Here is a 922,746-nt window from a genome sequence, read left to right as displayed (position 1 = left end):
CGCGCATGAAGCAGCTTTGCGCGGCGTCGCCGCCCCTTGCGATGATCGATGGCGTCCGCATGCTGGGCCGTGGCGTTGCGTTCGACCTGCGCAGTGACGGATTGCTGGTGATATGGGATGAACTGGCCCACGCCTTCACCGGCCTGTTGACCCCGCAGGATCAGGCGCGTCCCCGTTTCCATATCACAGTGCAGAACAAGGTGGAGCCCGCTATCGCCCGCACCTTGGCGGAGCAGCTTAAGGCGGACTTTCGCCCCCGCCAGCTCAGGATCGCGGGCCTCGCCGCCTGGCATTATCGCGAGGACGGCAGTTGGGATCTGGCGAAGAAGACCAGCTTCCGGTCGGCGCGCATCCGCACCTAACTCCGGCCGCGGATTTCCGGGACTGGCGAAATATGTGAGCGGGCGCGGTGGTGGGGAAAGGCGTGGTATTCCGCCGGAACCTTGATCCGCCCGGCCGGCGCGCCTACACCGCGTCCATGAGCTATGCCCCCTATCCGGCGCTCCGCCTGCGCCGCACCCGCGCCGCTGCCTGGAGCCGCGCCATGCACGCCGAAATCCGCCTTCATCCCAGCGACCTGATCTGGCCGCTCTTCGTCACCGAAGGGCAGGAGGTGGAAGAGCCGATCGCTTCATTGCCCGGCGTGTCGCGCTGGTCCGTGGACGGGATAGTGGCCCGCGCGAAAGAAGCCCGTGACGCAGGCATTCCCTGCCTTGCGCTGTTCCCCAATACGCAGCCGGACCGGCGCAGCGATGACGGAGCCGAGGCGCTAAACCCCGACAATCTCATGTGCCGCGCCATCCGCGCGATCAAGGATGCGGTGCCGGAAATCGGCGTACTGACCGATGTGGCGCTCGACCCCTATACCGCCCATGGTCAGGACGGGCTGCTCGATGAAGCGGGCTATGTCCTCAACGACGCGACCATCGACGTGCTCATCGGCCAATCGCTCAATCAGGCGGCGGCTGGCGCGGACATCATCGCGCCCAGCGACATGATGGACGGCCGCGTCGGCGCGATCCGCGAGGCGCTGGAGGAAGAAGGCCATGCCAATGTGCAGATCATGGCCTATGCCGCCAAATATGCGAGCGCCTTCTACGGCCCGTTCCGCGACGCGGTCGGCTCCAGCGGCCTGCTGAAGGGCGACAAGAAAAGCTATCAGATGGACCCGGCGAACAGTGAGGAGGCGCTACGGGAAGTGGCGCTTGACCTGGCCGAAGGCGCGGACAGCGTCATGGTGAAGCCGGGCCTGCCCTATCTCGACATCATCGCGCGCGTGAAGGACCGGTTCGAAGTGCCCGTATTCGCCTATCAGGTGTCGGGAGAATATGCGATGATTGAGGCCGCTGCCGCTGCGGGTGCAGGGGATCGCGACGCTCTGGTGCTGGAAACGCTGCTGGCGTTCAAGCGCGCCGGATGCTCGGGCGTCCTGACCTATCATGCGCTGCACGCCGCGCGGCTTCTGGGAGCCTGACACAATGCCTGATCACCCGCACGCCGCTCATTCCGACCATCCCGGCGCGACCATCCTGCCCTTTGCCGGCAAGACGCCGATCATCCACCCCAGCGCCTTTATCGCGCCGGGCTGCCGCATCATCGGCAATGTGGAAATCGGGCCGGACGCCAGCATCTGGTATAATTGCGTGGTTCGCGGCGACGTGAATGCGATCCGTATCGGCGCGCGGACGAACATCCAGGACGGCAGCGTCATCCACTGCGATGGCCCGGATGCCAGCCGCCCGGAAGGCTGGCCCACCATCATCGGCGATGATGTGCTGATCGGTCACATGGCCATGATTCACGGTTGCGAATTGAAGGACCGCGCCTTTGTCGGTCTGGGCGCTGTCGTCATGAATGGCTGCATCGTCGAAAGCGACGCAATGCTGGCGGCGGGGGCATTGCTGTCGCCTGGAAAGACGATCCTCCACCGCCAGCTTTGGGCGGGCCGCCCGGCCAAATATATGCGTGACCTGACCGACGAAGCGCTCATCGACATGCGCGAGGGCGTGGACCGCTATGTCCATAACGCAAAAGCACACAAGGGCGCGTTGAAGGGGGCTGTTACACCCTAGAGGTTCAAGGCTGCGTCAGCCGACTTTTGATGGCGTCGAGGCGGTCGTTCTGCGAATCGACGATGGCGAGGGCGGCTTTCCGCGCGGTGTCGATCTGATCGACCGTGCCTTCGGCCTTCCCCTCGGCCAGCGCGTTGCTGCGCTGGACATATAGCGTGTCCAGGCTGGCAAGGGCCGACACGCTGTCGTTACGCGCCGCTTCCAGCGCGCTGATGGCGGTATGGGCGGACACCCACGCCTCGCTCGACACTGCGGAACCGGTTGCCGCCCGCGTGGTCCGGTCGGCGGCGGGCCATGCCTTGTCGAAGGCTTCGTTACCGGCCTGCGCCTGGCGGGCGAGCCGATCGACCTGCGCCTGCACGGCGGGGTCGGCCTCCGCTGCTACGGACGCGGTGGGGGCTTCGCCCACCGGCGCATTTTCCACCGCCCGCTTGGCGAGCGAGGGATAACCCGTCAGCGTCCCCGCGCAGCCGGAAAGGAAAAGGGCGAAAGTGGGGAGCAGCCGACGCAGGATCATCGCGTTGATCTAGGGCGGGAAAGGGCCGCGCGCAATGGCGTCAGCGCGGCAACGCCGCCGCCGTGCGAGCCAGCGCCTCGATCTTCGCAGGGTCGATTGGGCCTTTGGGCACGACCCAGCTGCCGCCGACGCATTTGACGAAGGGTTCGGCCAGCCATTTCGGCGCGCTTTCCGCCGTAATGCCACCGGTGGGGCAAAAGCGCGCCATATGCAGCGGCGCGGCCAGCGCCTTCAACGCGGGCAGGCCACCGGAGGTCTCCGCTGGAAAGAATTTGAAGTGCGTAAGGCCAAGGTCCAGCCCCCGCATGATGTCCGCCGCCGTCGCCGTGCCCGGCAGGAACGGGATGCGCGCCGCCACTGCTGCCTTGCCCAGCGGTTTGGTAAGGCCGGGGCTGACGATGAAGCGCGCGCCCGCCTCCATCGCGGCGTCCAGCTGCGAAGGGTTCAGCACCGTGCCCGCGCCCACCACCGCGCCGTCCACCTTCGCCATCTCACGGATCACGTCCAGCGCGGCGGGGGTGCGCAGCGTAACTTCCAGCGCGGGCAGGCCGCCCTTCACCAGAGCCTGCGCGAGGGGCAGGGCGTCCTCTACCCGATCGACCACCAGCACCGGAATGACCGGCGCCAATTCCATGACCTGTTCAACGCTCAGCGACATTATTTCTTCTCCCGAAAGGCGGCGGCAGCGCCATAGAGGCCAATCTCTTCGTGCAGGGCGAGGCGGATCGGCACGGTCGCCATCAGGCTTTCAAAACGACCCTTGGCCTTGAAACGCCGATGAAAGCCGCTCTGGGGCAGCAGTTCGCGCATCCGTTGCGTCAGCCCCCCGGCCAGCACCACGGCGTGCGGCCCCTGCGCGAGCGCGAGGTCACCGACGACCGAGCCGTAGCAAAGGCAGAAGCGGTCAAACGCTGCGCGCGCGAATTCGTCCGTGCCATCAATCGCCGCCTGCCACAGTTCGGCATCCTCCATCAGCATGACGCGGTCATGGCCGATGGTCGCCATCGCCTTGTAGATATTGTTGAGGCCCGGCCCCGACACGAGGCGTTCGGTCGATACGCGCAGGAATTTGTCGCGCAGATAGGTCAGGATCTTTTCTTCCAGCGGGTCGAGCGGCGCGAAATCCAGATGTCCGCCCTCGGTCGCGATCACATGCGGTTCGCCATCGTCGAACGCAATCATGGAGACGCCAAGGCCCGTGCCCGGCCCTACCACCGTGACTCCGCCATCTTCGGGAAAAGGCCGGTCCTCGCCGAACAGCAGCGGCAGATTGTCCTTGGGTAGCCGCGCGACGGCGTGGGCCACCGCTTCGAAATCATTGACGAGCCGCATCTGCTTGAGGCCCAGTTCCTCGTCCAGCGTATCGGGCCGGATCATCCAGCTGCTGTTGGTCAGCTTGATGACGTCACGCCCGATCGCGGTGGCAAAGGCGATCGACGCTGCCTTGGGCAGGTCGCCGCCTTCGTCCCGGACATAGGCCGCCCAGCAGGCCTGCAGGCTGGGGAAGTCCGCAACCTTGTATTTGCGCACCTTGCCCAGCGTCGGCACATTGCGCGCGCTCAGCTTCGCGCGGGCAAAGCGGGCGTTGGTGCCACCAATGTCGGCGGCGATGATGTCGGTCATTCGGGGCATCCCATCATTCATCGTCATGCCAGCGAAAGCTGGCATCTCAATCGCCGGGTACGGACCAGCGCCACAAGATCCCAGCCTTCGCTGGGATGACGTTCCTCACAATTCAGTTTCCATCGCCGCCAGCACCGGCGACGCGCCCTGTTCCGCAAGGTCGCTATGGCGCCGGAACAGCGCAAACAGTTCGCGGCCCGTGTCATAGGGCGCGGGCGGCGGGACGGGCATGTCGCGCGCGTCCCACTCCGCTGCATCGACCAGCGCCTCGACGAGGCCCTTTTCGGCGCAGACGCGCACCATGTCGCCGTCGCGCAGCTTGCCGATCGGCCCGCCGCCCAATGCCTCGGGCGAAAGATGGATCGCCGCTGGCACCTTGCCAGAAGCGCCCGACATGCGCCCATCCGTCAGCAGCGCGACGCGAAAGCCGCGATCCTGCAGCACGCCCAGTGCTGGCGTCAGCTTGTGCAGTTCCGGCATGCCGTTTGCGCGCGGTCCCTGAAAACGCACGACGACGATGACGTCCCGCTCCAGTTCGCCCGCCTTGAATGCGCGGAGCACATCATCCTGGTCGTGGAAGATCGCGGCGGGTGCCTCAATGGTCCAGCGTTCCTTGTCCACCGCGCTCACCTTCATGACGCAGCGGCCCAGATTGCCCGACAGCAGACGCATGCCGCCATCGGGGCTGAAGGGATTGGACACCGGCCGCAGGATCGATTCATCGCGCGAGGCAGGGACGTCGCGCCATTGCAGCGCTTCGTCCTCCAGCACCGGCTCCTTGCCATAATCGGTCAGTCCATCACGCGCGACGGTCAATATGTCCCGGTGCAGCAGCCCATTGTCCAGCAATTCCCGGATCACAACCGACATGCCGCCCGCCGCGTGGAAATGATTCACATCTCCCGCGCCATTGGGATAGACCCGCGCCAGCAACGGCACGACATCGGAAATCTCGGCAAAGTCGGTCCAATCGACATGGATGCCCGCTGCCCGCGCGATCGCGGGCACATGGATCGCATGGTTGGTCGATCCGCCGGTCGCCATCAGGCCGATGATGGCGTTCACGATCGCCTTTTCATCGACGCAGTGGCCCAGCGGCCGGTAATCGTCGCCGTCCCAGCCGATTGCCGCCAGCCGGTGCACTGCCGCCCGCGTCAGTTCGCTGCGCAGCTTGGTGCCGGGATTGACGAAGGACGCGCAGGGCATGTGCAGTCCCATCACTTCCATCATCATCTGGTTGCTGTTGGCCGTGCCGTAGAAAGTGCAGGTGCCCGCGCCATGATAGCTGGCGCTTTCCGATTCCAGCAGTTCTTCCTTGCCGACCTTGCCCTCGGCGTAAAGCTGCCTGATCCGCACCTTTTCCTTGTTGGCAAGGCCTGATGGCATGGGGCCAGCGGGGATCAGGATGGTCGGCAGGTGCCCGAAACGCAGCGCGCCGATCAGCAGGCCCGGCACGATCTTGTCGCATATGCCTAGCAGCGCCGCACCCTCGAACATGGCATGGCTCAACGCCACGGCGGTCGACAGGGCGATGGTGTCGCGGGAAAAAAGCGACAGGTCCATGCCCGCCTGCCCCTGCGTCACGCCATCGCACATGGCGGGTACGCCGCCCGCGACCTGCGCCGTCGCGCCCACTTCGCGCGCCGCGATCTTGATCGCTTCGGGATAGCGGCCATAGGGCTGATGCGCCGACAGCATGTCGTTATAGGCGGTGACGATGCCGATGTTCATTGCACCGCCGGTGCGGATCGCCGGCTTGTCCTCACCGCTCGCGGCAAAGGCATGGGCCAGGTTTCCACAGCTCAACTGCGTGCGATTGGTGCCCGCATCGCGCCCGCGCTCGATCAGGTCGAGATATTGGCAGCGGCGCGACGCGCTACGCTTCACGATGCGGTCGGTGACCTTGGCGATCACCGGATGAAGGTCAGTCATGCCAGCTCGCTCCGTCTCGTTCGATCAGGGCAATGGCTGAGGACGGCCCCCAGTTCCCCGACGCATAGGGCGAAGGCTTGATTCCCGCCTCTTTCCATCCGTCGATGATTGAATCGATCCATGTCCATTGCGCTTCGACCTCGTCGCGGCGCACGAACAGCGTCTGGTCGCCCGCGAGCAGGTCCAGGATCAGCCTTTCATAGGCGATGCGGCGGCGCTGCCCGGCAAATGCGGCGGTCAGTGACACGTCCAGCGCCACTTCCTCCAGATGCACGTCGCGCTCCAGTCCCGGCCTTTTGCTCATGATCAGCAGGCGGATATATTCTTCCGGCTGCAGGTGGATGATCATGGTGTTCGGCTCCAGCCCGCCGTTGCGGCCAAAGATCGAATGGCGGACGGGCTTGAACTGGATCTGGATTTCCGACTGGCGGGTGGGCATCCGCTTGCCGGTGCGCAGATAAAATGGCACGCCCTGCCATCGCCAATTGTCGATATGGGCCTTCAGCGCGACGAAGGTTTCCGTGTCGGACGGCTTGCCCAGCTCATCGGCATAGCCCGTCACGATCTGTCCGCCGACTGCGCCCGGCGCATATTGGCCGCGCACGCTGTTGCTCTTGACCGCGTCGGCCGTCATCGGGCGCAGGGACCGCAGCACCTTCACCTTTTCATCGCGCACCGCCGTCGGGTCCATGCGGGCGGGCGGCTCCATCGCGATGATGGACAGGATCTGCAACACATGGTTCTGGACCATGTCGCGCAGCGCGCCGACGCCGTCATAATAGGAAACGCGCCCTTCCAGGCCCACGGTTTCGCCCACCGTGATCTGGACATGGTCGATCGCCGTCGCATTCCACAATGGTTCGAACATGACATTGCCGAAACGCAGGGCGAGCAGGTTTTGCACCGTTTCCTTGCCCAGATAGTGATCGACGCGGAATATCTGGCTTTCGTCGAACAGCGCGCCGATGCCGTTGTTCACCTCCTTGGAAGAGGCAAGATCCTTGCCGATCGGCTTTTCCATCGCGATGCGCGTCGTCGGCATGATCAATCCCGCCTCGGCAAGTCCCTGTGCCGTGGGCGCGAACAGGGAAGGGGGCGTGGACAGATAGACCGACAGGCCTCCGTCTGCGCGGCCGTCCAGCCGCTCGGCCAGTTTCTTGAACTGTGCCGCATTGCCCGCTTCGACGGGCTGGTAAAAGATAATCGCCCTCAACCGCGTGGCGACTTCCTCGTCATAACGGTCCGTACCGACGAACTTCCGCAGCGCCTCGTCTATGTCGGCGCGAAAGGCCTCGTCGTCCATTTCGGTACGGCCCGATGCGACGATCATGAAGTCTTCAGGCAGCAGGCCGTCGGCCAGTAGATTGTAGAGTGAGGGGAAAATCATGCGGTGCGCCAGATCGCCGGTCGCACCGAATAGCAGGAATGTGGCAGACGGATCGGTCAAAGGATGCCCTTTTCCGTTTTGAGGATATGTCAGGTCTGCACGAAACGGTCCTATAACAGGTGAGTTTCGTTACGCAAGCAAGCTATCCGGGCTGACGGCCTGCCGCAACCGCCTGAAAATCATCTGTGGCGTCCTCGCTGATTTTTGTCTGGACGCTGGCGGCTGATTTTGCCATTTGGCGCCAGCAACCATGCATGCGGGCGTGGTGAAACTGGTAGACGCGCCGGACTCAAAATCCGGTTCCGAAAGGAGTGTCGGTTCGATTCCGACCGCCCGCACCATATCCCTTTGATGGGCCGATGTAAAAATGGCCCGGCAGCATGAAGCCACCGGGCCAGGTGAGCTTTTACATAGTAAAAGCCTCGGGTCGCGGTACGTCTCCTAACGCGCAATCATGACAATTCTAGTTAATGATCGCCCTTTCATCCATTTTGGACGAGATAATCCCGAAATGGATGGGTTTGCGCCGGGTGCTATTTCTTGGCGGGCTGTGCCTTGAACCAGGGGATCAGCCGCCTGATCGCTTCCTCGACGCGGTCTGTCGATACGGCAAAGCTGATGCGGATGTGCCGCCGGCCATCGACCGGGTCGAAATCGATCCCCGGCGCGGTCGCCACCCCGGTTTCTTCGAGCAGCCTCTGGCAGAAGGAAAGGCTGTCATCCGTCAAATGCCCGACATCGGCATAGATGTAGAAGGCCCCGTCCGGCGGCGCGATTTCTTTGAGGCCGAGCGCAGGCAGCGCCGCCAGCAGCAGTTCGCGGTTCCGCCGGTAGGTGGCGACATGCCCCTCCAGCTCATCGACGCAGTCGAATGCCTTCAACCCCGCATGCTGCGCAAGGGAAGGGGGCGTCAGGAATAGATTGCCCATCCGCGCGCGCGCCGCGTCGATCAGCGCGGGGGGAAACAGCACCCATCCCAACCGCCAGCCCGCCATCGAGAAATATTTGGAAAAGCTGTTAACAACCACTGTGTCAGACGCGAATTCCAGCATCGAATGGGCCGGTTCGCCATAGGACAGGCCATGATAAATCTCGTCCGACACGATGCTGATGCCGCGCCGGGCGCAGACCTCCGCGATTCGCGCCAGCTCGTCCGCTGGAATGATCGTGCCGGTCGGATTGGCGGGGCTGGCGATGATCACTCCATCTGGCGCGGGTTCCATCGCCTCCAGCGCCGCCGCGCTGATCTGGTAGCGTTCGGCTGGCCCGCAATCGACCTCCACCGGCTCCAGATACAGCGCCTTCAACGTATTGCGGTACGCCACGTAGCCCGGCCGCGCCGTCGCCACCCGCGCGCCCGGTGCGAACAGGCAACTAAGCGCCAGCACCAGCCCCGGCGACGCGCCGCAGGTCAGCAATATCTGGTCCGGCTTCACCGCCACGCCATAGCGATCGTCATAAAGCCGCGCGATCCGTTCTTTCAGCGCCGGGCTTTCCCAATAGCCCATAGGATCGCGGTCCAGCACCCGGTGCGCCTCGGCGATGGCGGCGCTGGGCGCGCCGGTCGAAGGCTGCCCGAATTCCATGTGCAGGATGGAGCGGCCCTGCGCCTCCAGCCGGTGCGCTTCGCCGCTAATGGCGATGGCGTGGAAAGGATCAATGTCGGCAATCATGGGCTGCCTCTTACGCGCGCTGCAACCTTGTCACAATCGCGGCGTTGGGCATCCCTGTGAACGAAACAATCCTGGATGCCCTCCAATATTATGGCGCCGGAGCCGCGACGATCGCCGCTCTCATCGTCTCCCTCAATCTGGGCCGCCGTATTACAGGCTGGGCTTTCGTGCTGTTCGTGACGTCGTCCATAGCCCTGATCGGCTGGGGATTTCTGTCCGAAGACAGCGAAGGCATCGGCTTTCAGAATATCGCGCTGCTGTTCATTAATCTGGTCGGCGTCTGGCGCTACCTCATTTCGAGGCACAAGCCGCGCGACTGACGCCTCACTCGGAAATCCACACCTCTACCGACACGCCATGCTGGCACAGAGCCAGCCGGATCGGCAATTCCTCGACCGGCCCGCCAGCCAGCGCGCGCTCGTAAACGGCCTTCTTCGCCGCGCCGCCGATTTGCAGGAAGATATGGCGGCTGTTCAAGATTGCCTGCGCGCTCAGCGACATGCGCTGGTGCGGCGCGGCGGGCGGCGTCGCCGCCAGCGTCAGCGCACTGGTTGAAAGCCCCTCCGCCAGCTCCCGCGCTTGCGGGAAGAGCGACGCGGTATGCCCATCTTCCCCCATCCCCAGCAGCACGATGTCCAGCGGCCATGGGAGCGCGGCAAAGTCTGCCTCACACGCCGCCTGTCCGGCATAGGCGTCCGCCGCCTCATTCTTCATCGGCACGAACCGGGCCTTTGCAGCCTCGCCGCGCAGCAATGTCTCGCGCACCAGCCGTTCGTTGCTGTCAGCATGATCAGGCGCGACCCATCGCTCATCAACCAGCGTGACGATCACCTTCTCCCAATCCATCGCCGCTTCCGATAGTGCCTCCAGCACCGGTCGTGGCGACCGCCCACCAGAAAGGGCGATCGTCGCCACGCCTCTCGTGGCAACGGCATCGTTCAGAATGAAGGTGATCCGCCGCGCCATGTCCGCCGCCGCCAGCGCGCCATCGATGAAAAGATGTTCAGTAGGCATGTCGCTCAATTCTCTTCAGGAAGGGTGCAGATATCGACCCATCGCGCGCCGGTCAGTTCCGCCAGCCGCGCAGGCGTCAACTCCACCGAAGCCGTCCGTGATCCCGCAGCCGGGAAAACCGTCTCGAAATCCTGCAACGAAATATCACAATAGACGGGCAGGGGGGAGGCAAGTCCGAACGGGCATACGCCGCCAACCGGATGTCCGGTCAGGCCCTCCACTTCCTCCAGCCCCAGCATGCGCGGCTTGGCGCCCAGCGCGGCCTTGGCCTTGCCATTATGAAGCCGGGCGTCGCCCCGCGCGACGACCAGCGCCACTTCGTCCCCGACGCGCAGCGACAATGTCTTGGCGATCCGCGCGGGAACAACGCCCAGTGCCTCGGCCGCCTCATTGACCGTGGCGGTGCTTACCCCCTGGTCGATGATCGCGACGTCGGGCGCATGGGCGGAGAAAAATGCGCGAACCGAGCCCTCGCTCATTCCGCGCGTATCTCGGTCAGCTTGCGTTCCCAGGCAAGGGCATGGGTGACGATCTGGTCCAGATCGGCATAGCGCGGCTGCCAGGGAAATTCGGCCATGATCGCCCGGTTGTCGGAAATCAGCGAATCCGGGTCGCCCGCCCGCCGTCCTTCCATCCGCCGGTCGATCTTGAGGTTGGTCACCCGATCCACCGCGTCCAGCACTTCCAGAACCGAAAAGCCGCGCCCATAGCCGCAGTTGAGCAGGTAATTCTGCTCAGGCTTGGCCATCAACGCCTCCAGCGCCAGCACATGCGCCGCCGCCAGGTCGGTGACATGAATATAGTCGCGCACGCCCGTGCCGTCGGGCGTGTCGAAGTCGGTCCCGAACACCGAAACCGCCTCCCGCTTGCCCAGCGCCGCTTCGACCGCGACCTTGATAAGATGGGTCGCGCCTGCGGTGGATTGGCCCGTCCGTCCCGCCGGATCGGCGCCCGCCACGTTGAAGTAACGCAGCGCGCAGAAATTCATCGCATGCGCCGCACTGACGTCCCGCAACATATATTCGGTCATCAGTTTCGACATGCCATAGGGGTTGATCGGCCGCTGCGGCGTCGTTTCCTTGACCGGGCTTTCCTCCGGGATGCCATAGGTGGCCGCCGTCGATGAAAAGATGAAATGCGGCACGCCTACAGCAACGACGCTTTCGATCAGGTCACGGGTCTTGGCGCTGTTGTTGTGATAATATTTCAGCGGATTTTCGACTGATTCAGGCACCACGACCGATCCGGCGAAGTGCATCACCGCCTTGACGTCATGATCGCGCAGCGTCTGCTGAACCAGCGGCTGGTCGGCGATATCGCCTGCGACGAAAGCCAGATCATCGGGAACCGCCCAGCGGAAGCCCGTCACCAGATTGTCGATCACCACGACGCCATAACCCGCGTCGCGCAGCGCCAAAACGGCGTGGCTGCCGATATAGCCGGCTCCGCCCGTCACCAGAACCGCAGGCTTTTCGCTCATAAACAGGGCTTCCTCTGACAAGGTGGCTGGGGGGCTGCCAGAAAGGCAGCCCGTCAGCACGACTTGCCAGCAGACCTAACCCACTGAATCCATGATTCCCACCCCATTCATGCTGCGGCGCGAGATGAAACGGGCTCGTAAAAGGTCGTCCCGCTCGCCGCCATGTCCTGCAACTGCACCGTGGGCGCGAAGCGGTCGCCATGCCGCGCCGACAGCCGTTCCAGCACCGCCACCACATGACCGATGCCGACCGTGTCCATGTGGCTGAACGGCCCGCCGGTCCATGGCGCAAAGCCCCAGCCGAAGATCGCGCCCAGATCGCCATCCTCGACCGTTTCCAGCACGCCTTCCTCATAGCAACGCGCGCATTCGGCCAGTTGCCGGTAAAGCAGCCGTTCCTTCACCTCCTCGACATCGGGCTGCATGGCTGCGCGCGGGAACATGTCGTCGAGGCCGGGCCACAAATGCTTCTTTCCGCCCTCGGGATAGTCATACCATCCTTTGCCGTTCTTGCGTCCCAGCCGACCCAGTTCGACCATCCGCGCCATGACCGCATCGGAGGGCTGCGGGACATAGGCGTCGCCCAGTGCCTTCTGCGCGGCGACGACGATCTTGTGCCCCAGTTCGATAGACACCTCATCGCCCACCGCCAGCGGGCCGACCGGCATGCCCAGCTGCCGCCCGGCATTTTCGATCAGCGCTGGGTTGATCCCCTCGGCGACCATCTCGACGCCTTCCTGCACATAGGTCGCAAAGCAGCGCGAGGTGTAGAAACCGCGCGAGTCATTGACGACGATCGGCGTCTTCTTGATCTGCGCCACGAAATCCATCGCCTTGGCGATGGCCGCAGGGCCGGTCTGCTTGCCCAGGATAATCTCCACCAGCGGCATCTTTTCGACGGGGGAGAAAAAGTGGATGCCGATGAAATTTTCCGGCTTGCTCCATGCCTTGGCCAGCTTTGTGATCGGCAGCGTCGATGTGTTGGACCCGAAAATCACGTCCGGCCCCAGCACTTCCTCGACCTTCTTCGTCACCTCGGCCTTGATCGCCATGTCCTCGAACACCGCCTCGATCACGAGGTCTGCCCCGGCCAGCGCTTCGAAGTCGGTCGTCGGCGTAACCCGCGCCAGCGTCTGCGCCATCTTCTCGGGCGTCATGCCCTTGCCCAGCCGCTTTTTCAGCTGCTCCTCGACATGCGCCTTGCCCTTTTCCGCATAGGCCAGATCGCGGTCGAACAGCATCACCTCCATCCCGGCCTGCGCCGCGACCGTGGCGATCCCCGCACCCATCATGCCCGCGCCCAGCATGGCCAGCTTCTTCGTTGGCGCCTTTGGCTCCTCCCTGGGCCGCCGCGCGCCGCGCTCGGCAGCGTTCTTGTTGACGAACAGGCTGCGGATCATGTTTGCGGCCTGAGGGTCCGCCGCCACCTTGGCGAAATATTTGCTTTCCACCCGGATCGCCCGGTCAAAGGGCAGCAGCGCGCCTTCATAGACGGCGGACAGCAACGCCACCGGCGCATTCATATTGCGCTGCGCCTGCTTCAACGTCATCGGCATCGCGCCCACCATCGTCTGGACGAAGCCCGGATTGAACGCGCCCGCGCCGCCGGGGAACTTGAATCCCTTCACATCCCAGGGCTGCGTATTGGTGGATGGATTGGCCTTCACCCACGCTCTGGCTTTCTCGACGGCTGTCCCCTGCGGCACCACCTCGTCCACGACCTTCAGCATCGCTGCTTCGGACGGACGGAACAGCTTGCCCTGCAACATGTACAGCAGCGCCGCCTGCACGCCCATGATCCGGGGCAGGCGCTGCGAACCGCCGCCGCCGGGGAACAGGCCGATAAGGATTTCGGGCAGGCCAAGCTGCGTCCTTGGGCTGTCGCCCACGATTCGCCGGTGACATGCCAGCGCCAGTTCGAACCCGCCGCCGACACAGGTGCCCTCGATCGCACAAGCCACCGGCTTGCCGCATGTCTCCAGCCGCCGGAACAGCTGATTGAGCACGAAAACCTTCTCGAAAATCTCGGCCGGGGCAGGGCGCTTGCCGCCCTCGCTCACCAACATCGACCCGAAATATTTCAGGTCCATGCCGGCCATGAACCCGCTGTCCTTGCCCGAAGCGATGACCGCGCCCTTGATCGCATCCTCCGAGGCAAGCCGGGTAATCGCCGCGTCCAGATCGGCCAGCAATTCCGGCCCGATGACATTCATCGACTGTCCCGGCACATCGATGGTCAGCGTGGCGATGCCGTCGCTGTCGATGTCGAAGCTGATGGTCTGCATAATCCTGTCTCCCACCTCCGTTCGTGCCGAGCCTGTCGAAGCACGCGCGCCCAGCCAACAAACGGAGTTTTGTTCTCTCAAACCCGCTCGATGATGATCCCGGTTCCCATGCCCGCGCCGACGCATAGGTTGATGAGCGCGGTGCCCTTGTCCGACCGTTCCAGCTCATCCAGCGCCGTTCCCAGTACCATCGCCCCGGTCGCGCCCAGCGGGTGGCCCATCGCGATCGCGCCGCCATTCACGTTGATGCGGTCATGGTCGAGGTCCATCGCCTGCATATAGCGCAGCACGACGCTGGCGAACGCTTCGTTCAGTTCCCACAGGTCGATGTCATGGCTGCTCATTCCCGCACGGTTGAGCAGCTTGCCCGCGACGAATTCCGGCCCCGTCAGCATGATCAGCGGTTCCGACCCGATCGACGCCATAGCCTTGATGCGCGCGCGGGGTTTCAGCCCATATTTCTCGCCCATATCCTTGTTGCCGACCAGCACCGCAGCCGCGCCATCGACGATGCCGGAGCTGTTTCCGGCATGGTGAACATGGTTGACCCGCTCCAGCTCAGGATATTTCAGCAACGCGACCGCATCGAAGCCCGGCATGTCTTCGCCCAGCGCGGCAAAGCTGGGCTTCAACGCGGCGAGCGACTGCATCGTCGCATCGGGCCGCATATGTTCGTCATGGTCCAGCGCGACCTGGCCGATCACATCGCGTATCGGCACGATGGATCTGGCAAAGCGCCCTTCGTCCCAGGCCGCCTTGGCCCGCCGCTGGCTTTCCACCGCATAGGCGTCGGCGTCGTCGCGGCTGATCCCGAACTTGGTCGCGATCACGTCCGCGCCGATGCCTTGCGGAGCAAAATAGGTCTTGTAGGCGACCGCCGGGTCCATCGCGATCGCGCCACCATCCGCTGACATTGGCACGCGGCTCATCGATTCGACGCCACCGCCGATCGCAAGGCCCGCTTCGCCTGAATAGATTTTCGCGGCGGCCATGTTCACCGCCTCCAGCCCCGACGCACAGAAACGGTTGATCTGCACGCCCGGCACGGTCTGGGCATAATCGGCGTTCAGCACGGCCGCCCGGGCGATGTCGCCGCCTTGCTCTCCTATAGGGGTGACGCAGCCCAGGATCACATCGTCGACATCCGCCGTGTCGATGTCGCTGCGGTCCCGTACCGCCTCCAGCACCTGCGTCGCCAGCTGGATCGGCGTGATTTCGTGCAGCGATCCGTCAGGCTTTCCCCGCCCGCGCGGCGTCCTTACGGCGTCGTAGATAAAGGCTTCCATTGCTTTGTCATTCCTCTCCGCTGGCTCCGCAAATGTATTTACGTTTACGTAAAGTGCAAGCCCTTTCGAGAACGCGCGGCACGCGCTACCCCTCCACGATCTCAATCGTTCGCGGACCCATCGCGGTTCCAGCGGGTTTGACGCTCCAGTCGATTTGGGGTTCATGCATTTCCAGTGTCAGAGGCCGATTCTCCTCCAGCGCCGTCGCCTTTCGCCATCCCCATCTTTCGCGCGGTATGGTTCGCCAGCCTCGCGTCCAACTTCGGCGGCCTGATCCAATCTGTCGGCGCGGCGTGGATGATGACGTCGCTTTCCGCGTCACCGCAACTGGTCGCGCTGGTTCCGGCATCGACGACGCTGCCGATCATGCTGCTCTCGCTCTGGGCGGGCGCAGTGGCCGATAATATCGACCGGCGGCTGGTCATGCTCGCCTGCCAGCTCTTCATGTTGGTGGTATCCGCTTTTCTCGCGCTGTTTGCATGGGAAGGAATGCTGACGCCCTGGTCGCTTCTGGCGTTCACCTTTCTCGTCGGCTGCGCAACCGCCATCAACGGCCCTGCATGGCAGGCGTCGGTCGGTGAGATGGTGCCGCGGTCTCAATTGCCAAGCGCCGTCGCCCTTAACAGCATGGGCTTCAACCTGGCGCGCAGCGTCGGCCCGGCGCTGGGTGGCGTCATCGTCGCGGCAGCAGGCGCGGCCGCTGCCTTCCTGACCAATGCGCTAAGCTATATCGCGCTCTTCATCGTGCTGCTGCGCTGGCGACCGGAGCGCGCGCCGCAGTTGTTGCCGCGTGAGCGGCTGGGCATCGCGATGCGCGCCGGTCTGCGCTATGTCTCCATGTCGCCCAAGATCCAGCTGGTCCTGCTTCGCGGGGCGGCCTTCGGCATCGGGGCGAGCGCGGTGTCAGCCCTCATGCCGCTGATCGCGCGCGACATATTAGGTGGCGGCGCCTTGACCTTCGGCCTGCTCAGCGGGGCGTTCGGCATCGGCGCGGTGCTTGGCGCGCTTTCTTCGGGCAGGCTGAGGCAGCGCTATTCGATTGAGACAATCGTGCGCTCCGCCGCGCTTGCCCTGGCGCTTGGGACGGCCATTGCCGCCTCGACTGGGTGGCTGGCCGTGGCCCTTGCGGGCTTGATGCTGTGCGGGGCGGGATGGGTCGTCGCCCTTTCGACCTTCAACGTTTCGGTCCAGATGTCGGCCCCGCGCTGGGTGCTCGCCCGCGCGGTGGCGTTGTACCAGATGATGGCGTTCGGCGGCATGGCGCTAGGCGCATGGTTATTCGGCTGGCTGGCCGAGCATTATGGCGTGATGACCTCGCTTCACATTGCCGCCGTGGCGCAGCTCGCGGCTGCTGCCATAGGTCTGGCCCGTCCGCTTTCCGAAACGGGGGACGAAAATCTGGATCTGCTCAATCGCTGGCAGGAACCGCAAACCGCGGTCCCGATCGAGCCGCGCAGCGGCCCTGTGGTCGTCACGATAGAATATCGCATTCCATCGGGTTCAGTGGTGCCCTTCCTCGCCGCGATGAGCGAGCGGCGGCGTATCCGGCGGCGCGACGGCGCGCATGGCTGGTCGCTGCTTCGCGACCTGGCCGACCCGGAACTGTGGATCGAACGCTATCATGTAGCGACCTGGCTGGACTATGTCCGGCATAACAGCCGCCGAACGATAGCCGATCTGGCGAATTGGGATGCTCTTGCGGCATTGCATCATGGGCCTGATCCGCCGGTGGTGCATCGCATGCTGGAACGGCAGACGGGGTCGCTGCCAATCGGTCGGATGCCAGACGTGCGAGAAATGGGCGATCCGATGACGGACCCCACCCGGTCCAGCTGATCGTCCTTAGGCTTCAGGCAGATCGTCGGGCGTGTCGATATCCCGCAGGGTGTTGCCCATCGCCTCTATCTGTACCCCTCGGCTCAGCAAGGCGCGCGCGCCTTGATCCCCCCGCAGCGTCAGCAGTTCGGGGAAATGCTTGCGCCCGATAAAGGCGGGCGGCGAAGAAGAGAAGCCATCGGTGCTGGCCACCACCGATCGCACATCCTCCGCCGCCAGGCAGATGCGGTTATAATGAGATTGCGGAACATAAGGCATGTCGCCCAGGCAGATGAGGATGCCCCGGCAACGCCTGATCGGCATGACATGTTCGACGGCCAGCAGGATGCTGCTCGCCAGACCTTCTTCGGGATGATCGTTGGTCAGGACGCTGTAGCCGCGCCGCTCCAGCTTCCGGTGAATGGCCGGGGCCTGTGCGATCGGCCGCGCGACGGCGACCAGCTCTGCGAAAGCAAGCGAGGCGACGGCTTCAAGCGTATGGGCGATCACCGGCTTTCCGCGCAGATCGGCCATCAGTTTGTCCTCATCGCCAAAGCGCGATGATGTACCGGCGGCCAGGAGCACGGCCGCGATCCGTTCCGTCCGCATGCGTCAGCTTGCCTGTGAATGGGGTGGGGAGGGGGACAGGAAAAGCATGGACAGCAGGTGGGCTTCTTTCAGTTCGCGTTGTTATTCCAGCCATTCCGCAAATCTGAAGAGCATCAGAACAGGGGCTGGCGTTCTGGCTATATAGCCGCCATATGCCCGCTAAACAAAGACAGACAGGAGCAGCACGTCCCATGGACTATGATCCCGATGCAGAGGCTGCGGGCGAAGCGATCAAGGAAGCTGTGCCTGCCGATGTAGCAGATGCCATCCGAACGCTGATCCGATGGTCGGGCGACAATCCCGATCGCGAAGGCCTGATGGAGACGCCCGAACGGGTTGCCCGCGCCTGGCGCGAATATTGCCGGGGTTATAATGACGATCCGGCGTATCACCTGTCGCGCATCTTCCATGAAGTGGGCGGATATGACGATATCGTGCTGCTGAAGGACATACCGTTCCAATCGCACTGCGAACATCATATGGCGCCGATCATCGGCCGGGCGCACATCGCGTATCTGCCCGGAAAATATGTGGTGGGCATATCGAAGCTGGCCCGTGTGCTGCACGCCTTTTCCAACCGGCTGCAGGTGCAGGAAAGGCTGACCGCCGAAGTTGCCAACTGCATCTGGGAGCATCTTAACCCCCAGGGCGTCGCCGTCGTCATCGAAGCGACCCATGGCTGCATGACGGGTCGCGGCGTACGCACGCCCAACGTCCTCATGAAGACCAGTCGCATGCTCGGCGTGTTCCGCGACGATGAGAAGAGTCGCGAGGAAGTGTTGAAGCTCATCGGATCGTGAATGGGGAAGAAGCACCCGCTTACCGGCCACTGGGTGGCGCGCGCGGGCGGACCGAAGGATCACTGCCACTGGCGAACAAGCGGTTGGCGCTTGTCACCGGCGGCCACAGGCGGCTAGGCGGCGTCATAGCCGCTGGCTTCGCGCGTGCCGGCTATTCCCTGGCGATCCACGGCAGTCACGACACCCGGCTCGATTCCGCGCTGGCGCTGGCGCTGGACGAAAGCGGCACCGAGTGGGACGGGTTCACCGCAGACTTTTCCGATCCTGAAACCGCCGAGGAACTGGTGGCGAAGGTCGCGGAGCGGTTCGGTCGCCCGCCTGACATATTGGTGAACAGTGCGGCGATTTTCGGCCAGGACCGGCTGGACAGCGTCACCGCGGACGATCTGATGCGGCACTATGCCGTCAACTGCGCCGCGCCTGCACTGCTGACAAAGGCTTTCGCGACAATCCCGGCGGGCGTCGTCGATCGTTGCATCATCAACATTCTCGACCAGCGGATCGACCATCCTCACGCCGATCAATTGGCCTACACCCTGTCCAAGACAGCGCTCGCCGGACTGACCCGGCTTTCCGCGTCCAGCCTCGCGCCCCATATCCGGGTGAACGCCGTGGCGCCCGGCCTGACCATCGCCACGCCCGATTATGACAAAGAACAGATGGAAAGGCTGCAATCGGCCATGCCGCTCGGTCGCCTGCCGCTGGCTGAACAAATCGCCGAAGCCGCCCTCTATCTCGCGCAGGCAAGCGCTGTTACAGGGCAGACGCTGTATGTCGATGGCGGCGCGCACCTGCGCAGTTATGACCGCGACTTCATGCATATGGGGCGCTGAGCGGCGAGGCCCGCTTCGCTCCCGCCACGCGCGCCGTCGCAGAAATTGAGGGAAATGATGATGAGCTTTGAAACGATCCTGGTCGAACAGCGCGATGCGGTGACGCTTGTCACGCTCAACCGGCCGCAGGCGCTGAATGCGCTCAATACTCAGGTGCTGGCGGACCTTAGCGCTGCCTTCGCCGCCTATGATGCCGATCCTTCGCAACTCTGCCTCGTGCTGACGGGCAGCGAAAAAGCCTTTGCCGCGGGCGCCGACATTAAGGAAATGGCCAGCAAGGCCGCAGCCGATTTCTTTTTGGAGGACTTCTTCTCCGGCTGGCAGAGGAATGTCGTCGCGACCCGCAAGCCGTGGATCGCGGCAGTCGCGGGCTTTGCGCTCGGTGGCGGCTGCGAACTGGCGATGATGGCGGACTTCATCATCGCGGCCGATACCGCGAAATTCGGCCAGCCTGAAATCAAGCTGGGCGTTGCACCCGGCATGGGTGGCTCGCAACGCCTGACGAAAGCCGTGGGCAAGGCCAAGGCGATGGAAATGTGCCTGACCGGCCGGATGATGGGCGCTGAGGAAGCCGAGCGTTCAGGCCTCGTCTCGCGTATCGTCGCGGCTGCGGATCTGGTGGAGGACGCGCTCAAGACTGCTGCCGTCATCGCCGCGATGCCCCCAATGGCGACGATGGTGAACAAAGAAATGGTCAACCTCGCCTTTGAAACCGGACTGGGGCAAGGCCTGTTGAGTGAACGGCGCCTGTTCCAGTTGCTCACGGCGACCGAGGATCGGGTTGAGGGCATGACGGCCTTTGTCGAAAAGCGCCCCGGCGTGTGGAAGGGCCGCTGAATAAGCGGTTTGCAGCACGCCAAAACGGGGCCCAAAAAAATTATCCACAATTATCCACAGCTTTAGATGCGGATCGTCTTGGGAATGTCAGATTCCGCTTTGCGCGACTCGCATTTGGTGAGACCATCCAATTATCGAAACAAACGACGAAACAGAGAAATCTGGATCTTCAAATCATCGAGAAATCAATGATTTGACGGATGTTTCGAACATCAGGTGAATGTTGGAACCGAAAGGAACGAACAAGAGCCGGATGGTCTTCAAATGATGATGATGTGCACGCGCGAAAGCGAACGTCGGTCATCGGGAATTTGAAGGCAGGCTGCGGAATATGGCCGAAATGCCAGACGACGGAGCCAACACGATGCATAGCCTTTCAGGCGAGCATCGCGCGCCGAGTCCGATGATCGCATCCCGAAACGGAAGCGGATCCAGAGACACGACGGAAGTGGGGACCGGCAGCAATGCCGGCCCCCATTTTGCGTTTATGGGTATACACGATGCTCACACAATGCGGCTCGGGTCGTTGCCCAAGGTCGCATTATCCCGCCGCTGCGGTTATATGATAGAAGGAGCTGGTGCCGGCTGAGGGATTTGAACCCCCGACCTTCGGTTTACAAAACCGCTGCACTACCACTGTGCTAAGCCGGCATGTCCGCTTCGGACGATGAGCGCCTTACTATCAGATGACGCCGAACGTCCAGCCCTCCGTTGCGGCAATATGCGGATTGAGGGCCGAAGGGGTCCAGAGGCTCGGCCGGGGCGCAGCATTTCGCAGCCAGGCGGCGGTGACGATGGCGTCCGCGCCATGATCGTCAGGTGGCAGCCCCTCATGCGGCGCGGAGCCCAGCGCGAACAGCGCATCGTTGAGCGCGGCCAGATCGCGCATCTTCGTGCGCCCCTTTGGCCGCCCGGCCGCCCTTGCCGCAATGCTGGTATAGATTTCCACGACCAGCGATCCTGATCGCGGCGGCGAATCGAAGGGCCAGATGGGAACATGGCGGCGGACATGGTGGAGCAATCGCATTCCTGCAAAGCTCGCCTTTGCGACCTGGGCCGCGCCGATGGCGTCATAGACGGTGGAGGGCTTGCCGCCACCGCCAGCATTATAATGGGCTTCGCACACCCGGTTGTGCATGAAGTCGGCCTTCACGCCATCGGCTTTCCCGAAATAGAAATGGCGGCGATGGGTGACATGCAGCAGGCTGGCCGCGCCCAGGTCGGGATCATCGCATATGGCATCGACATAAGCCCAGAAGTCAGGACCGGTCACAGGCGCCTCGTCACCGGGCAGATAGGCGTTCCGCGCGACAAAAGGCGGGGCGAAGCTGAAGTCGAAGCCAAACAGGGTCGGTGCTTCCGCTGCCGCCGATATGAGCCACTCACCGACCGCCGATCGCGACCAGAGACCGCCTTCGGGTGGCCGGATAAGCTGCGGCACGGCGTCTCCCCGCTTACACAGGGCGACGGCGATCCCCTTGTGCCGCATGCCCTTCGCGCCCGACCAATCTATCGCGGCGTAGCGATCGAAACGTGGGGTCATGGGAAGCCTGCTATCCCCGATCAGGCGTTGCCGCGCTCTGCCCGCAGGCGGTCCCAATAGGCCATGCGTTCGGCCACCCGCGCCTCGAAACCGCGATCGGTAGGCGCGTAGAAAGTCTGCGGCTCCATCTCCTCGGGCCAATAATTGTCGCCGGAAAAGCCCTCCGCGCTGTCATGGTCATATTGATAATCCTTCCCATAGCCGATCGTCTTCATCAGCCGGGTCGGGGCGTTCAGGATATTCTTGGACGGCATCAGCGATCCGGTGTCGCGCGCCGATTTCCACGCCGTCTTCATGGCGGCATAGGCGGCGTTGGATTTGGGCGCGGTCGCGCAATAGAGGCAGGCCTGGGCAATCGCCAGTTCGCCTTCCGGGCTGCCGAGAAAATCGAACGCGTCCTTGGCCGCCAGGCATTGCACCAGCGCCTGCGGATCGGCGAGGCCGATATCCTCGCTGGCAAAACGCACCAGACGCCGCAGCACATAGAGCGGTTGCTCCCCGGCCGTCAGCATGCGCGCCAGATAATAGAGCGCCGCCTGCGGGTCCGATCCACGCAGCGATTTGTGCAGCGCGGAGATCAGGTTGTAATGCCCCTCCCGATCCTTGTCATATACGGGCATGCGCCGGTGGAGCAGGGCGGAAAGGCCCGCCGGATCGAGCGGCTCGCCAATGTCGATCGAATAAAGCGTCTCGACCTGATTGAGCAGAAAGCGCCCGTCACCATCCGCGCTGGCCAGCAGGGCGTCCCGCGCCGCCGGGGTGAGCGGCAGGGGCCGCTGCATCAGCGCCTCCGCCCGGTCGAGCAACAGTTCCAGCGCGGCGGCATCCAGCCGGTGCAGGATCAGCACCTGCGCCCGCGACAGCAGCGCCGCGTTGAGTTCAAAGCTGGGATTCTCGGTCGTCGCCCCCACCAGCGTGACCGTGCCATCCTCGACAAAGGGCAGGAAACTGTCCTGCTGCGCCCGGTTGAAACGGTGGATCTCGTCCACGAACAGCAGCGTCTTGTCGCCGCGCCGGGCATGCTCCTTCGCAGCGGCAAAGACTTTTTTCAGGTCCGCGACGCCGGAAAAGACGGCGGATATAGGTTCGAAGCGCATATCCACCGCGTCGGCCAGCAGGCGGGCGATGGTCGTCTTGCCCGTGCCCGGCGGTCCCCACAATATGATGGAAGAAAGCCGCCCCGCCGCGACCATCCGCCCAATCGCGCCTTCCGGTCCGGTCAGATGGTCCTGCCCCACCACATCGGTCAGCGTGCGCGGGCGCAGCCTGTCGGCAAGCGGCGCGTTCTCGACGGGTTCGCCGGGGGTTTCTGCATCGGAAGCGAAAAGATCAGCCATTAATGCCGATATAGGCCATTCATCCCGACATAGGGAAGTCGCCGCCGTCAAGGAACCGGGCTGGAACGCAACCGCGCGCCGTGGGTCCGCTGGCGAATGACGCGGATATAGGTGTCGACCAGCGCCTGATTGACCTGGTCCCAGCCATAGCGCTCTGCTTCGGCCATGGCCGCATTCCCCGCATCGGCACGCGCCCGGGGATTGTCGCAATAGGCCGCCAGCGCGTCGGCGAACGCACCGATGGCTCCGGGACGGATCAGCCGCCCCGTCACCCCTTCCGTCACCAGGCTCTCGCTGCCCGTCGCCCGTGCCGCGACCGTCGGCAGCTTGCAGGCCATCGCCTCCAGCGTCACATTGCCGAAGGTTTCGGTGATCGACGGATTGAACAGCATATCCATGCTCGCGACCGCGCGGCCCAGGTCAGCGCCCTTCTGGAATCCGGTGAAGATGGCGTTCGGCAACCGATTCTCGAACCAATCGCGCGCGGGCCCATCGCCCACAATCAGCACCTTGTGCCGCACATGTCGCAGCGCAAGCTGATCCATCGTGTCGGAAAAAACGTCCAGCCCCTTTTCCATGACCAGTCGGCCGATAAAGCCAATCACCGGCTCGTCATCTTCGATGCCCAATGACTGCCGCCATGCCGTATCCCGGCGGTCGGGATTGAATATCTGCCGGTCGATTCCACGCGTCCAGATGCCGACATCATAGCTCATCCGCTGTTCCCGCAACAGTTGCGCCATGGATTCGGAAGGCGCGACGATCGCGTCGCACCGCCGGTAGAAACGGCGCAGCAGGGATTCGATGACCGGTTCCAGAAAGGCGAGGCCATAATAGCGCGGATAGGTTTCGAAGCGGGTATGGACGGATGCGACCGCTGGCAGCCCTCGGGCGCGCGCCCAGGAAACGGCACGGTGGCCCAGCGGGTCGGGACTGGAAACATGGACCAGATTGGGCTGAAAGCGTTTGAGGTCGCGGCGGACTGCGCCCGACATTCGATAGGGAACGCGATATTCCCGGCGGCCCGGAACCGGAAAGGACGGTGCGCTCACCAGATCGCCGGTCGGCGCGAACGCGGGCGCTGCGATGGTGGGTGAATAGACGCGCACGGCCGCGCCCTGGCTCAACAGATAGCCCACGAAGCGGTTGAGCGCCTGGTTCGCGCCATCGCGAACATAATTGTAATTGCCGCTGAAGAGCGCGACGCGAAGGCCAGTGACATCCATTCGCCGGGCCTTAACGCACAGGAACAAAAAACCCAAGGGAACCGCATGCGGGGCGAGGATTTTTGTCTTCGCGACAGTGGCAAAATGGCCGCCATGACGATGCGGCGGGAGAGGACGGAATGGCCGACAATTTCCGCAAGGGCGCGCGGGTGAAATGGAACTGGGGTCAGGGCGTGGGCCGTGGCCGGGTTGCCGAAAAATTCGACCGGCATGTGGAAAGGACGATCGAGGGCGCGCTGATCCGGCGCGATGGATCGGCGACCAACCCCGCCTATCTCGTCCAGACCGACAATGGCGGCGAAGTGCTCAAGCTCGCCTCCGAACTCAGCCGCGCCTAGCCACTCGCCAAGCGCCTGCGCTCCTGCCATAGCGCGGGGATGAGCGATCATCTCGTTGTCGAAGCGTTGCTAACCGGCACACCGGTGCCGTTCCGTGATGGCGATTACAGCGCCATCGCCAAGCGGCCGGTGGACGGCATGGTCCGCATAGGCTGGCTGGGCCTGGAAGGCGACGGCGTTGCCGACCCGATCCATCATGGCGGCTGGGACAAGGCGATCCATCTCTACCCGCAGGATCATTATGGCTGGTGGCGCGAGCGCAAGCCGGGCCATCCGCTGCTCGCCGCGCCCGGCGCCTTTGGCGAAAATATCGCGTCCCATGGCATGACAGAGGAGGAAATCTGTCTTGGCGACCGCTTCTCCCTCGGCAGCGCGCTGGTGGAGGTCAGCCACGGGCGGCAGCCCTGTTGGAAGCTCGATCATCGCTTCGGCTCGCGCGATGTGCTGGCCGCCATCATCAAGACGGGACGTTCGGGTCTCTATTTCCGCGTGCTGCGCGAAGGAGAGGCGGAGGCGAACAGCCGGATGGAATTGCTCGACCGGCCGTTGCCGCAATGGCCGATCGCGCGCGTGTTCCGGCTGTTGATCGGCGGCGGGCACAAGGCGGAACCGGACGCGGTGCGGGCGCTCGCGGAATTGTCCGTGCTGGCTGAGGTATGGCGTGACCGCGCCCGCAAGCTCGCGCAATAGCGCCGAAAAACAGGCAGCGGGCAAATCTTCCGTCGTCCCATCTGGTATGGCGGCGGAGCGGTGCCTATAGCTGATCCATGGCATCGACCCAAAAGCAGAAGAAACCCGAAAAAGTCCGGCCAGCCGGCTTTCCCACGCGCGATCAGGTGATGGAGTTCATCACCTCGTCCGATCAGCCAGCGGGCAAGCGTGAGATCGCCAAGGCGTTCGGCCTCAAGGGGCAGGAAAAGATAGCGCTCAAGGCGCTGCTCAGGGACATGGCCGACGAAGGCCTTCTGGACATCGGACCGGCGCGCGCCTTCCACAAGATGGGCGGGGTGCCAAAGGTCACGGTGCTGCGCATCGTCGACGTCGATGGCACGACGCTGATTGCCACGCCGGAACGTTGGGAGGCGGAGGGCCAGCCCGCGCCGCGCCTGCGCGTGATGGAGCGAGGTAAGCGGGGTGCGCTGACCATCGGCGACCGCATCCTCGCGCGGACGGAAGAAGCAGGGCGCGGCTGGGTCGCGCACCCGATGAAGAAACTCGCCAAGGCCAGCGAGGAACTGCTGGGCGTGGTGGAAGCGGGAGAGGGCGGCAAGCTCTGGCTGCGCCCGGTCGACAAGCGCATTCGCAAGGATACGCCGATCAGCGATGCAGGCAGCGCGACGCCGGGCGACCTTGTGCTGTCCGAACCGGTCGGCCGCCCTCCACGCATCAGTGCGCGCGTGACCGACATATTGGGCGATCCTTTCGCCCCGCGCAGCTTCAGCCTGATTGCGATCCACAAGTACGGCATACCCCACGTATTCCCGGAGCAGGCGGAGGAGGAAGCGCTCACCGCATCGGCGCTCGCGCTGCATGAGGACAAGCGCGAGGACCTGCGCCACCTGCCCATCGTCGCCATCGACCCGGTCGATGCGCGGGATCATGATGATGCTGTCTGGGCCGCGCCGGACGAGGACGCCGCCAATCCCGGCGGCTATCGCGCGATCATCGCGATCGCGGACGTCAGCTATTATGTCCGTCCCGGAAGCGCGCTGGACAAGGAAGCACGCAAGCGCGGCAACAGCGTCTATTTCCCCGACTTGGTCGTGCCGATGCTGCCGCATCAGCTCTCGTCCGACATGTGTTCCCTGCGCGCGGGGCAGGATCGTGCGGCGATGGCCTGCCATCTGGTGATCGATGCATCGGGCAAGATAACCTCCTGGCGTTTCAGCCGGGCGATCATCTGCGTCGCTGCGGTCCTCGCCTATGAAGACGCGCAGGCGGCGATCGACTCGTCCAACGGTCAGGCCGACGCTTCTGCAACCGTTCGGGCTGAGCCTGTCGAAGACCACGCCGCGCTCTCCGACAAGCTTAGGGCGAAGGGCGTCGATTTACTGGAATCCGCCCTCAAACCACTCTGGGCCTGCTGGAAACTCCTGCGCAAGGCGCGCGACAAGCGTGATCCGCTGGCGCTCGACCTGCCCGAGCGCCGCGTCGTTCTGGACGATCAGGGCAAGATCGTCAGCGTTGCCGTGCGTGAACGGCTCGACGCGCACATGCTGATCGAAGATTATATGATCGCCGCCAACGTCGCCGCCGCCAAAGCGCTGGAGGCAAAGAAAGCGCCGGTCATGTACCGCGTCCACGAACCGCCGAGCCGTGAAAAGCTGGTCGCGCTCAAGGAATATCTGGCGACTTTCGACATCGATTTCGCGCTGGGACAGGTTATCAAGCCGTCCACCTTCAACCATCTGATCGCCCGCGTTGGCGAGGCGGAGGAAAAGCCGCAGATCATGGAGCAGATCCTGCGCAGCCAGACGCAGGCCTATTACAGTCCCCAGAATATGGGGCATTTCGGATTGGCGCTGGGTTCTTACGCCCATTTCACCTCCCCCATCCGTCGCTATGCGGACCTGCTCGTCCATCGTGCGTTGGTTGGGGCTCACGGCCTTGAACTCCCCGCGTCCAAGGGTGGCGTCCTGCCCGATCGGACTGCGCTCAGCGCCGATGATTACGAGAATATGGGCCGCGTGGGTGAGCTGATCAGCCAGCATGAACGCCGCGCGATGGAGGCGGAACGCGACACGATCGACCGTTATGTCGCCGCCTATCTGGCCGCCCATGTCGGCGAACTGGTCAATGCCCGCATCACCGGCGTCCAGAATTTCGGTTTCTTCGCCACGGTCGAGGGGCTGGGCGGTGACGGCCTTGTCCCGGTTTCGACCATGGGGGACGAACGCTTCTACTTTGATGAGGCAGGCCGCGCTCTGGAGGGGGTGGAGAGCGGCGACCGCTATACCGTCGGTCAGCATCTCCAACTGCGCCTTGCGGAGGCCGACCCCATCAACGGCAGCCTGCGCTTTGAGTTACCCGACGCGCCGCCGCAACGGCCAAGTTTCAAGAAGGACCGGACACGGCCCGGCGCGAAGCGGGGCCGACCCGCCAATATCCGCCACATGGGTTCAAAGCGTGGGAAGAACCGGCGATAGGTCAGCTCAACCGATCGATCGCCTCGACGCTGAGGCCGCCTGGAATGACCATGATCGGGCAGGGGAGCTTGCCAGCATCGGCGCCCGCAAAGTGGGATACGAGCGTGCCGGGGTGGCCGCTGGCCGCCGCGCCCAGCACCAGCGCCGCGACATCGGGCATTTCGTCCAGCGTTTCACGAACCAGGGCCACCGGATCGCCCTGGCGAACGGTGATAGTGGGACGGATGCCGGACTCCTCGGTCAGCGTGCCCGCGGCATTGGTCACCAGCGCTTCGGCGCGCTGGCGCGCTTCATCCTCCATCGTCGCCTGAACGCCGCCCCATTGGACGAACTCCGCCGGCGGGACGAGCGCGAGGATGCGGATCGACCCTGCGGTCTTGGCGGCACGCCGCGCGGCGAAGCGGAGCGCCGTTTCCGCTTCGGGCGATTCGTCCACTACAACCAGATAAGTGCGCATCCTTGTCGCATCCCCTGTCAGATTGCAGGGCGAACCGGCTCTTGCCCTGCTTTCTTGAACCAATTTGGTAAATTGTGAACCAGTCTGGTGAAATGTGACTGATTATCTTGCCCTGCGCAAGGCGCGGCCTTGACCCCCCGGTCCAAAGGGTGAAAACCGCTCCCAACGCTGCCCGTCTGTCGGGAAGAATATGAGAGGCCCTCACGCATGAGCAAGAAGATTCAGATGCCCGCCTTGTCCCCCACCATGGAAGAAGGAAAGCTTGCGAAATGGCTGGTGAAGGAAGGCGACACGGTGTCGTCGGGAGACTTGCTCGCAGAGATTGAAACCGACAAGGCGACGATGGAATTCGAAGCGGTCGATGAGGGCAAGATCGCGAAGATCCTCGTGTCGGAAGGATCTGAAGGCGTGAAGGTCGGCACGGTTATCGCCATCATCGCCGAAGAGGGCGAGGATGTTGCCGAAGCGGCGGCGGGTGCCAGCGCGCCTGCGCCCAAGGCGGCTGCGGTGCCAAAGGCCGATCCTGTTCCCGCAAAGGCAGAAGCCCCCGCATCCGAACCCGCATCCGCGCCCAAGGCGGATGCAACGCCCGCTCCTCAATCGGGCGACCGCGTGAAGGCCAGCCCGCTCGCGCGCCGTCTTGCCGAGGCGAAGGGCGTTGATCTCGCCAGCGTGAGCGGTTCCGGCCCCAATGGCCGTATCGTCAAGGCGGATCTGGAAGGCGCTGCTGCTGCACCCGCTCCCAGCAAGGCGGCCGCCGCACCCGCTCCGACCAAGGCGGCCGCCGCGCCTGCGGCTCCTGCACCCGCCGCAGCCCAGGCCGCGCAGGATTTCGGCATCCCGCACGAAGTCGTCAAACTCAGCGGCATGCGCAAGACGATCGCACGCCGCCTGACGGAATCGAAGCAGCAGGTGCCGCACATCTATCTCACCGTCGATATCCAGCTCGACAAGCTGCTGAAGCTGCGCGGTGAACTCAACGCCGGTCTGGCGAGCCGCAACGTCAAGCTGTCGGTCAACGACCTGCTCATAAAGGCATTGGGCGTTGCCTTGATCCAGGTGCCTGAATGCAATGTGCAGTTTGCGGGCGACCAGATGCTGCAATTCCAGCGCGCCGACATTTCGGTCGCGGTGTCCATCCCTGGCGGTCTTATCACGCCGATCGTGACCGGAGCCGACAGCAAGGGCGTCGCGGCCATCTCCACCGAGATGAAGGACCTGGCCACCCGCGCGAAGGACGGCAAGTTGAAGCCTGATGAGTATCAGGGCGGCACCGCCTCGCTCTCCAACATGGGCATGTTCGGCATCAAGCAGTTCGAAGCCGTCATCAATCCGCCCCAGGCGATGATCATGGCGATCGGCGCGGGTGAGAAGCGACCCTTCGTCGTGGATGATTCGCTCCAGATCGCGACGGTCATGTCGGCAACCGGCAGTTTCGACCATCGCGCAATCGACGGCGCCGACGGCGCTCGCCTGATGCAGCTGTTCCGCGAGGTGATCGAAAACCCGCTTGGCATGCTGGCCTGATGCCCGTCGTTGACGAACTGCCGCCTGACGAAAGCCCGGCGGTGCGGGTCATCGCCATGCCTGCCGATACCAATCCCTATGGGGATATCTTCGGCGGCTGGTTGATGAGCCTGATGGATTCCGCCGCCGGTTCCGTCGCTGCGCGCCACAGCAAGGGGCGGGCCGTGACGATCGCGGTCGAGGGCATGACCTTCCTGCGGCCGGTGGTCGTCGGTGATGAAGTATCGGTATTCGCCACCCTGAAATCGGTGGGCCGCACGTCGATGAACATCGCGGTCGAAGCCTGGCGGCGCACCCGCCATGACGACCGCTCCTATCGCGTGACGCAAGCGACATTTACCTTCGTGGCGATCGGTGAAGATCGCCAGCCCCGCTCCGTGCCGCCGATCGCGGCCGAAATGACAAGAGAGACTGACCATGGCTGAGAATTATGATGTCATTGTTCTGGGTTCCGGCCCCGGTGGCTATGTTGCCGCCATCCGTGCCGCCCAGCTGGGCCTCAAGACCGCGATCGTGGAGCGGGAAAATCTTGGAGGCATCTGCCTCAACTGGGGCTGCATCCCCACCAAGGCGCTGCTGCGCTCGGCGGAAATCTATCATTATATGCAGCATGCCGCCGATTATGGCCTGGCCGCCGAGAAGATCAGCGCCGATATCGACGCGGTGGTGAAGCGTTCGCGCGGTGTTGCCAAGCAGCTCAATCAGGGCGTCACGCACCTGATGAAGAAGAACAAGATCACCGTCCACATGGGCGACGGCAAGCTCGTTGCGAAGGGCAAGCTCACGGTCACCAAGGACGGCAAGACCGAAGAGTTGACTGCGAAGCACATCATCATCGCGACCGGCGCCCGTGCCCGCGACCTGCCGAAGCTCAAGGCCGACGGCAAGCGGGTTTGGACCTACCGCCACGCCATGACGCCGCCGGAAATGCCGACCAAGCTGCTGGTCATCGGTTCAGGCGCGATCGGCATTGAGTTCGCCAGCTTCTACAACGACATGGGCGCGGACGTCACCGTGGTGGAGATGATGGACCGGATCGTCCCGGTCGAAGATGCCGATGTGTCCGCCTTCCTCGAAAAAGCGGTCAAGAAGCAGGGCATGACCGTCATGACCGGCGCCAAAATCGAAAAGATCGAAACGGGCGACAAGGGCGTCACCGCGACGATCAAGGGCAAGGACGGCAAGGATGTCACGGCCGAATACAGCCATGTCATAGTCGCCATTGGCATCGCCCCCAATGTCGAGAATATCGGCCTGGAAGATGTCGGGATAGAGCCGGATCAGCGCTATCATATCAAGACCGACGCTTATGGCCGCACCAATGTCGATGGCATGTGGGCGATCGGCGATGTCACCGCGCCGCCCTGGCTGGCCCATAAGGCGAGCCACGAGGGCGTCATCGTCGCGGAATCCATCGCGCAGGCGTTGGGCAACAAGGATGTCCATCCCCATGCCATGGACCCGCGCAACATTCCGGGCTGCACATATTGCCACCCGCAGATCGCCAGCGTCGGCCTGACCGAAGCCAAGGCGAAGGAGGCGGGCTATGAGGTGAAGGTCGGCATGTTCCCCTTCATCGGCAATGGCAAGGCGATCGCCCTGGGCGAGGCGGAGGGCTTCACCAAGACGGTGTTCGACGCCAGGACCGGCGAGCTTCTTGGCGCGCATATGATCGGCGCGGAAGTCACGGAAATGATCCAGGGATTCACGGTCGGCAAGACGCTGGAAACGACCGAGGCGGAGTTGATGCACACTGTCTTCCCGCATCCGACCATTTCGGAATCGATGCACGAAAGCGTGCTCGCCGCCTATGGGCGCGCGCTTCATATCTGATCGCCGGACATGGCGAAGGGGCGCGGGGGTTTTCATCCTCGCGCTCCTTTGTGTTCTCACGATTGCCTTGCTTCAACGGTTCGGAGTTCTGGACGGTTTGAACATCGGCGCGATGGCGGCGGCCGGGGAGGCGCGGGCGATAAACCCCGCCATCACCTCGCTCATGCTGGCTGCTTCGTGGATCGGCGATACCGTCGGCCGTATAGCCGTCATTATAGCGGCTATCGCGCTTCTTCTATGGCGGGGCCGGCGTTCCGGCGCCCAATGGCTCGCACTGGTCATGGCGGGCGGGACACTGCTGAACCTTGGCCTCAAGCAGATATTCGCCGCCCCGCGCCCAGACCTGCTGCCCCATCTCGACATCGTCCACAGCTATAGTTTCCCCAGCGGTCATGCAGCGGGCAACATGATGCTGTTTGGCGCTCTGGCCATGCTGGCCGGTCGGCGGGGCGACTATCTGCTCGCTTTTATGGCCATCGCGCTGATCGGCGTCAGCCGAGTCTGGCTTGGCGTGCATTGGCCCAGCGACGTGCTGGCCGGTTGGATCGAAGGACTGGGCTGGCTGTTCCTCTGCCGCTACTGGCTACCAGTGGGGCGAGGGCAGCAGCAGCGCATCCCGTAACCGGTCGTGCGGCGGCATGCCGTCCGCGGTGACGAAGCCGTGGACCCAGAAACTGTCATAGGCGCTGACCACCGCCACCATCAGCAACAAAATGGCCGCCCACGCAAAAACAGCCCGCGCCCCGGGCATGCCCCCTTCCGGCATGATCGCCAGCAGCACAAGGGGCAGGATGGGCAGGAAATAACGGCCCTGCGTTCCCTGAATAAAATCAGCGCCCAGCGGCGTTCCGGTCAGATACATGGCGGTTTCTATGAGCAGCGCGGTGCCGATCGCCACCGCCAGCCACCATAGCCGGCGGCCCATGCTGATCCTCACGCCTGACCCGCTCAGGACGGCCGCGCTTATCATCAGGCCCGCCAGCGGATAGGCGGCGAGCGGCAGCAATATAGCGTTCCAGCCAAAACGGCCGATGATCTGGAGGCCATAGACCGGCGCGCGCTCCACGACGCTGGAAACCAACGTCCGCACATAGCCGATCGGGTCGGCCAATATGACGGCAAGCTGGGCGCCCAGCGGCGCGGTCATCACCGTCTCTCCGGTCTTGCGCGACATGATGTGATAAAGCGCCTGGCTGCCCCCTGACATCTTCATCCAGACAATGAAGATCAGCGCGCCAACCGCCATCGCTCCCAATAGCAGCCATGGCCTCCAATCCCGCCGATGCTGCGGCCATTGCAGCCCAGCAGCCATCAGCGGAAGATAAACCCCCTTCGCCAGCGCCAGCAGCGGTGCGGTAATCCACAGCCCGGCAGAGCGCGCGGCATTGCTGCCCATCGCGGCGACGCGCAGCGACAGCGCCAAGCCGACAAATCCGATTCCGTTGATCACCGCATCGGGCGACAGCGACCCTGTCTGATAACAGAATGTCGGCAGCAAAGCCGTCGCCAGCAAGGCATTACGACCGAACGGCATGAGCCCCAGCGCCGCACCCAATAGCGCGAGGCCAGCCAGTGCATTTATCAGCCGCCCGACATAGAAGCTCCCCAGCCGAGGCAGGCCGAGCGCATCGCCCAGCAGCAGCCCGGCAGCGCCCGGCGCATACAGGCTTGGCGCATAATTGGCGACATTAGGGAAATCAGCGAAGCTCTTGCCGGTGCGTTCGGTATCCGCCTCCCACGCTCTCTCCAGCATGGCCCAGTCGAACCGGCGTGATCCAAGCCCGGCATCGGTCGGAAAGTCCACGCCATGCAGATCAACCGCAGATCGCGGCAGCTCCGCACCAATCAGGTCACCCCGCCGCTCCGTCAGAACATGACCGCCGGACAGCATCAGCGCCTTCATATAATGCTGATTTTCATCGGGCGCCTGAAAAGGCGGCGTGAGAACCGCAAACGCGAAAGTCGCGATGCAGGCGAGCGCCAAGAGCCATGCCTGAATCGCGCTTGCCGGAACAGCAAAGGGCAGGGGGGAGGCCTTGCCACGCGATATCGATAACCTGTCCTGCCGCATGGTCCCCATTTCACCCCATCATCCTGCGCCCGTAGCGGGAGAGGCGGGATTATAGCCATCAATTGGTAACACAGCGTCAACGTGAGCCTCAGTTGAGGCTGCCTGGCATCCTCCCTCGCAAGGAGAAGGGCCGCTGGAAAACAAGGGTGGAGGGGTATGGCTGAAGCGCGCGAACAGCCTTCCCTTCCGTCATGCCAGCGAAAGCTGGCATCTTCGTCCCCACACACAAATTTTCCCCAAGTTCTCCGTTTCCGCCGGGACGGCAGGAAGGGTGGATGGCGGACTGACGGCTTCGGTACTTTGATTTGCGACAGGCAGCTTTGACAGTATTACGGCTTGATCCTATCAAGTGGCGCTGAAACAATGAAAACATCGGGGTCGTCGTGCCAATAACCTTTGATCAAGCTAGGAAATCCCTCGATTCTCTCGAATTACAGCAGCTCGAGCCTACGGCTGTTAACTATGACCTGGCTCTAACATATGTTACCAGATCGCTACCCGAACTGTCCCGGGAGATTGATACACAAACAGATGGCGGCGTTCGATTGAGCCGCAAAGAGGCTAGTACTTTAGTAAAGCGTTTTCTTTCAAAGAGTAAGTTGGTCCTTGGCGCACGTGAGAAAGTGATCGCACAGCAAACGGAACAGTTAGGCGTTCTAACTTCCGAGGCTCATCAGGTGACCAGCGGGCTAGAGCGAGATGTGGCGAACGTAGTCACTCAAGCAGGTGAATGGCCGAATGCATCACGTGAATTTGTGATGCGCCTGTCTGACGCAGAACGGGAGCTTGCGGAGTTGCGAGATAACTTGGCAAAGCTGCAGGCACGCGTTGATGGAAAAGAAGGTGATTTACCAAGCAATAGCCGTGATGCCCTGACACGATCCCTCGATAGGGATGGTTCACAGGATTTGTTGCGAAAGTTGACGACTGATGGCCGAAGTTACGTGATCATCATGTTTGGACTTGATGACATAGAAGAACTCAACGAAAAATACGGTCGATCAGTCGGAGATAACATAATTAATGCTCTTGCATCCACGCTGCGGGACCATTTTCAGGAACAGGAGCTAGTCCGATGGTCTGGAAACCGGTTCATCACCATCCTGAAAGACATCGCGATCATGCAGGCGCGAGTAATCGCTGAAGAGGCCCTGCTTGCCATGTCGCAACGGCGCTTAAGGTTGCGTGACACCGGAGAATGGGTTGGCGTCGTGACCGCCTCTGCCGGGATTGTAGTTGGCCAACACGAACTCACGACAGATGTTTTGGAACGAGCACGTGCTAACCTGCTTTCTGCCTCAGCGGCAGGCGGAAATCAGATCAAAGGATGATGATCTCCATTGGGCCATGTGGCGGACACCAGCGCACGCTTCAGACGACGCGCAGGACCGCTTCCTCAAAGTGGACTACCAGCACATGGCCGCCAGGTTCATCCGCCACTTCTACATGGCCCAAGAGGTCGAACATGCCCCTTTGAGCGACCACAATTGGTCGTTAGCCGATAACTCTTCTGCATCCTGCATCAGGCTTTGAGTGCCGAAGAACCGGCGAGCGACAGGGACGAAGGCGGAAACTGATAACCCCATATGGGAACAATCCGCCTCCTCCGCCGACCCATCACATCAGCCCCGCCGACCCCAGTCACTCTTCCTCGTCATCCGGCCTTCGCGCCGGGGGATGCAGCCGCAGCCGCGTAACCCTGCGCCCATCGCTGCTGACGATTTCCAGCTTCCAGCCGCTCTGCTCATGCTTCAATATTTCGCCAGCATCCGGCACGCGGCCAGCGATGACGAAGGCCAGGCCGCCCAGCGTATCGACATCTTCCTCGATATCGGACAGCCGCTCGTCAATCTCCTCGGCGACGTCTTCCAGTTCAGCCCGTGCATCCGCTTCCCACATTCCGCCTTCCAGCGGGACCAGCAGCGCTTCGGGGGCATCGTCATGCTCGTCCTCGACATCGCCGACGATTTCCTCGACCAGATCCTCGAACGTCAGCAACCCTTCCGTCCCGGAATATTCGTCCAGCACGATGGCGAGATGGGTGCGCTTGGCGCGCATTTCGGCCAGCAGGTCCAGCGCACCCATGCTTTCGGGCACGTAAAGCGGCTGGCGGATCAACGGCTCCAGGCTGTCGGGGACCGGCGATTTGCCGGCAAGGATCGCGAACGCGTCGCGGATGTGAACCATGCCGACAATGGTATCCAGCGTTTCGCGATAGACCGGGATGCGGCTATGCCCCGCTTCCGCGAACAGGGCGGCCAGTTCGGCAAAGCTCGCCTTTTCCTCTATCGCGATGATGTCGGCGCGCGGCACGGCGACGTCATCGACCGTATGCTCGGAAAAATGCAGCAGGTTGCGGACCATTTGGCGTTCAATCGCCGACAGGTCGCCATTGGCAGGGGAGGGCGCGCTCTCGTCCTGCTCATCCTCGTCATACTCGTCCAGCGCCTCCTCCAGCTCGCGCCGGAGGCTGGGGCTTTCTTCCTCACCGAAAAGCAGCGACTTCAGGCCGCTCCATAAACCGCCCTCGTGACTACTACTGTCCGATTCCTTTGAACCGTTGCCGTCCTTCGGACTGCCTTCAGCCATTGTTCTTCCTACTATCCTGTCTGGCGATCCCCATAGGGATCCGTAACGCCTAGGCTTTCCAGCGACTGGGTCTCCAGCGCCTCCATCGCTTCCGCCTCGGCATCCTCCATATGATCATATCCCAGCAAATGAAAAGTCCCATGGATGATCAGATGCGTGGCATGGTCTGCGATGGAGATGCCCTTTTCCGCAGCTTCCCTGGCGCAGACCCCTTCCGCCAGCACGATGTCGCCCAGCAGAACCTCGCCATCGTCGGTATTCCCCGTGCCTTCCAGCAGGTCGGCCTGCACCATTGGAAAGGACAGGACGTTGGTGGGCCTGTCCTTGTCCCGATAGTCGCGGTTGAGGCTGTGGACCTCTTCATCGGTCGTCAGCTTTACAGCGACTTCGTACAGGGCCTCGCCCGTGGCGAAGGCGGCGTAGGGACTGTGGACGATGGCCGCGACCACGGCCCGCTGGGCGAGCAGTTCCCAGTCCTCGCCCGGCCAGCCACTTTCATGAAGAACCGCTACTTCAATCACTTTGCATGCTCCAATATCCAGCGTTCAGGCATCCGGCCCCTCATAAGCCTGAACGATCCGCCCCACGACCGGATGGCGCACGACGTCCGCGATATTGAACGGCACGACCGATATTCCGTCCACGCCCTCCAGCCGTGCGACGGCGTCGGCCAGGCCCGATACGCCCGGCTGCGGCAGATCGACCTGCCGCGGATCGCCGCAGATCACCATGCGGCTCCCTTCGCCGAAACGGGTCAGGAACATCTTCATCTGCGCCACGGTTGTATTCTGCGCCTCGTCCAGCACGATGAAGGCATTGGCCAGCGTTCGCCCGCGCATGAAGGCGAGCGGCGCGATCTCTATCTCTCCGCTCGCGATCCGCCGTTCCACCTGTTCGGCGGGCAGCGTGTCATAGAGCGCGTCGTAGATCGGGCGGAGATAGGGATCGACCTTCTCCTTCATGTCGCCCGGCAGGAAGCCCAGCCGCTCGCCAGCCTCGACGGCGGGGCGTGACAGGATCAGCCGATCGACGCTCCCCGTGATCAGCTGGCTCACTGCCTGCGCGACCGCCAGATAGGTCTTGCCCGTGCCTGCCGGGCCAAGCGCGAAGATGATGTCGTTGCGGGTCAGCGCCTCCATATAGGTGACCTGCGTGGCGGAGCGCGGCACGATCGTCTTCTTGCGCGTGCGGATCATCACCTTGGGCGGCTCGGCGACGTCGTGGCGGATGATGCCGTCCAGCGTCGGTTCGGCGGACATGGCGATCACCGCCTCCACCGCGCCGCTGTCGATTTCCTGCCCGGCCGCGATGCGGTTGTAGAGCCCGGTCATCACGTCGCGCGCGCGCGCTGCCGCTTCGGCCTCGCCCTCGATCTGCAACTTGTTGCCCCGCGCCGCGATATAGACGCCCAGCCGGTTTTCGATGGCGACCAGATTCTGGTCATATTGCCCGAACAGCGCGCCCAGCAGGTGCGGGCGGTCGAAGGTCACTTCCAGGCGCGCGCGCTCCACAGTGTCGCTGCGATGGTTCTGGTTCGGCTTCTTGGACATTTCAGCAGCTCCCCTTTCCGTCAGTCCTATCCGCTAAGGCGAATATCCATCTCCTGTCGCTCGATCCTGGTGGACAGGTCGGGAGATGGGTTCCCTGCGCGGGAACGACTGTGAGTAGGTTCAAGCGGCTTTCCTCCTGCTAGGTTCGCCGGCCAGGCTGTTCGGACCGGCGCTGATGATATCGACTTCGACCATATCGCCAATGAAAAGTTCCGGCGCGGTGACGTGAACGGACTGTAGCCAGGGCGTCTTGCCGATCAGCTGTCCTGCATGACGACCCTTGCGCTCCAGCAGGATGTCCGTGCGGCGGCCCACGGTCGCGGCGTTGAAGTCAACCTGATGCCGGTTGATCAGCGCCTGCAGCCGCGCGAGCCGTTCGTCCATCACTTGCGCAGGGATCTGGCCGTCCATGTCAGCAGCAGGGGTGCCCGGCCGCGGGCTGTACTTGAACGAATAGCATTGCGCATAGCGCACCTGATCGACGATCTTCAGCGTATCCTCGAACTCCGCGTCAGTCTCACCGGGGAAACCGACGATGAAGTCGCCCGACAGCGCGATGTCCGGCCGCGCCTCGCGCACCCGCTCGATGATGCGCAGATAGCTGTCGACGCCATGGCTGCGGTTCATCGCCTTCAATATGCGGTCGTTGCCCGACTGCACCGGCAAGTGGAGAAAAGGCATCAGCTTTGGCTCGTCGCCATGCGCGGCGATCAGGCCGTCGCTCATGTCGTTGGGATGGCTGGTGGTATAGCGGATGCGCTTGAGGTCGGCGATCTTCGCCAGTTCGCGCACCAGGCCGTCCATGCCCTGCATGCGCCCCCTGTCATCCTCACCGGTCCAGGCGTTCACATTCTGCCCCAGCAGCGTGATCTCGCGCACGCCGCCATCGACCAGCGCCTTCGCCTCATCCAGGATGGCGTTCCAGCTTCGGCTGATCTCCGCGCCACGGGTATAGGGCACCACGCAATAGGTGCAGAATTTGTCGCACCCTTCCATGATGGTCAGGAAAGCGGTGGGCCGGGCCTGCTTGGTGCGGCCGGGCAGGGCGGAGAATTTAGACGCCAGCGGCATGTCGGTATCGACCGCCTCTTCGCCGCGCCCTGCCTTTTCGATAAGGTCGGGCAGCCTGTGATAGGCTTGCGGCCCGACGACGATATCGACGGTCTTGGCCCGCCGGCTGATCTCGCTTCCTTCCGCCTGCGCGACGCAACCGGCGACGGCGATCATCGGCCGCGTGCCATCGTCGCGGTTGAGGCGGCCGATGTCGGAATAGACCTTGTCCACGGCCTTTTCGCGGATGTGGCAGGTGTTGAGGATGACCAGATCGGCCTCGGCCCCGGCGGCCGCTGCGGTCATGCCGCGTTCGCCCAGCATCTCCGCCATGCGCTCGCCATCATAGACGTTCATCTGGCAGCCGAAGGATTTGACGTGGAATGTCGCTGGAGTCTTTTGGGCGTCGTTACGATTCATGCCGTCCAGCTATACAGGGGCAGCAGCCGGAACGAAAGGCGGCAGGTGCATCGCAATGCTCGCCGCGATCTTGTCTCTCGTAACCGCCGCCAATTGCTTGCGATCGGGGTAGAGCGCCGGATCGAACGGCTCCAGAAAGCGCAGCGTTACGTCGATTCTGCCGGGCCGTTCCAACAGCCGCTTCGCGTTTTGACCGGCCGGTTCATTGCTGTGCCAGGCGATCTCGACGGTCGCCGCGCCATAATCCACATGCACCGGCTGGATCATCACCGCGCGCGGAGGCGGTAGCAGCACGGCCAGCAGAGAGGGCTTGAACGGCAGCAGACCCAATCCGTCGCTGGTCGTCCCTTCCGGGAACAGGGCGACCGGCTGATGCCCGGCCAGCGCCGCACGCAGCGCCGCGATCTGGCTGGACAGCGCGCCGCGCCGATTGCGGGCCACGAACAACGTATTGTTCTGCGCCGCCAACCACCCGATCAACGGCCAGCCTGCTATGCCGTCATGCGCGACGAAGGCGGCCCCGGTCGCTCCGCCCATCGCCAGAATGTCGATCCAGCTGACATGATTGGCGATGATGAAACTGTCGCCATGAAATGGATGGCCTTCGATCCGCACGCGCGCGCCCACCGCTCGCGCAGCCAGTCCAAGGAATCGGCGTGGCCAGGGGGATCGCTTGCCCGCAGCCCGCCATAGCAGATGCGGGATCAGACAAAGGATCAGGCAGCCCGCAAGCGCGCCCAACCGGCAGAAATAGCGAAGCCGCCGCAAGCGTTCAGTTCTTGCGGTCGAGCGATACGCCGTACAATTCCATGCGGTGATCGACCAGGCGGAAGCCGAGCTTTTCGGCTATCTGCTTCTGCAACTGCTCCAGTTCGGGATCGACGAATTCGATGACGTTGCCGGTTTCAACGTCGATCAGATGGTCGTGATGCGCTTCGGGCGCCGCTTCATAGCGTGCACGACCGTCACCGAAATCATGGCGCTCCAATATGCCCGCTTCTTCAAACAGGCGGACGGTGCGATAGACTGTCGCGATGGAGATGCCGGGATCGATCGTGGAAGAGCGCTTGTGCAATTCCTCCACATCAGGATGGTCCGATGCGTCGCTAAGGACTTGAGCGATCACACGACGCTGCTCGGTGATGCGCAGGCCCTTTTCATGGCAAAGGGCTTCTACGTCGATCTTGCGGTTCATGCGGACTCGCTCATTTCAAATTTTCAGATAGTCGGCAGAAATTTAGCGGCATTTTCGACATTGTAAAAGGGGCGCACGGCAAATGCGCCCCCTTCACGTGCCGGATCGCCCACCAACCGTGCTTATTTCGCGCGGGTGCGGCGGCGTTTCGTGCCGAGACCGATCTTTTTGGCCAGCGAACGGCGCTGTTCGGCATAATTGGGGGCAACCATCGGATAATCCGCGGGCAGGCCCCATTTCGTCCGATAATCATCTGGCGTCATCTGATAATGGGTCATCAGGTGGCGCTTGAGCATCTTCAACTTCTTGCCGTCTTCCAGGCAGACAATATAGTCCGGCTTGATCGACGAACGAACCGATACGGCTGGCTCCGGCTTTACTTCGGGAACAGCAGCGGGCGTCGTCAGTCCTGAAAGTGCGGCGTGCACATTCTGGATCAACGTCGCTACATCAGACACAGCCACGCTGTTGTTCGATACATGTGCAGCAACGATATCCGAAGTCAAAGTAATGAGCAGTTCGCTCTGTGCGGATTCGATTTCCATTTCTATTATCCTGCGAAGGCTGAATTTGATGCGACCCGCCCAAGCATATTCGTTTCACGAGCGGTACATGAGCGTTATACCCTCGTCTGCCGCATAGCAAGGGTGATCCAGGCTATCCAATCATTTCGATACGAAAGCTCAGGGCGTCGTATAGTTGTCCATCGCTGCCCCGGTAGTAACCGGGGCGGCGATGCACATATTCAAACCCGACTTTTTCATAGAGTTTGATTGCTGTATTCGACGAACGGACTTCGAGATTCATCGACCTTATGCCGCGGCGTCGCGCCGTCTTGAGACTATCGACCAATAGCTCCCGCCCAAGGCCCCTTCCGCGCCATGACGGATGAACCGCCAACAGCAGCAATTCGCATTCGTCCAGCACCGACCGGACAAGCGCAAAACCCATGGCCGCTGCATCGACGCGTGCGATCGTCAGCCAGGTGCCCGGCATCATCATGACGCCAGCAAGTTGCGGCAACGTCCATGCCTCGCCATAAACGGGGTCGAACGCCTGCGTCATGACGTCCATGGCGTCGGACAGCGCATTGCGCTCGCCCTCTTCATAAGTATCCAGGATGATGCCGGGAATCATGCCGGTTTGCGCATCGACATCGGCTGCGCGTCTGCGTCGCGGCAGTATATGGGGGAAGGGGGCAGCGGCGGCAGCCCCGCGATCAGGGGATAATCCGCCGAGTTGGGATACAGGGTGACGGCTGCGCCATGTCCGCGTGCTGTCACCAGCGCTTCCGCGCCCGTACCATAGAGAATGGGCTGATCCAGCTGATCCGCCAGCGCCGCGATAGGCGTGGAGGCAGGCTGCGTGATGGGGGTCAGGCCGTCGGGTTCAAAGCATTGCCAGAACAGTTCGCCATGCCCCCCGGTGATGGTCACCGCGATCGGGCCGCCTTGATGGTTCTGCGCCGCCTTCGCCGCGATCAGGGATAATGCGCCATAACCATGCAGGGGGAGCGACCAGGCAAGCGCCAGCGCGCGCGCTGCCGCGATGCCGATCCGCACGCCCGTAAAGCTGCCCGGACCCAGGTCCACCGCGATCGCGTCGGCCCGGCCGCCATCCGGCAGCGCGGCGATCGCGGGCATCAGCGCTTCGGCATGACCCCGGCCCACTGTTTCGTGAAAATGTCCTGCCGGGACGCCATCGTCGAGCAGCGCCACGGACAGCGCCTGCGTCGCGGTGTCGATGACGAGAATGCGCAAGAAAATCCCCTGTAGAACCGGCGTGACCGGATGACCTGCAAGCAGCGGTTAATCCATCCGGCCCGATTCGCCAAATGCCGCCGTCATCGCATCAAACGGCGCGAACTTCCGTCACTTCGGGGACATAATGTTTCAGCAGTTGCTCGATCCCGTTCTTCAGCGTCGCCGTGGAGGAGGGGCAGCCTGAGCAGGCGCCCTGCATGCGCAGAAACACCGTGCCGCGTTCGAAACCGCGATAGACGATGTCGCCGCCATCATTGGCTACGGCGGGCCGTACCCGCGTATCGATCAACTCGCGGATCTGCGCGACGATCTCCGCGTCCTCCGGGTCGTCGGTAAATTCTTCCTCTTGCGGGATCATTATGTCCGAAGCCGACCCTTGGGTGAACAAGGGCATGTTGGCGGAAAAATGATCGAGCAGGATCGACAATATCTCCGGCTTTGCATCGCTCCACTGGGCGCCGGGGCCGATGGTGACCGAAATGAAGTCGCCGCCGAAAAATACGCCGGTGACGTCACCCAGCCCGAACAGCGCGGCGGCCAGGGGCGACGCTTCGGCTTCTTCCGGCGTTGCGAAGTCGCGCGTTCCCATGCCCATGACCACGCGGCCGGGGATGAATTTGACGGTTGCCGGGTTGGGCGTTGGTTCGGTCTCGATCAGCATGGCTGCTATGTGGAGAGGAGATTGCCTGAGATCAAGCTTTCCTGACAGGATGAACGGAACTTCGCCACCTACCGTCCATTGATTCCCTGTTTGCAAAAGCAGGAGACGCAGGATGAGCAACGATTCCGATATCCGCCACCGCTTCTGGACCGAATTGTCGCAAAGCCCCTTTGTGATGATTGGTTTGCAGGGTTCGCACGAACATACGCTGCCCATGACGGCTCAACTGGATCCGGGCGCCAATCATTGTTTCTGGTTCTATACGACCAGGGACAACCGGCTGGCCGCGGGTGGCCCCGCCATGGCGCAGTTCGTGGGTAAGGGCCATTATCTGTTCGCCTGCATCGACGGGACGTTGGTGGAGGAAACCGATCCGGCGGTGATCGACCGCTATTGGACCCATGAAGTCGCCGCCTGGTATCCCGGCGGGCGGCAGGATCCCAATTTGCTGATGCTGCGCTTCAACCTTGGCCATGCCGAAATCTGGCGTGCGGACATGTCGTTGGGCGGCGTATTCAAACAGATGTTCGGCGGGGACGTACGCGACGAAATGCGCGGAAAGCATGTGGAAATATCCCTCTGATTGTCGCGGGGGCCCCTAACTATACGGGGGCCCTTGCTTTTCTGCGTAAATGAACGCATAGGGCCCGCAGCGCAGCGGGCGGCCTTCATGGCCCATCAGCGATTGGCAGCGTGATCGTTCCGGCCCTTGATATGGGGTAACGGGGCCGGCCAATGAAAGTCTGCGCCAAGCTTTGAGGCTTCCCTTTTCACGCGGGTCGTTTCGTAACCCGCCTTGCGCCCGGTTGCGAAATGCAACCTATTGGCGCGTGGGCTTTTCAATTCGAGAGTTCATTCATGCAATTCACCGACCTTGGTCTCGCCGAGCCCATCCTGAAGGCGCTCGCCGCCAAGAATTATGCTTCCCCCACGCCGATCCAGACGCAGGCCATTCCGGTCCTGCTGCAGGGCAAGGATCTGTGCGGCATCGCGCAGACCGGCACCGGCAAGACGGCCGCCTTCGCGCTGCCCAGCCTGGATCACTTCGCCCGCAATCCCAAGCCGACCCCGCTCCAGGGCTGCCGCATGCTCGTCCTGTCGCCGACCCGCGAACTGGCGGCGCAGATCGCGCAGAGCTTCCGCGACTATGGTCGCTTCATGAAGCTTTCCATCGAAGTCGTCTTCGGCGGCGTGCCGATCAACCGCCAGATTCGGGCGCTGGGCCGGGGCGTCGATATCGTTGTCGCCACGCCCGGCCGCCTGCTCGACCTGATCGACCAGCGCGCCTTCACCATCAAGGATACGGAAATCTTCGTCCTCGACGAAGCCGATCAGATGATGGACATGGGCTTCATCCACCCGCTCAAGCGCATCGCCAAGCTGTTGCCCAGGGATCGGCAGAACCTGTTCTTCTCCGCCACCATGCCAAGCGAGATCGAATCGTTGGCCGCGCAGTTCCTGAACAATCCCGTGAAGGTCAGCGTCGCTCCCCAGGCCACCACGGCCGAACGGGTCCGCCAGCAGGCGACTTTCGTCAACCAGGTGGAAAAACAGGCGCTCCTCACGCTGACCGTGAAAAATGAGCCGATTGACCGCGCCCTGATCTTCACCCGCACCAAGCATGGCGCGGACCGGGTCGTGCGCTTTCTGGAAGGCGCCGGCATCCAGGCTGTCGCGATCCACGGCAACAAGAGCCAGGCCCAGCGCACCACCGCGCTTCAGGCGTTCCGTCACGGCCATGTGAAGCTGTTGGTGGCGACCGACATCGCCGCGCGCGGAATCGACGTTTCCGGCGTCAGCCATGTCATCAATTTCGAGCTGCCCAACGTTCCCGAACAATATGTCCATCGCATCGGCCGTACTGCCCGCGCGGGGGCGGAGGGCGTGGCGATCAGTTTCGTCGCCGATGATGAGAAGCCCTATCTGAAAGCTATCGAGCGGACCACGCGGATCAAGCTCGACATCGTGCCGCTGCCCGAGAATTTCGTGGAAGCGGTCCGCAATCTCCCCAAGGCCGCGCCCCAGCGCAAGGGGCGCGAACAGACGTCCGAACAGAAGGCGAAGCGCGTCGAGGGTCAGCGCCGCTATCAGGACGATCAGAGGCAACAGCGCGGTACCGCTGAAAGGGCGCATCGTCCCGACGGAGACGCCGCCAAGCCTGCCAAGAAAAACTTCCGGCGTGGTCGCAGCGGTGTCGGCGCGCATAAGGGCGCGGTGCAAAAGGTCGGCGGGCGGTAAGAGCCCAGCACGCTCAATAAATCCGACCGTCATGCCTAATCGTTTTGGCATGACGGTCGGCATGAGATGGTCCGCGCTTCCGCCAAGCCGTCGCATTGTCAGTAGCCATTCAGAATTTTCGCTCTAGGCTAGCGCGCTATGAGCTTTTCCCCTCGGCGCTCCGCCGTTTCGCTGACCGTCCTCGCACTGCTTCTTTCGGGATCGCCCCTCCCACTGTCGGCGCGCACGGAACCGACAACTACCAAATCGGCCGTCTCATCGACCGATATGCGGGCGCAGGTTCGCCCTTGGCTTTACGAAAACAGCGATGTACCGATCGACGCGGCATGGCGGTTCGGTACGCTGTCCAATGGCTTGCGTTATGCGGTCCGCCGCAACGGTGTGCCGCCAGGGCAGGTTTCCATACGTTTGCGCATGGATGTGGGCTCTCTGATGGAGCAGCCCGATGAGCTTGGTTACGCGCATTTCATGGAGCACATTACCTTTCGTGGGTCGCGCCATGTTCCTGACGGCGAATCAAAGCGGATATGGCAGCGGCTGGGCGTAACATTTGGCAGCGACAGCAATGCCCAGACCACGCCAACCGGCACCACCTATTCGCTCGATCTGCCGCAGGCGACGCAGGCGAGCCTTGGCGAGAGCATGAAAATCCTCGCCGGCATGATGGCCAATCCCAACATAATCGATAGTGCGGTCGCCGCTGAGCGGGCCGTCGTGCTGGCCGAACGGCGCGAAGGCGACGGCCCGCAAATGCGTATTTCCGACGCGAGCCGCCGCCACTTCTTTGCTGGACAGCCGCTCGCGAATCATAGTCCCATTGGCACGGTCGCCGCGCTCAATGCCGCCACGGCCGCGCGGATAGAGGCGTTTCACCAGCGTTGGTATCGGCCGGAGAATGCGGTGATCTCCATTGCTGGCGACATCGATCCAGCTGTTGCCGAGCAGATCATAAAGGATAATTTCGCGTCTTGGTCGGTGGCGGGGAAGGGGGCTCCGCTGCCCGATTTCGGGGAACCGGATCCAAAAGCCGCCGCCACGCGCGTAACCGTAGAACCGGGCGCTCCCACTGGCCTGACCATGGCTTGGCTGCGCCCGTGGAAGCCGCGTGCTGACACGATCGTCTACAATCAGGACAAGCTGACTGACATGCTGGCGCTGCAGATCATCAGCCGCCGGCTGGAACAGGCCGCACGCCGCGGCGGCAGCTTTCTACAGACCAGCGTTGATCAGCAGGATGTCAGCCGTTCAGCCGACGGTACGTTCGTCACCATTATGCCCACGGGGGACAATTGGGAAAAGGCGCTGGGCGATGTCCGCGCCATCATTGAAGACGCCAAGGCAACTCCACCCAGCCAAACGGAAATCGACCGCGAATATGCGCAGCTGGATACGGCGCTGGCGATTCAGGTCGAAAATGCGGACACCGAAGCGGGGGCTAAGCAGGCGAGCGATCTTGTGAGCGCGGTTGATATTCGCGAAACCACGGTCAGCCCTCAAGCGGCTCTGGAGATATTCCGCTCGGGCAAACCGTCCATGACGCCGCAGAAAATGCTCGATTCCACCCGCCGCCTTTTTTCCGCAGGCGTGTTCCGTGCATTGCTGATCACGGGAAAGTCAGCACCAGGCACCGAGGCGAGATTGGCCGCCGCAGTCGCTGCGCCGGTCAAGGCCGCAACCGATGCCCGGTTGGCTGACAAGGCGATCACGATGGCGGATCTGCCCACGCTTGGGCCTCCGGGCAAGGTTGTTTCACGTACCCAGACCGGCCTGCCTGGGATGGAGAGCATAAGCTTTGCCAATGGCGTGAAGCTGACGCTGTTCGCCAATGATGCGGAAACGGAGAAGGTCCGCATCAATGTCCGCTTCGGGCATGGTCAGCAGGCATTCTCGCCCACCAAGCCCGCGCCTGGTTGGGCCGCGAACTACGCCTTGGTGGCAAGCGGCATCGGCGATCTGGGTCAGCGGGAACTGGATGACCTGACCAATGGCCGCCGCATGGGCCTCGATTTTTCGATCGACGATAATGCCTTCGAATTGCAGGCGGTGACGCGGCCTGCCGATTACCGGGATCAGCTTCAGCTGTTCGCCGCCAAGCTCGCCGCGCCCGGCTGGGATCCCGCGCCAATCGCCCGTGTGAAGACGGGCGCTGCCGTCGCTTATGACGCGATGGGGCGCTCGCCAGACTCTGTGCTGGCCCGCGACCTAAACTGGTTGTTGCGCGACAAGGACGTCCGGTTCCGCACACCCTCGCGGGCCGAGGTGGAGGCGCTGACACCCCAGGCGTTCCGTGCGACATGGGAACCCCTGCTCGCCTCCGGGCCGATTGAAGTACAAATATTCGGACAGGTGAAGGCGGAAGAAGCGATCCAGGCGGTTGCTGCGACCTTTGGAGCGATGTCTCCCCGCCCGGATGTTCCCGTCCCTGCAGCTAACAAGCGGATGCGCTTTCCGGCTCCCGTCACCAGCCCTGTCATTCTTCGGCACAAAGGCGATAAGGAGCAGGCGGCAGCGGTCATGGCCTGGCCCACTGCTGGCGGCCTGACGCTTACCCAGGAGGCGCGCCAGCTGGAGATATTGACGCAGATCTTCAACGATCGGCTGTTCGACAAGCTGCGATCGACTGAGGGGGCCGCCTACTCGCCGAGCGTGCAGAATAATTGGCCATTCTCATATGAGAATGGTGGCTATATTCTTGTTACAAGTCAGGTCCGGCCCGACCGCGTCAAATATTTCTACGGCGTGGTCAAAGACACCGCCGCGGACCTCGCCAAAAATCCCGTCAGCGACGATGAATTGCAGCGCACCGTCGCTCCAATGCGTCAGCTTCTAATGCGCGCCAGCACGGGCAATGCCTTCTGGATGAACCAGATGGAAGGAGCGACGCAGGATCCTCGCTACGTGCAGGCGATGCAGACTATGGCCAGGGATATGCTGAACGTCACGCCTGCCCAGATCCAGACCCTTGCCGCCAAATATCTGGAGCCGGGCAAGAGCTGGTCAGCCGTGGTGCTGCCGGAGGGGGTAGTGGCACGCTGACGCGCCTTCCCTAATTTGCGGAGGTCCCGCCGCCCTGACAATGGCATAGGCATGGCTCGTTGTAGGTGGAGAAGCTTACGGGGCGAGGTTGTGCGTTGCTGCGGGGCAAGCGGACGGTTTGCGAAATAGCCTCACATACTGCCGTGTTATATTTGTATTTGGCTACCCAGCTCGACCACACCAGCCAGCGGTTCCAGCACCAGACTTTAAACACCAGGAAGCCAAGCATCAGCGTGGTGATCAACATCGTGCCGATCACTGAGATACCATAGGCCGACGCAAGCCGGGTTGATTCTCCGAAGCCCAGCACAAGCACCATGACCAGCAAGCCCCAGTTGACCGACGGGATGTAAATCTGCCCGACGGCCTTATCACTGGTGTGCAGCGTCCGCAGCGCGACAGAAAACCTAACTGGATCGCCCGGTGAGTCACAGAAAGGAGCCGGAGATCAAACATCTGTTTTTACAGAGTTTTATTGAAAGTTTGGGTGTTCCAGACTACGCAAAAAACACCCCACCGTTTTCGCTCTACTGGTGAGTTTTCTGGACCCGCTCTAGCAGGTGCATATGCCAAAACTAACGAAGACCGTCGTTGACAAAGCCGATCCGCGCGACCGGCAATGTACCGTTTGGTGCAGCGATCTGAAGGGCTTTGGCGTGTTCGTGCTGCCCTCCGGCACGCGAACCTATTTCGTCCATTACCGCAACGCCAACAATGTCCGGGGTCGAATGAAGCTCGGCCGCCGCGGCACAGTCACCACCGAACAGGCGCGGACGCTGGCGATCCAAGCGCTGGCCGATGTCGCCAAGGGCAATGATCCGCACGAAGGTCGGAACAGCGCTCGTAAGGCGATATCGGTCAAGGAGCTGTGCGAGCTGTATATGGCGGAGCTGGAGGCCGGCCGTATTCTCGGCAAGGGCGGCCGCTTCAAGAAGCAAGATCACCGATCTTGGCCGGATTACCGCCATATCATTCCGCTGCTCGGCTCAAAGCGCGTAACCCACGTCACCAAGGCGGACGTGACGGCGATGATGAAGGACATCATGGCGGGTAAGACGCGCGCCAACGAAAAGACGAAGAAGCTGCGCGGCAAATCGATTGTCCGGGGTGGCCTCGCGGCCGCGAGCCGCACGGTCGGCCTGCTGGGCGGCATCTTCAGCTATGCACGGGATGAGCTGGGCATCATCGAGATCAATCCCGCCCACGGGGTCCGCCAGCCCAAGAGCGTTGTGCGGAAGCGTCGTCTGAACCAGGACGAGTATCGGACGCTTGGCCGCATCCTCGCCAAAGCGATTGAGGACGAACACTACACGCGCGCCGTGGATATCATCCGGCTGATCGCCATGTCCGGCTGCCGCCGCAATGAGATCATCGAGATACGGAAGAGCGAGATCGACACCGTTGGGAGCACCTTTCGGTTAGAGGGCACGAAGGAAGATCGGTCCGTTCGTCCGATGGGCTTGCCCGCCGTCGAATATTTCGATGAGCGTGACATGACTGGCCGCAACTCATATCTCTTTCCGGGTGAAAGGAACACAGACGGGCCGTTCGGCAGCTTCCCCAGGCATTGGGAGAAGATCTTCGCCGGGACTGAGTTGGCGGACCTCACCGCGCATGTGCTGCGCCACAGCTTCGCGAATGACCTGGGCTCCACCGAAATCACATCGCGGCGCTGCTCGGTCATGCGTCGGGCTCGATCACGAGCCGCTATGTGCATATGCTCGATGCGGCCGTCGTCATGGCCGCCGACACGGTGTCGGACTACGTTCAGGCGCTGCTCGACGGAGCCGTCCTGTCTCATACCCACTATGCGCTCGATCGCAGCTCGCGGAAGGCCGCGCTGGTCCGGTTTCTGACGCACAAACCGGATGCACCCGCGCCCGACGAATCCAATAGGCTGGCGGCCTGAGCAATGGCGCGACTGCTGCTGGCAGTCGCGCCCGCCATAGTGGGCCAGTCTTACAACTAGTGATCGCCGACCCTAGCGCTCGATCTGGCTGACGTCGCGCACTGCGCCGCGTGCCGCATTGGTGGTGAGCGCGGCGTAGGCACCTAGGGCCGGTGAAACGGTGCGCTTGCGGCCAAAGGGTTTCCAAGCGGCTGCACCATTGGCTTCCATCGCTTTGCGGCGGGCGACGAGAATCTCGTCAGCGAGGTCGAGGCGGATGACGCGGTCGGGAATGTCCACCAGGATCGGATCGCCCGTCTCGACCAGCGCGATCAGACCGCCCTCGGCCGCTTCCGGCGAAACATGGCCGATCGACAGACCCGAGGTGCCGCCCGAGAAGCGCCCATCGGTGATCAGCGCACAGGCCTTTCCAAGACCCTTCGACTTCAAATAGCTCGTCGGATAGAGCATCTCCTGCATGCCCGGTCCGCCCTTCGGCCCTTCGTAGCGGATCACCACCACGTCGCCCGCCTTTACCTCATTGCCGAGGATACCGGCGACCGCCGCGTCCTGGCTTTCATAGACCCGCGCCGTGCCATGGAAGGTGAGGATGCTCTCGTCGACGCCCGCCGTTTTCACGATGCAGCCTTCAGGGGCGAGGTTGCCGTAGAGCACGGCAAGGCCGCCGTCCTTCGAGAAGGGGTGCTCGGCATCGCGGATCACGCCGTTCGTGCGATCGGTGTCGAGTTCTTTCCAGCGATTGCTCTGGCTGAACGCCTGCGTTGTGCGAACGCCACCGGGCGCCGCGCTGTAGAACTCCCGCACGCTCTCGCTGGTGGTGCGGCTGATATCCCAACGATCGAGCGCGTCGCCCAGCGTCGGCGCGTGCACGGTCGGCAGGCTGGTGTCGATGAGGCCGGCGCGATCAAGCTGGCCCAGGATCGCCATGATGCCGCCCGCGCGGTGGACGTCTTCCATATGCACATCCTGCTTGGCCGGCGCGACCTTGCACAGGCAGGGCACGCGGCGCGACAGCCGGTCGATGTCCGCCATGGTGAACGGCACTTCGCCTTCATAAGCGGCGGCGAGCAGGTGCAGCACCGTGTTGGTCGAACCGCCCATCGCAATGTCGAGGCTCATGGCGTTCTCGAACGCAGCGAAGCTCGCGATCGAGCGAGGCAGCGCCGACGCATCGTCCTGCTCGTACCAGCGGCGGGCTAGATTGACGATGCTATGCCCGGCTTCGCGGAACAGCGCCTCGCGATCGGCATGGGTGGCGAGCACCGAGCCATTGCCGGGCAATGACAGGCCGAGCGCCTCGGTCAGGCAGTTCATGCTGTTCGCCGTGAACATGCCCGAGCAGGAGCCGCAGGTCGGGCAGGCTGACCGCTCGATCACCTTCACCTCCTCATCGGTGTATGCCTCGTCGGCGGCAACAACCATGGCGTCCACCAGGTCGAGCGCGACCGTTTGCCCGCGAACATCCGCCTTGCCGGCCTCCATCGGACCGCCGGAGACGAAGATCACCGGGATGTTGATCCGCAGCGCCGCCATCAGCATGCCGGGCGTGATCTTGTCGCAGTTGGAGATGCAGACCATCGCGTCCGCGCAGTGTGCGTTGACCATATATTCAACGCTGTCCGCGATAAGGTCCCGGCTCGGCAGGCTATAGAGCATGCCGTCGTGGCCCATGGCGATTCCGTCATCGACCGCGATGGTGTTGAACTCCTTGGCAACGCCGCCCGCCGCCTCGATCTCGCGCGCGACCAGCTGGCCAAGGTCCTTCAGGTGGACATGGCCGGGCACGAATTGGGTGAAACTGTTGACGACCGCGATGATCGGCTTGCCGAAGTCTTCGTCCTTCATGCCGGTGGCGCGCCAGAGGCCGCGGGCGCCGGCCATGTTGCGGCCATGGGTGGTGGTGCGGGAGCGGTAAACGGGCATGGTCAGTCTCGATCGTGGGTTCACGTTTCACCTAACTGGATATCAATCGGAGTAGAAATATCTTATTGGAGGCCTATTAGGTCGCAGGAGATATGAATGGACTTCCGCCGGCTGAGGCATTTCGCGGCCGTGGCAGAGACGCTCCATTTCGGACGCGCAGCCGAGCGGCTCGGTATGACGCAGCCGCCGCTCAGCCAATCGATCCAGGCGCTGGAGCGTGAGCTTGGCGCCAAGCTGTTCACCCGCACCAAGCGGAGCGTGAAGCTGACACCCTTCGGCGAGCAATGGCTCGGGCATGTACAGGCCGCGCTCGATCGCGTGAATGGCCTGCCGGAGATCGCGCGCCGTCTGCGCGACGGCGAAGCGGGCCGGCTGGAGCTCTCCTTCGTCAGCACGGCCGACTACAGCATCCTCCCCACTCTGGTGCGCCGCTATGCCTCGCTCTTCCCCGACGTAGAGATCGCGCTTACCGAGGCGACGAGCGACGTGCAGATCGCGGCACTGGTCGACGGGAAAGGCCATGCCGGCATCATCATCCCGCCTGCGGATGGGGTGCTGCCGCCCGCGCTCGCGTATCGCCGCCTCGTTTCCGAGCCGCTCGTCGCCGCGATTCCGCAGGCGTGGATTGCCGAAAGGCGGATCGTGCTGGTCGACGGCAAGGTCCCCGCCGCCACAGTGGTCGAGCAGCCGCTCATCATCTTCCCGCGCCATGTGGCGCCTGGCTTCCACGATCTCGTAACCGGCTATTATGCCGAGCGATGCAGACCCGCTCGCGTCGTGCAGGAGGCCATCCAGATGCAGACCATCATCAGCCTAGTGTCGGCCGGCATCGGCATGTCGATTGTTCCTGCCTCGCTACGCCATCTTGCGCGTACGGGCGTATGTTACGCCGATCTGCTGGATGCCCCGCCTTGCCTCGAAACAGGGATCACGTGGCGTCGCGATCAAATTCCAGCGACGCTGGAGCAATTCCTCGCGATCGCGTCCGAATTCGCGGTGGTTGGCCGCATATGCTGACATTACGACCATTCGAGGGCGCAAAATGGTTCCCTGAAATCGGGCCTTTATTCATCCGGCTGCCCCGGCATAGATAGACCGACTTTGGGACCAGGCCCTCGCTCCCGAAGGTTTCATACGATGACCGCTTCCAGCAGGAACAGACTATCGTGCGCAATAGGGATGAACGGCGCAGCTTCTTTCTCATTGGATCACAGCCCTCGGTTGAATGGAGCTCCGGCTGCTCAGGCCGGCCCGAGGAAGATGAGTTTAACATAGTTGCGAAACTGCAGGATCTGACGCGGCAGGATTTGTGGATCCGACAGGCTCTTCGACAGGATGATGCTTCCATCCGCTACTGCGGAAAGCAAATCGGCGAGATCATCCAGGTCGATCTCGGTGCGGGGTGTGTAGCGTGCCGCGATGCCGTCGAATCGCTCGCGGAAACGCCGGCGCCAGATTATGTGTCCTTCCGTGGTCATGGCGCGCACATCACGACTGAACAGATAATCCTGGTAGACATAGGAAGCCGCGAGGCAACCGGGGTGCCCATTGGGCAAGTCGGCCATCATATCGGCGAACAGCTTGAGGAAGATTAGGAAGGCGTGGAGCGGGTCTTCGGTCAGTTCGTCGGCCTGTGCGAAAAGTCTGTCGAAAATCTGCCATTCTGTATCGAGGTAGCGCTGTAACATCGCCTTCGCGAGGTCGTTCTTATCGCGAAAATGATAAAAGAAGCCGCTCTTCGTGATGCCGACATCGCAGAGGATTTCTTCGATCGAGGTACCAGCGAACCCTTTGTGCAGCACAGACTCCTGCGCGACGTCAAGAATGCGCTCGCGCGTTTGTTCGCCCTTGGTCTGAACCTTCACTGTCATTCCCCGAGCCGTGCCTCGCTCGCACTGTACCATGGGTGCGGTTTCCGCCCAACCGGCGCGGTGTGATGCCGCTGCGCGCGCGACGGGTTTCTTGCAACACGTTGGCTAGAAACGTGAAAATGGCGAATGGCCCGCCTGTACCACAAGCTTTCTATCGTCCGGTTGCCCCTGCCGGTAAGATTGACGCCATTCCAGCATCTGTGCGCCGATCATTAGGTGCTGGACGGAATAGCGCCCCTACCTATCACTTTGGAACTCATGTCATGTTGAAAGACCGCTACGGAAATCCCGCCTCGACCAACTCATCCGCCGCGCTGGCCCATTACGATGCGGCGCTAGACCTGATCAGAACTTACCGAGGCGATCCTATCGCGTTGCTTGACGAGGCCCTTGCGGAGGACCCCGACTTTGGAGGGGCGTGGGCCGCCCGAGCGGGACTGTTGGTGCAACAGACCGACAAGGCCTATCTGGGCGAAGCTGTTCGCAGCGTGCGCGCCGGTCGGGTTGCCGCGCTCAATAATCGGGACCGCATCCATCTGGAGGCAGCGCAAGACTGGATCGATGGACGCTTCCGGCAAGGCACTGCCCGCCTTGGCCTTCTGGCGCGCGAACAGCCCAGGGACCTTCTCGCTCTGCAATATGCCCATATCGGGTGCTTCTACCTTGGCATGCAGCACGAACTCCGCGACTGGCCGCTACAGGCGATGCGCGCTTACGCGCCAGGGGATGACGGCCGCAGCTACGTGCTCGGCATGGCTGCTTTCGGCCTGGAGGAATGTGGCGACTATGCGCGTGCCGATCAGTACGGACGGGAAGCTGTGGAGCATGACCCTCGCGACGGGTGGTCTGTTCACGCCGTAGCACATGTCAATGAAATGCGTGGAGATCTGGACGCAGGAATCCCCTGGCTTGTCGATAGCGCCGGGCACTGGGCGCCGGAGAGTGGTTTCGCCTACCACAACTGGTGGCACCTCGCGCTGCTGTATCTCGATCTTGGCGATACCGCGCAGGTCCTCAAGCTCTACGACGAGAAGGTGCGGCCCGATCCGGACACGCAAATCGTGCTCGAGTGGATCGATGCCTCGGCACTGCTGTGGCGGCTAAAGCTCGAGGGCGTCGAACTGGGCGGTCGATTCGCCAGCCTCGCCGCTTGCTGGGAGCGGGCGGCGGAGGACGGTATCTATGCCTTCAACGATCTCCATGCGGTGATGGCCTTCCTCGGCGCCGGCCGCATGGCGGATGTGGACCGGACGCTGCGCGGGATGCGCCGAGCAGCAGGCGAAGAGGGTGACAATGGCGACATGAGTCGCACCGTTGGTCTGCCGCTTGCCGAAGCCCTGGTCGCCTTCGAAGCGGGCCGCTACGCAGAATGTGTAGAGACGATCGCAAGCGTGCGCGGGATAGCTCAGCGCTTCGGCGGCAGCCACGCGCAGCGCGACATCCTGTCGCTCACCGCGTTGCATGCCGCTCTGCGTGCAGGCATGGCAGGTGCCGGTCAGTCCTTCGCGGCGGAGCGACTGGCTCACAAGCCACACAGCCCTTGGGCGCAACGATTAGGCGACCGAGCAACCGGCCAGAACAACCAGATGCGTGGAGCCGAATCGCGTTTGGAGGAGGCGTGAGTCCTATATGCTCGCTCGATGCGAGGTTTGACTAGGGACAGTTCTTCTCCACGCTGGTCCTCAAATTGGCGAGGCGAACGGCCGCTTTGCTCGAAGCGGTCGTTCGCTCGCCGACCAGCCATGTTCGTGATTGGTCGGCAGGTGCCTCGGGACGTTCCTGCTAATCAGGCTCCAATGCGTTCTTCAAGCGACCAATCTGGCCATCGGAGAATGATCATGGAGATGACGCCTGAAGCCGGTCTGCCCGAAGCTGGACACCTCGAAAGAACTGTCGGATTTTGGTAGGGCGACGGCGGCACGGACGGCAGAGCCGGGTGAGCCTGATGGGGCAACGTATTCTTGGCAATTTCCATGCCGCCGCCGCCGCCGGGGGGGGGGGTCGGTTTCTGCATCAAGCGGGCACAGTACGCCCCCCAGCCAGGCGAGGCGCTGGAAGTTATAGGCAAGGTTGGCCATTCCGATCTTGATGGTGGCCCGGGCGATACCGATGGTGCGCACGACAGTCCCATCCGGTGCTTTTGTCCGGCGAACACATGCTCGACCTGAGCGCGGATCTTTGAACGCCTGATATTGGCCCTGGCTATCCGTTCGGGCAGCGGCCGCCGCGGCTTTCGCTTCTGGTGGACGTGGCTGGTGAACATGCCACCCGCAAGGAACACCTCGTTCTTCTTGGATCGATCGGCGGTATCAGCCCAGACGCCTTCTCCAGATCGTTGGTCAGCCTCGATGCGTCCCATTTCCACGGCAGGAAGTCATCGATCCGATGAATCGGATGCCCGGTTGCCAAGCTCGCCCATTGCAGCACCATAGCTGCAGCCCGTCAGCGGTGGTCGCTTCCGGGGATCCGGCGCTTCATCGCCTTCTTCATGAAGGTCAGGGCGGCAGCTTTGTCGCGGGTTTTCGTGACATAGCTCTCCAGGATTTTTCCCTTCCTGATCGACAGCGCGCCATAGGTAAAACATCTCGCCATTTACTTTGACGTACATTTCTTCAAGGTGCCCCCACCAGCCGGGACCCTCGCATGCGGCTGATCCGCTGTCGGCGGACATCGCGGGAAGGCCGAAGCTGTTCCATCAGTAGCGGGTGGTCTCATGACTAATCTTGATGCCGCGTTCGAAGATAGCAGGTTCTCGACATTCCGCAGGCTGAGCGAAAACCGCACATAGATCATCACTGCCAGCCGGATGATCTCCGGCGATCAGTTGAAATAGCAGAACGGGTTGGTAGAGCCGCTGGGCCGATGGCATCCGTCCGATCTCCCCTGACTCTCAAACATTCGGTGCACTTCCTTTGACAGTGCCCTTAAATCATATCTGCGCAACAAAGGGAACGCCTGCCGATCCAGTTCGTATGAAAACCGATATAACGCAACATACATAAACATTTGTAAATTATAAAATAATTATATTAATATTCGATTATTATCTTGATATTTTCCTTATTAACTCCGGTAAACTCAGATATACTATTCTTAGACTGTTCAATTATATCAGAAATGTCTTGTCGATGGAAATCGGTAGGATGGTCATCATCTTCGACCATAGGCTGTATGCGTTGGATTATATCTTTTTTCAGTAAGTCCTTTACAGAAACCTCTAGGGCATTTGCCAGCAGAACTATATTGCTATGCCTTGGTTTAGATTTTCCGGTCTCCCACGACCAAATGCTTGGCTTGCTGAGGCCGGTTACCGCCGCCAACTCGGTTCGGCTGAGCCCTCTAGCATGACGAAGGCGCAAAATTCGGGCTGCCAAGGGTTCCTCATCTGAGGGAACTCGGGGCGAACAGACCGGATCGAATTCTGGCGGCAAGGGATTGCGTAATTGCACGGCGCTAAGCACGGCTTGGGACAGGCGATTATGAAATCGACATCCAAAAATCGGCGAGCTTTCCCAGACAACGGTTGAGAAAACGGGATCGCTCTCGGGTAGCTCTATTCTGATAATTTGCCCAACCGCCAACACGGATCGAGTCTCTATAAGGATGCCGGAAGCTGAAATATTGTGGATCGTGACATCGGCCTGCTGACCTTGCTCAAGTTCCCCCGCCGTCTGCACGCGGATGCGTAGTCGAGATGTGCCGCGCTTGTTCTGGGAGTCGTCAGATGGTTCAAGGATTGCGCTTATCGACATCGCCGTTTTCACCTACACCCAGCAGATGACGCAGGGCTAGCCCATCAGGCTGTCCTTTTCACCAGTTTGCTAGGGGCTTGGAGCCGTCATGCGGCGAAGCGCCCCTATCACGCGATGCGATCAGCATCTCGGCGGCCGGTGCGATCTCGCGGCAGGCGACCACATGTGCGCACGCCACTCGCCGCTCATGCGATGGAGAAAAATCTAGTCCACGGACACGGTAACTGTGACAAGATCGGAATAGGTTCCTGCTCGCTTATTGGTGACGTCGCCAATTTGAAACGCCATTGGCAAACTGTCCCGCCGCATGCTGCTCGCCCGTTTGGAATAGATGCTCTCGGCGCTCAAATCGAGCAATTTACCGTCAACGATCAACCGATAGGGTATAGTCCATTCCTGACCCGCGAGTCTGAGATTACCTGCGTTAAGTGACTTGAAAGCCAGAGAATAGCCACGGGTGCTCTGCACATAGAGAGCCAACGGGACTGCCGCAATGCCGGTCTGGAGTTCGCCCAGATCGATATCTGCCTGTCCATTGTGGCGCTGGAAGGCGCCGGCCAGTCCCAAGGTCGCCGAAGGAAGGATGTGAATGCCCACGTTCACGGACCGCTCGGCGAGCGATGAGCCGTTATCATCCTCGGCGATGATGGCGAGGCGCTGTTTGAACAGTCCATCGGCAGTCGGGGAGCCGCCGACTGTAAGCGTATAGCGGACGATCTGCTGTGCGCGAGGTGCGATTTCCACGCGGCGATGGTTGGCCGTGCGTAATGTTCGTCCCCCGACCGGCGTCGCATCATAGCCGCCATAAAGATCGAACAGGCTATATGGCAATGAATCGCCATTACCGGAGGAAAGACCAAATGGGCTGCCATCTGTCTGGAAAATAGGCAGGAAGCGGCATGCCCCTTCGCCGGAGTTTATGAAGGTAAGATCAAAGCTGGCTGTGGCGGGACTGTTGGAAAAGGCGTCATAACCGTTGATGATCCATTGCCCCTGCGTCGCGTCTATGCGCAGTCGGCAGGTGTCGTCGGGCTTTGCCAAAGCTGGGGTGGTGAGTGCAGACCCCAGCAACAATGTAGTCAAGACGGCCTTGGTCATTTGTTCACTCCCTCATCCGTGACCGTGACGGTCTTCAAATCGACCAGGCCTTTGGTATCCTTTGGCACTGTGAAGAACAGGCTGGACGTCGAATTCACCAGAGTGATCCGGTAGGAAGCCCCGGGCCGAAGATTCTGGATTGCGAAACGGCCGACCGAGTTGGTGAAAAACGGAAGCGGTTCACCATTATTGCGATCAACCGGCACGACCTTTCCGCCCATGAGCGACACAGGTTTGCCGTCGGCGTAAAGCATTGTGCCCATGGCGCTTGCGAAGGCATCCGTTCCGACTTCCATCGCATAGCCGCCGCGATAAGGGGGGCGCACGCGGAAGACGCCCGAACCGACGTCATAGCCAGGAGGCGGATTTTCGACGTCATATTGCACGGACTGAGTGACGTAAGAGCTGAGATAGCTGTTCACGGCGCCGCCCAACGGTCCGCTGCGGGTCAGATAGGCGTTTTCGGCGATGGATTGACCCGCGACGACGTCGTGGCCTTTAAGGCTCTTGTGCGGAGTGAGAATTGCGAAGCTGTCGCCTATACGACGTCCGACTCCGAAGGAACCGTCAGCAAAGGCGAGTGCTGTGCCTACTCGCAATGATGTAACCTGCTGATCTGCGATGTTGCCGAAGTTCCGGCCATAGGCAGAATGTATCAGCGAAGCGTCGAACTTGCTGTCGATATAATCGATATAAGCCTGACCGTTTGCCTGCCCATCACTGCGCGTAGCAAGCGCCCCATAGCCGATGCTGCCGATGGTGCCGTCGGACAAGTGCGAGTAGCTGGCCGTAGTTGTGGACGCCAGCTTGTCGTAGGAGATTTCCGCGCGATCGCGATAGGACGGCTCGAACACGAGCGAGACGTTGAATCCCATACCGTTGGCGCTCCCGAAGCCGCTGCCATAATGGGTATAGTTCACGCCTCCACGAACGCTCCATTTGCGGTTCATCCGGTATGATGCAAGCGTATTGAGCCGGTAATTATCGCCAAAGGAGCCGCGATTGCGGATATAGCTCCCGTTGAAGAGCAGCGTCAGTTTTTGCGACATGGCACGGGTATATTGCGCGTCCACCGATATCGAGCTGCTATTGTCCGGTTGGTCATTGCCCAGGCTGCCGAAACGCCGCGACATATAGCCAGCATGAAGCGTGAAGGAGTCGATCAGGCCTCCTCGGTCGAAAATGCGCTCATATGTGACGCCGGGCGCATAACCGACGCCAAAGGCCTTGGTGTGGCTGACCCCCATGTCGAACTGGAGCCGCGATCCGCCGGGAAGGATGAATTGGGTCTGGCCGGTCAGAACCTGCGTGCGCTTGCTGGCCTGAAGACCGATCCCCACCGCAGGCTTGCCGACAAATGCCTTGCGATAAAAGCCCGAGAAGGCGAGGGGGCCGCTATAGGTCGGCGTTCGCCCGAACCGGTTGCTGGTCCGGCCGATATAGCCGCTATATTCATAGTCCCCGGGCTGAAGATCGATCGGATCGAGATAGGATCGGTAGGCGATGTCCTGAACCAGCCCGCTCGTATCGCGGACCTGAATTTGGAGGTCGTTGCTGCCCGATAGAAGCGGAAGCGAGCTCAGGTCATAAGAGCCCGCCTGAAGGTTGAACTGTTTTAGCAATGTGCCGTTACGATAGACATCGACCGTCGCGTCCCGCTGCAACAGCAACTGACGATTGCCTTGCAGGATCGCGGACCGGAACTGGTCGAACCTTTGCCGCTGTCGCGAAACGCCAAGGCCGCCCATCTGGACATAGCCCTGCTGACCGCGGATTTCCGGGGTCAGGTCGCCCAGATACCAGCGGCGAAAATCCTCCGGTTCGTCGTAGACAAAGCGGGCATAGTTGCGATCGAAACGATATCCGGTGCCACCTGAAAGACCCGATGTTTCCGCCCACTGGACGTCGGCTTCCAGCACCACGCCGGCCATGCGTGCGGCGCCTGTCATGAAAATGGACGGGCGGCGAAATCCGCTATTGGCGACGTTGCCCCATACCCGGCTTTCGACAGCGTCGATGTTCAGATAGGCTGAAACACCGGCGGGTTTCACATCGGGCTTCTCATCATCGGGGCGCGGCGTGTCGAACAGCGGCATGGTCGCTCGATGGGCTGAATCGATCTTCAAAACCACGACCGACAGCGAACCGGGGTCAAATTGCAGTGAGACGCCAGTGGCTTTCAGGTCTTCATTTTCAAACTGCTCATGACCTTGCAGCGCGGCCTTGATGTCCGCCTTTGCCTTGTCGTTCAGCAGTGTGTCGATAAGGTCCAGGAACGGAGCGGTATCGATCAGGAAACGATCGTCGCGAGTCAGTAGGACGGGCACTTCGCCCAGCGGCTTGTCGCGATAGGTCAGCGGCGCCGTCAGCGCAATGTCGCGGTCATAAGGATTGATGTCCGGGCGCCCATGGGGGCCGATGGGCACGGGCGACGGCGCTGTTTCAGATGAGCTGCCAGGCAGCGGCACGCTGGTTCCGCCAGACGTCGCGGGTTGTTGCGCAGGCAAGGTAGCGGGCGCGCTCGGCAGGCGCGGTTCGCCGTTGCGACCGGGCAGGGGTACGCTCACCTGGGCCCACGCGGGCAGCACAACGACAAGTGCACTCGAAGCACTCAGGCGCCACAGCAACCGCTGGACACTGCCAGAGCGGGAGCGACGCATTAGTTGACGAAGCTGATCTTGATCGGGGCCGATCCGAATTCCGCAGCAGTCGGCAGTTTGAATGTGCGAGTGCCACCAAGCGGCGGCAGATAGCCCACACCGATCTCGCGGTTGATCTCGTCGGGCATGACGGTCAGCTTCAGCGGCTTGCCCGCTTTGTCCTTCCCTTCAAGCACCCATCGCACGCCGGCCATCATCGCATAGCGATTGCCGCTGTTGCGCAGGACGATCTCCAGACCCGGTACGGAAGCTGGCTTTTGGGCGGGGGCGGGGGCGGCTTGACCGTCGATCGGCGGCGGCGCCTTCGCCTCGACCATGATCGGCTTGATGGAAACAGACTCGACCTTGGGCTCCGCCTTGGGCGGGGCGACGGTGATCAGCGCCTTCATATGATAGACCACCTGCACGTTGGCGCCCGGCGTGCCAGCGTCCTGCGCGCTCATCTGGATCGGCAGCTGATTGACGGAAAGATAATAGCCGCGGGAAGCAGGCATGTCGGCTGGCCCGACCCATTGCAGGCGGATGACTTGCCGGGCCGAAGCCCCGAGTTGGCCCTGCGGCGGGAAGACCAGGAAATCCTCATCGGCGGGAAATTCCTTGATCGTGCCATCATCCTGAAATTCGATGCGGGAAATCCGCGTTTCGAAAGATAGCTGGCCCTGGTTGAGGTTCTGCACCTGGATGCGCGCGACGGCATTGGTGCCGCTCGTCGTCATCTCTGCAACCATGGGCGACACACGCATGGCGTTGGCGGGCGAAACGGCGCAGCTCAGCGCGCCAATAGCGGACAATGCAAGAACAGGTTTCGCGGCTGGCCGTAGCGCGCGAAGCAGAAAGGCGAGCATTGAACATCCCCCCAGGGACTATATCCCATGACATATGGAAAAAGAGGAGGAAGTCATGGCTCCCCCCTCCTTTAAATCGCGTTAAATGATTAGAGAGCCTTCAGCTCGACAGTGATCGTGTCGCTGTAGGTGCCGGCGATCAGGCCGAGCGGCTGAACCGGCGCGTTGACGTCCAGGTTAAAGGCCGAACGCCATGCGCCAACCTGCACCGCCTTGAACGAGTCGTCGGTCGTGGCCGTCAGCGTCTGCTGGGTGCCGGTGGTCGGCGCGCCCAGCGCGACGCCCTGCCAGGTCGCCTTGACGCTGTACGGGATCTTGTTGGTGAACTGGTTGGTGTCATAAGCGATCGCGGCAGCGTTCAGCAGGCCGCTTGCGCCATTGCCCTTGGTGATGGTGATCTGGTTCTGCGTATTGCAGCCGGCCGTCGAGGTGTTGACGTTGGCGTTGATCGCACCGTTCTGGTTGAACGCGATCGTCACATTGTCGTTGTTGCCGGTGCGCACGCCGATGGTGCCCAGGTTGATCGCCTGCGTCTGCTGGCCACCACTGTAGAATGAGCAGTCCTTGTCGACAGTGCCTGACAGGGTGAACTTGGCGGTCTGGGTTGCGGTTGCAGCTTCAGTGTTACCGTTCACGTCGCTGCTCTGTTCGTAACGAGCGCCCCTCGCGTTGACGGGGAGGCCATTGCGAACACCATCGGCAAGGCCTGCAAGGAGCTCGCCACCAACGTTGTTGGTGGAGATTCCGATGTTCGCATTGATGGTGCCGAAGATGCCAAGGTTCAGCGTGTTGCCGTAAACAACCTTGTCGCTCGGACCGGCAAGAGCCATCGACGAACCGGCGAGCAGGGCAACAGCGAAAGCGCTCTTGATAACAGCCTTATTCATTCTCTATCTCCAATAAATATGCCGGTAAAAATTCCGGACATGTAATGATATGAAAGAAATAAATCTTTCATTAATGATGCGACCAACAGTTATTTTTGATATATATTTAGGTTATCATATTAATGACAACGCCATTAACCATTATATATTGTATTAATTATGAAGGAGAAACGGAAATAATAATCGTTTCAGAATAATTTCCTGCGAGAAGTCCAGCTTCGCCCGACGGACGACCGAGCGCTACAGTGAGGGCCATTCCATCCACGGCGATGCCGCCCGCGCTGTTGAAGCTGCGCCCGCCCATCAGTTCACTGCTGCTGAACGTCTGGGCGACGAGGGAAGCTGAGGGCTTGAGCACCGGGATCTGAAAGCCCAGGCTATAGGGCAGGCGGCCTGCATAGGGGCCTTGCCCGTTGGGAAAGCTGTCATTGGTAAGGCCGCCGTGGGCGGATCGTACGTCAACCCGGAAGGGGACGTTGCAGCTGAAAGATACGCGTGCGCTGGCCTTCAAGTCGGGGCGCGTGATGTCGCCGAAATTCATGTCCCCGGCGTTGCCGATCGCGCACTGTTCCATGATCCGGCCGTGAACATTGAGTTCGACGCTGCGATTGTCGGAGGCCCGGCTGGCGTCCGCCGCGTGGGCGTCGCCAAATGGCGCGGCGAAGATGAAGCATGCCGAAAGCGCGCACGCCCGCATGGCCTGAAAGCCACCCCCCATTTGAACCCCCATCTATATCTTTACAAATACTTAACGAGGGCGTCGGATATATAGCTTTGGTTATTCTGTCGAGGGGATTCTAAACGAAAACTTTATAATCATGTCTCAAATCAGGACCAAACTTAATTCTGCCGTCCCAGGGCGGCAATCTATGGGGTTTGACTTAAGGTTAACAAAAATCGGATTTCGTCTGGTTCAACTCCGTCACGCTGGATTTTCAGAAAATATCGATATCAGGCTAGTTATGGCCTGAGGATATTAACCCTATCTGGATACGTTGCGTCAGGTTAATCTCAGTACTTCGGTGTCATCTATAGAGGATGGTGCTTCTATGCTGAGTGTTTTCCGCGCTTCTGTGGCGCTTTTGCTTGTGACTGGTTCAGTCGCCGCCCCGGCGGCAATAGTGGCGAGAAACGGCTATCTCGTCTCACTGACAGTCCCGCTCCAATGCAGCTTAAAGCATAATCCAGGATTGTCGCTTTTGGGCGCGAATGAATATCGCCTCGGGTCTCTCCAGGAATATTGCAACGCCGCGAGAGGTTACAGGGTCAACCTGACCTATTCGCCCGGCTCCATGCGTGGCGCGGTGGTTACGGTGGGTGATGACCAAATTGTTCTCGACGGATCGGGAACAGCTACAGTCAGTGTCTCGCAAGGGCCCGCATTAAGAGAGCGGGATTTGCGCGCAATCCCTGGCGCCGCCGGATTCGATACCGATCGCCTCGATTTCGCAATTGAAGCGATGTGAAGGGTTGAGCCGATTGCAAGATAAGCTCGGCGCGAAGACTTTATAACGATCGCTTTCAGCGAGCTCCACCTCGTTGATGTGCATGTACGCAATTTCGCGGAAAAGGCCATGACGTAAGCTTTTCGGCGGTCTAACGCATCGAATGTCCCGCTGCGATGCCCGACTTCATTGATCGTCTTCCAGACGGATGAGAACGGCGTCCGATTTGTCATCTCCGGACCGTTGCTTGGGGGGCGATGTGGATGATAGGGCTTTTCGCCATACTTACTTCCTACTCACGAACCAGCCAACCAGATCTAGACATCGGTCCAGGGCGGCGCTAACGTGCCAGAACCCGCCTTTCTATCATGCTCGAATTCGTTGATACCGCCTAACTATGGCGATTGAGGTGGTCTCGTCTTCTTGGACGGGTTTGCGGCTAAGTTAAGCTCATCCTGGTTGTTCTCATGCCGCGATTTGATCCGCCGATTTGCCCATATGCCTCGCCCGGGGTTTTCCCCGCAAGGCGGGAATGAGGACGATGCTGATCATAATAGGCGAACCATCGGCCAAGACCGGCACGCAGTTCAGATCCGGTCTCGAAGGCGTGCAGATAGACGCATTCGTACTTCACAGACCGCCAGAGCCGTTCGATGAAGACATTGTCCATCCACCGTCCCCGACCATCCATGCTGATCTTGATCTCTGCCGCGCACAGAACGCCGGTGGGACGTAGTCGGCCGTCAGGCCAACGCGTTGCTGGTGAACTGACTGCCTTGGTCGGTGTTGAATATCTCGGGCTTGCCGAAACGGGCCAGCGCGTCCTCCAGTGCCTTAATGCAAAAGGCTGCATCCATCGTGTTCGATAACTGCCAAGCCAGCACCTTGCGGCTTGCCCAGTCCATGATGGCGACCAGATAGTCGAGCAAATATCCGACATGACTCGTCGCCTCGCCATAGCCGAACCTGTGATCACGCCAGCGAGGATTGAGAAGCTAGCTCTGCTCCTGCGGGATAAGCTGCATCATGGCCAGCCCGATCTGCGGCAGGCCTATGCACGGCTGTTACTCAGCGAGGCGCGCGTCGATGAACGGGAAATCCGCATCTCCGGCTCGAAAGCCGTACTGGCCCGGAGTGCGGCAGCGGGCGTGGCCAAAACCACGCCCGCAGTTCTCTCTTTTGTTCGAGAATGGTGCACCCAAGTGGATTCGAACCACTGGCCTTTGCCTTCGGAGCTAGAACTACAACGCTACGCCAAGCTTTTCAAGCCAACGCTAGGGCACTATAAGTAGCTGTTTATGCAGTGATTTCTTGACAAGGAGGGTATTCCAGGCTACGCAAAAACACCCCACAGTTTTCGATCTGCTGGTGAGTTTTTGGTGAGTTTTCTGGACCCGCTCTAGCGAGGTGCGTATGCCAAAGCTGACGAAAACCATCATCGACAAGACTGAGCCGAGAGACCGGCAATATACCGTCTGGTGCAGCGATCTGAAGGGCTTCGGCGTGTTCGTGCTGCCCTCGGGCACGCGCACCTACTTTGTCGATTACCGTAACGCGAACAATGTGCGGCGCCGGATGAAGCTAGGCCGGCATGGCGCGGTCACGGCCGAACAGGCGCGGACGTTCGCGATCCAAGCGCTCGCCGACGTCGCCAAGGGCAACGATCCGCTCGAAGATCGGAACAGCGCCCGCAAAGCGATCTCGGTGAAAGAGCTTTGCGAGCTGTATATCGCGGAGCTGGAAACCGGCCGAATTCTCGGCAAGGGCGGGCGGCCGAAGAAGGCGAGCACCAAGATCACCGATCTTGGCCGGATCACCCGGCACATCATTCCTCTGCTCGGCCAGAAGCGTGTTACCCATGTCACCAAGGTGGACGTGACGGTGATGATGAAGGACATCATGGCCGGCAAGACGCGCGTCAGCGAGAAGACGAAGAAGCTGCGCGGCAAGTCGATTGTCCGGGGCGGACTCGGGGCCGCGAGTCGCACCGTCGGGCTGCTTGGTGGCATCTTCACCTATGCGCGAGATGAGCTGGGCATCATTGAGGCCAATCCGGCGCATGGTGTCCGTAAGCCGAAAGACGCTGTGCGGAAGCGTCGGTTGAACGAGGAGGAATATCGAAGCCTCGGCCGCATCCTCGCCAAAGCCGCCGAGGACGAACGCTATACGCGCACGGTCGATATAATCCGGCTGATCGCCATGTCCGGCTGCCGACGCGGGGAGATCATCGAGGCAAAGAAGGCGGAGATTGACACGGTTGGGAGCGCCTTCCGGTTCGAGGACTCGAAGGAAGGCCAATCCGTTCGTCCTATGGGCCTGCCCATTGTCGAGTATTTTGACGAGCGGGACATGAAAGGCGACGGCCCCTTTGTTTTTCCCGGCGGAAGGAACCCGGACGGACCGTTCGGCAGCTTCCCCCGGCATTGGGAGAAGATCTTCGCCGACACGGAACTGGCGGACCTCACGGCCCATGTGCTGCGTCACAGCTTCGCCAGCATCGCCAACGATCTTGGCTTCACCGAGATCACCATTGCGGCGCTGCTCGGCCATGCCTCGGGGTCGATCACGAGCCGTTATGTGCATACGCTCGATGCAGCGCTCGTGATGGCTGCTGACACAGTGTCCGGCTACATTCAGGCGCTACTCGACGGGGCGGTGCTGTCCCACACTCATTACGCGCTCGATCGAAGCTCGCGGAAGGCGGCGTTGACGCGGTTCCTGGCGCCTCACTCAGATACACCACGTACCGAAAAGGAGGAACGTCTGCCGGCTCGAGTCAATGGGCGTGTCGTGCCTTTTCCGCTCAATGGAGGCGGGCCTGATTTCGGTGCGCCGGTACGACAGTGATGTGGAGACGATTGCGAGTCGCAGCGGCCGGATGTCGGCCCTGTCGAGGGCGGTTGGCAGGACTTCAAACTCACCGTCCGCATCGATGATCTCTAGGAGCGCGTCGGAGAAGGCTGCGTGCTCATGCCCAGCGGCGTAGCAGGGTGGCAAAAGCGGCAAATGATGATGAGATGAGGGTCTCGGCGATGGCGGTGAGCTGCTCGTGGTCGCGGACAAGGCTCCGGTTCTTGAAGATCCACGTGAAGGTTCGCTCCACGACCCACCGCGGCGGCAGGACCTCGAAGCCTTGAGCGCCGCGCGGGATGATCTCGGGCGTGATATGGGTCTTATTGGAGACCCAGCTCACGAGGCGTCCGGCGCAGCCGCCATCTGCGAAAACGCGAGCGACGAAGGGTAGCGCTGGCGCGAGCCTTCGAGCGGCAGCTTGTCACCATCGCGATCTGAACCGCCGCGGTACACTTCAGCGCACGACGGCAAGGCGCAGTCTCGACGCCGTCAACTATCTAGGCCGTAGACTCATAAGCACGTAGCCACAGCCGCATTGAGGCGAGTTGGACCATTGCGAGGAAGTTGGCGGCCAGCTTGTCGTAGCGGGTGGCGACCCGACGGAAGTGCTTCAGCTTCGAGAAGAACCGCTCGATGAGATTGCGCTCTCGGTAGAGGCGCTTGCTGAAACACGGCTTCCACTTGCGGTTGCTCTTGGGCGGGATGTTGGGCGTGGCGCCCCGGTCCTGGATCAGCTCGCGGATGCGGTCGGCGTCGTAGGCCTTGTCGGCCAATACGATGGTGCGCGGGCCCAGGTGGTCGAGCAATGTGTCGGCGATCTGGCCATCGTGCGTCTGCCCAGCTGTCAGTCCGAGCCGGATCGGGAGCCCTTGCGCGTCGACGACGACGTGGATCTTGGTCGTGAGCCCGCCGCGTGATCGACCGAGACAGTGATCTGCACCCCCCTTTTTGCCGTCGCAGCCTGCTGGTGGGCGCGAACGGAGGTGCTGTCGATCATCTGGATGTCACCATGATGGGCGGCGGTGATGGCGTCCATCAGTCGATCCCACACGCCCGCCTTACGCCATCGCGCGAAGCGGTTGTAGCACGTGGTGCGCGGGCCGTAGCGCTCGGGCAGGTCGCGCCACGGCGCCCCCGACCGCAACACCCAGAAGATTCCGTTCAGCACGCGCCGGTCGTCAACGCGCGGCACGCCCCGAGGCTTATTGGGCAGCAGCGGCTCGATCACGCGCCACTCGAAGTCGTTCAGATCGTATCGGCTCATACCCACGCTGAATCAGAACTCAGCGCATCGCGAAAGGTCCGCTGACACGATTGCAGACAGCGAGCGGGAGGGTATTGTGCTCATATGTGGCAATTCGCTGTCCTTGCTCTGACGTCCACGGCCCTCGCCGGACAACAGAACCTTACCTTCGACGGCGAAGCCTTCGGAGCGCAACGCGCTCTTACCTGCACCTGGTTCACCAACTTTGAGAACAGTCGGTTCGAGCAATGCCAGGACGCCACGGGAAAACTGCTGCAGGATGGCGATGGCGCATCCATCAAGTGTGTCCGAGGCATATGCGAGCAATTGGACGCAGCGGCCCGCAAGGCAGCGCGGTGGAAAAAGCCTGAGCGACCATGGGGAACGTTCAAAGTGGTGCTGGTCGGGCGCGTAAGCCTCAACCCCCACGAGAAACGCTACCTTGGTGACGCAACCAGAACCGTCCTCATCGAGAAGCTTACAAGCGTCCGCGCGTTAAAATAGTGCCGGCGGCGCTTATGGGTTCACGACCTAATCGGTGTGAAGTACGCCGTCACCATCGTAGAAGCATCAACCGCCGGCCGGCAAGCGGAGATGACCTTGGCAAAGCGGATGATTAAGCGGGTCCATAACGCATCGAGACCTGGCTATCCAAGCTGATCCCCAATGCGGCTTATGATCCGAGGGACGCTCGCCGCGCTCGTGCACGACATCGAAAGCACATCCCGTCTTTCTCTGCGCCGCAGAACGGTCGCAAGAGCAACTGCCTGTATCGCGGCGTAGATCCAATCTAGCGCCTGAACGACCAAGGGCGGCCGTTCAAACTTCCTCTAAATACGGCTCGAATTTCGTCCTGGCGTAGACCGAAGCCCAGTCAACGCCCGGGAAGGCGATCCCCATCGTGTCAACAGACATCCCCTCAAGGGAGGATACAAAGTCATTCAATTCGGGAATGGACTCCCGAAGCGAAACGAGCTGAGACATTCCATTTATGGCAGAAATAAGAGTTATTAAGCGGCTCTCGGCATTCGGAAAGCACATCTTTCGCGCCAGCGCAAAACAACGCTTGTAGTAAGGCGCCACAATCGGACCGACCGAGCTATCGAGCATCGCCGCGGGCATTTCCAATATCCGAAGATATGTAAGCCGCATCTTGTCCGGATATATTAGTACGAAATTGAGACCTAGTGCAATAGAAAATAACTTGGTCTCCGGCTCATCATTTAGGTCGATAAGATGATCAAGATAGTCAACATAACTCTTGACGATATGATCTTTACAGGATGAGATCAATGACCTCTTATTGGGGAAATAGCGGTAAACCGTTTGCAGGCTGACGCCCGCAGCATCTGAGATTTCACGCATTGTAACTTCATGCGCCTCGGAGACCGCGAAAGCCTTAGTTGCCGCTCGCAGAACCGCCTCCGAGGGCTCCAATTCCTGATATTCGTGGCCATCCGCCCTTTGGCCGGCTGACTTGCCCCACCTCGCAGTAGCTGCAAGCGAGGCGCGGCTCTTGCGCTTGGCGGGGGAAAGTGACGTGCCTGTCTTCCGCCGCGAATCCGCATTCGACTTTGCTAGCGTTTCCATGAAGGCACCTTAACGGATCGCCCCCAGCGAACGAAGTTTTTTTTCACCCCGATTGCTTAGCATAATCACATTATGCTAACGCCGTGGAGGCATTAGGGCATACTGAGGGAGATGCGACGGCCGCGCGCAAGGCCACCGGTTAGGCACAAGCACTAGTTTATGACGCTAGGTGGCGAGAATCTCGGCATCGGGAGAACTCCCGATGTCATCGCTTCAAAAAGATTACGTCTGAATGACGGTATGAAAATCAAAACGCTTTTTAGGAGAGGCATGATGGGGAATCATCGTCGAATCACGCTGCATAGTGGTGTCGTTATGTCTGCGCTCTTCTCGGTAATTACCGGGACCCAAGCACACGGTCAGGCTGTTCAATCAGGATCTGCCACACCGCCAGCGCCGGACGGTATAGCGTCGCGTGAGAATACGCATCCCGACACAGGCGTAGCCGAAATCGTTGTGACCGCTCAAAAGCGATCGCAGAGGCTAAGTGACGTCGGAATAAGCGTAGCGGTAGCGTCTGGTGAGCAGTTAAGAACCTCGGGGATAACTGACATCGCGGGATTACGGCAAGTTGTCCCTGGGTTCTCTGCCGCTACATCGTCGTTTGGATATCCTGTATTCTCTCTCAGGGGCGTGAGTTTTAACTCACTGTCCGCGTCCGCCCCGCCCGCTGTGAGCACATACCTTGACGAAGCGGCGCTACCATATCCGGCCATGACGGGTGGGCTCTTACTCGACGTCGAGCGCGTAGAAGTTCTGAAGGGACCACAAGGCACCTTATTCGGCCAGAATGCGACCGGAGGATCGATAAACGTCATATCAGCGAAGCCAACCAGGGAGTTTCACGCAGGGATCGCAACCGAAGTCGATAATTTTGGTCAGGTTATGCTAACCGGATACATTAGCGGTCCGATAACCGACACGCTGCGCGCTCGTGTTGCTGCGAGCACGACTCAATTCGGAGCCTGGCAGAAAGGCTACTATCTCAGCGACCAGAAGAACGGTGATCAGAACCTCGGAGCGGCCCGTCTATTGCTAGAGTGGACACCGGACGATCGGCTCGCTCTTTCGCTCAACGTCACGGGCTCGTACGATCATGGCGAGGCGCAACAAGGCCAAGCGGCTTCCGTAACTCCGGTCATTCCAGCGGCTTCACCGCCGGGTTTTATAGGATATCCCTCGCCGCATGGTGACCGAGACGCGGATTTCGACGCGGGTTTCAATACGCATAAGCAAAATTACACGGTGCAGAATGTATTGCGAGCAGACTATAAGCTCGGCAATTCAACAACTGTAACATCGATCACGAACTACATTCGGTCCAAGTCACGTACACCAATTGATAACGACGGGACCGCAATACCCGTGATTGTGGCTGAGCCATTTTCTAGCTTCAACACATTTTCCCAAGAGCTGCGCATTGCGGGAAGTTTATCCCAGGCGCGCCTCCATTACATCATAGGCGCCAACTACCAAAGGGACATTGTCCATGATGATCTGATTGATACGTCGTTTGCGTATTCTGGCTTGCCCCGCGGGGTCGTCGAAGTCAACAAGTACCGGGTTACAAATCGGGCAGTCGGCTTGTTTGCCAACGTCGACTATGACCTCACTTCCAAGCTCACCTTGACGGGGGGAGCGCGGTACACCTCAACCCGCCAGACCCTTAAGGGATGCACTGCGGATGGCGGAAATGGGCTGTTTTCCGCTACTGTAGGTGGTGTCGCCAACATCCTCCGGGCCGCCAGTGGGCTACCCCCGACTAATGCGTACCTGCCTGGGCAATGCATTCTTATCAATGATGTGGGCTCTGTCCCCGCCTACCTTCCTGTTTCTGCCGATCTTGCTCAGAAGGAAGACAATGTTTCTTGGCGCGCGGGTCTTAACTACAAGCCCACTACATCGAGCTTGATTTATGGCTTGATCAGCCGAGGCTATAAGGCCGGCAGCTTCCCCGCCCAGATTAGCTTAGTCCTGTCCTCAATCCGACCCGTGAAGCAGGAAAGCGTCACATCTTATGAGATCGGAGTTAAACAATCCATATTCGATCGTAGACTCCAGGTAAACCTCACGGGTTTCTACTATGACTACCGCAACAAGCAGTTTTTTACATACGTTCCGGTTGGTGGCTTTATCAATGTGTCTACGGTCGTCAATGTTCCAAGGTCATCTGTGAAGGGGTTAGATATTGATTTTACGGCCCGCCCAACGGATAGGTTGTCCGTGCGTGGTTCGGCGACGCTACTAGATACTAACGTTAACCGATATAGCGGGTTTAACTATTTGGGAATGCTTACTGATTTTAGCGGTAAGGAGTTTAACTATGCGCCTCGCTTCTCTACTACGGCAGACGTTGAGTACCGGGTCCCCATCGCGTCCTCTCTTGAGGGGTATGTCGGGGGAAGCATGGTATATAACAGTCGCACTTTTGCTGACTTGGGTGAGCCGGACGGCTTCCGCATAAACAGCTATACGGTTCTAGATGCGCGTGTGGGCATTCGTGCTCGCGCTGGGTGGCAAGCCGGTCTCTTTGTTCGAAATCTTACGAACGAGTACTATTGGACAAGTGTAGTCTCCGGCGGCGACTCCTCCGTTCGATATACAGGACGACCGCGTACCTTCGGACTTACGGCTAGCGCAAACTTCTGAGCCATAGCTGACATAAATCGCTAACTGGAGGGGCCGCTATGGCAGAATCCAATTTAGATATCCTAGTTCCCGCCCGCCGAATACCGGTGTCATCACTCGCTAGTGATGAACTTCGCAGAAAAACTATAGATGCGGCGAAAATAGAGAGCTATCCTGGGGGGGTCATTCCGTCAACGAATGAGGAATGGCGTCAGTGGATTCTTGCGCGCGGATATGATGATCTTCGTATCGATGAGCTTCTCGCAACCTTCAATCTGGATATGACCAGTCGCACGATTGCTGGCGTGCCGTGCTTTGAGATCGTGCCTCGTGATCTAACCGATGCAAGGCGAGATCAACTCTACCTAAATATGCACGGCGGTGGCTTCGTTGTCCATGCAGGCAAGGCTGGCACCGATGAGGCCGTGCTGATGGCGGGACTGACACGTACGCCCGTGTTGGAGATCGACTATCGCATGCCGCCTGATCACCCGTTCCCGGCTTCCATAGATGATGGTTTTGCCGTGTGGTCCGAGCTCGCGGCGTTACGATCGCCTCGGGGTATGGCCATGTTCGGCACGTCAGCCGGCGGCAACATGGTTCTAGCGGTTATTCAGCGGGCGCTACGTGAGGGCATTCCGCTCCCAGCCGCTATATGTGTCAATTCACCGTGGTCTGACCTCAGTTGTACGGGTGACAGCTACTTCATAATGGATGGCATCGATCCGACAACATTCGAAACCCTTGAGCCGATGGCGCGCGTGTATGCAGGCGACCTTGAATTGACGAATCCTCTGGTCTCTCCAGTATATGGCGATTATGAGAACTTTCCGCCCGCCGTCCTCATAAGCGGTACTAGGGACGTCTTTCTCTCCAATACCGTAAGGGTTGACAGAAAACTGCGCGAGAGTGGTATCGAAACTCGACTTATAGTTATGGAGGGCCATGCTCATGCAGACACTGCGAATCCCGCTTTCCCGGAGGTGCGGTATGTCTTCGGTGAAATCCAGCGCTTCTTCGAACGCTACGTTAAGTAAAGGTGGAATACGGAGGAGATAGCACACGCTTGATAGTGTAGGGGACGATCGGCGTGCTGGTGGCTTCATCGCCGGCGAGCGCTCGATCTTACCCATCACTCTGCTAGCGCTCGTGCCACAAATCGGCAGGACCTTGACCTCGGTCTCATAGTATCTGCGGCCTTCTTGGGCGGGCCGGTCGCCTCAACCATTGATAAGCTCGACCGCGGTCGTTGTCCTATGCGTCGCCGGTGCAACGCGCCTTGTGTGAACTCTTCGCACCAGACCGGCGTAAAGATGATGTCACGTTCCCGGCTCTCTACCGGGGAGTCACCAATTGCATCGTATAACGAATGATTGAGTTTCGCCAGCTCCGCTATCTGATCGCCGCGGCAGAGGCCGGCAGCTTCAGCAGAGCGGCCCGGCGGCTGGGCATCAAGCAAGCAACCCTCAGCCGGCATATTCTGGAAACGGAGAAGCGGCTGGACATGGTGCTGTTCGATCGCAAGACACGCGGTGCAACCCTCACACTGGACGGCGAGACCTACCTGCGGCGGGCGCAACGCATCATGAAAGAGCTGGACGAGCTGAACGAATGGGTCCGCACGACCCGTAACGGCGCCACCGGGGGACTCGCGGTCGGCTTCTATACCTCGCTTTCGGCGGGCAACCTGCGCGCCACAGTGAGCGAGTTCACGACCCGCTATCCCGACGTGAAGATTCGCGGGTTCGAGCGCGATCGCGACCTGTTGCTGGCCGGCATAGAAAGCCAGTTGCTCGACATCGCGATCATTGTAGGTGAGACGACTTATCCGGGGCTCGCGAGCCGCCCGTTCTGGAGCGAACGGTTGCTCGCGGCGCTGCCGGAGGATCATACGCTCGCCGCGCGCGAACGTATCTACTGGCCGGACCTGGCCGGCGAGCGCTTCCTGCTTATGGTGCGAGATCCCGGGCCGGAGACGCGCAGCCTCATCCTGAGCAAGCTGGGGATGCCGGGCTTCTCGCCGCAAATCGACATGGACGACATCACACGCGAGACGGCGCTGAGTTCGATCGCGCTTGGCGGTCGCATCTCGATCATTGCCGAGACGGCGTGCGGCATCCAGATTCAAGGCGTGGTCTTCCGCGAGATCTTTGAGACCAACGGCCATACGAGGATCGGCTATTCAGGCTATTGGCGCGAGGATAACCAGAATCCCGTCTTGCGGCGGTTCCTCGATTTCGTTGTCAGCCGCTATTCGCTGCCACCCATCCCGCATCGGCGGCGCGAAACTCAGTAAGCGGAGAAGGAGGAGCAGCCATGATACAGGGCAAGACAATCATCATCGCGCTGGTGGCGCTGATCGTCGGGTTCGGGGCGGGGTTTATCCTGCGCCCGATTATCGCGCCCGCCAGTCAGATGGCGGCGACCGCGATCCCGGCCGAGACGGCGCCGCGCGCCGAACAGTATTTCGCCGCGCATCTCGATGAGGCGCGGCGAGTGGTGGCGGGATGCCAGGCGGGGTCAGTGCGCGGCGCCGAGTGCGCCAATGCCGGGCAAGCCGTCACGGAAGCCGAAGGCAAGGAGCGGTTCAGGAAGTTCATGGGCAACTGACCGCACCACCCCGCCCCCGATCGCGGCCGTTACCCTTGCTGTCGCCTAGCTTTCAGGAAGGCGCGATCAGCCGCGATGAACCGCTGGAGCATGGGGACGATCAAGCGGCCGGGCTCGATCGGCGCGTCGCCGGCATCGGCGAGCAGGCGCGCGTAAAGCGCGAGGTCCGCGTGGAGCGACGCCGGCAATTCCACGGTCAGCTTCACCGGCTTGTCGTCGGTGATCGGTCCGAGCCTGAGCTTCGCGGTCATTGCCCGCCTCCTGCCGGGGTGAGCACCAGGTCGCGCGTCACAATGACCCGAACCGGGAAGCCGGGCCGGATGGTGAGCGTCGGCTGGATATTCAGCTCGCGCTCGACGATCTGCTGCCCGGCCTGGCTGAATCCGTTGGCGGCGCCGGCCCGGAGCGCCTGCGCCAGATTGTTCTCGCTCTGGCTGGTGCCGGCCTCGCTGCCCACGCTGAGCATGGTCGAAAGGAGCGCAGCCTTGAACAGCTTGCCCCAATGGTTGTTCACGCTGTCCTCAAGCCCGGCATAACCTGCGGCGTCGGCTCCGGGCTGGCGCTCGAGCGCGATCGAGTGACCATCGGGCAGGATCAGCCGCGTCCAGGCGAGGAGCACACGGCTCTGCCCGAACGACACCGAGGAATCATAGGCGCCGATCAGCTTCGACCCTTGCGGGATCAGCAGGATGCGGCCGGTCGGGCTGTCATAGACGTTCTGCGTCACCTGGGCCGTGATCTGGCCGGGAAGGTCGGAGCGGAGGCCGGTGATGAGCGCGGCGGCGATCACGCTGCCGGCTTGGACCACATAAGGCGACGCCGGCGCCGACAGCCGTTCCGCGCTGACCACGCGGCGGTCGCCATCATCCTTCATGAAGGCGCGCTTGGCGGCTTGCCCGTTGGGGCTGGCGTAGTCGGACTGCGTGGTCGGCGCGGCGGCCGGCAATGCTGCGGCGGGCTGATCCGCGATGGCGAGCGCGGGCGCGGCGCCCGGCGCCGTTTCGCCGCCCAGGAACAGCTTGCTGGTGCGCGCGGCATCGCGCTCCTGAAGCACGCGCTGGCGTGCTTCGGCGGCAGCGTTCGCCTGCGCGCCCGCACCGGCCGGGGCCGTGCCCGGAGTTCCCAGCGCCGCCTCGCGGCGCTGCTCGGCCGAGAGGATCGGCGGCCCGAGATCGCCGGGCAGCGCCGGGCCGAGCTTCGGGACATGACCGTAATCCTTGGGTGCGGCGCTGATGACATCGGCGGTCGGCCGGTTGTCGGTGCTGTATAGCTCCTTCGCCTGGTGCTGGCCGGCCGGGCGCAGCGCATAGATCAGCGAGCCGCCGATGCCGAGGCCCGCGACGACACCGACCGCCGCCAGCGCCTTGCGCGACAGCCGCATCACACGCGGCGGGCTTCCACGCAGACGGAACGCTTGCGCATCCGATGGGGATTGGGGTGCGGCGGTCGCCGCCATGCTGGTCGGCGCGGCCGATTCCTGTTCGGACCCGCTCATGACCGGCCCCGGCGCGTGCCATCGGTGCGGGTGACGCGCACCTTCTGCTGAGACTTCTTGTCGCCCATGCGCAGTTCGGCCGCGCCAAACAGCCGGTCCACCACCATGTACCGGCCCTGGACACGGTAGTTGACCAGCTCGCCGCCACCGGCCGGCCCGACCACGAACAGCGGCGGCATCTCGCCCTGCGCGATACCGGCCGGAAACTCGATGAACACCTGGCGGCCGTCGTCGAACGCGCGCAGCGGCTTCCACGGCGCATTGTCACCGTCGATCGCGTAGCGGAAATTGAGCGCGGCTATGTCCAGCCCCGATGCGATCGGCGCCGCCGCGCTCGCCTCGGCGTTCTGGCGACGGAGCGCGATCAGGCTATCCTGCGGATAGGTCCACGAGACCGACGCCATATAGGTCGCGGCCGTGGCGCGCAGTTCGAGGTGATAGGTGCGCCGGGCGGTGTTGATGACGAGGTTCGTGGTCAGCTCGGGCCGGGTGGGCTTCACGAGGATATGGACGCGCTTCGTCGCGCCCGATCCGCTTGTCGTGTCGCCGATGACCCAGCGCACCGTATCGCCGGCCGCGACCGGCCCGGAGCCTGCGAGTTCCTCGCCCTCCTCCAGCGCGATATCCGTCACCTCGCCGGGCGCGGTATAGACCTGATAGAGCGCGCCATCGGCGTAGGGATATTGCTGGATGGCGTTGAGGAAGCCGTCCTTGACCGGCTGCACGCGGGCCGCAGCATTGGCGAGGCCGACGCGCTCCTTCGGATCAGCCGCCTCGGGCACGCGCGGCGCAGCCCTCACCGGCTTCAACTGCCCCGGCAGGGGCAGCGGCTGCGGGATCGCCACCACCTCGACCGGCTTGGCCGGTTCGGGCGCAGGGACTGCCTGAACGGCGGGCACGGCATCGTCATAGGCGATGGCGGGCGGCTTGGCGCCGGCAGTGGCGCAGCCGGCGAGCGCGGAGGCGGAAAGCAGCAGGACCGGCAGCGCGGCCCGGCGTGCGTCAGGATGCGTCATCGGACAGCTCCTTCGACCAGTTGATGGCGTTGACGTAGATCCCGAGCGGATTCTTGCGGAGCGCATCGGGGGTGGCGGGTGTCTGGATCACGATCGTCAGGATCGCCGACCAGCGTTCGGTCGCGGCAAGGTTGCCGTCCTGGTAGCGCCGCTCGGTCCATGCGACGCGGAAGCTGTCGGGCGAGGCGCGGATCACGCTGGAGATGTCCACCGCGACCTGGACCTTGCCGATATTGGCGAACGGGTCGTTCGAGCGCGCATAATCGTTGAGCGCGACCGCGCCCTTGTCGGTGGTGAAGTCGTAGGCGCGAAGCCAGTTCTGGCGGACCACGATTCCGTCGGCGGCGATCCCGCGCACCTCCTCGATGAAGCGCGCGAGGTGGAAGGCGATTTCGGGATCGGTCGGGCGGTAGCCGTAGTCGGCGGGCGCGACCGCCTGCGCCTGGCCGAGCCGATCGACCTGCACCACCCACGGCACGATCGAGCCGCGCGCGGACTCCCATACAAGGCCGGCGGCGAGTCCGCCCGACAAAGCCAGCGAGGCCAGGCAGGCAAGCCGCCAGTTCTTCGCCTGCACGCGCGCGGAGCCGATGCGGTCATCCCAGACCTGGGCGGCACGCTGGTAGGGCGTCTCGGGCTCGGGCGTCTGCCCGTAGCGGATGGAGGGGCGTCGGAACATAAGCGGCTAGTCCTTCTCGCTGGTATCGACCGAGGAGCCGCCGCCGTGGCTGTCGCCACCGCGTAGCGTGTGGGCGGCGACGCTCGCGCCGTGGCTCATGGTCTGGCGGTGCTTCATGGCCTTGGCCCAGGCCGGCGGGCCGGCTGCGGCGGACGCCTCCGGGGCGGCCGTGCCCGTCGTCGAGGCTGCGGCGGAGGTCGCGGCGCTTGCCGATTGGTAGTTCTGCTTCACCGAAGCGGCGGCCTGGCGGAGCGGCGACATCGCGGCGCTTCCCGCCGCCTTGCCGACGCCGCCGAGGCCGCCAGCCACCGAAGCCGCGCCGGACTTGCCGGTCGAGCGCGCGGCATAGGCGCCCGACGTGGCGCCTGCGGCGCGCGCACCGCCCGTCGCCATGCCGCCGATCGCGCCTGCCGCTGCGCCGGCCGCGAGGCGCGCACCGGCGACGCCTCCCATGATCGCGCCTCCGGCGGCGAGCGCGGTTCCCGCCGCCGCGCCCGCGCCGAGTTGCGGACCGCCGGCGACGATGCCGTTGGCGATACCGGGGCCGAAGACGGACAAGCCGAGCAACGACAAGGCTGCAAGCGCGATGGCCATGACCTGTTCGGCTGTCGGCACGGTTCCGAGGCTGGCGTCGGTGAACTGGCTGAACAAAGTGGTGCCGATGCCGGTGATGACGGCCAGCACCAGCACCTTGATGCCGGTCGAGACGATGTGGCCGAGCACCTTCTCGGCCATAAAGGCGGTGCGGTGCCAGAAGGCGAAGGGGAGCAGCACGAAGCCGGCGAGCGTCACCAGCTTGAACTCGATGATCGTGATGAAGACCTGCACGGCGATCACGAAGAAGGCGAGCACGACGATCGCCCAGGCGAGCAGCAGCACCACGATCAGCGCGGCGTTGGAGAAGAAGGCCCACAGGCTGCTATATTGGCCGGCGGCGGTGAGCAGCGGCTTGGCGGCGGTGAGGCCGTTGGCGGCGATGCTGCCCGGCTTCATGAAATCGCCGATCGCGAGAGTGCCGCCCGACGCTTTCAGGCCGAGCCCCGCGAAGCTCTGAAACAGGATGCCGGCGAGATTGGAGAAGTTGCCGATGATGAAGGCGAAGGTGCCGATATAGAGGGTCTTCTTAACGAGACGCTGCAACACGTCCTCGTCGGCGCCCCAGGCCCAGAACAGGCCGGCAATGGTCACGTCGATCGCGATCAGCGTCGAGGAGAGGAATCCGACCTCCCCGCCGAGGAGCCCGAACCCGCTGTCGATGTAAGTGCTGAACGTGTTGAGGAAGGTGTCGATGACGCCGGTGTCGGTCATGGCCGGGCGCCTTCCTCGCCGAAGAAGCGACGGCGATTGGCGGCCCACGCCGCCTCGCATCCCGCGTCGGGCATGGTGAGCGTGGCGCAGCGGTCCAGCTCGCGCGCCAGCGCCTCGGGCACAGCCGCCGTCTGTTGAACGGGTGTCGCCACCTGAGCCGGCCGCTCGCGCGTCACGACCCCGGCGACCACGACCGCCATCATCATGCCGGCGAGCGCGGCGACGCCGCCAATTTTCGCGGTGCGCGACATGGCCGAGCTCAGTTGCCCATGAAGCGGCGGAACCGCTCCTGCGCGTCCGCCTCGATCTGCGTCTGGCGGGCCATCTCCAGCGCCTGCGCGCGCGACTGCGCGGCAAGCAGCGCCGTCAGGTCGGCGATCTGCTGCGACTGGAGCGCGAGAAGCTGGTTGCCGGCCTGCGCCGCCTGGAGCGCGCCGGTCGCCGACTGGCTGGCCGAGACCAGGCCGTTCATGCTGGTGCGGGCGCCGTCGATATTGCCGACGACGCCCGCCTGAACCCTCATCGTATCCTGAAATGCGGCGACGCTGGTTTTCCAGCTCTCCTGCGCGTTGGCGACCATCTGCGCGTCGGAGGTCGAGGCGGTCGCGCCGTTGTATCGGGTGGTGAACGCCTGATCGATCGACTGGACGCTGTAGGCGATGCGCTGGGCATTGTTCAGGAGTTGCTGGGTGCGCTGGATCTGCGCCTGCAAGGTCGCGAGCGTGCTGAATGGCAGCGAGGCGAGATTCTTCGCCTGATTGATGAGCGAGGTCGCCTGGTTCTCGATCTGCTGAATCTGGTTGTTGATCTGTTGCAGCTCGCGCGCGGCAGTGAGCACATTCTGCGCATAGTTGGTCGGATCGAACACGATGCCGCTGCCGAACTGCGCCTGCGCGGGAACGCTCGCGGCGAGGACAGCGATGGCGGCGACACCGGCTAACGCCGTGCGCCGCATGATGGACTTGCTCATGGGATGATCTCCTCGGCGGACAGGGGAAGTTCGGCTTGCCTGCGATCGTCGGGGGCGAAGGCCGGCAGGAGATCGGCCGCCCATGCGACGCCGCGTTCGCGCAGCCAGGCGGCGGCGAAGCCATCGCGGCCGTGGCGGTCGATCAATTCGGCGATGCGGCGCTGATCGGTCTTCGAGGAGGCGGCGGTGAAGGCCAGGGCCACCTCGCCCAGCCCCAGCTCGAAAAGCCGATTTCCGCGCGCCGACTGGTAGTAATAATCCCGCTTCGGCGTGGCTCGCGCGATGATCTCGATCTGGCGGTCGTTGAGGCCGAAGCGGCGATAGACGGCGGTGATTTGTGGCTCGGCCGCGCGCTCGTTGGGCAGGAAGATGCGCGTCGGGCAGCTTTCGATGATGGCCGGCGCGATGGCCGAGGTTTCGATGTCGGCGAGGCTCTGCGTGGCGAAGATGACGCTGGCGTTCTTTTTCCTGAGCGTCTTGAGCCACTCGCGGAGCTGGGCCGCGAACTCCGGGCTGTCGAGCACCAGCCAGCCCTCGTCGATGATGAGGAGCGTCGGCGATCCGTCCAGCCGGCCCTCGATACGGTGGAACAGATAGGCGAGCACCGCCGCGGCCGATCCGGCGCCGACCAGGCCCTCGGTCTCGAAGGCTTGGACCCTGGCCTCGCCCAGCCGTTCGGTCTCGCCATCGAGCAGCCGGCCCCACGGCCCGCCGACACAATAGGGCGCGAGCGCCTGCTTGAGTTGCTGGCTCTGCAAGAGCACGGCGAGGCCGGTCAGGGTGCGCTCGGCCAACGGGGCGCTGGCGAGCGAGCCGAGCGCCGACCAAATGTGCTCCTTGGCCTGCGGGTCGATGGTGACGCCTTCACGGGCAAGGATCGCGGCCAGCCATTCGGCGGCCCAGGTGCGTTCAGCCGGATCGTCGATGCGGGCGAGCGGCTGAAGCTGAACGCCGGTCTCGCTCTCGTCGGAGAGGCCGCCGCCGAGATCCTGCCAATCACCGCCCATCGCCAGCGCGGCCGCCCGGATCGAGCCGCCGAAGTCGAAGGCGAAGATTTGAGAATCCGGGTAGCGACGGAACTGCATCGCCATCAGTGCGAGCAGCACCGACTTGCCCGCGCCGGTCGGCCCGACGATGATCTCATGGCCGACGTCGCCGACGTGAAGGGAAAACCGGAACGGGGTCGAGCCTTCGGTCCGTGCGGTGAGCAACGGGGGCTGTCCGAAATGCTCGTCCCGTTCCGGCCCCGCCCATACCGCTGACAGGGGGATCAGGTGGGCGAGATTGAGCGTGGAGATCGGCGGTTGCCGGACGTTGGCATAGACATGGCCGGGCAGGCTTCCCAGCCACGCCTCGATCGCGTTCATCCCTTCGGGGATGACGGTGAAGTCGCGGCCCTGGATGACCTTCTCGACCAGCCGCAGCTTCTCGGCGGCGACGGTCGGGTCACGGTCCCACACCGTCACGCTAGCGGTGACGAGGGCGAGACCCGCATAGTCGGCGCCCAGCTCCTGCAAGGCGGTGTCGGCGTCGGCGGCCTTGTTCGAGGCGTCGCTGTCCAGCAGGACCGACGCCTCGTTGGTCATGACTTCCTTGAGGATCGCCGCGACCGACTTGCGCTTGGCGAACCATTGCCGCCTGATCTTGGTCAGCAGCTTGGTCGCGTCGGTTTTGTCGAGCATGATCGCCCGCGTCGCCCAGCGATACTCGAACGGCAGCCGGTTCAGCTCGTCGAGCAGGCCGGGAAAGGTGACGCTCGGGAAGCCGATGACGGTGAGCGTGCGGAGATGATGATCGCCCAGCTTCGGCTCCAGCCCGCCGGTCAGCGGCTCGTCTGCGAGCAGCGCGTCGAGGTGGATCGGCGTTTCCGGCACGCGGACGCGTTGTCGCCGGGTCGAGATGGTGCTGTGCAGGAAGGTCAGCGTCTCGGCGTCATCGAGCCAGCAGACCTCGGGCACGAAGCCTTCGACCAGATTGAGCACGCGGTCGCTGCGGTCGACGAAGCTCTTGAGCAGCTCCCACGGATCGACGCCGCTGCCGGAGCGCCCCTCGTAGAGCCAGCCTTCAGCGCGGGCCGCGTCCTCGGCCGGCGGCATCCAGGCGAGCGTCAGATAATAGCGGCTCTCGAAATGCGCGCCTTCCTCGCGGAATTGCTCGCGCCGCTCCATGTCCACCAGCGCCGAGGCCGGATCGGGAAAGTCAGAATCCGGGTAGGTGAGCGCGGGCGCGCGCTGCGCCTCGACGAAGATCGCCCAGCCCGAGCCGAGCCGGCGCAGCGCGTTGTTGAGCCGCGCCGTTGTCGCGACCAGCTCTGCCGGCGTGGCGCTATCGAGATCGGGGCCGCGAAAGCGCGCCGTGCGCTGGAACGATCCGTCCTTGTTGAACACCGCCCCTTCGCCGACCAGCGCCGCCCAGGGCAGGAAGTCGGCGAGGTGCGCAGCACCGCTTCGATATTCGCGCAAGCTCATCATCGGGCCGCCCTCACACCCGGAGCCTGGTCGGGTAGCGGAGGTGGCGGCGCGCCACGTCCACGAACTGCGGATCGCGCCGCGCCGCCCACACACCGACCGCGTGGCCGACCGCCCATAGGACCAGGCCGGCGATCCAGAGGCGCAGGCCGAGGCCGAGCGCGCCGGCCAGCGTGCCGTTCAGGATCGCGAGGCTGCGCGGGGCGCCGCCCAGCAGGATCGGCTCGGTCAGCGCGCGATGCACCGGCGCGGTGAAGCCGGCGGTCGGCGAACCAAAATCCGATGGGGCTTCCATCAGACCAGCGCCCCGCCCGAGAAGCTGAAGAAGCTCAGGAAGAAGCTCGACGCGGCGAAGGCGATCGACAGGCCGAACACGATCTGGATCAGCCGGCGGAAGCCGCCGCTGGTGTCGCCGAACGCGAGGCTGAGGCCGGTGACGATGATGATGATGACCGCGACGATCTTCGCCACCGGCCCCTCGATGCTCTCCAATATGGAGTTGAGCGGCGTTTCCCACGGCATCGACGATCCCGAAGCGTGGGCGGGGCTCGCCATCACGGCAGCGGTGGCGAGCGCCAGCGCGCCGCTCGCCCTGATCCGCGCGTGGCCGAGGTGATCGAGCATGGTGCCGGCCAGCAGCCGGGCTTTCAGTCCTTTCATGATGCGTCTCCGGTTTTGGGGAACGGGGTCAGGCGGTAGTCGCCGGTGGCGGGGTCGAGCCCCTCGACGCGGGCCAGCTCGGCGAGCCGGCGGCCGTGCCCGTCGCGGACCAGCACCGCGATCAGGTCGATGGTCTCGGCGAGCAGCGCGCGCGGGACCGTCACGACGGCCTCCTGAATGAGCTGCTCCATGCGGCGCAGCGCGCCGAGCCCGGTGCCGGCATGGATGGTGCCGATGCCGCCCGGATGGCCGGTGCCCCAGGCTTTGAGGAGGTCGAGCGCCTCGGCGCCCCGCACCTCGCCGATGGGGATGCGGTCGGGACGCAAGCGCAGCGAGGAGCGAACGAGTTCAGACAGCGAGACCACGCCGTCCTTGGTCCGCATGGCGACGAGGTTGGGCGCGGCGCATTGCAGCTCGCGCGTGTCCTCGATCAGAACGATGCGGTCGGTGGTCCGGGCGACTTCGGCGAGCAGCGCGTTGACCAAAGTGGTCTTGCCGGTGCCGGTCCCGCCCGCGACGAGGATGTTGGCTCGGCTCCCCACGCCGTCGCGCAGCGCCCCGGCCTGGACGGCGGACATGATCCCGGCGGCCACATAGTCGTCGAGCGTGAACACGGCGACGGCGGGCTTGCGGATGGCAAAGGCGGGCGCCGCGACCACAGGGGGCACGAGCCCCTCGAACCGTTCGCCGCCTTCCGGCAGCTCGGCCGAGACGCGGGGGCTGCGCGCATGAACCTCGACGCCGACATGGTGGGCGACCAGGCGAACGATCCGCTCGCCGTCCGCGGCGGTCAGCAATTCGCCGGTGTCGCTGATCCCCTCGCCGAGCCGATCGACCCACAGGCGGCCGTCGGGGTTCAGCATCACCTCGATGACGGCCGGGTCTTCGAGCCAGGCCGCGATCGACGGTCCCAGCGCCGTGCGCAGCATCCGCGCGCCGCGCGCTCTCGCATCGGAAGTGATCGGGCGGGTGGTCAAGAAACGGCCCCTGATTTGAGCCGGACGAACCGCCGCCCGGTCTCAGGGGCACATCAAGAGAGACAGAAAAGAGATCAGTTCAACAAGTAAATGTGGCCGTCGTAGTCTAGCGAAGAAATACAGGGAGCAGCGTAGGCGGCCTCATTCGTCTTGGGGCGGCATGTCCTCCCCAATCTCCTGCCGGACCTTCGGTCCCTTGGCGAGTCGCCGGCCGAGCGCCTCGATGAAGGCGTCGTAGCGATCCCCGCCCTGGCGGCGCATCGCGGCCCGCTCGACTTCGGGCGGCGGCGGGGTGTTGGATAGCCAGAAGCGGACGAACAGCGCGATCATCTCGACGCCGATGCCGACATCGCGTTCGAGCCGCGTGGTGCGTCGGTCGAGCCGGTCAAGGCGTTTGGCGATCGCCGCCTCGCGCTGTTCGTCGGCGTCCGGCGATAGAAAGGACGCGATGGCGGCCTCGGCGATCAGCGAGCGTGATTTGCCGCGCCGGTCGGCATAGGCGGCGAGCGAGCGCATGATTTCGGGGTCGAGGTAGACCGAGAGGGGCGATTTCGTCGTCACAGGTCCATCCCATCGCCGGGATCGAGCGACGCCTGGCGCGCCATCCCCTGCATCTGCCGACGCATGGCGGCCTGCCGGGCGGCGTCGGCATCGGGATCGTGCTCCGGCTCGTCCAGCTCGAACTCGTTGGCAGACGCTGGCAGCGGCGGCGGCGCGATATCGATGTGCCGCTCCATCTCGGGCTCGCGGCGCAGGTCCGCATTGTCGGCCTCGTCCTCGGCGCTGGTCTCCTTCGCCTTCTTTTTCTTCTTCTTGGGCTCAGGCTGGGGCGCAGGCGGTTCGGGTGGCGGCGCGATCGGCGGCAGCGCGCTCCAGTCATCCGGGCGCTGCGGGCCGCCTCCGCCGCGGATGTCGGGCGGCGACACCACCCGCTCGGTGAAGCGCCGATCCTTATAGTAGCGGACCTTGTTGGCCCGGATCGGCGGCACGCCCGCCACCATCACGATTTCGTCCTCGGGCGGGAGCTGCATGATCTCGCCGGGCGTGAGGAGCTGGCGGGCGGTCTCAGAGCGCGACACCATCAAATGCCCCAGCCACGGCGATAGCCGATGGCCGGCATAGTTCTTCATCGCCCGCATCTCGGTCGCCGTGCCGAGCGCATCCGATATGCGTTTGGCCGTCCGCTCGTCGTTGGTCGCGAAGCTCACCCGGACGTGACAGTTGTCGAGGATGGCGTTGTTGGGGCCGTAAGCCTTTTCGATCTGGTTGAGCGACTGCGCGATGAGGAAGCTCTGGATGCCGTAGCCCGCCATGAACGCCAGCGCGGACTCGAAGAAGTCGAGCCGCCCGAGCGCGGGAAACTCGTCCAGCATCAGGAGCAGCCGATGGCGCGACTGCCGCGCCTGCAAGTCCTCGGTCAGCCGGCGCCCGATCTGGTTGAGGATGAGGCGGATCAGCGGCTTGGTGCGCGAGATGTCGGATGGCGGCACGACGAGGTAGAGCGTCACCGGCCGATCGCCGCCGACCAGATCCGATATGCGCCACTGACAGGTGCGCGTGACCTGCGCGACGACGGGATCACGATAGAGGCCGAGGAACGACATGGCGGTCGAAAGGACGCCCGATCGCTCATTGTCCGATTTGTTGAGCAGCTCGCGCGCGGCGCTGGCGACGACGGGATGGACGCCGGCTTGCCCGAGATGCGGCGTCGTCATCATCGCGCGCAGCGTGGACTCGATCGGGCGCGCCGGGTCGGACAGGAAGGCCGCGACGCCGGCGAGCGTCTTGTCCTCGCCGGCGTAGAGGACGTGGAGGATCGCCCCGACCAGCAGCGCATGGGAGGTTTTTTCCCAGTGGTTACGCTTATCCAACGACCCTTCCGGGTCCACCAGCACGTCGGCGACGTTCTGCACGTCGCGCACCTCCCAGGCGCCCTTGCGGATTTCGAGCAGCGGATTGTAGGCGGCCGAATCCGCGTTGGTCGGGTCGAACAGCAGCACGCGGGTATGGCGGGCGCGGAAGCCGGCGGTGAGCTGCCAGTTCTCGCCCTTGATGTCATGCACGATCGCCGAGGCCGGCCAGGTCAGCAGCGTGGGAACAACAAGCCCGACGCCTTTGCCGCTCCGGGTCGGCGCGAAGCACAGCACATGCTCGGGACCATCATGGCGCAGATAGTCCCGCCCCAGTCGGCCGAGCATGACGCCGTTCTCGCCGAGCAGGCCAGCGGCCTCGACATCCTCGCGCACCGCCCAATGCGCCGAACCATAGGTCTCGGCGTTCTTCAGCTCGCGCGCCCGATGGACCGACATGGCAATAGCGACCAGGAAGCCGGCGATGCCTCCCGAGGCCGCGATATATGCGCCGGTGATGAAAATCCTGGGCGCGTAGGCGTCGAAGACGAACCACCAGACGAAGAAGGCGTAGGGCGGATAGACCGGCCAGCCGGCGATCGTGAACCAGGGCGTTCCCAATTCAGACTGATAGCCGAGAGAGGCGGCCGTCCATTGGGTCGCGGCCCACGTCGCCGCGACCACGATCGAGAGAACGGCGGTAAGCTGGCCCCACTGAATCTTGGTGGCGGACATGATTATCCTTTCCGGGTCACAAGCCGAGGCCCCGACCGCGGCCGAACGACCAGTCCACGCTGCCGTCGCCACGCATGACGCCGGAGATGTGCTTGCCGATCTGGCTGTCGAGTGAGGGGGACCAGGGCACGAGTTGGAAGCCGAGGCCGTTGTCGATCATCGCGAAGCGGCCGGAGGCGAGCGTCAGCCGCTGCCGCACCGCGCCGGCGACATATTCGCCGGACTTGGACGGCGTGTGCGGCAAGCCGATCTCCGCCGACAATTCGTTCGCTGTCGCGTCCAGCTCCCGCCGCCTCAACGTGTCGAGCAGGTTGCGGGCAAAGACGATGCGCTGGCCCTGCCGATGGGCCAGCCCCTCGCCGGCGAGATGCTCGGCCCGCGCCTCCATCGCGGCGCGCACCTCGGTTCCGAAGCCGCCGCCGAGGTCACGGCCATCGCTCGACAGGTTGCGGCGATCGAGCCAGGTGGCGCCCGGCGCCCGGACCTGTGCGTCGAGGTCCATGTCCGATCGCACGGCGAGCGCCACCCGGTCGCGGCCCTTGCGGTCGGTGAACCGGCGCAACTCGACGATCGCGCCGGGCCGGCAATCGCCGGTCGCCTCGATGTCGGGAAACTGGACGTGATGGGTGCGCCCATCGATTCCATCGACGATCGCATAGGCGTGGCCGGTCAACTCGTCATGGAGGCCGCGATCGACCAGCTTGCCGATGACGGGCTGCGCGGGATCGGGTTCAAGCACATAGCTGGCGGCGCCGCGGTCGATGCCGCGCTCGGTCATCGCCTTGTGCATCCGCTTGATGATGTCGTCCCGCTCGCCCAGCTCCCGCAAGGCCGCCTGCGCGTCGCCCGCGAGCGTCCACTGTCCCGGCGCGACTTCGCTGGCGAGGCCGAGCCGTTCGAGCTTGCGCAGCCGCCCCATCCTCAAGGCATGGTCGGCGTCGGGCCGCGTCCCGGCCTCGGGCGCCATGTCGATCACGCCATCGCGCTGCATGGTCCGTGAGAGGTCGCGGTCGATCTCGGTCCAGCGCTCGGCCTCGACCTGTCGCTCCAGCGACTGGCGAACCTCAAGGTCGGTGCGCAACCCCAGCTCGCGGGTCACGATGTCGCGCGCCTGCGCTCGCATCCCCTCGCGGATATAGTCGCGGGAGATGACGAGGTTCTGCCCATCCTCGGCGACGCCGCGCACGATGATGTGGACGTGGGGATTGTCGGTGTTCCAGTGCTCGACGGCGCGCCAGTCGAGGCGCGTGCCGAGATCCGTTTCCATGCGGCGCATCAACTCGCGGGTGAAGCCCTTGAGGTCGCCCATATCGGCGGCGTCCTCGGGCGAGACGATGAAGCGGAAGTGGTGGCGATCGTCCTTGCAGAGCGAAGCGAAGTCGTTGCGGTCGAGGTTGTCGGCTTCGGCGCCGAACAGCACGCCCCGTTCGCCATCGCGCGTGACGCCATCGCGTTGCAGATAGTTGAGATGGGCGGCGAGTGACGCGCGGCCGCCATGCCGGACCACCCGCGCCTTGACGATCACTTGGCGCGAGCGGTGGCCGAGCCGGTGGGTGGCGCGGACGCTGGCGCTGCGGCCCCGGCCAAAGGTCGAGCGGCCCGGCGCGATGATCCGGCCTCGGCGCGAGATATGGCCGCCGGCCCGCTGCGCCGCCGCCAGCGCTTGGGCGATGGCCCGAAGCGCGCGCTGGCCGCCGCGCGAGCGGACACGGCCAGGCCGGATGCGGAAATTCTCCTCGCCGGTCATGGCCGGAGGCGCCGCAATGTGCGGCGATCCCTAGCGGCAGCGGGCGTCCAGCCCGCACCGCACATTGCGCGCGATCCGCGCACATTGCGCAGCAAGACCCAAAAGCCTTGAGAATCAAGGCCACGACCGAGGCGCAAGGGCTCCGCACATTGCCGCCCTTTATCTTGCCCTCGACCTTCCCCCTTCAGACCTTCAGCCCTCACCCTTTCCGGCGATGCGAAGGCTCGCGCGAAGGGCCGCCAGAGAACGCCACCGCCACTCATTGCGATGACCGGCCGGAAAGAGGAACGAACAGACCAGGCGACGGCGGCGTGGCGGCGATCAGCGCGACGGTCGAGCGTCCGTCCGATGCGCCCTTCGATTGCGCGTCATCGGCCCGCTGTGCAGCAACGGCAGCGCGATCCGAAGGTATTGCGCCCCTCGCCGCGAACAGCGCCGAACGTGTCCAGGCGAGCGGGTCCGGGGCAACGCCGGGATGCGCTTGCGACGGCGGAGCAGCGCCGATGACGGGCGCGAGCCTCGCGACGTAAGTGCGTGTCTCGGCAGGCAGCGGACGGCCGCGAAGATACTCATCGTAGCGGCCCGGCCCGGCATTGTAGGCGGCGAGCATGGCGGCCGGATCGCCGTAGCGATCGAGCATCGCGCGCAGATAGGCCGCGCCCGCCATGATGTTGGCGCGCACGTCATAGGGATCTGCTCCGAGCGCGTAGCGGACGTGCAGCGCGGCCCAGGTGGCGGGCATGATCTGCATCAGGCCCATCGCGCCCTTGGCCGATACCGCGCCGGGATCGCCAGCGCTCTCGACGCCCATGACGGCCCATATCCATGCCTCGGGGATGGCATAACGCTGCGCGGCGGCGGCGACGTGACGGGCAACCGCATCGGCGTCGGATGGCGATGCGGCTTGCGCTTGGACCGGCGCGGCCAGGATCGTCGCGGGTACTGCGGCGAGACAGGCCAGCCACGCCAACGCCACAGGCCGGCGGCGCGCGGAGGAACGACGCGGCGGCATCGGATCAGGCCCGATCGTCGCGCGGGCGCGGACGCTTCCATGACAGCCGGAGCGCACGGCCGTCGCGGTCCGCCTGGAACAGCACCGGCCGGAACGGCGCCCCGAACAGCGGGCTGTCGATCTCCAGCGCGATGTAGTCGCCGGCCCGCTCACCGACACGTTTCCAACCGCCGCCGATGTCGGGACCGTCCTCATCGCCGAGATGGACGCGATAATCCGGCGCGCTCTCGGCGTCGCCCGGATCGACGGCGACAAGCACGATCGCTTCGTCGATGCCGAAGAGGCGGACGCGGCCGGCATAGCCGTCGGCGGTGGGTTCAAAGATCATGGAGGACATCGCCAGTCTCCTTTGCTTTGGCGGGTTGGGAAGCCGGTTGAGGGCGCAGGCCGCGCCAGCGCAGCGGCGCGCCGGGCGCATCGCGCGTGAGCAGCGGAATGGCGCGGCCGAGCAGACCGGACGCAGGCAGCGGGCCGAGATAGCGGCCGTCCATGCTGTCGCGGACGGACGGGTTGAGCAGCAGCAGTTCGCCAGCCTTGACCGTCCGGCATCCCCGCCAGACCGGCAGCGACCGCCCGCGCCTGTCGCGGGACAGCGCGACGGCGATGGGCCGGGCATCGACGCTGACTACGCCGCCAGCGCGGCAAATCCGCTGTCCCGGCCGTGCGGCGACATGCTTGAGCAGCGGCACGCCCTCGGCCAGATAGCGGCGCGCCGCGAGCCAGCGCGCGACCGGCGTGGGCGGCAGCACGGCGACCAGCGTATCGACGGGCGGATGCTCGTCGCGTTCGAGCCGGTAGAGCCCGATCGGCGCGCTCGCGCTGGCGTTCCAGATCAGGCGCGGGCGCGGCTGCACGAGCGCAACGGTGACGAACAGCGCTGCGAACAGCTCGGCCGTGGTGACGGTCGCGAGGACATAACCAAAGCGCGTCATCCCTCGATCTCCCGACGCTTGAGCCAGGCGCGATGACGCTCCAGCGTGTAGGGGCGCGGCTGATGGCCGGCGGAGATACGGTTATGAACGTGACGCCAATGATCGAATGCGGTGTCGCAGGGATCGACGCCCTCCGCCTCCACCGCGTCGATCGCGGCGAGCACCTGGGCGACCTTGGGCCAGCCCTCGATCTTGAGCAGGATGTCGCCACCCGGCCGCACGAACGGCAGCGTCGTGTAAGGCTCGCGGGGCGCGACCGCCCGCACCACGTCGATGCGCGAGATGATCGTGCCGAAGTCGTTCGACGCCCAGCGCACGAACGCGAACACCGCGCCCGGCCGGAAGCTGACTACGCGGGTGCGGCGCGTCACGATGCGGTCCTGGGCGATGCGGCCGAAGCGTATCCAATGCTCCAGCTTCTTCTCGATCCATGTCAGCTCGACATGGGTGAGGCCGTCGCCGGCAAGCACGCTCAGCGTGCGGCCGGCGCGCGCGCCGGTCGGTCCGTTGTCATTCATGGGGATCACTCCGGGGTTGGACGCTGGGAGGGGTTGCGCGCCTGGCGGTCGCCCCGTTATCCGGCCGATCGGCGGGCGACACGCGGCCGGGCTGTCCACAGCCCTGTGGCGCGTTAGCAAGAATCCGAAGGATTCTTCTCTATTAGCATCGTTAGAAGGGTGTCGATTCCGTGAGGATTTTCGGGGGGTTGCGGGGCATCCCGGTTCCTGATGGCACGACTCCGCGGTTCCCGATGGCACGACTCCGCCGGTTCCTGATAGCACGACCGCCATCACGACTTATCCACAAGCCGGAGGCCGGCGCGGCGCATGGCGGCGTCAAGCGGATCGACAGGAATAGGCGCGAAGTTCAGCCGCTCGCGGCCGAGCGCATGTTCGAGCGACAGGACGTAGCCGGGCAACGGCTGGCGGCGCACGATCGCGCGCAGCTCGAACGCGAACCGCTTGAACGGCGAGAGCGCGCCGGACTTGAGATAGAGGTGACTGAGATCGAAGCTCCAGCCGCCGCTCTGTCGCCCGCCATGCTTGCGCACGATGCGGTAGAGCCAGCGTTCGAGACCGCCGGTCAGGTCGAAATAGGCGCGATCGATCGTCAGCACGAGCGCGCGATCGAGCACGCCCGCATAGAACCAGTCGGGCACGATCAGTTCCAGACCCAGCGGGCGGCCCGCGCCGTCCAGCCGCTCCTTCCATTCGTTGATCCACGAGAAGCGATGGCGCCTGCGTTGCAGCGGCTGCCGGATCGAGGTCGCGACGGTGGTGGATTGCAGCCGGTCGAGCGCGGCCTTGAGCCGATCGTAATTGCGGACGGACGTGCCGCGACCGATGAAGGTCAGAATCTCGTGCGGGGTGGTCGCCATCAGCCGCGAGGTCGGACGGCCGGCGTCGCGCGCCTCGACGATCTGGCTCGCCGCCCAGATCAGCACGTCGGCGTCCCAGATGGTCGCCATGCCATGTTCGGGCGTCGCCTCGACGACAATCCATGTTTCGCCCATGCGGAAGTCGATCGGTGCGACCCGCTTGCTCTTGGCGAGGCTGAAAAACGGCCAGCTCATCAGATCCTGTGCGTCACGCGGCGCGAGGTCGCCGGGGATCGAGCAGAACAGGTCGAGTTGCGCCCGTTCGGGGCTGATCGCGCCTTCATGGGGTCGCCGGGCCGACATCGGCGGATCAGCCGCGCACGCTATCGTCGGGTAGGCGCTTGGCGGGATGGACGACGCCGGCGCCCGGATCGGAGGTCGAGCGGCGCGTGCCCAGCGCGGCCCACGCTTCAAGGTCGTCTATCGCATAGACGATCCGGCCGCCGAGGCGGCGAAACACCGGGCCGGTGCCGTAGCAGCGGTGCTTTTCGAGGGTGCGCGCCGACAGGCCGAGGTGGATCGCGGCGTCGGGCGTCTTGAGATAGCGCGGCGTGGTGGCGGCCACAGCTTGGTCCATGATGATCCTCCTGACGATGGCCGGACCCGGAAAAGCGGGGCCGGCGGACAGGAGGGCATGGTGGCGAACCGCCCCCTATGTGGTGAAGGGACAGGAGCCGGGGGGTCTGGCCGTGTCCCCCCGTCAGCCGCCGCCGAGCAGGCGGAGATAGCCGCCCTGCATCAGTTCGGCGGCCTCGGCCGACCAGCGCCGGATGCGCTTGCGCTCCTTGCTTTCGGTCCAGCCGGCCGCGTTGTAATCGCGCACCATGTTGTCGATTAGCACGGCGGCCAGCTCGCGCTGGGTCGCGCCCGCCTGCCGACCGTCGAGCAGCCGGAACAGCGTGAGGTGATGGGCGCGTTTCGCGGGCGGGAGCCTGAGCGCCGGTGGCCCGGAGGCGATGCCGCACAGGCGGCGGCGCAGCCGCTCGGCCGCCGCCATGTGCGTGCGCTGCCAGGGGCCGTAGGGCAGCATCAGGGCCAGCGGCCGGTCGATCCCGCCCGCGACCCACAGTTGCTCGTCGCCTTCCGGGTCGGCGAGGATGAAATAGACGAAACTGTCGAACGACCCGCGCGCCCGGATCGGGCCAAGCGCGGGCACATCGAGCGGTCGCGCCGAGCGAAAGCCGGGCAGCGCGGGCGCGAGCACGATGTTGGACGGCGACAGTTCCGGCCGCATGATGGCGAGCTTGGGGTCGAACGCGGAAGCCGGCGCGGCATGGAAGCTGATGCCCCATCGCCGCACCAGTGTAGCCGTGGCGTCGTCGGCGCTGACGGCGCCACGTCTTACCCGGCCGAGCGCACGGCGATAATCGGTCTGATAGCGCGGGTTTCGGCTGAGGTAGCCGATCGCGATGTCGGAGTATTGGAGCGCGTCGTTCCCGGCTTCATCTGCCGGGGTGCGCCAGTCTTTGTCTGACGGCATCCGGTCCCTCCCAGGTCTCGCCCTCTGCGGAGCGGACCGAGGAGTGTTCAGCGAACGCCACACGGCGAGAAGCCCCGGCGTCCGGCCGCGCGCATAGCGGTTTCAAGTCAGCAGCGTTGCCGGAATGATCGTGCTTACGGCGGGGTTTGCGGGCTTCGGGCTAGGATGCCGGCGGGTTGAGATAGTGGCGATAGCCGGTCTCGCTCATCCAACGGGCGCGGGCGAGATGGGTTTCGTAGATGGTCCGCGCGCGTTCGGGCTCGCTGTCGGGGTCGATGCCGAAAACGATGCTGGCGACTTCGCGCCAATCGGCGTTTTCCGCCGCTGCATCGAGCAGCCGCCAATAAGTCCGGTGGTGGCGCTCGTCATAATCCGTGACATGACATGCATCGGGAGCGCGATCCTCGAACGCGGCTATCGCCATCGCTTCGCTCCGTTTTCAGCCATTTCCCCGCACCCGTCGATTCACGGGCTATACACCATAATGGATCGGGAGAATCGTACCGCTTTTGCTATGGTGGCCGGGTATAACACGCATAATCTAAAGCGAATGACAGCGGCTTATTCCGGTGAATTGTTCACCAGCATCACGCCATGACCTCGATCCGAGTCGAGAAACACGGCACCCGCCGCCTCTAGCGCCTTGACCACCTGATGCCGGGTTTCGTCGCGCACAGGCAGATCGTTCTCTGATTCGAGGCGCTTGAGCGCCGTCAGAGCGACGAGGGCCTTGTCTGCAAGCATCTCCTGTGTCCAGCCGAGAAGCGCACGAGCGGCCCGCACCTGGCGGGAAGTGATCATGCGCGATCACGTCCACAACCGATGCGCTATCCGCCATCGAAACGACTATTATAGTCGTCTTGGAATAGCGTGAATAGGCATTGCGAGCCGGGCGAAGCCCGGCGAGCTCGCCACCAATCGCCGTGGCGCGAACCTAAGGGACGCGCGACCGCCGCCGATCCGGGGAAGCTGGATCGGCGGCGACAAACCCGCAGAATATGGGAAGCCGTAGAGCCGGAAGGTCCGGCCCTACGGCATAGCGATCAGCCCGCCTTGAGGCGCTGCATCCCCTCGGCCAGCGTCCAGAGCGCGCGGTTGAGGGTGACATTCTGGTCGATGCCGTTGATCGGGCGCGACCGGCTGCGGCGGATACGGCCTTCGGCGTTCTGCCTGCGGCCATGCAGTCCGCCACGAATGACGTTCTCCTGAATGACGTTGAACGTGGTCCACAAGCTGCGGTCCATGTCCTCCCGGCGGCGCGGCTCGATGATCTGGTCAGGGCGCAGCGGGCTTTCGTCCTCGCCGTAGCGGGCGACAAGGCTCACCTCGCCGAGCAAGCGCTGCTCGTCCTCGGAAAGCCGAATGGCCTTCATGCTGTCGCTGGCGTCGATCAGCCGGGGGAAATCTTCCGCCACGGTGTAAACGCCCTCGATAATGTCATGCTCGATATTGCCCTTGTGCGGCACGCGGACTTCCTCGAACCGCTCGCCCGCAATCATGCTGTTGGTGCAGACGAAGCGCAGCATGCCGGCGAACATCTGATAGGCACTCGTCCCGTCATGGCTGTTCACGATAATGACCTCGGCGGCCTCGGGCTTGCCGATGCCGTCGTCCCGACGCAGGCGCAGCATGTGCTTGGCGTGGCCGTGGCGGCTACCATCGCGTGGAACCGACTGGACGGCGAAGAACGGGAACCATCCTTCCCGGCGCAGCCCCTCCACAATGTCGATGGTCGGGACATAGACATACCGCTCCGAACGGCTGTCGTGCGCCTCGCGGGCGAAGATGGACGGGACGTTACGATAGAGCGCCTCATTGTCGAGCGCCTGCCGGCCGCTGATCTGATGGGCGTTGCGGCCGAACCGGGTGGCAAGCTTATGATACATGGCTTAACTCCTTGGGCTTGGGTTTCCGCGCAGCGGAGCGCCGCGCTGAAACCCTGCCCGTCGGCGAGACCGGGGGTGCAACCGGAGTGGGCGGCTTCGCGGGGAACCGGCTGCACGGAACGCGAAGCGTGGAGGAAGCTGGGCGGAAGCCGCTCCGAAGGGCGCCGGGGGCAGCGCCCCAAGCACTCTCACAGATCACGCCGGGCCTTTGGCCCGTCCGTTTCAGAAGCGAGCAACAGGCACGACAAGGCGCCCCCGCTCTGGTGGAGCGGGGGCGCCGTGCGGGTCAGCGAGACCAGATGAGCGCATATTCGCCGGCGGTGTCGGTCTCGGACAGGGTGGCGTAGATCGGCGCCGGGAAGGTCGGATCGTCGAACTTGACCGAGAGATAGTCGCGACCCTCGCGGCTGGTCTTCTTCCAGGCGGCGCCGAACTCGACGGTGTTGGAGTGGACGCGGAAGTCAGGGGCCTTGTCAGTCTCCTTCTCGGCGGGCTTGAAGGTGATCTTGGCGTTGAGAGTGAGGGTCTTGAGCGTGCCGGTGAAGGTATCGCCGTTCGCGGTGAAGGTGCCGATGATCGCCATGTCGAAGTTCCTTTCGTGTTGTTCGGACCGCGCCCGTCGCGGCCTCGATGGCGATCGGTGAAGCGGGGATGCCCGGAAGCGCACCGCTTGCGGCCCAGCGAAGCGCCGGACGGCGGCGGGCGGCTTTTTTGTTTCGCGATGCAAAGCCGAAGGCGGCGGAAAAAAGTCGCCAGGCGCTGTTGCGCCAGGTCGGGCAAGGCGCAGCCGGCCCCGCTTAGATCAAGCCCTTGGAGAGGCCGTGTCGGCGCGGCGCGGCGGCTTCGGGGACTGGATTGGCGAGCGGAATTCCACCCTACGGCAGACCATGCTTGGCGCGGGCCGCTTCGATCGCGTCCTGGATCTGTTCCACCACGCCGGGATCGGCCGGCTTGCCCTTCGGAACCTGCACGTTGGCGAGAAACCATCTGGCGATCTCGACGCCCTCGGCGGCCCAGCGCGGGTTGTCGCTTTCAAGTGGATCGAGGATTCGGCGGATGATGACCGGGTTACGTGACGAGCTGCCGCCCCGCATCGGTTCATGAAGAAAATCAGCGGGCGCGAACGCCATGTTGAGATTGAGCGCCGCCCGGCGGGCGTCGGTGTCGTCCTTGGCCCAAATGAGGTCGTCGAGAGGCATTCCCATGCGGTCATAATGCTCGGGCTGCCGGGTAAGCAGCTCCCGATGGGTGAAGGTCGGTGCGGTGGGATCGCGGCGCTTGATGTAGCGTTCATCGAGCGGGCAGATCAGCCGGCGGATGGCGAATACCATCGCGTCGAGCATGTGAATGTCCTCGCTGCGCGTGGTCCAGCCGTAGATCAGATAGCGGTTGTCGGCATTGCCGTTACGCAGGAGGTGGGCGATGAAGTCCTCGGCCGAGCGCTCGAACCAGTGGTGAATGTCTAGATCGGCGGGCTTCTGCAGCTTGTCCGGCAGAAGCGGACCGGCAAGCGCGCGCACATCGGCATAGAGCCTGACGATGTCATGGCCGTAGCCCTTCGACGTGCGGGCGTTCGCGAGTAGCACCGCCTTCAGGTATTTCTCGAGCGCGTGGACCGCGAGCCATAGGAAGTCGGTATTGAGCCGATTGATCGCGCACCAGCGCGCCGCGATGTAGTTTTCGTCTGCCGTCCGCACGAACAGCTCGTGGACGAGATTGTTCTTCGACGCCGAAACGCTCACCTGCCACCCTCCAAGAACCGGGCCGGCCAGGAACTGGCCACCGGCTTATCTAGTCGGTGGGGGCTCGCCCTTCAAAGAGCGGCTTCCAACGGACATGCAGGAAGGATTCGAGCAGGCTGAGGATCGGCAGCCCGAGGGGTGCAGGTATCAGCAGGTTCACCCGCGCCGTATTATCCCTGATCCAGCCACCGATCGCGGCATCGTCCAGGGACGTCAGCCCGAGCTTGGCGGGGTTCGTCAGGATAGACCGGGCAAGCGTGCTCATGGCGCTGTTGGGATGGCTCCCCAACGGGGTCACGGTCGGACGAACCTCAAGGCAACCAGCTTCGGCATAGCTGTAGAACAACTGCGCCGTGAGCGTGTGGGTCAGCGCGATCAGCGCCATGTCGGGCCGCTCCGCCAGCGCCACGCGAAGCGCCAGCGTCCGGTGGGCGGACAGGTCGCGGGTGAGGCTGTCGGAAATCGGCTTGCCGGGTTCCTCGTCCTCTTCCTCGACCGGCTCGATCTCGCCGCCGTCCTCGTCCTTCTCGGTCTCGGCTTCGCCGCTGATGCCGTCGCCGCTGTCCTCGCCCTCGCTCTCGCTCTCGGGCTGCGGGAAGGCCAGCGCCTCGTCCTCGGGCCGGATGAAGCCGCGCTCGATCCGCGCCGCGCCGTCATGGTTGAGCACAACGAACACGCCGCCATGCGCCACCGCATTGCTGTCATAGACGTAGCGCTTGGCCGAAAGGGCGTCGATCTCGTCGGACACCGCCTCCAGCTTCGCCGCCACGTCCTCGGGCATCTCGTCATAGGACGAATAGCCCTCCGCCAGCTCGTCATGCTCGGTGGACAGCGCTTCCAACCGGGCCTCGTCCTCGTCGGACAGGGAAACGGTCTGCTGGTAGACCCGCCGCATCCCGTGCGCGTGGGGGTAGTCGATATGCGCCTCGGCCCATTTCCAGCCCTCGGCCTGCACGGTCGCGGCGACCTCGCGCAGCTTTTCGATGGCGAGCATATCGAGCAAGCCCGCATCCTCGAAGAACCCGCCCCGGTCCTCGCTGAACAGGTCGCGGATGATGTTGCCGCCCGCCTCGACATAGGCGTCGGCCCCAACGAACACCGCGCGCCGATCATCGCCGGGCACGTTGCTGGCCGTCATGTCGCGCCGGATGATCCACGGCTCGCGGTTGTGATGCAGGTTCTCGAAAACCTGCTCCTGCCGGGCATGGTCTTCCGAAATCCCGAAGGCCATAAGCTGGTCCAGCGTAAGCCCGTCCTCGCGATAGACCTGCAACAGTTTGGGCGACACAGCGCCGAGGCGAAGCCGCTGCTTCACCACATGCGCCGACACGCCGAACCGCGCGCCGATCTCCTCCGCGCCCCAACCCTTGGTTTCCGAAAGCTCGTGGAACCGCTCGAACTGGTCGGCAGGGTGCATCGCCTCGCGCGTTACGTTTTCGTCGAGGCTGACCTCGGCGGGATCGTTCTCCGTATCGAGCCAGCAGCGGATCGGATGCGTTTTCTTGACCTGCTTGCGCTTGGCGCGCAGCAACTGCGCCAGCCTGCGGCCCTCGCCAGCGGTGACGAGATAGGCGCCGGTCGGCGTCCCGTCCTCGCGGACCTCGGGCTCGATCACAAGGTTCTGGATCATCCCCTTGTGCTGGATGCTGCCTGCCAGCGCCTCGATGGTGGCCTCGCTATGCGGCACCTTCCGGGCGTTCTTGGGGGACTTCTTGAGCTTGTTCAGGGGCACGAAAATCTCGATGCCCGACACAGGCTCGGCGGCTCCGGTTTCGGTCACAGCGTTCATCACACTTCTCCTTAAAACCACACTCACCCCGGAATGGGGTGGGCGGCGAAGAAGCGACCGGCAGGCCCGCCGGCGGAGCCGGGCAGCATCCGCAGGACCGGAACGAAGAGGAGGTAAGCGCGCCTGCGCGCGTTGCGGCCCGGCGCGGCGGGCCTAAAGGGAAGCGTCGCCCACCCCATAGCGGGAGTGAAACGACCAACGAAGCGATCGGGCCGGCGCAGCCCTGGCCCGATCTCCGCAGCTACGGAAAGACGCAAATCCGCAATGGCGGATTTACGGACCGGCGCGGATGCGCCGCCCCGCCATGCTGATCGTGACCCGCACGGGACGAAACCCGTCAGGGGTTCGGTCGGAGCGCAGCGGAGAAAGAGCGGCGGTCCCGAAGGGAGGCGCCAGATACTCTGTTAGATTACAATGACGCTGTTGTAGTTATTCAGGGAGATCGAGATGAGCGACGATAGTTTGGAGCGTGCTCAGGGTTATCTGCGCATGTCGGAAGACTATGCCGCCGCAGCGACCCGTTCGCTGGGGTCAGGCGCTGACGAAAGCTGCCGACTGCCGTTCTTCATGCTGGTCGCTCATGCCTTGGAGTTGTCGCTGAAGGCCGTGCTGAGCGCCGAAGGGGCCGATGAAGAACGGTTGATGGGCATTGGTCACGAACTGGGGTGGTGCCTGCAATTGGTTCGCCGAACCCGGCGGTATCCGAAAGAAGCCTTCTCCGAGCTGGTGCGCCTGGTGGACGCATTGTCCACGCCGCACGCCTTCCAAGCCTTTCGCTATCCGCAGCCTTTCCGATGGACGTTGCCCGAACCGCTGGCGGCAAGCGGGCTGCTCCAGCGTCATCTCGACGTCGTTGCGGAGGCGATCACGCGCGATAGAGCGCGGTCGTCGCTATGAGCATGAAGCTCGCGTCTTTTCGATGGAAGACCGCCAAGAGCCGCCGTCTGCACGCTGTAGGCGCGTTGCGAAGAGTAATGGCTATGGCTAGAAATAAAGTGCCCCGGCGGTATGCAGAGCAGGGACCACCGGGGGATACGGGCTCAAAATGGACGATCGGGGCGGAAAAATCAAGGATCAAGCCGCCGCGTGCCTACGCTCATCGCCGCCCTGTCCGCCGAACGATTCGACACCTACCTTAACTGGACAGGCGGAGACCAGGCGCTTGCCGAGCGGCTCTACACCTACAAAATCCAGCTCTCGGCGGCGCTCTACGGGCCGCTGCACATGCAGGAAATCGCGCTGCGGAACATGACGGACGGCGCGTTGATCCAGCGCTACGGTCAAACTGGTTCGCCAATCCGGCCGTGCTGACGACGGCCTATCAGACCGGGTGCATCGCCAAGGCCAGGCAGACGCTCCAGCAGGTGGGTAAGGTCGTCACGCGCTCGCAAATCATCGCCGAACTCAATTTCGGCTTCTGGTCGTCGCTGTTCGGCCGCCAGGTGCACCATCTCTGGCAGACGCTGCGACCGATCTTCCAGGCGAAGGGCGTCCAGCGCGGGACGATCGCGCAGGAGCTGCGCGAGTTGCGGCTGTTGCGCAACCGGACCGCCCATTACGAGCCGATCATCGCGCTGCCGCTGGCGCAGCGCTATGCGAGCATCACGACGCTGACGGGATGGCTATCGCCGAGCGCGGCGGCGTGGATCGCCAACTATTCGACCTGGCCCGCGCTCTATCCGGCGGTGCCGATCCTCGTGCCGGACCCGGCATCAGGCGCGCTGACGGTCGCGCCGGCAGTCGTTCCGTTTCTCCCGAACTGAGCGCCCCCGCCTGTCGGGCGGGGCGCTGGGGCGGTCAGGTGACGATCCGGCCCGCGGCGGTGGCTTGGCGGGTATAGCGGCTCAGCGGATATTCCGCCTCGAAAAGAGGTCCCATTCGACAACTCCTTTGCTTTTAGGCTCCTAGCGGTTCAACCACTCATGGGGAACGAGCGCGTGATCGCGCCATAGTTCCGCTAGGACGACGCCGTCCAGATCACCCCACACATCCTCGTCTGCATGGTCGAGCACAATTACCTGCAGGCGGCCGTTGGCGGTCGCGACCTGCTCGCCGAGCAGCGAGAACACCTTTCGAACTGCCACCACGTCCTCGTCTCGCCAGGTCATTGGGTCCGCGTTCTCGTCACCGGCCGTTCTGCGCGGGAAATAGACTTGGCTCGGCTGATCGTAAATCAGCAATCCGGGAACTGGATGGTGCGGCAGCTCGAGAAAGAAGGACTGCAGGGCAAGAGTTAGCGCGACATGATAGGCCAGCCAGTTTGCGCCGCTGCCGATTTCCCAGAGATAGTCGTCTCGTGTTCCACGGATGACCTTCACCGTGAGATCAGCGATCATCAGGCGGACCGGCGCATCGGGCCACTCAGCGTCGAGCCGCGGGATGAGGCGGCCGGTGGTAGCCTCAATGCTATCGAGAGCGTTTCGTAACTTGCGACCGATCTCATTTTCCGAGACACGGCGTTGCAATTCAGCGATCTGTGCCTTGAGCGCGTCGATTTCCTGCCGAAGGCCGGCCGATTGATCAGTCCGGTCGTAGAGTTCGAGCGCCTGTTCGAGGCGGCCAAGGAACCGTTCCATCCTGTCGAAACGGTCGATGGCCTGCTTGGCTTGCTGCGAGTTGCGCTCCAGTAACCCCATCTCGCGGCGAATCTCGTTGAGGCGCACTAGCAAAGTCTCCGTGCGGTTTCCATTCGAAGTGCGACGCTTCGAGCATTCTACTCCATCATCCGGGGTGGGGCGAGCCCCACCCCGGATGATGGATCGGTTCAGGAGGCTATAACGATCTGCTCCCTCAACACCTCTGCAGGCGTCCGGTAATCCAGGCATTTGCGTGGCGTAGCATTCATCCGATCCGCGATGGCTTGCAATTCCGCCTCCGAGATCAAGGCTATGTCCGTTTCGAGTGGCAGGAAGCGTCTGAGACGACGGTTGTTATTTTCGACGCTGCCCTTTTGCCAAGGCGCTGACGGGCTGCAGAAATATGCGGTCATGCTCAGGCGCGCCTTGAGCTGGGCATAAGCGGCAAATTCCGTCCCTCGATCGAACGTGATGGTCTGGCGCAATGCGGAGGGTAGGGGACTGAGGTGACGATCAATGCCTGCCATGACGCCCGCGGAATGGCGACTGGGGTTGTGGGACAGCATGGTAAATCGGCTTCGACGCTCAATCAGTGAGGTCAGATTGGCTTTGCCATGTTCTCTTCGAAAGATGACAAGATCGCATTCCCAATGACCAAAGGTCTGCCTTTCTCCGATCTCCGAGGGCCTCTGCGTGATCATATTGGCCAGCGGAATATGGACGCCCCGGGGCTTGCGGGCATAGCGTCGGCGGCGGGATCGGCGCGCGCTCGGCAACTCTCGCCAAAGAGCAAGCCGACGCCCTTCGGCGCCATAGACATATTGGTAAATCGTCTCGTGACAGACCGACGGCCCACAAGTCCAGCAACGCCTGACATATCCGGCAATCTGCTCTGGCGACCAGGCCGCCCGTAACCGCTCGACGACATAAGCCGCTAGATGCGGGTGGCGAGCAAGTTTGCCGCCGCGCACACGTCTGGCGGTCGCTTTGCGCTGAGCTGCCGATGCAAAGTAGCCCCGGAATGCAGGCCACTCATCAAGGTGGCGGTTACGGCGAACCTCGCGGTAAATCGTCGACGGATGCCGCTGCAATCGACCGGCAATTTCCCGGACCGACCTACCAGCTTCCATCATCTCGTAGATCACACGCCGGTCATCGAACCGCAGATGGCGATAACAAATCATGAAATGCACTCCTTGCCGACAGGGCTGCAACCCTACAAAATCCAGCAATTTCGCACTTCAGATTTGAATCCACCGGATCGCGGCTCGAACTCAAGGGACAATGGCCGCACGAACATTCGCTCGCCAGCCGTCTCCCGAACTGGATGATCCGCACGGACCTGAGCTACTATCGCGGCAAGGCTATCGAAGCGGCAGGATATACCACGTCCAGCTACGGCACGCCCGACACGGCGATCCGCGACTATCTGTTTGACCTCTCCTTTCTGGGCGGCATCGTCTTCTGGGACAGGGACGAACAGGCCTTTTTCATCGAAGGCGCGTTGCACGGCTATCTTCATCGCCGTCACGAACTGCGCTGGAAGCTTAAGCAGATACTTGAGGCGGCCGGCGCCCCCGACCCCCAGGTCGTTACCGAGCGCTGGATGCGCAAATATAATGTGAGCGGCCAAAGCCCGGAAAGCGTTGCCCGGCAGGGAGGTGAGCCCTTTGCGACGCTCCTGCAACGGATCGAAAACCTGCGGCGAATGGCAAACGCCCGCTACGAATCCTATGTCGTTGACGACTTGTGCGGGCTTTCCTTGCGAACGCTGCGCGACACGAGACTTAGAGAGCAGGAGGAACGAGAGGCGAAACGGTTGAAGGAATTAGCCGATGCCGCCGCAGCGCGCAGGGAATATCTGGAAAGGGATGCCCGGCAAGACCTTGGTGACGAAGCCTCCGAATGGCTGCGCAGTCCGTCACCGGACCATATGAAGACGATCCTGGAATGGGCTGGCGTTAATGACGCGCAACTCCAAGTCGCCGAGCGTCAGCTTGGTGAGGCGATCCGGAACCGCAAGGCAAGATTGGCCGCAGCGGAGGCCATACGAGGTTACCAGCAACAGTTGGAAGTCAAGGTGCGCGCCGCCATCGCCGACCGGCAACGGGCCGAGCTCTTCCTCGAGGCGTGGCGCAGCACCTGTGACAGCCCTGCGGCGCTCAACGCCATCCTCGCGAAATTGCCGAAGCGCCGATAGTCTAAACAGCCTTCACGATCGGAAATGCTCGGGGTGAAGGCGAACCCGGATGCGTCGTCATCCAGACGCGCTCGCCAACGGCCAGGTTGGACGCAGCATAGACCGATTTCACATGACAAAAAACATCGCTGCCGGTGGCGGCGGCAAAGCCCCAGCTGTTGTTGTCGAACTTCTTTATGGTCCCATACTGGCGCGGAACCGTCGAATAATAGAGCCCCTCGCAGGCCGTGACGAGTTGGTCGGCCGTCGGTCGTGTTGCGGGATCTTTCTGCATGCACGCCTTGATCAGATCAAATATCGCGGTGGCAAACGGCGCGAACTGCGTATTGCTTGTCAGAGGGCCAGGCAACGGTGGCACTTTCGCCGCTTGAATGAGCGGCACGGCCTTGTAGCCAGCGCCGAACGGCCTTTTGCCCGTCAGAACCTCGAAGGTCAGCGCGCCGATCGCCCAGACATCGGCGGGTTTGCCAGCATTCTTCATGTCGTCGATCGTTTCCGGCGCCATGTAGGGCAACGCGCCGAGCGCAGTCTGGGAACTGGTCAGTCCTTCCTCATCGCCGGCCACGGCTTCTCCGATCTCTTCCTGAGCCATCTTGGCGATGCCGAAGTCGGTGATCTTGAAGCCTGTAAAATCTCGGCCTCCCGCGACCATGACGTTGGTCGGCTTGAGGTCGCGATGGATCACGTTGACATGGTGGGAGGCGGCCAACCCTTTGGCCAGATGATGCATTACCCGCCCCGCCGCGAAGGGATCGAGCATCGCAACATGGTTCTTCAGGAAGTGGCCCAGATCGCAGCCCTCGATTAGCTCCTCGATCAGATAGAAACGATCGTCTTCCTCAACATAGTCGAGCGTCTTGGCCACGTTGTCGTGGTTGACGCGAGCGCTGAGAGTGGCGCTCCTGTTGAAGCGCTTCTTTGCCGATGGATTCTTGGGCGACTTGAGGACGACGTCACGTTCGAGCAACTGATCGTGGACACGGTAGACTTCCTGCATACCGCCCTGACCGATATAATCGATCACTTCATATCGACCGCCCACCAGGTCGCCGATCGCGTGCAGCACACCACTCACAGAACCACCTCCGGATGCGTGACGTCAAAAGTGATGTATCGCCTTTGAAAGCCCAGGCTGGGGGAGCCCAGCGTGATAACGCATGCGCCCGGGAGCTTCTGCGGCGGCGCAATACTCATATTGTTGATGTAGACGTCGCCCACGACATTGGTCGCGATGAAATCATAGCCATCGTAACTCACATCCACGGAGCCAAGCGAGCCTGCGCTGAGCTTCACGGATTGGCCGATCTGCTCAAGATAATGGATCTTCTCGCCAACGATCATCGTCGCCTTGTGCCGGCCATGCAGCAAATGGCGGCCAACGATGTCGCGAACCGTCTCCATGCTTGGGCGGTTGGCGGGCTTTTTCGATAGACACTGGTTGAGGGTTGCGGCAATCGCCGGCGGAAGGGCGAGCGTTTGCTTGGCGAAGTCCGTATCCGCGCTGGGCAGATTCGGCGGAATCGCGCGCAGGTCATTGGGCAACTTGCCGCGGATCAGTTTGAGCGCGGTGGCGCCAAAGGCGAAGACATCGACCGCCGACGTGAAGTTGACCTTCTGATGTGCCGGAGCGCAAAGTTCTGGGGCAATATAGCCCAGGGTCCCGATCGTCCCGATCGTCTCGCAGTTCACGCCGTCCGTGCGGGACAGGCCGAAATCGAAAATTCGGAGGCAGGCCTCGGCATCGATTTTCATGTTGTTGGGCTTGATGTCGCGATGAACCACGCCAACCGCATGAATGTCGGCAAGGCCGCAGGCGATCGCATAGACATGCCGCAGGAACGTGCCGGCATCCTTGATCGGAACGATCTCATTCAGATCCTGGCCGGGAAGGAACTCTTCCACGAGCGCTGTGACCGCACCGGAGCCATCCTTGAGTACGTCGTAAATCTGGACGACATGCTTGGACCGGATGGCGCTCAGGGCCTTGACCTCGTCGAGAATGCGCTTCTGGTCCACACCCTTCTGAAGCACCTTGACGAGCACATGGCGATCGAGATGCTTGTCCTTACACTTAAACGCGGTCGACATCCCGCCACCGGAAAAGGGCGAGCCATCTTTCTCGTAGCGGGCAGGCAATTTCATTGCTTGTCCTCATCCGGTCGGGTGGCCGGAGCGGAAAATTGAACATCGACTTCGTTGCCCGGCTCATCAAGCGGTAGTCGGTCGGCAGCATCCGTCTTTGGGCGCGCGGGACGCTGCTTGGGCTTGCGTGCCTTGGTTGTCCGCCCTTTCCCCTTGGTAGCGGCAGGCTTGGACTCCGGCTTGTTATCCACGGCCTTTTCCGGGGAGGGCGCCTCTTCGATCCGCTTGCTCGGCTCATGAGGCCGATAATTGGGCGGTGGATTGCGCACACCCCCCGATCGCTCCCGCGCGTCTCCCCCCGTGATGTGGATGGCCAGGGTCTCGTTGGGCAGGATTGCGAGCAGTTCATTCTCGCCGCTGTCATCATAGAGTTCTGCCTCACTCCCTATGGGGAGCAGGATAGCGGTGGCATTGTCGCGGCCGCCCATCATGTCGGACAGCGTCAACAACTTGCGAATGAGATCGCTCCCTCCTGCCGCGGCAGTGACGACCCGCTGGAACACGACGTGGGGAACATCGTGCGCGCCATCGGATGTCAGGAGAACGGAACGACAATGGCTTGGAACGGGGGCGATCTGAGCCTCCATTTCTTCGCCCATGCCGACGAACTGCAACAATCGCGAATCCTTTGGAGGCTCGGCTTCGCCTTCTTGCCGTTTCAGCAGTGCATTGATGGTATCGTCGCGCGTCAATTGTTCCAGGGCGCGGTCGGGCATGACGCCGTAGATGCGACTGTCGCCTACATGGCAAAACATCGCCCCGTCGTGTGATGAAATCACCGCCGAGAGCGTGGTGCCACCATCACCGCGCAGCCGCCGATAGACCTCGGCGTTCGCATAGGCGATTGCCTGGGAAAGCCGCTCCTCCCAGCCGATGGCTGGCGCGCAATACAGATGCGCGGTAAAGGCGCTGGCGGCCAGGATTGCGGCTTCCCGGCCCTGGCTCATACCGCCAAGGCCATCGCAAACCATCGCTACGGTGAAATTCGCGCGGCCACCAGGCGCATAGGATGCTCGGGCGACGAGGCAGGAATCCTCATTGCGCTTGCGCACCAGCCCGACGCTCGATCCGAGCGCCGCGCCGCTATGCGTGCGGATGGCCTTCGCGGACCCTTGGGTCTCCAAGGCTTTCGCCAGCCGGTTTTGTATCCTCTCGATCAACTGTGCATCCCCGCGCCCCTGGGACGATAGCCTACAGTCCCGACTGGAAGAAACCAGTCGGGACATATCGACGACGCTCGTCCGGTGGTGGCTCTCCTCTTCATGAATTACCGATGATGTGGAGCGTTTCCTTTCCACCCTTCACCGCCTTTACCGAAAGGCGTCTATCAAATGTCGCTAGCTTTCCTCCATTGGCGCGGGCCAGCGCTAGCAAATAGGTATCGGTCACTTGAGCCGAGGTTAGCACTTGCGACGCATCGACGTGAGCAGCATCGGTCAGGCTCAAGCTATCGGGCCAGAAAGCGTGTCCCGACAATCCGCACATCTTGGCCATAATAGCCGCGACATCTGCCGTCGATCCCGGTGTATTGGGATAGCTGGCATGGCCAACGATGCGGATGACCCCGTTCTCCGTTATGGGGCAGGTCGCCCAGGACACCTTGCCAACCGACTCGAACCATTGGTGCGCGGGATCATGGCTGATGTGTGCCGGATCGATCAGGGCGATGAGTACGTTGACGTCGAGCAGAAAGGTCACGGCAGCTCGTCGCGGAGCAAGTTCACCGTTTCAAGCGTGACCACCGTTGCCTCATCCGATACCGACAGAAGAGGAATGCCATTGCGCGCTGCGGGAGCTTGCGGGCGCCGCAATGCGCGGCGCGCGAGATCGGACACCACCTCTCCGACACTCCTGCGCTGCTGCCGCGCGATCGCCTTAGCCGCGACTAATACGTCGTCATCGATCGCCAATGTGGTTCGCATAACTTCCTCAACGCATCAAACATCACGCATCATATAACTCAATGGCGGCGCGTCTTCAATCTTCGCGCTCTTAATTCCAGCGAAGACGAGCATCAAGGAATGGCGCGATGCTGAGCGTCTGCGCGCGCTCGAACACGCAGCGGCAACCATGCTTCGCATAACCGCCTCGTTGGCGCGGCGAGTTGGGATTTAGCCATGCCCCATGCCAGCCAGCGGGCTCATTTCCGCTGGTGAGTTGTTCTCAGAGTGTTTTCAGCTGAAATCAGCGAGATTTGCAGGCGTCGCGTCCAAAGCTGGTGAGTTTTGGGATTGGGGAGCCGCGAACGGTGAGGGTTCAAAACCTTGCAACTGACTGATTTATCGAGGAAATTTGGTGCACCCGACAGGATTCGAACCTGTGACCTACGCCTTCGGAGGGCGCCACTCTATCCAGCTGAGCTACGGGTGCGGAAGGCTTGAAGCCGTAAATTTAGTGCCGAGAAAGGTCAATCCACGATCAAGTTCGGCTGCCCGATCGCGGTGAGTTTCTGGTGAGTTTTTCCGTCCGTCCTTTCTGTATCCTTGTTAAGCCCCCGGAAATCCGGTATAAAATCGCTGCTCTCGCGTTGGACGCGAGCCTTCGGAGGGCAACGCTCTATCCAGCTGAGCTATGGGTGCGTATCGCTTGGTGCGAAGCGCCGCTTAGCAAAGCGCAACTGCAGACGCCAGCACCAAAATGGCGACACGCCAATCTATTTGCTCTTCGCCATCGGTTGAAACTTGCCCAGTCCGCAACTCGCGCCGCGCATCAGATTGGGCGAATTGTACAGCACCGTTACAATATCGACCGAGCAAAGCTGGGCCAGGCTGGTCTTGTACATGAATCGTCGCTCGAACCCCAAGCCGGGACAGCTGTTTGGCAATATATTCCGATAAATCTTGTTGCCATTCAGGATGAAGTCGATGGTTCGATCATCACGAACGTCGGTCTGGCGGATCGAGTTGATCTGAATGCAATCGACTGGCTTTCCGGAAGGGACCAGATTGTCGGATCGCGGTTTCGCGGTGACGGGCGCGACCAGCGACAAAAGTGCTACGGTTACGCTCAAGCGAAGGGCTGGATGAACAGGGACGGACATTGACTTGCCTCTCCTCATTGTCGTCACGGAAAACACGTTACCAAATGGGGCGTTCCGTATCTGCCAATAGCATGGCTCGCCTGAACCGCGCGATAATGGCGTGGCGTCAGCCGACGGCGGCGGTGGGTTTAGGAGCGTGCGTTTTCGGCTTGTAACGGCACAGGTCAGCAACGATGCAGCGCCAGCATTCGGGTCGCCGCGCCTTGCAGACATAGCGCCCGTGGAGAATCAGCCAATGATGGGCATCGCGGCGAAAAGGGCCGGGGACGCGCTTCTCCAATTTTTGTTCGACCGCAAGCGGCGTCTTGCCCGACGCCAGCCCGGTGCGATTGCCGATTCGGAAGATATGTGTATCAACTGCGAATGTTTCATGCCCAAATGCGGTGTTCATCACCACATTCGCGGTCTTTCGTCCGACGCCTGGCAGGGTCGTTAATATGTCGCGATCCTGCGGAACCTGGCCAGCGAAGTCGCGCACCAATATCTCTGAGAGCGCAATGACATTCTTTGCCTTGGCATTGAACAGACCGATGGTCTTGATATGCGCCTTCAGGCCATCTTCTCCCAATTCCATCATCTGGGCGGGGGTTTCCACCTCGCGGAACAGCGCGCGCGTCGCCTTGTTAACGCCGACGTCTGTCGCCTGGGCGGACAGCACGACCGCCACTAGCAGCTGATAGTCGTTATCATATTCCAGCTCCGTGCGCGGGGTCGGATTCGCTTCCGCCAGGCGGCTGAAGAAGTCGAAGATCTGGTCTTTTTTCATCGCCGGATCAGAGGCCCAGCACCGCTTTCATGTCATATCGGCCGGCTGGTTGGCCCAAGAGCCAGGAAGCACCCTTCACTGCGCCACGGGCGAAGATGATGCGGCTTTCGGCGCGGTGGCCCAGTTCGATCCGTTCTCCATCTGCAGCGAAGATGACTTGATGGTCGCCCGCCACAGATCCGCCCCGCAGCGCGGCGAAGCCGATTGCGCCCGGCTGCCTTGCGCCCGTGATGCCGTCGCGGCCGCGGTCGCTGTGGTTGGCCAGGCTGATGTTTCTCCCTCGTGCGGCGGCCTCCCCAAGAAGCAGGGCAGTGCCGGAGGGGGCATCAACTTTGTGTCGATGATGCATTTCGAGGATTTCGATGTCCCAGTCATCGCCCAGCCGGGATGCCGCCTGCTCGACCAACGCTGCCAGCAGGTTGACGCCCAGAGATGTATTACCAGTCTGCAACACGGGGATCAGGCGAGCGGCTGCGTCGATCAGTGCATGATGAACCGGCTCAAGCCCGGTCGTACCGATCAGGATTGCCTTCTTCGCGGCAACACATGCATCCAGATGGGCGGAGAGGGCGCTGGGTACGGAAAAATCGATCAGCACATCACTCTGCTCGGCGAGCGCTAGCGGATCGGCGCTGATAGCCAAGCCGGGCAGAATGTCGCCGTTGCCTGAACGGTCCGTGCCGCCGCTGATGCTTAACCCGGCTTCGGTCGCGACCTGAGCGATTGCGCGCCCCATGCGGCCTGCCGCTCCGAAAAGTCCGATCTTCGTCATGATGTCGCTGGTCCCCAGATGCTTGGCCGTCGGATGCCAGAACGCTGCACGCTTGTCATCTGGAAGCTGCGGGCTGGGGCGCGCTGTCTGATTGCGCCTGGAAAGGAGCGGCGTTCAGCGGAAGCCATGGCGCGCGGGAACGCTGGGCGATAGGGGGATCAGATGGACGAGATCGAGAATATCGTGATCCTCACGGGTGCGGGTATTTCCGCCGAAAGCGGCCTGGCCACCTTCCGGGGCCCAGATGGCCTGCGGGAAGGGCATCATGTCGAAGATGTCTGCACGCCCGAAGCGCTGGTGCGGAACGCAGACCTTGTGCATCGTTTCTATGATGAGCGGCGGGCGAAGCTCCACGATGTTGCGCCCAATCCCGCGCATAAGGCATTGGCGGCGCTTGATGCTCAATGGCCGGGCGAATTGTTGATCGTCACCCAGAATGTTGACGACCTGCATGAGCGGGCGGGGACCAAGCGCCTGATCCATATGCATGGCGAATTGCGCTCGGCGCTGTGTGCGGCTTGCGGTATGGCAGCGCCTTGGGTCGATCCGCTGCCGCCGGGCGTGCGATGCAGGCGCTGCGGGGAGCCGAGTCTTCGCCCTGACATCGTTTTCTTTGGAGAAATGCCCTATCAGATGGAAGCGATAGACGAGGCTCTGCGGCGTGCCGACCTGTTCGTGTCAATCGGTACGTCTGGTGCAGTCTATCCTGCCGCCGGGTTTGTTCAGACCGCGCGGCATGTTGGTGCGCGCACCCTAGAACTGAACCTCGAGCCTTCTGCCGGAAGCATCTATTTCGAGAAGAGTCGCATCGGTCCCGCAAGTCGCCTGGTTCCAGAACTGGTGCGCGAACTGCTTGGTCAGTTTGGGCCGTCTCCCCGGGACGCCATGTCGCGATAAAGCAGCATGACCGAGCCTTCCTCACCATCGACGACGCGTATAGGCAGACGAGACTGAAGCGCCGACAGGAATTTGCCGCTGTCGGTGATATGGAACTCTCCGCCGATGCGAAGGGACGATACGCGCGTGTCTCCGATCAGGATGGGGGCGACGCGATAGCGGTTGAATTCCCCCGTTGCCTGCTCGATCGTCTCGCCTTCCAACTGAACCAGCTTCTGGCGCCAGGCCGTACGTTGGCGGATCACCTTGGGATCGAGATGCGTAAGCACCAGGCTGCGAGGCTGGAGGACGGCGCCCTCGCCAGCAGCAACGGGCTGTGGTTGCCGATCGCCGCATCTCACGGTGACAGCGCCCTGCGTCACAGTCAGTTCGGTCAGCGCGGGGCGAAGACGCAGGTTGAAGGAGGTTCCAACCGTACGCACCACAGCGGACCGAGCCTCGACTTCAAAGGCGCGCTCAGGATCATGCGCTACGTCGAACGCGGCTTCACCTTTCAACAGGCGGACCTTTCGGCCATTGTCGGTGAAGCGCACCTCTGCCGCGCTATCGCTGTTGAGGTGGAGGCGTGATCCATCTGAAAGCGCGATGGTACGGATTTCTCCGATTCGCGTCTCATAGCGATCCACATCGTTGAAGGTCTGCACTGTTACGATGGCCGCCAAAATGAAAAGGAGCACGGCGACCCCCGCGGCTATCATGATGTTACGCGACAGGCGGCGTTGCTGTTCCTCGCTGACGATTTCCGCCATCGGTGGAAGGTTGACTGCGGCCGCTGCGCTTTTCAGCCGCTCGGCGGCTTCCCACGCCGCTTCGGCCCGAGCGAAGGCGACGGCATGACGCGGATCAGCCTCAACCCACGCGCACAGCTCGGCTTCGTCTTGCGGTGTTGGGTCGTTATTAAGTCTGGCCAGCAGGCGCGCGGCTTCCGCCTCGATCCCGTCCCTGCTGTTTGATCCTGGCCCCGACGCTTGCACGTTCGAAATCCGTTTCCTCACGTTCCGCCCAGGCCCGCATAACTATCGCGATGGCTTTGGCCAGATGTTTTTCTACTGTTGAAACGGACAGGGACATCTCTGCCGCTATTTCCAGCATCGATCTTTCATGGATTCTCCGCAGAATGAAGACCCTGCGGCATTGCGTTGGCAATGAGTCCACGATGGTTTCGACCTGCCGGAGCGCCTCTCGGGCGTGAAGCTGTGCTTCGACATTATTGTCCCCTTGCAGCAATTCCAGGTCGGCGATGGTTTCGAAGCTGACCACCTTATTCCGTCGGGCGGTATCGATTACGAGATTTCGCGCGATCGTGAACAGATAGGCGCGGCCCGTCGTAACATTTTCCCAGTTTTCCGTGGCATAGGCCCGCGCCATGACCTCGGCGACCATGTCGTCCAGCTCATGGGTAGAAGGAAGTATCCTTCGAAGCCGCCCGCGAAGCGCGGCCTCCTGCGGTAAAATAACTGTCTTGAACCAATCCAGTTTGGCGCGAACGTGATGCACGATGACCCCCTTGATGTCAGCCGCGCCTCTCCTGCATTCTTTTATTTGTCATAGTTCAATCATGCTTGCAGGGGCCTGTCCAGCGCAGGGCTGGCAATATCGATCAACGAACGAAAAAAACTTTTCCCCGTTGCAAAAAAACGGTCGATAGCTTGCGTCAATCAGGCGGCAATTCGGGAATGGATCGGTCGGGCTGGTCATAATCCGGGCTTATAGGCACAAATCCGGGTGGTTCTCCCGCCGGAGTTTCGTCTGGTGTGCTGGGGGGCGGGGACTCCGGTGGCGACTGCGGCTGTATCGTGTCGGGGGGCGGAATGCCGATGGGTTCCGGATCAGGCTGCGTGGCCATGCTTCTCTCCTTTGTCAGGGTTACGCGCGGGACGGGGCGTGGGTTCCGGCGGAGTTATCCACAATTGCTTGCCTCCCCGAAAGCTTTTCTCTATGCCGCGCCGACCGGCGGCCGATGCGGGCGTGGCGAAACTGGTAGACGCGCCAGATTTAGGTTCTGGTATCGCAAGATGTGGGGGTTCGAGTCCCTTCGCCCGCACCAGTGCGCCAGGCCCGGATCATGTCAGGCGCCACCTGAATTCAGCTGAAGAAAGCGTTTGAGAGAAGAGATGCAGACTGTCGAGACGTTGAACGAGGGCCTGAAGCGCGCCTACACCGTGACCATTACGTCGAAGGACATCGACGCCCGCGTCGAAAAGGAGGTGGCCACGATCGCGCCGCAAGTCCGTATGCCCGGCTTCCGTCCCGGCAAGGTGCCTGCGAACCTCGTCAAGAAGATGCATGGCGAATCGCTGCAGCGCGACGCGCTCAACAATTCGATTCAGGAAGGCGTTCAGAAGCTGATCGCCGACAACAAGCTGCGGCCTGCGATGCAGCCTTCGGTCGAGCTGGACGAGGGCTTCGAGTTTGGCAAGGACGCCGAGGTCAAGATCGAGTTGGAAGTGCTGCCTGAGATCGAGGCGCCCAGCATCGAAGGTCTCAAGCTGGAACGCCTGACCGCCGAGGTTTCTGAGTCGCAGGTCGATGAAGCTGCGGGCCGCATAGCGACCCAGCAGGGCGCGCTGGAAGAGCATGCCGCCAGCCACAAGGCGAAGGACGGCGACACCCTGAGCATCGACTTCGTGGGCAAGATTGACGGCGAAGTGTTCGAAGGCGGGTCGGCCGAAGATGTGAAACTGAAGATCGGTTCGGGCCAGTTCATTCCCGGCTTCGAAGAGCAGCTGACCGGCGTAAAGAAGGGTGAAGAGAAGACTATCACAGTCACCTTCCCTGAGGATTATGGCGCCGCGCATCTGGCCGGCAAGGCCGCGACCTTCGATGTCACCGTCAAGGTGATCCTGAACGCTGACAAGCCCAAGCTGGACGATGATTTCGCCAAATCGCTGGGTCTGGAAGGTCTCGATAAGCTTAAGGAGCTACTTAAGGGCCAGATCGAGCAGGAGCATAACGGGCTGACGCGCACTTATATGAAGCGCAAGCTGCTCGATCAACTTGCCGCTTCGCATGATTTCGATGTTCCTCCGAGCATGGTGGAAGCCGAATTCAACCAGATCTGGGCGCAGCTTCAACACGAAGCCGGCCATGAAGAAGATCCCGCGGCCGCGCTTGCAGAGATGGAAGCGGAGAAGGAAGACTATCGCGCGATCGCCGTGCGACGCGTTCGCCTTGGCTTGCTGCTTTCGGAAATCGGCCAGGCCAATGGCGTCACCGTTTCCGACCAGGAAATGAGCCGCTTGATCATGCAGGCTGCGCAGCAGTATAGCCCGCAGGACCGCGAGCGATTCGTGCAATATGTCCGTCAGGATCCGATGGCCGCCGCCCAGCTGCGCGCGCCCCTGTATGAGGATAAGGTCGTCGACTTCCTGTTTGAGAAGGCTGAAGTCACTGACCGCGCCGTCAGCCGTGAAGAACTGGAAGCAGCGATCGAGGCGGAAGATAGGGACCTGAAGCCGCACGTCCACGGTCCAGGCTGCGGCCATGATCATCATGATCATGACGAAAAGCCCAAAGCGAAGAAGGCAGCCCCCAAGAAGAAGGCCGCTGATACCGGGGAATTGCCTGCTGATGAGGCTGCTGACGAGGCTCCCGTCAAGAAGGCTCCGGCGAAGAAGGCCGCTGCCAAGAAGGATGAGGCTTTGGCTGGAGAAGCCGAAGCAGAAGCGGAGGCAAAGCCCAAGGCCAAGAAGGCGCCTGCCAAAAAGGCTGCAGCCAAGGCTGAGTAAGGTCGTCATGGCCTGATCGGACGAGCGCCCGGCTTCGATGGAAGCGCGGGCGCTTTTCCATTGGTGAGGGACGGGCAAAATATTAATCTCGGCCGTGCATGCGAGAGCGTTTGGCGGAAGGTGTGGGGGCTAATGAAGGAATTTCCGGCAGTAGCAAGCGGGCAGGGGCTGGAAGGCCCGCGGATCGCCGTGATTCTGCCTTGCTATAATGAAGCGGGAGCCATCGTGCAGACGGTGGAGGATTTCCGCCGCGCGCTACCTGCGGCCGAAGTCTATGTATTCGATAATAACAGCACTGATGGAAGTCGCGAGTTGGCCACTGCTGCGGGCGCGATCGTCCGGCGCGTGGCGCAGCAGGGCAAGGGCCATGTTGTCCGCCGCATGTTTGCCGACGTGGACGCCGACATCTATGTCATGGCCGATGGGGATGCGACCTATGAAGCGGCCGCAGCGCCCCGACTCGTCGCGGCTATGCTGGAAGACAATCTCGACATGGTCGTTGGCGCGCGCAGAAGCGAAGTGGAAGAAGCCTATCGGCGCGGGCACCGCTTCGGGAACTGGGCGCTCACCAGTCTGCTCCAGCAGCTTTTCGGCCGCAGTTTCACTGACATATTATCGGGCTACCGCGTGTTTTCACGGCGTTTCGTGAAAAGTTTTCCGGTGCTTTCCGCAGGCTTCGAAATAGAAACTGAGATCAGCGTCCATGCGTTGGAACTGGCCATGCCGGTATCAGAGGTCATGACCGCCTATGGCGCGCGGCCGGAAGGATCGGTCAGCAAGCTGTCCACTTATCGCGATGGATGGCGTATATTGCGGACGATCTTTACCCTGTTCCGCATCGAAAGGCCCGTTCTGTTCTTTGGCCTAATCGCCGTGCTTCTGGCTTCGTCGGGGCTGGTGTTGGCGGTGCCGCTGATCGCGACTTATCTCGACACGGGCCTCGTTCCACGCTTTCCGACCGCGATTCTTGTGACCGGCCTGATGATCCTGGCGACGCTTTCGGGCATGTGCGGGCTGATTCTGGACACAGTCGTGCGGGGGCGCCGGGAAGTGCGACGTCTAGCCTATCTCGCCTTCCGCGCTCCATCCGATTTTGGATCGCGTGGCTGAAGCACTCGCGGTCTTCACGGCCCCCCTTGAACCCTTCCGCTTTTGTGCCGATGTAGAGGTCGGGCAAAATTCACCTTGAAAGAGCAAAATGACCGATATCATGTCTGATCCGATGGCCGCGCTGGTTCCCATCGTTATTGAGCAGTCCAATCGCGGTGAGCGCAGTTTCGATATTTATTCCCGCCTGCTGCGCGAACGGATCATCTTCGTGACGGGCCAGGTTGAGGATCATATGGCGTCGCTGATCGTCGCGCAGTTGCTCTTTCTCGAGTCGGAAAATCCGAAGAAAGACATATGGATGTACATCAACTCGCCCGGCGGCGTGGTGACGGCTGGCATGGCGATTCACGACACGATGAAATATATCCGTCCGCAGGTCGGCACTGTATGCATCGGTCAGGCCGCCTCAATGGGTAGCTTCCTGCTGGCCGCGGGCGAGCCGGGCAAGCGTATCGCTCTGTCGAACGCACGCATCATGGTGCACCAGCCCTCTGGTGGTGCCCAAGGCATGGCCTCGGACATCGAAATCCAGGCCAAGGAAATCCTTAGGATTCGCCGCCGCTTGAACGATCTTTATGTCAAGTACACCGGCAAATCGCTGGAAGATGTCGAACGGGCGATGGATCGCGACACGTTCCTGGAGGCGGACGAAGCAAAGGCGTTCGGTCTGGTGGATGAGGTTTTTGATCGCCGTCCGGTCGCTGCCGACACGGCGGAAGGTTGACATGGATCTTAATCGCGCGCGCCGTTTTCTCCCCTTGTGAAACCGGCGTGACGCGGTCTAGGATGATCCTAGGACCAGAACATCCCTAGCCAGCGGCAGTTTCCGCGAAGGGCAGGGAGGAAAGATTGGCGAATGACTAAGCTTACGGGCTCCGATTCAAAAAGTACGCTTTACTGCTCCTTCTGCGGCAAGTCGCAGCATGAGGTGCGGAAGCTCATCGCGGGGCCGACCGTATTCATCTGCGACGAGTGCGTGGAACTGTGTAACGACATCATCCGCGAAGAGACCAAGGGTGGTCTTGTCGGCAAGAAGGATGGGGGCGTTCCGACCCCGCAGGAAATCTGCGATGTTCTGGACGATTATGTGATTGGCCAGAACCGGGCGAAGCGTGTCCTCTCTGTTGCCGTGCACAATCATTATAAGCGCCTCAACCACGGTTCGAAGCCGGGCGAAGTGGAACTGGCGAAGTCGAACATCCTGCTCGTAGGTCCGACGGGTTGCGGCAAGACGTTGCTGGCTCAGACGTTGGCGAAGACGTTCGATGTACCGTTCACCATGGCCGATGCAACCACGCTTACCGAGGCGGGCTATGTCGGTGAGGATGTAGAAAATATCATCCTCAAGCTGCTCCAGGCGTCCGATTATAATGTTGAAAAGGCGCAGCGCGGCATCGTCTACATCGACGAAATCGACAAGATCAGTCGCAAGGCGGAAAACCCGTCAATCACTCGTGACGTATCTGGCGAGGGCGTGCAGCAGGCTTTGCTCAAGCTGATGGAAGGCACGACCGCGAGCGTGCCGCCTCAGGGTGGGCGCAAGCATCCGCAGCAGGAGTTTCTGCAGGTCGATACGACCAACATTCTGTTCATCTGCGGTGGAGCGTTCGCGGGTCTTGAAAAGATTATTGGCGATCGACTGGAAGCCAAATCGATCGGTTTCGGTGCTCATGTCGCGGCTCCTGAGGAGCGCAAGACGGGCGAATTGCTACGTCAGAGCGAACCGGAAGATCTGCTGAAGTTCGGCTTGATCCCTGAGTTTGTGGGCCGCCTGCCGGTGATCGCGACTCTCGAAGATCTGGATGTGACCGCCTTGGTCAAGATTTTGGTCGAACCGAAGAACGCACTGGTCAAACAATATGGGAAGCTGTTCGACATGGAAAATGTCGAACTCAGCTTCACAGACGATGCGTTGACGGCGATCGCGAAAAAGGCGATCGAACGTAAGACCGGCGCGCGCGGGCTGCGATCGATACTGGAAGCGATCTTGCTCGACACGATGTTTGACCTGCCTTCCATGGAAGGCGTTGGCGAAGTCGTGGTCGATAAGGATGTCGTTGCTGGAACCAAGGAACCGATCCGCGTTTTCAGTGAAAAAGACAAGCGCGCCGAAGACGCGGCCTGAATTCCGGCTGTATGTGAAAGGCCTGTCTGGATAAGTCAGGCGTGCTTTTCATTGAGTGCAGGTCGTCGATTGCTGGTGCAAGGTAGCCTTCTCTCGCTGGCGAACTATTGGCTGGCTGTGTTCAGATGGATTAATGGCGGAGCGGTCATCGCGCTAGCTATTTAGCGCGGTCGCCCGGTCATGTCCGCCGCATCTCATCGTACGCAACTATCCAGGCGATTCCGCTGCACTACGCCGATACGGGATGCGATGCTGTTCCCATAGCTCCGGGTGAACCCGCGGGGCGCGACGGCTGCGCGCTTCTTGGGCAGGGGTAGCACCGCTGCGATCCGGGCTGCTTCGGCTGGGGTCAGTTGCTCCGCACCGTGACGGAAATAGCGCATTGCGCCTGCCTGCACACCATAGGTGCCGATGCCCGTTTCCGCGACGTTCAGATAGACTTCCATTATCCGCCGCTTGCCCCAGATCGCCTCGATCAATATGGTGAACCATGCCTCAAATCCCTTCCGGATGAAGCCGCCACCCTGAAACAGGAATACATTTTTCGCGGTTTGCTGGCTGATCGTCGATCCGCCTCGGATGCGGCGGCCGCTAGCATTGTGTCGCATGGCCTGAGCGATCGCGGCAGCATCGAAACCGTGATGGCTGCAAAAGCGGCTGTCCTCGCCCGCGATCACTGCGCGCGCCATATCGGGGTCGATTTCGTCTAAGCTGAGCCAATCCCTGGTGATGCCATTAGAGTCGAACATCATGGTCAGCGTTACCGGCGGTGGCGAAAAACGATAAACAAGTACTAAGAGTAGCGAGAACGCGACAAAGCCCCCAATGATTTTGAGTATCACGCGGATCCAGCGAGGGCGGTGGCGAAGTGCGGCAGAGGAACGGCTCATCCGGCCAATCGTAGCGCGATCACGGGTGCGTTCAAGCTGCACAATAGCAGCAAAGACGCGTCTGGGAGCCACATTGTCGAGGCCTGTGTCATAAACGGAGCGGCTACGAAGCAAGGGGATTTTGACAGCGCAAACAAAAAGCCCCGGATCTCTTCCGGGGCTTTTCTCATCCAATCATCATAATCGTCAGGCCAGAGCGAGGCGCATCTTACCGATCCGATCGCCTGCGATGCGCATCATGGCCTTTTGCAGCTTTTCGAAGGCACGGACCTCGATCTGACGTACGCGCTCGCGTGACACGCCATAGACTTGGCTCAATTCTTCCAGAGTCTTGGGCTCTTCGGCCAGGCGCCGTTCGGCCAGAATATGTTTCTCCCGATCATTAAGATCGTCCATCGCCTCGACAAGCATGTCGTGACGCATTGTCTTTTCCTGTTCATCCGCGACCCGTTCGTCTTGAAGCGGGTCAGTATCGGCGAGCCAATCCTGCCACTGGCCCTCGCCATCCTCGCGCATCGGTACGTTGAGCGATGTGTCGCCGCCCATCGCCATGCGGCGATTCATTGAGACCACATCCTCTTCGGAGACGCCGAGATCGGTTGCGATCTTCTTGACGTCATCGGGGTGCAAATCACCGTCCTCGAACGCTTCGATGTTGTTCTTCATCCGGCGCAGGTTGAAGAACAGCTTCTTTTGCGCGGCGGTGGTGCCCATTTTCACGAGCGACCAGCTGCGAAGAATGAATTCCTGAATCGACGCGCGAATCCACCACATGGCGTAGGTGGCCAAGCGGAACCCGCGATCCGGCTCGAATTTCTTAACCCCTTGCATCAGGCCGATATTGCCTTCGCTGATCAGTTCACTGACCGGCAGGCCATAGCCGCGATAACCCATGGCGATCTTTGCCACCAGGCGCAGATGCGAAGTCACCAGTTGAGCCGCCGCTTCAGGATCCTGATGTTCAGCATAACGCTTGGCGAGCATATATTCCTGCTCGGGCGTCAAGATCGGAAACTTGCGAATTTCCGAGAGATAGCGGTTGAGGCTGGCTTCGCCGCCCAGCGTTGGCACCGCGGGGACATTGCTTTTATTAGCCATGTCGCTTCACCTTTCCCTTTCATGCGCGGTGGGACCCAGAAGAGGCGTCCAACGCACCGTCGCAAACTTGTCAAAATCTATACGAGAAGCTCGCTTAACAGTTCCTGCATATCGGCAGGGAGTGCGCTGTCAAAGCTGAGTTTTTGCCCCGTTACCGGGTGTATGAACCCGAGCCGTTTTGCGTGCAATGCCTGCCTTTTGAAACCTAGCGTTTCCAGTATTGATTTGAAACCTTTTCTTTCTCTACCGTAAACAGGATCCCCGATCAAGGGGTGGCCAAGATGTGCCATATGGATGCGTACCTGGTGGGTGCGTCCAGTTTCGAGCCGACATTCCACCAACGCCGCGCCGCGAAACCGATCTGTAACACGATAATGGGTGACGGCGTGTTTGCCACGTCCTTCTCGCTGTACCGCCATCTTCTTGCGGTCGGAGTCAGACCGCCCGATCCAAGTATCGATCGTTCCGGCAGCTATCGAGGGTATGCCATACACCACCGCCGCATAGAGTCTGTCGATGCTGTGCGCCTTGAACTGTTGAGCCAGCCCTTCATGAGCCTTGTCAGATTTAGCAACAACCAGAAGGCCAGAAGTATCCTTGTCGATGCGATGGACGATGCCGGGCCGAGCGACGCCGCCAATTCCAGACAGATGGCCCCGGCAATGGTAAAGCAGGGCATTGACCAGCGTTCCATCAAGGTTACCGGCTGCGGGGTGCACGACCAGTCCCGCGGGCTTATCCACAACGATGAGATCGGCATCTTCATGTACGATGTTGAGCGGGATATCTTGCGCTGCGGCCTCGGCCTCGACAGGCGCGGGCACCGTGACAGTGAAAACGTGCCCCGACAGGACTTTCATGGACGGATTGAGAGTGCGACCCTCTGCCAACACCCGGCCCTCGACAATCAGGTTCTTCAGCCGTTCGCGCGAAAGCTCTGGCAACAGATCGGCAAGCGCCTTGTCGAGCCGCTGTCCATGCTGCGCCTCGCCAATCGTCGTTTCGATGATGGAATCCCCCGAACCCATGGGGTAAGCATGTAGGAATGAGGGTGCACATTTCAAGGTCGCTGCTGGACCAGATACTGTCCTTGGCGGCTGCGGATCATCGTGAGATATGCGGGCTACTGCTGGGGGATCCGGGCTGGATACACGAGATCTGCCCCGCTGCCAACGTGGCTGCTGATCCGGCGCGGCATTTTGAACTGGACCCCCGAACGCTTCTTGCCGCTCACAAGTCTGCCCGCGCTGGGGGGCCAGCTGTCCTTGGTCATTACCACTCGCATCCCGGCGGCCGCCCTGAGCCGTCTTCGACCGACGCTGCCTGCGCTGCGCCTGATGGTAGCCTTTGGCTGATAATAGGTGGGGGTGATGCGCGGCTTTGGGTCGCCACTGGAATCAAGGGAGACAAGACGGCCTTTATTGGCGCAGTGCTCGACATCATGTGACGCAAAGACGGCGGGCTGGGGTTGCATCCGCCATCCCGGCAGCGCATTAGCCTGTCATCCCCTCAATCCATTACCGGCAGCAGCACTCTTCATGACCAATCCGACCGACAGCATCGAATTTGCCAGCTTGCTCTGTTCGCGCCTCTGTCACGACCTGTTAAGTCCGGTGGGCGCGCTCAACAACGGTCTGGAACTGATGGCGGATGAGACCGATCCTGAAATGCGTCAACGGTGTCTTGATCTGCTAGCGGATAGTGCCAAGACCTCCGCCAATAAGCTCAAATTCTTCCGTTTGGCGTTCGGCTCGGCGGGCGGCTTTGGCGACGCTGTGCCAACGCATGAAGCGCGCGTGGCGATCGAGGGCATGTTCTCGGGTGCGGGCCGGGTAAAGATCGGCTGGTTGGTCGAGGACGACATGCTCGACAAGCTGCCGGTGAAGGTATTGCTGAACCTTGCCTTGATCGCGGGCGACGCGCTGGTACGCGGCGGACAATTGGATATCGGCGCCGAAAAGCGGCCGGGCGTGACGGAAATCGTTGTGCGCGCCGAAGGTCCCAGGTTGGTGCTCGACCCGGATTTGCGCGCTGCGCTTGCGGGGACCCTGTCATCAGAGGGCTTGGCGTCGCGCACCGCGGCCGCCTGGATGGTGCGCAGCTTGGTGACCAACGCTGGCGGTGATATTGCCCTTTCCCCAGCGGGCGAGCCTGTGTTGCTTTTTGGCGCTTCCATTCCCGATCGGGGCTAACGCCATTGGTGGGTCGCGCTTGGGGGCTGCAAACGGCTTCGTTGGAACGAACTCAATCGAGGCCATCCACTCTTCGCAGTGCGAGGTTTAGAGGCTGCGGCAAATCCCGCTTCAGGCGGTTGATGACTGGATTTACTGACGTTTCTGGTTCTGCAGTATGAGTGCCAGCGCTCAAATGGTTTTGCGCCACGGGGGAAGGTTCCGTGGGAGGATTCCAGGCACGGCTATGCCGCGCGACAATGGTCGTATGCCCTAATTGTTTGACATCCCCTCGAAGTGAAACAGCATGGCGACCATGATGCTCGCCGAGTTAGCCAACTTGGCATTCGCCCAGTAATTTACTGCCTAAGCGCGTCTACGCAGCCATCGTTGATCGGGCGATTTAGCCGTCAAATTGGTCGATGATTCTGCATCAACTCGCGCCACATTACTGAAAGTAAAAGACCCGGACGTTTGTGCGCCCGGGCCGTTGTCGTTTGCAGTCTCTGATAAATCAGGAGCTGTAGTACATGTCAAATTCGACCGGCGAGGGAGCCATTTCCCAGCGATACACTTCCGGCCACTTCAGTTCCATATAGGCTTCGATCTGGTCCTTGGTGAATACATCGCCCTTCAGAAGGAAATCATGATCTGCAGCCAGCGAGTCCAGCGCTTCACGCAGCGAGGCGCAGACGGTTGGTACCTGGCTCAGCTCTTCCGGCGGAAGATCGTACAGGTTCTTGTCCATCGCAGCGCCCGGATGAATCTTGTTTTCGATGCCGTCCAGACCCGCCATCAGCAGAGCCGAATAGCAGAGATAGGGGTTGGCCATCGCGTCGGGGAAACGGAATTCGACGCGCTTCGCCTTGGCTCCCGCACCGTAGGGAATACGGCAGGAAGCTGAACGGTTGCGGGCCGAATAAGCCAGCAGAACCGGAGCTTCGAAGCCCGGGACCAGACGCTTGTAGCTGTTGGTGGTCGGGTTCGTGAACGCGTTCAGCGCCTTGGCATGCTTGATCACGCCGCCGATGAAGTAGAGGCACATATCCGACAGGCCAGCATAGCCTTCGCCTGCGAACAGTGGCTTACCGCCATCCCAGATCGACATATGGGTGTGCATGCCCGAACCGTTATCCTGTGCGATCGGCTTCGGCATGAAGGTTGCGGTCTTGCCGTAGGCCTGCGCGACGTTCCACACGACATATTTGTAGATCTGCATGCGGTCAGCGGTCTGGACCAGCGTGCCGAAGGTCAGGCCCAGTTCGTGCTGAGCGGCGGCGACTTCATGATGATGCTTGTCGCAGGGCAAGCCCATTTCAAGCATGGTCGTAACCATCTCGGCGCGGATGTCGGTGGCCGGATCGACTGGCGCGACGGGAAAATAACCGCCCTTGGCGCGCGGGCGGTGGCCCAGATTGCCGCCTTCATATTCCTTGCCGGTGTTGGTCGGCAGTTCAATGTCGTCGATCTTGAAATAGCTCTGCGAGTAATCATTCTCAAAGCGCACGTCGTCGAACATGAAGAATTCAGCTTCTGGACCGACATAGACGGTGTCGCCGAAGCCAGCGGACTTGACGAAAGCTTCAGCGCGCTTGGCGGTCGAGCGTGGGTCGCGGGCGTAGAGTTCGCCCGTGTCGGGTTCCACGATGTCGCAGAACAGGATCAGCATCGGGGTGGCGCTGAACGGATCGACATAAACCGCATCCAGGTCGGGCTTCAGGATCATGTCCGATTCGTTGATCGTCTTCCAACCTTCAATCGACGAACCGTCGAACATCAGGCCTTGGGTCAGTTCATCCTCGCCCAGCACCGAAGCGACCATGGTCAGGTGCTGCCACTTGCCCTTGGGATCGGTGAAACGGACATCGACCCACTCGATCTCCTTTTCTTCGATCATCTTCAGGATGTCTTTTGGCGTGTTGGCCATGTGAACTTGCCCTTCTTTCAAAAATACCCCCCCGAAGGGGTAGTGATGTTGCGGTTCGCCGGCTCCTTGCGAAGCCGCCGGAATAGATAGTGCTCGGCAGTCAGATTGCGTCGCTATCGCGTTCGCCGGTGCGGATACGGACTGCGCCCTCGATCGATGTAATGAAGATCTTGCCGTCACCTATCCGGCCCGTCTGCGCGGCGGCCGAGATTGCCTCCACCACGCGTTCGGCCAGCGAGTCATCGACGACGACCTCCAGCTTCACCTTGGGCAGAAAATCAACGACATACTCGGCGCCCCGATAAAGTTCGGTATGGCCCTTTTGGCGGCCAAACCCCTTAGCCTCTGTGACTGTGATGCCGGACACGCCCACCTCGTGAAGTGCTTCCTTCACCTCGTCGAGCTTGAACGGCTTGATGATCGCTTCGATCTTTTTCATCACTCTAATCCCAATTCACGCGCGCGCTTGATGCGGGAAGTCCCCGCTGTCCAATATCTCACTCCAGCGACGATCTCATGCCCCCGAGACATGCGACGTCTCTTCCGACAATCAATTACCGTGCCAACTGGCGAATCGCCACATCTCGCTTTCGGCGATGCGGCAATCTTTGTCCAGATTGCTCGAAAACAGGGCATCGAACCAAGGGACTGCCTACTTTTTAGGCAATTTGGAGGCTGGTTCGATATGGCGGGGCGTCAAGTCCGACCGGGCTCTTGGTAAAGATCTCGCAGCCGGTCTCGGTGATGCCGATACTGTGTTCGAACTGTGCGGATAATGTGCGATCGCGGGTGACGGCGGTCCAGCCATCCTCCATCATCTTCACCCCCGGCTTGCCGATGTTGATCATGGGCTCAATGGTGAAGAACATGCCCGGGCGCAGTTCCGGTCCTGTACCCGGACGTCCAACATGAACCACTTCTGGGCTGTCATGAAAGACTCGGCCCAGTCCATGCCCGCAAAAGTCGCGGACCACGCCGTAGCGATGCTTCTCCGCATGCTTTTGAATGGCGTGGCCAATGTCGCCTAGATGATTGCCTGGCTTGGCCTCCTCGATGCCCAGCATCAGGCATTCATAGGTGACCTCAATCAATCGCCGTGCCTTGATGGATGTTTCTCCAACGATATACATGCGACTGGTATCGCCGTGCCAGCCATCAACAAGCGGCGTCACGTCGATGTTCAGGATATCGCCGTCTTTCAATTTCTGGTCGCCCGGAATGCCGTGGCAGATGACGTTGTTCAGCGAAATGCAGCAGCTATGCGTATAGCCACGATAGCCGAGCGTCGCAGGCACGCCGCCGCCGTCCAGCGTCATTCGGCGCACGATATCGTCCAGTTCGCCAGTGGTTGCCCCTGGCACCACATGCGGAACCAGTGCGTCCAATATCTTCGCAGCCAACCGTCCTGCCTTGCGCATGCCTTCAAACCCGGCCGCGTCATACAGCTTTATCGCAGTCGATCGCGAAATTGGCGCGTCCGCCGTCATCGTCATATATTCAGTCATAGGCCCGTTTATAAGCGCGCGGCCTGCATATTGCGAGGCCCAGTTCGCAGCGGGCTAGGCAGCAGAGCCGTCAAAGGCTATGGCCGGCATCATGCCAGCCCCTGAACGTATTTGGACTGCCGCGCTGATCGTGATCGGAGACGAGATTCTGTCCGGCCGCACGCAGGACAAGAATGTCGCCCAGATCGCGTCCTGGCTGAATGTGCAAGGTATCCGCCTGCGCGAGGTGCGCGTGGTCGCTGACGAAAGCGACGCGATCGTGGAGGCGGTGAACACCCTTCGCGCGCGGAATGATTATCTCTTCACAACCGGCGGCATCGGGCCGACCCATGATGATATCACTGTCGATGCGATTGCCATGGCACTTGGCGTGGAGGTGGAGATACATCCGCAGGCCCGCGAGATGCTGCAAGGCTATTATGAAACACGGGGCGGGTTGACCGATGCCCGGTTGCGCATGGCGAGAGTGCCGGCAGGTTCGGACCTTATCGAGAACCGCATGTCCGGCGCTCCGGGTATTCGCCACGGCAATATCTTCATCATGGCGGGCGTCCCGCATATCACTGCGGGCATGCTCGACATGCTGACAGGCACCCTGGAAGGGGGAAGGCCGGTTCTGTCCGCGCAGATCGGCTGCTGGGTCGCGGAAAGCGAGATCGCAGACATGTTGGCCGCGACCGAGCGCGCGTATGAAGACTGCCAGATCGGCAGCTATCCGTTTTTCCGCGAGGGGAAGACGGGCGCGAACTTTGTGATCCGTTCGACTGATCCGGCATCGTTGGAATGCTGCGTAGCGGAACTGAGCGCGCGGCTTGAGCAAGGAGGATGGCCGGTAGTGGCGGGGGGGATTTGATAATCCTTGCAAACCCTCTTTTTGCTGCCCGCTAAGTCTCTGATCCGCGCCCATATGTGGCTGCAAAGCGGCAGGCTGCGTTGCATGCGGCTTGCTGCCCGGGCTATGCTGCGCTGCGTCAATGGCTGGCTGGTTCCAGCTCTTGGATGTTGGGCCTGGCGCCCGTGCGTCTGATCAACGGTGAAAGGCTGGCCTGTTAAATCCCTTGTTTTAGGGAGCGGCCTTGCGCGTCCTTTTTCCTTGGGTCTCCGCGCGGTGGATGCCGTTTAAAGGGAGAATAGGTGATGCGGATCGTGATGATCGGATCGGGCTATGTCGGATTGGTTTCTGGCGCTTGCCTTGCGGACTTCGGCCATGATGTCATCTGTGTCGACAAGGATGCGGCAAAGATCGCTGTACTAAGTGAAGGCGGGGTGCCGATCTACGAGCCTGGCTTGGCCGACCTTATTGCACGGAATGTTAAGACGGGGCGGTTGACGTTCACCACGAATGTTGCGGCGTCGGTGGCGCAGGCTGACGTCGTCTTTATCGCGGTCGGAACGCCCGCGCGCCGTGGCGACGGTCATGCCGACCTGAGCTATGTCTATGATGCTGCGCGGGAGATTGCTTCTGCCCTGACGAACTTCACCGTGGTCGTGACCAAATCCACCGTGCCGGTGGGCACCGGCGACGAGGTTGATCGGATCATCCGCGAAACGAACCCGCGCGCGCAGTTCGCAGTGGCTTCCAACCCGGAATTTTTGCGGGAGGGCGCGGCGATCCAGGATTTCAAGCGGCCTGACCGCATTGTTATCGGCATAGAAGATGATCGCGCGCGTCCGGTTATGGAAGAGGTCTATCGCCCGCTCTACCTGAACCAGGCACCGATTCAGTTCACCGGTCGCCGCACCAGTGAACTGATCAAATATGCAGCCAATGCATTCTTGGCAATGAAGATCACCTACATCAACGAGATCGCGGAATTGTGCGAGCATGTCGGCGCTGACGTGCAGCAGGTTGCCCGCGGCATTGGTCTCGACAACCGGATCGGATCGAAATTCCTGCACGCGGGACCGGGCTACGGCGGTTCCTGCTTCCCGAAGGATACGGTGGCGCTAGTAAAAACGGCAGAAGATGCAGGCGCGCCGATCCGCCTCATCGAAGCCACGGTGGCCATTAACGAAAGCCGCAAGCGCGCCATGGCCCGCAAGGTGCTTGCAGTGTGCAATGGCTCCGTCCGAGGCAAGACCATCGCGGTGCTGGGCCTTACCTTCAAGCCTAACACTGACGACATGCGTGACGCGCCATCGCTTTCGATCATCCAGGCGCTTCAGGACGGCGGCGCACAGGTGCGTGCTTATGACCCAGAGGGTATGGATGCGGCACGGACGATGCTGCGAGACGTTGAATTCTGCACCAGCCCTTATGTAGCCGCACAGGGTGCGTCCGCGGTGGTGATCGTCACCGAGTGGGACGCGCTTCGTGCATTAGACCTGCCGCGGCTGCGGTCGTTGATGGGCGGGGATGGTCTGGTCGATCTTCGCAACATTTACCGTTTCGAGGATGCAGAAGCCGCTGGCTTCACCTATGTCAGCGTCGGCCGTGGCGCGGTACCCGAACCACAACCGTTGATCCAGGCGGCCGAATAAGGCGTGATGAAAGCGGCTCGTCGCAAATGCTGCCGCTTTACGACGAGCCGTTGTTGACCAGAAGTTTTTGTTAATCTCACTGTAGGACGCTTAGAGGACTAACAACGGGGGTTGCAAAAATGAATATCAGGTTGACTGGCTCCATGATTGGAGCCGGAGTATCGCTTCTTTGCGTCATGGCGGCGGGGGCCGCGACCATTCTTTCCACGGGTTCTACATCGACAGGCACATCCACCGGATCAACGACAACCCTGCTCAGTAGCGGAGCAGCAACGTCATCATCGACGACGACTACTTCGTCATCGGCCGGAACGACGTCAACTATCACATCGAGTTTTTCGAACTTCGATTTCGTAGACGGTACAAAGCTGCCAGAAAAGGCGACCCTGTCGCTCGGCAATGCGACCTTTCAACCAGGAGCCGGTACTGCCTATGTGCCAGTGACGCTGGATCGCCCGACTCCTAACACGGTCATCGCGAGGGTCATCACGGTAAATGGATCCGGTACGTTGCGCGCGCTATCGGGCTATAATTACCAGACCATCGATACCGTCGTTATTTCCGACCCGGCGATCCACTCGTCCAGACGGTGGCAGTCCCGATCATCAGCGCGGGTGAGGGCCAGCAGTTTCAGCTGAAGCTACGCGAAACGCCATGGGGTGGTTTGCAGGGACAGTCTTTTGCCACCATAACCGCGACAAGCAATGTCGCGCCTACCGCCAAGGCTACGGCGTCATTTCGCCAGCCGCGTACCTTTGCGACGACCGGCACACTTCAGTTCGAGTTGAAGAAGGAAACGCACAAGCGTTCTCCTGATGGCGGATGGAACCGTTGGGCGACCTCCCTGTCGCATGGCCGTACCCAGGTCGCCAATGGCGAAACGGGCCTGTATCTCGATTCCAGCCTCTTTCCAGGCGTTGAAGGCCCGGTATATTGGGGCACGCAAGGCCTCGTGCTGCATAGCCAGAAACTCAAGTCGCCCATCTATCATGAAGGGCAGAATTGGTATTATGGCGCGTCGGTGCTTGACGGCCGCAACTTTCTGGCGTCCCAGATCGGCTACGGCCAATATGAGTGGGAAGCCAGGATGCCCAACCGCCGCGGATCCTGGCCCGCCTTCTGGCTAATCTCGACCAGCGGCTGGCCGCCGGAAATCGATGTCTATGAGGGCTTCGGCTATCAAAGCTATTGGGATTTCGACCGTCATGCCGGCCAGGCTATCCACGGCGGTTCGGGCGGAACGCGTAGTTTTCAGCGGGGCGTCGCGATCCAGACCGAACAAGCCTATGGGCTGAAAGGCTATTCGCAGAGCTTTCATCGTTTCGCCGTGGATATCCAGCGCGACTATATTACCTGGTTCGTCGATGGGGTGGAGACTTACCAATCAGTCAATCCGTTCCAAGGTCATCGCTGGTATCCGATTATGGATGTGGCGGTGAAAACGACCGGCAGTTACGATGATGGTTCTGGCGACATGATCATCAAGAGCTTCCGCATCTATAGCGCGCCATAATGGCTGTGGGCGCCGCCTGACAGGGCATAGAGGCGCCCCCAGCATTTGATCCACTGCCCGGCTATGTCCACTCGGCGTGCGCCGGGCAGCATCATCATTGCAAGGCCAGCGGTTCGAACCGTGAGGATGCCGAGGGTTCGACCAAGCAACATCATCTGCCCAGCCATTCCGGGATTCTGCTTGCGCCGTGTGAGAGTCTCGCTGAAGCCGATCCGCCACATGCGTTTCAACACCCAGGACAGCTTCGCACGCTCGGCTGGCACCCATTCGCTCACCCGCGCTTGGGGAGCCCAGGCGAAGCGAGCTCCCGCTTCCCGGAGGCGCGCGAGGAAATCAAGGTCCTCGCCGCCGCTGCGGTTGAAGCGCATGTCGAACCACGGATGGCTGATCAATCCCAGCGCCCGACGGCTCACCAGCAGGTTATTGCTTGCCCACAGCATTCCGGTGGCACCCCAGGCGCGTTGCTCCGGCCGGAACACCAGGGTCTGCAACGCCCACCGCGGAGGCTTGCCGGTGAAATGGAAATCCACAGGGCCTGCCACTACGTCGGCCGCAACCTGCGCCTGACAGGCAAGCAGAGCGTCCAGCCAGCCCTGCTGCGGCCATTCATCATCATCGATCATTGCAATGAAGCGCATCATGGGATCGGCCATGGCCGTGGCGAATATGGCGTTTCGAACGGCGCACAGACCGGGCTCTGGCACGGGCAGTAAGGTGAGGGGAAGCGGATAGCCTTCCAGCTTTAACGCCTGCAAAACGGCCCCGCCCTGCTGCGCGTCGCCGTCATTGTCGGCGATCAGCAGCATGACGTCGCTTCGGTCGATAATGGACGCTAGTGTTTCCAGAAGGTGTCGCAATTCGGCCGGCCGCCTGAAGGTCGGTATGGCGATCCAGATCGCCTTGCCATCCGTCATGGTGCCGCCGCCTCAATTGAGCGGGGCCGTTCTGGCCTGCCGCGTTGCAGCCATTTGATCAACTGGTGCCCGCGAATCTCGATCAGCAGGTAACTCACCCAGCAAATCAGCCATGTCGCACCGATCATTCCGGCGACGAATAGCCAGTCAATCCCGGAGATCCCGTGCCGCTGCGCGACAGTCATCGCCCGCGCTGCAACGTCTCTCACCAGCGGGTGCCACAGGTAGATGGAATAGCTGATCAGCCCAAGGTGGAAACTGACTGGATTGGCCATTACTGCGCGGGCCGCAGCGCCGTCATAATAGCAGCTCAATACCAGCAACGGCATCAGGCAGACGACCAGTATGTCAGCCCGAGGCAGCAGCAGGGCCAGCGCGATCAGGCCGCAGATAATCGCGAAGCCGCCGCGCCGGTCGATCAGCGCCCTGCACCAGGACTTGTCGGCAATACGGAAGGTGAGCACGCCAAGGGAAAAGCCGGCAAGGCAGCGCAACAGCGTCAGAACGCTGTCATTCTCATTCACGTCCAACGGCCCGCTGGATCCCAAGCCTGATGAGGCGACAAGGGTCAGCAGCATGATGCACAATGCCGCCTGCACCAAGGCCCAGCGCGAAAAGGCCATGATCGCGATCAGAGGATAGATGAGATAGGCGGCAACCTCCGTGCTGACCGACCAGCTGTTACCCGCAATGGGCTGGGTGCCCCAACCCCAGCTCTGCACCATGAAGAGGTTGCTGAGGACATTGGCAGGCGTCAGCTCGATGGATTGGTTGCCTGATACATTGAGCAGGATGCGCAGGCCGAACACAAGCGTCACGACCAAGTGCAACGGCCAGACCCGCGCCATCCGATTCATGAGGAAATCGATGTAGCTTGGCATCGCGAGATGCTTCACTACCCGATCGTGATAGCCATAAGAGATCACGAAGCCGCTGAGGATGAAGAACAGGTCTACGGCCAGATAGGCTCGTGAGAAGAGGGGGATGGCAAAGTCGGCAAAGGCCGGCTGATGCGGGATATGGTACAAAAGCACCGAAACGGCGGCGACCCCGCGCAATCCGGTCAGTGAAGCAACCCTCATGCGCTGCGGCTCCTCATGGCAGGCGCTGAATCGAATGCGGCGGCGATCGCGTCCCAAAGGGGCTTGCGGCCCATTTTCGCGTCCAGCGGGAGTCCACGCGACAACTGACCGTCCGGCCATTTATATTCAGGGAAATTGGACAACCAGGAATAGCGGTCCGACAAGCCCCAGCACAGGATCGACTCCATCGCCGGATTGTCGAGTGCAACGTCGAGAAACGCCTTGGCCATGGAGGCGACTTCCCGGTCGCGCTTATCCGGGCTGGGCGGACCCCCGCGATCTGCGACATCGAACTCGGTGATCGAGAGTTTCAGTCCATAGCCGCTCAACGTGCGCAGGAATTCAGCAAACTGTCGCTCATTGAATCGTTCTTTATAGGGTTTCAGATGACCCTGTATGCCAACTGCGTCGATTGGTACGCCTCGTCCCATCAGCCTGTCGAGCAGCTTCAGCAGCGCCGTTCGCCGTCGTTCGCAGCGAGGGGAATCATGTTCGAGGCCGAAGTCGGTCAGGAACAGCATCGCTTGTTCATCGGTATCCCGTGCCTTGTGGAATGCGATGTCGATATAATGCTCGCCCAGCGCCTTCATCCACATGCTGCCCATTCGCATGCCGTCGGCCCGGCCCTCATTGGGTTCCACCGCCTCATTGACCACATCCCACTCGCTAATCCGCCCGGCATAGCGGCGCATTGCCACATCGATGTAGCTGGTCATCAACTGCTGCCGTGCCTTCCCGTTGGCTGCATTCAGCGCGGGTTCGAGCCAGGGAGGGTTGGCGGCATACCACACCAAAGCATGGCCGCGTGCGCTCATGCCATGTTCCTGGGCGAAATCGATGATCTGATCCGCCCCGCTGAAGTCATATTTCCCCGGCTTGGGTTCGGTTGTGCCCCGCTTCAGTTCATATTCCTGCACGACAACATCGCATTCCCGCACCACTGCCTCGCGAAAAGCCGTATCCTCTCGCAGCAGCCGGGATTTCACCGCCGCGCCGAAATGGCGACCAGACCTGCGTGCATGTTGAGCAAGACCATAGTGTGAAATATTTCGCGCGACGCCAGGGGGCACGGGCGAGCAGGCAGCCAGCGCCACAGCGCTTGCAAGAAAATCCCGCCGCTTCATAGCCGCTGCATCCTTCCGGCGAAGAGCCGTATGAAGTCGATCCATTTGTCACAGATGCGACGATAGGCAGTGTCGGGAAGGACGATCTGCATCAGTACCGCTGCTGCCAGCCTCGGCCCATATGCACCGTGCAGCAATGCTGCGAGATAATAGCGCATCGCCCGGCTGCGGCTGGTCGGCCAGATGCTCTTTGCCGCGTGCCAGCCCATATAGCCGGAAAAGGCGCGGGCTGAGATGTAAGGTCGCAAATCGGCGAGCCAAGCCAGACTGCCGATATTGCCGCGTACCTGCGATAGCCGGTCTTCTGTCGTTCTATCCGCCCAGATCGTGCCCGGTCTGTCTGCCATTACGAACCGGGCACCCGCGAGTGACAGGCGGAGGGCGAAGTCGGTGTCGTCGCCGAACTTCACATCCTCCCGATAACGCACCTTTTCGGCGAGCGAGCGGCGAAGCGCCACGCTGCTGGTCTGGATGAAGCCGCGGTCACACATCAGGTAGCGATCTACCCGCTCATTACTGGCGATCGCGCGGGGTGGTTTGAGGAAACTGCGCCCGCCGCCGCGATCCGCTAGCACCTGGGCATAGGCGACAATATTTTCACCTTCCTCCAGCAAGGGTAAAAGATCGGCGAGGTGATGCGGCAGGAAACGGTCGTCGCAATCGAGAAAGGCGACGTAAAGCCCGCGTGCGTGATCGACACCCGCATTGCGGGCGGCTGACGCGCCTCGATTCTGCTGTACGATGATGGTCAGGCGCGGGTCCTTGATCGCGCCCAAGGCGATTTCTGTGCCGTCGGTCGAACCGTCGATGACGACGATTACCTCTATGACCGCGATGCTTTGTTCCAACGCTGAGAGAACAGCAGCCATCACGGCTTCGCGTCGCTGATAAGTAGGGATTATGATGGAAAAGATGGGCTGGGCTACAGCCGCCCGTAGCTGGGATGGAGGTTGCCAGGCGCTCATCACGACCGCGCCCCGCCATGGACGGGATCGCCCTTGCCGAAGCGTAGGACGAAGCCGTTGACAAGCGATCGATAAAGCCGCTTGGGAAGGTAGGATCTCAAGACCTGCCGGGCGACAACCTTGGGCGGGACACCGCCCGCGAACAGCCCCACTGCCAGATCCCGCAGTGCCGCGACTGGGCGGATGGGCGCCATATGATAGGCCAGCACCGTAGCGCGATAACCTCGCCGCGCTCGCTCTGTCAGCATGTGGCCGCAGCGATCGAGCCAATCGAGCGAAGTTTCATAGCCCCGCACATAGGAAGTGCGCCCCGCTTCGGTCGCATCCAGCCAGACCGTCAACGGCTGTTCGATCATCCGGAACCGGGCGCCTGCGCTTTGCAACCGTACACAGAAGTCGAGATCCTGCCCTTTTTTGAGCGCCGGATCGAAGAGCACCTTACGGGCCAGATCGCGAGGCACCACCATGGTGGAGGTCTGCATGAACTGATTGGCGCAGAAGAGATATTCGCCGACGTCCTCACCGTCGCGAATGCCGCGATCGGGCCTGATCCAGTAGCGATCGACACCTCTATCCACCTTCATCCGGGAATATAGCACCGTCCGCCCGTCATCCTTATTCAGCGCCTTGGCCATGGTGGACAGTTTTCCCGGTAGGAACAGATCGTCGGAATCCAGGAAAGCAATGTGTCGTCCGCGGGATGCTTCGATCCCGCGATTGCGGGCAGCGCCGCCACCCGCATTATGCTGTCGGATGTAGCGTACTCGAGGGTCGCCGATTGCCTTGATCACGGTCTCCGGATCATCACGGGATCCGTCATCAATGACTATGATCTCGAAATCCTGCCAGTCCTGCGCCTGCACCGACTGGATCGTATCGGTTAAGATCTCGGCGCGATTGTAAAGCGGAATGACAACGGAGAAGAAGGGGGCTGCATCTGTCATGCGCCGTGCACCTTTCGATATTCTTCATATTGAAATCCGGCGATACCGGCGATCTTGCCAACAGCGCGGTATAGCTTGCCCAGCCGCACGACCCGCTTGCCTCGGTCGAGCGTGGCCACCGCGCCGAGGGTGCCCACTAGGACGCCGACCACGATGCGGGGCACTTCGCCCAGTAATGTGCGAAGCCGCCCCTTGTGATACCGCTCCACCATCATGTCGGTCATGCCGAGACGATAGCCACGCATGAGCAGCCATCTTGCGGTTACGCGGCTTGCCGGAATGAGTTCCGTCACCAGTGCATCCTCAGCCCATGCGAAACGAAACCCTTGGCGGGCCATTCGCGTGAACAGTTGCTTGTCGGAGCCGCCGGTCAGCGCCATTCGCTCGTCGAACGGGTTCTGGCCCATCGCGCGTAACGCAGTGGTGGAAATCAGCACATTGGCGGTGCTATCGATGAGCTTTACCGGCCCTGACATACCGCGCCGCTTGGCCTGCAACAGCGGATGCCGCGCGGCCCAGGGGGCAAGATGGTTGTCCATCTCGCGCGCCACCGCGCCACCCACCACGTCAGCGTCCCACCGATCTGCCGCACCGACCAAGGCGTCGATCCAGGCTGGTGATGCTGCTTCGTCATCGTCAAGCATGGCGACATGCGTGACGCCAGGCGTCGCGATAGCTTTAGCCACCAGCGCGTTGCGCACCAGCGGTATGCCGCGTTCCGCCACCAGCAAGGCCTTCACCGGCCAACGATAGCCCTGTGAGGCCAGACGCTCGACCACCGCCATCCCTTCGCGCCGCCCCGCGTCATTATCGGCGACCAGCACCTCCACGCTATGAGCCGTATCCAGCATGGCGATTGACTCCAGCGTCCGCTGCAATCCAAGCGGTCGATTGCATGTGGCGACGCAAATTATGATCCTAGCCATGAGCCGTCTCCGCTGAAGAAATTTGCCGCCGCTGCCATTGGGCGCGCGGCCTGGCCTTGAAGGTTGCGTGCGCCGTCGCGATGGCTGCGAGGAAGATCACCCAGACCTGCCGGTCTTTGTCGAAGAAGCTGGTTTCCAGCAGATTCTGATACATGACGAACACCCAGACCGCGAAGGCAGGCACCATCAGATGCTGGTTTTGCTTGGTGGAGCCGGTCAGGAACCAATAGGCTGGCAGCGCCAAAAAGCTGACCAGCAGCATGATCAGTCCGAGTGGCCCGGTCGTTACGAGGATTTCCAGATATCCATCATGCGAGTGGGCCGTCAGCATCTGAAACTGCTGGTTTAAATAGTCATGAGCGGGGGAATTTGCGCCGACCTGCCAAAAACCGCCGAAGCCAGCCCCCAGATAGGGATGATCCGCCAGATAATCGAATACCACCTGCCAGATCGAGACACGCCCAGTAAAGCTGGTGGGGTCGGCGAAAAGCCGTTCGATTGTCGGTTGATAGGCGATATAGAGCGCCAGGAACCCCACCATGCCAAAGCCCAGCATCATGAGCAGGATCGCCCGCTTTTGCGTGCTATCGCTGAGCGCCCTGTAGATGTTGCTGATCACGAGCATGCCTATGCATAGCGCCAGGGACGTCTTGCTCTTCGTACCGACTACGAACAGGAAAGCCATGAGAGCGAACAGCGCGTAATACCATTTTCGTCGGTCGATCCACGCATTGCCGCAAACGATGAAGCACAATGCCATCACCGCTCCCGCGATATTCTTGTGGAAGAAAAAGCCTCTCCATGCGCCGATCAGCGCCTTGTCGCTCTCGGTGGGTGGATGCACCGCCGCAGGGGTCAGCGGCATGGCTATCCAACAGATAATCAGTGACGTGATCAACGCCCACCGCAGGGCGGCGAACAGCCTTTCCGGCCCCATCAGCGCCAGCGCGCAGAAGGTGATGTAAATCACGATAAACTGTTGCATCACACGTTTGAAGGATACGAAGGGATCCACGCCCCAACTGCATGTGATCAGGAACCAGACGAGCATGATCGCCAGGGGCCAGAAGGTGAAACGGTATTTCAGAGGATGCTGACGCAGCATCTGCACTGCCGTCAGCAGGAGGGCAAAGCCGATGAACAAGGCCTGCTTGAAAAGGTCCGATCCGTCGTTATCCGCCGCCATAGCAACCAATTCGTCCTGCGTGCGCGACGCGAAGGGCTGCTGGCCGATGAATACCATCATCAGGAACACGAAGTAGAAGATCTGCGTGACCACAACCATGCGGCTGTCCTGCTCCGCACCAGATGAGGCGGGCAGGGCGGGTGAGGGCGCATTGCCGATGCGATGCCAGGTGGAGGCCATCAGCCTGCCACTCCGTGCTGGGCGCGCCATTTCCGGTCGATCTGCCAGATGCCCAGCATCATCACCAATTGCGACAGTACGACGCCCGCGATGGAAAAAATGGGGGCCACCGCCAGCGTCAGCAGGGTCACCGCGACAAGTCCCACGCCACAGCTGCGCAGACTCTGGTTTGCAAGGGGCCTGAATGCCTTACGCGCCTGCGTCATGACGCTCATGGGCGCCTGGACGCACTGGACGAGAGAAAGCAGGGCGCATAGTCCGACGGCAATCGCCACCAGTTCATGGTCGAGTGTGGGCTTCAGGATCAGCTGCGGAAAACCGAAGAGCACTACCGCCGCGACGCCGCAGGTCGCCGCCCACAGAAGAACCAGTGCGACCATGAAGATGCGTTCCGACTTGATCGCTCCTGCATGATCGCCGCTGGCTACTGCGCGGGTCATGCGCGGCCGTTCAAGTTGGGTGAGCGCAGTGATGCACACATTCACCGGCCGAAAGAACAGCATCCCTACCGCCACCGGCGCAAAGGCTGTCGGTCCAGCGAGCAATGTAACGATATAACTATGTGAGTTGGAGGTCGCTTCGGTCGATAATACGCCCACCAGCGTCCAGGCCGATTGCTCCCGCCACACTGGCCGGTAACCGCTCAAGGCGCGCCCCGGCCCCATCGCGATATGTCGCCGCAGATAAGCCAGGCCGAAGGGCGTAAGGCCCACAAGGCTAGCCGCAACGAGCATGACGCCGATGCTGGCGAGATCAGCCCCGATGCGCGTTGCAATCAGCAGCCCGGCAACGATTGTCCCGGCATAAGCAAGGTCTGATCGTGCCGCGCGAGTGGGGGCGTGATGCGCATAGGCATTAGACCGCCCGAACCAGCGCACGAGGGACAAGGCCCCTGCCAGCCCGAACATCGCCGCCGCCGATGGCGACGCCGTCGCCCACGCTATGCCCGCGCAGAGCAATCCCTGGCTGAGCGCCAGCAGCAGGTTTACCGGAAAGAAGAAGTCGAACGATTTGCTGTCGGCATCGTCGCCCTGATTGACCGCGATCGTGTAGGGCGTAGATACCAGCGCGTTCGACAGGCCGTAGCCGAACTGGATGATCACCAGTAGAAAGGCCAAGGTGCCGATCGCAGCAGTGCCGAGATGGTGGATCGAAAACAGCTGTACGCCAAGATGGCTGACCGATACGATTGCGGACGACAGGCTGGCTACGCCGAAACGACCCAACAAGGCGCCAAGCCCCTTTCGCTGTGCAAGGGGAGACGAGACATGCTCAACGCTCGCCCCTCCCGCCTGAGTGAGGGGAGCAGGAAGGGCGTCCGATTCAGCCCGTCCTTCAGCCATGGCGATGTTTCCAGATCAGCCACAGGGCATGTGGATTGGTGGTGATATAGCGCCAAGCGAGCTGCCTGGGACGCGTCACCATCCGGTGAAGCCATTCCAAGCCAGATTTCTGCATCCACATCGGCGCGCGGGGATAGTCCCCGGTCACATAATTATAGAGCCCGCCGCAGGTCACTACCCAACCGGCGTTTATCCTGTCCTTGTTGCGAACGCAGAATTCCTGCTCGCGCGGCTTGCCGGTGCCGACCCATAGCACATCAGGGGCTGTCGCATTGATCTCTTCGATCACGGCATCCTCATCTTCGCGAGACCAGAAGCCGTTGCGCCGACCGGCCAATTCCAGTCCGGGCGCGGCGTCCATGACACGGCGCGCGCACTCCGCATTCACTTTCTCCTCGCCGCCCAGCAAATAGTAGCGCACGCCTTGCTTCGCCGCAGGAACCAGACTGTCTATGAACATGTCGGTGGTGCTGGATCGATCCGCGATGGGTGTATTGCCGAACCAGCGTGACGCCATGACGATGATCTGCCCATCGGCATGGATCAGGTCGGCCTGGTTGAGGTCTGCCCGGAACTGCGCGTCGCTTGCATTCATGGACAGTCCCTGACCGTTACAGTCGAAAACCAGCAGAGGCGGCTGCTTCTGCATCCGGCGCAGGGGGGCATCCCGCAGCATCTTATTGATCAACGCATCGAGGGAGAGGGTGGAGACAGGCACGCCGCCAACCATCACGCTCTTTTCAAGTCCTTCCGCAGACGGAAAGGGCTGGCGCAGCGCCCGGTCGGCACTCATGCAATCACCGTCCCGGCGATCGGTACGCCCTGCCTGTCCAAATCGTCAATGATGCGGCGCATATCGGCGATGGCAGTGTCACCGCGCCTGGCGACGATGGCCACGGCGTCGAATCCGGTCAATATGCTCCCGAACGGCGTCTGTTCCCCCTTGCCTTCGGCCAGGTAGAACAGCATCGATGTTTCCCGCAGGCCCCAGCCATTGGCGGTGTCCGCAAGCGGACCGCGCGTGATCATGCTCGACGCGCTGCCCGATGCGCGGCCAGCGGTCATCAGCCACAATCCTTCGATTGCCGTCTTTGACGCGGGCAGCAATGCCGCGCTGCCCATCAGCTGCTCTGCAAGCCCGGCCTTGTTCTCGACCCGGAATAGCCGGTCCAGCGAGGGGTTTACCATGTCCACATCGACCAGCATCGTCTGCCCGTCCATCTGCGCCAGCACCACCGCAAGGTTTGCGGCGATGATGGCTGCCTCGTCGCCTGCGCCAACCGACAGCACCGCCAGTCGAAGGGACGAAGGATCGCCGCCAGCAGCCGCTGCCTTCATCTTGGCACGGATCGTCCTGATCTTGGCGGCGTAAGGGTTTGCCGGATCGAAAGCCGCGATGACCTGTGGATCGATCCGCTGGTCGCCTGCGGGCAGCAGCGAAAATCCGCCCGCCAACGCAGCCAGCAGACCGGCTGCCTCGCTATCGAGCATTCCCAGATCGATCGCCGCATCAGGAAATGGCAGGCCCTGAGTCCGTGCATGCACATCGACGCGGGTGATATCCGATTCGGCCAAGAAACCATGATCGACCGCCAGCTTGGCAAAGCTGTGATTGTCGCGTGTGCGGGGACGCAGTGCGGCGGTCCCACCGCCCGGCATCAACTGGGGCGGGGCGCCTGCTGTGGAACGCAGTCTCATGCGGCCTCCTGCTGTTTGAAGAACCAGACCCCGCGGGCGGGCGCCGGCATCAATTCGGTGATGACTTCGACTTCGGTGGCGCGGGCAACGCCAGCGGCCGAACGAACGCGGGGTTTCAGTATCTCGGCGATGATGACAGCCGCCACGCCGCCCACAAGGCCAAGCGCCACGCCAGCGATGAGCCAGAGCATCAGGTTCGGTTTTGCGGGAAACAGAGGGACAGCCGCCTCGTCCAGCAGGCTCGCATTGGGCTGCGAGATCTGACTCTTGAGCGTCGCTTCGTTGAAGCGCTGGCGGACGGTGTCATAGGTCTGCCGCGCAGCATCGACGTCACGCTGAAGCACCATCAGCTGGTCCTGCACATCCGACATGCGGATCATCCGATCCTCCTGCCCGGCCATGTTGGACTTCAGGTCGCCCTCGCGGCGATTGGCCGCAACGCTGTTCGCGCTGACTGCGCCTGCCTGGCTCGACCGTGCGGCCGCGAGCTTCGACTGGAGTTCCGATAGCTGAGCATTGGCGGCGACCATGCTGGGATGGTTCGGGCCGAGCGTCTTCGACAGTTCGGAAACCCGGCCTGATTGCGTGGCCACCTGTTCCTGCAGGTTCTGCACGATCAGCGACCCTTCGATGTCCGACACCGCCCCCGCGCCGGCTTTTGACCGCGCCGCAGCGGCTTCAGCCTGCGCCTGTGTCAGCTGATAGGACATGTTTTTCAGCTTCTCGGCTTCCAGGTCCATCCTGTTGATGCCGATGATGTCGTGCGCGCGTTGGAAATCCGACAGCCGTCGTTGCGCCATTTCATAGCGCCGCCGCACTTCCTGCGTCTGCTCGTCAAACCACTTGGCTGAACCGCGGGCCGGGGAGGCGCGTAATTCCACCTGTTCGCGCATGTAGACCTGTGCAGCGAGGTTGGCGACCTTCGCGGCCGTGGCAGGATCAGCGTCGAGATATTGGAGCTGCAGTACATTGCTCTGCCGACCGCTGGTTACCGTAAGGTTCGCGCGCACGCGATCGGCCGCTTGCTGCAGCCGCGCCGCGGCCGGCACATCCTTGGGCAAGGCATCCACGAAACCCGCTTCCTTCGCCACGGCGTTGATGACCTTGGCAGAGCGGATGACGTCGGTCTGAGTGCCCAGGATGCTATCAACCTCGACGCGCGCACCCTGATTTGCGTTGGAATCGGTTGGGTCCGTCTGTGACAAGTCCAGCAGCAGCGAAGACGTTGCCGCGTATTGGCGCGGCTGCATGAAGGCGATGATGGCGATGATCAGGAACAATGCACCACCCAGCATCGCCGCAGTCCGCCAGCGCGCCTGAACCGCTGACAGAAGATCTATGGGATTCATGGTCATAGCCCGTCCACTCCTCGCAACATGGCGCGCATTTCTTCGGCGGGGGTGGGAGCAGGCGGCACAGCAGGCGCCGGCTGTTTCGCCATCAGCAGCAGAAATTGCGGCGCCAGCGTATCTTCGAACATGAACAGGTCGCCGCCCGGCATTGGGGTAAGCGCAGGTTGCAATCGTCGCATGGCGTCCGCGGCCTGCCCTTCATTGATCGACCCGCCCCCCAGCACTTCCTGGCCAAGCCGGACCAGGCGGTCGTAGGAGATCACCGACATCTGCGACGCCGCAACGCCCGCCAGCGCGATCATCCGGCGGCTGGCATTTGCTTCCCACAAGATGCGCCGGAACAGGGCGTGAGTGGCCCCGCTCATTTCTGCCCAGTCCTCCAGCGCGGAGGCGAGGCCCTGCTCAACGTCGGCCAGCGTCATGCGGTCGCGCCCGCCAGCCTCTGTGACGAGCGCGGCCTGCATGCCGAACAGCCGCGCATGATAGGGTGAGCCCATGGCTGCCCCTGCCAGCGCGTCAAGCGCGTCGGGATCAAGCTGCAACCGGGCATTTTCCGCGCAGCTTAACAACAGCCTTTCCAGCTCCGGCTTGGAGATTGGCGCAACGCGCTGTGGCGCGATGTGCCGGCGCAGAGATGGATGCGCCGCGATCAGCCCGTCCACATCGCCCGCAATGCCCACCAACACCACCTGTACCGGCGAATGGATATCCGTCAGCAGCTTCAGCAGCGTCGCGACTTCGGACTTGGCATTGTCAGAACGGACCCGGTCATATTCGTCCAGGATCAGGATCGAACGCTGCCGCACATCCTCGACGAGCAGCGCCGCGAGCCGGGTCACATCCAGCGGTTCGTCCATCAGCTTGCGCGCCTTTTCCTTGCCAGCGGTGCTCATGGGCAGTTCGGCGAGGAAGGGACGGAAAAGGGAGTCGAAATCCGCGTCCCCGCTTGCGGATCCATACAACGCGACGCAGCCGGCTTCGTCGGCCAGATCACCGAACACCCTGGCCAGCGACGTCTTGCCTGAACCCCGCGTCCCAAAAATGACCGCGTGTTTGCGCTGGACGACGATGGCCTCGACCAGTTTTTCCAACTCGCTGTTGCGCCCCGCCAGTCCATGGCGGTCCGTCACAGGCATCGCCGTGCTGAAGGCGCTGTAGATGGAGTCCCGCCGCAGGCTGATTGGCTTTAGCGGCGTCGCCATTGCGCCCATCGATAGAGGGCGAGGAGCTTCATGAGCTTCTTCGGTTTGGTGGACCGGCCGAAAGCCAGGGGGTGCGGGCGTGTCCAACAAAAGAGGTTCTGGCGCTGTCATGCGCGGGCCTGGGGTCGGGGTTTCCGTACGCGGCATGCTGCGGCGAAATGAAGCGAGCCAGTCCAGCATGCCGCTTGGCCGGTCCTGCGCGAAGCCATGATCGATTGCGGTCAAAACAGCTTCTCCCGGATGATGAGGACGTCTTCAGGCTGAACCGGATCATCCAGGTTCGCCTGTATTTCCTTCCCCCCCCGGCGTACTTTTATGCGTTTCGTTGAACCCGCCAGCGTCGGGCCGCCTGCCAGCGCAAGCGCTTGGCGGAAGCTTTGGCCCGGCGCGAATGAAAAGGCGCCAGGTTGCTGTACCTGGCCGTACACATAGACTTTTTCAGCTGGCGGCACGAAAAGGATGTCGCCTGGCTTCAACTGCCGACTGCCGCCGACTGCCATATCCGCCAGAGAAATTCGAACCGGCCCGCTGCCATCGGCGGGGGTCAGGATCACGGCGTTGGCGCCGTCCTTCGTGGAACCGCCAGCCTTCGCCAGCATCGATGCCACGCTGTAGTTCCGATCGAGTGGATAGTTGCCTGCCTGAGGCACATTCCCAAGTACGGTCACGAAGCGGCTGACATAATTACTGACTTCCACATTGACCGATGGGTTGGTGAGAAAGCCGCCGCTCGCATAATTTGCCGCGATCGCCTGAGCGAGTTGAGACGTCGTTTTGCCTCGCGCCTGAACGGGACCGATCAGGGCGAGCGCAACGGTGCCATCCGCTTTTATCCGGGTGGTGGCCGAAAGATCGGGTTGTCCGAAGATCGAGATCTTCACTTCATCATCGGGCCCTAGTTGATACCCGGTATCCGCCGCCGGCGCCGTTGGGCTGGCAGTGCTGACAGCCGCCCCGGCCGTCTGAGCCGTGGCAGCCGCGGGGACGGCCGCCGCCAGGCAGATCGAGAGGCTGGTCAGGAGAGTCTCTGTTTTCACAGCTCGTGCTCCTTCAATAATGAGGGTCAAAATCTGAGCGCCGCGCCCAGCGTCACTTGGGTTCCACTGAATTCGGCCACATCTGTGTCTGTGCGTCGCTTATAGCGTTGGGCGTCGAGCGAAATATCGAAGCGATCGGACAGCTTGCGCTTCAACATCGCCCCGAACCGCAAGTTCCGGTCTGCGGAGATGGAGAAGGGGCGTAGCGCCGCATCCTGCCGGAATTTGCGCCGCTCCAATTCCCCGTAGAGACCCGCTGAGGTGAGTTCTGAAATCGCGAACGCGCCTTCCAGCCGGTGTCTTGTGCGAATGGCGAAGCCGCTGGCGATTAGGCTGTCGTTGACGATGCTGCGCTCGGTGGTCGCCGTCAGCTTTAGCCGCGGAATGATACCAGTGGACAGGCTGACGTCCCAACCCAGGCCGTCATAGCTGCCTACCGCCGCCGAATCGCTGCCCACATCCAGCCAGCGGACTTCTGCATCCATCTGCGTGATCGGGGATACTTCGCGCTTGAACCTAAGGCCGTAGCTGTTGGTCCGGTTCTCGATTCCAAGATTGCGTCGATCGCTGTTCACGCGCTCGTAAAAAGCGGTGACAGTGCCGAGGCTGGGCATATTGTAGCCGACGCCAGCCAGAAATGTGTCGCTGGTCTGGTCGGCGAAGTCGAACGCATCAGCGTTACGGGTCAGATCTCGACGATAATTCGCGACTGGGAACAAGCCGGGACGTTCGCAGTCGAGCTCTGCTCCGAATGTCGCGAAGCGCTGAAGATTTTCCGTCTGCTGGTTGAGGTCGCCATAGTCAGCGCGCTGCTGTCGATAAGAGATCAATGGGGTGACCGAACAGGTGGCCCCGAAGCGGATGACAGCTTTCGCCTCTGTGTCGAGCCGCAGCTTGCTGCGCTGCCCTTCTGAAACAAAGCGGTCATAACCAACCCGTCCGCGAAGGAGCAGGTCATGCCGTCCGATCGGCTTGCCATAGGTCAGTTCCGCCCAAGGCGTGACTATAAGATCCTCGGTCGGATCTTCGACCCGATCGTCCACACGGTAGATGTTGTCATCATAGAGCAGATCGAGACCGGCCGTGGCATTGAGGCCCATTATCTTGATACGGGATTCGTCATCGACCTGCGTTGCTTGCGCCGCAGCGGAACCAGGAGCCGCCGTCAAAGCGATGGCGCCCAGCGACGCAGCTACCGCGCAGCAAAGTGGCAAAAATTCCTGGTTTGCGGGCGCACAAAGAAGTCGCCGCAAACGCGGTGTGTATGCAATATCCAAACGCGCAACCCTTTATTGCATTGCAGCAATATGGGTATGCTAGTCGGGTTTGCACGCAAAGCGAACCATCCGGAAAGCGGCTTGTCGCGACTAAGCAACGGTTCGGTTGGTCACGAAAATAGCCGCAGCGAACAACTTGGTTTCCGGCTAAAAGCGTTCATCTGACAGCAATGTTGAAGCATTGCCGTCTGTTCATAGTGCGGCAAGTTTTTGGCCGAGCGTGGTCCTAGAAAACGGCCCAGATTATGCCCGCGACTGCTGCCGCAAAAGCGAAGATGCCGGCCCAACGAGAGAAGATTTCGACACCGCGATCTGCTCGATCAGCGAACTGCCTGGGCGCAGCCTCTACCGTAATCTCGGCCCGTCCCTGAACCGCACTGTTCGAGGAAGAAGGTTGCGCAACAGCAACCGTTGCAAAATCATCCGCCACGTCTTTGATCCGCCCTGTTCGTGATAGCGGACATATCCGATTTTACGGTTAACAAATAGTTTTCAGGCGGGCAAAAACATCGTCATTTCGCCGCAAAATCAAAGGCTGTACAGAAAATCCACGATCATCGCGGTTGGCGGTGACCCTGTCAGTAGGCGTTCCGATGAACGAGTACGTTGAGCGTTCCGATCAAAATCCCAATGTCGCGCGTCAGGCTCCAGCCGTGGAGATACTCCAGGTCGGCTTCGACACGATTGAGAATATCGCGCCGGGTTTCCGTCGCTCCCCGAAATCCCCGGATCTGTGCAAGGCCCGTGATGCCCGGTTTCAGCGCGTGGCGGTGCCAATATTGGCGATCGACCTGCCAGAAGAGCTGTTCCTCCGCAGTTGATCCCAGCGCGTGGGGACGGGGGCCAACCAAGCTCATTTCACCCAGCAGGACGTTGATCAGTTGCGGCAGTTCATCAATACTGGTCTTGCGGATGAAAGCTCCGACACGGGTGATGCGATCATCATCTCGTCGCGTCGAAGCGGCGCCGGCCGCGTCGCATTGTTCAACGCGCATGCTGCGAAACTTTAGGATATGAAACAGGCGATTGCCGCGACCTATCCGCTCCTGCTTGAAGAATACCGGGCCTGCTGAATCAAGCCGGATGGCGATGGCAATGGCGATCATCAAGGGTGCCAAAGCGATGAGCAGCGGCACCGTAATCGCGATGTCGAGCAGTCGCTTCTTCGCCCGGTTCGCAAGATTGAGCGGGCCACGGGCGACGACGAGTGTGGAAACACCACGATAAGTCTGAACGGCCAGCGGTGCCATGTGATCCAGTTCGGGCACAATGATCTCCCCCAGGATATTTCCGCCCTTCAGCATTTGGGCCCAATCGGCCTTGCGGTCGGGGGGGCAGGATATGACAACCCGGTCGAAATCCCGCAGCAGGGTGCCTAAACGGTGAAGCATATATGGGTCGTCGAGGTCAGCTTTGATCCCCGCAGCATCCGCATCGACGATGACCATGCCGCTTACGTCGTGCGGAATCGTGCCACCATCAATGATTAGCAACTGAGCAAATAGATCGTCGCTAAAATTGCGCCGCACTGCCCTGACAATCAGCAGCCTTTGCGCCACCAGCAAAGCGCCGCTGCAAATGATACCTGCCGAAATGCCCAAGCGTGACAACTGTCCCGTCGCCTTAAGCGAGAAAACGACAAGCAGGAAGATCAGCAGCGTCGCGGCCAAAGCCATAGATGCGTTACGCAAGCTGGGCGTAATGCGAGTAAGGCAGACAGGATTGTAGGCCTGATTGTGGAAGGCGATGACTCCGTAGACGATCATGCCGCCTGCAAGAGGTTGCCAAAGTTCGCTGGACAGCAATGGCATGCCGGTCGTGCGAAGGCCTAAGGCAAAGCCCGTTGCCAACGCGCCGAGGTCGGCCGCGAGCAGCAGCATGCACAGCCAAAGCCTCACATTCCGCTGGACAGCGGCCGTTACCGGCTGGCGACTGGGAGAACCTTCGATCGCCAGATCAATTTTCGACATCTGCAACCCTTTTTATGTCCTGACGTCAAAATGTCCGCCGACCTTGTCGATCGGCGCACATTGCATCAGACATCCGCTGCCTTCTGATTTATGTTGCGCAGCAGCAGGACATAAATGTCAGGGGCTCGCAATCAGTGCTGGGACGCCCGGACGATCTTTTCCGATGATCCGTTGGTCTCAAAGGACATGACGCCCCGGTTGCACGATGAGCTGAAATTCGACGAGAGGAATATTCAAGCAAAAATTTACCGTTCAATCGAACCCCTTGAACGAATCAGCTCGGCCGAGCCTCCGAATCAAGCCAAAAGCCACCAGCTCAAGAGAGCGAGCGAGACCAGCAGCGCGAGTGGACCAGCCCAGCGGGATAGCAGTTGGACTGCTGCCTCGCCCTGATCGTGCGTGAAAGGCCAACCGCCTCTTGGCCGAACCGTCTCTGGCGGTGCGGCTACGATGGGATCGTGGCGCGGTTCCGAATGAAGCTCCGCGGCGCTGGAGCTTTCATCGTGAGGCTGAGGCGACAGGTCGATCATCTGCAAAAATGCCTTGAACGGGCTGATCCAATCATATCAGCAAAATAGAAGCTTCGCCGGAAAAAAAGAAGAGCGTTATGCAATGCGACATCTCATCGCCAGCGAGCGAAGTTCTGCGCTATGTGATTGTAAATTTTGGCGCTGCAACCGAACGAAGCGCCATTCTCAGCTTGGCGGTCGCGATGGAATTTTCCATTATTCCTTGGCAATATCCATTGCGCTCGCTTTGCTTTAAAAAGCGGCAAACTCGTGTCGGCCTGTTCTTGGCAATTATGATCGATCTATCGAGCCTTCGCTTGGCCCCGCTAACCGGACGGGTCGTCGCACGGCTCTTCTGCTCTCGCAAAGGCATGGGCAGGGGGCAGGCTTCCTCCTGGCCTCTCAAAAAGATTGCTTTCCTGCGATGAAATTGCCTCGGTTCCTTTCGTCCTCCGCATACGACATGGCCATCGACCTGGGCACCGTTAACACAGTCATTCACGTTCGGGATCGAGGCATCGTGCTAAACGAGCCGTCGGTGATCGCTATTGAAACCCGACAGGGCTTTCGTAGGGTTAAGGTTGTGGGCAATGAGGCCAAACTTATGATGGGCAAGACGCCTGCGAACATCCAGGCGATCAGACCTCTGCGCGATGGCGTCATCGCTGACATCGACGTCGCGGAGCAGATGATCAAACATTTCATCGATAAAGCGCTGGACGGCAGCCGGTTCGGCCGACGTCACGAAGTCGTCGTTTGTGTGCCTTCTGGTTCCACCATGGTTGAGAGGCGTGCGCTTCGCGATGCAGCCGCGAACGCAGGCGCAGCTCGGGTGCAATTGATAGAGGAGCCGATGGCTGCGGCAATCGGCGCAGGCCTGCCCGTTACCGAGCCGCGCGGTGCGATGGTGGTCGATATTGGCGGCGGCACGACCGAGGTTGCAGTGCTGTCGCTGAGGGGTATCGCCTACAGCAACTCCGCACGCGTCGGAGGCGACCGGATGGACGACGCCATTGCTTCGCATATCCGCCGCAATCATAATTTGATGATAGGGGAAGCTACGTCCGAGCGCGTGAAATGTGAAATTGGAGCTGCTACTCCTCCTGACGGGGAAGGGCGACGGATCATCGTCAAAGGCCGAGATCTGGTAAACGGTCGGCCCGCCGAAATGAGCATCAGCGAGGCCGAGATCGTCGATGCGCTCGCGGAACCGGTTGGACAGATCAAGATGGCGGTGAGAACGGCGCTGGAACAGACCGCGCCTGAGCTAGCCGCCGACATCATCGAGGAAGGCATAACGCTGACTGGCGGCGGGGCACTGCTCAGGCGGCTCGATGAAGCGCTGATGGAAGAAACCGGACTACCGGTAAAGGTGGCCGACACGCCGCTGATGTGCGTCGCGATGGGAGCTGGGAAGGCGTTGGAAGACCCCGCCTATCAGGGCGTCCTCACCATTTCCTGATAGCTAGGCGGTGTTTACATTATCGGCAACATTTGAGTGCAGCGACGAGGTTGAGGAAGCCAGCATAGTTTCTGGCGAGTTTGTCGTGGCGCGTGGCGCGTGGCGCGTGGCGCGTGGCGATGCGGCGGGAGTGTTTGATCTTGCGGAAGAAGCGTTCGATCAGATTGCAGTTCTTGTAGATTGCGGGGTCGAAGCTGCGCCAACTGGCAGTTGTGGTTCGGGGCGGAACGATGGGCTTTGCGTCGGATGCGGCGATTGCGTCCATCGCGCGTTGTCCGTCATAGCCCTTGTCGGCCAGCACATGACCGGCCATCAGGGCGATCGAGCAAGGCTTCGATCTGGGTGATGTCATTGCGTTCGCCGCCGGTCAGAACGAAGCGGACGGGATTGCCAAGCGCATCGGTGGCGGCATGAACTTTGGTGCTCAAGCCGCCTTTTGATCGTCCCAGCGCGTGAGCTTCAAACCGATCTTCGGATCGATCGCTTTTTTTGGGGCACCGGCACTGTGCTGATGGGCGCGCACGATCGTGCTGTCGACGAGGATGTATTCGAAGTCGGCGTCATCGTTCAAGGCATTGAAAAGACTCTCCCAAACGCCGTTGCGACACCAACGGTTGAAGCGTTGATAAACGGTGTGCCAACGGCCAAACTCCTTCGGAAGAACACGCCAGTGCGCCCCCGACCGAGCCAGCCACAGGATAGCTTCCACAAACAGCCGATTGTCTCGCCCGGTCCGTCCAGGGTCTGTCGCCTTGCCCGGCAAATGCGGCGCTATCCGCTCCCAAACCGCGTCACTCAGTTCCTGTCGATCCATCCATGCTGACCTCCATCCCAGCCAGCAGCTTGAATGACTTTTACCACTTTGGGAAACATGAATGTAAACACCACCTAGGCCGTGTGGATGAATTTTCCTCATAGTGTTTTCGTAGTATTTGTGGGCGACAGAGAGATCAAAGCGCAAGCAATTCTCAGCTATTGGCCATCAGGCGATAGCCTACCCCCAGTTCATTCATTATCAGCGCGGGGCGCGAAGGATCAGCCTCCAGCTTCTGCCGCAGATTGCGGACCACGATCCGGAGATAATCGATGCGGCGATCGACCTCATAGGGCCAGGCTGCCTCAAGGACGCGCTGATGGGTCACAACGCGGCCAGGGTGCAGAGCAAGCTGGTTCAGCACCTCGAACTCCTTGCGGGTGAGGTGCACCTCTTCGCCGTCGCGGGAGACCTGACGATTGACGAGATCGATCGTCAGGGCGCCGGCCTGCACGGTCGGGGAGGCTCCCTGTGCCTCGACGCGGTCGCGCAGGGTCGCGCGCATGCGGGCAAGCACTTCTTCGCTGTCGAAAGGCTTGGTCACATAATCATGCGCTCCCAGATCGAGCGCCGCCACTTTCTGATCCGTAGCATCGCGCGCGGACACGACGATGATCGGTGCGGGACATTGCTGCCGCAGGAGCGTCACGATTTCCAGGCCGTCACGATCGGGCAGTCCGAGATCAAGAAGGATTGCGTCCGGTCGGCCGTCCCGGGCCTGGCTGAGCGCCTCGGCCGCCGTCGTAGCCTCGATTGTTGCATATCCCGCCCGAGTAAGCATGCGTTCGAGCAAGCGGCGGATGTGAAGGTCGTCGTCGACGATCAGAATACGGTGTCCGGTCATACATCTAGTCCTTGCTCCGATTGCCGTACGAGCAGCCGCTCGGGGAAATGAATGCTGAAGCAGGCGCCTTTGCTGTCTTCGCGGTTCTGCGCATTGACGGTCATGCCCATCGCCTCGGCGAAGCCTTTGACAATCGCCAGTCCGAGGCCCGTGCCGCTGACAGACCGGTCGGAGCCTTCAAGCCGGCGGAACGTCTCGAACACCTCGGCTTCGCGGCCCTCCGGCAGGCCGACGCCGCGATCTATGACCGACAGGACAAGCTCGCCGATGGTTCGCTTCGCTCGGACGATGATAGGCGTGCCGGGGTCGCCGTAGCGGCCGGCATTGTCGAACAGGTTGAGAAGGCAATGGTGGAACAGCTGCGGATCGACCATGACTAAAGGCAGGTCGGGCGCAACATTGAGTTCTATGGGGTGCCCGTCCAGAGAGCGGCGCGTATCATGGACCGCACTTCCGACGGCATCGGTAAGATCCACCGGCTCGATATTGAGCTTCAGCGCGCCGGCCTCGACGCGGGCCATATCGAGCAGGTTAGCGACGAAGCGGTTGAGACGGATCGCTTCGCTTTCCAGCGTGTCGAGCAACGGATCCCGATACTTGCGGCGCAGTTCGGCTGCCGCAGCCAGGACCGATGTCAGCGGCGTTCGCAGGTCATGGCTGACTGACGACAGCAGAGCGGTACGCAAACGCTCGCGTTCATGCACTGCGTCCACGTCGCGCATCTCGCTTTCAAGCCGCAGTCGTTCGAGCGCCAGCGCCGTCTGATCGATGAGGCTTCCGAGCAAAGGCAATTGGTCGGACCGGACTGGGTCACCTCCATCCTCTCGCGCGAGGCCGAGGACGGCGAGTACGCGGTCGCCAGCCCGCAGCGGTTGGAACTGCCAGTCGGACGCGGTGAGCGTGCCGGTTCCACGCCCCGCCGGTTGGCCGGTATCGTTGACCCATTGCGCCGCAGCCATTTCCATCGTTTCGAGGTTCGAGCCAGTATGGCTGGCTGCCTTGATCGAAAAACCGGTAGGGGATTGCTCGAGCATCACCACCCGGAGCGACAGGAGCCGAGCGATTTCCACGCAGGCGGCGTTCGCCACTTCCGCCGGCTCGTTGAGCGCGGTCAGATGGCGCAGATAGCCGGCCAGCGCGGCGTTGGTGCGGGCGCTGGTCGCGGCGAGGTCGGCCTGCAACCTCACGCGGGACGTGAGCTGGCTCGTGACGAACGCGACGCCCAGCAGCACGAAGACCGAAATCACATTTTCTGGATTGCTGATCGTGAGCGTGCCGGTCGGCGGCAGGAAGAAGAAGTTGTAGGCGAGGCTGGAAGCGAGCCCCGCGAACAGGCCGGTGCGAAGGCCGAACAGGCTCGCCGCGGCCATGACCGGTACGAGATACAGCATCCCGACATTGCCCAGGTCGAGAATGTGAAACAGCCCCGAGCCGATCACCGTGACGGCGACCACCGACGCTGCTGTCCAGACATAACCCGACGGCGCGCCCCAGGGCGAAACGGAACTGCGCCTGATCCGTGGTGATCGGGTCGCGCTCGGCTGCTCTTCGTCAAAGGGGAGGACATGCACTGCAACACCGGGCGTCTCGCGCACGAGACGATCGACCACCGACCCGTGTCGAAGCTCGAACAGGCGCGAGCGCGCGGACTTGCCGACGATCAGCTGGGTGGCGCGTGCGTCGAGCACAAAAGCCTTGAGGCCCTCAGTGACGCTCGAAGCAGGCACCGTCGCGACCTGACCACCGAGTTGGGTGGCGAGCGCGAGCACGGCCGCGATCCGCTGATGCTCGTCGGGGCCAAGCTGGCGGGTGCGCGCCGTCTCGACATGAACGGCGGTCCATGGCGCATGAAGGGCATCCGCGATGCGCTTTGCCGCTCGGACAAGGCCGCCCGCCCCGGCAAGCTCGCTGACCGCTACGACGATCCGCTCGCTTCCCGCCCACGTGCCGCCTAGCGCGTTGGCACGGACATGGTCGAGCATCTGTGCGTCGACTGCCTGTGCCGCCCGGCGGAGCGCCAGTTCGCGCAGAGCGGAGAGATTCGACTTCGAGAAGAAGTGGTTGAGCGCGCGCGTCGCTTCCTGAGGTAGGTAAACCTTGCCTTCCTTAAGGCGTTCGATCAGCTCGTCGGGCGGAATGTCCACCACCTCGATCTCGGCCTGTTCGAGGATGCTGTCCGGTACGGTCTCCCGCACCCGAACGCGGGTGAACGAAGCAACAACGTCGTTGAGGCTCTCGATATGCTGGATATTGATCGTCGAATAGACGTCGATACCCGCGTCGAGCAACTCCTCGACATCCTGATAGCGCTTGGGATGGCGGCTCCCGGCGGCGTTGGTGTGCGCCAGCTCGTCGACCAGCGCGAGCTGCGGGCGCCGCTCCAGCAACGCGTCCAGATCCATCTCGGTCAGCCTGTGGCCTTGATGTTCAATCTCGCGACGTGGCAGGATTTCGAGGCCGCGCGTAAGAGCTTCGGTCTCAACGCGGCCATGGGTCTCCACCACGCCAACGACGACGTCGATACCGGCCTTTCTGCGTGCCGCGCCCTCGGACAGCATCTCGAAGGTCTTGCCGACGCCCGGCGCCGCTCCGAGGAAGATCTTCAGCTTGCCCCGGCCTTCCTGCGCGGCTGCGCGCAGAAAGACTTCGGGGGCAGGTCGATCCCGCTCCGTCAACGCGCGGTGCCGGTCCGCTCGTTCGTGATCCGATCGAGCTGCTGGTTGAGCGCGAGCACGTTGACCCGGTCCTCGCCGAGGAAGCCCAGAAGGGGATGCTCGACGTTGCGCGTAACCAGCGAACGAACTTGCGCTTCGGCAATGCCCCGCGCGCGGGCCACCCGCGCGGACTGCGCAAGGGCGGATTCCGGGGAGAGGTGAGGATCGAGTCCCGAACCGCTGGCGGTCACGAGATCGCCCGGCAACGGTCCAGCTACGCCGGCGGCGCGCTGCTTGTCGATGTCGCCCTTGACGCGATCGGTCAGCGCCTGCGCGGTCGGGCCCAGGTTCGAACCGGCAGAGGCGAGGCCGTCATAGCCTTTCCCCGCTGCCGATGGCCGCGTCTGGAAATAGCGGTCGCTGACGAACGCCTGGCCGATGACGGCCGACCCGACCGCGCGCCCCTGCGGATCGCGGATCAGGCTGCCCTTGGCCTGAGAGGCGAAGATAGCCTGCCCGATGCCGGTCATGACAAGAGGATAGACGATTCCCAGCAGAAGCGCGAACAGGATCGTGAGAACGATGGCTGGGCGCAATGATGTGACGAAGTCCTTGTCCATGAGGACGCCTCCTTAGGCGAGACCCAGGCCGCCGACGGCCAGGTCGATGAGCTTGATACCGATGAAGGGCGCAACAAGGCCGCCCAAGCCGTAGACCGCGAGGTTGCGCGCCAGTAGCGGCCCTGCGCTCATGGGCTTGTAGGCCACGCCCTTCAGCGCCAACGGCACCAGCAGCGGGATGATCAGCGCGTTGAAGATGATCGCCGACAGGATCGCGCTTTGCGGCGTCGCCAGGCCCATGATGTTGAGCACGCCCAGTCCTGGATAGAGCGCGACGAACATCGCGGGGATGATCGCGAAATATTTCGCCACGTCGTTGGCAACCGAGAAAGTGGTCAGCGCGCCGCGGGTCATCAGCAACTGCTTGCCGAGCCCCACCACCTCGATCAGCTTGGTCGGATCGCTGTCGAGATCGACCATATTGCCTGCCTCGCGCGCTGCCTGCGTGCCCGTGTTCATCGCCACGCCGACATCGGCCTGCGCGAGCGCAGGGGCGTCGTTGGTGCCGTCGCCGCACATCGCCACAAGGCGGCCCCCCTGCTGCTCCTTGCGGATCAGCTCGAGCTTGTCCTCGGGCGTCGCCTGGGCGAGGAAATCGTCGACGCCCGCTTCCGCAGCGATCGCAGCCGCCGTCAGCGGATTGTCGCCGGTGATCATCACTGTCCGGATGCCCATTTGCCTCAGCTCGGCGAAACGTTCGCGAATTCCCGCCTTCACCACGTCCTTCAGGGCAACGGCACCGAGGAGTTTGCCGTCTTGTGCCACCGCGAGCGGCGTCATGCCAGCGCGGGCGATCTCGTCGGTAATTCGGCGTAGTTCGGTCGCGGCGGCAGTCTCGCCGAGGCCCGGATTGGCCTTGAGTATCGAATCCACGGCTCCTTTTTGTAGCAGCGTGCGCCCTGTGTTCACGCCCGAAATTCGCGTCTGGGCGGTGAATGGGATGACTTCGGAGCCGGCCGGCAGGTCCATATCTTCCACCAAGAATTTGTCCCTTGCGAGGGATACGATAGATCGTCCCTCCGGCGTTTCATCGGCCAGACTAGCGACAAGCGCCGCTTCCGCCAGAGCACCAACCGGGACGCCGCTCACAGGACGAAACTCAGACGCCTGACGGTCACCGATGGTGATCGTGCCGGTCTTGTCGAGCAGCAGCACATCGATGTCACCGGCCGCCTCGACCGCGCGACCCGACTTGGCGAGCACGTTGAAGCGGACTAGGCGGTCCATCCCGGCGATGCCGATCGCCGACAGCAGCGCCGCGATCGTTGTCGGGATGAGCGTGATAAGCAACGCGGCGAGAATCGCGACCGGGATGCTGCCGCCGGCATAGCTGGCGAAGCCCGGGATCGTGCCGACCGCGATCAGAAAGATGATCGTCAGGCCGACGAGGAGGATGGTGAGCGCGATCTCGTTCGGCGTCTTCTGCCGCTCGGCACCCTCGACCAGCGCGATCATGCGATCGAGGAAACCCTGACCCGGATCGACGGTCACGCGGACCTTGATCTGGTCGGAGATGACCCGCGTTCCCGCAGTCACCGCCGACCGGTCGCCACCTGCTTCGCGGATGACTGGCGCGGACTCCCCAGTGATCGCGGCCTCATTGACCGAGGCGACGCCCTCGACGACCTCGCCGTCCGCGGGGATGAGATCGCCCGTCTCGACCAGCACGACGTCGCCGGCGCGAAGCTGGCTCGCCGCGACCTGCTGTGGCCGGCCGTCCTTCAGCCGTTTGGCGGTAAGTTCGGCCTTGGTTGCGCGCAGGGACGCAGCCTGCGCCTTGCCACGCCCTTCCGCCAGCGCTTCGGCGAATGTGCCGAACAGCACCGTCAGCCACAGCCAGATGACGAGTTGCAGCTTGAAGCCGATACCCAGCGTATCGCCGCCGATGACGAGAAGGATCGTCATCAGCAGCGCTACGGAAGCAGTCACGAACATCACCGGGTTACGAATCAACTCGCGAGGATTGAGTTTCTTGAAAGCTTCGGCGATCGCCGGAACGATCAACTCGGCCGTGAACATGGATTTGGCGGTTGCGCGTGCCATTTGGCGCCCCCTTAAAAAAGTTGACCGCGGATCATCGCGAGATGATCGGCGATGGGACCGAGCGCGAGGCTCGGAAGGAAGGTGAGACCGCCCAGGATCAGGATGATCCCGACCAGAAGGCCGACCCACAGCGGTCCGGTCGTCGGAAACGACCCAGCGCTTTCGGGTGTGTACTTCTTGGCTGCCAGGCTGCCCGCGATCGCCAGCATCGGCACGATCACGAAGAATCGTCCAAGCCACATCGCTATGCCGAGCAGGCTGTTGTAGAAGGGCGTGCCCGCTGTCAGACCAGCGAAAGCCGAGCCGTTGTTTCCGGTTGCCGAGCTATAGGCGTAGAGAATCTCGGAGAAGCCGTGCGGTCCCTTGTTGAGTGGACCTGCGAGTCCCGCCGGGAGCACCGCGCTGGCAGCTGTGAACCCGAGGATACATAGCGGCAGGATCGCAATCGCGAGCACCGCTAGCTTGACTTCTTTGGCCTCGATCTTCTTGCCGACATATTCGGGCGTGCGCCCCACCATGAGGCCGGCGACGAACACCGCGAGGATGGCGAACAGCAGGAAGCCGTAGATGCCCGCGCCGACGCCGCCAATCACGATCTCGCCAAGTTGTATGTTGAACAGCGGGATCATGCCGCCCAAGGCCGTGAAGCTGTCGTGCATGGCGTTGACCGCGCCGCAGGACGCGGCCGTGGTGACCACCGAGAACAAAGCGCTGGCGGCGATGCCGAAGCGGACTTCCTTCCCCTCCATGTTGCCGCCTGTCGTGCCAAGAGCGTGCAGGATCGGGTTGCCCGCGGCTTCCTGCCAATAGGTCACAGTGACGCCGGCCATGAACAGCACGAGCATCGCGGCCAGGATGACCCAGCCCTGCCGGGTGTTTCCGACCGCCTTGCCGAAGCACCAGGTCAGACCGAAGCCGATCACGAAGATCGACAGCATCTGAACAAGATTGGTCAGCGCAGTCGGGTTTTCGAACGGATGCGCGCTATTGGCGTTGAAGAAGCCGCCACCGTTGGTGCCGAGCATCTTGATCGCCTCCTGGCTCGCCACCGGCCCAAGCGCCAGCGTCTGCTTGATGCCCTCCAGCGTGCTCACATCGACTGACGCGGAGAGCGTTTGCGGAACACCCGAGGCGATCAGGAACAACGCGTAGATGAAGCAGATCGGCAGCAGCAGGTAGAGCGTCACTCGGGTGACATCCGCCCAGAAGTTGCCAAGCGACTTCATCTCCCGACGCGCGAACCCGCGAAAGAGCGCGAAGGCGAGCGCGATCCCGGTCGCCGCCGACAGGAAATTGTGGATGGTCAGGCCCAGCATCTGGCTGAGGTTCGACAGCGCCGCCTCGCCCGAATACCATTGCCAGTTGGTGTTGGTGGTAAAGCTGACGGCGGTGTTGAAGGCGCCGTCCGGTCCGACGCCATCATAGCCGAGGCCATTAAGCGGCAGCACGCCCTGCAGCCGAAGCACCGCATAGGTGAAGATCATCAGCACGAAGTTGAACAGCAGCATATGCACGGCATAGCGCCGCCAGCTCTGCTCCTCGTTCGGGTCGATGCCGGCGAGCTTGTAGAAGCCGCGCTCGACCGGGCCGAGCACGACATGTAGCGGCGTGCGCCGGCCTTCATAAAGCGCGAATAGCCACGCGCCGACCGGCTTGGTCAGCGCCAGCAATATGCCGACAAAGACAAGGATCAGGATCCAGCCCTGGAGAGTCATGATCTCGACCTCCTTTCTAGAAACGTTCGGGGCGGACGAGCACCGCCACCAGATAAAGGAGGAGACCGAGCGCGGTCAGTGCGGCGAGCCAGAGATCGAGCGTCATCGCGTCACCTCACGCTTCATCGCACAGCCGGGCATAGGCCAGCGTTGCCGCCAGCAGCCCTGCCATGACCCCAAACCAGAACAGATCCTGCATGTGTCATCTCCTTTTAGAATGCTGCTGTCAGCGAGACGAGAACCGCGCCGTCCGCTATGGAACCGGAGCCGTCCTGACCTTTACTGAAGCTGGGCTGCAGATAGAGTGTTTGGCGATGCGCAATATCCGTATCGATGTAGCTGACATTGAGCGTGAGATTATCCCATGTCGCATCCAGGCCCAGCGACCAGTCCCAATATTTGCCGGTCGGTGCCACGCTGGTCGCGTTGGGCCCGAGACCGGGGTTGCCGTCAGAATAGCCGATATGCGCCTTGGCGGTGAGTGGGGTGCGCTGGATCCCGACCGCCGCGTCTCCCCAGACGTAAAGATTGTCATCCTTGGCGCCCGGGTGATTGTAAACGCCCGCCGCAGCGTCGGTGCCGGTCAAGTACCAGGGACCGAGCGCTTCCTGCTTGGGCGCATAGGCGACGCCCGCCGCCAGGATCGTGGAGCCGGCGGTTCCGGAGAGCTTCACATACGGCTCGGCAAAGTCGGTCTTATCCGCGCCGCCCGGGTACATGTACCAGGTTAGACCGACATCCAGCGTCGCATTGTCCGCCAACGGCAACTTGTAGCCCGCGATGAGGTCCATCTCCATGTTGGCACCGCCGAACGTGCCCCATCCGGAGAGGTTGGATGCCCAGGTGCCTATATAGACGCCGCTCTTGTGCGCGATGGTCAGGCCGCCCTGGACCGCCATCTCCTTGTCGGTCTGCGACACGCCGCGGAAGCGGTAATCGGAGGTTATCGTTGCCGAGCCGCTGACGGTGGTGTCGGGAGTGGGCTTACCGGCGTCCTGTGCGAGCGCCGGAGTGGCCGGGACGAGAAACAGAAGTGCCGCCGCAGCGGCAGGTTGGCGGTACATGTCGTTATCCCCCATGAGGAGCGGCGGAGACGTTCCACGTGCGAATCGTGAGGGTGACCAAATATTGCCGGGAGGCGTTAAGTATCGAGATGGGAAGCCCGCCATCTCCATAGTATTTGCATATAGATCGACGTCACGAACTGACGGCCTCATCAGATTTCCACCTGCGAGCCAAGCTCGACGACTCGATTGGTGGGCAAACGAAAGCCCTCGACCGCTGAAAGCACCGAGATCGCCGAGGTGATGATCGCGTCGCCATAGAAGAGCACAGCGGCGAAGATGCCGAGCATGATGACGGCGGGTGTCCATCGCTGGTCCTTGGACGTGCCGGTGATAAGCGCCAGCAGCGCAAGACTCCCGTCTTCTCCATGGTTGTCCGCGCGCAGGATTATGAAGACATATTTGATCGTGACGATCAGCAGCATCGTCCAGATCATCAGCGAGAGCACGCCAAAGATATGGACCTGATCGACCGGCAACGGATGGTATCCGGCGAAGTTTTCCTTCAGCGCGTAACGCGGAGACGTCCCGTTATCACCGAACACCACGCCGAGCGCGCCGAGCGCCAGCTTCGATGTGGACTCGCTATGATGCCTCCGCGCGGCTCAATTGCGGCCGACCGCGCAGCCGCAGCTGGAAGGCATCACGGAAGATGCGCGGATGGGCCGATATGCCGATCACCACAGACACACACATCACGCCCAGCAATCCGGTCAGCAACATCCCCCCAGGTCAGCAGCAGATGCAGATAATAATGCAGGAACAGGAGGAACTCCGTCCATGTGTGCGCTTCCAGTGAATCATATCGGCCTTGCGCATCGACATAGGCCGCGCCGTGATCGGTCGTGATGACGACGCGCGGCAGGCCCTCCGTGGGAAGATGGATGAAGGCATGGTCGGTCGGCTTGCTCTGTCGCTTCGAAACGCCTTCGAGCGCCCGCTGCGCCGCTTGCGGCGATATGCTCTTCATCTCCGCTGCACGTGGCTCTTCCCAACGCTGGAGATGCTCCTGCAACACCGCCAGCGCACCGGACAGGCAAACAATATAGAGGGCAGCGCCGATCAGGACGCCAACGGCCGAATGGCCGGCGAGCGCGCGCTGGACCAGGCTGCGGCTTCCGGTCACGCCGCGAGCCATATCGTCACTCCCAAAAGCCCGCAGCCCATTGCTGCCCCTATCATCGCCACCGACCGACTCATGGTCATCTGCCAGCTTGCCAGCGCGATCCAGATGATCGGCAGGACGAAGATCCCGGTGCTCAGCGCATTGGCTTCAAGTACGCCAAGGCGCAGGAGCGCGCGTTGAAACGTCCAGGCAAACATCAGCGATGCGGCAAGATCCAGCACGGCCACAATCAGGAAGCCCCCTAGCCGACGGGCTATGTCCCCTGGATCGAAGGGGGGCGGCGCCATTATGCGTCCGGGCCGTTCCGTCGCGGGCTGCAACGGGCCGGGCGTCACTGCCCCGGACTGCGCCAGAATGATCAACGCGCCCGCCATCGATGCGCTGGCGGCCCCTCGCCCCTTCTCCCCTCGTGCGCATCACGGCTGCCGATGCGAGCATCGCCAGCCGGAGATCACCGCCCATCTTGCCCGTTGCCAGCCCAGCCGCAAGGCGAGCGGGCTGGCAACACACAGTGCGAGCGCGAGTAGAAGGGCCGTGCCCGTCATCAGAAGCGGAAGCCGAGCGTGCCGCGCATCGCCGTTGGCGCGCCATAATAGGACTGGTCCCATTGCAGGCTCGACCAATATTTGACGTTGGTCACATTGTCGACGTTGACGGCAAGCGTCACGTTCGGGGTGAGCTGGTAGCGGCCCATCAGGTCCAGCACCATATAGCCTTCCTGCTCGATGTAGCTGTTGTGGATTCTGCTCTGGAAACGGCCGGATACGCCGAGGCGCAACGCGGGAATCGCGGGCGGCGTGTAGATCGTGCTCAGCCTCAGCGTGTGGCGCGGAATGAAGATGCGCGCCGCATCGCCCTGTGCATCCTCGATATCGGCATGGGCATAGCCGCCGGAGAGCTGGAGGCCGGGCAGCACCTCGCCGGCCACGTCGATCTCCACGCCCTTGGAGGTGGCGTCCAGTCCGCGATAGGTGGTGAGGCCAAGCGTCGGATCGAAGCCGAGAGACTCCGCGACATTCTGTTGCTTTGTCTTGAAGACCGCCACGGCGGCGGTCAGCTTGCCATCGTTCCAGGCGCCCTTGACGCCGGCCTCATAGGTTTCGCCTTCCAACGGATCGAGGAGCGAGCCGTCGGCCGTACGGAAGACCTGCGGGCTGAAGATGGTGGCATAGCTGGCATAAGCGGTCAGATGGCCGCTCAGATCGAATGTGGCGCCCGCGAACGGCAGGAATCTCGTCCTGTCGAACACGTAAGGCACGCCATAGTTCTCGCCTTTGCGCCTGGCTTGGGTCACGCTGCCGCCAACCATCAACTTGAACGGATCGGCCAGCGACAGCCGTGCCAGGCCATAGGCGCTGGAAATCTTGGTCGTGAAGTCGGCGCGCACGGCATAATCGGTAAAATTGGGTTCCGGGAATGTTCCCGCGAAAGCGCTGTCGCCGGGCAACGCGATGCCGATCGTGCTCGCGTCAATCGCTTCCTTCTCGATGATACGCGATTCGCCATAGTTAACGCCCAGCACCAGCTCGTGCTCACGGCCACCGGCATTCACCTTGCCGGTAATATGGGCGTCAACTGTCGTTTCGCGCTGATTGTCGATATAGGCGCCGGGGTAGGAGACGAGCTCGGTCTGCCCCGCCACCGATCCGTAATAGACATAAAAGAGCTTGGCATCCTGATCCCGAGCGCGCCGCAGGACCGAAACCGTGCCTTTCCAACCGCCACCAAAATCGTGCGCAATGTCGGCGAACAAACTGCGATCGATCGTGTCCCAGCGTGTCCAAGGCTGCGCGGAATTGGTCGAGCGATCGTAACTGGCGGGAGCGCCATTCGCATCCAGAAACGGCAGGGCGCCCCAACTCACGCCCTTGGGATCGCTCTTCTGCCAGGAATAGCCGATGGTCGCGACCGTATCGGAGCCAATATCCGCAGCAACGGTGCCGTAAAGGGTCGTGCGCGAGATCTTGTAATAATCAAGATAGGAATTGCCGCCCTCATAGGCCCCGACGACGCGCGCGCGGATGCTGCCATTTTCCGTAAGGGGGGCATTGACGTCGACATCGCCGCGATACTGGTCGAAAGAACCGTAGCTCAGACTGGCGTAGCCGCCCAGTTCACGCATCGGCCGCTTGCGTACGAAATTGATTGCCGCCGATGGATTGCCGGTCTGAGAAAGCAGGCCCGTGGCGCCGCGGACGACTTCCACCCTGTCGAACTGGGCCGTATCGATCTGGCCGGTCTGAAGGCCATAAGCGATCGGCTGGCCGATGCCGTCGAACTGAAAATTGATGATGTCGAACCCGCGGGCATTATAATAGGTGCGATCCGTCTCCGAACTTTCGACATTCACGCCGGTTACGTTCCGAAGCACGTCGTCGACTGTATCGAGATTGAAATCCTCGATTTGCGCCCGGCTGATCACCGTCACGGACTGAGGTGTTTCACGGAGCGAGAGGCCGAAGCGCGTTGAACTATTTTGGCTCCCGATTGAATAATCATCCAGCAGGGAACCAGTGACGATGATGTCGGCATTCCTGCCCTCCGCCTCCGCCCATGCGGCGGTGGGATGGAGTGTCACCACCGTCGCAACCGCGCACAAAGAGACACTTCGAGTCCGCAAAACGGTCTTGCTTCCGGCACGCTTGGACATCACGTTAACACCCCAATAATTGATAATCGATCGCAATAGCAAATTGCGCATAGTCGGGGTTGCGCTGTTGTCAATCTTTAGATGGGCTTGATTGTCCTCTCACGATTGGATTGGGCCATTCTCTAGAGGCTGTTATGGACTTGTGGTCTGAATGGATTCAAAGCCTTGGATGGAGTTCCATCGCAAGCCTTATCCATCTGACGTATCCGACGAGGAATGGTCGCTGATCGTGCCGTATCTGACGTTGCAACGGGAGGATGCGGGGCAGCGGGAACACAGTCTTCAGGAGGTATGACCTGCCGTCATGGGCGGCGGTGTATCAGCAGACGCAGCGCTGGCTAGGCGGTGTGGGCGAATTTGGGGTTGAAGAGGTTTTCCGATTCCCAAGATGAATCTGTTCTGATTCATAGGCTCTGCCTGTCATGGAGGTTGGAAGCGTTGTCGACGAAGATGAGCGAGGAAGATTGGGGGAATGCGCTGTTGGTGTTCCGGGCGTCCCTGCCACGCCGGGGGCGCAAGGCGGCGGACGACCGGCGCTTTCTAGAGGCACTGCATTTCTTCACAGTGGAGAACGTGCGCTGGCGTGCGCTCCCAAGGAGTACGGTCATTGGAACAGCGTGCGGAAGCGGTTCGACCGTTTGAGCAAGGCCGGCGTGTTCGAGGCCTTCTTGGACACGCTAGGGGGGATGAGCCCATCGGCGCATCTGATCCAAATGTTCGATTCCACGATCGTGCGCGCCCATGTGTCAGCAGCGGGCGAAAAAGGGGGCAAAGCGGGCAAAGCGGGCAAAGCGGGCAAAGCGGGCAAGCCGTTGGCCGTTCGCGCGGCGGATTCACAACCAAAATTCCACGCAAAGGCGGACGGCTGCGGAGACCTGATCGCTTTCGACCTGACCGTCGGTGAAGCGTCGGACTGCACGCACTTGGAGACCCTGCTCGACATCGGGTCGGATATATCCCCTCGCGCTGCCATTGCCGACAAGGGCTATTCCAGCAAGGCCAACCGCGCCACCGCAAGCAAGGGCGCGGGGCATCGCCCCGGTCATCCCGCACAAGGCCAATGAAAAGAACAAACCCGCCTTTTCCGCCACGACGCTATACAAGGCGCGAGGGCGTGTCGAGCAAGGCTTCGGCCGCCTCAAACGCTTCAAACACGTCGCCCCCAGGTGCAGGAAGGGGGCGGCAGCCGCCAGCGATGGCGCGGACAGGCCGACAAAGGCGCAGGGCTGTTCCGCCTTGCTATTATTGCTATCGCCGCCCGACTTATTGCTCGACGCGGGATATGGTGATGACCATTGTCGTCGGACCCATGCGAGCGGTAGCTGCGAGTAGTTGCGAACGAGTTCGCCCATCACCCATTTCATTCCGCGAAGGAAGAACTCCGCGTCCATGTGGTGAGGGCTTACCTCGGCAGATACATGTCCGATCGCGCGATTGTTCCGCAGTTCATAAAACGCAGTCAGCACCTTCGGCATGCAAAGCGATCTGCCTTTCGTGCCGTTATGCTGTTCCAGCTTCTGACATGCCTGCTGGAAGTTGCTTGGCTTAGATGGCGTGCTTGCATACCCTGCCGATCAGCGATCAGGTCGCCCAGGTGCTCAACGCGATTTCCGCTGGCGCGGTCGCGCCTGATGTGGGGCGGCTCATTATCGACAGCATCAAATCGCTCTCCGATGTGCGGGCGACCGAGGAACTGGCCGCGCGCATCGAGGTTCTTGAGGAGGCGAACGGTGCCCGAGGGTAAAATGGAATTATTTGCACTTCGCTGCAAAAAAGGCCGAGTGCGACCGGCCTTCGCACAGATTGATGCATACCACGACGGAGGCCAGCCATGACGACGATAACCACAGTCAGGAACAAGGTCGTCACGGACGAGCCGGAAGCCGATGACGTGATGGTCTATGTTGGCTGGACGGGTCCAAGCGATACGCCCGGCGTCCTGCGCTCGTTCGCTACGCGCTATATGCCGATCAGCGAGTATCAGGCAGCGGTGGATTGGGCAGTCGGGATGGCGGACCAGATGGCGCACCCGCTCTATGTCGTGCCGCTCAGCCACAACGACATTTTCCGCACCGGGCGCTGGACACCGTTCCGGGACTTCATTGCTGGCATGAACGATCAGGAGGGGGGCGAACTGCGCCGTATCGTGGTCACCACGGCAGCAGAGGTCATGCGCGACTGCGAAGACGCGGAAATCCGCGCCGACATGTTTGATGTTCTGCGCCAACTGAAGGTGACTTATGAAAGCTGACGAACCCGGTTCCGCCCCAAAGGCGGAGAAGTATGGAATGCCCATCGAACATGCTCCCCGCATCATCGACCGCCATTTCGGTGTGGTGGACGAGGAAGCTGCTCTCGCTGGCGCGCAACTCCTGCACCAGATCAAACAGAGCAGAGCGTTGCGCGCGGCGGAAGACCGAGCGAGGCCGCTGGCCGCACCCCCGCCAGTGACGCCTGCGCAACCTCTCGCTGGGGCGCTGCCGGAGGCGCAGGACTGGCGCGCGAAGCTCGGTCTGAGCTGACCACATGAGTCTCCGGGCACTCCAACGCCGCGTGAAACGGATACCCTTGACCTCGCCGAGCAGCTTGCCGGTTTGCAGAGCCATGACGTAATTTGCTCTGGGACCCCAGTGGGACCCCGCGACGGATCACCGCCATGCACTTACATCTAAGTCATTGAAAAGTGGTGGACGCACTAGGGCTCGAACCTAGGACCCGCTGATTAAGAGAAATTGGATTCAACGTCTCACCGCGAAATTTCATAGTACATCGCGTCACCATGTTACAGGAAATTCCCTTATGTTTCCTTGTATTAATGGTAAAATTGCGTCATCCTCCCGAACATGGAGGTGTGTGGCATCCCTTCCAATTTGTAGCGCAATTTGTAGCGCAAAATCGAGGCTGACATGGCAACGAAGAAATTTTCTGATCCTTGGATTCGCGGCCTGAAGGCCGCCCCAGAAGGGGGACGGGACGAGTGGCACGACGAGGCCGAAACAGGACTATTAGTTACGATCAATCCCAAGCGTCGGGTGACATTCTGGCTCTATGCGCGATACCCGAAAGGAGATGGGACGTGCGGAGCTCCTAGTCGCAGAGTGCTAGGAGATTTTTGTCCTGCGGACGCCAAGGATCGCATCTACATTGTCAAGAAGGGTGTGCCCGCCCTTGCCTTGGACGAAGCGCGGCAGAAGGCCCGAGAATGGAAGGCCGCGATTGCGGATGGCATTGACCCTAGTCGACCTGCTCAGCCGGTAGATGAAGAGCCGCAGGCGGTATTGGAGACGATTGCGACGGTTTTTGTCGAGTTTTTCAAGCGCCATGTTATGAAAGAGGGTCAGAAGGACGGCCGTGGTAGACCTCTGGCTCCGCTGCGTTCTGCAAAGGAGATCAAGCGGATTTTCGATCACTATATCTTGGAAGACCTAACCGGCAATGAGCGGTGGCGAAATCGTCCGATCGCTTCAATCACGCGCCGCGATGTAACCGAGTTACTCGATACAATTCAGGATAACAATGGAGCTACTCAAGCGGATGCCGTGCTCGCACAGCTCAGCTCCATGTTCAACTGGTACGCGGCGCGGGGAGACGATTTCGTGTCTCCAATTGTGCGGGGAATGAAGCGAACTAAATCTTCCGAGCGCAAACGCAAGCGTATTCTGAGTGACGAGGAAATCCGCATATTCTGGCAGGCTTGCGGGACGCAGGAGGTATTCGGTGTTTTCTGCCAGCTATTGTTGCTGACTCTTCAGAGGCGCGAAAAACTGCGGTTGATGCACCGGGACTATGTTACGTCCGATGGACTGTGGACGATCCCGACGGAAGATCGAGAGAAGGGTAATGCCGAGTATGTTCGGCTATCTCCCATGGCGATGCAGATCGTTAAGAAGCAGCCTACGACGCCGACCCGACCATTTGTTTTCCAGGGACGCTTGGCTGGTCCGATCAACGGCTTCACTGACGCCAAGGCGGAACTGGATGCCAAGATGGAGGAAATCGCCGGTCACCCTATCCCACACTGGGTCCTGCACGATCTGCGCCGGACCGGAAAGACGCTGATGATACGAGCAGGCGTCTCGCCGCATGTCTCTGAGCGAGTGCTTGGGCATGTCATTCCAGGCGTAGAAGGTGTCTATGATCAGCACGACTACCTCGCTGAAAAGACGGAAGCCCTTCGTCAGCTTGCGTCATTGGTGGCGCGGATACTCAATCCGAAGGACAACGTCGTTCCGATGAAGGCTCGCAGCCGGTCTCGATCGAACAGTCAAATGGAGCAAAAGGCAGAAGCAGAAAGAACTGCTATAAACTAGCTTTACCTACGGATGTGGAACTGGGCCTTCGGGGTAAAGCAGGGGAAGCAAGCCCTTGATTTGCGGTATGCCAATTGCCCCTGATTACCCTTCGTTTCCCTAAATGTGCCACGGAAATGCTGCTGGGCGGGCTCACGCTTCTCGTCCGTCGGGCACAGGACCGCGCGCTAGTTTGTCGACTTTGGCTTTCCGTTGGCGCGGTTCAGCTCGATGAGAAGCCAATCCCGAAACTTGCCCATATAGCCGCCTGCATCGGCAGCGATCTGCGCCAGCAGTTCATCGCTCAACTCATCTTGTTTGAGATCGAGATCACGCAGCGCACGTTTCACCATGTGGCTTTGGAAAACGAAAATCGCATTGCGCAAATATCCACGCACGATTTTTTCGATCTTTCTATCATCTCCTTTGGCGGCATGGATGAGCTTTTCTATGGCCAGAACGGTGGGATCGGGCTCAGCCATCGTCTGACGCATTTCCGGTGTAAGCTGCATCTCCTCGTCGTGCATGGATCAGTCCGGCTCTATTGCTTAAGGCATAACGACATGGTCGCATGGGCGACGCAGGCGGGCAAGGCATCAGTTGCGATGCTTTGCCAAGAAAACCAGCCGCATACGATTGGGCATCCCGCCATAGAGAAGGCGACGCGGCTGCCGGACGGGTATTGCCATGGTTTTGCGGTGTAGCGCGAGATGTTCTCCTGCATCGTTAAAGGGGCAGAGGACGTAGGAATATTCGTTTATGTTAACCAATTCGGCACCGAAATTCCCCTCCGAAAGGCACCTTGCCGGACGGATGAATTCGAGCATCATGCTCATTGGACTATTTTGTTCAGAATAGCCGGGGGGCAACCAGACGTTGGGGCATCGGCACGGTTCGCCCGATGCACCCGAATGGGATGGAGAGCGAATGCCCATGCGACAGGAAGCCCGAATTGAACCCATGCTGGACGACACAGGCCGTCCGGCTGTTTTTGCACCTCTTTGCAGGTCGATCATCAGCGCAAGAGCGGAGTCGGCCACCATGTTCGGCTCTTTATGCTCCGATCCAGGATGCGAAATGCTGCTCGATCTTTACTGGCGCGACAGCCAGGGATTGAAGACTTCTCTCACCAGCTTCTGCCTCGCGTCGAAAGCGTCGGAGATGACCGGTCGGCGATGCCTTGCCGAGATGGAGGCGCAACGCATCGTCGAGCGCTTCCCTGATCCCTTCGACAAACGCCGCATATATGTTCGGCTGACGGCGACTGGGCGGGATAAGATGGATGCCTGCTTCCAGACCTTGCTGTCCGGATATGCGCAAACCTGTCACGACTGCGCCCGCAAATGCGGAGACGCTCCAGACGGGGCCCGGCAGGAAGTCCCGTTCTGCATCGCGATTGACGGTGTCCGCCAGTTTCGGCGTTAGAAGCTCGGAGCCGATATCGGTAGTCGATCAATAGGCCGACGTAGCGTTCAGTGCTATGCCGGTGAAACGGGCACGCGCTACCCGTTGATACGACCTGCGATCATACTGACAGCGGGCGTCGGCCGCGGCCTGAAGAGAAGGAGGAGTGGGGCGAGGGAGTTTTCCCTATGCTGGAGTTCCTCCCATGGCCCTGTCGCGCACGAGCGCCGATCCGCGCCTGCATGCCGCTGCCGCCAATATCGTCAAATCACTCGGTGGAACATGGAAGCCATCGGGCGCGATGTGCCGTTGCCCTGCGCACGACGACCATCGCCCCAGCCTGTCGGTCCGGGTCGGCGAGCATAGCATATTGTTCAAGTGCTTTGCCGGCTGTTCCACGATTGATGTCATCCGCGCGCTGCGCAGCGACAGGCGGCCTATCCCGACGGCCGACGCTGAAGCGGAATTCGCACGCGCGGATGGCAGCGAGCGACGGTTGGCCGGCCGGATCCGTTCGCTCTGGAAGGAAGCGCGTGCCGTTACCGATACGCCGGCGGGCGTCTATATGGCGACGCGTGGTTTCAACGAGCCGCATCCGGCGCTGCGCTACCATGATCATGTGCCGCTCGGCCGGGGCGCCGACGTCCGTTTCCGTCCGGCGCTGCTCGCCGCCGTTGAAGCCGACACCGGCGTCATAGCACTCGAACGGCTGTTCCTCGACCCCCGGACCGGATTGCCGGCCACTGATCTCGATCCGCCCAAACTGATGCTGGGTCGCCCGCACGGTGGCACCGTCCGTTTCGGGGCCGCCACCGATGTGCTGGGGCTGGCCGAGGGCTGGGAGACCGCCTGGTCCGCTCATTTGCTGCTCGGCATCCCCGTCTGGGCCGCGCTTGGTGCTGACCGCTTCCCCCTGGTCACTGTGCCTGAGCGGGTTGAACGCCTCTTCCTCCTTCACGACAACGACCTTTCCGGTCGGCGCGGCGCGGCACGGGCGAAACAGGCGCATGCGCGAGACGGCCGGTCGATCGAGCCGCTGCCTCCACCGCCGGGCTTCAATGACTGGAACGACCTCTACCGGGCGAGGGGAAGGGGGAGGGGGAGGGAGATGGTTGCGGAATGCAGGCTGATGATCGGCCGCGTCCCGCACATTCCGACACGCGCAGCGGCATGGGCGTCCAGCCAACCCTGAACGCGAGCCTGCTACAATCCACACAGGAGACGAGCCTTGACCTCGCTACAACCGAGCTATCCCTCCACGCTGCCGCTCGCCAGTATCGTGAAGGGCGACAATCCCCGCCGGTATTTCGACCGGAAGAAGCACGAGGAGATGGTGGCTTCCATCCGGCAGCGCGGCATACTCCAGCCCATATTGCTCCGGCCGAAGGACGACGTCTATGCCATCGTCGCCGGCGAGCGTCGGTACAGGGCAGGGCTGGAAGTCTATGGGCTCGACGGCGAAGTGCCGGTCATCATCCGCGTGATGACGGACCAGGAAGCGCTCGATGCCGCGATCGCCGAGAATGACGACCGTGACGATCCGTCGGAGACCGAGCAGGCCGATGCCGCCGTCCGCTACCTCGCGGCATGCAACGGCGACCGCGCCGAGGCCGCACGGCGACTGGCCTGGTCCCGCGCCAAGCTTGATCGCCGCCTGGCGCTCGCTGAACTCACCGACGCCGCTAAGACCGCCCTCGATGAGCGCCGGATCAAGGTTGGTCACGCCGAACTGCTCGCCGTCATCCCCAAGGACAAGCAGGACACGGCCCTCGACACGATCCTGCGCCTGAATCTTGACGTGAACGATACGCGCAAGGAACTGATGCGCATCACGCATAGCCTCGCGAGCGCCTGTTTCGACAAGACCGAGTGCGCCACCTGTCCGTTCAACTCGGCGGCGCAGCAAGTCCTTTTCGAAACCCATGTCGATGATGGCCATTGCACCAATCCGGGATGCTTCAAGCTCAAGACCGAAGCCGCCGAGGTGATCCGTTTCGAGGAAGAGGAGCGCGCCGCGAAGGCGGCCAGGAGAGCGATGCCTCCTGCTGCCGATGATGCCGACGCTGATGCGCAGGACGATGTCACCGTCGAACCCGCGCCATCGATGGATCTCCAGCCGCAGCCGGAACGCGGCGCCATATCATCCAGTGCTGTCGAAAACCGCGAGCCTCCCCCGCCACGCACTGCCGAGACCGTGCCGGCCGCGTCGACGGCGCATAAGCCGACCGTCACGGCCAGGTCGATCGCGACCCGAACCGCCGAGCTTCGCGAGGCGACATGGCGAACCGCGCTTGCCCGTGCGCTCGCGGGCAATGCTGTCCACGCCCGGACCACGATCCTTGTGGCGGCGATGTCGGGCACGCTTTCGCAGATCAAGCCCGACACGCTGACGTCCCGCGCTGGCATCCTCGTCGGCGCCTCGTTCCCGGACCTCGACTTCAAGGGCAAGATCGCGGAAATCCGGGCGCTTGCCGATGCGCGGGCCGCCAATGTGCTGGCCGTCATCGGCGGCGCTTACGCCAAGGATGTGCTCAGCTTCGATCATGTCGCGGACCTTGCGAGAGTGTTCGAGGTCGACTTGCGCGAGACGTGGCAGGTCGATCAGACCTTTCTCGAGCGCTACACAAAGGAAGAGCTCAAGTTCATCGCCCAGGAATGCGGCCTGATCGCGCATGTCGGCGAGAAACGGTTCGCCAAGCTGCTCGCATCGAAAAAGACCGAGCTTGTCACCAGCATGCTCAATCGCATCGGGTTCGATTGGGCGGGACGTCTGCCGGGCTGCATGACGCTCGATGGCGCCTATGGACCGCCCCCGGATCGTGCTGCCCAGCCGGCCGACGCTCCCATCTCGCAAATCGCCGCCTGACCGACACCCTCACCCTTCCAGACAAGGACCAACGCCCATGTTGATTGCCAACCTGCTGCCGCTTCTCGCCAACTATTCGCTCGGTTTCGATCTTGTCGCCGGCCCCGACGATACCGTCACGCTGACCGTCATTCCCCGCAAGGCGGAAGGCGCGAAGCACGGTCTCGAATCCGGCGAGACCCGCCCGATCTCGATCACCGCAACCGCCGTGGAGATCGATGCGGAACTTGGCCGTGGATCGGACGGCGCACTCGGCCAGCTCATCGCTACGCGCAAGACCCTTGCCGACCAGATCGCCGATCAGCGCCAGGCGGCCGAGGACGCAAGGATCGCCGCAGCGGAGGCCGCGAAGGCCAAGGCCGCCACGAAGGCCGCGACAGCAAAGACGACGGTGCCTGTGAGTCCTCCGAAGCTCCAGCACGCGGTCACCCCGCCGGTCGACGCCAAACCGGACCAACCCGCCACCTTGTTCTGACCGGACTCCGCTCAAATCTCGCCACGACCCAAGCCGGGAGTTTTACCTCATGCAGATCAACCATCTCACCCGCGCGTACCGCTATGACGGCATCGACCTTCCGGTTCCGCCGCATCTCGCCAACGATCCCGACGGTCTGCGTGCCTACCATGCCACGCTCTACCCCGCGGTTCTCAACGCCGAGATGGTCGACGCCGGCGTGTCGGGCGGCGCTCACGTCACCGAATACCGGCGCGCCGTCGGCACCAAGGGCTGACCGTGGCGCGCGGCAGCAGCGCGGCGATCCCGTCCGCAGTTCGTAAAACGCTCATCGAATGGATCGAGCCCGGCAATGGCGACACATCCGAATTCACCCAGCCAATCTGCAGCGAGCAAACCCAGGCGCTCCACGCGTGCATCCTTCTCGCGTCCGGGGACGGCGGGAGCAAGGCTCCCAGGCCGCTCCCGCCGCCACCGGGCCTGCGCCTTCCACCCCTCGGCTGACCTCGCGGGGCGGGCCGTTGCACTGTCCGGCGACATTCCCGCCCTCTTCGATGCTCCACTGGCGTCCCATCACAAGCTGATAGGCCGCTGGGCCACGTCTCGGGAAACGACGGCTAAACGCTATACTCGCGACCAGGCGCGCCAGCGCATCGAACGACTGTTCGACAAGGCGGTGCTCGACATTCTGGGCTCCGTCGAATTCGCGGACTTCAGGGTCGCGGTTCTTCACGGGAACGAAGGTTATCCGCCGGCTATCGCGGTGATCTGCGACAGCATGGGGCAACTCGACCTCGGATGGATCGAAGACAGCGATGCGCCCATTCCCTGGCGCGCCGCAGCCTACAAGGCCCTCGACGATATGCTGGGCCGCGCCCTTCCGATCTTCGGCTACCAGGACCTCTTCGATGAAATCTCTATGTACTATTGGGACGGCGCGACCGATGATGAAACCGCGCGGCAGTGGATCGTCGAATATCAGGGCATGGATCCTGACGATATCGAGGAACTCACTCTGCCATCCAACATGGAGTCTCGCCGACCCGATTGGATGATCGCGGCAAACGCGGGGGCATCGGCGGAACTTCCGAACGGCTTACACCGGAAACTGGAGGAACTCCGCAAGGCGTACGCCGCTCTCGGGAAACTCCGACCGGAGCGCAGCGCCTGGCAATTCGATATCGAGATTGCCCAAGAGTATCTCCCCGGCATCGAGGAATGCTCGACATTGCCCCCGCTGACGCTCGTTCCGGTCGAGCAGTTCGCACGCGAGGTCGATGACGTCGGACGCCACGGGATGGAATACGGCTTCATGGACATCGCCGGCTTCTGCCCTTTGCCAGATTCAGTCCCGATCGACGACTGGTTCGCGTCCTTGCGTGTCGGCGCGCGGTTCCTGCTCGCCGCGCAGGACCTGATCCAGCTCGATCCAGCCAACCTTTGAGGTTCCTTATGTCCGACCACCGCACCCAGTTCGAAGCGACCGCCGGCGGCCTCGCGCTGACCAACGCCATTCTCCTTTACCGCAGCCAGCCGATCCGCAACGCCAGTCCCTATGCCACCGCTCGCGCGGGCGCCGCCGCATTCGCCAGCATCCATGCGATCGAGCATGACGATGAGGGAAAGCCGATCATCGGCGCGGGCACATCGCTGTCGCGCGCGCATCTGCGTCAATGGACCGAGGCCCTGGGCCGGACCGCTCTTCCCGAATTCCTGCCTGACAATGTGCTGGTCGCTCATCCCGACATGCTCGCATGGTGGATCCCGACCCAGGTTCGCCCGGCCTATTTCGCTCTCACGGATCCGCCCGCCGGCCTGCAGGTGCTCGCCGCGCGAACCACTATGCCGGTCCCGTATCCGCCGCATCTGTTCATCGCGACCCGATCGGGGTTCGGCGTTTACGCCTTGCCGGCAAACGAACGCCCCGGCATCGATACCCCGGTGCTGCACTCGCCGGTGCTCAATGTCTATCTCGACGGGCAACTTTGCTGGGGCAACATTCCGAAGCCAAAAACGCTGACGACAGCCTCCATCCCGGAATTCGAGCGCGGGGTGTTCGATAGCTGGTCCACCCACCCCAATCCCGGACAGGAACTGACCATCACCGGCAAAGGTGGTCTGGTTCGGCTCTGGGACGACCTCGCCGCGCGCAAGGCGAAGCGCTTTCCGGTCAGGCGTCTCAGGCCATTCGATCCCGGTCGGACACGACAGGCCTCCCGGCGAGCAACCCGGACCGATCCGATGACTCTCGGAAAGCTCATTGCGAGAGGGGCGAACCAATGACCGTGCTTGCTGACGATCCCACTGCGGCCGCGGTCCTTGCCGCCGTGCCCTGTTATCCGGTTCCGCCGCAGGGGCGATCGCCGGCCCTCGACGCGCTGCGCGCTGCCCGCGCCGGGCGCGGCCTTGCGATCGGGATAGACGGCGTCATGCTCGTCCTGCGCCGGCCCTGGCTGGAACTCGATTTCCCGATCACGACGCCGCTTTCCCTCCACGTGCCCTATGGCAGCACGGGCGCCTGCCGCGCCGAACTGCGCTGCGGGCTCATTCCACGCGAGCATCTCGATCATATTCTCGATCATTTTCGCGCAGCCTTGCCCAATGAAGCCGCGGCGTTTGTTCTCTGGAACGAAGCGACCCGGGAATTCGCAGTGGAGTTTCCGGTCATCGACGAAGCCACGCCCTCGCGCCTCGTCTACCGCACGCCGGTCCCGCAGCCCGATTGGCATGTCCTCTGCGATTTTCACAGCCACGGGGTCGGTCCCGCCTTCTTCAGCACCACCGACGATGCCGATGACGCCCATGCGACGAAGATCGCGATCGTCGTCGGCTGGCTCGGTGACCCCGGCGGCCCGGTGATGCTCGCGCGCCTTTGCGCCGACGGCATGTTCCTGCCGTTACCACGGAGCCCGTTTTCAGGAGACCGTCATGCCGACTGACCTCACGGATCGTCATTATCTGCCCGCCGGGTTCGATAATCGCACGATCAACATCCTGCTGGTCGGTTGCGGCGGAAACGGCGGGCAGATGCTGATGGGACTCGCCTCGCTCGACACCGCGCTGCGCGCGATCTCCTCGCGATCGCTGCATGTCGCCGTGATTGACGACGACATCGTGACCGAAGCCAATCTCGGCAGGCAGCCATATTACCGGGGCGACGTCGGCAGTTCCAAGGCCCGCACGCTCACCGAACGGATCAACCTCGCACACGGCCTGGCCTGGCAGGCAGTGCACGGCCGCGCCCCTGAAGCCATTAGTATGGATGGCGCCGACATCGTCATCACCTGTGTCGACACGGCATCGGCCCGCCGCGCGATCGGTGCCGCGCTCGCCGAATGCGGGACCGTTCCCGCCTATTGGATGGATCTCGGCAATCGCGCGAGCGACGGGCAATACCTCATAGGCTCCCCGGAGCACCGTTCCAACAAGCACCGCCATCGCCTGCCGACCGTGCTCGAATATTTCCCCGAACTCGCCGACGAAAACCTGCCCGACGACGATGCCCCTTCCTGCTCGGTCGCCGAAGCGCTTGAACGCCAGTCGCTGTTCGTCAACCGCGTCGTTGCGAGCCATGCCCTGGCGTTGTTGTTCGACCTTCTCGGACGCGGCTCCATCGGTCACGCCGGCGCATTCCTCAACCTCGCCAGCGGTCAGGCCGTCCCGATCCCGTTGCCGCGCGGCGACTGAACCTACCCGCATCACCCCGTGTCAGTCGGCCTGCACCGGCCGGAACCGCACGCCAGTCCGGCGGAGCGGCGGGAGAATCGCGCCTTCGCAAATTCACACAAGGAGACCAAACATGGCGTCACTTTCCCAGAGGGGCTGGACCCTTCATTATACCATTGGCCGGGTGCTGGCCGCCAAGGTCAGGCCGGGGGATATCGTCCCCATGCCGGGTGGGGCCAACGATTTGATGGTGCTCGGCGGACGCGCCCCGCAGCGTGCCAACGACCGCGGCAGCGTGTTCGTGCGCGATCCCCTCGCTGAGACCAGTGATTGCATGGAAATGCCGCTCCGGGCGCTCGGAATGGTTTGGATCAGCGACGCCGGTGGCTGGTCGGAGCTCCCGGCATGAGAGGGTTTCATGTCCATGTCTATACGACGATCAGAGTCAAGGTCGCGGTGACCGCCGATGATCATGCGGACGCCATGCGGCAGGCTGACGCGATCGTCGGACGCGGGATATTCCCCGTTCGTCTCCTTCCGAACGCCGCTGGTGTGCTGGAGGCGGAGCCGGCTGAAGAGGTCACCGGCTATCTGGTCGATGAAACCGACGATCCCGAATTCGAGAACAGCTGCTCTTACGATGCCGAATACCGGCCTTGCGGCGCGGGCGACAGTCCGGGCTGCGCCTAGAAAGGGGGAGAGGGAACAGGGGAGGGTGCTCCGCATGATGGAGCAGTCTGGAGAATCCCCATGCAAATCGAACTACGGCGTATCTCCTACAGCGCCGCGCTATCGCAGGAAACCGCGGCTTTCTCGGCGGAAGTCTGGATCGAAGGCGAACTCGCCTTTCATGCCCGAAACCAGGGAACGGGCGGAGCGGACTTCTATCACCAGGTTGGCCGGTGGACCGTGGCCGAGGTCGATGCCTGGCTCAAGGCCAACCGGCCGGTGCGCACCCTGGATGAAAATCTCGGCTGCGACCATGATCTCGAGATCGAGGTAGCCGACCTTCTCGCGCGCGAACTCGAGTCCCGGCGCCTAAAGCGCCTTTTACGCACCAACATCGTCACGATCGAAAACGATCAAATCCTGCAATATCCGCTGCGCAAGCGGCCGCTCGCGATCGTCGCCCGCGCCGTGTGCGCCACCAATCCCGCCGCGGTCATCGTCAACGACGCCGGCGACGCGGTGTTCGCGCGCGCGCTCGACCTGCTTCTCGCCAGCCGCTGACATTCCAGGCCGGAGATCGTCATGACCGACAGTTTCGATCCCGCCGATGCGGGATGCTGGATGGCGCGCGGCCGTCCGGCTCATCACGCCCATGCGTTGGCCGATGCCTGGCGCCGTTTCCCCGACCTGCCGAACGATGCGCCCCTCGACGCCCGCATGGCGCGTTCCCGCGAGCGGGTTCAGGCGCTTCGTCCCCTCAACGAAGCGATCGCCCAGGAAACCGAGCGCCAGCGCGTGGCCGCGAACTTTGCCTGCATCGAGCGCCAGATCGCCCAGGGCAGCACCGACAGCCGAAACCCCGCGATCCTCCACGGCCGTGACGTCCATGGCTATGGCTGGGATGCTGCCGTCGCCTACGCCGACGGACTCTACGCTGCCCGGGCGGGATGGGAATCCAGGCCGCCGTCGCCGCCACGACCGGGGGATCCCGATGTCCGACGACCTGCCTACCGCCACGGATTTCTGGATGGCGGCGGCCAACCAGACGACATTTTCGACGTCGCCCGTCGAGCTTTCGCTGCCACACCCTCCGAGCCCAATCGCACCGAGAATGCGCAGCCGGGACGGCCGCTCCCCAGCGAGTGGTCGCACCCCACCGACGTCCCGGCACCGGCATCCTGGCATCGCCGCGTCCTTCTGCTCGGCGCGACTGAACTCGCGACGGGCACAATCGGCATCCTGGCCATGCTACGCGAACGACCCGGACACGAAGCTATCGCGCTTTATGCCGTTAGCGCCGAAACCGGGCTCCGCCCCTTTTCGCTCTCGTCCGGGCCTACGCCTGCCGACGCGACGGTGACGCGCCAGACTCTGCGCCAAGGCGACTATTCCGATATTCTCGTCGTCGTGGACCCCACTGAACTCGAACGGCTCGATGCGGACGCCGATATCCTCCCGCTCACCCGAACAATGGAGCGCACGCGCAATTCGGCGCTGCAACAGCGAGCCCAGTTCCGCCTCTGGCTCGCACGAGGCCGAGCGCCCGGCGATCAATTTGCCGGTGGCCATATCCGCTGGAGCAAGATGGCCGCCGGGCTGTCGGGCCGCCTCGGGGATTTCACCGCGCGCTATGCCGGTCCGGCGCGGCCCCGCGGCCACCGGATCATCGTCGAGGACATGAGCGGCAGGTTGGCGCTCGGATACCGCACGCCGCTCGGCCGCGAACTCCAGCCCGAGATCGTGATCGGCAACAAGGCGCATGCCCGGACCGCGATAGCCGATCTGCTGCGCCAATATGCCGCGTCGCTTCGTCTCGGCTGACCTGACGCCTGAAACGACGCCCGACCCGGGGCTTCCCATCACGCCCTGATCCCCGACCAGCCCGACACGCTTGTGGGCCGCCGCGCTGCGCCCGCGAACCCACCAAAAAAGGAAGCATTCCATGCGAAACAGTGCATCCGCGCTGGCTCTCCAGCTATGCCTCGACTTCGACCAGCCCGCCAGACCGCCCGATCCAGCGCCCGATGCAGCGATCGTCTCCCAGCTTTGCGAGCCCACGCTCTTCTCGCTGGCACCGGCGGAGGTGCTTGCCGATCCGCCTCCGGCCGAACCCATCGATTTCTCCTTCGCCGCCGGTCGGGTGCTGGCGTCGTCATGGAAGGGCCGCGCGCAGGACAATATCGAGGCGATCCGGCTGCTGAACCTCTTGGACCGCGAACAACGAGGGGCGACGCCGGCCGAGCAGGAAGCCATCGCGAAGTTCATCGGCTTCGGCGCCTCCGAGCTTGCGAACAATATCTTCGCCGATCGCGCGGGCACATTCCGCGATGGCTGGGAGGAACTGGGGCAGGGCCTTGCCGCGGAGACGACCGATGCCGAACTCCAGTCGCTCAAGCGGGCGACGCAATACGCCCATTACACGCCCGAATATATTGTCCGCGCCATGTGGGATGCCGCCCGCATCCTCGGCTTCACCGGCGGCCAGGTTCTGGAACCCGGATGCGGCAGCGGCCTGTTCATGGGGCTGCGGCCCGACTGGCTGGCGAGCGACACGATGTTCGTCGGCATCGAGAACGATCCCGTCACCGCCCGCGTCGCGAGCGCGCTCTATCCGGGGCAGATCATCCGCTGCATCGATTTCGACAAGGCTTCGCTGCCGCGCGACTTCGACCTCGCCATCGGCAATCCCCCGTTCTCGAACCTCAGCATCCAGAACAAGACCAGCCTCGGCCGGCTTGGCCTGTCGCTCCACGATTTCTTCATCGCGAAATCGCTGGAGCATCTTCGCCCCGGCGGCGTCGCCCTGTTCGTGACCTCGCGCTATTCGCTCGACAAGAGCGACCCCAAGGCCCGCAGTCATATTGATACCATCGCCGATTTCCTCGGCGCGGTGCGTCTTCCCGGCCGGGTCATGCGGCAGGAAGCGGGCACCGATGTCGTCGTCGATATCCTACTCTTCCGCAAGCGCGAGCCAGACAACCTCGGCGCCGGACACAAGTGGATCGATCTGGCCGATATTCCCGATAGCGACGAGGGCGAGGGACCGCTGCGGATCAACCGCTATTTCCTCGACAATCCTGGTCATGTCCTTGGGCGCCATGAATGGAAAAGCGGCCAGTTCGGCATGGACTATCACTGCGCCGCCGAGCCGGGCATCGACCTTGGGCAGGCTCTCATCGCTACCCTGTCGGGAATCGCATCCCGATACGAAGGCACCTGCCGCCCCATCCATCGCACGACGTCGCTGCGTGACCGGGTCGACGTCTCGCTCGACCTTGAGATCGGTACGGCGGCGGATGAGGCCGAGTTCAAGGAAGGCAGCTATCTCGTATCGGGCGGCGTTCTGCACCAGATCGTCGACGGCATGCCGACCGTCGTCGATGTCAAATCAGGGCGAGGCACCACGGGCCTGTTCGCCAGGCACGCCAGTATCATCAAGGCGCTGATCCCGATCCGCGATGCGGTTCGCGCGATCCTGCGGGCGCAGCTGAACGACCAGCCCTATGCGGCGTCCCAGGAGAAGCTGCTCGCGCACTATCGGCAGTTCACGAAGAAATACGGCCCGATCAACCGGACCATCACCAGCATCCGCGCCGATCCCGACACCGGCGCCGAGAAGGAATATCAGCGCCGCCCGAACCTCCAGCCTTTCCTTGACGATCCCGACGTCTGGCTGGTCGCGTCGATCGAGGCCTATGACGAGGCGAGCGATACCGGCACGCCGGGCGCGATCTTCACCGAACGTGTCGTCAAACCGCCAGTCGCCCATGAAATCCACTCGGCGCAGGATGCGCTGGCGGTGTCGCTCCACGAGCGCGGCCGCGTCGATCTCCCGCTGATCGCCGGCCTGCTCGGCGTCACCGAGGCCGAGGCCCTCGCGGATCTCGCCGACGACGTCTATCTCGACCCCGTCCGCACCACGCCCCATTTCGACAACTGGGTTACGGCGGACGAAGCCCTGTCAGGACCGGTGCGGACCAAGCTCGCTCTTGCCCGCGAGAATGCCGAAGCCGATCCGCGCTTCCATGCCGTCGCCACCGCGCTCGAAGCGGTCCAGCCGGTCGACCTCAAACCCAGCGAGATCACCGCGCGTCTCGGCGCGCCCTGGATTCCTACCAGGGTCATCGAAACCTTCGTCGCGGAGATCATGGAGGTCGAGACCACCATCTATCATACCGTCGATATTGCGAGTTGGACCGTCGACAAGCTCCCATTCGCCGGACATGTCAGTTCCACCTCGACCTGGGGCACGGCGCGCCGCGGCGCCGCGGACCTGCTCGAAGATGCCCTCAATTCCCATATCCCCAAGATCTACGATGTTCACCGCGAAGCTGACGGTTCGGAGCGCCGCGAGCTCAACGTCACCGACACCGAAGCCGCCAAGGAAAAGCTTGCAGGCATCAAGTCGACCTTCGAGACCTGGGTCTGGCAAGACAGCGAACGCGCCGATCGCCTGGTCCGCATCTACAACGACGCCTACAACAACCTCGTTCCCCGGACGTTCAACGGCAGGCATCTGACGCTTCCGGGCGCGTCGACCACCATCCAGATGCGCGACCATCAGAAGCGCGTTGTCTGGCGGATCGTCGCCGCGGGCTCGACCTATGTAGCTCATAGCGTCGGCGCGGGCAAAACCTTCAGCCTGTGCGCCGCCGTGATGGAGCAGCGCCGTCTCGGCCTTGCCAACAAGCCGATGATCGCGGTGCCCAATCATTGTCTCGCGCAGATCGCGCGCGAGTTTCTGATGCTCTATCCCACGGCGCGCATCCTTGTCGCCGACGACACCAACTTCATCAAGGAGAAGCGGCGGCGGTTCCTGGCCCGCGCGGCGACCGGCAACTGGGACGCGATCATCATCACCCATGATGCGTTCAAGTTCATCCCCACCCCGGCAGCCTTCGAAAAGCAGCTGATCGAAGACCAGCTCGCCAGCTACGAGGTGCTGATCACGGGCATTCAGAGCGACGATCGCGTCTCGCGCAAGCGGGTCGAGCGCCTGAAGGAAGGACTCCAGCGGCGGCTAGAGAACCTGCAGGCCCGCAAGGATGACCTCGTTCATATCGGCGAGATCGGCATCGACCAGATTCTGGTCGACGAGGCCCAGCAGTTCCGCAAACTCACTTTCGCGACCAATCTGGGCGACCTCAAGGGCGTCGATCCCGCCGGCTCGCAGCGGGCATGGGATCTGTTCGTCAAGGGCCGATACCTTGCCGACATCAATCCCGGGCGCGAACTGATCCTGTCGTCGGGCACGCCCATCACCAACACGCTCGGCGAGATGTATACGCTGCAGCGGTTCATGCAGCCCGACGAACTGCACGCCAAGGGCTTGCACGAGTTCGACGCCTGGGCCGCGAACTTCGGCGACACGCGCACCGAACTCGAACTTCAGCCGAGCGGCAGCTACAAGCCGGTCACGCGCTTCTGCGAATTCGTCAACGTCGCCGACCTGATGGCGATGTACCGCAGCGTTGCCGATGTCGTACTCAAGGACGATTTGCGCCAATATGTCCGGCTGCCCACCATCAAGGGTGGCAAGCGCAAGATCATCGTCGCCCAGTCCGGGGCGCCCTTCAAGGCCTATCAGAAGGTGCTGGCCGGACGCATCAAGGCGATCGAGAACCGCAGCGGGCGACCCCAGAAGGGCGACGATATCCTGCTTTCGGTGATCACCGACGGGCGGCATTCGGCGATCGATCTCCGCTTCGTGGACCCCATGATGGGGAACGAGGAGGGCAACAAGCTCAATCTCCTGATCGAGAACGTCCATCGTATCTGGCGCGATACGGCCGACAATCGTTACACCGACCCGGAAACCGGGCGACCTTATCCGCTGCCCGGCGCCGTGCAGATGATCTTCTCCGATCTCGGCACCGAGAACGCCATCGAGACACGCGGCTTCTCCGCCTATGTCTGGATCCGCGAGCAGCTGATCGAGATGGGCATACCGGCCGATCAGATCGCCTTCATGCAGCATTATAAGAAGAACAGCGCCAAGCAGCGCCTGTTCAACGACCTCAATCAGGGGCGCAAGCGCATTCTCATCGGCTCCACGCCCACCATGGGAACGGGCGTCAACGCGCAGCAGCGCCTCAAAGCCCTGCATCACCTCGACGTTCCCTGGATACCCTCTGATATCGAGCAGCGCGAAGGCCGGATCGAGCGCCAGGGGAACCAGAACGACGAAATCGAGCTATACGGCTATGCGACCAGTGGCTCGATGGACGCGACCAACTGGCAGATGCTCGAAAGAAAAGCCCGCTTCATCAACATGGCGATGTCGGGCGATCGCTCCATTCGCCGGATCGAGGATGTCGGCTCCAACGTCAATCAGTTCGCGCTCGCAAAGGCGCTGGCGTCCGGCGACGATCGCCTGATGCGCAAGGCTGGGCTCGATGCCGAGGTCGCAAGGCTCGAACGCCTGCGCGACGCGCATATCGACGACCAGTATAATATCCGCAGGACCATCAAGCGAACCGCGGACGCCATCATCGACGGCGCCAACCTGATCGCGAAGCTGGAGGCCGATATCGCACGCCGGGTTCTTCCGCGTCACGACGAGGTCCTGTTCGATTGCGGCGGCACCATGGTCACCGACCGCAAGGCCGCCGGCGAACGCATTCTGAGGCAGGCCTTCGAATTGCGACTGCACGGCGGCCAGGCCCGGCAGTTGCTCGGCACCGTCAACGGCATCGATGTGGAACTTTCAGGCTATGAGGCCGTGGACGACGATGGCGAGCGCGGCATCCGCACGTCTGTCGCGGCACTCCACCACGGCGAGCGTAACGCGTTCGAAGTATCCGACAAGACGCGATGGACCACGGCGCTGGGCCGGCTCGAATCCTCCATTCTCAATCTCGACGCCGAACTTGCCGCCGTGCAGGCCGATCTCGAAGCGAACGAGCGGCGCCTTCCGGCCTTCGAGGCGCGTCTCGACCAGGAGTTTCCCGACGCCGCCTTGCTCGAGGACAAGTTGCGGGAACTCGCGGAACTGGAGGCTGACCTGGCGACGACCAAAGGGGAGTTCGAGCCGGGGAACGATGAGGACGCAATCCTGGCACCGCCTTCGAGCAACGAAGGCGCTGAGGTTCCGCAAGCGGCCTGACCGGCACCAGTCATAGAGCGAGACCTGTTCCACAGGCGTGAACGCAATTTCAGGAAAGCTGGTCGGATGCCTGCCAGTCTTCCCGTCCATGACGGACGCCGAGGATCAGGATGTCCTGTCCTTCGATGATATAGACGACGATATGGGACTTGTAGGGATGTGCCCGGACCGGTGGTGAAATTTCCGCGCGCGCTCTTGCCGAATAGGGAAAGTCGGAGAGAAATCCAAAAACCCGATGCAAACCGGCCTGATATTTTTCCGCGACGGCTTCTCCTAATTCTCCGACGCCGCCGACATATATACCGATGAGATCCTTTTCGGCGTTACGCGTGAGTCTATAGGCCATGACCGACGCCTGCGCGACGCCGGGCTTCCTTCATCATGTCATCGATGGAATTGGGACTTATGCCGGAGGCGAGAGACTCATCGACCATGGTCTGCATGGCTGCGATCTTCTCCCGCCGCTCCTGGTCGCGACGGATCAGGTCGCGCACATAATCGCTGGCATTGCTGTATCTGCCTGTCCCGGCCTGACCTTCGACCCATTCCTTCATCGCATCGGGGAGGGAAACATTCATTGTCGCCATGGGAACACCTCTAAGAGACTATATGGCATATTTGGCAAAGATTGTCAAAATCAGGCGGGCAACGAGAGCCGATCATAGACAAAGCGCATCTCTCAGCGTTGTCCGTATGCCTGCGGATGAGCGCACCGGCGAACCCACCACGATCCCGCAGCATAGTTGAACACTGGCCGCGGAAAAACCCGCTTCGCCAAACCTCTGTCCCATCTCCAATCGAGGAGTCACCCGCATGGAAATCACCTTCCACTTCGGTGCCGCCAGCCATCCCGTCAGCTGGATCCTCCACGCTGCCTACGGCTCCCACTATGGCGTGGCGCTGGCCGCGGCGCACACCTGGCATGAACGCATGATCGCCTCCGCGCGAAACGGAACCCCGGCCGGCGGTCAATTCGTGATCGCGGTCAAGGATGATGCGGTCGTTCGGACCGATCTCATCTTCGACGCCGATCATTTCCGGCGGCACCAGGAACCCGACGATTGCTCCTGGTTGTGCCAGTTTCAGTCCTTTCCCCTCGCCATTCCCGAAACCGTCAAGCAGACCGTGACAGAGGCGCTCCGGCGCGAACTGGTCGATGTCGGCTTCCTGATCCCTCGCGCCCAGTGGGAGGAACGATACCCCGAGCAAGCCGAGATGCTGCGCCAGTTTCGCCAGGCGATGCAAAACCGTCTCGGCCCACCCGAGGATGAGGGAATGGACGCACCATGAGCCGGCACGAACTCGATCCGCTCGCGCAAGCGGCCAGCACCCATGGCGCATTGAGCATCGCCATTGGATGGGACGCGCCCCTGAACAGCTATTTCGCGATCGTCCAGCGGGAGGACGACGATGTTGACGATGATGATCGCGACCTTCTCTGGATCGGAACCCGCTACGGCGAAATCCTGGAGCCAGCTACCGTGATCGACGTGGTCCGGCCCTTCGCGGCCATCCGCGATGACCTGGCTGCGACCCTGGGCGCCGATCGCTTCCGCGAGGGCAGCCGCCTGCGTGCGCCCTGGATTCGCTGAAGAGGATCAGCCTGTTTCTGACGTCTCGACGAGCTGACCGATCAGGGTGACGGCGAACACAACCAGGAAAGTCGCCCACGGCATGGACGGCAATAAAGAGTGGAGGGGGAAGCAGGGAGAGGAGCAGGCGAGTGTGTCCGAAGGGACCACGGACCACCAGGCTCTCCCTTCTTCGGAGACATTTCCCATGACCACTCCCAGATCCGCGCCATGGACGGCGCAGGAAATCGCCATTCTGCGCGCCTGGTATCCGGCCGAAGGACATGGCATCGCGCCGCGGCTACCAGGCCGCAGCGTCCATGCCCTGCAGGTCAAGGCCAACAAGCTTGGCTTGACGACGGCCCATAGAAGCTCCGCGCCCAAATCGCGCCTTCAGGGTGAAGCCCTCGATGAGGCCGTCAGACTGCGCGAGGTCGAAAACTGGTCGTTCAGCGCGATCGGCAAGCATTTCGGGGTCTGTGAGGCCAGCGCCTCCAACGCGGTTACGACGGCGCTGTGTGTCCGGCGTGGATACCGTCCCGCGGAGCGCGATCAGCATGGTCGCCTGACCGTCGAAGGTATCGAGCGCCTACGCTATGCCCTGAAGAAGGGCCTCAAGGGCATCGACATCCAGTTGCGCCTCGGCGTGTCGGCGGCCTGCGTTTCCGAGCAGCGTCGCCGATATAATCGGGAACTGCTTGCACGCGGCAAGGCGCTGCTACCACCGCCCGGAGGCGGCCAGGCCTATAGCGGCGCCAGGCTGTCGCCGGCGAAACGCAAACAGGTCGAGCAACTCTTCCTGCAGGGACTTGGCACCCAGAAGATCGCCGAGCACACCGGCGTGTCACGGACGAGCTGCACACGCATCAGGACCCGGCTCTTCCGCCGCCTGCGCCGCAGGGGCGAAGTGCTCCCCGGATGCGATGCCGCCGGGGTCCGCCATGTCCATGCCGAGAGCGCGCGCTTCGTCACCGATGAGCAGAAAGAGCTACTGCGCGCGATGCTCCTCGATCGCATGCCCGTCCAGCGAGCCGCGCGCGAACTCGTGATCGGCGCCTCGACCGCCTATCATCTTCGCGATGCATTTGCCGCTGAACTGGCCGCGGAGGGTCAGGCCCTGCCGCCTCCCCGGCGGCCCGGCCGGGTTCGCCGCACGCCCGTGCGCAATCCGTCCTGGCCTCCGGTCTCGTCTCAGGAAATGTACGCGTTCCGGCGTCTCCTCGGCACGATGGGCTTCGCCGAGGCGAAAGCGCATTGGCAGGACACCCGGCGCGAGGCGGCAAGGGCCGCACGCGAAGCCGCCGCGATGCGCAAGCTCAGTTTCGAGGAGCAGCTTGCCAGGGTCGCATCCGGCGAGCTGGGGATCACGAGCGGTTTCGTCCGGAACCACCTCGAGCCGCGGTTGCCTGTGCATTCGTCGCCGCGAAGCCGGTGCGAAACCCTGATCGACGCCTGATCGGTCGACCGTCATCGTCGCCGTTCCATATCGGCCATCCCGGTCTGGCATGGTGGCGTGCGTCTCGAACGCGTTGCCCGTTCTCGATGTGCGCCATGCACTTCGCGAACCTGGGTCTGCCGGCCCCTGGAGCCGCTGACGTGCGGCCGTCAATCAGGACATCATCATGACTCCTCACGAACGCCACGTCGCAGACGTGACCAGGCTGTTGCGATCCTGCGCCTATTGCCATGATTTGCACCGACTGTTTTCGGATTGCATGGAGGCGAGTGCGATCAGCATCTCCAACAGCATGGATCTGCGCAACCGCGAAGCACGCGAGAAGCGCTATCTCGATATCGTCGGCCAGTATGAGCGCGATATCGTCGAGCTTTTTCCTCAGGTCTTTGCGGAGATCATGATGGCGCTGGAGGCCGAACCCCGCGATGCGCTCGGCACGGTGTATAACAACCTTGAACTATCGAGCGCCGACAAGGGGCAATTCTTCACGCCGTGGCCCATATGTCAAATGATGGCAGAGGCGACGCTTGGGGGCCCGAAGCTGATCCAGGATCTGATAGCGTGCAAAGGTTTTGTGCGCGCAATGGAACCTGCCTGCGGCGCGGGTGCAACGGTTATCGCCCTTGCACAAACCATGCGCGCGCAAGGCATCAACTATCAGCGGCACCTCCATGTGACCGCCGTCGATATCGACGCGCGGGTCGCCCACATGGCGTATATCCAGTTCAGTCTCCTGCACATTCCTGCCGTGGTGGTCGTCGGAAACTCGCTTTCACTCGAAATACGCAGCTACTGGTATACGCCAGCGCACATCATGGGCGGATGGTCGGCGAAACTTGCACGGCGCGATACCGAGCTGATGGCAACCACCGGTCCAATCGAGAATCATCCCGTTCCGATGGACATACTTCTGCCGCCGTCCACAGTGGAACGCCCGGAACAACGTGCCGCGCCACGCCAGCTCAGCCTCTTCTGAGCCTGGCATTGCGACAATGAAATCGAGAAGACCATCGGCATGCCCAAGCCGCTGATGTCCCCCGGCGTTGCGGATCCCGCGACCACGACCGGGCGCGATCTCCGCGCAATTATTCAATCACCCATGAAGAAGGAGATTGTGATGAAAGATCATCCGCGATCCATGCACCTCGATTTGCTGGCGCGCGCCAGGGCTGCGCTGGCCTCCCATGCCGAAGGGGACGCCGACATTGCGGAGATCATCGCCGACCTCGATACCGCAATTTTATCGATCGACCGGGCGCCCGTGGCCTGGTCCATTCCCGTCTATCTCGCCACGATCGGGCATGGCCACGGAACCACCAATGTCGTCGCGGTCAGTTATCGAGGGCTGCAGGTGCAGGTCGCGACCTTCTGCCGCTCACAATGGGGCGAAATCAACGACAGCCGCGATCCGGGGTCCCTCGACGATGCCATGGTGATACGCGACTATTTCAACCTCCATCCCGAAGACCAGCTGACCAGCCGCATGGAATGGATCGATCCCGACTTCGGCTATGATCCCGAACGCCTCGAGATCGGGAACTATATCGCCTTGTCCTCCAGCCATATATCATGGCCGACGACGGAAAAGATCGACGAATGGATTACACTCGATCCGTGCCACCGTCCCGTCAGCATAGCCGATACCCATTATGGCTGGGTCATAGCCACGGCTCCGTCCTCGTTCGGGGATAAATCGGAAATACCGGCTGATCTCTTCCATGCGCTGACATTCGCGCGAGGACTGGGCTGCAACTACCTGATCCTGGACCGTGATGCTTCCACGACCGATCGGCTCCCCTGTTACGAATGGTGACGGTCTGATCGAGGGGGAGGGGGGAGAGATTGAGGCGGGCGTGTGGATGCGCCCAGGCCCCAGGAGTAGAACCTCATGTCCTATGACGCCGCGTTTCGCTTTCAACAGGCGCTCGACCCTTCCGCGCTGACCACGCTTGCCGGAGGGCTGAACGTCCTGATCCAGGCAATCGACGAGTGCCATCGCAACCAGGTCGATGCGGAGTGCGATCCGGCGGTTCTGCTGCTGGCGCGTCATCTCGGCAACATTGCGACCGAGAACCGTCCGTCCCAGGCCGAGTTGCGCCGTGCTTGCGTCGAAGCCGTCGGCGCTGTCGAACGCACGCCGATCCTGGTGACGCTGGCGCGACGCGGCGTCGACTATGACAGCGACGCGAAGGCCATTTTTCACAAACAGGGCCGCAAGGCGATGACGCGGCTCGCCAAGGCGCTCGGTCTCGAACGCGGGCAATTCGAGTTGCGTTCCAACATGGCGGGTATCGCCTGCTCGGGCGAAATTACGATTCATGCCGCTCATCTCTATATCCAGTTCGATCTGGGCTGCATGGGACCGGGCTACGAGGTCATGTTCCGCACCTGCTCGGGGACCAAGGACTATGTCGGTGGCCGCAACCATTTCGCTTCCGTAGCGGAACTGATCGAGCCTGCCAGGCTCGCTGAACGTATCCGCCGCGATCTCGATCTTCCCCAACCGGACGCCGCTGCGACCCGGCTCTTCGCCTGAGGACAGTCACCATGGAAATCATCGTCACCCGTTCCCGCATCGCGGGGACGCTGCCGCACTATGCCTATCGCGCGCTGGTCCCCGCCGACAAGGTCACGGCCGAACGCCGGGCACTGACCGGCACGGTTGCCGGGCCACAACATGTCGGGCGTCTCCCATGCGTCCGTATCGCACCGTTGCTGGCGCCCGACCGCTATTTCACGATGGCGCATGCCGAGCGAGCGGAGTTCGCCTCCGGCATTGCCGCCCTCGGGCGCCGGATCGAAACCTTGATCATCCAGGCCAGCTTCCCGGAGATGACCGCGGCCTTCACACCCATCGTCTTCCAGCTCGACTCCGATCCCGGCGACGCCTTCACCTGGATCGACATCGACGACCTGACGTCCGCTTTCGATCGTCTCGAGCCGAAATACGGCAACCTCACCGCCTTCGATCTCGGCCTTCGTCAGGACGCTGGCCGCTGCGCCGCCTGATGCGCGCACCGATCCCGCATCCACATTACCCGGAGAATTCGACATGGATATTTTCGTCGCCAACGGAACGCACTTCTCAGCACCGTCGAAGATCGCGAGCTATCACGCCAGCGAACACGAAGCACAGATCGCCGCGACCGATATGGTGAACCAGCTCCGCGCCGACCTCGATGCCGAGGGCTTGCCGCCAGTCGATACGAGCAGCTGGCAATTGGGGCTGGTCGGCGTGCAATTCCGCCACCTCACCGCACAGAGCATCGAAATTGCCGACATAGACCCCGATGATCTCGCCGAAACCGCAGGCTTCAATGTGTGGATCGAAAAGGCCGAACTCCAGGGGATATCGGTTCTCGCACTTAACGATCGGCAACTCTCGACCGTGCTTGCCGCGTTGCGCGACCACCAGCGACGCCACTGTGGGTCCGATCCTGACATTGCCAGCAATCTCGGCCGACACGAACCACTGAACCCGGACGAGATCGAGGATCTTTGCATGCGGATCAATGGCGCCGAGCAGCTCCCTCTCGAAGCCAATATCGTCATCACGCTTGATGGCGGTCTTGTTCAGGGTGTCGTCGCCGACCGGCCGATCACGGTGCGCATTGTCGATTACGATGTCGAGGGCGCCGATCCCGACGGCCTCCTCATGGTCCCACAGGACAATGGCGATCCCGTCTCCGCATCCGTCAGCTGTTGGGCAGTTGAGGGCGCCTGCATTGATCCGGAATGGATAGCCCGCCTCGATGCAGCCAATGCTGCGGACCACCGAGCCACGAAGCAGATGACGGCGGAATGCCTGCCATGAGCGTTAGCGGAAACCCGCGGTGAATGAGGTCGGCGTCGAATTCGCCTGAAATGGCGGTTGAGCCGGCCACCTAGAAATCCTGGTGCGACTGGTCGGACGCGCCGGATCGCATGACCCCTTGCGGGTCGTTTCCGACCGCAGCCCTCTACAATCTGGAGAATTTCTGCATGACCACTTCCGATATCGATACCGCAACCGCAGAGCAGCTCGCTCCGGTTGCCTATGCCGCCATTCAGCGTCTCGGTCAGCTCGGCCGCACGGGCGCTGTCGCGCTCGCCGCCCTGGTCGAAGATGACGACGCCGATTTCGAGGAGGGGGCCTCCTGGATTGGCGATCTCGCCGCCGGAGACCTGCGCGAATAGCTCCCCGACACCGACATTCCTTGTTTTCCATGAAGCCCGGCCATCGCGCCGGGCTTCATGATTCCGGGGAACACAGATGCACCGCTTCGCCCCGAAATCTGATGACCGCGGGGCCCTCGAAAGGACGATCGATGATCAGCTTTACCGCAACCTATAGTCCAGAGGACAACAAGATCCGCATTTACGCGTCATCGCGCCTCGATGCGGAAACCTATGCACAGGTCAAGGAGGCCGGATTCAAATGGGCTCCGAAGCAGGAGCTTTTCGTCGCTCCCAGGTGGACTCCGCAACGCGAGGACCTGGCCATCAAACTGGCTGGCGAGATCGAGGCGGAAGAGATGACCCTGGCCGAGCGCGCCGCGATGAAAGCTGAACGGCTCGAAGATCTTGCAGACAAGCGCCATGCGCAATCCAACGCCTTCGCACGCCGCGCAGACGAACTGTCGCAGGCCTTCTATATGGGCCAGCCGATCCTGGTCGGCCATCATAGCGAACGTGGGGCGCGCAAGACCCAGGAACGCATGCACTCGGCCATGACGGCGTCCGTAAAGGCGGAAAAAGCGGCAGGCTACTGGCTCGGCCGCGCCAGCAGCGCCGAGCATTACGCCAGCAGGAAGAATGACCCGCGCGTCCGCGCCAACCGGATCAAGACTTTGCTGGCAGAGCTGCGAGACTTTCAGCGCGGCATCAATAGAGCCCATACGGCACTGGCGATCTGGGACGAAATCACGACCGACGAACAGATCCGCGACGCGCTCCGCAACAGGGATTCCCGTGAACTCTGGTCGGGCTATGATCTCTACTACAAGGTCGACAAGGGCGAGATCGCGCCCGGCGACGCACGGCAACAGTGCATCGACGGGGCAATGGTCACCGTCAATGGCCCCAACCGCCGCCGCTGGATCGAGCACATCCTGCACCGGCTCGCGTTCGAGCGTTCCATGCTGGGCGATGTGCCTCGCTATGATGGCGAGTTCACCCCGGTCATCATCCAGGCCTTTGCCCGCGAGCATGGCGCCGAAAGCCCCAAATGCACCGTGATCGCTGCGGGCCGTTTCCGGCTCGAAAGCCCGGTTCCGCTTCCGGCGCATATCGCGTCGGCATCCTCTCTTGAACTGAACCAGGATGACTGGCGCGACCTGATGCAGGCTTGCGGCTACACCGTGCCGGAGAGAAAGGCTCGCCGGGCGGGTAAGCCGGGCACAGTACCGCTGATCAATCCATCGCGCGAGCAGGCCGAACAACTTCAGGAGATATGGAACCTGCGCATGATCGCAGCCCGCAAGGGCAAGCAAAGTGCTGCCAAGCCCAACGAAGTCCGTGAGACGGAGCAGGCCTTTTATTCGGCTAATTCAAAGGGCGACTATGACGTGTTCAAAACGGTGGAGATAGCTGCCGACGGTCGCCCCGTGCGAATGAAATGGCAGGGGCATGAGCGCGTGCGGTCCGGCGAGCCTGTCGCCCGCATCCGTATCGCTGGGCTCGGCCTCCAAATGTACCAGCCGGACGCCGTCGTCGTCATCACCGACAAACCGGGCAAGCCGTTGCCGATCGACCTCGACGCTCTGGAAGCCGATGCCCGCCATGCCGCGGCCGAGGAGGCCGCAGCATGAAAACCGGCGTCTCTTCCCGGCCCGCAGAGCCATCACGGATTGCGGTCCAGCCGCGCAGCGTTTTCGCACAGGCTGAGATCGTGCCCGCTGCGGAAACCCAACGCCGCGTCATGCCGACGGCCAGTGTCGAATCCGCTCTTGAGACCGCTGCCTGCCTCTGGGAGGCTGTGCTGACATTGCGCGATCATCCCAGTTCAGACCCGGGCGCCATCGCCTTGGCGCTGGCCATCTGCGGAACCTGCAATGCGGTCGGCACAGCTGACCTGCGGTTGACAGTCGTGGGTTGGACCAGCGCGGTCGAGGCGGCGTGGAGCGTGGTTGCCGACAGTTACGATCTGTCTTTCGATTGGGATTACGTGCCAGGCTGGATCATCGATCATATCGACTGGTCCGATCCTGCTCATCCCACGATCAGGCCGGAACCCGTGCCGAAAGATCCCGATCGTGCTCCGACCGACGAACCAGTCACCGCCCAGCCGCCCGCATGGCGGCCGTCTGCCGACGAGGGGAACTGATCATGGGGCGCTCGGTATCCTATCCCAGCGGAGCGCATGTCGCGTTCGCACAGTGGGACGCGGGCTGGATCGAGGACGATGACGATCCTGACACCCGCCATTTCGATGAACTTGCCGCACAGGACGATTGGGACTTCATCGTCGCGGATTTTCGAGAGCAGGTGCTCGCACTCTATCCTTCGGCATGGTCCCATGACGGCTGGATCGACCGTGAAGACCGGATTGTCGCCATGAACGGCTATGCCCGCTTCGGCATTTCGGAATATTGTGGCTGCATCGCATACTGGGTGGTTTTGCGGAACGACATCGACGCCGGCCGGGAAGGGCTGGCAGAACAATGGTTCGACCGGATCGGGCCAAAATTCGAGCAGCGGTTCGCGACGCTTGTCCGTCTGGGCAGCTTCTCCAACGGAGAGTCCGTCTATCGGCGCATCGCCGCCTGACTGCCCGGTCAGCCGATCCCATTTTCGCCCATTCCTCGATCGCAGGATTCCGTCGACTTCCCGCGTCTCGACCGCGCAATTGCGCCATGAAGGGGAGGGGGCGGGATGTGGGAGCGACGATGAGATCGCTGCATTTCCGGAGACTCACATGACTTTCCCCACCACTATCCAAACCACGGTCGGAGATTCCCTGCTGACAAGGATCACAAGGTTTTTTGACGGATCGGTCTCTGCGTGTCTCATCGAGGCCATCCAGAACGCACGCCGGGCTGGCGCCACCCGGATCGATATTTCCCGGATCGAGAGCGATCGGGGGCCTGTGCTGCGTATTCGTGACGACGGGTGCGGCATCGCCGATCCGGTCAAGTTCCTGACGCTGGGCGACTCCGGTTGGGATGAGAAGATCGCCCGATCCGAAGATCCAGCGGGCATGGGCGTATTCAGCCTTGCGGGGCGCCATGTCACGGTCCGTTCCCACGCGGCCGAACTGGACGCGGCCTGGCAGGTGACCATCACCCCCGACGCCTGGGAAAGCGGCATGCCGCTCGATCTTGCGCCGACGGCCATCGACAAGGGCACCGAGATCGAGGTCGACATGGCCGAAGACTGGGTGAACGCACTCGAGCAGGCAGTGAAGGACGCCGCGCGCTTCTGCCCGGTGCCGGTCTGGCTCGACGGCAAGAGGCAACCCCACGAAAGCTTCCTCGCCGGTGCGGCGCGCGTCGAGAAATGGAACGGGTGCAACATCGGCATCTACAGCGACACCATTCATGTTCCACGCGAATTGGCGCGGATCAACTTCCATGGTCTCACGGTGCCTTGCCGGCTGCCGCATATCCATGACGGGGATGGAGATCCTGGCTGGTATGCCAAGGTCGACATCATAGATGCAGGCCACCTGCAACTCGTGCTACCTGCACGCAAGGAAATGGTGCAGGGGCCCGCGCTCGAGGCGTTGCACGAGGCCTGCGAGGCGGCGATCTTCCGCACTATCGCCCACAAGGGTCACCATCGGCTGTCCCATGCCCATTGGCTGCGGGCCAAGGCGCTCGGCGTGTTCCTCCCTGAAGCCGCGCCCTGGCTCTCGGCCTGGACGCCGCGCACCGCGGAAGCGGATAGCACCATGTTCGGCGAGCGGGTGGCGGGTGAACCGATGATCCTGATGCCGACCGACCAGGCCCATATCGAGCAGTGCGCCGCGCGCGCCCTCGCGTCGGGACAATTGCACGGCGCGACCCCGGTCGAGCCCGTCGACGATTTCGCGGGATACGCCTGGTATGATCAACTTCCGCGCGTGCTCGGATGGTCCTTCCGGGTCGACCGGGGCGAGGGCGACGTCTTCGACTATGCGGCTGATACGCAGCTGTCGCAGGTCCTGGTCTCCGGGCGCGTCGACGCGATCGAACTCGAAATCGCCATGCAGGCGTCAGCCGTTTCCGAGGAACCTGCCGAAATCCTCTCGCTGCCTGCGGATGTGCTGATCGTTCCCGATGACTGCTCGACCGAATTGGAGAACGTCGCCATCCTGCTCAGCGCCGACTGTACGATCACACCCAGCGAACTCGCCTGGCTGCTCGAAGCCGCCTGCTTCTACCACGTCGACGATTGTGATGCCGACAGCTATCATACCCAGCAGGCGGCATTCGACATGCAGGCGCGCTTTACCGCGAACATGTTGCTGCTCGGCGAAGATGCCGCGGTCCTCGAACGAGTCCGCGAGGCGATCCGCGAGCATGTCGCCTGGCTGATCCCCAAGGATCGGGCAATCCGGATGCAGGCTGTCAATTATCTGGTCGAGGCCAGCTTCGCGGACAATGACGACGAGGCCGCTCTCAGCGCCGCCGAATAACCCATTCTCTTTCCGGCCTGCCCGGCGCGTCATCACGCGCGCCGCGGCACGCCATGTCCATGAGGAATCGTCCCATGACCCAGGCTCTGCCATTCAGGAAGATTTTCGACGGCGTCGCGACGCGCGAGCAGATGTTCGAACTGTTCAACCGCGTTCCCGATTGCCCGTTCGAGGATCGCATTTCGGGGAAGGCATTTGAGAATACATGGTTCGAGATTGAACTCGAATCCTACGAATCCATGCTCGGGGAACTGCCGCCGCTCTTCATGCGCGCCGGGATGTTCGCCTGGTCTGAACTCAAGGCCGGTTTCGTCGGTTCGGTCTTCTTCGCCATCACGATCGGACGCAAGCGCTGGTTTACCGGTTATTGCAATCTTGGAGATCGCCATAGCCCCGACGCGATGCGGGCGGCAATCATAGCCCATGAGACAGCCGCCGCTCGGGGCATGAACCGCGAGCAGAAGCTCGAACTGATCTGGTCGCGCACGCACGCTGATTTTCGTGGTCTTGCAGGCGAGGCCGATCCCGATGCGTGGCCCCCGGAAGACCGGGGCAAACGCACGATCGTCATTTGTGAACCGGACGGCGGTTCCGCTTTGAAACTGCTCGAACGCCTTACCGATGATGAGATCGACCACCGGCTGCCGTCCGGGCCGGCGATCTAGCCTGCCGGGTGCTGTTCCATCCTTTCCATCCAGGAGCTGAAAGATGGCCAATCACTATCTGCAAACGGCGTTCGCCATTCCGCTGATGCCGCAGGAAGCAATCCTGCTCAAGGAATGCTTCGCCGTATCGACCCAACTGTCCAGCGACTTCGCCGAACTCTCGTCTAACGGGATGCAAGCGGTGAAGACCTATTACGCGTCGCTTAGCGAGGGATTCAGGAACACCTTCCCGAACAAACCGGAGGAGGAAGATCCTTTCGCGGACTTTCTCGATCTCTGGTCGGATCCGGGCTTTCCCGAGTTCGATGCCGATCTCATCATTCAAGGCGACCCGGAGGCCAAGACACAGTTCGCGTTCATCAGCGGCCATGAAGCCGACGTTCCGGCCCTCGCATCGCTGATCCAGAAAGTCTGCAAATCCGCGCTGCCGTTCGGCTTTCAATGGGCGGAGGTGGCCGACAAGGACATCGCTGACGGTTTCGGAGGCGGCTACTATGTCGTCACCGATACCGAGATATTCGGCGGCTCGACCCGGTGGCTCATGAAGGAGACGCTGCAAACCTTGCGGGCAGGAGCATGATCATGGCGGAACGCATCAACGCACGCGTCACCCTCCATGTCGAGGTGTTCGACGCCAAGGAGCTCTGGCAGCACGCATACGGGACCTACGAGGAGCAGAACGGCACAGCCGATCAGGGCGACTTCGAGGAGATGTACGGGACCGAGGACGATCCCGACATCGGGGAATGCATTCGCATGATCTTCGATCCGGGTGAAAGCCCGCCCTGCCTCCAGATCGAGGATAGCTCGGTCGAGGTTACGCTTGTGCTGTTGGAAAACCGATATCCGCTCTTCATCGCAGATCGCGGCGAGCCTGGGATCATAAGCGCCGAGCCTAAAGGCGCGCATCACCCCGAATATGGCGACGCGCTCGATATGATCGAGCCGGATACCGAGAGGGTATTCGCGCGATCGCAGGAGTGCCTCGACCACCATAGCAACCCGGCGCAATGGATCGAGAGCGTCCGGGCCAGGATGATGAAGCGGCTCTGAGGCCGCCAACAATCCGTCCATCCCCGACATAGCACCGGACACCTCGTGCGCCGCGTCCGGTCGCGCCCGCGAAGGAGATTTTCGATGAACGACGATCAATTCGACGCGCTGGTCGATGACGCTACCCATGCGGTCAACGACCTCATTCCCGACACTGTGCTGGACGGTCTTCGCGATAGTGAAAGGTCGGATCTGCTTTTCCAGATCAATGACGCGCTGACGCCGATTCTGCGCGAGGTAATCGACAGGACCGACAGCGGCAGCGACAATCCGACCCGCTCCAGCACGATTGCTGCTCTGATCTCCGAGCTGCTGGAAACCCATGCCCAAAAGTGTGACGAGGGCGGCGATTGTGCCAATGACCGCCCGCGGCATGTGATCTCGGAAGTTTACGGAACCAGCGCCAATATCGACAGCCTCGCGATCTGCGAGATCGAAATGGGCACGCAAATCTACCTCGTTCTGGACGATCATTCCGCCTTCCGCATCGCCGTGGAGGCGGTCTCCCCATGATCGAGATGCACTTGGCGCTTAGCGCGCTCAGGCGAGTAGCGCTCGTTTCTACCCAGAGCGAACTCGATGCTGCCAGGATGGAAGCCGCCGATATCCTCGATCAGGCCGGTTGGGAGAAATCGGCTCGCATCGTGATCGACAGCATCGGTCGCCCGGTTGCCTCCGACGATCAGGAAGGCCCGTCCCGACAAGGCTGATCCCGCATCGGCTATGCCTGCCTACCGGGCAGCAAAGCTGCCTCACCTCAACATCATGGAGGATATCATGGCCCAACTCTCTCCCCTTCGCGAGCGTTTGGCGAGCGCCGAGCACGCATATGCCTGCGCGATTCAGCGCCGCAGCGCCACCGGCCGCAACCAGTATGTCATCCGCACCGGCAGCCCGCTCCAGCCGTTCCGCGTCACGGAGACCCGGCCGGCGAGGGACGAAAATCTCGTTCTGCACGTCGCCTGAGACAAATCCTATCGTCGAGGAGGCGCCAATGAACGCTGCCGATCGATACCCGATCGAGCCGGGTATGTGGATCAGGACCGAGGAAAACGAGAAGCTCTTCTTCCTGCGATATTCATCGACCGGCCATTGGGGCTTCTTTTCCGAGGAGCGTCATCACACCGCGCGGGAATACAAGCTCCCGCTCGCGGGCCTCAAACCCTGGCACAAGGAACGCCGCCCATGAAAACGCACGCGATGGCGAGCGGCCTTCGGGTCACTCTCAGCAAGACCGAACTGCAGGCATTGCTTGCGCTCGCGCGATACGGCGCTGAACAGATTGCGGCCGCGCACCACTCTTATATCGTGCCCAAGCGACAGGAAGCCGTGGCGGCCGGCGTCATCCAGGGCCTCGAACAGGGTCTGTCGTCGGTCCGCTGGAAACAGGCGGAGGCCAAGGCAAGACGCGACGCACCGAAACGCGAGGCCGAGCGGCGTGCAACGCGCGAGCATCATGCCCAGATCGACGGCTATACCGTTTGGGGGATGTTGAGTGACTGGACCGATCTCTCCGATGACCCCGACCGGCGCCAGTGGGCGGACCTGTTAAATCCTCTGACCGAAGCGCGTGAGCAGGCAGAAATTCGCCGGAATGTCTGGCGGATATACATCAGCAAGGGCAGCGCGGCGGCGGACGATCTCATCGTCTATCCGGGCGATTGCACGCAAACCGCCGATCGTCAGGAAATCGAGGTGCTCGCCCGACGGATCATCGCGCAACATCGAGAATGACGGGATCGCGCCGGCAAGATATGCGCGCGCCCTCGGAGGGGACCACAGGATCGGCCATTGCGAAAGGGCCCGCAAGGAGGGGAGTAGGAGGGGCTGGCGGTGAACTTCCCTGGGAGCTTGCCATGACCGCCAGCGATTCTGCCACATACCATCGCGTATCCACGCCGCCCATATTCATCTCCGGATCGCTCTCCATCCGACAGCTTCCGGCCAGCGTAATGAAGCGGCTCGGCGCCGTCATCGACAAGGAGTTACCCGTCGTGATCGGCGACGCCCCTGGCGCGGATGCGGCCGTCCAACGATTTCTTGCCGATTGCGGTGTGCGTCACGTCACGATCTTCTGCGGAGGTTCCGTCCCCCGGCACAATATCGGCATATGGCCGGTCCGGCAGATCCGAGCAGATGCTCCTGCGGGCACGCGCGCCTTCCATAGCGCAAAAGATCGGGAAATGTGCCGCCTCGCCGGTGTCGGATTCGTCATATGGGACGGAGCGAGTCAGGGCAGTCGCGCCAACATCCGGCGACTATGCGAGCGCGGGCGGTATGTCGTCGTCTATCTTCGCCCTGAAGACCGTTTCGTCACCCTCGCCAGCGATGCGGAACGGATGGCGTTTTTGGCGTCATCTATCCATAGCGATGGAGTGTGATCATGCCCTCTTCTGACATCGACATATTGCCGTCGCGGGTAGGGACAGCGCCTATCAGCTGGCTCCCGATTTTTCGGACTGCTGGTAGCGCCGTCATGCACGGCGCGCGCGCAAGCGCCGGCGCACAGACCGCTTGAAAGACAGGCTTCTCCTTCTTAGATAGTGAATCGAACGATTCGATCAATTCGGTCGAATGGAGGCAGCTATGCAGACCATCACCGCCAACGAAGCCAAGACCCGCTTCGGCGAACTTATCGACCGCGTACAGCGCGAGCCGGTGCGCGTAACCCGCCGCAATCGGGTTGTGGGTGTGATGGTTTCCCCGGAAGACTATGCAGCCATGCGGGCGTTCTACGCGGACAGGCTCGCCAGCACGCTACGCGAAACCGCCAACGAGGCCGCGAAGAAGGGCCTTACCGATAGCGAACTGGAGCGTCTGCTGTCCGATGAAGGGTGACAGGTTCGTTATCGATACGAATGTCCTCATCAGCGCCGCGCTTTCAGCAGATTCGACCCCCGCAAGGGTGACGCTCTGGGTGATCGCCCATGCCCGGCTGATCTTCGCCGAGGCCACTTTCGAGGAATTTCGTTCCCGTCTTTGGCGTCCGAAATTCGACAGATATCTGACCATCGAGCGTCGAAATCAGATTCTACACGATTTCAGTGCAATCGCCGACTGGGTGGAACTGAATGACGATGCTCTTCCGGTCAGCAGCCGAGATCCGGATGATGATATGTTCATCCGCGCCGCCATTGCCGGATCGGCCCGTTGGCTTGTGAGTGGCGACAGGGATTTGCTGGACATTCAGGGATTGCCAGCGATTACGATCCTGACGCCGGCGGACATGCTGAAGCGGATTTCCGCATAGGTCTGACCCGGGCGGCGCCACGCTAGCGCAGCTGCGAATGACTCTGGCACTCCTCGACGCAAAGTCTTCGCGAATGGGAGGTGCGGCCCGGCTCGATGACGAAGTTCATCTGCGACCGGCGCCTGCTCGATCCCGACGAGTTCGATCATATCGTTGCCTAAGCGTCCACCGATCTCATCGGCTTCCTCGACGTCGTGGCGAGGCTGCCGCCCGATCAACTCCCGACCATCGGAAGCTGGCTCGAGCGGTTCAACGCCGGCGTTTCCTGATCGCTGACGGTCCATCGTTGGACGCAATCCCGCCATTTCTTGCGAGGTTCTTATGCTCACCATCCAGTTCCGGGCGAAAATCGTGACGATCTATTACACGGACGACACCATCGCGTATCGCCGGATCAAGATCCCCAGCATCGCGCGCCACCTCTGCGATATGAACGCCTTTCGCCGCTCACGAAAATTCGGAGCCTATGCGAACAGCGACCTGTTCCTCGCCATGGTGACGCGCGCCCTGAAAGAGAATGGCATCGCGAACTTCCTCCGCATGGGTGCGCTGCCCGAAGGCGTGGCCGTCGACGAAAGCGGTTTCCTCGCAGGCGTCACGATCACGCTTCCCGACCGATAGGGACGAGCAGCAATGCGCTGGGACATCCCCGCGAACTGAAGGAGCTTCGACATGCAAGCCACCGTCCGGCTGACGGCCAATGATATCCGCCAGCTTCGTTCGACCGCCGAACAGATTGCACGGCGGCATAGTTCCGCCCGTCGCTTCGCAATCGAGATTGCCGAACGCGTCAACCTCGCCACCGGCGCCGCTGGCCTCAACATTCGTGCGATCACCGACGATCCCGACTGGGAAGATACCGATCTGCACACGACACATCCCTGGTCGCGCATCCGTGAGCGTCATACGCTCGCCAACGGCACGGCACTGTTCGACCTCTATGTCTATGAGCGGCCCGGCATCGGCGAGACCGGCGATCTTGCCTGCTGCGTCGAGGCCGAACTGGATGGACAGGGCCTCGCAGCCTTTCACGCCGATAGCGCCAAGAATGTCTGGCGCCGGTCGGACCTGTAGATTGTCCTTCCACCCGTTCGATACGATGAGCGAGATCACGCACAGCAACCACACTTTGGGAAACCCGCCATGCGCCTGTCGGACGAGCTTGCCGCCAGACGCATTTTCTAGCGGGTCTGGACCGCAGAAGAGGAGGAAGGAGGTGATGGGCGAGGGGCCATCATGGATCCTCCGATCTCCATAAGGAACAACCCATGCCCATCCATCAGCCATCCGGTCCCGCGACCGAACCCGCCGTCGACACTTCCTCCCAGCCGTCCGCCGATCTTGTCGCGCTGTCCAGCAACGAGCTGATGGTTGCGCGCAGGCTTGCCTATGACCCTGAAAACGACGCCCTTGGTGAAGGGGATCTCTGGGTCGAATATATGGAAAGCGAGGACGACTGCATGGCCGCGCGCCAGATCGTTCCGTTCGACACATTCACGCTTTCCGTCTGGCATACCCTTGCCGCCGACATGTTCGAGGAACGCTCCGATGAACGCGACGCATCGCAGATCGACCAGCTGATCGAAAGGCGTGGCCTTTTTCCTCATGACCCCGCCAATGGTCCGCGGCGTATCGCGCTTCCCGCAATCGAACTCCAGATCGCGCTTGAAAAGGATATCAAAGCAGGTTCGTGTCGGATCGCCAATGCCCGGATAAGGGTCGATGCCCTCGATCAATTGTCCGGCATGGAACCCGACTTCTATACCAATCCGGAAGCCATATCGACCGCGGGCTGGGACGCGCTGTCGGTAACGATCTTCGAACAGACCTGCACGGCACCGACGGGCGGGCGCTTCGGGAACATCTTCGATCAACCCGACCTGACAACCGGAACGCCGCTCGCACACGCCCGCGCCCAACTCTTCGAACTCCAGACGGCACTCGCTACCGCCAAACGAAGCCGGCGGCAGGATCCTGTCTTCAAAATCTATGTGCGGAGCATGATGGACGAGCTGCTCGCGATGCCTCCGCTGCTGGAGGCGATCCATAATGACCACAGCGGCGCATTCCGCATCGTGGCCGCCTTTCTCGACGATCATCATCCCGAATGGTCCGAGGGGCTCTCGAAGAACCAGGCATTCAGTCCCTTGCTGCCCCTGCCTGTCGACTGGAATGGCCACGTCGATATCGTCGGCCTGGTGCAGGACTCGCGCGCCCGCATGTCCGCCGAAACGGTGGGTGTCGCGCCGCAGTTCTTCGGACTCTATGCCGGACGCCGCGATGGCAGTTCCGTCTGGCTTGGAGCGGCGGCCTGCGAAGCCGATGCCCATGCGCTGGTGACCGGGTTGGGCTAACCCGGCCCCATATCGGCCCGCTCATTGGCGCGACAGACTGGTGCAACAACAGGGCGGCAACATGGCGCCCTTCGCGCTCTCCACAGGGGGAAAGGGGGTGGTTGGTGGATGAGTTTCATCTGGGAGTTCACCAACCATGTCCAGCAGCCAGCAAACCACGAACATCCCCGAAATCGTCGTAATCGACAGCATTACCTGCCCCAACTGCGGCGCAGCCGAGTGCTACGATGATCCCACGAGCCCCACAGGCAAGCGGTTCAACATCAACGCCTATAAGGTCGGCGACAAGCACGGTTACTGGTGGAGTCGTTGCAACCTTTGCAATAGCTGGTTCTAGAAGGGCAGGAGGATTTCCGGCTCCCGCAAGCGTAACCGTCTTTCGTCTCACCGACCCTTCGCTTGAGAAGCGTGACGTCGCGGAGGCCAGCATGAACATAGAGATCATCGTCGGCCTCCCGCATCTCAATCGTGGCCCGCTTCTCCAGCGCGCGATCGAGATGCGCTATCCGGTCCTCATTTCAGCGAACGCGCTGTCGCGATGGGATCGCCGCGAGGGCTATGCGCGCTGGGCGGGCTGGAACCTGCGTTCGCTGGCCAATGCCTCGCGCCTGGTGTCGATCGACCTCGACTCCGCCGGCTTTGTCGTCGCTCATCGCTACCGCGGGCTGCCCTGGACGGCCGATGACTATATCGAACTGGCCGCAAGCTACCCATTTCGGCGCTTCGCGAGCCTCGACCTGTGCACCGAAGAGGAAATTGCCCGCGACCGCGACGAAGTCCTCGACCGTATCTCGCGCACCATCGCGCTCAATCATGCCTGTCATGCAAGAGCCGCCGATCGCGGAATCGATGCCCGGTTCATGCCCGTCATCCAGGGACGGCATCCCGACGACTATCTGCGATGCCTCGACGGCATTGCCGGTATCCTTCGGCCAGGCATGGTTGTCGGTATCGGCTCCATGTGCCGCCGCACGGTGTCCGGTCCTGATGGGCTTCTCGCGGTGCTAAGCCGGCTCGACCGGGACGCAGACCCTGCGCTCCGCTTCCACCTTTTCGGTGTGAAGGGAACAGCCCTCCATTATTTGCGGCCGCTTGCGCATCGCATCGCCAGCCTCGATTCCTGCGCCTATTCTCTGGCCGCGCGGATCGAGGCGTGGCGCGAAGGCTTTTCGAAGACCGACGAGTTCGTTGCCGGTCATATGGAGCGATGGCAACGCCGGCAGCAGGCCCGGCTCGACGGGGGCGACGCCGCATTCCAGCATCATCTGCCGCTCACGAAACCTGCGCTTTCGGCCGGAAACGCATGGGACAGAGCACTCGATCTCGCCCGGGCGGAAATCCGCACTTTGATCGAACAAGGGGAGATCGCGCACGAGCAAATCACCGAAGGGTGGGTCGCGCAGTGGGCGGCTGAAACCTATAGCGCCACGTAGTAACGCAGGTCCTGGTGAATTTAGCCTCGGTCGCTGACCTATGCGGTGTGCGAAGAACTCACCGGCCTATAAGGTCGAGGACGCCACGCAGGGTCTTGCCCATCGATCGAATCATCTCCTCGCCCGCCTCACCTCGTCATCCCGACAGAAGTTCCAATACTCGTCCATATCTGCGAGCGTTAGCTTCTTCGGCTGCATCTTGGCCCAGGCATCCGCCATAAAGAGCATGAAGCTCATTGCGCCGTCATCAGAAACGGCATGCGGCTGATACACGATAGGCAGGTTCATCACGAGCATCCCTGTCGGAGCACTTTGTTTCTTTTTCAAAGCGGCGATAGGCGACCGCCCGTTTTTCACAGGTCCGAGACGCTCCGATTACGCCTGTCGCTGCGAATTCACAAGATTGACCGCCAGATTGGCGTGAACGACGCGCGGTTGCAACCACCGATCACCGTCGCCGCACGGCCTGGCTGTGCCGATGGGGGCAATTGCGGCCTTCAAGCCCGCAAAAAGGAGGTATCCGTGACCCAGTGTCCCGAATCCAATTCGGCCGAGCGTCATTGCTATGGCGTGATTCTCCATCATCGCGCCGAATGGTGGCTTGTCGAATTTCCCGAGCGCGATCCGGACCCTATCAAGGCATGGGCCCTGACCGGCCAGCTTACGCCGGCGATGGCGGATTGGTTTCGTGCCGATACGGGCAATAACGCCGCCAAGGCAGAGGTCCCCGCGTTGAACCCGGACAGTCGCTGCTGGTCTGGTGAATTCTCGATCCGCCCGTCGCCGGATGCCGTCGATCGCTTCGACATCGATGCTCATCCCTGGGGCTCCGAAGCGGGCGAACTGGAGACGCGGCTTGCCCGCGCCATGATCGAAAGCACGCTGTTCCCGATCCCGCCCGGCTTCCTTTCGGTCTTCACAGGCCTTCCGGACGACGATCGGCCCGTTCTTGCCATCCGTCTCAGCGGCTATATCTGCTCTACGTTCGAAGTGCTCACCGCCCGCTATATGCCGGTCTATCGGCCTCGATCGCCCTGGCGGGACATATCGGGCGAGGCCGTCGGCGACAGCGGCAGTGACATTCTCGGATGGGCACCCGCCCGCGATTGGATCAGGCCAGCATGACGCACGGGACCCGCCGATGCCGGATCGAGCTTGCGCCGATACAGCTGGGCCATTATATCTGACTAGCTGGTCAGATGGAGAATTCTCATGACTACACCCAAACGGGCCGGTGACGGCCCCGCACGCAAAGGTGGTTCCAGGCTTCCACCAGCGGCGCGCGGATGGAAGCTCGAAGACGCCAAGGCGCGGTTCAGCGAGGTCGTTCGCCTGGCCCGCAGCGAAGGGCCGCAACGCGTCACGGTCCGCGGCAAGGATGCCGTCGTTATCATCAGCGCCGACGAACTCGAAAGGTTGCTGCCGCCCGAGCGTAAGAAGCCGCTCGTCGCCTTTCTCGAAGGACTGCACCTCGACGGCGTCGATCTGACGCGCGAACGCGATAGCGGACGGGATATCGTCTTGTGATCGGCTGGCTTCTCGACACCAATGTGATTGCCGCGCTCATCAATCCGGGCGGCGCGCCGAGCGTGAAGACATGGGCGTCGGAGCAGCCCGAAGAAGCGCTGTTCCTCAGCATCCTGACGCTCGGTGAATATGACAAGGGCATCCACGCCATACCTGCCGACCATTCTGAGCGGTCACGCTATATCGGGGCTCGCGATGCACTCGAAGCGCGTTTCAAAGGTCGCATTCTGTCCCTTGATGACGCGATCATCCGGCGATGGGGAGCAATCTCCGGCGACGTCAAGCTAGGCACGGGCCATACACCGAGCGTTGTCGACACGATGCTGGCGGCCACCGCGATCGAGCACCGGCTTTATCTCGTGACCCGCAACGTCAAGGATGTGCGTCACAGCGGTGCGGCCATATTCAATCCGTGGGAGGATGATCCCACGACACTGGCGCTATCCTGACCAGTTGGGGGAAGGATATCCTTCCTCAGGTTCTTTCGAGCAATCGCTCCCGTGCGAGGTCAAGTGCGTGCGAAAGCCTTATCGCCACCACCTGGTCCTTGGGGTCGACGAGGCACTCAAGTGCCGCCTCCATGTGCTTGATGGCGTTTTCCAGCCTTGGCTCTTCGTCTGTCATGTGTGCTTCTCCGTCCCGTCGCGCTCAGTCGGCGGGCACCCTCCCCGGAGGAGGATGCCGGCCCCTGAGCCGGACGGTCGAAAGACGCGAACAATAGAACGCGTGCCTGATCTTTAGCCGGAGCCTGGACATAATACAGGCAATCCGGCCGCAAGGCATGCGCCGACTCTATTGTTCGGAGTTTCGACTCTCCGGCCCGCCACCGGCGGACACGCTCCTCTAAACCAACCGGGCAGCAACTGCCAGTCGGTTCCGAGCGAAATTACCGGATGCCGCAGGTGGGTGCGGGGTCTTCAGCGTGTCGATAGACGCGCCGCCTCGACCGGCCGATACATGTCCGCGCGATCACGCATTACACCCGTAAGCCAGGCGAGATGGCTCGCAGCGTCCGCCAACGGCAACGTGGCTACCGCGTCGAACAGGTTACGCTGATAGGGTGGACCGCTGTCGAGGATATCCACCAGCTTCTCCCGCGCGGGGCTATGGGGATCGGTGATCTCGGCATTGGCTTCGCGGGCCGCCTCCAGAAAGGCCTCAGCCAGTTCCTGGGTCGCATAGTAGCCGCTGTCGAGATCTTCCCCGAGCGCGAGGGCGGCGATCTGGCTGCGCACATCCGCGATGTCGGGGTCGTTGACCGCATCGATCAGCGACAGGTTGAAATCGAAGGTGGCGAGATAGTCCGCGATCATGGGGAAAGTCCTTTCATCCATCACTGGAACATAGGGCAAACATAGTCACAATGGAAATGATCCTCGCAACGGGAACGCGGTCATGAATCCGTCTTCCGCATGGGCCGCCCCGATCGGCCGGCATCCCGCGCCGTGATCGGGACGGTCGCACCCCTGCGTCTCCGGGGACGCCTGCGTCGAACCGAGCGCGGTTTCCTCCTCGATATGGAGGATGGCCACGTCTGGCGCCTCAATGGCGCGCAGGATTTCCCGCCGCTGGTGGACGCAGTCGTCGTCGTCGAGGGACGCAAGGCGAGCCCCAGCCTCCTCGACGTTCTCTGGCTCGGGCCGGCGTAGCATCCCCAGAGGCACGCTCTGTTTCCTTCCTCAAACGTCGCGCTTGCGGCACCGTCGCCGCGGACCTCGGCGAGGACGCCTCGGCCCGCAATCAGCGTCGCACGATGTCTGTCATCACATTCTGCGCCGCCTCGCAGGGTCTCGGCGTGCCAGGGCTGGTCGGGGCAAGCAAGGGCTGCCTCCGGCCAAGAAAACCTAGGAGTAGAAGGGGCCTGCCGACGTTGTCGCTTGGGGTAAGCGGTCGGCAGGCCCCTTCTACTCCAAGCTTTTCTAAAGGCCGCAGCGCGACGTCCCTTGCTTGCCCCGACCAGCCCTGACCCTTGAGCCCCGGCGACGGCGGCTCCGAATGCGATGACAGACGGCCACCGTCGCGTCCTCCGCTGATCAGGAAGGAATGGCTTCGCCATATTTTTCTTTGTTCGAGACGCTACCGCGTCCGTATTATTGGCTCTGGCTCACCAAATGCGATGAAATACTGTCAAGAAAACAATAGAATATACTCGAAAAAGGGGAGGGGGTATAAGTATAGGTGCAGATGGGGATTGGCCCCGGAAGCATCGTTTGGAGTAAAGGCTATGAATATCGGTGAGTTTAACCTTAACAAGGGCCGCATCATCGGATGGATTGCCACCCGCGCAATCGACCTGCCCAAGCTGGCCTTGCGCCCGGTGGAAAGCGAAAACGAACTGGCCCCGGCTTATGAGATCATCGCGCCCAATGTCGGGGGCCGTGTCGTTCAGGTCGGCGCGCTTTGGGAAGCCGTCGCCAAGAAAACCGGCGAGGTTTTCCTGCAAGGCCATGTTGATGACCCGTCGATGCCCGAAGCCCTGCCCATCGCGCTTTTCGGCTCGGTGGAGGAAGGCTATCGGGTGGCATGGCGCAGGCAGGAGCGCGACGATTTCGGCCCCGCCATTCGCACCCCCCGCGACAATGCGCCTTCCGGCAACCGTGGCGATGACTACGGTTTCGGTGACAGCACCGCCGATGGAAGCGGCGGACTGTCCAGCCAAGGGGCCGCATCCGATTTTGACGACGAGGTGAGAGTCTAGGAACCGGACCAAGACGGGCCGGGGGAGCGCAGCAACGCTTCCCCGGACCCTAACCGATCATCCTGCCATCAGGAGTCAGACCCATGACGAAGAAGTCAGCTAAGAAGGCCGTTAGCACATTTGCCGACCTGCCGGAACTTATCGCGGAGGAAACCGCAACCCCCGCTTTTGAAGCATCCTTTGGCGATCCGTTGCCGCTGTCCATCATCGAACACGGCGACGAACCGGGCGAACATGAGATGCCCGAACCGTTCACCGCGCAGAAGGTTTGCGGCGAACTTATCACGTCGCTTTATTGCCTCTTGACGGACACGCGGCTTGACCCGCTCGCCCCGGATATTGCTTGGGGTATCGTCAACAGCTTCCATTTTGTCGCTGGAACGGTGGAGCGCCGGGAGGATCGCCTAGCCGACAAAATCCGCGATATGACGCGGTGCATGGAACCGGGCGAGGTATTCAACAAAGACCTTGAGGATACCCAGCTTCAATGCCGCTCGCTTGCGGAACAGCGCGCCGCCATCGAAACGATGCGCGACTATGCCGCCGCCATGTATCGCGCTTGCTGGCGTCGCGCATGGGCACCGACCAAGGGCAGCAAGGCGTCATCCGTCACCACCGCAAGCTATATCAATGCGCTGGATTTCTTGCAGGAACGCGCCCTTGCCAAGCGCGAGAAGCACCAGCCGCAAGGCCCCGTCGTCATCTTTTCCGGCCCCGCCATCTGGGACGAATGGGAACCGCTTTGGGCGAAGCTGACAGAGATCAAGGCCCGCGTTCCGCATATGACGCTTGTTACCACCGGGCAGCGGAAAGGGGCGGACGCCATCGCGGCGGCATGGGCAGCGCGGGAAGGCGTCCCCGTTGTCGCTTATGGCCTCTATGGAGGCGGGCGCAAGGCTCCCTATCAGCGAAACCGCAAGATGGGCGAGCTTGAGCCGGTGGAAGCCGTCCTTTGCGAAGGGTCCGGCATCCAAGCCAATCTCTATCAGACCATGCGGAAACAAGGCGTTCCCATCCATGCTTTCCGCAAGCCCAAGGATGCCCCCGCATCCCGCAAGCCGCAGAACGGCGAGGGGGACACGTTCAGGCAAGCACGGCGCAGCGCCTGAAACCAAACGGCGCGGCGCTTCCCCCAGCGCCGCGCTACCCATCACACGAGACCCGCCAAGGCTGGCGCGCATCCCCGCGCGCTGGCCTTTTGTCGTGCCCCCGGCCGCCGCCGCGCCTGACGGCGCGGCGGCGGGAAGAACCAAAAGGGGAAGGGCCGACAGGTTCACGCCCCCACCGAAGGGCCGAGCGCCCCACCGTCATCCCCCTTTGCGGGCCTTGGCGCGGCTGGCGCTTTCCCCGAATGGGAAGCATCGGAGGCACCCGACGCCCCCTTGAGCGCAGCCAGCGCGGCAGCGCCGCCCAACCGCAACACATGGCCCAGCACGTCCCGGAACTCGCGTTCCGTCAATTGCTCGACCGGCAGCGCCGTCACCATTGCCGCATAGCGATCGCGTAGCCGCTTGCGTAGCGCAGCCTTCTCGACCGCAATCCTCTTCTCGCGATCTTCCAGATCAGCGAGCCTATCGCGTTCAGACATTTTAGGCATGACCAGTTTCCTTCTCAGGCTGGCCCGCTCGTCACGCGATCCTTGTCGCACAGGCGCACCCGCGCCACAAGCGACCCCACCGCATAGCGCGACCTATCTCCCCACATCGACCACCACCGCAATGGGTGCGCCCGGCAGCGGTAGGGATGACGCAGCAACTCCGTTGCTGCGGGCAAGCGACGCACGCGCTTCGCGGTTTGTAATGCACCGTACGCACGGGTGCTGTGGCCTGAAACTGCCCTATAATCAATGGTTTCCGTTGGCAGACGCGTCAGCCAGATTTCACGTTATTTGGCTGACGCGTCTGCCGCCTCAGTACTATTGCCCGAAAAAGCCCCGCAATTCCGCCGTTTCCGGCTGGCAGACACGTCCGCCACGCTGATTTTATTGTGATCGTCGCTTGTCTGCGCTATAGTTGCTGTGCGTCGTGACCTCCTTGTCGAAGCTCCAGTCGGAGCATCACCTTGGCAAGGGTCACAATCCGGATCGACGATGCCCTTTACGAGCGGCTGCAGCGCCGTGCCCGTAAAGTCGGCGTCAGCGTCGCCGAACTCCTCCGCCCCGCGATCGACCAGACCGCCGATCCCCGCGGCGGCTACGTCTACACGACGCAGGACGAAATCCTCTCCTGCGTCCTGCAGACGCTCTCTATCCTCGCGGCATCGGTGCGACGCCGGTCGCCCGAGACGCTCGAACAGGGCATGGCCGACGCCAGGGCGCTGCTCCTCGAAAAGGGGCTGCTCTCACCGGACGAACAGCCATGACCCGGCGCGCGGATCCCCACCTCGCGGACACATGCCCGGCCTCGCGTTCCCCCTCGGCGGGCTTCCCGTCCGGCCGCGCGATTGCCTGCGATTATTCCCTGCCGGTCAGGGCCATCCCAAATCCGGGGGCATGCCGTAGCGCACCGCCAGCCGTTCGGGGGAGGGGCCGGCCATGAGCATCTTCCGCAACGACACGTTGGGGAGCTGGACGCGGGGCGGGCAGGCGATCGTCCACAATGTCCGCATGACCACCCAGGTCTTTTTCCAGACCGTGCTGGCCGGGCTGATCCTCTGGTTGATGGGGACCTGCTGGTATGCGTTCGAAAAGTCGACCGACTATCAGCGCTTCGTCCTCGCCAAGCTGGTGGAGGCGACCATCAAGGCGGATGCGGCGCCGGGGACCAATGACCCGGTGCTGTTCCGCACCCCCGACGGGCGCCAATACTGGACCTCGGCCGACACCCTCGCCGACTCCGGTGTCGCGAAGCAGGCGCTCCACAAACTCGAAAAGGACCTCATCCACGGGGCGGCCATTGCCGGTGTGGTCGCCCTCTTCGGACTGGTCAGTGCCTGGTTCTATTTTACCAGAACTGGGAAGGGGCTCGGCTCCAACGAATATCTGCGCGGCGCCCGCTTCGGGACGGCCTCGGAAGTGCGGCGCGCGCTCCGGGGGCAGAAGAAGGGGGCGCTCACAATCGGCGGCGTCGCCGTGCCGGAAGCCTTCGAGCCCGAACATATCCTGCTGGTCGGCGCTCCAGGAACGGGCAAGACCAACCTCATCACCACCATGCTCGAAGGCATCCGCAAGCAGGGTAAGCGGGCGATCGTCTATGACACGGCCGGGAGCTTCGTTGAGAAATTCTATCGCCCCGGCAGGGACATCCTGCTCAACCCGCTCGACAAGCGCACCGACATCTGGAGTCCCTGGGTCGATGTTCCGCGGGAGTATCATTACGACCAGATCGCGGAATCTACGATCCCCGACAAACATGGCGATCCGTTCTGGAGCAAGGCCGCGCGCGGCACGCTGGTCGCCGTCCTGCGCAAGCTCGCGCGGCAGAAGCACACGCTCATCTCGGTCCTGCTTGATCGGGTGCTGCGTTCCCCGCTCGCCGATCTTGCCGCCTATGTGAAGGGCACCGATGCCGCCGCTTTCATCTCCGCCGAGGGAGAGCGCACCTCGGCCGGCGTCCAGGCCGAGCTTGCCTCGGTCATGCGCAGCTTCGCCTATCTCGACGATACCGAGGACGGCTTCTCGATCCGGCGTTGGGTCGAGGACGAGAAGGACGACAGCTGGCTGTTCGTCACCGTCAAGGCCGACCAGCTTCCTTCGCTGCGCCCCCTGATCACGGTCTGGCTCGACATCGCGATCAGCGCGATCATGAGCCTCACGCCCGACCGCGACCGGCGGCTCTATTGCGTCATTGACGAATTGCCGACGCTCCAGAAGCTCCCCAGCCTATCCGACTTCCTCGCCCGTGCGCGCAAATATGGCGGCTGCGGCATATTGGGGTTCCAGTCCTATCCCCAGCTGACCGCGACCTACGGCAAGGAGGATGCGGCGGCCATCACCGGCTACTGCTCGACCTGGGTCGCGCTCCGGGCGAACGATAGCGACACCTCGGAACTTATCTCCAAAAACCTTGGCCGGGTCGAGCAGGTCGAAGCCAACGAGGGGATGAGCTACGGCGTCAATGACATGCGCGACGGGGTGAACCTCAGTCGCATGCAGGTGACCCGCCCGCTGGTTCTGGACACCGAGGTCACCCATCTGCCGAACCTTTCGGGTTTCCTCCGTTTCGGGCGCAATCTCCCCGTCGTCCGTTTCACCGATCGCTTCAATCCGCTGCCTTCGATCGCGGCCGCGTTCGTTGAACGCACCGAGCCCCCCAAAAGGCTGCCGCTCGGCAAGGCCATCATCTCCCAGGCGTGGGCAGAGCGCCGCGCGCGCCAGGCGCGGGAGGAGGCCGCGAGGCGAGGGCAGGGTCCGGGACATCCGGACACGCCGCCGTCTCCCGGAACGGGGCAAGGCGATCTTTTTACCGGCGAGGCCAATCCCCCGCCGGCGCGGGAGCCGACCCAGGAGCCGCCCAGCCTGCCGGATCCCCAGGACGCCGTGCCGCAGGATGAGGTGTTCGGACCCACCGACCACAGCGATTCCGGCATGACGGACGAGGGAGCGCCGATCGACGATCATCCCGACGAGGAGAACAGGGTTGCCACCCCCATCCCCTTGTTGGGGGCGACGCGCGGCACGATCCGTGTGCGGCTCGACAGCCATGGCCGTTCCGAAGGCCCGCGTGAGAAGGCGAAGCCGGCATGATCCATCCTCGCCGCCTCAAGGGGACACCCGCCAATATCGGCCGCTACTATACAATCGGCGACTATTATACCAAGGGCGGCAACGAACCCTCCGAATGGGGCGGCAAGCTCGCCGCCAGCCTCGGCCTGTCCGGGCCTGTCGACCCCAAGCAGTTCGAGGAACTGCTCGCCGGCAAGGTCGGCGACCAGCAGCTCGGTCGCCGGCGCAAGGAAGGCATCCAGCATCATCCCGGCTGGGATTTCACGATCAGCGCGCCCAAGTCGATCTCGATCCTGGCGCTGGTCACGGGCGACGAGCGCATCCTTGCCGCGCACGAGCGGGCGGTCGGGGTTGCGCTTGCCTATGCCGAGGAACATGCCGAGCTGCGCCGCCGGGTGGACGGCGAGATCGTCCACGAGACGACGGGCCGGCTGCTGTTCGCGCGTTTCACCGAATATGCCAGCCGCGAGCACGACCCGCAGCTCCATACCCATGTCGTCATTCTCAACATGACCAACCATCTCAATGGCGACCGCATGTCGAGTCTCGAGACGCGCTCGATGTATGCCGAGCAGCTCGTCATGGGTCAGATCTATCGCAACGAGATTGCCCGCGACGTGCGCGCGCTGGGGCATGAGATCGTGTTCGATCCGCGTAAGGGGCTGTTCGAGGTCGAAGGCATGCCCGGCCAGCTTATCCGTGACTATTCGCAGCGCGCCGAGCAGATCAACGAGCATGCCGCGGAGCACGGGCTTGAGGGACAGGCCCAGCGCCGGATCTCCTTCTTCGCGACCCGAAAGGCCAAGGAGACGATCGGCCTCGATGACCTGCGCGAGCAATGGCGCGTGCGTGCTGAACCCTATCGTGAAGATCTCGACAGGCTCCAGGCCGCGGCGCAGGAGCGGGGTGAACGAACCATCGAGACCGATCCGCGCGTTGCCCGCCGCGCCGCTCTGTTCGGCATCCGCCAGAATGAAACGCGCGAGGCGGTCAACAATATAGGCCGTCTCTATCGCACCGCGCTCGCATCGCATGTCGGTGAGGTCCGCCTGGGCGACGTGCGGCCGCTCTACGATGCGCAGGAGAACAAGGGCAAGCTGCTGGTCACGGTGCGCCAGACCGGCGACCAGCCGCTTCCGCGCGGCCGGACATCGCGCCGGACCGCCAAACTCGAACTCGCCCTGTCCGAGCATCTGTCGCTGGCCATGGGCGATGCGAAGCCGGTTGCCACCCGTGAACGGCTGGAAGAGGCTGCGACGGCCGCCAGGCTGAAGCCCGAACAGACCGCGGCGCTGATCGCCATCGGCAGCGGCACAAACCGGGCGGTCGGCGTGCATGGTGTCGGCGGCGCAGGCAAATCCACCCTGGTCGCCGCGTTGGTCGATGCGACCCGCGACGACTATACCACCGTGGCGCTCGCACCGACCTCTTCGGCGGCGGCGGAACTCGGGCACAAGGCGGGCATCGAATCCCGCACGCTCGCCTCGCTGCTCGCGAGCGGCGGTTATGGCATTACCGACAGGCATATTCTCGCGCTCGACGAGGCGGGCCAGCTCGGCAACCGCCAGGCGCTGCGCGTGCTGGAGATCAGCCGCGCGACCGGCGCGCGTCTCATATTCCTCGGCGACAATAAGCAGACGGGCGCGATCGAGCAGGGCAAGGCCTATTGGCTGCTCCAGCAACTCGGGCTGCCGACTAGCCAGCTCAAGGAGTCGCGGCGCCACCTGACCGACGCGACGCAGGAGGCCGCGGACATGGCGCGCAAGGGCGACTATGCCGCGTCGCTCGCCGCGCTGGATCGCGTGACCACCGGCGACACCGCGGAGAACCTCGCCAAGGCGATGGTCGCCGATTGGACCCGGCTCAAACCGGAGATACGGGGCGAAACCAATATCCTCGTCCTCGACAACGCGACCCGTCTGATCGTCAACAGCCATATCCGCGAAGTCCTGAAACGCGAGGGCACCGTCGCGGCCGAAGACCATCGGCTCGAAGTGCTGACCCCGTCCGGCCTGACCGACCAGGAAAAGCAGATGGCGCGCTTCTACAGCGCGGGCCAGGTGCTCAAGTTCACGCGCGACAATCCCAGGCTGGGGATCGCACGCGACGCCGACTATCGCGTCGTCGGGGTCGGCCGGAACAATCATGGCCGCCAGGTCGTGCGCCTGGTCGACGAGCATGGCCGCCAGATCGAATGGCGTCCGGGCCTCGGCAAGGCGGCGCATGTCAATGTGTTCCTGCCTGAGAAGCGCGACCTTGCCCAGGGCGACCGCATCCAGTGGCGGCTGGTCAACAAGGAACTCGAGGTCAAGAATGCCGAACGCGGCACCGTTCTGGCGCTCGAGGGCAATATCGCGACGATCAGATGGGACCGCGGCGAGCGCGTCCAGCAGGTCGATCTCTCGGTCCACCGGACCTGGGATCATGGGTATTCGGAAACCGTCTATTCGTCGCAGTCCAAGACCTATGACCGCGTCTATGCGCTGGCGCCTGTGGAATCCGGCCTCGTCAACGGTCAGAACTATTACACCGCCATCACTCGCGCCGCCTATGGCGTGAAGCTCTGGACCGAGAGCCAGCAACGTCTCGCGGAAAAGCTCGCCTCGCGATCGGGCGAGAAGACCTCGTCGCTCGAAGGGCTCGGCCGGATCAGGGCCGACAGCCACAAGATGCGGGGACTTCGCCACAAGGACCGGCACGACCGCTCCCGCGAGGAGAATGCCCGCGAGCGCGCCGCCCGTAATGCCGAGCGGGAGCAGCGCGAGCGGAAACGGCAGGGCCGCTCCGAACCCCGCCCGAACAGTCTTGCCGAGATCCTCGCCGGCCGCGCGCAGGAGGCTGCCTCGCTGGTCGACCGCTTCCTGCGCGGCACGATCGAACGGGACCGTCAGCACGCGCCGGCGGAGCCCGATCGCGCGGGTACGCGCGAGCCTGTCCACCAACCAGAACCCCAATCCCAACCTCAGCCGCAGCACGATCATGGCGATCGTGGCGGCGGGCATGACCGATAGGAGAAGATGATGGAACTTTTGCTGATGGCGATCGCCTGCGCCGCCCTCGTTGCCCTGCTATACCGCCATTATCGCGTTCCGATCCGTCATCGCTGGCGACGCCGACAGGCTCGAACGATGTGCGAGCAGCTGCGCGGACCGGATCGCGATCAGCCCGCCGTCTTGCACTATGCCCGGCTGCGCGCGATGGATCCGCTGGCGTTCGAGGAATTACTGCTCGAAGCCTTCGAGCAGCGCGGGCACCGCGTCATCCGTAATCGCCGCTATACCGGGGACGGCGGCGTCGACGGGGAGGTCATCATCGATGGCCGGCGCTGGCTGATCCAGGCGAAGCGGTATCGCGATGCGATCAAGCCTGAACATGTGCGTGAGTTCGCCATGCTTTGCGCTGCGCGGCGGCGGCGCGGCATGTTCATCCACACCGGTCGCACCGGCGGGATGAGCCGCACGATCTGTTCGAGCGCCGATGGCATCGAAATCGTCTCCGGGCAGCGATTGCTTGCGCTGCTGACCGGCGCTCCGTTCGAGCCGGATGGTCTGCCGTCTCGCGATCTTCTTCGACGTGGCCCCTCCGATTTTCGTGATCGGATAGTGCAATGAGGGCGTGTCGATCAATGATTTTCCAGGCCTCGGTAGCGGGAAGGGCGCTCACCAGTATAGCGATCCTGTCCGTCATACTGACGCCGGCTCCTGTGCTGGCGAAGCAAGCTGCACCTGGTGAGGTCGCCGAAATCGCCCGTTGCATCCGCGTCGCCGCGCGGGGGCGTGCCTGGCTTGAAAAGACGCTTTGGGGCTTGCGGACACAGGAGGCTGGCTGGCTGGGCGCGGAGATCGCGAATACCAACGGCACCCACGATCTCGGGCCGCTTCAGATCAACAGTAGCTGGGTGCCGAAAATGTCCCGACTGCTCGAACGACCCCAGGAGCAGATCCGTCATTGGCTGCGCTACGATCCCTGTTTTAATGTCGAGGCGGCACGCTGGATATTCCTGTCCGGGCTGGAAGCGACCGGAGACTATTGGAAAGCGGTTGGCGTCTATCATAGCCCAACCGAGGCGAGGCAGGTCGCCTATGCGAAGAAGGTCGCAAGCCACATGCGTCGGCGGTTTGGCCCGGACGTGTTTGCGGCAAGCCGCGGGAACCTGGTGAGGTAGTTTTGGGCGATGAATACAAGCGGTTGAATAGCTTTCAACGCTGGACTCCAAGGCTGGGCAGGCAGCCCGTTCGCTGCATCTGCCCTCCGAGGTCATCCCTTTTCAGCGAACACTGGGATCGTACCTAAGATCGTGCGCTGGCCACCTGCGCTTTGCAGCTTCCGCCCCAATTCAGCGATGCGTCGTTCGCCGTCCTCTTACGTCAGTGTACTCCTTCGATGGGGCTGGCGGACTTGCACAGCTTGGCAGGCTTGGTGGACGGCCTGCGATCTGCTGATCGGTGAAACTGACGACAGGCAGGCAATGGCGCGATAGGGTGAGTATTACGCCCGCGCCCGCAGTTCGTCGATCATGCATTTGTGTTGCCCATAACCTGCTCTCGATCTTGGGCCATCCGGCCGGAGCTGATCCGGTCAATCTGATGATCGAGCCGAAGTCCATCGATACACTCAGGAGCCTTACGTAGTGACGTTGCCAGTCGGCGCGGTGATGGTGACCACAAAAGAGGTGGCTGGGTGAAACCTTGAGGCGGCCTCTGGCACCTTACGCAAGCTGGAGATGAGCTATGTCCAAGCCGATGATTTTGTGGTTCGAAGACATCGGTATCGCTGATGTGCAGGCCGTAGGCGGCAAGAACGCGTCTTTAGGCGAGATGACCGCGGCCCTCGCTCAGAAGGGCGTGAAGGTGCCCTCTGGCTTTGCCACCACTGCGGACGCTTACAGGGCGTTCATTCACGACAATGAGCTTGCACCCCGCATTACGGAACATCTCTCCGCCTTCCACTCCGGCGGATGCACCCTTCAGGAAGCGGGGCAGGCTATAAGGAGTCTGTTTCTGGAAGCGGAAATGCCCTCCCATATCGCCGAGGAGATTGTGTCCGCTTATGCGGAACTTGGCCGGCGTACCGGCACAGAGCGTCCCGCCGTTGCCGTGCGCAGCAGCGCGACCGCCGAAGATCTGCCGGATGCGAGCTTCGCGGGCCAGCAGGAAACCTTCCTCAATGTCCGGGGCCGGGCCGCACTTCTGGCGGCCTGTCGTCGATGCTTCGCCTCGCTGTTCACCGATCGCGCGATCAGTTACCGCGATGCGAAAGGCTTCGATCATCTCGAGGTTGCGCTGTCGATCGGCATTCAGCAGATGGTCCGCTCGGACCTGTGCGGATCGGGCGTCATGTTCTCGATCGATACCGAAACTGGCTTTCCAAATGCTATCGTCATCAGCGCCGCCTGGGGGCTGGGCGAGACCGTCGTCCAGGGGAGCGTAAACCCGGACAGATATGTCGTATTCAAACCGCTTCTCGCGCAGCCGGGGACCGAACCGATCATCGACAAGGAGTTGGGCGGTAAGGCGTTCCGCATGGTCTATGGGGAAGGCGGAAGCCACCGTACGAGGATCGTCGAGACAACCGAGCAGGAGCGTCAGAGCTTCGTTCTCGATAACAGCGATATCGTCCAGCTCGCGCGGTGGGCCGTGGCAATCGAGGACCATTACCAGCGTCCCATGGACATGGAATGGGCGAAGGACGGCGAGACTGGTGAACTCTACATCGTCCAGGCGCGTCCCGAAACGGTTCAGGCCCAGGCCAGCACTTCGACATTCCGGCATTACCGCCTCAAGGAGAAAGGCGACCCGCTATTGACGGGCGCGGCGGTGGGAACAGCCATCGCTGCTGGCAAGGCTTGTGTCATCCGGACCGCCGCCGACATCGCCCAGTTCCGGGACGGGTCTATTCTCATCACTGAGACGACTGACCCCGATTGGGTTCCGGTCATGAAACGCGCGGCGGGGATCGTGACCAATCATGGCGGCACCACCAGCCACGCTGCCATCGTCAGCCGCGAACTCGGTGTTCCCGCAATCGTCGGCACCGGAAACGCGACCGAGATCATTGCCGAGAACAGCGAGATCACGATCAGCTGCGCTGACGGTGACGTCGGAACAATCTACGCCAGCATACTCGATTTTTCCGTGACGGACGTGGATATCGGCTCCCTGCCGGCCACCCGGACGGACATCATGGTCAATATCGCGAACCCGGCGGCGGCATTCCAGTGGTGGCGGCTTCCTGCCCGAGGGGTCGGCCTTGCGCGCATGGAGTTCATCATCAACGCGCATATCAAGGTGCATCCGATGGCACTGGTTCACCCGGATCGCGTGAGCGCTGAAGCTCAACGGCAAATACGCGATCTGACCAAGGGGTATTCCGACCCATCGGAGTTTTTTGTCGATGTCCTCGCGCGCGGCATCGCGAAGCTTGCAAGTCCCTATTACCCGCACCCCGCCATCGTGCGCCTGAGCGATTTCAAAACGAACGAATATGCGCACCTTGTGGGCGGCGACGCCTTCGAGCCGGATGAGGAGAATCCGATGCTCGGCTTCCGCGGCGCCTCGCGCTATTACGATGAACGGTATCGCGAAGGCTTCGCTCTCGAATGCCGCGCGCTCAAGCGGGTCCGGGAGGAACTGGGCTTCTCGAACGTCATCGTCATGGTCCCCTTCTGCCGCACGCCGGCCGAGGCGGATCGCGTGCTCGAAGCGATGGCCGAGAACGGTTTGCGCCGCGGGGAGAATGGGCTGCAAATCTACATGATGTGCGAGATACCCTCGAACGTCATTCTCGCCGAGCAGTTCGCTACGCGCTTCGACGGATTTTCCATCGGCTCCAACGACCTCACCCAGCTTGTGTTGGGTGTCGACCGCGATTCCGGGATTCTGGCCAATCTCTTCGATGAAAGAGACGAAGCCGTCACCCGCATGATCTCGGAAGCCATTCGCAAGGCGCACGCGGCGGGCATCAAGATCGGCATATGCGGCCAGGGGCCGAGCAACCATCCGGACTTTGCGGCGTTCCTGATTTCGGAGGGTATCGATTCCATGTCGCTCAATCCCGACAGCTTCGTGCGAACGATCAAGGCCGTCGCGGAGGCGGAGGGACAATCGGGCTGAGCGCCGGGTGAAATGACACTGATGCGAGGTACAGGAAATTGCGTCTACCGGTGCTGATCCGCCTGGGTTCACCCGCATATTGTCGCGCAATCGCGAGCTCGGGAAGGTTACCCGAGAACGTCGTCTGAGTCCGGCGGCATTCGTAAAAGCCCTAATGGCCCCATCCTGGAACCGCCGATAGCCTTTGAGTGCTGGCTGGAATCGGGGAACAGGGTCCGGCCAGATGACGTTGAGGTAGTGTGCGGGATGTTCTGCAAAATCCATTGAGGATTTGAGCGGCCATGGCAGGCTGGTGATGTTCAAAGTCGCCAACCCCAATGGAGCCCCACCATGACCAGGAATGAGAATAGACCATCGATAGCGGCCGTCAAAGATTTGATGGGCGCGAACCGCGACGCCTTGCGGGAGATCGTGCAGGATTTGCTGCAGGAGATGCTGGAAGGTGAGATGACCGATGTCCTTGGCGCCTCGAAGAGCGAACGCATTGACGGCCGTGTTGGCTATCGATCCGGACATTACAATCGGACGCTGATCACGCGGGTGGGCAAGCTGGAGCTGCGGGTGCCGCAGGATCGCGACGGCCGTTTCTCGACCGAGCTGTTTGAGCGCTATCAGCGCTCGGAGCAGGCGCTCGTGGCATCGTTAGCCGAGATGTACGTCCAGGGTGTGTCGACCCGGAAGGTGAAGGCTATCACCGAAGAGCTTTGCGGCCACAGCTTCTCCGCCTCGACCATCTCAGCGATCAACAAGCGACTGGACGAGAGCCTGACAGCCTTTGCCCGACGTCGGCTGGACGAGCCGTTCGCCTACCTCATCATCGATGCCAAATATGAGAAAGTCCGCCAGGCAGGCGTGGTGCGCTCCTGCGCCGTACTCGTCGCACTGGGTGTGGACTGGGAAGGCCGGCGCCAGATTCTGGCTGTAGAGCTCGCCAACCGCGAGAGCCGCTCTTCGTGGAAGGACTTTCTCGTCGGCCTCAAGGAGCGCGGCCTCCACGGTGTCGAATATATCGTTGCCGATGACCATGCGGGTTTACGAGCCGCTGTTCGTGAAGTGTTGCCAGATGCCTGGTTCCAGCGCTGTTACGTGCACTTTTTAAGAAATGCTCTCGACCATCTGCCGCGTAAAGCTGATGACGACTGCCTGCAGGAGCTGCGTTGGATCTACGATCGTCGCGAACTATCAGAGGCCAAAAGCGATCTGGCTGCCTGGCTGAGAAAATGGTCGCCACGATACCCCAAGCTCACCAGCTGGGCGGAAGAAACCATCGAGGAGACGTTCACCTTCTACCGGCTTCCGCGGCAGCATCATAAACATATGAAGAGCACCAATATGCTCGAGCGCTTTAACGAAGAAATCAAACGCAGGACGATCGTCCTGCGTATCTTCCCCAATGAAGACAGCTGTTTGCGCCTCATACGCTCGCTTGCTGTCGAGACCCACGAAAACTGGCTCGAAGCCAACCGCTATCTCAACATGAACGACCTTAAGGAGATGAAGAAAGCCGATCTACGTCAAGCCGCCTAGCCAGCATGCCCGCCGCTATTTGCAGAACTTGACGCACACAACCGACGTTGATAGCAACAGTCGGAATGAGCGCCGCCGGTAGCGGGGAGACGGACGGCAACAGGAGGTTTTCCTATGTCTGCCGTATCTGCCTTTCCATCCTTCTCCCAGCCCCGAATGTCCGCGAAGACATCCGGCGTCGTCGCGTGCATCGATTGCACCGATCGCAACGCGTGGATCTATCCACACGCTCTTGCTCTGGCTTCAACGCTCGACGTTCCGGTAACGCTGCTTCAGGTCTTGGACAGAGACGCGTCGCCCGACGCACGGCCTGACCCCATCGAGTGCAATCTTCGTCGCCGCGAGGCCATGCGGGTGCTCGATCGTTGTGCTGCGACGATCGAACCGTCCTCATCTCAAACGACCATTGAGCTCGCAGAAGGACCGGCGGCGGAGGAAATCTGCCGGTACGTGCGGGAGTGTGACGAAGGGATGGTCGTGCTGGGCAGGCGCGGACGAAAGGAAGCCGGCCGCGACGGCGTCGGGGGCACAGTCCACAAGGTGCTGTCCCAGGCACCAGGCCCTGTCCTGCTTGTTCCGGTGGAAGCGCCCGTCCCGGGTTCGGCCTATCGACGGATCGTGGTGCCGCTCGATGGCTCGCGCTGGGCCGAAAGCGTGCTGCCCCTTGCGGTGCGCCTCGCGAAGGCAGCCGACGCTGAGCTGCTGCTCGTTCATGTCGTCCCCACGCCCGAAATGATCCAGGCGCGACCCCTGGAAACCGAAGACGAGACGCTGCGCGAAAACCTGATCGAACGCAACGAGCAGGCCGCGCGCAGCTATCTGGATCGGACCAGGTCCAATCTTTCGGCGATGGGCCTTCGCGCTCGCGCGATTGTCATCCGTGGCGGCGACGTTCGCGACACGCTTTGCGCGTTGATCGATCGCGAAGCGGCTGATCTCGCGGTGATGTCCGCACGCGGGCACGGGCATCAGCATGTCAGGGACGTCCCGTACGGAACGGTTGCCTCCTATCTGATGGCCCATTGCAGTGTCCCGATGCTCGTCCTGCCTTCGGCGAGTCGCAAGGCGCAAATGACTTCGCCTGCCGCCAGCCAGAGCGTGAGATTGCCAACGGCCATTCAGGTCTGATTGATGGCCGATTATGAGGAGCGCGATCCGCTCGCCGGGGCGGCGGAGGAGGTCGCCGACCGTCATCGCCTGACAGGACTGCTCGGCAAGTCGGTGCCGCTGCCCGCATGGGCGCATCTCGAGGAGATGAAGACCTGGCTGAGGCAGGCCCGACAGGCGGCCGCCAAGGCCGACAAGCGCGCAGGCGCCGCGGCTGAATGGCTGCTCGACAACGATTATCAGATACAACGCGCCATCCTGCAGATCCGCGAGGATCTTCCCGGAGAGTTCTACGCGAAACTTCCGGCGATCTCCGGGGACGGGCTCGGTCGCCCTCGCGTGCATCAGCTTGCCCATGCCTTGCTGCAGGCTTCTCACCTGCAGGTCTCGCTGAATGGCGCGGTGCTGTTCGTAGAGCAATATCAAAAGAAGATGCCGCTCAGCATCGCCGAGACCTGGGCCTTCCCGACCATGCTGCGCATAGTCTGCCTGGAATTGCTCATCGGAGGTTTCAGCCACCTCTTCCCGGAGGTCGAGCCGCCCTTTGAGATCGTCGAGACGCCCGACACGGCGATGGTTGGTTTTGACGATACGGAATGCGTCGCGCGCGCAATCGCGAACCTTGGCGTGATCGCGACGATTCAATGGAACGACTTCTTCGATCGAACGAGCCAGGTCGAAGCCATCCTCCGGCGCGACCCGGCAGGCGTCTATCCACATATGGACTTCGATACGCGCGATCGATATCGCCATGCGGTCGAGCAGCTTGCCGACCAGTCGGGACTCCCGGAATGGGATGTCGCCGAGCGTGCCTTGCGCCAGTGCTATAGCAGCGACGAAGCGCCATCGGGCCATGTAGGCTTCTGGCTCATCGATATCGGACGGCCTGCCTTTGCCGACGCGATCGATCCTCGTCCATGGACGCCGGGCTCGATATTGCGACGCGCGCTGCGTTATCCAGGCCTGCTTTATGCAGCCGCCTTGCTGCTCGCGGGCCTTGCGGGCTTTGCTCTACCCGCAGCCTATCTGGTTTCCACCGGCGCCACCGCCGGATCCTGGCTTCTAGGGATCGCGCTCACCCTGCTACCCGCATCGATCCTGAGCATCACCTTCGTCAATTGGCTCGTGACCCACATCGTTCGGCCGAACGTACTCCCCAAGCTCGATTTCAAGGACGGCATCCCCGAAAGTTCGGCGACGGCAGTCGTGATGCCTGTCTTGGTCGCGCGATTGTCGGATATCGCGCCGCTGCTTCGGCGCCTGGAGGCACACCGCCTTTCCAATCCCGATGCCGCGCTCGAATTCGTGCTGCTCAGCGATTTCGCCGATGCGTCACAGGAAAGTGTCTCGGTCGATGCCGATATCGTTCGCGCGCTGACCAGCGGGATCGAGGAACTCAACGCGCGCTTTGCCAATGCCAAGGGACATGGGCCGTTCCATTTGCTGCATCGGCCACGACGGTTCAACGCGGCCCAGGGCTGCTGGATGGGCTGGGAGCGAAAGCGCGGAAAGCTTGAGCAGTTCAACGCCTTCATCCTGAACGGAGATGCGTCCCCCTTCAATGTGACCGTCGGTAGCATCGAACGGTTGCGGCGATGCCGTTTCGTGATGACGGCCGATGCCGATACCAGGTTGTCGGCCGGCATCGTCCGGCGACTGGTGGGGACGCTATCTCATCCCCTTAACCGCGCCCACTTCAACGCTGCGACCGGCGCGGTCGAACGAGGATATACGGTTCTTCAGCCGCGCGTTGAGCTGGCGCCGGAAGCGACCGGCCAATCCTTGTTTTCGCGCCTCTATGGCGGTGACACGACCATCGATATCTATTCGCGCGCCGTATCCGACGTCTATCAGGATCTGCTCGGCACAGGCGTCTACGTGGGCAAGGGCCTCTATGATGTGGCGGCCTTTCATCGGAGCCTCGAAGGGCGCGTTCCCGAGAATACACTTCTCAGCCATGACCTGTTCGAAGGACTGCACGGGCGAGCGGCGCTGGTCAGCGATGCGATCGTTTATGAGAGCTTCCCGACCAGCTATCTCGACTTCACCTGGCGCTGGCACAGATGGGTCCGTGGGGACTGGCAGATCCTGCCATGGCTCTTTCCCTTCGTGCCCGGCGGCGATGGCCGATGGCTGCGCAACCGGCTCGGCTGGTTCGATCGGCTGAAGATATTCGACAATTTGCGGCGCAGCATAATTCCAGCGAGTATTGTGGCGCTGCTGGTGGGTGGATGGTTTCTTCTCCATGGGCAGCCCTGGGTCTGGACCTTGCTTGCCGTCATCGCGCCCGGTGCATATCTCTTTACGGACCTCGTGACCGGCCTCGCGCAGGGCCGCCGCCGCGGCGTCATGCAGAACCTGCTGCGACGTCTGGCGGATCACGCGGGTCGCTGGTTTCTCGCTATCGTCTTTCTCGTCAGTGACGCGATGATAGCGCTGCATGCCATTGCCATCACCCTATGGCGTCTCCATTCGGGCCAAAGAAAGCTCGAATGGACGTCGGCCGCCCACATGGCGACGCGCAACGCGGCGCGACATCCGCGACTGGCGGCATGGCGTGACATGGCCGCCTCTCCGGTGTTCGCGCTGATCATCGGCGCGGGTCTGTTCCTTGCGGCGCCCGCTTCCCTGCCTGTCGCGGCTCCCCTGCTGCTGCTCTGGTTCATTGCGCCTGAGATCGCGATCCGGATCAGCCGTCCGATTGAGCCGGCAAAGGACACGCTGTCCGAAAACGATCGAAAGTTCCTGAGACTGATGGCGCGGCGCACCTGGCTCTTTTTCGAGACCTTTGTGCGCCCCGAGGACAACTGGCTGCCACCCGATAACTATCAGGAGCCGCCCGACGAGGAAATCGCGCACCGAACCTCGCCGACCAACATCGGAATGATGATGGTATCGGTCCTCACTGCCTGGCGCCTCGGACATATCGGCCTCAACGAGGTTGCGACACGGCTTCACAACACGCTCGATACGTTGGATCGCCTGGACCGCTACCGCGGCCATATTCTCAACTGGTACGAGACGAGAACGCTCGCGGCCCTGGAGCCCCGATATGTTTCGACCGTCGACAGCGGAAATCTCGCGGTCAGTCTGATCACCGTCGCGCGAGCCCTTCAGGAAGCCAGAAGCTTGCCACCGGTCGCCACGGATTTGTGGCGAGGGTTTGACGACAATATCGAGTTGCTCGCCGAAGCGATTGCGACGATCGACCTCGAAGCGGCCTCCGCCGCCGGCTCGATCCTTGAGGCTATGCGGGAAACCGCCCGCAGGATTGAGGAAGGGAGGCAAGACTGGGCCGAGAGGATCGACGATCTCCTGTCGATCGATCTTCCTCGCCTGCGCGAGCAGATTACCCTGATGGCCGAAAGCGTCGGCGAGGATGAAATCGCCTCCCTGCGGAATGTCCAAGCCTGGCTGGAGCGGCTCGAACATCATCTGTCCGGCATGCGGCGAGACCTTCGGCTGTTCTCGCCCTGGTGGGAGACGCTCGCGGCGCATCCGGCAGAGTGTTCGAACGTCGCGGCAAAAGTCGCCGACCTGTTGGCGAACGACCGGCTGCCGTCCACGCACGCGGGCGCCGCGGCAGCAATTGGCGTCCTCAATGCGGCGAGAGACCAGCTACCGGCGGAAAGCCGGCAATGGGCGCACGATCTCCAGGCGGCGATCGAGGAAGGCCAGGCGGCCCGGCAAGCGCTTCATGACCGCCTCGATGACCTCTCCAGTCGCGCTAACGCCGCCGCGCACGCCATGGACTTCTCGTTCCTGTTCGATGCCGGCAGCCGGCTCTTTCATATCGGCTACAATGTGAGCGCCGATCGAATAGATCCGCACCACTACGATCTGCTCGCCAGCGAAGCACGCCTCGCCAGCTTTTTCGCCATCGCGAAGGGCGACATAGAGCCTCTGCACTGGTTCCATCTCGGGCGGCCCATCACCAAGCAGCACGCAGGCCTGGCGTTGATATCGTGGAACGGCTCGATGTTCGAATATCTGATGCCGAACATCTTCCTGCAGAGCGATCCCCAAACCCTGCTCGGAATGAGTGACCGGACCGCGATTGCTATCCAGATCGCATTCGGGCGGTCACATGATATGCCTTGGGGTATTTCGGAGTCGTCCTTCGCATCGATGGGCGAGGACCGCGTCTACCGATATCACGCATTCGGCGTCCCTGCGCTCGGCCTCCAGCGAGGTCTGGGGCGCGATCTGGTTATCAGCCCCTATGCGACGGCGCTGGCGCTGACGATCCGGCCCGCGCTGGCGACGCGCAACCTTCAAACTCTGGCGGATCTTGGCCTCATCGGCCGATACGGATTTTTCGAAGCGGTCGACTTCACGCCCGAGCGGGCGCCTGACGGTGAACGCTTTGCCGTCGTGCGCTCCTACATGGCTCATCATCATGGCATGAGCCTTGCCGCGCTCGGAAACGCGTTGTGCGATGACATGCTCGTGCGCTGGTTCCACACCGATCCTCATATCCGCACCGTCGACCTGCTCCTTAACGAAAGGATTCCATGGGAGCTGCCGCCCGAGATCGCGCGGCTTGAGGTTCGTGAGCCACAGCCGGAACCCGACGAACTGATTCCGGGCCTTTACGGCTGGGCACCCACTCGGCGCCGTGGGGAGCACGCGTGGCAGATTCTCGGCAATGGCCGGCTTTCGAGCCGCATTCGGACAGACGGTGCAGGTGGGCTGAGCTGGAACCAGCATGCCCTGACCCGTGGGGACGCAGGTTTCTGGATCTATCTGCACGACCGGGATGCAGATGTTACCTGGTCGGCAACGGGCGGCCCCTTTTCTCGACCCGAAGACGCGCCGGAGGTGATCTTCCAAGCGCATCAGGTGGAGTTCCACCAGCGCGCCCACGGCTTGTCGGTCACGACAACGATCAATGTCGCCAATGCCGACGACCTGGAGATCCGGCGTGTCGCTCTTGTCAATGATAGCGATAAGCCCCGGACCATCGAAGTCACGGGCTACGCGCAGATCGTTCTGGCTCCGGCCCAGGACGCGGCGCGCCACCCTGCCTTCAGCAAGCTGTTCGTGGGGGCGGAAGCCTTGCCTGGCAATGACGGCCTGCTTTTCACGCGGCGGCCGCGCAGTTCGGCGGAACGTCCGCCCGTCCTGCTGACCCGTGTGATCGGGGATGAAGATGGCGTTACCCTGCTCGGTCTCGAAGCCGATCGCAGCGCTTTCATCGGACGATATGGGTGCCCCAGGCGGCCCGCATTGTTGACCGGGGAACTGCCTGGTGGCCCGCTCGGCTGGACGCTTGATCCGATCTGCGCGATCAGGATGACGGTGGAACTGCCTCCGCGCGCGCGACGTGAATTCGCCTTCGTCACCATTGCGGCTGGATCCCGGCAATCGGCCCTCGAACTTGCCGAGCGCTTTACCACCCTGCCGTCACTCGACTGGGCTGTGAGCGATACGGCAAGTGCGGCGGCGCGCGAGATGCACAAGCTGGGCCTGCAGCCGCACATCGTGCCGCAGGCGCAGGCGTTGCTGTCCACTCTTCTCACCAGAGCGGCAGAGCCGGGATCGGCCGGCGCGCGCACATTTCGGCGCGGGGACCTTTGGGCGCTCGGGATATCGGGCGACCATCCTATTTTGATGCTGCGTTCCGGAACCGCGGAGCAGCAGGACCTGCTTCGACAGCTTCTCTCCTTCCACAAGCTCATGCGGCAGCGTGGTATGCCGATCGACCTGGTGGTGACGCATGAAGGAACGTCGGGCTATATCGAGCCCGTCCGCGAGCGTCTTCTGGAAGTGCTGAAGGATGCCGGGCTACAGGATCGCCTTGGCACCCATGCCGGGATACACCTCGTCGGCATCGGTCCATCCGATGGCGAGCGGGCGGCGCTTCTCGATCAGGTTGCCCGCCTCATCCTTGACGAAGCCGGCGGCAGCCTAGTCGACCAGCTTGCGCGATACGACCAGCCGCCGCATCCGGGCCCGCTGTTCGCGCCGGTCGGGGCGAACTCCGGTACAATCATGACGGCGCCCGTACCGCGCCCGGCTGATCTGCAATTCGATAATGGGTGGGGAGGCTTCGATCCGGATACGGGCGACTATACTATCTATCTGGAACCCGGTGCGCCGACCCCTGCGCCCTGGGCCAACGTCCTCGCCAACGACGGCTTCGGGACGATCGTGACCGAGGGCGGTCTGGGCTTCACCTGGGCGATAAACAGTGGTGAAAACCGTCTCACGCCGTGGTTCAACGACCCTGTCGAAGATCCTCAAGGCGAACGCCTTTATCTGCGCGATGAGGAAAACGCACGGCTCTGGACGCCGACGCCGCTTCCGGCCGGTGGAGACACGGCATGCCGCATCGATCACGGCCCCGACCGTACGTCCTGGCACCGGCATAGCGAAGGCCTTGAACAGGAGCTCTCCGTCATCGTGCCGACGCACGACACCGTGAAGCTTGTCCGGCTTCGCTTGCGTAATCAGTTGCCGCGTCCGCGCCGGATCACGGCTACCTACTATGCCGAATGGCTGATGGGCGCTGTGCAAGGAGAACAGGCGCCCCTGCGCCGCTCATTCTATGATCCGATCTCGCACGCGATTCTCGGCCAAAATCCCTGGACCGACGAATTTGCCGACCGCATCTCCTTTCTTGCTTCGACACTTCCGGTCCACACGCTCACCACCTCACGCTACGATTTTCACGGCGATGACGCCGACCCCACCAGTCCCCTCGGACTTCTGAACTGGGATCTTGGTCACCGGCAGCATGCTGCCGGTGACGACTGCTGCGCCGCCCTGCAGGTCCATCTTGATATCCCGGCTGAAGGAACCGCAGAAGTTTGCTTTGTGCTGGGGCAGGGCGACGACCTGGATCACGCGCGTGACCTTGTCCGTCGCTGGCAGGACCCATCGGCCTTCGAGACCGCGGCGCGGGAGTGTGCCGGTTTCTGGAAGGACAGGCTGGACGCGGTGCAGGTCAAGACGCCCGATCCCGCCTTTGACCTGATGGTCAACCGGTGGCTGCCGCACCAGTCGCTCAGCGCCCGCATCCGCGCTCGCGCGGGCTTTTATCAGGCGAGCGGCGCTTTCGGTTTTCGCGACCAGCTGCAGGATGTTCTGGCACAGATCCATGCCGATCCGAATGCAACACGGCAGCATATCCTTGCCGCGGCTGCCCATCAGTTCGAGGAAGGCGACGTGCTGCATTGGTGGCATCCGCCATTGGATCGCGGCGTCCGCACGCGCTGCTCGGACGATCTGGTCTGGCTACCGTACGCCGTTGCTCATTATGTTGAGGCGACCGGAGACAAAACCATCCTGAGCGAGCTGGTTCCTTTTCTGCGGGCGCCCCCGCTCACGGCCGAAGAAACCGATCGCTATGCGCGTTTCGAGGTGAGTGACTACACGCAATCCCTGTTCGTTCATTGCGAGCGCGCGCTTTCCCACGCCTACCGCCTCGGGTCTCATGGCCTCCCGCTGATTGGTGCAGGGGACTGGAATGACGGCATGGATCGCGTGGGCAACCGGGGGCATGGCGAAAGCATATGGCTCGCCTGGTTTCTCATCGCGACCATCCGAAATTTCACGCGTCATTGTGTGGATGCGGACCGGAACGAGTTCCGCGACCATTGGAACGGCCGCGCAGAGACGCTTGCGGCCGCGGTGGAACGGTCGGGGTGGGATGGCGAATGGTATTTGCGCGCATTCGACGACGACGGCCGTCCATGGGGCGCGTCGGAAGAACAGGAATGCCGCATCGATTCCATCGCGCAGTCGTGGTCCGTATTGTCGGGTGCCGGCAAGGTCGAGCGTACCCGATCGGCGCTCGCTTCGGCCAGACGATATCTGGTTCGGGATGACGACAGTCTCGTGCGTCTGCTGGATCCGCCCTTTGACCGCACGCCGCGTGAGCCGGGTTATATCAAGGCCTATCCGCCGGGAATTCGCGAGAATGGAGGCCAGTATACCCACGCGGCAAGCTGGCTCGCGCTCGCGTTCGCGCGCACGGGGGATGGTGATGGGGCCAAGGCGCTCTTCGACCGAATCAATCCTATTCAGCATGCCGCGACGGCTCGCAGCGCCGCCCATTATCGAACCGAGCCTTATGTCGTGGCGGCTGACATTGCCGGCATGGAGCCCCACCTCGGCCGAGGTGGCTGGACCTGGTACACGGGTGCCGCAGCCTGGACATGGCGGTTGGCGGTAGAGGAGATTCTTGGCGTTCGGCTCGTGGGCGGCGAACTTCAGGTGCGCCCCGTCTTGCCCAGGGACTGGGAGAGCGTCGAATTGACCCTGCGGCGAGGCCGTGGGTCTATTCATGTGACGATCGAGACGGATGATACTCTGGAGAGCGAAGAACCGGTAATCGAGGTTGAAGGGACGCTCTGGGACGCACGCGGAATCCCGTTCCCCGAGAACGATCATACGCGGATAGTCGTCGTGCGGGTTGCGCAGCGAGCCTGAAGAGCAATCCAGGACCGGGGCCAACGTGTATCCGGTGCTTTACGTAGCGCCCAGTGCTTCAGGCTCGGCTACAGGAACACTTCTCAACACCTTGTTGCCGGGGAGCGACCGATGAGCACCATTGAAGAACTTAAGGCTGATCTTGCCAAGCTCCGGGACGAAGCCAAGGTCCAGGTGCATCTGGGCGCGATGGAAGCTCGCGAGGAGTGGGACGAGCTCGAAACCAAATGGCACCATTTCGTTGCAGAAGCTCGCCTTCAGGAGAGCGGCGGTAACATCAAGGCCGCGCTCCAGGTGCTCGCTGATGAACTTCGTTCGGCTTACCTGCGTCTGAAGAAGGCGCTATAAATCTGCACCGAACCCCAAGCCGATTTCGGTACCTACTGTTCTGAAGGAATCTCCGTGACTGACACAGCCGCCATAGAAGAGCGCCTGACAGAGCGACTGTCGGAACTTCGCGCTCGGCTGACGCGAGTGAATGCGGATCTGGCTGAGCCCCTTAATGCGGACTCATCGGAACAGGCCGTCGAAGTCGAAGATGATGCGGGTCTGGAAGCCGAGGCAAGCTTGATCGTGCGGGAGGCCGCTTCGATCGATCGTGCCCTGGAGCGAATTGCGAAGGGCACCTATGGCGAATGCGTTCGTTGTGGGTCGCAGATTGCACCGGCTCGGCTGGATGCACGGCCGGAGGCAGCATTGTGCATCGATTGCGCGCGCGCCGAACAATGATCGGCATCGCGACCTCACCGGATGGAGAATCCCTTCGGCTGGGGCGACATGCGCGGCCTGCATCATTCCCCGTCACAAATGGCGAACATCCAGGACGTCCATGACTTGCGTTGCGACCGTCTTGCGGTCATCCGCCGCGTTGACGCGGTGCCAGTCGATCTCACCCAGATCATAGCGAGTCTGCAATTCGACAACGGCGCCGTTGGCGTCGGAAGCGTCATGTGTCCGGGCGGATACCCTCGCCGTCAGCATATCGGGTGATGCGTCGAGCCATATCCCATCGAACCGCACATCTCGTCGCAGTGCGACCTGATGGATCTCCGTGCGCTCTTCAGGCTTCGCATGGACAGCGTCGGCCACCACCGAATGCCCGGCGTAAAGCATGTGTCCCGCCAGCCGTCTCAGCTCTGTGTAAATCGCTGCGTTCGCGGACAGGGTATATGCGTCTTTGGGAAGCGGCGATTCTGGCGGCACGCCGGCAAGTCGCTTCCGCAGCACATCGGATCTCAGAATACGCGCGCCTGGAACCTCGCCGAGGGAATGGCCGATCAGTTTCGCTATTGTGGACTTGCCGGATCCGGAAAGCCCGCCAATGGCGACGAGCCGCGCGGGCACCGGTTCGAGCACTGCGCGCGCCAGCGTCAGATAGGCGCTGGCCTTTTGGGTCAGAGCTTCGTCTGAACCATCGCTCGCCTGTGCGGCCGATGTATGGGCGCGAATCCCGGCTCGGATCGAAAGAAACAACGGCACAAGGGCCACGCCGGCATCGTCCTGAGGGGAAATGTCCAGATAGCGATTGAACAGGGCATTCGCTTCGCAATGAAGGCCGCGGCCCCATAAATCCATGAGTAGGAACGCAAGGTCGTAAAGGACATCGCCGGTCGCAAGTTCGGGACTGAATTCCAGGCAGTCGAACAGGACGGGGCTCCCGTCGATCACGGCAATGTTACCCAGATGCAGATCGCCATGGCCATGTCTCACGCGCCCGCTTCGCGCACGTGAATCGAGCAGATCGGAGTGCTGGGCCAGCAGGGCGACTTGCCTGTCGATCAGGTCTCTCACGAGCCGAGCGGGAAGAATGTCGGGGAATCGAGCCATGCTTCGATCATTCCCGGCAATGACGGCTTCCAAACGGCTGCGCCCCGATCCGGACAGGCACGTCTCGGCGCCATCATGAAATGCCTTGATCCGGTCTGCGAGCTGCGTGATCAGCACATCGGTCAGGCCACCTTGGGTTGCCACATGATCGAGCAAGGCGTCATCGGGAAAGCGGCGCATCTCCAGAAGCCAATCGACAGGTTCTCCGTCGCCATCGAGGTTCAGGCAGCCCGCCGAATTCTTGGATACCGGGCGAACCGCCAGGTAGAGTTCCGGCGCGGTCCTGCGATTAAGCCGTAGCTCCGCTTCCAGGGCGGCGCGGCGTCTATCGGCGGTTGAAAAATCCAGATAGTCGAACTGGACGGCACGCTTGAGCTTCCATGCGCGATCGCCGACGAGGAATAGACGCGCCGCATGCGTGTCGATCCGACGCATGGGCTCTCCAGAGCCGAAGGCTCGTCCCTCGAGAAGGGTTATGACGTCGGCTTGCGGGTCTGCGTGGTGCCGAGGTCCCGTCGAAGCCTCCGGCAAACTGCTATGCCTGCCCGATTTCGATCTTCCGACTCCGCGCTGGCGCATTTTCATCCTTGGTCAGTGTGACGGTGAGGACACCATCCTTGAATGCAGCGGTGATCGCGTTCGGGTCAACGTCGCTGGGCAAGGATACCTGGCGCCGGAAGGAGCCATATCGCCGTTCGCTGAATACATAGCCCTTGTCCTTGCGTTCGGTCTCCTCCTTCTTTTCGCCGGCTATCGTCAGGAGACCGTCAGCGACGCTGATATCGATATCATCATCGGACAGGCCAGGGAGCTCGGCGGTGAGGCGATAGGCCTTGTCCTCATCGACAAGTTCAACAGCCGGAACTGGCGCGATTGAAGATCGATTGCCGACACCGAACAGACTGGCGGCGGGGCGGCCAAAATCTTCGAAGAGGCGGTCAATCTCCGTGCGAAGCCAATCAACCGGATGATCGAGAATTGGGCTGATCGGATTGGCCTTGGACGTGGTCGCTGGAACCTGATCATTCATGGCGGACCTCCTGCGAAATGAATGCTCGAGGTCCGGATTGGGCGGGGGGGGATGGCCGATGAATCAGGCCAACAGCGATCCGGCCCTCGAGCGAGGAGGAGGCTATGCGGTTGCCTGGGTGGGCTCTATCCGGAAAGTTACTGAGGGGCGTTTGGGGCGCTCACCATCTCACAATGGACCCGCGGGTCCATTGGTTCAGGTAGCAGCGCGCAAGTCGCACGGATGATGACAATCCGAAGAGCCCGGCCTAAAGAACGCCGACGGTTTGAAGCTCGTGGATGCGACGGTCTGGACATGTTTCCAGCGCTGAACTCCAAAGCAAGTAACATCATCGTTGAGATGGTTGCCAATTTTAATGGATCGCACGAGGCGCTGTTGATAGGCTTGAGACAGAAAGGGGTATCAGCGCTTGCTGCTTCCTTCTGACGACGAAGAGGCAGAGTCATCATTAAAACCGCTCCGCGATCCGGGAAATTCCTCCATTCATGGCAAGCGGGTGCCATTGCGCCACTGGTTGACCGTTCGATCCATGCCCGGCTTTTGACCGCGTCCCTTGCGGGACTGGCTATCGCCGTCATCGCGGTGGTCACACGATGGCAGCTTGGCCGGCAGATCGACGAGAGCGTTCATTATTTCGTCTCTCTCGGCGTGGCCGGTATGGTGCTCGTGGCGCTCAGGCCGGATATCGTGGTGTTGGCGGGCGTCACGCTCGTTACCCTTACGACGCTCGCAATCGTTGACGGTTGGCCGACCGTGGCAGAACAGTGGGTTGCCCTGTTCCTGTTTCTCGCCGCCATGGCTCTGCTTTGGCGGAATCACCATCGTACTCTCTCACGCGCTCGCGATCTCGCGGACGGGACGAGGATGCTGGCCGCAGAACTGAACCTGCTCATCGATGGGGCGGAAGATTATGCGATCTATATGCTCGATGCTGAAGGACGGGTCACGATCTGGAACGGGGGCGCCGAGCGTCTGAAAGGCTGGACAGAGGCCGAGATGGCCGGCCAGCTTACAGATCGGTTTTATCCGGCCGATGTCGTCGCCAGCGGCAAGCCGACGTCCTTGCTTGCCGAAGCACAACACCGTGGCAAGATCGAGATCGACGAGTGGCAGATTCGTAAGGATGGCAGTGAGTTTCTGGCTCACATTTCCATCACCGCGTTGAAAAAACCCGACGGATCGTTGGGCGGTTTCGCGACAATTGTCCACGACATCACCGACCAGCGAGCAACGCTGAGCTCTCTTCGCAACAGTGAAGCGCATCTTCGTTCGATTTTGTCGACGGTCCCCGATGCAATGATCGTCATCGATGAAGGCGGCACGATGGTGTCGTTCAGCACGGCGGCCGAGCGTTTGTTCGGTTACACTCAGGAGGAAGTCCTGGGTTCCAATGTCAGCATGTTGATGCCCTCGCCTTATCGCGAACGCCATGACGGTTTTCTCGAGCGCTATCTGCGTACAGGAGAGAGGCGCATCATCGGGATCGGACGCGTGGTTTTTGCACTGCGAAAGGATGGGACGACCTTCCCGATGGAGTTGTCGGTTGGAGAAGCGGCCGGCGAGAGCCAGCGGCTGTTCACCGGCTTCATTCGCGATCTGACGGATCGCCAAAGGACACAGGAGCGGCTAGAGCAGCTTCAATCCGAACTGATCCACGTCGCGCGCGTCAGCGCGATGGGGACGATGGCGTCGACGCTCGCCCATGAGCTGAATCAGCCGATCACCGCCGTAGCCAACTATCTCGAAGCGGTCCGGGACCTGCTCGACCAGCCAGATCCCGATGATCTGCCCGACATCCGGGAGGCGCTGACAGACGCCGCGGGGGAAGCGATGCGCGCGGGTCATATCGTGCGCCGTTTGCGTGATTTCGTTGCCAGGGGGGAGGTCGAGAAGACTGTCGAGAACTTGCCCAACCTCATTAACGAAGCGGCTGCCTTCGGCCTGATGGGCGCGGGCGAGAAATCGATCGAAACCCGCATGGACATCGATCACGAAGCTGCGACGGTCCTCGTCGATAAGGTCCAGATCCAGCAGGTCCTCGTGAACTTGATCCGCAATGCGGTCGAGGCCATGAATGCGCGCGCCAGGCCTGTGCTCACCATCCGCACCGGTCCCGACCAGGCGGGTTTTGTGCGTGTCACGGTGTCCGATACCGGCACGGGAATGGCCCCCGAGGTCGCTGCCCAGCTCTTCAAGGCCTTTGTCAGCACCAAGTCGGACGGCATGGGGTTGGGTCTCTCGATTTGTCGAACGATTGTCGAAGCCAATGGCGGGCGCATCTGGATGGAGCCTGCGGAAGGGGGCGGCACGCAATTCCATTTCACACTGGTCAGGGCAGATAGGGAGCAATCTTATGGAGGATAAGCGGATCGTCCACATCGTCGACGATGAAGATGCAATCCGTCGATCTGCCGGTTTCATGCTCAAGAAATCAGGTTTCTCGGTCGAAACCTGGTCCTCCGGTGTTGAATTTCTGAAAGACGTGAGGAACGCGGCCGAGGGCTGCATTCTCCTCGATGTGCGTATGCCTCAGATGGATGGGCTCGAAGTCCAAAAGGAATTGAACGAACGCGGTATCGCGATGCCCGTCATCATCCTGACCGGGCATGGCGATGTGTCGATCGCTGTAAGCGCGATGAAGGCCGGCGCAGTCGACTTCATCGAGAAACCGTTCGAGAAGGCGGTGTTGCTCGCGGCTATTGAAAGTGCCTTCGAACGGCTTGCCGACGTTGAAGGCAGGGCAACCCGCGCCGCCGACGCAACGATCCGCATCGCCGCTCTGTCCGGGCGCGAACAGGATGTGCTCAAGGGGCTTGCGCGAGGACTGCCAAACAAGACGATCGCTTATGATCTTGGGATTTCGCCGCGCACCGTAGAGGTGCATCGCGCCAACCTCATGACCAAGCTGGGCGTTCGCAGCCTGTCGGAGGCGCTCCGTATCGCGTTTTCCGCGGGGATCACGGGCTGAGGATCGGGACACTTACGTAGCGACCCGGGGATCGTTTCCTGACATCGTCCGAGGGACCAGCAATGCCGCTGGGCCGATGGTGTGAGATGTCAGGCGAGAATATTGCGGCCCCGTTGCGGGAACGCCCGCGTCTTCTTCTGGTCGAGGATGACGCCGGTGTTCGCCGTTCACTGCAGCTTCTCTTTCGTGCGCAGGGTTTTGACGTCCGGGCCTATGCGGCTGGTGCGGCGCTTCTGGACGATCCGTTATCGGGGGATGCCTGCTGCTTCGTTGCTGATTTTCGATTGGAGCAGAGCGATGGCATCGAGGTGCTTTGCCGCCTGCGCGAACGTGGCTGGCCGGGTCCAGCCATACTCATCACCGCGTTCCCATCGGCCGAACTGACCGAGCGTGCCTTGGCGCAGGGGTTCGCCCAGGTTCTGGAAAAGCCCCTGCGGGAACATGCGCTGACTGGCGCGCTTGCCAGGCTGACGGGCGTGGGAAAGCGCATTTGAAACGACGCTCGACCAAAAGGGAGTGCGCAGCATAACAGGAGAAACGTGTGACAGCAGCGGAACAGAAACAGCAGGCGCCCTATGATCTGGTTGGAGGGGCCGTCGTCGTCCGGAATATCGTAGACCGCTTCTATGATCTGATGGATCAGGAGGACGCCTATCGGGAGTTGCGTGCGCTACACGCCCCGGAGTTGGGGCCGATGCGCGTTTCGCTTGCCGGTTTTCTCAACGCATGGCTGGGCGGACCGCGAGATTGGTTTGATGATCACCCTGGCGTTTGCATGATGTCGGCCCATGCGCGCCTGCCGATCACTGGTGAGACAGCGGATCAGTGGTGTGACGCGATGCGCCGCGCCATCGCTGATTCGACGGTAGATCCTGCCCTGGGCGTCAAGATGGCCGAAGCCTTGTCGAACATGGCGCAGGGCATGGCGGCGCGTGCCGCGTCGGCAGCGTGACCCCGCGGCGCGAACAGGCGAAGAAATCACTATGACCGAGATGTTCGCGATGCAGCTCGAAGCGGTCGGCACGCCGCTGCGGCTCGTTGCGCGACAGGTTCCAACGCCTGGTCGAGGCGAGCTTCTCATCGAGGTCGCTGCTTGCGGCGTCTGCCGAACCGATCTGCATATCGTCGATGGGGAGATCGAATCCCGCCTCCCCATCGTTCCCGGGCACGAAATTGTCGGCATCGTTGTTGCGGCGGGGGAAGGGGTCGCCGATGTCGCGATCGGTGATCGCGTCGGCGTTCCCTGGCTCGGACATAGCTGCGGCCATTGCGACTATTGCCGAACAGGTCATGAAAATCTGTGCGATAGTCCCGCATTCACGGGATGCACCCGGGATGGCGGTTATGCGACCCATACGGTTGCGGACGCTCGCTTCTGCTTCAGGATACCCGACGCCTTTTCCAATGAAGAAGCCGCGCCCTTGCTGTGCGCCGGGCTGATCGGCTGGCGGTCCCTGCGCGCTGCGGGGGAGGGAACGCGGATCGGTCTCTACGGATTTGGCGCCGCCGCGCATATCATCGCCCAGATTGCGCTGTGGCAGGGCCGGGCGGTTTATGCCTTTACCAGGGCGGGAGACGACGAGGGACAGGCTTTTGCGCGATCACTCGGCTGCGCCTGGGCCGGATCATCGGAGGATGACCCGCCCGTGGAACTCGATGCGGCGATCCTCTTTGCCCCCGTCGGTGATCTTGTTCCGCGCGCGCTGCGTGCAGTCCACAAGGGAGGCAGGGTGATCTGCGCAGGGATCCACATGAGCGACATTCCGTCGTTCCCCTATGCTGACCTCTGGGGTGAGCGAACCATTGCATCGGTGGCTAATCTGACCCGCGAAGACGGCACAAGCTTTTTCGAGATCGCGCAGAAAGCCAACGTCAAATCCGTGACGACGGTCTTTCCGCTGGCTCAAGCCAATGTCGCGCTTGAGCGGTTGCGCAGTGGCGCCGTTGTTGGAGCGGCCGTCCTGGTGCCATCGAACTACGCGAAGGCTTGAGTATGCACTCGCCGCGAAGCGCCCTCTTCACGGCCCCAGGGGCGAGTGCGCGTCACGCGGTGCCTCTGTAAAGTTACGGAGTGCGGTCATCAATGGCCGGGGCCATGATGCGATCATGAGCAGCATTTCACAGATCAAACATGTGCTCGTCGTCGTGGACGGTGCAGAGCATTCCCTGACCGCCGTTGATCAGGCGCTTGCCTATGCCGGTATGCATGAAGCGGCGCTTACGATCGTCGTCGTGACCGAAAATCTCGCATTCGCCGCGGCGGCTGATGCGATGGCTTTCGCGCAGGCCATCACGGTATCCGAGGACCAGCGCGACGAACATCTGGCGGCCGTTCGCGAACGAACCAGGAATACCGCGATCGAAGTAGAGGTTCACTCGGTGTTCGAGGCCAGCGGGCTGATACCCGGTCTCGTGAAGGCTGAAGGCCAGTACGCGGATATCGCGCTGATTCCGGGTGTCGGGCGCTGGCAAAGGGATGGCTTGAGGCGCCGTATCTCCGAGGCGCTTCTGTTTACGGGCGTGCCGACGGTCATTTTGCCGGCCTCCTGGAATCCTGGTCCCATCGATCACGCCGTATTGGGCTGGAACGCATCACTTGAATCGTTCCGCGCCGCGAGGGCGCTTCTCAATCTGGCCGAACCCGATGCCCGTATCGACGTTGCGATTGTCGATGATCCGGGTGTCGAATCCGGGGAGCACCGGGGCGGTGTCCAGATCGCCCGCCTTTTCGCGCGACATGGCCATAGCGGCGGCGTTTGTCCGATCAGCTCATCCGGTAAGGATACGTCGGCTGTCCTTCAGAATTACGCAGTGGAGCAGAAAGCCGATGTGCTCGTGATCGGTGGCTATGGGCGTTCGCGCGCACTCGAGTTCGTGCTTGGCGGCGTGACGCGGGAACTGATCGATCATCAGCACCTGCCGATCGTTTTCGTACACTGACTGGCGAACCCGTCTAACGGTTGAACGGAGGAGATCATGAAAGCTCTCGTTTATCATGGCCCCGGCGAGAAGAGTCTCGAGGATCGCCCGAGGCCGGCCTTGCAGGCACCCGGCGATGCGATCGTGCGGATCACGAAGACCACCATTTGCGGCACCGACCTGCACATCCTGAAGGGGGATGTGCCGACGTGCGAGCCGGGCAGGATCCTCGGACATGAGGGTGTCGGGATCGTGGAGGAGGTCGGAACCGCGGTTGGAGCCTTCAAGCCCGGAGATCATGTCCTGATCTCCTGCATCACCTCTTGTGCCCGGTGTGAATATTGCCGGCGCGGCATGTATTCGCATTGCGTCGAGGGCGGCTGGATATTGGGCAACAGGATCGATGGCACGCAAGCCGAATTCGTGCGCATCCCCCATGCCGACAACAGCCTTCACGCGATCCCGCCGGGGGCCGATGAGGATGCCCTCGTCATGCTGAGCGACATTCTTCCGACGGGCTATGAGTGCGGCGTCCTGAACGGGAAGGTTGCACCGGGCAGCAGCGTCGCGATCGTCGGCGCTGGACCGATCGGCCTGGCGACCCTGCTGACTGCGCAATTTTATGCACCGGCCCGGATCATCATGATCGATCTCGACGACAATCGCCTCGCCGTCGCGCGCAAGTTCGGCGCGACGGACACGTTCAACAGCGGACGTGATCCGGTCGTGAGCCTGGTTCGAGAGCTCACCGACGGCAAGGGGGTCGATACGGCTATCGAAGCAGTCGGGATCCCTGCGACATTCGCGTTATGCGAAGAACTGGTCGCGCCCGGCGGGGTAATTGCCAATGTCGGTGTCCACGGCGCCAAGGTCGACCTCCATCTGGAGGAACTCTGGTCGCGCAACATCACCATCACCACCCGGCTCGTCGACACCGTCAGCACGCCGATGCTCCTGAAGACGGTCGAGGCCAAGCGCCTGCGGCCCGAACAGCTCGTCACCCATCGTTTCGTGTTGTCGGACATATTGGAGGCGTATGAGACGTTCGCGCGCGCAGCCGATACTCATGCCTTGAAGGTGGTGATCGACACGTGATCGGGGTTTCCAGCGATATTCCGGGCGATGCGCAGCAATTCCATCCGAATATAGGGAGTTCCGAACCGGCGGAACCATCGTTCGCGCGCGCGCGCCGGCTGCGCCTTCACACGCATCATGAGCTGGTCGCGATCATGCGGACCGACAGCCCGGTGTGCCATGCCGAGGGCCTTGCCGCGCACACCCAGGTCTATATCCGCAACGGCAGCCAGCCGATCGCGGCCACGCTCTATCAGGTGGAGGGCGACTTCCTGGCCGGCGACGAGATCGGTCTGTCCGAAGCGGCCTGGGTCGCGCTTGGCGTGGAGGAGGGAACCGTTGTCCAGGTCGGTCATGCGCCGCCCCTCGAATCGATCGCCTGCGTCCGCCAGCGCATCTACGGACACAGGCTGAACGGGGCCGCGCTGACCAGCATCGTCGGTGACGTGGTGGCGGGCCGCTATGCCGATGTGCACCTCGCCGCCTTCCTCACGGCTACCGCCACGCTTCCCTTCGACGAGGACGAGACCTACCATCTCACCAGGGCGATGGTCGAGGCCGGCGACCGTTTGCGCTGGCCGAGCGAGATCGTCGTCGACAAGCATTGCGTTGGCGGTCTGCCGGGCAACCGCACGAGCCCGATCGTCGTCGCCATCGCTGCCGCCTGCGGTCTGACCATGCCCAAGACGTCGTCGCGGGCGATCACGTCCCCGGCGGGAACGGCCGATACCATGGAGACGCTCACCCGGGTCGATCTCGACCTTGGCGCCATGCAGCGCGTGGTGGCGGTCGAGGGCGGCTGCCTCGCCTGGGGCGGCGCGGTCTGCCTCAGTCCCGCCGATGACATCTTCATCGGCGTGGAACGCGCGCTCGACATCGATACGGAGGGGCAGCTCATCGCCTCCGTTCTGTCGAAGAAGATAGCGGCGGGCGCGACCCATGTGGTGCTCGACATTCCGATCGGGCCGACCGCCAAGGTGCGCAGCGTCGCGGCGGCCGAACGGCTGGAAGCCACGCTTGGCGCCGTCGCCGCCCGTTTTGGCCTTGTTATCCGCTGTGTCCAGACCGATGGCACCCAGCCCGTCGGCCGGGCGATCGGGCCCGCCCTGGAGGCGCGCGACGTGCTGGCGGTGCTGACAGGCGATGCCGATGCTCCGCCGGGCCTTCGGGACCGCGCCTGCACGCTCGCCGGCGTGGTGCTCGAACTCGGGAAGGTCGCGGAAGAAGGCCAGGGACGCGCGCGCGCCGAACGCACATTGGCCGACGGCAGCGCCTGGGACAGGTTCCAAAGGATATGCCAGGCCCAGGGCGGCATGCGCACCCCGCCCACGGCCAGGCTCACCCATCCGATCCTGGCGGCGCATAGCGGCCGCGTCACCCATATCGACAATCGCCGGATAGCGCGCCTTGCGAAGCTGGCGGGCGCGCCCGACTCGCCGGCCGCGGGCATGCTTCTTCATGTTCGCCTGGGCGACGACGTTATCGCTGGCCAGCCTTTGCTGACCCTCCACGCCCAGTCGCAGGGTGAAATGGCTTATGCGCTGACCTACGCCGCCGCCAATGCCGACATGCTTGCGATCGTGCCATGACGGCGATGCTGTTTTCCATGCCCGGGAACGAACGGCTGGCCGCATCCATCGCGGAACATACCGGGTGGGCGACAGGCACGCTCGAGGTTCGCCGGTTTCCCGATCAGGAGAGCTATGTCCGGCTCCGCTCCGGGGTGTCGGGATCAGCCGTGGCCGTCATATGCACGCTCGCGCGGCCCGACGACCAGATCATGCGGCTGCTCTTTGCTGCAAGGCTGCTGCGCGAGAGCGGGGCGCGGTCGGTCCATCTCGTGGCGCCTTATCTTGCCTATATGCGACAGGATCGGCGGTTCAAGGATGGCGAAGCGCTGACGTCCCGCCAGTTCGCCCAGCTCCTTTCATCCGAGTTCGATGGGCTCGTGACCGTCGATCCGCATCTCCACCGCTACGCGGATCTGGGGGAGATCTATTCGATGGAGACGGCTTCGCTCGCGGCATCTCCGCTTCTGGCGGACTGGGTCCGGGCCAATGTCGATGCACCGCTCATCATAGGACCCGACAGCGAGAGCGAGCAGTGGGCGGGCGCAATCGCCAGGCTTATCGGAGCGCCCCATGCGGTCTTCGCGAAATCGCGGCGCGGTGATCGGGACGTCCTTATCGCGGCCTCGGACCTGGGGGCATGGAAAGGCCGCACGCCGATCCTCGTCGATGACGTGATTTCGTCGGGACACACCCTTGCCAACGCCGCGCGCGAGATCATCGACCAGGGCTTCCCTCCGCCGATCTGCCTGGCTGTTCACGGCCTCTTCGCGGCTGGTGCCGAGGCTTTGCTCAGGGAAGTCGGCTGCCGCATGGTTACGACCGAAAGTATCTCGCATGCCAGTAACGCGATCACTCTTGGCGCACTGCTTGGCGATGCGCTGGCCCGGCAGATGGAAGGGGGCGCCGGTCGGCTACGTATAACACCCGAATGAATCCCATCACGGCGCTGGGTAGCAGGAATAGCTCAAAGCTGGAGGGACATATGGCTATCAAGGACATTCTCGCCGTCGTCGATACCGGAGACAAGGACGAGCGGTTTTTGCGCGATGCGCTTGCCTTTGCCGAGTTCCACGACGCCAGCCTTGCCATCGTCGTGCTGTCGGCTCTCCCCGCGAGCGACTATGCCCTGACGGTTGCACTGCCTTATGTACTTCTTCCCGATTATACTGAAGCGGTGGAGGCGAAGCAGCAGCGGATCGCGATGCTCGCCCGCTCCACGAACGTAGAGGTGAGGACGATTTCGGACCAGCCGGCGGTGATCTTCGCCAAGACCGCGGTCTATGCCCGTTATGCCGACCTCGTCCTGTTCGGTCCTTCGGACAATTACGACCATCCGCCAATTCGACGTGATACGCTTGAGCGTTGCCTGTTCGCATCTGGGCGTCCCGTTCTGATCCTGCCCACCGGCTATAAACCGGCCGCCATCGATCACTTGGCGATCGGCTGGAATGCGACCCGCGAGGCGACGCACGCGCTGCGCGACGCGACCATGTTCGCGGCGCCTGGGGCAAGGATCGATATACTCATCCTCGATGCGAAGCCGACGGTCCAGGGCCACGGTTCCGAACCGGGAGCCGATGTCGCCCACCATCTCGCCCGGCATGGCTTTACGTCGACCGTAGTTCCCATCCAGGGCGGTGACGTGTCGGATGCGGAGGCGCTGGTCGAAGCGGCTCACCGGCGTGGCGCCGGGATGCTCGCGCTTGGCGCTTATGGCCACTCTCGCCTGCGCGAGATGATCCTGGGCGGCGTCACGCGCGACCTGCTCACTGGCGCGCCGCTGCCGCTGCTGTTTGCGCATTGAAGCCCATTCAATCGGCGGCACGCAAGCGCGGAACCGCGGGCCGGGAATGAAACCGGTCCGCACGGTCTTCGCTCCGCATGCTCAACACGAGATGGTTTGATGTAATACGAAAGAGATTTGATGTCAGGACCCATGGAAACTTCCGAAGTGCGCTGGCATATGCTGTCAACCAGCGAAGTTGCCACGGCACTCGACGTCGGTTGTGCGGGTCTCTCTTCTCCGGAGGTGGATCGGCAATCGGCCCGCTTTGGGCCGAACGCGCTACCCCGGTCGGCGCGTCGCAATGTGTTCCTTAGGTTCCTCGCGCAATTCCATAACACGTTGATCTATGTGCTTCTTGCCGGGGCATTGGCCGCAGCGCTGCTCGATCACATGATCGACGCGGTGGTCATCGTCGCCGTCGTGATCGTGAATGCGGTGATCGGGCATATCCAGGAAGGAAAGGCTGAACAGGCGCTTGAGGCCATCCAGCAGATGATCGCGCCCAAGGCCAGCGTGGTGCGTGACGGCGTGAGGCAAACGATTCCCGTCCGCGAGATCGTGCCCGGCGATCTCGTGATGATCGAGGCCGGTGATCGCGTTCCCGCCGATCTCAGGCTTCTCCATGCGCGGCGAATGCTTATCGACGAGGCGCTGCTGACGGGCGAATCGGTGGCTGCCGAAAAGCAGGAAGCGGTGCTGCCCGAGCAGACCGATTTGGCGGATCGGCGTAATATGGCCTTTTCGGGCACGATGGTTGCGGCTGGGCACGCAAGCGGGCTCGCTGTTGCCACCGGATCTCGCACGCAGATCGGACGGATCAGTTCGCTTATCCAGTCGGTCGAACAACTGGCAACCCCGCTGCTGAAGCAGATCGACGGTTTTGCCCGGCGCTTCACCTGGTTCGTACTCGCGGGGGGGCTTGCGCTGTTCGCCTTTGCCGTTCTGGCGCGGAATTACGATTGGATCGACGCGCTGATCGCCGTGGTCGCGCTCGCCGTGGGGATCGTGCCGGAAGGGCTGCCGGCGGTCATCACGATTACTCTCGCGATCGGCGTGCGGCGGATGGCGGGGCGCAACGCCGTCATCCGAAAGCTCCCGGCCGTCGAAACGCTCGGCGCGACCTCGGTGATATGCACCGACAAGACCGGCACGCTCACACGCAACGAAATGACGGCCCGCCGCGTCATCACCGAGCGGCATACGATGATCGCGAGCGGATCCGGCTATGTTCCCGATGGTCAAATCCGGATCGTCGGGTCCGGGGACCAGGCAGAGGCTATGGCCGATGCGATGCCACTGATCCGCTGCGGGCTGCTGTGCAACGATGCCGCGCTGCGCAAGGTCGGTGCGGAATGGCGTGTCGAGGGCGATCCGATGGAGGGGGCCCTCTTCGCCCTGGCAATGAAGGCGGCCATCGATCCGGAGCAGGAGCGGGCGGAATGGGAGCGGCTCGACGAGATTCCCTTCGACGCCGCGCATCGGTTCATGGCGACGCTCTGCCGGGGTTCCAACGGCACGCGCTTGCTGTTCGTGAAGGGCGCGCCCGAAGCGCTCTTGGCGATGACCGCGCCCGACAATTGTTCCTATTGGGAGAGTTCCATCGCTACCGCCGGAAGCGATGGCGAGCGCGTTCTCGCCTTCGGCGCGAAGGAAATGCCTGCCGGCAGCGAACGGATCTCGTTCGAAGATCTCTCGACTGGCGTGTGCCTCCTGGGCCTTGTCGGCTTCATCGATCCGCCTCGTGCGGAGGTCAAGGACGCCATCGCCGAATGCCGGTCCGCCGGAATCGGCGTCAAGATGATCACTGGCGATCATGCGGCGACGGCGCTGGCGATCGCCCGGCAACTCGACCTTGCCGACGACCCGCGCGTGCTGACCGGGCTGGAACTGGAAAAGCTTCCGGACACCGAACTGGAGCAAGCGGTCGCGGATGTCTCGGTCTTTGCCCGGACCAGCCCGGAACATAAATTGCGGATCGTCCGTGCGCTGCAGGCTCAGGGAAAGATCGTCGCGATGACGGGGGACGGCGTGAACGACGCGCCGTCCCTCAAGCAGGCCGACGTCGGGGTCGCCATGGGCATCAAGGGCACCGAAGCGTCGAAAGAAGCGGCTTCCATGGTGCTGCTCGACGATAATTTTGCCTCGATCGTCAGCGCCGTTCGCGAAGGCCGAACGGTCTACGACAACATTCGCAAGGTCATTTCCTGGGAAATCCCTACGAACGGCGGTGAAACACTGGCGGTCGTATTGGCGATCCTGCTGGGCTTCGCGCTGCCGATGACGGCGACGCAGATCCTCTGGGTGAACCTCGTCCTCGCCGCCACGCTCGGCCTCGTGCTGGCGTTCGAGCCCACGGAACCCGGTGCGATGTTGCGCCGGCCACGGGAGCGCGGCGCGCCGTTGCTTTCGCCGTTCCTGCTTTGGCGTGTCCTTCTCGTCTCTGTGCTGTTCGCGGCCGTCACTCTCGGAATCTTTTTCCATGTTCTGGCGCAAGGCCGGAGCCTGGAGATGGCGCGCACCATGGTCGTCAACATGTTCATCATCGCGGAGATCTTCTACCTCTTCAACGTCCGCTATCTCCACATGACGTCCCTGACATGGCGCGGCGCGATCGGTACTCCCGCCGTGTTGATCGCGATCGGCGTTCTCGTCATCGGCCAGGCGCTCTTCACCTATGCGCCGTTCATGAACGCGATTTTCCACTCGCAGCCGCTGGGCTTCGCGGACTGGGTGTTGCTGGTGGCGTGCGGCATGCTTCTCATGCTGTCGCTGGAGGTGGAGAAGCATGTGATGCGGCGACTGGGCTGGTTTAGCGAACTTAATAATCAGGAGGACATGCCATGACGCGTGACGGTTTCCCTAAATGCATCGCGCTCGCGACCGACCTCAGCCATCGTTGCGACCGCGCCTTCGATCGCGCCCTGCTGGTAGCCCAGGCATGGCGGGCGGAGCTTATGGTCATCCACGCGCTGAACCCGCCGGAAGACGGGATGCTGTCCGTCCGACTCGGCGATCTGCCGTCCTGGCGTCGGCCTCTCGAAGACCCGGTGCGGGCGGCGCGCCATCGCATCTACCACGACCTTGTTCGCGAGGCGCCGCCAATCGACATTTCGGTCCACGTCGAAACCGGCTCGCCGGCACCGGTCGTCCTCGATATCGCCGGAAAGGGCGAGGCGGGCCTGATCGTCACCGGCGTGGCTCGCGATGGGCCGCTGGCCCGGATGCTGCTCGGCGATACCGTGGACCGGCTGATCCGCAAGGCGCCCGTTCCGATCCTGATCGTACGCGACCGCGCTTTCGAGCCTTACCGCGCCATGGTGGTCGCGACAGATTTCTCCGCGCCCGCCCGGATCGCTCTGGAGACCGCCGTCCGCTTTTTTCCCGATGCGGCTATCTCCCTTTTCCACGCCTACGATGTGCCCTTCGCGGGCTATCTCGGCCGATCGGAAATCGAACGGCAATTCGAGGGTTATGGCGAGGCTGCGGCCGACAAGTTCCTTGCCGAAGCGGGACTGTCTGATGTGGCGGCCCGGAACGTCACGCGCATGATCGAGCACGGGGTTCCCGAAGCGCTGCTTCGCGACCGTGCGGAAAATGCCGCACGTCACCTGACGGTCGTTGGAACCCATGGCGGTGGCCTCGTCTATGAGGCTATGATCGGCAGTACGGCGCGCAAGATCCTTGATGCGGTCCCGGGCGATGTCCTCCTCGTACCCGATCCCGCCAGGCGCAAGGTGAACCCGGCCGGATGACGCTGGCGATCGTTTCCAGCCTCATGGGGCTCGCCGCCCTGATCGCTGGTGCGGAGTGGCTGGTGAGGGGAGGCTCGGCGCTGGCCGCGCGGCTGGGCGTTTCGCCGCTGCTCATCGGCCTCACGATCGTGGCGCTGGGAACGAGCACGCCCGAACTCGCCGTCGGGATCGAGGCGGCGCTCCAGGGAAACGGCTCGCTCGCGGTTGGCAACATCGCCGGCACCAACACCGTCAACATCCTCCTTATCCTCGGCCTCAGCGCGATGCTGCAACCACTTGCCATTCGGATGCAGACGCTGCGTCTGGAACTGCCTGTCATCGTCATCGCGTCGGCCGCGCTACTCGTCTTTGCCTGGGACGGTGTGCTCTCGCGCCTTGAGGGGCTGTTTTTGATCACGATGGGAATGGCCTTCACGCTGACCGTCATTCGCGTCGCCCGGCGGGAAAGCATCACGGTGAAGCTGGAGTTCGCGCGGGAATTCGCGGCGCCGCGCTTTTCCCGCCGCCACGGTTTCTCCGCAATGGCGATGCTGGCCATCGGCCTCGTCGTGATCGTCGTGGGCGCCAACTGGCTGGTGGATGGTGCGGTCGCGCTTGCCCGGTTGTGGAACGTATCGGACGCCTTTATCGGACTGACGATCGTTGCGATCGGTACTTCCGCTCCTGAACTCGTTACGACGATCATTTCGACGATTCGTGGCGAGCGCGACATCGCGATCGGCAATCTGATCGGCAGCAGCGTTTACAATATTCTGGTGATTCTCGGCGCGGCCTGCCTGTTTCCGTCGAACGGGATCGAGGTCAGCGCGCAACTGATCCGGGTCGACATCCCGGTCATGTTGGGGGTCGCGCTGGCCTGCATTCCCGTATTCATCAGCGGACGCCAAATTTCGCGGTTCGAGGGTGGAATGTTTGTGAGTGCCTACTTGCTATATCTTGCCTATTTGATCAATGATCGGATTTAACCGATAAGGAAAGCGCGAGGGCATCTTTTGACAACGCCGCGATTTTCCCGCCTTTCGTCTATTATCCAGTGATTTTGGGTCGCAGGCGGTGGCTGCTGCTGTCAGGTTGCTAACGCGGGTCTTTCGATCCCGGTAGAACTTCGCACCCTTTCGATCGGAGCCTTCGCATTCGTGGACCCGCGATAGCGTAACGATTAGGGAAATCCCGGATAGACCCGAGCCCATCCGGGTCCCTCAATGGCGGCCATGATGAACATCGCGACCCTCACCCTGAACCCGACGATCGACGTCGCCTATGAAGTCGATCATGTCTACCACACCCGTAAAATGCGGACGAAGACAGAATTCTATTCGCCGGGTGGCGGGGGAATCAACGTGGCCCGTGTCTATGTCCGGCTCGGCGGGAACGCGCGGAGCTACTATCTTTCGGGCGGTGCAACCGGCCACGCGCTCGATGGTCTGCTCGACCTGCACCAGCTGGTGCGCAACCGTATCCCGATCAAGGGGCATACCAGGGTGGCCACCGCAGTGCTCGAGCGCGAAAGCGGGAAGGAATATCGCCTCGTTCCGTCCGGACCGATGGTCGAACCTGCAGAATGGCGGCAGTGCCTCAATCAGCTCCAGACGGCACAATGTGACTATCTGGTCGCGAGCGGTTCGCTCTCACCCGGCATTCCGGATGATTTCTATGGCCAGGTCGTCGCGATGATGACGGAACGCAATATACCGGTCGTGCTCGACAGTTCAGGCGCTGGCCTGCGCGGAGGCCTTGAGCAAGGCGGCGTCTTCCTCGTCAAGCCCAGCATTGGCGAGTTGCGCCAGTTCACCGGTCGGGATCTTCCCGACACGGAGTCGGTGGGACGGGCGGCCATGCAGATCGTCGGGGGCGGTCATGCGCAATATGTGGCGGTGACGATGGGGCACGAGGGCGCTCTCCTTGCCTCGGCCGAGCGCCAACTCCTGCTTCCCGCAGTGGACATCGAGGTCAGAAGCGCGGTCGGCGCGGGCGACAGTTTCCTTTCGGCGATGGTCTTTGCTATCTCCTCAGGCTGGGAGATCGAAGAAGCGTTCCGCTTCGGCATCGCGGCAGGCGCGGCGGCCGTGATGAATCCGGGGCACGATCTTGCGCGACCCGAAGACATCCGGCGGCTCTATTCGCAGGTCCGTGCAGCCTCCTGAACCTTGCGTTGAACTTGAGCGTACTCCACCGACCAGTTCATGATCGTGGTTCCCGGTCGCGAAATTCGCGACCGGTTCGGCGCACTGCCGGTCAAGTGTTCGGCTGTTTCGATTTCACGGCGTATTATTGTTTCGCTTGATCGGAGAACTGATCGAAGGCCTCGACCGCCTGCGCGGCATACATGAGGCTGGGGCCAGCGCCCATGTAGAGCGCCATGCCCATCGTCTCCATCACTTCATCGCGCGTGGCGCCATGCTTGACGGCGGCCTTCGAATGGAAGGCAACGCAGCCGTCGCAGCGGATGGCGACCGAGATGGCAAGAGCGATCAGTTCCTTGGTCTTGGCATCGAGCGCCCCGGCCTTGGTGGCCGCAGTCGCCATGGCGGAAAAGGCCTGCATCACGTCGGGCGTGCCGAGCCGCACTTCCTTGATGGCGCCATTCAGCTCGGTCGCCATTTTCGGCCAGTCCTTGTGCATATCGTCTCCTGTAAAGTTCAGCGTCCGAGAAGGGCAAGCAGTCGGTAAGCCGCGACGATGCGATCGCTTCGCGCGCGAGCTTCGCTGACCGCTGCGGCGGTTGCCTCGCGTTCGGCATCGAGCAGATCGAGCTGGGGCTTCATCCCCACGCGAACCTCGTGGCGCACGCTGTCGCGCGCCTGTCCGGCGGCAAGGGCTTGCTGGGAAGCAGCCGCTTCGACCAGGGCGGCCGAGCGCACCCCGGAAAAGGCGCTGATCGTCTGTTCATCGACGGCGGCGCGTGCGGCGCGCATACGCGCATCGGCGGCCCTGACCGCACTATCGGATTCGGTAATCTTGGCTGAGACTCGCCCGCCCGCGAATATCTGCCAGCGCGCCCGCACGCCGACCGTGGCGGCATCGGAGCGATAATCGGGAAAGAACTGGTCACGCACCGTCGAACCTTCGGCGAAGGCGCCGATCGTGGGCAGGCGTTCGGCCCGCGCGCCCCGCGCGCCGGCCTGGGCGGCATCCAATGCCGCTTCGGCTTGCGCCAGCGCCGGGTTGTTCCCGCGGGCGCTGTCGAGCGCTTCATCGAGCGAGGCAGGCAGGACCGGACTTGCCGGAATGGGCTGGAGATCCTGCGGGGCAAGGCCAGTGAGGTTGGTGAATCGCGCATCGGCCGAGATGGCAAAGCCGCGCGCGCCTTCAAGGGCTGCCTGTGCTTCGGCAAGGCGCGCCGCCGCCTGCGCAACATCGGTGCTGGGGCTTTCGCCTGCCTTGAAGCGGAGCCGGGCCTGGCGCTGGATCTCCTCCATCTGGCCGACCATCTGTTCATAGAGCGCTATCATTCGGTGCGTGGTCAGCACGTCGCCATAGGCTTGGACCGTCGCGACAACGATCTGGCTGCGGGTCATCGTTTCACCGGCGCGTGCTGCTTCGCTGCCCGCTTTCGCCTGTGCGATCCCGGCGCTGACCCTGCCGCCCATAAAGAGGGGCTGTTCGATAGTGAGCTGCGCCGCGCGCGGCGTGACGTTGGCCGCCGGAAGCCCGAAGAAACCCTGCGGATCGAGTCGTCCATAGCCGATCGTCCCGCTCAGCGTCGCGGTTGGCAGACCCTGGCCGCGTGCTTCCCTGATCCGGGCGTCGGCCGCATCGGCATCGGCCCCCGCCGCCTCGATTTCCGGCGCGTGGTTCACGGCGGCCGCAATGGCTTCTTCAAGCGTCGTTGCCTGCGCGGGCATGGCGACACTCGCCAGCAGGCCGGCGAGCAGGGGGAGGGGGATCGTCCGCCTGAGCGTCATTTGAAGGCGGTTCCCGGACGGACGCCGAACGCCTTGAACACCATCGCAGCCGGGCAGAAACCAGTGAAGCTTGCCTGAAGCATATTGAGGCCGGCAAAGGCGGTGAGCGCGATCCACCAGGGATGCACGGTCAGCGACAGGACGACGCCGAGCAGTACGACACAACCGGCGAACGCCATCACGGCACGATCGAGAGTCATCAGTCTCACTCCTTCGCTTGGGAAACCAGAAGCCGGGGCATCAGAAACGCAGCTTGCGGATGCCCATCGCGTGCATGGCGAGCTTTTCGTAGAAGGGCTCGCTCTCGCCCTTGCGGACCTTGCGCAGGAAATATTTCTCAAAGCCGACCTTGGCCAGATGGACCCATTTGCCGCTGGACGACCAGTTGACGTTGCGCGGCGGGATCTGCGGCTGGGCGACGAAGGCGACGCCTCCGTCGCCAAAATCGGCGAGACACACCGCGTTCCACGTCGCTTCCGCCGTCGGCTCCTGGCCGTCGAGAACCAGCGAGAGATTGGCGGCGATCGCCGTGACCATGGATTCGATCATGAAACCGGTCTTGGGCACGCCCACCGGAACCGGCGTCGGGCCGGTCGGCGGGATGGCGACACAGACACCGAGCGCGAATATCTCGGGGAAGGCCGGATTGCGCTGGTGCTTGTCGACGATGATGAAGCCGCGCGGATTGGCCAGCCCTTCGATATTGCTGACCGCGGGGACGCCCCGGAACGCAGGGAGCATCATCGAGAAGCCGAAGGGCAGGTCGTGCGTCTTCTTCACCGCGCCGTCCTCGCCGACTTCCTCGACGTGCATGACGCCGGGCTCGACCTTGGTGACGCGGGCGTTGGTGATCCATTTGATGTGGCGATCACGCAGCTCGCTCTCGAGCAGCGACTTGGTATCGCCGACGCCGTCGAGCCCAAGGTGGCCGATATAGGGTTCGGGCGTCACATAGATCATCGGCACCTTGTCGCGGATCTTGCGCTTGCGCAGTTCGGTGTCGAGGATCATCGCGAATTCGTAGGCCGGGCCGTAGCAGGACGCGCCCTGCACCGCGCCGACGACGATCGGGCCGGGATTTTGTGCAAAGGCATCGAACGCATCGGCGGCGGCTGAGGCGTGGGGCGTCTGGCAGATGGAGAGGGTATGGCCGCCATGCGGACCCAGCCCCTCGATCTCGTCGAACGCGAGTTCCGGGCCGGTAGCGATTACAAGATAATCGTAATTGATGGATGAGCCGTCATTGAGTTCGAGTCGCTTTTCGCCGGCATGCAGCCGCTTCGCGCCGACCGAGGTGAAGCCGATCTTCTTTTTGGCGAACACGGGAGGGAGGTGGACCTGGATGGCTTCAGGCTCGCGCCAGCGCACGGCGACCCAGGGATTGGACGGGATGAAGTTGTAGGTATCGCTATCGGATACCGTCATCACGTCGGCGCGGTCTTTGACGGCAGCCTTGATCTCATAGGAGGCGATCGTGCCTCCCAGACCCGCGCCCAGCACCACGATCAAAGGCTTGCCCATCTGCGATCCTTCCATGTCTCAATGGCATTGACGAATATCATCATTACACGTTATATGCAAATAACAAAGTTGAGGAAGCTGCCATGTTCGGATTCAAGAAACGTGATGCCCACCGTGAGATCGGCCCCGCCGAGCTGGACGCCATGCTGAAGGGCGGCAAGGCGCTCCTGATCGACGTGCGCGAGACAGGCGAGTTCGCCGCCGGCCACATACTGGGCGCAATAAACATGCCACTGTCGGGCTTTTCACCTCGTAACATCCCTGATCCCAAGGGCCGGACTGTCGTGCTGCAATGCGCGGGCGGAAAGCGCTCGGGCCAGGCACTCGATCAATGCGCGGCGGCGCAGAGCGCGATCGACACCCACCTCGCTGGCGGGATCGGTGCGTGGAAAGACGCCGGCTTCCCGGTCGTTGGTGATTGAGAGCCTGAAAGAGAACCAAAAAAGAGGGGTATCGGCGGCATGATGAGCGGCAGGGGCAAGTGGCTCTGGTTGGCGGGCGCCGCGCTGGCGCTGTCGGCATGCGGGAGCAAGCCGGAGCAGGAGCAGGCGGCGGCGACGCTACCCGCCGGGGAAACTCTGCGGCTCGCCGCAACCGAAATCCCGGACATGAAGGTAGTCGGCGCGGAGATCGCCACGCGCGACCAGGCCGAAGTGCTCGCCCGCATCCCCGGCATCCTCACGTCGCTTTCCGTCCGTGCCGGCGACACGGTGCAAAAGGGCCAGCGGATCGGCATGATCGTCGATTCGCGGCTCGGCTATGAGACAAGCGCCTATGGCGCCCAGACCGCCGCCGCCCAGGCCGAAGCCGCGCGGACCAATGCCGATCTCGCCCGCATTCGCGATCTCTATGGCCAAGGCGTCTATGCCAAGGCGCGCCTGGATCAGGCCGTTGCGGCCGCGCGCGCGGCCGATGCGCAGGTTGCTGCCGCTCGGGCGCAGCAGGGCGCAAGCGTCAGCGTCGCGGGGCAGGGGGCGGTGATCGCCCCGGCGAGCGGTCGGGTGCTTCGCGCCGATATTCCCGCCGGATCACCGGTGGCGCCGGGCATGTCGATCGCGACGGTTACCGCGGGGCCGCCGGTGCTGCGGTTGATGCTGCCGGAGTCGGTTGCCGGACAGGTCCATCCCGGTGCGCGCGTGATCGTCAATGAAGCGGATATGCCGTCCGGGCAGCGCGAAGGCAGTGTGGCGCAGGTCTATCCCGCGATCACTGGCGGCCAGGTCCGCGTCGATGCGACTTTGCCTGGGCTTTCCACCCAATTCATCGGCCGCCGCGTGAGCGCGTCGGTCGAGATCGGCACGCGCAAGGCGCTGGTCGTGCCGCGCTCCTTCATCACCACGCGCTATGGCATGGATCAGGTGCAGATCGTCGCGGAAGGCAAGCGGCTCAGCATGGTGCCGGTCCAGATCGCGCCGACGGCCGATCCCGCCCTGGTCGAGATATTGAGCGGTGCGGCCGCCGGCGACGTGCTGTTCGCCCCCGGTAAGCCGGCCAAGGCTCCGCGGCCATGAATCTCGGTGTTTCCGGTCGCCTCACCAGGGCCACTATCGCTTCCCCCCTGACGCCGCTGTTTCTGCTGGCGGCGATCGCTGTCGGTCTGCTGGCTCTTCTTTCCATCCCAAGGGAGGAGGAACCGCAGATCAGCGTGCCGATGGTGGACATTCAGGTGATGGCGCCCGGCCTGTCCGCCGCCGATGCGACCGAGCTGGTGGGCATTCCGCTCGAAACCATCGTCAAGAGCGTCGACGGGGTGGAGCATGTCTATACCCAGGCGCAGGACGATGGCGTAATGGTGACGGCGCGCTTCCTCGTCGGGTCGAACCCGGAGGATGCAGCGATCCGCATCGAGGAGAAGCTGCGCGCCAATTGGGATCGTAAGCCGGTCGGCATCCCCGATCCCAAGGTGACGGTGCGCGGCATTAACGACGTTCCCGCTGTCGTCCTGACCCTTGCCCCCAAGCCCGGCGCGGCAGGGCAGTGGAACGATGCCAGCCTCTACGAACTCGCCGCGAAGCTGCGCACCGAGATCGCCAAGGTCGACAATGTCGGGATCAGCTTCCTCGTCGGTGGCCGCCCCGAGGAAATCCGCATTGCGCCCGATCCGGCCAGGCTCCGCCAGTATGGCGTGCCGCTGGGGAGCGTGATCGAGGCCGCGAGCCAGGCCAATCGGTCCTTTCCGCTGGGTAATATCCGCGAGGACGGCAAGGCGGTCGGCGTCACGGCGGGCCGCACCCTGTCATCGGCGCAGGAGGTCGGACTTCTGACCGTGCGCTCTGCCTCCGGCTCGCCCGTCTATCTGCGCGACGTTGCCAGCGTAACGCAGGGGCCGCGCGAGGATCAGGCGCGGGCGTGGCGCTGGGCGAAGGAGGAAAACGGCAAGTGGCATAGCGCCCCCGCCGTCAGCATCGCCTTCGCCAAGCGCGCCGGCGCCAATGCCGTGGTGGTGTCCGATGCGATCCTCGAGCGCGTCGAGAGCCTGAAAGGCAAGCTCATCCCCGATGACGTCACGGTCGCCGTCACCCGCAACTATGGCGAGACGGCGAACGAGAAGGCCAACGAGCTGCTGTTCCATCTGGCGCTGGCGACCGTCTCCATCGTCGTGCTGATCGGCTTCGCGATCGGGTGGCGCGAGGCGGGCGTGACCGCCGTGGTCATTCCGACGACGATCCTGCTGACCATGTTCGCCTCGAACCTCATGGGCTACACCATCAACCGCGTCAGCCTGTTCGCGCTGATCTTCTCGATCGGCATCCTCGTCGACGACGCGATCGTCATGATCGAGAATATCGCGCGCCATTGGGCGATGGACGATGACCGCAACCGTACCCAGGCCGCGATCGAGGCGGTGGCGGAGGTCGGCAATCCCACGGTGGTCGCGACATTGACCGTGGTTGCGGCGCTGCTGCCGATGCTGTTCGTTTCCGGCCTGATGGGCCCCTACATGGCTCCCATCCCGGTCAATGCGTCGGCGGCGATGATCTTTTCCTTCTTCGTCGCCGTGGTCATTGCGCCGTGGCTGATGATCCGTTTTGCCCGCAAGACGCTCGGCTCTGGCCACGGCCATGACGAGAGCGGCGGCAAGCTGGGGCAGCTCTATGCCCGTGTCGCGCATCGCGTCATCGATACGAAGAAGTCCGCCCGCAATTTCCTGATCGCGGTGGGCGTGGCGACACTGGTCGCCTGCTCGATGTTCTATTTCAAGGCCGTTACCGTGAAGCTGCTGCCCTTCGACAACAAGTCGGAGGTTCAGGTCGTGGTCGATATGCCCGAAGGCACCGCGCTCGAAAACACGGGCCGCGTGCTGGAAGATGTTGCCGGCGTGGTGCGAGGCTTGCCCGAAGCGACGGCGATGGAGGCCTATGTCGGCACATCGGCGCCGTTCAACTTCAACGGCCTTGTCCGCCATTATTTCCTGCGCTCGCAGCCCGAGCAGGGCGATGTGATGGTGACGCTGCTGCCCAAGGGGGATCGCAGCCGGTCCAGCCATCAGATTGCGCTCGACCTGCGCCAGCGGCTGAAGGCGCTGCGCTTGCCCAATGGCGCATCTATCAAGGTGGTCGAGACGCCTCCAGGACCGCCCGTCCTCGCGACCCTGCTGGCCGAGGTCTATGGCCCCGACGAAGTCACGCGCCAGAAGACAGCGTCCGAGCTGGAAAAGATCTTCAAGTCCGTCCCCTTCATCGTCGACGTGGACAACAGCTTCGGCGAGGCGCGCCCGAAGCTCCGCCTCGACGTGCAGCGCGACCGGCTCGATTATTACGGCCTTTCCCAGCGGCAGGTCGCCGACAGCATCGGTATGCTCATGGGGAGCCAGACTGTCGGCTACGCGCCGCGCGGCGATGGCCGCAGCCCACTACCGATTACAATCGCGCTGGAACAGAAGGACCGCAGCTGGACGCAAGCCTTGTCGAGTATGCCTGTCGCACAGACGCCGGGCGGCCAGCTCATCGACCTTGGCGCGGTGGTCGAAGCGCGCACCGAGACGGGGAGTCCTGCGATCTTCCGCCGTGACGGTCGATATGCCGACATGGTCACGGCCGAGCTGGCCGGAGCCTATGAAGCGCCGATCTACGGCATGATCGAAGTGAACCGCGCGGTCGATGCCTATGACTGGGCGGCCAAGGGCCTCCAGAAGCCGGAAATCCGTCTCAACGGTCAGCCCGAGGATGAGAGCGTGCCGTCCCTGCTCTGGGATGGCGAATGGGAGATCACCTGGGTCACGTTCCGCGACATGGGCGGCGCCTTCATGGTCGCGCTGCTGGCGATCTACATCATCGTCGTCGCGCAGTTCAAAAGCTTCCGCCTGCCGCTCGTGATCCTGACGCCGGTGCCGCTCACGCTGGTCGGGATCGTCATTGGCCACATGCTGTTCCGTGCACCGTTTACGGCAACCTCGATGATAGGGTTCATCGCGCTCGCCGGTATCATCGTGCGCAACTCGATCCTGCTGGTCGACTTCATCCGCCATTCGGCCACGCCGGACAAATCGCTGCGCGACGTGCTGCTGGAAGCCGGCACGATCCGGTTCAAGCCGATCGTTCTCACGGCCGCCGCGGCGATGATTGGCGCGGCCGTGATCCTGACCGATCCGATCTTTCAGGGTTTGGCGATCTCGCTGCTGTTCGGCCTTGCGTCCTCGACGCTGCTGACCGTGCTGGTTATTCCGGCCATTTACATCGTGCTTCGAGATGATGGGAAACCCGCGACCAGATGATGCCGCTTGAGACGCCCCTTGCACAACTCGCCGAGCACGCCGCCCATGCGGCGAGCGTGCTGAAGCTGCTGGCCAATGAACAGCGTCTGCTGATCCTGTGCCGGCTGACCCAGGGCGAATTCTCCGTCGGGGAGATGGTGGAGTTGTGCGGGCAATCGCAATCCAGCGTGTCCCAGCATCTGGGGAAATTGCGAGAAGGGGGTCTGGTCAAGACCCGGCGCGAGGCGACGACGATCTACTACAGCCTTGCTGACAGCGACGTCCGCAAGTTGATCGACATGCTCTGCGATCGCTTCGGTCCCGGTGCTGGACAATCCTGAGAAATCCGATGCGACGCGCCGTCCTTCCGCTCCTGTCCATGGTCTCTCTCGGGGCTTGCGCCTCGAATGAGCCGCCGTCGGATCCGGCGGTGATGGTGCAGGAGGCACAAGCGCGCTCCGATATCCTGGCCGACCGCTTCCAGAAGGAATTATTGAGCGCGCTGACCGCCGCGATGGCGGCGGATGGTCCGCAAGGCGCGATCAGCGTCTGTTCGAGCATAGCGCCCGCGCTCGCCGCGCAGATCTCCGAGGAAAGCGGAGCGACCGTCCGGCGCACGGCGCTGCGCACGCGTAATCCCGCTGCCAGTCCTGACGCTACCGAACGCCGCGTCATGGAGAGCTGGGCCGCCGCGCCGTTTGGCGTCGACGGCAAGCCCAGGCGCTGGTCGGCGTATGAGGGCGGGCAATATCGCTATATGCGCGCCATACCGACCATGCCCATGTGCCTCGCTTGCCATGGCGAGAATGTCGCCCCGGAGGTGATGGCGGCGATCCGCGCGCATTATCCCGCAGATCAGGCGACGGGTTTTGCTTCCGGCCAGCTTCGGGGCGCCTTTTCGATCCGGTGGGAGGAGGCAGCCCTGGCGCGTGCGATCAAAGGCGGGGAGGGCGCGCAGCGAGGTCTGCACCCATGACGATCTTGCGCGCGCTTGCGCTGGCCCGATTTTACAGCGCTGCGGCAGCTGTCGCCTACCGCTCAGCGGCGCCGTGATCGCCAGAGTGCTTTGCCATCAGGTTCGGCCCGGCAGCATTCGGCGCAAGGTATCATCCTTGACGATGTAATGATGGAAGAGAGCGGCAAGGGCGTGAAAGCCGATCAGGAAATATCCGATGGTCCCGACTGTCTCGTGCCAATCCTTCATCTGTCCCGCCAGGGCTTTGCTCTGGCCGACAAGAGCCGGCAGTTCCAGACCGAAGAATGGAATCGGCTTGCCCGACGCACTCAGGATCACCCAGCCCGCCAAGGGCATCGCCAGCATGAACGCGTAGAGTGCGAGATGCGTCGCATTGGCTAAAAGCGTCTGCCATGACGGCGGTTCCGGCGTGATCGGGGGGGTGCGCTGGCTGAGGCGTGCCAGCAGGCGGATGATCGCCAGCGCCAGAACGGTGAGTCCGAGTATGAAATGCCAGGTTTTCAGCCCCTCGCGGATGTCGGTTCCCTTGGGATAGTTCTCCCGCAGGAGAATGGTAGCGTAAACGACCGAGATCAGCAGCACCATGAGCCAGTGCAGAGTGATCGACAGGGAAGAGAAGCGGTTACGGATATCGGTTGTACTCATGGCGAACCTCCCATCAATTTTCATATTGCCAGCGAGATGAGAAAAATGCCTTGATCCTTCTCAAGAAGCTTTGCGCCGAACAACCGCAATAACCGGTCAGCTGCGCTTGCGGACAAATTCCGCACGAAGCACCAAACCTTTGATGCCTTCATACCGGCAGTCGATTTCCTGCGGGTCATCCGTGAGGCGGATCGACTTTATCAGCGTTCCCCGCCTCAGAGTCTGGCCGGCGCCCTTGACGACCAGATCCTTGATCAACGTGACCTGGTCGCCGTCGGCAAGCAGGTTGCCCACGGCATCGCGGACTTCGATCCGGTCCGCGGTGGCGCGCCGTTCCTTCAGTTCGGATGCAGCCATCCATTCACCGGATTCTTCATCGTAGACATATTCATCTTCGCTCATGGAGTTCTCCATCGGTCAGGAATGTGCGTCAGGCACCGAACAGATCGCGTTCAATCAGCCAGGCGCGCATTGCCAGCAATGCGGCGACGAGGGCAGCCACGGCAAAGGCTCTGGCGTCGAGCGTGATCCACGCAACAGCGCCTGCAAGCCCGCCAATAAGGAAGACCAGCCAAAAGGATGCATGCAAGCCAAGCTGGCGATAGTTCGCGTGATGCCGTCCGCCGGCCAATGCCTCCCCGAACCGCACGACCTGCGTGGAGGGCGAAATAGCCTCCTGCAGGTCGGGATCATCCCTCTCAAAAGTGCAATGAGCACTACCCATGGCCATCGCGATCAGCACGGCCGGGATGATCGCCAGATGCGAGAGGAATGTCAGATAGGCGGCGGCCAACGCGATTGCGGTACAAACGAGCGCGATTGTGCGCCGGTACCGGCCTAGCCAGTGCGTAATCAAGGTCGTGAGGACCACACCCCCCACGAAGCTGAAGATCATTCCGCCCACAAATTTCGTGATACCAAAGCCACCGGGAAGGCTCGTGCCCAGAACAGTGGCGTTGGCCTCGGGCGAGGCAAGGAAGACGTGCCCGAATGCCAGAAAGCCGGCTGCATTGATCGCGCCGGCAAGGGCCGCCAGCATGGCGGCCAGTTGGACCAGCGCGCGCTGCGCTCTGCCGATATCCAGGGAGCTGGGCCGTCTGCCTGTCCGATCCGGTTCGCTCATGCTCGCCTCTTACGCATCCTGGCTCGGCAATCGCTCGATCACGAGTGCAATGCCTTGTCCGCCGCCAATGCACATGGTCACAAGCCCGTAGCGGCCGCCAATACGCTCGAGCTCGTAAAGCGCCTTGATGGTGATGATGGCGCCGGTTGCCCCGACGGGATGCCCAAGTCCAATGCCGCTGCCATTGGGATTGACCTTCTCGGGCGGGAAATCGAGCAGTTTGGCGACCGCGCAAGCCTGCGCGGCAAAAGCCTCGTTCGCCTCGATCACGTCGATGTCGTCAAGCGATAGTCCGGCCCGCTTGAGGGCGATGGGCACGGCTTCGACGGGACCGAGCCCCATCACTTCGGGGGCAACACCGGCATGTCCCCAGCTTACAACCCTGGCGCGGGGTGTCAGGCCGTGTCTCTCGGCGGCGGCGGCGGAAGCCAGCACCAGAGCCGCGCCAGCGTCGTTGATGCCGCTGGCGTTGCCCGCCGTTACGGTCCCGCCATCCTTGCGGAAGATGGGCGTGAGTGCGCCGAGGCCTTCGCTGGAAACGTCGGTGCGCACATGCTCGTCGGCCTCGAACATAAAGGTGCCGCTACGGCCCTTGACCTCGACGGAAACGATCTGCTCGCGAAAACGGTCTTCCTGCTGTGCTCTTGCTGCCCGGCGATGGCTTTCGGCCGCCAGCGCGTCCTGCTCGGCCCGGGTGATGCCATGACGTTCGGCAACGTTCTCGGCAGTGACCCCCATGTGACCTGCACCGAACGGATCGCTCAGCGTCGCGTTCATCGCGTCGATCATCATTTCATCGCCCATCCTGCGCCCCCAGCGCAGGCCCTTGAGAACGTGTGGGGATTGGCTCATGCTCTCGACACCGCCAGCAACGGCGATGTCACACTCGGCCAATGCGATCATTTGGGCGGCGGAAATAATCGCCTGCACACTCGATCCGCAAAGGCGGTTCAGGGTGAGCGCCGGGGTCCGATCGGGAATCCCCGCCGCGATAGCGGCAATTCGCGAGACATATGCATCGCTGGGTTCGCTTTGAATGACCTGGCCAAGGACAACATGCTCGACATGGCCTGGTTCGATTCCGGCCCGCTTGATGGCTTCGGCAATGACGATGCGGCCAAGCTCCCACGGCGCGACGTCCTTAAGGCTGCCTCCAAAATCCCCGATAGCGGTGCGCACACCCGACAGGATCACGACGTCGTTCAAATTTCCTTCCTTTCGACAATATGTTCGCCCGAACCGCAGCAGGGTGCGCCGATCAGTGCGGCTGAGTTTTGGGCGCTTCGAGCAAGCTGACCGCGAGCGACTGGGCGCTGGCGAAGTCCGCGGCATAGAAAAGCTTGTCCGAACCAGCTTCCAGGTGAACGCGCGCAAGCATCGACTTCGGTTGCGGCTGCACGCCGGACAACACGACCGTTGCGCCGGCGACGCGCGCTTGTTCGATGAACTGTTCGAGCGCCTGGACGCCGCTTGCATCGAGCAGGGGAACGAGCCGCATGCGCAGGATGATGACTTTGGGCGACTGACCGACGCGGCGCAGCGTATCGAGCAGTTCGCCTGCTACGCCGAAGAAGAACGGGCCGGTGATCCGGAACACCTCGACACCCTCCGGCAACGCGTCGCGCTGGTGAACGTCTTCGGAATCGAGATCGATGTCCTGCCGGCCGCTGCTGTCGACCTCGACAGCCTCGCTCATGCGGGCCATGAAGAGGAGCGAGGCCAGAGTTACGCCGACGCCGATTGCGACGGTGAGATCCACCAGTACCGTCAGGCCGAATGTCAGTAGCAGCACGGCCCGGTCGCTGTTGGGCATGTGCAGCAAGGCAATGAACCGCTCATATTCACTCATGCCCCAGGCGACCATGAACAGGATCGCGGCAAGCGCGGCCATGGGTACGAATGCCATCAGGTCCGTGGCGAACAGGATGAACAGAAGAAGGAACACGGCATGCATGATTCCGGCAACCGGGGTTCTGGCCCCGGAGCGGATATTGGTGGCGGTACGCGCAATCGCGCCCGTCGCGGGTAGCCCACCGAACAGGGCGGATCCGATATTGGCGACGCCCTGGCCGATCAATTCCTGGTTGGAGCGATGCCGCGTTCCGGCCATGCCATCGGCGACGACGGCCGACAGCAGGGCTTCGATGCCGGCGAGAAATGCAATGGTGAATGCCGAAGGCATCACCGCATTGATCTTGGCGAAGGTGAATTCCGGCAGGGACGGCATCGGCAGGCCGGAAGGAATGTCCGGGAAGCGGGAGCCGATAGTGTCGACCGGGAGCTTGAGCAGAGCGACGGCGAGGGAACTTACCACGACCGCGATCAGGAACCCGGGCAGTCTGGGCGCGAGTTTGCGCAGCACGATGATGGTCGCAAGTGCTCCGACCCCGACGCCTAGAGTTGCCCAACTGGTGCTCGGCAGAGCGGCGAGATAGGACTGCCATTTGGGCAGGAACTCAGCCGGGACCTCGGTCATCGAGAGCCCGAGGAAGTCCTTCACCTGACTCGAGGCAATGATAACGGCGATCCCCGCGGTGAATCCGGTGACGACCGGATGGGGGATGAATTTGATCATCTGCCCGAGGCGAAACGCACCGGCGGCAATGAGGATGATGCCTGCCAGGAGCGTCGCGATCAGCAGCCCATCATAGCCGTGCTGGGCGATAACATTGAAAATGACGACGACAAAGGCGCCCGTGGGTCCGCCGACCTGGACCCGCGATCCGCCGAGCGCGGAAATCAGGAACCCCGCCACCACGGCCGTGACAAGCCCCTTGTCGGGAGAAGCGCCGCTGGCGATGCCCAGGGCCATGGCAAGAGGCAGCGCGACGATCGCGACCGTCAGGCCCGCTATGGCGTCGGCGCGGAAGGTCTGAGCGGTGTACCCTTCGCGCAAGGTCGTGATGAGCTTGGGCGTATAGGCTTTCGCGCTCACCTGACCGGTTCCTCCGCCTTGTCATAGAGAAGCGACTGCCCCTGGCCGCCGGACTTTCCCGCGGTCGTTTCGCGCAGACGCACACCGCGGCCCACGCCCGTGCTGGGCGCATTCTCGCCCAGCAGTTCGATGCCTGCGCCTTCCAGCGCGGTGATCACCTTGACCAGCGTGTCGACCACACCGCGCACTTGGCCATCGGATGATTCCATGCGCTGGATGGTCGGCAGGGAGAGGCCGGCCAGCGCGGCGAGCTGGCGTTGATCAAGTCCGAGGAGGGCGCGCGCGGCGCGCATTTGCTGCGACGTGATCATGTTGGCTCCATGATGTTTAATACATCAAATATCACTCTTAACAAATTAGGAGGGAGTTGTATATGTGCATTGTACCGGATAATCGATCACACGCGCTTTGTCGGGGTGAGGTATTTCCGCGTCTGAGAAAGCCGATGGTCTTGAGGGCTGCGACCTTCGAGCCTCCAGATCGGAGATGAGCAAATGATCGTGGAGAAAAAGCACCGCCGCAAAGGTGCAGGTCGACAGGCGCCGCCATCGGATGCCCCGGCGGCGGCGAGTCCGGTGTCGCAACCCGATCGTCTTCGGCGCCCGAAGCTCAGGCTGAAACTTCCCGTCGGAACAGGTTCGGGCGACGCCCGATCCGCCTGCTTCCTTCCAACCCGATCCGAAAGGCCACACAGCAAAATCACGCAGATCCCCGCAGCTTTGGACATCACGGTCAAATCCGGTGGGACGCTTCACGAAAATCTCGATACGCCCGAACTCGTCGAGATCGCCTTGCGGCGCGGTGAAGGCCGCCTGTCCGAGCATGGCGCCTTCGTGGTTGAAACCGGAAAACATACCGGCCGTTCGGCCCAGGACAAATTCATCGTCCGTGATGAGGTCACCAGGGATGATGTCTGGTGGGGGGCTTCCAACAAGCCGATGTCGGAAGAAGCCTTCGCCAATCTGCGCGAGGATTTCCTCAAGCATCTTGCCGCACTCGACGACGTCTTCGTCCAGGATCTGTTCGGCGGCTCGCAGCCGGAATTCCGTGTCGGAGTCCGGGTCGTCACGGAACTGGCCTGGCACTCGCATTTCGTGCGCACCATGCTGGTTAGGCCGACGGCGGATGAACTCACGCATTTCACGGCGGATTACACCATCATCGACTTGCCCGGCTTCCGCGCCGATCCCGAACGCCATGGCTGCCGGTCGGAAACCATCATCGCGATCGATTTCACCCACCGGCTGATCCTGATCGGCGGCACCGGCTATGCCGGCGAGATGAAGAAGGCGGTGTTCTCGGTGCTGAACTATGTGCTGCCGCAAAAGGGCGTCATGCCGATGCATTGTTCGGCGAACATCGGTCCCGATGGCGACACCGCGATCTTCTTCGGCCTCTCGGGCACCGGCAAGACCACTTTGTCCGCTGATGTTTCGCGCACGCTGATCGGCGACGACGAGCATGGCTGGTCGGACAGCGCCGTCTTCAATTTCGAAGGCGGCTGCTACGCCAAGATGATCCGTCTCTCGGCCGAGGCGGAGCCTGAAATCCATGCGACCACCCGCCGCTTCGGTACGATCCTCGAGAATGTCGTCATGGATCCGGAAACCCGCGCACTCGACCTCGACGACGCCTCGCTCGCCGAGAACAGCAGGGGCGCCTATCCGATCCACTTCATCCCCAATGCCTCCGCCGAGAACATGGGGCCGGTGCCGAAGAACATCATCATGCTGACGGCCGATGCCTTCGGCGTGCTCCCGCCCATCGCGAAGCTAACGCCCGAACAGGCGATGTATCATTTCCTGTCCGGCTACACAGCCAAGGTCGCGGGCACCGAACTCGGTGTCACCGAACCCGAAGCGACGTTCTCGACCTGCTTTGGCGCGCCGTTCATGCCGCGGCATCCCAGCGTCTACGGCAATCTGCTTCGCAAGCGTATCGCCGCGGGGAATGTCGATTGCTGGCTGGTCAACACCGGCTGGACCGGCGGCCAATATGGAACGGGATCGCGGATGCCGATCAAGGTGACGCGCGCACTGCTCAATGCTGCGCTTTCCGGGACTCTCGAAGGCGCACAGTTCCGCACCGATCCCAACTTCGGCTTCGTGGTCCCCGTTGCTGTAGAGGGTGTGGATTCGAGTATTCTCGACCCGCGTTCCACCTGGGCTGATGGGGCCGCCTATGACGGCACGGCGCGTTCCCTGGTCGACCGCTTCAAGCGCAACTTCACGCAGTTTGTCGCTCATGTCGACGAAAGCATCCGCGCGGCGGCCCCTCCCGGATGGTTCGATGCCTGACCTCATCCGGTTCCCCTTTGACAAGTTTCACGAAAAGCCAGAATCCATGCCCGCTCATGAACAGGGATCGGTAACCGGCAAGCTTGTCTTGCCGGTCACAGGTTGGGCCGCGATCCTGCGCGGGTTGCGCGGGCGATGCCCCCGGTGCGGCGAGGCGCGCCTGTTCATGCGGTTCCTGAAACCGATCCCTCATTGCCCGCAATGCGGCCAGGACTGGACGCATCAGCAAGCTGATGATTTCCCGGCCTATGTCTCGATCTTCGTGACGGGGCATCTGATGGCGCCGCTCATTATCGCCGTGACCAGTCGCGCGGAAATGTCCGTGCCGATGTTGATGGCGATCCTGCTTCCGTTGGCGTTGCTCCTGATGGTCGGGCTGCTTCAGCCCGCCAAGGGAGCCATCATTGCCTTGCAGTGGTGGTTCGGCATGCATGGGTTTCGCAGGGAACGCCCGGGAGCAATTCCGGACGACGCCGATACATGATCTTCAGCTTCGGCCGTGGCCAGTCTCGAGATTGACCAGGGTATGAGGCTGTCGGGCCGATGCGCGACTTCTCAAATTCAACTTTTTGCCGGAGAACTTTGTCTTGCCTCAGAGCAAAGTCCTGACGCGTTACGTGAACGCCATTTCAACGGGTCAGCTGCGCCCTGACGACGCCCAGCGGCAGGTCGCTCTGCGTTTCGGCAAGGCGGTTGCGGAATTGGAAGCACAGGCGCGCCGTCAGGGCCTCCTGTCGCGTTTCGTCAGGCGCAAACCCGATCCCGTGCGGGGAGTCTATCTCTGGGGAGGGGTCGGCCGCGGCAAATCGATGCTGATGGATCTCTTCTTCGACTGCGTCGAGATCGCCGGGAAACGGCGCGTCCACTTCCACGAGTTCATGCAGGAGGTGCATGACCGGCTACGCTCCGAACGCGCCAAGGAGACCGGCGATCCGATATTGCCGGTCGCCGATGCCATCGCGGCCGAAGCGCGGCTGATCGCCTTCGACGAAATGATCGTAACCAATTCGGCTGACGCGATGATCCTGTCGAGGCTGTTTACCCGGATCATCGGACATGGCGTTACCGTGGTCGCTACATCCAACCGGCCGCCTCAGGACCTCTACAAGAACGGCCTCAACCGCGAACATTTTCTGCCATTCATCGCGCTCCTCAAGGATCGGCTCGATGTGCTCACCCTGGATGGGCCGACTGACTATCGCATGCAGCGCCTTGGAGGGTTCCAGACCTGGCACGTGCCCAATGGCGATGCGGCGACGGAAGCCCTGAGCCGGGCGTTCTTCCGGTTGACCGATTTTCCGGTCGAGGACCGGGAGCATGTTCCCTCCGAAACACTGGCAATCAAGGGCGGACGAGAACTGTTCGTGCCCAAGTCGCTGAAAGGCGTGGCCGTCTTCTCATTCAAGCGGCTATGCGGCGAACCGCGCGGCATTCCCGATTATCTTGCATTGGCCTACCGCTATCACACCGTGATCCTGGTCGGGATCCCCGTTCTCGACGCAAACCGGAAATCGGAAGCGGCGCGATTCAAGACACTGATCGACGCCTTCTATGAAAATGGCGTCAAGCTGCTGGCTTCCGCCGATCGCGAACCCGACGCGCTGTATTGCGCGGCAGACGACGCCTTCGAGTTCGAGCGGACGATCTCGCGCCTCAACGAAATGGGATCGCAGGACTATCTCGCCCGCGGTCATGGAGTGAGCGACGAGGTCGCGCTCGCCGAGGTTCAGCGTCCATCGAGAACACAAAGGCTTATGGAATGATTCCGAAACCGGATCTCAAGCCGGCAGTCCGAAACAGCGATGTCTATCTGAACAGACGTGATGTGTGCCTCGCCGAGGCGAAGGAAATGTACGAGAAAGCGCAGCTGTTCGAGGAACGCCAAAGGCGCTGACGCCGACAGGTCATGCCTCGCGCCCTCTGTCGATGCCATCCACCGTCGATTACGGATCCCAAAAGCAGCCTGTGCCTGAGTGATCGCGATTGAGGGAGGCCGTCACGAACGGCGATCGCGTTCCCGCTCCAGGCATTGCCTGAAAGCTGGAAGGTGGCGCTCGCGCGAGGCGGCCTGCAGGTTTTCCATCACCTGGCGCGCCGCGGGGTCGTCGACCATCGGGATCAGCCGGTCGTAAAGCGCGATATTCTCGATCTCGCCCTGGACCGCGCTTTCGCAAGCCTGCGCGAGAGAAGCTGGTGCCGCCACTTTCCCCGTCCATGGATCGGGCGGTACGTCGATGCCCAGCCGGGCAAGCTGGCGCTCAAGTGCGGCGGCATGGCGCTGTTCGGCCTCTATGATGTTGGAAAAGGGCCGGACAGGGCCGAACTTTTCGATCACGGCGGCATAGGTCGCCTCCGCCTTCCGCTCGTCTTCGAGCGCATCGAGGAGGATGTTTGCCAGCTTTGACGTAGCCAAGGTCTCGTCCTTTCAATGGCGGCAGTTCGCTAACGGCCCCGGCCTCGCAGAGATTGCGCGGCCGGGGCCAGTCGTTGAGCGTGTCTTACTCTTCGAGCAGGGCGCGCAGCATCCATGCGGCCTGCTCATGCACGCCGATCCGTTGGGTGAGCAGGTCCGCGGTCGGCTCGTCGCTCGCCTTCTCGACCAGAGGGAACAGCGTGCGCGCCGTGCGGGCGGCCGCTTCATGCCCCTTGGCGAGGATGTCGACCATGTCGAGCGCCTTCGGCGGCACTTCCGGCGCGTCGGGCAGGGAACTGAGTTTGGCGAACTGCGCGTAGGAACCGGGTGCGGGCTGTCCGAGCGAGCGGATGCGTTCGGCGATCGGGTCGATCGCGTTCCACAACTCGGTATATTGCGTCATGAACATGGCATGGAGGCTGTTGAACATCGGCCCGGTCACGTTCCAGTGAAAGTTGTGCGAGGTCAGATAGAGAGTGTAGGTGTCCGCCAGGAGGCGGCTCAGGCCTTCGCAAATCGCAACCCGATCTTCCTCGCCGATTCCAATATTCACTTGTCTGGTCATGGTCTTCTCCTTGATCGAAACTCTACTTCAGATCGCGTAGTCCCGCGAGCAGGGCGGCCCGCGAGATTTCACCGACATGGAGCGCACGGATCACGCCTTTGCTGTCGACGAACAGCGTCGCGGGAAGCCCGGCCGAGCCGGTCGCGGCAGCTATGCGCAGGTCGCGGTCGAGATGGACGTGCGCCGCTTCAAGGCGCTTGCTGTCCAGCCACGCACGTACGTTGTCTGCATCCTCGCCCTGATTGACAAGCAGGATCGGCACGGCCGAGTGTGCCGCTTCTACGACCATCATCGGCATTTCACGCTGGCACGGCGGGCACCAGGTTGCCCAGAGATTGACGACGAACGGCTTGCCCCGGCGATCGTCGAGCAGGCTCGTTCCGCTGTCCAGCGACTGGAGAACGATTCCTTGCGGTAGAGGTCGCTGCGCCGAGGCAAGGGCCGCTGCCGTGGCGCCGGATGTGACCGCGACGCAGCCCGCGAAGACGAGTGTCAAAGGTGCTAGGGCGCGAGATCGCCGTAGTGACACGCCCAGCACGATTGCGGCAGTCACCAGACCGGGGAGCGGCGAGAAACCTCCTTGCCAGACATAGAGGATGGTTGCGGGTTCGATGGCGAAGGCATGCCAGTTCTGCGCCACAAAACCCGCGCGAGCTGCAACGAGGCCAGCGAGCAATGCCCGCCACGCGGCCGTATCGCAATCCACGCCGCGACGGCGGCCTATCCAGTTCGCCGCCGCCAGGAAGGCGATGATCCCGAGAATCGCGAACAGCCGTTCCAACGCGAGCGCGAGAGGGCCGATGGCAATCATGATCCGTCGCGGTCAGGCCGCAATGTCCTCATCGGGATCGGCGTGGAATTCATGCCACATGCCGTTGAGGATACCGAACCCGACGGCGAGGCCCACGCCCAGAATCCAACTGAAATACCACATGGAAAGTCGTCCTTTCAGTAATAGTCGGGGTTGGTGTCGACATCGCGCAGCGTGATGCGGCCGAACAGGACCTTGTAGACCCAGGCGGTGTAGAGCAGGATGATCGGCAGGAAGATCACCGTCACGGCCAGCATGATGAACAAAGTCACATGGCTGGACGAGGCGTTCCAGACCGTCAGGCTCGAGGCCGGGTCGATCGAACTGGGCAGGATGAACGGGAACATCGAGAGGCCCACGGTCGCGATGATGCCGATCGCGCCGATCGATGAGCCGCCAAAGGCCAGAACCTCGCGGCCCTTGCGGATGCCGATCCACGCCAGCAGCGGCCCCGCGAAGCCGAGGATCGGGGCGATCAGCATCCAGGGATGGGCGCCATAATTGTTGAGCCAGGCCCCCGGCGCCGCGACCGTTCCCGACAGCAGCGGATTGGACGGGCCGAGCGGATCGGCCGCATGGGTCAGGCGGAAGCCCATGCCCATTTTCGCGACCATGACCCCGCCCAGCGCGAACAGCAGGATCGACGCGACCGCCGCGACCTTGCCGAAGGCGCGCGCGCGGTCATGCACGACGCCGCGTTCGATCTTGATCGCAAGCCAGCTCGCGCCGTGCAGCACGATCATGGCGACCGAGAGCAGCCCGGCGACCAGCGAGAACGGATGGAACAGGCCGAGCAGGCTGCCCTCGTAGAAGGAGCGCAGATCGCTATCGAGCCGGAAGGGGATGCCGGTCAGGACATTGCCGACCGCGACGCCGAACACCAGCGCAGGCACGAACCCGCCGACGAACAGCGCCCAATCCCAGCGCGAGCGCCATGTGGCATCGGGCTTCTTCGAGCGGTATTTGAAGCCCACGGGCCGCAGGATGAGCGCGGCGAGGACGAGGAACATGGCCAGATAGAAGCCCGAGAAGCTGACCGCATAGACGAACGGCCAGGCCGCGAAGATCGCGCCGCCGCCGAGGATGAACCAGACCTGGTTGCCTTCCCAGGTCGCGCCGATCGAGTTGATGACGAGACGCCGTTCGGCGTCGGTCTTCGCGACGAAGGGCAGCAGCGCGGCGGTGCCGAGGTCGAAGCCGTCGGTGAGAGTGAAGCCGATCAGGAGGACGCCCATCAGCAGCCACCAGATCAGCCGGAGCGTTTCATAGTCGATGGGAGGTGCCATGACCTGTTCTCCTTATTCGGCAGGGATGGGCGCGTAGCCGCTGTGGGTTTCGGGGGATGGCGCCGGAGGCCGATGCTGGTCCGGTCCCTTGCGGATTGCCGCCAGCATCAGCCGCACTTCGATGACGGCGAGCGCGCCATAGATCACCGTGAACCCGATGATCGTCGTCCAGAGCTGCGCGACGGTCAGGCTCGAGGCGGCAAGGAACGTCGGCAGAACGCCATCGATCGCCCAGGGCTGGCGGCCGATCTCGGCCAGGATCCAGCCAAATTCGATGGCGATCCACGGCAGCGGGATGACCCAGACCGCCGCGCGCAGGAAGGTGCGGCAGAAGCGGCTGTCGCAGTTCAGCTTGCGGATCGAAGCCATCCAGAAGGCGGCGCCGAAGAAGGCGATGAAGAAGAAGCCGAGGCCGGCCATCACCCGGAACACCCAGAACATCACCGGGACATTGGGCACGGTCGACCATGCGGCCTTTTCGATGTCCTGGGGCGTGGCTTGCCGCGGATCGGCGACGAAGCGTTTCAGCAGCAGGGCATAGCCAAGATCGGCCTTGGCTTCCTCGAATGCCTCGCGCGCGACCATGTCCTTCTGGTCCACCTTCAGCTTTTCCACCGCATCATAGGCCTTGATGCCGTTCTCGATGCGGTCCTGCGCCCTGGCGACCAGTTCGAAGATGCCGGAGACTTCGCCCGTCAGGCTGCGCGTGGAGATGAGACCGAGCACATAGGGGATCTTGACCTCGAAATAGGTCTCGCGGTCGGCGACGCTGGGAAAGCCGACAACGGCAATGCCCGCGGGCGCGGGCTCAGTGTGCCACATGGCCTCGAGCGCGGCGAGCTTCATCTTCTGGTTATCGGTCAGCGCGTAGCCGCTTTCGTCGCCGAGCACGACGACCGACAGCGACGAGGCAAGGCCGAAGGCGGCGGCGACCGTGAAGCTGCGCCGCGCGACCGCGACCCACTTGCCCTTGAGCAGATACCAGGCCGAGACGCCCAGCACGAAAACGGAGGCGCAGACATAGCCCGCGCTCACCGTATGGACGAACTTCGCCTGCGCGACCGGATTGAACAGCACCGCCATGAAGTCGGAGACTTCCATCCGCATCGTTTCGGGATTGAAGCGCGATCCCACCGGATTCTGCATCCAGCCATTGGCGACGAGGATCCACAGCGCCGATAGGTTCGAGCCGAGAGCCACCATGAAGGTGGTGAGCAGATGCCCGACCCTGGACAGCTTGTCCCATCCGAAGAACATGAGGCCCACGAACGTCGCTTCGAGGAAGAAGGCCATCAGCCCTTCGATGGCGAGCGGCGCGCCGAAGATGTCGCCGACATAATGCGAATAGTAGGACCAGTTGGTGCCGAACTGGAATTCCATGGTAATGCCGGTAGCGACGCCCAGCACGAAGTTGATACCGAACAGCTTGCCCCAGAAGCGCGTGACGGTGCGCCAGATCTCACGGCCCGTCATCACATAGATGCTCTCCATGATGACGAGGATGAAGGAGAGGCCGAGCGTCAGGGGGACGAACAGGAAATGGTAGAGAGCCGTCAGGGCGAATTGGAGGCGTGAAAGCTCGATCACAGCCATGTCCATGGCAAGACTCCTTGCGTTCCGGCCCGGCTTCCATGGGTGTCCTGAGTCGGTTGAAAAGATTATGATTATTCGTTACTCGTAATTGAGTATATGAGCAACCCGTTAGATAGACAGGCTGCGGCCCTTTTCTGGATCGGCGACAGCGGCGCGGCGATCCTCATGGCGGCGGCGCTGGCCGGAGCCGTGGCATCAATGGAGCAAGGGGCGGGGCAGGGCCATCTTGCGCTTGCCGCGGGCGGACTGATAGCCGCCGCCCTGCTTCGCGCCGGGATGCAGATCGGTGCGACCAACGCCGGCGAAGCGGCTGCTATGCGCGTCAAGACGAACTGGCGCCAGCGGGTGTATCCAGGCATTCTCGTCGCCGCGCCGGGGGATCGCCGGATGCTGGGCGAGGCGGTCGCCGATGCCGTCGACCGGATCGAGGACCTGGGCGGCTTCCATGCCCGCTTCCTGCCGCTGCGCCGCGCCGCGGTCCTGTCCCCGCTCATAATCGCGATTGCTGCCGTATTTGGGAGCTGGGTCGCCGGCGTGATCATGCTCGCGACGCTGATTCCCTTTGCCATGGGCATGGCGCTCGCAGGAACGGCGGCCGCGCGGGCCGCCGCGCGCCAGCTCGATGCGCTGAGTCGCCTGTCGGGCCTGTTCGTCGACCGGGTGCGCGCGCTCCCGGTGATCGTCGCCTTCGCCGCGCAGGACCGTATCGGCCGCCACCTTGCCGACGCTACCCGCGAGGTCGCCGCGCGCACGATCGATGTGCTCAAGGTCGCCTTCGTGTCGAGCGCGATCATCGAGTTCTTCGCGGCGCTGTCGGTGGCGCTGGTCGCGCTCTATTGCGGCTTCAACCTGCTCGGCATCCTGCCCTTTCCGGCTCCCGAAAAGCTGACCCTGGGCCAAGCCCTGTTTGTTCTTGTCCTCGCGCCGGAATTCTATCTTCCCATGCGCCGCCTTGCCGCCGCCTATCACGACAAGCAGGTCGGGGAGGCTGCGGTGGAACGCCTTGAAGCGCTCGCGCCCGCTTCTCCGCCCGCGCCGAAACCCGCGATCGAAGGGCCGCCAGCGCTGCGCTTTGACGGCGTGGTGATCGACTATGGCGAGACGGCCATCGGTCCCTTCACGCTGGATATCCCGGCGGGCACCAGCCTTGCCCTGCGCGGAAGCACCGGGGTCGGCAAATCGAGCCTGCTCCATGCGCTGCTGGGGCTGGCCCCCATTGGTGGGGGACGGATTCTGGTTGACGGCCGGGATGCGGCCGAGGTTGCGCTTCCCGGCCATGTCGGCTGGGCGGGCCAGACGGTTGCGTTCGTCCCGGGCACGCTGGCCGACAATATCCGTCTTGCGCGTCCCGATGCCGACGATGCGGCAGTCGAAGCCGTGGCCCATCTGGCAGGCCTTGGGCCGATGATCGAAGCGCGCGGACAGGGATTGGCCTTGCCGCTCGATCATCGCGGGTCGGGCCTGTCCGGTGGGGAACGCCGGCGCGTCGGCATCGCGCGCGTGTTGCTCAAGGACGCGCCGCTCTGGCTGCTCGACGAACCGACCGCGGATCTCGACGCGGGATCGGCGGCCGACATCGCCGGGATACTGGCGTCCGCCGCAAAGGGCCGCACGGTCCTGATAGTGACGCACAGCGCCGAGCTGGCCGCGATCGCCACCAAAGAAATGGTGCTTTCATGAGCCGCGCGGATATGGACCTGCTGCTCGCTGAAGCTATCGGCCCCGAACGCCGCGCCTTCCGAATCGCGGGCTTGCTTGCCTCCGCTGCGACAATCGCCGCGGTCCTGCTGCTGGGCCTGTCTGGATGGTTCATCACCGGCGCGGCACTGGCCGGGCTGGGCGGCGTGTTGGCCGCGCAGGGTTTCAACTACCTGGTGCCGAGCGCGATGATCAGGCTGCTCGCGATCGTAAGGACGACGGCGCGTTACGGCGAACGGCTCTATGGCCACCGCGCGGCCTTGATGGCGCTCGCCGCGGTTCGCGCGCGCCTGTTCGACCGCATCCTGTCGGTGCGCGACGTGCGGGCCGTATCGGCGGGCGATGCCGTGACGCGGCTCGTGCAGGACATCGGCGCGCTGGAGGACAATCTGGTCCGTAAGCCGGCATTGCCCGCCGCGTTCGCCGGCGCTGCCATCGGCCTTGCCCTTGCGTGGCTGGCCAGCCCCTGGACGAGCCTTGCCTTGCTGGCGTTGCTTGCCGGTCTTGTCCTCTGGGCGCATCTGGCGACCCCCCGCCTGCTGGCGAGCGCCGCGACCGATATGGCGGAGGCGCTGGCGCGGCTCAAGGCGAGCATGGTGGACTATGCCGCCGCTTCGCCCGAAATCCTTGCCTACGATCTCGCTCCGGCGATCGGGCGAAGCCTCGCGGTCGAGACGGCCGAGTTGGACAGCGCGCGACCTCGGTTCGCGCGCGGCGAAGCGATCATCGATGCGGGCCTCGTGTTGGGTGGGGGCATCGCCATGGGCGCGATGCTGATCTTCTCCCATGCCTCCCTGCCGGTGACGGTCCTTGCCGTGCTGGCGGCGGCGGGCGCGATCGAAGCGCTTTCCGGCTATGTGCGCGGGGTGTCGCGCGGCGCGCTGGTCGCGGCCGCCCTCTCGCGATTGGAGGGCATGGCGGGTCAACCGTCTGCGCCTGTCCGAAAGGCGACGGCATCCATGGCGCCCGCGCGGACCATTGCCTTTGACCGGGACGGCATGAATATCCGGATCATGGCGGGCGAGCGCTTGGGGATTTCAGGCAAATCCGGCAGCGGCAAGACCAGCCTTCTGGAAACGCTCGCTGGTATTCGGCCCGCTGGCGAGCATTGCGGCATTGCTCTTGATGACCAGCTTCTTGCTTCCCTGCCGTCCGAGGACGTGCGAGCGGCATTCGCGCTCTCGCCCCAGGATGCCCAGCTCCTGTCGGGAACCATCCGCGACAATTTGCGTGTGGCGCGCCCCGGCCTCAGCGACGAACGGCTTTGGGCGGCGCTGGAAGTCGCCTGCCTCGCTGTCGATATTCGCGCGATGCCGCATGGGCTTGACCAATGGGTCGGCGACGGCGGAGCGCGGTTGTCGGGCGGCCAGCGCAAGCGGTTGTCGATCGCCCGCGCCTTGCTTGCCGGCAGGCCGTGGCTGCTGCTCGACGAGCCGAGCGAGGGGTTGGACATGGCGACGGAGGCGCGGCTTGCGGGCCACCTCGACGCGTGGCTTCGCGAGACAGGGACCGGAGTCGTGGTGGTGAGTCATCGACCGATTTTCTTGAGTCTCGTCGGCAAGGGTCGAACAATCAACTTGAAGGATCGCCGCTAATATAGGGATATCTGTAGCTGGCCTGGGGGCGGATCGATTTGGCGCGCGTAATCAAATCCATTCAATCCACGTCGCGCATAAGGAGGAGCCTATCTGCCGCGTTCATACTACCGTTCCCGATCGATTACCTTGCCGTGGAGTGATCATTTGATATCGCTTGATATGGAACTGCTTCGTTCGCTTGCTGCGGCGCTCGCGGTAGGCGTGCTGATCGGTATCGAGCGAGGCTGGCGGCAGCGCGAGGCAGCGGATGGCAGCCGGGTCAGCGGTTTGCGCACCTTTGGCCTGCTCGGTCTTGCCGGCGGCCTTGCCAGCCATATGCCCGAAAGCCTTGCGGCGGTAATCGGGCTGGCGGTCACTGCCAGCCTGGTTCTTGGATATCGCAGCGAACAAGCCCGCACGGCCAGCCTGTCCATCACCAATACGTTGGTCGGCATTATCACCTTCGCCTTGGGATATATGGCCGGGCAGGGCCTGGTGAGCGAGACGCTGGCCGTCGCGGCGGTAACCACCTTGATCCTGACGCTCAGGCAGCAATCCCACGCCATGCTCAAAGGGATGAGCCACAAGGAGGTCGAATCGATCGCCACGTTCGCGATCGTCGCGTTGGTCATCCTGCCGCTGCTGCCGGATGCGAGCTACGGCCCCTTTGAGGCCTGGAACCCGCGGCAAATCTGGATGGTCGTCGTCGTCGTGCTCGGACTCTCCTTCGCCGGCTATGTCGCCAGTCGTCGGCTCGGCGCGGACAAGGGGGTCATGATAACCGCTTTGTTCGGGGCATTGGTATCGTCCACGGCGGTCACTGTTGCCTATGCCCGGCGTTTGCGCGCCAATGATGGTCCGCAAGGCCCCTTGATTGCTGGTATTGCGCTCGCCTCGCTCGTGATGTTCGCGCGCGTCCAGATACTCTCTTTTACCCTCATCCCCTACGCCAGCACATCGCTCGCGCTTGCAATGGTTCCGGCTTTCGTCGTCGGCGGTCTGACAACCCTTCTGGCGCTACGCTCCAAGGTGGATGGTGATGGCGCCAGCGAGGTGAAGCTGGGCAATCCGCTGGATTTCGGGCCGGCGCTTCTGCTGGCGGGCGCGGTTGCGTTGATTGCTGTCCCGGCACGTTGGGCGCTCGCGCGGTTCGGCGATCAGGGCATTGTCGTTGTGCTTGGCCTTACGGGCATGTGGGATGTGGACGCAGCCGTACTCACGCTCGCGGGGCTGCCTGAGGATATGCTGAAACCCGACACGGCCGGACTGGTGCTTGCGGTGCCCGTGCTCGCCAACACGATGTGGAAGGCTGTACTCACGCTGGTACTGGCAGGGCCATCAAAGCAAGGCTGGAAGGCGTCCGGCCCACTCTTCGCATCAGTTCTGGCATCTGCTGCCGGTATCGCCGCGCTCATGGTGTTTCGCTAGGAGCGATGAGCGGGCAGCTCGTGACTGGTTCGAAGCTGGTTCAGGTCCATTCCTGAGCGGGGATGCGCGCTTTCGTTGCTGGCCGTGAATTTGTGGCGACGCAGAGCCATGGCCGGCTATTGTCGTAAGGGCCGAACGCGCGGCATCCGGCCCTTGGGCAGATCAGGCGGCCTGCGACAGGGCTTCGGCGATCTGATCCTTGATCGCGAGGCGGCGCTTGCGAAGTTCGGTCTCGTGATCTTGCGAGGTCGGTTCGATATTGGTTTCAGCCACGTGGATTTCGTCATTCACGACATCATAATCGAGAAGAAGCTGCGCGAAGCGAGAGTCCGAAGCCTTCAAGGCGTGAATCTTGTCCATCTGACCGGGGAATTCCTCGCTCAGGGTGTGGGGGGTATTCGACATAATTACTCCTTTGATGAAACTATGATATATAGCGAATTCGCGGGTGGCCGCACCCGTTTATGTCTGGGGCTGGTCACTTTGTTTTCGCCGATCAGCTCGATCGGCTCTTACGATGCTCGCGATAGGCCTGATAGGAATGCAGAATCTCGGCCATGCGGGCGAGTGCCTCGCGCCGGCCCGACGCGCTCTCGATATTCTGCAGTTCTTTTTTCAGATGGGTCGAAAAATCCGCATAGTCATTCTGCCAATCGCGGCCGACAGCCTCCTGTAGTTCCGGCTTTCCGGTCTTCAGGCGCTTGGACGGGGCGCGTGACGGCAGTGAATAGGTTTCCCCGATCTTCGGCGTGACAATCGATGCCGCGGCATCGTCCGCCTGCATCAGGCGGCGGAACGTCTCGATCGAGCCCTCTTCGCCGTGTCCCAGGAACAGGCTGCCATCGATCGGCTTCCGCGCCCTTATCCAGCGCTGCAGATCCTTCTGGTCGGCATGCGCCGAATAAGTGTCGATCCGCCGGATCTGCGCGCGCACCGCGACGTCCTGCCCCCAGATGCGCACGCGGTTCGCGCCATCGAGGATTGTCCGGCCAAGGGTGCCTGCGGCCTGGAAACCGACGAACAGGATCGTCGATTCACGGCGGCCGAGATTGTACCGCAGATGGTGACGGATGCGTCCCGCTTCGCACATGCCGGATGCCGCCATGATGATGGCTCCGGACATGTCGTTGAGCCGCATCGATTCCATCGTGCTGGCAGTGTAGTGGAACGAGGGGTGACGGAAGATTTCACCCGAGCCCATGTCTTCGAGTTCCCCGGCATGTTTGGCGAACACCTCTGTCGCGCGGGTCGCAAGTGGCGAATCGATGAACACCTGCGGATGCGCCAGGCGTCCGGTGTTGATCAGGGTCGCGATATCGAGGAGCAATTCCTGGGTGCGTTCGAGCGCGAAAACGGGAATGACGAGGTTGCCGCCGCGCGTAAGCGCTGCATTGATCTCGGCTTCCAGCAAAGTCCGGCGCTGCTCGATCGTCACGTCCTCGCGGACGCGGTCGCCATAGGTGCTCTCGCAGAACACATGATCGAGTCCTGCCGGACCCTCGGGATCGGCATGAAAGGCCTTGTGGTCTGGACCCAGGTCGCCGGAGAAGAGCAAGTGCACGCCACCGACCTCGATCTCCACGGATGTGGAACCCAGGATATGGCCCGCATTCCACAAGCGCGCCCGAAAACCGGCGGCAGGTGCGAACCAGTCGTGCAGCGCTACTGTCTCGACCTGTTCATAGGCCGCTTTGGAATCCGCTTCGGTATAGATCGGTTCGATCGGCTCCTCGTCCCGGCGATCCTGCCGTCGATTGCGGCGCTCCGCATCGCCCTCCTGAATTCGTCCGGCGTCGGGCAGCATGTAATACAGAAGGTCGCGGGTTTGCGGTGTCGCGAAGATCGGCCCGCGATACCCTTCCGCCGTGAGCCTGGGCAGCAGGCCGCTATGGTCGATATGCGCGTGCGTCAGGACAACGGCGTCGATCTTGCGCACGTCGAACGCGAAGGGGTCGCGATTGAGTGTTTCCAGCGTCCGGGATCCCTGGAACAAGCCGCAATCTATGAGGATCGTCTTTCCGCCATGGCGTAGTTCCATGCAGGAACCAGTGACTGTGCCGGCAGCGCCGTGGAAGGTTATGGTGGGTACGCTACTCATCGGTCCTCTCATTCTCTCGCCGGCGGTCCAATAGGCTGGTTATGCGCGGGTCGCAGGCCAATCATCTGTAAACTCGCCGATCTTCGTCTGTCCTTACGTATGGTTCCGAATTTGATCGGTGAAGCCCGGATCGATAGTGGCGCTGAGATTGATTCCATGGAGTTCTTGCAAGGACGTGGGCGACGTCCGCGAACTGGTTGAGCTCAAGCAGGGAAAATGGAGGACGATGCCGCCCTCGAAGGCCAGACCTCGCTTCTTGACCGCGAAATTGCTCCCATGAGCCGGGCGCTGGAGCGGATCAGGCGAGGCGCTTACGGCGAATGCTTGCAGTTATGGTATTCCACAAGCCTCGAAATGCTCTCTAACGTTGCAGCGATGATGTTCAGAACTTTCTTGGAAGACATCGTCCAGGACAATATCGTCACAAAATCTTGGCGAAGGTAGCGACCGATCCCTGGGGAAAAGGTCGCTTTGTTTTCGCGGCAGTGTCTCCTCTATTTATCGGAGTTCCCGCTAGAGCGCATAGCAATTTCGCTGTTCCCTCCATATTGGCCGATACGATGCTATAGAAAACGAGTTTCGCATCGCGGCGCGTCTGAACCAGTTCCGCCTTGCGCAAAATTGCGAGTTGTTGGGACAGGCCCGGTTGACCGATGCCGGTGAGGGCTTCGAGTTCGCCTACAGACTTCTCGCCATGTTCGAGGAGCGTCCGCAGGAGCTTCAGGCGGACGTCATGGGCGATCGCCTTGAGGACGCTGGCAGCCTCTTCAAGCTGCGTATCGGTGAAAGTCATCACTTGCCTGTCTTCCCATGCTTGTCGGGCTGCGTGCGGTGGAACCAGCAGCCATCGCCCGCCGCATCGAGCGCACCGTGCTGGTCCTGATAGGGCGGAAGAAGCACGTCATCGCCGGGATGCCAGCCTTCGGGGGTCACTATGTTGTCGTTGTCGACCCGTTGCAGCGCGGTCAGGACTCGAAGCAGCTCCTCCACCGATCGCCCGATGGTGGCTGGATAGCAGAGCTTGGCGCGGACAATGCCTTCGGGGTCGATGAAGAAGGTCGAGCGCAGCGTGGCCGCGTCGGGGGCGTTGTCCGCGAGCATTCCATAGGCGCGGCCGATCACCATCGAGGGATCTTCGACGATCGGGAAAGCGATGGTCACGCCGAAATGCTCGCGGATCGCCCTGATCCATCCGAGATGGGAATAGAGGCTGTCGACCGACACCGCGACCAGGTCGCAGCCGAGCGCCTTGAACCGATCGCTGGCGCGCGAGAGGGCGACGAATTCACTGGTGCAAACCGGCGTAAAATCGGCGGGATGAGAGAACAGCAGTACCCAGCGGCCGCGATGGCCGGACAGGGTCATGTCGCCCATCGTCGTGCGGGCGCGGAAATCAGGCGCGGGATCGCCGATCTGGATAGGGGAGCACACGGCATTGTCGTCTGCGTTCGAGTTCAACTTTCTCACTCCTGCAGAGAGGCAAGTCTTGAACCCTCTCCCTTACACGGTTACATCATGCGGGTAAACGATTAAGCGGTATTGGCGTTCCACAGGAGAGAAGCGCATGTCCGATGTCCCGCTGGTAGCCTGCCCGGTTTGCGCGAGCATCAACCGCGTTCCTGCAGCGAAGATCGGCGCGGCGCCAATTTGCGGGAAATGCGGAATGCCGCTTTTCCAGGGACAGCCGGTCGATGTCGACCAGGCGGCATTCGATCGGCATGTAGGTCGCGGAAGCCTGCCGGTTCTCGTCGATTTCTGGGCGAGTTGGTGCGGACCTTGCCGCGCCATGGCGCCGGCGTTCAAGGCGGCCGCTGCGGAGCTGGAGCCGCATGTCCGGCTCCTGAAGGTCGATACCGAAGCTGAGCAGGGTATTGCCGGGCGCTACCGCATTCAGTCGATTCCGACGCTGATCCTGTTCAGGGGTGGCCGCGAGGTCGCCCGACAGGCCGGGGCGATGGACCGTGCGCGACTCGTCGCCTGGACAAGGCAGGCGCTCGTCACCGCCTGATTCGGGGTGTGATGACCCCATACTTAGCATAAACGATGCTTTGACGTGTTCGCGCCTCTGGTCCCGTGCGCTGCGAATCCGGCCTAATTCGGCCGATTGCAGAAGTGATTGAAAAATCCGATCAAAGGAATTAGATTTATCGTGTTATCACGATTAATAGAAATGTGTATTCAATGTCTGTCACTCACTCAGTCATAGGAGACGATAAAATGACAGACCAGGTCACTCCCTCCATGCCGCGGATCAACGAACCGGCGCCTCCCTTCAAGGCCAAGACGACCCACGGCGAACGCTCGCTCGACGATTACAAGGGCAAGTGGCTCGTTCTCTTTTCCCACCCCGCCGACTTCACGCCGGTCTGCACGACCGAATTCATGGGCTTCGCCAAGGCCGCCGACCGCTTCAAGGCGCTCAACTGCGAGTTGCTGGGCCTCTCCATCGACTCGGTGCATTCGCACATCGCCTGGATGCGCAGCATCGAGGAGAAGTTCGGCGTCGAGATCCCGTTCCCGATTATCGACGATCTGTCGATGAACGTCGCCAAGGCCTTCGGCATGATCCATCCCGGTGCCTCGGACACCTCGGCCGTTCGCGCCACCTTCATCATCGACCCCGAAGGCATTGTCCGCGCGATGGTCTATTATCCGATGTCGAACGGCCGCTCGGTCGATGAATTCGTCCGCCTGCTCACCGCGCTCCAGACGTCCGACGCCAACAAGGTGGCGACGCCTGAAAACTGGCAGCCCGGCGAGCCGGTGATCGTGCCGCCGCCCGCGACGGCCGAAGCCGCCAGGGCCCGCAAGGACGAAGGCTACGACTACACCGATTGGTATTTCAGCAAGAAGACCCTCTGAGGCAGCTGGGCCGGCTTCGCGTCCCAAGTGCGAAGCCGGTACGCCGGGCCAGACAGGAAAGGACAAGGCCATGGCCGACCCGCAAATCCGTGAAGCCACCCGCATCGTCGAGGCCGCGAGCAATGCGCGGCCCGCCGTCATCCGCAGCTTCTTCGACGAGGACACGTTTACCGTGACCCACGTCATCTCAGATCCCGCCACGGCCAAGGCCGCGATCATCGATAGCGTGCTCGATTTCGATCCGGCTTCGGGGCGCACCTCCTTCGCGTCGGCCGACAAGGTGATCGACTATATCCGGAGCGAAGGGCTCGAGGTCGAATGGCTGCTGGAGACGCACGCCCATGCCGACCATCTGTCGGCCGCGCCCTATCTTCAGGAGAAGCTGGGCGGCACGCTGGCGATCGGTCGCCATATTCTCACCGTGCAGGAGGTCTTCGGCAAGATCTTCAACGAGGGAACGCGCTTTGCTCGCGACGGCTCGCAGTTCGACCGGCTGTTCGATGACGGCGACCGTTTCAGGGTCGGCTCGATCGAGGCGATCGCGCTGCATGTGCCGGGCCATACGCCCGCCGACATGACCTATGTGATCGGCGATGCGGCGTTCATCGGCGACACGCTGTTCATGCCCGACTACGGCACGGCCCGCGCCGACTTCCCGGGCGGCGATGCGCGCACGCTTTATCGGTCGATCCGCCGCCTGCTGTCGCTCCCCGATCAGACCGGCCTTCATCTTTGCCACGACTACAAGGCCCCCGGGCGCGACACCTATGCCTGGGAAACGTCGGTCGGCGAGGAGCGAGAGCATAATGTCCATGTTCGCGACGGGGTGAGCGAGGACCAGTTCGTCGCCATGCGCGAGGCGCGCGATGCGACGCTCGGGATGCCGCGCCTCATTCTGCCGTCCATCCAGGTCAACATGCGCGGCGGCCACCTGCCCGAGCCGGAAGACAATGGCATGCGCTACCTCAAGCTGCCGATAAACGCGCTGTAAGGCCATGGCACTCGAATCCATCCAATATCTGCTTGGTGCCGGATCGGGCTCGCTCGTCGGATTCACGCTGGGGCTGGTGGGCGGTGGGGGCTCAATCCTCGCCGTCCCGCTCATGGTCTATCTGGTCGGCGTCGCCTCGCCGCATGTCGCGATCGGCACCAGCGCGCTGGCGGTCGCCGCCAATGCCGGGGCCAATCTCGTTCCCCACGCGCGCCAGCGGACGATCAAATGGCGTTGCGCCGGCATGTTCGCCGCTGCTGGTGTCGCCGGCGCCTATGCCGGATCGACACTCGGTAAAGCGTTCGATGGACAGAAGCTGCTGTTCCTGTTCGCTCTGCTGATGGTCCTGGTTGGCGGGCTGATGCTAAAAAGCCGGGGCGATCCCGGCAATCCCGATGTCCAATGCCGGCGCGAGAATGCGCCCAAGGTGATCGGTTATGGGGCCGCCACTGGTCTCTTTTCCGGGTTCTTCGGCATCGGCGGGGGCTTCCTGATCGTGCCGGGACTGATGGCTTCGACCGGGATGCCGATGCGCAACGCCGTCGGATCGTCGCTGGTCGCCGTCACCGCTTTTGGTCTGACGGCCGCGCTCAACTATGCCCTTTCCGGCTTGGTTGATTGGGGGCTTGCTGCGGCGTTCATCGCCGGCGGCGTCATCGGCGGCCTTGTGGGCGCGGCGCTCTCTCGGCGGCTGTCGGCGCACAAGGGGGCGCTCAATACGATATTCGCACTGCTGATCTTTGCGGTTGCCGCCTACATGCTGTGGCAAAGTACCGCCGCGATCCTGGGCTGATTCTTGAAACGACGATGGGAGTACATCGATGAACGATGCTGGCGAGAACAGGGAAGGTTTGGCCGCGCACGATTGGGCCGGCCAGGCGGGCATGCGTTGGCTCGCCCAGCTCGACCGCTTCGAAAGCATGATCGAGCCGATCGGCAGGGCGTTGCTTGCCCAGGCCGCATACAACGCCGGCGAAACGGTGGTCGATGTCGGATGCGGCGGTGGCTGGACCACGCGGCAGATCGCCACGGCCGTCGGCAACACCGGATTTGCGCTCGGCCTCGACATCTCACCCGATCTGGTGGGGATGGCCAGGGAACGGGCACAGCGCGCGGGCCTTGCCAATATCCGCTTCGAGCAGGGCGATGCCGCGACGACGATGCTGGAGGAAGCGCCGTTCGATCGGCTGTTCTCGCGCTTCGGTTCGATGTTCTTCGCTGAGCCTTATCCCGCTTTCGCCAATCTGCGCCGGATGTTGCGCGATGGCGGGCGGCTCGACATCGCTGTCTGGGCGTCCATCGCTGACAATCCGTGGCAGCTTAGTGTCATGGGCATCATCAAGGAGCATATGGACCTGCCGACGCCGCAGTCGCGCGCGCCGGGACCATTCGCGCTCGGCGAGCAGGACTATGTGATCGACCTTCTCCAAAGCGCGGGTTTCTGCGAGGTCAGATTCGATGCCTGGACAGGTGAGCAGCGCGTGGGCGGCCCCGGCAGTGATCCCGAGAGCGCCGCTCGCTTCGTGCTTGAGGGGATGCAGATCGGCGATCTTGTTCGACAGAACGGGGCAGAGGTACGCAAGGCCATTCACCAGCATCTTGTCGAGCTGTTCGAGCGCCATTGCGATGAGAATGGCGTTCATATGGGGGCGAAGGCCTGGCTGGTGAGCGCACGGGCCTGAGAGCATTCAAGAAAAGGGTGATAATATGGCGCGCAAGAAGCTATCGCTTCGGCTTCCGGGGAAAGGTTCATCCGATGGTGACGCTGCCAATTCCGAGGAAATAGCGGCGGCGCTCGCACTGATCGAGACGCATGGGCAACGTGCCGGACAGGCTCTTGTCGATGAGGCGCAGGCTGCCATCAAGGCTCGCGACGATCACCGTGTTTTGTTTCTGGAACGTGTGCGCGTCGCCCTATTGACGATCGAGCCATCCTCGTCCGCCATGCGGCCTCAATGAAAGCTGAATGGTATCGTAAAGACCAACTGCTCGCTTTCCACGCCCATAGGCGGTGTTGGAAAAGGAGCAGCATTGCGCACCGTGCGGAGCGCCAGGCGATCGAGCGCGGCATTCCCGCTGCTGCCGGCCAGCTCGACGGCAATCAGCGCGCCGTCAGCCCCGACGATGAAGCGGACCGTTGCGACCCCGTCGAGGTGGATCCCCGCGGGCTTGCGCGCGGCTATTCGCGCCCAGAGCTGGCGCTGATAGGCCGCAAGCGCGGACTGTTTCTTATCATCCTGGGCTTGCGGCGGCGCGACCTCGGGTTCCGGCGCGGGCGGTCTGCTTACCGGCGCGACAGCGAACGGAGAGGCGATTGCTGGAGCAGCGGGTATAGGCGACGAAGCTGGTCCGCCTCTTTCTCCCGTCGTAGCCAGCTCGGGCGGGTGCGCAGGGCGCCGCTCCGGCGATAGGCGGGCCTCGTCTGTCCGCGATCGCGACAACGTTGAAGGCGGTGGTGACGGTGGCGACGGGGTAAACAACCGGAAGCGGCTCACCTGCACAGGCTGCGTCATTCGCAGCCGTCCCGATAGATTGGCATTGAGCGCCACTAGCACCAGCAGGCAGCATGACGCGGCGGCAAGGCCCGCGCCCAGGCGCTGCGACCAGGCCGAGGGCTGGCCATAGCCTGCCCTCGGCTCCTCGTTCATGTCGTGCGAGTTCGGGAGCATGGGCGCTCAAAACGCAACCGTGATCCCGGCGTTGACCGATCGCCCCCGGCCCGGAACCGGGCGGCGCACGCCGGTCGCCTTCAGATCGCCGAGCGACATGCCGCTAAGCGGAGCATAATAGGCCTTGTCGAACAGATTGTCGGCGCCGAGCGTCAGGCGAACCTTGTCGATGCGATAGGCGAGCTGGACATTGAGCAGCGCGTAGCTGCCCGTCCGCGGTTCGTTGCGGGTCGGATCGGCGCGATCCTTTTCCGTCACGATGTCGAGGTCAATCCGGGTTTCGAGGCCGCCGATCCGATGCTCGAGGCTCAGCGCCGCATTGAACGGCATCTGGTGATAGAGCGGTGCGTGGTCGGTCAGATTCTGGCCGTGCAGCCAGCTCGCGCGCGCGGTCAGACGCGCGGTGCCGGCCGACGACGATGACCATAGCGGCACGGCGCCCGATATGTCGATGCCGTAGATCTCTGCCTTCTGGTTGGCGAACTGCAATTGAACGAACCCGGTCGGACTGCCCATCATGTCGGTGAAGTCCGCCAGCTTAAAGGCGTCGATATATTCGTCGACATGGGTGTAATAGGGCGCGATCTTGAACGACCAGCCATCCTTGCCGCCTCCGGAAATGGCCAGGGCGGCGCTCAGCGTATCGGCCTTTTCGGGGCGAAGGTCGAGGTTGCCGACATAGCCGTTCCCGTCGCCGAACCACCCGATCATGCGGCTCGCCATGCTGCCCCGGCCCCAGCTATAGCGCTCGTAGATATTGGGCGAGCGAACCTTGCGGGCATAGCCGATCTCGATATCCGCCCCGTCCGAAAGCGCGTAGCGGACCAGCAGGCTGCCGCTCCAATTGCTGTCGTGGCGCTTGCGGTCGGCCTTGTTGAACGCCGCTGCCGCCATGACATCGGCCATCTGCATCATGCCGGTGCCATAGGGCGCGACCTTGCCGGTGTTCATCCAGACCTGATCGTTACGGATGCCGGCGATGAGGGAGAAACCGCTATCCCAGCGCGTTTCCCACTCGAGGAAGGTGCCGAGCCGATCGCGCTTGGCCCCGTTGACGTTGATGAACGCATTCGGCCCCATCATCATATTGCCCACAACGGGCGGCCAATAGTCGTTGAGCCATTGATGCTGGAATTCGCTGCCCAGGCGCAGCGTGCCGCCGCCGAGCAATATATCCGCCTGGACGGTATAGCTCGCGCTGTGGACCTCCGTGTTCATCGGCATCCCGCCGGTCGCGGTCCCGCCCTTGTCGGCGAGGAAGTTCATGACGTGGTCGGTGTCGCGCCAGCTCGCCCGCACATCGAGATTGCCCCAATCGAAGACGCCGGCATAATGGCCGTTCAGGAACCACGACTTGTTGGACGTCATGTCCATATATTGGTTCGGGAAACCCTCATAGGGCGCGAAATGATAGCCGCCTTTCAGCTCGATCAGGCCGTTGCTGACTTGCGCTGCGAGATTGAGGCTGTGGTCGGTCTTGGCATATTCGCTGGATCGCACGACGCCCAGCGAGCCGCCGCCCTTGAAATTGTCGGCTTGAGTGTAGGAGCCATTGTAAGTCAGGCTGACCTTGTCGCTCGCGGCCGTCACTGACAGGGCGCCGCCGAACCCGTCGCCATTGCTGCGATAGAAGGCCGAGGTTTCGCCGGTCAGCAGCGTTTCCCCTTGCTTAGCAAAGCGGGGCGGAGCGCTCTCGACGCGAATGATCCCGCCGATGCTGTCGCCGCCATAGCTGACTGGCGAAACGCCGGTAATGACGTCGATCGCGCTCACGGTTTGCGGATCGGTGTAGGACAGGGGCGGATTCATATCGTTCGGACAGGCCGAGGCAATCGCCACGCCGTCGACCAGCACGGTCAAGCGCTGCGCTTCAAGGCCCCGGATCACCGGCAAGGTCGAGAAGCCCCCGGCCCCATAGCCGCTGACGCCGGGTACGCTTTGCAGGATCGCTGCGGTATCGCTCGAGCCGACCTGAAGGTCGCGCAGGCGCGAGGGGGAAAGCCGCTCACCCGAAACCGTCGACCCCGCCTCGCTCGCCGAGCTAACGTCGACCTCTGGCAGCGGCGTCCCGTCCTGGGCGAAGGCTCGCGAGATGGGGGCGCCCGCCAGCACAGCGACGAGTGCGGGAAAAGCGAAGCTCCCGGCGAGGCGAACCTTGAAAGTTGGTTGCTTGCTGGTGGAGCGAGCGAAGGCAGGCATGGTGGTTGCCGCGCAATGCGCGGAATCAAGCATAATCGTCATGTCGGAATCCTGATTCACATGCGGCGCCCCGGCGAGGGGCGCCCATCAACGGGGAATGTCGAAGGAATCAGGTGGTGGGAGGACCGATCGCCGGCGGGCGCAGATAGGTGCCGCGCCGGAGGACTAGGCGGTTTGGACGCCGAAAAACCGTTGCGAGGATGAAGGCGAGGGCGACGGCTAGGAGCAGCGCATCGACGGCCGCGAGCGATGGCGAGGACAGGCCGGTAAAGGCGCAAGGCGCTTCCGCCTTCTTGTGCTCGTCATGGTCCTGCTCGCCGCCTTTGCTCGGCAACTTGATTGCGATCTTCTGAGGCCCTTGCCCCGAGCACAGCTGGACCAGGATCACGCCATTCGAGACGACCGGCATGAAACCCGCCGGCACCAACGCCTTCACGAGCAGCGCAGCGCCTAGCAGGAGCGCGCACAGCCAATGGTGCCGGACAAGGAATTTGCGAGCTTCGGTCACGCAGCATCCTCTAAGTGCAGGCTCGTTTCATGTCGAGAATGTTTGCTTGCCGTATGTTAGCTAGTCGTGCCCCGCTTCATCTGGTGCCCAGATGCTGTGGGAATCGATCTGGATCTTGAGCAGAGCACGATCGGCTTCGGAGCGCGCCTCGATTTCCATTCGGCGCGCGTCATTGGCCTGCCGGCGGGCATAGAGCATATCGGAGAGGTCGATCTGCCCGAGTTGGTAACCGCGCACCGTCCTTTCGGCGGCGTCGCCGGCGCTGCGCGCCGAAGCGTCGGCATTGCGCCAGGCATCGAGCCGGGTGTGCGCGTTGGAAAGGTCGGCATTGGCGGTCGCCTCGATGCTGCGCTGCACGGCCGCGAGTTCCATGCGCGCGGCATTGGCCTCGGCTGACGCCTGATCGGCTGCGGCTCTGCGATAGCCACCGCCGAGCGGGATTAAAGCCACCACGCCCGCGCCGGCTTCCGCGCCGCCGCGCTCGCTGAACAGGCGGACGCCGAAGCTCGGGTCTGCGATGCGATCCGCTCGCACCCGACGCGAAGTCACGTTCAGACGCTGCGCTTCCTTGTCGGCGGCGCGGATCTCGTGACTGCGCTCGATTACCAGGTCGCGCATCGCTTCCAGCCCCTGGGCGGGCAGCATGGGGTCGGCCAGTTCTGGTGGTTCGGAGGGGAGCGGGATTTCCGGAAAGGACGCTGCGAAGGTCACGCGCGCCTGTTCGCGCAGCGAGAGTGACGATGCGGCCTGCGCGCGCGCCTGAGCCAGCGCCGCCTGCGCCTGGTCGAGGTCGAGTTGGGCGGCGTCTCGCAGCGTGACCCGCCGCTTTATGGCGGCGATTGCCTCCTCCAGCCCGCGGACGCTGTCGAGATCGTTGCGATAATGGCTTCCCGCAGTGAGCCAGTCGTGCCAATAGCCGGCCAGCAGCAGCGCGGTTTGATGGCGGACATCCTCCATCTGGTTTTCCGCGACCTCAATGCCGAGCGCACCGGCTTCGCGGTCGAGCGCGGCCTTGCCCGGCAGGCGGAATGGGCGGCTGATTGTCGTATCGAATTCGTCGAACCCGCCTTCGCGATCGACGGTTCGGCGAATGTAGCTGCCGCTCACCGTCACTTCGTGGGGGCCTTTGCGCAGCATATCGCCGCGTGCCCGTGCGGCTTCGACGCGCGCAATTGCGGCGGCGACGCTGGGGTGATTGTCGAGCGCTTCGTTGACCTTGTCGGCAGGCGGCAGATCGGTATGCTGGGCCAGGGCAGGCGCGGCCGTCAGAAGGCCGAGAGCGGCGAGTACGATCCGCATCAGGCGATCCTTCCATGATCGAGCAGGGGCGTCGTGCGCCACCGGACCGGCAGATCGCGCCGCGCGTCTTTTACGGTGCGGAGCAGGTCGGGCACCGCGTCCGCGCTCACGATCAGTTCGAGCGTCGAACGCTTCAATTCGCCCGACACGCGCTCGGCGGTTCCCGCATCGCCAAAATCGCGACCTCGCACAGCTTCCCCGCGGACATGGATTGGCGTGGGGGAGACGGCGCGGATCGCGTCCACGAGAAGCTCGGTATCGCGGGTGGCGCAATGGAGGGTGAACAGCAGGTCAGGCATTAGCGGCCTCCCCGGCGCTTTCCCCGAAGCGCTCGAACAGGATCGGCAGCAGGACCAGCGTCAGCAAAGTGGAGGTAATGAGGCCGCCGATCACCACGATCGCGAGCGGCCGCTGGATCTCGGACCCCGGCCCGCTGGCGAACAGCAGGGGGACGAGGCCGAAGGCCGTGATGCCGGCAGTCATCAGCACCGGTCGCAGCCGACGCTGCGCGCCCAGGCGCACGGTCTCGGCCATACCCACCCCGTCGGCGCGCAACTGGCGGAAATAGGCCACCAGCACCAACCCATTGAGCACGGCGATGCCGAGCAGGGCGATGAACCCCACCGACGCCGGGACCGAGAGATACTCGCCCGACAGCCACAGCGAGATCAGCCCGCCGACCATCGCGAAGGGGATGTTGGAGAGGATCAGCAGCGCGGCGCGCAATGAGCGCAGCGCCGCCAGCAGGACGAGGAAGATCAACACCAGCGCTACGGGCACCACCATCATCAGCCGGGCCGATGCGCGCTGCTGGTTCTCGAACTGACCGCCCCAGACGATGCTGTAGCCTGCCGGTAGCCGTACCTTGGCGGTGACCTGCGCCTTCGCCTCATCGACATAGCCGACCAGATCGCGGCCGGAGACGAAGGCCTGCACCAGCGCGAAGCGCGAGCCGTTCTCGTGATCGAGCTTCACCGGTCCCTGCGTGCGCTCCACCCGCGCCATGTCGCTGACACGCGCCAGCGTGCCATCGGGCGTGCGCAATTGCAGGTCGGCGAAACGGGCCGGATCGCTCCGGATGCCGTCGTCACCGCGAATGACGATCGGAATGCGTTTCTGACCTTCGGCCACGACCCCGGACCGCACGCCCTCGACCTGTCCGCGCAGCGCGTCCTGGAGCTGGTCGACCGGCATCCCGAACCGCCCCGCTGCCGCGCGGTCGATGTCGAGTTGGAGATAGTCCACATTGTCGTTGGCGACCGTCAGGACCTCCGATGAGCCGTGGATGCCGGACAGGATATGCTGGATCCGACCCGCGAGCTCGGCGAGCGTTGCGGTGTCAGGCCCGAAAATCTTGACCGCTAGATCGCCGCGCGCGCCGGTGAGCATCTCCGAGACGCGCATCTCGATCGGCTGGGTGAAACTCGATTGGATACCGGGCAGGCCGTCCAGCGCCTTGCGCATTTCCCCGACGACGAAATCCTTGTCCCCGCGCCATTGCGAGCGCGGCTTCAACTGGACGAAGCTGTCGGTCTCGTTCGGTCCCATCGGATCGAGACCGATCTCGTCGGAGCCGACGCGGGCGATCACGTCCTCCACCTCCGGCACGGTGCGGAGCGCGCGCTGCACCGCCATGTCGCCGGCCACCGATTGGTCCAGGCTGATCGAGGGCAGCTTGGTAAGCTGCACGATCACCGAGCCTTCGTCCATCGTCGGCATGAAGGTCTTCCCGGCCGCGCCATAAGCGAGGCCCGCCAGCACCAGCCCGGTGGCGGAGAGACCATAGACCAGCTTCTTGTGCGCGAACGCCGCGTCGAGCAGCGCCTGGTAGCGTGGGCCGATCTGCCGCATGATCCATGGCTCACCATGATGGCCGCTCCTGAGGCTGAAGGAGGCAAGGACCGGCACCAGCGTCAGGGCGAGCAGCAGGGAGCCCGCGAGCGCGAAGACGATGGTGAGCGCGACGGGCGCGAACAGCTTGCCCTCCAGCCCCTGCAGCGAAAGCAGGGGCAGGAACACGAGCGCGATGATGACGATGCCCGCCGACACCGGCACGATCACCTCGCTGGTTGCGCGGAATACGTGGTTGAGTCGGGGCGTGTCCTCGCCCTGGGCATGGCTCAGGCGCTCGACGACATTCTCGACCACCACCACCGCGCCGTCGACCAGCATCCCGATCGCGATGGCGAGCCCGCCGAGGCTCATGAGGTTCGCGGACAGCCCCATGCCGCGCATGAACAGGAAGGTGATGAGCGCGGCCATCGGCAGGGTCGCCGCGACGATCGTGGCCGCACGCCAGTCGCCGAGGAACAGGATCAGCAGCACGACGACCAGCACGGTCGCTTCCAGCAGCGCCTCCTCGACCGTGCCGACCGCGCGCCCGATCAGATCGGAGCGATCGTAGAAGACATGGATCTGCGTGCCTGCGGGCAAGCTGTGCTGAAGCCCGGCAAGCCGCGTCCGCACGCCATCGACCACCGCCCGCGCATCCGCGCCGCGCAGCGCGATCACCAGGCCCTCCACCGCCTCGGCCTTGCCGCCGCGCGTCACCGCCCCATAGCGGGTGAGGCTGCCGGTGCCGACTGTGGCGACGTCGCCCAGGCGGACGATGCGGCCGTCCCGGCTGGCGATGACCAGCGTTTGCAGATCCTCCACGCTGCGGATCGCGCCCACGGCTCGGACGATCAGCGATTCCTCGCCATCGGTCAGGCGCCCCGCGCCGTCATTGCGATTGCCGCTTTCGATCGCGGTGCGCAGATCGGAGATCGAGAGCTTCGCGCTCGCCAGCGCCACCGGATCAGGCCGGACCTCGAAGGTACGAACATAGCCGCCCAGCGCGTTCACGTCCGCGACGCCGGGCACTGTGCGCAGCGCCGGGCGGATCGTCCAGTCGAGCAGTTCGCGTTTCTGCTGGAGAGACAGCGGCCCTTCGATCGTGAACATGTAGACGTCGGACAGGGGCGTCGAGATCGGCGCGAGACCGCCGGTCACGGCAGCAGGCAGATCGCCCGTCACGCCCGCCAGCCGTTCGGCGACCTGTTGGCGCGCCCAGTAGATGTCGGTGCCGTCGGTAAAGTCGATGGTTATGTCGGCGATGGCATATTTGGCGCTCGAGCGCAGGATCGCCTGGTTGGGAATGCCGAGCATCTCCGTCTCGATCGGCGTGATGACGCGGCTCTCGACCTCCTCCGGCGTCATGCCGGGGGCTTTGAGGATCAGCTTCACCTGGGTCTGCGCGATGTTGGGATAGGCATCGACCGGCAAGTTGACAAAAGCCCAGACCCCGAGCCCGGCCGTGGCGGCGGCAAGGATCAGGACGAGCAGACGATAGGACAGCGCGGTGGCGACAAGCGAACGCAGCATCGGGAGAGCCTATTGCGCGGTGGCGAGCGCCTTGAGCGCGCTCGTACCGGAAACCACCACCTGTTCACCGGGCCTGATCCCGGAGAGCAGCACCGTGCGGCCATCACTGCCGCTGCCGCCGGTCACGGCGCGCACGGCAAAGCCGCCGCGCGCGGTCACGAACACAACCGGCTTGCCGTCGATCATGGTGACCGCCGTATCGGGCACGCTGACCGCGCCCGCCGGCGCCGGGCCGACGATGACGATGCTGGTTGCGCGCCCCGCGACAACACCGGGTCCGGCCGGAATCTCCGCCTTGAGGCCGGCCGAACGGGTCGCGGGATCGATGGCCGTTCCCACCGCGACGATCCGGCCGGTGAGGTTGGGAAGTAGCCGCACGCTCATGCCGGGGCGCACTTGCCCGATCAGCCGTTCGGGCAATTGGCCGACCACTTCATAGCGATCCGTCGCGTCGATCACATAGGGCGCGGTGGTGCCGTCCACCGGATTGCCGGTCTGGATGGAGGCGCTGGTGACGCGACCCGCGATAGGAGCCGTCAGCGTATAGGAGCCGCTGGCGCCATGACCGCCCACCATCGCCAGGATGCGCGACTTTTCCGAAACGTCGGCGCGAGCCTCGGCTGCGATGGCATTGGCTTCGTCAGCGCGCGCGCCTGCGATGATGCCTTCGCGGCTGAGCAGGGAGAGCCGCGCGGCATTGGCCTCGGCTACGCCACGCCGCGCGTTCGCGCGGCTGAGGTCCGCGCCGATCGTCAGCACGTCGCGGCTGGCGATGATCGCCAGCGGCTGGCCCCGCCGCACGCTGTCGCCCTCGACCACGAGAGTCCGCAACACGGTGCCGGGAAAGGTCGCGGCCACCGCCACCCGGGCGTTGGCGGGAGGCTCGATCATCGCGGGGATGGTGGCGAGCGCCGCATCCGCGGCTGCCGTCGCGGGCATAAGGCGGATACCCATCTGCGCGGCGCGGCGCGCATCCACCGCCAGGATCCCATCTGTCGGTTGGGCGTTGCTTGCCGGCGCGGAGTTGCCCGTCTCGACCGGTCGACTGGCGAACCACCACAGGCCTGATAGAATCAAGGCGATCGTCGCGGCGCCCGCAATGAGGGTGTATCGTCTGGACATGCGCTCGGGCTAGGGAGCGTTCCTGACCGAACCCTGACGGGATATGAGGATTGAAGATCAGGTCGCGGGAAAACGCAGCACCAGTTCACGGTCGGCCGGATCGGTCTCAAGCGTGCCGCCATGGGCCGCCATGATCCGGTCGACGATAGCGAGGCCGAGGCCGGCGCCATCCTTGCTCGCATGGTCGGCGCGGCGGTGGCGTTGCACAAGGTCGCGCAACCTTTCGAGCGCCAGCCCAGGGCCCTCGTCCCGCACGCCCAATAGCGCGTGGGGGCCGGCGAAGACCTGGATCGTGCCACCAGCCGGCGTCACGCGCGCGGCATTCTCGATCAGATTGCGCAGCGCTGCCGCAATCGCTTCGCGCCTGCCGTTCACGACCGCAGCCTGACCGCGGGTATCGAACGCGATCAGCTTGCCTTGTGCGATGATCCCCGGCGCCACGGCGCTGACGACCTCGCTCGCCACATCCGCGAGTGACACCTGTTCGGGAGCGGTCTGGGCGGCCTCCGCCGCGTCGATCTGCGCGAGCAGCATGAGTTGGTCGATCAGCCGGCGCATGGCCGCCACGTCTTCCTTGAGGCGCGCGGCGTCGTCATAGTCAAGCCGGTCGAGTTCGAGAGACAGGAGGGCGAGCGGCGTGCGCAACTCGTGCGCGACGTCGGCGGCGAACGCTTCCTGCCGCCGCGCGGCCTGATCGAGCCGCGCCAACAGATCGTTGACCGCATAGACGAAGGGTAGCGCCTCGGCGGGCATTTGCGACGCATCGATGCGGAACCCTCGTTCGTGGCCCTGTGCAGCCTCGATCCGGGCGGCGGCATCTTCCAGCGGTGCGAAGGCCTGGCGGATCACTCGGAGCACCATGATCGCGACGGGAACGAGCAGGACGACAAGCGGCAGAGCGACATGCTCAAGCATTTCCTTGATCGCGCGGATCATCGCCGCGCGTGCATCGAGATGTGTGAAGGTGACACTGTAGAAGAAGGCGACCGCCGCCAGCAGCAGAACGGTGCCCGCCACACCAATCAGGCCCAAACCGCGTTTGAGGCGCCGTGAGATGGAGCGCTGCACGGTCATGCCTTCCCGTCCTTCAGCATATAGCCGACACCCCGAACGGTATGGAGCGCGCCGGCCACGCCCGTGTCTTCGAGCTTGCGGCGCAGACGCGAAATGGCGGCTTCGACCGCATTGGGGGTCACCGGATCGTTGAAGCTGTAGAGCGCGTTCTCGATCACTTCGCGATGGACCACCGTGCCGGCTCGCCGCATCAGCAGTTCCAGAAGGTCCGCCTCGCGGCGCGAAAGGTCGATCTCGCGATCGCCAATGCTGGCAGAGCGGCTTGCCGTGTCGAAACGCAGCATGCCGACTTCGATGACGGGCTGGGTTCGAACGCCAGGCCGGCGCAGCAGGGCGCGGATGCGCGCGGCGAGCTCGTCGATCTCGAAGGGTTTGACGATATAATCGTCTGCGCCGGAATCGAGACCGGTGACGCGATCCTCCAGCGCCCCACGCGCGGTCTGGATGATGGCAGGCGGCATCTGCTGATATTTTCGGCGGCTCGCGAGCCAGTCGATCCCGTCGCCGTCGGGCAGGCCGAGGTCGAGTATGATGGCATCATAGCTCGCGCTGCCCATCGCAGCGTCGGCTTGTGCGAGATCATGGGCAACATCGCACACGAAGCCCCGGCGCTGAAGACCGTCGGCGATCAGTGCCGCCATTCGCTCATTATCTTCGACGATGAGAAGGCGCATGGGTTTAATGTAGACTTTCCACCAGGAACGAAAGGCAAGAAGGATTGAAGCTTTGGCGATTATGCACTTTGCGACACAAGTCGATAAAATGGTGCCAGCTCGACAAGCGGGCCGATTTGCGATCAGCGAGGCTTGCGAGGGTGCGCGCTTAGCCGCTTAGGTTGATCGTCCTGCTTGGCATCCTCGACAGGAGCCGCGACGCCAAGCGCCTTGCCCATGATGTCGTCGAAGTCCGACTCTTTCATACGCATCTCGTCGGCGGGGTCTGATTTGGTCTTCGGCATCCGATACACGTCCTTTCTATGGTCAATGTCGAGGATCAAAACCAAATCTGGATTTGTCCGCACGACATATAGGATGCGGTAGTCACCCGAGCGTTCACGATACACCGGCTCGCCGTCGTCTGTCTCCACGTCAATGAGCCGCTTCGCCGATGGCGGGAAAGGGCTTGTGTGAAGCGATTTGGCCCGCTTGACGACTTGCTTCCTGATTTTCGGCGGCAAGCCCTCAATGAAATCTAGAGCGCGGTCGGTGAATGCAAAGCCCAAATACGGCACGCTCAATCATCCGTCAGCGACGCAAGCCTCGCTTCCAGTTCTGCGCCGGACACAATCTTGTCGGTGCCAGCTTTCAAACTGGCGAGGCGTTGCCGCGCGATCATACCGTCAAGGGCATCTTCCGCGTCTTCGACCAACCGGTCTTCGACCTTAGTGGCGCGCGTCAAGTAATCTTCGACCCGCTCCAACTGTTCGGCGGTGTGAGGCAATGGGAAATCGGCGATACGGGCGGGCGTCGCCTTGCGCCCGTAGCTGAAACGCCACCGCTCCTTTCGGATCGCCGCCGCTGCAATGTAGAGCATCGCATGGGGGACGTTCTCTTTCGCAATCAGGATCAGGCAGTCATCGGTGACACCGCACGGCCATTCTTGAACATGCGCAATGGCGATCGACCCCGTGCTCGGAACAGTGACAAAGGGCGGCGCAAGAATGCCGTCGAAATCGAAAAACCCGTAGCAGCCGTTGTCCATGCCGCTCGACGAAATGACCAGAGACTTGCCAGTCGAAAGCCCCTCTTTGCTATGGAGCGCACGTTGCCCGTAACGAATTTCGAAATAGTCCCCGACGGTCCCTTGCGTCACTGACGCCAAGGGCGTTGCGCGGCGGGCCTTGCGAAAGTCGATTGGGTTTTCGGTGTTCAGAGTGACCAGATCAGCGGCGTGCAAAGCAGTGAACGCCGTCCGGCACCGGATGACCTCGCGAACGTCGGCGTCCACTTCGGAATCGGTCATTTCACGCGCCGGAATGTAAGCGCCTGGCGCAAACGTCACTTCTGCGTCGAGGCGCGACCAGCCGGAAAATCCCGCTTCCGATTTTGCGCTCTGGAAATGCTCAAGCGCCTTGGGCAGTTCGTCACCTTCGCATACGATCCTGACGCCCTTCTTGAGCCGGAAACCGTCGTTATCCACCCGAGCGAAAAAAACGTGCTTGTTCTTCGGATGCGGGATGCCCTTGCGCAGCACAAGAACCGCCGTGGTTGCGCTTGCGTAGGGCTGGAAAAGATAATCCGGCATTTGGACGACGGCCTCAAGCGTGTGCTTTGCCAGCATCGCCGTGCGCCATTTTTTTGCCTTGCCGCCCTTAACGAGCAGCGATTGCGGGATGACGGCGGCAAGCCGCCCGCCTTGGCTCAAACCCTCAAGGGCGCGATCAACAAAGGCCTCGGTTGGGTTGTCGGTCTTCTTGTGCGGATAGGGGGGGTTCATAAGCACGACAGAGGCCGTGCCGATAGGATATTCCGGCGCGCTGAAAGCGTCGCCGCGCTGAACGCTCGACGACCCGTCGCCGCGCAAAATCATGTTCGTTACACACAGCGCGGCGGTCACCGGCTCATCGTCGAAACCGATAAGGCGAGTGGCCACCAACTTGACGACTTCGGACCTTGAGAGGTTCGCTTCGCGTGCCATCCGGTCCATTGCTGCAATCAAAAATCCGCCGGTTCCGCATGTCGGGTCGAGCACCACGTCTTCGCGCGTGACGTCCACCATGTCGGCGCAGAAATTGGCGACATGGCGCGGGGTGAAATACTGCCCGATCGTGTTGCCGCCAGCGTAGCGGAAAAACGTCTCGTAAAGCTGCCCGAGATAGTCATGCTCGGCGGTTAGGACCGAGACGTTTAAGCGTTCCAGAATGTTGATGATCCGGCGCGCTTTTACCGCCAGTTTTTGGTTGGCCTCTTCAACCTTGAGACTTTTGGCTAGAACGGCTTTCTTCGCGTCCCAAAAGGCTTGCGTGCAAGCCTGATTGATGTCGCCGAGGATATATTCAGGGTCTTTTCTGATTTGCCCTTTTGACTGCCACAGGGCCAGCATACAGGCGCCCACCACGGTGGGGCGCTCGCGATCGTTGACACTAGATTCCCGCAACAGCCGGTTAATCTCTTCGGCGCGGTCGGCAAGCACTTCGGGGCTGGGGACCGACGGACGGAGTTCGGCGACCGTCGACGGTTTGCGAAGGCGGTCAGCGTCGGCGCGATTGGGAATCCAGCCGATCGGCTTGCCCTCGTAGGTGGCCGGAAGCCAAGTCGCGCCATCCCACTTGAATACGCGAACAGCAAAATCGTCCTCGCTCGTACCCGCAATCGCAACGGCCAACGGACTGTAGCCAGCATCGACGCAAGCGCGGCCATACACCTCCGTGACTTCGCGGACGGCCTTATCCAGATCATCGACACGGGCCTTGGCCTCGATAACCAAAAGCGGCTGCATAGTCAGGCGATCGACAACGACCGCCTCTGGCAAGCCCTGCCCGATCATCGCGACCTTGCTGCGTTTCAGGAAGACGTCACGAAGGTGCGAGTGGTCTTTGTATTCTTGCTGGCGCAGCATTTCCCCGTTCGGGGGACGCCGGACGTCCCACCCTTGCGCAGTCAGCAATTCAGTCAACAAATGTTCGGCACGGACCTCTGAAACGCGGGCGCGCGCCATTAGGAAGACACCTTGGGGCGATACATGAGGCGTTTCCCTTCAATGCGGCGAATGCCCTGTGAGGTGCGTTCGCCGTCGCTTTCCTTGCGAGTGTTATATTTGAAATCGAGTTCGGCTGCGTAGAGGTCGAGGTGCTGGCGGCTGACGTGATGATGGGTGCCGTCAAGGCTGCGCTTGCTGTTGCCGAAAAAGCCTTCAACGGTGTTTGTCGTGACGGTGCGGCCCGAACGATAATCGTAATAGCCATATTCTTCCGCCGAGTGATTGACCCGCGCGTGCGAGGCAAAACGCTTACCTGCCTTATTATAGAGCGGGGATTCGTCGGTGTTCAGATGGGCTTCGTCTGCAACGTGGCGCTTGAGCAGGGTGTCGATGACCATGCTGTTCACACGCTGCTTTACGACGGTCGAGCGAACGTCCCCGCCGCGCTCCACGACAGAAACGAGCGCGACCTTGTTACCGGTGTAGCCGCGGCCTTTGCCGCGAGCCTTGCCCCCGATGTAAGTTTCGTCAGCCTCGACCTCGCCAACCAGCTTGCCGCCGGTGCTGACATCCTTGAGGGCAAAGCGGATGCGATGGCAGAGGAACAGCGCGGTGTGATAGGAGCCAAGTTCAAGCTGGCGTTGCAACTGCAATGCCGACACTTGGGTCTTGCTGGCGCACATAATGTAGAAAGCGATCAGCCATTTATGAAGCGGGATTTTCGACGCTTCCATAACCGTCCCAACGGTCACGCTGAAACGGTCATCGCACGTTCCGCACTTGTATAGACCCTCGCGAATGCGCGCCTTTTTGTTGGGGGTCAGCGCATAGATTTTATCGCTGCTACCGCAATGGGGGCAGACGGCACCGTTCGGCCAGCGCATCCGCTCAAAATAAGCCCGCGCCGCCTCGTCCGTCGAGTAGCGGCGCATAATTTCAAGGAGCGTAAGGTCGTTTTCGTGTGCCATGCCATTTTACTAGCCGCACCGATTGGTGTCGTCAAGTGCATAATCGCCGAAGCTTTCTACCAGACCATCAACCGATGTTTTCAATCCCTTTCCTCGTGCGAACCGTGATGGGAATGGCGTTGCTGCGGCGCGAAGGCGGTCGGATCCACCATGACAATGGCGATGATTGCCAGAACGATCGCTGCGGCACCAAGTAGAGCCGCAAACAAGCCTGGTCCCCGAGCCTCACGCACATTCGGATAGAGGCTGTTCTTCTTGCGGCCGCTGATCATCGCGCGAACAAGGTTTTCGCCGGTGAGCAGCGACATCAACAGCACGGCGCCGACATGAAGCCCGATCAAAGCAAGCAGGCTGTAGGCGAGGGTTTCATGAAGGTCTTTGTCCATGCCGCCTGCCGCAACGCTGCTGCCGCTCCAGATGACGATTCCGGTCAATCCGATCAGCGCCACGACTGCGATCGCGCCCAGTGGATTATGACCCACGGAACGTCGAGGATGGCCAGCTAGAAGGTCGCGTGCATGGGTGGCGATTGCTGTTGGCCGAATGAAATTCACGAACCGGGCATGCTCGCCTCCGACGAAGCCCCAGATCAGACGGAACGCAAGCAAGGCAGCAGCAGACCATCCTGCGACCATATGCCACGATGCGATCGGACTATCGTCGTCGGAAGAGAGAAACGCGATCGAGATCGCTAGGACCAGCAGCCAATGGAATAGCCGTAGCGGCGTGTCCCAAACCTTGAATGTCCTTGTATATTCAGAATTTGTCATCACGTTCGCCTTTCCAGCTGGAAGGGCTACGGGTGTTCACTGACCGAATCCTGACGATGTGAGCAGCGTGGTTCAAACCACTGTTCCGAACAGCCTCCCGATGCCCGCGGTCGCAGCCAGGGCCAGCGCGCCCCAGAATGTGACCCGTAGGATTGATTTCATGGGGCGGGCGCCCCCGGCCCAGGCGCCAAGCGCGCCCAGCAGTGCGAGAAACAACAGGGTTGCCGCGACCTCGATTGCGACGAGGCTATCATGCGGAACGACGGCGACCAACAACAGGGGCATGAGGGCGCCTGTGCTGAAAGTTGCGGCGGATGTGAGCGCGGCCTGGATAGGGCGGGCGGTCACGACTTCGGAAATGCCGAGTTCGTCGCGGGCATGCGCGGCCAGCGCATCCTTTGCCATTAGTTCGTCGGCTACCTGCCGGGCCAGTTCCTCATTCAGACCGCGTTTGACATAGATGTCCGCCAGTTCCTGATGCTCGAGCACCGGTTGAACGGCGAGTTCACCTCTTTCCCGGGCGAGGTCGGCATTCTCCGTGTCCGCCTGAGAGCTGACCGAGACATATTCGCCGGCGGCCATCGACATGGCGCCTGCCACCAGCGCCGCCATCCCTGCGACCAGGATATTGGCCTTGCCCGCGCCGGAGGCTGCGACGCCGACGATGAGGCTCGCGGTCGAAACGATCCCATCATTGGCTCCCAGCACTGCCGCGCGTAGCCAGCCGATGCGTGACACCGCATGGCGTTCGGGATGGGATCTTAGTCGGCTCATGGTGTCCTTCGTAAAATGCCGTGAAAAAGTTCAACAGTCTTTCCTGACGAAACCCTGACGATGATTGGTAGCCGGCATAGCTCAGCAATCCCTACTTGAATCGGTCTACATTTGTCGCACCACGCTGAAATCGGCACTCGGTGAAGGGGCCGTCACGCTTGAATCCATAGAGATTGGAGAGACCCGGCCTAGTTCATGTGATCATGGCCTCCTGCAGGCGGCTCATGAGAGGCAGCGCCAATTCCAGATCATCCGGTTCGACGGCTGCCTCCAATATGGTTTCGACGTGCATGACGGCTATGTTCACAGCTTTGGCCTTCGCATGACCGCGGGGATCGATTTCGGAATCCGTCTTCTTGCGAAACTTCGGGGTGAAGAGACTGCAAAAATTACGTAACTCGCGATCGAATATGATCCAGCCCCCCGTTCGATACGGGTCGTCCACGTAATGCGAGTCCTGAACTAATCGCGACAGCGCGTGCGATTATGGGTGAGGATGCGGCCTATCAGGCCGCTTTGATCGCTGCGGAACGTCGCGTATGAGTGAGAGGCGCGTTAGAGGGGCTTACAAGCCGCATCAGCTTCCAGCCCAGGAAATAGCGGAACGGGAGCCGAACTGGGCAAGGATAACTTGCACTGCGTCGCTCAATAACTGCGGCAATCCCCATTCGGATAACGGAAACCGAGCGTATATTGCGAGATGAAGTGATACGGCCTTCCGCTCGAACATGATCGCCGTCGCTGGACAATGGAAGCCGTGGACCGAAAGGGAGGTCCACGAAATCGTAGCCCGATCACGGGAAAGGAATTATCTTTCCCGATTGCTGACCCACATGCTTGCCGTTTTTCGCTGGCGGATGATCGAACAAGATTGGCGGCGCCTCCTCTCGCTGCTTGCTCCGTCAAAGTGAGCGGTTTCGCGCGGGCATCGTCCCCAGTCTACCGTTTCGGCGCCTTTGGGCGCTGCGCGCGGATTTCCGCCAGCAGCACGCCAAGATATTTCTCAGCTTCGGCAGCTTCGCTTTCGGGATAGGCGGCCGTCATGCGTCCGCTCCAATAGCCATAGTCGACTGTCGTCAGGCTGGAACGCCATGGTTTGCCGTCGCGATAGCCGGTGAAAGTTCCGCGATAGGCCTTGAGGCGGCGATTGGTTGGGATCGTCGCCGGTCCTTCCGACACGATGGTCGGCGCGGCAAAATGGGACATCGTAGCCTGACGCATGATCATATAGTGGTCGCGTGGCGACATCTGGTCGATATGGACCACCGCCATCCGCACCACGATGCGATCGTCGCCGGTGCCGAGTGGCCGGTCGTAGCCGATGGCGATATACTCGCCGCCCGGATCGAATGCCCGTTCCCTGAGGCGGGTAAAGCCCTCGAATTCCTCCGGGAAGCGCAGGCCGCTGGCCACGTGGACAAGAGTTGTGCCGTCCGGCGCCAACTCAAATCCGTCGGGTACCGCGATTGCCGTGGCGTCGGCCGAAGGCGGCGCAGCGGGCGCGGTTTCAGCCAGTGACGGAGCCGCCGAGGACAGCCCCAGCAGGATGGCGGCGGCAAGGGAAACTGGAACGCGCAATGATCGGGACATCGAAGTCAAATCCTCTGGTGAGTATGTCGTAATTAGGCCGGTCTTCGCAATTATGGCAGGGGGCTGTTTGGAATCAGGCGGTAAGACGCTGCGATGGACGCGAAGTCGGGATTGCGCAACGTCATCGTTCGTTTGTATCCGCTTGGGCATCCTCGCCCGTGAGCACGGTCAGGGATGTGCCTGTACTCCCGCTTTCGAGGGTATCGGCCGTGACGATCAGCGTGCTTCCCGGTTTGAGCACCGACAGCAGGCCCCGTCTGAAGTCCTCGGGAAGGATTAGCCGCTCCCGGTCCTGCCGCGAGACTTCCCCCGTCTGTGCACCGCCAAATACAGGGAGGAACATCCAATGCGTCCCGTGTTCGTCGATGGAGGCGAGGTTGAAGGCCTGAAGGCCGGAGATCTTGCCGCGGATGGCGACAGGCGCCGAACCGATTTCGATGCCGTTTCGCAACACCACGGCGCGCTGGTCCGCCGCGCTGACGATTATGGAGATCGGCCCTGTGAGTGCTTTCTCTGGCTGCCAGACCGTCAAAAAGGCATTCCCGAACGACGAGCGCCGGGCCGTATCCTGCAGGATACGGGGAGCTGGGGCAAAGCGCGGAATCTCGCTTGCCTGCGTGATGATGACCGTCAGGCCAAGCTGCGTGACATCATAGAGGTGCTCGGCGAACGTCAGGGGAAACCGGATGCATCCGTGCGAGGCGGGATAGCCCGGAAGATTGCCGGCGTGCATGGCAATCCCGTCCCAGGTGAGGCGCTGCATGTAGGGCATCGGCGCGTCATTGTAGAGGTTCGATCTGTGCGCGACTTTCTTTTGGAGGATGGTGAAAACCCCGGTCGGCGTTTCGTGGCCGGCTGCGCCGGTGGAAACGGTCGAGATGCCGATCAGGACGCCGTTGCGATAGACATAGGCCCGCTGCCTGGCGAGGCTGACGATGATGACCACCGGACCATCGGGAGCCGCTTCGGGCGCCCACAGGAACTCTCCTGGCCGTAACGCTTCCACGCTCGCCGCGATCGATCCTGGATCAAGCGCCATAGCGCGGATCGGAGCGGCGGTCAGGCAGAGCGCGGCAGTCATGGTGCCGGCAAGAAGCGTTCGGCGCGAGAAGCGTGTCGATGGTGCGTGGGATGCGCCGGCCGTTGCCACGGCAGTGAGCGTCGGGGTTCGCAATATGATGTCTGGTGTTGTGATTTTATCCATCCTCTTCTGATCAGGCCATAATATCGGTCTGCTTCGCGACGGCCAGCGAATCCTTGCCGAAGAACATTTCTGTCCGTCCTGCAAATACACGGCGACACGTTCCTTGGTTGGCGGACCACTGCTGATATGTTGCGTCGATATGACCCCGCGAACGATTCTGTTTCCAACCGATTTTAGCGGTCGCTGCGACCGAGCCCGCGACCGCGCGATACAGCTGGCGAGCGAGTGGCGCGCACATCTGGTTCTTCTCCACGTTCAGAGGGATCCCGATCCCGCAGACATGCTCGACGGACTGCAGGCCGCCGAGAGTCGCCTTCATGCCCGCTTGCGGGCGGAGGTGGCGGACCCGGATATTCCGGTCGAGACACGCCTCGCCACCGGCGCCGTCTCGCAGGCGGTGCTGGAAGCGTCAACCGCATGCGGGGCGGATCTCATCGTGACCGGCATCTCGCGCCATGACGATATCGGGGATTTCCTGATCGGCACGACCGTGGAGCGCATGATACGCCATGCTCATGCGCCGGTGCTTATCGTGAAGGAAAAGACCCAGCACCACTATCGCCGGGTCTTGGTCGCAACCGATTTCTCCGGCTGCTCGGCCCAGGCGCTTCGCACGGCCATGGCCGCATTCCCCGCTGCCGAGATCACTCTCGTTCACGCCTATCACGTGCCGCTGGAGGCACTTCGGGGCCGGGAAGGGCCGGCAGCTGCGCTGCAGGCCAGGATAGCCTATGATCTGGATGCCTTTCTGGACAGGACCGATCTGCCCGCCGACGCACGCGACAGGCTGGATATCAATGTCGACTATGGCGAGGTTTGCGAGGTTGTCCGCAATCATGTGAAGCTGAGCGAAACCGACCTGGCCGTGATCGGAACGCACGGTCGATCGGCCCTGACGGTGGCGGTGCTCGGCAGCACGGCGCGGGCGCTGCTCAGCCGTCTCGATTGCGATGTCCTGCTCGTGCGCCAGCAGCCGCAGGCGGATGCTGCCGTCTGATCCGGATCGTCATCCTTGCCTGCCTGGGCTTCGTCGCGGCGTCGATGCTCGCGACTTGGGTCTACGGCCTGTTCGCCAGTCGCGCGCAGGGGGAGCCTTCCTACGCACTGTCGATCGAACGCGGCCGGACGCCGCTCGATCAGCGTATCGGCGCCACGACGGATGCGCACCCCGGTGAGAGCGGCCTGCTTTTGCTGGACGAGAATCTCGACGCCTTCGCGGCACGTGGATTGTCGGCGCGCAAGGTCGAGCGCTCGCTCGATCTGATGTATTACATCTGGCACGACGATCTGACCGGCCGCCTTCTTCTGGCCGAGGCCCTGTCCGCGGCCGATCGCGGCGTCAGGGTGCGGATCCTGATCGACGACATCGGCACCAGCCATACATCTGATGCGATGATCGCCATGGCGCATCATCCGCATATCGAGATCCGTATCTTCAACCCGACCCGGGCGCGGCAGGGCGGCTTGCGGCGCGGCATCGAAATGATGCTGCGCGCCTTCAGCGTGACCCGGCGCATGCACAACAAGGCCTGGATCGCTGATGGCCGCGTTGCCATCCTTGGCGGGCGCAATATCGGCGACGCCTATTTCGATGCCGCGACGCAAACCAATTTCCGCGACATGGACGTGCTGGTGATGGGGCCAGCCGTCGCCCAGACGGAGAAGATCTTCGACGATTACTGGAACAGCGGCCTGGCGTTGCCGGTCGATAGGCTTTCGCCCTTGAAAGATCCTGGCGCGGCGCTGACGCGGATCGCCGCCGAATTGAGCAACGCTGCCAATGAGGCTGCCGCGCGCCCCTATCTGGAGCGCATCGCCAAACGGCTCTCGCTTCTCGATCCCGAGACCACGCGGCCCGACTGGACTCGCGCCGCCCGCGTGATCGCCGATCCGCCGCGCAAGGTGCTGGGCAAGGAGGGCAAGAACTGGCTGATGCACGACCTGCTGCCGGTCTTCGATGCGGCGCGGGAAAGGCTTGAAATCACTTCGCCCTATTTCATCCCCGGCGAGGAAGGCACGGCGGCGCTCGCCGCGATTGCGGCAAAGGGGGTTTCGGTCTCGGTCCTGACCAATTCTCTTGCGGCAACCGATGTCGCCGCGGTCCATGGCGGTTATGCGCGCTACCGTGTTCCGCTGCTCGAGGCAGGGATCAAGCTCTGGGAATTGCGCCCCGAGCATCAGGAGCGGGACTTTTCCCTGCGAGGATCGAGCCGGGCAAGCCTGCACACCAAGGCTTTCACTGCCGACGGGCATATGGGGTTCATCGGCTCGATGAACCTGGATCCTCGTTCGGCTTCCCTCAACACGGAAATGGGCGTCCTCTTCGAGTCCGAGGCCCTGGCCCGGAAGATGGCTGCCATCTGGCAGCGCGATACCGCGCCCTCCCGCAGCTATGAGGTCTGTCTGACGTCGGATGGCGACGTGGCATGGGCCGGGAGCCGGAACGGCGTGCCCGTCCGATACGACCGGGAACCGGAAGCCTCGTTCTGGCGCAGACTAACCGCACAGGCCATTGGCCTTCTGCCGCTGGAATCGCAGCTTTGACCCAAGCAGGCTTTCGGCGCCGTCTTCAATTTTGCGTGTTGCCGACGAATGGACCGTCTGCGACGGGGACCTGTTTCCTTGAGATCATGCGCTTGAGCGCGGATCGTTGTCGGAGCGCAGAAATCTGCTCCAGTCGATCTGGGCGAGCGCAGCAAGCAGGATGATCATGCCGATCTGCATCGCGATGCCCCACGGACTGGTGAGGCGCTCGGTAAAGACGTCACCCAGGCTCGATTTGCGGATCACGCCTGCTGTCGCGGCATAGATCGAATAGGAGACGAGACGCCCGACGAAAAACGCTGCTGTGAACTTCCCCAGCCTGATACCCGCAAGGCCGGCCGCTTCGAACAGTTGCGCCGAGGGAAGCGGAGAGAGCGCGAACAACGCGAGCCCGAAAATCGCGCTTTTCGGTCGGTCCTCGACGACTTTTTTCGCTGCTTCGAGGTTGCGCTTTTGTTTCGCGGGCAAATAGTCCTTGAGAAATCGAAAGCCCCAGGCAAGCAGCAAACGTCCAAGAGCGGCCGCGAGCGCGCCAATGAACACGATCAAGGCGACAGGCAGATCGGTCGTCAGGCCATAGAGAACGATGATCGACCATGTCGGGGGACCGAACGCGGGCAACAGGTTGATACCAAGGACGATCAGGAAGAGAATCAGGCACGCGGTCATTTCGCCTTCGGCGTTATCGCATTTGCGCAGGGTCAGCGAGCCGGATGGGAGAGGTGTCTTTCAGCCTGTCAATCCATGCGTCTACTTCTCGACGCGCGTCCAGATCTGCGACCGGCACCCGATGCGCCCGACGAGGCAGCCGTTCGCCTCGAGCCTGTTGCTGTCGAGTACCGTGACGCGCCCGGTGAAGGTCCGGCCGATATCGGGCACGAAAACGCGGCCGCGCCACACGCCGGGCTGCTCCTGCTCGAAATCACGAAACAGCTGTGCGCCCACCAGAGGATCCGGGCTGCCCTTGCGCGCATCGGCTTTCGCCTTGTCGTTAGCCCAGACGACGACACCGCACATCCTGTCGTCGCACGGTTGCGCGCGGATATGCACACTGTTTGCAGGGTTGCGCCAGATAGTCCCGGAAATGCTCGATGCCGGAGCATTTCCGACCGTTGCCGCCAGGATGAGCAAGACCGAAAGCGGTTTGTATCCTCCGATCATCCTGGCGTTTCCTTTGTTGTTCGGGGCAGGGCACCCTTGCCGCACTAAGTCTATAGCTTACCGATGCGGCGCAGACCCATGGCGAGGATGATGAGGAAGGTTCCTCGCAGCAGGAAGCTCAGGCCGACCGCCAATGCCAGGAAGGCAAGTCCGGTCGCGGGATCGCTGAACAGGAGGAGACCGCCCAGAACAGTGTCGAGAACGCCGAGTAGCAGGCGCCAGCCCCGGTCATGCGCAGACTGGAATGCGCCGACGATTTCGAAAACGCCGATGATGAGCAACCAGGCGCCGATCAGCGCGACGAGCGTCAAGGCCCCGGCGAAGGGATTGAAGAAAGTGATGGCGGCCGCGACGAGGCTCAGCACGCCGAGGAGGATCTCGATCCAGCGTGCGCGCCGGGAGAGCGAGGACAACCCGGCCGCGATAGCCAGTATTCCGTATATGAGGAGCGCCACGGCAAGGAAAACACCTGTCGCGAAGCCCGTCGCGATTGGGTTGAGGAGCGCAAAAACGCCGATCAGGATCACGAGCAGCCCATAAGCCAGGACCCAGCCCCAACTGGTCTCCAATGCCGGGTCGGCCATACCATAGGGGCTGGAATAGCGCCTCGATTGTGACGGCATGTGAAGGGCTCCTTCTTGGTGACTCGGAACTTTTGCTGTGAGCGTGTCGACTATTGCCAGAGTGCAACCTCAAGTCGAGCAGGAAGCGCTGATGTCGCAGGAGGCGTCGCTCAAGTGCGTGATGTGCATGAAGGCGGGTTTCAACGCACCAGTGCCACGCCCAGACGAAAACGGGTCGTATGGCGATCATAGTCGAGCAGATTCTCGCCATAGCCGATGAAGCTCTGGCCGAAGAGATAGAAGTCGGGTCCCCCGCCCAATAGCCGCGAGAGCGGATAGGAAAAATCGGCGGCGAGTGCGCCTTTGCCGCTGGAGACGCTGAACCGCGTGGATGTCGTAAGGCGTAGGCCGTCATCTTTCCCGACTTCCAGGAAGAGCGAGCTATTGCCTCTGTAGCGGCGGATATCGGGATTGTCGGATTTGTCGCCGACAAGGAGGGAGAAGCGCGGAGCTACCGACAGGCGATAGCCGCCGCCGAGCGGGAAGGCGGCCATCGGCGCCACATAGAGCGTGTTGAGGCTGCGGGAATCGAGACCGGAGCGACCGTTGGATTCATGGCGAAAGCCGCCCTGTGCGCTCAGCGAGATGCCGCGTGTCAACGTAGCTGAAGGGGTCAGGTAGAAGAGTTCCGGCTGATAGTCGATGTTACGAAACGGCGAGGAATCCGCGCCAAGATCCCAGAACATGCGCTGGGTATAGGCAAAATGCAGTCCGTCGCGCCAGGAAAGTGGCAAGCCCTGGGCGCGTCTCGTTCCGAAAATCTGATATTTGAAGCTGATCTGGATGCGTGCGGCGCTGTCGGTGCCCGGACCATAGACAGCATAGATCGGTTCATAGGCCGACAGGTTGGCGAAAAAGGCGTTGCCCGCCGACCGGTCCGAGGGAGGCGGCACAGCCTTGTTTTCCAACCCCGGCGCGTTGGGAGGCCCGGATTGCGCGGAGGTGTTCGTGGCTATTTGCGCCCCTCGGTCCGCGGGCCGCAATGCCAGCGTGATCTGCCGCGTGCCCCATGCGGGAACGGAGATCGCGGCGCCTTCCAGCGACAGATTGGTCCTCCGCGCAAGCCGGTAGGTCGCGCGCGTGAAACCGCCAGGTGGAATGATCGGGTTTGGAGGCGTCGTCGCCATGCGCTCCAGCCAGGCGGTGCGAGAGACGCCGCTCTGCTCCACCTGCGCTTCGATGCGGTCCGGAAGGGCCATGCCCTGCGGATCGCCGCTGTCATTGAGCAGGCGCAGATCGACTAGGACAGCGCCGGTTTCGTCCTCCTGCCCGGCATCGCTGATCAGGATTTCGACGGGCGATGCGGCATGAGCCGCGGCAGGGACGGCAAGCGCGATGGTGGCAAGGCTTATCGCGCGCCTCATGATGGATTCTCCCCCAGCACGTGCAAGGTGTGGAGCGCGATCATCCGTTCCTCGTCGGTGGGAATGACGCGCACCGCGACATGGCTGCCGGGCGTGCTGACAAGCGGGGCGCCGGCAGCGTTCGCCTGTTCGTCGAGTTCCACGCCCAGCCATGCGAGGCGTGCGCAGATACGCTGGCGCATCGCGGCGTCGTTCTCTCCGATCCCGGCGGTGAAGACGATGCCGTCCAGCCCGCCCATCGACGAGGCGAGCGCGGCCGTCTCGCGCGCGGCGCGCCAGGCGAACAGCGCCATGGCTTCTTCCGCTTCCGGCGCATCGCTGGCCGCGAGCGCCCGCATGTCGCTCGACAGGCCGGACACGCCGAGCAGGCCGGACTGCCGGTAAAGCATGTCCTCCACATCGGCCGCGCTCATGCCCATGCGGAGCTGAAAGTGCAGGATCACGCCGGGATCGATAGTGCCGCAGCGCGTGCCCATCACCAGGCCGTCGAGCGCAGTGAAGCCCATGGTCGTATCGACGCTCCTGCAGTCCCGCATGGCGCAGAGGCTGGCCCCGTTGCCCAGGTGCGCCGCGACCACGCGGCCCGCGGCCAGCGCCGGGTCGATCTCCGCGAGACGCATTGCGACATATTCATAGGACAGGCCGTGAAAGCCGTAGCGGCGGATGCCCTGATCGTGGAACTTGCGCGGGATGGCCAGGCGCGAGGCGACGTCCGGCTTGTCGTGGTGGAAGGCCGTATCGAAGCAGGCGACCTGCGGCAGGTCGGGTTTCAGCTTCGCGATCGCGCGGATCGCCGCGAGGTTGTGCGGCTGATGCAGCGGGGCGAGGGGGCACAGCGTTTCCAGCCTGTCCAGCAGGTCGGCATCGACCAGGCGGGGCGTGACGAAGTCCAGGCCGCCATGCACCACGCGATGGCCGATGGCGATCACGTCCCGCCCTTCCAGCGGATGGTCTCCTGCCCAGGCGAAGAGGTCCATAAGCAGGTCGGCATGGCTGAGCGCGGCGCCGTCCGGCCAGTCCCGCTCGATGAGCGTTTCCCCCGTCGCGGAGCGGGCCCGCAGGCTGGGCGCGATGCCGATCTTCTCGATCTTGCCGCCTGCCGAGAGCGTCAGCCCGTCCCGGCCATCGAGCGTGAACAGCGAGAACTTGATGCTGGACGAACCGGAGTTGATGGCGACGACGGCTTTCATGCGCTCGCCGCTCCCGGCAGGCCGGGCGCGGCCTTGGTGGCGGCGCGCGCCATCAGCACCGCGACCGCGCAGGAGGCGAGGCGGGTGCGCAGGCTGTCGGCCCGGCTGGTGAGGATGATCGGCACGCGCGCGCCCATCACGATGCCCGCCGCGTCCGCGCCGCCCAGGAACGTCAACTGCTTGGCCAGCATATTGCCCGCTTCCAGGTTGGGCACGACGAGGATTTCGGCCTTGCCCGCCACCAGCGAGACGATGCCTTTCTCCTTGGCGGCGGCTTCGCTGATCGCGTTGTCGAAAGCCAGGGGCCCGTCCAGAATGCCGCCCGTGATCTGCCCGCGATCCGCCATCTTGCACAGGGCGGCAGCGTCCAGCGTGGATTGCATCGCGGGATTGACCGTCTCCACGGCGGAAAGGATCGCCACTTTCGGCTTCTCGATGCCGATGACATGGGCAAGGTCGATGGCGTTGCGGATGATGTCCGCCTTTTCATCGAGCGTCGGGGCGATGTTGATCGCGGCATCCGTGATGATGAGCGGCGTCGGATGGCCCGGCACGTCCATGATATAGGCATGGCTGATCCGCCGTTCGGTCCGCAGGCCCGTGGCGGAGCGCACGATGGCGCCCATCAGTTCGTCGGTATGGAGCGAGCCTTTCATCAACAGCTTCGCTTCGCCGCCGCGCACCAGGTCCACGGCCTTTGCCGCCGCTTCGTGGCTATGGGCGGCGGATACGATGCGGAAAGGCGAAATGTCCTTGCCGGCGTCTTCGGCCGCCTTGCGGATCTTCGCTTCCGGCCCGACCAGGATCGGCATGATGAGATTGGCTTCGGCGGCTTCAATCGCGGCCAGCATGGCGGCCGCGCTGCAGGGATGAGCCACCGCCGTCGGTTCCGGCACGCCATTGGCGGTCATCTCGATCAGCTTGCGGTAGCCGTCATGGTCGCGCAGGCTGACCTCCGGCAGCGCCGCACGGGGGCGGCGGACCTTCTCGGCCGGCGCCTTGACTTCGGCCTGGCCGCTGATGACTTCCTCGCCGTCCTGGTTGACGCAGCGGCAATCGAACAGGATATCATGGTGCGCGCGTTTTTCCGCCACCGTCACCGACGCCGTGATCGTGTCGCCAAGGCCTACCGGCCGCGTGAACTGCAGCGACTGGCTGAGATAGATCGCGCCGGGGCCGGGCAGTTCGGTGCCCAGCACGGCGGAGATGAGACCGCCGCCCCATAGTCCGTGCGCGATGACGCGGCGGAACATGTCGGTCGCGGCATAGTCGGCGTCCATATGCGCCGGGTTCACGTCGCCGGACACGAGCGCGAAAAGCTGGATGTCCTCTTCGGTCAGCGTGCGCGAGATACTGGCGGTATCGCCCACTTTTATCTCGTCGAAGGTGCGGTTCTCGATCATGGTTCCGTCAGTCATTGCTCAATGCTCCAGCACATAATGGCCGGGAGCATCGGCGATCGCCGCATAGCCCTTGTCCGCTGCGCCCATGGGCGGCGGCGCACCAGGTTCTCCCGAACGCGCGGCCAGCCATTCTCCCCACGCCGTCCACCATGAGCCTTGCTTTTGCTCGGCGCGGCTTGCCCATTCTTCGGGATCGTAGGAGGTGCCGTCGACCTCGCGGGTCAACACGCGGTAGCGGCGGCCCTTGTGGCCCGGTTCCGAAACGATGCCGGCATTGTGCCCGCCGCTGGTCAGGACGAAAGTGATCTCGGCCCCGGTCAGCAGGTGGATCTTGTGGACGGAATGCCACGGCGCGACATGATCGCGCTCGGTTCCGACCACGAACAGCGGTTTGCGGATGGAGGCAAGGTTGATGGTTCGCCCATCCACCCGGTATTTTCCTTCGGCCAGGTCGTCGTCGAGGAACAGGCGGCGCAGATACTGGCTGTGCATGGCATAGGGCATCCGTGTGCCGTCGGCGTTCCAGGCCATGAGGTCGTTCATCGGTTCGCGCTCGCCCATCAGGTAGGTGGCGAGCACACGCGACCAGACCAGGTCGTTGGAACGCAAGACCTGGAAGGCGCCGCCCATCTGGCTGCTGTCCAGATAGCCCCGGCTCCACATCATGTTCTCCAGCAGGTTGAGCTGGCCTTCGTCGATAAACAGGCCCAATTCCCCCGGCTCGCTGAATTCCGTCTGTGCGGCCAGCAGTGTGACGCTGGCGAGCCTGTCATCTCCGTCGCGCGCCATGGCCGCGGCCGCGATGGAAAGCAGCGTGCCGCCAAGGCAATAGCCCATGGCATGGATGCCCGTCGCGCCGGTGATCGCCGTCACCGCATCGAGCGCCGCCATCGGTCCGAGGTGCCGGTAGGCGTCCATGTCGAGGTCACGGTCGGCACTGCCGGGATTGTGCCACGAAATCATGAACACGGTGAAGCCTTGCGCCGTCAGCCAGCGGACCAGCGAGTTCTCGGGCGACAGGTCGAGAATATAGTATTTCATGATCCACGCGGGCACGATCAGGATTGGCTCGGGCCGCACGGTGTCCGTGGTCGGTTCATACTGGATCAGTTCGATCAGCTTGTTGCGGTAGACGACCTTGCCTTTGGCAGTGGCGACGTTTTCGCCCACGCGAAAGGCTTCGGCGCCGACCGGCGGCAGGCCGCGCGCCATGTGCTGCATGTCCTCGACCAGGTGCCGGAAGCCGTCGACCAGGCATTGGCCACCTGTTTCCGCGATCTTGTGTTGGAGAACGGGATTGGTGGCGAGAAAGTTGGTCGGCGCGAGCATGTCCAGCATCTGCCGTGCGGCGAATTCCACCATGTCTTCATGATGTTTCGAGACACCGCCAATGCCTGTCGTCGCGGCGTGCCACCATTGCTGGTTGAGCAGGAAGGCCTGAGCGACGAGATTGAAAGGTAATTCTTTCCAGGCGGGATCGGCGAAGCGCCGGTCCTGCGGCAATGGTTCGATGGCCGGTTCGGCCTCGCTGTCTTCCATGCGGCGCTGCAGATAGTCGAAAAGCCGGGCATGCTTGCGGATGGCCTTGGCGCCAAGCTGCATTTGTTTGCCCGGCGACGTGGCGAGATGAATCCCCCAATCGGCCATGGCAAGCAGGAGCGTGGCCGGCGAAAGGCCGAAAGTCGTCTGCGCGATGGCCGCCGATGCCGTGCGGTCGAGCGTTTCGCTGATTCCGTCCAGCGGATCGTCGGAAGGCGGAGGGGACGTGGCCATGACTATATACTCCGAGTTCCGCTGGAAGGTGCCTCGTCTCTCCGACAGGATTCCACAGCAGATGTTTGGGCCGCCCCTCCCGGTTCTTCTTATGCCGAACGGTACTGCATAGGTAAGATAGAATGCAAGCCGCACGGAGCTTGGTTGCGACCGGACGGCTGTCTGACGGCCAGTCGCAACCGCGGGCGCGGGGATATTCGGCCATGGCCTGCTGGAGAAAAAGGAGCCTCAATCATTGAGCGTAAAGCCACTAGGTATAGTTCACGATGGCGATGCATTGCCTGGAGATACAGTGTACGGCGGTCGTCATCCCGGGCAATTTTGCGGGAAATTGAAGGAGAATGGATGATCCGCGAGATCGCCATGATGGCAGCGGTTGCGCTGGTGCTGGCCGGCCGGGATGGAGACGCGTACTGACCCGGCTTTTGAGGGACCTTGGCGGAAATCTCGGGCATGATGCCCAACTCGTATCGCCGGCCGCGCGTTCGGAGAGCGAGCCGCTTGCGCCCGCGTCAATCGGACCGGTCGCAGTCGAGCGCGCGCCGACGGTTCTTTCGATCGCCGGGATCGAGAAGTCCTTTGGCAAGCGGAAGGTGCTTGACGATGTCGCGCTCGAAGTGCGGGCAGGCGAAATCGTGGGGCTTCTGGGGCCAAACGGGGCCGGCAAGACGCTCTGCTTCTATGCGATTGCCGGCCTGATGAGCGTGGATGCCGGCAGGATCGAGATTGGCGGTCAGGATGTCACCGCGCTTCCCATGGATCGAAGAGCGAAGCTGGGCCTCGGCTATCTTCCCCAGGAAGGATCGATCTTCCGCGGCATGACGGCTGCGGAGAATATCGCGGCCGTGCTCGAACTGCATATCGCCGATCGCGATGTAGCTGCCGCGCGGCTCGATGAACTTCTTGCCGAGTTCAATATCGCCCACATTCGCGACGTTCCCGCACAGCGGTTGTCCGGCGGGGAACGCAGGCGCTGCGAGATCGCCAGGGCCATGGCGGCAGCGCCCTCGGTCATCCTGCTCGATGAACCGTTCGCGGGCATCGATCCCATGTCGATCGCCGACGTCAAGGCGATGGTGCGAAAGCTCAAGCGAGAAGGCGTGGCGATCCTTCTGACCGACCACAATGTGCATGAGATGCTCGAACTGGTCGAGCGGGCCTATATCATCGATCAGGGCAGGATGCTGTTCGAGGGCGGCCCAGAAGCGGTACTCGACAACCCCGAAGTCCGGCATCGCTATCTTGGCGAGGGCTTCAGGATGTGAGGCGGTTACCGCGCCCTTCGTTCAGGAACGGAATGGCCTTTGCCATGAGGTCGAGCGCTCGCTCGATATAGGCAGCCTTTGTCCGGGTGGTGTTGTGCAGATCATGGCGCTGCAGGATGCGCTGGCGCGGCACGGTGACCAGCGCGTCGAAGAGAAAAGCAGCGAGGAACGGAAGATCGCCTGCTTCCTCGCTGTTCGGTTCGCTCGCCTCGGCAAGGATCGTCTGCATCAGATCGATGCCGAACTGGGTGCCGATCGCGGGCTGTGCCCGCATCATGCCCGGATTGTGGTTTGCCAGCCAGATGATGAGCGCTTCGATGCCCACGACATCGCCTTGAAGCGACAGGTCGAGCATCCTGCGAGCGATATAGGCGATTTTTTTGCGGGTGCTTCCTCGAGGGACCGATGCCGCGATCGGATCGAGATAGCGGGCAAGGCCGTGTTCCATGGCGGCGACGAGCAGGGCGAGCTTTGAGCCGAAGCGGGAATAGAGCGTTCGCTTCGATGTCTGTGCGGCGGCGGCGATAGCTTCCATACTCGTACCCTCGACGCCGCCGGCGATGAATTGGGCAAGCGCCGTCTCGAGGATATGATGTCCAAGCCGGGCTGCGACCTCCTGTGGCGGCCTTCCTCCCCTGGGATCGCGGGCAGGCAGACGCGAGCCGGTTCCCGATGCGGCGCCGTCATCTTTCATGAATCGCTCGCGGCCCATCGCTGCTTCATTCCAGCTTTCGCGCTTGATCGGCAAGTGATACCGGGCAATATCAAAACCACTAAGTGTAGATACTAATAGTCCGGAGAGGTGCTTGCCCATAGGCGTACCGCCTGTTTGAACCAGAATGGAACCGGACTAGATGGCTCGCCGCGCTCATATTACTGGCCGTTTATGCGGGTTCCGGGCCGTCATGGCGGCGATGATCGTGCCATCTTTCCTGTCCGGCTGTTCCTTCGCGCCGCCCAATGTCCGGCCGGCCCAGCCGGTGCCGCAGGACTATCCCGCGCCAGCCGCGCTGGGCGCGTCCATCGCGCGGATCGGTTGGCATGATTTCTTCCGGGAAGAGCATCTGCGTGCGCTGATCGCGGCCGCGCTGGAGAACAACCGCGATATCCGTATCGCCGCGGCCCGCGTCGATCAGGCGCGCGCGGCCTGGCGTATCGAGGGATCGGCGCTCTATCCCGAACTCAACGCCGTCGGCACCGGCACGCGGGGTCGTTCCATCATCAGCCTGCCGGGCGCAGGCACGCAGAGCTATGACATCAAGCAGGTCACCGCGCAGGTGAGCGCGAGCTGGGAAATCGATTTCTGGGGCCGTCTGCGCAACCTGAACGACGCCGCGCGCAATCGTTATCTGGCGACGGAAGAGGCGAAGCGCGCCGTTGCCACCGGCCTGATCGCGCAGGTCGCCAATGGCTATCTGCTGGAGCGCGAATATGAGGAACGCCTCGCGCTTGCCCGGCGGACGATCGTCACGCGCGAGGACTCGCTGCGGATCATGCGTCGCCGCTATGAAGTTGGTTCAGGTTCCAAACTGGAAATGACCCAGGCGCAGTTGCTGCTGGCGCAGGCGCAGGATGCGCTGCAAGCGCTTGAGCAGGACCGCGACGTGAACCGCAACGCGCTGGCGCTGCTGGTCGGGCGGCCCGTGGAGATCGTGCCTGGGCCCCTCGGTCTTGCCGAAACCGGACCGGATATCGCCCTTCCGCCGGGCTTGCCCTCCGACCTTCTGGTCAACCGGCCTGATATCGTGGCGGCGGAATATCAATTGCGGGCGGCCAACGCCGATATCGGCGCGGCGCGGGCGGCGTTCTTTCCCAATATCAGCCTGACGGGTGCCTTCGGCACGGCGAGTTCCGATCTCGACGGGCTGTTCGGCGACGGGAGCCGCGCGTGGAGCTTCACCCCGACGATCGCCCTGCCGCTGTTCAATGCGGGCCGCCTTTCCGGCAACCTCGATCTGGCGAAAGCGCGGCAGGTCGAAGCCGTGGCCAGCTATGAAAAGACCGTGCAGGGCGCGTTTCGTGATGTTTCCGACGCGCTGGTCCGGCGCCGGCAACTGGCGTTGCGGATCGACACCGCGCGCAGCTCGCTGGACGCCTTGCGCGAACGGGCTCGGCTGGCCGGGTTGCGGTTCGACAACGGGCGTTCGGCCTATCTGGAAGTGCTGGACGCGCAACGCGACCTTTTCGACACCGAACAGGCGCTGATCCAGTTGCGCCGCGCTCATCTGGCGAGCGGCATAGCCCTCTACGCGGCGCTTGGCGGGGGTCCCGCCGAAGTCGTCCACGACAGCAACGATCAAGGCGGAGAACACAGGTGATGACGGCGTCCCGGAAGACATGGCTCATCAGGGGCGGCATCGCGGCGGCGCTCGTCGTTGTAGCTCTGCTCCTTTGGCAGGTGCTCAAGCCCGGCGATTTGCCCGAAGGCATCGTCGGCGGTAACGGCCGGATCGAAGCGGTTGAAATCGACGTTTCCGCCAAATCGCCCGGCCGCATCCGCGAAATCCTGGTCGACGAAGGCGCGTTCGTGCAGGCGGGGCAAGTCGTCGCCCATATGGATACGGACGTGCTGAGTGCCCAGAGGGCCGAAGCCGAAGCGCAACTGGCGCAGGCGCTGAACGGCATCCAGATCGCGACCAGCCAGGTCGCGCAGCAGCAGAGCAACCGGGCGGCGGCTCTCGCCGGCGTCCGCCAGCGTGAGGCGGAGCTGAACGCGGCGCGCAAGCGGCTGGCGCGATCGGAAACGCTGGCGCGAGAAGGTGCGACCGCCGTGCAGGAACGGGATGACGATCAGGCCCGCGTCGAAGGCGCGGCGGCGGCAGTGGAGGCCGCTCGCGCCCAACTCGCGGCCGTCGACGCGGCGATCACGACGGCGCGCAACCAGGTGATCGGCGCGCGTTCGCAGGTCGATGCCGTGCGCGCCACCATCCAGCGGATCGAGGCCGATATCCGCGACAGCGACCTCAAGGCGCCGACGGCCGGCCGCGTGCAATATCGCGTCGCCCAGCCGGGCGAAGTCGTGGGTGGCGGCGGGCGCGTGCTCAACCTGGTCAATCTGGGCGACGTCTACATGACCTTCTTCCTGCCGGAAACGGTCGCGGGCAAGGTGGCGCTGGGCAGCGATGTACGCATCGTGCTCGATGCGCTTCCGGATCGTGCGATCCCTGCGAAAGTCAGCTTCGTTGCCGATGTGGCCCAGTTCACGCCCAAGACGGTGGAGACGCAAAGCGAGCGCCAGAAACTGATGTTCCGCGTGAAGGCGCAGATCGATCGCAAGTTGCTCGATCGCTATATCACCCAGGTCAAGACCGGCCTTCCGGGCATGGCCTATGTGCGGATCGATCCGAAATCCGAATGGCCCGCGAAACTGACCGTCAACGTGCCGCAATGACGGAAGCTGTCGCCCGCGTTTCGGGCGTGAGCCTGCATTACGGCAAGGTGCTGGCGCTCGATGATGTGAATCTTGAAATCCCCGCCGGGCGCATGGTGGCGATGATCGGCCCGGACGGCGTCGGCAAGTCCAGCCTGTTTTCCCTGATCGCGGGCGCGCGAGCCATCCAGGAGGGCCGGGTCGAGGTGCTGGGCGGCGACATGGCCGAGGCCCGCCACCGCAACGCCGTGTGTCCGCGCATCGCCTATATGCCGCAGGGGCTGGGCAAGAACCTCTATCCTACGCTCTCCATCGACGAAAATCTCGAATTCTTCGGGCGGTTGTTCGGGCAGGACGCGGCCGAACGCGAGCGCCGCATTGCCGACCTCACCGAAAGCACGGGCCTCGCGCCGTTCCGCAAGCGCCCGGCGGGCAAGCTTTCGGGCGGCATGAAGCAGAAGCTCGGCTTGTGCTGCGCGCTCATCCACGATCCCGATTTCCTGCTGCTGGATGAGCCGACAACCGGCGTCGATCCCATGTCGCGCGCGCAATTCTGGGATCTGATCGACCGCATCCGCGCGAACCGCCCGCACATGAGCGTGCTGGTCGCCACGGCCTATATGGAAGAGGCCGAACGCTTCGACTGGCTGATCGCGATGGACGCGGGAAAGGTGCTGGCCACCGGCACCGCAGCCGACTTCTATGCACGCACCGGCGAACAGTCGCTGGAACAGGCGTTTATCTCGATGCTTCCCGAGGAGCGCCGCCGCGGGCACAAGCCGGTGGAAATTCCGCCGCGCAGCGACGGCGGCGAGGCCGAGATCGCCATCGAGGCGCAGGGGCTCACCATGCGTTTCGGCGATTTCACGGCAGTCGATCATGTCGATTTTCGCATCGAGCGCGGCGAGATCTTTGGATTCCTCGGCTCCAACGGCTGCGGCAAGTCAACCACCATGAAGATGCTGACCGGCCTGCTGAAAGCCAGCGAAGGCCAGGCCTGGCTGTTCGGCCGCGAGGTCGAGAATGACGACATGGCGACGCGCCGGCGCGTCGGCTATATGAGCCAGGCCTTCTCGCTCTACTCGGAACTGACGGTCCGGCAGAACCTCGAGCTGCATGCCCAGCTCTTCCATGTTCCCGCCGAAGACGTGCCGGCCCGCGTGAGGGAAATGGCGCGGCGGTTCGGCCTGGATGGCATCATGGATGCGTTGCCCGGCGCCTTGCCGCTGGGCCAGCGCCAGCGGCTCAGCCTAGCCGTCGCCATGATCCACAAGCCGGAAATGCTGATCCTCGATGAACCGACGTCCGGCGTCGATCCGATCGCGCGGGACCAGTTCTGGCAGATGATGATCGACCTGTCCCGGCGCGACAAGGTGACGATCTTCATTTCCACGCACTTCATGAACGAAGCGGAGCGGTGCGACCGCATATCGCTGATGCATGCGGGCAAGGTGCTGGTCAGCGACACTCCCGCCGCCATTGTCGAGAACCGCGGCGCGGCGGACCTGGAAGAAGCGTTCATCGCCTATCTTCAGGATGCGAGCGGCGAGACGCCGACAGAAAAGAGGGACGATCCGGTTCCTGCGGGCGCGCCTGCCGCGGCCGATCAGGACATTTCGGCTGCACCGGCCCGCTCCCCATGGTTCATGCGGCGCCGGATGATGAGCTATGCCCGGCGCGAAGGGCTGGAATTGCGCCGTGATCCCATCCGCGCCACTCTGGCTCTGCTCGGCAGCGTCATCCTGATGTTCATCATGGGCTATGGCATCAGCATGGACGTGGAGGACTTGCCGTTCGCCGTGCTGGACCGCGACGGCACGACCACCAGCGAGAACTACGTCCTCAACCTGGCCGGATCGCGCTATTTCATCGAACGGCCGCCGATCACCGACTATAGCCAGTTGGACCGGCGGATGCGCTCGGGCGAACTGAGCGTGGCCCTGGAGATTCCGCCCAATTTCGCGCGCGACCTGCGCCGGGGCGTGCCGGTGCAGATCGGTGTATGGGTCGATGGCGCCATGCCGCAGCGGGCTGAGACCGTGCAAGGCTATGTCCAGGCCCTGCATGCCCACTGGCTCAGTGAAATGGCCGTGCAGGAAACAGGTGCGCGGCCATCGATGGGTCTCGTCAATATCGAGCTGCGCTATCGTTACAATCCGGACGTGAAAAGCCTTGTGGCCATCGCGCCGGCCGTGATTCCGATGATGCTGCTCTTGTTCCCGGCGATGCTGACGGCTTTGAGCGTGGTGCGGGAAAAGGAGCTGGGATCCATCGTCAATTTCTACGTGACGCCGATCAGCAAGGTGGAATTCCTGCTGGGCAAGCAGCTTCCCTATGTCGCGCTCGCCATGCTGAACTATGTCCTGCTGGTGTTCCTCGCCGTCACGATGTTCGGCGTGCCGTTGACGGGCAGTTTCCTCGCGATGACGCTGGGCGCTCTCTTCTATACGCTGTCGGCGACGGCCATCGGCCTGCTGTTCTCCATCTTCATGCGCAGCCAGATTGCCGCGATGTTCGCCACCGCCATCGGCACGATCCTGCCCGCCGTGCAGTTTTCCGGCCTGATCAACCCGGTGTCCTCGCTCGAGGGGGCGGGCGCGGTGATCGGATCGATATATCCCGCGACCTGGTTCGTCACCATCTGCCGCGGCGTCTTTTCCAAGGGGCTGGGGTTCGCCGACCTCTGGCCCGACCTTCTCGTGCTGTTCGCGACGTTTCCCGTCATCCTGGCGCTGTGTGTCGCGTTGCTGCGCAAGCAGGAGAGCTGATATGCGCCACGCGGCCAACATCTACCGGCTCGGCATCAAGGAACTGCGCAGCCTGTGGCGCGATCCGATGATGCTGTTCCTGATCCTCTATTCGTTCTCGGTGGGGATCTACGTCGCGGCAACCGCCATGCCGGAAACGCTGCACAAGGCGCCTATCGCGATCGTCGATGAAGACCAGTCGCAGCTTTCCAGCCGGATAACCGGCGCCTTTTATCCGCCGCACTTCACGCCCCCTTCGATCGTGGGACTGAACGAAGTGGACAAGGGGCTGGATGCCGGGCGCTATACGTTCGCTCTCGACATCCCGCCCGATTTTCAGCGAGACGTACTTGCGGGACGCCAACCCGGCTTGCAGCTCAACGTTGACGCTACGCGGATGAGCCAGGCTTTCACGGGCGGCGGCTACATCCAGCAGATCGTGCAGGGCGAAGTTGCCGAATTCATGAAAGGCACGCGTGCGAGCACGCCGGTCCCGGTCGAGCTGGCGCTGCGCGTGCGGTTCAATCCTACGCTGGCGCAAAGCTGGTTCGGCGCGGTCATGGAAATCATCAACAGCGTCACCATGCTGTCGATCGTGCTGACGGGCGCGGCCCTGATCCGCGAGCGCGAGCACGGCACGATCGAACATTTGCTGGTGATGCCGGTGACGCCATTCGAGATCATGGCCAGCAAGGTCTGGGCCATGGGGCTCGTTGTCCTGGTCGCCTGCGCTTTCGCGCTTTTCGCGATGGTGGAAGGGGTACTGTCCGTTCCCGTCGAAGGGTCGATCGCGCTGTTCCTCGCCGGAGCGGGGCTGCACCTGTTCGCCACGACCTCCATCGGCATCTTCATGGGGACGATCGCGCGCTCCATGCCGCAGTTCGGCTTGTTGCTGATGCTGGTGCTGCTGCCGTTGCAGATGTTGTCCGGCGGTTCGACGCCGCGCGAAAGCATGCCTGAGTTCGTCCAGACGGTCATGTTGGCCGCGCCCACCACCCATTTCGTGAAGATGGCGCAGGCCATCCTTTACCGGGGCGCGGGCTTTGACGTGGTCTGGCCCCAGTTCCTGGCTATCATTGCTATCGGCGCGATCTTCTTCGCCATTGCGTTGGCGAGGTTCCGGCGAACCATCGGCACGATGGCGTGAGGAGGCAGTCGAATGTCAGAACACCAAATTGCGTGGGGCATCGTAACGATGCTTCAGACTAACGATTGCCGAACGGTTCCGCGCAGGTTTCGCAGGAGAATAATACCGGCGGCGGTGTCACGGATCCTGAGCCAGGTTTTCGAAACAGCGAATCCACGATTGCCCTAGCAGCCTCACGCGTCAGCCATAGCGCTGGCTGACGGCTGTGAATGCCCCCTATCTCCCATAGGTATCACAACGGCTTCTTCTGGCACGTTTGCCGGTGCACGGCCAACACAACCCAAGGAGGATGCCATGTATGTCAATGCCAGACTGCGTGAGACACTCTCACGCTTCAATGTCGCTTCTTCAATGGAAGCGCTGCTCGCCGCCTTAGCTGATGCCGCCACGAAAATGGGCTTCCCCTATGTCGCGATGATCCAACATGGCGGCCTCCCACGCTTGGTCGAACGGGCGCTGGTTATTACCAACTATCCGGCGGAGTTCGTGCGTTTCTACACCGAGAGCCACGCGTACGTCATCGATCCAGTCTATGAGGTGAGCCAGTTGCTGGACCGCCCGTTCAGCTGGGACGAGATTCCCGGTTATGTCGATCTCACAGGCACACAATCAGCCCTGTTCGAAGAAGCGCGGCTGCATGGTCTCGTCCACGGTGTCACCGTGCCGCTCCACATACCGAGCGAATCCCATGCGTCTTGCACTTTCGCACGCGCGGAGCCGATCATGGCTTCGCCATCGCTACTGACGACGCTCCACATCGTCGCTGCCTTCGGGTTCAAGGCGGGCCTCAGACTACATCATGCCTCGCGCGGACATGACGTACCCAGGCTCACGCGCCGCGAAGCTCAATGCACGGCATTGGTCGCCGTCGGCAAGAGCGATTGGGAGATCAGCCAGATACTCGGTCTGAGCGAGACCTCGGTGCGCTATTTCGTCTCCCACGCAAAGCAGCGTTACGGCGTCTACAAGCGCTCAGAGCTTGTCGCCAGGGCGCTCATCGACGCGCAGATCCTTCGAAACGACCAAGGGATCATTGAGGCTGGACCCCGCCGCCCGCGCCACAGGGCGAAACGGCGCAGTCCTTGACAGTCCTGTCGGTGTCGCCGTGTTGCGCATCCCGTCAATTGGCCCGCGAACCGCCATGCCTAGGGCGGATAAGTGTATTGACCTACGGTCGCACGATCCAGTTTGCCGAGCTCTGATAATGCCAAGCAAGGCTTAGCTAATTTCGAAATTAATAAACTCGACAGTAGTTTCCCAATCTGTCAAAATGCATAGCATGGCTTCGCAAACATTAGGAAAATTAAACCGGCTGCAACGGGATCTCCCAGAGAGCCTGCTGGTCGACGCGGCATGGATGGAAGCCCATGGTTACTCATCATCGCTGCGGAGCCAATATGTTCGCGCGGGATGGCTCGATAGCCCGACCCGGCGCGTCTATCGCCGCTCGCGTGGACCGCTCACCTGGGAACAGGCCGTTATCTCACTGCAATCCCTGTTGGACCTGCCTTTGACAGTTGGCGGGCGCACAGCGCTCGAACAGCAGGGCTACGCTCATTATCTCTCCATAACGGTGCGCGAAGTCCATCTCTATGGGCCAAGCCGGCCGCCGACATGGCTCGACAGCCTGCCACTCGATGTCTCGTTCCGCTGGCATAACAGCCTCCGGCTGTTTCCAGTCGACGGCGAGATTCCTCCCGAGCCTGCGCCCCGGATGTCCAGCACCGCCGGCACGACCTTGCCGATCCGCTGTTCGAGCAAGGAACGCGCCGTTCTCGAACTGCTCGATGAGCTTCCCCATGAGAGCTTCCATCAGGTCGACATGCTGATGGAAGGAATGAGCGACCTCAGCCCACGTCGCCTTCAGACACTTCTTGAGGCGTGCGCGAGCGTAAAAGTGAAGCGTCTCTTCCTCTTCTTCGCGGATCGCCATGGCCATGCCTGGCGTTCGAAGCTCGATGTTTCCCGCCTGGATCTCGGATCGGGCAAACGCGTCCTGGTCAAAGGAGGGAAGCTCGACCGGCGCTACAACATCACCGTGCCCTCCGACCTGGCGGGAGAATAGCTGTATGGCGTTTCTCGACGGCTACCGGAGACAGGTCGCTCTTCTTCTGCGTGTTATGCCTCACGTCGCGAAGGAGGATATCTTCGCGCTGAAAGGCGGAACAGCGATCAATCTGTTCGTGCGTGACCTGCCGCGACTTTCGGTGGACATCGACCTCACCTATCTGCCGATCGAGGACCGCGCGACCTCGCTCGCCACGATCGATGCGGCGATGCTGCGGATCAAGGAACGCATCGAGGAAGGACTGGTCGGAGCCAGGATTCATGCGTCGCGTTCCGCTGACGAAAAAATCGTCACCAAGCTCATCGTTCGTGCGGATGATGTGCAGATCAAGATCGAGGTCACGCCAGTGTTGCGCGGGACGGTCTATGATCCCGTCGTTATGGGTGTCGTTCCCGCAGTCGAGGACGCCTTTGGTTTTGCTGAGATTCAGGTGGTGTCCTTCGCCGATCTCTATGCGGGAAAAATCGTGGCGGCGCTCGACCGGCAGCACCCTCGCGACCTCTTCGACGTCCGCGACTTGCTGGCGAACGAAGGCGTCACAGACGATTTGCGACGTGCATTTCTCGTCTACCTCGCCAGCCATAATCGCCCGATGGCCGAGGTTCTCGCTCCCGCCCGTAAACCGCTCGCCGAGGAGTTCGAGCGCGGTTTCGTCGGAATGACTCACCAGCCGATCACTCTGGCGGAACTGGAATCAGCGCGTGAAGACATCATCGCGTGCATGGTTGCCGGGATGCCTGACACTCATCGGCAATTCCTTGTCGGCTTCAAGCGTGGTGAACCGGACTGGGCGCTTGCGGGCATTGATGAGGCGAGGCGACTGCCCGCGGTTTTGTGGAAGCAACGTAACCTGGACCGGTTGGACCCTGGCAAGAGGCAGGAGCTTGTTGCCGCGTTGGAGAAGCAATTGCTGCCGGGATAGGTCAGGCGCCCCTCCGACGCCTGCAGGTCAGCCTGTTTGCGGCGAGCAGCGCGGAAGGGTGGTGGTTAGGTGAAGTGCGGGAGCAGCGAGGAAAGGGTGGAGGTGATGGGAGAGGGAGCCGCTCGCGTTTGGGACCAGCAGGTACATTGAAGGCTTACGGTTCGACATGGATTTTGGCGGAATGGCCGGGCAATGTCTTTCCGCCAGCGCTGGCTATATTCTTGGTGATGCAGGCGCGCGAACATAGCGCACAGCGTGGTCGAGGCGCTCCGCCGCGTCGGCCTCGCTGATGCGGAGGCGGCGTGCGATCTGGCCAACGGTAAAGCCGTCATTGCGATGAAGGAACAAGGCCCGCATGGTCAGGTGCGGTAGATCGGTAAAAACAGAATCCCATACCTCGCCTTCTTCCCCCATCTTGCCCGACGACCCCATGACCCTCTCAATCACATCGTGGAGATCGGCAGCAGCGGGTTCCTGCAAGGCGTATAGGATCGCCAAGGACTGCTCCATCATTTCCAGCGCTTGTTCTTTTAATTCGTCGTTGCCCGGCTCGTTACCGCTCCCCATGCTCTCACCTCCTTCTTAGTTGCAGAGGAGCATGACAGAAATCGCGGGATTTTCATCAACAACAACCCCCAACTTGGATATTGTTGTGCGCTGGCTCTTTGCGCGAAGGTGCCATGCGCTATTTTATGGTTTCCGAGCCGTTAGCCGGACTTCAGATTTTGAAAACATCATGACTGCCAGCCTTACAGGTCGCGCCGCCGCTCGCATCAGCGGAGGTGCCGAGAAGGGGGTTGCCCGGGGATGGAGATGCTCGAGATATGGAAAATGCACGGTCTCGTGCCGACCTTGTAAGTCATATGCCCAGCAGAAGCGGCTGAGACGCAGTCCGTGTTGGACACCGCAAAAGCTGTCCCAACCGCGACATTTACCGGAACTGGCAAGAACGACCGTCATGCATTGACATTGGTGACGGTTATTGCGGCGGCGCCAATACCCTCTCTCTGGAATTGACGCCGCCACATCGATCCCTGTTCGCAAAGATGGGTCAATGCCGATAGATTAGAAGCGTTGTTCCCAATCGGTTTCCAGATCGAGCCGATTCACAAATGATGGAACACCGACAGAATTCTGCTATAGTCCTCCAGTGAGGATATAGCGATGAACAACGCCGCCCATATTCAAGCGCCCGAACCGGCATCGCCTCGGCTGAAACCGGCCGATTGGCTTTGGCGTCCGTGGTACGCGAAGCTGTGGTGGTCGGCAATTCCGGTCTGGTGGATCGGCATGGCTGCATCGACCAGGATCGCGCCGCTTGAGGCGTTCTACGACAGCGCGGCGGCCGGTTTTCTCAACGTCCTGTTCTTCCCGATGATGGCGCTTATGGTGCTCGGAATCGGCTATGCACAGCATTGGCTCGCGCAGTTTCCAAAGCAGGGTGACGGAACTTCGCTGTCCGATGAAACGGTAGCTAGAATCGCCGATGTATGGGAGGAGCATGATCGGGCAATGGAGGATCTCCATGCCAGCTCCGATATTCTCGATCCGAGGTCTGGTGCATTGTGGATCGGAAATCCTTTGAGCTCTCACTGGCCTCACAAACGACTTTAACGCTTCTTGAAGCTACTGTCCCCGTCGCCGGGGCTGTTATCGAGATCGGTCGAGAACCGACCACTTTTCAGGACGGAATTCTGTTCGATTGAGGTGAGCGGACCGGTGATATCGAACGTAGCTCGCCCGGAATCCGCATCCTGCAGGTAGCGATTGCGCATCCCGTTCGGGCCAAGAATGCGTTCCGATAGTTCGCGCGAGAAGGCCGCTTCCGGGCTGCCGGAGCGGGCAGCCGCCCGTTCAGCCGCTGCTATTGCATTGCGGACGTCGTAGTTCACGATATCAATCGCTGACTGCGCCGTCTCGCTCGTGGTGCCAACGTCACGGCTCTCAAACCCAAGACTCCCACCGACACGCCCCGATGTGGAGCGTCCCTTTTGGGTGATCGGGCTTTGGTTCGATTGTTGCCCTTTGCCGCTAGGTTGTCCGCGACCGCCCGTCGCTTCCGACTCATTGGCACTGATAGTGCCGCCAACATGAGCGCCGATAGTGGTCCCCATCGTGGTCTGGTCCTGCGCGGATCGTGAGAGCCCGCGCTGCCATCCGGTCTGCGCGATGATCGCCTGGACGTCGCGCGTAAGCGTATCGGCCACCTGCGGGTTAAGCCGCCAGTTGCCATGCCGATCCATCTCGAACCCGCCGCGCAGCCAGTTCTGCATCATCGCCTGGCCCTGTTCGCCGCTGCTGAGGAAGTGTTCAATGGTGTCAGGGCCTGCCTGCTTGCCCGCCTCGAACCGCGTGGAGGTGTCGTTGCGTGCCGATTGCTGGAACCCGACCGAGCTGGAGACGAGAAGATCGTTGTCGGCGAACGAGAACCTTGCCCGCCCGCCATTGGCGACCGCGCCGAGCTGGCTTTCGTTGATGAGCCCGCCACGCCACATCTGCGCCGCCGTCTCCGGGGTAAGATTGAGGCTCAGATCGCCATTCTGCGCCATGGCGATCTCGCGCTTCGACATGTCCACCCCATGATCGGCCAGCAACTTCTGCATGCGGGTCAAGCGCTCATTGTCGATGATCCGCGTCAACCGTTCGTTGCGGGCGCGATCAGCGATGCCTGCCGCGCCGCCTTCGGCCATATCGACCTGATTGCCGGCACCCTGGCTGAGCGTGCGGATGAAGCTGTCGAGATGTGCGGCCTGTCGCACCGACATGCCCGCCGCGGCCGCGCCTTCCGCGAACCCGGCGTTGTCGGCCTGCCGCCGCTGCTCACCGATCCGGGCGGCGGACCGTGTCCCGTCGTGACCGACCTCACGCTGCGCGTCGAGCTTGCCCGACCGTTCGGCAAAATCGAAGCCCGCTGCCTCGCGGGTGCGCCCATAGACGCTGGTGCCCTCGCGCGCGGCCTCGGCGGTCGCACCGTCGGCGGTGCCGACCTGCACGGCGGCATTGTAGGTTTCGAGCGCCCGCATGACCTGCGCTTCATTTCTGCCCGTTGCGCGCGACAGTTGGGAAATGGCGGTGGAGCGAGCCTCTCCGGATAGCGCGTTGATAAAGGCGACGCGTCGGGAGGTTTCCTGAACGGAGAGGCCGAGCATGGAGGAAGCGTTGCGCTGGCCCTCATTGCTGCCGGTCCTATGCGCCTGCTCGGTCGCGACATTGCCGCGCTCGATCCGCCTTACATTGTCGCCAGCAAAATCGCGCCTGCCTTCCATCGCGCCGACCTGGATCTGCGCGCCGGTCAGATCGTTCCTCAGCATCTGCTCCTGGTCGAAGGTATTAGCGATCAGCTTGGCGAAGGTCGGATCGGCCGACGCCTGCGCGATCACCGTCGAGGCTTTGAGCGCGGCATCCTGCTGGTCGTAGCCGCTCCTCTCGAAATGCCGCTGCGCGCCGGACAGCATCATGTCATAGGCGCGCGTATCCCCGAACGCCTTCCACTGGACCATCTTCTGCGTGAAGGCCGCGAACGAACGCTCCCCGGACTGTCCCTCTCCAAAATAGCCGGTGCCAAGGCTGCGGAGCGCATCCTTCTCCGCGAAATTGTGGATCGCGCTGGTCGCGGCATTGTCGCGCACGGCGCGCACGGTCGCGGGATCGGTGAGGCTGCGGCCGGTGAGGGCAGGGGAGAGCCCGCCCAGTTCGCGCGCCGCATCGAGCTTGCCCATGCCGAATGCGGCCGTTCCGCTGGCGCCGCCGCCATGTTCGCCGAGCACGCTGCTCGCCGCACCGAACGCCCGGTTGGCGCCGAAGGTCGAGCGTTCGCCGAAGTCCCCGAAGTTCGAGGCCGCGCCCCGGCGCGCCATCGTGCCCGCGGCCCCCGCCTGCGCCTCGAGCGCGCCGGCATAGCCTTCGCTGGTGGCAAGCGGCGCGGCCGCCGCCGTGCCCTGACCCTGCACACCGAGCGCGCCGGATGTGAACGAGGTGAACACATTGCCGGAGAACCGGAAAACCGTGAACACGAAGGCCCCGGCGAGGCCCGCGGACGCGGTGCGGAAACTCCCGAAGATCGCAAGCGCCTTCATCGCGGACGACGGCGCCAGCATCCAGGCATTCGCCGCGACATGGTTGGCGCGCATCTCGGCCAGCACATCGGTCGCGCGGCCCAGCGTCAGCTGATAGATGCCGGCGTCGATCACGCCCCAGAGCGCCACGAAGACGAACAGGCCGAGGGCGAAGCTGGCGACGCGCAGGTTGATCGGGGTCAGGATGAAAAGCAGCGCGACGGGCATCATGAACAGCATGATCCCGAACACGGTCGCCCGGATCGTCGGCATCCACTCGTTCGCGGTCGACATGGTGGCGAGGCCAGACGAGACGACGGCGCGATTGGCCATGACGCGCGCCGCCGTCGCCGGACTATCCTCGAACAATACGTCGCCCACCGTGCTGCCGAGCATCACATTGGTCAGGAACTGCTGGAGCGAGAGCGGCGTATCCATCATCATCTGGCCGAGTTCGCCGATGTTGGACCGGCAGCGCTGAAGCTGTGTCGCGTTGCCGATGTCGTAGCCGGTGCGGGTGCAGACCTGCGCGACATAATTGTCGAACAGCGCAGGTTCGGAGAGGCGTGTCGAGATATGTTCCCACGCCTCGTTGCAGCTCACCGTCGTGCCGCCCTTGTCGGTGGACGTGAACACCGTGCTGAAGGTCGCCGGCCCCGCCATCGCGGCAAAGGCGGCAGGAAGATCGGTCGCCGTGCGGAACAGCTGATCGTCGTCGACGCCATAGGCGGGCGAGACGCGCGCGACCGGATAGCATTGGCGGACATAGTCCTTGATCGTTGCGTCGAGGAAGGTGTCCGTCATCGGCCCGCGCGGGGATGCGGCATTGAGGAACAGATCGAAGCTGTGCCCGCCCGCGCCGAACTCCAGCTTCGCATGGGGATCGGTGGTGTTGTCGTCGATCACTTCGGCCAGCGCGCGTTCCATCATGTTGGTCATGCCCGCGACCAGCACGATCAGGTTCGGCACATCGCCGACCGGCTGATAGGCGTTGCGGACGCGGTCGTAGACGTGGACCGTGCCCGTCGTCGCGACCAGGCCGACGAACAGCCCGACCCCGATCAGCATCTGGAACCCGAAGGCGACCAGCCCCATGCCTTGCCCGCGGATGCTCGCGAGCAGCACGCCGAGCGCGATGCCCACCACCGCGACGATCAGCACCAATGTCTCGTAACGCGAATCCCCGAAGATCATCGAGACGAGGCGGAAGGCGTCCACCGTCTCCGCAAAGCCGTCATAGGTGTGGAAACTCGCATCGATCGCCAGCGCGGGACTGGCCGAGAAGAGAGCGATCAGGACCGAGATCGCGCGAACTAAGCGGTGCATGACGCGGCCCTCCGTCAGCGGTTGCGGTTGGCGGCGGCGCCGGCGGCGTCGCGCGCATCACGGTCGCGCTGGCGCACGACCCCGGCATAGTTGGCCGAGAGGTTCGCCTGGTTCAGCGCAGCCATGTAGGACTGGCGCATCTGCGCGCGCTGGCGCAGCACCTCGTCGCGCAGCCCGCTCAATTGCTCGATGCCCTTGGCGAGGATGCGGGTCTGGCAGATCCTGGCGCTGCCTGCATCGGCCGCACCGGCGGCGGTCACGCCGCGTTCGGCATTCGACACGGCAAAATCTATGCTGCGCGTGAGGTCGTTGAGCATCTGATAGGCGAGCGTCAGCGCAACCAGCTCGTCGGTATCGCCGATCACGCTCTCGACCAGCCCCTGGCGCACGCCCCATTCGAGCAGGCGATAGACCGGCAGGGTCCGCACATTGGCGACGAACTGGCGTTCCTCCGTCGTCAGAGTGGCGCGCGTGCGGATCTTGACCGCGATCGACTCCATCCGGCCGCGTGCGAGCACCAGCGCGCCCTTACCGCTGCCGTCGGTCGAGCAGTCGGCGGCGGTCGGCGGCACCGCGATCGCGCGGGTCTGAACCTTGCCGGTCAGGAAATCGTCGACACTCTCGGTGTCCTGCCGTGCGCAGGCGGGGATGGCCGTGAACAGCGGAACCTTGTCCGCCGGGTCCCAGCGCATATAGACGTCGCCAACGCGGGCGCGCATGACGCCGGCCCAGTCGGACGCGCCGACACGCGCGGCGGCATGGGCTAGCAGCGAGCCCGTCTTGAAGATTTCCGTGACTTCCGCCGGGCAGTTTTCCAGCGCATCGCGCAAATCCTCGGTCGGATTGCCCTGGTTCGCCTGGATCTTCTCGCGGCTCTGCTGATAGCTCTTGGAGAAGCCCTCGCGGACGCTCTTGTAGCCGGTCATCTCCTCGATGATGCCCGACATATTGTCGTCGCCCCGGGCGATCTGGACCATGCGGTTGGCGAGCCGGCAATCGTTGACCTGGATCGAGTTCAGGAAATTGGTCGCCGCCTCCATCTTCGAGATGATGTTACCCATTTTTTCATCGAGGGTTTCCAACAGATACTGGAAAGCGACAGCCGGGGCAGCCTGAAGGATGCTTTCGAGCTTCTGGACGAGATAGTCGGGATCGAGGAACGACATGCCGCCCAAAAACATGTCGATTCCCCCGCAGCCCGCGCGGACCTTGGGCAGCGTGACCGACATGAGATAGTCGTTATGGACATCGATCCGGCCCGACATGCCGCCCGCGGTGATATAGCCGCGGGTCTGGTCCTCGAAGGAGCCGGGGCTGGTGTAGGTCACATTGTCGAACCAGCTTTCGGCCCAGCTTTGCGCGGACGCGGGCGAGGCGAAGGACAGACAAGCCAGCAGGGGAAGGGCGAGCAGGGTCAGGCGGCGGCGCGGGTTTGCCATGGCGGGCAGCTTTCGTTTACGCGGGCAAGGGGCTGGCTCCCCATGTCAGTTCCTTGCCCTGTTGGAGGAGGGACGCGTGGGTGCGGCCACGATTCCGGTGAACTTGGCCATGCCGCGCACGCCGACAGCGGGCTTCACCCCGGTCAGCATCTTGGCGGCGAGGTAGAGATTGCGCGCGAGGTTGGGCGCATGATCGGTGCCGATCGCGACGGGAATGACGCGATTGGAGTCGGAGACGGGCCGGACCCAGGCGACAGGGTGCCCGACCCAGGGCAGGCCGAGACGCCCGGAGCGCAGCATCGCTTCCTGGCTGCCGATCGTGCGGACCTTCCAGCCATAGCGTTGCCCCAGGGTTCCAAGCCGCGCCCAGAGATCGGCGCAGGGGATGCAACCGGGCGCCGTGCTCATCTCGACGATGAACGCGGGGGCCTGGCCTTTCATGGTTTCGGCGAAGTCGGGCGGCCAGTCGCGCGTCACCGGAACGCGGGCGAGCCACTGGCGCATCTCCGGGTCGGTGGCGACAGGGTGGATCGCCGCGCGCATCGCCTGTTCGTGCGTCGGCGCCTGCGCTTGAACAGGTGCACTCGCCATGACCAGCGCCACAAGCAGGATGGGGGCGAAGCGGATCATGGCCGGGGCTCCATCCGAACGTCCACCAGATCGCCCCCCAGCACGCGCGGATCGGTGGCCGACACCGGGCCGTTGGCGAGCGCGTCGAAGAACCCGTCTTCCTCGCCCGCACCGGTCAGGAACTGTTCGGGCCGGATATCGCCCGCTAGCAACCGGACTGCCTGGTAGGCCATCTGGATGAGGTTGGGATAGGCCTCGACTCCGCTCGCGATCACCATGCGCTGCTGGCTGCCTCGCCGGATCACCATCGTCGTGGGCGTGACCTCGACCCCGAAGCGCTGCGCGAGTTCGGGCTTGCGATCGATGTCCTGCAGCGTGACCTGCCAGCCCATCTCGTCCTGGAAGCGCTGGACGATCGGCCACTGGACACGGCAATAGCCGCAGGTCGAACGCGAGAACATGACCAGCGCGAATTCATTGGACCGGCTGCGCAGATACTGGCGGCGGACCTGATCCTTCTGCGCGGAAAGCTGATCGCGCGCCTCGCCGACCATAGGGTTCGCCGATTTGGCGTTGAGTTCGGGATTTTGCAGCATGGCGATCTGGGTGACGCCGGCGAAGGCGCGGGCCTTGCGCCGGGCGAAGTCCTGCAGGCGCCAGAAATCCGCCACCGCATCGACCGTCAGCACGGTCGCCGCGTAATCCCGTTGCTCCTCGATAAGCTTCCTGATCTTGGGCGGCGTCCATGTCGCCAGCTCGACCATCGGTGGAATGCGGGGTTTGACGAGCGCGTCGGGATCGGGTTCATCGTCGGCGGGTTTGGGCGGCGCCTGATACCACCAGTAGCCGGTGCGTTGATCGACGGTCTGCGCATGGACAGGCAGGATCGGCAGGAGCACCGCCGCGATGAGGAGGGCGGCGCGGATCACAGCAGCTTCTCCATGCGCTTCAGCCGCTCGATCTCGACCGGGCCGTAGTAGCGGCTGTCGAACCCGCTGGCGTGTGACGAGCCGACATAGATCATGCCCGCGGGGATCGTCGGATAGAACGGCCGCCAATGGTCGAGCTTCTGCCCATTGTGCCCATAGGGCTTGCTGATGCCGAGCAGCTTGCCGTTGCAATAGTACCAGCCATCCCATTCGCCGGGATGCATGGGGCCAGATGCAGACGACGGCTTCTCGATCCAGTCGATGCGGTCACCCGGCAGGCACAGAGCCATCTTGGTGACATCGACCGGCCTGGGGCCGGCGAGCGGATGCGACAGGGTGAACGATACGAAATCGCCGCGGTGGATCGGCCCCGGCGCCTTGCGGACGAGCCAGGCGTCGATCGAGGGACTCATCACGATGGTTGCCTGGGGAATCGCCCACCAGGTCAGGAGGCCGACCGGCAGGACTATGCCGAACGCCTTCCAGAGCTGTTTGGGGCGGGGTGGCTGGCCGAGGCCGGAACTGCCGAGCGCGACCGCGGCTTTCAGCGGCAGCAGCTTCAGTTCGGCCCAGCCGGATCTAGCGGCCCTGAAGGCGAGTCTGAGCATCGCTGACCTCCTGCTTGCCGCCGAGGCGGGCATATTCTTCGAGAAGTCCGGAAAGCGCCGCGTCGCCGTAGATGACATGGGCGGCACGCGGGGCATCATCCTCGCGCTCGCAATAGGGGAGCGCCGGATCGCCGGGCACCATGGCGAGCGCGGGGACGCGGGTGACGCCGTGCTGGCGGAAAATGAGCGGATCGACGATCAACTGCACGTCGCGCATCGCGCAGGCCGGGCCTTCGCAGCCGGGATCATGGCGCAGGATTTCCGCCGAGAGCTTCGCCATCGGCGCGACCTTCGTCAGCCCGCCGGGCATTCCCCGGAACGCCAGCACGCCGCCGACCCGTTCGAGCTGCCCGGCATAGGTGCGCAATGTCGTCAGCGGCATCGAGGACGAGACGAACAGGACCGGCACCCAGCCTTTGGCCTCGGGCGGTACGGTGGCGCCCGCGACCGCCTCCATGTCGGGCGCATCGAGACCGAGCGCCTGGCCGAGCCGTCTGGCCATGGCGTCGCGCTCGGCGGCCATCGCTTGCCTCCCTTTGTCGAGCGCGGTGCGCGCCCGCGCGTCCATCGCTGGCGACGGGGCGCGTTTGCGCAGTCCCTCGAAGGCGCGGCGGCGGGTCTCTTCCGATGGCGCGGGCAGCGCGGTCGGACCTCGTGTTTCCGCTTCGGCCTTTCGCGCGGCGGTGGCGCGTTCGAGCCGGTCCATCGCCGCGTCGCCTTGCGCCTGCGCGCGTTCCCTGGCGTTCACCGGTGGCGCGGCATCCTGCGCGTGGGAGGGCGCGGAGGCGGCGAGGAGGAGGGTGAGCGCGGAGAGACCGCGCAGCCTATGGCGTGACCGCACGCATATACGCATCGATCTTGTCCTTCATGTCGATCTGGATGTCGGCCTGGGCGCGGGCCTCGATCTCGGAATAATATTCGGAAAGGTCCATTTTGGAGAAATCCAGCGCCTGGAATTCCTCGGGGGTGAATCCGCGGCAGTAGGGGTTCTTCGGCGTGCCCCAGCCCAAGCCGTTGAAGCTCTTGAGCTGCGGGCGACCCTGTTCCTGGATGATGCGGCCAAGCTTGGTGTTGAAGCAGCAGTGGCCCTTGGATTTCTGCACGCAGATGCCGAGGATCTTCGAACTGCAATAGGTCCCGACTTCGTGGCACATGCCCGAGCCCCGGAGCATGCCCACTTCCATGTCTTGGCTGTCACAGCCGGACAGGAGGAAATCCATCATGAAGTTGATGGCGAGACTGATGGCGATCGAGGTCGGATCGATCCCGGCGATGATCGCGTTCGCGCCGGAGCTTGCGGCCTGGCCAGCGGTCGCGCCCGCCTTAAACGCACCATAGGCGGCCTTCATGCCGGTGAAGACGCCTTTCGCCACCGCGATCTTCGTGCCGATCGACGAGATGGATGAGCCCATCCCGTCCTTGACGATCTTGCCCTTGTCCTTGCAGCAGTTCGAAAAGGTGGTCTTGAGGCCCGCCGGGCGGCAGCGCACCGCGCGTCCCGCGAATATCTCGATATTGCCAAGGCAATGCCCTTCGGCGTCGACTTCGCCATCGGCAGGCGCGCCGGGATCGTCGACGATGGGATCGTCCTCAATTCCGGTGCCGTCGCTGCCGGTGCAGGCATTGGGCGAGCACATCGGCGTGCCGCCGCCGACCGGCGTCAGGCATGAGTGCTGGCTGCCGAGCGGGCAGCTATACGCGCCCTCGGCATCGGCCACGCACATCACTTGCTGGATCGGGCAGAGCCATTCTTCATCCGCCATGATTGTGCAGTTCGCGACCTCGCCAGGATCACCGGCATCGCCGTTGCCATCGAGATCGACCGCGCAGACCGGGAGCGTTTGCGCTTGCGCTGGCGTGACATGCCCCGCGAGCAGCAAGCCGGACAGGCCGAGCGCAAGCAGCTGTGCGCGCTTCCGCCAGGGAAGGAGGCGCCCGATCATCGCACTTCCCCCGTGCAGACCATGTCGGCCCCACCGAGGCGGACGGTCTGCATCATGACGACGGCTTCGGGAAAATCGTCGAGGCAGCCGCAGGCCGAGACGATTTCCTCGCCCGGACCCACAGGGCAGACATCGCCGCCGCCTGCCGCCGTGCAGGCATGGTAGAAGGTGTCCCACCCGACAGGCGCATTCTGTTTCGTGCCGACCACTCCGTCGAGGGTAGCCGCCGTATTGCGCGCGGGCGCGCGGGTCTTGCAGACCGGCTCGCAGGCCGGAACCGAACCGCGATCGGGCAGCGCGAAGGGCCGTGACGCGGTGGCATAACCCCCGTCCGAGGTCCTCGTCCGGTCGGCCAGCATGGTCTCGGTCGAATGGTCGATGATATAGGCGCCGCGGCTCAGATCAGGTTCCGGCATCGATCCGGTATCGACGGTACAACGATAACGGCGCTGACGCTCGAACCATGGCCGCGCGAGACGGAGCGAGCAGGCGCCGCTCTCGAACAGGCGTGCCTGGGGGAGGGGCGTAAGGCCGGTGCCGACGCCGTTGCGGAACGTCTCGACGCCATCGACGCTTTCGTCATGAAGCGCGCAATTGACGTCGCCGGCATAGCCCGCGCACAGGTCGACGATCCGCTCGGTCGGGTTGCAACTGAGATCGAGCATTGCATCGAACTGCGCGAAGGCCTCTCCTTCACCGCCGACCGCGATGCGCATGGAAATGACATGCTCGCCGCGGGTCAGCCACGGCTTGAGGTCGAGATTGGGATAGGCATGCCAGGTCCGTTTCCGCTCGCACTTGCCGGGCGGCAGGCCGGTCCCGGTCCAGTTCGCCGGATTGGACAGCACGAGCTCGCCGTCGATGCGAAGCTGGAGCCAGTCGTCGAAGAAATAGTGCGAGAGCCGGAACTGCGCGAGGCGATCGGGATCATCGATCCGCAGCCGCATGGAAAACTCGAAGATGCGGCAGCTCCCGCCTCGCAGGCTGTCGTCGCGCGGCGAGCCCATCTGCAATGTGAGCTGATCGGGTGCGGGCGCATAGATCGCATAGGCGCCGCCGAGATGCGCGATCACATCGTCCGCCTTGACGGCGTTCAACGACACCTCCCGCGTGATCGTGCAGGACCGGATCTGCTCGGCCTTGCCGACGCCGGCGGGCGAGCCCTTGAGCGCCTGGAAGATGCTGTTCGATGCGGCGACGCTCGCGGCATCGCCCTGGATCGTGGCGGGACTGGCGCGATAGGCCGTCTGCGGGAGCGCGGGGTTGGGCGAGCAGGCCGTGCTTTGGGCGCCAGTGTAACGGATGGCCGGGCCGTCGATCACCGCCTGCGCGACGCCGACGCGCGGATCGGCCGTGGTGAGCGCGCCGATGACGCCGCCGCCTAGGTCCTTCAGCACCGAGGCCATATTGCCCCAGACGAGGTTGCTGCCGCAGCTGTTGTTGATGCAGTAGCAACCGGCGAGATCGGTCAGGTCGACTTGCGCGAGCTTGAGATCGCCGCCTGACGCAACATCCCATTTGAAGCTCTTGCACTGGTTCCAGGTGCCCGGCTGACAGGAGACGACGCCATTGGCGCAAATGCCCGATACCGGCACCGGCAGGGTCAATGTCTGGTCGACCGTGCCGTCGAGATCCTTGTCGCGCGATATCCGCAGCGTGCCGATATCGCCGGTCGCCGCCGGCTGCGCGATCAGTTCGAGCAGCGTCGCCGTCTTCTGGCACGCTATATTGGGGTTGAACGTCCGGCTGTTGTCGACTGTCGAGATCGGTTGTCCGGCAAGCCCCGGCGTCAGATAATTCTGCTGGATCGCATCGCTGTCCGAGGTCTTCGCGCGGGATGCTTCGGCGGCGGCGCGGGCGCGGTCCTCGACCGTCTGGGCCGAGAGCGGCGCCGGCGCCAGAGCGCTGGCCGCGAGGAGGAGGATGCCGCGCTTCACCATGGCGTCCTCGCGCGGGTGGTTCGCGAGCCATGGGCGAAGCGCAGCATGTCTCCCGCCCGGAACGCGCTGGATCCGGGCGAGAGTATCCTGAAGACGGCCTGTCCCTCAAAAATGGTCAGCGCGGCCGCCACCGGAGATACGGCGGGAGGGGGCATTGCCGGCCCCGGCGGGGGGCTTTCGGCCGCGCTGACCGAGGGGGGAGCGGCGGTTGAAAGGCACACCGCCGCTCCTTCCGCGCGCCCGCTCACGGTGGGGAGCGTTCCGTGACGAGCGGGGCAGCTACCCGCGCGAGACGCACGGTTTGGGGGAAGCGATCTGCTCATGGCGTGGAAATCCCCGCGCAGCAGATCGCCTTCTCGAACAACATGAATTGGGCATTGTCCTTGCCCGGCGCGTGCTTGCCCGATGTCCAGAGCGCGCCGGGCCGCCCGATATTGACGCACTTACCGCCCTTGACCGGCTCCATGATCTGGAGCTTGTAGCGGGACTTGGTCCAGATCGGCTGCGCCTTGAACGAGCAGCCGTCCGCCGAATGGATCGTGAGAGCGCCCAGCCTGCCCATCATGAAGGTCGAGCGCGCGGCGAGCCCGGCCCAGGCCTCGACGCTATCGCCAAAATGAATATCGCCGGCGACCGGATAGGTCGCGCCCCAGGACCCCATGCACCAGAATAGAGGGTCAATGACCTTGCCAGCGGCCGCCGCGGCGCTGTCGGCCATGCAGGCAAGACCCGCCGCCGGATTGCCGAACAATATGCCTTCGGGCTGGATGATCGCGCCGAGCGTCCCCGACTGCCAGGTCGGCAGAACCTCGGTGATCATCGCGACGTCGAACCCGTCATCTTCGATGCACGGCAGGTCGGTGAACATGTCGAGCATCTTCCAGACCGGGCTGATGTAGTAGTGCGCCTGCGCGAACATCTTGCGGGTGTTGGTGCCGTCGGAGATCGACGACTGGCTGCCCTGGAGCTTGCCGCCGGTCGGCATGAGATCGACGCCGAGCGCCATCATGCAGCCCGGCTCGGTCACGACATCGATCATGCGGTTCGGGCTCCAGAACGAAACCTTGACCCCGAACCAGAAGGTCGCACCCTTGCGGCAGGCGCAGAGCGGTTTGGAGGCCGACTGGGCGTCCAGTTCCTTGTCGAGCTTATCGTAGGAGCCCACCCGCACGCCCCCGATCGTGATCGGGAAGATGCAGTTCCAGCGCACCTTGGTGATCGGATTGAACACCGTGCCCGCCTCGCATTTGGAGGCATGCGCAGGCGTGGCGGGCGCGACGAGCGCCAGAGCGAGGGCCGCCGCGCCGGTGCGCAGCATCGAGATGAGCCGACTCATGGGATGGCCTTTCGTACGGGAGTGCGATCGGCGCGCACCTCTGTCAGCTCCAGCTTCTGGCCGACCTGCCGGACGATCACGGGCGCGACGGTGAGGCCCAACCGCTCCTTCACGCGCTCCTCGAGAATGAAGAGGGCGCGGCCGTGCTTCTCGCCAAGCGAGAGCGCATCGTCCTTTGCGTCCCCACCGCCGGTGAGGATGATCCAGTCGGTGAGCGCGGCGGTCTTCAGCGCCCAGCCCAGATCGCGGGGATGCACGACCACCAGCTTCTGCGGCAGCGACACATAGGTCAGCGGGTTGAAGGTGAAGCCCGCCGGATAGAGCAGCTTGCCGTCCGGCAGCCGGATTTCCTGATCGAGCGTGTAGAACGGCACAACGCTGCGAACCTGGGTCTGGCGCGCGACACCGAGCGTCGCGCCTTTCAATGCGCTCCAGCCCGAACGCGGTCCGAACTTTTCCGCCATATTGGGCGGCTGCTTTGCGGCGCGCGCCTCGATCTCGGCCATCGCGTCGGGCTCGGCGATCAGCCAGGTGCGCCCGATGGTCGATGTCTCGGCGTGGGCCACCCCCGCGACGATCAGCGCGCCGGCCAGACACCCGGCGATGAGCGTGGACTGGATGGCGACGACATGCCAGCCTTGGGGGACACGTCTATCGACCACGGCGGCGCTCCCTCCAGGGAACGGCAGGCGTGCGACTCTCGCCGCAGACCGCGCAGATGAACGCGGTGACGCCCAGGAACAGCGTGAGCCAGATCAGCGCCTGGCTGCCGCCGAGGTCGGGGGCCGACCAGAGCACCAGCGAAGACTGGAGGATCATCAGCAGATGCGTGCCGACCAGCAGGCGAATGGATGACGGACAAGGCGCGCCGGAGAAGATGCCGTTCATCGGCCCCACCTTTCGGCATGTCGGGCGAGGGCATTTGCCATCCTCGACGCGCGGTGCAGGAACCAAAGTCCTCCCCGCACAAGCGCGATCGGCGTCAGGACAATAATGGCCGCCCGCATGAACAGGGGCATTTCCGGGACGAGCAGGAACAGGCCGACGATGATCGAGGCCGCCGCCGCTTCGAGGCCCACGATCTGCCGAAAGCGCAGAGCCGCGATCCTCTCGTCCCGACCGGACGTATATTCCATGGCAAGCGCGGCGCGGGCCATGATCAGGAGCACGGCTTCATTCGAGCGATGCAGGCGTTCGACATAGGCTTCCTGCGTCTCGCCCGGCAGGCGCGGCGCCATCCCTGGACGGACCAAAAGATCCTCCGGCCGTTTTCCGGGACGAGGAGGGATTTCGTCGATCCCGCCGTCGATCTGCCGGGCAAGCCAGCGGATCATGTCGCCGACCAGCGGGCGGATCGACGACGGGTCGGGCGATCCGGAGAAGCTGCCGTTCATGCCCATCTGCGTGCCCTCCGCGTGACCAGCCAATTCGGGATGCTGTCGATGATGCGGGCGATGCCGATCGCCAGCGCGGCGCCGGTGAGTCCGGCACAGGCGATCAGCCCGGCCACGAGCGGCACGGGCACGCTGTCTGCGGCCCCGCACAACCCTAGGCCGGCATAGGCCAGGGCGGCGATGACCGGCCCGGTGAAGGTCAGCAGGAGAGCATGCCGCCGCCAGCGCTGGCGCTCGCTTTCCAGGATGGTCCATTGCGCATCGCGAACGGACGCGAGGAACCGGACCCGGTCGCCCAGTTCCCACTGGCAGCGGACCAGGTAGTCGTGAAGGGATTCGTCCGGCCTGCGCACGACGAGGGTCAGGCGCTCATTGCCGCCACTGGGCGGGAGTATGTCCAGCATCATCTTTTCCTCCTGAGTTTTGCGAGCAAGCGGCCCGCGGCCCCGGTCAGGCCGATGAGGATGAGCCCGGTCAGGAAACAGCCGCCGCCAACGATCGCCGCGCCGCGAAGAACGATGCCGGCGGGCTGTTCGAGCACCAGCCCGGCCGCGAGCACGAGCGATGCGATCATCACGGATTCGATGACCACCAGGCGGAAGCGCCAGCGCAATGCGTCGGCTTCCGCCCGTGCGGCGACGCGCGCCTCGATGATCCGCTCGATATCCTCATCCGGGCTCTCCACGAGCCGGAGTGGCAACTGGTCGGGGGAGGGGGAGCGCCGCGTCATGACAGCGCACTCCGCTTCAGCGGCGCTGCGTCATCGAAGGACGTGCCGATTATCCCGGCGGGATCGACGCCGGCGAGATCGCACACCGCTTCGAGCGGCGAGCGTCCGGCGCGGACCAGCGCCTCGAACGCGGCCACGTCTTCGGGCGCGGAGGTGTTGATCCAGTAGCTGAACGGATCGACGACGAGCCGGGCGATGCCGAGGCCAAGCGGGCTGTCGATGAAGACTTCCGAATAGTTCGGTTTGTTGTTGCGGACCGATTTCAGGAGGTCGAGGACGAAACCCGAATAGTCGAGGATCTTGTTTTCGACCGCCTTGTCATAGGTCGATCCCTGCAGGAGGAAGCGCGTCGCGGCATTTTCCAGGATCACCTGTCCCGTGCCGCCGAACAGCAGCAGATCGTTCATGCTCTGGAGAATGATGCCGAAGCTGCCGCGATATTTTCGGGCGCGGCGATAGCCCTGGCTGATCGCCTCGGCGAGGCGCGACAGGTCCTGGCCCTCTTCGCGGGTCATGAACTGCGCGGCTTCATCGCACAGCACGAAGCGGGGGCGATCACGGGCGGACAGGTAGAGTTCCTGCGTTACCGCGTTGATCACCACCATGACGACCACGTTGAACAGGTCAGGCATGGCCTTCAGGCGCTCGAGTTCGAGCACCACGAATTCATCGTTCGAGATGTCGAACGTGCTGGGACCGTTGAAATAATGGCCGTAGGCTCCGTCCGACCCGAAATCACGCAGGTTGAAGGCCAATTCGCGCGCCGTGGGCACGAGGTGGTCGACCCGGTCGAGATCGGAGACGGTGTTGGCCGGATAGGAGCCGAGCCATTCGCGCACCGCATCGATCCCGGCTTCCGCGCGGCCGCTCTCGATCGCCCATTGCACGGCGGACTTGAGCAGGTTCCATTCGGACGTCGTGACGGGCTTGCGCGTCCCGGCGTTGGCCATCTCCGCGACGATCGACACCGCCATCGAGATCGCGGACTCTCGATCGTCGCCGTCGAGAGCGAGCCCCAGGTCGAACGGATTGAGGACGAGATGCTCTTCGCCCAGATCGATGTAACGGCCCGAGCAGAGCGTGCAGAGTTTCTTGTAGCTGCCGCCGATGTCGATGATGCGGATGAGCGCGTTCTGCGCGAAATACTGCTGGCACAGGTTATTGAGCAGGAAGCTCTTGCCCGCGCCCGATTCCGCCGAGACGATGAAGTTGTAGTTGTTGATACGCGGATCGAAGAGGTCGAGCGTGATGAGCTGCCCCTTGCGGCCCGTATAGAGCAGCGCCGGCCGCCCGCCGCCCCGGAAATCGGTTTGGATCGGCGACATCAGCACGCCCGCGCGCACCGGCACGCGGAAATCGCGCTGCAGCATACCGATCGTGCGTCGCTCGGGGTACAGGCCGAAGGGCAGGCTTGCCGCCAGCAGGATCGGGTTGAGGTAGGATTCCTCCTGGACCATCCACGGCAGCGGTTCGCTCTCCCACAGCCGCTTGGCGCGCGCCGCCATCTCGCGGGCCTGATGGCGGTCGCGGCCAAACACCCACATGGTGGGGATTACCGAGACGAACCGGGTGTTTCCGGCCTCGTCCAGGATCCACCCGATCTCTTCGATCTGCTTGCCGACCTCGACCGCGAAGGACCCCGCCGCCTTCTGCGCCGAGAGAATCTGCGCGCGCTTGTGGATCTCGAAGGCCGAGTGATCGAAGAGGACATTGAGCGTATAGAGGAACGGCCCGCCGATCTGGTCGCTGTCCTCGGACGACCCGCGCATGCCGCCGGTGAGACGATTGGCACGTTCGGCGGTGATCCGCCGCGGCGGCGACTTGGGCGTCAGACAGCGCGCCACCTGGTTGCCCAGATATACTTCCGGCCCGTCGAAGCGGAGCGCCGGCCCGGCATCGATGATCTGGCGGCGCAGCGGCACGTCGGCGGTCTGGGTGAAGACGCCGGGCGCGGGCGCATGAACGCCGTTGAAAATGCGCCGGTAGAGCGAGATGATCTCGCTCGGCGCCATCGGGCGGATGCCGAGCTTGGCGAGCTGCTCCTCGATCTGGCGGCGCAGGTCGCTGTCCATCGGCGCGCGCGTCTTGACCGACAGGAATGCGCGGAAATCGCGGATCGGGATGCCATGCAGGGCCTTCAAGCCCATGGTGCCGGCGCGCAGATAGTCGAAGGTGCGCCGGGCCGAGGCCTGGATGAGCGGATCGGGCCGTGTCTTGAGGTCGAGAAAGGCGTCGAGCGCATCGTCGATCAGCGGGTCGGCGAAACTCTGGAGCTGGAGGATCGTGCCTTCGGGAAAATTGACGTTGAGCAGCCCCAGCAGCGCCTCATGGACATGGGCGAACATATAGGGGGAGGGGACCAGCTCCCAGCTATATCCCCAGCCGTCGTCGATGGTGAGGAATGCCTGTTCTTCCTCGACCCAGGCAGCGAGCGGCAGGAAGTCGGAATAGCTGTCGCGCTCGACGCTGCGGCGCAGCCGCGCCAGCGTCATGCCCGATTGATAGCTGGTCATGGCCGGGGGCCCACTTCATTCTGGCCATCGTCGAGGTGGTCCCGGACCTGTTCGAGCACGTTCACGCGGGACGCGGGCGAAACCGGGGCGACAAGATAGTCGCCGACCACCCATTGCGGGCGCTCGACCAGCGAATAGACATAGCGCGGCATGTAGAGCCGGTCGGGACGCTGCCGGTCGGCATAGGGCAGGATCAGCGTGCGGACCGAACGCGGGGGCTTGAGCATCGGCGTGACCGGCTGCTCGATCAGCCCCTGCAGCTCGCGATAGACGCTGTCGCGATAACCGGCGAAGGCGCCCGATGCCGCTTTGCCAGAGCCTGATCCGCCCGAACTGCGTGCGGACTTGCCGTCCTTGAGCAGTTTCCTGTCCCTGGTGACCGCCGGATCGGACTTCGATGCGACGCCCGCAACGGCATCGGCATAGGCTTTCTCAGGATGGATGCATTGGCCATGATCGTCGTTCTTGCAGCTGAACTTCTCGCTATAGGGCGACATGACCGAACCCAGCGTGGCGCAGCCGCTCAGCATGAAGGCGGCGCAGACCGGAAGAAGCCGGGAGAGGGCGCGCGATCGGCGCGCGGGCGATAGAGGCCGCATGGGCGATACTCCCTGTTGGATGAGGAGCCGGCGCATCAGAATTTGCTCCCGGCGGTCGGCTTGATTTCGAGGGTGACGCCCTCCTGAATCACGACCACGACGTCCTTCGCCGCGCCGACCTCGACGATCGGCCCCGCCTGACGCGCGAGATCGAGATAGAAATCCGTGAGCTTCTCGGACGATCGCGACAGGCCGCCGGCGATGCCGGCCTGTGCGGCGTCGCCCGCATCGAGCGTGCGCACCGAACCCAGCGCCGAGGTCGAGACGTCACCGACGGTGTTCTGGACCGTATCGGCGACCCCGGTGATGGTGCCGGCGATGAACGCGCGGGCGAGCGCAGCCCCGGCGCGGGTGACGACCTTGCCGGAGAGGCCCTTCTTGCCGTCGGCGTCGACGAAGAAGCCCTTGATGGGCTGGTCGACGACCGAGCGTTCGTCGAAATCGACGCAGGAGAGGCTGACCAACTGGACCTCGACCCGTTCCTTCGCGAGCGACCCGGTGGCGTTGCCGATGACGAAGCAGCCGGCGAGGTTGGCTTTGACGTCATTGGGCAGGACGGCGGGGGCTTGCACCCGCGCGATCAATGGTTCGGGATTGTTGGTCGCATCCCGGCTCGCCAGCGCATCGATCCCGGTGAGGAGCCGCGCCTTCATGAAACCAGGTGGCAAATAGATGGTCCGCGTCTTTTTTTTAGCGGCCTGTGCCCCATCGGCGGCCGCGACCGGGCTGGTCGCGGCGCCGATCGCGCCCACGGTCTTCTCGACCGGCGGGGCCGGAGGCGCGGGCGGCGCGGCAGGCGGTGAGGGCGGCTTCGCGACGGACGGATCGATGTCACCGGTCGCGGGCGGTTCGGGAAAATCGGGAACCGAGCCGGGTATTGCCGGAGGCAGATCGCCGTCGAGCGCATGGGGCGGCGTGCCGGCGCCGGGCACGACCTTGCCTTCCTCGATGGCGGTGACGCGATCGCCGAGCAATTGCTGTCCGTCGAGGATCTTCTGGAGGTCGCCGCGCAGCTTGACCTCGAGGCTGTCGCCGCGAAGCCCCGCGCCCATGTCGAGCTTCGAGCTGGGCGATGGCGCGGCCTGCTCGGTCTTGTTGCCGCTCGCCGTATAGAGGCCGAGCCCCAGCACGCCGATCGCGCCGGCGACGCCAAGCTGCCTTAAGCGCAGCTGCTGGCGTGCGGTCAGCGTTTGCCACCGCGTCTTGAGATCGAGCAGCGCGGGGCCGCGCGTATTCTCGCCAGAACGAGGGCGGTCCGCCTCATAGCCGTCGAGGTCGAGTTCCTCCGCGCGATCGTCAGGACCGCGCCCGCGGGGCCCGCGACCGCCGCGAGAGTCCCCGCCGCTCATTGCCCGGCTCCCCGGCGAACGACGATCAGCCGCGCGGCTTCCCCGGCCTCGATATTGCCCCGGTCGAGCGTGATCGCGAAGATGTTGGCGCCGAGCGCGCCGTCGAGAAAACCGCGTTCGTCGAGCTGCGCGCCGCCAGCGGCAGAGACCAGATATTCCGATGCCGAGAGGCCGGACCCGTCGATCTCGATCCGGCGTCGTTCCTCCAGCGTGGCGCCCGGCAGCGCCCGGAGCCGGATCGGACCTGATCGCGGCGCGACGCTGGTGAAGCTCGCCGGGATCCGGTCCTGGAGCATCGAGAGCGTGATCGAGACCGCCCGTTCTTCTTCGACCAGGGGCCCTAGCAGTTCCTCATTGGCGCGGGCGCGCTGGGGAGCACCGGGCTGGAGCAACACCGTCTGCGCCGGAATGTCCGACGGCTCGGCATAGAGCGCATAGACCGCGCCGTTGCAGGTGATGAAGAATTCGGACGGTACGGTGACGAAGCTGCGCGTCACCATCCCGGCATCGTCGATCTCGCGAACGAGGAACTTGATCCAGGCGTCCGATCCGGCACGCTCGACGGCGATCGCCTTTTCGGCCGAAAACCTGACGTCCTCGATTTCGCCGCCCGCGCAGACGACATGGTTGATGTCGCGATTGGACAGGCGAATGGTGCTGGTTTGATCGGGCAGCGCGGTGACGGTCTGCGCCATTGAGGGCAATGGCGTGGCCAGGAGGGCGAGCGCCAACGCCCGCTTAACGGGGGTTCGCATCGAAATTTTCCTCGGTAAGGGCGGTCAGCCAGAAACGGCCATTGTCGATCACGTAGCGAATCCGCAGATTGCCCCGGAATTTGCGGATCACGCCGCCGATCACCCGGACCTTCTCGACCGGCACGAGTATCTCGGTCCGGGTCCAGGTCACGGGCTGATCGGGACGGATGTAGGTCGCGATCGAGAGCGTGGGGTTGTTGGCCAGTTCGTCGAGCAGCCGGTTGAGGCTGTCGCGCAGGCTGTTGTAGGTGGACGGATGCGTGATGCTCAGCAGTTCCTGGAACTGCCGGTCGGCCGAGTAGGCTGAATAGGTTCCCGAAAGCGACACGACATTGCGAGTCATCGAGCGCAGATAGGCCTCGGACGGCTCGCCGCCCGTGACATAGAGGTCGCCGCCCGCGCCGAAGGGGACGATGACCGTCCGGGTGTTCTGGTTGGAGGTGTAGATCACCATGCCCAGCACCGCCGTGATACCGAACAGGCCGATGACGGCGAGCTTCAGCAGTCGGTTCTCCTCGAACAGGTTGCTCGCTCCCTGCAGGTAGCGGTGGATGCCATAGCTGCCGGGCTTGCCGATCAGCGGATCGCGTGGGGGTGTGTCGGGGGATTTGCGTCCGAACATGGCCCGCCTCACTCGTAGAACCGGGTCTGGGTCGGACCCGGATAGTTGGACCAGCGGACAAGCCCCCAGCGCCAGGCCATGTGCGGGATGAAGCCGCGCGGCTTGGTGCGGAGCCAGGGAACGAAAAGGAGAAGACCCGCGACGAGCGCCCAACCGAGCATCCCGCCCACGATCACGGCGACGAAGATCACCGTGATCACGAGCACGAACTCGTCCGATCCAAACCACAGGATCTGGACAGGTTTGTGCAGATATTGGGGTAGCCGCTCGTCCACGAGCCTTCTCCTCCTTGCGTCGTGACCTCCCTGCGAAGCTGGTTGAACTTCGGGGGTTGTCCCGCCAGTGCGCCTCATGCGCCCTGGCCCGTTGAGGTCCGCCGACCGCGCCCAGGCGCGGCGGCGGACCAATCCGTCAGATGACCATTCCGAATGTCTGGAGGATCGAGTCCGCCTTGATCAGGCAGACGGCCGCCACGATGGTCGGGATGCCGATCATGATGTTCGAGAAGAGCCTGCTCACGCCGAACAGGAAGGCCGCGACGCCGCCGACGAAGCCGAGCGGGCCTTTGACCCCTTGATTGACCACGATATCGTAGATGTCGTAGCCGAGGTCGCCGGCCGCCGGCGCCGAGAAGGCGTGAGCCCCACCGGCCCCGAGCAGCGCGAGCAGGGTTACGGGAATGCCGACATTGGCGATTGAGGCGGATTGTCTGCCGAGTGTTTTCAACATGCACTTGCTCCAGGGAAGATGGGCCGCTCCGGGGACTGCTTGCCGGCATCGATGAGGATCGCTGTCGGCCGACGGCGAGGCTGGACGGCCCGGTTCGGGTCCCGCCGCCGGCATTGGGATTTGCGCGGCAGCGGCAGGGCCGATGCACCGCGCGTTCGCGATGTGAGGAGCCGGAAGGCGATCAGCGGCCGGCATTGGCGAGCGCCTTCTTACCGTCGAGGAACGCCTCGATCTCGGCCTGCCGGAAACCGGAAATCATCTGTCCGTCCGCGATCAGGGTTGGCGTGCCGGTGATGCCGGTCTTGCCGACGATTCCTGCATGCGCCTCGACCCTGGCCTTACCTTCCGCGCATGTGCGCAAAGGCGTGGGCGCGGCTCCGGCGTAGATCGCCTTGAACGCCGCTTCCTTGTCCGGGGAGCAAAGGACATGCTCGGCCTTGGCGGCGGCCTCGGCGTGGATGCCGGAGACGAAGAAGATCAGGCGCCGTACCGGCTTGCCTTCGGCGGCCTTCGCCGCCCAGAAGCGCTCGAGCGCGCGGCAATAGGGACAATCGGGATCGGTGAATTCGACAACCGTGGGCGCGCCCGCCGGACCGATGGCGAGAGCCATGCCGGTGTCGATCCCGGCGAGTTTCTTCGCTGAAGCGGTGTTCTGCGCCAGCGCGGTGAGGTTCTGGCCGTTGCGGTCGTAGATTTCCGCGAACAGCAGATGTTCGCTGTCAGGCGCATAATAGATGATGCGGCCGCCTGCCGTCGCCTGATAGATCGGGCCCTTGACGGGCGCCGGCCCGAAATCCTCGAATTGCAGATTGACGAATGTCTGCCGCAATTCGCTTTCCGCGTCGCGCGCGGCGGCGGTAAGCGGATCGGCGGCTTGCGCGAACGCCGCGCCTTGAGCGGCAACCAACAGGGGGAGAGCGAGGGTTGTGGCCCCCAACTTACGGATGCGCATGCGAAGTCTCCTGAAGAGTGCTGGCGGGGCGGGAGAGCAGGCGCGCATCGATATGCGTGCCCGTTCCCACCGGGATGTGATCGGCGGTGACGGTTGCGGGCATCGGCTCCGTCCGGTTCGTCGCGGCGGCGCGCAGAACGAACCCATCGACCGTCGCCACCACGATGCGCGGCTGCTCGGCCACCGGCGCGACAACTGTCTGTCGGCCATGTCCGCCGGGTCCGGCACAGGCCGTCGTCGTGACGATCAGTGCGCCCAGGGCAGCCGTCATCGCTTTGGCAATCGGCATCATGCACGACTCCATGCTGGCGCCCCGCGCCATGGTTGATGAATACTTAATGGTCCGAAGTATCAGGTCCGATTCGACTTGAACCCTCGGAACACGATCTGAGTGATTTGAAACGAAGAGGATTGCAACAGGACCCGGCAGCGTAGTGCCTGAAATGGCGATATTAGCCGTAAATATGCGAACTTAGCCTTATAAACTCGCTTTCGGGATCACATGGCCTGATCCGGTGCCGGTTCGACAATGAAGTTCCTGAATGATCCGATGTGGAGGAAACGGGAAATTATCTGCCCATTGCGCGTCAGAAAATAAATATGCTCGCGCATCCGTTGCAAATGAGCAGAAATATTCCTCTAAAATCATCGGCATCTATTCTTGATGCCGACCGCTTCGCGATTCTACCTTCGCCGGATAACCCACAGAGCCCGACGGGCCGAACCGGGGAGGAAGGACATATGGCATCCGATGGAAAATTCGCCGACGTCGACCTGTCGATCTTCAAGGAACTCAAGAAGCTCTCCGGCGAGAAGATCAGGCAGGCGCGAAAGGCGCTCGGTTTGACGCAGCTGGAGGTCGCCACCGAAATGGGCGGAAGCCTGCGCTGGTATCGCGCGATCGAGTCCGGCGATCCGGGGATAAGGCTGGAGGATCATCTGATCGCACTGCTCCGGCTCGGTGCATCGACCGCGCATATCGCGCTGCCTGTCCTCTATGCGGGCCAACGCATGCGGTTCCCGCGGCAACTGATCCACGGCGACCTCGCCTACATCGAGCGCAAGTGCATCGAGGCGATCTCGGACGCGGTGATCACCGGGTTGAAACAGGACCTCTTGCCGGAATGGTCGCGGAACGACGGGAAGGACCGGTCATGAAAATTGACGGTCCGGTTCGGGCGTGACGCTGGGACAGGAGGAAAAGATGGCGATCTTTCATTTCCATGTGAATATCATCAGCCGCGGCGCTGGACGCAGCATCGTCGCGGCCGCGGCCTGGCAAAACAGCTGCCGGCTGTACGATGAGCGCTACGGCCGGTTTTCCAATTTCGCGAACAAGCGGGCGGTCGCCTGGTCGGCGCTGATACTGCCGTCCGGGGCCCCCGCGCAGTGGGAGGATCGCGAGTGTTTCTGGAACGCATTGGCAGCAGCCGAAATCCGCAAGGACGCGCAGCTCGCCAGGCAGTTCGACGTCGCGCTGCCCGATGAACTGGACCTGCCGGCGTCGATCGCGGTCCTGCGGCGTTTCGCCAGCGAGATATTTTGCGTCGCGGGTTTTGCCGCCGACCTGACGCTGATCGAGATGGGCGACACGCCCAGGGGCAAGCGCCACCATGGCTATCTGCTGATACCGACCCGTCCGATCGTTGACGGGCTGTTTGGCCAGAAACCGCGCGAATGGAACAGTCGCGGGAAGCTGCTCGACATCCGTGCCGCTTGGGCGAGGGTCCTGAACGATAAGTTCGCGGCGCTGGGATATGATGTCCGCGTCGATCATCGATCCAATGAAGAACGTGGCATTAAGGCGGCACCGGTTGCGCATATCGGCGTGGCCCGCAAGCGCATCGCGGCGCGCGCCCGGCAAACATCCTGACAACACCTTACGTTGATGAACATCGGTGGCTTTGCTCATCGCCGCTTCTGGCGCCGCACTCAATTCGCTTTAGCTGCCGTCGATTCCGATGCGTTCCCGATCGCCTTGTTGAGCGCGGCATAGCGGGTTGCGAGGCGCCCATTGCTGTCCGCCAGATCGCGCGACGCCTGCAGCATCGTCCGCTGGCTGTCGATGACGTCCAGCCAGGTGATGACCCCGCCCCGATAGCGCGCGGATGCCAGATCGAACGCGGCCCGCGCGCTGTCGAGCCGCGCGGCCAGCATCGCGTTCTGCTGCTGCTCGGCGGTATAGCCATTGAGCGCATCGTCGATCTCTTGCCAGGCCTGAAGCACGGTCTGCTGGTAGGAGACCGCCGCTTCCTTCTGCTCCAGCTCGCGAAGCTGGACGACGCGCTTGCGCCGCCCGCCATCGAACAGCGGCAGGCTGACGCTCGGCCCGATCGACCAGGCGCGGCTCGCCCAGTCGAACAGGTTCTCGGCTCGATAGGATTCGAGGTTGAACCCACCGCCGAGGCGGATGCTCGGATACATGTCCGCTTTGGCGACACCGATATTGGCAGTGACGCTGTGCAACCGGGCTTCTGCCGCGCGGATATCAGGCCGGCACAACGCGATCTCGGAGGGAAGGCCGAGCGCCAGATCGGGCAGCGCGGGCTTGCCGGCATCGGCCACCGGCTTCAGCAGATCGCCTAGGGCGCCGGGCCGTTCCCCCAGCAGCAGGGCGATCTGGTTGGCCTGCGCGGCTTCCTGGGCGAGCAGCGCGGGCAGTTGCGCCTCGATCCCCTGCAATTCGCTACGCTGGCGTTCGAGATCGAAGTGATTGTTAATCCCACCCGTGGTGCGGGCCGAGAGAAGATCGGTGCGTTCCTTGAGCGCCGTGATGTCCTCCCGCGCGAGCGCAATCTTGCGCTGGGTCGCGCGCAGATCGAAATAATTGCGCGCGACGTCGCTGGCAAGGCTGAGCCGGGCATGATCGAGCAGCGCGGCCTGCTGCGCGACGCCCGCATCGGCCGCCTCGAGCGACCGCCGGACCTTGCCCCAAAGGTCGAGCTCCCAGGAGGCGTCGAGCCCGGTCTGGTAGAGCGTGAACGGCTCGCTCAATAGCTTGACCAGGGCATCCCGATCAGAACCTGACGAGGAGCTCGATACCACGTTGAGCAGCCGCGTACTGGCGCCATGTTCGCTCTGGCGCTGGCGCGACACCTGCCCGCTGGCATTGATCTGCGGCAAGCCCTGCACCGCCGCGCTACCACGCTGGACGCGCGCCTGCGCGACGTGCAGCGCGGCGGTCTGGAGGTCCGGGCTCGCGGCGAAACCGCGGCGCACCAGTTCATCCAGCACGGGATCATTGAACGCCCGCCACCAATCGGCAGGCAATGTGGCGTCCGTGCCGATGGCCCCATGCAGGCTGGCGTCGCCGCTGCGCCAACTCGTCCAGTCGGCGGGCGCGGAGGGCGCCGGCTTCGTGAAGTTCGGTCCCATGGTGCAGCCGGCCAGGGCAAGTGCCATCAGGGAAGAAGCAATTGCCTGCCGGATCGGGATGCTAGATGCGGGCGGAATGAAGGGCATGGCGAAAGTCCAGTTCATCAGGCGAGGCGGTTGCGGAAGAGCCATGCGGCGAGCGGCAGGGTAATGGCTGCCACCACCAGCATCGGCACGAAGTCGAGGGCGACATCGGCGAAGACCGCGCCCTCAAGATAGATGCGGCGCACCATATCGATGCCGAAGCGCAGCGGATTGACGTAGGTGATGAGTTGGAGGATCTGCGGCATGTTGCGCACCGGCGTCAGCATGCCCGACAACAGCATCAACGGCATCACCAGCAGGAAGGTATAGAGCATCGCCTGCTGCATGGTGAGCGACAGGGCCGAGATCGACATGCCGATGCCGACACCCGCGGCCGTGAACGTGACGAGCCCCAGATAGAGCAGCCAGTAGGAACCGTTCATCGGAATCTCGAACCAGAAGCGGATGATGAGCAGGATGATGGTCGACTGGATGAGGCCGACGAGGATCGAGGGAATAGCCTTGCCGATCAGGATCTGCATCAGACCCAGCGGCGTCACCAGCAGCTGGTCGAACGTTCCCTGTTCGCGCTCGCGCGCGACGGACAGCGCCGACAGCAGCAGGGTCTGCAAAAAGCTCAGCGCCGCGATCATTGCGGGCATCAGCGTCCAGCGCGATTCCAGGTTCGGATTATACCAGGCCCGCCGCTCGACGGTGATCGGCGGGCTGCCGCCCAACGAGCGGCCATAATCGGCAACGATCGCGCCGATCTGGCCTGCCGCCGCCCCCGCCGTCGAACTGTTGCGGCCATCAAGGATGATCTGGATCGGCGCGGTATCGCCCACGGTCAACCGATGCTCGAAGTCGGACGGGATGCTGATCGCGAGCAGCACCTTGCCGCTGTCGATGAGGTCGCCGATCTGCGCGTTGGACGCGAGCGCCGCCTCGCGCCGGAACACGCCGGTGCCGTCGAGCCGCGCAAGCAATTCGGTGGAGGCGGCGCTACGGCTCTGGTCGACCACCGCATAGGGCACATGGGTCAGGTCGTAGGTCGCGCCATAACCGAACAGCAGGGCCTGCATGAGGGCCGGGGCGAACAGGATCGTGCGGTTGGCGGGATCCTTGACCAGCGCCAGTATCTCCTTGCGGACGAGCGCGAAGGTCTGGGCGAGCCAGGCGATGAAGTCGGCGCCGAGTGTCAGTCCAGCAACGCGCATCAGTCCAGCCTCTTGCGCAAGGTGCGCCCGGTGACGAAGGCCAGCAGGACGCCGTAGGCGGCGAGAATCGCGCAATTCTTGAGGACCATTGGCCAGATCGTCCCGGCGAGGAACAGCGATTTCACCAGCTCCATGAAGTGCGTTGCGGGCAGAAGCTGGCTGACGATCTGGATCACCAGCGGCACATTGCGCAGGTCGAAGACAAAGCCCGACAGCATCATCGCCGGCATGAAGCTCGCCAGCAGCGCCATCTGGCTGGCGGCGAACTGGTTACGGGTCGTTCCCGAGATGAACAGGCCGAGCAGCAGCGCGACGATCAGGTAGAGCAGCGAGGCGACAATGATGACGAGGAGCGAGCCGCGGATCGGCACCTCGAACAGGAAGCGCGCTGATATCAGGCAGACGCCCATATCGATCGCGCCGATCACCACATAGGGCGCAAGCTTGGAGAGCACGAGCTCCAGCGGGCGAACCGGGGTCACGAACAGCGATTCCAACGTGCCGCGCTCCCATTCCCGCGCAATCAGCAGCGAGGTGAGGAACGCGCCGATCAGGGTCATCACCAGCACGAGGAGGCCGGGCACCAGATACCAGGTGCTGACGCCCGCCTCGTTGAACCAGGTGCGCTGCACCAGCGTGATACCGCCTCCCGATCCGCTACCGGATCGATCCATTATATGGCGAGAGGCTGTCTGGATCCCGCCGTTCACATAGCCTTCGATTGCGGACGCTGTCGTCGAATCCGCGCCGTTGACGATAAGCTGTATCCGCGCATCGCCCGCGGCTCGGCGCTGGGAGAAATCGACCGGCACACGCACGATGCCCTCGACCTTATGCGCGCGGATCAGCCTGACGGCCTCGTCCATGCTCGCGGCTGCGACGGGCACGAGATAGGGTGAGCCGCCGATCCCCGCGACCGCTTCCTGAGCGGCGGGGGAGCGATCCTCCAGCACGATCGCGACCGGCGCATCCTTCACGTCGAAGGACAGGCCGTAGCCGAACAGCAAGATGAGCGCGAGCGGCAGCAGCAGACCGACGAACAGGTTGCTCTTGTCGCGCAGGAGCTGGCGCACTTCCTTGCGGGTCAGCGCGATCAGCCGCCTGTGGAAGCCTGAGGCGCTGCTCATGCGGCCACCTTCTCATTGGTTTGGCGGGCACGGTTCTGTTCGACGATGGCGATGAAAGCCTCGTTCATGTCGCTTGCGTCGTCGCCGGCCTGTTCGCGCACCTCGGCAGGCGTTCCGAGCGCGAGCAGTTCGCCGGCATCCTGGATGGCGATGCGGTCACAATATTCCGCTTCTTCCATGAAATGGGTGGTGATGATGATCGTGACGCCGCCCTGCGCCAGGCTGGTGATCGTGCGCCAGAAGGCGCGGCGCGCGAGCGGGTCGATGCCGCTGGTCGGCTCGTCGAGGAAGAGGATGTCGGGCTCGTGCAGCAGCCCCGCCGCCATGGCGAGCCGCTGCTTGTAACCGACCGGCAGGATGCCGCTCTGCGCCGACGCATCAAGATCGAACTGCGCGATCACCGCCTTGACCCGCTCGCGTTTCCGCTCGCCGCGCAGACCATAAGCGCCGGCGAAGAATTCGAGATTCTCCCTGACCGAGAGGTTGCCGTAGAGCGCGAACTTTTGGCTGACATAGCCGATCCGTGCCCGCGCCTTGGCGCGTGCCGTGCGCAGATCGACACCCGCCACCTCGAGATGACCGCTGGTCGCCGGGAGCAGGCCGCACAGCATGCGAAATGTGGTGGTCTTGCCCGCGCCATTGGGGCCGAGCAGCCCGAAGATCTCACCGCGCTGCACGTCGAAGGACGTGCTGGCAACGGCAGTGAAATCGCCGAACTTGCGGACGAGATCCCGCACGACGATCACTGGCCCGTCCCGTTCCCCGGCAGATGGCGACGCGGTTTCGGCCGTACCGTACCGATCCCCGTCTTCCTTGTTCGTGTTCGCATCATCGGCTGCTTGTGCCGGCTCGTTCTCATGCTCGCGCAACAGCAGCATGAAGGCGTCTTCGAGTTCGGCGTCGCGTGGCTGGACCCTTGTGTCGGACAGCAGGTCGGCCAGCGCTGCTTCGTCGCATTGCGGCCTGCGAATGAAATGAACGTCGCCGCCCTTGGGAACCGCATCGATGATCCGGTCCGGTGCATCGATCAGGCGGGCCTGGAGAACCCGCGCGGGCCGATCCGGCAAGGCGTCGGCCACATAACCGAGGCCTTCGGCCCTCTTTCGCAGCGCATCCGGCGGGCCGTCGGCCAGTATCCTGCCGTGATGGAAAACGAAAATCTGCCCGCAGCGCTCGGCTTCGTCCATGTAAGCGGTGCTGACGATGACGCTCAATTGCTCGTCGGCGATGAGCTGGTCGATGATCTTCCACAGGTCCCGGCGCGAGAGCGGATCGACCCCGACGCTCGGCTCGTCGAGCAGCAGCAGGTCGGGCGAGCGCACCAGCGTGCAGGCTAGCCCCAGCTTCTGCTTCATGCCGCCCGACAGCTTGCCCGCCGGCCGGTCGGTGAAGCGCGCCATGTCGGTCATCTCGAGCATCCGGCCGAAGCGCTCGCGGCGCACCTCCTGCGGCACGCCGTGGAGGTCGGCGTAGAGATCGAGATTTTCCTGGACGCTCAGATCCTCGTAGAGGCCGAAGCGCTGAGGCATATAGCTGATGCGGTTCTGCACCGATTGCGGATCGGCGCGCACGTCGATGCCCAGCACATTGAGGCTGCCCTCGTCGGGGCGCAGCAGCCCCGCCATCATTCGCATGAGCGTGGTCTTGCCCGCGCCGTCGGGACCGACGAAGGCGGTCAGCTCGCCCGCGCGGACGGTCAGCGAGATGTCGTCGATCGCATCGAACGGCTTGCCGTCGGGCGCATCGAAGCGTTTTCGCAAGCCCTCGATCGCGACCGTTATGTCGGGCTCGCTCACCGCGCCGCGCCGCCATTGCCGGTATTGATCCGCACCGTCACCGGCTGCCCAAGCCGCAGGCGGTTGGCCTTGTCCTCGACCTGCACCCGGACCTCATAGACGAGGCTGGTCCGCAGTTCCTCGGTTTCGACCGACTTGGGCGTGAATTCGGCGACCGACGAGATATAGCCGATCCTGCCGGGCACCGGTTGATCGGGCATGCTGTCGCTGACCACGCTCGCCGCCATGCCCGGCTTGATGCGGCCAAGGTCGGGCTGGTTCACATAGACCCGCACCCATTTGGGATCAGCGAGGGCGATGGCGAACACCGCCTTCTGCGGCGAGGCCATGTCGCCCGGTTCGAGCAGGCGCGAGCGCACCACCCCATCGACCGGCGCGCGCAGCACGCCCTGGTCGATCCGGTGCTGGAGCAGCGCGACCTGCGCCTGCGCCGCCTTCACCTGGGCTTCACCACCCGCGACATCTTCCGCCCGCGGGCCACGCCGGGCAAGGCGGAGCGCTTCGGCCTGTTCGCGCGCCCTTGCCCGCGCCGCCACTGCCGTCTTGCTGGCATGATCGACATCCTGCGCGCTGACCCCGCGCCCCTGGGTCGAGGCGGCAATGCCGCGAAGACGCGCGAGATCACCTTCCGCGCGCGCCGCCTCGGCTTCCACCGACGTCAGGCGCGCCTGGGCCTGGGCGATTTCCTCCGGCCGGGAGCCATTGCGCAGGCGCAGCAGATTCTGCCGCTGCACCTCGCCCTGGGCTTTGGCTTCCTCGGCCTGCAGGTTGAGCGACACGGTATCGAGCGTGGCCAGGATGCTTCCCGCCTTCACGCTGTCACCTTCCTCCGCCCGCACTTGTGCGATGCGGCCGCTGTCCTCGAACGCGAGCGAAACCTGCCGCACATCGACATTGCCCTGAAGGACAAGTTCGGTCTTGCCGGCATCTTTCCCGCCACACCCACTCAGCGCCAGTCCGGCCATGCCGAGGATACTAAGGGTGCGATTGTGCATGTGACGACTCCGGACGGTGAGGACTGCGGCGAAAAGAATGTTAGTCTAAATCGGATTTAATGTTCGACTTGTCCTACAATCTGATCCGGTTCAAGAGCAAATCATGAATGGCAAACCCCTCCGAGGCCCCCGGTCGGACGGTGCGGCGACCCGCGCGCGCATATTGGAAAGCGCTGGCACATTGTTCGCGTCGCAGGGGCTGGCCTCTACCACGAGCAAGGCGATCGCCGCGAAGGCGGAAGTCGACCTTGCCTCGATCAACTATCATTTCGGCAATCGCGATGGCCTCTACCGGGCCGTGCTGGTCGAGGCGCATCGACGGTTTGTACGGCTTGAGGAACTCGAGCGGATATCTGCAAGCCAGGTGATGCCCGAAGAAAAGCTTGGCACGCTGCTCGATGCCATCGTCGGCCGCCTCGCCGGGCCCTCGCATTGGAGTACTGCCGTGCTGGTTCGGGAACTTGCGGCGCCGTCCGCGCATTTTGCCGTCCTGCGCGACGAGGAAGCGCCGCCCAAGCTTCGCGTCGCGCTGCGGATATTGAGCGACGTGAGCGGGATACCCATCGGCGCGCCGGAACTGCTCTGCTGCCTGATCAGCGTGGCCGCGCCATGCGCCATGCTGCTGATCGCCGGCGATAACCTGCCCGCACCGGGCAGGGACATATTGCGGATCGATCGCCGGGCGCTGGCGGACCATTTGCATCGTTTCGCGCTCGCGGGCCTGAACGCTGCCGGGCAGGACTATCGCGCGCGCCATGAGGAAGACAATGCCCAATTGCCAGCCTGACATTCATCCGCGCCAATCCGGGCGGACAGCCGCATTTGTCTTTGGCTTCGTCTTCCTTCTGAAGGCAGTTCTTCGTCGGCTATGGCGAGAATCTGTTCGACTATGACCGCAATGCGACACGCCTCAGGATCGGCGTGGTATTGGCGCGGTAGCCTTGGCGTCCTAGCCTCGTGTAAGGCTATAAAGCACCGAGAGCCGACAAGTAGGCACTGGATTGCCCAAAAATGCGATCTTGGCCCCTTTGGGGACTTTCCGTGAAATGCTAACCTGACATTGCGTTGTGGTCTCCCCGCGCTGCCCGACGGGTCAGCGATCCATGCACTATTTCAATCAGAATGCTTCTGGCCGAGTGTGGCGCCCTTTTGCACCCTGTGGTCGCTGCATCGTCCGATCATCTCAGAGTTATCGGAAGAGGAGGGGGAAGGGAGAAAGCGCAAGCCGTGGAGAGATCGCTGCCGGTAGCTCCATTTCCCCAATCGCGCCTCTGGAGTCAGCAGACGGTCAGATTGGATGTTACCATGCCTGACCTGCTCGCGTTCTCCGACCTGAAGGCGAAGGGCATTCCTTTCACCCGGCAGCATGTAGCACGCCTGATCAAGCAAGGGCGGTTTCCCGCGCCGATAAAGTTGGGCGTCGGGACAAACCGCTGGATATCGTCCGAAATCGACGACTGGATCGATCTGCGTAAAGCCGATCGCGACGCATTATTGAAAGCGCGTGAGGCACGCGCCTAGGACCGCAGGGGCAATTCGCCCATCGCCAACGGTGTAGAACAGCCTCTGGCTGAACTCCGCGCGTTATCTGAACACGCGAATCGCCCGTACCCGCGGTGCATCCATGCGGGTGCCAGTCATGTCGTGACGGGATGCGGCCCCCGGGCATCAGCTGTGCCGGCACTTTTTTGAACATCCTGGAGCCGCGCATCACATGGAATCTGTAGCGCAGTTTGTAGCGCAAAACGCAAAAAGAGAAAATCACCTTGCGGCGATTTCCTTGCATACTATTGATTTCACTAGAGAATTTGGTGGACGCACTTGGGCTCGAACCAAGGACCCGCTGATTAAGAGTCAGCTGCTCTACCAACTGAGCTATGCGTCCACACTCGCTTCCGGATGATCCCGCTAGGGGCTCGCCGTGGCGTGGGCGGGCAGTTAGCATTGTCCTTTAGCTTTGCAAACAGGAAATTGCCTCACTGCACAAAAATATGGGCGAGGCGCTTTCTGAGCCTCGATTTCGTCACATCTGACTCTGGGCTGTATCGACCAATGGCCATGACGATCCACGGCAACTGCCGCGATGGACGATTACTCGCTGCTCACGGTCAGCTAGATACTGAAGCCAGTCTTTTTACTCGTTTGGGAACAGAAATACAGAAGAAGTTCAGCCGCGAGTTCAGGCGTTCAGGCTTCAGGGCAAGAGCCGTCGGTGTTGGGGTGTCGCTATCGCTCGGGCGGCCTGCGGCCTGGATGTTCACCTGAATGTGTCGTAACAACGAACTCCAACGTCGGCTATATGCTATGCACGCACCAACTGGGGTGCGGGGCGATAGTCAGGGGCTGACGGCTGGAGCGGTTGGAGAAGGGGCTTCGTCAGGGCTATCGGAGGGCGTTGCCACATTGTCTGCCGCATTGGGTGCAATGCTCGGACTGCTCGTTTCGGCTGGTTCCTCTCCCCGCTCGATAGCCTTGGCGAGCCGGAATGCGCCCATTTGCCGCGCAAGTCTCTCTGCGGGCGGGCCGCCCCAATCTTTTTCCAGTGCCTCCAGCTTTTCCATCGCCTTGGCTTGGTCGAACAGGAAGGACATCGTATCACTGGCGATCATGGGCGCGTCTTCGATACGGTTGGTATGGCCGCCATGTTCGATGATGCAGGCGATCGCGTAGTGCGGGTTGTCGAAGGGTGCGAAGCCTTGAAACAAGGCGTGGTCACGCAGTTTGAAGGGTAGCGATGCGTTACCACGCACACCGCCTGCACGCTCCGCCATGGTGATGCGGCGTACCTGCGCCGTACCCGTTTTGCCCGCTATCAGGACGCCCGGGATACTCATCCGCGCCGCGCCACCGGTCCCCCCGCCATTCACGACCGCGCTCATCGCGTCGCGGATGGTCACCAGATGCTCTTCCGGAACTCCCACGGGATCGGGTTGCGCCCTCTCGGCGCCGAAAAGGAAATTAGGCATCAATTGGCGACCGGTGGCCAGACGCGCCGCCATGACCGCCATCTGCAGCGGATTGATCAGCATATAGCCTTGGCCGATGGTCGCGTTCACCGTGTCGTAGACCTGCCATTTCTGGCCATATTTTTTAAGTTTCCACGCTGGATCGGGCACTGTGCCATAGCTTTGACTGGGGAAGGGCAGGGGGAATTTCTGTCCCATGCCCACGCGCCGGGCCATGCTGGCGATGCGGTCCATGCCGATGCGCTGAGCCATCTGATAGAAGTAAATGTCGCAGCTCTGTGCGATGGCGCCCCGCATGTCGAGCGAGCCATGCCCCCGTCTCTTGTGGCAGTGGAACAAAGTGTTGCCGACCCGAATGGCGCCGGGGCAGTTGACGCGATCCGCAGCTGAAATTCCAGCTTCCAGCAGCGCCAGCGCAACCATCGGCTTCACTGTCGAACCCGGGGGATACAAGCCCTGCAGTGTCTTGTTGCGCAGCGGGACATGATCGTCTTTCGACAGCATTTCCCATTCAAGATGGCTGATGCCGTCAGAAAAGCTGTTGGGATCGAAGCTTGGCATTGAGGCCATCGCCAGGACGTCACCATTGCGGCAATCGATAACCACGACCGATCCGCTCTGCGTCGCTAGCCGCCGGCCTGCATATTCCTGCAAACCAGCATCGATCGTCAGCTTGATGGCATTGCCCGGTGTATCGGGCCGGGTTGTCAATTCCCGCACGATCTTGCCGCGCGCAGTCACCTCGACCCGTTTTGCGCCCGGCTTGCCCGTCAGTTCCCGGTCAAAGGACTTCTCCAGTCCGTCCTTGCCGACCTTGAAGCCGGGAGTAATCAGGAGCGGGTCCTTGCGCTCTTCGAAATCCTTGGCGGATGCCGCGCCTACATAGCCCAGCAGATGGCCGACAGTTGCCCCGGCCGGATAATAGCGGGAAAAACCCTGGCTCGGCGCCACGCCTGGCAAGTCGGGTAAACGCACGCTGACGGCCGCGAATTGGTCGTAGGTCAGCTTTTCGGCGACCTGTACGGGGCGGAACCCGGCTGATTTGTCCAGTTCGGTCTTGATTCGGTCCACATCTTCTGGAGCCAAGGTCAGCAATCGGGTCAGGCTACTGATGGTCGCTTCGGGGTCGGTAACGCGTTCCGGGATAAGATCGACGCGAAAATCAGTGCGGTTGTTTGCCAGAGGCTTGCCGTTACGGTCCAGTATCCATCCGCGCCGCGGGGGGATAAGTGTCAGGTTGACGCGATTGCTCTCCGCCAGGACGTTGTACTTCTCGTTCTCTGCAACGCTGATCCATCCCATTCTGCCGATCAGCATCGCGCCGATCCCGGCCTGCAATCCTCCGATCACCATGGCCCGGCGCGTGAAGGTAAAGGACAAGGATGCTTCGGTTACGGCTTTCCGCGGGAGGGTCGTCAGCTTCATGCCATTACGCGCCAGCGATCGATCCGGGCGCATTGCCGCACCACGAAGGGAAAGAGCAGGATCGTCCAAAGCATTTGCGGCGCGACCAGTTTCAGTTTGATGTCCCCTCCGCCTGTGATCCGTGCGAAGAACACTCCGCCGGCAATGCAGAAGATAATTGCGGCCGCCGCAATTAACCAGTCCTGCCGGTAGCTGCGCCATACGATGCGGTGTTCGATGGCATCGATACCTATCAGCGTCATGGTCCACAGAAACATCGCAGAACCTATGGGCTGACCGCTCAGAATGTCATCGAACAGTCCCAGCGGCAGGCCGATCCAGGCACGCCACAGTTCTGGACGTAGCAGCCTCCACGACAGCAGCAGAAGAAGGCCGAAGGGCGGCATGACCGGTGCTTGGGCGATCAGGGGCAATACACTGAACGCCGATCCCAGCATGACCGCGATCACCGGGGTTCCGGCCAGCCGAAAGCGTGAAGGATGGCGGCCGAGCCGGGGAACATGCTGGAGATGCGGATCAATCATTGGACAGTGGCGTTTGTCACCGGCTCCGGGGCGCTTTCCGCCGCGGCCGGTTCATTGCGTGTGACAGCTTCCTCGAACGAGCGTTCGACGACTACTGCATCGACCTTGGACGGGTTGGCCAGCGGTACGCCATAGGCGATCTCGCCCGCCACCCGCACGACAACCGCCACGGGAATGTTTGGCTGGTAGATGCCGCCGACGCCTGAAGTCACCAGAATGTCGCCAGGACTGAAGGGATTGCGACCCGCTGCCAGCGAACGGATTTCCAGCGTTCCGTCGCCCAGCCCGGTAGATATGGCGGGGACGCTGTCGGTTGCCCTGCGGATTGGCACGATGTTGCTGCTATCGGTCAGCAGCAGTACTTCGGCGGTATTGGGGGTTACGCTGTGGATGCGTCCAATCAGTCCTTCGGATGCGCGGACAGGCATTCCCGTTCGCACTCCTTGCCAACGCCCGGCGTTCAAGCGCGCAAAGCGGCGAGGGCTTGAGGAGGATGAGGAAATCAATCGCGCTGTCAGCAAGCTGCTGTCATCCTCGTCAACCAGCTTCAGTAATTTTTTGAGGCGCAGATTCTCCTGCGAAATCGCCTTTGCCTCGATGATGAGGTTGCGATCCGCTTCGACTTGACGGCGAAGTGCGATATTTTGAGATCCTGCACGCCAATATGCGGTCAGCACCTCGTCGAGCGAGCTGATGCCGCTCACCATATTGCGCAGGCCAAGTGAAGCTGGACGCGAGATTTCAGACGTCGCAGTCCTGATTGCCGCAAAGCCGGTAGGATCGAAAATCGCGACGGCCACCAAGAGGAGACCAACGGCAGCCCCCGTGATCGCCACGACATAGCTGGCGAACAGGCTATACTGCGCTTTGCGGTTGTAGCCGGGACGCCGGCTGGGTGGCCGCGCCATGTGGTGGTCTCCCCGACCTTAAGCGGTCTGCAGAACGCCTCGGAAGATCGGATCCTCCATTGCCCGGCCCGTGCCGATCGCAACGCAGGTCAACGGATCTTCGGCGATAGTAACGGGCAGGCCGGTCTCGTCGCGCAGTTCGTCGTCCAAGCCCTTGAGCAGTGCGCCGCCACCGGTCAGGACGATGCCTTGATCGACGATATCGGCGGCCAGTTCTGGAGCGGTGTTTTCCAGTGCGATGCGCACGCCTTCGACGATGGTGCTGATTGGCTCGGCCAGCGCGTCGGCAATCTGGCCCTGATTGATGGAGATTTCCTTCGGAACGCCGTTCACCAGGTCGCGGCCTTTGATGTGAATCGTCTCGCCTACGCCGTCCTCGGGCGGTTGAGCCACCCCGAATTGCTTCTTGATGCGTTCGGCGGTTGCTTCTCCGATGAGGAGGTTGTGGTGGCGACGAACGAAGGACACGATCGCTTCGTCCATTTTGTCGCCGCCCACCCGGACCGAGGTGGTATAGGCCAGCCCCCGCAGCGACAGTACGGCGACTTCGGTCGTGCCGCCCCCGATATCGACGACCATGGAACCAATCGGCTCCGTTACTGGCATGTCGGCGCCGATCGCGGCTGCCATGGGTTCCTCAATCAGGAAAACCTGGCTGGCGCCAGCGTTGCTCGCTGCATCGCGAATCGCGCGGCGTTCGACACTTGTGGAACCTGACGGTACGCAGATGACGATTTCGGGGAAGCGCCAAGGACGAGATTTGCCGCCATGCACCTTGGTGATGAAGTGCTTGATCATCTGCTCGGCGACATCGATGTCCGCGATAACGCCGTCGCGCAAGGGGCGAATGGCCTCAATCGAATCAGGGGTCTTACCCATCATGAGCTTGGCGTCATCGCCCACAGCCTTGACCCGCTTGACGCCATTCAGCGTCTCCACTGCCACTACGGACGGCTCATTCAGGACGATCCCTCGGCCGCGCACGTAGACGACGGTGTTTGCCGTGCCGAGGTCGATAGCCATATCTTGGGAGGAAAGTTTGAAAAGTCGCGAAAAGATCGACATGCGCATTCCTGTTCAGCCCGCCCGTCCCGGCGACGCGAACCGGGGCGTTCGGATGTCCGTGCCACGTTCCGGCGTCCCTGTCATCCTCCCCTGTCAGGAAGTAAAAATTTTCGGGGACAACGGCTCGCGGAAAGCGCTCGCTTGGGCTAGTCACTAATCAATGTCAATACGCCGCCTGCCTGAACATCTGGTCAACCGCATCGCAGCGGGCGAAGTGGTTGAAAGACCCGCCAGCGCGCTCAAGGAAATCGTGGAAAATGCGTTGGATGCCGGAGCTTCGCGTATTTCCATACGCTTGGGCAATGGCGGGCTCGACCGGATCGAGGTGAGCGATGATGGCTGCGGGATGGCTCCGGCGGAAATCGCCCTGGCCCTTGAAAGGCACGCGACCTCGAAATTGCCCGATGATGCAATCGAGAACGTAACGACTCTTGGTTTTCGAGGCGAGGCCTTGCCGTCCATCGCTAGCGTGGCCCGGCTTTCCATCGACAGCAGGCTCCCAGGGCAGGACGGCTGGAATCGTACGATCGATAATGGTGCGCTGCTCTCCGAAGGTCCTGCCGCACTGCCGCCCGGTACGCGCGTCACAGTCGAGCAGCTTTTCGCTCGGGTGCCCGCCCGCCGCAAATTCCTCCGCTCGGCGAAAGCGGAATATGCGGCCTGTCTCGATATTGTGCGTCGCCTTGCCATGGCGCATCCGTCGGTCGCTTTCTCGCTGGAACATGATGGGCGTCGCGCGCTGGGGGTCCAGGCGGACGACGCGCGTGAGGACCGCGTGGCCGCACTTACCGACCGAGCGCTCGCCGAGAACCACGTAATCATTTCATTGGAGCGGGAGGGCATTCGCCTTTCCGGCGTAGCTTCGCTCCCCACCTATAATCGTGGGGTGGGCGATCATCAGTTTCTCTTCGTGAACGGCCGCCCCGTCCGAGACCGTCTACTGGTGGGCGCCGTGCGGGGGGCTTATGCCGACATGCTCGCGCGTGATCGCCATCCGGTGGTGGCGCTGTTTATCGACGTCCCGCCGCTGGAGGTGGATGTGAATGTCCATCCAGCCAAAACCGAAGTGCGGTTCCGCGATCCTGCTCTGATCCGCGGCATGATTGTTTCCGGCTTGCGTCGCGCGTTGGATGCCGAAGGCTTTCGTTCAGTGCAGCAGGCTGACCCCGCCGGACTTTCAGCGTGGAAGGCTGAACCGGTCTCCCCAACGCCAATTGGCCCGCTCCCTATTTTCGAATCGGCCTTCTCGACCACATCGTCCTATGCGTCGCCGTTGGCTTCCCTTGCCGACCGCCGCCCCACTTTTGCTGCGCCACCGCCCCAAGCCCGCGCCGAGCCCGCCGCAGCTTCGGCGCCGGAAAGCGCCAGCTACCCCCTGGGGGTGGCGCGCGGACAGGTCGCCCGCACCTATATCGTCGCCGAGGCGGAGGATGGGCTCGTGATCGTCGATCAACACGCTGCGCATGAGAGGCTGACGCTCGAACGTATGCGCCGGGCCATGGACGGGCAGGGAGTCGCCGCTCAGGCGCTGCTGCTGCCCGAAGTCGTCGAACTTGACGAGCCCGCCTGCGACCGTCTGGAAGCACGGATCGATGAATTGCGCGACTTCGGCCTGGAACTGGAAAGATTCGGTCCTGCGGCGATACTGGTCCGCGCGACCCCTGCGATCCTGGGGCAGGGCGATGTACAAGGCCTCGTCTCTGACCTTGCTGACGACCTTGTCGCCTATGATAGCGCCCTGTCGCTCAAGGAAAGGCTGGACTTGGTCGCCGCCACCATGGCGTGTCACGGCTCCGTGCGCGCTGGACGCGTACTCAGCGTGGCCGAGATGAATGCATTGCTGCGGGAAATGGAAATCACGCCTCGCAGTGGCCAATGCAATCATGGCCGTCCAACTTGGGTAAAGCTTGGCCACGGCGACATAGAAAAGCTTTTCGGAAGGAAGTGACGATGCGCGTAACCGCCTGCCTGCTCGCGCTTTGCCTGACCATAGCTCCAGCCCATGCGCAACCGCAAACCCCTGTACAGTGCCAGGAAGCGCCGCCACTACCCGAGCCATGGACCAGTTGGATGCAGAGTGGGAGGGCGATTGCAGGCGGCGAAGCGGCATCGGCACCGCGATTGATTCTGGGCAAGCCGTCGGTCGCAACACTTCGCCCTATGTCTCAGGTCCAGTTCGCCGCACCTCCAGCCCGGAAGGAGGGGAAAGGTTATGGTGGTCTCTTCTCGTTATCGGTGAAGGTGCCTGCCCGCATCGGGATTGGGCTGTCCGAGCCGGCATGGGTTGACCTGGTTACCGAGCGAACAGTCCAGTCATCGGTCGATCATGGCCAAGGCCCGGAATGTTCGAGCATTGCGAAGATTCTATGGTTCGATCTGTCGCCGGGGCTGCACATTATCCAGATCGCAAATGCCAGCGCGCGCGCCATTCGTATCATGGCTGCCGACGCACAGGCCAACCAGCCGCTGGCGCAGACAGATGCCAACCACCACAAATGATCTCAGTTGGGGCGCGTCCGGAACAGGGTGATCGGTATCATCGTCATCACCGGTTGATCTCTCTGATTGACCATCGTGACTCGGGAACGCACTACGCCCATCTCCGGCCGGGTGCGCGACGCCTTGGTCTCGATCACTTCGGACGTTCCGCGCAGCGTATCGCCCGGTCGAACCGGCTTTAGCCAGCGAAGCTCATCGACGCCGATCGCGCCGAGGCTCGCTTCCTGACGCCCCGGCACTCTTTGCATTTCGGCGACGAACATCTTCATGAACAGTGCGGTGGTTTGCCAGCCACTCGCGGAAAGGCTGCCGAAATGGGTCGCTGCAGCTTCATCGTCGGATAAGTGGAAGGGTTGCGGATCATATTCGGCAGCAAAGGCGATGATTTCTTCACGGCTGATCGTGAGCGGGCTGAAATGGATCGTGTCGCCCACGGCAACATCTTCGAAATAGACGACATCGCTCATAATAGCGGCTCCCTTAAACAGGCCCAGCCTTAGGATTGCTTTACGTTTACGTCAACCGTGCGTATCGACCCATTGACGCAGTGCTCGCCAGGCTTGCGCCTTCTTCTCGCGCGACAGCATCGCGTAAGCGCCACTGGAGGAGGGCAGGTCGATGAGGGCCAGGCCCTGCGATAGCCCGATTTGACGACGACCATGAAGTGCCGCGGTTTTGCCGTTGAATGCAACTGCTTCCAATTTCGGCAAGCGGCTTACAAATGCCGTAAGGTCCCGTAATTCGGCGCCGCGTATGGCACTGTCGAGACTGCCTTCCCGATCGGCGCTCTCGATAACATCCCATAGCCCGATGGCCCGCGCCCTCAACCGCTTCAGTCGTAGAGCATAGGGCAGGGCGCGCAGATCTTCGTCCAGAACATCGCCCATTAGTGACCAGAAGGCGTTCCCACGATGCGCGTAATATTCGCCCTGACGTATCGACGCATCGCCGGGCAGGCTGCCAAGGATCAGCAGCCGGGTGCCTTCATCAACACTAGGGGGAAAGGCGGCCTTGCGCTGCGCAGGTATTTGGCCGGGGCGCAGCGCCATGGATCAGACGTTGAATCGGAACAGCATGATATCGCCGTCCTGAGTCACGTAATCCTTGCCTTCGGACCGCCATTTCCCGGCTTCCTTGGCACCTGCCTCGCCACTGAATTGGACATAGTCGGCATATGCCATGGTTTCGGCTCGGATGAAGCCCTTCTCGAAATCGGTGTGAATCGCGCCCGCCGCCTGCGGTGCCTTCGATCCCTTGGTCACCGTCCAAGCCCGGGCCTCCTTGGGGCCAACGGTGAAGAAGGTAATCAGGCCCAGCAACTCGTACCCGGCCCGGATGATCCGCGCCAGACCCGCTTCCTTCAGACCCAGCGCCTCCAGATATTCAGCGCGTTCCTCGACCGGCATGGTGATGAGTTCCGCCTCGATCGCGGCCGATACGATTACAGCCTTGGCTCCTTCCGTTGCAGCCTTTTCGAACACACGCGCCGAATGAGCATTGCCCTCTGCCGCTGCATCTTCCTCGACATTGCACACGTAGAGGACGGGCTTGGCCGTCAGTAGCTGAGCCTGACGGAAGATCCGTTCTTCTTCATCATCGCCGGGCTGCGTCAATCGGGCAGGCTTGCCGTCACGCAGCAGGTCCAGCGCCTTGCCCAGCACTGACGCGGCGGCTTTCGCCTCCTTGTCGCCCTGCGCGGCCTTCTTCGCAAAGTTCGGAACCCGCTTTTCAAGACTTTCCAGGTCTGCCAGCATCAATTCGGTTTCGACCGTCTCGGCATCGGCGATCGGATCTACCTTGCCCTCGACATGGGTGATGTCGTCATCCTCGAAACAGCGCAGCACGTGGACTATAGCATCGACTTCACGGATGTTGGCCAGGAACTGGTTGCCCAGCCCTTCGCCTTTTGACGCGCCCCGGACCAACCCCGCGATATCGACAAAGGCCAACTGTGTTTCGATGATCTTCGCCGATCCGCCGATTTTCGCGATGGTCTGAAGCCGCTCGTCTGGCACTGCGACCTGGCCGACATTGGGCTCGATCGTGCAGAAGGGATAGTTCGCCGCCTGCGCTGCCTGCGTTTCGGTCAGTGCATTGAACAGGGTGGACTTGCCCACATTTGGAAGCCCGACGATACCGCAACGAAAACCCATGGATCAGCCTTCACGTCATTATGATGGGCGCGCCGATAGCCTGTTCCGCGTTCGAAGGCCAGCCTGCGCTCAGTGTCGGAAGAAGAGCGTGACCGCCGCGATATGGTTCATCCGCTTGGCGCCGCTGCCTTGGTCGATATATTGGTTTAGATAGCCGATTTCGGCCGTCGATGTGCCCATCAGCTTGATTTCCGTGCCGATGAAGCTGCGTAGCTGGTCAAATCGCGCCTTTTGCCCCCAATCGGTACGGTTGAGCGCGATGAATCCTTCAGCATAGACAAGCGCATTGACTGTGCTGCTCTTGGCCGTCAGCGCCTTTTCATACCGCAGCATCTCACGAAGCCGCCATCCCATGTCGCTGCCGTCGGATCGCCAGCGTTGCTCAAGCCGCGTTCGTGATGACAGTTCGCCCTTCCACGGCTTGCCGATGGTCCAGTTGACCTGCTGGAAACTTCGTTCTTCATTGATGTCGCGTCCGTCCTTTGTCGGCAGTATCACATGGGCATATCCTTGATAGATCGAGAGATTTGAGGAGATTTTCCAGCCGATCGCTCCTCTAAGCAGGGTCTGGTCAGCTTGGGAAACGCCCTGCCCAATGCGCGGTTGGACTTCCGCGAAGTAGATGAGGTCGCGCGATACCGGCCCCATCGCGGTCAGGTTCATCCAGAACTGTTCATCCTCGGTGGTCGCTGCGGCTGCCGGAGCCGGCTTCAGGGCAAACAATACCCCCGTAGTCCAGGCAAGTGTGCAGGCGACAACGAAGGCGCGGCATAATCGAAAGCTGTGCATGACGCGCCCTTAGGTGCGAGCCTTTTCCATCCGATGTCCACCGCGTAACTTTTCGTAACGGTCATGTGATGACGCTTGGCCGTTTCATCCCGGTAAAGCCTTGGATATCGGCCAATTCCTGCGCTGCGCGGACAAGCGGCTGCAGCGCGTCGGCCGTTTCCAGGCCCAACTCGCCGGTCTGGTCAACGTAACGCTCGATATAGACGCGCAAGGTTGCCCCCTCAGTACCGGTGCCCGACAGGCGGAATACGATACGTGATCCATCTTCGAACAGCAGGCGTATGCCCTGATTGCGGCTGACTGACTGGTCTGTGGGATCGGTATAGGCAAAATCATCGGCGCTTTTGATGGTCCCGCCGCTATTGACGCTTCCCGGCAGGGTTGCAGTTTGATCTTGTAGCGCCGCCATTAGTGCGTCGGCGCGATCCTTCGCGATCGCTTCATAATCATGTCTTGCATAATAGTTGCGGCCATAGGTTGCCCAATGCTCCGCCATGATCTGCGCAACGCTCTGCCGTCGCACCGCCAATATGTTTAGCCAGAGCAAGACGGCCCATACGCCATCTTTCTCGCGGACATGGTCCGACCCGGTGCCCGCGCTTTCTTCTCCGCAGATCGTCGCCATGCCCGCATCCAGCAGGTTACCGAAGAATTTCCAACCGGTAGGGGTCTCAAAGAGTGGAACGCCCAGCTTTTGGGCTACCCGGTCCGCCGCGCCGCTGGTTGGCATCGACCGGGCGATGCCCTTGAGCCCTTTCGCATAGCCGGGCGTCAGGTGGGCATTGGCTGCCAGAACAGCCAGCGAGTCTGACGGCGTGACATAACAATGCCGTCCAATGATGAGGTTGCGGTCGCCATCACCGTCCGAAGCCGCTCCAAAGTCAGGCGCGTCGGCCGCCATCATCTGGTCGTACAATGCCTTGGCATGCACCAGATTGGGATCGGGGTGATGATGGCCGAAGTCGGGCAGGGGAGTCGCGTTCCGCACCGTTCCGGCAGGCGCGCCAAGCCGCTTTTCGAATATCTCAACCGCATAGGGGCCAGTGACGGCACTCATGGCGTCGAAGGAGAGGGTAAAGCCGTCCGCGATCATGGTCCGAATGGCGGAGAAATCGAACAACTGCTCCATCAGATCGGCATAGCTCGCAACCGGATCGACGATCTCGACGGTCATATCTCCCAGCCGACTGGGGCCGCGCGTGTCGATATCGACATCCTCCGCATCCAGTATGCGATAACTCTCGATGGATAGCGTCCTGGCATGAATGGCGTCGGTCACCTTTTCAGGCGCGGGGCCGCCATTGGCGACGTTATATTTGATACCGAAATCTTCGTCCGGGCCGCCGGGATTGTGACTTGCGGACAGTATCAGCCCACCAAAGGCTCCCGACGCGCGAATGAGATGTGAAGCCGCAGGGGTAGACAGGATGCCGCCTTGCCCTACCAATACCCGGCCAAAACCGTTGGCTGCCGCCATCTTCAGCACAACCTGGATGACTTCGCGGTTCAGATAGCGTCCATCGCCCCCGACGACCAGCGTCTGTCCTTCAAATCCCTCCAGGCTGTCGAACACCGATTGGACGAAATTCTCTGCATAATGGGGCTGCTGGAAAATGCGGACCTTTTTGCGGAGGCCGGACGTGCCCGGCTTCTGGTCGGTGAAAGGCGTCGTCGCAACGGTCTTGATCACCCGCGTCCCCTTGGGAAAATGGAAAGTCAGATCCCCTCTATGGCCTGCCAAAGCGATCCTGGGCAATCCATCGTTAGCGTTTTGTCGTGCAGGCGCGACGCTCAGTCGCCAATCACGCCTGCCTGCCGGGAATGGCGCTCATTCCGCCAGCCGCAGCGCTACCTCATTCATGAACCGCGCGTCGTCTCCCTTGGCGAGCCATTCCGCTTCCGCCCCGATAGCCCCCAGCATGTCGGAAAGCGCGTCCATCTCGCTCTTGTGATAATTGCCGAGCACATAACCATGAACGCGGTCCTTATGGCCCGGATGACCGATGCCTATGCGCACGCGGCGGAAATCGGCGCCTATATGAGCATCTGTCGATCGCAAGCCATTATGTCCTGCATTGCCGCCACCGCACTTCACCTTCACCTTCATCGGCGCAAGGTCCAACTCATCATGAAAGACGGTCACATCCTGTGGCGTCAGCTTGTAAAAGCGCATCGCTTCACCGACAGAACGCCCGCTTTCATTCATGAAGGTTGCTGGTTTCAGCAGGATGATTTTCTCCGGCCCGATCCGGCCTTCCTGCACCCATCCTTGAAACTGCTTCCTGGGCGCTGAGAAGCGATACATGTCGGCGATCACATCGGCCGCCATGAAGCCGACATTATGCCGGTGCATCGCATATTGGGTGCCCGGATTGCCTAGGCCCACCCAGATTTGCATCGCGCATCCACTCCCAATAAAAATCCCGCCCGCCGAGTAGGCGGACGGGATCTGAATTTCCACCCCGAAGGTGAATGTCGAAAGGCTTATTCGCCTTCTGCGGGGGTTTCGTTGTCGCCTTCAGCACTCTTAAGCGCAGACGGAGCGACCACGGTGGCAACGGTGAAGTCCTGCTCGTCATGGGCGGCTTTTGCGCCCTTGGGCAACTTCACCGCGCTGATGTGAATCGATTCGCCGACATCCAGGCCGGTCAGATCGACCACGACATCGTCGGGGATTTCTGCCGCATCGACGATGAGTTCGATCTCATGTGCAACGATATTAAGCACGCCGCCCTTCTTGAGGCCCGGTGAAGCATCTTCATTGTCGAAGCGCACCGGCACATTGACATGGACCGTGGCATGTTCCGAAACGCGCAGGAAGTCGGCGTGCAGCGGACGATCGGTTACGGGATGGAAGGCAACGTCCTTGGGCAGGGTGCGAACCTGCTTGCCGCCAACCTCGACCATGACGACCGAGTTGAAGAAGTGGCCCGTGCCGAGCAGCTTGTTGAGGAGCTTTTCCTCGACATGAATCGACTGCGGTTCTTCATTGTTACCATAGATGACGGCTGGTACGCGGCCCTCGCGGCGGAGAGCGCGGGAGGCTCCCTTGCCTGCCCGATCGCGTGCCTCGGCCGACAGCGTAAGCTGCTCGCTCATTACGTGTCTCCAAAAGCAAAATTGATGTAAGCGCCCGTCACGCCTCCAGGGATGACCATGCCGGGACCGCGGCCCAATAGCAGAAAAGCGCGATAAGGCAAGCAGGCAGCGGGCCCAGAGCGCTGAATCCGGCTATTGAACCCGTGTCAGCTTGTAGCCGTGCGTCTCCAATAGTTGGATCAGATTATCTCGCCCGGTCAAATGCCTTGTTCCCACGGCAATGAACGGCCGCCCCTTGAGCTTTCCGATCGACTCGCTCCAGTCCCGATTTCTGGCGACCAGCACCGCTTGCTCTACGACCGGGCCCGGTGACTCTCCCGCCTGATCCTCCCGTGCGATGGCGTCCATGTCCCCTCTTAGCCAGGCTTGCAGGACGCGGTTATACAGCGCCTTCATCTTCCTCGCGCCCTCAACCGTTTGAACGAGCAGTCGCCGCTGTGCAGCTTCCGGCAGCGTATCGAAAGCGCCGAACTGTCGCTCCACCGTTTCCAGACCGGCGACAGGCTTGCCAGCCGCACGAAAGGCGGCGATCAGAACCGGCTCGGTACCTGTGTCGGTGCTGACATTCAGGGACTGCTGCGCGGTCGTCGCCGACAACAACATTGCCGCCGCCCAGCTTTCATAGGCCGAAAGCATTTGCACATCCGCACCCCCCTCGCCGACGATCCGTCGAAGCTCGTCGCGTTCGCTCGCTGGCACGCGGTCTTCTAGCGGCGGCAGGCGGGGACTGCGTCCCATCCGCTCGAATAACGCCCTGGTCCGCGCCTGATTCTCTATCTCGGCTGACTCCAGCACGAGCTTGTCGGCACGATCGATCGCCTCGCGGATGTTTTTCGTCCGCCAGGCGATGCCCCTAGGCAATACATGGATCGTCCCGAACAGCCATCCGTCAAGCTCATGTCCCTGTACCCGCCAAAGCGCCGGGCCGCCATCGGGTGGCGGAGCAGGTTGCTCGCGTTCGCACGCCGTCAGCAGCAGCAGTATGCACAGCCCCAGCCAGCGCAGGAGGTTCACTCAACAACCCTGTTCGATGCCAAGCCAAGCGTATGCAACTGATCCTGCACGCTGCCCTTCCCGGCCAGATGGCCGGCACCTACCGCCACGAAAACAGTGCCCGGTTGTGCCAGCCGTTCCCTTATCCACTTGGCCCAATTGGCGTTCCTCTGGATAAGTAGGACCTGCGCCAGTTCAGGCGTGGTCTCCAGCGATTCGTTCATCTCGGCCGCGAGCTTTTCCGGCTCCCCCTCACGCCAATGCTTGATCAGGCGGGCGAACTCGCTCTCCATGTCAGGCAGCCCCTCAACCGTGGCGTTCAGGAACTGGACCTGGCTGTCCATCGGTAGTCCGGCGAAATAGCCAAGTTGCTGCTCAATGGTTTCCAGCGCGCCGATACGTTTTCCTGCCGCCTTCGCCGCGGCGGTCAGCGTTTTTTCTGCTCCAAGGTCCGCCTTGTATCCCAGCTTTTCCAAGGGTTGCACCGATAGCGCCATCCCCGCCATCCAGGGATTGAACGCCTCGAACATCTGCCAGGGCAGGCCGTTGGCAGTCATTGCCGCCTGATATCTGCCCTTCATTTCTGCGCTCAGTCGGTCGGATAGCTTGATCCCGTCGTGCGCCAGAGCAGTATGGGCCATGGACGCAGCCATCGCCTGCGGATCATCCGGCTCGACAATCTCCAACACCAGTTCATCCGCTTCGTCGAACGAACGCTTGATGCCCCCTTTGAACCAGTCCGTTCCTGGCTTCAGCACATGAACAGTGCCAAAAAGATAGATCGTCGTATCTTCGTCCTTCACCTGCCATAGCGCAGGCGTCACATAGGCGGCCTTCGTCGCAGCAGTCCGCGCCAAGGCAGGCTGCTCCTGCGTACAGCCGGTCAGCAACAGTAGGCTGGCGGCCAGCAATCGCGAAAGGGGCCATTTCATGTTGGGCATCTATCCATTCCCACAGGGTTTCGGGCTTATCCATGCGGGGCGGGGACCTCCGGGGCAAGTGAGTTATCCGCCTTCCCGCCTCTTTTCCTTGACCCTAAAGCCCTCCTGCGCCAAGGCGCGCGCGATCAAACCGTCATTTTCGCAAGGACCGTCCGTGGCGACAGGCAAAGTGCTCTCCTTTCAGGACTTGATCCTGACCCTGCACGCCTATTGGGGAAAGCAGGGCTGCGTTATCCTGCAACCCTATGACATGGAAGTGGGCGCTGGCACCTTTCACCCGGCGACGACCCTGCGCAGCCTTGGACCGGACGTCTGGAACGCGGCCTATGTCCAGCCAAGCCGCCGCCCGACAGACGGACGCTATGGCGAGAATCCGAACCGACTCCAGCATTATTATCAATATCAGGTGATCATGAAGCCGAGCCCGGCGAACCTTCAGGAACTTTACCTGGGGTCGCTGGCTGAAATCGGCATTGATCCGCTGGTCCACGACATCCGCTTCGTTGAAGACGACTGGGAAAGCCCGACACTGGGCGCATGGGGCCTTGGCTGGGAAGTGTGGTGCGATGGGATGGAAGTCACCCAGTTCACCTATTTCCAGCAGATGGGCGGCTTTGATTGCAAGCCGGTCGCGGGTGAACTGACCTACGGCCTGGAACGCCTCGCCATGTATATTCAGGGCGTCGATAGCGTTTACGATCTTAAATTCAACGACGCGGGCGTCACCTATGGCGACGTCTTCTTGGCAAACGAACAGCAGATGTCGAAATGGAATTTCGAGATCGCCGACACTGAGAAGCTGTTCCGCTGGTTCAAGGATGCCGAAGCCGAATGCAAGGCTTCGTTGGAGGCAGGGGTTCCGCTGGCCGCTTATGATCAGGTTATCAAGGCGAGCCATGTGTTCAACCTGCTTCAGGCACGGGGCGTGATTTCGGTGCAGGAACGCGCCAGTTATATCGGCCGTGTCCGCGACCTTGCCAAGGGCGCTTGCGAGAAGTGGATGGAAGTGAACGGGTGGGCTGCGTGATGACCGACTTCCTCCTGGAACTGCGCTGTGAAGAAATTCCGGCGCGGATGCAATTGAAGGCGTCGGAAGACCTCGCCCGGCTTTTTACTGAGGAATTGGCGAAAGCTGGCCTCAAGCCGGAAAGCACCGACAGCTTCGTCACGCCGCGCCGTCTGGCGCTGGTCGCCCGCAACCTGCCGCTCGAAACCGCCGCTGTCAGCGAGGAGTTCAAGGGTCCTCGCACGTCCGCGCCTGCGCAGGCGCTCGAAGGCTTCCTGCGCAAGACTGGCCTCACTCAGGACCAGCTTGAGGACCGCGACGGCGTCTGGTTTGCCGTGGTCAACAAGCCGGGCCGCGCCACGCGCCAAGTGCTGGCCGAAGCTGTCCCCACCGTCATCCGCGCCTTCCCATGGCCCAAATCCATGCGCTGGGGTGCTGCGTCGCAGACCACGGAGAGCCTGCGCTGGGTCCGGCCGCTGCAAGGCATCGTCGCAATCCTTGGCGAAGACTTGGTCGAAATCGAGATCGAAGGCATCCGGTCGGGCTATGCCACGCTCGGCCATCGATTCCATCATCCGGGCGAGATCACCATCGGCAGTGCCCATGACTATGTCGAAAAGCTGCGCGCCTGCCATGTGATCGTCAGTCATCAGGAGCGCCAAGCGATCATCGAAGCGAAGGCGAAGGAAGCCGCCGCCGCGAGGGGCTATTCCGTGATCGAGGACAAGGGCCTCGTTGCGGAAAATGCTGGGCTCACCGAATGGCCAGTGCCGTTGCTTGGGGATTTTGATCCCGCCTTCCTTGAGGTTCCACCTGAAGTCATTCAGCTAACCCTGCGTATAAACCAGAAATATTTCGTCCTGCGCGACGGGCAGGGCAAACTTGCTCCGGCTTTCATTTGCACCGCCAATATCGAGGCGAAAGATGGCGGTGAGGCGATTATCTCAGGCAACCGCAAGGTCCTCGCGGCACGCCTGTCCGACGCCCGCTTCTTCTGGGAGCAGGATCGCAAGACGCGCCTCGCGGACCATGCGAAGAAATTGGAACGCATTACCTTCCACGAAAAGCTGGGCACCGTGGCCGACAAGGTGGAGCGTGTAGCGAAGCTCGCCCGCTGGCTGATGGAGGAAGGAATCGTCACCCCCTCTCCAACCGTCACCCCAGCGAAGGATGGGGTCTCAAGCGGCAATACGCCAACGCAAGAGATGCCAGCCTACGTCGGCATGACGAAAGAGGAACTGGCCGGCCTAGCGGAACAGGCCGCCCGCCTCGCCAAGGCCGATCTCGTCACCGAAATGGTCGGCGAATTTCCTGAATTGCAGGGTGTCATGGGTGGCTATTATGCCCGCGCCGAAGGTTTGCCCGATGCCGTAGCGGATGCCATCCGCGACCATTACAAGCCGGTCGGGCAGGGAGATGCGGTGCCGACTGCGCCGGTGACGGTTGCCGTTGCGCTTGCGGATAAATTGGACACTCTATTTTCCTTTTGGTTTTTGGGCGAGAAACCCACAGGATCAAAAGATCCGTATGCTTTGCGGAGAGCCGCTCTTTCCATTTTGGCCTTGAACCAGGTTAACCGCGTCAATCTGTCGAACAGGCGGATGCTAGAACTGACGCTGGCCACGTGGATGGGAATACAGAGGCCGACCGAACGCTGCTTCAACGGTGAAAATGACCGGATACTGACGGTAGGCGACCTGCAGGAGAGCGGGAACTGGATTAGAATAAAGACTCGAGTAGAAAATTTCACCTTGGGTGATTTGGAAAACAAATCGATCAAGGAAGAAATTCGATTTGCCATCGAGCCGTTAGCTGTCCAGCGAGAAATCGGATCATTTTTCGCCGACCGCCTCAAGGTCCAGCAAAAGGAAGCAGGCGTCCGCCACGACCTGATTGACGCGGTGTTCGCGCTCGGTGGCGAGGACGATCTCGTGCGCCTGCTCGCTCGCGTTCACGCGCTTCAATCCTTCATTGCCACCGACGACGGCGCGAACCTGCTCGCCGGATATAAACGTGCTGCCAACATCCTGAAGAAGGAAGGCGTGGAAAGCGCCGAGAAGGTCGAGCCTAACTATGCGCCTGAACAGGCCGAAGCTGACCTGATCGCAGCGCTCAATGCCGCTGAGCCGAGGGCTGCGGCAGCCGTGAGCGCGGAGGATTTTGAAGGCGCCATGGCCGCGCTTGCAACATTGCGGGCGCCGATCGACCTGTTTTTCGACAAGGTCACGGTGAACGATACCGATCCCACGAAGCGCGCTACGCGCCTCGCTCTTTTGGCGCGAGTTCGCGATGCCGTTCACGCCGTGGCGGATTTCTCGAAGATTTCAGGCTGATTACGAAAGATGCCGGCGAAATCGGGAAAACGAATGAAGTGAGAGAGCAATTGTCGTAAAAGCGGGTGCGTTTGTCGCCCGCCTGTTGTTTTGAAATTGTTGCAGCGCACAAATATACGGCGATCAGTGCAGGAGAGCCGCGACTATGTTGACAAGGGAAAGAGCCAGCATGAGCACGACCGCGACGCGTTATGTTTATCGTTTCGGAGGCGGTGTAGATGATGGCGGCAAGGGGGACAAAAACCTCCTCGGCGGCAAGGGCGCCAATCTGGATGGAATGGCTGCCATTGGCTTGCCGGTCCCGCCGGGTTTCACGATCACGACCGAAATGTGCACCCGCTATTATCAGGACGGTGGCGTTTATCCTGAAAGCCTGACGGCGGAAGTCGCGAATGGCATCGCCCATATCGAAGGCGTGACCGGCAAGAAGTTCGGAGACGCTGCGGATCCGTTGTTGGTGTCGGTCCGGTCCGGTGCGCGTATTTCGATGCCCGGCATGATGGACACCGTCCTCAACCTTGGCCTCAATGACGAAACCGTTCTTGGTCTGGCCTCTGCCTCGGGTGATGAGCGTTTCGCTTGGGACAGCTATCGTCGCTTCATCCAGATGTATTCCGATGTCGTCCTGGAACTCGATCATGGCGCCTTCGAGGAAGCCCTTGAGATCGCCAAGGAAGACCAGGGCTATACGCTCGACACGGAAATGACAGCTGATGACTGGAAGGTGCTGGTAGGTGAATATAAGGCGCTGGTTTCAAAGCTTTGGAACAAGCCTTTTCCGCAGGATGTGAACGATCAGCTGTGGGGCGCGATCAGTGCGGTGTTCGGCAGCTGGCAGGCTGACCGGGCCAAGGTTTATCGCCGCCTGAACTCGATCCCGCATGATTGGGGCACCGCCGTCAACGTGCAGGCGATGGTGTTCGGGAATATGGGCGATACCTCGGCAACTGGCGTTGCATTTACCCGCGATCCGGCGACCGGCGAGAATGCCTATTATGGCGAATATCTGATCAACGCCCAGGGCGAGGACGTGGTGGCGGGCATCCGCACGCCGCAATATTTGACGCGTCAGGCGCGCGAGCGGGCCGGGGCAAAGCCGCTGTCGATGGAAGAGGCGATGCCGGAAACCTATGCCGAACTGGCGCGGGTGTTCGAGATCCTCGAACAGCATTATCGCGACATGCAGGATATCGAATTCACGGTGCAGCAGGGCAAGCTCTGGATGCTGCAGACCCGTTCGGGCAAACGGACAGCCAAGGCAGCACTCAAGATTGCGGTCGACATGGCGACTGAGGGCGTCATCACGGAGGAAGAAGCCGTTGCCCGCGTTGATCCTGCCGCGCTCGACCAGCTTCTCCACCCAACTCTTGACCCCAAAGCGCACCGCGATGTGCTAACCAAGGGTCTGCCTGCTTCGCCGGGAGCGGCGTCAGGCGCGATCGTGTTTGACGCCGACACTGCTGAGCGCCGCAACGAGCTGGGCGATTCGGTTATCCTCGTCCGGGTCGAAACTTCTCCGGAAGATATTCATGGTATGCATGCGGCCAAGGGCATCCTGACCGCGCGTGGCGGCATGACGTCACATGCGGCCGTGGTGGCGCGCGGTATGGGCCGGCCCTGCGTATCTGGCGCAGGCAGCCTGTCCATCGACAATGCTGCAAAAACGCTGCGGATTGAAGGGCGCACGCTCAAGGAAGGCGATATCCTTACGATCGACGGTTCGACCGGCGAGGTGATGGCGGGTGAAGTGCCGACTGTGCAGCCTGAACTTGCGGGCGACTTCGGCGTGCTGATGGGGTGGGCGGACAAGGTGCGTCGTCTCAAAGTCCGCGCCAATGCCGAAACACCGCTGGATTGTCAGACCGCTCGCGATTTTGGCGCGGAAGGCGTGGGCCTGTGCCGCACCGAACATATGTTCTTCGATGCGGCGCGTATAACCGCCGTGCGTGAGATGATCCTGGCTGACAGCGAGAAGGGCCGTCGCGTAGCGCTCGACAAACTGCTGCCCGAACAGCGCGACGATTTCGCGCAAATCTTCATGGTGATGGCGGGCCTGCCGGTCACTATCCGCCTGCTCGATCCGCCGCTGCACGAATTCCTTCCCCATGGCGAAGCTGAGTTCGAGGAGGTCGCCAAGGCTGCTGGAGTTGGTGTCGAAGCCCTCAAGCGGCGGGCTGCCGAGTTGCATGAATTCAATCCGATGCTCGGTCATCGTGGTTGCCGTCTCGGCGTCACCTACCCCGAAATCTACGAGATGCAGGCGCGCGCCATTTTTGAAGCTGCCCTGATCGTTAAGCAGCGCAGCGGTGAAGCGCCTATCCCCGAAATCATGATCCCGCTGGTCGCGACGAAAAAGGAACTTGAGTTGATGAAGGCGATCGTCGATCGCGTCGCCAGCGAGGTTTTCGCGGAACAGGGCGCTTCGGTTGAATATCTGGTGGGCACCATGATCGAGCTGCCGCGGGCTGCGCTTAAGGCTGGCGAGATCGCTCAGGTGGGTGAATTCTTCTCCTTCGGCACGAATGACCTGACGCAAACGACGATCGGGATCAGTCGCGATGACGCCGGCCGCTTCCTGACACAATATGTCGATAAGGGCATCTTCGCCCGCGATCCATTCGTCAGCATCGATGTGGAGGGTGTGGGCGAACTCATTGAGTTAGCTGCCGAGCGTGGTCGTGCGAGCCGTCCTGGCATCAAGCTTGGCATTTGCGGTGAGCATGGAGGCGATCCGGCGTCCATCGCCTTCTGCGAGCGGACAGGTCTCGATTATGTGTCGGCTTCACCCTATCGCGTTCCTATCGCCCGTTTAGCTGCCGCGCAGGCAGCACTGGCAAGCAAGTAACCTTTCGGCCCGCCTGTCCCTCGAAAGAAGGGCAGGCGGGCAACTTGCTACCAATCACCTCTCTATATAGCGTCGTTCATGCTCGCGAACCTTCCCGGTCTCGAGCAATTTCGCCTGTGTCATCCACTCTTCGTGCTCGATCGTCCCAGGCGCTCGTCCAAGTCGGCCCTCTAGTGTGGCCTGCTGCTCATCGCTCATGCTGCTCATTTGCGCATAGTTGTGATAGCCCGCTTCATTCAGGATGGCGGCCTCTTGGGCTGAGATCGAACAAATCCGCGTGAGATCGTCGTGCCCTTCTCCATGCGCCCGTACGGGGGAGGCCCTACTGCTGGCTGGGGCATTGATGCGCGCGTCGCGCTCCTTGATCGTCCGGCGGTGCGCTAACTGCTCATCGCGCCATAATCTTTTGTACTTGCCCCGTCCACTGGCCATCAATCCTAGCAGGAGACCTGCAACCAAGGCGATGAGGATCAGCGCGATATAGTTAAGAGTGAACGTCATTCATCGCCTCCTTGCCCCTATGCGGGAACGAGTAGACCGATGCAAAGGTTGCCGTTTCCGGTGGGCTCACCCCGGCTCGGAAAAAAAGGTAAAAAAGGGGCTTGCCCAATCAACCGCCCCCCTCTATCTGCCGCTCCACAACGCGCCCGTAGCTCAGCTGGATAGAGCATCAGACTACGAATCTGAGGGTCGGACGTTCGAATCGTTCCGGGCGCACCATTTTTCTTTCTTGGGAAAATGAGTAGCTTATAAGGCGATCCTGGAGGATCGTACTGTATGCTTCGATGTCCCGCAGATCGGTCCAATTGTCCCGCAGTTGTTGGCATCTGATTGAAGTTCAAATCGGCAATCTGTCCAGAGTGGCTTAGCCATAGCCCCGCGCTCGCGTGGACATCCCGATGACATAGTCTTTTACCTCCCGCTCTTCTAAGGGAAGTCCGCCCCTCTTACTTCGATCCTCCAAAATTCGCATGGAGTAGGCACCGGGATGCAGAGACTGCCAAATCGGTGATGTTTAGTGGCTGGTAGCGATAGCTAATATTGCGTCTATATCTGCATGCTGCTCCAATTGCACCGCGATCTCATCGAGTGCACGATCGACGGAGAGATTATAATCCTGTCCCGTGGACCGGCCTCCGATTGTTGCGATCAAGGCCGCGCGCAGCTTGGCGCTGGCGAATAGTCCGTGGACATAGGTTCCCGAAATCCGTCCGTCCGCGCTGATTGCTCCATCCATGCGGCCATCCGTCAGTTCCGAAAACGGGCGGGCACAATCCGCGCCTGTGGTAATCCCCACATGCATTTCATATCCGCCAACGGCTTGCCCATGAGCCGAACCACTCACCCTCACCAAGGATTTGGCCGGGGTTAGCCGAGTCTCCACATCCAGGAGTCCGAGACCCTTGATGGTTTCCGGCGTCCCCTCAATTCCCTCCGGGTCAGCGATGCTGCGCCCAAGCATCTGATAGCCCCCGCATATACCGAAAACAGGCTTTCCGCGGCGATGGTGAGCCAGAATGTCAATGTCCCATCCCTCCCGCTTTAGGACGCGCAGATCCGCTATGGTAGCCTTTGATCCAGGTAATATGATCAGGCTGGCCTCGGCAGGAATCGGGCGACCGGGCGGCACCATGACGAGGTCTATCGCAGGCTCCAGCTTGAACGGGTCTAGATCGTCGAAATTGGAAATGCGCGGCAAAATCGGGCAGGCGATTATCAGGCGTCCGCCGCTTTCGTTGGGCCGGTGTTCCAGCACCACGGCGTCTTCACTCGGCAATCGGGCCGTTGCGTCCAGCCAGGGGATCACGCCTAGACCGCGCCATCCCGACAGATGTTCGATCTGGCGGTAGCCATCTTCAAACAAGGCCGGATCGCCGCGGAACTTGTTGATCAAAAATCCATGGATCATGGCTGCGTCAGCCGCATCGACGACAGCCTTGGTGCCCGCGATCGCGGCAATGACGCCGCCCCGGTCGATGTCCCCAACCAGTATCACTGGTACATCAGCAGCCCGTGCGAAGCCCATGTTCGCGATGTCACCAGCCCGCAGATTGATTTCAGCCGGCGATCCTGCGCCTTCGACGACAACGATGTCGCATTGCTGTCGCAAGCGCTCGTAGCTTTCAATAACTGCGTCGAGCAACTGCCTGCGCGCCGTGCGGAAGTTGCCTGCGTGCAGCGAACCGCGGACCTGCCCATGCACGACGAGCTGCGAAGTCCGGTCAGCCTGCGGTTTCAACAACACCGGGTTCATATCGCTATGCGGTTCGGCGCCTGCCGCCAGCGCCTGCAGCGCCTGTGCGCGACCGATCTCGCCACCGTCGATGGTGACGGCTGCATTGTTCGACATATTTTGCGGCTTGAAGGGACGCACACGATATCCGCGATGGACCAGTGCGCGACACAGGCCTGCGACCAGCACCGATTTTCCGACGTCGGACCCTGTTCCCTGAAGCATGATCGCAGCCATTGCGCGGCTCCTGCATGGCCTTTTGGCGCAGGTCAACCTGCTGCTCTGCTGCGAACGAAGGTTCAGCCGGTCAGATGGCGTTGCAGATCGACCGCGTCCAGTATCTTGCCGCCTGCCATGAATACGGCTCCGGTGCAGGCAAGCGCCAAAATTTGTCCGCCAGTTCCGGGATATTGCTGCATATAGACGATGCCACGCTCAGTAGCGCCGAGGGCAAGCGCATAGATGACCAGAAACGCCTCGAATTTCGTCTTGATCGTGAAAAGGCGCTTGATCCGTTCCATTGGTCCCACTCGAGCAGAGATTTGCTCTATGGAATTAAGTCGCCCGAAAGCTGCAAATGGTCAACAAGGGTTAACCATGATTGTTCGACCTGGGCAATCAGGCGGGTATCTGCCAGTTCATCAGGCGTGATCTCTACGGGCCAATAGCGGCTTACAATGTCGGATATGTCATCAAGCTTCGCTTCATTCACCAGAAACCGAGGGTCTATGTTCGCGGGGTCTGCCACGACCCGCAATCGCAGACACGCGGGCCCCCCGCCATTCGCCATCGATTGCCGTATATCGACCGAAACGAGTTGCCGGATTGGACCATTGCTGGAAGTCATTCGTTTCAGCCAGTCCCATACGCTAGCTACACTTCTTGCTTCCGTTGGCAGGATGAGCGCCATGCCACCCTCCGCCAGGGTCACCAGTTGCGCGTTGAAAAGATAGCTTCGGATGGCGTCGGCCAAACTCACGGCACTGTCCGGCACTTCAATAATCTGTATCGAAGGCAGTAAGGCTTGCAGGTTTGTGTAGAGGCGCTCCTTATCTGCAAAAGCCTTTTCATGCGCGAAAAGCACATTTTCATTGGCGACCGCGACGACATCATTGTGAAAAGCACCAGCGGCGATCGCTTCTTCCGACTGCATGGCGAATAGCGTTCGGGTGGGGTCCAGGCAGTGTAACCGCGCCACCGCCTTGCTCGCCTCGAGATGTTGCCGCGCGGGATAAGGCCCTCCAGCCTCGCCATAGACGAATATCTCGACGCCGCGACACGCATGATTTTCACTTAATCGCATATGGTTGGCGGCGCCTTCGTCGCCGAACGGCGCGGGAACGGGCGGATGGACGACGAAAGCGTCTCGATCGGAAAAGGCAATCTTCAGCTGCGCAAGCGTCTGCGGCCATTCGTGGCTGCGATGGGGCATGGTGACGAGGTTGGCTACTGTCAGATGGGTGCGACCATCTGCGGTGTCTGCGGCAGGCGAGACCGTCGCGGCATTGGCAGCCCACATGGAGGATGCGGACATGGCAGCCGCTCGGATAGCAGGTTCTGCGTCGCTGATATTGGTCCCCAGAGCGTTCAGCCAGCGGCCATCGGGACGCCATTGAGGAAGGAAGATGCCCTGAGCAATGTCGAGTCGCAGGTTTGTACGCATTTTCTCGATACCCTGCAGGGCGGCGGCGCGCGGATGGGATACGGTTCCTGCATTTCGAGCCGAGGCCAAGTTGCCAAGGCTCAGCCCGGCGTAATTGTGACTGGGACCGATCAGCCCATCGAAATTAATCTCGCGAACGGTCATGCCCGCGCCACGATCGTGACTTGCTGGCCGGGTTCCACCTGAAGGCGTTGGGCACTTGCCCTGTCAAGCGATAGGGATTCGCCCTCCTGCGGTCGGACAAAGCCATAAGTGCAGCGATAATTTGCAAGATGCCCCGTCGCGACAAGCTGCTTATCTCCACCGCTGTCATGGATCGCCGCCAATGTGACGTCCTGGGCATGCGCCACGGTCTGGAGCGAGTTGATCTGGCCGATCATGGTTGGGCCGCCATCAAAAATGTCGATGTAGCCGGGATTGGTGAATCCCTCGGTCTCCAGCATCCGCATCGCGGCCCGGCCGTTAGGATGGGGCAGTCCGATAACCGCCCGGGCACTGTCGTTCAACATGGCCGTATAAATCGGTGTCTTGGGCATCAGGTCGGCGATGAACTGATTGCCATGAACGGCATTGAAATCGTCGGCCTCCTGAAAACTCATTCCAAAGAACCGCCCTGCAAGCCCATCCCAAAAGGGGGAGCCTCCTGCTTCGTCGATCACGCCGCGCAATTCGGCGATCACCTGGTCCCCGAATCGCGCGCGATGGTTGCGAATGTAGAGATAGCGGCTGCGGGCGAGCAGCAGGCCCAGCCCCTCGGCGCGTTCCCGCGGGTGCAGGAAGAGGCCGCCGACTTCGACAGAGCCTTCCAGATCCGTAACGAGCGAGAGCATTTCCGCTCGAAAGGTGCGCGATAGTTCCCGGCAATGCTGGGTCAATACGCCTAGCCGGTAGGAATAAAAGGGCCAGTTCTGCCCCACTTTACTAAATATCTGGCAGGTTCCGCGGACCTGGCCTGTTTCGCAATTTTCCAGCACCAGGAGGATCAATTCGTCCTCAATGCCCCCTGATTGCCGCGAAAGGGCCAGTTCAGTCCTTTCCAGCTTCTGCTCCAACGCCTGCCGATCCGCGGGAAGATTGGTGAAGCCTCCTCCTGTCAATTTCGCCAGCTCATACAGGCTTTGCAGATCATCCGAGCGTGCTGTGCGCATCACGAAACTCAAGCCTGGTCTCCCTTACAATCGGCCCTGAGCGATACGCAGCATCGTGAGCGCAGAAAGCTGGGCCCGTTCTGCGAGGCTCTCGACAATCAGGTACTCGCCGCCACTGTGAATGGCGCCGCCGCGTACGCCCATCGTGTCCACTACGGGCACGCCACACGCCGCGATGTTATTTCCATCGCATACGCCTCCAGTATCGCGCCATTCGATCGGCAGGCCCAAGTCCGCGCCACATTGCTTGACGAGGTTGAAAAGAGGCATTGCCTTGGTATCCATGGGTTTGGGTGGGCGGCCAAAGCCGCCATGCACCGTCACCTTGACATCATGAAGCCGTGACACATCTGCGACCGATCGCGTGATGAGTTGATGTGCCAACTCCTCGGCGCCTGTCGTTTGAGGCCGGAAGTTGACGCGTAGTATGGCCTTGTCGGGCACGACGTTATTGGGACCGCCACCGTCTATCCGCGCTGGATTGCAGGCCAGTGCTGGACCGCCGCCAGCCTTTAATCGCAGCGCGATATCTGCCGCAGCCAACAGGGCATTCCGGCCTTCATCAGGATTGCGTCCAGCATGAGCGCTACGCCCCGTCACGACGATGGAGAAATTGCCGCTACCCGCCCGTGCGCCAGCTAATGTGCCATCCGGAAGCGCCGGCTCGTAGGTAAGCGCCGCGATCTTGCCGCGCGCAGCTTCGCGAAGTAGCCCGGCTGAGGAGGCGCTGCCCAATTCTTCGTCACTGTTGATAACTACATCATAGCCGACAGGCGCGAAAATTGCGGACGTTTCAACGGCCTGCAACGCAGCCAGCATGACGGCAAGGCCCCCTTTCATGTCGGCAACACCGGGGCCATTCAATGTGCCGTCGTCGGCCCACCGAACCGTCTGAAAGGCATGATCGGATGGGAAAACAGTATCCATATGGCCGGTGAGAAGCAGCCGGACAGGAGCATCACGTCGTACCGACAGCAACAGGTGCTTCCCATGCGGTAGAAGCTCTGGCTGCCCCTCTGAGTTGACGGTGACAACTTCTTCAGGATCTATCAGTCGCACATCCCCTGGAAGCACCGAGAAAGCGTCGGCTAGCATGGCCGCCACGGTCGCCAATCCCGCCAGATTACGAGATCCGCTGTTGACCGCAGCCCATCTCCGCACCTGATCCAGCATCGGGGCGGCCGCGGCGCATTCCATTAGCGCAAGGTCTGACGACGAAAGGCCGTTCATCCTTTGTAGCTTACCAGAGGGAACGCGCGCGCTCCACCCCAGCGAGCCGTATTCAGATCAGCGCTTTGAATTCCTGAAGTATGTCGCGGTACAGCTTCCGCTTGAATGGCACGATGACATCAGGCAGCGCTTCCGGGCTTATCCATTTCCACTCGGAAAATTCCGGTTCATCCGTAGCGATATCGATATCCTCGTCGCTTCCAAGGAAACGGGCGAGGAACCAGACTTGGCGCTGTCCGCGAAATCTTCCGCCCCACAGCTTCCCGATCAGTTCAGGCGGCAGGTCGTAGAAGTGCTCATCCCGCGCCTTTGCGATGATTTCGACATGATGATGGCCGATGCCAGTCTCTTCGCCCAATTCGCGTAAGGCCGCAACCTTCTCTTCCTCGCCGTCGTCGATACCGCCCTGCGGCATTTGCCAGGCCTCGACCTGACTGTCGATGCGTTGGCCGACGAAGACCTTGCCATCCATATTGACGAGCATCACACCGACGCACGGCCGATACCCAAATTCCGAATCATTTGGCACTGACGCCATGACGTCCCCTGATCATTGTTCCCGCCGGAGCCCTTCGGACTGGCGAATTTGTGCGCTGCAATGATAATTGGGGAAAGGTGCTGCGTCCATCTGCGAAAAGGCAGGCCGCTATATTGGGACGGGTTTTTGCGTTGAATGGGGAGAGGAGATTGGAACAATCGCCAACCGGTGGCAAGGCTGACATATGGCCGATCCCATAATTCTCTGGTTCCGTCAGGACCTTCGCTTGTCCGACCAGGCCGCCCTCGCGGCGGCGTTAGGTGAAGGGCCGGTGATTCCAGTCTATATTCTGGACGACGCCGCCCCGCGCCAGTGGAAGATGGGCGCCGCGCAGCGCTGGTGGCTGCACTATAGTTTGAAATCACTGGATAAAAATCTTCGTGAAAAGGGATCCCGCCTTATCCTGCGACGCGGCGATTGCGCGGAGGAGTTGCAGCAACTGGCCCGCGAGACCGGCAGTCAGCGGGTACATGCGCTCGCTCACTACGAACCTTGGTGGCGCAATGTCGAGAAGGCCGTGTGCCGGGCGATTGACCTCCAGCTTCACGATGGGGGGTTTCTTTTGCCGCCTGGCTGCGTCCGTACGTCGGGCGGCGACCCGTATCAAATATACACGCCATTCTTGCGGGCGACGATGCTTCACATGCCACCGCCCAAGCCATCGCCGGCGCCATCGCGGATCGATTCGCCTTCTCGATGGCCTGACAGCGATTCGTTGGACGAATGGAATCTGCTTCCCTCCCGTCCCGACTGGGCTGAAGCGTTCGCCAGCGATTGGACGCCAGGCGAGGCGGGGGCTCGCGACCGCGTATCATCATTCCTGGACGAGGCAGGGGATTATGATGCGGCGCGTAATCTGCCGTCCGTAGAGGGTACGTCGCGACTATCGCCTCATCTGCATTTCGGCGAAGTTTCGCCAGCCTATGTGTGGCATCGGATTAGCGGGGCACCGGGCAATCCGACAACCTTTCTCAAGGAATTGATCTGGCGAGACTATGCACATACCCAGATATGGGCGTTGCCCACTTATGGGTCAAAAAATGCGCGATCCGGTTTCGACCAGATGCCGTGGCGCGATTTACGCGAGGCGAAAGGGGATTTCATTGCGTGGAAGAAGGGGCGTACCGGCTATCCGATCGTTGATGCCGGGATGCGACAGCTTTGGGCGACCGGTTGGATGCATAACCGCGTGCGCATGATCGTGGCGAGTTTCCTCATCAAGCATCTGCTGATCGATTGGCGTCATGGCGCGCAATGGTTTTGGGATACGCTGGTCGATGCGGACTATGCCAATAACAGTGTAAACTGGCAGTGGGTGGCGGGAAGTGGCGTCGATGCGAATATGTTCTCGCGCATCATGGCCCCGCTTACACAGTCTCCAAAATTCGAGGCCGCTGACTATATAAGACAATGGGTGCCCGAACTGGCGCATCTTGACGATAAGGTGATCCACGACCCGGACTCGTATGACGCGCGGCCTTCCGCCTATCCACCAAAGCGCATTGGCCATCGTAAAGCGCGCGAGCGGGCATTGGCCGCATACCAGCAAAGCAGGGGGTGATGGCGGAATGAACGATCGAGGTCAGAGGTGAGCGCATGAATGCTATCGATTCCCGACGTCCTCGGGCATCCACCGTGCGGCGACCGGCAGTTGCCCGCTCCGCCGGTTGGACTTCCCGGCTGATCGGCCCGCAGTTTCACCGCCTGCTGGATCTAATAGACGCGGGCCTTGATAAGGGAATCCTTGAGGCTGTTCTGCCCGATGGCACGGTTCGGATATTGGGTGGGCGCGCCGCTGGTCCAGCCTGCGAGGTTCAGTTGGTGCGTTGGCGCGCTTTGCTGCGCTTGGTCGCCGGTGGGTCGGCTGGATGGTATCGAGCTTGGGCGGCAGGGGAGTGGACTAGTCCAGACCCGGTTCCGCTGTTCGCGCTCTTCACAGCGAACGCGGTCACATTGGGCAATGTTGCGAGGCCGAACGGACCGGAGCGGTGGCTGGGCCGGCTTTTCCATTGGGCGCGCCGAAACGACCGTAAGGGATCGCGCCGCAACATCGCCTATCATTATGATCTGGGGAATGACTTCTACAGCCTGTGGCTTGATCAGAACATGCATTATTCCAGCGCGCTGTTCTGCGACCCGTCTGATGGCAAGGAAAGTCTGGAGAGCGCCCAGCAACGAAAGGTCGATGCGATATTAGACCGGTTGGAGCTTAAGGACGGCAGTTGCTTGCTGGAAATCGGCTGTGGTTGGGGCGGGCTGGCCGAACAGGCGATGCAGCGATGTCATATCAGCTATGACGGTCTGACGCTTTCCGCAGAACAGGCATCCTATGCGCGCGAGCGGCTTGGGGCCGGTGCGAATATCTTGCTGACTGACTATCGCGATGCGCAAGGTCAATATGACGCTATTGTAAGCGTCGAGATGGTTGAGGCCGTGGGTCTGAAATATTGGCCTGCGTATCTCGCTGCGATCGAAAGGCTGCTGAAGCCGGGTGGTCGGGCCGCTATACAATATATCCTAATAGACGATGCGATATTCGAGAAATATGCTCGCGGGACTGATTTTATCCAGACCTATATTTTCCCGGGAGGTATGTTGATTTCCGAGAGCCGCTTTCGCGCGTTGGCGCACGCACAGGGGCTGGAATGGCATGATGTCCGTTATTTCGGCCTGCACTATGCGGAAACACTGCGGCGATGGCGGGCGCAGTTTGACCAGATCGTCGATCGCGGGTTATTGCCCTCAAGTTTCGATCAGCATTTCGTGGCGCTCTGGCGCTATTACCTCATGTATTGTGAGGGAGGCTTTTCGGGCGGCGCGATCAACGTCGCGCAAGTGACGCTGGTCAAGCCGCCGAGATAGGAATTAGTCTACCCTATGGTGGTAGCCATCGGGCCGGTCGGACAGGATGAGATCGACCATAGCCTTCCCAACAACTTTGGGATCCTTGAGCGTCGCGGGATCTTCGCCGGGGAAAGCGCGCGCGCGCATTGCCGTGCGGGTCGCGCCGGGATCCACTATATGTGTGCGGATTGAGGAGATGTTTTTCACTTCTTCCCCATAAGCGCTGATAAGCGTTTCCAAAGCAGCCTTGGATGCGCCGTAAGCGCCCCAATATGCCCGAGGGGCGGTGGCGACCGACGACGTTACGGCTATGACGCGAGCGCTTGCGCTGGCGCGCAGCATTGAATCGAATGCGGCGATCAGCGCCTGGGGCGCAGCGATATTCAGTGTCAGCAGTCTGGCAAATTCCTTGGCATCGATTGCGGGCACCGACGCCAGGCTGCCGAGCGTCGCCGCGTTCAGAACAAGGACGTCCAATGCCTGCCAGCGGCCCGAAACCGCCTGCGCCAGCCGCCCGATGCTTTCGCCATCGATAAGGTCGAGCGGAGCGATGGTGGCGGTCCCGCCTGCACTGTGGACCCGTTCTTCGACTTCCTCCAGACCGCCCACGGTCCTGGCCGTCAGGATGACATGTGCGCCCGCAGCGCCCAGGGCTTCGGCAGTAGCGGCGCCGATACCTCGACTGGCGCCGGTTACCAGGGCGAGTTTACCGGAGAGGGGAAGGTTGGACATAACGGATCCTGTTTGCCCTTCCAAAACAAGAGGGCTCGTTCGGTGGAAGGGATGGCGGCTGCTCAGGACGAGCGGCCAGCCCTGATCAATCTGGAATTAGACGACGCGTTCAGCCAGTAGTTCAAGCTGGTTTTGCACGACGACGTCATCCTGGTCGGTGAGCGTCGTGGGATAGTCACCGGTAAAGCAGGCGTCACAATATTGCGGCCGGATGTCGGCGCGCTTTGCTTCTCCAAGCGCCTTGTAGAGGCCGTCAATTGAGATGAAGGACAGGCTGTCAGCGTGAATGAAATCCTGCATCCCGCCAACATCGAGGCGATGTGCTAGCAACTTGGTGCGTTCCGGGGTGTCCACGCCGTAGAAGCAACTGTGCTTGGTAGGCGGGCTTGCGATCCGCATGTGCACTTCCTTGGCTCCGGCCTCGCGCATCATTTGGACGATCTTGAGACTGGTCGTTCCGCGCACAATCGAATCGTCGATCAGGACGACACGCTGCCCATCAATAAGCGCACGGTTGGCATTGTGCTTGAGCTTCACGCCGAGATGGCGAACCTTGTCACCGGGCTGGATAAAGGTGCGGCCGATATAGTGCGACCGGATGATCCCTAGCTCAAAGGGAATACCCGATTGTTGAGCATAACCGATCGCGGCGGGCACGCCGCTGTCCGGTACGGGAATGACCAGATCCGCATCGACCGGATTTTCGACAGCCAACTGGGCGCCGATTGCCTTGCGGACGGAATATACGCTGGAGCCATCCACGATCGAATCAGGGCGACTGAAATAGACATGTTCGAAAATGCATGGACGTGGATGAACTTCGCCAAAGGGCCGATGGCTGCGAATCTGACCATCATGCGTCACAATGACCAATTCACCGGGTTCTATCGAACGCACATGTTCTGCGCCCACCACATCGAAAGCCACCGTTTCGGAGGCAAACATCGTGGATTCTCCCAACTGGCCCATGACCAAGGGACGGATGCCTAGTGGGTCGCGGCATGCGATCATGCCCTCTGGCGTTGTTACGATCAGCGAATAGGCGCCCTCGATCTGCTTCAGGGCATCGATGAATTTGTCGAGTAGTGTCCGATATGTGGATGTCGCCACCAGATGAATGATGACTTCGGTGTCTGACGTGGACTGGAAGATGGAACCGCGCCGTATAAGCTCGCGGCGGAGCTTCATCGCGTTTGAGATATTGCCATTGTGCGCGATCGCAAAACCGCCCGAGTTAAGTTCGGCATAAAGCGGCTGCACGTTGCGAAGGGATGTTTCACCGGTCGTTGAATAGCGGACATGGCCGCATGCAGAGTTGCCGGGAAGCCCGCGAATCACTTCGTCGCGGTCGAAATTTCCAGCGACGTGACCCATTGCGCGATGAGTGTGGAAATCATGGCCGTCCCAACTGGTGATGCCTGCCGCTTCCTGACCGCGGTGTTGGAGCGCATGAAGGCCAAGAGCAACGATCGCCGAAGCGGTCTCGGCCTGAATGACCCCGAAAATGCCGCATTCTTCACGCAGCTTGTCGTCGTCGAACGGATTTGTTGTAAACATGGGTGCGAGCGGGTCCATAGCCGATGCTGTACGCCTCAGAGGGCTGCTTTGCGCGCATATAGTGTTTCGAATATGATTTGTCGCCTGCCTGTAACAAAAAAGCCGGCTCAGCCGTTCGTTCAACAGGATTTTTCCTGTGATCGAGCGCGAAAAGCGGTGCTGGCTTTGCGGACGGGGCGCAGCTAAAGAGCCTTCCCAAATGCATCGCTTCGCCAATCCCACCCGATTTTTGAAGATCGCGCGGCCGCTCACCGTCTGGCTTTTCTGGCCGGGCCTTGCTCTGCTTCTGGTTGGGGCGGGTTGTGGCCTGTTCGTCACGCCGGCCGATTATCTGCAGGGAGAGACCGTTCGGATTCTCTACATTCATGTGCCAGCGGCATGGCTGGGCATGGGAGGCTGGATGGGCATCGCAATCGCAGCGCTCATGCAACTGGTCTGGCGACACCCGCTCGCCGCCGTTGCCGGGCGCGCAATCGCAATACCGGGAGCGCTGTTTACGGCCATTTGCCTTGTTACTGGATCGATATGGGGCCGACCCACCTGGGGAACATGGTGGGAATGGGATGGCCGGATGACATCGATGCTGGTGCTCTTTTTCCTCTATCTGGGTTATGTAGCGCTCGGCAATGCAAGTTCGAGCCAAGATCGAGGCGGGGTCAGCCCGGTCACAGCTATTTTCGGGCTTGTCGGCGCGGTCAACATACCGATCATCAATCGTTCGGTGGTATGGTGGAACAGCCTGCATCAGGGCCCCAGCATCACTTTGCGAGGATCCAGCATAGACGGGTCCCTGCTTTGGCCCCTCGGCTTGACGTTGACGGGATTTTCCTTGCTGTTCGCGGCTATCGTCCTGATGCGGATGCGAACGATCCTGGCGCGCAACAAGGTTGAAGCGCGCATGCAGCGGCTCGCGCGGGGATAACAGCATGAACCAATGGGCCTTTGTCGTCGGTGCTTATGCGCTGACCTTTTTGGGAACGGCGGCGCTGTGCTTTGGCTGCTGGCGCTCCATGCGACGCGCGGAGACGGCTGCGCAGAAATTGTCGGACAAGTCATGAAGGCGAAGCACCAACGACTGATACTGGCACTGGTAGCCGTTCTTGCCCTGGTCGGCGCAGGGTTACTGGCAGCATCCGCGTTGCGCGACGAAGCCGCCTATTTCTACGCACCCGCAGACGTTCGAGCCAAAGGGTTCGAGGCCGGCAAGGCTATTCGCCTGGGGGGCATGGTCGTCAAGGGAAGCCTGACGCGCGCGGCTGATGGCGTCACGATTCATTTTGAAGTGACTGACGGAAAAGCGACCGTCCCGGCGGTTTTCAAAGGCATTGCGCCGGACCTGTTCAAGGAAGGATCGGGCGTGGTGGCGGAGGGGGCGTTCGATTCCATGGGTACGTTCGTCGCGACGAATCTGCTAGCCAAGCATGATGAGCGCTACATGCCCCGCGAACTGGAAGGCTTGCGCTATGACGAAGAGACGCGCGAGATGAAGGCTGAGCGGTGAAATGAAGCAATCGGCTGAAACGCGGTCTAATCAGGAGAATAAGGCATGATCGCGGAGGCAGGGCTTGCCGCGCTTTGGCTTGCTGCCGCGCTGGCGCTGCTTCAATTGATATTGGTGGGAATCGGGCTCGCGGGGCAGAGGTCCGAACTATTGGGCGCTGTACGCCCGGTTGCCGTTGCGCAGGGTTTACTGGTCGTAACCGCGTTCATATCGCTGATCACACTCTTCATCCGGTCGGATATGTCGGTGCTACTGGTTGCCACCAACAGCCACTCCATGAAACCCTGGCTTTACAAATTTGCCGGAACCTGGGGCAATCACGAAGGCTCGATGCTGCTGTGGGTCGCGGTAATGGGTGCCGCGGGCGCAGCGGTCGCCTTGTTCGAACGAGCGCTGCGGCGTGACACGCATATGGCGACGCTAGGTGGGCAGGCGGCGATTAGCCTCGGTTTCTATGCCTTTTTGTTGTTCGCTTCCAATCCATTCACCCGTGTCGATCCTCCGGCAGCGGACGGGCAGGGGCTCAATCCGCTGCTGCAGGACCCCGGTCTCGCTTTCCACCCGCCTACGCTTTATCTGGGCTATGTAGGCCTCTCGGTTGCCTTCTCGTTCGCCGTGGGCGCGCTGCTGACGCGGCAAGTCGATGCTGCTTTCGCCGGTGCGATGCGCCCTTGGGTTCTGGCGGCATGGATATTCCTGACCCTCGGGATCACTGCGGGAAGTTATTGGGCTTATTATGAGCTGGGCTGGGGCGGCTGGTGGTTCTGGGATCCAGTGGAAAACGCTTCGCTGATGCCGTGGCTCGCTGCAACTGCGCTGCTGCATAGCGTGACAGTGCTCGCCACTCGTGACGCGCTGAGGGCCTGGACGGTCATGCTGGCCGTCATCGCCTTTTCCATGTCGATGGTCGGTACTTTCCTCGTCCGTTCCGGTATATTGACCAGCGTTCACGCGTTTGCCGTGGATCCTGAGCGCGGCACCTTCATCCTTGTGCTGCTAGGGCTCTACATCGGCGGCGCGTTTGCACTGTTCGGCTGGCGGGTGGGCGCGGTTCGTGAGGGCGCGCCGTTTGAGCTTGTCAGCCGCGAAACTATGCTGGTGGTCAATAACCTTCTGTTGTCGGTTATCCTTGGGCTGGTGCTGATCGGCACGCTCTATCCTCTGATGACAGAGGCGTTCGGCCATAAGGTTTCGGTGGGTGCGCCGTACTTCGACAGGATCGCCGGGCCGATCGCCCTTATACTGATGATAGTCATGGCGGTGGGGCCGCTCACCCGCTGGCGCCGGGACCGGTTGGTGGATGTATCTCCTCGTCTGGCTATTCCGGCGGTCATCGCTTTGGTCGTGGCCGCAACTCTCGCGACGATCGCCTGGGGCCGGATAGGCGTTCTTCCCTTCTTTGGGCTGACCATTGCCTTAGCGGTTGGCGCTGCCAGTGTCGCACCGCTGTGGAAGCGCAATCTGCGACGTACTCCGCTTTTTACCTGGGGAATGGTTATTGCCCATCTGGGATGCGCCGTCAGCTTGGCGGGCATGGCATGCGATTCGGCCTTCACCGTTGAAAAACTTGCGGCGGTGCGGCCGGGAGACATTGTCGAAGCGGCGGATTGGAAGCTGCGTCTGATACAGATTGCGCCAGTAGCAGGAGATAATTGGACGGCGCTGCAGGCCGACATGGAGGTAAGTCGTGGCGGAGGTTCCCCTGTGAGCCTGCATCCGCAGTCGCGTTTCTTCGCGTCCCCGCCAACCACCACGACCGAAGCGGCCCTGCTTACGCGCTGGAATGGCCAGCTCTATGTTGTGCTGGGCCAGGAAGGGAACGACGGGCGCTGGCAACTACGAGTTTGGTGGAAGCCATTTGTCACCTTGATTTGGTTTGGCGGCGCTTTGATTGCGCTCGGCGGATTGCTGGCGTTGTTGGGTCGTGAGCGGAGAGGGTGGCTTCTCAAATGGCGGGCAAGGGCACTCGCCGCATGAAGAAGTTGCTGATCTGGCTACCTTTGGGGCTTTTCGCTGGATTTTTCGCATTGTTCGCCAGCGGACTTCTCAAACCCGACGATCGTGTCATCACATCAAAGCTGGTCGGCAAGGCATTGCCTTCCTTCACTCTTCCTACGGCGGCAAGCGATCGGCCTCCCTTGGCGAGTCAGGAGCTGGCGACAGGCAAACCTCGGCTGCTCAATATCTTCGCCAGTTGGTGTGTGCCTTGTGCTGCTGAGGCGCCGCAGCTCATGGCGTTGAAGGACGCCGGTGTGGAAATCGATGCCATCGCGATCCGCGATGCGAGGGTAGATGTCGATCGCTTTCTCCAGCGTTATGGGAATCCCTATTCTCGCATTGGACTGGACGCCCGCAGCAGCGTTCAGATCGCGATCGGTTCGTCAGGTGTCCCGGAAACATTCGTTATCGATGGGCAGGGGCGGATCGCCTATCAGCATATCGGCGACATACGTGCGGATGACGTTCCTATTATCCTCCAACGCCTGAATGACGTTCGATGAGGAGATTGCTCGCCTTCCTCGCTCTGATATTGAGCACGCCCATATTGGCGCAGTCCGCCTTGCCCCCAGCGCCCTATGCCGATCGGCAGATCAGCGACCCAGCGCTCGAGCGCAAGGCGAAGGCGCTGATGGAAACCATCCGTTGCCTGACCTGTCAAAGCCAGTCGATCGCAGACAGCAATGCAAGCATGGCGGGCGACATGCGGTCCCAGATAAGGGAGCGGATCATGGCTGGTGAAGAACCAGAGCATATACGGGCCTGGTTGATCGAACGCTATGGTGATTGGGTGAGCTATGAGCCCACGGCGGACCCCGTCCTTTGGCCTCTATGGGGCGCGCCTTTGTTGTTGATGGGCCTTGGCCTGCTACTGCTGCGCGGTCGTATCAAACGGAGAGGGCGGCAATGACTGGCTGGATCATCGCAGCGGGACTAGCGATCGTGCTGATGACGGCTTTGGTGGCTCTCGGCCATATTCCTCGCGCGGCCAGGGAAATCACGGCGGCGGCGCTGTTGCTGGGGCTTGCCGGCTATGCTTGGCAAGGAAATCCTGCTTTAGGCGGCGCGCCGAAAGTGGCGGGGACTGGCAAAGCGGGGCAGTTTGATGAGCAATTGGCGGAGCAGCGTCGCGGCATGGCGGAACGCTACGGAAAAGCCGGGCAGTGGCTCCTGCTCTCCGATGGACTCGGCAGGCAAGGCAAGACCAAGGAAGCAGCCAATGTCCTGCTCTCCGGGTTGAGGCAGTCGCCTGATGATGCCAACCTCTGGCTTGGCCTGGGCAATGCACTGGTTGCTCATGCCGACGGCGTCGTGTCGCCGGGAGCCGATTTTGCCTATCGGCGGGCCATGACGGTTGATCCGGATGCCCCTGCGCCCAGCTATTTTTACGGTTTGGCACTGGCGCGGGCAGGGCAGTTGCAAGCGGCAAGAGAGCTTTGGGGCCCTTTGGCGGCGCGCGCGCCGGCGGGGTCGGAGATCAAAGCGGAATTGGAACTCAACATCGCGCGTATCGACGCGATGCTGGCTGCCGGTCCGCAACCGGCTTCGTGAGGCGCGTGGGATCAATTGCGCTGCTCAAACAGGCATGATAGGGCGCGACGCTTTCGGGGGCGAGCGGGAAATCCTGCAGATTGCCTTGGTTCGGGTGTCGGACGATCATGACCATTCGGCTTTTCCTTCATGACTGACCACGTGGCGGGCGGCGCGGCGCATACCGATGAGGAAGCGGGCCAAGGGGGTGGCCATGCGGCCCAGAAGGCGACTCTCAAGCTCGTAGTCGGCGCGGTCGGAATCGTATTCGGGGACATTGGCACTAGTCCTCTGTACGCTTTTCGCGAAACCTTCGCGGGGCATCATCACCTTTCCTTGGATCCCGACCATATTCTGGGCGTCATCAGCCTGATGTTCTGGTCGATGATGCTCGTCGTGACGGTTAAATACGTCACCATCATCATGCGCGCTGACAACAAGGGTGAGGGTGGAAGTCTTGCGCTCCTTGCGTTGATTAACGGTCAGACGAAGACACAGCGCTGGTCTCGCGGGATCATATTGTTGGGGGTTTTCGCGACCGCGCTCTTTTACGGCGACTCGATGATTACCCCAGCGGTATCGGTTTTGTCCGCTGTGGAAGGTCTGGCGGTCTATAATCCAAATCTGGCGCCAGTCATCTTGCCAGCGGCAGTCATTATCCTTCTGGGCTTGTTCTGGATACAGGGCTGGGGGACGAACCGTGTAGCGTCCCTCTTTGGCCCGATCATGTTGACTTATTTTGTCACGATTGCGGCCCTCGGCGTTATCAGCATAGCCCAGACGCCAGGCATCCTTTACGCCTTAAATCCTTATTGGGCGGTCATGTTCTTCGTCACAGACCCCCTGCCGGCTTTCCTTGCGTTGGGTGCGGTCGTGCTGGCTGTCACCGGGGCTGAAGCGCTTTATGCTGACATGGGGCATTTCGGCCGCAATCCAATACGCGTGTCTTGGCTTTGCTTCGTGCTCCCCGCCCTGATGATGAATTACATGGGTCAGGGCGCTTTATTGTTCCGTGAGGGTGCCGCAGCGCTTGACAGCCCTTTTTATAATTTGGCGCCGCAATGGGCGCAGTTGCCCCTGATAGGGTTAGCAACCATGGCGGCAATCATCGCTAGCCAAGCCGTAATATCCGGCGCCTTTTCAGTTACGCAGCAGGCGATCCAGCTAGGCTTCATGCCCCGTCTGCGCATCGCGCATACCAGTGCGTCAACCGCCGGTCAGATCTACATCCCCCTTATAAACTGGGGGCTGATGGTGATGGTGATCCTGCTGGTATTGGTTTTCCAGACATCATCCAATCTTACCGCCGCATACGGCATCGCGGTAACCGGGGCGATGTTTATCGACAATCTGCTTTTGGCCGTGTTGCTCTATCGCTTGTGGAAATGGCGCTGGTATTATTCAGCGCCCTTGCTGGCAGTGTTTTTCATTGTCGATGGCGCCTATTTAGCCGCCAATTTGACTAAAGTCCCCGACGGTGGCTGGTTCCCATTGCTGATTGGCTTCGTAATTTTCACCCTGCTGACTACATGGTCACGAGGGCGCCGGCTGGTGCAGGATCGGCTGCGTGAGGCTGCAATGCCGATACCCGTTTTTGTGGCCTCCGCCGCCAACAGTGCCGTTCGCGTGCCGGGGACGGCGGTGTTTATGACCTCCACGTCAAATGGCGTACCGCACGCTTTGCTCCACAATCTCAAGCACAATAAGGTGCTGCATGAGCGCGTCATTTTGTTGACCGTGAAAATCCGCGACGTTCCGGTGGTGGAGGATGAGGCGCGATGTAAGCTGGAGGACTTGGGGATGGGTTTCTTCCGCCTTATCCTGCAATATGGCTTCATGCAGGAGCCTGACGTTCCCGCCGCGCTCAAGAACGTGACCGGCTGCGGCCAGGCCTTCAAGATGATGGAAACAAGCTTCTTCCTGGCGCGGCAGACTTTATTACCCTCCGCCAATCCAGGGATGCCGTTGTGGCGGGAAAAGATTTTCGCCTGGATGCTCCGTAACGCGGAAAGCGCGATGGAATTTTTCCGCCTCCCAACCAACCGCGTAGTGGAGCTGGGTAGCCAGGTCGAAATCTGAAAGGAAATAGGGGCGCGACCATCAAGCCGCACCCCTTTTTTCATATCAGCCGTTTATGCAGCGTCTCGATCGTTTCCGATCTCAACAAGCTGACCGCCATTGATGGCGATCTTTTTCGGCTTCATGGCTTCCGGGATCTCGCGGACAAGATCGACAGTAAGCAGGCCGTCTGCTAGGTCGGCCTTCTCCACTCGCACGAAGTCGGCCAGTTCGAAACGACGTTCAAAGCTGCGGTTGGCGATGCCAACGTGCAGGAACTTTGATCGGTCGGAACTGGCGCTGTCGTCCTTGCGTCCGATCACCTGGAGCAGGTTCTGCTGAGCGGTAATATCGATTTCGTCCGGTCGGAAACCGGCAACGGCCAGAGTGACCCGATAGCGGTCGTCTGAAAGCCGCTCGATATTAAAGGGCGGATAATTGTCGCCTTGCTGCAACCGCGCATTATTCTCGATCAGGTCGAACAGCCGATCAAAGCCAACGGTCGAACGGCGATAGGGGGTAAGGTCAAAACCACGCATGTCATAATCTCCATCAGAGCAGAATGAACATGCCGAACCCAAAAGGCGTCCGGCGATACGATGCTCGACCCCAAATGGCGGCCGAGCATCGTGGATATGGTTTGACCGATTTGGGATTCAAGTGGGGGATTGGAGGGGTAAAACGACAGAATCAAAAGTGCCCGGACCGTGTTTCCACAATCCGGGCACTGATGGACGATTGCTCGTCTCCCCCTTTGGCCTGCCTCAACCACTTCTTAGCCCCCTAAGCTCGAAGTAGGATGCAGTATCCCTGAACCACGGCCATTAACCTGTGCTTCGATGACTTTGCTATGGCTCCAGCAGGCGGCTGTCACGGGCTATTTCCGTGCTGGGAGATTTTACCTCCAGCCCTGTGGCTGTCGTGCAACAATGCGGAGCGCTTGCCGTTGGTGAAGACCCTGCTAGACGGGCAGGATCTAGTCTCACGTAAAAGGCCATCCGCGCCATCATGATCTTATCTCGCTATGAACGCATGATCGCCAGGCGCTATCTGCTGCCCGGCAAGGGAGAAGGGTTCATCTTTCTCGTTGCAGGAATCAGCTTGGCTGCGGTGATGCTTGGTGTCGCGGCGCTCATCATCGTGATGAGCGTCATGAACGGATTTCGGGCTGAACTGTTCGACAAGATTGTGGGGCTGAATGGTCATGCCGTGGTCCAGGGCTATGGCGGACGGCTGCCTGATTGGCGATCCATCCTGAAGGAAGCGCAATCGACGCCTGGCGTCACCAGTGCAACGCCGCTGATCGAGCAGCCGCTTCTCGGCAGTTTCCAGGGGCGGGTCGAAGCCGTCCTCGTTCGCGGCATGATGGTGAAGGACATCCGCGACAACGCGACCCTGAAGGCAAAGGTGCTTGCCGGTAGTCTGGATGAACTGACCGCAAATGGCAGCAAAGTTGGAATAGGTTCACGGCTTGCGGAAAATCTCGGGATTCAGCTGGGTGACAGCATAACCATCATCAATCCGGCGGGACGATCCACGCCCTTCGGCACGATGCCTCGTCAGGTATCCTATCAGGTAGCGGCTATCTTTGAGGTAGGCGTGTATGACTACGACAAGGCCTTCGTCGTAATGCCGATGGAGGACGCGCAAACATTGCTGCTGTTGGGCGACGTCGTTGGTATGATCGAGGTGGAGACGGTCGATGCTGATCGGGTCGGCGCGATCCTGCAGCCGCTGGCCGGAAAGGTGGCTGGCCGCGCCGTCGTCACGGACTGGCGTCAGATGAATGCTTCCCTCTTCGAAGCGCTGGCAGTCGAACGCGTCGCGATGTTCGTGGTGCTGTCGATCATCGTTTTGGTGGCCGTGTTCAATATCCTTTCCTCGCTTATCATGCTGGTCCGGGCGAAGACGCGCGATATTGCGATATTGCGGACCATGGGGGCAAGCCGTGTGGGTCTCGTCAAGATATTCATGACGGTGGGTGTCACAATCGGTTCGCTCGGCATGGCGGCAGGTATGGTACTAGGCTTCACTTTCCTCTTTTTCCGCCAGAGCGTGGTGAATGCCATTCAGTTCGTTACCGGCCAAAATCTCTGGGATCCGTCGATCCGCTTTCTTACCGAGTTGCCAGCCAAGCCGGACCCAGTCGAAATCACGATCATCTGTCTCATGGCGTTGATATTCAGCTTCCTTGCGACCCTCTACCCCGCCTTCAAGGCGGCCAATACCGATCCAGTGCAGGTACTGCGTTATGAATGACATTCTCAAGGTCACCGGCCTAACGCGCAGCTTCACCCAAGGGGGCGTCACGATCCAGGTTCTGCGCGGCGTCGATCTGTCGGTGGGCGAGGGAGAGATTGTGGCTCTACTCGGCCCGTCGGGATCAGGCAAATCGACCCTGCTCCAGGCGGTTGGATTGCTTGAGGGTGGCTTTGATGGATCAATCCAGATCGATGGTGAAGAGGCCGCCAAGCTCGACAATGATGGCCGTACACGGTTGCGCCGGGACGCCTTGGGTTTCGTCTATCAATTTCATCATCTGCTGCCAGACTTCAATGCAGCGGAGAATGTCATTCTGCCGCAAGTCATCCGAGACAAGGACATGGCTTCCGCGCGCCTGCGTGCGGAATCGCTGCTCACGTCGCTTGGTCTTGGTCATCGGCTGGATCACCGGCCTAGCCAACTTTCCGGCGGCGAGCAGCAACGGGTAGCGGTTGCGCGGGCGCTGGCCAACCGGCCCGCCCTCATCCTGGCCGACGAGCCAACGGGCAATCTTGACGAGCGGACTGCCGATATCGTCCTTGCCGAATTCCTGAGGTTGGTGCGGGAAGAGGGGTCCGCGGCTCTTGTGGCGACCCACAATGAGCGTCTTGCCGAAAAAATGGATCGGGTCGTACGACTCCACGAAGGGTTGCTAGAGGAAGCGCCAAAGCTGCCCTGAGACATTCCCTTTCGAGAAGGCGGCGGCAGCGAACGGATTGTGACCGCGTCTGTCAGGGCAGCCGCGCTCGGCATGATCGCGATGTGATGGCCATATCGGTCGGAAGCCAGCTGAAAGCCTTGTTGCTGGCTTGTGTTTATCCACAGCATTTGGAAGGAAGGGCTGGCATCGAATCGCTTGTGCGGCCTATCACTGCATCATGCCTCATGCCGGTTTCGTTCCTCTCCGCATATTTTCCTCTTTCACCATGTTGGAAGGCGCGATCGAGCCCAAGAAGATTGCGAAGCAGGCGCGGGTTTTGGGCTTTCCGGCAGCGGCCATCACTGATCGCAACGGCCTATATGGCTCGATGGCGTTTTCAGACGCCTGCAAGAGCGAAGGGGTGCAGCCGATTATTGGCGCGATGGTCGGCGTTCTGCGGCCTGGGCGACCGGCAAATGCGGCCCCTGTCCATGACTGGCTTACGCTCTATGCCCAGGACGAGACGGGATACGACAATCTCTGCGCGCTTGTTTCGCGCGCCCACCTCGATCGCCCTGTCGAGGAAGTGCCTCATGTCACGTTCGACATGCTCGATGGGCGTACTGATGGCCTGATCGCCTTGACCGCCGGCGCGGAAGGAGCGCTCGCGCGATTGTTCGCCGAGGATCAACCGGAGGCTGCACTAGACTATGGCCGGAGGCTGGAGGCGCTTTTTCCTGAACGCCTCTATGTGGAGATTTGCCGCAGGCTGGACCCTGTCGAGGGTAAGGCAGAAGCCGATCTGCTGGACCTCGCCTACGGTCGTAATTTGCCATTGATAGCCACCAATCCCACTTGCTTTGCCGAGCCTCATTTCCATGAGGCGCATGACGTGATGCTGTGCATAGCGGACGGCGCCTATGTTGAAACGCCAGACCGCCGGACCAGTTCTCCCGACGCATGGATGAAGCCTGCGGCAGAGATGAGGCGTCTGTTCGACGACCTGCCAGAGGCGCTGGCGAATACGCTTGTCGTAGCCCAGCGTTGTGCTGTCGCCGCGCCGAAGCGCAAGCCGATCCTGCCAAGTCTCGCCGGCGATATCGAAGGCGAGGCCAAGATGTTGCGTGAACAGGCGGTCGAGGGACTCGAAGCGCGGCTGGCCAAGGCGGAAATCACGAGCGCAGAAGCCCGCCAGCCTTATTTCGACCGGCTCAAGTTCGAGACCGACATCATCATACAGATGGGTTTCCCCGGCTATTTCCTGATCGTCGCCGACTTCATCAAATGGGCGAAAGAACATGACATTCCCGTTGGACCGGGTCGTGGTTCTGGCGCTGGTTCGGTCGTCGCCTGGGCACTGACCATCACCGATCTCGATCCCCTTCAACTGGGGCTTCTGTTCGAACGCTTTCTCAATCCCGAACGCGTGTCGATGCCCGATTTCGATATCGATTTCTGCGAAACGCGGCGGGGCGAGGTTATCCGTTACGTGCAGCAAAAATATGGCGCCGACCATGTTGCTCAGATCATTACGTTTGGAAAGCTGAAGGCGCGCGCGGTGCTCAAGGATACGGGTCGCGTCCTGCAGATGAGTTATGGTCAGATCGATCGTCTGGCGAAGCTGGTTCCCAATCACCCGACAGACCCCTGGACCCTGGAGCGCTCGTTGAATGGTGTCGCTGAATTCCGGGCGGAATATGACAATGATGCGCAGGTGAAGCGGCTGATCGACTATGCGATGAAGCTGGAAGGCTTCCCGCGTCACAGTTCGACCCATGCCGCAGGCGTGGTGATCGGTGATAGGCCGCTATCGCAGCTTGTCCCCCTCTATCGGGATCCCCGCTCGGACATGCCGGTGACGCAGTTCGACATGAAATATGTCGAGGGCGCGGGCCTCGTGAAGTTCGACTTTCTTGGTCTCAAAACCTTGTCCGTATTGCAAAAGGCGGTGCAGTTGCTCGCCGGGCGGGGTGTGGAAGTCGATCTCAATGGCCTCGGCTGGGATGATGCGGCCGTCTATGAACTACTCCAGCGCGGTGACACGGTCGGCGTGTTCCAGTTGGAATCGGAAGGCATGCGTAAAACGCTTGCCGCCGTTCGTCCGACCAATTTCGGCGACATCATAGCACTTGTTTCGTTGTATCGCCCGGGTCCGATGGACAATATTCCGATGTTCGGCCGCCGCAAGAACGGTCAGGAAGAAATCGAATATCCCCACATATTGCTGAAACCGATCCTTGAAGAAACGTACGGCATTTTCGTCTATCAGGAACAGGTGATGCAGGCTGCGCAAATCTTGGCCGGCTACTCCTTGGGCGATGCGGACCTTCTCCGTCGCGCGATGGGCAAGAAGATCAAGGCGGAAATGGACGCGCAGCGCGCAAGGTTCGTCGATGGCTGTGCCAAGAGCGAAATTCCGGCGAGCAAGGCAAATGAACTGTTCGATTTGATCGACAAGTTTGCCGGCTATGGCTTTAACAAGTCGCACGCGGCCGCCTACGCCTTGCTCGCGTACCAGACCGCGTGGCTAAAGGCGCATTATCCGGCTGAATTCTATGCTGCGTCGATGGCTTTCGACATCCATCTGACGGACAAGCTGACGGTCTTTGTTGATGATATGCGGCGCATGGGCCTTACTTGCCTCGCGCCAGACATCAACCGCAGCCTCGCCGATTTTTCCGTTGAACCTGTCGAGCATGATGGAGAGGACGCTCGTCTGGGCTTTGCCGTGCGCTACGCTCTAGGCGGCCTTAAGGGCGTTGGCGAAAAAGCGATGGAGCAGCTTGTCGCAGAGCGGGAAGCAGGCGGCCCGTTCAAGTCGCTCGACGATTTCGCCGACCGCATCGAACCGCGCCTTCTCAACCGTCGGCAACTGGAAAGCCTGGCAGCCGCCGGTGCATTTGACGGCATTCACGCTGACCGGGCAGGGGTTCATGCGGCCGCCGATACTGTCCTGAGCGTGGCGGCCAGCGCTGCGGAGGCGCGGGAAAGCGGCCAGGGCGGATTGTTCGGTGACGTGGAAACCCCTCATGCCGACGTGCGCATTCCACCGCACCAGACCTGGTCGACGGCAGATCGTATGGCGCAGGAGAAGGAAGCGTTCGGATTCTACTTCTCCGCACATCCCGTAGATCGCTTCCGGCATCTGGCCGAAGCGCGGGGCGCGAAAAGCTACGGGGCGATTTGTGCCGAACCGGTCGGCGAAGGCGGGCGCGTCAATGCAGTCATGGCCGCCATGGTCGAGGATGTGCGCTGGCGCGAAACCCGGCGCGGCGCACGGTACGCCGCCGCGACCTTCTCCGATAATAGCGGGCAGTTTCAGGCGAGCTGTTTTGAAGAAGATGCCTGCAAGGCAATCGAGGCCATGGCTCGGGAAGGCGATTGCGCGCTTTTGATGGTCGAATTGGACCGTATGCCGGGCGAAGAGACGCCCAGAGTGACCATTCGCGGCGTCGAGCAGTTTCATCAGCTTGCGAGCGCGTCTCGCATGGAACTGGTCATCGATGCTCAGGATCCGGTCGGCGTCAAGGCGCTGGCGGAGGTGCTGTCGTGTGCCAGGGGTGGTCGGAGTGAAGTATTTCTGCGAGCCCCGATTGCTGGAGAAAAGGCGGCGCGCCTGTTCCTGGGCGATGATTATCTCATTGGCGCTGATCAAGTGGATGCGATCGCGTCGATCCCCGGATTGGCAATTCACAGCTTTGAACGGGTGGAACCCAAGGCAGACGGCTATCGGGCCCGAACCCGGCGATCGGGTTTCAGGTTGGTCGCGGCTACCGCTTAATCAGAAGAGTTGAAGCTGCGGGCCGGGCGGCGGCCGGAACAGGTCGGTCCGCAGCGTCAGCCGCTCTCCTGAAAAGCCCGCCCGTTTTCGGGCTTTGATAAAACGGGCCCTGATAAGGTCAGCCCACACTCCCTGGCCTCGCATCCTGGTGCCAAAGTCTGGATCATTATCGCGGCCTCCCCTGATTTCATGAATGATACGCATGACCTTTTTCGATCGATCGGGGTAATGTTCCTGGAGCCAGGCCCGGAAGAGCGGCGCGACTTCATGGGGAAGGCGGACAGGGATGAAGGTGGCGTCGCGGGCGCCTGCCGAGGCGACGGTTTCGATTATGGCTTCGATCTCATGATCGGTAATCGCTGGAATTATCGGGGAGACGCTGGCGACGACGGGTATGCCTGCCGCCGCCAAATGCCGGATGGCTTCGACCCGGCGGAGGGGGTGAGCGGCACGCGGTTCAAGCGTGCGGGCGACTTTCGGGTCGAGCGTGGTGACGGATATCATGATTGCGACAAGGCCATCCTTGGCCATTTGGGTGAGAAGGTCGATGTCTCGTAAAATCCGGTCCGACTTTGTTGTGATGAACAATGGGTGACGACATTCCATCAATATTTCAATGCATTGCCTGGTGATCTTCCAATCGCGTTCGATCGGCTGATAAGGATCGGTATTGGTTCCCATGGCGATGGGCGAGACGCTATGTGACGGTTTCGACAGTTCCGTCCTTAGCAGGTCCGGCGCATCCGGCTTGGCAAACAAGCGGGTTTCAAAATCCAGACCCGGTGACAGGTCATGATATGCGTGCGTGGGCCGGGCGAAGCAATAGATGCAGCCGTGCTCGCAGCCTCGATAAGCGTTGATGGACTGGGTAAAGGAAATGTCTGGCGATTTGTTGCGGGTGATGATCGTGCGGGGATGCTCGACCGTCACTTCGGTTCGACGGCGGGGCGTTGCGCCATCGACGAGATGCATGGCGTCGAGCCAGTCCCCGTCGTCAATATGTTCAGCGAGGTTGAACCGACGGCTTACGCCATTCTCGGTCGCCCCTCGTCCTTTTTCCGCAGCCATGCCGAACTAGAACATAAAGAGAACGTAGGTGCAAGGGGGCGGGTTCAGCGTTCCATCAGGCGGGGCATCAGTTCGACGAAATTGCAGGGCCGGAAGCGGCTGTCCAGCTGGCTTGCGAGGATGCCGTCCCAGGCGTCTCTGACTGCTCCGGTCGATCCAGGAAGCGCGAAGATATAAGTGCCACGGGCCACGCAGGCCGTCGCGCGGGACTGGATGGTTGAGGTTCCGATCGTCTGATAGCTCAGCCAGCGGAACAGTTCGCCGAAGCCCGGTATCTCCTTGTCCTGCACTTGCGCGAGCGCTTCGGGCGTGACGTCGCGGCCAGTTACGCCAGTGCCACCTGTGGTGATAATGCAGTCGATCTGCGGGTCGTCGATCCATGCATGCAGGCGCGCCACGATGGCGGAGCGGTCGTCCCGTTCGATGTGCCGCGCCGCCAATATATGACCTGCGCCCGTGATCCGTTCCGCCAATATGTCGCCCGATCGGTCTTCCGCCAGGCCGCGCGTGTCGGAAACTGTCAGCAGCGCGATACGAACCGGCAGAAATGTCCGGTCTTCATCTATCGGCATCAATCGGAGCCGCCCGCAATGCTGGGCGCGGTCAAATGGCTCCTCTGGGTCAGGCGAACCATGCGCGTACCTTTTGCGGTGGGGAAGGTCGGCCACATGCCCTGTGCCATGCCGGTAAGACAGTCTGCGCTGCCCTTTGCCTGGATCTGGTACATCCAGTAGTTGCGCATGACGATGTTCACATAGGCGCGGGTTTCATAATAGGGCAGCGATTCCATGAACAGCAGCGGGTCGCCATTGTCCTTCACTTCGCTGTTCCACCGCTCGACCGGCGCCGGCCCAGCATTATAGGCGGCCATGACCTTGGGCAGCAGCCCGCCCGTCGCGCTCATATTGCGGAGATTTTCCAGATAGCGCTGGCCATATTCCATGTTGGTCGATGGCACGAAGAGCTGCGCAGGCGAGGACAGTCCCATGTCGCTGCCGGTTCCGGGCAACACCTGCATCAGGCCGCGCGCGCCCGCGCTGCTGATGACATCGCTGCGGAAACCCGATTCCTGAAGCGTATGGGCGTAGATCAGCGCGGGATCGACGCGCCAGCCGCCGTCCGGTCGCCAATCGGGCGCGGGAAAACGGGCAAAGCTGTCGGGTTGCTTCCCTGCTGGGCCGTTATGCGCGAGCCAGAGCTGCGTTGCGGGCAGGTTGAGCGCACTCGCGAGTCGTAGAAGCGCGTCATATTGGCCGCTTCCGCCGATGCGAGCTTGATAGCGAACGAGTTCGTCGGCCTTGGCGGTCTGGCCAATGGCGGCAAGGGCTATGGCGGCCTGGACGTTGGGGCTGTTCTTCAGCTGTTGCCAGTCCGCCGCGCCCAAACGGGGCGCGACCTTTGCACCGCCGACGGGCAGGCCGAGCGTTTCGCGGGCGAGGAGGCCGTAGAAGGTTTCTTCCGAACGCGCGGCGGTCTTCAACAGATTTTGAACCTTCTCCGCCTGACCGCAGACCATGTAGGCGCGCGCAGCCCAGTAAGCGCCCGCAGCGCGCATGTCGGCATTGCCGGCCAGCGCCGCGACATTGGCGAAGGCAGGCGCGGCCGCGACGCAATCATTCTGACGCCAGGATGCAAGGCCGAGAGTCCAGTGCGCCTGCGCCGTCCAGTCGCCGCCAGTACGCGTATCCAGCGCCCTGGCAGCCATGCGGCGTGCGTTGGCATCGTCGCTTTCGATATAATAGGCCCATGCGACGCGCTGGCGCACTTCGGTCAGGCCTTCTGGCGTAAGGCCTATCTCTCCCGTCGCCAGCAGAGATTCGGCTCCCGCTGGGTCGTCATTCTTTATGAAGCCGGTGATCTGCCCGACGAGCGCCTGTGCAAGCGGGTCAGTCCTGGTGGTGGGAACATATTCCCGCCGGGGCGCGGAACCGAGCCATACCATTTTCTGCACCTGGGGCAGGGCAGGCAAAATCGTCGCGCCGCGCTTTTGCGCCAGCCGGGACAGCTGGTCGGCGCTGGGTAGCCAGGACGATTTGTTGATGAGTTCGAGCAGGTCGAACAATTCCACGCGAGGCGAATCTTTCGCCAGATAAAGTTCGGAAAGTGCGACTGGCCGGACTGGATCCTGCCCGTCCAGGGATAGGATCATCGCCTTGGCTTCCGTCCATTTCTGATCGGAAAGGGCGGCGAAGATAGCGTTATATCGCGCCTTCTCCCCGTCGTTGATCTGCAGCGGCGACTGCGCTCCGGTCGCGAAAGTCGCTGGGACCGAGGTGACGCTGTCCGCTTGCGCGGGCGTCGCGGCAGTCGCGCTGATGGCTGCCACGGCCAGGCAGGATGATCGGATAACGGCGCAAATCACTTATGCATTTCCTCGACCAGGCGTTGCAGTGTCCGCCAGCTTTCCGCCTTCGCTGCCGGCTGCCCCAGCAGCAGCCGCGGATGGAAAGTGGCAAAGGCAGGCACTATGCCGCCATCATGGTTAAAAAAGTGTAAACTATCCACACCGGCGCTGTCTTGTACAGGAAGGAAGGCACGGATCGTCCGGTCGCCCATGATCAACAGCCTGTCGGGCATGGCCAAGGAAATGTGGGTACGCATGCGGTCGGCCGCTGTATTGAGATCGGTCGCTTCCACCATGCCGCCGGGTGGCCGCGAGGAAAAAAGCGACGCCACGTAGATATCGTTGCGCGAAAGCCCGATGGCGGAAAGCATGGCGTCGAACAGCCGCCCTGCGCGGTCGGCCAGCAATGAGCCCGCCTCCATATCCGCAGGGTCCGGCATGTCGGTGATGACCATCAGCCGGGATTTGGCTTCCCCTTGCGGTAGGATCGGCGCGCCGGGCCAGCGGCGTTCCGGTTGCGCTGGATCATCAGCCAGCCAGGCCTTGAACGCGTCGAGCGTGGCAGGCTTTGCCGATGGGGCCGGATCAGGCAATGCGGCAGGCGGAGCGCTGGCGGCAGCCGGCCGTAGCCAGTTCACCGGCTGCTCGCCGGTGGCGCAATCGACGCCCGCCCTATCCCACCAGGCCAGATAGGCGCTGGCGGCGGCCGCCATGTCTTCCTGCATTATTCCCCGCATCAATCTTCTAGGGCCAGAGGTTGACGCCGAGGTCAAGAATCTTCATCGGCAACGAGTGGTAAATCGTTTGAGTAATGCGGCCACCGGACAGCAGTGGGAAACCGGCCGGTGCGCCACGATGGAGGGATTATGAGCGAACGGGAATCGATGCCCTATGACATCGTCATCGTCGGCGGGGGACCGGCGGGGCTGTCCGCGGCGATCAGGTTGAAGCAACTGGCCAATGAAACGGGTCAGGAACTGGCCGTGTGCGTGCTCGAAAAGGGTTCGGAAATCGGCGCCCATATTCTGTCGGGCGCGGTGATCGATCCCAAGGCGCTGGATGAGTTGCTGCCCGATTGGCGCGACATGGGATGTTCGCTGGCGGACGTGCCGGTGCGCGATAATCAGCACTGGATGCTGACGAGGCGCGGCAAATTGCCTGTGCCGCATATTGCGACGCCGCGCTGGATGCACAACAAGGGCACCTATACCGGATCGCTGGGCAACCTTTGTCGCTGGCTTGCCGAGCAGGCCGAAGGGCTGGGTGTTGAAATCTTTCCGGGCTTCGCCGCCGCGGAAATCCTCTACCATGATGACGGATCGGTGCGGGGTGTCGCGACCGGGGACATGGGCATTGACCGTGAAGGCAATCGCAAGGGTGACTATCAGCCAGGTCTGGAACTGCATGCGAAATATACCTTCTTCGCGGAAGGCGCGCGCGGCCACCTGACCAAGATTTTGAAGCGCCAGTTCGAGTTGGACAGGGACTGTGAGCCGCAGGTCTATGGCCTTGGCATGAAGGAATTGTGGGACATCGATCCCGCCAAGCACAAGCCTGGACTGGTGATTCACACACAGGGCTGGCCGCTGTCGGATGCCTATGGCGGCGGTTTCCTCTATCATCAGGCCAATGGGCAGGTGGCGCTGGGCTTCGTCGTGGGTCTTGGTTACCGCAACCCCTATCTTTATCCGTTCGAGGAATTTCAGCGCTGGAAGCAGCATCCCGCGATCCGCGAATATCTGGAGGGGGGACGCCGCGTTTCCTATGGCGCGCGCGCCATCAACGAAGGCGGTTGGCAGTCGGTGCCCAAATTGGTGTTCCCCGGCGGCGCGCTGATCGGCTGCTCGGCCGGGTTCGTTAACGTACCGCGCATCAAGGGCACGCATACCGCCATGAAGTCGGGCATGCTGGCCGCCGAGGCAGCTTTTGAAGCGATCCAGAACGAACGCGCGCGTGACGTGCTGGATGATTACGAGGTCCGCCTCCGTTCCAGCTGGGTCGCGGAGGAACTGAAACTGGTCAAGAACGCCGAGCCGCTGCTGGCCAAGTTCGGCAACACGATCGGCACCTTGTTGGCGGGCATCGACATGTGGATGCGCACGCTGAAGATCGGGCTGCCGTTCACGATGAAGCACAAGCCGGATAACGAAAAGCTGTGGCGCAAGGACGTCGCGCACAAGATCGACTATCCCAAGCCGGATGGCGTCATCAGTTTTGACCGGCTGTCGTCAGTGTTCTTGTCGAACACCAATCATGAGGAGGACCAGCCGGTTCACCTTCAGCTGAAGGATCCGTCGATTCCCATCAGCTACAACCTGCCCCTTTATGACGAACCGGCGCAGCGCTATTGTCCGGCTGGCGTTTATGAAGTGGTCGGGCAGGACGAGGGTAATCCGCGTTTTCAGATCAATGCGCAGAACTGCGTTCACTGCAAAACGTGCGATATCAAGGATCCGACGCAGAACATCAACTGGGTCGTGCCCGAAGGCGGTGGAGGCCCCAACTATCCTAACATGTAGGCGCCTGCTGCTGATCATGATGCTACCGATGCTGCCGGTATTTCCGGCCGGCGCGTCGGTCGATCGGACGAGCGCACTACATGCTTACGCGCGAGGAAGGCTGGCTGACAGTAACGGCGCGCCGGCGATAGCGCTGCGCAACTATCGTGATGCGCTCGCCAGCGACCCCGCGAGCATTGAGGTGGCGCGTCGCTCCTATCTCCAGGGCCTTATCAGCGGCGACATGGCGCTGGCAATGCGATCGGCAAAGCTGCTCGACAGCAATGGCATGTTGCCTCGCGACGGGACACTGCTGTTCCTTTGCGATGCGATGGCGCGCAGGGATTGGGGCGAGGCGCGGCAGGTCGCAGACCGCATGGTTGGCGAAGGGAATTTCGGTTTCCTTGCTCCCATAGTCCGCAGTTGGATAGCTGTGGGCGAGGGCAAGGTTGCACCGCCGGAAATAGATCCAGCGGATCGCTATGCTTCCCTAGCGCGGCGCTATATCGACGAACATGTCGCGCTTCAGGCGCTTGGCCGTGGCGACCTGGCGGAGGCTGAACCGGCGATCAGCCGCGCGCTCGCGCTGCGGACCGTGGACCTGGCGGAACTCCGGCTCACCTTCGCCGCTCTGCTGGCAGGGCGAGGCGCGAAGGCGCAGGCTCTGGCGCTGCTTCCCGAGGGTCAGGCCACCTATGCGCGTGCCCGTGCTGACGTAGCGCGCAGCCGGAAAGGCGGGGCGGTGGGCAGCGCCTTGACGCCTGCCCAGGGCTTTGGGCGGCTGCTGGCACGGTTGGCGGCGGATATATCCTCTGACGAGAGCACGCGCATGCTGGGGATCAGGCTGGCACGGATCGCGAGCTTCGCCAATCCCGGAGGAAGCGATAGCACGCTGGCATTGGCGCAATTGCTGACTGAGGCAGGCTATGCCGATCATGCTGCGGTTGAGGCGCGCAAAGTCGCTTCCGATGGCTGGTTCGGCTCGCTGGGGCAGGCGGCGCTCGTCGATGCGCTGGCGGCGTCAGGCGACATCGCTGGCGCGACAGCGCTCGCCCGCTCCCTTGCCAGTGCAGAAAATGCGGATACCGAAAGGCTTGTCCGCTTGGGGCAGTTGCTGGCGCAGGCGAAGGATTTCGGCGGCGCGGCGGACGCTTTCCGAACCGCGGAGGAGCGTTACCCAGCCGATGCTGTGCCCTGGGCACTGCTGCTGTTTCAGGGCAGCGCTCTGGAACAGGCGGAGCGTTGGGATGAAGCACGCGTGGTGCTGGAGCGGGCAGCCAAACTCGCGCCGGAGGAGCCGGTGGTACTCAACTATCTCGGTTATGCTCAGGTGGAACGGAGGCAGAATGTCGCCACCGCGCTGGAACTGCTGAAGAAGGCCAACAGCCTGAAACCCGAAGATGCCTCCATCACGGACTCGCTGGGTTGGGCGCAGTTTGTGACGGGCGATGTGGAATCCGCTGTGCCGGTGCTGGAGCGGGCCGCCCAAGGCGCGCCGGCCGATGTGACGATCAACGAGCATCTGGGCGATGCATTGTGGGCGGCGGGCCGTCGTTATGAGGCGCGCTATGCCTGGCGCGCCGCGTCCGTCTTTGCCGAAGGTGAAGCCGCGATCCGTCTGAACGGGAAGGTGAAAGAAGGGATGAAGCCTGAATATGCCGCTCCCTGATGCGAGGACGCTGGTGGAGACGGCCTATGCTAAGGTGAACCTGGCCCTTCATGTGCGGGAGAGGCGGGCCGATGGCTATCATGCGCTGGAAAGCCTGTTTGTGTTCGCGCGCGATGGCGATCTGCTGGTTGCAGAACTGACCGACGATGGAGAAGTCCGCCTGGAACTGGATGGGCCATTCGGGGCGGTGCTGGATGCGGGGCCAGATAATCTGGTGACGAGGGCGGCCCGCCTTCTGCAGGCACATTCGCGGGAAGAGCGAGGCGCTGTCATCACGTTGACGAAGAACCTGCCCATCGCTTCGGGTATCGGCGGCGGATCGGCGGATGCTGCGGCGGCGTTGCGGCTGCTCAACAGGCTGTGGGATGCGCGGCTTCCCGCCGTAGAGTTGGAACAGCTCGGGTTGGCGCTCGGCTCCGACGTTCCCGCTTGCATAAGCAGCGTTACGCAGATGGTGCGCGGGCGGGGAGAGATACTTGAGCAGCGGTATGTGCAGGCTTTGGTGGGCATGCCGATGCTACTGGTGAATCCGGGCGTACCACTATCGACGGCACGGGTTTTCGAGGGCTGGGATCGACAGGATCGCGGCCCGCTGGATGCCCAGGGCCTCGAAGATGTCATCGACGGCGGACGCAACGACCTGGAAGCCTCGGCAATAGAGGTGGCGCCCGTAATCGCCCAGATACTGGGATTGCTGAAACACCAAAGGGGCGTGCGACTGGCGCGGATGTCGGGTTCTGGCGCGACTTGCTTCGCTCTGTTCGACAATGCCTGCGACAGAAGCGCGGCGGCCAAGGCCTTGCAGTCGCAAAGCCGCGATTGGTGGATCATGGAAACGGAGATAAGGTAAGCGTGAGCGAGGCTTTCACATTGATCGACGGCGGCGCGATCGACCTGTTGATCGTCGCGGACCATGCTTCGGCCCATGTCCCCGATGATATCGATCTGGGATTAGATGAGGCGTTGCTGACCGATCACATCGCGGTCGATATCGGCGTGGCGGAAGTCAGTCGCCTGCTGGCGGAGCAGTTGGCATGCACGGCCATATTGGGCGGCGTGTCGCGGCTGGTGATCGATCTCAACCGCGAAGAAGAAGCACCCGGCCTGTTGCCGGTCATGAGTGACGGCCATGTGATCCCCGGTAATCGCCAAGCAGATCTAGGCCAGCGGATGATCCGTTTTCATCATCCCTATCATCATCAGATCGCCCGGCTGCTGGACGGCATGACATCGCCATTCATCCTTTCTGTGCATAGCTTTACGCCCAGCTTGGCGAGTGATCCCGATGCTCAGCGGCCCTGGGATATAGGTGTACTATATAATGAGGACGACCGTGCGGCGCGGATCGCCATTCCGCTGCTGATGGAGGTGGGCCTGCTGGTCGGAGACCAGCTTCCCTATTCCGGCAAGCTGCTGAATGCGACGATGAACCGTCATGCCGAAGCAAACGGCATTCCATATCTGGGCATCGAAATGCGGCAGGACCTGGTTGGGGACGCGGAGGGACAGCGTCGCTTCGCCAGTATAATCGGCCCGATCGTGCTACAATGCCGCAATAGCCTTGCGTGACTCGCACCTTTTTGGAAAGGAGGCGCGCGCAAGAAGGGTAGGTTTTATGTCTCACACGTTCGACAAGTCGAAACTGCCGAGCCGTCATGTCTCGGTTGGTCCTGAGCGGGCCCCGCATCGCAGCTATTATTATGCGATGGGTCTGACCGAGGAGGAGATTGCCCGGCCCTTCGTAGGTATTGCTTCGGCAGGTAACGACAGCGCCCCCTGCAACACCACGCTCGACCTGCAGGCAGACTGGTGCCGTCAGGGCGTGAATGAAGCTGGCGGCATGCCGCGTCGTTTTAACACGATCACGGTGACTGACGGCATCGCGATGGGCCATCAGGGCATGAAAAGCTCGCTCGCAAGCCGTGAAGTTATCGCGGACTCCGTCGAGTTGTCGGTGCGGGGCCATTGCTATGACGCGCTGGTGACTTTTGCCGGGTGCGACAAGTCGCTGCCGGGCATGATGATGGCGATGCTGCGTCTCAACGTACCGTCGATCTTCGTCTATGGCGGATCGATCCTGCCGGGCCGGTTCGAGGATCGCGACGTCACGGTCGTCGATGTGTTTGAGGTGGTCGGCAAATATGCGGCGGGCGCATGTCCGTTGAAGGATGTCATTGCCCTTGAGAAGGTTGCGTGTCCCGGCCATGGCGCGTGCGGTGGGCAGTATACCGCCAACACCATGGCCTGCGTCGGCGAGGCGATCGGCCTGTCTCTGCCCAACAGCAACATGGCGCCCGCTCCCTACAAAAGCCGCGAGCAAATCGCGGTCGCCGCTGGGCGGCAGGTGATGGAACTGCTGGCGAAGAATATCCGCCCGCGCGACATCTGCACGCGCGAAGCGTTTGAGAATGCGGCGCGCATCGTCGCGGCAACTGGCGGTTCGACCAATGGCGCGCTTCATTTGCCTGCGATGGCGAACGAGTGCGGCATCGATTTCGACCTGTTCGATGTGGCGGAGATATTCAAGTCGACACCCTATATCGCTGACCTGAAGCCCGGCGGGAAATATGTCGCCAAGGATATGTATGATGCGGGCGGCATCTACATGTTGATGAAGACCCTCTTCGACAACGGGCTGTTGCATGGTGACTGCATGACCGTCACCGGCAAGACGATCGCCGAGAATATCGAGGAAGTGACCTGGAACCCCGACCAGAAGGTAATCTTTGACGTCAAGTCGCCGATCACCCCGACCGGCGGGGTTGTGGGCCTGAAGGGTACGCTGGCTCCCGAAGGCGCCATTGTGAAGGTTGCGGGCATGCACCGGTTGCAGTTCGAAGGGCCTGCGCGGGTCTTTGACTGTGAAGAGGATGCTTTCGCTGCGGTCGAGGCGCGCGATATCACCGAGGGTTGCGTGATCGTCATTCGCTATGAGGGTCCCAAGGGTGGTCCCGGCATGCGCGAGATGCTGTCCACCACGGCTGCGCTTTATGGGCAGGGCATGGGTGAGAAGGTTGCTTTGATCACCGATGGTCGCTTCTCGGGTGCGACGCGTGGCTTCTGCATCGGCCATGTGGGACCGGAAGCCGCTGATGGCGGTCCTATCGCGCTGATCGAGAATGGCGACATCATCTCCATTGATGCCGAAGCGGGCACGATCGACCTGAAGGTGGACGATGCCGTTTTGGCGGAGCGGCGTAAGAACTGGCAGCCCCGCCAGAATGATTATCAGGCGGGCGCACTGTGGCGCTATGCACAGAATGTGGGTCCGGCCTACAAGGGTGCGGTGACGCATCCCGGAGCAAAGGCCGAAACCCATGTCTATGCGGACATCTGACAAGATCGCCGGGGTGGGGCTGTTGTGCCTCGCCCTGGCGGGCTGCAATGAAAATGGATCTACGCAGGCCTTCCTTAGGGGGGCTGATAGCGAATCTGGCGGTGCGGCGGTGGCGGATTGCGCTATCGGACTCCGGTCAGCGTGGGGGCGGACTTGCCTGGTCGAGCAGGCGGGCGCGATCCTGACCTTTCGTCACGCGGATGGTGGATTTCGGCGGTTCACAATTCTGAAAGATGGGCGCGGGCTTGCGTCGGCTGATGGCGCGGAGCCTGCAAGCATCGCTATCCTGGATCAGGGGCAGATCGAAGTCAGCGCTGGCGAGGATCGTTATCGGCTGCCCGCCACGATCGCCGAGCGTTGAAACCTTGACCGGAACGCCCATCCTGACTGCCGCCCAGATGCGGGAGGCCGAGCAGGCAGTGTTCGCCACTGGCATTCCGGAATATGAGTTGATGGAGCGGGCAGGCGCAGCGGCGGCCGAGATCATCTGGCGTGCCGGAGCCAAGCGCGACGCTCTGGTACTTTGCGGTCCGGGCAATAATGGTGGGGATGGGTTCGTGATCGCCCGACAGCTGCGGTCGCGCGGTGTGCCGGTGCGTGTCGCAGCCCTCGGTGAGAGCCGGACGGAGTCAGCGCGGAAGGCTCGCGCTGCATGGAATGGGCCGATCGAGCCGTTCGATCAGGCAGGCCCGGCAACGCAGATCATCGACGCGCTGTTCGGCACTGGTCTTTCCCGTGGGCTCGACGCGGTTGTTGCGGAACGGCTCTGCGATCTCACCGGTGGGGCTACCTTCAGCTATGCGGTCGATTTGCCGAGCGGGGTGGATACGGACAGCGGCGCATTGCTTTCGCCTGTGCCAGGCTTCGGCATCTGCATCGCTTTGGGCGCGCTGAAGCCGGCTCATGTCCTGCATCCCGCTGCTGGTCTATGCCGACGGTTGGTTTGCGCTGATATCGGTATCGCTGCCTCGGGCACGATCCATCATTTGTCTCCGCCCAGTTTGGCCTGCCCCCTTGCCTCGGATCACAAGTACAGCCGGGGATTGGTCGCCGTCGTGGGCGGTGAGATGGCAGGGGCCGGGCGGCTTGCCGCGCGTGCGGCTGCTCGTTCGGGTGCAGGCATGGTGCGCCACCTGACCAGCCTGGATGGTGCAGCGGCGCTGGATGCTGTCATCACCACGCAGGTGCGGGCGGTGGACGAGATAAAGGCGCGTCTCGGCGACGTCAGGCTAGCCGCGGTGGTCGTCGGGCCGGGGCTGGGCCGTGGCGGTGATGCGCAAGATCGCTTGGCTGCGGTGCTTCCTTGCGGGCATCCGCTTGTCCTGGATGCCGACGCCTTGACCTTGTTGGGAGGTGCGGGGATGGAAAGCATCCCACACGGGTCCATTCTGACGCCGCATGAAGGGGAATTCGCAGCCCTTTTCGGTGATCTGCAGGGCAGCAAGATCGCCCGCACAGTTGATGCGGCTCAGCGCGCATCGTCCGTGGTCGTGCTCAAGGGCGCTGATAGCGTCATAGCGGCGCCGGACGGCCGGATCGCTGTAGCGACCGGCGCATCGCCATGGTTGTCCACCGCCGGGACCGGTGATGTGCTGGCGGGGTTGGCCGCGGGCAGATTGGCGGTGGCTGGTGATCCGTTCCGCGCCGCATGCGAGGCGGTCTGGCTGCATGGTGAAGCGGCTAGACGGGCCGGAGCAGCCTTCGTCGCGGATGATTTGATTGCGCAGTTGCCTGCGTCTATCGGCTCTCGCCTGTGACTCTTATCGACACTGATCTCGTCGTCCGCATCGCCGCGAAGGGCGATGGCGTGACCGCCGACGGCCGGCATGTGCATCTTGCCGCGCCGGGGGATCGGCTGACGGCGAACGGTGACCTTCTGCCTGGCCCCCATCATGTCGAGCCGCCCTGCATTCACTTCTCGTCTTGCGGTGGATGCGAACTTCAGCATGTCGATGAGGAGAGCCTTTCAGCGTTCGTCACCGCGCGTGTTACTGGCCCTCTTGCGGGACAGGGCGTGAAGCCTCGGACAGTCTCGCTAACTCACATCTCACCGCCGCGAACTCGAAGGCGGGCGTCGCTGAGGGCTGCGCGTGAGGGGCGGCGTGTCACCATCGGATTCGCAGAGGCGGGTAGCCACAAGCTGATCGATCTGGCCATGTGCGAAATTCTGGACGCGCGCATCTTCGCCTTGCTGGAGCCTCTCCGCACGATGCTGCCGCTGATCCTGCCGGACAAGCGTGCGGCGCATGTGCGCATGTCGGTGATCGACCAGGGCATCGACCTTTTGTTGGAAGGCGTCCGCGTGGAGGGGCTGGCGGCGGACGAAGCGCTGCGGGATTTCGCGGCGGCCTGGAAGCTGGCCCGGCTGACGATCGACGAGGGTGACGGCCAGCAACTGCGCTGGGAGCCTGAACCAGTGACGGCGAGTTTTGGCGGCGTCGCAGTCGGTTTTCCGCCCTTCGCCTTCCTTCAGGCCACGCCGGATGGCGAGGCAGCGCTGGTAGAGTTCGTCCGTCGGGCCTTGCCTGCGCAGGGGGCTGTAGCTGACCTCTTTTGTGGGCTTGGCACCTTTGCGCTGGCGATAGGGGAAGGGCGGCCGGTCTACGCGGCCGAAGGCGCCCGTGACTTGGTCCTGTCACTCAAACTGGCGGCGAACCGGGTGCAACGGCGGATGGTGGTGGATCATCGCGACCTGTTCCGTCGGCCGCTGACGCCAGAAGAACTGAACCGCTTTGCCGCCGTGGTGATCGACCCGCCCCGGGCGGGCGCGCGCGAACAGGTTATGCAGTTGGCGGCGTCAAGGGTGTCCGTGATCGCCTATGTGTCTTGCAACCCGGCGAGCTTTGCGCGGGATGCGGCGCATCTGGTTGCTGGCGGCTATATGCTGGAAAGCGTGAAGCCGGTCGGGCAGTTCCGCTGGTCAACGCATGTGGAACTGGCCGCCATCTTCCGTCGCCCATAAAATTTGTCCCCCGCCGCATGTTTGCGGCGAGGGGCAGGCACCCTCTCCAAAGGGGAGCTTGCGCTTTTTTAGCGCAGCTTGATGACAGTCGCGCGACGGCGTGCGGGCATTGGATCGGCATAGAGGCTGGCCATTGGCTCGTCCTCGACTTCGATGATCGCTTCCGAGGTGAAGCCGTTGAAACCGGTACGCATCGCCGCGCCATAGGCACCCAGCATGCCGATTTCGATATAGTCGCCCGCAGCTACGTCGTCGGGAAGCATGAAGGGACCGACCATATGGTCCATGTCATCGCATGTCGGGCCGTAGAAGGAGAAGCCGGTCAGTTCCGCTTCGCTTTCGTCATCCCGCAGCAGCGCAACCGGAAAGCGCCAGCCGATATGCGCCGCGTCGAACAGCGCGCCATAGGCGCCGTCATTGATGTAAAGTTCGGTGCCGCGACGGCGCTCAACCCGGACGATGATGGAGCTATACTCCGCGGACAGGGCGCGGCCCGGCTCACACCATAGCTCCGCCGAATAGCTGATCGGCAGGCTTTCGAAGCCGCGATAGATGGCGTCGAAATAGGCTTCCAGAGCTGGCGGTTCCATGCCCGGATAGACGGACGGAAAGCCGCCGCCGACATCAATGATATCGACCGTGACGGCCGCATCGACGATGGCTGCGCGAACGCGTTCGATCGCGTCGCTATAGGCCTGCGGGCTCATGGCCTGGCTACCGACATGGAAGCAGATGCCGAGCGCGTCAGCCGCCTGGCGCGTGGCCATCAGCAGTTCGCGGGTCTCGCCCAATTCGACGCCGAACTTGGACGCCAGGCTGAGTTCCGAATGTTCCGACGAGACGCGCAGTCGCACGCACAGCTCAAGGTCTGCCGCGTCGTTCGTGGCGCGCATGATCTTCGCCAGTTCGTCCAGCGTGTCGAGCGAGAAGGTGCGCACGCCGTGCACATGATAGGCCTCGACAATCGCTTCTTCGGCCTTGACCGGATGCATGAAGCACAATTTCGCTTCCGGCAGCGTTTCGGCAACAAGGCGTACCTCAGCGATAGAGGCTACGTCATAATGCGTGATTCCGCTTGCCCAAAGCGTCCGGAGCAGATCCGGAGACGGGTTTGCCTTTACAGCGTAGAGCGAGCGCCCCGGAAACTTCTCAGTGAAGAATCGGGCGGCGCGGGCCGCAGCCTGCGGGCGGATCAGCGTTACCGGTGCTGCCGGTGTGAGGGTGGTCGCTACCCCCAGCGCGCTATGGTGCTTGTGCAATTCAAGGGACCTCCAGTGTAGTTCATGGCAATCAAGCTGCCTTGCGGTGGAAGTCCCATGGGGCAGCGGAAGGGCGATATATGCTGAGGGGTCCCCCCTGTAAAGCGCGCGTGCAAATTTTGTTGCGCGCCCAGCTATGAAATGTGCGTCATGAAAGACGGGACTTGAAATCTTCGTAGGAAAACTGGCGGATTTGCTTGAGTTCGTCGGTTTTCGAATTCCACAGCCAGATGGCGGGCAGTGGCACGCCGTTGAATGTGTTGGTCTTTACCATCGAATAATGGGCCTGATCGAGGAAGGCGATGCGCCGGCCCGGAGTCGCGCCGCCGGGGACTCGATAGTCGCCGATGATGTCGCCCGCGAGGCATGAGGGGCCGCCGAGTCGCGTCGGTTGCCCGTCAGCTTCCTCATGCAACATGGCCGGGCGATAGGGTGCCTCGATGACGTCGGGCATGTGGCAGGTGGCGGAAATGTCGGTGATGGCTACCGGCATTCCGTTGTCGATGACGTCGAGAATTTCGCCGATCAGGATGCCCGCATCGAGTGCCATGGCTTCGCCGGGTTCGATATAGAGATCAAGGCCGGTGTCGGCCTTGATCCGCTGGAGGAAGGCGATGAGGTCGTCGATCTGATAGTCAGCGCGCGTGACGTGATGGCCGCCGCCGAAGTTCAGCCATTTGAGCCCCGCGACATGCGGCATCACACGCGATTCGATCGCGGCCCAGGTGCGTTCCAGCGGCAGGAAGTCCTGCTCGCACAGATTGTGAACATGGAGGCCATCGACGCCGTCGAGATGCTCCGGCCGCAATTGGTCGATGGGGAAACCGAGGCGGCTGTGCGGCTGCGACGGGTCATATTTGGGCACTTCACCCTCCGCGTGAAGCGGGTTGATGCGCAGGCCGATGTCGAAGTTCACACCGTTCATGCGTGCATCGTCGATGACGGGTTGCATCCGCGCGATCTGGCCGGGGCTGTTGAAGATGACATGGTCGGAGATTTTGAGGATTTCGGCCAGATCGTCTGGTTTGTAGGCCGCGCAATAGGTTGCGACTTCGCCGCCATATTCTTCGCGGCCAAGGCGCGCTTCATAGATGCCCGAGGCGCAGACGCCGTCGAGATATTCCGTGACGACGGGGCCGAGCGACCACATGGAAAAGGCCTTGAGCGCGCCGAGCACCTTGATGCCTGCGCGGTCGCCTATGTCACGCAGGATCGACAGGTTGCGACGTATTGCGGCCTCGTCCACCACGAAGGCGGGCGAAGGCACGCGGTGGAGGTCGAAATGCGCGAAGGTGGCGGGGTCGCCGGCTTTGGTTTCCATCGATAATTCTCCGTCATGCCAGCGGAAGCCGGCATCTCAGGCGACAAGGCGCGGCGTGGAGGCACGAGATCCCAGCCTTCGCCGGGATGACATGGTTCTGCGATTAAAAGTCCAGCGGCTTGTCCAGTTCCTTTACCTGCCAGGGCAGGCCGTGCTTGTTCAGCATGTCCATGAAGGGATCGGGATCGAACTGTTCGATGTTGAACACGCCTTCGCCCTTCCATGCGCCAGTGAGCATAAGTGCGGCGCCGATCATCGCGGGGACGCCGGTGGTGTAGCTGACCGCCTGGTTGCCGGTTTCGGCATAGGCATCTTCATGGTCGCAGACATTGTAGACGTAGACCGTCTTCTGCTTCCCGTCCTTTTCGCCGGTCGCGATGTCGCCGATGTTGGTCTTGCCCTTGGTCGTGGAGCCCAGGCTGGACGGTTCGGGCAGGACGGCCTTGAGGAACTGGAGCGGGATGATCTCCTTGCCCTCGTAAATCACCGGGTCGATCCGGGTCATGCCGACATTCTGGAGCACTTCCAAATGCTTCAAATAGGCGTCGCCGAAGGTCATCCAGAAACGGATACGTTTGATTTCCGGGTAGAATTTGGCAAGGCTTTCCAGTTCCTCATGATACATGAGGTACATGTTCTTTTCGCCGACCTGATCGAAATTGAACGTCTGCTTGTGCTTCAGGGCCGGGCCTTCGACCCACTTGCCGCCTTCCCAGTGGCGCGAGGGCGCGGTGACTTCGCGGATGTTGATTTCCGGGTTGAAGTTGGTCGCGAAATGCTGGCCATGGTCGCCGCCATTGCAGTCGAGAATGTCGAGCGTGTCGATCCGGTCGAGCAGATGCTTCTTGATGTAGCTGGCGAAAACGCTGGTGACGCCGGGGTCGAAACCGGAGCCCAGCAGAGCCATGATGCCGGCTTCCTTGAAACGGTCCTGATAGGCCCATTGCCAGCCATATTCGAATTTCGGCGTGTCGCGCGGTTCGTAGTTGGCGGTGTCGAGATAGTCGGTTTTCGTAGCGAGGCAGGCGTCCATGATCGCCAGGTCCTGATAGGGCAGGGCCAGATTGACGACCAGTTTGGGCTGGACCCTTTCGATCAGCGCGATGGTTTCGGCGACATTGTCGGCATCGACCTGCGCCACGTCGATGGTGACGCCGGTGCGCGCCTTCACCGATTCGGCGACCTTTTCACAGCTGATGATGCGGCGGCTGGCGAGCGTGATGTGGCTGAAAATATCAGGGTTCATCGCCATCTTGTGAACCGCGACAGACCCGACGCCGCCCGCGCCGATGACCAGAACCTTGCTCAATTCCACTGCTCCATATCTCAAGCCGCGCCGGACGCGCGAAAGCGCCCATATAGGGGCTGCGCGTGACAGCGCAAAGTCAGTCTGTCAGAAGCTCGCGCCGTCGACTTTGTTGATCTTGAGCGCGTCGAGATCGACGGAGGGAACGCAGCGCAGATTGATGGCGCGAACCGGCCCGTCGGGTGATTTGCCTTCCGCGAAGGACTGCGTGCCGCAGATGGCGCAGAAGCGGTGCGTGATGTTGTGCTTGTAGAATTGATAGTCGGTCAGCTTGTCATCGCCGCTGTCGAGGGTGAACTGTTCAGCGGGGACGAAGGTGAGGACAAAGCCTTTGCGGCTGCAATGGGAGCAGTTGCAGGACATCGCTTCGGTCGGCGCGTCGGCGGAGACGGTGAAGGTGACAGCGCCGCAGTGGCAGCTTCCGGTGTAGGGCATGGGAGGCTCATCTCCTCGCGGGTTCAATAGAAGGTGAACATTGACGCCGATTGAGGCATCATCTTACATCTTAACGACATTATTACTCAATTTTCTGTATCAGGCGAGCATGCTCCAGGAACTCGATACTATGCTGGATATGCCGTTGACGCTTTTCGGCGTTCTGGCGGTGGGTGCGTTTATTGGCGTAGTATTCGAGAAGACATTCGCGGCAATAGATCGTGATAAGCGACGTGCTTATTGGCGTGAAAGAAATGCCAACAAGCCCCGAGCCAATCGCGAACTCACATCGCTGGCGTCGATAGAATCCGCTCAGAAAAGGGATTCGACGGAGATGGCAGCTGATCAGTTGAAGGTCGTCATGAAGGCTGATTTTCATTGGCGGGCTCTGCTAAACAAGCCGGAACGCCGCCTCTTGAGCTGCATCGACCAAGTGCTGGCAGAGGAATGTCCAGGTTGGCGGGCCATGGGGCAGGTCTCGTTAGGAGAAATTCTTTATAGCCGTGATAAGGATGCCTTCTGGGCCATCAATGCGAAGCGCGTTGATTTGCTCATCGTCGATCGAGATTGCCGCCCTCTTCATGCTGTAGAATTTCAGGGAACCGGCCATCATGGCAGTCCCGAGACCGCCGCGCGCGACGCAATCAAGAAGGAGGCGCTGCGTCGGGCTGGCATCGGTTATGTTGAGGTCGTAAGCGGAAATACACCCGCAGAGGTGCGCGATATGATCCGCAAGTTGGCCGGTGAATACAAAGCAAGATCTCAGGTTTAACTCACCAACCGCTTCAACCCTTCGACCGTATCCGCCTCCCCGGCAGGCTTGTCGCGCCGTATCCGCGCGATGCGGGGGAAGCGCATCGCCAGCCCGGACTTATGCCGCTTGCTCTCATGAATGCTGTCGAACGCCACTTCCAGCACCAGTGATTTCTCCACCTCCCGTACTGGCCCGAAGCGGTTCACCGTGTTCGTGCGGACGAAGCGGTCGAGCCATTTGAGTTCCTCGTCGGTGAAGCCGCTATAGGCTTTGCCTACGGGGTGCAGTTCGCCTTCCTCTGTCCAGCAGCCGAAGGTGTAATCCGAATAAAATGATGAGCGTTTGCCGTGGCCGCGCTGGGCGTACATCATCACGCAGTCGGCGGTGAGGGGATCGCGTTTCCATTTGTACCAGAGCGCCGCCTTGCGTCCGGCGACATAGGGGCTGTCGCGGCGCTTGAGCATGACGCCTTCGATGGCGGCGTCGCGGGCGCCTGCGCGAATGTCGGCGAGGGTTTCGAAGTCGGGGGCTTCGATCAGCGCGGAGATGTCGAAGCGGTCGGCGTCGAGCGTCGGGACGATGGTTTCGAGACGGGGGCGGCGTTGTTCCCACGGGAGGGCGCGGAGGTCTTCGTCGGCGTGGAGCAATATGTCGTAGAGGCGGACGAAGGCGGGGTAGTCGGCCATCATCTTTGCCGTCACAGCCTTGCGGCCCAGGCGTTGCTGGAGGGCGTTGAAACTGGCGGCTTCCCCGCCCTGAAACTCGCCTTTGACGAGCAGTTCGCCGTCGAGGACTGCGTGGGTGGTGAAAGCCTCCGCGATTTCGGGGAAGCTGCCCGTGATGTCGTCCCCGGCGCGGCTGTAGAGGCGGGTTTGCTCGCCGGTGCCGACGATCTGGATGCGAATGCCGTCCCATTTCCATTCGGCGGCATAGTGGGTGAGATCGACGCTATCGGCCTCCAGCGGATGGGCGAGCATGAAGGGGCGGAAGAAGGGGGTGCCTGCGGGGTCGGGCCGGTCGGATCGGCCTTCCGCCCAGTCGAACAGGGCGGCGTAGGGAGGGGAGAGGGCGTGCCAGCATTCCTCTACATCGTCCACGTCGAGGTTGAAGGCTTGCGCGAAGCCGGTTTTGGCAAGGCGGGCCGATATGCCGACGCGCAGGCCTCCCGTGGCGAGCTTGAGCAGGGCGAAGCGCCCCGACGCATCGAGATGGTCCATCATCTGCGCAAGGACGGCGGGCGCAGCGGCTCTGCTGGTGGCGTGGAGCCGGTCGATAATGGTGGACAGGGTGAGAGAGCCATCGTCCATTTCCGGCGGCTGGTCTTCGGCCTTGGGCCATAGAAGGGCGACGGTTTCCGCAAGGTCGCCGACATAGTCCCGGCTCATTTCGAACAGGACCGGATCGACGCGCGTGCGGGTCATTTCCGCGATCGTGGATGCCTTCACCGCCTTGATGTCGAGATTGCCGGTAAGCGCCGCGAGCGCCCAGCCTCGGTCCGGATCAGGCGTTTGCGCCATATATGACGCGATGAGATCCAGCTTGCCGTTGCGCGAGCGGGTGTAGACGAGGCCGTCCAGAAGCTGGGAGAAAGTGCGCATCAGCCCTCGTCCTCATCCTCGCGGCCCACAAGCGCCAGGGCCCGCGCGCCTATCTGGTGGGTCATGCACCAATGGAGCAGGGCTTCTTCCCGGCCGTGGGTGATCCAGGTTTCGGTTGGGGCGACTTCCCGGATCGTGTCGGTCAACTCGTCCCAATCGGCATGGTCGGAAATCACCAGCGGTAGTTCGACATTCTTTTGCCGGGCGCGCTGGCGGACGCGCATCCAGCCTGACGCCATGGCGGTGACGGGATCGGGCAGGCGGCGGCTCCACCGATCGTTGAGGGCGGAAGGAGGCGAAACGACGATGTGGCCTCGCAAGTCTTTTGCCGGGATGCCGGTTGCGGGGCGCAGTTCGCCCATGTCGATGCCGAACCGCTGGTACAGCGCACACATGCGTTCCATCGCGCCGTGAATGTAGATAGGGTCGTGATGGCCCCTGGCGCGTACTTCGCAGATGAGCCGCTGCGCCTTCCCCAGAGCGTAGGCGCCGACCAATAGGCAGCGGTCGGGATTGGCATGGAGCGCCGCGAGCAGGCGATCGACTTCGCTGCCCGTGTCGGGGTGGCGGAAGACTGGCAGGCCAAAGGTCGCTTCGGTGACGAAGATGTCGCAGGGGACCGGCTCGAATGCCTTGCAGGTGGGGTCCGGGCGGCGCTTGTAGTCGCCGGTGATGACGACGCGTTCCCCTGCGTGGTCCAGGACGATCTGCGCGGAGCCCAGGACATGGCCAGCGGGGACGTAGCTGATCCTGACTCCGTTCATGCGGATTTCGTCACCGTAGGGGACGGCGGTCCCCGACGCAGTGCCGTAGCGCAGCGCCATGATGGCCAGCGTTTCTTGCGTGGCCCACACATGGCCATGGCCGCCCCGCGCATGATCGGCGTGGCCGTGGGTTACGAGCGCGCGCTCCTGCGGAATGGATGGATCGATCCAGGCATCGGCAGGGCGGACATAGATGCCGGTGGGGTGCGGTTCGATCCAATGAGGCATGGGCTAAGAAAGGGATTGCGACCGGTTGGTTCCGCAACGATCGCGCAATGCGCACCGCTGTGCCGCGTCCCGGTGCGACAATGCCGTTGCCAGCGGCGGATGGATCAGCACATGCGCTGTCCATAAAGCCTGTGGCGGAAATGCCCGCCATGGCTGAGTTGTTCGTAAGCGCCAAAGGATCGCGCCGGTCCCCGATGGAGCGAGGCCGGCATTCGGAAAGCAGTCAAGTCAGCGAATTTGAGTAGACAGCGCCCGCCTGCCCTCAAAGGCGCATCAAGCGGCTTTTCTGATTTCCAGTTCAAGCCGATCCCATATTTCGACGAGCGCCTGGACGAGGTCGCGCATCATGTCCTCGCTATGTGCCGGTCCGGGCGTGAAGCGCAGGCGTTCGGTGCCGCGCGGCACGGTGGGATAGTTGATGGGCTGCACATAGGCGCCATATTCAGCGAGCAGGATGTCGCTGATCCGCTTGGCCTTGACCGGGTCGCCGACCATCAGCGGGACGATGTGTGTGACCGATGGCATGACCGGCAGACCGGCATCGGCCATCAGCTGCTTGAGGGTCGCGGCAGCGACCTGCTGGCCCTCGCGTTCCTCGCTGGAGCCCTTGAGGTGGCGCACGCTCGCCAGCACGCCTGCGACCAGCACGGGCGAAAGCGATGTGGTGAAGATGAAGCCGGGCGCATAGCTGCGGATCACATCGACTATCATCTGGTCGGCCGCGATATAGCCGCCCATGACGCCGAATGCCTTGCCCAGCGTGCCTTCAACTATGGTCAGCCGATCGGCGACCTCGTCCCGTTCCGAAATGCCGCCGCCGCGCGGGCCATACATGCCGACCGCATGGACTTCGTCCAGATAGGTGAGCGCGTTGAATTCATCCGCCAGGTCGCAGATCGCGGCAATGGGGGCGATGTCGCCGTCCATCGAATAGACACTTTCAAAGGCGATCAGCTTGGGCGTTTCGGGATCTTCGGCGGCGAGCAGCTCGCGCAGGTGATCGACGTCATTGTGACGGAACACGCGCTTTTCGCAGCCCGAATTGCGGATGCCCGCAATCATCGAGGCGTGATTGAGTTCATCGGAAAAGACGATGCAGCCGGGCAGCAGCTTTGCCAGAGTCGAGAGCGTCGCTTCGTTCGAGACATAGCCCGAGGTGAAGAGCAGCGCCGCTTCCTTGCCATGCAGATCGGCAAGTTCAGCCTCCAGATCGACATGATAATGGGTGTTGCCGCCGATGTTGCGGGTGCCGCCGGAACCTGCGCCGACGTCATGGAGCGCTTCTTCCATCGCGGCCACCACCTTGGGATGCTGGCCCATGGCGAGATAGTCGTTGGAGCACCAGACCGTGATCGGCTTGGGGCCATTGTGGCCGTGGAAGCAGCGCGCGTTCGGAAAAGCGCCCTTGTTCCGCAATATATCGATGAACACGCGATACCGGCCTTCGCTGTGGAGCCGATCAATCGCCTGCGCGAAGATATGCTTGTAGTTCACTTAACGCCCAATCCCTTGTGACCCGCATCCCCTTATTTCGGGGCATTTACCTGCTACGGCCGCCTTTTACCAGCGATAACCGTTCGCAGCGCTAGGGAGAAATACCTATCATGATGATAGAGGAAATTGGGACTGGACTAAAGGTCCCACCTCTTCACAGCGCTTCCATCTGTGTGAGACCGAAGTCGGCGAGCGCCGGGGCGAGCGTCGCCACGCTGTTGTCAAGGCGGGTAAAGACCGCCTTTCCTGGAGGACTGGACGCAGGCCAATTCTGACCCTGCGTGAGGTACGCGATGCGGCGGGCAATTCCATCGCCGCCATGGACGAATTTGAGCGGCTGGGGAGCGGCGGCCATCAGTTCTTCTTCCACCAGCGGGAAATGCGTGCAGGCAAGGACGACTGTATCCATGCGGTCCCCGCCGGACTGGTCAATCAGACCGGCCAGCGCGTCGCGGGCGATGTTCGGGTCGAGCGCTTCGCCGCGCAACTTGGATTCGGCGAGTTGAACGAGCGCAGCCGAACCATGGCGCAGGACCGTGCAGTCAGCTCCGAACTCTGCCGTGAGGCGATCCACATAGGGCTGGCGCACCGTCGCGTCGGTGCCAAGGACGCCGAACACCCGGCTTTTGGACAACAGGGCAGCGGGCTTGATGGCGGGCACGGTGCCGACCACCGGAATGTCGAGCGCGGCGCGGACGGCCGAGAGAGCGATGGTCGAGGCTGTGTTGCAGGCGATTACCGCCAGCCGCGGCCGGAACCGTTCGACCAGGCGCCCGAGCAGGGCGGGCACGCGGGCCGCGATCTCCGCCTCGCTCTTTGTCCCATAGGGGAATCCGGCACTGTCGGCAGCGTAGACGACCGGGGCGTTGGGCAGGGCCGCACGGGCCGGACCGAGAATGGAGAGGCCGCCGACCCCGGAATCGAAAAAGAGCAACGGTGCGGATGATGCGACTTTCATTGTGGCGCACATGTCGCGGCAGGAGGAAGGGCTGTCAACAGGGGCCTTGGGCCGGGCCATGCTGGTTCAGCGACCCCTGTTCCGTCCAAATCCGGGCCGTTTGAAGTCGCCCGCAGGTTGAGCGCGTTCAGGCGCTTGATAAGGTTCCGCTCCGGAATCCGACGAAATCCGTACCTTGGCGGGATCGACGCCATCGTCCAACTTGACCCCGAAAGACCGCTTTGTGCACCATGCAATCCGGCCTGCAATCGGATCATGTGTGGGCAGGCAGATGGTGACGGCTTCTCCGGCTATAAGATCAAGCTGGCATTTGCCGCCGATCCCCTGGGCCGAAACGTCACGGACGACAATGTCGATCTTGCCATGGCGGGGGTGAATCATCTGCGCCTTGAGCAGCCTGCGGTGGCGTTCGCTCGAGCGCTTTTGCTCATTGGCGGAATTTTTATCCACGTGCATTTTCTGAGGCATGTGCGGGGGCGACCATTTTGACCCAGACTATACCCGTGGAGGGACGCGCGGCAACAGGCAAGAGTTCGCGGGCGCTCGCAACGCCGGATTTCGCCTTTGGCATTGCCCATCACCGCCGGAACGCTATGGTCCGCGCGCAATCAATTCGGCGAGATCATGACACCTGCCTGGCTACTTCCCGCTTTCGTCCTGCTGATATCCTATCTGCTGGGTTCCATCCCCTTCGGCTTAGTGCTGACGCGCGTCACTGGGGCCGGGGATCTGCGCAAGATTGGATCGGGGAATATTGGCGCCACCAACGTGTTGCGAACCGGGCGAAAGGGGCTGGCTGCCGCGACGCTGCTGCTTGACCTGCTCAAGGGCGTGGCGGCGGTGCTGATCGGCGCGGCGCTGATCGATGGCGGAGGGCCGATGGCGGGAGCGATGGCGTTTATCGGCCACTGCTATCCGGTCTGGTTGCGTTTTGCAGGCGGCAAGGGTGTTGCGACCATGATGGGCGTTGTGAGCGCGCTGTACTGGCCTGCGGGCATCGTCTTCGCTCTGGTCTGGCTGGGCGCGCTGTTCGGCACGAAATGGTCCTCGGTCGGTGGCATGGCAGCAGGGATCAGCGCGCCGGTGGCGCTGTGGTTCATGGGGCGGATCGACCTGGTGCCGGTGACCCTGGGACTGGCGCTGATCCTGCTTTGGCGGCACCGGGCGAACATCGCCCGGCTGGTCAGGGGCGAGGAGCCAAAGATCGGGGCGGCCAAAGGGTGAGCGAACAGGAGCGATTCGATCGCCTCCGTCTGATCCGTTCGCCCCGTATCGGGCCGGTCACTTTCCGGCACCTGATCGCGCGTTTCGGCAAGGCGGGCGAGGCATTGCGGGCCGTGCCGGAACTTGCCGCGCGAGGCGGCGGGAAGGCGAGTGTTGCGGATGCAGGCGTGGTTGAGAAGGAGATCGCGCGGAGCCGGTCGCTGGGCGCGCGCTATCTGCTGATGGGCGACAAGGACTATCCATTTCTGCTGGACCAGATGGAGGCGGCTCCCCCCGCGCTGATCGTGCGTGGAGACGTTGGTCTGGCGGCGCGGCCATGCGTTGCGCTGGTGGGGGCGCGCAACGCCTCGGCTGCGGCCTGCCGCTTCGCCCGCACGCTATCGCAGGAGCTTGGCCAGCAGGGCGCAGTCGTTGTCTCTGGTCTGGCGCGCGGCATCGATACGGCGGCGCATCAGGGGTCGGTAGCCACCGGAACCATCGCCGTCATAGCCTGCGGCATCGATATCGTTTTTCCGCCAGAGAATGAGGCGTTGCAGGAACAGGTCGCGGCGGAAGGTCTGTTGGTGACCGAACATCCTCCGGGTACACAGCCGCTGGCGAGGCATTTTCCGGCGCGGAACAGGATCATCGCTGGGCTGGCCGCTGGCACGGTGGTGGTTGAGGCCGCGCCGCGGTCTGGATCGCTGATCACCGCTCGCCTGGCGGCGGACGCGGGGCGTGAGGTGATGGCAGTGCCCGGCTCGCCCGCCGATCCCAGGGCGCAGGGCTGTAATCAGTTGATCCGCGACGGCGCCACGCTGGTGCAGAATGGCGCGGATGTGATCGAGGCCATTGGCGGGATAGGCGGCCGAATGGTCCGGCAAGGGCGTTCGGGCTTTGACGGAGAACCCGTCTCGTCGGATGTGGCAGGCGCGGACCGGGACATCGTGTCGGACCTGCTCGGCCATTCCGCTGTGCCCGTAGACGAGATCATCCGTCTTTCCATGCTGAGCCCGGCGATCGTGCAGACGGTGTTGCTGGAGCTGGAGCTGGCGGGCCGCCTGGAACGCCATGCGGGCGGTAGGGTGAGCCTGTCATGATGGCCTTGACGCGGACCGCAAACGCCTTCCAGACTCGCGCGTGTACGTGAGAGCACTCAAATAACCGGGGCATGAATGCAGCTTGTCATCGTTGAATCGCCGGCAAAGGCGAAGACCATCGAGAAATATCTGGGTGGGGATTTCCACGTTCTTGCCAGCTATGGTCACATCCGCGACCTGCCGGCCAAGGACGGTTCAGTGGACCCCGACAATGGCTTTGCCATGAGCTGGGAGAATTATGGCGACAAGGGCAAGCAGCTCAAGGCCATCGCGGATGAGGCCAAGAAGGCCACGCGCCTGATCCTGGCGACTGACCCTGATCGCGAGGGCGAGGCGATCAGTTGGCATGTGCAGGAAGTGCTGCGCGCGAAGAAGGCGCTGCCGCAGACGGTCGATCGGGTGACGTTCAACGCGATCACCAAGGCCGCCGTGCTGGAGGCCATGGCCAAGCCGCGTTCGCTGGACGAGGATCTGATCGATGCCTATCGGGCGCGGCGGGCGCTTGACTATCTGGTGGGCTTCACCCTGTCGCCGGTGCTGTGGCGCAAGCTTCCGGGCGCAAAGTCAGCGGGCCGCGTCCAATCGGTTGCGTTGCGCCTGGTGGTGGAGCGTGAGCGCGAGATCGAAAGTTTCGTGCCCCAGGAATATTGGTCGGTCACGGCCGAGATGGAGCAGGGTGGGCAGGGCTTCACCGCGCGTCTCATCCGTTGGAAGGGCGAGAAGATCGAACGCCTGACCATCGGCAAGGAAGGCGACGCCATGGCCGCGAAGGCGGACGTGGAGGCTGGGCGCTTCACCGTCGAGAAGGTCGAAACCAAGCCGGTTTCGCGCAATCCCCCGCCGCCTTTCACGACTTCGACGCTTCAGCAGGAGGCAGCGCGCAAGCTGGGCTTTTCGGCCAGCCATACGATGCGTGTGGCGCAGCAGCTCTATGAGGATGGCGCGATCACCTACATGCGTACCGACGGCGTGCAGATGGACGGCAGCGCCATCTCCGCCGCGCGAAAGGCGATCGCGGAGCGCTATGACGGTGGCTATCTGCCCGAAAAGCCGCGACAGTATCAGACCAAGGCCAAGAATGCGCAGGAAGCGCATGAAGCGATCCGTCCCACCGAATTTTCGCGGGACAAGGTCGGCAGCGGCGACCATGCCCGGCTTTACGACCTGATTTTCAAGCGCGCGCTGGCGAGCCAGATGGCTTCTGCGCGGCTGGAGCGGACGACCGTGGATCTGGTCGATGGCACCGGCCAGCATGCGCTGCGCGCCACCGGGCAGGTGGTGATTTTCGCGGGATTCCTGGCTCTCTACGAAGAGGGTCGCGATGACGCCGAGGATGATGACAGCAAACTGCTGCCGCGTATGAGCGCAGGCGACGCCCCGGCGAAGAAAAAGGTGATGGCGGAGCAGCACTTCACCCAACCACCGCCGCGCTATTCGGAAGCGAGCCTCGTCAAGAAGCTGGAGGAATTGGGGATCGGACGTCCGTCCACCTATGCTTCCACATTGCAGGTGCTGAAGGACCGCGACTATGTGCGGATCGAGAAGAACCGCTTCTTCGCTGAGGAGAGCGGGCGGCTGGTGACTGCGTTCCTCGAGCGCTTTTTCGAGCGATATGTGTCCTACGACTTTACCGCCGGGCTGGAAGATGAGCTGGATGAGATTTCCGGTGGCCGCGCGCAATGGCAGGCGGTGCTGGAAGCCTTTTGGCGAGACTTCAAACCGAAGACGGCCGAAGTCATGGAGCAGAAGCCTTCGGACATCACCGCCGAGCTGGACAAGTTCCTGGAACCGATGCTCTTTCCGCCCAAGGCGGACGGCAGCAATCCGCGTGCCTGCCCCTTGTGCGGCGACGGGCAATTGTCGCTGCGTGGTGGCCGGTTCGGTGCGTTTATCGCCTGCTCCAACTATCCCGAGTGCAAATTTACCCGGAAGTTCGGCCAGCCCGGTGTCAAGGACGGCGAGGATACAGGCCCCGAAGTGCTGGGGCAGCATCCCGAAACCGGGCTGGACATCACGAAAAAATCGGGTCGCTTCGGCCCCTATATCGAAATGGGGGAGGGCAAGGAGGCGAAGCGCGGCTCGATTCCCAAGGACCTGCCGGATGGCGAGTTGACGCTGGACTGGGCGGTGAAGCTGCTGAGCCTGCCGCGCGAGGTCGGGTTGCATCCGGAAACGGGCAAGCCCATCGTGGCGAATATCGGGCGCTTCGGGCCGTATTTGCTGCATGATGGCAAATATGGTCGGCTGTCCTCCACCGCCGAGATTTTCGAGGTGGGCATGAATAGCGCCGTCGTGAAGCTGGCGGAAGCCGCCAACAAGGGCCCGCGCGGCGGTGCGTCACGCGAACCGCTCAAGGTGTTGGGCCAGCATCCGCGGACCGAAGCCGAGATCAAGCTGATGGCCGGGCGTTATGGGCCTTATGTCACTGACGGGACGACCAACGCGACTTTGCCCAAGACGATCGAGCAGGATGCGTTGACGCTGGAGGAGGCTGCGCAGTTGATTGACGCGCGCGCGGCTGCCGCCCCGGCGAAGAAGGGGAAGAAGGCGCCTGCGAAAAAGGCCGCTGCCAAGAAGCCCGCAGCGAAGGCTGCGAAGAAGGCGCCCGCAAAGAAGAAAGCAGCGGCGGAGTAGTCCGCCTGCCGGTGATTTCTAGTATGGTCGAGAACTGGGGAGCGCGTTCGACGCGCTTCTCAACTTCGCTTGAAACGAACGAAGGCTGGGTGAGGCTACTCCACCCAGTCCAGGCCGATATCGCGGTAGATGAACCGATCATCCTCCCAATCTTCCTTCACCTTCACGTGGAGGTAGAGATGGACCTTTACGCCGAGCAGGCTCGCCAGTTCAGCGCGCGCCTTTGAACCGATTTCCTTAAGGCGCTGCCCGCCCTTGCCCAGCACGATCGCACGCTGGGTTGGACGGCCGACGAGAATCTGCTGGTGGATTTCCACAGATCCGTCCTCACGTTCCTTATATTGTTCGGTATCGACGGCGGTGGCGTAGGGCAGTTCGGCGTGTAGCTGATGATAAAGCTGTTCGCGCGTGATTTCGGCCGCCAGCATCCGGTCGGTGGCATCGGAAACCTGATCCTCGGGAAAATGCCACGGACCTTCCGGCATGGCGTGGGCGAAGGCGGTCTTGAGTTCGGGCAGGCCGTCGCCGGTCGCGGCGCTGACGAAGAAGGTCTCGGCAATGTCCAGTCGCTCATAAAGCCGCTCGGTATGGACCAGCAGCTTTTCCTTGATGGCGATATCGACCTTGTTGAGGACCAGCCATTTCTTCTCCGGGCGGGACGCCAGTGCGGAGATGATTGGCTCCATCTTCGGGCCCAGGCCAGCCTTTCCATCGACGATCAGCGCGATCAGGTCCGCGCCCTGCGCGCCGCCCCAAGCTGCCTGCACCATCGCGCGGTCCAGCCGCCGTTTGGGCGCGAAGATGCCGGGGGTGTCGACCAACACCATCTGCGTGTCGCCCTCGATCGCCACGCCCATGACCCGGGTGCGGGTGGTCTGCGCCTTGGGACTGGTAATGGCTACCTTTTGGCCGACAAGCGCATTTACCAGGGTCGACTTGCCCGCATTGGGCGCGCCGACGATGGCGACGACGCCACAGCGTTGGGATTCAGGATCAATCGTCAAACAAAACTCCGTTCAGCCCCGCCTCTGTCGCAGGGATTTTCTTCTTAATGCAAAATGGGTCGTTGGGACAGGCTCAGCTGTCCAGCTTGTCCAGCAGCGCCTTGGCCGCCGCCGTTTCAGCTTCCTGCTTTGACCCGCCCGATGCACTCGCTTCCCCGGCACCCTTGATCGATACCGTCACCGTGAAGCGCAATGCGTGGTGGGGGCCGGAACGGTCCGTCAGTACATATTCGGGAGGCTTGCGACGGTTGGCCGCCGCCCATTCCTGCAGAGTCGATTTGGGATGCTTGGGTGCGCTTTCCTGCGTATCGACGCGGCTGTCCCATAGTCGTCGGACGAGGGCGCGTGCCTCGTCCAGCCCGGCTTCCAGATAAAGTGCGCCGATCAGCGCCTCCATGACGTCGCCCAGCACATTATCGCTGTCAGTTGCGCCATCGTCGCGGGCCTGCTTGCCAAGGATGACATGTGTCGGAACGCCCGCCGAGCGCGCTATTTCGGCGCAGGTCTCGCCCGAAACCAGCGCATTGAAGCGGCGGGAAAGCTTGCCTTCCGGTTCTCCGGCGAAGCGTTCATAGACCCACTCGGCCATAATCAGCCCGAGGACACGGTCACCCAGAAATTCGAGCCGTTCATAATTGGCGGCATTTGCGCTGCCATGGGTCAGCGCCTGATGGAAGGGCGCAGAGTCCTTCGGCGCGCGCCCGATCAATCCGGCGAGCCAGCCAGATGTGTCGGGCTTCGTCAAAAGCCTTCCCCGATGCGGTTCCAGCGCGCGGCGGTGAACCATGTCCAGGGCAGCAGCCAGTTTGCGCTGCCATCGGTCGAGAATACCGAGATCATCGCCTTGCCCACCAGATTTTCTTCGGGCACGAGGCCAATGCCGCCGCCTTCGACGGCGGGGAAGCGGCTGTCGGCGCTGCGGTCGCGATTGTCGCCCATCATGAAAAGATGACCTTCGGGCACCAGCATCGTGTCGCGGTCATCGGCTGCGCCGTCGGGCACGAGGTCGAGGACATTGTAGCTTTTGCCGCCCGGAAGGGTTTCCCGATATTGCGGATAGCGGCACTGACGGCCACCGCCGGGCGCATCTTCCTCAAATTCAGTGCGGTAGCAGGGGGAAGGGCTGCCTTCCTTCGCGGCGGCATCCAGCATGTTGGGCGTGACCGGGATGACCAGGTCGGCGACCTTTTGTTTGGGGATTGCCTGGCCGTTCAGATACACGGTGCCACCGCGAACAGAGATCATGTCACCGGGCAGGCCGATAACGCGTTTGATGTAGTCATTCTTCTGGCTCGGCGGCGCTTTGAACACCACGACGTCGCCGCGTTGCGGCGTCGATGCCAGGATACGGCCCGGAATGAGCGGCAGGTTGAAGGGCAGCGAGTAGCGCGAATAGCCATAGGGCCATTTCGCAACCAGCAGATAGTCCCCGATCAGCAGGCGCGGCTGCATCGATTCAGACGGAATATTGAACGGGGACACGATGAAGCTTCGCAAAATAAAGACGAAGACCGCCAGCTTTGCGAGAAACCAGATGAAGTCCCGCGTTTCGGATTTTGCGCTCATGCCTGCTCGTCAGTCCTTCGATTTGCCTTGAAAACAGGCCGCTGCGGCTTTTGCTGTGTTGGAAACCTGCCGTCAAGCGCGTGCAACGGTGCATTGGCCGTTACGCTTGAGTAAGAGAGGGAAGAATCGGCAAGTGCAGCGCCGATGTCCATCAACGGAAAAAAGAGGATCTACCTTTTCATGTCCAGCCCTGCACTGGAGGCGATCGCCGCCATCCCACAGATCGAATTGAAGTCTGCCTTCGCGGCCGACCCAAGCCGGCTGAGCAAGTTTACGCTGACCCAGGGACCGCTGCGTTTCGACTGGTCCAAGACGCATCTGACGAGCGCGATGCTGGACGGATTTCTGAAACTGGCGGAAGAGATGGACTTTGCCAGGTGGCGCGATGCGTTCTTCGCGGGCGAGCCGATCAACAGCAGTGAAGGCCGTGCTGCCGAGCATCCCGCCGAACGTGGGCAAGGCAATGCGGAAAGCGTGTCGCGCGTCAAGATGCTGCACGCGCGGATGCGTGCGCTGATCGATGCGATCGAGGGAGAGGCGCTGGGGCCGATCCGGCACATATTGCATATCGGCATCGGTGGTTCAGCGCTTGGCCCGAACCTGATCATCGATGCGCTTGGAGGGGACGGCGGGCGCTATGACGTTGCGATCGTGTCCAATGTCGATGGCACTGCCCTGGAACGAGCCATGGCGCGCTTCGACCCCGAAGCAACCCTGATCGCTGTTGCGTCCAAGACATTTACGACAACGGAAACAATGCTGAACGCGGCTAGCGCCATCAACTGGCTGGTCGAGGCGGGTGTGGAGGATCCCTATGGCAAGGTCATCGCGCTGACGGCCAGCCCTGAAAAGGCGATCGAATGGGGCGTGGATGAGACGCGCATCCTGCCCTTCGCCGAAAGCGTGGGCGGCCGATATTCGCTGTGGTCCTCGATCGGTTTTCCGGCCGCCCTCGCGCTGGGATGGGACGCTTTCGAGAGCCTGCTGGAGGGCGCGGCGGCAATGGACCGGCACTTCCGTCTGTCTGCCCCCGCACAGAACGCGCCGCTGATCGCTGCCTTCGTCGATCAATATTATGCGCGGATGCTGGGTTGCCAGACGCGCGCGCTGTTCGCTTATGATGAGCGGTTGAGGCTGCTCCCATCCTATCTCCAGCAGCTGGAGATGGAGAGCAACGGCAAGAGCGTGACGCGCGATGGAACGCCGGTTGATGGGCCGACCGCCCCGATCACCTGGGGTGGGGTGGGAACGGATGCCCAGCACGCCGTGTTCCAGTTGCTGCATCAGGGCACGGTCCTGGCGCCTGTCGAGTTCATTGCGTCGATCGAACCGGGGCACGCCCTTGACCCCGCGCATCACCGGGCATTGCTGGTAAACTGCTTCGCGCAGGGCGCGGCGTTGATGCAAGGGAAGGACAATGATGCCGACCCTGCTCGCGCCTATCCCGGCAACCGGCCTTCCACGACGATCCTGCTGGATGATGTGACGCCCGACGCCCTGGGGGCGCTGATCGCCTTTTACGAACATCGGACCTTTGCCAATGCCGTGCTGATGGGGATCAATCCTTTCGACCAGTTCGGTGTGGAGTTGGGCAAGGAGATCGCGAAGTCGATCGAGACCGAGGGTGCGAAAGGCTTTGATCCTTCAACCATGGCCTTGATCGAGTTAGCGTTGGGCGCTGTCTGAGCATCATTGGTGCGGATTAGGTCGGCCTTTGCGTGAACTTGGTGCTCGATCGCTTTCCCGTTTGTAACTCCGCCAGTCTGAGGCCATATCCCGGTTCATCCCAGCGGAGGCAGCATGAGCGATTATGATTTCGACCTTTTCGTCATCGGCGCAGGTTCCGGCGGCGTTCGTGCATCGCGCGTCGCCGCCGCGCATGGTGCAAGGGTCGCGGTGGCTGAAGAATATCGGGTCGGCGGCACCTGCGTCATTCGCGGGTGCGTGCCCAAGAAACTGCTGATCTACGGCGCGCATTTTGCCGAGGATCTGAAGGATGCTCGACGGTTCGGCTGGAACGTCCCGGATTGCGATTTCGAATGGAAGGTGCTGCGCGACAATGTGCTGGCGGATGTGGACCGGCTGGAGGGCCTCTACCGAAATACGCTGTCCAGTCATAAGGTTGAGCTGATCCCCGAACGGGCGACCGTTATCGGCCCGCATAAGGTGAAGCTGGCGAGCGGGCGGGAGGTCAGCGCGAAATATATCCTGATTGCGACCGGCGCCTGGCCCGTCATCCCCGAAATCGAGGGCGCGGAGCATGGCATCACGTCGAACGAAGCCTTTCATCTGGAGGATCGGCCCAGGCGGATCGTCATCGTAGGGGGTGGCTATATCGCCAATGAATTTGCGGGCATCTTCAACGAGTTCGGCAGCCATGTGACGATCGTCAACCGATCGGGCACGCTGCTGCGCGGTTATGATGAGCAGATTCGTGATCGGCTGATGCAGATTTCAACGATGAAAGGCATTGTCTTCCGCTTCAACGCGAAGATGGACCGCATCGAAAAGAATGAGGACGGGACGCTGTGCGTGCATTTTGCCGATGGCGATCCGGTTCCTTGCGACACGGTGATGTTCGCTACGGGCCGCCGGCCGCATGTCGAAGGGCTTGGCCTGGAGAGCGCGGGCGTGGAACTGGACGAACAGGGCGCCATCAAGGTCGATGACTATAGCCGGACCAGCTGTGAGAGCATCTATGCGGTGGGCGATGTCACCGACCGGTTGCAACTGACGCCGGTCGCGATCCGCGAAGGGCATGCCTTTGCCGACACGATATTTGGCGGCAATCCCCGGACGGTGGATTATGACTGCGTGCCTTCCGCTGTGTTCAGCCATCCGCCGCTCGCTGGCGTCGGCCTGACAGAGGCGCAGGCGAAAAACACGTTGGGTACGGTAAAGGTCTATACGTCCGACTTCCGGCCCATGAAGAATGTGCTGGCCGGACGCGATGAGCGGGCGCTCTACAAGATGGTGGTGGATGCGACGACCAATCGGGTGGTTGGGCTGCACATGATCGGGCCTGACGCACCGGAGATTTTGCAGGCGGCGGCGATCGCAGTGAAGGCCGGGCTTACCAAGCAACAGTTCGACGATACGGTCGCACTCCATCCGAGCATGGCGGAAGAGCTGGTCTTGCTGAAATAAGTGTGGGCGTGCTGGGGTTGCCCGCTATCTACCCTTGGCAAAAGTGACCACCAGCGCATCGCGCCAGGCAGGATGGTCTGGATCGACCGCGTGGATTTCGGTGACGCCGTGCAGAATGCGGTGGTCGTCAATCAGCACCGCATCGCCCGGCCGGACAAGGGTGAATTCGCCAAGCGGTTCGCCATCGGGTGACCCGATGCGGGTTACGCCCTCGCGTACGTTGCGGCGCTCGACCAGCATTACGAACACCCAATCCACGCCGTCGCGGTGTAGGCCCTCCGGGGTAGGGCGGCCCACATGGTCCTGCTGCGTTTCGATGCGGAACTGGTGCATCTCTACATGCCATGGCCGCGCGCCGGCTGCGTCGAAGATTTGTGCGCAAAAGGTAAAGATCGCCTGCATCACCGGGTTATCGATCACCTGCTGATGCACGGGATCGAACCAGCGCTGCACGTCTCCGTTCAGGGGATTATAGTCGCGGCTCTGATAATGGGGCTGGTGTGGTTTACGCGCAAAATGGCCCTGCTCGCAGTGGAAGGCAGCATGTCGCCGCCGCCGATAGCGTCCCCCATCCGCCATATAAAGGTCGGGGCCGAGATCATCCCAGCTGTTCGAAAAAAGATCCCACGCCGCGTCATCGACACCGAGAATATCGCGCATCTCATTTCCACCAACGCGCGCGAATCCGCCACGCGCGAGGTCTGCGGAAATGCCCGTATCGAGAAAAATGCCACTACCCATCTATTCAGCCTAAGCCCTCGGTCAAACGAGCAACAGGGCCAGTTTCCGCAAGCTGGGACTGGCCGCCTGCGGTTCATCCTATCCAGTAGGGGACAATCTGCCGATTATCCGGATCGACGCGGATCGGGCGGTCGGCGGGTGGGAAGGCGCGCTGGTCACATCCCTGCCGTGAACAGAGGCGGCAGGTGATGCCGATCGGCGTGGCCGCGCCCTCCATTTCCAGTTGTAGCCCGTCGGCATAGACGAAGTTCGCGGCATGGGCGACTTCACAACCCAGTACGACAGCATAACGGCGCGGGGTGCGTGAATAGCTGCCAGAGGGCTTTACCAGTCCCTTTGCCATGGAGACATAGCGTACGCCGTCGGGCGTCTCCCCGAGTTGGACATTGATCCGATCGGGAATGGCCACTGCTTCATGCACGTTCCACAAGGGGCATGCGCCGCCGAAGCGCGCAAATTGCAGGCGCGTGGCGCTGTGCCGCTTGGTGATGTTACCCGCCATATCGACGCGGCAGAAGAAGAAGGGAATGCCGCGCAGCCCTGGCCGTTGAAGAGTGGACAGGCGATGGCAGGCCTGTTCGAAGCTGACCCCGAAACGGCGGGCGAGACGGTCTATATCGTGCCGCACCGCGCGGGCGGCCTCGCGAAATTCGGCATAGGGCATCAGCAGCGCGCCCGCGGCATAATTGCCAAGCCCGATGGTCAGGAGGCGGTCTGCACCCTCGACCGGCATGGCGGCCCGATTGACGACATCGGCGATGACCGCCTGCCCCTCCAGCATCATCAGTTGGTGGGACAACATGAATTTGCGGCTTTCGGTCGGAAGCGCGGCGTTGATGAACAATCTGCGGTCGGTTGACGAATAAGCGCGCAGGGCGGAGTCCGGCGTGTCGGCGATCAGCGTTTCGATGCCATGCCGCCGCGCCAGCGCTTCGACCAGCATGCCTTCGTCCAGCGCCTGTCCTGCGCTAAAGCTCTTCGCCATATCCTCGGCCAGGCAATCGAGCGCGTGGACATAATTGCCCGCCTCATGAAACCAGTCGCGCGCCGCTTCCCAGGGAAGACGGGCCTGCACCTCATGATCGTTGGCAATCGCTTCCTCGATCATGTTGATGCGCTCGTTGGCACGCATATGGGCGTTATAGAGATCGATGTAGCGGGCTGCGAATTCGGGGAATTGAAGATGCAGCTTTTCAATCCGCTCCGGCTCCATCGGCGCGCCGGGCAGTTCCGGATGGGCGAGGGCGAAGGTAAAGGCTCCGAGAAGCTGCTCCTCTTCCCGGCTGTCGAAACTTGCCCAGTCGGTTGGAAAGGCGCTGGCCACGGCAGCCTTCACCTTGGCGGTCAACGGACGGTCGTCATTCTCAAGCTGACTGAGATAGGAGACGGAAATGCCAAGCGCCTGCGCCATCGTTGCCTGATCCATCCGGTGGTCCAGACGGAGTTGCCGGAGCCGCTGACCTGCGAAAATGCGATTGCCTCGTGCCATGCTTTGCCCATAATTTGCGAAATGGTGATTTGCAAATTAGCAAATTTGCATTTGCGAAAAGAAGCAAAGAAGGGAAAGGGGCAGATATAGCCATCCGCGTCGTTCCCGGAGAGATATTAGTATGTCGAAGCTCGCCATTATCGAACAGCTGGAAGCCAAGCGGGAAGCCGCGCGCCTGGGCGGTGGCCAGCGCCGCATTGACGCGCAGCATGCCAAGGGCAAGCTGACGGCGCGGGAGCGGCTCGAAGTGCTGCTCGATGAGGACAGCTTCGAAGAAGTCGATATGTATGTCGAGCATAACTGCATCGACTTCGGCATGGACGAGCAGCATATTCCGGGCGATGGCGTGGTCACCGGGTCGGGCACGATCAACGGTCGCCTGGTCTTCGTGTTCAGCCAGGACTTCACCGTCTATGGCGGCGCGGTGTCGGAACGGCACGCGATGAAGATCTGCAAGATCATGGACATGGCGATGAAGGTCGGTGCTCCCGTGATCGGTCTCAACGATTCGGGCGGCGCCCGCATCCAGGAAGGCGTCGCCTCGCTCGCAGGCTATGCCGAAATCTTCCAGCGCAATGTGCTGGCGTCGGGCGTGGTGCCGCAAATCAGCGTCATCATGGGTCCGTGCGCGGGCGGTGCAGTCTACTCGCCAGCAATGACCGACTTCATCTTCATGGTGAAGGACTCAAGCTTCATGTTCGTTACCGGGCCGGACGTGGTGAAGACCGTGACGAACGAGATCGTCACACAGGAAGAGCTTGGCGGGGCGATCACGCACACCACCAAGTCGGGCGTTGCTGACCTGGCTTTCGAAAATGACATTGAGGCGCTGTTGGCGGTCCGCGACTTCGTTGATTTCCTGCCTGCGTCGAACAAGGAGCCGGTGCCAGAGCGTCCGAGCGCGGACGCTTGGGACAGGATTGAAGAGAGCCTGGACACGTTGGTTCCTGCAAATGCCAACCAGCCTTACGACATGCATGAATTGATCCGAAAGGTGATCGACGAAGGCGACTTCTTCGAGGTGCAGCCGGCGCATGCGGGCAACATCATCTGCGGTTTCGGCCGGATCGAGGGTAAGACCGTCGGCATCATCGCCAATCAGCCGATGGTGCTGGCGGGTGTGCTGGACATCAACTCATCGAAGAAAGCCGGGCGCTTCGTCCGCTTTTGCGATGCGTTCGAAATCCCGATCGTTACCTTCGTCGATGTGCCGGGCTTCCTGCCGGGCACCGCGCAGGAGCATTCGGGCATCATCAAGCATGGCGCCAAGCTGCTCTTCGCTTATGCCGAAGCGACCGTGCCGAAGATCACCGTCATCACGCGCAAGGCCTATGGGGGCGCTTATGACGTTATGAGCTCCAAGCATTTGCGGGGTGACCTCAACTATGCCTGGCCCACCGCGGAAATCGCGGTGATGGGCGCCAAAGGCGCGGTCGAGATCATCTTCCGCGGCAAGACGCCCGAAGAGATCGCGGATCGGACGAAGGAATATGAGAACCGCTTCGCCAACCCGTTCGTGGCGGCGAGCAAGGGCTTCATCGACGAAGTGATCCAGCCGCATTCGACCCGCAAGCGGATTGCCCTGGGCCTGCGCAAGCTGCGCAACAAGGCGCTGGAGAATCCGTGGAAGAAGCACGACAACATCCCGCTTTAAGGAGAAGGCAGCCATGAAACTCGGCCGTCTCAACCATATCGGCGTCGCGACGCCTTCGCTGGACTCCAGCATCGCCTATTATCGCGACGTCATGGGCGCGACGATTACGCATCAGCCTTTCGACCTGCCTGCGCAGGGCGTGAAGGTGTGCTTCGTCGATACTCCCGGTGAAAATGGCACGGCGGGTACGCAGATCGAACTGATCGAGCCTTTGGGCGAGAACAGTCCAATCCACGGCTTCATCGCCAAGAACCCGGCCGGCGGGCAGCATCATATGTGTTATGAAGTGCCCGATATTCATGAGGCCAAGGCATGGTTCGAAGGTCTGGGCAAGAAGGTGCTCGGCGAACCGCGTATCGGGGCGCATGGCACGTTGATCTTCTTCGTGCATCCCAAGGATATGAATGGGGTGCTCACCGAAATCATGGAAACGCCGAAAGAGGGCGCACATTGATATGACCGACAAGCCGACACTGGACCAGTGGGCCACCGCTGCCGCCAAGGAAGTGAAGGGTAAGGACCTCAACTGGGAAACCCCAGAGGGGATTACGGTCAAGCCGCTATATACGGCCGAGGATGTGACCGTCGATCCCGGCCTGCCGGGTTTCGCGCCTTTCACGCGCGGTGTGAAGGCCTCCATGTATGCGGGGCGTCCCTGGACCATCCGCCAATATGCAGGTTTCTCCACCGCCGAAGAGTCGAACGCCTTTTACCGCCGGAACCTGGCGGCGGGGCAAAAGGGGCTCAGCGTCGCTTTCGATCTTGCTACGCATCGCGGCTATGACAGCGACCATCCGCGCGTTGTGGGCGATGTCGGCAAGGCGGGCGTGGCGATCGACACGATCGAGGACATGAAGATCCTGTTCGACGGCATTCCGCTCGACCAGATGTCTGTTTCCATGACCATGAACGGCGCGGTCATTCCCATCCTCGCCTTCTTCATCGTGGCGGGCGAAGAGCAGGGGGTTGATCGCAAGCTGCTCGACGGGACCATTCAGAACGACATTCTGAAGGAGTTCATGGTCCGTAACACCTACATTTACCCGCCTGAACCGAGCATGCGGATCATTTCGGACATATTCGGCTATACCAGCCGCGAGATGCCCAAGTTCAACAGCATCTCCATTTCCGGCTACCATATGCAGGAAGCCGGTGCGACGCAGGTGCAGGAATTGGCCTTCACCATCGCCGACGGCATGGAATATGTGAAGTACGGCGTAGCGTCGGGCCTGGACATCGACAAATTCGCCGGCCGCCTCAGCTTCTTTTTCGCGATCGGCATGAATTTCTTCATGGAGATTGCAAAGCTGCGCGCGGCCCGCGTGCTGTGGCATCGGGCGATGACGAAGCTGGGCGCACAGGACGAACGATCCAAGATGCTGCGGACGCACTGCCAGACTTCGGGCGTGTCGCTGACGGAGCAGGATCCGTACAACAATGTCATGCGCACGACGATCGAAGCGATGGCCGCGATGCTGGGTGGCACGCAGTCTCTGCACACCAACGCGCTGGACGAGGCGATTGCCCTTCCGACCGACTTCTCTGCTCGTATCGCGCGCAACACGCAGATCGTCATCCAGGAAGAGACGGGCATGACCAAGGTGGTCGACCCGCTCGGCGGCTCCTACTATGTCGAGGCGCTGACCCAGCAGCTGGTCGATGCGGCGCAGGAAATCATCGACCGGGTCCAGGCAGAAGGCGGCATGGCTAAGGCTGTAGCGGCGGGATGGCCCAAGGCGATGATCGAGACAGCGGCGGCTGCTCGTCAGGCGCGCGTCGATCGGGGCGAGGACGTCATTGTCGGCGTCAACAAATACCGGCTTGCCAACGAAGACCTGCTGGAAACGCTGGAAGTCGATAACAGCAAGGTTCGTGAATCGCAGATCACCCGTATCAACCGGGTCAAGGCGGAGCGGGACGAGGAAGCGTGTCAGGCCGCCTTGGAAGCGCTGCGCAAGGCCGCTGCCGGTCCGCAGTCGATCGAGAATAATCTGCTTGCCCATGCAGTTGAAGCTGCGCGCGCGCGGGCGACGCTGGGCGAAATCTCCTCCGCGATGGAGGCCAGCTTCGATCGCTATGGCACGGTGCCGACGCCGGTGAAGGGCGTCTATGCGGAGCCTTATGCGCAGGACAGCCGCTGGAAACAGGTTCTTGACGGCGTGCAGGCCGTCGAGCGGCGCCTCGGCCGCAAACCGAAATTGCTCATCGCCAAGATGGGGCAGGACGGCCACGACCGGGGCGCCAATGTCATTGCATCCGCTTTTGGCGATATGGGTTTCGACGTGGTGTCGGGTCCGTTGTTCCAGACACCCGAGGAAACGGTGGTGCTGGCGCTTGATAGTGGCGTTGATGTCGTCGGCGCGTCCAGCCTTGCGGCGGGGCACAAGACGCTCATTCCCGAACTTATCAAGCAGCTGCGGGAGAAGGGGCGCGGCGACATCAAGGTGATCGCGGGCGGGGTTATTCCACCGCAGGATTATGACTTCCTTCGTGACGCGGGCGTGCAGGGCATTTATGGACCCGGCTCCAATGTCGTGGAGTGCGCCGCCGATGTGTTGCGCCTGCTCGGCCATAACATGCCCCCGGCGGGGCTGGAGGAAGCCGCTTGACCATCCATACTGCCCCCCGCACTGACTGGACCCGTGACGAGATCGCCGCGCTGTTCGACTTGCCCTTCAACGACCTAATGTTCGAGGCGCAGTCGCTTCATCGTGCGAATTTCCCGCGCAATGAGGTGCAGCTTTCGACGCTGGTGTCGATCAAGACCGGCGGCTGTCCAGAGGATTGCGGCTATTGCAGTCAATCCACGGAGGCGGAAAGCGGCCTGAAAGCCACCAAGCTGATGGACGTTCAGGCCGTGCTTCAGGCGGCGGCGCAGGCAAAGGATCATGGCTCGGGCCGCTTCTGCATGGGTGCGGCGTGGCGCAATCCCAAGGAAAGGGACATGCCCAAGCTCATCGAAATGGTGAAGGGCGTGCGCCAGATGGGCATGGAAACCTGCATGACGCTGGGCATGCTGTCGGCCGACCAGGCGAAGCAACTCGCGGATGCGGGGCTGGATTATTACAATCACAACATCGACACTTCGCCGGAAAATTACGCCAAAGTCATCACCACCCGGACCTTTGAAGACCGGATCGAGACGCTGGAAAATGTCCGCGGCGCCGGGATCAATGTGTGTTGCGGCGGGATCGTCGGGATGGGTGAGACGCGCTCGGATCGCATCGGTTTCCTGCATGCGCTCGCTACCATGCCGCATCCTGAAAGTGTGCCGATCAACGCGCTGGTGCCGGTTGAAGGCACCGTGCTGGGCGACATGCTCAAGGACACGCCGCTTGGCCGTATCGACGAGGTGGAGTTCGTTCGCACCGTCGCAGTGGCGCGGATCGTCATGCCGCAGTCAATGGTACGCCTCTCGGCGGGTCGCGAAAGCATGAGCGAGGCGTGCCAGGCACTCTGCTTTATGGCAGGCGCGAATAGCATCTTCACCGGAGACAAGCTGCTGACGGCGGCGAATGCAGGGGACGATAAGGACGCCGCGCTGCTGGCGAAGCTGGGTATGATCGCAATGCAGGCCCAGCCGCACGGGCATCTGGAGGCGGCTGAATGAAATTCGGCCGAATGATGGCTGTGATCGCCGTCGTTCTGGCCTAGATCTTCTGGGGTTTATTCGCATCGGGCGCTTTCATGCACGGCGATTGGACCGAACCACAATCTCCGTTCGCCCTGAGTTTGTCGAAGAGCTGCAATTCTTCGAAGGGGAAGGACGGGGCTTCGACAAGCTCAGCCCGAACGGGGTGAGAGGAACTGAATAAGGACTGGGGCAAGGACAGATAATGGCAATCACCAAGATCCTGATCGCGAACCGTGGCGAAATTGCTTGTCGTGTCATGCGCACGGCCAAGAAGATGGGCATCAAGACCGTGGCGGTCTATTCCGATGCCGATGCCCGCGCGCCGCATGTTCTGATGGCCGATGAAGCCGTCCATATCGGCCCGTCCCCTGCTGCGCAGTCCTATCTGATTGCCGACAAGATCATCCAGGCGTGCAAGGACACAGGCGCTGATGCCGTGCATCCGGGCTATGGCTTCCTGTCGGAGCGCGAGAGCTTTCGTAAGGCGCTGGATGCCGAGGGCATCATCTTCGTCGGTCCGCCCGCCAACGCCATTGCCGCCATGGGCGACAAGATTGAATCCAAAAAGCTTGCCAAGGAAGCAGGCGTCAATGTCGTGCCCGGCTATGTCGGCGTGATCGAGGACACCGAACATGCAGTGCGCATCTCAAACGAGATCGGCTATCCGGTGATGATGAAGGCTTCGGCCGGAGGTGGCGGCAAGGGCATGCGCCTCGCCTATTCCGAGCAGGACGTTCGCGAAGGCTTCGAGGCGACCAAGCGCGAGGGGCTGAACAGCTTTGGCGATGACCGCGTGTTCATCGAGAAGTTCATCGAAAGCCCGCGCCACATCGAAATCCAGATCCTGGGCGACCAGCATGGCAACATCGTCTATCTGAACGAGCGCGAATGTTCGATCCAGCGCCGCCACCAGAAGGTGGTCGAGGAAGCGCCGTCGCCCTTCGTTTCCCCCGAAATGCGTAAGAAGATGGGCGAGCAATGCGTCGCCCTGGCGCGCGCGGTCGGTTATTTCAGCGCGGGCACCGTCGAACTCATCGTGTCGGGTGCGGACAAGACTGGCGATGGCTTCTACTTCCTGGAAATGAACACTCGCTTGCAGGTGGAGCATCCTGTCACGGAAGAGATCACAGGTCTCGATCTGGTCGAGCAGATGATCCGCGTCGCGAATGGCGAGGAGCTGGGCTTCCGCCAGGAAGATGTGAAGATCAACGGCTGGTCGATCGAGAACCGGGTCTATGCCGAAGATCCCTATCGGGGATTTCTGCCATCGACGGGTCGCCTGATCCGCTACAATCCGCCCGAAGTGGGTACGAATGCGGCTGGCGCGAAGATCCGCGTTGATGACGGCGTGATCGAAGGCGGCGAAGTCAGCATGTTCTACGACCCGATGATCGCCAAGCTGATTACCTGGGCACCGACCCGTCTCGAAGCGATCGACAAGCAGATCGAGGCGCTCGACAAGTTCGAGATCGAAGGCCCGGGCCACAATATCGATTTCGTGTCCGCACTGATGCAGCATGAGCGGTTCCGTTCGGGCAACATCACCACCGGCTTCATCGCCGAGGAATATCCTGATGGCTTTACCGGCGCTCCGGCGTCCGAGACATTGCTGAAGCGTCTGTCGGCGGTCGGAGCCTTTGCCGCGATGGCCCAGGCCGACCGTGCGCGTCGCATCGACGGACAGCTTGGCAAGAGGCTGAAGGCGCCTACCGATTGGCAGGTGAAGATCGGCGACACAGTGCATGACGTTATCATCAACGGCGATGACGTCACGGTCGATGGCGATGCGATCGACATGGCGCTGGAATATACGCCCGGCGATCGTCTGATCGAGGCGGAGTTCGGCGAAGAGGAACTGGCGGTGAAAATCACGCCCGTCCGTTCGGGATTTGTCCTGACCGCGCACGGCGCCAGCCACAAGCTGCGCATCCTGCCTGCCCATGCGGCACCGCATGCAAAGCATATGATTGAAAAGATCCCGCCGGATCTGTCGCGCTTCCTGATCTGCCCGATGCCCGGCTTGCTGGTTGCGTTGCATGTCGAGGAAGGTGACAAGGTCGAAGCAGGCCAGCCCCTCGCCGTAATCGAGGCGATGAAGATGGAAAACATCCTGCGCGCGCAAAAGGCGGGCGTTGTGAAGAGCGTGTCTGCGGCCCAGGGCGAAAGCCTGCCGGTCGATGCGATTATTCTGGAAATGGAATGATGGTATCGGGTGGAGCGGGCTGCTTGAGGTACACCAGCATCTTTCGGTTCGCCTGACATCCGCATGATGACGGGGTCATGTTTTGCCATGATCCCGTCTCGCACCGAGCACATCATCGCTCGCGCGTGCTACAGTTCCCATTGCGGTGCCTCTGGCAAATTGCTGATCATTTGGGTCCCCGACCGATCACTGACAGTTTGTAGCACTTGCGATATTCACGGCAGCAATGCTTGCCCCCGGCTCCTGCTTCTCTAAAGATTGCCTGACGGCAGTCCGAAGGGGGGGGCGTAATGAGCGGGACGGGGGTCAACGACGGCCATGTGATAGATGTAAAACGCGACCGTCTGGTCATTACGGCGTCTGCGTTGGGCACTGTGTTCGAATGGTATGATTTCTACATCTACGGCGTCCTCGCCCCGATTATCGGGCGGACATTCTTTCCCACCGACAATCCGACCGTCGAATTGCTCTATTCGCTGGCAGGCTTTGCCATCGGCTTCGGGTTCAGGCCGTTAGGAGCGGCGCTTTTCGGCTTTTTGGGAGACCGGTGGGGGCGCAAATATACGTTTCTAGCCACTATCGTCCTGATGGGCGGGGCGACTGCGGGCGTGGGCCTTACGCCGTCCGCGGCAAGCATCGGGCTGGCCGCGCCCGTCATCCTCATTTTGCTGCGGATCGCGCAGGGTCTCGCGCTGGGTGGTGAATATGGCGGGGCCGCCATCTACGTGGCTGAGCATGCGCCTCCGGGAAAGCGCGGGTTCTACACCAGCTTCATCCAGGCTGGCGTGATCGGCGGATTCATTCTGTCGCTGGTCGTCGTCGTCGGCACGCAATGGATCGTCGGCAAGGCTGTGTGGGACGATTGGGGCTGGCGTCTGCCATTCATCTTCTCGCTGGCGTTGCTCGCAATCTCGCTGTGGATGCGGCTCATGTTGCGCGAAAGCCCGGTGTTCACAGCGATGAAGAATGCGGGTGAGCGGTCGCGAAATCCGCTCAAGGAAGCGTTCACCTATCCCGGCAACACGCGGCGAATGCTGGTCGCGATGATCGGGATCGCGGCGGGTTTCACCGTCATCGCCTACACAGTCATGTTCCAGGCCCTCTATTTTCTGCAGAGTGGCCTGCACGTGTCGTCCGGCATAGCTCAACTGCTGGTTGGTGGAAGCGCCTTCGCGGGGATGGGGGCATTCGTTTTCTTTGGGTGGCTATCCGATCGAGTCGGCCGCAGGAAGCCGATCATCATCGGCTATGTGCTCATCCTGTTGCTGCTCATGCCGCTTTATCAGTTCATGGGCAGCGTTGCGAATCCCACGCTCTATCGGGCGGCCGACCGTGCGCCCGTCGTCGTGACCGGCCCCGATTGCAGCTTCGATCCCTTCGCCAAGGTCCAGCCCAGCGCCTGCGGCAAGTTGCTCGACCATTTTTCGAAGCGTGGCATTCCCTATGACAAGGTCGCGGCTGAACGGACAGCGGTGACCATCGGTGGTACGACGGTCGAGGACCTAAGTGATGAAGGACTGGACAACGCCCTTATTGCGCGGGGATATGATTTCGGCGTGGTGAAGCCCGACTGGCCGCGTGCCATGCTGCTCTTCCTCGCATTGCTGCTGCTCTGGACGCTGTCGGGCGCGACCTATGGTCCCGTGGCGGCGCTGCTGTCGGAATATTTCCCGGCACGAATCCGCTATAGCTCGCTTTCGATCCCCTATCATATCGGTACGGGCTATTTTGGCGGTTTCCTGCCGCTCGTCAGCCAATATATCATCGCGCGGACAGGCGATCCTTATGCGGGGCTGTGGTACACGATCGTCGTGGTGGCGGTCGCCTTGGTGACCTGTCTGGTGGCGTTACCGGAAACGCGCGACGCAAAGCTGGAAGCGTGACGGCCTCGACGCTTGCGGTGTATGCCGCTATCGCGAGGCCGATGACCGCATTTACCGCTCCCCTGCGACTGCGCCTCGATGGTGGCGCACTTGTGAATAATTGGCGCTGGCTTCAAAGAAGCAGCGGCGCGGCCGCGTGCGGTGCTGCGATCAAGGCGGATGGCTACGGCACTGGCGCGATTGAGGTCATGCGGCGTTTGATGAATGCTGGATGCCGCGATTTTTTCGTGTCCAACTGGGCAGAAGCGGTGCTGCTCGAACCGCTCTTGGAAGATGGAGTTTCGCTCTCGGTGCTGCATGGCGTGCGGAGCGAGGACATGGATGTCGCGTTAACATCGAAAGCGCGGCCGGTCTTGTCCACGCCCAGCCAGATCGGGCGTTGGAGGGCGGCGGGTGGTGGTGTTTGCGATGTGATGGTGGATACCGGGATGAACCGGTTGGGACTAGATTGGCGCGGTGACGTCGCGGCTGAAATCGAAGGTTTACATATCGATACGCTGCTCAGTCATCTGGCGTCAGCAGATGAGGATGCCAGACTTAGCCAAATTCAGCTAGATCGCTTTGGGGCGCTTAAGGCCAGCATCAGCGCGCCGCGATACAGCCTTGCGAACAGCGCAGGCATTTGCCTTGGGCAGGCCTATGCGTTCGACCTCACGCGACCGGGACTTGCCCTTTACGGCGGGGTTCCTCGGGCGGAGGCGCAGGGGGGCATAGCGCAGGTGGTCTTTCCACAGGCTCAGCTATTGCAACGGCGGCGTGTGCCTGCGGGCGACAGTATCGGCTATAACGCTATCTATGTTGCTGAGCGCGACATGGAGATCGCCGTGTTGAATATCGGCTATGCTGACGGCTATTTGCGGGGATTTTCGAACCGGGGGATGGTGAAGGCCGGGGATGTACGTCTGCCGGTCGTCGGGCGTGTGTCGATGGATTTGATCGCCGTGGATGTCACGACCTGCCCTTCGGTCGCTGAAGGCGACTGGCTGGATATCGACTATGCACTGCCAGACGCCGCAGCGCTTTCTGGCCTGTCGCAATATGAGCTGTTGACGGGCCTTGGCGCGCGCTTCGATCGTCTTTGGAGTTGAGGATATAAAAAAGGCCGCCGCGCTTTCGCACCGGCGGCCCCGCTCTTAACCTGAACGTAGATCAGCGCTCGATGCACATGGCGACGCCCATGCCGCCACCGATGCACAGAGTGACAAGACCCTTCTTCGCGTCCCGCTTCTGCATTTCATAGAGCAGTGTGGTAAGCACGCGAGCGCCCGATGCGCCGAGCGGATGGCCGATTGCGATGGCGCCGCCGTTCACATTGACCTTTTCAGGATCCCAGCCCAGTTCCTGCCCCACGGCCAGCGCCTGCGCGGCGAATGCTTCATTGGCTTCGATAAGGTCGAGGTCCGCGAGGGACCAGCCAGCCTTGGCCAGAGCATTGCGGGAAGCGGGCGCGGGACCGATGCCCATGATGGCCGGATCGACGCCGCAGGTAGCAAAGCTGGCGATACGTCCCAGGATCGGCGCGTTGCGCTGTGCGGCGTCCGCAGCGGTCATGATGACCAGAGCTGCCGCGCCGTCGTTGATGCCGCTGGCGTTGCCGGCGGTCACCGTCCCGTCCTTCTTGAATGCCGGACGCAGGTTCTGCATTGCTTCGAGTGTCGCGCCTGCGCGGATATACTCGTCGGCATCGACGATGGTGTCGCCCTTGCGACCCTTGACCGTCACGGGGACGATCTCATCATTGAAGCGGCCGGCTGCACGTGCGGCCTCGGCCTTGTTCTGGCTGGCGACGGCGAACTGGTCCTGCGCATCGCGGCTGATCTGATATTTTTCCGCCAGATTTTCCGCGGTCACGCCCATATGGTAATTATGGAATGCGTCGGTCAGCCCGTCATGCGTCATCGTGTCGATCAGCGAGATCGGCCCCATCTTCGCGCCGCCGCGCAAATACTGGGCATGCGGGGCGAGCGACATATTCTCTTGTCCACCCGCTACCATGATGCGCGCATCGCCGGCCCGGATCGCCTGAGCGGCAAGAGCTACGGCGCGCAGACCCGATCCGCACAACTGGTTGAGGCTGATTGCCGTGCGTTCCACGGGGATGCCAGCGTTGACAGCTGCCTGACGGGCAGGATTCTGCCCCTGTGCCGCAGTCAGAATCTGGCCGAGTATAACTTCATCGACCTCGTCCGGCGCGACACCGGCTTGAGTCAATGCCGCCACGATGGCGGTGCGGCCGAGTTCGTGCGCCGGGGTAGACCCGAATGCACCCATGAAGCTACCGACAGCAGTGCGCTTGGCAGCGGTGATGACGATGTCTGACAATATACTGGTCCTTGATTGATGGGCAGTTGGCGGACCCAATATCATCATCCCCCATGGGTTGAAAGCCAAAGAGACAGGGGATTCCAGAGCAATTCCGCAGCGCGGCTACCCACGATCATTCCGACATGGCCGAGTTGCAACGTGAAGCCGTCCGAGAGCTCAGGTGCGGCATTTGCCGGAACGATTCGGTCCGTGGCGGATCGCACCGAAAATGTCGGGCAGCGCAGCGCCGCCAGATCGATCCTCGTCCCATCAATACGCCATTCGGAACGCCCGGTCACATTGGCGCCATAGAAGGTTTCAAACAATTCCCTGCCAACCGCAAAGGTTAGCGGAGGGCCGCCATTGGCCCAATCCTCAACCGCCAAAAAAGCGCGCTCGGCCAGCGAACCCGGCTCCATTTCCGCGAAGGCCGCATATTTGCGGATCGTCCGGGCCGGATCAATCGCCCAGAAGCCGGATTGCAACACCTCCATCGGAATATAGCCCAGCCGTTCGCTGGTCGCCCTCGCGCCGTGCCAGAGTGAAGCGATAAGCTCGCGGTCTTCATCGGGAAAGCCGTCGAACTGCCAGGGCGCGGCAAGGGTGGCGACAGCTGCCACTTTCGCGACAGCCGCTGCGCCAAGGGCGAGGCTACCACCCAGGCAATAGCCCACCAGGATCGGCGGCCGGGGAAGAGACTGCAGCATCGGCAGGAGCCGCTGCGTGACATGATGATCGAGACCCAGGCTCGCATCTGTCGCGGAAGGGTGCCCCCAATCAATCAGATACGCATCATGTCCTGCTGCGGCCATGTGACGCAGCATGGATCGGCCCTCGGACAGGTCAAGAACCTGCGGCGGGTTGATGAGCGAAGGAATGAAAATCACCGGCGCGCGGCCGTTTTCCGTGCCGTAGCGCAGCAATTTTGCACTGCCTGCGGTTGCGAAAACCGCCGGACTTGGCGGAGGAGTTGGACGCACGGCATCCTGATATTTGCGTAAACCTTGGAAGGCGAGCCGCCGAAGTTCAGGACTGCCTTCTGTTTCCCGCCACAAAATGCTGAGAAACAGGGGCAAAGGCCGCGGCCCATGTTGCGGTGCGGCAACCCTTTGTGCTAACGCGGAATGTGCAGGTGTGGGAGAGGATTTCATGGCCAAAACCAAGACCGCCAATGAATCACAGACGGTCATTATCAAGAAATATGCGAACAGGCGTCTCTATAACACGGAAACGTCGAGTTACATCACGCTTGATCTGCTGTCGCAAATGACCCGCGAGGGACGCGACTTCGTGGTTGTCGATGCCAAGACCGGAGAGGACATTACTCATAATGTCCTGACGCAGATCATCATGGAAGAAGAGCAGCGGGGCGAGAATATGCTGCCGGTAAACTTCCTGCGCCAGCTGATCGCCATGTACGGCGATTCCATGCAATCCATGGTTCCGCAATATCTGGAAGCGTCGATGGAAGCGTTCCGCAAGAACCAGATGCAGTTTCAGGAAGCCATGAAGGGCGCGTTCGGGGGCGGGCCGCTGGCCCAGATCGCGAAGCGCAACATGCAGATGTTCGAAGCGGCAGCCAGCGCCTTTGGCGGAGTGCCAGGCATGCCGGGGATGCCTGGAATGCCTGGCGTGTCGCCGGCCCAGCCGGCAGCGGCCGCAGCATCCGGCGACGACAAGGATGACGAGATTGCCGATTTGAAAGCACAACTGGCCGCGCTCAACGCGAAGATCGACAAGCTGAGCTGAGGCATCGCGTTCAGGGTCGACGGGGCCGCGCGCTTGGCCTATGGCGCGCGTTCCTTCAGATAGATGAGCAAGGCCTGACCCCGTGAAGCATGCCCTTTCCGTTACCCGTGAACAGGATTTTGCCGCCTGGTATCAGGCAGTCGTTTCCGAAGCAGACATGGCCGAGGAAAGCGGCGTGCGCGGCAGCATGGTCATCCGGCCATGGGGCTATGGCATCTGGGAACGCATCCAGAAGCTGCTGGACGAGCGCATCAAGGCGACCGGCCATGAAAACTGCTATTTCCCGCTCTTCATTCCGCTTTCCTACTTCGAGAAGGAAGCTGAGCATGTGGACGGCTTCGCCAAGGAAATGGCGGTCGTCACGCACCATCGCCTGATCCAGAAGGACGGCAAGCTGGTGCCAGATCCCGACGCAAAGCTGGAAGAGCCTCTTGTGGTTCGCCCGACTTCCGAAACGGTGATCGGTGCAGCATTTTCGCGTTGGGTACAAAGCTGGCGCGACCTGCCCGTGCTGATCAACCAGTGGGCCAATGTCGTCCGCTGGGAAATGCGCACGCGCATGTTTCTGCGCACCGCCGAATTCCTGTGGCAGGAAGGGCATACGGCTCACGCCACCGTCGAAGAGGCGATGGAAGAGACGATGAAGATGCTCGAGGTCTACCGTAGCTTCGCCGAAGAATGCGTCGCGCTACCCGTGGTGGCGGGAGAGAAGCCGGAGAATGAACGCTTCCCCGGCGCGGTCGCGACCTATTCGATCGAAGCGATGATGCAGGACGGCAAGGCGCTTCAGGCCGGAACCTCGCATTTCCTCGGGACGACGTTCAGCCAGGCTCAGAGCATCAAGTTCCAGAATGCCGAAGGTCAACAGGAACTGGCGCAGACGACCAGTTGGGGCATGTCCACGCGAATGATCGGTGGGCTGATCATGGTGCATGGCGACGATGATGGCCTGCGCGTGCCGCCGCGGCTTGCGCCTTATCAGATCGTCGTCGTGCCGATGCTGCGCGACAATGACGAGGATGCGGCGATCCTGGATTATTGCGGCGAGATCGTCGCACAGTTGAACAAGCAGGATGCGTTTCGGGAGCCCGTTCGCGCGATGCTGGACAAGCGGCCCGCCAAGGCGGCCAACAAGCGTTGGGGCTGGGTGAAGAAGGGCGCACCAATCGTGGTCGAGGTCGGCGGCCGCGACGTTGCGGGCGGCAATGTGTCCGTGCTGCGCCGCGATCGGCTTTACCGGGAGGATGGAAAGCTCGACAGCCAGATCGTCGCTAAGGGAGATTTCCTGGACGCTGCGACGGGCATATTGGCGGAAATCCAGCAGGGGTTGTTCAGCGAGGCACAGGCGCGCCTGATTGGGAATATCGACAAGTCGATCACCTCGCTTGATGCGTTGAAAGCATATTTCGGCGCTAGCAAGAAACCGGGCTGGGCGCTGGTCGAGTGGGCCAAGCCAACCGGTCCCGCATTGGACAAGGTGATCGAATGGCTAAAGGGCGAAAAGCTGACTCTCCGCAACGTGCCGCTGGACGCCGATGCGGCCGATGGCAGCTGCATCTTCACCGGAGAGAAGGCTGTCGAGCGGGTGCTGGTTGGGCGTAGCTACTAAACTGCTAGAGCATTTTCGAAGTAGGTGGCATCACCTGCTGGCTCGGAAAATGCGTAAAACCAAGGACATGGAGCATGATCCGATTCAATATGATTGGATCATGCTCTAGCCTGTTCGTATCGAGCGTAGTCGAGATGGGCGACGCAGGCGCTTCCCGACTTCGCTCGACACTATGCACGTTGGTCAGAGCACATATTTGCTGAGGTCGGTGTTCCGCGCGACTTCGCTCAACTGCTTTTCAACATAGGCAGCGTCTATCACGAGCGTTTCGCCTTTGCGGTCCTCGGCATCAAAGCTCACATCCTCCAGCAGCTTTTCCATGACCGTCTGAAGGCGACGGGCGCCGATATTCTCGATCTCACCATTCACTTCCGCCGCGATTTTCGCGACAGCGCGGATGCCGTCCGGCGTCAGGTCGATCGTAACGCCTTCGGTCGCCAACAGCGCGCGATATTGCGCAACAAGACTGGCTTTGGTGTCCGACAGGATGGAGACGAAATCATCCTCGGTCAGCGCCTTTAGCTCAACGCGGATGGGAAGGCGGCCCTGAAGCTCGGGCAACAGGTCGCTCGGCTTGGCGACATGAAATGCGCCGGACGCGATGAACAGGATATGGTCGGTTTTGAGCGGGCCATATTTGGTCGAGACGGTGGTCCCTTCGATCAATGGCAAGAGGTCGCGCTGCACGCCTTCCCGGCTGACGGAGCCGCCCCGCACATCGCTGACTGCGATCTTGTCGATCTCGTCCAGGAAAACGATGCCGTTCTGCTCGGCGCTGGTGATGGCGACGCGAGCGACGTCGTCCTGATCGAGCCGCTTGTCCTGCTCTTCCTCGACCAGCTTGTCCCAGGCTTCCGCGACGCGCAGCTTGCGGCGCTTCTTCTGCGTCTGGCCAAACGCCTTCGACATCATGTCCGACAGGTTGATCATGCCAATCTGTCCGCCCATGCCGGGGATCTCCATCGGCATGGAAGGGCTGTCGGCGACTTCCACCTCAACCTCGACATCGTTCATCTGGTTATTTTCGATCCGCTGCCGAAAGGAAAGGCGGGTGGCCTCGCTCGCTTCCTTGCCGGTGAGCGCATCGAGCAGGCGCGCCATTGCGGCTTCCGAGGCGGCCTCGCGCACGGCTTCCCGGCGGCGGTCTTTTTCAAGACGCACGGCTTCCTCGACCAGATCGCGGACGATCTGCTCGACGTCGCGGCCGACATAGCCGACTTCGGTGAACTTGGTCGCTTCCACCTTCACGAAGGGCGCGTCGGCCAGCTTCGCCAGACGGCGGCTGATCTCGGTCTTGCCGCAGCCTGTGGGCCCAATCATCAGGATATTCTTGGGCGTCACCTCATCGCGCAGATCGGGCGACAGGCGCTGGCGACGCCAGCGGTTGCGCAGGGCGACAGCAACGGCGCGCTTTGCATCCGCCTGCCCTATGATATGTGCGTCCAGCGCGGAAACAATGGCTTTGGGGGTCAGATTGTCGTTCATTTCTGTCCTTCTCCCCTCCTTCTCGACGGAGGGGTGGGGGATGGGCTTGTCGGAGCAGGATTGCGAGCCTTCCCCGATCAGGAAGCGCTTTTCAGTTCTTCGATTGTGAGCTGGTCGTTGGTGTAGACGCAGATGTCCGCCGCAACGGCCATGGCCTTGCGGGCCAGCGTTTCGGCGTCTTCCTCATATTCAACCAGGGCGCGTGCGGCGGCGAGCGCGAAATTGCCGCCAGAGCCGATTGCTGCGACTCCGCCCACCGGCTCAAGTACGTCGCCATTGCCGGTCAGGATCAAGGTGACATCCTTGTCCGCCACAATCATCATCGCTTCCAGGTTGCGCAGATATTTGTCGGTGCGCCAATCCTTGGCCAGTTCAACAGCCGCCCGCATGAGTTGGCCGTTGTGGCGCTCAAGCTTCGCCTCAAGACGTTCAAACAGCGTGAACGCGTCGGCCGTTGCGCCCGCAAAGCCGCCGATAACCGAGCCGTCATGAAGCCGCCGGACCTTGCGGGCATTGGGCTTCATCACCGTCTGGCCCATGGAAACCTGGCCATCGCCGGCCACGATTACCTTCCCGTTCTTACGTACCGACATGATGGTGGTGCCATGCCAGGTAGGCATGGTGCTGGAGCGTTGGTCATTCATGGGGCGGCATATGGGAGCGAATGGGCTACCGCGCAAGCATAGTGGCTAAGGGCGTTGGAGCGTGTCATTTTCTGGACAGAATTATGACAATCCGTTCAGGAACCAATGCCGGTTAATTGACTTTGTGCACAGCAGCACGGATCATGAGCGCCTGTAGATTGGAGGAAATGCCGATGTCTTTGAAGGCGAGAGCTCGCGAAAAGGTCGAGCGCGCAGGCATTTCGAACTATTCCTTCGACCATGACGTCCTTGTCATGTGCGGCGTGCGCTATACCATCGCCGCGTGCAACTGCGGTGAGCCGGATTGCGATGGCGTCCGGCTGGAAAAAGACGCGGCCATGCTCAACCGCGTGCTGCAATAATCCGATCAGCTCACGCGCAGGCGAGCTTACATCGCCCTCTCGCCAGCCCGGCCAACCGATTCAATATCCCGGCCAACGCCCTTCACGGTGTTGCACGCGGCTAATGTGGTGAGAAGCAAGCCAGTAATCACAAGGGCAATGGTTGGACGCATCGACGCTAACTCCCGGTTGGACCTGTTCCCTATCGCGGCCACGTAAAAAGGCAATAAGCCCATTTTGCAATTTCCATTTCGCGGCTTCTTGACAGCAACCGTGTCGGGTGCCAATGGCCGCATCCTCCTTTCAGGGGGCGCGTAGCTCAGCGGTAGAGCACACCCTTCACACGGGTGGGGTCACAGGTTCAATCCCTGTCGCGCCCACCACGGCCTCCAAGGCTGTGGCAGGAAATATTATTTCCCTACATTGATCTTTTCGTCTGCGCGGCGTTAATTCTGTCGCTCGATCTGGCTCTTGGGCGGTCGAGACGAAAGGATAAGAATGTCCTCATTCCTTAAGGGTGGCGCGGCTATCGGCGCGCTGCTGGCGAGCGCCGCCGATCCGGCTGTCGCGCAGCAGAAGCTGACGCTTGAGCGGGTCTTTGCCAGTCCAGACCTGTCGGGTCCGCAGCCCCGTGCGCTCAAGCTCTCGCCTGATGGCAAGCTGGTTACCCTGCTCAAGCCGCGCGTGGATGAAAAGGAGCGGCTCGACCTTTGGGCGATCGACAGTTCGACCGGAGCCGAACGAATGCTGGTCGATTCAAAAAAGACCGGTAGCGGCGCGGAGCTTTCCGAAGCGGAAAAGATGCAGCGAGAGCGGGACCGCTCGGTTGCGGGGAATACGGGTATCGTCAGCTATGATTGGGCGCCCGATGGCAAAAGCATTCTGGTGCCTATCGACGGCGACCTGTACCTCGCGGCGCTGGATGGCGATGTCACCCGCCTGACAAATACGCCCGATGGTGAACTGAACGGAGTCGTCAGCCCCAGGGGCGGCTACGTTTCCTTTGTGCGTGGCGGCAACCTGTTTGTTCAGCCGATCGGCGGCGAAGAACGGCAAGTGACGCAGGGCGCAAGCGACACGGTAAGTTGGGGTGTTGCCGAGTTCGTCGCGCAGGAGGAAATGGATCGGCGCACCGGCTATTGGTGGTCCCCGGATGACCGGCTGATCGCGGTGGCAAGGGTCGATGAGGAACCTGTCGGCGTTGTAACCCGCACGGCGATCGGCGGCGAAGGGACCAAAGTTTATCAGCAGCGTTATCCCGCCGCCGGCACACCCAATGCTCTGGTTGAACTTTACGTGATGAAGCCCGACGGATCGGGCCAGGTGGAGGTTGATCTAGGGCCGGACCCAGACATCTATCTGGCGCGCGTCAATTGGTCGAAAGACAGCGCGCTGCTTTATGTCCAGCGCCAGAGCCGCGATCAGAAGACGCTGGACCTGCTCGCCGTCGATCCCGCGAGCGGCAAGGCGAAGATTGTGCTGACCGAAAGGGCCAAAAGTTGGGTCAACCTGAGCAACAATTTCACGCCGCTGGGCGATGGCAGCTTCCTATGGTGGTCCGAGCGCAGCGGTCACGGCCATCTCTATCATGTGCGTGGCAGCAAATGGACCGCGCTGACGAGCGGGCCGTGGGAAGTACGCGACGTCGTCGCTGTCGATGAGAAGCAGGGCATCGTCTACTTCACCGGCAATCGTGAGACGCCGCTGGAGCAGCAGCTCTATGCAGCGCCGCTATCGGCCAAGGGCGCGCTTCGCCAGCTGACTAGCAATGGCTGGTGGAATGATGCGGTGATGGATGGCGCGGCGACGCGCCTCGTCATATCCCGCAGCAATGTGGATCAGCCAAAGCAGGTCTATCTTGCTGACCAGGGAGGTCAGCGATTGCAATGGCTGTCTGAAAATATGCTGGCCGGCGACCATCCCTACGCGCCTTATCTTGCCAATCATGTGAAAACGAAGTTCGGCACGATCAAGGCTGCTGACGGAACCACGCTATATACCCGCATCCTTACCCCCCCGCTTGAGCCAGGTAAGCGATACCCGGTGTTCATGCTTCATTATGGCGGTCCGGGCGGCGGGCGTGTCGTGACAAATCAGTGGAATTCGCCACTATATCAATATCTGGTCCAGCAGGGCTGGATCGTCTTTGCCGTCGATAATCGCGGCACGCCCGATCGGGGCAAAGTGTTCGAGGATCATCTCTATCGCGCGATGGGCACCGTGGAGGTGGATGACCAATTGCAGGGCGTCGAATGGCTGAAGGCCCAGGCCTTTGTCGATCCGCAGAGGGTCGCCACCTATGGCTGGTCCTATGGCGGCTATATGTCGGTGAAGATGTTGGAGAAGGCGCCCGGCGTCTTTTCCGCCGCAATCGCCGGTGCGCCGGTCACGCGGTGGGAGCTGTACGACACGCATTACACTGAACGCTATCTGGGCAAGCCACAGGACAAGCCAAGCGCCTACCCGGCATCCGGGGCGATCGACGAAGCCGTGAAGATAAGAGACCCGCTGCTACTCATTCACGGTATGTCGGATGACAATGTCGTATTCGACAATAGCACGGCGTTGATGGCAAGGATGCAGGCGACTGCGGTCCCATTCGAAATGATGGTCTATCCGGGACAGGCCCATCGGGTAGGCGGGCCGCGGATCAGCGTTCACCTGTGGCGTACGATCGAAGATTTCCTCGCCAGGCATGGGACGGCGCCTCGATCGCCTGCCAGATAGCAAAGGCTCGCTTTCCGCCGGCAAACCGCTTCCTGCTGGACAATTTGCGCGACGGCGCTATGGCGCGCACTCCGCAATTTCGCATGGAGTGGAGTCTTTAGTCATGGGTTACAAGGTCGTCGTCGTTGGTGCCACGGGCAATGTGGGCCGCGAAATGTTGACCATTCTCGCCGAGCGGGAGTTTCCTATTGACGAGATCGCGGCGGTCGCTTCGCCCCGGTCGCAGGGCCTGTCCGTCGATTTCGGCGACACCGGCAAGACCATCAAATGCCAGAATATCGAGCATTTCGATTTTACCGGATGGGATATTGCACTGTTCGCCGCTGGCTCTGGCCCGACGGCTGAATATGCGCCCAAGGCGGCAGCGGCGGGTTGCGTGGTGATCGACAATTCGTCGCTTTACCGCATGGACCCCGATGTGCCGCTGATCGTGCCCGAAGTGAACCCGGACGCGATCGACGGCTATAAGAAGAAGAACATCATCGCGAACCCCAACTGCTCAACCGCGCAGATGGTGGTGGCGTTGAAGCCGCTGCATGACGCAGCAAAGATCAAGCGCGTCGTCGTCGCCACTTACCAGTCGGTTTCCGGCGCGGGCAAGGCGGGCATGGACGAACTGTTCGAACAGTCGCGCAATATCTTCGTCGGCGATCCAGCCGAACCCAAGAAGTTCACGAAGCAGATCGCCTTCAACGTGATCCCGCACATCGACGTTTTCCTGGACGATGGCTCGACCAAGGAAGAATGGAAGATGGTGGCGGAAACCAAGAAGATCCTCGATCCCAAGGTGAAGATCACGGCGACCTGCGTTCGCGTGCCCGTGTTCGTCGGCCATTCCGAAGCGCTGAACATCGAGTTCGAGAACGAGATTTCGGCCAAGAAGGCTCAGGATATCCTGCGTGAAGCGCCGGGCGTGATGTTGGTCGACAAGCGTGAGGATGGCGGCTACGTCACCCCCGTCGAATGCGTGGGCGACTATGCGACTTTCATCAGCCGCGTTCGCGAAGATTCGACCGTTGATAACGGCCTGTCGCTCTGGTGCGTCAGCGATAACCTTCGCAAGGGCGCGGCTCTGAATGCCGTGCAGATCGCCGAGCTGCTGGGCCGCCGTCACCTTAAGAAGGGCTGAGCCTTCCATATGATCCCTGGCGCTGCTGCTGTCTGGAAAAGCCTTCCGATAGCGCAGCGCTGGATGATCCTGCTGCTGGTCGCCGCCATTGCCGCTTCGCAGATCGACCAGCCCTTTCCCGAACTCGCGCCGCTTCAGCATGGACCGACGCTGGCCTTGGCGATTGCCGCCCCGTGGATGCTTCGTCGCTGGCCGCTGACGAGCAGCGCGGTCGCGTGTATCTTCGCCTTCCTGCTGCTGCATACGCTGGGCGGCCGCTACATCTATTCATATGTGCCATATGATGAATGGACGCGCGCGCTTACCGGCCATGATCTTTCCTCCGCCTTTGGGTGGGCGCGCAACGGTTATGATCGCATCGTCCATTTCGCCTTTGGGCTGCTCCTAATTGCTCCGCTCGCAGAGATCGCCCGGCGCTGGGGCGGCATGTCGTTTCGCTGGAGCATGCTGTTCGGCTTTGTCGTGATCGGCTTCGTCGGCGCGCTGTACGAAGTGTTCGAATGGCTTCTGACGCTTATGGCGGAGGGGGAAACCGCCGAGTGGTATAATGGACAGCAGGGCGATGTGTGGGATCCCCAGAAGGACTTGGCCTGCGCGCAGGTAGGCGCCTTGATCGCGCTGCTATTTCTTTGCTCGCGCGGCTCTCGACAAGCTGTGGTGGAGGCCATATCGGACGCGGCTGATACGCCCAAGGAGTGACCATGACCGACCTTGCAATGGAAAAGCTGGAGATCAAGGGCCTGGGCGGCCTGCCGATCGCCGTGCATGTAGCGGGACAGGGGCGTGACCTGGTGCTGATCCATGGCTATTTTTCCAACGCCTGGACCAATTGGGTGCGCTACGGCCATGCCGCCCGCCTGGTGGAAGCGGGGTTCCGCCTGATCATGCCCGACCTGCGCGGTCATGGGGAGAGTGGCAAACCGCATCACATCGACGCTTATCCGCCGGACGCCCTGACCGATGATAATCTTGCGGTCATCGATCAGCTGGGCCTGACGGATTATGACCTCGGCGGATACTCGCTGGGCGCTCGCACAACCGTACGGATGCTCGCTCAAGGAGCGACGCCTCGTCGGGTCATATTGGCTGGCATGGGGTTGCGGGGGCTTGTCCAGACGCTGGACAGGGGCGGCTATTATAAGAACGTCCTCACCAATCTGGGCACGTTCGAACGCGGTACGTCGGAATGGATGACCGAAGCCTTTCTCAAAACTACCAAGGGTGATCCGGTAGCGATGTTGCACATCCTGAACACCTTTGTGGATACGCCTGCCGAGACGATCGCAAAATTTGCGCAGCCCACGGAGGTCATCTGCGGCGCCGACGATCAGGATAATGGGATAGCGCAGGAGTTGGCCGACACATTGCCCAACGGGCGTTATGTGGAGATACCCGGAAATCACATGAACGCGGTCACCCGCAAGGAGTTGGGCGAGGCGATTGGGAGGTTTCTGACGGAAGAACGGGTTTAAACGAATCTGAGCTCTATTCAGCGGAACGGCGGCTCATTGAACGCCCTCAGCTTCCGGCTATGCAACTGCGGACCTTCCTGCCGCAGCAGTTCACAAGTCATCAGTCCCACGCGCAGATGCCCGGCAATCGCTTCTTCATAGAAGCGGTTTGCCTGCCCCGGCAGTTTCAGTTCGCCGTGGATCGGCTTGTCCGAAACGCAGAGTAGCGTTCCATAGGGCACACGAAACCGATAGCCCTGCGCCGCGATGGTTGCCGACTCCATGTCGATGCCGACTGCGCGGGACAGGCTGAAACGCAGGGCGGAACTGGAATAGCGCAGTTCCCAGTTGCGGTCGTCGGTGGTCACGACCGTACCCGTGCGCAGCCGCCGCTTGAAATCTTCGCTGTCGTTGCCGCCCAGCACCGCTTCGGCGGCCTTGGCCAGCGCTACCTGTACCTCGGCAATGGCCGGTACGGGTATTTCAGGCGGCAGCATGTCGTCCAGCACCTTGTCATCCCGCAGATAGGCATGGGCCAGCACATAGTCGCCGATACGCTGGCTGGGACGAAGGCCGCCACAATGGCCGATCATCAGCCACGCTTCGGGGCGCAACACGGCAAGATGGTCGCAAATCGTCTTCGCGTTGGCCGGGCCGACACCGATGTTGACCAATGTTATCCCGCTGCGATTGGGGGCGATCAGATGATAGGCGGGCATCTGGTGACGGCGCCATGCGCTATCCGCGATCATCCGCGCCGGGTCGGCCGTTTCGCGCGTCACATATACGCCGCCTGCGCCCGACAGCGCGGTGTAGGGCGTGTCTTCCCGCTTTAATTCAGCGCACGCCCAGTCCACGAATTCATCGACATAGCGATGATAGTTGGTGAAGAGGATATAGCGCTGCACATGTTCTGCAGGGGTGCCCGTATAATGTTTCAGCCGGGCCAGCGAGAAGTCGGTACGCAGCCCGTCGAACAGCGCAAGGGGTCTTTGCCCTGCGGCATTGGGCATGAAGAGGCCATCGGCGATCTCGTCACCGATCTGCGACAGTTCGGTCGCCGGGAAGTGCCGTGCGAGTTCGGTCGGCGGTATGCCGTCGAGAGCGCTTATGTCCAGGCCGTCCAACACATAAGGGAAGGGGATTTGTTGGTCGCTGATCCCCGTTTCAACCTCCACGCCATAATCCCGGACGAGGAGGTCGATCTGTTCAGCCAGATAGTCGGCAAACATGTCCGGCCGCGTTACCGTAGTGACATAAAGGCCTGGCTTGGAAAGGCGGGCAAAGGATCTGCCCGGCGGCGGCGCGTCCGTTTCCGCATGATGGATGATGCGCAGTTCTGGATAGCAATATCTGCGGTCTGATTTTGCCTCCGGTGGAGGCACGCTTCCATCGCGACCATAAGCCTGCATGGCCTCGCGGAGATTTCCAATAGAGGCCTGATAAATCCGTTCAAGTTGCGCGACCGCCGCGCTGCCGATGCTTTTGGTCATCGACCCTTGCTACCGCAGATATGTTGCGGAAGGAAGTGAACGCCGCGCGGCAATGAAAATGCCGCGCGGCCCTGCCGGGTCAGAGTTGGCTTAGAAGATGGTCTGCCGAAGAGACGCTGAAGCTGCCCGGTTCCTCGACATTCAGTTCGGCAACCGTGCCGTCCTTGACGATCATCGAGAAGCGCTGTCCCCGCGTCCCCATGCCGAACTTGCTTCCATCCATGGTGAGGCCGACCGCCTTGGCAAAATCGCCATTGCCGTCCGCCAGCATGGTGACCTTATCATCCGCTCCTGCCGACTTGCCCCAGGCGCCCATGACGAACGCGTCGTTGACGGCGGTGCAGGCGATTTCATCGACGCCCTTTTCCTTCAGCGCTTCCGCTTTTTCGACGAAACCGGGCAAGTGCTTGGCGGAACAGGTTGGGGTGAATGCGCCTGGTACGGAAAAGAGGGCGATGGTCCGGCCTGCAAAAAACTCTTCGGAAGACACCTGCTCCGGCCCATTTTCGGTCATCTTGGTGAAGGTAGCGGAGGGAATGCGATCCCCGTTGGCGATGGTCATATGCTGTCTCCTGCCGTTGCGCCGGGGAAGTCGGCCTTGCACCTCCATCTGTCAAGGCCTCCGAATGTGCCGCATTGCCTCCTGCGAACGACAGCCCGCCATTGGCAAAGGCGCAATGCAGCGTATATTCGACCTATGAACCAGTCACCCTCTTATGCCGGTCAGTTCCTGCTTGCCTTGCCGGGCATGGAGGACATGCGTTTCGACCATTCCGTGGTGGCGATATGCGTCCATGACGAAAACGGCGCCTTGGGGATCGCCGTGAGCGATGAGATTGACGGGGTGGGGCTGCACGACCTGCTCGACAGCTTCGATATCGACGCACGCAATGTGCCTGACATGCCGGTGTTGCGAGGCGGGCCTGTCGAACCGCGCCGCGGCTTTGTGCTCCATTCGCTCGATTGGAAGGGGCAGGACATGGTGGAAGTCGGACCCGATTGGGGCCTGTCCGGATCTCTCGAGATATTGAAGGCGATCGCGGAGGGCACCGGTCCCAGCCGCTACATCGTCGCGCTCGGCTATGCAGGCTGGGGCGCGAGCCAACTGGACCGCGAGATGACTGGGGAAAGCTGGTTCCCGGTTCAATGCACTGCGGATATGCTGTTCGACGTTCCGGCCGGGAAGAAATGGGCAGCCGCCTATGCAGCAGCCGGAGTCGATGCCTCTCATCTGGTCAGTGGCGCCGGTTCGGCCTGACAGGGCCGCTGAATTTGCTGGATTGATCTCCACCGGGAGTTGCCAAGCGGGCTCGCCGGATCGACATAAAGAAAACTTTATATTGAGTTGCCATCATGGGCTGCGATTGGTAAAGCGCAGCCCATCGCCGCCGTCTCGTTCGTCGAGCGGCTCCGGCACATTCTAGACCAATGGAGACCCGCTCGTGGCCACCGCACCCGCCGCTCAGGCGCAGGATTATGTGATCGCCGACATCAGCCTTGCCGCTTTCGGCCGCAAGGAAATCGAGATCGCCGAGACCGAAATGCCCGGCCTCATGGCTCTGCGCCAGGAATTTGGCGCTGCCAAGCCGCTGAAAGGCGCGCGCATCACCGGATCGCTGCACATGACGATCCAGACCGCCGTGCTGATTGAAACGCTGGCCGAACTGGGCGCTGAAATCCGCTGGGCCTCGTGCAACATTTTCTCCACGCAGGACCATGCCGCCGCCGCCATCGCCGCGCGCGGCATTCCCGTCTTCGCCGTGAAGGGCGAAACGCTGGAAGAATATTGGGACTATGTCATCCGCATCTTCGATTGGGGTGACATGACCTGCAACATGATCCTTGACGATGGCGGCGACGCCACCATGTTCGCGCTGTGGGGCGCGCGCGTCGAGGCCGGGGAAGAACTGTTCACGCCTGGTAACGAGGAAGAAGAAATCTTCGTCGCGACGCTCAAGCGCTTCCTGGCCGAGCGTCCGGGCTACCTGACCAGGACCGTCGCGGCGATCAAGGGCGTGTCGGAAGAAACCACGACCGGCGTTCACCGCCTGTATGAGCTTGCCAAGAAGGGCAAGCTTCCCTTCCCGGCGATCAACGTCAACGACAGCGTCACCAAGTCGAAGTTCGACAATCTCTATGGCTGCAAGGAATCGCTGGTCGACGCCATCCGTCGCGCCACCGACGTCATGCTGGCTGGCAAGGTCGCTTGCGTTGCGGGCTTCGGCGACGTTGGCAAGGGCTCGGCCGCATCGCTCCGCAACGGCGGGGCGCGCGTTCTGGTGACCGAAGTCGATCCGATCTGCGCGCTGCAGGCGGCGATGGAAGGCTATGAAGTCGTGACGATGGAAGAGGCCGCCACCCGGGCTGACATCTTCGTCACCGCGACCGGCAATGAAGACGTCATCACCGTCGATCACATGCGCGCGATGAAGAACATGGCGATCGTCTGCAACATCGGCCACTTCGACAGCGAGATCCAGATCGCTGGTCTCAACAATATGAAGTGGACCGAGATCAAGCCGCAGGTCGATGAGGTTGAATTCGCCGATGGCAAGAAGATCATCGTGCTGGCGAAGGGCCGCCTGGTCAATCTGGGCTGCGCCACCGGCCACCCCAGCTTCGTCATGTCGTCGAGCTTTACCAATCAGGTGCTGGCGCAGATCGAACTGTGGACCAAGTCGGATGAGTATAAGAACGACGTCTATGTCCTTCCCAAGCATCTGGATGAAAAGGTCGCTGCGCTTCACCTAGAAAAGCTGGGCGTGAAGCTATCCAAGCTGACCCCCAAGCAGGCGGCCTATATCGGCGTGACGCAGGAAGGGCCGTTCAAACCGGACCACTACCGCTACTAAGCGAACCGGGAAGGGGAGGCGAAAGCCTCCCCTTTTTTGCTGGTGCTCTCCACGAAGCGCTTCACGCTGCCAGCGACTTGGGTTAGTCCCCTGATAATCATGAAAAGGGGGCTGGCAGGTTGTGATGGGGGGTAAGCAGGCGCAATGACGTCATTGACCCCGTTCGCAGCCGTCATATTGGGGATCGTGCTCGCCGGATGGCTTGCAGCCGCCGTCTGGGCCTTGTCCACCGGCCAGCGCATGCGGGGCGAAGGGATGCAGGCACAGGGCAAGTTCGATCGCCTGTCCAGCCTGCTCGCATCCGCGCCCGCAGCCCCTATCATCATACATGCCGATGGTCGGATCGAAGCCGTGGACCGCCTGGCGAAGTGGTTGGGCAAAGACCGGGTCCCCGCTTTCGTGTCCGACCTGACGGCGGCTGACGGGGGGCTGGAGCCGCAGGATGCAGCCGTTCTCGCGCAGGAAATCGCGGCGGCGCAGCGGGCGGGCCGCAGCTTTGCTTTGCCCGTGCGGGGCGAGGGCTCAACGCGCCTGCTACTGGTGCGGGGTGCGCCAGCAGGCCCGGCGCTGGCGGAGAGTGGCAGCGTCGTCCTCTGGATCTTCGACGCAACCGACAGCCAGTCGGAAATCCAGGCATTGAAGAGCAAGGTCGAGCAATTGCGCGACGCGCTGGAGGCGTTGGCGGGGCTTGTTGAAGCCGCGCCTTTTCCGATGTGGCATCGCACGCCGGACATGCGGCTTAGCTTGGTCAACGCCGCCTATGTCCGCGCGGTCGATGGCGATAGCGCGGCTGAAGTCATCGCGCAGGGGACGGAACTGGTTGAGACCGTAAGTGGTCTTACCCCGGAAGCAGCCGCGAAACAGGCGCTCTCGGAAAGCTGCGCGGTGGAGCGCATCGTGCCAGCCACGATCGATGGCGAAAGGCGCACGATGCGCGTCGTCGATGTGCCTCTTGGCGATGCCGGCGTCGCAGGCTTCGCAATGGATCAGAACGAACTCGAACAGGCGCGCGTGGAGCATCGCCGTCTGGAGGCGGCGCAGCGCGACCTGCTCGATCGCCTGTCCGCTGGCGTGGCGCGCTTTGGACCCGATCGAGCGCTGAGTTTCTGGAATCAGCCGTTCATGAGCCTGTTTGGTCTCGACCAGGACCATTTAGCCGATCAGCCGGTCTTCGAGCGCGTACTCGACCGCATGCGCGAGGCGCGCCGATTGCCCGAACATCGCGATTTTCCTGCCTGGCGAGCGGAGCGGCGCGACTGGTTTCTTTCCCCTGATCCGCGTGAGGAGAACTGGCTTCTCGCCGATGGCACCCATTTGCGGGTCTATGCTCAGCCGCTGCCCGACGGCGGCCTGCTCCTCATATTCGAGGATCGAACCGAACAGGTTCAGCTTTCCAGCGCGCGCGACACTTTGCTGCGCGTCCGTACCGCGACGTTCGACAATCTGTTCGAATCGATCGGTGTCTTTTCGTCCGATGGCCGCCTGTCCCTGTGGAACAGCCGTTTCCGCACGATCTGGGATATTTCCGAAGATCTGCTGGCACAGCATCCGCGCATCGACGAATTGATGCGCGCTGTTCAGTCGCGCCTTGCCAAGCCGCAACAAGCCAACCTGGTCCGGGAACTGGTCCGTGCAGCTACGGTAGAGCGCAAGCAGCGCGTCGGCCATGTCGGGTTCGCTGACGGTCGTATCTTTGAATTTGCCGCCATTCCACTTCCCGATGGCAATGCCCTTTTTACCATGCTGGACGTCACCGACAGCCGGCGCGTGGAGCAGGTGCTGCGCGATCGCAACGAAGCACTGGAGCAGGCTGATCGGGTCAAGACAGCCTTCGTGACCAATATGAGCTATGAGCTGCGTACCCCGCTGACGACCATCGCAGGCTTCGCCGAAATGATGAGCGCGGGCTATGCGGGCGAGATGAGCGAGTCGGCAAAGGAATATGTCGATGGCATCCTGCAAAGCACCAGTCGACTTTCCATGCTGATCGACAATGTGTTGGACATGACCCAGGGCGAAGCGGGAACCCTGCCGATCGACCGTGCGCCGGTTGATCTTGCCCAGTTGGCGAAAGACAGCGTCGCGCGCATCAAGGGCGACGCCGAGGCCAAGGGGATCGATCTTGCTCTATCCCTGCATGACACGCTCGGTCAGGTTGAAGGCGACAGGCGCAGGATTGGCCAGGCGTTGGATCATCTGCTGGAAAATGCGGTTTGCTACAGCGGCCGCGGGGCACGCGTGCTGCTGCACGGTGACGGCAGCGGCGAAAGTGCCCGACTGGTGGTGTCGGACAACGGGCCCGGCATCAGCGTTCAGCGCCAGGCGACGATTTTCGACGCAGCCGCGCGGGCGGAGCAGGCGCGCAGCGGCGAGAAGGCGGGGATCGGCCTGCCGCTCGCCAAGCAGCTCGCCGAAGCGCATGGCGGCAGCCTGCAACTGGTATCCGAACCGGGGCAGGGCACGATGGCGGTGATCGAGCTTCCCCGTGGCTGAACCTGCGCTGGTTTTGGCGGATGAAGCGGCCATGCTGGCGTTTGGCCGTCGCCTTGCGGATACGGCGCGCATCGGGGACGTCATCGCGCTCGAAGGCGGACTGGGCGCGGGCAAGACGACTCTGGCGCGCGGTATATTGGAAGGGTTGGGCCTGGAGGGCGAAGCGCCGAGTCCCAGTTTCGCCATCGTACAACCCTATGACATACCGGAGGTGAAGCTGCCGGTCGCCCATGTGGACCTCTATCGGTTGAACCATGCGGAAGAGGCAGAAGAACTCGCGCTTGACTATTATCTCATGGATAGCCTGCTGATCGTCGAATGGCCCGAGCGCATGGGACCGGATGCCTGGCCGGATGCGCTGCGGCTCCACATCGACATCGAACCCGATGGCGCACGCCGCTTGACAGCGCGCGTGCCTGACGCTTGGACGGATCGATGGTCGCAGATATGATCCCGCCCGCCGCTGCTCCCGCTTTCCTCGCGCAAGCGGGGTGGGGCAGTGCTGCGGTTGTTCCGCTGGCGGGTGACGCCTCTTTCCGCCGCTATTTCCGCGTTGTCGATGGCCACCGCCGCGCAGTGCTGATGGACGCGCCGCCACCGCATGAGGATCCGCGCCCCTTCATCGCCGTTGCCGAGCATCTGGTCGGACAGGGGTTTGCAGCGCCGACCATCCTGGCCCGTGATCTCGATCAGGGACTGGTGCTGATCGAGGATTTCGGTGATCTGCGGCTCAAGGAGCATCTCGACGAAAACCCTGCCGAAGAAGTTGAGGTCTATACGCGCGCCGTCGCGTTGCTCGCCGATCTTCATCGAATGCCTGCCGCTGATGTGCCGCCTTATGACCGGGAGGTTTATCAGCGAGAGGCTGGCCTGCTCACCGAATGGTATTGCCCGGTCGTTGGTCTGCCAGTGGATGCGGAGTCTTATATTCGCGCTTGGGACGCCGTGCTGCCGATCGTCGAGCATTCCGCCAGTCCCGTTGTCACAGTGCTACGCGATTACCACGCTGAAAATGTCATGCTGATTGACCGGCCTCAGGCGCGAGGGCTCGGCCTCCTTGATTTTCAGGACGCATTGGCAGGCCATCCCGCCTATGATCTCGTGTCATTGCTTCAGGACGCACGGCGTGATGTCTCACCCGCCGTGGAAGCCGCAATGCTCGACCATTATCGCACGCTGGCCAATCCGCCAGCCGACTTTGACGCCGCCTATGCGGTGCTGGGCGCGCAACGCAATGCGAAGATCATCGGGATTTTCACTCGCCTTTGGAAGAGGGACGGAAAGCCCCGTTACCTGTCCTACCTGCCCCGCATGTGGGGATTGTTGGAGCGGGACCTGGCGCATCCTGCCCTTGCACCGGTAGCTGACTGGTTCGACGCCTATATCCCGGCAGAGATGCGGCATGCAGCCCTTAAGGATCAGGCTCCGGCATGATCGACACGGCAATGTTGATGGCGGCAGGCCTGGGCAAGCGGATGCGTCCACTCACGGCTACCCGGCCAAAGCCGCTGGTCAAGGTCGCGGGCAAGCCCTTGATGGATCATGCGCTCGCCCGGCTGGCCGCCGGGGGCATCCAGAAAGTCGTGGTGAACGTCCATTATCTGGCTGACACGGTGGAGGCGCATTTACACGCCCAGCGCGACGGTATGCGGGTCCTGATATCCGACGAGCGAGCCAAGCTGCTGGAAACCGGCGGTGGCCTGATACATGCCCGTGAACTGCTGGGTGACAAGCCATTCTTCTGCGCTAACAGCGACAATCTGTGGATTGACGGGCCGCAGGAGACCCTGGGCATGATGCAGCGTCTTTGGAATCCCGACAGAATGGATGCGCTGTTGTTGCTCGTGCCGCTCGCCAGGGCGCATTGCCACACAGGCCCCGGCGATTTTCACATGGACGCGTCGGGACGGCTTAGCCGCCGAAAGCCCGCGCATATTGCGCCCTTCGTATTCACGGGCGTACAGATCCTCTCGCCCAGCCTGCTGGTCGATCCGCCATCTGATGTATTTTCGACCAACATTTTCTGGAACCGGGCTATAGAGGCGGGGCGCCTGTATGGCGTTTCACATCAGGGCCTCTGGTTCGATGTCGGCACGCCACGCGCGATCCCGGTCGTGGAGTCTATGCTTGCTCATGGGTGATCGCACCCGGCCAGCCTTGTTCAACATTCCCGCGCATCGCGCTTTTTCCGATGCGTTGGCCGCCGGGATCATCGCCCAGCATGGTGGCGACGCCATGGCACTGGCGCAGGGGATGATCCTGCTGCCCACCAACCGCGCCATTCGCGCCGTTAGCGACGCCTTCGTCCGTCGGTCTGGCGGTGGGCTATTGCTGCCGCGGCTGGTGGCGATCGGCGATCCGGACCTTGGCGAACAGGCTGGCGGTGCGCTGGACCCGTTGGGCGAGGGGGACGCGATCCCGCCTGCGATTACACCAATGCGGCGGCAGATGATCCTGGCGCGGATGGTCCAACAGGCGTCCGGTCAACCGATCGACGCGGCGCAGGCGATCAAGCTCGGCCAAGCGCTAGGGGCGGTGCTGGACCAGATGCAGGTTGAGAGGGTGGCGATTACCGCGCTTGCCGATCTATCTCTTTCTGATGAGCTTTCCGGCCATTGGCAAAGGTCGCTCGACCTGTTCTCCATCCTCATTCGCCGCTGGCCAGAGGAACTGGCTCGGCTTGGCCTTATCGACCTCGCCGATCGCCGCAACCGCCTGTTCGATCGGTTGGCGGCGCGCTGGGGTATCGAGCCTCCGTCGGGCTTCGTCATCGCCGCTGGTATCGCCACCACCGCGCCCGCCGTTGCCAGCCTGCTGCGACGCATCGCCACACTGCCGCGCGGCAATGTCGTGTTCGCCGGGCTGGATCAGGAAATGGGCGAGGATGCATGGGATGCCATTGGCCCATTCCCCGCTGACCCGATCACCGGTCGCGCCCCTGCGGGACATGAAACACATCCCCAATATGCCTTGAAGCGCCTGCTCGACCGAATGAGCGCGACCCGCGAAGATGTCGCACTCTGGCGCTGGGGCAGCGAGCATGACGCTCGCGCCGTTCGTGGCCGCAATATTTCCAATGCGATGCTGCCTCCTCGCCTCACGAGCAGATGGCGTGACCTCAAGACCGCCGACCGCTCGCTGGGCGGTGTCGAAGCGTTGGAGGTGGCCACACCCGGCGAAGAAGCGCAGGCGATTGCGATTGCCCTGCGCGAAGCTATCGAGACACCGGGGCGCACCGCTGCTCTGGTGACGCCGGACCGTCAACTCGCTACCCGCGTTTCTGCTCATCTCGCTCGATGGGGGATAGCTGCCGATGATTCCGCGGGCGTGCCCTTATCTCGCCTGCCGCCCGGCACCTTGCTGATTGCGCTTGCTGAAGCGGTTGCAGAGCGCTTCGCGCCGGTCGCGCTGCTCACCCTGCTGAAACATCCGCTGGTCATGCGCGGTGAGGAGCGTTTGCCCTGGCTGGAGGGCGTGCGCGGGCTGGACCTGTTGCTACGCGGCCCGCGTCCTCCGGCAGGCCTTCAGGGCATCGATATGCTGTTGGCTGAGCGGGAGGGTGAGGATCGTCAGCGCAATCTGCGCGCCGCAGTGCTGCAATGGTGGCAGACTGCGCGCACATTGCTCCTTCCCCTGGAGCAGATATTGACGTCAGCTCCGAATTTTCTCACGCAGTTGGCAACAATCCGGGATCGGGCCGGGGCATTGACCGGCGATGCGGTCTGGGCCGGCGCGCAGGGCCGCGCGGCGGCAGATCTGTTTGCGGAAATGGAGCAAGCCGTCGCGGAAGGACCGCAGCAGGCTGATATCCGCTCGCTCCCCGTGCTTCTCGACCATCTGCTCGGTGGCGTGTCTGTCCGCCCGGTGCAGGGTGGCCATCCCCGCATTGCGATATTGGGCCTGATCGAGGCGCAACTGGTGCAGGCTGACGTCATGATTCTGGGCGGCCTTAACGAGGGCACATGGCCCGGCCTGCCGTCGCCCGACCCGTGGTTGGCTCCGCGCATAAGGCGTGAGCTTGGCCTTCCCGGATTGGAAAGCCGCATCGGTCGGGCGGCCCATGACTTTGCGAGCGCTCTGGGAGCGCCGCACGTTCTTATCACGCGGGCAAAAAGAGGGGCCAGCGGTCCTGCTGTCGCATCCCGCTTCTGGCTGCGGTTGAAGGCCATGGCTGGACCACAATGGAAAAGCGCTGATCGCTATGCCGCTCTCGCGCATGCGCTGGATCGCCCGGCCGTTCACAAGCCCAGCCGACGTCCCGCGCCAGTGCCACCCGCCTCCGTCCGGCCAAAGCTGATCCCGGTTACGGATGTCGATCGCTTGAAGGCTGACCCTTATGCTTTCTACGCCAAGCGCATCCTGCGGCTGAACCGGCTTGATCCGATCGACGCCGACGCGGGCCCGGCCTGGCGTGGTACGGCTGTGCATGAAATCCTCCAGCATTGGGCGGAGGCGGGACGCGATCCTGCCGACTTGGAAGCCCGTGCCCGCGCCATGTTCGACCGGCCCGATGTCCACCCGCTGCTCAAGGCTTTGTGGCAGCCCCGCCTGATCGAAGCGATCCGCTGGATCGCCGCAGAGGTCGCAGCCGATCAGGCTGCGGGCCGCACGATATTGGCAGTTGAAAGTGACGGCAGGGCGGATATCGCGGGCGTCACCCTGACCGGCAAGGCCGACCGGATAGACCGTATGCCGGACGGTTCCCTCGCCATCGTCGATTACAAGACCGGTAAACCGCCCAGCGCGAAGCAGGTGAGGGCAGGCTATTCCTTACAGCTGGGACTGCTTGGCCTGATCGCCGAACAGGGAGGATTCGCAGCGGTCGATGGCGACAGAAGGGCGGGATGTTTCGAATATTGGTCGCTCGCCAAAAAGAATGACGCTTTCGGCTATCGTGACAGCCCCGTCGATCCGATGGGCAAGCGAGACAAGATCGTCACGGCGGACTTCACCTCTTTCGTTCACGCCCGGTTTGAGGAGGTAGCAGCGGCCTATCTGACCGGTCAGGCGCCGTTTGACGCCCAAGTGAACCCCGAAGTCGCCAGCTATGGGGATTATGACCAGCTCATGCGGCTGGAAGAATGGTATGGGCGCGACGATGGCTAGGAAATCCAACGCCCTGCAGCCGCTTGCCGGTGCGCAGGCGCTTGCCGCGGCGCCAGACGCCCATGTCTGGTTGTCGGCGTCCGCCGGGACGGGCAAGACCCATGTGCTCACCGCGCGCGTGTTTCGCCTACTGCTTCAGGGTGTGCGGCCGGAAAATATCCTCTGCCTCACCTTCACCAAGGCCGGGGCGGCGGAAATGGCCGACCGAATCCACGATCGTCTTGCTGCCTGGGTCCAGATGGAGGAGGCCGAACTCTTCAACGACTTGGAGGCGCTTCACGAGGAGTCGGGGCCCGAAGCCCGCAATCGCGCTCGCCGTCTCTTTGCCGAGGTGCTGGAATCCACAGGTGGCGGGCTGCGTATCCAGACCATCCATGGCTTTTGCCAGCAACTGCTGACCGCTTTCCCGCTGGAAGCCGACCTGCCGCCCGGCTTTCGCCCCCTCGACCAGCGCGAGCAGGCGACGCTGGCTCGCCAGACGCTCGCCGACTTGGTCGTGCGTGCGCAGGAACAGGGCGACGAGCGTCTGATGGAGGCGCTTCAGGCGATCAGCCTGCGCCTGGGCGAAGGCGGAGCGGAGCAATTCCTGTTGCGCTGCGCATCGCACCTCCCGGCGCTTGAACAACTGCCTGACGACATCGCCATCTGGCTCTACCGCGAACTTGACCTGCCCGAAGGCGACATCAGCGCCCATATCGCCAGTCAGTGCGATGACGCCCTCTTCGACATGCGGACGCTGGCCTGGATCGCGCAGGCAAACGCGGATTGGGGCACGAGCAGGGCGCTCGAACGCTGCGACCGCATTGCCCGGTGGGGCGCGCTAGACGGCTCCGGGCGGGCGGAGACGTTGGAGGATTTGCACGCCGCATGGGCGAAGAAGGCGGACGGCGACATCATCTCCGCCAAGGGCTATGTTCCGCCTGTCGATGGCTATGGCGAAGCAAGCGCCAGGCTTCATGCCCGCTGCGCCGAACTGTTGAGCCTCAAGTCGCTTGCCGCCTATGCCGACCTTCTCGGACAGGCGCTCCATGCAGGGCGCGCTTATGCAAGGGCCAATGGCGAAGCGAAACAACTCGCTGGCGCGGTGGACTTCAACGACCTTATCGCCCGTACCGCAGAGCTTTTGTCGCAGCCGGGCATCGCCGACTGGATTCGCTACAAGCTCGATCAGCGGATCGATCACATCATGGTCGATGAAGCGCAGGACACCAATGTCAGCCAGTGGCAGATCGTAGGGGCGCTGGCCGCCGAATTCTTCGCGGGTGAAGGTGCAAAGGGCGATCGCGTCCGCACGATTTTCACCGTCGGTGATTTCAAGCAGGCCATCTTCGGCTTTCAGGGCACCAGCCCGCAAGCCTTCGCCGCTGCGCAGATCCTGTTCCAGCGCCACGCACAGGATGCAGACCATCCCTTTCACGACCTTTCGCTGGAACGCAGCTTTCGCTCAACCCCTGCCGTACTCGATGTGGTCGATCATACTATCGCGACCCTTAACGCCGAGCGGCTGGGCCTTCCTCAAGGCGCGGTCCGGCATATCAGCGCCAATCGCTTTCCCGGCGAAGTTCTGCTGTGGAAGCCCGCCATCGCCGGCCTGTCGGACGATGCGGAAGGGGAGGAGGATTGGGCCGCAGATCAGGAGCGGCTGCTTGCGCAGAATATCGCCCGTCAGATCCGCCAGTGGATCGACGACGGCATGATGCTCGAAAGCCGGGGTCGTTCGATCACTGCCGGTGACATCATGATCCTGGTGCGCCGCCGCAGCGAACTCGCACGGCTGATCGTCGCGCGTCTCTATGAAGAGGGGGTGGCCGTCGCCGGGATCGACCGCCTGCGGCTGAATGCGCCACTCGCAGTGCGCGACCTGCTCGCCGCTTTGCGCTTTGCTGTGCAGCCGGAAGATGATCTGAACCTCGCCTCGCTGCTGGTTTCGCCCCTGATCGGATGGTCACAGGACGATCTGATGATGCGCGCCATGGGCCGCCGCACAGGGCTGTGGCAGCATCTCACCCGTACGCTGAACGATGATCTGCTTGCCCCGCTGCGGACATTGCTGGGCCGCGCGGACCTGACGACACCGTATCGCTATCTCGAAGCGATCCTGTCTGGTCCCATGGACGGACGCCGCCATTTGATCGAGCGGCTGGGCATAGAGGCTGCGGACCCGATCGAGGAGTTGCTGAATGCGGCGCTGGCATTCGAAACGGACGATCATCCCTCCTTGCAGCGCTTCGTCGATTGGTTCGATCGAGGTGAGGTGGAAATAGTTCGCGACGCCGCGGCCCAGGGTGATTCGCTTCGGCTGCTGACGGTTCATGGCGCAAAGGGTTTGCAGGCGCCGGTCGTCATCCTGGCCGACGCCTGTCTTGATCCCGACGCCGGAACGCGCGCCGACTCGCTCGAATGGAATGGCCTGCCGATCCCCGCACCGCGCAAGACCGAACGGCTTGGCCCGATCGGCCGCGTTCTGGAGGAAGCCCGGGCCGCCGAGCGGGAGGAGCATTGGCGGTTGCTCTACGTCGCGCTGACCCGCGCCGAGGAAAGGCTGATCGTCACCGGTTCTCTCGGTCCCCGCGCCAGGGGCATGCCGCAGCCCGAAAGCTGGTTCAGCGCGGTCGAAAATGCGCTCATCGCGCTGGGCGCGGAGTGGGAGGATGACCCGCTCTGGGGTGCACGGCGATGCTGGCGTGGCAGCGAAGAGTTGACTGCGCGCCCGCCCGAGACCGTCACTGCTGGTGAAAAAGCGGACTTTTCCGAACCGGTCTGGCTGCGCCAACCCGCGCCCGAGGAAGCACGGCCGCCTAGACCTCTCGCACCATCCGCGCCGGTGGAGGATGATGTGCCCTATCCGCCGCCTACGCCCGCGATGCGCGCGGCCAGCGAGCGGGGGCGCTGGCTCCACGCCTTGTTCGAACGACTGCCGGATGTGCCACCAGACCAGCGGCGGGAGCGCGCGGATCGCTGGCTTGAACAACAGGGCGCAGTGGATGCATCGGTGCGCCATGACGTCATCGTACAGGCGCTGCGCGTGATAGAGGACAGCCATTTTGCGCCTCTGTTCGCGCCGGGGGCTTTGGCTGAAGCCCCCGTCGCAGCGGTCGTTGGAGAAGTGGTGGTGGCAGGAACGGTGGACCGGCTATGTGTTTCGCCGGACCATGTGCGGGTGATCGACTTCAAGACCGGGCGCATCGCGCCGCTTACGGTCGATGACGTGCCGGTCGCCCACATACGGCAAATGGCCGCCTACACTGCTGCACTTCAGGTCATTTTCCCCGGACGCCGGATTGAGGCAGGGCTGCTTTATACGAGTGCGCCCCGGCTGATCGCGCTTCCAGACGATCTTCTCGCCGCACACAAGCCGGGCTTCTACCCCGCGCAGGAGAATTTGCCGCCTTCACCCGTTGAGACGGATGCGTCACCATCCTAGATATCCGCCAATTGAAGGAGAATATTGATATGGCTACCAAGGCAGTCACCGACCTCAGCTTTCAGGCGGACGTAATCGACGCCGACAAGCCCGTGCTCGTCGATTTCTGGGCGGAATGGTGTGGTCCGTGCAAGATGATCGGCCCCGCCTTGGAAGAGATTTCGGAAGAACTGGCCGACAAGGTCACCATTGCCAAGATCAACATTGACGAAAATCCCGAGGCGCCGGGTAAATATGGCGTGCGCGGCATTCCGACGATGATCCTGTTCAAAAACGGCGAAGCAGCGGCGACGAAGGTCGGCGCAGCTCCCAAGAGCGCGCTCAAGGGCTGGATCGAAAGCGTCCTTTAAGTCGATACGGGGCCGCGCGCGTCGCGGCTCCGTTCCTTGCGCCGGATTGTGTCAGTTGGGCGGGAGGACGGCGATCGTCCGATCAGCGAAATAATGTATCCGCCGCCACATTCCACAATCGTGGCGATGAAGCGCCCAGCAAGCCTCTTCGCAGATCCCCTACCATATAGGGCGATCCATCGAGCCGCTGGCAGCATCCTCCCGCTTCGTTGAGAAACAGCGTCCCCGCCGCATGATCCCAAGGAAGGGTGCGGGCAAAGACCGACACATCGTTCTGCCCCAGCACCAGCCGCGGATATTGCTCCGCCGCGCACCGGGGAATGTCCACCAGCGAGAAATTGCCCTCGGCCCGCCGCTGAATGTCGGCGCGCTCTTCAGGCGTCATGAAGTAAACGGCCAGCGCCGCCACCGGCAGAGCGTCATCGCTCTCGCGCGCCTGCACCCGCTCGCCATCGATATGACTGCCAGCGCCCAGTATGGCGTGGCACAGGCGCCCCGTCAGCGGGTCCAGTATCCATCCGGCCAGCGTGGCACCCTCATCGGCCAACGCGATCATGATGCCGAAAGGTGGCCGTCCAGCCGCGAAATTGCCAGTGCCATCGATCGGATCGACGATCCAGTTCAGCCCCTTGCCTGCGCGCTCCAGAATCGCGGGATCGGCGGCGCAGGCTTCCTCGCCGATGACGCCCGCTTCGGGCAGGATGTTGATCAGCCCGTCCGCAAGCCGGACCTCGCTTTCCTTGTCCGCGATGGTGACAAGGTCGTCGGCCGCCTTCTCACTGATTTCGTGCGCGCGCAGATTCTGGTAGCGCGGCATGATGACGTCGCGCGCAACGTCGCGCATCAGGGCGATGACCGGCTCATGCAGTTCGATCGGCATCAGCTGCGATAATCCGCGTTGATCGAGATGTATCCGTGCGTCAGGTCGCATGTCCAAACCGTGGCGCGGCCTTCGCCAAGGCCCAGATCGACGCCGATCTGGATATCCTGGCCTTTAAGATGCGCGGCGACCGGCGCCTCGTCATAGCCTTCGACCGCCAAGCCGCCCGACGCCACCTGCGTCGCGCCGAAACGGATGGACAGCTTGTCGCGGTCCGCAGGCTCACCCGCCTTGCCCACCGCCATCACCACACGCCCCCAATTGGCATCCTCCCCGGCGATGGCCGTTTTGACCAATGGTGAATTGGCGATGGACAGCGCAATACGATGCGCGCTCGCGTCGCTTTCCGCTCCCTCCACGCAAATCTCGATGAACTTTGACGCGCCTTCGCCGTCACGCACCACCAGATGCGCCAGTTGCAGGCATAGGTCGGCAAGCGCGGCGTAGAATGCGTCGGCACCCGCATCGTCCATCGACGTTAGCCGCGCATTGCCCGCCTTGCCCGTAGCGAAGGCCAGCACCGTGTCGCTTGTCGAAGTGTCGCTATCTACCGTGATGCAGGAGAAAGTCCGCCGGTTCGCTGATGATAGCATCTGCTGCAACAGTTTGGGCTCAATCGCTGCATCGGTGAAGATATAGCCAAGCATCGTCGCCATGTCCGGCGCGATCATGCCCGACCCCTTGATGATCCCCACCAACTCTACTCGCGTACCGCCGATCATCGCGCTTGTCCGCGCGCCCTTTGCATAGGTATCGGTCGTCCCGATGGTGTTTGCTGCTTCTTCCCAGCCACAGGCTTCTGCGGAAAAGGCTGCTTCCAGCCCCGCCTCTGCCTTGTCGACAGGCAGCGGCACGCCGATCACGCCGGTTGAGGAAATGAATACGTCCGATGGCAGGCAACCTACATGATTAGCGACCTTCGCCGCGATCGCCTCCACTGCCGCCCGCCCCCGATGACCGGTAAAGGCGTTGGCATTGCCCGCATTCACCACCAATGCCCGCGCGGAGCCAAGTGGAATTGCGTCGCGACACCATTCGACCTCGGGCGAGGGGCACTTGCTCTGCGTCGTGACGCCCGCGACCGCCGTGCCTTCCGTCAGTTCCACATAGGTCAGGTCGCAACGATCCCAATTTTTGTACCGCGCCCGCGCCACCCGCGTAGTCACCCCGGCGATGGCGGGAAGGTCAGGAAAAGCTGCGGGGGCGAGGGGAGAGCGCTGTGTCATGACGGCCGATTAGCGTATAATGCCTGTCCGTCAATCACTCCGGCTATGCAAAGGCATCAACTGCTCTTAATTGACTATCCCACGCCCAAACCCTAAATCGCCGCGCATATCCGTGCGCTTGACCTGAAAAGTCTTGCGCCCCCCTTTTGTCAGGAACTTGCATGTTCGGCGCACTCGCCAAGTCAGTCTTCGGATCGTCCAACGACCGCTACGTCAAGTCGCTGGGCAAGATCGTCGAGCGCATTGCCTCCTTCGAACCCGCCATTTCCGCCATGAGCGACGAGGATCTGTCGGCTCAGACCGTCCGTTTTCGCGACCGCCTGGCGCAAGGCGAGACCCTGGACGACCTGCTTCCCGAAGCGTTCGCCACCGTTCGCGAAGCCGCCAAGCGGACGCTGGGGCAGCGCCACTATGATGTGCAGATGGTCGGCGGCATCGTCCTTCACCGAGGTGAGATCGCTGAAATGCGCACGGGCGAGGGCAAGACGCTCGTCGCGACGCTCGCCACTTACCTGAACGCGCTGGAGGGGAAGGGCGTCCACGTTGTTACCGTGAACGACTATCTCGCCAGCCGTGACTGCGACTGGATGGGGCAGGTCTATCGCTTCCTGGGCCTCACAACCGGGGTTATCGTCCCCAACCTGTCTGAAGATCAGCGCCGGGAGGCCTATAGCGCCGACATCACCTACGCGACGAACAACGAACTCGGGTTCGACTATCTGCGCGACAACATGAAATATGACCGCGCATCGATGGTGCAGCGGCCCTTCAATTTCGCGATCGTCGATGAGGTGGACTCGATCCTGATCGATGAAGCGCGTACCCCGCTGATCATCTCCGGTCCTACCGACGACAAGTCGGAGCTTTATGTCGCTGTCGATGCGATCGTGAAGCGGCTTGATGATGCTGACTACGAGAAGGACGAAAAGCAGCGCACCGTCACCCTGACCGAGGATGGCACCGAAAAGATCGAGCGCATGCTCGAGGATGCGGGCCTGCTTGAGGGCGCCAACCTCTATGATTTCGAGAACACCGCTGTCGTCCATCATGTCAATCAGGCGCTGCGTGCGAACGTCATGTTCCGCCGCGACATTGATTACATCGTCAAAGATGGCAAGATCATCATCATCGACGAGTTCACTGGCCGTATGATGGAAGGCCGTCGCTGGTCGGACGGCCTGCACCAGGCGGTCGAGGCCAAGGAAGCGGTCCAGATCGAGCCGGAAAACCAGACGCTGGCATCGATCACTTTCCAGAATTTCTTCCGCATGTATCCCAAGCTGGGCGGCATGACCGGCACGGCGGCGACCGAAGCGACGGAATTCTACGAAATCTACAAGATGAACGTCGTCACCATCCCGACCAACCGCCCGGTGCAGCGTGTTGATGAGGAAGACAGCTTCTACAAGAATCTGGAAGACAAGTTCCGCGGCATCGCCCGCACGATCCGTGAGCATCAGGAAAAGGGCCAGCCGGTCCTTGTCGGCACGGTATCGATCGAAAAGTCGGAAATGCTGTCCGAATTCCTGAATCAGGAAGGGGTGAAGCACGCCGTCCTCAACGCCCGCTTCCATGAAAGCGAAGCGCATATCGTGGCGCAGGCGGGCCGCAAGGGCGCGGTGACTATCGCCACGAACATGGCCGGTCGCGGCACCGACATCAAATTGGGCGGCAACCTGGAGATGCGCGTAGAGGACGAACTGCGCGACATGCCCGAAGGGCCAGAGCGCGAAGCCGCCATCGCCCGCATCGAGGCCGAGATCGAAGCCGAGAAGGCGGAAGTGCTCGCGGCTGGCGGCCTGTTCGTGCTGGCCACCGAACGCCATGAAAGCCGTCGCATCGACAATCAGCTGCGCGGCCGTTCAGGGCGTCAGGGCGACCCTGGCCTGTCGCGCTTTTACCTCAGCCTCGACGATGACCTGATGCGCATCTTTGGCCCGGACACGATGTTCGCCAAGATGATCCGCTCGAACCTGGAGGATGGCGAGGCGCTGCCCCCGTCCAAATGGCTCAGCAAGGCGATCGAGACCGCCCAGAGGAAGGTCGAGGCGCGCAACTACGACATCCGCAAGCAGGTCGTCGAATATGATGACGTCATGAACGACCAGCGGAAGGTCATTTACGAACAGCGCAGCGACATCATGGACGCTGACACAGTCGATGATGTCGTGACGGACATGCGCCGCGAAACCGTCAACGACCTGGTCGGCGCATCCTGCCCGCCCGGCACCTATCCTGAACAATGGGATATTGATCGGCTCAAGGATCGCGCTGCCGAAATTCTCGGGCTGGAGCCGGATTTCGATGCTTGGATGGCGGAAGACGCCGTGGATCCCGAAATGATCGAGGAGCGCCTGAACGCTCTTGCCGATGAAGCCGTTGCCGAGAAGGTGAAGGAGATCGATCCGGAAAACTGGCACATGATCGAAAAGTCGATTCTGCTCCAGAGCCTGGATCATCACTGGAAGGAGCATCTTTCCACCCTCGACGCGCTTCGTCAGGTCGTCCATCTGCGCGCTTATGCTCAAAAGACGCCGATCAACGAATATAAACAGGAAGCCTTCGCCCTGTTCGAACGCATGCTCGGCAATATCCGCGAGGACGTGACTGGCTCGATCGCGCGCGTTCAGTTCCGCATGGAAGAGCCGCTGCCGGAATTCGATCTGCCGGTGTTGCCGGACTTCATCACCACCCATATCGATCCCTTCTCGGGAGAGGATAACAGCGGCGACATCGACGCTGGCCAATTGGGCAGCATCACGACGACCCTTCCGCGCCCGCCTGTCGGCAATGCGCAGCCCGGCGAGTTCGCCAATCTCGACATCAGCCGAAATGCGCCATGTCCCTGCGGGTCAGGTCAGAAATACAAGCATTGCCATGGCGCGCTGGCCTGAGCTGGGGTGATTTGATCAATCTGAATCAGTCTGACATGCGAGAGCAGGCATCAAGATTAGTGAGCGTCTCGCATATCCTTTCAGATGCAAAATAGGCAGGACAAGCGAGCGCTCGCTTGTCCTGGCAGGCGGAGACAGCGATCTGCGCTATGCAAGATCACATGCTCCCTCCGGCCCTCGCCTGGTTCAGCTGCTGCATAAGCTGGACCATGCTTTACTCGGCGCGTTTGTCTCCATCATTTTTATGGAGCTTTGCCCAAAGATCAGCAGTGCCCGCTTCCTGCGCCTTCGTCACATATTGCGCCGCGACCAGCCATCCCTTGATCGGCCGCAGGGGAAGTATCGTGGTGAGGATCAGTACGGGAATGCCAACGGCAATGTGTACCCAAAGCGGCGGACGGGCCATTATTTCCAGCATCACGATGAAGATGACGCCGGGGACACAGGCGAATAATTGCACGAACACCGCTGGCCCGTCTGCGGGGTCGGCGAAGGAATAATCCAGCCCACACACCTCGCAATGATCGCGCACCGTCAGGAATCCGCGGAATATGTGACCATCGCCACATCTCGGGCATCGGCCCAGCGCGCCGGTTTCAATCGCCGAACGGCGCGGCCAGTTGCTGACGGGCTCAACCATGTGCTTTTTCCCTTTGTTCATCATCTGGCCCCCGTGTCGCATGCTGCCATGTGATGAAAAGATTGCCTAATGCAATTGGCCTTTTTGTCTCACCCATCGACTTTAAACGGCGTTCAAGTACTTGCCCCGAAATGACGCTACGTCACTGGGGAGATATGCCAATCTCTGGATTGCCCGCGTCGACTTATTTTGCTAGACGCCGGGCCGATTTGGATGCCCGACAGCATACAGATCGCGCCCCCGGCATCCCTTGCCCGGGGGCGCTCTTTCACTGGCGGTCGCGGTTCAATGCGCCCGTTTTTCAGTGCCGGGGTCACCGGGTATTTCAAAATTTTCCATGGCGTCGTGCAGAACTTGGTCAGGTGATGAGGCCGCGGCCAACGCCCTCACCTTATAGCGCAGTGCAAGTTCCCGATGAGCGGCAACTTCTTCAGCAGGCGCATGTCGGGCCAAGGCATTGTTTGCCTTGGCGGCTTCCTCCCGCGCACGCCGGAAAAAATAAGGTGCGTCCATATCGCCTGACATCGCAACCTCCGCTTGAGAGACTGCTTCATAGCATGATGGTAAATAAGCATCCTTGATGCGCATCAAGTTGAGGCGGAGATGTGGTGCGCGATATGGTGTGGCGGACAGGGTGGGATTCGAACCCACGGTGAGCGTAAACCCACGGCGGTTTTCAAGACCGCTGCCTTAAACCACTCGGCCACCTGTCCGTGCGAAGCTTCCTAGCGAAGCATCCGGGTAAGCCAAGCGCAAAATGACCGAAATGTCATTTCAGCGCGTTCTTGCAGAATGTTGGCCACGAGAGGATTTCACCGCCCCATGTCGCTGTGCCACAAAGGGGCAAGGGAGATTCTCTAATGCGTTCAACCATTCATTCGCTTCTGCTGCGTTTCGCCGTGGTTTCGGTGGGAAGCCTGATGGCGGGGCCTGGCATGGCGCAGGACATGGGACAGGACGCCGGGTTTCGCAGCTATCTTGAAGCCCTGCGCCCGAAGGCCAGCGCCATGGGGATTCGGCCGGCGACCCTCGATTCCGTGTTTCCGACGCTCACGCCCAATCCTCGCGTCGTTCAACTTGACCAGAGCCAGCCGGGGGGAGGGGCCTATTCTCCCATTCCCGATTTTGAACCCTATCGACGCAAGCATGTCGATGCCGCCCGCATCAGCCGGGGGAGGACAGCCTATCTTGCCAACCGCGCCCGGCTTTCCCGGATAGAGGCAGAGACAGGCGTTCCTGAAGAGATCATGGTCGCCATCTATGGCCATGAAACCAACTATGGTTCCTATACGGGTGATTTCGACCTCATCCGATCTTTGGCGACGCTGTCCTATGAAGGCCGTCGCCGCAGCCTGTTCGAACCTGAACTGCTCGCCACGCTCAAGATGCTCGACAATGGCGTGCCGCGCAGCCGGCTCGTGGGCAGCTGGGCAGGGGCGACAGGGTATCCGCAGTTTCTTCCCAGCGTCTATCTGCGCCTGGGGAAAGACGGCGACGGCGACGGGCGGGTCGATATCTGGAACAGCGAAGCCGATGCACTGGCCTCCATCGCCAATTATTTCGTGAAGGCCGGATGGCGGCGGGGTCAGCCGTGGGGGGTCGCCGTGTCGGTGCCAGCGGGATTCGACCGGGGGAGCGTAACTGCACGGACCGCGCCCGCCCGATGCCCGCGCGTTTTCAACCGTCACAGCCGATGGCTGACCATGGCCGAATGGCGTAGCCGTGGGATCGTGCCGACAGGCGGAGGCTGGCCTGCGGACAGCGTGATGGCGACGCTGCTGGAACCCGATGGTCCTGGCAAGACGGCCTATCTGCTCACCAGCAATTACCGGGCGATCCTCGATTATAACTGCTCGAATTTCTATGCGCTGTCGGTGGGGCTTCTGGCTGACGCGGTCAGGCAATAGCAGCGCAAGGGGGCTTCCTCCTGTGCCAGGCCTCTTGAGAATGTGTCTGTCATGGCTAATGACTGGGGCAGGCATTCTTTCATCCCGAATCCATCAGTGCGAAGGCAGTCCTCATGAAAAAGTCCGTAGCCGCCATCCTCTTTGTCGGATTGCTGGCGCAGCCGCTCACGGCCGCCGCTCCACCTTATACGAGCGAAGCGCCCATCGCATATATGAAGGACCTTTCCTCAGGCGCGGTGCTGTACGACAAGGGTGGCGAGACGCGCATTCCCCCTGCGTCCATGGCGAAGATGATGACGGCCCATGTCGCATTCCGCCTGATCCAGAAGGGGGATTTGAAGCTCGACACGAAATTCACCGTGCGCCCCGAAACGTGGAAGCAGTGGCACGGCCCTGCTGCGGGATCGACGATGTTCCTGTCAGCCGGGGAGCAGGTCTCGGTGGAGAACCTGCTGCACGGCATCGTCACGCTTTCGGGCAATGATGCTTGCGTCGTGCTGGCCGAGGGCATCGCCGGAACGGAGCAGGCGTTCGTCGCGCTGATGAATGACGAAGCGGAGCGGCTCGGCCTGAAAAACAGCCATTTCGGCACCAGCAACGGATGGCCGGATGAAGGCGTTACCTATGTCACCGCAGAGGATCTGGCCCTTCTGGCGGAGGCGACGATTGAAGAAACGCCGGATCTCTACAAACGCTTCTACGCCACGCGCTCCTTCACTTGGGGCAAGACGATGGGCGGAGCCGACATCGCGCAGGGCAACCGTAATCCGATCCTGGGCAAGATCGCGGGCGCCGACGGGCTGAAGACCGGTCATACCACAGAAGCAGGCTATGGCTTTACTGGCTCTGCCGAGCAGGATGGGCGGCGCCTGGTGATGGTCGTCGCGGGCCTGACCAGTTTCAACGGCCGCATCGCCGAATCGGTGCGCTTCATGGATTGGGGCTTCAAGGCATGGAAAGCCCAGCCGCTTTTCAAGAAGGGCCAGACCGTCGAAACGGCGGAGGTTCAGCTCGGCAGCGCCACCAGTGTGCCGCTGGTTGCACCGCGGGATATGGCGGTGACGCTGCCCCGCACCGCTTCCGGCAATATTTCCGTTAAGGTCGCTTATACCGGCCCGATCAAAGCGCCCATTGCCAAGGGGCAGAAGGTCGCCGAGCTTATCGTTTCCACGCCCGACACGCCGCCGCAGGTGCTGCCGCTGGTCGCTGGCGAGGATGTGGCCGAGGCTGGTATATTCGGGCGGCTCTGGAACGGCCTGAAGTCTTTCTTCGGGTGACTCGGGGCCGTTTCATCAGCTTGGAAGGCGGGGAGGGCGCGGGCAAATCAACGCAGTTGCGCGCGCTGGCAGATGCTTTGCGCGGACGGGGCATAGAGGTGGTGGCAACCCGCGAACCCGGCGGCAGCGCTGGCGCAGAAGCGATCCGCGCGTTGCTCCTTACTGGACATGCGGATCGCTGGAGCCCTCGCGCCGAAGCGCTGCTTTTCGCAGCTGCCCGAGCGGACCATGTCGAAAAAACCATCCGCCCAGCGCTGGAGCGAGGCGCGTGGGTTCTGTCCGATCGCTTCCTGGACAGCAGCCGCGCTTATCAGGGTATGGGTGACCTCAGTGACGCCGACATATTGGAACTTCACCGCATCGGCAGCGGAGACTTTCTGCCTGACCGCACATTTTTCCTCACACTGTCGAAAGCCGAAGCACAGCAGCGCGCATGGTCGAGGGACGGGGAGGCGACGGATCGCATCGGCGGTCGTGACGCTGCCTTTCACGCCCGCGTTGCAAGCGCCTTCGCCAAGTTCGCCGCGCAGGAGCCTGGCCGCATACGCACCATCGACGCAGCGGGTCATCCTGAAGCCGTGACCTCGCGCCTCATGGCTGCGCTAAGCGACCTCATTCCATGACCATCATTCTCGGCCACGACGCACAAGCCGACATGCTGCTCGCCGCCGCGCGCAGCGGTCGCATGCATCATGGCTGGATACTGGCTGGCCCTCGCGGGATCGGTAAAGCGAGTTTTGCGCGCGCCCTGGCCATGCGCCTGCTCGCCGAAGCCGCTGGCCCCGCGCCCGAAGGGGCGGGTCTTACGGTCGCCACCGATCACCCGATCCGCAAGTTGGTCGAAGCGGATGCCCATCCAGACTATGCCGAACTTTACTGCCTGGAAAAGGAAAGCGGCACCGCGCGCAACATTTCGGTGGATCAGGTGCGCGGTCTCCAGCGGTTGATCCAGTCTGCTCCGTCACTCTCGTCCCGCCGCATCGTTATGATCGACAGCGCCGACGATCTTGAACGCGGCGCGGCCAACGCACTGCTCAAGACCCTGGAGGAGCCGCCGACGGACATGCTCTTCCTGCTCGTCAGCCATGCGCCCGGCCGCCTGTTGCCGACCATCCGCTCCCGCTGCCGCACCCTTCGCTTCGATCCGCTGGGTGAGGAGGCGATGCGCACCGTCCTGCGTCGTGATCAGCCAGACCTGCCGCCCGACGAAATCAATGCGCTGGCCGCTCTGGGCGAAGGCGCGCCGGGCAAGGCGCTGCGTTATGCGGGCCTCGACATAACCGACATTGACCGCATGCTTCGCGTCATCTCGACGGAAGGCGACCCTGGCAATCGCCACCGCCTGATCCTGGCCAAAGCGCTGTCGGGCAAAGCGGCTCGCCCGCGCTACGAGGCTTTTCTGGAACGCGTGCCCGCATTCATCGCCGATGCCGCCCGCCAACGCAGCGGCCCCGCCCTCGGCACTGCGCTTGAACGGTGGGAAGCGGCCCGCCAACTGGCAGGCGGCGCGATCATTCTTTCGCTTGATCCTGCCGCCGTCGCGTTCGAACTTGCCGGCCATGTCGCCGCGCTCGCCCCTGATCCGCGCTGAAAAGCGGGCTTTGCGAGAGCAGCAACAGCCGCTAGGGAAGGCCCATGTCGCAGCCTTTCACGATCACCACCGCCATCAGCTATCCCAACGGCCGCCCGCATATCGGCCATGCCTATGAGGTAATCGCCACTGATGCGATCGCGCGGTTCCAGCGGATGACGGGTCGTGATGTATTCTTCCAGACCGGCACGGATGAGCATGGCCTGAAAATGGCCCAGGCCGCCCGCAACCGAGGCATCGAACCGCATGCGCTAGCCGATGAAATGTCCGGGTATTTCAAGGATATGAACGACAGGCTGAATATCAGCTATGATCGGTTTATCCGCACCAGCGAGCCTGATCACCATCGCGCGTCTCAGGCCATATGGCAGGCGATGGAGGCGAATGGCGACCTTTATCTGGGGCGCTATGAGGGCTGGTACTCGATCCGCGACGAAGCCTTCTACGACGAAAAGGAACTGGTTGACGGGGACGGCGGCGAAAAGCTGTCGCCACAGGGCACCCCGGTCGAATGGACCGTCGAGGAAAGCTGGTTTTTCCGCCTGTCCGCTTATCAGCAAAGGCTGCTCGACCTTTACAACAGCCAACCCGATTTCATCCAGCCCGACAGCCGCCGCAATGAAATCATGCGCTTTGTGGAAGGTGGCCTCTCGGATCTCAGCGTTTCGCGCACCAGCTTCGACTGGGGCGTTAAGGTGCCGGGCAATGACGGTCATGTCATGTATGTATGGGTCGATGCGCTCACAAATTACCTGACCGGCTGCGGATATCCCGACGATGCTAATCGCATGGCGCGCTACTGGTCGGAAGGCGGCGATATCACGCATATTATCGGCAAGGATATTGTGCGTTTTCATGCCGTTTACTGGCCAGCGTTCCTGATGAGTGCAAAGCTACCGCTGCCCAAGCAGGTCTTTGGCCACGGCTTCCTGCTCAATCGGGGCGAGAAGATGTCGAAATCGGTCGGCAATGTCGCTGACCCGATGGAACTGGCCGATCGTTTCGGCGTCGATCAGCTGCGTTATTTCCTGCTGTCCGAAGTCACGTTCGGCAATGACGGCAGCTATAGCGCCGAAGCCATTGTGGCGCGCTCCAACAGCGATCTGGCGAACAGCTTCGGCAACCTCGCGCAACGGACCTTGAGCTTCATCGCAAAGAATCTCGAAGGTCGCCTGCCGCAGCCTGCGCTTCAGGATGTCGATAGCGACCTGCTCACAACCATCGCGGGCGCGGCTAAGAGCTTTCAGGCAGCAATGTCCGATCTGGCGCCATCGGTAGCGATAGAGGCATGGATGCGGGCTGTCTTCGCCTGCAACGCCTACATCGATGTCCAGGCGCCCTGGGCGCTCCGCAAGACCGACCCCGCCCGTATGGAAGCCGTGCTGGCGACGCTGTACGAAGCCATTGCCGGACTTGCCATCATCATCCAGCCTGTCATCCCGGCCAGCGCGAAGGCGCTGCTGGACCAGATGGGGATAGGCGGGGAAGGGCGGACTTACGGCGCGATCGGTTCCGATTTCTATGCCCAACTGTGTGCCACCGGCTTTATCCTCACTCCGCCCAAGCCTCTTTTTCCCCGCCTTGAATTGAATGAAGCGGACGCCTGAAGTCATGTTCATTGATAGCCATTGTCACTTGAATTACAAAGGCTTGGTAGAAGATCAGCGGAATGTGCTTGAACGCGCGCGGCTCACTGGCGTCGATGTGATGCTCAACATCGCCACCCGGGAAAGCGAGTGGGATGCCGTCATTGCGACGGCCGAACGCGAACCGGACGTATGGGCGACTGTGGGCATCCACCCGCACGAGGCCGACGAACATCCGCATGTAGATACCGCCAAGCTGGTGGAGCGCGCCGCTCACCCGCGCGTGATCGGCATCGGCGAAACCGGGCTGGATTATTATTATGATCACAGCGACCGCCAGCGTCAGCAGAACAGCTTCCGCGCCCATATCTCGGCATCTCGCGAAACCGGTCTGCCGCTGATCGTCCATACCCGCGACGCGGAAGAGGACACGCTCGAGATTCTGGGCGATGAAATGGGAAAGGGGGCCTATCCCGGCGTCATTCACTGTTTTACCGCAAGCGACGCGTTCGCCGACGCGGCGCTGGACCTTGGCTTTTACATCAGCATTTCCGGCATAGTGACCTTCAAGAACGCGAAGGATCTCCAGCAAACGGCGGCCCGCTTGCCGCTCGACAGACTGCTTATCGAGACGGACTCGCCGTTCCTCGCGCCTGTGCCCCATCGCGGCAAGCCCTGCGAACCAGCCTTCGTCGCTGATACTGCCAACTTCCTTGCCAACCTTCGCGGACAAAGCGTCGAGGAATTGGCCGACGCGACTTCCGCCAATTTCCGAGCGCTGTTCAGCAAGATCGGGGCCTCGCAACACGCATGAGCCTCAAGCTGACCATCCTGGGCTGCGGCACTTCGTCGGGCGTGCCCCGGATAGGCAATGATTGGGGAGCATGCGATCCTGACGAACCGAAGAACCGGCGCACTCGGGTCTCGATCCTGGTGGAAAGCCCGACGACGCGCATTCTGGTCGATACGTCCCCGGACATGCGTGCTCAGCTATTGGGTGCGGACGTCATCCATATAGACGCCATTTTATGGACCCATGATCATGCTGATCACAGCCACGGCATTGATGATGTGCGCCAGCTTTTCCATCACCGCCGTGCACCCGTGCCGAGCTACGCTCGCCGCCAGACGCTGAAGTTGCTGAAAGAGCGTTTCGCATATGCCTTTGAAGGGCGACAGGGTTATCGCCCGACGATCGAACCGCATGTGCTGCCCGATGGCCTGCGCATTGGCGATATCGACATCGCCTGCACCGACCAACCTCATGGCGAGATATTCTCCACTGGATTCCGGTTTACGCACAACGGCAATTCCATCGGATATGCTACTGATTTCCATGCGTTAACGCCCGAGATGATTGCGCTATATGACGATCTGGACATTTGGGTGGTCGATGCGCTCAGGGAAAAGCCGCATCCCACCCATCCCCATCTGGCCCTCACGCTCGACGGCATCGCTGCCGTCCGGCCCCGCCGCGCCATCCTGACCCATATGGATCAAAGCATGGATTATGCGGCGTTGCGCGATAGCCTGCCCGATGGCGTCGAACCGGGTTATGACGGTATGATGGTCCAACTCAAAGGGGAGGGGAGCTGACGGCATGAACGGCGACCAAGCGATGTCCAGCCTCTGGTATGTGCTGGCGCTCGTGCTCGTCGGATCGGCCCTTGTTGCCCGTCGCGGGCCTCGGCATGGCATGATCCGTATGGCGCTGCTTTGGGTCGTTATCTTCGCGCTCCTGCTTGCTCTTTTCAAGATGGGGGAAGGGGCAGGTCTCTTTTCCAGCAGGATAGACGATAAGGGCGGAAACCTCGCCGCCAATGTCGGGACTGATGCACCCTTGCCGCCGGTAAGGGCCGAGGGACAGGCCCTGCGTATCCCGATGGCGCCCGATGGCCATTTTTGGGTGGAAGGCAGCGTAAACGGAACGCCCACGCGCTTTCTTATCGATAGCGGCGCCAGCATCACCGCCCTGTCGGTCACATCCGCACGCGCCGCCGGTCTTAATTTCGACCTGGCCGCGCCGGGCGTGCCGATGCTCACGGCCAACGGAAAGATTGACGCCAAGCGGTCATCCATTTCCACGCTGTCCATTGGTCCGATACGGTCGAGCGACTTGCCGGTCGTCATCTCGCCCGCGTTTGGAGAGGTCAATGTCATTGGCATGAATTTGCTGTCGCGGTTGAAAAGCTGGGGCGTGCAGGACGGCGAAATGGTGCTGACACCATGACGGCCACGTTGCCCCATCGCCCGCCCACGCAGCGGGAACGACTGAAGGCGATCGTCGGCGGATCGACCGGCAATCTGGTGGAATGGTATGACTGGTATGCCTACGCTGCCTTCACCCTCTACTTCGCCCCGCATTTCTTCCCTAGCGAGGATCGCACCGCGCAGCTTCTAAGCGCGGCGGGCATTTTTGCGGTTGGTTTTCTGATGCGGCCGATCGGCGCTTGGGCGATGGGCGTCTACGCGGATCGGCACGGGCGAAAGAGCGGCCTTACGCTGTCCGTCGCGCTGATGTGCGCTGGCTCACTGCTCATCGCGGTGACGCCGGGCTATGAAGTCATCGGTGTTGGCGCGCCAATACTCCTTGTCGTCGCGCGTCTTATCCAAGGCCTGTCGATTGGTGGCGAATATGGCGCCAGCGCGACCTACCTGTCTGAAATGGCCGGGCGCGACAGGCGCGGATTTTACTCAAGCTTTCAATATGTTACTTTGATTTCTGGCCAACTTGCCGCAATCTGTGTGCTGCTTGTTCTCCAGGCCGTGCTTAGCGATCAGCAGCTGGACGATTGGGGCTGGCGCATACCGTTCCTGATCGGGGGTGGTCTGGCGGTTGTTGTCTTTTGGTTGCGCCGGGGCCTGGACGAGACACAGAGTTTCAAAATTGCGAAGGCGGAGGGAGCGCCACGCTCCGGTTTTATCGAACTCATAACGAAGCATCCAAGGGAAACGCTGACGGTGATGCTCCTCACCGCAGGCGGAACGATCGCCTTTTATGCCTATTCGATCTACATGCAGAAGTTTCTGGTGAACACCAGCGGGCTCAGCCGCGAATCTGCGTCGCAAATCAATGGTATAACATTGTTTGTTTTCATGCTGTTGCAGCCCATCGCAGGGGCATTGTCTGACCGTATCGGTCGCAAGCCACTGATGATCGCTTTTGGCGTCTTCGGCTTGCTATTCACCTATCCGATCTTTGCTACGCTGGCTGAGACGCGCAACCCGTTGGTCGCCGGGCTGCTGGTGATGGCGGGACTCATCATCGTTACCGGTTACACATCGATCAATGCGGTGGTCAAAGCAGAGCTTTTTCCGGCCCATATTCGTGCTCTTGGCGTGTCGCTGCCATATGCGTTGGCCAACACGCTGTTCGGCGGCACGGCGGAGTTTGTCGCGCTGTATTTCAAACAGATCGGGATTGAGGAAGCCTTCTATGTTTATGTCACGGTGATGATCGGGATCTCGCTGATCGTGTACATCCGTATGCGAGATACCCGACAGCACAGCCTTATCCGAGAGGACTGACGAGACCGTGGCGGGATATTGAATTTAACATAATCCTTATTATCGGACAATTAAGATTCATCGCAGGCTGGCCCTCTCTCCCGTCAGCTATTATCCTCTGAGATCGCTCGATAGATCAGGACACACATGACCTCCAATGCAAAGGCGAGCCCCGCCGACATCATGCCGCTGGTGAACGTCATGGCCCGGCTGCGCGACCCGGAGATTGGCTGCCCGTGGGACATCCGACAGGACTTCGCCAGCATCGCGCCTTATACGATCGAAGAAGCCTACGAAGTCGCCGACGCCATAGAGCGTAACGATATGCCAGCGCTCAAGGATGAGTTGGGCGATCTGTTACTCCAGGTCGCCTTCCATAGCCGGATGGCCGAACAGGCGGGCCACTTCACGATTCAGGATGTCATCGACGGTGTCACCGAAAAGATGATCCGCCGCCACCCGCACATTTTCGGCGATGCCATTCCTCGCGAGCATGGCCATACCCAATGGGAAACGATCAAGGCGGCTGAACGCGCCGAGCGCGACACTGATGGCAGCGCCCTTGCAGGCGTCGCGAAGGCTCTGCCCGCCCTGCTTCGCGCTGAAAAGATCCAGAAGCGCGCGGCCCGGGCAGGCTTCGATTGGCCTGACACGCAGGGCGTGATCGCGAAAATCGAGGAAGAGTTGCAGGAGGTCCACGACGCCGCGTCTCCCGAAGAACATCATGAGGAAATCGGCGACCTATTGTTTGCTGTCGTCAACCTGGCCCGCCACCTGAAGGTCGATGCAGAAACCGCCCTGCGTTCGGCCAATGCCAAATTTGAAGCGCGCTTTCGCATCATGGAAGATATCGCCCGCGAAGAGTTTGCTGCTCTGTCGCTGGATGAAAAAGAACAGCTTTGGCAGCGCGCCAAGCATCGCCTCGCCCAGCAATCGCCTGTCAGCTAATCATCGGCCCGTTTCCGAAAACGGGCAAGCGCTGACTCCGATAGCCGAACATCGACGACCATATCGCCCTCCGAGGCGTGGCTGTGGATCACCTCACCATGTTCATGCAGCCATGCGAGAGCTGCTCCATCCGACAGCGACACATGAAGCTGATGCACCTGCGCCCCGGCAGTCAGTCGGCTGCTGATCTTGCGCTGCAGGTCGTCCACCCCTTCACCCGTGAGGGCGGAGAGAATCACGACATCATCGCGTCGGGCAGCCATTTCCCGCACCAGGGCAGCCGCATCATCATCCAACAGATCGAGCTTGTTCCACGCTTCGATGATTGGCGGAGGTTCGACGGCTTCTTCCCCACCTTCGAGTGCGCCCTCACCCGCCAGGCCGAGTTCGCTCAGTACGTCGATCACATCATCCCTCTGCGCATCGCTGTCGGGATGTGCGATGTCGCGAACATGGATGATGAGGTCGGCGGACAGCACCTCCTCCAATGTCGCCCGGAATGCCGCGATCAGTTGAGTCGGCAGGTCGGACACAAACCCCACGGTGTCGGAAAGGATCGCCTTGTCCAATCCGGGCAGCGCAATCTGGCGCATCGTGGGGTCCAGCGTGGCGAATAGCAGATCCTCCGCCATCACATGCGCGCCCGTCATCCGGTTAAAGAGGGTCGATTTGCCAGCATTGGTGTAGCCGACCAATGCGATCACCGGCCAAGGCGCGCGTTGCCGCCGCGCCCGATGCAGGCTCCGCGTGCGCGTGACCTGGTCCAGCTCGCGACGAATCTTCGCCATCCGGTCGCGAATCATGCGACGGTCCGCTTCGATCTGGGTCTCGCCCGGCCCGCCCAGGAAGCCAAAACCGCCTCGCTGCCGTTCCAGGTGAGTCCAGCTGCGGACCAGCCGGCCTGCCTGATAATCCAGATGGGCCAATTCGACCTGAAGTCGCCCTTCATTGGTGGCGGCGCGCTCGCCGAAAATTTCCAGGATGAGGCCAGTCCGGTCGATCACCTTGGCTTCGGTCGCCTTTTCCAGATTGCTCTGCTGAACAGGACTGAGGGCATTGTCGATGATGACCAACTCGGCCTGCTCGGCCCGCGCCAACGTGGCGATCTGGTCAACCTGACCGCTGCCGAACAGCGTTGCGGGCTTGCGATCACGCACGCGAAAGGCTTGCGCCGCGCGCACATCAATGCCGATCGCCAGCGCAAGGCCCTTTGCCTCTTCAAGTCGGGCGTCGCTGTCGCGGCGCTCGATGCCATGCGTTTCGGCGCGCACGACGATGGCGCGCGCGCCACGCGATACTTCATCATCAGAATCGCGATTGAATACCGCCATAAGCGCCTAACGCATCAGGCGCCGGCCCGCTTCATCAGAAAGCGGGCCGAACGACCAGGAATGGATCAATCCTCGCCCTCGCCTTCGCCGCTCAGGTCGAGCGCGTGGAGGGGTTGAACCGTCGAGATAGCATGCTTGTAGACGAGCTGGACCATGCCGTCGCGTTCCAGCAGCATGCAGAACAGGTCGAACGCGGCGATCTCCCCCTGAAGCATCACGCCGTTCACCAGGAACATCGTCACCGGGCTGCCCGACTTGCGAACGGCGCTCAGGAAGATTTCCTGCAGCAATTTCGGTTTCCCATTGCCCTCGCTCGCCTTGCGCAGATCGGTCAGGTCCATGGACTGGGCGGGCATGACGGTAGAGATCGCATGCTTGTATACCAGCTGCGACTGGCCATCGCGCCGCAACAGGACGGAAAAGTTGTCAAACCAGGTGATGATGCCCTGCAGCTTCACGCCCTTGACCAGAAACATGGTCACCGGCGTTTTGCTCTTGCGCAGGTTGTTCAGGAATATGTCCTGAAGATTATTGAGTTTTTCTGCCATGGTCTTCGCCTTATTGGCGGGACGTTACCCGCTCTCGCACCCCTGGGCAGGGTGTCTTGCCTGCTCCCGCCTGCCGGAAGCGATGGAGAAGCTACCGCAATTGCGAAGGGCCGTCCATTCCCCAGATGCGGTATTGCTTCACCAACTTGGTCAGTTATCCTTTCCGTCGGTGATGCCCAGCAGCTTGAGCTTGCGATGCAGCGCTGACCGCTCCATCCCGATGAAGGTCGCCGTCCGCGAAATATTCCCTGAAAAGCGCCTGATCTGGATGCGGAGATATTCGCGTTCGAAACTCTCCCTGGCCTCGCGCAGCGGGGCGCCCATGATGGCGGACTGACCCATTCCCTCGCCGGAACCGTTGCTGGTCAGTTCGCTGGGCAGCATGTCCAGTTCGATCCGTCCGATCCGCTCGCCCGGAGCCAGAATCATCGTCCGCTCGATGACGTTACGCAACTGGCGAACATTGCCGGGCCACTCATTGGCCTGAAGCGCGGCCATGGCGTCACTTGCGATTTCCGGCGATGGTACGCGGCGGTCGGCCGCAAAGCGCGCCAGATAATGTTCGACCAGCGGCGGAATGTCATCGCGCCGTTCCGACAGTGGCGGGATTATCAGTGGCACGACATTGAGACGATAGAACAGGTCCTCGCGGAACCGGCGTTCTTCGATCTCCACGCTCAGGTCGCGCGCGGTAGAGGAGATTACGCGCACATCCACCTTGACCTGCCGTTGCCCGCTTACGCGGGTAAAGCTCTGGTCGGTCAGGACGCGCAATATCTTGCCCTGCGTTGTCAGCGGCATGTCGGCTATCTCGTCCAGATACAGCGTGCCGCCGTGCGCCTGCTCAAGATAGCCGGGGCGGACGAGGCCGCTGGGGTCCTCCACGCCAAACAGCTCCTCTTCGACGCGGTCGGGGTCCATGCGCGCGGCAGCGACTATGACGAAGGGCGCATCGGCCCTGCCGCTCCAGCTATGGAGCATTCGCGCTGCTATTTCCTTGCCAACACCGGCAGGGCCGGAAATCAGAACCCGGCTTCCCGTTCCTGCGACCTTCTTGATCGTCGCCCGCACGGCGTTGATGGCGGTCGATGTTCCGGTAAGTTCGTCGTCCTGGCCAAAACGGGCACGCAACACCTGGTTTTCGCGACGCAGTCTTTCGGTTTCGGTCGCGCGAGAAACGAGGTGCAGCAAGCGGTCCGCCTCAAACGGCTTTTCGATAAAGTCCGCCGCGCCCTTGCGAATTGCAGCCACGGCCGTGTCGATATTGCCATGACCCGAAATCATCAGCACCGGAATGCTGGGGTCGCGCCGCTTGATCTCGTCGAGCAGCTCCAGCCCATCGAGCCTGGATCCCTGCAACCACACGTCCAGCAGGACCAGCGACGGCCGCCGGGCGTCCAACGCTTCGATCGCGCTGTCGCTGTTGGCGGCCGTGCGGGTGGAAAAGCCTTCATCCTCAAGCACGCCCGCGACCAGGTCGCGAATGTCCTCTTCGTCATCGACTACCAGAATATCAAGCGCCATTGGCTGTCATTTTTCCCTTGGGCAAGGCGAGAACCTGCCCCTCTTCCAATTTTTCAAGCGCGGCGACAGGAAAACGCAACGTCACCCTCGTCCCCCCGCCGTCCGCATCGCCCAGGCGAATTTCGCCCATATGTTCTTCAACGATCTTCTTGACGATGGCGAGCCCCAGACCGGTCCCCTTGCTGCGCGTCGTCATATAGGGTTCCAGCACCCGCTCCCGTTCCGGCGGCAGGCCGATGCCGTCGTCCCGGACTTCGATGAGCAGATTGCCATCGTCCTGCCCCAGCGTCATGCTGACATGCCCGCGCGCGCGACCATCGGCAGGTTCAGGCTTCGGCTCGATCGCCTCCACCGCATTCTTGACGATATTGGTCAGCGCCTGTCCCAGTTGCCGCCGGTCGCAGACCAGTTCAATATCGGAGGCTTCATCGCGAAATTCAAACCGGATATCGGAATGCGCAACCTCATGGAGGAAAAGTGCGTGGCGAGCGATGTCGGCGACCGCCTCGCGGCGGAACACCGGCTTGGGCATGCGCGCGAATGATGAAAATTCGTCAACGATACGCCGCAAATCCCCTACCTGACGGACGATCGTCCCGGTGAGCCGCGTGAAGGTGGCCTTGTCGCTCGTGATCTCCTGGGCATAGCGTCGCTGCAAGCGTTCGGCGGCCAGCTGGATGGGGGTTAGCGGGTTCTTGATCTCGTGCGCAATGCGGCGTGCGACGTCTGACCATGCCGCGCGGCGCTGATCGGACAATTGCTGTGTGATATCGTCAAAAGTCAGGATATGCCGCGACGCGTCTTCCGAAACCTTGACTGCCAGCGTCCGAACTTCGCCATTGGCGCGCGCCTGGACGATACCGGCCCCCTCCTCCGACGCGATGAGCGCCGCCAGCTCCGGCGAAACAGCCGTCAACGGCCGTCCGACCGGGTCATCCCCTTCCCTGACCAGAATGGCGGCGGCGGAACTGTTCAGGAGGAGAATGATGCCCTCCCGATCGACAGACAGCACCCCTGCGGAAACGCCTGACAGGATCGCCTCGATGAAGGCGCGACGTTCGTCGAGTTGGCTGTTTGCCGCCACCAGCGCGCCGGTCTGAGCCTCCAGCCGCTGGGTCATCCGATTGAACGCTGACGCGAGGGTGCCGATTTCGTCGCGCGCCTGCGGATTGGTGACGCGCGCCGACAGGTCACCCGCCGTGATTCTACGCGCCGCCGTCACCAGTTCGTTGACCGGCCGGACCATCCAGTCGGCAACCGCCAAGGCGATGTAGACCGCAATGCCGACGAGCAGCAGCGAGCCGACGAACAGCGCCATATTGAACCGCAACTGCAACGCGCGGGACTGCGCCGCGAATATGTCGTAGTCTGACAGCACCTTCTGCGCTCGCTCGACATTGCTGAAAGCCGTCGAACCGGAATCGCGCGTCGCATAGAGATATATTTTCGCGCCGGGATAGAGCAGTGTGACGGCTTCGATCTGGTTTGGTTTCGCGGCGACGACGACATTTTCGCCTTTTTCCAGTCGCTTGATCGCTTCTTCTGACAGCATCTCGGAAGCTGGCCTGCTGTCAGGATCGACCGTGGCGGCGGTGCGGGCGACTCCATCCTGGCCGACTTCGATGATCGCCGACCGGTTCAGCTTTCGCGTTACGACCTGATAGATATAGCCTTCTGCAAAGCGCGGACTGGATACTTTCGACTGGGACAGATAGTCGCGCAGATCGCTGGCCATCGTTACGGTTTCGTCGCCGACCTCCCGCAAATTCTGCTCATAATAGCCGCGCGCAAGGTCGCTCGCATTTTGCAGCATCCCGCGCGCGCTGTCGGAAAACCAGAACTGCACGCCATATTGAAACAGCAGCGATGCGAAAATCACCACCAGCAGCATCGGCACGCTGGCGACGATCGAGAACATGGCGACCAGCCTGACATGAAGCTGCCCATCGCTGCCTATCGCCGACTGCGCCGCGCGCCGTTTTGCGACCCGCCGTCCCAGCAGCACGAGCAGCGCAATCGCGGGGACGAGGTTGCCGACCAACAGCAGGGCGACGATCGGCGGCGTCAGCAGGGTGTAGGACTGCCCCTGTCCTGACAGCAGGAAATAGGTGAGGCCCGCCGTGCCAACGAAAAGCAGAAGGGTGACCGTTTCGACCAGGGGGGCGAGGCGACGCCTAAGGAAAGGCGGAAAATATCTCTTCCATGCCCGGCCTCGCGTGGAGAGAGTCACTGCACCTTCCATAGTGGCTTTCTTACAACAACACCGTGCTTGATCCAACACAGTTGTTTGGTGCGCCAATCCCTTTGCCGGACGCCGCTGTCGCCTCGTCCCGCATTCATTCCGCTACCCGCAGCTGAAGGGGGTCAAGCCCATAGTCGGTCAGCTTTTTCCGCAGCGTGTTGCGATTGATGCCCAGCAGGCCCGCCGCGCGAATCTGATTGCCATCGACGCTTGCCAGCGTCTCCTGCAGCAGAATGGGTTCAACCACCGCCAGCAGATCATCGTGCAGGTTCCGGTTCGACTGCCCCAGACCGATTCCCAGTTGCCGCCTCGCCCATTCGCGCACCGCCTGACCCAACTGGTCCGCTGGCGCTGCATAGTCTGGCGGCACCATGTCCAGAGGCAGGCTGTTGCGAAGCATGTCCGCGGCGATCACATTTTCGCGACTAAGCACTGCGAGGCGCTGCATCAGGTTTTGCAGTTCGCGGACATTGCCGGGCCAGTGATAGGCCATCAACAGCTGCGCCGCGTCGTCGGACAGCGTCTTGCGGGGCAGCCCGTCCTGCGCCGCCCGGTCGAGGAAATGCCTCGCCAGCAAAATGACATCCTCGCGCCGTTCCCTCAACGCAGGAAGTGAAATGGGCACGACGTTCAGTCGATAGTAGAGATCCTGGCGGAACCGGTTTTCTTCAATTAACGTCGGCAGATCCTTGTTCGTCGCCGCGATGATGCGCACATTGACTCGTACCGGCTTCGATCCGCCCACAGTCGTCACTTCGCCCGACTGAAGCACGCGCAGCAGCCGCGTCTGCGCCTCCATCGGCATATCCCCGATCTCGTCGAGAAAGAGCGTGCCGCCTTGCGCCTGCTCGAACTTTCCGGCCGTTCGAACACTGGCGCCCGTGAAGGCGCCCTTTTCATAACCAAACAGTTCTGCTTCGATCAATTCGCGTGGAATAGCCGCCATGTTGATGGCGACAAATGGCTTCGTCCGGCGCTGACCAAGGCTGTGGATCGCTTCGGCCACCAATTCCTTGCCGGTGCCCGATTCGCCCAGCACAAGGATCGAAAGGTCGTTCGACAGCACGCGCGCGATCGTCCGATAAACCTCCTGCATCGCAGGCGAGCGCCCGACCAGTGGCAGGCCGTCATGCGGCAACCCACCGTCCTCCTGCTCACCTTCCTCGGCGTCGCCAGCGCCCAGCGCATCACTGACGGCGCGAGCAAGTTCGTTCAGGTCAAAGGGCTTGGGCAGATATTCGAACGCGCCCTTTTCCGTCGCGCGGATAGCCGTATTCAACGTGTTCTGCGCCGACAGGACGATGACGCTCAACCCCGGCTTCCGCTCCAAAATCCCAGCCACGCCGTCCAACCCGTCGCCATCAGGCAGCATGACGTCGGTAATCAGTACGTCAGGATTGAAGCTGTCGATCAGCAGGCCGCGCTCGCGGATGGATGATGCCGTCTTTACCTTATGGCCCAGCCGTCGCAGCGCCTCGCCCACGACCAGGCAGATTGCGGGATCGTCATCGACGACAAGAATGGACCCCGTGACCGTCATCACGGCATCCCCATTGGCAGGAGGATACGGAAGGTGGATTCCCCCGCTTCCTGATCGCGCGAATATTGAACAAAACCATTCATGTCGCGAACCAACTTGTCGACAAGCGCAAGCCCCAGCCCCTGCCCGTCCCGCCTTCCGGTGATGAAGGGGTTGAACAGGTGGTCGAGTATGTGCTCCGGTACGCCAGGGCCGTTGTCGATCACCAATATCTCTATGGGGAGCACGGCACTGCCCTTCCCCCCTCCAACCACGACCGACACGCCATGACGGAACGCGGTCTCGACCCGGATGCGTGGCTCGTCGCTTTCCTCCAGCGCCTCTGCTGCATTCTTCAGCAGGTTGATCATCACCTGCACGAGCGCGTCGTCATTAATGATGGCGAACGGCAAGGAAGGGTCATAACGTCTTATAATCTTTATGTTACTTGCGAACCCTGCCGCCGCGATATTGGCTGCCCGATCGATCAGCGGATAGATATTGCCCGGATGGCACTCCAGCGTCCGATCGGTCGTGAAGTCCTGCATCCTGTCGATAAGGGCCGCAATCCGATCCACCTCATTGCAGATCAATTGCGTCAATGCAGTGTCCCGCCCGCCATTTCCGGATTCCAGCAGCTGCGCCGCGCCCCGAATGCCGGACAATGGATTCTTTATCTCATGGGCCAGGATCGCGGCCGCGCCCATCGCTGACCGGGCGCCACCCGCAGTGCCGCGATGACCGATCTTCCGCGCCTGGCTTTGCGTATGGAGCGACACTATGCGCCATCCTTCATGATCGATGATCGGCGCGATCATCAGGTCTACTTCCATCTCCGCCGTCCGGCCAGCATGCACCTTCACATCATAGGCCGCTATCGGCTTGTTGCTATGCCAGATATCGAAACGCGCGCCCATTTCCGCCATGCGGATCGTACGCGCCACATCGCTGCCGACGATGGCCGATCGGGCCATGTTGAGCAATGTTTCCGCCCGGACATTGGCTTCGGCGATGCGATTGTCCGGCGCAACGACCAACGTGGCCACCGGCAATGCGGTCATCAGTTCCGAAAGCGAAGGGCCGTCCTGCTGCGCACGAAGCGGCGGGACGGTGGTCAGCGCCATGGTCATGCGGCCTTGCGCGGTTCGATCGCCTCTTGCTGCGCGATCAGCGGCTCGTAGTAGCGGGCGAGCATGTCGAGGACCACCGCGCCTTCCGGCTCCTGGTTCACGGCGTTGCGGAACTCCGCCGATCCGGGGAGCCCCTTGGTGTACCAGCCGATATGCTTGCGGGCCATATTGACCCCGGTCACGCCGTCATAATGGTCCAGCATCGCGCGGTAATGATCTGTAATAAGGGTATATTGTTCCTCGATCGAGGGGTCGGCAAGCCGCTGCCCTGTGCGGAACCAGTGCATCACCTGCCCAATCAGCCAGGGGCGGCCATAGGCGCCGCGCCCGATCATGACGCCGTCGGCCCCGCTTTGCTCCAGCGCCGTCTCGGCATCCTCGATCGAACAGATGTCGCCATTGACAATCACCGGCAGCGAGACTGCCTCCTTCACGCTCCGTACAAAGCCCCAGTCGGCGCTGCCCTTGTACATCTGGCAACGGGTGCGGCCATGGACGGTGATCATCTTCGCGCCAAGATCCTGCGCGATCCGGGCCAGTTCGGGCGCGTTCAGGCTTGAATGGTCCCAGCCCATCCGCATCTTTACGGTCACGGGAACGTCCACCGCCTTGACCGTCGCCTCGATCAGCGCGGCCGCCAGCGGCAGATCGCGCATCAGCGCGCTGCCGGCGTCGCCGTTCACGACTTTCTTCACCGGACAGCCCATGTTGATGTCGATGATGGCGGCGCCACGATCGGCGTTGAGCTTGGCGGCTTCCGCCATCTCGCGCGGCGAACATCCGGCAAGCTGCATCGACACAGGCTCTTCAACGGGATGCCAGGCCGCTTTCTGCAAAGACTGCCGCGTCTCGCGGATCATCGCGGCGGTGGCGATCATCTCGGTCACGTTCAGGCCCGATCCGTATCGACGCACCAGAGTGCGGAACGGCATGTCGGTGACGCCGGTCATGGGCGCCAGAATCACGGGCATATCGATCGTCACCGGACCGACAGAGATGGGGGGAAGAATACGCATCACCAACTTTGCCTAAAAAACAGGCAGCCCTTAGCCGAAAAGCAGCCGCGCAGCAAGCAAGCGGGTCTGGCGAAGCGCATCGCCCTCGTCTACAGGCGCGCCATGACAGCGAACAAGCACAGGGTCGTCGCACTGGTCGTTGCCGCGGGGCAAGGCAGCCGCGCAGGCGGGGACTCGCCCAAGCAGTTCCGTAGCATTGCTGGCAAAGCAGTGATTACCCATGCCGTCGATGCGCTGGCGAGCCATCCCCGGATCGACACGCTTGTCCTGGTGGTCGGCGCTGGTCAGGAAGATACCGTGTCCGCCCTTATTTCCCCGCGAAAGGTTGCGGCGATCGCGCAAGGTGCGGATAGCCGCCGGGGATCGGTTCGCGCTGGTCTTGAGGCGATCGCCGCAGCCGGAGGCGCCGATTGGGTGCTGATCCATGATGCTGCGCGCCCCTTTCTTCCGGCCGAGGTGGTGGATCGGCTGCTCGCGGCCCTCGACGCGGCGGCGGGCGCCATCCCGGTTCTGCCCGTGGCTGACACGCTTGTTCGTGGCGTCGGCGATCGCATCGGCGAGGTCATGGATCGATCCGGCCTTTTCAGGGTGCAAACACCCCAGGCTTTTCATTTCGACACCATTCTTGCAGCCCATCGTGATTGGGACGAGGCGCTGGAGGCCACCGACGATGCCCAGATGCTGCGCGCGGGGGACCATGACGTCATCCTTGTCCCCGGAGATGAAAGGTTGGAGAAATTGACCTATCCGCAGGATTTCGACCGCGCCGAAGCATGGCTCGCGGGTCAGCGGACGACCCGCATCGGCATGGGCTATGACGTCCATCGCCTGGCAGCGGGCGAGGAGCTATGGCTTGGCGGTGTGCAGATCGCGCATGAGCGCGGTCTTGCGGGCCACAGCGACGCGGACGTTGCCATCCACGCCATCGTCGATGCGCTGCTTGGCGCACTGGCGGATGGCGATATCGGCAGCCATTTTCCGCCATCGGACCCGCAGTGGCGCGGGGCCGCTTCTTCACGCTTCCTGGAATATGCCGCTGCGCGGGTGGTCGATCGCGGCGGCCGCATCGACCATATCGATCTCACCATCATCTGCGAAGCGCCCAAGGTCGGTCCGCATCGCGAACCGATGCGGACGAGGATCAGCGAGATCCTCGCCATCCCGATCGATCGGGTCAGCGTGAAGGCGACGACTACCGAGGGGCTAGGCTTCGCGGGCCGTCGGGAAGGCATTGCGGCACAGGCGGTTGCAACCATCTCCCTCCCCGCGCTATTCTAGGCCATGCCCGACAGCATTCTCCCCCGCCCCTTGGTCGAACTCGCCGAACGGGTCATCATCGCCAACCGCCGCGCTGGCCGCACCATTGCCGTGGCGGAAAGCTGCACCGGCGGCCTCGTATCCGCGGCCCTGACCGAGATCGCGGGATCGTCCGAGGTGTTCGAAGCAGGATTCGTCACCTATTCCAACGATATGAAGAACGAACTGCTGAAAGTGTCTCAGGACGTGCTGGAGACCTTTGGCGCCGTATCGATCGCAACCGCCTGGGCGATGGCGCAGGGCGCGCTCGCCAAAAGCCATGCCAATGTCGCGGTTGCCATAACGGGTATCGCCGGCCCCGGCGGCGGTTCAGAACAGAAGCCGGTCGGGACCGTGGTGTTCGCCCGCGCCGAACGCGGCGGCAACCCTGACAAGATCGTCGCCGACATGCGCCATTTCGAGGATAGCGGTCGCGGCGGCGTCCGCCTTCAGGCGGCGCTCTGCGCGCTGGAACTGTTTTTGCCCGACTCGCCGTAAAGCTCGTCCGCCCGCGTTTCGAATGCGCCGATCATCTTGCGTAGCGCCTTGTCGAACACCTGCCCGGCCAGCATTTCGAACAGCCGGTTCCTGAATTCGAACTCCACCTCGAAATCGACCAGCACGCCGCCCTGCCCATCGTCGCGAAAGCGCCACTCATTGTGCAGATGTTTCAGCGGTCCTTCGAGATAATCGACCCTTACGAAGTCGGGCCGATGCTTATGCACCCGGCTGGTGAAGCTCTCCTTGATCCCCTTGAACCCGACGATCATGTCCGCCACCATTTCGGAGTCGCTGTCTGATCGGACCCGGATCGCGCTGACCCAGGGCAGAAATTCGGGATAGGCGGCCACGTTGGACACCAGGTTGAACATCTGGTCCGGGGTATAGGGAAGCGGCCTTGTCTCGTGATGCTTGGGCATACGTCAGCGCGCAGCCTTTGCCAGTTTCGCCTCGCGCGTCGCACGCATTTCCGCGAAATCCTTGCCCGCATGATAGCTCGACCGGGTCAGCGGGCTGGACGCGACCTGCAAGAAACCCTTGGCCCGCGCGATCGCCGCATAGGCGTTGAACGCAGCAGGTGTCACGAACTCCATGACTTTGGCATGTTTGGGGGTCGGTTGCAGATATTGGCCCATCGTCAGGAAATCGATGTCGGCTGACCGCATGTCATCCATGACCTGGTGAACCTCCAACCGCTCCTCGCCAAGGCCCAGCATGATGCCCGACTTGGTGAAGATCGACGGATCGAGCTTCTTGACCGATTCCAGCAGGCGCAGCGATGCATAATAGCGCGCGCCCGGCCGGATGGTCGGGTACAGCCGGGGCACCGTTTCCAGATTATGATTATAGACGTCCGGCCGCGCCGCCACGATGGCCTCGACGGCTTGGCTATGCTTGTTGCGGAAATCGGGGGTCAATATCTCGATCGTTGTGTCAGGCGTCGTGCGGCGCAGCGCCTCTATCACCTTCACAAATTGTGACGCACCGCCATCGGGCAGGTCGTCCCGGTCGACAGAGGTGATGACGATATGCTCCAGCCCCATCTCCGCGCAAGCATCCGCCAGATTTTGCGGCTCATTGGGATCGACCTTGCGCGGCATGCCGGTCTTGACGTTGCAGAAGGCGCAGGCGCGCGTGCAAACGTCGCCCAGGATCATGACCGTCGCGTGCTTCTTGGTCCAGCATTCGCCGATATTGGGACAGGCCGCCTCTTCGCACACCGTCGCCAGCCCCTTTTCGCGCATCAGCTTGCGCGTCTCATGATAGCCGGGACTGGTCGGTGCCTTGACGCGGATCCAGTCGGGCTTGCGAGTCCGCTGCGGCTGGCTCTGAACGGGGATGGGTGCACTATCGGTCATTTGCTCCAGATAGCGAGGCAAGCACGCTCTTGCCAGCCCCCAGATTGTTCGGCACAGACTTGGCCCATGACCGACTTTTCCGACATGCTCGAAGGCTATCGCCGCTTCCGCACCACCGGATGGACGCAGCAGCGCGAAAGATGGGATGAACTGAGCGAGGGCCAGAACCCACGCGTCATGATCATCGCCTGCTCCGACAGCCGCGTTGATCCTGCGCAGATATTCGACACCAGTCCGGGCGAGATCTTTGTGGTCCGCAATGTGGCGGCGCTGGTGCCGCCTTTCGAAACCAATCCAGGCCATCATGGCGTGTCGGCGGCGCTGGAATTCGCCGTGCAGGTGCTGAAAGTCGGCGAGATCGTCGTGATGGGGCATGGCAAATGCGGCGGCTGCAAGGCCGCGCTCAGCCAGGAATTGAAGGATGCGCCTCCTGGTGAAGGCGGCTTCATTCACAACTGGATCGACATGCTCGATGGCGCGCGTGAAACGGTGATCAGCCGCTTCGGCAACGATCGGGGACGGGACGCCCATCGCGCCATGGAGCAGGAAGGCGTGAAGGTCAGCCTCGCCAATCTGCGCACATTCCCTTGCGTTCGCGCCAAGGAACGGAGCGGCGAACTGAAGCTGGTGGGCGCATTCTTCGCGATCGCCGACGGCCAGCTTCATCTGCTGGACGAGGCGAGCGGGCAATTCCATCCGGCTGCGCAGGACGCCGCCTGATGTCCTCGCCGATCCCCAGCGGCGGCAATGTCGCCCTGTTGATCGACGCCGACAATGCTTCCTCGGATCATTTCGATCCGGTGCTGACGGTTCTTGCCGAACTGGGCACGGTCAACATCCGTCGGGCCTACGGCAATTGGAGCAAGCCCGCGCTCAAGGGATGGGCGCGGCAGGCTGTCACCCAGGCGATCGAAACACAGCAGCAATTCGACCTTACAAAGGGGAAGAATGCAACCGACATGAAAATGACGATCGATGCCATGGACCTGATGGCGGGCGGACGCGTCACGGGCTTTGGCCTGATGTCCAGCGACAGCGATTTCACGCCGCTCGTCACGCGCATCCGGCAGCAGGGCATTCCCGTCTATGGCTTCGGATCGGACAAGACCACTGACGCCTTCCGCAGCGCTTGCACACGCTTCATCGACGTCGGCGCGCTGATCCGTGAACAGCAGCCCCAGCCGGTGATCTATTCAGAGACCGGGGAAAATGGTGATGGCACGGAAGTGTCGCCTGAATTGCTCAAGCTGCTGATCGACGCCTATAACGCGGTAAAGCGCGATGAGCAGGGCTATGCCCGACTGAGCGAAGTTGGTCAGCTTGCCGGCAACCGCTCCAGTTTCGACACGCGCAATTATGGGTTCAAGCGGCTGTCCGACCTCATCAGCTCCATCAAGAATTTCAAGGTTGAGGTGCGCGACGGTCAGACCTGGATCAAACGGGTGCACTGATGGCGGTGATCGCCCGGCATCTGGTTATAACTGGTCGCGTGCAAGGCGTATTCTATCGCAACTGGACGGTCCAGACGGCAAGCGCTCTTGGCCTGACCGGCTGGGTACGCAACCGCGTGGACGGCAGCGTGGAAGCGGTTGTGGAAGGTGACGAGGAAGCGGTCGAGCAATTCATTGCCCTGGCCCGGCAGGGGCCACCTGCGGCCCGTGTTTCAGCGATCGACATTCGCCCTGCCGGAGTCGAAGGCATGACATCCTTCCAAAAACGGACGACGGGCTAATTTCCCGCCGCTTGGCGGTTGGACATTTGCTTTAGCACGAGCCGGATATGGTGAAGCGGGCATAATCCGAGGCCGCAAAAAAATGGCCGACCCCTGGGGGCCGGCCTTGAAAGTTTTAGGAGAGGATGCCTGAAAGGCACCCCCTATGTGCAGCGCAGCATAAAATCTCGCAAGTGCGAAATGCTGACCATCGATTGCAAGATTTGCAACCTGCCGTTCAGGAAACAGAAAAGATCAGCGCGTGAGCTTCTTGTAAGCCAGGCGCGTCGGACGATCCGCCGCGTCGCCCAGGCGGCGGCGCTTGTCCTCCTCATACATCCCGAAATTGCCTTCGAACCATTCGACATGGCTGTCGCCCTCAAAGGCGAGAATGTGCGTGGCCAACCGGTCGAGGAAGAAACGGTCATGGCTGATGACGACGGCGCAGCCCGCGAAATTCTCGATCGCCTCTTCCAGCGCCGCCAGCGTTTCGACGTCAAGGTCGTTGGTCGGTTCGTCGAGCAGCAGCACGTTGCCGCCCTTCTTCAGCATCTTGGCGATGTGGACGCGGTTACGTTCACCGCCAGACAGCTTTCCGACATTCTTCTGCTGGTCCTGACCCTTGAAGTTGAAGGCGCCGACATAGGCGCGCGTCGACATGTCGTGCCCATTGACCTTCACATAGTCGAGGCCATCGGACACTTCTTCCCAGACATTCTTTGATGGGTCGAGGTGGTCGCGGCTTTGGTCGACATAGCCCAGACGTACGGTCGATCCGATGTCGATTTCACCTGAATCCGGGGTTTCCTGGCCGGTGATGATCTTGAACAGCGTCGATTTACCCGCGCCGTTCGGCCCGATCACGCCCACGATGCCGCCCGGCGGCAGCATGAAGGACAGGTTTTCGAACAGCAGCTTGTCACCGTAGGACTTGGTGATGTTCTTCGCTTCGATCACCTTGCCGCCAAGGCGCTCGGGCACCTGGATGACGATCTGCGCCTTGCCGGGGGTGCGGTTTTCCTGGCTCGCGACCAGCTGCTCGAACTTTGAGATACGCGCCTTGGACTTGGTCTGGCGGCCCTTGGGGCCTTGCCTGATCCATTCCAGCTCGTCCTTGATCGCCTTCTGGCGGCCGGATTCTTCGCGAGACTCCTGCTCCAGACGCTGGGCCTTCTTTTCAAGATAGGTGGAATAATTGCCCTCATAGGGGAAATATTTTCCGCGATCGAGCTCCAGGATCCAACCGACGACATTGTCCAGGAAGTAGCGGTCGTGGGTGATCATCAGCACCGCACCGGCATATTCCTTCAGGTGATTTTCCAGCCACTCGACGCTTTCGGCATCCAGATGGTTGGTCGGTTCGTCGAGCAGCAGGATGTCCGGCTTCTGGATCAGCAGGCGGGTCAGCGCGATCCGGCGCTTTTCACCACCCGACAGGCTGTCCACCGACCAGTCCGAAGGCGGGCAGCGCAGCGCTTCCATCGCGATTTCCAGCTGGTTGTCCAGCGTCCAGCCATCGACGGCGTCGATCTGCTCCTGCAACGTGCCCATTTCTTCCATCAGCGCGTCGAAATCGGCGTCTTCCGGCGGGTCAGCCATGATGTTGCTGATCTCGTTGAAGCGATCCAGCTTGTCCGCGGTTTCCCGCGCGCCGTCCTTCACATTCTCAAGGACATTTTTGGTCGGGTCGAGCTGCGGCTCCTGCGCCAGATAACCGACACTGATATTCTCGCCCGGCCATGCCTCGCCGCTGTAGTCCGTGTCGATGCCGGCCATGATCTTGATCAGCGTTGACTTACCCGCACCGTTCGGTCCGACAATGCCGATCTTGGCGCCGCGATAAAATTGCAGGTTGATACCGTTGAGCACCGGCTTTGCGGCGCCGGGGAAGCTCTTGGTCATGTTCTTCATGACGAAGGCGTATTGCGAGGAGGCGGACATGGCTTGTGGCTGCTCCGAAAGACTGAACGTGAAAAATCCCGCGGGAGTTAGCGGAGCCCGACGCCATTGGCAAATGGGTGATGGCTGGCTAAGCCTTCATCCATGCAGAAAATCCGATCGGGCACCGTTGCCGCGTTCCTTCTCGGCGGCATCATCCTTCCCCTCCCCCTGGCCGCCGCCCCCTCGCCCATTGCCGCGGTTCGGACAACCGCCATGCAGGACAGCGTCGCATGGGACTTTGTCGAAGGGCTGACGACAGAAGTGGGACCGCGTCCGGCTGGCACACAGCAGGAGGCACGGGCGCGTGACTGGACGGTCGCAAAGCTGAAGAGCCTCGGCTTCGCCAACGTGCGCGCAGAGCCCTTTACTATGCCCGTATGGCTGCGCGGGCGGGACGAGGCGCATATCCTCTCACCCTTCCCCCAGCAGTTGGTTCTGGCTGCCCTGGGCAACAGCGGCTCAACTCCAGCAAAGGGGATTGAGGGCGAAGTCGTCTATTTTCCTACGCTCGCCGATCTTGAAGCCGCGCCCGCCGGCAGCCTGAAAGGCAAGATCGCCTTTGTCAGCCACGCCATGACCGCGACTCAGGATGGCAGTTCCTACGGCTATTTCGGCGACACGCGTCGTCAGGGGCCGAGCATCGCGTCCAGAAAGGGCGCCGCCGCCATATTGATCCGATCGATCGGAACGGACCATCATCGCCAGGCCCATAGCGGCGTTCAGATGTGGGCCGATGGCGCAAAGCCCATTCCAGCCGCCGCTCTCAGCATTCCTGATGCGGATCAGCTGGGGCGGATCATATCGCGCGGGCGGCCTGTTCGCCTTCATCTCACGCTCACTTCCAAAATGCTGAAGGACCAGCCGTCCGGCAATGTGATCGCCGAAATCCCCGGCACTGATCCGGCGGCGGGTGTCGTGCTGGCGGCCTGTCATCTCGACAGTTGGGACCAAGGCACAGGAGCGATCGATGACGCATCGGGGTGCGGCATTGTAACTGCGGCGGCTCTCCACGCGGCCAAGGCCGGCCCGCTCCGCCGCACGATCCGCATATTCATGGCTGGTGCAGAGGAAGTGGGCGGCGACGGCGGCCGAGCCTATTTCGCGGCGCACGGGGCGGAGCCGCACGCAATGGTCATGGAGTCCGACTTTGGGGCCGATCGCGTCTGGCGCGTGGATTACAAGTTGCCCGTGGGGCATGAGGGGCTTGCCAGCCGCATTTCTGCCGGACTGGCTCCGCTAGGCATAGCCCAAAGCAGCGCCTTGGCTGGCGGTGGAGCGGACATCCAGCCCTTGGTCAAGGCAGGCGTCCCCGTCATTGACCTGCAACAGGACGGCACGCGCTACTTCGATATTCACCACACCCCGGACGACACCCTGGACAAAGTGGATCGGGAGCAATTGCAGCAGAATGTGAGCGCATGGGCAGTTGCAATTTATGAAATCGCGAATGCGCCGGAAAAGCTGGATGTTAAGTGAACTTTTATAGTAGACAACCGTCTGTCGCGTGATTCTGCCGCTTCACCGACGCAGAAAAGCATTGATTTGTGCACCGCACACGTTAATGCGGGTCGCTCGCGTTGGGCGTGTTACGAATATGTCTGACGCGGCAATATGCTATGGGAGCCGTACACAATGAAGAAGATCGCTGTTGTTTTCGCTTCGGCCGGCCTGATGGCCCTCGCCGCTTGCGGTGAGAAGCCGGCCAACGAGACCGCGAACGCTTCGAACGCTGTTGTCGAGAACGTTGTTGAAGACGCCGCTAACGCTGCCGACAACGCCGCGAATGCTGCGAACGCCGCCGACAACGCTGCGAACGCTGCCGACAACGCCGCGAACGCCGAATAATCTTCGCGTCAGCGAGATTTTCGAAAGGGCGGGCCGTCTAACGGTCCGCCCTTTTTCTATGCCTGCGGTGCATTGCGTGGTTTGGGGGCGGATGCATATTCAAAATTGGCCATCAGTACACAGCTAGCATCGGCGCAATGCAAAGATTGCGCTCCGTTAAGTGGTTTCGATCATCCCTGGGCGTACGCCACTCTTTTTGTGAGCATCTTACTAGCGAGATTGCTTCGTCAAAGAGCGGCTCATACGTGGCAACCTTCAACTCTGCACGATCGGCCCTGGATTTCGTGATGGTGGCCGGTGAACCCTTTGCGGAAGCGTTGAGCGATTGGCTGATATCCCACGCTTCCTTGCCATCGACGACAAGTAGCCGGTCATGGAGTAAGGACTTTGCAACTTGACGGACTCGCAAGGGGCGCTTGCTGCCATACTGCTGCACCGAAGCTTCTGTGGCGGGCCTGAGTTCTTCTTTCATGCGACCCTCAGCGGCCAGCAAATCCACTTGCACCCCTTCGGGGATCATAATGGCATAGTTTGAAAGGATTTCAGTCCCGCATAGGGATCGACAAATAGGACCCGCTGCTTTGCGGATTCCAGAGCGGAAGCCATCACCGTTAGCGCCTCAAAGACATCACCAGCCGCCCTTCTCCTTCAGCCGCTTCAACAGATTGGCCTCAACTTATGTGTCGGAGGCGTTGGCCGCGACAAGTTGGCCAACGACGACGAGACCCCGTTCAACGGCATTGCCAAGCGCGGCGATAGCATCGTCGCTTTGTGTGGCGGCGGCGAGAGCGTCATCGATACAGGCATCAATTTCATGCGCGCCTTTTTCGGCCTGGGTCGCGAGCGCCCGCATTTCAGAGGCGACCACGCCAAAGCCTCGTCCTTCGTTACCCGCGCGCGCTGCCTCGATCGCGGCATTGAGTGCGAGAAGTTTGGACTGAGCCGCAACGCTGCGGATAATAGCGCTGATGCTCCTGATCGCGTCCAACTTCTGGCGCAGCAGCCGTGCCGCATCACTCGTGCCTTCCGTAGCATCGGCAACCCGCGTCGCGATTTCATCCAATTCCGGGATCAGCGCACCGGACACATTTTCAAGTTCACCCATGTGGCGGCGTCACCTTTCCGTTCCTCCGCCGGTTGCGAGCACAGCATTATGTAGACGCCCTAGCCCACGAGAAAGCTCGGCGGATGGCTGTTCGAAGTTAGGTTCACTGTCGGCCAATTCCCGCAACTGAGCGTAGATCGCTTCTGCCGTCATCGGTTCTCCATCGTCGCGTCTTTATCGGGAGATATTTAGGACAAGCCAAGCGCGAGAGTCGAGCTTTCAGATTTTCAGATCTGTACCATCAGACCAACCACACAAAGCTGCTCCGCAGAAAGACGGTTTTGAAGCGTGTAAGGCTAATCAGCGCAATTTCATGAAATTGGTCGGGGAGACAGGATTCGAACCTGCGACCCTCTGCTCCCAAAGCAGATGCGCTACCAGGCTGCGCTACTCCCCGACTTGAGGGGGCCTTAGCGGTGAAGGAGGCGTCCCGTCAATCGGCCATCATCGCGACAGCAACCAGAATGGCGATCACAGGCACGGCATTGCTTATCGGGAACGCAGAATGGCCCTTGCCCGCCTTCCCCTCACCGCACGTCGCGCAATCGGATCAGTCTTCGCGATCATTCCGCTTGAAACAAAACGCCGCCGCGAAGCATGATGCCCCGCAGCGGCGTCTGTCATTTCAACCAATTGTCAGAGGGCGTAATCGATCTGCGCCCAGAACTTCTTGGTGTCGGCGTCGCCTGTGAAGCTTGCTATGCCCTTGCGATCATAATCGGCATATTTGACGAGCGCGCTCAGATGCTTGTCGATCTTCAACGTCACCTGGGCGTTATATTCGTCGCCATAGTGGATCGACAGGCGGTCGCTGCTGAACCGGTGGTAGATGAAGGACGCGACCAGCGGCCCCATCTTCCCCAGCTTCGGCACGGTATAGGCAATGCCGCCATAATAATCCTGAAGGCCGGTCCCCGGCGTGCTCAGGAACTTGTCCGCCCAGCCGTTGAACTTGTGGAGCGTGGCGAAGGGCGTCTGAAACGCAAAGCCACCCGCGATGCCCGTTGCGCCGCCATCGGACCCCAACAGCTCATAACCGCCGGTCAGCTTGAAGGCCGCAACCTCCAGGCCAAGCTCGGCCGTGACGAAATCGGCCTTATAGCTGACCGGGCTCTTCGCATAATCGCTCTGCCGGGCGTAGCTGCCGAGATAGCTGAGCTTCACCTTCTTGGCCAACGGCATGGCCCCGGCAAAGCGGAAACCATAGGTCTGGCTGCTGTTGCGAAGCAGCGCCGCAACCGGCTCATCCTGATCGACCAGATAGGCGAAGCCCGTCAATGTCCCCAACTTGGTCTTGTAAGAGACGTTGGCGAAGATGTTGTCGCCGTCGATATGGGTAGGCCGGTTCGCCGAACCGAACTTGCCGCCATCAATGCCCCAGATCGTCCGGGCTGAAATGGCATAGGTCAGGTCGATCTTCAGGTTCTTGACGCCCATATATTCGGCGCGCAGCGCATCGAACGTCTGCTCATTCTGCCGCCAGGCGACCGACCCGGCGAAACGCTGGTCGTCCAGGTTGATCCGCTGGCGTCCCACGGTGACGACCAACGGCTTGGTCTTGTATTGCAACTGGACCCGGTTCACTTCGACAGTTTCAGGGTCGGGTACGATCGGATAAAGCGTCTTCCCGTTGACGCCACTATTATAGCTCTCGTCGAGGGCCAGCGTCCCTTCGGCTTCGGCCAGAAAGGAAAAGGGACCGCTCGACAATTCTCCGCCCGCACGCATCCGCATCGTGACCGCGTCGGCATCCCGGCTGCTGGTCAGGGGCAAGGGGCCGTCCTGATCCACCGTCTCATACCGCAACCGCCCCTCGATGATCGGCTTGAACGTAATATCCTGCGCCAAGGCTGGCGTTGCAGTCGTCGCCACGGCTGATGCCGACAGCAACATTTTCAATCCACGCATAAATTCCCCCTCTTGTGCTCCCGATGGCTTTTGCAGTCTTTCAGGGCATCCTCTCTCAATCTTGTTGGAGCCGCCTCGCCGGGCGGCTTACCCATCACGCAGCAAGCGTTGCCGGATTGCGGTAGCGCTCGTGCAGGAAGTGGATGACGGCCGACCGCGCCTCTGCATATTCGGGCATGTCGATCGCCTCGATCCGGTTGCGCGGCCGCGCCAGCGCCACCGGACGGTCCTCACCGATCCGTGCGGCCGGGCCGTTGGTCATCATGACGACGCGATCGGCCAGCAGCACGGCCTCATCCACGTCATGCGTAATCATCAGCACCGTGTTGTTGAGCCGCGCCTGCAGATCCATGACCACATCCTGCAACGCCGCTCGCGTCAGCGCGTCGAGCGCGCCGAACGGTTCGTCCATCAACAGCACGCGCGGGTTCATCGCAATGGCGCGGGCAATGCCGACGCGCTGCTTCATGCCGCCAGACAATTCACCGGGCCGTTTGGCGGCTGCATGGGTCATCTGCACCAGCTCCAGATTGTGCATCACCCAATCCTTGCGCTCGGCCTTGTTCTTGCCGCCCGCCGTCTTGTCGACCGCCAGCCGTACATTCTCTTCGACCGTCAGCCAGGGCAGCAGCGAATGGTCCTGGAACACCACGGCACGGTCCGGGCCCGGCGCATCGACCAGATCACCGTCCAGGAAGATGGCGCCCCGCGTCGGCTTGACCAGCCCGGCCACCGCATTCAGCAGAGTCGATTTGCCACAGCCCGAATGACCGATCAGCGCGACGAACTCTCCCTTGCTCACTTCCAGGTCGATGGTGTCCAGGGCGCAAAAGGCACCTGCCTTGGTCGGAAACTCGACGGTGATCCCTTCGAGCGCGAGATAGCTACGTTGTTTCATGAGCCTGTCTCCCCTTTCAGCCTTCGCGGCCGATGATGCGGCCAGCAAAAGCGACGATGCGGTCCAGCGTGAAGCCGACCATGCCGATCCAGACCAGCGCGACGATCGTGTCGGTAAGCAGCGAACTGTTGTAGCTGTCCCAGATGAAGAAGCCGACGCCGGTGCCGCCCTGCACCATCTCGGCCGCCACGATCGCCAGCCAGCTCATGCCGACGCCGATCCGCAGGCCGGTGAACATGTGCGGCACGGTTGCGGGCAGCATGATCCTGACGAAATATTCGATCGGGTTGAGCGCCAGCACCTTGGCCACGTTGCGATAGGCGGGCGGAATGGTCTGCACCCCTGCGGCGGTGTTCAGGATCACCGGCCAGATCGCGGTGATGAAGATCAGGAATATCGCGGAAGGCTGCGCCTGCTGGAAAATCGCCAGGCTGATCGGCAACCAGGCAAGCGGCGGCACCGTCCGCAGCACCTGGAACAAGGGATCGAGCGCGCGGAAGGCCAAAACGCTCTGCCCGATCAGGATACCCAGCGCGACGCCGAAGACGGAGGCAATGCTGTAGCCGATGAGAACGCGGCTAAGGCTTGTCAGCACATGGCCCGCGATACCGACATCCCCGCCATCCTGTATGCTGAAGTGGGTAAGTCCCATCTCCACGCCCTTGAAAGGATGCATGATGACGTCATGGCTTTCCTCCCACACCTTGACGGGGCTGGGGAAATTCGCGTCTGGGGATGCGCACAAAAGCTGCCAGAAGAGCAGCAGTGCGCCGATCAGGACCATGGTCGGCAGGACGGAGGCCGCCACTGCGCGCGCCTTGCGGATCAGCGGATGGACCGGCACGCTGACCGGCTCGAAACTCCGCCGTGCAATGGCCTGTTCGGGATAGGGCAAGATAACTCCCAATTCGGAGGAGCCGCCGCCGGAAGATACCGGCGGCCCTCCATTCCTGCTGCTTGGCGATGGCGAAGACATGGCTTTTTCCTTCCTCATCAAACGCGCTTGATTGCCAGGCTGGCCAGATAGGCCTTCGGATTGCGCGGATCGAACGTCTTGCCGTCGAAGAATTTCTCGACGCCGCGGCTGTCGCTGGCCGGGCCCTTGCCACCCAGCATCGCTGCCGCCTTGCGCCAGATGTCGGAGCGGTTGACCTTTGCGATCACGGCCTTGGTGTCGAGCGACATGGGCAACTTGCCCCAGCGCTGATCCTCCGTGATGAACCACAGGTCATGGCTCTTGTAAGGGAAGGACGCGTAGCCGTTGAAAAACTTCATCTTGAAGGCTGCGTTTGGGAATTTGCGCCCGTCGCCCATGTTGAAATTGCCCTGCAAACGGTCGGCGATATCGGTAACCGGGCATTTCAGATAATCGCGGCCTGCAATGGTGCTCGCCAACTTGGCGTTATTGGCCGGATTGTCGGCCCAACGCTGCGCCTCGATGACGGCGGCGGTGATCGCCACGGCGGCGCGCGGGTTCTTCGCTACCCAGTCGGACCGCATGGCAAAGCTTTTTTCGGGATGGTTCATCCACAGCTGACCGGTCGAAACCGCCGAGTAGCCCAGCCCTTGTGCGACCAGCTGGTCATTCCACGGTTCGCCGACGCAAAAAGCGTCCATGGCGTCCGCCTTCATGTTCGCCACCATCTGCGCCGGTGGGATCGTGATCAGTTCGACGTCCTTGTCAGGATCAATGCCGCCGGCCGCCAGCCAGTAGCGGATCCACAGGTCATGCGTACCGCCGGGGAAGGTCATGGCCATGGTGATCTTCTTGCCCGCGCCTTTGCGCTGGGCGATCACGCCCTTCATCTTCCCCGCGTTGATATCGGCTTTCGCGGCCAGATAATCCTTGGAAACCGATATACCCTGCCCGTTGACGTTCAGCCGGGCCAGGATGCTCATCGGCGTTGCCTTGCCGATCGTACCCAGCGTCAGCATGTAGGGCATGGGCGTCAATATATGCGCACCGTCAATGCCGCCGCCGGCAGTGCCCAGCACCAGATTGTCACGCGTCGCGCCCCAGCTGGCCTGTTTGACGACCTGCACATCGGGCATGCCATGTTTGGCGAAAAAGCCCAGTTCCTTGGCGATGATCAGGGGCGCTGCATCGGTCAGCGCGATAAAGCCCAGCTTCGCTCCTGTAACCTCCGGCCCCGCTCCGGCGGCCAACGCTCCCGAAGGCAACGCCTGATGCGCCGCAGCAATAAGCGCTGCGGTGCCACTGGTCTTTAGCGCGCTGCGGCGGCTCACGCCTTGTGGATTGTCCCCCTCTGCCATTCCCCAATTTCCTTCTCAGTCAGATCGTCCGCGCTGCGAAAGGCACGCAGCCAGCCATTCGCCGAACCACCGTCCGGCGTGTGAAAGATGATGTTCACGGTTCGCGGCGCGCACTTGCGACCGCGTTGAAAAAACAAATAAAAAAAGCCGCCAGGACCAAGGTCTGTTCAGACCTGTCCGGGCGGCGTCATTGCCGATTTCGATCCTGCGGGACCGAAGCTGGCTCCTGCCTTCAGCGGCGGATCCAGCAAATGTTTCGAAGCGACCCTGCTTCGACAGTCATGAAGCTGTCACTGATTCGCCCGAGTCGCAAGCAAAAATTTTGCATTGCACAATTTGCAACTGCCGTTTGTTGAACACATCCGCAACAATGATGCAAATTCGGGGATCGCAGCGTTGAGGAACCGGTTCGTATGCGGGTGAAACGCATATGTGGGGTAATGGTGGGCCCGGCAGGACTCGAACCCGCAACCTAGCCGTTATGAGCGGCCAGCTCTAACCGTTGAGCTACAGGCCCCACCTGACGCCCGGATAAGCAGGCTCAGGCCGCTTTGCAAGCCCGTCGCCGCTCTGGAACCGCTTGAAGCAACTGATCCAGCGTTGCGGGTCGGACACTGCGGCGGGCAAGATGGTTCAGCACCTTGTCCCACCAGCGGTAGAACGCCACCCGGTCCGCTTCATCCCGCACATAGGGCGTGTGGCCCGGCTCCAGCGTCGGCGAATGGAAACTGAAGTTCAGCACCCGTGCGCCTTCGTCGATCAGCGCGTCGATCGCCCGGATCGCATCCGCTACCGGAACGCCCTCAGGCGTCAGCGGAACACGGCTCAACATCCCGGCCCTCGCCATGGCCCCCGCCAGCGGTCCCATGCTCTGCGCCGCCCGATAAAGCCGCTCGCCACCGCCACGCAACATGCCGACAAAGGCGGTGGAAAGCGGCAATTCCACAAGCTGCCTGCCGGGGCCGGCCCAATATGGGTTCAGTGGCATGCCCCTAAAGTCCGGGCCATGCTGCCCGCTATAATCGAAGCGGCTACGCACCGAACTATCCAGGCGAAAGCCCGTTTCCTCCAGCAGTCGCGCGCTATTGGGCCCTACCCCATAGCGCCCCGCGCGATAGACGATCGGTCGCCGCCCAAAGCGGCCCGCAATCCGCTCGCACAGCGTCTCCAGCTTGGCTCGCTCCAAAGCCTCCGGGAGCGATCCGGCATAGCTGTTGGCGGCCGTCACCTCCTCCAGATGTGGAGGGTTCACCCATGGATGCAGATGCGCGCCGACGTCCGCCGCCTCATCGGCCAGCCACTGCCCCATCATCGCGGCCGCCGCATCGCTGTCGACGACCGAATAATCCGTCACATAAATGGGTTTGACGCCCGCCGCCGCGAAATAGGCCTGCCCCCGCGCCATTCCGGCCAATGCCGTAACGCTGGTGGCGGCCCGGCTGAAAGGCGCGTTCCAGTCGAACTCTTCCTCGGTATCGACAAACAGCATGAAGCGCGTCCCGAAATCGGGAGCCAGCGTTATCCCGTCTTCCGGCATCGGCGCGCGGAGCAGGCTGCCATCATGGAGGGGGGCGTTCATGCGCCATCCCTATCGCTCAATCGTTGCGATAGGGTTTCTCTTGCCTCAGAAGCTGCCCGCCGCATCCTCCGCCACCGTCATGGCTGGCATGGATAGCAGGAAGCGGTCCGGTTCGATCTGCAGGCTGCCGCCGCAACCCGCCGCCAGGCTGCGGATCAGCCGCAGTGAAAAGCCCAGCCCCAGCAGCGGCCCGTCCGCCCAGTCGCCTTCTGCCGTATAGCCGGGGTCCAGCAACTGTTCCTCGTCCATCCCCTCCAGGCTTGCCGGGCGATCGACCGCCAGCATGACGCAGCCATGCCCGCCATCAGGCTGGAACCAGCATGCCCCGCTCAACGCCTCTCCCGGCGCGCCGACGGATATGACCGTGCGCATCAGATGCTGCACCATCCGTTCGCCCTGAACGGGGTCGATCCGCACCATCGGCAGCGCGCGGGCCATGTTGATGTCGATCTGCGCGCCGTCGCCTTCGCGCTGCTCGCGAAAACGGGCCGACACCTGCGCGATCAGCAGCGCCGGATCGACCGCGCTGGGCGCTTCCGCCCCCTCCCCACGCGAAACGCGCGCCGCAAGATCCAGATCGTCGAACGCCGCCAGCAGATGCCGGGCATCCAGCGCGATCTTGCCCGCCATCTCCCGATATTCCGGCCCGCTCGGCCCGAACAGCTCCTGTTCGATGATGTCGGCAAAGCCCAGTATCGCGTTGAGCGGCGTGCGCAATTCATGCACCAGCTGCCGCAGCGAATCCGCCGACAGGCCAGCCACCGAAACAGGCTCGGCCTGGGGCGGCGCGGCAACCTCATGCAAATAGGGCCGCCGCGCCTGGCCACGATAGCCCTGGAAACGCCCCGAACGCGGATCGAAGAACGGGGTCGCCGACAGTCGCCATTCACCGGCCATTGCCCCACCGACGATGGTATAGCGCCCGTTCTGAAAACCGCTGCGCCGCATGAAGGCCCCTGCAACGCTGCCGTCCGGACCACTCGCCCCGGCAACCGCCACTTCGCCCAGCGACAGCCCGATCAACGCCGCGCGTGGTCCCTGATCGATCCAGATGACCATGCCCGTTGCATCGGTTTCGAATGCGAACGACCGAACGATCGTCGCTTCTCCCGGATCGGTTCGGGGTGCCGCCATATCGGGCGCCCGTCGCGTGCTGGTGAAACGGGCGATACGGTCCACAAGGTTGCGGATCTGATCGTCGCCTGCTGCAACGTCGGCCGGGGGAAATTCGGACCCATCCTCGACCATTGCGTCGTCGGCTTGCGCGGGCGGCGCGGGATGCTCCACCGGCTCCATCATTTCGGCGGTCAGCAACATGTCCCCGGCATCTGCGCCGGGCACGTCATCACGATCGGTTGTCAGTACCAGGTCCGTCAGGCCAAATGCCCCAAGCGCCTGCTGCGTTCCCGGTCCCAGATCCCGGCGCCCGCGCAAAATACCACGCGCCGTAGGGTTCAGCCGCGGAAGCAATTCGACCCAGATGTCATCGGGCAGCCGCGCGCGCGACATGGCGGCGGCGGCGATCGCCGGCCGGTCGTTGGCGAAAAATTCAACCAGCGCAGGGGACCGCAGACGGCCGCCCAATTCGACCACCGTCGCGATCCTTTGCGTTTCGGACAGTTGGGATTGCAAGGCGGAAAGCCGGTCCAGCAGCGCCAGCCGCTCTTCATCGGGCAATGTCCCGCGATCGGCGCGATCATTCTGCGCAAGCAGATCGACGCATTGCCGCCACAGCGTGACTGCGCCCAGCCCGCTCCTGTTCTCTGCGGCAAGAACTGTCTGCATCAGATCGTTGAAGCGCACCCTGATCCCCTTGAGGACTTCCGGCGACATGCGGCACTTGATCGCGGAAGGAAATTACCGGTCCGGGATAAGCCTTCGCGGCGGAAAGTGGAAGGGGCACAGACTGCTCATTTGGGACCGTCGCATAGTGGGACAATTGCATTGCCCTGAAATATTATTATGGTGACGGGCAAGATATGAGAAAGGAAATAATCGGGATAATGGCTGGCCCCAACATCGACGATATCGATCTGCACATTCTGGGCGAGCTGCAACAGGATGGTCGGATGACCAATGTGGAGCTTGCGCGAAAGGTTGGATTGACCGCGCCGCCCTGCCTTCGCCGCGTGCGCGCGCTGGAGGAAAACGGGGCCATCACCTCCTATCACGCCGTGGTGAACCCCGCCATGCTGGGTTATACCATCACGGTATTCGCCATGGTCAGCCTCAAAAGCCAGGCCGAAGCCGACCTGAAGGCGTTCGAGGACCATGTCGCTACCCTGCCAGAGGTGCGCGAATGCTATATGCTTAACGGCGAAATCGACTTCATTCTCAAGGTCGTCGCCAAGGATCTGCAAAGCTTTCAGCAGTTCCTGACGTCGAAGCTGACGCCCGCTCCCAATGTGGCCAGCGTCAAGACGTCCCTCACCATCCGCATGTCGAAGAACCTGCCGGGCGTTCCACTCCCGCTCTGACGAGAGCATGGCGATGACCGCCAGCGTTTCGAGCGCGGCGTAAAACCGGGGGTCGGCTCACTACGGATCGTTACCGCAGCCAGCCGACTTTCCCCGAAATCATGTTAGCTCGCTGGGGAGACCCCGACCGGCTGAAACGCCGTCTTGCGGCTCTGCTGATCGACCCACACGCTCCAGAAACCCGCAACATTCGCCCAGTTGCCCGTGACCTGCGCCAGCGCCGCCTTCGCTCCCGCCATATCGCCCGACCGCGCGAGGGCGATGCCCAGGCGTGTGTTGGCCCTGCCCTGATCGACACCGCCCTTGCTCAGTGCCAACCGATAATGTTCGGCCGCCTGTGGAAACTGGCTGAGCGAAAAATAGCCATCGGCCACCGACAGCGCGGCGGAACCGTCCTTTGCGGACGCAGCCTTTTTCGCGGCGGCCGGCATCGCGGCGATTTCCTTCGCTGCCTTGGGCGTCACGCTTTTCATCAGGCTGGCGGTCGCCGCCTGCGTCGCCGTCAGCTTGCCTGCCGACCGTCCCGCTTCGATGATCGCCTTCGCTTCGGCATGATTGCCCGCCTTTTCGGCGAGTTGCGCATAGGCCTGATAATCGCGCTCGCTGGCCATGGCGCCATTCGCCGCCTGCAAGCGGTAGAGATCCAGTTGCACTTGCGTATCCATACCGGGAGCGTTCAGATAATTGGCAAGCGCCGACCGCCATTCCCCGGCAGAACCATAGCGGCCAAGACGTTCACGATAGAGCGCGCCCACTTCGGTCCAGTCACCGGCCCCATATGCCATGGAGATAGCCCGGTCATACCAGGACGCAGGAACCGGCTGCCCCGATGCCCGCTGCCGGGCAAGCGCATCCTGCACGAACGGACGCGCCTCGCGCGCCTTGTTCTTTCGCAGATAGATGTCGGCCCGCAGCATCGTCGCGTCGGTCGCATCATAGCCAAGCGTCTTGGCGTAATCGAGCTGGGCCAGCGCGTCGTCATAATTGCCTACGACATAGGACAGGTAACCCGCGACATAGCGCAGCCGGGGCGCATCCTTCTTGGGTACCGATACGGTCTTGAACATGTCGGTCAGCGCGACGCGCTGAGCCTGGAAATTCCGCTTCAACACGGCCAGTTCGAACCGCAGCGCCGCCGCCGCATAGGCTTCGAAATCGCTGACCGGCATCAGCCCGCTTATATGCGCCTGAGCGGTGTTGGCATCGCCTGCCTTGATCGCGCTGTCGGCAGCCTGCGCCGCTGCCCGGAATGTTTCCGACATGACGATGACAGGGCCGCTCGCCGCCGATTTCTTCGCCATGGCTGGCCCTGAAGCCGCCGCAACGGCCGCGATGGCGAAAAGCCCTGATTTAAGCATGGAATGTCGCAGCCTGACCATGTCGGCCGTCCCCCTTTTATGGTGTGCCGACGCATCACGCCGGCCCCTGTTATTTCATGGCGTGGAAAAAGGCGCGCCAGCCTCTCTGACTGGCGCGCCCTATATAGAGGATCAGGCCTTTGTGGCGAGATAGGCCAGCCAGAGATCGGCGATCTTCCTGCGCGTCCCGGCCTGCACCGACTGAAGAGCAGCCTTGGCGGATGCGACATCGCCGCCCAGCGCCTTTGCAATGCCCAGGCGCGTGTTCACCTCGTCCGCATCGACGCCGCCCTTCTGCTTCGCCAGTTCGAACATCGCCGCCGCCTTGGCATAGTCGCCATAGCCCATGTAGGCGTCGGCGGTCGCGGCCGCGATCTTGCCGGTCGCAGCCTTGCGCGCATCCGCTTCCGCCGAAGCCAGCGACGCCTTGTCGCCTGCGATCTTGGGCGTAGCCGTCTGGTAGAGGTCAGCGCCAGCGTTGCCCTTCAGCACGCCCTTGGCCCGGCCCTGATCGATCGCCGACTTCACTTCGCCATAGATGCCGGTCTTCGACGCCATCTCGCCATATTCCAGGAAGTCGCCCGCCACGACCAGACCGCCAGACGCCGCCATCAGGCGCAGCACGTCCAGATTCTCGCGGTTGGTGATATTCGGGTTCGACTGCTGGAACAGGCGGATCAGCGTGCGGAGATTCTCGCCGCTCGGCTGCGCCTGATAGGCGGACGTCGCCCATTCGGTGACTTCGGGCAGGCGCGAGGCAGCCGCCCGGCCGACGCCGATCTGATACCATTGCGCCGGCACCTGGCCGCCAGCCGCCTTCGTCGCGTCGACAGCCGCCTTCAGCGCCGTCAGCCCCTGTTGATTAAGGCCGCGCGCAGGCTCCGCCGCCGCATTGGCCGTACCGGCCTTTCCGAAATAGGCCTGGGCCAGGGTCACGTTGACCGCTTCGGCCTTGTAATTCGCCTGCGCAGCCGCCTGCGCCCGGCGAATGGCCAGGTCGTAATTCTTCGCCTGCAACGCCTGTTCGGCGGCGACGGCGTTGAACTGACCGACCTGGTCGGGCGGCGTAAGGCCGCTGTCGAGCATCTGGGTCAGCGCCTCGCCCTGCAGCGCGCTGTCCTTCGCTGAAATCGATGTGTTCAGCTTGATCGCACCGATCTGATATTTGTCGTCGTTCGACTGCGCCTTTGCGTCCGCTTCGGCCAGCGCCGCCTTGGCAGCAGCAAAATCATTCTTCTGCGCCGCCGCCTGCGCCGTCTGCAACGCCTTGAGGACGTCAGGCGAGACGTTCAGCTTCGGCGCGCCGCCCTTCTTGCTTTCCTTCTTCGCAGCCACTGCCGGAGCCGAGACGGCACCGCCAGTCAGCGCAAGAGCCAGCACCAGCGCAACGGGGGTAACAAAACGCATGATCATCTTCTCCTTTGCGCGCCCGGGGGAAGGGCGCCCTTCATTAAGCGCCGAATAGGGGGCGGCGCGTGAATGACGTTTGAACACCGTATATGCACCACTTTCCCGCATGTCAGCCCCTTCTTGCAGCTTGATTTGCCGCGAGCGCGTGCGCGCGCGAGGGGTGACAGAATTGTTTCGCTCCGCTAGTGGATGAGCAACGAAACCCATCCACCTAAAAGAGAATCGCATTGACCGACGAGATTGCCCTCGCCGACCCTTCGGACATCAGCCCCATCTCCATCGTCGATGAGATGAAGGCGAGCTATCTCGATTATGCCATGTCGGTGATCGTGTCGCGCGCGCTGCCTGACGTCCGAGACGGGTTGAAGCCCGTACACCGCCGCATTCTCTTTTCCGCCCATGAATCGGGCTTTCAGCATAACAAACCCTATCGCAAGTCGGCGCGCATCGTCGGTGATGTGATCGGTAAATATCACCCGCATGGCGACAGCGCGATCTATGACGCGTTGGCGCGCATGACGCAGGACTGGTCGATGCGCGTGCCGTTGATCGATGGTCAGGGCAACTTCGGTTCGATGGACCCCGATCCGCCGGCGGCCATGCGTTACACCGAAGCGCGCCTTGCCAAGGTGACGACCGCCCTGCTCGACGATCTCGACAAGGATACGGTCGATTTCCAGCCCAACTATGACGCCTCGGAAAGCGAGCCGCAGGTTCTGCCCGCCCGCTTCCCCAACCTGCTGGTCAACGGCGCGGGCGGCATCGCGGTCGGCATGGCCACCAACATCCCTCCGCACAACCTTGGCGAAGTGATCCGCGCCTGCCTCGCCTATATCGAAAATCCCGCGATCACCATCGACGAACTGATCCAGATCGTCCCCGGTCCCGACTTCCCCACCGCCCCGCTGATCCTGGGCCAGTCGGGCGCGCGCAGCGCCTATCACACTGGCCGTGGCTCGATCATGATGCGCTCGCGCCATGTGGTCGAGGAAGGACGCGGCGACCGCCAGTCGATCGTCCTGACCGCCATCCCCTATCAGGTCGGCAAGAACGGTCTGGTTGAAAAGATCGCCGAAGCCGCCAAGGACAAGCGGATCGAAGGCATCAGCGACATTCGCGACGAATCGAACCGCGAAGGCGTGCGCATCGTCATGGACCTGAAGCGCGACGCCACGCCCGAAGTCGTCCTGAACCAGCTCTGGCGCAACACCCCGGCCCAGTCGAGCTTCCCGGCCAACATGCTCGCCATTCGCGGCGGTCGCCCGGAATTGCTCAACATCCGCGACATCATCCAGGCGTTCGTCCAGTTCCGCGAAGAGGTCATTACCCGCCGCACCAAATATGAACTCAACAAGGCTCGCGACCGCGCGCATATCTTGCTGGGTCTCGTCATCGCGGTCACCAATCTCGATGAAGTCGTCCGCATCATTCGGGGTTCGTCCAGCCCGGCCGAAGCGCGCGAAACCCTGCTTGCCCGTGACTGGCCGGTTGCCGAAATCGCATCCTATCTGCGCTTGGTCGAAGCGATCGAAACGGAAGTCAGCGGCGACACCTATCGCCTCAGCGACACGCAGGTCCGCGCCATCCTGGACCTTCGCCTGCATCGCCTGACCGCGCTGGGCCGCGACGAAATCGGCAAGGAACTGGCCGAACTGGCCGAAGCGATCGCCGAATATCTCGCCATCCTCGGCGACCGCGTGAAACTCTATGCGGTCATGCGCGAAGAGTTCGAGGCGATCGAGCGCGACTTCGCCACACCCCGCATTTCGGAAATCACCGCCGCCGCCGATGGCATCGACGATGAAGACCTGATCGAGCGCGAGGAGATGGTCGTCACCGTCACCGTGCAGGGCTATATCAAGCGCACGCCGCTCGAAAGTTTCCGCGCCCAGGCACGCGGCGGCAAGGGCCGTTCGGGCATGGCGACGAAGGATGAAGACGCGATCACCGAATTGTTCGTGACGTCCACGCACACGCCGGTCCTCTTCTTCTCGACCGCGGGCAAGGTCTATCGCATGAAGGTCTGGCGCCTGCCCGAAGGCGGGCCGGCCACGCGCGGGCGTCCGATGGTCAACCTGCTGCCGCTCGGCCCCGGAGAAACGATCCAGACCGTCCTGCCTCTGCCCGAGGATGAGGATAGCTGGAAGGATCTGCACGTCATGTTCGCGACCGCGAACGGCACTGTCCGCCGCAACAGCATGGACGCCTTCGCCAACGTGCCCAGCAACGGCAAGATCGCCATGCGTTTCGACGATGACAGCGATGATCGCCTGATCGGCGTCGCGCTGCTGACCGAAGACGACGACGTCCTGCTCGCCACGCGTCAGGGCAAGGCGATCCGTTTCCAGGCGACCGATGTGCGCGAGTTTCAGAGCCGCACCTCGACCGGCGTGCGCGGCATGACGCTGAAGGGCGACGATGAAGTCATCTCGCTCTCCATCCTCCACCGCGCTGGCACGACGCAGGAGGAGCGCGAAGACTATCTCCGTTTCGCCCCGTGGAAGCCGGAAAAGGAAGGCTCACCGCAAATGAGCGAGGAGCGTTTCGCTGAGCTACAGGCGAAGGAGCAGTTCATCCTCACCGTCTGCTCCAACGGCTACGGCAAGCTGTCGTCGGCCTATGACTATCGCCGCACCGGCCGTGGCGGTCAGGGCATCACGAATATCGACAATATCGGCCGGAACGGCCCGGTGGTGGCAAGCTTCCCGGCGCGTCACGGCGATCATCTGATGCTCGTCACCGATCAGGCCAAGCTGATCCGCATGGGCCTGGAAACCCTTCGGATCATCGGCCGCAATTCGGCGGGCGTGCGCCTCTTCAACGTCTCCGACGACGAACATGTCGTCAGCGCCGCGAAGATCGAGGAAAGCGACGAAGAAACCGAAATCAGCACCCCAGCGGGCATGGAAGTCTCGCCCGAAGTCAGCCCCGAAGCCGACCCGGACCTCACCGAAGAGTGAGCGACCTCTTCGCCTACAAGATCCTGACAAAGGATCAGTATGACCAGCTAAAGACCGACGGCGTGTTCAAAGGCGCGCCCGTCGATCTGGCCGACGGCTACATCCACATGTCCACCCGCGACCAGGCCGCCGAAACCGCCGCCAAACATTTCGCGGGCCAGGACAATCTGGTGATGGTGATGGTGGACCTGGCGCCATTTGGTGAAGCGGTGAAATGGGAAGAATCACGCGGCGGCGCGCTGTTTCCGCACCTCTATGGCGAACTGCCGTTGAGTGCGGTTGCTGGGAAAGTGGTGTTGCGGCTGGATGAGCAGGGCAAGCATTTGTTTCCAGCGGGATTTTAGTCAGCGCGCCCAAAGTAATTGTCCCTGGAACGCCCGATTCTGAAGAAAATAGGGGCCATGCTTGTAGCAGCCATGCACTTGCGCCTAATATAATTGCCACCAACTTGAGTCTCTGTGGGGGAGGTGCTCAAATGGCCACGCTCAGCAATCACATCACGCCAGAGCTTGACGCTCAACAATCGGAACGTAACTTCTTCAAAATCATGGCGATCATCATGGCCGCCATCATTGTCGCCGGTTTCTCGGTAAACCTCGCCATGGGCAGGTCCACCTTTGCTGTGCCGCCGGTCTATCACATCCACGCCTTCATATTCTTCGGCTGGGTCGCGCTCTATGTTGCGCAAAACTGGCTGATCGCGACCAACAATGTGAAGCTGCACGTCCGCTTGGGCAAAATCGCATACTGCTGGGCGCCATTGATGCTGGTCATGGGCTTTGCGATCATGATCACGTCGCTTCGAAGATCAGGCGGCCCCTTCTTCTTCGATCAGAACGAGTTTCTGTTCAGCAACGCTTTGATGCTCGTCCTCTTCTGCGCCTTGGTCTTCGCGGCGCTTCGCCAGCGCCGCTATTCCGGCTGGCACCGGAGGTTGATGCTGACAGCCATGAGCATATTGACTGGGCCGGGCCTTGGTCGCCTTCTTCCGATGCCGCTCCTGATGCCGCATGCCTGGCGCATCATGACGGTCGTCACTCTGCTGTTCCCCGTCATCGGCATGATCGCGGACAAGCGTCGGCACGGGCGTATTCACCCGGCATGGTTCTGGGGTGTGGGAGCAGTCCTTGTGACGCAGGTCATTGCTGACATCGTCGCCTATAGCCCGCTGGGCGTCAGCTTGACCCAGATGCTTCTTGCCGGTTCGCCAGGAGCATCGCGCCCCATGGCCGCCTTTATGCCGCCCACCCCGTAATCGGGAAGCGGGGTAGGGCGGCGCTGCGAAGCCTCAACGCTCGACCATCCGCACTACCTTCCCACCCTTCACCCAATAATCAAACCCACCCCACCTGATCCGCCGCGAATAAGCCGCCGCCAACTGCATCGCCACATGCGCCCAGGACACCGCAAAGGGCGCGAGCACATCGCACCAGAGCGACCGCCGCGCCGCCCGCGCCTGACCCGGCTCCGCCACACCCGCGATGATCCGCTGCCGCACTAGCGCCCGCCCGATCGCCGCCGCATAACCCACGGCCACCGCGCTCCAGCCGCCCCAACCAAGCGCCCATATCCAGCCCAAGCCATGGCAACTCACCACCGCAAAGGCCGCCAGCCACATGCGCCAGCTGTTGGTGAAAATATGCCGATACTGCCGCACCCCAAAGCCGAAGGCCCCGCGCCCCTCCAGCGGCGAAGCCACCAGCAAATCCCGCACCGGCCGCAACCGCAGTTTCGCGCGCCACCCGGCCAGCCCGATCGCCATGTCATCGGACAACCGCCCCGCCAAAGCCACATCCAGATCCAGCCGCTCCGCTTGCTTCCGCGTCAACGCCATCGCCCCGCCCCACGGCATCGTCGCGCTGGCCGCACGCGGCAGGGTCGCAAGCTGCATCTCCACCGCGCCCACCAGCGCCGCCACCGCACTCCGCTCCGGCAACAACAGCCGGTATCCCGTCACGATATCCGCCTTTCCCCGCACCAGAGGAAAGAGCAACCGCCCCACCAGCCGAGGCGGGGGCGCAATGTCCGCGTCCACGAACACCAGATAGCGGTCCCCCTCCCGCAAAGCCCGCAAGGCCGCACGCAGTTTATGAACCTTCTGCCCCTCATCGCTCGCGACGCCAGCGCGAACGATCTGCACCCAGCCCCCCTCTCGCGCCGCCAGAACCTCCGCCGCCGCACACGCGCCCGAAGTCGCAATCACCAGCCGGAACCGCGCCGTCTGCGCCTTCAACCGCGCAATCAGTTCCGCACCGCCGTCCCAGTCATCCCGCACCGACAGTAGCACCACGACGCCATCGGGTGCTTCCTCCTGGCGGTCCACAGGCAGATGCCGCCAATAATTCAGCACGCCCGCAAGGCTCAGCCCCTGCAACAGCATCCACAGCCCCAAGGCCCAATTCATGCGTAATCCAAGCCCTTTACCGCCCCGACCGCTGCTGTATGACGGCAGGCGCGATGCTCTCCAACCCCTTTCTCTTCACCCTCCTCCGCATCCTCCCTGCCTCGCTGGCCTCATGGCTGGGTGGCTGGCTGTCGGCGAATGTGGCGCGGCGGCAGATGAAGCTGCGCGACCAGCGCGCTCGCACGAACCTCGCCATCTTGCGCCCCGACCTTTCCGAAGCAGCGCGCGAGGTCATGCTCACCCGTCGCTGGGTCAACCTTGGCCGCACCATGGCCGAACTCGCCAATGTCGACCGGCTCGTGAACGATCGGCATGTGACCATCGCCAATGAGGCCGCCTATAGGGAAGCTCTCGCCTCGCCTCGGCCCATGATTTTCCTGACAACCCATGTCGGCAACTGGGACCTGCTTGCCGCACATCTGAAGGCATCGACCGACCGCCCTCCGCTCGGCGTCTATGATCCGCCCGATGACCCTGCTCAGGCGGCCATGCTGAAACGCGCGCGCCAAAGCTATATGGGCGAAGCCATCACGGGCAGCAGCAACGCGGCCCGCGCGATCCTGCGTCATCTGTTGGATAAGGATCGCGCGATGCTCTACATATTGGTCGACGAACGGCGCGATCGGCAGGTCCGGTTTCCGCGCTTCGGCCGCGATCTTGCGCCCTCCGGCAATCTTTCCGTAGCCTTGCGTCTCGCCAGGCGGAGCGGCGCCCGCTTCCTTCCCTTCACTCTCGCTCGCACCAAAGGCGCCCATTTCCACCTGGACTGGCACGCACCGCTCGACCCCGGGGAGATGGACGAAGAAGCCATGCTGGAGACCATCGACGCCTTCCTTGGAAAGGCCTGCATCGACCACGCCGATCAATGGCTCGCCCTGCACGACATGGACCTGACCGCCCCGACCGCCTAAAGCGCCATCATGTCCCGACTCGCCATCAAGATTTGCGGTCTTTCGACCCCTGACACTGTCGGCGCAGCCATGCGAGCGGACGCCACCCATCTGGGCTTCGTCCACTTCCCCAAAAGCCCCCGCCATGTCGAAGCGGACCAGTTGCGCGCACTCACCGCACAGGTGCCCACCCATATCGACCGGGTCGCCGTAGTCGTTGATCCGACCGACGACATTCTCGCCGAACTGGTCGGCACAGGCGCCCTCACAGCGCTCCAACTTCATGGCAAGGAAAGCCCCCAGCGCGCCGCCGCCATCCGCGCGCGCTTCAACCTCCCTGTCTGGAAGGCCATCGCCGTCAAGACCCGCGCCGACCTTGACGCTGCCAAAGCCTATAGCGGCGCAGCCGACCGTCTGCTGTTCGATGCCAAGACACCGGAAGGCGCGGCGCTGCCCGGCGGCATGGGCCTGCGGTTTGACTGGACGCTGCTGCGGGGCGTCCCCATATCCCTGCCCTGGGGTCTGTCCGGGGGCCTTGGCATCGACAATGTCGCCGAAGCAATTCGCATCACCGGCGCGCCGATGATCGACGTATCCTCCGGCGTGGAAAGCGCGCCGGGCATCAAGAGTGTGGACAAGATCATGGCCTTCTGCAAAGCGGCACAGCAATCATGACCATCAAAAACTCCCTCCGCTCACAGCCCGATGCGTCCGGCCATTTCGGTTCATTCGGCGGCCGCTACGTCGCGGAAACACTGATGCCGCTCATTCTTGAGCTGGAGAAGGTCTACAGGGAAGCCAGGCAGGACCCCGAATTTGACGCGGAGTTCACCGACCTGCTGCGCAACTATGTCGGCCGTCCCAACCCGCTTTATTATGCAGGTCGCCTGACTGAATCCCTCCGCGCCGACGCGCCGCAGGGCAAGGGCGCGAAAATCTACCTGAAGCGCGAGGAACTGAACCACACCGGCGCGCACAAGATCAACAATTGCATCGGCCAGGCCCTGCTCGCCCGCCGCATGGGCAAGAAGAAGGTCATCGCCGAAACCGGCGCTGGCCAGCATGGCGTGGCCACCGCCACCGTCGCCGCCCTGTTCGGCCTGGAATGCAAGATCTTCATGGGCGCAAAGGATGTGGAGCGGCAAAAGCCCAACGTCTTTCGCATGAAGCTGCTCGGTGCAGAGGTGATCCCGGTCATATCGGGATCGCAGACGCTGAAGGACGCGATGAACGATGCCCTGCGCCACTGGGTGTCGAACGTCCACGACACATTCTACATCATCGGCACGGCGGCAGGCCCACACCCCTACCCTGAACTGGTCCGCGATTTTCAGTCCGTTATCGGCCGGGAAGCACGCGAGCAGATATTGGAGATCGAAGGCCGCCTGCCCGACATGCTGATCGCTCCCGTCGGCGGCGGATCGAACGCCATCGGCCTGTTCCACCCTTTCCTCGACGATGCGGAAGTCAAGATGATCGGCGTCGAAGCGGCTGGTGAGGGGCTTCAAGGCAAGCATGCGGCGTCGCTGGCCGGCGGGGCCTCGGGCATCCTCCACGGCAACCGCACCTACCTGCTTCAGGATGAAGACGGCCAGATCACCGAAGCGCACAGCATTTCGGCGGGCCTCGACTATCCCGGCATTGGCCCTGAACATAGCTGGCTGCACGAAATCGGCCGCGTCGAATATATGCCCATCACCGATGATGAGGCGCTTGCCAGCTTCCAGAAGCTCTCAGCGCTCGAAGGCATCATCCCCGCGCTTGAATCCGCCCATGCCATTGCAAGCGCCGAAAAGATCGCGCCCACGCTGGACGCGGACCAGATCCTCATCGTCAATCTCTCTGGCCGTGGTGACAAGGACATCTTCACTGTCGCCCAGGCCCTTGGTGTCGAAATATGACCGCTGATCGTCTCGCAGCCCGCTTTGAAACCTGCAAGGCAGAGGGCCGCGCCGCCCTCATCACCTTCGTGACCGCGGGCGACCCGTCCGTTGCCGCTACCCCGGCCATTCTGGACGCGCTCGTGGCTGGTGGCGCGGACATCATCGAACTGGGCATGCCCTTCACCGATCCGATGGCGGACGGCCCGGCCATCGAGCTGGCGAACCTGCGCAGCCTCGGCTCGGGCACGCGGACAAAAGACATCTTCCATCTCGCGACAACCTTCCGCGCACGCCATCCGCGCATTCCGCTGATCCTCATGGGCTATGCCAATCCCATGCTGATCCGCGGATCGGAATGGTTCGCCGCGCAGTGCCGTGACGCGGGCGTCGATGGCGTCATCTGCGTCGATGTGCCCCCAGAGGAGGATGCAGAGCTTGGCCCGGCTCTCCGTGCCGCTGGCATCCACCTCATCCGCCTCGCCACGCCGACGACCGACGCCGCTCGCCTGCCCGCTGTTCTCGATGGCGCAAGCGGCTTCCTCTATCATGTCGCCGTCGCGGGCATCACCGGCAAGCAGCAGGCCGCGCAGGCGTCCGTCGAACTCGCCGTTGAAAAGCTCCGCAGCGCCACTGATCTGCCGATTGCGGTCGGTTTCGGTGTTCGTTCGGCTGAACAGGCCGCCGCGATCGGCCGCGTTGCCGATGGCGTGGTGGTTGGTTCCGCCATCGTCGATATCGTCGGTTCGCATGGCGACGCCGCCGCCCCCTTCGTTCAGGAGTTCGTCGCGACTCTGCGCGGCGCGCTCAACGCCAACAGCCCCCATTTTCGGGAGACCGCCGCATGAGCTGGATCAACCGCGTCCGCAAGGCCGTCCCTTTCCTCGCCAAAAAGGAAACGACCGCCGAAACGCTCTGGCATAAATGCCCGTCCTGCACGGAAATGATCTTCATCAAGGAGTGGGAGGACAATCTTTCCGTCTGCCCGCGCTGCGATCATCATGGCCGCATCGGGCCTTCCGAACGCTTCGAGCATATTCTCGACCCCGGCTTCATCCTGCTGCCGACCCCGCCGGTTCAGGAAGACCCGCTCAAATTCCGCGATTCCAAGCGCTATCCCGACCGCATAAGGGCTGCTCGCGCACAGACCGGCGATCAGGACGCGCTGATCAACGCGCGCGGCGCTATCGACGATGTGCCGCTGGTCATGGGCGTTCAGAATTTCGCTTTCATGGGCGGTTCCATGGGCATGGGCGTCGGCGCGGCCTTCATTCAGGGCGTCAACGAAGCCATCGGCCATAGATGCCCCTATGTCATCTTCACCGCAGCGGGGGGCGCGCGCATGCAGGAGGGTATTCTTTCCCTCATGCAGATGCCCCGGTCCACCGTCGCGATCCAGAAACTGCACGCGGCGGGCCTGCCCTATATCGTCGTCCTGACCGATCCGACCACCGGCGGCGTCACCGCAAGCTATGCGATGCTGGGCGACATTCAGATCGCGGAACCCAACGCCCTGATCGGTTTCGCTGGCCAGCGCGTCATTGAAAGCACGATCCGCGAAAAGCTGCCCGATGGGTTCCAGCGCGCCGAATATCTGCTGGAACATGGCATGATCGACATGGTTGTCCACCGCAGCGAACTGCGCGACACGCTGGCGCGGGTGATCGGCTATCTGACCCCTCGCGTGGCGGCTTGACGCCCCAGCGCGAAGGACAGGGCCATGCCCGACCACGCCGTCTCCGATGATCCGGGGGTTCAGGCTCAACTGGACCGTCTGGCGAGCCTGTCGCCCGGCGCCGACATATTGGGCCTCGACCGCGTAACCCGCCTGCTGGATCGCCTGCGCGATCCCCACCGTGCCCTGCCGCCTGTCTTTCATGTAGCGGGCACCAACGGAAAGGGATCGACCTGCGCCTTTCTGCGCGCCGCGCTCGAAGCTGACGGCAAGAGCGTTCATGTCTTCACATCCCCCCACCTCGTGCGCTTCAATGAACGCATCCGCATCAACGGCCAATTGATCGCGGACGAAGCGCTTGCGGGCTATCTGTCCCGCGTCCTCGATGTGGCCGAAGGCGTCGGCGCCAGCTTTTTCGAGGTCACGACCGCCGCCGCGTTCCTCGCCTTTGCCGAGCATCCGGCCGACGCCTGCATCATCGAAGTGGGTTTGGGCGGACGGCTCGACGCCACAAACATCATCGACGATCCAGTCGTCTGCGGCATCGCCCAGCTGGGGATCGATCATCAATCGTTCCTCGGCAACAGCCTGCGCGCCATCGCCACGGAAAAAGCAGGCATCGCCAAGCCGGGCGCGCCGCTGGTGACGCAACGCTACCCGGAGGCGCTGAGCGCGGTCATGCGTGATGCCGCCGCCCGCGCCCGCACTGTCTGGCTGCCGATGGGCGAAAGCTGGGACGCCGCCAGCTATCGGGGTCGGCTCCATTATCGCGACAGTCAGGGCCGCGTCGATGCCCCGCTCCCTCGCTTGCCCGGCGCGCATCAGGTGCAGAACGCCGCCCTCGCCTTCGCCATGCTGCGCCACCAAAGCGCCGCGCCGGTAAGCGAGGCCTCGCTAAAGGCCGCGCCGCTCTGGGCCCACTGGCCCGCCCGCCTCCAGCGGCTTGACCACGGCCCGCTTCTCACCGCCCTGCCGGACGACAGCGAAGCCTGGCTGGACGGCGGGCATAACGCCGGCGCCGGGGAAGCCATCAGCGCCTTCTTCACCACTGACCGCCTCGCGGGGCGAAGGCTGCACCTCGTCATCGGCATGCTCGCGAACAAGGATGTCGACGCCTATCTCGCGCCCTTCGCCGGAAGCGTCGCCCATATCCACGCGCTCCCCGTGCCCGGCCACGACCATCATCCCGCCGACCGCTTCTCCGCCATCGCGACCCGTTGGGGCATAGGCTGCACCGCGCATTCCGATCCTGCGCAGGCCATCGCCGCCATCGCCGCCAACCCTCAACCTGGCCCCCCACTCATCCTCATCGCGGGGTCGCTCTATCTGGCAGGCGAAATTTTGCGGTTAAACGAGCAACATCCCGACTGATTATACTTGCGATTGACTCGCAATAGCGTAATCTGCCTTCCGTCACGCAACGGATAAGAAGGTGTACGCCCATGGCCTACGGAGAGACCAGCCCCCTCGAACTGCCCCGCCCGCTCCCCGGCGGCTACGGCAATCGGCTCTTCCTCTATGTGATGCGCCGCATGGCCAGCGCCGGGGTGGACGACGCTCACGCCGCCAACGCCATGCTCGGCGCATTCGGCCGCAGCTATCGACGCCCGCTGGTCCTGATGCGCGCCATGATGCTGGAGCTTGCCCGCTGTGCCACGCGCCGGATATTGGTCGCGCCCTGCTGCTGCGCCCGCATGACCGCCGACGAAGCGATGCTCATGCAGTCCATCGGCACCGCGTTGCAGGATCCGCCATCCGCCTATGACCAGCTCTCCAAGCTGCTTGGTTCACACGACGTCCTCGGCGCACTCACCTGCCTGCAAGCCGTCTCGCAAGCGCATGCGGACCTCGGCCGCCCGCTCGATCTTTACGCGGGGGCCTGATCGCCCTCTTCCGTCGCCGCGCTGCCGACGCTCGAATCCACCAGCCCACTGCGCATCATCAGCCAGAACAGGATGATGCCCGGCAGCGCCAGGACCGTGGTCAGCAGGTAGAAGTCGACATAGCCGAACCGTTCGATCATCGCCCCCGCCGTCGTCCCGGTCAGGAACCGGCCCACGATGCTGGCCGCCGCGGAAATCATCGCATATTGCGCGGCGGTAAAGCGCAGGTCGCACAGTGCGGAAAAATAGGCGACCACGGCCACGCCGCCGATCCCGCTCGCGAAATTCTCAAAGCCGATCGCGCCCGCCATGCCGATGTTGCTCTTCCCCGCCGCCGCCAGCGCCGCGAAGCTGAAATTGGACACCGCCATCAGCACCAGGCTGATCAGCACCGACCGCTTCAACCCCAACCGCGCATACAGCACGCCGCCGACGAATATCCCGGCCAGCAACGCCCAGAAACCAATGCCGACGTCATAGATCGCAATCTCTTCATTGGTGTAACCAAGGTCGTTGAAAAGCAGCCGGAACGTCAGGTTCGCCAGCGTATCGCCGATCTTGTGCACGATGATGAACAGCAGCACGAGCAGCGCGCCCTTGCGCTTGAAGAAGTCCACGAACGGCCCGATGATCGCCTGCACCAGCTCGCCGCCGCTCTTGCGCGAAGCGATTTCGTGGTGCCGCTTCGGCTCGCCGACGATCAGGGCCGCCAGCATCGCGGGCAATGCGAACAGCGAACATATGATGTAGGCCGCCGTCCAATCCCAATATTGCGCGACAACCAACCCCACCGCGCCCGCCGCCGCAGCCCCGATGCGCCACCCATATTGCGACATGCCGGCGCCTATGCCCAGCTGGTCAGGCCTAAGGATTTCAATACGATAACCGTCGATGATGATATCGAATGTCGCGCCAGCAATCCCCAGCAGGATGGCCGCACGCACCGTCGCCATCAGGTCCGCTGCCGGATCGACCACCGCCAGGTTGACCACCGCCGCCATCACCAGCACGCCCGCCAGCAGCATCCACGACACACGCTGGCCCAGCCTGTGCAGCAACGGCAACTTCACGCCCTCGACCACCCACGCCCACAACCATTTGAGATTATAGGCCAGCAGGACCAGGCTGAACGCCGTCACGCTTTTCTTGTCGATGCCGTCCTGCGCCAGACGCGACGCCAGGTTCGCACCGATCATCGCAAAAGGGAAACCGGACGAAATCCCCAGAAACAGCGCGGCCAGCGGCGCCTTCTCCACATAAGGCTTAACGGCATCGACCCAGCTTCTGGCGCCCATGGCGATGTCGGTCATGTATGCTTGGCCCCCGGATATGCGTGTCGAGGCCTCACCATATGACCAAATAGCGGAGAAACAAGCGAAACAGGCGGCTGTTGAGCAGCCCCGCAACCTCCGCTCGTCCCGACCTCCCCATGCTTGTCTCTTCAAAGGGAGAGACATCAACCAACGCAGATTCGTCTTAAAGAGGATCGGAGATGTACGCCGCCCTCCAACGACGTCATCCCAGCGAACGCTGGGATCTGGAGTTTCTGGTCGTACATTTGGTCTTGAGATCCCCGTCTCGCTCACATGTCGGAAAAGGGTGGATTGCGGAGCGGCTTTCGAATGACGCTATTTGGGTAAGCAGACCCAACCGCACATCTAAATTGCCGCATTCTGTCTCTTCAGCGCTCTTGCGTTGCTCTAAGATATGACTGATGTCACGACTAGCTTTAGATTGCTGGGGGGCGGGAAATCATGTCCACCGTGATAGCCTTGTCGGGTGTGGCCCTACTTGCGAGCTTGTCATCAGCGCATGCTGCTTCCGATGATCCGCCTCTACCGGCGCTTATCAACTCTGCCGATGTACTGGATGTAGATGACCCGCTTTCTCAGGTGGCCGCATACCATCTAAAGCCGCAACCAGCATTGATCGCAGATCCGACCACTTCAGATCCGGTCGACGCTCGACAACTGCAACAGGCGTTCCCCGAGGCTGTGCCAGTATCACTCGCGTTAGCGCCCGCATTGCCAACGGGGGCGTTCGCTGGGAACGTCGAGCAAGGTGGAAGCGCTCCTTTACTGCAACGGAAATATCGATCGCTAGGCAGCCGTATGGGTGCAGCCAAGTGGGAAATGGTCGGGATCATGGCCTACACGACCACGTTGCAAAGCAGGCTTGATCTCGACACCGGCTTTCACTTCCATGACGAAGGATGGTTTGGCAAGAACACGGCTAATCTGGGCATCGATAAGTTGACACACGCGTTCAACGGCTACCTGTTTTCAGAATTTCTTGGATGGCGCATAACGCGCAAGACCGGCGATCGCGCCCGTGCCGCTGTTCCCGCAGCGATGATGGGTTTCGGACTCCAGCTTTACGGTGAGATGTTCGACGCCTTCAAAAGCGATAGCGGCTTTTCTATTCAGGACGTCGTTTTCAACGGCTTGGGCGCCGGCCTGTCGGCGGCGCGGCATGTCGTGCCTGGTCTCGCGAATAAAATCGACTTCCGCCTGATGCTCATGCCCAATGACAAGCTGTATTCTCGCAGTGGCAAAGAGCACTATCAGCAGCAGCGCTTCCTGCTTTCACTGGAGCTGGCGGGCTTCAAAAGGTTTGAAAACAGTCCCCTGCGATTTGTGGAATTACAAGTGGGCTATCGCGGCAAGAACTTTTCAAACAGCGAGCGCGCAAGGGGCATCAAGCCCGATCGGGACATTTTCTTCGGCGTCGCTCTCAACCTGAAGGAAATTTTCTTCAAAAATAGTCGTTCCTTCGTTGGCCGGGCAATTGGGACAGGTCTTGATTATTTTCAGATGCCTTACACGGCCACTCACGCATTTGACGACTGAACGTTCATCCCGACTGCAAGTCCCGCTAATGTCCGTTTTTCAACAATTGGCTTTCGGGACGAAATATAGTCGCAAGCAGACATACCTGCCCCCCCTGCGAAGCGCAGTCCCAAAACGCACCCAATCCTAAAACAGCCGCAACCCCTGCGGCACACGCCCTGGTTCATCGCCGCGCATCACCGCTTCGATCACCGCAATAGATCCCAACAGATCACGAGGCAGATAAGGCTTCGCCAGGCATCCAACCGCCATCTCATGCGCGTCGATCGGACAAGCGCCCGTCACGAACAACACCGCCAGCCCCTTGCCATGGGCAAAGCGCGCCACATCGATGCCCGTCTTGTCGCCATGCAGAGTGATGTCGGCGATCACCAGATCGACCTCATCCTCATCGATCACGCGAACCGCATGGTCATAATCCTCGACCGTCGCGGCGACGCGATAGCCGGCCTGTTCCAGCACATGTTCATTGTCGAATGCGACCAGCGGCTCATCCTCGACCACCAGCACGCTGCGGATCGCCTGAACCTCCTGTCCTGACTTCGCGTCCCCTTTAACCAGCCCGAAAAACATTTGCCGATCCGCCCCATTTACGCCATGCAGCCGATCAAACGCGCAGCGCCTGCTGGGAGTTGCGGCCTTCCCCCTCGCATGAGCGACGGGACGGCACTATTCGTCATTTTCACGGCTATCCTGATATGGGAATGGTCTTACTTCGTTAAAAGGAACCGCCGCGTGGAGCCGCCGAAAAAATCTGGACCGCCCCGCCGGGCAGGACCCGGCGGTCCCCAGCGCCCTGGTGAGGGCAGGCCCGCGATCGGCTCCCGCCCCGCGCGCCCGCCGTTTCGGAAGGCGAAGACCGCGCCCGCAACGCCCGCCAATCCTCATCCCGCCCGCGCCGCCGCCGTCGCCAGCGGCAACAATGAGCCGCAGCGTATCGCCAAGCTGCTGGCCCGCGCGGGGGTCGCATCCCGTCGCGAGATTGAGCGGATGATCGAGGATGGCCGGATCACGCTGGACGGGGAAGCGGTGACGACGCCCGCCACGCTGCTGACCTCGCTCAACGGCATCGCCGTGGATGGCAACCCCGTCGCCCAGCCTGCGCCCACGCGCCTGTTCCTTTTTCACAAGCCTTCGGGCTATCTCACGGCGGAGCGTGACCCGCGTGGCCGTCCGACCATTTACGACCGGCTGCCCGCCGATCTGCCCCGCCTCATGCCCATCGGTCGGCTTGACATGACGACCGAGGGCCTTCTGCTCATGACCACAGACGGCGAATTCAAACGTCAGATGGAGCTGCCCGCCACCGGCGTCCCGCGCACCTACCGCGCCCGCGCCTTTGGTGAAATCAGCCAGGCGCAGCTTGAGGATCTGATCGACGGCATAGAGATTGACGGCATTCGCTATGGCCAGATTGAAGCAAATCTGGAGCGGCGGACGGGCCGCAACCAGTGGATCGAAATGACCCTGACCGAAGGCAAGAACCGCGAAGTGCGCCGCGTGCTGGAACATCTGGGGCTTCAGGTGAGCCGCCTGATCCGCACCAGCTATGGCCCCTTCCATCTCGGCGAGCTTGCCTCCGGCGCGGTTGAAGAGGTGCGCCAGCATGACCTGATCCTGTTTCGCAAGACGCTGAAACCACTCAAGTCCTAGGGCCTCAATCCCGCTCGCCCCATATCCGTCAATCCAACAACGCACAAAGCCGGACGAAGCCATGAGAATAATCGCAGGCCAATGGCGTGGCCGCCCGCTGGTCGCCCCCAAGGGCGACGCCACCCGCCCCACAGCCGACCGCACCCGCGAAACGCTCTTTTCGATGCTGCTCAGCCGGGTGGGTTCTTTCGAAGGGCTGGCCGTCGGCGACTTTTTCGCCGGGTCGGGCGCGTTGGGTTTTGAAGCCCTGTCGCGCGGCGCGGCCACTTGCCTCTTCGTCGAGCAGGACCGGGCCGCGCTGGACGCGATCCGCGCCAATGGCGAAAAGCTCGGCCTCCGCCCCGACATCCGCCAGAGCAGCGTCCTTTCGCTCGGCCCTGCGGCAAAGCCGCTCGACCTCATCCTGATGGACCCGCCCTATAATAGCGGCGCGGGCGCGGTGGCCCTCGACAAGCTCGGCCGTCTGGGCTGGACCGGTCCCGCAACGTGGATCAGCATCGAAACCGACCGCCGCGAAGATGTGGCGGTCAAGGGCTTCTCTGTCGAAGCCACCCGTGATGTCGGGAAGGCTCGGTTGACGTTGCTCCGGGCCGAACCTTGAAACGCCCCTCCCGCAAGCGTTCAAACGAGGCGCGTGACTCGTTTGAAGGGCCGGGGGCGGGCACGCCCCCGCTCACAATTCAAGCAGCCTCAGCATCCTCATAGGCCTGCGCTTCTTTGCCGATCAATATCTCGGCCAGGAACCAATAGGCCTTGCCCCAGGCGTCAAGCACTGCGTCGGTGGCCACTTCCTCGCCCAGTACGTCGCGGATGGCGGGCAGCAGCGCCGCGGCAACCTTGGGATAATGTTCCGGCTTGACCCCGGTTTCCACGTGCCGCTGCACCATGCGGGCGACCGCGCCCTCCAGCGCCTGCAACTTGTCGATATTCTCCGCATAGCCAAGGATCGCCGCCGCCAACCGCTTGGGCTGCTCGCCGCTTTCCTGCGCGGCCTGGTCAAACATGTCCTTGATCGACGCATCCTGGAACAGCCGGGCATACATGGCCGTGGTGATCTCCACCCCATGGCTGCGCAGGGCGGGCGCTGTGGCTTTGACGATCGCGATGGTTTCCGCAGTAAGCTGGCTCATGGAATGCACCCCTTTTTGAGACTCGATAAAGGTGCATTTACGTTGCATCTTTTAATATGTAAATAGGATACATGTTTTATTTCACAAGCACGTTCTTCTAACGCATTCATCCATGCAATTGACCCGCCACACCGACTACGCCCTTCGCGTCCTCATTCACCTCGCGGTGTCACCCACTGGCCGCGCAACCATCGCCGACATAGCCGATGCCTATACGCTATCGCGCAACCATCTGATGAAGGTCGTCCACCACCTCGGCCAAGGTAATTTCATCATAACCCAGCGCGGGCGGGGCGGCGGCTTCAGCCTCGCTCGCCCGCCCGAACAGATCATGCTGGGCGAAGTGATCCGCCACACCGAAACGGATATGAACCTGGCCGATTGTGGCAGGTGCGCCCTTCGTCCCGCCTGCGGTCTGTCAGGCATATTGAGGGCTGCGACCAATGCTTTCCTTGCCGTACTCGATCAACATAGTCTCGCCGACGCCGCACGCGACAAGGCCGGGCTCGCAGCACTGATCGCTGCCTTGCCCGGCCCCGCCGCGTCAATCAGCGACGGCTGTTAGCGGCCCCTCTTGGCCCGTCGCGCTTCTCCCGGATTGATGCAACTATCCTGCACAGTCCGGCTGCATAACGGATAATCCTTCGCCGCCGCAGGTGGGGGCGGGGTCATATTCCCGCCCACGGTGACGGGATTGGCAGAACTGCCCACAGGCGCTGCCGGGTCAGTGGGAGCGCCCGCCGGAGCAGGAACCATGCCGGTTTCGTCCGGCACAGCGCCCGTCGGTTGACCGGCGTTGGGATCCGCTGGCGTGGCCGGCGTCGCAGGAGTTGCGGGCGTCGCCGCTTCACCCGTCATCCCAGGTGTTGCAGGCGTAGCCGGGGTTGCTGGAACAGCCGGATCATTGGGCGGCACCGAGCCAGTTTCGGGGGGCTGGGCCGCACTGTTCGGCACACCCTGAGCGATCGCAATGCCAGTAGCGCCTGTACCCAAGGCCAGCATGGCCGCACCTGCAAGCATGATCGATTTCATCGGGTTATCCTTTCCTGTTCTTCACCCCGTTCTGCCTTTTGGCTTGGCAAGAACCGGGCCAGTAATGCAGGCGTTCCGATACTGGCGACGAACCGTTGCGTACCCGCCGCCAAGCGACCAGCCCATGCCCTTACTGGTCGGGATATCGATCGGGCCGGGGCAGTTCTTGCATTCTGCCCATCCACGGTGCCGCCTCCGCCCACTGGATGTGGATTGCGGGAGGAAATACCGACTGATCGTCCAGGGTGGCCGTTTGAATATCGACCATTCCGGGAAAGCTGATGGCATTGCGATAGAATAGCCCTGTGCCGCAGGTCGCGCAGAAATGCCGGGTAGCATTCGGCGAGGATCGGTAGGCCTTGGCCTCACCGGTCATCTTGACGTCATCCTCGGAGAAAAGCGCCCATCCCACCATCGGCGCACCAGCGCTTCGGCGGCAATCCGAACAATGGCATAGCACGCTGTACACCGGCTCACCCCGCACCTCATAACGGATCGCTCCACATTGACACCGCCCAGTCGCCATGGCCTTTCTCCTTGCATGATTCCCCTTTTGTTCTCATAGAAGAGGCTGCGCTTCAAGGGTATCGCTCTTGCTCCCTCCTTCCCCGCTCCCTAGTTGTTGACCATGACCCTGCCCGCTCCTTCGCCGAACGATCCCGACTATCTCAAGGGTCTCAACGCCCCGCAGAGAGAGGCGGTGCTGACGACCGAAGGCCCGGTACTGGTGCTCGCGGGCGCAGGCACAGGCAAGACGGCTGCGCTCACAGCTCGCCTTGCCCATCTTATTGCCACCCGCCGTGCCTACCCTTCCGAAATGCTCGCCGTCACATTCACCAACAAGGCCGCGCGCGAGATGCGTGAGCGGGTCGGCCGGATGATCGGACCAGCGGTTGAGGGCATGCCATGGCTCGGAACCTTTCACGCCATCGCGGCCAAGATGCTACGCCGTCATGCCGAACTGGTTGGACTGCAATCCAATTTCACCATCCTCGATACCGACGATCAGCTTCGATTGATGAAGCAGTTGATCCAGGCCGAAGGGATTGACGAGAAGCGCTGGCCCGCGCGCCAGCTTGGCGGCCTGATCGACCAATGGAAGAATAAAGGGCTGACACCAGACGAGATCGGTGCGGGAGAAAGCGAAGCCTATGCCAACGGACGCGGCCAGAAACTGTATGCCGCCTATCAGGCGCGGCTGCGTGACGTAAATGCCTGCGACTTCGGCGACCTCCTGCTCCATGTCCTGACCATATTGAAGCGTCATCGCGATGTGTTGGAAAGCTACCAGCAGCGCTTTCGCTACGTCATGGTGGACGAATATCAGGATACCAACAGCAGCCAATATCTCTGGCTCCGCCTGCTCGCTCAACAGCGCAAGAATATCTGCTGCGTAGGCGATGACGATCAATCCATCTACTCTTGGCGCGGCGCCGAAGTCGCTAACATCCTGCGCTTTGAAAAGGATTTTCCGGGCGCGAAGATTGTCCGTTTGGAACAGAATTACCGTTCGACTCCGCACATCCTTGGCGCGGCTTCAGGGGTCATCGCCGAAAATGGCAACCGCCTGGGCAAGACGCTCTGGACCGATATCGACGTTGGCGAGAAGGTGCGCGTCATCGGCGTATGGGATGGGCCAGAAGAGGCACGCCGGGTCGGCGACGAAATAGAGACCATTCAGCGGTCTGGACAATCCCTGGAAGAGATCGCGATCCTTGTCCGGGCACAGCACCAGACACGCGAGTTCGAAGACCGATTCATCCAGATCGGGCTGCCTTACCGGATCGTTGGCGGATTCCGTTTCTATGAGCGCGCCGAGATCCGCGACGCCCTCGCCTATCTTCGCCTCGTCAACCAACCTGCAGACGACCTTGCTTTCGAGCGGATCGTCAACGTCCCCAAAAGAGGACTGGGTGGCAAGGCCGTTGAAAAGCTCCACCGCCTTGCACGCGCCGAGGGTATTCCGCTTGCGCTCGCGGCTGCCCGTATCCTCGACACAGACGAAATGACCCCGCAGGCGCGCCGCAGCCTTGGCGCGTTCATCGGCGACCTTGCCCGCTGGCGCGATCGCGCGGCTCAATTGCCCCATGCGGAACTGGCCCGCCAGATACTGGATGAAAGCGGCTACACCGCAATGCTTCAAGCGGAGCGCACCGCCGAAAGCGCGGGTCGGCTGGAAAATCTCAATGAACTGACCCGCGCCATGGAGGAATATGAAACGCTCGGCGCTTTCCTGGAACATGTGTCGCTGGTTATGGACAATGACGCTCAGGCCGAGGAGCGCAAGGTCACGATCATGACCATCCATGCTGCAAAGGGGCTGGAGTTCGACAATGTTTTTCTCGCCGGTTGGGAAGAGGGCATTTTTCCGTCCCAGCGTGCCCTTGACGAAGGCGGCCTCAACAGCCTCGAGGAAGAACGCCGTCTGGCCTATGTCGCAATCACGCGGGCGCGCAGACTGTGCGTCATTCTTCATGCCGCCAACCGCCGGATTTATGGGCAGTGGACAAGCTCCATCCCATCGAGATTCGTTGGCGAATTGCCACCAGAACATGTCGAGGAAGAAAGCAGCATGTCCGGGGGCGCTTCGCTCTGGCGCGCCAACTGGTCGGAGCGCGCGGACCCCTTCGCCAATGTCCACCGCGGCACGGGGCGCGGCCCGGGCTGGCAGCGCGCACAACAAGGTGGCCAGTTTACGCGGGAGCCGGTCCGGATCGTCGAGGCCCGCGCCTCAGCCGTCTCTCTGGGCAACAAGGGGCGCGATGACATGAGCGTCGGCCTGCGCATCTTCCACCAGAAATTCGGCTATGGCATCGTGGCGGAGATCGAAGGCAACAAGCTGGAGATCGACTTTGAAACCGCGGGACGTAAGCGGGTGATGGACAGTTTCGTCCAACCTGCGTGAGCGCCCACTGAGCGTCAGTTTTCAACCGGTCCATTCGTATCGATTATCGGGGTCGTCAGGGTCTGGACGTTATCGGGCTTTTTCACCCGGCGCGGTCCGATTTCCCTCTTAATGTCACCACCGCCACCGCCGCCTGAAGATGCGGCAATGGCGTCGGACAAAAGGGATGTGGACAGCATGATCGTGATCGCGGGCGGAACAGTCACGGCAAAGCGCCCGCATGATTGCAGAAAGCGGCGTCGGTCATCGGTGGTGGCTTTTTCGGCCATCGCTATTTCCCCTTTGGCTGAGGAAACGGAGATAGCATCTTTGACCGCCAGTCGCGCTCATTCTGAAGGTTTATTCCTATCGGCATAGGGCCGATGGCAGTCACTCTCGCTGCGACAATGACATCAATTCGGTCACCGCGCCGGATGCTCTATATGAAAACTTCGATAGCTACATGCTGCCCGCTAGACCGACGGATCATAGTGAAAGCCAGAGTGATGTGTTGTCAGTGGCTTCCGAGCGGAGCTTGGTGGAGCCTAGCGGGATCGAACCGCTGACCTCCTGCATGCCATGCAGGCGCTCTCCCAGCTGAGCTAAGGCCCCATCGTAGCGCGGCATGATACCGCATCCCAATGGATCAGGCCATGATCGGTAAGACCGTCGGCCATATGTCTGGACTTCCCTCGCATGCTCGGAACTTCTGGCAGGGCTGTTAAAGACCCGACCCGCTTCCTCACTTGAACTCGGGTGTTTTTCGGAAAAATGCCCTCTCGGCCATCATCTCATCCGAAAAACTGGTGGAGCCTAGCGGGATCGAACCGCTGACCTCCTGCATGCCATGCAGGCGCTCTCCCAGCTGAGCTAAGGCCCCATTTCCAGTGTCGGCGCCGTTTGGGTCCGGCCACCGTGGAGGTCGCTGCCATTAGGTGGCAGCTCCCTCCTTGGCAAGCAGAAAATTACTTAATTGTCGTCGTCGCCATCGTTGCCGCCAGCATCGACACCCAGGTCGTCATCGCCGCCCAGATCGACGTCATTGTCCGGCGAATCTCCGTCGTCATCGACGTCCAGATCCAGGTCCAGATCGTCGTCTGCCGTCTCCAGTTCGCCGTCGGCAGTCTCGATGACCTTCTTGGGCGCTTCCTCATAAGGCAGCGGCTGCTTCGACTTCAAAACAGGCTCAGGTTCCCAGGCCGTTCCGCAGTTGATGCAGGTTACCGGGTCATCCTTGCCCAGGTCATAGAAGCGCGTCGCACATTTTGGGCAGCTACGCTTCGTGCCCCATTCAGCCTTGACCATGTCCGGCCTTGTCCTTCTAACGAGTGCTCTAACAGAAATCACGCGGCACGACTATGTCGCCCGCGAAGCGACGCGCGCCTTGCCATAGCGGAACCGCGCTGTCAAAAGCCGGGCGCAATTTTTCAGTTCCCCGACAACGGATCCCCCCCCGTGACATCTTCTTCCGATCAACCCATTCCGATAACCTTCTCCAGCGCCCCTTCCCTATCGGGAAGCATCAAGGTGCCGGGCGACAAGAGCATTTCGCATCGATCGCTCATGCTCTCGGCGCTTGCGGTGGGGGAAAGCCGGGTGGAAGGCCTGCTGGAGGGCGAAGATGTGCTCGCCACGGCCGCCGCCATGCGCGCAATGGGCGCGCAGATCAGCCGGAACGAAGACGGCATATGGCATATTCGCGGGGTCGGCGTTGGCGGTTTGTTGCAACCGCAGTCTGCGCTCGACATGGGGAATAGCGGCACCTCTACGCGCCTGCTGATGGGCCTGGTCGCCAGTCATGCGATCACCGCGACCTTCGTGGGTGACGCATCCCTCAGCAAGCGCCCCATGGCGCGGGTTACAGAGCCCCTCTCCCGCACAGGCGCCAGCTTCACGACCAGCCCTGGCGATCGACTGCCGCTCACCATGCGCGGAGCCTGCCCTGCTGTCCCGCTGGACTACCGCCTGCCCGTCGCTTCCGCTCAGGTAAAGTCGGCCATCCTGTTCGCTGGCCTCAACACACCCGGCATGACGCGCGTCGTCGAACCTATCCCAACCCGTGACCATAGCGAACGCATGCTCAAGGGCTTCGGCGCCGATCTCAACGTAGAGGTAGAATCTGACGGCACCCGCATCATCACACTGATGGGCGAAGCCGAACTGCGCCCGCAATCGATCACTGTCCCGGGCGACCCATCGTCGGCCGCCTTCCCCATGGTCGCCGCCCTGCTGGTGCCTGGATCGAAGGTGACAATCGCCAATGTCGGCCTCAATGCAACCCGCGCCGGGCTGATCGACCTGCTGCGCGAAATGGGTGGCGACATCCTGATCGACAATCCGCGTGAGGTGGGCGGCGAACCAGTGGGCGACCTCGTCATTACCGCCTCTCCGCTCAAGGCCGTCGAACCCGATCCCGCCCGCGCCCCATCAATGATCGACGAATATCCCGTCGCTTTCATCGCCGCCGCATTCGCCGAAGGGCGCAGCATTTTCCGGGGCCTTGAGGAACTGCGCGTCAAGGAATCCGACCGCATCGCCACCATGGCGGCAGGCCTGCGCGCGATCGGCGTCGAAGTCGAAGAACTGGAGGACGGCATCGTTATCCAAGGTAGCGGCGGCGCGCTGCTTCCCGGGGGCGGCCCTATCTCCACCAAGCTCGATCATCGCATCGCCATGAGCTTCGCTGTCGCTGGTCTGGTATCGAAGAACGGCGTCACCATCGACGATATGCGTCCGGTCGCAACCAGCTTCCCCGGCTTCACCGCCCTTCTGCAATCGCTCGGCGCTATTCCATGACGTTAGACCTCGCCAGTATCGTTGGTCTGATCGGGAGCGGCCTGATGGTTATCGCCTATGCCTATAGCAACATGGCGAAGGTCTTGAATTTCATCCTTTTCAACCTGTTGAATCTGGTCGGGGCGCTACTGCTCATCTATTCGCTGACGGTTCATTTCAACGTGGCGTCAATGGCGCTGGAAGTCGTCTGGGCCTTCATTGCGCTCATCGGTCTCGCCAAAACGCTGCGGAAGGGGAAAGCGTCATGATAATCGCCGTCGATGGCCCCGCCGCTTCGGGCAAGGGCACGATCGCCAAGGCTCTGGGCCGTCATTACGGACTCCCTGTGCTCGACACCGGCCTCCTTTACCGGGCGGTGGGCCTGGCCGTCCTGAAGACCGGGGGAGACCCCGATCACGAAGCAGACGCGTTGTCGGCTTGCACGTTCAAGGACGCCGTGCTGGCAGATCCGGCGCTGCGCAGCGAAGCCGTTGGCTCGCTCGCTTCACGCGTCTCCATCCACCAAAGCGTTCGTCAGGCATTGGTCAAGCGCCAGCGTGACTTCGCTACCCAGCCAGGCGGCGCGATACTGGACGGCCGTGACATCGCCACCGTCATCGCGCCTGACGCGGATGCAAAGATCTTCGTTACCGCCAGCGTTCACGTCCGCGCCCAGCGCCGCTATGACGACGCTCTGTCCCATGGCGGCAATCCCGACATGGACAGTTTGATCGCCGACATTCAGGCACGGGACACGCGCGACATGAGTCGCGACCATGCTCCCCTGCGCATGGCAGACGGTGCGGACTTGCTCGACACCAGCAATTTGACTATAGACGCCGCCGTCCAGCAGGCCATTGCACTGGTGGACGCCCAGTTGGAACGTCGGCGGCGAGCCTGACGCGGTGGCGGCGCTTGGGATGCCCAGGCGCCCTTTTCGCTTTTCCCAAAGGGGTGTCCTTTGTCACGGCCGAACGGATGTTCGCACGGTATTCGGCCGTGCGGGCGGTTTGGCCTGAAAGACCACCGGATACAACCGGTAGGCCAGCAATGATGTGTGAAGGAAACTACAATGGCCTCTACGGCATTCCCCTCGCGCGACGATTTCGCCGCGCTTCTCAATGATTCTCTCGGTGGCGAGGACGGCGGCTTCGAAGGCCGCGTCGTAAAGGGCACCGTTACCGGCATCGAAAACGACATGGCGCTGATCGACGTCGGCCTGAAGTCGGAAGGCCGCGTGCCGCTGCGCGAATTCGCTGCACCGGGTCAGAAGGCCGAACTGAAGGTCGGTGACGAAGTCGAAGTCTATGTCGACCGTGTCGAAAATGCCCATGGCGAAGCCATGCTGTCGCGCGACCGCGCGCGCCGTGAAGCCGCCTGGGACAAGCTGGAAAGCGAATTTACCGAAAACGCCCGCGTCGAAGGCGTCATCTTTGGCCGTGTCAAGGGTGGCTTCACCGTCGATCTCGACGGCGCCGTGGCGTTCCTGCCCGGTTCGCAGGTCGATATTCGCCCCGTCCGCGACGTAACCCCGTTGATGGACATTCCGCAGCCGTTCCAGATCCTGAAGATGGATCGCCGCCGCGGCAACATCGTCGTGTCGCGCCGCGCCATTCTGGAAGAAACCCGCGCCGAACAGCGCAGCGGCCTCATCCAGACGCTGGCCGAAGGTCAGATCATCGAAGGCGTGGTCAAGAACATCACCGATTACGGTGCGTTCGTTGATCTGGGCGGCATCGATGGCCTGCTGCACGTCACCGACCTCAGCTACAAGCGGATCAACCACCCGAACGAGATGATCAACATCGGCGACACCGTCCGTGTCCAGATCATCCGCATCAACCGCGACACCCAGCGCATCAGCCTTGGCATGAAGCAACTGGAAAGCGATCCGTGGGAAGGCGCCGCCGCCAAGTACCCGATCGGCGCCAAGCTGTCGGGCCGCGTCACGAACATCACCGAATATGGTGCGTTCGTCGAACTGGAGCCAGGCATCGAGGGTCTGGTCCACGTGTCGGAAATGTCCTGGACCAAGAAGAACGTCCACCCTGGCAAGATCGTTTCGACCAGCCAGGAAGTCGAAGTCCTGGTTCTGGAAGTCGATCCCGAGAAGCGTCGCATCAGCCTCGGCCTCAAGCAGGCCCAGAACAATCCCTGGGACAGCTTTGCCGAACGTCACCCGATCGGCTCGACCGTCGAGGGCGAAGTCAAGAACGCGACCGAGTTCGGCCTGTTCATCGGACTGGACGGGGACGTGGACGGCATGGTCCACATGTCGGACATCGCATGGGGCATTTCGGGCGAAGACGCGCTGGCTCTGCACCGCAAAGGCGAGACGGTTCAGGCTGTCGTTCTCGACATCGATGTCGAGAAGGAGCGCATCAGCCTTGGCATGAAGCAGCTTGAGCGTGGCGGCCCGGCCGCTGGTGGCACCGCCGCCGCGGCTGCCGGCCTCAACAAGAACTCGATCGTGACCGTTACGGTTCTGGAAGTCCGCGACGGCGGCCTGGAAGTCCAGGCTGGCGAAGACGGCGCTGCCGGCTTCATCAAGCGCAGCGACCTTGGCCGTGACCGCGACGAACAGCGTCCGGAACGTTTCCAGGTCGGCCAGAAGTTCGATGCGATGGTCACTGGTTTCGACCGTGCCAAGAAGCCGACCTTCTCCGTCAAGGCGATGCAGATCGCCGAAGAAAAGCAGGCCGTGGCTCAATATGGTTCGTCCGACAGCGGCGCATCGCTGGGCGACATCCTCGGCGAAGCCTTGAAGGCGAAGAGCGAAGGCTAATCTCCTTCGAGATCTAACTAAAGTAATAGAGCCCGCCGGAAGTTCTTCCGGCGGGCTTTTTCTATCCCAAAATGAGAGCATAACTACCGACATTGGATAATTGTCATGAGGTAACGAACTCACTATAAATTAAGCGGGAACCAGAAGGGGGAGCTGGAGGACCAATGATACGCTCGGAATTGATACAGACTCTGGCAGAGGAAAATCCGGACCTCGGACTTCAAGAGGTCGAAAGGATTGTTGATCTCTTCTTCAGGGAGATCGTGGACCGCCTTTCAAACGGCGGCAGGGTGGAACTGCGCGGTTTTGGCGCGTTCACCACGCGCGCGCGCGATGCGCGCACAGGACGCAATCCGCGCACGGGGGAGCAGGTGCCGGTGTCCGCGAAGCGCGTTCCTTATTTCAAACCAGGCAAGGAAATGCGGGAGCGCCTGAACAGCAAGGCGCACTGAATAGCAGCGCGTCTTGACCTGCGCGCTCGGAAACGTCAGGGGGATCGCCACGCGGACGTGGCGAAATCGGTAGACGCAGCGGACTTAAAATCCGCCTCCCCCTGGGAATGCGGGTTCAAGTCCCGCCGTCCGCACCAGGTTGCATCACATATCGACAAGCGAGTTGCGCGCGGGACTGGAAATTCTGCGCGCTTCCCGCGATGGTGAACCATGGCCGGTGCAATCAATCCACAAAGTTTCAGCGATTCCCTGGTTATCCTGGGAGCGGCCGGTCTGGTGATCCCAGGCTTTGCGCGCTTCCGCATCAGCCCTGTGATCGGCTTCATCCTTGTCGGCCTTGCGGTCGGGCCATCGGGTCTTGGTGCGCTCGTCGGACAATATCCCTGGCTCTACCACATCACCATTTCGAACAGGGAGGCGATAGAGCCGTTCGCTGAACTCGGCGTCATTCTACTGTTGTTCTCGATAGGTCTGGAACTTAGCTTCCGCCGCCTATGGGTCATGCGAACGCAGGTCTTTGGCGTGGGTGCGACCGAACTGGTCGGGGGGGCTGCCCTGATCGCGCTGGGCCTTTACTGGCTGGGCCAACCGCTCGCAGGAGCAATCGGCCTTGGCCTGGCGCTTGCGCTTTCGTCCACGGCCGTCGTGCTGCCCATGGTTGGAACACAGAGCGCGGTGGGGCGCGCGGCTTTCGCGATGCTCCTGTTCGAAGACCTCGCGCTAGTTCCCATCATCTTCATGCTCGGTGCGCTCGCACCGTCAGTAGCGTCCAGCCCGGATGGCGCATGGGGCGCACTTGCTGATACGCTGTTAAAAGGCGGGATCACAATCGCTGTCATGCTGGTGCTCGGCCGCATTCTCCTGCCACATATCTTCAGCCAGGCTGCACGCACCAAAAGTCCTGAGGTTTTTCTCGCGGCCAGCCTGCTCGTCGTGATCATCTCCAGCCTCGCGACATCGCTCGCGGGCTTGTCGCCAATCGTGGGCGCGTTGCTTGCCGGCCTGCTGATCGCCGAAACCGAATATCATGGCGAAGTGGAGGTTATGACTGCCCCCTTCAAGGGTCTGGCCCTGGGCGTGTTCCTGATCACCGTGGGCATGAGTTTGGATGTGCGGGTGATCCTGGCGAACTGGCCCAGCCTCGTGCTGGCGGTCTTCGGCGTTGTCCTTGCGAAGACCGTCGTCACGGCGGCGTTGCTCTATCTTTCCGGGGCTCGCAAGGGCGTTGCCCTTGAGGTGGGCGTACTTATGGCCAGCCCGTCGGAGACCACGCTCATCGTGCTTTCGACCGCCGCGGCAGCGAACCTCATTTTGCCGTCCACGGCCGCGTTCTGGCAAATTGTGACCGCGATTGGCCTCACCATCACCCCCCTCCTCGCCCGCATCGGCCACGACATCGCGCGAAGGCTCGAAATGGCGTTGGGAGAAGATGCGCCAGAACCCCTGCAGGAAAGTACCGAAGCCGCTGCTGTCGTGATCGGTTTCGGCCGAGTCGGCCGCATGGTCTGCGATCTGCTGCGTGTCCACAATCAACGCTTTACGGTCGTTGAATCCGATCCCGACGTCGTCGCAGAGGGTCGCCGTGACGGCTATCCGATCCTCTTTGGCGATGTGTCTCGCGCAGAAATGCTTGATAAACTTCGCCTGGGCCATGCCCGCGCGCTGATTCTGACGATGGACGACCCGGTCCTGTCGGTCCGCGTGACCAAGCGAGTCCGCGGGTGGGTGCCGGATTTGCCGATCATCGCCCGCGCGCGCGATACCGATCACGCAGCTCAGCTATACAGGGCAGGCGCCAGCGACGCGGTTCCTGAAACGCTCGAAAGCTCCCTTCAACTGGCCGAAACGGCGCTCATCGACCTCGGTATCGCCATGGGGCCCGTGATCGCCTCCATTCACCAGACCCGAGAGGATCTGCGCATGGGTATCAAGGACGCGGCTCAGATGGACACCGCACCGAAATTGCGCAGGCTGCGGCCCGACGAGGTGCCTTGACGATCAGTGGACCGCTCGCGTCAGAACGACCCGGAAACCGCCATCCCCCTCGATCGTCACGCTGTCGGTGGCGATGGATAGTTGCTGGTCGATCGATACCTGGCGGCTTCCTGTGGGACAAAGCCCGTCCTGCGCGGGACGGCTGTAGCGCGCATTCAACGAAAAGGACTCCCTGTCCCGATGGGGCTGGCGACTCAGGGTCAGCTCGATATTCCGCGATTTTCCACGATAGCTAGTTTCCTGACAGCCGCTTCCGACATCGACGGCCTCATTCAGCGAAAGGCGCGCCGGAGTCGATCCGACGGACAATGTCCCCGACCAAAGCGTTTCCCGCCCCAGGTAAAGCGCCACCTTGACCGGAACCGGGGGCAGCTTTTCGGATTCGACCGCCACGTGATTGAAATTAGGCGGCGTCCGCACCGTATGAAGAACCGGCGGCGGCGGAGGCGATGCAGCCTGAAGTATTATGGGCAACAGCATGAACATGACAATCTTATACCCGTTGGAAGAAAACTGCCTGAAACATGCCCTTTAACGACAGGTTATCCGGCAATCTTGGCCAGCGCCGCTTTAACCGCATCAATGGACATGGCCGACTTTTCACCGTCCGGCCCACCGCCTTGGGCCATGTCGGCACGCCCGCCGCCACCCTTGCCACCCAGCGCCTCAACGCCCGCGCGCACGAGGTCCACCGCGCTTATCGTGGCGACCAGATCGTCGGTAACTCCCACGGCGATGCTCGCCCGGCCATCGACGACTGCCAATACGGCGGACACGCCACTGCCCAGGCTGCTCTTGTTCTGATCGACGACGCCGCGCAATTCCTTCGGATCCAGTCCTTCAATGACCTGCCCGATAAAGTTGACGTTGCCGACCTTTTCCGGGCCGGCAGCCTGTGCGGAACCGCCGCCACCAAGCGCCAGTGCCTTCTTCGCTTCAGCCAATTCACGCTCGAGCTTGCGGCTCTGCTCGACCAGCGCAGCAATCCGGGCGGGGACTTCCTCTGGCGTCGTCTTCAGCGCTGCTGCTGACTGGCGAAGCCGATCTTCACGATCTGAAAGCCAGAGCCGGGCCGCTTCACCCGTCAGTGCCTCTATGCGACGAACGCCCGAAGAAACGGCGCTTTCCGCGATAATCTTGAAGAGCGCGATATCACCGGTCGCACGGACATGCGTGCCGCCGCACAATTCCACCGAATAGCTGTGCGCATCCCCCTTGCCCATGGAAAGGACGCGGACTTCATCGCCATATTTCTCGCCGAACAGCGCCATGGCGCCTGCCTGAATGGCATCGTCAGGCGTCATCAGCCGCGTCGTCACCGCTTCATTGTGGCGGATCTGCTCATTAACATCGGCCTCGACGGCGGCGATCTGACTGTGGGTCAGTGCTTCGGGATGCGAAAAGTCGAAGCGCAGGCGTTCCGGTGCAACCAGACTTCCCTTTTGCGTGACATGTGCGCCCAACTGATTGCGAAGCGCGGCATGCAGCAAATGGGTAGCGCTGTGGTTGGCGCGGATACGATCACGGCGACCTTCGTCCACCGTCAGATGAACTGTATCGCCTACCTTGACGCTGCCCGCGCCAATTTTCGCCTTATGCGCGTGAAGGCGACCGAGCGGCTTGGCGGTATCTTCCACATCCGCGACGAGGCCACCTTGCGAACTGATCGTTCCGGCATCGCCCATCTGGCCGCCGCTTTCGCCATAAAAGGGCGTCTGATTCGTAATGATGACGACTTCATCGCCGGGGCTGGCGATTTCAATGCGCGCGCCATCCTTGACCAGGGCAAGGACTTCGCCCTCGCCCTCTATCCCGTTGTAGCCGATAAATTCGGTGCTGCCGGTGGTTTCGGCGATGTCGAACCAGATTTCGTCCGATGCCTTTTCGCCCGAACCCTTCCAGGCAGCGCGAGCGGCAGCCTTTTGCTCGGCCATGGCGGCGTCGAAACCTGCGCGATCGACGCCCAACCCCCGAGAGCGCAGGGCGTCCTCAGTCAGGTCATATGGAAAACCAAAGGTGTCGTACAGCTTGAACGCGGTTTCGCCGGGCAGTGTGCCGCCGTCCGACAGTCCGGTCGTCGCCTCGTCGAGCAGCTTCAGGCCCTTTTCCAGCGTCTGGCGGAAACGGGTTTCCTCACGCAACAGCGTTTCTTCGATCAGCGGCTGGGCGCGGACCAGTTCCTGATAGGCGCCGCCCATTTCGGAGACCAGGCTGCCGACCAGACGGTGCATCAACGGCTCCTTCGCGCCAATGATGTGTGCGTGGCGCATCGCCCGGCGCATGATGCGGCGCAGGACATAGCCTCGGCCTTCGTTCGCGGGCAGCACGCCATCCGCGATGAGGAAGCTGGTCGAACGCAGGTGATCAGCGATGACGCGATGGCTGGCCTTGAACTCGCCATCCGTGGCCGTCCGGGTCAGCGCGCCCGATTCCTCGATCAGCGCCTTGAACGTGTCCGTATCGTAATTGTCGTGTACGCCCTGCAACACGGCCGCGATGCGCTCCAGCCCCATGCCAGTGTCGATGCTGGGCTTGGGCAGTTCGCCAACGATCTCATTCGCTTCCTGCTCATACTGCATGAAGACGAGGTTCCAGATTTCCACGAACCGATCGCCGTCTTCCTCAGGGCTTCCCGGAGGACCACCCCAGATATGGTCGCCATGGTCGTAGAAGATTTCAGAGCAGGGACCGCAAGGGCCGCTGTCGCCCATCGCCCAGAAATTATCCTTCGTCGGGATGCGAATGATCTTGTGATCGGGCAGCCCGGCAACCTTCTTCCACAGGTCGAAGGCTTCGTCATCAGTGTGGTAGACGGTGGCGGTCAGCTTTTCCGCCGGAATGCCCCATTCCTTCGTCAGCAGCGTCCAGGCATGGGTGATCGCCTGTTCCTTGAAATAGTCGCCGAAGCTGAAATTGCCCAGCATTTCAAAGAATGTGTGGTGGCGCGCTGTATAGCCGACATTGTCGAGATCGTTATGCTTGCCCCCGGCGCGCACCGACTTCTGGCTGCTCGTGGCAGTGGAATAAGGCCGCGATTCCAATCCGGTAAAGACATTCTTGAACGGCACCATGCCCGCATTGACGAACATCAGCGTCGGATCGTTATGCGGCACCAGCGGGGCTGATGGGACGATGGTGTGGCCGTTGGCCCCGAAATAGTCGAGGAAGGAGCGGCGAATGTCATTGGTCGAAGTCATGGGGGCGATTTAGTTGGAAGCGCTCCGGCGCACAAGCGGGGCTTTTCGTCGCGACGGTCAATTGGGTTATCTAATCGGATCGGCGGCGCATCTGGCATGAAATGCCGCCGCTCCGCAGCCTTGCGGCATTGCTCCTATCCCAAATCAATTCTAAGGCCGCGCTATGGACGACAATACCCGCCGCGCAGCCTTGGATTATCATCGCTTTCCCCAGCCTGGGAAGCTGCGGATCGAACCGACCAAGCGAATGGTCAACCAACGCGATCTGGCGCTGGCCTACTCGCCGGGCGTAGCCGCGCCCTGTCTTGAAATCGCGGATGATCCCGACAAGGCGATGGAATATACTGCGCGCGGCAACCTGGTCGCGGTCATATCGAACGGCACGGCGGTGCTGGGCCTTGGATCGATCGGCGCGCTTGCCTCCAAGCCGGTGATGGAGGGCAAGGCGGTTCTTTTCAAGAAATTCGCCGACATCGACGTCTTCGATATTGAGGTCGATACGACCGACCCGCAAAAATTCATCGACGCCGTTGCGCTTCTGGAACCGACCTTCGGCGGCATAAACCTTGAAGACATCAAGGCGCCGGAATGTTTCGCCATAGAGGCCGAACTCAAAAAGCGGATGAACATCCCCGTTTTCCACGACGACCAGCATGGGACCGCGATCGTCGTCGCAGCGGCAGTGCGCAACGCGCTCGTGCTGCAAGGGAAAACTCTCGCCGAAGCCCGACTTGTAACGTCCGGCGCGGGAGCAGCCGCGCTGGCCTGCGTCGATCTGCTCGTATCCATGGGGCTTCCGGTCGAACAGGTCACGCTTACCGACAAGGATGGCGTCATTCATTCCGGGCGCGAGGGCATGTTGCCCAATATGGCCCGCTATGCGCGGGACACGAACGCGCGGACCCTGCCGGAGGTGCTGCCTGGGGCGAACATCTTCCTTGGGTTGTCGGCACCCGGCGTGTTGAAGCCGGAATGGCTGCCTTTGCTGGCGCCCAATCCCCTGATATTCGCGCTCGCCAACCCTGAACCCGAAATTCGGCCCGAAGTGGTGCGGGAAGCGCGTCCCGACGCGATCGTCGCCACGGGGCGGTCCGACTACCCGAACCAGGTCAACAACGTCCTGTGTTTCCCGTACATCTTCCGGGGCGCGCTGGACGCCCGCGCAACGGAAATCAACGAAGCCATGAAGGCCGCCGCTGCGGAGGCAATCGCAGCGCTCGCCCGCTTGCCAGCCCATGACAGCGTCGCGCAGGCCTATGGTGGCCGCAAATTGGTGTTTGGCCCTGACTATATCATTCCCACGCCTTTCGACCCCCGACTGATTGCAGAGATAGCCCCAGCGGTGGCGAAAGCGGCGATGGATAGCGGCGTGGCCAAGCGTTCCCTGGACATCGACGCCTATCGCCGATCGCTCGCGCAGCAAAACACGCGTTCGGGCCAGCTCATGCTTCCGGTGTTTGAGGCAGCGCGGGGAACATGCCGTCGGATCGCATATGGCGAAGGAGAGGATGAGCGCGTGCTTCGCGCCATCCAGGACGGTCTCGATGAAGGTATCGTACGCCCGGTGGTCGTCGCCCGGCGACGGATCCTCAAGGACAAGCTGCCAAGCCTTGGCCTGCGCTTCGAACTGGACCGCGATGTCGAGGTCGTCGATCCAGAGACGGATCATGAGCTGATGGGCGAACTGGTCGAAGCCTATCGGGCCATCGCGGCGCGCAAAGGCGTCCCAACCGCTGAACTGCTCCGCCATGTCTATCGGCGGCCCACGGTCACCGCTGCCATGCTGCTGCGCACGCGGCGGGTCGATGCCGCGCTCGTCGGCGGCAACAGCGAATATTGGGGCCAGGTCGAACATGTCCTGCGGATCACAGACCGCCGGCCGGGACACAGCCGCGTCTATGCCCTGTCGGGTCTCATCCTGGACGCTGGCGCGCTTTTCATCGCGGACACTCATATGGTGCCGGACCCGACGCCTGAACAGGTTGCGGAAATGGCTATCGCCGGAGCGACCGAACTTCGGCATTTCGGATTGACGCCGCGCGTAGCCCTGCTGTCACACTCGAATTTCGGCGCATCACACAGCCCCAGTGCCCGAAAGATGCGGACAGCGCTGCAACTCGCCAGGAAGCAGGCGCCTGACCTGCTGATCGATGGCGAAATGCACGCCGATGCGGCGCTGAGCCAGTCGCTGCGCGAAAAGCTTGTGCCTGATTCCCGGTTTGAAGGGCCCGCCAATCTTCTGATCATGCCCAATCTGGATTCGGCCAATATCGCTTTGACGGCCCTGGCGGCGTCGTCCAGCTCGCCCACGGTTGGGCCAATGCTGATGGGTCTGGCGCAACCCATCCACGTGCTGACACCCGGCGTCACCGCGCGCGGCATTCTGAATCTCACCGCAATTGCTGCCGCCGAAGTCGATCGCGAAGGCTGACCTTAACCTTTTTCGTCCAACAGGGCAGCCATGACGCGATTGATCAAAGGCGTGGCCAAGGCGGCGGGTCCCAAGCTCCTCATTGGCGGCGCGCTCGGCGCGGTCGCCTTGCTGGTGAGCAGCCATCTCGACCGAGGGCGCGATCTGCGCCCGGACTCCGCAGAGGCTGCGCCGGCCAGGCCGACGACGTCAAATCCTCCGGTGGAGCGCAGCCGCACGCAGCCGATGGCTATCGACCCCCATGCACTGGTGGTGAAGAGCGTTCTGCCGGTCCCTCAACCCTTTCGTCATGGCGATTATGTCTGGGATGAGAGCCGTGCTCCTGCGGCAGGCCCGGTGATCATCACGGTGGACCTGAAGGCGCAAACATTGTCCGCTTTTCGCGCTGGCCATGAAATCGGCGCGGCTGTGATCTTGTACGGGGCCAATGACAAACCGAGTCCGGTGGGCGCCTTCCCGATCACGCAGAAGGACGCCGATCATGTATCGAACCTATATGACGCACCCATGCCCTATATGTTGAGGCTGACGAATGACGGCGTCGCCATCCATGGCAGCGACGTGAAATGGGGCAACGCGACCCATGGCTGTATTGGAGTGCCCACGGCCTTCGCCCGGAATCTGTTTGGCGCCGTGAAACTTGGCGACCTGGTCATCATCACGAACGGCAAGATGCTTGATATAAGCGACGCTCGCAGCAACGGATGACCTATTTCAATCCAGGGTGCAGAGCGGCCCCCCGCCACGATCCTGTGCCCTCAAGGCGCTTCTGGCATCACTTCCAAAGCGGGGAAAGCTGACACCTTCCAATGACCCGCGCCCATTGCACAGGTCAGCGCATTTTACGTCAAGCACGCCGGGCAGGGAAAGCTGATCACCGTCATATTGGCCAATGATGATGCAACCGCCTGCATCTTTGAAGTTCAGGATCAGCTTGTCACCCGCCTGTCTTGCGGTTCCATTCCCTCGGCAGCGCTGCCCTTTCCCGAAAATGGCCTCAATGCCGAAGCGAAAATCGCCGGCGCGTCCGGGGATTACACAGAAGCTGTCGTGGCCTGCCTCATGCCTGCGCTGGAAAAGGCCAACGGGCGATATCTTGGCCGTATCCGCAATCACGCCGCTTTCGATCGCCGCGCGCTCCAGGCCGGTCGCTGAGGGCATATCGCGGGACGATGCTGAGGAGCGGCCGCCATCGTCCTGACATCCGGTCGGAAGCAGCAGCAGCAATACAAACGCACTATTCCCCCGCATCGACAGCAGTCAGTCCCTCCGGCCGGATGCGGCGAAAAAAGCATGACCGCGCGCCTGTGTGGCATGTGGGGCCCGCGGGCACAGCCTTCACCCATACGGCGTCCTGGTCGCAATCGATCCGAATATCGCGGACCTGAAGCATATGGCCCGACGTCTCGCCCTTTTTCCAAAGCGACTGTCGGCTACGCGACCAGAAATGGGCAAAGCCTGTCTGGAGTGTCAGCCCCAGCGCTTCTTCATTCATATGGGCGACCATCAGCACATCGCCGCTTTCAACATCGGTGACGACGGCCGTGATCAGTCCGTCACGGTCATATTTGGGATTGAGGGTCAGCCCCCTGTCGCGTGCGTCATTCATGCCGGGCTTATAGAAGGGCCGGAGGCTCCTGCGAACCCCGAACGGACCCGAAAAATGCAAATAATGGGGCGATCGACGGGATCCGAACCCGCGACCTCCGGTACCACAAACCGGCGCTCTAACCAACTGAGCTACGATCGCCACAGGGCCGCTTGGCCCAGGAGAGAAGCGGCACATATGCGGCCATTTGAAAGTCGTCAAGCCGACAATTTCGTGCCCCGGCCGAAAAACAAAAAGGGCGCAGACCCTTCGTCCACGCCCTTCTTTCCGTTTCGACATGCTGCAGCGGCCGGGCACTGCCCTACCGTCGCACTACTCTCCTAAAATTATCTGATCACCATTTTTTGGCGATCATTATGGGTCATCGCGCCAAACTGGCGCAACGCCTCTTTTAGTTCACTGAATCCTTGAGGCCCTTGCCCGCCTTGAACTTTGGCTGAGTGGAAGCCTTGATCGTCATCGTTTCGCCCGTACGCGGATTGCGGCCGGTAGACGCCTTGCGCTGGGAGACCGAGAAAGTGCCAAAGCCAACCAGGCGGACTTCATCGCCCTTCTTCAGCGATGCGGAAATCGCATCAAACACACCTTCAACGGCCTTGCTGGCGTCGCTCTTGCTAAGGCCGCTGCTTTCAGCAACAGCACTGATCAAATCCTGCTTGTTCATACCTTTGGAACCCCCTTCTAGCTCTGTGAATACCTAAGGAATCGCGGTATAGGCGGCGCAATAAGGCGTAGCTTCAGACGACTGTCAAAGGGAAAGCGACGAAGCCGCCGCTATCGATGAGATTTTCCCGATATGGGACCACGTCACCGCAAATGGCGTTAATCGCCGCCAGATCCCCTGTCAGTGGCGCAGCGTCGCGTCCCCATCCCTTCCCTGTCCGGGGCTAGGCTGGGCGGCAAGGTCGTCCTCTTCGGTCCAGGCAATCGCTTCGGGAAGAGAAACAAGCGCCCTGGCAAGCACCTCGTCCACGTGGGAAACCGGCACAATTTCCAGGCCCTCGAGGATATTGGCGGGTATTTCCGCCAGATCCTTCTCATTTTCCGCCGGGATCAACACCGTTTTGATGCCGCCACGCAGGGCCGCAAGCAACTTCTCCTTCAGGCCGCCAATCGGCAGCACCCGGCCTCGCAACGTCACCTCACCAGTCATCGCCACATCCTTGTGGACGGGGATGCCGGTCAGCGTCGACACGATGGTCGTGACCATGCCAATGCCAGCGGACGGGCCATCCTTGGGCACTGCGCCTTCGGGAAGGTGGATGTGGATGTCCTTGCGCGTGAAAATGCTTGGCTTGATGCCGTAACCTGGCGAACGCGCCTTCACATAGGAAAAGGCCGCCTGCACCGATTCGGTCATCACTTCGCCAAGCTTGCCGGTGGTCCGTATCGCCCCCTTTCCGGGTACGGTCACAGCTTCGATCGTCAGCAGCTCACCACCGACCTCCGTCCATGCAAGTCCGGTGACGGCGCCGATCTGGTTTTCCTCTTCACCAACGCCATGCCGGAATTTCCGGACTCCAGCATAATCGGACAGATTTTCAGGCGTAATCGTGACCTTTTCGTAGGCCCCTTCCAGGATTTTCCGCAGCGCCTTGCGCGCCAGGCGCGCCAGTTCGCGCTCCAGCGTACGCACGCCCGCCTCGCGCGTATAATGGCGGATCAGATCGCGGACAGCGGCTTCCGTGACGTCCAGTTCGCCTTCCTTCAGGCCGTGAGCGTCGATCTGCTTGGGCAGCAGGTGGCGCTGGGCGATTTCAACCTTCTCGTCCTCGGTATAGCCTTCAAGCCGGATGATCTCCATGCGATCCAGCAACGGTTGTGGAAGGTTCAGGGAGTTCGCCGTGGTGACGAACATCACGTCTGAAAGATCGACGTCGATCTCCAGATAATGGTCCTGGAACTTGCTGTTCTGTTCAGGGTCCAGCACCTCCAGCAATGCCGAGGCCGGATCACCGCGGAAGTCCTGACCCAGCTTGTCGATCTCATCGAGCAGGAAGAGCGGGTTCATTGTTCCCGCCTTCTTGAGGTTGGTGACGATCTTGCCGGGCAGCGAACCGATATAGGTGCGACGATGCCCCCGAATCTCCGCTTCATCGCGAACGCCGCCTAGCGACTGGCGCACGAATTCACGGCCCGTAGCCTTGGCGATCGAACGGCCCAGCGATGTCTTGCCAACGCCCGGAGGCCCAACAAGGCACAGGATCGGCCCCTTGAGCTTGTTGGTGCGCGCCTGAACCGCGAGATACTCCACGATCCGGTCCTTGACCTTCTCAAGCGCAAAATGATCCTCATCCAGGATCGCCTGCGCACGCACCAAATCGTTCTTGACCTTGCCTCGCTTGCCCCAGGGCAGGCCCAGAAGCACATCGAGATAGTTGCGGACCACCGTGGCCTCAGCCGACATCGGCTGCATGCCTTTTAGCTTCTTGAACTCGGCATTAGCCTTGGCGCGGGCCTCCTTGCTCAGCTTGGTCTTGGCGATCTTCTCGGCCAATTCGGCCAGCTCATCGCCTTCCTCACCGTCGCTGTTGCCCAGTTCGCGCTGAATGGCCTTCAACTGCTCATTGAGATAATATTCCCGCTGGGTCTTTTCCATCTGGCGCTTCACGCGACCACGGATCTTCTTTTCGACCTGAAGCACGCCCAGCTCGCCCTCCATGAAGGCGAAAACCATCTCCAGGCGCTTCACGGGGTCGGCCTCGACCAGCAGCGATTGCTTGTCTGCGACCTTCACATTGATGTTGGCCGCGACGGCATCGGCTAACCGACCGGCATCCTCAATCTCGCGCAGTTGTACCGGCGTTTCGGCGGGCAGCTTCTTGTTGAGCTTGGCATAATTCTCGAACTGCTCGGCCACAGATCGCATGAGCGCCGCCGCTTCCGGGCCTTCCGCCACGATTTCATCGATCGGATCGACCGAAGCAACCATGTGATTGTCCGCGCTGCTGATCGACTGCAGCTGCGCCCGGTGCTTGCCTTCCACCAGCACGCGAACCGTCCCGTCGGGCAGCTTCAAAAGCTGCAGCACGATTGCGATTACGCCAGTATCATACAGCGAGTCTCGGGCCGGATCGTCTTCAGCCGGATCAAGCTGCGACACCAAAAAGATTTCCTTGTCCCCTTCCATCGCGGATTCCAGCGCAGCAACGCTCTTGTCGCGGCCGACGAAAAGGGGGACGATCATCTGCGGAAACACCACGATGTCGCGCAACGGAAGAAGAGGATATTGCGTAGTCATTCAATCTCCGGGAGGCCGCCCCATCTTGGCTTAGCCGTGCGGTTCATCGCTTTATGGGGACAATCATCACGTCATTCAATCGCGTCATCCTAATAAAGCGGGGATGAACGACCCGTTATCGCCACCGACGATCAGAAGGGCAGCTTAAAACCGGGCGGCAGGGAAAGACCGCTGGTCATCTTCGACATTTCTTCCGAACTTGCTTCGTCCGCCTTCTTGCGTGCATCGTTAAAGGCGGCGGCGACGAGATCTTCCAGCATCTGCTTTTCCGATGGAACCAGCAGGCTGTCGTCGATCGACACGCTTACGATCCGACCCTTGGCCGAGGCCCGAACCCTGACCAGGCCGCCGCCAGCAGCGCCCTCAATTTCGATCTTGTCGAGATTATCCTGCGCCCGCTGCAGTTCCTCCTGCACCTTGCTGGCCATGTTCAATATCTCGTTCAAATCTTTCATCGCTCTGCGCTCCATGGTTCGGTCCGATCGAGATCGGCTTCGGGAAAAGCCGCAAGCACGGCCTTCACCACCGGGGTATCGAATATCTCGGCGCGTTCGCGCGCCTGGCTTTCCTGCTGCTGCTCTAGCAAAGTGGGCGCGGCGCTCCCTTCGCTACGCCTGACCTGCCAGGTAGAGCCCGTCGCCTTCTGCAACTCCATGCCCAGGGTTCGGCAGAAGTCGCCCTCGCTCCAATCCTGTGTAAACTGCAATTCAATTTCGGGCGGATCGAAACGGACGACTCGCACGCAGTCATGCAGGAAGTCAGCGAGCCGACCCTTTTTTTGTTCCCATAAAAGGTCGACCACGGCCTTCACATCCTTGGGAAGCGATGTAGTGCCGGAGGAAGACGATGTCGGCGTCGTCGTTTTGCTGGGGATCGCATCAGAGCCACCTTGGCGCAGCAGTCGCGCAATCTCGCCGGGATCCGGCATGGACGCCGCGTGCATGACCCTCAGCAGCGCCATCTCGCAGGCTTCAATGGGGAAAGCGGCGCTCGCCACTTCCTCATGCCCCTTGAGCAGTAGTTGCCACAGGCGATGAAGCGGCGCGAAACCCATTTCGGAAGCCCATTCAGCCAGCGCCTCACGCTCCTCGGCCGACTGCCCCGGATTAGCGATGTCGCGCCCAGCCTTCACCAGGGTTACCGCGTGAACCAGCTCCAGCAAGCCGCGCATCAGCGCCAGCGGTTCGACGCCCAGCGCATATTGCTCACGAACCGCGCCCAACAGCGCCGCCGTATCGCCCTCCAGCAACAGGCCCAGCAGGCGACGAACAGCGCCCCGGTCCGACAGGCCCAGCATTTCCCGTACCTGGGCGGCGGTGACCATCGGAGCCCCCTCGCCCATTTCCGCATGGGCGATGGCCTGATCGAGGATGGAGAGCCCGTCACGGGCCGATCCTTCGGCCGCCTGCGCGATCAGCGCCAGAGCGTCCTCTTCGGCCGCCACTTGCTCGGCATCGACGACATGGGCGAAATGGGCCGCCAGCAGTTCGGCGGGAATACGGCGAAGATCGAAGCGCTGGCAGCGGGAAAGCACCGTTACCGGCACCTTGTTCACCTCGGTCGTGGCAAACAGGAATTTCACATGCGCTGGCGGCTCTTCCAGTGTCTTGAGAAGCGCGTTGAACGCATTCTTCGACAGCATGTGCACTTCATCGATGATGTAGATCTTGTAACGGGCGGACACGGCCGCATAGCGCACCGCCTCGATGATCTCCCGGACATCGTCGACGCCGGTGTGGCTGGCGGCGTCCATTTCCACAACGTCGATATGGCGGCCTTCCGCGATCGCACGGCACGGTTCGCAAATACCGCAAGGATCAATGGTGGGGCCACCCTGGCCATCCTCGCCGATGCAGTTCAAAGCCTTTGCGATCAGGCGGGCGGTGGATGTCTTGCCGACCCCGCGCACCCCGGTCATCAGGAAAGCATGCGCCAGTCTGCCGCGCCGAATGGCGTTGCCAAGCGTCTGGACCATGGCGTCCTGCCCGATCAATTCGCGAAAATTGCGCGGCCGGTATTTGCGCGCGAGAACGCGATAGGGTTGAGGTGAATCGGACATGGAAACAATCTAGCGGCTTGAGGAGCGGCTGTCGAAGCCGGAAAGCCGAATAAGGGTGGGAGCCGGAACGACCCGCGGCGAAATCGTTGTGGCTGCTTCCGTCAGGACCTGACCAGGTTGGCGACGACCACGTCCGCCCGACTCCCGGCGCGGCATATGGCGAAAGGCTGCGCCGATGGCAAGAGGCGGGTCACTAAAGCCCCGTCGGCTGCGCCTTTCCAACGAAATCGAGAGCCGCGCGTGCTGCTTCGGCAATTGCCGCATCCGCCGCCTTGGCGTCAACGGTTGGGCGGTCGAGATAGATGGCCAGGATATAACGCTCGCCCGAAGGCGCCTCTACCAGCGCAACGTCGTTGAAGGCGGTGCCGCAACTTCCCGTCTTTCCGCCCGAAGTCCATCCCGGCGGCAGGCCCGCTTTTATCCTCTTGTCGCCTGTCTTGCTGGCATTCAGCCAGCTTGTCAGCCGGGTTGCGCTTTCGGCCTGCATGTCGCGAAACAACAATCGCCCTATCAGTCCAGCCATCGCTGCGGGACTCGTCGTGTCGCGCGGATCGCCCTGCGCATTTTCGTTCAGCGCGGGTTCCACGCGATCAAGCCGCGTTACCGTATCACCATGCGCCCGCACGAATGCTGTCAGCCCTTCCGGCCCGCCGATCATGGGCAGCAGGAGGTTGGCGGCGCTGTTATCGCTGACCTCGACCGCAGCTTTCGCCAGTTCCTCCATGGACAGGCGGCCCCGCTTGCGGTTCGCCTTTACCACGGGCGCATAATCCAGAAGATCCTTGTCGGTGAAGGCCACCTGTCCTTCCAGCCCAAATCGCCCCGCATCCGCGCCCATCAGGACCGCCGCCGCCAGCGGCGCCTTGAAAGTCGAGCACATCGCGAAGCGCTCATCCCGATTGAAGCCCAAAATCAAAGCGCCCTTGCTGTCCACCAAAGCGATACCCAGGCGGCCTCCCGTTTCCTCTTCGATAGTCCGGGGATTGCGGATCGCCTTCATCACCGACTCGCTCACCATGTAGCGGGGCGGTGGCGGCAGCAGCGACTGGCGCGCGCCATCCTGTTGCGGAGCTGCGTTTCCAAGCCCTAACGTCAACGCGGCTGTCAGCAATACCAAGCGCAGGCGCATGCTCACATGCCCTGCATATTGCAGGACTCGCTCGGAATACGAACCGTCAACCCGTCCAGCTTGTCATCCAGCACGATCTGGCAGGACAGGCGGCTGGTCCGCGTCGCCGCCGCCGCCAGGTCCAGCATGTCTTCCTCCGCCTCGCTCGCGGCCTTCAGTCTCGGAAAATCCTGCGCTTCCACAATGACATGACAGGTGGAGCATGCCATCTGCCCCTCGCACGTGCCCTCCAGCGGCTGCCCGGCCGCCTGCGCGACATCCAGCAATACCGATCCGACATCGGCATCGACCTCCTGGCGGTTTTCCCCATCCGCGCTGATGAACGTGACCCTTATCATGATTGCGACTTCCCTTGACTACGGCGCCGCTTGTACGGCTGCCGCCTCGTTCATTGTCTTTGCGGCACTCTCCAGTTCGGCCAGTGTCGTGTACCGGCCAAAACCGATCCGCACCGATCCGCGCGCCTGCCGATCGGAAAGTCCGATGGCGCGTAGAACATGGCTAGGCCGCCCGGAGCCACTAGCGCAAGCACTACCCAGCGAAAAAGCGACATCGCGGCAATCCGACAACAGTCGGGCGCCATCCATACCCTCTTGCCGGATATTCAGATTGCCATGATAGCGCGCCTCCACGCTGCCATTGATTGTCCATCCTTCAAACAGTTGGAGTGCGCGCCGCCATAGCGCCTCGACATGGGCACGGTCCTGCTCGCCCCTTTCGCGCATCAGCCGTGCGGCAACGCCAAACCCGGCGCACAGGGCCGGCGACAGCGTGCCCGATCGCAGGCCACCCTCCTGCCCCCCGCCATGCATGACAGGATTAAGCGCCACACCATCGCGCAACCACAACGCGCCAACGCCCTTGGGGCCGTGGATCTTGTGCGCACTGATCGCCACCATGTCGCAATTGTCAGGGATCTGGACGCGTCCATAAGCCTGCACCGCGTCGCACAGGAACAACGCGCCCGCGCGATGGGCAAGGTCCGCCAGCCTTTCGACAGGCTGGATCACGCCGATTTCATTGTTGACCAGCATCGCTGCGACCAATCCGACGCCCGGCTGGATGGCCGCCTGCGCCGCATCCATATCGACCAGGCCGTCGCCGCCGACCGGAAGGATGGTCACTTTGCGCCCCTTCGCCTCAAGCGCTGCGACCGTATCCAGAACCGCGGCATGCTCGGTCGCCAGCGTCACGACATCCCCGCCCGGAACACCCTGGATCGCCAGGTTAAGCGCCTCGGTCGCGCCCGATGTGAAAAGCAGGCGGCCGCCATCCGGCAAGATTCTGCCGATCTCGTCCCGCGCCCGCTCAACCTGAGCCGCGGCAGCCCGGCCCAGCCTATGAGCGCTGTGGGGATTGGCGAACTGATCGCGAAGCAGTGGGACCATGGCGTCAAAGGCTTCGGGCGCTAGCGGCGTCGTCGCCTGATAATCGAGGTAGATGGTCATCGCCGTCGCTCCGCCATCTTGACCCATTGATCAATGAAGCGGCCGATGTCCGCCTCGCTGGTCGAAGGTCCGAAGCTGACGCGTACAACCTCGCTGGCGGCAGTCTCGTCCCACCCCATCGCGCGCAGGACATGGCTGGTCTTTAGAGAACCCGATGAGCAGGCGCTGCCCGCCGAAACGGAAATGCCCGCAAGGTCGAACTGAATGAGTTGGGACCGGGCCGATAAGCCCGGCATGCGATAACTTGCGATCGTCGGGATGCGCGGCGCGGCGCGGGCGACAATCTCGCCGCCTGCTGCCTCTATTGCCTCGTCAAGACGACCACGCAGTTGCGCCGCTGACGCCAACCAATCGCCCCCCTGCTCCAGTGCTGCCGCCATAGCGAGGACGCCCGGCAGATTTTCAGTGCCCGCCCGATAGCCCTGCTCTTGCCCGCCGCAGGGCTCGACGAGCGACAGATCCCGGACGAGAAGCGCACCGACGCCCGGCGGCCCGCCAAACTTATGCGCGCTGATCGCGATCATGTCCGCATCGGGCAACGGCAGCTTCCCCGCGCTTTGCGCACAGTCGGCGAAGACGATCACGCCTTCGCGACGCATCTGGCCGAGCGGCTGGATCACCCCTGTCTCGTTGTTGACGTGCTGGACGGCGACTAGCTGGCTCGGGCGGTAGGCCATGGATTGAAGCTCAACCAATCCGTCGGTAGTGACCGCAAGGCGCGCGGCATCCGGCGTAACGCGCAGCACCGAATCATGCTCGACCGGCGAAGTGCATATCTCGCTTGCCTTGGCGCGCGTCACGCCGATGGCTATCGCCTCGCTCGCGCCGGATGTGAGCAGCACATGCCCCTTCCACCCCAGCGCCGCCGCGATACGGGATCGTGCACCCTCCAGTGCCGCCCGCGCGGCTCGGCCTTCCGCATGAGGACTGGACGGATTGGCCCAGCTATCCATGGCCTGCGCCATCGCAGCCTTTGCCGACGCCAGCATCGGGGTCGTCGCTGCATGGTCCAGATAAAGGCGATCGGCAGCCACGAAGGGATGTTACTCATTGATTGCGGAAATGGCGGCGCCTTCTATATAGGCGGTCTGCCGCGCAACGCCAGCACTGGCTTGCGCGCGCCCGCATCCAACCGCCTGCCTCCTTTTTTCGGGTGGCGGCCAGAACCATAACAGGTGCCATGCCCGACGTAATCTTCCCTGGACCCGAAGGCCGCCTAGAAGGCCGCTTCAGCCCCCCGCCCCGGCCTCGCGCCCCCGTCGCGATGATCCTGCATCCGCATCCGCAAGGCGGCGGCACGATGAACGACCGCATCACCCAGGCGCTGTACAAGACCTTCGTGAAGCGCGGTTTCGCCGTGCTGCGTTTCAACTTCCGGGGCGTAGGCCGCAGCCAGGGGACGTTCGACAACGGGATCGGCGAGCTGAGCGACGCCGCCGCCGCGCTCGATTGGGTGCAGAGCTTTCATCCCGAAGCGCAGACCACATGGATCGCGGGCTTTTCCTTTGGCGCATGGATCGGCATGCAATTGCTGATGCGCCGCCCGGAAATTCGCGGCTTCATCTCGGTCGCCCCACCGGCGAACATGTATGATTTCTCTTTCCTTGCGCCCTGTCCGGCGTCCGGGATCATCGTGCAGGGCACCGCTGACGAGGTCGTCACCGCCAGCGCCGTGCAAAAACTGGTGGACAAGCTACGGACGCAGAAAGGGATCACAATCCATCACGATGAGATTCGCGGAGCCAACCACTTTTTCGAACATGAACTCGACCAGCTGATGAAGTCGGTCGACAATTATCTCGATATGCGGCTGGCCCCGGACTCTCCGATCCGCTGAGAATTTTCGCGATTTTAAGAACGGGCCGCTCGCAAAGCGGCCCTTTTTTTGCTCCGGCCCGGCGCACGGCAGGTCGCCGGAGCACGCATGGCGCATGCGTTCACGGCCTTTCCCAACACCGGACCGCCAGGCGGCCAAGAAATTGTTGCTTGGCCAGCCCGCGGACGCCCCCTAGCGGCGCTGGCCATGAGCGATGAGAAGAATGCCCCAGACCGTCTGATATGGAGCCGTTATTACAGCGCCTTCATCCCTGCGCCGCCTGGCCCCGGTTTCATCGACCGGCTGAAGGCGGCCAGCGGCGCCATTGGCGGCATCGCCATCACCGGCCTGCTATGCGGTCTCATGCTCGGAAATGGCATTGCGCATCCCTTGCTGGTCGCGCCCATGGGCGCCTCGGCCGTGCTGCTGTTTGCAGTCCCGGCAAGCCCCCTGGCGCAACCATGGCCGGTCCTGGGCGGCAATATAGTGTCCGCGATCATCGGCATAACGATCGCCCGGCTGATCCCCGACCCGACCATAGCCGCAGCCCTTGCAGTAGGGTGCGCAATCGCAGGCATGTCTCTTCTGCGTTGCCTTCACCCGCCGGGTGGCGCGGTCGCGCTCTCGGCAGTGCTGGGCGCAACCAATGGCGATCCCAGCTATATGTTCGCGCTGGTGCCGGTGGGCCTGAACACCGCGCTACTGATGACCGTGGCGATCCTGTTTCATCGAGTCGCAGGGCATAGCTATCCCCACATCGCGGCCAAGGCGCCCACCGCCCATGGCACGAACGATCCTGCGCCTCTGCTACGCACGCCGCCGTCGGAACAGGATGTCGAGGAAGCATTGCAAGCCTATGGCGATGTGCTGGACGTGGACGCCGCCGACTTGCAGGTCGTTCTGCATGACGCGGAAGTCCGGGCGGCAGAGCGCAGTCACGCCCTGCTGACCTGCGGCGAGATCATGTCGCGCGACGTCATATCGGTCCGTCAAAGGGAGCCTGTCGCGCACGCCCGCCGATTGATCCACGACCGACGCCTGCTGTCGCTGCCCGTCGTGGACGATGCTGGACGCGTCAGGGGGCTCGTCGGCCCACTCGATCTAGCCAGAGACGGCAAGAATGCGGGCGACATCGCCTCCAAACCCTTGCTGGTATCGAACGAAACGCCTGTGTCGCAACTGCTCCGCCCCCTCACCAGCGGCTTCCGGCGAGAGGCAATCGTCGTCGACCGGGCGGGGAATTTGCAGGGACTGGTTACGCAAACGGACCTTCTTGCGGCGTTGGCCCTGCGGGCCTGATCAGTCGCGCCCTTGTTCCAGCATCGGGACGTCCGGGCCCGGAATGGCGGAGATTGCGACGTTGGCGAACATCACCAGGCCCGCTATGATCATCAGGAACCCGCGCTTTCGGTCCCCCTTTTTCACGATTGCGTAAACGCCGCCGCCGGTCAGGAACAAACCCGCCAGCATCAGGATGGATAATATCGTTGCTGCCATGAAGCAGGCCATAAGCGGCCAGCTGGACTGTGGCAATTGCGCGCCGCCCCTCCTAAGAGGCGCGAGAACGAATCACTCATTGCGTGACAGGACGACTTCACCGTGAAAATCGCCATTGCTTCCGATCATGCCGCCGTTGATCTGAAGGCGGAACTCGCAGACTGGCTGCGCGCCGAAGGGCATCAGGTCGATGATCTCGGCCCGGCCACCGCGGACCGCGTGGACTATCCCGACTATGGGTACAAGCTCGCATCGGTGGTGGCCTCCGGCGCTGCGGAGCGTGGCATCGCGCTGTGTGGCTCGGGCATCGGCATTTCCATCGCGGTCAATCGCAATCCGGCCTGCCGCTGCGCGCTTGTGTCCGAACCCTTGTCGGCCGCACTTTCCCGCGAACATAATGATGCAAACGTCCTGGCGCTCGGCGCGCGGCTGACCGGAGTTGACATGGCCAAGGCCTGCGTCGCCACTTTTCTTTCCACCGAATTTGGCGGGGGCCGTCATGGCGGCCGCGTCGAAAAACTCTCCCAGCCCGCGCTTTAAGGAGCCTGCCCGATGAGCACCGCAACCCTCGCCCAGCCCGATCTGTCCGACATCCGCGCGGAAGGCTATTTCACGCGCAGCCTGGCCGACGCCGATCCGGCCGTGTTCGCTGGCGTCACCAAGGAATTGAAGCGCGAGCAGAACCAGATCGAACTGATCGCGTCGGAAAACATCGTGTCCAAGGCGGTGCTGGAGGCGCAGGGTTCGGTCTTCACCAACAAATATGCCGAAGGCTATCCGGGCAAGCGCTACTATCAGGGCTGCGCACCTTCCGATGAGGTCGAGCAGCTCGCCATCGACCGCGCGAAGCAGATTTTCAACTGTGGCTTCGTCAATGTGCAACCCCACTCGGGCGCGCAGGCCAATGGCGCGGTGATGCTGGCCCTGACCAAGCCGGGCGACACCATCATGGGCCTGTCGCTCGATGCCGGTGGTCACCTGACCCACGGCGCCAAGCCCGCCCTTTCCGGCAAATGGTATAATGCCGTGCAATATGGCGTGCGCGAAGACACGCACATGATCGATTATGACGCGCTCGAAGCGCAGGCGATCGAGGCGAAGCCGACGCTGATCATCGCGGGCGGTTCGGCCTATCCGCGTCACCTGGACTTCGCCCGCTTCCGCGCGATTGCCGACAAGGTCGGTGCGCTGCTGATGGTCGATATGGCGCACTTCGCCGGCCTCGTCGCAGGCGGCGCGCACCCCACGCCCTTCGGCCATGCCCATGTCGTCACCACCACCACGCACAAGACCCTGCGCGGTCCGCGCGGCGGCATGATCCTGACCGATGACGAAGCCATCGCCAAGAAGATCAACTCGGCGGTGTTCCCCGGCCTTCAGGGCGGCCCGCTGATGCATGTCATCGCCGCCAAGGCCGTGGCCTTTGGCGAAGCGCTGCGTCCCGAGTTCCAGACCTACGCCCAGGCGATCGTCACCAATGCCAAGGCGCTGGCGGCCAAGCTCGAACAGCGCGGCCTCGCCGTGGTGTCGGGCGGCACGGACACGCACCTCGCGCTCATCGACCTGCGTCCCTATGGCATTTCCGGCAAGGACGCGGACGAGGCACTGGAGCGCAGCTTCATCACCTGCAACAAGAATGGCGTACCGGGCGACCCGCTTCCGCCGACCAAGACCAGCGGCATCCGCGTGGGTTCGCCCGCTGGCACGACGCGTGGCTTTGGCGTTGCGGAATTTGAAGCCATTGGCGACATGATCGCCGACGTCCTCGAAGGACTGCGTGACAATGGTGAACATGGCGACGCCGCAGTCGAAGCCGAGGTGCGGGAACGCGTCTCGGCCTTGTGCGCCCGTTTCCCCATCTACGAGGGCTGATATCCTCAACCGCTCGTGTCGAGCATGGTCGAGACACACAATCTGTGCCATTTCGTGTCTCGACTCGCTCGACCGAACGGAGAATTTGACTGAATGCGCTGCCCCTTCTGTTCCCATGACGACAGCCAGGTAAAAGACAGCCGTCCGACCGAAGATGGCGCAGCCATCCGCCGTCGTCGGCAGTGCGAGGCCTGTGGAGCGCGCTTCACTACCTTCGAGCGCATCCAGCTTCGCGATATTTGGGTGGTAAAGAGCGAGGGGCGCAAGGAAGCCTTCGACCGCGACAAGCTCGCTCGATCCATCGACATCGCCTGCCGCAAGCGCCAGATCGATCCAAGCCGTCTCGAAAAGCTCATTTCCGGCATCCAGCGCCAGCTTGAAACAAGCGGTGAAGGCGAAGTGCCCGCCCGCGCGATCGGGGAAATGGTGATGGAGGGCCTGAAACGGCTCGACAGCGTCGCCTACATCCGCTTCGCCAGCGTCTATAAGGATTTCACAGACGCGCGCGACTTTGAGGATTTCGCAGGCACCGTGAAGGAGGTCGGGAGTGAGTGACGCGCGGCCGATTTCTGGCCAGCCTGTCATCGTCCTTGTGCGTCCTCAACTCGGTGAGAATATCGGCAAGGCCGCAAGGGCGATGCTGAACTTCGGCCTCACCGAGCTTCGCCTGGTTTCGCCGCGCGATGGCTGGCCCAACCCGGATGCGGGACCGTCAGCCGCCGGGGCCGACATCGTGCTCGAAAAGGCAGAATTGTTCGACAGCCTTGCCGATGCGGTGGCTGACTGCGCTCATGTCTATGCCACCACCGTGCGGAAACGTGGCGTCACCAAGCCAGTAGTAACGCCGGACGAGGCCGCCCGCGAAATCCATGCTGCCACCGGGCGGTCCGCCTATGTCTTTGGCCCGGAACGGTCCGGCCTGGAAACGGAAGACGTCGCCGTCGCACGCAAGATTGTCACCGTGCCGATCAACCCGGAATTCGGATCACTGAACCTGGCGCAGGCGGTCATACTTTGCGCCTATGAATGGTCGAAAGGGGCCCGGCTTGAACAGCCGACGCTGGTCGATTTGGGCGAACCAGCGCCCCAAGCGGAACTGGACGGCATGATCGCCCAGTTCGAAACATTGCTTGAAAACGCTGGCTATTTCTTCCCGCCCGACCGCGCGCCTGCGACCAAGCGCACCTTGCGCAACCTGCTGACCAAGCCCGGCTGGAACCATCTGGAAGTTCGCACGATGCGCGGCGTCCTTTCGGCCTTGGGCAACCCCCGGCAGCGTTAGGCTCTAAGGCGGTCGAACTCGATCATCTCATAGGCGATCGACGCCTCTACCAACTGATCCCACAGCGTAGCCAAAATGTCGGCCGGGGCGCCCAGACGAACCGCCTCCTGCCTGATATTGTGGATGACTTCGGCCTTGCGCGCCTCATCGCGAACAGCGCTCCGTTCGGGCTTTATCCGTGCGGCGGCGCGCATATGGGCGAAACGCTGCTCGAACAGCGCCACAAGCTGGCGGTCGATCTCATCTACGCCGGCGCGGACTTGCGCCATGGTCGTGTAGTTTTCGGGGTTCATGGGGCAAGCTGACTAGGCCGCTCGCGCCGCCCTGTCGAGGGTTGACATCGACCCCGCCCTTCTTCATAGGCGCGCCTTCGCGATTGGTCCCGCATCCCGGTGAAGCGGCGGCCCTGCCCCTGAAATATGGAAACAGGCGATAACCGGGAATAACGTTGTTAGCGATTGTAAGGAATTATCATGTCGAAGCGTTCCAGCGCCAAGTATAAACTCGACCGCCGTATGGGCGAGAATATCTGGGGCCGCCCCAAGAGCCCGGTCAACAAGCGCGAATATGGCCCCGGCCAGCACGGTCAGCGCCGCAAGGGCAAGATGTCGGACTACGGCATCCAGCTCAAGGCGAAGCAGAAGCTGAAGGGCTATTACGGCGACATCACCGAAAAGCAGTTCAAGAAGAACTATATCGAAGCCGCCCGTATGAAGGGCGACACCGGCCAGAATCTGATCGGCCTGCTTGAGCGCCGTCTGGACGCCGTCGTCTACCGCGCCAAGTTCGCGCCGACGATCTTCTCGGCCCGTCAGATCGTTTCGCACGGCCACATCTATGTGAACGGCGTGAAGTGCAACATCGCCAGCCGTCTGGTGAAGCCGGGTGACGAAATCACCCTGGGCAAGAAGGCGCAGGAAATGGCGCTGGTTCTCGAAGCGCAGAGCCTGCCCGAGCGTGACATTCCCGACTATGTGTCGCCCGATGGCGCCAGCAAGGTGACTTATGTCCGCGTTCCCTCGCTGGACGAAGTACCCTATCCGGTGAAGATGGAACCCAATCTGGTCGTCGAATTCTATTCGCGCTGATCAGTTTCCCGGTTTTGGAATGTTGGAAGGGGCGGCCTCTCGGGGTCGCCCTTTTCTTTTGTGCAACAGCCCCTTGCCCATGGCGGGTGGCGCTGGCACAAAATCGCATCCTTCCTTTTCCGGGGCTTTTGCGATGCGATCCACTCTATCTGCAGGCCTGATCGCTCTCCTCGCCGGGGGCGCGGCATTGGCGGCCCCTTCCGATGTCACCCCGTCGATCGACACGATGAAAGAAGTCGTGAAGGAAATTTCGTCCGACGCCTATGAAGGCCGTGCGCCCGGCACGGTGGGTGAGGAAAAGACGCTCGCCTATCTGGTTCAGCGGTTCGAAGCCCTGGGACTGAAGCCGGGTAACAAGGACAGCTGGTTCCAGGACGTTCCGCTGGTCGAAATCACCGCGAAGAACGTCACGCCGATGCGCTTCACCGGCGGAAAGACGCCGCTCTCGCTCGACTATGGATCGCAGATGGTCGTCGCCACATACCGCACGGCCCAGCCCCATATCGAGGTGAAGGACAGCCCCGTCATATTCGTGGGCTACGGCATCAACGCACCGGAAAAAAAGTGGAACGATTATGCCGGGGTGAATGTCCGCGGCAAGACGGTCGTCATTCTCGTCAACGATCCCGACTATCAGGCGACGGCCTTGCACGGCCCCTTCGGCGGGCGAGCCATGACCTATTATGGCCGGTGGACCTACAAGTTCGAGGAAGCAGCCCGGCAGGGCGCGGCTGCCGCGATCATCGTGCATGACACGGCGCCCGCCGCCTATGGCTGGAACGTCGTGCAGTCGAGCTGGACAGGCGCGCAACATGTGGCCGACAGCGCCAACGGCAATGCGAACCAGTCCGCTGCGATCGGCTGGATGCAAAAGGACAAGGCGGCGGCGCTGATGGCCAGCGCGGGCCTCAATCTCGACACGCTGAGCGCTGCGGCGAAAAAACGCGGCTTCAGGGCCGTGCCACTGAAGGGCGTGAAGGCCAGCATCTCCTTCGATAACCTGATCCGCAAGCACAGTTCCAGGAATGTCGTCGCGCTGCTGCCGGGCAAGGCACGACCTGGTGAATATGTGCTCTATACTGCCCATTGGGACCATCTTGGCCGGTGCGAGGCAGCGCCCGACGGGGACGATATCTGTAACGGCGCAATCGACAATGCGACCGGGACTGCGGCGCTCGTCGCGCTGGCGGAGGCCAATGTCAAAGCCGGTCCCACTGAACGCAGCCAGGTGTTCCTTGCCGTCACCGCTGAAGAATCCGGCCTCCTGGGGTCAGCCTATTATGGCAATCGCCCGGTTTTCCCGCTGAACCAGACGGTTGGCGGCGTCAATATGGATGCGCTCAGCATGGCGGGACCGGCCAGGAATGTCGTGGTGATCGGCAAGGGCAAGTCACAGCTGGACGCCTATCTCGATCGCGCACTGGCTGCGCAGAACCGGGTGGCGAGCCTGGAGCCCACGCCGGAAAAGGGCTTTTATTACAGATCCGACCATTTCAGCTTCGCCAAGCACGGCGTGCCGATGCTCTATTTCGAAGGCGGTCAGGATTTGCAAAAAGGCGGCCCGGAGGCGGGCGCCAAAGCGGCCAGAGATTATGAAGAACATCGCTATCATGCCCCGAAGGACGAATATGATCCCAATTGGGATTGGACCGGCGTGAAAGCTGATCTGAGGCTTTACTATGATGTTGGGCGGGCGTTGGCGAATGGGACGGACTGGCCCAACTGGACGCCGGGCGATGAATTTCGGGCGATCCGCGACAAGAGCCGGGCAGATAAATAATCTGCCCCTCAGTTCCCTCTCTGCCGGTCCTGACGCTGGGTAATCCCCAAGCCGAGTAAGCTGATCGGCCGCACTCTGCTCTCAGTGATCGCAGGACAGCGCCTCTTCGCGTGCCCCGTCTCATTGTCGGACTCGGTCCGTCATAGCTGCGGGTTACGTTACGGATGCATAACGTTTATGACCGTGCCACCGAAAGAATCGGGGTCGCAAAAAAGGGGGGATCTTGGAGATCAACAACCCAGTCACAATCTTGCACGTTGGCAAGCTCGTTACAGCTGACAGGGAATGCCTGTGCGTCGTACATTCGCTCTCGTCGCGCCAAGCGCTTGTCCGGACCAGCCTGCCGCTCGGCGCAGGCGAAAGTGTTACATTGGGCCTGCGTAACGGCTTTTCCGTGTCCGCCGTCGTCGGGCTTGTCATGAGCGATCTTGTGTCGCTGCTGTTTGAAGACCTCGTCTCCATCACCACCATATTGGCGGAGCAACGCGACGGAAGGAGTGAAAGGGGAGCGGTGCGGCTGAGGATTGCCATGCCCATTTCCATAAGCACTTCGACCGGCGTTCAGGTCAGCATGATGCAGGACATTTCCTTGTTCGGCATCAGGGTCTTGGACGAATTGGAACAGTTGCAGGACAATCTGAAAGTTCAGGTGGCGATAGACGGCCTTGGCAAGCGGGATGCCACGGTCCGCTGGCGCCAGTCCCCCTATACAGGCCTCAGCTTTGAAGTGCCGTTGGGTTTCAAACTGCTGGATCAATGGACCGCCCAAATAGCGAGTAGGGATGGAAACTGAATTTGGCGCTTTCATGCGGGCTTTGATCCTGTAGAGGGCGAAAAAGGATCGCGCTCTACAGGAGAATGCTCATGACATTCCGTATGCCAGCCGAATGGGCGCCGCATGACTGGACCTGGATCGGCTTTCCGACCAATCCGCAGGAATGGCCAGGCGCGTTCGATGCCGCTCGCCAGCAGATCGCCGACTTCGCCAATGCGCTTCATGCGGATGGACGCGGCGAGCAGGTGCGGCTGGTCGTCGCCAGCGCGCCTGACGCCCAGGTCGCAAAGGGCATGGTCGTGCCCGACGTCGAGATCGTCGTCCAAAAACTGGGTGACGTCTGGCTGCGCGATACCGCCCCAATTGCCGTAATGCGCGGCCAGGAGCGCGCGCTGGTCGATTTCGGCTTCAACGGCTGGGGCGGCAAATATCAGATGCCGGGCGATGAAGACATCGGTGTGCGCCTCGCCGCCATGACAGGGCTGCCCACATCATCCCAGCACTGGATATTCGAAGGGGGAGCGGTCGACACCGACGGCACCGGCCTTTTCGTGACGACCGAACAGTGCCTGCTCAACCCAAACCGCAATCCGGATCTGGACCGCGGAAAGATCGAAACGCTCTTGGCCGGATCGCTCGGACTGTCCGACATGCTGTGGCTTGGCGAGGGACTGCTGAACGATCACACGGACGGCCATGTCGATAATCTGGCGCGTTTTGTGGCGCCCGGCATACTGGCGCTGCCCGAAGCCAGCACGGACGATGATCCCAACGCCGCCATTTACGCCGACGCCCGCGCGCGGGCGCAAGCATTCGGGGTGGAAGTGGCGTCGATCCCCTCCCCCGGCCGCGTCGTGGTGGATGGCGAAGTCATCCCGGCCAGCTACATGAATTTCTACATCGGCAACGCCGCCGTCATCGTGCCCATCTATGGCCAGCCCAATGACCAGGCCGCCCTTGATGCCCTCAGGGCCTTCTTCCCTGGCCGGGAGATTGTCGGGCTGCGGAGCGACGCCATTCTTTCGGGCGGCGGCAGCTTCCACTGTTGCAGCCAGCAGATGCCGTCCGCAGCATGATCGGGATGCTGGCGCTGCGGGCGCTTCTGTCGGGTATCATCATCACCATCATATCGGTCGTGTCGCGCCGCTATCCGGCACTGGGCGCGCTGATCGCATCCCTGCCGCTGATCTCGGTGCTGGGCATGATCTGGCTGTGGAACGATCGCCCCGACGCGGAAAATATGGCGCGGCATGCAGAGGCGACATTCTATTATGTCCTGCCCTCACTGCCCATGTTCCTGTTGATCCCCGCTATGTTGCGCCGGGGGATTTCCTTTCCAGCCGCGCTGATCGCAGGTTGCGCAGTGACGATCCTTCTCTATCTCGCAACCGTCGCCATCGTCGCTCGCATGGGCATTCGTCTCTAGGACTCCAGAGGATATGACCAAAGTCACCGTCGCCGCACTCCAGCTCGCCTTTTCGGAGGACATGGACAATAATATCGCCATGGTCGCGGACCACGTGGTGAAAGCCGCTGCGCGCGGCGCGAAGATCATCCTCCCGCCCGAACTGTTCGAAGGCCCCTATTTCTGCAAAGTAGAGGACGAGGCCCTGTTCGCCAAGGCCCAGCCCCTGGGCGAGCATCCCGCCGTACAGGAGATGCGCAAGGTAGCGAAAGCAGAGCGGGTCTATATACCTGCCAGCTTCTTCGAGCGCGATGGGCAGCATCATTATAACTCCCTCGCGATGATCGACGATGAAGGCGAGATCATGGGGGTCTATCGCAAAAGCCATATTCCCGACGGGCCCGGCTATGAGGAAAAATATTATTTCCGTCCCGGAAACAGCGGCTTCAAGGTATGGGAAACCCGTTATGGCACCATCGGCGTCGGCATCTGCTGGGACCAATGGTATCCCGAAGCGGCGCGCGTAATGGCGTTGATGGGCGCTGAAATGCTTTTCTACCCCACCGCCATCGGATCCGAACCTTATGACGCGGATCTGGACACCAGCCGCATGTGGCGCCGCGCCATGATCGGCCACGCGGTCAGCAACTGCATGCCCGTGATCGCCGCCAATCGTATTGGGGAGGAGGATGGCCAGAAATTCTATGGTCACAGCTTCATCTCCGATGAATGGGGCGATTTCGCCGCGGACGCTGACGCAAAGGATCATGGTGCGCTGGTCGCCACGCTTGACCTCACGCAGGCACGAAAGCACCGCGCTGGCATGGGCTTCTTCCGCGACCGGCGGCCCGAACTTTATGGCCGGATCGCACAGGACATCTGACGGGAAGCGATAGGATGACGATAGCGCGCGCTATGTGATGCATGCCAAGGCGGGAATGGAAGCTGCGCTGGATGGACCGCCAGAGAGCGCCTATCTCGACTATCTGATGCGCTGACCGGACGCCGCGCCCTCATCCAGCAACGCCGTGGCCTTTTCAAAGACGGCGGAGAACATCTCTTCGGTCAAACGGCCCGTCATCATGTTTCGCCTGGAGCAATGATAGCTGTCGATGACGATCTTGCCGCTTGGCATCCTGTGTTCCGCCAGATGAGCAAAGCGCGCCTTTGGCAGCTTGCCCCCCAGCACCTTCACGACCGACTGGTGGGCGACCTCCCCCAGCGCGACAAATATATGGGCGTCAGGCAAAGCCGCGACTGCGGATTTCAGGAAAAGTCGGCAGTTATGCGCTTCCTGCGGCAGCGGCTTGTTTTCGGGCGGAAGGCATTTGACCGCGTTGACGATAACGACATCCTTCAGCACCAGACCATCGTCGGCTCTTGCTTCATAGCGCCCCTCTGTCAGCCCGAACTTTGCAAGCGTCGCAAAAAGCAGATCCCCTGAAAATTCGCCAGTAAAAGCGCGGCCGGTGCGATTGGCGCCCTGCTTTCCCGGTGCCAGCCCAACCACCACGATCCGCGCCTGTGGATCGCCGAACGCCGGGACTGGCGCGTTCCACCAATCTGGATGCTCCGCCCGGCATGCCTCCCGCAATGTGGCGAGGCGCGGGCACAGGGGGCAATCGAGCGGCGCTTCAGCATGCGCGATGGGGCTTTGCAGCGTCATGCCCAGCGGTTACGCCCTATCCGATGCGCAAGACAAGCATTCTCCATCTCTATGCGCTCGCCCTCGGGTCCAATCGCCCGCTTTCGGCCGAACGCGCGCCTTCCCGGCTGCTGCAGGATGCGACAGGTGAGTTGAAGAAACTGGGCAAGATCGCCGCCATCGCGCCCGCCATGATGACGGCCCCGGTCGGCCCTTCCCTCAGGCTATTCGCCAACACCGCCCTGTTGATCGAAAGCCCGCTACACCCAAAGGCGATGCTGGCGGCGCTCCAGCAGATCGAGAGAAGTCTCGGTAGACGACGTCACCGCCGCTGGGGCGCGCGCAGCATCGACATCGACATCATCCTGTGGTCCGGGGGCCGCTTCAACAGCCGCACGCTCCATATTCCCCACCCCGCATTTCGCAGCCGCGATTTCGTGCTCTCCCCCCTCATCGCGATCGCACCGAGGTGGCGAGATCCTGTTTCCGGCCTGTCCGTGCGCCACCTGCGCGCGCGTCTGCAAAAAGCCGCGCCTTTGCCACGTCCTAGAGGTTGACCAGCCGCATCTCGGCCTTTAGGGCGTGCGGACCTCACCCGTGAGGGCCCTTAGCTCAGTCGGTAGAGCAACTGACTTTTAATCAGTAGGTCGCTGGTTCGAATCCAGCAGGGCTCACCATATTCCCCCGTCAGATCCGGCGAAGCGAGCGTCGGCCATGCCTCTCCTTAAGGCATGGCCAGAACGCGCGCTCACACGCCGGTTATGCGGATGCCCGATCCGGGCACCTTATATTTGCGGTTGAGCGCGATAAGGACAGAGGTCAGTCCTTCGGCCACTACGGAATTGCATAGCGGTCCGGCATTCCATGCACGCAGGCCTATCTCCTCGGCGAGCGCAACTACCAGGTCGGCGGCTTCAGGGTCATCGGCACAAACCAGAACGTCGCATTCAAGGTCCGCGTCCAGCTTGGTCAGGTGATGCGCGCTGATGTTCTGGAAAGCGGACACGACGCGCACCCCGTCGCCCAGCATCTTCTGCACCGCTTCCACGGCCGAACCACCGTTGGGCAACTGCACACGGCTGACCTTGGGCGGCACCAGGGGAACAGTAACGTCGATCAATATCTTGCCCGCTAGTGCGCTTTCGACGTCCTTCACCGTCGATTGCTGCGCGGCGTAGGGAACGGCCAGGACGACGATCTCCGCCTGCGCTGCGGCATCGGCATTGGCGGCACCCGTCACATCGCCACGGCCCAGAACCTCGTTCATCTGCGCGGCAGATTCCTGCGCCCGTTCGGCGGTACGGCTGCCGATGATCACCTTATGCCCCTTGCTGGCCCAGCGCAGCGCCAATCCGCCGCCTTCCTTGCCGGTCCCGCCTAGTACGGCGATTGTCGCCAGCTGCTCATTCTGCGTCACACATGCTCTCCTGTTTCAATAGTCGCGCCTTGGGAGCGGCTCCGAGAGCCCTTTTCAGCAAATTGCGCCGATATGCAAATATCGGGACCGGTCAGTTCAGGACTTCAACACCACCCTGCGTAATCGACCGAGGCCCCACCTGCACATCCTGTCCCGCAACCCGGAAAATGCAGCCCTCATCCACGCCATTGATGCACAGGAAGAAGCCGGACTTGCGATAGCGTATCGTCATGCGCCTGCGCCCGGCATCCTCCCATTGCGCGGAAGTCAGTGGTTGCCCATTCTCATCCAACCACTCCACATCCTCATCCGTCAGTAACGACGGATCGCCCAACTCAGCCCGATCCGCACGCAACGCCGCCATTTCAAAGCTATGCGCTTCAATGGCTGGATCGCGCGCCGTCCAATCGACCCATCCTATCGCATTATCCTGCGCATAGGCGTTGTTGTTACCCTGCTGACTGCGCCCAAATTCGTCCCCGGCGGTCAACATGATGGTCCCGCGTGAGCAGAACAGGGTGGAGAGAAGCGCCTTGACGTCTCGCAGGCGGGCTTCAGCAACGGCGGGGTCATCACTTCCCCCTTCAACCCCGTTATTCCAACTGAAATTCTCACCATGGCCGTCGCGGTTCTGCTCGCCATTCGCTTCGTTATGCCGATGTTCGTATGCGGTCAGGTCGGCCAGCGTAAAGCCGTCATGCGCCGCGATGAAATTAACCGTCCGGCTGCTCCGCGCCCCGCCGAAAAAGTCCGATGATCCCGCCAGGCGCGTTGCGAATGCGCCGAGCATGCCAGCATCCCCGCGCCAGAACCGCCGCACATCATCGCGATAGCGGTCGTTCCATTCGATCCATGGCGGTCCAAATCGACCAAGCTGATAGCCGCCCGGACCAATGTCCCAAGGCTCGGCGATCAGCACCCGATCGTTCAGCACCGGATCGTCGCGCATCGCCCGCAACAAGGGCGCGTCCGGGTCGAACCCATGCGGCAAGCGCCCCAGCGCCGGCGCCAGATCGAACCGGAATCCATCGACGCCCGCTTGCGTCACGAAATGCCGCAGCGACGCCAGGATCAAATCCTGCATCGCTGGATGATTGCAATCGATGCTGTTGCCGGTGCCCGTATCGTTGATCAGCCGCCCATCAGCGTCATGCCGGAACGCTCCTCGCGCATCCAGCCCACGAAGCGACAATGTCGGCCCCAGCGCATCGCTTTCGCCGTTATGATTATAGACCATGTCCAGGATCACGCCGATGCCCGCCGCGTGCAACGCCTGCACGGCTTCTCGCAACTCGGTCATGCCGCCGGGCGCGATGCGCGGGTCCAATGCAAACCAGCTGACCGGATTGTATCCCCAGGCGTTGCGCAGCCCCAGCGGCCCCAGATGCCGCTCATCGAGCCATGCGGTGATCGGCATCAATTCAACCGCGCTGACATTCAGCCGCCGCAGATGGTCGATGATCGCCGGATGTCCAAGCGCCGCAATCGTCCCGCGCTGCGCCTCAGGCACATCGGGGTGCAACATCGTAAAGCCGCGCACCTGCAATTCGTAGATCAATCCGCCGCGCCTGAACAATGGCGGCGCGGAGGGGCAAGGCGGCAAGGGCTTCGCGGCCACGCCCTTGGGCATCATCGCCGCCGTATCCACGCCATCTCCCCTGGGCGCAGCCAGCAGCGGATCATAGACGAACGGCCGGTCAATCGCGCGCGCATAGGGGTCCAGCAACAGTTTTGCAGGATCAAACCATAGCCCAGCCGCCGGTTCATAAGGGCCGTCGGCCCGCAATCCGTAGCGTGCCCCCTCGCTCAACCCCGGGACTTCAAGCGTCCAACAACCCTCTTCATCGCGCGCCATGGGAAGGCGCGTTTCGCTATCGCCAGCGTCGAAAAGACAAAGCCAGAGCTGCGTAGCGTCGGGCGCGCGGACGCGGAACCGCGCGCTATTCCAGCCTATCTCGGCTCCAAGCGCCGTCACGCCGCGCCCTGAATGAGCGACCGGAACAGCGCCGCATAGCGCGCTGCGCTGTGGCTCCAGGAAAAATCGGCGCGCATCCCTGCCCGCTGCATCGCCTGCCACTGCCCCTTGTCGCCGTGCAGCCGGATTGTCCGCGCGATCGCCCCGTGCAGCGCCAACGCGTCGGACGGAGCAAAGACGACACCCGTCGCCGCGCCCGCGCCCACCGCAGCCTCATTGGCGTCGATCACAGTGTCGGCCAACCCGCCCGCACGCGCGACTACGGGCACGCAGCCATAGCGCAGGCCGTAGAGCTGCGTCAGCCCGCATGGCTCGAAGCGGGATGGGATCAGGATCGCGTCACCGCCCGCCTGCATCAGGTGCGACAAAGGCTCGTCATAGCCGATATGCGCACCCACCCGCCCGCGATGCCGGTCCGCCGCCGCCAGGAAAGCGCCCTCCAGCGGATGATCGCCCGCTCCCAGCACCGCGAGCTTGCCGCCCAATCCCACCAGATGATCGATAGCTTGGGCGACCAGATCCATGCCCTTTTGCCATGTCAGGCGGCTGACGATGATGAACAGCGGCGCATTGTCCTGATCCAATCCGAAATGCTTTTCCAGCGCCCGCCGGTTGGCCGTCCGCCCGGCGAGGGCGCGCGCGGAAAAATGCCGCGCGATCAGGCCGTCAGCTGTCGGGTCCCAGATCGCGGTATCGACACCATTCAATATGCCATGCAGCCGGTCGGCCCGGCCGTTGATCAGCCCGTCCAGTCCCATGCCCTGCGCTGGCGATCGGATTTCCTCGGCATAGGTTGGGCTGACCGTCGTGATAGCTTCCGCCGACACCAGCCCGGCCTTCAGATAGCCGATGCCGCCATAATATTCGACCCCATCGACCCCCCACGCCTCTGGCGGCATCCCCAGCCCGGCAAACACATCCGCCCCGAACCTCCCCTGAAAGGCGAGGTTGTGGATCGTCACGACCTTGGGCACCGTGTGCGCGGGACCAAAGCGCATATAAGCCGCCGTCATCGCCGCCTGCCAGTCATGGGCATGCACCAGCCGGGGCCGCCAACCCTTGATCCCGTCAGCGGCGATATCCGCCCCAACCTGCGATAGCGCGGCGAAACGGCGCCAGTTATCGTTCCAGTCGGTCCCGGTCAGGTCGCCATAGGGCCCGCCTTCCCGATTGAAAAATTCGGGCGCGTCGAGCACCAGCAGGTCCAGTTCCCCGACCTTCGCCGCCAACACTGACGCGGTCGCCCCGAACAGCGCATCATAGCGTCGCACCGCCTTTACCTTGCCCAGCCGCGAAAGCAGGGAGGGATAGCCCGGCACAAGAGTCCGCACGGCGATGCCATGTTCCGCCAGCGCGGCCGGCAACGCGCCCGTCACATCGGCCAGCCCGCCTGTCTTGATCAACGGATAGATTTCGGAAGCGACCGAAAGCACTTGCATCGACACTGTCTTGCTCAACTCCCGTCAGCCCGCCAGCCGGTCGATCATATATTGCGTTATCAGGCACACGCCGCTGTCCGTCCGGCGAAACCGCAGTGCGTCATGATCCGGGTCTTCGCCTACGACGAGTCCCGGCGGGATCACCACTTCGGAATCCAGCACGCATTTATGCAGCCGCGCGCCCCGCCCGATGACGCAATCAGGCATGATGATGCTTTCCGTTATGGACGAGAAACTATGCGTACGCACACCGGAAAACAGCAGGCTGCGGTGCAGCGCCGACCCGGACACGATGCACCCGCCCGCGATCAGCGAAGACGTCGCAGACCCGCGCCGACCCTCTTCATTATGAACGAACTTGGCGGGCGGCGTGACTTCGGAATAGGTCCATAGCGGCCAGTTTCGGTCGTACAGGTCCAGTGACGGCACCACTTCGGTCAGGTCGATATTCGCCTGCCAATAAGCGTCCAGCGTTCCCACATCGCGCCAATAGGGCACAGGCTCGCTTTCGGCGCGGACGCAACTGCTCGAAAAGCGGTGCGCGACCGCCTTTCCATGTTTCACGATATGCGGAATGATATCGCCGCCAAAATCGCGCCCGCTGTTCGGATCGTCGGCGTCCCGCCGCAATTCCTCGATCAGAAAACGGGTGCGGAATACATAAATACCCATCGACGCCAGCGCCACGCCCGGATTGCCGGGGATGCTGGGCGGCTTCTTGGGCTTTTCGACAAAGGCGGTAATGACGTCCTGTTCGTCGACATGCATGACGCCAAAGCCGGTTGCGTCCCGCAACGGCACCTCCAGGCATCCGACCGTGACGTCAGCGCCACTGTCGACATGCTGCTGAAGCATCAGCTCATAATCCATCTTGTACACATGATCGCCCGCCAGGATGACCATATATTCGGGCGCATAGCTTTCGATGATATCGATGTTCTGGAACACGGCGTCGGCCGTGCCTTCATACCATTGGCTTTCCGAAACGCGCTGGCTGGCCGGCAGGATGTCGAAGCTCTCATTCCGCTCCGGCCGCAGGAAATTCCACCCGCGCTGCAAATGCCGGATCAACGAATGCGCCTTGTACTGCGTCGCCACGCCCATGCGGCGGATGCCGCTGTTGAGCGCGTTGGACAGGGCGAAGTCGATAATCCGCGCCTTGCCGCCGAAGTGCACGGCGGGCTTGGCGCGCCGGTCGGTCAGCTCGGCAAGGCGGCTGCCACGCCCGCCTGCCAGGACATAGGCCATGGCGTCACGAGCGATCGGCTGATGTCTCGGTTGCATAGAGCTGCTCTCCTTCATGCTCGCGACCGCCTTCGCGCGTTCGTCAGTTTCAATAATCCAGTTCCAGCATCAGGGTTGCCAACGGCGGAATGACAATCTCTGCCCACCCATCATCATCCGCGAAAACGGAACCCAGATTTCCCGCACCGCTGCCGTCATAATCCGCAGAATCGCTATTCATGATCTCGCGCCACCGTCCGGCAGCGGGCAGGCGGATGCGGTAATTCTGCCGCAGTATCGGCGTATAATGGCTGATGACGACGATCGGCGCTTCACCCGGCGCTCGCCGCGCCCATGCGAAAACGGAATCCGCAGCCGCATCCACCAGCACCCATTCAAATCCGTCCGCCTCGCAGTCGCGCGCGTGCAGTGCGGGGCGGGACCGGTAGAGCCGGTTGAGGTCGCTCACCAGATGCTGCACCCCCTGATGCGGACCATGCTCCAGCAGATGCCAGTCCAGCGCCCGCGCCTCGCTCCATTCCTGGCGCTGGGCAAATTCCTGCCCCATGAACAGCAGCTTCTTGCCGGGATATCCCCACATCATCGCATAATAGGCGCGCAGCGTGGCGAACTTCTGCCAGTCATCCCCCGCCATCTTGTGCAGCAACGATCCCTTGCCATGCACCACTTCGTCATGGCTCAGCGGCAGGACGAAATTCTCGGTAAAGGCGTAGAGCAGGCCGAAAGTGATGTCGTCATGATGGTGGCCGCGATGCACCGGATCGCGCGCCAGATAGCGTAGCGTGTCGTGCATGAAACCCATATTCCATTTGAACCCGAATCCCAGGCCGCCTTCATGCACCGGGTGCGACACCTTCGGCCAGCTGGTCGATTCCTCGGCAATCGTCATGACGCCGCGATGGGTGCCATATAGCGCCTTGTTCATCTGCTGGATGAAATCGACCGCTTCGACATTCTCTCGGCCGCCCTGCGCGTTGGGGATCCACTCGCCTGCCTTGCGCGAATAGTCGAGGTACAGCATCGACGCGACCGCATCCACCCGCAGTCCGTCGACATGATAACGCTCGGCCCAGAACAGCGCATTGTTGATCAGAAACTGGGCAACCTCCCGCCGCCCGAAATTGTAGATCGCGGTGTTCCAGTCGGGATGAAAGCCCTTGCGCGGGTCTTCATGCTCATAGAGCGCCGTGCCATCGAAGCGCGCCAGCCCATGCGCATCGGTCGGGAAATGCGCAGGCACCCAATCGAGTATCACGCCCACTCCCGCACGATGGGCGCCATCCACGAAGCGGGCGAAGCCGTCAGGCTCGCCGAACCGTGCTGTCGGGGCATAGAGGCCGGTCGTCTGATACCCCCAGCTTGGATCATAGGGATATTCGCTGACCGGCAGGAACTCGATATGGGTAAAGCCCATCCCCACCACATAGGGGATCAGGCGGTTCGCCAATTCGTCCCAGCTCAGGAAATTCCCGTGCCCGTCTTTCTGCCAGGACCCGGCATGAACCTCATAGATTGAAATGGCCTCGCGGCGCGGATCGACCTTCGCCCAATAGCCGCGGTGCCGTTCATCACCCCAGACATGACCGGGATGGTCCGCCACGATCGAGGCCGTGGATGGGCGCAATTCCGACCGGAAAGCGAAAGGATCTGCCTTCAACGGCAACAGCGCGCCGTCCGCGCCCATGATCTCGAACTTATATGGGCTCCCCGGCCCAACCTCGGGCAGGAATATCTCCCACACGCCCGCATCCTGCCGCCGCCGCATCAGGCCCCGACGTCCATCCCATCGGTTGAAGTCGCCGACCACCGACACACGTTTGGCATTGGGCGCCCATACAGCGAAATGGGTGCCTTCAACGCCTTCATGCCGGATGAGATGCGCGCCCATCTTGTCGAACAGCCGCCCGTGCGACCCTTCCGCGAAATAATAATCGTCCAGCGGCCCCAGCACCGGGCCAAAGCCATAGGGGTCGATCATCTGATATTCGCCGCCGTCGGCATAGGTCGCGCGGTAACGCAGCGGCTGGCGTTTTTTCACCGCGACGTTGCCGCAAAAAAGCCCCCGCGCATCGACCTGCGCCAATGTGCCGACCTGCTTACCGTCAAGCCGATATGCCGTGACATCGACCGCTTCAGGCAGCAGCACACAGGCCGTAAAACCCTTGTCCGCCGGATGAACGCCCAGCGTGGCGAAAGGATCGTCCTCCCGTCCCTCCAGCAGCCGGGCGATCTTTTCCGGCGTCAGCACCGGGGCATGCAGCCCGTCATCACATCACCTTCCAGATATCGGTCGCATATTCCCTTATGGTCCGATCCGATGAAAACCACCCCATCCGCGCGACATTGTGGATCGCCAGTTTGGCCCATTGCGCCTGATCGCGCCAGACCGCATCGACATTTCGCTGCGCCGACGAATAGCTTTCGAAATCCGCCGCCACCATGAACCAGTCATGGTCATATAGCCCCTGGATCAAGTCGCGGTAACGGCCTGGATCGTCGGGGGAAAAGACACCGCTGGCGATCGCCTGCAACGCCTGCCCCAGCTCACGGCTCTGCTCGATAACCTCGCGTGGATTATAGCCGCTCGCGCGCCGTTCGTTCACTTCCTGCGCGGTCAGGCCGAATATGAAGATATTGTCGTCGCCCACATGGTCGCGCATCTCGACATTCGCGCCGTCCAGCGTGCCGATCGTCAGCGCGCCGTTGACCGCGAACTTCATGTTGCCGGTGCCCGACGCCTCCATGCCAGCGGTCGAAATCTGCTCCGACAGGTCCGCCGCAGGTATCATCATCTCGGCCATAGAGACGTTGTAGTTAGGCACGAACTGCACCTTCAGCAGGCCCTGCACCGCCGGGTCATGATTGACAGCTCGCGCAACATCGCCTGCCAGCTTTATGATCAGCTTGGCGTTGTGATAGCTGGGCGCGGCCTTGCCCCCAAACAGCTTGACGCGCGGCGCCCAGTCCCGCTCCGGGTGCGAACGGATCTGATCATAGAGCGACACCGCCTCGATGATGTTCAGCAGCTGGCGCTTATATTCGTGAATGCGCTTTATCTGGATATCGAACAGCGCGTCCGGGTTGATCCGCGCATTCACGCGGCTCCGCAGCAGGTCTGCCAGCGCAACCTTGTTCGCCCGTTTCACGGCCAGGAATTTCTCCTGAAAGGCGCTGTCGTCGGCAAAGCGATCGAGATCGCGCAGCGCTTCGGGATCATCCATGAACCGGTCGCCAATCGCTTCACGGACCAATCCGAACAGGCCGGGATTGCATTGCATCAGCCAGCGGCGGAAAGTGACGCCGTTGGTCTTGTTGTTGATCCGCGCTGGATACAGCCGGTGGAAATCGGCGAACACCGTCTCTTTCATCAGCTCGGTATGCAGCGCCGACACGCCGTTGACGCTATGGGATCCCGCAAAGGCCAGGTTGCCCATCCGCACCCGCCGCTCGCCCCCCTCGTCGATCAGCGAAATCGCACCGATCGCCTTGTCGTCAAAATGTCCCGACCGCCGCGCTTCGCCCAGCAGGCGACTGTTCACCGCATAGACAATCTGCATGTGCCGGGGCAGCAACCGCTCGAACAGCGGCACGGGCCAGCTTTCCAATGCCTCGGGCAACAGCGTGTGGTTGGTATAGCTGAACGTCCGCCGTGTGATGTCCCACGCCTCGTCAAAATCGATCCCGTGATCGTCGAGCAATATACGCATCAACTCCGCCACGGCGACGGCGGGGTGCGTGTCATTGAGCTGGATCGCGGCCTTGTCCGCCAGCGTCCTGATGTCGCCAAAATATTGCTGATGCCGCCGCACGATGTCCTGCAACGAAGCGGACGAGAAGAAATATTCCTGCCTCAGCCGCAGTTCCTGCCCCGCCGGCGAACTATCCGCCGGATACAGCACCCGCGTCAGCGACTCTGCCCGGTTGCTTTCCGCCAGTGCGCCCAGATGGTCGCCCGCATTGAACCGGTCGAGCAGGATAGGGTCGATGGGCTGCGCTTCCCACAGCCGCAGCGTGTTGACGCGCTTGCCCCGCCAGCCTGCTATCGGCGTATCATAGGGCGTCGCGATCACCCGTTCGCTGGGCCGCCAATGCATCTGGTGAGGGCTGGCTTCATCGCCATCCGCCGGATCGACCCGGCCGCCAAAGCCGATCTCATAGCTCGCCTCGCGCCGCTCGAATTCCCAAGGGTTGCCGTGCGTCAGCCAGGTTTCGGGTAGCTCCACCTGCCATCCGTCCGAAATCTCCTGCCGGAACATGCCGTTCACATAGCGGATGCCATAGCCATAGGCAGGCACATCGACCGTCGCCATGCTTTCCATGAAACAGGCCGCCAGCCGCCCCAGGCCACCATTGCCCAGCGCAGCGTCCGGCTCCAGCGCCGCGATAATGTCGATGTCCACGCCCAGCGAGCTAAGCGCCGCCTGCACATCGTCCAGCATTTCCATGTTGGACGCCGCATCGCGCATCAGCCGCCCGATCAGGAACTCCAGGCTCAGATAATAGACCCTCCGTCCCTGTTCCTCATAGGTTTTCTGCGTGGATGCGATCCACGCGTCGATCACCCGGTCGCGGATCGACAGGATCACCGCATGCAGCCAGTCATGGGGCTTTGCCGCCTCGGCATTCTTGCCCAGGCGATAGGTCAGCCGTTCGACGATCTCATGGGCAAGAGCCTGCGGATCGACTTGCCGGGGCGCAGGCTTGGGAAGCGTGGCGTTGCCTTTGAGGTTCATGGCATTGGGTCCCCTTGGCTGAATTCGAACCCGATGATTGCACAGCCCGCTCATTCTCGCCAACAGCAAATTTTGCAGCGCAGCATAATCTTTATAAGGTGATCAGCACCGTCTGTCGCTGATCGCCCGGCGAATGCCTTTGCGAAATTCCCGGCGCACCGGATAGACATTGGAAGGCAAATGCTGCGTCATCAGCAAACCGATGATCTTTTCCTGAGGGTTGACGAAGAAAAAGGTCGAAAATACGCCGCCCCAAAAATATTCGCCGCTGGTCAGGTCGGTCGCAACGCCCAGGCCAAATCCAACGCCCGCATAATCCGCCTCGCTGAACATGGACGCCGAATGACGAGCGAGGTCTCCGCCGCCGGGCAAGTGATTGGCGTACATGCCGGCGACCGTGTCGCCCTTCACAAGGCGCACGCCATCCAGTTCGCCACCCCGCATCAGCATCCGTGCAAACCGGTGATAATCCGCCGCTGTCGATATCAGCCCGCCGCCACCCGAACGAAAGCGCAACCGTCGTCGCCAGCCGCTCCGCGCACCGCGATCGTAGAGGGATCGCCGCCCGTCCAGGCCGAGCTGCCACGCGTCCGTCATTCGATCCACCTTCTCCTCGGGCAGTTCGAAAAATGTATCCCGCATGCCGAGCGGGGTGAAGATGCGCTCCGCGAAAAAGGCGTCCAGCGTCTGCCCGCTAAGCCGTTCAACCAACACGCCCAGCACATCGGTGGAAACCGAATAATTCCAGCGTTCGCCGGGCGAAAACTCCAGCGGCAACTCCGCCAGCGTCTCGATAAATTCATCAGGGCTGCGCTTCTGCTGAAATTCATCCAGACCCAGTTCGCGATAGCGCGCGTCGATCGCTGTCTGGCGCTGCAGACCGTATGTCAGGCCGGACATATGCCCCATCAGGTCGATCATCCGCATCGGCTGGCGCAGCGGCCGCCGGTCTCCCCCGACGCGCAGCCTTGAAAATTCCGGCAGGACATTTGTCACCGGATCGCCCAGCGCGACAAGCCCCTGCTCGACCAGCATCATGAAGGCGAGCGATGTGACCGGCTTCGTCATCGACGCAATCCGAAACAGCGAGTCATCCGTCAGCAACTCGCCCGTCGCCCGGCTCATGCCACTGACATGCGACAACAGCACGCGCTCGTCCCGCGAGACCAGCAACCGCAAATGGGGAAGTTTGCCTGTCGCGACATAATTGTCGTGCAGTGCGTGAGCCAGCGCTTCCAACCGCGCCGCGTCCATCCCGCACGCTTCCGCTGCCGCTACGTCAACCCTGGTCGTCGCCTGCATTCTGCCTCCACATGCGCCCTGCCTCCTCCGGCTAGAGCAGCCCCGCCTTGAGGACAATGGCGGCTGCGACCTTCGCTTGTCCATTGCCAAAGCCCCGTCCGGCCCTCTATCTCAACCCGCCTCATCAGCACAGGACCCAAACGGGCATGGCCACTGGCCTATCATCGATATTTCTGGCGAACCGCCCTGCGTTGCTGCGCTTCCTGCGCGCGCGCGGCGCGGGCGAAGACGCCGAGGATCTGTTGCAGGACATGTGGATGAAGCTGGAGGCCAAGGATCTTGGCCCCATCGCAAATCCGCTGCCCTATCTGTACAGGACCGCGAACAATCTGATGCTCGACCGCTATCGCTCCGCCACGCGCCGGGGGAAAAGGGAGCAGGACTGGGCGGAAGGCGCCGGCGGCGTCATGGCCGACCCCAGCGAGGACATAGCCGTCGATGAACGAATGATCCTGGCCGAGCGTCTGCAAGAGGCCGAAGCCGTGCTGCGCGACCTTGGCCCTCGCGTCGAACTTGTCTTTCGCCGGTTCCGGATCGAGGGGGTCGGGCAGCGGATGATCGCGGAGGAACTGGGCGTCAGCCTGACCACGGTGGAGAAGGATCTGCAAAAGGCCTATCGCGCGCTGATGGCCCTTCGGCAAAGGCTGGATACGGAATGAGCAAGCTGGCGGCGTCTCTCGCGGCAAGGGGGCGTATATGACAGGGGCCAACCTGATGTTGCACGAGGAAGCGCTCGGATGGGTCATCCGCACGCGCGATCCGGATTTTATGGATTGGGACGCCTTCACCCTGTGGCTGGAGGCTGACCCTGCACATGCGTCTGCCTATGATGAACTGATGGCAGCCGACGCCGACCTGGCGGACATCGTACCGGCCGATCCGGTCTTTCCCTCCACGCCCGCCAATGATCCGGGTCAGCGACAATGGCGGCCGATGCGCTGGATCGGCGGCGGGGCGATGGCCGCCGCCCTGGTCGCCGCGCTTTCGGTCGCCAGCTGGAACCGCTCCGACATCTACACCGTCACCACGCGCCCCGGCGAAACGCGCAGCATCGCTCTGGACGACGGCACGCGCATCGACATGAACGGCGGCACGACGCTGCGGCTGGATCATAAGGACAGCCGCTTCGCCGCGCTGGACAGCGGAGAAGCCGCCTTCACCGTGCGCCATGACGCCAGCGATCCCTTCCGCGTCACGGTCGGCGAAGCCGTGTTCGAGGATGCGGGCACCGTCTTCAATATCGTCCATAGCGCGGGCGTGACGCGCATCGGCGTGTCGGAAGGCGAGGTCATCTATAACCCGCAGGCGCAGGCCATCTCCCTCCCCGCCGGTCGCGGGCTGACGCAGGACGCCAGCGGGCTGCATGTCATGAATGTCGCCCCCGACACCGTCGCCAGTTGGCGTCAGGGGCGGCTCAGCTACGACAACATGCCTGTGGCGCAGATCAGCGCGGACATCGCCCGGTCGCTGGGCGTCCGTGTGACTGCGACTCCCGTGGCAGGAGCGTCCCGCTTCACGGGCACGATACGGATCGATCGTAACGCGCCCCGTTTTTTCGCCGCCGCCGCCCCTCTCATGGGCCTTTCCGCCGTCCGGCAGGGCGACGGCTGGCTGTTGAAGGAAGGGGATGCACCGGCACGCTGACATCATTTTCGTCACCGCCCTAGCAATCGCGGCCGCAGTTCCTGCTCATGCGGCGGACAGACAGATGGTCAGCATCGCCCCCGGAAGGCTGGGCGAGGCGGTGATCCTGCTCGGCCGTCAGACGGGATCGAGCATCGGCATTTCCGACCAGTCGCTCGCGGCGCTTCCTACGCCAGCGGTCAACGGTCGCTTAACAGCCGAAGCGGCTTTGAAACGGTTGCTGCGGGGCCTCGGCGCCAGCGTCCAGCGGATCGACGCAAACACATGGCGCCTCGTCCGCAAAGCGCCGCATCGCCCCGATGCCAAAGCAGTCCCGCCGCAAACCGCGCCCATCGCTGCGCCGCCCCCGACGGAAATCATCGTCACCGCGTCGAAGCGCGACCTGCCGCTGCCCCGCTATCCCGGTTTGGTCGAGGTCGTGGATTCTAACGCGCTCCCCAGTGGAGAGGCCGCTGCAGGCACCGCCAGCCTGCTTAGCCGGGTCGCCAGCCTCAGTTCGACGCATGCAGGGTCCGGCCGCAACAAGCTCTTCCTGCGCGCGATCGCCGATTCCGCCGTTGCCGGGCCGACCCAGGCGACGACCGGGCAATATCTGGGCGACATGCGCCTCAACTACGCCGCGCCCGATCCCGACCTGCGGCTCTACGACATGCAGGGTGTCGAAGTGCTCGAAGGGCCGCAGGGCACACTCTATGGCGCAGGCTCGCTGGGCGGCATCATCCGCATGATCCCCAATCCGCCCAACCTCGCCCGATATGGCGGCAATATCTCTGCTGGGCTCAGCGCAATCCAGAATGGCGATCCGGGCGGCGACCTGTCCGCGACGCTCAATGTCCCCATCGTGTCCGAAAGGCTGGCGCTGCGGCTTGTCGGCTATGGCGTCAGGGAGGGCGGATATATTGACGACGTTGGGCGCGGACTTGATGACGTCAACCGCACCGCCACCTATGGCGGCCGTGCGAACCTGCGCTTCGCCCCGGACGAAGACTGGACCATCGACCTTGGCGGCGTCTACCAGCATATCAAGGGTGACGATGCGCAATATGCCGACCGGACGATAGGCGATCTGTCCCGCGCCTCCAGCGTCGCACAGCCCTATTCATCCGACTATGCGCTCGTAAATCTGCGCGTGGAGCGGCAATGGAACGACCTGCGTTTCATTTCCTCGACCGGGTATGTCCGCAACATATTGTCCGAAAGCTATGATGCGACGCAGCCCTACACTCCCGCCAGCCTGTTCCGGCAGCGGAACCGCGTTTCCATTTTCTCCACCGAAAACCGCCTGGTGCGCGATCTCAACAATGGCCTGGGATGGATAATCGGGGCTTCCTACCTCGAAAGCACATCCGCGATCACCCGTTCGCTGACTTCCTTCGGCGCTGCGCCCGTACAGGCGCAGGTGATACCGGGCGTCCCGCTCTATGGCAGCGGCCAGCCCGCGACCACCACGGGCGTTCGCAACCGCATCCGCGAAGCCACCATGTTCGGGGAAGCCTCGTTCGAGCTGGCGGCCGGACTGGTCGTGACGGCGGGTGGCCGCCTGACCAACAGCAGGCTTTCCGGCCAGGCGCTCGATCCAATCCCCTTATTGTCCAGCGCCGACATTGCGCGGGCAGAGGCGCAGGCCGATCGCAATGAGACGATCTTTCTTCCCTCGCTTTCGCTGCTCAGCGATGCCGTGCAGGGACTGACCGTCTACGCCCGCTTTCAACAGGGCTTCCGTCCCGGTGGGTTGGCGGTGGATGACCAGCATGTGCGACGCTTCAGCAATGACCGGATTTCGACCCTGGAGGCCGGTTTCCGCAAGGGAATGCCTGGGCGCGATCCGATCGCGCTCAGCGCCAGCTTTGCCTATACCGACTGGCGCGACATTCAGGCGGATGTGATCGACCGAATCGGATTGCCAGCGACAGCCAATATCGGTGATGGGCGCATCTACACGGTTGAAGGCCGCATCGCCGTCCGGCCGCTGCCGGCGCTGACCCTGGACGGCAGCATCATCTATAATGACAGCCGCCTTCACCGGCCGACGCCTTTCGTTCGGGCGCTGACCACGGCGGATCAATCGCTGGCGCTGCCCAATGTCGCCAATCTGGGCGGCAGGCTGGCGATCGACTACCGCCGTTGGATCAGCGACGACATCAGCCTGCACCTCACCGGATCAGCGCGCTATGTCGGCACGTCCCGCCTTGGCGTGGGGCCAATTCTCGGCCGCAATCAGGGCGATTATGTCGATACCGCGATGACCGCCAGCGTCTCGCGCGGGCCGCTTCAGCTTTCGCTCACCCTGACGAACCTGCTGGACAGCGGGGGCAATCGCTTCTCGCTGGGCACGCCCTTTGACCTGCGCGGCGATTATGTCACGCCGCTTCGTCCCCGGACCGTGCGGATGGGGATCGATTTCGCCTTCTGATCTCTCGTCCGTTCATTTTCGCTGACGGAACAGCCGGTTCGGTGTCGTCCCTCGACCATGCGCGCTCATCAAAAAGCCGCGACTACAGGGAGACATCATGCGACATATTCTGGCCTGTACGGCCATCGCGCCCGTTCTGGCGGCCCTCACCCTCGCCGACGCAGCAGCGGAAACCACCATCACTTCATCCACTACCACCCCGGTCCGGACGTCAACCGCCGCCAACGGAGCCGCCGACGACCTGTCGATCGGAACCGGCGGTTCCATTACCCTCACCAGCGGAACAGCCGTCACGATCGACAGCAACAACAAGGTTACAAACGCTGGCACGCTGGAGATCACGGGAGCGGACAATGCGACGGGCATTCTGGCGCTGCCCGGCACCAGCGGCGACATCGTCAATAGCGGCACGATCACGCTGGACGAAGATTACACCCCCACTGACAGTGACGACGACGGCGACAATGACGGCTCCTTCGCAGAAGGGACAAACCGCAACGGCATCTTCGTTCAGGCAGGCGCGCCGCATGTCGGCAACATCGACAATAGCGGCACCATTTCGATCGAAGGCAACCAGTCGGCGGGCATCCGCCTTGCCGGGCCGCTGACGGGCAACCTGTCCAATAGCGGCACGATCAGTGTCGTGGGCGATAATAGCTACGGGCTCATCGCAAACGACATATCGGGCAATGTGACCCTGCGCGGATCAATCTCCGCGACCGGCGCGAACAGCACCGGCGCAGCGTTGCTGGGCGACATTGGCGGAGCGCTCAAGATCCAGGGATCGATCAGCAGCACCGGCTACCGTTCCACCAGCAGGCCGAGCGATACGAGCGAGCTGGACGCGGACGACCTGTTGCAAGGCGGCTCAGCCGTCACGATCGCCGGCAATGTAGCAGGCGGCGTTATTTTCGATATACCCCCTACGCTCGACAGCGACGATAGCGACGTCGATAATGACGACCTGACCGACAGCAGCGAAGGCAGCGCCGCCATCGCCACCTATGGCTCGGCTGCGGCTGTTCAGATCGGCTCCGCTACCGCCAACACCAGCATCGGGGCGGTTGCTGCCGAAACCTCTGGATATGGCGTCATCGTCAAGGGCACGATCGCCGGCTACGGCATCTATGACGGAGTGGATGCCAATGGCCTCGTGATCGGGGGTCTTGGCGGCAATGTGTCCGTGACCAAAGGTCTGCTGGTCAGCGGCACTGTGGCGGCAATCTCTGCCGACAGCAACGCGACGGCGGTCCGTCTGGGTGCGGGAAGCAGCGCCCCCACGATTGAGGTTTCCGGTACGGTCAGCAGCAGCGGCTCAAGCCTGTCGGGCACCTCCGCCCGCGCACTGGTGATCGATGCAGGGGCAAACAGCAGCACGATCAAGATCAGCGGTTCGCTCAGCGCGACGGCGGCCAGCAGCGAAGAGGGGACGGCTATCGCCCTTCTCGACTCTTCGGGCACCGTCACTTCCGTCAGCAACAGTGGCAAGATCTCCGCGACCGGCGGCATGGCCGGGGCGAACACCGCCATCGACCTGACCGCCAACAGCAGCGGCGTCACGCTGACGCAGACCGCCGCTTCGGCGACCGCGACCGCGCCATCGATCACGGGCGACGTTCGCCTCGGATCGGGCAATGACGTCATGACGGTCTCCGCCGGACAGATCACCGGCGCAGTCGATCTTGGCGCGGGCAGCAACCAGTTGAGCCTGTCGGGCGCATCGGCCCTCACCGGCGACGTGAAGCTGGGCAGCACCGCGTCGGCACTTTCTCTTGCCAACACATCCACCCTGACGGGCTCCGTCGATTTCGGCGGGGGCGCATTGACGCTCACCCTCTCCGACAATGCCGTCCTCACCGGCGCACTGCTGAACGGGGGCGCGACCGCCGTGGCGCTGAACGGCGGGACGCTCGACGCCACCGACAGCGGATCAATCGCCCTCGGCTCACTGACGGCGAGCGGCACTTCCATCCTTGGCGTCACCATTGATGCAGCGGCGGGCACCAATACCGTCTACGATGTAGCGGGCACCGCGACCTTTTCCGCCGGATCGCAAGTGAAGGCGACGCTTGCCAGCGTGGGCGACGCAGCAGGCGACTATGTCATCCTTCGCGCTGGAACGCTAAACGGCGCGCCCGCCCTGTCGGCCGATGCGTTGCTGCCCTACATGTTCAAGGGAACAGTGGCCGGAGACAGCTCCACCGGCGAAGTCCGCCTGTCGATCGCGGCCAAGAGCGTGCAGGAACTCGGCCTGTCCGGCTCCAACGCCAGCGCCTATTCCGCCATCTTCAACGCGCTGGATAATGACAGCGCGATTGCCGACAGCTTTCTGGCAATCACCAATGGAGAGGCGCTGACCGCAAACCTGCGGCAGATGCTGCCCGATCATGCCGGTGGCGCGTTCGAAGCAGTGACGTCAGGATCGCGCGCAACCGCACGGATATTATCCGATCCCGGCGGCATATACCGGACCGCGGACGGCCGTCTGGGCTTCTGGTTGCAGCAGGTGGCCTTCGGCAGTTCCAAGAGCATCGGCAACACCGCATCCTACGACATCAGCGGTTGGGGCGCGAGCATGGGCGCGGAATATCTCAGCCGCCTGGGCGCGTTCGGCGGATCCTTCGCCTATATCCATGGCAGCGATTCTCCGAAGGACACGAACAACAGCGTCGATTCCGACCAGTTCGAACTGGCCGCCCACTGGCGGGGAAGCTGGGGACCGTTGCAAAGCTTTGCCCGTGTCTCGGCGGCGCACATCGACTTCGGGGGGACGCGCCGGTTTGAAAGCGGCGACGTCACCCGCACGGCAAATGGCGACTGGTCGGGTAAGCTCTACTCGGCAGCGGCGGGGGCATCCTATGAAATGCGCTTCAATCGCTTCTCCCTGCGTCCTGCGGTCGGGATCGACTATTACCGTTTGAAGGAAGGCGGCTATGACGAAACCGGCGGCGGCGACGGCTTCAACCTGATGGTCGAAGGGCGGACGAGCGACGAGCTGGCGGCGAACGGCACCCTGTCCCTTGGCTATGACCTCGGCAGCCTCGATCGCAGCGAAGGCTGGATGCGCGTCGAACTGGAGGGCGGTCGCCGTCAGATCATCGGCGGATCGCTGGGTTCAACGGTCGCGCGTTTTGCCGGTGGGCAAGCCTTCACCCTGGTCGCGGAAGATCGGACCAATGGCTGGACCGGCCGTGCCCGGTTGATCGGCGGCACCGACAGCTTCCGGGTCGGCGGCGAATTCAGCGCCGAAGAACAGCAGGATCATGTCGCTCTCGCTTTAAGGGCGACGGTTAACTTCATCCTGTGACGTCTGACTGATGAAAAGCTGGCGGGCACACCCCACGACCCTCCTGGTCCGCCAGCCCTGCCATGAGGCGCGCCCGTCCCCCGGGATGCGCCTTGTGGGTGGGACGCCGTTTGCTCCTCAGGCGGCGTCCCCTTTCCTTATGGATGGACGGCGAAGTCGAAGATGCGCGCCGATCCTGTGCCATTGCCCCACATGCCGGGGCCGGCCCCCGCGCTCACCGAATAGAGAAAGCCATATTCGCCCGCCGCCAGGTCAGTTTTCGGCGTTACCTTGAACACGCCCGGTGTCACCTGTTCATAATCGAAAGCGATGCGATCCCTGTCCATCACCCCGGCCTTCGCGCCCGCCAGGTTCATGCTGCCCACCCGCGTCTCACGCCGGTCCTTCTTGACGTCGAAACGGATGAGGGTGAACTCGTTGGGGGACGTGATCGCGCTCGCTGGCCCGGACAGCCACAGCGAAGGCGCCCCGGCCTGTGACAGGCCGCGCGTTGCTTCGTCGAAATAGAAATAGAATGTCGGTCGGCCCCGCCCGGTCCGAACCCTCGCCGTGACATTCGGAATCACCGCCTTGATGCTGAGCGACGCAATCCCGCCGGTAAAGGCATAGCCCAATATCCCGCCGGTCTTGCTCTGGTTCGACGTCGTCGGGTCGATCCGCACCATGCGGGATTCGCTCAGCAGGTAAAGCCCCGACGGATGCGGCACCAGCGGGTCGGGCGAATCCGCCGAGAACACCGCCTTTGCCGAAACTGCTCCCTGCGATCCTGACTCAATCATCGCCGCGATCACCGGCCCCGGCACGCCACGCTTCTTGAGCGCGATCAGATCGTCGGTGGACAAGGCATAATGGCCGGCCGACGCCCGTATCTTGGCGATGACCGCATCATCGCCCAACCCCGCCTGAACCAGCGTAACGACCATGTCATTGGTCAGCGTTTCGGCCTTGGCCGCGACGGGCAGCGCAGCCACCATCATGGCCAGCGCCACCAAAACCTTGCGTGCCTTCATGTCTGATCCCCCGGTTGCCGGAAGCCCCCGCTTCCAGCCTTGTCCGGGGTTTAGACAGCCCGTTCCGATTTACGCAAGCGCCTTGCGGACCAGTTCGTTGACGACCTGCGGATTGGCCTTGCCCTGCATGGCCTTCATGGTCTGGCCGACGAAGAAGCCAAACAAGGCTTCCTTGCCCGCCTTATACTGTTCGACCTTGTCGCCATTCCGGGCAAGCACCTCAGCCACCGCCGCCTCGATCGCGCCGGTGTCGCTGGTCTGCTTCAGGCCCCTTTCCTCGACGATCGCGGGCGCGCGGCCGCCGGTTTCCAGCATGATCTCGAACACCTGCTTGGCGATGGTGCCCGAAATCGTGCCATCGGCGACCAGCGCCAGCAATTCCGCGCCCTCCTCAGGGCCGACCGGGCTATCCTCCAGGCTCTTGCCGATGCGATTGAGCGCGCCATAGAGTTCCGACAGCAGCCAGTTGGCCGAAGCCTTCGCAACTTCGCCCTCGCTCTTCTTCTGGATGCGCGCGCCTTCGGCCAGCAGCGCCTCGAACCAGCGTGCAGTATCCGCGTCCGCCGTCAAAGTGGCCGCATTATAGGGCGACAGGCCAAGCTGCTGCTCATAACGGCGGCGCTTGGCGTCCGGCAGTTCGGGAAGCGACTGGCGGCATTCCTCCAGGAAAGCGTCGTCCAGTTCCAGCGGCAACAGGTCCGGGTCAGGGAAATAGCGATAGTCATGCGCGTCTTCCTTCGACCGCATCGACCGTGTTTCATTCTTGTCCGGATCGTACAGGCGCGTTTCCTGCACGATCTTGCCACCGGCCTCCAGCACATCGACCTGACGGCTGGCTTCATGCTCCACCACCGCCATGACGAAACGGACCGAATTGACGTTCTTCGTCTCGGTACGCGTGCCGAATTCCTCGCCCGGCTTGCGGACCGAGACATTGACGTCGGCACGCATCGAACCCTGGTCCATGTTGCCGTCACACGACCCCACATAGCGCAGGATCGTCCGCAGCTTCGCCAGATAGGCCCCGGCTTCCGCTGGCGAACGCATGTCAGGCTTCGACACGATTTCCATCAGCGCGACGCCCGACCGGTTCAGGTCGACATAGCTACTGGTGGGATGCTGGTCGTGCATCAACTTGCCCGCATCCTGCTCGACATGGATGCGCTCGATGCCGATCCGCTTGGTCACGGCGTCCGGGTTCTTCTCGTCCAGGCTGATCTCAATCTCACCCTCGCCCACCAGCGGGTGGTAAAGCTGGCTGATCTGATAACCCTGCGGCAGATCGGCGTAGAAATAATTCTTGCGATCGAAGCGCGACCATTTGTTGATCTTGGCCTCAATCGCCATGCCGGTACGCACCGCCTGACGAATGCACTCACGGTTCGGCACGGGCAGCATGCCGGGCATGGCCGCATCGACGAGGCTAACCTGCGTATTCGGCTCCGCGCCAAAAGCCGTGGCCGCACCGGAAAACAGCTTCGCCTTGCTCGTCACCTGCGCATGGACCTCCAGGCCGATAACGACCTCCCACTCGCCGGTTGCGCCCTGAATGCGATAGGTTGATTCAGTCATATCTCACACCGTCATCCCAGCGAAGGCTGGGATCTTTCTCATATGTCGTGCCACGTCGCCTGAGATGCCAGCTTTTGCTGGCATGACGGATCGAATTACCACCACTTGTCCGGCCGCGCCGTGAAGCCCGCACGTTCTTCAATCGCAAGCCCCGCGTTCAACACCGTCTGCTCGTCCAGCGCCTTGCCGATGATCTGCAAGCCAAGCGGCAACCCTTGCGCGTCCAACCCGCCCGGCACCGCCATCGCAGGCAGGCCCGCCAGCGAAGCAGGCACCGTGAAGACGTCGTTCAGATACATGGCCAGCGGATCGGCCTGCTTTTCGCCCAACGCAAAGGACGCGCTCGGCGCGGTCGGCGTCAGCAGCAGGTCGCACTTTTCGAAAGCCAGTTCGAAATCGCGCGCGATCAGCGCCCGCACCTTCTGCGCCTGCGTATAATAAGCGTCATAGAAGCCGGCGGACAGCACATAGGTGCCGATCATGATGCGACGCTTGACCTCCGGCCCGAAACCGGCGGCGCGGGTCGCGGCATACATGTCCTGCAGTCCCGCCCCATCAGGCAGGTCGCGCTGGCCATAACGCACACCATCATAGCGGGCGAGGTTCGACGAAGCCTCGGCAGGCGCGATGATATAATAGGTCGGCAGCGCGTACTTCGTATGCGGCAGCGATACTTCGACCACCTCCGCGCCCGCATCCTTAAGCCACTCGATCCCGCGATCCCACATGGCGGAAATTTCGGCATTCAGGCCATCGGGCCGATATTCCTTGGGAATACCGACCTTCTTGCCCTGAAGGTTGCTCGACAAATTGGCTTCCCACTGCGGCACTGCCAGGTCGAGCGAAGTGGAATCCTTGGGATCAAAGCCCGCCATGGCTTCCAGCAGGATCGCATTGTCCCGCACCGTCCGCGCCATCGATCCCGCCTGATCCAGCGAGGAAGCGAACGCCACGATGCCCCAGCGCGAGCAGCGGCCATAGGTCGGCTTGATGCCCGAAATGCCGGTGAAGGCCGCAGGCTGTCGGATCGAACCGCCCGTATCGGTCCCGGTCGCCGCCGGGCAAAGCCGCGCAGCGATCGCCGCCGAAGACCCGCCGGACGACCCACCGGGCGCCAGCGCGGCATTGTCGCCGCCGCCACGCCGCCAGGGCGAAATCACATTGCCGAAATAGCTCGTCTCGTTCGACGATCCCATGGCGAACTGGTCAAGGTTCAGCTTGCCCAGCATCCCCGCGCCCGCGTCCCACAGCTTCTTCGACACCGTGGACTCATAGGTCGGCGTGAACCCTTCCAGCATATGGCTGGCCGCCGTCGTCTGCACGCCTTCGGTGCAGAACAGGTCCTTCATGCCGATCGGCACGCCCGAAAGCGGTTTCAGCGCCTCGCCAGCAGCCTTCGCCTTGTCGGCGGCATCGGCGGCTTCCAGCGCTTTTTCCGGCGTCTCGACGATGAAGGCGTTCAGCGCCTTGGCCGCCGCGACATTGGCGTTGAACGCCTCCGCCACTTCGCGCGCCGAAAAGTCGCCCGCGCGAAAACCGTCGCGGATCTCAGCAACCGTCAGGTCAGTCACATTGCTCATTATTCGATCACCTTGGGCACCGCGAAGAAGCCATGTTCGGCCTGCGGGGCATTCGCCAGCACCTTCTCGCGGACATTGCCGTCAGTGACGGCATCGTCGCGCAGGCGCAGATGGTTGGGGATGACGGCGGTCATCGGCTCGACGCCGGTCACGTCCACCTCGCCCAATTGCTCCACCCATCCAAGGATGTTGTTGAGTTCGGGCACCATCGCCTCGGCTTCGGCATCCGTCACCGAAATGCGCGAAAGGCTGGCGATCTTCTTTACGGTCTGAAGGTCTATCGACATGGGCCGCCGCTAGCACCCGCACATGCCCGCTTCAAGTCCGCACTTGCGTGTCCCCTGCACCTGCGCCAGACAAGCGCCGCCAGAGGCGCGGATCGGGGCCGCGCCGAAGTGACGGAGAGCAAAGTCTTGGCCCGCAAATTCCTGTATGTCGTCGCCGGCCTGATCGTGCTGGTTCTTGCGGCACTGCTGGTCTACCGCATCTGGGGCATGCAACTGATCCGCGCGGTCATGGTGCCGCGCGAAGCCTTTGCTCCTCTCACGCCCCTGCCCGCCAACGCCTATGACGATCCCAAAATGTGGATCGCTCGCCCGGACATCACCCGCGGCAATCCCGCCCTGTGGAAACCCGCAGGCGTCAAGGATGCGCCGGTTGTGCAAAGGGCCGCCATCTTCTTCATCCATCCCACATCCTACATCACCACGCTGGGCGACGCGCATTGGAACATGCGCCTTGATGACAAGGACGCGCTCTCGACCGCGCGCCGCTTCGTTCAGGGGCAGGCCAGCGCCTTCAATGCGGTCGGCAATATCTGGGTTCCCCGCTACCGCCAGGCCAATTACGGCGCATTCCTGACGCAGGAACCTGCCTCGGACCAGGCGCTCGCCGCCGCCTATCGCGACGTTGCCCAGGCCTTCGCCGCCTTCCTGAAAGCCAATCCCACCGGTCCCCTGATGCTCGCCGGTCACAGCCAGGGGTCGCGCCACCTGCTGCAACTGCTGCGTGAGCAGGTAGCGGGCAAGCCCGTCGCCGCCCGCCTCGCCGCAGTCTATGCCGTGGGCTGGCCTGTGTCGGTCGAAGCGGATCTGCCCGCGCTCGGCCTGCCTGCCTGCGCCCGGCGCGACCAATCGCACTGCATCGTCAGCTGGCAAAGCTATGCCGAACCGGCCGACCCATCACCGATCATCGAAACTTTCGAACGGCGCAACGGCTATACCGGCAAGCCGCGCAAGGGCACGCACATGCTCTGCACCAACCCGATCACCGGGGCCTTCAACGGAGCCGCCCCGGCCAGCGCTAATCGCGGCACCCTCGACAGCCGCGACGAAGCAACGCCCCCGCGCCTGCTCACCGGCGTCGTGCCCGCGCGCTGCGACACCAGCGGCATCTTGATGATAGGGGAGCCGGTGGACATGGGACCATTCACCCTGCCCGGCAACAACTACCATGTGTATGACTATAGCCTCTTCTGGGGCGATGTGCGCGAAGACGCCCGCCAGCGCCTCACGGCATTCCTGGCCTCGTGACAACGCTCCTCACCGCGGATCGCGCCGCCTTCCGTGAAGCGCTGCCCCAGGGCGGCCGCCTGCTGGGCATGGACGTCGGGACAAAGACGATCGGTCTTGCGCTTTGCGACGCGGGCTGGTCGATCGCCAGTCCTGCACATACCGTCTCACGCGGCAAGTTCGGCAAGGACAAGATCGCCCTCGCCGCCTTCATGGAACAGCAGCACGTGAAGGGCGTCGTCATCGGCCTGCCCCTCAACCTCGACGGCAGCGAAAGCCCGCGCAGCCAGGCAAGTCGCGCCTTTGCCCGCAACATCGCGGACCTGGGCCGCCCGATCTTCCTCTGGGACGAACGCTGGTCGACCCAGGCCGTCACCCGCACCCTGCTGGAAGCCGACGCCAGCCGCGCCCGCCGGGGCGAACTCGTGGACAAGCTCGCCGCCAGCTACATCTTGCAGGGCGCCATCGACGGCCTGATGGCCGGATTTTAACCCCCGCCTTACGCCTCAAATGCCGAGATAATCGGACACGGTCCTTCGTCGGACGCATGACAGGCGTTCGCCAGCCGCCGCAGCGAATCCCGCGCCGCTTCCAGTTCCGCAATCTTTTCATCCAGCGCCGCCAGCCTCTCCGCCGCCAGCTCCCGCGCCCGCGCCCGGTCCTCGCCCGCGTCCAGCCGAAGCAGTTCGCCAATCTGCTCCAACGTAAAGCCAGCCCCCTGCGCCGACCGGATGAAGCGCAGCCGCCTGACATCTTCTTCGTCGTAACGCCGCACGCCTCCACCCGTGCCCGTCCTGGTGGGCGTAGCCAGCAATTCCCTCCGCTGGTAAAAGCGCACCGTCTCGACCCCGACGCCTCCCGCGCGGGCCAGACCAGAAATCGTCATCGCCATGCTTGACTCCGTACCATGGTACGCACCCTATATAGGTGGCATCGGATCACGAACAAAGGCCAAGCCATGACTTCCTCCGCCGCCTCCAGCACCGTATCGCGCCCCACCGCGCAACTCTATCGCATGGTGATGCCGGACCACATCTGTCCCTATGGCCTCAAGGCGCGCTGGCTGCTCCGCCGGAAAGGTTATGTGGTGGAGGATCACTGGCTCACCACGCGCGAACAGACGGACGCGTTCAAGGCCGCGCATGACGTCAAGACGACACCGCAAATCTTCATCGGCGGCGAAAGGATCGGCGGCCATGACGACCTGCGCCGCCATTTCGGCCTGCATGTCGCCGATCCCGGCGCGACCAGCTACACGCCGGTCCTCGCGGTATTCGCGGTCGCGGCGCTGCTCGCGCTGTCGCTGGGCTGGCTGACCGCGATGCCGCTGGCCAGCATCATGACGGTCGAACATTTCATCGCGATCAGCATGATGCTGCTCGCGATGCTGAAGCTGCAGGACGTGGATCGCTTCGCCACCATGTTCCTGAACTATGACCTGCTCGCACGCCGCTTCGTGCCCTATGGGCGGATCTACCCCTTTCTGGAACTCGGCGCAGGCGCGCTGATGCTGACGGGGCTGCTCAACTGGCTTTCCATCCCGGTCGCCCTCTTCATCGGCGGCATCGGCGCGGTGTCCGTGTTCAAGGCGGTCTATATCGACAAGAGGGAACTGAAATGCGCCTGTGTCGGCGGCGGCAGCAACGTGCCCCTCGGCTTCGTGTCGCTGACTGAAAATCTCATGATGGTCGCGATGGCGCTGTGGATGCTGGCAGGCGGCTGATCGCCCGCCAGCGCCGCATCACATGCCATCGCGCTCGTAAACATCGGGCAGGAACTGGATGCCTCGTCCGCTCGGCACTGCTGTCAGGTAAGTCAGATAAACCGGCACCGGCTGAGGCAGGGGGACATGTTGTTCCGGCTCGCTGCTTTCCACCTCCAACGGCTTGCCAAAGAACCAGCGCCCCAGTCGCTCCGCATCCTCCAGCCGCACGCAACCATTGCTGAAATGCCGGGCCGGTTTGGCCAGCAGGTCGCGTGAAGGCGTGTCGTGCAGGTAGATGCCAAGGTCGTTGGGGAACATGAACTTCACCTTCCCCATGGCGTTGGAGCCGCCCGGCAACTGCCGGACGCGCAACTGCCGCCGACCATCGGCCACCGCCTGCCAGTCGATCTCGGACTCATTCAGCCGCCGCGCATTGGCGCTCCAGTCGGACAGCGCCTCATAATTCAGCTCGCTGAGCGACGCGCCGTCCAGAATACGTTGCGACAGCCTGCGCTCGACCAGATCGGTCGGCACATTCCAGTAGGGATTGAGCGTGGCATAGCGGATCATGCCCGCCATCATCGGCGTCTGGCTTTCCCTGGCGCCCGCGACGACCTTCATCGTGCCGTCCTGCCGACCGCCGCTATAGTACCAAAGCCGCGCCGATGCCGCATCGACCACGACATGCCGCACCCACGGCCCCGGCAGCAACCGCGCCCGATCAAGGTTGAGCGCAAGCATCCGGTCATACCATTCAAAAGGCCGATTAAGCGCCTCGATTGTCTGCGGTCCCGCCACGCCGTCCGCTTTCAGGCCGTGATCCGCCTGAAACGCGCGAACCCTGGCGACGAGCGCCTTGTCATAAGAGGTCCCGCCTGCAAGACCGAGCCGCCTGCGCAGCATCGCGGCCTCCTGCCCCTTCATCCCTGGCCGCAGCCTGGCCCCAACTGGGATGACGACCTCGGGCAATTCAGCCCAGCGTTCGGCAAAATCCGCCCGCGCGCCGCGCAGTTCCTTGTAGAATGGACTCATCCAGCCGATCTGCCGTACATAGTCGGTGAAGGAAGCCGCGACAGCCGCCGCGCGCAATATCTCCGCGGGTTCATCGTCGCGTGGTTCCACCTCCGGGTCGAGATAGCGCATCTTCACCCGCTTCGACGGCCGCCGCATGTCGCGGACCAGCGCGGCAAAGGATTTGGACAGCGCCAGATCCGCGCGCGCCAACGCACGGGGATCGCCGCCACTCGACCTCGCCTCCTCAACCAGATTTTCGAGGTCACGCAGGTCGTAATTTTTGGGATTAAGGCCATCGATCCGCGACGAGCGGATCAGGTCCAGCAGAACCTCTGCCTGCTTCCCTATATCCGTCTCATCGACCCAAAGCGGCCAGTAGCCGCGCGGCGCGTAAAAGTCGCGCAGCTTGCCACCGACAGACGCACGGATTTCCGCGCCAACGCTCGAACGCGCGCCCTCCTGCACGGCTTCCGGCGGCGCTTCCGACTGGGCAAAAGCCGATGCGGGGGCCAGCCCGACGGCAAGAAGCCCCAAGACCATCGGCCCATAAATGCAACGGACGCGGCGGAAACGCCGCGCCCTTATAATTCTGCTGATCAGCCGCGTTCTCCGCGTCTGGACGGCGGCGGCGGCGGCGGTGGCGGCGGACAGGGCGGCCCCATGACCTCATGGTACATGCCGTCAGCCGAATAATAGCCATCGACAATGCCATCGCCGTTGCGATCCGCCGCGACAGTGCCGGCAATCGCGCCGGGACCGACCGGCGGCGCGGGCGCGACAGGTTCATCTCTCGTCGTGGAGCATGCGCTCAGGCCGAGCGCGGCTCCGCCGAGGAGACCCAAAAGCCTGATGTTCATAACCTCTCCCTTGGCGCGGCGAGGACCGTGCGCCGGTTAGATGTGGACACTGCAAAACGCAGCGGGGGTGTAACGATCGACCTCGCCTTTCGAAGCCATTACCCAATCGCAATGACGGCGAAATGTGCCTAACGCGCGACTAACCGTTTTGCTCGGCAAATCGCGGGCGATCCCTAGTCTATCACCCATTCGGCAGAGCCGATCCCCTGCGCATAAAGCAGCACCGACAGGTCACCATGGACAACCTCTGCCCCCGCCGCCTCGCGCGTTTTCGGCTTCGCATGATAGGCCACGCCCAGCCCCGCGCCCTGGATCATCGGAATGTCGTTCGCGCCGTCACCCACCGCAAGCGTCAAAGCACGGTCGATACCGCCCTCGATCGCCGCTTCCAGCTCGGCGCGCTTGCGCGATGCGTCCACGATGGGCAGCTCTACCGTCCCGATCAGCGCGCCGTCCGCAATCTCAAGCACGTTGGCGACCGCGCGGTCGAAACCGATCTCTTCGGCGACCGGCCCGGTGAAGCGGGTAAATCCGCCCGACACCAGCAGCGTCGCCGCGCCCCGCGCTTTCATCGTGCGCACCAGCGCCCGCGCGCCGGGCATGATCTTCACACGCTCGGCCCGGCACCGGTCAATCGCCTCGTCCGCCAGCCCTTTCAGCAACGCCACCCGCTCATGCAACGCGCCTGCGAAATCCAGCTCGCCGCGCATCGCCCGCTCGGTGATGTCGGCAATCTGCGGCTTTATCCCCGCATAGCCGGCCAGTTCGTCAATGCACTCGACCGTTATCATGGTCGAATCCATGTCAGCGATCAGCAACTTCTTCTCGCGGCCCATCGCCGGCTGGACGATCACATCCACCCTGTCCCCGATGTCCGACAGCACCGCGCGCGCCGTCACGGGATCGCTACCGAAGAAGATGTCGGCGGCCTTGCCCTCATCCAGCCACTTGCTATCCACCGGCGCACAGCCTGCGGTCGCCAATCGAGCGACGGATTCTGCAATATCCCCCTCACTCAAGGCCGCACTTGCCACTAAGGTTGCGACGAACATGGATACTCCCGAAACAAACTGGCCTGAAACAGACAAGGGCGAATCCCGCCCGCGCGTGGCGCTTATTGCCGGGCCTACCGCCAGCGGCAAGAGCGCGCTCGCAGTTCGGTTGGCGCAAGTGGCCAACGGCGTCGTCATCAACGCCGACGCCAGCCAGGTCTATGCCGACCTGCAAATCCTCTCCGCCCGGCCAAGCGCCCAGGAAATGGCGGAAGCTCCTCATCGCCTCTTTGGCCATATCGACGGCGGGCAGGCCTGCACCGCCGCGCACTGGGCGGCCGACGCCCGCACCGAAATCGACCGCGCGCATGGCGAAGGGCGGCTGCCCATATTGGTCGGCGGCACAGGGCTATATCTGCGCACCCTGCTCGACGGCATCGCCCCGGTGCCCGACATTGATTCCGACGTCCGTGCCGCCGTGCGCGTCATGCCGGTCGCGGACGCCCACGCCGCCCTTTCGCGGGAAGACCCGGAAGCCGCCGCCCGCCTCGCCCCCGCCGACACCACCCGCGTCGCCCGCGCGCTGGAAGTCGTGCGTTCGACCGGCAAGCCGCTTACCTATTGGCAACAGCATAAGAGCGGCGGCATTGCCGATCGCATCAGCCTTTCTCCCCTGATCCTCCTTCCGCCTCGCGACTGGCTCATCGCCCGCTGCGACCGCCGGTTCGAACAGATGCTCGATGGCGGCGCGGTGCAAGAGGTTGAAGCCCTTCTCAACCGAGCACTCTCCCCCGAACTGCCTGTCATGCGCGCGATAGGCGTTCCCGAGATTGCCAGCTGGCTGCGCGGCGAAATAAGCCGGGAAACCATGGCGGAACGGGGCAGGATCGCCACGCGCCAATATGCCAAGCGCCAATATACCTGGTTTTCCCGCCAGCCGCCGGACCACTGGCCACGCGAAACACAGTCCATTGATGACAAGATCACCGACGAACTGATAATAAAATTACGTCGTTAGTGGTTGACTAGCCATTTTATGTCTATTAGAGGCACCCGCCTTGCCATCTCCCCGCTTCCGGGGCAGAGGGCGCAACTTGCATCCAGTGGAAGGATTTAGCGTGTCCGAAAAGAGCGGCGCGGACATTTTGGTTGAAAGCCTGATCGACCTGGGGGTCGAAGTCGTGTTCGGTTATCCGGGCGGCGCGGTGCTGCCCATCTATGACGCGCTTTTCAATCATCCGAAGATCCGCCACGTCCTTGTCCGCCATGAACAGGGTGCAACCCATATGGCGGAGGGTTACGCCCGCTCGACCGGGAAACCCGGCGTCGTGCTCGTCACCTCCGGCCCCGGCGCGACCAACGCCGTCACCGGCATTACCGACGCGCTGATGGACTCCATTCCCATGGTCGTCATCACCGGTCAGGTTCCAACGCAGTTGATCGGCACCGACGCGTTCCAGGAAGCGGACACGGTCGGCATCACGCGCCACTGTTCCAAGCACAACTATCTGGTCAAGGATCCGGCAAAGCTTGCTGGCGTCGTCCATGAGGCTTTCCACATCGCCACCACCGGCCGCCCCGGCCCGGTCGTCATCGACATCCCGAAAAACGTCCAGATCGCCACCGCGCCCTATAACCGGCCGCTCGGCTTTGAACATGCAAGCTACAAGCCGCAGACGAAGGCGGATGCCTCCGCCATCGCCACGGCTGTCGAAATGCTGGCAAAGGCAGAGCGCCCGATCTTCTACACGGGCGGCGGCGTCATCAATTCGGGGCCGAAGGCGTCGGCCCTGCTGCGCGAACTGGCGGAACTGACAGGCGCGCCCGTCACCTCGACCCTCATGGGCCTGGGCGCCTATCCCGCATCCGGGCCGCAATGGCTGGGGATGCTGGGCATGCACGGCACCTATGAAGCCAACTGGGCGATGAACAAGGCGGATCTGATCATCTGCGTCGGCGCGCGTTTCGATGACCGGGTCACTGGTCGCCTCGATGCCTTCGCGCCCAATTCGAAAAAGATCCACATCGACATCGATCGCAGCTCGATCAACAAGACGGTTGACGTCGATCTTCCGATTGTCGCCGATGTTGTAAACGCGCTCAATGACTTGATCACCGCGTGGAAAACGCATGGGCACAAGGCTGCGGACCTGTCCGAATGGTGGGCCAGGATCGAAGGATGGCGCGCGCGCAACAGCCTCGCTTATCCCGAAAGCGGTGAGGAAATCATGCCGCAGGAAGCGATCGCACAGCTCTACAAGGCGTCGCGTTCAGCCGATGACGTCATCATCACCACCGAAGTCGGCCAGCACCAGATGTGGGCCGCCCAGCATTTCGGTTTCGACGCGCCGAACAAGTGGCTGACGTCCGGCGGTCTTGGCACCATGGGCTACGGCTTCCCCGCCGCCATCGGCGCGCAGGTCGGCAATCCCGACAGCCTGGTCGTCTGCGTCGCGGGCGACGCCTCGATCCAGATGAACATCCAGGAAATGGGCACGGCCAGCCAGTACCGCCTGCCGGTCAAGATATTCATCCTCAACAATGAATATATGGGCATGGTCCGGCAGTGGCAGGAACTGACCTATGAAAGCCGCTATTCCAACAGCTATTCCGACAGCCTGCCCGATTTCGTGAAGCTGGCGGAAGCCTATGGCTGGACGGGCATCCGTATCGAAGGACCGCAGGAACTGGCGGCTGGCATTCGCCAGATGATCGACACGCCCGGACCGGTGATCGTCGATTGCCGCGTGACGAAACTGTCCAACTGTTTCCCGATGATCCCGTCGGGCGCGGCGCATACCGACATGCTGCTCGATCCCAACCAGATCGCAGGCATCATGTCGGATGAGGCAAAGGCTTTGGTGTGACCCAGCATCTGAAGCTCCGCATCCATGTGAGCGAACCCTTCGACTTTGAACGGATCAGCGGCACGGCTGAGCTGAGAGGCTGGACCGTGGACCATCATGATCCAGAGATTGAGGATTGGGAAGTTCATCTGGAGCAGGGCTTCGATTTCCACGAGCGCCGGATCGGCCGCCTGCTGGCCAGTCCCCGCTATGTGGGCGAGCATCTGGGCCGCATGTTCGACGCGATCGCGGGCTTTCCCGTCCGCCTCGCCCATCGCGACGACGGCAGCTGGCACTACGCCTTCACGGGCATGATTTCCGAGCGCCATGAGCGCGCAGACGAACCGGATAATGGAACGAGCATCTGATGCATATCCAGGAAGAATATAGCGAGCGGCACGTCCTGTCGCTGACGGTCACGAACGAAGCGGGCATCCTCGCCCGGATCGCGGGCCTGTTCACCGCGCGCGGCTATAATATCGACAGCCTGACCGTGGCGGACATCACGCCTGATCATGCGATCAGCCGCATCACCATCGTCACCAACGGCCCGCCCAAGGTGATCGACCAGATCATCGCCCAGCTGGACCGACTGGTGCCGGTTCACAAGGTTACGGATCTCACCGCCAACGGCCCCTTCGTCGAGCGGGAACTGGCGCTGGTGAAAGTCACGGGCACGGGCGAAGACCGGATAGAGGCGCTGCGCCTTGCCGACGTCTTTCGCGCAAAGGTCGTCGATACCACGATCGAGAGCTTCATTTTCGAGATCACCGGCACGACCGACAAGATCGACAATTTCATCGGCCTCATGCGCCAGATCGGCCTGGTAGAGGTCGGCCGCACCGGCGTCGTCGGCCTGATCCGCGGCAAGGAGCCGAATTGACTTTGACCCCTCTCCCGCCCGCGGGAGAGGGAGGGGCCCGCTGCGCAGCAGTGGGAGGGTGAGGGCCAGCCAGGTGAGGCCCCCCCGGTGGTTCTCCCTCACCATTGATTAAGCTCCTCCCGGAGCAGCTGGACAGAAGAAGGAACGTCAAATGAAGGTTTATTACGATCGCGACGCCGACATCGGTCTCATCAAGGGCAAGAAGGTCGCCATCCTCGGCTATGGCAGCCAGGGTCACGCCCACGCCCAGAACCTGCGCGACAGCGGCGTGGCCGAAGTCGCCATCGCTCTGCGCCCCGGCTCGGCCTCTGCCAAGAAGGCGGAAGGCGCAGGCTTCAAGGTTCTGCCCAACGCGGAAGCCGCCGCATGGGCCGACGTTCTCATGATCCTCGCACCTGACGAGCATCAGGCCGCTATCTATGCCGACGACATCCATGCGAACCTCAAGCCCGGCGCCGCTCTCGCCTTCGCCCACGGCCTCAACGTCCATTTCGGCCTGATCGAGCCGCGCAAGGACGTCGATGTCATCATGATCGCGCCCAAGGGCCCCGGCCATACCGTCCGCAGCGAATATCAGCGCGGCGGCGGCGTCCCCTGCCTGATCGCCATCGCGCAGGACGCGACCGGCAACGCCCATGACATCGCCCTGTCCTACGCTTCGGGCGTCGGCGGCGGCCGCTCGGGCATCATCGAAACCAACTTCCGCGAGGAATGCGAAACCGACCTGTTCGGCGAGCAGGCGGTGCTGTGCGGCGGCGCGACCGCGCTGGTCCAGGCTGGCTTCGAAACGCTGGTGGAAGCCGGTTATGCGCCGGAAATGGCCTATTTCGAATGCCTCCACGAACTCAAGCTGATCGTCGACCTGATGTATGAAGGCGGCATCGCCAACATGCGCTATTCGATCTCGAACACCGCCGAATATGGTGACATCAAGACCGGCCCGCGCATCATCACCGAAGAAACGAAGAAGGAAATGAAGCGCGTCCTCGCCGACATCCAGTCGGGCCGCTTCGTGAAGGACTTCGTGCTCGACAACCGCGCTGGCCAGCCGGAGCTGAAGGCCAGCCGCATCGCCGCCCAGCGTCACCCCATCGAAGAAACCGGCGCAAAGCTGCGCGCCATGATGCCCTGGATCGCAGCCAACAAGCTGGTGGACCAGGAAAAGAACTAAGGCTGGCGCGGGCGGATCATCCCGCCCGCCCCCTGACCACTTTTCCCTTTGCTCGCGCAGAGGCGCAGAGGACGCTGGGGAAATTCCTCCTGCGATCTCTGCGCCTCTCGCGCATATGCCTGGTTGAACCTGCGCCTCCTGCACAAGGTCAGCCGCCAGCAGCAAGGCAACACCCCGTCAACCCAACCCCTCCCGTCACCCCAGCGAAAGCTGGGGTCTAAAGCCCCACCTCCAATCCCATCCCGCGCCCACGCGCGCATACTCCAATTCGGTAACCCTCCATTTCCGGTTACACCTCTGGAACAATCAAAGGATGCCGCTATGGTGGCGCGTCTTTTGCTTCTGGAGAACCACCGATGCGCAAGTTGCTGATTTCCGCTGCTGCCTTCACCGCGATCGCAGGCGGCACCGTCGTCATCGCCCAGCAAATGCCCGCCGCGCCTGGCGCAAAGGATCCGGCCCGCGTCACCGGCGGCACGTATCAGATTGATCCCGGCCACACCCAGATCGTCTTTGCCTATGACCATATGGGCTTTTCCAACAATGTCGGCGTCATCTCCGAATCCACCGGCACGCTGACCCTTGACCCCAAGAATGTCGCCGCCGCCAAGGTCTCCGTGGACGTCCCCATCGCCAACATCCGCACTGGCGTTGCGAAGCTCGACGAACATCTGATGAAGGCCGACTTCTTCGACGTTGCGAAATTTCCCAAGGCGACCTTCGTCTCAACCAGCGTGAAGGCTGACGGCCCCACCGGCGCTGAAATCACCGGCAACCTCACCATCAAGGGCATCACCAAGCCCGTCACTCTCGACGCCGAATTTTACGGCGCGGGCAAGGCGCCCGCCATGGCTGGCGGCAAGGAAAATGTCGGCTTCGTCGCAACCGGCGCGGTCAAACGCAGCGATTTCAACATGGGCTATGGCGTGCCCATGGTCGGCGACGCGATCGAATTGAAGATCGTGGCGGCGTTCCAGAAGTAAGCCACGCCAGCGCACACTCCTTCTCCCGCCAGCGGGAGAAGGATACGCAGCCTTACCAGCTCGCTCGCTAGGCGAAGTTGGATGAGGGTGGTTCCCGCCAGACCTTACCCTCCTTCGCCGCTACGGAGAGTGACATCCCCGCCTACTGGCTCCGTTCGTCCTGAGCTTGGCGAAGGACGCGTGATGACCTCGCCGTTGCGCGCATGCTTCGACAGGCTCAGCACGAACGGATGTTATAGCCGACGGCGACCAGAAGCAGCCAGTATTTCACTCCTTCATGCGACTAAGTGTCTTCCATTCTCTGCTCGGGCAAGGCTGCCGCACTGCGCGTGGACATGATGCTGCGCCTGCCCTCCACTCGGAACCATTCGGTTGAAAAACACTTTCCTTCCCTGGTGAAGGAGAGCGCACATGATTGGTAAGGACGATGAAGAAGCCGATGTGAACGAGGTGAAGGAACCTGTTGGCCTCGATCACCTCGATCACAATGAAACGGATGATGCATCAAACTCTGCCGAGGAGAAGGCCATTGAACTCCCAGTTGAGGAGGGTGACTTTAACGCGCAGACAACATGAAGACACGCGTCCGTCGGCAGGTTCTAGCGACGCTTCTGTCGCTTAGGTTATGAGGTATGGCGCCTTTCTTGCCTTCCGTGCGTGGGAGCGGCGGGTCGCTAACCACATCGTCGCTTCCTACCCGCGAATGACTCGGTAGCGCCGATAACCCGCTGGTCGGGTTCGAGGAATAAAAACTGCCCGACGACACGCGACCAAAAGGCGACCTTACAGTAGCAGAGGTGATGGCCCAAAAAGCAGCCGCTAAGTGGTGCGCATCAGATCAGGTCCGCGACTACAAATCCTAGAAACAGTACCGAGGACGCGACCATGACCGCAGTGGCCACCCACCCGAAGATCATCTGTCGAAGTGACACAGCCAAGCGCCCCATTGCCCGGGGATTGCGAACGATTAGCATCATTACGACCATCAATGGACCGGCGAGAATGCCGTTGACCACTGCCGCCCAGTACAGTGCGCGCGCCGGGTCGATGCCAATCCCGTTCAAGGATGCGCCGGCCAGCGTCGTTGCCGCAATCGTCCCGTAGAATAGGCGGGCAGAGAGCGGCTTCGCATCAAGGCTGCCAGAAATCCCCGCCATCTCGGTGACGGCATAGGCAGCCGACCCTGCAAGCACCGGAACAGCCAGCAAGCCAGTGCCAATAATACCCACCGCAAACATTGCGAAGGCAAATTGACCTGCGATCGGCCGAAGCGCCTCGGCCGCCTGTGACGACGTTGCGATATCCCGCACGCCATTGGCATGCAGTGTGGCTGCGGTCGCGAACACGATCGCAAGTGATATAAGTGTGCTGAACCCCATGCCGGTTAGCGTATCAACTTGAATTCGTTTCAGTTCGGGGCCGGCGGTGGATGCCGTCAGGCACAGCGGTTTGACATGATGTCTATGCTGTTCCTCGATTTCCTGCCCGGCCTGCCAGAAGAACAGATAGGGGCTTATGGTCGTGCCGAGGATTGCGACGAAGGCGGTAGCATAAGCGGCGTTGAATTGCAGCTCGGGAACCACGAGCGAGCGCAGTGCATGCGGCCATGGTACGTGGGCAACCGCCACCACAGCAACGTATGTGAACAACGAAAGCGTCGTCCACTTCAGAATCGATGCATAGCGCGGGTAGCTAAGCCCAACTTCCAGAAGGATGCACACGATCCCGAATAGCAGCGTGTAAAGCGCCCCATTCCCGCCGATGAGAAGGGTAAGTGCCGCACCCATCGCACTCAGATCGGCCCCAAGATTGACGATGTTCGCAATCAGCAACAATGAGACCATGAACCACAATAGGGGGCGTGGGTAATGACGTTTCAGGTTTCGGGCGATGCCCGCACCCGTGACGCGGCCAATCTCTGCCGCAATCAGCTGTATCGCAACCATCAGCGGAAAACTGAGGACAAATGTCCAAGCCAAACCATATCCGAATTCAGCGCCAACCTGGCTATGCGTGCCTATGCCGCTGGGATCATCATCTGCCGCACCTGTAACAAGGCCCGGTCCCAGAGCCTTCAAGAAGGCCTTAAATCCGCGAGGGAGCCCAACGTCATTTGGGGAAGATTTATTCACACACTGATAGTCGCACGCGCTCCGTTGAGTAGCAACCAGCACTCGCCGACGGATTGGGATACTGCAATTGGACTGTCCGATTTGTGATGCTGACAATCGAAAGCCGCCATTCCGCAAACCACCCCAAGCCGTCCCCTACACCCCTCTTCAACAAACACTGGACGCGCACCCCTAAAAAGGGTTAAGGCACCTCCACCATGCAGCGCGCGCTTCTTCCCCTGCTACGACTTACACGCCCTTAGGCGTGCTTTTTGCGCTGCTCTTCGCTTGAATGATGCAGCGATACGCCTAAGGGCTTTTTTCAAGCAGATAGTCGTTTCACCGGGCAGGCCGTGACGCCGCTCGTTTGCATAAAGAAGTAGCTTCCCATGATGCTGACCGACCCTTCGCAGAAATACCGCGCCTTCCCCCAGGTGGACCTGCCCAATCGCCAATGGCCCAGCGCTGTCATCACCTCACCGCCGCGCTGGCTGTCGACCGACATGCGCGACGGCAACCAGTCGTTGATCGACCCGATGAACGCGGAAAAGAAGCGCCGCTTCTTCGACCTGCTGCTGAAAGTGGGCGTCAAGGAAATCGAAGTTGGCTTCCCCGCCGCCGGCGCGACCGAGTTCGACTTCATTTCCGGTCTGGTTCGCGATGGCGCGATCCCCGACGACGTATTCCCGCAAGTGCTGACGCAGGCGCGTGAAGACCTGATCGCCACCACCTTTGAAAGCCTGCGCGGCGCGAAGCAGGCGGTCGTCCATGTTTACAACGCCGTGTCACCCGCCTGGCGCAACATCGTGTTCCAGATGGATCGCCCGCAGATCAAGGAAATCGCGATCAACGCGGCCAAGCTGCTGCGCGACAATGCCGCGAAGCAGCCCAACACCGACTGGCATTTCGAATATTCGCCGGAAACCTTCTCGACCGCGGAGCTGGATTTCAGCCTGGAATGCTGTGAAGCGGTGATGGAAATCCTGCAACCGACGCCTGAACGGCCGCTGATCCTGAACCTGCCCGCCACGGTCGAGGCCGCGACGCCCAACATCTATGCCGACCAGATCGAATGGATGTGCCGCAACATTTCGCGCCGCGACAGCGTCGTCATCTCGCTGCACACCCATAATGACCGGGGGACCGGCGTCGCGGCGGCGGAACTGGGCCTGATGGCGGGCGCGGACCGCGTCGAAGGTTGTCTGTTTGGCAACGGTGAACGCACCGGCAACTGCGATCTGGTGACCGTGGCGCTCAACATGTACACGCAGGGCATCAATCCGGGGCTGGATTTCTCCGACATTGATGAGGTCATCCAGACCGTCGAATATTGCAACCAGCTGCCCGTCCACCCGCGCCATCCCTATGCTGGCGAACTGGTGTTCACCGCCTTTTCCGGCTCGCATCAGGACGCGATCAAGAAGGGTTTCGCCGCGCAGGAAGTCCGCAACGACCAGATTTGGGACGTGCCCTATCTGCCCATCGACCCCAAGGATCTGGGCCGCGACTATGAAGCGGTGATCCGCGTCAATTCGCAGTCGGGCAAGGGCGGCGTCGCCTGGGTGCTGCAACAGGACAAGGGGCTGAAACTGCCCAAGCGGATGCAAGCCGACTTCTCTCGCGTCGTGCAGGCGCTGGCGGACCAGAGCAGCCGCGAACTCAACGCCGCTGACATCTGGGCCGCGTTCGAGGATCATTACCGCCTGTCCGGGGACCAGCCCTACAAGCTGATCGATTATAATGAAACCGGCCATGCGGGCGACCGCATCTTCACTGGCAAGATCGCTCACAAGGGCGGCGAACGCAGCATTTCCGGACGCGGCAACGGGCTGATCTCCTCGGTGCTGGCCGCGCTGCGTGACGACCTTGGCGTCGATCTGGAAGTGGCTGATTATAGCGAGCATGCGATCGGCGTGGGGACGGACGTTGCTGCGGCCGCCTATGTCGAATGCCGCACGCCCGATGGCCGCACCGTCTTCGGCATCGGCACCGATACCGACATCGCGACCGCCTCGGTCCAGGCCGTGCTGTCGGCCGCCAACAGCATTTCATAACGAAACTGAAAATAGGAAAGAGCGCGAGAAATCGCGTTCTTCTCTCTATTTCATTCTCGAGTTCGGAACGACAGTGACAAATCACCAGGTCCACATAATCGGCGGCGGCCTCGCCGGTTCAGAAGCCGCCTGGCAACTGGCGGAGGCGGGCGTCAAAGTCCGCCTCTCCGAAATGCGCGGCTCCGGCGACATGACCCCGGCACATCAAACCGATGGCCTCGCCGAACTCGTCTGCTCCAACAGCTTTCGTTCCGATGATCCCGACAAGAACGCCGTCGGCCTGCTCCATCAGGAAATGCGCCGCCTCGGCTCGCTCATCATGGCGCAGGCGGAACCGGCCAAAGTCCCCGCCGGATCAGCCCTGGCGGTTGATCGGCACATCTTCTCCGAAGGCGTCACCCGCACGCTTTCCGAGCATCCGAATGTAGAGGTCGTCCGCGAACGCATCGACACCCTGCCCACCGAAGGCATGACGATCGTCGCGACCGGCCCGCTGACCGCACCAGCGCTCGCCGCCAGCATCGGCCAGGCAGCGGGCATGGATCACCTCGCCTTCTTCGACGCCATTGCGCCCGTCATTCATTTCGACAGCATTGACATGGACAAATGCTGGATGGCCAACCGCTGGGACAAGATCGGCCCCGGCGGCGGAGAGGGCAAGGATTACATCAATTGCCCGATGACCAGGGACCAGTATCAGGCCTTCGTCCAGGGCCTCCTCGACGGCGACAAGACCGAATTCAAGGAGTGGGAAAAGAACACCCCCTATTTCGAAGGCTGCATGCCGATTGAGGTGATGGCGTCCCGCGGCCCCGAAACCCTGCGCCATGGTCCGATGAAACCGATGGGCCTGGACGATCCCCGCACCGGTCGCTGGCCCTACGCCGTCGTGCAACTGAGGCAGGATAATGCGTCGGGTACGCTGTGGAACATGGTCGGCTTCCAGACGAAGCTCAAACATGGCACCCAGGTTGAACTGTTCCGCACCATCCCAGGTCTGGAAAATGCCGAATTCGCGCGCCTTGGCGGCCTCCACCGCAACACCTTCATTCAAAGCCCCAAGCTGCTGGACGCCACGCTCCGGTTGAAGAACGCCCCCCATATCCGTTTCGCTGGCCAGATGACCGGCTGCGAAGGCTATGTCGAAAGCGCGGCGATCGGTCTGCTGGCTGGGCGTTTCGCTGCGGCGGAAATATTGGGGCAGCAGCTGGCTCCCCCGCCCGGCGAAACTGCGTTGGGCGCGCTGCTCGGCCATGTCATCGGCAACGTCGAAACAGCCGACTATCAGCCCATGAACGTCAATTTCGGCCTGTTCCCGCCGATAGACGATGTGAAGAAGAAACAGCGCAAGGAAGCGATGACATCGCGGGCGCGCGCGGCTCTGGGGCTTTGGCTGGGCGAGCTTCAGCCCGCCTGACCATCAACATTTGCAGCGCGGCTTGAGGCTTCGCTTGGGCGCGGTGGTGGCGAACTCGGCAGGCGAGAGCTTGCCGTCTGCATTGGCGTCAGCCTCGGCGAAGCGGTCGGATGTCGCAACCGCCCATTCCTCGAACGACAGCAGATTGTCACCGTCCTTGTCGAGCTTCTTGAAAGCCTTGACCCGGCTGCCCATCATCTCGATCCGCGTGATCACGCCATTCCGGTCGCGGTCGTACCGAGCGAAGCGCTTCTGTTCGCGACTTTGCGGGCTTGCCTCACCGGGGCGGGGCAGCGGCTTTCCAACGGCATCGGGATCGCCCTCTGGCAACGCATCGATAGCCGGAGGCGGCGGAGGCGCTATCACGGCCTCAGGCATGGGACCATTGGCCGCGCGCCCCTGCCACCAGAAAAGGCTCGCCGCGATCAGCAGCAACGCAGCACCAGCCATGATCCTTCCCACCAAATCCCCCTTCAACGCGTGGTCAGTGCCACGCGCAATAGCCGAAGATAAAGTCCCGGCGTCAAGCGTTTAGGCGCCGCCCTGCCCTTTAGAATATCCTGCCGCGCCAAGCCATAAGCGATGCGCATAGGCCGCCATGCCGCAGGCCAGGGTTGAGAGATGGAGGGCATCTTCTCCCGCGCAAGGCTGATCGCATCGACCGCGAGAGACGGGTCGGCCACATGGCCCGACAAGTCCCACAGCGCCCATGCTGCGCCAGCCTGTGTCAGCCAGGGGGACACTTCACCTTCCCCCGCAAGCGCGTGAAACAGACCGCCGCCACGACCATCCGCATAGGCGTCGAGGTTGACATCTCCCACCATCGCCTCCCAGCCGTCAAGCCATGCCGAAAGCCCCGCAGGCGGCAACGCGCCCAGCGCACGCAGGCCGTCGATGAGCGGCTCCCCCCTGCCCTTGGCTCCCACCTCGTCGCTCAGCGCTTCCTGCCACCAGGCGAGGCGGATCTGGCCGATCATGGGCTCGCTCGTCGTGGCGGCAAGCCGGGCAAAGCGTGCATCCAGCGTCCACAGCAGCCGATGCCGCGCCATGTCATCGCCGGCATAGGCGCTCAGCAGCGCCGCGAGAGCGGACAGTTCGTCAGCCAATGCCTAAGCCACAGGCTGTATATCGCCCGGTATAGATTATCGTCATTTTAACTATCCCCCGAATATTGATCCTAACAACTGCCCCTTAAGGAGCAGTCGGTTGCCCTGCCTGCAAGGGGGGTCGGGACAAGCATGGGTGAAAGCAAAAATGGGCGACAGGATCAAGCGCACACTGTTCATTTTGATGCGGCTCTATCACAATCAGGCTGGCAATACGCTGGCGATTGTGGCGGCTGCCATCTTCCCTCTGGCAGCCCTGATTGGCGGCGGCGTGGACATCAGCCGCATCTACCTGACCAAGACGCGGCTGCAACAGGCATGCGACGCTGGCGCCCTTGCTGGGCGACGCGCCATGACCGGTCTCACCTGGACAACTGGTACGGGCAGCACTCAGGAAACGGCCGACCGCTTTTTCACCGTTAACTTCCCCGCCAACAAATATGGGACAAACTCCGGCGCGGTCATCTATTCGGCAAGCGAGACGGGCGCCGTCACCGGTAACGCATCAGTGGTCGTGCCGATGACGCTGATGTCGCTTTTTCATATGCCGGACAAGACCGTCACCGCGACCTGCACCGCAGACCTTCAATTGCCGAATACCGATGTGATGTTCGTTCTGGACACGACCTTGTCCATGAACGACATCAACCTCGGCGATTCCCAAAGCCGCATCGCGGTGCTCCGAGGTGCCGTGAGCAGCTTCTATACAGAACTGGAAAATGTCCGGCCCGCAGGCTCGCGCATTCGTTATGGCTTCGTGCCCTATTCTTCAACCGTCAATGTAGGAATGTTGCTCAAGCGCGACTGGATCATGGACATCGCCACTTATGATTCCCGGGTCTATGAGAATGAGAAGGAACTGAAGGACGGAGGCACGCAAGGCTCAACGATTTCAGGAAATGACGGCTGGAAGTATCTTAGCGGCTCCAAAAACACGGGTACTAAGTATCAGGGACCGTCGGAAGAATGCATCGCTCCTCCAAACAAGGACTGGACTGACAAGACCACATATGAGTCTTGGGACCCGTCCAGCAGTGCCGTGCCGCGCACCCGCAAACGCACAAGAGTCCGCAATGGCACCACCTATTCGAAATCCCTGAACAATGGCATTTGCTGGATCACGCCCACCATATATGACAATTACACCGAAACGCTGACCGAGTGGGTAAAAGAAAATCCGAATGCTGGACAGGAAAACCCAGATTCCTGGGTTTATTACTGGCGGTATAAGCCAGTTGACTACTCCATGGCCGATCTCAAGGGAGCAGGCGACGGAAATTCGCTTGTGAGCGGGGGCAGTTTCACCGCTCCGGTAGGCAACTTCTCGGGCGGAAATCCAACGTCGCGCACCATTACATGGAATCAGACCAATGGCTGCATAGAGGAACGCGCTACTCGCCGGTCCGATGAAGGCGCCGGTGTACCGCGTTACGACATGGACGTTGACCTCGTACCTGACAAGAATAACGTTTCCACCCAATGGAAGCCGTTTCTGCCGGGTCTTGTCTATGGGCGAAATGCGACATCCTTCACCGCGACCACCAACTGGGTATGGAGTGAATCCGCTTCAACCAAAAGTTCGAGCAATTTACCTACGCCCTCATCGAGCACGAGCGAATATGGCGCGTGCCCGACCTATGCACGCAAACTGGCGGAGATCGATTCGAGCACGCTTTCCACTTATCTAGCCGCGCTGAAGCCCGCCGGTTTCACCTATCATGACATAGGCATGCTGTGGGGTCTGCGGCTGATGTCTCGTGAGGGCCTGTTTGCTGCCGAGCACGCAGCGGCAGAGAGCAGTGGCCGCTATGCACGCCATCTTATCTTTATGACCGATGGAGATACTGATACGCGCATAGGCGCCTACGATGCTTGGGGCATGTCGGCAGTCGCACGTCGCCGTACCCCCACAGGATCCATACCTACGGACGAAGGCCAGGATGACATCACGGAAGCGCGGCTCGCCGAGCTTTGCAATATAGCCAAAAATCAGAAGAACATCACAGTCTGGGTCATCGCATTTGGCACAACCCTGACGACGCTTCTGTCTGACTGCGCGTCACCCGGTCGCGCCTATCAGGCCGATAACTCAGACCAGTTGACCGCCACCTTCTCGCAGATTGCATCGCAGATCGCACAGTTGCGGGTGACACGATGACACGCGCCACCGCCCGCTATCGCTTCACCCGGCAAGCTCGATCTTTCGCCCGGGACGTACGCGGCGCGACATTGGTGGAGTTCGCCTTTGTCGCGCCGATACTGGTGCTGATGCTGATGTTCCTGTTTGACACCGGCTATTATCTCTACGCCCGCGCCATTCTAAGCGGAGAAATTCAGGCTGCAGGCCGCGCGTCCGCCCTCGAAACGGCTACCGATGCCAATCGCGCATTGCTGGACAACTCGGTCGAGACGGCGGTGAAACGACTGGTTGGTGGCGGAACACTTCACTTCGATCGCCTGGCGTTCAAATCCTACGGCCGCGCCCAATCGAGGGCGGAGGCATTTATAGATTCCAACGGCGATGACATCTGCAATAACGACGAAAGCTTCGACGATGCCAACCGCAATGGCGTCCGCGATGCCGACTCTGGCGTAGCCGGCCAAGGCGGCGCAAAGGACGTCACAATCTATTCCGCGACGCTGGAATATGATCGTCTTTTCCCGATGGCGTCCCTGCTGGGCTGGAGTGAGCAGGTCAGCATCACCGCCCACACAATTTTACGGAATCAGCCTTTTGATAAGCAGGCGGAAGCCCTGATTGGCCATTGCGATTGAGGATCTATCAATGAACGGCTCTCAAACTTCAGGCGTCCGACCGGTGGTCGCAAACTCCCTGCCCTCGCGGCTTGATCTTCTGCGGTGCCAGAGCGGCATCGCCTTGACCGAGTTCGCAATGGCCTTCCCCATTCTGCTGATCCTCGCCACGTCCGGCCTGGAACTCACCAACTATGCCCTGACCGTCAAGAGAGTTGGCGAACTGGCGGTCATGGTATCGGACAACGCGTCCCGGATGGGGGCTCAAAGCGCCATTAATAACAAGCCTGTTAGCGAGGCGGAGATCAACGACGTTTTCATCGGCGCTGACCTGCAAGCATCGAACCTCAACCTCGGTCAAAAGGGCAAGATCGTCCTTTCCAGCCTGCAGCGAAATGCCGACGGCGGGCAGATGATAAAATGGCAGCGATGCTATGGAGGGGACGCTTATGAGTCCGCTTACGGAACGGAGGGTACAGGCGCCACGGGCACCGGCTTCGCCGGAATGGGACCGGAGGATCATGAAATTACTGCAGCAGAGGGAACGGCCGTGATGGTGGTGGAAATTCACTACACCTACACACGCCTGATGCCCATTATCACGCTGCCGCTACACGACATTACGGAGTTTTCGGCCTATAACGTCCGCGATAGTCGCGACATCACACAGGTCTACAATACCGAAAACGTTACCCCATCAACCTGCACCTGAACTTGGGCGTAGAAAGGGAGAGTCAGATTTCGGCCCTCCCCAACTATACGGTCAACGATAGCAAACCTTCTTCGCCGCAGCGACGACGCGAGCGGCGTCGATAAGCGCCGCCTTTTCAAGGTTCGCGGCGTAGGGCAGCGGCACATCCTCGTTGGTCACGCGCAAAACTGGGGCATCCAGGTCGTCAAAGCCCTGTTCCATCATCACTGCGGCGATTTCCGACGCGATCGAGCAGACGGGCCAGCCTTCCTCGACCACGACGAGGCGATTGGTCTTCTTGAGACTCTGCAACACGGTCGCGGTGTCCAGCGGTCGCAGCGTGCGCAGGTCGATGACCTCCGCATCGATACCTTCGCCCGCCAATGTTTCTGCGGCTTCAAGGGCGACGCCAACGCCGATGGAATAGCTGACCAACGTCACATTCTTGCCGGTGCGCATGATACGGGCCTTGCCGATCGGCAGGACATAGTCATCCACCTTAGGCACGTCGAAGCTCCGGCCATAGACCAACTCATTCTCCAGGAAAACGACCGGGTCTTCTGAACGGATGGCGGCCTTCAGCAAACCCTTGGCATCAGCCGCGTCATAGGGCGCGATGACGATGAGGCCCGGAACAGCCGCATACCATGGCCCATAATTCTGGCTGTGCTGGGCCCCAACGCGGCTCGCCGCACCATTGGGGCCACGGAACACTATGGGACAGCGCATCTGGCCGCCCGACATATAGTTGGTCTTGGCCGCCGAGTTGATGATGTGGTCAATCGCCTGCATGGCAAAATTGAATGTCATGAACTCGATAACCGGGCGAAGGCCGCCCATCGCGGCACCGGCGCCAATGCCGGCAAAGCCATGTTCGGTGATTGGCGTGTCGATGACACGCTTGTCGCCAAATTCGTCGAGAAGGCCCTGGGTCACCTTGTAGGCGCCCTGATATTCAGCCACTTCCTCGCCCATGACGAACACCCGCTCGTCGCGGCGCATTTCTTCAGCCATGGCATCGCGCAGTGCTTCACGCACTGTCGTTTTTACATATTCGGTGCCTTCGGGAAGATCCGGGTCAGCCACGCTGGCCCTTACTTCCGTATCGAGCTTGGCTGTTCCGGTGGCCGCCTTCTTCGGCGCCTCCGGGGCCGCCTCCGCCTTGGCGGCAGGGGCGCTTTCCTTGGCCCTCGGCGTCGGCTTGGCGGTGTCGCCGTCCTCGCCAGCCATCGTCGCGATGACCGTGCCGACTTTCACGCCTTCGGTGCCCTCGGGAATGACGATCGCGCCGATCTTGCCTTCATCGACCGCTTCAAATTCCATCGTCGCCTTGTCCGTTTCGATCTCAGCGAGAATATCGCCCGAACGCACTTCATCGCCTTCCTTCACCAGCCACTTGGCCAGCGTACCTTCCTCCATCGTCGGGGAGAGCGCCGGCATCTTGATTTCGATACCCATCAATATTGCTCCACCAGCACGTCGGTATAGAGTTCGGACATTTCCGGCTCGGGCGACGTTTCGGCGAAGTCAGCCGCGTCACTCACGATCTTGCGAATGTCCTGATCAACCTTCTTGAGTTCATCCTCGCTGACGCCTGCGTCCATCAAATATTTCTTCGCACCCTCGATCGGGTCGGATTTTTCGCGCATGGCCTGCACTTCCTCACGCGAACGGTATTTCGCGGGGTCGGACATGGAGTGGCCGCGGTAACGATAGGTCTTCATTTCCAGAAGAATGGGGCCATTGCCACCCTGCACCCATTTAAGCGCTTCCTCGGTCGCTCCACGCACCGCAAGGACGTCCATGCCATTGACCTGGATGCCGGGAATACGGAAGCTTTCGCCACGGCGATAAAGCTGATCCTCTGCGGACGAACGGTTGACGCTGGTCCCCATGGCATATTGATTGTTTTCGATCACGAAGATGATCGGCAGCTTCCATAGCTCAGCCATGTTGAAGCTTTCATAGACCTGACCCTGATTGGCCGCTCCGTCGCCAAAATAGGCGACGCAGACGCCACCGTCACCCTTATACTTGTGCGCGAAACCCAGACCCGCACCGAGCGATACCTGAGCGCCGACGATCCCGTGGCCGCCGAAAAACTTATGCTCGACGCTGAACATGTGCATCGAGCCGCCCTTGCCCTTCGAAATGCCAGCTTCGCGACCGGTCAGCTCGGCCATGATGACATTCGGATCAATGCCATAGGCAAGCATATGGCCGTGGTCGCGATAGCCGGTGATAACGCTGTCCTTGCCGGGCTTGAGCGCCGACTGGATGCCCACGGCAACCGCTTCCTGCCCGATATAGAGATGACAGAAGCCGCCGATCAGGCCGAGGCCGTAAAGCTGCCCCGCCTTTTCCTCAAAGCGGCGGATGAGGACCATTTGCCGGTAGAATTCCAGCAATTCTTCCTTGGTCGCTTTGTAGTCGCTCGGGGCTTCGGGGCGAGGCCGGTTGTGGTCCGCGCTGGCAGGGCTTTGCGCCTTTGCCTTTGCACGCGACGGACGCGGCGTCGTTGGTTTCGCCAAGGCTTCTTATCCTTTTGCCTGCGTACGGATGGAAGGAAGCCCGATATAGCGGCAGAGTCGGCCAGAATGCAACGCCGCAACCTGCGGAATAGCGGCATCGAATGCCGCGTTCAGTTCAGCGGAACGATCACTTCGTCATGATGGATCACGCCCAACTGACGGCGGATCAACTCATCACTCAGATCTGGATCGACGCGACGCGGATTGAGCAGGTCTACGCGATTGCGAAGTTCATTCCGCTGGGCCCGGACGGACTTCAATTCACCCTGGGCACGATGAAGCTGGCGCGAGTAATCACCCCAGGCAAGGACGCCATTGGAACCGAGCACCACATAGCCGGCAAAGAAAAGAAGCAGAAGCACAGCGATTGCCGGGCCGAAAGCCGAAAACAACAATGTGCGAAGCTTAGCGATGTGCGCCATGGAGCATTTGAATCACAGGCCGAAGCCGGCCGCAAGAGAAATCTGGCTAACTTGCGGCCGGACGCTGAAATTGACCGTTATCGGAAGATAGAGCGGCCGGCGTAAACCGCGACATCGCCCAGTTCTTCTTCGATGCGGATCAGCTGGTTGTACTTTGCAAGCCGATCCGAACGTGCGAGCGATCCGGTCTTGATCTGGCCGCAATTGGTGGCGACGGCGAGATCGGCGATAGTCGCATCCTCGGTTTCGCCCGACCGGTGCGACATGACCGCTGTGTAACGCGCGCGATGGGCCATATCGACCGCAGCCAACGTCTCCGTAAGCGTACCGATCTGATTGACCTTGACCAGCAGGGAGTTGGCCAAGCCCTTGCCGATGCCCATTTCAAGCCGCTTGGGGTTGGTGACGAAAAGGTCATCGCCCACCAACTGCACCTTGCCGCCGATCTTGTCCGTCAGCGCCTTCCAGCCTTCGAAATCATCCTCGCTCATGCCATCTTCGATCGACTTGATCGGATAGTCGGCGCACAGCGCAGCCAGATAGTCGGCCATTTCCACAGGGTTCAGCGACAGACCTTCGCCGGAAATCTCATATTTGCCGTTTCTGAAAAATTCGGTGGCCGCACAGTCCAGCGCCAGCACGACATCGTCACCGGGCTTATAGCCAGCCTTCTCGACAGACAGCATGATGAAATCGAGCGCATCGCGCGTCGATGCGATGTTGGGAGCGAAGCCGCCTTCGTCGCCCACTGATGTGGCAAGGCCCTTTTCGTGCAGGCCCTTCTTGAGCGTGTGGAAGATTTCCGCGCCCACCCGCACCGCATCGGCCAGGCTTTCCGCGCCGACCGGCATGATCATGAATTCCTGGAAATCGATCGGATTGTCGGCATGCTCGCCGCCGTTGATGATGTTCATCATCGGCACCGGCAACACATGAGCCGACACGCCGCCAACATAGCGGTACAGCGGCAGCCCCCGCGCGTCCGCCGCCGCCTTGGCGGTAGCGAGGCTGACGCCCAGGATTGCGTTCGCACCCAGCCGGCTCTTGTTCTCGGTGCCGTCGAGCGAGATCATCGCAGCATCGACTTCTGCCTGATCCTCCGCATCCAGGCCGATCAACTGCTCGGCAATCTCGTCATTGACTGCGGCGACCGCGGCCAGGACGCCCTTGCCGAGATACTTGCTTTTGTCGCCGTCGCGCTTTTCGACCGCCTCATAGGCACCGGTCGATGCGCCCGATGGGACCGCTGCGCGCCCAAAGCTGCCATCTTCCAGCATGACATCGACTTCGACGGTGGGGTTCCCACGGCTGTCGAGAATCTGACGGGCGTGGATATCAAGAATGGCGGTCATGGTCGCTCCCTGGAATGCTGCAATGCGCCTCAATTCGGGCTCCGCTTAGCCAGCACCTCCGGGATTGGCAATGCGGGGCTTGCATGCGCTCGAAAAATGCCGATGGTCAAATTAGTAACGGCAACGGAACTGTGGCCCGCCGCGAGCATTGAGGACGCATACCCATTCGCCCCCATCGCGACCCCACTATATTGAGGAGACATAGGACGATGGCTGACACTCCGGAAACCCCGCCCGTCAAGCGCACCAAAAAGGCTACTACCACCAAGCCGGCGAAAGCCAAGCCTGTCACGACCTCTGCTGTCGCCACGCCAGCTAAGCCGGTCAAAACCGCGCCAACGCGGAGCGTTTCCACACCCAAACCCGGCAACGGGGCGCCTTCGCATGGCTGGACTGCGCAGATCGCGCCGCTGAAGGCGCAGGCGGAAAAGGCAGCAAGAAGCGCGGCCGACAAGCTCAATAGCGTGGACTGGAAAACCCATATCGATCCGCTGAAGGATCAGGCGACGCAGACCGCCAAGTCGGCTGCCGTCGTTGCCAAGGACAAGACCGGAACGGCGATGCAGAGCCTGGCCAAGCTGATTACCGACACTGCGGGCACCGTAGATGCCAAGCTGGGTCCGCAATATGGCGATTATGCGCGGCAGGCAGCAGAAGCAGTGGCCGGGGCCGCCGACACTCTGGACAGCAAGGATGTCGATCAACTGATGACCGAAGCGCGCGATTTCGTTCGCAAGAGTCCCGCCGTGGCGATCGGCGCGGCAGCGGTGGTCGGCTTCGTACTGATGCGGTTGGCCAAGGGATCAGACGACAAGGCATGATCGTTTCCGCCAACCACGAATATACATCCATAGCGGGGCGGAGGTTTTCTTGACGGACGAACCAAGCCTGACAGCGGAGCCACAGGGAGCCGAGCAGCAGCAGGACAATGTTCGCGAAGCGTTCAACAGACTCTATGCTGATGGTCGCGCCTATGCCGATGCGGAGATTGAACGCCAAAAGCTGCGGGCCGGTATTGCAGGAGCAGGCGTTCGCGATGCTGCGATCTTCGCCACCGCCGGGTTCATGCTGGCCTTCGCTGGCCTGATCGCTTTTTTGGTGGGACTGGTGCTGGTGCTCACTCCGCGTCTGGGCCCGGGCTGGTCTGCGGTCGCGGTATTCGGTTCCTCCCTTCTCGCTGCGATCATATTATTCCTGCTGGCCAAGGGACGAATCTCTCAGATGCGGAAAGCCATTAAGTCATGAAGGCGGTAGAGCGATATCGCCAAGCCGAAGTGCGGGCGGAAGAGAAAAAGGCCCAATTTCTGTCCAGCGCTTATGCTGCAAAGGCCCGCGTCGCCCCCGCCAGGCTGAAGCAGGACATAAAAGACAAGGCGGTTGACGGCTTTTCCAATGGTCGCGCCTATGTGACGAAAAAGACGCACGAGCAGCCTGCCGCGGTCGGCGCGGCGGCTGCTGCATTGATGATATATCTGTTTCGCCGTCCGCTTTCGGCACTTTTCAAACGCACATACGTTCGGATTACCAACCGTAACCCCGACAAAGCGGAGACAGACGATGGCTGACATTCATGCCCAGATTACTCGCGTGCGCGATGCCGCGAACGATATTGCCGAGACCGCCTCTGACAAGTTCCGGGACACCACTGGCAAGGCACGCGACAGCGCTGCGGACCTGATCCAGACGAGCCGCGATCGCGCTGGTGACGCCTACAGCGACGTCCGTGACCGAACGCAGCGCGTCGCTGCGCGAGCGAATGAGATTGTGCAGGAACATCCTATCGTAGCGGTAGCAGGCGCAGTGGCCGCCGGTGCCGTGGTGGCCTGGCTGTTCCCCAAGAGCCGTAGGGCAATGAAAGCTCTGCCGGGCATCGCGGCGGCTGCCGGCAGCCGCGTCGTGGAAGCTGCCATGGCAGCGCAAGCGGCGGCCGCTCAGGGCGCCGAAAATGTCCGGTCAAGTGCTGGAAACGCCTTACACCATGCGCAGGAAGGCGCCACCAAGACCGCTGCGTCGGCCCGTGACGCAGCAGCTTCCGTGGACATCACAGGAACGGCGTCCCGGGTAGCCGATGACCTTGTTTCACTCGTAGCCAGCAAGATTGATTCGGTCAGCGACGCACTGAAAGCGCGATTGCCGAAACGGTAACCATCTCGGCGAAAAACGCAGCCTTCCGCCATCCCGGAACCATTGGACAGGAGTGTGCCCACTGCTAGAGTGGCCTCTCCTTCCATGGGAGAAGAACGATATCATGAGCAAACTCCACCTGGTGATGGGGGGGCGCGTCAAAAATCCCCAGACGCTGGAATTTGAAGATCTGAACTCAATCGAGCTTGTCGGTGTGTTTCCCGACTATGCGTCAGCAGAAAATGCATGGCGCGGCGCTGCACAGCGAACCGTGGACGATGCGGAAATGCGCTATGTCATCGTCCATCTGCACCGTTTGCTTGAGCCTGAACTGCCAAAGACATAAGGGTCAAACAACAGGCTTCGGCCCCTTGCGGAAGCGCCAGCGAAGCAAGGGACGGGCCAGAACGAGCCCAATTAGAAAACCGCCAATATGCGCGGCAATTGCGATTTGTCCAAGATCGCCCAAACCCCCGCGGGCCGAAGCAAGGCCGATCATAAGCTGAAGAATGATCCATCCCGCCGCCAACCATATCACGCGCAGAAAATTGGCGGAGAAAGGACCGATCCGCCTAACCGCACGCTGCCCATATAACAGCGCGTAGGTTGCCAGAATCGCCGAGATCGCGCCGCTGGCCCCAACCATTGGATTGGGAGATGCAGGGCCGATCGCCCACTGCAGCAAAGCCGCGCCGTAGGCGCCTGCTATATAGAGGAGCAACACCGCGCCTTTCTGCAACACCTGTTCAACCTGGCGCCCGCAAAAGACAAGCATCAGAAGATTGAAGCCGATGTGCAGCCAGCCCGCATGGATGAGCGTGCAACTGAGCGGTGTCAGCCAAACCGGCACGGCCAGAACCCCCGCGAACAGCCCGGGATCCTCCACGCGCGCCGGTATGAACCCTCCGAGAATGGCGGCATGGTCCACCTGCCCGGTAAATGACAACAGCAGAAACGCGGCGAAAGTGATCGCCGCGATTGCGTTCGTCATCCGGCCGGAGGGAAGCTTCACCGTAGGCTAGATAAAATCGATCTTGTTGATGAGGTAGAATTTGTCGCCGGAAGGCACCGACACCTCCACCTCTTCGCCGACCTGACGGCCGATAAGGGCGCGGCCCAACGGGCTATTGTAGCTGATCATTCCCAGCTTTGCATCGGCTTCCGCCTGACCAACGATCTGATATTTGACGGGTTTTTCATCTTCGTCGAGCAACATGACCGTTGCCCCGAAAACAACCTTGTCCCCCGACAGGGTCTTGGGATCGATGATCTGCGCACGCGACAATTTGTCTTCCAGGTCCGCGATCGTCGCTTCAACCTGGCCCTGTCGTTCCTTCGCCGCATGATATTCTGCATTTTCAGACAGGTCGCCATGGGCACGCGCTTCTTCGATGGCGTCCACGATCAAAGGCCGCTCTGCCTTCAGCTCGCGGAGCTGCTCGTTGAGCTTGTCATAGCCCATCTGCAGCATCGGCATCTTTTCGACGGTCGCCATTTTATCGCAGATCCTTTGTCAAAACTTCCCTTTGGCGGCCCCGCTATTGAGGCCGTCCGCAACATGCTTCCTGATGTAGGGGGTCAGGCTTGCGGCCTTGGATAATAGGACTGCAACGACCGCACTTCAAGGGCGTGGCCACGCAGAGCCTCGATCGCGTCCGCTGCCGCAACGCTGGCTGCCGCCGTGGTGAAACTCGCCACCTTGGCCCGCAGCGCGCTGGTACGGATCGCCTTGCTATCCTTCAGCGATTGCCAGCCTTCCGTCGTGTTGACGATCAGGTCCACCGCGCCGTCCGTGATCCGATCGACAATGTGGGGGCGACCTTGCGCCACCTTGTTCACCGTCTCGACCTTTATGCCGTTTTCCTCGAGATAACGCGCAGTGCCGCCGGTCGCGATGATGGAGAAACCCATCGCATCGAGCTTGCGCACCGCAGGCAGAACTACCGGCTTGTCGCCGTCCTTCACCGAAATGAAGGCCGTTCCGCTGCTGGGCAGGATGGTCCCCGCGCCAAGTTGTGCCTTGGCAAAGGCGGTCGCAAAATCGCTATCGATTCCCATGACTTCGCCCGTGCTCTTCATTTCGGGCGAAAGCACAGGATCCACCCCGGCGAAGCGGGCAAAGGGGAATACGGCTTCCTTGACCGCCACATGATTGATCGCGTTCCGGTCGATCTTCGGCAGGTCCTTCAGCTTCTCGCCCGCCATGACGCGGCTGGCGATCTTGGCGATGGGCGTGCCGATCGCCTTGGCGACGAAGGGAACGGTGCGGCTGGCGCGCGGATTGACCTCGATCAGATACACCAGCCCGTCCTTGATCGCGAACTGGATATTCATCAGGCCGCGAACGCTAAGCGCGCGGGCCAGAACGTCAGTCTGCCGCTCGATTTCGGTGATAACCTCATCCGACAGGCTGTAGGGCGGCAACGAACAGGCGCTGTCACCGGAGTGAACGCCGGCTTCCTCGATATGCTGGAGCACACCGGCTACTACGACATCCTCGCCGTCGCACAGCGCATCAACGTCTACCTCCACCGCGTCCCGAAGATATTGATCAATCAATACCGGCGAGTCGCCCGACACCTGAACGGCGGTGGCGATATATTCCTCCAACTGCGCCTGCCCATCGACAATCTCCATGGCGCGACCACCAAGGACGTAGGAAGGGCGCATCAGCACCGGGTAGCCGATGCGATTGGCGACCGCGATCGCCTCCTCGCGGCTGCGGGCGATGCCATTGGCAGGCTGCCTGAGCTTCAGCTTATCAATCAGCGCGGCGAAACGCTCACGGTCCTCCGCCAGATCGATGGCATCGGGCGAAGTGCCCAGGATCGGAATGCCCGCATCTTCCAGCGCCTGTGCCAGCTTGAGCGGCGTCTGCCCGCCAAACTGGACAATCACGCCAGCCAGCGTACCGTTCGACATCTCGACGCTCAGGATTTCCAGAACGTCCTCGGCCGTCAGCGGCTCGAAATAAAGCCGGTCGGACGTGTCATAGTCGGTCGACACGGTTTCCGGATTGCAGTTGACCATGATCGTCTCATACCCGGCTTCGGAAAGCGCAAAGCAGGCATGGACGCAGCAATAGTCGAACTCGATACCCTGCCCGATCCGATTGGGACCACCGCCCAGGATCACGACCTTTTTGCGATCGCTCGGCTGCGCCTCATTCTCCGGTTCCCCGAAGATGGGGGCTTCATAGGTCGAATACATGTAAGGCGTCTTCGCCTCGAACTCTGCGGCGCAGGTATCGATACGCTTGAAGACCGGACGCACGCCCAACTTATGGCGCAGCGCGCGAACCTCATCCTCGGTGACGCCACCGGTCATCGCCTTGACCGCTTCGTGGATCAGGCCTGACCCGCGCGCGATGCCGCGCTCCATGCCGCGCAGATGCGCCGACTTGAGCGCCAGGTAAGCAAGACGCTTGTCCGCAAAACCCATGGCCTTGAGCCGCCGCATCCCTTCCGCATCCTGCGGCAATCCATTGCTCAGGATTTCGGCTTCAGCGTCGATGATCTCCTTGATGCGCTCCAGGAACCAGGGATCATATTTCGCAACCGCATGCACTTCAGCGACCGTCAGCCCCTCTCGAAGAGCCTGAGCCGCGACCAGCAGGCGATCGGGAGTAGGCTGGGCAAGCGCGGCGATGATGTCATCCTTGGGCGCGCCGACCAGATGCTCGACCTCGTTGAAGCCGCACAGCCCGGTTTCCAGCCCACGCAGCGCCTTCTGCATCGATTCATGGATGTTGCGGCCGATCGCCATGACCTCGCCGACCGACTTCATCGCGGTGCCGAGCAGTGGTTCCGATCCCTTGAACTTCTCGAACGCAAAGCGCGGAATCTTGGTCACGACATAGTCGATCGTCGGCTCAAAACTGGCGGGCGTCGCGCCGGTGATGTCGTTTTCGATCTCGTCCAGCGTATAGCCGACGGCAAGTTTCGCCGCGACCTTCGCGATGGGGAATCCGGTCGCCTTCGACGCCAGGGCCGAGGAACGGGACACGCGCGGGTTCATTTCGATAACGACCAGGCGCCCGTCCTTCGGATTGACCGCGAACTGTACGTTCGAACCACCTGTTTCCACACCAATTTCACGCAGCACCGCGATGCTCGCGTTGCGCATGATCTGATATTCCTTGTCGGTCAGGGTCAGCGCGGGCGCAACGGTGATCGAATCGCCGGTATGCACGCCCATCGGATCGACATTCTCGATGGAACAGATGATGATGGCGTTGTCGTTGCGATCCCGCACCACCTCCATCTCATATTCTTTCCAGCCAAGCAGCGATTCCTCGATCAGGACTTCCGTGGTCGGCGACGCATCAAGCCCTTCGGCGACGATCCGCTTGAACTCTTCCCTGTTATAGGCGACGCCGCCGCCAGTACCGCCAAGCGTGAAGCTGGGGCGAATGATCGAAGGAAGGCCGGTGAATTCCAGCCCTTCCAGCGCCTCTTCCATCGTGTGGGCAATGCGCGATCGGGCAGATTCCAGACCGATCTTGTCCATCGCATCGCGGAATTTCAACCGATCCTCGGCCTTGTCGATGGCTTCGGCGTCCGCGCCGATCATCTTGACGCCATATTTCTCCAGCGTGCCGTCGTTGAACAGGGCCAGCGCCGTGTTGAGCGCCGTCTGGCCGCCCATGGTCGGCAGCACCGCGTCGGGACGTTCCTTCTCGATGATCTTCGCCACGATTTCGGGCGTGATCGGCTCGACATAGGTCGCGTCGGCAAATTCCGGATCGGTCATGATGGTGGCCGGGTTGGAATTCACCAGAATAATGCGATAGCCCTCTTCCTTGAGCGCCTTCACCGCCTGCGTGCCCGAATAGTCGAACTCGCACGCCTGGCCGATGATGATCGGCCCCGCGCCGATGATGAGGATGGAGGAGATGTCGGTGCGTTTGGGCATTATGCGGCCTCTGGTTTATGGTGATCGGCGCCGGCGAAGGCTGCTCGCGATAGAATGATCAATGCACTGCCCCTGTCCGGGCCTCGCAACCCCAACCGTCATATTCGACGCCGCAGAGGATTTCGATCTGGAGGCACTTCTTGGTCAGGGCGCGGATCGATTGTTCATCAACCGGCTGCTCGCATTCGAGGAACAGGAAAAGGTCGCCATCCTCATCCTCCTCGCGGTCCAGTTCGACGAAGCCGAACTGGCTGGCGATTGTCAACACGCGCTCGAAATCCTTCGAGCTGCCCTTGAAGCTGACGTCGACCGGGCGCGACAAACGCGCCACGTCGCCGTTGGCAGCGAGATTGGCGAGGACTTCCTTGTCCGCCTCCCACTCTGCCGCGAGACGGGCTTCGTCAACCGGGGGCAGGTTGAGGCTCACTTCAGCCCCTCGACGAAGCGCTGGAACAGGTAAAAGCTGTCCTGTGGGCCGGGCGATGCCTCGGGATGATACTGGACGGAAAAGGCTTTCTTGTCCGTCAATTCGATGCCGCAATTGCTGCCGTCGAAGAGCGACACATGGGTCGGCTTCACATTGGCAGGCAACGTGTCGCTGTCCACCGCAAAGCCGTGGTTCATCGAGGTAATCTCGACCAGTCCGTCCGACAGCCGCTTGACCGGATGGTTGGCGCCGCGATGGCCCTGATGCATCTTCACCGTCCGGGCGCCAGCGGCGATCGCCAGCATCTGATGGCCAAGGCAGATGCCAAAGATCGGCTTGTCGGCGTCAAGCAGCTTGCGGATCACGGGCACGGCATATGCGCCGGTCGCGGCTGGATCGCCAGGGCCGTTGGAAAGGAACACCCCGTTGGGCTCCTGCTCCATCACCTGCTCGTAGGTCGCAGTTGCGGGCAGGACGGTGACGCGCGCGCCAGCCCTCACCAGATTGCGGAAGATATTGTTCTTCGCGCCATAATCGATGGCGACGACATGGGGCCGTTCGTCACCGGCTTCATTCAGGCCATAGCCGAAACCCAGCTTCCACACGCCGTCCTTCCACAGGCGGCTTTCCTTGCCCGTCACTTCGATGGCGAGGTCCATGCCTTCCAGGCCCGGCCAGGCGGCGGCCTTCTGCGCCAACGCAGCAAGGTCGAAATTGCCTTCCGGGTCGTGGGCAATGACCACATTGGGCGCTCCCTTCACCCGGATCATGCGGGTCAGCGCGCGGGTGTCGACACCGGCCAGACCGATGCGGCCATTGTCCTTCATCCACTGGTCGAAGGGTTCGACGTTGCGGAAATTGCTGGGTTCAGTCACATCCTGCCGGACAACGCAGCCAAGCGCGAAGGGATTGTCCGCTTCGACGTCATCCAGGTTCGTGCCGACATTGCCGATGTGAGGGAAGGTAAAGGTGACGATCTGGCCCGCATAGCTGGGGTCGGTCATCACTTCCTGATAGCCGGTCATGGCGGTGTTAAAGCAAAGCTCGCCCACCGCATCGCCGACCGCGCCAAAGCCGCGCCCGAATACCGCGCTGCCATCGGCGAAGACCAATACCCCTGTCGCTCCTTTGGGCACGGTGAGGGTCTTGGCATCAGCCATGGTAGTAGCGTCCTTCATGCTTTTGCGGGAACCCGTCTGCAGCGGGTTAAACGGCCGGTCACCTATGCTCGTGAAGCCCCGCGGTCAACCACTGTAAAAAATCTCTTTTCGCATTATATCTGGTCTTTTCCAGCAGAACAGGATTCGTATCGCCATGATTCGCGAGCAGGTTAAGAGCGCCCAGGTCGAAGCCATGAAGGCTGGGGACAAGGAACGCCTGGCCGCCGTGCGCTTGATCATGGCGAAATTGAAGGACCGGGACATCGAATTGCGGACGGCCGCGACCGTGCCGGACGATGATGTGATCGTCGTCGAGGTGTTGCAAAAGATGGCAAAGCAGCGCCGCGAATCGATCGATATGTTCAAGAGCGGCGGTCGCGACGAACTGGCCGCCAAGGAACAGGCGGAACTGGGCGTGATCGAGAGCTTCCTGCCGCAGCAGCTGAGCGAAGATGAGACGCGTACTGCGATCGAGGGCATCAAGGCTGAGGTTGGTGCCGCGAGCGTCAAGGATATGGGCAAGGTCATGGCGGTGCTGAAGGAACGGCACGGGTCGGTGATCGATATGAGCAAGGCGAGCGGGCTGGTGAAGGCGGCGCTTAGCTGACATGAAGAGGCTATGAGCCTCTCCCCCGCCTTCCTTGACGAACTGCGCATGCGGACTTCGCTGTCTACGCTGATCGGGCGGACGGTGAAGGTGCAGAAGGCTGGACGCGAATATAAGGCGTGCTGCCCCTTCCATAATGAGAAGACGCCCAGCTTCACCATCAACGACGAAAAGGGCTTCTATCATTGCTTTGGCTGCGGGGCGCATGGGGATGCGATCCGCTGGATGACGGATCAGCGCGGCCTGCCCTTCATGGAAGCGGTGAAGGAACTCGCGGCGGCGGCAGGAATGGACGTTCCCGCGCCGGACCCGTTCACGGCGCAGCGGGCTGAAAAGGCCAAGGGGCTGCATGACGTCATGGCGGCGGCGCAGGCATTGTTCGAGGAACAGCTGGGCGGGATAGAGGGCAGCGAAGCCCGTGACTATCTTGCCCGTCGGGGCATCAGCGATGCGACGCGGCGTGCCTTTGGTTTTGGATATTCCGCCGAATCCCGGACGAAACTGAAAACCGCGCTGAAGGATTTCGGCGACCCGATGCTGATAGAGGCAGGGTTGCTGATCGATCCGGACTCGGCCGACGACAATGCAACCCAGGCGCGAAAGCGTGAAAGCTACGACCGCTTCCGGGGACGCCTGATGCTGCCGATCCGCGACATTCGCGGACGGGTGATCGCCTTTGGCGGACGCATTCTCGGGGCTGGCGAACCCAAATATCTGAATTCACCCGACACTCCCCTCTTCGACAAGGGGCGGACGCTCTACAATATCGATCGCGCATCGCCCGCCAGCCGCCAAAGCGGACGGGTGATCGTGGTTGAAGGCTATATGGACGTCATTGCGCTGGCCCAGGCAGGTTTTGGCGAAGCGGTCGCACCCCTGGGCACGGCGCTGACCGAGCACCAGATCGAGCGGCTGTGGAAGATGACGGACGTCCCGATCCTCTGCTTCGACGGCGATGCGGCTGGGCAAAAGGCAGCGATTCGCGCTGCGATCCGAGCGCTCCCGCTACTGCGACCCGGCATGAGCCTGGCCTTTGCCACCCTGCCTGCAGGCCAGGACCCTGACGATCTGATCAGATCGTCAGGACCGGCAGCGATGGAGAAGGTCCTGGGTTCTGCCGAACCGCTTGTGGATCGGCTTTGGACGCATGAGCAGAATGCAGCGCCAATTGATACGCCCGAACAGCGCGCGGGCCTGAAACAACGGCTTTCCGCGATAACTGACGCCATCTCGCATCCCGATGTGCGAGCGCATTATGTGCAGATTTTCCGCCAGCGTTACGACGCGCAGTTCTTTGCCCGCCGGGCGGCAAGCGCTGAGCCGCGACATCAGCGCGGCGGCGCGCGCCCCGGCTGGCAGCGTGACCGGCGAGGCCACTGGAAGCCACCCCTGCCCCCCGCCGGCAACGAAGCGCGAGCAATTGGCGCAAGCGGGATGGAGCAGCGACTGTTGCGCGCGGTCCTCGCCAGCCTACTGCGCCATCCCGAGCAGATCGCACTGCACCGCGAGATGCTGTCTGGTCTCCAAATTGCCGATTCGGCGCTTGGCGAGTTGCTCCGCGCGATGGTCGCAGCGTCTTTCACGCAAGAAACAGTTGAAACCGATGGCCTCCTTACCATATTGGGCCAAGGTGAAGTGTATAATATGGCGAAGGGGATGCTCCGGGCCGACACGTTCACATTCACCCCCAACAGGATGACGACCGATTCGGGTCGCGTGCGGCGCGATCTGGAGGAGGCTATTCGGGTGATGGCGCAAGGACCGGAGTTGGAGACGGCGCTGGCGGAAGCCACCAGGCGAGCGAGGGAAGACCTCACCGAGGAGACCTTTGCCGAGCAGCAGCGGATCCATCGGATGAAGATGGATCATGACCAGCGCTTGGCGGAACTGGCGCAGTCCGAAGATATTATTTGATTATCGTCCCGTTCGGGATGATCGAATTAAGGCGAATAAATGGCGAGCAAGGCGACAGGCAAGGGTGCGGGCGAGGATGTGGATACCGGCGATGCGCCGCTTCTTGATCTGAACGAGGCGTCAGTCAAGAAACTGATCGCGCGCGCCAAGAAGCGCGGGTACATCACTTATGACGAGCTGAACGATGCCCTGCCGCAGGATCAGATGTCCTCCGAGCAGATCGAGGACATCATGGCCGCGCTCAACGAAATGGGCGTGAACATCGTCGAGAATGAAGAAGCCAGCGAAGACGGCGACGAACAGCGCGAGCGCGAGGATGCCGAAGACGCCGAGGACGATTCGGGTGACGATGACGGCGCGCCTAAACTTGTCACGGAAAAGAAGAAGGAAACCGTAGATCGCACCGACGACCCGGTGCGCATGTATCTGCGCGAGATGGGCGCCGTCGAACTGCTCAGCCGCGAAGGCGAAATCGCAATCGCCAAGCGGATCGAAGCGGGTCGCGACACGATGATCCTGGGCCTCTGTGAAAGCCCGACGACCTTCAACGCCATCATCGAATGGTCGACCGCACTCAACAATGGCGAAATGCAGCTGCGCGAGATCCTGGATCTCGACGCCATGCTGTCCAAAGATCCTGCCCCCGAGAATCTGGAGGAAGGCGCCGAGGACGACGACGGCGAGATCAGCGAGAAGACCGCAGGCCCCAGCTTCAAGGAAGAGGAGGAGCCCGAGGAGGAGTCGGCTGACTCCGACGAGGAGGAAGACGGCCTGACCGAGCGTCGCGCCCGTCGCGTGGAAGAGGAAGAGGAGGAAGACAACACCCTCTCGCTCGCCCAGATGGAAGAAACTCTCAAGCCGATGGCGCTGGAGAAATTCGCGACCATCACTGAGATTTTCCGCACCTTCTCCCGTGCCCAGGAGTCGCGGATGACCGCCATGGCCAATGGCGAGAGCCTGAGCCAGAAGGCGGAGGACGACTATCAGGAACTGCGCGAGCAGCTGACGGCAGAGGTGGAAAGCGTCCAGTTCCATCAGCAGAAGATCGAATATCTGGTTGATCAGCTTTATGCCTATAATCGGCGCCTGACTGCGCTCGGCGGGCAGATGCTGCGCCTGGCCGAACGGCACAAGGTGAGCCGCAAGGACTTCCTCGATCGCTATGTGAACCACGAGCTGGATGACGGCTGGATGGATCGTGTGTCGGGGATCGACAAGAAATGGGCGGCCTTCGCTGCGGCGGAAGGACGCGCTGTCGATCGCATCCGCGCTGAAGTGAGCGAAATCGCGCAAGCAACGGGTATGTCGCTCGGCGAATTCCGCCGCATCGTCAACATGGTGCAGAAGGGCGAGCGCGAAGCACGTATCGCGAAAAAGGAAATGGTGGAGGCAAACCTGCGTCTCGTCATCTCCATCGCTAAAAAATATACCAACCGCGGCCTGCAATTCCTTGATCTCATTCAAGAAGGGAATATCGGCCTCATGAAGGCTGTCGATAAGTTCGAATATCGGCGCGGCTACAAATTCTCGACCTATGCGACCTGGTGGATCCGTCAGGCGATCACCCGCTCGATCGCGGACCAGGCACGGACGATCCGTATTCCGGTCCACATGATCGAGACGATCAACAAGCTTGTCCGCACCAGCCGGCAGTTCCTGCATGAACAGGGCCGCGAACCGACGCCGGAGGAAATGGCGGAGCGCCTTTCCATGCCGCTGGAGAAGGTGCGCAAGGTGATGAAGATCGCCAAGGAGCCGATCTCCCTCGAAACGCCGATCGGCGATGAGGAGGATTCGCACCTGGGCGATTTCATCGAGGACAAGAATGCGATCATCCCCGTGGATGCCGCGATTCAGGCGAACCTCAAGGAGACCGTGACGCGCGTCTTGGCGTCGTTGACGCCGCGCGAGGAACGCGTCCTGCGCATGCGCTTCGGCATCGGCATGAACACCGATCATACCCTGGAGGAAGTCGGTCAGCAGTTCAGCGTGACACGCGAACGTATTCGTCAGATCGAAGCAAAGGCGCTGCGGAAGCTGAAGCACCCCAGCCGCAGCCGGAAGATGCGCAGCTTCCTCGACCAATAACGCTCCGCGCATGGAGAATTGAACAAAGGGCGGCTCGCGGGTCGCCCTTTTTTTTCGCCGCATAAACCCCTCTTTTACCTCGCATCCCTATGGTGCCGGAAACGGTCGCAATGGCGCTCGGTGACCGCGCAGGGGGTGACGATGAACGAAGCAGCAGCACGCCCGAATCCAGGCGACATATCTCAGGTGATTGAGGCACTCGTCGCTGCGGATGGCACGGCGGCTCATGCTCATGCCAGCAGCGCACGGGCCGGGATGGGGCGCGATGCCGCGCTGACCCCCCAGGACCTTGCCGATGCCGCACATTATCTTTGCCTGCTTCATGGCCGTCACCCTGGCGTGATCGATCATGCCGCGACACGATCAACCGACAGCACGGCCAGAGCCTGGCTGATTCAGGCGGCGGATGGCTTTGCCCGTGAAAGGGCCTATCTGGCGCGGGTGACAGTAGCTGCGGGGCCGGCCCCCAGCACCACTGGGCAGAGTGATTGCGAGGCGATCGTCAGCCAGCAACGGCATGCACTCGACATGTTGGCCCAATCCGACAGACGGGGGTGCGCGATGGGCGCTGCGGTCGCCCTCCTGCTGGATTGGCAGGCCGTGCGCCAAATACTCGACATGGCGGCGATTCGACTCGGCCTGGAGCCCGATATCTGCCATCTGCCAGACCGCAACACGACCTTCAGCCTCGCGGCGGCGACTGGTGGCGACGACGCGACCGATCGGGCGATCCAGTTCGGCGTACGCCAGTTGCTCAGTCAGCAGCGCGGCCTTTGGGACCTGCTACAGGCGCGCGCCGAAATACGGCGGCAGAAATCCTAGGCACAAACGCATTGCGACGCTGGTCCGCTTTCCCTAGTCGGAATGCAGGACAGGAAAGCGAAGCAAGCTCATGCGATTTGAAGGCACGGAAGATTATGTCGCCACCGACGACCTTAAGGTCGCCGTGAACGCTGCGGTGCTGCTGCGCCGCCCGTTGCTGGTCAAGGGTGAACCGGGCACCGGCAAGACAGTGCTGGCGCAGGAGATCGCCAAGGCGCTGAACGCCCCGTTGATCGAATGGAACGTGAAATCCACGACCAAGGCGCATCAGGGCCTGTATGAATATGACGCCGTCGCACGCCTGCGCGATGGGCAACTCGGCGACCCACGCGTTCATGACATCAGCAACTATATTCGCAAGGGGAAGCTTTGGGAGGCCTTTACCTCCCCCACCCTGCCCGTCCTGCTGATCGATGAGATCGACAAGGCTGACATCGAATTTCCCAACGATCTGTTGCAGGAACTCGATAGGATGGCCTTTCATGTGTATGAAACCGGCGAAACGGTCGCCGCCCAGGAAAGGCCGGTCGTCGTCATCACCTCAAACAACGAGAAGGAATTGCCGGATGCCTTTCTCCGGCGTTGTTTCTTTCACTACATCAAGTTTCCCGATCGTGAGACGATGCAAGCGATCATCGATGTGCACTTCCCCGGCATACAGAAGATATTGGTGAACCGCGCACTTGAGATCTTTTACGAGATCCGCGAGGTACCCGGCCTCAAGAAGAAGCCCTCAACCAGCGAGCTGCTTGATTGGCTGAAGCTGCTGCTCAATGAGGACATGCCGTTGGAGGTCCTGCAAGAACGTGATCCGACCAAGGCGATTCCTCCGCTCCACGGCGCGCTTTTGAAGAATGAGCAGGATATCATGATGTTTGAACGTCTGGCGTTCATGGCCAGGCGGCAGGGGCGCTAGAGCATTTTTTAAGCAGGTGGCATCACCTGCTGGCTCGGAAAAGGCGTAAAACCAAAGACATATAGAGCATGGTCCGGTTCAGTATGATCGGATCATGCTCCAGTATCGCCACGACGTTGGCCGGGCGATGCTGCGCCTGACAAGAACGGAGGTTGGACTGTGACTCACCATGCAGGATGCCTTTGTGGCGCCGTTCGTATCACTATTGATGCTGAGCCTTTGGCGGCGCGGATGTGCTGGTGTCGGCTGTGCCAATATCTGGGTGGCGGCTCTGGCACCGTCAATGTTTGCTTCCCTGCCGACAGCGTTCATGCCGATGGCGAAGTGCAATGGCATGAAAGCATCGCTGACAGCGGCAACAGCATGCGGCGCGGCTTTTGCCCACAATGCGGGACCCCGCTGTTCAGCCTTGCCGAATCGCGGCCGCACCTGACTTTTATTCGGGCAGGCGCCCTCGACGATCCGTCGTTGATCGGGCCTGAGGCAGTGATCTGGACCAGCGCCGCTCCCGATTGGGCGCATCTGGACGCAAGCCTGCCTCATTATCCGGCCCAGATTCCTCCGGTCGCGTAAAAGTCCACTTGCGCCCAGGCTGCAATTCGGCTCAACTTTCCCGCTAAATATTCAAAGCCGCGACAAGACGGCGTGAATTGGGAAGGATGTCGATGTTTAAGCCTGTCTTGTCCCTGTTGCCGGTCCTGTTGTTTGCATCAACGCCTGCACCGGTTCATGCCGCCGAAGAGCGTGAAGCCTGGTCGCTAAGCGGCTCCAGCCTGCGTTCCGACGCCGCTGGCATCAGCCTGCCGCAGACGGTTGCCGGGCTCTCCCTTACCAAGAGCGGAGAGGTGTCCAACGGGGGCAAGGGCATTGATAATTACGCACAATATCTGTCGGAAGATGGCGCGATCCAGGCGACGCTATATATCTACCTGCCCAGCTATGCAGATGGTTCACTCGCCGCATATATGACCGATCGCGCGATCATGGAGCGCTTCGGCACGAAAACGCGGCGCACCGCTTACGCAACGGCGCCGGTTGCCGGAAACGCCAACCGCGCAATCCGCGCGGTTTACGATGATGCTGCCGATGGCGCCCTGACCACCGCTGCAGGATTGGTCCATGCCGGACGCTGGCTGGCGAAACTGCGAGTGACCGGTCCGACGGAGCGGCGGAAAGAAGTTCTCGCCGGGCTGGATGGCATGCTGAACGGGCTCCATTTCGATAATCCGCAAAGCGTACAGCCGATCGCGCCAGCGCATTTCACCGCCTGCCCCAGTCGGGATGCCGCGGACGCCACCCTTACGACGCAGGCACCCGAAACGCTCGCCAATGTCGCTGGCACAGGCGAGAAAGCCTCCTTCTGTATTCGCGGACGGGTTCAGACCGCGGATGGCAGCTACGATGTGCTGCAACAGCAAAATGCGCTGAATAACGCCGTGATCATTCCGATCGATGACGCCGGAACCGTAATGGCGTTCGATCCGGCTACTTCCGGCACAGGCTATCAGTTGTCGATTCATTCTGTCGGCCAGACCGAGCTGTTCGGCGTTTATGACCGGATTCCCAGCCCGCGTCAGATCGCTGAAATCATCGACGGAAAAGACCCGCAAACCGCGCAAGCGCGAACGACCGCACATTACGCTGCCAATGGTGAGGTAACGATGCGCCGCACGGATGCGGGTCAGTAAGATCGGTCGGGGACGGACACGCTACGGCAAGGGTCAGATGAGATAACCAACCTCGTACAGGCCCCACCGGCGGCCATCGAACCGCAGCGGCACGAACACGCTCCGCAGCGCGCGATAACGGCCCTCACCCAAGTCCTGCCGATATGTGAAGAGAAAGAAATCCCCATCCCCGTCCAACGCGCGGCGAGTCTGGTTATCCATGAAAATCTGCCGATTGCGGGCATGCTCCATGTTCCAACTGGACGATCCGGGCCGCTGGGGATGGCTGCGCGCAGTGATATGCGTGGGCAAATATCCGTTCATGTCGATGAGGCAGCAGCCCACGATCGCTTCATCCTGCGCCGTCCGCCTGTCCAGCACCGGCTGGATGGCGCGGTCGGCGAAGGCGGTGAACCCATTTTCATATTGTGTCGGGTCGGACCCTGCAATTGGGCGATAATGGGCGTCGAACAAGGCCGATGGAGCCAATTCTCCTGAACCCAGCGCGGCTTGGATCAGGCGCGAAATCTCCTCCGCCCCATCCTCTGCATAACCGATATAGCGGCTGTTGCGGGTAGCATAGCCACCATGAGCCGCCCGGTTGAGCATATCATTCGCCATCCCTTCAAGCTGCTCAAGCTGCGCCTTCGCCACTTCGACACGGCCCGAACTTTCGGCCGCTGACTGGCTGAAGCTGGTAAGCCCCAGACGCAACGCCCCCACATCGGCGTCGGCCTCGTCAGTGCAGGTGACGATGGCGTTTGATCGATCGCCGAATTGGGTCACGAGTGACGCGATTTCCGCCATGGTGACGCTCAATGTGTCGATATGCGCACTGACATCGCGGCCGCGTACGATATTGGCCTCGACCCCGCTGATAAGGTGACGCGCGTCGCGGTCCAACTGGCCCAGCTTGTCGCCGACCGAAGCCGCGGAGTCGCCCGCCTGCCCGGCAAGGCGGCGGATTTCATCCGCGACCACCGCAAACCCCTGCGTTGCTTCGCCCCCTCGTGCCGCTTCGATCGCGGCATTGACGCCAAGCAGCCGGGTCTGGCGGGCAATGGCCCCCAGTTGGTCGGATATGCCGCCCACCGCTTCGATCACGTCCAGAAACTGACGAAGCCGTCCCTCCAGCCCCGTCACATGCTCAACCAGCCCCGCAACCTGCGCCAGCGACTGGGTGATCGCTTCATGCCCTTCGGCGATGATGCGAGCGGCGCGCCGAGAGGTCAGGCTAAGTTCCTGAGCAGCCACGACGCTTTCATTCTGGCTACTGGCCAAAGCCTCCATATTGGACTGGAGCTGACCGAGCCGCACCGAGTCGGCCTGGATGCGCCGCGTAAGTTCTGCAAGGAAGCCGGCAGTTTCGCTGCACTGCAACGCTATGTCCCCGGACCGCTCACCCAGATCAGTCAACAACTGCCCGTTTTCCAATGGTTACCCGCCCTCACAACCTGTCATGGATACTGCCTTATTAAGGATGCAATGCAACACTTAACATTCCGTCAACCATGATGTCGGCGGACCTTGCATCCATCGGCTGGGTATCCGACAAGGGCGGGGTCATGATGCTCAACTTACTCGATGCGCTCCGCGCCGCCGGAATCCCGGTAGGTATTAAGGAACATCTGCTGCTGCTGGAGGCGCTGGACCGCGACGTTATCGGGCAGCGGCCGGAGGATTTCTATTATCTCGCGCGCGCAACCTATGTGAAGGACGAAGGGCTGATCGACCGCTTTGATCAGGTCTTTGCCCAGATTTTCAAGGGCGTATTGGGCACAGAGGGCCTGGACGCGGAAATTCCGGAGGAATGGCTGCGCCTGGTCGCCGAGAAATATCTGAGCGCCCAAGAGATGGAGAAGATCAAGTCGCTCGGCAGCTGGGACGAGATCATGGAGACGCTGAAGAAGCGGCTCGAGGAGCAGAAAGGGCGCCATCAGGGCGGCAACAAGTGGATTGGTACGGGTGGCACCTCCCCTTTCGGCAACGGTGGCTATAATCCCGAAGGCGTTCGGATCGGCGGCGAAAGCCGGCACAAGCGCGCGATCAAGGTATGGGAAAAGCGCGAGTTTCAGAATCTGGACAACAACAAGGAACTGGGCACCCGAAATATCAAGGTCGCGCTGCGGCGTCTGCGCCGCTTCGCGCGGGAGGGCGCCGCCGACGAACTGGACCTGGAAGGCACGATCCGGGGCACGGCACGGCAGGGCTGGCTGGACATTCGCATGCGGCCCGAGCGGCACAATGCGGTCAAGCTACTGCTCTTTCTCGACGTAGGCGGATCAATGGACCCCTTCATTCGGCTGTGCGAGGAGCTGTTTTCAGCGGCAACGGCCGAGTTCAAGAATATGGAGTTCTTCTACTTCCATAACTGTCTGTACGAAGGCGTGTGGAAGGACAATAGCCGCCGGTTTTCGGAACGGATTCCGACATGGGATGTCCTGCACAAATATGGACATGATTATATGGTGATCTTCGTCGGCGATGCAGCGATGAGCCCGTATGAGATCAGCTATCCGGGCGGATCGGTCGAACATATGAACGAAGAACCGGGCGCCGTCTGGATGAGCCGGGTGCTCCACACCTATCCCGCGTCAGTGTGGCTGAACCCGACGCCCCGGCAACATTGGGACTATAGCCAATCGACGCGGATGATCCGCGAGATTATGAACGAACGCATGTATCCTCTGACGATCGAAGGCATTGACGACGCCATGCGCGAACTGACGCGCAAGCGCTGATCAGGTCCCGGGGCGGGGCAACCACTTCGCGGCGAAAAGCGCCAGCGCCAGGGTCCAGCCAGTCGCACCCCATAATGGATCGACCGGCAGAACGGCGTGAAGAAAGGCCGCCATCAACGCCCCGGCCATCAATCCCGTCCACAGTAGCGCATAAGGCAGCCAGCCTGTCCGGTCTCCACCGACCAGCGCATTGCCGATGCCCTGTCCCAGCTTTACCAGCGTGCCGGTCATATAGGTAACTCCGATACTGACTTCCTTGTCGCGCAGGAATACAGCGTTGAGCAGCCCCATGGCGACCACCATCGCAGGCACCGACAGCATCACCCCGCTAGCGCCCAGTCCCAGCAGCATCGCCACCAGCGTTAATAAAACCGGCTTTCTCCATCGTCCGGCGATCCGGGCGACAATCGCGCCCAGCGCCGCCCCGGCGATGAACAGTGCGATAATTAACGCGGCGCGCGCCGCGACACCGCTTCCCTGCACCGTGCCAACAGCCAGCCGCGTTGAATTGCCGCTCATGAACGACACGAAAAAACCGCCAAGCCGCAGAAAACCGATCACATCGACATAACCAGCCAGCGCCGACAGGCCTGCCGCCAGAACCCAGTGTCGCCGATCGTAACGCTTCATGGCCGGAACAGCACCCCGCCAGTCATCGGCGTCGGCGCTCCGGTCGTTCCTGGAAAGCTGATCGGCAATCCTTTGAGACGCCGTACCGCCATATAGGCAAAACCCTGCGCCTCCAGCGCATCGCCGTCCCATCCCAGTTCATCGACGGACATGACGGCGACGCCGGTCCGGCCCGTCAGCATCGCCATCAGCGTGCCGTTGTGCCGTCCGCCACCCCCCACATGAATTGCGGTTGGCCGCTCAGGCAGATGATCGATCGCCCGCGCCACGGCGGCGGCGGTAAAGGCCGTGAGTGTCGCCGCGCCATCCTCCAGATTGAGCCCCTGTACCGCATTGATGCTGAACTGCTCGCGATCGATGCTTTTGGGCGGAGGCAGATCGAACCAGGGATCGGCCATCATCGCCGCCAGTCGTTCCTCGTCCACCTGCCCCGCCGCCGCGCACGCCCCGCCCGCATCATAGTCAGCGTTGACCTGCATCTGCATCCAGTTGTCGATGAGGCCGCTCGCCATCCCGGTGTCGAACGCGATCAGAGTCCCATCCGATCCGATGAAGGTGATATTGGCCACCCCCCCCAGATTGAGCACCACAGTCGGCTTTGCCAACCCTTCAGCAAGCGCCCGGTGATACACTGGCATCAACGGCGCGCCCTGCCCGCCCGCCGCGACATCAGCGCTACGCAGATCGGCCACCACGGGAATCCCGAAAGCCCCGGCCAGCCCCGCTCCGTCGCCAATCTGCCAGGTCCAGCCCCACTCGGGTCGGTGCGCGACGGTATGACCGTGAAAGCCGATCACGCCCACATCTTCTGCGATATGCCCGCTGCGCCCCAGCAGGTCTGCGACCGCCTGCACATGCAGCTCGGTCAGTTCCGCCTCCACCGACGCGACCAGCGGTTCAAAGCCCGGACTCTGCATCGCCATCGCCCGCCTGCACGCCTCGGCCAGCCGGAAGCGGAAGCCGTCATCATAGGGCATGGCGTGAAATTCGACCGCCTGCGCCTGCCCCTCGCCGTCCGTTTCGATCAGCGCGGCGTCGATCCCATCGCGCGATGTGCCGGACATTAGCCCAATTGCCAGCATGGTCGAAAGACTCCGCCTCTTTTACAGTCGCAACCGCAATGCTACAGGCGCGCGCCATGAGCAACTATCAGTCCGATCTACTCCGCCTGCTCGAAACGCGCGGCTACATTCACCAGCTGACCGATGCGGAGGGGCTGGACGCGCTCGCCGCCAGGCAGGTGGTGCCGGGCTATATCGGTTTCGATCCGACTGCGCCGTCGCTGCATGTCGGGCATCTGGTGTCCATCATGATGCTGCGCCAGTTGCAAAAGGCCGGGCACAAGCCGATCGTCCTGATGGGCGGCGGCACCGGCAAGATCGGCGATCCCAGCTTCAAGGACGAGGCGCGCAAGCTGCTGACCACCGACGCCATCGCGGCGAATGTGTCGAGCATCAAGCAGGTGTTCGAACGGTTCCTGACCTTTGGCGACGGGCCGGCCGACGCGATCATGGTCGATAACGCGGACTGGCTCGACAAGCTGGAATATATCCCGTTCCTGCGCGACATCGGGCAGCATTTTTCGGTCAACCGGATGCTGAGCTTCGATTCAGTCAAGATGAGGCTGGACCGCGAACAGTCGCTCAGCTTCCTCGAATTCAACTACATGATCCTCCAGGCATATGACTTCCTGGAACTGTCGCGCCGGTCAGCATGCCGTTTGCAAATGGGCGGGTCGGATCAGTGGGGCAACATCGTCAACGGCGTTGAACTGGCGCGACGCGTCGATGGCACCCATGTGTTCGGCCTCACGACGCCGCTCCTCACCAACGCCGATGGCACCAAGATGGGCAAGACAGTGGGCGGCGCTGTGTGGCTGAACGAGGACCAGCTTTCCAGCTATGATTACTGGCAGTTCTGGCGGAACACGGCTGATGCCGACGTCGCCAATCGCTTGCGCCTGTTTACGGACCTGCCGATGGACGAAGTGACGCGCCTCGCTTCCTTGCAAGGCGCAGAGATCAACGAGGCCAAGAAGATCCTGGCCAACGAAGCGACAGCGCTTTGCCGGGGCGCGGATGCTGCGACGCTGGCAGCCGAGACGGCGCGCAAGACGTTCGAGGAAGGCGCATCAGACGCCAACCTGCCGACCGTGAGCCTGGGCGCGGAGGGTCTGAACATCGTTCAGGGCACGACTGCCCTGGGCTTTGCGGCATCCAACAAGGAGGTCCGGCGCAAGCTTTCCGAAGGCGCGATCCGGGTGAACGGCGAAGTGGTCAGCGACCCGGCCCTGACTTTGAAGCCAGGGGACAAGGTCAGCTTCGGCGCAAAGAAACATGGATTAATAACCGACTGAATTTATACGAAGTTAAAACAGCATTAAGCATATCCCTTAAGAAGTAAGCGACCGTTTCAACCGTACGTTTCATTCATGTCTTCGGTGCTCGCCAGCCTCGCTCAGGTCGCCCGTTCGCGGGATCCTTCCATCAATCAGCGCCGCGCAGCGCGCGTGTTGGTGGATATGGTCAGCCATATCACGGCGCGAGGTCGCACCCACGGCATCAGGGTTATCAACATTTCCGAGCTTGGACTGATGTGCCGGTCCGATGCCGAACTGTCGATCGGCGAGCGCGTGTCGGTGTGGCTGCCGATGATAAAGGACGTTCAGGCGGAGGTGCGCTGGGCTGAGGATGGCCGGGTCGGCATGGAGTTTTGCGCTCCCATCCAGCCGCGGATTTACGAATCGATGCTCTCGCTCATCCCGCCGCGCCAGACGGCTTGGTAAAGGCGTCAGGGAACATTTGTTCCGCCGGGTGAGACTGGCACTCCGTCGCCATGGGCGTGCGGAAGGCCGAACTCAGCCGCTACGGAGCAATCCCACAGCCGCGTCACGCTCGAACAGATAGAGGCACGTCCGCGCAGCTTGGCCTCTCGCTTCGTCGAGCCCGCCGTCTCGGTCAATGAGCAGATGCGCGTCGTCGCGGGCTGCGTCGAGCAGGGCGGACAGATGCTCCGGCGTCGCGATCTTCAGTTGCTGCTCGCCAGACTGACGGGTGCCGAGGATTTCGCCCGCTCCCCGCAACCGCAAATCTTCTTCGGCTATGCGGAAGCCATCATTGGTTTCACGCATCAGGGCGAGACGCGCGCGGGATGTCTCCGACAGCGCACCACCGCGCAAGAGGATGCAGACGCTGTGATTCTGGCCCCGGCCCACCCTTCCTCTCAGCTGATGCAGTTGCGCCAGTCCAAAGCGGTCGGCACCTTCGATGATGATCAGGCTGGAATTGGGCACATCGACGCCAACTTCGATCACGGTGGTGGCGACAAGTATCTGCGTCCGGTTGGCAGCGAACGCCTCCATCGCGGCGTCCTTCTCCGGGCCCTTCATGCGGCCGTGGACCAACCCGACGCGATCGCCGAACCGCATCTTGAGTGTTTCGGCCCGCGCCTCTGCGGCTGCAAGGTCACTCTTTTCGCTTTCCTCCACCAGAGGACACACCCAATAAGCTTGGCCACCGCCTTCGACATGGCGCGCGAGGGCATCGACCACCTCGTCCAGCCGGTTGGCGGACATCACTACAGTCTGAATTGGCTGTCGGCCCGGCGGCATCTCGTCCAGGCGCGAAACATCCATCTCGCCATAATAGGTGAGCGTCAGCGTGCGAGGGATCGGCGTGGCGGTCATCACAAGCAGGTGAGGCGTACGTTCGCCCTTGGCGGCCAGCATCATGCGCTGGGCGACGCCGAAGCGATGCTGTTCGTCGATCACGGCAAGAGCGAGCTTCCTGTAGCGCACGGCATCCTGAAAAATGGCGTGGGTGCCAACAAGAATGTCGATACTCCCGTCCGCCAGACCCATCAACGTGGACTCACGCGCCCTGCCTTTTTCGCGTCCCGTGAGGATGGAGATAGTGACGGGAAGGCCCGATGCCATTCTGCGCAGCGTCTCATAATGCTGCCGTGCGAGGATTTCGGTGGGCGCGAGCAGTGCGCCTTGAGCGCCCGCCTCCACCGTGTTGAGCAGCGCCATCAGGGCGACCAGCGTCTTACCCGACCCCACATCACCCTGGAGCAGCCGGAGCATCGGCACCGGCTGGGCCATGTCGCCTTCAACCTCCCCAAACGCGCGCCGTTGGGCACCAGTGGGCGCAAAGGGCAGTTTCAGCATGGCGCGCAGGCGACCATCCCCAGCAATCGCCAGTCCTCTGCGCTTGCGTGACGACTGGCGAACCAGCATCAGTGCGAGTTGTCCCGCGAAGATTTCGTCGTAGGCGAGGCGCTCGCGCGCTTGCGCGTCGGAAGGATCGGCGTGGATCCGGGTTAGAGCCTCTCGCCAGGAAGGCCAACCCTTCCGCGCCAACAGACTGGGTTCGATCCATTCGAGAAGTTCAGGCGCACGCGCCAGCGCCTGCTCCACAAGGTCGCGCATGCGATTGTTGGTGAGACCTTCGGAAAGACCGTAGACCGGCTCGCGCGCCGGAATGCTGGCGGCTTCTTCCGGCGGCAGGACATAGTCTGGATGGACGATCTGAAGATTCTCGCCATAGGCTTCCAGCTTGCCGGAGACGAATTTGGGTTCGTTGAGGGGCAGCAGCTTTCTGGGCCAGCCACTATTCTTGCCAAAATAGACCAGTGCGACCGAGTTGCCATGTCTGTCCTGCGCAATGACGCGAAAGGGCGCGCGTGTACTACCCGAGGCCCGATAATCGACGGGGGTGAGTTCGACGCCGATCACTCGCCCGGAATCGCCAATCGCAAGCTCGTTCACCATGCGGCGATCGACGAAGCTGACCGGCAGGTGAAAGGCCACATCGACTACGCGCGCAAGCCCCAGTCGCTCCAGCGGCTTGGCGAGCGCAGGGCCTACGCCTTTCAGTGCTTCGATTTCGGCGAAGAGTGGGTTGAGGATATCTGGGCGCATGTCTATCTGACGGCATCTAGCCCAGCCGGGACGGTGGTTCAAACATCCGATCGGCAATTTCGGCATGTCCGGCCAAGGAACAAATTGTGAACGAAGATCCCCGCATTCGCCGCCTGCAATTTCGCGCCTGGCACCGCGGCATAAAAGAAGCGGATCTGGCGGTGGGCGGATTCTTCGATCGCTATCACGACACCTGGAGCGAGGAAGAAATTCAGTGGTTCGAGCGCTTCATGGATGAACAGGATGCGGACATCATGGCTTGGGCGATGGGGACTTTGCCGGTTCCAGCCGAGTGGCAGGGACCAATGTGGGACAGATTCGCCAAGCTGGATTTTGTCGAGATCGGGAAGAAATAGGCTTCCGGCCGTACGCTGACATACCTCCCCTTGCCCTTTTCCCCAAGCGGAAGGGGAACCGAGAAGTAAATGACCGATCTTCTGAAAATCCTCAAAGCGAAATCTCCCATCACCCTTTCGGGCGTGCCGGCCGGGTTTCAGCCCTGGTTGCTGGCGGACATAGCGCGGGCTGCGCCTGCGCGAACCATGTTTGTTGCACCCGATGAGCAACTGATGCGGGCGGTGGCGGATACGGCGCACTATTTCGCCCCGGAAATTGAGACTGTCGAGATACCGGCCTGGGACTGCCTGCCCTACGACCGGGCGAGCCCTTCGCTCCGTACGGCTTCTGCGCGGTTGGCGGGGCTTTATGCGCTTCAAGGTGAGCCGAAGGGACCGCAGCTTGTCCTGACCACGCTCAATGCCCTGACGCAACGCACGCTGACGCCCTTTCGCGTCCGGCAACTGGTGGCCAAGCTCGCTCCCAAGGAGCGGATCGCGATTTCGCGACTGGCCGAGATGTTGCAGGCCAACGGCTATGTGCGGACCGATACGGTGCACGACCGCGGCGAGTTTGCGATTCGCGGCGGCATCGTCGATCTGTTTCCCGGGGGCGAGGAGCAGCCGTTACGACTCGACTTCTTCGGGGACGAAATTGAGACGGTGCGCCGCTTCGATCCCGCCGACCAACGAACCAGCGGGAGCGTCGAGGGCTTCACCCTGCTCCCCGCCTCCGAGGCGCTGCTCGATGAGGAGACGATAAAGCGTTTTCGGGGCCGCTATCGCGAAACGTTCGGAGCGACAGCAACGGGCGATCCACTCTATCAGGCGGTGAGCGACGGGCGGCGGCTGGCGGGGATGGAGCACTGGCTGCCGCTGTTCGAGGAACGGCTGGTGCCGATGACCGAGCATCTGGGCGACGATACCGTCATCTTGCTCGACCACGGCGTGCCCGGATCGGCGGACGCCCGGTTCGAGGCGATACGTGACTATCACGCCAATCGCGTGCAGGCGAAGTCATCCGATCCGGGGGCATATCGGCCGCTGGAACCCAAAGCGCTTTATCTGGATGCCGGGGAATGGGCCGGGATCGTGCGCGACTGGCCCATGCATGAGACCACGCCCTTTCACGAACCGGAAAGCGCGACCGTCCTCGATTTCGAGGTTGACGGGCCGCGTGATTTCGCGCCTGAGCGGGCGCAGAACGCCAATGTTTATGAGGCGGTAGGGAAACATATTGCCTCCCTCCACAAGGCAAAGAAGAAGGTCGTCATCGCCAGCTATTCCGTGGGCGCACGGGAACGACTTTCGGGGCTGCTCATCGATCATGGACTGAAACGGATTGCGGCCGCGGATAGCTGGCAGGAGGCGCTGGGCATCGCCGCCGGCGGCAGCACCGTGCTGACCGTCCTGCCGCTGGATCATGGCTTCACGGCGCCGGATGTGGCGGTGCTGACCGAACAGGACATGCTAGGTGACCGGCTGGTGCGGCGCGCCAAGCGGAAGAAGAGCGCTGACGCCTTCCTCGCGGAGCTGGCGACGCTCTCGCCAGGCGATCTGGTCGTGCATATGGACCATGGCATTGGCCGCTATGAGGGACTGACACAGATCCCGGTTGCAAAGGCGGCGCACGATTGCGTCGCCCTTGAGTATGCGGGCGGCGACAAGCTCTACGTGCCGGTGGAGAATCTGGAGGTCCTCTCCCGCTATGGCTCCGACAGCGATGGCGTCAGCCTCGACAAGCTGGGTGGCGAGGCTTGGCAGCGGCGCAAGGCGAAGATGAAGGAGCGCATCCGCGAGATTGCGGGTGAATTGCTCAAGACGGCTGCGGAGCGCGCCCTTCGCGCAGCGACCGTGGCGGAACCCGATAGCGCCGGCTATCCAGCGTTCGTGGATCGCTTCCCCTATCAGGAAACCGAAGATCAGGATCGCGCGATCGGCGATGTGATCGAGGACCTGGGAGCGGGCCGTCCGATGGATCGGTTGGTGTGCGGAGACGTAGGTTTCGGCAAGACCGAAGTCGCCCTGCGTGCAGCCTTCGTCGCAGCGATGGCTGGGATGCAGGTTGTGTTGATCTGCCCAACCACCCTGCTCGCCCGTCAGCATCATATGAATTTCGAGGAGCGCTTCCGGGGTTTTCCTGTGAACATCGGACGCTTGTCGCGTCTGGTTCCGGACAAGGAAGCCAAGGCCGTGAAGGCGGGTCTTGCCGATGGAACCATCGATATCGTGGTCGGCACCCACGCACTCCTCGCCAAGGGTCTGGAGTTCAAGCGGCTCGGTCTTGTCATCGTCGATGAGGAACAGCGGTTCGGCGTCACCCACAAGGAGCGGCTCAAGAGCCTCAAGACCGATGTGCATGTGCTGACGCTGACTGCGACGCCGATCCCCCGCACCTTGCAGATGGCTATGTCGGGATTGCGGGAGTTGTCCGTCATCCAGACCCCGCCGGTCGATCGCTTGGCGGTGCGCACCTATATCATGCCCTGGGATGGGGTGGTGATCCGCGAGGCTCTGCTGCGCGAACATTATCGCGGGGGGCAGAGCTTCTTCGTGGTGCCGCGCATTGCCGACCTGACAGAAATAGAGGAGTTCCTGCGGACCGAAGTGCCGGAGGTGCGCCCCGTCGTCGCTCACGGCCAGATGTCGGCGAGCGAGGTCGAGGAGCGCATGTCGGCCTTCTACGACAAACGGTATGATGTGCTTCTCTCGACCACGATCGTGGAGAGCGGCCTTGATATCCCCTCGGCCAACACGCTCATCATCCACCGCGCGGATCGGTTCGGGCTCGCACAGCTCTATCAGTTGCGCGGACGCGTCGGCCGGGCCAAGACGCGGGCCTATGCTTATTTCACGACGCCCACGAACCGGATCATCACCGAAACGGCAGAGAAGCGGTTGAAGGTGCTGTCCGACCTGGACACGCTTGGCGCAGGCTTCCAGTTGGCGAGCCACGATCTCGATATTCGCGGGGCGGGCAACCTGGTGGGCGACGAGCAATCGGGCCATATCAAAGAGGTCGGATTCGAACTTTATCAGTCGATGCTGGAGGACGCCATCCTCGAAGCAAAGGCTGGCGGAGCCGGTGTGGAACGGCGGGACAGCTTCTCCCCGCAAATCAGCGTGGACGCGCCAATCCTCATCCCGGAGGATTATGTGCCGGATCTGGACCTGCGCATGGGTCTGTACCGACGCCTGAACGAGGTCGAAGATCGGCAGGGGCTGGAGGCTTTCGCAGCCGAGTTGATCGACCGGTTCGGAAAACTGCCCGCGCCGACCCAGAACCTCTTCAAGATCATCGAGATCAAGCAGAATTGCGTCGCAGCCAATATCGCAAAGATCGATGTCGGCCCGAAGGGTGCACTGGTCAGCTTCTTCGAGGATCGCTTTCCCAACCCTGCGGGATTGGTCTCATATATTCAGCGGCTGGACGGCGTCGCGCGGTTGCGGCCGGATAGCAAGGTCGTGGTTAACAGAGCCTGGGCTGATCCCGCAGCGCGATTGAATGGAGCGTTGCAACTTTCGAAGGGACTCGCAAAGGCGGCAGGATAAAGCGCCGCGGGCGAGTCCCCTCAGCGACAAGAGTTCTTCACGGGCCAGCAAAGTTTCAGCAATGGTCGCAACCTAAATCCCGTCGCGATGACCAGGCAACAAAGCCCGGCATCAAGCAGGAGACCGAAATGAGTTTGACTCTTATGGCGATGGCTGCGGCAGCCGCCACGCCCCAAGCCACGCATAGCGTTCAGATCGACCATAGGGAGACGCCGGTACGGGCGACCTACAGCGCGCGGGCGGAGTTTCGCTACAAGACCGTGGGAGCAAGAACACCGAACCGTATGGATACGCAGCGTTGTCAGTGGACTGCGACGATCGTGGTCGATCGGGCGCTTAGTCATGGTCCGGCACTGGGACGTACCGTTTCTAACGACAAACGATTCTCCGGTAGCGAGGCTGGCGCATGTACGCCCGGACGCCAATCTGGCGCGCGTAATCTGGCGCGGCACGATACGGCGATCCGTGATCATTTGATCGCCGTGGCTGAAAAGGACCGCGCCCCCTTGTTGGCCGAGCTTGATGCCGTTCGCAACCTTGCCTCGAACTGAAATCCGGCTGGCGCTGGCGGTAGGGCTGATCGCCTGCGCCAGCGCCTACCCGGCGCGTGCCCAATATGCGCAAGGGGTGTCAGCCACGATTGAGGCCGCCAGCGACGAACGGCGACGAGGCCTAAGCTGGAGTGAAGGCGATCCCGTGTTGCGCGGGTCTGTTTCGGTGCCTGTGGTGCAAGGGTTCAGCCTCGACGGCACAGCCGTCTCCCTGTGGGGAAGTGACCGGCATGGCGGCGCGGATGCCGTCGTCGATTTAGGCGGAAGCTATGTGAGGCAGATTGGCGGATGGAGGCTATCGACAGAGGCGCGCTACCATCTTTTTCCGGGCGCATCGGGTTTGGGTTATGGTGAGGTAGGCGGAGGCGTCGGCTTTTTGATCGGCCCGGCGAACATCGACCTGAACGCCAGCTACGCGCCGCGGCAATCCTCCATCGGTGGCGACAATCTCTATCTCTCGGCTTTGGCGACGGTTGGCGTACCCGGAACGCCATTCACGATTTCGGGACGGATTGGACGGTCGTCCGGTGATGTGCGCGCCCCTGTTAAGGCAGCCCGGCTAAGGCCTGACGGCGTTTACTGGGATCATGGCATCAGCATCGATTATCTGAAGGGATGCTGGTTCGCCGGGGTGCGGTACGCCAACAGCAGCATTGATGGACCGGGATCGCGTCACGCAGGAGCAAGGCTCATAGGGCGGGTGGGCCTGGCTCTTTAGCCCCTCGCCCGTCGATCTGCTCGTATGTCTGCCACCGGCCGAGCCGGGATCAGACCTTCAGCGCCATCGCCACGAGATCCATCGACGAGATGCCCGCAGAACGTAGAAAGCCCTGATAATAGTCACACCCCTCACGAGCGAGCAAATCGAGCTGCTGTTGCGTTTCCACGCCTTCGGCAATGACAGCGAGGCCCAGGGACTTGGCCATGTGAATGACGCCCCGCACGATGATGCGATCACGCGCCGTCCCGGCGATGTCCTGCGCCAACCCGCTATCGATCTTCAGATAATCGAGCGGCAAGCTCTTGAGGTAGGCTAGACTGGAATAGCCGGTGCCAAAGTCATCTACGGCCACGGCAAGCCCTGCGGCGCGCAGTGCGGTCAGCAGCGCCGTCGCGGCACCGACATTTTCGATAAGGCCGCTTTCGGTGATCTCCACAGTCAGCCTCGCACGCGGGAATCCGCTCGCATCCACCAAGGCGAGAAACTGCCCCAGGAAGCCGGGCTGCGCGATGTCGGCGGCGGTGACATTTATCGACAGGCGCAGATGCGAAAGCGCACGAGGCCATGCCGCGGCCTGCTTAAGTGCTTCGGCCTGAATATGGGCCGACAGAGGGAGCATATAGTCGGATCGCTCTGCGGTGGCGAAGAGCATCCCTGCGCCAAGCGCGCCATATTGCGGATGGTTCCAGCGCGCCAACGCCTCCACCCCGGTCATATGAATGCCATCCACCGGATATTGAGGCTGAAAAACGATGCCGATCTCGCCTCGATCAAGCGCCAGGCGAAGATCGGTTTCCAGCTGATCGGCATCCACCTGCCGACTACGCTTTTCGGCTGAAAAGATGCGGATACCCTCCCCACCCCCCGCCCTGGCGTCGGCCAGGGCCGTTCCAGCGCGGCGTAGCAGGCGGGTGGCGTCATCATCGGCGCGCGATTGTGCGATGCCGCAGCGCGCGGTGAGGCGAATAAGGTGATCGCCCGCGCTGAACGGACGGCCGATCGCGCCGATAAGCTGCCGGGCAAGCAAGGTCGCGTGGTCGCTGGCCGCCGCCTCCCCCGTCAATCCAACGAGAAACTCCGTGCCCGCGATACGCGCCACGATGGCGCCGGGCGCGGCATCGGCGGTCATCCGCTCGATTCGGCGAGCGATGCGGCCCAGCAGCGCGTCACCAACTACCTCCCCATAAGCGGCATTCATACGGTCAAACTGGCTGATTGACAGCAGCAGGATTGTCGTCGGCAGCCCGGCTCGCTTATCCAGCCAATCAAGAGCTGCCTGGCGGGATCGCAGCCCGGTGAGGTCGTCGCGGCCCGCACCGTCATGACCATGAGACTCGGACAGCCATTCGACATCGGCCGCCACGGTCCCATCAACCAGGCGAAGGTGATGGACGAGGCGGTCGTCTGGACGGCCCGGAGCAGCGTGAGCGAATGCCTCTGCCCGGCCCGACCGCATCATGCCCCGCAACACTGCTATTACCGACCGCCGCTCCGAACGCGGCAGGCAACGCATGAAAAGCGCGGGACTGATGAGTTGGGAACCGAGGCCCAAATGCCGGGCAAGATTGTCACTAAGCCGAACCGAACCCCCGCCTTGGTCAAGTTCCCAGAACAGTGCGTCGCCGCGACGGATGCGTTGGGCGCGCTGGCTGTGGGTGACGCCTCCCCCCACGCGATCCACCAGCCGCTGAGCGGACGCAAGCGTTGCGCCCAACTGTTCTGGCGAGAATGGCGCGGCAAGGAAATGGGTGGCCCCGGCCTCCAACAGCGCAGGTGCAGAGCCTAGCACGTTGGCGTCGAGCAGTGCGATCAGCGCACCTCCCCCCGCCTCCACAGCTGACGCCATCGAGGCTATCAGTCGGCCACCCCCATCGGAGGTCTCTCGCAGATCCACCATCGCGATCTGCGCATCGCTATGCAGGAAGCGCTGCGCCGCGTCGGTCGGGCGCCGGGCGGCAATCACACGCCAACCTGCACCGCGAGCCGCATCGGACAGGCCGTCGCGGTCGCCGGGAGACAGAATGAAAAGGCTGCGCTGGCCATGCAGTGCGGTCTCACCGCTCACATTGAAACTCCTAAGGGACAGCACATGGCGGCAAATAACAGCTACGGGTTAGCGACCCGTTCACGATGCTGCAACCGGCAGTGCTTGCACGGGGGTTTGCCATGGCTTAGCTAGTCCCGCATGGACAAGCCCGATCTTGCGCGCAACGGCCTTACCGATGCGCTGGGCCGCCGGATCAGCTATTTGCGGATTTCGGTAACGGATCGCTGCGATCTGCGCTGCCGCTATTGCATGGCGGAACGGATGAGCTTTCTGCCCAAAGACCAGGTATTGACGCTGGAAGAGATTGCGCTGATCGCGGATCTCTTCATCAGCCGCGGGATCCGCAAGATCCGGCTGACAGGCGGCGAACCGCTGGTGCGACGCGACATTATTGATCTTGTGCGCCGTATTGGACGGCATCTGGGCGATGGGCTGGACGAGCTGACGCTGACGACAAACGGCACCAGGCTTGCCCAACATGCGGATGCGTTATTTGACGCTGGCGTACGGCGGATCAATGTCAGCCTGGATAGCCGCGATCCGGAACGCTTCGCCCATGTGACCCGCAATGGCGATATCCGGTCAGTGCAGGAAGGTCTTGCGGCAGCCAGGGCCAGCGGGCTGGCCGTCAAGATCAACATGGTGGCGTTGAAGGGCATCAATGAAGATGAAATCCTGCCGATGCTCTATTGGTGCGACCAGCAGGGCTTTGACCTCACTCTGATTGAAACGATGCCGCTGGGTGAAACCGGCGAGGACCGGATGGATCATTATCTGCCGCTGACGAAGGTCGTAGACCAGCTGCGGTTACATCATGAGCTTCGTCCGCTTGCGCATCGGACGGGGGGACCGTCGCGTTACCATGCGGTGAGTGGGCTGACAGCTCGGTTGGGTTTAATCACGCCGCTCACCAATAATTTCTGCGCGGACTGCAATCGCATGCGAATGACCTGCGAGGGGAAAATCTTCATGTGTCTGGGGCACGAAGATCATGTGGATTTGAAGACGGCCTTTCGGGAAGGCGGATTGAACGCTGTCGGGCCGCTGATCGATCGGGCGCTTCGCCTGAAGCCCGCTGCCCACGACTTCCGCATCGGCACCGGCGCGCCCGCCGCTGCCGTCGGTCGGCATATGAGCGTGACCGGCGGATGAGCCAGGAACCGCGGCGCGCGCTGCTCGCCTCTCCGACCCAAGCCGCCAAAGCCGCCGAAGAACGGCTGCGCGCCGCCTATGACTTCGTGCCCGTTGAGCAGGCCGATATGATCATCGCCTTGGGTGGTGACGGGTTCATGCTACAGACGCTTCATTCGATGCTGGAAAGCCACCGGATTACGCCTGTATTCGGCATGAACCTCGGCACCGTAGGTTTCCTGATGAATGAATGGCGTCTGGAACGGCTCGAACAACGGATAGAGGCGGCCAAGGCGTTCAAGGTCAACCCACTCCGCATGACGGTCGATACGGTCGATGGTGAACGCTTTTCGATCCCCGCTATCAACGAAGTGTCGCTGCTGCGCGAAACGCGCCAGACGGCGAAGCTGGAAGTGCATGTGAACGGGCGTATCGCGCTGGCCGAACTGGTGTGCGACGGCGTCCTGGTGGCAACGCCCGCCGGGTCAACAGCTTACAATCTTTCGGCCCATGGTCCCATATTGCCGCTGGGTTCGGCGCTGGTGGCGCTGACCCCGATCAGCCCTTTCCGTCCCCGCCGCTGGCGGGGGGCCATCCTGCCCGAAAACACGGTAATACGCTTCGGCGTTCTTGACCCCGTCAAGCGACCGGTGAGCGCCGTGGCCGATCAGCGGGAAGTTCGCGATGTCGCACAGGTGGAAGTTCAGATTGATCGGGGCACACCGCTGACGCTGCTTTTCGACCCGGAACATACGCTGGACGACCGGATCGCTGCGGAACAGTTCATCGCCTGAAAAAATTCCCAACTCTGCCCTTGCCATCCGAAGAATCCCGCTGCTATAGGCGCGGCCTGCCCAGCGAGAGCCGGGCTGCTCCCCGATAGCTCAGCGGTAGAGCATTCGACTGTTAATCGAATGGCCGTAGGTTCGAATCCTACTCGGGGAGCCAAATCTTCCTCTCTGGCAAGATCAGCCAGGATCAAAACCCTTGCAATCGCTGGCCTTTCTCCTCACGCATCGTCTCATGCGAGATCAGGGAAGAACACCCCAGCGCCCCCGTTTCGGGGGAACATTCGGGGGCATGGGGGGCACCGCGTGTTGACGGACGTTCGCTGCCGAACAGCCAAGCCCAAGGAGAAGCCCTACAAGCTCTCCGACGCTCACGGTCTCTATCTCTACGTCATGCCATCGGGCACGCGCTCCGGGCGACTGAAATATCGTTTCGGGGGCAAGGAGCATCGCCTCACCTTCGGCACCTATGGGGAAGCCGGATTCGCCCGAATGACAGCAGCCTACGGCGATCTGCCGCGAGCTTTCGACGCGACCTACGGGGACGGTTCGCCTATTCTGGATTCGGAACTTGACACGATCTATGCCGCGCTTGGCACCGCTTCCGTGAATTTTCCGTGGCAAGCAGGTGATGTGCTGCTCATCGAAAACAAGCTCACTGCTCATGGGAGACAATCCTTCACCGGAAAGCGTGATGTTCAGGTCGCATTGATAGATTGAAGGAGGATGAAACCATGGAAATCAGGCACGGGCGCGAAAAGTGGCCGTCAAATTGCGCCGAGATAGACCAAGAAGAGCGCAAGATGCGGCGCGATCTTGCTGCGGCCTACCGCCTGGTCGCCCATTTCGGCTGGGATGATCTGCTGGCCACCCATCTTTCGGCCCGCGTCCCAGGGAAGGATTGCTTCCTCATCAACCCATTCGGACTGATGTTTGAAGAGGTTACAGCGTCGAGCCTGGTCAAGATCGATCATAATGGCGAAGTGCTACAGGACACGCCCTTCACCGTTAATAAGGCGGGCTTCGTCATCCACTCGGCGGTTCACGCGGCACGGCCCGACGCGAACTGCGTTATACATCTGCACACGCGCGACGGCGTTGCGGTTTCCGCGACGGCCGCCGGTCTCCTGCCGCTCAACCAGACAGCGATAATCGCGGGCGCATCCATCGCACGGCATGAGTTCGAGGGCGTAGCAGTCAACGACGCGGAACGGGAAAGGCTGGCATTCGATCTTGGCGATTGTGACATGATGCTGCTGAGCAATCACGGTACACTCACCGTCGGGGCGTCGGTCGCCGAAGCATTCCTCAACATGTATTTTCTGGAATGGGCCTGTTCCGTGCAGGTCCGCACGCTTTCGATGGGATTGCCGCTGCAGTCGGCGTGCCCCGATGTGATCGAAAGAACGCAGGCGGAATTCGGCATTAGCAGAAGCCCCTTTGCCACCCGATATGCCGTGGATCTGGTCTGGCCAGCGTTGCTGCGCAAGCTTGATCGCGTGAATCCGGGGTACCGGGATTGACCGTGAGTGGTCCGGCTTCGGGCAGGAGAATACCGGTTGCCCTGCCCTTCACGGCGCAATCGGCGTAAGGCGCTCAATTCATGCTTAACAGGCCTTGGTATGTCGTCGCGCTACTCGCCACTCTTTACGTCGTCTCGTACGTCGACCGTCTGATCCTGACCCTTCTCGTCGAGCCGATCCAGGCGGACATGCCTGTATCGGACGTCCAGATTGGTCTGCTCATAGGGCCGGCTTTCGCGATCCTGTTCGCGGTCGTCGGCATTCCGGTCGCCTGGATGGTCGACCGGGGAAACCGCGTCCGCCTTCTCGTCGCCGGCGTGCTGATCTGGAGCGCGTGTACGGCCGGCGCCGGATTCTCGCGTTCGTTCGAACAACTGTTTGTCTTCAGGATGGGCCTCGCAGTGGGCGAGACGGTGCTTTCTCCAGTCGGCATTTCGCTGATCGGGGACATGTTCGCGCAGGGCCGCCGTTCCGCCCCAAGCGCCGTCTTCATCGCCTCGGGAGTGACCGGGGTGATGTTGGCGTATCTGGTGGGCGGTTTCATTATCGACCTGGCGAATGCCGGGGCGCTCCGGTGGTTGCCGGTCATCGGTGATGAGGCGACGTGGCGCATAGCATTGATGATGGTCGGCGCACCCGGTCTCATCCTTGCGCTTGTCATCCTGCTGACTGTCCGCGAACCTTCCCGAAGCGGAGATGGTCCGGGCGCAGTACCAGAGCATAGTGACAGAACGGATCGCTACGGCATTTTCAGCAGCCGCGCGCAGGCGATCCGCTATTATGCGTCGTTTTTCGCGGGCAATACGATTCTCGGGCTGACGCTTTACGGCTCCCTCGCCTGGTATCCGACCTACTTGATCCGACGCCATGGCATCAGCGCTTCCCAAGCCGGCTATGTCTTTTCCACCGCCCTTGCGCTTGGAGTCCTGCTGACGCTGGCTATTCCGATCTTGGCGGAGCGGATTGCGGTAAAGGGGCGGCGTGATCTCATTCTGTTTCTGCCGCTTCTAATTCTACCCGTGGGCGCGGCCTTCTTTGCGGCCTCGCTCATGCAGGCTTCGCTGTGGGGTGCCACTGCATCGCTCGCCTTGGGATTCAGCCTGCTCTCTTCTGTGAACGCGCTGCCTTCGATCACGATACCGCAGACTGCACCTGCTCATCTGCGCGGGCGGTTGGTCGCCGTCATCCAGCTATGTAACAATGCCGGCAGCCTCAGCATCGGATCCTTCCTCGTGCCGGCCCTTGCGGACCAACTGTTCAGCGGATCTGCCGCGCTGGGAAGCGCACTCCTACTTCTGGCGGCGGTTACGCTGCCGTTCGCCTGGTTGCTCTTTTTTTCGGCGTGGCTCCCCTATCGACGGGCGGTATATGCAAGGGTGGCCAGCGAACCGGAGGAGCCGAACATCACTTTGTGCAATCGGTCGGGAGCGGGCCCATGACGGACACGATCAGTCGGTTTGAAGCGGACTATGTAATCGTCGGTGCCGGAAGCGCAGGATGTGTGCTCGCCGATCGGTTGACAGAGGACGGCAGGTTCAAAGTCCTGCTGCTCGAGGCCGGGGAGGACGACCGGCCCCTGCGATCGCCGTCGCATTTTGTGGACAAGCTATTCCTGCATCTGCCCATCGGTTATAGTCGCACGATGGTGGCGCCGGGGCTTACGCGCAGCTTCACCACCGAAGCCGACCCCGGTACTGACGGGCGCAGCCACGTCTGGCCGCGCGGCAGGGTGCTAGGCGGATCATCGTCCGTCAACGCCATGCTCTATGTGCGCGGGAATCGCGCCGACTATGACGGCTGGGCGGCATCAGGCTGCCGCGGCTGGGATTGGGAGTCGGTGTTGCCCTATTTCCGAAAGAGCGAAGGCAATGTCCGGGGCGCGTCCGCCCTTCACGGCGCAGCGGGACCGCTGCACGTTCAGGATGTCTTTCCCCGCAACCCGGTGTCTCAGGCGGTTATCAGCGCCTCGCTGGAGGCCGGCCTGCCGCCATCCGAAGACGTGAACAGCATAGCGCAGGAAGGTGCTGCATGGTTCCAGGTAACGCAACGCAAGGGTTTCCGCTGTTCCGCCGCCGCAGCCTATCTTCATCCGGCGCTGAAGCGCCCGAATTTGATTGTTCTGACGAATGCTTCGGCCCAGAAGATCCGGTTTGAGGGGCGGGTGGCAACAGGTGTCGACTTCCTGCGAAAGGGACGCCTTGGCACGGCAGTTGCCAGGGCAGAGGTGATCGTATGTGCAGGCGCAATCAACACGCCTCAGCTACTGCAGCTTTCCGGAATTGGTCCCGGAGGCCTGCTGCAGGATCACGGAATTACGCCCCTCGTCGCAATCAACGCGGTCGGTGGGAATTTGCAGGACCATCTGATGGGTCAGCTTTGCTATCGATTGCTTCCGCGTTCGCCGTCGATCAACCGTTTGAGCAGGGGGCCACATCTTCTCGGGCAGGCGCTGCGCTATGCTGCTCGCCGTGACGGGCTGCTTACTTTCCCGGCCGCCGACGTTGGCATTTTTCTGCGCTCGAAAGACGATTTGACGCAGCCAGACGTTCAGTTCCACGTGCTGCCCGCCTCAATCGATCTCAATGCTTATGCGCAGACCGGTTCGCTGCGGCTAGAGAGGGAACCGGGTCTTACTCTGGCGCCAAATCAGCTACGGCCACTGAGTCGGGGACGGGTCGACATATGCTCTCCCGAAGCCGACTGCCCGCCTGAAATTCGTCCCAATTACCTGAGCCATCCAACCGACCAAGACGTTCTGGTGCGGGGGCTGAGCTGGGGACGCAAGCTAACGTCCATGCCGTCGCTTGCGAGATATATCGCGCATGAGTTGCGTCCCCGAGACGCGGTCCAGACAGAATCCGACTGGCTCGATTATGCGCGGGCGACGGCGGTGACGGGATATCACCCTTGTGGCACATGTGCGATGGGACCTGACGATGCTGCCGTGCTCGACCCCAACCTAGGGGTGCGGGGAGTAGAGCGACTGAGGGTTGTTGACGCATCCGTGATGCCGATGATCCCGTCCGGTAACACCAATGCACCTACCATCATGATCGCCGAGAAGGCAGCGGACATGATCCGCGAGACTGCTCGTGTCAGTTGACCGGGTTCAGGGGCCCCGCTCCGGAAAAGAAGCTGCGCAGATTGGCTCGAAGCAGAGCATCCAGGTTGGCGAGAGCGCCGGTCGCGACCCCACCGATATGGGGCGTGAGCAGAATATTCGGTACCGATCGCCAGTAGCCCCGCGACGGCGGCTCCGATCGTTGTACATCGAGCGCCGCGGCGCCAAGCGTTCCCTCGCGTAATGCGGCAATAAGGGCATCCTCATCCACGAGACCGCCTCGCGCGGCATTTACCAGAAAACCCCGGTGGCCGAGCAGGTCTAGGACTTCGCGGTCTATCAGGCCTTCCGTGGCAGGTGTCAGGGCCTCTGAGGTGGTCCCGCCTTCTTGGACAGTTTGGCGGCTGAATTAGCTAATCCCGGTTATCGTTATAACGCCTGTTTGACCCGCTCGCGTTCGAAGCCAAGGTGGCATAATGAGATGCAGGCGCGCGCCTTTTGGCGCCGCCTGCACGGGAAATGCGGTGATGCGCCCGGGCGCTGAGGCCCGGGCGGCAGTTGCCTTCTGTCAGCGCGATGCAAGTTGACGCTGCTTGAGTGCCACGGCCCAGCGCTGAGTCGCTGCGTCGGGCGCATTTTCGCGAACGAAGCACTGCCCGCGCTGAGCGCGAATGGCGCGACACATCGCGACCGCCTCCAGACGATCATTGAACCCACTTACTGCGAGGCGCGAATAGCTGACGCCGTTGAGCGTGATCTGGCTGGTAAGCACAGGCAGCGTCGAAAGTACGTGATTGCGGCGGGCCATCTCAAACCATTTTTCCTTGGCGATGGCGGCATTCTCGTAAGCGCCGAGTTGAACGACCCAGTTGCTGCTGCCCTTGTCCTGAGGAATGAAGGCAGCCTGCATGCGGCGCGGAGCCAGCGGTACGCGGACCGCCGCAGGCTGGCGGACGCTGGCCAGCTTCAACGGAGCCCGATTCTCTACAAATGCAAGATCATGCGTTTCGACCGGCGCGAAGGCCTCCGAAGGGACAGCTTCGAATTGCGGACTCGACGTAGCGGCAACTTCCACAGAAACAGCCTCGACAATCGGCTCGGGCACCTGCGCAGTCTGCACCGGCGCGGGCTCAGGAGCGAGCGCGAGGGCAACCGGCTGGCCTGCATCGCTGCCATTGATCGTCACGCCCATCAGACCCGCGATGCGCTGCTGCGCAAGTTCGGGAGCCGCCGTCTGCGCCCATTGTGCGATGCGCTGATTTGCCGCGAGTGGCTCCAGATCAATCCCAGCCATGACGCGCGCATCCTTCCACCGGCCCGCCAACGCATAGACATAGGCAAGATTCTGGCGCGTACGCGCGGTGGCAGACGAATCGTGAATGGCTGCGGACAGGATGCGGACGCCTTCAGCCGCGTCACCCGCCATAGCGATGGCAAGGCCATAATCACCCGCCGGAACGATGTCCGCATGAGAGGTGAGAAGATCGCGCGCGGCGTCGCTCTTGCCGAGCGCCACCTTGACCAGTGCCAGACTGACAATCGTGCGAGGATCGCGATTACCCAAGGCCATGGCGTCACCGAGCGCAGTTTCAGCCGACGCGAATCGGCCATCGGCAATATAAGCGCGGCCCAGCAACTGGCGATAGCTCGCGTCCTGCGGGGCAGCCTGCACCGCCGTCTCGGCCGCTGCGATTGCGCGGACGCCGTCGTGGTCGGCCAGCGCCTTGTCTATGGCAGCGGCTGCGCGGTCGGGGTTCTGCCTGGCAGGCGCAATGGCGGAAGGACGGAAGGCTGCACCAGTACAGCCGACCATCGTCGTCCCCAAGACCAGTGACGAAAATGCCGCCTTGGCAAGAGCATTGCGCTTCATGGGCGTGTCTCCCTTACTTCGCTTCGTCGCGCGGCAGTTGCTGCGCAAGCCTGTCTATGTCGGGCAGGCTGGCGAGGAATATGTCGAGCGCTTCGGTCACCATCTGCTGCGCCGATCGGCCTACAATGGCGCTGGCGAGCCGCAGCTTCAAATGCCGATCTGCGTCCAGACGGAGCGTAAAGGCGGCCTTGCGCGCCCTGACCGGACGGGTCGCCGGAGCAGTCGTCTTGACCGCTTCTTCCATTCGCTCTGTCAGTTCCTTTCGCGCCACAACGACGGGAGGCACGGGAGCTGCCGCGGGCGGTTGCGTCATCGGCGTCAGTCCGACCACGGCCCGGGGCTCTGTGGGAACCGGCTCAGGCTCTGTCACGTCAAAACCCATGTCGTTCCAGCCAAGATCATCCTGCAACAGGGCAGCTGTCGCCTGACCACCAAAACCCATTATGGGGCGGCGCATGGCAGGTTGGGCAGCGCCCTTGCGTGCGAGCAACCCGGAGGTCAGCGAAGCGAGTGGCTTGGATTCGCCCATGATGTCTTCCCTCCCTGTTACTGGCCGACGACCCGGCGGCCGAAGCCACCGGTCGCTGGACGCACGGCACCGGGCGTACCCGCCGAACCGTTGGGCACGGAAAAGACCGTGCGCCGGAAATTCTTTTCAAGGCGGTCGGACACGTAGCTCCAGAGCTGAGTCACTTCGCCGGCCGAGCGGCCATTGGGATCGACCTCCATCACCGTACGCCCGTCGATCATCGATGCTGCAAAGTCGGTGCGATGGTGGAGCGTCACCGGCGCGACCGTACCATGCTGGGAAAGTGCAACAGCTGCTTCGGACGTGATCCGCGCCTTGGGGGTCGCCGCGTTGACGACGAAGATCAACGGCTTGCCCGCCCGGTCGCAAAGATCAACCGTAGCGCCAACGGCGCGAAGATCATGAGGGCTGGGACGCGTGGGTACGACGATCAGTTCAGCGACCGAAATTACGCTCTGGATTGCCATGGTGATTGCGGGCGGCGTATCGATGACCGCAAGCTTGAAGCCCTGCTGACGAAGAATTTCCAGATCGGCGGCCAGACGCGCAACTGTCGTCTGGGCAAAGGCCGGAAATTCCGCCTCGCGCTCGTTCCACCAGTCGGAGAGCGACCCCTGCGGATCGATGTCGATCAGAACCACCGGGCCGGCCCCGGCCCTCTGCGCCTGGACGGCCAGGTGACCAGACAGGGTGGTCTTGCCGGACCCACCTTTTTGCGATGCCAATGCGAGTATGCGCACGCGCGTTTCCCCCAGAAAATCCAATTGGGTTCTGGAGTGCCACGGCGGCGCCTAAGAATTGGTTAACATCGCCGCATCCCTGTGTAGGGCAGGATAGCACTATAAAGCATGGCCCTCTTAATGCTAAGTGGCCGTTAACCTTGTTGGATCATAGGCTGCGGCAAAGCTGTCCTTTCAGGAGCACATGCATATGAAGCAGATCTGGGGCATCTTGGCCGCAGCAACGATAGTAAGCCTGGCGCCACCAGCCTTCGCCGACGTGAAGACCGGCGTCGATGCCTGGCAGCAGGGGGATTATGACAAGGCTGTCGGCGTATGGCTGCCGCTTGCTCAGGCGGGTGATCCCGACGCCCAGTTCAATATGGGTCAGGCATACAAGCTGGGGCGCGGCGTGAAGGCCGACATGGCCGTCGCCCTCGACTGGTATCGCAAGGCGAGGGCACAAGGGCACATCCGGGCAGAGGACAATCTTGGCCTGCTGATGTTCCAGCAAGGCGACCGGGCAGGCGCCCTGCCCTATCTACAGCGGTCGGCGATAAGGGGTGAGCCGCGCGCGCAATATATCGTTGGTACGGCGCTTTTTAACGGTGACCTTGCGCCGAAAGACTGGCCCCGCGCCTATGCGCTGATGAACCGCGCATCCGCTGCGGGACTGACGCAGGCGACGGCAAGCCTGAAGCAGATGGACAGATATATCCCGGCGGAGCAGCGCGAGCGGGGCCTCGCGATGGCGCGGGATATGGGATCAACAGAAGTGACGGCGCTGGCAGATGCCAACGGTCGAACATCGACTACGCCCGTGGTGCGCGAAGGTCCGCCGCCGCTCGCGACCGCAACCTTGCCGCCCGCTCCCGATGCAGAGAAGCCTGCTTCGTCAAAGACTTCTGGCAAAGCCGCTGCCGCAAAAACGGCGATCAACAAGGCGGAACAGCCCAAGGTAGCCGCTGATGGCGGGTGGCGGGTTCAACTGGGTGCCTTCAGCGAAGAGGGACGCGCGCGCGCGCTCTGGAACAGCCTGCGCAGCAAGGTTTCCGGTCTTTCAAGCTACCAGCTTTATCTTGTGAAGGGCGGCGCGGTGACCAGACTGCAGGCAGGCCCTCTAGCCAACAGCGCCGACGCTGCGCGGCTGTGCGGCGCGATCAAGGCTGCCGGTGCCGATTGCATGCCCCGCAAAATGTGATCAGGATCGCCCTTTCCGCATCTTGGCAGTTCGGATGCGGCGCGCAATAACGGGCCTGTCTCTTTGTGGAGCGCATTATGGCCGTGGGAAGTGAGCAGGGACATGTCGCAGCGTTGGTAGAGGCCGCGCTGGGACAAAGGGCTGCGCAACAGGCGCTGACGGCGCTGACCATCGCACCCTCCTTGCTGGCTGAGGGCGGTTCCAACGTATCGCGAGCCGCGCTTGCGATGGCGATGAATATAGTCCTGTTTCACGGACTTCTGGAACGCGTGCCGAGCGGGGCGGCCTATGTGACCGACACCGTGGCGCGAGGCGGCAAGGTGATGTTCGACCATGGCGCGTTGCGAACCGTGCGCATGCCGCAGGGACCGACCGGCGCCCTCCCTCCGGGCGAAGACGCCTTCACCCGCATCTTCCTGCCTTTGGGCTATCAGTTGGCGGGCGTCTATCCATTGGACCGTTTGAAAATGACTGGACGGGCCTATGTGCATGCCGACGCGCCGGAGGATATTCCGCAATTCTTCCTGTCCGAATTGCACATCGACCGCTTCGATCCCGCCTTCGGCGAAGTCGCGGCGCGCGTGTTCGGGACGTCGCGCGATCCGCTGGATTCGCAGAGGCACGGAGCACTCGACAGCTACGCCCGCGGGGAACCGGTCAGCTTTGATCGCGCCGTCGAAGCTCTCCCCATTCTGATTTCAGCCTTCGATCGCCAACACGACCCAGTCTCACTGGACGACTACGAGCAGTTGCTGGCGAGATCCCATGAGGCAGCCTGGATCGCGACTGAGGGCAACGCTTTTAATCACGCCACCGACCGTGTGCGGAACGTCGCCGCGCTGGCCGATCGGTTGAGGCAAGAGGATTGGCCGATCAAGGACAAGATCGAAATATCCCGCAATGGCCGCGTGCGCCAAACGGCTCTGCGCGCAGACCCCGTCGAACGGCTCTTCGCCGGGAAAGAACTGCGCCAGGTGCCGGGATCATTTTACGAATTTATCAGCCGCGACGTCGATCCAGCGACTGGTCGATTGGACCTTTCGTTCGACGCGAGCAATGCGACCGGCATTTTTGCCATGACCAGCGTGAAGTCATGAACCCCTTAACGGCTTGATCATGTGATCGCCATAAGGCAACGGCTTTCGCAAGCATTGGCGGAGGCGTTGTTGAATAGTCCGGTTCTCCCTTCCTGGGTATTGACGCTTGTCTGCGCCGACCGCGTCGGCATCGTTGCCGGGGTCAGCCAGTTTTTGGCCGATCGCGGCGGCTTCATCACGGACAGTCAGCAATATGCCGATCGGGAAGCGGGACGCTTCTTCATGCGGGTCGCGTTTGAAGCGACCGACGACCGGATGACCGCCACGGAACAGCTTAAGGCCGAATTCGATGCAATCGGCGCGCGCTTCGCCATGGATTGGCGGATCACGCCCGCGCAGGAAAAGCCGCGCATGCTGCTCGCGGTATCGAAGGGATCGCATTGCCTGGCCGATCTGCTCCACCGCTGGCAGACCGGAACGCTGGCGATCGACATCATGGGCGTAGTGTCGAACCATCCCGACATGCGGCGTATCACCGAATGGCACGGCATTCCCTACCACGAACTGCCGCGCAATGGAGACAAGGACGCGCAGGAAGCTGCTTTGCTGGACATATTTGATCGGACGCGATCGGATTATCTGATCCTCGCACGCTACATGCAGGTTCTCTCAGAAACGCTCGTCGGGCAATTGGAAGGCCGCTGCATCAATATCCACCACAGCTTCCTTCCCGGCTTCAAAGGTGCGCGCCCCTATCACAGGGCGCATGAGCGTGGTGTAAAACTAATTGGCGCGACCGCGCATTTCGTCACCGCCGATCTCGACGAAGGGCCGATCATCGAGCAGGCCGTAGAGCGGGTGGACCATCGAGCGACTGCAGAAGACATGATCCGCATTGGCCGTGATATCGAAGCCCAAGTGCTGGCCCGTGCAGTCGGCTGGATCGCCGATCGCCGCGTCCTGCTGAATGGCGGAAAGACGGTCGTCTTCCGCTGATCAAATGCCCAAGCGGACCCAGAAATCATCAAGCGCTATCGCAGCGCTCGTCACATCCTGCCCGTTAGTCAGGAAACTACGCTGTAAAGAAACCAGCCTACAATCAAGAAACTGGTGACGACGCAAATTCGATCGCCATAGATATCTATCCGTGACATCGTTGACATCCTTCCTCAACCGGCGATCTTTGTCGCCTGCACAGGAAGGATAACGCATCTATCCTAAGAAAGGAAGCGAGGTTTCAGCCTGCATTCAGGCTTCGGTGACGGAGAAAGGACTGGGTTGCCTCCACAGGCCCCCGATAGGCTTCCTGAAACTCGGCACTCCAATATTTAAGGTCATCCAAGTCAATGCGCCCGCCCGAGATAGCACAAATGACGAACTGCCCGGGCCGTATGATTTCGAAGTGCGGCGTATGGTATTCCAACACCGCCAATCCCTGAATATCGGCCATCAGTGACCCGTCAGAATGCGATCGACCAGCTGCTTCACGGTAGGCACAAAGCCGTTGGAATAGAAGGGATCCTGCTTGAACTTATAGGCGCCATGGCCAGCGAACAGCAGGTTCTTGTCCAGATCGCCGCCGTGCACCGCCTCCTGCAGCGACTTCTGGATGCAGAAGCTGCGCGGGTCGGCCAGCCGTCCGGTCGAGTTAGTCTCGCTATCCATCCAGCTGGAAAAGGCGCACTGGCTTAAGCAACCCATGCAGTCGGTCTGGTCCTTGCGGATTTCGCCCTTTTCCTCTTCGGTCACGAAGACCAGCGTGTTGTCTGGCGTCTTTAGCGCGGAGGTGAAGCCCTGCCCGACCCACTCGCGGGCACGCAGCAAGTCGCCACGCGTAACCCAGAAATTCTTGCCCTTCACACCCGCGTCCAGTTGATGCGTGTGGTCGCCCGCCTGTTCCGTGCTGAACGGGATCTGCCGTTCAGACCGCGATTCCAGCTGGCGAAGGAAGGGGTTGCGGATCGCCGAACTGTAGAAGCCGGTAGGCGAAAAACGGTGAAGCAACACATCACCCGGCTCAAGCTGGGTGAGGCGCTCCTTCCAAAGCTGCGGGATCGGGCTTTCCTGCGTGAGCAGTGGCCGCGTGCCGAACTGGAAAGCGATTGCGCCCAGTTCCGGATTGTCGATCCAGTCGTTCCAGTCCTTGAGGTGCCAGACGCCGCCCGCCATGACGATCGGCACATCGTCCGAAATGCCGCCCTCGCGCATCGTGTCGCGCAGCGCCTTCACACGGGGATAGGGATCTTGCGGCTCACGCGGATCTTCGGCGTTGGAAAGGCCGTTATGCCCACCCGCCAGCCAGGGGTCTTCATAGACCACCGCCGCCAGCCATTCAGACGCCTTGGAATAGGCACGCTTCCATAGCGCACGAAAGGCGCGACCGGAGCTGACGATCGGCAGGTAGCTAACGCCATAGGACGCCGCTATCTCGCTCAGCTTATAGGGCATGCCCGCGCCGCATGTGACGCCCGAAACCATGCCCTTCGTCTTTTCAAGCACACCATGGAGGACGCGCTGAGCGCCGCCCATTTCCCAAAGAACATTGATGTTGATCGCGCCCTTGCCACCGGCGATCTCGAAGGCTCGCTTGACCTGCTCCACAGCGCCGTCGATCGCATAGGCGACAAGTTCTTCATGACGGTCACGGCGGGTGCGGCCATGATAAATCTGCGGGATGATATTACCCATGCCGTCATAACTGTCGGCGTTGACGGCGGACACGGTGCCAATCCCGCCAGCAGCCGCCCAGGCGCCGGAACTCGCGTGATTGGATACGGCGACGCCCTTTCCGCCTTCAACCAGCGGCCAGACTTCACGACCACCATAGATGATGGGCTTCAAACCCTTGAACAACCTAATCTCCCGCGCAACAGCTGCTCGGTCCCCGGCCGGATAAAAGTCGCTCTATAGCAGCTTTTGTAGCCGATGACGAATTACGGGGCGCGCCCTACCCGAAAATATGGGGGCTGGATAGTGCCTCTCCATAAAGCGCCGCATAGGCGTCCACCATCGCGGCTTCATCGAAGTCGCGCGCTGCGCGCTGTCGGTTGGCTTCCCCCAGACGGGCGCGAAGCCCTGCATTCTCTGACAGGTCCGCTAAAGCCTGTGACAGCGCCGCTTCGTCCTGGACGATAAATGACTGATTTTCAGGCGCAACCATCTGCGCGACGTCACCCACGTCCATGGAAGCGACAGGCAGTCCCGCCGCCATCGCTTCGACCAGAGAGATTGGAAATTGTTCGCTGTCGGAAGAGAGCGCGAACAGATCGAGTGACCCGAGAAAGCGCCAAGGTTCAGGAAGGAAACCGGGCATGCAGAGGTCGTCGAGTCCCTGTCTCGCGGCTTCAGCCAGGATGGCGTCGTGTTCCGGGCCATCGCCAACGATGACGAGTTGCAGCCGGTCCCGGTGCGGGGCTACAGCGCGTATGAGACGCGGAATATTCTTGACCGGGCGCAACCCGGCCAACGTCCCCACGACCAGCTTTCCGGGGGACCGCACCAGTCCGGGTATCGCACCGTCAGCAACTGGTTCAGCATAACGCACAACATCGATTCCGTTACGGATCAGATGGACTTTTGATCCAGCCTGTTTCCACACCGTGCGAGCAATTTGATCGAGGCGAATTGAGGGCACCACCACAGCTCTCGCTCGCTTGAGCGCGATGCGTCGATAAAGGTTCCGGTCGGCCTTCAACCGGTCGGCTTCCTCAATATTGAACCCATCCTCATGATGGATGAGCGGCGGCATCCATCGGAATGCCGAGCAGAGGCGGTGAGCCATTACCGCGTCCATCGCACCCCAATTATAAGTCAGGACTAGGTCGAATCCCGACAGGAAGCGGCCGATCGCCCTGAAACGCACCAGACCCGGACGGCCGGTAAGCGGCGGGGGTTCGGGAAAGCTGACCGGCACCGACGGATCGATCGCTGAGCGTGCTCCCATGGCGTCAGGTGCGGCGCTGACGATCGCATGCTCCGCGCGATCCCCCCACAGATTCATGAGACGCACTGCGCGCGCTTCCTTGCCGCCTAGCGAGAAGCTGCCATGGACATGCAACAGCCGGGGCCGGCACACTGCGTCACCCATGGAGAACGCGCGACAAAAGTCGGTCGATCGCAGCCAACGCTTCGGGTTCATCAAGGACCGGTGCGTGGCCGACATCAGGAACGGTGACGAGTTCGGCGCCCGAACCGATCTCAACCGCCATCCGCTCGGCCGTCGCCGCGCTCAACAGATCGGACCGCTCACCGCGCAGAATCAGCGTAGGAATACCGCGAAAGGCAGCCACGACTGGCCACATATCGACGCCAGCCTCTCCCCCCGTCATACGCAGCGGTTCCGCCACGCGCATATCATAGTCCAGCACCACACGGCCGCCACTGTTCAGGCGATACAAGCGCTTCGCCATGGCAAGCCATTGCTCCAGCCCATAACGGGGATAGATGTCGCGATTGGCCTCCTCCAGTGCTCGCGCGGCCTGGACCCAACTGTGGTGCGACTGCCCAACGCCGACATAGGCGCAGATGCGGTCAAGACCGCTATCCTCCAGCTTTGGACCGACATCGTTAAGCACTGCGCCTGCCAGCCATTCGCGATGCGTCGCGGCAATCAACATCGTGATAAGACCGCCCAGCGAAGTACCGACCGCCACGAAACGGGTGATGGCAAGATCGGCAATAAGACGGCTTATGTCTTGCAAATAGGTGAGAGGGACATAGGTCATCGGATCCTTCGCCTGCGCGCTTTCCGCGCGGCCGCGCATGTCAGGGCAGATGAGGCGCCACTCGCCCGCCAGATGCTCCGCCACCGGCTCGAAATCGCGCGCGTTGCGGGTTAACCCCGGCAAGCACAGGAGAGGCGGACGACCGTCATCGCCACCGGCATAATCACGGTAATGGAGCCTCAGGCCATCGGGGGACCACCAATATCCGTCGGTGAACTGGGTCAACGGTCGTGCATCCTTCAGAAATTGATGTGCATGGCAGCGGTTGCAACTTCCTGCCCTGCTCCCCCATATCGCCGCATGGACAAATCCTCGCAAGCCACCAGATATAATCCGGCAAAGGAAATCTCCGCCCTGCAGCCGGACTTCGCCGATAACGTCAAGGCCGCCGATTTCCCGCAGGCAGTCCTGCGCTACCGCAATGACCGCGCTGCGGCGGATGTAGGGCTGGATAGCCTGACCGACAAAGAATGGATTTCGCACTTCGGCCGGTTCGAACCGCTGCCCGGCACGCTACAGCAGCCGCTGGCGCTGCGCTATCATGGACATCAGTTCCGGACATATAATCCCGATATCGGTGACGGACGGGGCTTTCTGTTTGCCCAGTTGCGCGACGGGGCAGGCCGATTGCTGGATTTGGGCACGAAAGGATCTGGCCAGACACCCTACAGCCGCTTCGGCGATGGACGCCTGACGCTGAAAGGCGGGGTGCGGGAGATATTGGCGACCGAAATGCTCGAAGCCTTGGGCGTCACCACGTCCAGGACCTTGTCGATAATCGAAACGGGCGAGGCGCTTGAACGGAACGACGAACCCTCCCCGACGCGCGCAGCGGTCATGGTGCGCCTGAGCCATTCGCATATCCGCATCGGTTCCTTCCAGCGGGCTGCCTATTTCGATGACAAGGCGCTGCTGGAGCGGCTGACCAATTATGCCCTGGGCAAGCTGTATGACGAGGAACCGGGGAACTGCCCGCCGGCCCAATTGCTGGGCCGCGTGGTAGAGCGGACGGCGGACCTGGCTGCCAGCTACATGGTTGCGGGCTTTGTCCATGGCGTATTGAACAGCGACAATATCAACGTGACCGGCGAGAGCTTCGACTATGGCCCTTGGCGGTTCACGCCCCTGTGGCAGCCCGGCTTTACCGCAGCCTATTTCGATCATTCAGGCCTTTACGCCTTTGGACGGCAGGCGGAGGCAATACATTGGGATGTCGCGCAGCTTGCCGTTTCGCTCCGGCCGTTGGTCGAGGCAGAGCCGCTGATCGAGCAGTTGGAACGCTTTCCCCAGCTTTACGGTGACGCCATGGCGCGCCGTTTCTGTTGGCGACTGGGCGTTCAGCCTACCGCCGATGCTTCGGCCATGGTCGAAGCGGCGGTGCGTGGAATGGTCACAAGCGAGATACCCATAGATCGCTTCTTCCACGACTGGCGCGGGGGAGAGCCGCGCGAGGGTACGGATTATTCCGGCGAAACATGGGCCGCCTTCCGGGAGGCGATCGCAGGGGTCGAGGCTTGCGGGGGTGACAAGCATCCCTATTGGCAAGACGTCGCGCCTTGTTCGATGCATATCGACGAGGTCGAACAGATCTGGAGCGCGATTGCAGGAAGCGATGATTGGGCTCCTTTGCATGCGAAGGTCGCTGCCGTGAGGAGAATGGGGGACGCGCTAGGCCCGCCTCCCCTGCCCATCTCCTGAGGCGGGCACGGGGCCAGCCACACCCCTTCCCTAACGCCCCGTTATCCTCCATATCGAAGTGATGTCCGCGCCGCTCACCTCAATCGAACCCGCCACCGGCGCTGTCCTGTGGCAAGGCGCTGCAAGCGATGTTGAAGCTGAAGTCGGGCGCGTTCGGGCGGCATGGCCGTCCTGGGCCGCCAAGCCCGTCGCCTACCGGATCGAGACGCTGCGCCGCTTCGTCAACGTCGTGCGGGCCAACGAAGATGCCCTGACCGACCTGATCGCGCGCGAGACGGGTAAGCCCCTTTGGGATGCGCGCACCGAAGTGGCTGCGGTGATGAACAAGGTCGATATTTCCGTGGCCGCCTATTCCGAACGCACCGGACAGCGGCGGCTGGAGGCGGCGATGGGCGCGCGCCAGTCGGTGCGGCACAAGCCGCATGGCGTTATGGCGGTGCTGGGCCCCTATAATTTCCCCGCTCATCTGCCCAATGGGCATATCGTTCCGGCACTGCTTGCCGGGAATGGCGTGCTGTTCAAGCCATCGGAAAAAACGCCTGCAGTGGGCGAAATGCTGGTCCGCTTCTATCATGAGGCAGGCGTGCCGCAGGATGTGGTGCGACTGGTGCATGGCGGGCCTGATGAAGGGAAGGCGCTCGCGGTTCATGCGGATGTGAACGGGATACTCTTCACCGGATCGGCTGCGACAGGAATCGCGATCAACCGGCAATTCGCTGCCAATCCGGGCAAGATATTGGCGCTGGAAATGGGCGGAAATAACCCGATCATCGTTTGGGATACGGGCGACATCTCCAGCGCGGCGGCCTTGGTGGTACAGTCAGCCTTCCTGTCGAGCGGGCAACGCTGCACGGCGGCAAGCCGACTGATCGTGAAGGAAGACATCGCGGAACTGCTGGTTTCGGAGGTGAAAAAGATCGCCGACCGCCTGATCGTCGATCATCCCCACGCCGACCCGGCGCCTTTCATGGGACCGGTGATCGACAACCACGCAGCAGACCAACTGACCGAAAGTTTTCTCTATCTGATGAGCCATGGTGGCCGGCCCATCAAACATCTGGTGCGCCTGTCGGAGGACCGGCCCTTCCTCAGCCCCGCCATCATCGACGTCACCGCAATGTCAGAACGGCCCGACGTCGAATTGTTTGGCCCTTTGTTGCAGGTCGTCCGGGTTCCAGATTTTCCCGCCGCGATCGCGGAAGCCAACAATAGCCGGTACGGCCTGTCAGCCTCCATGATCGGTGGTTCACCCGAACAATATAACCAGTTCTGGGCCAATGTCCGCGCCGGGATCGTCAACTGGAACCGCCCGACTAACGGTGCATCTTCGTCCGCACCCTTTGGCGGCGTGGGTATTTCAGGCAATCATAGGCCAAGCGCCTATTATGCGGCGGATTATTGCGCCTACCCGGTGTCATCGGCAGAGATCGAACAGCCACGCGCTTCGATCGGAATAGGTCTCAGGGATTTTGATACGAGCGCAATGGGCGACTGATCGGGACAACCAGCAGGACGGTTTTTGACAGGACGTCAGGTACGGGCCCCAAATTTTCCTACTTCCCCGACAAAGCATTCTGGATTGAAACCCTTGGTGGATTTGGCCATTTCGCCAGCATGACCGTAAATGCATCTGCTACCGTCTATCTCGTCGGCGCGGGTCCGGGTGATCCCGAACTGCTGACCCTTCGCGCTGCGCGACTGCTTGGGCAGGCGGATGTGATTGTGCATGACGGCCTGGTTTCCGCTGAAATACTCGCGATGGCTTCGCCGGACGCCGAACTTATTTCCGTCGCAAAGCAGCGCAGTCGCCATTCGATGCCGCAGGAAGGTATCAATGCGTTACTGGTGGAGCTGGCGCTGGCTGGGCGATCGGTCGTGCGGCTGAAGGGCGGCGATCCTTTCGTTTTCGGACGCGGCGGCGAGGAAATGGAAGCATGTCGCACAGCCGGCGTTTCCGTGGAAGTGGTGCCGGGCATCAGTGCAGCCATTGGCTGCGCGGCGCAGGCGCAGCTCCCCCTTACCCATCGCGATGCGGCGAGCGCCGTGAGCTTCGTGGCCGGACAGTGCAAGGGGTTGAGGGATCAGGATTGGTCGGGCCTGGCGGGTGCTGGGCGTACGCTCGTTATCTATATGGGCGTCGCGACTGCGGCGGACATTGCCGACAAGCTGATGGCCGACGGCGTTTCTCCCGCGATCCCGGTTGCAGTGCTGGAAAACGGCACGCGTTCGGACATGCGCACGCTCCGGACCTTGCTGGCTGACTTGGGCGATATGGTTGTTCGGGAAAAGGTAAAGAGCCCGGCGCTGATTGTCGTCGGAGACGTCGCGGCCTATGCGCTTGCGCAGGATGTGCTGACCGGCTGGGCCGCACAAAGGAATAATGGGACGGAGATGCATAAGTGAAGATTTTGACTGGCAATGACCTAGGCACCGGAGACGTCATCTGGTGGGCGGGCGACGGCTGGTCGCGGCAGGTCGGCGATTCCGTCGATGTGAGCGACAGGGGCGATGAGCTTGCCCGCGCGGAGGAAGCTGCCCTGCGGGTCGTGGGTGCCTATGCGATCGACGCCACGGTGACGGAAGAGGGCGTGCGCCCGGCCCATATCAAGGACCGCATCCGTGCGCTCGGGCCGACCGTTCGCCCCGACCTGACGTTGAAACCGAATGACGCCGATGCCGGCAACTGGGTGATCTGAACCATGTATCGTTATGATAGCTACGACCAGTCCATCGTTGACGCCCGCGTCGAGGAATTTCGCGATCAGGTGCAACGCCGCCTCGCGGGGCAACTGACCGAGGATCAGTTCAAGCCCCTGCGGCTGATGAACGGCCTCTATCTGCAACTGCACGCCTATATGCTGCGCGTCGCCATTCCTTATGGCACCTTGTCCGGCAAGCAGATGCGCAAACTGGGCGAGATCGCGCGTAAATATGACAAGGGCTATGGCCATTTCACGACGCGCACCAACCTTCAATATAACTGGATCAAGCTGGCCGATGCGCCGGACATCCTGGCAGAGTTGGCGACGGTCGAGATGCACGCCATCCAGACCAGCGGCAACTGCATCCGCAACATCTCGTCCGACCAATATGCGGGCGTTTCGGCCGATGAAGTCGCCGATCCGCGCCCATGGGCGGAACTGCTGCGCCAGTGGTCGACCTTCCACCCCGAATTCACCTATCTCCCGCGCAAGTTCAAGATTTGCGTGATCGCATCGGAGGAAGATCGCGCGGCCATGAAGCTGCACGATATCGGTATCAAGCTGGTGTCGCGGGACGGGCAGATCGGGGCGGAAGTCTACGCCGGCGGTGGCATGGGCCGCACCCCTATGGTTGCGCCTCTCATCAAGGACTTTGTGCCTGAAGTTGAGATCGTACCTTATCTGGAAGCGTGCCTGCGCGTCTATAACCGCTACGGTCGACGCGACAACAAGTACAAGGCGCGGATCAAGATCCTGGTGCATGAACTGGGCGTCGAGGAATATAAGCGGCAGGTGGAGGAAGAGTTCGCCCAAATGCGCGTCCTCGGCCTCAATCCGCCGACCGAAGAACTGGACCGCATCCGGCCGTTCTTCGCCAATCCGGCATACGAGCAGGGTGTGAGCGACGACATCGATCGTGCCGATCCGGCCTTTGCGCTGTGGGTCGATCGTCAGGTCGCCGCGCACAAGCAGCCCGGCTACGCGATCGTCAATATCAGCCTGAAGCCGCGCGGCGGCATTCCGGGCGATGCCTCGGCCGAACAGATTGAGCTGGTAGCGGACCTGGCGGAGCAATATTCCTTTGACGAACTGCGCGTGACCCATGCGCAGAACCTCGTTCTGCCGCATGTGAAGAAGGCCGATCTTTACGCCATCTGGCAAAAGCTGGATGAAGCCGGGCTGGCGGAAGCCAATCTCGACCTCATCACGGACATCATCGCCTGCCCCGGCCTCGACTATTGCAGCCTGGCCAACGCCCGTTCGATCCCGCTGGCGCAAAAGCTGTCGGAACGCTTTGCCGCGCAAGACCGGCAGAAGGATCTTGGCGAGTTGAAGGTCAAGATTTCCGGCTGCATCAATGCCTGTGGTCATCACCACGCCGGGCACATCGGCGTGCTGGGCGTCGATCGGAAGGGCGTGGAGAATTTCCAGCTTTCGCTCGGCGGTTCGGGCGCGGAGGATGCGAGCGTCGGGCAGATCACCGGCCCCGGCTTTTCCGAGGACGGCGTCGTTGATGCGATCGAGAAGGTGACGGACCTTTATTTGGCGCAGCGGGCGGACGGTGAACGCTTCCTCGACACCTATCGCCGTCTTGGCATGAAGCCCTTCAAGGAGGCGATCTATGGTTGAGTTCCTGTCATTCCGCGAAGGCGAAGCAACGCAGGAACCGACCGTGACGGTCGAATCCTTCACCGGCCAGTCCAACTCGACCGCCGTGCGGATCGAGGCGGGAGAGGACGCCCGCGAATTGCTGCCCTATATCGACCGGCTGTCCCTCGTAGAGGTCAACTTCCCCGCATTTGGCGACGGGCGTGGCTATTCTGCGGCGCGGATATTGCGCGAAGCTGGATATGTGGGCGAGTTGCGCGCCGTGGGCGATGTCCTGGTGGATCAGCTCAGCGCGATGCGCCGCTGCGGCTTCGACAGCTTCCGCCCTGACAAGGCGCTGGACGATGCCGCGGTGGAACGCGCCCTCAATCGTTATGCCGACGTCTATCAAAAGGCCGTCGATGGCCGCCGCCCGGTCTGGGCAAAGCGGCACCCGGAGAGTGTAGATGGCTGAACCTGCCCGCCAGCTTGACGTCATAGATGCCCGCCCCGCCTTCACCCAGGCGGAGGCGGATGCGCTCAACGCGCGGTTCGAAGGCGTAGATGCATTGACCATGCTCAGGACCGTGTTTGCCGAAGGGCTTGCTGGCAAGGTAGCGGTCGTGTCGTCCTTCGGCACCGAAAGCGCCGTGCTGCTGGATCTGGTGGCGCGGGCCGACAGGGACATTCCCGTGATCTTCGTCGATACGCTCAAGATGTTCGCGGAGACGCTGAATTACCGCGACACTCTGATCACACGGCTGGGCTTTACCGACAGCCGATCGGTGACGCCCGATCGGGACGTACTGATGCAGAAGGATGAGACGGGCCTGCGCTGGTCCTATGATCCCGACGGCTGCTGCGACATCCGCAAGGTAGAACCGATGAACCGCGCCAAGCAAGGGCTGGACGCGTGGATTTCGGGACGCAAGGCGTTTCAATCGACCACGCGCCAGAATATGCCGCGATTCGAGATCGAGGACGGTCGCCTGAAAATTAATCCGCTGGGCGATTGGGCCAAGGATGACCTGGAAGCCTATTTTGAGGAACATGATCTTCCGCGCCACCCGCTGGAGGCGCAGGGCTATCTGTCCGTAGGCTGCGAGCCGTGCACGTCCAAGGTTCTTCCTGGCGAAGACCCGCGTGCGGGACGTTGGCGCGGGTGGGACAAGGTCGAATGCGGGATTCACTCACCCGTAACGCCGATCCCAGCCCCTGCCACCAATCCGGACGATCCGGCAAATCAACCCGTCTTCTGACCGGTCTGGACGTGACCGAGATAAATCTGCGCCCCTCTCCCTTTAACGGGAGAGGGAAGCGGCGCTCATCGGACATATTTGGATATGCCATAGCGCGATCGCCCTGCCGACGATAATGTCGTTCCCGGAACAATCTTCGCGAAAGGAAAGCCGGTGGCGGTTGAACTGAAGATCCTCGCATGGAGCTGTGTGCTTTTGATGGCCCACATATTTGCGGCGGCGCATTTCAAGACCAGACAATATGGCCCCAAATGGAATGTCGGCGCGCGCGATGAGACGTTGCCGCCGCTGGAGCCGTTGGCGGGACGACTGGAGCGGGCGCAGGCCAATTTCCTGGAAACCTATCCGATCGCCATCGTCACTCTGCTGGGCGTAGTGATAGCCGGGCGCACCAGCGAATGGACAGCGATTGGCGGCTGGCTGTGGCTAGGCGCACGCAGTGTCTACCTGCCGCTATATGCCGCCGGAGTCCCAGTGGTCCGAACGATGGTGTACCTTGCAAGTTTGATCGGCCTGATTCTAGTACTTCAGGCATTGATCGGGTGAGCGGGCGCCCGTCCCATATTTCGAAAATCTCAACAGAGCGAAAATCTCATTCATAATCGCCCATAAATGCGCCCTCCGCCAAGTCGGAGAAGCGGGTAATCTTCGCATCGAATTTCATGCGGATGCGCCCGGTGGAGCCGTGACGCTGTTTCGCCACGATCAGTTCTGCCAAGCCGTAGATTCTTTCCATCTCCTGCGCCCATTCAAGATGCTCTGAGCTTTCCTTGTTGCCCGGCTCCTTGGCGGCCACATAATAATCTTCCCGAAATACGAACCAGACCATGTCGGCGTCCTGCTCGATCGAGCCCGACTCACGCAGATCCGACAGTTGCGGTCGCTTGTCCTCGCGCTGCTCGACGGCGCGGCTCAGCTGGGAAAGAGCCAACACCGGAACATTAAGTTCCTTTGCTAACGTCTTCAAACCACGAGATATTTCGGAAATTTCCTGAACGCGATTGTCGCTGCCCCTGCCGCTGCCCTGGAGCAACTGAAGATAGTCAACTATGACCAAGCCAACGTCGTGACGGCGCTTCAATCGACGAGCACGCGTCCGCAGCGCGGCGATAGTAAGACCGGGCGTATCGTCGATGAAGAGCGGAAGCTCCTGAAGCTCGCGTGCCGCACGAGAAAGATTCTGAAAGTCGGCGCGGCTGATCTTGCCCATGCGAAGCGCTTCGCCGCTGATGCCCGATTGTTCCGCCAGAACACGTGTCGCAAGCTGGTCTGCAGACATTTCCAGGCTGAAAAAGGCGGTTTTCGCGCCCATATTCTTCTCAGGCGGGATTCCATCGGCATGATCGCGCATCCAGCGAGAGGCGGCATTATAGGCGATGTTGGTCGCCAGCGAAGTCTTGCCCATGCCGGGGCGGCCCGCCAGAATCATAAGGTCGGAATTGTGAAGGCCACCGATCTTCTCGTTCAGGCTGTTGAGGCCGGTGGTGATGCCCGACACATGTCCGCCGCTGTTCAGCGCGCGCTCGGCCACCTGCACGGCCATGGTTGTCGCTGTGGCAAAGCTCTTGACCGAACCGCTCTCACCTTCGCCTTCAGACACTTTGTAAAGCGCTACTTCAGCCTGTTCGATCTGCTCGCGCGGATTTACATCCTCGCTGGTGTCCATTGCATTTTCAACAAGTTCACGACCAACGTTGACCAGCTGGCGCAAGAGAGCAAGATCATAGATCTGCGCGGCAAAATCGCGTGCACCCAGTAGCGCTGCGCCATTACCGGTCAGCTGGGCAAGATAACCCGCCCCGCCCAGTTCCTTGAGCGCCGGATCCTGATCCAGCAACGGCTTCAGCGTCACGGGGTTGGCCACCATGTCCCGCTCGACCAGCTTCATGACGGCTTCGTAGATGCGGCCATGAAGCGGTTCGAAGAAATGCTCCGGCTTCAGCTTCAGCTGCACATCCTCGGCGATGCGATTGTCGATCATCAAGGCGCCGAGCAGCGCCGCCTCCGCCTCGACATTACGAGGGAGTTCGAGCACGCCTGCTTCCACGGCGAGATTCATCTGCACCAATTCGACCATGCGTCTCTCATCGCCTTCGCAGCGGCCCGGCGCAAGGGGCAAGGTGGCGGGTGCGCGGCAAAGCTGTGGAGAACTCCCCCTTGCTTTTCGGCCGCAGCAGCAGCAGGGACTAAGGGCCCATGACTGATCCGCGCATAATAGACATCACGCTCGACGAGCGGACGATCCTGTGGCGCAATGCGGACGTCGAGCAGGAACGGCGGATCGCCATCTTCGACCTACTTGAAGACAATCACTTCGCGCCCCAGCGCGTCCATCCGGATGGCTATGCTGGCCCCTATCGCGTGCTCCTGCGCGTAGAAGAAGGGCGGCTGGTGATCGAAATCAAGCGCGAGGATGGCGAACCGCTGGAGGCCATCATCCTCGGCCTCGGGCGCTTCCGTCGTCCGATCCGCGAATATTTCGCGATCTGCGACAGCTATTACCAGGCGATCAGCAATGCATCACCGCAGCAGATCGAAACAGTGGACATGGCCCGGCGCGCTATCCACAATGACGCAGCGGAAATGCTGATCGAGCGGCTGGAGGGCAAGATCAAGGTAGATTTCGACACGGCACGACGCCTGTTCACGCTGATCTGCGTGCTGCACATCAAGGGGTAAGGGGTCATCCGCCAGCATTCTTCAGGCCGGTATCTGGTCCGCATCATCGTGGGCGCGATCGTGGTGGCCATGGTCGCGGCGGCCTTGTGGGCCTATGCCTGCCACTGGGCGCCGGGACGCGATGTCTATCCTGTACAGGGCGTAGCGGTAACGGCGGACGATGGCGCCATCGATTGGGGCACATTGGCGGCCAATGGGGCGGACTTCGCCTATATTCGGGCGGCCAGAGGAGCCGATGGCCGCGATCCTGCATTTGCCCGCAACTGGTCAGCGGCGCGGTCGTCCGGACTGCGTTATGGCGCGGCACTGGATTTCAGCTTGTGCAGGCGCGCAGCTGAGCAGGCGACGCGTTTCATCACCACCGTGCCCCGCGACAATGCCGCCCTGCCCCCGGTGATAAGGCTGGCGTTCGATCCATCCTGCAATACGCGCCCCGGTCGCGATGCGCTTTTGTCCGAATTGAACACGCTGGTGAACCTGGTCGAAAGCAATACCGGAAAGTCGGCACTAATCAATGTTTCCAATGACTTCGAAGCTGAATATGACATCGCATCTGGCATCAACCGGACCCTGTGGCTGGACGGCAATTTCTTCCCGCCTGATTATGCGACGCGCAGGTGGGTGATGTGGACAGCCAATGATATGCGGCATATCGACGGGGTCGATGGACCAGTACGGTGGGCTGTGGTGGCGCCATGATGAAGGAAGGCGACATCAAGCGGTTGATCGATACAGCGCGCGCGGCCCGGAATAACGCCTACGCGCCGTACAGCCGCTTTGCCGTTGGGGCTGCCGTGCGGCTGATCAACGGCGATATCATCACTGGCGCAAACTTCGAAAATGCCAGCTATGGCCTTTCGCTCTGCGCTGAAACAGTGGCGTTGGCCGCTGCGAATGCGCAGGGACGGCTCATTGATGTGATGGCCATCGCAGTGGTGGGCTGTGACAGCGCTCCCATAACGCCATGCGGGCGGTGCCGTCAGATACTGGTCGAGGCGGAGCAGGTGGCGGGGCGACGGATCGCTGTCTATTGTGCCGCGTCGGGCGGCGATTCTGTGGTTGAACACAGCCTCGCCGAACTTCTTCCTTTTTCTTTTGGCCCCAACGATTTGGGGCTAGATCCTTATAGTAAGAGTTAAGATTAGCTATGTCGATCTTGTCGGATAAGTGGATTCGCGAACAGGCCCTCTCCCATGCAATGATCGAGCCTTTCGTGGAAAGCCAGCGGCGAGATGGCTGCATCAGCTACGGCCTTTCCTCCTACGGCTACGACGCGCGGGTCGCCGACGAGTTCAAGATCTTCACCAATGTCGATAGCGCCGTGGTCGATCCCAAGGATTTCGCCGCCAACAGCTTTGTCGATCGCAAAACCGATTGCTGCATCATCCCGCCCAACAGCTTCGCCCTGGCGCGGACGGTCGAATATTTCCGGGTGCCGCGGGACGTACTTGTTATCTGCCTAGGCAAATCCACCTATGCCCGCTGCGGCATCATCGTGAACGTGACCCCGCTGGAACCCGGCTGGGAAGGGCATGTGACCCTGGAATTTTCCAACACGACGCCCCTGCCCGCGAAAATCTACGCCAATGAGGGCGCATGCCAGTTTCTTTTCCTCAAGGGCAATGAGCCCTGCGAGATCAGCTATGCCGACCGCGCAGGCAAATATATGGGGCAACAGGGCGTCACATTGCCCCGACTCTGACAAGCGTGCCAGAATGGCGGCGATGGTTACCCCACGCCGCCCTTCATGCTGAAAATTCCGTTCTGGAACCAAAAGCCAAAAACGCTGCCCAGCATCGGCGAGGATAGACGCGTCTATGCGATAGGCGACATCCACGGCCGCCTGGACCTGTTCGACCGTCTGTTGGACATTATCGATCACGACGATGCCGGTCGCCCCGCCCTGGCTTGCCACCTTGTCCTGCTAGGCGATCTGATCGACCGAGGTCCGCAGTCAGCGCAGGTGGTGGAACGCGCAATGGCTCTGCGGCACACGAGCGACAAGGTCCACATCATCAAGGGCAATCACGAGGAGTTGTTCGTCTATGCGGCGCAAGGATCAGCCCGATCCGCAGGCTATTTCAGGCGGATAGGCGGCACTTCCACACTCGCCAGCTACGGATTGGGCGCCGATGTGTCAGAAGAGAAACCGGACGACGAACTTGCATGCTGGATGCTGAACAATATACCGCGCGACCATGTCGATTTCATTGATGGCTTTGATGATATGCTGGTTATGGGCGACTATCTGTTCGTCCACGCAGGGATCAAGCCACGAGTGCAACTGGAGGCGCAAACGGCAGCGGATTTGCATTGGATCCGCGCCGAGTTTCTGAAGCATCGCGGCGATCACGGTTATATGGTAGTGCACGGCCACAGCGTCACAGCAGGCATCGATGAACACCCCAACCGCATCGGGATAGACACCGGCGCATGGCGCAGCGGTACGCTGACCGCGATCGGGCTTCAAGGAACAGAGCGGTGGTTTTTGCAGACCTGATAGGCCCCTGCTTTGCCGCTTCTCAATGAGAACGGGTCAGCGCCAGCCCTTGGCCCTTGCTGCCTTTTCCTGCACTGCATCGGCGGGGGCACCCTCTATCAGAGCATCGACGGTTGCCAGGATGCGGGCGTCGTCAGATGATGCCTGCCGATAGTCCTCCGCCGACCGCTGGCCAGAGATCAGTTGCCGAACCTGCCAGTCTTCGCCCTCGCGGCAGGCGACACCCGAAATGGAGTGCCCCCCGAAGCTCCTGCACCATCCCCCGCCTTTGCGCCGAAAGCTAAGGCCAATACGCACCGGCGCGCCTTCCTGGGCCGAAGCAAGTTGGGCGTCGAGAGCGGAGGCGAGTGAGCCCTTCGCTACCATGCCGTCACTGGTGACAGCGATGGGCCCGGATACACCGCCAGAAATTCGGCCGATGCCAAGGCCCAGGACCAAACTCGCCGCGACAGCTCCACCTATACCCCAGTTGCGCCAACGTGTCGTCATCGGACGGCCAAAGGGCACGACTTTGGCACTGTCTTCCAGCAACCTGTGGATAGATGGCGGCAGAGGTTCGGTTTCGACAGGCGCGTAATGACCGCTGACGCGCTGCCGCAGGCGGCGATGCATTTCCAGTCGTGCTGCAAGCGCAGGGTCATCCGCCACGGCGCGCTCCACCCGTCGGCGCGTCACATCATCCAGTTCGCCATCAACCCATGCGATCAAAATGGCTTCGTCAATGTCGGTCATGCGGCTTCCCCCAGCATTTCGATCAACGCGCCTCGCCCCCTTACGAGCCGTGACGTCAGCGTACCCATTGGTACCCCCAAAATCCTGGCGGCCTCCTTGTAGGACAGCCCCTCTACCAGCACGAGGGCAATGGCCTCACGCTGCTCATCGGGCAGAGCCTGCATGGCGCGATCCACATCGGATAACATCACATGCGCCTCCACATCCTGGTCGCCGGCATGGCCTACATTCTCACCCGCCTCTTCAGGGGCAAATGTCCGGGCCACCCGCTGCCGCGACCGGCCCTCGTCGATCCACAGGTTCCGCATGATCCGATACATCCAGCTATCCAATCTCGTCCCCGGCTGCCATTGGGTCCGTGCGCGCAAAGCCCGTTCCACGGTCGTCTGCAAAAGATCGTCCGCATCGAAACGGTCACGGGACAAACTGACGGCAAAGCGTCGCAGCCGAGGCAGGATTCCCAACAGATCGCTTTCGAACGACATCCGGTCTCCGTTCCATGTTCATGGGATGAAACGCTTCCGCTCGACCGTTTCATCCCATGAAGGATCATTTATCGGAATTTTTTGCGTGATGGCGCATTTAACAGGCGTAAAGACGCATCAACTTTCTTTTGCGCGGCCCAAGGAAAATGAAATCGGGATGAAATGGACACCCCCTTGTATCGCCGCCTGCCTCCTACTCTCAGGACCGGGCGCGCATGCGCAACTCCTCCCCTCCCCCGGCAGCACGTTGGGTAAGGTTGGCGGCGTGCTCCCTGGGGTCGTCGATCAGGTTGAGAACGGCTTGGAGGGGAGCGGCCTGTCGCCAACGCGGCTCACCCAACGGCTGGCTGCTGCGCGGGCAGCGCGGATAACGGAACTGCTGCGACGGCACGGCGACAGCGTCGAACTGGACGACCGGCGGCAGCCCGCACGACGCGGAGTTATTCTGCTCACCGGCGCCAAACCCACCAGCATCGAAGCGCTGCGCCGCGCAGGTTACGGGGTGGCAAGCGAAGCCGTCGAAGGTATCGATCTCAGCGTCTCTCGGCTCATCGTGCCACAGGGCCATAGCCTGCTTCGTGCGATAAAGCAGGTGCGCTCAATAGCACCCGAGGCGGAGGCCAGCGCAGACAATCTCTATTTCCCCAGTGGGGGTCGCACGATGTCGGCTGCAGCAACGCTGGCGAACGCTGTGCCTCTAGGCAGTCGCGCTGCGGGGCTGATCGATGGCGGGGTGGCCCGTCATTCTTCACTGACCGGCGGGATCGAGCAACGCGGCTTCGCTCGCGGCGCGCCTAAGGCAAGTTCGCACGGGACAGCGGTCGCCTCGCTCATAAGCGGGACGGGCATCGTTCGAGGCGCCGCGCCCGGCGCCTCTTTGCTGGCAGCGGACGTCTATGGCGACGATCCGGCAGGCGGGGGAGCGTTTGCCATAACCAGGGCACTCGGCTGGATGGCGGCGCGCGGCGTGAGCGTCGTGACAGTGAGTCTGGTCGGACCGGACAACCCGCTGCTCGCCGGAGCGATCCGGTTGGCGCGCGACAAAGGAGTGACGGTCGTAGCGGCGGTCGGCAATGACGGCCCGGCCGCGCCACCCGCGTATCCGGCCTCCTATCCCGAAGTCGTGGCGGTTACTGGCATCGACAAACGCGGGCGAATATTGCCCGAAGCAGGTCGCGGACGACATGTGGACTTTGCAGCCCCCGGCGCAGACATGAACGCGGCCAACGTAGATGGCGGAAAATCACCGGTTCGGGGTACGTCCTTCGCCGCTCCGTTGGTAGCGGGTCGGCTGTTTGTGACCGGAAATCTTTCAGCATTGCGCTCCGAAGCGAAACCGGCGGCCAAGGGTAGCAAGGGTTATGGACACGGGATCGTCTGCCGCGATTGCAGAAATATGGATTAGGTTTCAGCAACTTGGAGAAAAATTTTCCTCATCAGGGATGAAACTACATTGCGCTCCCGTTGTCTTGGCATCGGATCGACAACGAAAAAGGAGACGATCGATGAAAGCGAAGTTCATTCTTGCCACGGTATGCCTTGCCGCCGTCACAGCCGCCCCCGCATCGGCTCAATTACTTGGCGGCGGTGGAGGCGGCGCCCTGGGTGGCGGCCTCGGGGGCACGTTGGGGGGCGTCGGCGGCACGCTTGGCGGAACCCTCGGCGGAACGGCAGGCGGTAGCCTTGATCGTAGCGTGGATCTGGAAAATGGCCGCGTCGGCGTCAATGGCTCGGGTTCGGGTCGCGCGGATGGCAGCGCAACCGGCTCCGTCACCCGAAAAGGCAAAGCACGCAGCGGCAGCGCATCCACATCGGCTGGCGGATCGGCCAGCGGTGGACTGACCGCCGACACATTAGGCACTAACGATGTGGGCAGCGCCGTTGGCAACGTGCGTGACAGGGCTAACGAGACCGCAGGCGTTGCCCGTGACCGCGCGGCGAGTACGGCAGCCGCGGCTGAAGGCCGAGTCAATGCCACAGCTCAGGCTGCACGCAACCGCGCTACCGCGACTAGCAGAACTGCGGGTGCCGCAGCAGGTGATGCGACAGGTAGTGCGCTTGACCGCTTGAACAGCGCGGCTTCGGTCGAGGCTGCTGGTCAGCTTTCGGGCAGCGGAGAGGCTTCCGGTCAGGCGGGCGATTGATCCCAAACGGGGCGGCTCCCCACCTAAGCGGCTTTCAGCCTGCTTCTGCCGCCCTCCCGTCTGATAACGGCAGACCGGCGATCCAATGGGTCGCCGGTCTTTCCCATATTTCGGCAAAGGAAAGGCCGGCTGGTCACTACAAACCGTCGGCCTATCTATCTTGACCAAAGCTGGTGCGTCAGGCCACCTTTGTGGCGACTTCCTGCACCTCATCGGGATCTCGCAGCACGTAGCCACGGCCCCAAACGGTCTCGATGTAATTATCGCCGCTACACGCCAGCGCAAGCTTCTTGCGCAGCTTGCAGATGAAGACGTCTATGATCTTCAACTCCGGCTCGTCCATGCCGCCATAAAGGTGGTTCAGGAACATTTCCTTGGTCAGCGTGGTGCCCTTGCGAAGCGAGAGCAGCTCCAGCATCGCATATTCCTTGCCGGTAAGATGAACACGATTACCGTCCACCTCCACCGTCTTGGCATCCAGATTCACTGCGAGCTTGCCGGTGCGGATGACCGACTGCGAATGCCCCTTCGAACGGCGCACTACAGCATGAATGCGCGCTATCAATTCTTCGCGATGGAAAGGCTTGGTCACATAGTCGTCCGCGCCAAAGCCAAAGGAGCGGACCTTGCTATCCATTTCGGCAATGCCGGAAAGAATCAGTACGGGCGTCTGCACCTTGGCCGCCCTGAGCTTCTTGAGCACATCATAGCCGTGCATGTCCGGCAGGTTCAGATCAAGGCAGATGATGTCGTAATCATACAGCTTGCCCAGATCCAGGCCTTCCTCGCCCAGATCAGTCGTGTAGACGTTAAAGCCCTCGGTCGTGAGCATCAGCTCGATCGCCTTGGCCGTCGTCGGTTCGTCTTCGATAAGCAGGACGCGCATGTGAAGCCCCTCTGTCCAATGCAGATCCGTAACCCCTCAGAACGGCGTCTGCTCCCATTCCATTAACCAAAAAACTTCTGAACGACAAAGGTTAATTTTTCGCTAACCCGCAGAAATCCACGAGTCGTTTGCTTTGAATCACTTTTCATGATTTTACGCGATAATTGATTCAATCCGAGTCAAGGTAGATTCGTTTCTGCAACGATCGTCAGCAGCCGTGGTTTTTGGTGATGTAATCCAGCAGCGCCTCTACCCGCGCTGGACGCAAGCGAGAGGGAGGCGTGACCAAATGGAGGCCGATGGGCGGTGGGCGCCAGTCGATCAATATTTCCTTCAGTTCTCCCGACGCCAGCCCATCCCTGACGATAAAATCGGGCAGCCGGGCAATGCCTACCCCCTGTCGCAAGGCAGGTAGCATGGCATCACCGCTATTGACCATGATCCGCGCCCTCACCTGGACCGTGACATTTTGCTGCCCCGGCCCCGCGAAGCGCCAGACATCGGGTGTCGCGACATTTGCGTAGCAAAGGCAGTCATGCTCGCCGAGGTCGGACGGATGCGTCGGCCTTCCACGCTCCGCCAAGTAACCAGGCGAAGCGATAACATGCATGTTGACGTCCGCTAATCGCCGGGCACGCAGCGAACTGTCTGGCATGTCGGCGACCCGAATAGTGGCGTCGAGACCCATTTCAATAATGTCGATGCGAGCGTCGGAAAGGTGGAGATCCACATTAACCGCCGGATGAAGCTTGGTGAACACGGCGATCAGCGGGGCAATGCGGAGCAGACCGAAGCTCATAGGAGCACCAAGGCGAACCGTGCCGCTCAGTTCAGCCGTATCATCCCGGGCAGCCTCTTCCGCCGCCTGCCCTTCGGCAAGAATGCGGGCCGCGTGATCAGCCAGACGCTTGCCACTCTCCGTGAGAGCAAGTCGTCGGCTGGTGCGGCTGAACAGGGTGGTATCGAGATGCTGTTCAAGGCGTGTAACCGCTTTGGATACGGTCGCCTTGGAAACGCTGAGCGATTTGGCAGCTTCCGTGAAGCTTCGGTGCTCGACCACGGCCGCGAAAATGGCCCAGGCTTCGAAATCAGGAAGGCGCATAGGGGAAACAATCCGTTTCAATGATGCTTGTTTCAGAAACGATCATTGTCGCTAAATTGATGGAACGCAAGCGGGAGGCAATTCCCCCCTTCTTGGAGGCAACGCAATGACTACGAACGTGAAAAACCATATCGAACGCCGCCCCTTCGCGTCGCTCGGCCATGCTGACCATGGCTGGCTGAATGCTCGCCACCACTTTTCCTTCGCCGACTATCATGACCCGGCCCGCATGGGATGGGGTGCGATACGAGTTTGGAACGACGACGAGATTGCCCCCAACACCGGCTTTCCGCCGCACCCTCACCGCGACATGGAAATAATCACCTATGTCCGCAAGGGTGCCATCACGCATCAGGACAGTCTGGGCAATACCGGCCGCACCGAAGCGGGCGACGTCCAGGTAATGAGCGCCGGCACGGGTATTCGCCATTCCGAATATAATCTGGAGAGTGAAACGACAACGCTGTTCCAGATATGGATTATCCCGAAGACGTCAGGCGGCACACCTAGTTGGGGTGCCAAGCCGTTTCCGAAGGACGATCGTTCCGGGCGGCTGGTCGTGCTGGCCAGCGGCTATGAAGAAGACCGAGAGGCCCTGCGCATCCGGGCCGACACGCGCCTGCTGGGTGGGACGGTGAAGGCTGGCACTTCGGTGACCTACGATAGCGCCGACGGGCGTCACCTCTATCTTGTCGCGGCAACGGGGCGGATAGAAATCGATGGCCAAATTTTCGAAGCTCGCGACGGAGCCGCTATCCTGGGCGGACGACCGATCACGGTCACGGCGATCGAAGATAGCGAAATCGTCCTGGTCGATAGCGACTAGGCTTGGCGCACGCCCGCTCTATTCAACCCTTTCCACGAGCGGGCAGTCGCATTTTCGAAGAAACCTTTTTTGGATCAACGCATTAGGTTAATTGGAGAAACGCGCATGGCAAAGGTACTAGTCCTTTACTACTCCTCCTATGGGCACATTGAGGCCATGGCCAAGGCGGTAGCAGAAGGCGCTGTGGCGGCTGGTGCTCAAGTTGATATCAGGCGAGTGCCCGAAACCGCGCCGCTGGAAGTCGCTAAGAAAGCCGGGTTCAAGTTGGATCAGGATGCGCCTGTGGCATCGGTGGACGAACTGGCAGACTATGACGCAATCATCATTGGGACCGGCACACGCTTCGGGCGCATGTCTAGCCAAATGGCCGCATTCCTCGATCAGGCCGGCGGGCTTTGGGCTCGCGGGGCGCTGAATGGCAAAGTAGGAGGCGCATTCACCTCTACCGCCAGTCAGCACGGCGGACAGGAAACCACTCTTTTTTCGATCATCACGAATCTACTGCACTTCGGAATGGTAATCGTGGGACTGGACTATGGTTTCGTTGGTCAGACGGGTGTCGATAAAGTCCGGGGCGGCGCACCCTATGGCGCGACCACGCTCGCAGACAGCGACGGTAGCCGCCAGCCCGATGAGGATGAACTTGAAGGGGCGCGCTATCAGGGACGGCGGATCGCCGAAACCGCGGCAAAGCTGCACGGTTAGACGTTCGCTGCACGACCCTCTGAGTGCAGCGGTTGAGCCTTGGGTCGCAAGGCGCAACGATGGGGCCGACAAACCAGACAGGGAAGTCGGCCCCTTTTTTTCTGGCTTAAAGGAACAGTCTACGTCCCCATGGACTGGCGCGGAAGAGATAGTAAGCGGCGATAGGCCCTAACAGCGCATGGAGCAGCAGCCAGGGCTTGGCTAGATACGGGGTCAAATAGTGGATGACCGCGACATGTAGATACATGATCGCGAGCGAGGCGCGCCCGACCCCGGCCAGCCATCCGGCAAAGGAAGAAATCCACACAGATAGGCGAAAGACAAGCATGGCGCTTGCGACACCCGACGCGATTGACAGCATGGGCAATCCATAATCCGCTGCTTTCATGTTAAGCGTCGGTAACAGGCCCGAGAGGCCAGCCAGCGACAGCATCGTCAAAGGCCACCACATCCACCGCCGCCAAGGAAAGCGTAGCGCTATCGCGCCCAGCCAAAGCAGCGCCAAGCCCATAGGCACGGTAAGGAGGCCCAGGACCGACACTTGGGTCAGCTTCCCGAGCAGATATCCGCCGAGAAAGGCGGGGACGATCGCCACAGCCCAGCGGCGATCAAGCGGATCAGGCCAACGGACCAAAAGTGCGTTGAACAGGATGCGCGACACCATCAGGCATGGCACAAACCAGAAGATCGTATAAGGACCGCGCAGCCAGGAACCGCCGAGCAGCAAAGGCAGCAGATCCTGCGGCCACCGGTTAAAGATAGGGCGATTGCCCTTCAGCGGCTCGATGATTTGGTCTGCGGCAAAAAGCAGCACGAGATAGGCCGCATAGGGGCGCATCTGCGAAACCAGTTGTCTCATCGCGAAGCGTCTAGGGGGCTGCGGGCGCGATAAAAATCCCGACAACAAAAAGAATAGCGGCATGTGGAAACTGTAGACCGCATCGCGCAAGGGGCCGCGCGTCCATACATGTCCCACCACCACGGCAATGATGCCGATGCCGCGCGCGACATCGATCCACTCGAGTCGGCCGCCGCCCCGCACCCATTCAGATGAGGCGAAGTTGGGCCGAATGCTGTCCCCCCTGTTCTCCATGGCGTCCACGCCCTATAGGATGCCGCGCGCGCGTCAATCATTCCCCTTTGTCCGGATCATATCCCTTGTCCTTGCTACATGACCGAGTTCTTTTCATCGATGGCGAGGCCATCATTCTGGATAAACCTTCCGGCCTGCCGGTGGACGCACCGCGCGACGGATCGCTGAGTTTGGAAAATCATCTTTCCTCGCTCACCTTCGGCTTTCAGCGCTGGCCGCTGCCCGTCCACCGGCTCGACCGGGACACTAGCGGTTGCCTGCTGTTGGCCCGCAACCCCAAGGCACATAAGCGCTATGCCGCCGCGTTCGAGGCCGGAACCGTCCAGAAACGCTATGTGGCCGTGGTGGAGGGAGTGCCGGAAACGGAGACTGGGACTATCGAACTGTCGCTCAAAAAGGTCAGCAGCGCAGCCAAGGGCTGGAGAATGATCGCCGCGAAAGACGGGAAATCGGCGGTCACGGAATGGCGAAAGCTGGCGGAAAGCGACGGGCGCGCGCTCATCATCTTTACGCCTCGCACAGGGAGAACGCACCAGATCCGTGCCCATACACTGCATGGCATGGGTTTCGGCATAGCAGGCGATCCGATCTATGGCAGTGGCGAGGGGCCGATGCTGCTGCACAGCCGCTTCCTCAGCATGCCGCGCGCGGGCAAGGCTCCAGCAGAAGCGACCGCTCCCCTGCCCGCAACCTTCAGCACGGCGGGGTTTGGGCCTGAGTATCTGGACGATGCCAGACTTTGATATTCCTGAAGAGGCGCTGGAGGAGCGTTTCATCACCGCAGGCGGTCCGGGTGGGCAGAATGTCAACAAGGTCGCTACCGCAGTGCAGTTGCGAGTGGACATCTACAAGCTTGGTCTACCGGTCCATGCATTTCGCAAGATGAAGGAACTGGCCGGATCGCGGCTAACCTCTGGCGGCCAAGTCGTGATTCAGGCATCCCGCTTCCGCACCCAGGACGCCAATCGCCAGGACGCGCGCGACCGGCTGACACAGATGATTGCGCAGGCGCATAAACGCGATGCGCGGCGGATCGCGACCAAGCCGGGAAAGGCCGCCAAGGCGCGCCGGGTGGATGCGAAGAAAGCACGAAGTTCCGTGAAACAGGGGCGCGGGAAAGTGAGATTGGATTAGGGCGCAATTTTCGGAACAACCTGGGTTCTCAACGACAGGCATCAGCGAAGATAGGAAGGATGAACGGCGATGTTTGATTTCTCCGCCCCTGCATCAGGTAACAAGAGCGCGCTTTACAAAGACCTGCTCTCGGCCGCTGAGGCGGTAACATGCGGAGAACCGGACGGGATCGCTAATATGGCCAATGTTGCCGCCCTGATCTGGCAATATCTGCCGGATCTGAATTGGGCGGGGTTTTACCGCATGGTGGACGGCGAACTGGTGCTGGGACCTTTCCAGGGCAAGCCGGCCTGCATACGCATCGCTTTGGGTAAGGGCGTCTGCGGAACAGCGGCAGCGCTGGCAGAAACCCAGCTGGTGGACGACGTCCACAGCTTTCCCGGCCACATCGCCTGCGATGCTGCAAGCGCTTCGGAAATCGTGGTTCCTGTACGCATCGAGGATCGTGTCATTGCAGTCCTTGATCTCGACAGTCCGATACCGGCCCGCTTCGACGCCGTCGATCAGCAAGGTCTGGAGGCACTGGCCGAACGGATTGCAATGCGTATCACCTGACACGCCCTGACCTGTTTCGGGACAAGTTCCTTGCTATCCGCGCGTGGATCGACGCGGATCACCATGCTAAACAAGGCGTTAACAATTGACCGTGCGAACGGCTTGTTTGCACGCGACGGGGAGTTTTAGCATGCGGATTTGGAGCATCATGCTGGCGAGTGCCGGCGTCACTCTTGCCCTCTCGGTGCCGGCTGCAGCGGGCGAAGCCATCCCTGGAGGCGCCGCGCTGTCCGTGATGGGTAAAAGCTTCACCGGTTCTCCACTTCGGCATGGCGGAATACATCCGGGATCGATCATGCATCGCTGGGGGCCGCGCTTTCAGGGACGCTGGCATGCGCCCGGTGGTTGGGCGGCATATAGGCGCCCCGTCATCGGTTATATTTTGCCTGCTTACTGGTCAAATCCCTATTATCGCCTCGGCAACTATCACAGCTATGGTCTGCCCGCCCCGATGAATGGCTATGCCTGGTCCCGCTATTATGATGACGCCGTGATGGTGGATCGTCGGGGACGGGTACGGGACCATCGCAGCGGTATCGATTGGGATGCTCATGGACGCAATGGCGTGCAGCCCGGCGTACCTTATGATGATGATGTCACCGCACATGACGGCACACCGCCGCCTCACGAATATGAGGGGCGCTGGACCGGCACATGGACGGACGATAAAGGCCGCAAGATCAGCGGCGAATATGAAGGCCGTTTCGAAGGCGAGGCGCGAAGCAATTACGGCGTCGATTACGATGCTCAGGCCTATGCATCCCCGCCGGCGACCGTGCATCATACAGGGCCCACCCAGCCGGTCGTGACCACCACGCACGCACCCGGTTACTTTTCCGGCGGATATTATTACCCGGGCGCGACAACGACCACTATAGTTGTGACTCCCGCAGTAACGAAAACCACCTACGTGAGCCAAGGCTCAACCCATCAGCGTCATGCCACGCGGCGCAAATGCAACTGCAAATAGCCTCGATGGCTTAACGGCTCCGCGCCTCAATTTGACGGGAAGGGGAGTTAGAAGCACGATCCATCAATGAATCGGGAGCAATGACGAACATAGCTACATGCGCAATATCTGGGAGCGTTCGTCCGCGACATTTACGGGCGAATCAGCACCTATTCCGCCATTGCCTCGGTTATAAGCCTATTTTCGGAAGATGCCCGCCAGTTCGATGGGCAACGGCGGCTCATCCCGCGGTAGAACACCACGAATTGCCTGCGCCTGCTCCTGCGGCTCGAAACGCACCCATCCGCTGCGGCTGAGCTTTTCCAGGGGGCGATAAAGGACCTTGTACTGCATCCGCTGCGACCCCTCGACCCAATAGCCGAGATAAACATAGGGTAGCCCCGCCTTCGCCGCGCGCAGGATGTGATCCATAATGATGAAGTTGCCCAAGCCCTTTCGTTGCTCAAGCTCCGTGTCAAAAAAGCTGTATATCATCGACAGCCCGTCACCCTGCCGATCCGTCAAGCAGGCACCGATCAATCTGCCGGGGCGGCCATTTTCACCTGGTTCGCGATATTCGACGACATGACTTTCAACGGGCGTCTGCTCGACCATATCGGCAAAATCCATCTCATCCATCTCGGTCATGCCACCGCCCGGATGGCGCGCGCGAAGGTAACGTTGAAGCAGTTCGAACTGCTCCTCTGTCGACCAAGGCTTGCACGCGGTCACGATAAGGTCGCTGTTTCGGCGGATGAGCTTGCGCTGGGTCGCGTTGGGCGTGAATTCACCTGCGACCACGCGAACCGACACGCAGGCAGAGCAATCGGCGCAACTCGGGCGATAGGCCACATTCTGGCTACGGCGAAAACCGATGCGGCCAAGTGCATCATTAAGCTCAGCCGCATTGTCGCCGTTAAGCTCGGTGAAAACCTTCCGCTCGCTCCGTCCCGGCAGATAGGGACAGGGGCTGGGATTAGTCACGAAAAAGCGCGGGAAACGAAATGGTGCGCTCACGCCACGATCTCCGTCAAAACGCTGCGCCAAACCTGAGTCATGGACAGACTATGACGTCCGCAGCCTTCCATGAAAAGTCCATTTACCACGAAAAAAATGCGCGCTCCCGCGTAGCCGGCGGTCAGGCTACCTCGATCGGAGCGACCTCATAACCTGCGGCACGAAGCGCGGTGACCAGCCGTTCCAGATGCGCGCCATCGCGAGTCTCGCACTCGACGTCGAGGCTCAATCCCTTGGCCGGAAGATTGGTGAAGATGCGCTGGTGCGACAACTCCAGAATGTTCACCGCTTCCTGATCGAAAATGCGCGCGACGTGAAAGAGCGCGCCCGGCCGATCCTGCAGAATGATACGAAGGCGCGCCAACCGGCCTGATCGAGCAAGGTCACGCAATAGCACATTTGCCAGCAGGCGTGTGTCGATATTGCCGCCGGTCAGCACCAAGCCGACATTACGCCCCGCAAACAGTTCCTTGTGCGTGATCAGTGCGGCGAGGCCAGCAGCCCCGGCGCCCTCCACCACGGTCTTTTCGATCTGTAGCAGCAGGCTTACCGCTTCTTCCAGATGACGTTCGCTGACTAGCAGCACATCGTCGGCCAGCCGCTCGACAAAGCGGCGGGTGAGTTCGCCCGGTTCCTTAACAGCTATACCTTCGGCAAGCGTGTCGCCGTCACAAGCGAGTTTCGATCCCTTTATATGGCTGTACATCGACGGATAAAGTTCCGCCTGCACACCATAAACCTTTATATCGGGCTTCATCGCCTTGGCCGCTGTCGCCATGCCGGAAAACAGACCGCCGCCTCCGATCGGGATGATCAGCGTGTCGATCTCTGGCGCGTCTTCCAGCATTTCCAACGCGACCGTCCCCTGCCCCGCCATGATATCGGGTTCATCGAACGGATGAACGAAGGTGAGGCCGTGCTCCTTGGCGAGCTGGCGCGCGTAGGTGCTGGCATCATCAAACTTTTCGCCATGCAGGACAACGGTCGCGCCATGACCTTGCGTCTGGGTCACCTTCACCGTTGGCGTGGTCACGGGCATGACGATTGTCACCGGCACGCCCAAACGGCGGCCATGGTAGGCCAGGCCTTGCGCGTGATTACCGGCTGAAGCGGCGATGACGCCTTTTTCCTTCGCCGCCTTGTCCAGCTGAAGCAACCGGTTGAGCGCTCCGCGCTCCTTGTAGGCGGCAGTGAACTGAAGGTTTTCAAACTTCAGAAAGACCTTGCAGCCAAGCATATTGGACAGCGTCTGGCTGACCATAGTCGGGGTATGCACGACCGCGCCCGAAATCCGCACGCGCGCCGCCAATATGTCATCGACGGTAACGGGCAGCGGCATCGCGCTTTCGATCTTGCTCAAGGTGTTCATGGGGTCGCCCCTAGCTGAAATTTGCGGCGGAAGGAACTGGCCCTCATCGAAATCTCGCCCTATGGCGAAAGATCACGCGGCTAACTGTACGAGGCATATGGCTAATATCGCGTTTATCGGCCTGGGGATCATGGGCGGCCCGATAGCCGGGCACTTGGCCAAGGCTGGGCACAATCTGACAGTCTACAACCGTTCCATCGGCAAGGCGAAGCGCTGGGCGGAAACCTATGGCGGCGCGGTGGCGGTAAGTCCGGCCAAGGCCGCCGAGGACGCGGAAATCGTCATCAGCTGCGTGGGCACCGACGATGATCTGTCCCAGGTCACCTTGGGCCGTGAAGGTGCATTCCGCACCATGAAGCCGGGCGGCCTGTTTATAGACCACACGACCGTTTCGGCGCGGATTGCGCGCCAGTTGTTCGTTGAGGGCGAAAGCCGGGGCCTGCACTGCGTAGATGCACCGGTATCGGGCGGGCAGGCGGGCGCAGAAAATGGGCGTCTATCCATCATGTGCGGGGGCGCGGAACCAGCGGTGGAAGCGGCGCAGATAGTGATGCAATCCTATGCAGCGCGTATTGTCCATGTCGGCGCCGCTGGCGCTGGCCAGACAACCAAAATGGTGAACCAAATCTGCATCGCCGGCGTCATACAGGGCCTGTCGGAGGCGCTACGCTTTGCCCAAGCGGCGGACCTGGACCTGGACAAGGTGTTCGAGGCAATTTCGGGAGGAGCAGCGCAAAGCTGGCAGATGGACAATCGCTGGAAGACAATGGCTCAGGACAGTTTCGATTTTGGCTTCGCAGTTGACTGGATGCGCAAGGACTTGGACCTGGCGCTGGAGGAGGCGCGGGCCAATGGAGCGACGTTACCTGTGACAGCATTAGTCGATCAGTTCTACGGCGATGTGCAGGCGATGGGCGGCAACCGCCAGGATACAAGTGCGCTTGTGCGACGGATCACCCGGGCATGAAGCCTGCACTGCTGGCTGCGGTCGCCGCCCTTACGCTACCCATGCCCGCTCTCGCATCGGGCGTCATCGATAATGTTAATGGAATTGCCCTGGATTCGACAGGCAAGGTCGTCCGCTTCCGGGCATTGTTGATCGACAACGAGGGCAAGGTAGAGAAGCTGCTGCCCAACCGCTATGAAGCGCCTCCGCGCAAGAAGAGGCTGAAGAAAGGCGAAACTTGGCCCAAGGGCCCCGCCTTTCAGCTCGACGGCGGCGGCAAGACGCTGATCCCTGGCCTTGTCGACTCCCACGGGCATGTCATGGCGTTAGGGCTCTCCCATATCACCCTGGACCTGTCCGGCACCCGTTCCTTGGCCGAGGCGCAGGACATGATCCGGGATTATGTGGCGGCCAATCCGGCGCGCAAATGGATCATCGGGAGCGGATGGAACCATGATCGGTGGGGGCTGGGCCGCTTCCCGACCGCAATTGAACTGGACGCGGCAGCGAGCAATGTGCCGGTCTGGCTCGAGGGGATCAACGGGCATGCCGGCTGGGCCAATTCGATGGCAATGCGGACGGCCAATATCACTCCCACCAGCAAAGCTCCGACAGGTGGTCGGATCGAAATGGCGGGCGGCAAACCATCAGGCGTATTCCTGGAACAGGCGATGGAGTTGATCCAGCGCATCGTTCCGGCACCCGCCCCCAAGGACCGGGACATCGCGCTCGAAAAGGCCCAGCAGCAGTTGCTAGCCAATGGCGTTACCGCCATCGCGGACTTGGGGACCAGCATAGAAGACTGGCAGGCGTTCCGGCGATCGGCGGATCGGGGGGCGCTAAGAATACGGATCCTGTCTTACGCACTCGGCGTCGATAATATGGTGTTGATCGCAGGGCCGGAGCCTACGCCTTGGTTATATGATGACCGTCTGCGGATGGGCGGCCTGAAGCTCGACCTCGATGGTTCGCTGGGATCGCGCGGTGCTTGGTTGAAGGCGGACTATACTGACGCGGCGGGGCAGCGTGGGTATCCACTGATCTCCGCCACCACCTTGCGAAACGTGATGAGCCGGGCTGCAATGGATAACTTCCAGGTCGCTGTTGATGCTACCGGCGACGCGGCAAACAGTGAACTTCTCGACGCGATCACGGAACTGGCGCAAACCTACAAGGGCGATCGGCGCTGGCGGGTTGAGCTTGCCGAGGTCGTCGATCCCGCCGACCTGCCCCGCTTCGGACAGAATGGCATCGTGGCTTCGATGCAACCGGCGAGCCAAGCGTCGGACTGGCGCGCCGCAGTTGCAAGAGTTGGAGAGGAACGGTTGAAGGGCGCCTACGCCTGGAAAGCGATGATCGACAATCGCGTGCCTCTCGCCTTTGGGTCGGGCATGCAGGGAAGGATCGCTAACCCCTTCATCGGCATCGCTACCGCTATGAGCCGCGAGGATGCGAATGGCCGACCAGCCGAGGGGTGGATGCCGCAGCAGCGGGTGAGCTTCGAAGTCGCCCTCGACGGCTATACGCGGCAAGCAGCCTATGCGGCGTTTGCGGAAAAGCGATTTGGCAGCCTGATTCCCGGACAGCGGGCGGACTTCGTCCTTCTCGATCGCGATATTTCGATCGCGCGCCCGGCTGACCTTCGTTCGGCGCAAGTGCTGGAAACATGGGTCGGCGGCAAACGCGTCTATATGAGCGGCGTTAAGCCTTAAAGCACATCGCCCGATGCGTTGAACGCATCTTCGATCGCTTCGGGCAAAGGCGGCTGCACAGGCTTGTCGCACCCCTCCGCCTTCATATGCGCGCGCAGTGCATCCATACGACCAAGATTCCACCGAGCGAGCGGCACGCCTAGCGGACGAAACTCGGCGCGATCGAACAGTTCGACGATATAAAGCTGGCAAAGCTCATCGACCTGATCAAGCGTGAGCATGCCAAGATTCATCACCATTGGCCGCCCAGGCACGCCGTCACGCCCGCGCACCAAATCAGTGACATACAGCCCACCCCGCGGGTCGACCAGAACAACATCGGCCTTCGATGCATCGATCATGCGATGGCTGGCGGCATAGGGGGCCACGAAAGCATGGGTGCGCCAGACCAGGAAGGTGCTCATTACAAGCGTGATCGCCAAGCCCAGATACAGCGGCCGCATTGCGGCGGGACGAAAACGTGCCCATCCCAATCCAGCAAGCAGGCAGAATGGCCCGATGAAGCCATGGGCATAGCGAAAACCCCAGCCATAGCCCTGCGCCAGCGCCAAGCCGCAACCAGCAAAGCAGCCCAAGGCCAGAGGCAGCGCGATTTCCTGTCCGCGCAAAGCGCTACGCCACCGCGTTGCGAACACCCCAAGCGTCGCAAGCGGCACCATCAATATATTGTTCCAGGCGACGAACCGGCTGAGGTTGACAAGAGGCTGCCAGCGATCGCCCAGCCGTTCGAACAAGCTGCCAACCTTGTCCGCAACACCAGCTGAGGGCCGAACATCAGCCGGGGGACCAAGCAGTTGCACCAGAAATCCGGGCCATAGCTTGGCCCATACGACTACGATGGCAGCAAGGACTATGATGTGGAATGCTGCCACTTTCCAGCGCCGGGCGAGCAGCATCCACAGGATGAACGGCGCAATGAAGATCGGCGGGAAATGCCATTGGTGCAGACCCGCCGCTAACAGAGCGACAGCTCCTGCACTGACATGGCCGAGCAACCCGCCACGCAGTACCAGCGCTAACCAGATCATGTTCAATGCGAAATGGCCGGTCATGGCGTATGGCGTCATCGCCGTAACCCACAACTGGGCCGAGGAAAGTCCCAGCAACATTGTCAACCAGACCGCGTCGGGCCGCGTAGGAAAAAGGTGCAGCGCAACGCGCCACAACGCGAACAGTCCTGCGATCAGGAGCGTCGGGCCAGCAAGATTGGGATCTCCCAACTGCCAGAAGAGCGCCTGTATTGCGCTGTTGACCGGTAGATAAGCCGCCGTCCAGTAATCCGCCGCGCCGAATGGCGAGAAGAATTCCGGCATGATCGCCCGACGATAGGGTTCCCACTCTGCGGGGATCGGCCGCGCCAAAAGCCCCTCGCGCATATAGGCTGCGGCGAAACGGGCGACTTCTTCGTCGCGCGAAATGGAGTAGTCCTGGAACAGCCAATAATGCCCGGCCCAGGCGACCAACCCGAATAGCAGGACAATCGGCACGATGATTCGGGGGCGAGGGGTAGGCAGGCGAAACCCCATTCCTTCCGCGAAGGGGACCGCAAGTGTCAGCAGCAACAGGCCGACGATCAGGGCAGGGAAGTCCTGATCCAGCAACAAGATGACGGCAAGGCTGATTCCCTGCCGATAAGTGACATGCCAAAGGAAGGTTGCGCCCAGCCACAGCGTAAGCCCGATCGCGCCGGCCAGAAAAAGGCGGCGAGCATTGATAGGCCTAGTGGGCGGGGCGTACATTCAGCCTTCCTGCGGCAGTAGCGCCCGATTGACGAAAATGCCGTCCATCTCGACCAGCAGCGGAAAATGCCCCTTGTTGTTGGCGAAGAAGGCAGAAGGGAGAAAATTTCTGTCGGCCAGCCAGTCAATCATGGCGCGATAGCCCGTTCCGCCTTCATAGATCGGCCTTACCCCAAGCTCGGTTTGCACGCCCATCATTTCCTGGAGTACCACCCCCGCGCCTTCGCAGACCGACCGGTCATGCCCCTGCGTGTCCATCTTCAGGAACGGACGGGCGAAAGCATGTGCTGCGCGCAATTCGGGAAGAAGGCTTTCGAGGCGGCGACATTGTATATCCACCGTTCGAGTAACACGGTTGCGGTCGGCAAAGACAGCGTCTTGCGCCTTGGCAGGCTTCTTGAGGGAACTAAACTGGTCTGCCGCCATGATGTTGAAGCTGCTGATGCCGTCAAAGTCGGACAAAGCGAGGTTGAAGACGTGCCACTTCTTATCCGACGCTGCCCGGCGGGACAGTTCGGCGAATATGTCCGGATTTGGCTCAAAGGACAGAATAGTGCCGAAAAAGCCTGCATCCTTGCGCAGCATGATCGCATATTGCCCGCGATTGGCGCCTACGTCGATTACGCAATCGATGGAAAACCCCGACAGGAATCGGCGCAGCGCCTGGATCTCTGGATATTGATGCACACGACCCGTGAGCGCCAGGCCAACGGCCAGCAATCGGTCCGTCAATTCGCGAACATAACGGTTCATGCCCGCCCTGCCATCACGGACCGATAGACATCGATCGTTGCTGAGCTCATATCTTTCCAACTGCTCATGCTGTCTCCATAGGCGCGTGCCGCCGCGCCTGTTGCCTGCCTGATGGCGGGGCTTTCAAGGAGCCGCAAGAGGGCTTGCGCAAGGGCTGCTGCATTTCCAGCGGGCGTGCGGACCACGACGTCGTCGGGAAGCGAAGCGAACATGCCGACATCGGATGTAACCATCGTCTTGCCATGATGTAGCGCCGACAGGAAGGCGCCGCTGGAATCGATCTGGCGGTAGGGAAAGATTATGGCATCGGCCTTGGCCATGTGCGCATCGAGCCGGCTTTCGGTAAGGAAGCCAAGATCAGTGATCAGGCGATCGGCAAATCCGGCGTCGCGGACTCTGTCCAGAACAGGGTCAATGTTCATGAAGGGCTTTCCTGCGACCACCAGTTCGAACCTGTGCCCTATCCCCCACAACGACAGGCATGCATCGATCAGAATATCGACGCCTTTGTAGGGCCTGATAGTGCCGAAGAACAGCAACCGAGGCACTACCGCATCTGGAATGCCCGTCAGATCAGCAGGCGTTGAGGCAGCCAGACGCATCGGCGGGTGCGGCGCTACATGAATATGGCGCGAATTGATTCCCTCCTTTTCCAGCGCCTGTCGCGTGGCATCTCCATGGACGATAAGCGCATCGAACAGATCAAGCAGTGCGCGATAGCCCCTCCCCTGCACCCCGGCATCCGCATGATAGGCATCGGCATTATGAACCGTGTGCACCAGCGGCGTCCGCCCCTTCAACCGGCGCAACAGCAGACGGTCAGCAGGGGCAAGGGGGAGCCACTGGAAATGCGCCACATCTGCGCCTACCAATGGCTTGAGGCTGCCCATGGCACAGGTGGCCGTATATTCAACCGCCTTTAACATGCGAAAGGGTCGCCCGTCCCCCAGTCGCCCGCGCAACGCCTCGCTTCGCCGAAAGAAATGGGGACAATATTGATAGCCATGGGGGATGATCGCGTCGGTGGGCCGCGTCGGGCGAGCGAGCAAGGTCACATCGGCACCCAGTTCTCCAAGCGCCGCGCACAGGCTGTCATCATAGCGCCCTGTGAACAGCGACGGATCGACCATGGAGACCTTCATCGCCGCGAATATCCCTCAAGCAGGCCGCGTAGCGAATGGGCGTGAAGCGCCGACACAATCAACAGCGTCAGCGTGTAAAAACCAAGGAATCCTGCATCGAACCAGTCGTTCAGAAACGCGGCAACAGGCACACTAAGCAGCGACCCAGCGAGGAAAGGCAAGGACCGCTTCAACAGATGCGCGAAACGTCCGAGTGCCGCCTGCACATAAACAGAAACGCAGATGACGGTCAGAGCAAGCAACGCCCCATCGATCAGGAGGAGGTCGATTATGCCGATGGCGGCACGGCCAGCGAACAGCTTGGCAAAAAGCCACTGACCGATAAGCAACAAGGCGGCCGAGGCGACGAGTGCAAAGAGGAAAGCCGCACCCAGGGCTCGGACCAGCAACTGGCGCAGCCGCGCTATGTCTCCCGAATGGAAAGCGCGGGTTATTCGCGGTAGTGCAGCCTCCACCATTGCGCGGATCGCCATCGACAAGGCTCGCGACATTTTGAAGAAAAAATCGAAAAGCAGCATTGGCCGCGCGTCCTGCGTGGCAAGCGCAATCATGAAATAGGGAGCATTATAAGCTGCTATTTCCGACATGGTAAACAGCGCGGACGCGCCGATATCGTGCAGATAATGCGTCCTGACATGCCCGCCGCCCCGACGGAATGCCAGCCAATGCTGCGCCGTCATGCCCAGTCGCCTGTGAACCAGCGCGATAGCATAACCTATGACGATCAGGCTGGTGGCGAGTTGCAGCACGATCGAAAGCCGCGGATCGAGACCCTTCAGAATGAGAAGAAGCAAAGCCACAATCATCAGGCGCCGCAAGCAATCCAGTGCCTCCCATATGAAGTTGCCATCCACCGCCGCCAGCGCGCGCTTGGCAAGGAGCGCGGGAAGGTTCACGCAGGCCGCCAGGAAAAAAAGGATGAAAAGTAACGGCATCGACGTGTCGACCACGCCTGCGGTGAGAACGACCAACAGGATCACCAACCCGCCGAAAATCAACATGCCCAGAAACAGGAAAAGAACACCCATCTCTTCCAACCGGAAGCCCCCTGCGCCATCCTCCTCAAGACCGAGCCAATAGCGCCGCAGTCGCGCATAGATGATGCTGGTCAGACCAAATTCAGCAGAAATCGTGAAATTGCCGAAGGCGACGAGCAGCAAGAAAGCCTGAAATTCGCGCAGGGGCAGGACGCGCACGAACACATAGGTAACGGCAAAACCCCAGATCAGCGTCAAGCCCACATTGGCCAGCTTTATCAGGGCAAGGAAACGGGCGGACCCTTCCATCCGGGCCACCGCCCTGCCGAGCGCGGCACTCACCGCGCAGCGCTTCCTACAGGTTTTCTGGCTCGAAACAGGCGGTCGTCCAAGGCGAAGAAGTGGCGGGTGTCAGGATCTATGCCGCTGGCGTCAATCTCTTCCAGGTCAAAACCCGCCGCGCGTATGCGCTCCGCAAAGTCGGGACCATATTGGCGAACATGATCCCACTGGCCAAAGCGGCGCTCCCGTTCACGCGGGGGAATGTCGAAACTGCCATCCTCGGTCGGCTTGTTCCACAACGGCACGATCAGCCAGGCTTCCCCCCCGGGCTTTAGCGCACGGTAGATGTTGCTCAATACCGCATGATCGTCGGGCACATGTTCCATGACATGGCTGGCGTAAAACAGATCGTAGCGCTCTGCATCGTCCAATTTCATCAGGTCCACGCGACGCATACCCGGCACGCTGTACCGATCCGGATCGATATCGGCGGGCGTGTAGTGGGCGGCGGTAGAGAAGCGGCGTACCAGGCTAGCTTCATTAGGCGCCATGTGCAGGATCGCGCCTTCATTGGGAACGTTCAACACTCTCCCATCTATAAGATGGTTCATCAATCGTTCGCGTGGCGAAGCCCCGCAGCGGGGGCAGCCCCATTCGGCTTGGTCGCCATAGCGAAAGAAGCCGACCACCGATTGTCCGCAGGCCGGACAGGCACGGCGCGCACGCGCGCCCATCGCCTTGCGAAGCGCGAGCATTGTCCGGGTTAGATGCTTGCCGGCAGCCTTCGCCACCCGCTGAAAAGTAATCACGCCTTGGCTCCGATCAGCATTGCAAGGGCCTATACAATATGCCCCACCTTTGGCGAGAGGGGATCAGCGTGACTTGGCCGGATTCCAAACCGTGACCGTCCGGCCTCTCATCGCCTTGAGCACGCCCTGGAGCGTCGCGGCATAGGCGATGAGAATATCCACCACCGCAGCAAGAGGCCCGCCCTTGGCGCGTAAGCCAAGCACCAGCAGGACTAGAACGATCATAACCCCCGCGAGGGCCACCAGGGGCGACAGGCTGAACGCCAGCGCCAGAGCCGCCAGCGCACCCGCAACAATGAAGAGCCCACCGAACCAGCGCACGATCTTGCGCGAGCCATATTTGAAGCGATCCAGCCGACTCATCCGCCGCAATTGCGGGCGCAGATAGGAATGCGTGTGCCAGGCACGCGCGGCAATCCGAACCTTGCGGCGATACTCGTCACCACGCGCGGCGACCAGCCGCTCGCGGGCGATGACGTCCTTGGCCTTCACCAACCGCTTACCCGCGAACAACACGGCCATCGATACAGTCAGGTCATCGAGAACGCTGTCGGGAAAGTCAGGATAAAGTGTTCGTCGAACCGAGAAAATCGAGCCGTCAGCTCCTAACGCATTGCCGGTGCGCGACTCCTCATCCTTCAGTCGCTCTTCCAGACGCCAGTATAGCGATCCGACAGAAGCCGTCGCGCTCTCGCCCTCCCCCATATAGTGGAGCGATCCGAGAACGCCGCCGACATCAGGATCGGCATAGCGGGCGAGAAGATTGTCGATGGCATCTTCATCGAGCAACACATTGGCATCGGTGAAGATGAGGATGTCGCCACGGGCGCGCGCTGCCAGTTGCTTCATGCCATGCGCCTTGCCGCTACGGCCGGGGCCACGAACCAGCGTCACCAGATCGCCCTGTGCAGCAATCAAGGACGCCGTGTCGTCGGATGAGCCGTCATCATATGCGAGTATTTCGAGTGCCGGATAACGATGCTTCAGCATGGCCAGGTTAGCCAGCTTGTCCGACATCGCCGTAGCCTCATTATACGCGCAAAACACAAGCGATGCCGACGGGGTCACCCCCTGCCTTGGCGCTTCTGGCCGCGTCGGCAGCACGCGCAGGATCAGGGGATAGAACAGGAATGGCCATAGCACCGCCACAAGGGACAGGAGCAGAACCAGCAGGAAAAAGAGATCAAGTTCGCGCATCAATAGGCCTTGTGATGCACCAAAACGCCGATTGTCGCGAAGATGATGCGCAGGTCGCGCCAGATCGACCATTTCGTCACATATTCCAGATCCGATTGAAGCCGATCGATCAAATCCTGATGATGGTCGGTCGATCCGCGGTGGCCGCGCACCTGAGCTAGGCCCGTCATGCCCGGTTTGATGCAGTGCCGCTCCCAATAACGCTCATCAACCTCCCAATAGAGGCTGTCCCCGGCCTTGGCGGCAGCCGCGTGCGGGCGCGGACCGACGATGCTCATGTCGCCGCGCAGAACGTTGAAGAGCTGTGGCAATTCATCGATGCTGGTGCGACGCAAGAAATGGCCCACGCTCGTCACGCGGTCATCATCCCGCGCAGTGAGCTTGGCGGCCTTGCAATCACTTGCCTCGCTCCGCATCGACCGGAATTTATAGATATTGAAGGGGCGTGCGTCGCGGCCAATGCGTGGCTGCTTGAAGATAATAGGACCGGGACTGGTCAGCTTTATCGCGATGGCGGCCGCGATCAGCACAGGCGACAACGCCAATGTGGCTCCGGTAGCAACGATGATATCGAAGATGCGCTTGATGATGCGGTCGCGGAAATGGAATGGGCCCCCGGCGACGATGATCGTCGGTTGGCCGTCAAATTCATCAACGCGCGCCGGGGCGAAGCGCAGCAGTTCCGGCACGACGATTTCACCGCGCGCCGACAGGGATTTGAGCGCAGCCGACCAATCCGCCATCCGCTCCATCGGACAAGCCACGATCACTCTCTCAGCCATTCCAACCGCCGCCGCAAGCCGCGCCGCCATATCGGCGTCATGACGGCCGGGATGCAGATCGGCAGATACCGCATCAATCAGTTCCATATGTGGGCCGGTCGCAATCTCTACGCCATCCATGATTACGGCTGTCAGATGCGGCACCTCCCCCAGCAGGCGTGCGCCCAGACGACTTATGGCCAGCCGCACCAGCGCAACGCTGATCGCTGAAAGGCCAAGGCCAGTCACGAAGGTGAGGCGGGAAAGCTGCTCCGCGATCTTGCCCAGATAGACGATCAGCAGCATCAGCAGCGCCGCCTGCGCCAGGGCGAGCAACCCCCGGACAATGCCGCGCCGAATATTGTCCAGCATATGGATGCCATAGGCACCGCCCTGCACCGCCAACAGGATGTAAAGCGGCGCGACCATGGCGAACATGACAAGGCCATGTGGCTTGCCCGGCTCGCCGAGCAGCGCGCCCAGGATAAGCCAGTTCGCGAGCAGGAAAGACAGGAATAATCCCGCCAAATCCCCAAGGAGGCAGAGCAGATATAGTCGCGCTCGAACTATTTCCTTCGAAACTGTCACTGGCGTCCTGCTTACCCTTTGCACGACAGCTCCGTTGGCACCGGCGGGCGTGGGTTGCAAGGGGCTCGCCAAAAGAGCCATGCGGTTCGGCGCCAGTCGATCAGAGGCTGAACAACCGACTCAACGCCTTGTCCAGCATCAGCAGCTGCCAAAGCATGCGGCCATGATCGGCCACCCCGGATTTATGATCCGCCGCGATCCGCCCCAACATCTTCGCATCGAACCAGCCCGTCTTGGTCAGCGCCGATCCGCCTGCGATAGCCGTCGCTTCGCCCGAAAGAGGCCCGCGAAACCAGTTGCTGATAGGGGTAACAAAACCCATTTTCTGCCGGTAGAGGATGTCTTGCGGCAGATAAGGCTCCATCGCCTTCTTCATCAGATATTTGCCGCTATTCCCGCGAATACGCTGGGCGACGGGCAGGCGGGCTGCAAATTCCACAAGCCGGTGGTCCAGCAGCGGCTCGCGCGCTTCAAGGCTGACGGCCATGCTCATCCGGTCGGTCTTGGTCAGGATATCGCCGGGCAGCCAGATACGGATATCGGCATATTGCGCGCGGTCGAGCGGGTCGCGCGCCGGGGCCTGCGCCATGGTGCGAATATAGCGATCCTCGGCGCGATAGGCGCCCAGGCGACTGCGCATATCCTGGCTGAACAGCCGTTGACGCATGCCGTGGGGCGTCACGCTGACCGATGCGGAATAGGCGTCGCCGCCCTCCCCTGCCAGTTCCAGGAAAGTCGATTTGGCGCGCAGCGGCCGGGGCGCCCAGTCCGCCTTGGGATACCAGCGACCAAGCGTCCCGAAAAGCGGCTGGCGAACCGATGCCGGGATGAGACTACGGACCCGCTCCCCCTGCATCTGGAACCGATGCCTGCGATAGCCGGCAAAAGCCTCGTCCGCGCCATCGCCGGACAGGGCGACGGTCACCTGCTCCCGCGCCAGTTCGCACACACGATAGGTGGGCAGCGCCGAAGCGTCGGCGAAGGGTTCGTCAAAATGAAAGGCGAGCGTATCAATCAACCCATAATCATCGGGCGACACGATCCTCGTGCGATGATCAGTCGCAAAGCGCCGGGCGATGCGGTCAGCATAAGCGGTCTCGTCCAGGCTTGCGACATCGAAACCGATCGTACAGGTCTGGACAGCCTGGGCCGATGCTTCCGCCATCAGCGCCACAACGCTGGAGCTATCGACGCCCCCCGAGAGAAAAGCGCCAAGAGGCACGTCGGCCACCATGCGCGAACGAACCGCCTGCCGCATCAAGGCGACAAGCTCCTCCTCCAGCTCTCCGGGCGTCGCCTTGCTGCGTTCGGCGAAACTGACATCCCAATAGCGTTGTGGCTGCGGCGCGGGTCGCCCGCGGACCAAGCGCAATGTCTCGCCCGCCCCCAGCTTGCGCACGCCCGCCACCATGCAGGCATCGTCCGGCACATAGCCATAGGCCATATAATCCTCGACCGCCGACAGGTCGGGTGCGCGACGCAGCAGCGGGTGAACAAGCAGGCTTTTCAGTTCCGATCCGAAGATCAGGCTGCCATCGGATAGCTGGGCATAATGGAGCGGCTTGACCCCCAGCCGGTCGCGCGTGAGCCAGAGCGACTGCGCACGCGCGTCGAACAGCGCGAACGCAAACATACCGTGAAATCGCTCGACACAGGCTTCACCCCATTGGCGATAGCCGTGCAGAATGACTTCTGTATCGCTGTGTGTCCGAAAAACGTGACCCTTCGCTTCCAGTTCGGCGCGGACATCACTGAAATTATAGATTTCACCGTTGAAGGTAACGGCGAGGCTTTCGTCCTCGGTCAGCATGGGTTGCGCCCCGCCTCCAAGGTCGATGATGGAAAGGCGCAAATGCCCTAGGCCCACGCCGGGCGCAGTCCAGATGCCGCTGCCGTCCGGACCACGATGCGGCATGACGTCGAGCATCGCTTGCACGCGCGCTGGATCGACCGGCTTGGCCGTTTCAAGATGGAAGATGCCCGCTATCCCGCACATGCGAAAGGGCTTTAGCGGATGCCGAGGCCGCGGTCAGCCAAATCCTTCACATCTCCGATATCCCGCAGAAACATGGCGATGGCAGCGTCGGCCGCCATCCCGGGCCAGTTTTCCGCTGAGACCAGTATAGCGCCCGCGCGCTGATCCCTGCCCAGCAGTCTTGCCTTCATGGTATCGAATTTAACGCGTGGCGCACTCCCGGTGAGGGGCGCCTCGCCCACCTTGTAGAAACTTACCACATGCCGGACCACAGGACCCGGCGCGGTGACCTGGTCGCCGCGCCCGTCCTTTGGTGAGGGCGCGGGGGAGGACCAGGCCCAATTCTGGTCTGGATCGGCGGCGCCCTGTGCGAAGCCCACCAGTTCGCGTCCCTCGCTCTGCCCGTCGAAGCTCACCATAGCAAGGTCAACGACCTGCCCTGCGGTGTTACGATAACGCCCCATGACAAGATGGTCCGCGCCATCGAAGCGCGGCTTCCATGGATAGGCAGGCGGCTCGGCAGTCAGGGTCCAGCCCTTGATGGTCGGCAGTTCCAGTGCGACCGGCAGTGGATCGCTCGCCGCGGCGCTCGCCATCAGCCACAAGGGCGCCGCGGCGATCAGCGACAATCCAGCGCCGGCGGCGATGGGAAGTGGCGCTTGGCCCCGCCAGACACCTGCCAGCTTCGAAGGGTCAAACCAGGGATCGTCAGGACGCCGATCGAAAAACGGCCATGCCGCCGCCATCACCAATGTCATCACGACGGCGAAGAAGACCCAGCCATAAAGAACATGATCGAACCCCACCGCGGCATTGATGCTGGTCAGATGGGCCACAAGGATCGTCGCGAAGGCGCGCAGGCCGTTGGCCAGCACCGACAGCGTCAGGGCACCCGTCATGAAGATGATTCGGCGCGGCCAACTGGCAAAGCAAACATTGCAGACAAGCGCGCCATAGGCTGTCATGGCAATAACGAATTTCGCTCCCGAACAGGCCTCCGCCACCTCGAAATAACCGGTCGGCGTGGTGATGAATATGCCGTCCAGATGGGCAGGCACCCCCGACAGGCCGAGGAACGCCATGCAAAGTCGCGCGGTGATCAATTGCAGCGGCGCGACGATCTCCTCACCTGCCGGCACCATGAAAAAGGCGTAAAAGAGCGGAAAGATGAGCCCTCGCCCAATCGCTGGACCCAGTAGGGTGACGACCGCGCCCTGCATCATGAGGATCAGGGCAGCATGGCGGAAAAGGGCGACGCCAGCCGCTGCGCCTAACAGCCAGGCAAAGCCACCCAAGCCGATCCACAGCAATCCCGGTGCCCACGCCACCGGTTTCAATTGACGCAAACCGGGCAAACGCTGCTGCACCAACCACGCGATCAGAACTGGGATAAAAAGGCAGTGACCAAAGGTCGAGGCGTTCCACCAGATAGACACCATATCAATGGCGTCCCGGTGGAACAACGACAGGATCAGGAAGGCGAATATGCCAAGCGCCGCCAAATGCCTCCGCCAGCCGAGGCCAACCAAGGCCGGCATCCGGGGCATGGAGAGCGTATCCAGAGTCATGCCGCCCTGACAATCATGCGCTCTGGCTGGCCGAACAGCATATCAGGCAATTCCTTCAGCGTTTCCTGCCACCGATAGCGTTCTTCCATCCTAGCCCGCGCCGCCTGACCAAGGCTGCGCGCGCGGCCCGGATCGGCCAACAAGGCTGCGACCTTCTCGGTTTCTTCGGCAGAGTCGGCAGCAATCAGGAAATGCGTGCCGTCGCTAGCGTCAATCCCCTCCGCCGCTTCGGGCGAAGCCACGACCGGACGCGCCATTGCCATCGCCTCCAGCACCTTGTTCTGAATGCCACGGGCGATGCGCAGGGGCACAACCACCACGTCCGCCGCCGCCAGCCACCCTCGCACATCCGGCACAGATCCGGTGACGATCACACCCGGCATCTGCTTTAGCGCCTCAACCTGTGGTGCAGGATTGCGTCCTACAATGGCAAAGCAGGCATCTGGATGTATTGCTCGCAAGGCTGGCAGCGACTGATGAGCGAAGCTGTCAACCGCCTCGATGTTCGGCCGATAGTCCATCTGGCCCGTGAAGACGATCAGGGGGCGCCCTACCCTCCCCACCGGATCGAAGCGCGCCGCCGGATTGAAATAGTCAAGCGCAACGCCATTATCGATCGCGATCACGCGCCGATTGTCGAAACCACTTGCGGTGCGAAACAGCCCGGCTTCCGCTTCGCTTACAAATGCGCTAATGTCCGCGCGGCCAGCGATGGTGCGCTCAAAGTCCCGGAGGAGCCGCCCCTCACGCCGGTTCACCCAACCCATCATGCCTCGGCCAAGCTCACCATAGGCAGCATATTTCGCCGAATCAAAATCGACGAAGTCCATCACGAAACGAACCCCTGGGGGAAGGTCGGGAATGAAATGCGCCATCTGCGCCGAATAGCCCATCACTGCGGCAATTGGTCGCTCGCGCATGGTGCGCTTGACCCACCGATGCATCTGGGCGCTCTCATACATGCTCACCAGCATCGGTTGACGCCTGACCAAACCAGCCAGCCCCGCCACTGCGAGCGACCGGTTGCGCGCGAGTACGCACTGACTCGCAGTAAGTGCCTCCATCTCCGCCGCAAAGCCCATGTCCCGGTCGTCGTCGGCAAAGCAGCCTACATGCACCGGCGCGATTTCCGCCAATCTCTTCAGAATGTGAAAGGAACGGATCTTGTCGCCCCTGTCCGGCGGGAATGGAATGCGGTGGCAGAGGAACAATATCTCGCCCGTCATCCCAGCCCCCGCGAAATGAAGGGACCGAGCAGGTTCGCGACACGCAGCGGCAGCTTCTTCCAAAGCTCGACGCGGCGCTGATATCGTGCGCTGTTGGGATTGATATCACGCCGCTCGCCGGACGCTGTCCAGTGATAATAGGCAAGAGGCACAGGATCGAAGCCGAAGCTCTTCTTCCACGCCGCCTGGCCGCTGCCAACCTTCGACCTACCGAAATCGAACAGGGTCATGCCACGCGCCCGGCCATGGCTCATCAGCCGATAGTACATAAGTTCGTTGGAGCGCACGCGGCGGGCATCCGCTATGCCCCCGCCCCAAAAAGGCATCACGCGCCCTTGATGATAGAGGGTCAGAACGGCGGACACGGGTCGATCATCTTCAATGACCAGCAATATGTCCGCATCCTCTCCGAAGGCGGACAGCACCTCACGAAAGAGCAGTGCCGGGAAAACGGGCGTGCCAAGATTGCGTACGCTCTGCGCATAAACATTGTAATGCGCGCGAACGAGCGCCTCGTCACGCCCCACCTGAACCCGCAGCGCAGGGTTGGCGAGCGCCTTGCGCAGTTCGGCCCGGTGCTTGCGAGGGATTGCGAGCAGTTCGGCCTCGTCGTCCGCGGCAATCGGCCGGACAAAGCCGCAATGGCTTCCTTCATGCATGGTCCAGCCTGCCCCAGGCTGCGGACCGCCACGCAGTTCGGCAGAGCCCACGCCGCGATCGCGCGCCATGCCCTGGGCGGCGTTCGCAAGCGCTGCGATTACGGCGGCATCATCCGCCAAAATCCCGCCATCTACCGCGAAGCCCGAGGACACCAGCGCCTGACCGAATAGCCAGCTCCTCATATGGGTCAACGGCAACAGGCCCGCGATCCGTCCTGAAGGCGCTACGGCCGCAAGCATATGGGCGCGATTGCCCGTGCCGCGCTCGATGGCTTTCAGCCAGGCGGGGCGATGGAAAGCAGTGCCATCCGCCATTCCCATTACGAATGTTTCGGCGGCTCCCACCTGCGCCGCGTCATTCAGATCGATCTCAACGACGCCAATGTCGTTTCCAACGATCATGCTGCGCGATCCGCTTCACTGGCAACGACCGCGTCCATGCGCGACCAAGAGAAATCGCGCATCAGCATCTGCAGCTTCTGCGCCATGACCGATAGGTTCGTATAATGACGCAAGCGCGAGCGGAGCGGAGCGCCCGGCACGCGCGGCTGGCCCGGGTCTATCTCCCACGGATGGAAATAGATGATCGCCGGCCGCCTTTCCCGGGCATTCACCTGCCGGATCGCCCAGCGGGAGAAGCCATAAGGCAGCAGCCGGAAAAAGCCGCCTCCCCCCGCCGCCAACCGACGCCCACGAAATTCCGCAGTCGTAACGGGCATCTCCAGCAGAGAAGCGCCTGAGACTGGCTTCCAGGCGAAGCGCGGCGATTCGGGCCAGCCATAATGGTCATGGCGGATCGGCGCGACGCTGCTGGAATAGAGATAATCTTCTTCCGCCAAGATGCTGTGTGCCCATGGGGTACGATGGTCGATCGAAAAGCTCGGCGCGCGGTAACCTACGACGCGCTGGCCGCTCGCATCTTCCAGCAGAGCGCGGGACCGACGCAGATCGGCGCGAAACGCCCCCGGCGTCAAGGAAAAGACGCGCGCATGGTCATAGCCATGGCTTGCAACCTCGTGTCCCGCATCGGCGATCCGCCGGATCAGCGAGGGATAGCGCTCCGCCACCCAACCGAGCGTGAAGAAGGTCGCGCTCACGCCCGCCTCAGCGAACAGCGCCAGAACGGCATCGGTGTTGCGCTCGACCCGATGCGTCAGCGCGTCCCAGTCGGCCCGTTCGATCGTCCGTTCGAAAGCGCCGACATGGAACCAATCTTCCACATCAACCGACAGGGCGTTCTGCATCATGGGCGGCTGGCGACGCGTTCAGGCCGCGGCGCTGTGCGGGGTATCCCCCATGCGCTGCTCACGCTCGACCCATTCGACCAGCAATGTCAGTACACGGCGCAACGCGGTATCCTGCTCCCCGACACGAAACTCCAGCGATGACAGCCGCTCCTCGATCAAGGTAAAGCAATCCTTCAGAGCTTCGGGATCAACGGCTGTGATCGCGGCCTGCTCGATACGCAACGAATCGACCTCGGCGCGTAGCGCGGCCATCTCGTCCATCAGTGTCGAGGGAGGCTCGGGCTGACGCATGCGCAGCGCATCCAGTTCGGCACGCAGCGTTTCCCGCGCAGGGGCGGACGCAGACGCAGGCGCTTCATCCACACGGTCCAGAACCGAGGGGGGCACGGCCTGCAAATTCGCGTCGCTATCCGCGCCCATGTCCTCGATCACCGCCTGAACGGCGTCCGCGTCAATCTCTGACAGTTGATCGAGCGCGCCCAGCAGCAGGACACGGCTGGCCAGCACGTTCACGCGGCGCGGAACGCCGCCGGTCGCGGCATAGATGGCGGCGAAGGCTTCTGGCGTGAATTGCGGATCGCCTTTCCATCCCACGATCGCCAGGCGGTGCAGAATGTAAGGTTCGACCTCGCCCGGCTGCATCGGATCAAGGTGATGGGTTGCAATCACGCGCTGGCGCAACTGTTCCAATTGAGCGGACTTCATCAGATCGCGAAATTCTGGCTGCCCCAGCAGGAATATCTGCAACAGCGACTGGCCACCCAACTGGAAGTTGGAAAGCATCCGCAGTTCCTCGATAGCGGGGACCGAAAGATTCTGCGCCTCGTCAACGATTAGCAGAGACCGGCGGCCTGCACGCGCCTGACTATGCAGAAACGCTTCGATCTGCCGCAGTATCTGCGCCTTGGGCATATCGGTCGTCGGCAGGCCGAAGCTTTGCGCTGTGAGGCGCAGCATGTCGTCCCCGCCGACCTGGGTCGAAACGATCTTTACGGCGGTCAGCCGCGCCGGATCGATCGTCGCCATCAAGTGCCCCACCAGCGTCGTCTTACCGGCGCCGATATCGCCGGTTATGACGATAAAACCTTCGCCCTGTGCCAGACCGTAGCCAAGATAGGACAGCGCCTTGCGGTGCGTCGCGCTTTCAAAATAGAAATGCGGGTCGGGGGTCAGCTGAAACGGGCGGCCCTCAAATCCGTAGAATTGATCGTACATCTCTCGTCTCCAACTGGACGGGATTAAAAACTGTACCGCAGGCCAATCTGGCCCATGGCGTTGATCACGCTATCCAGATCGTCGGCCTTGGCGCTGTCGAGTCCGAGCGAAGCGGATGCTTGAAGATTGCGATTGATGAGCCGGTTATAGCTGGTGAACGCACCGAGGTTCAGCACATCCAGCCGTGCGTCGCCGGCATCGAAATAATTGGCGTAGATAGCGCTATCGATGCTGGACCGGGCATCGATGACATAGCTGAGCGAGGCCGTGCCGTACCAATTCTGGTCCTTTGTCCCGCGTACGAACACAGTCTGGCCCGAGGGCGTCACGAACTTGCGCTGCGAATAGCCCATGCCGACCCCCAGCCCCCATGGGCCGCGCTGCGCAGCATATTGCGCGGCGACGCCTCGGTAGCGAAAGTTCGCGCCAGTGGTACCGGCAAGTGCATCGTTGAAGCACTGCCCACCCCCACTCTGCGAGAATGCACAGCCTGTGAAGTCCCCTGTGAAGGGATTGCGGACAACATCCAGGCTGCTGCCGGACACCGCCGCTACGTTTGACGTGATGATCCGCCCAAAGCTGTCGATGCCATCAAACACCACCAGTGCGAAGGACTGGTTGCGGCCTTCCCAAACAAAGGTGCCGGTATAGCTCATGCCGCCATAGCGCTCGCCGACCCGCGCTTCCAAGGAGGTGCGGCGGCTGGGTCGCCACAGAACGCCCGCATCCCAGATCATGCCGTCAAAATCATATAACAGCGCGCGTGGTGAGTTATCGTCGGTGACATAGCGTCCGTTGCGAACCACCGGCGCTCCATTGCCATCCAGCAGCGGCGCGCGCTGGCTGACCTTTATCCTCTCATATCCGACACCGCCTGCCAGCGCGACAGTCGGCGATATGGGGAGCGTAGCATCGACACGACCCCACCCATCCTCGAACCGCTGATCAAGCTGGCTGGCATCCTCGCGGTCATAACCAGCGCTGACCACAATGCCGAGCGGCAGCCAGACGCCTGGCGCAACGCCCACGGACCCTGCCAGGCTGTGCGAAACGGAGTCGGCGAAAGAGCCTGCGTCAGGAAAGCCCGCGAAACCGGCATCGACATCCTCGTCCACCCGCGCATAGCCCAAGCGATAAGAAGCCGCGACGTCCACGTCGCCCAGCGACGTCGCGTAGGAGGGTCCCACATAGCCGGCATAAACCTGGCTGGTCTGGCTATCATTCAATGTAGCAGCGCCGGAAAGGCCATCGGCGCGGACGCGCGTCGCTAGTCCGCCCGCGTTCAGTGTCAGCCCCCGCGAGATGAGGTATTGACCTGAAACGATGCCACTGATGATGTCCTGATCGGTCGCTTCGCGTCCCCAGCCGAAACTATGATTATATTGCACATCCGCCACGACTTCGACCCGACGCGTCCGCATTTCGGCGGTTACGCCAGCAGTGACATTGGTATAGGTCAGAACATCGCCGCCGCCCTTAAGCGGCGCCATGACTGTCTGATCGACACCCAGATACGGCGTCACATCGATCTTGCGCTCCTGCGCCGACGCCGAAGCCTGTGCCGTAGCAAGCGCCATCACCGCCAACAGTTTAAGGCGCATCGGCTTGGACGAGATGCGCAATGTCATTCGCCCTCGCTCCCCTTGACTGGGTAGCTGCCGAAACGGCGGCCACTGCCGGAGAAAGTAACACCATTCAGGAGCAACTGGACCTGTCCCGCGCCTTTCAGCATGCCCGCCGCATCGCGCAGCGCGCTTTCGCTGGTTTGATCGGCACGAACGACCAGCAGCGCGATCGCAGCGTGGGTCGCCAGGACGGCCCCGGCAGAGGCTGCGAGCAACGGCGGCGAATCAAACAGGATGATCCTGTCGGGACGCCCTTCTGTAAGGCGGTTCAGCAGCGCCTCGGTGCGCGCGGACGCCAGATATTCGGTATCGTTGTTGCTGGGCCGACCAGAAGGCAGCACTGACAGCGATGGAATGTCTGTCCGAATCACGCAATTCTCAATCGTGATTGCCGGATCGGCGAGCGCATCCATCAGGCCGCAACCGGCCGTAAGCCCCAGCGCCTCGGGAATGCCTGGCTTGCCGAAGTCGGCATCGACCAGCAGTATTTCCTTATCCTTTTCCGCCGCCAGGCTGAGCGCAAGGTTGATCGCACAGAAGCTCTTCCCCTCACCGCTGTGGGCGGAGCAAATGAGGATGCGATTGCCGCGCGGATCGTCACCCAATTGGGCAAGCAGGTCCCGCTTGAGCAGGCGAAATTCTTCGCTCATCGCCGTAACCGGCGCGTCCGGCAGCAGATAATCGCCTTCAGCCAGCGCGATGCGATCAATGCTTTGCACTGGCCCGCGCCAGTCCGGCGCGCGAAAACCCGCTGAGACGGTAGCCGGCTCCGCAAAGTCCACCCCCGGCAGGGGTGACGCTTCATCGGGCACTTCCACGGATGGCGCCGCGCGTCCTTGCAGCGCGGCGCTGAAGTCGTAGATCTCAGTGGCGCGCTCGATCAGCGAACCTTTGGACAGGGAGCTATGCTTGTTCATCGTCCGCTCCTCACGCCATTCCGCGCTGAATGAATTCGACCAGGATCAGCAGCAGGCAAAGCCCCGCCAGCCCGCCAGTTGCGCCGGCGAACCATTTCAATCGCTGTTTCTCGACTGCCTTTTGCGCGGCATTGACCGTCAGGGTGATGGAGCCGATGACCGGAAGTCCTACCGCCCTTTCCAGACGCGCCGACGTCGGGAATCTACCCTTGAGCTGTCCCATGGCAAAAGCGCTGCCGATCCCCGCCCCGATCCCAAGGACCAGCACGGCCAGCAAGAGCAGCGGTCGATTGGGCGCCGTGGGCACCGTCGGAGCGTTGGGCGGATTGATGACGCGAAACTGGACCGAGCCGGTCTCGGACTTCACATCGCCCCTTAGGCGCACATCCTCGCGGTCGGCCAGCAGCTTGTCATATTGCGTCTTCAAAACCTCATAATCTCGATCGAGCTTTTCCTGCTCGGCGGCAAGGCCCGGCTCGTCGGCCTGCCGCGAGGACATGGCATTGAGGTCAGCCTGAAGCTGCGACTTGCGTGCCTGCAACGCCTGAACGGTCGCAGCCCGCTCGGCCTGCATCGACTTGATCGAAAGATAGGCGGGATTGGGCGATCCGCCTGGACCAACATCGCCTCTCTGGCGACGCAGAGAATCGAGCTGCCGTTGCGCGGTGATCACATCGGGATGGTCGTTGGTCCAGCCACGCGCACGCATGCCAGCCAGGTCCGCCTGCGCTTGCGCCAGTGCCGAGGGGCCACCCGAAGCGGATGTACCCGGCAACACCTGCGGCGTTCCTGCCAGTTGACCATTCATGGCGCTTAGTGCGCTGGACGCCTGCACCAGCTGAGACTCGATATTGTTGATCTCCATCCGCGCGGCATCCATGCGCTGCCCGATGGAGCCTGCGCCGGGAAGCACCCCGGCGTAGCGCTGCTCGAATTCGACACGCCGCTGTTCGGCGGCGGCAAGCTGGCGGCCGCGCGCGGCGAGCTGTTCATCAAGGAAAGCCAGGCTTTGCTTGGTCTCTACCCGATCCGAAGACAGGTTCGCTTCCTGGAAAATGTCGATCAGCTTTTGCACGGCTTGCTGCGCGATCCGGGCATTGGCGCCGTCGGACAGGCTGGAGTCGGCAGACTTGGCGCTGATGTCGATCATGCTGGGATCGGCCTGCGCCACGACGGTGATGCCTTCACGCAGAGCGGTAATCTTCGCTGCCATGTCGCGCGGGCCGCTGACCGTCTGATTGAGATCGGTCTCCTTGACGACACGCTCCAGATTGGCCGTGCTCGCCAGCGTCTGGCGAACACGGTCCAAATCCTGCTGCGACTGGACCTGGGTGATGCCCACCTTGTCCTGCAGTAGCGACTGCGTGTTCACATAGACCCGCGCCTTGCTTTCATAGCTGTTGGGCACCAGCGCGATGCCCAGCCAGCCCAGCATGCACACGGCCCACGCCACGCCAAGCGCCACCCAGCGCCGGATCCATATGCCATGCAGGGCAATCAGCAGTTCGTCGTAAAGACCCGCCATGATCAGAACATGCTTTCAGGGATGATGATGACGTCGCCGGGCGCCAGCATGACATTCGCCTTGCTGTCGCCGCGTTTCAGCAGGTCGCCAATGCGCACGTTGAATTCCTGCTGCTTGCCCTCGTCCTTGTTGAAGCGGACCAACCGCGCGCGGTTACCCGCCGCATATTCACTGAGCCCCCCGACAGAGATCATCGCGTCGAGCAGCGTCATATTGGCGCGATAGGGAATCGAGGCAGGCTTTTCAGTCGCGCCGACGATCCGCACCTGCTGGCTGAATGTGCCGGAAAATTGGTTGACGATCACCGATACCAAGGGATTTTCGATATATTTGGTCAGCGCGACCTTCATGTCGTCGGCCAGCTGCTTGGGCGTCTTTCCCACGGCGGGCATATCGGAGATCAGCGGCGTCGTGATGCGCCCGTCCGGCCGCACCTGCACCTTTGCGCCCAGTTCCGGGTTGCGCCACACGAATATGGTCAAGTCGTCGAGCGGCCCTATGACATACTCCTCGCCCGGCCCCTCCTGCTGTGAGACGAACGATGCTGGCGGGAGTTGCCGACCGCCGCCGCCCGAGGCGCAACCTGACAGGAGCACGGCGGGCACCGAAGCACCGATCAAAGCTCGGGAAAGTGACAGGAAACGCATATCTTCACCTCATGATGCGGCCGCACGGCTGCGCTGCCGCCAGATGATGAAGCGGCTGCAAAGCGGTGGGCTTTGGCCATCTTCTTGCCTTCAAAGGGTAAAGATACGGTTAGGCGTCAAACTATTGGCATATCAGCCAAGTAATAGTTCCAGGGCAGGTGGATGTCCTAGAAAGGCTGCGGGGCTGGCGGACGCTCCATAGGCCCCTGCGACGAAAATCGCGATTAGGTCGCCCTCGATCACGGCTGGCAAGGCAACCTTTTCGCCGAGCTTATCAATGGGTGTGCACAGGCATCCCACCACCGTGACCGCTTCCTCGACAGTGGCCTCTCCAAAGCGGTTAGCCACCGCGATAGGATAGTTGCGCCGCACCACCGTCCCGAAATTGCCGCTCGCCGCGAGTTGATGGTGCAACCCCCCATCGACGACCACGAACGTCTCGCCCTTACTCTTCTTCACGTCGATTACGCGCGTCAGGTAAACTCCCGCTTCCCCAACCAGCCAGCGGCCAAGCTCAATCGCAAACCCGCTTGTCGCCAATATGTCGGGCCGCGCATTCAGTGTCTGACCCAATGCTTCGCCGATGGGAGCGACATCCAGCCGTTGATCGCCGGGGAAATAGGGTATGCCAAAGCCGCCCCCCAGATTGACCAGCGGCGGCGATGTTCCCACCTCGTTCGACAACCGCGCCGCGAGACCCACCGTCGCCGCTTGCGTATCGATCAGCGCCTCGGCGTCGAGGGCTTGCGAGCCGGCGAAAATATGCCAACCGCGCCAGTCCGCCCCGGCGGCGATGAGCGACCGTGCAAGTGCGGCAGCCCTGTCCGCATCGACACCGAAGGGCTTGGCCCCGCCTCCCATGCGCATGCCCGATCCTTTAAGGTCGAAATCGGGATTGACCCTTACTGCTAAGCGGGGAATCTGCCCACGCTTCTCGGCAACGGAGAGCGCCCGTCGCGCTTCGCCCTCGGACTCCAGATTCAGCGTGATGCCCGCATCAATGGCAGCAACCAGTTCGTCGTCGCGCTTACCCGGCCCCGCAAAGCTGATATGAGCCGCATCCATGCCAGCGTCTAACGCACGCGCCAGTTCACCACCCGATGCAACATCGAAACCATCGACCAGCCGCACCATCCGTTCAAGCAATCCGGGGTGCGGATTGGCCTTTACTGCGTAGTGGAGCGACAATTCCTTAGGCATGGCGTCACGCAGGGCTTGCACCTGTCGTTCTACAATATTCATGTCATAGACGAACAGCGGCGTGCCCCCCGCTTCATCGACAAGGCTGGCCGCGCCGCAACCGCCGATCAGCAGCATGCCGTCTTCGCCTTCAAAAAAGGGCGGGATAGGTCCCATCGGCTTCATCGGTCATATTCCTTGGCAAGCGCTACGCGATCAATCTTGCCGTTAGGCGTGCGGGGAAATTTCACGAGCCTGACGATCCTTCGTGGTTGCATGAAATTGGGCAATTCGATCTTCAGGCTCGTCTCAACCGTCGCTTCGGTCAGCGGGTCGTCCGATCGGATCAGCAGCAGCACCGCTTGCCCCAGCCTCTCGTCCTTCACCCCAAGCGCAACCGCTTCGCCAACTCCCGGCACAGCCACGGCCGCTTCCTCAATTTCGGTAGGACTGATGCGGTTGCCCGAGGACTTGATCATCGCATCATCGCGACCGACGAAATAGAGCAGGCCGTCCGCATCTCGTCGGACGCTATCTCCCGACCACACTGCCAGGCCGCCATAGCGCGATGCGGGGGGAGCTGGCCTGAACCGTTCGGCGGTCCGCGCAGAGTCGCGCCAATAGCCTCGCGCGACCAGCGGCCCACAATGCACAAGCTCGCCGATCTCACCATCATCGGTCAGGCTGCCATCCGGCCGAACGACCAATATCTCTGCATGCGGTATCGCCGAACCCATGGAATCAGGATGGCTGACGACCTGATCCGGTGAGAGATAGGTAGACCGGAAAGCCTCGGTCAGCCCGTACATCGGATAGAGATCCGCTTGTGGGAACAGGCTTCGCAATTTCGCGACGAGCGGCCGGGTAAGCGTGCCCCCACTGTTGGTCAGGCGTTTCAACTTACCGGCCACTTCAGCCTGCCAGTTCAATTCGGTCAGTTGCACCCACAGCGGCGGCACGCCCGCGAGGGTCGTGATGTCACGACGGTCGATCGACTTCATGACGTCACGCGCGGTGAGATAATCGAGTGGATAGACGCACCCGCCGGCGTACCAGGTGGAAAACAACTGATTCTGTCCGTAATCGAAGCTGAAAGGCAGCACGCATAATGTCCTGTCATCCGCCGTCAGCTTCAGATAATTCGCCACGGCCGCCGCGCCGAGCCAGAGGTTCGCGTTGCTCAACATCACGCCCTTGGGACGGCCGGTAGATCCGCTGGTGTAAAGTATAGCCGCCAGATCGTGCGGCTCGGATCGTGAGGGCGGCATGACGCTCCCCCCGCTCATGGCGCAAGCCGCGTCATCCTCTCGCAACAGGCGGCATCCCACTGGCACGTCACCCGGCGCCAGCGTATCGAGGCGGCTCACCGTCCCTATCAACAGTTGCGCACCGCTGTCGGCCAATATGTGAGCCACCTGCGCATGCTTGAGCAACGGATTGACCGGCACATGCACCAGCCCTGCACGCGGCGCGGCAAGCGGCATCAACGCCGCGACGGGGCCTTTAGCGATCCAGCTCGCGACTCGGGCGCCCCCTTCCAGGCCAAAACCCGCCAGCCATCCGGCCAGCCGTCCGAGCGTCTCCTCCAGCTCCGCATAATTTTGCGATCCCGAACGCCCATCAAGCGCCGGGCGCGCGGGATCCCCTCGCAGCAGCAGATGGTCGATCGGCCGAACTTCCTCTCCATCGATCAGGGTTGAGCCGCTTAACTCCATTTCCAGACTTTTCACCTAAGGCAGAGGATGGTGCCGGGGAGATAGTGGTTTGCTGGTCACAAGGGAATATAGCACGATTGCAGATGCCCGAATGACGCTCGCGGGAAAGATGGACCGCGCCTCGATATCATCCCTCTTTGACCGCATCGGCTGGTTCGAATCGCTCCACGGCCACTGCTTCGCGCTACAGCCTGTCCGCATACTACAGGTGATTGAAGGCGCCACAGAGGCCTGGCTCTTCCTGCTTTCCCCCTCACCAGAGCGACAGAGCGCGCTCGCCAACTGGTATAGCTTTTCGTGGTCTCCGATCTATCTCGGCGATCCCGACGCGCCGACCCGGCGCAGGCTGACGGAAGTGCTGGCTGCCAACCTTATCAAGACAGGTCGTCATATCGATCTCTATCCCGTCACCGAATGTTCCGGCATGTTGCTCGACGTATTCCGGCGCAGCGGCTGGTTTGGGGTGCGGCGGCCTATGGGCGGACGCCATCTGCTAGCCCTCAACGGCCGGGATTTTGCCACATATTGGGCAGGTCGTCCCGGACGGCTGCGCAATCAGGTGCAGCGCAAGGCGCGCACCAGCCGCTTCACCATCGACATTCGCCATGACCTTACAGAAGCGCTCTGGAACGATTATCTCGCGGTTCATGCCAGCAGTTGGAAGCAGCCCGAGCCGGGCCTGTCTTTCCTGCGCGAAATGGCCGCCCGTGAAGCGGAAGCCGGAACGCTGCGTCTGGGCTTCGCGCGGCTGAATAGCCAAGCGGTTGCGACCCAACTCTGGACAGTCGAAAATGGCACAGCCTTAATTCACAAGCTGTCGCACGACCGCGCCTTCGATGGCGGCTCGCCCGGCACGCTGCTTAGCCATGCTATGTTCGCCCACGCCATAGACAGCGATCGCGTCCAACTCATCGATTATGGAACCGGCGATAACAGCTACAAGGCCGAGTGGATGGAGCAGCGCCAGATCCTCTACCGGCTCGACTTCTTCAATCCCCGATACGCGTCCACATGGATTCCCGCCGCACGAACCGCCATTTCCGCCCTTGTGGGCCAAGGGCGGAACGACTAGGTAAGCCCCCCATCATGCGGGCAGAAACCTCTATGCCGGTCGACCGGACAACCGACGTAACAAACGCGATGCGCGATCTGCTGCGCGATGTGCTAGGGCTGGCACAGGATCGCGTGGATTCATTCGATGTGGACACGCCCCTTTTCGGCGCCCTTCCGGAACTGGATTCCATGGCGGTCGCAACGCTGCTCACCGAAATGGAAGACCGCCTCGGCATCCTGATCGAGGATGACGACATCGACGGCGAAACATTCGAGACGTTCGGTACGCTGACCACCTTTGCGAAAACGAAGGTCGGCAACTAAGCTGCGGCTACGGCCTCTTCCCGCCGAACTGAATAGAGGGCGCAAAAATGCGCCCTCCCCCTGACACGCCTATTCTGCAGCCATAGCGTCGAAGTCCGCTTCTGCGAGAAACTTCTCGACATCCAGCGCCGCCATGCAGCCCATGCCTGCAGCCGTCACAGCCTGGCGATAGATTTTATCGCTGACGTCGCCCGCTGCGAACACGCCTGAAACCGCCGTCCGCGTGGTGCCGGGCTCAACCAACAGATAACCTTCGTCCATCGGCAGCTTGCCGACGAACAATTCGGTCGCAGGCTGATGCCCAATCGCGACGAACGCGCCATCTGTTTCAATATGGGATGCTTTGCCCGTGACCGTATCGATCAGGTCCACGCCGACCAGCCCTTCCGGGTTGCCGCCACCCACGAAGCGATCGATCTTCTGGTTCCAGAGCACCTTGATATTCGGATGGGCGAACAGCCGCTGCTGCAGGATTTTTTCCGCACGCAGCGAATCGCGCCGGTGGATCAGCGTCACGTCATGACTGTGGTTGGTGAGGTACAGCGCCTCTTCAACCGCCGTGTTGCCGCCGCCGATCACGACAACCTTCTTGCCGCGGTAGAAGAACCCATCGCAGGTTGCGCAGGCAGATACGCCCTTCCCCTGCAATAGCTGCTCGCCTTCCGCGCCCAGCCATTTCGCCTGCGCGCCCGTCGCGATCACCAGGCTGTCGGCATAATAGACGGTGCCGCCATCTCCCTTCAGGCGGAACGGGCGATCGGATAGATCGACGTCCACGATCTGATCATACATCATCTTTGCGCCGACATGCTCGGCCTGAGCCTGCATCTGCTCCATAAGCCATGGACCTTGGATCACATCCCGAAAGCCAGGATAGTTTTCAACGTCGGTGGTGATGGTCAGTTGCCCGCCCGGCTGCATGCCCTGCACCACGATTGGCGCCAAGCCCGCGCGCGCGCCGTAAATGGCGGCGGAAAGGCCCGCTGGACCCGAACCGAGAATCAGCATGCGAGTAGAATGGGTAGCGGTCATCTGATGTCCCCAGCTCTTTGGATTCGTTCGTCGGGATGAAATAGGCAGCAGCGCGAGGCACGCAAGCCTGACGATGGCATCGATTTACTTGGGGGATGGGAAGATACGCCTCTTCACCACCCCACACGCCCGCAACTCAAGCAGGCACCTCCACACCCTGCGGAGATCAATCCATTACGTTGGGCAGGTCCTCAAATCCCTTGCGCAACGCCGCCGACCAGCTGTGCGACAGCAGCTGAAATTCCTCATTATCCGCTTCGATCCGCGTGCGGACGCGGAAGTCGAACTTGTCCCGCTCGATCACGTTCAGGTCCAGTGGCATGCCGACCGACAGGTTCGATCGCAGCGTCGAATCCATGGAAACCAGAACTGCCTTCGTCGCATCTTCCAGCGTCGTGTCCCGCTTTATAATGCGATCGAGGATCGGCTTGCCATATTTATGCTCGCCAATCTGGAAAAAGGGGGTGTCCTCCGTCGCCTCGATGAAATTGCCCGCCGAATAGATCAGATAAAGGCGGGGTTTTCCGCCACGGCGCTGGCCCGCCAACAGGATGGAAGCATCCGCGCCCGATCCCTGCATTTCGATCGTGCTGCGATAATGGTGCTGCATCGCGCACATGGCGTCACCGACCAGTTGGACCGCCCGATGCATCGTCGCGCAATTGAGGATGCTCTCTACTTCTGGATCAAGCTGCGAATCCTTGATCGCACGACCGACAATGGCCTTAACGCCCTGCGTAATGGACAGGTTGCCCGAACACATCAGGACCAACGCGCGTTCGCCCGGCACGCTGTAGGTAAAACTTTTCCGAAAGCGCGCGATATTGTCCATGCCCGCATTCGTGCGGGTGTCCGACAGCATGACCAGTCCCCGGTCTACTCGCACCGCCACACAATAGGTCATTGCCCAACGGGCTCCTATATCCGTTCAACCCTGCGGGATGGATGGCTGAAGGCTTTGTTGCTGCTGCCTTTGCAACTGCCTTTCTTCCACCCCTTCCTCCGCCTGCGCGATCCGGACGTCCGCGTCAATCCAGATATCGCCCGCCACCGTTACCGATCCACGGATTGGCGCCGCGGCATCGGCGTCCAGGCCTGACGCCAGACGCAAATAGCGTTCAGTCACGCAGACCCGATTGGACGGGTCGAAACCGACCCAGCCCAGATCAGGCACCAATGCCTCAACCCACGCATGGGTTTCATGCAATGCGACGCCGCCTTCAGCCAGCAGATAGCCCGTGACATAGCGCGCCGCCATGCCCAGCGCGCGCGCGCCCGCTATGAAGATTTGCGCATGGTCTTGGCATACGCCCGCTCCCAGCGCGAAAGCCTCCGCCGCCGTGGTGTTGGCCGTCGTGACTCCGCTGCGATAGGCCACCGCGTCGCTGACCGCCGCCGATAGAGAATGGAGACGCGCCAGCGCGCCGCCTGTATCGGGCAAAGACAGGGCCATGTCCCGGATCGCATCGGACATGCGGGTCAGCCGGGTTTCACGCAGAAAATAGGCATGCGGCACGCCCCCGGTTGTCCAACCGAGCACGCCGTTAGTGTCGCAGGTTTCAACCAGCCCTTCCGCCACGATAACGGCGTTATCCAACCGATCGTGCCGGATCCAGACTGCCTCCATCTCGCCAAAGCTGTTGGCGCGAAAACCATCCACGGGTTCACCATTTACGCTCACCTGCCATTCCAGCACCTTCTGCGAGCGCGTATCGGTTGGCATGAGCTTCAGCCGCATCGCCACGCGCCCAGCCGTCGCTGAATAGCGATACATGGTCTGGTGGCGGACCAGCAATTTCACGGTGTGCCTGCCCCTTTCATCCGAAATGGTAGGTTTGGGCGATCTCAGCGCCCAGCTTATTGGTCATCTGCAATCCGCTCTGCACCGTTTCATGCAGACCAACACGGAAAATCTCACCACTGTCGAGTTGCTCGATGTGGGCGACCATCTGCCGCACCGTTTCGTGACAGGTCCCGCGGCTATTGTGCCACCCCGCGAGCCGATTCAGGCGATAGTCGAGTTGATCATAGCAATAAGCGATGCTGCGGGGGAAAAGACGGTTCAGCATCAGGAAGTCGGTGATCTGCCAAGGCGTGTAGGTGCCGCCATACACGTGATGATAGGCCCGCGCTCCCGATAGTGCGTACAGCACCGACGTCCATTGATAATGGTCCCGATTGCCGCCGATAACCTCAGTCTCTGGCAGCAGCACATAATATTTGACGTCCAAAAGCCGCAGCGTCATCTGCGCCCGCTCAAGCGCCGACCCGGCGCGCAGGAAGTCGTGCCCCTCATTGCGCAACTGCCCGGAATGCGCGGCTCCGCGAAATGTCATGACACGCGTTTTTACCCAGTCGATCAGGGCCGGAAGCTGCTGCCGCGCTTCTCCAACGTCATAACTGTCCAGCTTGCGCCAGCCTTCGTTCAGCGCCTCCCACATATCCTGCGTCAGCATGGTGCGTGCCGACTTCGCGTTCGCGCGGGCCTTGAGCAGACAGGATCGAATCGAACTGGCATTGTCCGGATCCAGCATCAGGTAGGAAACAGCGTCGCTCTCCGTCACCTGCACGCCTTCGGGAAAGCTGCCACCGTTGCCTGTTGCCCGTACCACCGATCGCCATTCGTCCCGATGGTGCGCGCCGGGCAGGATCGCCATGCGCTGCCCCATGGTCAGCAGGCGCGCGGTAGCCTCTGCTCGTTCCATGTAGCGCGCCATCCAGAACAGATTTTCCGCTGTACGGCTCAGCATGCGCCGTTCCTCTCCGCCGTTCGGCCCGGAGCACGCTGGGACGATACCGAAGTGCGCGCGCTATTCATGTCGATCAATCCTGCAACACCCACGTATCCTTCACCCCCCCGCCCTGACTGGAGTTCACCACCAGCGATCCTTCGGTCAGCGCGACACGGGTGAGGCCGCCGGGCACCAGTCGGATCTGCTTGCCGACGAGGCAATAAGGTCGGAAATCTGCATGCCGCCCAACGACCGTCGCCGGCCCCAGCGTTGGGACGGTCGAAAGGTCCAAGGTCGGCTGCGCGATGAACTCGCCCGGATTGGCCCGGATGCGCTCCGCATAAGCGGCGATCTCATCCTTGGTGGATTTAGGACCGATCAGCATTCCATAGCCGCCAGACCCGTGAACCTCCTTTGCGACCAGTTCGTGCAGATGCTCCAGCACATAGGCGCATTCGTCGGGCTTGCTGCATTGCCACGTCTGGATATTGTCCAGGATCGGCTGCTCGCCCAAATAGAAGCGGATCATTTCGGGCACATAGATATAGACCGCCTTGTCGTCCGCAATCCCGGCACCAGGAGCCGAGGCCAGCGTCACCCCGCCGCGGCGATAGACGTTAAAAATACCTGGAATGCCGAGCATACTGTCTGGACGAAACACCAGTGGATCGAGATATTCGTCGTCGATCCGCCGATAAATAACGTCCACCTGCTTGGGACCGAGCGTCGTCTTCATCCAGACGCGCTCATCATCGACGAACAGGTCCGCCGGCTCGACCAGTTCGATGCCCATCAGGTCGGCTAGGAAGCTATGCTCATAATAGGCGCTGTTAAGCGATCCTGGTGTGAGCAGCACGACCACCGGATCGCCCTTGCACGCGGGAGGTGCAACCTCCTTCAGACTCTTGAGCAGTTCGGCGGGATAATCGTCCACCGGCGCCACCAGCCCCTGACCAAACAGCTCGGGAAACATGCGCGTCATGATCTCTCGATTCTCGAGCATGTAGGAAACACCCGAGGGAGTGCGGCAATTATCCTCCAGCACCTCGAAGCGTGACGGTCCCGTCCGGACAATATCGATGCCGACAATGTGGCTGTAAACTTTTCCAGGCGGCGAAAAGTTCGCCATTTCAGCGAGATATGCGCTATTCTGATAGATAATGTCGGCAGGCATGATCCCCGCTTTCACGATTTCGCCCCGGTGATAGACATCGTGCAAAAACGCATTCAATGCCCGCGCCCGCTGGCGAATGCCCCGATCAAGCACACGCCACTCCTGCGCGGTGAAGATGCGTGGCAGGAGGTCGAACGGGATCAACCGCTCTGGGTCCCCACCCTCGCCATAGACGGCGAAGGTTATCCCGATCCTGCGGAAAATCGCCTCAGCTTCATCCAATCGACGGTTAAGCCCGGCAATGCCAGTCCGCTCTACCCAATTCTGCACTTCCGCGTAGCAAGGGCGTATCGAACCATCGGGCTCAAACATTTCCTGGAAGGGCAAAGCGTCAATCCTCCCTCGGGGACGATCCCCGGTTGTGCATTGCAGCATAGTGCAATGTGACGGAATGATTGCAAGCGCAAATGACGATCGCCGCCCCGACGGTGCCATCTTTTTCGGCGATGGAGCTACCCCGAGCATGGAAAGAGATTTTGTGCGCGACCTGCCAAACCCCGTTGACCCCACCAACTGCTCTGCTTATAGCGCGCCCACCGCAGGGAACGACGTTCCAGCGCAGCCCATGGGGCGGAGTAGCTCAGCTGGTTAGAGCAGCGGAATCATAATCCGCGTGTCGGGGGTTCAAGTCCCTCCTCCGCTACCATTTTACATCCATGACTGGGACAGCCATCCGCAGCGGCGATGTAATCCTCTCTCTACCTGCGATCAGCTAACGCAACGCGGCCCCTCGAGCTTCAGGGTCCATTTCAGCGCCCCCAGGAAGATGGCCTGATGTGCAGGCTCGGCATAGGATTGCCAATTCAACACTACCGATACCGCGACGAAGCCAGCAGCGACCAGCAGCGTCCACATCGCTATCTTTCTGATAATGGAAAACTCGAAAACTGCCCCATCTATGCGCGGATTCCAGCGTTACGCAGGTTTCAGATTTCCAGTTGCGAGCCCAGCTCGACCACCCGGTTAGTCGGCAGCTTGAAGAAGGCCATTGGGCTTTCTGCGTTTCGCACCATCCAGGCAAAGAGCCGCTCGCGCCAGATCGCCATCCCGGGCCGCGAAGACGGAACGAGCGTCTCACGGCTAAGAAAATAGCTGGTGTCGGCAACACTAATCGGTCCGCCACAATCATGGACTGCTTTCATGGCTGCCGGGACATCGACACTCTCCATGAAACCATGACGCAGAATCAGGCGATAAAAGCCTACCCCATAAGCTTCCGCGCTCGTGCGCCCTTCAAAAGGCAGATGCGGTACGTCTTCTGTCCGCACCGTCAGAATGATATTGCGTTCGTGCAGGATGCGGTTGTGCTTCACATTGTGGAGCAAGGCAGGAGGGACGCCCTCCGTCGTCGATGACAGAAAAATGGCCGTCCCCGGCACCCGTTTCAGCGAAGCGCCTGCCGATTTGATGAACAGCTCCAGATCCATCGCGTCGTCGCGCAGATAGTTGCGCATGATCCGCCGTCCCGTCGCCCAGGTTGTCAGGATCAGGAAGCATACCGCCGCCACCAACAGCGGGAACCAACCGCCATCGGGAATCTTGGTGGCGTTCGACAGGAAATAGGCGCCATCGATTACAAGGAACAGGCCGGTTACAGCACCCGCCAGAAACGGGTTCCAGCGCCATACGCTAAAGGTCAGTACGCCCATCATACAGGTCGTAATCAGCATCGTGCCGGTGACCGCGATACCGTAGGCAGCTGCCAGGTTGCTGGAACTGCCAAAGCCCAGAACGAGCAGGATGACGAGAACCAACAATGTCCAGTTGATCAGAGGCATATAGACTTGCCCAGCGGCCGACGCACTTGTGTGCAGGATGCGCAAGCGCGGCAGGAATCCCAGCTGCACAGCTTGGCGCGTCACGGAAAAGGCACCCGAAATGACCGCCTGACTGGCGATCACCGTCGCCAGCGTCGCCAGAATCACCAACGGCAACCGCGCCCATTCCGGGGCCAAGAGGAAGAAGGGGTTCTGGGCAGCCTCCGGTTGATCCAGCAACAGCGCGCCTTGCCCTAGATAATTCAGCATCAGGCAGGGTAGCGCCGCATATAGCCAGGCGATGCTGATCGCCCTACGCCCGAAATGCCCCATGTCGGCGTAAAGCGCCTCTGCCCCCGTCACCGCAAGCACCACCGATCCAAGCGCCAGGAAGGCAAGCTTGGGATCGATCTGGAAGAAATGCAGCGCCCACCATGGGTTGATGATCAGGATGATCTCTGGATGCCGGATAATATTGGCTATGCCCAATATCGCGAGCACCAGGAAATAAACCGCCATAACGGGGCCGAACAACGCGCCGACCCTTGCCGTGCCGAAGCTCTGGATCACGAAGAGCGCGATCAGGATCACGATCGCGACGGGCAGGACCAGAGGAGTCAACCCCGCCTGCACGACCGTCAACCCCTCTACCGCCGACAGCACCGAGATTGCGGGCGTGATAATGGCATCGCCATAGAACAGCGCCGTAGCCAGCACGCCCAGCACCGCAACGGCTGGCGTCCAGCGCGTCTCTCCCATCCGGCGTCCGATCAGCGCCAGCAGGGCCATGCTGCCGCCTTCGCCGCTATTGTCTGCGCGCATGACGATGAACACATATTTGACCGTCACGACCAGCATCATGGTCCAGAAGATCAACGATAGAACACCATAGATGTGAACGGGATCGACAGCCAATGGATGATGGCCGACGAAACTTTCCTTCAGTGCATAAAGCGGGGACGTGCCGATGTCGCCGAACACCACCCCCAAGGCGCCAAACGCCAGCGAAGGTAACGAGCCATGCTCACCACGGGCGTCAGTACTCGTACTTACGTCATTGCCAGCCATCAGGCAGAAAGTCCCCAGTCCGCGCAATGCCTATGCCACAGACTTAGGCGGTGACGCCATGGGGCGAAGGCGCGACCCATGAAATTAATATCGCTGGCCTTTAGGGCGAATCTCCGCCCTGCCCCTTGTCAGCCCCTGGAAAGCGCGCCAATGACGGCAGCAACATGGATTGAGGGGATTGCTGGCCGATGAGCCATTATGACGTTTTGATCGTTGGCGCGGGGCACGCCGGCGCGCAGGCAGCCATTGCGCTTCGTCAATTGGGCTTTGAAGGTTCGGTCGCCATGATCGGCGATGAAAAAGACCCACCTTATGAGCGGCCGCCGTTGTCCAAGGAGTATTTTGCGGGCGAAAAGAGCTTCGAACGCATCCTGATCCGACCAGCCAGCTTTTGGGACGACCGAAAAATCGACATGCTGCTCGGCCGTCGGGTCAAGGCCATCGATCCTGTGGCCAAGACCGTCACCGCCGGCGGCGAACAAATTGGCTATGACAAACTCATCTGGTGCACCGGCGGCAGCCCCCGGATGCTGACCTGCAATGGTGCCGACGCTGAAAATGTCCACGCCGTGCGCCGCCGCGACGATGTCGATGCGATGATGGCGAAGCTTGACCGGATCAACCATGTCACGGTGATCGGCGGCGGCTATATTGGACTGGAAGCAGCGGCTGTCCTCAGCAAGTTTGGCAAGAAGGTCGTGCTGCTTGAGGCGCTGGACCGCGTTCTCGCACGCGTCGCGGGGGAAGAACTGTCCCGCTTCTACGAGGCCGAGCACCGCGCGCATGGGGTTGATCTGCGTACTGGCGCGAAGATGGACTGCATCGAGGTGACAGACGGCAAGGCTACCGCCGTGTTGATGCAGGATGGTGAGCGGATCGAAACCGACATGGTTATCGTCGGCATCGGCATCATCCCCGAAACCGGTCCGCTGATCGCGGCGGGCGCCGCAGGTGGCAATGGCGTCGATGTCGATGAATATTGCCGCACCAGCCTGCCCGACATCTATGCTGTCGGTGATTGCGCGTCTCATGCCAATCGCTTCGCCCGCGGCGCACAGATCCGGCTCGAATCGGTCCAGAACGCCAATGATCAGGCGAAAACGGCGGTGCAGCATATCCTGGGCAAGGAAGAAGCATATGACGCCGTGCCGTGGTTCTGGTCGAACCAATATGATCTGAAGCTGCAGACGGTCGGGCTGTCGATAGGCCATGACCACACCATTTTGCGCGGCGATCCCGCAACGCGCAGCTTCTCGGTCCTTTATATGAAGGCGGGCAAGCTGATCGCCCTTGATTGCGTCAATGCGGTCAAGGATTATGTGCAGGGCCGCGCCCATGTGGTCTCGGGCGCGCTACTCGACCAGGCACAGCTCGCCGACGCCTCCGTGCCGCTCAAGGAAGTGGGCCTCGCCTGAATACCTCTCTCCTATCTTGACGACTTCTGATTATCAGGCTGACGGCTTCTCAGCCTGATAATCAGGGCGCAAGGCTGGCTCGCGTCATCAAAGGGCGAATGACAGATATTCGCCCGCCTTGCCTGCCACCCGGCCGGTAAGCAGAAACGAGCCGTCATCGGCACTTGCCGCCTGCGCAGGCCACGCTATCACCCTGACAGGGAAAGTTTTCAAGAAAGGCCGGGTCATGACGGGCGAACAAAGGATATGCCTATGGTCGCTTGCTCCCTTTGCACTCGCGTCCTCGGCTCCTGCGGCAGCGGCAACGCATGGCTATACTATCACCAGCTTCGATGCGATCCGCGTCGATGCTCCGGTCGAAGTGATCATCACCACGGGCGCAGGCCCCTCCGCGCGTGCAGAGGGCGATCAGTCACTGCTCGACCGTCTCAAGGTGGAGGTGTCTGGACGCCTACTGACCGTTCGCTTGGGCCGCCCCCAACCGGGTGAAAAGACAGGCGGTCGCGCCACGTTGCGACTGTCCACCGGCTCGCTGGCAAGGCTGGTGCTGACGGGCGGCGGCTCCGTGTCCGTCAATCGGATGAAGGGGTTGCGCGGGGACATCATACTGGGCGGCAACGGCGACGTCAGTGTCGCTGCGGTCGATGTCGATCAACTGAACCTTGGCCTTGCGGGTGCAGGCCGGGCTACGCTGGCAGGCAGGGCGGCGACGGCATCGCTGCGGTTAAACGGCCCGGGAGCGGTCGAGGCCGAGAGCCTGCGTGTTCGGCAGGCGACGGTCAGCAATGACGGCCCGGGAAATGTCATGGTAACGGCAGAGGTGACAGCTGAAATATCGGCCTCCGGCTCCGGCGACGTGACGATAATGGGCAAAGCCGCCTGTCAGGTCGATAATCGCGGCACCGGCCGCATATCCTGTGGCGGTGAAAACTATTAGTCGCGCAATCTGTTCGCGTGCATCCTGGTTCTCCCCGCCTTCCTTATCAAAGTCTTTACCGCGCGCCCGCTAGCATCAAGGCAATCTGAAACAGCCGGATTGCCTCATGTTCGCCCGTTGCCTCCTGCTCTTCCTTTTTTTGGCCGCGCCTCAAACCGCGAACGCGCAGGTTCCCGTCGCGGACAGCGGCGACACCGGCTGGATGATCATATGTGCACTGCTGATCCTGTTTGCCGCTCTACCGGGCCTGCTGCTGCGCCATGCGGGGCTGGTCAATGTGCGCAGCGCCCTTTCCACAGCCTTGCAGGGCATTGCCGTTGCTGCGGGGGCATCGCTGGCATGGGCGATCGCTGGATACAGCTTGTCCTACGCACCCGGAACCACTTGGCTGGGTGGCGGCGCCAACCTGTTCCTCGCCAATCTAAGTTCGCTGCGTGAAGGGCTGACCGTTCCTGAATCCGCCTTCGCCCTGTTCCAGATGGCTCTTGCGCTACTGGCCGCCTGCCTCCTTCCTGGCGCTGTGGCCGAGCGCGCGAGGTTCGGATGGATTGCAGGGCTTGCGCCGCTATGGCTGCTCATCGTCTACGCCCCGGTGGTACATGCCGTCTGGGGTGGGGGTTGGCTCGCAGACCTCGGCGTCATGGACTTCGCGGGCAGCCTCGTCGTTCACACAAGCGCGGGGTTTTCCGCGCTTGCCTTATCGGTGATCCTCGGCAGGCGCCGGACGCCGGGCACCGTCAGTCATGCACCGCTGCTCAGCCTTGCGGGTGGCGCGCTGGTCTGGATCGGCTGGGCGGGCGTGGTTGGTGGATGGGCGCTGGGCGCGACCGACTCCGCCGCCACCGCCATCCTCAACATGCATTTTGCCGCCTGCACCGGGGCACTAACCTGGATGCTCATCGATCGCGTCGCCACGGGGCGCGTGAGCCCCAGAGGTGCATTTGCCGGCGCTCTTGCGGGCCTTGTCGCCATATCTGCTTCGGCCCCGCTCATTGGCACAGGTGGCGCAATGCTGATCGGCGCGATCTCCGCCCTTCTGTGCCGGGCGGGTAAGGCCATGCTTGCAAACCGCATCGATGACCCGGCGGACGTCTTCCTGCTTCACGGCGTCGGTGGCCTGATCGGTACGCTTCTGCTGCCGCTGTTCGTCCAGCCGCTTCTTGGCGGCGTAGGGTATGAAGGGGACATCAGCATTTCCGCTGCCATGCTGAGCCAGCTTTCGGGCGTTGCTATCGTCGCGCTGTGGTCGATGGCAGGGACAGCTATCGCAGCACTTCTGCTCTCCGTCATGCTCCCGATGCGTATCAGTGCACAGCAGGCTGCAAGCGGCCTTGATCAGATCGATCATGGGCAGCAGGGCTGGGATTTCCGTTAAAGCCATGGGGACTGCCGTCGGCATCTTCGCATATCAGGAAGAGCGGCGAATTGGCGTCTGCCTTTCCTCGCTGCCCCTGGATCGCCCAGACACAATCTATCATGTGCTGGTGAACGGATCGACTGACGCTACCGCCGCCCAAGCGCGCAGCGCTGCGGATGGAAGATCCAATGTGCTGGTCCACGACATCGCTGCAGGCGGCAAATCGCGGACCTGGAACCACTTCGTCCACGATCTGCTGATCGGGAACGATCAGGCTGTCATCTTCCTTGATGGCGACGCGGAAATCGCGCCGGGTTCGATCGACAGCCTGGTACGGACCCTTGAGAGAAAAGGCGTAAATGCAGCTTCAGCCATGCCTCTCAATGGTCGCCTGGCATCCCGATACCGCGACATGCTGCGCGAGGAAGGCGGCCTGTTTGGCGATCTATATGCGCTGTCAGGCGACTTCGTGAACCGTGTTCGGGCGCGCGGATTGCGGCTTCCCGAAGACCTGATCGGCGATGATGGGCTTGTCGCGGCCTGGGCACATACCGATCTGTCGACTGATGCTGCATGGGAGCGCAAACGCATTGCCACCTGCGAGGATGCGGGTTTCTTCTGTGAGCCGGTCCGGCTCGCCAGCCCGCTGACGTGGAAGATGCAATATTGCCGCATGATCAACTATTCGGTTCGCTTCTTCCAGAACCGGATCGTGTCTGACATCATGGGGCGGGACGGGCCGGGCGGTCTGCCCCATGAACTTCGCGTCCTCTATCCCTCATGGCTTCCTCGCTTTGCCCCTCGTCCCGGCCCCACTGGCTTGTTCGATCGAAAGGCGCTCGCACGGATGCGGCAGGCGATTTAGCGATCCTTGCCCGCCAGTTCCTTGTTGATGAACAGCGCAAGGCCGGTGACGATCGCACCCGAAAGCAAATATACGCCGGACGCCGCCAGACCAAAGGTCACTGACAGCGCCAGCGCCACTAACGGTGCGAAGCCCGCACCCACCAGCCAGGCCAGATCGGACGTCAAGGCCGACCCCGTATAGCGGGTCGCGGTCGAGAAGTTGGACGCCACCACGCCCGACGACTGCCCAAAGCTTAGCCCCAGAAGCATGAAGCCAAGAATCATGAACGCAATCTCGGCCAATTCGCCACCATTCAGAAGCAGAGGCGCCGCGATGCTGAATATACCGATGCCAAGCGCCGACCAGGCCAGCAGCTTGCGCCGCCCGACCATGTCTGCAACGAACCCCGAAACCACGATCGCCAGAATGCCAACGCTGGCCCCAATCGCCTCGATCACCAGGAACCGCTCCAGCGGCTGCTTCGTGTAAAGCGCGATCCACGACAGCGGAAACACGGACACCATGTGAAACAGCGCGAAGCTGGCCAACGGGGCGAATGCACCGATGACGATGTTACGCCCTTCGCTCCGCACCGTTTCCAGCACGGGCGAAGGCTGCAACTCACGAGCTTCAAACAACCGTTCGAACTCATGCGTCACCACAATCCGCAACCGTGCGAACAGCGCCACGACGTTGATCGCGAACGCCACGAAGAAGGGATAGCGCCACCCCCAATCAAGGAAATCCGCCCGAGAGAGCACTGACAGGAAGAAAGCGAACAGGCCGCTCGCCACCACCAACGCCATTGGCGCCCCAAGCTGCGGCATCATCGCATACCAGCCGCGCTTGTTCTGCGGCGCATTGAGCGACAACAGTGACGCGAGGCCGTCCCAGGTCCCACCCAGCGCGATCCCCTGCCCCGCCCGAAACACGGCCAACAGAACGGCAGACCAGATGCCGATGGTCTCATATCCAGGCAGGAAGGCGATAAAGGCGGTTGATCCACCCAGCAGAAACAGCGCGATAGTCAATTTCACCCCCCTCCCATGGGCACGATCCACCGCCATGAAGATGAAAGAACCAATCGGCCGCGTGATGAAGGCCAGCGCAAAGATAGCGAAGGACCAGAGCGTGCCAGCCAGCGGGGAGAGATTGGGAAAGACATGCGCCGGAAAGACGATGCAGGACGCGATCGCGTAAACGAAAAAATCGAAAAATTCCGATGTTCGCCCGATGATGACGCCAATTGCGATCTCTCCGGGGGCAACCTTGTGATCCCGCGCGGTTACGAGACGCGCGTCGCGCTCCAGTGATGTGGACGATGGAGTGGTGGTCGCGGCGTTCATCGGGGATAGCAAGCCTTCATGCTGCGGGAACGATCCATGCCAACATTCGTCGCAGCATAGCGAATCATCCCGGTGATCGACAGGCCATTGCCCTATTTCGCACCCGCGAGGGGATAGGACAAAACGTCCAATGTCGATCCCGAAGCACCCCTCCTATGCGGGCTTCATGACCGCACGCCTCGCTCCCGTACCAGCTGCATTTTTGCGCCGATTCGCGCCCTTTTTGCTGCTTCCGCTGGGGGCGTGCGACTGGGTGGTCATGTCGCCCTCCGGCGATGTCGCAATGCAGCAACGCGACCTGATCGTGATTTCCACGCTGCTGATGCTGCTCATCATCCTGCCGGTGATGGCCATGACGATATGGTTCGCATGGCGCTACCGGGAAAAGGCGCAGGCGAAGGACTATGATCCCGATTGGGATCACTCGACCAGCCTTGAACTGCTGATCTGGTCGGCCCCGCTGCTGATCATCATCGCGCTGGGTGCAATCACCTGGACCAGCACGCACCTGCTCGATCCCTACCGCCCGATCGAGCGCCTGGATGCCGACCGCAAGGTCGAACCATCGGCAAAGCGGCTGCAGGTCGAAGTCGTCGCCCTCGACTGGAAATGGCTGTTCATCTACCCGGAACTGGGGATCGCGACCGTCAACGAACTGGCCGCCCCGATCGACCAGCCGATCGAATTCAAGATCACCTCATCCACCCTGATGAACAGCTTCTTCGTCCCCGCACTCGCAGGGCAGATCTATGCAATGCCCGGCATGCAGACGGTGCTGCACGCCGTCGCCAACAAACCGGGTAATTTCGAAGGCTTCTCCGCGAACTATTCGGGCGCAGGCTTTTCCAACATGCGCTTCAGGTTCAAGGCAATGGACCAGGCGGGCTTTGAAAATTGGGTCGCCAAGGTCAAGGCAAGCGGCGCCAAGCTGGATCGCGCCACTTATGTAAAGCTGGAGCAGCCGAGCGAAAAAGTGCCGCCGATGTACTTTGCCGGCGTTGAACCGAAGCTGTTCCACGCTGCGCTCAACATGTGCGCCCAGACGGGCAAGCGCTGCATGGATGAGGTCATGATGACTGACATAATGGGTGGCGCAGGCAAGGAGTCGGCACGCGATACACAAGGCCTGCGTCATGACGGCACGATCGACGTCGGCGGATACCACCCTGTCGAGCCAGGCAAGAAAGGCGAGATCGCTCAGCCTGCAGGCATGACCCCGGCAGCAGAAAAAACACCCGCTGCGCAAGGCAATGAAGCGCCCGGCCAAAAGGACGCCGATCACGCAGGACATCATGGCCATGGCATATAGCCCGGCACAGGCCCGCCAAATTCCACCCTGTCTCTCTTTCGCCTGAAGGCTCTGCCCATGTCTCCCCATCCCGCATCAGAAAATAGCGGCATCTGGAAGCTGATCTTCGGTCGGCTCGACTGGAGCGCGATCCCCATTCACGAACCGATCGTGATGGGCACCTTCATCGCGGTCGTGATCGGCGGCGTGGCCATCCTTGGCCTTGTCACCAAATATCGCTTGTGGGGGGTGCTTTGGCGCGACTGGTTCACCACCGTGGATCATAAGCGCATCGGCATCATGTACATGATCCTGGGCCTCATCATGTTCGTGCGCGGTTTCGCGGACGCGCTGATGATGCGCCTTCAGCAGGCATGGGCCTTCAACGGGTCGGAAGGCTATCTGAACGCGCACCATTACGACCAGATCTTCACGGCGCACGGCGTCATCATGATCTTCTTCGTGGCGATGCCGATGATTACCGGAATCATGAACTATATGGTGCCGCTACAGATCGGCGCGCGCGACGTCAGCTTTCCCTTCCTCAATAATTTCAGCTTCTGGATGACCACTGCGGGTGCGGTCATCACCATGATGTCACTGTTCGTGGGGGAGTTTGCGCGTACCGGCTGGCTCGCCTACCCGCCCCTTTCGGGCATAGCCTACAGCCCCGGCGTCGGCGTCGATTACTATATATGGGGATTGCAGGTTGCGGGCATCGGCACGCTGCTATCGGGGGTCAACCTGATCGCGACCATCGTCAAGATGCGCGCGCCCGGCATGTCCATGATGAAGCTGCCCATCTTCGTATGGACCTCGCTTTGCGCCAACATTCTGATCGTCGCCGCCTTCCCGGTTCTGACTGCGGTCCTCGCGCTGCTCAGCCTTGACCGCTATGTCGGCACCGCCTTCTTCACCAACGACATGGGCGGCAATCCCATGATGTATGTTAACCTCATCTGGATATGGGGCCACCCGGAAGTCTACATCCTCATCCTGCCGCTGTTCGGTGTGTTCAGCGAGGTCACCTCCACCTTCTCGTCGAAGCGGCTCTTCGGCTATTCCTCTATGGTCTATGCCACGGTCGTGATCGCGATCCTCAGCTACCTCGTTTGGCTGCACCACTTCTTCACCATGGGATCGGGGGCCAGCGTCAACAGCTTCTTCGGCATCACGACGATGGTCATTTCCATTCCCACGGGGGCCAAGCTCTTCAACTGGCTCTTCACCATGTACCGGGGACGCATCCGGTTCGAACTGCCGATGATGTGGACGGTAGCATTCATGCTGACCTTCGTGGTCGGCGGAATGACCGGCGTGCTGCTCGCCGTGCCGCCCGCGGACTTCGTGCTGCACAACTCGCTGTTCCTGATCGCGCATTTCCACAATGTGATAATCGGGGGCGTGCTGTTCGGCATGTTTGCGGCAATCAACTACTGGTGGCCAAAGGCTTTCGGGTTCAGGCTTGATCGCACCTGGGGCGTCCGCAGCTTCTGGCTGTGGGTCGTGGGCTTCTGGGTCGCTTTCATGCCGCTTTACATTCTCGGCCTGATGGGCGTCACCCGCCGCATGCGCGTATTCGACGATCCTTCGTTGCAAATCTGGTTTCAGATCGCGGCGCTGGGCGCCATGATGATCGCGGCGGGTATCGCGTGCATGTTCATTCAGTTCGGCGTCAGCATCATGAAGCGCGACCAGTTGCGCGACACGACCGGGGATCCTTGGGATGGTCGCACGCTGGAATGGTCGACCAGTTCGCCTCCGCCGGACTATAACTTCGCCTTCACCCCCGTCATCCATGACGGCGACGCCTGGGCGGATATGAAGAAGCGCGGCTACCAGCGCCCGCTCACAGGTTATCAGCCGATCCACATGCCCAGCAATACGGGCACGGGGATCATCCTGTCCGGCCTGTCCGTCGCGTTCGCCGTCGGCATGATCTGGTACATGTGGTGGCTGGCGGGGCTCAGCTTCATCGGCATGCTGGCGGTCGCGATCGGCCATACCTTCAACTACAAGCGCGACTTCTACATCCCGCAGGATGTGGTCGAGCGCACCGAGGGCGAGCGCACGCGTCAACTCGCCATGCAGGGCTGAACCATCATGGCAAGCGCACCAACAGTCGATTCCGCCTTCCTCGACAAAGACGGCAGGCCGCTCTTCCACCTGCCGCACGAGCCGCATCATCCGGAAGGCTCCAGCACCATGCTGGGCTTCTGGATCTACCTGATGAGCGACTGCCTCATCTTCGCCTGCCTGTTCGCGACCTATGCGGTGCTGGGCGGCAATTATGCGGCAGGACCAAGCCCCAGGGATCTGTTCGACCTGCCGCTCGTCGCGCTGAATACTGCGATGCTGCTCTTCTCCTCCATCACCTATGGCTTTGCCATGCTGGCCATGGACAAGAACCGGGTAGCAGCAACGCAGGGCTGGCTGGCGATCACCGGCCTGTTCGGCCTCGCCTTCCTCTCCATCGAACTGTACGAATTTGCCCACCTCATCCATGAGGGCGCGACCCCGATGCGATCCGGTTTCCTGTCGGCCTTCTTCACCTTGGTCGGCACCCACGGCCTGCATGTCACCTTCGGCATCATCTGGCTGGTCACGCTGATGGTCCAGATCGCCAAAAAGGGCCTGATCCCAGCAAATCAGCGCCGCCTGATGTGCCTGTCCATGTTCTGGCATTTCCTCGACGTCGTCTGGATCGGCGTCTTCACCTTCGTCTATCTCATGGGGATGCTGCTATGAGCGCCCACGACCAACACGACGCCAACGGGCACCATGACGCCCATCATGGCGACGGCCATGCCCACGGCACCTTCGGCAGCTACATGATTGGATTTGCGCTGTCGGTGATCCTGACGGCCATCCCCTTCTGGCTCGTCATGACCGGCGTGCTTGGCGATGCGCAGCTGACGGCCTTCATCATCTTGGGCTTTGCGGTGGTGCAGATCGTCGTTCACATGATCTACTTCCTGCACATGAATACGCGTTCGGAAGGCGGCTGGACCATGTTGGCGCTGATCTTCACGATCGTGCTCGTCGTCATCACCCTGTCAGGATCCATCTGGGTCATGTATCATCTCAATCACAATATGATGCCGCAGATGCAGGGGATGAGCGCGCATGACATGAGCCAGATGCCGTGACGAGCGATGTACCTCGCCGCCGCTCGGCGGGGTTTCTCATCACTTTGTCACTCATAACCGCCCTGATCGTCGGCGGGCTTGTAGCCCTTGGCATGTGGCAGATCGACCGGCTCGCCTGGAAAGGCGACCTCATTGAAAAGGTGGCAAGCCGTGTCAATGCCGCACCCGTTCCCGCGCCCTCTACCGGGAGCAAGGAGGACGTCTACCGCCGCGTGACCGTCACCGGGCACTTCCTCCATGACCGCGCCACGCTGGTGCAGGCTTCCACTGTGCGCGGTGCGGGCTATTGGGTGCTGACCCCACTGGTCACCGATCGCGGCTTCACACTGCTGGTGAACCGCGGCTTCGTGCCGCCAGATGAGCGGTCACGATATTCGAAGCCAAAGGGCATTGTGCAGGTGACAGGTCTCATGCGCTCCTCGGAGCCGGACGGCGGCTTCCTGCGCAGCAATGCTCCTGCTGCCGACCGCTGGTATTCACGCGACGTCGCCGCCATAGCCGCCGCTCGCTCGCTTCGCTCGCCCATCGCCAACTATTTCATTGATGCCGAGCATAGCGGCCCCGCTAATACCCTGCCGATGGGCGGTCTCACCGTTCTGACATTCCCCAATAATCATCTTTCCTACGCTCTCACATGGTTCGCGCTGGCAGCCATGGCCGCTGGCGCTTACATGATCGTCATGCGGTACGAATGGAAAGAGCGTCGGGCATGACGCCGAAAACGCCCCTCAGCGCCCGCTGGCTACCCAGCAAATGGCCCGCCGACGCCGCAGGGCGGAAGAATATGGCGCTGCTGGTGCAATTGCGCTGGATCGCGATCGCGGGGCAAGTCGCAACCATAGCCTTCGTTCACTGGGGCATGGGCATCAACCTTCCGGTCGCGGCCATGCTGCTGGTAGCTTCGGTCGCTGCGATTGTGAACGTCATCACGTTCGCCGCGCTACGCCGTCGCACGGATGTCGCCCATGCGGAGCTTTTCCTGGCATTGCTGTTCGACGTACTCCTCCTCACCGCTCAACTGTATCTGTCCGGCGGGGCGACCAACCCCTTTATCACGCTGTATCTCCTTCAGGTTGCTCTGGGCGCTGTGTTGCTCGACCGGCTCAGCATTTGGGGCATCGTCCTGATGTCGATGCTGTGCGCCGCGCTGCTTTCCTTCGCGTACCAGCCCCTCGGCCTCACCGACGCATTGGAAGGGCATCTGTTCGACCTGCATATTGTCGGGACATGGATCTGTCTGGCCATGATCGCCATTCTGCTCGTACTGTTCATGACCCGCGTGACCGGCAACCTCCAGGCGCGCGAGGCCTATCTGGCTCAGCTACGCCAGCAAGCGGCCGAAGAAGAACATATCGTCCGCATGGGCCTTCTCGCTTCGGGCGCTGCCCATGAACTCGGCACGCCGCTTTCTCAACTGGCGGTCGTACTTGGCGATTGGCGGCGCATGCCAGAGATCATCGATCACCCCCCGATGGTCGAGGAGGTAGAGGAAATGCAAGCCGCTGTTCAACGCTGCAAGGCGATCGTGACCGGCATTTTGCTATCCGCCGGCGAAGCTCGCGGGGAAGCGCCGCAAGTCACCAATGTCCGTGACTTCATAGAGGGCATTGCCACTGCGTGGCGCGATACCAATCCGGGCATGCCATTGCGATGCGATTTCGGCCCCCACGACTACCCACTTATCATCGCGGACCCCGTCATCCGGCAGGCGATCGGCAATCTGCTCGACAATGCTCGGGAAGCGGGCACCACCTATATCGACTTGCTCGTCGGGCGCGACAGCACATCGCTCAATATTGCTGTTCGCGACAATGGCTGCGGTTTTTCCAAACAGATGCTCGCGGATTTCGGCAAACCCTATCGCACCAGCAAGGATAAGCAGGGCGGCGGGCTTGGACTCTTCCTAGTCGTCAATGTCGTCCGCAAACTGGGGGGCAGCGTCTCTGCCAGCAACGGCGCGGACGGTGGCGCCCTGATCCTGCTACGCCTGCCGTTGGGCACCGTCGCATTGGAGGATCAGCCCGATGTCAAATGAACGGGTCCTCATTCTGGTCGAAGATGACGAGGCCCTCACCAAGACCCTGAAGCGCTCCTTCGAACGGCGGAATTATAAGGTCCTGACCGCTGGCAGCCACGCCGCAGTCCTGTCGCAGCTGGAAAATCACAAACCCGGCTATGCCGTCGTAGATCTTAAGCTCGGCCCGGAATCAGGTCTGGTTTGCGTCCAGTCCCTGCATGCCCACAACCCCGAAATGCTGATCGTTGTCCTCACTGGTTTCGCGAGCATCGCGACCGCAGTGGAAGCGATCAAGCTGGGCGCATCCCATTATCTCGCCAAGCCATCCAACACAGACGATATCGAAGCAGCCTTTGCCCGATCCGCAGGCGACCCCTCAACCCCTCTCGCCCCACGTCCTACATCGATCAAGACGCTGGAATGGGAGCATATCCACGAGGTGCTGAAAGACAGCGATTTCAACATTTCAGAGGCAGCGCGCCGCTTGGGCATGCACCGCCGCACGCTGGCCAGAAAGCTCGCCAAGCGCCAGGTCGGGTGAGAATGCGGTGAGGGGAATCGCAAGGTTCACCTAAGGGACTGTAATCAAGTAAATTGCTGCACTGCAGCAAGAAATTAGGCCCCATACAGTGGCCCCACTCCCTTCCCGTAAATCGGGTTCGAAGCTTAAACATGGCTCACTGGCGGGCTACGCTTGTGCAAAGCCACAATACCTCGTCGAGCCAGCCCTAGCAATTTCCAACCGCCCGCTGACCAAGATTTTTCTTGCTGCTGTGATTACTAACGTCGGCTGCCCGCGAACAAAGCGGTCATTCCTTGGCCCACTTCGGTCCGTCGATACCTGCCGCTCATTCATGAGATGATTCCGGCCCCCTTTTGGGGTGAGGGCTGGAACCGGTGTCAGATTTCGGTGCGCTCAGATAGTGTCAGCGCATCGTCGACGTCCACGCCAAGATATCTGACGGTGTTTTCAATATTGGTATGACCCAGCAAGATTTGCACTGCGCGAAGATTGCCGGTTGCCTTATAGATCAGTGCAGCCTTCGTCCTTCGCATCGAGTGCGTACCGTACTCCCGTTTGTCGAGACCGATCGTTGAGACCCACTCATCGACAAGGCGCGCATACTGCCGTGTGCTCAGGTGACCGAGATAATCAATACGGCTTGGGAACACGAAGTCACGGATTGTTCCGCCGCGCCGGTCAAGCCATGCCCTCAGACTCGTTCGTGTCTCGGACATGATCTCGAATTGCACCGGACGACCGGTCTTCTGCTGGATGACCGTCGCACGATCACGAAATGACCCAGCGCTCATCAGATCACCGATCTTGAGCTTCACCAGATCACAGCCGCGCAGCTTACTGTCGATAGCTAGGTCAAATAGCGCCCGGTCGCGCAGACGTCTGTGCTCATCGAGATAGAAGCGGATCGCCCAGATATCGCGCGGCTTCAGCGGTCGCTTTGGGCCGACGTTTTTACCGGCATTTCATGGATGCCGCTCATGAATGGCAGGGTCTAGGTCTGAATGTCCCATGTTACGTCTCCGATGACCGGAATGGCCAAGGCCGCAATAAACCCCGTTGCCGGATAAGCTTAGACAAGTGTCGCGCGACACTTGACATTTGTGCGTGACGAGTCATAATCTAAGAATGGAAATTGAGAGCATCAGGCACAAAGGCCTGCGCCGCTTCTTTGAGACCGGCAACGCTAAAGGCTTGGTTGGAGATGCAGGACGGTTGCGTAAGATGCTTGCTTTCATCGACGCTGCGGAAAGCTTCGATGAACTGTCGGTGCCCCCGAATTTCGGATTGCATGAGCTGACAGGCGACCGGAAAGGTAGCTGGTCGATGACGGTGACAAGAAACTGGCGAATGACCTTTGGCTTGAATGACGAAGGCGCGCTCGTCGATATGGATTTGGAGGATTATCATGGCGCTTAAGATGCACCCTTCGCTCGCCGTCCACGTCGGCGACTGGCTGAAGACGGAAATTGTTGAGCCGGCACAGGTCAGCGTAACGGCCTTGGCAGAGCATTTTGGCGTCTCGAGGCAGGCACTTAGCACCTTGTTGAACGGTAATGCGAACCTCTCTGCCGATATGGCTATTCGGTTCGAGAAGGCTTTCGGGCTCAAGGCCGATACGCTGTTGCGGATGCAGACCGCCTATGAACTGGCCCAAGCCCGTGAGCATGAGCGCGACATCAAGGTCCAGAAGTTTGCAAGAGCCGCCTGACCGCCATCAATTGCGGCCACTCAGTGTGCCGAAGCCCCTGTCTGGTTGCTGTCGGTCGTTCATCTGGAGGGGGACATGTGCGCCCAATTTGTTTCGCCCTTCCGTCATCGTACTGGCTATATGGCAGAAAGCACTGCACAGCAGTTCCTGCCGTTTCTATTGGAGTGAGCCGCATCTGCTATTCGGCCAGCGCCAGCTTTGTTGCCTCCGGCGTGATCGGGTCGATCGGCGTGGCGACGCTGAGCCATGTCCGGGAGCCGCGCGCGCTGCTGTTTGCCGCCGTACCCCTCTTGTTCGCTGCCCATCAGTTCACCGAAGGCTTCGTCTGGCTCGGGCTGGATGGCCGGATCGGACCGGTGGCGCTCGATCACGTCACTTTCCTGTTCATGTTCTACGCCCAAGGCGTCCTGCCTTTTCTGATGCCGCTCGCGGTCCTGCTGATGGAGCCGCCCGGTCAGCGCCGCAGCGCTATCATGGCGCTGACCGTTCTCGGCGCGCTCGTATGTGCGTGGATGATCTATGGGCTGATCTTCTTCGAGAGCACCTGTTCCGTCGAGCAGTATTCCATCGCCTACCGCAACCCGCTCACTGGCAATTTCGGGGTGTCGCTGCTGTATATTCTCGCCACCTGCGGCGCGCTGGTGCTTTCTACCCATCGCGTCGTCAGATGGTATGGGGTACTCAACATCATCGGCCTGACGATTGCACAGCTCGTAAAGGAGTTCGCTTTCGCCTCTGTCTGGTGTTTCTATGCCGCGACCCTGAGCATGGTGATCTACTGGCAGTTCAGGCGGCGAAACATCGACGTCGAAACGCCCAATGGCACTTCGCCGTTCCCCCGACCGTTCCTCCTTCCCTGGCTGCGTCTGAACGGCGCAGCCGTCTCAAAGCCGCAAGGAACAAGTGGAACGGATTTATAGAAGCGTCTGTACTCGCCAACTTAGCGGTCGTTCAAGCCTAGAGATCACCTTGCGAAAGCAGTCGTCCGCTCAGACTCCCTACGCGCCCACTCCGCTCAGGTGCCAATCATGAGGACATTCAGCGCCGCTGTGATTTCATGCGCTGGCCCAGCGCTTTGCGCGAGTGTTCGGCATAAGCGCGGCAGGCTCCGGGGTGGTCGTTGTACCGGCCTTCGCCGGCATTGTCCGGGTGGGCCGAGATCAGGATATCGCAGGGGGTCTTGTTCATCGCTTTATAGCTTTTGCTGAAACCGGTGACGATCGGGCGCGCGGTCGGCGCGGTGTAACGATAATCGTCGGTCGATACCGGGTTCAAGCTCGCGGCAAATATGATCATCCGGCACGTCCGCTGTTCGCACGACTTCCAGCGCCAGCTCATGCTGCCCATGGTATGACCCGGCGTTGCCAGCGCGGTGACCGTTGTATTACCCAGCCGCAGGGTTTGGTGGTCGCGGATGGTTTGAACCTTTGCCACGGCCGGCCAGGAGCCGCCATAACCATGCTGCGGATCATCGGCAGCAAGGCGACCGGCCAGCAGTCCTTCCGCACCCCGTGGACTGGCGACGACGGTAGCGCCCGTGTCGCGCGCCAGCGCCGCGATGCCACCGGCATGGTCGAAATGGGGTTCGGTGCTGAGAATATATTTGATGTCGCGCGGATGAAAGCCCAGCCGCCTGACATTGTCGAGGATGGCGGGTGCAGCCTGCGGTAACGCGCCATCAATCAGAATCAGCCCCGCACCTGTGTCGATCAAGGCGACACTCAGACCGCCGAAGCCAACAAGATAGCTATTGCCGAAGATTTTCTGTGGCGGCAGGGGGGAAAGCCATTCTGCGGTTCGGGAGCCGATAATGGGCTTGGTCAGGACGTCCTCCTGCGTTTGCGCCAATAGACTAATCGAGCCCAACAATGCTGCCAACGCGCCCGCCGTTAAAAGTCGCATCCTCGACATTTACAAATCTCCTTCGCAGCCAGGATTGCGACATGGACGATGCAGAAACAAAGCATCATTTCTCGACAGAGTCATGAGTTTAATTCATAACTAAGCGATGGATCGATCCCAGCTTCCTCTCAATGCCCTACGTGCTTTCGAGGCGGCGGCGCGCCATCTCAACTTCACTCGCGCCGCGATCGAACTGTGCGTCAGTCAAGGGGCCGTGAGCCATCAGGTTGCGCAACTCGAACGGCGGCTCGGCACCCGTCTGTTCCATCGGCTGCCGCGGGGCTTGGCACTAACCGACGACGGGCAGGCTCTGGTGCCAGTGCTGGCCGACATGTTCGATCGGGTAGGCGCTTTGCTCGACCAATATACGGACGGTCGATTTCGCGAGGTGTTGCACATCGGCGTCGTCGGTACGTTCGCGACCGGCTGGCTGCTTCATCGGCTTGGCGGGTTCGAGCGTGCCTGTCCTCACATCGACTTGCGCGTTTCAACCAACAACAACCGCGTCGACATCGCGGGCGAAGCGCTCGACTTCGCGATCCGCTTCGGGGACGGCGCGTGGCATGGCACCATTGCAGAACCGCTGTTCGAGGCTAGGTTGACCCCGCTCTGCGCGCCGTCGATCGCCCACCGGCTGAGCAGCCCCCGCGACCTGACCCAGGAATTATTATTGCGTTCCTATCGGCCCGACGAATGGCGTCGCTGGTTTGAAGCGGCAGGTGCCTCTCAACCCGTGCTGCGCGGCCCGGTATTCGACAGCTCCGCACTGATGGTTGCGGCGGCGGCAAATGGCCTGGGAGTAGCGCTGGCGCCCGCTGCGATGTTTACATACGAACTAATCGCCGAGCACCTAGTCCAGCCATTCGACATTGCGGTCGATGCTGGGCGCTACTGGCTGACCCGGCTTATATCGCGAAAGGACAGCGATGCTATGCGTTCATTTCGGCACTGGCTGATGAATGAGGTTGCAGCGGAGGCGTGATCGTATCCCAAAATGGCTTGCCCACCATGGAGTGACAGCCAATAATGCGGATCGATTATTATTATTATTATTCGCTGAACTCGCCCTAAGGTCGGGTCTGTCAGGCAACGAACGCCAACATAGCTGACGTTCGCGATACTTCGCTTGTCTTCCAAACCGGCCGTTCATTCAGGCGGCGGCTTGTGGCGCCTCTTGGGCAGATAGGAGAATGGCCGGTTTCGACCGGCGCCCCTATACAGCTGCCGTTGCCCCCTGACGGAAAACCTTGCTTTCGAAGTTGCTGGGCAGTTTTCCCATCCGACAGGGCTTTTCGTGCATTTCGCCAAACCGGACTGCGGTACGATGCCGCAGGCACGTTCTTACTGTAAAATTGGTCGGATCTAAAAAACCGGAATACATCTGTTTTCCGACAGACAAATTGAACCCATACCGGCGCTCATTGGTTCATTTATTTGACGAAAACTCTCGGAAACCCTTCTTTATTTGGAGATCTGTAAGGATGCAGTCTTGCCGTAACGAGGCTATTTCAACCCGCCACCGATAGAACGGTAGATCTCTACCATATTGCTTGCCCGGATCAGCCGCGTAGCGACCAGTGCCTGCTCGGCATTGTAGAGCGTGCGCTGGGCATCGAGCGTCGTCAGGAAGTCATCGACACCCGCCCGGAAGCGGGCGTCCGACAGGCGATAGCCGGCCCGCGCGGAGTCCCGCAGCGAGGTCTGCGCTTCCAGTTGCGCGGTCATCGTCGCCCGCCGGGTGAGTGCATCGGCGACTTCCCTGAAGCCCGTCTGCACACTCTTCTCGTACGTTGCGACCATGGCATCGTAAGTGGCGCGAGCGTAGCGAAGGTTGCCCTGGTTCTTGCCGAAATCGAAGATTGGCACAGTGGCCGAGGGCGCCACTGACCAGAAGTCGCTACCCGATTTGAACAGGTTGGAGAGGCCAAGGCTTACGGTTCCGAAAGCGGCGGTGAGCGAAATGTTCGGGACGAACGCCGCGCGGGCCGCGCCGATATTGGCGTTGGCCACCTTCAACCGGTGCTCTGCGGCGGCAATGTCCGGGCGGCGCAACAGCAGCGTTGAAGGCAGATCCGCCGGCAGGTTGGTCAGCGTCACGTCGCTTTCGGGCAGTGTGGCCGGAAGGACGTCGGGCGCGAGGCTGGTTCCCGCCAGCAGATCGAGCGCATTCTTGTCCTGCGCGACCAGGGTGGCTGCCGAGGCAATGTCAGAACGGGCCTGATCGTAGCTGGTCTGGGCCTGATGCACTTCGAGTTCGGAAGCGACGCCCTTGGCGAACCGCGCCTTGGTGAGATCGAGCGTCTGTCCGAATGCCGTTTCGAGATCTCGGGCGATCCGAAGCCGTTCCTGATCCGCCGCCATCGTCAGCCATGCCGTCGCCGTTTCGGCGATCAGCGAGACCTGCGCGGCATTGCGGTTCTCGACTGAGGCGAAGTAGGATTCCTGCGCGGCCTTGCTCAGATTGCGGACCCGACCGAAGAGATCGATCTCCCATGCCGAAACGCCCACCGGGGCGCTGTAAATGTCCGTCCGGCCGGTTGCCGATCCGGAGCCGCCCGCCGATGACTGGGCGAACGGCTGATCCTGATAGGTCGCGCTGCCGCTGGCGCCCAGCGTGGGCAGCAGATCAGCACGCTGCGCGCGGTATTGTGCGCGCGCCTGCTCGACATTGGCGACCGCAATGCGCAAGTCGCGGTTGTTGTCAAGCGCGGTCTGGATGACGCGCACCAAGCGCGGGTCAGTGAAGAAATCCTTCCAAGCGGTATCGGCCGACACGCTGGCCGCATCATCCGCCGTCCCTTCGACTGGCGCCGATGGACTCGTCGCGGGGACGGGCAGTTCGGGGCGGACATATTTGGGCGCCATGTTGCAGGCCGCCAGCGCGAGCGCCAGCGAAGTGGCGGTAAGCGCTTTCACATTTCGCATTTTCATGCCTCCTGCGACGCGGTCGGAGCCTCGCCGTCGAGATTTGCACCGTCCGTTCCGTGGTGTTCGCGGAACAGGCGTTTCACCACGGTGAAGAACACGGGTACGAAGAAGATTGCCAGAACGGTGGCGGAGACCATCCCGCCCACCACGGCCCAGCCTATCGCGTTCTGGCCGCCGGCGCCCGCGCCGGTGGAGAGCGCAAGCGGCAACACGCCGAATATGAAGGCGAAGCTTGTCATCAGAATCGGCCGCAGACGCAGCTTGCCGGCTTCGAGGGCCGCCTGCACCGGAGACAGTCCGCCCCGCATCTTCTCTTCCGCGAACTCGACGATAAGGATCGCGTTCTTGGCCGAAACGCCGATGGTCGTGATGAGGCCCACCTGCAGGTAGATATCGTTGTTGAGACCCACCAGCGTCGCCGCGATCACTGCGCCGAGCACGCCGAGGGGCACGACCAGAATGACCGCGATCGGCACCGACCAGCTCTCATAGAGCGCGGCAAGGCACAGGAACACGATCAGCATGGACAGCGCGTAGAGCGCCGGGGCCTGGCCGCCGGAGGTCCTTTCCTCATAGGAAATGCCGCTCCATTCAAGGCCGACGCCCGCGGGCAGCTTGCTGGCAAGCTGTTCGACGACCTTCATCGCCTCACCGGTCGAAACGCCCGACGCCGGCGCACCCATGATCTGCATCGACGAAACGCCGTTGAAGCGTTCAAGCTTGGCCGGGCCATAGGTCCATTCCGTCCTCCCGAAGGAGGAGATCGGCGCCATCACACCGGAATTGCCCCGCACGAAGAACGCGCCAATCGCGTCGGGAGTGGAGCGGAACTGGCCATCGGCCTGCACGAACACCCTTTTCACACGGTCGCGGTCGATGAAGTCATTGACGTAGGTACTGCCCATCGCGGTGCTGATGGTCGCATTGATGTCGGACTGGGCGATGCCGAGAGTACCGGCAGCGGCCTGATCGACATTGAGCTTGAGCTGAGGCGTGTCCTCAAGACCGTTGGGACGAACTTGCGCCAGACGCTCGTCACCGGCGGCCATGCCGAGGAACTGGTTTCGCGCTTCGAGCATCTTCTGATGGCCAAGACCGCCCCTGTCGACGAGCTGGAACTCGAAGCCCGTGGCGTTACCCAGTTCCTGCACGGCGGGCGGAGCAAAGGCGATGACCATGCCGGAGGATATCTTGTGGAACGCCATGTTGGCGCGCTGCGCGATCGCCATCACCGCGTTGTCCTTGCCCTTGCGTTCGGACCAGTCCTTCATGCGGACAAAGGCAAGGCCCACATTCTCTCCCTGTCCGACGAATCCGAAGCCCGAGATCGTGAAGATGTCAGCGACGTTGGCCTTTTCATTCTTGAAGTAGTAATTGCGCACTCGGGCGAGCGTGCGTTCGGTTTCCTCCAGGGTCGTGCCCGCCGGCATCGACACCTGATTGATCAGGATGCCCTGGTCTTCGTCGGGCAGGAAACCGCCGGGAATCCGCAGGAAGATGACACCCATGCCAATCACGATGGCGGCATAGATCAGCATCGTTCGGACCCAACGGCGTTCAACTTTCTCTACCGTCCCGCCGTAGCGTCCCACCCCGCGATCGAACGCGGCATTGAACCAGGCGAAGAAACGGTTGAACAGGCCAGCGATACCGGTCTGCTTACCTTCGCCATGACCATGGCCGTCCTTAGCCGGCTTGAGGATGGTCGCGCAAAGCGCCGGCGTCAGGATTAGGGCGACCAGCACCGAAAGCACCATCGAGGAGACTATCGTGATCGAGAATTGGCGGAAGATCACGCCGGTGGAACCGCCGAAGAACGCCATCGGCAGGAACACCGCCGAAAGCACGAGGCCGATGCCGACCAGCGCACCGCTGATCTCGTCCATCGACCTGCGCGCCGCTTCCCTGGGGCTCAGCCCTTCAGTCTGGATGAGACGTTCGACATTCTCCACTACGACAATGGCATCATCGACCAGGAGGCCGATCGCCAGGACCATGCCGAACAGGGTCAAGGTATTGATGGTAAAGCCGGCCAATTGCAGGATCGCGATCGATCCCAGCAGGACCACAGGGACGGCGATGGTGGGGATCAGCGTCGCGCGCCAGTTTTGCAGGAACAGGAACATGACGAGGAAGACGAGCACGACTGCTTCGACAAGTGTATGGACAACCTGCTCGACGGAGAGCTTGACATAAGTCGAGTTATCGACCGGGAACTTGTACTTCACCCAGCTCGGAAAGTCCTTGGAGAGCTGGTCGATCTTCGTCTTCACACCGTCCACGGTATCGAGGGCGTTGGCGCCGGGCGCCAGCTTGATGCCCAAGCCCGCGGCTGGATGGCCGTTGAGTGAGGCGCCGAAGCTGTAGTTTTCGGCGCCCAGTTCGACGCGTGCGACGTCGGAAAGGTGGACCACCGAGCCATCGGGATTGTTCCGCAGCATGATCTTGCGGAATTGCTCGGCGGTGCGCAGGCGCGACTGGGCGGCTATCGTGGCGTTGAGCGCTTGTCCCTTGGGTGACGGCGAAGCGCCGACCTGGCCGGCGGAAACCTGTGCGTTCTGCGCCCGGATCGCGGCGGTCACATCAGTCGCGGTAACGCCCAGACTGGCCATCTTGGTCGGATCGAGCCAGACGCGCATGGCGTATTGCGCACCCAGAAGCTGGGTATCACCCACGCCGTTCAGGCGGCTGATCGGGTCCTGCAACGAGGATGCGATGAAGTCGCCCGCATCCTGCTGGTCGTGGATACCATCATCGGCATAGATGGCCATGATCATGAGAAATGTGGCGCTCGACTTGGTCACGCGCAGGCCCTGCTGCTGCACTTCCTGCGGAAGCAGCGGCGTCGCCTGTGCGAGTTTGTTCTGCACCTGAACCTGAGCGATGTCAGGATCGGTGCCCTGCTCGAACGTCAGGGTGATGGTCAGGCGGCCCGCGCCGTCACTCGATGACGAGAAGTAGCGCAAGTGGTCGATGCCCTTGAGCTGCTGCTCGATCACCTGCGTCGTCGTGCTTTCCAGCGTCTCCGCGTTGGCGCCGGGATAGCTGGTCGATATCTGCACGGCGGGCGCCGCGATTTCAGGGAACTGGGCCACAGCCAGTGAGCGGATTGCCAGGACGCCTGCAAGCATCATGACGATGGCGATGACCCATGCGAAGATGGGCCGGTCTATGAAATAGCGGGACATGGGTTACCTGGTTCCCCCCGCCGAAACGGTAATCTGCTGGGGCTTGCCCGGTTTGACGACCGCACCCGGGCGCAAGTTCATCAAACCCTCTACGATCAGCCTGTCACCGGTGTGGAGGCCCTTGGTCACGATCCACTTGTCGCCGACCGCGCGATCCGTTTCGATCTGGCGGACTTCAACTTTGTCGCCCTTGCCCACCACCATTGCAGTGGCGCGGCCACGTGGATCGCGCGTCACACCCTGCTGCGGGGCAAGGATGACATTCCTGCGCAGCCCTTCGACGAGCTTCGCCCGAACGTACATGCCAGGGAGCAGCAATCCGTCGGGGTTCGGGAACGTCGCGCGCAGAATCACCGAGCCCGAGTTGGGATCGACCGTGACGTCGGCGAATTGCAGGCGGCCCTCGATTGGATATACCGTATTGTTGGGCAGAATTAGTTGGATCCGCGCTCCTTCGGCCTCGCTGACACCGCCCGATGCCATGGCCTGCTTCAGGTCGATGATCTGCGCGGCGGACTGCGTGACATCGACATAGACGGAGTCCGTGCGCTGGATCGTCGCCAGAGCGTCCGCCTGCGCCGCCGAAACGAGCGCGCCGGGCGTGTAGAGCGAACGACCGATGCGGCCGGAGATGGGCGCGCGAATGCGGGTGAAGTTCTGGTTCACCTGCGCGGATTGAAGCGCTCCTTGCTGCGCTGCAACATTGGCGCGCGCCTGCTGTGCGGCGGCTGCTGCGTCGTCGTATTGTTGCTTGCTGACCGCGTTGATGGCCAGCAGCTCCTTGTAGCGCTGCGCCTGCATTGCCGTGGATTGGATCGTCGACCTGGCAACGGCGAGCGCCCCCCTAGCCTGCGCGACGGCCGCGCGATAAGGCGCATCCTCGATCTCGTAGAGGATCTGCCCGGCCTTGACGTAGCTGCCTTCGGTGAACAGGCGACGACGGATGACGCCGGTGATTTGCGGGCGGACATCCGCCGTTTCCAGCGCCTCGACGCGACCGGGGAGCTCGTTGGTGAGTGCCGCCGATTCGATATGCAGCGTGACGACGCCGACTGTCGGGGCCGGTGGTGCCGCGGGTTGCCGCTCACCGCAGGCACCGAGAGTAAGTGCGGAGGCGCAGGCGAGAAACCCTGCTGCTATCGCCTTTTGCATGATGCTCCTTGTCGCGACCGTTGGAGGGATATTTGAGAATGAACGATCATTCACATTGCATCGCACCTAAAATTCTGCCATGGAGATTTCAAGCAAAAAGATCTGGGAAAGGATAAAATGACTGCGGTGCAACAAAAACTGCTCAGCGCGGATCGCATCCGGGTTGCCGCAAAGGAATTGTTTGCGACAAGGGGCTTTCACCAGTCATCGATGTCGGAACTCGCGGCAGCGGCGGACATGTCGGTCGGGCTGATCTACCGCTCGTTCAAGAGCAAGGGAGAGATCATTGAAGCGATCGTGCACGCTGATTTCGACGAGAGGCTCGCAGCGCTTAACGATTTGCGGGCGCGGTTTGACAATGGCGAACTGACCATTCTTGAAACCTTCCGGGAACTGTTCCTGCAGGTCATCGACGAGGACGATGAAGCGTTATCTTTCGACATCATCGCCGAAGGCTTCCGGAACGAAAGCGTCGGTCGAACCATCGGCGAAATGTGCGGGCGCTTTCGCGGATGCCTCCGCCATTTTGCACAAGCGGTGAACCCATCGCTGGATGAAGACGAACTGGAAGCTGCGACGGAGTTGTTGCTCGGGTGCGTGTTCGGTCTGGGGCATCGCAGCATATCCATGCCCAAGCTCAGCGCGGCAGGCATTGCGGATATCAGCGCGCGCATGATGGTCGCGGCCCTAGAGGGGATCTGAGCCGAGAGTCGTGAAAGAGGTGACGTAGCGCAGTCTAAGCGGCTTGGTGCTTCACGATTTTATCTTGGCCGCTCGCCAGGACCCGCTGTCGGCGGCAAAGAAACGCGCGGGAACGACGCTGTCAGTGGCTCTTGCGGTGCTTTCCCCCGTACCGCTTGCTGCAAAACTGCTCGAGCTCAGCCATTTCGCGTGCCGCAGCGGCAGCAGTCGCCACATCACAGGGCATTGACTTTTCGGCTGTCGATATCCTGGCATCGACGCGTTCTCGAAGCTCCTCAATGTCAGCCCTGTTCAAGACATTTTTCTCACGCAGATAGCAGATCAGGCTCTGTAGGATAATGATTGCCTTCTCGCCGGAATCGATCTCGATGCCTTCCATGGTCTTTCCTGTCCTCTCTATGCCCCAGTTTTTCTGGGTGTCTGTCAACTCTCAGTCTCGTGCGTGAAGAATCGAAAGACAAGCAGAATTTCCGCAATTTTCATCTGGAACTATGAAGGGGTGCCGGCTTTCAACCGCACGGGCTGGTCATCGCAGAAGCGATATCCGCTTTATCGTATGGAAAAACAGGCTGTCACGGCGGCTTGCAAGCATTCACTTCCGGCTTGGCAGTAACCGGATTCGGGGGCGCGTAGCTGGCGCGCGGGCACGCTACCTGGGATGTCCGCTATCCCGATCGGCGATCCGGAAAGGAGCCGTTCCGGATCGTCGAAGGGTTTCGGGCGCCGACAAGCGTACTAAGCCCGGACAGGTACGACCCGCGGATCGGTAGGTGCTAAGCTATGGGGATGTCGGATTCGGCGGGGTCTGCGGTGCCGACGGAGTGCAACCTGACGGCGGCGCGGACCGCATCAACCACGCGTATTTTCGGTGACGGGACCACGTATATGATCGTCGTTTTGGCGCCCCATCGCAGCATTTGGGATTGGAGTCGGCGACGGAGGTGAGAGTTCGCGTTTCCAGCGAGGCGACGGCCGCTGGATTGGTTAGTTGCAGGCCATGCCGGGTTATGGCGCGAGCTCCCGGATTGGCGGCGTCATTGTCGGCGGTGCCCGTGGTTGCTGCCAGCGCTCGAAGGTCTCGATGATGACCATGTGCCCGCCGCAGCACGGGCACGGCGGCCGCTGGTCGGCAGGCTCGTCGGTGTTGTCGTTGACCGGTTCGGGCGCAACCTCGAGCAACTGGCGGGCGAGTGCCAGGCTGGCCTTGCGGGCGGATCCGCCGAGCAGACTGTAATGGCGGATGCGGTGGAACCCGCGCGGCAGGACGTGGAGCAGGAACCGCTGGATGAACGCGTCGGTGGCGAGTGTCATGACCCGCTGCCGCTCGGGGCCGTCGCGGCGATAATCCTTGTAGCGGAAGGTGACGCCGTTGCCATCAAACGCGATCAGCCGCCGGTTCGAGATCGCGATCCGGTGGGTGTAACGCGACAGATAGGCGAGCACCGCCTGTGGTCCCGCGAAGGGTTGCTTGGCATAGACCACCCAGCGCTTCTTCCGCACAGGCGACAGGAAGCGCAGGAACGCCCGCCGTTGGGCGAGCGGCGCGACGCCCCCGCCTAAGAAGAGCCGTCCGGCGTCGTACAAGGCCAGCAGCCGGGTCAGGAACAGCCGTCGGAACAGCTTGCCGAGCACGCGCACCGGTAGGAGAAAGGCAGGCCGCGACGATATCCAGCGCTGCCCGTCACGCGATATCCCGCCGCCTGGCACGATCATGTGCACGTGCGGGTGGTGCGTCATCGCCGAGCCCCAGGTGTGGAGCACGGCGGTGATGCCGATCCGCGCGCCGAGATGCTTCGGATCGGCGGCGATGGTGAGCATCGTCTCCGACGCCGCGCGGAACAGCAGGTCGTAGAGCGCCGCCTTGTTCTGCCACGCGATGTCGGCGATCTCGGCGGGCAGCGTGAACACGACGTGGAAGTAGCCGACCGGGAGCAAGTCGGCCTCGCGTGCCGCCAACCAGTCGCGTGCTGCGGCGCCCTGGCATTTGGGACAGTGCCGGTTGCGGCAGGAGTTGTAGGCGACTCGCCAGTGCCCGCAGTCTTCGCAGGCCTCGACGTGGCCGCCCAGCGCAGCGGTGCGGCAGTTCTCGACCGCCGTCATCACCTTGAGCTGGACGAGGTTCAGGTGCCCGGCATGAGCGGCCCGGTAGCCGGGCCCGGCAGCGCGGAAGATGTCAGCGACCTCGAGTGAGGCGCGCACCGGCTCAACCGGACGGCGATCCTTGCGAGTCCGGGAACATGCCCAGGCGATCGAGCGGGCTGACCACTGCCTTCACCGTGCGAGTTGCCACCCGGGTGTACAGCGTCGTGGTCTGCAATTGGGAATGCCCCAGCAGCACCTGGATGATACGGACATCGACGCCGTCTTCGAGCAGGTGGGTGGCGAAGCTGTGGCGCAATGTATGCGGCCCAACCCGCTTGGTGATCCCGGCGGCATGGGCGGCTTCGGCAGCAATGCGGAACACTTGCCGGGTGCTGATGGGTTTGAGGTAATGCATGCCTGGGAACAGCCAGCCATCGGGATGCATCACACCCTCTTTGCGCCCGATCTTCCACCATTCCCGCAGGAGAACGAGCAGGTCATGGGCGAGCATGGCATTGCGATGCCGGCCGCCCTTGCCGCACTCAACCCGGAGCAGCATGCGTTCGCTGTCGATCACGGACCCTGAGGCGGGACACTTCCCCTGCGCGCAGGCCGGCTCCATAGGCAACGGACAGGATCGCCTGGTGCTTGATACTGGTCGCGGCATTCAGCATCCGGCCCACTTCGTCCCGGCTGAGCACGGTCGGCAAGGCGCGAGGATGCTTCACCCGGTGGAGCTTGCGGGTCAGGTCAGGACGATCCAGTGTTCGTATGTAGAAGAACCGGAGCGCTGACACGCCGGTGTTCATGGCCGGGGCGCCGAACCCCATCTCCGACTGCTCGATCTGGTAGCGGCGCAAATCTTCATCGGTTGCCGTGTCAGGTGGCCGTCCAAGCCAGATCGCGAACCGCTCGACATCGCGCAAGTATCTGGCGTTCGATCTGCCGGTCGGCCCCCTGCCCTCGTTTTACAACTCTGTCGATTTGCCCAGCCGACCGGTCGAGCGCGGCGCGCGCGGTGTCGAGCATGTGCCGATCCTCAACGCGTACGGCTTCAGCGGCTCGGTTGATCTGCTGCGCCATTTCGGCGGGTGACGGCTCCACGCGGTGCAGCGACGACGAAGGGTAGAGCACTGCGTGGCCAACAGGCAGTTTGACCTGATGCACGCCGAAAGTGGTTTCCACCGTCGGCTCGCCGCCGTCATAAGTTTGCGAGTCTTCAAGGAAGACGGTGATCAGCGGGTCGGCGCGCGCACAGGAGGTCGCGCTCTTCTGGATGCGGATCGCGTTGTCAACACGGTTGCCGAATGCCTGCCCGCCCGCGCAGCTGCGGCCCCAATATCGAACTTGCAAATCAATAGCGATCAAGTAAAGCTCTGCGTGGTGAAACTGCTCAGCGACTTCTATCGGCGAGAGCATCGCGGACTCGTGCGCTATGCACGTGCGGTCAGTGCAGACGAGCACGGTGCCGAGGATCTGGTGCAGGAAGCATGGATCCGCTGCCGCGGCATCGCGGCGCGCGAGCCCGTGAATGATACTGCGCATCTGTTCCGTCGTGTGCTGCGCAACCTGGCGATCGATCGCAGCCGCAGCCTGGCGCGCGAGCGGGGGCGGCTGGCGGGGGGTGACCTAGCCGACGTCGAGGCGCCCATGGCGGACGAGCAGCCCTCGGCCGAGCGCGCGGTTATCGCCCGCCATGAACTGGACCTGTTGCACAAGGCGCTGGGCGAACTGGACGACCGCATCCGTGTCGCGTTCGAGATGCATCGGTTCGAAGGCGCGCGGCTGCAGGATATTGCCGGCGCATTAGATATCTCGGTGACACGCGCCCATGAACTCGTTGCCGCCGCGCTGCGCCATTGCCGCGCCGCGCTGCGGCAGGATGGATGATTTCGGCATGGCGCGGCGAAAAAATCCCGCGCTCGAACGTCTGATGGTCATGGCGGCGATCATTCGATAAGGACGCGCATGGGTTCGGGATCACAGGACGGGCCTCCCTTTCCCGGGCCGATCCTCGGGGCTGCGGAGGAGGCGGCGATCGGCTGGGTGATCGCCCTGCGCGACAGTCCGGACGATCCATCGCTGCGCCGGCATTTCCAGGCGTGGCATGATGCGGATCCGGCGCACCGCCGGGCATGGGCCACCATGCGCCATCTCGACGACCGGCTGGAACAGGTCGAGCCGGCCTATGCGGTACGTGTCGACAGTCGGCGCACGGTCCTTCCTGCTGCATGGACGCCGTCATATCGCCTGCGCCGTCCCGTTCTCGTCGCTGCGGGGGCGGCATGCCTTGCGCTGCTGCTGGCGCCGATGGTGTCGCTGCGCTGGCAGGCCGACTATCGGACCAGCGTGGCCGAGGTGGAGCGGGTGACGCTGGCCGACGGCAGCGTCGTGCAACTCGCCCCCCGTTCCGCCATCGCGGTGGACTATGCCGCCGGTCGCCGCGACATCCGCCTGCTGGAAGGGGAGGCCTTCTTCGCCGTCACCCGCAACCCCGCCCGGCCGTTTCGCGTGCTGGGCGACCGAGCGACCGTGACGGTGCTGGGCACCGCCTTCGACGTGCGAGCGGCGCAAGGTGACGATGATCCTGCGGTCGTCGGGGTGGAGCATGGTCGGGTCCGTGTCGCGCCCCGTTCCGGCGCACCGATCCTATTAACCGCCGGACAAGGGGCTGCGGTGACTGTTTCCGGCGCGGTCCATCGACAGGCCATTCCGCCGACGCAGGTTGCCGCGTGGCGCGCACGGCAGATCATCGTTCAGGATGAGCCGATTACCGACGCGATCGACCGGCTGCGTCCTTGGTTCAGCGGGATGATCCTGACGCAGGGCGATGCGCTCGCCAACCAGCGGCTAACCGGCGTGTTCAACGCCGCCGATCCGGTCGAGGCGCTGCACGGCATGGCCCGCGCCTATGGGGGGAGGGTCACGGTGATCGGCGGCTGGTTGATCATCTATTCGCAGGCCTAACGAAAAAAATTCGTCGCCCGACCGAAAAGGCCGGATCCCCTGGCGTCTGTTGTGATGATGGCGCGACTGCATCGCATTTGCAGTTGTGGACTCACGACAAAATGAACACCTTGGGGGGTGAAGACATATGCGTTTCGGACAGATCGGGCGGGCGTTAGCGGCTGCCCTGCTTGCAGGTACGACCTTGGGATTGGGTGCGACGGGCACCGCTATGGCGCAGGCCGGCGCGGCGGACCGGACCTTCGACATCGACGCCCAGCCGCTCTCCACCGCTATCACCAGCTTCGGCCAGCAGTCGGGCATGCAGGTCAGTGCGCCTACCGACCTGCTGTCGAGCCGGACGTCCAGCCCCGTGAATGGCCGCATGTCGGCACTGTCCGCGCTTGGCCGGCTGCTGAGCGGTACGGGCGTGAGCTTTCGCGTCATGGGCAACACGGTGGTGCTGGAACAGGCCCCCGATGTCGCCGATGGCGCGGTGTCGCTCGGCCCCGTGCGGGTGGAGGGCAGCGGTGACCGCGGGGCGACGGGCCTGTCCGCCGCCAGCGATCCGGTCGTGACGGAAGGATCGCGGAGCTACGCCCCGCTCGCCGTCAATGTCGGCAAGGCGGCGCAGAGCCTGCGTTCCATCCCGCAGTCGGTGACGGTCATCACCCGCGAGCGGATCGAGGACCAGAATCTCATCAGCATCGAGGATGTGATGTTGCAGACCACCGGCGTGACGGTCGATCGCAACTGGCTGTCGTCCACCTACAATTCGCGCGGCCTTGCCATCACCAATGTCCGCTATGATGGTGGCGCGACCAGCAATCGGGTGGACGGTATGTCGGACATCGACACCGCCATCTATGACAACGTGGCGCTGGTCCGCGGGTCCGACGGTCTGTTCGGTGCGGGCGAGGCGGGCGGCGTACTCAACTTCACCCGCAAGCGTGCGCTGGAGGAGACGCAGCTTCAGCTTAACGCCTTTGGTGGCAGCTGGGACAATTACCGGTTGGAGGCGGATGTCACCGGTGCGCTGACGGGCGACGGCAGAATCCGCGGCCGCGCCATCGGCGTCATCGACAATGGCCGCAGCTTCCAGCGCTACAAGCAGGATCGCCGCGCGCTGATCCATGGCCTGCTGGAGGCGGATCTGACGCCTTCCACCCTGCTGGTCACCGGCTTCACTCGGCAGGAAGACCGGCATGACGGCTTCAACGTCAGCCTGCCGCGCTATCGCAATGGCGAGGATATCGGCCTGCCGCGCAGCTTCAACATGGGGACGCCCTGGAACTGGATCGATCGCGGCACCAGCGTCGTCTTCGGCCGGATCGAGCAGAAGATCGGCGAGGACTGGACGATCAAGCTGACCGCCAACCATCTGCGCAACCGCGACCGCACCAATGCGGCGGAGATGGAGAATGCGGTCGATCCGATCGACGGATCGGGTGTGGACTGGTGGTATTATCAGCAGAACCGGGAAACGAGGGAAACCACGCTGGACCTTAACAGTCAGGGGAGTTTCGAGGCATTCGGCCACAAGCACGACCTGATTCTGGGCGCCGATTATAATCGCAATGTCGTGGAGGCTCAGTCGCTCTGGACCTATGTCGGCACCGGCGACATCTTTAACCCGGTGCATCCGCCCGAGCCGGCCTTTCCGCCGGTCTGGACCTACAGCAACCGCCAGACGATTGAGCGGGCCGGCCTTTACGGCTCACTTCGGGTGCGGCCGGTCGCGGCATTGTCGCTGATCGGCGGGGGGCGCGTCGTGCTGCAGGACAAGACGACGAACTTCAACCTGCTGACCGACACGCTGCGCAATCAGGTGGGCCAGAAAAGCGTCTTCGTACCCTATCTGGGCGCTGTGCTGGATTTTGCCCGCCGGTTCAGCCTTTATGCCAGCGTCGCCGAAATCTATCAGTCGCAGGCGCAGTATAATAGCGGCCCGCGTCCCGGCACGCCGCTCGATCCCGTGCGCGGCCGCAATTATGAGGCCGGCATCAAGGGCGAGCTGGCGGACGGCAAGCTGCTTGGCTCGCTGGCGCTGTACCGCGTCGACAAGCGCGGCGCTTACGCCGATGACCCCAGCGACCCGCCCTTCGCCGGCAATACCGAATGTTGCTATATCCGCGACGGCCGCCTGAAGAGCCAGGGCGTCGAGGTGGAGCTGAATGGTGAAGTGCTGCCCGGCTTCCAGGTCGCCTTCGGCTACACCTATAATAACAACAGCAATAAGCGGGACGGCGACGCCCGCTTTTCCGAGACGACCCCCAAGCATCTGCTCAAGCTCTGGGCCGACTATCGCTTCTCGGGCGAGCCGGACGAGGGCCTGTCCCTAGGCGGCGGCGTCACCGCCCAGAGCAGCAATTTCCGCTCCGGCTTCATCCAGGAACTCAACCCGACAACCGGTATCTATGACGGCCCCTATTATGAATATCAGTTCCGGGTGAAGGGCTATGCCATCTGGTCGGGGCGGGTCGCCTATGCCTTCAACGACCGTTTCTCGATAAGCGCGAACCTGAACAACATTCTCGACAAGAAATATTACGTCACGATCGACGGGCCGGGCTACGGCAATATCTACGGCGATCCGCGCAATGTGCTGGTCGCACTGCGGGGCAAGTTCTGATGGCCCGGGCGGCACGGGGCGGGAGCGGGTCATGAAGGAAGGGTTCCGCCAGTCCATGGCCTGGCTGCATACCTGGGCCGGCCTGCTGACCGGCTGGGTGCTGTTCTTCGTCTTCGTGACCGGCACCTTCGGCTATGTGAACAGCGAGGTCAGCCGCTGGATGCGGCCCGAACTGCCCATGACCGCGACGCCGCCCGCCGCCCGGTTGCTGCCCGTCGCGCAGACATGGCTGGCCGCCAACGGCCAGGATGCCGAGCGCCTCTATGTATTTTTCCCCGGTCGCCGGGGCGAGACCCAGCTGGAGGCGGCCTGGCAGGCCTGGCCCAAGGAGGGCGAGAGCTATGGCGAATATCATCGCGCAACCATCGACCCTGCCACTGGCCTCGAGGCGAAGGACAAGGTGCGCGAGACCGGCGGCGGCGACGAACTGTACGGCATGCATTATGCGCTGCGCTACATGCCCTATGACTGGGGCATCCGCATCGTCGGCATCTGCACCATGTTCATGCTGGTCGCGATCCTCTCCGGCGTGGTCACACACAAGAAGATCTTCAAGGATTTCTTCACATTCCGGCCAGCGAAGGGACAACGCAGCTGGCTCGACGCGCATAATCTGATCAGCGTTACGGCCTTGCCCTTCCACCTGATGATTACCTGGTCGGGCCTGGTCTTCTTCCTCTTCACCTATATGCCCGTGCCGATCGACACCCTCTATCCCGAAGGACCGGCGCGCGATCGCTTTTACGAGCAGGTCTATGGTCGGGAGGACAAGAGCGAGAACAAGGCACCCTTAGCCGCCACCGCGCCGGTCGCGCCGATGCTGGCGGAGGCGGAGAAGCTCTGGGGACCGAACCGGGTCGCCCGCATCATCATCGAGCATCCCGGCCGGGCCGACGCCAGCGTCGCAATCCAGCCGCATAACCTGACCTCACTCAGCCGGGGTGGCACCGCGATGCGCTTCGACGGCGTCACCGGTGCGCGCCTGCCCGAGGACGGTGAGAAGGGCGCGGCGTCGGCCGGCTTTTCCTCCGCGCTGCTGGCGCTGCATGAAGGGCATTTCGCGGGGCCGACCCTGCGCTTCGTCTATGTGCTTTCGGGCCTGGGCGGCGCGGCGATGATCGCCACCGGGCTGCTGCTCTGGTCGACGAAGCGCAAGGCGAAGCTGGCCAAGGTGGGGAGGCTGCCCTTTGGCATCATCCTGGTCGATATCTTGAACCTGGGCACGGTCATTGGCCTGCCGGTCGGGGTCGCTGCCTATTTCTGGGCGAACCGGCTGATCCCCGCCATGATGGAAGGACGAGCGGCGTGGGAAATCCATACGCTGTTCATCAGCTGGGCGGCCTGCCTCCTCTACGCCATCTGGCGGCCCGGCGCGAAGGTCTGGGTGGAGCTGACCGGCTTGGCCGTCGCCGCCTTCGGTCTCATCCCCGTTATCAACCTGCTGACAACCGACCGGCATCTGGGCGTGAGCGTGCTGGCGGGCGACTGGACGCTGGCAAGCATTGATCTGGGTGCGATCGGTATCGCGCTGCTCTTCGCCCAGATGCTGCGCATCCTGATCCGCAAGCAGCGCGCTGCCGCCACTCAGTCGATCCGCACGGTGACACGCACAGCCAAGGCCGTACCCGCATGAAGACACTGGACTGGTCGCTCCTTTCGCGCATCCTGGCTGGTGTGGTTGGCGGTTATGCGCTGACCGCGCTTCTGACCCTGCTGGTCACGCGGCTGCTGACGCTGCTGGGCCTTTCCGCCCCTGAAGCGCTCCATGCCACCGCCATGGCCAGCTTCCTCGCCTATGCCGCCATCATCATGGCCATCTTCCATGCCTCCAGTGCGACCCGGGCATGGCTGTGGCTGTTGGTGACGGCCGCTCTCGCCGCGCTGATCCTCGCGATTGCTGGCATGGGAGCGGCGCTATGACCGCGCTCGCCGCCCTGCTGGCCTGTTTCGCCGGCTTCACCGCGCTCGCCTTCGCGATGGAGAAGCATCATCGCGACATGACCGGCGCGCTACCCAAGGGGCGACCGCTTGGTCTGTTCAAGACGGGGGGATGGGCCTTGCTCGCTCTGGCCGTACTGCCCCTTTCGGCGCGCTTTGGCCTGTCGGTCGGGATCACCAGCTGGATCGGCCTGCTGATGCTGGGCGCGCTCGGTGTCTCGTTCGGTCTTACCTATCGTCCCAGCCTGCTGCCCCGTGCAGGCCTGATCGCTCTGCCGCTCTCGCTCTGCGCGGCGGCCCTGGCAGGAATGTCCTGATGCTTCGAGCCGCCACCCGCGTCCGCTCCGACGATCCGCCCGAGGAGGCGGTCGTGCTCCTTCCGCCCGCCCAGCCAACACCTTCCGATGACGGCTATCGCGCCAGCGGAAACGGGCGCGTCCGTTCGGTCGGACTGTCGCTGACCATTGCCGTGCATGTGATCGCGGCTGGGCTGATGCTGGTCAAATGGCATAGCGACTATGTAAAGCGCCAGCCGCAAACGCTCCATACCTTCGACATCGCGCCGTCCGCGCCGCCGGCCGAGGAGGTGAGCGAGGAGCCGCCGCCCGACATCGTTCCGCCGGAGGAGCAGCCGGTCGAGCAACCCCAGCCGGAGGCGCCCAAGATCCAGATCCTGACCCCCGCCACCATGCCCGCGCTGCCGGTGCCACGTTCGACCCCGCCGGTCGAGCGTACGCCGCCGCAGGAGGTGAAGCCGGTTTCGGCACCGCCATCGCCCGGCAATGCCAAGCCGACCTGGGAAGGACAGGTGCTGGCCGCGCTCAACAAGGTGCGCCGCTATCCGCGAGAGGCACTGTTCCGCAAGCAGCAGGGCGTGCCCTATATCCGCTTCGTGATGGACCGGGATGGCAAGGTGCTGAGCGTTCGGCTGGAACGGTCGTCGGGCGTCTCCTCGCTGGATGCCGAGGCGGTTGGCCTGCCCAACCGGGCACAGCCGCTGCCCAAGCCGCCGGAATCGATGGCGGGCGACACAATCGAACTGATCGTGCCAGTCGAGTTCTTCCTGCGTTAGGCTTTCCAGGCGGAGTTATTCGCTTCGTCATCGACCGTGATAGCAAGGCGTTATCATCACATCTCGACCAATCATCGGGCTTTTCCGATCTCGACCGTGAAGCGGTAGCTCTCCCAAAAGCGCGCTGATCCGCTTCCCAAGCCACCGGATGATAAACGGGGCGAACGATAGAATTGATCGTTAGTAGAAATCTTCCTGCGATGATGTGGTACAATGGATCGAAGGATGCCAAAAGTCGGACTGTACCGCGGCGGTTCCTCTTACGGTTGCCCGATGCGAATGGGAAAAGCGTGAACATAATCGTGCCACTGCCTACTCATCCGCTAGTAGGGGAAGGGCAGGATGGTGGCTCCACTCCGCAACGAATCCAAAAGATCGGACCACCACTGCGCCATCGCGACCCGTTCCTTCCAATGGGCGCCGCGATGGTAGGCCGCGCGCACCTTGTCGCTGTCGCCATGAGCCAGCGCCCGTTCGATAGCATCCGGGGACCACTTGCCCGATTCGTTGAGCAGAGTGCTCGCCATCGCCCGGAAGCCATGTGCCGTCATTTCGTTACTGGAATAACCAAGGCGGCGCAGCGCTGCGTTAAGGGTGTTCTCCGACATCGGCCGCGTTCTTGATCGCATCGAGGGGAAAACGTAACCTGACGACCCGGTGATCAAGCGGATTTCTTCCAGAATTGCGATTGACTGACGCGAGAGCGGCACGTGATGCGGTTTGCGCATCTTCATCTTTTCGGCCGGGATGGTCCATAGTGCGGCTTCGAGGTCGATCTCATCCCATCGCGCATGACGAAGCTCGCCAGGACGTACGAAGACATGCGGTGCCAGTTGCAGGGCCCATTTCGTCATGCCCTGGCCTTCGTAGCCGTCGATGGCCCTGAGCAGGTCGCCAACCTCACTGGCATCGGTAACTGCCCCGTAGTGCGTGACCGTCGGAGTGGTCAGCGCACCGCGCAGGTCCCGCGTCGGGTCAGACCGCAGGCGGGCCGTCGCAACGGCATAGCGGAACACGGCACTGCAAGGTGCGTCGCGCGCTTTCGAGCTTGCCCCGCTTCTCGATCTTGCGGATCGCGGCAAGGGCATCGATCGGCTCAATCTCATGGATCGGCATCTTGCCGATCGAGTTGTCCAGCAGGCTGAGAAGATATTCGCAGCGCGCAGCAGTTGCCGGTGCCCAAGCCTTGTCGCCGTCGCGGCGTCGCTTGCGGCAATATTCGCTGGCTATGCTGGTGAAGGTGTTTTCGGCCAGCGCGCCGGCCCTGAGTTTCTCGCGCTGCTTCTCAAGGGCGGGGTCCTTGCCGTCAGCGAGCAGGTCGCGAGCGTCATCGCGCATTTTACGCGCGTCGCGCAGACTCACCTGAGGGTAAGAGCCAAAGCTCAGTTTCTTTTCAGAGCCGCCGTGACGGAACTTCATTCGCCAGAGTCGGGAGCCAGACGGGGAGATCACCAGAAAGAGCCCCAGCTCATCATAAAGCTTGTAGGGTTTATCGCGCGTCTTGGCTCGACGAATTGCTATATCAGTCAGTGACATAGTTCAGGCCTTCCACGACGAGGCCCCCACCCTTGGGGGCCTCGTGCATTTTTTGGCCCGCTATTTTCGAAAAAGGCCCCACTTTTGCCTGGGCTTCCATGACATGAAGGGAGATTTCACGAGCCGGATGACCCGAAAAATACCGCATATTTCAGCGGTTTGTAAAGCTGTCGGGGATGTCCTGAGATCGAGAATTGGAGCGGGTGAGGGGAATCGAACCCCCGTCGTCAGCTTGGGAAGCTGCTGCTCTACCATTGAGCTACACCCGCGCGCAGGTTGGGGATTAGCGGCTGTCCCTAACCGCGTCAACGACCTCGCCATCCCGGCCCTGCCGGGCGACGGCTTCGGAAAAATAAAGGCGTACTTATAATGGGATGTCGCCTGAACCATTAGGCACCCTGCCAGCCTGGGAACCATCCCCCGATCGGTGTGTTGGCATGTTTCGATAACATATAATATGATGGGGACTTTATGAGCACGGCGGAGCCGGAGAACTCTGGAAACCGCTTCGAGTTGCTTGTCCAGAGTGTCACAGATTACGCGATTTACATGCTATCGGTCGATGGCACGGTCATCAGCTGGAATGCGGGTGCCCGCAGATTCAAGGGTTATGAGGCCGACGAGATCATTGGCCTGCACTTTTCCCGCTTCTACACGCCCGAAGATCAGGCGGCCGGCATACCCGCACTTGCTTTGAATACCGCCGACCGGGAAGGTCGCTTCGAAGCAGAAGGATGGCGCGTGCGCAAGGATGGCACGCATTTCTGGGCGAATGTTGTCATCGATCCTATTCGCGATTGCACGGGCAAGCTGATCGGTTTCGCAAAAGGGACGCGGGATTTGACGGAGCGGCGCGCGGCGCAGGAGGCGCTGCGAGCGAGCGAGGAGCGCTTCCGGCTGCTGGTCGAAAGCGTCACCGACTATGCGATCTACATGTTGGATCCCGTCGGCACCATCACCAGTTGGAACGCGGGCGCGGAGCGCTTCAAGGGCTATGCCGCGGGAGAGATATTGGGTCAGAACTTCTCGCGCTTTTATTCGGAAGAAGATCGGATGGCCGGCGTGCCTTCCCGCGCGCTGGACACAGCGGCAAGAGAGGGCCGCTTTGAAGCGGAAGGCTGGCGAATTCGTAAGGATGGTTCACGCTTTTGGGCGAGCGTCGTTATCGACGCCATCCGCAATCCCATGGGCGACCTTATAGGTTTTGCGAAAATCACGCGCGATCTTACCGAAAGGTGAGAGACCCAGCTGGCGCTGGAGGAAGCACGCGAAGCCATCTTCCAGTCACAAAAAATGGACGCGATCGGCAAATTGACTGGAGGCGTTGCCCATGATTTCAACAATCTGCTTGCGGTAATCGTCGGTAGCCTGGACTTGGCCAGACAGCGGCTTGGCACCGGCGCCGACATCTCCCGCTACATCGACAATGCAATGACCGCGGCCGATCGCGGCGCGACCCTGACGCAGCGCATGCTCGCTTTCGCGCGCAGGCAGGAATTGAGGTTAAGCAGCGTCGATTGCGTGGCCTTGATCCGCAACATGGCCGGGCTGCTGAAATCTACCTTGGGTTCGACCGTGACCATTGAGACCCGTTTTCCCCTGATGCTTAGCTCCGCTCATGCCGATCCCGCCCAGTTGGAGCTGGCATTGCTGAACCTGGCCGTAAACGCCCGCGACGCGATGCCGGACGGCGGCCGGATCATTATAGAGGGCACGGACGCAAATGTGTCGGCTTCACAACGGCCCGATCTGGCAACGGGTGATTATGTTCGCCTGTCCGTCATCGACGAAGGTGAAGGGATGGATGAAATCACCCTATCACGTGCGCGAGAACCCTTCTTCACGACCAAGGGGGTTGGCAAGGGCACGGGTCTTGGCCTTTCCATGGTGCATGGTTTCGCCCAACAGTGCGGCGGATCCCTGATCATCTCCAGCGAGCCGGGACAGGGGACAAGCGTGTCGCTGTGGCTGCCGGTGGCGGTCGGGTCCGATGAACCATTGCACCAAGTCGAAGTACAGCCTTTCATCCCAAGCCATGCGAGCGATCAGCCGCTGGTCATATTGGCGGTCGACGACGACGATCTGGTGCTGACCAACACGGCGGGGATGCTGGAGGAACTTGGACATACCGTGTTTCAGGCTGGATCTGGCGCCGATGCACTGCGCGTGCTGAGCGAGGGTGACGTCGACCTGGTCGTTACCGATCATGCCATGCCTCATATGACCGGCGCTCAACTGGCAGACGCGCTGGATGAAAGCCATCCCGGCCTGCCCGTCATCATCATTACCGGTTATGCCGAGCTACCTCCCCACGCAACGAAGCGTCTGCGGCTTGATAAACCGTTCAGACAAGCCGACCTCGCACGCATCCTGGCACTGGCTCACCGTGATCGCGCCAGCGAGCGGTCCATCTCCCTTGAGCCACCACCCCCGGACTTTTGAAGGGCAGACCTGTCCCCTCCTCCCGATTTGGCACGGGAATGCACCGATCTTCCTCATTATCGTCACCAATTACCTGACGAATGCTGTTATAACAGCTGCGTCACAACATACCCGTTGCCACATCGCGGAGTACGCCCGAGGACATGAACGTCACGCCTTCCTTCTCCAGCCCTCGCAACGATCGTACCGACGGCCCCTGGGCAAACAGCCCAACCTCGCATTTCTTCACCTCGCTGCGCACACGTCTTCATTATGTGGATTGGGGCAATCACTCCGCTCCTACACTCATCCTGGTTCACGGAGCGCTGGACCATGCCCGCAGCTGGGACTGGACGGCGCGGGCGCTGGCCCGCGACTATCATGTGGTCGCCCTCGACCTTCGTGGGCATGGCGACAGTGCATGGTCTGCTGAAGGCGCCTATCTGATCGCAGACTTCGTTTATGATCTCGCACAACTTGTGGACCAGTTCGGGCGCGACAAGGTGAACCTTATAGGCCATTCGCTCGGAGGATCGTTGGTCCTGCGCTATGCTGGCCTTTTCCCGGATCGGGTCGAACGCCTAGTCGCAATCGAGGGGTTGGGCATGTCTCCCCAAGGCATCAGGGAGAAGGCCGCACGGCCAGCACCTGACCGTTGGCGGGAATGGATCGAGCAGCGCCGTGCCAGTGCCCGGCGGACGACGCGCCACTATCCCACGCTGGAGGCGGCAGTGGCCCGCATGCGGGAACGCAACGATCACCTGTCTGTCGAACAGGCGCTTCACCTGACCGCTCATGGGGTCAACCGCAACGAGGACGGCAGCTACGGCTGGAAATTCGATCCTTATCTCCGCAACCCCGCGCCGCAGGATATGGCGGATGACGAGCTACCTGATTTCTGGAGGCGGATCTCCTGCCCCGTCCTACTCTGCCTGGGACTGGACAGTTGGGCGTCCAATCCCGTGAAGGACGGGCGAGCCGCTCATTTCCAAGACGCGCGACTGGTCGAGTTCGCACATGCAGGGCACTGGCTCCATCACGATCAATTCGACTCTTTCCTCGCGGAACTGCGCGCCTTTCTATGATCGAAAGGCCGCGATCGCCGTCTGATATTGCGCCTTCAGCTCCTCGATGAAGGATCGGGCCGGCTGAATTTTGCGAATCGCGCCTATACCCTGTCCAGCGCCCCATACGTCACGCCAGGCTTTTTTTTCGCCATCGGCCATGGACGCCAGATTCATATCGCCGGCCGTCGGCAGCTTTGCGGGGTCGAGACCGGATGCCGCGATGCTTGGACTCAAGTAATTCCCATGGACGCCAGTAAAATAGTTAGAATAGACGATCTCTTCCGCGCCGCTATCGACGATCATCTGCTTATAGTCAGGCGCGGCATTCGCCTCCTCCGTAGCGATGAAGGGTGATCCCATATAGGCGAGATCGGCTCCCATCATCCGCGCCGCGGCGATTGATCGGCCGGTTGCGATGGCACCCGAAAGGATCAGTGGGCCGTCAAACCAGTCGCGGATTTCCTCCACCAACGCGAATGGAGACAAGGTTCCAGCATGACCGCCCGCTCCCGCCGCAACGGCTATCAGGCCGTCGGCTCCTTTTTCGATCGCTTTCTTGGCGAACATATTATTGATGACGTCATGCAGGACTATGCCACCATAGCTGTGCACGGCGTCGTTGACCTCCGGACGGGCGCCAAGCGACGTGATGACGATCGGCACGCGGTACTTCACGCAGAGGGCGAGATCTTCCTCCAGTCGCGCATTGGTCTTATGCACGATGAGGTTGACGGCAAAGGGCGCATCCTGTTCCGTCAATGCTTCACCCAGCAGTTGAAGCCATTGCTCGAATATTCCCGACGGCCGCGCATTGAGCGAAGGAAAAGCCCCTACGACCCCAGCGCGGCATTGGGCAATCACCAGCGCCGGTTGTGAAATAATGAACATCGGCGATGCGATGAGGGGCAGCGAGAGACGTCCATGAAGCAGTGCAGGCAGAGACATGCGCGAACTCTTTTCTTGTTAAGTCCATCGAAAGCCGCCGCCACCTTCGCGACAGAGCGGACTTCATGATCTGATACGCCAAAACCACGACAATGACAGATGATAAGGTCAATCCCGCACGATCTTGAGAAGACGGCGCTCCACTGGAGCCAATATGCCCTGAAGCTCCGCTCCGCGTTTCAATATGTTGCCGGTCTCTCCAATCAGCGCCCACATTCCCTGACGATGACGTAACGAAGGACGTTTCTCTATCCGGTATTCGGGTCGTTCCGCGGAGCGTCGGAAGGCGGAGAAAACGGCCGCTTCCCTGCCGAGATCAATAGCGTAATCCCGCCAATGACCGGCCGATACCATGCGCCCGTAAAGATCCATTATCCTTTGAAGCTCAAGCCGGTCGAATGCCGCCTGTCCTGCCGTAGTGGCTTGAAGCGGAAACGGCGTGACATTGGTCATCAGGCGCGACCACGCTCCCGGAACGAGGGAATGTCATCGTCATCAGGGCTGTCCGCTTTTGTCTCTCGCAGCTCGATCAGGTCCGTCAGCCGCTTCTGAAGCTGTTCAACCTCCGTCCGAAGCTGTTCCAGCTTATGCTTGTCGGGATCGTAGCAATCGGAGCATGGAGTGCCATAGGGCAAGAATTCCCGCTGATAGGCCGTAACATCGACCAACATCTGGCGCGCGGGGATGCCGACCATGGTCGCTGCTTCCGGCACATCCTTCGTCACCACGGCGTTGGCGCCGATGCGGGCGCGCGAACCGACCTGAATTGGCCCCAACACCTGCGCGCCAGAACCAACGATAACGCCATCTGCCAATGTCGGGTGGCGCTTGCCCGCAATGCCGTTCGCGGGATCGGTGCCGCCCAGCGTGACGTTCTGATAAAGGGTGACGTCATCGCCTATTTCCGCTGTCTCCCCAATCACCGTGAAGCCATGGTCAATGAAGAATCGCTTGCCGATGCGCGCGCCGGGATGGATGTCGTTACCTGTCAGAAAACGCGACAGGTGATTGACGGCACGCGCCAGAAAATAAAACCGGGCACCGTAGAGGCGGTGCGCGACGCGGTGAAACGCCAGTGACCATACGCCCGGATAGAGGAGTATTTCCGCGCGGGAACGAGGCGCAGGGTCGCGCGATTTCACCGAGTCGAGATAAGCAACAAGATTGCGCAGCATGCAGCGGCCCCTGAAAACCCAACTTTCCCTACATAATCGCGGGGGAGCGGGTTTTCCAGATGCGGCTATTTCGGCTTGGTATCATAAAACAGAAAGTTTCTTGGTCAGGCATGATATACCAATCAAAGCAGTAGACAATTCAGTTAGAGGCCGAGGAATGACCGACCCCCTACTTGCGCATCTCAGCGATCTGCTGCCGTTCATCCTCATCGGCTTCGGGGCCCAGGTGATCGATGGCGCTCTGGGGATGGCCTATGGCGTCATTTCGAGTACGCTCTTGCTGACACTGGGCGTGCCTCCCAGCCGAGCATCGGCCAGCGTGCACGCCGCGGAAACTTTCACAACCGGAGTGTCAACGCTCAGTCATATCGCGCATCGCAACGTCGATTGGCGGTTATTCGCGCGCCTCGTCATTCCTGGGATTATTGGCGGCATAACGGGAGCTTATATTCTCTCCAACATCGATGGATCGATCATAAAGCCTTTCGTCCAAATTTATCTGATGACGATCGGTGCATATCTCATCTGGCGAGGATTTCATCTGCCCCCCCATCCTCGCGATCCCAAATGGGTGGCGCCGCTCGGCCTTGTTGGCGGGTTCATGGACGCCACAGGCGGCGGCGGATGGGGTCCAATCGTGACCTCCAACCTGCTGATCCAGGGGGCCAGTCCGCGCCACACGATCGGCACCGTCAATACCGTTGAATTCGTCCTTACGCTCTCCATCAGCCTCACATTCATTCTGCATCTGGGCTGGCAGGCGTTCACGACCTACACCGTCGGCCTCCTGATAGGCGGCGTGATAGCCGCACCCTTCGGCGCGGTGCTGGCCCGCCACATCGCCCCCCGCCTGCTATTCAAGGCGGTCGGTACAATCCTGATGCTGACATCGCTGTTCGGCGTCGCTAAAGGCCTTGGATATATCGGCTAATGCTCTTATCTTCGACTTTCTAATCGAGAAAGGCGATCAATGTCGAGCTACATGCCCACTCTCAAGCAGCTGCAATATCTCGTTGCGCTGAAGCAGCATGGGCATTTCGGCAAGGCAGCCGACAGCTGTTACGTCACGCAATCCACCCTGTCCGCCGGCATTCGCGAGCTGGAATCCCTGATCGGTGTCACCTTGGTGGAGCGCACGCGCCGAGTAGTTCGCTTCACGGCTCTCGGCGATCGCATCGTGGAAAAGGCGCATCGCGTGCTGCGCGAGGCCGAGGAACTGGCGGCGATTGCTGAAGCATCGGGCAAGCCACTGACCGGCGAACTGCGAATGAGCGTCATCCCGACGATCGCACCGTTCCTGCTCCCCAGTCTGCTGCCTCGATTGCGGGCCGAGCGTCCCGAACTGAAGCTCTATCTCCGGGAAGAGACCTCACAAACAGCCATCGAATCGCTGCGCCACGGCAATGTGGATTGCGTCCTCCTGGCCCTTCCCTTCCCGACTGGTGAACTGGACAGCGAGCTGCTGTTTCAGGATCGGCTGTTCGTCGCATTTCCACATGACGATCCGCGCGATCCGCCCGAATGGATCGCGCCGGACATGATCGACGAAACGAAGCTGCTGCTGCTGGAAGACGGTCATTGCCTGAAAGATCATGCGCTCGCCGCATGCAACCGTCCCGAAATTCGCTCCAGCGCGATGATGATGGGCACATCACTGCACACATTGGTGCAGATGGTCGATAACGGGCTTGGCATGACGATCATGCCTGAAATGGCGATCAATGGCGGCATATTGGATCACACCCGCATCACCGCGCGACCGCTGCAATCTGAGCGATCCCATCGCGACATCGCCCTGGTCTGGCGGAAAAACAGCCCAAGGGAGAAGGAATTCCGGCTGCTCGCGGAGATCCTGCGAGACGCCGCCGATCTACCCCAGCCAAGCGTCGCCGCCTGATCTCAACCTGTCCAGCCGCGCGCTTTCGCTTCATCTTCAGCCCGCGCCTCCACCCAAGCGGTGGCGCCATCAGCGAAATGCTCCTTTTTCCAAAAGGGCGCTTCGGACTTGAGCCAATCGATAAGGAATGCGCAGCTTTCCAGCGCTGCGGTGCGGTGTCGCGATGCGGTTCCGACAAACACGATGCGATCGCCCGGCTCCAAACGGCCAAAGCGATGGATGACCCGTACCCCCAAAAGTGGCCAGCGCGTCATTGCCTGCTCAACAATGCGTTCGACCTGAGGCGCGGTCATCGCGGAGTAATGGTGAAGTTCAAGCGCGGCCAGCCCATTTTCGCCGCGCACGATACCAGTGAAACTCGCAACGCCGCCGCCGCCGCTCGCTTCCAGCGCGGCCAACTCGATGGCGGGGTCGAAATCCTCCGCCTGGATAGAAACGCGGTTCATCCACCCGTTACCGGCGGGAAGATCGCCAGTTCCCTGGCTTCACCGATCGGCGTTTCAAGCGAAACAAACCGCTGGTCAAGCGCCGCCCGCAGCCGCTGCCGGTCGCCCAGTACCTCGGCATAGCCGCCACCGCGGTCAGCCAGCGAGACGATAACTTCTGCTACCGTGACGTCAGGCGCAGGCCGCTCCATCTGCTCGGCATCGCGGCCGATACCTTCGCGAACCCAGGCGAAATAGAGGATGTCGAGCGTCGCCATGGTCAATCCATATGCTTGATGCCGACCCGCAGATAGTCCCATCCGGTAATCAGCGTCAGTATGGCCGCAGCCCAGAGGGTTGCGATACCCGTAAGCTGCACAAACGGGAAATGGGGTACTGCTCCGGCGAGGATCAATGCGCCAAGGGCGATGAGCTGGAACGCGGTCTTCCACTTTGCCAGCCGCGAAACGGGCACCGATACCTGAAGCCCGGCGAGGAATTCGCGGAGCCCGGATACGGCAATCTCGCGCAACAGGATGATCATGGCGGCAGCGATGTGAATACCGGCAATGTCTCGCGTCGCAGCGAGCATAAGGATGACGGCGCCCACCATGATCTTGTCCGCGATCGGATCAAGGAAAATGCCCAGCCTCGACACTGCGCCCTGCGCCCGCGCCAGATAGCCGTCGAAATAATCGGTAATGCCCATCAGGCAATAGAGCGCGAAGGCCAGCGCATAACCCGTCGTCCAGCGCGCACCGACCTCGGCCGGCCACAGCAATGCAACAAGCAGTGGCACGGTCAATATGCGCGAAAGCGTCAGCAGATTGGGCAGCGTCAGCATGGCGGCGACCTGCCACAGTCCGCGCCCTTGCACAAGCAGCCGCATCAATGACGTCGGCGGCTTCATGTGTTGGGGGTTGGACAGAGGCGACAGCAACCGCTAGACCGCGCTCCGCTCGTCCACAGCGAAGAAGACCCCCTCGCCTATGCAAGCCTCCCTAAGGCTCCTTAACAAGCGACGTTTTCTGCCGCTTTTCATCACCCAGCTCCTCGGCGCATTCAACGACAACCTGTTCAAGAACGCGATGGTGCTGTTCGTCGTATACAGCGTCTACAATGATGAACGGTCCGAAACCTGGTTCAGCGCGCTGGCGACCGGTATCTTCATCCTGCCGTTTTTCCTTCTGTCCGCTCTGTCGGGGCAGTTGGCTGACCAGCGCGACAAGGCCACCATCATCCGCTACGTCAAAGCGGCTGAAATCGTCATCATGCTAGTCGGCGCGGCAGGGCTGGCGCTAATCTGGAGCGGCATCGCAATTCACGGCCTTGCCATTCCGCTACTGCTGTGCGCCCTGTTCGCCATGGGCGTTCACTCGACTTTCTTTGGCCCCATCAAATATGCGATCCTGCCCCAGCATCTGCACGATGACGAAGTGCTTGGCGGCACCGGGCTGGTCGAGGCGGGCACTTATATCGCGATTCTCGCAGGGACTATCCTGGCCGGGATCATCCCCGTCGAAGTGGCCGCAATCGGCATCGTGATCACCGCATTGGTCGGCTATGCAGCCGGCAGGGAGGTTCCGCCCGCTCCCTCGCTACTTTCCCGGCAACCGATAGACTTCCACATCATCCGATCCTCCGTGACGCTAGTGCGTGGCACCATGCATATCCGGCGCCTTTACCTGGCCATCATGGCGATCAGCTTCTTCTGGGCGGTAGGTTCGATCCTCTTCATCCAGTTCCCACCGCTGGTGAAGAATGTGCTGACCGCCGACAAGGCTGTCGCCAGCCTGTTCCTTGCGATCTTTTCTGTGGGCATCGCAATCGGGTCAATCGCCATCAACCGCCTTCTGAAGGGCCATGTGTCGGCGCGCTATGGACCGGCGTCTGTCATCGGCATGGGCCTGTGCATCGTCGCATTTCACATCGTGTGCGATCTGTGGACGCCTTCTCCGGGCGGCGCGCGGCTTTCGCTCGAAGGCTTCCTCGCTCACCCGCTCGCGCTCGCGCTATCGGCATGCCTACTGGGCGTGGCGACATTCGGCGGGATGTTCGTCGTACCGCTCTATGCGTTCCTGACGACGACCGTTGAAAAATGCGAAGCGGCCCGCACGGTGGCGGCGAATAATATCGTCAATTCCGGCGCAATGGTGCTGGGATCCTTCTTCGCAATCGGTCTCAGCGTCGCGGGCATGTCCGTCGTCAACCAGTTGCTGCTGGTGGCTGCGCTGTGCCTTCCCTGCGCGTGGATCGCATGGACCCTTCACAAGGCATGCGATTGACGCCTGTTCTAGAAGATGAAGCTGTAGAACGCCGTGAAGAAAGCCCCGAAGCTGAGCAGGAACAGCTTCCAGTCATTGTCATCCGATTCTGGGGTCGCGACATCCCGCACTTCCACCACATGCCGCGGCAACCGCTGGCGAAAGGGATGGCGCGCCGATTCAGTCGTCAGGATGAGTGGACGGGTTCGCATAGCTGCATGTTAACGCCTCATTTACCTTTTCGACCATCCCGAATCGTAGTTAACGTGCGGTTGTCCCACGGCAGGACAATCTTGACTGTATCAAACGAATAATACAGCATCACCGGACCGATGAGAGACCCCCTCCCCGCCCCCCAGTCCGGTCAACCGGCTCGCGAATTCGGCGCCGGACCGCCCAGCGCCTTCCCTCCGCCCACGCCTTGGCGGCGGCGGTTGCAGATCACCGGATGGATGATGGCGGCGATGCTGGCATTGCTGATGCTCATGATGGCATGGCTGGCTGTCACCGCGCCCCTCTCGCGCTCGCTAAAGCCGATAGCACCGCCAAGCGTGAGCCTGATGTCCGCCGACGGCCACCTCATCGCGCGGCGCGGGGCGATGATAGACCGGCCCGTTGCGATCGCCGACCTTCCCGAACATGTACCGCAGGCCTTCATGGCGATCGAGGACCGGCGCTTCTACAGTCATTGGGGGATCGACCCGCGCGGTATAGCCCGCGCCGCCTGGCACAACATCTGGTCGGATGGTTCCTCACAAGGCGGCAGCACCATCACCCAGCAACTCGCAAAAGGCATATTCCTCTCCAGCGACCGGACCTTCGGCCGGAAAGCGCGAGAGGCAATGATCGCTTTCTGGCTGGAAGCCTGGCTGACCAAGGATCAGATTTTCGAGCGATACCTGTCGAACGTCTATTTCGGCGACAATGTCTACGGTCTGCGCGCCGCATCCTTGCATTATTTCAGCCGCCAGCCCGAACGGTTGACGATCCCCCAAGCGGCCATGCTTGCAGGGCTGCTCAAGGCCCCGTCCCGACTCGCTCCCACCACCAACCTGCCAGGTGCGCGGGCGCGCGCCGCACTGGTGACACAGGCAATGGTGGAGGCTGGCTACATCAGCAAAGCCGAACGCGATCGCTTGCGCCCTGCCCGGCTCGACGTGCGCGAAATGCCGAGTTCAACCACCGGTACCTATTTCGCCGATTGGGTTCTTCCACAGGCGCGTGACCGTGCGGGTGCGGTCTATGGCGCGCAGACCGTTTCCACGACCCTGGATTGGCGCGTGCAGCGGCTGGCAGAGGCCGCGATCCGGCGCGCTCCCCTGGGCAAGGCGGAGGCCGCGCTGGTGGCAATGAAGCCGGACGGCAGCGTGGTCGCGATGGTTGGTGGCAGGGATTATCGCCGGAGCAGCTTCAACAGGGCCGTGCAAGCGAAACGCCAGCCCGGATCGACTTTCAAGCTATTCGTTTATCTCGCAGCCTTTCGCGCGGGGATGACGCCCGAAGATTTCGTTGAAGACCGGCCTATCACCACCGGCTCTTACCGCCCCGCCAATCATGGCGGAAAATATCGCGGCAAAATCACCCTGAGGCAGGCCTTCGCCGCTTCCAGCAATGTCGCAGCGGTACGGCTGACGCAGAAAGTGGGCGTCGATGCCGTCATCAAGGTTGCCCGTGACCTGGGCATCACGACGCCCCTGACAGAAGATCTCAGCCTAGCGCTGGGCACATCCGAAGTCCCGCTGGTGGAACTGGCACAGGCCTATGCAACGGTGGCCGCCGGGGCCTATCCCGTGGTCGCCCACGGGCTGCCGCCCGAGGAGCAGGGCTGGTTTGAACGGCTCATGAGCCGTCAGCAGCGTTTCAGCCAGGATCAGCTGGAGATGATTCGCGATCTGCTGTCATCGGCGGCGAACCGGGGCACGGGCAGCGCGGCGGCGCTCCGTACCAGCACCTTCGGCAAGACCGGCACCACGCAGGACAGCCGCGATGCGATCTTTGTCGGTTATGCGGGCGGGCTCGTCACAGCGGTGTGGATCGGCAATGACGACAATTCTCCCCTGCCCGGCGGCGCGGCTGGCGGTGGCGTGCCAGCGCGCATCTGGCGCAATTTCATGTCGGGCGCGATCAACGAACCGGCCGAAGTCGCACCGGAGGAGCAGGACAGCGATCTGGTCAACGCCATCGCCAATGTGGCCGTGGAGGCCGGCCTGGGCAATATGAGCGTCGGCATCGATCAGGACGGCATGTCGGTCAACATCGGCCCCAACCAGCTCCGCCTGCCAATCGATCAGCCCGAACCCGTGCCACCCCTGCCTGTTCCCGCCACCCCGCCGCCCCGCCTGGCGCCAACCCTGCCGGTCGATGAAGGACCATCTCCCTGATGGTTGACCGCTGAACACCGCTGACGGCATGCGCCTATGCCGAGGCGGGCGATTCGAAGGACGTAAGATGACATTCACCGCGAAAATATTGCTGCTTGGTTCGGGCGAGCTTGGGCGGGAATTCGTCATCTCCGCCAAGCGGCTCGGATGCGAGGTGATCGCCTGCGACAGCTATCCCAACGCTCCCGCGATGCAGGTAGCGGATGGTTTTGAAATCTTCTCCATGCTGGACGCCGACCTGCTGCGCGCGGCCATCGAGCGGCACCAGCCTGACTATATCGTCCCCGAGATCGAGGCGATCCGCACCGAGGTGCTGGCCGATGTCGAGGCGCAGGGCCTGACAGTCGTCCCTTCGGCGAAGGCAACGATCATGACGATGAACCGCGACCGGATCCGGGAGGTCGCGGCCGTGGAGCTGGGTTTGCGCACGTCGTGTTATCGCTACGCCGAAAGCCTGGAGGAAGTGCGGGCGGGAGCAGAGCATACCGGCCTGCCCTGCGTCATCAAACCTGTCATGTCATCGTCCGGCAAGGGCCAGAGCACCGTGCGGTCCGCAGACGCGTTGGAAAGCGCATGGGATTATGCGGTCGCCAACATGCGCGGCGACCGCAGCCGCGTGATCGTGGAGGAATTCGTAGATTTCGACTATGAAATAACCCTGCTCACCGTCCGCAGCCGCGAGGGCGTCAGCTTCTGCCCGCCGATCGGCCACCGGCAGGAACGCGGCGACTATCAGGAAAGCTGGCAACCCGCACCGATGACGCACCGCACCCTCGGCGCGGCGCAGGACATGGCGCGCGCCGTCGTCGACAATCTGGGTGGATACGGCCTTTTCGGAGTCGAATTCTTCGTCAAGGGAGACGATGTGATCTTCTCCGAACTGTCCCCTCGCCCGCATGATACGGGCATGGTGACGCTGATCTCCCAGAATTTCAGCGAGTTCGACCTGCATGCCCGGGCGATCCTGGGCCTGCCGATACCAGAGGTGCGCTTGCACGGCGCTGCGGCATCTGCGGTTCTGCTGGCCGATCGCGAATCGCTGGATTTCCGGGTTGAAGGCCTTGCCGACGCGCTCGTCTCTTCCGAAGGACAGGTTGATCTGAGGATATTCGCCAAGCCCTCGACGCGTCCCTACCGACGCATGGGCGTGACGCTGGCCTTGACCGATGACGTGGACAGCGCCCGTCGCATCGCCGCCCAGGCGGCTGCCAAGCTGCGGATTATCTACGAGCAATAGTCTGCGGCCTTCCTCCCACGCCTGACCTGTCCTAAAGGGGCAAGGATGAGCGCTCCCCTCTACAACAAGGACATATTGCGGCTTGCCGCCACTATTCCACATCATCAGCGGCTGCCGGACGCGCAGGCCAGCGTTGAAAAGCGTTCCCCGACCTGCGGCTCACGCGTGACCGCAGATGTACGGATGGAGGGCGGCAAGCTGACCGCGCTGGGACTGGACGTCAAAGCGTGCGCCCTCGGCCAGGCCTCCGCTTCGCTTATGGCGGCTCAGGCAATCGGGATGACCGCTGATGAGTTGGCGGATGCCCGCGACAAGCTGACCGCCTATCTTTCCGGGCAGAGTGATGACCTCGACTTCTGGCCGGGGCTCGCGATCCTTGCACCTGCGCGCGGCTACCCGGCGCGTCATGCATCGATCCGCCTGGGCTTTGAGGCCATTGCCGAAGCCGCCCGGATAGCAGACGCCTAATGTCCAACCCTGCCGCAGACGCAGCAAGCGCGCCCATCTCCGCAACCGACGTCCTGTTGACCGAAGGCGTGATACTGCTCGGCGCGGCAGTGCTGTTCGTCATGCTCTTCCGCCGCTTCGGGCTGGGCGCGGTGCTCGGCTATCTTGTCGCCGGCGCTCTGGTCGGGCCTCAGGGGCTGGGACTCGTAGCGGGTGCCGAATCAAAACTCGCCATCGCGGAAATCGGCATCGTCCTGCTGCTGTTCCTCGTCGGACTCGAACTGCATCCAATGCGACTGTGGCGATTGAAACGGGATATCTTTGCCCTCGGCTTTGCCCAGGTGGTGATCTGCGGATTGGCGCTAACCGCAATCATCTTCGTCACCACCGGCTTCACATGGGGCGCGGCAATCGCTCTCGGGCTGCCCCTGGCGCTGTCTTCCACCGCACAGGTCCTACCCAGCCTGAAGAGCAGCGGTCGCATCAACTCGCCTTTCGGTGAGAAGGTCTTTTCCATCCTGCTGTTTCAGGATCTGTCGATCGTCCCGCTGATTACGATCGTGGCCGCGCTATCGCGCAACCCCGCCGATGCGGGAGGCCCCCCCGGATGGTTGCTGGCGGGCTACACCGTCGCCGCGATAGCAGGGCTTGTCCTTGCGGGCCGTTTCATCCTGCGGCCCCTGCTGCAACTTGTCGGTCGACTGGGCGAACGGGAACTATTCGTGGTGGTTGGACTGTTCACCGTTCTGGCCGCAGCCGCCCTGATGCATGCGCTGCACCTCTCTACAGCGCTGGGCGCTTTCGTGGCGGGCGTTATGCTCGCCGACTCGCCCTACCGGCACGAAATTGAATCTGATGTTGAGCCGTTTCGGTCAATCCTTCTCGGCTTGTTCTTCCTGGCCGTCGGCATGGTGCTCGACCTGCACACCGTCGCGGCCAATCCCTTGTTCGTCATCGGCATGGCGGCAGCGCTCGTCGCCACCAAAGCGCTGCTGATCGCCGCTCTTGCCAGATTGTTCGGCATGGAATGGACGCAGGCCTTGGGTGCCGGCATGCTGCTCAGCCAGGGCGGGGAGTTCGGCTTCGTCCTGTTCGCACAGGCACAAAATGCCATGCTAGTCGCACCAGAGGGCGCGAGCATGTTCAGTGCGATCGTCACCTTCTCGATGGCGACCACACCCTTCCTGATGCTGATTGCCCGCCGATTCGAATTCGCCAAACCCAAGGGCGGAGCCAACCTTCCCGGCCCCGACGAAGCGACCCGTGGCACGGCGATCATCGTAGGCTATGGCCGCTTTGGCCAAACCGTCGCCCAGATGCTGATGGGTCACGGGTTCGAAGTCGTTTTGATCGACAAGAAGCCCGCGCAGATCGAGGTTTCCAGCCGGTTCGACATGAAGGTATATTATGGCGACGGCACCCGCATGGACCTGCTGCGCCGGTCTGGAGCGGAGGAAGCACGATTGATCGCCTTCTGTCACGACGATCCGTCATTCGACAGCCGGATGCTTGAACCTATCGCAGAAGCATTCCCTCAGGCTGCGCTTCTCGTCCGCGCCTTTGATCGGCGGCAGCTACTCGCGCTCAGGGACATGGATCTCGCGGGCGTCGTTCGCGAGGTGTTCGAATCCGCCATTTGCATGGGCGTTCAGGCAATGGAGACTTTGGGCGTCCCGCAAGCGGAGATTGAAGAAGTTGAGCGACAATATCGCGCGAATGATGCGGAGCGGCTGACCGTGCAAGGCGAACAGGGCACTTTGCTGGCCGCAAAGGATCTGATGTTCCGGCCTGGCCGCCGCATGCGCCTGATCGCGCGGGGAGAGGAGGAGGAAAAGGCATGATCGCGATTTTGGCTGCCTTGTCTGCGGCTTTCGGCATCGCAGCCGGCGCTTTCGGCGCCCATGGCGCTTCCAGCCCGCAAGCGGCCGAGTGGCTTCGGACTGGCTGTCTTTACCAGCTCATCCACGCCGTAGCCGCGCTTACCCTGGCCAGCCAGGCACGCGGTCCTGCGGCGCTGCTCCTGACAGGCGCCGCGATCTTCGCCTTCACCCTCTACGCCATGGCCGCAGGCGCCCCGCGCTGGCTGGGTGCGATTACGCCCATTGGTGGAACCTTGATGATCGCGGGCTGGTTGTGGGCCGCCTGGCTCTATTGGCGCGCCTGACAGACCCGCCCTTGTCCGAACCAGCACCCAGGCATAGATTGACCTACATGGCCGAACATCATCATCACCATCATGAGCCGACCGGGTCCAGCCTTGCCGACGCGGCGCGCATCACGCTTGAAGCGCAAAATGAGCAGTGGACGCCGATGCGGGCCGCAATTTTCGATGCGCTGGCGGCAGAAGAAAAGCCGACATCAGCCTATGATATCGCCGACCATGTCTCAAAGGCACGGGGAAAGCGTGTCGCGCCCAACAGCGTTTACCGCATTCTCGATCTGTTCGTGACGAACAACATCGCGATGCGGGTGGAAAGCGCCAACGCGTATATCGCTAACGCCCATCCCGGCTGCCACCATGACTGCATCTTCCTTGTTTGCCGTAACTGCAAGGAAGCCACGCATGTCGATAACGACGTGGTCACCGGCGATGTTCGCGCGGTCGCGGAGCATGAGGGCTTCCGCGCCGAGCGGCCTGTCATCGAAATTTTGGGAACCTGCGCCAAGTGCATGGCGTGAAGCGAGCGTTGCGCTTTCACCCGGAACGGCCTAGCGCGCTTGGGAGTCTATGTCTTTCATGAATGATCGCCCATCCACCCCGCTCCTCGACCAGGTTGTCTGGCCGTCGGACCTGCGCGCGCTGAAGCCGGAGCAGCTTGACCAACTCGCTGACGAACTTCGGCAGGAAGTGATTTCCGCCGTTGGCGTAACAGGTGGCCATCTGGGATCGGGGCTTGGCGTCGTCGAACTGACTACCGCCATCCATTATGTGTTCGACACGCCCAACGACAAGCTGGTCTGGGACGTCGGCCATCAATGCTATCCTCATAAGATACTGACCGGTCGGCGCGATCGCATTCGCACGCTGCGGCAAGGCGGGGGCCTGTCCGGCTTCACCAAGCGGGCGGAAAGCGAATATGATCCTTTTGGCGCTGCGCACAGTTCGACGTCGATTAGCGCCGCGCTCGGCTTTGCGGTCGCCAGCAAGCTCGCGGGTAAGCCGGGCAAGGGCATTGCGGTCATCGGCGACGGAGCCATGTCGGCGGGCATGGCCTATGAGGCTATGAACAATGCGCGGGAAGCCGGAAATCGCCTGATCGTCATCCTGAACGACAACGACATGTCGATCGCGCCACCCGTGGGCGGACTGTCGGCTTATCTTGCTCGACTCGTGTCGAGCCGCGAGTTCCTGGGCCTGCGTGATCTTGCCAAGCGCCTCGCGCGAAGGCTGCCTCGCCCGCTTCACAATGCCGCTCGCAAGACCGATGAGTTTGCGCGTGGCATGGCAATGGGCGGCACGCTGTTTGAGGAACTGGGCTTCTATTATGTCGGCCCGGTCGACGGACATAATCTGGATCAGTTGATCCCCGTCCTGGAAAATGTCCGCGATGCGGCTGAAGGCCCCTGCCTGATCCATGTTGTCACGCAGAAGGGCAAGGGATATGCCCCTGCCGAAGCCGCGGCCGACAAATATCATGGCGTTCAGAAATTCGACGTTATCACCGGAACCCAGGCAAAAGCGCCTCCCGGCCCGCCGAGCTACACCACCGTCTTCGCCAATGCGCTGGTCGCCGAAGCGCATCGCGACGACAGCATCTGCGCGATCACGGCAGCCATGCCGTCAGGCACCGGCCTCGACAAATTCGCGCAGGCCTTCCCTACTCGCTCCTTCGATGTGGGAATCGCCGAACAGCATGCCGTGACCTTCGCGGCGGGGCTTGCCGCCCAGGGCATGCGTCCCTTCTGCGCCATTTATTCAACCTTCCTGCAGCGCGCCTATGATCAGGTTGTTCATGATGTCGCGATCCAGAATTTGCCGGTGCGGTTCGCAATCGATCGCGCGGGCTTGGTGGGCGCTGACGGTTCGACGCATGCGGGCAGTTTCGACATCACCTATCTCGCCACCCTGCCCAACATGGTGGTGATGGCTGCGGCTGACGAGGCCGAACTGGTGCACATGGTGCACACCTGCGCCATGCACGACGATGGCCCGATTGCCGTCCGCTATCCCCGTGGCAACGGCCTCGGCGTACCGATGCCGGAAATTCCCGAGCGGCTGGAAATCGGCAAGGGCCGAATCGTCCGCGAAGGGCGGCAGGTCGCCATTCTCTCGCTTGGAACACGGCTTGAAGAAGCGCTGAAGGCTGCGGAAGTGCTGGAGGCCAAGGGACTATCGACCACAGTAGCAGATCTCCGTTTTGCGAAGCCGCTGGATGAAGCGATGATCCGCCGCCTGCTGACGACCCACGAAGTTGCCGTCACGATCGAGGAAGGCGCCATTGGCGGCCTCGGCGCCCACGTGCTCACACTGGCGAGCGACCTGGGGCTGATCGACAATGGCCTCAAGCTGCGGACGATGCGGCTGCCGGACATCTTCCAGGATCAGGACAAGCCGGAAGTGCAATATGCCAATGCACGACTGGACGCCGCAGCGGTCGTGGATACTGTGCTGACGGCTCTTCGCCACAACAGCCCCGGAATCGGCACCGAAGCACGCGCCTGATCGAAATCGACACACCCGCCGAACAGGTCGGGGGCGCATCCATCGATCAGGAGAAGATCGGAACCTGGTTTCGCGTGGCGATCACCAACCCTCTACCCTGAACCAGCCATCGGGCAAGCCTATAGGCCGGTTCACGACCTTTTGTCGAAAACCAGCCTCAAGCCGTCATATTGATCATGGCTGCGGGATTGCGGCGCGGGCGTCCTGACCGTCACCCTCGGGGGCAGCGATGATTTCGCGAGTGGTCGCGCCCTTATCAACGACCTCGGTGCCGGGGTCGCCAACCGACGAGCGAATGCCCGCCGCGGCATTGTCGCGCCCCGCAGCCGTCAGCGCCGAGCTTTCAGCCGCACTGCGCTGAGCGGGACCGCCGAACATCGCGTCCATCGCGGCGCGGCCGGAATCGACGGTCGCGGCGGCGGGCGTGCCCGGCGCGGGCGGGACGAGCGCATAATCGGGCGGGATCACCAAGGGAGCCTGACGCGACACAGCGAACTCATCGGGCCGCGAACGGTTGAAAAGGCCGCCGCCACCGCCGCAAGCGGACAGCAAGGAAATCAGGCCAGCGGCGAGGATCAGTTTACGCATCAGTTCAATGACTCCGTCTTTGCGCCCTTCTCGCGCAGCAGGAGCGCCCGCGCAAGAAGGATCAGCACCCCGAAAGTGATGGCCGCGTCGGCGAGGTTGAAAATCAGGAAAGGCCGCCATTCACCAAAATGCAGGTCTGCATAGTCGATCACATAGCCCAGCCTGATTCGGTCCACGATATTGCCAATCGCGCCGCCCAGTACGAGGCCTAGCGCAGCGACATCCTGCCGCGCCTTTTCGCGCCACATCCACACGCCCACGAAACCGGCGATCAGCATTGTCATGCCGACCAGTATCCAACGCATCATGTCCGTGTCGGCGTGGAAGAAACCCATCGAAACGCCGCGATTTTCCAGCCAGCGCAGGCGGAAGATCGGCAGGATTTCGATCCCCTCGTCCATCCGGCTTTTAAGCGCCAGCGGATAAGCCACGGTATATTTGATCAGCTGGTCGAGCGCCAAAGTGACGATCGCCACCGTCAACCCGAGCGGGCGATGATTGACGGCGACCATCAGCTACGCGCGCCGCAGGATTTGAGTGACGATAGTGACACGAGGAAACCCCTGAAATGCGCCATTAAGCAGTGCGCCCGGCGTATAGCCCGGCGCGGCGACTGTAGGACAGACTAAAGATCATGCGCCAAGCACTTCGTCGCAACGATTGCATAGCGCGCCGTCCTCCTCCACCTCCGGCAGCAAACGCCAGCATCGGCCGCATTTATGCCAGTCGCTGGGCTTGACGACGATGCCGTCGCCTACCCCCGTTTCGATGCGCGCCACGATGGCGATTTCGGCGAAGTTCACACCGTCGCTGGGAACCTGCTCGCCCATCGTGACGTCGGCCTCCAGACTGGAGCGGATCACCTTTTCGCGGCGGAGGGGTTCGATGGCTTCGTTGACCTGATTGCGCTGGCTACGCAGCCCGGTCCATTTGTCGTCCAGGCCGCTGTCGAGCCAGGTCGCATCGACTTCCGGCCATTCCAGGAAATGGACGCTTTCTTCGGGATTTGGATAGCGGCTTTGCCAGACTTCCTCAGCCGTGAAGGGGATGATCGGCGCGGCGTAGCGGACCAGCGCGTGGAACAGCGTGTCCAGCACGGTGCGATAGGCACGGCGCTTGAGATCTGCCTTCGCATCGCAATAGAGGCAGTCCTTGCGGATATCGAAGAAGAAGGCGGACAAGTCGCTATTGGCGAAGTCGAACAGCGCGCGGGTGTAGCGGCTGAATTCCAGCCAGTTTTCGCTGTCGGCCGCTTTGTCGACCACAGCCTTGAGGTCCATGTCGAGCCTGGCGAGCAGGTGGAGCATGTAGCGCTCCAGCTCCGGCATTTCGTTGACGGGCAGCTTTTCTTCTTCGGAAAAATCGGAAAGAGCACCGAGCAAGTAACGGAATGTATTGCGAAGTTTCCGATAGGCGTCGGAGGAACCGGCCAGCACTTCCTTGCCGATGCGGACATCGTCGAAATAATCGGTGCTGGCGACCCAGACGCGCAATATGTCGGAGCCGCTCTCTGCGATGACCTTCAGCGGATCGACCACATTGCCGAGGCTCTTCGACATTTTCCGACCCTGCCCGTCCAGCGCGAAGCCGTGGGTGAGGACGGCGTCATAGGGCGCGCGGCCCCGAGTGCCGCTGCTTTCGAGCAGCGAGGACTGGAACCAGCCGCGATGCTGGTCGGAGCCTTCTAGATAGAGGTCGGCGCGGGCATCGGGGCCGTAACGGCCTTCGACCACGAAGCTGTGGGTCGAGCCGCTGTCGAACCAGACGTCGAGAATGTCGTTCACCACCTCATAGTCGTTAAGGTCGTAATCGGGGCCGAGCAACGCCTGATGATCCGCGCCGAACCATGCGTCTGCACCTGCACCCTTGAATGCTTCGATGATGCGGGCATTGACTGCCTTATCAACAAGATATTCGCCAGTCTTGCGATGCACATAAAGCGCGATGGGTACGCCCCATGCGCGCTGGCGGCTGATCACCCAATCGGGGCGGCCCTCCACCATCGAGCGGATGCGGTTGATCGAGCGCTCCGGCACCCAGCGGGTGTTCTCGATGGCGTCGAGCGCAGTGCCGCGCAGGGTCGCGCCGTTGCTCTGGCGGGCGAGGATCGCTTCTTCCTCGGCGCAGCGTGGGATGACGCCATCGCTGATCGCACGGTCCATGGGGATGAACCATTGCGGGGTGCAGCGGAAGATGATCTTCGCCTTGGAGCGCCAGCTATGGGGGTAGCTGTGCTTGAAATCGTCGGAGGCGGCGAGCAGCCCGCCCGCTTCCCGCAGGTCGGTGCAGATCGGGCCGTCCTTGCCGACGAATTTCGGGTTGATGACGGATCCCTGACCGCCGAGCCAGAGCCAGTCCTCGCGATATTTGCCATCATTCTCGACGGCAAAGACGGGGTTGATGCCGTTCGTCTTGCAGAGCGCGAAGTCGTCCTCGCCATGGTCGGGGGCCATGTGGACTAGGCCGGTGCCCGCGTCGGTAGTGACGAAATCGCCCGCGAGAAAGGGGCGAGGCTTTGCGAAGAAGCCGCCGAGATGGTGCATTGGGTGGCGGGCGACAGCTCCCGCCAGATCCGCGCCCTTGAAATGCTTGTGCGGTTGGGCGTGGACGAAGCCCGAGCGTTCCTTGAAAGCGCCGATCAGGGCTTCGGCAACGATGAACTTCCGCCCCTCGCCTTCCAGCAGCACATAGTCGACCTCCGGCCCATAAGCCAAAGCCTGATTGACCGGAATCGTCCAGGCCGTGGTCGTCCAGATCACCGCATGCGCGCCGACCAGTTCCGGCGCGTTCGGCGCTTCGACAATCTCGAACGCCACGTCGATCTGGGTCGAGACGATGTCCTCATATTCGACTTCCGCCTCGGCCAGCGCGGTTTTTTCGACCGGGGACCACATGACGGGCTTCGCGCCGCGATAAAGCTGGCCGCTTTCAGCGAACTTCAGCAGTTCTGAAACGATGGTAGCTTCGGCATCGAACTTCATGGTGAGATAGGGATCATCCCAGTCGCCCATGACGCCAAGGCGCTTGAACTGCTCCTTCTGAACGCCGACCCACTTGTCCGCATAGGCGCGGCACTGGGCGCGGAATTCCTGGGCCGGAACCTCGTCCTTATTCTGCTTTTTCTTGCGATATTCCTCCTCGATCTTCCATTCGATCGGAAGGCCGTGGCAGTCCCAGCCGGGCACATAGGGCGCGTCCTTGCCGAGCAGCGACTGGCTTCGGACGATGATATCCTTCAGCACCTTGTTCATCGCATGGCCCATATGGATGTCGCCATTGGCGTAGGGCGGGCCGTCATGCAGGATGAAGCGTTCGCGACCTTTCCGCCGCTCCCGCAGCTTGCCGTAGAGGTCCATTTCCTCCCAACGCGCGAGGATGGCCGGTTCCTTCTGCGCAAGACCCGCCTTCATCGGAAAGTCGGTCACGGGCAGGAAAACGGTGGACTTATAATCAGGCTGGTCGGTCATGGAGGTCCGCGCGGTTAAACTATATGCTGGAATATCCGCGCGGCATTAGGCGAGGCGCGGCGTTCCCGCAAGGATTTGCCGCGCGGCGTCGCAGTCCCTGGCAATCTGCGCGGTCAGTGCTTCCAGCCCATCATATTTCGCTTCGGGGCGAAGATATTCGATCAACTGCACTTGGATGCACTGATCGTAGAGGCTTTCGGCAAAGTCGAAGAAATGCGGTTCCAGCAGTTCCTTGGGCGGGTTGAAGCTGGGGCGCACGCCCAGATTTGCCGCACCATCCAGCACGCGCCCGTCCGGCAGCAGGCCGCGCACGGCGTAGATGCCGTAAGCCGGGCGCAGATAGTGCCCCAAGTCGATATTGGCGGTGGGAAAGCCGATCGTGCGGCCCAGCTTGTCACCATGCTGGACGATCCCCTGAATGGTGAAGGGCCGGGTCAGCAGGCGGGTCGCCTCGGCGCAGTCCCCCGTCCTCAAGGCAGCACGGATGCGGCTGGAGGAGACGACTTCATCCTTTTCATCCGTGACTGGCGCGACCGCTTCAGCGCTCATGCCGCGGGCTGCGCCCAACTCGGCCAGCGTAGCAACCGTGCCGCTACGCCCTTGTCCGAAGGTGAAATCCTGTCCCGTGACGACCCCCGCGACGCCCATGCCCTCGACGAGCAGTTCGACGAATTGCTCCGGGTCCAACGCGGCCAGTTGGCGCGTGAAGGCGAATACCAGCATCGCATCCGCCCCGGCGGCGGCGAACAATGCCTGCCGCTGATCCAGTGACGTCAGGCGAAACCAGGGCGTGTCGGGCCGGAAAAGGCGCATGGGGTGCGGATCGAATGTCGCGACGATGACGGGACGCCCCTCCGCGCGGGCGCGAACGACCGCCCGGCCCACGACCGCCTGATGGCCGAGGTGAAACCCATCAAAATTGCCCAGCGCCATGATGCTCCCGCGCAGATGCGCAGGGATCGGTACGCCGCTTTCAAGCCGCTCCATGGCGGTGGCTATAGGGTCGCGCCCCGCCGCTGGCAATGCGGCTTCATGGCGCAGTGCGGCGGCGGAAGGTGACAAAGCTGTAGGCGGGATAGTCGCCTTGTGCGGAATGATCCTGCCGCGCGACCTCCTGCCATTCGGCAGCATCGGGATAAGGTATGGCCGCGTCGCCGGGCGGGTCCAGATGCACCTCGGTCAGTTCGATACGGTCGGCTTGCGGCAGGAACAGATGGTGGATTTCCGCGCCGCCTATCACCATGACGACGGGCGCATCGGCCAGCCGGATCGCCCCGGCAACGTCATGCGCAACTTCCCCGCCCTCCCCCGTCCATTCCACGTCACGGGTCAGGACGATGTGGCGGCGGCCGGGCAGCAAGCCGGGCAGGCTGTCAAATGTCTTGCGTCCCATGATCATGGGATGACCAATGGTCAAGGCCTTGAAATGCTTCAGGTCGGCGGGCAAGTGCCAGGGCAAGCCCCCGTCCCTGCCGATCACGCCATTATCGGCGCGGGCAAGGACCAGAACGATTTCAGCCGTTGCACTCACAATGTCAGCCGGGTGACATGGCCCATCTTGCGGCCAGCGCGCGCCTCATGCTTGCCATAGAGATGCAGGTGGTTGACCGGGTCGGTCAGGATCGCCTGCCAGTCATTGGCCTCTTCGCCGATCAGGTTGCGCATATACACGCTGCTAGCGGCGAGCGCCGTGTCGCCGAGCGGCAGGCCGCAAATGGCGCGAACATGATTTTCAAACTGGCTGGTGACGGCGCCCTCGATCGTCCAATGGCCGCTATTATGGACGCGCGGGGCCATTTCGTTGAAGACGGGACCATCGGCGCTCGCAAAAAACTCCAGCGTCAGCACGCCGACATAGTCGAGCGCCTGCGCCACCTGCGCCGCAAGGGCGCGGGCCGCATCGACCTGCGCCTCGATCCGTTCGCCACCAGGCGCAGTAGAGGTGGAAAGGATGCCATCGACATGGACGTTGGCAGGCGAATCCCAGAAACGGATGCCGCCATCGACGCCTCGCGCCAGGATGACCGAAAACTCCTCCTCGAAGGTGACGAAGCCTTCCAGTATCGCACTCTGCCTGCCAATCGAGTTCCATGCGCCGACCGCATCGCCCGGCTCATTGAGGCGCGCCTGCCCCTTGCCGTCATAGCCCATGCGATTGGTTTTCAGGATCGCGCGACTGCCGATCGTGGAGATCGCCTGCTCAAGGTCGTCAAGGCTCTCGACCGAGGCGAAGGGTGCGGTGAGCCCGCCCAGATCGCGGACGAAATTCTTTTCCGCCAGCCGGTCCTGCGCAACGCGCAAGGCGGCGGCACCGGGCCGCACCAATCCATGTGTGGACAGCACCTCGACCGCGCCGGGATCAATATTCTCAAATTCGTAGGTGACGACATCGACACTGTCCGCGAAGGCTGCGAGCGCCGACGCGTCCTCATATGCGCCATGGGTCCAGCGGGGGGAAACGTCTGCGGCAGGGCCGCTCGTTTCCGGCGCGTAGATATGGGTGCGATAGCCCAACTGCGCGGCGGCGATCGCAATCATCCGGCCGAGCTGGCCGCCGCCAAGAATGCCGATGGTGGAACCGGGCAGGATCGTCGTCATCTTATTCCGGAGTCTCCGCGACATCGTCGGTCTGCTTTTCCCGCCACATGTCCAGCCGCTCGGCCAGAGCATCGTCGGTGGTCGCCAGGATGGAAGCCGCCAGCAGGGCCGCGTTGATCGCGCCTGGCTTACCGATGGCCAGCGTGCCGACGGGAATGCCACCCGGCATCTGAACGATGGACAGCAGCGAATCCATGCCCTTGAGCGACTTAGACTCAACCGGCACTCCCAGCACCGGCAAGCGCGTCATCGAAGCGGCCATGCCTGGAAGATGCGCCGCACCCCCGGCTCCCGCGATGATGACCTTCAGGCCCCGCGACACAGCGCCTGTGGCATAGTCGTAGAGGCGCTGCGGCGTGCGATGGGCCGACACGACCTTGCACTCATGGGCTACGCCAAGCGCCGTCAGCGTCTCGGACGCGTGGCGCATGGTTTCCCAATCGGACCGCGATCCCATGATGATACCGACTGTGGCGGCGCTCTCTCCGGTCATTCGCCTGACTTCCCCTGATGGCGCGGAAAGCAAAGCCCCTTAGCGGCAGGACCGGCAAGGGGCAATGCGGGATTTGGCGGACTTAGCGCTCCGACAGATAATAGCGGTCCGTCGCCGTCAGATCGTCGGAAAGCTCATAGACGATCGGCTGTCCGGTCGGGATTTCCAGTTCGGTGATTTCATCGTCGGGAATGCCCGACAGATGTTTTACCAGCGCACGGAGCGAATTGCCGTGGGCGGAAATGAGGACGCGCTTGCCCGCCTTCAGCTCCGGCACGATCCGGCTTTCCCAATAGGGCAGCACCCGCGCGATCGTGTCCTTGAGCGATTCCGTCGAGGGGATGGCGATGCCGTCATAGCGCCGGTCCTTCGACAGGTCGAACTCACCGCCCGGCTCCAGCACCGGAGGCGGAATGTCGAAGCTGCGGCGCCAGATCTTCACCTGCGCGTCGCCATGCTTGGCGGCCGTCTCCGCCTTGTTGAGGCCGGTCAGCCCGCCATAATGACGCTCATTGAGACGCCAGTCCTTTTCAACCGGTAGCCACAGCCGCCCCATTTCCTCCAGCGCGAGGTTCAGCGTCTTGATCGCGCGGGTCTGGACCGAAGTGAAGCAGCGATCGAAATCCAGTCCCTTTTCAGCCAGCAACCGGCCAGCAGCCCGCGCCTCATCGACACCCTTTTCCGTCAGGTCGACGTCCCACCAGCCGGTGAAGCGATTTTCCAGGTTCCAGGCCGATTGGCCATGACGGATCAGAACGAGTTGGGACATGAAACGCGTCTCCTGCACTAAGAGCGAATGTTGGCGCATCCCATAGCGCCGGAAATCATGGGCGCAAGCTTGTGCGCCGGGCCTTCCGCCCCACATTGCAGTCGGTCCGCCGATCGGATAGCTCGAAGGACATCTGGAAAAGGAACCGGCAACTTGGCATTTGTGAAGGGCGTTTGGCGCATATTGGTCGCGATCAAGGACGGGCTGGTGCTGCTGTTCCTGCTCGGCTTTTTCGGCCTGCTCTATGCCGCGCTTTCCTGGTCTCCCAAGCCTGCCCGCAGCGTGAGCAGCGGGGCGCTACTGCTGAAGCTGGACGGCACGATTGTCGAACAGCCTGCGGAGATGGACCCCTTTTCGCTGCTCGCCGGGTCCGGGCCGGACATGAAGGAATATCGCCTGGCCGACATCGTCACCGCGCTCGAAGCGGCGAAGACGGACAGCAAGGTCAAGGCGGTCGTTCTGAACCTGGACGGCTTCATGGGCGGTGGTCAGGTCGCCCTGTCCCGTGTCGGCAAGGCGCTGGACGCCGTGCGCGCAGCGAAGAAGCCGGTCTTCGCCTTCGCCACCATCTATACCGACGACAGCTACCAACTGGCGGCCCATGCCAGCGAGACATGGGTCGATCCGCTGGGCGGGGTCGCCATATTGGGCCGGGGCGGGTCGGGCCTCTATTACAAGGGGTTGATCGACAAGCTGGGCGTCAACACCCATGTCTATCGCGTCGGCACCTACAAGAGCTTCGTCGAACCCTTCATCCGCACCGACCAATCGCCCGAGGCGCGACAGGCCAATCAGGCGCTGGCTGACACATTGTGGCAGGACTGGCAGGATGAAGTATCCAAAGCACGGCCCAAGGCGAAGCTGGCGGCCTATGTCGCCAATCCGGCGGCCGCGGCGGAGGCTGCGCGCGGCAATCTGGCCAAGGCGGGGCAGAATGCAGGGCTGATCGACCGGCTGGGCGATGAAGCAGCCTTTGGCGAGCGCGTGGCCCAGGTCGCGGGCGAACCATCGGACGATCGCGCCGGGGACTTCGCCAGCATCGATCTCACCACCTATGCAAAGGCCCATAGGCCAGCGAATAATGGCCAGATCGGTGTCATCACCATTGCGGGAGACATCGTCGATGGCGAGGCCGGCCCCGGCAGCGCGGCTGGCGACACCATCTCAGCCCTGCTCTACAAAGCCCTGTCGGAGAAGGATTTGAAGGCACTCGTCGTGCGTGTCGATTCTCCGGGCGGATCGGTGATGGCGTCGGAAAAGATCCGGCAGGCCATATTGGAGGCAAAGCGCGAAGGGCTGCCGATCGTAGCCTCTATGGGCAATGTCGCGGCGAGCGGGGGCTATTGGGTTTCGACTCCCGCCGATATGATCTTTGCCGAACCCGGCACGATCACGGGTTCGATTGGCGTTTTCGGTATCTTGCCCAGCTTTGAAGGAACGCTGGCAAAGATCGGAATTACTACCGATGGCGTGCGCACCACGCCGCTGTCCGGCCAGCCGGACCTTGCGGGTGGCACGACGCCCGAATTCGACCGCATCATGCAGATGGGGGTCGAGGACATCTATGGCCGCTTCGTCGGCCTGGTCGCCAAGGCGCGAGGCAAATCGCCCCAGCAGATCGACGCGATCGCACAGGGCCGCGTATGGGACGGCGGCACCGCGCGGCAGATTGGCCTCGTCGATCGCTTCGGTGGGCTGGAGGACGCGATTGCCGAAGCCGCAAAGCTCGCCAAGCTCGATCCCGCCAAGGCGAAGGCCTATCGGATCGAAAAGGAACCTGACAAATTCGCTGAGTTCATCCAGTCGATGACGGAACGCGAAGACGAAGATGCAGAGACCGGCCGCGACATGCTGAGCCGTCAGGCGATGATCCAGCGCCGCTGGGCCATGCAGGCGATTGCGGACGTTCGCGGCTTGCTAAGCGGCGCAGGCATGCGCGCCGATTGTCTCGAGTGCCGGGGCTATGGCGCGCCGAGGGCTTCGAGTTCCGCTGATGAGCGGGGGCTGATGGCGCTGATTGGTGCGTGGTTGCGGGGGTGAGTTGGGCGAGAGTGGGTTCGACTGCTGACGACCAATGCGGGCCTTATTCCCCCTCCCGCTGGCGGAAGGGGGCTAGGGGGTGGGCTTGCACAAGGTTGCGACGGCCCACCCCGCTGCGACTAAATTCGCTCCGCTCATTAAGTCTCGCTGCCCCTCCCGCAAGCGGGCGGGGAATGGGTAAGCTACCGGTCTACAAGCCACCCAAATCGACCAATCACTCATCCCGATAAACCGGCAGCCCCAGCCCGCGCAGAATGGCGATCGCCCGCAGCAGAAAGCCCAGCAGCGCCGCGATGACGCCTGCGACAGGCACATCCATTCCCCACCAGTGCAGCAGCACAAAAAGGCCCGAGGCGAAGGCGGCGGCGGTGACATAAAGTTCGGGCCGCAGCAGGATGGACGGTTCATGCGCCAGCAGATCGCGCAGGATGCCGCCCACGCAAGCGGTCACAATGCCCATCATCGCCGCGACAAAGGGCGGAACGCCATAGCTCATCGCCTTGGCCGCGCCGAACACCGCGAAGGCTGCCAGCCCGATGGCGTCGAGCCAGTCAAGCGCGCGGTCGCTCCATAGCCGCCGGGGCGTGAACCAGACGAGCAGCGCCGCGATCATGCATGTGACGGCTGGGACCGGATCATGCACCCAGAAAACCGGCGCACCGATCAACAGATCGCGCAGCGTGCCGCCCCCTACCCCTGTCACCAGCGCAAAGAAGGCGAAGGTGACGAGCGTCTGGCCCAGCCGTGCGGCGGCCAGCGCACCGGACGCAGCAAAGACGAAGATGCCCACGATGCTCAATGTTTCGAGCACCGGCCCGATTTGATGAAGGGCGATGGCATGTGGCAGCATGATGCGAGTTAGCCCTCGCCACCCCTGCCTGTCGAGGGGCGGCGAAGGAGAGTTTCCAGCGCCGCCGCTCCTTTATGCTGGTTGGCGGGCGGTTCGTACGGTCTGAACTAAAGACCGCCTCACTTCACTTCGCGAGTTCAGCCTCGATCGCAGCCACCAGCGCCGGGTCGTCCGGCGTCGTCGCGGGGGCGAAGCGCGCGGCCACAGTGCCGTCCTTTGCGATCAGGAACTTTTCGAAATTCCACAGCACTTCAGGCTCTTGGGTCGGCGTCATGCCATAGCCTTTCAGCTTCTCGCGGAAGGCATCACCCTCGCCCTGCGCCTTGGGCTGCTGGCTGGTGAGCGCGGCATAAAGCGGGTGCTTTTCCGGGCCGGTCACGACGATCTTTTCGAACATCGGGAAATCCACGCCGAAATTGGTGGTGCAGAAGGTCGCGATCTCGTCATTGCTGCCCGGCTCCTGCGCACCAAAATCATTGGCGGGAAAACCGGCGACGACCAGACCTTTGTCCTTATAATCGCGATAGAGCTTTTCCAGCCCTTCATATTGCGGCGTGAGGCCGCATTTGGAGGCGACGTTGACCGCCAGAACGACCTTACCGCTATAGTCGGACAGGCTGGCATCTGCGCCCTTTATCGTCTTCAACGGAATTTGCTGGATCGCAGTCATGATCGTCTCCTTGGGATTTTGGAACGGGGCGGACCTTGCCATCATATCGCAGCGCCGAAAAGCCTTCCGGCTCCCGCCGTCACCGCCATCGCCAGCATGCCCCAGAACACGACCCGCCCGACCGACCGGACGATCTTGCCGCCGCCCAGACGCGCGCCAACATATCCCAGCAACGCCAGGCACAGCAGCGAGGTCACAACGACGACGACAAGAGCCACTGGTGCCGGGCTGACCGCAGCGGCGAGTACGGGGGCGACAGCACCCGCCGAAAAGGTCGCGGCGGACGTCAGCGCCGCCTGCACCGGCCGCGCGGTGCTGATTTCCGAAATGCCAAGTTCATCGCGCGCATGGGCGGCCAGCGCGTCGGCCTCCATCAACTGCCGCGCGACCTCTTCCGCCAGTTCAGGCTTCAGGCCACGCTCGACATAAATGTTGCGCAACTCCTGCAATTCGACGTCAGGCTGCTGCGCTATCGCCCTTTTTTCCTTGGCAAGGTCAGCGCGCTCCGTGTCGGACTGCGCGCTGACGGACACATATTCCCCGGCCGCCATCGACATTGCGCCCGCAAACAGCGCGGCTATTCCCGACAACAGGATAACGTCGGACGACGCGCCTGAAGCAGCGATGCCCGCAAGCAGGCTGGCGGTCGAAACGATGCCGTCATTCGCCCCCAATACAGCGGCGCGCAGCCATCCGACGCGGTTGACATAATGGACGGCATGATGCGCCTGCGCCTGTTCAAGCGCGCCTGCTGCTGTTCCTTCCATCGTCACCATCGTCAGATCCCCTGTCGTCAGCCGTTCAATCCCTCGGCCTTTTCCGCCAGTTCCAGCCAGCGTTCCTCCGCCGCATCCTTGTCGGCGCGCGCCTGCTCTATCGCCTTGGTCAGGGCCGCGAACCGGTTGGGATCGCGACTGTAGAGAGCAGGGTCGGCCAGCGCATCTTCGTCACGCGCGATGGCCGCTTCCAGTTCCTCGATCTTGCCAGGCAGCAGATCCAGATCGCGCTGATCCTTGTAGGTCAGCTTGGTCGCTGCGGTCCTGGGCGGCGGCGGGGCAGCAACGCCCTTCTTTTCCGCACGGGGCGCGTTCCTGGGCTGGCGCTTGGCGACCCAGTCGGCATAGCCGCCGACGATGACATCCACCTGCCCCGACCCGTCGAGGCCAAGCGTCACGGTCACCGTCCGGTCGAGGAAATCGCGGTCATGGCTGACGATCAGCACCGTGCCGTCATAGTCGGCGATGACCTCCTGCAGCAGGTCCAACGTTTCCAGGTCAAGGTCATTGGTCGGTTCGTCGAGCACCAGCAGGTTCGATTCGCGGGCAAACTCCCGCGCGAACAACAGGCGTGATCGTTCGCCGCCAGACAACGTGCCAACCCGCGCTTCCGCCAGCGAAGGATCGAACAGAAACTCCTTCAGATAACCGTGAACATGCTTTCGCACCCCGCGCACGTCGATCCAGTCGCCGCCTTCGGCCAATATGTCGCGCACGCGCTTATCGGGCTGCATCAGGCTGCGTTGCTGGTCGATGAAGATCATGTCGAGCGACTTGGCCTGCCTGACGACGCCGGAATCCGGGGCCAGTTCACCGGTCAGCAGCTTGAGCAGCGTCGTCTTGCCCGCGCCATTGCCGCCGACGATCCCGATCCGGTCGCCACGCTGAATACGCAGGGTGAAGTCCTTGATGACCGTGCGGTCACCAAAATTCTTGGTGACTTGCTCGGCGGTGATGACGCTCTTCGTCTTGCTGTCATCTGCGGCAACCGCGATCTTCGCCACGCCCTGCGGCCCGACCATCGCAGCACGCTGGGCGCGCATTTCCCACAATTTCGCCAGACGTCCCTGATTGCGCTTGCGGCGGGCGGTGACGCCGCGCTGCAACCAGTGCGCCTCCAGCTTCAGCTTGGCGTCAAGTTTCTCGGCGGCGCGGGCCTCCTCGGCATAGATCGCCTCCATCCAATCCTCGAAACCGCCAAAGCCGATCTCGTTGCGCCGGATCGATCCCCGATCCAGCCACAGCGTCTGCCGCGTCAGCCGGGTAAGGAAGGCGCGGTCGTGGCTGATGACGATGAACGCCCCGTTATAGCGGGCTAACCACCCTTCCAGCCAGTCGATAGCATCAATGTCGAGATGATTGGTCGGCTCGTCGAGCAGCAGCAGGTCGGGCTCGCTCGCCAGCGCACGCGCTATGGCGGCGCGGCGACGCTCGCCCCCGCTCGCGGTCGCCGCCTCGCGCGACAGGTCGATGCCCAACTGGCTGGCGATCGCCTCCACCTCATGCGCGGGCGGCGCGTATTGCCCTGCCAGCGCAAAGTCCCGCAGCGTCGCAAATCCCAGAACATCGGGATCCTGCTCCAGCATGATGACGCGCGCGCCGGGACGGACCGACCGATTGCCTTCATCCGGTTCCACCTGGCCAGCGATCAGCTTCAGCAGCGTCGTCTTGCCCGCCCCGTTGCGCCCGATCAGCGCCAGCCGATCCTTCTCTCCCACAAAAATATCGAGATGACGGAAAAGCCAGTGGGTGCCCTGGCTGAGGCCGAGATTTTCAAAGGCGAATATGGGTGCGGGCATGGCCGTGCAGCTAGGGCTTCCTGCGCGCTGCGGCAAGAGCGCGTGGAACCGGAAGCTGACCAAAGGCTTTCAACGTGTGTCAGCGTCCGTTCATCGCAAGCGTCACAAACAGGGCGCTCGCTTTCCAAGGAGATAAGCTCAATGAAGTCCGCCCTCGCCATGATGGCCCTTGCCGCCGCCTCGCTGCCCGCCATGGCGGTCGCGCAGACCAGCGTGACTATCGCCGAAACAGCTCCGGTCGTGACGCTGAACGTCACCGAAACGGTGGAAGCCGCGCCCGACCAGGCTGTCGTGGGCACCGGCGTCCAGACGCGCGCGCCGACCGCAACGCAGGCGATGCGCGAAAATGCGGCGAAGATGGAACGCCTTGTCGCCACCCTGGCCAAATCCGGGATCGCCAAGAAGGATATTCAGACAAGCGGCATCAATTTGAGCGCGCAATATGACTACAGCAATCGCGACGGTCAGCCCTCAGCGCCCCGATTCATTGGATATGAGGCCTCGAACCAGCTCACGATCAAGTTGCGCGATATCAAGAAGGTGGGACCGCTGCTCGATACACTGGTCGAGGCAGGCGCGACCAATGTGAACGGGCCGACCTTCTCCATCGAAGATCCCACGCCCATGCTGGCCCAGGCGCGGGCGGCCGCGATGAAAAGCGCAAGGATGCAGGCCGACTTCTACGCCCAGGCCGCCGGATACGGATCCGCCCGGCTGTTGACCATTTCGGAAAGCAACAGCGGCGGCAATCCCCCGATGCCGATGATGACCCAAAGGTTCAAGGCGGATTCAGCCGCCGCGACGCCGGTCGAACCCGGTCAGGTGGGATCGTCGGTGACATTGACCGTTCAATACGCCCTGGAGCGCTGATCCGGCGCAAATCAACGCATTCACGCCACCATTCACCACCTGTTCAATGCCTTGCCGCTATGGCATGCCCATGACGATGAAGCATAGCATCCTGTTTACCGGCCTGGCAGTGATCGCGGTGGTAGTGGCCTCGGCTCCCCATGCTGAAGCACGTCAGCGGGACGAACAGGATGCGGCACGGCGCGCGATGCTGGATGGGCAGACCATGCCCTTCTCCCTCATCAAGCGCCGGGTCGATGCCGCCATGGGCGGTGCGACCTATCTCGGCGCCGAATTCAATCCTTCGTCCAACCGCTACCGGTTGAAATATGTGAAGGATGGCAAGGTGGTTTGGGTTGATGCGGACGGGCGCACAGGCGATATAACCGGTAGGGCGCACTAACGCGCCAAAGGTATAATACAAAGAAACGGGGCCATATGCGTCTGCTGATCGTCGAAGATGAACCGAGCCTCGGGCAACAGCTCCGCAATACGCTGGAAGGCGCTGGCTATGCCGTGGACCTCGCGACGGATGGCGAGGACGGGCATTTTCTGGGCGCTACCGAAAATTATGATGCGGTTGTGCTGGACCTGGGCCTGCCAACCATTGACGGCCTGACCGTGCTGGACCGCTGGCGCAAGGAAGGCCGGGCATTTCCAGTGCTGGTATTGACGGCGCGTGACAGCTGGTCGGACAAGGTCGCGGGCCTGGATGCGGGCGCGGACGACTATCTGGCAAAGCCTTTTCAGAGCGAGGAACTGATCGCTCGCCTGCGCGCGCTCATCCGCCGGGCGTCGGGCAACGCGTCCAGCGAACTGACTGCCGGGGACGTGCGGCTGGACACGCGATCAGGCAAGGTCACGCTGAAAGGCGAGCCGGTAAAGCTGACCGCGCAGGAGTATAAGCTGCTGTCCTACCTGCTTCATCACAAGGGCAAGGTGGTCAGCCGCACCGAACTGATCGAGCATATTTACGATCAGGATTTCGACCGCGATTCCAACACGATCGAAGTGTTCGTGACGCGCATCCGCAAAAAGCTGGGCGCGGATGTCATCACGACGATCCGTGGCCTTGGCTACAGCCTGGATGAGCCGGGCCGCTGACCGCGATCCCTCTCCGATCAACGCGACCAGGGTCGGCATAAAGCGCCATGGCCAGCCAATCGGAACCTCTCGCGCATCCCGCGGTCCATTCTACAGGGTCGCTCAGCCGCCGCATGATCGGCATCGCGGCGCTGTGGATCAGCGTCCTGCTGCTGGGCGGCGGACTAGCGCTCGACCGGGTTCTGTCGGCGGCCATCACGCGCAATTTCGATGATGGCCTCAACTATGTGCTGACGGCGATGATCGCATCCGCCGAAATCGGCCCGGACGGCGAAGTGCTGTTCAACCGGCCTCTCGCCGACCAACGCTTTCTGGAGCCCAATAGCGGCCTTTATTACCAGATCAGCGCGAAGGGGCATGAGGACTGGCGATCGCGATCCTTATGGGACCGCGCGCTCAAGGTGCTGCCGGAGCATGAAGACCGTGGTTTCCATGTCTATGACAGCAAGCAGTTTCCTGGCGAGGACCTGCGGATCATGGAGCGGACGATCGTCCTCCCCGGCTCCAGAACCCGCTGGCTGTTCATGGTCGCTGCCGCCCGCGCGGGTTTGGACGATCAGATCCGCGCATTGCGATCCACCCTGACGCAGAGCTTCGCGCTGCTGGCGCTGGGCCTGATCGTGCTGACGACGCTTCAAACGCTCTACGGGCTGCGGCCGCTCCGCCGGGTGCGCAAGGAAATCGTCCGCATGCGCACCGGCGACAAGAACCGTGTGACCGAACCGATGCCGGCCGAAGTGCTGCCCATGGTCGAGGAACTGAACGCCCTGCTCGCCCATAATGAACGGCAGGCCGAAGAGGCGCGCACTCATGCCGGCAATCTCGCTCACGCGCTGAAGACCCCACTGACGGTAATCATGAATGCCGCGACCGCCCAGGCCGACGATCTGGGCGAAACGGTGATCCGCGAAGCCACCACCATGCGCCGTCAGGTCGATCATCATCTCGCCCGCGCGCGCGCCGTCGGGCGGCGTGGCGCGGCCCAGAGCCGGGCGGAGGTATGGGCCAGCCTGCAGGCTGTCGAGCGTGCGGTTCAGCGCCTCTACCCCGAAGCGCGCATCGACATGGATGGCGACAAGGAAGCCGCCGTTCGCGTCGAGCGGCAGGACCTGGACGAAATGCTCGGCAACCTTATCGAAAATGCCGCCAAATATGGCGGCGGCAGCGTGTTCGCGACGGTAAGCCGCGTTGGCGGCATGGTCGAAATCATGGTCGAGGACGATGGCGAGGGCATCCCGAAGGAAGAACGCACGCGTATCTTCGATCGTGGCGTCCGGCTCGATTCGGGAAAGCCTGGCACAGGCCTTGGCCTCGCTATCGTGCGCGACGTCGCGGAAATCTATGGCGGCGCGGTCAGCATGGAGGAAAGCGAAGATCTGGGCGGCCTGCTGGTGCGGCTTCGCCTGCCGGCGGTCTGATGCGGCGCACGCTTTATCTGGGCGGTGGATTTATCGCTCTGGCGCTCGGCGCAGTGGGCATCTTCCTGCCATTGCTGCCGACGGTGCCCTTCATGATCCTGGCCGCGTTCTGCTTTGCCCGGTCAAGCCCGGCGCTGGAAGCGAGGCTTCTTGATCATCGTCATTTCGGGCCGCACATCCGCCGTTGGCGTGAACAGGGTGCAATCAGCCGCCGCGGCAAACGCGCGGCCCTCTTGGCTTTTGGATTCAGCGCACTGCTGGCTGTTCTTCTTGTGCCCTTTCCCTGGATGCTGATCCCGGTGGCAGCGGCGCTGATCGGCGGCACATGGATCTGGGGCCGCCCGGAAGGCGGCGCTTAGGTCAGTTCATCGTCAGGATCATGTTGCGGACCTGCGGAAAGACTTCCTTTTCCCACTTGCTGCCGGAAAAGACGCCATAATGGCCCGCGCCGATCTGCAAATGGTGGCGCTTAAGGTGCGGGCGCAGGCCCGTGCATAGCGCATGGGCGGCGGCGGTCTGGCCTACGGCGCAGATATCGTCCCTCTCACCCTCGACCGTCAGCAACGCGGTCTTGCGAATCGCGCCCGGATTGACCAGGCGGCCCCGATGCTCGAGTTCACCCTTGGCGAGCAGCATCCGCTGGAAGACGCGATCGACGGTTTCCAGGTAGAATTCGGCGGTCATATCCAGCACCGCGAAATATTCCTGGTAAAAGCTCTTGATCTTTTCCGCTTCCACATCCTTGCCGTCGGCGAGCAGTTGATACAATTCCCGGTGCTGCGCGCCGTGGCGTTCCAGATTCATCGACATGAAAGCTGATAGCTGCAGGAAGCCCGGATATACCTTTCGCCCCGCGCCCGGATAGCGCAGCGGTACGCGAGTAATCAGGTTCATTTCGAACCATTCCATCGACCGCTCATTGGACAGTTCATTGACCGCCGTCGGCGCAGCACGAGGGTCGATCGGACCGCCCATCAGCGTCATGGACCGTGGCGTCGCAGCGTCGTCATCCTCCGCCATCAGTGCGACGGCGGCAAAGGCGGGAACGCAGGGCTGGCACACCGACAACATATGGGCGCCCGGACCCATTTCCTGCAGGAAGGTGATCAAATAGTCGACATAGTCGTCAAAGCCGAAACGACCCGCCGAAGACGGCACGTCGCGCGCATTTTTCCAGTCGGTGATATATACGTCATGGTCGCGCAGCAATGTGCGCACCGTACTGCGCAGCAATGTCGAAAAGTGGCCGGACATTGGCGCGACCAACAGGACGCGCGGCTGTTCCGTTCCAACATCGTCCTTCGCAAAATGGAGCAGGTTGCCGAACGGCAGGTCAAGCAGCACCTCTTCTCGCACCGCAGCAAGGGCGTTGCCGCAGCGCACTTCTCCAATATCGTAGGCCGGGCGCTTGTGGGTCAGCCTCGCCCCCTGGAAGACATCCATCAGGGCGAACATGCGGCGGGACATGGGCCAGTCAGCTGCCGGACCCATCTTGTCACGCAATCCCAGGGCCAATTGCGCGCCGAAGCGGGCCGGGGCCAGCATGTCTTCCAAAGCCTGGTAGCCGTTATACAGCATCATCATAATATGAATGGTGCCCCAAAATGTTCCCCCGGGCCGATTCGGCCCCTTCCGTTCATTTATACCGCTTTTTGTATATTGCACCGCATCATGTTTGATGAAAGATAAGAATGAGTGGGAGGAATGTCATGGCCACAGCGGAACTGACTATATCAAGCAAGGTATATTCCTCATGGTCGCTGAGGGGGTGGCTGCTGTGCCGATTGGCAGGGCTGCGCGTCTCTGAAAAGATGATCGCGCTGGAAAATCCGGAAAACCGGGCCGAACTGCTGCTGCTCACCCCTTCGGTGCTTGTACCCCGCCTTACCCATGAGGGCGCGAGCGTATGGGACACGCTGGCGATCGCGGAATATCTGCACGAACTCTATCCCAATACGGGCATGTATCCCAAGGACCGGATCGCCCGCGCGCATTGCCGGTCGATATCGGGTGAAATCCATTCCGGCTTCGCAAACCTGCGGTCCGCTTTGCCGATGAACCTGAAAATCAGGCACAAGAAATTCCCTATCTTTTCAGGCGCTAAACCCGACATCGAACGAGTCGAGGCAATCTGGACCGAATGCCTTTCCAGCTATGGTGGCCCCTGGCTGTTCGGTGACAGCCCTACGGTTGCCGACGCCATGTTCGCGCCGGTAGCCCAGCGTTTCCTGACCTATGCGGTCCCGCTGTCGGACAAGGCGGCGGGCTATTGCGACACGATCAACAGCTGGGATCTGATGCGCGAGTGGATAGATGACGCGCGCAACGAGCCTGACGAGGTGGAAGAACTCGACATCGAGTTCTGATCCTCAGTCGCCGGTCAGACCCGCAACTGGGCAAGCCAGTCCCCGATCATGGATCGGCCCGCCGCGACCGCGCCGGGGCCGTGCTCATCATGATCACGCCGCAGCGCCACGCCGCACTGTTTGGCGATGTCGAGATCGGCCCAGAAATGGGTCAGCCAATCCTCGAACCGTGGATCCTCGCCCATTTCGGCGTGAAACTGCAACGCCAGCAGGTTGGGCCCCCGCCGAAATGCCTGATGTTCATAGGCCGATGTGGATGCCAGTAGCTCAACGCCACGCGGCAACTCGAACGTATCGCTATGCCAATGCAGCACCGGCACATCCTGAAGATGCCGAAGCGGCGAATCGACGCCCGCGCCATTCAACATGGCCGGCGCGAAGCCCAGTTCCATGCTGTGTCCCGGATAGACCCGCGCGCCGAGGGCGGCCGCAATCATCTGACTGCCAAGGCATACGCCCAGCGTCGGCAAATCCTGTTCCAACCGGGCGGCGAGCTTGCCGATCTGCACCGGTATCCATGGATGCAGGTCATGCTCATAGACTCCCATCGGCCCGCCCATCATGATGAGCAGGTCAGGCGTGCACAGATCGACATGATGAAATTCGGGGCTGGCGACATCGACCCGCTCGATCTCATAACCAGCGGCCTCGATCGGCTGGAGATACCCAGCCGCTCCTTCTCGCGGCACGTGACGGACGATAAGCGCTCTTTTCATTGCCAGGCGACTCCTAGCCAATCGGCGCAGCGGCCACCACCTCAGCCTTTCTTGCGGGAATGATAATCCTGCTATTGGCCGCCGGGCGCCTTCCTTCGGCGGATCCGCCACAGCGCCACGAAACCGATGCAGCCCCAGATGATGTTCAGCACCATCGATGGAATGGCTCCATGCCACCAGGTATTCAGCACGAAGAAGGTGGCGCCCAGGGCGTTCATCCACTGGAAGGCAGCAGAACCACCTGACAAACGCCCGATCGACACGAGAATATAGGCGCCCAGGATCAGGAGCGCGCCGATCCAGCCGGCCAGTTCCACGAAAATCGCCACGTGCCCCCCTGCCTCATCATCTCCCCGCTATTGCCGAGAGACCATTCTGCCAGATCCCGCGACAGCTTGTGGGACACCGTGGATGCTGAAACAAGCTGTGCATACCACGCGCAGGCGCACCGCATATAAAAAAGGCCCCCTCCATCCGAAGGGGGCCTTTTTCAAATCAATTGGTCAGCGGATCAGGCTGCCAGCTTGCGCAGAACATATTGCAGGATGCCGCCGTTCAGGAAGTAATCCAGTTCGTTGACGGTGTCGATGCGGCAGAGCGCGGTGAAGGTGAAGGTCGAGCCATCGGCGCGCTTCACGAGCACATCGACATCCTGACGGGGCTTGAGGCCGGAAACATTCTGGATGGTGAAGGTCTCGTCACCCGTCAGGCCCAGCGTGTCCTTGCTCTCACCATTCTTGAACTGCAGCGGCAGCACGCCCATGCCGACCAGGTTCGAACGGTGGATACGCTCGAAGCTTTCGACGATGACGGCGCGGACGCCGAGCAGGTTGGTGCCCTTCGCCGCCCAGTCGCGCGACGATCCGGTGCCATATTCCTTGCCACCGATGACGACCAGCGGCGTGCCGTCGGCCTTGTGCTTCATCGCCGCGTCATAGATCGGCATGACTTCGCCATCATAACGGGTCATGCCGCCTTCGACGCCGTCCAGCATCAGGTTCTTGATGCGGATGTTGGCGAAGGTGCCGCGCATCATCACTTCATGATGGCCGCGACGCGCGCCGTAGCTGTTGTAATCGGCCTGCGCCACCTGATGTTCGCTCAGCCACTTGCCGGCCGGCGAGGTCGCCTTGATCGAACCAGCAGGCGAAATGTGGTCGGTGGTGATCGAATCGCCAAAGACCGCGAGCGGCTTGGCTTCGATGATATCGTTGACCGGCGCCGGGGTCATGCTCAGACCCTCGAAATAGGGCGGGTTGGCGACGTAGGTCGAACCCGCGCGCCAGGCGTAGGTTGCCGAACCGGTAACGTCGATCGCCTGCCAGTGCACATCGCCCTTATAGACGTTGGCGTAGCGTGCCTGGAACATCGCACGATCCATGCAGCCAGCCATCGTGGTCGCGACTTCGTCATTGGTCGGCCAGATGTCCTTCAGATAGACGTCCTGACCATCCTTGCCCTTGCCGATCGGGGTGGTGATGAAGTCCTCGATCACCGTGCCCTTGAGCGCATAGGCCACGACGAGCGGCGGGCTGGCAAGGAAGTTGGCGCGCACGTCGGGCGACACGCGGCCTTCGAAGTTGCGGTTGCCGGAAATGACAGCAGCGGCGACCAGGCCATTTTCATTGATCGCCTTGCTGATCGGCTCGGCCAGCGGGCCGGAGTTGCCGATGCAGGTGGTGCAGCCATAACCAACCAGATTGAAGCCAACGGCGTCGAGATGCGACTGGAGGCCAGCCTTCTCCAGATAGTCGGTAACGACCTGCGAACCCGGCGCAAGCGAGGTCTTGACCCAGGGCTTGGGCTTCAGGCCCAGTTCGTTCGCCTTCTTGGCGACCAGACCGGCGGCGACCAGGACGCCGGGGTTCGACGTGTTGGTGCAGCTGGTGATCGCGGCGATGGTGACGTCGCCGTCACCGATGTCGAAATCCTTGCCTTCAACAGGAACGCGCTGCTGCGCCTTCTTGTAGACGTTCGCCATGTCGGCGTTGAACACATCATCGACTTCCGGCAGCGACACGCGGTCCTGCGGACGCTTGGGACCGGCAAGGCTGGGGACGACGGTGGCGAGGTCCAGTTCCAGCGTGTCGGTGAAGACCGGCTCGACGGCGGGGTCGATCCAGAAGCCCTGTTCCTTGGCATAGGCTTCGACCAGCGCGATATTCTCGTCGGTGCGGCCTGTCAGACGCATGTAATCCAGCGTCTTGTCGTCAATGCCGAAGAAGCCGCAGGTCGCGCCATATTCCGGCGCCATGTTAGCCAGCGTCGCGCGGTCGGCCAGCGACAGCGAAGCGAGGCCAGGGCCGAAATATTCGACGAAGCGGCCGACCACGCCCTTGGCGCGCAGCATCTGCGTAGCGGTCAGCACCAGGTCGGTGGCGGTCACGCCTTCCTTCAGCTCGCCGGTCAGCTTGAAGCCGACGACTTCGGGGATGAGCATGGAAACGGGCTGGCCCAGCATCGCCGCTTCGGCCTCGATGCCGCCCACGCCCCAGCCCAGAACGCCCAGGCCGTTGATCATGGTGGTGTGGCTGTCGGTGCCGACGCAGGTGTCGGGATAAGCGACGGTCACGCCGTCAGGGCCTTCGCTCGACCAGACGGCCTGCGCGATATTTTCCAGGTTCACCTGATGGCAGATGCCGGTGCCCGGGGGCACGGCGTAGAAGTTGGCAAGGCTCTTGCTGCCCCACTTCAGGAAGTCGTAGCGCTCCATGTTGCGCTGATATTCGATTTCCACATTCTGCTCGAACGCCTTGGGCGTACCGAATTCATCGACCATCACCGAGTGGTCGATGACGAGGTGGACGGGAACCTGCGGGTTGATCTTGCTGGCATCGGCGCCCAGCGCGGTCATCGCGTCGCGCATCGCGGCCAGATCGACGACGCAGGGAACGCCGGTGAAATCCTGCATCAGCACGCGGGCGGGGCGATACTGGATCTCGCGCTCGGCCTTGCCCTTGTCCTTCTGCCAATCGACGATCGCCTGAACGTCCTCAACCGTGACGGTGACGCCATCTTCGAAACGGAGCAGGTTTTCCAGCAGCACCTTCATCGAGAAGGGAAGACGCGATACGTCGCCCAGCTTGGCCGCGGCCTTCTTCAGCGAATAATAGGCAATGTCCTTGCCCCCGACATTCAAAGTGTCGCGCGTGCCGAGTGTATCCTGTCCGATGGCGGTCATGAGTCGTGCGTCTCCTCGCATTGCCCCAGCCAGGAGCGGGAGGAAAACGACATTCCACCATATGTCCGCCGCACCGTGAAGAACCAGGCTGGCAGGATGGCGGGATGCGCCCCAACCGATGGCCGAAGCGGGTATGTCCCTTGATGCGCGCCGCCATAGCGCCTGCTCGCCTCAAGTCAAATGCGAAGGCGCGAAATGGGACGTTCGGCGAATCTTTCTTGTAGACGCCGCGGTCGCGCAGCGGATACATTGAGCCGTGGCCGCGTTCTGCAAAAGAGCGGGCTTCCATGATACCCAAATGGGTCGCACGCTCTGACGTTTGTCGCTGCATCAATTCGGCATTGAAATTATTTCTGAAATTCTACGCCCGATGCCCGAGAATATATGTCTGAGGAGGAAGAGACGATGCGCCCAGTTTCGAGCCTCGCGACCGGCAAGTCTTTTGACCCGGCCCTAAGGGGATACATAATCCATTATCATATGGGGGAAGCCAATCATTGCCCCAGTTGCGGCCGCAGCCAATGGCTGGTGGGCCGCATAATGGCCGAATGCGCCTATTGCGAAACCGCATTGCCGCTGGAAAACAACCGGGGCGTGGGCGCTTGCGCGCGCTTCGTCCAGACCGATGCGGCTGTCCAGCCTGTCGGCCGGAGCGGGCCACTGACCGCCTGACCGTCCGACGCTCGCTGTCGCAGGATGAACTCAGGCGGCAGCGACGCCTTCCACTTCGACCACGCCGTCCCCTGCGTAAAACCCCTGCACGCGCACGCGCTTTTCGACATGGTCTACCGGCACGCGAAGAAGCACGAGCCGGAATGTTCCGCCCAGGTCGCGCTGGAGCAGAAAACCGGACTCGTCACGCAGCAGCCTGCCCGTTTCATCTACTCCAGCGCCAATGTCGATCATCGCCCTAGTCTATGGCGTTCTTGATGCCTTTTCCAGCCAGCAGGCCAAGGACCAGGAAAATCACGAACAGCGCGATAGCCAGGAAGAACAGGATCTTGGCAATCCCCACGAAAGTGCCCGCAGCGCCGCCGAAGCCAAGAATGGCCAGCACGGCGGCGATGACGAGTGAGATGATGGCGAGCCGGATCATCATACAATCCTTCTTGTGAAATCAGCTATGTATCTGAAACGGCTGATACGCTTGCCAGTTCCGCCCGCTTTGACTGCGCGTGTAGAGAAGGCAGCGGCAAGCCTGCGCATTTTGGCGGCGCCTTTTGACAGAATCTGCTCCCGCAACCGCCCAATTCGGCATCCATCGGCATGCCGGAGCCATAGCCTGTCTTCAATTGGTCATAATGTCTCATGGGAGCACGCCGATGAAGTTCACTCGCCTGATTTCCGCCACCTTGTGCGCAGGAACGCTTCTCGCAGCGGCCACCCCGCTCAGCGCACACGGCATCTGGTTTGCCCAGCGCGCGCGCCAGCTTGCTCTGGTCTATGGCGTCGGCGCCGATGATCTGGACGCGGTCAAACGCCTGCCGCTGATCAAGGCCGTAACCGGCTATGACGAGGATTGGACGCCGGTCGCCACCCGCCTGCGTGAAGCAGGCGCGATTCCCGTCGTCGATAGCGATGAGCCCGTCGCGGCCGTCGCCGCTGTCATGGACTACGGCCTTTGGAGCAAGACCCCGGACGGCAAATGGCACAACAAGGGCCGTGACGAGGTGCCCAACGCCGCCCTTGCCGAACATAACTGGAAATATGCCGTCCACCTGAACCAGATCCCCAAAAGCCAGGTGCCGCTGTTCGAAGGACATACACTGCAACTCGTCCCGGTCGGCGCCACCATCCCTCAGAAGGCTGGCGAACCGATCAAGGTGCGCGCCTATTATCAGGGCAAGCCGATGGCTGGCGTGACGGTCATGTCGGACTATGTGAACGATCCTGACGAAGTTGGTCCCGCAAAGACCGCAGCCGACGGCACCGCGACCATCAAGGTCCGCAACCAGGGCATCAATGTGCTGATGGCCATCTATGTTGGCGCGTCGGACAACAAGGCGAAGGCTGACCACAGCGAATATCGCGCGTCGCTCTCCTTCGTCCTGCCGCATCTGCCGGAATGATCCCCATCCATCAGGAGTTCAAGCATATGAAAACCGATATCTTCCGCACCGGCATCGCCGCCCTCGCCCTGATTGCCGCCCCGGCAATGCTTCACGCCCATGGCAGCATGAAGCCCCAGCATGGCGGCATGGTCCAGATGACCGGCGAGACCATGTTCGAACTGGTAACCGGCCCCAGAGGCGTCGACGTCTACCTCAGCGAAGAGGATGAGCCGATGCCCACCGCAGGCTTCACGGCCAAGCTGACACAGACCGCCGCGGGCAAGAAGACCGAGGCGGCGCTCAAGCCCGCAGGCGGCAACAAGCTGTCCGCACCGGGCTTCAAGGCGGCCAAGGGCGCGAAGATCGTCGTCGCCCTGGTCGACAAGAGCGGCGCCAAGACCTTCGCCACCTTCCAGACCAAGTAAGGCAGTCCATGCACAGCGCGCCCCACCCCCCGCTCCTCTCCCCCAGCATGCGGCGGGTCGCGCTGCTGCTGATCGGGATGGCGCTGGCGCTCATGAGCTCGACGCTCTGGGCGCATGGCGTCAACGAAAATGACAGGGCGTTCATTGAAGGCGCTTCGGGCGTCAACATCATCCCCTATATGTACCTGGGCGCCAAGCACATGGTCACGGGATATGACCATCTGCTCTTCCTCGCCGGGGTCATATTCTTCCTTTACCGGCTAAAGGACGTCGGTGCCTATGTGACGCTGTTCGCCATCGGACACAGCACCACGTTGCTGCTCGGCGTCATCTTCGACATTCGCGCCAACCCCTTCATCATCGACGCCATCATCGGTCTTTCGGTGGTGTACAAGGCGATCGACAATCTCGACGGCTTCCGCACATGGTTCGGCGTGTCGCCCAATCCGAAGGCCGCCGTGCTGATCTTCGGCTTCTTCCACGGCTTCGGCCTCGCAACGAAGCTGCAGGAACTCACGCTGGCGAAGGACGGGATGATCCCCAACCTCATCAGCTTCAACATCGGCGTCGAAATGGGCCAGTTCATGGCCTTGGCTATCATCCTGCTGCTGATGAACCTGTGGCGCATGAGCGACAGCTTCCGCCGCAGCGCCATCGTGGCCAATGCCGCCCTGATGACCGCCGGCTTCGTCCTAATCGGCTTTCAGCTAGCCGGATATTTCACGGAAGGTGCCTGACATGAACACGCAGACCATCACCGCATTGCCGACACAGATTTCGCCCTCCTCCTCGACATTGGCCAAGGCGACCGGTGGGGCGGTCATCGCTGCCGCCGCTATCCTGACCCTGTTCGTGCTTCCCGCAGAATATGGTGTCGATCCGACCGGCGTGGGCACCGCGCTTGGCCTCACCGGCATGGTGTCGGGCGAAGCGCAGGAAGCCGCGCCCGCAGGCGCAGGTGCAGGCGCAGCCGCACCTGCGACCGGCGAGGTCGCGATCCCTACCAAGGATAGCATTTCCAGGTCAGCTGCCTGGCGTCAGGACGAAATGACCATCACGCTGGAGCCGCACAGCGGCCAGGAAGTGAAGGCGCACATGACCAGGGGCGACAGCTTCGTGTTCCAGTGGAAATCGACCGGCCCGATCAAGGCGGAGATGCATGGCGAAAAGGTCAATGCCGCGGAAGGCGAGTTCACCGACTATTGGAAGGAACTGGAATTGACCGGCGGCCAAGGCGATTTCACCGCCCCCTTCGAAGGCACGCACGGCTGGTATTTTCGTAACAAGGGCGACACACCCGTCACCGTAACTGTCAAGACAGTCGGCTTCTACAAGGATCTCTTCCAGCCCAAGGGCGAGTGAACTAAACCAAGGACAGGACAGCGCCATGAGCAGTATTGCGGGCCAAGCACCCTCCATCGGCCTTCGGGCCACGGCATCTCCCGTCGCTGCGGCCAAGGCGCGGACGCGACTGATTGCGATCGACGCGCTTCGCGGGCTCGTGATGCTGTTCATGCTTGTGGATCATGTGCGTGAAACATGGTTCCTGCATTTGCAGGTAACCGACCCGGTCAATGCAGTCACGACCGATCCGGGCCTGTTCTTCACCCGCCTGCTATCGACCTTCTGCGCACCTACCTTTGTGGCGCTCACCGGCCTGTCCGCCTGGCTCTACGGCCAATCACACAGCAAGGGCGAGGTATCCGAATTCCTGTTGAAGCGGGGCCTGTTCCTGATCTTCCTGGAATTTACCATCGTCTGTTATGCTTGGCCCACCCAGGCCAACAGTTTTCCGCCTCCAACCATCTGGCTGCAGGTAATTTATACCATCGGCATCAGCATGATCGCGCTTGCCGCCCTGCTGCACCTGCCCCGCCCCGCGCAGTTCGCGCTCGGCCTTGCGATAGTCTGCCTGCATAACCTGCTTGACCCTATCCGCCTGACGCCGGATTCGCCCTTTTTTATCCCCTGGGCGATGCTGCACCAGCGCGACAAGTTCGAGTTGGCGGGTATCATGTTCAAGACGACTTATCCGGTCCTGCCGTGGATCGGCGTCATTCTGCTGGGCTATGCCTGCGGCCCTTGGTTCGCGCGAGGCACCGATCCCAAGCCGCGCATCAAGCGGCTGGCCATGCTGGGCCTTGGCCTCCTCGTCGGCTTCCTCGTCATCCGCACGTTGAATTTCTACGGCGACAAGCCCTGGTTCATCGCAGAAACTCCGCTGCGCACCCTCATGAGCTTTCTGGCGCTGACGAAATACCCGCCATCGCTGCTGTTCCTGATGGTGACGGTCGGCACCGGATGCCTGCTGCTTGCAGCGTGCGAAAAATATGAGAGCAGCAAGGCTATGCCCGCACTCGCAATGCTGGGTGGCGCGCCGATGTTTTACTACGTCCTCCACCTTTATACGCTCAAGCTGCTCTACAACATCGCGATGCTGCTTTACGGCCCCACAAAAGGCGCGGTGTTCGGCGTCGATCAATTGCGCTGGGTCTGGATCTGGGTCTTCATCCTGATCCCGGTCCTTTATTTCCCGACCCGCTGGTTTGCGCAACTGAAACAGCGGCGGAAGGATATTTGGTGGCTTAAGTACCTCTAATATAAGGTTCCTGCAAACTCAGGCCGCCCTCCCCCCGGAAGGCGGCCTTTCTCTTGGGTTATTGCCGGTTCGAAATGATAAAAGCAGGGCGGCATTTTCACCTGTCCGGCACCCTGAAATTCAATATTATGCGCCGCGCGCGCCCCGAAGTTTGACGTAATATTTCTGCAATGCGCGCCTAGCCTCCCATTGAGACAGAGGTGGCAAATCACCCAGTGGACCGGCCCCCGATAAGAAGGACACAAATGATGTCCCATGGAGAGAAAATAAAATATCGGCCGGCTCACCCCGTTTCGCAGGACAATTGGGAACAGCGATAAACATAGGGGTAAGCATCATGCGCACACATACTGCAATTCGACTGGTGCTCGTCGCCAGTGCGGCCACCATCGCATTTGCGCCGGGGGCCTTTGCCCAAGCGCCAGCATCAGCGGACAATCCGGACATTGTCGTCACGGGCCTGAAACGCCAATATTTCGGCGACACGCCGGTCAAGGAAATCCCGCAGGCGGTCCAGTTCCTGGAAGGCCAGCTGCTCGACGACCTCAACATCACGCGCCTCGACACCGCCCTGGAACTCGCAAGCGGCGTATCGAAGCAGAATAATTTCGGCGGGCTTTGGGACAGCTTCGCGATCCGCGGCTTTGCGGGCGACGAAAATTTCCCAAGCGGCTTCCTGGTCAACGGCTTCAATGGCGGCCGTGGCTATGGCGGCCCGCGCGACGCATCGAACGTCGAACGCATCGAAGTGCTCAAGGGGCCGAACGGCGCCCTTTTCGGCCGCGGCGAGCCAGGCGGCACGATCAACATCGTGACCAAAAAGCCGACCTTCAAGGAAGGCGGCAGCTTTTCCGTATCTGCCGGCAGTTGGGAAACCTACCGTATCGAAGGCGACTATAACCTGCCGCTCAACGACAGCATCGCCCTGCGCATCAATGGATCTTCCGAACAGGCCGACAGCTTCCGCCACACGGTGGAAACACAGAAATATACCCTGACGCCGTCTTTTCTGGCGAAACTGTCGGACAGGGACATCTTCACCTACGAACTGGAATATGTGAAGCAGGAAGTCCCGTTCGATCGCGGCGTAGTGGCGATCCCGACGGTCGGCCTCGACGGCACGACCAGCTATAATCTGGGCGCCATCCCCAATTCGCGCTTCCTGGGCAACCCCAATGACGGTCCTATCAAGATCGGCGTGCTGGGCCATCAAGCGCAATATCAGCACGACTTCAGCGACGATTGGACGCTGATGCTTGGTGCTGGATATAAGGACACCACGTTTGAAGGCTATTCAAGCGATCCGGAACTGGCGCTGGGCCGTCAATTGATCGACAATGACGGACGCACCCTGTCGCGCCAGCGCCGTTACCGCGACTACAGCACGACCCACATGGTGTTCCGTGGCGAAATCAGCGGCAAGCTGGAAACCGGATCCATCGTCCACAACATCCGCATCGGCGGAGACTGGGATCGCTTCAAGATCGACACGTTCCAGACCCGCTATCGCCCCAGCGCTGCGGATCAGTCCTATTCGATCGACATCTTCAACCCCGATTATAACATCATCGCGCCAATACCGAACGCGACGATCCAGGATTCGACCGAAGTCCAGAAGGCCTGGGGCATCTATGCCCAGGACCAGATCGAGATCAGCGAACAGCTCAAGGTGCGGTTCGGCGGTCGCTACGATGATTTCAGCCAGAATATCGACAACCGACTGGGGGCCACCAACCCTGCGTCCTACACCAAGTTCAGCCCGATGGCGGGACTTGTGTTCGAACCGACACGAAGCCTGTCCTTCTACGCCAGCTATGGCAAAGGTTTCCGGCCGAACAGCGGCGTCGATGTGAACAACAATCCCTTCGCCCCGGAAATCAGCGAAAGCTATGAAATCGGTGCAAAGTTCGTGACGCCCGATGGCCGGATCACCAGCACGCTCTCGCTATACAAGATGAAGAAGAGCAATGTCCTGACCGCCGACCTGCTGACCGGCCTGTCAGTGGCGGTTGGTGAGGCCAAGAGCCAGGGCGTGGAGTTCGACGTCAACGCCAAGCTGCCCGCCGGGTTCGAACTGTTCGCAACCTATGCCTATACCGATGCAGGCTGGGCGGACGATTATCCCTTGGCCGGAGTGCTCAAAAATGATCCGCTGATCAATATTCCCAAGCATCAGGCCAACATCCTGCTGTTCAAGAATTTCTCGATCGGCGATCATGAGGCAATGCTGGGCGCGGGTGTCACGCATCTCAGCAAGCGCCTTGGCCAAACGGCGGCGGATTTCTATCTGCCGAGCTACACGATCGCCAAGGTGTTGGGATCGTTCAACATCACCGAGCAGATCAAGCTGTCGGCGGATGTGAACAACCTTTTCAACAAGAAATATTACGCCAGCTCCTATTCGGCGCTGTGGATCCAGCCGGGCATGCCGCGGCAGTTCACCGTCCGGGCGACGTTCGACTTCTAATGCCCTAGAAATTCGGAACTTGCAGTTCCGATGGCCGCCGGTGACCAGCCCCTCCAAGCCTGAAGGTCACCGGCGGTTTTTTGCATTTTTGTCGAGGGACATGATGAACCGGGCGCACCTGTTTCGCATCCACAAATATGTTGGCCTTGCCATGGCTGCGCTGCTGCTGGTTCAGGCCCTGACCGGGGCATTGCTGCTCTATCGCGGCCCCGCAGCCCGCTGGATCGACCCTGCGGGCATGGTCGGCCATGGCAGGTCCGCCGCCATCTCCGCGGGGTCTGTAGTGGTTCGGGCAGAAGGCGCATTGCCCAGCTTCCATGTCGTACGTCTGTTCGCACCTGACGCCGATCAAGGGGTGTGGTTGGCCGAACTGGACAACGATTCCGGGGCTGTGCGCTTCGCATCCATCGACCCTGCGGACGGCAAGCTGCTGCGCACCGGACCCCTATGGCGCTTCCCGGTCGAAGCCGCGCTGCAACTCCACTATCGGCTGATGGCGGGCAAAGCGGGGATGACGATCATCCTGCTCAACGCGCTGGCGCTGCTGACCATGGCGGTGACTGGTCTCATCTATTGGTGGCCCCGGCGGGGGCCGGTTTCCAGGCATCTGTCGATCCGCTCGGACATGGCGGCACGGCTGATACTGCGGCAGGCGCATCGCACCTTGGGCGTTGTCATGTCGGCGCTGCTGGGCTTCATGGCCGTGACCGGACTGCTACTTATCGTTCCCGAGTTGATCGAGACCACAAGTCCGACCTTGCACCGCACGACCGCAAGCCCCGCCGCGATCGATCGCGGCCTGGCGCTGGCGCAGACTGCGTTCCCGCAAAGCCCGCTGCGTGACATCCGCATCGGCGCCGATCGCCTGACCGTCAATTTCCACGCGCCGGAGCGCAATCCCCGTGCCGTCCATCGCGCTGTTGTCGCGATCGACGCTCCCCGCATCATCGACGCGACGCGCGCCGAAAATAACCGCGCGCTCTGGATGACGGTGTTGCCGCTTCATACCGGTAACCGTTTCGGCGCGACCGGGCCGATCGTGGTAATGATCGCCGCCCTGGCGCTTCTCGCCCTTTCCTTCACCGGGCCGATTATGTGGTGGCAGGCAAGGAGCCTGCGCCGCCGGTCCATCAACAACAGGCAAACCGCATGACCCTGCTTTATACCTCCAGCCCGGAGCGGAGAGATATCTGGCGCGAAATTTTCGCGGCGGAAGCGCCCGGCACCACATTCGTGACGCTGGAGGAAATGGCTGATCCCGCCAAGGTCCGTTATCTGGCCGCGTGGGATCCATCGGTTGAACTGCTGGCCAGTCTATCGGGTCTGGAAGTCCTGTTTTCGGTCGGTGCGGGCGTCGATCAATTCGACATGAGCAAGCTGCCGTCCCGCGTACGGCTGGTCCGCATGATCGAACCCGGCATTGTCGAGGGCATGGTTGAATATGTCTGCGGAGCGGTGCTGGCGACGCATCGCAACTTCATCGACTATGCCCTCGCGCAACGCGAACATCGCTGGATGCAGATCAACCTGGTCCCGGCCGCCGAGCGCCGCGTGGGCGTAATGGGCCTCGGACAGTTGGGGCAGGCCGTGTTGACCGCGCTTCGCCCGTTCGGCTTTCCATTATCGGCGTGGAGCCGGACGCCCCGTCAGGTGGAGGGCGTGAACGGTTACGCAGGCGAAGCGGAAATGGCCGCCTTCCTGGAAAAATGCGACATCCTCATCTGCCTCCTGCCCCTTACAAATGAGACACGCGGCATTTTGTGCCGGGACGCGCTGTCCCAGCTGCCTCGCGACGCGGCGCTTATCAATGTCGGGCGTGGCGGTCATCTGGTGGAGCAGGATCTGCTGTCCCTGCTTGACGAAAGGCATCTTTCGGCCGCGATACTGGACGTCACAGATCCCGAACCATTGCCGCAGGATCATCCCTTCTGGGATCATCCGCGCATCATGCTGACGCCCCACATCGCCAGCATGACCCGCGCGGATACTGCCGCTCGCGCGCTTATCGCCAATATCCGCAGGCATGAGTCAGGCCAGCCGATGGAAGGCGAAGTCAGCCGCGAGCGGGGCTATTGAGCCGTCAATATTATCTGCCGCACGCTGACCCCATCAGCATTCTGGCGGCCTTGATCGCTACCCCGGCGGCGCTTCCGTCAAAGGACGGCAAACTATGCCGAAAGACTGCTATAAAAACTTCTGATCTGCGTCGCGCGGCGAACCAATCGGGGACATGTTCTGGTCAGCCCATGCCGTAATGGCTTCATCGAAACGGCCTGATGGCCATCCGACCAACAGGGGGATACCGATGCCCAACTTCCGGCCCAAATATATCAGCTTCGATTGTTACGGTACGTTGACGCGTTTTCGCATGACGGAAATGGCGACCGCCTTCATGGCCGATCGCGTCGCGGCGGAAAAGCTGCCCGCCTTCTGCAAGGACTGGAGCGCCTATCGCTTCGATCAGGTAATGGGTCCATGGGAACCCTATCAGGAAATCATCCGCAATTCGCTGCGCCGCACCTGCAAGCTGTGGAATGTGGAATATTGCGAGGCAGACGCCGACGCGGTCTACCATGCGGTGCCGACATGGGGACCACATGACGATGTACCCGGCGGCCTTTCCAAGATCGGGGACAAGATTCCGCTGGTCATCCTGTCGAACGCGATGAACGATCAGATCCATCACAATGTCGGCATGCTGGGTGCCCCCTTCCACGCCGTTTATACGGCGCAGATGGCGCAGGCCTACAAGCCCCGCATGCAGGCGTTCGAATATATGTTCGACCAGCTGGGCGCGAAGCCTGAAGAGATGATGCACGTGTCCTCCAGCTTCCGCTACGATCAGAATACCGCCACCGACCTGCATTTCGGTTGCCGCGTATTCGTGGGTCGTGGGCATGAGCCGTCGAACGCCTTCTACCGCGACGTCGAAATCCCCCACATCGGCGCATTGCCGGCCGTGGTCGGCCTCTGACCCTCGGCATGAGCGCGTCTCCCCTCTCCTACTGGCTGGCAAGCGCCCCCGCCTTCACCGGCGGGGCGCAGGGCGCGGTCGAAGGCAAGGCCGATGTCGTCATCATCGGCGGCGGCTTTACCGGGCTTTCGGCGGCGCTGGCACTGGCGAAGCGGGGCGCGGATGTCGTGCTGCTGGAATCGGGACGCGTGGCGGGTGAGGCTTCGGGTCGCAACGGGGGTCAGTGCAATAATGGCACGGCCCATGACTATGGCGCGCTTTCCGCCCGCTTCGGGAAGGACGTCGCCAAAGCCTATTATCGCGTCCATTGCGACGCGGTGGACATGGTTGAGAGGATCGCGCGGGAAGAAGGCATCGACTGCGCCTTCAACCGCTGCGGCCGGGTCAAGCTGGCTGCCAAGCCGCACCATTATGACAAGCTGGCGCGGGCGCATGACCTGCTCGCAGCGGAAGTAGACCAGAATGTCCGCCTTGTCCCGCCAGAGAGCATCCGCGAAGAAATCGGATCAGACGTTTTCCACGGCGCGCTGATCCAGACGACCAGCGCGCAACTGCATCCCGGCCGCTTCGGCGTCGGCCTTGCCGAGGCTGCGGCGCGTGCAGGTGCGACGATCCATGAAAATGCCGAAGTCACCGGCCTCGACCGGCTCGCGAGCGGATGGCGCGTAACCACGCCCAAGGGCCAGCTTGTGGCCGATCAGCTACTGGTCGCCACCGGTGGAGCACCCGCCGCTGCGCCCTTTGGCTTTTTCCGGCGGCGCATCGTGTCAGTGGGCAGCTTCATCATCGCGACCCAGCCGCTTGAGCCATCACTGACCGATCAATTGCTGCCCAATCGGCGCAATTATGTAACCAGCAGGAATATCGGCAATTATTTCCGGCTGACCACCGACAACCGGCTGATCTTCGGCGGACGGGCGCGCTTTGCGATCAGCGATCCGCGATCCGACCTGAAGAGCGGGCATATTCTGGAACAGACGATGGGCGAGATTTTCCCTGCGCTCCAGGGCGTGGGCATCGACCATGTCTGGGGCGGCATGGTGGACCTGACCGCCGATCGGCTGCCGCGCGCGGGCGAGCATGACGGGCTTTTCTATTCGATGGGCTACAGCGGCCACGGCGTTCAGATGGCGACATATATGGGCCAGATGATGGCGCGGGTGATGGGCGGCGAGACGAAGGCCAATCCGTGGGCCGACCTGGATTGGCCAAGCGTCCCCGGTCATTTCGGCAAGCCATGGTTCCTGCCGCTCGTCGGCCTGTGGTACAAATGGCAGGATGTGATCCATTGACGGACGACGCTCGCCTTCTGTGGCCCTTTTCCCGTCGCCACATGCTGGGCGCGGCCGGTGCGGGCCTGCTTCTGCCGCAGAGCGCCCTCGCCGCGCCGCCCAGGCCGCGCGTCGGCGGGCGCATTCGGGTGGCCAGCCTTTCAAGCTCGACGGCCGACACGCTCGATCCGGCGAAGGGTGCGCTCTCGACCGATTATGTGCGCCATTACATGTTCTACAACGGGCTGACGCAGCTCGACCGCAATCTCGTCCCCCGCCCCGCACTGGCCGAGCGGATGGAGAGCAGGGATCAGCAGAACTGGCACATAAGGCTGCGCCGGGGCGTCACCTTCCACGACGGCGCCACCCTGACCGCCAGGGATGTCGTCTGGTCGCTGCTGCGGCACAAAGACCCGGCGACCGGATCCAAGATGGCGACGATCGCCGAACAATTCGCCGAAGCGAAGGCGACAGGTCCGCTGGACCTCACCATCCGCCTGACCGGGCCGAATGCGGATCTGCCGACCATCCTCGCCCAGTCCCATTTCCTGATCCTGCGTGCAGGGCACCGGGATTTTCGGACTGTCAACGGCACCGGCCCCTATCTGTGCGCCCAGTTCCGGCCCGGCGTGCGCACGCTGGCCCGGCGCAATCCCCATTACTGGCGCAACGGCAAACCCTATCTGGAAGAGATCGAGCTGATCGGCATTCCCGACGAGGTCAGCCGCGTCAACGCGCTGCTGTCGGGCGACGTGCACCTGATCATCGCGGTCAACCCACGTTCGACCAAACGCGTACGCGCATCGAACCGCCATGCCCTGCTGGAAACCAAGTCCGGCCTCTACACCAATCTCATCATGCGTCAGGACGGGCTGCCCACGGGCAATCCCCACTTCGTCGCCGCGATGAAATATCTGTTCGACCGGCCGTTGATCAAAAGGGCGCTGTATCGCGACTATGCAACCATCGCCAACGACCATCCGATCCCGCCCTTTCACCCCTATTATCGCGCCGACCTGCCGCAGACGTCGCTCGATCTGGACAAGGCGAAATGGCACCTTCAACGCGCAGGGCTGACCGGCGTGCGGATGCCGGTCTACGCTTCCCCCGCAGCGGACGGGTCGGTCGACATGGCGTCCATCCTTCAGGAATATGGATCGCGCGTCGGCCTGAACATAGCGGTCAATCGCGTTCCGGGAGACGGCTACTGGTCAACGCACTGGATGCGGCATCCGCTGACGTTCGGTAACACAAACCCGCGCCCGACCGCCGATCTCGTCTTCAGCCTTTTCTACAAATCCGACGCGGAATGGAATGAATCCGGGTGGCGGAACCCACGCTTCGACCGGCTGCTGATCGAGGCGCGGGGCGAGCCGGACCAGGCTCGACGCAAGCAGCTCTACGGCGAAATGCAGGGACTGGTTCATGACCGTTGCGGCGTCGCCATCCCGGTCTTCATCAGCCTGATCGACGGCTATGACCGGCGTCTGAAGGGCCTTCAGCCGATGTCCACCGGAGGACTCATGGGCTATCAGTTCGCCGAACATGTCTGGTGGGAAGGCTGATGTCGGGCGGCCCCTCATCTTCTGGGCTCAAGGCGGCGCTGGCCCTTACGACCAAGCGCTTCGCCGCATCGCTGCTGACGCTGTTGCTCTTGTCGGTCGTGATATTCACCATCGCTCAACTGCTGCCCGGCGACGCCGCTCAGGAAGCGCTGGGCCAGAGCGCCACAGCCGAGCAGGTGGCGGCCCTGCGCCATGAGATGGGTCTCGATCGGCCAGCGCATGAGCGTTATATTTCCTGGGCCAGCGGCATGTTGGGCGGCGATCCGGGCCAGTCTCTGGTCGCCAACATGCCGGTGTCCGAAGTCATTTCCACGCGCCTGCCCAACAGCCTGCTGCTGGCCGCCCTGACGGCGCTAGTGGCCGTGCCCGTGGCGCTTGCGATCGGCATCGGTTCCGCCATGAACCGTGGCGGACGGCTTGATCGTGCGCTCAACATATCGACCCTGTCGATGGTGGCGGTTCCCGAATTTCTGGTGGCGACGGTCGCCGTGCTGATCTTTTCCGTAAAGCTGCGCTGGCTGCCGTCGATCGCGCTCGTGTCAGACGACATGGGCTGGGGCGACTATCTACGCGGCGCGGCCACGCCGATACTGTGTCTCAGCATAGTGGTCATCGCCCAGATGGCGCGCATGACCCGCGCCGCCGTGATCGACCAGATGGACAGGCCCTATGTCGAAATGGCGCTGCTGAAGGGCGTCGCCCCGGTGCGGATCGTCCTAAAACACATCATGCCCAACGCCGTCGCGCCGATCGTCAACGCGATGGCGCTCAGCCTGTCCTACCTGCTGGGCGGCGCGGTCATCGTCGAAACCATTTTCAACTATCCCGGCCTGGCGAGCCTGATGGTGAACGCCGTCACCAGCCGCGACATGCCTCTGCTGCAAGCCTGCGCGATGATCTTCTGCGCTGCCTATCTCATCCTCATGCTGATCGCCGACGTCACCGCCATCCTCGCCAATCCCAGGCTGCGCGCGCAATGACCGCTTCGTTCATACGCTGGGCCAAGGCCCTTCCGCTTTCGGCCAGGATCGGGCTGATTCTCGTCCTCTTCTGGCTGGCCATAGCGGTGTTCGGGCCGATGCTGGCGCCGTATCCAATCGGTGCGTTCGTGGCTTATGACGTATTCGACGGTGCGTCGGCGCAGCATTGGCTGGGCAGCGACTATCTGGGCCGTGACGTATTGAGCCGCCTGCTGTCGGGCGCGCGCTATACCGTTGGCCTCGCCGCTGCCGCCGCCATGCTGGCGAGCGCGACCGGCACGGCGCTGGCCCTTACCGCAGCGGTGGGCGGGCCGAAGGTGGATGAACCGCTGTCGCGCTTTATGGACACGCTGATTTCGATCCCGTCGAAAATCTTCTCGCTCGTGCTGGTCGCCGCGTTCGGCTCCTCGCTGGCGCTGCTGCTGCTGATCGCGGCGATCACCTATGTGCCGGGCAATTACCGCATCGCCCGCGCACTGGCAGTCAACCTTGCCCAGATGGACTATGTGCAAGTGGCCCGCGCCCGTGGCGAAGGACGCTTTCACATCGCGTGGAAGGAAATATTGCCGAACATGATCCATCCGCTGCTCGCCGATTTCGGCCTGCGCTTCGTGTTCATCGTGCTGCTTCTGTCGGGCCTTTCCTTCCTGGGCCTGGGCGTGCAGCCGCCCGACGCGGACCTTGGCTCGCTGGTGCGGGAGAATATCTCCGGCCTTGGCGAAGGTGCGTTGGCGATCCTGATGCCTGCCATCGCGATTGCGACGCTGACCGTGGGCGTCAACCTGCTGATCGATGGATTGAAGGGGAAGCGTCCATGACCGCTCATGTCGAGGTCAGGGGCTTGTGCGTCACCGCCCGCAATGCGACGGGAGAGACATCCCCGATTGTGAGCGACATCGACTTCGCGCTGAAGCGGGGCGAGGTGCTGGCGTTGATCGGGGAATCCGGTTCGGGCAAGACCACCATCGCGCTCACCATGCTGGGCCATGCCCGGCCCGGCGCAAGGATCGCCGGAGGCTCCATCCGCGTCGGCGAGTCCGAAATCCTGTCGCTTGATACAAAGGGTCTCGCGGCGCTGCGCGGCAATCGCATCGCCTATATCGCGCAAAGCGCCGCGTCCGCCTTCAACCCCTCGCGCACGATCATGGATCAGGTGATCGAACCCGCCCTGATCCACAATCTCATGCCCCGCGCGGACGCGGAGAGGAAGGCGGTCGAGCTTTTCCGCGCGCTGGCCCTGCCATTCCCGGATGTGATCGGTTCGCGCTACCCACACCAGCTTTCTGGCGGACAGCTTCAGCGGCTGATGGCGGCGATGGCGCTTGTCACCGATCCCGAACTGGTGATCCTGGACGAACCGACCACGGCGCTCGACGTCACCACCCAGATAGAGGTGCTGCGCGCGTTCAAGGCCGTGGTGCTGGAACGCGGCGCGACAGCAATCTACGTGTCGCATGACCTGGCGGTCGTTGCCCAGATGGCAGACCAGATCGTCGTGCTGAACCAGGGCCGCATTCGGGAAACGGGTCGCGCCGACCAGATACTGCACCGCCCCGCCGACGAATATACAAAGACGCTGATGGCCGCTGCCCGCCCGGCAATCCGCCCCGCTCCGCAGCAGGCCGATCTGCCTTCCGCGCCGCTGCTGGAAATCCGTGGCATGACGGCGGGCTATGGCAAGATCGGCAAGGACGGCCGCCCACGCATTCCTGTGCTGCGGGACATCAACCTCACCATCGAACGCGGCGCGACCCTGGGCGTCATCGGCGAATCCGGTTCGGGAAAGTCCACCATTGCGCGCGTCATCGCGGGTCTGCTGCCTGCCGCGGACGGCGAAGTGCTGCTCAATGGCGAAGCCCTGCCGCCCGGACTAAAGGGCCGCACTCGCGAGCAGTTTCGCCGCGTCCAGCTGGTGTTCCAGAATGCCGATACCGCGCTCAATCCCGCGCACAGCGTGGGCAATATCCTGTCCCGGCCGCTCGCCTTCTATCATAGCTTGAAGGGCAATGCCGCGCGCCTGCGCGTGCTGGAGCTGCTGGACCTCATCCGCCTGCCTGCGACGGTCATCGACCGGCGCTGCGGCGAGCTGTCGGGCGGGCAGAAGCAGCGCATCAACCTTGCCCGCGCCCTCGCCGCCGATCCTGATCTCATCCTCTGCGACGAAGTCACTTCGGCACTCGATACGGTGGTGGGCGCAGCGATCCTCGATCTGATGGCGGAACTGCGCAAGGAACTGGGCGTCGCCTATATGTTCATCAGCCACGACATTTCGACGGTGCGCGCGATCTGCGACGACATCCTCGTCCTCTATTCGGGCACCATGGTGGAAAAGGGCAAGCGAGAGGGTTTTCGCGCCGCGCCATTCCATCCCTATACCGACCTGCTGATCGGTTCGGTCCCGGAAATGCGCGCGGGGTGGCTGGAGGAAAGCGGCGCAGGCTGTGACCTGCCGCCGATCGGCGATCTGGCCCGCGACACCGACCTGTGCCGCTTCCTTGCCCGCTGCCCGGTGCGGATCGATGGTCGATGCAATATCTTGCCCCCGCCGCGCCATAGCCTGTCAAAGGGCAACAGCATCCTGTGTCATCATGGAGAAGAGAGTTTGACGCGAATTCAGGGTGTTGCCGCATGAGCGGACGCTTCGTTCGCCTGGGCGAAACGGATCGCCCCCGGATCATGCTGCAAGTCGATGGTCAGTCCGTGGCGGCGCTGGAAGGCGACACGTTGATGGTCGCCCTGCTCAGCACCGGCGACACGCTGCGCCAGTCGGAATTTGGCGATGGTCGGCGGGCCGGCTTCTGCCTGATGGGCGCTTGTCAGGATTGCTGGGTCTGGACCGAAAGCGGTGATCGGCTGCGGGCCTGCTCCACCCTTGCCGCGGCGGGCCAGCGCATCCTCACCAGCCAGCCGGAGGCGACATGGCCGAACCTCGCATAATCGTCGTCGGCGCGGGGCCGTCCGGCGTGCGCGCCGCGGAGGCCGTTGTGCAGGCTGGACTGCGCCCCATCGTCATTGACGAGGCGCGCCGGGCGGGCGGCCAGATCTATCGCCGCCAGCCCGACAATTTCACCCGGCCTTACGAAAAGCTCTACGGCACCGAAGCCGACCGGGCGAAGGCGCTGCACGACAGTTTCGACGCGCTGCGGGACAAGGTCGACTATCTGCCCGAAACGCTCGTCTGGAACATCGCCGAAGAACATGTCTGGACGGCCGCTGGCAATGCGCAGCAAACGCTGCCCTATGACGCCTTGCTCCTTTGTACCGGCGCGACGGATAGGCTGTTGCCGGTCAAGGGCTGGAACCTTGCGGGCACATACAGCCTGGGCGGCGCGCAGGTCGCGCTCAAGTCGCAGGCTGTCTCCATCGGGCGCGAAGTGGTCTTCATGGGCTCCGGCCCGCTCCTCTACCTCGTCGCCTCGCAATATGTGCAGGCTGGCGCAAAGGTCGCGGCCGTCCTCGACACCTCGCCTTCAGGCGCCCGGTTCAGGGCGCTGGCCGACCTTCTCGCCCTGCCTTCGGTGCTGTGGAACGGCATCCAGCTCACTCGCGCACTGGCCAGGGCTGACGTGCCCATCCATCATCAGATCACGCCGGTCGAAATCAGCGGCGACGGCGAAGCCGGCGTGAACGCCATCCGCTATCGCACGGCGTCCGGCGCGGAAAAAACGATCGCCTGCGATGCGGTGGCGATGGGTTATCATCTGCGTCCCGAGACCCAGCTTGCCGATCTTGCCCGCTGCACCTTCATGTTCGATGCGGGGACGCGCCAATGGTTGCCGCAGCGCGACCAGGATGGCCGATCCAGCACGCAGGGCGTCTATCTGGCAGGCGACGGCGCCAAAATTCTCGGTGCGCGTTCCGCCGAAGCGAGCGGAAGACTAGCCGCGCTGGCTGCATTGGCGGACCTTGGCCTGACAATCGACAGCGGCGAAATGACTGCCCTGCGCCGCGATGTCGCCACCTACGCCAAATTCGCGCGGGGGCTGGCAAAGGCATTCCCCTGGCCCGCGCATCAGGCGGCGGCATTGCCCGACGACACCATCATCTGCCGCTGTGAAGCGGTCAGCGCGGGCGATCTGCGCGCCGTCATGCGTGAAACCGGCGCGGTCGAAGCCAACCGGGCCAAGGCGTTCAGCCGCGTAGGCATGGGCCGCTGTCAGGGGCGTTATTGCGGCCTCGCGGCTGCGGAACTGATCGCCGCCGAAGCGAAGATCCCCGTCCAACAGGTCGGTCGCCTGCGCGGACAGGCGCCGGTCAAGCCGCTCCCCATCGCCATCGGAGAAGAAGAATGAGCGCGGCCAGCGACGTCATCATCGTGGGCGGCGGCCTCATGGGCTCCTCCGCCGCGCTGTTCCTGCGCGGCCATGGCCTGTCGGTCACGCTGCTGGAAACCGACCTGATCGGGCGGCAGGCCAGCGGCACCAATTTCGGCAATGTCCGGCGGCAGGGCCGCGCCCTGCACCAGCTTCCGCTCGCCAACCGCGCCCTTTCCATCTGGCGCAAGTCGCGCGAGCTGCTGGGCGCGGATATTGAATATCTCCAGTCCGGCCATATCCGCGTCTGCTATCGCGAACGCCCCGAACTGGTCGGCGCGATGGAGGATTATGCCGACAAGGCCCGGCATGAGGGGCTGGACCTTGAGCTTCTGAGCGGCAACGCGCTGCGGGCGAAATTCCCCTTCTTCGGGGCGGATGTGCTGGCCGGTTCCTACTCGGCTATGGACGGCCACGCCAATCCGCGCCTCGCCGCCCCCGCCTTTGCCCGCGCCGCCCAGCGCATGGGCGCGAACATCCACGAGAACACGAAGATCGTGGACGCGCAGAAGGTCGGCGATGATTTCATCGTCACTGCCGAAAATGGCCGCACCTTCCGCGCGCCGATCCTGCTCATCACCGCCGGCGCATGGGGCAACGCCCTTTCCTCCCAGTTCGGTGAGCCAGTCCCCATCGTCCCACGCGGCCCGAACATGAGCGTGACCGAGCCGGTGCCCTATGCCATCCACCCCGCCGTCGGCGTCATGACCCCGCTGGAGGAGGAAACCGTCTATTTCCGGCAGGTCGCGCGCGGCAATATCGTTCTGGGCGGCAGCACGCGCGGGCCGTCCTATCCGGACGAGTATCGCGCCTATGTGCTGCCCCAGAACACCGTCAGCCAGTTGAAGCAGATCCGCCGCCTCGCGCCCGCCCTGGGCAAGCTCAACATCATCCGCGTATGGTCGGGGATCGAAGGCTATATGCCCGACAGCCAGCCCGTCATGGGGCCAAGCGCGACCACCAGCGGCCTCTATTATGCCTTCGGCTTTTCCGGCTCTGGTTTCCAGATCGGGCCGGGCGTGGGTGAAACGATGGCGGAAATCATCGCGAAGGGCGCAACGGATATCCCGATGGAGCCGTATAACATCGCCCGGTTCGCGCAAACCACCTGACCTTCCTCCGTTCGCTGCCAACGGCGCTGTCAGCGAACGGAGGAAGGGATCAGAACTCGATCAGCGCCGTCTTGATCTTGAGGTTCGCCACATAGGCTTCGCGCCCCAGATCCTTGCCGATCCCGGACTGCTTGTAACCGCCAGTCGGCAGGATGAAGTCATTGCTCCTGCCATAGCGATTGACCCACACCGTCCCGGCCTCCAGCGCCCGCGTCGCTCGCAATGCCCGCGCGACGTCGCCGGTATGAACGCCCGCCGCCAGCCCATAGTCGCTGTCGTTGGCGAGCGCATAGGCTTCCGTCTCATCGGCAAAGGTCTGCACCGTCAGCACAGGCCCGAAAATCTCGCCCTGCACCACCTCGCTCTTCTGATCGACATTGGTCAGCAGCGTCGGCGCGAAATAGCTGCCCTCCTGCGGCGCCGTCGCCCGTCCGCCGCCGGTCAGCACTTGCGCACCGTCGGCAATGGCGCGCTTGACGATGCCGTCCATGCGATCCAGCTGCCCTTCGGAAATGATCGGTCCCAGCGTTGTGTCGCTGCGCCATGTCGGTCCCGCCTTGTGCGCTTCGAAGGCGGTGAGGATGCGGTCGATCACCTGATCGGCCACCTGTTCCTGCACCAGCAATCGCGATCCCGCAACGCACACCTGCCCGGCATTGAGCGTGATGGCCCGCGCGACAAGAGCCGCCGCCTTGTCCAGCACCGCATCGGCGAAAACGATCTGCGGGCTTTTCCCGCCCAGTTCCAGCGTCACCGGCTTTGGCCCGGTTTCCGCGCACGCCCCCATGATCGCCGCGCCCGTCCGCGTCGATCCGGTGAAGGTCACCTTCGCCACTTCCGGCCGCCGCACCAGCGGATCGCCGACCGATCGCCCGTCACCTTGTACAATATTGAACACCCCGGCGGGCAGGCCAGCCTCTATCGCCAGCTCGGCCAGCCGCACGATGCTGAACGGCGTCATCTCCGACGGCTTGAGCACAATGGAATTGCCCGCCGCAATCGCCGGAGCGATCTTCCATCCCGCCATCACCAGAGGCAGGTTCCAGGGCGCGATCGCCGCCACCACGCCATAGGGTTCGGCAATTGTCAGCCCCAGCTTGTCAGGCGTCGTCGCGGCAACCTCGCCCCCCACCTTGTCCGCCCATTCAGCAAAGAAGCGGATCGTCTCGGCGGTATAGCTCAAGTCCCATCCGTTGATCTCCCCGATCATGCGGGTCGATCCCATGGCCTCCAGCGGTGCGAGATTTTCCGCGTCCGCTTCGATCAGGTCGGCCCAGCGCCGCAGCACCTTCATCCGTCCGCGCGGGTCGGTCTGCGCCCATCCGCTCGTCTTGTAGGCGGCCTGTGCATTTTCGACCGCTTCGGCCAGTTGGCTTTCATCGACGCAGTCCAATTCTGCCTGCACATGGCCGTCGGAAGGGCGCCTTACGGTGATCGCCTGCCCCCGCCCTTCGACCCGGCGGCCACCGATGAAATTATTGGCCTTTGCCATGCTGACCAGATCGGGGTCGAAACCGTTCACGGCATAATCTCCTGTTGCGCAGCGTCCCTTTAAAATAGGACCGGGCGGCGGCATTTGTCGCAGTCGCGCCGGAAAGCCCGCGCGATATTCTTCCAAAAATAATGCGAAGGCGGCAGCCAATGCTTGTTGGCCCCTTCTAATGTCCCCACACTGATTCATGAACCAAAGGCGGACGGTTTGCCGCCAAGGGAGCAAGACGCATGGCGACGGGCATAGAGGCGATGGTGGACCTTCGGCAGATGACTGCCGACGATTTGACCGCCGCCCACGACCTCTCCCACGAACAGAAATGGCCTCACCGGCTTGAGGATTGGGAAATGATGTTCGGCCTCGGTTCGGGCTATGTGGCCGAACTGGACGGCGAAATTGTCGGCACCGCGATGAGCTGGCTCTATGGCGATGACGCCGCGACGCTGGGCATGGTCATCGTCTCGCCAAAGGCGCAGGGCATGGGCATCGGCCGCCGCCTGATGGATCGGGTGCTGGCCGATCTGGACGGCCGCACCGTCATGCTGAACGCCACGGACGAAGGCCTGCCGCTTTACCGCAAGATGGGCTTTGAACCGATCGGCCCGGTCTTTCAGCATCAAGGCGCGGCCTTCGCCGTGCCCGTCGCGGAACTCATTCCCGACGAACGCGTCCGCCCCTTGGGAAGCAAGGATATGGACACGCTACACATGCTCGCCCGCCGCGCCACCGGCATGGACCGGGACAGGCTGCTCGATGCGCTTGTCCCCGGTGCGCAGGGCGTGGTGCTGACGCGCAGCAATGAACCCGTCGGCTTCGCGCTGTTCCGCCGGTTTGGCCGTGGCTATGTCGTCGGACCCACCATCGCGCCCGATACGGGCGGCGCAAAGGCGCTGATCTCGCACTGGCTGGGGTCCAACAGTGGCATCTTCTGCCGTCTGGACGTGCCGGAGGAAAGTGGCCTGTCCGGCTGGCTTGATGAACTGGGCCTTCCCTGCGTCGGTCGGGTCGTGCGGATGACGCGCGGCCAGCATCCCAAGGCTGACCCCGACATCAGGATTTTCTCCCTCACGACGCAGGCACTCGGATGACACTGAACCTCGACAACCCCGCACTGCTGATCCAACGCGCTTTCATCGGCGGAGAATGGACCGGCGCTTCATCCGGCGCGACCGTACCTGTCGACAACCCAGCAACGGGCGCGATCATCGGCACCGTCCCCGATTGCGGAGAGGCTGAAACGCAGGCAGCCATCGCCGCGGCCCAGGCGGCCTTTCCCGCATGGCGCGCCAAGACCGCCGGAGAACGCGCTGCGCTGCTCGAACGGTGGCACGCCCTCGTGCTCGACAACGCCGCCGACCTCGCCCGCATCATGACGGCTGAGCAAGGCAAGCCGCTGGCGGAGTCTGAAGGCGAGATCCGTTACGCCGCCACCTTCATCAAATGGTTCGCCGAAGAAGGCCGCCGGATCGATGGCGCAATCATCCCCGCACCCGAAGCCAATCGCCGCATCCTCGTTATGAAGGAGCCGGTGGGCGTGTCGGGCGCGATCACGCCCTGGAACTTTCCGGCGGCGATGATCACCCGCAAATGCGCGCCAGCTCTCGCGGCAGGTTGCCCGGTGGTCGTCAAGCCATCCGAACTCACCCCCTATTCGGCGCTCGCGCTGGCCAGGCTGGCACAGGATGCCGGCATCCCCGCTGGCGTCTTCAATGTCGTTACGGGCGATGCTACGGCGATCGGCGGCGCGATGACATCCAGCCCCATCGTGCGGAAACTGTCCTTCACCGGGTCCACACGGGTCGGTGCGCTGTTGATGCGCCAATCGGCCGACACCATCAAACGGCTCAGCCTGGAACTGGGCGGCAATGCCCCGCTGATCGTGTTCGAGGACGCCGATCTCGACCTTGCCGTCGCCAGCGCCATGGCCAGCAAATTCCGTAACGCGGGCCAGACCTGCGTCTGCGCCAACCGCATATTGGTGCAGGACGGCATTCACGACGCCTTCGCTGAAAAACTTGCCAAGGCAGTTTCTGCGCTCAAGGTCGGGCCAGGCGACCAGCCGGGAAGCACCATCGGCCCGCTCATCAACAGCGCCGCCGTGGACAAGGTGAAGGCCCATGTCGAAGACGCGCTGTCCCATGGCGCGCAGATCTTTGCCCAGGCGCCAGAGGGCGCGACCGGCGAACGCTTCGCCACGCCCCTTATCCTGACCGGCGCAAGCCGGGACATGCGCCTGGCTGACGAGGAAACCTTCGGCCCCGTCGCGCCGCTGTTCCGCTTCAAGCATGAAGAGGAAGGCATCGAACTCGCCAACGGCACCAGCTATGGCCTCGCCAGCTATTTCTACACCGAAAATCTCCACCGCGCCTTCCGCGTGGCCGAGCGGCTTGAAGCGGGCATGGTCGCGCTCAACACCGGCGGCATCTCGATGGAGATGGCGCCCTTCGGCGGCGTCAAGATGTCCGGCCTCGGCCGCGAAGGCGCGCATATGGGGATCGAGGAATATCTGGAGGTCAAGACGTTCCATGTGGGTGGCCTGAAACTCTAGCTGTCACCCATCCACCGTTCGGGCTGAACCTGTCGAAGCCCTCTACTTTTCAACAAAGACCAGCCCTTCGACAGTCCAACGAGGCAAGTGACTCGTTCGAACGGGGGCAAATGGGAGCAGGCCATGTCCGCCAACCGCAACTATTCCATTTCCGTCATTCCGGGCGACGGCATCGGCAAGGAAGTCATGCCCGAAGGCATTCGCGTCCTGGAACGGGCGGCAAGCCTCTACGGCTTTTCAATCGACCAGAAATGGCATGATTTCGCCTGTTGCGACTATTGCGCCAAACATGGCCAGATGATGCCCGACGACTGGAAAGCGCAGATCGGCAATCCCGACGCCATCTTCTTCGGCGCTGTCGGCTGGCCCGACACCGTGCCCGATCATATCTCGCTCTGGGGTTCGCTGCTCCAGTTCCGGCGCGAGTACGACCAATATGTGAACCTGCGTCCCGTCCGCCTGATGCCGGGCGTGCCGTGCCCGCTGGCAGGTCGCGAGCCGGGCGACATCGACTTCTGGGTCGTGCGCGAAAATACCGAGGGCGAATATAGCTCGGTCGGCGGCAAGATGTTTCCCGGCACCGATCGCGAAATCGTCATCCAGGAAACGGTGATGACCCGCCACGGCACCGACCGGGTGCTGCGCTACGCCTTTGAACTCGCCGCCACGCGGGACCGCAAGCATGTCACCTCGGCCACCAAATCCAACGGCATCGCCATCACCATGCCCTGGTGGGACGAGCGGGTGGAGGCGATGGCGGCCAACTATCCCGGCGTCACTCATGACAAATATCATATCGATATTCTGACCGCCCAATTCGTATTGAACCCCGACCGGTTCGATGTGGTCGTTGCGTCCAACCTGTTCGGCGACATCCTGTCCGATCTTGGCCCGGCCTGCACCGGCACCATCGGCGTCGCGCCTTCGGGCAACATCAACCCCGATCGCACCGCCCCTTCGCTGTTCGAGCCGGTCCACGGCTCCGCCCCCGACATCGCGGGCTTGGGCATTGCCAATCCGGTCGGCCAGATCTGGTCAGCCGCCATGATGCTCGAACATCTGGGCGAAGGGGACGCCGCTGCCGCCATCATGCGCGCAGTCGAAACCGTCCTTGCCGAACCCGCCCTGCGCACTGGCGACCTTAAGGGCCGGGCCGGTACGGAAGAATGCGGCAAGGCCGTCGCGGACGCTCTCACCTGACCTGGCCTGACCTGACCTTCGGCGGCGCGGCATTTTGTGCTGCGCCGCTCCGCCAAAAAGCCGCTGCTCCTTCATCCTCTGTCCGAAATTGGCGCATCCGGCCGCCGCAGCGGGATAGTCTGGCCCGACAGACAACATCGCGAGTTTCCTGATGACGCTGCAATCCAATCGGTCCCTGCTGGACATCGACCGCGATCACCTGATCCATCCCGTCACCTCCTTCCGCGCCCATGAAGCGCGCGGCGCGACGCTGCTGCAAAGCGGCGATGGCATGTGGCTGACCGACATGGACGGCAATCGCCTGCTGGACGCCTTTGCGGGCCTGTGGTGCGTCAACGTCGGCTACGGCCAGGAAAGCATCGTCGAAGCCGCCGCCGCGCAAATGCGCCAGCTTCCCTATGCGACCGGCTATTTTCACTTCGGATGCGAAACAACCGTCCGGCTGGCCCAGAAGCTGGCGGACCTCAGCCCCGAAGGGCTGGACCATGTCTACTTCACCCTCGGCGGCTCCGATGCCGTAGACTCCGCCGTCCGCTACATCGTCCATTATTTCAACGCCCTCGGAAAGCCGAACAAGAAACAGTGCATCGCGCTCGACCGGGGCTATCACGGCTCCAGCAGCACTGGCGCCGGCCTGACGGCGCTTGCCAACTTCCATCGCGGCTTCGACCTGCCGCTACGATGGCAGCACCATATTCCGTCGCCCTACCCCTATCGCAGCGACCTGACCGACGATGCCGCCATCATCGCCCGTTCCGTCCAGCAACTGAAGGACAAGGTCGCGGAGATCGGCGCCGACAATGTGGCCGCCTTCTTCTGCGAGCCTATCCAGGGATCGGGCGGCGTCATCGTTCCGCCCAAGGGCTGGCTCAAGGCGTTGCGGGACGCCTGTACCGAACTCGACATCCTGTTCGTCGCCGACGAAGTCATCACCGGTTTCGGCCGCACCGGCCCGCTCTTCGCCTGCGAAGAAGAAGGCGTGGCCCCTGACCTCATGACCCTCGCAAAAGGACTGACGGCGGGTTACGCGCCGATGGGCGCAGTGCTGATGTCGGACAGGATCTATCAGGGTATCGCCGATGGAGCCGCGCCAGAACTGGCGATCGGCCACGGCTTCACTTATTCCGGCCATCCCGTCAGCGCCGCCGTCGGCCTGGAGGTCCTGCGTCTCTACACCGAAGGCGGCATCCTCGCGAACGGCCAAAGCGTCGCCGGGCGTTTCGCGGCGGGCCTGGAAGGCATCGCGGATCATCCTCTGGTGGGAGACACGCGTGGCCGTGGTCTGCTAGGCGCGATCGAGCTTGTGAGCGACAAGGGCAGCAAGGCGCGGCTAGACCCGGCGCTCAAGATACCCGACCGCCTTTTCGCGCGGGGCTATGCCAACGGCGTCATCTTCCGCTCCTTCCCTGACAATATCGTTGGCCTCGCCCCCGCGCTCTGCGCATCCGACGCGGAGATGGACGAGATTTTCGCGCGCATTCGCAAAACGCTCGACGACCTGCTGGAAGAGGCAGATATTCGCGCGGCGGTGGGATAAACGGGGGGAATCAGGCGCATGTTGAATGGCCCAAAACTGGACCGGATCGATCTTAAGATCCTTACACAGCTTCAGCTATCCGGCCGTATCACGAATGTCGAACTGGCGGACGCCGTCGGCCTGTCGCCCAGCCCCTGCCTCACCCGCGTCAAACGGCTGGAAAAAGCTGGCTACATCACCGGCTACGGCGCGCATATCAATTTGCACAAGCTGGGCGAGTTCCTCACCGTTTTTACCGAAGTCACGCTGACGGAGCATCGGGCGGGCGACTTTTCGCGGTTCGAAACGCGCATCCGCAAGCTCGACGAAATCGTCGAATGCCATCTGGTCAGCGGCGGCTATGACTATCTGCTGAAATTCGTGACACGCGGCGTCGCCCATTATCAGTCGATCATCGAAGGCATGCTCGAAAGCGATTATGGCATCGAAAAATATTTCAGCTATGTCGTGATCAAGTCGCCCTTCATCAAACATCATTATCCCATTCAGCACCTCTTCGGGGAGCAGAAATGATCGATGACCTGCTGGAACCCCTGATCGCCTTCCGCCGCGACATTCACGCGCATCCTGAACTGGGCTTCTGCGAACATCGCACTGCCGGGCGGATTGCCGAGCGGCTTCGCGCGCTGGGCCTGGAAGTGCATGAGGGGATCGGCGGAACCGGCGTTGTGGGAGTCCTGAAAAACGGCGCATCCACCCGCAGCATCGGCCTCCGCGCAGACATGGACGCGTTGCCGATCCATGAACAGACCAACCTGCCCTATGCCAGCAAGACAGATGGCACCTTCCATGGCTGCGGCCATGACGGCCATGTCGCCATGCTGCTGGGCGCCGCGCAGCATCTGGCGCGAAGCCGCAATTTCGACGGCACCGTCAACTTCTTCTTCCAGCCTGCCGAAGAAGGGCTGGGCGGCGCGCGGGAGATGGTGAAGGAAGGGTTGTTCGAACGCTTCCCCTGCGATCGGGTATTCGGCCTGCACAACTGGCCAGACCTGCCCGCTGGCACGATCGCCACGCGTCCCGGCCCGATCATGGGCGCGGCCGACAAGTTCGAGATCAGGCTGGAAGGACGCGGCGGCCACGCCGCCATCCCGCAGGACACGCCCGACGCGATCCTGGCTGCCGCCAGCCTGGTCACGCAACTCAACAGCATCGTCGCCCGCCGCATCGCGCCGACTGCATCGGCGGTGCTATCCATCACCCAGATTCACGGCGGCCACACCCATAATGTGATCCCGGCGGAAGTGAGCGTCAGCGGCACCGTCCGCACCTTCGACCCTGCGGTACAGGACGTGATCGAGGACGCCTTGCGCAAGATTGCCGCTGGCGTGGCGATGGCCCATGATGTGACGGCGCAGGTGGATTATCAACGCTACTACCCCGCGACGATCAACGACGCCGATGCGGCGCGTGAAGCACTGGATGCCGCCGCTACGGTAGGCATCGCACAGGTGGCGCCCGATCCCGCCTTCACCTCGGAAGACTTCGCCTTCATGCTGGAAGCGTGCAAGGGTGCCTATATCTGGCTGGGGCAGGCTCAGGCGGAAGGCTCCGTGCCGCTCCATAACCCGCATTATGACTTCAATGACGATGTGCTTGGCCTGGGCATTCGCCTGCATGTCGCGCTGGCCGAGCGGCATCTCGCTAAAGGCTGAATCCGAATCCCGCGACCGCCATCGTCGATTGCAGCGTCTCACCCTGCATGCGGGCGAGATCGCGGCTGTCGCCCACCAGCCGTTCATGCGCCACGCCCACGAAGGCCGTGACATTATCGTTCAGGCGGAAACGCAGACGCACGGACATTTGCCCGCGCCCACGCCATCCGCCTCCAAGCGCTGCGCCGACCAGGCGATAGAGGCACGCGGCTCAATGTAGATTTTCTCAGTGATCGGCAGCTGATAAATGACCTGCGCATCTCCAGTCAGGCGGCCGTCGTCCGACAGAAATGCGTAGCCTTCCCAGCTGAAGCGGGATCCGACCGATCCCTGCGCGCCGATCATGGCGTAACTGTCATGGGGATGCGGCTGAAAATCATGCCGGACACCGGCAAGCAGCACGACATTGTCGCTGATCGACCGGCCATAAAGCAAGCGCGCCTGCACATCGTCGATCCGGTTGCCGACCGCGCCGCCGCCTTCGATCATCAACATCACCTGGTCGGTGCTATCCCCATAGGAAAAGCTGCCATCCCACAGGAATATCTCATCGCCCTTCCCTGCCCGCAGTTCGATGAAGTCGAACCCTCCGTTCAGCGCCGCCTTGTCGTCCTCGGCAGCAGCCTGGGCGAATACAGGCGCGGCCCCCGCCAGAGCGCACATAGCAAGAAGGGAGCGGAGGAAGGCGTTGCGCACGATCTACCCTGATCTGTTTTTCGGTTGTCGAGGACCAGATTAGTTGCAAGGGGCAGCGCATACGCGCGAAGCAGACGGGCCACGCCGACAATCATGACAAGTTGTCATGGACCTGCGGCACATCCTGCCGCGTCGGCGTCAGAACCAGAAACGCACCCCCATAACCAGGCTGGTGGCCGAAGCGCCCTCTCCTTCCGCGCGCGCAAAGCGCGCCGTATCGCCCAGCTTGCGTTCCCAGTTGATCCCCACATAGGGAGCGAATTCGCGGGCGAATTCATAGCGCAGCCGGAGCCCCAGTTCGATGTCTGACACGCCCGACCCGATGCCCAGTTCCGACACATCCTGCGCTGCGATATTCACCTCGGCGGCGGGCTGAAGGATCAGCCGCTGGGTGATCCGCTGGTCATAGTTCGCCTCCAGCCGCAGATGCGCGTCCCCCTTGTTGGACAGGAAAGCCTGCGCCCCCACCTCGAACCAATAGGGTGCAAGGCCTTCTACGCCGACCACGGCATAGGTTCGGTCTGGATCGGGACCGAAATCGTGCCGCACGCCCGCTTCGAGATTGAACCACGGATCGATCGCACGGCTGTAGAGCGCCTGCACCTCCGCGCTTTCCAGGCCACCGCCAATCTCGCCTTCGCCCTCGGTCTTGAAGGCGAAGCGGTTTATGTCGCCGCCGATCCAGCCTTCGCCTTCCCAATGATATCCGTCTGCTCCCTTGCCCACGCGATATTCCAACCGGTCGAGCATGACTTGGGAGAAGGTCATGCCACCGCTTTCCTTCAGCATCGCGGCGCGGGCGCGCGCCATCTCGGCGGGGCTGTGAAATGCTTCGGCGGCGTGATCGGTGGGGGCCAGCGGCGCATCGCCCCTGGGGACGGCGTCATCTGCTGAGGGCATGGCGTGCCCGGCATGGGGATTATTATCCAGGGGCACTTCAACAGGGGCCTGATGGGCCGAATGATCCTGCCCCGCCTGCTGCGATTGCTCCGGCGCGCCATGATCCATCTGGCTGTGGTCCATCTGGCCATGGTCCATTTCCTGCGCCAGCACGGCGGAGGGTGCGGATGCCAGCATAAGGGCTGCGGCGAACATCCTCATGCCGCCTCTCCCTCATGCCGGACAGTCACGACCCGCATCATCCCCGCGTGCATGTGCATCAGCATGTGACAGTGAAAGGCCCAGTCGCCCAGAGCGTCGGCGGTGAGGTCGAAACTGACCTTGCCGCCGGGCAGCACATTCACCGTATGCTTGAGCGGATTATGCTCCCCAGCACCCGTCACCAGTTCAAAGAAATGGCCGTGCAGGTGGATCGGATGCGGCATCATCGTGTCGTTGACCAGGTTCACGCGCACCCGCTCCATATGACGGAAGGCGATCGGATCGGCCCCGTCGGACAGCTTCACCCCGTCGAACGACCACATATAGCGTTCCATGTTCGCGGTCAGGTGGATGTCCAGCGTCCGCGTGGGCGTGCGCCTGTCCCTGTTCGGCTCCAGCGATTTGAGGTCCGCATAGGTCAGCACCCGATGCGCGACATTTTCCAGCCCCGTGGGCCGATCAGCCGTCCGGTCGGCGGGCATGGGCGAAAGGGTGGCGACGCCCGGCCCCATCTTCACCTGCGGCGCGACCGACTTGTCGCGCATCTTCATCGAATGGCCGGACATGCTCTCATTGGCGGGTTGGCTAAGGTCGATGACGCCCCCCTGCCCCATGTCCATCCCGGACATGTCCATCCCCATGTCCTTCATGCCCAGCAGCGGTCGTTCGCGCAGGGCGGGCACATCCGCTACCATGCCGACGCGCGGCGCCAGCGTCGCCCGCACCAGCCCCGACCGGTCGATGGCTTCGGCGATCAATCCATAGGCTTTCGCCTCCGTCGGCTGCACCACCACATCATAGGTTTCGGCGATGCCGATCTGGAACTCGTCCGTCTCGACCGGCTGGACATGCTGGCCATCGCACTGCACCACCGTCATCGGCAGTCCCGGAAGCCGCACGTTGAAATTCGTCATGGCCGACGCGTTGATGATCCGCAGCCGCACCCGTTCACCCGGCGTGAACAGCCCGGTCCAATTCTCCGCCGTCCCATGCCCGTTGACGAGGAAGCTGTAGGTCGATCCGGTGACGTCCGAAATGTCGGTCGGGTCCATGCGCATCGCGCCCCATTCCAGCCGCTCCTTCGCGCTCTGGTCCTCGCCCGCAAGCAGACCGGCCAGCGTCTGCCTCTGCATGTTGAAATAGCCGCCCATCTGCTTGAGGCGCTTGAGCAGCACATGCGGATGGATCGGGCTCCAATCGGACAGCACGATCACATGCTCGCGCTCGCTGCGCACCGGATCGGCTCCGGCAGGGTCGATAACGATAGGCCCATAATGGCCCATCGCCTCCTGCATGCCAGAATGGCTGTGATACCAGTAGGTGCCCGATTGCCGGATCGGAAATTCATAGGTGAAGGTTTCGCCCGGCCGGATACCGGGGAAGCTGACGCCGGGAACGCCATCCATCTGAAACGGCACGATCAGGCCGTGCCAGTGGATCGACGTGTCTTCCTTCAACTGGTTGGTGACGGACAGGCGGACATTCTGCCCGTCCTTCAGGCGAATGAGCGGCGCGGGCAAGGTGCCGTTGATCGTCACCGCATGGGCCGACCGTCCGCCGGTGGAAAAATGGCTTTCGCCGACGGTCAGCGCGATAGCTTCACCGCTCAACACACCCGGCGCTGGCGCAAGTCCGGCAGTCCCGCTCTTCGCCCATGTTGGCAGCGCGCGGCTCAACGCCAGCGCGCCGCCGAAATGGCCCAGGCCACGGATCAGGCTGCGGCGATCAACATCATGTAATGGGAAAGGCATGGGATGCTCTGCAAAAAGGGATCGTTCAGATTTATACGCGCGTCGAGCCATCACCCCTCAAAAATTCGGCCAGCTTTTGGCGCGCTCGGTACAGGCGGGTCTCCACCGCCTTCTCGCTCAATCCCAGCGTCTGCGCCGCTTCCGCCTGGCTCATTCCTTCGATCGTCCGCAACAGCAGCACATCCTTGAGATTGGCCGGCAAAGCAGCAATCGCCGCATGGATCCGCGCCAGTTCCCTCTGCGATTGCACTGCCTCCTCGGGCGTCAGCGCATTATCGGCGACAATCGCCGCTTCCTCCATCGGCCGCGCGAAGGTGAAAAAACGCCGCACCGCCCGCCGCCGCGCCCAATCATGGCATTTGTTGATCGCGATCCGGGCGATCCACAGCCGGAAAGGCCGCGCCCCGTCGTAGCGCGCCAGCGCGGCGAAGGCCGAAATGAACGTCTCCTGCGTGATATCAAGGGCCTCGGTCGCGTCGCCCGCATGTCCCCGCGCCAGCCTGTAAACCCCATCACTATGCCGCCGCATCAATTCACCATAAGCGTCCTGCTGTCCCGCCAAGGCAAGCCCCGCCAGCTCGGTATCACCTCGGTCGGCGAGCGAAGACCTCACCGCGCAGGTTCGGTCAGAACCTTGACGACGGCGGCGTCGAACTGCGCCGCCTGGTCGGGCCGCAGCACTGCGCGCATCGCGAAGATGTGCTTCAGCGTCTCTTTCTGCAGCATTCCCATGACATGGTGCGTTCGATCGACGGCTTCGCTCACCTTCGGCCCATAGCCATGTTCGGCTGCTATAGCCTGCGCCAGCCGCGCATTGTCCGCGCGCATCTCGGCCTCCATCGCCGCGCGCCGTCTGGCGAAATCCATCTCCAGCGCATGAATGCGCCGCTCCTGTTCCTCATCCAGCTTCAGCTTCTGGTGGATGAGGGAGTGTACCTCGCTCTCGACCCGCGGTTCAGGTGCAATCCACATGCGCGCGACCAGCACCGCCGCCAGCGCAGCCGCAAAGGCGACCAGCACGACCAACCCATATCGGCCCGCCCCCTTCATCGCCTATTGCCCCAATAGCTGCGAAGGCGCGTAATCGGACATGCCGATCACCACAGGCGCGGACGCCGCCTGCGCCGGAGCGCCGGGGACGACACTACCGACCCAGCCGATGCCGATCGCCAGCATCCCCGCCAGCGCCAGGCTGCGCCGCGCCACGGCCCGTTCACGGCGAACCGCCACGCCGGCCATCACCACCTCTTCCATCCCCCCAAGGCGCGGATCGGCGGGCAGCGCACGAACCTGGCTCAGCAATTGGTCGAGGTCGCTCATCACTTGCACTCCCATTACACGCTCAAGGATACGCGTTGCGCGTGCCGATCCCTCATGCAAAAATTTATGCCGGTTCGTCGAGGGGTGACAAAATCCGTTGCGTACTATCTCGTAACCGCAATCCGATTGGAGATAAGCCCCATGCGCCGCATCCTGTTCACCGCCGCCCTCGCGCTCGCCGCCTTGCCCTCCGTGGCGATGGCGCATCCCAAGCTGCTCTCGTCCACCCCGGCTGCCAACGCCACCGTCGCCAAGCCGACCAAGCTGACCCTGACCTTCTCCGAAAAGCTGCTTGCGCCGCTCAGCGGTGTTGAACTGACCATGACCGGCATGCCGGGCATGGCCAGCCACGCGCCGATGCCGATAAAGGGCTTCAAGACCGCCGTCGAAGGCGATGGCAAGACACTGGCCGTCACCCTGCCTCGGGCGCTTCCGGCGGGCAGCTACGACCTCAACTGGCACATCGTCGGGGCCGACCAGCACAAGATCACGGGCAAATACAGCTTCTCGGTAAAGTAAACCGTGTCGATCGACGGGCTTCTCGTCGCTGCTCGCTTCGGCCTTTACGCCGATCTGGCCGCCCTCGCCGGACTCCCCCTCTTCTGGTGGAGCATGCGGCAGGGCATAGGCGCGGGAGCCCGCATCATCATGGCGTGCCTTGCGGTTGGCGGCATGGCGTTTTCGGCGCTCTGGCTGCTGGCCAGCGCCGCCGCCATGACGGGCACGTCCATCCTGGCGCCTGATTGGAGCGTCGTGGACATCCTGTTGCGCGAAACCATGATCGGCCCGCTTCTGGGCGTTCGCGCGGTCGCCTTGCTGCTCCTGCTCCTGCTGATCGCCGTCTGGCGGCAGGGGACAGGACCGCCTGCCGTCCTCGCCCTTTTTGCGACCATTGCCGCCGCCACCCTCGCCTGGTCAGGCCACGCCGGCGCAACCGAAGGCGCAGCAGGGACGGTGCATCGTTTCGCGGATGTGCTGCATATAATCGCCGCCTCCGCCTGGTTCGGGGCGCTGCTTGCATTGCTGGTCAAGCTGTCCCCCGGCAAGCCGGACGCCGGAAAGATGCAGCAGGCAGCGCTCATGCTCCACCGCTTCTCGACCTTCGGCACGCTGTTCGTCGCCACCCTGCTTATCAGCGGTACGATCAACAGCGTGATGATCGTCGGACTGCCCAATATGCCGCTGCTGCTCGACAGCCTTTATGGCGCGCTGCTGCTGGCGAAACTTGCGCTGTTCGGCGGCATGCTGCTCCTCGCCGCTCTCAATCGCTGGCGCCTGACCCCCGCTCTCTCGCGCGCCGCCGATGGCCAGGAACTGGCGTCCGCCCGCACCCATTTGCGACTGTCGCTGACGCTGGAAACGATCCTCGCCGTGGCGATCCTGGCGCTGGTTGCGGCGCTCGGAACGCTCGATCCGCTGGGCGGCTAGGCGGTATCGACATTCAGATGATGGCGAGCCGAAAACGGTGGTTTTCCGCGACCCGAAGCGCAGCGTACTAGAAGTAGGTGAGCATCGGAAGCGCGGGAAGTCGCCGTTTGCAGGCCGCCAGGGCTGAATGTCGATACCGCCTAGATCCAGCCTTCCAGAACCTGGTTGGGCGGGCGGTGGCCATCCGCCCAGCTGCGGATGTTGGCAATCACCCGCGCGCCCGTGGCGTCCCGCCCCTCAAAGGTCGCCGATCCCATATGGGGCAGCAATACGACATTGGACAGCGCCAACAGGCGCGCATCGACGGCCGGTTCATGGGTGTATACGTCCAGCCCGGCTCCCGCGATGCGGCCCTCGGCCAGCGCGGCGATCAGTGCCGGTTCATCCGTGATCTCGGCGCGTGAGGTATTGATCAGATAAGCGTCGGGCCGCATCAACGCGATGCTGCGCGCATCAATCATGCCCCGGCTGTCTGCATTGAGCGGGCAGTTGATCGATACGATGTCGCTTTCGCGAAGCAGGGAATCGAGGTCGGGGCGCCAATCCGCCGCCAGTTCCTGCTCCACCTCGAACGGCAGGCGGTGGCGATTGTGATAAGCGATCGACAGCCCGAACGCGGTCGCCCGCCTGGCCACCGCCCGGCCGATCCGGCCCATGCCGATGATGCCCAGCTTCTTGCCGCCGATGCGATGTCCCAGCATGCCGGACGGGCTCCAGCCGGGCCACTCACCCGTCCGCACCAGCTTTTCGCCTTCGGCAAGGCGTCGCGGCACCGACAGGATCAGCGCCATGGTCATGTCTGCTGTATCTTCCGTCAACACGCCAGGCGTATTGGTGACGATGATGCCCCTTCGCCGGGCAGCACCCAGGTCGATATGATCCACGCCGCTGCCAAAGCTGGCGATCAACTGCAACCGTTCCGGCGCAGCATCGATCAGGCCTGCGTCGATCTGGTCCGTGACGGCGGGCACCAGCACGTCGCACTGCGCCATGGCGCGCGTCAGCGCGGTCCGGTTCATGGGCACATCGCCCACATTGAACACCGCGTCGAACAGTTCCGCCATCCGCGCCTCCACATTGGGGGGCAGGCGGCGCGTCACGACGACACGCGGCTTGGCGGGACGCGGTTTCTTGGCCATGCTTGGCCGCTATTCCTGGTGACGACGATGGTCAAGCATCTTGTAGAGCGCGCCAAGACAATGGTTGTCGGCGGCGATTGCCGGGCGCTATAACGTGCCCCGTATATGAAAGGGAAAGATCGGGCATGAAGGGCTATTTGCGGCGCGCGGGGATTGTCGCCGCCGCGCTGTGCATTGCAGGTGAAGCGTCCGCCTCACCGGCAAAGCCCGTCCCCTATTGGGCATCGGTCAGCCAGGATGAAGCACGCATGCGCGTCGGCCCCAGCCTGGATTATCCATCCAACTGGATCTATCGCCGTCGCGACCTGCCCGTGAAGGTCGTTCAGGTGTTGGGCCTCTGGCGCAAGGTCGAAGACCCCAGCGGCACGCAGGGCTGGATGCACGTGCGGTTGCTGAGCGACACGCCGACCGCCATCGTCACCGCGCCCGTCGCGCCGATGCGGCGGTCGGCCAATGATGGCGCGCCTACCGTCTTCCGCGCGGAAAAGGGCGTCGTCGGCCGACTTTCATCCTGCAATGACGGCTGGTGCGCCTTCGACGTCAGCGGCCAGCGCGGCTACATTCGCGCCACCGACATATGGGGCGCGACCTCCTGACCGGTCACGCCCGCTCCTCGCCCTTGCCATCGACGATCGCGAAGCTGTCGCGCTGCGCCTCGGCTTGCGCGCCATCCTCACCGCTGACCGGATCGTCATGCATCAGCCGCTTGACCAGCGGCGCGATGGCCATCACCACGATGCCGATACCGATCGACCACCAGCCGATCCGGCTATAGACAGCCAGCACCCCGTCACGCGACGCCGTGCCTCCCTCGCCTCCGGTCGCGGCGGCGATCATCCCGGCCGCATATTGGCCGAGCGCCATCGCCAGGAACCAGATGCCCATCATCAGCCCGATCATGCGGGATGGCGCGAGTTTTGACATGGCCGACAGCCCCACCGGGGACAGACACAGTTCACCGAGCGTGTGGCAAAGATAGAGAAGGAAGATGAACAGCACCGGCGTCAGCGTCCCCGGCGCGCCAGTCCCCGCCACCAGCACGAGAAATCCCGCCCCCACCAGGGCCAGCGCCATGCCGAACTTCGCAGGGGTAGAAGGCTCCCACCCCCGCTTTGCCAGCGCGATCCAGAGCGCCGCGATCACCGGGCCGAATATCAGGATATAGGCGGCATTGACCGACTGGAACATCGACGCCGGTACGTCAAAGCCAAGGATATGCCGGTCGGCATAGCGGTCGGTGAAAAGGCTGAGCGACGATCCGGTCTGCTCGTAAAGCCCCCAGAACAGCGGATTGACGACCAGCAGGAACAGCGCGGCCAGCATGCGGTCGCGCCCGATGCGCTCCATCCGCCCGAATGCTTCCCAGAGGATGTACGCCACCATCAGCAGGCTCGCGCCCGCCAGCATCCATCCGACCACTACATGCTGCTGGATCAACAGCCAGCACAGCAGGATGGACAACAGGCTCGACAGATAGACCAGCCATTCACGGCTGATGACGCCGCCGATCCGCTCCGCCAACCGCTGCGGATCAGGCGGCTCTCCCCCACCCTGCAACAGCGGCCTGCACAGGACGAAACCGATAACGCCAGCAATCATCCCCACCGATGCCGCGCCAAAGCCCCAATGCCATCCCCAGCGTTGCCCCAGATAGCCGCAGATCACTGGCCCCAGCGTCGCGCCCACATTGATGCCCATGTAGAAAATCGTATAGGCCGGGTCGCGGCGGATGTCGTCGCGCGGGTAGAGCTGACCCACCAGCGCCGACACGCTGGCCTTCAGGAAACCGGTGCCGACGATCACCGTCGCCAGCCCCAGCCAGAATAGGCCGAGACCCATGCTGCTGGCGCTATCCTCCGCCTCCAGGCCCAATATGATGTGACCAATGGCAATGACGATGCCGCCGAACAGCACCGCCTTGCGCTGCCCCAGATAGCGGTCAGCCAGATAGCCGCCCATCAGCGGCGAAATATAGATGAGCGACATATACGCGCCGTAGGAATGGGCGGCATCGCGGTCGGAAAAAAGGAAATGCTGCGTCAGGTAGAAAATCAGCAGCGCGCGCATCCCATAGAAGGAAAAGCGCTCCCACATTTCGACGAAGAACAGCAGGAACAACCCGCGCGGATGGCCGATCCAGGTCTTGCCCGCCACAGGTTGGATTTCAGGTGAGGTCGCCATCCGTTTCCTGTCCGGCCAAATGCTTTGAGCGCGAACCTAGAGCGGAAATCGCCAGCCTGTCAAAGCAGCCGACACTTGCGCGCCGGGCGCAGCTTCGCCATCTGACGCGTCATGTTCAATGACGCCTCCACCCCGCTGTCGCTCCTGCGCACCCGCCGTTCCGGCAAGCCCCGTGACCTTGTCGCCCCAGGCCCCGACGCCGCCCAGTTGCGCCAGATATTGGAAATCGCCCTGCGCACGCCCGACCACGGCAAACTCGCCCCCTGGCGCTTCGTCATCGTCCCGCAGGACAGGCGCGTCCATCTGGCGGACCTTCTGGACAGCGCCTATCGCCGGGAAAAGCCCGATGCCGGCCGGTTGGAGTTGGAATCCATGCAGCAATTCGCCCATCAGGCGCCTGCACTGGTGGTCGCGCTGTCCGCCCCGATCCAGGGCAGCAAGATTCCCCTTTGGGAACAGGAATTGTCCTCCGGCGCGGCGATCATGAACCTGCTGCACGCCAGCCACGCCCTGGGCTTCGCGGCCGGGTGGCTCACCGGCTGGCCTGCCTATAATGAGGACGTCCGCGCCGCCTTCGCGCAGGGAAGCGAACGGATTGCCGGGTTTATCTTCATCGGCACGCCGGGCCGCCCTCAGGAGGAACGGCCCAGGCCGGACTATGATCAGATAGTTTCAGTCTGGAACAGCTAGTTACAGTGGCAACTGCCAAAGGGTGACGGCTCGCCTTGACCTGCCTCGCTGTATTATGGCACCGATGCACCCATGGCCGACGATTCCAAGCCCGTCTATATGCGCCTTCGCGACATCATCGCGGCATCGATACTCGATGGCAGCTATGGCGATGGCGACATGCTTCCCTCTGTCCGGGCGCTTGCCATGCAACAGGGCGCAAATCCCCTGACGGTGGCCAAGGCCTATCAGTGCTTCCAGGACGATGGGCTGATAGTGGTCAAGCGCGGGGTCGGGATGTTCGTGGCCGACGGCGCGGCGCGGCGACTGAGGGAAGCGGAACGCCGCCGCTTTCTCGATACGGTCTGGCCGCCAGTGGCCCAACAGATCAAGCGCCTGGGGATCTCCGCCGAGGATCTGGACCTGCAAGGCGTCCGATAGACTATCCACCACCAGCTTTACGTACAGGCCGCGCGCGGCTCACGGCCATCAACCCTGCAACTGATATTGTTTCAGAAGATCGTACAGCGTCGGTCGGCTGATCCCCAACATCTTGGCGGCCCCGGATATGTTGCCATCGGTCCGCGCGATAGCCCGGCGGATGGCACGACGGTCAGCGATTTCGCGGGCCGCTTTCAGATTGACGACTTCGCCTCCCTCGGCACGGTCACCGTCCAGGTCCAGGTCCGCTGCGGTGACATGCTTCCCATCAGCCATGATGACCGCGCGCTTCATCCGGTTTTCCAGCTCGCGCACATTGCCCGGCCAGGCCCAGGCGTCGAGCGCAGCCAGCGCGTCAGGCGCCAGCCCCTTGACCTGCGGGTTCATGTCCTTGGCAAAGCGGTTGAGGAAATGGCGCGCCAGCAAAGCCGGGTCGCCTGGCCGGTCTTTCAACGCGGGTATCCGCACCACGACCTCGGCAAGCCGATAGTAGAGATCTTCGCGAAAGGTGCCCGCAGCGATCAACGTCTCCAGATCATGATGTGTGGCAAACAGGATGCGCGTATTGACAGACAGCGACTGGCCATCCCCCGTCGCATCGATCACCCCATTCTGCATGAAACGCAGCAGTTTCACCTGCAACGCCAGCGACATGTCGCCGACCTCGTCCAGGAACAGCGTGCCACCATGGGCGAGCGCAATCTTGCCAGCCTTCGCCTCGCCCCCTGCATCCGCACCAAACAGTTCCGCCTCCAGCAACGGCTCGGGAATCGCGGAACAGTTGATCGTGATAAACGGCCCATCACGCCGTTCGGATGCATCGTGCAGCCCCTCGGCCAGCAATGCCTTGCCGGTGCCGATCGCTCCGGTCAGCAGAACGGACAGGCTCGTCGCCGCCACCCGCTCTATGGTGCGGGCGACCTTCATCATTTCCGAAGCGCCCGTGATCAGCCGCCCCAGCACTCTGGCCTGCTCGGGCGCCGCCTCGGCGAGCCGGGCATTTTCCTTTTCCAGCGCGTGGACATGAAAGGCGCGGCGGACGATCAGGCCCAGTTCGTCGATATCGACAGGCTTCTGGTAGAAATCATAGGCCCCGCCCGAAATGGCGGACAGCGCGCTTTCCCGTGCGCCGTGACCGGAAGCAACAATGATCTTCGTATCCGGCTTGATCCGCAGCATTTCCGCCAGCGTCGCAAAGCCTTCGCTCGTCCCGTCCGGGTCGGGCGGCAGGCCCAGGTCCAGCGTCACGACATCGGGCGATTCGGCGCGCAGCATCTCGATCGCTTCCTCACGATCACCCGCGATGAACAGCTGATAATCCTCATAGGCCCAGCGCAGCTGCCGCTGCAGCCCCGGATCATCCTCGACGATCAGCAATTTGGGTCGCTTGTCGCTCATCAGGCGGCCTTCCCCCTTACCCCTTCGCGCGGCACTGTCGGCAGGCGCAATGTGAAACGGCTTCCGATACCCGGCTTGCTTTCGACGCCGATGCTGCCGCCCATGCTTTGCGCCAGTGCCCGCGCCTCGAATGCACCGATGCCAAAGCCGCCCGCCTTGCTCGATGAAAAGGGCTTGAACAGATCTCGGCGGATATATTCCGCAGTCATGCCGCGCCCCTGATCGATCAACTCGATCACGGCCCATTGCTCGTCCCCGCTCAGCCGGATTTCCACCGGACGGTCGGCTGCGCTCGCGTCGATGGCATTCTGCAACAGGTGAATGATGATCTGCTCGACCCGCGTCGGATCGGCCAGCGCCAGCGGCGCGGAACCCGTCAGGCGGATGTCATGCTGGCCCGACCGGCTGCGCGCCACCTTTGCGGCTACCTCGTCCAGAGACATGGATCGCGGCTCCTCCGCCCGTCCCTTGTTATGCTGGGACAGGCGCGCCAGCATGTCGTTCATCTTGCCCACCGACTCCCGCAGCGTCAGCACCATGTCGGCGCGAAAATCCGCGTTGTCGGCATGGCGCTCGGCATTGCGGGCAAGCAGCGAAAGCTGGCTGACCAGATTCTTGACGTCGTGGATGATGAATGCAAAGCGCCGGTTGAACTCGTCGAACCGCTGCGCGTCGCCCAGCGCCTGCTGACCCTGCGCCTCGCTCAAATAGCTTGCCGCCTGCCGCCCCGCCGTGCGCAGCATGTCGAGGTCTTCCCAGTCCAGCCGCCGGTCCATCACAGGCCGCGCGAGCAGGATTGCGCCGATCAACCGGCCGAAATGGATGAGCGGCACGAGCGCCCAGGCGCGGGGATCGGCGCGCATCCAGCCGGGCGTGTCGCCAGCTTCCTGCCGGGTCGGCTCCCGGTCGATATCGATGATCCACCCGCTACGCTCGATCAGCAGCGCAAGGGGCGCGGGCACCAGGACGTCATCGGACAGATCGCCGTCCCAATTCCAATGCGTCTCGAACGTCAGCGCGCCGTCGTCGGACCGCAGCATCAGGATCGCGGCGGGCGAATCCGTGATGTCGGCAACCGCCTTCGCCACCCGTTCGCCCAGCGGCGGCGCGTCGCTGCCCGGCCTGCCGATCGTGTCGCCAAAGCGCATCCATTCGGTTCGATAATCGTAGCGATGCTGGAAAACATGCTTTGCGACCTGCACCTTCCACAGCGCCCGCATCCGGGGTGAAGGCAGCAGCACCAGCGCGCTTACCGCCATGAAGAACACGCATCCGATCTGGATCGCCCGTGCATAGGGGCCAGCGATCAACTCGATCGCTACCGCCGCCGCCGCGATCAGTATGACGTACAGCGTGATCGATATCAGCGACAGTGCGCGGAACGTCAGCGCGCGCGACAACTGCACCTGCGGCGCTCTATCCCGCCGCATCCCAGCCGCGATGACGGGCGCCAGCATCGCCATCAATGGCCCGCGCAAGGCGTATAGCTCACTGGCGCGGTCGATCGCGAAATAGCCGATCACGTAGAGGCTGAAATCATAGGTCCACATGGCCGCCAGCGCGCCCAGCAACAATGCGACCCGTCCACGCTGCTGCTGCGGCCAACTCACGTAAAGATGGTGGACCAGCATCAGGCTGCCGACCGCCGTCATCATGTGCAGGCTGAGCGACACCTGCACCAATGCGCGATGCAGATCGCTCGCGCCGGGCAGTTGTCGCCATATCAGGTCAGTGAACGTCTGCAGCAGGATCAACCCCGCCACCGCGGCATAGACCGACCCGATCGCCACCATCGATCCCACGCGATCAGTCGCGCCACGGCGCAGCATGATGAGCAGCAGCAGCAACCAGGCGGCATTGCGGATATTCTCGCCTATCCCGGTCAGCGGCTTGTCCACGCCGCCGAACGACACATAAAGCGACCAGCAGGATGTCAGCAGCAGGGCGACTGCCAGCATGCGCTGGTCGATCCCTTCCTCCCGCCGACGCAGGATGAATATGCCGATCGCGGCGAACAGCACGGCGGCCAGCGCGTGGCCCCAATCGCCGACAAATTGCAGCAGCGTTCCCATCGCCCGCTTCAGCGCGCGCCTTCAGGCCACAGCACCACCCGCAACGTCTGGATCAGGATCAGCAAGTCCAGGAACGGCGTGTAATTCTTGGCGTAATAGAGGTCATATTCCAGCTTGTTGCGGCTGTCCTCAATCGATGCGCCATAGGGATAGTTGATCTGCGCCCAGCCGGTGATGCCCGGCTTCACCATGTGACGCTCGGCATAATAGCGCAGATGCTGTTCCAGATCCTCGACGAACTGACGCCGTTCGGGGCGCGGGCCGACAAAGCTCATCTCGCCTTTCAGCACCGTCCAGGTCTGCGGCAACTCATCGATCCGCAGCTTGCGCAGCCAATAGCCCAGCCGCGTGATGCGCGGATCGTCCTTCTCCGCCCAAACCGCCTGCCCGCTGACTTCCGCGTCCTGCCGCATGGTGCGCAGCTTCACGATCCAGAATTCCTCGCCGTATAGGCCGACGCGCTGCTGGCGATAAAAAGCTGGCCCCTTGCTGTCGAGCTTCACCAGGATTGCGGCGATCAGGATGATAGGGCCGGTCAGCAGCAGCAGGATGGAACTGGCAATGACGTCGAACAGCCGTTTGGCGATGCTGGAAATCCGGCGGCCTGCCGAAAAGCCATCGGAAAAGATCAGCCAACTGGGATTGACGCTGTCCAGATCCACGCGCCCCGTCTCCCTTTCGAGAAAGGTCGAAATCTCGTTCACATGGACGCCCGTCGTCTTGATGCGCAACAGGTCCGACAGCGGCAATGCGTTGCGCCGCTCCTCCAGCGCCAGCACCACCTCGCTGGCGCCCAGCCGCACGACGAAATCGGCCAGATTGTAGATGGCGCTGCGGTTGATCGACTCTGGAATGACCTGCGCGCCATCATTCATGGCGATGTAGCCCACGACGAGGAAGCCCGCGCCCTTGCGCTGTTCCAGATCCTTGATGCGGTTCGCGCGATTGCCTGCGCCAAGGACGACCAGCCGCCGCTTGAACGCCTCGCCGCCGAGCATGGACCCAAGGAGAAGCCGCACCGCCAGCAGCAGCGCGATGGCAAGGCCCATGGCGTAAAGCGAATTGGACCGCCAAAGCGTCAGATCAGGCAGGACGAAATGCATCACCGATAAAAATATGACGCCCAGCGAAATTGCGACCAGCAGCCGGGCGAAGGCGAAGCGAAGGGACTGGAGTGCTTCGGTGCCATAAACGCCCACGGCGATCATCCCTGTCTGGATCAACAGGGCAAAGCTCAGCAACGGCGCGGCGCGGGTCATGATGGGATCGACATCCATGCCGATCTGCTGCGCACGCAATATCCACCCTGCTTCCGCCGCCCCCACCAACAAGATGAAGTCGAGCAGTCCCAGCAGCAGCACGGCGTGTGGCACATAATGTTTGAAAAGTCTGATCATCAGTCGCGCGCATTTCCGATGCTGCCTCGCCAAAGGGCAGCCTGGTGACATCGGACCAGCTTACAACCGGTGTAAGAAAATCCGACAGTGCGCACAGAGTGAACGAAAATCCCAAAGATTTTCTGAAGATGGGGGGCGCTGCGAGAAGGCAGAGCCGTTCAACAGTGGGTCGGCAGGATCAATTTTGCCGGCGGACATCTCGCGCCGCTTCGTGGGCGGCGTCCTGGACAACCCGCACCGCGCTGTCGTCAGATTCGGCGGCTTCGGTGATCGCCTGGCTTTCCTTCACCTCACTTTCACGGGTGAGATAAAAGAAGGCGATGGCAAGAATGAGGGCAATCGCTACCAATGCGAAAATCACGCCAGTGCCGCGAGATTGCCCTGCCTGCGTCATATCATCGGGCTGGTGCCGCTCTGGAGGCAAGCTGCTGCCTCGTCCGCTCTTGACCATCGCGCACCTCCCAAACGCCTTCCCGGGGGGAAAGGATCGCAGGAGCCGCCTTTATACATCATCGGCGTCCTGTTCAGAACCCTGTCGTACATCCCGCCCACGGCTCAGGCGGTCAACGTCCTCCATGATCTCGTCGAGCACCGGGGTATCGGTGGTCTCCTGGCTCCGTCGGGAAGGCAGGTCACCGCTATCGAGTATCTGTTCCAGGGCAGCGCGGCCACGCGCCACGCGGCTTTTGATTGTGCCCACCGCGACGCCGCAAATCTCCGCCGCCTCTTCATAGGCGAAGCCTCCCGCGCCCACCAGGATTAGCGCCTCGCGCTGCGGCTGGGGCAATTGGAGCAAGGCGCGTTGCATATCGGAAAGCTCGACATGCTTGTCCTGCCCCGCAGGCGCCGCCAATATCCGGTCGGCCGTCAGATCGTCCCAATCGCCGCGAAAGCGTGAACGCCGCATTTGCGAGAGATAATGATTGCGCAGGATGATGAAGGTCCAGGCCCGCATGTTGGTGCCGGCCTGAAACCGCCCACGCGCCGCCCAGGCTTTCAGGAGAGTTTCCTGAACCAGATCGTCCGCGACGTCCCGATTGCCCGAAAGCGATCGCCCAAAGGCGCGCAGGTGCGGGATGACCGCCGCCAGCTCGCGCTTGAAATCATTGTCGGACAGCGATTCCCGCTTATCCTCCTGGTGCTCCGCCGGTTGGCCAAGCCCTTCGCTCATGGGAACAACCCTCTCACTGGCTGTCGCCCTCGCCGCATGAACCGAAGCCGTCAAAGCCATATGTGCGTCCGCATCCTATATACTCGTTGTTGTACGGAACCAATGTGATTACCCGTAATAGCTCCACAGCACGATCAGCATGCCAATGATAACCAAAGGCAGCGAGATGCCGAGAATGTAGCGGACTATGTGTGGCGTGGAACCTGACCGGGCGTCTTCGGTAGCAACATGCTTTTCCTCTTCCGCCATATTTTACCTCCCGATCGTTACGCCTGAATAACGCGGCGGGATGGTCAGGGTTCCGATACCTGCACAGTCTTTTCTGAAAGCTGAACGATCCGGCTCAGGCCGGCGCCGTCGCCTCGTCAAAGAACAGGGCCTGGGAAATCGCCGCCTTCACCGTCGATCGCTGGAAAGGCTTGGTGATCAGGAAAGTGGGTTCCGGGCGCTCGCCGGTCAGCAACCGTTCGGGGAATGCGGTGATGAAAATGACGGGAACCGAAAACTCGGCCAATATGTCCTTCACCGCATCAATGCCGCTGGAATCGTCGGCCAGCTGGATGTCGGCCAGCACCAGACCGGGACGTTCGGCCATCGCTTCGCGCACGGCATCTTCGCGCGTCACGGCGATGGCGGTCACCTCATGCCCCAGATCGCGCACGATCGTTTCGATATCCATCGCGATGATCGGCTCGTCCTCGATGATGAGCACCTTGGCGCGGGTCTGCGCCTCTATCTCGCTCAGCGCTTCTTCGACCAGCGCCTCCACGTCCGTCGGATCCAGTCCGATCAGATAGCCGACGTCATCGATAGTGAAGCCTTCCAGCGCGGTCAGCAGCAAGGCCTGGCGCGGCAATGGCGTCAATCGGGCCAGCCTGGCCTGCGCCACCGCTTCCTGTCCGTCACCGGCCGACAGCATGGGGCTGTCTTCCAGATGCGACGAGGACCAGATGGCATGGAAGGTTTTGTAAAGGCCCAGCCGCGGATCGACGTCGGCGGGAAACTCTTCGGGCGCCGCCACGATCGCTTCCAGCGTCGCGCGGACATAGGCGTCCCCATGCGCCTGACTGCCCGTCAGGGCGCGGGCATAACGGCGCAGAAAAGGAAGATGAGGGTGCAATTGCTGTCCAAGCGACATTGGTAAATCTTCTCCCAGCCCATAGGGCGCGTTGTCATGAAACACTCGCCGAGCAGAAGGATGGATTGGCAATGCCGATGTGGCAAGCCCCCCGCCCCTTACAGCTGCCGTCAGGTAAACGGCAAAAAATGCTTCGGCCAACGGAACCAACGACAAAGAGATTTGTTTCACAGCCGTTCGTTTTTTAATGATATCGAATTTGGTGCCGTAAGCTGCGGGGCGGTCGATTGACGCCGCGTGGGAAAGTCGCAAGAGAAAAGCTGGGTGCTATGCTAGCGTTGCAGAGGGGCGTATTTTGGTTGCTTCAACGACGGAACGGGCTGTGAAAGGAGGGGACAGGAAAGATGTCGGCGCCAACACCCCGGACTCGGGCGTGAGTGGCAGTGCCCCGCGCAAACGCCGCGCGTCTCCCGCCAAGGACGAAGGGCAGGTCGCGAATGCCCTGCGCTCGGTCTACAAGAGCGCGGTGGATGAAGACATCCCGTCCGAAATGCTCGACCTTCTTCGAAAGCTGGATTAGCGTGATTTACGGTCAACGCCGTTGACCGGACCGGCGGAGGTCAGGTTGGTGCTTTTCGATATTGGCAGATTGGCGGAGCGGCTCCTCGCCGCCGCGATCCGGCCGGTGGACATTGCTCCTCTGATCCTCGCCCTGAAATCTTGACTATCGCATGACCGGGGCGCTCCCCGTCCCCTATAGTTGATTGCTCATGCGCAGCCTGAACAGCCTCATCCATTCCACCGGCATCAAGATGTTCCTCATCCTGACGCTCGCGTTGCTGCCGCTGGGGCTGATTGCGCTCATCGCCTCCCTTCAGGCGATCCGAACCGCCGACCTGGAAAAGGAAGCGCTTCTCCGGGTGTCCGTGACGCAGAGCGCGCGCAAGCTGACGGCCGATCTGGCGTCGGACAGGATGGCCCTGATGCTGACCGCCAATGCGCTGTCCACGGGCAGTGAAGGCCCCGACTTATGTCGGCGGCTTTCGGCTTTCCTGAAGTCGCATGATCGCGAAGGCGGTCGATATTATATCTACGACCGCAGCGGGCGGCGCGTATGCGGGGCGTCGCGCCCCGAACCGGCTGGACTCACCCCCGCCGCGCGGTTCGACAAGGCGCCCGCGCAGCTGCTGCCTGGTTCGGGCTATCTGGTCAGCCGCATCATCAGCAGCAACGACCAGATCGTCGCGCTTGCCTATTATTCACGTGCCTATCTGGCAGCGATCACCAGCCCCACGACCGCGCTGCAAAATCGTCAGTTGAGCTTGCAGCAGGGCGATCGGCTGCTCGTCGTCAGTCGCCCGATCGACGATCCCGAGGGGCACAGCACCAGCTTGTCCGCACGGCTCGACCCGCCCGACATTCTGCTCACCATGACGCTGCGTGATCCGCCGGTCACGCTGGCGCGCATGCTTTCGCTGTTCCTGCCGCTGGTGATGTGGTTCGCGGCCGCAGCGATCGGATGGTTCGTGGTCAACCGCCTGCTCATCCGTCCACTGGTGGTTCTTCGCCGTACGGTCGCCGCTTATCATCCGGGCGAAGTGCTGGAGCCGATGCGCCGGATCCGCACGCCCGCGCAAGAGATCGTCGCGCTTGGCGAAACCTTTCGCGCGATCAGCGAGGATGTGGCCACTCACGAGGCGGAAATGGCGGAGGGGCTGGAAACCCAGCGCAAGCTGACGCGCGAGGTTCATCATCGCGTCAAAAACAACCTTCAGATCATCGCCAGCCTCATAAGCCTGCATGCCCGCGCAGCGCATGAGCCCGAAGCGGTCGAGGCCTATGCTTCCATCCAGCGCCGGGTCGATGCGCTGTCGGTCGTCCATCGCAATCACTATGCCGAACTGGAGGAGCATCGCGGCGTCGGCGTCCGATCGCTGGTCAGCGAATTGTCCGCCAGCCTGCGCAGCACGGCTCCAGCGGAAGCGCGCCGTTTCGGTATTCAGATCGACAGCGACAATCTGCATATCAGCCAGGACGTCGCTGTGCCCATAGCCTTCCTGCTGACAGAACTGGTGGAACTGGCAATGTTGTCAGACCCGCAGGCGGCAATGCGCATTTCAGTGCAACTGGAACCGGGACGGCAGGACCGCGCGATCCTTCACGTCAGCTCCCCCGCACTGCGCGGATCGGACGCCATCAGGGACCGCATTGCGGAGCGCTACGGCAGGGTGCTCACCGGCCTGTCGCGCCAGTTGCGCGCGCCGCTGGAGCATGATGAGGCGACAGGCGATTATTCCATCGCCATCACCGTCGTTCCCTGATCGTCAAACCCGCTGATAATCGCGCCGGAAATCCGCCGAGAAGGCCGCGAAGCGCCCTTGCGCGATGCTGTCGCGGATCGACTGCATCAACGACTGGTAGAAATGGATATTATGTTGCGTCATCAGCATCGCGCCCAGCATTTCGCCAGACTTCACCAGATGATGCAGATAGGCGCGGCTCCATGTTCCGCAGACAGGACAGGTGCAGCGGGGATCGAGCGGCGACATATCCTCGGCAAAGCGGGCATTGCGGATATTCAGCGGCCCTGCCCAGGTAAAAGCCTGGCCATTGCGCCCGCTGCGGGTCGGCAGGACGCAATCGAACATGTCGATCCCCCGCTCCACCGCGCCGACGATGTCATCCGGCTTGCCAACGCCCATCAGATAACGGGGCTTGTCCTGCGGCAGCATATCCGGCGCATAGTCGAGGCAACCGAACATCGCCTCCTGCCCCTCGCCCACCGCCAGGCCGCCAACCGCATAGCCATCGAAACCGATCTCGATCAGCTTCTCCGCTGATACGCGTCGCAGGTCTGGATTCAATGAACCCTGCTGGATACCGAAAAGCGCCGCCCGCTCGGCATGTTCCCCCCCTTCGTCAAAGCCGTCGCGCGACCGCTTCGCCCAGCGCATCGACCGCTCCATGCTATGCGCCGCTTCGTCATGGGTGCAGCCATTTTTCGTGCATTCGTCGAACGCCATGACGATGTCGCTGTCCAGCAACCGCTGTATCTCCATCGACCGTTCGGGCGTCAGCATATGGCGCGACCCGTCGATATGGCTGGCGAAGGCCACACCTTCCTCGCTCAACTTGGTAAGGGCGGACAGGCTCATCACCTGATAGCCGCCGCTATCCGTCAATATGGGCCGATCCCAGCCCATGAAACCATGCAGCCCGCCCAGCCGCGCAACACGCTCTGCGCCGGGGCGCAGCATCAGATGATAGGTATTGCCAAGGATGATGTCCGCGCCCGTCGCGCGGACTTCGGCGGGGCGCATGGCCTTGACGGTGGCGGCGGTACCAACCGGCATGAAGGCGGGTGTTCTTATCTCGCCCCGGCGCATCTGTATCGTGCCGGTGCGAGCCTTGCCGTCGGTAGCGGCTATGGCGAAGGAAAAGCGGGATTGAGTCACGCTGCGCGCTCTAGAGCATCGCGCGGACAAGTGAGAACCGCTTTTTTTGATAAAGCCGCGCGGCGGCTTCCCCAACCTACAGCAGGTGCGAGAGGTCAGCCGGCCTTGCGCACGCCATCGAAAGCGACGACCGCGTCAATGTCGAAACCTTTCACGCGGCGGTAATTGCCGATGAAGCAAAGGCAGTCGGCCGCCAGATGCAGGCGCCAGCTTTCCCCCTCTTCGTCATGAAGCAGCAGCGTCACAATCTGGGGATCGGTGCGATGTCTATCCATGCACAGCAACGTAATTAATAAAGGTTAACAAAGCCCTGCAACCCCTCGCTCATGTTTTGCGGTTAAGTGCGCTTGTTGTATTAATGCAACGTTAACCATAGATTTCGTGATTTTGCGGCGACTTAGCAGCAACAGTATGGGATAAAAAGGGTTAATGCTCCCCGCTTTCGTCCAGCCCCGGTTGCATCCGCGAGCTAATCTTGTTTTCCTCGGCACTGACCAAAATGCGGGGGCACAGATGACTGATTCCGGACGGTTTAATCCGGCGCGTGACGAAGTGGAGGACGTTTCGTCAGTGCATCTGCCTGATGACGACATTCATGGATTTACCGTTACGGAAAGCACGCCGCAGGGGCGGGACGGTAGCCAGTCGATGCTGTTCGATCTTGGACAGATCGATGTCAGCTGGGATGAATCCATCGACACGCTGTGGGCGTTCATGACCCCGGCGAATCGGCCCAACTATAACTTGCCCATGCTGCGAGACATTCGGCTGTGGCAAACAGAGTCGAAGCGCCTGTTTGACGACGGCGCCTTGCCGCTCAAATATATGGTGCTGGGGTCACGCTTTCCGGGCGTTTTCAACCTCGGTGGCGACCTTGAACTTTTCGCGGCCTGTATCGAAAGAGGCGACCTGCCCGGCCTCGTCAAATATGGCCACGCCTGCATTGATGTCGTGCATCGTGCCTGGCGCAACGCCGACATGCCGCTCATCTCCGTCGCGCTGGCGCAGGGCGATGCGCTGGGCGGCGGGTTTGAGGCGCTGCTCTGCTTCGATGTGGTGGTGGCGGAACGCAGCGCTCGCTTTGGCTTGCCCGAAATGCTCTTCGGCCTGTTTCCGGGCATGGGCGCCTACTCGATCCTCGCCCGCAAACTGGGACGCCGCATGGCGGAGCGCATGATCCTTTCCGGCAAGGTTTATACCGCCGAGGAAATGTATGACATGGGCATCGTCACCATTCTTGCCGAAGATGGCGAGGGTGAGCAGGCCGTTCGCGACTATATTCGCGGCAACCGCCCGCATCATGCGGGTCATGTCGGCGTGTTCGAAGCCGGCCGCCGGGTCGATCCGCTCGACTATGCCGAATTGAAGGACATCGTGGAAAACTGGGCGGCGACCGCGCTCAAGCTGGATCCCAAGGATCTGCGCCTGATGCGTCGGCTGGCATCCGCTCAAACCCGCCTGACCAAATAGGCGGTCATTCAGGCGCGGCGCCGGTCCTTCATCAAGGTCACGACGTCGCTTCTGTCCCGCTTCATCTTGCCCATCATTTCAAGCAGGTCGTGGGCGGTCATGGGCTTGCTCAGCACGAAGCCCTGAACATTGCTGAAGCCCATTTCGCGGGCGTAACGCAATTGTTCTTCGGTTTCGATGCCTTCCGCCACCGTTTCGACGTTCAGCGAGTGCGCCAGATAGGCGACCGACTGCGCAATCGCGCGATCGCGCCCGCTTTCCCCCACGCCGCGCATGAAGCTCTGATCGACCTTGAGCGTGTCGAACGCATAGTCGCGCAGATAGCCGAGCGAGGAATAGCCGGTCCCGAAATCATCCAGCGCCAGCCGCAGTCCGATCCGCTGCAATTCCGACAGGATCAGGCTGGTTCGGCCGCTATCTTCCAGGAAGATGGATTCGGTGACTTCCAGTTCCAGTCGGCGCGCCTTCAGGCCCGATCCCAGCAACGCCGCGATGACGGCACGCGGCAACCCGTCACTCTTGATGAGTGCGGGTGAGATGTTGACGGCGACCCGAACATGATCTTCCCAGTGCATGGCGTCGCGGCAGGCTTGCTCCAGCGCCCATGCTGTGATCGACTCGATCAACGAACTGCTTTCGGCGATCGGTATGAATTCGGCGGGCGAAATGCGTCCCATCACGGGATGGTCCCACCGCATCAACGCTTCGCAGATCGCGATCTTGCCCGTCACGGTGTCGAAGATGGGCTGATAATGCAGCAGCAATTCGCCATTGGCCATGGCTGTGCGCAGGCCCATTTCCAGTTCATAAGTCCGGTTCTGTCGCTCCTTCATCGACCAACTGAACCTGGCATGGCGGTTCCGGCCGTCATGCTTGGCCTTGTAAAGCGCCATGTCGGCATGCTGCAGCAACTCTTCGCTGCCACGCCCGTCATCAGGCGCGACGGCAATGCCCATCGAAGCGGTGACGGTCAGGTGATAGCCGCTGACGTCGAAATCATGGACAAATTCGGCCATGATGTCGGCCGCAATCTGCTCGGCAATGGCGCTGTCGGCCCCTGGGCAGATCAGGATGAATTCATCGCCGCCAAAGCGCGCGACATGGCCACGGTCATCCAGCGCATGCGAAAGCCGCGCGGCGACCGTGCAGAGCAACTGGTCGCCGATGATATGGCCCAGGGAGTCATTGATCTCCTTGAACCTGTCCAGGTCCATCCAGAAAACCGCCATTGCGTCCCGGTCGGATTGCCGCCTGTCGAACAGATCGCGCAGGCGCATCTGCATCGCCATGCGATTTTCGACCCCCGTCAGACTGTCGAATCGCGCCAGCCGTTCGAACTTGGTCGCCAGCTGGGACTTTTCATATTTGCCCTGCAACGCTTCAACGACGATCCGGTGGGTCGTCCGCGTAATCTCCGCCATGGCGAAGATCATCAGGAACAACATGGTCGCCAGCACCCAATAACCAAGTCCGCCCGCTATACAGAGGCCGAGGGATGTGGGCAGCAGGGCAAAGCAGGTCTGGCCGATGGCGATATGGACCCGGCCTGCATTACGCCCCGCGATGCCGCCGGAATAGGCGGCGACAAGGCACACGCTCAATATGTGCAGCGACGCATCTTCGGTCATGGTGAGCGTTGCGAAAGCGAGCAGGCCAAGCAGCGCCGCATATCCCCAGGCGCCCAGTTCATAGGCAAGCCCCCAGATCGGCTGGGTTGGACCATCCTGATGCGCCAACTGTCGCTGGAAATAGACCGCCGACACCGAACGGCTGAGCGCGACCAGGAAGATCAACACCGCAATCGCGCTGATTTCAGCGCGCTGTGCGTGATAGGCGACCACGAAGCTGAGTGCTCCGCCGGCCACCGCGCCGATCATCAACGATGCGGGCGACGCGTAAAGCGATCTGACAAGACTATCCTGCACCTCAGCGCTTTGCTGAGTATCCGGCGCGAGGCGCGCGCGCAATTTTGCGCTCCAATGGCGGAAGAGGGGTGACACGTCCTCGCCATCCTTGGCGAAACATGATTTCCATTTGGTAAATTCGCGCCGACAAAGATCTCCAAAATGGACCCTTAAAATCAGCTCGCAGAGGGGTCTTCAGCCTTCCCGTCACGCGTCAGCGCGCGGACAAGAAAAGGGCCGGTGGATCGCTCCACCGGCCCATATTCTTTCGACTGAGCGAAGGACTTAGAAGTCCATGCCGCCCATGCCGCCCATGCCACCGCCGGGCATGCCCATCGGCGCCTTGTCGTCGGCGGGCAGTTCGGCAATGGTCGCCTCGGTCGTGATCAGCAGGCCGGCCACCGAAGCGGCGTCCTGCAGAGCAGCGCGCACGACCTTGGTCGGGTCGATGACGCCAGCAGCGACGAGGTTCTCATAGGTGTCGGTCGCGGCGTTGAAGCCCTGGGTCTCGTCATTCTCGCGCAGCAGGTTGCCGGCGACAACGGCGCCATCAACGCCCGCATTCTGGGCGATCTGGCGCAGCGGCGCTTCGATTGCCTTGCGGATGATGTCGATGCCACGGGTCTGGTCGTCGTTCACGCCCTTCAGGCCTTCCAGAGCCTTGGTTGCGTAAAGGAGGGCCGTGCCGCCACCGGGGACAATGCCTTCTTCAACGGCTGCGCGGGTTGCGTGCAGCGCGTCATCGACGCGATCCTTGCGCTCCTTGACTTCGACTTCAGAAGCACCACCAACCTTGATGACGGCCACGCCGCCAGCCAGCTTGGCCAGACGCTCCTGCAGCTTTTCACGGTCATAATCGGACGTCGTGGTCTCGATCTGAGCGCGGATCTGCTCGGTGCGGCCCTTGATCGCGTCGGCGTCACCGGCGCCATCGACGATGGTGGTGTTGTCCTTGTCGATGGTGATGCGCTTGGCGGTGCCGAGCATGCCCAGGGTCACGTTCTCAAGCTTGATGCCGAGGTCTTCGGAAATCACTTCGCCCTTGGTCAGGACGGCAATGTCTTCCAGCATGGCCTTGCGGCGATCGCCGAAGCCAGGAGCCTTGACCGCAGCGACCTTCAGGCCACCACGCAGCTTGTTGACGACCAGGGTCGCCAGCGCTTCGCCTTCGATATCCTCAGCGATGATCAGCAGGGGACGGCCCGACTGAACAACGGCTTCGAGGATCGGCAGGATCGACTGCAGGTTCGACAGCTTCTTTTCGTGGATCAGGATGTAGGGGTCAGCCAGTTCGACTGCCATCTTTTCCGGATTGGTCACGAAGTAGGGCGACAGGTAGCCGCGGTCGAACTGCATGCCTTCAACGACGTCCAGCTCGAATTCGAGGCCCTTGGCTTCCTCGACGGTGATCACGCCTTCCTTGCCGACGCGCTCCATCGCTTCGGCGATCTTCTCGCCGACGACGGTGTCGCCATTGGCCGAAATGATGCCGACCTGGGCGATTTCCTTCGTGCCGGCAACCGGCTTGGAACGCGCCTTGAGGTCCTCGACAACCTTGGTGACGGCAAGATCGATGCCGCGCTTCAGGTCCATCGGGTTCATGCCGGCGGCAACCGACTTCATGCCTTCGCGAACGATCGCCTGGGCAAGAACGGTGGCGGTGGTGGTGCCGTCACCGGCGATGTCGTTGGTCTTCGAGGCAACTTCGCGGACCATCTGGGCGCCCATATTCTCGAACTTGTCCTTCAGTTCGATTTCCTTGGCGACCGAAACACCGTCCTTGGTGATGCGGGGCGCGCCGAAGCTCTTGTCGATGACGACGTTACGGCCCTTGGGGCCCAGGGTCACCTTGACCGCGTCGGCCAGGATATCGACGCCGCGCAGGATGCGCTCACGAGCGTCGCGGGAGAATTTTACGTCTTTTGCAGCCATGTCTTCTATTCCTTTTCCGTCATCCCGGCGAAAACCGGGATCTGGTGCGGCTTGACGCCGCGCTTAAAGGCCTGAAACCCCGGCGTTCGCCGGGATGACATCAGTGATCGGCTTAGGCGACAACGCCCAGAATGTCCGATTCCTTCATGATCAGCAGGTCTTCACCATCGACCTTGACCTCGGTGCCCGACCACTTGCCGAACAGGATGCGGTCGCCAGCCTTGACGTCCAGCGGCGTCACCTTGCCGTCTTCGGCCTTCGAGCCGGTGCCGACAGCGACGATCTCGCCTTCCTGCGGTTTTTCCTTGGCGGTGTCGGGGATGATGATGCCACCCGCGGTCTTCTCTTCTGCCTCTACGCGGCGGACGAGAACGCGGTCATGCAACGGACGAAATGCCATGTTGATTGCCTTTCCCTCTGGTTGGGATGGGTCCGGCGCGCGATCGCCGGGCTTTCCCGAACGAATCCGCCACACCTGATCCTTCTCCCTAGTGAACCATGCGCTGTTAGCACTCTCTTTCAAAGAGTGCCAGCGTGGCGGAATATGGAACTGCAAATTTATCGGTCAAGGGATCGCATGCAGAAATTTTTCCTGCACTCTTCCGTTGTGGAAGAGCCCGGCGGGTTGTGCGCGCCAGGACGGCATTTGTCACCATGGCAGCGCCAGCTTGCGGTTTTGTTGCGACCAGCGCTTTCGCCGCCGATCATGCGGCTCTTCACGGCCAGCGGTTGCGGCGTCCTCTTGCGCCTCTTACTTGCAATGCGATCTCAACATGGGAGCCTTTGCCGAATGACCGACAGCTATACTCCGCCCCGCGTCTGGACATGGGACAAGGACAATGGCGGCGCCTTTGCCAATATCAACCGACCGTTTGCGGGACCAACGCATGACAAGGAACTGCCGGTCGGCCGCCATCCCCTGCAACTCTATTCCCTTGGCACGCCCAACGGCCAGAAGGTGACGATCCTGCTGGAGGAATTGCTGGCCGCCGGGCATCAGGGCGCGGAATATGATGCGTGGCTGATCAACATCGGATCCGGCGATCAGTTCGGCAGCGGTTTCGTGTCCGTCAATCCGAACAGCAAGATCCCGGCTCTCATGGACCACAGCGTTTCGCCGCCCCAGCGCGTGTTCGAATCGGGCGCGATCCTGCTCTATCTTGCGGAGAAATTCGGCGCTTTCCTGCCGACCGATCCGGCCAGGCGCGCCGCCACGCTTTCATGGCTGTGCTGGCAGATGGGCAGCGCGCCGCTGCTGGGCGGCGGCTTTGGGCATTTCTTCGCCTATGCGCCTGAAAAGTTCGAATATCCCATCAACCGCTATGCGATGGAGGTAAAGCGGCAACTGGATGTCCTGGACCGCCAGCTTGCCGATCATGAATATGTGGCGGGCGATGATTACAGCATCGCCGACATCGCGATCTGGCCCTGGTATGGCGGGGTTGCGTTGGACCGGACCTATGCTGGCGCCGCAGAATTTCTGGACGTCCAAAGCTATGCCAATGTGATGCGCTGGGCAAAGCAGGTCGACGCCCGCCCCGCCGTCAAGCGCGGCCGGATCGTCAACCGCACAAGCGGCCCGCTCAATGAACAGCTGCACGAGCGCCACGACGCCAGCGATTTCGATACGCGGACGCAGGACAAGCTGGAAAACGCCGAGTGACAGCAGCACGCCATGCTCATGCTCTCTAGGGAGCATGGCGTCACCGCTCGCCCCCTACCCCGCCGCTTTCACGATCTCGGCCCAAGCCGCCTCGTCAATCACCTCAATCCCCAGGGCCGCCGCCTGTTTCAGCTTTGATCCAGCGCCCGGCCCTGCCACCACCAGGTCGGTCTTGGCGCTCACCGATCCAGCCGCCTTCGCACCCAACCGTTCCGCCTGCGCCTTGGCCTCGTCGCGGCTCATCGTCTCCAGCTTGCCGGTAAAGACCACCGTCTTGCCAGTCACCGCGCTGGCGGTCGTTTCCACCACATAATCGGGCGGCGCAACCTGCGACAACAGGTCGTCCCACGCATCGCGATTATGCGGCTCATGGAAGAAATCGGCCAGCGCATGCCCCACCGCCGACCCGACATTTTCCACACCAATCATCTCGGCAATCCCCTTGTCCAGCCGGTTGCGGAAACGCGCCTCTTCCTCGCCTTCAGCCCGAACCGTCGCGTCACGCAGGGCGATGATCTGCTCCGCCAGCGCCCTGATGCCGGGCAAGTTCGTATAGCGTTTCAGCAGATCCCGCGCCGTCACAGCCCCGACATGGCGGATGCCAAGCCCAAAGAGCAGCCGCGCCGCGTCCGGCTCCCGCTTCGCCTCGATCGCGGCGAACAGGTTATCGACCGACTTCTCCTTCCACCCCTCGCGCTCCAGCAGCGCGGCGCGATGCGCCTTCAGCCGGAAAATGTCGGCAGGCTCGGCGATCCAGCCCAGGTCCAGAAACTCCTGGATCGTCTTTTCGCCAAGCCCTTCGATATCCAGCGCGCCCCGGCTGACAAAGTGCCGCAGCCGCTCGAACCGCTGCGCCCCGCAGATCAGCCCGCCAGTGCAGCGGATATCGACCTCGCCCTCCTCGCGCACGGCTTCCGACCCGCACACCGGGCAGTGATCGGGAAAATTGAACGCCGCCCGCGCCTCATCCCGAGTCAGATTATCGACCACCTGCGGGATGACGTCGCCTGCGCGCTGCACCACGATGCGGTCGCCTGGCCGTACGCCCAGCCGCGCAATCTCGTCGGCATTATGAAGCGTGACGTTGGACACCACCACGCCGCCGACCGTCACCGGCGTCAACCGCCCCACCGGCGTCAGCTTGCCGGTGCGCCCGACCTGAATGTCGATCGCCTCCAGCGTAGTCTGCGCCCGTTCGGCGGGGAATTTATGCGCGATCGCCCAGCGCGGCGCCTTGGCGACGAAGCCCAGCCGCTGCTGCCAGTCCAGCCGATCCACCTTGTAAACCACGCCATCAATGTCGAAGGGCAGATCGGCTCGCGCGGCTTCGATGGCGCGATAATGGGCGATCAGCGCGTCCAGCGTTTCAACCCGCGTCAGGCGGTCGGACACCGGCAGGCCCCATCCGCCTATCGCCTCCATGACGCCAAGCTGCGTCTCCGCTGGCAGGCCGCTCGCCTCCCCCCAACCATGGGCCAGGAAGCGCAGCGGGCGGCTGGCGGTCACGGCGGCGTCCTTCTGCCGCAGCGATCCCGCCGCCGCATTGCGCGGATTGGCGAACTGGCGCGCCTTTTCCGGGTCGTCCGCCTCGCTGAGCAGCCGCGCATTCAGCGCCACGAAATCGGCCTTCGCCATATAGACTTCGCCCCGCACCTCGAACAGGTCGGGGATATTGGAGCCGGTCAGGCGCTCAGGAATATCGGCGATGGTGCGGACATTGGCGGTCACATCCTCGCCGGTCGTCCCATCGCCCCGCGTGGCAGCCAGCCGCAATTCGCCCTTCTCGTAACGCAGGGAGCAGGAAAGCCCGTCAATCTTCGGCTCCGCCGTCAGCGCCACCGGCGCATCTTCGGCCAGCGCAAGAAAACGCCGTACCCGCGCGATGAACTCCGCAATGTCCTCGTCCGAAAAGCCGTTGTCCAGGCTCATCATGCGGACGGCATGCTGCACCTTCTTCAATCCCGAAGTGGGCGCTGCGCCGACCTGCGCGTTGGGCGAATCCGCGCGCATCAGCTGCGGAAAAGCCGCCTCCAGCGCATTATTCTCGCGGATCAGCGCATCATAGGCGGCGTCGGTAATCTCCGGCTGATCCTGGTCATGATAAAGCCGGTTGTGCCGCGCGATCTCCCTGGCGAGACGCATCAGGCGATTGGCCGCTTCGGCTTCGGTCATGGGCTTGGGATCAGTCATCCGCCCTCCATAGCCTTGGCTCGCGCACGGACGAAAGCGATTCGCGCGCCGGTCGTCAGCCAAGCCTATGCGTCGAGCAACCGCTCCGCCTGCGCCCGCGCTTCCGCCGTGATCTCCGCGCCCGACAGCATGCGCGCAATCTCCTCGCGCCGTTCACCATCAGTCAGCGCGTGGACGCCGGTGCGCGTCACCATGCCCCCATTCTCGCTGGCGCTCGCCTTGGCGATCAGCATGTGTCCTGCCCCCCGCGCCGCTACCTGCGGGCTGTGCGTCACGACCAATATCTGGTTGCCCTGCGACAGCCGCGCCAGCCGGTCACCGATGGCAGAAGCCACCGCGCCGCCGACACCCCGGTCGATTTCGTCGAAGATCAGCGTGTCGGCCCCGCCCCGTTCCGCCAGCGCGACCTTCAGCGCCAGGATGAAGCGGGACAGCTCGCCGCCGCTAGCGATCTTCACCAACGGCGCGAAGGGCGCGCCGGGGTTGGTGGAAATCTCAAACTCCACCCGGTCCATGCCCTGCGCGCTCCATTGCCCCTCATCGAGCGGGGCAACCACGGTGCGGAAGCGGGCGGCGTCCAGCTTGAGCGGGGCCAGTTCGCCTGCAACCGCCGCATCCAGCCGGGCGGCCGCATCCCTGCGCTGGTCCGACAGCAATTGCGCTGCCTGACGATAGGCCTGCGCACTCGCGGCAACTTCCGCCTCCAGCGCCGCGAGATGCTCCTCCCCGCCTTCAATCGCGGCCAGCTTCGCCGCCATTTCGTCACGCAGGCCCGCCAGTTCGTCAGCCGCGACCTGATGCTTGCGCGCCAGCCCGCGCAGGTCGAACAGCCGCGTTTCGATGGTGTCGAGCCTTGCAGGATCGAAACTCAGCGCCTCGGCCGCGCTCGCCAGCCTTTCCTCTGCCTCATCCGCTTCGATGACCGCGCGGTCCAGCGCCGCCAGCACCTCGGCAAGCGGCTCATATTCGCCGACGATCCGGTCGAGCCGCCGCGCCGCCTGCCGCAGCTGGGCAAGGCCCCCGTCCGACCCGGTCAGGCAGTCCGTCACCGCCGAAAGATCGTCGGACAGCCGCGCGCCCTTCTGCATCGTCGCGCGCTCCTCGGCCAGCGCCGCCTCTTCGCCCGGTTCGGGCGCGAAGCGGGAAAGCTCCTCCACTGCATGGGACAGGTAATCGCGGTCGCGCGCCGCGACTTCCACCGCCGCGCGGCTTTCCGCCAGCCGCTCCGCCGCCGCGCGCCACGCCAGATAGGCCCGGCCGACCGCGCCATTATCGCAGCGGCCATAGGCGTCGAGCAGCGCACGATGCCCGCGCGGGTTCAGCAGGCCGCGATCATCATGCTGCCCGTGAATCTCAACCAGCGTGCCGCCAAGCTCGCGCAGCAGCGCCGCCGAGCAGGCCTGATCGTTGACGAAGGCGCGGCTGCCGCCATCAGCCTTGAGCGTGCGCCGGATGATAAGCGGCTCGCCCGCTTCCAGCTCGATGCCGTTATCGGCGAGCAGTTCCACCGCGCGATGATCCGCGCGCGCAATGTCGAAGGTCGCGGTGACGCTGGCCTGCGGCTCCCCGCTGCGCACAAGCCCGCTGTCCGCCCGCGCGCCCAGCGCCAACCCCAGCGAATCCAGCAGGATCGACTTGCCCGCGCCCGTTTCCCCCGTCAGCACGCCCAATCCCGCACCGAACTCCAGGTCCAGCGCTTCGATCAGGACGACGTTTCGGATGGAGAGGTTGGTCAGCAAGCTTCGGACCCCAGGAATGTCACCCCAGCGAAAGCTGGGGTCTCAGGCCGCCGGGCCGAACCTTGCGGCACGAGATCCCAGCTTTCGCTGGGACGACGGTAAGTGCCCCATTACGCCTTTCCGCCATGTTCCCGCATGAGCTTGTAGGACCGCTCATACCATTCCGAACCGGGATAATTCCGGCCCAGCACGGCGGCGGCCTTCTGCGCTTCCTCGGGAATGCCGAGCGAGAGATAGCTTTCGACAAGACGCTCCAGCGCTTCGGGCGTGTGGGTCGTCGTTTGATATTTGTCGACCACGGTGCGGAAGCGCAGCGTCGCCGCCAGCCACTGGCCACGACGCTGGTAGAAACGGCCGACTTCCATTTCCTTGCCCGCCAGATGGTCGTTGACCAGATCCAGCTTGAGCCGGGCGTCGGCGGCGTAGCGCGTTTGGGGATAACGGCGGATCAGTTCGCCCAGCGCATCCAGCGACTGCTGCGTGATCTTCTGGTCGCGCGAGACGTCCGCAATCTGTTCATAATAGCAGAGCGCGATCAGATAATAGGCGTAGGGCGCGTCCTTGTTGCCGGTATGGATCGCCAGGAACCGCTGCGACGCCGCGATCGATTCACTATAATCGCGGTTCATATAATAGCTGAACGCCGACATCAGCTGCGCGCGGCGCGCCCATGGCGAATAGGGATGCTGGCGCTCCACCTCGTCAAACAGGGCCGCCGCCATCTTGTACTGCCCGCTATCAAGCCGATATTTACCCGCATTGTACAGCGTGGACACGTCCCGCGCGACATATTGGGTGTCGGCCTTGTTCTTCGACGTGGAGCAGCCGGCGAGCAGGGCGGCAAGCAGAAACGGGGCGGTAGCCGCGCCGATGCGCGTCATGGTTTTCGTCAGCATGGGCGGGTCATAGCGGAGCGAATGGCGCTCGCCAAGCGGCAGAATGGCGGTCGCGCGTTTGATCCTGTCAATGCGCCTGCGCGGGCAGGTCCAACCGGACGATCGCGCCCCCTTCTGGCCGGGGGTGCAGGGCGAACTGCCCGCTGAGTTGCGCGGCCAGCGCCTGCGCTATTCTGAGGCCCAGTGAACTGCCCTTGTCGATTTCAAAGTCGGGCGAAATCCCCTTTCCATCGTCGGCGATTTCCAACGACAGCGTACCGCTCATATCCTCCAGCGTAACGGTAATCGCACCGCCCCGGTTCGGCAGCCCATGCTCGATGGCGTTGCTGACCGCCTCGGCGACGATCAGGGCCAATGGCACCGCGACATGCGATTCCAGCGTCAGGCCAGGGGGCGCGACGACCGTGACGCTGATATCCTCCCGTCCGCTCGCCTCGACAACGTCCGCGGTCAATCGGGTCAGGAAGGCGTTAAGGTCCTGTCCTTCCTCCGATGGATCGTAAAGCGCCCGGCTGATCCGCCCGACCAGCGCCAGGCGGCTGGCGGCATCGTCCAGCGCGCGGGCCGCCACTTCATGATCCACATGACGCCGTTGCAGCGACAGCATTGCCGCTACGACCTGCAAGTTGTTGGACACCCGATGCTGCAATTCGCGGAACAGCAGTTCCCGATTTTCCGCCAGGGCGCGGCTGCGTTCGCGCTCCACCGCCAGGTTGAAATTGGCGCGCTGCATAAGGTGGATGAGCGCGATATCGATTCCCACAACCAACCCGTAGAAAATGAGAGCCAGGGCAACCCCGCCGTCAAATATGCCCTCTGGCGGCAATGGAATGAAGAAATGCCAGGACAGGAAACCGCACAATATCGCCGCGAAAATCCCTGGGCCAAGGCCGAACAGGAAAGTTGACAGGATGACCGCGGGAAAGAAGGAAACGAAGGGATAGCCGATGGGCAGGAAATTGGACGCCATGAGCCGAAGGGCAAGGCAAGCGCCGCAAATGAGAGCCGTCAACAGATAGGCATAAGCGGGCCGTCGAAGCCGAAGCGGCAAGCGCTCCACGAACCTCTCATTGGTGCGTTGCATCACATCCCCTGCATCTTCAGGGGGCGGACAGTATCAGATGTTTGCACATCGCCAACTGATCGAGATTAAAAAAACAAACTTCATGAAAAAGGGGCGCCCGAACCACGGACGCCCCCTTTTTCTTCAGGCCTGTCAGGCGGGACTATCAGTCCTGCGTCAGGAAGTCGGGCAGACCGGCGTTGGAGCCGTCATCGTCTCCACCCTTGCCTTCCGTGCGCGGACCACGGTCGCGGCGCGGGCCACGATCGCCGCCCCGATCACCACCACGGCCGCCACGATCACCGCCGTCGCGACGCGGGCCACGACCACGGTCGCCACGATCGCCGCGATCACCACGGGGCTCACGCGGTTCGCGCGCAGGACGGGTGTCCTCCAGCTCTTCGCCGGTTTCCTGGTCAACGACGCGCATCGACAGGCGAACCTTGCCGCGCGGGTCGATCTCGAGAACCTTGACCTTCACTTCCTGGCCTTCCGACACGACGTCGGTCGGCTTTTCGACGCGCTCATTCTTCATTTCGGACACGTGGACGAGACCGTCCTTGCCGCCCATGAAGTTCACGAACGCACCGAAATCGACGATGTTGACGACCTTGCCGGTATAGACCTTGCCGACTTCCGCTTCCTCGACGATGCCGAGGATCCACTTCTTGGCGGCTTCGATCTGGTCGATGTCGGACGAGCTGATCTTGATGATGCCCTCGTCGTCGATATCGACCTTGGCGCCGGTTTCCGCGACGATCTCGCGGATCACCTTGCCGCCCGTGCCGATGACGTCACGGATCTTCGACTTGTCGATCTGGATCGTCTCGATGCGGGGAGCGTGCGCCGACAGTTCGGTGCGGGTCGAGGACAGCGCCTTGTTCATTTCACCCAGAATGTGGGCGCGGCCTTCCTTCGCCTGACGCAGGGCGACTTCGAAGATTTCCTGCGTGATGCCGGCAACCTTGATGTCCATCTGCATGGTGGTGATGCCCGCTTCCGTGCCCGCCACCTTGAAGTCCATGTCGCCAAGGTGATCTTCGTCGCCCAGAATGTCGCTCAGAACAGCGAAATCCTTGCCGTCGAGGATCAGGCCCATGGCGATGCCCGACACCGGACGCTTCAACGGAACGCCCGCATCCATCATCGACAGCGAACCGCCGCAAACAGTTGCCATCGACGACGAGCCGTTGGACTCGGTGATGTCGGACAGGACGCGGATGGTGTAGGGGAACTCGTCCTTGCTGGGCAGCACGGGGTGCAGCGCACGCCATGCCAGCTTGCCATGACCGACTTCACGACGGCCCGGCGCGCCGAAGCGGCCGACTTCACCGACCGAATAAGGCGGGAAGTTATAGTGCAGCATGAAGTTTTCATAATAGACGCCGTTCAGGCCGTCGATCATCTGCTCGGCGTCCTTGGTGCCCAGCGTGGTGGTGCAGATCGCCTGCGTTTCACCGCGGGTGAACAGCGCCGAACCATGGGTGCGCGGCAGGAAGCCGACGATCGCCTCGATCGGACGGATCTGCGTGGTGGTGCGGCCGTCGATGCGCTTGCCATCCTTGATGATGGCGCCGCGAACGATTTCGGCTTCCAGCTTCTTGGTCAGCTTGATGCCGGCCATGACGGTCTGGGCGTCCAGGCCTTCCTCGGCGAAGAACGCCTTCGCCTTGTCGCGAGCGGCGTTGATCGCGTTCGAACGCGCCGACTTGTCAGACAGCTTGTAAGCGGCCGTGATGTCCTTGCCGATCAGCTTCTTCAGCTTTTTCTTGAGGTCATCCAGATCGTCGCCCTTGGCGACTTCCCACGGATCCTTCGCGGCCTTTTCGGCCAGCTGGATGATCGCGTCGACAACCTTCTTGCTTGCTTCATGGGCAAACAGGACGGCGCCCAGCATGATGTCTTCCGAAAGCTCCTTGGCTTCGGATTCGACCATCATCACCGCATTGCCGGTGGCGGCGACCACCAGGTCGAGTTCGCCTTCCTTCACCTCGTCCATCGACGGGTTCAGCTGATACTCGCCATCCTTGTAACCGACTCGCGCGGCGCCGATCGGGCCCATGAAGGGCACGCCCGACAGGGTCAGCGCAGCCGACGCGGCGATCATCGCCACGATGTCGGGCTCGCTCTCGCCGTCGAAGCTCAGAACCTGAGCGATGACGTTGATTTCGTTATAGAAACCTTCCGGGAACAGCGGACGGATCGGACGGTCGATCAGGCGGCTGGTCAGCGTTTCCTTCTCGGTCGCGCCACGCTCACGCTTGAAAAAACCACCGGGAATGCGTCCGGCGGCGGAATATTTTTCCTGATAATGGACGGTCAGCGGGAAGAAGTCCTGTCCTTCCTTCACCGACTTGGCGGCAGTCACGGCGCACAGCACCACGGTCTCGCCATAGGTCGCCAGCACGGCGGCGTCGGCCTGACGCGCAATACGACCGGTTTCGAGCGTGAGGGTCTTGCCGCCCAGCTCGATTGATACTTTCTTTACATCGAACATAATGTTTTCCTTCGCCCGCCTGGCCCTATTGCCGGGCGGGGCCTTTGGTGGGCCGATGGCCCATGAATGGAGAGCCTATCTCTCCTCCGTTCGGGCTGAGCTTGTCGAAGCCCTTCCCTTCTCTTCAGGAATGAAGAGATGCCCTTTGACATTTCATCGGGAAGTGACCCGATGAAACAGGGCGAACGGTGTGGGGGAATGTCCCCCGAATCATGACGCCGTGCCGGATTGCCCGACGCCACGCTGTCAGAATCAGAAACGGCCCCGCTGGGGGGCCGTCCCTTCTATAGCAGGCTTACTTGCGCAGGCCCAGCTTGGCGATGAGGTCGGTGTAACGCGCCCCATCTTTTTTCTTCAGATAGTCCAGCAGCGAACGGCGCTTGTTGACCAGCATCAACAGGCCGCGACGGCTGTGGTTATCCTTGTGGTGACCCTTGAAATGCTCGGTCAGGTTGGAAATGCGTTCCGACAGGATCGCAACCTGAACTTCCGGCGAACCGGTGTCGCCTTCGGCGCGGGCATGTTCCTTGATCAGCGCTTCCTTGCGCTCTGCAGTAATCGACATCGGCTTCCTTTCTGTATTTAGAGATTAAAGCCGCGCACCACCCGTATTTCCGGGCCACTGGCTTCGACCAGCGCGACGGGCGTTTGCCCATCCATCGCCAGCATCAGGCCGGTATGCGGTTTCCCCACAAGCACCTTCCCCTGTCGGAGAGCCAATGCATCATCGGGAGAGACTGCAAGAGCCGGGATGTCGTCCAGCCCTGCGGTCAACGGCAGCATGCACTGCGCGATGCCGCCGCCCCTAGCAGCATCATCCAATTTGTCCAGCGAAATCGCGGATTCCAGGGTGAACGGCCCCGCCTTCACCCGTCGCAGCATGGTGACATGGCCCACCGTGCCCAGCGCCAGCGCAATGTCGCGAGCAAGCGAGCGGATGTAGGTGCCCTTGGACACATGGGCGGTCAGCGCCACCTCTTCCAGGGCTTCCACCGGTTCACGCGAAGACGCAGGGACGCGGAGAGAGTGGATGGTGACGCTGCGCGTCTTCATCTCCACCTCCTGCCCCGCGCGGGCAAGATCATAGGCGCGCTGGCCGTCGATCAATATGGCGGAATAGGCTGGCGGCGCCTGCTCGATCGCGCCCGTGAACGTGGGCAGCACAGCTTCCAGCGCCGCCATCGTCGGCCGCACATCGCTCTCCGCGATCACCGCCCCTTCCAGGTCCAGCGTGTCCGTCTGCGCACCGAAGCGGATCGTGAAATCATAGATTTTGTCGCTGTCGAGCATCCGCCCCGCCAGCTTCGTCGCCTCCCCGACCGCGATCGGCAGCACGCCGGTCGCCAGCGGGTCCAGCGTACCGCCATGCCCCACCTTCCACTTGCCCGCGCCGCTCTGCCGCAAGGCGCGTTTCACCGCGCTCACCGCCTGCGTCGAGCCAAGGCCATGGGGTTTGTCGAGGATGATCCAGCCGTGCATGGCCGCGCCCTACCCGGCGGCCGCCTTGCTGTCAGCCCTCTTCGTCAGGTTCGGCCAGATCCTGCGCCACCTTGGGATCGCGCAGCAGCTTGTCGATATGACTGCCCTCGTCGAAACTCTCATCGCTCAGGAATTTCAGCTTCGCCGCATATTTCAGGCGAATACGTGTCGCCACCTCGCGCTGGAGGTAAGCGGTGTTGGTGCGCAGCGCCTTCAGCACCGCTTCCTCATCCTGCCCCAGCAGCGATTTCACGAACACCGTTGCGTGGCGCAGGTCAGGCGACATGCGCACTTCCGTCACGCTGACGACATGCTTGGTCAGCACATCGTCATGCACATCGCCGCGCTGGAGAATTTCGGACAGGACATGACGCACCTGTTCGCCCACGCGAAGCAATCGGACGGAAGGGCCTTCGGGTTGTTGGGCCATGATCAATCCTCGTCATCCCGGCGAGAGCCGGGATCTCGGTCGGCAAAGGACGCCAGGGAGGCGCGCAGCCCCAGCTTTCGCCGGGGCGACGCACTTCCTGATTACAGCGTCCGGGCGCGCTCTTCGACCTCGAACAGTTCGAGCGTATCGCCGGGCTTGATGTCGTTCGTGTCCTGCAACACCGCACCGCACTCCATACCCGCGCGCACTTCGGACACATCGTCCTTGAAGCGGCGGAGCGAGGCGATGTTGGTACGCGATACGATGACATCGTCGCGGGTAAGGCGTGCCGACAATCCCTTGCGGATGATGCCGTCCAGGACGAGCAGGCCAGCCGCCTTGTCCTTCTTGCCCGCCGGGAACACCTGCAACACTTCCGCACGGCCCACGATCGTCTCGATCCGCTCCGGAGCCAGCTGCCCGGCCATTTCGCCGCGTACTTCCTCCAGAAGGTCGTAGATCACGTCATAATAGCGCAGCGAAATCTTCTCGCGCTCCGCCAGCTGACGCGCCTTGGCATTGGGACGCACGTTGAACCCGATCAGCGGCGCGCGGCTGGCAGCGGCCAGCGTAACGTCGCTTTCGGTAATCGCGCCAACGCCCGAATGCAGGATGCGGACCTTGATCTCGTCGGTTGAGATACGGTTCAGCGACGACACGATGGCCTCGACCGAACCCTGCACATCGCCCTTCACCACCACCGGATATTCGATCATGGTCGTATTGAGCGCCGAGAACATATGCTCGAAACTCGTCGGGGCCGAAGTGGTCCGCTTCTTCGTCGCCTGTTCCTGGCGATAGGCGGCGACTTCACGGGCGCGCGCCTCATTCTCGACAACGGTCATCTGATCACCGGCCAGCGGAACGCCCGACAGGCCCAGCACCTCGACCGGGGTTGAAGGCCCTGCGACCTTCACATTCTGCCCCTTGTCGTTGATCAGCGCACGCACCTTGCCGCTTTCCGCGCCGATGACGAACGTGTCCCCGACCTTCAGCGTGCCCTTGCGCACCAGCACGGTCGCGACCGCACCACGGCCCTTGTCCAGCTGCGCCTCAACCACATTGCCTTCGGCCGGGCGGTCGGGATTGGCGGTCAGTTCGAGCAGTTCGGACTGAAGCAGGATCTTTTCGATCAGCGTGTCCAGGCCAGTGCCCTTCAACGCCGACACTTCGACATCCTGCGTTTCGCCGCCCATATCCTCGACGACAACCTCATGCTCCAACAGGCGCTCGCGCACCCGCTGGGGATTGGCTTCGGGCTTGTCGATCTTGTTGATCGCCACGATCATCGGCACGCCAGCGGCCTTGGTATGATTGATCGCCTCGATCGTCTGCGGCATCAAACCGTCGTCGGCCGCCACCACCAGGATGACGATGTCGGTGACGTTGGCGCCACGGGCGCGCATTTCCGAAAAGGCTTCATGGCCCGGCGTATCAAGGAAGGTGATCGTGTCACCGCCCTTGGTCTTGATCTGATAGGCGCCGATATGCTGCGTGATACCCCCGCTTTCGCCCGACACCACGCTGGTGCCGCGCAACGCGTCGAGCAGCGACGTCTTGCCATGATCGACATGGCCCATGATCGTGACGACCGGCGGACGCGATTGCAGCGTTTCGGGCGCGTCAACATCGCCTTCAATGCCAATTTCAACGTCAGCGTCGGACACTCGCTGGATGCGATGGCCGAATTCTTCGACCAGCAGTTCCGCCGTATCCTGATCGATCGGCTGATTGAGCGTGACGGCGGTGCCCATCTTGAACAGGGACTTCACCAGGTCCGCGCCCTTTTCGGCCATGCGGTTGGCAAGTTCCTGCACGGTGATGCTTTCCGGCACCACGACGTCACGGACCTGCTTTTCACGCTGCTGCGCGCCGCCCGAATAATGGGCGCGACGCTCCTTTTCACGAGCGCGCTTGAGCGCGGCGAGCGAACGGGCGCGAGCGCTGTCGTCATCCGCCAGAGCGCGGGTGACGGTCAGCTTGCCGGACTGGCGGCGGTTGTCATCACCACGCTTGGCGCGTTCGGGCTTGGCGGGTTCAGGCCGCTTGACCGGCGTCACCGGCGTAAAGCGGCGCGGCGGCGGCGCAGCCGAGGCGGGCGCGGCGGCCGGACGTTCCTCGGCCGCTTGCGGCGCGGGCTGCTCCTCTACCGCGGCAGGCGCGGGCTCGGCGGCCGGCGTGGCAGGCGCCTTCGCCTCTTCCTCTACCTGATGCGTAGCCGCAGCATCGGCGGTCTCGGCGGCGGCGCGATTTTCCTCGGCCCGGCGCTTTTCCTCTTCGATAGCGGCCAGACGCTGCGCATCCTCACGGCGGCGCGCATCTTCCAGCGCGGTCATGCGGGCTTCCTCGGCCTCACGCAGCAGCTTGGCCTGCAATTCCTGACGCGACATCAGGCTCTGCTGCGGCGCCGGGCGAGCCGGAGCGGCTGGCTGCGGCGCGCGCGGCGGCGGCGGTGCTGGCGTGGCGGCGACAGGCGCCGGGGTCGGATCAGCCTGCGGCGCAGATGCGGGCGCACCACCGGCCTCGCCGGGCTTGCCCAGGATGCGGCGCCGCTTCACCTCAACCACGACCGTATTCTTGCGGCCATGGCTGAACTGCTGCTGCACCTGGCCGGATTCCACGGTCCGCTTGATGCCCAGCGGCTTGCGGCCCAGAACCGGCTTGTCTTCCTTGCTGTCACTCATACGACTGAACTGTACCCTTCGCTTCGTTCCGACCGGCAAGGCCCGTCGGCGCCTTATTCAAATATACTGCCATCCACAGGCTACGTCAGGCGCCCAATGCACCGGCGGAGTCCTGCTCCCCATGCACTGGCGCCCCGGTAGCGCAACCCAGATAGCTTTCCAAGCGGCCTATGGCCGCACGCAGACGCGACGCCGCACGCGAGTCGGTCACTGCGATATGGACGACGTTGTCGCGCCCCATTGCCATAGATAGGGCCTGTCGGTCCACAGGCAAGACGATACCTGCCAAATCACTGCCTTCCGCCTCTTGCCCGACGCGCAGCGCCTGGTCCAGCTTGCGGTTGCCATCGGCGGCCGCATCGCTGGCATGAAGCAGCAGGCGAACGTCGCCCTTACGGCAGGCGACATCGATCTTTTCAGAACCGGTCAGCAGCATTGATGCGCGCGATTCCAGCCCCAGCCGGTCAAGCAGCGCCCTGCGAAGGCCCTCCTCAATCAGATCGGGCAGGTTGTCCGGGATCTGCAACTCGCCGGTCTTGAACGCCCGTGCCAGCGCGCCCTTCAGCTTGCCCTTGGCAAGGGCCTGCTCCAGTTCGGCGCGCGAAACCCCTATCCACGCGCCCCGGCCCGGAGCCTTGGCCCGGACGTCCGGCAGCACCTGACCCTCAGGCCCGACCGCCAGCCGGACCAGAGCATCGGGATCATCCCTTTCGCTCGACAAAATGCACTTGCGTTCGGTCATCGCCGCTTCTCCCCATGAGGAGAGCTGGTGGCGATTGCTGCCAAATCGCGCCCGTCCCCTGCCCCTGTCCTGAACGGAAGGGGCGTTGACGGAGCAGCGCTATATGTAGGCGTCAGCCTCTCATCGGGAAGTGACCGCAACATTGGCGTCCTCCCCGGTTTGCGGCGGCGCCGCGCGATCGGCGACCAACAGGCCGCCAGACCCATAATTTTCCGTCGAAACTTCGGAAATCACCACCTGCACGGCAGCAGGCGACTTCCCCAGCCGCTCGACAAGCGACTGGGTCACGTCGGCGACGATGGCCGCCTTCTGCTCACGGGTGGCGTTTCCGGCCAGACGGATATCGACAAAGGGCATGTTGCTTTAGGCTTCCTCACCCTCGAACCAATGGGCGCGCGCGGCCATGATGATCTCATTGCCCTGCTCTTCGCTCAGGCCATATTCGGCCAGCACGCCACCCTTGTCTTCGGTGGTTTCGCTGCGGCGGCGGCGCTGATCGACGCGCTTCTTGGCGACCAGTTCGTCGGTAGCAAGGTCGGCCAGGTCGTCGAGCGTCTTGATGCCCGCCTTGCCCAGCGTCACCAGCATCGCTTCGTTCAGGTGCGGCATGTCGGCCAGCGCATCCTCGACGCCCAGCGCGCGCCGTTCCTCGCGGGCGGCAGCCTCGCGGCGGTCCAGCGCTTCCTGCGCGCGACTTTGCAGCTCGGCGGCCAGATCCTCGTCGAACCCTTCGATCGCGGCCAGTTCCTCGACGCCGACATAGGCGACTTCTTCCAGCTCGCCAAAGCCTTCGGCCACCAGCAGCTGCGACAGCGTCTCATCGACGTCCAGCTCGTTCTGGAACAGTTCGGAGCGGGTGACAAATTCCTTCTGCCGCTTCTCGGATGCGTCGGCCTCGGTCATGATGTCGATCGCCTTGCCCGTCAGTTGGCTGGCGAGACGGACATTCTGGCCGCGACGACCGATGGCGAGCGACAGCTGATCGTCGGGAACGACGACTTCGATGCGCTCTTCTTCCTCGTCGATGACGACGCGGGCGACCTGCGCGGGCTGGAGCGCGTTGACGACGAAGGTCGCGGTATCCTCGCTCCAGGGAATGATGTCGATCTTCTCGCCCTGCATTTCCTGCACGACGGCCTGCACGCGGCTGCCCTTCATGCCGACGCAGGCGCCGACGGGGTCGATGCTGCTGTCCCGGCTGATGACGCCGATCTTGGCGCGGCTGCCCGGATCACGGGCGGCGGCCTTGATCTCGATCACGCCGTCGTAGATTTCGGGCACTTCCTGCGCGAACAGCTTCTTCATGAATTCGGGATGCGCGCGGCTCAGGAAAATCTGCGGGCCGCGATTTTCGCGGCGGACGTTCAGGATGACCGAACGGATGCGGTCGCCGACGCGGACGACTTCACGCGGGATCTGCTGGTCGCGGCGGATGACGCCCTCGGCGCGGCCCAGGTTTACGACGACATGGCCGAACTCGACGGACTTCACGACGCCGGTGATGATTTCACCCACGCGGTCCTTGAATTCCTCATGCTGGCGCTCGCGCTCGGCATCGCGGACCTTCTGGAAGATCACCTGCTTGGCCGACTGCGCATCGATGCGACCCAGGTCGATCGGGGGCAGCGGATCGACGATGAAGTCGCCGACAACGGCGTCCTTCTTCAGCTTCTGCGCCTGCTTGAGGTCCACCTGCTTGAAATAGTCGTCAACCGCCTCGACGACTTCGACAACGCGCCACAGGCGCAGGTCGCCGCTGTCGGGGTCCAGCTTTGCGCGGATGTCGTTTTCAGCGCCGTAGCGTGCACGGGCGGCGCGCTGGATCGCATCTTCCATCGCCTCGATGACGATCGCCTTGTCGATCATCTTTTCGCTGGCGACGCTGTTCGCAATCGCGAGCAGCTCGGCCTTGTTGGCGGAAATGGCGTTGGCCATGGCAGTCGAACCCTTATTCTTCGGTGTCAAACTCGTCCGCACCCTCGGAAGAGAGCGGCATGGTAGCAGAAATGAGAGCGTCGGTCAGCACCAGCTTGGCCTCGCCCACGGCCGAAAAGGGGATAACGACCTCCCCGGCCTTATTGTCCTTGAACTGGATATCGTCGCCTTCAACGCCCTTCAGCGTTCCGCGAAAACTCTTGCGTCCCGCCACGATCTCGGTCGTGGCGATCTTTGCTTCGTGCCCGGCCCACTCCATGAAGTCGTGGACACGGGTCAGCGGCCTGTCGATTCCCGGCGAGCTGACTTCCAGGCGATAGGCTTCCTCGATCGGATCAGCTTCATCCAGCACATCGGACAGCCGGCGCGAGATCGCGGCGCAATCCTCGATGACCAGCTGCTTTGTCGCCGGATTTTCCGCCATGATCTGAAGCGTATATTCGTCACCCGACCCGAACAGCTTCACGCGCACGAGGTCGAAGCCGAGAGCCTTCACCTCCGGTTCGATCAGCGCAGTCAGTTCGGCGATGTCCGCCATGCAATCTCCAGCATTCGATAAGCAGCTTCCGCGCCGCAGGCGTTCCCGCCCGCGACCCCGACATGTTTGACGATGTAAGGAAGCAAGCGCGATATATGCGCGATGGAGCAAAGCTGCAACATTATTCGTCAGTAAGGTTTGTAGGACAGACTCAACAGGATGGGGCCCGCCATATCCGGCCCGGATGGAGAAAAGAATGCGCGCTATGGTCGCCACCGTCTTCGGCCTCGCTCTGGCCGCCTGCTCCGCGGACGATGCGGAAAGCCAGAACGCCGCCGTCGCCGGCGACCGGCCCTTCAAAACCTCCGTCATCGCGGATTTCGATTCGCCCTGGGCCATGACTTTCCTGCCAGACGGCCGCGCGCTCATCACGGAAAAAGCGGGCGAGATGATCCTCTTCGACCCAAAGAACGGGACGAAAATCCCGGTCGGCAACATGCCGAAAGTGGATAGCGCGGGTCAGGGCGCGCTCATGGATGTAGTTCTCGACCCGAACTTCGCCCAGAACCGCACCGTTTATTTCAGCTTTTCCGAAGCAGGCTCCGGCGGCAAGGGCGTCGCCCTCGCCAAAGGCGTCTTTAACCAGGCCAGCAATGGCGAAACGCAGCTGGACGGCGTGACAACCATCTTCCGCGCCACCCCCTATGTCGATGGCAACGGCCATTATTCCGGCCGCATCGCCTTCTCGCCCGACGGCAAATATCTCTTCTTCACCAATGGCGAACGGCAGAAATTCGACCCCGCGCAAGATCCAAAGGTGACGCTGGGCAAGGTGCTCCGCCTCAACCTCGACGGCACCCCCGCCGCAGGCAACCCGCTCGCGGCAAAGGGCTTCCACCCCGCCGTCTGGTCCTATGGCCACCGCAATCTGCTGGGCATCGCCTTCGACAAGGATGGCCGCCTTTGGGAACAGGAAATGGGGCCAAAGGGCGGGGACGAGATCAACCTCATCAAGCCCGGCCTCAACTATGGCTATCCCAAGGCCTCGAACGGCGACCATTATGACGGCAAGCCGATCCCCGATCACAACGGCCATGACGGGTTCGAAGCCCCCAAAGTCTGGTGGGACCCGGCCATCTCTCCGGCAGGCCTGCTCTATTATTCGGGCGACATGTTCCCGCAATGGAAGGATTCGCTGTTCCTCGGCGGGCTGTCGGGTCAGTCGCTCGTCCGCGTGAAACTCAATGGCGATACAGCAGCCAAGGCCGACCAGTGGGACATGGAAGCCCGCATCCGCGAGGTCGAGCAAGGCCCGGACGGCGCGCTCTGGCTGCTGGAGGATGGTGGGCAAGGGTCGCAGGGGCGGCTGTTGAAATTGACGCCTGCGGGTTAAGAACGTCGGATCGGACGTCGAGAATAGGTCGCCAAGTTAGCCCTCTCCCGCTTGCGGGAGAGGGTTGGGTGAGGGTTTCAACCGAGTCTTCCGCAAAAACATGACAATATAGCGCCCGCGAGCGGCCTATTCCTCTTAACGTCACCCCAGCGAAGGCTGGGGGCTCAGGCGGTCAGGGGATGAGGTGTGGCGGGCCACTGTCGCGGCTGCTCTCTGGGATGCCAGCCTTCGCTGGCATGACGACGATTTCTACGCCGGCCAGGATCGCCCCCTAAATCAAACCAACCGGCTCTGCTTCACCGCCGCCTCAATAAAGCTCGCAAACAACGGATGCGGATCAAAGGGCTTGGACTTCAATTCCGGGTGGAACTGCACGCCCACGAACCAGGGATGGTCCGGCCGCTCGACAATCTCCGGCAGCGTGCCGTCCGGCGACATGCCCGAAAAGATCAGTCCGCCTTTTTCCAACGGCTCGCGATAGCCCGCATTGACTTCATAGCGATGCCGGTGCCGCTCGCTGATCTCGCCCGTGCCATATATGCCCGCGACGACGCTGTTGCCGGTCAGCTTGGCCGGATAGGCGCCCAGCCGCATCGTGCCGCCCAGGTCCGTTTCGCTCGTGCGCTTCTGCAAGCCTTCCTTGCTCATCCATTCGGTAATCAGGCCGACGACCGGTTCGGATGTCTCGCCAAATTCGGTGGTGGATGCCTCGGCAATGCCCGCCGTGTTCCGTGCGCCCTCGATGCAGGCCATCTGCATGCCAAGGCAGATGCCAAAGAAAGGGACGTTGCGTTCGCGCGCGAATTTGACGCTGGCGATCTTGCCTTCCGATCCGCGCACGCCGAACCCGCCCGGAACCAGAATGCCGTGCATCGGCTCCAGGCTAGCGGCGACGTCATCATCACCTTTTTCAAACAGCTCGGCGTCGATCCACTTGACGTTCACCTTCACCCGATTGGCGAAACCGCCATGGGCCAGCGCCTCGTACAGCGATTTGTAGGCATCGGGCAGGCCGACATATTTGCCCACGACGCCGATCGTCACTTCGCCTTCCGGGTTCTGCTGGCGATCCATGATGTCGATCCAGCGGTCGAGCGAGGGCGTCGGCGCGTCATGGATGCCAAAGGCGCGCAGCACCTCGTCGTCCAGCCCTTCGGCATGATATTGCGCGGGCACGGCGTAGATGCTGCTGGCGTCCAGAGCCGGGATCACCGCTTCCTTGCGCACGTTGCAGAACAGGGCGATCTTTGCCCGCTCGCTGTCGGGCAGCGGCTTTTCGCATCGGCACAGCAATATGTCCGGCTGAATGCCCAGCGACGTCAATTCCCGCACGCTATGCTGGGTCGGCTTGGTCTTAAGCTCGCCCGCCGCAGCAATGTAGGGGACCAGCGTCACATGCACGAAGATCGACTGGCCGCGGCCCAGATCATTATGCAGCTGCCGGATCGCCTCCATGAAGGGCAGCGATTCGATGTCGCCGACGGTCCCGCCAATTTCGCACAGCACGAAATCCAGATCATCCGATTCGGCCATGGCGAACGCCTTGATCTCATCGGTGACGTGCGGGATCACCTGCACCGTCGCGCCCAGATAATCGCCGCGCCGCTCGCGCTGGATGATCGTCTGGTAGACGCGGCCCTGCGTCACATTGTCCGACTGACGCGCCGAAACGCCGGTAAACCGCTCATAATGGCCAAGGTCGAGGTCGGTTTCCGCCCCGTCGTCGGTCACATAGACTTCGCCATGCTGATACGGGCTCATCGTGCCCGGATCGACGTTGAGATAGGGATCGAACTTCCGGATACGCACACGGAAACCTCGCGCCTGCAACAAAGCTGCAAGCGAAGCGGCCATCAGGCCCTTGCCAAGCGAGGAGACCACGCCGCCGGTGATGAAAATATACCGCGCCATGGGAGGAGAGGCTTAGCCTTTTACAAACGAGTTGGGCAAGCGCGCGAATCCACGCGCGAGCAAAAAAGATTCGGAAATTTTAGAAAGAAGGATCAGTTCGCGAGCGGGACCGCACCGTTCGCTGCCTGTCCATTGCTCGCCGCGCCAGCCGCACCGGCCAGCGGATCGGCACTGCCAGCGGCCGGAGCCGGGGCAGCGGGGGCGGCAGGCGCCTGATTGACCAGAGACGTGTCGATATCGCTCGGCGCATGCTGGACCGACGCGATCACAGCCAGCACGATCGACAGCGACACGAATATGACCGCCAGAACGCTCGTCGACCGGGTCAGGAAATCCGCCGCGCCACGCGCCGACATCAGCCCCGCCGGGCTGCCACCCACGCCCAGGCCGCCGCCTTCCGACTTCTGCATCAGGATGACGGTGACAAGCAGGGCCGCGACAATGGCTTGCACGACGAGGATGAAAGTGAACATGCGAGGAATCTGTCCGAATTGGGATCGTTGGGCAGCCCATAGCGGCGATGGGCGACGGGGGCAACCGGCGAGCAGTCGAGTGGCCGGGTCCGTTCGGCGAGCCTGTGGTCCGTTCGGGGCTGAGCCTGTAGTCCGCGGACGCTCAGCCCAAAGTCCGTTCGGGCTGAGCCTGTCGAAGCCCCCTCTCCCTTTCAGAAGAAACAAGCCCCAGCGCAGCCCCAACGATTGAAAAGACTAACCCGCAGCCGCGATGACGGGCGCGAACTTCGCCGCAGTCAGGCTCGCGCCGCCCACCAGTCCGCCGTCCACATCCTCGATCGCCATCAATTCGGCGGCATTGTCGCCGTTCATCGACCCGCCATAGAGGATTCGCATGCCCCCTGCCTCACCTGCGCCGATCCGCTCGCCAAGCGCCGTCCGCAGCGCCCGGTGCATCGCCTCGACCGCTTCCATCGTCGGAATGCGGCCAGTGCCGATCGCCCAGATCGGTTCATAGGCGATCGCCAGCCAGTCCGCCGCCGCGCCCTCCGGCAGCGAAGCCAGCAGTTGCGCCGATACGACCGCTTCCGCGTCACCGGCGTCGCGCACGTCCAGGCTCTCGCCGACGCACAGGATCACCTTCAGGCCCGCGGCTTTCGCCGCCAGCGCCTTTGCCGCCACATCGGCGTCGCTCTCGCCCTGGTCCTGCCGCCGTTCGCTATGGCCCACGATGGTCCAGCTTGCGCCCGCTTCGGCCAGCATCGCCGCCGACAGGCAGCCGGTGTGAGCGCCGCTGTCCTTCATATGGCAGTCCTGCGCGCCGACGAACGCCGCGCCGCTCACCGTCTGCGCCGATGCGATCAGGGTGGCGGGCAGGCAAAGGCCTACCTCGGCAGAAGGATGTTCCGCCGCAACCGCGCCGATCGCCTCGACCTCACCCAGCTGGGCACGAAGGCCGTTCATCTTCCAGTTGCCGACCACCAGCTTGCGCCTGCCCATCGATCCCATACCTCTTCAGTTATCAATCCATGCCGCCAGCCGCGCGGGCCAGCCTCGCCAAGGCGGATGGACAAGAGCCGGCCATTTGTCCAGCCATGCCACACTTGCCGCCGCGACGATCCGCCCCTAAAGCGGGCCACCGTAAAAGTCTTTCAATTCTGGACTTCATTCATGCTTTCCAACTTCCGCCGCTTCATCCATTCGAAATTCGGCGCGCTGTTCGCGCTCCTTTTCCTAGGCGTCATAGCGGCGGCGTTCATCCTGGGCGACCTTAGCAGCGGGCAGTTTGGATCCTCGCTCGGCGGCGGCGGCGAAACTGTAGCGAAGGCAGGCGGCACGCGCCTGACGCAGACGCAGCTCCAGGAACGGGTGCAACGCGTCTTTGAAAACGCCCGTCGCGCCAATCCCGGATTGCAGATCAGCGAATTCCTGGCGCAGGGCGCCGCTGGCCAGATTTACGACCAGCTGGTCGCCGCGATGACGTTGAAGGAATATGCCGAAGACCAGGACATTCACATCTCGAAACGCCTTGTCGATGCCCAGATCGCCCGAATCCCGGCGTTCCAGGATGCAGCGGGTGCGTTCAGCCAGGAAAATTTCCGCCAACTCCTGCTGCGCGAACGCATCACCGAACAGGCGCTGCGCGAGGATATCACCCGCGAGATATTGGAACGGCACATGCTCGCGCCGCTGGGCCTCGGGGTAAAGCTGCCTGACAGCATCATCCTCCCTTATGCCTCGCTCCTGCTGGAAGCGCGCCAAGGTACGATCGCGGCCATCCCCGCCACCGCGTTTACGGATATCAAGGGCCCCTCCGACGCCCAGTTGAGTGAGTATTACCGGAGCAATGCGGCACGCTTCACCATCCCGGAACAGCGCCGCATCCGCTATGCGGTGATCGACAGCGAGCGCTTCGCACAGGCCGCCCAGCCGACCGATGCCGAAATCCTGGCGGCCTACAATCAGAACAAGGCCAGCTATGCCGCAAAGGAAAACCGCAGCTTCGAGCAACTCATCCTGCCGACAGAGGCTGCCGCGAAGGCGATCGCCGAAAAGGTGAAGGGCGGGGCGTCTCTCGCCGCCGCCGCGCAGGACGCAGGCCTTGCCGTTTCGACCCTGGCGGATCAGAGCCGAGAGAGCCTGACGACTTCTTCCTCAGCCGCGGTTGCAAATGCCGGTTTCGCCGCCAGGCAGGGCGAACTCGTTGGGCCGGTGCGCGGATCGCTCGGATGGGTAATCTTGCGTGTGTCCTCCATCAAGACGATACCGGCGCGTGCCCTCCCGGCCGTTCGGGATGAGATCACCGCGACGCTTCGCACTCAGAAGCAGAAGCGGCTGCTCAATGAATTCACCGGCAAGATCGAGGATCAGATCGCGGATGGCGGCAGCTTCGAGGAAGTGGTCAAGGACAATGGGCTGAAGCTGGAAACCACTCCATTCCTGCTTTCCACCGGCCAACAGGCCGAAGACCAGGCCTACCAGGCTCCCGTCGATGTCCAGCCTTTGCTGGCGCCAGTCTTCCAGATGAGCCAGGACGACGACGCGCAGCTTATCCCCATCAAGGAGGACCAGCGCTATGCTCTGGCCGCGCCCGCCGAAATACGCGCGGCTGCGCCGCCGCCGCTGGCGAAGGTAAAGCCGGTTGTCGTGGCCCAGTATAAGCTGACGCAGGGCAATGCGAAGGCGAAGGCCCTGGCCGAACAGATTCGCACGAAAGTCGCCAAGGGCATGAAGCTGGCCGATGCCGTCGCGCAGGCGGGCATTCCCCTGCCCGCGCCGCAAACGGTTGGCGGCCGCCGGGCCGACATCATGCGCGAAGGTCAGCGTCCGCCCGCCGAAGTCGCCATCCTCTTCTCAATGGCCGCCAACAGCGTGAAGACGCTGCCTGTCGGGCAGGACCGCGGCTATTTCGTTGTGCAACTGAACGGCATCAAACGCGGCGACGCAGGCGGCCAGACCGCCTTGCTCGATCAGGTTCGCGGCCAGTTGAGCGACGTCGTCGGTCAGGAATATGGACAGCAGTTCGAACGCGCCGTGGAAAAGCAGCTTGGCGTCAAGCGCACCCCCTCGGCAGTGGCGAACGTCGAACGCGCGCTCACCAGCACCAATAGCGGCGCTCAATAATATGGGAGCCGGCGACGCCCGTGGGGGCAATGATGGAATCGGGGCTGCTCGCGACGCCCTCAACGCTGGCAAGTCGGCGCTGGTCTGGCGCCGCCAGATCGCGGACACCGACACACCGATCTCGGCCGCGCTCAAGCTGTTCGAACCCGACCGTGGCGATTTCCTGCTGGAGTCGGTGGAAGGCGGCGCCGTTCGCGGCCGCTACAGCCTGATCGGCTTGGCGCCCGATCTGGTTTTTCGGGCGCAGGGGCAATCGGCCGAGGTCAACCGCAACTGGGCGAACGATCGGGATGCCTTCGTTCCAGAAGCGGCCGGCGCACTGGAAGCGTTGCGGACGCTGGTCACTGAATGCCGGACAGAGCTTGACCCCGCGCTGCCTCCCGCGCTTGCATGCCTCGTGGGGTATTTCGGATACGAAACCGTCGGTTTGGTGGAAAAGCTGCCCCGCCCCGCCGCCAATCCGCTCCAACTGCCGGACATGCTGTTCGTGCGGCCGACGGTCATCCTTGTTTTCGATCGTCTGGCCGACGCGCTCTATCTGGTCGCGCCGGTGTGGAAGGGCAGTTTCAGCGATACTGATACGGCGATCACACAAGCCCTTGATCGCATCGACGCGACGGCAGCCCGTCTGGCAGCGCCCCTGCCCTCCCTACCGCCGCCTGCGGAAATCGCGGATATAGAGATCACGCCCATGCTGGAGCCGGGCCGCTATAAGAAGATGGTCGAGAAGGCGAAGGACTATATTGTCGCCGGTGACATATTTCAGGTGGTTCTCGCGCAGCGTTTCACCAGTCCCTTCACCCTGCCTCCGATCGCGCTGTATCGCGCGCTCCGTCGCATCAATCCCTCGCCCTTCCTCTATTATCTGGACCTGCCAGGCTTCGCGCTGATCGGATCAAGCCCGGAAATATTGGTGCGCGCGCGTGACGGTGAGGTGACGATCCGGCCAATCGCGGGCACCCGACCCCGGGGCAAGACCGCCGTCGAGGATGCGGCCAATCGCGAAAGCCTGCTGGCCGACCCGAAAGAGCGCGCCGAACATCTGATGCTGCTGGACCTTGGCCGCAATGATGTAGGCCGCGTCGCCAGCGCGGGATCCGTGACCGTCACTGACAGCTACACGGTCGAATTCTACAGCCATGTGATGCACATTGTATCGAATGTGGTCGGTCGGCTGGCTCCGGACAAGGATGCGCTCGACGCCCTCTTCGCCGGTTTCCCCGCAGGCACTGTCTCGGGTGCGCCCAAGGTGCGTGCTTGCGAGATTATCGCCGAACTGGAACCGGAAACTCGCGGCGCCTATGCAGGCGGCGTCGGCTATTTCGGACCGGACGGCAATATGGACAGTTGCATCGTCCTGCGCACGGCCGTGCTCAAGGACGGCGTAATGCATGTTCAGGCCGGCGCTGGCATCGTCGCTGACTCCACGCCTGAATATGAACAGCGCGAATGCGAAGCAAAAAGCGGCGCGCTTCTCGCAGCGGCGCGCGAAGCAGTCGAACTTGCCCGCCAAGCCCGGTTCGGACAGTAGTAGGGACCGCTAACGGCATCCCCGCCAGCCAAAAGCTCCACGTTCCGCCTGATCCAGATGAAAATGGTCATGATGCGCCGCGTTATAGTCCGGCGACAGGACGGTCGCGAAGAATTGGCAGGCACCTTTGCGAACGAGGCGCAGGAAATCCGCGTCTTTTCCGCCACCATTCCAGTCGCCCGCGACGCTGATCCTTCGCCCGTCCTGCAAGGTGAAGCCGCTGATGTCGATCGCGTCAGCCGTCGCATGTTCGCTGAAATCGCCTTGTGCGCGCCCGTATAGCCGCCTGCAACTGTATGAGCCCAAATGGTTGATGGACTTGACCGCCTGTCCAAATGTCTTTTGCGCCGAAGGCTGCACGACATGCCATTCCCAAAGCTTGAGCGCTGCAGCAACCGGGCAGGAAGGCGCAACTGAGGCGGGAGACAAAAGAACGCTTCCCTCCTGATTTTTCAGCCGTACCGCATCACTATAACGGCATTGGCCGCTACCTCCGGGCGGCATCGGCGCATACCGCACCCCCGCCCTGTCCAGCAATGCACGGCAACGGTCCGGCTCATCGGTGAGGGCGGCTAGCTTGCGACCGGTGAACATGCCCACTGGCTGCGAAAGGTCGAGTTCGGTCCAGGGTAGGTCCTGAGGTCGTTGCCGAACAAAAGCATAGGCCATCAATGCACAGGCGAGGAAGGCGGCGAGCAGGACCAGCCTGCGCAAGATGACATGGACTCGGCGCATGGCCTAACCACGCCGCACGCTGCCCATCGGTTCCGAAGTTATGGGATAACCAAGGTGATCTGGAATACAGAGGTGCCGCTCTCCGTCCCGCTCTTCCACCCACGGGGAAACCTTTTCGACGGGGAAAGAGGCGGCGTGCGCCACGATCGCCTCATAGCTGTCGAACAGCGCAAGCCGTTCAAGATTGCGACGCGTGGGGTAGATGATCCGGCCATGCCCCGCCTCGCACAGGTCGATCGTAGCCTGGGCGCCTTTCCAGAAAAGGCGAACATTTTCAGTGGAATCGACGCTCGCCACCTGACCTTCTGGAGCGCGCACGACATAGAAGCGCGTGTCGTAGACGCGGATGGCCCGTTCCGCGCCAGACGGGTGCCAGCGGCTGAACGGCACCAATTGATCCAATGCGAGTTCCAACTCGTGCGACTGGATGACGGTTGAGAGGGGATCGCCCTGCATCAGCGCATCGCGCAGTTCATTCGTCTGCGCCAGATTCGGTGACGATGCGAAGCCTATAGCAAGGCCGCTTTCCTCCAGCGTTTCGCGGATGGCAGCGATACGCGCAGCAGTTTCTTCAAGCGATTCCGACCTGTCGATCGCCCTCGCCAGATCGCGATCCGCCTGATCGACTGCGCCGCCTGGAAAGACGAGCGCTCCCGCGGCGAAATCCATTCTTCCGGAACGCTCCATCATCAGGATATGGGGCGGGCCATCCGACATATCGCGAACAACTACCGCTGTCGCAGCGGAACGGCCTTCAGTGGTAGGGGGTGCCATTCCATCGCCATAAGCAGGGATGGCGGCAGCGGTAAAGTCCTTACGGATCACCCCATGTTTGAAGGGGGTGGTGGAGCCGAGGGGGATCGAACCCCTGACCTCGTCATTGCGAACGACGCGCTCTCCCAGCTGAGCTACGGCCCCGAAGGAGCGCTGCCTATAAGCGAGCCCCGATCCCCTTGCAACGGTCTTTTTTGCGCTGATCTGGCCCCTCGCGGCAGTTGCTTGCCGCAGTCGGCAGACCGGCTCGAAGCAGGGACGTTTCCCTCGCGTAACAGCCGGAACGATGCGGCCCCACGCTCATTGGAGATGCAACGGCCTCAACGCCGAACAACCGTTGATCAAGGAGAAGGACGATGGGCTATCAAGGCGGACGTCACTACGGTGGCTATGACAGGAATCGTGGCGATTGGGATCGTGGATCGGATCGCTATCGCGGCCAGCGTGACTGGCGGGACGACCGCAGTTATCGCTATGGAACCCGTGGCCAGTTCGGTGGACCGGAAGCTCGGCGCGCGACGGAGGATTACGATCCCGAGGAGCGCGGCTTCTTCGACCGGGCGGGGGATGAAATTCGCAGCTGGTTCGGAGACGAAGAGGCTGAACGCAGGCGCGAATATGACGACTATTATAATCGCCCCTATGGCGACCCACGGGATGAAAGCAGCCGCATTGGATTTGCGTCCGCATCCCGTACCAACCAATATCTGCCCAATCGGGGGTACGCGCCATTCACTGGCGAACGCAGCGGCTATGGCAGCGAGGACCATGGGAACCGTATCCGCTCCTTTGGGCCTGTCCATGATTATAGCGAACACCATGACGCAAATTACTACGCCTGGCGTCAGCAACGGATCGAAGAGCTGGATCGCGACTATGCCGAATATCAGCGGGAGAATCGCGACCGGTTCAACAATGAGTTTGGTAGCTGGCGCAGCCGTCGCACAGAGCAGCGCCAGGCAGTCCAGCAGGTGCGGGAGCATATGGAAGTTGTCGGCAGCGATGGTGAGCATGTCGGCACAGTGGATCATCTGAAGGGCGACCGCATCATCCTGACGAAGACCGATCAGGATGCGGGCGGCGTTCATCACTCGGTGCCATCGTCATGGATCAAATCGGTCGATGCGCAACGGGTGACGCTGGAAAAGACGGCTGACCAGGCCCATGCGGCGTGGCGAACTGAAAGCGAGCAGAATGCCCTGTTCGGCGAACGGCGCGAAATTGGAAGCGGTACTGGCGGGAGCGGAAGCGGAAGCCTGACTAACCCCGCTTCTGGAAATAATCGTTATCGTTGATACATGACGCGATCGGCGGGGGCTTGGCACAAGCCCCCGCCATCCTATCCATCCTTTGGCTCAATCCGCAGCAGTATAGCGCCCTCCGACACCTGCGCGCCTTCCGTTACAGCGAGTTCGGTCACGACCCCATCGAAAGACGCTGATAGACCGTGCTCCATCTTCATGGCCTCGACAGCGATCAGCCGCTGCCCCTTTATCACTAGAGTCCCCTGCTCCACATCTACTGCGGACACCCGGCCCGGCATGGGCGAACGGATGATACCGTCGGATGCAGGCCCATTCGCAGCTGCGCGGACTTCAGCTAAAGCCACCAAGTAGCTTTCACCATTCTGATGAAGGACAATTCGGCCGTCTCCCAAGCTTCGGCTATTGACGCGATCCCCGGTATCACCGTCCAAATCGAACTCAACACTTTCAGGCTGTCCATCGACCGTCATCCGCACTTGTATTTGACGGTCGGCGTTCAGCCTGACGCCACGCAGGCCGGGCGGCACTCGATCCACCCAAGGGGAAACCAGCAGGGACGCCGCGCCATTCAGGCCTTGCAAAGGCGGCTTTATCGCCAGTTGGTCGAGATGCTGGGCAATATAGCCGGTGTCGGTCCAGCCTTTACGGAAATCCTCATTCAGCAGGCGCGCGAGAAAACCAGCATTTGTCTTAACCGGCCATATCTCCACCGACGCGCAAAACGACCGCAATCGGTCGATAGCCTCGTCCCGATCAGCTGCATGGCAGATCAGCTTCGCGATCATCGGATCATAGAAAGGGCTGACCACATCGCCCTGCACTACCGCTTGTTCGATCCGATCACTCTCGTCAGCACGTATGGAGAATATCTCGAGCCTCCCAGTGCTGGGAAGGAAATCACGGGCGGGGTCTTCGGCATAAAGCCGTGCCTCTATCGCATGCCCATTGATCGAAAGCTCCTCCTGCTTTCGGGGCAGCCGTTCGCCACTGGCGACCCGCAATTGCCATTCGACTAGGTCGATGCCGGTGATTTCTTCCGTTACCGGATGCTCGACCTGAAGCCGGGTGTTCATTTCCATGAACCAGATGCGATCCGCGCGAAGCCCCTCGCTGGCATCAGCGATGAACTCCACAGTGCCCGCCCCAACATAATCAACGGCCCGCGCGGCCCGAACGGCTGTGCCGCATATCGCTTCGCGCGTGGCGTCGTCCATGCCGGGTGCGGGCGCTTCCTCTATCACCTTCTGATGACGACGCTGAAGCGAACAATCGCGCTCGAACAAATGCACGATATTTCCATGACTGTCCCCGAACAGCTGCACCTCAATGTGGCGAGGCGACAGGATATATTTTTCGATCAGTACGCGGTCGTCGCCGAAGGATGATTGAGCCTCTCGACGGCCAGACATCAGCGCCTCGGCAAAGTCCCTCCCCTTTTCCACCCGGCGCATGCCCTTGCCACCGCCGCCTGCCACCGCCTTGATCAGTACGGGATATCCAATGGCGTCGGCTTCGGCTTTCAGCCTGGCGGGAGATTGGTCCTCTCCCAAATAGCCGGGTGTTACCGGCACACCGGCGTCAGCCATCAGCCGCTTGGCCGCATCCTTCATCCCCATCGCCGCGATACTCGCCGGGCTTGGTCCCACCCAGATCAGGCCAGCGTCGATCACCGACTGCGCGAAGATCGCATTTTCGGAAAGGAAGCCATAGCCGGGGTGGATGGCCTCTGCGGTTGCTGATCGTGCAGCCTCGATGATCCGGTCGCCAGCAAGATAGGATTCCTTTGGAGCCGAGGGTCCAATATGGATGGCTTCGTCCGCTTCCCTGACATGAAGCGCCCCTGCATCGGCGTCGGAATAAACCGCCACGGTCCTGATCCCGAGCCGCCTTGCGGTGCGGATGATACGGCAGGCAACTTCGCCGCGATTAGCGATCAGCAGCGACCCGATCACATGCGGAACAGCCCGAAGCGGGCCGCCTCCTCCACCGGGGCGTTGAGCGCCGCCGCAAAAGCCAGTCCCAGCACATCGCGCGTCTGGGCCGGGTCGATGACGCCATCGTCCCATAGCCGCGCGGTGGCATAGTAGGGATTGCCCTCCTCCTCATATTTCCGGCGAATAGGCGCTTTGAAGGCTTCCGCTTCGGCCTCCGTCCATTTGGCGGCATCGCGGTGCACGGTCGCCAGCACGCTGGCGGCCTGTTCACCGCCCATCACCGAAATGCGGCTATTAGGCCAGCTGAACAGAAAGCGCGGACCATAGGCGCGCCCGCACATGCCATAATTGCCAGCCCCGAAACTGCCGCCGATCAACAATGTGATCTTGGGAACGCTGGCGGTTGCAACGGCGGTAACCAGCTTCGCTCCATGTTTCGCTATGCCTTCGGCCTCATATTTGCCGCCCACCATGAAGCCTGAAATATTCTGCAGGAACAGCAACGGAATGCGGCGCTGACAGGCCAGCTGGATGAAATGTGCGCCTTTCATCGCACTCTCGCTGAACAACACTCCATTATTGGCAAGGATCGCCACAGGCATGCCCCATATATGGGCAAAGCCGCATACCAATGTGGCGCCGTACAGCGCCTTGAATTCGTGAAACTCGCTGCCATCGACGATGCGAGCTATGACTTCCCGCACATCATAGGGCGTTCGGACGTCCTGCGGTATGATGCCGTACAGTTCCTCCGGACCATATCTGGGCGACTTGGGTTCGCGCAGGTTTGCCTTGCCTTCCTCGACAGGCGCGAGGGTCGACAGGATGTCGCGCACGATCGTCAGGGCATGATCGTCATTTTCCGCAACGTGATCCACGACGCCAGAGCGGCGGCCATGAACCTCCGCGCCCCCAAGATCTTCGGCGCTGATGACCTCGCCCGTGGCCGCCTCCACTAGCGGCGGCCCGGCAAGGAAGATTGTTCCCTGCCCCCGCACGATCACTGTTTCATCGGACATCGCGGGAACATAGGCGCCCCCTGCGGTGCAACTGCCCATGACGCACGCGACCTGGGCGATGCCGCGCGACGACATTTGTGCCTGATTGTAGAAAATGCGGCCGAAATGCTCGCGATCGGGAAAGACATCCGCCTGATTGGGCAGATGCGCGCCGCCACTATCGACGAGATAGATGCAGGGCAAGCGGTTCTCGATCGCGATTTCCTGCGCCCGCAAATGCTTCTTCACCGTGAGCGGATAATAGGTCCCGCCCTTCACCGTTGCGTCGTTGCAGACGATCATAGCCTGCCTGCCGGACACCCGGCCGATGCCGGTGATCAATCCCGCACCGGGCACCTCATCATTGTAGAGGCCATTGGCCACGAGTTGTCCGATCTCAAGAAAGGGACTTCCCGGATCGAGCAGCCTTTCCACCCGATCGCGCGGCAACAACTTACCGCGTGCAACATGCCTGTCGCGCGCAACTTTGACGCCACCACGCGCGGCCTGGGCCACCCGCTCGCGCAGCTCTTGCGCCAGCGCACGATTATGAGCGTCATTGGTACGAAAGGTTTCGCTGTCCACTGACAGCTGGCTATCGACTATGGCGGCACTCATATGCTTGCGCTCCATGGCCCGCTAATGCGAGAGCGCTCGCCGTCGCCATATTTGAGGCCTTTCATGCCCACCGTCCTGCTCCTCATCGTCTCAAACCTGTTCATGACAGTGGCCTGGTACTGGCACCTCAAAGGCGGGATGGAAAAGCCGCTCCTGCTGGTGATCCTCATCAGTTGGGGCATCGCGCTCGTCGAATATTGCTTTGCGGTTCCCGCCAACCGTTTCGGTTTTGCAAGCGGCTGGAGCGCGGGACAGCTCAAAATCACGCAGGAGGCCATCGCCCTGATCATCTTCGGCGGTTTCATGATCACTGTGCTGGGCGAACCGCTGCACTGGCGCCATCTCGCCGCATTCCTCTGCATCATGGCGGCTGTCGGCTTTCTGTTTGTGGGCCGCACCTGATTCACCCGCCGATCAACTCACGGCCGATCAACATGCGGCGAATTTCATTGGTTCCAGCCCCGATGTCGAGCAGCTTGGCGTCGCGCATGAAACGTTCGACCGGCCAATCTCTAGTGTAGCCTGCGCCGCCCAGCGCCTGTACCGCTTCCAGGGCAACCTTCACTGCATTCTCGCTCGCCAGCAAGATCGCGCCCGCCGCGTCGAAACGGGTTGTCCTGCCCCGATCACAGGCGCGCGCAACGGCATAGACATAGGCGCGTGCAGAATTCAGAGCGACATACATATCCGCCACCTTGGCCTGCATCAGCTGAAAGGCCCCGATCGGCTTGCCGAACTGCTGACGTTCGCGCACATAAGGAAGCACGACGTCGAGGCATGCCTGCATGATCCCAAGCTGAATACCCGCCAGCACCGTCCGCTCATAATCAAGGCCTGACATCAGGATGGCGACTCCGCCATTCAGCGGGCCCATGATGTTTTCAGCGGGTACTTCGCAGTCGTCGAAGACCAGTTCCGCAGTGGGCGAGCCGCGCATCCCAACCTTCTCTATCTTCTGTCCTATCGAGAAGCCCTGGAAGCCTTTCTCGATAAGGAACGCCGTGACGCCGCGGGCACTGTCGTCAGTGCGCGCATAAACGACCAGCGTATCAGCCTCCGAAGCGTTGGTGATCCAATATTTGGTCCCGTTCAAGACATAGGAGTCACCCTTGCGCTTGGCACGCAGCTTCATGGACAGGACATCCGATCCCGCCCCAGCCTCCGACATGGCAAGGGCTCCGACATGTTCTCCCGAAATCAGCTGGGGGAGATAGCGCGCTTTTTGCTCAGGCGAGGCCCACCGCCGGATCTGGTTGATGCATAGATTGGAGTGCGCACCATAACTCAGGCCTATGGAGGCTGATGCTCGCGCCACCTCCTCCTGCGCCACCACATGTTCCAGATAGCCTAGGCCCAGCCCGCCATCTGCCTGCTCGACAGTGATGCCATGCAGTCCCAGAGCACCCATTTCCGGCCAGAGTTCGCGGGGAAACCAATCTTTAGCATCAATATTACCCGCCAATGGCGCAATTCGTTCGGTGGCGAAGCGGCCGGTGGCGGCGCGGATCATCTCCGCATCGTCACCCAGTGCGAAATCAAAATCAGTCATCGCCATCCTCTCTTGCCCACCATTCTATCTCCCATGGCAGCCAAGGAAAAATTGAATTGGCTAGATCAAATGTATAGTTTCTATCTATGATCGAACGTTATCTTCTGCGCTATTTCCTGGCGGTGGTGGATCAGGGGAATTTTTCCCGCGCCGCTGCCCATTGCCATGTGTCGCAGCCCACCTTGTCTATCGGAATTGCGAAGCTGGAGCGGATCGCGGCCGCGCGTCTCCTCATCCGCAACAATCAACGGGTTGAACTGACGGCGGCAGGCACGCGGCTGATGAACCACGCGCGGCGGATCGAACGTGAATTCAATCTGGCCGAGCAAATGGCGGCCGCACAGACAAGCGGCGCGCCGCTGCGCATCGGCATCCTCAACAGCATCGCCGGGGACATTCTGGCGCGCGCAATCGCAAAGGCTGGAATGAGCACGGATGGCGTGATCGAGTTCCTGCCCGGCAACGAGCGGGAATTACTGGGGCGGCTGGACAATGGCAGGGTCGATTTGGCGCTGACCCTGTTGCGGGAAGGGACCGACAAACACGAGCGGGTGATCATCGACGAAGGCTATGGCATTGCTCTATCAGCCGCCCATCCGCTAGCGGACCGCGAAGAAATCGCGGCGAAAGAAGTGGCATTCGATGCAATGATTGTCCGCAGGCACTGCGAGGCACTTTCTGCGACAAGCCGCCATTTCGTGGCGCGCGGCATACGCCCGCATTTTACTTTCCGGTCCACCAACGACGAGCGGGTTATGCAGATGGTCGCGGCGGGACTGGGACTCACTGTGATGCCCATGTCCTATCGCTGGCCCGGCATGGCGCGAGCAAAGCTGAAGGATTTTGGTCAGCGACGGAAGATCGGCTTTCTCCGGGGATCGGGCGTTGAAGAAAAAGGGGAATGGGCCGCAAAGATCATAACGGCGATCGAACAAGCTTTGCGCGATGCCGCCTCCAAAGATCAGGGCAAGAGGAGCGAGGAGTCGCCGTAGGAATAGAAGCGGTAGCCTGTCGCGATGGCATGAGCGTAGGCCGCCTGCATACGATCGCGGCCCATCAAGGCACTTACCAGCATGAACAGGGTCGAGCGCGGCAGATGGAAGTTGGTCATCAATCCGTCGATCGCGCGGAAGCGATAGCCTGGCGTGATGAAGATACGCGTCTCGTCAGCGAACGGCCGGACCAAGCCGTCCGCGTCACTTGCGCTTTCCAGCAGACGCAGGCTGGTTGTGCCGACAGCTATCAGGCGACCTCCCTTTTGCCGGGCAGCGTTCAGTCGGTCGGCGGTCACCTGATCGATCCGGCCCCACTCCGCATGCATGCGATGGTCGTCCGTGTCATCCGCCTTCACCGGCAGGAATGTTCCCGCCCCGACATGAAGGGTCAGTGTTTCTGAGGCGACACCCGCATCGGCCAATGCCGCCATGAGTTCGGGCGTAAAGTGCAGCGCCGCAGTCGGGGCCGCGACCGCTCCATCTTCCCGGGCGAACATGGTCTGATAGTCGCTGCGGTCACGGGCATCGGTAGGCCGTTTGCTGGCAATATAGGGTGGCAAGGGCATACGGCCCGCCCGCTCCAGCAGCAGCTCGACAGGTTCTTCCCCTTCGAAGGTCAGCGTGACGCCGCCTTCCTCGTCCCGCAAGCCGGCGAGCGCCGTGACACCCTCGCCGAAATCGATCCGATCACCGTGGCGCACCCGTTTGGCGTTGCGCAAAAAAGCCTGCCATTGCCGCAAGCCGAGCCGCTTGTGCAGAGTCGCGCCTACCTTCGCATGGCCCCGAATGCCCTCAAGCTGGGCAGGAATGACTCTGGTGTCATTGAATACCAGAACATCCCCGGCGCGAAGCAGCGAAGGGAGATCGCGAACGCAATGATCGCGTAATGGCGCATCGCCCGAAACCAGCAGAAGCCGCGCAGAATCGCGCGGCGACGCCGGCCTCAGCGCGATATTCTCGGAGGGCAGATCAAAATCGAAAAGATCTACGCGCATGCGGGCGCCGTCCACGAAAGCCGAGCGTCATGTCGTTGGCGGTCTATCCCGCAGGACGCAGAAACAGGTTGCAAGCAATAAATAGAAACCGGCCTATCTCTTCTTCGGCGCGACCGACTTATTTGCGGTGGCAGGGGCCACGATCGATGGTGCAGCAGGCCCGGGCAGCGCCGTCACCGGCGCCTTGCCGTCGCTTTCGATCGAAGCCTGAAGAATCGTCGTCGGATTGGCTGGCGGCTCTCCGGGCGCAATCGTATCGACATGTTGCATACCTTCGATCACGCGGCCGAAAACCGTATATTTCTTGTCCAGTTGCATGCGCGGCAGGAAGAGGATGAAGAATTGGCTGTTGGCGCTATTGTCATCCTGTGCGCGGGCCATGGACACCGTGCCTCGCAGGTGGGGCATGGGATTGAACTCGGCCTGAAGGTCCGGCAGCGAAGACCCACCGGTGCCGTCGCCTTTCGGATCACCGCCCTGCGCCATGAAGCCGGGGATAACCCGGTGGAATTTCAGGCCATCATAAAAGCCCTGACGCGTCAGTTGCTTGACGCGCTCAACATGCTGCGGCGCGATGTCGGGCCGCAACTGGATGCGCACCCGTCCACCGGTCGACAGATCGAGATCCCAGACATTCTGCGGATCGACCGGCACGGTTGCAGGAGGCAACTGAGCCGCCGGGTCCTGCCCCAGCGACTTGGCATTTTGTTCGGCGCGCGCTGCGGCCTCCGCCTTCTTCATCTCTTCGCCCTTGGCGCCGCCGCCCTGGGCCAGCGCCACGCCACCGGTCGCGTAGAGAGCGACAGTTATCGCCACGGTTTTGAACGCCGAACTGAACCGCATGGATGAGCTTTCCCTGATATCTTAAGCCTGGTGGCGAAGCTGCCCTGATAGCGCGCTCTTGGCGATTGGCAACTGAACGAAGGCTGAGCGCTTTTATTCTCCGCCCTTCTGTCCCACTTCCTGAACGCGCTTAACGACTTCCTGGCATATCGTGGAGCTAACGAACTTGTGGATCGGGCCGCCATACAGCGCGATTTCCTTAACCAGGCGGGACGCGATCGGCTGAAGCGACACGTCCGCCATAAGGAATACGGTTTCTACGCGTGGATTGATCTGCTGGTTCATCCCCGCCATCTGATATTCATATTCGAAGTCCGCGACAGCGCGCAGGCCCCGGATGATGACGCTGGCGCCCTGCGATTCGGCAAAATCCATCAACAGCGAATTGAAACCGGTGACGACAATTTCGGTGTCGATTCCGGCGCATTCGCGGCGCACCATCTCCAGCCGCTCGTCATCCGAGAACATGGGCGACTTGGCGATGTTGGTGGTGACCCCGATCACCAGCTTGTCCACCAGCTTCGCGCCCCGGCGGATAATGTCCATATGTCCCAAAGTGATCGGGTCAAACGTGCCGGGATAGACCCCCACCCTCTCCTTGCTCATGCCCTACCGGTCCCTTTCCACGATATAGTCAGCGATCGCCCGCAGCAGGTCAGCTTCCTCGCCGAACGCATGGAGATGCGCCTTGGCCTGCTCGACCAGCAAGCACGCCTGAGCGCGCGCGCGCTCTACCCCCAGTAGCGAAACGAAGGTTTCCTTCCCCGCCGCTGCGTCCTTCCCCAATGCCTTGCCAGCGAGCGCGGCGTCGCCCTCCACATCCAGTAGATCGTCGGCAATCTGGAAAGCGAGGCCTATGTCGCGCGCATAGCCATGCAGACTGACGCGAGCATCTGGGGGGATGCGCGCCATGATGGCGGCAGCATCCACGCAAAACCCTATAAGCGCGCCTGTCTTGAGCTGTTGAAGCCGGGTGACGGTGGCAAGGTCGAAGCTCGCTCCTTCCGCTTGCAGGTCCATCATCTGCCCGCCCGCCATTCCGGCGGGACCGCTGGACAGGGCAAGCGCCTTCACCAGCTCGACACGGACGAAGGGATCAGCGTGGGTTTGCTCGTCGGCAAGCACTTCAAAGGCCAAGTCATGCAGACAATCGCCCGCAAGTATAGCGGTCGCTTCGTCAAACGCCTTGTGTATCGTCGGCCTGCCCCGGCGTATATCGTCATCATCCATCGCAGGCAGGTCGTCATGCACAAGCGAATAGACATGGATACATTCGACGGCGAGCCCGACGCGCAGCGCCGATTCGCGGGATATATTGAAAAGATCACCCGCCGCCTGCACCAGCAGTGGTCGCAATCTTTTGCCGCCGCCGATCGCGGCATAGCGCATCGCCTTATACAGGCGGGCGCGCGGATCGCCCGGAACGGATAGCAGCAGATCGAAAGCGTGATCCACTTCGGCAGCGACCGCAGCGGCGCGGGTGGCGATCAGCGTCTTGCCAGAGGCGACCCCCTCCATGACCACCGCGCTCAATCGGCGCCGAACGGCTGAGCGCCCGTGACGGCGCCGGTCGTATCAATCGTCAGCTTCTGGATGCGCGCCTCCGCCGCCTGCAGCCTTTCCAGGCAGCGTTTGCGCAGTTCCTCGCCCTGCGCGTAGAGAGAGATCGATTCATCTAGCGGAACATCGCCGCTTTCCAAACGGCGTACGATCGTCTCAAGCGCACGCAGCGCATCCTCAAACGACAATTGGGACAAATCGTCCTGTTCAGTCTTGCTGTCCTCGGCCATGATGTCTGCATTGGCGGTGCCTGCCAGCCTGGTCAAGTCCGCACCGTGCAAGGGTAGCGATTCCATTCCCTTTCGTCACGAAAGCGTCATGAAAGACGACAAGAGGCTGGCGGAATTTAGGCACTTTTGCGTTGACGCTTACGTCGCCAAGTGCACATAGAAGGATCGCTATGAAATATTATATCCCCCTGATTTCCGCCATGGCCCTCAGCCTGCTGTCCGCCTGCAACAACAATGACGAACCAGAAGTCGTCGGCGGCCCCGCCGATCCGATGGCCGAACGGCTTGCAAACGCCGCACCCGTGGAACTGCCGCCTTCAGTGAAGGAAAGCCATCAATATCGCTGCAAGGACAACAGCCTGATCTTTGTCGATTTCATGAGTGACGACAAAACGGTTAACCTGCGCACGGAAAAGGACGGTTCACCCACCAAGCTGGTCGCCGCCGCGCCGGGCGAGCCCTTTACCGCTGAAGGCGGCTATTCCATCGAAGGCGCTGGCAAACAGATCACCGCGACACTGCCAGGCAAGAGCGCGCTTAGCTGCAAGGCCTAAGCCTCTTACTTCATTCGCTTCCGGCCGGGCCCCTTTGGAGCCCGGCCTTTTTCATGCGCTTCAGGAGCGGGCGAATTCGGGCTCGCCCGCCTCAACAGGGTCTGGACCAAAACGGTTGGGGCCTCGCGTCCCGCTCATTATGAAAAAGACCAGCAGGACTAGGCTGCCGATAAGCGGGACGAACATTATCAGCAGCCAAAAGCCGCTGCGCCCCGTATCGTGCAGCCTACGCACGGCGACGGCAAGCCATGGAATGAGCATCGCCAGCCCGAAAAGGCCGGTCAGTGGCCCGCCGCGCGTTCTGTAACCGGTGTCGAACCACCATTGCCCACGCTGCGCCCAATGTTCGGTGGTGCTAAGGCCCAGCACACCCTCGACCATGCCGATCGCGATAAAGCAAAGCAGCAGGAACAGGATGAACATCCAATATTCCCTCGGCCTCGATCGCCCGGAAAAGCGAGCGTAGCGCCGCAGGGGCAACAACATCCATCCCATCTTCCGCACATCCCCTCAGTTATCCAGCGCATGAAGATAGCATGTTTTTCCGACTTGCGCTGGCCAAGGATTGTCTATCAGACGCGCCCCGGCTAAAGGCCCGCTCATGTCAACCGCAGCTCCTCAGATCACCCCGGAAATCATCGCCGAACATGGCCTGTCGCCGGAAGAATATGATCGCGTTCTGAACGCCCTCGGTCGCGAGCCGAATCTGACCGAACTCGGCATCTTCTCGGTCATGTGGTCCGAACATTGCAGTTATAAATCCAGCCGCATCCATCTTAAGAAGTTGCCCACGGAAGGGCCCCAGGTCATTTGCGGACCGGGCGAAAATGCGGGCGTCGTCGATATCGGCGACGGGCAAGCGGCGATTTTCAAGATGGAGAGCCACAACCACCCAAGCTACATCGAACCCTATCAGGGCGCGGCGACGGGCGTGGGCGGCATCCTGCGCGACGTCTTCACCATGGGCGCACGGCCAGTGGCGAACATGAACGCGTTGCGCTTTGGCCGCCCCGACCATCCGAAGATGAAGCATCTTATCAGCGGTGTGGTGCATGGCATCGGCGGCTACGGCAATTGCGTGGGCGTGCCGACCGTTGGCGGCGAGGTGAATTTTCATCCCGCCTATGACGGCAATATCCTGGTCAACGCGATGACCGTGGGCGTGGCGGACACGAACAAAATCTTCTATTCGGCGGCATCTGGCATCGGCAATCCGATTGTCTATGTCGGATCGAAGACTGGGCGTGACGGCATCCATGGCGCAACCATGGCATCGGCCGATTTCGGCGACGACGCCGACGCCAAGCGTCCGACGGTTCAGGTGGGCGACCCCTTCACCGAAAAGCTGCTGATAGAAGCCTGCCTGGAGTTGATGGAGTCCGACGCTATTGTCGCCATTCAGGACATGGGCGCAGCGGGTCTTACTTCCTCCTCCGTGGAAATGGCGTCGAAGGGCGGCGTTGGCATCCAGCTCAACATGGACGATGTGCCGCAGCGTGAAACTGGCATGACGGCCTATGAGATGATGCTGTCGGAAA

At 62.1% G+C, this 922,746-nt stretch carries 865 protein-coding genes, 19 tRNA genes, 1 other RNA gene and 13 pseudogenes (2 of these 898 running past the window's edge); 435 read left to right on the top strand and 463 right to left on the bottom strand.

The window, feature by feature from the left end; genetic code table 11:
• The 3 genes from K663_RS10000 to K663_RS09990 all read left to right on the top strand — a co-directional run.
• On the top strand, positions 1–362 hold the 3' portion of the coding sequence (locus K663_RS10000; RefSeq protein WP_235589421.1) for a 2'-5' RNA ligase family protein. 184 nt of this gene lie to the left of the window's left edge; only the last 362 of its 546 coding nucleotides appear in the window; its start codon lies off the left edge, out of view; it ends in the stop codon at positions 360–362.
• Positions 363–478: 116 nt separating this feature from the next.
• Positions 479–1,474 (top strand): porphobilinogen synthase, encoded by a 996-nt coding sequence (gene hemB / locus K663_RS09995; protein WP_062120651.1) that lies wholly within the window; start codon positions 479–481, stop codon positions 1,472–1,474.
• A 4-nt stretch (positions 1,475–1,478) separates the two neighbouring features.
• Positions 1,479–2,072 carry a gamma carbonic anhydrase family protein gene (locus K663_RS09990; protein WP_062120648.1) on the top strand — a complete coding sequence of 198 codons (594 nt, stop codon included), beginning with the start codon at positions 1,479–1,481 and terminating at the stop codon, positions 2,070–2,072.
• A 4-nt stretch (positions 2,073–2,076) separates the two neighbouring features.
• On the opposite strand, the gene K663_RS09985 is transcribed toward K663_RS09990, so the two are convergent.
• The 5 genes from K663_RS09985 to zwf all read right to left on the bottom strand — a co-directional run bounded on the left by K663_RS09985 (position 2,077) and on the right by zwf (position 7,591).
• Positions 2,077–2,589 (bottom strand): hypothetical protein, encoded by a 513-nt coding sequence (locus tag K663_RS09985; protein ID WP_062116870.1) that lies wholly within the window; start codon positions 2,587–2,589, stop codon positions 2,077–2,079.
• 40 nt (positions 2,590–2,629) lie between these two features.
• Complete coding sequence (gene eda / locus K663_RS09980) at positions 2,630–3,247, bottom strand: bifunctional 4-hydroxy-2-oxoglutarate aldolase/2-dehydro-3-deoxy-phosphogluconate aldolase (protein ID WP_062116865.1); 618 nt, start codon at positions 3,245–3,247, stop codon at positions 2,630–2,632.
• On the bottom strand, positions 3,247–4,212 hold the full coding sequence (gene glk, locus K663_RS09975) for a glucokinase (RefSeq protein WP_062120645.1): 966 nt from the start codon (positions 4,210–4,212) through the stop codon (positions 3,247–3,249). Before glk ends, eda begins: the two co-directional genes overlap by 1 nt.
• Before the next feature lie 105 nt (positions 4,213–4,317).
• On the bottom strand, positions 4,318–6,144 hold the full coding sequence (gene edd, locus K663_RS09970) for a phosphogluconate dehydratase (protein WP_062116862.1): 1,827 nt from the start codon (positions 6,142–6,144) through the stop codon (positions 4,318–4,320).
• Positions 6,137–7,591, bottom strand: coding sequence for a glucose-6-phosphate dehydrogenase (gene zwf / locus K663_RS09965; protein ID WP_062116859.1), 1,455 nt, complete (start codon positions 7,589–7,591; stop codon positions 6,137–6,139). Before zwf ends, edd begins: the two co-directional genes overlap by 8 nt.
• A 196-nt stretch (positions 7,592–7,787) precedes the next feature.
• Here zwf and K663_RS09960 point away from each other — a divergent pair.
• Positions 7,788–7,872, top strand: a tRNA-Leu gene (locus K663_RS09960).
• A 192-nt stretch (positions 7,873–8,064) separates the two neighbouring features.
• Here the strand turns inward: K663_RS09960 and K663_RS09955 are convergent.
• Positions 8,065–9,204 (bottom strand): aminotransferase class I/II-fold pyridoxal phosphate-dependent enzyme, encoded by a 1,140-nt coding sequence (locus K663_RS09955; RefSeq protein WP_062116856.1) that lies wholly within the window; start codon positions 9,202–9,204, stop codon positions 8,065–8,067.
• 56 nt (positions 9,205–9,260) lie between these two features.
• Between K663_RS09955 and K663_RS09950 the strand changes: the two genes are divergently transcribed.
• Complete coding sequence (locus K663_RS09950; RefSeq protein ID WP_062116853.1) at positions 9,261–9,524, top strand: hypothetical protein; 264 nt, start codon at positions 9,261–9,263, stop codon at positions 9,522–9,524.
• A 4-nt stretch (positions 9,525–9,528) separates the two neighbouring features.
• On the opposite strand, the gene pgl is transcribed toward K663_RS09950, so the two are convergent.
• From pgl to K663_RS09925, 5 genes are all read right to left on the bottom strand, one after another.
• Positions 9,529–10,218 (bottom strand): 6-phosphogluconolactonase, encoded by a 690-nt coding sequence (gene pgl, locus K663_RS09945; protein WP_062116850.1) that lies wholly within the window; start codon positions 10,216–10,218, stop codon positions 9,529–9,531.
• 5 nt (positions 10,219–10,223) lie between these two features.
• Positions 10,224–10,697 (bottom strand): YbaK/EbsC family protein, encoded by a 474-nt coding sequence (locus K663_RS09940; RefSeq protein ID WP_062116847.1) that lies wholly within the window; start codon positions 10,695–10,697, stop codon positions 10,224–10,226.
• Positions 10,694–11,698: a UDP-glucose 4-epimerase GalE gene (gene galE / locus K663_RS09935; protein ID WP_062116843.1), complete on the bottom strand. Its 1,005-nt coding sequence runs from the start codon at positions 11,696–11,698 to the stop codon at positions 10,694–10,696. The genes K663_RS09940 and galE overlap by 4 nt, the downstream gene beginning before the upstream one ends.
• Positions 11,699–11,805: 107 nt before the next feature.
• Positions 11,806–13,983, bottom strand: a complete 2,178-nt coding sequence (locus K663_RS09930; protein ID WP_062116840.1) for a 3-hydroxyacyl-CoA dehydrogenase NAD-binding domain-containing protein — start codon at positions 13,981–13,983, stop codon at positions 11,806–11,808.
• 77 nt (positions 13,984–14,060) lie between these two features.
• Positions 14,061–15,269 (bottom strand): acetyl-CoA C-acetyltransferase, encoded by a 1,209-nt coding sequence (locus K663_RS09925; protein ID WP_062116837.1) that lies wholly within the window; start codon positions 15,267–15,269, stop codon positions 14,061–14,063.
• A 174-nt stretch (positions 15,270–15,443) separates the two neighbouring features.
• On the opposite strand from K663_RS09925, the gene K663_RS09920 reads away from it, so the two are divergent.
• Positions 15,444–17,105: an MFS transporter gene (locus K663_RS09920; RefSeq protein WP_062116822.1), complete on the top strand. Its 1,662-nt coding sequence runs from the start codon at positions 15,444–15,446 to the stop codon at positions 17,103–17,105.
• 6 nt (positions 17,106–17,111) lie between these two features.
• Here K663_RS09920 and K663_RS09915 read toward each other — a convergent pair whose 3' ends face one another.
• Positions 17,112–17,693: a nucleotidyltransferase family protein gene (locus tag K663_RS09915; RefSeq protein ID WP_062116819.1), complete on the bottom strand. Its 582-nt coding sequence runs from the start codon at positions 17,691–17,693 to the stop codon at positions 17,112–17,114.
• Positions 17,694–17,884: 191 nt separating this feature from the next.
• On the opposite strand from K663_RS09915, the gene folE reads away from it, so the two are divergent.
• Genes folE through K663_RS09900 form a run of 3 tightly spaced genes read left to right on the top strand, consistent with a single transcriptional unit; the run spans position 17,885 to position 20,163 of the window.
• Positions 17,885–18,493, top strand: a complete 609-nt coding sequence (gene folE, locus K663_RS09910; RefSeq protein WP_062116816.1) for a GTP cyclohydrolase I FolE — start codon at positions 17,885–17,887, stop codon at positions 18,491–18,493.
• Positions 18,490–19,326 carry an SDR family oxidoreductase gene (locus K663_RS09905; RefSeq protein ID WP_062116813.1) on the top strand — a complete coding sequence of 279 codons (837 nt, stop codon included), beginning with the start codon at positions 18,490–18,492 and terminating at the stop codon, positions 19,324–19,326. Before folE ends, K663_RS09905 begins: the two co-directional genes overlap by 4 nt.
• A gap of 60 nt (positions 19,327–19,386) precedes the next feature.
• Positions 19,387–20,163, top strand: a complete 777-nt coding sequence (locus K663_RS09900) for an enoyl-CoA hydratase-related protein (protein ID WP_062120642.1) — start codon at positions 19,387–19,389, stop codon at positions 20,161–20,163.
• 576 nt (positions 20,164–20,739) lie between these two features.
• Here K663_RS09900 and K663_RS09895 read toward each other — a convergent pair.
• The 4 genes from K663_RS09895 to K663_RS09880 form a co-directional block, all read right to left on the bottom strand.
• Positions 20,740–20,814, bottom strand: a tRNA-Thr gene (locus tag K663_RS09895).
• Between the two features lie 31 nt (positions 20,815–20,845).
• A complete protein-coding gene (locus K663_RS09890; RefSeq protein WP_062116810.1) occupies positions 20,846–21,706 on the bottom strand; it encodes a hypothetical protein in 861 nt (286 codons plus the stop codon).
• A 20-nt stretch (positions 21,707–21,726) separates the two neighbouring features.
• Complete coding sequence (locus tag K663_RS09885) at positions 21,727–23,043, bottom strand: replication-associated recombination protein A (RefSeq protein WP_062116807.1); 1,317 nt, start codon at positions 23,041–23,043, stop codon at positions 21,727–21,729.
• A gap of 47 nt (positions 23,044–23,090) precedes the next feature.
• Entirely contained in the window at positions 23,091–24,269 is a 1,179-nt protein-coding gene (locus tag K663_RS09880) for a glycosyltransferase family 4 protein (protein WP_062116804.1), read from the bottom strand.
• Between the two features lie 119 nt (positions 24,270–24,388).
• Here K663_RS09880 and K663_RS09875 point away from each other — a divergent pair, with 119 nt between their 5' ends.
• From K663_RS09875 to K663_RS09865, 3 genes are all read left to right on the top strand, one after another.
• Positions 24,389–24,607, top strand: a complete 219-nt coding sequence (locus K663_RS09875) for a DUF2945 domain-containing protein (protein ID WP_062116801.1) — start codon at positions 24,389–24,391, stop codon at positions 24,605–24,607.
• A 39-nt stretch (positions 24,608–24,646) separates the two neighbouring features.
• Positions 24,647–25,297 carry an MOSC domain-containing protein gene (locus K663_RS09870; RefSeq protein ID WP_062116798.1) on the top strand — a complete coding sequence of 217 codons (651 nt, stop codon included), beginning with the start codon at positions 24,647–24,649 and terminating at the stop codon, positions 25,295–25,297.
• 77 nt (positions 25,298–25,374) lie between these two features.
• Positions 25,375–27,753, top strand: coding sequence for a ribonuclease R family protein (locus K663_RS09865; protein ID WP_062116795.1), 2,379 nt, complete (start codon positions 25,375–25,377; stop codon positions 27,751–27,753).
• A 1-nt stretch (position 27,754) separates the two neighbouring features.
• Here the strand turns inward: K663_RS09865 and K663_RS09860 are convergent, their stop codons facing one another.
• Entirely contained in the window at positions 27,755–28,210 is a 456-nt protein-coding gene (locus tag K663_RS09860; protein WP_062116790.1) for a universal stress protein, read from the bottom strand.
• Positions 28,211–28,417: 207 nt separating this feature from the next.
• Here K663_RS09860 and K663_RS09855 point away from each other — a divergent pair, with 207 nt between their 5' ends.
• The 4 genes from K663_RS09855 to K663_RS09840 are packed head-to-tail and all read left to right on the top strand — an operon-like array spanning position 28,418 to position 32,192.
• On the top strand, positions 28,418–29,737 hold the full coding sequence (locus tag K663_RS09855) for a pyruvate dehydrogenase complex dihydrolipoamide acetyltransferase (RefSeq protein ID WP_062116787.1): 1,320 nt from the start codon (positions 28,418–28,420) through the stop codon (positions 29,735–29,737).
• Positions 29,737–30,162 (top strand): acyl-CoA thioesterase, encoded by a 426-nt coding sequence (locus tag K663_RS09850; protein ID WP_062116784.1) that lies wholly within the window; start codon positions 29,737–29,739, stop codon positions 30,160–30,162. The genes K663_RS09855 and K663_RS09850 overlap by 1 nt, the downstream gene beginning before the upstream one ends.
• The gene (lpdA, locus tag K663_RS09845) at positions 30,155–31,570 is read left to right on the top strand and encodes a dihydrolipoyl dehydrogenase (protein ID WP_062116781.1); all 1,416 of its coding nucleotides are present in this window, start codon (positions 30,155–30,157) and stop codon (positions 31,568–31,570) included. Before K663_RS09850 ends, lpdA begins: the two co-directional genes overlap by 8 nt.
• Positions 31,548–32,192: a phosphatase PAP2 family protein gene (locus K663_RS09840; protein ID WP_062116778.1), complete on the top strand. Its 645-nt coding sequence runs from the start codon at positions 31,548–31,550 to the stop codon at positions 32,190–32,192. The genes lpdA and K663_RS09840 overlap by 23 nt, the downstream gene beginning before the upstream one ends.
• Here K663_RS09840 and K663_RS09835 read toward each other — a convergent pair.
• On the bottom strand, positions 32,154–33,641 hold the full coding sequence (locus K663_RS09835) for a DUF2142 domain-containing protein (RefSeq protein WP_062120639.1): 1,488 nt from the start codon (positions 33,639–33,641) through the stop codon (positions 32,154–32,156). The two genes, K663_RS09840 and K663_RS09835, sit on opposite strands and share 39 nt — an antisense overlap.
• 545 nt (positions 33,642–34,186) lie before the next feature.
• Here K663_RS09835 and K663_RS09830 point away from each other — a divergent pair.
• Positions 34,187–34,972 (top strand): GGDEF domain-containing protein, encoded by a 786-nt coding sequence (locus tag K663_RS09830; RefSeq protein WP_145902261.1) that lies wholly within the window; start codon positions 34,187–34,189, stop codon positions 34,970–34,972.
• A gap of 310 nt (positions 34,973–35,282) precedes the next feature.
• On the opposite strand, the gene K663_RS09820 is transcribed toward K663_RS09830, so the two are convergent.
• The 10 genes from K663_RS09820 to K663_RS09775 form a co-directional block, all read right to left on the bottom strand.
• Complete coding sequence (locus tag K663_RS09820) at positions 35,283–36,230, bottom strand: hemolysin family protein (RefSeq protein ID WP_062116769.1); 948 nt, start codon at positions 36,228–36,230, stop codon at positions 35,283–35,285.
• 11 nt (positions 36,231–36,241) lie between these two features.
• Positions 36,242–36,751, bottom strand: a complete 510-nt coding sequence (ybeY, locus tag K663_RS09815; protein WP_062116765.1) for an rRNA maturation RNase YbeY — start codon at positions 36,749–36,751, stop codon at positions 36,242–36,244.
• Positions 36,752–36,775: 24 nt separating this feature from the next.
• A complete protein-coding gene (locus K663_RS09810) occupies positions 36,776–37,780 on the bottom strand; it encodes a PhoH family protein (RefSeq protein WP_062116762.1) in 1,005 nt (334 codons plus the stop codon).
• A 120-nt stretch (positions 37,781–37,900) separates the two neighbouring features.
• Positions 37,901–39,250, bottom strand: coding sequence for a tRNA (N6-isopentenyl adenosine(37)-C2)-methylthiotransferase MiaB (miaB, locus tag K663_RS09805; RefSeq protein ID WP_062116759.1), 1,350 nt, complete (start codon positions 39,248–39,250; stop codon positions 37,901–37,903).
• A 9-nt stretch (positions 39,251–39,259) separates the two neighbouring features.
• Positions 39,260–40,018 (bottom strand): lysophospholipid acyltransferase family protein, encoded by a 759-nt coding sequence (locus K663_RS09800; RefSeq protein WP_062116756.1) that lies wholly within the window; start codon positions 40,016–40,018, stop codon positions 39,260–39,262.
• A 4-nt stretch (positions 40,019–40,022) separates the two neighbouring features.
• The gene (locus K663_RS09795; protein ID WP_037466641.1) at positions 40,023–40,445 is read right to left on the bottom strand and encodes a Fur family transcriptional regulator; all 423 of its coding nucleotides are present in this window, start codon (positions 40,443–40,445) and stop codon (positions 40,023–40,025) included.
• A 122-nt stretch (positions 40,446–40,567) separates the two neighbouring features.
• A complete protein-coding gene (locus K663_RS09790) occupies positions 40,568–40,990 on the bottom strand; it encodes a MucR family transcriptional regulator (protein WP_062116753.1) in 423 nt (140 codons plus the stop codon).
• 112 nt (positions 40,991–41,102) lie between these two features.
• On the bottom strand, positions 41,103–41,582 hold the full coding sequence (gene rimI, locus K663_RS09785) for a ribosomal protein S18-alanine N-acetyltransferase (protein WP_062116750.1): 480 nt from the start codon (positions 41,580–41,582) through the stop codon (positions 41,103–41,105).
• Positions 41,579–42,205, bottom strand: coding sequence for a tRNA (adenosine(37)-N6)-threonylcarbamoyltransferase complex dimerization subunit type 1 TsaB (gene tsaB / locus K663_RS09780; protein WP_062116747.1), 627 nt, complete (start codon positions 42,203–42,205; stop codon positions 41,579–41,581). Before tsaB ends, rimI begins: the two co-directional genes overlap by 4 nt.
• A 91-nt stretch (positions 42,206–42,296) precedes the next feature.
• Complete coding sequence (locus K663_RS09775; protein ID WP_062116744.1) at positions 42,297–42,869, bottom strand: NifU family protein; 573 nt, start codon at positions 42,867–42,869, stop codon at positions 42,297–42,299.
• Between the two features lie 112 nt (positions 42,870–42,981).
• Between K663_RS09775 and K663_RS09770 the strand changes: the two genes are divergently transcribed.
• The 3 genes from K663_RS09770 to K663_RS09760 all read left to right on the top strand — a co-directional run bounded on the left by K663_RS09770 (position 42,982) and on the right by K663_RS09760 (position 48,143).
• Positions 42,982–43,452: a pyridoxamine 5'-phosphate oxidase family protein gene (locus K663_RS09770; protein ID WP_062116741.1), complete on the top strand. Its 471-nt coding sequence runs from the start codon at positions 42,982–42,984 to the stop codon at positions 43,450–43,452.
• 275 nt (positions 43,453–43,727) lie between these two features.
• Positions 43,728–45,107, top strand: coding sequence for a DEAD/DEAH box helicase (locus tag K663_RS09765; RefSeq protein WP_062116738.1), 1,380 nt, complete (start codon positions 43,728–43,730; stop codon positions 45,105–45,107).
• A gap of 138 nt (positions 45,108–45,245) precedes the next feature.
• The gene (locus tag K663_RS09760) at positions 45,246–48,143 is read left to right on the top strand and encodes a M16 family metallopeptidase (protein WP_062116735.1); all 2,898 of its coding nucleotides are present in this window, start codon (positions 45,246–45,248) and stop codon (positions 48,141–48,143) included.
• Positions 48,144–48,153: 10 nt separating this feature from the next.
• Here K663_RS09760 and K663_RS25250 read toward each other — a convergent pair whose 3' ends face one another.
• A complete protein-coding gene (locus K663_RS25250; RefSeq protein WP_443019004.1) occupies positions 48,154–48,492 on the bottom strand; it encodes a KUP/HAK/KT family potassium transporter in 339 nt (112 codons plus the stop codon).
• Between the two features lie 217 nt (positions 48,493–48,709).
• On the opposite strand from K663_RS25250, the gene K663_RS09755 reads away from it, so the two are divergent.
• The gene (locus K663_RS09755) at positions 48,710–49,999 is read left to right on the top strand and encodes a tyrosine-type recombinase/integrase (RefSeq protein WP_235589420.1); all 1,290 of its coding nucleotides are present in this window, start codon (positions 48,710–48,712) and stop codon (positions 49,997–49,999) included.
• Positions 50,000–50,124: 125 nt separating this feature from the next.
• Here the strand turns inward: K663_RS09755 and ilvD (K663_RS09750) are convergent, their stop codons facing one another.
• The gene (gene ilvD / locus K663_RS09750; protein WP_062116733.1) at positions 50,125–51,975 is read right to left on the bottom strand and encodes a dihydroxy-acid dehydratase; all 1,851 of its coding nucleotides are present in this window, start codon (positions 51,973–51,975) and stop codon (positions 50,125–50,127) included.
• Between the two features lie 96 nt (positions 51,976–52,071).
• On the opposite strand from ilvD (K663_RS09750), the gene K663_RS09745 reads away from it, so the two are divergent.
• The gene (locus K663_RS09745) at positions 52,072–52,992 is read left to right on the top strand and encodes a LysR family transcriptional regulator (protein WP_062116730.1); all 921 of its coding nucleotides are present in this window, start codon (positions 52,072–52,074) and stop codon (positions 52,990–52,992) included.
• Between the two features lie 224 nt (positions 52,993–53,216).
• Here the strand turns inward: K663_RS09745 and K663_RS09740 are convergent, their stop codons facing one another.
• Positions 53,217–53,846, bottom strand: a complete 630-nt coding sequence (locus K663_RS09740; RefSeq protein ID WP_062116727.1) for a TetR/AcrR family transcriptional regulator — start codon at positions 53,844–53,846, stop codon at positions 53,217–53,219.
• A gap of 263 nt (positions 53,847–54,109) precedes the next feature.
• On the opposite strand from K663_RS09740, the gene K663_RS09735 reads away from it, so the two are divergent.
• Positions 54,110–55,468, top strand: coding sequence for a tetratricopeptide repeat protein (locus tag K663_RS09735; RefSeq protein WP_062116723.1), 1,359 nt, complete (start codon positions 54,110–54,112; stop codon positions 55,466–55,468).
• Positions 55,469–55,864: 396 nt separating this feature from the next.
• On the opposite strand, the pseudogene K663_RS23870 reads toward K663_RS09735, so the two are convergent.
• From K663_RS23870 to K663_RS09705, 8 genes and pseudogenes are all read right to left on the bottom strand, one after another.
• Positions 55,865–56,172, bottom strand: a pseudogene (locus K663_RS23870) (IS5/IS1182 family transposase); the annotation flags it as partial.
• 48 nt (positions 56,173–56,220) lie between these two features.
• Complete coding sequence (locus K663_RS24885; RefSeq protein WP_235589419.1) at positions 56,221–56,454, bottom strand: hypothetical protein; 234 nt, start codon at positions 56,452–56,454, stop codon at positions 56,221–56,223.
• Between the two features lie 421 nt (positions 56,455–56,875).
• Positions 56,876–57,598 (bottom strand): helix-turn-helix domain-containing protein, encoded by a 723-nt coding sequence (locus K663_RS09730; protein WP_062116714.1) that lies wholly within the window; start codon positions 57,596–57,598, stop codon positions 56,876–56,878.
• A 204-nt stretch (positions 57,599–57,802) separates the two neighbouring features.
• Entirely contained in the window at positions 57,803–58,696 is an 894-nt protein-coding gene (locus K663_RS09725) for a hypothetical protein (RefSeq protein ID WP_145902260.1), read from the bottom strand.
• A complete protein-coding gene (locus K663_RS09720; RefSeq protein WP_235589418.1) occupies positions 58,693–61,122 on the bottom strand; it encodes a fimbria/pilus outer membrane usher protein in 2,430 nt (809 codons plus the stop codon). The genes K663_RS09725 and K663_RS09720 overlap by 4 nt, the downstream gene beginning before the upstream one ends.
• A gap of 233 nt (positions 61,123–61,355) precedes the next feature.
• On the bottom strand, positions 61,356–62,201 hold the full coding sequence (locus tag K663_RS09715) for a fimbria/pilus periplasmic chaperone (RefSeq protein ID WP_062116708.1): 846 nt from the start codon (positions 62,199–62,201) through the stop codon (positions 61,356–61,358).
• An 89-nt stretch (positions 62,202–62,290) separates the two neighbouring features.
• Positions 62,291–63,088, bottom strand: a complete 798-nt coding sequence (locus tag K663_RS09710; protein WP_062116705.1) for a hypothetical protein — start codon at positions 63,086–63,088, stop codon at positions 62,291–62,293.
• Between the two features lie 157 nt (positions 63,089–63,245).
• A complete protein-coding gene (locus K663_RS09705; protein ID WP_235589417.1) occupies positions 63,246–63,806 on the bottom strand; it encodes a hypothetical protein in 561 nt (186 codons plus the stop codon).
• A 331-nt stretch (positions 63,807–64,137) separates the two neighbouring features.
• Here K663_RS09705 and K663_RS23295 point away from each other — a divergent pair, with 331 nt between their 5' ends.
• Positions 64,138–64,554, top strand: coding sequence for a hypothetical protein (locus K663_RS23295; RefSeq protein ID WP_235589416.1), 417 nt, complete (start codon positions 64,138–64,140; stop codon positions 64,552–64,554).
• 418 nt (positions 64,555–64,972) lie between these two features.
• On the opposite strand, the pseudogene K663_RS23865 reads toward K663_RS23295, so the two are convergent.
• Positions 64,973–65,453, bottom strand: a pseudogene (locus K663_RS23865) (transposase); the annotation flags it as partial.
• An 18-nt stretch (positions 65,454–65,471) separates the two neighbouring features.
• Between K663_RS23865 and K663_RS09695 the strand changes: the two are divergent.
• A complete protein-coding gene (locus K663_RS09695) occupies positions 65,472–65,825 on the top strand; it encodes a hypothetical protein (protein ID WP_062116702.1) in 354 nt (117 codons plus the stop codon).
• A gap of 121 nt (positions 65,826–65,946) precedes the next feature.
• Positions 65,947–67,380 carry a tyrosine-type recombinase/integrase gene (locus tag K663_RS09690; RefSeq protein WP_083535867.1) on the top strand — a complete coding sequence of 478 codons (1,434 nt, stop codon included), beginning with the start codon at positions 65,947–65,949 and terminating at the stop codon, positions 67,378–67,380.
• 121 nt (positions 67,381–67,501) lie between these two features.
• Here K663_RS09690 and K663_RS09685 read toward each other — a convergent pair whose 3' ends face one another.
• The gene (locus tag K663_RS09685; protein ID WP_062116699.1) at positions 67,502–67,726 is read right to left on the bottom strand and encodes a transposase; all 225 of its coding nucleotides are present in this window, start codon (positions 67,724–67,726) and stop codon (positions 67,502–67,504) included.
• A 157-nt stretch (positions 67,727–67,883) separates the two neighbouring features.
• Positions 67,884–68,650: pseudogene (locus K663_RS23285) on the bottom strand (IS5 family transposase).
• 84 nt (positions 68,651–68,734) lie between these two features.
• Here K663_RS23285 and K663_RS09670 point away from each other — a divergent pair.
• Positions 68,735–69,133 (top strand): hypothetical protein, encoded by a 399-nt coding sequence (locus K663_RS09670; protein WP_062116692.1) that lies wholly within the window; start codon positions 68,735–68,737, stop codon positions 69,131–69,133.
• A gap of 315 nt (positions 69,134–69,448) precedes the next feature.
• Here K663_RS09670 and K663_RS09665 read toward each other — a convergent pair whose 3' ends face one another.
• Positions 69,449–70,219, bottom strand: a complete 771-nt coding sequence (locus K663_RS09665) for a TetR/AcrR family transcriptional regulator (RefSeq protein ID WP_062116690.1) — start codon at positions 70,217–70,219, stop codon at positions 69,449–69,451.
• A 159-nt stretch (positions 70,220–70,378) separates the two neighbouring features.
• On the opposite strand from K663_RS09665, the gene K663_RS09660 reads away from it, so the two are divergent.
• The 4 genes from K663_RS09660 to K663_RS09645 all read left to right on the top strand — a co-directional run bounded on the left by K663_RS09660 (position 70,379) and on the right by K663_RS09645 (position 75,457).
• Positions 70,379–72,868 (top strand): TonB-dependent receptor, encoded by a 2,490-nt coding sequence (locus K663_RS09660; RefSeq protein WP_083535866.1) that lies wholly within the window; start codon positions 70,379–70,381, stop codon positions 72,866–72,868.
• 38 nt (positions 72,869–72,906) lie between these two features.
• Positions 72,907–73,884, top strand: a complete 978-nt coding sequence (locus tag K663_RS09655; protein WP_083535865.1) for an alpha/beta hydrolase — start codon at positions 72,907–72,909, stop codon at positions 73,882–73,884.
• A 332-nt stretch (positions 73,885–74,216) separates the two neighbouring features.
• The gene (locus K663_RS09650) at positions 74,217–75,143 is read left to right on the top strand and encodes a LysR family transcriptional regulator (protein WP_062116680.1); all 927 of its coding nucleotides are present in this window, start codon (positions 74,217–74,219) and stop codon (positions 75,141–75,143) included.
• Positions 75,144–75,163: 20 nt separating this feature from the next.
• On the top strand, positions 75,164–75,457 hold the full coding sequence (locus K663_RS09645) for a hypothetical protein (protein WP_062116678.1): 294 nt from the start codon (positions 75,164–75,166) through the stop codon (positions 75,455–75,457).
• A gap of 29 nt (positions 75,458–75,486) precedes the next feature.
• On the opposite strand, the gene K663_RS09640 is transcribed toward K663_RS09645, so the two are convergent.
• The 27 genes from K663_RS09640 to K663_RS09510 all read right to left on the bottom strand — a co-directional run bounded on the left by K663_RS09640 (position 75,487) and on the right by K663_RS09510 (position 99,581).
• Positions 75,487–75,708, bottom strand: a complete 222-nt coding sequence (locus K663_RS09640; protein ID WP_062116675.1) for a DUF2274 domain-containing protein — start codon at positions 75,706–75,708, stop codon at positions 75,487–75,489.
• Complete coding sequence (locus tag K663_RS09635; RefSeq protein WP_083535864.1) at positions 75,705–76,952, bottom strand: TrbI/VirB10 family protein; 1,248 nt, start codon at positions 76,950–76,952, stop codon at positions 75,705–75,707. Before K663_RS09635 ends, K663_RS09640 begins: the two co-directional genes overlap by 4 nt.
• A complete protein-coding gene (trbG, locus tag K663_RS09630) occupies positions 76,949–77,968 on the bottom strand; it encodes a P-type conjugative transfer protein TrbG (protein ID WP_062116672.1) in 1,020 nt (339 codons plus the stop codon). The genes K663_RS09635 and trbG overlap by 4 nt, the downstream gene beginning before the upstream one ends.
• Positions 77,955–78,647, bottom strand: a complete 693-nt coding sequence (trbF, locus tag K663_RS09625; protein WP_062116669.1) for a conjugal transfer protein TrbF — start codon at positions 78,645–78,647, stop codon at positions 77,955–77,957. Before trbF ends, trbG begins: the two co-directional genes overlap by 14 nt.
• Positions 78,648–78,653: 6 nt before the next feature.
• A complete protein-coding gene (gene trbL / locus K663_RS09620) occupies positions 78,654–79,955 on the bottom strand; it encodes a P-type conjugative transfer protein TrbL (protein WP_062116666.1) in 1,302 nt (433 codons plus the stop codon).
• Positions 79,952–80,206, bottom strand: a complete 255-nt coding sequence (gene trbK-alt, locus K663_RS09615) for a putative entry exclusion protein TrbK-alt (protein WP_062116663.1) — start codon at positions 80,204–80,206, stop codon at positions 79,952–79,954. Before trbK-alt ends, trbL begins: the two co-directional genes overlap by 4 nt.
• An 8-nt stretch (positions 80,207–80,214) precedes the next feature.
• The gene (trbJ, locus tag K663_RS09610) at positions 80,215–80,925 is read right to left on the bottom strand and encodes a P-type conjugative transfer protein TrbJ (protein WP_062116660.1); all 711 of its coding nucleotides are present in this window, start codon (positions 80,923–80,925) and stop codon (positions 80,215–80,217) included.
• On the bottom strand, positions 80,922–83,396 hold the full coding sequence (gene trbE / locus K663_RS09605) for a conjugal transfer protein TrbE (RefSeq protein ID WP_062116658.1): 2,475 nt from the start codon (positions 83,394–83,396) through the stop codon (positions 80,922–80,924). The genes trbJ and trbE overlap by 4 nt, the downstream gene beginning before the upstream one ends.
• A gap of 10 nt (positions 83,397–83,406) precedes the next feature.
• Positions 83,407–83,688, bottom strand: a complete 282-nt coding sequence (locus K663_RS09600; protein WP_062116656.1) for a VirB3 family type IV secretion system protein — start codon at positions 83,686–83,688, stop codon at positions 83,407–83,409.
• A complete protein-coding gene (locus tag K663_RS09595; protein WP_062120620.1) occupies positions 83,688–84,017 on the bottom strand; it encodes a TrbC/VirB2 family protein in 330 nt (109 codons plus the stop codon). The genes K663_RS09600 and K663_RS09595 overlap by 1 nt, the downstream gene beginning before the upstream one ends.
• Before the next feature lie 32 nt (positions 84,018–84,049).
• A complete protein-coding gene (gene trbB / locus K663_RS09590; RefSeq protein ID WP_443019003.1) occupies positions 84,050–84,982 on the bottom strand; it encodes a P-type conjugative transfer ATPase TrbB in 933 nt (310 codons plus the stop codon).
• A 189-nt stretch (positions 84,983–85,171) separates the two neighbouring features.
• Positions 85,172–85,591, bottom strand: coding sequence for a CopG family ribbon-helix-helix protein (locus tag K663_RS09585; protein ID WP_062116650.1), 420 nt, complete (start codon positions 85,589–85,591; stop codon positions 85,172–85,174).
• Positions 85,588–87,615, bottom strand: coding sequence for a conjugal transfer protein TraG (locus K663_RS09580; protein ID WP_062116647.1), 2,028 nt, complete (start codon positions 87,613–87,615; stop codon positions 85,588–85,590). The genes K663_RS09585 and K663_RS09580 overlap by 4 nt, the downstream gene beginning before the upstream one ends.
• A gap of 16 nt (positions 87,616–87,631) precedes the next feature.
• A complete protein-coding gene (locus K663_RS09575; protein WP_062116644.1) occupies positions 87,632–89,362 on the bottom strand; it encodes a relaxase/mobilization nuclease domain-containing protein in 1,731 nt (576 codons plus the stop codon).
• Positions 89,363–89,621: 259 nt separating this feature from the next.
• A complete protein-coding gene (locus K663_RS09570; RefSeq protein ID WP_083535863.1) occupies positions 89,622–90,374 on the bottom strand; it encodes a lytic transglycosylase domain-containing protein in 753 nt (250 codons plus the stop codon).
• Between the two features lie 4 nt (positions 90,375–90,378).
• Positions 90,379–90,711, bottom strand: a complete 333-nt coding sequence (locus K663_RS09565) for a DUF736 domain-containing protein (RefSeq protein ID WP_062120615.1) — start codon at positions 90,709–90,711, stop codon at positions 90,379–90,381.
• Positions 90,692–91,306, bottom strand: a complete 615-nt coding sequence (locus K663_RS09560; RefSeq protein ID WP_062116641.1) for a S26 family signal peptidase — start codon at positions 91,304–91,306, stop codon at positions 90,692–90,694. The genes K663_RS09565 and K663_RS09560 overlap by 20 nt, the downstream gene beginning before the upstream one ends.
• Complete coding sequence (locus tag K663_RS09555) at positions 91,303–91,824, bottom strand: DUF2840 domain-containing protein (RefSeq protein ID WP_062116638.1); 522 nt, start codon at positions 91,822–91,824, stop codon at positions 91,303–91,305. The genes K663_RS09560 and K663_RS09555 overlap by 4 nt, the downstream gene beginning before the upstream one ends.
• A gap of 272 nt (positions 91,825–92,096) precedes the next feature.
• The gene (locus tag K663_RS09550) at positions 92,097–92,987 is read right to left on the bottom strand and encodes a replication initiator protein A (protein WP_062116634.1); all 891 of its coding nucleotides are present in this window, start codon (positions 92,985–92,987) and stop codon (positions 92,097–92,099) included.
• A 7-nt stretch (positions 92,988–92,994) separates the two neighbouring features.
• Entirely contained in the window at positions 92,995–93,261 is a 267-nt protein-coding gene (locus tag K663_RS09545) for a helix-turn-helix transcriptional regulator (protein ID WP_062116632.1), read from the bottom strand.
• A 123-nt stretch (positions 93,262–93,384) separates the two neighbouring features.
• Positions 93,385–94,164 carry a DUF2285 domain-containing protein gene (locus K663_RS09540; protein ID WP_062116628.1) on the bottom strand — a complete coding sequence of 260 codons (780 nt, stop codon included), beginning with the start codon at positions 94,162–94,164 and terminating at the stop codon, positions 93,385–93,387.
• Between the two features lie 160 nt (positions 94,165–94,324).
• The gene (locus tag K663_RS09535) at positions 94,325–94,588 is read right to left on the bottom strand and encodes a DNA -binding domain-containing protein (RefSeq protein WP_062116625.1); all 264 of its coding nucleotides are present in this window, start codon (positions 94,586–94,588) and stop codon (positions 94,325–94,327) included.
• Between the two features lie 137 nt (positions 94,589–94,725).
• A complete protein-coding gene (locus K663_RS09530) occupies positions 94,726–94,965 on the bottom strand; it encodes a helix-turn-helix domain-containing protein (protein WP_062116622.1) in 240 nt (79 codons plus the stop codon).
• A 242-nt stretch (positions 94,966–95,207) separates the two neighbouring features.
• Complete coding sequence (locus tag K663_RS09525; RefSeq protein ID WP_062116620.1) at positions 95,208–96,050, bottom strand: DUF932 domain-containing protein; 843 nt, start codon at positions 96,048–96,050, stop codon at positions 95,208–95,210.
• Between the two features lie 286 nt (positions 96,051–96,336).
• Positions 96,337–96,633, bottom strand: a complete 297-nt coding sequence (locus K663_RS09520; RefSeq protein WP_062116617.1) for a DUF736 domain-containing protein — start codon at positions 96,631–96,633, stop codon at positions 96,337–96,339.
• A 292-nt stretch (positions 96,634–96,925) separates the two neighbouring features.
• Positions 96,926–97,792, bottom strand: a complete 867-nt coding sequence (locus K663_RS09515; protein ID WP_062116614.1) for a HEPN domain-containing protein — start codon at positions 97,790–97,792, stop codon at positions 96,926–96,928.
• Between the two features lie 49 nt (positions 97,793–97,841).
• Positions 97,842–99,581 (bottom strand): ParB/RepB/Spo0J family partition protein, encoded by a 1,740-nt coding sequence (locus K663_RS09510; RefSeq protein WP_235589415.1) that lies wholly within the window; start codon positions 99,579–99,581, stop codon positions 97,842–97,844.
• 447 nt (positions 99,582–100,028) lie between these two features.
• Here K663_RS09510 and K663_RS09500 point away from each other — a divergent pair, with 447 nt between their 5' ends.
• The 3 genes from K663_RS09500 (at position 100,029) to K663_RS09495 (ending at position 101,344) form a co-directional block, all read left to right on the top strand.
• Complete coding sequence (locus K663_RS09500; protein WP_062116609.1) at positions 100,029–100,478, top strand: hypothetical protein; 450 nt, start codon at positions 100,029–100,031, stop codon at positions 100,476–100,478.
• Positions 100,479–100,667: 189 nt separating this feature from the next.
• On the top strand, positions 100,668–100,892 hold the full coding sequence (locus tag K663_RS24880; protein ID WP_235589414.1) for a hypothetical protein: 225 nt from the start codon (positions 100,668–100,670) through the stop codon (positions 100,890–100,892).
• Positions 100,886–101,344 (top strand): hypothetical protein, encoded by a 459-nt coding sequence (locus K663_RS09495; RefSeq protein ID WP_235589413.1) that lies wholly within the window; start codon positions 100,886–100,888, stop codon positions 101,342–101,344. Before K663_RS24880 ends, K663_RS09495 begins: the two co-directional genes overlap by 7 nt.
• A gap of 141 nt (positions 101,345–101,485) precedes the next feature.
• Here the strand turns inward: K663_RS09495 and K663_RS09490 are convergent, their stop codons facing one another.
• Together K663_RS09490 and K663_RS09485 are read right to left on the bottom strand one after the other, a co-directional pair.
• Positions 101,486–102,244: a DUF3732 domain-containing protein gene (locus K663_RS09490; RefSeq protein ID WP_235589412.1), complete on the bottom strand. Its 759-nt coding sequence runs from the start codon at positions 102,242–102,244 to the stop codon at positions 101,486–101,488.
• 101 nt (positions 102,245–102,345) lie between these two features.
• On the bottom strand, positions 102,346–103,341 hold the full coding sequence (locus K663_RS09485; RefSeq protein WP_062120609.1) for an IS30 family transposase: 996 nt from the start codon (positions 103,339–103,341) through the stop codon (positions 102,346–102,348).
• A 143-nt stretch (positions 103,342–103,484) separates the two neighbouring features.
• Between K663_RS09485 and K663_RS09480 the strand changes: the two genes are divergently transcribed.
• Positions 103,485–104,357, top strand: a complete 873-nt coding sequence (locus tag K663_RS09480; RefSeq protein WP_062116606.1) for a hypothetical protein — start codon at positions 103,485–103,487, stop codon at positions 104,355–104,357.
• A gap of 1 nt (position 104,358) precedes the next feature.
• Here K663_RS09480 and K663_RS09475 read toward each other — a convergent pair whose 3' ends face one another.
• The 9 genes from K663_RS09475 to dapB form a co-directional block, all read right to left on the bottom strand.
• Positions 104,359–105,432: a serine/threonine-protein kinase gene (locus K663_RS09475; protein ID WP_062116603.1), complete on the bottom strand. Its 1,074-nt coding sequence runs from the start codon at positions 105,430–105,432 to the stop codon at positions 104,359–104,361.
• Entirely contained in the window at positions 105,429–106,499 is a 1,071-nt protein-coding gene (locus K663_RS09470) for a serine/threonine-protein kinase (RefSeq protein ID WP_062116600.1), read from the bottom strand. The genes K663_RS09475 and K663_RS09470 overlap by 4 nt, the downstream gene beginning before the upstream one ends.
• Positions 106,496–107,797, bottom strand: a complete 1,302-nt coding sequence (locus tag K663_RS09465; protein ID WP_145902257.1) for a PP2C family protein-serine/threonine phosphatase — start codon at positions 107,795–107,797, stop codon at positions 106,496–106,498. The genes K663_RS09470 and K663_RS09465 overlap by 4 nt, the downstream gene beginning before the upstream one ends.
• Positions 107,760–108,197 carry a TA system VapC family ribonuclease toxin gene (locus K663_RS09460; RefSeq protein WP_062116594.1) on the bottom strand — a complete coding sequence of 146 codons (438 nt, stop codon included), beginning with the start codon at positions 108,195–108,197 and terminating at the stop codon, positions 107,760–107,762. Before K663_RS09460 ends, K663_RS09465 begins: the two co-directional genes overlap by 38 nt.
• Entirely contained in the window at positions 108,194–108,409 is a 216-nt protein-coding gene (locus tag K663_RS09455) for a hypothetical protein (RefSeq protein ID WP_235589411.1), read from the bottom strand. Before K663_RS09455 ends, K663_RS09460 begins: the two co-directional genes overlap by 4 nt.
• Before the next feature lie 383 nt (positions 108,410–108,792).
• Positions 108,793–108,869 (bottom strand) — tRNA-Arg (locus tag K663_RS09450).
• A 283-nt stretch (positions 108,870–109,152) separates the two neighbouring features.
• On the bottom strand, positions 109,153–109,539 hold the full coding sequence (locus tag K663_RS09445; protein ID WP_062116586.1) for a hypothetical protein: 387 nt from the start codon (positions 109,537–109,539) through the stop codon (positions 109,153–109,155).
• 106 nt (positions 109,540–109,645) lie between these two features.
• Positions 109,646–110,305: an endonuclease III gene (gene nth, locus K663_RS09440; RefSeq protein WP_062116583.1), complete on the bottom strand. Its 660-nt coding sequence runs from the start codon at positions 110,303–110,305 to the stop codon at positions 109,646–109,648.
• Between the two features lie 7 nt (positions 110,306–110,312).
• Positions 110,313–111,077 (bottom strand): 4-hydroxy-tetrahydrodipicolinate reductase, encoded by a 765-nt coding sequence (gene dapB / locus K663_RS09435; RefSeq protein ID WP_062116580.1) that lies wholly within the window; start codon positions 111,075–111,077, stop codon positions 110,313–110,315.
• 162 nt (positions 111,078–111,239) lie between these two features.
• Here dapB and K663_RS09430 point away from each other — a divergent pair, with 162 nt between their 5' ends.
• Positions 111,240–111,974 carry an NAD-dependent deacylase gene (locus K663_RS09430; RefSeq protein ID WP_062116577.1) on the top strand — a complete coding sequence of 245 codons (735 nt, stop codon included), beginning with the start codon at positions 111,240–111,242 and terminating at the stop codon, positions 111,972–111,974.
• Here the strand turns inward: K663_RS09430 and K663_RS09425 are convergent.
• Both K663_RS09425 and K663_RS09420 read right to left on the bottom strand, forming a co-directional pair.
• Positions 111,935–112,948, bottom strand: coding sequence for a FecR family protein (locus K663_RS09425; RefSeq protein ID WP_062116575.1), 1,014 nt, complete (start codon positions 112,946–112,948; stop codon positions 111,935–111,937). The genes K663_RS09430 and K663_RS09425 overlap by 40 nt on opposite strands.
• Positions 112,872–113,471, bottom strand: a complete 600-nt coding sequence (locus tag K663_RS09420) for an RNA polymerase sigma factor (protein WP_062116572.1) — start codon at positions 113,469–113,471, stop codon at positions 112,872–112,874. The genes K663_RS09425 and K663_RS09420 overlap by 77 nt, the downstream gene beginning before the upstream one ends.
• Positions 113,472–113,936: 465 nt before the next feature.
• On the opposite strand from K663_RS09420, the gene K663_RS09415 reads away from it, so the two are divergent.
• The 5 genes from K663_RS09415 (at position 113,937) to clpX (ending at position 118,937) form a co-directional block, all read left to right on the top strand.
• Positions 113,937–114,021, top strand: a tRNA-Leu gene (locus tag K663_RS09415).
• Positions 114,022–114,088: 67 nt separating this feature from the next.
• Positions 114,089–115,702 carry a trigger factor gene (tig, locus tag K663_RS09410; protein ID WP_062116569.1) on the top strand — a complete coding sequence of 538 codons (1,614 nt, stop codon included), beginning with the start codon at positions 114,089–114,091 and terminating at the stop codon, positions 115,700–115,702.
• 132 nt (positions 115,703–115,834) lie between these two features.
• Positions 115,835–116,812 carry a glycosyltransferase family 2 protein gene (locus tag K663_RS09405; RefSeq protein ID WP_062116566.1) on the top strand — a complete coding sequence of 326 codons (978 nt, stop codon included), beginning with the start codon at positions 115,835–115,837 and terminating at the stop codon, positions 116,810–116,812.
• Between the two features lie 88 nt (positions 116,813–116,900).
• Complete coding sequence (gene clpP / locus K663_RS09400; RefSeq protein ID WP_062116563.1) at positions 116,901–117,536, top strand: ATP-dependent Clp endopeptidase proteolytic subunit ClpP; 636 nt, start codon at positions 116,901–116,903, stop codon at positions 117,534–117,536.
• 132 nt (positions 117,537–117,668) lie between these two features.
• Entirely contained in the window at positions 117,669–118,937 is a 1,269-nt protein-coding gene (gene clpX, locus K663_RS09395) for an ATP-dependent Clp protease ATP-binding subunit ClpX (RefSeq protein ID WP_037466668.1), read from the top strand.
• 194 nt (positions 118,938–119,131) lie between these two features.
• Here clpX and mtgA read toward each other — a convergent pair whose 3' ends face one another.
• The 3 genes from mtgA to K663_RS09380 all read right to left on the bottom strand — a co-directional run bounded on the left by mtgA (position 119,132) and on the right by K663_RS09380 (position 121,953).
• Positions 119,132–119,827, bottom strand: coding sequence for a monofunctional biosynthetic peptidoglycan transglycosylase (mtgA, locus tag K663_RS09390; RefSeq protein ID WP_062116560.1), 696 nt, complete (start codon positions 119,825–119,827; stop codon positions 119,132–119,134).
• A 186-nt stretch (positions 119,828–120,013) separates the two neighbouring features.
• On the bottom strand, positions 120,014–120,925 hold the full coding sequence (rpoH, locus tag K663_RS09385; protein WP_062116558.1) for an RNA polymerase sigma factor RpoH: 912 nt from the start codon (positions 120,923–120,925) through the stop codon (positions 120,014–120,016).
• A gap of 77 nt (positions 120,926–121,002) precedes the next feature.
• Entirely contained in the window at positions 121,003–121,953 is a 951-nt protein-coding gene (locus K663_RS09380; protein WP_062116555.1) for an RluA family pseudouridine synthase, read from the bottom strand.
• Positions 121,954–121,970: 17 nt separating this feature from the next.
• On the opposite strand from K663_RS09380, the gene K663_RS09375 reads away from it, so the two are divergent.
• Both K663_RS09375 and K663_RS09370 read left to right on the top strand, forming a co-directional pair.
• Positions 121,971–122,372 carry a M67 family metallopeptidase gene (locus tag K663_RS09375; RefSeq protein ID WP_062116552.1) on the top strand — a complete coding sequence of 134 codons (402 nt, stop codon included), beginning with the start codon at positions 121,971–121,973 and terminating at the stop codon, positions 122,370–122,372.
• A 91-nt stretch (positions 122,373–122,463) separates the two neighbouring features.
• The gene (locus tag K663_RS09370; protein WP_062116550.1) at positions 122,464–123,117 is read left to right on the top strand and encodes a histidine phosphotransferase family protein; all 654 of its coding nucleotides are present in this window, start codon (positions 122,464–122,466) and stop codon (positions 123,115–123,117) included.
• Between the two features lie 493 nt (positions 123,118–123,610).
• On the opposite strand, the gene glnA is transcribed toward K663_RS09370, so the two are convergent.
• The 3 genes from glnA to map all read right to left on the bottom strand — a co-directional run bounded on the left by glnA (position 123,611) and on the right by map (position 126,528).
• Entirely contained in the window at positions 123,611–125,023 is a 1,413-nt protein-coding gene (gene glnA, locus K663_RS09365; RefSeq protein ID WP_062116547.1) for a type I glutamate--ammonia ligase, read from the bottom strand.
• 100 nt (positions 125,024–125,123) lie between these two features.
• Positions 125,124–125,462, bottom strand: a complete 339-nt coding sequence (locus K663_RS09360) for a P-II family nitrogen regulator (RefSeq protein ID WP_037466688.1) — start codon at positions 125,460–125,462, stop codon at positions 125,124–125,126.
• Positions 125,463–125,682: 220 nt separating this feature from the next.
• Positions 125,683–126,528 carry a type I methionyl aminopeptidase gene (gene map / locus K663_RS09355; RefSeq protein ID WP_062116544.1) on the bottom strand — a complete coding sequence of 282 codons (846 nt, stop codon included), beginning with the start codon at positions 126,526–126,528 and terminating at the stop codon, positions 125,683–125,685.
• 91 nt (positions 126,529–126,619) lie between these two features.
• Here map and K663_RS09350 point away from each other — a divergent pair, with 91 nt between their 5' ends.
• From K663_RS09350 to K663_RS09340, 4 genes are all read left to right on the top strand, one after another.
• Positions 126,620–127,381, top strand: coding sequence for a competence/damage-inducible protein A (locus tag K663_RS09350; protein ID WP_062120605.1), 762 nt, complete (start codon positions 126,620–126,622; stop codon positions 127,379–127,381).
• 284 nt (positions 127,382–127,665) lie between these two features.
• Entirely contained in the window at positions 127,666–129,009 is a 1,344-nt protein-coding gene (locus K663_RS09345; protein ID WP_062116536.1) for a UDP-glucose dehydrogenase family protein, read from the top strand.
• A gap of 143 nt (positions 129,010–129,152) precedes the next feature.
• On the top strand, positions 129,153–129,647 hold the full coding sequence (locus K663_RS24870; protein WP_235589410.1) for a hypothetical protein: 495 nt from the start codon (positions 129,153–129,155) through the stop codon (positions 129,645–129,647).
• Complete coding sequence (locus tag K663_RS09340; RefSeq protein ID WP_235589409.1) at positions 129,599–130,522, top strand: glycoside hydrolase family 16 protein; 924 nt, start codon at positions 129,599–129,601, stop codon at positions 130,520–130,522. The genes K663_RS24870 and K663_RS09340 overlap by 49 nt, the downstream gene beginning before the upstream one ends.
• On the opposite strand, the gene K663_RS09335 is transcribed toward K663_RS09340, so the two are convergent.
• From K663_RS09335 to K663_RS09265, 15 genes are all read right to left on the bottom strand, one after another.
• The gene (locus K663_RS09335) at positions 130,507–131,436 is read right to left on the bottom strand and encodes a glycosyltransferase family 2 protein (RefSeq protein WP_062116533.1); all 930 of its coding nucleotides are present in this window, start codon (positions 131,434–131,436) and stop codon (positions 130,507–130,509) included. The genes K663_RS09340 and K663_RS09335 overlap by 16 nt on opposite strands.
• On the bottom strand, positions 131,433–132,518 hold the full coding sequence (locus tag K663_RS09330; RefSeq protein ID WP_062116530.1) for an acyltransferase family protein: 1,086 nt from the start codon (positions 132,516–132,518) through the stop codon (positions 131,433–131,435). Before K663_RS09330 ends, K663_RS09335 begins: the two co-directional genes overlap by 4 nt.
• Positions 132,515–133,642, bottom strand: coding sequence for an endo-1,4-beta-xylanase (locus K663_RS09325; protein ID WP_062116527.1), 1,128 nt, complete (start codon positions 133,640–133,642; stop codon positions 132,515–132,517). Before K663_RS09325 ends, K663_RS09330 begins: the two co-directional genes overlap by 4 nt.
• On the bottom strand, positions 133,639–134,511 hold the full coding sequence (locus K663_RS09320) for a glycosyltransferase family 2 protein (RefSeq protein ID WP_235589408.1): 873 nt from the start codon (positions 134,509–134,511) through the stop codon (positions 133,639–133,641). Before K663_RS09320 ends, K663_RS09325 begins: the two co-directional genes overlap by 4 nt.
• A gap of 95 nt (positions 134,512–134,606) precedes the next feature.
• A complete protein-coding gene (locus tag K663_RS09315) occupies positions 134,607–135,551 on the bottom strand; it encodes a glycosyltransferase family 2 protein (protein ID WP_062116521.1) in 945 nt (314 codons plus the stop codon).
• A complete protein-coding gene (locus K663_RS09310) occupies positions 135,548–136,477 on the bottom strand; it encodes a glycosyltransferase (RefSeq protein WP_062116518.1) in 930 nt (309 codons plus the stop codon). The genes K663_RS09315 and K663_RS09310 overlap by 4 nt, the downstream gene beginning before the upstream one ends.
• Positions 136,470–137,843: an O-antigen ligase family protein gene (locus K663_RS09305; RefSeq protein ID WP_062116516.1), complete on the bottom strand. Its 1,374-nt coding sequence runs from the start codon at positions 137,841–137,843 to the stop codon at positions 136,470–136,472. Before K663_RS09305 ends, K663_RS09310 begins: the two co-directional genes overlap by 8 nt.
• Positions 137,843–139,186 (bottom strand): polysaccharide biosynthesis protein, encoded by a 1,344-nt coding sequence (locus tag K663_RS09300; protein WP_235589407.1) that lies wholly within the window; start codon positions 139,184–139,186, stop codon positions 137,843–137,845. The genes K663_RS09305 and K663_RS09300 overlap by 1 nt, the downstream gene beginning before the upstream one ends.
• Positions 139,179–139,979, bottom strand: coding sequence for a WecB/TagA/CpsF family glycosyltransferase (locus K663_RS09295; RefSeq protein WP_062116511.1), 801 nt, complete (start codon positions 139,977–139,979; stop codon positions 139,179–139,181). Before K663_RS09295 ends, K663_RS09300 begins: the two co-directional genes overlap by 8 nt.
• Positions 139,976–140,884: a P-loop NTPase gene (locus tag K663_RS09290; protein WP_062116508.1), complete on the bottom strand. Its 909-nt coding sequence runs from the start codon at positions 140,882–140,884 to the stop codon at positions 139,976–139,978. The genes K663_RS09295 and K663_RS09290 overlap by 4 nt, the downstream gene beginning before the upstream one ends.
• On the bottom strand, positions 140,881–142,239 hold the full coding sequence (locus K663_RS09285; protein ID WP_062116505.1) for a GNVR domain-containing protein: 1,359 nt from the start codon (positions 142,237–142,239) through the stop codon (positions 140,881–140,883). Before K663_RS09285 ends, K663_RS09290 begins: the two co-directional genes overlap by 4 nt.
• Positions 142,236–143,438 (bottom strand): ATP-binding protein, encoded by a 1,203-nt coding sequence (locus tag K663_RS09280; RefSeq protein ID WP_235589406.1) that lies wholly within the window; start codon positions 143,436–143,438, stop codon positions 142,236–142,238. The genes K663_RS09285 and K663_RS09280 overlap by 4 nt, the downstream gene beginning before the upstream one ends.
• Before the next feature lie 221 nt (positions 143,439–143,659).
• Complete coding sequence (locus K663_RS09275) at positions 143,660–144,475, bottom strand: polysaccharide biosynthesis/export family protein (protein ID WP_062116502.1); 816 nt, start codon at positions 144,473–144,475, stop codon at positions 143,660–143,662.
• Between the two features lie 26 nt (positions 144,476–144,501).
• Positions 144,502–145,584 (bottom strand): hypothetical protein, encoded by a 1,083-nt coding sequence (locus K663_RS09270; protein ID WP_237227921.1) that lies wholly within the window; start codon positions 145,582–145,584, stop codon positions 144,502–144,504.
• Between the two features lie 746 nt (positions 145,585–146,330).
• Entirely contained in the window at positions 146,331–147,722 is a 1,392-nt protein-coding gene (locus K663_RS09265) for an exopolysaccharide biosynthesis polyprenyl glycosylphosphotransferase (RefSeq protein WP_062116498.1), read from the bottom strand.
• 607 nt (positions 147,723–148,329) lie between these two features.
• Here K663_RS09265 and K663_RS09255 point away from each other — a divergent pair.
• Both K663_RS09255 and K663_RS09250 read left to right on the top strand, forming a co-directional pair.
• Positions 148,330–148,659, top strand: coding sequence for a hypothetical protein (locus K663_RS09255; RefSeq protein WP_062116492.1), 330 nt, complete (start codon positions 148,330–148,332; stop codon positions 148,657–148,659).
• The gene (locus tag K663_RS09250; RefSeq protein WP_062116489.1) at positions 148,656–149,693 is read left to right on the top strand and encodes a rod shape-determining protein; all 1,038 of its coding nucleotides are present in this window, start codon (positions 148,656–148,658) and stop codon (positions 149,691–149,693) included. Before K663_RS09255 ends, K663_RS09250 begins: the two co-directional genes overlap by 4 nt.
• 19 nt (positions 149,694–149,712) lie before the next feature.
• Here K663_RS09250 and K663_RS09245 read toward each other — a convergent pair.
• From K663_RS09245 to K663_RS09185, 12 genes and pseudogenes are all read right to left on the bottom strand, one after another.
• Positions 149,713–150,507 (bottom strand): annotated as a pseudogene (locus K663_RS09245) (IS5 family transposase).
• Positions 150,508–150,661: 154 nt separating this feature from the next.
• The gene (locus tag K663_RS09235) at positions 150,662–151,351 is read right to left on the bottom strand and encodes a response regulator (RefSeq protein WP_062116481.1); all 690 of its coding nucleotides are present in this window, start codon (positions 151,349–151,351) and stop codon (positions 150,662–150,664) included.
• Complete coding sequence (locus K663_RS09230; protein WP_062116478.1) at positions 151,348–154,026, bottom strand: sensor histidine kinase; 2,679 nt, start codon at positions 154,024–154,026, stop codon at positions 151,348–151,350. Before K663_RS09230 ends, K663_RS09235 begins: the two co-directional genes overlap by 4 nt.
• Positions 154,023–154,625 (bottom strand): potassium-transporting ATPase subunit KdpC, encoded by a 603-nt coding sequence (gene kdpC, locus K663_RS09225; RefSeq protein ID WP_062116475.1) that lies wholly within the window; start codon positions 154,623–154,625, stop codon positions 154,023–154,025. Before kdpC ends, K663_RS09230 begins: the two co-directional genes overlap by 4 nt.
• Positions 154,626–154,637: 12 nt before the next feature.
• Positions 154,638–156,668, bottom strand: coding sequence for a potassium-transporting ATPase subunit KdpB (kdpB, locus tag K663_RS09220; protein WP_062116472.1), 2,031 nt, complete (start codon positions 156,666–156,668; stop codon positions 154,638–154,640).
• 11 nt (positions 156,669–156,679) lie between these two features.
• On the bottom strand, positions 156,680–158,383 hold the full coding sequence (gene kdpA, locus K663_RS09215) for a potassium-transporting ATPase subunit KdpA (protein ID WP_062116469.1): 1,704 nt from the start codon (positions 158,381–158,383) through the stop codon (positions 156,680–156,682).
• A gap of 16 nt (positions 158,384–158,399) precedes the next feature.
• Positions 158,400–158,489, bottom strand: a complete 90-nt coding sequence (kdpF, locus tag K663_RS09210; protein ID WP_062116465.1) for a K(+)-transporting ATPase subunit F — start codon at positions 158,487–158,489, stop codon at positions 158,400–158,402.
• Positions 158,490–158,595: 106 nt separating this feature from the next.
• Positions 158,596–159,447 (bottom strand): TorF family putative porin, encoded by an 852-nt coding sequence (locus K663_RS09205; RefSeq protein ID WP_062120594.1) that lies wholly within the window; start codon positions 159,445–159,447, stop codon positions 158,596–158,598.
• A gap of 206 nt (positions 159,448–159,653) precedes the next feature.
• Positions 159,654–160,016, bottom strand: a pseudogene (locus K663_RS09200) (KUP/HAK/KT family potassium transporter); the annotation flags it as partial.
• 74 nt (positions 160,017–160,090) lie between these two features.
• Entirely contained in the window at positions 160,091–160,585 is a 495-nt protein-coding gene (locus K663_RS09195; RefSeq protein WP_062116459.1) for a PepSY domain-containing protein, read from the bottom strand.
• Positions 160,570–160,800, bottom strand: a complete 231-nt coding sequence (locus tag K663_RS23860) for a hypothetical protein (RefSeq protein ID WP_145902255.1) — start codon at positions 160,798–160,800, stop codon at positions 160,570–160,572. Before K663_RS23860 ends, K663_RS09195 begins: the two co-directional genes overlap by 16 nt.
• 317 nt (positions 160,801–161,117) lie before the next feature.
• Positions 161,118–163,151 (bottom strand): TonB-dependent siderophore receptor, encoded by a 2,034-nt coding sequence (locus K663_RS09185; protein ID WP_158511168.1) that lies wholly within the window; start codon positions 163,149–163,151, stop codon positions 161,118–161,120.
• Between the two features lie 241 nt (positions 163,152–163,392).
• Between K663_RS09185 and K663_RS23265 the strand changes: the two are divergent.
• The 6 genes and pseudogenes from K663_RS23265 to K663_RS09160 all read left to right on the top strand — a co-directional run.
• Positions 163,393–163,564: pseudogene (locus K663_RS23265) on the top strand (transposase); the annotation flags it as partial.
• A gap of 81 nt (positions 163,565–163,645) precedes the next feature.
• Entirely contained in the window at positions 163,646–164,287 is a 642-nt protein-coding gene (locus K663_RS24865; RefSeq protein WP_145902254.1) for a transposase, read from the top strand.
• Between the two features lie 485 nt (positions 164,288–164,772).
• Positions 164,773–164,967, top strand: a complete 195-nt coding sequence (locus K663_RS09175; RefSeq protein ID WP_145902253.1) for a hypothetical protein — start codon at positions 164,773–164,775, stop codon at positions 164,965–164,967.
• Positions 164,968–165,054: 87 nt separating this feature from the next.
• On the top strand, positions 165,055–165,474 hold the full coding sequence (locus tag K663_RS09170; RefSeq protein ID WP_062116448.1) for a hypothetical protein: 420 nt from the start codon (positions 165,055–165,057) through the stop codon (positions 165,472–165,474).
• Positions 165,475–165,511: 37 nt separating this feature from the next.
• The gene (locus K663_RS09165) at positions 165,512–165,745 is read left to right on the top strand and encodes a hypothetical protein (RefSeq protein WP_145902252.1); all 234 of its coding nucleotides are present in this window, start codon (positions 165,512–165,514) and stop codon (positions 165,743–165,745) included.
• Between the two features lie 384 nt (positions 165,746–166,129).
• Positions 166,130–167,533, top strand: a complete 1,404-nt coding sequence (locus K663_RS09160) for a tyrosine-type recombinase/integrase (RefSeq protein ID WP_013846918.1) — start codon at positions 166,130–166,132, stop codon at positions 167,531–167,533.
• A gap of 167 nt (positions 167,534–167,700) precedes the next feature.
• Here the strand turns inward: K663_RS09160 and K663_RS09155 are convergent, their stop codons facing one another.
• Both K663_RS09155 and K663_RS23855 read right to left on the bottom strand, forming a co-directional pair.
• Positions 167,701–168,039, bottom strand: a complete 339-nt coding sequence (locus K663_RS09155) for a hypothetical protein (RefSeq protein WP_013846917.1) — start codon at positions 168,037–168,039, stop codon at positions 167,701–167,703.
• A gap of 69 nt (positions 168,040–168,108) precedes the next feature.
• Entirely contained in the window at positions 168,109–168,555 is a 447-nt protein-coding gene (locus K663_RS23855) for a hypothetical protein (RefSeq protein WP_126516758.1), read from the bottom strand.
• A gap of 34 nt (positions 168,556–168,589) precedes the next feature.
• Between K663_RS23855 and K663_RS09145 the strand changes: the two genes are divergently transcribed.
• The 14 genes from K663_RS09145 (at position 168,590) to K663_RS09080 (ending at position 183,676) form a co-directional block, all read left to right on the top strand.
• The gene (locus K663_RS09145; protein WP_030540648.1) at positions 168,590–168,937 is read left to right on the top strand and encodes a hypothetical protein; all 348 of its coding nucleotides are present in this window, start codon (positions 168,590–168,592) and stop codon (positions 168,935–168,937) included.
• A 184-nt stretch (positions 168,938–169,121) separates the two neighbouring features.
• Entirely contained in the window at positions 169,122–170,108 is a 987-nt protein-coding gene (locus tag K663_RS09140; protein ID WP_013846915.1) for a DUF7146 domain-containing protein, read from the top strand.
• Between the two features lie 36 nt (positions 170,109–170,144).
• On the top strand, positions 170,145–171,782 hold the full coding sequence (locus K663_RS09135) for a PRTRC system ParB family protein (protein ID WP_013846914.1): 1,638 nt from the start codon (positions 170,145–170,147) through the stop codon (positions 171,780–171,782).
• Between the two features lie 37 nt (positions 171,783–171,819).
• Complete coding sequence (locus K663_RS09130; RefSeq protein WP_013846913.1) at positions 171,820–172,257, top strand: PRTRC system protein E; 438 nt, start codon at positions 171,820–171,822, stop codon at positions 172,255–172,257.
• A 49-nt stretch (positions 172,258–172,306) separates the two neighbouring features.
• Positions 172,307–172,513 carry a PRTRC system protein C gene (locus K663_RS09125; RefSeq protein ID WP_013846912.1) on the top strand — a complete coding sequence of 69 codons (207 nt, stop codon included), beginning with the start codon at positions 172,307–172,309 and terminating at the stop codon, positions 172,511–172,513.
• Positions 172,514–172,912: 399 nt separating this feature from the next.
• On the top strand, positions 172,913–173,680 hold the full coding sequence (locus K663_RS09120; protein WP_235589404.1) for a hypothetical protein: 768 nt from the start codon (positions 172,913–172,915) through the stop codon (positions 173,678–173,680).
• A gap of 8 nt (positions 173,681–173,688) precedes the next feature.
• The gene (locus K663_RS09115) at positions 173,689–174,519 is read left to right on the top strand and encodes a PRTRC system protein B (protein ID WP_013846910.1); all 831 of its coding nucleotides are present in this window, start codon (positions 173,689–173,691) and stop codon (positions 174,517–174,519) included.
• The gene (locus K663_RS09110) at positions 174,516–175,175 is read left to right on the top strand and encodes a PRTRC system protein A (RefSeq protein WP_013846909.1); all 660 of its coding nucleotides are present in this window, start codon (positions 174,516–174,518) and stop codon (positions 175,173–175,175) included. Before K663_RS09115 ends, K663_RS09110 begins: the two co-directional genes overlap by 4 nt.
• Positions 175,165–175,923, top strand: coding sequence for a PRTRC system ThiF family protein (locus K663_RS09105; RefSeq protein ID WP_013846908.1), 759 nt, complete (start codon positions 175,165–175,167; stop codon positions 175,921–175,923). The genes K663_RS09110 and K663_RS09105 overlap by 11 nt, the downstream gene beginning before the upstream one ends.
• Positions 175,924–176,035: 112 nt before the next feature.
• Positions 176,036–176,311, top strand: a complete 276-nt coding sequence (locus K663_RS09100) for a hypothetical protein (protein WP_013846907.1) — start codon at positions 176,036–176,038, stop codon at positions 176,309–176,311.
• The gene (locus K663_RS09095; RefSeq protein ID WP_013846906.1) at positions 176,308–176,592 is read left to right on the top strand and encodes a hypothetical protein; all 285 of its coding nucleotides are present in this window, start codon (positions 176,308–176,310) and stop codon (positions 176,590–176,592) included. The genes K663_RS09100 and K663_RS09095 overlap by 4 nt, the downstream gene beginning before the upstream one ends.
• A gap of 60 nt (positions 176,593–176,652) precedes the next feature.
• The gene (locus K663_RS09090; RefSeq protein WP_013846905.1) at positions 176,653–177,132 is read left to right on the top strand and encodes a hypothetical protein; all 480 of its coding nucleotides are present in this window, start codon (positions 176,653–176,655) and stop codon (positions 177,130–177,132) included.
• 21 nt (positions 177,133–177,153) lie between these two features.
• Positions 177,154–178,392 (top strand): hypothetical protein, encoded by a 1,239-nt coding sequence (locus tag K663_RS09085; RefSeq protein ID WP_013846904.1) that lies wholly within the window; start codon positions 177,154–177,156, stop codon positions 178,390–178,392.
• 121 nt (positions 178,393–178,513) lie between these two features.
• Positions 178,514–183,676, top strand: coding sequence for a lactate dehydrogenase (locus K663_RS09080; protein WP_013846903.1), 5,163 nt, complete (start codon positions 178,514–178,516; stop codon positions 183,674–183,676).
• A gap of 49 nt (positions 183,677–183,725) precedes the next feature.
• Here the strand turns inward: K663_RS09080 and K663_RS09075 are convergent, their stop codons facing one another.
• On the bottom strand, positions 183,726–184,022 hold the full coding sequence (locus K663_RS09075) for a type II toxin-antitoxin system RelE/ParE family toxin (RefSeq protein WP_013846902.1): 297 nt from the start codon (positions 184,020–184,022) through the stop codon (positions 183,726–183,728).
• Positions 184,012–184,263, bottom strand: a complete 252-nt coding sequence (locus K663_RS09070; RefSeq protein ID WP_013846901.1) for a type II toxin-antitoxin system ParD family antitoxin — start codon at positions 184,261–184,263, stop codon at positions 184,012–184,014. The genes K663_RS09075 and K663_RS09070 overlap by 11 nt, the downstream gene beginning before the upstream one ends.
• A gap of 226 nt (positions 184,264–184,489) precedes the next feature.
• On the opposite strand from K663_RS09070, the gene K663_RS09065 reads away from it, so the two are divergent.
• From K663_RS09065 to K663_RS08925, 29 genes are all read left to right on the top strand, one after another.
• Entirely contained in the window at positions 184,490–184,966 is a 477-nt protein-coding gene (locus K663_RS09065; RefSeq protein ID WP_013846900.1) for a hypothetical protein, read from the top strand.
• Positions 184,963–185,268 carry a hypothetical protein gene (locus K663_RS09060; protein ID WP_013846899.1) on the top strand — a complete coding sequence of 102 codons (306 nt, stop codon included), beginning with the start codon at positions 184,963–184,965 and terminating at the stop codon, positions 185,266–185,268. The genes K663_RS09065 and K663_RS09060 overlap by 4 nt, the downstream gene beginning before the upstream one ends.
• A gap of 187 nt (positions 185,269–185,455) precedes the next feature.
• Positions 185,456–186,703, top strand: coding sequence for a hypothetical protein (locus K663_RS09055; protein WP_013846898.1), 1,248 nt, complete (start codon positions 185,456–185,458; stop codon positions 186,701–186,703).
• 259 nt (positions 186,704–186,962) lie between these two features.
• Positions 186,963–187,679, top strand: a complete 717-nt coding sequence (locus K663_RS09050) for a type I restriction-modification system subunit M (RefSeq protein WP_119034653.1) — start codon at positions 186,963–186,965, stop codon at positions 187,677–187,679.
• Positions 187,680–187,820: 141 nt separating this feature from the next.
• Positions 187,821–188,516 (top strand): DUF5983 family protein, encoded by a 696-nt coding sequence (locus tag K663_RS09045; RefSeq protein ID WP_013846896.1) that lies wholly within the window; start codon positions 187,821–187,823, stop codon positions 188,514–188,516.
• 75 nt (positions 188,517–188,591) lie between these two features.
• Positions 188,592–189,239, top strand: coding sequence for a hypothetical protein (locus tag K663_RS09040; protein WP_013846895.1), 648 nt, complete (start codon positions 188,592–188,594; stop codon positions 189,237–189,239).
• 11 nt (positions 189,240–189,250) lie between these two features.
• The gene (locus K663_RS09035; protein ID WP_013846894.1) at positions 189,251–189,712 is read left to right on the top strand and encodes a hypothetical protein; all 462 of its coding nucleotides are present in this window, start codon (positions 189,251–189,253) and stop codon (positions 189,710–189,712) included.
• Positions 189,713–189,755: 43 nt separating this feature from the next.
• On the top strand, positions 189,756–190,517 hold the full coding sequence (locus tag K663_RS24635; protein ID WP_013846893.1) for a hypothetical protein: 762 nt from the start codon (positions 189,756–189,758) through the stop codon (positions 190,515–190,517).
• 167 nt (positions 190,518–190,684) lie between these two features.
• On the top strand, positions 190,685–190,879 hold the full coding sequence (locus tag K663_RS09025; RefSeq protein WP_013846892.1) for a hypothetical protein: 195 nt from the start codon (positions 190,685–190,687) through the stop codon (positions 190,877–190,879).
• A 131-nt stretch (positions 190,880–191,010) separates the two neighbouring features.
• Entirely contained in the window at positions 191,011–192,492 is a 1,482-nt protein-coding gene (locus K663_RS09020) for a DUF3560 domain-containing protein (RefSeq protein ID WP_013846891.1), read from the top strand.
• Entirely contained in the window at positions 192,489–193,007 is a 519-nt protein-coding gene (locus tag K663_RS24630) for a hypothetical protein (RefSeq protein ID WP_013846890.1), read from the top strand. The genes K663_RS09020 and K663_RS24630 overlap by 4 nt, the downstream gene beginning before the upstream one ends.
• 2 nt (positions 193,008–193,009) lie before the next feature.
• A complete protein-coding gene (locus tag K663_RS09010; RefSeq protein WP_013846889.1) occupies positions 193,010–193,450 on the top strand; it encodes a hypothetical protein in 441 nt (146 codons plus the stop codon).
• Between the two features lie 148 nt (positions 193,451–193,598).
• Positions 193,599–195,299, top strand: a complete 1,701-nt coding sequence (locus tag K663_RS09005; protein ID WP_013846888.1) for an ATP-binding protein — start codon at positions 193,599–193,601, stop codon at positions 195,297–195,299.
• A gap of 74 nt (positions 195,300–195,373) precedes the next feature.
• A complete protein-coding gene (locus K663_RS09000; RefSeq protein ID WP_013846887.1) occupies positions 195,374–195,964 on the top strand; it encodes a DUF1419 domain-containing protein in 591 nt (196 codons plus the stop codon).
• A 43-nt stretch (positions 195,965–196,007) separates the two neighbouring features.
• On the top strand, positions 196,008–196,544 hold the full coding sequence (locus K663_RS08995) for a hypothetical protein (protein WP_013846886.1): 537 nt from the start codon (positions 196,008–196,010) through the stop codon (positions 196,542–196,544).
• Between the two features lie 2 nt (positions 196,545–196,546).
• Positions 196,547–197,017 (top strand): hypothetical protein, encoded by a 471-nt coding sequence (locus tag K663_RS08990; RefSeq protein WP_013846885.1) that lies wholly within the window; start codon positions 196,547–196,549, stop codon positions 197,015–197,017.
• 84 nt (positions 197,018–197,101) lie between these two features.
• Complete coding sequence (locus K663_RS08985; protein WP_013846884.1) at positions 197,102–197,530, top strand: hypothetical protein; 429 nt, start codon at positions 197,102–197,104, stop codon at positions 197,528–197,530.
• Positions 197,527–197,727 carry a hypothetical protein gene (locus K663_RS08980; RefSeq protein ID WP_013846883.1) on the top strand — a complete coding sequence of 67 codons (201 nt, stop codon included), beginning with the start codon at positions 197,527–197,529 and terminating at the stop codon, positions 197,725–197,727. Before K663_RS08985 ends, K663_RS08980 begins: the two co-directional genes overlap by 4 nt.
• A 67-nt stretch (positions 197,728–197,794) precedes the next feature.
• On the top strand, positions 197,795–197,983 hold the full coding sequence (locus tag K663_RS08975) for a hypothetical protein (protein WP_013846882.1): 189 nt from the start codon (positions 197,795–197,797) through the stop codon (positions 197,981–197,983).
• Positions 197,984–198,011: 28 nt separating this feature from the next.
• A complete protein-coding gene (locus K663_RS08970; RefSeq protein ID WP_013846881.1) occupies positions 198,012–198,206 on the top strand; it encodes a hypothetical protein in 195 nt (64 codons plus the stop codon).
• Positions 198,203–198,751 (top strand): hypothetical protein, encoded by a 549-nt coding sequence (locus K663_RS08965; protein ID WP_013846880.1) that lies wholly within the window; start codon positions 198,203–198,205, stop codon positions 198,749–198,751. The genes K663_RS08970 and K663_RS08965 overlap by 4 nt, the downstream gene beginning before the upstream one ends.
• Before the next feature lie 122 nt (positions 198,752–198,873).
• Positions 198,874–199,398 carry a hypothetical protein gene (locus K663_RS08960; protein ID WP_119034652.1) on the top strand — a complete coding sequence of 175 codons (525 nt, stop codon included), beginning with the start codon at positions 198,874–198,876 and terminating at the stop codon, positions 199,396–199,398.
• A 205-nt stretch (positions 199,399–199,603) separates the two neighbouring features.
• Positions 199,604–199,855 carry a type II toxin-antitoxin system prevent-host-death family antitoxin gene (locus K663_RS08955; protein ID WP_013846878.1) on the top strand — a complete coding sequence of 84 codons (252 nt, stop codon included), beginning with the start codon at positions 199,604–199,606 and terminating at the stop codon, positions 199,853–199,855.
• Positions 199,845–200,267, top strand: coding sequence for a putative toxin-antitoxin system toxin component, PIN family (locus K663_RS08950; RefSeq protein ID WP_013846877.1), 423 nt, complete (start codon positions 199,845–199,847; stop codon positions 200,265–200,267). The genes K663_RS08955 and K663_RS08950 overlap by 11 nt, the downstream gene beginning before the upstream one ends.
• Before the next feature lie 351 nt (positions 200,268–200,618).
• Entirely contained in the window at positions 200,619–200,888 is a 270-nt protein-coding gene (locus K663_RS08945; protein WP_143761318.1) for a hypothetical protein, read from the top strand.
• A 51-nt stretch (positions 200,889–200,939) separates the two neighbouring features.
• Positions 200,940–201,341 carry a hypothetical protein gene (locus K663_RS08940; protein ID WP_030538185.1) on the top strand — a complete coding sequence of 134 codons (402 nt, stop codon included), beginning with the start codon at positions 200,940–200,942 and terminating at the stop codon, positions 201,339–201,341.
• 194 nt (positions 201,342–201,535) lie between these two features.
• Positions 201,536–202,621 (top strand): hypothetical protein, encoded by a 1,086-nt coding sequence (locus tag K663_RS08935; RefSeq protein WP_013846875.1) that lies wholly within the window; start codon positions 201,536–201,538, stop codon positions 202,619–202,621.
• A 136-nt stretch (positions 202,622–202,757) separates the two neighbouring features.
• Positions 202,758–202,958: a hypothetical protein gene (locus tag K663_RS08930; protein ID WP_013846874.1), complete on the top strand. Its 201-nt coding sequence runs from the start codon at positions 202,758–202,760 to the stop codon at positions 202,956–202,958.
• Positions 202,959–203,049: 91 nt separating this feature from the next.
• Positions 203,050–204,054 (top strand): deazapurine DNA modification protein DpdA family protein, encoded by a 1,005-nt coding sequence (locus K663_RS08925; RefSeq protein ID WP_013846873.1) that lies wholly within the window; start codon positions 203,050–203,052, stop codon positions 204,052–204,054.
• A gap of 111 nt (positions 204,055–204,165) precedes the next feature.
• Here K663_RS08925 and K663_RS24310 read toward each other — a convergent pair whose 3' ends face one another.
• Positions 204,166–204,342 (bottom strand): hypothetical protein, encoded by a 177-nt coding sequence (locus K663_RS24310; protein ID WP_013846872.1) that lies wholly within the window; start codon positions 204,340–204,342, stop codon positions 204,166–204,168.
• A 234-nt stretch (positions 204,343–204,576) separates the two neighbouring features.
• Here K663_RS24310 and K663_RS08915 point away from each other — a divergent pair, with 234 nt between their 5' ends.
• The 3 genes from K663_RS08915 to K663_RS08905 all read left to right on the top strand — a co-directional run bounded on the left by K663_RS08915 (position 204,577) and on the right by K663_RS08905 (position 206,030).
• The gene (locus K663_RS08915; RefSeq protein ID WP_013846871.1) at positions 204,577–205,179 is read left to right on the top strand and encodes a hypothetical protein; all 603 of its coding nucleotides are present in this window, start codon (positions 204,577–204,579) and stop codon (positions 205,177–205,179) included.
• An 87-nt stretch (positions 205,180–205,266) separates the two neighbouring features.
• Complete coding sequence (locus tag K663_RS08910; protein WP_013846870.1) at positions 205,267–205,581, top strand: type II toxin-antitoxin system Phd/YefM family antitoxin; 315 nt, start codon at positions 205,267–205,269, stop codon at positions 205,579–205,581.
• Entirely contained in the window at positions 205,578–206,030 is a 453-nt protein-coding gene (locus K663_RS08905) for a type II toxin-antitoxin system VapC family toxin (protein WP_013846869.1), read from the top strand. The genes K663_RS08910 and K663_RS08905 overlap by 4 nt, the downstream gene beginning before the upstream one ends.
• A gap of 25 nt (positions 206,031–206,055) precedes the next feature.
• On the opposite strand, the gene K663_RS24625 is transcribed toward K663_RS08905, so the two are convergent.
• The 3 genes from K663_RS24625 to K663_RS23840 all read right to left on the bottom strand — a co-directional run bounded on the left by K663_RS24625 (position 206,056) and on the right by K663_RS23840 (position 207,245).
• Positions 206,056–206,205: a hypothetical protein gene (locus tag K663_RS24625; protein WP_013846868.1), complete on the bottom strand. Its 150-nt coding sequence runs from the start codon at positions 206,203–206,205 to the stop codon at positions 206,056–206,058.
• A 293-nt stretch (positions 206,206–206,498) separates the two neighbouring features.
• On the bottom strand, positions 206,499–206,894 hold the full coding sequence (locus K663_RS08900; RefSeq protein ID WP_013846867.1) for a hypothetical protein: 396 nt from the start codon (positions 206,892–206,894) through the stop codon (positions 206,499–206,501).
• 45 nt (positions 206,895–206,939) lie between these two features.
• A complete protein-coding gene (locus K663_RS23840; protein ID WP_013846866.1) occupies positions 206,940–207,245 on the bottom strand; it encodes a hypothetical protein in 306 nt (101 codons plus the stop codon).
• A 560-nt stretch (positions 207,246–207,805) separates the two neighbouring features.
• On the opposite strand from K663_RS23840, the gene K663_RS08890 reads away from it, so the two are divergent.
• A complete protein-coding gene (locus K663_RS08890) occupies positions 207,806–208,279 on the top strand; it encodes a DUF736 domain-containing protein (RefSeq protein WP_030538182.1) in 474 nt (157 codons plus the stop codon).
• An 83-nt stretch (positions 208,280–208,362) separates the two neighbouring features.
• On the top strand, positions 208,363–209,388 hold the full coding sequence (locus K663_RS08885; RefSeq protein ID WP_013846864.1) for an SLOG family protein: 1,026 nt from the start codon (positions 208,363–208,365) through the stop codon (positions 209,386–209,388).
• A gap of 164 nt (positions 209,389–209,552) precedes the next feature.
• Here the strand turns inward: K663_RS08885 and K663_RS08880 are convergent, their stop codons facing one another.
• Positions 209,553–209,876: a hypothetical protein gene (locus K663_RS08880; RefSeq protein ID WP_013846863.1), complete on the bottom strand. Its 324-nt coding sequence runs from the start codon at positions 209,874–209,876 to the stop codon at positions 209,553–209,555.
• Positions 209,877–210,340: 464 nt separating this feature from the next.
• Between K663_RS08880 and K663_RS08875 the strand changes: the two genes are divergently transcribed.
• The 11 genes from K663_RS08875 (at position 210,341) to K663_RS08825 (ending at position 231,853) form a co-directional block, all read left to right on the top strand.
• Positions 210,341–210,640 carry a CopG family transcriptional regulator gene (locus tag K663_RS08875; RefSeq protein WP_013846862.1) on the top strand — a complete coding sequence of 100 codons (300 nt, stop codon included), beginning with the start codon at positions 210,341–210,343 and terminating at the stop codon, positions 210,638–210,640.
• A 172-nt stretch (positions 210,641–210,812) separates the two neighbouring features.
• The gene (locus K663_RS08870; protein ID WP_013846861.1) at positions 210,813–212,963 is read left to right on the top strand and encodes a type IV secretion system DNA-binding domain-containing protein; all 2,151 of its coding nucleotides are present in this window, start codon (positions 210,813–210,815) and stop codon (positions 212,961–212,963) included.
• Positions 212,960–215,953: a MobF family relaxase gene (gene mobF / locus K663_RS08865; protein WP_013846860.1), complete on the top strand. Its 2,994-nt coding sequence runs from the start codon at positions 212,960–212,962 to the stop codon at positions 215,951–215,953. The genes K663_RS08870 and mobF overlap by 4 nt, the downstream gene beginning before the upstream one ends.
• 6 nt (positions 215,954–215,959) lie before the next feature.
• A complete protein-coding gene (locus tag K663_RS08860) occupies positions 215,960–216,553 on the top strand; it encodes a restriction endonuclease (protein WP_231746298.1) in 594 nt (197 codons plus the stop codon).
• Positions 216,554–216,567: 14 nt separating this feature from the next.
• Complete coding sequence (locus K663_RS08855) at positions 216,568–217,107, top strand: lytic transglycosylase domain-containing protein (RefSeq protein WP_013846858.1); 540 nt, start codon at positions 216,568–216,570, stop codon at positions 217,105–217,107.
• 565 nt (positions 217,108–217,672) lie between these two features.
• Positions 217,673–220,054 (top strand): phosphoenolpyruvate synthase, encoded by a 2,382-nt coding sequence (gene ppsA, locus K663_RS08850; RefSeq protein ID WP_030090317.1) that lies wholly within the window; start codon positions 217,673–217,675, stop codon positions 220,052–220,054.
• A 330-nt stretch (positions 220,055–220,384) separates the two neighbouring features.
• Positions 220,385–221,581: an IS256 family transposase gene (locus K663_RS08845; RefSeq protein WP_037449607.1), complete on the top strand. Its 1,197-nt coding sequence runs from the start codon at positions 220,385–220,387 to the stop codon at positions 221,579–221,581.
• Positions 221,582–221,695: 114 nt separating this feature from the next.
• A complete protein-coding gene (locus K663_RS23255; RefSeq protein ID WP_013846856.1) occupies positions 221,696–222,709 on the top strand; it encodes a universal stress protein in 1,014 nt (337 codons plus the stop codon).
• 3 nt (positions 222,710–222,712) lie between these two features.
• Positions 222,713–231,124: a GH36-type glycosyl hydrolase domain-containing protein gene (locus tag K663_RS08835; protein ID WP_030090319.1), complete on the top strand. Its 8,412-nt coding sequence runs from the start codon at positions 222,713–222,715 to the stop codon at positions 231,122–231,124.
• Between the two features lie 111 nt (positions 231,125–231,235).
• Positions 231,236–231,472 carry a hypothetical protein gene (locus K663_RS08830; RefSeq protein WP_013846854.1) on the top strand — a complete coding sequence of 79 codons (237 nt, stop codon included), beginning with the start codon at positions 231,236–231,238 and terminating at the stop codon, positions 231,470–231,472.
• Between the two features lie 54 nt (positions 231,473–231,526).
• Entirely contained in the window at positions 231,527–231,853 is a 327-nt protein-coding gene (locus K663_RS08825) for a TraR/DksA family transcriptional regulator (RefSeq protein ID WP_013846853.1), read from the top strand.
• A gap of 72 nt (positions 231,854–231,925) precedes the next feature.
• Here K663_RS08825 and K663_RS08820 read toward each other — a convergent pair whose 3' ends face one another.
• Both K663_RS08820 and K663_RS08815 read right to left on the bottom strand, forming a co-directional pair.
• A complete protein-coding gene (locus K663_RS08820) occupies positions 231,926–233,386 on the bottom strand; it encodes a bifunctional aminoglycoside phosphotransferase/ATP-binding protein (RefSeq protein ID WP_119034650.1) in 1,461 nt (486 codons plus the stop codon).
• A 100-nt stretch (positions 233,387–233,486) separates the two neighbouring features.
• Positions 233,487–233,981 (bottom strand): Hsp20/alpha crystallin family protein, encoded by a 495-nt coding sequence (locus K663_RS08815; RefSeq protein ID WP_013846851.1) that lies wholly within the window; start codon positions 233,979–233,981, stop codon positions 233,487–233,489.
• Between the two features lie 540 nt (positions 233,982–234,521).
• Here K663_RS08815 and K663_RS08810 point away from each other — a divergent pair.
• From K663_RS08810 to K663_RS08745, 14 genes are all read left to right on the top strand, one after another.
• Entirely contained in the window at positions 234,522–236,345 is a 1,824-nt protein-coding gene (locus K663_RS08810; RefSeq protein WP_013846850.1) for a PAS domain-containing sensor histidine kinase, read from the top strand.
• Positions 236,335–236,949, top strand: a complete 615-nt coding sequence (locus K663_RS08805) for a response regulator transcription factor (protein WP_013846849.1) — start codon at positions 236,335–236,337, stop codon at positions 236,947–236,949. The genes K663_RS08810 and K663_RS08805 overlap by 11 nt, the downstream gene beginning before the upstream one ends.
• Positions 236,950–237,011: 62 nt before the next feature.
• The gene (locus K663_RS08800) at positions 237,012–237,443 is read left to right on the top strand and encodes a response regulator transcription factor (protein WP_013846848.1); all 432 of its coding nucleotides are present in this window, start codon (positions 237,012–237,014) and stop codon (positions 237,441–237,443) included.
• Positions 237,444–237,490: 47 nt separating this feature from the next.
• A complete protein-coding gene (locus K663_RS08795; protein WP_013846847.1) occupies positions 237,491–237,901 on the top strand; it encodes a group II truncated hemoglobin in 411 nt (136 codons plus the stop codon).
• A gap of 31 nt (positions 237,902–237,932) precedes the next feature.
• Positions 237,933–238,940, top strand: a complete 1,008-nt coding sequence (locus K663_RS08790; protein WP_013846846.1) for a zinc-dependent alcohol dehydrogenase family protein — start codon at positions 237,933–237,935, stop codon at positions 238,938–238,940.
• A gap of 115 nt (positions 238,941–239,055) precedes the next feature.
• Complete coding sequence (locus K663_RS08785; RefSeq protein ID WP_062116435.1) at positions 239,056–239,889, top strand: universal stress protein; 834 nt, start codon at positions 239,056–239,058, stop codon at positions 239,887–239,889.
• Between the two features lie 36 nt (positions 239,890–239,925).
• The gene (locus K663_RS08780) at positions 239,926–240,963 is read left to right on the top strand and encodes a zinc-dependent alcohol dehydrogenase family protein (RefSeq protein WP_013846844.1); all 1,038 of its coding nucleotides are present in this window, start codon (positions 239,926–239,928) and stop codon (positions 240,961–240,963) included.
• The gene (locus K663_RS08775; RefSeq protein ID WP_425454911.1) at positions 240,960–242,531 is read left to right on the top strand and encodes a thymidine phosphorylase family protein; all 1,572 of its coding nucleotides are present in this window, start codon (positions 240,960–240,962) and stop codon (positions 242,529–242,531) included. The genes K663_RS08780 and K663_RS08775 overlap by 4 nt, the downstream gene beginning before the upstream one ends.
• Positions 242,528–243,445 (top strand): ribose-phosphate diphosphokinase, encoded by a 918-nt coding sequence (locus tag K663_RS08770; protein WP_030090325.1) that lies wholly within the window; start codon positions 242,528–242,530, stop codon positions 243,443–243,445. The genes K663_RS08775 and K663_RS08770 overlap by 4 nt, the downstream gene beginning before the upstream one ends.
• A gap of 557 nt (positions 243,446–244,002) precedes the next feature.
• A complete protein-coding gene (locus K663_RS25245) occupies positions 244,003–244,317 on the top strand; it encodes a universal stress protein (RefSeq protein WP_373886340.1) in 315 nt (104 codons plus the stop codon).
• 120 nt (positions 244,318–244,437) lie between these two features.
• Positions 244,438–247,143, top strand: a complete 2,706-nt coding sequence (locus K663_RS08760; protein ID WP_030090327.1) for an HAD-IC family P-type ATPase — start codon at positions 244,438–244,440, stop codon at positions 247,141–247,143.
• Positions 247,140–248,051 carry a universal stress protein gene (locus K663_RS08755; protein WP_021246219.1) on the top strand — a complete coding sequence of 304 codons (912 nt, stop codon included), beginning with the start codon at positions 247,140–247,142 and terminating at the stop codon, positions 248,049–248,051. Before K663_RS08760 ends, K663_RS08755 begins: the two co-directional genes overlap by 4 nt.
• Complete coding sequence (locus K663_RS08750; RefSeq protein WP_030090329.1) at positions 248,048–249,016, top strand: calcium/sodium antiporter; 969 nt, start codon at positions 248,048–248,050, stop codon at positions 249,014–249,016. Before K663_RS08755 ends, K663_RS08750 begins: the two co-directional genes overlap by 4 nt.
• A 246-nt stretch (positions 249,017–249,262) precedes the next feature.
• The gene (locus tag K663_RS08745; protein ID WP_030090330.1) at positions 249,263–250,195 is read left to right on the top strand and encodes a 1-phosphofructokinase family hexose kinase; all 933 of its coding nucleotides are present in this window, start codon (positions 249,263–249,265) and stop codon (positions 250,193–250,195) included.
• A gap of 124 nt (positions 250,196–250,319) precedes the next feature.
• Here the strand turns inward: K663_RS08745 and K663_RS08740 are convergent, their stop codons facing one another.
• Genes K663_RS08740 through K663_RS08725 form a run of 4 tightly spaced genes read right to left on the bottom strand, consistent with a single transcriptional unit; the run spans position 250,320 to position 253,477 of the window.
• Positions 250,320–250,673, bottom strand: a complete 354-nt coding sequence (locus K663_RS08740; RefSeq protein WP_030090331.1) for a carboxymuconolactone decarboxylase family protein — start codon at positions 250,671–250,673, stop codon at positions 250,320–250,322.
• Positions 250,674–250,690: 17 nt separating this feature from the next.
• On the bottom strand, positions 250,691–251,956 hold the full coding sequence (locus tag K663_RS08735) for a TolC family outer membrane protein (RefSeq protein WP_030090332.1): 1,266 nt from the start codon (positions 251,954–251,956) through the stop codon (positions 250,691–250,693).
• Positions 251,953–252,156 carry a YgaP family membrane protein gene (locus K663_RS08730; protein WP_021246224.1) on the bottom strand — a complete coding sequence of 68 codons (204 nt, stop codon included), beginning with the start codon at positions 252,154–252,156 and terminating at the stop codon, positions 251,953–251,955. Before K663_RS08730 ends, K663_RS08735 begins: the two co-directional genes overlap by 4 nt.
• Before the next feature lie 40 nt (positions 252,157–252,196).
• Positions 252,197–253,477 carry an NAD(P)/FAD-dependent oxidoreductase gene (locus K663_RS08725; protein WP_030090333.1) on the bottom strand — a complete coding sequence of 427 codons (1,281 nt, stop codon included), beginning with the start codon at positions 253,475–253,477 and terminating at the stop codon, positions 252,197–252,199.
• Between the two features lie 83 nt (positions 253,478–253,560).
• Here K663_RS08725 and K663_RS08720 point away from each other — a divergent pair, with 83 nt between their 5' ends.
• The 5 genes from K663_RS08720 to K663_RS08700 all read left to right on the top strand — a co-directional run bounded on the left by K663_RS08720 (position 253,561) and on the right by K663_RS08700 (position 259,146).
• Positions 253,561–253,899 carry a rhodanese-like domain-containing protein gene (locus tag K663_RS08720; protein WP_021246226.1) on the top strand — a complete coding sequence of 113 codons (339 nt, stop codon included), beginning with the start codon at positions 253,561–253,563 and terminating at the stop codon, positions 253,897–253,899.
• 39 nt (positions 253,900–253,938) lie between these two features.
• Entirely contained in the window at positions 253,939–254,988 is a 1,050-nt protein-coding gene (locus K663_RS08715) for an efflux RND transporter periplasmic adaptor subunit (protein WP_030090334.1), read from the top strand.
• Positions 254,985–258,191 carry an efflux RND transporter permease subunit gene (locus K663_RS08710; RefSeq protein WP_030090335.1) on the top strand — a complete coding sequence of 1,069 codons (3,207 nt, stop codon included), beginning with the start codon at positions 254,985–254,987 and terminating at the stop codon, positions 258,189–258,191. Before K663_RS08715 ends, K663_RS08710 begins: the two co-directional genes overlap by 4 nt.
• Positions 258,188–258,511, top strand: a complete 324-nt coding sequence (locus K663_RS08705) for an ArsR/SmtB family transcription factor (protein ID WP_030090336.1) — start codon at positions 258,188–258,190, stop codon at positions 258,509–258,511. The genes K663_RS08710 and K663_RS08705 overlap by 4 nt, the downstream gene beginning before the upstream one ends.
• 92 nt (positions 258,512–258,603) lie before the next feature.
• The gene (locus tag K663_RS08700) at positions 258,604–259,146 is read left to right on the top strand and encodes a Tll0287-like domain-containing protein (RefSeq protein WP_231746296.1); all 543 of its coding nucleotides are present in this window, start codon (positions 258,604–258,606) and stop codon (positions 259,144–259,146) included.
• 96 nt (positions 259,147–259,242) lie between these two features.
• Here K663_RS08700 and K663_RS08695 read toward each other — a convergent pair whose 3' ends face one another.
• The 6 genes from K663_RS08695 to K663_RS08670 form a co-directional block, all read right to left on the bottom strand.
• Positions 259,243–259,791, bottom strand: a complete 549-nt coding sequence (locus tag K663_RS08695; protein WP_030090338.1) for a cytochrome b — start codon at positions 259,789–259,791, stop codon at positions 259,243–259,245.
• Between the two features lie 96 nt (positions 259,792–259,887).
• Entirely contained in the window at positions 259,888–260,193 is a 306-nt protein-coding gene (locus K663_RS08690) for an alkylphosphonate utilization protein (RefSeq protein WP_030090339.1), read from the bottom strand.
• 28 nt (positions 260,194–260,221) lie between these two features.
• Positions 260,222–260,914, bottom strand: coding sequence for a DUF1275 family protein (locus K663_RS08685; RefSeq protein WP_030090340.1), 693 nt, complete (start codon positions 260,912–260,914; stop codon positions 260,222–260,224).
• A gap of 9 nt (positions 260,915–260,923) precedes the next feature.
• Positions 260,924–262,120: a beta-ketothiolase BktB gene (gene bktB, locus K663_RS08680; RefSeq protein ID WP_030090341.1), complete on the bottom strand. Its 1,197-nt coding sequence runs from the start codon at positions 262,118–262,120 to the stop codon at positions 260,924–260,926.
• 52 nt (positions 262,121–262,172) lie between these two features.
• Positions 262,173–263,849, bottom strand: coding sequence for a SulP family inorganic anion transporter (locus K663_RS08675; protein ID WP_037446394.1), 1,677 nt, complete (start codon positions 263,847–263,849; stop codon positions 262,173–262,175).
• Entirely contained in the window at positions 263,846–264,160 is a 315-nt protein-coding gene (locus K663_RS08670; protein ID WP_030091389.1) for a helix-turn-helix domain-containing protein, read from the bottom strand. Before K663_RS08670 ends, K663_RS08675 begins: the two co-directional genes overlap by 4 nt.
• A gap of 408 nt (positions 264,161–264,568) precedes the next feature.
• Between K663_RS08670 and K663_RS08665 the strand changes: the two genes are divergently transcribed.
• The 4 genes from K663_RS08665 (at position 264,569) to K663_RS25075 (ending at position 268,040) form a co-directional block, all read left to right on the top strand.
• Positions 264,569–266,146 carry a phosphoenolpyruvate carboxykinase gene (locus K663_RS08665; RefSeq protein ID WP_030091390.1) on the top strand — a complete coding sequence of 526 codons (1,578 nt, stop codon included), beginning with the start codon at positions 264,569–264,571 and terminating at the stop codon, positions 266,144–266,146.
• 46 nt (positions 266,147–266,192) lie between these two features.
• Complete coding sequence (locus K663_RS08660) at positions 266,193–266,630, top strand: DUF983 domain-containing protein (RefSeq protein ID WP_051743820.1); 438 nt, start codon at positions 266,193–266,195, stop codon at positions 266,628–266,630.
• 103 nt (positions 266,631–266,733) lie between these two features.
• Entirely contained in the window at positions 266,734–267,909 is a 1,176-nt protein-coding gene (zapE, locus tag K663_RS08655; protein WP_051743818.1) for a cell division protein ZapE, read from the top strand.
• The gene (locus K663_RS25075; protein WP_255210268.1) at positions 267,906–268,040 is read left to right on the top strand and encodes a hypothetical protein; all 135 of its coding nucleotides are present in this window, start codon (positions 267,906–267,908) and stop codon (positions 268,038–268,040) included. The genes zapE and K663_RS25075 overlap by 4 nt, the downstream gene beginning before the upstream one ends.
• 102 nt (positions 268,041–268,142) lie before the next feature.
• On the opposite strand, the gene K663_RS08650 is transcribed toward K663_RS25075, so the two are convergent.
• The 6 genes from K663_RS08650 to K663_RS08630 form a co-directional block, all read right to left on the bottom strand.
• Positions 268,143–268,559: a ferritin-like domain-containing protein gene (locus K663_RS08650; protein WP_030091393.1), complete on the bottom strand. Its 417-nt coding sequence runs from the start codon at positions 268,557–268,559 to the stop codon at positions 268,143–268,145.
• 85 nt (positions 268,560–268,644) lie between these two features.
• Positions 268,645–269,124, bottom strand: coding sequence for a Dps family protein (locus tag K663_RS08645; protein WP_021246237.1), 480 nt, complete (start codon positions 269,122–269,124; stop codon positions 268,645–268,647).
• A gap of 22 nt (positions 269,125–269,146) precedes the next feature.
• Positions 269,147–269,935 (bottom strand): TlpA disulfide reductase family protein, encoded by a 789-nt coding sequence (locus tag K663_RS08640; RefSeq protein WP_030091394.1) that lies wholly within the window; start codon positions 269,933–269,935, stop codon positions 269,147–269,149.
• A 12-nt stretch (positions 269,936–269,947) separates the two neighbouring features.
• Positions 269,948–270,058, bottom strand: coding sequence for a cytochrome bd-I oxidase subunit CydX (gene cydX / locus K663_RS22995; protein WP_030091395.1), 111 nt, complete (start codon positions 270,056–270,058; stop codon positions 269,948–269,950).
• A gap of 14 nt (positions 270,059–270,072) precedes the next feature.
• On the bottom strand, positions 270,073–271,221 hold the full coding sequence (gene cydB, locus K663_RS08635; RefSeq protein ID WP_030091396.1) for a cytochrome d ubiquinol oxidase subunit II: 1,149 nt from the start codon (positions 271,219–271,221) through the stop codon (positions 270,073–270,075).
• Between the two features lie 12 nt (positions 271,222–271,233).
• Positions 271,234–272,820 carry a cytochrome ubiquinol oxidase subunit I gene (locus K663_RS08630; RefSeq protein ID WP_030091397.1) on the bottom strand — a complete coding sequence of 529 codons (1,587 nt, stop codon included), beginning with the start codon at positions 272,818–272,820 and terminating at the stop codon, positions 271,234–271,236.
• 90 nt (positions 272,821–272,910) lie between these two features.
• On the opposite strand from K663_RS08630, the gene cydD reads away from it, so the two are divergent.
• From cydD to K663_RS08615, 3 genes are all read left to right on the top strand, one after another.
• Positions 272,911–274,494, top strand: a complete 1,584-nt coding sequence (gene cydD / locus K663_RS08625) for a thiol reductant ABC exporter subunit CydD (protein WP_030091398.1) — start codon at positions 272,911–272,913, stop codon at positions 274,492–274,494.
• Positions 274,491–276,107 carry an amino acid ABC transporter ATP-binding/permease protein gene (locus tag K663_RS08620; RefSeq protein WP_030091399.1) on the top strand — a complete coding sequence of 539 codons (1,617 nt, stop codon included), beginning with the start codon at positions 274,491–274,493 and terminating at the stop codon, positions 276,105–276,107. The genes cydD and K663_RS08620 overlap by 4 nt, the downstream gene beginning before the upstream one ends.
• Before the next feature lie 147 nt (positions 276,108–276,254).
• The gene (locus K663_RS08615; RefSeq protein ID WP_210766563.1) at positions 276,255–277,517 is read left to right on the top strand and encodes an MgtC/SapB family protein; all 1,263 of its coding nucleotides are present in this window, start codon (positions 276,255–276,257) and stop codon (positions 277,515–277,517) included.
• Positions 277,518–277,679: 162 nt separating this feature from the next.
• On the opposite strand, the gene K663_RS08610 is transcribed toward K663_RS08615, so the two are convergent.
• Positions 277,680–277,922, bottom strand: coding sequence for a YdcH family protein (locus K663_RS08610; protein WP_030091400.1), 243 nt, complete (start codon positions 277,920–277,922; stop codon positions 277,680–277,682).
• A 91-nt stretch (positions 277,923–278,013) separates the two neighbouring features.
• The gene (locus K663_RS08605) at positions 278,014–279,615 is read right to left on the bottom strand and encodes an MBL fold metallo-hydrolase (RefSeq protein WP_030091401.1); all 1,602 of its coding nucleotides are present in this window, start codon (positions 279,613–279,615) and stop codon (positions 278,014–278,016) included.
• A 216-nt stretch (positions 279,616–279,831) separates the two neighbouring features.
• Between K663_RS08605 and K663_RS24620 the strand changes: the two genes are divergently transcribed.
• Entirely contained in the window at positions 279,832–280,059 is a 228-nt protein-coding gene (locus K663_RS24620) for a hypothetical protein (protein ID WP_030091402.1), read from the top strand.
• Here the strand turns inward: K663_RS24620 and K663_RS08595 are convergent.
• Positions 280,037–280,411: an ArsR/SmtB family transcription factor gene (locus tag K663_RS08595; RefSeq protein ID WP_030091403.1), complete on the bottom strand. Its 375-nt coding sequence runs from the start codon at positions 280,409–280,411 to the stop codon at positions 280,037–280,039. The two genes, K663_RS24620 and K663_RS08595, sit on opposite strands and share 23 nt — an antisense overlap.
• Complete coding sequence (locus tag K663_RS08590) at positions 280,408–280,989, bottom strand: peroxiredoxin (RefSeq protein ID WP_407695339.1); 582 nt, start codon at positions 280,987–280,989, stop codon at positions 280,408–280,410. The genes K663_RS08595 and K663_RS08590 overlap by 4 nt, the downstream gene beginning before the upstream one ends.
• A 190-nt stretch (positions 280,990–281,179) precedes the next feature.
• Here K663_RS08590 and trxC point away from each other — a divergent pair, with 190 nt between their 5' ends.
• The 6 genes from trxC (at position 281,180) to K663_RS08560 (ending at position 285,427) form a co-directional block, all read left to right on the top strand.
• Positions 281,180–281,623 carry a thioredoxin TrxC gene (gene trxC / locus K663_RS08585; protein ID WP_021246250.1) on the top strand — a complete coding sequence of 148 codons (444 nt, stop codon included), beginning with the start codon at positions 281,180–281,182 and terminating at the stop codon, positions 281,621–281,623.
• A 209-nt stretch (positions 281,624–281,832) separates the two neighbouring features.
• A complete protein-coding gene (locus K663_RS08580) occupies positions 281,833–282,477 on the top strand; it encodes a peroxiredoxin (protein WP_030091405.1) in 645 nt (214 codons plus the stop codon).
• A gap of 70 nt (positions 282,478–282,547) precedes the next feature.
• A complete protein-coding gene (locus tag K663_RS08575) occupies positions 282,548–283,468 on the top strand; it encodes an MBL fold metallo-hydrolase (RefSeq protein ID WP_021246252.1) in 921 nt (306 codons plus the stop codon).
• A 4-nt stretch (positions 283,469–283,472) separates the two neighbouring features.
• On the top strand, positions 283,473–284,261 hold the full coding sequence (locus K663_RS08570; RefSeq protein WP_030091406.1) for a sulfite exporter TauE/SafE family protein: 789 nt from the start codon (positions 283,473–283,475) through the stop codon (positions 284,259–284,261).
• Positions 284,262–284,289: 28 nt separating this feature from the next.
• Positions 284,290–285,150 (top strand): class I SAM-dependent methyltransferase, encoded by an 861-nt coding sequence (locus K663_RS08565; RefSeq protein WP_030091407.1) that lies wholly within the window; start codon positions 284,290–284,292, stop codon positions 285,148–285,150.
• A gap of 25 nt (positions 285,151–285,175) precedes the next feature.
• Positions 285,176–285,427: a hypothetical protein gene (locus K663_RS08560; RefSeq protein WP_030538178.1), complete on the top strand. Its 252-nt coding sequence runs from the start codon at positions 285,176–285,178 to the stop codon at positions 285,425–285,427.
• Here the strand turns inward: K663_RS08560 and K663_RS23250 are convergent.
• The 15 genes from K663_RS23250 to K663_RS08485 form a co-directional block, all read right to left on the bottom strand.
• On the bottom strand, positions 285,421–286,137 hold the full coding sequence (locus K663_RS23250; protein ID WP_021690801.1) for an energy transducer TonB family protein: 717 nt from the start codon (positions 286,135–286,137) through the stop codon (positions 285,421–285,423). The genes K663_RS08560 and K663_RS23250 overlap by 7 nt on opposite strands.
• Before the next feature lie 6 nt (positions 286,138–286,143).
• Positions 286,144–288,336, bottom strand: coding sequence for a TonB-dependent receptor domain-containing protein (locus tag K663_RS08550; protein WP_086400714.1), 2,193 nt, complete (start codon positions 288,334–288,336; stop codon positions 286,144–286,146).
• A gap of 109 nt (positions 288,337–288,445) precedes the next feature.
• Positions 288,446–288,844 (bottom strand): DUF2946 family protein, encoded by a 399-nt coding sequence (locus K663_RS08545; RefSeq protein WP_231746293.1) that lies wholly within the window; start codon positions 288,842–288,844, stop codon positions 288,446–288,448.
• A gap of 60 nt (positions 288,845–288,904) precedes the next feature.
• The gene (locus tag K663_RS08540) at positions 288,905–290,143 is read right to left on the bottom strand and encodes a TolC family protein (RefSeq protein ID WP_021246259.1); all 1,239 of its coding nucleotides are present in this window, start codon (positions 290,141–290,143) and stop codon (positions 288,905–288,907) included.
• Complete coding sequence (locus tag K663_RS08535; RefSeq protein ID WP_021246260.1) at positions 290,143–290,442, bottom strand: DUF3240 family protein; 300 nt, start codon at positions 290,440–290,442, stop codon at positions 290,143–290,145. Before K663_RS08535 ends, K663_RS08540 begins: the two co-directional genes overlap by 1 nt.
• On the bottom strand, positions 290,435–293,506 hold the full coding sequence (locus K663_RS08530) for an efflux RND transporter permease subunit (RefSeq protein WP_030538175.1): 3,072 nt from the start codon (positions 293,504–293,506) through the stop codon (positions 290,435–290,437). The genes K663_RS08535 and K663_RS08530 overlap by 8 nt, the downstream gene beginning before the upstream one ends.
• 9 nt (positions 293,507–293,515) lie before the next feature.
• On the bottom strand, positions 293,516–294,628 hold the full coding sequence (locus K663_RS08525; protein WP_030093018.1) for an efflux RND transporter periplasmic adaptor subunit: 1,113 nt from the start codon (positions 294,626–294,628) through the stop codon (positions 293,516–293,518).
• 57 nt (positions 294,629–294,685) lie between these two features.
• A complete protein-coding gene (locus K663_RS08520; protein WP_021246263.1) occupies positions 294,686–295,702 on the bottom strand; it encodes a sensor histidine kinase in 1,017 nt (338 codons plus the stop codon).
• Positions 295,699–296,376 (bottom strand): response regulator, encoded by a 678-nt coding sequence (locus tag K663_RS08515; protein ID WP_021246264.1) that lies wholly within the window; start codon positions 296,374–296,376, stop codon positions 295,699–295,701. The genes K663_RS08520 and K663_RS08515 overlap by 4 nt, the downstream gene beginning before the upstream one ends.
• A 122-nt stretch (positions 296,377–296,498) precedes the next feature.
• Positions 296,499–296,933, bottom strand: a complete 435-nt coding sequence (locus K663_RS08510; RefSeq protein WP_062116432.1) for a type II toxin-antitoxin system RelE family toxin — start codon at positions 296,931–296,933, stop codon at positions 296,499–296,501.
• Positions 296,934–296,935: 2 nt separating this feature from the next.
• Positions 296,936–299,359, bottom strand: coding sequence for an HsdM family class I SAM-dependent methyltransferase (locus K663_RS08505; protein WP_062116429.1), 2,424 nt, complete (start codon positions 299,357–299,359; stop codon positions 296,936–296,938).
• Positions 299,359–300,273 carry an IS1595 family transposase gene (locus K663_RS08500; protein WP_083535963.1) on the bottom strand — a complete coding sequence of 305 codons (915 nt, stop codon included), beginning with the start codon at positions 300,271–300,273 and terminating at the stop codon, positions 299,359–299,361. Before K663_RS08500 ends, K663_RS08505 begins: the two co-directional genes overlap by 1 nt.
• A gap of 116 nt (positions 300,274–300,389) precedes the next feature.
• Positions 300,390–301,079 carry a cytochrome b/b6 domain-containing protein gene (locus K663_RS08495; protein ID WP_030538173.1) on the bottom strand — a complete coding sequence of 230 codons (690 nt, stop codon included), beginning with the start codon at positions 301,077–301,079 and terminating at the stop codon, positions 300,390–300,392.
• A 72-nt stretch (positions 301,080–301,151) separates the two neighbouring features.
• Positions 301,152–301,853 carry a VIT1/CCC1 transporter family protein gene (locus K663_RS08490; protein ID WP_030538172.1) on the bottom strand — a complete coding sequence of 234 codons (702 nt, stop codon included), beginning with the start codon at positions 301,851–301,853 and terminating at the stop codon, positions 301,152–301,154.
• Positions 301,854–302,046: 193 nt separating this feature from the next.
• Entirely contained in the window at positions 302,047–302,298 is a 252-nt protein-coding gene (locus K663_RS08485) for a hypothetical protein (protein WP_021246267.1), read from the bottom strand.
• A 283-nt stretch (positions 302,299–302,581) separates the two neighbouring features.
• On the opposite strand from K663_RS08485, the gene K663_RS25240 reads away from it, so the two are divergent.
• On the top strand, positions 302,582–302,764 hold the full coding sequence (locus K663_RS25240) for a hypothetical protein (protein ID WP_062066092.1): 183 nt from the start codon (positions 302,582–302,584) through the stop codon (positions 302,762–302,764).
• 28 nt (positions 302,765–302,792) lie between these two features.
• Here K663_RS25240 and K663_RS08475 read toward each other — a convergent pair whose 3' ends face one another.
• Both K663_RS08475 and K663_RS08470 read right to left on the bottom strand, forming a co-directional pair.
• Positions 302,793–303,443 carry a hypothetical protein gene (locus K663_RS08475; protein ID WP_051749579.1) on the bottom strand — a complete coding sequence of 217 codons (651 nt, stop codon included), beginning with the start codon at positions 303,441–303,443 and terminating at the stop codon, positions 302,793–302,795.
• Positions 303,444–303,564: 121 nt separating this feature from the next.
• Entirely contained in the window at positions 303,565–304,737 is a 1,173-nt protein-coding gene (locus K663_RS08470; RefSeq protein WP_235589402.1) for a L,D-transpeptidase, read from the bottom strand.
• A gap of 49 nt (positions 304,738–304,786) precedes the next feature.
• Between K663_RS08470 and K663_RS08460 the strand changes: the two genes are divergently transcribed.
• Positions 304,787–305,644 carry a universal stress protein gene (locus K663_RS08460; RefSeq protein ID WP_021690797.1) on the top strand — a complete coding sequence of 286 codons (858 nt, stop codon included), beginning with the start codon at positions 304,787–304,789 and terminating at the stop codon, positions 305,642–305,644.
• Positions 305,593–307,191 carry a phospholipase D family protein gene (locus K663_RS08455; protein WP_063619029.1) on the top strand — a complete coding sequence of 533 codons (1,599 nt, stop codon included), beginning with the start codon at positions 305,593–305,595 and terminating at the stop codon, positions 307,189–307,191. The genes K663_RS08460 and K663_RS08455 overlap by 52 nt, the downstream gene beginning before the upstream one ends.
• Before the next feature lie 84 nt (positions 307,192–307,275).
• Here the strand turns inward: K663_RS08455 and K663_RS08450 are convergent, their stop codons facing one another.
• The 7 genes from K663_RS08450 to K663_RS08420 form a co-directional block, all read right to left on the bottom strand.
• Entirely contained in the window at positions 307,276–307,860 is a 585-nt protein-coding gene (locus K663_RS08450) for a hypothetical protein (RefSeq protein ID WP_021246272.1), read from the bottom strand.
• 81 nt (positions 307,861–307,941) lie between these two features.
• Positions 307,942–308,352, bottom strand: coding sequence for a DUF2147 domain-containing protein (locus K663_RS08445; RefSeq protein WP_021246273.1), 411 nt, complete (start codon positions 308,350–308,352; stop codon positions 307,942–307,944).
• A 50-nt stretch (positions 308,353–308,402) separates the two neighbouring features.
• Complete coding sequence (locus K663_RS08440) at positions 308,403–308,975, bottom strand: HdeD family acid-resistance protein (protein WP_021246274.1); 573 nt, start codon at positions 308,973–308,975, stop codon at positions 308,403–308,405.
• A gap of 140 nt (positions 308,976–309,115) precedes the next feature.
• Positions 309,116–310,339, bottom strand: a complete 1,224-nt coding sequence (locus K663_RS08435; protein WP_030090399.1) for a phospholipase A — start codon at positions 310,337–310,339, stop codon at positions 309,116–309,118.
• Positions 310,336–311,529: an acetate/propionate family kinase gene (locus K663_RS08430; RefSeq protein WP_030090400.1), complete on the bottom strand. Its 1,194-nt coding sequence runs from the start codon at positions 311,527–311,529 to the stop codon at positions 310,336–310,338. Before K663_RS08430 ends, K663_RS08435 begins: the two co-directional genes overlap by 4 nt.
• A complete protein-coding gene (locus K663_RS08425) occupies positions 311,526–312,947 on the bottom strand; it encodes a bifunctional enoyl-CoA hydratase/phosphate acetyltransferase (protein WP_030090401.1) in 1,422 nt (473 codons plus the stop codon). Before K663_RS08425 ends, K663_RS08430 begins: the two co-directional genes overlap by 4 nt.
• Positions 312,948–312,950: 3 nt before the next feature.
• Complete coding sequence (locus tag K663_RS08420) at positions 312,951–314,705, bottom strand: PHA/PHB synthase family protein (protein WP_030090402.1); 1,755 nt, start codon at positions 314,703–314,705, stop codon at positions 312,951–312,953.
• Between the two features lie 341 nt (positions 314,706–315,046).
• Between K663_RS08420 and lptB the strand changes: the two genes are divergently transcribed.
• Positions 315,047–315,970 carry an LPS export ABC transporter ATP-binding protein gene (gene lptB, locus K663_RS08415; protein ID WP_062066091.1) on the top strand — a complete coding sequence of 308 codons (924 nt, stop codon included), beginning with the start codon at positions 315,047–315,049 and terminating at the stop codon, positions 315,968–315,970.
• On the opposite strand, the gene K663_RS08410 is transcribed toward lptB, so the two are convergent.
• Positions 315,960–316,664 (bottom strand): TetR/AcrR family transcriptional regulator, encoded by a 705-nt coding sequence (locus K663_RS08410; protein WP_081873244.1) that lies wholly within the window; start codon positions 316,662–316,664, stop codon positions 315,960–315,962. The genes lptB and K663_RS08410 overlap by 11 nt on opposite strands.
• 160 nt (positions 316,665–316,824) lie before the next feature.
• Here K663_RS08410 and K663_RS08405 point away from each other — a divergent pair, with 160 nt between their 5' ends.
• From K663_RS08405 to K663_RS08375, 7 genes are all read left to right on the top strand, one after another.
• Positions 316,825–318,288: an efflux transporter outer membrane subunit gene (locus tag K663_RS08405; RefSeq protein ID WP_231746291.1), complete on the top strand. Its 1,464-nt coding sequence runs from the start codon at positions 316,825–316,827 to the stop codon at positions 318,286–318,288.
• Positions 318,288–319,361: an HlyD family secretion protein gene (locus K663_RS08400; protein ID WP_021246282.1), complete on the top strand. Its 1,074-nt coding sequence runs from the start codon at positions 318,288–318,290 to the stop codon at positions 319,359–319,361. The genes K663_RS08405 and K663_RS08400 overlap by 1 nt, the downstream gene beginning before the upstream one ends.
• Positions 319,358–322,108, top strand: coding sequence for a ribosome-associated ATPase/putative transporter RbbA (rbbA, locus tag K663_RS08395; protein ID WP_030090406.1), 2,751 nt, complete (start codon positions 319,358–319,360; stop codon positions 322,106–322,108). Before K663_RS08400 ends, rbbA begins: the two co-directional genes overlap by 4 nt.
• A gap of 1 nt (position 322,109) precedes the next feature.
• On the top strand, positions 322,110–323,234 hold the full coding sequence (locus K663_RS08390; protein WP_030090407.1) for an ABC transporter permease: 1,125 nt from the start codon (positions 322,110–322,112) through the stop codon (positions 323,232–323,234).
• Positions 323,235–323,528: 294 nt separating this feature from the next.
• On the top strand, positions 323,529–324,320 hold the full coding sequence (locus K663_RS08385; RefSeq protein ID WP_013846843.1) for a helix-turn-helix transcriptional regulator: 792 nt from the start codon (positions 323,529–323,531) through the stop codon (positions 324,318–324,320).
• Between the two features lie 193 nt (positions 324,321–324,513).
• On the top strand, positions 324,514–325,299 hold the full coding sequence (locus tag K663_RS08380) for a type IV toxin-antitoxin system AbiEi family antitoxin (RefSeq protein ID WP_021690794.1): 786 nt from the start codon (positions 324,514–324,516) through the stop codon (positions 325,297–325,299).
• Complete coding sequence (locus K663_RS08375; RefSeq protein ID WP_235589565.1) at positions 325,193–326,224, top strand: nucleotidyl transferase AbiEii/AbiGii toxin family protein; 1,032 nt, start codon at positions 325,193–325,195, stop codon at positions 326,222–326,224. Before K663_RS08380 ends, K663_RS08375 begins: the two co-directional genes overlap by 107 nt.
• A 213-nt stretch (positions 326,225–326,437) precedes the next feature.
• Here the strand turns inward: K663_RS08375 and K663_RS08370 are convergent, their stop codons facing one another.
• Positions 326,438–326,791: a hypothetical protein gene (locus K663_RS08370; RefSeq protein WP_013846840.1), complete on the bottom strand. Its 354-nt coding sequence runs from the start codon at positions 326,789–326,791 to the stop codon at positions 326,438–326,440.
• 597 nt (positions 326,792–327,388) lie between these two features.
• Between K663_RS08370 and K663_RS08365 the strand changes: the two genes are divergently transcribed.
• Positions 327,389–327,838, top strand: a complete 450-nt coding sequence (locus tag K663_RS08365; RefSeq protein ID WP_013846839.1) for a hypothetical protein — start codon at positions 327,389–327,391, stop codon at positions 327,836–327,838.
• On the opposite strand, the gene K663_RS08360 is transcribed toward K663_RS08365, so the two are convergent.
• From K663_RS08360 to K663_RS08245, 23 genes are all read right to left on the bottom strand, one after another.
• Positions 327,835–331,605, bottom strand: coding sequence for a conjugal transfer protein TraG N-terminal domain-containing protein (locus K663_RS08360; RefSeq protein WP_013846838.1), 3,771 nt, complete (start codon positions 331,603–331,605; stop codon positions 327,835–327,837). The genes K663_RS08365 and K663_RS08360 overlap by 4 nt on opposite strands.
• Positions 331,606–331,619: 14 nt before the next feature.
• Entirely contained in the window at positions 331,620–333,044 is a 1,425-nt protein-coding gene (locus K663_RS08355) for a conjugal transfer protein TraH (RefSeq protein WP_013846837.1), read from the bottom strand.
• Between the two features lie 45 nt (positions 333,045–333,089).
• Entirely contained in the window at positions 333,090–333,674 is a 585-nt protein-coding gene (locus K663_RS08350) for a hypothetical protein (protein ID WP_013846836.1), read from the bottom strand.
• A complete protein-coding gene (locus K663_RS08345; protein WP_013846835.1) occupies positions 333,671–334,543 on the bottom strand; it encodes a conjugal transfer protein TraF in 873 nt (290 codons plus the stop codon). Before K663_RS08345 ends, K663_RS08350 begins: the two co-directional genes overlap by 4 nt.
• Positions 334,540–335,151, bottom strand: a complete 612-nt coding sequence (locus K663_RS08340) for a S26 family signal peptidase (protein WP_013846834.1) — start codon at positions 335,149–335,151, stop codon at positions 334,540–334,542. Before K663_RS08340 ends, K663_RS08345 begins: the two co-directional genes overlap by 4 nt.
• Complete coding sequence (locus tag K663_RS08335) at positions 335,123–336,004, bottom strand: type-F conjugative transfer system pilin assembly protein TrbC (RefSeq protein ID WP_013846833.1); 882 nt, start codon at positions 336,002–336,004, stop codon at positions 335,123–335,125. The genes K663_RS08340 and K663_RS08335 overlap by 29 nt, the downstream gene beginning before the upstream one ends.
• Positions 335,976–337,094: a conjugal transfer protein TraN gene (traN, locus tag K663_RS08330; protein ID WP_013846832.1), complete on the bottom strand. Its 1,119-nt coding sequence runs from the start codon at positions 337,092–337,094 to the stop codon at positions 335,976–335,978. The genes K663_RS08335 and traN overlap by 29 nt, the downstream gene beginning before the upstream one ends.
• The gene (locus tag K663_RS08325) at positions 337,091–339,034 is read right to left on the bottom strand and encodes a hypothetical protein (protein WP_013846831.1); all 1,944 of its coding nucleotides are present in this window, start codon (positions 339,032–339,034) and stop codon (positions 337,091–337,093) included. Before K663_RS08325 ends, traN begins: the two co-directional genes overlap by 4 nt.
• Positions 339,035–339,353: 319 nt before the next feature.
• Entirely contained in the window at positions 339,354–340,370 is a 1,017-nt protein-coding gene (locus K663_RS08315; protein ID WP_013846830.1) for a TraU family protein, read from the bottom strand.
• Positions 340,367–341,032, bottom strand: coding sequence for a conjugal transfer protein TraW (locus K663_RS08310; RefSeq protein WP_013846829.1), 666 nt, complete (start codon positions 341,030–341,032; stop codon positions 340,367–340,369). The genes K663_RS08315 and K663_RS08310 overlap by 4 nt, the downstream gene beginning before the upstream one ends.
• The gene (locus K663_RS08305; protein ID WP_013846828.1) at positions 341,022–341,258 is read right to left on the bottom strand and encodes a hypothetical protein; all 237 of its coding nucleotides are present in this window, start codon (positions 341,256–341,258) and stop codon (positions 341,022–341,024) included. The genes K663_RS08310 and K663_RS08305 overlap by 11 nt, the downstream gene beginning before the upstream one ends.
• Entirely contained in the window at positions 341,255–341,797 is a 543-nt protein-coding gene (locus K663_RS08300; RefSeq protein ID WP_143761317.1) for a hypothetical protein, read from the bottom strand. The genes K663_RS08305 and K663_RS08300 overlap by 4 nt, the downstream gene beginning before the upstream one ends.
• Positions 341,761–342,171: a hypothetical protein gene (locus tag K663_RS08295; protein ID WP_013846826.1), complete on the bottom strand. Its 411-nt coding sequence runs from the start codon at positions 342,169–342,171 to the stop codon at positions 341,761–341,763. Before K663_RS08295 ends, K663_RS08300 begins: the two co-directional genes overlap by 37 nt.
• The gene (locus tag K663_RS08290; RefSeq protein ID WP_013846825.1) at positions 342,168–342,494 is read right to left on the bottom strand and encodes a hypothetical protein; all 327 of its coding nucleotides are present in this window, start codon (positions 342,492–342,494) and stop codon (positions 342,168–342,170) included. Before K663_RS08290 ends, K663_RS08295 begins: the two co-directional genes overlap by 4 nt.
• A complete protein-coding gene (locus K663_RS08285) occupies positions 342,491–345,007 on the bottom strand; it encodes a TraC family protein (protein WP_013846824.1) in 2,517 nt (838 codons plus the stop codon). Before K663_RS08285 ends, K663_RS08290 begins: the two co-directional genes overlap by 4 nt.
• Complete coding sequence (locus tag K663_RS08280; RefSeq protein ID WP_013846823.1) at positions 345,004–345,606, bottom strand: TraV family lipoprotein; 603 nt, start codon at positions 345,604–345,606, stop codon at positions 345,004–345,006. Before K663_RS08280 ends, K663_RS08285 begins: the two co-directional genes overlap by 4 nt.
• A 35-nt stretch (positions 345,607–345,641) precedes the next feature.
• The gene (locus tag K663_RS08275) at positions 345,642–346,955 is read right to left on the bottom strand and encodes a TraB/VirB10 family protein (RefSeq protein ID WP_013846822.1); all 1,314 of its coding nucleotides are present in this window, start codon (positions 346,953–346,955) and stop codon (positions 345,642–345,644) included.
• On the bottom strand, positions 346,952–347,710 hold the full coding sequence (locus K663_RS08270; protein ID WP_013846821.1) for a type-F conjugative transfer system secretin TraK: 759 nt from the start codon (positions 347,708–347,710) through the stop codon (positions 346,952–346,954). Before K663_RS08270 ends, K663_RS08275 begins: the two co-directional genes overlap by 4 nt.
• Complete coding sequence (locus K663_RS08265; protein ID WP_013846820.1) at positions 347,694–348,332, bottom strand: TraE/TraK family type IV conjugative transfer system protein; 639 nt, start codon at positions 348,330–348,332, stop codon at positions 347,694–347,696. Before K663_RS08265 ends, K663_RS08270 begins: the two co-directional genes overlap by 17 nt.
• Before the next feature lie 8 nt (positions 348,333–348,340).
• Positions 348,341–348,607 carry a type IV conjugative transfer system protein TraL gene (locus K663_RS08260; protein WP_013846819.1) on the bottom strand — a complete coding sequence of 89 codons (267 nt, stop codon included), beginning with the start codon at positions 348,605–348,607 and terminating at the stop codon, positions 348,341–348,343.
• 136 nt (positions 348,608–348,743) lie between these two features.
• Entirely contained in the window at positions 348,744–349,061 is a 318-nt protein-coding gene (locus tag K663_RS08255) for a hypothetical protein (protein WP_013846818.1), read from the bottom strand.
• 181 nt (positions 349,062–349,242) lie between these two features.
• A complete protein-coding gene (locus K663_RS08250) occupies positions 349,243–350,013 on the bottom strand; it encodes a DsbC family protein (protein ID WP_013846817.1) in 771 nt (256 codons plus the stop codon).
• Positions 350,000–350,305, bottom strand: coding sequence for a hypothetical protein (locus tag K663_RS08245; RefSeq protein ID WP_013846816.1), 306 nt, complete (start codon positions 350,303–350,305; stop codon positions 350,000–350,002). Before K663_RS08245 ends, K663_RS08250 begins: the two co-directional genes overlap by 14 nt.
• Positions 350,306–350,754: 449 nt before the next feature.
• Here K663_RS08245 and K663_RS08240 point away from each other — a divergent pair, with 449 nt between their 5' ends.
• Both K663_RS08240 and K663_RS08235 read left to right on the top strand, forming a co-directional pair.
• Positions 350,755–351,171 (top strand): helix-turn-helix domain-containing protein, encoded by a 417-nt coding sequence (locus tag K663_RS08240; RefSeq protein WP_013846815.1) that lies wholly within the window; start codon positions 350,755–350,757, stop codon positions 351,169–351,171.
• Positions 351,172–351,217: 46 nt separating this feature from the next.
• The gene (locus K663_RS08235) at positions 351,218–351,886 is read left to right on the top strand and encodes a MobA/MobL family protein (RefSeq protein WP_013846814.1); all 669 of its coding nucleotides are present in this window, start codon (positions 351,218–351,220) and stop codon (positions 351,884–351,886) included.
• Positions 351,887–351,945: 59 nt separating this feature from the next.
• Here K663_RS08235 and K663_RS08230 read toward each other — a convergent pair whose 3' ends face one another.
• From K663_RS08230 to K663_RS08210, 5 genes are read right to left on the bottom strand one after another with little or no spacing between them, the layout of a single operon-like run.
• On the bottom strand, positions 351,946–353,520 hold the full coding sequence (locus tag K663_RS08230; RefSeq protein WP_235589401.1) for an efflux transporter outer membrane subunit: 1,575 nt from the start codon (positions 353,518–353,520) through the stop codon (positions 351,946–351,948).
• Positions 353,493–354,629: an ABC transporter permease gene (locus tag K663_RS08225; RefSeq protein ID WP_013846812.1), complete on the bottom strand. Its 1,137-nt coding sequence runs from the start codon at positions 354,627–354,629 to the stop codon at positions 353,493–353,495. Before K663_RS08225 ends, K663_RS08230 begins: the two co-directional genes overlap by 28 nt.
• The gene (locus K663_RS08220; RefSeq protein WP_013846811.1) at positions 354,629–355,756 is read right to left on the bottom strand and encodes an ABC transporter permease; all 1,128 of its coding nucleotides are present in this window, start codon (positions 355,754–355,756) and stop codon (positions 354,629–354,631) included. Before K663_RS08220 ends, K663_RS08225 begins: the two co-directional genes overlap by 1 nt.
• Positions 355,753–357,552, bottom strand: a complete 1,800-nt coding sequence (locus K663_RS08215; RefSeq protein ID WP_013846810.1) for an ATP-binding cassette domain-containing protein — start codon at positions 357,550–357,552, stop codon at positions 355,753–355,755. The genes K663_RS08220 and K663_RS08215 overlap by 4 nt, the downstream gene beginning before the upstream one ends.
• The gene (locus K663_RS08210) at positions 357,549–358,547 is read right to left on the bottom strand and encodes an HlyD family efflux transporter periplasmic adaptor subunit (protein WP_013846809.1); all 999 of its coding nucleotides are present in this window, start codon (positions 358,545–358,547) and stop codon (positions 357,549–357,551) included. Before K663_RS08210 ends, K663_RS08215 begins: the two co-directional genes overlap by 4 nt.
• A 103-nt stretch (positions 358,548–358,650) precedes the next feature.
• On the opposite strand from K663_RS08210, the gene K663_RS08205 reads away from it, so the two are divergent.
• The 3 genes from K663_RS08205 to K663_RS08200 all read left to right on the top strand — a co-directional run bounded on the left by K663_RS08205 (position 358,651) and on the right by K663_RS08200 (position 360,068).
• Complete coding sequence (locus K663_RS08205) at positions 358,651–359,334, top strand: TetR/AcrR family transcriptional regulator (protein ID WP_013846808.1); 684 nt, start codon at positions 358,651–358,653, stop codon at positions 359,332–359,334.
• A 92-nt stretch (positions 359,335–359,426) separates the two neighbouring features.
• Positions 359,427–359,486: a hypothetical protein gene (locus tag K663_RS25235; RefSeq protein WP_119035242.1), complete on the top strand. Its 60-nt coding sequence runs from the start codon at positions 359,427–359,429 to the stop codon at positions 359,484–359,486.
• A gap of 366 nt (positions 359,487–359,852) precedes the next feature.
• Positions 359,853–360,068, top strand: coding sequence for a helix-turn-helix transcriptional regulator (locus K663_RS08200; protein WP_013846807.1), 216 nt, complete (start codon positions 359,853–359,855; stop codon positions 360,066–360,068).
• Between the two features lie 288 nt (positions 360,069–360,356).
• Here the strand turns inward: K663_RS08200 and K663_RS08195 are convergent.
• From K663_RS08195 to K663_RS08175, 5 genes are all read right to left on the bottom strand, one after another.
• A tRNA-Lys gene (locus K663_RS08195) sits at positions 360,357–360,432 on the bottom strand.
• Between the two features lie 451 nt (positions 360,433–360,883).
• A complete protein-coding gene (mrdA, locus tag K663_RS08190) occupies positions 360,884–362,938 on the bottom strand; it encodes a penicillin-binding protein 2 (protein ID WP_062120591.1) in 2,055 nt (684 codons plus the stop codon).
• On the bottom strand, positions 362,935–363,462 hold the full coding sequence (gene mreD / locus K663_RS08185; protein ID WP_062116421.1) for a rod shape-determining protein MreD: 528 nt from the start codon (positions 363,460–363,462) through the stop codon (positions 362,935–362,937). The genes mrdA and mreD overlap by 4 nt, the downstream gene beginning before the upstream one ends.
• Positions 363,459–364,370, bottom strand: coding sequence for a rod shape-determining protein MreC (mreC, locus tag K663_RS08180; protein ID WP_062116418.1), 912 nt, complete (start codon positions 364,368–364,370; stop codon positions 363,459–363,461). The genes mreD and mreC overlap by 4 nt, the downstream gene beginning before the upstream one ends.
• Positions 364,371–364,388: 18 nt before the next feature.
• Positions 364,389–365,435 (bottom strand): rod shape-determining protein, encoded by a 1,047-nt coding sequence (locus tag K663_RS08175; protein ID WP_007685698.1) that lies wholly within the window; start codon positions 365,433–365,435, stop codon positions 364,389–364,391.
• 160 nt (positions 365,436–365,595) lie between these two features.
• Here K663_RS08175 and mutL point away from each other — a divergent pair, with 160 nt between their 5' ends.
• Positions 365,596–367,383, top strand: coding sequence for a DNA mismatch repair endonuclease MutL (gene mutL, locus K663_RS08170; RefSeq protein ID WP_062116416.1), 1,788 nt, complete (start codon positions 365,596–365,598; stop codon positions 367,381–367,383).
• Between the two features lie 2 nt (positions 367,384–367,385).
• Complete coding sequence (locus tag K663_RS08165; protein WP_062116413.1) at positions 367,386–367,934, top strand: hypothetical protein; 549 nt, start codon at positions 367,386–367,388, stop codon at positions 367,932–367,934.
• A 2-nt stretch (positions 367,935–367,936) separates the two neighbouring features.
• On the opposite strand, the gene K663_RS08160 is transcribed toward K663_RS08165, so the two are convergent.
• The 9 genes from K663_RS08160 to K663_RS08120 all read right to left on the bottom strand — a co-directional run bounded on the left by K663_RS08160 (position 367,937) and on the right by K663_RS08120 (position 375,900).
• Positions 367,937–368,401: a MaoC family dehydratase gene (locus K663_RS08160; RefSeq protein WP_062116411.1), complete on the bottom strand. Its 465-nt coding sequence runs from the start codon at positions 368,399–368,401 to the stop codon at positions 367,937–367,939.
• A gap of 51 nt (positions 368,402–368,452) precedes the next feature.
• Entirely contained in the window at positions 368,453–368,983 is a 531-nt protein-coding gene (locus K663_RS08155) for a DNA-deoxyinosine glycosylase (RefSeq protein WP_062116408.1), read from the bottom strand.
• A gap of 3 nt (positions 368,984–368,986) precedes the next feature.
• Positions 368,987–370,087: a redox-regulated ATPase YchF gene (gene ychF / locus K663_RS08150; RefSeq protein ID WP_062116406.1), complete on the bottom strand. Its 1,101-nt coding sequence runs from the start codon at positions 370,085–370,087 to the stop codon at positions 368,987–368,989.
• A gap of 69 nt (positions 370,088–370,156) precedes the next feature.
• Positions 370,157–370,876: a DUF2490 domain-containing protein gene (locus K663_RS08145; protein WP_083535854.1), complete on the bottom strand. Its 720-nt coding sequence runs from the start codon at positions 370,874–370,876 to the stop codon at positions 370,157–370,159.
• Between the two features lie 61 nt (positions 370,877–370,937).
• Positions 370,938–372,566, bottom strand: coding sequence for an alpha-D-glucose phosphate-specific phosphoglucomutase (locus K663_RS08140; protein ID WP_062116399.1), 1,629 nt, complete (start codon positions 372,564–372,566; stop codon positions 370,938–370,940).
• Positions 372,567–372,704: 138 nt separating this feature from the next.
• Positions 372,705–373,274 carry an aminoacyl-tRNA hydrolase gene (gene pth, locus K663_RS08135; RefSeq protein ID WP_062116396.1) on the bottom strand — a complete coding sequence of 190 codons (570 nt, stop codon included), beginning with the start codon at positions 373,272–373,274 and terminating at the stop codon, positions 372,705–372,707.
• Between the two features lie 86 nt (positions 373,275–373,360).
• On the bottom strand, positions 373,361–373,975 hold the full coding sequence (locus K663_RS08130; protein ID WP_062116393.1) for a 50S ribosomal protein L25/general stress protein Ctc: 615 nt from the start codon (positions 373,973–373,975) through the stop codon (positions 373,361–373,363).
• 132 nt (positions 373,976–374,107) lie between these two features.
• Entirely contained in the window at positions 374,108–374,989 is an 882-nt protein-coding gene (locus K663_RS08125; protein WP_062116390.1) for a TraB/GumN family protein, read from the bottom strand.
• Positions 374,986–375,900 carry a TraB/GumN family protein gene (locus tag K663_RS08120; RefSeq protein WP_145902251.1) on the bottom strand — a complete coding sequence of 305 codons (915 nt, stop codon included), beginning with the start codon at positions 375,898–375,900 and terminating at the stop codon, positions 374,986–374,988. The genes K663_RS08125 and K663_RS08120 overlap by 4 nt, the downstream gene beginning before the upstream one ends.
• 163 nt (positions 375,901–376,063) lie before the next feature.
• Here K663_RS08120 and K663_RS08115 point away from each other — a divergent pair, with 163 nt between their 5' ends.
• The 3 genes from K663_RS08115 (at position 376,064) to ppdK (ending at position 382,093) form a co-directional block, all read left to right on the top strand.
• Positions 376,064–376,936, top strand: coding sequence for a glycine--tRNA ligase subunit alpha (locus K663_RS08115; protein ID WP_062116384.1), 873 nt, complete (start codon positions 376,064–376,066; stop codon positions 376,934–376,936).
• Positions 376,936–379,248: a glycine--tRNA ligase subunit beta gene (gene glyS, locus K663_RS08110; protein WP_062120588.1), complete on the top strand. Its 2,313-nt coding sequence runs from the start codon at positions 376,936–376,938 to the stop codon at positions 379,246–379,248. The genes K663_RS08115 and glyS overlap by 1 nt, the downstream gene beginning before the upstream one ends.
• A gap of 145 nt (positions 379,249–379,393) precedes the next feature.
• Positions 379,394–382,093 (top strand): pyruvate, phosphate dikinase, encoded by a 2,700-nt coding sequence (gene ppdK / locus K663_RS08105; protein ID WP_062116382.1) that lies wholly within the window; start codon positions 379,394–379,396, stop codon positions 382,091–382,093.
• A 54-nt stretch (positions 382,094–382,147) separates the two neighbouring features.
• Here ppdK and K663_RS08100 read toward each other — a convergent pair whose 3' ends face one another.
• Entirely contained in the window at positions 382,148–382,594 is a 447-nt protein-coding gene (locus K663_RS08100) for a hypothetical protein (protein ID WP_062116379.1), read from the bottom strand.
• A 142-nt stretch (positions 382,595–382,736) separates the two neighbouring features.
• Between K663_RS08100 and K663_RS08095 the strand changes: the two genes are divergently transcribed.
• Positions 382,737–382,813 (top strand) — tRNA-Arg (locus K663_RS08095).
• A 295-nt stretch (positions 382,814–383,108) separates the two neighbouring features.
• On the opposite strand, the gene K663_RS08090 is transcribed toward K663_RS08095, so the two are convergent.
• The 6 genes from K663_RS08090 to K663_RS08065 form a co-directional block, all read right to left on the bottom strand.
• A complete protein-coding gene (locus tag K663_RS08090) occupies positions 383,109–384,563 on the bottom strand; it encodes a cobyric acid synthase (protein ID WP_062116376.1) in 1,455 nt (484 codons plus the stop codon).
• Between the two features lie 62 nt (positions 384,564–384,625).
• A complete protein-coding gene (locus K663_RS08085; RefSeq protein WP_062116372.1) occupies positions 384,626–384,847 on the bottom strand; it encodes a hypothetical protein in 222 nt (73 codons plus the stop codon).
• A gap of 26 nt (positions 384,848–384,873) precedes the next feature.
• Positions 384,874–386,133 carry an N-succinylarginine dihydrolase gene (locus K663_RS08080; RefSeq protein ID WP_062116370.1) on the bottom strand — a complete coding sequence of 420 codons (1,260 nt, stop codon included), beginning with the start codon at positions 386,131–386,133 and terminating at the stop codon, positions 384,874–384,876.
• Entirely contained in the window at positions 386,130–387,149 is a 1,020-nt protein-coding gene (locus K663_RS08075; protein WP_062116367.1) for an arginine N-succinyltransferase, read from the bottom strand. The genes K663_RS08080 and K663_RS08075 overlap by 4 nt, the downstream gene beginning before the upstream one ends.
• 12 nt (positions 387,150–387,161) lie before the next feature.
• The gene (locus K663_RS08070) at positions 387,162–388,367 is read right to left on the bottom strand and encodes a hydrolase (RefSeq protein ID WP_062116362.1); all 1,206 of its coding nucleotides are present in this window, start codon (positions 388,365–388,367) and stop codon (positions 387,162–387,164) included.
• A gap of 52 nt (positions 388,368–388,419) precedes the next feature.
• Positions 388,420–388,905, bottom strand: coding sequence for an RNA pyrophosphohydrolase (locus tag K663_RS08065; RefSeq protein WP_062116360.1), 486 nt, complete (start codon positions 388,903–388,905; stop codon positions 388,420–388,422).
• A 184-nt stretch (positions 388,906–389,089) separates the two neighbouring features.
• On the opposite strand from K663_RS08065, the gene K663_RS08060 reads away from it, so the two are divergent.
• On the top strand, positions 389,090–390,466 hold the full coding sequence (locus K663_RS08060) for a cryptochrome/photolyase family protein (RefSeq protein WP_062116359.1): 1,377 nt from the start codon (positions 389,090–389,092) through the stop codon (positions 390,464–390,466).
• 35 nt (positions 390,467–390,501) lie between these two features.
• On the top strand, positions 390,502–391,767 hold the full coding sequence (locus tag K663_RS08055) for an SAM-dependent methyltransferase (protein ID WP_062116356.1): 1,266 nt from the start codon (positions 390,502–390,504) through the stop codon (positions 391,765–391,767).
• 3 nt (positions 391,768–391,770) lie between these two features.
• On the opposite strand, the gene K663_RS08050 is transcribed toward K663_RS08055, so the two are convergent.
• Together K663_RS08050 and purF are read right to left on the bottom strand one after the other, a co-directional pair.
• Positions 391,771–392,481 (bottom strand): SDR family NAD(P)-dependent oxidoreductase, encoded by a 711-nt coding sequence (locus K663_RS08050; protein ID WP_062116354.1) that lies wholly within the window; start codon positions 392,479–392,481, stop codon positions 391,771–391,773.
• 96 nt (positions 392,482–392,577) lie between these two features.
• On the bottom strand, positions 392,578–394,056 hold the full coding sequence (purF, locus tag K663_RS08045) for an amidophosphoribosyltransferase (protein WP_062116351.1): 1,479 nt from the start codon (positions 394,054–394,056) through the stop codon (positions 392,578–392,580).
• 181 nt (positions 394,057–394,237) lie between these two features.
• Here purF and ccmC point away from each other — a divergent pair, with 181 nt between their 5' ends.
• The 7 genes from ccmC (at position 394,238) to K663_RS08010 (ending at position 401,146) form a co-directional block, all read left to right on the top strand.
• Entirely contained in the window at positions 394,238–394,960 is a 723-nt protein-coding gene (gene ccmC, locus K663_RS08040) for a heme ABC transporter permease CcmC (RefSeq protein WP_062116349.1), read from the top strand.
• A gap of 132 nt (positions 394,961–395,092) precedes the next feature.
• Positions 395,093–395,539 carry a cytochrome c maturation protein CcmE gene (gene ccmE / locus K663_RS08035; RefSeq protein WP_062120585.1) on the top strand — a complete coding sequence of 149 codons (447 nt, stop codon included), beginning with the start codon at positions 395,093–395,095 and terminating at the stop codon, positions 395,537–395,539.
• Between the two features lie 45 nt (positions 395,540–395,584).
• Positions 395,585–397,516 (top strand): heme lyase CcmF/NrfE family subunit, encoded by a 1,932-nt coding sequence (locus K663_RS08030; protein WP_062116346.1) that lies wholly within the window; start codon positions 395,585–395,587, stop codon positions 397,514–397,516.
• Entirely contained in the window at positions 397,513–398,040 is a 528-nt protein-coding gene (locus tag K663_RS08025; protein WP_201026618.1) for a redoxin family protein, read from the top strand. Before K663_RS08030 ends, K663_RS08025 begins: the two co-directional genes overlap by 4 nt.
• Positions 398,037–398,447, top strand: coding sequence for a cytochrome c-type biogenesis protein (locus tag K663_RS08020; protein ID WP_062116340.1), 411 nt, complete (start codon positions 398,037–398,039; stop codon positions 398,445–398,447). The genes K663_RS08025 and K663_RS08020 overlap by 4 nt, the downstream gene beginning before the upstream one ends.
• Positions 398,444–399,088 carry a tetratricopeptide repeat protein gene (locus tag K663_RS08015; protein ID WP_062116337.1) on the top strand — a complete coding sequence of 215 codons (645 nt, stop codon included), beginning with the start codon at positions 398,444–398,446 and terminating at the stop codon, positions 399,086–399,088. Before K663_RS08020 ends, K663_RS08015 begins: the two co-directional genes overlap by 4 nt.
• Before the next feature lie 129 nt (positions 399,089–399,217).
• A complete protein-coding gene (locus K663_RS08010; RefSeq protein WP_062116334.1) occupies positions 399,218–401,146 on the top strand; it encodes a potassium transporter Kup in 1,929 nt (642 codons plus the stop codon).
• 53 nt (positions 401,147–401,199) lie between these two features.
• Here K663_RS08010 and K663_RS08005 read toward each other — a convergent pair whose 3' ends face one another.
• Positions 401,200–401,664 (bottom strand): Hsp20 family protein, encoded by a 465-nt coding sequence (locus K663_RS08005; protein WP_062116331.1) that lies wholly within the window; start codon positions 401,662–401,664, stop codon positions 401,200–401,202.
• Between the two features lie 469 nt (positions 401,665–402,133).
• Between K663_RS08005 and K663_RS08000 the strand changes: the two genes are divergently transcribed.
• The 3 genes from K663_RS08000 (at position 402,134) to dnaE (ending at position 407,808) form a co-directional block, all read left to right on the top strand.
• Entirely contained in the window at positions 402,134–403,384 is a 1,251-nt protein-coding gene (locus tag K663_RS08000; RefSeq protein ID WP_062116328.1) for a lipoprotein-releasing ABC transporter permease subunit, read from the top strand.
• On the top strand, positions 403,377–404,066 hold the full coding sequence (locus K663_RS07995) for an ABC transporter ATP-binding protein (RefSeq protein WP_062116325.1): 690 nt from the start codon (positions 403,377–403,379) through the stop codon (positions 404,064–404,066). Before K663_RS08000 ends, K663_RS07995 begins: the two co-directional genes overlap by 8 nt.
• Positions 404,067–404,265: 199 nt before the next feature.
• Positions 404,266–407,808, top strand: coding sequence for a DNA polymerase III subunit alpha (dnaE, locus tag K663_RS07990; protein ID WP_062116322.1), 3,543 nt, complete (start codon positions 404,266–404,268; stop codon positions 407,806–407,808).
• Here the strand turns inward: dnaE and K663_RS07985 are convergent, their stop codons facing one another.
• Genes K663_RS07985 through K663_RS07970 form a run of 4 tightly spaced genes read right to left on the bottom strand, consistent with a single transcriptional unit; the run spans position 407,809 to position 411,945 of the window.
• Positions 407,809–408,876, bottom strand: coding sequence for a PA0069 family radical SAM protein (locus K663_RS07985; protein ID WP_062116319.1), 1,068 nt, complete (start codon positions 408,874–408,876; stop codon positions 407,809–407,811).
• A 44-nt stretch (positions 408,877–408,920) separates the two neighbouring features.
• Positions 408,921–409,448: a molybdenum cofactor biosynthesis protein B gene (gene moaB, locus K663_RS07980; RefSeq protein ID WP_062116316.1), complete on the bottom strand. Its 528-nt coding sequence runs from the start codon at positions 409,446–409,448 to the stop codon at positions 408,921–408,923.
• Positions 409,448–411,238, bottom strand: coding sequence for a lytic transglycosylase domain-containing protein (locus K663_RS07975; RefSeq protein WP_062116313.1), 1,791 nt, complete (start codon positions 411,236–411,238; stop codon positions 409,448–409,450). Before K663_RS07975 ends, moaB begins: the two co-directional genes overlap by 1 nt.
• The gene (locus K663_RS07970) at positions 411,235–411,945 is read right to left on the bottom strand and encodes a uracil-DNA glycosylase family protein (protein ID WP_062116309.1); all 711 of its coding nucleotides are present in this window, start codon (positions 411,943–411,945) and stop codon (positions 411,235–411,237) included. The genes K663_RS07975 and K663_RS07970 overlap by 4 nt, the downstream gene beginning before the upstream one ends.
• A gap of 141 nt (positions 411,946–412,086) precedes the next feature.
• On the opposite strand from K663_RS07970, the gene K663_RS07965 reads away from it, so the two are divergent.
• Genes K663_RS07965 through K663_RS07930 form a run of 8 tightly spaced genes read left to right on the top strand, consistent with a single transcriptional unit; the run spans position 412,087 to position 421,686 of the window.
• Entirely contained in the window at positions 412,087–413,739 is a 1,653-nt protein-coding gene (locus tag K663_RS07965) for an electron transfer flavoprotein-ubiquinone oxidoreductase (protein ID WP_062116307.1), read from the top strand.
• Between the two features lie 19 nt (positions 413,740–413,758).
• Positions 413,759–415,387: a tetratricopeptide repeat protein gene (locus tag K663_RS07960; protein WP_062120582.1), complete on the top strand. Its 1,629-nt coding sequence runs from the start codon at positions 413,759–413,761 to the stop codon at positions 415,385–415,387.
• On the top strand, positions 415,374–416,237 hold the full coding sequence (locus tag K663_RS07955) for a 4-(cytidine 5'-diphospho)-2-C-methyl-D-erythritol kinase (RefSeq protein WP_062116304.1): 864 nt from the start codon (positions 415,374–415,376) through the stop codon (positions 416,235–416,237). The genes K663_RS07960 and K663_RS07955 overlap by 14 nt, the downstream gene beginning before the upstream one ends.
• Positions 416,238–416,239: 2 nt before the next feature.
• On the top strand, positions 416,240–416,956 hold the full coding sequence (locus K663_RS07950; protein ID WP_062116302.1) for an N-formylglutamate amidohydrolase: 717 nt from the start codon (positions 416,240–416,242) through the stop codon (positions 416,954–416,956).
• Between the two features lie 46 nt (positions 416,957–417,002).
• Positions 417,003–418,724, top strand: coding sequence for a dihydroxy-acid dehydratase (ilvD, locus tag K663_RS07945; RefSeq protein WP_062116299.1), 1,722 nt, complete (start codon positions 417,003–417,005; stop codon positions 418,722–418,724).
• The gene (locus K663_RS07940; RefSeq protein ID WP_062116296.1) at positions 418,705–419,085 is read left to right on the top strand and encodes a hypothetical protein; all 381 of its coding nucleotides are present in this window, start codon (positions 418,705–418,707) and stop codon (positions 419,083–419,085) included. The genes ilvD (K663_RS07945) and K663_RS07940 overlap by 20 nt, the downstream gene beginning before the upstream one ends.
• A gap of 37 nt (positions 419,086–419,122) precedes the next feature.
• The gene (locus tag K663_RS07935) at positions 419,123–420,481 is read left to right on the top strand and encodes a bifunctional ADP-dependent NAD(P)H-hydrate dehydratase/NAD(P)H-hydrate epimerase (RefSeq protein ID WP_062120579.1); all 1,359 of its coding nucleotides are present in this window, start codon (positions 419,123–419,125) and stop codon (positions 420,479–420,481) included.
• Complete coding sequence (locus K663_RS07930; protein WP_062116293.1) at positions 420,478–421,686, top strand: class I SAM-dependent RNA methyltransferase; 1,209 nt, start codon at positions 420,478–420,480, stop codon at positions 421,684–421,686. The genes K663_RS07935 and K663_RS07930 overlap by 4 nt, the downstream gene beginning before the upstream one ends.
• A gap of 68 nt (positions 421,687–421,754) precedes the next feature.
• Here the strand turns inward: K663_RS07930 and K663_RS07925 are convergent, their stop codons facing one another.
• From K663_RS07925 to K663_RS07910, 4 genes are all read right to left on the bottom strand, one after another.
• Complete coding sequence (locus tag K663_RS07925; protein WP_062116290.1) at positions 421,755–422,945, bottom strand: type III PLP-dependent enzyme; 1,191 nt, start codon at positions 422,943–422,945, stop codon at positions 421,755–421,757.
• Between the two features lie 148 nt (positions 422,946–423,093).
• Positions 423,094–424,266, bottom strand: coding sequence for a carboxynorspermidine decarboxylase (locus tag K663_RS07920; protein ID WP_062116287.1), 1,173 nt, complete (start codon positions 424,264–424,266; stop codon positions 423,094–423,096).
• A gap of 103 nt (positions 424,267–424,369) precedes the next feature.
• Positions 424,370–425,575: a saccharopine dehydrogenase family protein gene (locus tag K663_RS07915; RefSeq protein WP_062120576.1), complete on the bottom strand. Its 1,206-nt coding sequence runs from the start codon at positions 425,573–425,575 to the stop codon at positions 424,370–424,372.
• A gap of 84 nt (positions 425,576–425,659) precedes the next feature.
• Positions 425,660–426,007, bottom strand: a complete 348-nt coding sequence (locus K663_RS07910) for a GFA family protein (RefSeq protein WP_062116285.1) — start codon at positions 426,005–426,007, stop codon at positions 425,660–425,662.
• Positions 426,008–426,047: 40 nt separating this feature from the next.
• Between K663_RS07910 and K663_RS07905 the strand changes: the two genes are divergently transcribed.
• Positions 426,048–426,779, top strand: a complete 732-nt coding sequence (locus K663_RS07905) for a DUF2726 domain-containing protein (protein ID WP_145902250.1) — start codon at positions 426,048–426,050, stop codon at positions 426,777–426,779.
• Here K663_RS07905 and K663_RS07900 read toward each other — a convergent pair.
• From K663_RS07900 to K663_RS07875, 5 genes are all read right to left on the bottom strand, one after another.
• A complete protein-coding gene (locus tag K663_RS07900; protein WP_062116279.1) occupies positions 426,776–428,359 on the bottom strand; it encodes a cisplatin damage response ATP-dependent DNA ligase in 1,584 nt (527 codons plus the stop codon). The two genes, K663_RS07905 and K663_RS07900, sit on opposite strands and share 4 nt — an antisense overlap.
• On the bottom strand, positions 428,359–429,351 hold the full coding sequence (locus tag K663_RS07895; RefSeq protein ID WP_062116275.1) for a ligase-associated DNA damage response exonuclease: 993 nt from the start codon (positions 429,349–429,351) through the stop codon (positions 428,359–428,361). The genes K663_RS07900 and K663_RS07895 overlap by 1 nt, the downstream gene beginning before the upstream one ends.
• A gap of 273 nt (positions 429,352–429,624) precedes the next feature.
• Complete coding sequence (hemA, locus tag K663_RS07885; protein ID WP_062116269.1) at positions 429,625–430,845, bottom strand: 5-aminolevulinate synthase; 1,221 nt, start codon at positions 430,843–430,845, stop codon at positions 429,625–429,627.
• Between the two features lie 154 nt (positions 430,846–430,999).
• Positions 431,000–431,803 carry a glutamate racemase gene (gene murI, locus K663_RS07880; protein WP_062116266.1) on the bottom strand — a complete coding sequence of 268 codons (804 nt, stop codon included), beginning with the start codon at positions 431,801–431,803 and terminating at the stop codon, positions 431,000–431,002.
• 66 nt (positions 431,804–431,869) lie between these two features.
• On the bottom strand, positions 431,870–432,253 hold the full coding sequence (locus tag K663_RS07875) for a PilZ domain-containing protein (RefSeq protein WP_235589545.1): 384 nt from the start codon (positions 432,251–432,253) through the stop codon (positions 431,870–431,872).
• Positions 432,254–432,427: 174 nt separating this feature from the next.
• Between K663_RS07875 and plsY the strand changes: the two genes are divergently transcribed.
• From plsY to topA, 3 genes are all read left to right on the top strand, one after another.
• A complete protein-coding gene (gene plsY, locus K663_RS07870; RefSeq protein WP_062120573.1) occupies positions 432,428–433,027 on the top strand; it encodes a glycerol-3-phosphate 1-O-acyltransferase PlsY in 600 nt (199 codons plus the stop codon).
• The gene (dprA, locus tag K663_RS07865) at positions 433,024–434,106 is read left to right on the top strand and encodes a DNA-processing protein DprA (protein ID WP_062116260.1); all 1,083 of its coding nucleotides are present in this window, start codon (positions 433,024–433,026) and stop codon (positions 434,104–434,106) included. The genes plsY and dprA overlap by 4 nt, the downstream gene beginning before the upstream one ends.
• Positions 434,107–434,181: 75 nt before the next feature.
• Positions 434,182–436,740: a type I DNA topoisomerase gene (gene topA, locus K663_RS07860; RefSeq protein WP_062116257.1), complete on the top strand. Its 2,559-nt coding sequence runs from the start codon at positions 434,182–434,184 to the stop codon at positions 436,738–436,740.
• A gap of 95 nt (positions 436,741–436,835) precedes the next feature.
• Here the strand turns inward: topA and era are convergent, their stop codons facing one another.
• From era to lepB, 3 genes are all read right to left on the bottom strand, one after another.
• The gene (gene era / locus K663_RS07855; RefSeq protein WP_062116254.1) at positions 436,836–437,744 is read right to left on the bottom strand and encodes a GTPase Era; all 909 of its coding nucleotides are present in this window, start codon (positions 437,742–437,744) and stop codon (positions 436,836–436,838) included.
• A gap of 73 nt (positions 437,745–437,817) precedes the next feature.
• The gene (gene rnc, locus K663_RS07850) at positions 437,818–438,531 is read right to left on the bottom strand and encodes a ribonuclease III (RefSeq protein WP_062116251.1); all 714 of its coding nucleotides are present in this window, start codon (positions 438,529–438,531) and stop codon (positions 437,818–437,820) included.
• The gene (gene lepB / locus K663_RS07845; RefSeq protein WP_062116248.1) at positions 438,486–439,310 is read right to left on the bottom strand and encodes a signal peptidase I; all 825 of its coding nucleotides are present in this window, start codon (positions 439,308–439,310) and stop codon (positions 438,486–438,488) included. The genes rnc and lepB overlap by 46 nt, the downstream gene beginning before the upstream one ends.
• A 180-nt stretch (positions 439,311–439,490) precedes the next feature.
• Here lepB and pgi point away from each other — a divergent pair, with 180 nt between their 5' ends.
• Complete coding sequence (gene pgi, locus K663_RS07840) at positions 439,491–440,996, top strand: glucose-6-phosphate isomerase (protein WP_062120570.1); 1,506 nt, start codon at positions 439,491–439,493, stop codon at positions 440,994–440,996.
• Positions 440,997–441,110: 114 nt separating this feature from the next.
• Positions 441,111–442,457 carry a glutathione-disulfide reductase gene (gor, locus tag K663_RS07835; protein ID WP_062116245.1) on the top strand — a complete coding sequence of 449 codons (1,347 nt, stop codon included), beginning with the start codon at positions 441,111–441,113 and terminating at the stop codon, positions 442,455–442,457.
• A gap of 24 nt (positions 442,458–442,481) precedes the next feature.
• Here gor and K663_RS07830 read toward each other — a convergent pair whose 3' ends face one another.
• Together K663_RS07830 and K663_RS07825 are read right to left on the bottom strand one after the other, a co-directional pair.
• Positions 442,482–443,198: a 2OG-Fe dioxygenase family protein gene (locus K663_RS07830; protein WP_062116244.1), complete on the bottom strand. Its 717-nt coding sequence runs from the start codon at positions 443,196–443,198 to the stop codon at positions 442,482–442,484.
• Between the two features lie 73 nt (positions 443,199–443,271).
• Positions 443,272–444,687: a helix-turn-helix domain-containing protein gene (locus K663_RS07825; protein ID WP_062116243.1), complete on the bottom strand. Its 1,416-nt coding sequence runs from the start codon at positions 444,685–444,687 to the stop codon at positions 443,272–443,274.
• Between the two features lie 121 nt (positions 444,688–444,808).
• On the opposite strand from K663_RS07825, the gene K663_RS07820 reads away from it, so the two are divergent.
• From K663_RS07820 to alr, 7 genes are all read left to right on the top strand, one after another.
• Positions 444,809–446,341 (top strand): acyl-CoA carboxylase subunit beta, encoded by a 1,533-nt coding sequence (locus K663_RS07820; RefSeq protein ID WP_062116240.1) that lies wholly within the window; start codon positions 444,809–444,811, stop codon positions 446,339–446,341.
• Between the two features lie 13 nt (positions 446,342–446,354).
• Entirely contained in the window at positions 446,355–446,795 is a 441-nt protein-coding gene (gene mce / locus K663_RS07815; RefSeq protein WP_062116235.1) for a methylmalonyl-CoA epimerase, read from the top strand.
• 1 nt (position 446,796) lies between these two features.
• Complete coding sequence (gene scpA, locus K663_RS07810; protein ID WP_062116232.1) at positions 446,797–448,950, top strand: methylmalonyl-CoA mutase; 2,154 nt, start codon at positions 446,797–446,799, stop codon at positions 448,948–448,950.
• Positions 448,947–449,951, top strand: a complete 1,005-nt coding sequence (gene bioB, locus K663_RS07805) for a biotin synthase BioB (RefSeq protein ID WP_062116229.1) — start codon at positions 448,947–448,949, stop codon at positions 449,949–449,951. The genes scpA and bioB overlap by 4 nt, the downstream gene beginning before the upstream one ends.
• A 226-nt stretch (positions 449,952–450,177) precedes the next feature.
• Positions 450,178–452,178 (top strand): acetyl-CoA carboxylase biotin carboxylase subunit, encoded by a 2,001-nt coding sequence (locus K663_RS07800; protein WP_062116226.1) that lies wholly within the window; start codon positions 450,178–450,180, stop codon positions 452,176–452,178.
• Positions 452,179–452,468: 290 nt separating this feature from the next.
• Positions 452,469–454,061 (top strand): MFS transporter, encoded by a 1,593-nt coding sequence (locus K663_RS07795; protein WP_062116223.1) that lies wholly within the window; start codon positions 452,469–452,471, stop codon positions 454,059–454,061.
• Positions 454,062–454,102: 41 nt separating this feature from the next.
• Positions 454,103–455,149 (top strand): alanine racemase, encoded by a 1,047-nt coding sequence (gene alr / locus K663_RS07790; RefSeq protein WP_062116221.1) that lies wholly within the window; start codon positions 454,103–454,105, stop codon positions 455,147–455,149.
• 61 nt (positions 455,150–455,210) lie between these two features.
• Here alr and K663_RS07785 read toward each other — a convergent pair whose 3' ends face one another.
• Complete coding sequence (locus K663_RS07785) at positions 455,211–456,383, bottom strand: acetyl-CoA C-acetyltransferase (protein WP_062116218.1); 1,173 nt, start codon at positions 456,381–456,383, stop codon at positions 455,211–455,213.
• A 44-nt stretch (positions 456,384–456,427) separates the two neighbouring features.
• Complete coding sequence (locus K663_RS07780; protein ID WP_083535851.1) at positions 456,428–457,516, bottom strand: alpha/beta fold hydrolase; 1,089 nt, start codon at positions 457,514–457,516, stop codon at positions 456,428–456,430.
• Here K663_RS07780 and phaR point away from each other — a divergent pair.
• Together phaR and proS are read left to right on the top strand one after the other, a co-directional pair.
• Positions 457,515–458,114 carry a polyhydroxyalkanoate synthesis repressor PhaR gene (gene phaR, locus K663_RS07775; RefSeq protein ID WP_062116215.1) on the top strand — a complete coding sequence of 200 codons (600 nt, stop codon included), beginning with the start codon at positions 457,515–457,517 and terminating at the stop codon, positions 458,112–458,114. The genes K663_RS07780 and phaR overlap by 2 nt on opposite strands.
• Before the next feature lie 82 nt (positions 458,115–458,196).
• Entirely contained in the window at positions 458,197–459,723 is a 1,527-nt protein-coding gene (gene proS / locus K663_RS07770) for a proline--tRNA ligase (RefSeq protein ID WP_062116212.1), read from the top strand.
• Positions 459,724–459,906: 183 nt separating this feature from the next.
• Here proS and hslU read toward each other — a convergent pair whose 3' ends face one another.
• On the bottom strand, positions 459,907–461,208 hold the full coding sequence (gene hslU, locus K663_RS07765) for an ATP-dependent protease ATPase subunit HslU (protein WP_062116209.1): 1,302 nt from the start codon (positions 461,206–461,208) through the stop codon (positions 459,907–459,909).
• A 77-nt stretch (positions 461,209–461,285) separates the two neighbouring features.
• On the bottom strand, positions 461,286–461,828 hold the full coding sequence (gene hslV, locus K663_RS07760) for an ATP-dependent protease subunit HslV (protein ID WP_201026700.1): 543 nt from the start codon (positions 461,826–461,828) through the stop codon (positions 461,286–461,288).
• Between the two features lie 197 nt (positions 461,829–462,025).
• On the opposite strand from hslV, the gene K663_RS07755 reads away from it, so the two are divergent.
• Positions 462,026–462,214, top strand: a complete 189-nt coding sequence (locus K663_RS07755) for a hypothetical protein (RefSeq protein WP_062120564.1) — start codon at positions 462,026–462,028, stop codon at positions 462,212–462,214.
• A gap of 26 nt (positions 462,215–462,240) precedes the next feature.
• Here K663_RS07755 and K663_RS07750 read toward each other — a convergent pair whose 3' ends face one another.
• A complete protein-coding gene (locus tag K663_RS07750) occupies positions 462,241–462,366 on the bottom strand; it encodes an entericidin A/B family lipoprotein (RefSeq protein WP_062120561.1) in 126 nt (41 codons plus the stop codon).
• 135 nt (positions 462,367–462,501) lie between these two features.
• Between K663_RS07750 and K663_RS07745 the strand changes: the two genes are divergently transcribed.
• From K663_RS07745 to K663_RS07725, 5 genes are all read left to right on the top strand, one after another.
• Positions 462,502–462,576 (top strand) — tRNA-Val (locus K663_RS07745).
• A gap of 115 nt (positions 462,577–462,691) precedes the next feature.
• Positions 462,692–464,920 carry a S9 family peptidase gene (locus tag K663_RS07740; protein ID WP_062116203.1) on the top strand — a complete coding sequence of 743 codons (2,229 nt, stop codon included), beginning with the start codon at positions 462,692–462,694 and terminating at the stop codon, positions 464,918–464,920.
• Between the two features lie 103 nt (positions 464,921–465,023).
• On the top strand, positions 465,024–466,049 hold the full coding sequence (locus K663_RS07735; RefSeq protein WP_062116201.1) for an aspartate-semialdehyde dehydrogenase: 1,026 nt from the start codon (positions 465,024–465,026) through the stop codon (positions 466,047–466,049).
• Between the two features lie 9 nt (positions 466,050–466,058).
• Positions 466,059–466,748: a DUF2238 domain-containing protein gene (locus tag K663_RS07730; protein WP_062116198.1), complete on the top strand. Its 690-nt coding sequence runs from the start codon at positions 466,059–466,061 to the stop codon at positions 466,746–466,748.
• A gap of 2 nt (positions 466,749–466,750) precedes the next feature.
• On the top strand, positions 466,751–467,521 hold the full coding sequence (locus K663_RS07725) for an alpha/beta fold hydrolase (RefSeq protein WP_062116195.1): 771 nt from the start codon (positions 466,751–466,753) through the stop codon (positions 467,519–467,521).
• 17 nt (positions 467,522–467,538) lie between these two features.
• On the opposite strand, the gene K663_RS07720 is transcribed toward K663_RS07725, so the two are convergent.
• Together K663_RS07720 and K663_RS07715 are read right to left on the bottom strand one after the other, a co-directional pair.
• Positions 467,539–468,993, bottom strand: coding sequence for an AMP nucleosidase (locus K663_RS07720; RefSeq protein ID WP_062116192.1), 1,455 nt, complete (start codon positions 468,991–468,993; stop codon positions 467,539–467,541).
• A 79-nt stretch (positions 468,994–469,072) separates the two neighbouring features.
• Positions 469,073–469,555: a peroxiredoxin gene (locus K663_RS07715; RefSeq protein WP_062116189.1), complete on the bottom strand. Its 483-nt coding sequence runs from the start codon at positions 469,553–469,555 to the stop codon at positions 469,073–469,075.
• A gap of 135 nt (positions 469,556–469,690) precedes the next feature.
• Here K663_RS07715 and K663_RS07710 point away from each other — a divergent pair, with 135 nt between their 5' ends.
• From K663_RS07710 to trxA, 9 genes are all read left to right on the top strand, one after another.
• Positions 469,691–470,251 carry a YqgE/AlgH family protein gene (locus tag K663_RS07710; RefSeq protein ID WP_062116187.1) on the top strand — a complete coding sequence of 187 codons (561 nt, stop codon included), beginning with the start codon at positions 469,691–469,693 and terminating at the stop codon, positions 470,249–470,251.
• 184 nt (positions 470,252–470,435) lie between these two features.
• Positions 470,436–471,845 carry an adenosylhomocysteinase gene (gene ahcY, locus K663_RS07705; RefSeq protein ID WP_062116184.1) on the top strand — a complete coding sequence of 470 codons (1,410 nt, stop codon included), beginning with the start codon at positions 470,436–470,438 and terminating at the stop codon, positions 471,843–471,845.
• 144 nt (positions 471,846–471,989) lie between these two features.
• A complete protein-coding gene (locus tag K663_RS07700; RefSeq protein WP_062116181.1) occupies positions 471,990–474,338 on the top strand; it encodes a PAS domain-containing sensor histidine kinase in 2,349 nt (782 codons plus the stop codon).
• Between the two features lie 31 nt (positions 474,339–474,369).
• Positions 474,370–474,789, top strand: a complete 420-nt coding sequence (gene tsaE, locus K663_RS07695) for a tRNA (adenosine(37)-N6)-threonylcarbamoyltransferase complex ATPase subunit type 1 TsaE (RefSeq protein WP_443019002.1) — start codon at positions 474,370–474,372, stop codon at positions 474,787–474,789.
• On the top strand, positions 474,786–475,772 hold the full coding sequence (locus K663_RS07690; RefSeq protein ID WP_062120557.1) for an aminoglycoside phosphotransferase family protein: 987 nt from the start codon (positions 474,786–474,788) through the stop codon (positions 475,770–475,772). Before tsaE ends, K663_RS07690 begins: the two co-directional genes overlap by 4 nt.
• Entirely contained in the window at positions 475,769–476,479 is a 711-nt protein-coding gene (locus K663_RS07685) for a nucleotidyltransferase family protein (protein WP_062116175.1), read from the top strand. The genes K663_RS07690 and K663_RS07685 overlap by 4 nt, the downstream gene beginning before the upstream one ends.
• Positions 476,472–479,444, top strand: coding sequence for a double-strand break repair protein AddB (addB, locus tag K663_RS07680; protein ID WP_062116172.1), 2,973 nt, complete (start codon positions 476,472–476,474; stop codon positions 479,442–479,444). The genes K663_RS07685 and addB overlap by 8 nt, the downstream gene beginning before the upstream one ends.
• Entirely contained in the window at positions 479,425–482,868 is a 3,444-nt protein-coding gene (gene addA, locus K663_RS07675; protein WP_062116169.1) for a double-strand break repair helicase AddA, read from the top strand. The genes addB and addA overlap by 20 nt, the downstream gene beginning before the upstream one ends.
• A 29-nt stretch (positions 482,869–482,897) precedes the next feature.
• On the top strand, positions 482,898–483,218 hold the full coding sequence (gene trxA, locus K663_RS07670) for a thioredoxin TrxA (RefSeq protein WP_037468686.1): 321 nt from the start codon (positions 482,898–482,900) through the stop codon (positions 483,216–483,218).
• Between the two features lie 82 nt (positions 483,219–483,300).
• On the opposite strand, the gene K663_RS07665 is transcribed toward trxA, so the two are convergent.
• Complete coding sequence (locus K663_RS07665; RefSeq protein WP_062116166.1) at positions 483,301–484,098, bottom strand: inositol monophosphatase family protein; 798 nt, start codon at positions 484,096–484,098, stop codon at positions 483,301–483,303.
• Positions 484,098–485,324 (bottom strand): bifunctional glutamate N-acetyltransferase/amino-acid acetyltransferase ArgJ, encoded by a 1,227-nt coding sequence (argJ, locus tag K663_RS07660; RefSeq protein ID WP_062116162.1) that lies wholly within the window; start codon positions 485,322–485,324, stop codon positions 484,098–484,100. Before argJ ends, K663_RS07665 begins: the two co-directional genes overlap by 1 nt.
• Positions 485,325–485,485: 161 nt before the next feature.
• Here argJ and secA point away from each other — a divergent pair, with 161 nt between their 5' ends.
• A complete protein-coding gene (secA, locus tag K663_RS07655; RefSeq protein WP_062116159.1) occupies positions 485,486–488,218 on the top strand; it encodes a preprotein translocase subunit SecA in 2,733 nt (910 codons plus the stop codon).
• 214 nt (positions 488,219–488,432) lie between these two features.
• On the opposite strand, the gene K663_RS07650 is transcribed toward secA, so the two are convergent.
• The 3 genes from K663_RS07650 to K663_RS07640 form a co-directional block, all read right to left on the bottom strand.
• A complete protein-coding gene (locus K663_RS07650) occupies positions 488,433–488,858 on the bottom strand; it encodes a DUF983 domain-containing protein (protein WP_062120554.1) in 426 nt (141 codons plus the stop codon).
• Between the two features lie 285 nt (positions 488,859–489,143).
• Positions 489,144–489,446: a hypothetical protein gene (locus tag K663_RS07645; protein ID WP_235589544.1), complete on the bottom strand. Its 303-nt coding sequence runs from the start codon at positions 489,444–489,446 to the stop codon at positions 489,144–489,146.
• Between the two features lie 35 nt (positions 489,447–489,481).
• A tRNA-Ser gene (locus K663_RS07640) sits at positions 489,482–489,571 on the bottom strand.
• 147 nt (positions 489,572–489,718) lie between these two features.
• On the opposite strand from K663_RS07640, the gene K663_RS07635 reads away from it, so the two are divergent.
• The 10 genes from K663_RS07635 (at position 489,719) to mazG (ending at position 499,674) form a co-directional block, all read left to right on the top strand.
• Entirely contained in the window at positions 489,719–490,765 is a 1,047-nt protein-coding gene (locus tag K663_RS07635) for a lytic murein transglycosylase (protein WP_062116155.1), read from the top strand.
• Positions 490,766–490,878: 113 nt separating this feature from the next.
• Positions 490,879–492,042: a D-alanyl-D-alanine carboxypeptidase family protein gene (locus K663_RS07630; RefSeq protein WP_062116152.1), complete on the top strand. Its 1,164-nt coding sequence runs from the start codon at positions 490,879–490,881 to the stop codon at positions 492,040–492,042.
• Positions 492,039–492,665 carry a dTMP kinase gene (gene tmk / locus K663_RS07625; RefSeq protein WP_062116149.1) on the top strand — a complete coding sequence of 209 codons (627 nt, stop codon included), beginning with the start codon at positions 492,039–492,041 and terminating at the stop codon, positions 492,663–492,665. Before K663_RS07630 ends, tmk begins: the two co-directional genes overlap by 4 nt.
• Positions 492,662–493,633: an AAA family ATPase gene (locus K663_RS07620; protein ID WP_062116146.1), complete on the top strand. Its 972-nt coding sequence runs from the start codon at positions 492,662–492,664 to the stop codon at positions 493,631–493,633. The genes tmk and K663_RS07620 overlap by 4 nt, the downstream gene beginning before the upstream one ends.
• 44 nt (positions 493,634–493,677) lie before the next feature.
• A complete protein-coding gene (gene metG / locus K663_RS07615) occupies positions 493,678–495,240 on the top strand; it encodes a methionine--tRNA ligase (protein WP_062116144.1) in 1,563 nt (520 codons plus the stop codon).
• A 4-nt stretch (positions 495,241–495,244) separates the two neighbouring features.
• Positions 495,245–496,033, top strand: a complete 789-nt coding sequence (locus K663_RS07610; protein WP_062120548.1) for a TatD family hydrolase — start codon at positions 495,245–495,247, stop codon at positions 496,031–496,033.
• Positions 496,030–496,815, top strand: a complete 786-nt coding sequence (locus K663_RS07605; RefSeq protein ID WP_062116141.1) for an MBL fold metallo-hydrolase — start codon at positions 496,030–496,032, stop codon at positions 496,813–496,815. Before K663_RS07610 ends, K663_RS07605 begins: the two co-directional genes overlap by 4 nt.
• 4 nt (positions 496,816–496,819) lie before the next feature.
• On the top strand, positions 496,820–497,449 hold the full coding sequence (locus tag K663_RS07600; protein WP_062116138.1) for a retropepsin-like aspartic protease family protein: 630 nt from the start codon (positions 496,820–496,822) through the stop codon (positions 497,447–497,449).
• Positions 497,446–498,747 (top strand): MFS transporter, encoded by a 1,302-nt coding sequence (locus K663_RS07595; protein ID WP_062116135.1) that lies wholly within the window; start codon positions 497,446–497,448, stop codon positions 498,745–498,747. The genes K663_RS07600 and K663_RS07595 overlap by 4 nt, the downstream gene beginning before the upstream one ends.
• 126 nt (positions 498,748–498,873) lie before the next feature.
• Positions 498,874–499,674: a nucleoside triphosphate pyrophosphohydrolase gene (mazG, locus tag K663_RS07590; protein WP_062116132.1), complete on the top strand. Its 801-nt coding sequence runs from the start codon at positions 498,874–498,876 to the stop codon at positions 499,672–499,674.
• Here mazG and hflX read toward each other — a convergent pair.
• The 7 genes from hflX to dusB form a co-directional block, all read right to left on the bottom strand.
• Positions 499,671–501,005 carry a GTPase HflX gene (gene hflX, locus K663_RS07585; protein ID WP_062116129.1) on the bottom strand — a complete coding sequence of 445 codons (1,335 nt, stop codon included), beginning with the start codon at positions 501,003–501,005 and terminating at the stop codon, positions 499,671–499,673. The genes mazG and hflX overlap by 4 nt on opposite strands.
• 65 nt (positions 501,006–501,070) lie before the next feature.
• On the bottom strand, positions 501,071–501,553 hold the full coding sequence (hfq, locus tag K663_RS07580) for an RNA chaperone Hfq (protein ID WP_062116126.1): 483 nt from the start codon (positions 501,551–501,553) through the stop codon (positions 501,071–501,073).
• A gap of 150 nt (positions 501,554–501,703) precedes the next feature.
• Positions 501,704–503,077 (bottom strand): nitrogen assimilation response regulator NtrX, encoded by a 1,374-nt coding sequence (ntrX, locus tag K663_RS07575; RefSeq protein ID WP_062116123.1) that lies wholly within the window; start codon positions 503,075–503,077, stop codon positions 501,704–501,706.
• Positions 503,067–505,319, bottom strand: coding sequence for a sensor histidine kinase (locus K663_RS07570; protein WP_062116120.1), 2,253 nt, complete (start codon positions 505,317–505,319; stop codon positions 503,067–503,069). The genes ntrX and K663_RS07570 overlap by 11 nt, the downstream gene beginning before the upstream one ends.
• A gap of 94 nt (positions 505,320–505,413) precedes the next feature.
• The gene (ntrC, locus tag K663_RS07565) at positions 505,414–506,859 is read right to left on the bottom strand and encodes a nitrogen regulation protein NR(I) (protein WP_062116117.1); all 1,446 of its coding nucleotides are present in this window, start codon (positions 506,857–506,859) and stop codon (positions 505,414–505,416) included.
• Positions 506,859–507,968: a two-component system sensor histidine kinase NtrB gene (locus K663_RS07560; protein ID WP_062116114.1), complete on the bottom strand. Its 1,110-nt coding sequence runs from the start codon at positions 507,966–507,968 to the stop codon at positions 506,859–506,861. The genes ntrC and K663_RS07560 overlap by 1 nt, the downstream gene beginning before the upstream one ends.
• Positions 507,965–508,984, bottom strand: coding sequence for a tRNA dihydrouridine synthase DusB (dusB, locus tag K663_RS07555; protein WP_062116111.1), 1,020 nt, complete (start codon positions 508,982–508,984; stop codon positions 507,965–507,967). Before dusB ends, K663_RS07560 begins: the two co-directional genes overlap by 4 nt.
• A 102-nt stretch (positions 508,985–509,086) precedes the next feature.
• Between dusB and K663_RS07550 the strand changes: the two genes are divergently transcribed.
• Both K663_RS07550 and K663_RS07545 read left to right on the top strand, forming a co-directional pair.
• Positions 509,087–510,262, top strand: a complete 1,176-nt coding sequence (locus tag K663_RS07550; protein WP_062116108.1) for a bifunctional 2-C-methyl-D-erythritol 4-phosphate cytidylyltransferase/2-C-methyl-D-erythritol 2,4-cyclodiphosphate synthase — start codon at positions 509,087–509,089, stop codon at positions 510,260–510,262.
• A gap of 3 nt (positions 510,263–510,265) precedes the next feature.
• Entirely contained in the window at positions 510,266–510,778 is a 513-nt protein-coding gene (locus tag K663_RS07545; protein WP_062116105.1) for a CinA family protein, read from the top strand.
• On the opposite strand, the gene K663_RS07540 is transcribed toward K663_RS07545, so the two are convergent.
• Positions 510,730–511,200, bottom strand: a complete 471-nt coding sequence (locus K663_RS07540; RefSeq protein WP_062116102.1) for a type II toxin-antitoxin system RatA family toxin — start codon at positions 511,198–511,200, stop codon at positions 510,730–510,732. The two genes, K663_RS07545 and K663_RS07540, sit on opposite strands and share 49 nt — an antisense overlap.
• Before the next feature lie 3 nt (positions 511,201–511,203).
• The gene (lipA, locus tag K663_RS07535) at positions 511,204–512,139 is read right to left on the bottom strand and encodes a lipoyl synthase (RefSeq protein WP_062116098.1); all 936 of its coding nucleotides are present in this window, start codon (positions 512,137–512,139) and stop codon (positions 511,204–511,206) included.
• Between the two features lie 66 nt (positions 512,140–512,205).
• Between lipA and K663_RS07530 the strand changes: the two genes are divergently transcribed.
• The 3 genes from K663_RS07530 to K663_RS07520 are packed head-to-tail and all read left to right on the top strand — an operon-like array spanning position 512,206 to position 513,871.
• The gene (locus K663_RS07530) at positions 512,206–512,859 is read left to right on the top strand and encodes a carbonic anhydrase (RefSeq protein WP_062116095.1); all 654 of its coding nucleotides are present in this window, start codon (positions 512,206–512,208) and stop codon (positions 512,857–512,859) included.
• Positions 512,859–513,590 (top strand): NYN domain-containing protein, encoded by a 732-nt coding sequence (locus tag K663_RS07525; RefSeq protein ID WP_062116092.1) that lies wholly within the window; start codon positions 512,859–512,861, stop codon positions 513,588–513,590. Before K663_RS07530 ends, K663_RS07525 begins: the two co-directional genes overlap by 1 nt.
• Entirely contained in the window at positions 513,590–513,871 is a 282-nt protein-coding gene (locus tag K663_RS07520; RefSeq protein WP_062116089.1) for an acylphosphatase, read from the top strand. Before K663_RS07525 ends, K663_RS07520 begins: the two co-directional genes overlap by 1 nt.
• A 234-nt stretch (positions 513,872–514,105) precedes the next feature.
• Here the strand turns inward: K663_RS07520 and ettA are convergent, their stop codons facing one another.
• Complete coding sequence (gene ettA / locus K663_RS07515) at positions 514,106–515,791, bottom strand: energy-dependent translational throttle protein EttA (protein WP_062116086.1); 1,686 nt, start codon at positions 515,789–515,791, stop codon at positions 514,106–514,108.
• 102 nt (positions 515,792–515,893) lie between these two features.
• Here ettA and K663_RS07510 point away from each other — a divergent pair, with 102 nt between their 5' ends.
• Together K663_RS07510 and K663_RS07505 are read left to right on the top strand one after the other, a co-directional pair.
• Positions 515,894–517,267, top strand: coding sequence for a M28 family peptidase (locus tag K663_RS07510; RefSeq protein WP_062116085.1), 1,374 nt, complete (start codon positions 515,894–515,896; stop codon positions 517,265–517,267).
• 156 nt (positions 517,268–517,423) lie between these two features.
• Positions 517,424–517,636 (top strand): hypothetical protein, encoded by a 213-nt coding sequence (locus tag K663_RS07505; protein WP_037465724.1) that lies wholly within the window; start codon positions 517,424–517,426, stop codon positions 517,634–517,636.
• A gap of 112 nt (positions 517,637–517,748) precedes the next feature.
• On the opposite strand, the gene K663_RS07500 is transcribed toward K663_RS07505, so the two are convergent.
• The 10 genes from K663_RS07500 to K663_RS07455 form a co-directional block, all read right to left on the bottom strand.
• Positions 517,749–518,108 carry a hypothetical protein gene (locus K663_RS07500; RefSeq protein ID WP_145902249.1) on the bottom strand — a complete coding sequence of 120 codons (360 nt, stop codon included), beginning with the start codon at positions 518,106–518,108 and terminating at the stop codon, positions 517,749–517,751.
• 204 nt (positions 518,109–518,312) lie between these two features.
• Positions 518,313–518,741: a methyl-accepting chemotaxis protein gene (locus K663_RS07495; protein WP_062116079.1), complete on the bottom strand. Its 429-nt coding sequence runs from the start codon at positions 518,739–518,741 to the stop codon at positions 518,313–518,315.
• 320 nt (positions 518,742–519,061) lie between these two features.
• Positions 519,062–519,138, bottom strand: a tRNA-Pro gene (locus K663_RS07490).
• Positions 519,139–519,377: 239 nt separating this feature from the next.
• Positions 519,378–520,649: an alginate export family protein gene (locus tag K663_RS07485; RefSeq protein WP_062116076.1), complete on the bottom strand. Its 1,272-nt coding sequence runs from the start codon at positions 520,647–520,649 to the stop codon at positions 519,378–519,380.
• A 94-nt stretch (positions 520,650–520,743) separates the two neighbouring features.
• Positions 520,744–521,547 (bottom strand): ABC transporter ATP-binding protein, encoded by an 804-nt coding sequence (locus K663_RS07480; protein WP_062116073.1) that lies wholly within the window; start codon positions 521,545–521,547, stop codon positions 520,744–520,746.
• Positions 521,548–521,563: 16 nt separating this feature from the next.
• On the bottom strand, positions 521,564–522,523 hold the full coding sequence (gene ntrB, locus K663_RS07475; protein WP_235589543.1) for a nitrate ABC transporter permease: 960 nt from the start codon (positions 522,521–522,523) through the stop codon (positions 521,564–521,566).
• A gap of 17 nt (positions 522,524–522,540) precedes the next feature.
• Positions 522,541–523,821 carry a CmpA/NrtA family ABC transporter substrate-binding protein gene (locus K663_RS07470; RefSeq protein WP_062116067.1) on the bottom strand — a complete coding sequence of 427 codons (1,281 nt, stop codon included), beginning with the start codon at positions 523,819–523,821 and terminating at the stop codon, positions 522,541–522,543.
• Between the two features lie 441 nt (positions 523,822–524,262).
• Positions 524,263–524,338: transfer RNA gene (locus K663_RS07465), tRNA-Ile, on the bottom strand.
• A 24-nt stretch (positions 524,339–524,362) separates the two neighbouring features.
• Positions 524,363–525,400 (bottom strand): polysaccharide deacetylase family protein, encoded by a 1,038-nt coding sequence (locus K663_RS07460; RefSeq protein ID WP_062116064.1) that lies wholly within the window; start codon positions 525,398–525,400, stop codon positions 524,363–524,365.
• 45 nt (positions 525,401–525,445) lie between these two features.
• Positions 525,446–527,233, bottom strand: coding sequence for a sensor histidine kinase (locus tag K663_RS07455; protein WP_083535850.1), 1,788 nt, complete (start codon positions 527,231–527,233; stop codon positions 525,446–525,448).
• A gap of 170 nt (positions 527,234–527,403) precedes the next feature.
• Between K663_RS07455 and K663_RS07450 the strand changes: the two genes are divergently transcribed.
• On the top strand, positions 527,404–527,877 hold the full coding sequence (locus tag K663_RS07450; protein ID WP_037465776.1) for an Lrp/AsnC family transcriptional regulator: 474 nt from the start codon (positions 527,404–527,406) through the stop codon (positions 527,875–527,877).
• A gap of 104 nt (positions 527,878–527,981) precedes the next feature.
• Here K663_RS07450 and K663_RS07445 read toward each other — a convergent pair whose 3' ends face one another.
• Together K663_RS07445 and K663_RS07440 are read right to left on the bottom strand one after the other, a co-directional pair.
• The gene (locus tag K663_RS07445; RefSeq protein ID WP_335339090.1) at positions 527,982–529,235 is read right to left on the bottom strand and encodes a tetratricopeptide repeat protein; all 1,254 of its coding nucleotides are present in this window, start codon (positions 529,233–529,235) and stop codon (positions 527,982–527,984) included.
• Positions 529,236–529,367: 132 nt separating this feature from the next.
• Entirely contained in the window at positions 529,368–530,642 is a 1,275-nt protein-coding gene (locus tag K663_RS07440; RefSeq protein ID WP_235589542.1) for a hypothetical protein, read from the bottom strand.
• A gap of 230 nt (positions 530,643–530,872) precedes the next feature.
• Between K663_RS07440 and gyrA the strand changes: the two genes are divergently transcribed.
• From gyrA to K663_RS07425, 3 genes are all read left to right on the top strand, one after another.
• The gene (gene gyrA / locus K663_RS07435) at positions 530,873–533,605 is read left to right on the top strand and encodes a DNA gyrase subunit A (protein ID WP_062116058.1); all 2,733 of its coding nucleotides are present in this window, start codon (positions 530,873–530,875) and stop codon (positions 533,603–533,605) included.
• Positions 533,602–533,949 (top strand): DUF952 domain-containing protein, encoded by a 348-nt coding sequence (locus tag K663_RS07430; protein WP_062116054.1) that lies wholly within the window; start codon positions 533,602–533,604, stop codon positions 533,947–533,949. Before gyrA ends, K663_RS07430 begins: the two co-directional genes overlap by 4 nt.
• 131 nt (positions 533,950–534,080) lie before the next feature.
• Positions 534,081–534,860, top strand: a complete 780-nt coding sequence (locus K663_RS07425; RefSeq protein WP_062116051.1) for a hypothetical protein — start codon at positions 534,081–534,083, stop codon at positions 534,858–534,860.
• Between the two features lie 33 nt (positions 534,861–534,893).
• Here K663_RS07425 and K663_RS07420 read toward each other — a convergent pair whose 3' ends face one another.
• The gene (locus tag K663_RS07420; RefSeq protein ID WP_062116048.1) at positions 534,894–536,009 is read right to left on the bottom strand and encodes a glycosyltransferase; all 1,116 of its coding nucleotides are present in this window, start codon (positions 536,007–536,009) and stop codon (positions 534,894–534,896) included.
• Positions 536,010–536,062: 53 nt separating this feature from the next.
• On the opposite strand from K663_RS07420, the gene K663_RS07415 reads away from it, so the two are divergent.
• The 7 genes from K663_RS07415 (at position 536,063) to K663_RS07385 (ending at position 542,337) form a co-directional block, all read left to right on the top strand.
• Positions 536,063–536,920, top strand: coding sequence for a lysophospholipid acyltransferase family protein (locus tag K663_RS07415; protein WP_062120539.1), 858 nt, complete (start codon positions 536,063–536,065; stop codon positions 536,918–536,920).
• Between the two features lie 9 nt (positions 536,921–536,929).
• Positions 536,930–537,574: a phosphoribosylanthranilate isomerase gene (locus tag K663_RS07410; RefSeq protein ID WP_062116035.1), complete on the top strand. Its 645-nt coding sequence runs from the start codon at positions 536,930–536,932 to the stop codon at positions 537,572–537,574.
• On the top strand, positions 537,571–538,800 hold the full coding sequence (gene trpB, locus K663_RS07405; protein ID WP_062116032.1) for a tryptophan synthase subunit beta: 1,230 nt from the start codon (positions 537,571–537,573) through the stop codon (positions 538,798–538,800). The genes K663_RS07410 and trpB overlap by 4 nt, the downstream gene beginning before the upstream one ends.
• A complete protein-coding gene (trpA, locus tag K663_RS07400) occupies positions 538,797–539,627 on the top strand; it encodes a tryptophan synthase subunit alpha (RefSeq protein WP_062116029.1) in 831 nt (276 codons plus the stop codon). Before trpB ends, trpA begins: the two co-directional genes overlap by 4 nt.
• On the top strand, positions 539,624–540,475 hold the full coding sequence (gene accD / locus K663_RS07395) for an acetyl-CoA carboxylase, carboxyltransferase subunit beta (protein WP_062116026.1): 852 nt from the start codon (positions 539,624–539,626) through the stop codon (positions 540,473–540,475). The genes trpA and accD overlap by 4 nt, the downstream gene beginning before the upstream one ends.
• Before the next feature lie 24 nt (positions 540,476–540,499).
• The gene (locus tag K663_RS07390; protein WP_062116023.1) at positions 540,500–541,825 is read left to right on the top strand and encodes a bifunctional folylpolyglutamate synthase/dihydrofolate synthase; all 1,326 of its coding nucleotides are present in this window, start codon (positions 540,500–540,502) and stop codon (positions 541,823–541,825) included.
• A 71-nt stretch (positions 541,826–541,896) separates the two neighbouring features.
• The gene (locus tag K663_RS07385; RefSeq protein ID WP_062116020.1) at positions 541,897–542,337 is read left to right on the top strand and encodes a DUF6628 family protein; all 441 of its coding nucleotides are present in this window, start codon (positions 541,897–541,899) and stop codon (positions 542,335–542,337) included.
• Here K663_RS07385 and K663_RS07380 read toward each other — a convergent pair.
• The gene (locus tag K663_RS07380) at positions 542,322–543,647 is read right to left on the bottom strand and encodes an AmpG family muropeptide MFS transporter (RefSeq protein ID WP_062116018.1); all 1,326 of its coding nucleotides are present in this window, start codon (positions 543,645–543,647) and stop codon (positions 542,322–542,324) included. The two genes, K663_RS07385 and K663_RS07380, sit on opposite strands and share 16 nt — an antisense overlap.
• A gap of 444 nt (positions 543,648–544,091) precedes the next feature.
• Between K663_RS07380 and K663_RS07375 the strand changes: the two genes are divergently transcribed.
• Positions 544,092–545,186 carry a DUF2279 domain-containing protein gene (locus tag K663_RS07375; RefSeq protein WP_235589541.1) on the top strand — a complete coding sequence of 365 codons (1,095 nt, stop codon included), beginning with the start codon at positions 544,092–544,094 and terminating at the stop codon, positions 545,184–545,186.
• Positions 545,187–545,312: 126 nt separating this feature from the next.
• Here K663_RS07375 and K663_RS07370 read toward each other — a convergent pair whose 3' ends face one another.
• On the bottom strand, positions 545,313–545,759 hold the full coding sequence (locus K663_RS07370) for a response regulator (RefSeq protein WP_062116012.1): 447 nt from the start codon (positions 545,757–545,759) through the stop codon (positions 545,313–545,315).
• 162 nt (positions 545,760–545,921) lie between these two features.
• Here K663_RS07370 and K663_RS07365 point away from each other — a divergent pair, with 162 nt between their 5' ends.
• Complete coding sequence (locus tag K663_RS07365; protein WP_062120537.1) at positions 545,922–546,839, top strand: pseudouridine synthase; 918 nt, start codon at positions 545,922–545,924, stop codon at positions 546,837–546,839.
• Between the two features lie 61 nt (positions 546,840–546,900).
• Complete coding sequence (gene rsmD / locus K663_RS07360; protein ID WP_062116009.1) at positions 546,901–547,440, top strand: 16S rRNA (guanine(966)-N(2))-methyltransferase RsmD; 540 nt, start codon at positions 546,901–546,903, stop codon at positions 547,438–547,440.
• Between the two features lie 79 nt (positions 547,441–547,519).
• Here rsmD and K663_RS07355 read toward each other — a convergent pair whose 3' ends face one another.
• On the bottom strand, positions 547,520–547,969 hold the full coding sequence (locus K663_RS07355) for a globin domain-containing protein (protein WP_037465666.1): 450 nt from the start codon (positions 547,967–547,969) through the stop codon (positions 547,520–547,522).
• Between the two features lie 112 nt (positions 547,970–548,081).
• On the opposite strand from K663_RS07355, the gene K663_RS07350 reads away from it, so the two are divergent.
• Positions 548,082–548,534, top strand: coding sequence for an RrF2 family transcriptional regulator (locus K663_RS07350; RefSeq protein WP_062116006.1), 453 nt, complete (start codon positions 548,082–548,084; stop codon positions 548,532–548,534).
• Here the strand turns inward: K663_RS07350 and K663_RS23245 are convergent.
• On the bottom strand, positions 548,531–549,001 hold the full coding sequence (locus K663_RS23245; RefSeq protein WP_083535849.1) for a Fe-S oxidoreductase: 471 nt from the start codon (positions 548,999–549,001) through the stop codon (positions 548,531–548,533). The genes K663_RS07350 and K663_RS23245 overlap by 4 nt on opposite strands.
• Before the next feature lie 130 nt (positions 549,002–549,131).
• The gene (locus tag K663_RS07345) at positions 549,132–549,527 is read right to left on the bottom strand and encodes a GFA family protein (protein ID WP_062116003.1); all 396 of its coding nucleotides are present in this window, start codon (positions 549,525–549,527) and stop codon (positions 549,132–549,134) included.
• A gap of 102 nt (positions 549,528–549,629) precedes the next feature.
• Here K663_RS07345 and K663_RS07340 point away from each other — a divergent pair, with 102 nt between their 5' ends.
• Entirely contained in the window at positions 549,630–551,906 is a 2,277-nt protein-coding gene (locus K663_RS07340; protein WP_062116000.1) for an ATP-dependent helicase, read from the top strand.
• 14 nt (positions 551,907–551,920) lie between these two features.
• Here K663_RS07340 and K663_RS07335 read toward each other — a convergent pair whose 3' ends face one another.
• The 4 genes from K663_RS07335 to K663_RS07320 all read right to left on the bottom strand — a co-directional run bounded on the left by K663_RS07335 (position 551,921) and on the right by K663_RS07320 (position 553,190).
• Complete coding sequence (locus tag K663_RS07335) at positions 551,921–552,175, bottom strand: hypothetical protein (protein ID WP_062115997.1); 255 nt, start codon at positions 552,173–552,175, stop codon at positions 551,921–551,923.
• 246 nt (positions 552,176–552,421) lie between these two features.
• A tRNA-Ala gene (locus K663_RS07330) sits at positions 552,422–552,497 on the bottom strand.
• 192 nt (positions 552,498–552,689) lie between these two features.
• Positions 552,690–552,765, bottom strand: a tRNA-Ala gene (locus tag K663_RS07325).
• An 89-nt stretch (positions 552,766–552,854) separates the two neighbouring features.
• A complete protein-coding gene (locus K663_RS07320) occupies positions 552,855–553,190 on the bottom strand; it encodes a TIGR02300 family protein (protein ID WP_037465650.1) in 336 nt (111 codons plus the stop codon).
• Between the two features lie 150 nt (positions 553,191–553,340).
• Between K663_RS07320 and aroA the strand changes: the two genes are divergently transcribed.
• The 7 genes from aroA to K663_RS07285 all read left to right on the top strand — a co-directional run bounded on the left by aroA (position 553,341) and on the right by K663_RS07285 (position 559,892).
• Positions 553,341–554,681 (top strand): 3-phosphoshikimate 1-carboxyvinyltransferase, encoded by a 1,341-nt coding sequence (aroA, locus tag K663_RS07315; protein WP_062115994.1) that lies wholly within the window; start codon positions 553,341–553,343, stop codon positions 554,679–554,681.
• Entirely contained in the window at positions 554,678–554,929 is a 252-nt protein-coding gene (locus tag K663_RS07310) for a CBU_0592 family membrane protein (RefSeq protein ID WP_062115992.1), read from the top strand. Before aroA ends, K663_RS07310 begins: the two co-directional genes overlap by 4 nt.
• On the top strand, positions 554,926–555,561 hold the full coding sequence (gene cmk, locus K663_RS07305; RefSeq protein ID WP_062115988.1) for a (d)CMP kinase: 636 nt from the start codon (positions 554,926–554,928) through the stop codon (positions 555,559–555,561). The genes K663_RS07310 and cmk overlap by 4 nt, the downstream gene beginning before the upstream one ends.
• Positions 555,562–555,732: 171 nt before the next feature.
• Positions 555,733–557,445 (top strand): 30S ribosomal protein S1, encoded by a 1,713-nt coding sequence (gene rpsA, locus K663_RS07300; RefSeq protein WP_062115985.1) that lies wholly within the window; start codon positions 555,733–555,735, stop codon positions 557,443–557,445.
• Positions 557,446–557,609: 164 nt separating this feature from the next.
• Positions 557,610–557,897: an integration host factor subunit beta gene (locus K663_RS07295; RefSeq protein ID WP_062115982.1), complete on the top strand. Its 288-nt coding sequence runs from the start codon at positions 557,610–557,612 to the stop codon at positions 557,895–557,897.
• Positions 557,898–557,948: 51 nt separating this feature from the next.
• Positions 557,949–558,034: transfer RNA gene (locus tag K663_RS07290), tRNA-Leu, on the top strand.
• Between the two features lie 73 nt (positions 558,035–558,107).
• Positions 558,108–559,892: a cation:proton antiporter domain-containing protein gene (locus tag K663_RS07285; protein WP_062115978.1), complete on the top strand. Its 1,785-nt coding sequence runs from the start codon at positions 558,108–558,110 to the stop codon at positions 559,890–559,892.
• A gap of 3 nt (positions 559,893–559,895) precedes the next feature.
• On the opposite strand, the gene K663_RS07280 is transcribed toward K663_RS07285, so the two are convergent.
• Positions 559,896–560,372 carry a hypothetical protein gene (locus tag K663_RS07280; protein WP_145902248.1) on the bottom strand — a complete coding sequence of 159 codons (477 nt, stop codon included), beginning with the start codon at positions 560,370–560,372 and terminating at the stop codon, positions 559,896–559,898.
• Positions 560,373–560,434: 62 nt separating this feature from the next.
• Positions 560,435–563,089 carry an alanine--tRNA ligase gene (alaS, locus tag K663_RS07275; protein ID WP_062115972.1) on the bottom strand — a complete coding sequence of 885 codons (2,655 nt, stop codon included), beginning with the start codon at positions 563,087–563,089 and terminating at the stop codon, positions 560,435–560,437.
• Between the two features lie 163 nt (positions 563,090–563,252).
• Between alaS and K663_RS07270 the strand changes: the two genes are divergently transcribed.
• From K663_RS07270 to K663_RS25230, 3 genes are all read left to right on the top strand, one after another.
• The gene (locus tag K663_RS07270; RefSeq protein WP_062115969.1) at positions 563,253–565,520 is read left to right on the top strand and encodes an NADP-dependent malic enzyme; all 2,268 of its coding nucleotides are present in this window, start codon (positions 563,253–563,255) and stop codon (positions 565,518–565,520) included.
• 30 nt (positions 565,521–565,550) lie between these two features.
• Positions 565,551–566,228, top strand: a complete 678-nt coding sequence (locus K663_RS07265) for a L,D-transpeptidase family protein (RefSeq protein ID WP_062115966.1) — start codon at positions 565,551–565,553, stop codon at positions 566,226–566,228.
• A 177-nt stretch (positions 566,229–566,405) separates the two neighbouring features.
• The gene (locus tag K663_RS25230) at positions 566,406–566,675 is read left to right on the top strand and encodes a hypothetical protein (protein ID WP_158511162.1); all 270 of its coding nucleotides are present in this window, start codon (positions 566,406–566,408) and stop codon (positions 566,673–566,675) included.
• 82 nt (positions 566,676–566,757) lie between these two features.
• Here the strand turns inward: K663_RS25230 and hisI are convergent, their stop codons facing one another.
• From hisI to K663_RS07205, 11 genes are all read right to left on the bottom strand, one after another.
• A complete protein-coding gene (hisI, locus tag K663_RS07255; protein ID WP_062115961.1) occupies positions 566,758–567,129 on the bottom strand; it encodes a phosphoribosyl-AMP cyclohydrolase in 372 nt (123 codons plus the stop codon).
• A 64-nt stretch (positions 567,130–567,193) separates the two neighbouring features.
• Positions 567,194–567,270, bottom strand: a tRNA-His gene (locus tag K663_RS07250).
• Positions 567,271–567,520: 250 nt separating this feature from the next.
• Positions 567,521–567,793, bottom strand: a complete 273-nt coding sequence (locus tag K663_RS07245; protein WP_037463015.1) for an HU family DNA-binding protein — start codon at positions 567,791–567,793, stop codon at positions 567,521–567,523.
• 180 nt (positions 567,794–567,973) lie between these two features.
• Positions 567,974–570,370 (bottom strand): endopeptidase La, encoded by a 2,397-nt coding sequence (lon, locus tag K663_RS07240; RefSeq protein WP_062115958.1) that lies wholly within the window; start codon positions 570,368–570,370, stop codon positions 567,974–567,976.
• Between the two features lie 131 nt (positions 570,371–570,501).
• Positions 570,502–570,825 carry a YbaB/EbfC family nucleoid-associated protein gene (locus tag K663_RS07235; protein WP_062120535.1) on the bottom strand — a complete coding sequence of 108 codons (324 nt, stop codon included), beginning with the start codon at positions 570,823–570,825 and terminating at the stop codon, positions 570,502–570,504.
• Positions 570,822–572,429, bottom strand: coding sequence for a DNA polymerase III subunit gamma/tau (locus K663_RS07230; RefSeq protein ID WP_062115955.1), 1,608 nt, complete (start codon positions 572,427–572,429; stop codon positions 570,822–570,824). The genes K663_RS07235 and K663_RS07230 overlap by 4 nt, the downstream gene beginning before the upstream one ends.
• A 51-nt stretch (positions 572,430–572,480) precedes the next feature.
• An RNA gene (gene ffs / locus K663_RS07225) (signal recognition particle sRNA small type) lies at positions 572,481–572,578 on the bottom strand.
• A gap of 44 nt (positions 572,579–572,622) precedes the next feature.
• Positions 572,623–573,558, bottom strand: a complete 936-nt coding sequence (gene blaSGM, locus K663_RS07220) for an SGM family class A beta-lactamase (protein WP_062115952.1) — start codon at positions 573,556–573,558, stop codon at positions 572,623–572,625.
• Positions 573,559–573,560: 2 nt separating this feature from the next.
• Positions 573,561–573,896 carry a 2Fe-2S iron-sulfur cluster-binding protein gene (locus tag K663_RS07215; RefSeq protein WP_062115947.1) on the bottom strand — a complete coding sequence of 112 codons (336 nt, stop codon included), beginning with the start codon at positions 573,894–573,896 and terminating at the stop codon, positions 573,561–573,563.
• 18 nt (positions 573,897–573,914) lie between these two features.
• Positions 573,915–575,033: a cysteine desulfurase family protein gene (locus K663_RS07210; RefSeq protein WP_062115944.1), complete on the bottom strand. Its 1,119-nt coding sequence runs from the start codon at positions 575,031–575,033 to the stop codon at positions 573,915–573,917.
• Positions 575,003–576,040, bottom strand: coding sequence for a cysteine desulfurase family protein (locus K663_RS07205; RefSeq protein ID WP_062115941.1), 1,038 nt, complete (start codon positions 576,038–576,040; stop codon positions 575,003–575,005). Before K663_RS07205 ends, K663_RS07210 begins: the two co-directional genes overlap by 31 nt.
• 146 nt (positions 576,041–576,186) lie before the next feature.
• Between K663_RS07205 and K663_RS07200 the strand changes: the two genes are divergently transcribed.
• Positions 576,187–576,843, top strand: coding sequence for an alpha/beta hydrolase (locus tag K663_RS07200; protein ID WP_037463024.1), 657 nt, complete (start codon positions 576,187–576,189; stop codon positions 576,841–576,843).
• A 186-nt stretch (positions 576,844–577,029) separates the two neighbouring features.
• Positions 577,030–578,121, top strand: coding sequence for an HPP family protein (locus K663_RS07195; protein WP_062120533.1), 1,092 nt, complete (start codon positions 577,030–577,032; stop codon positions 578,119–578,121).
• Here the strand turns inward: K663_RS07195 and K663_RS07190 are convergent, their stop codons facing one another.
• Positions 578,122–578,319, bottom strand: coding sequence for a hypothetical protein (locus K663_RS07190; protein WP_062120530.1), 198 nt, complete (start codon positions 578,317–578,319; stop codon positions 578,122–578,124).
• A gap of 102 nt (positions 578,320–578,421) precedes the next feature.
• On the opposite strand from K663_RS07190, the gene rpiB reads away from it, so the two are divergent.
• The 4 genes and pseudogenes from rpiB to K663_RS07170 form a co-directional block, all read left to right on the top strand.
• Entirely contained in the window at positions 578,422–578,859 is a 438-nt protein-coding gene (rpiB, locus tag K663_RS07185; protein ID WP_062115938.1) for a ribose 5-phosphate isomerase B, read from the top strand.
• A gap of 12 nt (positions 578,860–578,871) precedes the next feature.
• Positions 578,872–580,191 carry a serine hydroxymethyltransferase gene (gene glyA, locus K663_RS07180; RefSeq protein ID WP_062115934.1) on the top strand — a complete coding sequence of 440 codons (1,320 nt, stop codon included), beginning with the start codon at positions 578,872–578,874 and terminating at the stop codon, positions 580,189–580,191.
• A 93-nt stretch (positions 580,192–580,284) separates the two neighbouring features.
• A complete protein-coding gene (gene nrdR / locus K663_RS07175; protein WP_037463029.1) occupies positions 580,285–580,746 on the top strand; it encodes a transcriptional regulator NrdR in 462 nt (153 codons plus the stop codon).
• 22 nt (positions 580,747–580,768) lie between these two features.
• Positions 580,769–581,473: pseudogene (locus K663_RS07170) on the top strand (RNA methyltransferase); the annotation flags it as partial.
• On the opposite strand, the gene K663_RS07165 reads toward K663_RS07170, so the two are convergent.
• On the bottom strand, positions 581,470–581,766 hold the full coding sequence (locus tag K663_RS07165; protein WP_062115926.1) for a chorismate mutase: 297 nt from the start codon (positions 581,764–581,766) through the stop codon (positions 581,470–581,472). The pseudogene K663_RS07170 and the gene K663_RS07165 overlap by 4 nt on opposite strands.
• A 180-nt stretch (positions 581,767–581,946) precedes the next feature.
• Here K663_RS07165 and rpsD point away from each other — a divergent pair, with 180 nt between their 5' ends.
• The 6 genes from rpsD (at position 581,947) to aguB (ending at position 587,404) form a co-directional block, all read left to right on the top strand.
• Positions 581,947–582,561 carry a 30S ribosomal protein S4 gene (gene rpsD / locus K663_RS07160; protein WP_037463032.1) on the top strand — a complete coding sequence of 205 codons (615 nt, stop codon included), beginning with the start codon at positions 581,947–581,949 and terminating at the stop codon, positions 582,559–582,561.
• Between the two features lie 133 nt (positions 582,562–582,694).
• Positions 582,695–584,341 (top strand): M28 family metallopeptidase, encoded by a 1,647-nt coding sequence (locus tag K663_RS07155; protein ID WP_062120527.1) that lies wholly within the window; start codon positions 582,695–582,697, stop codon positions 584,339–584,341.
• A gap of 223 nt (positions 584,342–584,564) precedes the next feature.
• A complete protein-coding gene (locus K663_RS07150) occupies positions 584,565–585,134 on the top strand; it encodes a PilZ domain-containing protein (RefSeq protein WP_062115923.1) in 570 nt (189 codons plus the stop codon).
• 71 nt (positions 585,135–585,205) lie between these two features.
• Positions 585,206–586,192 carry an agmatine deiminase family protein gene (locus tag K663_RS07145; RefSeq protein ID WP_062120524.1) on the top strand — a complete coding sequence of 329 codons (987 nt, stop codon included), beginning with the start codon at positions 585,206–585,208 and terminating at the stop codon, positions 586,190–586,192.
• A complete protein-coding gene (locus K663_RS07140; protein ID WP_145902322.1) occupies positions 586,192–586,542 on the top strand; it encodes a DUF3147 family protein in 351 nt (116 codons plus the stop codon). Before K663_RS07145 ends, K663_RS07140 begins: the two co-directional genes overlap by 1 nt.
• Before the next feature lie 13 nt (positions 586,543–586,555).
• Complete coding sequence (aguB, locus tag K663_RS07135; RefSeq protein ID WP_062115919.1) at positions 586,556–587,404, top strand: N-carbamoylputrescine amidase; 849 nt, start codon at positions 586,556–586,558, stop codon at positions 587,402–587,404.
• 99 nt (positions 587,405–587,503) lie between these two features.
• Here aguB and K663_RS07130 read toward each other — a convergent pair whose 3' ends face one another.
• Complete coding sequence (locus K663_RS07130; protein ID WP_062115915.1) at positions 587,504–588,187, bottom strand: uracil-DNA glycosylase; 684 nt, start codon at positions 588,185–588,187, stop codon at positions 587,504–587,506.
• A gap of 23 nt (positions 588,188–588,210) precedes the next feature.
• On the opposite strand from K663_RS07130, the gene folK reads away from it, so the two are divergent.
• Both folK and K663_RS07120 read left to right on the top strand, forming a co-directional pair.
• On the top strand, positions 588,211–588,723 hold the full coding sequence (gene folK, locus K663_RS07125; protein WP_062115913.1) for a 2-amino-4-hydroxy-6-hydroxymethyldihydropteridine diphosphokinase: 513 nt from the start codon (positions 588,211–588,213) through the stop codon (positions 588,721–588,723).
• A 44-nt stretch (positions 588,724–588,767) separates the two neighbouring features.
• Positions 588,768–588,843, top strand: a tRNA-Lys gene (locus tag K663_RS07120).
• Between the two features lie 71 nt (positions 588,844–588,914).
• Here the strand turns inward: K663_RS07120 and npdG are convergent.
• From npdG to K663_RS07085, 7 genes are all read right to left on the bottom strand, one after another.
• The gene (npdG, locus tag K663_RS07115; protein ID WP_062115910.1) at positions 588,915–589,583 is read right to left on the bottom strand and encodes an NADPH-dependent F420 reductase; all 669 of its coding nucleotides are present in this window, start codon (positions 589,581–589,583) and stop codon (positions 588,915–588,917) included.
• Positions 589,584–589,674: 91 nt separating this feature from the next.
• Positions 589,675–591,558 (bottom strand): glycogen debranching protein GlgX, encoded by a 1,884-nt coding sequence (gene glgX, locus K663_RS07110; RefSeq protein ID WP_062115907.1) that lies wholly within the window; start codon positions 591,556–591,558, stop codon positions 589,675–589,677.
• A complete protein-coding gene (gene glgA, locus K663_RS07105) occupies positions 591,555–593,003 on the bottom strand; it encodes a glycogen synthase GlgA (RefSeq protein ID WP_062120517.1) in 1,449 nt (482 codons plus the stop codon). The genes glgX and glgA overlap by 4 nt, the downstream gene beginning before the upstream one ends.
• 18 nt (positions 593,004–593,021) lie before the next feature.
• The gene (glgC, locus tag K663_RS07100) at positions 593,022–594,281 is read right to left on the bottom strand and encodes a glucose-1-phosphate adenylyltransferase (RefSeq protein ID WP_062115904.1); all 1,260 of its coding nucleotides are present in this window, start codon (positions 594,279–594,281) and stop codon (positions 593,022–593,024) included.
• 49 nt (positions 594,282–594,330) lie between these two features.
• Positions 594,331–596,490, bottom strand: a complete 2,160-nt coding sequence (glgB, locus tag K663_RS07095) for a 1,4-alpha-glucan branching protein GlgB (protein ID WP_062115901.1) — start codon at positions 596,488–596,490, stop codon at positions 594,331–594,333.
• A gap of 19 nt (positions 596,491–596,509) precedes the next feature.
• The gene (locus K663_RS07090) at positions 596,510–598,975 is read right to left on the bottom strand and encodes a glycogen/starch/alpha-glucan phosphorylase (RefSeq protein WP_062115898.1); all 2,466 of its coding nucleotides are present in this window, start codon (positions 598,973–598,975) and stop codon (positions 596,510–596,512) included.
• Positions 598,976–599,077: 102 nt separating this feature from the next.
• Positions 599,078–600,277, bottom strand: coding sequence for a serine hydrolase domain-containing protein (locus K663_RS07085; RefSeq protein WP_062115895.1), 1,200 nt, complete (start codon positions 600,275–600,277; stop codon positions 599,078–599,080).
• Positions 600,278–600,423: 146 nt separating this feature from the next.
• Between K663_RS07085 and K663_RS07080 the strand changes: the two genes are divergently transcribed.
• The 4 genes from K663_RS07080 (at position 600,424) to K663_RS07065 (ending at position 607,641) form a co-directional block, all read left to right on the top strand.
• Entirely contained in the window at positions 600,424–600,936 is a 513-nt protein-coding gene (locus tag K663_RS07080; RefSeq protein WP_062115892.1) for an RNA polymerase sigma factor, read from the top strand.
• A 55-nt stretch (positions 600,937–600,991) separates the two neighbouring features.
• Positions 600,992–601,921 carry a FecR family protein gene (locus tag K663_RS07075; protein ID WP_062115889.1) on the top strand — a complete coding sequence of 310 codons (930 nt, stop codon included), beginning with the start codon at positions 600,992–600,994 and terminating at the stop codon, positions 601,919–601,921.
• Positions 601,905–604,334, top strand: a complete 2,430-nt coding sequence (locus tag K663_RS07070; protein ID WP_062115886.1) for a TonB-dependent receptor domain-containing protein — start codon at positions 601,905–601,907, stop codon at positions 604,332–604,334. Before K663_RS07075 ends, K663_RS07070 begins: the two co-directional genes overlap by 17 nt.
• A gap of 97 nt (positions 604,335–604,431) precedes the next feature.
• A complete protein-coding gene (locus tag K663_RS07065) occupies positions 604,432–607,641 on the top strand; it encodes an autotransporter outer membrane beta-barrel domain-containing protein (protein ID WP_062115883.1) in 3,210 nt (1,069 codons plus the stop codon).
• Between the two features lie 137 nt (positions 607,642–607,778).
• Here K663_RS07065 and K663_RS07060 read toward each other — a convergent pair whose 3' ends face one another.
• From K663_RS07060 to gatC, 4 genes are all read right to left on the bottom strand, one after another.
• A complete protein-coding gene (locus K663_RS07060; RefSeq protein ID WP_062115879.1) occupies positions 607,779–608,651 on the bottom strand; it encodes a hypothetical protein in 873 nt (290 codons plus the stop codon).
• A 69-nt stretch (positions 608,652–608,720) separates the two neighbouring features.
• Positions 608,721–610,223: an Asp-tRNA(Asn)/Glu-tRNA(Gln) amidotransferase subunit GatB gene (gene gatB, locus K663_RS07055; RefSeq protein ID WP_062115876.1), complete on the bottom strand. Its 1,503-nt coding sequence runs from the start codon at positions 610,221–610,223 to the stop codon at positions 608,721–608,723.
• 95 nt (positions 610,224–610,318) lie between these two features.
• A complete protein-coding gene (gatA, locus tag K663_RS07050; protein ID WP_062115872.1) occupies positions 610,319–611,803 on the bottom strand; it encodes an Asp-tRNA(Asn)/Glu-tRNA(Gln) amidotransferase subunit GatA in 1,485 nt (494 codons plus the stop codon).
• Positions 611,803–612,090, bottom strand: a complete 288-nt coding sequence (gatC, locus tag K663_RS07045) for an Asp-tRNA(Asn)/Glu-tRNA(Gln) amidotransferase subunit GatC (protein WP_062115869.1) — start codon at positions 612,088–612,090, stop codon at positions 611,803–611,805. Before gatC ends, gatA begins: the two co-directional genes overlap by 1 nt.
• A gap of 126 nt (positions 612,091–612,216) precedes the next feature.
• Here gatC and K663_RS07040 point away from each other — a divergent pair, with 126 nt between their 5' ends.
• The gene (locus K663_RS07040; protein ID WP_062115866.1) at positions 612,217–613,335 is read left to right on the top strand and encodes a DUF3089 domain-containing protein; all 1,119 of its coding nucleotides are present in this window, start codon (positions 612,217–612,219) and stop codon (positions 613,333–613,335) included.
• Positions 613,332–613,805, top strand: a complete 474-nt coding sequence (gene ruvX / locus K663_RS07035) for a Holliday junction resolvase RuvX (RefSeq protein ID WP_062115863.1) — start codon at positions 613,332–613,334, stop codon at positions 613,803–613,805. Before K663_RS07040 ends, ruvX begins: the two co-directional genes overlap by 4 nt.
• 8 nt (positions 613,806–613,813) lie before the next feature.
• On the opposite strand, the gene K663_RS07030 is transcribed toward ruvX, so the two are convergent.
• Positions 613,814–614,206: a MerR family transcriptional regulator gene (locus K663_RS07030; protein WP_062115860.1), complete on the bottom strand. Its 393-nt coding sequence runs from the start codon at positions 614,204–614,206 to the stop codon at positions 613,814–613,816.
• 66 nt (positions 614,207–614,272) lie between these two features.
• On the opposite strand from K663_RS07030, the gene K663_RS07025 reads away from it, so the two are divergent.
• The gene (locus K663_RS07025; RefSeq protein ID WP_062115857.1) at positions 614,273–615,037 is read left to right on the top strand and encodes a MauE/DoxX family redox-associated membrane protein; all 765 of its coding nucleotides are present in this window, start codon (positions 614,273–614,275) and stop codon (positions 615,035–615,037) included.
• Positions 615,038–615,055: 18 nt separating this feature from the next.
• On the opposite strand, the gene K663_RS07020 is transcribed toward K663_RS07025, so the two are convergent.
• The 3 genes from K663_RS07020 to serB form a co-directional block, all read right to left on the bottom strand.
• On the bottom strand, positions 615,056–616,573 hold the full coding sequence (locus K663_RS07020; protein WP_062115854.1) for a L,D-transpeptidase family protein: 1,518 nt from the start codon (positions 616,571–616,573) through the stop codon (positions 615,056–615,058).
• 56 nt (positions 616,574–616,629) lie between these two features.
• On the bottom strand, positions 616,630–616,890 hold the full coding sequence (locus K663_RS07015) for a hypothetical protein (protein WP_062115851.1): 261 nt from the start codon (positions 616,888–616,890) through the stop codon (positions 616,630–616,632).
• 173 nt (positions 616,891–617,063) lie between these two features.
• A complete protein-coding gene (gene serB / locus K663_RS07010; RefSeq protein WP_062115848.1) occupies positions 617,064–617,942 on the bottom strand; it encodes a phosphoserine phosphatase SerB in 879 nt (292 codons plus the stop codon).
• Between serB and miaA the strand changes: the two genes are divergently transcribed.
• The 7 genes from miaA (at position 617,941) to K663_RS24295 (ending at position 624,341) form a co-directional block, all read left to right on the top strand.
• Complete coding sequence (gene miaA, locus K663_RS07005; RefSeq protein WP_062115845.1) at positions 617,941–618,900, top strand: tRNA (adenosine(37)-N6)-dimethylallyltransferase MiaA; 960 nt, start codon at positions 617,941–617,943, stop codon at positions 618,898–618,900. The two genes, serB and miaA, sit on opposite strands and share 2 nt — an antisense overlap.
• Before the next feature lie 100 nt (positions 618,901–619,000).
• A complete protein-coding gene (locus tag K663_RS07000; RefSeq protein WP_062120513.1) occupies positions 619,001–620,749 on the top strand; it encodes an acetolactate synthase 3 large subunit in 1,749 nt (582 codons plus the stop codon).
• On the top strand, positions 620,746–621,096 hold the full coding sequence (locus K663_RS06995; protein WP_062115842.1) for a hypothetical protein: 351 nt from the start codon (positions 620,746–620,748) through the stop codon (positions 621,094–621,096). Before K663_RS07000 ends, K663_RS06995 begins: the two co-directional genes overlap by 4 nt.
• A complete protein-coding gene (gene ilvN / locus K663_RS06990; RefSeq protein ID WP_062115839.1) occupies positions 621,096–621,611 on the top strand; it encodes an acetolactate synthase small subunit in 516 nt (171 codons plus the stop codon). The genes K663_RS06995 and ilvN overlap by 1 nt, the downstream gene beginning before the upstream one ends.
• Positions 621,612–621,762: 151 nt before the next feature.
• Positions 621,763–622,782: a ketol-acid reductoisomerase gene (gene ilvC / locus K663_RS06985; protein WP_037463071.1), complete on the top strand. Its 1,020-nt coding sequence runs from the start codon at positions 621,763–621,765 to the stop codon at positions 622,780–622,782.
• 356 nt (positions 622,783–623,138) lie between these two features.
• A complete protein-coding gene (locus K663_RS06980) occupies positions 623,139–623,765 on the top strand; it encodes a YceI family protein (protein ID WP_062115836.1) in 627 nt (208 codons plus the stop codon).
• 411 nt (positions 623,766–624,176) lie between these two features.
• Complete coding sequence (locus K663_RS24295; RefSeq protein ID WP_158511160.1) at positions 624,177–624,341, top strand: hypothetical protein; 165 nt, start codon at positions 624,177–624,179, stop codon at positions 624,339–624,341.
• A gap of 257 nt (positions 624,342–624,598) precedes the next feature.
• Here K663_RS24295 and K663_RS06975 read toward each other — a convergent pair whose 3' ends face one another.
• The gene (locus K663_RS06975; RefSeq protein ID WP_235589539.1) at positions 624,599–625,843 is read right to left on the bottom strand and encodes an NRAMP family divalent metal transporter; all 1,245 of its coding nucleotides are present in this window, start codon (positions 625,841–625,843) and stop codon (positions 624,599–624,601) included.
• 422 nt (positions 625,844–626,265) lie between these two features.
• Between K663_RS06975 and leuA the strand changes: the two genes are divergently transcribed.
• On the top strand, positions 626,266–627,930 hold the full coding sequence (leuA, locus tag K663_RS06970) for a 2-isopropylmalate synthase (protein ID WP_062115831.1): 1,665 nt from the start codon (positions 626,266–626,268) through the stop codon (positions 627,928–627,930).
• A gap of 73 nt (positions 627,931–628,003) precedes the next feature.
• A complete protein-coding gene (gene trmFO, locus K663_RS06965) occupies positions 628,004–629,347 on the top strand; it encodes a methylenetetrahydrofolate--tRNA-(uracil(54)-C(5))-methyltransferase (FADH(2)-oxidizing) TrmFO (protein WP_062115829.1) in 1,344 nt (447 codons plus the stop codon).
• A 3-nt stretch (positions 629,348–629,350) separates the two neighbouring features.
• Here trmFO and K663_RS06960 read toward each other — a convergent pair whose 3' ends face one another.
• Positions 629,351–629,809, bottom strand: coding sequence for an EF-hand domain-containing protein (locus K663_RS06960; protein ID WP_062120510.1), 459 nt, complete (start codon positions 629,807–629,809; stop codon positions 629,351–629,353).
• 11 nt (positions 629,810–629,820) lie between these two features.
• On the bottom strand, positions 629,821–630,396 hold the full coding sequence (locus K663_RS06955; RefSeq protein ID WP_443019001.1) for a hypothetical protein: 576 nt from the start codon (positions 630,394–630,396) through the stop codon (positions 629,821–629,823).
• Between the two features lie 205 nt (positions 630,397–630,601).
• On the opposite strand from K663_RS06955, the gene K663_RS06950 reads away from it, so the two are divergent.
• Genes K663_RS06950 through K663_RS06940 form a run of 3 tightly spaced genes read left to right on the top strand, consistent with a single transcriptional unit; the run spans position 630,602 to position 633,919 of the window.
• Positions 630,602–632,611, top strand: a complete 2,010-nt coding sequence (locus tag K663_RS06950; protein WP_062115823.1) for a TadE/TadG family type IV pilus assembly protein — start codon at positions 630,602–630,604, stop codon at positions 632,609–632,611.
• A complete protein-coding gene (locus K663_RS06945; protein WP_062115820.1) occupies positions 632,608–633,228 on the top strand; it encodes a TadE/TadG family type IV pilus assembly protein in 621 nt (206 codons plus the stop codon). The genes K663_RS06950 and K663_RS06945 overlap by 4 nt, the downstream gene beginning before the upstream one ends.
• Positions 633,229–633,238: 10 nt before the next feature.
• Complete coding sequence (locus K663_RS06940; protein ID WP_235589538.1) at positions 633,239–633,919, top strand: TadE/TadG family type IV pilus assembly protein; 681 nt, start codon at positions 633,239–633,241, stop codon at positions 633,917–633,919.
• Positions 633,920–633,970: 51 nt separating this feature from the next.
• On the opposite strand, the gene K663_RS06935 is transcribed toward K663_RS06940, so the two are convergent.
• From K663_RS06935 to eno, 4 genes are all read right to left on the bottom strand, one after another.
• Positions 633,971–635,356 (bottom strand): pyruvate dehydrogenase complex E1 component subunit beta, encoded by a 1,386-nt coding sequence (locus K663_RS06935; RefSeq protein WP_062115814.1) that lies wholly within the window; start codon positions 635,354–635,356, stop codon positions 633,971–633,973.
• Positions 635,356–636,429, bottom strand: a complete 1,074-nt coding sequence (gene pdhA / locus K663_RS06930; protein WP_037463079.1) for a pyruvate dehydrogenase (acetyl-transferring) E1 component subunit alpha — start codon at positions 636,427–636,429, stop codon at positions 635,356–635,358. The genes K663_RS06935 and pdhA overlap by 1 nt, the downstream gene beginning before the upstream one ends.
• Positions 636,430–636,539: 110 nt before the next feature.
• Positions 636,540–636,851 (bottom strand): FtsB family cell division protein, encoded by a 312-nt coding sequence (locus K663_RS06925; protein ID WP_062115811.1) that lies wholly within the window; start codon positions 636,849–636,851, stop codon positions 636,540–636,542.
• Positions 636,852–636,928: 77 nt separating this feature from the next.
• Positions 636,929–638,203: a phosphopyruvate hydratase gene (gene eno / locus K663_RS06920; protein WP_062115808.1), complete on the bottom strand. Its 1,275-nt coding sequence runs from the start codon at positions 638,201–638,203 to the stop codon at positions 636,929–636,931.
• Between the two features lie 209 nt (positions 638,204–638,412).
• Between eno and K663_RS06915 the strand changes: the two genes are divergently transcribed.
• The 5 genes from K663_RS06915 (at position 638,413) to K663_RS06895 (ending at position 640,673) form a co-directional block, all read left to right on the top strand.
• Positions 638,413–639,024 carry a hypothetical protein gene (locus tag K663_RS06915; RefSeq protein ID WP_062115805.1) on the top strand — a complete coding sequence of 204 codons (612 nt, stop codon included), beginning with the start codon at positions 638,413–638,415 and terminating at the stop codon, positions 639,022–639,024.
• A gap of 49 nt (positions 639,025–639,073) precedes the next feature.
• Positions 639,074–639,448 (top strand): phage holin family protein, encoded by a 375-nt coding sequence (locus K663_RS06910; RefSeq protein ID WP_062115802.1) that lies wholly within the window; start codon positions 639,074–639,076, stop codon positions 639,446–639,448.
• On the top strand, positions 639,445–639,768 hold the full coding sequence (locus K663_RS06905; protein WP_062115799.1) for a hypothetical protein: 324 nt from the start codon (positions 639,445–639,447) through the stop codon (positions 639,766–639,768). The genes K663_RS06910 and K663_RS06905 overlap by 4 nt, the downstream gene beginning before the upstream one ends.
• A complete protein-coding gene (locus K663_RS06900) occupies positions 639,761–640,348 on the top strand; it encodes a DUF883 family protein (protein WP_062115796.1) in 588 nt (195 codons plus the stop codon). The genes K663_RS06905 and K663_RS06900 overlap by 8 nt, the downstream gene beginning before the upstream one ends.
• 103 nt (positions 640,349–640,451) lie before the next feature.
• A complete protein-coding gene (locus K663_RS06895) occupies positions 640,452–640,673 on the top strand; it encodes a DUF4170 domain-containing protein (RefSeq protein ID WP_062115794.1) in 222 nt (73 codons plus the stop codon).
• A gap of 3 nt (positions 640,674–640,676) precedes the next feature.
• On the opposite strand, the gene K663_RS06890 is transcribed toward K663_RS06895, so the two are convergent.
• The 5 genes from K663_RS06890 to carA form a co-directional block, all read right to left on the bottom strand.
• A complete protein-coding gene (locus K663_RS06890; protein WP_062115791.1) occupies positions 640,677–641,318 on the bottom strand; it encodes a rhomboid family intramembrane serine protease in 642 nt (213 codons plus the stop codon).
• Between the two features lie 27 nt (positions 641,319–641,345).
• Positions 641,346–641,822, bottom strand: a complete 477-nt coding sequence (gene greA, locus K663_RS06885) for a transcription elongation factor GreA (protein ID WP_062115788.1) — start codon at positions 641,820–641,822, stop codon at positions 641,346–641,348.
• 83 nt (positions 641,823–641,905) lie between these two features.
• Positions 641,906–645,241 (bottom strand): carbamoyl-phosphate synthase large subunit, encoded by a 3,336-nt coding sequence (gene carB, locus K663_RS06880; protein ID WP_062115785.1) that lies wholly within the window; start codon positions 645,239–645,241, stop codon positions 641,906–641,908.
• A 58-nt stretch (positions 645,242–645,299) separates the two neighbouring features.
• Positions 645,300–645,668: a ribonuclease E inhibitor RraB gene (locus tag K663_RS06875; protein WP_062115783.1), complete on the bottom strand. Its 369-nt coding sequence runs from the start codon at positions 645,666–645,668 to the stop codon at positions 645,300–645,302.
• The gene (gene carA / locus K663_RS06870; protein WP_062115780.1) at positions 645,665–646,828 is read right to left on the bottom strand and encodes a glutamine-hydrolyzing carbamoyl-phosphate synthase small subunit; all 1,164 of its coding nucleotides are present in this window, start codon (positions 646,826–646,828) and stop codon (positions 645,665–645,667) included. Before carA ends, K663_RS06875 begins: the two co-directional genes overlap by 4 nt.
• Before the next feature lie 154 nt (positions 646,829–646,982).
• Between carA and K663_RS06865 the strand changes: the two genes are divergently transcribed.
• The 7 genes from K663_RS06865 (at position 646,983) to K663_RS06835 (ending at position 654,863) form a co-directional block, all read left to right on the top strand.
• A complete protein-coding gene (locus K663_RS06865; RefSeq protein ID WP_062115777.1) occupies positions 646,983–647,435 on the top strand; it encodes a GatB/YqeY domain-containing protein in 453 nt (150 codons plus the stop codon).
• A gap of 12 nt (positions 647,436–647,447) precedes the next feature.
• Entirely contained in the window at positions 647,448–649,349 is a 1,902-nt protein-coding gene (gene dnaG, locus K663_RS06860) for a DNA primase (RefSeq protein ID WP_062115774.1), read from the top strand.
• Between the two features lie 39 nt (positions 649,350–649,388).
• A complete protein-coding gene (gene rpoD / locus K663_RS06855) occupies positions 649,389–651,437 on the top strand; it encodes an RNA polymerase sigma factor RpoD (RefSeq protein ID WP_062115771.1) in 2,049 nt (682 codons plus the stop codon).
• Between the two features lie 141 nt (positions 651,438–651,578).
• Positions 651,579–652,259 (top strand): DUF6975 family protein, encoded by a 681-nt coding sequence (locus K663_RS06850; protein WP_062120507.1) that lies wholly within the window; start codon positions 651,579–651,581, stop codon positions 652,257–652,259.
• A gap of 70 nt (positions 652,260–652,329) precedes the next feature.
• The gene (locus K663_RS06845; protein WP_062115768.1) at positions 652,330–653,175 is read left to right on the top strand and encodes an AAA family ATPase; all 846 of its coding nucleotides are present in this window, start codon (positions 652,330–652,332) and stop codon (positions 653,173–653,175) included.
• A 159-nt stretch (positions 653,176–653,334) separates the two neighbouring features.
• Complete coding sequence (locus K663_RS06840) at positions 653,335–653,748, top strand: GFA family protein (protein ID WP_062115765.1); 414 nt, start codon at positions 653,335–653,337, stop codon at positions 653,746–653,748.
• Positions 653,749–653,840: 92 nt separating this feature from the next.
• A complete protein-coding gene (locus K663_RS06835) occupies positions 653,841–654,863 on the top strand; it encodes a hypothetical protein (protein WP_062120504.1) in 1,023 nt (340 codons plus the stop codon).
• Positions 654,864–654,896: 33 nt separating this feature from the next.
• Here K663_RS06835 and K663_RS06830 read toward each other — a convergent pair whose 3' ends face one another.
• The gene (locus K663_RS06830; RefSeq protein WP_201026685.1) at positions 654,897–656,261 is read right to left on the bottom strand and encodes a methyl-accepting chemotaxis protein; all 1,365 of its coding nucleotides are present in this window, start codon (positions 656,259–656,261) and stop codon (positions 654,897–654,899) included.
• A 146-nt stretch (positions 656,262–656,407) separates the two neighbouring features.
• Between K663_RS06830 and K663_RS06825 the strand changes: the two genes are divergently transcribed.
• Positions 656,408–657,583, top strand: coding sequence for a vWA domain-containing protein (locus K663_RS06825; protein ID WP_062120502.1), 1,176 nt, complete (start codon positions 656,408–656,410; stop codon positions 657,581–657,583).
• Here K663_RS06825 and K663_RS06820 read toward each other — a convergent pair whose 3' ends face one another.
• Together K663_RS06820 and K663_RS06815 are read right to left on the bottom strand one after the other, a co-directional pair.
• Entirely contained in the window at positions 657,584–658,213 is a 630-nt protein-coding gene (locus K663_RS06820; RefSeq protein WP_062115759.1) for a YoaK family protein, read from the bottom strand.
• Positions 658,210–659,295: an anhydro-N-acetylmuramic acid kinase gene (locus tag K663_RS06815; RefSeq protein WP_062115756.1), complete on the bottom strand. Its 1,086-nt coding sequence runs from the start codon at positions 659,293–659,295 to the stop codon at positions 658,210–658,212. Before K663_RS06815 ends, K663_RS06820 begins: the two co-directional genes overlap by 4 nt.
• Positions 659,296–659,351: 56 nt before the next feature.
• Between K663_RS06815 and tyrS the strand changes: the two genes are divergently transcribed.
• A complete protein-coding gene (gene tyrS, locus K663_RS06810; RefSeq protein ID WP_062120499.1) occupies positions 659,352–660,569 on the top strand; it encodes a tyrosine--tRNA ligase in 1,218 nt (405 codons plus the stop codon).
• A 75-nt stretch (positions 660,570–660,644) separates the two neighbouring features.
• On the top strand, positions 660,645–660,998 hold the full coding sequence (locus tag K663_RS06805; RefSeq protein WP_062115753.1) for a PilZ domain-containing protein: 354 nt from the start codon (positions 660,645–660,647) through the stop codon (positions 660,996–660,998).
• A gap of 72 nt (positions 660,999–661,070) precedes the next feature.
• Here the strand turns inward: K663_RS06805 and recG are convergent, their stop codons facing one another.
• Positions 661,071–663,134: an ATP-dependent DNA helicase RecG gene (gene recG / locus K663_RS06800; RefSeq protein ID WP_062115750.1), complete on the bottom strand. Its 2,064-nt coding sequence runs from the start codon at positions 663,132–663,134 to the stop codon at positions 661,071–661,073.
• Positions 663,135–663,220: 86 nt separating this feature from the next.
• Between recG and K663_RS06795 the strand changes: the two genes are divergently transcribed.
• The 4 genes from K663_RS06795 to K663_RS06780 all read left to right on the top strand — a co-directional run bounded on the left by K663_RS06795 (position 663,221) and on the right by K663_RS06780 (position 668,290).
• Positions 663,221–663,490 carry an FAD assembly factor SdhE gene (locus K663_RS06795; RefSeq protein ID WP_062115745.1) on the top strand — a complete coding sequence of 90 codons (270 nt, stop codon included), beginning with the start codon at positions 663,221–663,223 and terminating at the stop codon, positions 663,488–663,490.
• Between the two features lie 69 nt (positions 663,491–663,559).
• A complete protein-coding gene (gene mfd, locus K663_RS06790) occupies positions 663,560–667,021 on the top strand; it encodes a transcription-repair coupling factor (RefSeq protein ID WP_062115743.1) in 3,462 nt (1,153 codons plus the stop codon).
• 128 nt (positions 667,022–667,149) lie between these two features.
• Positions 667,150–667,572, top strand: coding sequence for a hypothetical protein (locus K663_RS06785; protein ID WP_062115741.1), 423 nt, complete (start codon positions 667,150–667,152; stop codon positions 667,570–667,572).
• Entirely contained in the window at positions 667,544–668,290 is a 747-nt protein-coding gene (locus K663_RS06780) for a TorF family putative porin (protein ID WP_145902246.1), read from the top strand. Before K663_RS06785 ends, K663_RS06780 begins: the two co-directional genes overlap by 29 nt.
• A 49-nt stretch (positions 668,291–668,339) precedes the next feature.
• Here the strand turns inward: K663_RS06780 and K663_RS06775 are convergent, their stop codons facing one another.
• Positions 668,340–670,358, bottom strand: a complete 2,019-nt coding sequence (locus tag K663_RS06775; protein ID WP_062115737.1) for a putative bifunctional diguanylate cyclase/phosphodiesterase — start codon at positions 670,356–670,358, stop codon at positions 668,340–668,342.
• Between the two features lie 120 nt (positions 670,359–670,478).
• Here K663_RS06775 and moaA point away from each other — a divergent pair, with 120 nt between their 5' ends.
• From moaA to K663_RS06740, 7 genes are all read left to right on the top strand, one after another.
• A complete protein-coding gene (gene moaA, locus K663_RS06770; RefSeq protein WP_062115734.1) occupies positions 670,479–671,492 on the top strand; it encodes a GTP 3',8-cyclase MoaA in 1,014 nt (337 codons plus the stop codon).
• Entirely contained in the window at positions 671,489–672,265 is a 777-nt protein-coding gene (locus K663_RS06765) for an NAD kinase (protein ID WP_062115731.1), read from the top strand. Before moaA ends, K663_RS06765 begins: the two co-directional genes overlap by 4 nt.
• Positions 672,266–672,344: 79 nt before the next feature.
• Positions 672,345–672,419, top strand: a tRNA-Asn gene (locus tag K663_RS06760).
• A gap of 146 nt (positions 672,420–672,565) precedes the next feature.
• Positions 672,566–672,979 carry an Arm DNA-binding domain-containing protein gene (locus K663_RS25040; protein WP_062115728.1) on the top strand — a complete coding sequence of 138 codons (414 nt, stop codon included), beginning with the start codon at positions 672,566–672,568 and terminating at the stop codon, positions 672,977–672,979.
• Positions 672,980–673,062: 83 nt separating this feature from the next.
• The gene (locus tag K663_RS06750) at positions 673,063–673,782 is read left to right on the top strand and encodes a class II aldolase/adducin family protein (protein ID WP_235589536.1); all 720 of its coding nucleotides are present in this window, start codon (positions 673,063–673,065) and stop codon (positions 673,780–673,782) included.
• A gap of 80 nt (positions 673,783–673,862) precedes the next feature.
• Positions 673,863–675,221: an MFS transporter gene (locus tag K663_RS06745; protein ID WP_062115725.1), complete on the top strand. Its 1,359-nt coding sequence runs from the start codon at positions 673,863–673,865 to the stop codon at positions 675,219–675,221.
• Positions 675,218–676,885: a GMC family oxidoreductase gene (locus K663_RS06740; protein WP_062115722.1), complete on the top strand. Its 1,668-nt coding sequence runs from the start codon at positions 675,218–675,220 to the stop codon at positions 676,883–676,885. The genes K663_RS06745 and K663_RS06740 overlap by 4 nt, the downstream gene beginning before the upstream one ends.
• On the opposite strand, the gene K663_RS06735 is transcribed toward K663_RS06740, so the two are convergent.
• From K663_RS06735 to K663_RS06720, 4 genes are all read right to left on the bottom strand, one after another.
• Positions 676,878–677,162, bottom strand: coding sequence for an NAD(P)-dependent oxidoreductase (locus K663_RS06735; protein WP_235589563.1), 285 nt, complete (start codon positions 677,160–677,162; stop codon positions 676,878–676,880). The genes K663_RS06740 and K663_RS06735 overlap by 8 nt on opposite strands.
• 249 nt (positions 677,163–677,411) lie before the next feature.
• Complete coding sequence (locus K663_RS06730; protein ID WP_062115718.1) at positions 677,412–678,713, bottom strand: SPOR domain-containing protein; 1,302 nt, start codon at positions 678,711–678,713, stop codon at positions 677,412–677,414.
• Positions 678,714–678,726: 13 nt separating this feature from the next.
• The gene (locus K663_RS06725) at positions 678,727–679,242 is read right to left on the bottom strand and encodes a hypothetical protein (protein WP_062115715.1); all 516 of its coding nucleotides are present in this window, start codon (positions 679,240–679,242) and stop codon (positions 678,727–678,729) included.
• Positions 679,243–679,259: 17 nt separating this feature from the next.
• Positions 679,260–679,982, bottom strand: coding sequence for a ParA family protein (locus K663_RS06720; protein ID WP_062120490.1), 723 nt, complete (start codon positions 679,980–679,982; stop codon positions 679,260–679,262).
• Between the two features lie 184 nt (positions 679,983–680,166).
• Here K663_RS06720 and K663_RS06715 point away from each other — a divergent pair, with 184 nt between their 5' ends.
• From K663_RS06715 to purU, 3 genes are all read left to right on the top strand, one after another.
• Positions 680,167–681,162 (top strand): SPOR domain-containing protein, encoded by a 996-nt coding sequence (locus K663_RS06715; RefSeq protein WP_062115712.1) that lies wholly within the window; start codon positions 680,167–680,169, stop codon positions 681,160–681,162.
• 77 nt (positions 681,163–681,239) lie between these two features.
• Entirely contained in the window at positions 681,240–682,259 is a 1,020-nt protein-coding gene (locus K663_RS06710; protein WP_062115709.1) for a 2-oxoadipate dioxygenase/decarboxylase family protein, read from the top strand.
• 69 nt (positions 682,260–682,328) lie between these two features.
• The gene (gene purU, locus K663_RS06705; protein WP_062120487.1) at positions 682,329–683,195 is read left to right on the top strand and encodes a formyltetrahydrofolate deformylase; all 867 of its coding nucleotides are present in this window, start codon (positions 682,329–682,331) and stop codon (positions 683,193–683,195) included.
• Between the two features lie 241 nt (positions 683,196–683,436).
• On the opposite strand, the gene K663_RS06700 is transcribed toward purU, so the two are convergent.
• From K663_RS06700 to K663_RS06685, 4 genes are all read right to left on the bottom strand, one after another.
• Positions 683,437–683,649, bottom strand: coding sequence for a DUF2093 domain-containing protein (locus tag K663_RS06700; RefSeq protein WP_062115706.1), 213 nt, complete (start codon positions 683,647–683,649; stop codon positions 683,437–683,439).
• On the bottom strand, positions 683,649–685,052 hold the full coding sequence (locus K663_RS06695) for an NAD(P)H-dependent flavin oxidoreductase (RefSeq protein WP_062115703.1): 1,404 nt from the start codon (positions 685,050–685,052) through the stop codon (positions 683,649–683,651). Before K663_RS06695 ends, K663_RS06700 begins: the two co-directional genes overlap by 1 nt.
• A 94-nt stretch (positions 685,053–685,146) precedes the next feature.
• Complete coding sequence (locus K663_RS06690) at positions 685,147–686,286, bottom strand: glycosyltransferase family 4 protein (RefSeq protein ID WP_062115700.1); 1,140 nt, start codon at positions 686,284–686,286, stop codon at positions 685,147–685,149.
• Positions 686,279–687,148, bottom strand: coding sequence for an alpha/beta fold hydrolase (locus tag K663_RS06685; protein ID WP_062115698.1), 870 nt, complete (start codon positions 687,146–687,148; stop codon positions 686,279–686,281). The genes K663_RS06690 and K663_RS06685 overlap by 8 nt, the downstream gene beginning before the upstream one ends.
• Before the next feature lie 75 nt (positions 687,149–687,223).
• On the opposite strand from K663_RS06685, the gene K663_RS06680 reads away from it, so the two are divergent.
• From K663_RS06680 to K663_RS06645, 8 genes are all read left to right on the top strand, one after another.
• Complete coding sequence (locus tag K663_RS06680; protein ID WP_062115695.1) at positions 687,224–688,621, top strand: protein adenylyltransferase SelO family protein; 1,398 nt, start codon at positions 687,224–687,226, stop codon at positions 688,619–688,621.
• Positions 688,622–688,682: 61 nt separating this feature from the next.
• On the top strand, positions 688,683–690,116 hold the full coding sequence (astD, locus tag K663_RS06675; protein WP_062115692.1) for a succinylglutamate-semialdehyde dehydrogenase: 1,434 nt from the start codon (positions 688,683–688,685) through the stop codon (positions 690,114–690,116).
• 119 nt (positions 690,117–690,235) lie between these two features.
• Complete coding sequence (cobA, locus tag K663_RS06670) at positions 690,236–691,024, top strand: uroporphyrinogen-III C-methyltransferase (RefSeq protein ID WP_062115690.1); 789 nt, start codon at positions 690,236–690,238, stop codon at positions 691,022–691,024.
• A complete protein-coding gene (locus K663_RS06665; protein WP_062115687.1) occupies positions 691,021–691,317 on the top strand; it encodes a DUF2849 domain-containing protein in 297 nt (98 codons plus the stop codon). Before cobA ends, K663_RS06665 begins: the two co-directional genes overlap by 4 nt.
• Positions 691,318–691,320: 3 nt before the next feature.
• On the top strand, positions 691,321–692,952 hold the full coding sequence (locus tag K663_RS06660; protein WP_062115684.1) for a nitrite/sulfite reductase: 1,632 nt from the start codon (positions 691,321–691,323) through the stop codon (positions 692,950–692,952).
• Positions 692,945–693,385 (top strand): DUF934 domain-containing protein, encoded by a 441-nt coding sequence (locus tag K663_RS06655; protein WP_062115681.1) that lies wholly within the window; start codon positions 692,945–692,947, stop codon positions 693,383–693,385. The genes K663_RS06660 and K663_RS06655 overlap by 8 nt, the downstream gene beginning before the upstream one ends.
• Entirely contained in the window at positions 693,378–694,169 is a 792-nt protein-coding gene (locus K663_RS06650; RefSeq protein WP_062115678.1) for a phosphoadenylyl-sulfate reductase, read from the top strand. Before K663_RS06655 ends, K663_RS06650 begins: the two co-directional genes overlap by 8 nt.
• Positions 694,170–694,322: 153 nt before the next feature.
• Positions 694,323–694,715, top strand: coding sequence for an MAPEG family protein (locus K663_RS06645; RefSeq protein WP_062115675.1), 393 nt, complete (start codon positions 694,323–694,325; stop codon positions 694,713–694,715).
• A gap of 46 nt (positions 694,716–694,761) precedes the next feature.
• On the opposite strand, the gene K663_RS06640 is transcribed toward K663_RS06645, so the two are convergent.
• On the bottom strand, positions 694,762–696,246 hold the full coding sequence (locus K663_RS06640; protein ID WP_062115672.1) for a replicative DNA helicase: 1,485 nt from the start codon (positions 696,244–696,246) through the stop codon (positions 694,762–694,764).
• A gap of 119 nt (positions 696,247–696,365) precedes the next feature.
• Here K663_RS06640 and K663_RS06635 point away from each other — a divergent pair, with 119 nt between their 5' ends.
• The 5 genes from K663_RS06635 to K663_RS06615 all read left to right on the top strand — a co-directional run bounded on the left by K663_RS06635 (position 696,366) and on the right by K663_RS06615 (position 699,348).
• On the top strand, positions 696,366–696,848 hold the full coding sequence (locus K663_RS06635) for a UPF0262 family protein (protein WP_062115669.1): 483 nt from the start codon (positions 696,366–696,368) through the stop codon (positions 696,846–696,848).
• A 69-nt stretch (positions 696,849–696,917) separates the two neighbouring features.
• A complete protein-coding gene (locus tag K663_RS06630) occupies positions 696,918–697,547 on the top strand; it encodes a GH25 family lysozyme (protein WP_062120482.1) in 630 nt (209 codons plus the stop codon).
• Positions 697,544–697,987, top strand: a complete 444-nt coding sequence (locus tag K663_RS06625) for a cytidine deaminase (RefSeq protein WP_062120485.1) — start codon at positions 697,544–697,546, stop codon at positions 697,985–697,987. The genes K663_RS06630 and K663_RS06625 overlap by 4 nt, the downstream gene beginning before the upstream one ends.
• 8 nt (positions 697,988–697,995) lie before the next feature.
• Positions 697,996–698,550, top strand: coding sequence for a dCTP deaminase (dcd, locus tag K663_RS06620; RefSeq protein WP_062115667.1), 555 nt, complete (start codon positions 697,996–697,998; stop codon positions 698,548–698,550).
• Positions 698,551–698,595: 45 nt separating this feature from the next.
• Positions 698,596–699,348, top strand: coding sequence for a metallophosphoesterase family protein (locus tag K663_RS06615; RefSeq protein ID WP_062115664.1), 753 nt, complete (start codon positions 698,596–698,598; stop codon positions 699,346–699,348).
• Between the two features lie 36 nt (positions 699,349–699,384).
• On the opposite strand, the gene K663_RS06610 is transcribed toward K663_RS06615, so the two are convergent.
• Together K663_RS06610 and K663_RS06605 are read right to left on the bottom strand one after the other, a co-directional pair.
• Positions 699,385–700,080, bottom strand: a complete 696-nt coding sequence (locus K663_RS06610) for an anti-sigma factor family protein (protein WP_062115661.1) — start codon at positions 700,078–700,080, stop codon at positions 699,385–699,387.
• On the bottom strand, positions 700,077–700,565 hold the full coding sequence (locus K663_RS06605) for an RNA polymerase sigma factor (protein WP_062115658.1): 489 nt from the start codon (positions 700,563–700,565) through the stop codon (positions 700,077–700,079). The genes K663_RS06610 and K663_RS06605 overlap by 4 nt, the downstream gene beginning before the upstream one ends.
• A gap of 157 nt (positions 700,566–700,722) precedes the next feature.
• Here K663_RS06605 and K663_RS06600 point away from each other — a divergent pair, with 157 nt between their 5' ends.
• Both K663_RS06600 and K663_RS06595 read left to right on the top strand, forming a co-directional pair.
• Positions 700,723–701,970: a S8 family serine peptidase gene (locus K663_RS06600; protein WP_235589535.1), complete on the top strand. Its 1,248-nt coding sequence runs from the start codon at positions 700,723–700,725 to the stop codon at positions 701,968–701,970.
• A gap of 100 nt (positions 701,971–702,070) precedes the next feature.
• Positions 702,071–702,709: a hypothetical protein gene (locus K663_RS06595; RefSeq protein WP_062115656.1), complete on the top strand. Its 639-nt coding sequence runs from the start codon at positions 702,071–702,073 to the stop codon at positions 702,707–702,709.
• A gap of 178 nt (positions 702,710–702,887) precedes the next feature.
• Here the strand turns inward: K663_RS06595 and ctrA are convergent, their stop codons facing one another.
• Together ctrA and K663_RS06585 are read right to left on the bottom strand one after the other, a co-directional pair.
• Positions 702,888–703,595, bottom strand: coding sequence for a response regulator transcription factor CtrA (ctrA, locus tag K663_RS06590; protein WP_037466230.1), 708 nt, complete (start codon positions 703,593–703,595; stop codon positions 702,888–702,890).
• 208 nt (positions 703,596–703,803) lie between these two features.
• Entirely contained in the window at positions 703,804–704,697 is an 894-nt protein-coding gene (locus K663_RS06585; RefSeq protein WP_062115653.1) for a LysR family transcriptional regulator, read from the bottom strand.
• Positions 704,698–704,803: 106 nt separating this feature from the next.
• Between K663_RS06585 and K663_RS06580 the strand changes: the two genes are divergently transcribed.
• Together K663_RS06580 and wrbA are read left to right on the top strand one after the other, a co-directional pair.
• A complete protein-coding gene (locus K663_RS06580) occupies positions 704,804–705,523 on the top strand; it encodes a pirin family protein (RefSeq protein WP_062115650.1) in 720 nt (239 codons plus the stop codon).
• Between the two features lie 105 nt (positions 705,524–705,628).
• Positions 705,629–706,228, top strand: coding sequence for an NAD(P)H:quinone oxidoreductase (wrbA, locus tag K663_RS06575; RefSeq protein ID WP_062115647.1), 600 nt, complete (start codon positions 705,629–705,631; stop codon positions 706,226–706,228).
• A 106-nt stretch (positions 706,229–706,334) separates the two neighbouring features.
• On the opposite strand, the gene K663_RS06570 is transcribed toward wrbA, so the two are convergent.
• Positions 706,335–707,321 carry an acyltransferase family protein gene (locus K663_RS06570; protein WP_062115644.1) on the bottom strand — a complete coding sequence of 329 codons (987 nt, stop codon included), beginning with the start codon at positions 707,319–707,321 and terminating at the stop codon, positions 706,335–706,337.
• A gap of 65 nt (positions 707,322–707,386) precedes the next feature.
• Between K663_RS06570 and K663_RS06565 the strand changes: the two genes are divergently transcribed.
• From K663_RS06565 to K663_RS06550, 4 genes are all read left to right on the top strand, one after another.
• Positions 707,387–708,064, top strand: coding sequence for an RluA family pseudouridine synthase (locus K663_RS06565; RefSeq protein WP_062115641.1), 678 nt, complete (start codon positions 707,387–707,389; stop codon positions 708,062–708,064).
• The gene (arfB, locus tag K663_RS06560; RefSeq protein WP_062115638.1) at positions 708,051–708,455 is read left to right on the top strand and encodes an alternative ribosome rescue aminoacyl-tRNA hydrolase ArfB; all 405 of its coding nucleotides are present in this window, start codon (positions 708,051–708,053) and stop codon (positions 708,453–708,455) included. The genes K663_RS06565 and arfB overlap by 14 nt, the downstream gene beginning before the upstream one ends.
• A 69-nt stretch (positions 708,456–708,524) precedes the next feature.
• Complete coding sequence (locus tag K663_RS06555) at positions 708,525–709,010, top strand: GAF domain-containing protein (protein WP_062115635.1); 486 nt, start codon at positions 708,525–708,527, stop codon at positions 709,008–709,010.
• A gap of 130 nt (positions 709,011–709,140) precedes the next feature.
• Positions 709,141–709,980, top strand: coding sequence for an RcnB family protein (locus K663_RS06550; protein WP_062115631.1), 840 nt, complete (start codon positions 709,141–709,143; stop codon positions 709,978–709,980).
• Between the two features lie 177 nt (positions 709,981–710,157).
• Here K663_RS06550 and K663_RS06545 read toward each other — a convergent pair whose 3' ends face one another.
• Positions 710,158–710,976, bottom strand: a complete 819-nt coding sequence (locus tag K663_RS06545; RefSeq protein WP_062115627.1) for an arginyltransferase — start codon at positions 710,974–710,976, stop codon at positions 710,158–710,160.
• Positions 710,977–711,097: 121 nt separating this feature from the next.
• Positions 711,098–712,345 carry a threonine ammonia-lyase gene (locus K663_RS06540; protein ID WP_062115624.1) on the bottom strand — a complete coding sequence of 416 codons (1,248 nt, stop codon included), beginning with the start codon at positions 712,343–712,345 and terminating at the stop codon, positions 711,098–711,100.
• Between the two features lie 97 nt (positions 712,346–712,442).
• Here K663_RS06540 and K663_RS06535 point away from each other — a divergent pair, with 97 nt between their 5' ends.
• Positions 712,443–713,312, top strand: a complete 870-nt coding sequence (locus K663_RS06535) for an NAD(P)-dependent oxidoreductase (RefSeq protein WP_062115621.1) — start codon at positions 712,443–712,445, stop codon at positions 713,310–713,312.
• On the top strand, positions 713,309–715,003 hold the full coding sequence (locus K663_RS06530; RefSeq protein WP_201026684.1) for an amidohydrolase: 1,695 nt from the start codon (positions 713,309–713,311) through the stop codon (positions 715,001–715,003). Before K663_RS06535 ends, K663_RS06530 begins: the two co-directional genes overlap by 4 nt.
• Here the strand turns inward: K663_RS06530 and K663_RS06525 are convergent.
• From K663_RS06525 to K663_RS06435, 19 genes are all read right to left on the bottom strand, one after another.
• Positions 715,000–716,742, bottom strand: coding sequence for a hypothetical protein (locus K663_RS06525; RefSeq protein WP_062115618.1), 1,743 nt, complete (start codon positions 716,740–716,742; stop codon positions 715,000–715,002). The two genes, K663_RS06530 and K663_RS06525, sit on opposite strands and share 4 nt — an antisense overlap.
• A complete protein-coding gene (locus K663_RS06520) occupies positions 716,743–717,495 on the bottom strand; it encodes an FkbM family methyltransferase (protein WP_062115615.1) in 753 nt (250 codons plus the stop codon).
• On the bottom strand, positions 717,492–718,637 hold the full coding sequence (locus K663_RS06515) for a glycosyltransferase family 4 protein (RefSeq protein ID WP_062115613.1): 1,146 nt from the start codon (positions 718,635–718,637) through the stop codon (positions 717,492–717,494). Before K663_RS06515 ends, K663_RS06520 begins: the two co-directional genes overlap by 4 nt.
• A complete protein-coding gene (locus K663_RS06510) occupies positions 718,634–719,923 on the bottom strand; it encodes a hypothetical protein (protein ID WP_062120472.1) in 1,290 nt (429 codons plus the stop codon). Before K663_RS06510 ends, K663_RS06515 begins: the two co-directional genes overlap by 4 nt.
• A 29-nt stretch (positions 719,924–719,952) precedes the next feature.
• Positions 719,953–720,705, bottom strand: a complete 753-nt coding sequence (locus tag K663_RS06505; protein ID WP_062115611.1) for a class I SAM-dependent methyltransferase — start codon at positions 720,703–720,705, stop codon at positions 719,953–719,955.
• A 63-nt stretch (positions 720,706–720,768) separates the two neighbouring features.
• Positions 720,769–721,902, bottom strand: a complete 1,134-nt coding sequence (locus K663_RS06500; protein ID WP_062115609.1) for a glycosyltransferase — start codon at positions 721,900–721,902, stop codon at positions 720,769–720,771.
• Positions 721,902–723,251, bottom strand: a complete 1,350-nt coding sequence (locus K663_RS06495; protein WP_062115607.1) for a sugar transferase — start codon at positions 723,249–723,251, stop codon at positions 721,902–721,904. The genes K663_RS06500 and K663_RS06495 overlap by 1 nt, the downstream gene beginning before the upstream one ends.
• Before the next feature lie 100 nt (positions 723,252–723,351).
• On the bottom strand, positions 723,352–725,247 hold the full coding sequence (locus tag K663_RS06490; RefSeq protein WP_062115605.1) for an XrtA/PEP-CTERM system amidotransferase: 1,896 nt from the start codon (positions 725,245–725,247) through the stop codon (positions 723,352–723,354).
• A gap of 11 nt (positions 725,248–725,258) precedes the next feature.
• The gene (gene xrtA / locus K663_RS06485) at positions 725,259–726,794 is read right to left on the bottom strand and encodes an exosortase A (protein WP_062115601.1); all 1,536 of its coding nucleotides are present in this window, start codon (positions 726,792–726,794) and stop codon (positions 725,259–725,261) included.
• Complete coding sequence (locus tag K663_RS06480) at positions 726,791–728,020, bottom strand: TIGR03087 family PEP-CTERM/XrtA system glycosyltransferase (RefSeq protein ID WP_062115599.1); 1,230 nt, start codon at positions 728,018–728,020, stop codon at positions 726,791–726,793. Before K663_RS06480 ends, xrtA begins: the two co-directional genes overlap by 4 nt.
• On the bottom strand, positions 728,017–729,081 hold the full coding sequence (locus K663_RS06475) for a FemAB family XrtA/PEP-CTERM system-associated protein (protein WP_062115594.1): 1,065 nt from the start codon (positions 729,079–729,081) through the stop codon (positions 728,017–728,019). The genes K663_RS06480 and K663_RS06475 overlap by 4 nt, the downstream gene beginning before the upstream one ends.
• Complete coding sequence (locus K663_RS06470; RefSeq protein ID WP_201026683.1) at positions 729,078–729,926, bottom strand: XrtA system polysaccharide deacetylase; 849 nt, start codon at positions 729,924–729,926, stop codon at positions 729,078–729,080. The genes K663_RS06475 and K663_RS06470 overlap by 4 nt, the downstream gene beginning before the upstream one ends.
• An 18-nt stretch (positions 729,927–729,944) precedes the next feature.
• A complete protein-coding gene (locus K663_RS06465; RefSeq protein WP_062115588.1) occupies positions 729,945–731,141 on the bottom strand; it encodes an XrtA/PEP-CTERM system-associated ATPase in 1,197 nt (398 codons plus the stop codon).
• A 23-nt stretch (positions 731,142–731,164) separates the two neighbouring features.
• Positions 731,165–732,769, bottom strand: a complete 1,605-nt coding sequence (locus K663_RS06460) for a hypothetical protein (RefSeq protein WP_062115584.1) — start codon at positions 732,767–732,769, stop codon at positions 731,165–731,167.
• Positions 732,766–733,683 (bottom strand): AAA family ATPase, encoded by a 918-nt coding sequence (locus K663_RS06455; protein WP_062115581.1) that lies wholly within the window; start codon positions 733,681–733,683, stop codon positions 732,766–732,768. Before K663_RS06455 ends, K663_RS06460 begins: the two co-directional genes overlap by 4 nt.
• Positions 733,684–733,693: 10 nt before the next feature.
• Positions 733,694–735,208 (bottom strand): XrtA system polysaccharide chain length determinant, encoded by a 1,515-nt coding sequence (locus K663_RS06450; protein ID WP_062115577.1) that lies wholly within the window; start codon positions 735,206–735,208, stop codon positions 733,694–733,696.
• A 2-nt stretch (positions 735,209–735,210) separates the two neighbouring features.
• Positions 735,211–735,855, bottom strand: coding sequence for an XrtA/PEP-CTERM system exopolysaccharide export protein (locus K663_RS06445; RefSeq protein ID WP_062115574.1), 645 nt, complete (start codon positions 735,853–735,855; stop codon positions 735,211–735,213).
• A 132-nt stretch (positions 735,856–735,987) separates the two neighbouring features.
• Positions 735,988–737,220, bottom strand: a complete 1,233-nt coding sequence (locus K663_RS06440) for a pyridoxal-dependent decarboxylase, exosortase A system-associated (protein WP_062115571.1) — start codon at positions 737,218–737,220, stop codon at positions 735,988–735,990.
• On the bottom strand, positions 737,217–738,749 hold the full coding sequence (locus K663_RS06435; RefSeq protein WP_062115568.1) for an acyl-CoA ligase (AMP-forming), exosortase A system-associated: 1,533 nt from the start codon (positions 738,747–738,749) through the stop codon (positions 737,217–737,219). Before K663_RS06435 ends, K663_RS06440 begins: the two co-directional genes overlap by 4 nt.
• A gap of 49 nt (positions 738,750–738,798) precedes the next feature.
• On the opposite strand from K663_RS06435, the gene K663_RS06430 reads away from it, so the two are divergent.
• Positions 738,799–739,821: a GNAT family N-acetyltransferase gene (locus K663_RS06430; RefSeq protein ID WP_062115565.1), complete on the top strand. Its 1,023-nt coding sequence runs from the start codon at positions 738,799–738,801 to the stop codon at positions 739,819–739,821.
• A 14-nt stretch (positions 739,822–739,835) separates the two neighbouring features.
• Positions 739,836–740,126, top strand: a complete 291-nt coding sequence (locus K663_RS06425) for an acyl carrier protein (protein ID WP_062115562.1) — start codon at positions 739,836–739,838, stop codon at positions 740,124–740,126.
• Between the two features lie 69 nt (positions 740,127–740,195).
• On the opposite strand, the gene trxB is transcribed toward K663_RS06425, so the two are convergent.
• The 5 genes from trxB to K663_RS06400 all read right to left on the bottom strand — a co-directional run bounded on the left by trxB (position 740,196) and on the right by K663_RS06400 (position 745,391).
• Complete coding sequence (trxB, locus tag K663_RS06420; RefSeq protein WP_062115559.1) at positions 740,196–741,158, bottom strand: thioredoxin-disulfide reductase; 963 nt, start codon at positions 741,156–741,158, stop codon at positions 740,196–740,198.
• A gap of 166 nt (positions 741,159–741,324) precedes the next feature.
• On the bottom strand, positions 741,325–742,062 hold the full coding sequence (locus K663_RS06415; RefSeq protein ID WP_062115556.1) for a peptidase: 738 nt from the start codon (positions 742,060–742,062) through the stop codon (positions 741,325–741,327).
• Between the two features lie 24 nt (positions 742,063–742,086).
• Entirely contained in the window at positions 742,087–742,959 is an 873-nt protein-coding gene (locus K663_RS06410) for a transglutaminase family protein (protein ID WP_062115553.1), read from the bottom strand.
• A gap of 16 nt (positions 742,960–742,975) precedes the next feature.
• Positions 742,976–743,908: an alpha-E domain-containing protein gene (locus K663_RS06405; protein WP_062115550.1), complete on the bottom strand. Its 933-nt coding sequence runs from the start codon at positions 743,906–743,908 to the stop codon at positions 742,976–742,978.
• Between the two features lie 73 nt (positions 743,909–743,981).
• A complete protein-coding gene (locus K663_RS06400) occupies positions 743,982–745,391 on the bottom strand; it encodes a circularly permuted type 2 ATP-grasp protein (protein WP_062115547.1) in 1,410 nt (469 codons plus the stop codon).
• 242 nt (positions 745,392–745,633) lie between these two features.
• Between K663_RS06400 and K663_RS06395 the strand changes: the two genes are divergently transcribed.
• Positions 745,634–745,710, top strand: a tRNA-Met gene (locus K663_RS06395).
• 62 nt (positions 745,711–745,772) lie between these two features.
• On the opposite strand, the gene K663_RS24290 is transcribed toward K663_RS06395, so the two are convergent.
• Both K663_RS24290 and K663_RS06390 read right to left on the bottom strand, forming a co-directional pair.
• On the bottom strand, positions 745,773–745,919 hold the full coding sequence (locus K663_RS24290; RefSeq protein ID WP_158511159.1) for a hypothetical protein: 147 nt from the start codon (positions 745,917–745,919) through the stop codon (positions 745,773–745,775).
• A gap of 71 nt (positions 745,920–745,990) precedes the next feature.
• Entirely contained in the window at positions 745,991–747,889 is a 1,899-nt protein-coding gene (locus tag K663_RS06390; RefSeq protein WP_062115544.1) for a potassium transporter Kup, read from the bottom strand.
• A gap of 188 nt (positions 747,890–748,077) precedes the next feature.
• Here K663_RS06390 and K663_RS06385 point away from each other — a divergent pair, with 188 nt between their 5' ends.
• The 4 genes from K663_RS06385 to K663_RS06370 all read left to right on the top strand — a co-directional run bounded on the left by K663_RS06385 (position 748,078) and on the right by K663_RS06370 (position 752,463).
• Positions 748,078–749,304: an NAD(P)/FAD-dependent oxidoreductase gene (locus K663_RS06385; RefSeq protein WP_062115541.1), complete on the top strand. Its 1,227-nt coding sequence runs from the start codon at positions 748,078–748,080 to the stop codon at positions 749,302–749,304.
• A 226-nt stretch (positions 749,305–749,530) separates the two neighbouring features.
• Positions 749,531–750,241, top strand: a complete 711-nt coding sequence (locus K663_RS06380) for a head GIN domain-containing protein (protein WP_062115539.1) — start codon at positions 749,531–749,533, stop codon at positions 750,239–750,241.
• A gap of 106 nt (positions 750,242–750,347) precedes the next feature.
• Positions 750,348–751,616 (top strand): ammonium transporter, encoded by a 1,269-nt coding sequence (locus K663_RS06375; RefSeq protein WP_062115535.1) that lies wholly within the window; start codon positions 750,348–750,350, stop codon positions 751,614–751,616.
• A 4-nt stretch (positions 751,617–751,620) separates the two neighbouring features.
• On the top strand, positions 751,621–752,463 hold the full coding sequence (locus K663_RS06370) for a glycosyltransferase (RefSeq protein ID WP_062115531.1): 843 nt from the start codon (positions 751,621–751,623) through the stop codon (positions 752,461–752,463).
• On the opposite strand, the gene K663_RS06365 is transcribed toward K663_RS06370, so the two are convergent.
• Positions 752,460–753,791, bottom strand: a complete 1,332-nt coding sequence (locus K663_RS06365) for an MFS transporter (protein ID WP_062115528.1) — start codon at positions 753,789–753,791, stop codon at positions 752,460–752,462. The genes K663_RS06370 and K663_RS06365 overlap by 4 nt on opposite strands.
• A gap of 166 nt (positions 753,792–753,957) precedes the next feature.
• On the opposite strand from K663_RS06365, the gene cyoA reads away from it, so the two are divergent.
• Genes cyoA through K663_RS06330 form a run of 7 tightly spaced genes read left to right on the top strand, consistent with a single transcriptional unit; the run spans position 753,958 to position 760,786 of the window.
• Positions 753,958–755,100, top strand: a complete 1,143-nt coding sequence (gene cyoA / locus K663_RS06360) for a ubiquinol oxidase subunit II (protein ID WP_062120462.1) — start codon at positions 753,958–753,960, stop codon at positions 755,098–755,100.
• 57 nt (positions 755,101–755,157) lie between these two features.
• Positions 755,158–757,176 carry a cytochrome o ubiquinol oxidase subunit I gene (cyoB, locus tag K663_RS06355; RefSeq protein WP_062115525.1) on the top strand — a complete coding sequence of 673 codons (2,019 nt, stop codon included), beginning with the start codon at positions 755,158–755,160 and terminating at the stop codon, positions 757,174–757,176.
• Positions 757,177–757,182: 6 nt separating this feature from the next.
• Positions 757,183–757,827 carry a cytochrome o ubiquinol oxidase subunit III gene (gene cyoC, locus K663_RS06350; protein ID WP_062115522.1) on the top strand — a complete coding sequence of 215 codons (645 nt, stop codon included), beginning with the start codon at positions 757,183–757,185 and terminating at the stop codon, positions 757,825–757,827.
• Positions 757,824–758,228: a cytochrome o ubiquinol oxidase subunit IV gene (gene cyoD, locus K663_RS06345; protein WP_062115519.1), complete on the top strand. Its 405-nt coding sequence runs from the start codon at positions 757,824–757,826 to the stop codon at positions 758,226–758,228. The genes cyoC and cyoD overlap by 4 nt, the downstream gene beginning before the upstream one ends.
• Positions 758,225–758,941: an SURF1 family protein gene (locus tag K663_RS06340; protein ID WP_062115515.1), complete on the top strand. Its 717-nt coding sequence runs from the start codon at positions 758,225–758,227 to the stop codon at positions 758,939–758,941. The genes cyoD and K663_RS06340 overlap by 4 nt, the downstream gene beginning before the upstream one ends.
• A complete protein-coding gene (locus K663_RS06335; protein ID WP_062115512.1) occupies positions 758,938–760,263 on the top strand; it encodes an ATP-binding protein in 1,326 nt (441 codons plus the stop codon). The genes K663_RS06340 and K663_RS06335 overlap by 4 nt, the downstream gene beginning before the upstream one ends.
• Entirely contained in the window at positions 760,253–760,786 is a 534-nt protein-coding gene (locus K663_RS06330; RefSeq protein WP_062115509.1) for a response regulator transcription factor, read from the top strand. Before K663_RS06335 ends, K663_RS06330 begins: the two co-directional genes overlap by 11 nt.
• A 359-nt stretch (positions 760,787–761,145) precedes the next feature.
• On the opposite strand, the pseudogene K663_RS06325 reads toward K663_RS06330, so the two are convergent.
• Positions 761,146–761,778, bottom strand: a pseudogene (locus tag K663_RS06325) (tyrosine-type recombinase/integrase).
• Positions 761,779–761,893: 115 nt separating this feature from the next.
• On the opposite strand from K663_RS06325, the gene K663_RS06320 reads away from it, so the two are divergent.
• From K663_RS06320 to K663_RS06310, 3 genes are all read left to right on the top strand, one after another.
• Entirely contained in the window at positions 761,894–762,184 is a 291-nt protein-coding gene (locus tag K663_RS06320) for a type II toxin-antitoxin system RelE/ParE family toxin (protein WP_062115506.1), read from the top strand.
• Positions 762,174–762,476 (top strand): HigA family addiction module antitoxin, encoded by a 303-nt coding sequence (locus K663_RS06315; RefSeq protein WP_062115503.1) that lies wholly within the window; start codon positions 762,174–762,176, stop codon positions 762,474–762,476. The genes K663_RS06320 and K663_RS06315 overlap by 11 nt, the downstream gene beginning before the upstream one ends.
• A gap of 212 nt (positions 762,477–762,688) precedes the next feature.
• The gene (locus K663_RS06310) at positions 762,689–763,396 is read left to right on the top strand and encodes a DUF6629 family protein (protein ID WP_235589534.1); all 708 of its coding nucleotides are present in this window, start codon (positions 762,689–762,691) and stop codon (positions 763,394–763,396) included.
• Positions 763,397–763,514: 118 nt separating this feature from the next.
• On the opposite strand, the gene bla is transcribed toward K663_RS06310, so the two are convergent.
• Positions 763,515–764,378: a subclass B3 metallo-beta-lactamase gene (gene bla, locus K663_RS06305; protein WP_062115500.1), complete on the bottom strand. Its 864-nt coding sequence runs from the start codon at positions 764,376–764,378 to the stop codon at positions 763,515–763,517.
• A 106-nt stretch (positions 764,379–764,484) separates the two neighbouring features.
• Between bla and K663_RS06300 the strand changes: the two genes are divergently transcribed.
• Positions 764,485–765,360 (top strand): LysR family transcriptional regulator, encoded by an 876-nt coding sequence (locus K663_RS06300; protein ID WP_062115497.1) that lies wholly within the window; start codon positions 764,485–764,487, stop codon positions 765,358–765,360.
• 521 nt (positions 765,361–765,881) lie between these two features.
• On the opposite strand, the gene K663_RS06295 is transcribed toward K663_RS06300, so the two are convergent.
• The 3 genes from K663_RS06295 to K663_RS06285 are packed head-to-tail and all read right to left on the bottom strand — an operon-like array spanning position 765,882 to position 771,646.
• Positions 765,882–767,303 carry an efflux transporter outer membrane subunit gene (locus K663_RS06295; RefSeq protein ID WP_062120458.1) on the bottom strand — a complete coding sequence of 474 codons (1,422 nt, stop codon included), beginning with the start codon at positions 767,301–767,303 and terminating at the stop codon, positions 765,882–765,884.
• A gap of 2 nt (positions 767,304–767,305) precedes the next feature.
• The gene (locus K663_RS06290) at positions 767,306–770,494 is read right to left on the bottom strand and encodes an efflux RND transporter permease subunit (RefSeq protein ID WP_062115494.1); all 3,189 of its coding nucleotides are present in this window, start codon (positions 770,492–770,494) and stop codon (positions 767,306–767,308) included.
• 3 nt (positions 770,495–770,497) lie between these two features.
• Positions 770,498–771,646, bottom strand: a complete 1,149-nt coding sequence (locus tag K663_RS06285) for an efflux RND transporter periplasmic adaptor subunit (protein WP_062115492.1) — start codon at positions 771,644–771,646, stop codon at positions 770,498–770,500.
• A gap of 117 nt (positions 771,647–771,763) precedes the next feature.
• Here K663_RS06285 and K663_RS06280 point away from each other — a divergent pair, with 117 nt between their 5' ends.
• Positions 771,764–772,348, top strand: coding sequence for a TetR/AcrR family transcriptional regulator (locus K663_RS06280; RefSeq protein ID WP_062115490.1), 585 nt, complete (start codon positions 771,764–771,766; stop codon positions 772,346–772,348).
• A 121-nt stretch (positions 772,349–772,469) separates the two neighbouring features.
• Here the strand turns inward: K663_RS06280 and K663_RS06275 are convergent, their stop codons facing one another.
• From K663_RS06275 to K663_RS23825, 4 genes and pseudogenes are all read right to left on the bottom strand, one after another.
• Positions 772,470–772,727: a hypothetical protein gene (locus K663_RS06275; RefSeq protein ID WP_062120456.1), complete on the bottom strand. Its 258-nt coding sequence runs from the start codon at positions 772,725–772,727 to the stop codon at positions 772,470–772,472.
• 626 nt (positions 772,728–773,353) lie between these two features.
• A complete protein-coding gene (locus tag K663_RS06270; RefSeq protein WP_062115489.1) occupies positions 773,354–774,547 on the bottom strand; it encodes an IS91 family transposase in 1,194 nt (397 codons plus the stop codon).
• Positions 774,548–774,551: 4 nt separating this feature from the next.
• Positions 774,552–775,359, bottom strand: a pseudogene (locus tag K663_RS25125) (tyrosine-type recombinase/integrase); the annotation flags it as partial.
• A 166-nt stretch (positions 775,360–775,525) separates the two neighbouring features.
• Positions 775,526–775,759: pseudogene (locus K663_RS23825) on the bottom strand (PKHD-type hydroxylase); the annotation flags it as partial.
• A gap of 54 nt (positions 775,760–775,813) precedes the next feature.
• Here K663_RS23825 and K663_RS06255 point away from each other — a divergent pair.
• The 7 genes from K663_RS06255 to K663_RS06225 all read left to right on the top strand — a co-directional run bounded on the left by K663_RS06255 (position 775,814) and on the right by K663_RS06225 (position 783,018).
• Positions 775,814–776,320, top strand: coding sequence for an RNA polymerase sigma factor (locus K663_RS06255; protein ID WP_158511158.1), 507 nt, complete (start codon positions 775,814–775,816; stop codon positions 776,318–776,320).
• 78 nt (positions 776,321–776,398) lie between these two features.
• On the top strand, positions 776,399–777,397 hold the full coding sequence (locus K663_RS06250) for a FecR family protein (RefSeq protein ID WP_062115481.1): 999 nt from the start codon (positions 776,399–776,401) through the stop codon (positions 777,395–777,397).
• A gap of 127 nt (positions 777,398–777,524) precedes the next feature.
• A complete protein-coding gene (locus K663_RS06245) occupies positions 777,525–780,008 on the top strand; it encodes a TonB-dependent siderophore receptor (RefSeq protein WP_062115477.1) in 2,484 nt (827 codons plus the stop codon).
• Positions 780,009–780,039: 31 nt separating this feature from the next.
• Positions 780,040–781,641 (top strand): PepSY-associated TM helix domain-containing protein, encoded by a 1,602-nt coding sequence (locus K663_RS06240; RefSeq protein WP_062115474.1) that lies wholly within the window; start codon positions 780,040–780,042, stop codon positions 781,639–781,641.
• Positions 781,638–781,928, top strand: a complete 291-nt coding sequence (locus tag K663_RS06235) for a hypothetical protein (protein ID WP_062115471.1) — start codon at positions 781,638–781,640, stop codon at positions 781,926–781,928. The genes K663_RS06240 and K663_RS06235 overlap by 4 nt, the downstream gene beginning before the upstream one ends.
• A complete protein-coding gene (locus K663_RS06230; protein WP_062115468.1) occupies positions 781,925–782,263 on the top strand; it encodes a DUF3325 domain-containing protein in 339 nt (112 codons plus the stop codon). The genes K663_RS06235 and K663_RS06230 overlap by 4 nt, the downstream gene beginning before the upstream one ends.
• On the top strand, positions 782,263–783,018 hold the full coding sequence (locus K663_RS06225; RefSeq protein ID WP_062115465.1) for an energy transducer TonB: 756 nt from the start codon (positions 782,263–782,265) through the stop codon (positions 783,016–783,018). The genes K663_RS06230 and K663_RS06225 overlap by 1 nt, the downstream gene beginning before the upstream one ends.
• Before the next feature lie 323 nt (positions 783,019–783,341).
• On the opposite strand, the pseudogene K663_RS06220 reads toward K663_RS06225, so the two are convergent.
• Together K663_RS06220 and K663_RS06215 are read right to left on the bottom strand one after the other, a co-directional pair.
• Positions 783,342–784,554, bottom strand: a pseudogene (locus tag K663_RS06220) (tyrosine-type recombinase/integrase).
• A 195-nt stretch (positions 784,555–784,749) separates the two neighbouring features.
• A tRNA-Gly gene (locus tag K663_RS06215) sits at positions 784,750–784,823 on the bottom strand.
• Between the two features lie 202 nt (positions 784,824–785,025).
• On the opposite strand from K663_RS06215, the pseudogene K663_RS06210 reads away from it, so the two are divergent.
• Positions 785,026–786,996: pseudogene (locus tag K663_RS06210) on the top strand (PAS domain S-box protein).
• A 143-nt stretch (positions 786,997–787,139) separates the two neighbouring features.
• Entirely contained in the window at positions 787,140–788,060 is a 921-nt protein-coding gene (locus K663_RS06205; protein ID WP_083535842.1) for an alpha/beta fold hydrolase, read from the top strand.
• On the opposite strand, the gene K663_RS06200 is transcribed toward K663_RS06205, so the two are convergent.
• From K663_RS06200 to epsC, 3 genes are all read right to left on the bottom strand, one after another.
• Positions 788,055–788,987 carry an NAD(P)H-dependent flavin oxidoreductase gene (locus tag K663_RS06200; protein WP_062115462.1) on the bottom strand — a complete coding sequence of 311 codons (933 nt, stop codon included), beginning with the start codon at positions 788,985–788,987 and terminating at the stop codon, positions 788,055–788,057. The genes K663_RS06205 and K663_RS06200 overlap by 6 nt on opposite strands.
• 108 nt (positions 788,988–789,095) lie before the next feature.
• Complete coding sequence (locus K663_RS06195) at positions 789,096–789,440, bottom strand: DUF2794 domain-containing protein (protein WP_062115459.1); 345 nt, start codon at positions 789,438–789,440, stop codon at positions 789,096–789,098.
• Positions 789,440–790,162: a serine O-acetyltransferase EpsC gene (epsC, locus tag K663_RS06190; protein WP_062115457.1), complete on the bottom strand. Its 723-nt coding sequence runs from the start codon at positions 790,160–790,162 to the stop codon at positions 789,440–789,442. Before epsC ends, K663_RS06195 begins: the two co-directional genes overlap by 1 nt.
• A gap of 157 nt (positions 790,163–790,319) precedes the next feature.
• On the opposite strand from epsC, the gene K663_RS06185 reads away from it, so the two are divergent.
• Together K663_RS06185 and K663_RS06180 are read left to right on the top strand one after the other, a co-directional pair.
• Positions 790,320–791,093, top strand: a complete 774-nt coding sequence (locus tag K663_RS06185) for a sulfite exporter TauE/SafE family protein (RefSeq protein WP_062115455.1) — start codon at positions 790,320–790,322, stop codon at positions 791,091–791,093.
• A gap of 39 nt (positions 791,094–791,132) precedes the next feature.
• Positions 791,133–792,059 (top strand): hydrogen peroxide-inducible genes activator, encoded by a 927-nt coding sequence (locus K663_RS06180; RefSeq protein ID WP_062115453.1) that lies wholly within the window; start codon positions 791,133–791,135, stop codon positions 792,057–792,059.
• A 2-nt stretch (positions 792,060–792,061) separates the two neighbouring features.
• On the opposite strand, the gene K663_RS06175 is transcribed toward K663_RS06180, so the two are convergent.
• The 3 genes from K663_RS06175 to pgsA are packed head-to-tail and all read right to left on the bottom strand — an operon-like array spanning position 792,062 to position 793,328.
• Positions 792,062–792,505: a molybdenum cofactor biosynthesis protein MoaE gene (locus K663_RS06175; protein ID WP_062115451.1), complete on the bottom strand. Its 444-nt coding sequence runs from the start codon at positions 792,503–792,505 to the stop codon at positions 792,062–792,064.
• Positions 792,502–792,762 carry a MoaD/ThiS family protein gene (locus K663_RS06170; protein WP_062115449.1) on the bottom strand — a complete coding sequence of 87 codons (261 nt, stop codon included), beginning with the start codon at positions 792,760–792,762 and terminating at the stop codon, positions 792,502–792,504. Before K663_RS06170 ends, K663_RS06175 begins: the two co-directional genes overlap by 4 nt.
• Positions 792,763–792,764: 2 nt before the next feature.
• Positions 792,765–793,328, bottom strand: a complete 564-nt coding sequence (gene pgsA, locus K663_RS06165) for a CDP-diacylglycerol--glycerol-3-phosphate 3-phosphatidyltransferase (protein ID WP_062120452.1) — start codon at positions 793,326–793,328, stop codon at positions 792,765–792,767.
• A gap of 145 nt (positions 793,329–793,473) precedes the next feature.
• Here pgsA and K663_RS06160 point away from each other — a divergent pair, with 145 nt between their 5' ends.
• A complete protein-coding gene (locus K663_RS06160) occupies positions 793,474–794,769 on the top strand; it encodes an MFS transporter (RefSeq protein WP_062115447.1) in 1,296 nt (431 codons plus the stop codon).
• 8 nt (positions 794,770–794,777) lie between these two features.
• Here K663_RS06160 and K663_RS06155 read toward each other — a convergent pair whose 3' ends face one another.
• The gene (locus K663_RS06155) at positions 794,778–794,960 is read right to left on the bottom strand and encodes a hypothetical protein (protein WP_062115445.1); all 183 of its coding nucleotides are present in this window, start codon (positions 794,958–794,960) and stop codon (positions 794,778–794,780) included.
• Between the two features lie 120 nt (positions 794,961–795,080).
• Here K663_RS06155 and K663_RS06150 point away from each other — a divergent pair, with 120 nt between their 5' ends.
• From K663_RS06150 to dxs, 7 genes are all read left to right on the top strand, one after another.
• Complete coding sequence (locus K663_RS06150; RefSeq protein ID WP_062115441.1) at positions 795,081–797,129, top strand: transglycosylase domain-containing protein; 2,049 nt, start codon at positions 795,081–795,083, stop codon at positions 797,127–797,129.
• A 67-nt stretch (positions 797,130–797,196) separates the two neighbouring features.
• Positions 797,197–798,366, top strand: a complete 1,170-nt coding sequence (purT, locus tag K663_RS06145; protein WP_062115438.1) for a formate-dependent phosphoribosylglycinamide formyltransferase — start codon at positions 797,197–797,199, stop codon at positions 798,364–798,366.
• Between the two features lie 45 nt (positions 798,367–798,411).
• Positions 798,412–798,834 (top strand): iron-sulfur cluster assembly scaffold protein, encoded by a 423-nt coding sequence (locus K663_RS06140; protein ID WP_062115435.1) that lies wholly within the window; start codon positions 798,412–798,414, stop codon positions 798,832–798,834.
• On the top strand, positions 798,834–800,654 hold the full coding sequence (locus K663_RS06135; RefSeq protein ID WP_062115432.1) for a cation:proton antiporter domain-containing protein: 1,821 nt from the start codon (positions 798,834–798,836) through the stop codon (positions 800,652–800,654). Before K663_RS06140 ends, K663_RS06135 begins: the two co-directional genes overlap by 1 nt.
• On the top strand, positions 800,651–800,977 hold the full coding sequence (locus K663_RS06130; RefSeq protein ID WP_062115429.1) for a DUF423 domain-containing protein: 327 nt from the start codon (positions 800,651–800,653) through the stop codon (positions 800,975–800,977). The genes K663_RS06135 and K663_RS06130 overlap by 4 nt, the downstream gene beginning before the upstream one ends.
• A 47-nt stretch (positions 800,978–801,024) precedes the next feature.
• Positions 801,025–801,492 carry a Fur family transcriptional regulator gene (locus tag K663_RS06125; RefSeq protein ID WP_037462142.1) on the top strand — a complete coding sequence of 156 codons (468 nt, stop codon included), beginning with the start codon at positions 801,025–801,027 and terminating at the stop codon, positions 801,490–801,492.
• A 49-nt stretch (positions 801,493–801,541) separates the two neighbouring features.
• Positions 801,542–803,476 carry a 1-deoxy-D-xylulose-5-phosphate synthase gene (gene dxs / locus K663_RS06120; RefSeq protein WP_201026682.1) on the top strand — a complete coding sequence of 645 codons (1,935 nt, stop codon included), beginning with the start codon at positions 801,542–801,544 and terminating at the stop codon, positions 803,474–803,476.
• A 174-nt stretch (positions 803,477–803,650) separates the two neighbouring features.
• Here the strand turns inward: dxs and K663_RS06115 are convergent, their stop codons facing one another.
• From K663_RS06115 to gpmA, 8 genes are all read right to left on the bottom strand, one after another.
• Positions 803,651–804,064, bottom strand: coding sequence for a DUF3035 domain-containing protein (locus K663_RS06115; RefSeq protein ID WP_062115425.1), 414 nt, complete (start codon positions 804,062–804,064; stop codon positions 803,651–803,653).
• Positions 804,064–804,576 carry a signal peptidase II gene (lspA, locus tag K663_RS06110; protein WP_062115422.1) on the bottom strand — a complete coding sequence of 171 codons (513 nt, stop codon included), beginning with the start codon at positions 804,574–804,576 and terminating at the stop codon, positions 804,064–804,066. The genes K663_RS06115 and lspA overlap by 1 nt, the downstream gene beginning before the upstream one ends.
• Positions 804,577–804,696: 120 nt before the next feature.
• Positions 804,697–807,531 carry an isoleucine--tRNA ligase gene (gene ileS / locus K663_RS06105; protein ID WP_062115419.1) on the bottom strand — a complete coding sequence of 945 codons (2,835 nt, stop codon included), beginning with the start codon at positions 807,529–807,531 and terminating at the stop codon, positions 804,697–804,699.
• Between the two features lie 45 nt (positions 807,532–807,576).
• Positions 807,577–808,518: a bifunctional riboflavin kinase/FAD synthetase gene (locus K663_RS06100; protein ID WP_062115416.1), complete on the bottom strand. Its 942-nt coding sequence runs from the start codon at positions 808,516–808,518 to the stop codon at positions 807,577–807,579.
• A gap of 43 nt (positions 808,519–808,561) precedes the next feature.
• Positions 808,562–809,062, bottom strand: coding sequence for a dihydrofolate reductase (locus K663_RS06095; protein WP_062115413.1), 501 nt, complete (start codon positions 809,060–809,062; stop codon positions 808,562–808,564).
• The gene (locus K663_RS06090) at positions 809,059–810,129 is read right to left on the bottom strand and encodes a 5-(carboxyamino)imidazole ribonucleotide synthase (protein WP_062115410.1); all 1,071 of its coding nucleotides are present in this window, start codon (positions 810,127–810,129) and stop codon (positions 809,059–809,061) included. Before K663_RS06090 ends, K663_RS06095 begins: the two co-directional genes overlap by 4 nt.
• 1 nt (position 810,130) lies before the next feature.
• Positions 810,131–810,622, bottom strand: coding sequence for a 5-(carboxyamino)imidazole ribonucleotide mutase (gene purE, locus K663_RS06085; RefSeq protein WP_062115407.1), 492 nt, complete (start codon positions 810,620–810,622; stop codon positions 810,131–810,133).
• An 82-nt stretch (positions 810,623–810,704) separates the two neighbouring features.
• A complete protein-coding gene (gpmA, locus tag K663_RS06080) occupies positions 810,705–811,391 on the bottom strand; it encodes a 2,3-diphosphoglycerate-dependent phosphoglycerate mutase (protein WP_062120448.1) in 687 nt (228 codons plus the stop codon).
• A gap of 153 nt (positions 811,392–811,544) precedes the next feature.
• Here gpmA and sppA point away from each other — a divergent pair, with 153 nt between their 5' ends.
• Positions 811,545–813,431 carry a signal peptide peptidase SppA gene (gene sppA, locus K663_RS06075; RefSeq protein ID WP_062115404.1) on the top strand — a complete coding sequence of 629 codons (1,887 nt, stop codon included), beginning with the start codon at positions 811,545–811,547 and terminating at the stop codon, positions 813,429–813,431.
• Between the two features lie 214 nt (positions 813,432–813,645).
• Here sppA and K663_RS06070 read toward each other — a convergent pair whose 3' ends face one another.
• The 4 genes from K663_RS06070 to K663_RS06055 all read right to left on the bottom strand — a co-directional run bounded on the left by K663_RS06070 (position 813,646) and on the right by K663_RS06055 (position 817,526).
• Positions 813,646–814,281, bottom strand: coding sequence for a trimeric intracellular cation channel family protein (locus tag K663_RS06070; protein ID WP_062115401.1), 636 nt, complete (start codon positions 814,279–814,281; stop codon positions 813,646–813,648).
• 124 nt (positions 814,282–814,405) lie between these two features.
• Entirely contained in the window at positions 814,406–814,951 is a 546-nt protein-coding gene (locus K663_RS06065; RefSeq protein WP_062120445.1) for a glutathione peroxidase, read from the bottom strand.
• Positions 814,952–814,992: 41 nt separating this feature from the next.
• Entirely contained in the window at positions 814,993–815,718 is a 726-nt protein-coding gene (locus K663_RS06060) for a VIT1/CCC1 transporter family protein (protein ID WP_062120442.1), read from the bottom strand.
• Between the two features lie 26 nt (positions 815,719–815,744).
• A complete protein-coding gene (locus tag K663_RS06055; protein WP_062115393.1) occupies positions 815,745–817,526 on the bottom strand; it encodes an ABC-F family ATP-binding cassette domain-containing protein in 1,782 nt (593 codons plus the stop codon).
• Positions 817,527–817,667: 141 nt separating this feature from the next.
• On the opposite strand from K663_RS06055, the gene K663_RS06050 reads away from it, so the two are divergent.
• The 5 genes from K663_RS06050 (at position 817,668) to K663_RS06030 (ending at position 821,256) form a co-directional block, all read left to right on the top strand.
• Positions 817,668–818,396, top strand: a complete 729-nt coding sequence (locus K663_RS06050) for an SIMPL domain-containing protein (RefSeq protein ID WP_062115389.1) — start codon at positions 817,668–817,670, stop codon at positions 818,394–818,396.
• A gap of 46 nt (positions 818,397–818,442) precedes the next feature.
• Positions 818,443–818,778, top strand: coding sequence for a hypothetical protein (locus tag K663_RS06045; protein ID WP_062115387.1), 336 nt, complete (start codon positions 818,443–818,445; stop codon positions 818,776–818,778).
• Between the two features lie 35 nt (positions 818,779–818,813).
• A complete protein-coding gene (locus tag K663_RS06040; RefSeq protein WP_062115384.1) occupies positions 818,814–819,479 on the top strand; it encodes a response regulator transcription factor in 666 nt (221 codons plus the stop codon).
• 113 nt (positions 819,480–819,592) lie between these two features.
• Entirely contained in the window at positions 819,593–820,897 is a 1,305-nt protein-coding gene (locus tag K663_RS06035; protein ID WP_062120439.1) for a sensor histidine kinase, read from the top strand.
• On the top strand, positions 820,897–821,256 hold the full coding sequence (locus K663_RS06030; RefSeq protein ID WP_062115381.1) for a YbaN family protein: 360 nt from the start codon (positions 820,897–820,899) through the stop codon (positions 821,254–821,256). The genes K663_RS06035 and K663_RS06030 overlap by 1 nt, the downstream gene beginning before the upstream one ends.
• Before the next feature lies 1 nt (position 821,257).
• Here the strand turns inward: K663_RS06030 and K663_RS06025 are convergent, their stop codons facing one another.
• The gene (locus K663_RS06025; RefSeq protein WP_062115378.1) at positions 821,258–822,481 is read right to left on the bottom strand and encodes a polyhydroxyalkanoate depolymerase; all 1,224 of its coding nucleotides are present in this window, start codon (positions 822,479–822,481) and stop codon (positions 821,258–821,260) included.
• 125 nt (positions 822,482–822,606) lie between these two features.
• Here K663_RS06025 and K663_RS06020 point away from each other — a divergent pair, with 125 nt between their 5' ends.
• A complete protein-coding gene (locus K663_RS06020) occupies positions 822,607–823,263 on the top strand; it encodes a glutathione S-transferase (protein ID WP_062115375.1) in 657 nt (218 codons plus the stop codon).
• Between the two features lie 14 nt (positions 823,264–823,277).
• Here the strand turns inward: K663_RS06020 and K663_RS06015 are convergent, their stop codons facing one another.
• The 3 genes from K663_RS06015 to acnA form a co-directional block, all read right to left on the bottom strand.
• Complete coding sequence (locus K663_RS06015) at positions 823,278–823,979, bottom strand: glutamine amidotransferase (RefSeq protein ID WP_062115372.1); 702 nt, start codon at positions 823,977–823,979, stop codon at positions 823,278–823,280.
• A 71-nt stretch (positions 823,980–824,050) separates the two neighbouring features.
• Entirely contained in the window at positions 824,051–824,308 is a 258-nt protein-coding gene (locus K663_RS06010) for a CBU_0592 family membrane protein (protein WP_062115369.1), read from the bottom strand.
• Between the two features lie 182 nt (positions 824,309–824,490).
• A complete protein-coding gene (acnA, locus tag K663_RS06005) occupies positions 824,491–827,160 on the bottom strand; it encodes an aconitate hydratase AcnA (RefSeq protein ID WP_062115366.1) in 2,670 nt (889 codons plus the stop codon).
• A 405-nt stretch (positions 827,161–827,565) separates the two neighbouring features.
• Here acnA and K663_RS06000 point away from each other — a divergent pair, with 405 nt between their 5' ends.
• Positions 827,566–827,832: a hypothetical protein gene (locus tag K663_RS06000; RefSeq protein WP_062120436.1), complete on the top strand. Its 267-nt coding sequence runs from the start codon at positions 827,566–827,568 to the stop codon at positions 827,830–827,832.
• 30 nt (positions 827,833–827,862) lie between these two features.
• On the opposite strand, the gene K663_RS05995 is transcribed toward K663_RS06000, so the two are convergent.
• Both K663_RS05995 and K663_RS05990 read right to left on the bottom strand, forming a co-directional pair.
• A complete protein-coding gene (locus K663_RS05995; RefSeq protein WP_062115361.1) occupies positions 827,863–828,066 on the bottom strand; it encodes a DUF5818 domain-containing protein in 204 nt (67 codons plus the stop codon).
• Between the two features lie 4 nt (positions 828,067–828,070).
• Positions 828,071–828,256 (bottom strand): DUF1328 domain-containing protein, encoded by a 186-nt coding sequence (locus K663_RS05990; protein WP_062120434.1) that lies wholly within the window; start codon positions 828,254–828,256, stop codon positions 828,071–828,073.
• Positions 828,257–828,482: 226 nt separating this feature from the next.
• Between K663_RS05990 and K663_RS05985 the strand changes: the two genes are divergently transcribed.
• The 17 genes from K663_RS05985 (at position 828,483) to K663_RS05905 (ending at position 846,917) form a co-directional block, all read left to right on the top strand.
• Positions 828,483–829,229 carry a DUF4198 domain-containing protein gene (locus tag K663_RS05985; RefSeq protein WP_062115358.1) on the top strand — a complete coding sequence of 249 codons (747 nt, stop codon included), beginning with the start codon at positions 828,483–828,485 and terminating at the stop codon, positions 829,227–829,229.
• A 26-nt stretch (positions 829,230–829,255) separates the two neighbouring features.
• The gene (locus tag K663_RS05980) at positions 829,256–829,636 is read left to right on the top strand and encodes a hypothetical protein (RefSeq protein ID WP_062120431.1); all 381 of its coding nucleotides are present in this window, start codon (positions 829,256–829,258) and stop codon (positions 829,634–829,636) included.
• Between the two features lie 8 nt (positions 829,637–829,644).
• On the top strand, positions 829,645–830,373 hold the full coding sequence (locus K663_RS05975) for a HupE/UreJ family protein (protein ID WP_083535841.1): 729 nt from the start codon (positions 829,645–829,647) through the stop codon (positions 830,371–830,373).
• A 1-nt stretch (position 830,374) separates the two neighbouring features.
• Entirely contained in the window at positions 830,375–830,998 is a 624-nt protein-coding gene (locus K663_RS05970) for a hypothetical protein (protein WP_062115355.1), read from the top strand.
• Between the two features lie 25 nt (positions 830,999–831,023).
• Positions 831,024–832,235, top strand: a complete 1,212-nt coding sequence (locus K663_RS05965; RefSeq protein WP_083535840.1) for a DUF1624 domain-containing protein — start codon at positions 831,024–831,026, stop codon at positions 832,233–832,235.
• Between the two features lie 337 nt (positions 832,236–832,572).
• Entirely contained in the window at positions 832,573–834,702 is a 2,130-nt protein-coding gene (locus tag K663_RS05960; RefSeq protein WP_062115352.1) for a TonB-dependent siderophore receptor, read from the top strand.
• 100 nt (positions 834,703–834,802) lie between these two features.
• Complete coding sequence (locus tag K663_RS05955; protein WP_235589532.1) at positions 834,803–835,855, top strand: PepSY-associated TM helix domain-containing protein; 1,053 nt, start codon at positions 834,803–834,805, stop codon at positions 835,853–835,855.
• Positions 835,852–836,778 carry a 2-hydroxyacid dehydrogenase gene (locus K663_RS05950; protein WP_062115349.1) on the top strand — a complete coding sequence of 309 codons (927 nt, stop codon included), beginning with the start codon at positions 835,852–835,854 and terminating at the stop codon, positions 836,776–836,778. Before K663_RS05955 ends, K663_RS05950 begins: the two co-directional genes overlap by 4 nt.
• 229 nt (positions 836,779–837,007) lie before the next feature.
• The gene (locus tag K663_RS05945; RefSeq protein ID WP_062115346.1) at positions 837,008–837,676 is read left to right on the top strand and encodes a haloacid dehalogenase type II; all 669 of its coding nucleotides are present in this window, start codon (positions 837,008–837,010) and stop codon (positions 837,674–837,676) included.
• Between the two features lie 8 nt (positions 837,677–837,684).
• Complete coding sequence (locus tag K663_RS05940) at positions 837,685–838,968, top strand: NAD(P)/FAD-dependent oxidoreductase (RefSeq protein ID WP_201026681.1); 1,284 nt, start codon at positions 837,685–837,687, stop codon at positions 838,966–838,968.
• Between the two features lie 41 nt (positions 838,969–839,009).
• Positions 839,010–840,512: an ABC transporter substrate-binding protein gene (locus tag K663_RS05935; protein ID WP_443019000.1), complete on the top strand. Its 1,503-nt coding sequence runs from the start codon at positions 839,010–839,012 to the stop codon at positions 840,510–840,512.
• Positions 840,512–841,492 (top strand): ABC transporter permease, encoded by a 981-nt coding sequence (locus tag K663_RS05930; protein ID WP_062115337.1) that lies wholly within the window; start codon positions 840,512–840,514, stop codon positions 841,490–841,492. The genes K663_RS05935 and K663_RS05930 overlap by 1 nt, the downstream gene beginning before the upstream one ends.
• Positions 841,489–842,310, top strand: a complete 822-nt coding sequence (locus K663_RS05925) for an ABC transporter permease (protein WP_062115334.1) — start codon at positions 841,489–841,491, stop codon at positions 842,308–842,310. Before K663_RS05930 ends, K663_RS05925 begins: the two co-directional genes overlap by 4 nt.
• The gene (locus tag K663_RS05920) at positions 842,307–844,124 is read left to right on the top strand and encodes an ABC transporter ATP-binding protein (RefSeq protein ID WP_062115331.1); all 1,818 of its coding nucleotides are present in this window, start codon (positions 842,307–842,309) and stop codon (positions 844,122–844,124) included. Before K663_RS05925 ends, K663_RS05920 begins: the two co-directional genes overlap by 4 nt.
• A complete protein-coding gene (locus tag K663_RS05915) occupies positions 844,121–844,429 on the top strand; it encodes a (2Fe-2S)-binding protein (protein ID WP_062115328.1) in 309 nt (102 codons plus the stop codon). The genes K663_RS05920 and K663_RS05915 overlap by 4 nt, the downstream gene beginning before the upstream one ends.
• Positions 844,411–845,784: an FAD/NAD(P)-dependent oxidoreductase gene (locus K663_RS05910; RefSeq protein WP_062115326.1), complete on the top strand. Its 1,374-nt coding sequence runs from the start codon at positions 844,411–844,413 to the stop codon at positions 845,782–845,784. Before K663_RS05915 ends, K663_RS05910 begins: the two co-directional genes overlap by 19 nt.
• Positions 845,781–846,917: an NAD(P)/FAD-dependent oxidoreductase gene (locus tag K663_RS05905; protein WP_062115324.1), complete on the top strand. Its 1,137-nt coding sequence runs from the start codon at positions 845,781–845,783 to the stop codon at positions 846,915–846,917. Before K663_RS05910 ends, K663_RS05905 begins: the two co-directional genes overlap by 4 nt.
• A gap of 49 nt (positions 846,918–846,966) precedes the next feature.
• On the opposite strand, the gene K663_RS05900 is transcribed toward K663_RS05905, so the two are convergent.
• Complete coding sequence (locus K663_RS05900; RefSeq protein WP_235589531.1) at positions 846,967–848,439, bottom strand: aldehyde dehydrogenase family protein; 1,473 nt, start codon at positions 848,437–848,439, stop codon at positions 846,967–846,969.
• A gap of 200 nt (positions 848,440–848,639) precedes the next feature.
• Here K663_RS05900 and K663_RS05895 point away from each other — a divergent pair, with 200 nt between their 5' ends.
• The 6 genes from K663_RS05895 (at position 848,640) to K663_RS05870 (ending at position 855,349) form a co-directional block, all read left to right on the top strand.
• The gene (locus tag K663_RS05895) at positions 848,640–849,497 is read left to right on the top strand and encodes a GNAT family N-acetyltransferase (protein WP_062115322.1); all 858 of its coding nucleotides are present in this window, start codon (positions 848,640–848,642) and stop codon (positions 849,495–849,497) included.
• Entirely contained in the window at positions 849,494–850,957 is a 1,464-nt protein-coding gene (locus tag K663_RS05890) for an NAD-dependent succinate-semialdehyde dehydrogenase (protein WP_062115320.1), read from the top strand. Before K663_RS05895 ends, K663_RS05890 begins: the two co-directional genes overlap by 4 nt.
• Positions 850,958–851,080: 123 nt before the next feature.
• Positions 851,081–852,157 carry a tartrate dehydrogenase gene (locus K663_RS05885; RefSeq protein WP_062115318.1) on the top strand — a complete coding sequence of 359 codons (1,077 nt, stop codon included), beginning with the start codon at positions 851,081–851,083 and terminating at the stop codon, positions 852,155–852,157.
• A gap of 151 nt (positions 852,158–852,308) precedes the next feature.
• Positions 852,309–853,694, top strand: coding sequence for an aspartate aminotransferase family protein (locus K663_RS05880; RefSeq protein ID WP_062115315.1), 1,386 nt, complete (start codon positions 852,309–852,311; stop codon positions 853,692–853,694).
• 18 nt (positions 853,695–853,712) lie between these two features.
• Positions 853,713–854,207: an Lrp/AsnC family transcriptional regulator gene (locus tag K663_RS05875; protein ID WP_062115312.1), complete on the top strand. Its 495-nt coding sequence runs from the start codon at positions 853,713–853,715 to the stop codon at positions 854,205–854,207.
• Positions 854,204–855,349, top strand: a complete 1,146-nt coding sequence (locus K663_RS05870) for a M20 aminoacylase family protein (protein ID WP_062115309.1) — start codon at positions 854,204–854,206, stop codon at positions 855,347–855,349. Before K663_RS05875 ends, K663_RS05870 begins: the two co-directional genes overlap by 4 nt.
• Here K663_RS05870 and K663_RS05865 read toward each other — a convergent pair.
• The 6 genes and pseudogenes from K663_RS05865 to K663_RS05840 form a co-directional block, all read right to left on the bottom strand.
• A pseudogene (locus tag K663_RS05865) lies at positions 855,339–856,012 on the bottom strand (copper resistance protein B). The gene K663_RS05870 and the pseudogene K663_RS05865 overlap by 11 nt on opposite strands.
• A gap of 171 nt (positions 856,013–856,183) precedes the next feature.
• Positions 856,184–857,146, bottom strand: a complete 963-nt coding sequence (locus K663_RS05860; RefSeq protein ID WP_062115303.1) for a copper resistance protein B — start codon at positions 857,144–857,146, stop codon at positions 856,184–856,186.
• Entirely contained in the window at positions 857,143–858,897 is a 1,755-nt protein-coding gene (locus K663_RS05855; RefSeq protein ID WP_062115300.1) for a copper resistance system multicopper oxidase, read from the bottom strand. Before K663_RS05855 ends, K663_RS05860 begins: the two co-directional genes overlap by 4 nt.
• A 31-nt stretch (positions 858,898–858,928) precedes the next feature.
• Positions 858,929–859,510, bottom strand: coding sequence for an RNA polymerase sigma factor (locus K663_RS05850; RefSeq protein WP_062115297.1), 582 nt, complete (start codon positions 859,508–859,510; stop codon positions 858,929–858,931).
• Positions 859,507–859,947 carry a periplasmic heavy metal sensor gene (locus K663_RS05845; RefSeq protein ID WP_062115294.1) on the bottom strand — a complete coding sequence of 147 codons (441 nt, stop codon included), beginning with the start codon at positions 859,945–859,947 and terminating at the stop codon, positions 859,507–859,509. The genes K663_RS05850 and K663_RS05845 overlap by 4 nt, the downstream gene beginning before the upstream one ends.
• 3 nt (positions 859,948–859,950) lie before the next feature.
• Entirely contained in the window at positions 859,951–860,217 is a 267-nt protein-coding gene (locus K663_RS05840; RefSeq protein WP_062115291.1) for a hypothetical protein, read from the bottom strand.
• 141 nt (positions 860,218–860,358) lie between these two features.
• On the opposite strand from K663_RS05840, the gene copC reads away from it, so the two are divergent.
• Both copC and copD read left to right on the top strand, forming a co-directional pair.
• Positions 860,359–860,736: a copper homeostasis periplasmic binding protein CopC gene (gene copC / locus K663_RS05835; RefSeq protein WP_062115288.1), complete on the top strand. Its 378-nt coding sequence runs from the start codon at positions 860,359–860,361 to the stop codon at positions 860,734–860,736.
• 3 nt (positions 860,737–860,739) lie between these two features.
• The gene (gene copD, locus K663_RS05830; protein WP_235589530.1) at positions 860,740–861,645 is read left to right on the top strand and encodes a copper homeostasis membrane protein CopD; all 906 of its coding nucleotides are present in this window, start codon (positions 860,740–860,742) and stop codon (positions 861,643–861,645) included.
• Positions 861,646–861,785: 140 nt separating this feature from the next.
• On the opposite strand, the gene K663_RS05825 is transcribed toward copD, so the two are convergent.
• Positions 861,786–862,784, bottom strand: coding sequence for a 2-hydroxyacid dehydrogenase (locus tag K663_RS05825; RefSeq protein WP_062115285.1), 999 nt, complete (start codon positions 862,782–862,784; stop codon positions 861,786–861,788).
• Positions 862,785–862,909: 125 nt separating this feature from the next.
• Here K663_RS05825 and K663_RS05820 point away from each other — a divergent pair, with 125 nt between their 5' ends.
• Positions 862,910–863,380, top strand: coding sequence for an SH3 domain-containing protein (locus tag K663_RS05820; protein WP_062115282.1), 471 nt, complete (start codon positions 862,910–862,912; stop codon positions 863,378–863,380).
• A 4-nt stretch (positions 863,381–863,384) separates the two neighbouring features.
• Here the strand turns inward: K663_RS05820 and K663_RS05815 are convergent, their stop codons facing one another.
• Complete coding sequence (locus tag K663_RS05815) at positions 863,385–864,965, bottom strand: peptide MFS transporter (RefSeq protein ID WP_062115280.1); 1,581 nt, start codon at positions 864,963–864,965, stop codon at positions 863,385–863,387.
• 111 nt (positions 864,966–865,076) lie between these two features.
• Between K663_RS05815 and K663_RS05810 the strand changes: the two genes are divergently transcribed.
• Positions 865,077–865,655 (top strand): nitroreductase family protein, encoded by a 579-nt coding sequence (locus K663_RS05810; RefSeq protein ID WP_062115277.1) that lies wholly within the window; start codon positions 865,077–865,079, stop codon positions 865,653–865,655.
• A 72-nt stretch (positions 865,656–865,727) separates the two neighbouring features.
• On the top strand, positions 865,728–866,075 hold the full coding sequence (locus K663_RS05805) for a GntR family transcriptional regulator (protein WP_062115274.1): 348 nt from the start codon (positions 865,728–865,730) through the stop codon (positions 866,073–866,075).
• Positions 866,076–866,123: 48 nt separating this feature from the next.
• Here the strand turns inward: K663_RS05805 and prsR are convergent, their stop codons facing one another.
• From prsR to K663_RS05775, 7 genes are all read right to left on the bottom strand, one after another.
• Entirely contained in the window at positions 866,124–867,473 is a 1,350-nt protein-coding gene (prsR, locus tag K663_RS05800; protein WP_062115271.1) for a PEP-CTERM-box response regulator transcription factor, read from the bottom strand.
• Positions 867,473–869,545, bottom strand: coding sequence for an XrtA/PEP-CTERM system histidine kinase PrsK (gene prsK, locus K663_RS05795; protein WP_062115268.1), 2,073 nt, complete (start codon positions 869,543–869,545; stop codon positions 867,473–867,475). The genes prsR and prsK overlap by 1 nt, the downstream gene beginning before the upstream one ends.
• An 8-nt stretch (positions 869,546–869,553) precedes the next feature.
• Positions 869,554–870,942, bottom strand: coding sequence for a TIGR03013 family XrtA/PEP-CTERM system glycosyltransferase (locus tag K663_RS05790; RefSeq protein ID WP_062115265.1), 1,389 nt, complete (start codon positions 870,940–870,942; stop codon positions 869,554–869,556).
• Positions 870,943–871,120: 178 nt separating this feature from the next.
• Positions 871,121–871,393 (bottom strand): hypothetical protein, encoded by a 273-nt coding sequence (locus tag K663_RS05785; RefSeq protein ID WP_235589529.1) that lies wholly within the window; start codon positions 871,391–871,393, stop codon positions 871,121–871,123.
• A 51-nt stretch (positions 871,394–871,444) separates the two neighbouring features.
• The gene (locus K663_RS05780) at positions 871,445–872,113 is read right to left on the bottom strand and encodes a sigma-70 family RNA polymerase sigma factor (protein ID WP_062115263.1); all 669 of its coding nucleotides are present in this window, start codon (positions 872,111–872,113) and stop codon (positions 871,445–871,447) included.
• Positions 872,114–872,221: 108 nt separating this feature from the next.
• Positions 872,222–872,362, bottom strand: a complete 141-nt coding sequence (locus K663_RS24615; protein ID WP_201026678.1) for a hypothetical protein — start codon at positions 872,360–872,362, stop codon at positions 872,222–872,224.
• A 94-nt stretch (positions 872,363–872,456) separates the two neighbouring features.
• On the bottom strand, positions 872,457–873,251 hold the full coding sequence (locus tag K663_RS05775) for a response regulator (RefSeq protein ID WP_062115259.1): 795 nt from the start codon (positions 873,249–873,251) through the stop codon (positions 872,457–872,459).
• A gap of 373 nt (positions 873,252–873,624) precedes the next feature.
• Between K663_RS05775 and K663_RS24285 the strand changes: the two genes are divergently transcribed.
• The gene (locus K663_RS24285; RefSeq protein ID WP_158511156.1) at positions 873,625–873,771 is read left to right on the top strand and encodes a NepR family anti-sigma factor; all 147 of its coding nucleotides are present in this window, start codon (positions 873,625–873,627) and stop codon (positions 873,769–873,771) included.
• Positions 873,772–873,961: 190 nt separating this feature from the next.
• The gene (locus tag K663_RS05765) at positions 873,962–875,512 is read left to right on the top strand and encodes a sensor histidine kinase (RefSeq protein ID WP_235589528.1); all 1,551 of its coding nucleotides are present in this window, start codon (positions 873,962–873,964) and stop codon (positions 875,510–875,512) included.
• Between the two features lie 3 nt (positions 875,513–875,515).
• On the opposite strand, the gene tgt is transcribed toward K663_RS05765, so the two are convergent.
• Positions 875,516–876,646, bottom strand: a complete 1,131-nt coding sequence (gene tgt / locus K663_RS05760; RefSeq protein ID WP_062115253.1) for a tRNA guanosine(34) transglycosylase Tgt — start codon at positions 876,644–876,646, stop codon at positions 875,516–875,518.
• Positions 876,647–876,741: 95 nt separating this feature from the next.
• Positions 876,742–876,921: a hypothetical protein gene (locus K663_RS05755; protein ID WP_062115250.1), complete on the bottom strand. Its 180-nt coding sequence runs from the start codon at positions 876,919–876,921 to the stop codon at positions 876,742–876,744.
• A gap of 238 nt (positions 876,922–877,159) precedes the next feature.
• On the opposite strand from K663_RS05755, the gene K663_RS05750 reads away from it, so the two are divergent.
• A complete protein-coding gene (locus K663_RS05750) occupies positions 877,160–878,116 on the top strand; it encodes a crotonase/enoyl-CoA hydratase family protein (protein ID WP_062115247.1) in 957 nt (318 codons plus the stop codon).
• Between the two features lie 8 nt (positions 878,117–878,124).
• Here K663_RS05750 and K663_RS05745 read toward each other — a convergent pair whose 3' ends face one another.
• From K663_RS05745 to groES, 3 genes are all read right to left on the bottom strand, one after another.
• Positions 878,125–880,116, bottom strand: coding sequence for a putative bifunctional diguanylate cyclase/phosphodiesterase (locus K663_RS05745; RefSeq protein ID WP_062115244.1), 1,992 nt, complete (start codon positions 880,114–880,116; stop codon positions 878,125–878,127).
• A gap of 189 nt (positions 880,117–880,305) precedes the next feature.
• Positions 880,306–881,952 (bottom strand): chaperonin GroEL, encoded by a 1,647-nt coding sequence (gene groL, locus K663_RS05740; protein ID WP_062115242.1) that lies wholly within the window; start codon positions 881,950–881,952, stop codon positions 880,306–880,308.
• 112 nt (positions 881,953–882,064) lie between these two features.
• Positions 882,065–882,352, bottom strand: coding sequence for a co-chaperone GroES (gene groES / locus K663_RS05735; protein WP_022681207.1), 288 nt, complete (start codon positions 882,350–882,352; stop codon positions 882,065–882,067).
• A 390-nt stretch (positions 882,353–882,742) separates the two neighbouring features.
• Between groES and yghU the strand changes: the two genes are divergently transcribed.
• Positions 882,743–883,615, top strand: coding sequence for a glutathione-dependent disulfide-bond oxidoreductase (gene yghU / locus K663_RS05730; protein WP_062115239.1), 873 nt, complete (start codon positions 882,743–882,745; stop codon positions 883,613–883,615).
• A gap of 54 nt (positions 883,616–883,669) precedes the next feature.
• Here yghU and ligA read toward each other — a convergent pair whose 3' ends face one another.
• The 13 genes from ligA to rimP form a co-directional block, all read right to left on the bottom strand.
• On the bottom strand, positions 883,670–885,805 hold the full coding sequence (gene ligA, locus K663_RS05725) for an NAD-dependent DNA ligase LigA (RefSeq protein WP_062115236.1): 2,136 nt from the start codon (positions 885,803–885,805) through the stop codon (positions 883,670–883,672).
• A 65-nt stretch (positions 885,806–885,870) separates the two neighbouring features.
• Positions 885,871–887,544 carry a DNA repair protein RecN gene (recN, locus tag K663_RS05720; RefSeq protein ID WP_062115233.1) on the bottom strand — a complete coding sequence of 558 codons (1,674 nt, stop codon included), beginning with the start codon at positions 887,542–887,544 and terminating at the stop codon, positions 885,871–885,873.
• A gap of 110 nt (positions 887,545–887,654) precedes the next feature.
• Positions 887,655–888,440 carry an outer membrane protein assembly factor BamD gene (locus K663_RS05715; protein ID WP_062115231.1) on the bottom strand — a complete coding sequence of 262 codons (786 nt, stop codon included), beginning with the start codon at positions 888,438–888,440 and terminating at the stop codon, positions 887,655–887,657.
• 67 nt (positions 888,441–888,507) lie between these two features.
• On the bottom strand, positions 888,508–889,524 hold the full coding sequence (locus K663_RS05710) for a sensor histidine kinase (RefSeq protein WP_062120409.1): 1,017 nt from the start codon (positions 889,522–889,524) through the stop codon (positions 888,508–888,510).
• A 145-nt stretch (positions 889,525–889,669) separates the two neighbouring features.
• A complete protein-coding gene (gene pnp / locus K663_RS05705; protein ID WP_062115228.1) occupies positions 889,670–892,000 on the bottom strand; it encodes a polyribonucleotide nucleotidyltransferase in 2,331 nt (776 codons plus the stop codon).
• Between the two features lie 295 nt (positions 892,001–892,295).
• A complete protein-coding gene (rpsO, locus tag K663_RS05700) occupies positions 892,296–892,565 on the bottom strand; it encodes a 30S ribosomal protein S15 (RefSeq protein WP_022681215.1) in 270 nt (89 codons plus the stop codon).
• A 17-nt stretch (positions 892,566–892,582) separates the two neighbouring features.
• Positions 892,583–893,479 carry a tRNA pseudouridine(55) synthase TruB gene (gene truB / locus K663_RS05695; RefSeq protein WP_062115225.1) on the bottom strand — a complete coding sequence of 299 codons (897 nt, stop codon included), beginning with the start codon at positions 893,477–893,479 and terminating at the stop codon, positions 892,583–892,585.
• Positions 893,480–893,510: 31 nt separating this feature from the next.
• Positions 893,511–893,909: a 30S ribosome-binding factor RbfA gene (gene rbfA / locus K663_RS05690; RefSeq protein ID WP_037462016.1), complete on the bottom strand. Its 399-nt coding sequence runs from the start codon at positions 893,907–893,909 to the stop codon at positions 893,511–893,513.
• A 101-nt stretch (positions 893,910–894,010) separates the two neighbouring features.
• Positions 894,011–896,593: a translation initiation factor IF-2 gene (infB, locus tag K663_RS05685; RefSeq protein WP_062115222.1), complete on the bottom strand. Its 2,583-nt coding sequence runs from the start codon at positions 896,591–896,593 to the stop codon at positions 894,011–894,013.
• An 85-nt stretch (positions 896,594–896,678) separates the two neighbouring features.
• On the bottom strand, positions 896,679–897,335 hold the full coding sequence (locus K663_RS05680) for a DUF448 domain-containing protein (protein WP_062115220.1): 657 nt from the start codon (positions 897,333–897,335) through the stop codon (positions 896,679–896,681).
• Positions 897,336–897,455: 120 nt separating this feature from the next.
• Positions 897,456–897,692, bottom strand: coding sequence for a tautomerase family protein (locus K663_RS05675; RefSeq protein WP_062115218.1), 237 nt, complete (start codon positions 897,690–897,692; stop codon positions 897,456–897,458).
• Positions 897,693–897,698: 6 nt separating this feature from the next.
• Positions 897,699–899,270 (bottom strand): transcription termination factor NusA, encoded by a 1,572-nt coding sequence (gene nusA / locus K663_RS05670; RefSeq protein ID WP_062115215.1) that lies wholly within the window; start codon positions 899,268–899,270, stop codon positions 897,699–897,701.
• Between the two features lie 13 nt (positions 899,271–899,283).
• Complete coding sequence (gene rimP / locus K663_RS05665; RefSeq protein WP_062115212.1) at positions 899,284–899,808, bottom strand: ribosome maturation protein RimP; 525 nt, start codon at positions 899,806–899,808, stop codon at positions 899,284–899,286.
• Between the two features lie 196 nt (positions 899,809–900,004).
• Here rimP and K663_RS05660 point away from each other — a divergent pair, with 196 nt between their 5' ends.
• Complete coding sequence (locus tag K663_RS05660; protein ID WP_062115209.1) at positions 900,005–901,141, top strand: PQQ-dependent sugar dehydrogenase; 1,137 nt, start codon at positions 900,005–900,007, stop codon at positions 901,139–901,141.
• Between the two features lie 276 nt (positions 901,142–901,417).
• Here K663_RS05660 and K663_RS05655 read toward each other — a convergent pair whose 3' ends face one another.
• From K663_RS05655 to tpiA, 3 genes are all read right to left on the bottom strand, one after another.
• Positions 901,418–903,052: a CTP synthase gene (locus tag K663_RS05655; RefSeq protein WP_062115206.1), complete on the bottom strand. Its 1,635-nt coding sequence runs from the start codon at positions 903,050–903,052 to the stop codon at positions 901,418–901,420.
• Between the two features lie 92 nt (positions 903,053–903,144).
• Positions 903,145–903,525: a preprotein translocase subunit SecG gene (gene secG, locus K663_RS05650; protein ID WP_062115202.1), complete on the bottom strand. Its 381-nt coding sequence runs from the start codon at positions 903,523–903,525 to the stop codon at positions 903,145–903,147.
• Positions 903,526–903,759: 234 nt separating this feature from the next.
• Positions 903,760–904,503 carry a triose-phosphate isomerase gene (tpiA, locus tag K663_RS05645; RefSeq protein ID WP_062120407.1) on the bottom strand — a complete coding sequence of 248 codons (744 nt, stop codon included), beginning with the start codon at positions 904,501–904,503 and terminating at the stop codon, positions 903,760–903,762.
• Between the two features lie 171 nt (positions 904,504–904,674).
• On the opposite strand from tpiA, the gene K663_RS05640 reads away from it, so the two are divergent.
• The gene (locus tag K663_RS05640) at positions 904,675–906,627 is read left to right on the top strand and encodes a peptidylprolyl isomerase (protein WP_062115199.1); all 1,953 of its coding nucleotides are present in this window, start codon (positions 904,675–904,677) and stop codon (positions 906,625–906,627) included.
• 1 nt (position 906,628) lies between these two features.
• Positions 906,629–908,158 carry an anthranilate synthase component I gene (gene trpE / locus K663_RS05635; protein WP_062115196.1) on the top strand — a complete coding sequence of 510 codons (1,530 nt, stop codon included), beginning with the start codon at positions 906,629–906,631 and terminating at the stop codon, positions 908,156–908,158.
• Between the two features lie 9 nt (positions 908,159–908,167).
• On the opposite strand, the gene K663_RS05630 is transcribed toward trpE, so the two are convergent.
• The 3 genes from K663_RS05630 to K663_RS05620 all read right to left on the bottom strand — a co-directional run bounded on the left by K663_RS05630 (position 908,168) and on the right by K663_RS05620 (position 909,811).
• Entirely contained in the window at positions 908,168–908,893 is a 726-nt protein-coding gene (locus K663_RS05630; protein ID WP_062115193.1) for an extensin-like domain-containing protein, read from the bottom strand.
• 3 nt (positions 908,894–908,896) lie between these two features.
• Positions 908,897–909,562: an NUDIX hydrolase gene (locus tag K663_RS05625; protein WP_145902242.1), complete on the bottom strand. Its 666-nt coding sequence runs from the start codon at positions 909,560–909,562 to the stop codon at positions 908,897–908,899.
• Between the two features lie 173 nt (positions 909,563–909,735).
• Positions 909,736–909,811, bottom strand: a tRNA-Ala gene (locus K663_RS05620).
• Between the two features lie 212 nt (positions 909,812–910,023).
• Here K663_RS05620 and K663_RS05615 point away from each other — a divergent pair.
• Positions 910,024–910,962, top strand: a complete 939-nt coding sequence (locus K663_RS05615; protein ID WP_062115187.1) for a DUF2171 domain-containing protein — start codon at positions 910,024–910,026, stop codon at positions 910,960–910,962.
• A gap of 44 nt (positions 910,963–911,006) precedes the next feature.
• Here the strand turns inward: K663_RS05615 and K663_RS05610 are convergent, their stop codons facing one another.
• Both K663_RS05610 and K663_RS05605 read right to left on the bottom strand, forming a co-directional pair.
• The gene (locus K663_RS05610; RefSeq protein ID WP_062115184.1) at positions 911,007–912,884 is read right to left on the bottom strand and encodes an acetyl/propionyl/methylcrotonyl-CoA carboxylase subunit alpha; all 1,878 of its coding nucleotides are present in this window, start codon (positions 912,882–912,884) and stop codon (positions 911,007–911,009) included.
• Positions 912,881–914,482 carry a carboxyl transferase domain-containing protein gene (locus K663_RS05605; protein ID WP_062120405.1) on the bottom strand — a complete coding sequence of 534 codons (1,602 nt, stop codon included), beginning with the start codon at positions 914,480–914,482 and terminating at the stop codon, positions 912,881–912,883. The genes K663_RS05610 and K663_RS05605 overlap by 4 nt, the downstream gene beginning before the upstream one ends.
• Positions 914,483–914,545: 63 nt before the next feature.
• Here K663_RS05605 and K663_RS05600 point away from each other — a divergent pair, with 63 nt between their 5' ends.
• On the top strand, positions 914,546–914,884 hold the full coding sequence (locus K663_RS05600; protein ID WP_062115181.1) for a DMT family protein: 339 nt from the start codon (positions 914,546–914,548) through the stop codon (positions 914,882–914,884).
• A 1-nt stretch (position 914,885) separates the two neighbouring features.
• On the opposite strand, the gene K663_RS05595 is transcribed toward K663_RS05600, so the two are convergent.
• A complete protein-coding gene (locus tag K663_RS05595) occupies positions 914,886–916,031 on the bottom strand; it encodes an acyl-CoA dehydrogenase family protein (protein ID WP_062120403.1) in 1,146 nt (381 codons plus the stop codon).
• 86 nt (positions 916,032–916,117) lie between these two features.
• Here K663_RS05595 and K663_RS05590 point away from each other — a divergent pair, with 86 nt between their 5' ends.
• Positions 916,118–917,023, top strand: a complete 906-nt coding sequence (locus K663_RS05590; protein WP_062115178.1) for a LysR family transcriptional regulator — start codon at positions 916,118–916,120, stop codon at positions 917,021–917,023.
• Here K663_RS05590 and queA read toward each other — a convergent pair.
• From queA to K663_RS05565, 5 genes are all read right to left on the bottom strand, one after another.
• A complete protein-coding gene (queA, locus tag K663_RS05585; protein WP_062115175.1) occupies positions 916,993–918,021 on the bottom strand; it encodes a tRNA preQ1(34) S-adenosylmethionine ribosyltransferase-isomerase QueA in 1,029 nt (342 codons plus the stop codon). The two genes, K663_RS05590 and queA, sit on opposite strands and share 31 nt — an antisense overlap.
• A gap of 93 nt (positions 918,022–918,114) precedes the next feature.
• Entirely contained in the window at positions 918,115–918,864 is a 750-nt protein-coding gene (locus K663_RS05580; protein ID WP_062115172.1) for a peptidylprolyl isomerase, read from the bottom strand.
• Positions 918,865–918,957: 93 nt separating this feature from the next.
• A complete protein-coding gene (gene coaD / locus K663_RS05575) occupies positions 918,958–919,470 on the bottom strand; it encodes a pantetheine-phosphate adenylyltransferase (RefSeq protein WP_062115169.1) in 513 nt (170 codons plus the stop codon).
• A 3-nt stretch (positions 919,471–919,473) separates the two neighbouring features.
• On the bottom strand, positions 919,474–920,382 hold the full coding sequence (locus tag K663_RS05570; protein ID WP_062115166.1) for a polyprenyl synthetase family protein: 909 nt from the start codon (positions 920,380–920,382) through the stop codon (positions 919,474–919,476).
• Positions 920,383–920,393: 11 nt separating this feature from the next.
• A complete protein-coding gene (locus K663_RS05565; RefSeq protein WP_062120401.1) occupies positions 920,394–920,654 on the bottom strand; it encodes an exodeoxyribonuclease VII small subunit in 261 nt (86 codons plus the stop codon).
• 170 nt (positions 920,655–920,824) lie between these two features.
• On the opposite strand from K663_RS05565, the gene K663_RS05560 reads away from it, so the two are divergent.
• Complete coding sequence (locus tag K663_RS05560) at positions 920,825–921,208, top strand: hypothetical protein (protein ID WP_062115163.1); 384 nt, start codon at positions 920,825–920,827, stop codon at positions 921,206–921,208.
• Between the two features lie 60 nt (positions 921,209–921,268).
• Here the strand turns inward: K663_RS05560 and K663_RS05555 are convergent, their stop codons facing one another.
• The gene (locus K663_RS05555) at positions 921,269–921,631 is read right to left on the bottom strand and encodes a DUF805 domain-containing protein (protein ID WP_335339086.1); all 363 of its coding nucleotides are present in this window, start codon (positions 921,629–921,631) and stop codon (positions 921,269–921,271) included.
• Between the two features lie 178 nt (positions 921,632–921,809).
• Here K663_RS05555 and purL point away from each other — a divergent pair, with 178 nt between their 5' ends.
• Positions 921,810–922,746 carry the 5' portion of a phosphoribosylformylglycinamidine synthase subunit PurL gene (gene purL / locus K663_RS05550; RefSeq protein WP_062115155.1) on the top strand. It continues 1,241 nt past the right edge of the window, so 937 of the gene's 2,178 nt are visible here — the first part of the coding sequence; the start codon lies at positions 921,810–921,812; its stop codon lies beyond the right edge, outside the window.

It is taken from the genome of Sphingobium sp. MI1205 (genome assembly GCF_001563285.1).
Classification (GTDB): Bacteria; Pseudomonadota; Alphaproteobacteria; order Sphingomonadales; family Sphingomonadaceae; genus Sphingobium.
This window is presented reverse-complemented; position numbering and strand designations above follow the sequence as displayed.

Bases quoted from the DNA above. Each gene is read 5' to 3' on its own strand.
- hemB (WP_062120651.1), top strand. From the start codon at position 479: ATGAGCTATGCCCCCTATCCGGCGCTCCGCCTGCGCCGCACCCGCGCC.
- K663_RS09990 (WP_062120648.1), top strand. From the start codon at position 1,479: ATGCCTGATCACCCGCACGCCGCTCATTCCGACCATCCCGGCGCGACC.
- K663_RS09985 (WP_062116870.1), bottom strand. From the start codon at position 2,589: ATGATCCTGCGTCGGCTGCTCCCCACTTTCGCCCTTTTCCTTTCCGGC.
- eda (WP_062116865.1), bottom strand. From the start codon at position 3,247: ATGTCGCTGAGCGTTGAACAGGTCATGGAATTGGCGCCGGTCATTCCG.
- glk (WP_062120645.1), bottom strand. From the start codon at position 4,212: ATGACCGACATCATCGCCGCCGACATTGGTGGCACCAACGCCCGCTTT.
- edd (WP_062116862.1), bottom strand. From the start codon at position 6,144: ATGACTGACCTTCATCCGGTGATCGCCAAGGTCACCGACCGCATCGTG.
- K663_RS09955 (WP_062116856.1), bottom strand. From the start codon at position 9,204: ATGATTGCCGACATTGATCCTTTCCACGCCATCGCCATTAGCGGCGAA.
- pgl (WP_062116850.1), bottom strand. From the start codon at position 10,218: ATGCCTACTGAACATCTTTTCATCGATGGCGCGCTGGCGGCGGCGGAC.
- K663_RS09940 (WP_062116847.1), bottom strand. From the start codon at position 10,697: ATGAGCGAGGGCTCGGTTCGCGCATTTTTCTCCGCCCATGCGCCCGAC.
- galE (WP_062116843.1), bottom strand. From the start codon at position 11,698: ATGAGCGAAAAGCCTGCGGTTCTGGTGACGGGCGGAGCCGGCTATATC.
- K663_RS09930 (WP_062116840.1), bottom strand. From the start codon at position 13,983: ATGCAGACCATCAGCTTCGACATCGACAGCGACGGCATCGCCACGCTG.
- K663_RS09925 (WP_062116837.1), bottom strand. From the start codon at position 15,269: ATGGAAGCCTTTATCTACGACGCCGTAAGGACGCCGCGCGGGCGGGGA.
- K663_RS09915 (WP_062116819.1), bottom strand. From the start codon at position 17,693: ATGCGGACGGAACGGATCGCGGCCGTGCTCCTGGCCGCCGGTACATCA.
- folE (WP_062116816.1), top strand. From the start codon at position 17,885: ATGGACTATGATCCCGATGCAGAGGCTGCGGGCGAAGCGATCAAGGAA.
- K663_RS09900 (WP_062120642.1), top strand. From the start codon at position 19,387: ATGAGCTTTGAAACGATCCTGGTCGAACAGCGCGATGCGGTGACGCTT.
- K663_RS09890 (WP_062116810.1), bottom strand. From the start codon at position 21,706: ATGACCCCACGTTTCGATCGCTACGCCGCGATAGATTGGTCGGGCGCG.
- K663_RS09885 (WP_062116807.1), bottom strand. From the start codon at position 23,043: ATGGCTGATCTTTTCGCTTCCGATGCAGAAACCCCCGGCGAACCCGTC.
- K663_RS09880 (WP_062116804.1), bottom strand. From the start codon at position 24,269: ATGGATGTCACTGGCCTTCGCGTCGCGCTCTTCAGCGGCAATTACAAT.
- K663_RS09875 (WP_062116801.1), top strand. From the start codon at position 24,389: ATGGCCGACAATTTCCGCAAGGGCGCGCGGGTGAAATGGAACTGGGGT.
- K663_RS09870 (WP_062116798.1), top strand. From the start codon at position 24,647: ATGAGCGATCATCTCGTTGTCGAAGCGTTGCTAACCGGCACACCGGTG.
- K663_RS09865 (WP_062116795.1), top strand. From the start codon at position 25,375: ATGGCATCGACCCAAAAGCAGAAGAAACCCGAAAAAGTCCGGCCAGCC.
- K663_RS09860 (WP_062116790.1), bottom strand. From the start codon at position 28,210: ATGCGCACTTATCTGGTTGTAGTGGACGAATCGCCCGAAGCGGAAACG.
- K663_RS09855 (WP_062116787.1), top strand. From the start codon at position 28,418: ATGAGCAAGAAGATTCAGATGCCCGCCTTGTCCCCCACCATGGAAGAA.
- K663_RS09850 (WP_062116784.1), top strand. From the start codon at position 29,737: ATGCCCGTCGTTGACGAACTGCCGCCTGACGAAAGCCCGGCGGTGCGG.
- lpdA (WP_062116781.1), top strand. From the start codon at position 30,155: ATGGCTGAGAATTATGATGTCATTGTTCTGGGTTCCGGCCCCGGTGGC.
- K663_RS09840 (WP_062116778.1), top strand. From the start codon at position 31,548: ATGGGCGCGCGCTTCATATCTGATCGCCGGACATGGCGAAGGGGCGCG.
- K663_RS09835 (WP_062120639.1), bottom strand. From the start codon at position 33,641: ATGCGGCAGGACAGGTTATCGATATCGCGTGGCAAGGCCTCCCCCCTG.
- K663_RS09820 (WP_062116769.1), bottom strand. From the start codon at position 36,230: ATGGCTGAAGGCAGTCCGAAGGACGGCAACGGTTCAAAGGAATCGGAC.
- K663_RS09810 (WP_062116762.1), bottom strand. From the start codon at position 37,780: ATGTCCAAGAAGCCGAACCAGAACCATCGCAGCGACACTGTGGAGCGC.
- miaB (WP_062116759.1), bottom strand. From the start codon at position 39,250: ATGAATCGTAACGACGCCCAAAAGACTCCAGCGACATTCCACGTCAAA.
- K663_RS09795 (WP_037466641.1), bottom strand. From the start codon at position 40,445: ATGAACCGCAAGATCGACGTAGAAGCCCTTTGCCATGAAAAGGGCCTG.
- K663_RS09790 (WP_062116753.1), bottom strand. From the start codon at position 40,990: ATGGAAATCGAATCCGCACAGAGCGAACTGCTCATTACTTTGACTTCG.
- rimI (WP_062116750.1), bottom strand. From the start codon at position 41,582: ATGATTCCCGGCATCATCCTGGATACTTATGAAGAGGGCGAGCGCAAT.
- K663_RS09775 (WP_062116744.1), bottom strand. From the start codon at position 42,869: ATGCTGATCGAGACCGAACCAACGCCCAACCCGGCAACCGTCAAATTC.
- K663_RS09770 (WP_062116741.1), top strand. From the start codon at position 42,982: ATGAGCAACGATTCCGATATCCGCCACCGCTTCTGGACCGAATTGTCG.
- K663_RS09765 (WP_062116738.1), top strand. From the start codon at position 43,728: ATGCAATTCACCGACCTTGGTCTCGCCGAGCCCATCCTGAAGGCGCTC.
- K663_RS09760 (WP_062116735.1), top strand. From the start codon at position 45,246: ATGAGCTTTTCCCCTCGGCGCTCCGCCGTTTCGCTGACCGTCCTCGCA.
- K663_RS09755 (WP_235589420.1), top strand. From the start codon at position 48,710: ATGCCAAAACTAACGAAGACCGTCGTTGACAAAGCCGATCCGCGCGAC.
- ilvD (WP_062116733.1), bottom strand. From the start codon at position 51,975: ATGCCCGTTTACCGCTCCCGCACCACCACCCATGGCCGCAACATGGCC.
- K663_RS09745 (WP_062116730.1), top strand. From the start codon at position 52,072: ATGGACTTCCGCCGGCTGAGGCATTTCGCGGCCGTGGCAGAGACGCTC.
- K663_RS09740 (WP_062116727.1), bottom strand. From the start codon at position 53,846: ATGACAGTGAAGGTTCAGACCAAGGGCGAACAAACGCGCGAGCGCATT.
- K663_RS09735 (WP_062116723.1), top strand. From the start codon at position 54,110: ATGTTGAAAGACCGCTACGGAAATCCCGCCTCGACCAACTCATCCGCC.
- K663_RS24885 (WP_235589419.1), bottom strand. From the start codon at position 56,454: ATGTACGTCAAAGTAAATGGCGAGATGTTTTACCTATGGCGCGCTGTC.
- K663_RS09730 (WP_062116714.1), bottom strand. From the start codon at position 57,598: ATGTCGATAAGCGCAATCCTTGAACCATCTGACGACTCCCAGAACAAG.
- K663_RS09725 (WP_145902260.1), bottom strand. From the start codon at position 58,696: ATGACCAAGGCCGTCTTGACTACATTGTTGCTGGGGTCTGCACTCACC.
- K663_RS09715 (WP_062116708.1), bottom strand. From the start codon at position 62,201: ATGCTCGCCTTTCTGCTTCGCGCGCTACGGCCAGCCGCGAAACCTGTT.
- K663_RS09710 (WP_062116705.1), bottom strand. From the start codon at position 63,088: ATGAATAAGGCTGTTATCAAGAGCGCTTTCGCTGTTGCCCTGCTCGCC.
- K663_RS09705 (WP_235589417.1), bottom strand. From the start codon at position 63,806: ATGGGGGGTGGCTTTCAGGCCATGCGGGCGTGCGCGCTTTCGGCATGC.
- K663_RS23295 (WP_235589416.1), top strand. From the start codon at position 64,138: ATGCTGAGTGTTTTCCGCGCTTCTGTGGCGCTTTTGCTTGTGACTGGT.
- K663_RS09695 (WP_062116702.1), top strand. From the start codon at position 65,472: ATGACTCGTCGCCTCGCCATAGCCGAACCTGTGATCACGCCAGCGAGG.
- K663_RS09690 (WP_083535867.1), top strand. From the start codon at position 65,947: ATGCCAAAGCTGACGAAAACCATCATCGACAAGACTGAGCCGAGAGAC.
- K663_RS09670 (WP_062116692.1), top strand. From the start codon at position 68,735: ATGTGGCAATTCGCTGTCCTTGCTCTGACGTCCACGGCCCTCGCCGGA.
- K663_RS09665 (WP_062116690.1), bottom strand. From the start codon at position 70,219: ATGGAAACGCTAGCAAAGTCGAATGCGGATTCGCGGCGGAAGACAGGC.
- K663_RS09660 (WP_083535866.1), top strand. From the start codon at position 70,379: ATGACGCTAGGTGGCGAGAATCTCGGCATCGGGAGAACTCCCGATGTC.
- K663_RS09655 (WP_083535865.1), top strand. From the start codon at position 72,907: ATGGCAGAATCCAATTTAGATATCCTAGTTCCCGCCCGCCGAATACCG.
- K663_RS09650 (WP_062116680.1), top strand. From the start codon at position 74,217: ATGATTGAGTTTCGCCAGCTCCGCTATCTGATCGCCGCGGCAGAGGCC.
- K663_RS09645 (WP_062116678.1), top strand. From the start codon at position 75,164: ATGATACAGGGCAAGACAATCATCATCGCGCTGGTGGCGCTGATCGTC.
- K663_RS09640 (WP_062116675.1), bottom strand. From the start codon at position 75,708: ATGACCGCGAAGCTCAGGCTCGGACCGATCACCGACGACAAGCCGGTG.
- K663_RS09635 (WP_083535864.1), bottom strand. From the start codon at position 76,952: ATGAGCGGGTCCGAACAGGAATCGGCCGCGCCGACCAGCATGGCGGCG.
- trbG (WP_062116672.1), bottom strand. From the start codon at position 77,968: ATGACGCATCCTGACGCACGCCGGGCCGCGCTGCCGGTCCTGCTGCTT.
- trbF (WP_062116669.1), bottom strand. From the start codon at position 78,647: ATGTTCCGACGCCCCTCCATCCGCTACGGGCAGACGCCCGAGCCCGAG.
- trbL (WP_062116666.1), bottom strand. From the start codon at position 79,955: ATGACCGACACCGGCGTCATCGACACCTTCCTCAACACGTTCAGCACT.
- trbK-alt (WP_062116663.1), bottom strand. From the start codon at position 80,206: ATGTCGCGCACCGCGAAAATTGGCGGCGTCGCCGCGCTCGCCGGCATG.
- trbJ (WP_062116660.1), bottom strand. From the start codon at position 80,925: ATGAGCAAGTCCATCATGCGGCGCACGGCGTTAGCCGGTGTCGCCGCC.
- trbE (WP_062116658.1), bottom strand. From the start codon at position 83,396: ATGATGAGCTTGCGCGAATATCGAAGCGGTGCTGCGCACCTCGCCGAC.
- K663_RS09600 (WP_062116656.1), bottom strand. From the start codon at position 83,688: ATGGAAGCCCCATCGGATTTTGGTTCGCCGACCGCCGGCTTCACCGCG.
- K663_RS09595 (WP_062120620.1), bottom strand. From the start codon at position 84,017: ATGCTCGATCACCTCGGCCACGCGCGGATCAGGGCGAGCGGCGCGCTG.
- trbB (WP_443019003.1), bottom strand. From the start codon at position 84,982: ATGCTGCGCACGGCGCTGGGACCGTCGATCGCGGCCTGGCTCGAAGAC.
- K663_RS09580 (WP_062116647.1), bottom strand. From the start codon at position 87,615: ATGTCCGCCACCAAGATTCAGTGGGGCCAGCTTACCGCCGTTCTCTCG.
- K663_RS09575 (WP_062116644.1), bottom strand. From the start codon at position 89,362: ATGACCGGCGAGGAGAATTTCCGCATCCGGCCTGGCCGTGTCCGCTCG.
- K663_RS09570 (WP_083535863.1), bottom strand. From the start codon at position 90,374: ATGCCGCCGCGTCGTTCCTCCGCGCGCCGCCGGCCTGTGGCGTTGGCG.
- K663_RS09565 (WP_062120615.1), bottom strand. From the start codon at position 90,711: ATGTCCTCCATGATCTTTGAACCCACCGCCGACGGCTATGCCGGCCGC.
- K663_RS09560 (WP_062116641.1), bottom strand. From the start codon at position 91,306: ATGACGCGCTTTGGTTATGTCCTCGCGACCGTCACCACGGCCGAGCTG.
- K663_RS09555 (WP_062116638.1), bottom strand. From the start codon at position 91,824: ATGAATGACAACGGACCGACCGGCGCGCGCGCCGGCCGCACGCTGAGC.
- K663_RS09550 (WP_062116634.1), bottom strand. From the start codon at position 92,987: ATGTCGGCCCGGCGACCCCATGAAGGCGCGATCAGCCCCGAACGGGCG.
- K663_RS09545 (WP_062116632.1), bottom strand. From the start codon at position 93,261: ATGGACCAAGCTGTGGCCGCCACCACGCCGCGCTATCTCAAGACGCCC.
- K663_RS09540 (WP_062116628.1), bottom strand. From the start codon at position 94,164: ATGCCGTCAGACAAAGACTGGCGCACCCCGGCAGATGAAGCCGGGAAC.
- K663_RS09535 (WP_062116625.1), bottom strand. From the start codon at position 94,588: ATGGCGATAGCCGCGTTCGAGGATCGCGCTCCCGATGCATGTCATGTC.
- K663_RS09530 (WP_062116622.1), bottom strand. From the start codon at position 94,965: ATGATCACTTCCCGCCAGGTGCGGGCCGCTCGTGCGCTTCTCGGCTGG.
- K663_RS09525 (WP_062116620.1), bottom strand. From the start codon at position 96,050: ATGTATCATAAGCTTGCCACCCGGTTCGGCCGCAACGCCCATCAGATC.
- K663_RS09520 (WP_062116617.1), bottom strand. From the start codon at position 96,633: ATGGCGATCATCGGCACCTTCACCGCGAACGGCGATACCTTCACCGGC.
- K663_RS09510 (WP_235589415.1), bottom strand. From the start codon at position 99,581: ATGAACGCTGTGACCGAAACCGGAGCCGCCGAGCCTGTGTCGGGCATC.
- K663_RS09500 (WP_062116609.1), top strand. From the start codon at position 100,029: ATGAGCGACGATAGTTTGGAGCGTGCTCAGGGTTATCTGCGCATGTCG.
- K663_RS09485 (WP_062120609.1), bottom strand. From the start codon at position 103,341: ATGATTTGTTATCGCCATCTGCGGTTCGATGACCGGCGTGTGATCTAC.
- K663_RS09480 (WP_062116606.1), top strand. From the start codon at position 103,485: ATGATCCGCACGGACCTGAGCTACTATCGCGGCAAGGCTATCGAAGCG.
- K663_RS09470 (WP_062116600.1), bottom strand. From the start codon at position 106,499: ATGAAATTGCCTGCCCGCTACGAGAAAGATGGCTCGCCCTTTTCCGGT.
- K663_RS09445 (WP_062116586.1), bottom strand. From the start codon at position 109,539: ATGTCCGTCCCTGTTCATCCAGCCCTTCGCTTGAGCGTAACCGTAGCA.
- nth (WP_062116583.1), bottom strand. From the start codon at position 110,305: ATGAAAAAAGACCAGATCTTCGACTTCTTCAGCCGCCTGGCGGAAGCG.
- dapB (WP_062116580.1), bottom strand. From the start codon at position 111,077: ATGACGAAGATCGGACTTTTCGGAGCGGCAGGCCGCATGGGGCGCGCA.
- K663_RS09430 (WP_062116577.1), top strand. From the start codon at position 111,240: ATGGACGAGATCGAGAATATCGTGATCCTCACGGGTGCGGGTATTTCC.
- tig (WP_062116569.1), top strand. From the start codon at position 114,089: ATGCAGACTGTCGAGACGTTGAACGAGGGCCTGAAGCGCGCCTACACC.
- K663_RS09405 (WP_062116566.1), top strand. From the start codon at position 115,835: ATGAAGGAATTTCCGGCAGTAGCAAGCGGGCAGGGGCTGGAAGGCCCG.
- clpP (WP_062116563.1), top strand. From the start codon at position 116,901: ATGACCGATATCATGTCTGATCCGATGGCCGCGCTGGTTCCCATCGTT.
- clpX (WP_037466668.1), top strand. From the start codon at position 117,669: ATGACTAAGCTTACGGGCTCCGATTCAAAAAGTACGCTTTACTGCTCC.
- mtgA (WP_062116560.1), bottom strand. From the start codon at position 119,827: ATGAGCCGTTCCTCTGCCGCACTTCGCCACCGCCCTCGCTGGATCCGC.
- rpoH (WP_062116558.1), bottom strand. From the start codon at position 120,925: ATGGCTAATAAAAGCAATGTCCCCGCGGTGCCAACGCTGGGCGGCGAA.
- K663_RS09380 (WP_062116555.1), bottom strand. From the start codon at position 121,953: ATGGGTTCGGGGGATTCCATCATCGAAACGACGATTGGCGAGGCGCAG.
- K663_RS09375 (WP_062116552.1), top strand. From the start codon at position 121,971: ATGAGGGTGCACATTTCAAGGTCGCTGCTGGACCAGATACTGTCCTTG.
- K663_RS09370 (WP_062116550.1), top strand. From the start codon at position 122,464: ATGACCAATCCGACCGACAGCATCGAATTTGCCAGCTTGCTCTGTTCG.
- glnA (WP_062116547.1), bottom strand. From the start codon at position 125,023: ATGGCCAACACGCCAAAAGACATCCTGAAGATGATCGAAGAAAAGGAG.
- K663_RS09360 (WP_037466688.1), bottom strand. From the start codon at position 125,462: ATGAAAAAGATCGAAGCGATCATCAAGCCGTTCAAGCTCGACGAGGTG.
- map (WP_062116544.1), bottom strand. From the start codon at position 126,528: ATGACTGAATATATGACGATGACGGCGGACGCGCCAATTTCGCGATCG.
- K663_RS09350 (WP_062120605.1), top strand. From the start codon at position 126,620: ATGCCAGCCCCTGAACGTATTTGGACTGCCGCGCTGATCGTGATCGGA.
- K663_RS09345 (WP_062116536.1), top strand. From the start codon at position 127,666: ATGCGGATCGTGATGATCGGATCGGGCTATGTCGGATTGGTTTCTGGC.
- K663_RS24870 (WP_235589410.1), top strand. From the start codon at position 129,153: ATGATTGGAGCCGGAGTATCGCTTCTTTGCGTCATGGCGGCGGGGGCC.
- K663_RS09335 (WP_062116533.1), bottom strand. From the start codon at position 131,436: ATGACGGATGGCAAGGCGATCTGGATCGCCATACCGACCTTCAGGCGG.
- K663_RS09330 (WP_062116530.1), bottom strand. From the start codon at position 132,518: ATGAGGGTTGCTTCACTGACCGGATTGCGCGGGGTCGCCGCCGTTTCG.
- K663_RS09325 (WP_062116527.1), bottom strand. From the start codon at position 133,642: ATGAAGCGGCGGGATTTTCTTGCAAGCGCTGTGGCGCTGGCTGCCTGC.
- K663_RS09320 (WP_235589408.1), bottom strand. From the start codon at position 134,511: ATGGCTGCTGTTCTCTCAGCGTTGGAACAAAGCATCGCGGTCATAGAG.
- K663_RS09315 (WP_062116521.1), bottom strand. From the start codon at position 135,551: ATGACAGATGCAGCCCCCTTCTTCTCCGTTGTCATTCCGCTTTACAAT.
- K663_RS09310 (WP_062116518.1), bottom strand. From the start codon at position 136,477: ATGGCTAGGATCATAATTTGCGTCGCCACATGCAATCGACCGCTTGGA.
- K663_RS09305 (WP_062116516.1), bottom strand. From the start codon at position 137,843: ATGGCCTCCACCTGGCATCGCATCGGCAATGCGCCCTCACCCGCCCTG.
- K663_RS09300 (WP_235589407.1), bottom strand. From the start codon at position 139,186: ATGGCTGAAGGACGGGCTGAATCGGACGCCCTTCCTGCTCCCCTCACT.
- K663_RS09295 (WP_062116511.1), bottom strand. From the start codon at position 139,979: ATGAGTGCCGACCGGGCGCTGCGCCAGCCCTTTCCGTCTGCGGAAGGA.
- K663_RS09290 (WP_062116508.1), bottom strand. From the start codon at position 140,884: ATGAGACTGCGTTCCACAGCAGGCGCCCCGCCCCAGTTGATGCCGGGC.
- K663_RS09285 (WP_062116505.1), bottom strand. From the start codon at position 142,239: ATGACCATGAATCCCATAGATCTTCTGTCAGCGGTTCAGGCGCGCTGG.
- K663_RS09280 (WP_235589406.1), bottom strand. From the start codon at position 143,438: ATGGCGACGCCGCTAAAGCCAATCAGCCTGCGGCGGGACTCCATCTAC.
- K663_RS09265 (WP_062116498.1), bottom strand. From the start codon at position 147,722: ATGTCGAAAATTGATCTGGCGATCGAAGGTTCTCCCAGTCGCCAGCCG.
- K663_RS09255 (WP_062116492.1), top strand. From the start codon at position 148,330: ATGCAATGCGACATCTCATCGCCAGCGAGCGAAGTTCTGCGCTATGTG.
- K663_RS09250 (WP_062116489.1), top strand. From the start codon at position 148,656: ATGAAATTGCCTCGGTTCCTTTCGTCCTCCGCATACGACATGGCCATC.
- K663_RS09235 (WP_062116481.1), bottom strand. From the start codon at position 151,351: ATGACCGGACACCGTATTCTGATCGTCGACGACGACCTTCACATCCGC.
- kdpC (WP_062116475.1), bottom strand. From the start codon at position 154,625: ATGGACAAGGACTTCGTCACATCATTGCGCCCAGCCATCGTTCTCACG.
- kdpB (WP_062116472.1), bottom strand. From the start codon at position 156,668: ATGGCACGCGCAACCGCCAAATCCATGTTCACGGCCGAGTTGATCGTT.
- kdpA (WP_062116469.1), bottom strand. From the start codon at position 158,383: ATGACTCTCCAGGGCTGGATCCTGATCCTTGTCTTTGTCGGCATATTG.
- kdpF (WP_062116465.1), bottom strand. From the start codon at position 158,489: ATGACGCTCGATCTCTGGCTCGCCGCACTGACCGCGCTCGGTCTCCTC.
- K663_RS09205 (WP_062120594.1), bottom strand. From the start codon at position 159,447: ATGTACCGCCAACCTGCCGCTGCGGCGGCACTTCTGTTTCTCGTCCCG.
- K663_RS09195 (WP_062116459.1), bottom strand. From the start codon at position 160,585: ATGGCTCGCGGCGTGACCGGAAGCCGCAGCCTGGTCCAGCGCGCGCTC.
- K663_RS24865 (WP_145902254.1), top strand. From the start codon at position 163,646: ATGGAGGTTGGAAGCGTTGTCGACGAAGATGAGCGAGGAAGATTGGGG.
- K663_RS09175 (WP_145902253.1), top strand. From the start codon at position 164,773: ATGGCGTGCTTGCATACCCTGCCGATCAGCGATCAGGTCGCCCAGGTG.
- K663_RS09170 (WP_062116448.1), top strand. From the start codon at position 165,055: ATGACGACGATAACCACAGTCAGGAACAAGGTCGTCACGGACGAGCCG.
- K663_RS09165 (WP_145902252.1), top strand. From the start codon at position 165,512: ATGCCCATCGAACATGCTCCCCGCATCATCGACCGCCATTTCGGTGTG.
- K663_RS09160 (WP_013846918.1), top strand. From the start codon at position 166,130: ATGGCAACGAAGAAATTTTCTGATCCTTGGATTCGCGGCCTGAAGGCC.
- K663_RS09155 (WP_013846917.1), bottom strand. From the start codon at position 168,039: ATGCACGACGAGGAGATGCAGCTTACACCGGAAATGCGTCAGACGATG.
- K663_RS23855 (WP_126516758.1), bottom strand. From the start codon at position 168,555: ATGGTGGCCGACTCCGCTCTTGCGCTGATGATCGACCTGCAAAGAGGT.
- K663_RS09145 (WP_030540648.1), top strand. From the start codon at position 168,590: ATGCTGCTCGATCTTTACTGGCGCGACAGCCAGGGATTGAAGACTTCT.
- K663_RS09140 (WP_013846915.1), top strand. From the start codon at position 169,122: ATGGCCCTGTCGCGCACGAGCGCCGATCCGCGCCTGCATGCCGCTGCC.
- K663_RS09130 (WP_013846913.1), top strand. From the start codon at position 171,820: ATGTTGATTGCCAACCTGCTGCCGCTTCTCGCCAACTATTCGCTCGGT.
- K663_RS09125 (WP_013846912.1), top strand. From the start codon at position 172,307: ATGCAGATCAACCATCTCACCCGCGCGTACCGCTATGACGGCATCGAC.
- K663_RS09115 (WP_013846910.1), top strand. From the start codon at position 173,689: ATGTCCGACCACCGCACCCAGTTCGAAGCGACCGCCGGCGGCCTCGCG.
- K663_RS09110 (WP_013846909.1), top strand. From the start codon at position 174,516: ATGACCGTGCTTGCTGACGATCCCACTGCGGCCGCGGTCCTTGCCGCC.
- K663_RS09105 (WP_013846908.1), top strand. From the start codon at position 175,165: ATGCCGACTGACCTCACGGATCGTCATTATCTGCCCGCCGGGTTCGAT.
- K663_RS09100 (WP_013846907.1), top strand. From the start codon at position 176,036: ATGGCGTCACTTTCCCAGAGGGGCTGGACCCTTCATTATACCATTGGC.
- K663_RS09095 (WP_013846906.1), top strand. From the start codon at position 176,308: ATGAGAGGGTTTCATGTCCATGTCTATACGACGATCAGAGTCAAGGTC.
- K663_RS09090 (WP_013846905.1), top strand. From the start codon at position 176,653: ATGCAAATCGAACTACGGCGTATCTCCTACAGCGCCGCGCTATCGCAG.
- K663_RS09085 (WP_013846904.1), top strand. From the start codon at position 177,154: ATGACCGACAGTTTCGATCCCGCCGATGCGGGATGCTGGATGGCGCGC.
- K663_RS09080 (WP_013846903.1), top strand. From the start codon at position 178,514: ATGCGAAACAGTGCATCCGCGCTGGCTCTCCAGCTATGCCTCGACTTC.
- K663_RS09075 (WP_013846902.1), bottom strand. From the start codon at position 184,022: ATGGCCTATAGACTCACGCGTAACGCCGAAAAGGATCTCATCGGTATA.
- K663_RS09070 (WP_013846901.1), bottom strand. From the start codon at position 184,263: ATGGCGACAATGAATGTTTCCCTCCCCGATGCGATGAAGGAATGGGTC.
- K663_RS09065 (WP_013846900.1), top strand. From the start codon at position 184,490: ATGGAAATCACCTTCCACTTCGGTGCCGCCAGCCATCCCGTCAGCTGG.
- K663_RS09060 (WP_013846899.1), top strand. From the start codon at position 184,963: ATGAGCCGGCACGAACTCGATCCGCTCGCGCAAGCGGCCAGCACCCAT.
- K663_RS09055 (WP_013846898.1), top strand. From the start codon at position 185,456: ATGACCACTCCCAGATCCGCGCCATGGACGGCGCAGGAAATCGCCATT.
- K663_RS09050 (WP_119034653.1), top strand. From the start codon at position 186,963: ATGGAGGCGAGTGCGATCAGCATCTCCAACAGCATGGATCTGCGCAAC.
- K663_RS09045 (WP_013846896.1), top strand. From the start codon at position 187,821: ATGAAAGATCATCCGCGATCCATGCACCTCGATTTGCTGGCGCGCGCC.
- K663_RS09040 (WP_013846895.1), top strand. From the start codon at position 188,592: ATGTCCTATGACGCCGCGTTTCGCTTTCAACAGGCGCTCGACCCTTCC.
- K663_RS09035 (WP_013846894.1), top strand. From the start codon at position 189,251: ATGGAAATCATCGTCACCCGTTCCCGCATCGCGGGGACGCTGCCGCAC.
- K663_RS24635 (WP_013846893.1), top strand. From the start codon at position 189,756: ATGGATATTTTCGTCGCCAACGGAACGCACTTCTCAGCACCGTCGAAG.
- K663_RS09025 (WP_013846892.1), top strand. From the start codon at position 190,685: ATGACCACTTCCGATATCGATACCGCAACCGCAGAGCAGCTCGCTCCG.
- K663_RS09020 (WP_013846891.1), top strand. From the start codon at position 191,011: ATGATCAGCTTTACCGCAACCTATAGTCCAGAGGACAACAAGATCCGC.
- K663_RS24630 (WP_013846890.1), top strand. From the start codon at position 192,489: ATGAAAACCGGCGTCTCTTCCCGGCCCGCAGAGCCATCACGGATTGCG.
- K663_RS09010 (WP_013846889.1), top strand. From the start codon at position 193,010: ATGGGGCGCTCGGTATCCTATCCCAGCGGAGCGCATGTCGCGTTCGCA.
- K663_RS09005 (WP_013846888.1), top strand. From the start codon at position 193,599: ATGACTTTCCCCACCACTATCCAAACCACGGTCGGAGATTCCCTGCTG.
- K663_RS09000 (WP_013846887.1), top strand. From the start codon at position 195,374: ATGACCCAGGCTCTGCCATTCAGGAAGATTTTCGACGGCGTCGCGACG.
- K663_RS08995 (WP_013846886.1), top strand. From the start codon at position 196,008: ATGGCCAATCACTATCTGCAAACGGCGTTCGCCATTCCGCTGATGCCG.
- K663_RS08990 (WP_013846885.1), top strand. From the start codon at position 196,547: ATGGCGGAACGCATCAACGCACGCGTCACCCTCCATGTCGAGGTGTTC.
- K663_RS08985 (WP_013846884.1), top strand. From the start codon at position 197,102: ATGAACGACGATCAATTCGACGCGCTGGTCGATGACGCTACCCATGCG.
- K663_RS08980 (WP_013846883.1), top strand. From the start codon at position 197,527: ATGATCGAGATGCACTTGGCGCTTAGCGCGCTCAGGCGAGTAGCGCTC.
- K663_RS08975 (WP_013846882.1), top strand. From the start codon at position 197,795: ATGGCCCAACTCTCTCCCCTTCGCGAGCGTTTGGCGAGCGCCGAGCAC.
- K663_RS08970 (WP_013846881.1), top strand. From the start codon at position 198,012: ATGAACGCTGCCGATCGATACCCGATCGAGCCGGGTATGTGGATCAGG.
- K663_RS08965 (WP_013846880.1), top strand. From the start codon at position 198,203: ATGAAAACGCACGCGATGGCGAGCGGCCTTCGGGTCACTCTCAGCAAG.
- K663_RS08960 (WP_119034652.1), top strand. From the start codon at position 198,874: ATGACCGCCAGCGATTCTGCCACATACCATCGCGTATCCACGCCGCCC.
- K663_RS08955 (WP_013846878.1), top strand. From the start codon at position 199,604: ATGCAGACCATCACCGCCAACGAAGCCAAGACCCGCTTCGGCGAACTT.
- K663_RS08950 (WP_013846877.1), top strand. From the start codon at position 199,845: ATGAAGGGTGACAGGTTCGTTATCGATACGAATGTCCTCATCAGCGCC.
- K663_RS08940 (WP_030538185.1), top strand. From the start codon at position 200,940: ATGCAAGCCACCGTCCGGCTGACGGCCAATGATATCCGCCAGCTTCGT.
- K663_RS08935 (WP_013846875.1), top strand. From the start codon at position 201,536: ATGCCCATCCATCAGCCATCCGGTCCCGCGACCGAACCCGCCGTCGAC.
- K663_RS08930 (WP_013846874.1), top strand. From the start codon at position 202,758: ATGTCCAGCAGCCAGCAAACCACGAACATCCCCGAAATCGTCGTAATC.
- K663_RS08925 (WP_013846873.1), top strand. From the start codon at position 203,050: ATGAACATAGAGATCATCGTCGGCCTCCCGCATCTCAATCGTGGCCCG.
- K663_RS24310 (WP_013846872.1), bottom strand. From the start codon at position 204,342: ATGAACCTGCCTATCGTGTATCAGCCGCATGCCGTTTCTGATGACGGC.
- K663_RS08910 (WP_013846870.1), top strand. From the start codon at position 205,267: ATGACTACACCCAAACGGGCCGGTGACGGCCCCGCACGCAAAGGTGGT.
- K663_RS24625 (WP_013846868.1), bottom strand. From the start codon at position 206,205: ATGACAGACGAAGAGCCAAGGCTGGAAAACGCCATCAAGCACATGGAG.
- K663_RS08900 (WP_013846867.1), bottom strand. From the start codon at position 206,894: ATGATCGCGGACTATCTCGCCACCTTCGATTTCAACCTGTCGCTGATC.
- K663_RS08890 (WP_030538182.1), top strand. From the start codon at position 207,806: ATGAATATCGGTGAGTTTAACCTTAACAAGGGCCGCATCATCGGATGG.
- K663_RS08885 (WP_013846864.1), top strand. From the start codon at position 208,363: ATGACGAAGAAGTCAGCTAAGAAGGCCGTTAGCACATTTGCCGACCTG.
- K663_RS08880 (WP_013846863.1), bottom strand. From the start codon at position 209,876: ATGCCTAAAATGTCTGAACGCGATAGGCTCGCTGATCTGGAAGATCGC.
- K663_RS08870 (WP_013846861.1), top strand. From the start codon at position 210,813: ATGAGCATCTTCCGCAACGACACGTTGGGGAGCTGGACGCGGGGCGGG.
- mobF (WP_013846860.1), top strand. From the start codon at position 212,960: ATGATCCATCCTCGCCGCCTCAAGGGGACACCCGCCAATATCGGCCGC.
- K663_RS08860 (WP_231746298.1), top strand. From the start codon at position 215,960: ATGATGGAACTTTTGCTGATGGCGATCGCCTGCGCCGCCCTCGTTGCC.
- K663_RS08855 (WP_013846858.1), top strand. From the start codon at position 216,568: ATGATTTTCCAGGCCTCGGTAGCGGGAAGGGCGCTCACCAGTATAGCG.
- ppsA (WP_030090317.1), top strand. From the start codon at position 217,673: ATGTCCAAGCCGATGATTTTGTGGTTCGAAGACATCGGTATCGCTGAT.
- K663_RS08845 (WP_037449607.1), top strand. From the start codon at position 220,385: ATGACCAGGAATGAGAATAGACCATCGATAGCGGCCGTCAAAGATTTG.
- K663_RS23255 (WP_013846856.1), top strand. From the start codon at position 221,696: ATGTCTGCCGTATCTGCCTTTCCATCCTTCTCCCAGCCCCGAATGTCC.
- K663_RS08835 (WP_030090319.1), top strand. From the start codon at position 222,713: ATGGCCGATTATGAGGAGCGCGATCCGCTCGCCGGGGCGGCGGAGGAG.
- K663_RS08830 (WP_013846854.1), top strand. From the start codon at position 231,236: ATGAGCACCATTGAAGAACTTAAGGCTGATCTTGCCAAGCTCCGGGAC.
- K663_RS08820 (WP_119034650.1), bottom strand. From the start codon at position 233,386: ATGCGTCGGATCGACACGCATGCGGCGCGTCTATTCCTCGTCGGCGAT.
- K663_RS08815 (WP_013846851.1), bottom strand. From the start codon at position 233,981: ATGAATGATCAGGTTCCAGCGACCACGTCCAAGGCCAATCCGATCAGC.
- K663_RS08805 (WP_013846849.1), top strand. From the start codon at position 236,335: ATGGAGGATAAGCGGATCGTCCACATCGTCGACGATGAAGATGCAATC.
- K663_RS08800 (WP_013846848.1), top strand. From the start codon at position 237,012: ATGCCGCTGGGCCGATGGTGTGAGATGTCAGGCGAGAATATTGCGGCC.
- K663_RS08790 (WP_013846846.1), top strand. From the start codon at position 237,933: ATGACCGAGATGTTCGCGATGCAGCTCGAAGCGGTCGGCACGCCGCTG.
- K663_RS08785 (WP_062116435.1), top strand. From the start codon at position 239,056: ATGAGCAGCATTTCACAGATCAAACATGTGCTCGTCGTCGTGGACGGT.
- K663_RS08780 (WP_013846844.1), top strand. From the start codon at position 239,926: ATGAAAGCTCTCGTTTATCATGGCCCCGGCGAGAAGAGTCTCGAGGAT.
- K663_RS08770 (WP_030090325.1), top strand. From the start codon at position 242,528: ATGACGGCGATGCTGTTTTCCATGCCCGGGAACGAACGGCTGGCCGCA.
- K663_RS25245 (WP_373886340.1), top strand. From the start codon at position 244,003: ATGTTCGCGGCGCCTGGGGCAAGGATCGATATACTCATCCTCGATGCG.
- K663_RS08760 (WP_030090327.1), top strand. From the start codon at position 244,438: ATGTCAGGACCCATGGAAACTTCCGAAGTGCGCTGGCATATGCTGTCA.
- K663_RS08755 (WP_021246219.1), top strand. From the start codon at position 247,140: ATGACGCGTGACGGTTTCCCTAAATGCATCGCGCTCGCGACCGACCTC.
- K663_RS08750 (WP_030090329.1), top strand. From the start codon at position 248,048: ATGACGCTGGCGATCGTTTCCAGCCTCATGGGGCTCGCCGCCCTGATC.
- K663_RS08745 (WP_030090330.1), top strand. From the start codon at position 249,263: ATGATGAACATCGCGACCCTCACCCTGAACCCGACGATCGACGTCGCC.
- K663_RS08740 (WP_030090331.1), bottom strand. From the start codon at position 250,673: ATGCACAAGGACTGGCCGAAAATGGCGACCGAGCTGAATGGCGCCATC.
- K663_RS08735 (WP_030090332.1), bottom strand. From the start codon at position 251,956: ATGACGCTCAGGCGGACGATCCCCCTCCCCCTGCTCGCCGGCCTGCTG.
- K663_RS08730 (WP_021246224.1), bottom strand. From the start codon at position 252,156: ATGACTCTCGATCGTGCCGTGATGGCGTTCGCCGGTTGTGTCGTACTG.
- K663_RS08725 (WP_030090333.1), bottom strand. From the start codon at position 253,477: ATGGGCAAGCCTTTGATCGTGGTGCTGGGCGCGGGTCTGGGAGGCACG.
- K663_RS08720 (WP_021246226.1), top strand. From the start codon at position 253,561: ATGTTCGGATTCAAGAAACGTGATGCCCACCGTGAGATCGGCCCCGCC.
- K663_RS08715 (WP_030090334.1), top strand. From the start codon at position 253,939: ATGATGAGCGGCAGGGGCAAGTGGCTCTGGTTGGCGGGCGCCGCGCTG.
- K663_RS08710 (WP_030090335.1), top strand. From the start codon at position 254,985: ATGAATCTCGGTGTTTCCGGTCGCCTCACCAGGGCCACTATCGCTTCC.
- K663_RS08705 (WP_030090336.1), top strand. From the start codon at position 258,188: ATGATGCCGCTTGAGACGCCCCTTGCACAACTCGCCGAGCACGCCGCC.
- K663_RS08700 (WP_231746296.1), top strand. From the start codon at position 258,604: ATGGTGCAGGAGGCACAAGCGCGCTCCGATATCCTGGCCGACCGCTTC.
- K663_RS08695 (WP_030090338.1), bottom strand. From the start codon at position 259,791: ATGAGTACAACCGATATCCGTAACCGCTTCTCTTCCCTGTCGATCACT.
- K663_RS08690 (WP_030090339.1), bottom strand. From the start codon at position 260,193: ATGAGCGAAGATGAATATGTCTACGATGAAGAATCCGGTGAATGGATG.
- K663_RS08685 (WP_030090340.1), bottom strand. From the start codon at position 260,914: ATGAGCGAACCGGATCGGACAGGCAGACGGCCCAGCTCCCTGGATATC.
- K663_RS08670 (WP_030091389.1), bottom strand. From the start codon at position 264,160: ATGATCACGTCGCAGCAAATGCGCGCCGCGCGCGCCCTCCTCGGACTT.
- K663_RS08660 (WP_051743820.1), top strand. From the start codon at position 266,193: ATGCCCGCTCATGAACAGGGATCGGTAACCGGCAAGCTTGTCTTGCCG.
- K663_RS25075 (WP_255210268.1), top strand. From the start codon at position 267,906: ATGATTCCGAAACCGGATCTCAAGCCGGCAGTCCGAAACAGCGATGTC.
- K663_RS08645 (WP_021246237.1), bottom strand. From the start codon at position 269,124: ATGACCAGACAAGTGAATATTGGAATCGGCGAGGAAGATCGGGTTGCG.
- K663_RS08640 (WP_030091394.1), bottom strand. From the start codon at position 269,935: ATGATTGCCATCGGCCCTCTCGCGCTCGCGTTGGAACGGCTGTTCGCG.
- cydX (WP_030091395.1), bottom strand. From the start codon at position 270,058: ATGTGGTATTTCAGTTGGATTCTGGGCGTGGGCCTCGCCGTCGGGTTC.
- cydB (WP_030091396.1), bottom strand. From the start codon at position 271,221: ATGGCACCTCCCATCGACTATGAAACGCTCCGGCTGATCTGGTGGCTG.
- K663_RS08630 (WP_030091397.1), bottom strand. From the start codon at position 272,820: ATGGACATGGCTGTGATCGAGCTTTCACGCCTCCAATTCGCCCTGACG.
- cydD (WP_030091398.1), top strand. From the start codon at position 272,911: ATGAGCAACCCGTTAGATAGACAGGCTGCGGCCCTTTTCTGGATCGGC.
- K663_RS08620 (WP_030091399.1), top strand. From the start codon at position 274,491: ATGAGCCGCGCGGATATGGACCTGCTGCTCGCTGAAGCTATCGGCCCC.
- K663_RS08610 (WP_030091400.1), bottom strand. From the start codon at position 277,922: ATGTCGAATACCCCCCACACCCTGAGCGAGGAATTCCCCGGTCAGATG.
- K663_RS08605 (WP_030091401.1), bottom strand. From the start codon at position 279,615: ATGAGTAGCGTACCCACCATAACCTTCCACGGCGCTGCCGGCACAGTC.
- K663_RS24620 (WP_030091402.1), top strand. From the start codon at position 279,832: ATGGAGGACGATGCCGCCCTCGAAGGCCAGACCTCGCTTCTTGACCGC.
- K663_RS08590 (WP_407695339.1), bottom strand. From the start codon at position 280,989: ATGGGCGACATGACCCTGTCCGGCCATCGCGGCCGCTGGGTACTGCTG.
- trxC (WP_021246250.1), top strand. From the start codon at position 281,180: ATGTCCGATGTCCCGCTGGTAGCCTGCCCGGTTTGCGCGAGCATCAAC.
- K663_RS08580 (WP_030091405.1), top strand. From the start codon at position 281,833: ATGACAGACCAGGTCACTCCCTCCATGCCGCGGATCAACGAACCGGCG.
- K663_RS08575 (WP_021246252.1), top strand. From the start codon at position 282,548: ATGGCCGACCCGCAAATCCGTGAAGCCACCCGCATCGTCGAGGCCGCG.
- K663_RS08570 (WP_030091406.1), top strand. From the start codon at position 283,473: ATGGCACTCGAATCCATCCAATATCTGCTTGGTGCCGGATCGGGCTCG.
- K663_RS08565 (WP_030091407.1), top strand. From the start codon at position 284,290: ATGAACGATGCTGGCGAGAACAGGGAAGGTTTGGCCGCGCACGATTGG.
- K663_RS08560 (WP_030538178.1), top strand. From the start codon at position 285,176: ATGGCGCGCAAGAAGCTATCGCTTCGGCTTCCGGGGAAAGGTTCATCC.
- K663_RS23250 (WP_021690801.1), bottom strand. From the start codon at position 286,137: ATGCTCCCGAACTCGCACGACATGAACGAGGAGCCGAGGGCAGGCTAT.
- K663_RS08550 (WP_086400714.1), bottom strand. From the start codon at position 288,336: ATGCCTGCCTTCGCTCGCTCCACCAGCAAGCAACCAACTTTCAAGGTT.
- K663_RS08540 (WP_021246259.1), bottom strand. From the start codon at position 290,143: ATGCGGATCGTACTCGCCGCTCTCGGCCTTCTGACGGCCGCGCCTGCC.
- K663_RS08535 (WP_021246260.1), bottom strand. From the start codon at position 290,442: ATGCCTGACCTGCTGTTCACCCTCCATTGCGCCACCCGCGATACCGAG.
- K663_RS08530 (WP_030538175.1), bottom strand. From the start codon at position 293,506: ATGCTGCGTTCGCTTGTCGCCACCGCGCTGTCCTATCGTCTGCTCGTC.
- K663_RS08525 (WP_030093018.1), bottom strand. From the start codon at position 294,628: ATGTCCAGACGATACACCCTCATTGCGGGCGCCGCGACGATCGCCTTG.
- K663_RS08520 (WP_021246263.1), bottom strand. From the start codon at position 295,702: ATGACCGTGCAGCGCTCCATCTCACGGCGCCTCAAACGCGGTTTGGGC.
- K663_RS08515 (WP_021246264.1), bottom strand. From the start codon at position 296,376: ATGCGCCTTCTCATCGTCGAAGATAATGAGCGAATGGCGGCACTGATC.
- K663_RS08505 (WP_062116429.1), bottom strand. From the start codon at position 299,359: ATGGCGCGCGCCCGCGTTTCAGAGGTCCGTGCCGAACATTTGTTGACT.
- K663_RS08500 (WP_083535963.1), bottom strand. From the start codon at position 300,273: ATGCGCCGCTACTCGACGGACGAGGCGGCGCGGGCTTATTTTGAGCGG.
- K663_RS08495 (WP_030538173.1), bottom strand. From the start codon at position 301,079: ATGACAAATTCTGAATATACAAGGACATTCAAGGTTTGGGACACGCCG.
- K663_RS08490 (WP_030538172.1), bottom strand. From the start codon at position 301,853: ATGAGCCGACTAAGATCCCATCCCGAACGCCATGCGGTGTCACGCATC.
- K663_RS25240 (WP_062066092.1), top strand. From the start codon at position 302,582: ATGATCGCCGTCGCTGGACAATGGAAGCCGTGGACCGAAAGGGAGGTC.
- K663_RS08475 (WP_051749579.1), bottom strand. From the start codon at position 303,443: ATGTCCCGATCATTGCGCGTTCCAGTTTCCCTTGCCGCCGCCATCCTG.
- K663_RS08460 (WP_021690797.1), top strand. From the start codon at position 304,787: ATGACCCCGCGAACGATTCTGTTTCCAACCGATTTTAGCGGTCGCTGC.
- K663_RS08450 (WP_021246272.1), bottom strand. From the start codon at position 307,860: ATGACCGCGTGCCTGATTCTCTTCCTGATCGTCCTTGGTATCAACCTG.
- K663_RS08445 (WP_021246273.1), bottom strand. From the start codon at position 308,352: ATGATCGGAGGATACAAACCGCTTTCGGTCTTGCTCATCCTGGCGGCA.
- K663_RS08440 (WP_021246274.1), bottom strand. From the start codon at position 308,975: ATGCCGTCACAATCGAGGCGCTATTCCAGCCCCTATGGTATGGCCGAC.
- K663_RS08435 (WP_030090399.1), bottom strand. From the start codon at position 310,339: ATGAGGCGCGCGATAAGCCTTGCCACCATCGCGCTTGCCGTCCCTGCC.
- K663_RS08430 (WP_030090400.1), bottom strand. From the start codon at position 311,529: ATGAAAGCCGTCGTCGCCATCAACTCCGGTTCGTCCAGCATCAAGTTC.
- K663_RS08425 (WP_030090401.1), bottom strand. From the start codon at position 312,947: ATGACTGACGGAACCATGATCGAGAACCGCACCTTCGACGAGATAAAA.
- K663_RS08420 (WP_030090402.1), bottom strand. From the start codon at position 314,705: ATGGCCACGTCCCCTCCGCCTTCCGACGATCCGCTGGACGGAATCAGC.
- lptB (WP_062066091.1), top strand. From the start codon at position 315,047: ATGGATGATCCGCGAGATCGCCATGATGGCAGCGGTTGCGCTGGTGCT.
- K663_RS08410 (WP_081873244.1), bottom strand. From the start codon at position 316,664: ATGAAAGATGACGGCGCCGCATCGGGAACCGGCTCGCGTCTGCCTGCC.
- K663_RS08405 (WP_231746291.1), top strand. From the start codon at position 316,825: ATGGCTCGCCGCGCTCATATTACTGGCCGTTTATGCGGGTTCCGGGCC.
- K663_RS08400 (WP_021246282.1), top strand. From the start codon at position 318,288: ATGACGGCGTCCCGGAAGACATGGCTCATCAGGGGCGGCATCGCGGCG.
- rbbA (WP_030090406.1), top strand. From the start codon at position 319,358: ATGACGGAAGCTGTCGCCCGCGTTTCGGGCGTGAGCCTGCATTACGGC.
- K663_RS08390 (WP_030090407.1), top strand. From the start codon at position 322,110: ATGCGCCACGCGGCCAACATCTACCGGCTCGGCATCAAGGAACTGCGC.
- K663_RS08385 (WP_013846843.1), top strand. From the start codon at position 323,529: ATGTATGTCAATGCCAGACTGCGTGAGACACTCTCACGCTTCAATGTC.
- K663_RS08380 (WP_021690794.1), top strand. From the start codon at position 324,514: ATGGCTTCGCAAACATTAGGAAAATTAAACCGGCTGCAACGGGATCTC.
- K663_RS08375 (WP_235589565.1), top strand. From the start codon at position 325,193: ATGTTTCCCGCCTGGATCTCGGATCGGGCAAACGCGTCCTGGTCAAAG.
- K663_RS08370 (WP_013846840.1), bottom strand. From the start codon at position 326,791: ATGGGGAGCGGTAACGAGCCGGGCAACGACGAATTAAAAGAACAAGCG.
- K663_RS08365 (WP_013846839.1), top strand. From the start codon at position 327,389: ATGAACAACGCCGCCCATATTCAAGCGCCCGAACCGGCATCGCCTCGG.
- K663_RS08360 (WP_013846838.1), bottom strand. From the start codon at position 331,605: ATGCACCGCTTAGTTCGCGCGATCTCGGTCCTGATCGCTCTCTTCTCG.
- K663_RS08355 (WP_013846837.1), bottom strand. From the start codon at position 333,044: ATGGCAAACCCGCGCCGCCGCCTGACCCTGCTCGCCCTTCCCCTGCTG.
- K663_RS08350 (WP_013846836.1), bottom strand. From the start codon at position 333,674: ATGATCCGCTTCGCCCCCATCCTGCTTGTGGCGCTGGTCATGGCGAGT.
- K663_RS08340 (WP_013846834.1), bottom strand. From the start codon at position 335,151: ATGCTCAGACTCGCCTTCAGGGCCGCTAGATCCGGCTGGGCCGAACTG.
- K663_RS08335 (WP_013846833.1), bottom strand. From the start codon at position 336,004: ATGCGTATATGCGTGCGGTCACGCCATAGGCTGCGCGGTCTCTCCGCG.
- traN (WP_013846832.1), bottom strand. From the start codon at position 337,094: ATGATCGGGCGCCTCCTTCCCTGGCGGAAGCGCGCACAGCTGCTTGCG.
- K663_RS08325 (WP_013846831.1), bottom strand. From the start codon at position 339,034: ATGGTGAAGCGCGGCATCCTCCTCCTCGCGGCCAGCGCTCTGGCGCCG.
- K663_RS08315 (WP_013846830.1), bottom strand. From the start codon at position 340,370: ATGAGTCGGCTCATCTCGATGCTGCGCACCGGCGCGGCGGCCCTCGCT.
- K663_RS08305 (WP_013846828.1), bottom strand. From the start codon at position 341,258: ATGAACGGCATCTTCTCCGGCGCGCCTTGTCCGTCATCCATTCGCCTG.
- K663_RS08295 (WP_013846826.1), bottom strand. From the start codon at position 342,171: ATGATGCTGGACATACTCCCGCCCAGTGGCGGCAATGAGCGCCTGACC.
- K663_RS08290 (WP_013846825.1), bottom strand. From the start codon at position 342,494: ATGACGCGGCGCTCCCCCTCCCCCGACCAGTTGCCACTCCGGCTCGTG.
- K663_RS08285 (WP_013846824.1), bottom strand. From the start codon at position 345,007: ATGACCAGCTATCAATCGGGCATGACGCTGGCGCGGCTGCGCCGCAGC.
- K663_RS08280 (WP_013846823.1), bottom strand. From the start codon at position 345,606: ATGCGGCCTCTATCGCCCGCGCGCCGATCGCGCGCCCTCTCCCGGCTT.
- K663_RS08275 (WP_013846822.1), bottom strand. From the start codon at position 346,955: ATGAGCGGCGGGGACTCTCGCGGCGGTCGCGGGCCCCGCGGGCGCGGT.
- K663_RS08270 (WP_013846821.1), bottom strand. From the start codon at position 347,710: ATGCGAACCCCCGTTAAGCGGGCGTTGGCGCTCGCCCTCCTGGCCACG.
- K663_RS08265 (WP_013846820.1), bottom strand. From the start codon at position 348,332: ATGTTCGGACGCAAATCCCCCGACACACCCCCACGCGATCCGCTGATC.
- K663_RS08255 (WP_013846818.1), bottom strand. From the start codon at position 349,061: ATGTTGAAAACACTCGGCAGACAATCCGCCTCAATCGCCAATGTCGGC.
- K663_RS08250 (WP_013846817.1), bottom strand. From the start codon at position 350,013: ATGCGCATCCGTAAGTTGGGGGCCACAACCCTCGCTCTCCCCCTGTTG.
- K663_RS08245 (WP_013846816.1), bottom strand. From the start codon at position 350,305: ATGATGCCGATTGCCAAAGCGATGACGGCTGCCCTGGGCGCACTGATC.
- K663_RS08240 (WP_013846815.1), top strand. From the start codon at position 350,755: ATGGCATCCGATGGAAAATTCGCCGACGTCGACCTGTCGATCTTCAAG.
- K663_RS08235 (WP_013846814.1), top strand. From the start codon at position 351,218: ATGGCGATCTTTCATTTCCATGTGAATATCATCAGCCGCGGCGCTGGA.
- K663_RS08230 (WP_235589401.1), bottom strand. From the start codon at position 353,520: ATGGCTCTTCCGCAACCGCCTCGCCTGATGAACTGGACTTTCGCCATG.
- K663_RS08225 (WP_013846812.1), bottom strand. From the start codon at position 354,629: ATGCGCGTTGCTGGACTGACACTCGGCGCCGACTTCATCGCCTGGCTC.
- K663_RS08220 (WP_013846811.1), bottom strand. From the start codon at position 355,756: ATGAGCAGCGCCTCAGGCTTCCACAGGCGGCTGATCGCGCTGACCCGC.
- K663_RS08210 (WP_013846809.1), bottom strand. From the start codon at position 358,547: ATGCACAATCGCACCCTTAGTATCCTCGGCATGGCCGGACTGGCGCTG.
- K663_RS08205 (WP_013846808.1), top strand. From the start codon at position 358,651: ATGAATGGCAAACCCCTCCGAGGCCCCCGGTCGGACGGTGCGGCGACC.
- K663_RS08200 (WP_013846807.1), top strand. From the start codon at position 359,853: ATGCCTGACCTGCTCGCGTTCTCCGACCTGAAGGCGAAGGGCATTCCT.
- mrdA (WP_062120591.1), bottom strand. From the start codon at position 362,938: ATGAAGCTGACGACCCTCCCGCGGAAAGCCGTAACCGAAGCATCCTTG.
- mreD (WP_062116421.1), bottom strand. From the start codon at position 363,462: ATGATTGATCCGCATCTCCAGCATGTTCCCCGGCTCGGCCGCCATCCT.
- mreC (WP_062116418.1), bottom strand. From the start codon at position 364,370: ATGGCGCGGCCACCCAGCCGGCGTCCCGGCTACAACCGCAAAGCGCAG.
- K663_RS08175 (WP_007685698.1), bottom strand. From the start codon at position 365,435: ATGTCGATCTTTTCGCGACTTTTCAAACTTTCCTCCCAAGATATGGCT.
- mutL (WP_062116416.1), top strand. From the start codon at position 365,596: ATGTCAATACGCCGCCTGCCTGAACATCTGGTCAACCGCATCGCAGCG.
- K663_RS08165 (WP_062116413.1), top strand. From the start codon at position 367,386: ATGCGCGTAACCGCCTGCCTGCTCGCGCTTTGCCTGACCATAGCTCCA.
- K663_RS08160 (WP_062116411.1), bottom strand. From the start codon at position 368,401: ATGAGCGATGTCGTCTATTTCGAAGATGTTGCCGTGGGCGACACGATC.
- K663_RS08155 (WP_062116408.1), bottom strand. From the start codon at position 368,983: ATGGCGCTGCGCCCCGGCCAAATACCTGCGCAGCGCAAGGCCGCCTTT.
- ychF (WP_062116406.1), bottom strand. From the start codon at position 370,087: ATGGGTTTTCGTTGCGGTATCGTCGGGCTTCCAAATGTGGGCAAGTCC.
- K663_RS08145 (WP_083535854.1), bottom strand. From the start codon at position 370,876: ATGCACAGCTTTCGATTATGCCGCGCCTTCGTTGTCGCCTGCACACTT.
- pth (WP_062116396.1), bottom strand. From the start codon at position 373,274: ATGCAAATCTGGGTGGGCCTAGGCAATCCGGGCACCCAATATGCGATG.
- K663_RS08130 (WP_062116393.1), bottom strand. From the start codon at position 373,975: ATGAGCGAGCAGCTTACGCTGTCGGCCGAGGCACGCGATCGGGCAGGC.
- K663_RS08120 (WP_145902251.1), bottom strand. From the start codon at position 375,900: ATGAAATGGCCCCTTTCGCGATTGCTGGCCGCCAGCCTACTGTTGCTG.
- glyS (WP_062120588.1), top strand. From the start codon at position 376,936: ATGACCGACTTCCTCCTGGAACTGCGCTGTGAAGAAATTCCGGCGCGG.
- ppdK (WP_062116382.1), top strand. From the start codon at position 379,394: ATGTTGACAAGGGAAAGAGCCAGCATGAGCACGACCGCGACGCGTTAT.
- K663_RS08100 (WP_062116379.1), bottom strand. From the start codon at position 382,594: ATGACGTTCACTCTTAACTATATCGCGCTGATCCTCATCGCCTTGGTT.
- K663_RS08090 (WP_062116376.1), bottom strand. From the start codon at position 384,563: ATGGCTGCGATCATGCTTCAGGGAACAGGGTCCGACGTCGGAAAATCG.
- K663_RS08085 (WP_062116372.1), bottom strand. From the start codon at position 384,847: ATGGAACGGATCAAGCGCCTTTTCACGATCAAGACGAAATTCGAGGCG.
- K663_RS08080 (WP_062116370.1), bottom strand. From the start codon at position 386,133: ATGACCGTTCGCGAGATTAATTTCGATGGGCTGATCGGTCCCAGTCAC.
- K663_RS08070 (WP_062116362.1), bottom strand. From the start codon at position 388,367: ATGAACGGCCTTTCGTCGTCAGACCTTGCGCTAATGGAATGCGCCGCG.
- K663_RS08065 (WP_062116360.1), bottom strand. From the start codon at position 388,905: ATGGCGTCAGTGCCAAATGATTCGGAATTTGGGTATCGGCCGTGCGTC.
- K663_RS08060 (WP_062116359.1), top strand. From the start codon at position 389,090: ATGGCCGATCCCATAATTCTCTGGTTCCGTCAGGACCTTCGCTTGTCC.
- K663_RS08055 (WP_062116356.1), top strand. From the start codon at position 390,502: ATGAATGCTATCGATTCCCGACGTCCTCGGGCATCCACCGTGCGGCGA.
- K663_RS08050 (WP_062116354.1), bottom strand. From the start codon at position 392,481: ATGTCCAACCTTCCCCTCTCCGGTAAACTCGCCCTGGTAACCGGCGCC.
- purF (WP_062116351.1), bottom strand. From the start codon at position 394,056: ATGGACCCGCTCGCACCCATGTTTACAACAAATCCGTTCGACGACGAC.
- ccmC (WP_062116349.1), top strand. From the start codon at position 394,238: ATGCATCGCTTCGCCAATCCCACCCGATTTTTGAAGATCGCGCGGCCG.
- ccmE (WP_062120585.1), top strand. From the start codon at position 395,093: ATGAAGGCGAAGCACCAACGACTGATACTGGCACTGGTAGCCGTTCTT.
- K663_RS08030 (WP_062116346.1), top strand. From the start codon at position 395,585: ATGATCGCGGAGGCAGGGCTTGCCGCGCTTTGGCTTGCTGCCGCGCTG.
- K663_RS08025 (WP_201026618.1), top strand. From the start codon at position 397,513: ATGAAGAAGTTGCTGATCTGGCTACCTTTGGGGCTTTTCGCTGGATTT.
- K663_RS08020 (WP_062116340.1), top strand. From the start codon at position 398,037: ATGAGGAGATTGCTCGCCTTCCTCGCTCTGATATTGAGCACGCCCATA.
- K663_RS08015 (WP_062116337.1), top strand. From the start codon at position 398,444: ATGACTGGCTGGATCATCGCAGCGGGACTAGCGATCGTGCTGATGACG.
- K663_RS08010 (WP_062116334.1), top strand. From the start codon at position 399,218: ATGACTGACCACGTGGCGGGCGGCGCGGCGCATACCGATGAGGAAGCG.
- K663_RS08005 (WP_062116331.1), bottom strand. From the start codon at position 401,664: ATGCGTGGTTTTGACCTTACCCCCTATCGCCGTTCGACCGTTGGCTTT.
- K663_RS08000 (WP_062116328.1), top strand. From the start codon at position 402,134: ATGATCTTATCTCGCTATGAACGCATGATCGCCAGGCGCTATCTGCTG.
- K663_RS07995 (WP_062116325.1), top strand. From the start codon at position 403,377: ATGAATGACATTCTCAAGGTCACCGGCCTAACGCGCAGCTTCACCCAA.
- dnaE (WP_062116322.1), top strand. From the start codon at position 404,266: ATGCCTCATGCCGGTTTCGTTCCTCTCCGCATATTTTCCTCTTTCACC.
- K663_RS07985 (WP_062116319.1), bottom strand. From the start codon at position 408,876: ATGGCTGCGGAAAAAGGACGAGGGGCGACCGAGAATGGCGTAAGCCGT.
- moaB (WP_062116316.1), bottom strand. From the start codon at position 409,448: ATGCCGATAGATGAAGACCGGACATTTCTGCCGGTTCGTATCGCGCTG.
- K663_RS07970 (WP_062116309.1), bottom strand. From the start codon at position 411,945: ATGCAGGAAGACATGGCGGCCGCCGCCAGCGCCTATCTGGCCTGGTGG.
- K663_RS07965 (WP_062116307.1), top strand. From the start codon at position 412,087: ATGAGCGAACGGGAATCGATGCCCTATGACATCGTCATCGTCGGCGGG.
- K663_RS07960 (WP_062120582.1), top strand. From the start codon at position 413,759: ATGCTACCGATGCTGCCGGTATTTCCGGCCGGCGCGTCGGTCGATCGG.
- K663_RS07955 (WP_062116304.1), top strand. From the start codon at position 415,374: ATGCCGCTCCCTGATGCGAGGACGCTGGTGGAGACGGCCTATGCTAAG.
- ilvD (WP_062116299.1), top strand. From the start codon at position 417,003: ATGTCTCACACGTTCGACAAGTCGAAACTGCCGAGCCGTCATGTCTCG.
- K663_RS07940 (WP_062116296.1), top strand. From the start codon at position 418,705: ATGTCTATGCGGACATCTGACAAGATCGCCGGGGTGGGGCTGTTGTGC.
- K663_RS07935 (WP_062120579.1), top strand. From the start codon at position 419,123: ATGCGGGAGGCCGAGCAGGCAGTGTTCGCCACTGGCATTCCGGAATAT.
- K663_RS07920 (WP_062116287.1), bottom strand. From the start codon at position 424,266: ATGGAAACCAAAGCCGGCGACCCCGCCACCTTCGCGCATTTCGACCTC.
- K663_RS07910 (WP_062116285.1), bottom strand. From the start codon at position 426,007: ATGCCCTACACCGGAAGCTGCCACTGCGGCGCTGTCACCTTCACCGTC.
- K663_RS07900 (WP_062116279.1), bottom strand. From the start codon at position 428,359: ATGCGCACTTTCTCCCAGCTTCTGGACGGCCTCGTCTACACCCGCTCG.
- K663_RS07895 (WP_062116275.1), bottom strand. From the start codon at position 429,351: ATGCCTCATTGGATCGAACCGCACCCCACCGGCATCTATGTCCGCCCT.
- murI (WP_062116266.1), bottom strand. From the start codon at position 431,803: ATGAAAGTCGCATCATCCGCACCGTTGCTCTTTTTCGATTCCGGGGTC.
- plsY (WP_062120573.1), top strand. From the start codon at position 432,428: ATGACACCTGCCTGGCTACTTCCCGCTTTCGTCCTGCTGATATCCTAT.
- topA (WP_062116257.1), top strand. From the start codon at position 434,182: ATGCAGCTTGTCATCGTTGAATCGCCGGCAAAGGCGAAGACCATCGAG.
- rnc (WP_062116251.1), bottom strand. From the start codon at position 438,531: ATGGTTCACCGCCGCGCGCTGGAACCGCATCGGGGAAGGCTTTTGACG.
- lepB (WP_062116248.1), bottom strand. From the start codon at position 439,310: ATGAGCGCAAAATCCGAAACGCGGGACTTCATCTGGTTTCTCGCAAAG.
- pgi (WP_062120570.1), top strand. From the start codon at position 439,491: ATGTCCAGCCCTGCACTGGAGGCGATCGCCGCCATCCCACAGATCGAA.
- gor (WP_062116245.1), top strand. From the start codon at position 441,111: ATGAGCGATTATGATTTCGACCTTTTCGTCATCGGCGCAGGTTCCGGC.
- K663_RS07830 (WP_062116244.1), bottom strand. From the start codon at position 443,198: ATGGGTAGTGGCATTTTTCTCGATACGGGCATTTCCGCAGACCTCGCG.
- K663_RS07825 (WP_062116243.1), bottom strand. From the start codon at position 444,687: ATGGCACGAGGCAATCGCATTTTCGCAGGTCAGCGGCTCCGGCAACTC.
- K663_RS07820 (WP_062116240.1), top strand. From the start codon at position 444,809: ATGTCGAAGCTCGCCATTATCGAACAGCTGGAAGCCAAGCGGGAAGCC.
- mce (WP_062116235.1), top strand. From the start codon at position 446,355: ATGAAACTCGGCCGTCTCAACCATATCGGCGTCGCGACGCCTTCGCTG.
- scpA (WP_062116232.1), top strand. From the start codon at position 446,797: ATGACCGACAAGCCGACACTGGACCAGTGGGCCACCGCTGCCGCCAAG.
- K663_RS07800 (WP_062116226.1), top strand. From the start codon at position 450,178: ATGGCAATCACCAAGATCCTGATCGCGAACCGTGGCGAAATTGCTTGT.
- K663_RS07795 (WP_062116223.1), top strand. From the start codon at position 452,469: ATGAGCGGGACGGGGGTCAACGACGGCCATGTGATAGATGTAAAACGC.
- alr (WP_062116221.1), top strand. From the start codon at position 454,103: ATGACCGCATTTACCGCTCCCCTGCGACTGCGCCTCGATGGTGGCGCA.
- phaR (WP_062116215.1), top strand. From the start codon at position 457,515: ATGGCCAAAACCAAGACCGCCAATGAATCACAGACGGTCATTATCAAG.
- K663_RS07780 (WP_083535851.1), bottom strand. From the start codon at position 457,516: ATGAAATCCTCTCCCACACCTGCACATTCCGCGTTAGCACAAAGGGTT.
- hslU (WP_062116209.1), bottom strand. From the start codon at position 461,208: ATGAACGACAATCTGACCCCCAAAGCCATTGTTTCCGCGCTGGACGCA.
- hslV (WP_201026700.1), bottom strand. From the start codon at position 461,828: ATGCCTACCTGGCATGGCACCACCATCATGTCGGTACGTAAGAACGGG.
- K663_RS07755 (WP_062120564.1), top strand. From the start codon at position 462,026: ATGTCTTTGAAGGCGAGAGCTCGCGAAAAGGTCGAGCGCGCAGGCATT.
- K663_RS07750 (WP_062120561.1), bottom strand. From the start codon at position 462,366: ATGCGTCCAACCATTGCCCTTGTGATTACTGGCTTGCTTCTCACCACA.
- K663_RS07740 (WP_062116203.1), top strand. From the start codon at position 462,692: ATGTCCTCATTCCTTAAGGGTGGCGCGGCTATCGGCGCGCTGCTGGCG.
- K663_RS07735 (WP_062116201.1), top strand. From the start codon at position 465,024: ATGGGTTACAAGGTCGTCGTCGTTGGTGCCACGGGCAATGTGGGCCGC.
- K663_RS07730 (WP_062116198.1), top strand. From the start codon at position 466,059: ATGATCCCTGGCGCTGCTGCTGTCTGGAAAAGCCTTCCGATAGCGCAG.
- K663_RS07725 (WP_062116195.1), top strand. From the start codon at position 466,751: ATGACCGACCTTGCAATGGAAAAGCTGGAGATCAAGGGCCTGGGCGGC.
- K663_RS07720 (WP_062116192.1), bottom strand. From the start codon at position 468,993: ATGACCAAAAGCATCGGCAGCGCGGCGGTCGCGCAACTTGAACGGATT.
- K663_RS07715 (WP_062116189.1), bottom strand. From the start codon at position 469,555: ATGACCATCGCCAACGGGGATCGCATTCCCTCCGCTACCTTCACCAAG.
- K663_RS07710 (WP_062116187.1), top strand. From the start codon at position 469,691: ATGAACCAGTCACCCTCTTATGCCGGTCAGTTCCTGCTTGCCTTGCCG.
- K663_RS07700 (WP_062116181.1), top strand. From the start codon at position 471,990: ATGACGTCATTGACCCCGTTCGCAGCCGTCATATTGGGGATCGTGCTC.
- tsaE (WP_443019002.1), top strand. From the start codon at position 474,370: ATGCTGGCGTTTGGCCGTCGCCTTGCGGATACGGCGCGCATCGGGGAC.
- K663_RS07690 (WP_062120557.1), top strand. From the start codon at position 474,786: ATGATCCCGCCCGCCGCTGCTCCCGCTTTCCTCGCGCAAGCGGGGTGG.
- K663_RS07685 (WP_062116175.1), top strand. From the start codon at position 475,769: ATGATCGACACGGCAATGTTGATGGCGGCAGGCCTGGGCAAGCGGATG.
- addB (WP_062116172.1), top strand. From the start codon at position 476,472: ATGGGTGATCGCACCCGGCCAGCCTTGTTCAACATTCCCGCGCATCGC.
- addA (WP_062116169.1), top strand. From the start codon at position 479,425: ATGGGCGCGACGATGGCTAGGAAATCCAACGCCCTGCAGCCGCTTGCC.
- trxA (WP_037468686.1), top strand. From the start codon at position 482,898: ATGGCTACCAAGGCAGTCACCGACCTCAGCTTTCAGGCGGACGTAATC.
- K663_RS07665 (WP_062116166.1), bottom strand. From the start codon at position 484,098: ATGCCGATCGAACTGCATGAGCCGGTCATCGCCCTGATGCGCGACGTT.
- argJ (WP_062116162.1), bottom strand. From the start codon at position 485,324: ATGACACAGCGCTCTCCCCTCGCCCCCGCAGCTTTTCCTGACCTTCCC.
- secA (WP_062116159.1), top strand. From the start codon at position 485,486: ATGTTCGGCGCACTCGCCAAGTCAGTCTTCGGATCGTCCAACGACCGC.
- K663_RS07650 (WP_062120554.1), bottom strand. From the start codon at position 488,858: ATGGTTGAGCCCGTCAGCAACTGGCCGCGCCGTTCGGCGATTGAAACC.
- K663_RS07645 (WP_235589544.1), bottom strand. From the start codon at position 489,446: ATGCGCATCAAGGATGCTTATTTACCATCATGCTATGAAGCAGTCTCT.
- K663_RS07635 (WP_062116155.1), top strand. From the start codon at position 489,719: ATGCGTTCAACCATTCATTCGCTTCTGCTGCGTTTCGCCGTGGTTTCG.
- K663_RS07630 (WP_062116152.1), top strand. From the start codon at position 490,879: ATGAAAAAGTCCGTAGCCGCCATCCTCTTTGTCGGATTGCTGGCGCAG.
- K663_RS07620 (WP_062116146.1), top strand. From the start codon at position 492,662: ATGACCATCATTCTCGGCCACGACGCACAAGCCGACATGCTGCTCGCC.
- metG (WP_062116144.1), top strand. From the start codon at position 493,678: ATGTCGCAGCCTTTCACGATCACCACCGCCATCAGCTATCCCAACGGC.
- K663_RS07610 (WP_062120548.1), top strand. From the start codon at position 495,245: ATGTTCATTGATAGCCATTGTCACTTGAATTACAAAGGCTTGGTAGAA.
- K663_RS07605 (WP_062116141.1), top strand. From the start codon at position 496,030: ATGAGCCTCAAGCTGACCATCCTGGGCTGCGGCACTTCGTCGGGCGTG.
- K663_RS07600 (WP_062116138.1), top strand. From the start codon at position 496,820: ATGAACGGCGACCAAGCGATGTCCAGCCTCTGGTATGTGCTGGCGCTC.
- K663_RS07595 (WP_062116135.1), top strand. From the start codon at position 497,446: ATGACGGCCACGTTGCCCCATCGCCCGCCCACGCAGCGGGAACGACTG.
- mazG (WP_062116132.1), top strand. From the start codon at position 498,874: ATGACCTCCAATGCAAAGGCGAGCCCCGCCGACATCATGCCGCTGGTG.
- hflX (WP_062116129.1), bottom strand. From the start codon at position 501,005: ATGGCGGTATTCAATCGCGATTCTGATGATGAAGTATCGCGTGGCGCG.
- hfq (WP_062116126.1), bottom strand. From the start codon at position 501,553: ATGGCAGAAAAACTCAATAATCTTCAGGACATATTCCTGAACAACCTG.
- ntrX (WP_062116123.1), bottom strand. From the start codon at position 503,077: ATGGCGCTTGATATTCTGGTAGTCGATGACGAAGAGGACATTCGCGAC.
- K663_RS07570 (WP_062116120.1), bottom strand. From the start codon at position 505,319: ATGGAAGGTGCAGTGACTCTCTCCACGCGAGGCCGGGCATGGAAGAGA.
- ntrC (WP_062116117.1), bottom strand. From the start codon at position 506,859: ATGACGGTCACGGGGTCCATTCTTGTCGTCGATGACGATCCCGCAATC.
- K663_RS07560 (WP_062116114.1), bottom strand. From the start codon at position 507,968: ATGACCATGGCGCTGACCACCGTCCCGCCGCTTCGTGCGCAGCAGGAC.
- dusB (WP_062116111.1), bottom strand. From the start codon at position 508,984: ATGCGTATTCTTCCCCCCATCTCTGTCGGTCCGGTGACGATCGATATG.
- K663_RS07550 (WP_062116108.1), top strand. From the start codon at position 509,087: ATGACAGCGAACAAGCACAGGGTCGTCGCACTGGTCGTTGCCGCGGGG.
- K663_RS07545 (WP_062116105.1), top strand. From the start codon at position 510,266: ATGCCCGACAGCATTCTCCCCCGCCCCTTGGTCGAACTCGCCGAACGG.
- K663_RS07540 (WP_062116102.1), bottom strand. From the start codon at position 511,200: ATGCCCAAGCATCACGAGACAAGGCCGCTTCCCTATACCCCGGACCAG.
- lipA (WP_062116098.1), bottom strand. From the start codon at position 512,139: ATGACCGATAGTGCACCCATCCCCGTTCAGAGCCAGCCGCAGCGGACT.
- K663_RS07530 (WP_062116095.1), top strand. From the start codon at position 512,206: ATGACCGACTTTTCCGACATGCTCGAAGGCTATCGCCGCTTCCGCACC.
- K663_RS07525 (WP_062116092.1), top strand. From the start codon at position 512,859: ATGTCCTCGCCGATCCCCAGCGGCGGCAATGTCGCCCTGTTGATCGAC.
- K663_RS07520 (WP_062116089.1), top strand. From the start codon at position 513,590: ATGGCGGTGATCGCCCGGCATCTGGTTATAACTGGTCGCGTGCAAGGC.
- ettA (WP_062116086.1), bottom strand. From the start codon at position 515,791: ATGTCCGCCTCCTCGCAATACGCCTTCGTCATGAAGAACATGACCAAG.
- K663_RS07510 (WP_062116085.1), top strand. From the start codon at position 515,894: ATGCAGAAAATCCGATCGGGCACCGTTGCCGCGTTCCTTCTCGGCGGC.
- K663_RS07505 (WP_037465724.1), top strand. From the start codon at position 517,424: ATGAAGAAGATCGCTGTTGTTTTCGCTTCGGCCGGCCTGATGGCCCTC.
- K663_RS07500 (WP_145902249.1), bottom strand. From the start codon at position 518,108: ATGAAAGAAGAACTCAGGCCCGCCACAGAAGCTTCGGTGCAGCAGTAT.
- K663_RS07495 (WP_062116079.1), bottom strand. From the start codon at position 518,741: ATGGGTGAACTTGAAAATGTGTCCGGTGCGCTGATCCCGGAATTGGAT.
- K663_RS07485 (WP_062116076.1), bottom strand. From the start codon at position 520,649: ATGCGTGGATTGAAAATGTTGCTGTCGGCATCAGCCGTGGCGACGACT.
- K663_RS07480 (WP_062116073.1), bottom strand. From the start codon at position 521,547: ATGAAACAACGTAGCTATCTCGCGCTCGAAGGGATCACCGTCGAGTTT.
- ntrB (WP_235589543.1), bottom strand. From the start codon at position 522,523: ATGTCTTCGCCATCGCCAAGCAGCAGGAATGGAGGGCCGCCGGTATCT.
- K663_RS07470 (WP_062116067.1), bottom strand. From the start codon at position 523,821: ATGGCAGAGGGGGACAATCCACAAGGCGTGAGCCGCCGCAGCGCGCTA.
- K663_RS07460 (WP_062116064.1), bottom strand. From the start codon at position 525,400: ATGAACGCCCCCCTCCATGATGGCAGCCTGCTCCGCGCGCCGATGCCG.
- K663_RS07455 (WP_083535850.1), bottom strand. From the start codon at position 527,233: ATGTCGCCGGAAGTCCTCAAGGGGATCAGGGTGCGCTTCAACGATCTG.
- K663_RS07450 (WP_037465776.1), top strand. From the start codon at position 527,404: ATGGCTGGCCCCAACATCGACGATATCGATCTGCACATTCTGGGCGAG.
- K663_RS07445 (WP_335339090.1), bottom strand. From the start codon at position 529,235: ATGCTTAAATCAGGGCTTTTCGCCATCGCGGCCGTTGCGGCGGCTTCA.
- K663_RS07440 (WP_235589542.1), bottom strand. From the start codon at position 530,642: ATGCGTTTTGTTACCCCCGTTGCGCTGGTGCTGGCTCTTGCGCTGACT.
- K663_RS07425 (WP_062116051.1), top strand. From the start codon at position 534,081: ATGGCCACGCTCAGCAATCACATCACGCCAGAGCTTGACGCTCAACAA.
- K663_RS07420 (WP_062116048.1), bottom strand. From the start codon at position 536,009: ATGAATTGGGCCTTGGGGCTGTGGATGCTGTTGCAGGGGCTGAGCCTT.
- K663_RS07415 (WP_062120539.1), top strand. From the start codon at position 536,063: ATGCTCTCCAACCCCTTTCTCTTCACCCTCCTCCGCATCCTCCCTGCC.
- K663_RS07410 (WP_062116035.1), top strand. From the start codon at position 536,930: ATGTCCCGACTCGCCATCAAGATTTGCGGTCTTTCGACCCCTGACACT.
- trpB (WP_062116032.1), top strand. From the start codon at position 537,571: ATGACCATCAAAAACTCCCTCCGCTCACAGCCCGATGCGTCCGGCCAT.
- trpA (WP_062116029.1), top strand. From the start codon at position 538,797: ATGACCGCTGATCGTCTCGCAGCCCGCTTTGAAACCTGCAAGGCAGAG.
- accD (WP_062116026.1), top strand. From the start codon at position 539,624: ATGAGCTGGATCAACCGCGTCCGCAAGGCCGTCCCTTTCCTCGCCAAA.
- K663_RS07390 (WP_062116023.1), top strand. From the start codon at position 540,500: ATGCCCGACCACGCCGTCTCCGATGATCCGGGGGTTCAGGCTCAACTG.
- K663_RS07385 (WP_062116020.1), top strand. From the start codon at position 541,897: ATGGCCTACGGAGAGACCAGCCCCCTCGAACTGCCCCGCCCGCTCCCC.
- K663_RS07380 (WP_062116018.1), bottom strand. From the start codon at position 543,647: ATGACCGACATCGCCATGGGCGCCAGAAGCTGGGTCGATGCCGTTAAG.
- K663_RS07375 (WP_235589541.1), top strand. From the start codon at position 544,092: ATGTCCACCGTGATAGCCTTGTCGGGTGTGGCCCTACTTGCGAGCTTG.
- K663_RS07370 (WP_062116012.1), bottom strand. From the start codon at position 545,759: ATGTTTTTCGGGCTGGTTAAAGGGGACGCGAAGTCAGGACAGGAGGTT.
- rsmD (WP_062116009.1), top strand. From the start codon at position 546,901: ATGAGAATAATCGCAGGCCAATGGCGTGGCCGCCCGCTGGTCGCCCCC.
- K663_RS07355 (WP_037465666.1), bottom strand. From the start codon at position 547,969: ATGAGCCAGCTTACTGCGGAAACCATCGCGATCGTCAAAGCCACAGCG.
- K663_RS07350 (WP_062116006.1), top strand. From the start codon at position 548,082: ATGCAATTGACCCGCCACACCGACTACGCCCTTCGCGTCCTCATTCAC.
- K663_RS23245 (WP_083535849.1), bottom strand. From the start codon at position 549,001: ATGAAATCGATCATGCTTGCAGGTGCGGCCATGCTGGCCTTGGGTACA.
- K663_RS07345 (WP_062116003.1), bottom strand. From the start codon at position 549,527: ATGGCGACTGGGCGGTGTCAATGTGGAGCGATCCGTTATGAGGTGCGG.
- K663_RS07340 (WP_062116000.1), top strand. From the start codon at position 549,630: ATGACCCTGCCCGCTCCTTCGCCGAACGATCCCGACTATCTCAAGGGT.
- K663_RS07335 (WP_062115997.1), bottom strand. From the start codon at position 552,175: ATGGCCGAAAAAGCCACCACCGATGACCGACGCCGCTTTCTGCAATCA.
- K663_RS07320 (WP_037465650.1), bottom strand. From the start codon at position 553,190: ATGGTCAAGGCTGAATGGGGCACGAAGCGTAGCTGCCCAAAATGTGCG.
- K663_RS07310 (WP_062115992.1), top strand. From the start codon at position 554,678: ATGACGTTAGACCTCGCCAGTATCGTTGGTCTGATCGGGAGCGGCCTG.
- cmk (WP_062115988.1), top strand. From the start codon at position 554,926: ATGATAATCGCCGTCGATGGCCCCGCCGCTTCGGGCAAGGGCACGATC.
- rpsA (WP_062115985.1), top strand. From the start codon at position 555,733: ATGGCCTCTACGGCATTCCCCTCGCGCGACGATTTCGCCGCGCTTCTC.
- K663_RS07295 (WP_062115982.1), top strand. From the start codon at position 557,610: ATGATACGCTCGGAATTGATACAGACTCTGGCAGAGGAAAATCCGGAC.
- K663_RS07285 (WP_062115978.1), top strand. From the start codon at position 558,108: ATGGCCGGTGCAATCAATCCACAAAGTTTCAGCGATTCCCTGGTTATC.
- K663_RS07280 (WP_145902248.1), bottom strand. From the start codon at position 560,372: ATGCTGTTGCCCATAATACTTCAGGCTGCATCGCCTCCGCCGCCGCCG.
- alaS (WP_062115972.1), bottom strand. From the start codon at position 563,089: ATGACTTCGACCAATGACATTCGCCGCTCCTTCCTCGACTATTTCGGG.
- K663_RS07270 (WP_062115969.1), top strand. From the start codon at position 563,253: ATGGACGACAATACCCGCCGCGCAGCCTTGGATTATCATCGCTTTCCC.
- K663_RS07265 (WP_062115966.1), top strand. From the start codon at position 565,551: ATGACGCGATTGATCAAAGGCGTGGCCAAGGCGGCGGGTCCCAAGCTC.
- hisI (WP_062115961.1), bottom strand. From the start codon at position 567,129: ATGAATGACGCACGCGACAGGGGGCTGACCCTCAATCCCAAATATGAC.
- K663_RS07245 (WP_037463015.1), bottom strand. From the start codon at position 567,793: ATGAACAAGCAGGATTTGATCAGTGCTGTTGCTGAAAGCAGCGGCCTT.
- lon (WP_062115958.1), bottom strand. From the start codon at position 570,370: ATGACTACGCAATATCCTCTTCTTCCGTTGCGCGACATCGTGGTGTTT.
- K663_RS07235 (WP_062120535.1), bottom strand. From the start codon at position 570,825: ATGAAAGATTTGAACGAGATATTGAACATGGCCAGCAAGGTGCAGGAG.
- K663_RS07230 (WP_062115955.1), bottom strand. From the start codon at position 572,429: ATGTCCGATTCACCTCAACCCTATCGCGTTCTCGCGCGCAAATACCGG.
- blaSGM (WP_062115952.1), bottom strand. From the start codon at position 573,558: ATGCGCCTGCGCTTGGTATTGCTGACAGCCGCGTTGACGTTAGGGCTT.
- K663_RS07215 (WP_062115947.1), bottom strand. From the start codon at position 573,896: ATGATAAGGGTCACGTTCATCAGCGCGGATGGGGAAAACCGCCAGGAG.
- K663_RS07210 (WP_062115944.1), bottom strand. From the start codon at position 575,033: ATGGGTCAAGATGGCGGAGCGACGGCGATGACCATCTACCTCGATTAT.
- K663_RS07200 (WP_037463024.1), top strand. From the start codon at position 576,187: ATGCCCGACGTAATCTTCCCTGGACCCGAAGGCCGCCTAGAAGGCCGC.
- K663_RS07195 (WP_062120533.1), top strand. From the start codon at position 577,030: ATGAGCGATGAGAAGAATGCCCCAGACCGTCTGATATGGAGCCGTTAT.
- K663_RS07190 (WP_062120530.1), bottom strand. From the start codon at position 578,319: ATGGCAGCAACGATATTATCCATCCTGATGCTGGCGGGTTTGTTCCTG.
- glyA (WP_062115934.1), top strand. From the start codon at position 578,872: ATGAGCACCGCAACCCTCGCCCAGCCCGATCTGTCCGACATCCGCGCG.
- nrdR (WP_037463029.1), top strand. From the start codon at position 580,285: ATGCGCTGCCCCTTCTGTTCCCATGACGACAGCCAGGTAAAAGACAGC.
- K663_RS07165 (WP_062115926.1), bottom strand. From the start codon at position 581,766: ATGAACCCCGAAAACTACACGACCATGGCGCAAGTCCGCGCCGGCGTA.
- rpsD (WP_037463032.1), top strand. From the start codon at position 581,947: ATGTCGAAGCGTTCCAGCGCCAAGTATAAACTCGACCGCCGTATGGGC.
- K663_RS07155 (WP_062120527.1), top strand. From the start codon at position 582,695: ATGCGATCCACTCTATCTGCAGGCCTGATCGCTCTCCTCGCCGGGGGC.
- K663_RS07145 (WP_062120524.1), top strand. From the start codon at position 585,206: ATGACATTCCGTATGCCAGCCGAATGGGCGCCGCATGACTGGACCTGG.
- aguB (WP_062115919.1), top strand. From the start codon at position 586,556: ATGACCAAAGTCACCGTCGCCGCACTCCAGCTCGCCTTTTCGGAGGAC.
- K663_RS07130 (WP_062115915.1), bottom strand. From the start codon at position 588,187: ATGACGCTGCAAAGCCCCATCGCGCATGCTGAAGCGCCGCTCGATTGC.
- folK (WP_062115913.1), top strand. From the start codon at position 588,211: ATGCGCAAGACAAGCATTCTCCATCTCTATGCGCTCGCCCTCGGGTCC.
- glgC (WP_062115904.1), bottom strand. From the start codon at position 594,281: ATGCAACCGAGACATCAGCCGATCGCTCGTGACGCCATGGCCTATGTC.
- K663_RS07090 (WP_062115898.1), bottom strand. From the start codon at position 598,975: ATGAACCTCAAAGGCAACGCCACGCTTCCCAAGCCTGCGCCCCGGCAA.
- K663_RS07085 (WP_062115895.1), bottom strand. From the start codon at position 600,277: ATGCAGGCGACGACCAGGGTTGACGTAGCGGCAGCGGAAGCGTGCGGG.
- K663_RS07080 (WP_062115892.1), top strand. From the start codon at position 600,424: ATGGCCACTGGCCTATCATCGATATTTCTGGCGAACCGCCCTGCGTTG.
- K663_RS07075 (WP_062115889.1), top strand. From the start codon at position 600,992: ATGTTGCACGAGGAAGCGCTCGGATGGGTCATCCGCACGCGCGATCCG.
- K663_RS07070 (WP_062115886.1), top strand. From the start codon at position 601,905: ATGCACCGGCACGCTGACATCATTTTCGTCACCGCCCTAGCAATCGCG.
- K663_RS07065 (WP_062115883.1), top strand. From the start codon at position 604,432: ATGCGACATATTCTGGCCTGTACGGCCATCGCGCCCGTTCTGGCGGCC.
- K663_RS07060 (WP_062115879.1), bottom strand. From the start codon at position 608,651: ATGAAGGCACGCAAGGTTTTGGTGGCGCTGGCCATGATGGTGGCTGCG.
- gatB (WP_062115876.1), bottom strand. From the start codon at position 610,223: ATGACTGAATCAACCTATCGCATTCAGGGCGCAACCGGCGAGTGGGAG.
- gatA (WP_062115872.1), bottom strand. From the start codon at position 611,803: ATGAGCAATGTGACTGACCTGACGGTTGCTGAGATCCGCGACGGTTTT.
- gatC (WP_062115869.1), bottom strand. From the start codon at position 612,090: ATGTCGATAGACCTTCAGACCGTAAAGAAGATCGCCAGCCTTTCGCGC.
- K663_RS07030 (WP_062115860.1), bottom strand. From the start codon at position 614,206: ATGGCGATGACGATTTCTGGTCTGGCCCGCGCGGGAGGCGTCGGGGTC.
- K663_RS07025 (WP_062115857.1), top strand. From the start codon at position 614,273: ATGACTTCCTCCGCCGCCTCCAGCACCGTATCGCGCCCCACCGCGCAA.
- K663_RS07020 (WP_062115854.1), bottom strand. From the start codon at position 616,573: ATGGTCTTGGGGCTTCTTGCCGTCGGGCTGGCCCCCGCATCGGCTTTT.
- K663_RS07015 (WP_062115851.1), bottom strand. From the start codon at position 616,890: ATGAACATCAGGCTTTTGGGTCTCCTCGGCGGAGCCGCGCTCGGCCTG.
- miaA (WP_062115845.1), top strand. From the start codon at position 617,941: ATGGATACTCCCGAAACAAACTGGCCTGAAACAGACAAGGGCGAATCC.
- serB (WP_062115848.1), bottom strand. From the start codon at position 617,942: ATGTTCGTCGCAACCTTAGTGGCAAGTGCGGCCTTGAGTGAGGGGGAT.
- ilvN (WP_062115839.1), top strand. From the start codon at position 621,096: ATGCATATCCAGGAAGAATATAGCGAGCGGCACGTCCTGTCGCTGACG.
- ilvC (WP_037463071.1), top strand. From the start codon at position 621,763: ATGAAGGTTTATTACGATCGCGACGCCGACATCGGTCTCATCAAGGGC.
- K663_RS06980 (WP_062115836.1), top strand. From the start codon at position 623,139: ATGCGCAAGTTGCTGATTTCCGCTGCTGCCTTCACCGCGATCGCAGGC.
- K663_RS24295 (WP_158511160.1), top strand. From the start codon at position 624,177: ATGATTGGTAAGGACGATGAAGAAGCCGATGTGAACGAGGTGAAGGAA.
- leuA (WP_062115831.1), top strand. From the start codon at position 626,266: ATGATGCTGACCGACCCTTCGCAGAAATACCGCGCCTTCCCCCAGGTG.
- K663_RS06955 (WP_443019001.1), bottom strand. From the start codon at position 630,396: ATGGCGCGGCATCGGCTGCTGTGGACGCTGGATGCACGCTTTGCCCGG.
- K663_RS06950 (WP_062115823.1), top strand. From the start codon at position 630,602: ATGGGCGACAGGATCAAGCGCACACTGTTCATTTTGATGCGGCTCTAT.
- K663_RS06945 (WP_062115820.1), top strand. From the start codon at position 632,608: ATGACACGCGCCACCGCCCGCTATCGCTTCACCCGGCAAGCTCGATCT.
- K663_RS06940 (WP_235589538.1), top strand. From the start codon at position 633,239: ATGAACGGCTCTCAAACTTCAGGCGTCCGACCGGTGGTCGCAAACTCC.
- K663_RS06935 (WP_062115814.1), bottom strand. From the start codon at position 635,356: ATGGGTATCGAAATCAAGATGCCGGCGCTCTCCCCGACGATGGAGGAA.
- K663_RS06925 (WP_062115811.1), bottom strand. From the start codon at position 636,851: ATGGCGCACATCGCTAAGCTTCGCACATTGTTGTTTTCGGCTTTCGGC.
- eno (WP_062115808.1), bottom strand. From the start codon at position 638,203: ATGACCGCCATTCTTGATATCCACGCCCGTCAGATTCTCGACAGCCGT.
- K663_RS06915 (WP_062115805.1), top strand. From the start codon at position 638,413: ATGGCTGACACTCCGGAAACCCCGCCCGTCAAGCGCACCAAAAAGGCT.
- K663_RS06905 (WP_062115799.1), top strand. From the start codon at position 639,445: ATGAAGGCGGTAGAGCGATATCGCCAAGCCGAAGTGCGGGCGGAAGAG.
- K663_RS06900 (WP_062115796.1), top strand. From the start codon at position 639,761: ATGGCTGACATTCATGCCCAGATTACTCGCGTGCGCGATGCCGCGAAC.
- K663_RS06895 (WP_062115794.1), top strand. From the start codon at position 640,452: ATGAGCAAACTCCACCTGGTGATGGGGGGGCGCGTCAAAAATCCCCAG.
- K663_RS06890 (WP_062115791.1), bottom strand. From the start codon at position 641,318: ATGACGAACGCAATCGCGGCGATCACTTTCGCCGCGTTTCTGCTGTTG.
- greA (WP_062115788.1), bottom strand. From the start codon at position 641,822: ATGGCGACCGTCGAAAAGATGCCGATGCTGCAGATGGGCTATGACAAG.
- carB (WP_062115785.1), bottom strand. From the start codon at position 645,241: ATGCCCAAACGCACCGACATCTCCTCCATCCTCATCATCGGCGCGGGG.
- carA (WP_062115780.1), bottom strand. From the start codon at position 646,828: ATGGCTGATGCCAAGACCCTCACCGTGCCCAAAGGAGCGACAGGGGTA.
- K663_RS06865 (WP_062115777.1), top strand. From the start codon at position 646,983: ATGATTCGCGAGCAGGTTAAGAGCGCCCAGGTCGAAGCCATGAAGGCT.
- dnaG (WP_062115774.1), top strand. From the start codon at position 647,448: ATGAGCCTCTCCCCCGCCTTCCTTGACGAACTGCGCATGCGGACTTCG.
- rpoD (WP_062115771.1), top strand. From the start codon at position 649,389: ATGGCGAGCAAGGCGACAGGCAAGGGTGCGGGCGAGGATGTGGATACC.
- K663_RS06850 (WP_062120507.1), top strand. From the start codon at position 651,579: ATGAACGAAGCAGCAGCACGCCCGAATCCAGGCGACATATCTCAGGTG.
- K663_RS06845 (WP_062115768.1), top strand. From the start codon at position 652,330: ATGCGATTTGAAGGCACGGAAGATTATGTCGCCACCGACGACCTTAAG.
- K663_RS06835 (WP_062120504.1), top strand. From the start codon at position 653,841: ATGTTTAAGCCTGTCTTGTCCCTGTTGCCGGTCCTGTTGTTTGCATCA.
- K663_RS06825 (WP_062120502.1), top strand. From the start codon at position 656,408: ATGATGCTCAACTTACTCGATGCGCTCCGCGCCGCCGGAATCCCGGTA.
- K663_RS06820 (WP_062115759.1), bottom strand. From the start codon at position 658,213: ATGAAGCGTTACGATCGGCGACACTGGGTTCTGGCGGCAGGCCTGTCG.
- K663_RS06815 (WP_062115756.1), bottom strand. From the start codon at position 659,295: ATGCTGGCAATTGGGCTAATGTCCGGCACATCGCGCGATGGGATCGAC.
- tyrS (WP_062120499.1), top strand. From the start codon at position 659,352: ATGAGCAACTATCAGTCCGATCTACTCCGCCTGCTCGAAACGCGCGGC.
- K663_RS06805 (WP_062115753.1), top strand. From the start codon at position 660,645: ATGTCTTCGGTGCTCGCCAGCCTCGCTCAGGTCGCCCGTTCGCGGGAT.
- recG (WP_062115750.1), bottom strand. From the start codon at position 663,134: ATGCGCCCAGATATCCTCAACCCACTCTTCGCCGAAATCGAAGCACTG.
- mfd (WP_062115743.1), top strand. From the start codon at position 663,560: ATGACCGATCTTCTGAAAATCCTCAAAGCGAAATCTCCCATCACCCTT.
- K663_RS06785 (WP_062115741.1), top strand. From the start codon at position 667,150: ATGAGTTTGACTCTTATGGCGATGGCTGCGGCAGCCGCCACGCCCCAA.
- K663_RS06780 (WP_145902246.1), top strand. From the start codon at position 667,544: ATGCCGTTCGCAACCTTGCCTCGAACTGAAATCCGGCTGGCGCTGGCG.
- moaA (WP_062115734.1), top strand. From the start codon at position 670,479: ATGGACAAGCCCGATCTTGCGCGCAACGGCCTTACCGATGCGCTGGGC.
- K663_RS06765 (WP_062115731.1), top strand. From the start codon at position 671,489: ATGAGCCAGGAACCGCGGCGCGCGCTGCTCGCCTCTCCGACCCAAGCC.
- K663_RS06750 (WP_235589536.1), top strand. From the start codon at position 673,063: ATGCGGCGCGATCTTGCTGCGGCCTACCGCCTGGTCGCCCATTTCGGC.
- K663_RS06745 (WP_062115725.1), top strand. From the start codon at position 673,863: ATGCTTAACAGGCCTTGGTATGTCGTCGCGCTACTCGCCACTCTTTAC.
- K663_RS06740 (WP_062115722.1), top strand. From the start codon at position 675,218: ATGACGGACACGATCAGTCGGTTTGAAGCGGACTATGTAATCGTCGGT.
- K663_RS06730 (WP_062115718.1), bottom strand. From the start codon at position 678,713: ATGAAGCGCAATGCTCTTGCCAAGGCGGCATTTTCGTCACTGGTCTTG.
- K663_RS06725 (WP_062115715.1), bottom strand. From the start codon at position 679,242: ATGGGCGAATCCAAGCCACTCGCTTCGCTGACCTCCGGGTTGCTCGCA.
- K663_RS06715 (WP_062115712.1), top strand. From the start codon at position 680,167: ATGCATATGAAGCAGATCTGGGGCATCTTGGCCGCAGCAACGATAGTA.
- K663_RS06710 (WP_062115709.1), top strand. From the start codon at position 681,240: ATGGCCGTGGGAAGTGAGCAGGGACATGTCGCAGCGTTGGTAGAGGCC.
- K663_RS06700 (WP_062115706.1), bottom strand. From the start codon at position 683,649: ATGGCCGATATTCAGGGATTGGCGGTGTTGGAATACCATACGCCGCAC.
- K663_RS06690 (WP_062115700.1), bottom strand. From the start codon at position 686,286: ATGGGTGACGCAGTGTGCCGGCCCCGGCTGTTGCATGTCCATGGCAGC.
- K663_RS06680 (WP_062115695.1), top strand. From the start codon at position 687,224: ATGGACAAATCCTCGCAAGCCACCAGATATAATCCGGCAAAGGAAATC.
- astD (WP_062115692.1), top strand. From the start codon at position 688,683: ATGTCCGCGCCGCTCACCTCAATCGAACCCGCCACCGGCGCTGTCCTG.
- cobA (WP_062115690.1), top strand. From the start codon at position 690,236: ATGACCGTAAATGCATCTGCTACCGTCTATCTCGTCGGCGCGGGTCCG.
- K663_RS06660 (WP_062115684.1), top strand. From the start codon at position 691,321: ATGTATCGTTATGATAGCTACGACCAGTCCATCGTTGACGCCCGCGTC.
- K663_RS06655 (WP_062115681.1), top strand. From the start codon at position 692,945: ATGGTTGAGTTCCTGTCATTCCGCGAAGGCGAAGCAACGCAGGAACCG.
- K663_RS06650 (WP_062115678.1), top strand. From the start codon at position 693,378: ATGGCTGAACCTGCCCGCCAGCTTGACGTCATAGATGCCCGCCCCGCC.
- K663_RS06640 (WP_062115672.1), bottom strand. From the start codon at position 696,246: ATGGTCGAATTGGTGCAGATGAATCTCGCCGTGGAAGCAGGCGTGCTC.
- K663_RS06635 (WP_062115669.1), top strand. From the start codon at position 696,366: ATGACTGATCCGCGCATAATAGACATCACGCTCGACGAGCGGACGATC.
- K663_RS06630 (WP_062120482.1), top strand. From the start codon at position 696,918: ATGGTCGCGGCGGCCTTGTGGGCCTATGCCTGCCACTGGGCGCCGGGA.
- K663_RS06625 (WP_062120485.1), top strand. From the start codon at position 697,544: ATGATGAAGGAAGGCGACATCAAGCGGTTGATCGATACAGCGCGCGCG.
- dcd (WP_062115667.1), top strand. From the start codon at position 697,996: ATGTCGATCTTGTCGGATAAGTGGATTCGCGAACAGGCCCTCTCCCAT.
- K663_RS06615 (WP_062115664.1), top strand. From the start codon at position 698,596: ATGCTGAAAATTCCGTTCTGGAACCAAAAGCCAAAAACGCTGCCCAGC.
- K663_RS06610 (WP_062115661.1), bottom strand. From the start codon at position 700,080: ATGACCGACATTGACGAAGCCATTTTGATCGCATGGGTTGATGGCGAA.
- K663_RS06605 (WP_062115658.1), bottom strand. From the start codon at position 700,565: ATGTCGTTCGAAAGCGATCTGTTGGGAATCCTGCCTCGGCTGCGACGC.
- K663_RS06600 (WP_235589535.1), top strand. From the start codon at position 700,723: ATGAAATGGACACCCCCTTGTATCGCCGCCTGCCTCCTACTCTCAGGA.
- K663_RS06595 (WP_062115656.1), top strand. From the start codon at position 702,071: ATGAAAGCGAAGTTCATTCTTGCCACGGTATGCCTTGCCGCCGTCACA.
- ctrA (WP_037466230.1), bottom strand. From the start codon at position 703,595: ATGCGCGTCCTGCTTATCGAAGACGAACCGACGACGGCCAAGGCGATC.
- K663_RS06585 (WP_062115653.1), bottom strand. From the start codon at position 704,697: ATGCGCCTTCCTGATTTCGAAGCCTGGGCCATTTTCGCGGCCGTGGTC.
- K663_RS06580 (WP_062115650.1), top strand. From the start codon at position 704,804: ATGACTACGAACGTGAAAAACCATATCGAACGCCGCCCCTTCGCGTCG.
- wrbA (WP_062115647.1), top strand. From the start codon at position 705,629: ATGGCAAAGGTACTAGTCCTTTACTACTCCTCCTATGGGCACATTGAG.
- K663_RS06570 (WP_062115644.1), bottom strand. From the start codon at position 707,321: ATGGAGAACAGGGGGGACAGCATTCGGCCCAACTTCGCCTCATCTGAA.
- arfB (WP_062115638.1), top strand. From the start codon at position 708,051: ATGCCAGACTTTGATATTCCTGAAGAGGCGCTGGAGGAGCGTTTCATC.
- K663_RS06555 (WP_062115635.1), top strand. From the start codon at position 708,525: ATGTTTGATTTCTCCGCCCCTGCATCAGGTAACAAGAGCGCGCTTTAC.
- K663_RS06550 (WP_062115631.1), top strand. From the start codon at position 709,141: ATGCGGATTTGGAGCATCATGCTGGCGAGTGCCGGCGTCACTCTTGCC.
- K663_RS06540 (WP_062115624.1), bottom strand. From the start codon at position 712,345: ATGAACACCTTGAGCAAGATCGAAAGCGCGATGCCGCTGCCCGTTACC.
- K663_RS06535 (WP_062115621.1), top strand. From the start codon at position 712,443: ATGGCTAATATCGCGTTTATCGGCCTGGGGATCATGGGCGGCCCGATA.
- K663_RS06530 (WP_201026684.1), top strand. From the start codon at position 713,309: ATGAAGCCTGCACTGCTGGCTGCGGTCGCCGCCCTTACGCTACCCATG.
- K663_RS06525 (WP_062115618.1), bottom strand. From the start codon at position 716,742: ATGTACGCCCCGCCCACTAGGCCTATCAATGCTCGCCGCCTTTTTCTG.
- K663_RS06520 (WP_062115615.1), bottom strand. From the start codon at position 717,495: ATGAACCGTTATGTTCGCGAATTGACGGACCGATTGCTGGCCGTTGGC.
- K663_RS06515 (WP_062115613.1), bottom strand. From the start codon at position 718,637: ATGAAGGTCTCCATGGTCGATCCGTCGCTGTTCACAGGGCGCTATGAT.
- K663_RS06510 (WP_062120472.1), bottom strand. From the start codon at position 719,923: ATGGAAGGGTCCGCCCGTTTCCTTGCCCTGATAAAGCTGGCCAATGTG.
- K663_RS06500 (WP_062115609.1), bottom strand. From the start codon at position 721,902: ATGCGCGAACTTGATCTCTTTTTCCTGCTGGTTCTGCTCCTGTCCCTT.
- K663_RS06490 (WP_062115605.1), bottom strand. From the start codon at position 725,247: ATGTGCGGGATAGCGGGCATCTTCCATCTTGAAACGGCCAAGCCGGTC.
- xrtA (WP_062115601.1), bottom strand. From the start codon at position 726,794: ATGACTCTGGATACGCTCTCCATGCCCCGGATGCCGGCCTTGGTTGGC.
- K663_RS06480 (WP_062115599.1), bottom strand. From the start codon at position 728,020: ATGACGGGCGAGATATTGTTCCTCTGCCACCGCATTCCATTCCCGCCG.
- K663_RS06475 (WP_062115594.1), bottom strand. From the start codon at position 729,081: ATGATCGTTGGAAACGACATTGGCGTCGTTGAGATCGATCTGAATGAC.
- K663_RS06470 (WP_201026683.1), bottom strand. From the start codon at position 729,926: ATGATGCAGAACGCCCTGTCGGTTGATGTGGAAGATTGGTTCCATGTC.
- K663_RS06465 (WP_062115588.1), bottom strand. From the start codon at position 731,141: ATGTACGATCAATTCTACGGATTTGAGGGCCGCCCGTTTCAGCTGACC.
- K663_RS06460 (WP_062115584.1), bottom strand. From the start codon at position 732,769: ATGACATTGCGCATCTCGTCCAAGCCGATGCGCCTTAAACTGTTGGCG.
- K663_RS06455 (WP_062115581.1), bottom strand. From the start codon at position 733,683: ATGAACAAGCATAGCTCCCTGTCCAAAGGTTCGCTGATCGAGCGCGCC.
- K663_RS06450 (WP_062115577.1), bottom strand. From the start codon at position 735,208: ATGGCGGGTCTTTACGACGAACTGCTGATTGCCCTGCATGGCATATGG.
- K663_RS06445 (WP_062115574.1), bottom strand. From the start codon at position 735,855: ATGCGTTTCCTGTCACTTTCCCGAGCTTTGATCGGTGCTTCGGTGCCC.
- K663_RS06440 (WP_062115571.1), bottom strand. From the start codon at position 737,220: ATGAAGCCGATGGGACCTATCCCGCCCTTTTTTGAAGGCGAAGACGGC.
- K663_RS06435 (WP_062115568.1), bottom strand. From the start codon at position 738,749: ATGGAGTTAAGCGGCTCAACCCTGATCGATGGAGAGGAAGTTCGGCCG.
- K663_RS06425 (WP_062115562.1), top strand. From the start codon at position 739,836: ATGCGGGCAGAAACCTCTATGCCGGTCGACCGGACAACCGACGTAACA.
- trxB (WP_062115559.1), bottom strand. From the start codon at position 741,158: ATGACCGCTACCCATTCTACTCGCATGCTGATTCTCGGTTCGGGTCCA.
- K663_RS06415 (WP_062115556.1), bottom strand. From the start codon at position 742,062: ATGACCTATTGTGTGGCGGTGCGAGTAGACCGGGGACTGGTCATGCTG.
- K663_RS06405 (WP_062115550.1), bottom strand. From the start codon at position 743,908: ATGCTGAGCCGTACAGCGGAAAATCTGTTCTGGATGGCGCGCTACATG.
- K663_RS24290 (WP_158511159.1), bottom strand. From the start codon at position 745,919: ATGTGGACGCTGCTGGTCGCTGCTGGCTTCGTCGCGGTATCGGTAGTG.
- K663_RS06390 (WP_062115544.1), bottom strand. From the start codon at position 747,889: ATGGCTGGCAATGACGTAAGTACGAGTACTGACGCCCGTGGTGAGCAT.
- K663_RS06385 (WP_062115541.1), top strand. From the start codon at position 748,078: ATGAGCCATTATGACGTTTTGATCGTTGGCGCGGGGCACGCCGGCGCG.
- K663_RS06380 (WP_062115539.1), top strand. From the start codon at position 749,531: ATGACGGGCGAACAAAGGATATGCCTATGGTCGCTTGCTCCCTTTGCA.
- K663_RS06375 (WP_062115535.1), top strand. From the start codon at position 750,348: ATGTTCGCCCGTTGCCTCCTGCTCTTCCTTTTTTTGGCCGCGCCTCAA.
- K663_RS06370 (WP_062115531.1), top strand. From the start codon at position 751,621: ATGGGGACTGCCGTCGGCATCTTCGCATATCAGGAAGAGCGGCGAATT.
- K663_RS06365 (WP_062115528.1), bottom strand. From the start codon at position 753,791: ATGAACGCCGCGACCACCACTCCATCGTCCACATCACTGGAGCGCGAC.
- cyoA (WP_062120462.1), top strand. From the start codon at position 753,958: ATGACCGCACGCCTCGCTCCCGTACCAGCTGCATTTTTGCGCCGATTC.
- cyoB (WP_062115525.1), top strand. From the start codon at position 755,158: ATGTCTCCCCATCCCGCATCAGAAAATAGCGGCATCTGGAAGCTGATC.
- cyoC (WP_062115522.1), top strand. From the start codon at position 757,183: ATGGCAAGCGCACCAACAGTCGATTCCGCCTTCCTCGACAAAGACGGC.
- cyoD (WP_062115519.1), top strand. From the start codon at position 757,824: ATGAGCGCCCACGACCAACACGACGCCAACGGGCACCATGACGCCCAT.
- K663_RS06335 (WP_062115512.1), top strand. From the start codon at position 758,938: ATGACGCCGAAAACGCCCCTCAGCGCCCGCTGGCTACCCAGCAAATGG.
- K663_RS06330 (WP_062115509.1), top strand. From the start codon at position 760,253: ATGTCAAATGAACGGGTCCTCATTCTGGTCGAAGATGACGAGGCCCTC.
- K663_RS06320 (WP_062115506.1), top strand. From the start codon at position 761,894: ATGGAAATTGAGAGCATCAGGCACAAAGGCCTGCGCCGCTTCTTTGAG.
- K663_RS06315 (WP_062115503.1), top strand. From the start codon at position 762,174: ATGGCGCTTAAGATGCACCCTTCGCTCGCCGTCCACGTCGGCGACTGG.
- bla (WP_062115500.1), bottom strand. From the start codon at position 764,378: ATGCGACTTTTAACGGCGGGCGCGTTGGCAGCATTGTTGGGCTCGATT.
- K663_RS06300 (WP_062115497.1), top strand. From the start codon at position 764,485: ATGGATCGATCCCAGCTTCCTCTCAATGCCCTACGTGCTTTCGAGGCG.
- K663_RS06295 (WP_062120458.1), bottom strand. From the start codon at position 767,303: ATGCGAAATGTGAAAGCGCTTACCGCCACTTCGCTGGCGCTCGCGCTG.
- K663_RS06290 (WP_062115494.1), bottom strand. From the start codon at position 770,494: ATGTCCCGCTATTTCATAGACCGGCCCATCTTCGCATGGGTCATCGCC.
- K663_RS06285 (WP_062115492.1), bottom strand. From the start codon at position 771,646: ATGCAAAAGGCGATAGCAGCAGGGTTTCTCGCCTGCGCCTCCGCACTT.
- K663_RS06280 (WP_062115490.1), top strand. From the start codon at position 771,764: ATGACTGCGGTGCAACAAAAACTGCTCAGCGCGGATCGCATCCGGGTT.
- K663_RS06275 (WP_062120456.1), bottom strand. From the start codon at position 772,727: ATGGAAGGCATCGAGATCGATTCCGGCGAGAAGGCAATCATTATCCTA.
- K663_RS06250 (WP_062115481.1), top strand. From the start codon at position 776,399: ATGGGTTCGGGATCACAGGACGGGCCTCCCTTTCCCGGGCCGATCCTC.
- K663_RS06245 (WP_062115477.1), top strand. From the start codon at position 777,525: ATGCGTTTCGGACAGATCGGGCGGGCGTTAGCGGCTGCCCTGCTTGCA.
- K663_RS06240 (WP_062115474.1), top strand. From the start codon at position 780,040: ATGAAGGAAGGGTTCCGCCAGTCCATGGCCTGGCTGCATACCTGGGCC.
- K663_RS06235 (WP_062115471.1), top strand. From the start codon at position 781,638: ATGAAGACACTGGACTGGTCGCTCCTTTCGCGCATCCTGGCTGGTGTG.
- K663_RS06230 (WP_062115468.1), top strand. From the start codon at position 781,925: ATGACCGCGCTCGCCGCCCTGCTGGCCTGTTTCGCCGGCTTCACCGCG.
- K663_RS06225 (WP_062115465.1), top strand. From the start codon at position 782,263: ATGCTTCGAGCCGCCACCCGCGTCCGCTCCGACGATCCGCCCGAGGAG.
- K663_RS06205 (WP_083535842.1), top strand. From the start codon at position 787,140: ATGAACGTCACGCCTTCCTTCTCCAGCCCTCGCAACGATCGTACCGAC.
- K663_RS06200 (WP_062115462.1), bottom strand. From the start codon at position 788,987: ATGTCTCTGCCTGCACTGCTTCATGGACGTCTCTCGCTGCCCCTCATC.
- K663_RS06195 (WP_062115459.1), bottom strand. From the start codon at position 789,440: ATGACCAATGTCACGCCGTTTCCGCTTCAAGCCACTACGGCAGGACAG.
- epsC (WP_062115457.1), bottom strand. From the start codon at position 790,162: ATGCTGCGCAATCTTGTTGCTTATCTCGACTCGGTGAAATCGCGCGAC.
- K663_RS06185 (WP_062115455.1), top strand. From the start codon at position 790,320: ATGACCGACCCCCTACTTGCGCATCTCAGCGATCTGCTGCCGTTCATC.
- K663_RS06180 (WP_062115453.1), top strand. From the start codon at position 791,133: ATGTCGAGCTACATGCCCACTCTCAAGCAGCTGCAATATCTCGTTGCG.
- K663_RS06175 (WP_062115451.1), bottom strand. From the start codon at position 792,505: ATGAACCGCGTTTCTATCCAGGCGGAGGATTTCGACCCCGCCATCGAG.
- K663_RS06170 (WP_062115449.1), bottom strand. From the start codon at position 792,762: ATGGCGACGCTCGACATCCTCTATTTCGCCTGGGTTCGCGAAGGTATC.
- pgsA (WP_062120452.1), bottom strand. From the start codon at position 793,328: ATGCTGACGCTGCCCAATCTGCTGACGCTTTCGCGCATATTGACCGTG.
- K663_RS06160 (WP_062115447.1), top strand. From the start codon at position 793,474: ATGCAAGCCTCCCTAAGGCTCCTTAACAAGCGACGTTTTCTGCCGCTT.
- K663_RS06155 (WP_062115445.1), bottom strand. From the start codon at position 794,960: ATGCGAACCCGTCCACTCATCCTGACGACTGAATCGGCGCGCCATCCC.
- K663_RS06150 (WP_062115441.1), top strand. From the start codon at position 795,081: ATGAGAGACCCCCTCCCCGCCCCCCAGTCCGGTCAACCGGCTCGCGAA.
- purT (WP_062115438.1), top strand. From the start codon at position 797,197: ATGACATTCACCGCGAAAATATTGCTGCTTGGTTCGGGCGAGCTTGGG.
- K663_RS06140 (WP_062115435.1), top strand. From the start codon at position 798,412: ATGAGCGCTCCCCTCTACAACAAGGACATATTGCGGCTTGCCGCCACT.
- K663_RS06135 (WP_062115432.1), top strand. From the start codon at position 798,834: ATGTCCAACCCTGCCGCAGACGCAGCAAGCGCGCCCATCTCCGCAACC.
- K663_RS06130 (WP_062115429.1), top strand. From the start codon at position 800,651: ATGATCGCGATTTTGGCTGCCTTGTCTGCGGCTTTCGGCATCGCAGCC.
- K663_RS06125 (WP_037462142.1), top strand. From the start codon at position 801,025: ATGGCCGAACATCATCATCACCATCATGAGCCGACCGGGTCCAGCCTT.
- dxs (WP_201026682.1), top strand. From the start codon at position 801,542: ATGTCTTTCATGAATGATCGCCCATCCACCCCGCTCCTCGACCAGGTT.
- K663_RS06115 (WP_062115425.1), bottom strand. From the start codon at position 804,064: ATGCGTAAACTGATCCTCGCCGCTGGCCTGATTTCCTTGCTGTCCGCT.
- lspA (WP_062115422.1), bottom strand. From the start codon at position 804,576: ATGGTCGCCGTCAATCATCGCCCGCTCGGGTTGACGGTGGCGATCGTC.
- ileS (WP_062115419.1), bottom strand. From the start codon at position 807,531: ATGACCGACCAGCCTGATTATAAGTCCACCGTTTTCCTGCCCGTGACC.
- K663_RS06100 (WP_062115416.1), bottom strand. From the start codon at position 808,518: ATGGAGCGGCTTGAAAGCGGCGTACCGATCCCTGCGCATCTGCGCGGG.
- K663_RS06090 (WP_062115410.1), bottom strand. From the start codon at position 810,129: ATGACGACGATCCTGCCCGGTTCCACCATCGGCATTCTTGGCGGCGGC.
- purE (WP_062115407.1), bottom strand. From the start codon at position 810,622: ATGACCGGAGAGAGCGCCGCCACAGTCGGTATCATCATGGGATCGCGG.
- gpmA (WP_062120448.1), bottom strand. From the start codon at position 811,391: ATGTCCCAACTCGTTCTGATCCGTCATGGCCAATCGGCCTGGAACCTG.
- K663_RS06070 (WP_062115401.1), bottom strand. From the start codon at position 814,281: ATGCTGCCACATGCCATCGCCCTTCATCAAATCGGGCCGGTGCTCGAA.
- K663_RS06065 (WP_062120445.1), bottom strand. From the start codon at position 814,951: ATGACTGCGATCCAGCAAATTCCGTTGAAGACGATAAAGGGCGCAGAT.
- K663_RS06060 (WP_062120442.1), bottom strand. From the start codon at position 815,718: ATGGAAGGAACAGCAGCAGGCGCGCTTGAACAGGCGCAGGCGCATCAT.
- K663_RS06055 (WP_062115393.1), bottom strand. From the start codon at position 817,526: ATGCCCGCACCCATATTCGCCTTTGAAAATCTCGGCCTCAGCCAGGGC.
- K663_RS06050 (WP_062115389.1), top strand. From the start codon at position 817,668: ATGAAGTCCGCCCTCGCCATGATGGCCCTTGCCGCCGCCTCGCTGCCC.
- K663_RS06045 (WP_062115387.1), top strand. From the start codon at position 818,443: ATGCCTTGCCGCTATGGCATGCCCATGACGATGAAGCATAGCATCCTG.
- K663_RS06040 (WP_062115384.1), top strand. From the start codon at position 818,814: ATGCGTCTGCTGATCGTCGAAGATGAACCGAGCCTCGGGCAACAGCTC.
- K663_RS06035 (WP_062120439.1), top strand. From the start codon at position 819,593: ATGATCGGCATCGCGGCGCTGTGGATCAGCGTCCTGCTGCTGGGCGGC.
- K663_RS06030 (WP_062115381.1), top strand. From the start codon at position 820,897: ATGCGGCGCACGCTTTATCTGGGCGGTGGATTTATCGCTCTGGCGCTC.
- K663_RS06025 (WP_062115378.1), bottom strand. From the start codon at position 822,481: ATGATGATGCTGTATAACGGCTACCAGGCTTTGGAAGACATGCTGGCC.
- K663_RS06020 (WP_062115375.1), top strand. From the start codon at position 822,607: ATGGCCACAGCGGAACTGACTATATCAAGCAAGGTATATTCCTCATGG.
- K663_RS06015 (WP_062115372.1), bottom strand. From the start codon at position 823,979: ATGAAAAGAGCGCTTATCGTCCGTCACGTGCCGCGAGAAGGAGCGGCT.
- acnA (WP_062115366.1), bottom strand. From the start codon at position 827,160: ATGACCGCCATCGGACAGGATACACTCGGCACGCGCGACACTTTGAAT.
- K663_RS06000 (WP_062120436.1), top strand. From the start codon at position 827,566: ATGCGCCCAGTTTCGAGCCTCGCGACCGGCAAGTCTTTTGACCCGGCC.
- K663_RS05995 (WP_062115361.1), bottom strand. From the start codon at position 828,066: ATGATCGACATTGGCGCTGGAGTAGATGAAACGGGCAGGCTGCTGCGT.
- K663_RS05990 (WP_062120434.1), bottom strand. From the start codon at position 828,256: ATGATCCGGCTCGCCATCATCTCACTCGTCATCGCCGCCGTGCTGGCC.
- K663_RS05985 (WP_062115358.1), top strand. From the start codon at position 828,483: ATGAAGTTCACTCGCCTGATTTCCGCCACCTTGTGCGCAGGAACGCTT.
- K663_RS05980 (WP_062120431.1), top strand. From the start codon at position 829,256: ATGAAAACCGATATCTTCCGCACCGGCATCGCCGCCCTCGCCCTGATT.
- K663_RS05975 (WP_083535841.1), top strand. From the start codon at position 829,645: ATGCACAGCGCGCCCCACCCCCCGCTCCTCTCCCCCAGCATGCGGCGG.
- K663_RS05970 (WP_062115355.1), top strand. From the start codon at position 830,375: ATGAACACGCAGACCATCACCGCATTGCCGACACAGATTTCGCCCTCC.
- K663_RS05965 (WP_083535840.1), top strand. From the start codon at position 831,024: ATGAGCAGTATTGCGGGCCAAGCACCCTCCATCGGCCTTCGGGCCACG.
- K663_RS05960 (WP_062115352.1), top strand. From the start codon at position 832,573: ATGCGCACACATACTGCAATTCGACTGGTGCTCGTCGCCAGTGCGGCC.
- K663_RS05955 (WP_235589532.1), top strand. From the start codon at position 834,803: ATGATGAACCGGGCGCACCTGTTTCGCATCCACAAATATGTTGGCCTT.
- K663_RS05950 (WP_062115349.1), top strand. From the start codon at position 835,852: ATGACCCTGCTTTATACCTCCAGCCCGGAGCGGAGAGATATCTGGCGC.
- K663_RS05945 (WP_062115346.1), top strand. From the start codon at position 837,008: ATGCCCAACTTCCGGCCCAAATATATCAGCTTCGATTGTTACGGTACG.
- K663_RS05940 (WP_201026681.1), top strand. From the start codon at position 837,685: ATGAGCGCGTCTCCCCTCTCCTACTGGCTGGCAAGCGCCCCCGCCTTC.
- K663_RS05935 (WP_443019000.1), top strand. From the start codon at position 839,010: ATGCTGGGCGCGGCCGGTGCGGGCCTGCTTCTGCCGCAGAGCGCCCTC.
- K663_RS05930 (WP_062115337.1), top strand. From the start codon at position 840,512: ATGTCGGGCGGCCCCTCATCTTCTGGGCTCAAGGCGGCGCTGGCCCTT.
- K663_RS05925 (WP_062115334.1), top strand. From the start codon at position 841,489: ATGACCGCTTCGTTCATACGCTGGGCCAAGGCCCTTCCGCTTTCGGCC.
- K663_RS05920 (WP_062115331.1), top strand. From the start codon at position 842,307: ATGACCGCTCATGTCGAGGTCAGGGGCTTGTGCGTCACCGCCCGCAAT.
- K663_RS05915 (WP_062115328.1), top strand. From the start codon at position 844,121: ATGAGCGGACGCTTCGTTCGCCTGGGCGAAACGGATCGCCCCCGGATC.
- K663_RS05910 (WP_062115326.1), top strand. From the start codon at position 844,411: ATGGCCGAACCTCGCATAATCGTCGTCGGCGCGGGGCCGTCCGGCGTG.
- K663_RS05905 (WP_062115324.1), top strand. From the start codon at position 845,781: ATGAGCGCGGCCAGCGACGTCATCATCGTGGGCGGCGGCCTCATGGGC.
- K663_RS05895 (WP_062115322.1), top strand. From the start codon at position 848,640: ATGGCGACGGGCATAGAGGCGATGGTGGACCTTCGGCAGATGACTGCC.
- K663_RS05890 (WP_062115320.1), top strand. From the start codon at position 849,494: ATGACACTGAACCTCGACAACCCCGCACTGCTGATCCAACGCGCTTTC.
- K663_RS05885 (WP_062115318.1), top strand. From the start codon at position 851,081: ATGTCCGCCAACCGCAACTATTCCATTTCCGTCATTCCGGGCGACGGC.
- K663_RS05880 (WP_062115315.1), top strand. From the start codon at position 852,309: ATGACGCTGCAATCCAATCGGTCCCTGCTGGACATCGACCGCGATCAC.
- K663_RS05875 (WP_062115312.1), top strand. From the start codon at position 853,713: ATGTTGAATGGCCCAAAACTGGACCGGATCGATCTTAAGATCCTTACA.
- K663_RS05870 (WP_062115309.1), top strand. From the start codon at position 854,204: ATGATCGATGACCTGCTGGAACCCCTGATCGCCTTCCGCCGCGACATT.
- K663_RS05860 (WP_062115303.1), bottom strand. From the start codon at position 857,146: ATGAGGATGTTCGCCGCAGCCCTTATGCTGGCATCCGCACCCTCCGCC.
- K663_RS05855 (WP_062115300.1), bottom strand. From the start codon at position 858,897: ATGCCTTTCCCATTACATGATGTTGATCGCCGCAGCCTGATCCGTGGC.
- K663_RS05845 (WP_062115294.1), bottom strand. From the start codon at position 859,947: ATGAAGGGGGCGGGCCGATATGGGTTGGTCGTGCTGGTCGCCTTTGCG.
- K663_RS05840 (WP_062115291.1), bottom strand. From the start codon at position 860,217: ATGAGCGACCTCGACCAATTGCTGAGCCAGGTTCGTGCGCTGCCCGCC.
- copC (WP_062115288.1), top strand. From the start codon at position 860,359: ATGCGCCGCATCCTGTTCACCGCCGCCCTCGCGCTCGCCGCCTTGCCC.
- K663_RS05825 (WP_062115285.1), bottom strand. From the start codon at position 862,784: ATGGCCAAGAAACCGCGTCCCGCCAAGCCGCGTGTCGTCGTGACGCGC.
- K663_RS05820 (WP_062115282.1), top strand. From the start codon at position 862,910: ATGAAGGGCTATTTGCGGCGCGCGGGGATTGTCGCCGCCGCGCTGTGC.
- K663_RS05815 (WP_062115280.1), bottom strand. From the start codon at position 864,965: ATGGCGACCTCACCTGAAATCCAACCTGTGGCGGGCAAGACCTGGATC.
- K663_RS05810 (WP_062115277.1), top strand. From the start codon at position 865,077: ATGTTCAATGACGCCTCCACCCCGCTGTCGCTCCTGCGCACCCGCCGT.
- K663_RS05805 (WP_062115274.1), top strand. From the start codon at position 865,728: ATGGCCGACGATTCCAAGCCCGTCTATATGCGCCTTCGCGACATCATC.
- prsR (WP_062115271.1), bottom strand. From the start codon at position 867,473: ATGAGCGACAAGCGACCCAAATTGCTGATCGTCGAGGATGATCCGGGG.
- prsK (WP_062115268.1), bottom strand. From the start codon at position 869,545: ATGGGAACGCTGCTGCAATTTGTCGGCGATTGGGGCCACGCGCTGGCC.
- K663_RS05790 (WP_062115265.1), bottom strand. From the start codon at position 870,942: ATGATCAGACTTTTCAAACATTATGTGCCACACGCCGTGCTGCTGCTG.
- K663_RS05785 (WP_235589529.1), bottom strand. From the start codon at position 871,393: ATGGTCAAGAGCGGACGAGGCAGCAGCTTGCCTCCAGAGCGGCACCAG.
- K663_RS05780 (WP_062115263.1), bottom strand. From the start codon at position 872,113: ATGAGCGAAGGGCTTGGCCAACCGGCGGAGCACCAGGAGGATAAGCGG.
- K663_RS24615 (WP_201026678.1), bottom strand. From the start codon at position 872,362: ATGGCGGAAGAGGAAAAGCATGTTGCTACCGAAGACGCCCGGTCAGGT.
- K663_RS05775 (WP_062115259.1), bottom strand. From the start codon at position 873,251: ATGTCGCTTGGACAGCAATTGCACCCTCATCTTCCTTTTCTGCGCCGT.
- K663_RS05765 (WP_235589528.1), top strand. From the start codon at position 873,962: ATGCGCAGCCTGAACAGCCTCATCCATTCCACCGGCATCAAGATGTTC.
- K663_RS05755 (WP_062115250.1), bottom strand. From the start codon at position 876,921: ATGGATAGACATCGCACCGATCCCCAGATTGTGACGCTGCTGCTTCAT.
- K663_RS05750 (WP_062115247.1), top strand. From the start codon at position 877,160: ATGACTGATTCCGGACGGTTTAATCCGGCGCGTGACGAAGTGGAGGAC.
- groL (WP_062115242.1), bottom strand. From the start codon at position 881,952: ATGGCTGCAAAAGACGTAAAATTCTCCCGCGACGCTCGTGAGCGCATC.
- groES (WP_022681207.1), bottom strand. From the start codon at position 882,352: ATGGCATTTCGTCCGTTGCATGACCGCGTTCTCGTCCGCCGCGTAGAG.
- yghU (WP_062115239.1), top strand. From the start codon at position 882,743: ATGACCGACAGCTATACTCCGCCCCGCGTCTGGACATGGGACAAGGAC.
- ligA (WP_062115236.1), bottom strand. From the start codon at position 885,805: ATGACTGATCCCAAGCCCATGACCGAAGCCGAAGCGGCCAATCGCCTG.
- K663_RS05715 (WP_062115231.1), bottom strand. From the start codon at position 888,440: ATGCTGACGAAAACCATGACGCGCATCGGCGCGGCTACCGCCCCGTTT.
- K663_RS05710 (WP_062120409.1), bottom strand. From the start codon at position 889,524: ATGCAACGCACCAATGAGAGGTTCGTGGAGCGCTTGCCGCTTCGGCTT.
- pnp (WP_062115228.1), bottom strand. From the start codon at position 892,000: ATGTTCGATGTAAAGAAAGTATCAATCGAGCTGGGCGGCAAGACCCTC.
- rpsO (WP_022681215.1), bottom strand. From the start codon at position 892,565: ATGTCGATTACTGCAGAGCGCAAGGAAGCGCTGATCAAGGAACATGCC.
- truB (WP_062115225.1), bottom strand. From the start codon at position 893,479: ATGCACGGCTGGATCATCCTCGACAAACCCCATGGCCTTGGCTCGACG.
- rbfA (WP_037462016.1), bottom strand. From the start codon at position 893,909: ATGGCCCAACAACCCGAAGGCCCTTCCGTCCGATTGCTTCGCGTGGGC.
- infB (WP_062115222.1), bottom strand. From the start codon at position 896,593: ATGAGTGACAGCAAGGAAGACAAGCCGGTTCTGGGCCGCAAGCCGCTG.
- K663_RS05680 (WP_062115220.1), bottom strand. From the start codon at position 897,335: ATGACCGAACGCAAGTGCATTTTGTCGAGCGAAAGGGATGATCCCGAT.
- K663_RS05675 (WP_062115218.1), bottom strand. From the start codon at position 897,692: ATGCCCTTTGTCGATATCCGTCTGGCCGGAAACGCCACCCGTGAGCAG.
- nusA (WP_062115215.1), bottom strand. From the start codon at position 899,270: ATGGCCAACGCCATTTCCGCCAACAAGGCCGAGCTGCTCGCGATTGCG.
- rimP (WP_062115212.1), bottom strand. From the start codon at position 899,808: ATGGCGGACATCGCCGAACTGACTGCGCTGATCGAACCGGAGGTGAAG.
- K663_RS05660 (WP_062115209.1), top strand. From the start codon at position 900,005: ATGCGCGCTATGGTCGCCACCGTCTTCGGCCTCGCTCTGGCCGCCTGC.
- K663_RS05655 (WP_062115206.1), bottom strand. From the start codon at position 903,052: ATGGCGCGGTATATTTTCATCACCGGCGGCGTGGTCTCCTCGCTTGGC.
- secG (WP_062115202.1), bottom strand. From the start codon at position 903,525: ATGTTCACTTTCATCCTCGTCGTGCAAGCCATTGTCGCGGCCCTGCTT.
- tpiA (WP_062120407.1), bottom strand. From the start codon at position 904,503: ATGGGCAGGCGCAAGCTGGTGGTCGGCAACTGGAAGATGAACGGCCTT.
- K663_RS05640 (WP_062115199.1), top strand. From the start codon at position 904,675: ATGCTTTCCAACTTCCGCCGCTTCATCCATTCGAAATTCGGCGCGCTG.
- trpE (WP_062115196.1), top strand. From the start codon at position 906,629: ATGGGAGCCGGCGACGCCCGTGGGGGCAATGATGGAATCGGGGCTGCT.
- K663_RS05630 (WP_062115193.1), bottom strand. From the start codon at position 908,893: ATGCGCCGAGTCCATGTCATCTTGCGCAGGCTGGTCCTGCTCGCCGCC.
- K663_RS05625 (WP_145902242.1), bottom strand. From the start codon at position 909,562: ATGGATTTCGCCGCGGGAGCGCTCGTCTTTCCAGGCGGCGCAGTCGAT.
- K663_RS05615 (WP_062115187.1), top strand. From the start codon at position 910,024: ATGGGCTATCAAGGCGGACGTCACTACGGTGGCTATGACAGGAATCGT.
- K663_RS05605 (WP_062120405.1), bottom strand. From the start codon at position 914,482: ATGAGTGCCGCCATAGTCGATAGCCAGCTGTCAGTGGACAGCGAAACC.
- K663_RS05600 (WP_062115181.1), top strand. From the start codon at position 914,546: ATGCCCACCGTCCTGCTCCTCATCGTCTCAAACCTGTTCATGACAGTG.
- K663_RS05595 (WP_062120403.1), bottom strand. From the start codon at position 916,031: ATGACTGATTTTGATTTCGCACTGGGTGACGATGCGGAGATGATCCGC.
- K663_RS05590 (WP_062115178.1), top strand. From the start codon at position 916,118: ATGATCGAACGTTATCTTCTGCGCTATTTCCTGGCGGTGGTGGATCAG.
- queA (WP_062115175.1), bottom strand. From the start codon at position 918,021: ATGCGCGTAGATCTTTTCGATTTTGATCTGCCCTCCGAGAATATCGCG.
- K663_RS05580 (WP_062115172.1), bottom strand. From the start codon at position 918,864: ATGCGGTTCAGTTCGGCGTTCAAAACCGTGGCGATAACTGTCGCTCTC.
- coaD (WP_062115169.1), bottom strand. From the start codon at position 919,470: ATGAGCAAGGAGAGGGTGGGGGTCTATCCCGGCACGTTTGACCCGATC.
- K663_RS05570 (WP_062115166.1), bottom strand. From the start codon at position 920,382: ATGGAGGGGGTCGCCTCTGGCAAGACGCTGATCGCCACCCGCGCCGCT.
- K663_RS05565 (WP_062120401.1), bottom strand. From the start codon at position 920,654: ATGGCCGAGGACAGCAAGACTGAACAGGACGATTTGTCCCAATTGTCG.
- K663_RS05560 (WP_062115163.1), top strand. From the start codon at position 920,825: ATGAAATATTATATCCCCCTGATTTCCGCCATGGCCCTCAGCCTGCTG.
- K663_RS05555 (WP_335339086.1), bottom strand. From the start codon at position 921,631: ATGTTCATCCTGTTCCTGCTGCTTTGCTTTATCGCGATCGGCATGGTC.